Here is a 922,746-nt window from a genome sequence, read left to right on the forward strand (position 1 = left end):
TGAATTTCGTATCGTGTATTCATTTAATATAATTAACCCATCTATTACCATTTAATCAGTTTGAAGACACGCCCTAGGGAAAAAGGTTAAAAAGAACGAAGAAACACCAACCAATATAAAAACAATAAATATGATTATACTCAGCTTCAACAACATCCTCTTCCTTCATTTAAATGTGTCCCATGAATCCCCATAAAATCACTGCAAAGCTACATATATATCAATCTCATTGCTGGTACTTTCCGGTTGATAACGCTCATCCCAAATTTCAAAATCATAATCTTTGGGTTTAAGTCCGTTCTCACAGATCCACTGTCCATAGACATAATCGTATGTATCACCAATCTCTGACTCAATCCCTCGATGTGTGCACGTCACATATTTGCTGTCAGGGACCTCATGACTTATCATCTCGGATGGGACATTCTCCAAGCTAGTTACTTCATATCCTATTAGATGTGTAAATTTATCAACCTTTGCGTTGAAATCCTCTTTCATCGGATACATCTGCATCAACATGACGTTGTCATTTTTTCGATGTTGAATTTCATCTTTTCTCTCAACAAGCTTATGATAGTGGCTCTTGCCCAGACCCGATTCGAACTCTTCTATAGTCGCTTCGATTGAGTATCCTACAATGTGAAAAGCAGGCAAAGTGATGACTTTCATTTCCATAAGAATCTCCTCCAATTGATAAACTCAGATCTTAGATTAATTCTCCCTTTCAACAGAAAACCCTTCTGCCGCGAAAATCTCTTCGTTCAGCAAAAGGGTTATATTATGGGATCACAGTTATAGCAGCTTCACCCCTTCACGGCACTTCCGGCCACACCCTGGATAATATAGTGCTGTCCCACCAGGAAGACGATAATCATTGGAATAATGCCTGCCGTGGCAGCGGCCATCATGCCGTTGTAGTCTACATTGTTCTCCAGAATAAAGTTCTGCAATCCGAGCGGCACGGTGTACAGGTCTTTGTCGATCAGGAACACGAGCGCGTTCTCATAATCATTCCAGTGCCAAGAGAAGTCGATAATCGCCAGCGTAGCCAGCGCAGGTTTCGCCAAGGGCAGAATCAACCTGAAGAATATACGCAAGTGTCCAGCACCGTCGATGAACGCCGCTTCCGAAATTTCCGAAGGCACCGACAGGAAGAATTGCCGCAGCATAAACACCCCAAAGATTGTGAACATTCCGGGCAGGATCAAGGCCCAATGCGTGTTATATATGCCAACCCACTCAAACATCAGAAACTTTGGTACAAAGAGCACCTGCGGAGGCACCATCATCATCGAGAGATAGATCAGGAACAATGTCTCCCGACCTTTGAATTGAATCCGTGCGAAGCCATAGGCTGCAAAAGCCGAGAGAAATACAGCTCCGACCGTGCTAATTAGCGATATTTTTAACGAGTTCAGATAATACGTCGCAAAGGTATCCGCCCCACTCCAGACCTTGATATGATGCTCCCAGTTCAGGCTGGAGGGTATCCACTGGATGGGATAGGTGAATACGTCCGCAGGAGATTTGAACGACGTGCTGATCATCCAGATGAACGGCATAATCATCAGTAAGGCAAAACCGGCCATCAGAAGCGTCAGTATGATTCTCCGAATCTGCGTCAAGGACTCCATGCGGACTTTAGGTGATTGCGGAGCTGTGGGCTTCGCGTTCGAGGTAATTGGTTTCTCCATAACGATTCCCTCCCCTCCTTAATAGTGAACCCAACGTTTCTGACCGAGCCACTGCAAAACAGTGAAGATCATAATGATGGCAAAGAGTGCCCAGCTTATGGCGGCAGCGTATCCCATCTCGTAATATCGGAAGGCATTCTGGTAGATAAAAAGCGACAGCACGGTTGTACTGTTCCCCGGTCCACCTTGAGTAATTGCCTGGATAATACCAAAGTTCTTGATGGTCATAATCAGCCCGGTAATTAGCAGTAAAAAGGTCGTGGGACTCACAAGCGGCCAGATCACTTGGCGTATCGTCTGCCAGGGACGGGCTCCATCAATCCGTGCAGCCTCAACCAATTCCTCCGGAATTTCCTGCAAAGCGGCCAGATAAATAATCATGTTGTAACCCAGCATGAACCAGATCCAGATGATATCAATTGCATACATGGACCACTCCGTTGTTGATAACCAGCCCGGTGGATTCGTAATACCGATTCCCCGCAAGAAACCGTTAATCGGCCCCGACGTTGGCTGGAACAGCAGCATCCAGACAAAGGCGATGGCAACACCGCTGGTGATATAGGGCATGAAATAGAGGGCACGCAACGTTTTTTGCCAGTACACGGACTTGTTCAGCGCCACGGCCACGATAAAAGCCAACCCCATCGATACCGGAACCGCTAACAGAAATACAAATGTATTTCGCAGCGCCACCCCAAACAGATCATCATTCAACATTCTGCGGATATTGTCCAGTCCGACGAAATTCGTCTCTGGGCTCATGAATTTGTAATCAGTGAACATGAGATAGAACGAATAGACAGCCGGTATAATAAAAAACAACAGCACACCAATCATATTGGGCCCAATAAACAGATACCCGAGCCTGCTCTGCCGTTTCATCCAGGATTTATGCATATGCTCCCCCACTCCTTAACATCTGTTCTGGAATTAAGCATAACAAGATGTCCTCTAACATTTAAGGAACATAACCCTGTACCTGATATCACAGATATATGTATTTCGGCAGTGTCTTTGGGGAGGGAAGCAACATGGAATTGTTCTATTTCCTTTAAGCCCGGAAAGCCCTAGCTAATGCCATACATCTAATTCTCTATTGAACTATTACTTATATAGAAAAAACCGCCCCATTGGGACGGCCTTTGGACTCAGTGCATTCGCATTCTATTGATTCTGCTTCAGCCAGTCATTATGGCGTTTGACCATGTTCTGAACCGTAACTTCAGCAGTCTGGTTACCAAGGAAGAACTTTTCGTACTCCTGTGCACGCAAATCAACCACCTCTTGCGCAATGCTGCGAACAAACGTAGGTGTCTCATCACCGTACAACACGAATTCCAGTGACTCTTTGTCATAGGAATCGGCATAATCACCTAGCAGATGATCAATGGCAGTCTGTTGGTCAACCGCATTCGAGGAAGGTAGACGTCCACCAGCAGCCATCGGCATCATTCCTCCATCGGCGTACCATTTCAGGAACTCCCATGCAGCTTCTTTATTTTTCGACTTGGAATTGATCGCAATAAAGTCACCAAGTCCTCCACTCTTCACCATATCTGCTTCTTGTGCAGCCAGTCTCGGTACAGGGGCAAAGGCGATTTTCCAATCCCGCGGGAACTCGGTCATATTGTTTGATGTGCGGATCAGCCATTCACCGATATTAATCATGGCAGACTCACCGCCGAGGAACATGTTCTCCACCGGCATTTTGGAAGTCAACTGCTCGCCAAGTGGTGGCGTAGTTGCATCCTCCTTCATCATTCCGTTCAATGTCTCCATCCATTTTGTGACGAGCGGATCATCGAGGTTGGAAGTACCATCTGCCTTAACATAGCCATTCTTCACCAGAACGGAATCGAGCGGGTCTACATAGGAAGCGGTATGCTGCACCAATCCGTATTTGAAGCCAGCCGTCTTCAGCTTGAGTGCATATTCACGGGCTTCATCCCAAGTCCAGGCTGTCGGTACGCTCAGCCCCGCTTGATCAAGCGCTTTCATATTTAAGGCGAAGAAAGCAGCATTTTTCTTGGTCGGCATTCCGTAGTATTTTCCGTCCACTTTCCAGGAAGCCGCATCTTCACCCATTTTCTCATCAATGTTGTAGTCCGTGAATTCGCCCAGATCCAGTGCTGTTCCACCCTTGATACGTTTATCCAGATTCGTGAGGGTGTAGTTGACATATAAATCAACGTTCTGCCCAGTGGACAGCGCCGTATCCAGCTTCAGGTTGCCATCATCGTCATTCACAAACCGTACATATTCCACCTGAATATCAGGATTCTCCGCATTCCAGGTATCCACCACTTCCTGTGGACCATTCTCGGGCGGCACGGCGCCCCACATGGTGAGCTTCACTTTCCCACCTGCCGCTCCACCTCCGTTATCTCCACCGTTCGTCTCATTTTTACCTACACAGCCGGCAAGCAAGCTCAGCATCAGCGCACCTACGATTAACCCGGTTAATCCTTTTTTGATTCTCATCTGGTCACATGACCTCCCTGAATTGAAGTGTACCTTCCGTTACATCGTAGCAGGGACCTTGCTGGGTTCATAAGATACATATCCATGATTCGGATTGAACAAAAATACGGATTTACTTGTGCTTGCCTGAGTACTTGGTACACATATTCCTTCTACTCATCCTGTGAGTCACGAGCGATGGCGATACTGACTGGGCGTGCAACCGGTCCAACGCTTGAATATTTTGATGAAATAATTATCACTTCCGAACCCTACCCGATAACCAATCTCCTGTACAGGAAGATCCGTCTCGCGCAAGTATTCAGCCGCTTTCTCCATCCGTACCCCGTGCAAGTAATGAATGAGGGTATGGCCCGTTTTCTTTTTAAACAAAGCACTCACATAATTCTCGCCCATCATCACATATCGTGACATGGATTTGACGGTAATGTCCTGGTCGTAATGCTGTCCAATGTACTCAATTATTTTGCTAATCTCCGGATGCTTCACAACCAGCTCACGAACAGGTGTGAACGGAAGATCCGTCTCAGACGCGGGCGCAGAAGAGACCATCAGTGAAGTAGGCGAATCAGGCGTTGATGTGATTAGCGGAGGTGGAGATGGCACTCCATGATGGTCTGCATCCGTTCGAACTTCCGTCGAAGTACCAAGTTCCGCACTTACTTTACGCAAGGTATCGCGCAGTGAATTCACACTCATGGACAGCTTCAGAATATAATTGGAAGCCCCGTATTCCATTGCACGGCGTACATATTCGAACTCCCCCATACAGGTGAGCATCACAAATTTGGTCTTCAGCCCGGCCTGACGAGTCTGTTTGAGTAATTCCAGACCGTCCATACCCGGCATAACAATATCAGTCAGCACCAGATCCGGTGTATCCTGAATGATCATCGCCAGCGCTTCGGTCCCATTACCGGATTCTCCGATGACCGTGAAGCCCAGCTCCTCCCAGGAAATAATCTCTCGCACCGATTCTCGTACGAATACCTCATCCTCTACAAGTAGTACCTTCCACATTCCAGATTCCCCTCTCCAGTCGTCCGCGACGTGTCTGAAAACTCCGAAGCGCGAGTTTTCAGACACGTCTCTAGTCAGACCGCTTCTGTACGTAAGGCGTCGACAACAAAAAAGGAATGCTGAACCTCACTAATGTCCCTGGTTGATTATCCATTATTTCAAGTTTACTTTGACCTTTGAACAATAACCTCAATCGTTCCCTGAGGTTAGACAGGCCGATCCCCGGACGCGTCCGGGTGACCTGCAGACGCCGGGATTCCTCCATTCCGATTCCGTTGTCTGCCACCTCCAGCATCAGTGTTCCTGTGTCTTGCCTATAAATGCTGATACGGATCTGACCAAGCTGCTCCTGTGGTCCGACACCGTGGTGAATGGCATTCTCCACCAGTGGCTGCAAGCTCAGCTTGGGCACCAGCGCATACTCCAGCTTATCGTCAAATTCACAAGTCACCTCGAAGCTGTCCCGATAACGAATCCGTTGGATATGAAGGTAGGCTTGAACCAACTCGATCTCATCCTTCAGGTACACCAATTCGACCTGTGAATTCAGGCTGACTTCCAGCAATTTTCCCAGGGAAACACACATCTCTGAGATTTCTTCATTTCCACTGCGGATCGCACTCCATTTCATTGTATTCAACGTGTTCAGGAGAAAGTGCGGATTCATCTGAGCCAAGAGCATATGAAAATGTACCGCTTCCTTCTGCCGTTCCTCCGTCTTGAGTCTGTTGATCATCTGATTGGCATCATCCAGCATCGTATTAAACGTACGTGTCAGTTCCAGCACTTCGCCACGGCTGTGGCCTTCAGGAATACGAATCTTGAGGTTTTTGCGGACGACATCCTTCATCTGTTTCTGTAAATGCGATAAAGGGCGCGTAAACGTCGCCGAGATCATAAAAGCCATCAGCACAAATGCGCCTGTGAAACCAAAAAAGGTCAAAAAGTAACGCTGCTTAAGCTCGGATATCTCTGTAAACAGGATGGACAGCGGAATGCGATTCACCATATACCAGTCCAGTGATTCAATGTACACGTAGTTAATAAGCGTATCAGAGGCTGCATCAGTCAGATAAGCCTGTGCCGGATGAAGAGCTATTTCACGCGTAACCTCTGGGGAAAGCGCCGCTGTTTTGGATGAACGGGCAATGGTCTCTCCGCTACCTGTAATCAAAAAGTACTCCCGGTTACTCTGTGAATCCTTCAGCATCGTTTGGAACCAGTAGGAGTAATCAATGCTGATCCGAGCCAGTCCGTACCGCTTGCCGCCGCTATCTTTCATGTAGGCATACAGCGACAACAGATACGGGCTGGAGGACAACTCTCTGAGCACGTGGTTGGTATCCCGGGCATCCCAGCGATAAAAGAGTTCTTCTGGTTGAAGCGGGTGCGAATCTGCACCCGTTTTTGAGATAGTTATTTCTCCAAGACGCTCGCGGAATTGCTCCAAATAGGGGCCATAAGCCAGTGCTTTTTTGGGCAAATACGAAGTGTAAACGCTATCATAAAAATCCAGCAAGGTAAAGTACACCGAAGGATTGTATAGAAAGAAACTGTTGTTGATCATCTTGAACTTTTCTTCCACCAGCGACTTGTTCTCAAGCGGAGTACGACTGTCCGGGGAGGTGAGCACACTTCTTACCGCAGAATCCTGTTCCAGAAAAATGAGCGTTTTGAAGGCAATACTCATCTGATCCTCCAGAGAGCGGTACATCTGCACCAGCTGCTCATGACTCTGTTCACTGATTTTCTGCTCGACCAGGGATTCAATCTGCTGATAATTGTAGACATTCAATGCACTGAACGGCAAGAGAATCAACACCACAAATGCACCGAACAGACGGTACCTGAGCCGCTGTGGCAACCAACTCTTCCAGTTTGGCTTCTTCATTCCTTTGCTCTCGCTCCCCTACAATTAATCACCCCATTATAGCACCTGCCTGCCATTTACAGCCGGAGTCGAATGATTTGCATGGATTTGTGATATTCATTGTCTGCACTCAAGAGAAATGCACAGATATGTTCTATTGGTGTAAGACATAAATGGATGGAGAGGATGGATGGTCGGGACCCTTATCTCACACTTGATGTCGTCTCCGATACTCCGAGGGGCTGATTCCCAAGGTGGACGAGAATACGCGGCTCAGATAAAATCCGTTCTCATACCCACATCTCTCGGCGATCTGCGTAAGGGTGAGACGGCTATCTGCCAGCAAGGCTTTTGCCTTTTTGAGACGGATCGCTTTCAGATAATCGGATGGTGTTTCTTGAAAAGCCTCCCGGAACCTTCGGGTGAGCTGGACTGGACTCAACGCCAGACGCTCGGCCAATGCTCGGAGACTGACCGCCTCTCCTGCCCACTCCTCTAACAAAACGGCCGCTTCAGACATGAGAGCATCTTCGGTAAACTTTCGTTCCATCAGCCTACTCTGTCTGCGCTCCCATTGATACAATTGCCACAAATCCATCATCAGATGGGTTTTCCACCCTGTTGTATCCCCATCGTTGTCCTCACTCGCCTGACGCAGATAAGCATATGTTGAAGTTAGCCGCTTCGTATCATTAATCTGTGATTTGCCGATTGGCGGTAGAAGACACTCATGCTCTGCAGCGTCACAACTGAACTGCATATAGTGAAACGTTAGCGGGGTTATCGTCTCTCTGCGAAAAGGCACTTGGGGTGGACACAACACCAAATCAGCGAAACCCGCCTCTCCGGTCTGCCCCCCAATCTCGTAACGGAATACGCCCTCTTCAACAGCAAAGACCACCCAAGCGTTGTAGATATCTTCTGCCAGAGCAAATTCAGCTTTCTTCTTCCAGTAGATGTGATTAAGGAGGTCCATGACACACCTGCCTTCGTTGTGAAATAAAGTATATGCTCGATGATAATATAGTGTATTTGAAAAGTAAATATATAGAACTATTATGAAATTATAGATATGAAATGTGAGCTTAAGCTCCTTAACATTCAATGAGAGAGGTGTTCATATGAAACACGAACTCGTTAAACCAGATATCACCGTCATCGGGGGCGGGCTTGCTGGCGTATGCGCGGCTATATCTGCGGCACGACTGGGCCAACAGGTTGCTCTGGTGCAGAATCGACCCGTGCTCGGCGGCAATTCCAGCAGCGAAGTACGGGTATGGGTCTGTGGCGCTACCGCCCACGGCATTAATCGCTATGCCCGCGAGACAGGCATCATGGGAGAACTGTTTGTAGAGAATCAATATCGTAATCCGGAGGGCAATCCCTATCTATGGGACTTGGTGATTCTGGAAGCCGTTCGAGCTGAATCCAACATCACCCTGTACCTGAACACGGATGTCCATGAAGTCGAGGCCACTGGAGATGGAGAGGAACGCATGATTACCTCCGTTACCGGGTGGATGATGGGTTCTGAACGCAAAATCCGATTCGAGAGTCAGATCTATCTGGACTGTACGGGCGATGGACTGGTGGGCTTCCTGGCTGGAGCTAAGTTTGCACTCGGCCGGGAAGCCCGCAGCGAATATGGTGAAGAGTGGGCACCGGAGGTGGCAGATCAGATCACGCTGGGAAGTACGCTCCTCTTTTATACCAAGGATACGGGCGCGCCTGTCCGTTATATCCCGCCCTCTTTTGCCAAGGATATCACGCAGACGAGCATTCCGATTCGCCGGGTCATTCGCAGCGGGGATTCCGGTTGTCATTATTGGTGGATTGAATGGGGCGGTGAACATGACACCGTACATGACAATGAGCTGATCCGTGATGAGCTGTGGTCCGTAATCTACGGGATCTGGGACTATATCAAGAATTCCGGCAAGTTCGAAGCCGACCATATGACGCTGGAGTGGATCGGTTCGCTGCCTGGCAAAAGGGAATACCGCCGCTTCACGGGTGACTATGTGCTCACCCAGAACGATATTATTAGCCAGCGGGAGTTCCCGGACGCTGTTGCCTTTGGCGGCTGGTCCATTGACCTACATCCTCCGCAGGGCATGTATGCTGAAGCGAGCGGCTCGAAGCATATGCATGCCGATGGCGTGTATCACGTGCCGTTCCGCTCGTTGTATTCCGCGAATGTGCGGAATATGCTCATGGCCGGACGCGACATCAGCGCATCGCATGTCGCCTTCGGCACGACGCGCGTCATGGCCACATGCGCGGTCATCGGCGAAGCCGCGGGTACGGGCGCTGCGCTCTGCGCGGCCATGGGGGTGTCGCCGCGCGAGCTGCACGCGAGGCATCTTGCGGTGCTGCAGCAGACGTTGCTGCGGCAGGACGCATCCATCATCGGGGTGCGCAGCCACGATGAGCTGGATCTGGCCCGGCGTGCCAAGGCTACAGCCTCCAGCACACTGACGGGCATCGCTCTGGAGCAGCCTGGCAAGACGTACCCGCTAGGTACGGATGTTGCCCTGTTGCTGCCTGTGCATCCAGTGCTCAGCGGTCTGGAGCTGCTGCTGGATGCATCCAGCGATACCACGCTGACGGTAGAGCTGTGGGATACGGGGCGTAAGGAGAACTACGTCCCGCATTCGTTACAAGTCACGGCGACCGTTAACGTGACGGCGGGAACCGCGCAGTGGGTGAAGCTTCCGCTCGAATGGCGACCGGAAGAACCGCAGAATGCTTTTATCATCATCAAGGCGAATGCAGCCGTCACCCTCTACCATTCCACGGAAGCACACAGCGGGGTGCTGATCTTCTTCAGAACAGAAGATAACCACGTGTCCAAAAATCTGGAGGACCACGCCACAGATCAGCCTGTCGTATTATGGTCCATGCAAGGGTTGGCACGTCAGCCATTCTGCTGTCGTACCCTCTCTGAGACCATGGCCTATTCAGCAGACAACACAATCAACGGTTACCATCGCCCGTTCGGCGGGCCGCAGCAGTGGATGTCGCAGCCGACACAGTCTGGCAAGCCGGAATGGGTGCAACTGACATGGGAAGGGCCACAGACCTTGGCTGAACTGCACTTGACGTTCAACGATGATGTGAACGAGGACCTGGTTAATTTGCATCATCATCGCACAATATTCCGCGTCATGCCTGAACTTGTGCGCGATTATCGGGTGGAAGTATTGAGTGGGTCTGGGGAATGGATCGAGATTGTAAGTGTAACGGAAAACCGCAGAAGAAAAATCATTCATTCCCTGGATATACCTGTGGATGCACAGGCGCTTAGGGTAAGCATTGATGCCACCAATGGCAGCAGGTACGCGGAGTTAATCGAGATTCGAGCGTACGGGGAATCTACACGGTAGGAGGAATCTTAGCGTATCCTTTTTTGATAGCTGATCCTGGCACTGGTCAACATATACGATGAATGAGATCAGAATTCAAAGAAAACAGGTTGTCTTAACCTGCAAGACAGCCTGTTTAAACATTAGTCACATATGTGATGGCGAAGAGAGACGCGGTCTCTTATCTCAAGTTATTCAGTGTGTGTAGATAGCTTGTCGAGTTATTCTATTGATCCGGATAGGTTTCTTTGAGAAACCGGACAGACTGTACAACTAGCGCTTTCAACACATCCACATCGATGTCTGCTATCTTGTTGATGTACACACACGCTTTGCCTGTCATATGTTTTCCAAAGTCCTTTAATAGATCTTCTCGCTCGCTATCCCCTGTGGCAAAATATAAACTAATCTTCGCCTTTCGTGGCGAGAAGCCCACTAGAGGTGCATCCCCTTCGTGACCCGATTCATATTTGTAATGATATGCACCGAATCCAATAATACTCGGTCCCCACATTTTTGCATCATAACCTGTCGTCTCCGTGAAAATATCCAATAATTGATAGGCGTCCTCACGTTTCTTTGGATTCTCAATCAGTTCAATAAATTCAATGACACTTTGGTCTGTTATGGTTGTTTTTGGTTTGTACACTGAAGCCATCACTCCTTAATTAGGTCCAGTCATCAAAATGCTTTTCCAGAAAGGTAAGCTCTTTCTCATAATGTGCGAGATGACCTTCTTCTATCATTTTTATAAAAGCGAGTTCCCCGGCAGACGCACGATCAGTCAGTGTTTTACACATAAAACGGATACGGGATATGACCCATTCCTTCAAATCTGCTGGCACACTCAGCCCGTACGTAGTCATGAATAATGCAATACGTTCTTTTCGAACAGTTCCGTACTCCTGGCTAGTGTAAGGTACAACACCTTTTCCATCCATCTTTGGTGAAAAATCTGCGAGTGGAACGGATGTATACAAGGCATAAGCGATATCCCACATTCGCGGACCCGGACCTGCCATATCAAAATCAATAATTCCTTGAGGACGTCCACCCTTGTACACCGTATTATACGGCGCAAAATCGTTATGACATACAACTTCAGGTACAGTTATCCCCGGATATCTGTTCATTGACTCTGCTGTTGGTGTGAATCCAACAGTCGCATCATGGTAACTTCTCAACAGTTTAGCGATTTCGATCAAAGATTCGTCTGACCACATATACTCTTCGATCTCAGGGTATTCATTGCCTGGAACGATGCCCTCAAGGTAAGAAAGTACTTCTCTCCCCTGTTCGTCTATTCCCAGAAATCGAGGAGAATGGGTATAACCAAATTTTTCGAGATGTAAAAGCAGTTCATGCACATATGGATTTGGTTTCGCATGCCGGCGAACCGTCTCGCCTATTCTGATAACCTGATTCACATTACCTCCCGTAAATTCTTCCTCATGTTCGGACAATCTCATCCCTCCTAAATAAAGCTAAACTTCTTTGGTATGGGCATGATTACGATTTTTCTTATAACTCCCCGGAAATCCCGCTACCAATAGTACAAATCCAACCAAGAACATGAAGTATACGAGTAACCCTGTTGAATTATCATTCGTCTGAGCAAACTGAGGTACGTTATTCCCCCCTGAAGCATAACCTGCTTCTACAATGGCGGCTGATACTCTTATTGTAATTCTCTCCATCGTCGCAATAAACACACTGCCAAGCATGAGAATTACACCCAAAATCTTGTTGATATTATTCATGTCAAGCCTCCTTTTATTATCCGTCCACTATTTATGAAGTTATCTACTTAAAGTCTTTCGGTTCTCTATTCCATATTCCTGCATTTATATCAACGGAACCTCATCCAATTTCATCATAGCAAATAGCGTCGTCATTACTGACGGCGCTGTTGTACGCTCTCTGAACAGGTTACGTAGCTACTACGTGGTTCAGATCCATACTATTTTTGAAAAAGGCTGACCGTTCTACATGATACAGATCATAGATCTGCTCCTTGGCATTGATGAATTGATATACATCGGAGTAGACATCATTAGCTAATTTCACGTAAGGCAGTTTTTCTACCGCTTTTCTGGACCTTATATTTTGCTTACGAATCTTCATAAATACCGTTTCAATGTCATGTTCCAGAAATAGCTCAACGAAAAAGGTTGATTTCGCTCTTTGGCTGTACCCATTCCCAAAATAAGGCGATCCTATCCATGTGGCTAAGAAACCCATTTGATGCTCGATATGATACAGATCAATGGTACCAATAGGCTGGCCAGTTTCATTCAAAATCGTGCGGGAAATCACCGTCTTTTGTTCTTCTTCGGCCATCAATTGTTTGGTCAGGAATAGATATTCTTCATACGATTGGCATGCATAACGAACGTAAGGAGAAACTGCGGGGTCCATCATTAAGCTGTACAGTGAATGGCATTCCTGCAAATCACGTTTTTTTAACATTCTGTCTACCACCTAGTCCTTTTAGTCCGCTATATCAAGCAAATTAAGTATATAAAAGGTAGTGTGGGATTTAATGAATTCTGTATATGGCTTATGTAAAATGCATTGGTAAATATTGCTCATCTTCATCTTCGGGTAGCACAAAAAAACGGCATGTTCCTTTTGCAGGAACATGCCGTTTACACGGAAACAGATAGATAGGAAATTATTGAATGCCTTGCATGATCGCATTAATGATGTTTTGCTGCGTCACGGTATTGTTTGAACGGTTAAACAAAGCGAATCCATGTTGACCATTATGCCCGTTGTCCCAATAAACAGGAACCATTTTGTATTTCTTGGCTTTTGCTGTAACTGCTTTGGCGTAGGCAGCGCGATATACATTGTTGGTTGAATCGTAAGACGTTTTATCAATCGAACCGAATTCACCAATCACCACAGGATAGCCTTGAGTCACAAATTTATCGTACATGGACTTGAACTGTGATTCCAGATAATCCTCTTGTCCCCAAGTAGACTTTTTGGCAGGATTTGTAGCTGTTGCACCCCATTGTGTGATATTTCCGTTTTCCTCACCTGCGAAATCCCACGGAGAGTAATAGTGCGCCGAGATCATGATTCTCTTCTGCGAACTAGGAATTGCCGAGGATCTGAAATTATCTGTTGGGAGAGCAAAACCATAATTACCAACGGTGAAGTCAATATTGGTATTCCAGCCCGGAATCAGCAACCATCTGGCATTGTTGTTTCCTCCAGTCTGACGAACCGTATCCACAAAGATTTGATTGTAGGCATTCAGGTTGGCGTAATACGCCGAGTTCGGATTGCCATAGTTGCCATCGAATACTTCGTTCATGGATTCAAAAATCAGACGGTCATTGTAGTTGCTGAACTTGGTAGCAATCTGCTGCCACACCTTTTTATACTTTTCCTTGATGGCAGTCTGATTGCCACCATTCACGAGCAGCCATCCACCTTGTACGGAATTGTATCCATCGCCATGAATATTGATGATGACATACAGACCTTCATTGTACGCATAATCTACGACTTGCTGAATTCGATTCAGCCATGCCGCATTGATTGTATAGTTGGGAGCGCTTCCAATGTTGTTCAAATAGGAGACTGGAATACGAATGGACTTGAAGCCAGCAGCTTTCACTTTTTTGATTAACTCTGGAGTCACCGTAGGATTGCCCCAAGCTGTCTCATTCGGTGTACCGTTCACCGCTGCTTCCAGCTGGTTGCCCAGATTCCATCCTGCACCCATCTCAGACACGATTTGCGAAGCGTCCGCTGCTGATGCTTTAGCGCTCCATCCGGTAAAGGCCACCGTAGCCAGTAATACTAGCGCCAAGCTACTGATGCCAAACTTCTTCCATTTTTTGAACATACCCATACCTCCGCTTATTCTATTATTTTTTTCCTCAAGCAGTCCAGTTAATCTATTTATACAGATTGAATGATACGAGTATTCGCGCCCTCCTCTCTATCGATCAAACAAAAGAAATATTCTCTCACCACAACATAATAACACATTTTTGGAAAATAAAGCACTATCTTTCTCCTGATTTTTGACTATTTGTTACAAAAACCTCCATTTAACCATTTAATTTGATTGCTTGGATTCGCTCTTTATCAAAATCAACAATCATAATGTGATCTTGCAGGATGTTGTCTCCGCACGATATTGTTGCGCCGTAATCCGCTATGCTGTTAAATGTTATATCTACACGGTACACTTCAATTTCATTAAACCAGTCCTTATGTACCTTTTCATGAAGTTCGTTCTCATAGTATTCTCGAAAGACAGTCTCACAAGTTGAAAACCATTTAACATAGTCTTCTATTTTATTAGCAATCGAATCTAATTGTGTATTCGTGGACACATATATTCGGACGTCGTTTAAATCCTCCTCCTGTATGGAATGTTTAAATATTTGCACTGCATTTTGCAGAACATAGCACCGGTAACTCTCATCACTCTCTTCTTCAAGCTCAATGAATGGGATTAACAATATGATCTTGCTCCTCTCTAGGCCTCTTTTTAGAATACCTCTCGTAACCACTGTACAAATTTTTCTTTCTCCTCAAACTGTGGGTAATGCGCAGACTCATTGAATACAATGAAATCTTTGATCGGTGCATCCAATACATCAAAATAATCACGTGCTGCATTCGCAGTGGTCATATAATCATATTTACCCATCACAAAATAAGTAGGAATCTCCAGATGATCAACTATGTCGGGTAAATTTTGATTCAATGCTTCTCTCAGTAAGATTTCTTGTGAACCCAGAACCCCTGTATAATAGCGAATGATATCCAGCCCATTATATTCGGGATTGAAAAGGAATCCTGAAATATAATCTCTATTCTCATTGATAAGTCTAGCGGCACCACCATACTTTTGCACAAGAATTCTAGGTGTAAGTTCCTCTCCTTGCTCGATCGAACCTCGAACTAGCTCCAGTTTTTTAACGTCCTCTGCATTACCGGCTTGTTTCGCTTGTTCTAGCGTGTACTCCAAGCTTTCTAGCTCACTCTGAAGTGTATTTGCCATCTGCCCAATGCCTATATAAGCGTGAAACTGATCAGGTGCTTTAGCCGCAGCTTTCATCCCGATGTATGTACCAAATGAATGACCGATTAATATAACCTTCTCTTGACCTAACTCCTCAGTTACATAATTCCTTAACGCTAACAAATCATCTACTAATACATCTGTTGTCAGATTCGAGTAATCTTCAGAAAAATGATATGACTTTCCGCTCCCACGTTGATCGTAATGGACCACAGTGAAGTGTTGCTCAAGCTCCTGTTGATACTTCCTAACGTAAGGAATCTCAGAGCATCCAGGCCCACCATGCACAAAAATCAGGATAGGGTTACTCCGATCAACACCCCTGATCATGACTTCATGTGCTGCACCGTTAATTTCGACCTGCTCTAACATGCTGATGCTGTTTTCATCTTTAATTTTGGGTGTCCATGTAGGAAATATCAGAGCTACTATAACCAATAAAATCATACTCAATATGCTGTACTTGAGTATCTTACTTATTTTTTTGCGCATGTGATGCTCCTTAAATAATCAGTTTCAGTTGTAATTCTACCAACGGTTCCTTCACCGTAACGGATACAGCAATTCAACAGGTTCTTTCATCAGCTCTTCTTGGAAGATGTAATTGTGATCAGCTCCAATAATACAGAGTATTCTTTTTCCTGGATGAGCTTCAATTGTATTTTTGACTCTTTGAATCATAATCTGATTACGCACAACCCAGCGAAAGTTCTGTGCCTTCGGGTTTACCTGATACAATCATTCATATTTTTGTTTGGTTACGCGATCGAATTCATTTGAATTAAAAGGAATCTCGCCGAACCTATACGTCTCCATTTGCTCCGCAAAGCAGTCATCATCCCGTTGTTCAAGTTCTTTTCGTTCCTCGCTCGAATAGCCGTTGAATGGTTCAAAAGCATTCCACACATCCAATTCAAACCAATCAATTGGGACAAATGTGATATTCTGCTCCTCGCACAAAGGCAATATCAAATCCCAATACTCACTGGCCGGTTCTCCCCAGTATCCTCTATCATTTTTGTCCTTCAGATACCTCAACCAGCTCTGTGGATGAACTTCACCGCAAATAATATCTGGCTTAAACTCTTGAATCACATCCTTGTAAAGGGAAAGGGAACAATGATATCGCTCCCTGAGTTCTGGATTATGAATGGTTCCGAGTATGCCAACCGTTGTCATGTGCCCAGCTCCTTTATCATGTGTATGTCTTTCGGCTCTTTGTCGTAGAGTTCTGGATCAATATCGCTTGCAATCTGACTTCCCTGGCTTCTGTAAAAGGATACCGCCGATCTCGTCTCTGTGGAGGAAATATACAGATACCGCGCTCCACGTTTTTTGGCCTCTTCACTTAACTGGTTCAGAATACGTTTTCCAATACCTTGTCTTCTGTACGCCTGAGAGACATACATTAGGTCAATTTGTAATTGATTACGTTCTCTGCCTCTGTATTGATGTGCCAGCACCCCGAACCCAATTAATCGATCTTCAGCAAAAGCGCCATACGCCATGCCGCCTTGTTCTAGTTCATACACATATCGTTTTTGAATCTCCTCCAACAGCTTTGCATCCCAGTTTGAGCACTCATGATCTTGTTCTAGCTCTACCAATTCGTTCTCTCTCATTTCATATATGAGATCAATATGTTCCGAACGATCTATTTCCTGCAACTGGTTCACATCATCAAGGGTCAACGTTCTATACGTTATCATGGTCGTCGCTCTTCCTCCTTCCCGATTAATATTTCTAGACTCTTATGGTTTTATAGATCGAAGTCTGTATTTATCAAAAACTCTTTTATCGTACAAAATAGTGTATTCCTTGTTCTCTTCAATTAATTTTGACATATCCATTGGAACGGTTATTGTTCTTTCAATGTTATCAAAATTAATTACAATCATCTCATTCTCACTAATTTTTTGAACAGTAACTGCTTCAAAAATTGAAGTTCGAAAGGAATTCCACAACAAAACTAAAAGCAATAAAAGTAACAGTGACATGATGAGTCCCTTATTCTTATTCGCCAGTTCTTTTCATCTCCTATAAACAATTGTGGTACTCGTCCTATAATCTTTTCTTCAAAAAATATTGAATGATTCCATCAGGATATTCATCAATGATTCCAAACACGTTATAGCCCATATTCTGATAGAATTCCGGAGATTGATAAGAAAATGTACTTGTGTGTGAAAGCTTGTACCCTAATTGAGAAGCCATGCTTTCTGCTTGCATAATTAAAGATTTCCCGTATCCTTTCTTTCTGTGTTCTTCATCTATCCAAAAGTTATCAATATATAATGTCTCGCAATATGTAGCACAGAAAATCCCACCGACTGCCTTACCTGTCTTATCTCTCAAAAATAAATTAATACTTCTTCCGGGTTTAGTTAATAACCCTTTGCTTTCTTTAAGATTATAGTTATATAAGTTATTACAAACGGTTTTATAATCTTCTTCATTATCTTCAAATACAATTTGTAATTCGTCCTCATCATTCATACTATTCAATGTTTAAGCCCCCCTCACTTAGAAAACCAACTCATGTAATCGTATACACTTTCAGGATTTCTCATTTTATTTCTAACCTGTATATCACTTCATCATCTGAATTGGTTCTATTCTCACTAATGAACAACATGCTTATCTACCACGGTATCTCCTCTTTCAGCAACCCTTGATTACCTGTATCATTTTTTTTACTCTCACTCGCAACCACTTCCAAATGGTGTTCAATCATCTGTATAACTTGTTTTTTATTTCTAGTGATCATTGCTGTCTTGCTGTTTTCGTTAATCACATCTATAGCTGCAACTATATTATATTGATGGTTCCACTTCACAATCATCTGGCATAAGTTCTTGAATGACTGCTTATAATTCCACGCTTGCATACCCAATCTGGACAATACAAATCTCTTGATAATTCGATAATCTCTGATGAAAACATTAGGATTTAATACAAAAATCAAATCCGCTTTTTGTATGGATTTTAAAGTCCAATCTTTGTACTGCACTCCTTCGATGATCCAGGCATCTGAACGAACAATAGATAGGACGGAGTCATCCCTAACACTTTCAGGATATCTCAGATTTTCGGCGCTTCTGTCCCAGATGAGATTGTCTAATTCATAGTAAGGAATACCGTATTGATCCGACAATTCTTTGGCTAATGTTGATTTCCCACTCCCGCAAGATCCAATAATTCGAATTCTCATACACTCTCCTGGCAAACTGTTATCTTCATTCATCAGTCTGTTAGCTTAATCCGTTGGGCTTATAATCTTTCTTCAAAAATGCATAGAGGACATTATCAACAAATCGATCTTTCCAATAATAATTTTCTTTTAATATGCCTTCTTCACATATTCGTGAAACTTTCTACATCGTAGAATCTTGTTACTTCATCTGAAGAAAAAATATGAAATATGTCTTGGGAATCACTCTGTCTAATCTCTCTTAGCTGCAATCTTTTGGTTTCTAGTTCAGGAAATGGAGTCATATTCACTTCACCTCAATCGAGTAAACTGCTACATTTTTCCCAATGATGTCTACATCCTTCTCGTGTTTCATGCCATTCTTTTGCGCAACTTTCATAGAGCCCACATTGCCATGTTGAATTAACGATATTAATCGTCTCTGTTTCAAGTGATCCATACCATGTTCTTTCCATGCTTTTGCTTGTTCGTATCCGTAACCCATTCCCCAGTGTTGCTCTACAACCCAGTAACCGACTTCAAGCTCATCCGTGCCTTCAATGATTTGAGGAATGAGTCCAGAGGTACCAATTAGCTTGTTATTCTCTTTATTGAATGCGAGTAACAGCCCCTTATCGTCTTTATTCCAGTTAATGAACTTTTCCAGACTTTGCATGGTTTCTTCCTTCGTCCAGGGTCCTCCATGTCTTATAAACTTCATCATATTCGGCTCACTTGTCATCTCAAAAAGTAAATCAAAATCATTTTTGGTATATTTCCGAAACATAAGTCGTTCTGTCTCCATCATTCTCTCAGCTCCTTTTGTATTCACTTCAAAATCGTTTGTTTGCGATCTACTGTCGATGTGAAAAACGCTTGCCTTATCTCGTCACGAATTACTTCTTTATACCGATGTCTTCCAATCTGATCAAAACGGGCTTGAACTCGCTTTACGTGTTCTGTATCTGATTTTATCTTTTTCTCAATCTCTTCGTATTGTTCAAGGGTATCGTATTCCCACATCGCAAAAATTTCGCTGGTTTCATCGTCGATTGGTGTGTGCCATCTCCCAATAAGTCTTGATCCGTATTTCAATTGAGATGGCAGCAAAATATCATTAAATAGAGCGTTGAACTCTTCTACAAAAGAAGTCGCAATAATATAGGTTTTTCTCCGATATATCATTATCTTCCCCCTCATGCAATGTAATCGTATTCATAAATATTCAAATATGATAGAAGATTTTCATTCACTCACACCCTGGTTGATGAGCTAGTGAGCAGAACCCTCATAAAATGCCCATCATATCTTTTAAAATTGCCGTGCACTGATCGTTATATCAACTTTATGTCCTGTACTGCTGAAAACATAAACTTTGAAGTCTGTTGTTCTCCCTACAGCCAAATTCACTTTTTTTTGAGTTCCTTTATCAATCGGAACTTCAAGTGGAGTGTTATTGCCCACGGTAATTTTCATATAAAGATTGCTCTTACTGGTATTTTCAATCCACAGATGCGCATCCTCACCGTTATCAGGGTCCATTGTAAAGGTCTTTTCATAAGAAGCATAACTACTATGATTTGTAGAATGGATGAGTTGAACGGACGAGGGTGCATTAACTGAATTTGTGGGGAACAATAATGATAAAACCAGGCCAATTCCTACGAACATATGTAATGACAATGTATTCCGCTCCTCTATATCGTTACTATAAGACCAACCATTCCAATTACTTACATAATTGTACTACGAAAGCATGGGAGGGTCTATCCAACCTTAGCAGTTAATCCCATGCCCCTTTATCATCAGATCTATAATTAATACTTGTAGTTATCAATAAACTAGAGAAAATGATAAACTGATCTTAGTATTCATAACATATTGTAGGGGAAAGATTCTTCACACCAACGCAGTACTTTTACTTTATCTGCGTATAATTGCTTTATATTTTATGACTGGGAGGTCAACATAATGGATTTGGTGAACAAATTTTTAAATGGATTGAGAGCATCATTATCAACAGAAGAACTTGAAGAACTAAATACAGCGAGCGGTGCTACACAAGAAGATATAACTACATTAAGATCAAAATATCCAAATTGTCCAGAATCACTCATCGGTTTACTTGAAAATATTGATGGTACATATTGGAGGAAGTACGGAGATAAAGAAATTACGGTTTGTATTCTAGGCTCAGATGTTGGAGAAGGTAGATACCCATATTACTTACTCTCTACCCAACAAATGCTCGAAAGTTCAAAAAATGAAGAAGACGTCTCTTATCTTTTAGAATACGAAGATGAAGAGGATGCCGTTGACTCTAAGATCAATCGTGAGGGGCTTCTTCCAGGGAAATACATTCACTTTTCAGACTGTATGAATAATGGTGGAACATCCAGACTTTATATTGATTTTAACCCTACTGATGAAGGTGTACGTGGTCAAATTGTTCGCTTTTTGCACGACCCTGACGAATATGTAGTGATTGCAAACAGCTTTGACGAGTATTTACAGGGGCTTGTTGACAGTGGTTTTGTTTTTCTAAACGAAGAAGAGTAACTTCGGTAGGTTTGTATAAAGTTAAACATAAATTGGTTTAGATGAATAAAGAGACAGCTTTTTCGCTGTCTCTTTTACAATTAATCATACAAAGTGACGAAGTACGGATTATTTCAATCGATATTTCTCGTTATTTATAATTTCACTTACTATTTCAGGTAGTTGTTCTTCTGTGAAATGATTAGTATACAGCTTGTTATCTACTTTCACATCCAGATTATTTTCAAACTCATCAAGCAGAATTACACTTCTTTCTTTCATTTGATACTCTTCTGCTCTTAAGCGATCTCTACGAATAATGGTTTGACGATCAACCATGAGTACAACATAAATTATGCGCACATTATAGTATGCTAATTCTGTTATTAATCTATTAACGTCTTCCGGAAAAGCTACATAGTCCAAAACTACATCGTATCCATAATCCAATAGGTTTTTCACTAGACTAGATATATTTTTCCAAGTTAAGTCGTGTGTATCCTTATCAAGCCAAGGTTTACCTCGCCCTTTAACTGGAAAGTGACTAACCGCATCTCCAGAAATGTATGCACTTTTTTCTAAAGTCTGAACCAGCAGCTTTGAAGTTGTAGATTTCCCTACTCCAGCGGGACCAGATATAATATAAAGGTTTGTACTCATTTCCTATTCTCCTTACAAGATCTTTTGGAAACTTCCAATATCCAGTTTTCTATCAAATTTATATCCGATCTCTTTAAATAGAGCACATTGTTCATAACCATTTCTCTCGAATAATGATTTACTTCTGGTATTCTCCATGCAAATCGTCGCAATTAAGGTATGGAATCCTTGTTCTTTTGCAACCTTCTCAATAAAACGTAATGCTTGTTTCCCCAAGCCTTTTCCCAAAATGTCGTGCTTTAGATATATGGTGACTTCTCCGCAAATATCATATGCCTGTTTACTCTTATATTGGGTGATCAGTACATAGCCCATCATTTGATTGTTTTCAAGGATTACGTAAGTTTTATAACGCGTATCTTTGTTCATCACAGAGGTTTTAATCTGATCAAGATCTAATTCCTCCGTATGAAACGAAATGGTTGTATTCAATACATAGTAGTTATAAATAGCTCTAATTTCAGGGAGATGCAGCTCGGTTACCTCTTCAAAATTCACTATCGTCAATTACCATCCATCCTCTTCTGTTCATCTTCTTCAACGATACCAGCGTCTATCTAAGAAATCCGAACTCACTGCATTTCCTCTAAATCAGCAGGTAGCGAAAATCTCCCTTCTTCATTAGGCTCAAAATCATATGTATGAACCACCGCGTCTAGATTTAACTCACCGTAAATATGAGGATATTCCCTGCCTTCATTATACAGATCTTCCCATACAACTTTGGATTTTATTTTAGATGCATCCAAGCCAAGTAATACTAACCCCTTTGTCCCAAGGTAATTATAATTAGCCACAGCTACAATCTTATCTACAGGTGAGCAATGAATGAAACCTTCTTTTTCTAAGGATGCTGCTCTGTATACCCCATTGATCAACGCGGCTTCCCATTCTTTTCTTAAGAGTACATGTACAATCATCATCATAAACCCCTCCTATTAAAAACGAATGGTAATTATTTGGATAGGACTTTCTTCAATATGATATCTATGATTTCACTGGTCTCCAGATGATCTGTAGCAATGTGAGTTTGAAATTGTTCATCCTTGAAAGCCTCAACACACTTTGGTGCTTGTTGATGCTGCCAGCCTCCAAATTCATCTCCTCGTTTAGCCAAACGATGATAAATTGTCTCTTCTGTAGCCGTTAGGCAAAAATGATGAATGTCCTGATCGATCTCTTTTAACCCGTTATAGATGTAATGAAAGTTTTCCTCTTTATAGATGGTCATGGGGATGATTAAGTGTTTTTTGTATTTCTGCTTTACTTCTTTAGCCGTCTTTACGGTTAGAATTCTCCATAGTTCGATATCTTGAAAATCATCCGTCCGTTCCCTCTCCTCTCTGCAATTCTCCGGGAGAAGTTTTCTGAGCATGTAACCAATTTCTTCAGGATCATAGATCATACTGTTTGCTATCAAAGGCTGAAGCGCTTCTGCTGCCGAAGTTTTTCCGGAACCAAACGCTCCGTTAATCATGATGATCATTTCATCACTCCCAATCTGAATGTTACAAAAGAGCACAACTATGGAGTCGAGATTTTACTCGCAAGGGTATGCTCCTTCTGCATTAAGTGGCGTTTATTCTTTTCCATTCATCTTCTAAAATGCTCATCTCGATTAGATTCCAGAATGTATCTTCATATCTTCTGGCATCACGAATAAGTCCTTCTTGCACGAAGCCCGCTTTCTCATAACATCGGATGGCTGAGATATTAAAATCAAAAACACCCAAGCTGATCCGATGCAAATCTTCCTCTTCAAATCCAATTCGAAGTGCCTCATCAATCATTTGCTTCCCATATCCTTTACCCTGATATGGCTTGCCAAGGAGTACCTTACCAATGCGTCCTGAACGATTATATCGATCGATACCACCAAGAGCAATATGGCCCACAATCTCCTGAGTGAATTCATCCACCACTTTATATATGAACTTATTCGAAGTGTTCTTATCATTCGCACCATCCAAATAATCAGATAGTTGTTCCCTGGACAGTGGATACTGAAATTGAGGGCCGGCCCACTGGAGCAGAAACGCTTCATCCCCACTCCATTCGATCAGTTGATCAAAATCTTTTGGTTCAAAGTATTGGAATGTAATCATATATATCTGCCCCTTCCTTTTTTTTGTTATATCATATACTACTTCTGTTCTCTTGTATCATCATAATTATGAGCTTCATCAAACGCTCTGTTTCTTAAATTCATTTCACGAATGTAGTTTCGGACAACATTCATTGTACTAATTAAGCAGATGATGCCACCTAGAATACATATCGTCCCAATCCAATAATTAAGTTCAAAATCCACTTGATAATCACTCGGAGTATAACTGCCAGCTGCCGCTGACTGAAATGCCGCATAGCCTAACTTGGGAATCACCTCTTCAATCATCTTCGAGATCGTAATAATGACAATTCCTAACATGATAAATAGTAATGAGAAAATGAACTGTAAATGCTTCAGGACAAACTACCTCCTTTTATTTTCGAATGAAAATTGCTTTTCAAACCTACTCACATAAAATTCGATGCCAAACTAAACTTTTCCTTATCCTCCTTTTTCAAAATCTCGCAAGTCAGCTACGTTTATATATTTTCCAGTTTCTTATCCATTACTAAATGGTCTTCCCTGTGATACCCTGCCTTTTCATATGTGTTGATCGCTTGCATATTCTTTTGTCCTGTAAGAATCTTGACACTTTTTACACCAACGTTTTTGAATATGTTCTCCAACAATGTGATCATACGTAAAGCCAATCCGTTCCTGCGTTCAGATTCTAAAATGTACATTTCGGTTATTTCAGCTATAGACTCCTTGTAACAAAACGACTTAACAACTTGCCCACAAGCAAATCCAACCACTTGTTCTTCCAGTACAGCAACTACGATTGTTTCTCTTGTATGTATTAGTTCTTGTTGTACCTCATCTACATTTCGCCGAACTCCATTGAATAGGTAATTCAAGTCTACTAAAGCTTGCGCATCTGTTTGAACGGCCTCACGAACATAAAATTTTGTCATAAACATATCGTCTCCTTACTTTCACAAAGATTACTTTAGCATGCTGATCTTTTTTTTATCCCTCTCAGATAGTCAAAAAGCTGGAATACCATTTTATTGGATGCCCCAGCTTCGTTGTGTATTATTTGTTAGTTTCCAATGTTCCATGACGTGGTTTGAATAGGGAAGTAATAATCATTTCTGCACACTCTTCCGGTGTATTCACACTCGTATCAACCGAATAACTATAGTGAATGTTGGGTGCCATGATTTTATTTTGCTCATCGGATTGATCTTCTCTTCGATCCCCACGTTCGATATTCCGCTGACGACAAATGTCCAAAGGACAATATAACTCAACGATATCCAATGGGTACCCGTCAAAAATGTTTTTGACTTGTTCATAATGTGGCGTGAGCTCAGGTCTTTCGACAAGTATGCCATCGATCAGAACATGCTTCCCGCTATCTGAAAATAACTTTGCCGTGTGATACATCATAATGATGGCTTCACTAAGATACTTCCAGTAATCCCGTCTGGAGATGTTTATCTCCGATTGTATTTTCAAAAAGATCATTAGCCACAACGTAGAAAAATGGTTCAGAGTAGTCTTGCATTGCTTCCACGATTGAAGTTTTACCAGAACTGGTTACACCATTCAAAAATATAATTTTGCCTTTTTCCATCGTAATCATCTTCCTTTTACATAGATTATGTTTAATAAAAGTATCACTGTGGAAGACATAGATTTGATACTGCTCCATACCAATGAGCATCGAAATAGGAAGGAATGTCATTATAGAACGCTTTCAGAATACACCGAGTGAATTCGCTTAAGCCTTGCTTAGTTCTCAATAGCCTGATCTTCATCGGGCAGGAAGAATATATCTTTTCCATTATTGCTTTCATATATAAAATATTTAAGGCTCTTACTCGAATAACTCGAAAAATCATCAATGATTGCGATCTTGATTTGGTAGTTAATGAACTTTTGAAGAACTATCCCTTCCACAGTCTTATTACATCTTTTAATTCAAAATTTTCAAAACGTAATTTATAAATATCTGGCTTCTTTAATTGATCTAAAAAATCCAAACCATAACTTGAATCAAAATAATTCATCAGCAAAGTCATTACAACTCCATGTATTCCAATAGCTATTTTCTTCCCAGCGTGTTCTTTTAATATGTTTTTAATCACTGATATCGATCTATTCTGACAATCAGCATTAGACTCTCCACCTGGTAAAGAATAATCAAAATCATTAAACTTACCTCTAATAACTGACATTAACTCAGTATTATCAATAGTTTCTTCAGCAAAAAACCTTTCCCTTAGATCTTCATATGTTTTGATATCTAATTCAAAGTATTGTGCCAACCCCTCAACACTAAGGATTGCTCGGTTATATGGGCTAGATATAATAACATCTATTCCTTCTACTTTAAGTATTTCAGTAACTTTTTCAATATCCCTCTTGCCCTTCGTGGTGAGTCCTCTAGTAATTTCGCTTCCTTCATCGTATGGTGATTCAGCATGCCTAACCATATAGATGGTCGTCTTCATATGATCCTCCTTGGTATGCTGCTGTATTACGTTACCCTGTCTAATTTCGCTCTTTCCCTATCCATGAACAAAATAAAGAGTATCAACGACGCTGCATAGATAGGTTGTGAGGCGATTCTTTGGCATGCTCGAATATACTTGATATCAGCTCTTTATCCTATCACATATGATGTTAACTATTTCCTCAGTAGGTAATAGACCATCAATAATCAGATCTGAATTTGGTTTTATTGTCTTCAACATACTTTCATATCCACTTCTCCCGCCAGGTAAATAAAGACTTAAATCATCTAAAATAGCTTCTGCATTCTTGTTACTATAATCTCTTAATATTCTTCTTGCCATTGCTATATCAAGAGGTGTATCTATGAAAATAGTCAGATCAATATTTTTCAATTTGTCGTGTAACCTTGCAAATGGATAATCCAACAATATGAATTCCGTATCTTCTGAAGAAATAAGATTTCTCAGATCAGAAATTAGTGGCTCTAGGTTCCACTCATTACAATCAGCGCCTCGCTCAACCCAGTTAACAACATCGTCGGGTCCTTCTAAATCATACTCATCGAAATATAAGGTCTTTGCATTATTTAGCACTTGGGTTAGACATGACGTAATAGTGGTTTTCCCTCCCCCCAATACTGCTGCAATAGCAATGATCTTAGGCATTTTATTCCTCATTGTTCCTCAGCCTCCTGGAGTAAATCACTGGATATTTTTTCGGATTTCAAGAGTTTCGTCTAACGTTCAACTATATTTCTTTTTTAATATTTCTAAATATTCAAGTGGGACTTCCGTAATTTTAGAAATGTCTGATGTTTCAAATCCTAGTTTCAGAGCCCTTCTTGCAACCTTCAAGTTATGCTTCACCTTAGTAATCCTATCTTTAAGTAACATGTCCCCAAAATCCAGATAATCATCAGCAATCTCACCATTCAAAAAGAACTCTATGTCATAGGTTCCTATATGTTCTTCTACGTAAAATATATTAACCGAGCAAAATACCACTACTTCTGTTGTATTAAAACTATATTTCAGGTATATGGCACGCTCATCAAGACTTATAAATTCATCATATAACTTTCCCATAAAAGTATCATGATAATCGCTTTTATTTTCATCACGCCAATTTCTATAGGTCTTCCAGTAATTCTCTTTCGTTCGTTTCATCGCACTATGCTTTCTGTCCCATTCAAGTAAAATGTCTTTATTCACTCAATCACTTCCTGACAAAATTATATGCACCCAAATAAATTCTTTTTATATGGTTGCTGATCTACGATAACGTTCCTGTATTCATAAACCCGAAGGGTTGTCTGCTGAATTTCCTCTTCGTAATCCATCCCACAGCTTAAATACATTGTTATGTGCCGTTACTGCTTCGAAGCATCACCTAAAAACCTTTAATCCAGATTCCAACTCTATTTTTCACTTTGGTATAAAAACTCAACTTCACCATCTAGCAAATATCGATATTCAAATAATTGCATTGTTCTTTCCCTAATTCTCTCCCGTATAACTGTGCCTAGGCTTACCGATCCTTGTGATCCTAGGTAACCATTATTAATAAATGTCTTCTCTACAAATTTTGTTTCCCTTAAGTGATACTGTTGCCATTCTTTCTGCGATTCAATTAGTGCTTCTCTCGGTTCTTTATCCAACTTAGTAAGCAGCTTTTTATATATTTGATTCAACTCTTTATCCCAAATCTCTGTATATTTGCTTTCCAACGTCCCCCATTCCAATGTTGTAATAATCTCTTTGGAATTTTGAAATTCATTAAATTCCACTTCATAATCATGATCTATAGGATTTCGAAGCATTTCATCATAAAAATCTCCAGTCAAATCATAGTTCCCAATACTCATGAATAACACTTGATTGTTAGAAGGATCTGATTGACCTTCAGTTATTTCTTTCAATTCTGTTGGATTACCTGTACTCAATACATCAGGAGGCAGTTCAGAATTCATTATTGATTTAGTTTCGCTGTTCAAGGTAGTCAATTGACTACTATTTTGGCAGGATGAAAACACTATCGTAATAAATAATAAGAAGAGTATCTTACCTTTCATAAATTATCTCCTTTAATGACGCATAACGTTACTGTATCCACGACCCTCCCACCAACACGACCAATTGGAGCAGCCGCGATGCGGTTTACTCGGTACGGATGTATCCGCCCCTGCAATTCCCCTTTAGCGGACCGATGAGCCTTTAGGTTGCGAAGCACGGATATGATGTTAGATGATGTCTCACAAACGACCTCTACATATGCCCTCAAAGTCCTTAATGAGTCCCTTTGCTTTCCCAATATTATTTAATCCCCATTGGGCATATTCTTTTGCAACCCTATCATTACCTAGAAATTTATGCGTTCGTGCAATTAACAAAGCCAACCTTAAATCAAGAGGAGCTCCAAAATTTTCAATCTTCTTAGATCTAGCTATTATCTCGGCCAATGAAATTGATGTAATCACCCTAAGATCATTGAATTGAGAAAAATAAGTCATTCCTTGATGCAAAAATAACTGTTTCATTTCATGTATAGTAACTATTGCATCATCCTCTGTTTCTCCGTATTGAAACCATCTTTCACGTTCCACTGTAAAAAATCTCTTAAACCAATTTGGATTTTTATTAAGACGTTTTCTGAATTCACAATCATAGGTCGTGATTTCATTTGAAGACTTAAATTCACCAATAGAATTAGGGAGGAAATCTAGATGCACCCCCATCTCCATAACACAAGATCCACCGGATTTATCTGCCTGAATCACCAGAGTATAAATAAAGTGATTATCAGTCGTTTTAACAAAGTGATGATCGGTTCCCATAAACCCAACCTCATGTAGTTTCGGAGCAAAATACACCCTGATTAGCTTTCTAAAATCTTTAGTATTCACGTTCTCATATCCTTTGTGAGATTTCCGATAACGTTGTTGTATTCAATTAGTTATCGGATGAGTTAATCCCATTGAACTACCTACACATTCTTTCCAAATTCATTAAGTACTTTATTTACAAATTCGGTCTTCCCATCCGTATAGGACTGGCGATTTTCTCTATATTTAATAACCAGTTCTTTCTTTAGATTGGCATATTCAACTACAAATTCGGGATTGCTAATTAATGCATCTCTGAAGGATATATGTCTTAATAACTCTTTGCTATCTTTATTACAAACATATAAATGATGTTCAGATTTCTGTATTTTTACGATACTATAGGGAACATTTGCATCTTTTCTTGCAAAAGCTTCTCTGTTCTCAACACTCAAATTACCTTCATGATAGTAACCTAAACTTTCTAATCCTTGAATTACATCTGGAAGCAAGTCCATAGAATCAATTACTACATCCATATCTAAAATAGGTTTTGCCGCTAGTCCAGGTACTGCGGTACTACCAACGTGCTCAATTCTTAGTACTAGATCCCCGAGTCTATGTTCTATGATGGATTTCAGATCAAAAAACATTTCAGGCCATTGATTGTTGTATTCTTCAATAATTATTGTTTTTTTACTCATCCTTGAAATGCCCCCCCAAAAAATAAAGTACGAATGCCCGATGCGTTAATATGTTGTTATGAGATGGTGATGTTTTCTATGGATTACTTTCAAATATTACGCTAGAATATGGTTTTATTACTTGATCCGAAAAATATTCTTTAAAGAATTCATTAGTTGTTCTAGGAAATTTATAATGTTCTAAAGATTCATCTAGCCTATGCACTGTCCTCTTAATTTCATTAATGGGTAACCATTCAATCCCAACCTGTCCAACATCAGCTTGTAGGCTTCTTAATTCATTATTTAGGAAATGAGTGTTGCACTCATAAATAAAATCAATCGAATGAGCTTCCTTCATTATGAAAGAGTATTCATGATTGCGCGATATGTATTCTCTTACACAAACTAACCCACTACTCGATATTTCAATACCCAACTCTTCCATACACTCGCGACTTAAAGCCTGTTCCAATGTTTCGTTCTCTTCTTGAGCTCCTCCAGGCAGTACATAATAAATACCTATATTTGCTCTTCTTTTCTTTATTAATAGAAGATTGTCATTCTGGATAATCAATGCTCGTACTGTATTTGAAATCATCTAGAATAATCTCCCTCCATATAATGTCTACATCACTCTCTCATAAAGCTCCCGTATTCACGACCTAGGAACGATGAGTGTCCAGCTTATGTCGGGCAAATGACTAATATCCGTAGCGTGAATATATTGTTATCCGATGAGCAAGACATCTTGATTATTTCACTTTAGTTTGATGTAATCTATTACTTTATTTAAATATGTTTCAATTGGTTCAGAACTGTCGACAATAAAGTATTCATATTTTTCAGATTTCTTACTCTGTTGTATGCCATGTTTAAATGCTTCATATGTTGTGCTCTCTATCTGACTAATTTTTCTTTCTCTTGTTAATAATCGTTGCTGAATCAACTCGTAATTATCCACGCAACATTCTACATATTTGTATTTAATCTTATACTTTAAACACAGTTGCTCACCGATCTCTATCATTTTTTCATATAAACAAGGGACATCAAAAATCACACTATTCCCTTGACTTAAATAAAACTCAATTAATGCCCAATCAATATGATATGACGTTTTACCTAAGACATTCATACTTAGATTTTGATTGTCTAATGCCTCTAATAGAGCCGTTTTAGTGATATCATGATCAACTATAACTGCATTCGTTAATTTAGATATTTGTTTTGCCAAACTTGATTTTCCTGATCCTGGGAATCCGGACATTTGTAAAAAAAACATACTATTCCTCCTCACAGAAGATTAAGAGTATTATCGCTTGCCTTTCGAAAAACGTTCCTGTATTTACGAACCCGAGAATGCTTAGTTGTCTGCTGGATACTACTTCCTCGAACCCCCACTGGCAGACCACGGGGCGTAGCCCCGCAGCGCGAATACGGTGTTAGCAAGATTTCAGGGACTTCTTCGATTCAAAGTGCTTGATTTATTAAGATTGAGATATATTCATCATCTTTAAGCCTTGTCACCTTACAGTTCTCATTGGATTCAAATTCTACTATTCTCTCTTCAATTGTTTTATTAGTACTATCTTTAAATATATCCTCTCGATCATAGTGAGGAAAAATAAGCTTGTCGGTTACACCTACTGCCTTAAAATCCGTTAAATTCATGGTGTTCATCTGTGGAGTAAAGAAATCGACAATGTTAATATTCGGTCCCAGTAATAACGTTCCAGCACTTACTCCAACTATAATTACATGCTGTGCGGCCAGTGTTTTAATAATTTCATCCGCACCGCTTTTCTTCGCGAAATACAATAATGTAAATGGATTTCCGCCATTGATATATATAATATCTCTATGTAAAAGAATTTGCGGATCATCAAATTCTATATCTACAAAATTGATATGCTGAAACCCCATATCCTTGAACTCTTGCAATGCCCTTTGTGCATATCTATTATTTTCTTTCATGGGGGATCCTGTTGTAATAATAGAGACCTTTAATTGAGAAATATCTCCATCAATAAAATCCAGAAATTGATTTTTAATATCTTCAGTATAAAAACCACAAGAGGTTAGTAACAAGCTACTCAATGAAATCCCCGCCCTTAACTAATAGTTTATCTAATCTTTATAATTTAATTAAGCATTCCCCTGATTTTTGCAAACATTTTTGTGTTCACGAACTTACGCAGCAAGTTGTCACATGAATCAACTACCCTGCCAAAAACATCATTGTGACCAAGGGGTAGCCGAAGCTTGAATACGGTGTTATAGGATTTCAACGTCTTCTTCGATATAATTACAAAAGCATTCTATTTTCACTGATGTCTAAATATATTTTTTAATTCAAGTAAGTCGTCAATAATAAAATCCGCTTGGGCAAGCTCCTCTTCTTGGGCAAAATCAAATCGACAACCAATAGCCTTCAACCCATTTTTTTTTGCGGCATTGAAATCAGAAATCCTGTCCCCAACTACAGTTGCATTGCTGATGTGATGTTTTTTAAGAATATGACCGACTAAGTCACCTTTATTTTGAGTTCCTATTTGTTGGATGCTAAAGGTTTCTGTTACCCAATTATTTAACTTGTAACAGTTAACGATAGCATTTAGGTATTCGATTAGTCCATTGCTTGCTATAAAAATTAAGCAGCCTTCCTGTTTTAAAAAATCAAAAACTTCTTTGACATGCGGATAAAGTGCACCTTTGCCATAATTAATATTTGCAATTAACTTCTCCAAGAAGATTTCGTCTACCATTCGTCTGATTTCGTTTGAATGGTTCGGTAGTAACGTTTCCCAAACTACTGGTAGAGGAACTCCCATAATTTCACGATATTTTTGAGTTGGAGTTTCACTCGACCATTCATTACGAGACCTCAAGATAGAAAATGTTTCTTCTAACGATAACTCTAAGATTTTGTTTGTTTGAAATAGTGTGCCATCCATATCGAAAATAACCGCTTCCAGCATGATTTCACTCCTATTCAGAGTTTGAATAATTTATTTTGTATTTTTATATGCTGATTTCCTATAACGTTACTGTATCCACGACGCCCCACCGACTTAAGCCACGTTAAGGGCGACCGCGATGCGGTTAGTCCGTGCGGATGTGTCCGCCTGATTCCACTTCCCTGCCAATTCCCTTCGGGCTGATCGAGGGAGCCTCAGGACCCAAAGCTTGGATATAATGTTATCTGACGTAAACCTTTACTGTGAATTAGCTATAATCTTCTTTGTTAAGTTAAACTCATGACGGCATTCATAGTAGTAACTTTTGAGTTTATATCCCCCAGCTTTAAATACAGGCTTATGTTGATACCACACTATAATTAGCGTTCCTTCAAAAAGGATTCTACGAAGGATATGAACTATTCTGTTAAAGAGAACGCTTCTATTTTGAGCGAATTTATGAAGTGTTTCGGATTGAAACTGAACATGCTTCTCCTCATCACTTAAAATCTGATTACATAAATCTATTAATACTTCTGACTTTGTAGATTTTTGCAAGGCTTTATAGTACAACTTAGCAATGATCTCAGCAGTTAGTAGAACAATGACTGATTGTTCTAGACTCGAATATCGACGTAATCTTCTAAATACATTGTCCATCCAATGTCCACGAAGGAGTGGGATTCCCTGTACCTTCATAAATCTGCCTAGATCTCTAGCGTGCCTCTGTTCTTCTTTAATGAATTCTATAAGCGCTTCATAGTAATCCTGATCTTGTGTCTGATGTACATATTCTTGCGCACGTTTAATTAGATGTTTACCTTCAGAGTTTTCTCCTAATTGAAACTGTTGAATTGACTTGATGATTATTTCTTTTTCATTAGTTGTTAATTTATAGTTGTCATCCCAATGAATATATTTGAGGTTTTGATTATTTCTTCGATAATATTGCACCCATTTCGAGAAAGTGATATTCATTATTTGCTCCTAAAATGTAGTAGGTATATTTCAGATAACGTTCCTGTATTCATGAACCCCAACGGGGTTGTCTGCTGAAATCCCTCTTTGAGATCATTCCCGCAGACCAAGGCTCCATCGGAGCCGCAGCGTGAATATTATGTTATAAGATGTGGGTGTCTTCTTCGATTAACTTTCAAAAAATCATTTTTAGTTTTAAAGTTTGATTGTAACATTATGTTCGATAAGCACTTCTAAAATATTCTCAATTATTTCGCATTCAGCAAATCCATTGATTTCAATCGTAAAAGGTGGTTTCACACCAAAGCCTCCGCACAAGCAATCTGACAAGCTGTCCAGACATCCGCCGAAATACCCCCCGGGGCCATTGATGGATTCACCCAGTGCAAAATAAAAAGAAATCTTATCTGTGATATTTCGACCATCAACATAATACGTTTGATTAATGTCCTGAATATTACTGGAGATTTTACAACAATTATTGCGATTTCTGATTATCTCCATCCAGATCTCGCGCTGGTGGTTAGTAAATTGAGACCAAATATTGTTTTGTTTTAACTCTCTACCAAGATCCCAGAGTCTTAGAATTTCCATAGAAAGAGCAATTGGAAGATAACCAGCAATATTAACATCTCGCCCATCTTTTAAATCTGAAGAAGTAAATACTTTCTGAGTATTCAATACAAAATAATAATTACCTATCTTATTACCACAATGATCTAAAATAAGTATGTATAAATTACTTATGGGATACTTTCGGTTTGAGCAAATCTGTTTAAAGTCAGCGCTGAAATGGAAATTAATAAAACTGAGATCGTAGTAATCCCCATCCGCAGTTTCACTAATGTTCGTTTCTAATAATCCAGCAATATTATCGCAATGTCCGATAATTAAACTGCCATCCTCGTCGAATAGACTATATTTGTAATTCATAGATTTACTCCTATGTATTTTCATTAATTATGGTTTACTCTTTACGCCGATTTCTTATAACGTCCCTGTATTCATGAACCCCAAAGGGGTTGTCTGCTGAAATTCCTCTTCGAAATCCCTCCGCAGACCAAGGCTCCAAAGGAGCCGCTGCTTGAATATTATGTTATACGCTGTTATTGCCTTCCTGACTAATCTGAAAAAACTTTTTCATTTCCTAAATTCTTTCGAATTCTCTTTTCTCATCATTCCATTTTTTAATCACTTTGTTGTCATTTCGTATTAAATATTTGTTTTCCCACTCTTTAATTATTAGTTTGTAGTACTCATGTTTAATTATTTCAATATTTGACGGATCTAAAGGGTTTTCATCTCTAGTTATATCTCGTGCTAATCTATTAATATCTTCATATAAATTAAACTCTGCCATACATTCTGAGCACTTAAAAAACAATTGCCCGTTTCGACTATTTTTCTTTATCTCTATCCACCCTTGATTACATGAACACCAATCAACTTTATTTGAATATTTCAACATTTCTACTCCTTCATGCATTTAAATAAAATAATCATGTTTGATTTATTCAAAATGCAATAATTGCGTATAACATCATATCTACGAACTTCGTAAATACCTCTCTTTTTAACGAATATCCGAACTACATATAATATAACCCAAATTAATCCATATGCGAAGTCACGAACATACTCAAAAAAGCAGCCCCAGTGCGAACTGCTCCATTCGTTAGAAGAGACTAACCTGTTGGATGCAGTTTAACATTTGGGCTGCTCTTTCCTCACTCAAATTGCCGATAACCTTTAGGGATCAACCTTTGCTCTCCTTCACCTAAAACATTTACTTCGCTCCGCTACTCCACACCACGCGCTCGCTCATCGCTTTATGTTGTGCAATCAGACAGAGTTCTGCTGCTTTGAATGCATGTTCTTGTGTCATCGCTGTCTCGGTCCGGTCCAGACAATCGCGAATCAGCTGACCGAAGAACGGATAACCGACCTTGCCCTTCACGCTGTAGCGAAACTCGCCTTCATGGTTTACCAGATAGACCTGATCACCTTCTGGTTCTCTCGCTACATCGATATACTTCCGCAGCTCGATATAACCGTCCGTTCCCAGAATAACGGTACGCCCATCGCCCCATGTGCCCAGACCATCCGGTGTGAACCAGTCCACTCGGAAGTAACCGGAAGCACCGTTATCACCAATCAGAGAAGCTTCGCCGAAGTCTTCCAGCTCCGGGAACTGTGGGTGATTGAAGTTATGTACACGGCTGAACCCAACTTCAGCGTCCGTACATGATGCAAACGTCAGAAATTGTTCGATCTGGTGACTCCCGATATCACAGAGAATGCCGCCATACTGCTCATGCTTGAAGAACCATTCCGGTCGTCCGCCCGCATTCAATCGATGCGGCCCCGTCCCCATAACTTGCACTACTTTGCCGATTGCTCCCTGTTCAATGAGCTGCCCCGCATAGATCGCACTTTCTACATGCAGTCGTTCACTGTAATACACCATGTACTTTTTGCCTGTTCGCTTCACTTCTTCTCGTGCAAGTTTTAATTGCTCCAGCGTGGTGAACGGAGCTTTGTCTGTAAAATAATCCTTGCCTGCGTCCAATACTCTCATGCCAAGCGGCGCACGATCTGAAGTGATCGCTGCACTTGCCACCAGCAACACCTCATCATCTGCGAGCACCTCAGCTTCCGATGCTGCGACTTGAGCCTGTGGGAACTGCTTTCGAAATGCCTCTACCTTCGCCGGGTCCGGATCATACACCCATTTGAGGGTAGCCCCGGCCTCCAACAATCCCCCAACCATGCCGTAGACATGCCCATGATCCAAGGCTACAGCCGCAATGGTGAACTCACCCGGACCACATACCACCTCTTTTGTGACGCTCTTTGGCGCATAAAACATGCCATCTTTAGCCATGTCATCCCATCCCCATTATAAAATTTTTAATAAAATGAATTCGTCTAACAAATCGTCTTTATTTAAACGTCTGACTCAGATCAGCAGGTTGAGCGCCACTGAATGCCTTGTCTTTCTTCGTCGTTGATCCAGCAATGCGTTCCTGCAGATGCTCATAGAATAGATCCTCATCGATCGGCAGATCCACCCAATTATCCGTCCAGGTAGACAGCAGCATCGCGTTCGACAATGTTAATCCGTGTATACCATCCTCACCGGGAGCAATGAGTGGTGCGCCTGTACGAATCGCGTCAACCCAGTTGCGAATTAGGCCAGGGTGACCTGTTTCCACACCCGTAATCGGAATCTCACACTTCCAGCATTCAGGCTGTCCAAAACCTCCGGTAAACCGCTGATTGAATTCAGGCTCTGATTCGCGAAGTCTCCAGAACGTAAGCTTTCCGTCTTCAATAACGATTTTACCTCGGTCACCGTTGACCTCGAATCGATTGGTACCCGGTGCTTCACCTGTTGTGGTTACAAACACACCTGTTGCCCCATTTTCATATTCCACATAAGCTGTTACATCATCTTCCACTTCAATGTTCCGATACTTGCCAAACGAACAGAAAGCACGCATTCGTACCGGCATCATGCCGATGGTCCACTGCCACAGATCCAGTTGATGCGGGTCCTGGTTAATCAGTACACCGCCACCCTCCCCTGCCCAAGTTGCCCGCCAGCCGCCAGAATCATAGTAACTTTGGGATCGGTACCAGTTCGTAATAATCCAATTGGTACGCCGTACCTCACCCAGTTCTCCTGAAGCGATCAAGTCTCTCAGTTTAATATAGAGTGGATTGGTCCGCTGGTTGTACATCATGGAAAAGACTTTACCGCTGGCTGCGGCCGCTTCATTCATCTTGCGTACCTGTTTCGTATATACACCGGCCGGCTTCTCGATCATGACATGCAAGCCATGCTGGAAAGCCTGAATGGCTTGTTCCGGATGATCATAATGCGGCGTTGCAATAATGACTGCATCAATCGTACCTGAAGCCATCATCTGCTCAACATCCTGCCAATAGGTGACCGTTGCCGGAAGATGACTGGATACCCAGCTCTCCATCTCTCTTCTTACATCACATACGGCGACCAGTTCTGCACCGGGTACTTCTCCGGCAACCAACGTTCTGGCATGTGATGCTCCCATATTTCCAATACCAATCACCGCTACTCTTACGATACTCATGACTGCTCCTCCTCGTCCACACGACGCTCAATTTGGGCGAAAACGTCTGCAAAATGCTGTAACATCGCCTTGGATTCCAAGGCACCACTAAAGTCCTCAATTCCGTAGTATCCGTCATACCCAACGGCACGAAGATCCAGCACCATCTGTACCCAATCGATCATGCCTTCAGTCAGCGGCGTCCAGTGACATTTCCAGGCTGTATTCAGATTCACTCCGCTGCTCTTCTCAGTCACATTAGCCTTTTGTGATTCTTTCCCTTCTGCTTCAAACCACCCGGCATTTTTTACATGTACATGAGCCAGATAAGGCCCCAGCAACTCAAGTCCCATCCGATGATTCTCATATCCTTCATGCACCATATTGCCGGGATCGTACAATACACCCACATGCTGTGGGTCCAGTGATTGCACAAGCCGATAGGCCAGCGATGCCGTCGGTGCAATCGTCTGATGATGTGTCTCTACAAGCGCCTTGATGTTGTACTGTTTGGCCAGATCCTGCACTTCACTCAGGTATTGAACGGCTTTACGATACAACTCAGGATAGCTGGTCTTGCGATCATACCCGGGAACACCCACACGCATCATTGATGCTCCCAACCCAACTGCAGCCTGAAACGCCTTCTCTGTGGCAGACAGATCTCCACAGTTCAGATACGGCACCAGTGCGATGGATTTTCTGCCTTGCCCTTCCGCTGCTTCACGGAAAACTGGAATCTGTTCCTGCCAGCGGCTCGGATCTACCGAACATCGATTATTTCTCCAGTAAGAAGGTTCCTCGGATATCGCATCTTCAGGAATTCCGCGGAATCTCCATTCGATTCCATCGATCCCTGCCGCTGCCGCTGCCGATGCCAATTCTTCTGCATTCATATCAGGGGTAGCCACGGTGAATACAGACAGTTTCATCATGATCCATCTCCTTATGTAAACGTATTCATTTTATGTCGTAAAGGCATTGTATCACTCCACTGAACGTCACCATAGGGGGAAACGCCAACAGATGAATGACAGATAACGAACAGGGCATATTCCCCATTCAGAGATAACTTCCCAAGTGACAAAATGACCAAAAAACAAAAAAGACATCCCTGAAACAGAATCTGCCTCTGTTCAAAGATGCCTTTTAGTTTATAGTTAGCAATCCATGCATATCTCTCTAATCCCGGTCAAAGAACACATGTTCAGCCTGTATTTTCCCCTGATCTATGGTCATGATGCCAAATGAATATTGCTTCTGAAAACGCCGATCTGTAGGCGACCCCGGATTAAATACCAGTGTGTTATCGACGGTATGCATCACTGGGATGTGTGAGTGTCCGTAGATCACAGCATCCACATGCTGGCCTGCAAAGGTATGAATTGCATTCTGCTCTGTACCCTTTGACCCTAGATGACCGTGCACAAGACCCAGACGAAGTCCCTCTACCTCTACAATGCGGGAATACCCCAGCTTTTCAGCGATTTCGGACGGGTCTGTATTACCAGCTACCCCTTCAACTGGTGCATACTCACTAAGCAATGGATGTACACTCCAATCCGACCAGTCACCGGCATGAAGAATGAGATCTGCGCTCGGCAATACATCAAGGAGTTGAGTTGGTAACTTGCGTGATTTTCGTGAACAATGCGTGTCGGAGATGACTACAATTTTCATATAACAACCCACCTTTCCTTTACCTCTGATTACAATCTACTCTGACTGCGATGGGACAGCTAACATCTGGGAACTGGAACGTTCCATATCTTCAAGGGTAATGGATGCGAAGAACTGCTCCACCTTGGACTCTGCAACCTGATACAGATTGGTCAAGAGGCTGTCTATATGCAAGCCCACTTCACAATCCGGGTTACAATTGCCGTGAATCGGGAACAATGGACCTTCATCCTTGGCAGCCTGATAGATCATGTCTAATGTAATTTCATTGGATGGCTTCGCCAAATAGAAACCTCTTGTTCCAGGAGAGGAATTCACCAATCCTGCCTTTTTCAGCCCGCCCAGAATCCGTCTGACGACGACAGGGTTGGTATTCACGCTTCCTGCAATATGTGCAGACGTGATTCGTTCAGGCGCGCTGAGTGACAATAACAACAAACAATGCACACTGACCGAAAAATGAGTACTCATGATTAACCACCTTTTTTGAACATTTTAAATATCATTCTAGACATTCTGACATTATTCAGAGAACAGATCCTGTTCGGGACGTGCTCTGATCTTGAGTTGTCGCACACTGTATTCCAGTTGTTTCACAATATCATCCAGCTGTTTGCGATCAATCTTGGTCGGATCTTCCACCGGTTTCGCGGACGACTTGAGATCCCGAATCGTTAACTGCTGTTCTTGCCATTTGTCCATCAGATCTGCAATATTGGCATAGAAACGTTCGTAATCTTTGATGACCAGGTCAAGATAGGCGTCCACCTCATCCGGATCATAACCACGAAGTTTATAATTGAATTGTTTTTCATGAATCGATAACGCATCTAGCTGTACACCCAATTGTTTGAACAATTGTCTTTGTTTATCCAATCTTCGTTTCATATGTTCATCCATATTGACAACCTCCATTATAAGCCAAGCCGTGGTTCCTTTTTCCAGTGAAAAACATACGGCATTTTCTCTCTCTATTTTTTATAACACATAATCCGTCAGATATAAAACGATACGACCCTATTCGTCATGAAAATGATTGCTTTTCATCCGATTCGGGTAAGGACACATACACCCCACAACGGGAAAGGAGCATGTCCTTATGAGTACTTTAACCAAAGATCAACGTCAAGAACTGAAAAACGCCCTTTTGGAGCAACGCGAAAACTTGCAGCGTCATTTTGAATCCAGCATGGAAGACGGTGCTCCGGCCCAGTCGCTGAAAGATTCAACAGGTGAGCTGTCCTCATACGATAACCACCCGGCAGATGCCGGTACGGAAACATTTGAACGCAGCCGTGATCTGGCGATCGACGATACATTAACAGACGAATTCGATCAAGTGAACGACGCATTGGAACGGTTGGAACAAGGTACATACGGAACCTGTGTAACTTGCGGAAAAGATATTCCCTTCGAACGACTTGAGGCTATCCCCTATACCGCTTACTGTATTGATGACACGCCTAATCGGGAGATCAGCAACGATCGGCCCGTTGAAGAAGAAGTAATGACCATGCCTCCGAGTGGCGCTGGAGAAGTAAGACAACGTAACGCCGGCAAGTTTGACAACGCTGATGCCTGGGAAGCGGTCGAAGAATACGGTACATCCAACTCCCCTGCAACTGCAGCCAAACGTGATGTGAAAGACTATGATGAGAACATGTAACGTGGTTATGAACTGGAACGGTTATGCGTCAAAATTGAATTTGATTCAATAGGATACACCACCGTTATCCTGTCTTATCACGCATTAAAAAGCCGCCAATGGCGGCTTTTTCTAGTTTTCTCCAACAACATGGTCTCCCACGTTTGCCGTTACTTGTTTCCAGCGATAACGCTGAACACTTATTCCGCCCGTTATTCTTTCGACTCACTACCTGATATTGCAGAATCCTGCCGTTTAGAATCAGCTCGGGACGTTTTCGAAGTTGATTTGCCCTTACCGGAGGTAGCTTTCTTTTTCTCTTTTGCATCTGTCTTAGACACAGGTATTTTCACTATAGGTTTAGAGAGGGCAGAGAATAACTGAAAGACCTCATGTTCCCCTTGTTGATTCTCTTTTGTTGTATAGGGTTCACAGAGTTTTATGATGTTCTTATACAATTGCTCTACTTCCTCACGGGTTGCATACAGCGTGATGTCCGAGAGAAACATCCGATCTTCGTTTTCCGCCTGATGCATGAATCGCTGACGACTTTGTTCGAACATCTCATTTAATAGTTTGAGCGTTTCAGACCGAAATACCTGTTTCAATGGTGAGTTTTCCTTGTCTTCATCTTCATGACGAAGATGGATCTCTCCGGTAAACGGTTCGTAGTATTTCGCAATAATCCCATTAATCTCCCGCGTGGAAACGATGGTGAGCAGACCGATTTTCTCCAGCTTTTTCACATGATAATGCACTTTGGCTGGTACCTCACCCATCTGATCAGCGATCTCTTTGACTGTAGATGCTCTGCCCTGCTTGTTAAACATATTCATAATCTGAATCCGATACGGATCGGAGTAGATTTTAATTTCTTCAATTGTGGATAGAACTTTGTGCTGCATCCCTGTATCCTCATTTCCGGGGTACCTGTTGCTCATCGATGACTCTATTATACCGCTGTTTCAGGGCTTCGGTCAAAACATCCCAGAGATGACATGCTACATAAAAACGGATAATGATCGCTTCTGAATGTACTTCACAACGCAGTTCGAAAACTTTTGCTAAATAGCAGCATACCTGCTGACATGGCAAGCATAATACCGAAGACGATAAACAGAACAGGCATGGTCATCCAATCTGCAAGTGCTCCCGAAATCAGGCTTCCAAGTGGTGCAACACTCAAGACAAGCATACTCTGAAGGGCATACACTCTGCCTAGCATCTCGGAAGGGGTCACTTCCATAAGATAGGTAGCCAGCGGTGTTGTAGCCAGTGGAATCCCCATTCCCATCAGTAGACAAAAGGCCGCTGCAACCGGCAGTTGGAAGGACGTCATATAAGCTGGGAGTGCCGTCATGGCATAACTCAGACCCAACATGACAATACCGCTGATGACCAGCACACTTTTACGATAATTCGCTCCCCTTTGCGTCAACCACACACCACTAAGCAACATACCTCCCACCATCAGCCCACTGAGTAGACTTAATCCCCAAGCGCCAGCATGCAGCGTTTCAATGACATACGGTGTACGGAGAACATTGAACGGCATCAGGCAGAAATTAACGAAGGCAAACAGGATGGAGACGATTAGCAATAAGGCCTGTTTACGGAGAAAATGAAAGGCTTCCGCCATTTCGGAGAATATACTCTTTTTTTCGGATCGAAGAGAATGTATTTCAGTTGATGTCTCATTTTCACTGTTAGCAGATGTTGATACTCCAGGGTAGCCTACTCGGCTCATAATTAAAGCACTTAGCGCAAACAACCCCGCATCTACCAAGATCGTCCATGCAATGCCTATTGAAGCAATGAGTGCACCCGCCACTGCAAGTCCTGCGAGTTCTGCCACTCTGGTTGCGGAAGACGACATGGCATTACCGGAGAGCAGCATCGATTGGGGAAGCAATCTGGGCACACTGGACACTTCCGCAGGAGTAGTGAAGCATTCCAGCAAAGAGTTCAGAATCGTGATGACAAACAGATGCCACACTTCGAGTTGACCCAGTCCGAACAATAGGGCTGTAATCCCAACGAATAAACCGCGACCCGTATTGGTAATCACAATCACTTTTTTGGGAGACATGCGATCAACCAAAGCACCGGCGAAAAGACCCAGGAGGATATTAGGTAAGAAATTCACCGCCAGCAACGTACCCATCAACACTTTCGAACCGGTCAGAATATACACCATCCAGCTGTATGCAATCGAATCAATGGAATCACCAAATCTGGATACAACTCTACTGAGCATAAATTGCATATAGGGCCTGATTCGTATTAACTCACCTATACCTTGTTTGCCAACTGCTGTACTATCGTTCATGACTTTCCACTCCCTAACGTTAAAATATTTTTCATGTTAATTTTATTTTAACGTACATTATGCAGAAATCAATACCTCCGTGAAAATAATTTTAACGACAATTAAGTAAAGTAAAAAACTCGCTCTTCTTTCAGATGATTCGTAATCAACACAAAGAATTTTTTAACAACCTTTTTGGACAACCTCTATAACACAAAAAAAACAGACCACATGTGGTCTGCTCGGCTGGACGGATTATATTTGAACTGCCTTCATTTTCTGCCTACTTCTCAACAGTTAATTGAAACTCAGACTGCTCAGCCTGTACCTCCAACATCAAATCACGTACCCGGTCTGCTTCATTCCCCAGTCGTTCTTCGCTAATTCGGTAGTTGGTCCATTTTAACTCAAGTGGAAGTTCAATCGTACCCGTCAGGCAATCCCACAATGCATCGAGATTACCGCCATAAAAATCCGGCAGAGCCAGCTTTTCCTTTAATTGATGATGAAGCTCAGCACTACTCGCAAAGTCTTCTCCATCCAGAATCACAATATTCATGACTGCCCCTTCCTCTATTTTAAACGTGTAAATGATGCATAATGATCTGTCGTTTTGTAGATGAGTCCATCATTGGAATACACAATGCGATCCGAATTACGGAAGCCGGAAGTATAGTTGATATCCGCTTCGCGCCATGTCCGTCCGTTCGCTGCTGGCAGAAGCCCTTCCCGATTGCCGAATGTGTCTCCGCCGATGCTTTTCCCAGGAGCGACGACAGCCAAGTTTCCTTGTGAAGCTACCCAGCCGAGTCCTGTTGCCTGTGATTTGGTAATAAAGTTACATGGTAACGTTCCGTTTGCACTCAAATAGTTTGCTACACCCGTAAACGTATTGATGATGGTACATGTTGCAGCAGATGCCTTCTGCTGTGGGGCTGAAGTGAACTGTGAACCTGTCAAGAAAACGAACGTTAACAACAATGCCAGTAAAGCGGTTGATAGTAGTTTTTTCATCAATCCTGCCTCCCGATCCTCATAGTAGATGAACGTTGCCACATATGCATTGTGCAAGCTGTAACTGTCTAGTTATACGTTCTGCTAGATTATAGTAAACAAGTCATCCCATGACTATTTATATCACATGATTTTGGTATAAATATCAAATGAATACGATTTAATTGTAAAATATTATAATTCTAACATTTTAAGATAGAAAAAAGACTCTCATCCTGAAGATGGAGTCTGCATTTTCTAGTATGTTTGGTCTGGTACGAATTGGTCTAATCGATCAGCTGCACACGTTGACGAGTTCGCGCCGATTCCAGGCACGCATCAATGACACGCATGTTCTGAATGGTATTTTCCGGACTGAAAGGCAAAGCCTCTCCTTCAAGTGCAGCTGCTGCGAACGTCTCTACCTGAAGCACATAGGAATTCGATACCGATACACGTTCCTCACGACTGACCGAATCCGTGTGCACAATAATCTGAGGTGGAATATCGCTGTTCTCCCAGCCAAACACTTTTGGCAGTTCAATTCGCCCTTCCGTCCCGAGAATCTCCATCTCCGCTCGTCCTGAAGCCCACATGCCGCAGTCAAAAGTTAAGGCTACCGAATTCGGAAACTCTATTAGTCCCGATGCCATCATATCAACGCCATCATGCTCGTCCGAGAATAGCGCGTGTACCGTCACCGCTTCCGGTTCCTGTCCCAGATACATCCGGGCGGCCGAGATCGGATACACGCCAAGATCGAATAATGATCCGCCGCCCATCTCTCTTTTGAACCTTACATTCTCCTTATCATCAGCGGTATTACAAGTAAAGTTGCCATGGATGGCTCTGACGATGCCAATCTCTCCACTAGCTATAATCTCTTGCACACGTCTGTGCTTGGGATGATATCGATACATAATCGCTTCTGCAAAAAGAACGCCATGCTGGTGACATACCTCTATCATTTCTGCCGATTCATCTGCATTCAGGGCTGCTGGTTTCTCGCATAACACGTGTTTGCCGGCCTGTGCAGCTTTGATGGTCCATTCTTTGTGCATATGGTTAGGTAGAGGAATATAGACGGCTTCAATGTCCGGATCAGAGATGAGTTCTTCGTAACTGCCATACGATCTGGCAATGTCGAGTTCTTCGGCAAGGGTTTCCGCCTTTTCTTTGCTACGGCTGGCAATCGCCAGCACCTCACCACGTTCGGACTGCTGGATCGCCGGAATGACTGCATTTTTGGCAATGGTTGACGTACCGAGTACACCCCACTGTAACTGTCTATTCATGCTCATCTTCCTTTCGTACCGTAATTGTCCTCTTCTGCCTTGTGTAACATGCCTAGACAACGATCCAGATCTGTTTTGACCTGTTTCTTGTATAATTCGGCTTTCTCCGCACCATCATCCGTAAAATGATATAAAACGATTTCCTGAAAATCGACCTTCGGATCGTTACCCTTCAGCTTCTTCGTGCGATAAAATACACCCTGCTGTACCAATTCATGTAATGCCCGATATACCTCGCTCTGGGGTGGTACATAACCGTAGTCTTTGAATTCCTGCTTCATCTCCTCCAGCATCTCGTAACCATATCCCCTGTGCTGTTCAACCATCGTAATCAGATACAGCTTGATAAATGCCCGCTGTGCAATCATAAAAGCCACGTTCATTCCCCTCCTGTCAGAACCTATATATCTAGTATTATAAAACTTATGTTCGGGTTCTGCCATCTTTCTCCGCTTTGCCTCCCTTTTATCCATCTTCAAGGAGGGCGAGCAAGAAATCGTATGAATACGTACCAACATAGAGGAAGCACGGAAAAAAGTTTTCTGTTGTGAATTTTTCAGGTAATGAAATTTTAATTTTTATTCAAAAGAATCAATTTCATAATACCTTTAGCTGCTTCAATCAAGGCTGGATATAGATCGAAACGGTTCAATTTGTCTATATCCAGTTACAGAATTTCATTTTTAGTGAGTTATGAAATTGATTCAAAAGTTTGTTTATTTCAGGATTCAGGGAGTCGTGTAATCCAATTTTAATTACAAGAAAAACTGTGCAAAAGCTGTAATATCTGTGCTCCTGGGTTTTGTGCTCCTTGTTCCTATACTTCCGTACACATGTACACTTTTGTACAGCTATTGTAAACTATTATGAATTTTTCATATGTTGATGGATTCATTTGTTACGTGAAGATTTAGGTACGGTTCCCACAATCCATTTGCCCCAGCTTACCCGAGAGATAAGCCATGTCAGTACACAGGATAATGTGAGAGCCAACAACCAGGTAATGATCATTCGGACGACAGGGTTCCAGCCCATGGCAACATAAAACAGTTCATCCGGAATATAGCTATACCGCAGCATCAACATATGCATCAGATATCCGCCATACGATACACCACCAATCCATCCCAGCAATCGTGTAACCCTAAGGTTACGCAGTTTGCCGGCCAGCTGGTACATGACCATAATCGAAGCAATCAGAAAGAGCGCCATATCAGGCCGGATCAGGCTGACCGTGTAGAATGTAATTTTGATTCCCTCCGGCTTCTGAAACTCCAGCATTAATAAATATGTAAACCGAAGACCCAGCACGATAAACACCGTCCAATATACCCAGCGTAACCGATGAATCCATTCATTCCAGTGCTGGACAGATAACCCCGCAGCTGCACCAAGCACAAAATAAATAAAGAAATAGAGGAAATTACGGTCTGCATACGTTGTAAAAGCATCTGTCAGTACCGGAATATTCAGCCAGCCCATGAATTTGGCAATGTTGCCTAATTGATCTGCGAGCACCAGATACACAACGCCCGAAATCAGCAGAGCGATCATACGCCCCTTGGCCTCGTAGCGGTTATATACATAACGAATGGCTCGCAAGAAGAGCGGAAATAACAGATAAAACTGGATCAGCATAATAATGTACCAAAAGTGTGAAGTTGTTTTGCCAGTAATCAGCTTCAGGCCTAAGTCTGGGATGTCATTCCATCCAAATCCCGTCCAGCCCCGTGGTGCTAGTGTAAAGTAAATAAGTGACCAGATGAGATAAGGCACGATGACGTCGGTTACTCTTTTTCTCATAAACTTGCCGTAATGCAGCTTGTCTCCCGTGTTATAAAAAAGTACCATTCCTGTTATGAATATGAACAAAGGAACTGCAAATTTGGAGAGCATCAGCAGTATGGCCAATAACACGCCATCCTCCAGTTTCGTTTCCGGTACCAGAGAGTAATGTGCGATGGAATGCTGGAGAACCACTGCTGCAAAAGCCAGTCCCCTTAAGCTCTCGATTTCTGTAATTCGTTCTCTGCGAGGCATACATTCAGCCGTCCTTTCTTGGTTTTACGATAAGAGATATAATGAAATGAAGCCGTATATCTGATGAACGGGGTGATTCACATTTCTATAGCTGACAAGGACATCGCCACGATCGACTCCAAATATGTTCAGCAGCATCTGGCTAACGAACGAACCTTTCTGGCCTGGGTTCGCACCGGCATTGCCATGGCGGGTATTGGTTTTCTTGCTGCCGGATTTGGCTTTAACTCCTCGGCGTATGATCGTCTTGCACACATTGCCGCAATCATTACAGGTATCACTTCTCTGGTTGGCGGCATATCCATCATTGTGTATTCGGCAGCAGCCTATCATCGGAAGCGTACACAAATCAATGAGCAAACGTATCAGGCGTCGACCGGATTAATTCGTTTTCTGACCATGATGCTACTGGTGATTGGGCTCGCTTTGGCTGTACTGCTCTATGTATTGTTATTCCCTGCCTGACTGGGTAAAAACACCATTCGCCATTATTGATGCCCAAATGTCACACAGGGACAAAAGCCGGCTTCCCTTAAGGAAACCGGCTAATGACCATCTGGTGGATCATATATGTCATTCCATTTACAGGTATTATGTCATTGAGTTCTATTACATATCAACCGAATCTGTGAAACGATTACAGGAATGTATTGTTACCGAATCGCGTTGCCTTGTTTTGGGCTTCCAATCTGCGTTCTTCCATATCCAGGTCCGGGCGTTCGGCAGCCACATCTCCGCCATGGACTTGGGCTCTCTCCCGATTATACTGGCTGTTGCTGCTGAACACATCATACACATCCGTGTCCCGATCCGTAGAGTCTACGAGCAACAGGATTTTGCCATTCTGTACATACTCCTCATACTGTTTGGCATCCTCTTCCGGAATACCGAGACCAACCAGTCCACCCACCAATCCGCCAGCTCCTGCACCCACAGCTGCACCGGTAAATGCTGCTGCGATAGGGCCTGCGGCAAGAATTGGTCCTATGCCGGGTATGGCCAGTGCACCGATACCTGCGAGCAGGCCGGCTACCCCACCAAGTACACCACCTGTTGCTGCACCCGCAGCCACGCCTTCAGGGGCTTTCGTACCCGTCTCTTCCCGAATCGCCTTCAGTTCATCCCGATCCTGCGTAACAACAGAGATTTCGTCTGAAGTGAATCCTTGTGCTTTCAGACCCTCGATAGCCTGAGATGCTTCACGTTCTGTATTAAACACACCTACGATTTTCTTCTGCATAGTGAATCCCTCCTCATCTTATTGAGTGGTTCGCTATGTTATTACCCGCCTTGTTTTCTTTCAAACGCTTGCAAGTCAATATAATATGTGTGGATATCAATTAATTGCTGAGTTTCATTCCTTTTCATGCCTCATCAGGATGTGCCTTCAAACTCAGGCATGTGATACATTTTCAGGCATGCTCTACGTTGAAGGACGTGGGCGTCCAAACATCTTGAAGTATAGGCTGGCTGATCCTGGTGAATTATCCAGACGATTTTCTAAGGAACCGAGGACGTCTGATTTAGCCTTCGGGTCCTCATTTTATTTTGTAAGGAACCTGAGACACGTTATTTACCAAAATCACCTGACGAACACGCTGTTAACGGCTGGGTTTTCCAAAATAGCGTGTTTCAGATTCCTTAGATTTCTGCGGACGCTTCAAATCGCTGAATAAGACGTCACAGGTTCGTTAGCGCTCCCGCTGTTCAGCAGAGTCTGTGCCTGATGAAGCTCCCTTGGGAAACCACATAGTTGATATCTGAAAAAACGAAGTCATCGAGCTAATAACCCCGTGGTTTGGCCCGATTTGTGGCGACCGCTTCAAGGGGATTATCCGGCCAATAGTGCTTCGGATATCGACCTTTCAGATCTTTTTTGACGTCAAAATATGTCTCTCGCCAGAAATTGGACAAGTCTCTTGTAACCTGTACAGGTCGCTGCGCCGGTGATAATAAGTGGATGGTCAATGGAACTCGCCCACCAGCTATACGCGGTGTCTCCTGTTGTCCAAACATCTCCTGAAGTCTAACCGCCAGCGCAGGGTCCTCCGGTCGGCTGTAGTCTACGGGAATTCGGGAACCACTTGGCACCTGTATATGCGTCGGCGCTTCATCGTCCAGTTGTTGTCGCTGATTCCAGCTCAGTCCACCGAGCAATACATCATGCATCGACAATCTCTTCAGGTCCGCTACCGATCGCATGCCTGTCAGATAAGGGGCAAGATGTTCTGCCAGTTCTTCGGTCAGATCATCTTCGATCAGGTCAGGCCACTCAGGTAGATGAAGATGCAGGAACCGCAGCCTGTCCGCAAGTTGTCTGGATGTTTTTGTCCAAGGCAGACAATCCAGCCCTTCCATTCCTATTCCCGTTATCAGTGCTTCCAGCACCAGATCTTCAGGTGGCTGTGCAATACTGCTCTCTTTAATCACAAGGGCTCCAATACGAAGTCTCTTGTGTGCTCGCACACTGCGGGTATTGGAATCCCAGGCCACTTCCACTTCATTGTTCATCAGGTGCTGACCTGCCTGCAACAATGTCTGCTCCTGCAACGGCGCAGCCAGCAGGATGCGCGCATCTGCGCCCTGGTCGTCTGCCTCGGCTGCGACCAGATACGATGAACGGCTCAGCGATTCTGTCGCTGCGAGCCGTACGCCGCGGCCGCTGCTCAGCAGATAGCGGCCGTCCTCCCGGCGTTGCCCGATCCGGTCCGGATAGGCGAAGGACAGCAACAATCCGCAGCTGTCCTCATCCGGCCGCACCGGATCGGCCGCCGGGCCGAGCGCCGAGCGCAGCTGGCGGCTCTCCTGGAGCATGCGCCGCACGGCCGCGCCGTCTGCGACAGCCGCCGCCGCTTGCGGCATGCCGCTGCTGTCCGCGGTCAGCAGCGCTTCCACGCGCGGGCGGAGGTCCGTGCCCGCGCCTGCACTGCCACTGCTGCGGAGGCCGGCAGGCTCCTGCAGCAGTGCCGCCAGCATGCTGGCGTAGCTGGCCAGCCCAAGCTCCGCCGCGCGGAGCAGCATGCTGGCCAGTCGCGGATGCACGCCAAGCGTGTTCATCCGCCGCCCGAAGGGCGTGATGCGGCCTGCGTCGTCCAGGCCGCCCAGCTGGCGCAGCAGCGCCTGTGCCTGGCCGTAGGCGGCGTCAGGCGGGGTGTCCAGCCATTGCAGCTCTGCTGGGGACTGAACACCCCAGACGGCAAGCTCCAGCGCCAGCGGCGCAAGATCCGCGGAGGTGATCTCCGGGCGAGCTGCCTCAGGCAGTCCCCCATGAACCTCTTCGCTCCATAGCCGGTAACACACCCCCGGGGCAATTCGCCCTGCACGACCCCGCCGTTGATCGGCTGACGCCTTGGACACCGGCAGGGTGACAAGTCGGCTCATGCCCGTGCGCGGCGAGAATGCCGATGCTCGGCTCAGCCCTGCGTCCACCACAATCTTAACTCCAGCGAGTGTGAGACTGGATTCCGCAATGGAGGTGGACAGTACAACTTTGCGCGCCCCCTCAGGGGCCGGGCGTATGGCCTCATCCTGTTGTTCCACTGGCATACTGCCATACAGGGAATGAACTTTCACATGCGCAGGAAGAGAAGCGTTTAATAACTCTCGCTCTGTACGGTGTATCTCTCTTGTGCCAGGAAGGAAAACAAGCACGTCTCCCTCCTGCTCAGCTAATGCCCTGGTCACCGTCTGAGCCGTGAATTGTTCCAACTGCATAGCTGCCGGTCTAGGCACATATCGTGTTTCCACCGGAAACGTGCGACCCGGACAATGAATTGATTTTGTGCCTTCACCTAGCAATGCACAGACCGGAACAGGATCAAGGGTCGCCGACATCACCAGCAATTTCAGATCTGGACGTAACATCGCTCGCGATTCCAAGGCCAGAGCCAGACCCAAATCCCCGTGTAGATGACGCTCATGGAATTCATCAAATATAATCATTGCCGTGTCCTCAAGTCCCTGATCCTGCTGCAACATCCGGGTCAACACGCCTTCCGTCACAACTTCAATACGTGTTGCCTGACTCACCCGTGTATCCATGCGTACACGATACCCTATGGTTTGCCCGGCTTTTTCCCCTAGTGTAGCCGCCAATCTCGATGCAGCTGAACGCGCGGCCAGCCTTCGGGGTTCCAGCATAATGATTTTCCTTCCCGCAACCCACGGTTCCTCCAGCAAAGCCAGCGGTACAACAGTCGTTTTTCCCGCACCCGGTTCTGCAATTAACACACCTGTATCTTGATCCCGAAATAACTGCTTTAACTCCGGAATAATCTCTTGTATCGGTAACTCTATATGCATATGATCGCTCCTAATAAATGTACCCTACTACTCTTCAGCCTCAGTATTCGAATGTTAGCATTATAACAAAAAAAGCCGTCCCAGAGGAACGACTATCGCAGACATACTTATTTCAGCAAAAATAAAATTGATCCAGAATGCTCACTTAGCTGAGCAATGACTCGGCACCATCAATGACGATCTCTGCTCCGGTAATATGTCTGGATTCAGACGATGCGAGGAAGCTTACCAGATCCGCAACATGTTCCGGCTGACCCGGCCCGTCCGCAAGTGGCTGCTGTCCTTCCGGGAACTCCATTGGAATAATGATCTGCTGCAAATCATCCGTTTTGACCGTACTTTGATCGATATTCGTCGCAATCGCCCCTGGGCAGATCACGTTTACACGTATCTTGAACTTTGCCAGCTCAAGCGCTGCCATCTTCGCAAATGCAACCTGCCCTGCCTTGGACGTGCTATACCCCGACATGCCAAAGCTTGAGAAGCGTTGATTTCCGTTGATGGAACTCGTGATGATAATGCTGCCACCGCCTCGTTTTTTCAAGTGAGGCAATGCATATTTAACAGTGAAAAACGTACCATTCAGGTTCGTTGTCATAATCTGTTGCCACTCTTCAACCTGAATATCCTCTATGGGTGCCGATACTCCGTTAATACCGGCATTGGCAAAAACAATATCCAAACCACCGAATAATTCCACGGTTTCGAGCACTGCCTTTTCCACACGTGCCGGGTCGGAAATGTCTACATCGAATGCTCTTGCCACACCAGGCTGCAGCGCATTAATCTCAGCTTCCGTTTCCGAGATTCGATCATTCACTAGATCAAACAGTGCAACTTTTGCACCCTCTTTTGCCAGTTTGACCGCAGTAGCCTTCCCAATTCCGGAGCCTGCTCCGGTAATAATCGCAACCTTGCCTTGGAAACGTGACTTGCCGTTATGTTGTGTCATTATCCATTCCACTCCTTCATTTTAGCAATTATGTAAGAATGTACGTTCAAGCTCATCATTGGTACTGAAAAGCGACCTTTTTGAACACGTACTTAAAGTCAATTCTTCACAAGATTACCCAAAAAGAGTGTCTTTTAAATCAACACCAGCAAGTTTTTTCACAGTTGATCTACACCAATGTCACAGCAACATCAGGATCGGTCCACAACTTTATAACCGGCACTTACCATTCCAACTCAATGAAAGCGGCATCATCTTCAAGACCGCCGGTATGTGTAGCATCCAGCAGTACCTGAATGTGTTCATCGGGCACATAAGCTTGGATGGCATCCAGATCATTTAATCCATCCGTGTATAACTGAAGACGCAGTGAATCGCCTACGGACCCTTTCATCTCGCAGATGTGCGGCTTACCACCGACAGGTCCTTCAAGTGTAGACCAACGCTCATTCGTCTTGCACTGTGCCTGGAACATGTCAGACTGTTCCTGGTTATTACGCCAGAGGCGAATACGTGAATCTCCTTGCCACGCAAGCCACACACGGCTTTTGCGGCCTCCTCCCGTAAGCTCAATCCGTCCACACACATACATGGCCTGACTGCCCCGGCTTCGCTTCTCCATCAACACTTCACGCAGCAACAGAGGGGAGCTATCCAGTGGTTGTAATTTCTCCAGTTGCTCGGATGCGGGAAGGGTCAGATCATGAAGAAGACGCTCAACGCCCTCTTCCGTCGGGTGTTGCGTCGTTTCCAGCCACTCCAACAAAGCATTCCCCAGAAAACGTGCTGCAAAGTCTCCCAGATAACTCATGCCTACCCCATCACATAATACAAAATTGCAGACATTCCCATTCATACGTACCGCAGCAAAGTCCTGTCCGGTATCTCCCTGATTAACCGTCTCTGCCGCTCTGCCATAACCATACCTGCATTTGAATGTACCCTGGTAGCGGGTTAGTGGCTGTTCACCGGTCTGTACACTCACATAGCGAAAGTTGCCATGCCGTTGCTCGGCATGGCCCCCCTTATCTCCAGCAGACAATGTTGCCAAACGCATTGCTCTCATGATTCCCCTCCTATCTCACAGGCGTAGCAGCGGACATCTGGAACCCGATCGATACCAATTCTGCGCAGGTACCTGGCAGCATCATGAGTGCACCGGGTGCAAGCAAATAATCAGCTTCAACAAGCATTTCCCGATAACTTTCGGGCAGGACGGATGACATGTTACGCAACTTCTCTCCATGCTCATCCTGAAGATTCGTTTCCGAAGAGATTCCCTTCCATCTTCTAGGTTCAGTGATCGGCCCTTCCAGCAGATGATCGGATATAAAGATATTCTCCACCAGTACATTGCCGTCAGGTACACTCATGCCCATGATTCTTTTCGCAATAGGCTCAGGATCTTCACCTGTAGCTACCCCATCCGTCATGTGGCATACGAGTGGCGCAGGACAATCCTGCATATTCGGAATTTCGGCCTGTAGTATCTTCTCAGCCTGTAGGAAAGCCTTCGCAGAATCCGAAAAGCGTCTCGGTGTCAGATCAGGCAAAGAACCAACTGCAGCAATCTCGTCAATCCCTTTGATTCCGTTCAACAAGTCATATACATCATCGCTATAAGCTAATATGGCTATCCGATAGCGAGGTGTCAGTCGATTTCCCTTGGTGGACCGAAATACCATTTGGCGAATCGCGAGAGATAAAGCATCATAGACGACGTCAATCCGACGACGATTTTCCAGAACCATATTCATGGAGGCGCTAATATCAATTAAATATATAATAAGTGCAGGTGTACGCTGCGATGCTTGAATCGTGTAGTTCATCTAGGGTGAGTCACCTCCATCGTTCACTTGTTTTTTTATAAGTTAGGCAACGTATAACTGTTGTTGCTCAGGAATTTGTTAATGGCGCTCATTCGAGCGGCCACTTTGCCGACACCTTTGAAATAGGCAGCATCGGTATTATATAGATTTTTGAAATCACGGGCATACGATTCCGCATTTTCAATTTTTCTGCCTTTTTGAGCGTTATACGTTTTATTGTAATGAGCAATCAGCGTGACCACATTCTGGGCACGTTTTTTCTTGAGCGCGGCTTTCTGAGCGATCTCCTGCTGACGTTTAACTTCGGCTGCCGCCTTACGCTCTGCTTCCTGTTTGGCAAGCTTGGCATCATTCTCTTTTTTCCAGACCAGATAAGCTTCATATTTTGCCTGTTTATCGTATTTTTCCTGCTCCGCTTTCTTGGCAGCTTCTTTCTTCTGCTGCTCCTGCTTCACCAGATAAGCCTCATATTTAGCCTGCTTGTCGTACTTGGCCTGTAATGCCTTGCGTTCTTCTTCTTTTTTCTTCGCTTCAGCTTCCTTCTGCTTGGCTTCAGCGAGCTTTTTCTTTTCCTCTGCGTCCAGTTTTGCGGCCTCCGCAGCCTTTTGCTTCTCTTGCTCTTCCTGCTGCTTGAGTGCAGCAGCCTTCGCAGCTTCAGCCTCTTCCGCAGCCTTGACCTCCGCCAGTCGTGTGGCTTCCTGCTGTTCTTGTTGCTTCACCTCTGCCTGATCGGCGAGTATTTTGACCGTTGGCACACCACCTGCCAGCAATACAATAAGTACAGCAGAGGAGATCATGAACTTTTTGGATCTGTAGAATGGCACAGGTACGGGCTTGTCTGTGTCTTCTTTCGGATTGAGCTTCGCATCCAGTTCCTTGATTGCGGCTTCAACTTCCATCTGCATCGCACTGTTATGAGGAATGAAGTGATACAACGAGCGGTACACTTCCAGTGCAGCCGCTGGTTTATCTTCGTCCTCCAGGGCTCTTGCTTGCAGGAACAGACGGTTCACAACCGCTTCCTGATCAGGAGAGTGCTGCACTTGGGGATTTTTCCTATTTTTAGCATTCAACGTTTCACTTGCAGGTTCTGAGTTCTTACTCAGATTTGCATTAACAGCTTCCGGCTGGTTAGCGCCTTCTTCCAGTGTCGCAGCAGCAACCGCATTAGCCTGATGCACATCTACCGCAGCCAGTGCAACATACCACTCCCCAAACGTCGGACAACTGCTCAGATCGTGACTTTCCCAGGCGCGAATAAACAGCTCAGACAATTTGGAACCCCAACGCTTCTCAAGGGACTCCCGCATCGCATAATACCGTTCACTCACCGTTTGCATTTCATGTTGATCAAAATAGCTTTCGCCCCAGGCTTTCTCTACAATCACAGGGTCCGACCAGCTTAACATCTCAGCAATAATAACGGCTCCGGCAAATCGGTCAGCATATGAACTCCACAAACCACTGTGCACTGTTCGATGGGCCGCATAACCGGGTGACCCGGCAAGCAGGGCATCCGGACGATCCATCTTGGAACCATACATTTGCTCGACATCCACCAGTTCTACCGCAGACGTCTTCCCCAGGTTCTCCACTTCGGAAAAAAACGGAATCATTACATTGGGAGCGGACATATCGCAATGAGCCAGTCCACGTTGCTCCATAGCCGAACCTATTCCGGCAAGCGCTCTAGCCAGCTTCAGGCTCTCCTCTGCCGTCAGCTGTCTCTGATCGCTAATCACATCGAACCAGGTCTGACCTTGCACCCATGGCATCAACACCGCATATAACAGATCGGGATGTTTTCCAATGAGCGCTCCGTTTCTTTCCGGAGTGAGCACATCACGCTTGCATACCTGCAAACCTGGCAGTTCACTATAAGACTCCATATGCTCAGACTGATATACCATAGCCGGAATACGGAATTTAGGAAAAAATACTTTTAGTGCTTTGGCCCCATGAATGGGACCATTTCGGGGTATCAACTGATAAACAATCCCCTGCCTTCCGGCTTGGGCATAAGCCAGACCCGGCGCAGCCGGATGTTGCCCAATCGTATAGGCAATGTCGTTAATCACCACTTCATCCCCGGGATTTGGTTGAAAAGACATGCTTATCCCTCTCTCTGTCTTAGTGTCATAGTTGCAGCAAAAACCGGGTGTTGTGAAAACGCCCGGTTTTTGCTGTAGTTGTACATCTTCAGCTTGCTACCCACCTATAACTCAGGACGAACTCAGACTTCACATCGGCCTGATCTATGTAAAGCAGATTAACGAGCTTGGTCAGCTGTACGGAATTTGTTAGCAATAGCTGTAAGTTCAGCGCTGATGCTGTTCAGCGTTTGAACAAACGATTGCATTTGTTTGCTAGCTTCTTGGAACTCTTGGAAGAAGCGTTGCTTTGTCATACCTTCCCATTGTCCTTCCATGCTTGTGATGGATTGAGTCAATGTAGATACGATTTGCTGACTTTGCTCACCGCTTTGTTTAAATTGGTTGGAAACCTGATCAAGCTGCTCTGGGGTAACTAAAATACGTCCTGCCATTGGTAAATTCCTCCTTGGTTTGTGCAATTAAATTTTTACTTGTTCAAATTGTACTATACCAGGATCGATCGGACAAAAGCCGAAGGACCTACTCCTATTTACCCCATTTTCAGCACTTGAAACTTCTCCTAACAGCCTATTTACAAAAAAATATTCACTTCCTGCTGTCCTTTTTATTCACCCTGTTCAGGAAACCACAGGCTCGGTTCCTCTTCTTCCCCGAAAGGAAGGGTCTGTGAATCTCCATGCTACAGGCTCAGGCTGCATGGCCTGTACCAGTGTAGCCGGGGAGCCATCAGGCGGAGCGGCATCCTGTACACGATATACGGCCGCCATTGCGGAAAGGGGATCGGATACTACAGCTACAGTTGCAGAATGTGCAGGCATGATTTCTCCTGTACGGTTGTTCTGAAGAACATTCAGCATATTGACCGCATTACCATAGGCTGTGTTCACATGACTCAGCACGGAACGATACTCCATGTCTGCCTGCTGGAATAACAACGCTTTGCGTCCCAGCTGTACGCTTAAGTCCATCAATCGACGAAGCGCATCCTCGCCCAGTCGTTTACTGTGATTCCATTCATTCATCACCGCTGCGCGGGATTCAACCTCCCACTCCAGCGAATGAATCGCCTGATCCAACACTGCCATCTTTTGCTGTATTTGCTCCGCTGCATACTGAATCTGCCTGCTCAGTGCCCGAAGCACATCCGGTTCCACACGAATGCGCATTTACCATCACCTTTCCTCTTCCCCTGCAGGCTGTTTAAGCCAGTCCAGCAGCATCTCGTGAAACTGTTCTCTAGTCGTCAGTGCTGCAACAAGCCAATCATCTGAAGCGGCAGTGCTCATCCGGAACAGCCAGTTGGATACCGCACTTGCAGCAAATGCTGCTGACTGCGACTTCCATCCCTCTTCATTCCACACAAGCAACCGAAGCTCCCCATCTGACTCCTTACCCACCAGACAGCGTGCCAGCGCAAGTGAACCCTCAGGATCACTTGTCTCCTGAGCGAGTTCATCAGCTACCGTCTGTACCTCGCTGTTTTCCAGCTCATTCATAACATCATAGAATTTTTTCTTGGAGCACATTAATGCCGGTTTCTCTGCAGGAGAATGGCCGCTCCATTTCATCCGCTCTATCAGAACATCAATGGCTTCACGAACACTTCCCAGATCGCTGAGCCGGAACGAGTCCGGTACGTCGGCAACACGGGAAACTTCAACGACCCGCTCATCCGTGCAGTGTATATAACTCTCATACGACTTGCCGTTGATCGTGTAGCGAATCCAACAAGCTCTGTCGGACAGTCCGGCAATGGCTACCCTGGAGAAAACGGTCGGTGTCATGATCAGCTCATCCGTCTCCTGATCCTGAATCAGATATCCTTTGTCAAGCAGGGAGGCCTTGACGCGCTCCCACTCCATCGCGATATCCTCCGCCATATAGCCGCGAAACGGATCTTCCACACCAAGTAGTCGGTCTGAACCGAGAATACCGGCCAGGAAAAAAAGTTCTTTTGTTTGTAACGTGACTACCTTTTGCTTAGAATCATGAACCGTCAACATTATGAGCCACCTCCCCTCAAACTACAACATGCCATCGGTCACGAATTTCAGAAATCCAATCGGTCATTTTCCAGCTGTCATCACATGGAACTGCACCTTTAACCCTGGAATATTTACGTTTTACATAATAACCTTGACCCGGAGGCAGTACCTTCAGCCCACCTGTACTACCCCCGGATTCCGAATAAGGTATACGGAAGAACGAGAGATCGTTAGGGTCTAAAGTCCCGAACAGCATTCCGCTCTGGGAAGCCTTCACATCCGTTACCCAGTCAGAACCGAAGGTCGGGAAGTCTGCCGGAACCCCGGACAGAATCACGTGTACACCGCGATCCCTTCCTTGACGAACAATCGCTCCCAATTGATCTTTTACATTAAAATCGTTTAGCTGCTTGGACAAGGTGTCCGCATCATCGATGACGAGCACAAGTTCCGGTCCACCGGAAATCTCGCCTCTTTTCAGAACTTCATCGTACAACTGTTGAATCACAGGTGCAAGCTGTTCTTCTCGCGATACGTGTCCACGGACATGGGGCAGACTACTGATTTCCCCCAGTCCACCTGAGCCATAACGCATATCTACCGTGTATATTTGCACATCTTCCGGAGAAGCATGATAAGCCAGTGATAACATCCAGGTCAGCAAAAATGTCGTTTTGCCGCCTTCCATCGGACTCGTTACCATGAAATGTGGACCTTCACGCAGATTAAGCTGGAATGGTTCCAGATCATCCGTAAGCAATCCCACAGGCACCGTTACAGACGATGTATCCCAAGCCTGACCATATGATCCTGTCCGAATCAGCAGATCCTTGAGTTTGATCTCTTCCGGTAGTGGAGCAATCTGCGGCGCTTCTTCCCCTGTCCAGCCTTGGCGAATCTCAGCAATCGTACGGCGCAGTGCCGATGAACGCTTGCCCTCATCTGCCCCTGAAGAAGGTAATGCCGCCTGGAACATTAATGGAGGCACTTGCCCTTTGACCAGGCCTCTTCCTGGCGGAAGTTGGCTTGGCGCCTTGGAAGGTCTTCCCACGGCATAATAATAATCGCTTGGATCGGATAACTCAAATGAAACCGCATTGGGAATATTACTTCTGAATTTTTCAAATACATCTGTTACCCGATTGGCGGTGAGCACAAAGGTGATACCCAAACTTCCGCCTTCACGCAGGATCGTCTCCAGAAGTTCATTTTCTTCCGGATAGGCATTGCGGAATGAAAGATAACCATCGATAACGACCACAACCTGCGGGACAGCCGCGTGAGCTGTCCGGCGGTACGCCGAAATCGTTTTAACCCCCGCCTCCGAGATGATATCTTTGCGTTGTGCTGACAGCTTAAGAATATAGCGGAATAACCGCTTGATCCGGTCTTCCTCTTCAGCCATCATCACGCCACCGATCTGAGGTAGTGCTGCAAAGTCCTTCATCATACGGCCCATGTCGATAATGTAACCATGCCAAGGCTCAGTTCTATGGGAACGAGCCAGAGACATAAGCAAGGTCTGAACAAATGTTGTTTTGCCCAGTCCTGGCATGCCGTACACGACCAGATGGCCTTGATCCATAGGCAATGCAAGTGGCTGCTGACGCTGATTAGGGAGATCATCCAACAAACCAACCAGTGGTTTCAGACCACTCGCCCCGCCATCAAGCAACAGATCACGATTCTCTTCTTCCTGCCAGTCAGGAAGACTTTCCCATTCCAGTGTCTCTGGTAAAGGTGGTAACCATGGTCCTGGCAAACGACGGATACCTGCATCCGCTGCAGACTGCGCAACATAGTCAATAAACACCTGAAGCTGTTTCGGAACATCTTCACCTTTGAGAACAGCTCGGCGCTCTCCAGTTAACAGAGGTTCCCGCTTACCGTTCAAGCGTACTTCCATAACAGGTAATACAGTCGTTGCATCCTCCTGCTGGTTATAAGGCGCACCACTCCAGGCGAATTGCATTTCTTCAAATACTTCATCACTGCCGACCTGAAAATATCCACGCCCAGGCTTCGTAATCCAGGCAGCATTCGGAATCTTGATCATGTCCCTGCTGTCTCCCTCACTCTGTACGCGAAGGCAGATTCGGAAACGTGAATTACTCCATATTTTATCGTCCACAACGCCGGCTGGCTTCTGGGTTGCCAGAATTAGATGAACGCCAAGTGTCCGGCCAATGGCCGCGATACTGATCAATTCATCCATGAACTCCGGCTGGTCCCGCTTCAATTGAGCAAACTCGTCAATGATAATGACCAGATGTGGCAGTGGCTGTTCATGTCTGGAACGCAAAATTTTGTAATATTCATCAATGTGCTGGAGGTTTCCCGCATCATTTAATATCTTTTGCCTTCTGACCAATTCGGCACGAAGTGAGATATTCGCCCGCTCAATCAGATTTCCATCCAGATTGGTGATTGTACCGACCACATGAGGCAGATCGACAAATGTGTTGGACATCCCGCCACCCTTATAGTCAATCAGCATGAAGGCCAGATCATGTGGATGGAATTCAGCAGCCAGTGAGGCTACGATGGACTGGATAACTTCACTTTTACCTGAACCGGTTGTACCTGCAATCAGACCATGAGGACCATGACCCTGACGTTCAATTTTGTCATGCAGATTAATCGCAATTTTCTTGCCGCCAGCTCTTACACCCATCGGGACGGGCAGCGTGTCAGGATATCTCGTCTGTCCCCACCTGGACACCACGTCCAGATCCTCCACCCGTGATGTGCTCAGCATATCGAATAACGGGAGCACTTGCGGGATATCCGAAGCAGATGAACGCTTCAAGCGGATCGGTGACATATAACGGGAAAGCGCCTCTGCCATCTCTTTCGAGATCACATCGGGCTTGTACGTTTGTTGAATAACATCTGCATCTTCCGTTTTTTTGATATACACACCTTTGCCTTTGGAGGCATCCATAATCAATTGACAATGCATCGGTAGAGACTCTTTGCGATTAGCCAGTATGATGGTGCATACATCAATCTCCTGAGCCGACTCCAGCAGCAGCGGAAGCAACGGTTCTTCTTCAATTAATTGCGTATCGGAGAGAATCACAACGTAACACGGCGTTTGCACGCTTTTCTTGTAACGGTCTTCCTTATTGTTACGGCGCCGGTTCAACACGGAAAACAAGCTGTCCGCTAATTGATGCGCACCGCTGTGCCTGTCGGCCATATAGCGTTGTCCCTGGTCTTCATCCCAGATATGGGGCATCCAGCGAAGCCAATCCCATTCCTTGCTGTCCTTCTCTTCATAGAATACAGCAAGCTTGAGTTCATCTGGTGAATGCCGTACTGTCAGCTGTGAGATGATGACTCGCAGGGAAGCAAGAACTTCCTCCCGATCACCGACCAGTCCCATCACCTTTGATTGGAACAAAGGCAATGTAATGGAAGCATCCGGTACCGTCTGGAATTCAGCCGCAAGTTCATGAGCCGCTTCAATGAGCTCATCCTTCTCATAGCCATCAATCCGCGGAACCTGAAGTTTGATTCGGAATGGAATCTCTCCCGTACCAATACGCACCTGAAGGAAATCATCGTCCTCTGGTGAACGTTCCCACAAGGAACTGTTCCGGTTCTTCACCACTTGAAGACACACACCCGGATCACCATGAATTTCGTACAGGCTCTTTACTTGCTCCGCCTGCGCTTCCTTCAATTCTTCCCGGTGTTTGTCGAGTTGAGCAAGGTACATGGTTTTGCGTTCTTCCAATTTTTTGCGATATGATTTCTTGTTGCTCAAATACACGAAGAATGGAATGGTGTAAGAAGTAAGCATCATCATGACCGTCATCATCTGAAACATCATATAATTGCTGTTGTTCATTTTGCCGGTCATGTTGATATATACGTAGAAACCAATGCTGACCATAGTCATCATGATCGGCACAATAATGGATATCATGGAAAACGTGGGTTTGCTCGGTTCTGTTGGAGGCCTGAGTATTTCGAGTCCCTCTTCCTTGAGAACCGGTGTCATTCTTGGAGAACGCTGATATAACACATTCACGAAGAGAAGACCTCCTTTAGTTCGTTCAATAGAATGTATACGTTCAAAAGCCCTATTCGTTGCTGTCCTGCTGAAACAATGAACGTCTTCCATATACAGGCGCTTCTTCCGAAGTCGTTGAAAAAGCCCGCTGGACACGGACGCAACTACCTTGTCGCAACCCTGTTTCCATTAACTGCTGCGTGTTCTGCGGAGAGAACCACAGACCTTCCGGAAACTTGGCCTCAAGGATGTACTGAATGCCGTCTCCCGGTGCCTGTCCAAAAATCCGAACGCCGAGTAATGTCTTCAAATGTTCAATGGTACATTCGTCCGGAACCTCGATGTCGAACCATTCGCCTTCCTCGCGGCCGGAATACACGGTTAGAATCATCTGAATCCCTCCCATGGTCTCATATGTAAATTGTCCTAATGTCAGATTAAATCAAAAAAAAGAGAATGAATCGTTATATCAACCCTATTTTCTTACATAAACACCCTATTTGCAATGTGCCACCTGTAATTTTGTTACATATGACCCACGTATATATTAAAATATCGTACATTCGACTCAGAACTTTCGTGGCAGTTATGCATTTAAAACTTGCGAGGATGCGAAACTTTTTGTTTTCATTCCATTTAAATGGTAATTAAGTTCCGTTTTTCAGGACTTTTATTCCTTCGCCCACAATCTAATTGTGAACACTTTTCAAACATTACCCACCTTTATGTTTTCATAAGCTGATTTTAAGGTAATTTTAAGCATTGGTATTTAATATTACCTGTATGAAATAACAACCGTGAGGTGATTTCAAGTGAGAACCCTAATAACCTTTCAAAACAAATCAATCCCTGTATATTTTAATCAAGAAAACAAACAACCTATGCAGAAGACATTAAGATTGCTTAGCAGTGCTCTGGAGCATAAAATTAGCAACGGTAAACGCGCACTCCAAAAATGTCTGCATTCTTTAATTAGTATTGAGATTGTCAATGGAGAAGCCATTCTCCACAGTCGCAGTGAAAATGACTCCCTTGCTCTATCGTTATATTAAAAGAAGTCCATTAAGCCGTGTTCATTACAAGACATGAAAAAGGAAGCTGTCGTTATTAAACTGTACCCCATAGAGAGACTTTTTTTAAAGTGTCTACTCTATAGGGTACAGTTTATATAGACAAGCTTCCTTTTTTGAGGTGTATACACGTCAACAGTGGATCGCGGATCAATACCGGTCATCACTCAATTCAGTTTGCTTAGGACATAGGCGGCATCATGCTCTTCCGCAATCTCGGCTTTACGAATACGAATAACAAACAGTCTAACCAAATTGGCACGTGTATGTTCTTCCTGACAGGTATTCAGCTTCCTCAGAATAAAGCGGTCAATGGACATGAATTTTAAGGCCCCTTTGCCATTGGATTTACGGATCGGTTCTTCCGTGTATCCATAAATAACCAGATAGAGACAGCCCCAAACAGATTTTTCACTCTCATGTGAAACAGTATTTTTGTGAGGTGTACAATTGTACAAAAAGCCCGTACCACCAAGCTGGAGACGGACTTTCGCATGATTTGTCGATCTATCAGTAACCCGTTGCAATCATCCAAAAGTGACCCTGTTAATTCACTATTTTTCGACTTATAATACTCCAGGATAATCCCGATACTGGTGCTGAATACTGATCCAACGCGTACGTGTAAACTTCTCAATCGCCCAATCACCGCCGAAGCGTCCAATTCCCGATGCTTTCTCACCGCCAAACATCACATGTGCTTCATCGTTCACAGACTGATCATTCACATGTACCATGCCAGACTCAATTCGCTGGGCAACCTTATATCCTCGATTCAGATCTGTGGTGAATACGGAACCACTAAGTCCATACGGAGTATTATTCGCCAAACGTACAGCTTCCTGTTCATCCTGCGCCTTCATGATTACTGCCACTGGACCAAACAGTTCCTGCTGCACGATATCCTGTTCAGGTTTGACATCGGCAAGTACAGTAGGAGAAAGCACACTGCCTTTACTGGTCCCTCCGAGCAATAACCGCGCTCCTTCAGCTTTGGATTTGTTCACAAGCTCCAGCAATCGTTCTACCTCTTTTTCCCGAATGAGAGGACCCACCAGTGTTTTGGCATCCGCTGGATCACCTGCCTGCACATTCTTCGTTTTGGCAACAAATGAATCGACGAATTTGTCGTAAATATCGGCATGCACAATGATACGATTCAGAGCCATGCAGATCTGTCCCTGATGCAGAAACTTGCCAAAGATCGCAGCTTCGGCAGCACGTTCAATATCCGCATCTTCCAGCACAACCATGGCGTTATTACCGCCTAGCTCCAGTGCTGTTTCTTTCAAATGTTCACCCGCCAATTTACCGATCCCCTGTCCAACTTCTGTGGAACCCGTAAATGAAATCACTTTCGGAACCGGATGAGCGACAAAGTAATCCCCGATCTCGCTGCCACTTCCAGCAACGACATTCAGTACGCCCTCAGGCAGACCAGCTTGTTCAAACAAATCGGCAATAAGCCAGCCTGCCGTAATCGGAGTGTCCGATGCTGGTTTAATAACCACACCATTGCCAAGAGCAATCGCCGGAGCTACGGATCGCAGGCATAGATGCAAAGGGAAATTCCATGGTCCGATGACACCAATCACTCCCTTGGGTTCACGAACCACACGGTTCTCTTTGCCAGGAGTATTGGACGGGATAATCTCACCCTTCATCCGATAGGGAAAAGAGGCTGCTTCGTCCACAATGCGTTTGGCAGCTGCGAACTCCGCCTCCGTTTTGATGCGGGTACTCCCGGATTCCGTGATCAACAGCTGAATGATTTCCTCTTTCCGCTCTGCCATCAGGGAAGAAACTTTACGCAATACTTCTTCCTTCTCAGCGGGTAAAGACTTCGCCCATTCTATCGAATTTTTCTGAGCCGACTCATAAGCTTTATCTATGTCTTTCTTATTGGAAGAACGCCACGTGGCAATAACTTCTCCCGTATAAGGGTTGATATTCTCCATTGTTTTCTCGCCGGAGCCCTCTACCCATTGGCCATTAATATATTGTTTCGTCCATGTTGTATGTTCGGTGTCCATTAAAGTCATTGGAATACGCCTCCTGATCAAGTTTGAATGTCACACCTGCAATACGGTGTAATACATCATTAACCTTGTACAGAATTACGCAAACGCGTAGACCTGAATTAACCTTCCATTCCCTAAGCTTAAGGAAACAACACCATCCATACTATTCTGCAACCTCCTGCACGTCATTCATCTGTCAGGCAGGCTTTTTGTCTCCAAAGAAGCTCATATCTTCCCATCCGTAGCCAACTTCAATCAAATCTTGACCAGCGATGCGGATGGACTGTGTATGGACTGGAGTACCTCCCATCTTCTCATAGAAGCGACAAGCTGAATTACGCTCCAAGGCCCATATGATCAAACTTTTCATATTAAGGGTTCGCAGATGATTAACCACATGTGTAGCCATTCGCTGACCTAGACCCGTTTGTTGCACTTCCTTCAGCAAATATATGGCGTACAGCTCTCCATCATAAGCTAATTTGCCTTCACGCTCCTTACCCCCACAAGCAAATCCGACAATGTTCCCATCAGGCTGTTCAGCGACTACCAAGATCTGATCCTTTTCGCCAGAGCGAATATTCTTTTCCCACTGGGACAATCTTGATTCTGTAGTCAAATGATCCAAAAAATCGTCGGGCACAATTCCGCGATACGTTGTTTTCCAACTCTCTGTATGTACATGGGCTATTCCCTGCGCATCCCCTTCACGTGCCTGTCTGATCTGCATGGCTATCACTCGCTTTCTCTCGTAACTGCCGTAGCTTTACCATATTATATGTTCTTCTTTCTATAATTCCAAATTCATCCACTATGAACTACCTCTTATAAAGTAAAATCCGGCCCTACGGCCGGATCGTTACCCTCGTGCCTACAGATACCTTGGAAGACAGATCCAGTACATCCGAGTTGTACATGCGTATACAACCATGGGAGACGGATTTGCCAATAGACCAGGGCTCATTGGTTCCGTGTATGCCATAATGGGGAGCAGACAGTCCCATCCAGAGCACGCCAAATGGCCCACCTGGATTCGATTGTTTGTTAATAATAGTGAACTCCCCGTTTGGAGTCTGCGTGAGCATCTTGCCGGTGGCCACAGGATAGCCCTTGATCACCTGATTGCCATCCAGAAGATATAACATATGGTCAGACAGATCGACAATGATCCTATAATCTGGCATAATGACATCCCTCCTGACCTATCTTATGCAAGATAGCGGATGATGCCCGCCTGATTTCAGGCTTCCTCCCACTCTTTCACACCACGAGAGTGTTTGGGTTTGCGACTACTGGCCGGTTTACTGGAAGCGGTACGCCTTCTGGATGCCACTTCTTCCTTGCGCTGCTGATATTGCAATTCCTTCTGCATTTTCAGATAATTATTCAGTCTTTTTTCATCCAATGAACCATCCTGTATGGCCTCTTTCACTGCACATCCAGCTTCCCGTGTATGACTGCAATCCAGAAATCTGCACGTGCCCGCAAGTTCTTCAATTTCTCCAAATGCATGCGACAGCCCATCATTGCCCTCATCCCAGAGATTAAGCTCGCGCATTCCTGGAGTATCAATCAATACGGCTCCCTGTGGAAGTACAAACATCTCCCGGTGTGTTGTCGTATGTCTCCCACGGCTGTCTCCCTCGCGGACGGATTGCGTAAGCTGCACATCCTCACCCATCATCCAGTTCACCAGCGTAGACTTGCCACTGCCAGAAGATCCTGTCAGCGCAACAGTCAGCCCTGGCTGCAAATATCGTTCCAGCAAGGATTTCCCTTGACCCTCCACTGCAGATATCGCAAGCACTTCAACGCCTGGAGCAATCCCTTCTACACTTCGAATCTGTTCTTCCACATTGTTGCACAGATCACTTTTGCTCAGAACAATGACTGGCCTTACGCCACCATTCCAGGCCATCAGCACGTATCTTTCGAGCCTTCTAAGGTTGAAATCATGATTAAGTGCTGCAACGATCAGCAGTGTATCTACGTTTGCGGCGATTAATTGTTCCTTGGTCACCGGACCTGCCGCCTGTCTCGATACCCTGCTCCGACGGGGCACCAGATTGTGAATAATTGCTTCTTCACCTGCCTGACCTGTAATGGCCACCCAATCTCCAACCGCTGGTGCCAAGCTGGTCTCCAGACTATCATGACGCATTCGGCCCGAAATTCTTCCCCAGCATTCGCCCTCTTCTGTAATCAAACGTTGCAGATGTCCATGGTCTGCGATAATTCTGGCTGGCTTTTTCTCCTGCTCTTCCATCCCTGTCTCTTGCCACAGTTCCTGCCACTTTGCTGACCAGCCGTACTTCTCAATATGGTTATCTAAAATAAATATCCCTCCCAAAATAAGTTGTTTACTTCGTTCAAGCCGAGTGAACAATCATCTCCGGTTCAGATCAAAACAAAAAAACCACGAGTAGAAATACACCCGCGGCAATAAGTAGTTAGCCGAATTAAAGATCATCCCTCCTCGTAGATATACCGGACAGAATACTTAACCATCCGCTATAAGCAATTCAGGAACACCCTTTTACCGGCAAACAAAAAAGCCACGGGTGCGTCACCCGTGGCTTCATCTGAGCATGTGATACTTCACGTTACTAATGGATAATACTATCCAGCTAACGCAAAATTACATGCTTTGATCCGTTCCGGAGACGCTGTTCATATTCAAATTAACGTATACTGCATTTAAGTTTGTCATAAACAATCGCCTCCCTTGTAGAATTATCCATTATGTTACACACTAAAGTTTGCTGTTGTCAAGCCCAAATATATTTTACCATCCTTAACTTATTTGACCTGATCCCAACGCGTCCACATTTCCTTCGGATTCAATTCATAGATCTCCTCTTCCCGATACATGAACTGATGCATGATAAATTCCCGCCGAATGGTGGCGAAATCTTCATGATACTTCTGTATAAATGTATTGATTTCTTTCTCTGTGTACTTCCGACCAAATTCAAGTTGCTCTACCAGATGACCAAGTACAATCAACTTTTTCTTGTATTGAGCCGGAATCTGACGCAGTCGTCCATCTTTGGAGAAAAAATTTCTCATGACAGACGCTTTCAATGTTTCGTTCACATCACTCATATCCGTAACCTCCTCTCGATTAAAGATAAAATCAACCGAAGCCTGTGCATTTTCGCGGATAAACGAAGGATTGAGTGTGAAATACACTGTATTTTTCTCCCGTCTTTCCTTAATCAGCGCCGCCTCTCTCAGCTTGGATGCATGATGTGTCACGGTTGGCTGTGACAGATTCAGCCGCTCGGCAAGTGCCTGTCCGTGCAGTTCACCCTGTGCCAACAACAGCAGCATGCGAAGCCGGGTCGGGTCAGCCAACGCTTTATGATAAGCCACAATTTTCTCCAGCTGCATCATCGTTCATCTCGCTTTCAATTAGGTATATATCTAATTTGATATTAGTCTTTTCTTCTCTGCACGTCAATCCTTTTGATTCAAGGAAGCCTGTATGAGTTAAACTCACGCTTGAACTGGCATTAACCCGTTATTTACGGTAGGATTATATTGCTTGAAATAAGGAGGATTAAGAACATGGAAGATGTCATTATTATCGGCGGAGGCCCATGCGGTCTGTCTGCTGCCATTGAATGTGAGCGGCTGGGACTGTCCGCTGTGATTGTTGAGAAATACAATATCGTTCAATCTATTTATCTGTATCCAACCCATATGCAGTTTTTCAGCACAGCCCCGCTGCTTGAAATCGGAAACGTTCCGTTCAGCACACCTAATGATAAACCGTTTCGTTATGAAGCACTTGCCTATTATCGCAGGGTAGCCGAACATTTTGGCCTGCGTGTTCATAACTATGAGGAAGCCCGTGAGATCAAACGTAAAGATGATGGCACGTTTGAGGTACATACGCTCAATCGACGCGGGGAGGCCATCGTACATGTTGGACGTAATGTAGTTGTAGCTACTGGTTATTTTGACCATCCTAACTATCTGGGCATCCCTGGAGAAGACAAAGATAAAGTAACCCACTACTTCCGGGAAGCCCACCCTTATACCCGTACGCGTGTTGCCATTATTGGTGGAAGCAACTCCGCGGTGGACGCGGCTATGGAACTGGTTCGTGTCGGAGCACATATTGATATGGTTTATCGCGGTAGTGGTCTGTCAGAACACATCAAACCATGGGTACGTCCGCTATTCGAGAGCATGGTGACGAAAGGCCGTATCACACTGCATCTAGAATCACGCGTGAATGAAATATTGGATGATTCGATTCGTCTGATACACACGGATGGTTCCACAAGTGAACTGGATAACGACTTTGTTCTGGCCATGACCGGTTTCCGCCCGGATCGCCATCTGCTCGCTTCCGTAGGTGTAGAGATGTCCGATGATATGGATAAACCCGTGTATGATGCGCAAACGATGGAAAGCAGCGTACCTGGTATATACGTGGGCGGAGTCATCGCTTCGGGGCGTAATGCCAATGAGGTCTTTATTGAATCCGGACGCTGGCATGGAAGGTACATTGCGGAACATATCGTTAGCAGACAACGTGGACAGACTGAAGGGAAATGAAGACCATGGACATGACTTCCCTGCTGTTGCTCGGATTTGCGGCCCTCGGCATTATCAGCAACAACACACCGGTGACCGTAGCGATGGTATTTCTGTTGTTGCTACGCGTCCTGAACCTGAATCAGGCATTTCCATGGCTTGAAAAATACGGACTTACACTGGGCATTATCATTCTGACCATTGGTGTGATGGCACCTCTTGCCAGTGGCAAGATGAGTCTGCAGACGATCGGTGAGTCTTTCCTGCACTGGAAATCACTGCTCGCCATTGGCGTAGGATTACTGGTGGCATATCTTGGAGGACGTGGCGCTACGCTGATGGGTACACAGCCAACTGTCGTTGCAGGGCTGTTAATCGGAACGGTACTTGGGGTTGCCCTGTTCAAGGGTGTACCTGTGGGTCCATTGATTGCGGCGGGAATTTTATCATTGCTACTGGGTAAATCCTGATCCAGGTTGTACGGGTGTAACCTGACATGCTCTGCAGATTGGCTGTATTTCCCACCGTTGTGTGATATACTTCTATTCATGCAAATTATGTACACGAGTCTACAGCAGAATAATCCATTTTGTGGTTATGCTGTTGCAGGAAATTATAGATTCACTTTGCAACTATTAATGGCGCAGGAGGATTAAGGAACCATGTCACGTCAGTTTATTACAGAAGCCGTGATGGTGGCCATTTACGGTCAATTGCTAGCGCCGCCCGCGCCTGTTGAATATATTGTTCCTTATACCACCATCCTTGAGCTATATGAATTCCAGACCAGTCCTGATCCCATGATGGATAACCCGGCAGATGATCAGCATGTGAAATCCAAAATCAATGAAATGATTTCTTATTTCGAGGAACCGCTGAATAAGAAAAAAATAGAGCGTGCATTACTTGTTCCATGGGCCAAAAGCCCCTCCATTTTATTTGGTGACCAAGTATCCATTGCCATTATCAATGCAATAGATACGGCACAGTACGGGGAATATTTCGATCCCATTGAGACCGAACTGCTGCTGACATCTCAGCGCCTGAGTATCCCGATTCTCACCGATCAGGTTGAACTGATCGCACGTATTATTGAATCGGAATCACCTGTACAGGTATTTGATATTGATGATTTTGATTTTGCGATGGATGATGAACCACTGGATCAGGTGTAATTCATACATGGAGTGCACGGAAATCGGACAAAAAAATGACCTCAGTACCCACTTTGTCGTGGATACCGAGGTCATTTTTGCGTCAACACTTATTTTATTCCGCAATATCCTGCGTTAACAGGATTCGGCTAATCTCATTCAGAGGTGGTAACGACTCCAGCGCAAAAAACTTCAGACCCGCATCACTATTTACACGTGATTCCACAAGGTCATCCTGAATGATCTGTGTCCGGAACAAGGCAATGACATAATACTCTTCATCTCCGCTCGAATGCACATACCGAAGATCAGGCCCTGAATACAGACCTTCCAGTGTCATGATATCAGTAGTCCAACCTGTCTCTTCCCATAGCTCCCGATGTGCGGCATCTTCAATGGCTTCACCCGGACGCATCTCACCGGCTGGCATACGCCAATGACCATGCTCAGCGTGCTGAATCAGCAGCAATTCACCTTGTTCGTTCTCAGCCCGCACCGCCGCTTTTACAACAATATGAGAGCGTTTTGCGATATATTGGGCCAAATCTCGGGCTGGCAGATTCACTGCTTATCCCCTCCTCCTACTCGGAAGCCGGTGGCGACCTGTGATTCATCTATTGCTTTACAGACACACCCTATACTTCGGTATAACGATACTCGATATCCTGACCTTCATCAACGATATCCACATGCAGTTGGTGCCCTTTCAGATACCAATAATCGTGATCTTCCATAAAGAATTGAATCCCCGACACTTCGGTTTGATCGGCAGGATGTCTTGGTTTCTCCACAGCAATGCCGAGCGAAAATCCAGGATGAAGACCTCCGCCAGAGCTATAACGGGCAAAAAATCGGATGCTGTCTCCCTCGTTCAAATTCAGTTCTTCCTTGTACCAGCGAGCAGCTTGATCGGATACATGTATGGTACTCATTTGGTGTCAGCTCCTTCTGTATATATATGTTCCATCATATCTCTACAAGGACCTGAACACAAACCCCAGTGACCACATAAAGACAAAATAAGTTGTGAAAAATGTTTGACAGATTGTAAAAGCCGATGTTAAGATGCAAACATACGAGGTCTACATTGCATTTATTTCCAAAAAAAGAAAGGGTGATTACGGTGTTTAACAAACATATGATAGGTCAATTCAGCACACAATTAAATACCGGAGTACACCCGAAATCATTATTCTGTTCATAAGTCGGCATGACAAAGCGTTCTTTCATTAGAACCTCTGTGATGTTTACTCACAATCGAACTTATGTATGGTGGCGGCTCTGTTCTCGGAGCCATGCTGCCGTATGATTATATGAAGACATACCGCCTGCGTGCGGTATGTCTTTTTTTGTGGGTACATTTCGGCATACATGAACGGAATCTGCATTTCACGGACATTGAAAGGAAGGGATAACACTTGTTCTCTGTACTTAAAAACCTGGCCTGGTTCTTCCGGCTGGAACGCAAACGATACCTGACCGGTGTCATCTTGCTTATTCTGGTGGGCGTTGCCGAACTGCTGCCTCCCCGTCTTCTTGGCAATGCCATCGACGAGATTGTGCGCGGTTCCATTACAGGCGCCTCACTTACCCGTTATATCTTGCTTATTCTGGGAACGGTCATCATTATCTATCTGGTTACATACGTTTGGATGCACAAACTGTTCGGTGGAGCCAATCTGGTGGAACGGCTGCTTCGTTCACGCTTCATGGACCACTTGTTACGGATGACTCCGCCCTTTTTTGAGAAAAACAGAACAGGAGATCTGATGGCTCGGGCCACCAATGATCTTCGTTCCATTGCTACTACAGCAGGCTTCGGCATGCTGACATTAACAGACTCTACGGCCTTTCTGGCCACCGTATTGTTCGCGATGGGCTTCCTGGTCAGCTGGAAACTGACCCTGGCGGCAATCCTGCCTTTGCCTTTTATCGCCATTGCCATGATGATCTATGGTAAAGCTGTACATCAACGTTACACACTGGCACAGGATGCATTCGGAGATATGAATGACCAGGTGCTGGAATCCATCGCCGGTATTCGTGTCGTGCGTGCCTATGTGCAGGAACGTCTGGATGAGAAACGGTTCGCCGATGTGACCGAAGATGTATATCGTAAAAACCTGGCTGTTGCCAGAATGGATGCCCTATTCGAACCCACCATCCGACTCTTCGTTGGACTCAGTTATGTGATTGCACTTGCCTACGGCATATATCTTGTATTTCATAATGAAATTACCCTGGGGGATCTCGTATCGTTCAATATGTACCTGGGGATGATGATCTGGCCTATGTTCGCCATCGGCGAATTAATTAACCTGATGCAGCGCGGTAGCGCTTCACTTGATCGGGTCAACGAGACTTTATCCGTAGAACCTGCCGTACAAGATGTGGAGCAACCTGCTCACGTTACGAATCCGGAAGAAATTGCGATGCAGGATGTTACCTTCCGTTACCCTAGCTCCACTGTCGACAATCTTAGTCATATCAGCTTTTCGCTGCGACGGGGTCAGACATTGGGTGTTGTGGGCCGTACAGGTAGTGGTAAGTCTACTTTGCTCAAACAACTGCTTCATGAATACCCTGCCGGTTCGGGCACATTAAGCATCTCTGGTCATCCGATTCAGGATATCGCCAAAGATGACTTGCACAGCTGGATCGGGTACGTACCACAGGAACAAGTCCTGTTCTCCAAATCAGTTCGTCAGAACATTCAATTCGGTAAGCATGGTGCCAGTGATGAAGTGATCATGGAAGCCATTCGTACCGCCGCTTTTGACGGGGATCTGGGAACCTTATCGGATGGACTGGATACACTTGTTGGTGAAAAAGGAATCTCTCTGTCCGGTGGACAGAAACAGCGGGTATCGCTGGCGCGTGCCTTTATTGCTAACCCTGATATTCTGATCCTTGATGATGCCTTATCTGCGGTCGATGCACGTACTGAAGCTAAAATCATTGAAAATATTCGCAACAAACGCTCGGGTAAAACTACGCTGATCTCGACGCATCGCCTGTCCGCTATCGAACATGCTGACCGAATCATCGTACTGGAGCACGGGAAAATTACGGAAGAAGGTACTCACCAGGAACTGTTAGCCATGAACGGCTGGTACCGTGAACAGTATGAACGGCAACAGGTCGAGTCCAATTTGTCCACGTAGGAGGTCAATTCATTGAAGTCTAATACAGGCAAAAGGCTGCTTGATTACGCCTTAAAAGCCAAAGGAACATTTATCGCTGCATTAATTATGCTTACCATTGGTGTTGCGGCCGAGCTCGCCGGGCCGTTCATCGCCAAATCCATGATCGACAATCATTTGCTCGCGATTGAGCAGCCTTTCTATGAGACAACAGCTTCGGATGAAGCCGCAGTCTACAACGGTAAGAACTACAAACGCGAAGGCTTGTTCGAACCAGATGAAAGCAAAGGTTCTGAAGTGCGAGTATTACAAGCAGGTAGAAGTTTTTATTTTGTAAACGAACCAGTCAGTGCACCTGACGGAGACCGCGTCTATGCGGATGGAACCCTCACGGTTACACGCGCAGGCGAAGTGACAGGACAATATGCGGCAGCACCCCTGTCCGCTGGTGAACTCTTTGCTTTTTACAAACCGGAGATGCCCAGCATCTATCAATTAATTATGTACTACATGATCTTCCTCGTGATCTCGGTCATTATGGAGTTCGGTAAAACATTCTGGCTACAGTCTTCAGCCAATAAAGTCATTCAAAGACTGCGTAACGATGTGTATGCCCATATCCAACGACTACCGGTGCACTTTTTTGATAATCTGCCCGCAGGTAAAGTTGTATCTCGGGTCACAAACGATACAGAAGCCGTCAAGGATCTGTTCGTTGCTGTTCTTTCGAACTTTTTCTCAGGGATCATCACGATTATGGGTGTCTATGTCGCACTCTTCCTGCTTGATGTTCGCTTGGGTCTGATCTCATTATTCGTGGTGCCGATGCTCATTGCGTGGATTGTACTCTATCGCAAATTCGCCACTCGCTACAACACGATCATTCGGTCAAGGCTGAGTGAGATCAATGCGATCATTAACGAGTCCATTCAGGGGATGTCCATTATCCGCGTATTCCGCCATCAGAAACAAACCAAGCAGGAATTCGAAGATCTGAATGATGACTATATGAAACACCAGAACAAAATGCTTAACCTGAATGCCTTCACCTCACACAACCTGGTTAACGTATTACGGAATATCGCCTTTGCAGTTGTGCTGTGGTACTTCGGTTCTAGCGTGTTGGATGGCACAAGTATTATCTCACTGGGTGTTCTGTATGCCTTCGTCGATGTCCTGGGCCGCTTGTTCCAGCCGATTACCGGCATGGTGAATCAGCTAGCCAACCTGGACTCCTCCCTCGTATCCGCTGGTCGCGTCTTTGAGCTGATGGATGAAAAGGGAGAAGCCGTAACCGATGGCTCTATGCCAAGATACAAAGGGAATGTTGTCTTCGATGATGTATCCTTTGCTTATAAAAAGGACTTCGTGCTCAACAATATCTCGTTTAAAGCATCGCAAGGTCAGACAGTCGCTCTGGTCGGTCATACCGGTTCCGGTAAAAGCTCGATCATCAACCTGCTGTTCCGGTTCTATGATCCGCAAAAAGGCAAGATCACGATCGACGGTCAGAACGTCAAGGATCTGCCCAAACAGTGGATTCGGGAGCACATGGGTATCGTACTGCAAGACCCGTATCTGTTCACAGGTACGATTGCTTCCAATGTTAGTCTCGGTGATGAGAAGATCTCCCGTGAACGTATTGAACAGGCGCTGCGGGATGTAGGAGCTGAACGTATACTGGCTCATCTCCCTCAAGGCTTTGACGAACCTGTCATCGAAAAAGGAAGTACATTGTCTGCTGGGCAACGCCAATTGATCTCCTTTGCTCGGGCACTGGCGTTCGATCCCGCTATCCTCATTTTGGATGAAGCGACAGCCAATATTGATACGGAAACAGAAGCTTTGATTCAGAACGCACTCGAAGTCCTCAAAAAAGGACGTACCACCTTCATCATTGCTCACCGTCTTTCCACTATTCGTTCGGCAGATCAGATTCTGGTTCTGCATCGCGGGCGTATCGTTGAGCAAGGTGCACATGATGAACTGATGGAGCTTAAAGGCCGCTATTATAAGATGTATCAGCTCCAGCAAGGTGCGCAAGCAGCAGCGGGTGCAACCAGCGAGAATCCGTCGGGCGAGATCATTCCAACCTCAACCTCCTTTGCCGGAGGCAATGCATAATATAGTTAATACAGAAATTCTTGTACTAAACTAATCAGAAATGATATGCGCTCAACAAGCAACACAAAAACCGATCTACACGGCTACCTTAGGGGTTTGCGGTGCAGATCGGTTTTTTATTTTTATCTGGAGCTATGCTCCGATACTGAGTATTTCGCCCAGACAAAAAAACAATCCGCGCGCAACCTCACTGCTGCTGCGGATTGTCTATCCATCCTTTGATCGTATACCCCATGTACATCACGGTCTCTCTTGCGAGAAAAGGAAACTTGCTGCGCCAAGTTCGGTAAGCAGTTGTACGTGTCGGAGAGGGTACAGCATCCATACCCAGTCCAGCAGCCAGCTTCATGGCCCGTTTCATATGTAAAGGATCACTCACAATCGTATACGTTTCATAACCGGCCTGCTCACCTATTGGAATTGAATTGCTCAGATTCTCCTCGGTGATTCGAGATTCGGTCTCTACGCGAATGTCCGCTGGATCTACTCCTTGTGCAATGGCATACTTCCGACCAACTTCAGCTTCCGTATGCTCTCCATCATCACTTGACCCGCCTGTAAAAAGTAGGTTACGAACGGTACCCTGACGGTATAATTCAATCCCATGTTCAATACGTTCACGAAATACAGGTGAAGGGTTATCTCCCTCCACGGCTGCACCCAGAATGATCGCTGCATCCGATATCCTGGACGAATCCTCATCCGTATATGCTGATATACGCACTGCCGTAACCACAGTCCATAGAATTCCAAGCAATACTATAGCTATAGCCGTGATTACAATCCAGCGTTTCGTTTTGCATTTACTTTTCATTCATCCTCTTCCAAAGCTCTTGCGTGCATGCTCTCGGCATGCATACGTTCCAGCGTTTGCAAAGCTGCTGCGGATTCGGCATCCAGACCAAGCTCTGCAATCCAGGCACCCGTATATTGCTGAAGACTGATCTCCAGCTCCTGAGCGCGGTCTTTGAAATCCTCCAATTCCTTAATCATGCGTGATCGTCCTTCCGGACTGAACGTCTCATGGATTCGTTCCTTGAAGTAGTGATGTACGATACGATTACGTTGCTGCCACAATTCATTCAATTGGTGGGTCTCTTCCTCCGAAAAGGTGAAATGATGGCGTACCTCATGGATGAGTTGCCCCAATGAACTGCTCATCTTTCGTTCGTACAGATCTTCTAGATCCTCTTCAGACACGGCCTTGCCCTGAGACATTTTCATTAATAAAATCAGATTGACCAGCTGCTGTTCAAGCGCCTGACCGTAGTACACGGCCAATCCGTAATAGGCAAACAATTCCCTGGAGTGTTCGCTGTCCAGCATGTCACCATTCTGGATGTCTGTATTTTGCATATGCGAGCGCCCCCTTCAACCGTACCATGTTATCCATTCCATGTCCCTCTATCCTAACCAAACCAAGAGCAACATTCAAGTTATCGGGAAGCGCGGCTTCTAACTCCGTAAATCTCTTCTTCCGGACAGCCACACATGGATGATTAGTAACCCCGATGCATAGAGCACAGTCCATAGCGTAACCGAAACAAAGGAGCTCATTTTTGATTCATCGAATAACATCATCTCACGAACCTGATAAAAGGCTGGTGGCAGAATACGGCCAAGCCATTGTAACGAATCAGGTAAACGTTCACTTAAGGAACCCTGGATAAATGATAGTAATAGTACAATAATGAGGGCCGGCATACTACGACTGAGCATGGGAATGTATGATTTTTGAAAAAATACACCGATACCTAATCCCAGCAGTGATAGCCCCAGATGTCCTAACCAAGCCATCATCCACTCCTCACCTGTGGGTTGTCTATCGAACATTCCCGCGAACACGGGATACAGCACAGTGATTGCGGTGAGCATGAATTGCATTATCCAGGCACAGATGAGTTGACTTGTTACAACCTTACGTCTGCTTCCTGCATGAAGGACAAGCAGTTGATACTGCCTCGCAGGTTCCGTATTCATCACCATTACTCCGAGCCAAGCAGATGCCAGAAATAACAGCATAGCCGTGACACTGTAACTGTCCGCAATAGGATTAGGTTTGTAGGAATAGATCAGCAACATGGTAATGATATAAAAGATGACCGGTGCAAAATATTTCTGTGAGCGGATGTGATGCCTTAACAAATATCGCGTTAGACAGATCATTGGGCTTCTCCCCCCGCATCTGCCATGAAAGAGCCTAAGCCCACAGATTCAATGACACCTCTACGACTCGAATATACAGCTGGATGTTGTCCTTCCAGCAGACTTTCCATATGTAATTGACTTTCTTCCTGTTGTACAGACACAACCGAACCTCCGGATGCCAGAATCATTCTAAGAACATCATCTGTTGATTTCTGAACCACTTTCCAATCCCACAACCAAGAATTTGATTTTTCCGAGCTTGTATTACGAACTAAAGACAGCACTCCCGATTGTTTTAAAATGGATGGATCGTTAGCCAAATCCTCTTCAGTTTCCGTCAGACTTTGAATATGTACAACTGGCTCGCCAGCTTGTAATAAATCCTCACGACTCCAGTAGCGGAGTACGCGACCTTTCTGCAATACCATCACTTGGTCTGCCAAACGTTCAATAAGCAATGGTTCATGGCAAGCTGTAACGATGGATGTTCCTTCAACCTTCCATTGTCCCAATAAGGATACAATTGCCTCTTGAGCTGGGATATCCAAGCCTGACAACGGTTCATCCAGCAGCAAAAGACCACCCGGTCCAGGTAACAGGGCCTGAATCAAATTTACTTTTTGCAATGTGCCCTTGGATAATAAGGGTAACTTCTGATCGATCGCGGTATCCAGATATAAAAGTTCACTAAGTTCTCTAATCCGCTCACGCAGTATTTCGGGGCGGATTCCCCGAATCCGTCCCATGTCCCACAAGTACTCTCCAGAGGTGAAAGGTAGCCGTGGCAGGCCATCTACTGCATACCCATCAGAACCCTTCATTGTGCGCTGGATCGATCCTGTATCAGGTAACAAACTGCCCGCCAACATTCGTAGCAACGTGCTTTTGCCAGAACCGTTTCTGCCAACAAGCACAGCACATTCGCCCTGCTTCACTTCCAGATTAATTTGCTTCAGCACCTGAGCAGTACCTAATCGCTTGCTCACTTGTTGAAGTACTATACCTCGACCTGATGAGTCTAGTGTAGCTTGATCGGACTTCTTGAAAAAATTACGTGTACTCCATGTCATTGGGATCACATCCGTTCCGGAGCCTGCACACCAAGCAAATACAGACTGTGCGCGAGGCGTTCGGCAGTCCGTTCGGCCAAGGCCATCCGGAAAGATCTTACATCAGATGGCGCATCCGCAATCCGTTCGGCGTGATAGAAGCGGTTGAACGCTTGAGCGACATCTATTGTATATTTGGCAATGACCGAAGGCTCATTCCGATGAATTGCTTTTTCCAGATACTCGGGATAATCACCCAGCAGTTTCAGCAATGCCCAGGAGGTATCTCCGATACGGGATAGAGTGGTTACTTTGTCATTCTCATCATCCGCAAGGCTGGGGTTACTCAAAGGATTTTCATTTTCCACGCGGATCGCCTCTTCAGCTTTGGCAAGTACACTTTGAATCCGAGCATGCGTATATTGCACATAAGGTCCGGTCTCCCCTTCAAAACTCACGGCATCTTCCAATGAGAAGTCCACATCGTTTAACCGACTATTACGCAGATCACCGAAGACAATGGCACCTACACCAACCGCCTCAGCTACCTTCTGAGGGTTCTCCAGATTGGGGTTTTTCTCTTGAATAATCTGGAGTGCACGAGCAACTGCCTCATCCAACACTTCCTGCAAAAAGACGACTTTACCGCGACGGGTAGACATTTTCCGTCCCTCAAAACGCATTAATCCAAACGGGATATGTTCACACTTCGCAAACCATTCATAACCCATCCGGGATAGGACCGCAAATACCTGCCGGAAATGTAACTTCTGCTCGCCTCCGACCACGTATAACAACCGATCTGCCTTCATCACCTCATGACGATAGACCGCTGTAGCCAAATCCCGTGTAGGGTAGATTGTTGTGCCGTCTTTTTTGATAATGAGACACGGAGGCATGTTCTCGTCCTCCAGACGTACCACAAGTGCTCCATCACTCTCTTCAAGTAAACCTTTCACCTTAAGTTCTTCAACTACTGCACCCATCTTGTCATTGTAAAAGCTCTCCCCCAGCGTATGGTCGAATTGTACATTCAGACGTTCATACATCCGGTTGAATTCCTTCATGCTCACTTCCACAAAGAACGACCATAACCGCTGTGCTTCTTCATCCCCTTGCTCCAGCTTGCGGAACCAGTCCCGTGCCTCAATCTCCAGTGAAGGATCGTTCTCCGCCTCATCATGGAAGCGGACATAAAGCTCCAGGGACGTACGGATCGGGTCTGCCTGCAAGGCTTCCTCATTCCCCCACCGTTTGTACGCTGTGATCTGCTTGCCAAACTGGGTGCCCCAGTCTCCCAGATGATTCACACTTACAGAGTTATAACCTGCTTCGTTATACAACCGATACAGTGCTGCACCAATTACAGTAGAACGTAGATGCCCAATCCCGAAAGGTTTCGCGATGTTAGGGGAAGACATATCAATCACGACACGTGAACCTTGACCAAGTTGAAGCTTACCGAATGCGGTATTCCCCAGTTCTTTTAGCAGATTCGGCGCGAGCTGCTCCCGATTGAAACGGATATTTACATACGGCCCGGCGGGAGTCGCTTCAAGTCCTGCTTCCTGCAATCCGCTTGCGAGTTCGGTCGCAATTACTGCCGGTGCTTTCTTCAATGACTTCGCTAATGCAAAACAAGGGAATGCCGCATCCCCCATCTCCGCCTGCGGTGGGACCTCCAGTAATCTCATAACCTCTTTTTTATTCAATCCCGTTAAAGGGGCAATATCGGCCGCAGCCTGTTTCATCAACATATCGAACACTCCTTATCCATTCATTATTGGCTGAAAATAAACACAAAAAAGCTCTCGTCTCTACATAAGAGACGAGAGCTGAATTAACAGTTCCCGCGGTACCACTCTAAGTGAACAGTTACTCCTGATGTGCATCAACATACATGCCAGTAGAACCTGCTCCGCTCGATGCGTATAACGGTCGCAAGCCGAGTTACCCTCAGACAGATATCGTACATCCACGATCAGGATGTATATATCTTTTCGGATAACCATCTCACGGGTGCGTTTCACTCAGGTCATGTCATACCGGCTTCCACCTCTCCCGGCTCGCTGTCATGTATAGATCTGGCTACTCTCCCGATCATTGATATTCTTCGTTTCAATTCATTGCCATCATTATACATACCATGATCAGACTTGGCAACCTGCATTAAAAATCCCCTACTGAAGGCAACATGTAGGCACATCGTCTCAGATGCCTGTGTTCGTTGCTTTCCTTAGGGGACCAACATATTATCCGTTTTAATTATATATTCCAGAGAAATGATATTTACGCTACGACTGCCATCAACCGGCAAGCTTCTGCACATCTGCGGCACGCCTCTGCACACGCTTGGCAATGACTATGCTGGTGTTTACCACACTCTGCGGCACAAGCTTCACAAGCTTTCACACACAATTCGCATATTTCGGCAATGAAATCACTTCCACGTGTCATCGCTTGTGCAGCAAAACTGCAAATCTCCGCACATTCCCGATTCAAACGAATGCAATCACGCAGCATCGCCAGATCATATTCTTTCAAGCTCGATATGTAACATACGTTGCAAGCATTCATACACTCCAGGCAAGCATCGATACATTGTTGATATTGTTGTTGTGTCATTTAAAGTTACCTCCCAGGCAAAGTTTGCTATGCTTCTTAATACCCAGTACCGAGGAACATTGAATCATCTAGCCTACTTTATCGCTTCCAATTCCAGTAATTGGTCACGAATGACAGTTTGGTCAAAATGTTCACCTATAAACACAGCCACATTAGGGACATCTCCCTGAGGTGTGATCTTCATATAATCCGATTCACGGTAAGCATACTGGAACCAGAAACGGCTCGCCGTGTCACTAAACGATAAAATGCCTTTTGCTCGATATACATCCCGTGGCAATGCGGATACAAATTTTTCAAACGCTTCGCTGTTCACCGGATGACTGAAATAATGTGTATACACCATGACATGTTCATGTGATGCATGAGGAGCGGAATGCTCATGAGAATGGTCATGAATATGGCTATGGGATGCGTCAGCATTCGGAGCATCATCTTGGACTGTATGATGTGCATGTTCATGTCCATGACTGCATCCATGTGTTCCACAGGCTTCCGTATGCACATGATGCTCTTGTTGAGCATGCCTACCTGCTTCAGAAGCTGAATCATGGACGTGCACGTCTGCCCCGCTGCGAAGCAACAGATCCATCTCCACCTCACATTTAACCGTAGGAATTACAGGTGCGAAGCCATTCCATTTTTCCAAAAGCTGTTCCAGATCCTTCAGTTCCTGTACATTTACCCGATCTGTTTTGTTCAAGAGAAGCACAGACGCACAACGAATCTGCTCCTGCATCAGTTTGAAGGTCTGCCCCTTCTGCTCCTGGTATAGACCAGATAGATGCGCTGCATCCACAACGGTAATGAGACTTTTCAGTTCCAATCGCATGTAGAGTGAAGTCTCTGTGACCGCATCCAGAATCTCCATGGGGTTCGCCGCACCGGTTGCTTCTATGATGATCACATCCGGTGATTCCTCTTGAACGAGCTCAGCAAGTTGTAATCCCAAGTCGCCACGTACGGTACAACAGATGCATCCACCTAACATCTCTGTCATTGGGACGGTGGAATCCACAATCTGACCATCCAGATTTACTTCGCCCAACTCATTCATGACCACTGCGGGACGCAAACCCTGCTGTTGCCAATGTTTGATTAATTGAACAAGCAGTGTTGTTTTGCCACTTCCCAAAAAGCCTGACAGTATATATACAGGTATGGATTGTTCTTTTAAAATCGTTTCGTTCATCCTTAAACACCTCTCTAATTGTCCTTCTTGTAACCTAGTCTATCTATATCTAGCGAGTGTACACCATCCTGCATTCGTTGCGCAATAACGTTCAACTCTTCCCCAGTACATTGCCTGATTCTAACAGATGGTCTATGCTATGAGGACATGTTGATTGAAGGAGGAAGTTCATGACCAATTCTGTGGAACAACATCGCCAGGAGGCTCCAGACACGGTATCGTGCATGATTGTTACGGTGTCGGACACGCGCACCAAAGACACCGATACCAGTGGCCAGCTCATGCATCAGCTTCTGAATGAAGCGGGTTATCAGATTGTTGAATACATCATTACACCCGATGAAGCGGAGAACATTCGAAGCATCCTGCAAGATGCAGCCGTTCGTGATGATATCGAAGCCGTGCTACTCAGTGGCGGAACAGGGATTGCACCCCGAGATACGACCTACGAAGCGGTGTCCTCACTGCTCGACAAGGAACTGCCGGGCTTCGGTGAGATCTTCCGTTTTCTAAGTTACACCGAGGATATCGGTTCCGCTGCCATCCTGAGCAGAGCCGTCGCCGGAACGATTGGACGCACAGCCGTCTTCTCCATGCCGGGCTCCAAAGGAGCTGTCAAATTGGCCATGGAAAAACTCATTTTGCCTGAGCTACGGCATGTCATGCGTGAAATATATAAACCCGTCTGAAGAATCAGACGGGTTTTTCGGGTTTATTTTCAGCTGTACGGTACGAATTGAAAGGTTTGGTGCCCTCCCATCTTCTCCTACCTTAATTGCTCCAACACATGTTGGAACACCTGCATAACGTCCTGCTCATACTCATCCTTTTCCCCACCAGAAGCCGTATACACCAGTGAAACGTAATCTTTGCTGCGAATCGTTGTCCGGCCAAGCACATTCTCCAAGACAGACGCATCACCATTCTCACTATACATTTGTTTCATACCGGCATCCCGTGCTGCCTTATCACTGAAAATATGGACTTTCACGATGTGTCTGCCACTTCCATTCAACAAGTACATATAAGAGATCCCACCATGATTGTCATCGGCAGACATGTTATTCATCAGCTGGATGCCCTTTGCTTCAAAACTCTTACTGATCTCATTCACCAATGCACCGTTTAATCCATGTCCTTGACTCTGTGCCCGCACATTTCCTTCATTCGTCGCTTCACGCGTATAGACCTTTCGCTCCTGTTCAATGGATGATGCTGAACAAGCCACCAGGGACCAGATACTCGTGATCAACATTGCACTTACTAGTACCGACTTGATTGTTCTTCCAACCAGACTTCGCACCTGTCTACCAAACCACATGCCAATCCTTCCTTTCCAGCCACAGGTACTGTGACCCTATCAGGTAGAATTAGCATGTCTAGGGACCAAGAATCTTATTCGGCTGGCAGATCTGATATCGTATGGACCACGGTACGACCTACTGCACCACCTTGGAGTATCGTCTCCAGCGTATGAGGCAACTGGTCTAAGCAAATTTCACGGATTCCCAGTTCCAACGCGCGCTCCGGTTTCCATTCTCCGCCGAGCAGTTTCCATACCCGTTCCCGACGTTCCATCGGACAATATACAGAATCTATACCAATAAGCTGGATACCACGTAAAATAAACGGAAGTACCGTAGATTCAAAAGCTGTGCCTCCGGTCAACCCGGATACCGCAACCGCACCTCCGTATTGAACCTGTTTCAATCGCTCCGCTAGTGCCGGGCCTCCTGTTGGATCAACCACTCCCGCCCATAACTGTTTCCCCATGGCTCCTTTAGCTGGAGCATCAGCTTCTTCACGAGTTATAACCTCTGATGCCCCTAAGTTTCGAAGCAATGGCTCTTCCTGCTCCTTCTTGCCTGTGCTGGCTGTTACTTCGAAACCAAGCTTCGCCAAAATCGCAACTGCCATACTGCCAACGCCACCTGTTGCACCCGTAACCAGAACCTTGCCCATCTCCGGTGTGACTCCAGCCTGTAACAGCGCATCTACCGAAAGTGCAGCCGTAAATCCTGCGGTTCCAATCGCCATAGCTTCTTTCTCACTGAGACCCGGTGGCAGAGGCACCAGCCACTCACTGCGCAGTCGAGCATACTCGCTGTACCCTCCGTAATGGGATACACCTGGTTCAAACCCTGTACTGATCACCCGATCTCCTGGTGCAAAACGTCCGCTTACCGATTCCTCTACCGTTCCTGCCAGATCGATGCCCGGTACCATCGGATATTCACGAACGACACCGCCCTTTTCAAGGGTAGCAAGTCCGTCTTTATAATTGACACTGGAGTACTGCACCTGTATCGTTACATCTCCATTTGGTAGATCTTCCTTCTTCAGTTGCTCAATAGCAGCTTTGACACCGCCCTGTTCTTCTTTACGGACAACATATGCGTTAAAATGGTTTTTCATCGATAGCCACTCCTTCTTCGACTTTCATATATTTTTTCATTAAGCACATGAATTGTTCGCATTCAGGCTTAATGGCTCCTTTTACCTGTGGAATTCTTCCTCATGTTAATGATCAAGCTCTGTCTCTCCTTAGCGTCAACAGATAGATCAGTGGACCCACAATGGGGATGATGCCTACCGCTGCCCAAGCTGGTGAACGTCGACTCGCTTTAGCATCCCTGTATATCGCAATCATGGAAAGTAAGGTCAGTAGAACAAAATCAATCGTCATGATATGTACAAAGGAAGATTGATTGAACGCGTCCATATATACATCCGGATGACCTTGTGTCACTGCATAGAAGGCTGTCCCCAGCGTCAACAGCAGAAGGACTACATGCGTCAGCTTGTAGGCTGTTACCCGTCCAATTCCCGACTCCCGCTGACGACCAAAATGTAAGCTTGCGTAACCTGAAGCTCTATGCGCAGATGATGACCACGCATAATAAGGAAGCAAGGCAAATGCACCCAGTCCAAAAGAAAACAAGACAAAAGGCCAAGCGGGTACACGGCCACTTCGTTCTTTCACAGATGTTCTTAACAGCATACAGGCATAAACTGCCGGGAAAATACCTAACCACGAAAATACAGTAAGCAACCAAGGCTCCTTGCTTTGCAATGTGATCAGTTCTTTGAATATCGGATCACTTCCAGGTGACTGCCCCGGTGCCAACAACACTGCATAGGCAATAAAAGCGATCCAGACCAGTCCTAATATCCATCTCATGTCTGCACCTCCTCTTACTTTCATCCCCGGCAACTATGGGATTGAAACAATACTGGACACTCCGACCATTGCACAAGGGTAATTCTGAGAAGCAAACCAGTCTCAGTACCACGCAGTATTTGGCGCTTCCTGCGCTTTCCCGAGAAATAATTACTGCTTTTCCCCCTCTAAATACGTTCAAAAGTCTATTTTTGAACAACCTCTTGAACTGAACAAGACAAATTCCAGTATAGCCTGCTACCTGGGCAGTCTGTCCATGAGATTTCTTACACTCCTGATTCACATCATCAGGATCATATAAAAAAAAGTCTATCGACATACTTTCATAGAAGACAGACCGCATTTAGCTGAAGTTTTTCTTGCGATCATCGAATCGTTCAGCTCCGCTGAAAACGTATAATCTATGATCTTCAAAAAGGCATAACCAGTACTCCTCACTGGTTATGCCTCTCTGCATATTGTATGTGTGAATTATTCCTCTGTGGATTTCACATGTTCCGCAATGAGCTTCTGCTTCATATTCCATGCCGCAGGGCTGATGTTCACACGATAGATCTCCGGGTTGAGCTTCCGTTGGTATTCAGGCCAGAATAGATTCATCTGTTCCTTATGGTACGCCCGAATCTCATCTAAATTAGGCAGCTCATACACTTTGCGTCCGTTCACAAAGATCGGCTCCAGCATATTGACCGCTTCGTAGCGGGTAACGGTCTTTTTCAGATAAGGGTGTAGCGGGTTGAACAGCTTGAGCGGTCCACCCTGTAGCGGCTGTTCTTCCTCTGGATAGCAGATATAATCTGCAATCGCCTTGCCATGCTTCGGATCAATGATCCGGAACACTTCCTTTTTACCTGGAGTGGACACTTTTTCAGGATTGGCAGATATTTTGATCGTAGGCAGCATGGCACCGTCCACTTCACGCTCTACCAATTTGTATACTCCACCCAAAGATGGCTGGTCAGAGGCGGTAATCAACTGTGTGCCGACACCCCATGTATCAATTCGAGCTCCCTGAGCCTTCAGGTTGAAAATCGTATTCTCATCCAAATCATTGGATGCTACAATTTTCACATAATCCAAGCCAGCCTCATCCAGCATCTGACGTGCCTGAATCGACAAGTACGCAAGGTCACCACTGTCCAGACGAATCGCATTCATCTTTTTGCCTTGGCTCTCCAGCTTCTTGGCTGTCTTGATGGCGTGAGGTACGCCACTGTTCAACGTGTCAAAGGTATCGACCAGCAGCGTAACCTGATCAGGCAACACTTTAGCATACACGTCAAACGCTTCCTGCTCGCTCATAAAGCTCTGTACCCAGGAATGGGCATGTGTACCTGCTGTTGGAATCCCGAAGCGCTCTCCGGCCAGCATATTGGACGTTGCATGGAATCCTGCCACATATGACGCTCGTGCGCCCCAGATGGCAGCATCCGCTTCCTGTGCACGCCGCGTACCGAATTCGAGTAAGGTATCTTGTTGTGCTACCTGTTTGATCCGCGAAGCCTTGGTTGCAATCAACGTCTGATAATTCATGAAGTTAAGTATCGCCGTCTCCACCAATTGTGTCTCCATAATGGAGCCTTCTACCCGAATGAGCGGTTCGTCAGGGAAAACAATTGCACCTTCCTTCATCGAATGAATTGTCCCCAGAAATGAAAACTGGAGCAACTCTTCCAGAAAGACCGGATCGTAATTTTCCTCTTGTTTGGATAAAAATTTGATGTCGTCCATCGTAAACCGAAGCTGGCTGATATAGTTCACAATTCGTTCCAATCCGGCAAATACCGCATATCCATTGCCAAATGGAAGCTTACGGAAATAGGCTTCAAATACGGCCTTCCGCTTGTGTGTACCATTCACCCAATGGGCGTACATCATATTGATTTGATATTTATCCGTATGTAAAGCCAGGCTAGTCGTCTGCATTTGTCTCATCCTCTCTGACTTCCGCTCGTGCCCTCAGATTTCACCTGTGGACACGGGTTAACATATGGAGACTTATTCTTCATGATTCTGTTCATCCGTAATTAACAAAAACAAGTCTCCCGTACAACCCTATACACCATTCACCACATTCATCCGGTTCCTAACATTAGGTCACCAGACATGAATATTGATTAAATCACGCCAAGACCGTCTCGCTTGCCTTAACCACCGAGGCACCAAGGCTGGAACGAAAATGTCCGAGCGCCCACTCATGTCCTGCCGGATTGAAGCTGGCCACAGCATCTTCATATACCGTAATATGAAAACCTTTATTGTAAGCATCCACTGCCGTATGCAATACACAAATATCCGTACATACGCCAATGAGTGCAATATCTGTAATGCCACGTGCACGCAGTCTGAGTTCCAGATCTGTCCCACAGAATGCGCTGTACCTTGTCTTATCCATCCACCGAATATCCGTTTTCCGTTCCTCCATCACTTGGGCAAGACGACCATACAACTGTCTTCCCTCTGTATTTCGGATGTTATGAGGTGGGAAAAGCGCAGTCTCCGGGTGATACGGGTCATTCTCTTCGTGCAGATCCACAGCCATGATTACCTCATGTTTGTTCTTACAATAGGCCTCGGTTACAGCTGCAATCGTCTCTTCGATCTCTACTGCAGGCTGACCTACAGGCAAAGAACCTGTCACAAAATCCTGCGTAAAATCAATGACAATCAGTGCTTTCATCGTCAACACTCCCTTAGCCAAGAAATAGTTGATCCTGATTCAATTCAGATTGACACACCTACACATTATTACGTATAGATGGATAGGCGTGGTACGAGTTCTGTAAAACGATATAGCTGCGCCGGACGCTGCGAGTACTGGTTGGAACTCACCAGGTTCCCCTCTTCATCCCGTACTTCTTCCACAATGCCTTTGCGACTGCGGGTAGATGTAATCTTGCGAATGAAGTTTGGTTCTTCAAAATCCGGTACAACACTTTGAATAACCTGATATAATTCACTTAATGTAAAATCACGTGGCAGGAACTGACGGGCAATCGTCGTTTCCAGCATCTGCTGTTGAATACGTCGATAAGCATCTTCGATGATTGTTCTGTGATCAAAGGCCAGTTCCAGTTCTTGCAGTGCCTCCTGAATCGTGAACAACCCAACATCCTCAGCATCATCTGCCGCTTGGCGTTGATCTAGCATCCATTCTTCTACAAGCGCGAAAAATGCATGAGAGATAATCCAGCCCCTCGGGTCACGACCCGGCTGACTGTATACATTCAAGTACTCCAGATGCCCACCGTCCACACCTGTCTCTTCCATCAGTTCTCGCTTAGCTGCACCGTAGATGGACTCGTTCTCCTGACAGAATCCACCCGGTAACGCCCATCTACCGGCAAAAGGCCAGCCTTTGCGCTTGATCAGCATCACTTTCAGTTCCCGAATGGGAAGTGTCTTCGTCACCGTCTTGCGCTCCCGCTTGGTCAAGGTGAACATAACGATATCCGCAGGAACACCATCGGGTGTACGATATTTCTTGGAACTATAGGCACGTGCTGCCTGTTCGTCGCTCTCTGCATTGAAGTGTTCGTAGTTTTCGCTCATGGGCACCACCGACTATTTTCATTTTGATAATTTCATTATGACATAATAATATCTTTTGTCAACTACGGGATTCCTGCGTTATGTTCTTGGACGTGCTATACGGAATGTCGCCGTAGCCATGCATCCCAACGTGCCCGACGCATCACGTACTTCCGATTGAGTCGTAACACTGCGTCCAGCCTGATGCAGTACCGTAGCTGTCACCGTTAATTCCCCTAGTTTCATGGGTGCGAGAAAATGAACGTTCAGATTTGTTGTCACACAGCCATCTACTTCCATTGCTGCTGTTGCGACCATACCCATCGCCTGGTCCATCAGTGAAGTCAATACACCCCCATGAATAATCCCCATGGAGTTCGTATGATGTTCACCTGCTGTCAGCGCGATCTGCACTTCTTTGCCGTCTCCTTTAATATAACGACAGCCGAGAAAGCCCCAGAACCGTCCGTCTCCGTCTTCCACCATTTTGTCCAAAATACTCATTATTCATTTCTCCTTTATTGCACTGTACGTATCAAGCTCTTGATGTCATGTGCCTTTATCATTAAAAATCAGCGCGCCACACAAAATAACCCCACAGCGTGGAGCTTTGCTTGGAAGTATATTCCGAGTACTTGGCGATAGCCACCCCATGTTAACGATAATAATGTAATGTCAAAAAAGGCGCGGACTGCGTCCGCACCCTTCCGTCATTTAACCGCAACTGGTCGGAGGTGAATCCGTTCCAGCCTCCACGTTCACTTTTTCGGAAACCGTATCCCGGATTACAGAGATCACAAGCTGAAGCAAGTAGTTGATATCGCTTTGGCTCTGCTGGAATTCCGTAACCAATGGAATACTGTCCAGTTCGCTTTGCAGATCGTCAATTTCCTGTTCAATTTTGCTGACCATCTCCACATTTTTGAAGCTTTCAAAAGCAACGATCTCTTTTTGTTTCTTCTTGATGGTTGTAATCAATTGCTGGATGCGCTCATGATCACGAATTTTGGTTTCAGCCTGTTGAAACTGTCTAACTTCCTCACTCGTTCCGAGCATATCAGCCAATTCTTTGGCTTTTCCCATAATGTCGTCGCGTATGACCAGATTGCGCGTATCGTAGGTAGGCATTCCATAATGGTTGTACTGCACTTCTTCCTGCGCCACTGAAATCGCTCCATTCTATGAGATGATATAAGATGAAACTCACTGTTGCACTAAGTTCAGTCGACTGCTGAGTGACCGCTGCGGTGTCGGATCGTTCTTTTGATCGCTGTTGTCTCCGAATTTTTTCGATTGAGATTGTTCAAGGTTAAAATTCGGAGACAAAGGCGAACGCTTCGCTTCTACAGAATCGATTCCGTCACCTTCGCTACGCTCGGCGTAACCCCGCTAAGTGCAAAAAATCATTCATCTTATTTGTGTGTGTGTATTACTGATTGGCAGCTACCGGCTCAGAGAGCAGGTTGCCCCGAATATAAAAAGTCATCGGATCGGTGATTTCCACTTGTACGAAAGTACCGATCAAATCTTTGGGTCCTTCAAAATGCACCAGCTTGTTGCTGCGCGTTCGTCCTGCCAGAACTTCGGAATTCCGTTTGCTCTCGCCTTCAACGAGTACTTCAACGATTTTGCCGCGTTGCTCTTCATTGCTTCGATGGCTGTATTCGTTGATGGTTTCATTCAAGCGCTTCAAACGTTCCTTCTTCACTTCCATCGGTACGTTATCCTCCATCACCGCAGCAGGCGTACCTTCACGCGGGGAATAGATAAAGGTATAAGCAAAATCATACCCTACTTCACGAACAAGGGAAAGTGTATCTTCAAATTGTTCTTCCGTTTCCCCAGGGAAACCAACAATAATATCCGTTGTCAAAACGACTTCCGGAATGGCCGTTTTAATTTTTCCAGCCAGGTTCAAATAGTGTTCCCGGCTATACTTGCGGCTCATACGCTTGAGTACTTCCGAACTGCCAGACTGCACCGGAAGATGGATATGCTCCACCAGGTTTCCGCCCTTGGCCAACACTTCAATCAAGCGATCATCAAAGTCACGTGGGTGACTGGTTGTAAAACGTACTCGCGGAATATCGATTTGGCGGATGGCATCCATTAAATCACCAAAGCTGTAGTTCAGGTCGATGAAATCTTTGCCGTACGCATTCACATTTTGACCAAGCAGGGTGATTTCCTTGAAACCCTGGCGTGCCAAATCCCGTACTTCGGCAATGACATCTTCTGGACGACGGCTGCGTTCTTTGCCCCGTGTGAACGGAACGATGCAATATGTACAAAACTTGTCGCAGCCATACATAATGTTTACCCAACCGCGCATACCCTCACGTTTCTTCGGCAGGTTCTCAATAATATCGCCTTCCTTGGACCATACTTCAACAACCATTTCTTTGTTGAATAGTGCTTCCTGGATCAGATGTGGCAACCGGTGCACATTATGTGTACCGAAGATCATATCCACAAATCCATGCTTCTGCATGATCCGGTTGACGACGCCTTCCTCCTGGGACATACACCCGCATACGCCAAGTAACAACCCCGGACGTTCGAGTTTTAGCGTTTTCAGGTGACCAAGCTCACCAAACACCTTATCTTCCGCATTTTCCCGTATGGCACACGTATTGAGCAGAATAATATCAGCCTCTTTGCGATCCTCTGTAGCCTGATATCCCATAGACTCAAGCAGACCTTTGATGGTCTCCGAGTCATGCTCGTTCATCTGACATCCATACGTATATACAATATAATGTTTGCCTTTCCCTATGTTTTTCAGTTCATCGGGAACGGCATTTTCGTAAAGCACCTGGACGTCTTCCTTGCCCCGCTGTTTCTCCTGACGATGATTGGGTTCCGATTTGATGTTAATCTCACGGCCCCGGATTCTTATCTTTTTGCTGAATTCATCTTGCGAAATTACTTTGGCATCGGAGAAATCAAAATATTGGGAGTAATCCTTTTTTGAGTCTTTAGCCATTTCCTTCGGTCACTCCTTACAGCCTCTATTAATAAAAAATCGTTCATTCATCCCTGTTCCACATGAATTTGTCGCTTGGAACAGCAAAAGAGCATTACAGCAAATTATAGCATGAATTGGGCCGTAGTTCCACATCCAAACCACATGCGCCTTCGTCTAATCCGAAACCTGCAAGGCTCAGAAGAACTCTCCAAAAACAAATAAAAAACCTGAGCCTTGCCATCAGGGTTGGAATTAACCGACCTCGTTGGCTGTGCTCAGGTTTATACGTTATTCAGACCGCGTAATTCGCGGCTGAAGGCTGTTCATGTTATTAGTCGATGATTTCAGCAGTGTCGCCATTACGAGCGCCAGCAGCGTTAGCTTCATCTGTATCAATATGCATGTCCAGTGCGAAAGAATCGGATACACGAGCCAGTACATTTTCCAGTACCAGACCACGATCTCCGCTCAAGCGAACTTTCAGCAATTGTTTGTCCTCGATACCCCATTTAGCAGCATCAGAAGTATGGAAGTGGATGTGACGAGCAGCAACGATAACACCTTTATCAATTGTTACTTCGCCAGCAGGTCCTTTAATCGTGATTCCCGGTGTGCCTTCAATGCTTCCGGATTCACGTACAGGTGCTTTAACACCAATGGCAAATGAATCTGTCATGGAGATCTCCAGTTGCGTTTCAGGGCGAACAGGTCCAAGGATACGCACTTTATCAAACTGTCCTTTCGAACCAATTACCGCTACAGTTTCGTTAGCAGCGTATTGGCCAGGCTGGGACAGAGCTTTAAATTCAGTCAGTTCATAACCTTTACCAAACAAAATTTCAACGTGCTCTTGGGATACATGAATGTGACGGGCAGATACGCCCACAGGTACTGTTTTACTCATCGTAAATTTCACTCCTTGTTTATCTATGGCCTGTACTCAGGCTCTTAACAATCCAATGGTATTATACCCCTTTTTGGAGTGAAATGAAAACGAACTGGTGAAAATTCATGAAATACACATATTTCACCATCATTTCCCGCCTTTATTTGGAAAAATTCATTATAACCTTTCAGTCACACACAGCACTTCACTATTACAAGGAAGCCCCATTCATCTGCGGATTGCTCTCTGGCAAGTGTTCCCCCAGATAACTCATGGCATGCCCCCACAACCAGCCACGTACCAATTGTTCATCATAATGTTTGAGCAGGATTTCCGTCAGTCTCGGGTAATGCCCTGCATGTTCGAGTCCCTCAATGTACGATGAAATTCCATCAAAATCAGACCCCATCATCAGATGATGCTGCCCGCCGAGAGAACAGATCTGCTCGATATGAGGTAGCAGGTCTTCTATATGCACTTCCCCTTCCTGTTTAACAAACCAAGGGACAAACGTTAGTCCGATCCGCCCTTCTCGGGCAATGATGGCCTGAATCTGATCATCTTTCAGATTACGCACATGCGGACATACGGTATAGCTGTTGGAATGGGAAGCAATAAAAGGACGTTCACTCAAGTCAGTCAGTTCCCAGAAACCTTTTTCCGTCAGATGTGACACATCTAACAGCATCCCGATTTCGTTACACCGACGCACCAGTTCCTTTCCCTTCTCGGTCAGACCCGCTCCACGCTTCTCCATAATTCCATCAGCCGCCCAATTGGAATAGTTCCACGTAAGTCCAACAATTCGAACGCCCATCTGATAACATAACTCCAGATAGAACAGGTTGCCTTCCAGACCGTCTACACCCTCCAGTGTGATTAATCCCCACGGACCCTCTATTTGCCCCACCTGAGCCACCTGTTCGCGCCATAACAACGTCTGTGTGCCGTCAGGCAGCTTCTGGCTTCTCTCTACACGCTTACGATAGATCTCCAATTGCCCCATCACATGTTCAAACTTGCCACTGCCAAGTACTTCAGGCAAGTAGATGGCGAAAGCCTGCAAGCCTACTTTACCGTCTTTCAAGCGTTGCAAATTCACATCCAGTTGTGGAGCATCTTCGAATGAAAGAGCAGGCTGCATCAATATTTTGCTCAGTGCATCACAGTGTAAATCAGCTACACGCCAATCCGACAAGGACATCGTTAACCCTCCTTTTATATTTTGTTACAAAAAAAACGCAAAAAAACCTGTCTACATCATCGTAAACAGGTTCAATGCATACTGCATGTATTATCTGGGCTCCACAATCAGCTTAATGGCCGTTCGGTCCTCGCCGTCGATCACAATGTCTGTAAAAGCTGGAATACAAATCAGGTCAACTCCGCTTGGTGCTACAAATCCCCGGGCTATTGCTACCGCTTTGATGGCTTGGTTCAGTGCTCCCGCTCCAATTGCCTGCAGTTCAGCATTTCCACGTTCACGAAGAACCCCTGCAAGAGCGCCGGCTACAGAATTAGGATTGGACTTTGCTGAAACTTTTAATACATCCATGGTAAGTACCTCCCTGGGAATGTTGAAAGTTTGTTTCCACTTACTAGATGTTATTCGCGGGAGGCAAAAAAATTCCTTCTTTTTAGACGGGTTTCCCTGCAAAATGGGACAATACCCCTATTCCATGCGCCACTCGTCCTCCATCAGACGAATTTTTTCGATGCGTGTTGCCGCACCTGTGGCTTCATCAATTTCTACTAAGACACCATGGAAATGCCATTTACCGTCATCCACAACGAAACGTACAGGGAGCTGGGTGTAGAACTTACGTAGTACGGCCTCACGCTCCATGCCCAATATGCCGTCACGCGGCCCTACCATGCCCGCATCCGTCAAGTAAGCCGTTCCTCCAGGCAAAATCCGATCATCGTTACTTTGTACATGCGTATGTGTACCTACAACGAGCGACGCACGTCCATCCAGATGCCATCCCATGGCAATCTTTTCTGACGTCGCTTCGGCATGCATATCGACCAAAATACATTTATAGTCCTGGCGTAGCTCGTCTACAATCTCATCAGCCACACGGAATGGACAATCCAGGGCAGGCAAGAACGTTCTTCCTTGCAGATTGACAATCGCTAGCTCTTTTCCTTCACCTTTGACAACCGTGTATCCTCGTCCGGGTGTTCCTGGTGGAAAGTTCGCTGGACGAATCATGCGCGGCTCATCATCTATAAAATCAAAAATATCCTTATTGTCCCAGGTATGATTACCAAGTGTAATACCATGTACACCCCAGTTGAAAAACTCATTCGCGATTGCACCGGTAATTCCGCGACCCGCTGCCGCATTTTCACCATTTACAATGACCACATGTGGCTTATACTTCGATTTCAGGTACGGTAAATTTTCCTTTAATGCTTTACGTCCCACGTTGCCTACAATGTCACCAATAAACAAAACTTTCATTGATTACTGCCTCCTCAATTCCTGCAAAGTCCTCTTACTTCGAATGTTGAACCTTTGCAGGACTCTATCTCATGCTCCATAATTTGTTAGTTTGTACAAAAAGCCTTTTAACAGGCTATCAACAGGAAAAGTGGCCCACTACTGCGGCCACTTTTCCGTTTTGCTCTATTTTGCGTATTCAACCGCACGGGTTTCCCGGATGACGGTGACTTTGATGTGACCCGGATAGTCGAGTTCATTCTCAATCATCTTCGTGATGTCACGGGCTAAGCGGAAGGCTTCAGCATCATCGATCTTCTCAGGCTGTACCATAACGCGAACTTCGCGTCCGGCCTGAATGGCGTACGATTTCTCGACACCTTCGAAGGATTCTGAGATCTCTTCCAGCTTCTCCAGTCGTTTGATATACGTTTCCAGCGTTTCGCGGCGTGCGCCTGGTCTTGCTGCGGAGAGCGCATCTGCTGCGCCAACCAACATGGCAATGACCGAAGTCGCTTCGCAATCTCCGTGATGGGACGCGATACTGTTGATTACAACCGGATGTTCTTTGTATTTCTTCGCCAGTTCCACGCCAATTTCGACGTGTGATCCTTCCACTTCGTGATCCAGCGCTTTACCGATGTCATGCAATAGACCTGCACGTCTTGCCAGAGTTACGTCTTCTCCGAGTTCGCCAGCCATCAGTCCAGCCAGATAAGCGACTTCCATGGAATGTTTCAAGACGTTCTGACCGTAACTTGTACGGAACTTCAACCGGCCCAAAATTTTGATCAGATCCGGATGCAGACCATGCACGCCCACTTCAAAGGTAGCTTGCTCACCGTATTCACGGATGCGCTCATCCACTTCTTTGCGGGATTTCTCAACCATCTCTTCAATCCGTGCCGGGTGAATACGTCCATCAGCCACCAGTTTCTCCAGGGCAGTACGGGCGATTTCACGGCGAATCGGGTCAAAGCCCGACAGAATAACAGCTTCTGGCGTATCATCGATAATGAGGTCAATCCCTGTAAGGGTTTCAAGCGCACGGATGTTACGTCCTTCACGACCGATAATCCGGCCTTTCATTTCTTCATTTGGCAGGGTAACAACAGATACCGTTGTTTCCGCTACGTGGTCAGCCGCACAACGTTGGATGGCGAGTGTAATAATCTCGCGGGACTTTTTGTCCGCTTCTTCCTTCGCTTGTTGTTCAATGTCCTTGATCATTTGAGCCGTCTCATGACGAACTTCCTGTTCTACGTTGGACAGTATGATACTGCGTGCGTCTTCCATAGTGAGGTTGGATATACGTTCCAGCTCCGTCACCTGGTTTTTGTAGATCATTTCGATCTGCTGCTGTGTCTCATCAATTCGTTTCTCTTTGTTAGCCACTTGATCTTCTTTACGTTCGAGTGATTCCAATTTTTTATCCAGCGACTCTTCTTTTTGCAACAATCGTCTTTCTTGTCGTTGAATTTCGTTCCGACGTTCACGAGTGTCTTTTTCAGCTTCAGCACGAATGCGATGGATTTCATCCTTCGCTTCCAGCACCGTTTCTTTCTTCAGTGCTTCTGCCTCTTTCTTCGCGTTCTCCACGATTTGTACGGCAGCTTGTTCCGCACTAGAGATTTTAGCCTCTGCAAGAGATTTGCGAATAAAATATCCTACTCCGAACCCAATGATTAGCGCGGCCACAACGAGAGCGATCATGATTGCAGGTTCCATACTGTTCACCTCCTCGTTGGTTCCTCCAAGGCATTCCTTGGGTCAATTTGCAGTTTTCAAACCTTACATATGTTTGGGAATAACGAATACTCACGGCGATCCCCCGCCGATTTTCATTTCACATGTACATGTTTCCACGTACTATTCACTGTTTCCAGCGAACCCATAATTAAGAATGGTATAAATCTCAAGAAACCGAAACCGCTTTTTTGGAAGGAAAAAGGGTTGTCCATTTCTTACAGACTCATGTCCATTTTAGTATTTGACGAAAGAAATTGTCAAGAGAATGCAGTATAGAGACTCTACTCTGCTAATCCCATAACAACGCTTCGTCATCTTCAGGGTCTCCAGCCTCATCTTCTTCAATTAAACAATTCACGACCCGGCGCACCATATCCATTGAAAAACCACGTCTCATTAGGAAGGGAAGCGTTTTATTTTTCTTCTCTTTGACGTCCCCTTTGACCTGATTCCACTTTTTGCGTCCGGCGCTCAGAGCAGTCTCAAATTCCGCATCTGTACTAATACCTTCTAGTGCCTCAACAATGAGATCATTGGCAATGCCCTTTTGACGCAGCTCTTGCCTTATCCACAGTTTTCCCTTCCGCTTGCCCTCCATACGCTGTCTTGTCCATTCCTTCGCAAATAGATCGTCATCCACCAGGTTCTCCTGCTCAAGCCGATCTAGCGTCTCTTCAATCAAAGGTGCAGCAAACTCCTTCTGACGAAGTTTCTGACTTAGCTCATGACGCGTACGCGGTTTATGCTCCAAAAAGCGCAGAGACTGTGCATACGTCCGCTGTCGCTCGTCAGCTAAAATGATTTCTTCAAGATCCTTTTTCATGAACGTATTGCCTTGCGTCATCCTGTATTTAATCATCACATCTTCAAGAACCGTAATGGAGTGGATGCCAAAAGTGATTCGATAACGAGCTTGCCTGCTCTTCGTTCGTTCTACACGTGTAATAATAAGTTCTTCGTTGTCCGGAAATTGGGATAGGCCATCCTGTTCTGCTTCTTCATATAAATCCTCGTCATGTTGATCCATTCAGGTCTCCCCTTTCATAACATTTTCATTTTGACTACACTAAGCGCATCTTCACAGAAGACAGCAAATGCTAATACAAAAGGCCGGGAACTCAGCCCGACCTTTATCTCTACACTTACCGCTGACAGTCAGCGTGCTAACAGCCCCTGTCCATTGGGACAGGGGCTGTTAGACAACGAGAGCACTCCCACCATAATCTCTTATCCAGATCGAGCCAAGCTCAATCAGACAAGTTTACGGAGTCCAGAGGGCAACACCCTCGGGTACCTCCCTGTAAGGGAGGAATCAGGAGGATTACTCGTTGATTTCAAACAATTCTTGTTCTTCTGCTGCTTCTTTTTGTTGCTCTTCACTAGTTGGCGCAGGGACTGCAGTAACCAAGTTACTGGCTACACGAATTTTTTGTTCAATGATGTCAGCAATATCTTTATGCTCTTTCATGAACTGCTTCGCGTTCTCACGGCCTTGTCCTAAACGCTCGCCTTCGTAGGAGTACCATGCACCACTTTTATTAACGATGTCCAGCTCTGTCCCAATGTCAATGATACTGCCTTCTCTCGAGATACCCTCGCCATACATGATATCCACTTCCGCTTGTTTAAACGGAGGTGCCACTTTGTTTTTAACAACTTTAATACGAGTACGGTTACCAATCATGTCATTGCCTGATTTGATACTCTCAATACGACGCACATCCAGACGTACTGTGGAATAAAACTTCAGAGCACGACCACCAGGTGTTGTTTCCGGGTTACCAAACATAACGCCGACTTTCTCACGAAGCTGGTTAATGAAGATTGCGATTGTTTTGGATTTGCTGATTGCACCAGACAGTTTACGCAGCGCCTGAGACATCAAACGCGCTTGCAAACCAACGTGTGAATCACCCATTTCGCCTTCAATCTCTGCTTTTGGAACCAATGCGGCTACAGAGTCAATAACGACGATATCTACTGCACCACTGCGTACAAGAGCTTCTGCAATTTCCAGCCCTTGCTCACCCGTATCTGGCTGAGACAGAAGCAATTCATCAATATTAACACCCAATTTGCTTGCGTATTGTGGGTCAAGAGCATGCTCGGCATCGATAAATGCAGCTTGTCCACCCGCTCTTTGTACTTCAGCGATAGCATGCAATGCTACGGTTGTTTTACCAGAGGATTCAGGTCCATATATTTCAACAATACGGCCTTTAGGCAAGCCGCCTGTTCCTAATGCAATATCCAAAGCCAAGGAACCACTGGGAATAATTTCCACGTTCATATGAGTGGACTCACCCAGTTTCATGATGGATCCTTTACCAAATTGCTTCTCTATTTGACGGAGCGCCATATCAAGCGCGGCACGACGGTCTGACAATAAGCTCACACCCTTTACTGTTTATAAGATAATGATACCTTGTTTTAACACGTTTGCCAAGCTTTTTTTCGAACATACATTCGTTTTTTTTTATAAAGGGCGAGGCGCCTCTTCCTCTAAGAAACTTTCCATTAAACAGAAAAAAGAACCGTAAACAAGGCTGTACAGCCTAATTCTACGGTTCTTCCGTCTTCCTTAATTATACTTGCTTGGAACTATAAATGCAATCCAAGTGGTTAACTAATCAATCCATTGCCACAAGTTTTTGCCATAAGCGATAGAGAATCGCTTTAGCTGAACGAATGCGAACCGTCTCGCGATTACCATTGATGCGCAGCTCATGAATTTCCGTTTCTTTTCCACGTTCAGCAAGAGCAATAAAGACAAGTCCAGGTGGCTTGCGTTCTGAATATCCCGGTCCAGCTACACCGGTAACGGCCAGGCCAAAGTCAGCATCGCCAATCATGCGGATCTGTTCGGCAAGCACTTTTGCAACCTCCGGACTTACTGCCCCAGGTGCATCTTCACCTTCCAGATAATCATGAGGCACATTCAGCAGCTTTTCTTTAATTTCATTGGAGTAACACACAATGCCACCTTTAAGCATCGACGCACTTCCGGGTACAGAAGTCAGACTTTGCATGACAAGCCCTCCTGTACAGCTCTCAGCAGCGCTAAGCGTCAGACCCATGTCAGACATCATAGTTACAATTGTGTACTCTATAGGCACATCCTCGTTCGCGTAGAGATGTTCTGTCAAACGCTCCCGAATCTGGACCTCCATCGCATCCAGCTTCAGCTTCGCCTCTCCCTCACTGGCGGCCTTGGTGGAGACACGTACTGTAACTTCACCTTCGCTCGCGTAAGGAGCAATCGTAGGGTCTGTCTGCGCGTCAATCAGATCCAGAAGTCGATCTTCCAGAGCAGATTCACCAATACCTGCGAATTTGAGCATTCGGGAATAGATCGGCATTTCTTCTGTGAGTACATGCTGGAACAGCCAAGGCTTGACTTCCTGTTCAAACATTGGAATCAGCTCTTTAGGTGGTCCAGGCATCACAACATAATATTTATCATTGTCAGAGATCGCATTTCCTGCCGCAAGACCTGTTTCATTGGCCAGAGGTGTCCCGCCATCAATAACGATCGCCTGACGTCGGTTATTCTCTGTCATATCGACATTACGATCTCTGAAAAAGCTCTCGATTTTGTCCATAGCCATTCGATCGATATGCAATTTCCGGTTAAGAACAGCTGCAAGCGCATCCTTGGTCAGATCATCTTGGGTAGGCCCAATGCCGCCGGAGAATAAAATAACGTCTGCGCGGCCCTGCGCAATGCGAATGGCTTCACTGAGCCGATTCAGGTTATCCCCAACCACCGTTTGGAAATATACATCGATCCCCATCGCAGCCAATTCACGGGATAGGTATCTGGCATTGGTATTGACGATTTGTCCAAGCAGTAGCTCTGTGCCAACTGCAATGATTTCTGCCTTCATTGAGCATCCTCCTTGTACACATGGTGAGTGATCAAAGGGCAATAGGATAAATTCCTATTGCCCCTGACCCAATGCTTCCTTCATGATTACCCATTTTATCAACAAATAATTATGCTTTTGTTAAATGAAGCAGGTTTTTGTTTTTGATAAAGTAATCGATACCCGACCAGATGGTAATAAGCGCTGCTGCCCATACCGCGATAATATCGACGTGAATACCCGTGTATGAAAACGGGAAATTGTTCAACAGCAACAGCACAATCGCCACAATCTGCACTACCGTTTTCAGCTTACCCCACGCACTGGCGGCAACAACCGAACCATCCAGCAATGCAATTTGACGCAAGCCGGTGACTGCAAACTCACGACTAATAATAACAACTGCAATCCAGGAATCCAGCTTGCCCATCTCCACAAGCGAGATCAATACTGCAGTAACTAACAGCTTGTCTGCGAGTGGATCGAGCAGTTTCCCCAGATTGGTAACCATGTTATTTTTCCGCGCAAGATATCCATCAATTCCATCTGTGCTTGCGGCGATGATAAAAATAACAGCAGCAATCAGTTGATTATACGGAAGCGAAAAGCTTCCAAGCTGAAGCGGCTCTGGATAAAATGGAAAATCCACGAGCAGGAACACCATCAAAAAAGGGATTAAGCAAATTCGTGCAAGCGTAATCCGGTTGGGTAAATTCACAAGACGCCCTCCCTCATATCCTCCATTACTCCAAACATTCATCATAATCCCGTTATCATCATCCGGAACATGAAATGTACAGTTTCAATGTCAATCCAAATGAACATGATCCCACTATGTAGAAACGCAAAAAATAAAGTCAACCGCTCAAAAGCAAAACCGCTTTAAACGTTCCGGTGACTTCCAAAAGATGTACTGCTTTTCACAAAGTCAGCAAACGATGAGGACTGGACTTGATGCATGACTGCCAGCAATGCACACTTAGTATAATATACGCCCAATAACGTGTCAAAAAAACACTTTCATTACGAAAAGGCCATATTACTTGAAATTTGTATATTGCAAATCCAGAGGCAGGTTAGCACCGTTTAGCAGCTGCATGACTGCTTGCAAATCATTTTTACTCTTACCAGTTACCCGCAGCTGGTCTCCCTGAATCTGACTCTTCACTTTCATCTTGGAGTCCCGAATCAGGATATTGATTTTCTTGGCGATGTCCTGATCAATGCCCTGTTTGAAATTCAAACGCTGACGGACTGTACCAGAAGACGCTGGCTCTACTTTGGCATAATCAATGTTTTTCAATGGTAGACCACGCTTCGCCATTTTGGATTGCAGCACATCAATGACAGCCTTGAGTTTGGTCTCATCATCAGATACGATCGTTAACGCATCCTTATCCAGTTTCAGACTGCTCTTGCTGCCCTTGAAGTCATAACGAGTGCCAATTTCCTTCTCGGTTTGTGTAACGGCATTTGTCAGTTCTTGCAAGTCCATTTTGGACACGATATCAAATGAATTTTCTGAACTCAAACCAGTCACCCTTTCAGTTAATCGTATGTTCTGTAACATTATAGAGGATACCTTAAGCAAAAGTCTAATTTCAAGACATGTTGTACAAAGAAAAAAGCATTTTTGACCTCCACATGAAGTGGCTGCCAAAAATGCTTGCTGGTCCAGCTTCCAACTAGTAGCGGCTGCGGTTGGGTTGTCTGAACATATCGAGCACACCCAGAATCACATGTGCAAGTCCAAAACCCAATATTCCGTAACCCCAAGCACTTGGAGTCAGGTAATAACCCAGGAGGCTGACAATGATCCCTAAACCGGTTACGATCCAGCTGACTGTCATAGCCATCCACCTCACTTCACCAAAAGTTAACTGCAAGTTAAGACAACGTTATTGTCTCCTGCGGTTGACCCGGTTATTCGCTACCAGTGTTACCTTCTGTACTGTCCGTTGATCCATTTTCAACGCCTGTGGATGAAGCAGTACTGCCACTGTCTTCACCAAGCTGCAGACGGATCCGATTGGTCGCTTTGCCATCCGTTACAACTTGCCCACCCACCTCAATCGTGGTCGCAGCAGCGTAACCGGACTTAATGTACATGCCTGCACTATCCAGCTCAAAGGTAAAGCTGTCGCCTTCGGCAGTATTACCATACTCCAGTTTCTCTCCGCTAGAGTTTTCACCTTTGTAAACTTCCAGCCAGCTATGGCCTGTTGCTTTAATCGTAACCGTTACGGGCTGGCCTGCACTTCCGTTAACTTTAAAGTTCGTAATATTTCCTGATTTCCCATCTTCTGCAACCGTTACAGTAGAAGATGAATTATCGACAGGTGGTTCTGGTTCTTCCTCAGTTCCATCTGTCTGTCCATCCGTTTGACCGTCTGTCTGTCCTTCTGTGTCCGTACCGCCACCGTTACCACCAGCGTCCCCTTCACCAGTACCTTCAGTGCCTGAATCCGTCGCAGGAGGGTTAGACGCCTGTCCGTTGTCGGCAGGTTGATCCGGTTTATCCTCAGGCTGTTCCTGACTGTCAGTAATTTTGACCGAATCCAGCCCCGGATTATCTGCAGGATCATCCTTGTTCAACACAACGTATGCATACAATAAAACGACAATCAGAATCGGGAAGGTCCACATCAGTGCGACAGACATCCATCGATTACTACGTTCAACCGGACGGCTGGAACGCTTCTGAATAACCGGTTCCATCGTTGCTTCCGCCTCTTCTGCCGGTACGTCTTTTTTATGTCCCTCCAGCAGCTCATCAGGGTTCAGTCCCACAGTCTCCGCATAGGTTTTAATGAATGCACGCACATAGAAGCTGCCCGGCAGCACTTTGTAGTCTCCTGCTTCTATGGCCTCCAGATACCTCTTGCGAATTTTTGTCATTTCCTGTACATCGTCAAGACTCATCCCTTTTTGCAGCCGGGCCTCTCTTAACTGCTGACCCAGTTCAGACATGCCATCTCCTCCTTATGTTTATCTCTTGAGTTGTTACTAATCTATTCCATGATTCCGTACGGTTCCTTACAATTCGTCGGTGTAGCTAGCCGTAAACGTATCATAAATAATTTCTTCATTCGGAATGTTACGCAATTCAATAATAATATCAAAATCATTAAAATCATATTCGGATTCCTGTACAAAAATATCCGGATGTTCAATAACTTTGGTGCTAGGCATGGACATAATATCCTGCAACAGGTTGTAATGCCGCTCACTGGAACGAATCGTACTTACAATTCCGTCAATGATGAAGACATTGTTCGGGTTCAATTCGTCTTCGGACATTTGACTCCTTATCGTCTGACGAAGAAGTGTGGAGGAAACAAACGTCCATCTCTTCATTGCACATACGCTGCCCGCAATAATAGACTCCGTTTTGCCAACACGAGGCATTCCGCGCAAACCGATGACCTGATTACCTTCCCTCTTAAATACTTCACCCAAAAAGTCCACAAGTAACCCAAGTTCATCTCGTGTAAAACGAAATGTCTTGCGATCATCTGAGTCACGGTCAATGTATCTGCCATGACGCACGGCCAAAATATCCACCAATTTAGGTTGACGCAAAGCCGATACGGTGATGCTGTTTACTTTGCCAAGCATTTCACCAAGCAAACGGATTTTTTCATCATCATCCGATTCAAGCAGCATGCCTCGAGTTTTGCCTTCAACACCGTTAATGGTCAATATATTCACTTCAAGCATCCCCAGCATAGAGGCAATATCGCCTAACAAACCGGGTCTGTTCTTATGTATTTTATATTCCATGTACCATTGTTTAGATTCCATTTCAACACCCCGTAATGCATTATTCCACATTATTCGACAGCAACAGAACGTGTCCACTGGACAACAATCTGAGACATCTTCTAAAAATGGGTCACGTTAATGATATATAAAATGAAAATGAATTACAAGAACAGCTCTGTAATCCGTTTGTAATCATTAGAGAAAAGCCCCCTTGCGGGAGCTCTTCATCTGAAATCTTATGCGTTTTGTTTGGCCAATTTGACCATCAGGCACGCAATCGTACGACGCTCATCTGCATCGCCGACATCCCATAATTCTTTCAATGCCCGGTTGGAATGGTTCGCCGGATCGACTTTCTCATCGAGGAAGTCACCGATTTCATACGCAAGTTTGTTGATGGTATCTTCACTCATCCCCATCTTCTCCGCTTGCAGTACGCGGTCACCCAGGAACTTCTTCCATGTGTCAAAACTGGAGAGCACTGTTTTTTCTGTTGACATGATAAATCCTCCTTAGCTGTCGCATGAGATTTAAAATCAACAGTTGTAATATGTGCTTTCGAGACATTTTATATACGAGCATTTTGAAAATAATTGAGAGACGGTTTCTTCTAAGCAATCTTCACCTGTTTCGTCCACAACCAGTCAAGTTTTCTTGCTGTTTTACGTTAACCATCCACCATTTGGACTGATGATCTGGCCATTGATATAACCCGATTCAGGGAGGGCCAGAAAATAAACCAGTGATGAGATTTCATCAGGTTGTGCAAGTCTTCCCGCCGGGATTTCCTCTTCCAGCATCTTCAGTTCACTTTGATCCAGATGGTTCAACATGGATGTCTGAACTGCGCCAGGAGCCACAGCATTCACCGTTACTCCAGAAGGTGCCAGTTCTTTAGCAAGGGCCTTGGTGAATGCATTTACCCCGCCCTTTGTTGTGGAATACAACACCTCACAAGAGGCACCAGACAGGCCCCAGATCGACGACACATTAATGATTCGGCCATACCTTTGGGAGATCATGTGAGGCATCATTTCCTGTGTACACATAAACGTACCTTTCAGGTTAATCGCCATCACTTCGTCCCAGATCTCCTCTGTAACATCAGACAACATTCCATAGTGCGAGATTCCTGCGTTGTTTACAAGGATATCTGGCATGAGATTGTGTGACTCCAGCTTCTCACGCATACGTTCAATCTGTTCCCGGCTGCGAAGATCCGCAGACACGGTCATGATCTTGCCACTGCCCTGTTCCATGCATCGTCGGGCCGCTTCATTTGCTGCTTCATGCGATTTCATATAGTGTATTACAACATTCATCCCGACTCTGGCGAAACGTTCTGCGATAGCCGCTCCGATGCCACCGCTTGCTCCAGTAACCAGTACAGTCATTTCCCCGATTGCCTTCAATTGTCCTGTTCCCCTCTCCATATCAAGGACTCACGACTAGCGATACAGCCAGTTGATCCCAACGAATATGCTCTCTCAGTCTGAGATTCACATCTTCCAGTGTAATCGATTCATAGAGCGGAAGCATATTGAAGAAATCACCGCCACGGAATTGCTGACGTGTAAATTCATGTGCAATGTTCTCCGGAGAATTGAGCATACGCAAATATCCGCCTATTTTCTTTTTACGTGAACGTTCGAAATCCGTAGAATCAAACCCTTTTTGCACAATAGCATCCACTTCTTCACGTACGCGCGCGAGCAGTTGATCCGGGTCTTTCGTATCACCACCAATGGCTGAAAACGCGTATTGCGGCGAACTGTTATACTCATGTCCAAAGCTGTCCGAGATCAGGTCTTCATCGTAGAGCTTTTGAAATAGCCGCGTGCTTGAGCCGAACAGAAGATCCATCATCAACTGCGTTGTCGTATCTCGCCGTAACAGTTTTTCTCCAGTGAGTCCAACGTCCGTCTCTTTAAATCCAAATAAACATTTGGGCAGGGAAACCGCCAGTTTCGCTTCCCTTCTAGCTTCTCCTACGTGCTCAGGCTCCTGTTCAAAGAAGCGTTGAATACTCCCCTGTGGCTTATAATCCTTCTGTTCCTGGTTCGAACGAACCATATCAATGACTTGCTGTGGGTCTACACCACCCACCACGAACAAGAGCATATTGCTCGGGTGATAAAAGGAGTTATAGCAGGAATACAGCGTTTCCTTCGTGATCGTACTGATGGATTCCACCGTTCCTGCGATATCAATATGCACAGGATGTTTCTGATACATGGCTTCGATCAGTCCAAAATAAACACGCCAATCCGGATTATCAGCATACATGTTAATTTCCTGTCCAATAATGCCTTTTTCCTTTTCCACATTTTGATCCGTGAAGTAAGGATTTTGCACAAAGTCGACTAATGTTTGTATATTTTCATTCACATATTCGGTCGCCGAAAACAAATAAACCGTCTGATCAAAGCTCGTAAAGGCGTTAGCTGAGGCACCATGAGACGCAAACGTCGCAAAAATATCGCCCGTTGGTTCTTCGAACATTTTATGCTCCAGAAAATGCGCAATCCCATCCGGGACCTTCACTTCTTCCTGCCCTTCAACCTGAAAATGATTATCCACCGATCCATACTTGGTTGCAAACGTTGCATACGTTTTCTGGAATCCCGGTTTAGGCAAAATATAGACATGCAGTCCGTTATCCATCACTTCGTAATATAGTGTCTCCTGCAAATGTTCATACCGAATGCTCTCCACCGATTATTCCTCCTTCTCGTCCCGCAAGAAATAAATCGTATCCAGACGGAATTGTTCTGCCGCCTCACGAACATCTTCCTTGCTAATGTGTTCTACCTGAGCCAACAGTTCTTCAGCCGTTCTCTCTTTGCCAGATAACTGCCGATTGAAGTCATAAGCGATCATTTCAAAGGCAGAATCCTGCATTTCCTTAAGCAGGTTACGAATCATCGCTTTGGTTTGGGACATTTCCAGATCACTGATGGTTCCACTTTTCATTTCTTCCAGCTGTTGTTTGATGATGGTGACAGCCTTCTCATAGTTGGGGATTTCAATCCCGGATTGAATCGTCGCAATGCCCTTATGTCCGTCATAGCGCGAAGACGCGTAATACGCCAGGCTTTCTTTTTCACGCACATTCACAAACAGCTTGGAATGCGGATACCCGCCGAGAATCCCGTTGTACATTAGTGCTGCTGCATACTGAGGATCTCCATAGGTGATCGATGTGCGAAGTCCCATATTAAGTTTTCCCTGACCCACATTCAGTCGCTCAACTACAGTCTCTACTTCCTTGTCTCCTCGAACCGCTGCCTGTGTCTGGTAATCAGAAGAAGATGTTCGATCCACATTGAAATGACGCTGAACGAGGTTCTCAACCTCCTCCAGTGTCGTATCACCCACCACATACAGATCCATACTCGCCTGCTGTAACCACTCTTGATAAGATGCAGTCAGTGTGTCAGGCTCAATCCCAGGCAGATCCTTGCGCTCTCCCAGTGGGTGAAGACGATACGGCTCGTTCTTGCACATTTCCTCAATACTGCGTTCAGCGGCATAGCGCATTTTATCATTCACGATCGACTCCAGCTTTTTCCGAACCGTCTCTCGCTCTGCTTGTACATAAGACGTCCTGAAATGTCCATTTTCCTGTGCAGGTCGGGTAAGAACCTCTCCAAGGAAGGCAAATGAACGATCCAGCAGCTGCTCATCCCCTCCAACGAAGGAATCATTAATGGTATCCATACGGAACTGTACAATCTGGTAATCCCCGCGTTTATACACGTCAAAACCAAAACCGGCTCCATACAGATGTTCCAGTTGTTCACGAAATTGCGTTGTTTCCGGATAGGACTCCGTGCCGCGCCGCAGAACAAATGGTGTCAGCGCTACTTTGGTTACCGTATCTTCCCGCAAAGGAACTCCTGCATATAGCGATATAGCGAACGTTTTGAAACGTTTGGTCGGAAGCACATGTATACGAAACTCTCTCTTGCTGCCTCGTTCGAATCCTGATGTATTCAAATGTCAAAACCCCTTTACGGCGTCATTTATCGTGTACTTATGTTCAAGCTTAAACGTAACAACCATTTTAACCCAATCAAAAGGCAAGAAGCAACCGAAGTCACGCCTTCTGGTTGCTTCCAACATCATCACATACAAAAAATATGCTGACCGATTGTTTTCACCTGTGGACGGGTCCAAATCCATTTGGATGTTGCTGTCTTCGGATTAAAATAATAGAGGCATCCGCCCGACGGGTCCCAGCCATTCAATGCTTGTTCAACTGCTTTTTTGGCTTGTGCGTTCGGTTCCAGGTATATCTGTCCGTCCGCTACAGCCGTAAATGCACCTGGCTGAAAGATTACGCCAGAGGGCGTACTTGGAAAACTTGGTGAATTTACGCGATTCAGAATTACTGCTGCTACTGCAACTTGACCTTCAAACGGTTCCCCCCGGGCCTCACCATAGACTGCGTTAGCCATAATTTTGAGTTCATTCTCCGAGAGACCAAGTGCATTAGCAGACCCCATATTATCCTGCTCTTTGTCTGCTGTGTTGTTGCTGCTGCCCCCACCCCCACCTGAGGATTCCTTATGAAGTGGCGGTTCTGTTGGAGACCATTTGGTTGAAGCATTGTACAGCTTGAGCTTGGTTTCCGATCCAACCACACCGTCTGCCTTCATGCCAAACTCGGATTGAAACCATTTAACGGATTTCAGCGTGCTGCTGCCAAAATTACTGTCGATTTTACCATTGTAAAACCCCAGGTACTTCAGACGCCCCTGAAGCTCATATACATCCTGACCGTAACTTCCATATTTCACTGTACTGCTGCTAAACGTAGGCAAGGCCTTTTCTTCTACCTGTGGTGTATGTTCGGTTGAACTTTCAGTTGCTGTATTCCCAGGAAGCAAATAACGAATTCCCAATGCGGATATCAGCAAAATAGCAGTGAAAAGCCATAGATTCATTTTTCGCATCGACTGTGCTCTACCTTTCTCTTGTGGGATTAACAGAATCGCTAAGGTTATTATGACAAGCCTGCTTGCTTCCTATGCACCAAAACATCCGATCTTTGGAGTAGATGGCAAAACTTCAGTCCGATGGGTAAGCAAAAAGCCCTCAACCAATAAGGTTGAGGGCTTAAACGAATCGTTGTAACCATGTTACATGTTACACTACGAGCTTATTTTATTCTGCTGATACTGTTCAAGTGAAACCAGTACTTCCCTTGGTTTGCTACCCTCGTAAGGACCAATAACGCCCCGGGTTTCCATGGAGTCAATCAAACGTGCGGCACGGGTGTATCCTACTCGCATTCGACGTTGTAGCAGAGAAACAGACGCTTGCTTGGCCTCCAGAATAATCTGTACTGCCTTTTCGTATAACTCATCCTGTACTTCATCTTCAGCCTGGATAGAGTCGTCCACCTCAGGTACAAGGGACTCATCATACTGCGCTTCACCTTGACCACGTACGTAGTTTACAATATTCTCGACTTCTTCATCGCTCATAAATGCACCTTGTACACGAACCGGTTTTGATGCGCCCATTGGCATGAACAACATGTCTCCACGGCCCAACAGTTTCTCAGCCCCACCCATATCCAGAATCGTTCGGGAATCGACTTGGGAGGATACGCCGAAGGCAATCCGGGAAGGAATGTTAGCCTTGATTACCCCGGTAATAACGTCAACGGAAGGACGTTGTGTGGCAATAATCAAGTGGATGCCGGCTGCACGAGCCATCTGGGCAAGCCGCGCAATCGCATCTTCCACATCTCCGGCTGCAACCATCATGAGATCTGCAAGCTCGTCCACAATAACAACGATATACGGTAGAACAGCCGCAGGATTATCTTTCATCAGATTGTTGTAGCCTTCAACGTTCCGCGTACCGGATTTGGAGAATAGTTCATATCTTTTCTCCATCTCAACCACGATCTTTTTGAGCGCAAGTGATGCTCGTTTGGGATCTGTTACTACCGGTGCCATCAGATGAGGAATTCCGTTATATACGTTCAACTCAACCATCTTGGGATCGACCATCAAGAACTTCACTTCATCCGGCTTCGCTTTGTACAATATGCTGGTAATAATTCCGTTGATACATACCGACTTACCGGAACCTGTAGCACCTGCGACCAGCAAATGGGGCATACGAGCCAAGTTACCAATGATCGTCTGTCCGGAGATATCTCGGCCAAATGCAATGGTCACTTTGGATTCTGCATCCTGGAACGTTGCTGTCTCCATTACTTCACGCATCGTTACAACCGACACCTCGCCATTAGGTACCTCGATACCTATAGCGGACTTCCCGGGAATCGGCGCTTCCATCCGGATATCTTTTGCCGCCAGAGCCAACGCGATATCATCCGTTAGACTGACAATCCTGCTGACTTTGACACCAATATCAGGCTGAATTTCATACCTTGTAACGGCAGGGCCCCGGACCACTTCAAGCACTTTGGCACGAACACCGAAACTCTCCAGTGTAGCTTCCAGCTTGCGTGCTGTCTGCATATAATCCTTCTGGTCACCCGCCTTGCCCCCATTGTTTGGCTTGGCAAGGAGACGGAATGATGGCAGCTTGTACGGCTTAGGAGGTGGTGGTGGTGGTTTCACCGGTTGTGTGTCCTGCCCTTCAGGAGTTAAAGTATCTGTTCCCTGCATTACATCATTAGGTACTTCTTCTCCACTCTGAATCTCATCCACAGCATTCATCCCGTTTGTACACGCATCGGATGCAGACCACTCCGTCTCTACCAGTTCATCCGTTATTTTAATGGCATGCTCGCCCTGTTGTACTACGTTTGGATCGGCCAGATTATCCGGGAAAGGATACGCATCGTCCAGATCATCTTCAATGCTTGCCTCTTCTGTTCTGACGTGCTCGAAAAAGTCTCGAATGATCGGCGCTGAGTTAGGTTTAGCCTGAACGGGAACATGTGATGAAGCGGATTTATTCGCTACGTCTTCGGTTGCATCCTGCCAAGCATCTGGACGGTGATCTTGTTCGGCGCGGTATACAATCTGTTCTGTTTCTGCCGAATCCGCCTGATCGATTTCACGTCCTGATTTCGCCTGTTCCCGGTCAGCTCCCCATTTTCCAAACAATTGGAAGAATATTGGTGCTTTTCGTTTAGGCAGATGCTGTTCCTCTAATTCATCCTCATACTCGTCTTCATCATCTTCAACAGGGACAGGTACCACTTTACGGGTATTCCCTTTCTTCCTGGCATCAGGAGCTGAAGCAGAACGTGCAGAGGACCTCGACTCCAATTTTTTGTACATTGAACTCCCGGCATCCCAGACCTTCGTTCGAAATATTCGAATCAGATCCACATAAGAAAGATTCGTAATCAGCATAAAGCTGATGACAAACATTACGATCATAATTAGTCTTGCCCCAAGGCTACCGAACAGCCACAGGAACAGGGCAAATTGCCCAGCCCCGAGATAACCACCGCTGATATCCTTGTTAAGCATGGAGTCCCTCTCACCTGGCGCAGCAGGGGTTAGCAACTCGGTTTGCATATCATTATGTACCTGTGTAATCACAGCACCAGGCTCAAGCGCACCCACCGGAATGAGCTTCTGGTGCATTGCAGAGACGGTACTCATCAGGGTTAAAGCAAAGACCAGCAAAACAAGTCCTGTCTTGCGCGTGGTCCAGCCACTCGGCCATTTCCGGTGAATCATCACCATGAGACCATAATAAATACCAACAAGTGGAATCGCAAAATAAAACTTACCAAGCATCAGTCCGAACATCTTGGAAAGCGAACGTCCAACGGTGGCTTCACCCGATAATGCAATAACAGCAAGGGTAATCAGCACAATTCCGTAAATTTCATATTTTAAAACGCCACTAAAACCAGCGCCCTTTTTTTTCCTCTTTTTTCTTCTGGCCAAAATCAGGTCACCCCCAGAAGAATATTATACCATACAAATATAGTCCGTACATATGTTCTTTTTCTGCTCAATTTGTCTGAATTCGTCGCGTTATGCTGATCCCAAGTTACCTGAAAGCGGAATGGTCGAACCCGGCATATTGGCAGGATTGAGATAGGCTTCAAGCGGACAATCCAGTAAACGCACAATAACGGCTTCATTGTCATTCACAGGCCTCACTTGCATTAACAAACCATTCATCTTGATCTCCCTCGTATCTTCGCCCTCTTTCCACATTCCCGACCAGAGTTGTTCAGGAGGCATCACGGTGTATAGTGTCATTGTGTATAACCTCCCGCCTGCAGGGTTTGTCTCTTGTCTCCTATGAGCTGATTTAACTGAGCAATAGCCTGTCCAATTCCACCCACTGCATCCATCAATCCATGTTTCACTGCATCTGCACTTCCTACAGCTGTACCAATATCCCGATTCAACTCGCCTGTCTTAAACATCAATTCTTTGAACATCTCTTCAGAGATATTCGAATGAGAAGTCACGAATCGAACAACCCGTTCCTGCATTTTCTCCATATACTCAAACGTCTGAGGTACACCAATGACAAGGCCGTTCATACGGATGGGATGGATCGTCATCGTTGCACTTCCGGCAATCAAGGAATACGTTGAAGCTACCGCAATCGGTACTCCAATGCTATGCCCTCCACCAATGACCACAGTCACCGTAGGTTTGCTCAGGGAAGCAATCATCTCTGCAATGGCCAGACCCGCTTCTACATCTCCACCTACCGTGTTCAAAATGATCAGAATACCTTCAATACGCTGATTCTGTTCTGCAGCCACTAGCTGTGGAATGATATGCTCATACTTTGTTGTTTTATTTTGTGGTGGCAAAATTAAATGCCCTTCCACCTGTCCGATGATCGTCATACAGAAGATGTTCGATTCGCCTGCTGGCGACTGTGTCTGCCCAAATTGCTGAATAGTCTCCGTCACGGGAGAGATATCCTTGTCCTCTTGTATCGGGATCTCCGGTGCTTCAACCTCCGGCTGATTAGATCTTGATGCCTGCTTGCCATTCATACGTTCATTCATTTCATTAATCCCCTTCTCCAGAAACATTTAATGTATTTCCTTAGTATGGGGATTTTTCCAAGCGCCTTATACCCATTACATCAAATTGCTTCACATTGTGGCGATCTCCCTGAAAAACGCAAAAAAAGCCCCTTCTCTACGAGGAACCGTCCAATATTACTCGTAGAGAAGGGGCGACTGTGTGCCTGAATATATGTTTTTGTTTAGCCTATTTTAAACTTCCATAATGATTGGCAAAATCATCGGTCTACGACGAGTTTGCTCATACAGGAAGCGTCCCAGTGCATCTTTAACATTCGTTTTGAGTGAAGCCCACTCGTTAACGTTCTCACTCATCAACTTCTGCAATGTGCTGCTAACGATCCGGTTGGCCTCATCCAGTAGTCCTTCCGATTCGCGTACATACACAAATCCGCGAGAGATGATGTCAGGACCGGAAACAATTTTTCCATCCTGTTTGCTCAGTGTTACCACGACAACGAGGATACCATCTTGTGACAGCAATTTACGGTCACGAAGTACAATGTTACCCACATCGCCTACACCCAAGCCGTCGATCAACACATTACCTGCAGTAACTTTTCCTGCTCTACGCGCTGCTCCACCTTGAATTTCAATCACTTCACCGATATCCGTGATGAAAATGTTCTCAGGTTCTACACCTACAGATTCAGCAAGAACCGCGTGGCGACGCTGCATACGGAATTCACCGTGAATCGGCAAGAAGAATTTCGGCTTCATCAGGTTGAGCATCAGTTTGAGCTCTTCCTGGCTACCGTGACCAGATACGTGAACGCCACTGTTAGCACCGCTGTAATGCACGTTAGCGCCCAGACGGAACAGTTCATCAATCGTACGGCCTACATATTTCTCATTACCCGGAACCGGTGTTGCTGCGATAATGACAGTGTCTCCTGGCAGGATGTCCACTTTACGGTGCGTGGAACGAGCCATACGTGTCAGTGCTGACATTGGTTCGCCTTGGCTTCCTGTGCAGAGAATCACGACACGATCAGCAGCCATCTTGCCTACTTCTTCGGGTTCAATGATCATGCCGTCTGGAATCTCAAGGTAACCCAGTTCCGAAGCAATACCGACAACATTGACCATGCTGCGTCCGATAACTGCAACTTTACGTCCAGTTACTTCCGCTGCGTTGATTACCTGTTGGATACGGTGTACGTTGGAAGCAAATGTAGCTACAACAACGCGTTGACTTGCTTTACGGAAGATATCTTCCAGAACGATACCCACATTTTTCTCCGATGGTGTGAATCCAGGTTTCTCAGCATTCGTACTGTCGGACAACAGCGCAAGTACGCCATTCGTTCCGATCTGTGCCATACGCTGAAGATCTGCATATTGACCATTGACTGGAGTGTGGTCAAATTTGAAGTCACCTGTGTGAACAACTGCACCTTCCGGTGTTTCGACACATACACCAACGGAATCCGGAATACTATGGTTAGTAGCGAAGAACGATGCTTTCAATGCAGTTCCAAGTTGAATCTCGGAATCCGCATCAATCAGAATACGTTTTGTTTCACCCAGCAAGTTCGCTTCTTTCAGCTTGTTTTCTACAAGTCCAAGCGTAAGTCTTGTTCCGTATACAGGAACATTCAGATGTTTGAGAACATATGGCAGACCACCAATGTGATCCTCATGTCCGTGAGTAAGGATAATTCCTCTTACTTTGTCACGGTTCTCAGTCAGGTAAGAAATGTCAGGGATGACAATATCAATACCAAGCATATCTTCTTCAGGGAATTTAAGACCAGCATCTACGACTACAATGTCGTTAGCGTATTGGATGACGTACATATTTTTACCAATCTCGCCTACGCCGCCCAATGCAAAAATCATCAGTTTATCGTTATTATTTTTCTTAGACAAATGAATCTAAACCTCCTATGGTAGTTGGACGTCGTACCTTATTATTTATTGTAAGTTAAGAAAAGTAGTCCATACATTACATACCCACCTATCGGGATGAATGTAAAAGAACACCTTTATTCACGATATCTGGAAGAAGTTCTTCGAAGTTATTCCCTTTTACCAACAAGTTGGATTTGAAATTCCCTCTTAGCCGTTCCTTCCTTTTTCACCGCAAAGCTACACCACGAAACGATGTCGCTTTCAATTTCAAAAAAATACCGCACCCAGTCACTTGACATCATTATACATGATTAAAAACAAAAAAAACAAGTCACTCTCTCGTTAACCTGTAGGTTTCCCCTTAGCAATGAAAAAGAAACCTCACATTACTCGTCAAAAAAAGAACCGCAACCTCAAATAAGAGGAGCGGTTCTTTTGCTGATCTGATGGAAATTCTCATGATTAATAAAATAGTTCCATATGCAACCTAAATGATTACAAATTAAGCAGACCTTTGATATAGACCTGCTCCTCTTCCGTTGGCGGAATAAGGGGCAAGCGTACAGATCCAACGTTCAAACCACGCAATGTCAGCGCATATTTCACCGCTACCGGGTTTGGTAGAGGTTGTGGACACTCAAACAGACCTTTAAACACCGGGAACAGCTGCTGATGAATCTGAGCAGCTTGAACAGGCGCACCGCCATAGAAGGCATCGATCATTTTCTTCATTTCTGCCCCTACGACATGACTCGCTACGCTGACGATCCCATGGGCACCAACTGCAATCGCTGGCAAGCCTGAAGCATCATCACCGGAATACACTCTAAAGTGCTCCGGAGCACTTGCTGCAATCAGCGTAACCTGCTCCATAGACGCACATTCCTTCGTGGCTACGATGTTAGGAATCTGGGCCAGACGAAGTGTTGTAGCGGCCGACAGACTGGTTACTGTACGCCCAGGCACGTTGTAGAGCATAACAGGCAGCTTGGTTGAGCCCGCAATGGCTTCAAAATGTTTGAAGAGACCTTCTTGACTCGGTTTGTTGTAATACGGAACAACCAGCAATATGCCATCCACTCCGGCACGTTCAGCTTCCTGTGTCAAATGGATGGAATGTGCCGTGTTGTTGCTTCCCGTACCGGCTATAATTTTGCACCGACCGGCCGCATGTTTCACTGCAAATTCGAATAATTGAACTTTCTCAGTATCACTAAGTGTTGGAGACTCCCCTGTTGTTCCGGAAACCACGAGCGTCTCCGACTTTTGATCTACAATCAAATAGTCGATTAGACGTGCCGTTTCCTCCCAATGAATCTCTCCTTGTTCATTGAACGGAGTGACCATTGCTGTAATCAATCTTCCAAAGTCCAATTCGATTCCTCCTTCAAAACAGGTTTGGCTCCTCGAACTTCAGTTGCTTACAAATGAAGTTCGAATGAGGCGTGAAGTGCCCTCAGGGCCTGAACCATATCTTCTTTTTTTACGAGTACCCAGATCGTTGTATTCGAATCTGCCGATTGCAGGATCTGAATGTCTGCCAGTGTCAAGGACTCGACGATGCGAGCCATAATTCCAGGTACACCATTAATGCCTCCGCCAATGACGGAAACTTTGGCACAACCGGACAGGCTTTGTGGCTTGAGACCTATCTCCTGTAATACATGTATGGCTTTCTCGGAATCACTGTCAAAAACTGTATAGACAACTCCCGAGGGGGTAACATTAATAAAATCAACGCTGATTGAATTCTCGGCCATGGTTTTGAATACTTTTAGTTGCAATCGATCTGCACCACCAGGTACATCCACCGTAATTTGCGTTACATTGCTCACATAGGCGATACCTGTTACATAACGGTCAACAATGCCTGTCTGCACATCCTGAAATCCTTCCGGATGCGTAACCAGCGTTCCTTCCGTGTCTGCAAAAGTAGATCTTACCCGTACAGGTATCTGGGATTGCATCGCAATCTCGACCGCACGTGGATGGATTACCTTGGCCCCGTGGTGGGCCATGTTACAGATCTCTGCATAACTCACAACAGTCAGTGGACGCGCATCCTCAACAATCCGTGGATCGGCCGTGAGAATCCCGTTCACATCTGTGTAGATATCCACCATTTCGGCACGTAATGCTGCACCGAGAGCTGTTGCAGACGTATCACTTCCCCCACGACCCAGTGTCGTGAAGTCTCCGTTCTCCGTCTGACCTTGGAATCCGGTTACAATAACGACCCGGCCAAGCTGAAGCTGCTCCAACACACGAACAGGACGGACATCCAATATCCGGGCATTCCCGAAATTGTCGTCCGTCACAAAACCTGCTTGTGCACCGGTCAGCACTGTAGTTGGAATGCCTTCATGTTCGAGCAAACTGCTCAAAGTCGTCGCAGATATGATTTCACCACAGCACAGCAGTAAATCCTTTTCGCGTGCGGATAGTGCGTTTCCGTTCTGTGCAGCCCAGTCCAGCAACGTATCAGTCGCATATGGCTCGCCGCGGCGCCCCATCGCAGACACCACGATGACCAGACTCAATCCTGCCTCAAGTTCACGTTTAACGTGACGGAGCACATGCTCTCTCGCCTGAACAGTGGAGAGAGACGTGCCTCCGAATTTCTGTACCATGATACGCATCTTTATTCCTCCATTTGTGTACGCAAGAAGACTGGACACGGGTCAAATCAACAAATGGATCACTCTAGGGAGCGTTCTGATGCGATAATTTCAGCAATTTATACGGCATTCCATGCCGCTCCTTGTTTTTTTTGAAATTGTCTTGGACAATCGCAAATCAAAGGTCGCGGTTGTTATCGAGATCATGACGCATACATTCACAATAGACCTCTCCCGCTTGCTTAACCTTTACTGTCGGCAAGCAGGAATGCCCTTATAGACAGGAACGTGGACACAAGCAGCTGTTCAAGCCAGCATATCGTCCCCCATGATTTTCTTTGTCTCTCAAACCCCTTATTCATTTCTCCAAGCGCATAAACGTTGTCACCCTGTCATTGTTCCATCAAGCCTGTGAAGAACGCTCCACAATCATCGGCTGAAGCTGTTTGCCCTCAAGCGCACTCCAGCAAGCCTCTGGAATCAATTCCATTTTGGCGACTAACGAGTTTGGTTTTTTCACTGGATCGTCCTGCCCAAATGGCACAAAATACAAATATTTGGCCACGAGCAATTTGGCGATATTCGCAGCATTTAAGCCCAGACCGTCATTCGTGGAAATGGCGAGCACGAGCGGACGCTGATTGCGCATCTGCGCTTTGGCTGCCATCAGCACTGGACTGTCGGTCATCGCATTAGCCAGCTTGCTTGTGGTATTCCCTGTGCATGGAGCAATAACCAGCACATCAAGCAGCTTGGAAGGCCCTAATGGCTCCGCTTCAACAATTGTAGAAATGATATCATTACCTGTTATATCTTTCAACTGTTTTTGCCAATTTTGCGCCGTACCGAAGCGTGTATCCGTCGTCAGCACCGAATTGGAAATAATCGGAATGACGTTGGCGCCTTCAGCCACGAAGCGGCTAATTACCGGCATAACCTCTTCAAACGTACAATGAGAACCCGTAATTGCATAACCTACCGTTTTTCCCTGCCAGTTCATGATTTAACCTCCCGTGCGTTCTGTTCTTCCAAAAGCAAACGGATCAACGCGTCGGCAATAATGCCGCCAGCCGTTTTTGGAGCAACAATGCCGGGGAGGCCAGGCGCAAGTAGCGCTTTGATACCGCGTTTGTCGGCATACCTGAAATCACAGCCGCCAGGAGCGGATGCGAGGTCGATAATGACAGCCTTTTGCGGCATTCTGGACAGGATTTGTGCTGTGATTATCATAGTCGGTATCGTATTAAAAAGCAAGTCAACTTCCCCGGTTTGAGCGGCCAAATCCGTTGTCATGAAAGGCTTCCAGCCCATTATAGTCGCGCGAGCAACATCCTCTTCCCGCCTGATCCCTACCCGTACATTTGCCCCAAGTCCCTGCAGTGTTTTGGCCATTGTGAACCCTGTTCGACCGATGCCAAGCACGATGCATTCCGAACCATGGATTGTGAAGTCCGTCTCCCGAATAGCTATGGCGATGGCTCCCTCAGCTGTTGGAATAGAGTTGTAAAGTGCAATATCATCACGATCAAGTACTTCAACAAGTCTCAGCCCGTTATCTAGACAAAGTTCACGCAGAAACGGCTTCGCCATACCTGTGAACACAATGCAATGCTCCGGCAATGCTGCAACATGTTCCTTTTTCAAATAGATCGGCGTGTCACTGAACGAAGTGCTTACTTTTCCCTGATCATCGCAACCGACGACAGGCAGTACCAGTACATCTGCCGAAGCAAACACTTCGTCCTCCAGTTCCTGGTGTTCGATACCCGGAATGGAACGCTCCATTTTATCGAAACCCACTACACTTACCGTTGCATCCAGCTCAGCGCACTTTTGAATGACTTCAAGCTGCCGCGCATCTCCGCCCAGGACTACAATCCGGACTCCGGTCAGCATCGGGACGTCACTCCTTTCACCACATGTATGCCTTATCGTATGCAGGGGCCCACAGCGGGGTGAAAACAATAATTTCACTACACTGTCCGTTTCTCGAATGCAAAAAAGAGCCGCCCCCGTTAGGGACGACTCTAAAGAATGGATATATTTACGCTGATTATTTCCCGGTATGACCGAATCCGCCTTCGCCACGTACCGTTTCCGAAAGTTCATTCACTTCCGTCAATTCAACCGCAGGCACGGTTTGAAAGACGATCTGTGCGATGCGCTCTCCCCGTACAATCGTGAACGGTTCTTGACCGAGATTAATCAACAGCACTTTAACTTCTCCGCGATAATCCGCATCGATAGTACCCGGCGTGTTGAGACAGGTAATTCCATGTTTGAAAGCCAGTCCGCTCCGAGGACGGATCTGAGCTTCCAATCCAGCTGGCATTGCCATCGCAAGTCCAGTTGGAATCAGCGTACGCTGACCCGGTTGCAGGACAACGTCTTCCTGAAGTGCAGCTACTACATCAAAGCCGGATGCCAGCTCCGACATTTTTTGTGGCAACTTAATATCTTCATTGCCCGGCAGTTTCTGTATTTGAACGTAATGCAACAAAATCATCCCTTCTCAATCCAGCAATCGTCTTATCTGAAGCGCCAACCATAGCAAGTGCAAACGGCTCGGCAAACATCAGATCAAGTACCGCGTTAATATCGTCCATCGTCACTTGCTCAATCTTGGTGATCATCTCATCCAGCGTATGATGTCTTCCAAGCATCAGCTCGTTTTTACCCAGACGATTCATACGACTGCCTGTGCTTTCCAAGCTAAGAATCAGGCTACCCTTCAGCTGTTCTTTTCCTTTACGAAGTTCATCTTCGGACAAGCCATTTACAGCCAGGTCGCGCAGAACCTCTTTGGTCAGGTCAAGCACTTCTTTTGTCTGTTTCGGTGCTGTACCCGCGTATATCGTGAAAAGTCCACTGTCCGCATGAGAGCTATGATAGGAATACACGGAGTACGCAAGACCCCGTTTCTCACGAATTTCCTGGAACAGTCTGGAGCTCATGCCTCCACCAATGGCGTTATTCAGAACAACCATAGCGAATTGAAGCGGATCTCCGATTTTACAGCCTGGGAACGAGATACAGATATGATTCTGTTCCGTTTTCTTTTTATGGAAGAGCTGTCCGCTTTGGAATGCCGGCATCGTAACTGCTTCCGTTACTCCATTTACATCAAAAGCACCAAAATGCTTCTCCATCAGATCGATTACACTGTCATCAATATTACCTGCGATACTAATGACCGTGTTCTCAATTGTGTAATGCTCCTTCATATATGCACGCAGATGGCTTGAATCCATCGCTTTGAGGCGTTCTTCCGTACCCAGAATAGGGTATGCGAGTGGATGCTCACCATATGCGGCCAAGGCCATCAGATCATGAACCATATCATCTGGCGTATCTTCATACATCGAGATTTCTTCCAGAATGACGTTTTTCTCCTTGATCAATTCACCATCATCCATTTTGGAGCGGAAAAACATATCGGACAATACATCCACCGCAATCGGCAAATGTTCATCCAACACTTTAGCATAATAACATGTGTATTCTTTGGAAGTGAACGCATTCACGTTACCACCGATCGCATCAAACTGCTCCGCAATTGCCTTCGCATCATAACGATCCGTTCCTTTGAACAACATGTGCTCAATAAAATGTGATACTCCGTTACTCGCAGGTTGCTCATTGCGCGAACCTGTCTTGACCCATATTCCGAAAGACACAGAACGGCAGGTCGGTATCTGTTCCATGACAACTCTGAGGCCATTGCCCAGCTGAATTTTTTTCATGGTTGGCCCTCCTACATCTCTATAATTGCCTTGATCTCAACCTTGAAATTGAAATCGACATTTGGTTCCAACTTTTTGATATTAACAAAAAAACAACGTTCACTCAACCGCAGATGCAATTACACGTTCCGAAGACAACGTCTCACTTACGGTTCCGAGCACCAAACCTTTGGCCCGTATAGAATGAATCATACCCTTTAAAGCACCGGAAGAAGCAGCGGTAGGGTGCATTAAAACTAATGTACCGGCCTCAGTATTTTTCGCAATTTTAGCGACAACGGCATCTGAGCTTGGTTTACGCCAATCCACCGTATCCACTGTCCATAACACGGTTTGCAGCCCCATGGATGAAGCAATGTCTACGGTCTTTTGATTAAAATCACCGGAAGGCGGGGCAAACCAACGATTATCCACACCGAGTGTTTTATGGAGCAGATCCTGGGTTTTGCTAATTTCCAGCTTGGCCCTCTCTGCGCTCAATCGACTCATGTTAGGGTGAGAATACGCATGATTGGACAACTCATGCCCACGCTTCTGAATTTCTTTGGCCAGTTCAAGGTTTTTGCTTAACCAGCTTCCATCCAGAAAAAAAGTGGCCTTCACTTTCTCGGCATCGAGCGTATCCAGCATCGGTATAATAAATTCATTCCCCCAGGCAACATTAATCATAAAAGAAACCATCGGTTTGCTCGCATTCCCACGATAGATCGGATGTGCCCCCAGATCCTTAAGCTGAATCTCCGGCTGAATCTGACGATAGACGTATGCTATCTTGGTATTCAATGTTCCACTCAGTGCCTTACGGTATGTCGCTTCCACATCAATCTCCATGCCATTATATCCAGGAATGGCTTTCCATACCCGATCCACCCTGGCATTCACTGGAGCAATTTTCGTTTCAGCCGCTTTATCCCGAATCGCTGATAACAGCGCATCTTCTCCAGTTGCTTCCTTGAACATGTCAAAAGCATTCTGCGTACCTGGCCCATCACGGATCTCCGTAATGTATGTACGTACACTGCCAACTTGTCCGATCAATATGACCGCAGTCACACCCGCCAGAACAGCCGCCAGTTTTTTGGATTGGTTTCCCACAGCTCCATCCTCCCGCCGTCTTTGTCCCCATCATATGAGGACAAGGGCGAAAATATGAATAGAAAGCCATGATTTCATCCTTGCTTTACGTATTTAAACGTTAAAAAAAGAGCCAGAAATTCACATTCTGTCTCTTCATTCAATCTATCCATTTATAACCTGTCGCTTCGGTATCCTAGGATTGAGCCGGAGCTTCAGCAGTCAAAACTGCTTTACGGGACAAGTTGATTCGACCTTGTGGGTCAATTTCCGTTACTTTTACCGTAATGGAATCACCGATAGCTACAACATCTTCCACTTTGGCAACACGTTCAGTTGACAGTTGTGAGATGTGTACCAGACCTTCTTTGTTCGGAAGCACTTCAACGAAAGCACCGAATTTCTCAACACGTTTTACTTTACCGACATAAATCTCGCCGACTAGTACTTCACGCACAATACCTTCGATGATCGATTTAGCTTTATCATTCATTTCCTGGTTGGAAGAAGCGATAAAGACACGTCCATCCTGTTCAATATCAATTTTAACACCGGTTTCTTCGATGATTTTATTGATAATTTTACCACCTGCACCGATCACATCACGGATTTTGTCCGGATTGATATGCATCGTTGTAATTTTAGGCGCATATTGTGATAACTGCTCACGTGGAGTTTTCAAAATCTCGTTCATTTTGCCCAAAATGTGCATACGACCTTCTTTGGCTTGCGCCAATGCATCAGACAAAATTTGACGATTAATACCAGCAATTTTGATGTCCATTTGAATTGCGGTTACACCTTCTGGTGTTCCTGCTACCTTGAAGTCCATGTCACCCAGGTGATCTTCCATACCCTGAATATCACTCAGAATGGATACATGATCACCATCTTTGATCAGACCCATAGCCACACCTGCAACCGGAGCTTTGATTGGAACACCTGCATCCATCATAGCTAAAGTGCTGGCACAGATACTAGCCTGAGATGATGAGCCGTTGGATTCCAGAACTTCAGATACCAAACGAATCGTGTATGGGAAATCCGTTTCGGAAGGGATTACTTTGGAAAGAGCACGTTCACCCAAAGCACCATGTCCGATTTCACGACGGCCTGGAGCACGCAATGGACGAGCTTCACCTACGCTGAATGGTGGGAAGTTATAGTGATGCATGAATCGTTTCGTTTCTTCAAGACTGATTCCGTCCAAAATCTGAACATCACCCAGTGCACCGAGTGTACAAACGCTAAGTGCTTGCGTTTGACCGCGCGTAAACAGTCCTGTACCATGTGCACGTGGCAGCAGAGATGTATCACATTCAATTGGGCGAATTTCAGCAAGTCCACGTCCATCCGGACGAACTTTATCATGCGTGATCAAACGGCGCACTTCTTCTTTGACGATATCGTGCAGAACTTCCTTCACGTCTTTGAACAATTCCGGACTTTCAATATATTTCTCTTCAAAGTGAGCAACGGTTTCGTCATTCACTACATCGATTGCATCTTGACGAGCATGCTTCTCGGCGATTTTAACCGCTTCGACCAGACGAGCGCTGGCGAATTCACGCACACTGCTGTTAACTTCAGCATTAACGGTACGCAACTTAACAGCCATTTTTTCTTTTCCAGCAACTTGTACAAGTTGTTCGATTACAGCAATAATATTTTGGATCTCATCATGTCCAAACATGATTGCTTCAAGCATTACTTCTTCCGGTAATTCGTTTGCTTCAGCCTCTACCATCATGATGGCATCCTTGGTTCCTGCAACTACCAGCTCAATATCACTAACTTCAAGCTGTGCAATCGTTGGATTAATGATGAACTCACCATTAATACGTCCAACTTTCACGCCACCAATCGGTCCGCTGAATGGAACATCCGAAATGCTCAGTGCAGCTGATGTACCGATCATTGCAGCAATTTGTGGTTCACAGTCTTGGTCCACACTCATAACGATATTCAGAACTTGTACATCATTCCGGAAGCCTTCCGGGAACAATGGACGAATTGGACGGTCTGTCAGACGGCTTGAAAGAATGGCTTTCTCACTTGGTCTGCCTTCACGTTTAATAAATCCACCCGGGATTTTACCTACGGCGTACAATCTTTCTTCATAGTTCACCGTTAATGGGAAAAAGTCCAAATCTTTCGGCTCACTTGATGCTGTCACGGTACACAATACAACGGTATCCCCGTATGTTACCTTAACGGCAGCATTAGCCTGTTTGGCCAAACGCCCGGTTTCAAGCGTAAGCTTTCTTCCACCAAGCTGCATTTCAACACGCTGTTCCATGAAACCCCTCCTTTTATTCGTTCCTAATTCAATGGATTCTGCATATTCACAGTATTTCCTGCTTGTCCTGCATTCATTAGCTATGTATCATCTTGCAACATGCTAATCTGCACAACAAAAGCTCCTCACGGAGCCCCATCTACAAATATATGGCAACATGTTCATCTACAAAACAACCCGGCTGTAGTTCCGCTTGTCCTTTTAGACAAAAGAATGACGGATAACAGCCAGGTTGGTTTTGAAAACATGTACGATAATTAACGACGCAATCCGAGTTTTTCGATCAGTGCGCTGTAACGTTTAACATCTTTGTTTTTCACGTAAGCCAAAAGCTTACGACGTTGACCTACCATTTTCAAAAGTCCACGACGTGAGTGGTGGTCTTTCTTATGCGTACGCAAGTGGTCTGTCAAACTTCTGATGTTTTCCGTAAGGATAGCAACTTGCACCTCTGGAGATCCTGTATCGGACTCGTGAGTTTTGTGCTCGTCGATCAGTTGTTGTTTACGTTCTTGAGTCAATGCCATCCTGTTCACCTCCTTCAATATAATCGCCATTAGCCTCGTCACCGCCGGTGAGAGCAAGCAACCAAGCCAAGGTTATTGTTGTCTCAATCGACAACGTAGTACAGTATATCATAATTGCCCAGTCAAAGTAAATGTAAACATGCATTTAATCCTGAAGCTTAAGATAACAGGCGGCCGGCAGTCAATGCATCTTCACGAATCTGGCTAATTAATGCATCAATGGAGTCAAACTTTCGCTCTGCACGAATATAGTGAACGAGCTCAACCTTTAGTTCCTGGTCATACAAGTGTCCATCAAAATCAAGCAGGTGCACTTCAAACGTAGGTTTCATCCCGCTTTCGTGAAACGTAGGTTTCACACCGAGATTCATTACGCCATGCAGTTCCTGTTCTCCATGCTGCACACGAACAGCGTAAACACCCTTCGACGGTGTAACGTAATGGTCCGTGAGTTCAAGGTTGGCTGTCGGAAATCCAATGGTTCGTCCACGCTTCTCCCCGTGAATTACGGTTCCTCTGATGCTGTAAGGTCGGCCAAGCCACTGACTGGCCTCATCCATCTCCCCACGCTTCAACAGGCCACGAATGAGAGAACTGCTCACTTTTTCACCATTTAACAGGAATGGAGGAACGGTTTCCACCGTCATTTCTCCTTCTCCCAATGTACGAAGAAGTTGCTCATCTCCTGCACCCTTGTGACCGAAACGGAAGTCAAAACCAACCACCGCTGTTCGTGTCTGAAGAGGAATCAACAGGTCGTGTACGAATTGTTGCGGCGTCAGCCGTGAGAAGTTTTCATTGAACTCCACCACATAGAGCACATCAACACCCATTCCTGCCAAGATGTCTTCTTTATCTCTCAAGGGAGTTAAATAACCCTCGTAATCCCCTTTGCGCATAACTTCCTTCGGATGTGGATGAAAGGTCATGACCGCTGCCTGCATGCCCGTTTCCCGCGCAATGCGGACAGCTGATAAAATGACACTTGCATGTCCGAGATGCAGTCCGTCGAATTGACCAATCGCGAGCACTTGGGGAAGTGTGCTCAGCTCAGTCGAATGTAACGTCTGCGGATAGGTTAGCATTACGGTTTTCACAATCATTCACCTGCATTTCACTTGATAGGCCAAGCTTGAGCATCACCACAACTCCAAGCCCGAGACCTCTTTATTCCGGCAAAAAGACTTTAACTGCCCTCACCGTTGGTTTTAGTTCATCCCGTTCAAATATCCCCAGAAACGTACCATCCTGAGCATACAACCGCAGCAAACCAGGTTGCTCTACAGGCGGTTCCAGAAGACGTGCAGACAGTTTCTGACCTTGAAGTGCTCCTTTGGTCTGTTCTTCTCCGACCTTGTGGGATGGAATCGACGCAATAGCCTCGTCAACAGGAATCAGCGCCTCAGCCAAAGTCCCATCGGCCATAAGTTGTTCCACTTCTTCAATACGAAGACAACGATCTGCAGAAATACCTGCCGAGATCGTACGCTCGAGTCGAACCATGGTCGATGGATATCCGAGTTGTCGGCCGATGTCTACACACAACGTCCGAATATAGGTACCTTTTGAACACAAGGCCCGGAAGGATATATCGGTGGTTTCACCCTGAGTCTCAATCCCTGTAAGCTCAAGCTCATAGATTGTGACCTCACGGCTCTTACGCTCTACCGTTTTTCCTTCACGAGCAAGCTCATAGAGACGTTTACCGTCTACCTTTACCGCAGAATACATGGGTGGCACCTGAGAGATCGTGCCTAGGAACTGCTCTAGCACCTGTTGAACCTGTTCCTGTGTTACTTCCACAGTCGTTTCAGCCCGCTCAATGACTTCCCCTGTCATATCCTCTGTATCAGTAGACAGTCCCAATCTGAGCGTAGCCAGATATTCCTTTGGAAGCTCCTGCATATACTCTACCACGCGTGTCGCCCGTCCAAGACAGAGCGGCAGAACGCCTGTAACTTGTGGGTCCAGTGTGCCAGTATGCCCAATGCGCTTCATCTTGAGAATGCGACGCATTTTGGCTACAACATCATGAGAAGTAAATCCCGCCGGTTTATATACCGGAAGTACACCTTCAAAGGGCTTTACCATTGTGAATTCACCTGCTTCAGTACTTTTGCTACAATATCTTCAAGTCTGCCTTCCAGACGACATCCGGCTGCGAGTACATGCCCGCCTCCACCAAAGGTCTGTGCTAATGCAGCAACATCAATCTTGCCAGCCGAACGCAGAGAAACCTTGACGGCATTCTCGTTGATGACTTTGAAAAAGATCCCAACCTCCACGCCCTGAATGTTGCGCGGATAGTTCACTACCCCTTCAAGATCTTCATTAGCTGCTCCACAAGCGACCATATCATCTGGTGTAATAACAACCCAGGCTATCTTGCCATCATCTGTCATCTTCAGGCTTGATAGTGCTTGATTCAAAATCCGAACTTGTGGAAGAGTCACCTGCTCCAACAAAGTTTGGGCGAGATAGGGTCCATCCACGCCATGTTCAAGCAATCTGGAGGCCGTTGTCATTACATTTGGACTCGTATTGGCATAGCGGAACCCACCTGTGTCCGTAAGCAATCCTGTATAGACTGCCGTTGCAACATCTTTATCCCATGCTACTTGGAACAGGTTAAGAAAATCGAACAAAATTTCAGCCGTTGCAGCAGCATCTGACTTAATGATGTTGACTGTACCGTAAGCATCATTCGTAGGATGATGATCAATATTCAAAATCAAAGCATCTTCTTCGAAATAATGACGCGTCAAGCCTACTCTGGCAAAGTCTGCACAATCCACACAGATAACAGCTTTATATTTCCGCTGCGGTGGTTGTTCGGTCATGTTCACAATGTTGCCGGCTTCCCACAAAAATTGCATGCGTTGTGGAATTTCGCCTTCATTAATCATCGTGAATGTCTTACCCAGACATGACAGCAGCCAGCCCACCGTTACCGTCGAGCTGACTGCGTCACCGTCCGGCTGTACATGCGACACGACCAGGTAATCATCATGCTCCAGCAGAAATTGCTTTCCGGCCTGGAGCGCCTGTTCATAAGTGTGCATTGCCGTCTCCTCTATTCTGTTACTGGGATTCGTTCTTGTCGGAACCAATATCGCCAAGCAGCTTCTCAATTCGGCTACCATAAGCGATGGATTCGTCAATCTTGAATATCAACTCGGGAACATGCCGGAAACGGATACGTTTGCCCAGCTCGGAACGCAAAAATCCATTTGCTTTTGCCAGAGCTTTGAGCGTGTTATCTTTTTGTTCCTGTTCACCGAAGACACTCAGATAAACTTTGGCTTGCGACAAGTCTCCTGTCACTTCGACTCCCGTTACCGTAATAAAGCCGATACGTGGATCTTTCAGTTCAGACTGGATGAGCAGACTTATTTCTTTCTTGATCTGCTCGCCCACTCTACCTGTACGAATCTTAGCCATCGTTGTTCACCTCATGCTTCCTTGCTTATCGTTGTACTGTCTCCATAATGAAGGCTTCGATAACGTCGCCCTCTTTGAGATCATTGTATTTATCCAGTGTGATACCGCACTCGTAGCCTTGGGCTACTTCTTTGGCATCATCTTTATAACGTTTCAGGGAATCCAGCTTACCTTCGTAAAGGACAATGCCATCACGAATCAGGCGTGCTTCCGCAGAACGCGTAATTTTACCCGAGGTAACCATACAACCAGCGATGGTACCCACTTTACTGATGGAGAACGTGCTACGAACTTCAGCATGACCGATAACTTTTTCTTTGAAGATCGGATCAAGCATTCCTTTCATCGCTTGTTCAATTTCTTCGATAACACTGTAGATTACGCGATGCAGACGAATGTCTACTTGCTCTTGATCTGCAGTTGCTTTCGCCTGGTTATCAGGACGAACGTTGAAACCAATTACGATGGCATTAGATGCTGCAGCCAAAATGATGTCGGACTCAGTGATTGCACCAGCGCCGCTATGAATGATTTTCACGCGTACACCTTCAACTTCGATCTTCGCAAGGGAACCTTTCAATGCTTCAACCGAACCTTGTACGTCACCTTTGATGATTACGTTCAGATCTTTGATCTCGCCATCTTTGATGTGCTGGAACAGATCATCCAACGTTACGCGAGTATGTGTACCCAGATCGGATTCACGTTGTGTAATCGCACGTTTGTCAGCGATGGAACGCGCTTTGCGCTCATCTTCAAACACCATGAATGGATCTCCCGCACCTGGAACTTCAGTCAAACCTGTGATTTCTACAGGTGTTGAAGGTCCAGCTTCTTTCAAACGGCGACCTTTGTCATTGACCATTGCACGAACACGACCGAAGCAGTTACCTGCTACGAAAGCATCTCCGACTTTCAATGTACCGTGCTGTACGAGGATACGGGCAACTGGGCCACGTCCTTTATCCAGCTCGGCTTCAATCACCGTACCACGGGCACGTTTGTCCGGGTTCGCTTTGTATTCGTTCACTTCTGCAACGAGCAGAATCATTTCAAGCAGACCTTCCAGACCCATTCTTTGTTTCGCTGACACGTTAACAAAAATGGTATCTCCGCCCCACTCTTCAGGAACGAGTTCATAGTTAGTTAATTCTTGTTTTACTTTATCCGGATCAGCGCCCGGTTTGTCGATTTTATTGACAGCAACGATAATTGGAAGCCCAGCTGCTTTAGCATGGTTAATGGCCTCAATGGTTTGTGGCATAACGCCGTCATCTGCTGCTACAACAATAATCGTCATATCCGTAACCTGTGCACCACGTGCACGCATCGCTGTAAACGCTTCGTGACCCGGAGTATCCAAGAACGTGATCTTTTTGCTGTTGATTTCGACTTGGTATGCACCGATATGTTGCGTGATTCCGCCTGCTTCGCCGCCTGTTACATTCGTGGAACGAATGGCATCAAGCAAAGTTGTTTTACCATGGTCAACGTGACCCATGATTGTAACTACTGGTGGACGAGCCTGCAAGTCAGCAGCATCATCATTTTCTTCCAGTGTTTCGAAACGGTCATCTTCAAGCACAATCTTCACTTCAACCTCAACACCGAATTCACCTGAAAGCAAAAGGATCGTTTCGATATCAAGTTCTTGGTTGATTGTTGCCATAACGCCCATAGCGATGAGTTTTTTGATAACTTCGGAAGCATCCTTATGGAGCAACTTCGCTGTTTCACCAACGGTCATATCACCACGAACGATGATTTTCTTAGGTGTGTTATCAATTTTCTCACGTTGTTGGTACTGTTGTTGATTTCTGTTGCGGTTATTCTTGCCACCACGGTTACCGCGGAAGTTGCCGCCACGGTTGTCATCATAACGACGTCCACCGCCACCGCTGTTCGAACGGTTACCACTGTTGTTGTTGCTGCCAGTAGTACCACCTGGGCCGCTTCTACGTTGGCCTTGTCCTTGGCTCTGACCTTGGCCACCGCTACGGTTGCCAGCAGTACCTGTATTACCACCACTGTTCGGTCCTGAAGTTCTTACTTGACCGCCACCGCTGTTATTCGGACGTTGACCCGATCCTTGCGGACGGGATGCAGTACTGCTTTGTCCACCTTGAGCTGGTCTTGGACGGTTAGTTGATTGTCCTCCTTGGCTTGAGCCTTGGGAAGAGTTCGTTCTGTTGCGGCTGTCTTGGCCGCTGGGTCTTTGGGTGCCATTGTTATTGTTGGAATTTGGTCTATTGTTCATACCTACCTGCTTTTCCTGTTGTATTTTTGTTTGTACGGGACTACCGGATGGGTTACTGCTCTTCGGCGTGTTCACTCCGCCGGCCGGCTTGTTGCTGTCCACTGGTTTGTCACTGCGTACTGCCGAAGTAGCAACTGGTTTTGCATCGTTGCCTTGTTTCGAAGCAGCAGTGGATTTTATATCTTTAAAAAATTGTTCCACCTTACCGACTGAACCATTCTCCATGACACTCATATGATTGTTTACGGGAATTTCCAGCTTTTTAAGAATGGTTATAATTTCTTTACTACTCATATTAAGGGACTTCGCATATTCATAAACTCGCAATTTATCCTTGTTTTCTTGTTTACTCAATATACTCCACCTCCGACATTATACCGACTTGCTTGGAGATCATTTTTGCAAACCCTCGATCCGTTACTGCAAGAACAACACGCGTGTCTTTACCGATACTTGAACCTAGACTATCCCGGTCAAATCCGATCAACAGAGGAACCTTATAAGTTCCACATTTATCGCGAAATTTCTTTTGTGTATTGGCTGAGGCGTCACCCGCAACAATAACCATTTTAGCCTCGGAAGAACGGATCGCTTTAAGTACAATTTCTTCACCTGTTACAAGTTTACCTGCACGCATAGAGAGTCCCAGATAAGACAGCGTTTTAATATTAGTCATGTTCACGCTCCTGTGCTGCTTTGAATTCATCTTCAACCGCGATGAAGTCAGCTGCTAATTGCTCGTAAATTTCAGGTGAAACTTTGCCTTTTAACGCCCGATCCAAAGCCCGGTTTTTGAGTGCGAGTTTAAAACAGGACTCTTTGCCGCATAAATAGGCACCACGTCCGGATTTTTTGCCAGTCAAATCGATCAGCACTTCATCCTCTGGCGTTTTAACGATGCGGATCAGCTGCTTTTTGGGCATCATTTCTTGGCATGCCACACATTTACGCAGCGGCACTTTTTTTGGTTTCATACGTCAGCGCCCCCCGTACTTTACTTTAGTCGACGGAGACGGAATCCTGATGCATTTCAGAAGAAGAATCTTTTTCTCTGCCGAATTCCTGTTCCGCCTGGCTCTCGCTCTTAATGTCGATTTTCCAGCCGGTTAATTTGGCTGCCAATCTTGCATTTTGGCCTTTAATACCAATAGCGAGCGAAAGTTGATAGTCCGGAACGATAACCCGAGCCATCTTTTCTTCCTCAAATACATGAACTTCCAATACTTTGGAAGGACTCAGTGCATTAGCAACATATTCGTCTACCTGATCGGAGAAACGAACGATGTCGATTTTTTCACCGCGCAGCTCACCCACAATGGTCTGCACGCGCATTCCCCTAGGGCCTACACAAGATCCAACTGGATCAACTTCCTCGTTGCGGGAATGAACGGCAATCTTGGAGCGGAACCCCGCTTCGCGAGCGACGGAGCGAATTTCAACTACACCGTCAAAGATCTCAGGCACTTCCAGTTCAAAGAGACGTTTCAAGAGGCCCGGATGGGTACGGGACAAAATGATTTGCGGCCCTTTGGTCGTATTCTCGACCTTGGTGATATACGCCTTAATACGGTCACCATGAACAAACTTCTCGTTCGGCATCAATTCGGTTAGCGGTAAAGCCGCTTCGATTTTGCCCAGATCGATGTAGATATTGCGCAAATCCTGACGCTGCACCACTCCCGTAACGATATCTTCTTCCTTATCTACGAAAGCGTTGTAGATCAGGCCGCGTTCGGCTTCACGAATCCGCTGGGTCACTACCTGTTTGGCAGTCTGTGCGGCGATACGTCCGAAATCACGCGGCGTAACTTCAATCTCCGCAATATCTTCCAGCTGGAAGTGTGGGTTGATTTCTCGTGCAGCAGGCAATGAAATTTCGGTACGTGAATCCAGGACTTCTTCCACGATCAATTTACGGGCATACACCCGAATAACTCCCGTATTACGGTTCATGTCAACACGCACATTCTGGGCCGTGTTGAAATTCCGCTTGTAGCTGGAAATTAGTGCAGCCTCGATCGCTTCAAACAGCACATCCTTGCTGATCCCTTTTTCCCGTTCCAATTCATTCATTGCTTCAATAAAATCCATACTCATGAATGTTGATCCCCCTTTCAAACATGGCATCTCATACGTAAAACGGCGAAAGGCTCTGAACTCATGAGCACCTTGCCGTTATCGTGAGATGTGTCTTTTTCATTAATAAAGTGAACAAGGCACTTAAAACAAAATAGCTAGGCGCGCACTGGCAACCTTATCATAAGAAATAGCATGCTGTTTCTTCCCTGCTTCGATCACGAGTTCTCCGTCATCAAAGGATAACAGCTTGCCTTCAAATTCCTTCAATCCGTTCACCGGTTCGTAGGTTGTTACAAAAACATTTTTGCCTACAGCTTTGGTAACGTCCTCAGGTTTTTTCAGTGGACGCTCCGCACCGGGAGAAGACACTTCAAGGAAATAGATGGTTGGAATCGGATCGTTCTCATCCAGCTTGGCGCTCAGCTTTTCGCTGATCAAGACGCAATCGTCGATGTCGATGCCACCCTCTTTGTCGACATACACCCGTAAAAACCAGTTGCTGCCTTCTTTGACGTATTCGATGTCAACCAGCTCGAAGCCTTGTTCGTTCAAGTAGGGTTGGATCATTTCTTCCACGGTAGATTTAATGTTCGTTGTGCTCAAAACCAATAACCTCCAACTTAGGTTACACCAGCAAAATAGCACTGGCAGATTATTAAATACCCAAGATTCTTGTATACCAAAGACTAAAGAGTGGGTTTCCCCACTCTTTAGAAATTCGTACTATCTCGTTCACTTCAAAAATTATAACATAGTCTGGTAATAGTGACAAGTAAGCGATCTTTCAGGCAGATTACTTACTAATGAAGAAAAAATTACGTATCACCGATTAATCTCTATTCCCTGATTCAAATCTAATCCTAGAACAGGGAAAGCTGATTGCTCTCTGGCAAGCCACGGAAACATCCCATATTCGACAGGAGTTCAACAATCGTCTTACTCGCTTTCGATTTCTGTTGGAAATCTTCCACCGACAGGAATTCACCATGATCTCTTGCCGCAGCGATATTGCGAGCTGCATTATCCCCGATTCCTGCCAAAGCTGAAAATGGAGGGATTAGTGTTTTTCCGTCAACGATGAACTTCGTCGCTTCCGAACGGTACAAATCAATAGGTTTCAACGAGAATCCGCGTGCTGCCATTTCTAGACCCATTTCAAGGACAGGTAGCATGTTTTTCTCTTTCGGCGGTGCCTGGAAACCTAATTGCTCGATCTCTGTAATTTTTCGATAGATTGCATCATATCCCTGACACATCAGTTCAATATCGATCTCATCCGCCCGCACGGTAAAGTAGGTTGCGTAATATTCAATCGGATGATATAGCTTGAAGAATGCCGTACGTACTGCCGAAATAACATAAGCGGCCGCGTGAGCCTTCGGAAACATGTACTGGATTTTGAGACAAGAATCAATGTACCATTGAGGCACTTTGCAATTCTTCATCTCGTCAATCCATTCCTGTGGCAGACCACGTCCCTTACGAACACTCTCGGTAATCTTAAAGGCCAGACTTGCGTCCATCCCCGTTTTATAGATCAGGAACAACATGATGTCATCCCGACAACCGATTACCGTCTTAATGTTGCACGTTCCGTTCTTAATCAGATCCTGAGCGTTTCCAAGCCATACCCCTGTACCATGGGACAAACCGGAAATTTGCAGTAAATCGGCAAAAGATGTCGGCTGAGATTCGACAAGCATCTGACGTACGAACTTCGTCCCCATCTCCGGCACGCCAAACGTTGCTACTGGTGACCGGATCTGTTCCGGTGTAACGCCCAAAGCTTCGGTTGAGTTAAACATGCTCATAACTTTCGGATCATTCATCGGAATGCTTGTTGGGTCAATTCCTGTCAAATCCTGTAGCATCCGCATCATAGTCGGATCATCGTGCCCCAGAATATCAAGTTTCAGCAAGTTTTCTTCAAAAGCATGATAATCAAAGTGTGTTGTTTTCCACTCCGCATTAACGTCGTCAGCCGGGAACTGAACAGGTGTAACGTCTTCGACCTCGATATAATCAGGTACTACGACAATACCGCCGGGATGCTGTCCAGTACTCCGTTTCACCCCAGTACAACCAGAGGCCAAACGATTCAATTCAGCTCCACGCCATTTCTTCTGATGCTGTTCCTCATACTTCTTGGCAAAACCAAATGCTGTTTTCTCAGCCACCGTACCAATGGTCCCCGCACGGAAAACACTTTTCTCACTAAATAGCACTTTCGTGTAGTTATGTGCGTGAGGCTGATAATCACCAGAGAAGTTCAAGTCAATATCGGGAACTTTATCTCCTTTAAATCCAAGGAAGGTCTCAAACGGAATGTCCTGGCCTTCTCCTTTAAGTTTCTTACCACAATCCGGACATTCTTTCTCGGGAAGGTCAAATCCACTCCGAACACTACCATCCAGGAACCATTCGCTGTGTTTGCATTCCGAATTCACACATATATAATGAGCAGGCAATGGATTAACTTCGGATATACCCAGGAATGTAGCAACGACAGAGGAACCAACCGATCCCCGCGAACCTACCAGATAACCATCCTGATTCGATTTTTTAACCAATCGTTCCGAGATTAGATAGTTGGCAGAGAACCCGTATTTAATAATTGGAATCAGTTCTTTCTCCAGCCGTGCCACGATGACTTCCGGTAATTCCTCGCCATAGATGGACTTGGCAGTGTCATAGCAGGTATTACGGATTTCATCGTCCGCACCTTCCAGAATCGGAGTAAACAGTTTGTCCGGGAAGAGCTTAATTTCCTCAAATCGGTCAGACAATTCAATTGTATTGGTAACGACAACCTCATAAGCTTTGTCTTGGCCGAGGAACTTGAACTCTTCAAGCATTTCCTCTGTTGTTCTAAGATGCGCATCCGGTTTACGTTGATCTTTCAGTGGACTAAATCCTGTAATTCCGTGAATGGTGATATCCCGATATAGTTTGTCACGAGGTTCCAAGTAATGAACATTACCTGTGGCAATAACAGGTTTAGACAGCTTCGTCCCGATATCAATGACTTTACGGATTGCTGTTTTGATTTCTTCAGGAGTAGCCACCAAGCCTTTATCTACCAAGTGCATATACATTGTAAGTGGCTGGATCTCCAGTATGTCATAGAACTCGGCGATCTCTTCCGCTTCTTCGAGCGATTTGTTAAGCACCGCTTCAAAGAATTCACCTTTTTCACAGCCCGATATAATAACGAGGCCTTCACGCAAATTGATCAGTTTCGATTTGGGAATGCACGGTACCCGCTTGAAATGTTCCGTATGAGAGAGAGATACCAATTTATATAGGTTTTTCTTACCGACTTCATTCAGTGCATAGATTCCGCAATGGAAAGGCCTTGTATTCGACAAGTCAACACCTACATAATCGTTCAGGCGATCGAGCCTCGTCAATCCTTTCATCTGGGCAGCATCATTTAATAATCCGATCAGTATACCCGCGAGCGCAACTGTATCGTCAATAGCCCGGTGATGGCTTTCCAGTCCAACCTTATATTTATCCGCCATCGTATTCAGACGGTGGTTCTTATTTTTTGGGAATAACAATCGCGCCAGTTCCAACGTGTCAAGGACAGGGTTAGGCAGCTCTGGCATTCCAATCTGCTTCAGGGAAGCCTGAATAAAGCCCATATCAAAACGTGCATTATGCGCAACAAGTACACCATCTCCAGCAAACTGCACGAAATCACGTATAACAGGCTCCAGCTCAGGTGCGTCTTTTACCATGTCATCATTAATATTAGTCAATTGCTGAATGTTGTAGGGAATGCGTTCATGCGGATTTACAAACGTCGCATACCGGTCGATTTCTTTACCATCTTGCATCTTCACAGCGGCAATCTCAATAATTTTGTTCTGCGTAACCGAAAGACCCGTGGTCTCGATATCAAATACAATGTATGTCGCTGTTTGGAGATCCAATGGCTGTGGAGCCATGACGACCGCAACAGAGTCATTCACTACATTAGCCTCTAGGCCGTAGATCATTTTAATCCCGTTTTTCTTAGCAGCCTTGGAAGCCTCGGGATATACTTGTACACCACCATGATCACTGACCGCAATCGCCTTATGTCCCCACTCTGCCGCCATTTTCACGTATTTGTCGATCGAAGTTACAGCATCCATTGTACTCATCGTAGAGTGCAAATGGAACTCCACCCGTTTCTCTGGTGCATTATCTTTGCGAGATGGCGGTGCTTTGACTTCAATCAAATCTGAAGGAATCATGGCCAGTTCAGGAATTTGCATAAACCGGTCATACTCTACACGACCACGCACTTTTACCCATTTACCGTTAGCCAGCAAACTGAGAATTTTAACATCCTCTTTTGTTTTGGCAAACATCTTCATTTGCATGGAGTCTGTGAAGTCGGTCAGATAGAATGTAAACAGTGTATTTCCGTTTCGCAGTTCTTTACGGTCCAGACCAAACACCGAACCTTGAAGCGTGACCTTTTTCTCTTCATCCTGGATTTCCTGCATAGGCACTGCTGGCTCTTTAATATCATAGCCCATTTGCAAACGCACATCGCCTTGTTCCTCATCCACCGGGATTTCTGTGTCTACTTCACTCATCATCTTCTCGATGACCTCAAGTTCCTCAACACGTTTTTTGGCCTGGAACTGCTCCATCGCCTCTTTATTGTTGGCCACTTCGCCCACTTGCATCTTGATGCGAAGAGGTAGATGAAAATACTTGTCATAGAACGTCGTGATCGCCTGATCAATCTGTTTCTTGCGAGCCAATTCCATCGACGTTGCGTCACTCATCGTCAGTTGCAAAAGATCCGCTTCACATTCAAACGTAGTCCGGTTCATCCAACCATTCACAGATGGAATCTCACGTGTAACCCACTCCAGAAACAGATTCCAATATTCACTGACGATATCACCACTCTGTACCTTGTCCGTATATTTGAAACCAAATGAAATTTTGGCGATATGATTCATCTTCTCCTGAATATGCAGGCAAAAAGTGCGATAGATCGGAGCGGGTACCAACGTATCCTTCGCAATTAGAATATTCCATTCCCGATTACTTCGGTTGGTCTCTACTTGTTCAATCCATCCATCCAAAAAATAGGGCTCTAACAGACCAGCCGGCAGCTCCGCCTGTTTCATCAACAACTCAAATCGTTTTCTCTTCTCCTCGAATCCGCTCATCGTGTTCCTCCTTGTACCCCCTTAAAGCATGAAAAGCCCCTGCATTCAAAAATGTCACCGATCCGAACTCGCACCGACTCATTTTATCCGACAGAAGCTCTCCATTCATTACTTAACCGGTGAATAAGTGCTTTTCGTCAGGTTATCCTGACTTAGTATGCTCTTGCAAACACAACCGTGTGTTCTGCCTGTTCACCACAAGCCAGGCACGTATGCTTTTCTTCCGCAGGCTGGAACGGAATGTTCCGGCTTGTTGCGCCTGTAACTTCTCTTACTTTATCTTCGCAAGCTTCTGAACCGCACCAGCCAGCCAGTGTAAACCCGCGTTTGTTTTCCATCAGTTCTTTCATCTCATCCAGTGTATCCACGGAGTAGAAGTTATCCGACATAAATGTGCGAGCACGTTCCAGCATATCTACCTGAATTTGTGTCAGCATAGACTGGATTTCTTCTACCAGGTTCGCCTGTTCTACCACTTTTTTCTCACCTGTGATGCGTGATACGAGTACACAAACGCCATTTTCCATATCACGTGGACCAATTTCCAGACGAATCGGAACACCGCGCATCTCGTATTCATTGAATTTCCAACCTGGGCGAACATCGCTGCGATCATCCATTTTCACACGGACTCCAGCTTGTTTCAACTCAGTGAACAACTCATCTGCACGTCCCACAACAGCATCACGCGTTTTCGGAGGTCCAATTGGAATCATGACCACTTGCGTTGGCGCTACTTTAGGAGGAAGTACCAGACCACGGTCATCTCCATGAACCATAATCAACGCACCGATCAAACGTGTGCTTACTCCCCATGAAGTGGTGTAAGCCAGTTCCAGCACATTGTTCCGACTAAGATACTGGATTTCAAATGCTTTTGCAAAGTTCGTTCCCATGTAGTGTGATGTACCTGCTTGTACAGCACGTCCATCCTTCATCATGGCTTCGATCGAGTAGGTATCCACCGCACCCGCAAACTTCTCGGATTTGGTTTTCTGACCTACAATTACAGGAATAGCCAAATACTCCTCAACCACTTCACGATATATCTCAAGCATTTTCATCGTTTCTTCACGTGCTTCTTCTTCGGTCTCATGCGCAGTGTGACCTTCCTGCCACAGGAACTCACTTGTGCGAAGGAACGGCAACGTTCTTTTTTCCCAACGAACTACGTTAGCCCACTGATTGATCAATACCGGAAGATCCCGATAAGACTGAATCCACTTGGAATACATGTGACCAATAATCGTTTCGGATGTAGGACGGATTGCCAGACGTTCTTCCAGCTTCTCTCCTCCAGCTTCCGTAACCCATGGTAATTCAGGGTTAAAGCCTTCCACGTGCTCTTTTTCCTTTTGGAAGAAGCTCTCAGGAATGAACATCGGGAAATACGCATTGCGATGACCCGTTTCACGGAAACGACGATCCAACTCGTCCTTGATGTGTTCCCAGATTTCAAAACCGTCTGGCTTGAACACAATGCATCCGCGTACCGGTGCATAATCCATGAGATCAGCTTTTTTGATAACATCAATATACCAGCGTGAGAAATCCTCACCCTGTGGTGTGATTTCAGTCACGAATTGTTTATCATTTTCCTTTGACATAAGACTCCAGCGTCCTCCCATAACGACTATCTCTGAATGTCCAGAGCGTAGTCCAACCGTAATTATCCGTTAATTAAACGTAATATATCATTGTAAGTTACTGCCAGCATCAACACAAACAACATTGCAAATCCAATGAAATGCACCATGCCTTCGCGGTTTGGATCAACAGGTCTGCCGCGCAGCGCTTCAATTCCCAAAAATACCAGACGGCTACCGTCCAATGCAGGTATTGGTAACAGGTTGAAAATCCCAAGGTACAGACTCAAAATGGCTGCCCATCTCGTTAACTGCTCAATTCCTTGTTTAGCAATTTGCCCTGTCACTTCAAACGTACGAACCGGCCCGCCAATATCGTCCATGTTGAATTGATTGATCAGATGTTTGAACCCTTCAAATATCACTTTGGTTGTGTCAACCATGGCTACGCCTGATACCGTAAAGGTCTCTACAAATCCAACGGACCGAGTCGGTAACGTAGGAACGATTCCCACTTTTCCGCCCTCTTGCCCTTCTATTGCACGTGGAGTAATCGTTATATTAAACGTTTCATTCCCCCGAGTTAGCGTCCATTCCATCGGCTTGTCTTTGGAATCGGCAATCATCGTCACCATTTTTTGTGAATCCGTACCAATAGCAGTACCATTGATGGTTTCGATAATATCGCCCTTTTGCAGGTTCGCCTGATCGGCTGCCCCACCTTCAAGCACTTCACCAATTTCAAGATTCTTCGGATTTTCCACTGGAACTCCTGCCATCTGCGCATATACAGCAAACAGCACAAATGCCAAGATAAAGTTCATCAGAGGTCCCGCAAAAATAGCCAATGCACGCTGTCCAACGGTTTTGCTGCCGAATTGACGATCTTTCGGTGCAATCTGCGTTTGTTTACCACGACTTACCAACATCGCTTGGGGATGTATACGATACTCCTGAATCTCTCCATCTACATCGAGTTGAAGCTTCAGCGCTTTCTCCATATCAATGGAGATGACTTCACCACGTATTACATTTTTACGGTTATCCAGCTGGTCCAGATAGATCATCTTCACCTGGTCATCTGCTGATCTTACCGCAATGGTCTGTCCTTCCTGGATCTCTACCAGTTCCGGATCTTCACCTGCCATCCGTGCATATCCACCAAAAGGCAACAAACGCAATGTAAACTGGGTCTCGTTTCTTTTATATGAGAACAATTTGGGACCAAAACCGATCGCAAATTCCCGTACAAGAATACCGGCGCGTTTGGCAAAGTAATAATGCCCCCATTCATGAACCGTCACGATGACAAAGAACATGAGCACCGTTAGAAATACCACTTGTATGGTTTCCAATCCCTATCCATCCTCCTTCACGGCACATACCGCAGTCTGTCCCTCTAGATTATCATTATTCTCTGATACCGCACAAGAGAATCACTTCTTCCATTTTGTTATGAAAAAAGAGATTACAGACTGGACGCAAGCTTGCGACTCTCCTGATCACATCGGGCGATCTCCTGCAGATCAGGCTCGTCCACATTGTGGTGTGCTTCCAGCACAGAAGCAATAATATCTTCTATTTTAAGGAATGAAATCTCTTTACGCAAGAAACGGGCTACAGCAACCTCGTTGGCTGCATTAAACGCCGTTGTTGCGGTTCCTCCCATTTTACCACACTCATAGGCCATTCTTAAACATGGGAACCGTTCCATATCCATCTCACGGAAATGTAATTTCCCAGCTTGAGCAAGAGACAGCCGCTGTGCTGGTGATGGCAAGCGGTCAGGATAAGTCAATGCATATTGAATGGGAACTCGCATATCCGGATTACCCAGTTGAGCGATGATGCTGGTGTCATCAAATTCCACATAGGAATGAATAACGCTCTCCGGGTGAAGCAATACGTTAATCTGATCATATCGAAGACCAAATAACCAATGCGCTTCAATAACCTCAAGTCCCTTGTTTACCATCGTTGCCGAGTCTATCGTGATTTTGGAACCCATTGACCAATTCGGATGTTTAAGCGCATCCTCTATAGTCACGTTCTTCAACTGTTCACGGGTAAGATCACGGAACGATCCGCCTGAAGCGGTGAGTGTGATTCCTGTCAGGCGTTCTCTGTTTTCACCATTCAAACATTGGAATATAGCAGAGTGCTCACTATCAACGGGCAATAAAGAGACTCCTTTGGCAGCCGCTCTTGTCGTGACAATATGCCCCGCTGTAACCAATGTCTCCTTGTTAGCCAGTCCGATCTGTTTACCCGCGTCTATGGCAGCAAGCGTTGACTCCAATCCAACACTCCCTACCACCGCTGTAACAACCGTATGTGCATCGGTTCCTGCCGCAACTTCTACGAGTCCTTCGTTGCCGTAAAACAGTTGCGTTCCTGCTGGCAAATGTGGAGCTACCTTCTCGGCCAATTCTTTGGACCCCACCGAGACTTTCTTTGGTCGGTAACGCTTGGTTTGTTCGATCAGCAGGTCTGTATTGCCTCCGGCAGCCAGTCCTTCCACTTGAAAGAGTTCTGGATGCATGTCTACTACATCTAGTGTCTGGGTTCCAATGGAACCGGTCGACCCGAGAATCGCAATTTTTTTCATGCTGCACCTCATCTTTATTTATCCAATGCCTACGACGAACAAGGCTGTTATCTCAGACTCATGTTCTTCTTTAGTAGGGCAGTAGCATTAGTATATGTACGAATGGGAAAACAACAATCCAGCTGTCGCACCGATCAAGAATGCCTCCATGCCCTGGGAGAAGATTGCCTGAATCCTTAATATTATATACACGTTTGTATGCAGACTGGATCAAGTCACCCATCTGACCTACGACTGCACAGGCAATTCCGATCACGATCGCTCTCTGCCAGGAAAGCAAACCATCTGACACTAATGCAAAAACAACAGATGTGACAATTGCAATCAGGATGCCACCCAGTGCACCCTCTATAGTCTTGTTTGGACTAATGGAAGGCCACAGTTTGTTTTTACCAATTAGTTTCCCTACAAAATAAGCCCCTGCATCACTGGCCCATATGGAGCCCAGTAACAGGAACGTCCAGAACAATCCATGATGCAGATGTCTGGATTCAGCAATGTAATAGAAACCGATTCCTATATACAAAACGCCGAGGAAAAGCATGGCTACTGTATTCACGGGAACCTTATTCTTGGTGACAACCGAAGCTGTCATCAATACAAGCATTACAATCCAGATGACCTGAAACAAGGATAGCGGCCTTGCCTCCCAAAGCATTTCCCAAGGAAACACAATGGCAAACACACCTGCATATCCAATCAGGGCCACACCTGAAAAAGGCATCACCCCGGTCATTTTAACAAATTCATAATAACCGATGAGAGCCATAAGCAATACCAAACCATGGTACCAGGGTCCGCCCAGCATGCAAAAACCTAAAAACAACACACCTGCTATGATTCCTGTCGTTAATCGCTGTTTCAACGGCTTCATCCTCCATCTATTTCAAACCGCCGTAACGCCTTGTTCTGCGCTGATATTCGGCTACTGCTTCAAGCAAATGCTTTTTGCCAAATTCGGGCCAGTATATATCCGTAAACCATAATTCACTATATGCAAGTTGCCAAAGCATAAAGTTGCTTAATCTCAACTCTCCGCTCGTCCGGATCAACAAATCCGGATCGGGCATGTCAACCGTCAGCATATGTCTATCAATGAGTTCAGGTGTTATATCCTCTGCCGATAGTTCCCCCGATTTCACCTGCAGAGCGATCTGTTTAACACAGTCCGTCATTTCACGACGACTTCCATAGTTCATTGCAAAGTTCAAAACAAGACCTGTATTATGTTCCGTAAGACGAATGGCTTCCCGCAAGGCATTGATGGTATGAGAAGGTAAATGTTCCTCTTGGCCCATCATGCGAATGCGCACATTTTTTTCTATAAGTTCATCCAGCTCTATAGCCAGAAATTCTTGCGGAAGTCGCATCAGAAAATCCACTTCTTCTTTTGGACGCGTCCAGTTTTCTGTCGAAAAAGCGTACATCGTCAGATATTTGATGCCCAGTTCATCCGCCGCGATGGTCGCACGTTTGACCGCCTTCATGCCATTTTGGTGCCCGGCTATACGCGGGAGTCCCAAACGTTTGGCCCATCGTCCATTGCCGTCCATGATGATGGCGACGTGCTGCGGGATATTGTCCTCGGATATAGTCAGCGTTTCCTGCTTGTCAGCCCCATTCCACCACGACCGAACCCGTTTGATCATTCCTGTTCCTCCAAAATCCCTGAAGTTTCTTCATCTGAAGCTTGGAAAAAGAGACAAAACCCCACCGTATTGGAGGGGCTGCGCTTGTCTTACACTTCCATGATTTCTTTTTCTTTGGCAGCAAGTACCTTATCGACTTCAGCAATAAACTTATCGGTCGATTTTTGGATATCGTCCTGATGTCTCCGGGATTCATCCTCGGAAATGTCTGACTTCTCCATTTTCTTGATGTCATCATTCGCGTCACGGCGAATGTTACGAATCGCTACTTTACCTTCTTCACCGAACTTCTTCGTCAGCTTCACAAGTTCCGCTCTGCGCTCTTCCGTCAATGCCGGAATAGACAAACGGATCATGCTACCATCATTCGCTGGAGTAAGCCCCAGATCCGATTTCATGATGGCACGCTCGATGTCACCCATGGAAGATTTGTCCCAAGGCTGAATCATCAGTGTACGGGAATCCGGAGTACTGATATTAGCAAGTTGATTCAATGGCGTCATTGCCCCATAATACTCTACCTGAATTCGGTCCAGAAGAGCTGGAGTTGCACGGCCTGCACGCAAAGAAGCCAAGTCACGACGCAATGCTTGAATTGCTTTTTCCATACGCTCTTCGGCATGTTGTTTAACCGCTTGTGGCATTAATCTACACTCCCTTTAACGATTGTTCCGATACGTTCGCCCAGAACAACACGCTTGATGTTACCTTGTTCCGTAATGGCAAATACGATCAACGGGATGTTGTTGTCCTTACAAAGCGAGGATGCCGTCGAATCCATTACACCAAGGTCTTTGTTAAGAATATCCATGTAAGTCAACTGATCAAATTTGACAGCTGTACTGTCCTTAAACGGATCTGCTGAGTATACACCATCGACTTTGTTTTTGGCCATCAAGATAACTTCTGCTTCAATCTCCGCTGCGCGCAGTGCTGCTGTTGTATCCGTGGAAAAGAACGGGTTACCTGTACCTGCTGCAAAAATAACGACCCGGCCTTTCTCCAGATGACGAATAGCTCTACGACGAATATAAGGCTCTGCAATCTGTTGCATTGCAATAGATGTCTGTACACGCGTTGGTACTTCAATCTGTTCCAAAGCATCCTGGAGTGCTAACGAATTCATTACCGTCGCCAGCATACCCATATAATCTGCAGTTGCACGATCGATGCCGTTTTCGCTACCGGCAATTCCACGCCAGATGTTTCCGCCGCCACATACAATAGCAACTTGTACACCAAGTGCAACAACCTCTTTTACCTGTTGGGCAATCGACGAGATCGTATCTGCATCAATACCGTAGCCGTTTTGACCGGAAAGAGACTCTCCGCTGACCTTTAAGACAACACGTTTAAATACTGGCTGTTCCAATTATTCACCCTCCACTTTGAATTGAACACGCTCGGTGTTCAACCAACAAAACTTCTCGCGCATGGCCTCCTGCTTAAAAAGAAAGGAACACAGTTGTGTTCCGCTCTTTTAGGAAAAACGTTTAACCGGTAAGGCACTGTTTTCCTGGGATATAAGGGAGTTTACGCTTCGAAGTTTCATCATTCTTATATCTTCGAAAATCAATCCTGTTTGCCGGTTTTAAAAACCGTCTTATTTGTTTACTTGGGACATTACTTCTTCTACGAAGTTGTCTACTTTTTTCTCAAGACCTTCACCCAGTTCGTAACGAACGAAACGACGGATGGAGATGTTTTCACCAATTTGGCTGATTTTTTCGTTCAGCAATTGGGAAATCGTTTTGTCTGGATCTTTAACGAAAGTTTGTTCCAGCAGGCAATACTCTTCGTAGTATTTACCGATACGGCCTTCAACCATTTTTTCAATGATTTTCTCTGGTTTGCCTTCGTTAAGAGCTTGAGCTTTCAGAATTTCTTTTTCTTTTTCCAACTCTTCTGTAGGAACTTCTTCGCGTGTAACAAATTTAGGATTAGCTGCAGCGATTTGCATAGCTACATCTTTAACGAAATCCTTAAATTGATCCGTTTTACCTACGAAGTCTGTTTCACAGTTAACTTCAACCAAGACACCAATACGTCCACCAGCGTGGATGTAAGATTCTACAACGCCTTCAGTTGCTGCACGGCCCGCTTTGCTTGCTGCTGCAGAAAGACCTTTCTCACGCAACAATTCAGCTGCTTTCGTTACATCACCGTTTGCTTCTTCCAGTGCTTTCTTACAATCGAGCATACCAGCGCCCGTTCTTTCGCGAAGTTCTTTTACTGCACTCGCATTAACTGCCATTATAAATTCCCTCCAAAATTAAGTATTGTACGTACACTCTAAAAAAAGGGCAGTGAGAGGTTATCCACCTGCCAACCACCCTTTTCATTTAGTTTATTGCATATGTTCGAATCTATTAAGCGGAAGTTTCTTCGCCTTGGTTAGCTTCGATTACAGCGTCAGCCATTTTACCTGTCAGCAATTTAACAGCGCGAATCGCGTCGTCATTACCTGGGATAACATAATCGATCTCGTCCGGATCGCAGTTAGTATCAACGATACCAACAATTGGGATACCCAATTTGCGAGCTTCCGCAACAGCGATACGCTCTTTGCGTGGATCGATGATGAACAGGGCGCTTGGCAGGCCTTTCATATTTTTAATACCGCCCAAGAATTTCTCCAGACGATCTTTTTCTTTGCGAAGCAAGATTACTTCTTTTTTAGGCAATACAGCGAATGTACCGTCTTCTTCCCAAGCTTCCAACTGTTTCAAACGATCAATACGTTTTTGAATAGTTTGGAAGTTAGTCAGGGTACCGCCGAGCCAGCGTTGGTTAATGTAGAATTGACCAGCACGTTCAGCTTCTTCTTTAACGGAATCTTGAGCTTGTTTCTTAGTACCCACGAAAAGAATTTTACCATTCTCTCCTGCGATTCCTTTAACGAAATTGTAAGCCTCTTCGACTTTTTTCACCGTCTTTTGCAGATCGATGATGTAAATTCCGTTTCTTTCAGTGAAGATATAACGATCCATTTTTGGGTTCCAACGACGAGTCTGGTGACCGAAGTGTACCCCAGCTTCGAGAAGCTGCTTCATGGAGATTACTGCCATCTTCACACACCTCCTAATATGGTTTTATTGTGTCCTCCGCCGGCATCATTTTTCGCCAAGACTCTCCATCAGGAAAGCACCCTCAACAAAATTAGCACATGCGTGTGTTTTAACACCGTTATCTAATATAGCACAACTGACAACCTGATGCAACACTCTTTGAAACTAAATCTTCTTCCATACTTATTGCTTTTAACCTAGCAATCTATACTTCAACTGAAACTCAACAATACTTATTATTGGTTTTTCAAATTATACGATTAAATACGCAAAAAACCGTCCTGTCCGAGCATGCTCAGCTTGACGGTTCTTTCGTAATTTTTGCGATAATGGATTTGAAACTCTCGCCTTTTTCAAGCGCATAAGTACCCACTTGGATTTTGGTGTTGATTCGTTCAGCTTTGCCAGCCTTTATGAAAGCTTGTGCATCATCAACGATTCCAGCGGTTTTTAGGTTCGCTGCAACGATCGCCAGACTATTGCCAGAACGCACTTTGAATGATACCGTTGCGCCTTTCGGATTGCTCGGCGTTGCAGGTTCTGTTGTTTTCGGCTCAGTTATCTCTTTCTGCCCTTCAACTTCACTTGTAGCAGGCTCTTGTGGCTTCTCAGGCTCGGTAGGTGTCTCCGCAGAGGTTACTGTTTCAGGCGGTGTTGCTGTATTCCCCTGTAACTCACTGCTCTCCTGCTTTTTCTTCGCCACCCACTCTGCTTCTGTGTATAATTCCTCTTCAGAACCTACCAACTTCATATCCAGGCTTTTCGCGACTGTTTCCAGCTGTTCTTTCGTCATATTGGCGGTCTGCTCAGGGTCAAGATTACTATCAGATAATGCATTTTGTCCTACTGTGGCCAGTTGAAGCAAAACTGCACCAATAATCATACCGCTCCCCAGACCAATCCATAAGGATCGCTTGTCCATGACTTAGCTTTCCTCCCGTTCTGCCAGTTGCAGTATTAACTGTACCTCACCACGCTGAATACCTGTCTGCTTGGATATGGCATCCATCGACTTACCCTCTGCATGTAAATTAAAGAGTTCTGCATATCGATCTTTAATCGATTCACGCCCAGGCATAGATTCGACTTTGCTGGTCGGTAGATCTGCTTCTAACGCCTGCTGGGCCGCCTCTGCTTGCACACTTTTCACGAGCGCTTGTGCTTGCAAACCTTCGGAAGCTTGCACAGGTATATTACCTGAGTGTGGGAGAGGTGATGCGACAGGTTCGTTCTTTTTGCTCTGTTCCAGCTGATCCAACCGCTGCTGTAATTCCTGGAGTTGCGATTGCATACGTTGATCGGCTGCTGTCGCTTCTCCTTTCATTTCAGCTACACGCTGAATGAGAGCATCATTATCATTTTCGATCTCGGTCATGTAATGTTCAAGCGTAGATTCCATCTCCTGCACCAGTTGATGCCCAGGCTCCTGCGCCTTGTTTTTCCGGGGCATGATATATGCGTAGGCAATAGCGCAGGCTCCTAATATGACAATGATGATCCATGGTGACAAATTGGGTTCTCTCCTTCTAGTTCAACCATCGGTACGTAAGACTGCATGTCCATCACAATCACCTGTTATAAAGATAGATCAATGTGTTTTCCTTTGTAAGGGTGCTCCGCAGGTTTGACGGTTTCCTGAACCTGCGCAGTTTCCTGTCCATCAGAACCACTCTGCTGATTCTCATCATGGGTATGACCATCACGCACCGAAGTCTGTGAAGTTTCGTCCATTGCTTCACTTCGTTGCCTTGCTTCGTTTGCTTCTTTCGCCGTTTGCTCTGCCAAGAGATTCTGATCTGTAACCGGTCTCTGCTGGGCCTCACTCTGATAACGCCCTGCCTCGCTTGTTCGTGGTACCGCAATCTGCAACTCCACTGCTTTGAAACTCATACGCTCACCTCACGGTTTCGAATGGATTTCTTCATGTGCCTGAATGCTGTACTTAAACGTATGGAACCATCGTAATATCGCCATCGTGATAATAAAATGAAATTCGACTGACTGGATCTTTAATAAATTTCGTGTATCTGCCGATAACTATTTTAGAGCCTCCATAAATCGTCTTCAAAATATCAACACGAGCCATACTTGTATCTTCAAGTTCCTTTTCAATTTCGAAGATACGCATTTTCGTTTCTTCACTTATACGAAGAGCAGATTTCTGCGTAGCATTCAGCTTGATTCGCATCGACATCTTATCTGGGCTTAATTGTCCAGCGGCAGCTAACTGATCCAACAATGTCAAAGCCTTCTTCGTTTTGTCCAAGGAATCCATCTGCTCTCTAACTTCCTTGCGCAAATCATTCAGTTCGTTACGCAGCCTCGGCAACACACCAACTTCAATGGCAGTGACCGTGGACATACTGTTGCCTACAACACGCGCTGAGACGTTCTTACCAGCCTGGATTGAGCCGCCAACGATAAGACCTTTGGTTCCTGCACAGATGACACCATGGGCAGCACGAATATTGGAGTGCATAATACTTTGGGAAACCAGTACATCTTCACCTGCATCCACGTTGCCTTCTTGAATAAAGGTACATTTAACATTATGGCCTGCGTGTACAAGTCCTTTGTTATAACCAATAATGCCACCGGTAATTTCGATTGAACCACCTGCTTCCAGGTCCGCTCCTTCGACACCTCCGACGACACGAATATCACCTGCTGCTTTTACTTTAAATCCGGTAAGTACGTTGCCTCGTATGACAACTGTGCCTACAAAGTCGATATTACCGTTATTGTAGTCAACGTCTCCATTGACTTCATAAACCGGAAATACATTCAGTTTGTTACCGTCCGTTTTGGTAACGAGCCCATCCAGTGCAGCATACATCGCAGATCCGTCCGGGTTAATCACAACGTTTTTCCCAACTTTAAACCGAGCTTCTTTTCCGGGACGATAAGGAATTTCCTCACCTGTTACTGCCCTGCCTGGTATACCATCGCCAGGAGCAATTCGCTCTGCAATGATCTGACCACTACGAACATTGTTTAACCGGGTCACTTCTTTGTAATCAACGGTTCCATCTTCCGATTCGAGCGGTCGTCGCTCGTTCGTATCGTCCATCCCTATCAGGATCTTGATGAATCCATCTGTTCCCTGAATAGGAGCAACACCTTGGGCAATTTTATATTTATCTTTTACATAGGTTTCAGGGTTACTCACAAAAAGCAATAATGCCTCTCGTAATACACCTTGCTTGATGCCCTTGTTCGCCACAAATTGTTCAAGTTCATCGATCGTGCAGGCAAAGCCTTCTTCCTCTTTGGAAAATTCAAGGTAGGCTGTGCATTTGTCGTCCGATAAAACAATGTTTAAACATTGTTCCAAAGCAGTCCGCTGTGTCACTCCAGTTCTTCCCCCTTTTAGACTTTCCACTCCCCAAACTCCAATATATTACTTCTCTCTATTAATCTTTACGCATCAACAAATCTTTCTGTTTGTCCAATGTGCCGCGTAATCGTAATATTGCCTTGGAATGTAACTGGGATATACGAGACGGAGAAAGAGACATAACCTCCGCAATTTCACTAAGAGAAAGGTCTTCGTAATACAAGAGTGAAACAACTGTCCGCTCTTTTACCGTCAACTTGTCCAACCCTTGCACCAAAGCTTCCTTCAAATAAAACTCATTCACTTTATAATCCGGATTTTTAGCTTTCTCATCCACCATTAAAGACAGACGTGTCTCAGACTCTTCTTCACGAATTGGGTCCTCCAGCGAGCAAAGTGACATGACTGCCACTTCCTGAAGCATATGTTGAAAATCTTTGGTCGACACGTCCAGATACTCACTCATTTCCTCATCACTAACGGACCTGAGATAGCTTTGTTCCAGCTGCTGGTAGGCGTCTTCAATCCGTTTGGCCTTCTCCCGCACAGAACGCGGAACCCAATCACCTTGACGCAGACCGTCAAGTATGGCTCCGCGGACCCTCCATGATGCATAGGTTTCAAATTGCAGACCACGTTCATAGTCGAATTTCTCCAATGCATCAATCAATCCCATAACGCCATTACTCTCCAAGTCATCTTTAGGAACATTTTTAGGCAAACCGACTGCCAGGCGGCCGGAAACATAATTTACAATATGGAGATACTTTTCAATCAAAGTTTTCTTGGCTTCAAGATCTCCATGCTCTTTCCACTTTTCCCACAGATCAGAATGGTTCAAATGTGAAGCTTTACGCTCGTTCAATTGCTTTCACCCTCCTTATTTGTCTGTCAGGTGACGAACGGCCTGCGCCAATTCCTCCGGATCCTTTGTCCGGACAAGTTTAGGCGGATCCAAAGGGGCGAATCCCGTTGGAGCTTTCGTCTCAGATGGCGGAAGATCGTCTCCAGAGGAGGCGTTCTGTCCACTCTTGAGCAAGTCGTTCAGCTCTTGTCCATCGTCTTCGAGTTTGATGTCCACCTGTGAACCTCTTTGATCTTGAGCATTTGGTGAATCATAACCATATCCATTTCCCTGGGGCTGAGGGTTCAGCAGCAATCCCAATCCCCAACGTAAACCATATGCAAGGACAAACCAGGCTACGAATCCGATCAATCCGCGAATTAAACTGGTCGTCAGCACATTGCTGCTGTAAGCTACAAAAAAAGTAAGAATAAATCCAACGATGCCTGCTCCTAGATTAATGCGGTAGTTTCCTATCATAGTCTTATAGTTCCTTTACACCCATTTGTACACTTCGAATAGTCAAAAGGCCAGTTTCACAATCCATTTCAATCGTTCGTCCATAATTACCACCCGTATCTTCTGCAAGAAGGGGGATATTGAGTTTTTGCAGCCACTCTCGACAAGAATCTGCATTCCGTGGTCCAATGCGCATCGTATCCCCAGCACCGGCAAAGGCAAACATCTGAGAGCCTCCAGCCATTTTAGAAACGATACGAGAGCGAGCAGCGCCTAATTTTATCATTTTTTCCAAAAGCTCAGGCAACGCCGTATCCGCATATTTGGCTGTGTTCAGTTTCCCTTCACGGGCAATCTCGGAAGTAGGAAGCATGACATGCGCCATTCCAGCCAGTTTCAAATGTGGGTCATACATTGTTAATCCCACACACGAGCCCAGGCCAGTCGTACGGATTACGCCAGGAAGATGAGCGATGTTTAAATCCGCCATACCGACTTTAACGACGCTTTTGTCCTCAATCATGGCTCAGTGGCACCCCTAGCGATTCAAATATCTTTGCAAATGATGGCGGATCTGGAATCAGGAAAAACTGACCCTCAACCTGATCTTCACCTTCAAAGAAAGATGTGTCAATCAACAATGCATCGTCACCCATCTCGCCGAATTGCAGCAAGCCATAGCTCAGAATGGCACCCGCCATATCAATAGCAAGTCCAGGAACGGTTGGATACATGGACAACTTCGTGAAATCTGCCAAAGAAGAAAGATATGATCCAGCCAAAATATTTCCAATTTCGGAAAGGGCTGATTGCTCCATATCTGTGAAAGCGAGTCCTTCTTTCAAATCAAATCCAGCAAGTCTATTCAACAACATTTTAGCAGCCTCTGGTGTCATCATAAAGAAAAGATTTCCCGGTGCTTCCCCTTCTACACGAAGAAATACGGTAACAACGATGCGTTCATCTCCGCCCACTTTTTCAGCAACTTCTTCAAACGGGAGCATTTGTACTGTAGGTACACCCATGTCAATCGGTCTGTTGAGGAGTTGAGACAACGCCGTTGCGGCGTTGCCTGCTCCAATGTTACCGACCTCTTTGAGCACATCCATCTGGAATACCTCAAATCGGTTGAACATTTCCACGGTACTAGCCCTCAACACTTTCCAGCTGTACAATCTCGCTTTTATTTAATACTTCGTTCAGGTTAAGCATAATCAGCAAGCGTGAATCCTCCAATTTGGCCACACCACGCAGATATCTCGCTTTGACGCCGCCAACCACTTCTGGTGGACTATCGATCGCACTGCTCTTGATATCAATAACATCATTGGCAGAATCTACGATAAAGCCAACTTGCATGTCGTCTACACCTACGATAACAATACGAGTCTGGTCCGTATACTCCGATTCCGGAAGGGAGAAACGACCGCGTAGATCAATGACCGGGATTACAACACCACGTAGATTAATTACTCCTTTTACAAAGGAAAGTGTCTTGGGAACACGGGTAATTGGCATCATGCGCTCAATCGTCTGAACCTTGTCTACCTCAATACCATACTCTTCGGTACCCAATTTAAAGACGATGACTTTCAACTCTTCTTCCATGTAAAAAACCTCCCTATTAAATGTAAGACTTAGCTATATGCTTATTTAATAAATGCATTAGGATCAAGAATCAGGGCTACTTGTCCATCTCCGAGTATGGTTGCTCCAGAGATTCCTTCAATAGCAGGCAAATACGTTCCCATTGATTTGAGAACAATCTCACTTTGTCCAATAAATTCCTCAACAGCTACGGCTGCAAGACGGTCACCTTTGCGAATTACGACAATTTCTGTTTCCTGCTCATCAGCATCATTGAAATCCGGTACGGAGAACACTTCGCTCAAGGACAAGTATGGAATCAGTGACTCACGGAACGTGATCATTTTATTGCCGTGAATATTGCGAACCTGCTCACGCTGTACAATCGCTGTCTCAACAATGGAGGACAATGGAACAGCGTATTTCTCTGAACCAAGTCGTACAAGCATTGCAGCGATAATGGAAAGAGTCAACGGAAGTTGAACAGAGAAGTTCGTCCCTTTGCCTGGAGTCGAATGAATCGTTACATTACCGCCAAGCGAAGTGATTTTTGATTTTACTACATCTAAACCAACGCCTCTGCCGGAGATATCTGAAATAACATCCGCAGTACTAAAACCAGGTGCGAACAGCAGTTGATTCACTTCATCGTCGCTCATCTTGGCACCTTGTTCTTCAGTTACAACTCCACGTTTGATTGCGGTTTTCAGAAGCTTGTCGCGATATATTCCTTTACCATCATCTTCAATCTCGATAAATACGTGATTTCCACTGTGGAAGGCGCGCAGGTTTACTGTACCCATCTCTGGTTTACCTGCAGCTACACGCTCTGCAATGGATTCAACACCATGGTCAACCGCATTACGCAGCAAATGCACAAGGGGATCACCAATCTCATCAATTACCGTACGATCCAGTTCCGTCTCAGCACCTGTAATGACCAGATCAATTTTTTTATCAAGTGTCTTAGCCAAATCACGGATCATACGCGGGAATCGATTAAATACGGTATCTACCGGAACCATCCGCAATTTCAATACAATGTTTTGCAAATCCGTGCTTACTCTGCTTAAATGTGCTACCGTATCGGATAAATCATTGTTACCTGTCTCACTGGCCAGTTGCTCCAGACGGGAACGGTCAATCAACAATTCACTGAACAAGTTCATCAATACATCGAGGCGTTCAATATCGACACGAATGGTACGTGAAGGTGCCGCAGCTTGTTTCGGCGCAGCTGTTTTGGCTGGTGCCGTCTTGGCTTCTTCATTGGATGCAGAATTCTTATCTGGTGAAGCAACCTCAGCTACAATAGTCGGTGCGGTTGGTGCTTCAACTGTGGCTGCGACCTGATTAGCCATCTGCTGAAGAGTCTCCTGATCCAATTGGATCAGCTTCGCACTTTCAATTTCAGAGATACTCATGATGCCTTCTTCCAGTTCGTGCGCCTCTTTAGTTGTTATGTAATACAACGAGAAACTGCGCTCAAACTTCTCCTGCTCAATATCCTGAACGGATGGGTAAGCCTTTACGACTTCACCTGAACGCTCGAGCATATCAAAGACCATATAAGCCCGAACACCTTTTAACTGGCTATGCTCACTTACAAGCACATCTACATAAAATACACGGTGACCTTCAGCAATCGACTGATCCAGCACTGAATATTGGAATTCATCCAGCTCCACAGCCGACGCAATTGAAGCGTTAGCCGATTTGTTTTTTTCAGTTGCAGGCGCATCTCCGCTTGTCATTTCACCATTTTCAATTGCCTGAAGTGAAGCTACGATAGCGGACACATCCGCTTTACCTTGTCCACCTTCGGTAATATCCTGAACCATAGTTTCCAAAGCATCCAGACTCTTGAACATGGTATCAAAAATGAAATCTTGCATTTTCAACTTCTCATTACGCACCAGGTCCAGCACATTTTCCATTTTATGTGTCAATGATGCCAAATCTTCGAAGCCCATTGTTGCCGCCATACCCTTCAGGGTATGAGCAGAACGGAAAATGACCTGAACTATTCCCAGATCTTCCGGATTGCCTTCAAGTTGAAGCATGTTTTCGTTAAGGGATTGCAGATGATCATTAGACTCATCAATAAACATAGATAAATATTGGTTCATGTCCATTGTGAGGCACCTCCTCCGTGAGTTACACTCCGTTATTTCACTGCTTGAACAAGTTTAGACGCAATCTCCTGCAGTGGCAGAAGATGTCGAACGCATTGCAGCTCTACAGCAGAACGCGGCATACCATATACAACACATGTTTCTTCATTCTCGGCAAAGGTTGATGTAACTCCTGCTTCGTATAATCTCTTCATCATACGTGCTCCATCACTGCCCATTCCTGTCAGCAAAACAAGATGCCTTTGTAAAGATGTAAACGGCAGAAGCGACTCAAACATCGTATCCACTGAAGGTCTATGTCCATTCACTGGTTGATCTTCAGTCAACTTCACGATAAACTTCCCGTCCGCTGTTTTGTTAACTTTCACATGGAATCCGCCGGGTGCTATATAGGCGGTCCCTTTTTTCAGAACCATGCCCTCTTCAGCTTCAACAACATGCAGTGGACTGAACGTATTCAATCGTTGAGCCAGAGAACGGGTGAAATTGGGCGGCATATGCTGCACAATAATGACCGGTGCTGGCAAATCAGCAGGCAACTGCTCGAGCAATGTCTTGAGAGCTCTAGGCCCACCCGTAGAACAACCTATCGCCACAAGCTTGTTGAATAGCCCTTCTGGGCCCCCTGCACCTTTTGGAACAAGATTAGACTTGGTTAAATCCTTGGTTTTTGCAGAGGCAGAAGTTGCTGCTATTTGATCAGCTGCCACTCGAGCTGCATTAGGTAGTCGAATTTCCTTAGGAGTCTGTACTGGATTAGCTGACCTCACTGCTTTTTCTGCATTTGTCCCCGAGTTACGCTCTGACTTCGGTAAAGGCTCCGTTCTATTCTCTACGCGGCCTGGTTTCGAAGGTGATACTGGCGCAATTGGTTTCTTTGATTTGGCCTGAAAGACTTCAGTTCGCTCTTGTATAGAGCGTTGACTTGTCTGAGCAGGTTCGATCGTTTTTTTCACAGGCTCCGCTCGATCCCTGGCTGGCATTTCTTTCTGCACTGGCTGAGTCGGGGGAGCTACTGTTCCTCGCAACATGTCTCTATTTTTCATGGATAAATCACGATCAGCTTTTCGTTTGATCTCATTCATCGCAGCACGCATGCGTTCAACCAAGGCTTTGCCGACTTGAGCGATATCCTGGTCATGTACAATGGATGGTTTGCGAATGAAGTCAAATGCCCCTGCTTCAAGCGCCATAATGGTTTCTTTCATGCCTTGTTCATTGATACCAGATAGCATAATCACAGGAACGAAGGATTCCTTCATAATTGATTTTAATGCGTCCAACCCATTCATTTCGGGCATCTCAACGTCCATTGTGATAATATCAGGTTTCAATTCTAGCGATTTTTGAATCGCTTCCCTACCGTTTGATGCCGTTGCCGTTACCTTGAATTCCGAATCCGCTTCAATTAAATCCGTAACAATCTTACGCATAAAAGCGGAATCATCGACAACCAATACTTGATACACCGCCATGTTGTGTCACCCCTGTTTCCTTTATTCAGAAATCATGTTGTACGTTTAAGCCACTTATTCATAAATCCCCTGATTCCTGTCAAGGTTCCGGATTCCGGAGTTGCAGGTACAGCCAAATAACGAAGAGCAAGTTTCTCTATATCTTTGGAGGCTTTGGCATTGGGATACGCCAGACTATAGGGCATTTGTCTTTTAACCGCCTTGACTACCTGGGCGTCTTCTGATATATACCCAAGTAGCGGAATATCCGTCTGCAAAAACCGCCTTGCTACTCCAGCTATTTTATCTGCCACCCGTTCCGCTTCCCGTTCGTCTTCCACCCGGTTAACGATCATCCGAAAGGGTGTAGCATTTTCCTGGCCGTGCATAACTTTGACTAAAGCGTAAGCATCGGTTATTGAAGTCGGTTCAGGTGTGGTTATAATCAGGCATTCATCGGCAGCACCGATAAACGTCATATTCTCTCTGGAAAGACCTGCCCCTGTATCGAAAATGACATAGTCCATTTCCTGGGCAATATCCTCCACTTGACTGGCGAAGAACTCCAGATCACGGTCAGACAATGAAAACAACTCTTTCATGCCTGACCCTCCAGCAATGTAAGGCAAGCCGCTGGCACCAAGTTGTATGATCTCCCTTATGGATTTTTGTCGGTACAACAGGTGGTAAAGATTATAGGATGAAGACGTACCCATAAGAACATCGATATTAGCCATTCCAATATCAGCATCAAACACAAGTACCTTTTTCCCTAAAGCCTGTAATGCCAGTGCAAAGTTTAGTGTAAAATTGGATTTCCCAACACCTCCCTTACCACTGGCCACAGTAATGATTTTAGAGGAACGGTTAGCTCGTTCAATGCCTTCCATTTCCAATGGCTCCGACACCATACTTCGAAGTGAAGCTGCCTGATCCTTCATTGTGTCCATTCTCCCAGCAACTGTTTAGACAACGAATCTGCATCCGGCTTCAACAAATCGTCTGGAACATTTTGTCCATTTGCCACATATGCAAGCTTGAGTGGAAAACGATGTAGCAGGTTAAATAGCGGACCGCAACTCCCAGTCTCATCCATTTTGGTGAAAATCACCTTATCCAGGCCATATTTGCTGAAATGTTCTGTAATCTGAACCATATCAGCACTTTTGGAAGTCATGCTCATGACCAAAAAGGTTTCACTATTCTCGACAGGAGCAAGCAAACTTTGCAGTTCCGAGACAAGTAATTCATTTCTGTAGTTTCTACCTGCTGTGTCCATAAAGATCAAGTCACAATGCTCTAAACGAGAGATTGCACGTTGTGTATCACCGGGCGATTGTACCACCTCAAGTGGAACATTTAGTATAGAAGCATACGTTCTAAGCTGTTCTACCGCTGAGATCCGATACGTGTCAGATGTAATGAATCCAACTTTACGCTGTTTTTTGAACATTTGTTCAGCGGCTAATTTCGCAATTGTCGTCGTTTTCCCTACACCGGTTGGGCCAGCTACATAGACGATTCGAGTGGTAGGAAGAATGCCTTCATCAATACGTTCTTCCAAAAAGTGCATGACCTCAAGTTTTACCGCTTGTTCTACATCCTGTTCATTCAATCCATTCTCAGACCATTTTGCTTGTATCGAATCGAACCAGGATTCCCATACTTCAGGCCAAACCTCTTGTTCTGTCAAACGCTCTCGGATCGTATACAGTTCCTCTGGCACAGGGTCCGCAGAAGTACCTTGCTTTGAAAGCTTGGTCACCATCTGTTTAAGATCCTGCAATTCAGTCATCAACTTATCCTGCTGCAGGTCTGAGCCCGCATGCTTCGTGGCAGTTGTTGAACCCGAAAAATCCGCCCCTTGCGGTCGCGGTTTATGATCCGTGCTCGAAGAACCTAAGCTACTATCTATGTCTGAACCGATATTACTCGATTCAAACATAGACGACGCAGCCGCAGATTTTTCCTGAGCACTTTGATCAGCTGTATTCGTTGTAGCCGACTCATCAGAAGCAGCAACAAACGAACGAGCTGTTTGGCGATAGGCCTCAGGTACAAACGCACGAGGTACAGGTGTGAATTGATTTTGTGCTGGCTTCGTCGTTTGCTTGTTTTCTTCCTTATCCACTGCAGCTACAACTTCGATCCGTTTCTTGCGAAACATTCCCATCACACCGCCCACCTTAATCTCTTTAGTGGACAGAATGACGGCATCACTTCCCAGGTCTTTGCGAATTTGAAGCATAGCTTCGGGCATGGTCTCAACAACGTATTGTTTTACTCTCATAAGTTCACCACCCCGATACTTTGAATTTCAACATTCGGCTCCAACTCGCTGTAGGAAAGCACAGGAATGTCCTGCATAGTACGTTCAATAACCTGACGCAGATACATCCGAATGGTTGGAGAAGTTAATACAACAGGTTGTTGACCTGATTGAATCAAACGGTTCACTTGTTCACTCAGCTTCTGATATACACTTTGTGTAGAAACAGGGTCTAACGCAAGATAGCTGCCTTGATCGGATTGTTGCACACTTTCAGCAATTTTCTTCTCAAGACCAGGTCCCACCGTGATCACTCGAAGCGTCTCGCCTTTCTGTGAAAACTGCTGAGTAATCTGACGTGAGAGGGATTGTCTGACGTATTCAGTCAGGACATCCGGGTCCTTCGTATACGTACCATAGTCAGCCAGTGTCTCGAAGATGGTAACCATATCACGAATAGATATTTTCTCACGCAATAACTTGGCAAGCACTTTCTGCACATCACCAATGGAAAGTAGGGAAGGAATCAGTTCATCCACCAATGCAGAATAGTTCTCTCTGAGATTATCCACAAGCGCTTTCGTCTCTTGTCTTCCAAGTAACTCATGCGCATGTTTCTTAATCAATTCCGTCAGATGTGTCGCCACAACAGATGGCGGATCTACAACCGTATACCCTGCAAGTTCCGCTCTGTCTTTGGTTACTTCATCAATCCACAGTGCCGGAAGTCCAAAAGCAGGCTCTGTCGTTTCAATACCTGTCACGGACTCCTCATCATAGCCTGGACTCATGGCAAGGTAGTGATTCAACAACAGTTCTCCGCCGCCTACCACGTTCCCCTTGATTTTGATAACATACTCATTAGGTCTGAGCTGGATATTATCTCGTATCCGTATGACCGGAACAACCAACCCCAGTTCAAGAGCACACTGCCTCCGAATCATAATGATCCGATCCAATAAGTCCCCGCCCTGCTGATTATCAGCCAGTGGGATTAAACCATAACCAAATTCAAACTCAATAGGGTCAACCTGAAGCAGATTAATTACACTTTCAGGACTTCTGACCTCTTCAATCTGCTGTTCTTCTTCCAGCTGTTCTTCCGCTTCCTGTTTCAAATTCAAATTATTCTGCATGCGCCATGCGGCAAATGCCAGCACGCCTGCCAACGGAAGTGTGGTAATAATATGAATAGGTGTGAAGAAACCGAGCATGGCAATAACGAAAGCTACAATATAAATGAGTATTGGATATGTAAACAGTTGCCCCGTAATATCCTCTGCCAAGTTTCCTTCAGATGATGCTCTTGTAACGATGAGACCTGCTGCCGTTGAAATAAGAAGGGCAGGAATCTGGCTGACCAATCCATCTCCTATAGTTAGAACGGAGTACGTCGCAAGTGACTCAGCAAAATCAAGACCATGCACAGTCATCCCGATGATGAATCCACCAATCAGATTAATCAGGAGGATGATAATACTTGCAATTGCGTCTCCTTTTACAAACTTACTTGCTCCATCCATCGCTCCATAGAAATCAGCTTCGCGTTCAATTTTGGAACGACGCTCACGAGCTTGTTGCTCGTTGATCAGACCCGCATTCAGATCCGCATCAATACTCATTTGTTTACCTGGCATCGCATCGAGGGTGAATCGGGCAGCAACTTCAGCTACACGCTCCGAACCCTTGGTAATAACGATAAACTGAACGACAACCAGGATCAGGAACACAACAAAACCAATCGCAATTTGCCCTCCGGCAATCCAGCTACCAAAGGTAGCAACAACGGCTCCAGCATCCCCTTCACCAAGGATCAGCTTGGTTGTCGAAATGTTTAATGCAAGTCGGAATAGAGTAGTGATTAGCAGTAAAGCTGGAAAAATAGAAAACTGCAACGCTTCTTTGCTGTTCATCGCAACAAGGAGTATCATCAGTGCAATTGAAATATTGACGACGAGCAGCATATCCAATAGCCAGATTGGGATCGGGAGAATCATCATCAACACAATGCCGATAATACCCGCAAGGACAGCTAAATCTTTTGTTTTCAATGAATGTACGGCCTCCGATCCCCTTTTATTTCGTTCTGCCCTTTAGTTTATATACATAAGCCAGCACTTCGGCTACCGCTTGAAACAAATCGGCCGGTATGGCGTCACCAATCTCGGCTCTCTGGAACAATGCCCGTGCCAGCGGCTTGTTTTCCATTGTAATAACACCGTGCTCTTTGGCTATTTCCTTAATACGTAAGGCGACATAGTCCTGACCTTTGGCAATAATCTGCGGTGCCTCCATCTCAGATCCTTCATACTTTAACGCAACGGCAAAGTGGGTCGGGTTCGTGATGATTACATCCGCATTCGGCACTTCCTGCATCATACGCTGCATAGCCATACGACGCTGGCGTTCCCGGATTTTACCTTTGATCAGCGGGTCCCCTTCCATTTTCTTATACTCGTCCTTGATATCTTGCTTGGACATACGGAGTTTTTTCTCATTATCATACTTTTGGTACATGTAATCGAATATTGCAAGTACCATAAGTGCAACAGCAATCTTAACACCCAGACTTAACGTGATAGATGCAGCAAATTGTAAAATAGCATCCAATGAAAAGTGAGAAAGTGAGGCAATATCGGATTGGTAGCTTATAATTGTGCTGTAAACAAGATAACCGATGATGGACATTTTCAAAATGGACTTCGCAAATTCGACCACAGAGCGCATAGAGAAAATATTTTTGAATCCTTTAATCGGATCCAACTTCTCCAGTTTCGGCTTCAATCCTTCGCCCACGAGCAGAAAACCAACCTGCATGTAGTTAACGATTAAAGCAACTAGAACCGCACCCAACAATACCGGAGCAAGCAGTAACATCACTTCAATGCCATAACGCATCATAAGTATCATTACATTTTCACTGTTGATATTCATGTTCAGCCGGTTGATAAAAATATCTGTAAACAGTCGAACTGTACGTTCCTTGTAAAAATCACCGAAGACTGTCAAGATCAAAAACGAGAACAGGAGAATCGAAGCACCGGATATCTCCGGACTTTTGACAACCTGTCCTTTTTTACGTGCATCCTGTCTCTTTTTCGGGGTAGCTTTCTCCGTCTTCTCCCCTGAAAACAACTGGAGGTCGAGTTGAAGTTTCATCCGAGTCTTATCCTCCGTTTCACTCAGCCCGGCCTTTGTCCAATGGTTCCAAGCAATTTTTCCATGGATCTGAATATTGCCTCGAACAATTGACTAAATATAAAGGAGAAACTGGGAACCAGCAAAAGCAAAATAGCAAGACCAACAAGTAACTTAAGTGGCAATCCGACTGCGAACACATTAAATTGAGGAGCGGTTTTGGCCAAAAACCCCAATCCTACATCCGTCAAAAACAACGCCACTACAATTGGAGCCGACATCTGAAAAGCCAACATGAATGATTGACCTAATGTCCGAATCAAAAATTCTGCAATACTTCCATCTGCCAACCGTAGGAAAAATACATTTGATAACGGAACCCATCGGTAACTGTAAACTATCGCATCCAGTAAATAATGGTGGCCATTCATCGTCAGAAACAGAAGCATAGCAAATGCATACTTCAAGTTACCCGTAAGCGGTGCTGAAGCGCCTGTCATTGGATCAAATACATTAGCCATACCAAATCCGATCTGAAGATCGATAAAAGTTCCTGCAGTCTGTACAGCCGTCATTAACAGATAAGCCACAAAACCTAAAAGCAGGCCAATGAGAATCTCTCTGATGATCAACAGAACGTAGCTCATGTCTGTGGGTACGGTCTGATCTATTCCATAAATCAGATAGACAGACAATGTGACAAATGCAGAGATACCAATTTTAACTGAAGTCGGCACATTTCGAGCTGAAAAGACCGGCGCAGTTACAAAAAATGATGTGATTCGACAAAACATAAGCAGAGCGACAGGGAAACTTTGCAATAATGTCTCCATCTGCTAAAGCCTACCCTATATATCTGTAGAGATTGTCAAGAATGTTATACGTGAAATCAAGCAATATATTCAAGATCCAAGGTCCGAACACAAGTATTGCCAGAAGCACAGCAATAATTTTGGGTACAAAAGCCAATGTTTGTTCCTGAATCTGAGTTGTCGCTTGGAAAATACTGATTGCAAGTCCTACAACCAGAGCAAGTATAAGCATGGGTGCGCTGGCCAGCAATGACGTATATACCGCTTTCCCGGCCAGACCGATAATAAATTCCGAAGTCATGACCGTCCTCCTTTAACCTTCCGGCTCAAGTATTAAAACTCAGCAACAGTGACTTGACTACCAGATACCACCCGTCCACAAGGACAAAGAGCAGTATTTTGAAAGGTAATGAGATCATGACTGGCGGAAGCATCATCATCCCCATTGCCATGAGTGTACTCGCGACAACAATATCTATAACCAGAAACGGAATGAAAATCATAAACCCCATCTGGAACGCTGTCTTCAACTCACTGATTACATATGCCGGCACCATAACAGTAATTGGAATATCCTGGTAGGTATTTGGCTGTTCAGTCTGATTGTATTTCATAAACAGCAACAGATCTTTTTCTCTGGTGTGAGTAAACATAAATTTTTTTATGGGATCCGCTGCTTTTTCAAGTGCCTCGGTTTGCGTAAGATCTCCCTGGAGATAGGGCTGAAGCGCTACCTGATTTATGGAAGACAACGTCGGCGACATAATGAAAAGTGTCAGAAATAGCGCCAAACCAACCAGCACCTGATTGGGTGGCATTTGTTGTGTGCCCAACGATGTACGTACAAAACCGAGCACAATCACAATCCGAGTAAAACTGGTCATCAGTACAAGCATTGCTGGTGCAATGCTAAGCACCGTAATTAATAAAATAATGGACAGTGAACTCGTGCTTGGTGTCCCTCCGTCACCGTTTCCGATTTGAATATCAATATTCGGAATCGGTTCGGCAAAGGCAACCGTGACAGATGCCAGACTGATAAGTCCCATCAAACAACACGCTAACCAAATCTTTTTCTTCATGAATCCCTCGACCGATCTGTAGTATTGTCTTTATCCAGGAGCTTCTCCATCTTCTCTTTACGGTTAGGCATCTGCCGAAGTTTGGATTCAAACATTTCGTGAAAAGAAGTTGTGTCCTCCAGTTCCATTTCCCGCGGCGGTTCATCTTTACGGAAGCGTTTTGTGAGCTTGGCAATGAGAGGCGAGAGATTCCCTTGTTGTGCAGCGGCATCTCGTTCGAATGAATCAATGATCCTTTTCGCCTCTTCCAAATCCGAAATCTTATCTATCAACTGGATGTCTTCACCTACACCAAGCAGATATACACTTCCACCAATTTCCATAATTTGTAACGACTTGTTTTGCCCCAGTCCGACCCCGCCAAGGGTACGAATTGTGCCGTGCCGGAACATTTGCTGATTCCGTTTGTTTAAAAAACGGATCAGATAAACAATAAGGGCCAGGATGACGGCCAGGACAACAATCACCCATACAAGCTGTAAATAATAATTGCTTCCCACGCCAGCTCCTCCTGGAATATCACCCTGAGCCATCATCATGTCTCTTAAACGCCCAGTGTCTTGCTAATAGCTTCGATAACCCGGTCAGATTGGAAAGGTTTAACGATAAAGTCTTTGGCACCTGCTTGAATAGCGTCGATTACCATCGCTTGTTGACCCATCGCAGAGCACATAATCACTTTTGCGTTAGCATCAATCTTCTTGATTTCTTTCAAAGCTGCAATGCCGTCCATCTCAGGCATCGTGATATCCATTGTGATCAGATCCGGACGAAGCTCTTTAAATTTCTCAATTGCTTGTGAGCCATCTTGTGCCTCACCAACAACCTCATATCCATTTTTGGACAAAATGTCCCGGATCATCATTCTCATAAATGCAGCGTCGTCTACGACTAAAATTCGGTTTGCCATCTTGATTCAAGTCCTCCCTAAATTGTGCTTATTGTAATTTCTGAATTCGGTCCCATTGGCTAACGATATCTATAACACGAACACCAAAGTTTTCGTCAATAACGACAACTTCTCCCTTGGCGATCAGTTTGTTATTCACCAAAATATCGACAGGTTCACCGGCTAACTTATCCAGTTCGACAATCGAACCCTGTGACAGTTCCAAAATATCTTTAATTTGCTTCTGGGTCCTTCCTAATTCTACGGTGACTTTAAGGGGAATGTCCATCAATAAATTCAAATTGTTTTCGTCAACCTGACCATACGCCCCATTTTGCAAATTAGCGAATTGAACTGGCTGTACGTTAACATTCCTGTTTGGCATTCCACCATAATGTTGAGGTGCACCATAAGGTTGCTGCGGTGGCATACCATAAGGCTGCTGTGGCGGCATTCCTTGCGGCATACCCATTGGAGCCTGTCCGTATCCGTTATAGTCCTGAGCAGGCTGTTGTGGAGCCTGTGGAGGCTGCTGGTGCTGAACGGGTGGTTGCTCCGCAACCGGTGGTGGCGTTGCTGCTACAGCTGCTGGTGCTGGTTCAGGTGTCGGTGTTGCTGGTGCGCTTGCAGTTGACTCCTGAGCGCCTCCAATCAGCATGTCTACCATGTTTTTGGCAAAATGTACTGGAAGCAACTGCATCAGATTGGAATCGATCAGATCCCCTATTAATAGACGAAATGAAACTTGAATCAGGGTCTCATCTTCAGGAAGATTACTAACACCCTCACCACTCTCCAAATTGAGAATATCGATCCCAGGAGGAGAAATATTCACAAAACGGTTGAAGATCGTTGACATTGAGGTTGCAGAGGAACCCATCATCTGATTCATAGCTTCCTGTACGGCACTAATATGGATTTCATTCAGTTCTTCATCAGCCGGATTTCCTTCGCCACCCAACATCAAATCAGCGATGACTTGAGCATCTCTCTTCTTAATGACAAGTGAGTTAATGCCTTCGAATCCATCCACGTAATTCACATGAACGGCAACATGTGGTTTAGGAAAAGCTTCTTCAAACTGCGTTCGACTAATGATGGAAACCTTAGGTGTTGTAATATCTACTTTTAGGCCCAATAGCGTGGACAAAGCTGTTGCCGCGCTACCAAATGTAATGTTACCAATCTCCCCCAAGGCGTCCTGCTCCAGCTCGGTCAAATAATCATCAACCGTCTTCTCAGCAGGTTCCGAGCTGTTTATTGATTCGGATTGCCTGAGCAAAGCATCGATTTCTTCTTGGGATAAATAATCCTTACTCGTCAAATTCTTCAACTCCTTCGGTGACAATCTCGTCTATTTGCACAGCCACACGGTCCTTTATTGTTCCCGGACTGCCCATGTATTTCAGTTTGTCACCCACTTTAATGGAAAGTCCCTCATCAACTGGTTTGTTCAACGTAATGACATCACCAACAGACAGACCCAAAAATTCTGCAATTGAAATTCTGGATTCTCCCAATTCTGCAACGATGGGTAACTTGGCTTTGTTCACGCGCTCTCTTAGAGCATCATACTCCTCCGGAGCTCTCGTTTTCTTCTCCGAAACAAACCACTGATGAGTTGACAACCGTGACATAATAGGTTCAAGAACGACATGCGGAATACATAGATTGATCATGCCTGTCGTGTCACCAATTTTGGTACTGAGCGAGATCAGAGCAATCGTCTCATTGGGAGATACAATCTGCATAAATTGCGGGTTGGTCTCCAGCGCTTCCATCCTTGGGGAAATATCCAACACGGTCTTCCATGCTTCCTGCAAACTTTCAAATGCACGGCTGAATATCCGCTCCATGATGGTCGTCTCAATCTCCGTCATCGATGCGATCTTGGTCGGAGCACTTCCGGTTCCACCAAGCAGGCGATCCAACATCGCATATCCCACGTTCGGATGAACTTCCATTACCATTCGTCCCTGTAGTGGCTCCGCTTCAAAAATGTTCAATATCGTCATCTTAGGAATAGAACGGATAAACTCATCATAAGGCAACTGTTCGACCTGAACGACATTGATTTGAACGAACGTCCGCAGTTGGGCTGAAAAATAAGTGGTGAGAAAGCGTGCAAAGTTTTCGTGAATACGAGTCAAGCTTCGAATATGGTCTTTGGAAAAACGCACTGCCCGCTTAAAATCGTACGATCTAATTTTCTTCTGAGTATCTTCCTTCTTCAATTCTTCTGCGTCCATTTCGCCAGAAGAAAGGGCTGCTAATAGGGCATCAATCTCATTTTGTGATAATACATCCACCATGTTCTCACCCCCTTACAGGTCTACAGCATGTTCTGTTCATTTACATCGTTGCTATCACAATGGATGAAAAGCTTGTACTACTCAACTTACCCTCTGGTAAAGCTTCATTAATAAGACCAGTTAATTTCTCGTTAAATAGTATCCGACCCTTTGCTGTAGCCAGTTCATCAGACTTCGTATCTGCAAGCGTCTGAATGATGATCGGTTTCACCACAATTTCTTTAATCTTCTCAAAATCTTCCTTAGCTTTTACGTCAGCCAACTTGAATGAGAAGCTAACGACAATAACATGATCTGTATCAGCCAAGTTGGTTTTAATTTCTCCAAGCTCTGAGGAAACTTCTACAATCTCATCCGCAGTCATCTTCTTAGCTTCAGAAGCCGCAGCAGTATGTGTGTCATTCTTAGTCCCATTCTGTCCTTGCATAAATACAAACACAACCACCACAATGAGTGTTATTGCCAGCAACATTGTTGCAAGCCAGGGCATCATCTTTTTCATCAGGATTCCTCCGTTTGCTGCACTTTGATAGTGGCTGCCTGAACCCCGATTTCACGGTTGTAATCTTTAATTTTGGAAATAACTTCATCGGCCTTCTCAAGCACAATCAGTCTCTTTCCAGTTACCAGAGTAACATACGTGTCCGGCGTTTCTTCCACAATCTCAACCATCAGCGCATTTAACCACATGGGAGAACCATTTAACCGCGTAACCGAAATCATGCTAAGCCCCCTCGATCAGAGTGGGAGGAGCAAGCTCCTCCACATTTTAAAAATCACCAATCAGCTATTAACGTTTCAGGTTAACAACTTCCTGAAGTATTTCATCCGACGTTGTAATGATCCGTGAGTTTGCCTGGAATCCACGCTGAGCTACGATCATCTCAGTAAATTCACCAGTCAGATCCACGTTTGACATTTCGAGCTGTCCAGCAATGATTGCTCCTGTTCCGTCCTCAGCACTGTTCGCTGTCAATGGTTCAAGCGCCCCATCTGGATTCGCGTTCGCTGTCATACGGTACAAATTGCCTCCAATTTTCTCAAGGCCCTCCGGATTGACAACTTTACCTATCCCAATCTGTGGACCCGCTTCGATGGTTCCGTCTGCCATGGTCTGGTTAATCGTTCCATCCTGGCCAATAGTGAAGGAAACGACGTCATCTGGAATAGTAATATTTCCACCACCGTTATCCAGAACAAACAATCCATCCGATGTCAAAAGGTTACGAGCAGCATCCACATGAAAATCCCCTGCACGAGTCAGGTAGGGTATTTCCTGATCTTCACTCAAACGTACAAGGAAGAATCCATCTCCATTAATACGAAGATCTGTTGGATTATTCGTTGTCATTGGACTTCCCGCCAGATGCAGCGTATCAATTGAACCTACGGTTACACCAAGACCAATTTGTTTCGCATTGACACCACCAGTTGCATCGCCAGGGGCAGTTACCCCTGCCGTAGTTTGGCTCATAATATCCTTGAACATAACTCGACTGCCTTTGAAGCCAACCGTGTTCACGTTCGCAATATTGTTACCAATTACGTCGAGTTTTGTTTGAAAACCCCGCATCCCGGAAACGCCTGAGTACATTGATTTTATCATTTTAAAAAATCCTCCCAGTCTTCATTTGGTTACCGCATCAGTCGGTCAGCGGCATTCCGGCTCCCGAGAAGGGCCAACCGGTTAAGAAATGATTACGGCACTATCAATCTGAGTGAAGACATTATCCTTCATGCTCTCACTATCCATAGCTGTAACCACTGTACGATTTTTGACATTGACGATAAAAGCCATATCCTGCATCAAAATCAATGACTCTTTGGCTCCCTTGGCAGCAGCTTTGTCCAAAGCAGAACCAATCTGTTCCATTTGCTCCGTTTTGAGTTCAATACCACGCTGTTCCAATCGCTTGGCAGCATGATTGCTCAATTTCAGAAGATTATCTTCCAGGACCTTCGCAAAAGGCTTTTCGGGTATAGCTGAGCCTTCTCCCGTTTTGGGTCTTTGAAGCATATTCGGAGTAATCGGGCCTGCATATAATTGTCCAACCGTTATGCGATCACTCATATCGTTTTACCGCTATCTTCTGGATCACCCGTTTCAGCAGCTGATTCAGCTTCCTGGCTCTCGTTCGATTCAGTGGTTACATTCTGAACGTTATCTACCGGAGTTTGATTCTCTTCTGCCTGTTTTGGATAATTCACCTGAATAATCTCATCCAGCTTAATCTCGTCATTGCCCACTTTCGCGTATTGAACGCTATCTCTTACAATGATGGAATCCACAATACCCTGTCGAAGAGTTCCGTTGTCCGCTTTATTAGAAGAAAGCCAACTTACCTCCATGCCAATCATGCCGGATACCGCACCAAGTGACTGATTCAACGTTTTGAGTTGAGTCGAAATATTGACCAGTTGTTCCACTGAGCTGAACTGTGCCATTTGAGCGATAAATTCCTTATCCTCCATCGGCTGCATCGGATCTTGGTTCTGCAGCTGGGTAATCAGGATTTTTAGAAACTGATCTTTCCCCAATTCTTTTGTTGCAGCGCTTGTGGTTGCTTTATTAGCTGCCGAATAGTTCGGCCAGGTATTATTGGTTGAAACAATTTCATTAGCCATTTGCTCACCTCATTTCTATTTAAGCCTTTGCACTAAACGTATCTCTTTGCAATTCATTTCCTTCGACTTGCTCGCTACGCCAATTACGCAATTCTTCTTGAATGCCTGCTGTAGCTATAGCATCATCCGATTGTTCCTCACGCTCACGCGAACGACGCTGTTGCTGAGAGTTACTTCCCGGCTGACGTCCTCCATCCTGATACATCTGTGATCCGATTGAACTGTTCTGCGTAACCTCAAGTCGTTCTACTTGAATTCCCTGAGCTTGAAGTGAAGAACGGAGCTGCATCATTTGTTGTTCAAGCATGTCTTTGGCCATCGTATGCTCTGTCATGAACCTTGCAACCAATTGCCCGTTCTGCAAAGTAATTTGTACATCCAGTTTCCCTAGATGCTCAGGACGAAGTGAGATGGTTGCCTCAGAAAATCCTTTTTGCTGTACAATATCCAGCTTGCTGACAACAAACTGTGTCATTTCTTTGGCAAACTGTGATGTTTGCATGACAGGTTCAGCCGGTTTTCCTGCTGTTGTACCTGATGTACGCAAGGATAATTCTCCTGCAGTAATGATAGTTGAGTGATCCACTTCTGAAGCTGCATTTGCAGCAGATGTCGCCTCCGTGTCACCTTTCACCTGAATTCCAGCATTTGCGGCTGCCGCAACAAGAACTTGTGGTACGACTGAATCCTGTTTGGTCGTTTGAAGTGACGTAGTTGGAGCGACTTGTACAGCCTGATCCTTAACTGCAGTCAATGTATCCAGTATGGATTTCAGTTCAGTCCACCCTTTGTTGCTAGTGGTATCCACTCCAGCCTCTTGAAGCTGACTCTGCAGAGATTGTAGCAAATGCTTAAATTCGGGAGCGTTCTTCGCAACAGTACTCTCTGGTTCATTCATTGCAGCTACTAATTGTGTAAGCATATCCTGTAAAACAAAACGTACCGCTGCCGGATGCTGCGAGAGTTCAATTACAGGTACTGTATTGGCACTTCCAGCTCCATCAGAAGACTCATCAGAACCTTCTGTGTTAGTACCAGAAGCATCATTTAGTTGTGTATACATCTGTTGAATCAGAGTCTGTAAGCCTGCAAGTAGAGATGGGTCATTTTCCAAAGCTTCGTCAAGAGAATCCAAGTCCGTGAACAACGAATTCAGTATATCCGCGATTGAGGTCTCTTCCCCGTCTTCACTTGGGGCAAAGGAAAACACCAGTGGATTTGCTGTTAAGCTTCCTGTAGCGCTTGAACTATCACCTTCTGTAGATCCTCCGGATAATGACTGTGCAAGAGTTTGCAGAAATTCACCACCAGCACCTGAAGTTGAACCTTTTGATTGTGCTCCAGTCGTCTGACCAGTTCCTGCAGCTTTTGCAGATGCTGTAGATGTCATTTGGTATACGATCGACATTTATTTTCACCTCCTCTCGGTTCCATCAGTCTAATCAGATCTACCTGTTGCCCATTAATCTGTTCAAAATCTTTGCAGTTTCCACCGAATCCTCAGAAGACATGTTTTCAAGCAATTGAGAGCGTGTCGCATCGTCTACTGAATTCAGGATCGTCAATGTTTTATCAGGACTTAACTTGTATGTTTCCAATAGAAGCTTCGCACCACTTGAAGCAGACATCGAAGCAAATGTTTGACTCAGCTGGTTTTTATCCAGGTTTTTGCTCGTCGTTGTTGCTGCAGTGGATGTTGCTTCGGTTTCTTTCTTCAATCTGGACTGCAGTGCATCCAGTGCAAGATCTCCGGACGGTTTGGCATCCTTCATCATCATGGTGACATCGGCGGCTGTTTTCGGGTCCATCTTTTCAAGCACCTTAGTCCGAGCAGATGATTGCATGGCATTCAACAACAGTACCATTTCCTCATTCGTCATGTTTTGCAAAATCGGTGCAGCTTTGCTCGGGCTCATATCCGCATACATTTTAGCTAAATCTTTTATTTGCTTCTGATAATCAGATTCCGTTTCCGGCGTTGCCGCCGTAGCGGTTTCAGCAGCTTTTTCTGCATCATCCAACTTCTTCTGAAGGTCCGTCGCTTTCTTCGCTTCAGTTGTTGTCGCTTCTTGTGCTGCCTTGAGCTCTGTTTCTTTGGCAGTTACTTGGGACTTCAGCTTTTCAATTGTCGCTTCAGCACTTTCAACCTGCTGCTCGCTCTTCTCCAGCTTCTTTTTCTCAGGGTCCAGCACAGGATCAGGTACCCATTCCTTAACTACTGGAATCTTGTTGGCAAATTCAAATAAATTGTTACGAATATCTACATTAAAAAGCGTAAGCAATACGCCGAGCAATACTACCGTGAATACAATCGGGATTGAGATCATGAGAAATTTTTCCCAACCGCCTCCCGACTCTTTTTCCATGTCGTTATCGTCTTTAACAGCCATCGTTCATTCCTCCTTCACGAGACAACTTCGCGTCCGGCTCACATCAATTCGCGCGTCCGGCTTTGGCAGCGAAGCGTACAGTAGCCATCTCGTCCAGATCGTTCTGTTCCCGAAGGAGCATCTCCTGCTGAAATTTGATTTTCGCCTTGTCCCTTGCTCCAACCCATACTTTTTCGTCAATCATCTTACCGTTTAGAAAGGTCTGATTCCGTTGCACATTGACCTGAGCATGTTTAACATCACTGTTTTTGCGTGAAATGCACTCGTCAAGGTGATGTACATAACGCTGCATCTCCTGCAGACTGTTTACAGACGCTGTATTTTCCGTAGCAGATTGGATAATCCCCACCAGGTTACTTCTATCGTTCAGAAGTTGTATCAGATGCTCTTCCTCCGTCTGAAGTTTACCGATCGCTGTGGATAACATCCACTCTGCCTGTGTTTTCTCATTACTCTTCAGGTCAACAACTTTCTGGAAATGATATCGAAATTTCATCGTTTACCCATTCATCTCCTTGCAAATTCAAGAATCAAACGTTCCTGCACTTCACTTAAGGTGACTTTCTCATCGACTTTCTGCTTTGTAAAGTTCCATATGCTATCAATCTGGTCTATCGATTCATCTATGGCTGCATTTGATCCCCGCTGGTAAGCTCCAATATTGATCAAATCTTCTGATTCTTTGTAGACAGCCATCAAACGTTTCATATTATTGACGGCTTCCAACTGCTCTTCCGGGGCAATATCCTTCATGACACGACTTATGCTGGCCAACACATCGATCGCAGGAAAATGACCTTTATTCGCAATGGATCGGTTTAACACAATGTGGCCATCCAGTATCCCCCTTACCGCATCGGCGATCGGTTCGTTCATGTCATCCCCGTCAACCAGAACGGTGTAAAAAGCAGTAATCGAGCCTGTAGGCCCTGTACCCGCACGTTCAAGCAATTTGGGCAAACTCGCAAATACCGATGGAGTATATCCTCTCATTGCCGGAGGTTCACCTACAGCTAAACCAACTTCCCTTTGAGCCATCGCATATCGGGTAACCGAGTCCATCATCAGCATCACATTCATTCCACGGTCCCGGAAATACTCTGCAATAGTGGTTGCAATAACCGCTCCCTTGATCCGAATCAGGGCAGGCTGATCTGATGTTGCAACAATGACTACGGAGCGTTCCAGTCCTTCCGGACCCAGATCCCGTTCAATAAAGTCGCGAACCTCACGTCCACGCTCACCTACAAGCGCGATGACATTGACATCTGCCGCTGTATTACGGGCGATCATGCCCATCAATGTACTCTTACCAACACCTGAGCCGGCAAAAATACCTACACGCTGTCCCTTACCTACGGTCAACAATCCGTCGATCGCTCTTACACCAACACCCATAGTTTCAAGTACACGCGGACGATCCATTGGATTGACTGGTGTATTGGATGTAGAGTACATCGGCATTCTGGATGGAAGGAGTGAACCGTCTAGCGGTTGTCCAAGTCCGTCCAAGACTTTACCGAGTAATTCAGAGCCTACCTGAACGCCGAGCGGCTTCCCCGTACCGACTACATCACAACCAGGACCGATGGATTGCAGTTCACCCAGTGGCATAAGCAGCACTTTGTTATCTCGAAACCCAACGACTTCAGCCTGGAGAGGCTTGGCGGACTTACCAGGGTAGATGTAACATACGTCACCGATACTTGCATCCGGCCCTTCGGACTCAACCATAAGACCAATGACCTGAGTAACCTTGCCGTTAATGCGCACGGGATCAAATTGCCGCAAATGTTCCATATATCGCTGTGAACTAAGAACCTTCATGTTGATTTTTTCGCTCCTCATCCTCAAGTGCTATGCGGACCAGTTCTTTTTTAATCTCAGCAAGCTGTGTGTCAATTCTCGCATCCACACTTCCGAACGAAGAACGGATAACACATCCTTTATCTTTGACCGTCGAATCAGGCAAAATCTGTAATTCTGCCTGAGAGTCGATGGATAGAGACAATTCTTCACGGGCTGCCTGTACAAATGTAAATTGATCAGGAGCCACACACAGTGTGATCAAGCCCTGTTCCCGTTTACGTGACAAACTCTGACGAATCAGTTCCAACGTGTGATCGGGTTCAATGGTAAGTTGTTTATCAATGACTTTCTCAGCAATCCCGCAAGCGAGATCAACAAGAAATGGTTCGGCTTCCTGAATAATCTGATCTTTTGCTACATAAGCTTCCTGAAGCACTTCCTGAGCTTCCTTCATCATCTTTTCGATCATCACCTGGAGATCCAGTTCAGCCTGTACTTTGCCTTCTTCAAAACCCTGTTGGAAACCTTGTGAACGAAGTGCTTCGGTCAAATGTTCATCCTGTTGTCTTTGTTCCTGCCACCAGGTATCGATCTGTTCACGGGCTTCTTGAAGCATGCGCTCTGCTTCTTCTGAAGCTTCACGTACTTGCTTTTCTGCAAACTCCTTGGCATCTTCCAGCATCTCTGCGGTAAGGCGTTGTGTTTCTTCGTCCACGCGTGCTTGAAGCGTTTCTGCTTCAGAACCTTCAGCACTTTCACCATTTAATTCCGTTTCAGACTCCTCAGTACCACCATAATGATGATGATTTTCAAGTCTTTTGCGGTCATCAACAGGTACATACTGGAAAGATTTAATCAAATTAGACAATGATATCATCTCCTCCACCGCGTGCGATAATGATCTCACCGGCTTCTTCCAATCTGCGTATCGTTCCTACGATGCGTGTTTGAGCTTCCTCAACATCACGCAACCGCACAGGTCCCATGAACTCCATCTCTTCTTTGAATGTCTCGGACATCCGTTTCGACATGTTCCGGAACACGGCATCCCGAACTTCTTCGCTTGCCACTTTGAGTGCGAGTTGCAGATCTGCGTTGTCAATATCGCGAATAATACGCTGAATCGAACGATCATCCACATTGACGATATCTTCGAATACGAACATGCGTTTTTTGATTTCCTCAGCAAGCTCTGGATCCTGAATTTCGAGAGAGTCCAAAATGGTACGCTCTGTACCACGATCGACTCCGTTCAGAATCTGAACGATCGATTCGATACCACCCGCATTTGTGTAATCCTGCGTTACGGTAGAAGATAGCTTCTGTTCCAGAACCCGCTCCACTTGAGAGATAACTTCTGGCGAAGTACTGTCCATAACCGCCACGCGGCGAGCGACATCTGCCTGCTTCTCTTGTGGCAAAGATGACAGAATCGCTGCAGCCTGTTCGAACTGGAGATAAGACAGAACCAGCGCGATCGTTTGCGGACTTTCATTCTGAATAAAGTTCAAAATTTGATTTGGATCCGCTTTGCGTGCAAAGTCAAACGGTCTGACCTGCAACGTAGCCGTCAAACGATTAATAACTTCAAGTGCTTTGGAAGAACCCAAAGCTTTCTCCAGGATCTCTCTGGCATAATTGATACCGCCCTGAGAGATATATTCCTGTGCCAGACAGATCTGGTGAAACTCGGCCATGATCATGTCCTTCTCGGAAGAATCAACTTTGCGAACGTTAGCAATCTCCAACGTGAGTTGCTCGATCTCCTCATCACGCAGATGTTTGAATATCTGTGCCGATACTTCCGGACCTAATGTAATCAACAATATTGCTGCTTTTTGTCTGCCACTCAAACCTTGACTGCTTGCCTTTGCCAATGCGTTCACCTCTATTCGTCAGCAAGCCATGTACGCAACAGATTGACGAATTCGTCTGGCTTTTTCTTGGCCAAACTTTCCAATTGTTTGCGCACCTGACTTTCGTTCGTTACACTGTCCAGCGTAATGGACGGGAACTCTGTTGCTATTGGAAGAGGAATCTCTTCTTCTTCTACTTCGTTTTGTTTGCGGCGACGACGTACTAGCAAAATCACAACCGCTGCGATCAATGCCGCTATGAGTGCGCCTCCACCCCACATCATGGTCGAAGACAACTGGAAGCCTGTATTTGCTGCCGATGCAGTCTGGAAACCTTGTGACATGACTGAAACTTTCTTTGTCAGATCCGCGTCACTTATTTCAGTACCTGAGTCTGCCAATGAAGCGCGAACAATGTTAACCAAAATGTTCTCAATTGCATCTTGAACCGGTCCCTGAATTTCTGTTTCCCCATCTGGTGGTTCAACTGCAACGTTAATGGTTAAGTCTTTTACAGTATAAGGACTGGAAATAATATCCTTGGCTATGCGATTAACATCGTAGTTTATCGTGCTTGATGACTCTTCAGATGTGGAATTCCCTGCTCCATCAGCTGATGGATAACCTGGAACCTCCTCTTGCCCTGTACCAGCAACACCACCTGTCGGGTTGCTTGCCCCAGTGTAGCTCTTCTGAATCTCCTGCACACTGATCTCGATGCCTTTCATGTTCTCTACATCAACGGGTGTGACGATATTTTCTTTACGTGTTTCTTTGTCAAAATTAAGTTTGGAGGCTACCAAAACATTAACCTTGTCTTCGCCTACAATTTGAGAAAGAAATTGCTTCACATTATTACGAACATCGTTTTCAAACTTCTTCTGCAATGCCATATTTTCTTGAACTTCAGAAGACAACCCGCCACTACCACCTCGGGCAGTTGGAATCAGTTCTGCTTCATCCGTATTGGTAATCGTGATGTTCTCAATAGGTAGATTAGGAATTGCGGTCTTAACCAAGTTAAAGTATCCATCTACCGCTGCCTGATTTGGGTGATAACCCGGTTTAAATTGGAGAGCTACCGATGCTGACGCTTTATCCCGTTCTTCTAAACCAGCAAAGATATTATCTTTCGGCATATTGACCAGCACTTTAGCATCTTGTATCCCTTGCATCCGCTGAAGCAACTGTTCAACTTCTCCGTTTAACGCATTGTTGTACTTTACATCAAACTCTTTATCCGTCATCCCAATCGGGGATGATGATTCCTCGAATGACTTATATCCCAGTGAACCATTCTGAATAATCCCTTGAGATCCGACATTCACTTTTGCAATCGCAACACTCGTGCTTGGCACGGATATCGTCTTGCCATCTGAACTTAATTTGTATGGAATACTAGATGAATCGAGATAACTGATAACACCTGCTGAATCACTTGCATTCAAATCTGTGAACGCAACTTCATATTCGGTCTTGGACAATTGCATCGTGAGAACAACTGCAGCCAAAATCAGAAACAGGAAGGTGGATATAAATAATACTTTTTGCTTTTTGCTGAAACTATTCCAATACTGGGACCCCTTGTCCCTGTACTGGGCGATTCTCTCATTCACTCTGTCACCCCATCCGAAACTTTGCTTAGTCTGTCCTTACGCAACCCTAGCCGTTCGATAGGTCGACGATCAGGAGCAGCATCGCAGCTGCTTGTTGTAATGATCAGCGCTATTGCCTGAGCGCAAGTAGATTATTTTATAACTGCGTTCGCATAATTTCCTGGTATGCTTCGACCACTTTGTTTCGGACTTGAGTAGTGAGTTGTAGGCTTAACAAGGCTTGTTCAGAAGCAATCATCACTTGATCCACGTTCGCGTTTCCGACCAAAAATTGATTCGCCATTTCATGCGATTGAGTCTCCTGTCCAGCGACGGACCCTAATGCGTTCTGTAAGTATGTACCGAAGCTCTGAATGGTTTCGGCTGGTGTAGAAGGCTTGCTTTCGGTTGCGCTCTTCATCTGTAGCGGCTGTATCCCCTGAGTGCTAAACATGTTGTTCTGAATCATTAATGTCCCTCCCCTTCATGACTGGTTTATATATTTATTGTTTTTATTTCAAAGCAGATTATCTTCCAATCTCCAAAGCTTTAGAAATCATCGCTTTAGTTGAATTCAATGCTGTTACGTTTGCCTCATAGGAACGTGAAGCTGAGATCATGTCGACCATTTCTTTCGCAATATCCACGTTAGGCATAAATACATACCCTTCGGCGTTGGCATCTGGATGAGAAGGATCGTAGACAGGTTTCAATGGTGACTGATCTTCGCGAATCTCAGTGACCCTGACGCCATCTCCTGAACCGTTGCCTCGCATCTGATTTTGTAGCATGGTACCAAAAGACGTTTTATTCGGTTCAAGCACCACCATTTTGCGTTTGTAAGGAACCGCCTCACCATTGGATACGCTCGCGCGCGTCGTCTCTGCGTTCGCAATGTTGGAAGATATAACGTCCATCCGCAAGCGTTGAGCCGTCAGCGCTGATGCACTGATACTAAAACTATTACTAATGTTCAATTTAGGTTATCTCCCTTCCACGCCAACACGCATGATTTTAATTTGTTCGTTCACTTGCTGGATATAAGCGTTGTAACGCAACTGATTCTCCGCCAGAAGACTCATTTCTCTGTCTATATCGACATTGTTTTCGTTGTTATTCATGGACGTTGACTGGTCCATATTAACTACTGGCGCTGGTACGGAAGAGGAAGGACCTATGACAAAATGCCTTGCATCAGTTACTTTACCTTTAAGAACAGGCATATCTCCATTCATTTGCCCCTGCAACATTTCTTCAAAAGAAACGTTCGAGCGCTTGAAATACGGGGTATCGGCATTCGCGATGTTGTCAGCAATCGTTCGTTGTCTGATGTTGGATGCATCGAGTGCACCTTGCAATCTTTTAAAGCTAATATCGTTTAAAAGATTCACAATCTCCCTCCTCTCTTTAGAAGTTATGGAAAAAGATTGAATCTTTTCCCTTGAAAATTCTTATGTTTTTTCGACAAAAACATTCGCTTTTACACGGTTTTCTAGGACTTAAGTAGAATTAACACTGATGTTGTCGTATAACATAAGTTTCTTCGAGTTTGGGATATATTACAATAAGAAAAAAGCCCTATCTTTTCTGAAAGACGGGCCTTTTTGTGTATTTTCTGCAAATTATGAATTTTTTCGTAAATGATCAGTCCCAAATCAAAAGTATGTTAATACTCTCCCTGATTCTTCTTAAACATTTTTTAAATAAAAAAAACCTTTAGCGTCTCGACATGACTGTATAACGCCCGTAATTATGTAGAATTCCTAATATTTCATACTCGATTATGTTAGAATTTTTTACCGTTACAATAAGGGTTTAGAGACTATATGGTAGGTATACATACGAAGCTGTATATTAATCAATTGACAAGTTATCTTCCATGAATTAAGATTTCGCGCTTTCCCTGCCCAACACTTTCTTAACAATTAAGCAGGGTCATTATAATTTAATGTCCAGAAAACAATTGCTTGCTTCAAACTTTTCTACAATTTCCGTTTTTGCGCATTTACGCAACATTTACCATTCTATCAACTAAACCGATGACCAGACTTGGAATAAGAAAACTTCTTGTAATGGGAATCACTGGATATAAAAACGGGGAATAACCACCACTCCGATAGGGTTTAACTTGGTATGCATGCGGCACAAGTCCTAGGTTTTGTCGATCCGTATAACAACCCCACATCTTTTATCGGTTATAACATCATAATTCTGTAGATATAAGCAAAAATAAACGACATGCCTCTGAAAAGATGACATTTGCGATTCGATTAAGGAATGATGACCTTCGTCGATCTCGTAAGTGCTCTCTACTTTCCAGTGCATGCCGTTCATGGATACAATTAATTAAACAAATACATTACTAAACCTATGTTACAGGATATACTGACTTAAATCACGATCAAGTGCAATATCATTCAATTTCTCACGTACATACTCCGGAGTAATCACCATGCGTTCCAGCGTAAGCTCAGGTGCTTCAAAGGATAAATCCTCCAGAAGCTTTTCCAAGATTGTATGCAAGCGGCGGGCACCTATATTTTCTGTATTTTGATTGACGGATTCAGCCAATTTGGCAATCTCACGAATAGCATCATCCGAGAACTCAATCTCAATATTTTCGGTGCGCAGTAGATCAACATACTGCTTGGTCAATGCATTTTGCGGCTCAGTCAGAATGGATACAAACTCCTCCAGTGTAAGACTGCTCAGTTCCACACGAATCGGGAAGCGCCCCTGAAGCTCGGGAATCAGATCAGAGGGTTTAGCAACGTGGAATGCGCCTGCTGCCATAAAAAGAATATAATCCGTTTTGACAGGGCCATACTTCGTCATTACCGTTGAACCTTCAACGATAGGCAGAATGTCCCGTTGAACACCCTCCCGGGATACATCCGGACCGCTACCGCGTCCTTGACTGGCAACCTTGTCGATTTCATCAATGAAAATGATACCTGTCTGCTCTGCCCGGCGAATGGACTCTTGAGTAACATCATCCATATCAATCAATTTACCGGCTTCTTCTTGAATTAACACTTTGCGCGCTTCTTTAATGGCGAGCTTACGTTTTTTCGTACGACGAGGTAACAAGCTGCCAAACATCTCCTGCATATTCATGCCCATCTGATCATTACCCTGACCAGCAAACATGTCCATCATGTTAGGTGCGGTATCTTCCACATCGATCTCAATGATGTCATCCTCCAACTTGCCGGACAACAGATCAAATTTGATCTTGCGTCGACGCTCCGCAACTCCTGTATCCGGTTCTGGTTCATCCTGTTCCTGAACGTTGTTACCATTATTGCCAAAGATCATCTCAAAAGGATTGCGTTGATTCTTGGACTTGGACTGTGAGGGAGCCAGAATATGTACAATTCGTTCATTGGCAGCTTCTTCAGCTTTGTCCTTCACTTTTTCAGTCCGCTCCAGCTTCACCATCCGCAGTGATGTTTCAATCAGATCACGCACCATTGATTCAACGTCACGGCCAACGTAACCCACTTCGGTGAACTTGGTAGCTTCCACTTTTACAAATGGCGCACCCACCAGTTTAGCAAGTCGACGGGCGATTTCCGTTTTACCCACACCGGTAGGTCCAATCATCAGGATATTTTTAGGTACAATGTCATCCTGAGTATGCTCAGGTAAAAGGCTACGCCGATAACGATTACGAAGGGCTACCGCTACCGATTTTTTGGCTTTCTTTTGACCTACAATATACTTGTCAAGCTCTGCAACAATCTGTCTCGGTGTTAGCGCTTGAGTATTCATATTGCTTCCCTCCTACCAGTATGCTGAATTTATCTTACGTAATAAGGACAAAGAATCCCCTAGACGTCCTGGAGCAGATTACAGAATCATGCTCCACTACGGGAGATTTCTTTGACTTATAACTCTTCTACAATAATATTGCTGTTCGTATACACACAAAGCTCCGAGGCAATCTGAAGCGATTCGCGCGCAATGTCCTTCGCTTCCAGGTTCACAGCATGACGTTTCAATGCACGCGCTGCAGATAAGGCAAAGTTCCCACCTGATCCGATAGCAATAACGTCATCATCGGGCTCAATAATTTCGCCGCCGCCTGAGATGAGCAGCATGCCTGTTTTGTCCATTACAATCAACAATGCCTCAAGCTTACGCAAGATTCGATCCTGACGCCAATCCTTGGCAAGCTCTACGGCAGCACGCTGCAGGTTACCATGGTGCTCCTCCAGCTTGCCTTCGAACTTCTCAAAGAGGGTGATGGCATCCGCCACAGAACCGGCAAACCCGGCAACAACCTGTCCGCGGTACAATCGTCTTACCTTCTTGGCTGTGTTCTTCATCACAACGCTTTGGCCCATGGTCACCTGACCATCACCAGCGATTGCTGCTTTACCATTATGACGAACAGCACAGATCGTTGTAGCATGAAATGACATATCCATGATATCAGCCTCCTCCCACGAATAATTTATACGCGTTCCGGAACGGTTAGACCTTCTGCCTCAGCAAAACTGGTGATACCATCCAGGGCACGCTGTGCAAGAGCTTCATTTTTTTCCTTTTTGTTACGGATTTTCGTTTCCAGCTTCGGCAACAAACCAAAGTTTGCATTCATTGGCTGGAAGTGTTTGAAGTCAGCTGTTGTAATATACTGAGCCATACTGCCAAGTGTTGTTTCTACCGGTAATACTACCAGTTCCTGTCCAAGAGCTGCTTTGGCTGCGTTCATGCCGGCAATAAGCCCTGATGCAGCAGATTCCACATATCCTTCTACACCTGTCATCTGGCCTGCAAAGAACAGGTTTGGACGCTCTTTAAACTGATACGTCGGAAGAAGCAGTTTAGGAGAATTAATGAATGTATTGCGGTGCATTACGCCATAACGGACAAACTCTGCATTTTCAAGTCCAGGAATAAGGGAAAAGACACGTTTTTGTTCTCCCCATTTCAGATGTGTCTGGAAGCCTACCAGGTTATACAACGTTCCCGCTGCATTGTCCTGTCTAAGCTGAACAACCGCATGTGGCAGCTCCCCTGTGTGCGGGTTAACCAGACCTACTGGTTTCATAGGACCAAACAGAGCCGTCTGTTTTCCACGTTTCATCATCACTTCGATTGGCATGCAGCCTTCAAAGTAGATTTCTTTCTCAAACTCTTTCAATTGAGCAACCTCAGCTGTAATGAGAGCTTCATAGAAGACATCAAACTCTTCTTCTGTCATCGGACAGTTCAGATATGCTGCTTCACCCTTATCATAACGGGAGGCTAGGTACACCTTGTTCATATCAATTGAATCTTTTTCAATGATCGGTGCTGCTGCATCATAGAAGTAGAAATATTCCTCACCCATAAGTGCCTTAATTTGCTCAGACAATGCCGGTGAAGTCAATGGACCCGTTGCAACAACAACGATGCCATCTTCCGGCAGGGAAGTTAGTTCTTCATTCACCACTTCGATGAGCGGATGCTGGTGCAGCGTAGAAGTAATCTCACCTGAGAAGCCGTCCCGGTCCACAGCAAGTGCTCCACCTGCTGGAACGGCGTGCTTGTCTGCCGCAGACAATACGAGAGAATTGAGCATTCTCATTTCTTCTTTTAACACACCAACTGCATTCGTCAATCCATTGGCACGCAACGAGTTACTGCACACCAGTTCTGCAAATTTATCTGTATGATGAGCTGGCGTTTTCACCACAGGTCTCATCTCGTATAATTTCACGCGTACGCCGCGGCTTGCGATCTGCCAGGCAGCTTCTGTTCCTGCCAGCCCAGCACCAATAACGGTTACTTGTTGTTCATTCGTCAAAATCATTTACCCCCATATATACTAATCCGCTGATTCGTCATCCGGTTCATCCACCGGCTCCTGATGATCACATGATGTACACTGCAATCGAGCTCCCTTTTTGTTCCGCTTTTCAATCATTAACGATCCACAACTTGGACATGGTTTGGCTGAAGGTCTGTCCCATGAGACAAAATCACATTCAGGATACTTGTCACAACCGTAGAAAATACGTCCCTTTTTACTACGACGCTCAACAACATGGCCTTCCTTACACTTCGGACAAGTTACGCCAATATCCTTGATAATCGGTTTGGTATTCCGGCAATCAGGGAAGCCAGAGCAAGCAAGAAACTTGCCAAAACGTCCGAGTTTATAAACAAGCGGTTTGCCGCACTTCTCACAGATCTCATCCGATACTTCGTCTTCGATCTCGATTTCTTTCATCTCTTCTTCCGCAAACTCAAGCCGTTTCTCGAAAGATTCGTAGAATTCTGCGAGTACTTTAACCCAATCTTCGGAACCTTCCTCCACATGGTCAAGATCACCTTCCATGTTTGCTGTAAACTCTACATTCAGGATTTCTGGGAAAAACTCTTCCATCTGTTCGATGACCAGTTCACCCAGCTCGGTCGGCATGAATTTCTTTTCCTCTATCGCAACATATCCGCGCTTCTGAATGGTCTCCAGTGTTGGCGCATATGTACTCGGACGCCCTATACCCAATTCCTCAAGCGTCTTAACCAACCTTGCCTCCGTATATCGTGGCGGTGGTTGTGTAAAATGCTGTTTTGGCTCAATCTCCTGCTTCTCAAGCACATCTCCACTTTTCAGCGGAGGCAGCAGACGATCTTCTTCGGTGGTACCATCGTCGTTTCCTTCAACATACACCTTCATGAACCCCTGGAATCGAACCTTCGAACCTGCAGCACGGAAAATCGTGTCCCCCGCAGCAATATCTACAGAGAGTGTATCCAGGATAGCCGAAGACATCTGGCTCGCTACAAAACGTTCCCAAACCAGTTTATACAACCGGAACTGATCACGACTCATGAATGACTTGATTGAATCCGGATCACGTAGAATTGAAGTTGGACGAATCGCTTCATGCGCATCCTGAGCATTAGCTGCTTTTTTGGAATAATTTCGTGGAGTTTCAGGTGCAAATGGCTCCCCGTACTTCCCAACGATGTATTCTTTGGCTTCTTCTTGTGCAGATGCCGCAATACGTGTGGAGTCCGTACGCATATACGTGATGAGACCTACTGTGCCTTCTTTTCCAAGGTCTACACCTTCATATAGTTGTTGGGCGACCGACATCGTCTTGGAAGCTCTGAAATTCAATTTACGCGCTGCTTCCTGTTGCAAAGAACTCGTGGTAAACGGCGCGGAAGGGTTCCGACTCCGTTCCTTCTCTTTGACTTCCTTGATCGTAAAGTCTGCACCTTCGATCTGTTTCAGAATGGCTTGCACTTCCGCTTCACTACCCAGCTCTGTTTTGGCCCCGTTCAGTTTATTAAACTTGGCTTCAAACGGATTGCCGTCTGCTGTCAGTTTGGCGGTAATGCTCCAGTATTCTTCCGGCTCAAAATCATCGATTTCATTTTCACGATCTAAAATGATTTTAACAGCCACGGACTGAACCCGGCCTGCGGACAAACCTTTTTTAACTTTTTTCCATAATAATGGACTAATTTTATATCCAACGAGTCGATCCAGAATACGTCTTGCCTGCTGCGCATTAACCAAATCCATATTGATTTTCCGCGGCGTTTTGAACGCATCTTTGACCGCCTGTTTTGTAATTTCATTAAATACAACCCGGCAATCTGCCGTATCGTCCAGTTCAAGGGCATGGGCCAAATGCCATGCGATAGCCTCGCCTTCGCGATCCGGGTCAGCTGCGAGATACACTTTTTTCACTTTCTTCCGTGCATCCTTCAGTTCTTTCAAAATTGAACCTTTGCCGCGGATCGTAATATATTTCGGATTAAAATCATTCTCCACCTCAACGCCGATCTGACTCTTTGGCAAATCGCGAACATGTCCCATCGAAGCTTTCACGATGAACTTGCTGCCTAAATATTTGCCTATCGTCTTCGCCTTTGAGGGCGACTCCACGATTACGAGTGCATCCGCCATAGGTTCATCCTCCTCTCAGTCATGAAACTGTCATGTAACTGTTTCTGTAAGCTTATGCATAGGTTGATAACTTCAGCTAATTATATATTTCCACACGCTACATAGGTTGTAGCATCGTCATACCCTCGCATATTTGGTGCCTGGTAATTGGCTAATCTGCTTTTTTATGATTAAAGATAACAGAACTGAATGCAAATGTCCAAAATCCCAACCTAGCAGTTCAACCAGTTGATCTAACGATTGCTCCTCCTGTTCCAACAGATAAATCACACGTTGTTCATCTGGAGAGAGCTTAACCTCAGCGAATATCCCTTGCCCGGAAGGCTCAGGTGTTTCTGCCGAACGTCCTCTATTGTAAGGAAGTTGTTCTGCATTTGGCAAGTCCAAACGATACTCTTCCAAAACATCTGCTGCACATGTGACCAATTTGGCCCCTTGACGGATTAGATTGTGAGCGCCCCGACTCTTCGGCGATGTGATGGGCCCAGGAACCGCAAATACATCCCTGCCTGCTTCAAGAGCAGCATCTGCTGTGATGAGCGAACCACTGCGAATGTCAGCCTCAACGACCAATGTCCCCAGCGTCAGACCGGCAATGATTCGATTCCGTTCCGGAAATAGTCCTTGGCGCGCTCTCGTACCTGGTGGATATTCCGACAAAAGCAGACCCGTCTTTGCGATTCGCTCAGCAAGGCTTGTATTTTCGGGTGGGTATATATTATCAATCCCTGTTCCGAATACGGCAATCGTTTTTCCCTTAGCACGTAATACTGCCTCATGACATACGCTATCAATACCGCGGGCAAGCCCGCTCACGATCGTAAGGCCTGCACTGCATAATTGTTCGGCCAGCTTCTCACCAACTTTGCGCCCATACACGGTTGGCATTCGAGTTCCCACCATCGCAATGGACGAGTTGTGTAGCAAACTTATATCCCCTCGACAATACATTACCCAGGGAGGCTGAACGGTTTCCTTCATTAATATGGGATAATTCTGATCCAGATAAGTAATAACCTCTATCCCTTGATTGTAAACGTGTTCTCTTTTACGTTCGATCCAGTTGAGCGTAAATTGACTCGCTAAACGGGCAGCCTGATCTTTGCGCAAACCTGCCGCAGTCCAGTCACCTTCTTCATAATTCAAAAGATCGGACCATTGATGTTGTCCCAGAACCAGTTTTGAGATTGTTTTCTTGCCAATACCCTCCATCTCATGCAACCCAAACAAGATCCATCGTTCTTCCATACCATAAACCTCCCAGAGCGGGAAGAGTATCTTCCCTCATATTGTGTGTTAAGTGATCACGGAATGCAAGCGTTTACGCAGATGAGAAACAATTCCTCTCCCTTTTCACGTTAAAAAAAAACGCAAAAAAGCAACCCTTCGCCCTGTTTAAGGGCAAAAGGTTGCTTACCTTTTCCGTAACCATAATAGTCGGTCTAGCAGAAACAAATCATTTCCGAACCGTTTCTTCTATTATAACGAAAAAGAATTAATGTGTCGTGCACAAATTCAAAATACCGCGCTCTTCAAGTACACTCACCAAAGTCGAGCCCATCTCAGCAGGCGTTGGTGCTACTTTGATACCGCAAGATTCCAGCTTCGCAATCTTCTCTTTGGCTGTACCTTTACCGCCAGAGATAATAGCGCCAGCATGACCCATCCGTTTGCCTGGAGGCGCTGTTACGCCACCGATAAAGCCAACAACCGGTTTGGTCATGTTCTCACGTACCCAATCTGCAGCATCCTCTTCAGCCGTACCACCAATCTCACCAATCATGATGACCGCATGAGTCTGTGGATCTTCATTGAACCGTTTCAGGATATCAATGAACTCGGAGCCTTTTACAGGGTCTCCCCCGATTCCTACAGCAGAAGATTGTCCAATGCCACGAGTCGTCAGTTGATGAACGGCTTCATACGTAAGTGTTCCACTACGGGAAACAACGCCAACGTGCCCCGCCATGTGGATATAACCAGGCATGATCCCGATTTTACATTCGCCCGGTGTAATGACACCTGGACAGTTCGGTCCGATCAGGACGGTATCTTTACCTTCCATGAAACGGTCAACCTTGATCATGTCAAGAACCGGAATACCTTCCGTAATACAGATCACAAGATCCAGCTCTGCATCAACAGCTTCCATAATGGAATCTGCCGCAAATGCCGGGGGAACGTAAATGACGCTCGCTGTTGCGCCTGTAGCTTCCTTCGCTTCCTGCACAGTGTTGAACACCGGCAGACTGGCTACTGTACCGTCTTCCAGCGTGATATCCACATTCGTTCCGCCTTTACCCGGTGTAACTCCGCCTACCATCTGGGTTCCGTAGTCCAATGCGCCCTTCGTGTGGAACATTCCCGTTGAACCCGTAATGCCTTGCGTAATGACTTTTGTATTTTTATCAATCAAAATACTCACGTTGCTTCACATCCTTACGGTTATTTTTCAATTCCCGGACAGCTCCGGTACTAAGGAATGAACTTATTTTACGAGGGCAACAATTTTCTGTGCACCATCGGCCATGGAATCGGCAGGAACAATATTCAGGCCAGATTCGCCCAGAATACGTTTGCCAAGCTCCACGTTAGTTCCTTCAAGACGAACAACCAGCGGTTTGGTCAGGCCAAGTTGCTTCGCAGCTTCAACAACACCGTTGGCGATAACATCACAGCGCATGATGCCACCGAAGATGTTAACAAAGATTCCAGCTACTTTGGCATCGGACAAAATGATCTTAAATGCTTCAGTCACTTTCTCCGTTGTTGCACCGCCCCCAACGTCAAGGAAGTTGGCGGGGTCTCCACCGTAGTATTTGATAATGTCCATCGTCGCCATCGCAAGTCCCGCACCATTGACCATACAGCCGATGTTGCCATCAAGTGCTATGTAGCTGAGGTCGTATTTGGAAGCTTCGATTTCTTTTTCATCCTCTTCATCCAGGTCACGCAGTTCCAAAATATCTTTGTGACGGAACAGAGCGTTGGAGTCAAAGTTTAATTTCGCATCCAGCGCGATAACGTTTCCATCTCCGGTAACAACGAGAGGATTGATCTCGGCAATAGAGCAATCTTTTTCGACAAAAGCTGTGTACAACGCGAGCATGAACTTAACGGCTTTGTTCACCAGTTCATTCGGAATCTTGATGCTGTAAGCCAGTTTACGCGCCTGGAACACTTGCAACCCAATAGCCGGGTCAATAATTTCTTTGAAAATTTTCTCAGGTGTAGCTTCAGCTACTTCTTCAATCTCAGTACCGCCTTCTTCGGAAGCCATCATAACTACACGGCCTGTGGCACGGTCCACAACAACACCCACATAATACTCTTTGCGGATATCGCACCCTTCTTCAATCAGAAGACGTTTCACTTCTTTGCCTTCTGGTCCAGTCTGGTGTGTCACCAATACTTTACCCAGAATTTCGGAAGCATAGGCACGAACTTCATCCGTGCTCTTCGCTACTTTTACGCCGCCAGCTTTACCCCGGCCACCTGCGTGAATTTGCGCTTTAACAACAGTCACCGGACTGCCCAATGCCTCTGCGGCCGCAACCGCTTCATCGACTGTATAAGCAACCTTTCCGTTTGGAACGGTAACTCCATACTGTTTCAGTACTTCTTTTCCTTGATATTCATGGATATTCATTCTCGAATCCTCCTATCAACGTGACTGCAACAAGGCGGGTTGGTAGACTAACAAAAGACAAATGTTGACTATTTTCACTTAAACCCAATTCATTGTAACACGTTTTTAAAACGCTTTCCTTAAAAAAGTAATGATTAATAGACAGTATTTTGATATGAGTATGATCCCATATTGTGAATGTTTGGGTATATATGGAAAAACCTCAGCAAAAAGCTAAGGTTTCCTCGGTTCAATGCTACATTCTATTTTTTGGCTGCGTTTGTGTTGGTTTCGTGCACTTTTTCCAGTAATCCTTTGAACTGACCCAGTAAAGCTTCAAACTCCGTGCTGTTCAAACACGCGTCTCCCTGAATGGATGCAGGTACCGACAATGCCTTATTCCGAAGCTCACGGCCGGAATCGGTTAGTGTAATTAATACTTTCCGTTCATCCTGAGCCGAGCGTTCGCGATTAATAAGTCCTGCCGACTGCAAACGTTTGAGAAGTGGTGTCAATGTTCCCGAATCAAGGTATAGCGCCTCCCCGATCTCCTTAACCGTGCATTCTTCACGTTCCCACAACACCATTAGAACCAGATACTGTGAATACGTTACGCCGAGCACCTCCAGATAAGGCTGGTACATCTTTGTAATCTCACGTGAACAAGCATATATGGCAAAGCATAATTGGTTATCCAGCTTCAAACTGTCCGTCTGCATATGTCTTTCTCACCTGCCTATTGTGCATTCTATTCCTCATAAGAAAGGAACTACAAATCTATCTTATCACAAATTAGAAAAAAAACAGAATAATTGAGCACAAATGATTTTACCTTTCAATTTAATTATGTTAAATTAGATTGTGTAAAATATAATTATGAATAGATGACAAACAGTATATACACATGATTTAACAACAATAATAGATAAGTCCAGCGAATAGATTCACTCTCTCTAGAGCCGAATTTGATAACTATAATGCAAGTTTATACGGAAATCATTTTATATAAGCTATCTAATAATTTCTTTCCAGAAATAAAATCCAGGGATCAGGAATGATGACTACAACGATGATATTGACAGGTTGACTCCATGATTCCTTTTATATAAAATGCTTAGTAGAAGCTGAGGAAGCACCTTAATTCGTAGACTGGCCCGTGTTATGCGGAGTCAAGAATCGAGTGAGGTGTTTCTTTGTTATGTACGGGAAATTGCATAGTGCGTGTTTGTACGGAATTGATGGCGTTCTGATTGAGGTGGAAACCGATCTATCCAATGGTCTGCCACAAACGTCCATCATCGGATTACCAGATTCAGCTATTCGTGAGGCCGTTGAACGTGTTCGTGCAGCGATTAAAAACTGTGGATATCAGTATCCGTTACAGCGGATTACAATCAATCTGGCCCCCGCTGATCTGCGCAAGGAAGGATCTTCCTTTGATCTTGCCATAGCTATTGGTTTACTTATGACAAGCGGCCAGCTTGTACTCCCTCCTCAGGAACGAACATTAGTCGTTGGCGAACTGGCATTGAACGGTTCGATCAGGTCAGTGCCTGGCATTTTATCCATGGTGGATCTGGCCAAACGGCAAGGCTTTACGTCCGTGCTCCTTCCTTTGGATAATGTGGAGGAAGCATCATTGATTCGAGGTATTCAAGTGTTTGGCATTCGCCATTTGCAAGATATCGCACCGGAAAACTTAGATCAATCTGCGAGTTCGGTTGGAGTGCCAAATAAAGCTAATGCAGGACCGGTCGTATTAAAAAATTATGCTCACCTCGCTACTCCTATAACAGATAAGACTCAAAGGGTGGTGGATAGAAGGCCGGAACAAACGTCATTTTGCGCAGATGACTATAGCGATGTTCTGGGGCAGCATCATGTAAAACGCGCGCTTATGATTGCTGCAGCAGGCATGCATAACATATTGCTCGTTGGACCGCCAGGCACGGGCAAAACGATGTTAATCAAACGTCTACCTTCCATCCTTCCTCCTTTGTCAGAAGATGAAGCGTTGGAAGTCACCAAAGTATTAAGTGCCGCAGGCAAGTTGAAAGAAGCGCCTCAAGGCCTGATTGCAGACAGACCTTTTCGCTCCCCACATCACACGATATCCACCTCTGGTCTAATTGGAGGCGGTGGTATTCCGAAACCGGGTGAAGTGAGCCTAGCCCACCGGGGGATATTGTTTCTGGATGAATTACCTGAGTTCCAGCGCCAAGTATTGGAGGTATTAAGGCAACCGTTAGAGGATCGCACAGTGACGATTAGTCGGGCGCGGGCAGCATTCACCTTTCCCGCCCAGTTTATGCTCGCATGTTCCATGAATCCCTGCCCCTGCGGATATTTGTCCGCTCATTCGGAGGAGCAGCGCTGTATATGCAGTCCAGCCCGTGTTGCCGCGTACCGAGCCAAAATTTCAGGACCATTGCTGGATCGTATCGATCTTCAGGTCGAGGTTCCTCCACCAGGCGAGTGGCGTAAATCAGCTGCCTCACCTTCCTCTGCAGAAATGCAGGCAAAAGTCATCCATGCTCATCAAATTCAGGCGGCACGTTATGCCCAAAGTTCAGTCCGTTGGAATAGCCAGCTTTCGGGCACGCTTTTGCGACGAACGATCCATCTCCCTCAAGAGGCAGAGCAACTGCTAGAGCAAACACTACAAACGTTAAACTTGAGCATGCGTGCACATGATCGGATTATCAAGATGGCACAGACGATTGCCGATCTGGACCATGATGGTGAAATTATGACAGCTCATGTGGCTGAAGCCATCCAGTATCGTCAATTGGATCTTAATTTATTTTGAAGCTATTTTAGAAGCATATGGAGGAAAGAACAGGCCGATTTACCCAAAGGCAGTGAAATGGGCATGAGACTGTAAACAGCAGAGGAAGATCGGGAAGGATTCCTTATGCAGATTCTACAATGCGGATACGCCAATATGACAAAAAACGTACAAGCCCTTCTCTTCTGTGAAGAAAGGTACTTGTACGTGGATTTCCCTGAAACATAAGGGATCATAGATAGCTAAGGTTTTTAATAATTTATTATTCGAAAAGAGTGAGTTTCTCCTTAGCTGGTGTGCGTTCTTTGGCAGAAGGAATAACATCAGGGTATCCCATATAAATCATGCCTACAATCTTCTCTCCCGCCTCTATTCCAAGCGGTTTGCGGAATTTGGGAGCGTACAAGAATGGCTTGGTCACCCAGAACGTTCCAATGTCTTCACTCCAAGCTGCAAGCATAAAGTTCTGAACCAATGCACTGACCGCAGCGAAGTCTTCGTCCCAGATATTCTGTCTTGGATCTTCTTCCAGCACGACAAGCATAACAGATGGAACTTGCATAATATTGGCTGAGAATTTATTGTCTTCTCCCATTTCTGCATCAATAGCCTCAGCCAGTTTTTTGCGTCCATTTCCGGTAAACAACAAAAATCTCCAAGGTTCACGCAGTTTATGGTTAGGAGCCCAGACTGCGGTGTCCAGCAATTCTATAATCTGCTGTGTAGGAACAGCTTCTTTTTTAAATTTCTTCACCGTACGACGGTTTTCAATCGCATTTCTGACTTCATTCGTTGTTTTCGTAGCTTTACTCATCGGCCATACCTCCCTGTTTATAATTATGATCTGTACCCGTAAAGATGGCTTACGGTCTGGAACAATTCGTTTTCGTTTATGACAAATCAAAAGATTAGAACGCCCGATTACATTCTTGATTATACACCTATCTGATCACGAGATTCAAAGGAGGGGCAGAGGTCATTACCGTTAAGGTCATAACGAACAGAAAAGACGACTCTGAATCTTGATACACCACGAGGGATCTTCAAGTCAGAGCCGTTTTTAATCACATGTTATACATTCACATGTCATACATTCACATGTCATATCAACGAGTAATCAATCGTAACTCTCCCCTTCAAACGTGCCATTCCCTTCAAATGTGCCATTAACAAAGTCCATTTTATTGTACTTCTCCTGATTACCTGCAACATCTGTACTATAGTACTCTACCACCTTGACATCAGGGGCATAAAACTTGACGGGTCCTTCATAGTTCTTCCATGCCCCTCCATTAATTCGATATTGTGTCGTTTTTACGCCCGAACCTTTGACTTCGTCTGTTGCCTGTAGTCTAAATGTAAATCCTTTGATGTATAGCTTTCCATTAACTGTATCTGTAATAGGAACTAATCTGTACTTGGTTACTGGAGGTGTAATGTCTGCATCTTTCTTAAGTACGATATTAAACGTATTCCGATCTCCTTTTACAAGATTAACGCTTAGGCTCGATTTTAAGTATCCGGTTGCCTCCCCCGTTATTGTTCTGGTCCCTGTTGGCACGCGCTTAATAAAATAATTGCCTTGAGCATCTGTTGTTGCCGAACCTCCAGCATTAACTTTAGCCCCACTTATCGGATTTCCCGCTTCATCAACAACCTTTCCCCGTACGTGTGCTGCTTCAGTCAAAACAACATCTAATCTTAAGGTTCCTCCCTCACGGACACCCAAGCGATCCTGTTCATATAGCATATAATCATCGGCATCTACCCATATTGCAGTGTTCGGATTATAGGCGTAATCAATTCCTGTAACCGCATATCGACCTTGCTGATCAGTTTTCACTATACGATCAAAGACACTTGTTACTTTTATACGAGCATCTGGAACAGGTCTGCCTGCCTGATCTTTGACAGTTCCCACAATCGTGGAGGGTTCATAAATATAAAAATCTAGCTGTTTTTGTTCTCCACCGGACAATCCGTAGGAGCTATAGTGTCTGTACGTCACATAACCCTCTGCTTCAACTACAAAAGTAATGTCCGTATTGTCTTCAACGGACTCTATAATACGATACCGTCCATTCCCATCCGTCTTCACGCTTTTCTCTGACGTATCCCCACGATAATTAAGCCAATACTTGACAGTAGCGTCCTTGACAGGTAATCCCTGACGATCAATAACTTTACCTGACACACTTGCCTGGCTAGACGGTTCGGCTGCATAAGAAACTCCGGAATACATGATCCCAAACAAAATGAAACATAAAGATAGTGTACTTAGTCGAATTATCCGTTTGATACTTGTCTGCATCTTCTCACTACACCTCACCATTTATTTTTATAGATCAAACATTCCTCTTTAGCCTCTTTAATTAACTGACCATAAGTTCAAGCTTCCAGAATTCTCCGTCCCAAACATATTGCCAAATCCCCTGTCCACCGTTCATGGTCTCGCTGATATCCAGCACTTCCATCCGAGGGCACTCCCATACTTGTTTTACTGTGTTGTTCGAAGTACTCTGAAGCTCTTTCATACATCCCACCAACCTCTCTTTAAATTTCAACTTTCTTAGTTTATTACAAATGATACATTTTGTATCTATAAATTTCTGAATTAAAATGATTTTATTATTGATGCTCTCTCCTCTGTTTCGTGAGTCCATAGTTAAATCAAAAAAAGCCGCAGCTCCTGTATGATGAGGATCTGCGGCTTTATCATTTTAACTAATTTCAAAACTAAAACGAATGAAAAGATAAGATATAATTAAACTTGTACTTTGAAATAACCTATGGATTCACACCAAAAAAGATACATATCGTATCTTCTTTTTGATACAGCAATAACTTTGAGTATCTTGCTTAAAATGCATTAACAATATGATTCACCGAGACCGTCTCTCCCGCTTGATCAAGCATCACAGCAATTACATCAAAACGGATCTGATGATCCGTCTCTCCTGTCATTTGCAAATAAACGGATGCGGTTGAACGCACCTGCTGCATTTTACGCATATCGACCGACTCCTGAGGTGTACCATACTGAGCGGCTCCACTTCTGCTTCTTACCTCCACAAAAACAATCAGGCCCTCGCAGGAAGCAATGATGTCAATCTCACCGCTACGACAACGCCAGTTCTGTCTGATGATCCGATAGTCGTTCTCTCGCAACCAGTGACAGGCGGCTTCTTCGCCTAATCGGCCCTTCTGCTGTCGTGTAAGCTTCAGTCCCGGAGCCTTGCCTGATCTATGTTCTACCATGATTCATCTTCCTCACGTCCCGAAGCCAGTCGATCTGCACGATAGACATACGTTAGCACCTCTGCGACCAGCTGATACAGTTCTGCTGGAATCTGTTCATCCAGATCCAACTTGGAGAGTACTTCCACAAGTGCTGCATCCTCCTGAACAGCCACCCCGTTTTCCTTGGCTTTATCCAGAATGGCTTCTGCCACTTTGCCGCGGCCCTTGGCTACCACAACAGGTGCTTCGCTCTCTCCAGGAACATATTTTAGGGCAACCGCTTTTTTGGAGAGCAGGTCCGGTTGTGACGACTCGTCTTTCATACCTTCAAGTCCACCCCTTTGTAACGTTCAGGACTATAATCCGAGGCCGTCATTTTCCGCTCCGCGCCCGGCTCCTGGCCCACAGGCCATGGTTCAGCCTTGAAGGTCAGCAATTGATAGCCCAGCTTGTCCAATGCCTGATGGATTACCTCTCTTCCGCTCTCCAGGAGCGGTCCCATTCCTTCGCGATCATTCAATACACGCAGACTGACAATGTTGTTAACCACATGGACATCTACCAGTGTAGGCCCAAGACTTTTCATGTCCAGATCGAACCATAGACGGCAGTTGGACGCATCCAGCTCTCCGCGAGGTCCACGACGTGATTGAATCTGAACGGAAGCTGTTTCTTCCCCGTCCGGTCCGGTGATCGGAATAAACCAGTGCATCTGTGCAAATGTAGCACTGCGATCTGTCGTCAGCAATAACTGCTGACCTGTCAGATATTGCACCGCTTGTCCGGCGGCATCCTTGAGTGCCGCCGGCGCACCGTCGCTGCTGGCAAGCTGCAGCAGCAAGCCCTTCAGCGTGTCCGCATTCGCCGGACTCGCCGCATCCCCCACGCGCGGCTGCGCTGCCGCGCCGTGAACAGCCTGCTGCTCGTGCTCCGCACCGAGCAGCTTCAGCACGCGCCCCACCCACGGGTCCCCCTCGTGGGTGACAGGCGCGGGCACTGCCGCAGCTCCCGCAGGTGCTGCGGCACTACCGCCAGCCGGCGGCGCATCAGCGCCGGCTGGCAACGGCTGCGGCACGCCTCCGGCAGCCGCAGCCGTTTGGCCGCCCTGCGATGCAGGGGCGGCCTGTGCTGCCGCACCAGGCTGTGCCGGTGCGGCAGTGGACGCGCTGCGCAAGGCGTCCAGCAGCGCCAGCAGCTTGGGGGCCAGCTGCGCTGCCGTAGGCGCTGCTGGCGCCGCCTGGCCTGCTGCGGACGGAGTCCCCGCAGCAGCAGGCGTTTCAGCGCGGCCGTCAGTCCGACCGGCCGCGCCTGCTTCAGGCTGGCCTGCACTTACACGGCCAGCCACAGAATCTGCTGCCGCCCCTGGTGTACCCGGGCGGCTCCCGACTTGGCCCGCGTCAGCTCCGCGCGGGCTCTCTCCAGGTATTCCAGTTCCAGACGGAATACCCGCAGCCCCTTTGCCAGCCGTCTCAACGTTGCTGGCAACTGCCTTCGTGGCGGCTTCAGCATTCCCTGTGCCTCCGCCGGTCTGCACGTTTCCTTTCACCGCAGTACCTGCATCGTCTGCCCCGCCATCCGTCATGGATATAGCTCCTGCCAACGTCGCTTGTCCTTGTTGCGTTGACAAAGCAGGTGTTCCGGTTCCAGTCACCTGACGACCATTACCTGATGCAGCCAACCCTTCTTCCATCTGCGCTGCATTCGGCAATACAGGCACACCAGCCATAACAGTTGTTTTCAAGGCAGCTGATTGTTCTCCAGGCAATACCGGTTTACCTGTTGTTTGAGTCAGCATCGTTTCCAACTGGTCAGCCAACCCGCTTAACAACTGATGCAGAGGGGGGCCAAACACCGTCTGGTGTAATCCTTTTACCGTTTCCCCCGTAACCGGAAGACCACGCTGAAAAGCAATTCCCGTCGCCTGCACCCATTCTTCCACAGGTACCTGTGCTGGTTTAGCTGTCATCATATTTTGGACCATAGCCACATTATCCTTCGTGAGCGGTAATCCGCTACGCTGCATGGAAAGTAACAGTTCCCGATTCCCTTTTGTGTCCGGCAGTCCTACATCCTTAAGCAGGTTGTTCAGCGAAGCTTGTGGCAGCTCAGCAAGTGTTCCCGCCATAGGTTTCATTACCGTTATGCCATTTTCACCTGGAGGCTGTACTTGAAGCAACGTGGTCTCACCCGGACGGAGTGGAGTCTCCAACTTGGCGCGTACCTGCACACCTTGAATCTGCAGAACTGCTTCTCCCCCATCATCGGATACACTAACGACGGAGCCACGAACCACCTGACCTTCCTTTAATTCAAGCGGTTTGGCATTGCCGGGCTTACTATCTCCCATTAACCCCTTTATCATGGAACCGATATTCAAATCTCTCCCCCTCCTTCCTTCAAGCCTCAGTTAAAACAAAGATTGCTGCTCTCCAAGCAGATTGCCCAGAAAACTGCGCCGATGCATCGGGGTTGCCCCCAACGCCATAATTTGCTCCCGATGAACTTTTGTTGCATACCCTTTATGTATCGACAGACCATATTCCGGATATAACGTATCCCATTCTTCCTTACACAGCCGATCTCGCGTTACCTTGGCAATAATAGATGCCGCTGCGATCGATTGACTATTGGCGTCACCTTTAATAATGGACAGTTGAGGTACATTCACATCCACCTTCTCCGCATCCACCAGCATATAATGAGGAGCTTCTCCCAATGCTTCAACCGCACGTTTCATTGCGAGTCTCGCAGCCTGCTTGATATTAAGCCGATCAATTGTCTCTGCATCCGCGTACCCGATACCTACCGCCAGCGCTTTTTCCATAATGATGTCATATAATGCATCCCGTTTTTTCTCCGTTATTTTCTTGGAGTCATTCACGCCTTCCAGGATGAGATCCTTCGGTAAAATAACCGCCGCTGCCACAACATCCCCAAACAAACAGCCCCGTCCCACCTCATCAATACCAGCAATACGTTCAAATCCACTGTCCCAATACTCCCGCTCGTAGAGCAAAAGGTCTCGAGGTTCACTGGCTTCTTTTTTCTTCTTCGATCCAACCGGGGTATCCAGTAGATTCAACCCGATCTCTTCATTATTTTCAACCATAACGCTCATCTCCTCTACCCACGCTTCTTCAGCATGCGTATCACTTACAACTTTTTATAATATAGACGTAGATCCTCTGTCTTTGTTCTGTACAACCTGTATCTCTCAGCAAATATATTCCTTGAGGTTTACAATAATAAAGATAGTGATGTCTTCATTTATCGGTATTTGATGGTTAAAATTGAATATATCAGACCTCGTCTAATCTAAATTGCACCACCATTTATCATAGCACGATTTTGACACACCTGATATATAGGTCAAGCAATTCCATAAAGCGTACTGTTCTTCAAACCTCTTCCATTTTTACGTTTTCAACGTACATTCTGATTCTACTTCCACGTTTTTGTACACAAAAAACGACCGCTCCCGATAATCCGGTAACGGCCGCTTCTTTCGGCACTTGTATATATGAAATGAACAGATGAGGATGGTGATCTTCATCGTGTAGAGTCCATTTTTTTAATAAGGAGCTTCCATGGAGAAACGTCCCATTTTACCCGCTCGCAGTTCTCGCAGAAATGCTCGCGATGCCTTTTCCAGATCAATGCGTCCACCGCTTACAACACAACCACGGACACGGCCGACTTGTTCCATAATCGCAATAACACTGTCTGAATCATCTGCATCCTTGGAGAACTCCTGAAGTCCGTATCTCTTTTCCAGGGCGTCCCAGTAATAACGCATCAGGTAGCTGATTCCAAAAAAGGCGATATCCTCTGCATTCAGAATTTCCTCTTTGATCGCACCTGTTACGGCAAGACGATAACCTACATTTTGATCTTCGAACTTGGGCCAAAGAATACCTGGAGTATCCAATAGCTCCATTTCTTTGCCTACCTTAATCCACTGCTGCCCCTTCGTCACACCAGGACGATCTCCTGTTAACGCAATACTCCGTCCAGCCAGTCGGTTAATCAGTGTTGATTTACCAACATTCGGAATACCCACAATCAATCCGCGAACCGCACGAGGGTTAATTCCTTTAGCAATTTGACGATCAATTTTTTCTTTCAGAAGAAGCTTCGCCTGTACCGGAATGTCTTTAACATTAGTGCCTGTCGAGGCATCCACAGGAAAGGCGGTAATTCCCTCTTTTTTGAAATATTCAATCCACTCTTGCGTCACTTTGGCATCTGCCAAATCCGACTTGTTCAACAAAATCATCCGGGGTTTATCCAGCAATATTTCGTCAATCATCGGATTACGGCTGGAGACAGGCAGACGGGCATCCAACAGTTCGATGACCACGTCGATGAGCTTTAACTTATCCTGAATCTGGCGTCTGGCTCGAGTCATATGACCTGGAAACCATTGTATCGTCACCTTGTCTTCACCTCATTATTTACTTCAATTTCAGTGGTTGATCCACTTGATCTCACCGATCGGCCAGAAAATAACATCTGCACGACCAATAATATCTTCTAACGAAACATAACCGATCATACGGCTGTCTGTACTATTTGGACGGTTGTCTCCCATAACAAACACATGACCTGCCGGCACTTTGCCATCAGGGAACTGTTCATTCGGGAAATCCTTCACGTTATATGTTCCACCATTTGCTTCAGCTGCATCAATGGCTCCTTGAATATACGTTTCATCAACCTTTTTACCGTTAACCATTACGGTATCGTCCTGAACCTCCACCGTATCACCTTCTACAGCAATAACACGTTTAATGAAATCTCGACCTTCGGTTGGTACGTGGAAGACGATAACCTCACCGCGCTTCGGTTCTCTGATATCATATAAGATTTCGTTGACGATCACACGTTCACCTGTTTCAAAGTTCGGCTGCATGGACGGACCATCCACAACAAACGGTTTGAAGAGCAACCACCGAATCAGAATAACGAGAACTAATGCGATAACGATGGCTTTAAGCCATTCAACAATTTCATTTTTAGCTTTTTTGGATCGACTGTCTTTCTCTTCGGCAGGATTGCCCCGGTCATGTTGAACTTCTTGTTCCATTCAAGATCTTCCTCTCTTCACAGTACATGTTTATAGCAGTACACACATCCAGCATTCTGCATCGATCCAACCAATCTCTCATGGGGTGGATACAAAATATTCACATCAGTTATGTAATCTTTCTCCAAGCATTACAGTACATTTAATCCACAATTCAAATGCCTTCAAGAGGTTGTTCAAAAAGTCGGTACTGAAACCGGTCTTTTGAACACACACTTCAATAACTGATTTTACAAGCCTCCCGGACTATTCCCCGCATGTGTTGCCATACCATTTTACTCGGAAGTGTACCTCCGGTTCAACTTTTCCCGGACAAAAACGAAAAGGGCTTGTCTCCAAGCCCTTCCCGGTATCCGTTATATTAACGAATTTCTTTAATTCTCGCTGCTTTACCGCGTAGTTCACGAAGATAATAAAGCTTCGCACGACGAACTTTACCACGGCGAGCCACTTCGATTCTATCGATTTTTGGGGAATGAAGCGGGAAAGCTCTTTCCACACCTACACCGTAAGAAATTTTACGAACTGTAAAAGTCTCACTGATTCCACCACCACGGCGTTTAATCACAACACCTTCGAACAATTGGATACGCTCGCGAGTTCCCTCGATTACCTTAACGTGCACTTTCAAAGTGTCACCAGGACGAAAACTCGGAAGATCCTTGCGAAGTTGTTCTTGTGTAATCGCTTGAACGATATTCATCTATGACTCCCTCCTTCCATACAGGCGTTCATACTTCTTCCAGAGATCACCTTGTCTCCTTCATCATCCATAGAGGACCGCCGTATTCCACATAACAGACTTATTGTATCACGCAGCATATCAAAACACAAGAGAAATTAAACAAATGCCTATTGTTTAATCTGCCACTCTGAAACTCATCCATCACATGTTAACTTCATTCTAAAATACATTCTCCCATATGGACAGTGAATCAACGCTCTCATCTGCAAGTCAACCTGATACAGGAAAAAATACTGTAACTTCCAGTGTAGTAATATCGTCTATGATATAACTTATTGACCACTTTAAAAGGAGAATCCCAAGACTTATGAAATATTGGAAAAAGATCACACTTGCCCTACTCGCCATGCTCACATGCTCCATTACACTATATGCCTATGCCGTAACTCATCCGACGAATGCCATGTCACACAAAGCCTGTACCTCCTGGGATATGGTCAAAGGCAAAGCATTCCAGCTGTCACACACTGACTTTTCTAACCAATCTGCGCTGGATCGTTCTACCTTCAAGATAGAACAAGGTACGGCTACAGAAGTTCCTGTACTGATGTATCATTACATAGAGCCCAAATTGAATAATCATGAGACAGATAATAAATCCATCATTAATCTGGAGAATTTCGAGCAAAATATGAAATACCTGCACGATGAAGGCTACCGTACGATTACACTGGACCAGCTTGAACAATATGTTAATGGGAATATCTCACTACCACAAAAGTCCATTGTAATAACCTTTGATGATGGATACCAGAACAACTATACGTTAGCTTACCCTGTGCTTCAAAAATATAATTTTCATGCCTCGCTGTTTGTCATAGGCAGTAAAATTCAGGAGCAACCTTCGGTATTTGACCCTGCCAAAAACAGTTTCATCTCCAAACCAGAGATGCAGGCGGCAACTGATGTATTTGAATTCAATAGCCATACCTATAACCTGCATCACAAGGGATTCATGCGCTGTGGCAACAGTGTGCCTGTCGGTCTCGACACCAGTCTTCTGGATGATGATATTCAGCAAATGAAGCAAACCGGAATAGACACACCTTATCTGGCCTATCCTTTTGGTTATACCAGTACACAGATGATCTACAAGTTACAGCAACATGGTTATCGCATGGCATTTACAGTAAAGTCCGGATTTGTGCATCCAGGAGATCAACCTATGAAACTATCTCGCTTGACGGTCACGACAGGTACTGACCTGGCGTCCTTGCTTCAGCCTGAATCCAGTCCGCAGAATGGATTACCTGCATTGGAGAATGACCATTGAAATCTAGAGTTTAACTTCACCGCCTGGATACAGAGTCGAGCTATACAGCCTTTTAAGCTGTGGCTTGGCTCTTTTTGCACCCAGTAATGATAGTGTCATCGGAGAATTGGCGTAAACTACTGCTTCCTGTGCGTCATAGATGATGATCTGTTCTTTCCCCGTCTGAACCAGGTCTGCATGCACTGCATATCCCTCTTTCGGGAATTCAGTAAACGTTTTCATATTTCCATCCACCAAAGCAGGCAATACATCTCCACCTCGGCGATACGCCAAAATATAATCGAGTCCACCTTCATCCCAGTTACATACAGGCTCTATAATGGTTAACCAGCCACGAGTCGTGCGATTTTCCTTCCAAATTTCTTCCCCTGCGCTATCCAGCATGAACATTCCATCCTTACCATGCTCATCCCCGCGGACAATCCGGTCCAAGCCTGCAATCTGTAATCCTTCCATTCCAGTACAAAAATGGCCCAACGCAATATGCTGTGATTCAATTGAATCTTTATAGCGCCATTTCTCATTACCATAGCGGTCCATCATGACCGTGACACTGCCACCAATGACAACCTCGACTTGCCCATCGCCGTCAACATCTCCAAACCACATACAGTCGGCATGATCATCAAGATTCTGACAAGACCATAATAACGTTCCATCATGATCCAGCATGTCATATCCGGCCATCACTTCATCCTTCCCGTCTCCATCAATATCATATACCCATGGAAAATGCCCCGGATTTCCTTCATGCTTCCATAACAAATTAAAATCATGGTCGAGTGCCCATAATGTCTTATAGCGGTCTTTCAATATAATGTCCATTTTCTGCTGGTTACCCGTCAGGTTGGCAAGAATAATGCAGTCATGTGCTTCATCACCTGGCAGATCACGTGTTTCTTTAATCTCTCCAGTCTCACCATTCAACACGAGAAATTGTTTGTCCATGACACACAATACTTCATTATTTCCGTCACCATCCCAATCTACGATCTGAGCGGGATAGTCTGAGCCCGGACCTCCTGCATTCGGATCAGGCGTTCCCACCTGCCATATCAATGTTCCTTCCAGATCAAATGCAGTCAAACAACATACCTGATGCGGAACATACCGATCGTCTATGCCCCCATCTGCCTGTACAAGCAACATCTCAAGTCTGCCGTCTCCATTCAGATCTCCCAAAAGCATTTTGCAGCGTTCTCCGGCTTGGCTAACATCTACTCTGGCAATTTCATAAGGCTGGTTGCTCATCATCTTCCTCCTCAGCGTATCGTTAACATTCCATTACAGCTGAGTTCACCATAAAGAAAATCCCAGTTTTTCACAACCCTATTATGTGGTAATGCAAAAATGTTCAAAGCTGCAAAAAAGTGTATACGTTCACAATAACCGATTTAAACGAATGATTTACAGCCACTCTAAGAACTCAAGACGATTGCCAAAAGGATCATTTATGTAGAAACGTCTTACACCTTCATCTATCCTTGCTTCATCATCGACAATATGAATATGGTTATGATTCAGATGATCACGCAACTGATCCAAATGTTGTACATGAAATGCCGGATGAGCTTTTGTAGCGGGAATGAAATCTTTTTGTACGCCAATATGAACTTGGTGTCTGCCACACTCAAACCATACACCACCCCGTTTTCTTAGAGCTTCAGGTTTAGGAATCTCCGTCCAGCCCAACAGGTTATTGAAAAAATAACGCGCCTCCACCTCACAACCTTCTGGTACTGCGAGCTGAATATGATCAAGACCAATAATATTGTAAGTCATTCATACACCGCCTTTTGTTTCATTTGATGAAACTCTGTTTTAAAAAGGATAGTCCAATCGAAATCCAGCTTTCTTCTTACAATAAAAACAAAAAAAGCCAACCTGTGGTATCTAGGTTAGCTTTTCGAACTCTATAAAAAGATATATTTACGTGTTTATACGTTGCATCTATTTACTCTGTACTATTTTTACGGTTTGAGCGTATCTTTTTCAACCAAATGCGTTCTTTGTCCGTCAAATCCGCCGTTTCCAACATCTCCGGTCTACGCTCTAACGTACGAAGCAAAGACTGCTCTCTGCGCCACGCCTCAATGTTCAGGTGATGCCCTGACAACAGCATATCCGGTACTTTCATACCTCTAAACTCAGGTGGACGTGTGTAGTGTGGATATTCGAGGAGTCCAGTGCTGAATGAATCGGTTACTGCGCTTGTCTCATTGCCAAGCACACCGGGAATAAGACGTACGATACTATCAATGGCAACCATTGCTGGCAACTCCCCACCAGTGAGTACATAATCACCAATGGATAGTTCATCCGTTACGAGAAATTCGCGGATTCGCTCATCGTAACCTTCATAATGTCCACATATAAAAATCAGATGATCTTCCTGGACAAGTTCTTCTGCCTTTTTCTGTGTAAACGTCTCACCTTGCGGACACATTAAAATGATACGTGGAGCTTTCATGGTTGCCGCGGCTTCTCCGCGTTGTTCCAGCACATCTTCAACAGCAGCAAAGATCGGATCTGGTTTCAGCACCATGCCTCCACCACCACCGTAAGGAGCATCATCGACCGTATTGTGTTTATTGGTCGCATAATTACGGAAGTTGGTTGCACCGAGGGACACCAGCCCCTTCGTTTGGGCTTTGCCCAGAATGCTTGCTCCGAATACGCCTTCAAACATCTCAGGGAATAATGTTAATACATCCACTTTCATGTTACAGCAGCCCTTCCATCAGGTGAATCTTCACTTGCTGCTGTTCGATGTCCACATCAAGTACTACATCATCAATAACAGGAATCAGCACTTCTTTGCCTGCTGGCGTTTTGACAACCCATACATCATTGGCACCTGGAGTCAAAATTTCAGAGATGGTTCCAAGCGTTTCACCCTCTTCGGTGATGACAGAACACCCAACGATTTGATGGAAGTAGTATTCACCTTCCTCCAATTCAGCCAGATTCTCTTTCAACACTTTGGCCACGCCGCCTTTAAACTTCTCTACTTCATTAATATTGCCATACTCTTTCAGACGAAGAATATACATATTCTTATGCAAACGTGAAGATTCCACGTTAACCATGACTGGATGATTATCTGGTGTAAAGAAAAACAACTCCGCATTTTTCGCGAAACGCACTTCCGGGAAATCAGTTAAAGGCATGATTCTTACCTCGCCACGAATTCCATGCGTATTGACGATTTTACCTACATTCATAAACTCTGCCATATTTCCTCCTACGAAATTAAATCAAACTAAACAGCTACTTCGACTCTCGTACGGTCGTTCCGGCGACGGTTCGTTCTTTCGATCGCTGTTATCCTGACGCTTCTCCAGAATCGATCCCGTCCCCTCCACTGCTCCGAAGTCACTCATACCCAAAAATATTTTAATTCAATATCTAATCCAACATATTAAGTTCAGCATGCACGAAAAGGGGCTAGGACATGCATCCTAACCCCCTTTCGTATATCTTTAAGATATGATATCAACGGTAACCCGTTTATCCATCTTAACTGCTGCTGATGTGACGACCGTGCGAAGAGATTTTGCGATTCGTCCCTGTTTACCAATTACCTTCCCGACATCGTCAGGATGAACAGTTAACTCATAAACGACAAGCCGGTCTTTCTCAACCGTCCGAACCGTCACATCTTCCGGATGATCGACCAAAGCCTTAGCAATTATGCTTACTAATTCTTCCATAGATGACCCTCCGAATCAGCACTTTATTTAGATAATTTAGACTCGTGGAACTTCTTCATCACGCCCGCTTTGCTAAGCAAGTTGCGGACAGTGTCAGATGCTTGTGCACCGTTTTGAAGCCATGCCAATGCTTTATCTTCATCGATCTTAACAACAGCCGGTTGTTCAACCGGGTTGTAGTAACCGATCTCCTCGATAAAACGACCGTCACGTGGGGAACGGGAATCCGATACCACTACGCGGTAGAAAGGAGCTTTGTGAGCACCCATACGTTTCAGACGAATACGAACTGCCATTTGAAAATTCACCTCCTTCAATGAAATCTGTATATGATTTAGCTTCGCTTAATCAACGGAAAGGAAACTTCATTCCTTTACCCATACCTTTAAGCTGCTTCATAGCTTTGTTTTTACCGCCGCCTTTAGGTCCCATCATATCCGAGAACTGTTTCATCATGCGGCGCATCTCATCAAATTGCTTGATCAGACGGTTTACTTCGGCCAGTGATGTTCCACTACCTGTAGCAATACGTTTCCGGCGGCTATGGTTGATCATGTCCGGGTTGCGTTTCTCTTCAGTCGTCATTGAGTAGACGATCGCTTCGATCCGGCCCATTTGTTTATCATCAACCTTCAGGTCCTTAGCTTGTTTCATCTTACCCATGCCAGGGATCATATCCATGATCTGATCGATTGGTCCCAGCTTTTTCACCTGATCCATCTGCTCCAGGAAATCTTCAAACGTGAATTCTGCATTACGCATCTTCCGTTCCATTTCCTTAGCTTTATCGGTATCAATGTTTAATTGTGCTTTCTCAATCAGAGATAACATATCACCCATACCGAGAATCCGTGAAGCCATACGTTCTGGATGGAATGGCTCCAAAGCGTCAAGTTTCTCTCCAAGAGAAGCAAACTTGATTGGGCAACCCGTAACTGCTTTGACGGAAAGTGCAGCACCACCACGAGTATCGCCATCCAGCTTAGTCAGGACAACCCCGGTCAGATTCAGTTGCTGGTTAAAGTGTTCTGCTACGTTAACCGCATCCTGACCTGTCATGCTGTCTACGACAAGGAGGACTTCATCCGGATTCACTACGCTGTGAATCTGGCGAAGCTCTTCCATCAGCTCTTCATCGACATGCAGACGTCCAGCCGTATCGATAATGACATAGTCATTACCGTTATCTTTGGCATGTTGAAGACCTTGACGTGCGATCTCCACAGGGCTTGTCTGATCTCCCAGTGTGAATACCGGCGCTTTGATCTGCTCGCCAAGTACTTGCAACTGTTTGATCGCTGCCGGACGATAAATATCGCCTGCAACAAGCAATGGTCTGCTGTTTTGCTTTTGCAGCATTTTAGCCAGTTTACCAGATGTAGTTGTTTTACCAGCACCCTGCAAACCAACCATCATCAGCACCGTAGGCGGTTTGTTCGCTTTAGCCAGTTTCGCCTGGCTTCCACCCATCAAATCCGTTAGTTCCTTGTTAACGATGTCGATGATGACCATTCCTGGCGTGAAGCTCTCCATCACTTCTTTGCCGACAGCCTTCTCTTTCACCTTGGCGATGAATTCCTTGACCACTTTGAAGTTTACATCCGCTTCGAGCAATGCCAGACGTACCTCGCGCATAGCCTCGGCTACATCTTCATCAGACACCTTGCCTTTGCCGCGCAGCTTGCTGAACACATTCTGTAATCGGGTCGTTAATCCTTCAAATGCCATGATCCCACCTCCTTAAGCTTTAATACTGTTTTCAAGACCGATACGTTCCGCTCAGCCAAATTTTCATTCACTAAGCTGGGCAACGATATCGTGTATTTGTTTGTTGTTATCAATGGATACGCCTGCGCGTTCCAATGCATTTTGCAAATCTTCAAGATTGCGATTACGCCGTTCATGCTTTTCCAGCAAGGCTAGCTTGCTTTCGTAATTTTCCAGCACTTGTTCGGCACGCTTGATATGCTCGTATACCGCCTGGCGGCTGATTTCAAACTCGGCTGCAATTTCACCAAGTGAAAAATCGTCATGAAAGTAATACTTTAGAAAAGTCTGCTGTTTCTCAGTAAGTAACAATTCGTAAAAAGCAAACAGCAAGTTAATCCGGTTCGTCTTCTCAAGCCGGTTTTCTTGACTCACATCGGGGCACTCCCTTCGTCAAGGAAAAACACTTTACACTCTTGCAACGTTCCTAATAATACCTAAAACAAATCAGGTTGTCAAGCAAAAATACTTGTCACAATAAAAACAGCTAAGATCACGTCCCATTTCGGTACTAAACAGGTGATTTCTGCCCTTTTACATGACAAGCAAACCCCGATCTATAACCTTTACACTCTACCTCTATGTAAAAGAAAAACGAATGCGTCTCAGCCAGTGGAGATGCATCCGTTTATGTGATCTAGCGAAGTGGTGTCAAGTACAGCAGTACCATGAAGAAATGAAGAATACTGCCTGCTAACACAAAGAGATGCCAAATCGCATGGTGGTATGGAAATCCACGCCAAACATAAAAAAGCGTCCCCAGTGTATACATCAGACCTCCAGCTACCAGCAACACGATTCCGCCTGTAGGAATGGCAGCCATAAGCGGTTGCCAGGCAATAACGATGAGCCAGCCCATCGCAATATAGAAAATCGTGGACATGAATAAAAACTTTTTAGTGAAAAACGCCTTAAAGATTACGCCGAATAATGCGATTCCCCAGATTATACCGAACAGGCTCCATCCAAGTGTGCCGCGAACAGCAATAAACAAAAGCGGAGTATATGATCCGGCAATAAACAAATAAATGGATGAATGATCAAAAATCTCAAATAAATCTTTCACTTTTCCATCTTTCCATGCATGCACGAGTGTGGAGCTCGTATAGAGCAGTAACATGGTGATCCCATAGATCGTGAAACTGACCACATGCCAAGCCGTGCCTTTGATACTTGAAAATACAATCAATAGCACCAGTGCAGCTACACTGAGTGCAGCGCCGATTCCATGTGTCACCGCATTGGCGACTTCTTCACGGCGAGAATAGGTATAAGTATTGGCCATTTCAACCGTCCTTTCTAACCCTTTAGCATTGCCTTCTTTATTCCCATTATACACGTATTGCCAGTGACATTACACGTGACACTTATCACGTATATCACTGGCAATACGGTTAACGCTACTCATTTATTCTATTTATTAAGATCTAGGAATTAGCTTCCTCTTCTTCAGCACTTTCAGCTGGCTGTTCCTGGATCAATCCGGCGAACAAGGCATGCACGAATTGCTCCGAATCGAATGGCTGCAGATCGTCAATCTTCTCACCCAGTCCCACGAGTTTTACTGGCAAGTCCAACTCCTGACGGATCGCAACAACGATTCCGCCTTTAGCTGTACCATCCAGTTTCGTCAGTACCAGACCAGTTACGCCGCTTTTCTCACCGAAAAGTTTAGCCTGATTCAAGGCATTTTGGCCTGTTGTTGCATCCAGTACCATCAGTACCTCATGCGGAGCTTCCGGAATTTCACGCTGAATGACACGATAGATCTTGTTAAGCTCGTCCATCAGGTTCGATTTATTTTGCAGACGACCTGCTGTATCACAGAGGAGAACATCTGCTCCCCGTTGCTTCGCTGCCTGCACCGCATCATACATAACAGCTGCTGGATCTGAACCGGACTGCTGTTTGATAACATCTACACCGGCACGTTGTCCCCATACTTCCAACTGTTCGATAGCTCCGGCACGGAACGTATCTCCAGCTGCCATGATGACTTTTTTACCTTGTTGTTTAAAGCGATGAGCCAGCTTGCCAATCGTTGTTGTTTTACCAACACCGTTAACGCCAACGAACAAAATGACGGTAATGCCATCCGGGTTCATTTTCAATTCATTGTTCTGTTCACTGCGAAGAAGATCCGTCAGTTTCTCGGACAATACAGGCTGCAGTTCAGCCGCGTCCTCAATTTTACGTTTTTTCACCTCAACGCGCAGATCTTCGATCAGATTCATAACCGTATTCACACCAACGTCTGCTCCAATCAGAATCTCTTCCAATTCTTCATAGAACTCTTCATCGATTTTTTTGCGGCGGATAACGAGATCCGACACCTTTTCCACAAGCCCTTTACGTGTCTTTTCCAATCCATCCTTGAACTGTTTGGTCACTGACTCCGTTTTACTTGCAATGCTGTCTCTAAGCTTCTTAAAAAAACTCATAAAGCCCCTCCATCGTGTACATAATCTGAGCGTTTGGTAATGATGCTCAATCTAAATCAAATTTGAATGAATACAATGAGTTCATGTGTCTCGCAGGTTTGGATCAGATCAGGCAATTACAGCTTCTTCATCTTCCAGTTTAACCGAAACGAGCTTGGATACGCCGCCCTCTTCCATGGTAACACCGTACAGCACATCCGCTTCTTCCATTGTACCTTTACGATGGGTAACGACGATGAACTGGGTTTGTTCGGAGAACTCACGCAAGTACTGGGCAAAACGTACCACGTTGGCTTCATCCAATGCTGCCTCAACTTCATCCAGCACACAGAACGGTACAGGTTTGACATGCAGAATGGCAAATAACAAAGCCATCGCGGTCAAAGCCCGCTCCCCACCGGATAACAGCTGCAGGTTTTGCAGTTTCTTACCTGGTGGCTGAGCAACAATATCTATTCCCGTATCGAGCAAACGTTCAGGGTCCATCAGAACAAGGTCAGCACGTCCCCCACCAAACAGCTTGGTAAACACGGTACCGAACTCACGGCGGATCGCATCAAACGTGATTTTGAATCGCTTCGCCATCTCGTCTTCCATTTCCCGTATAACCTGATACAACGTAGTTTTAGCTTCCACTAGGTCATTCTTCTGTTCACTCAGGAACTCATATCGCTCATTAACTCGCTGGAACTCCTCAATCGCTCCCAGGTTAACCTCACCCAAAGCAGATATACTGCGCTTGAGCTTCTGTACCTCAGCCTGTGTATGTTCCACATCTTCCGGTACAGGATAACGCTCTTTAGCCAGTTCATAGCCCAGTTCGTATTCATCCGTCAGCTTCCGCAATATATTTTCCAGCTCAACATCCAGCCGGTTCACGGAAATTTCCGTCTGTCGCATCTGCTCTTCCACCGCTTTCAACTGCGTGCGCTGTTCTTTCGTTTCGCTCTCGGCAAGCTCAAGCTTTTTCGACAACTCACTTCGGGCAGCACGTTTGAAGTCCAGCTCCTGTGATGCTTCTGCTTTTTTCAGCTTGTACTGATTCAGATCTTCAATCTGCTTGACACTCTCGGTCTGTGTTTTCTTGAGATCTGCCTCCATCGAAGCCAGCAACGTGCGATTCTGACGAAGATCTTTCACCAGCGACTCCACTTCCCGCTCCAGACGCCGCAATTGTTCCCCATTGGAGAATCGCTCCTGATCGAGCTTGCCTTCCCGTACTTTCAATTCAGTGAGTTGGCTCTGCAATTCTTCCTTCGCGGATTCATTGGCTTTCCGAGCAAACTCAGCTGCATGAATGGCACGATGAGTCGCTTTTTCTTCCTCTTCAAGCTGCTCCAGCTTCTTCACAGCAACGATGCGAGCGGTATCCAGCTCTTTGATCTCTTCGGTAAACCCGCTCTTCTCCTGCCCGACAACAGCAACCTGTTCAAGCACGTGGCGAAGCTCATGTTCTACCTGTTTCATTTCCATCGAAGCCTGCTGTTCTGCATTTCGGGTATCGTCACCGGACTGACGAAGTTCATCCAGTTTGTCCTGACACTGCTCCAGTTGAACTTTTACATCATCCACACTACGATGCAGTTTCACAATCTGATTTTCCGTATCCAAAATATCCTGGTCTAGCTGATCCAGTTGCCGTTTCCGACTGAGCAGACTCACATTTTTCTTATGCTGGCTACCACCCGTCATGGAACCACCTGCATTAACGACGTCGCCTTCAAGCGTCACGACCCGGAAACGATACTGGCAACGAGCCGCAATTTTGTTCGCGACCTCCAGCGTTTCGGCAATAATAACATTACCTAACAGACTGCCAATGATCGAAGCATACTTAGATTCGAATTGTACGAGATCAGCACCGATCCCCACAAAGCCCTCCATGCCTTCAATCATGGAACGTTCAGCCGCGCCAATGGCACGTGGACGAATGACATCCAGAGGCAGGAACGTTGCACGGCCCAATTGACGTTGCTTAAGGAAAGCGATCGCCTGTCTGGAAACTGATTCATTTTCCATGACCACATGCTGCAAGGATGCTCCCATCGCTGTCTCTACCGCAAGTTCAATCTTCTCGGGAACTTTGACAAGTTCAGCAACAGCTCCATGAACACCGTTTAGTGTGCCTTTGCGTGAAGCCTTGAGAACCTCTTTGACACCCAGCATGAATCCGTCAAAATCATCCTGCATCTCTTTCATCGTATCGCGGCGAGAGACCTGAGCTTCACGTTTCTGTTCCCATTTACGGACTGTGCCCCGACTTTCTTCGAGCAGCTTCTGCAGCGACTGGAGTCGTTCGCTTTCCGTAATATAACCACCACGTAGATCACTGATTTCTTTGCCCAAACGAACAACCTTTTTCTCAATGTCCGCTTTGCGACTTTCCAGGGTCTCTTTCTGATCTTCCCATTTTCCAGATTCCTCAGCCGCGCGATTCATTCTGCGCTCCAGCGTTTCTTTCTGCTGGTCCACGTAACGAATTTCATTTCGTGTCTGGGCCATCTGATTCATCAGTTCCAGCAAGTTGCCTTTGAGGCTTTCCTCTTGCTGTTGGCTAATGCCACCTGTAACACCAATGAGTTTGGCCTCTTCCTGGGACAACTGATTTCTCACATCATTCAGTTCATGCTCAAGCTTGCCAAACTTCTCACGCAGTGCAAGCAGCTCGGTTTCCCGTTCGCGATGTCTCTCTTCACTAGCCGTAAGCGTTACTTTGAGCTGCTCCTGATTCGTTTGCAGATGGTGCGAGCGTTCCTTGAGCAGTTCCCCAAGCCCTTCACTTTTCTCCGTCGCTTCACTGAATTGCAATAAGGCGGATTGCAGTTGCTCTGTCTCTGTTTCCAGGATACGCAGCGCATTCCGATCATTTTCCAGCTTGGCATCATGCGTAGAGACAATCGCTGCGAGTCCAACCTCTTCCTGTTTTAGCGATTGCAGTCGCTCATTTGCCTTACTCCAGGACGCATGAATCTGTTCAATCTGGTACACATACATGGAAATTTCCTGCGATTTGAGCTGTGAACGAAGTTCCTTATAGTGGATCGCTTTCTCCGATTGTTCCTTAAGCGGACCAATCTGATCTTCCAGCTCGGTCACGAGATCATGAATCCGCAGCAAATTCTGCTCTGTCTCATCCAGTTTGCGCGTAGCATCCCGCTTGCGGGATTTATATTTAACAATACCTGAAGCCTCTTCAAAAATGCCCCTGCGATCCTCTGAACGGGTACTCAGAATCTCTTCGATTCGTCCCTGTCCAATAATCGAGTAGGCTTCTTTACCAATGCCGGTATCCATAAACAACTCCGTGATATCCTTCAAACGACAAGATTGCTTGTTGATAAAATATTCACTGTCTCCGCTGCGATGTACACGACGAGTCACCGTCACTTCACCGAAATCCAATGCAAGTGCGTGATCCTCGTTATCGAGCGTTAGCGAAACTTCACCGAAATTAACGGCCTTCCGTGCGTCACTACCTGCAAAGATAATATCTTCCATCTTGCCACCACGCAGCGACTTGGCACTTTGTTCCCCTAGAACCCAGCGGATGCCGTCCGATATATTACTCTTTCCACTTCCGTTCGGACCTACAACAGCCGTAATGCCACGAACGAATTCCATCTCCGTTTTGTCGGCGAATGACTTGAATCCACCCAATTCAATCCGTTTTAAAAACATAGGGTTTCTCGTCACCTCCTCTTGCAAATTTCAAGTATTGCATTCCAACGCCTAAATAAATTGAACCATTGCTATTACACATGACTACTTCGATTGCAGCACCATCCTCCGATCGCTCTTATCCCCAGATTTTCTTGATTCCCTTATCCAAGGGAAAAATCCGTTGATAAATGCGCACGCTTCGCTTCTTCAGATTGGTTCTGCACTCTTCGTTTTGTGTAAAATAAAGTTCACTTATTTAGTTAACGATCAGGTAACCTTCTCCTGAACCTCTTTACAAAAAAAAGAGCAAAAAGCAGTCCGGCCGATTACTTCCGCCGGGGCGGACCCGCGGGCTGCTCTTTGCTCTTCGTTTGTCTATGCGCTATCGGTTAAGCTCAGGCTTCCGGAAGCTTCAGTCGATCAAGTGCTGCAGATGCAGCCTGTTGTTCCGCTTCCTTTTTGGAACGCCCTGTACCTCTGCCAAGCCGTTCTTGACCCATATGGACCTCCGAGACAAACTCACGTTCATGGGCAGGTCCCCGTTCCTCAACGATACGGTATTCCAAAGCTCCCATATTGTGATGCTGAGTAAGTTCCTGCAGTTCCGTTTTGTAATCACTCATTTGCAGCTTGCTGCCCAGAACGATTAATGGGAATACATGCTGATCGAGAAATGTCCGAACAGGCGCAAGCCCCTGATCCAGATACAATGCACCAATGAAAGACTCAAACACATCTGCCAGCAAAGCCGGCCGTGTCCGTCCTCCAGTCAGTTCCTCACCTTTACCTAGAAGTACATACTGCCCAAAACCCAACGCTTCAGCAAATTTGACGAGGGAAGGCTCACAGACAATGGATGCCCGCAGCTTAGTTAATTCACCTTCCGGACGGTTAGGATACAAATGATACAAGTATTCCGATACAGTCAGTTCCAGCACGGCATCGCCCAGAAACTCCAGACGCTCGTTGTCCTGATGCTGACTGAACCGGTGTTCGTTTACATAAGAAGCATGGGTAAACGCTTGTTTTAAAAGCTGCCTGTTGTCAAATTTGATTTGAAGTTTGTGTTGTAACTGCTTCAGATCTTCACTCAAACGAACTAGCCCCTTATGCTTCAAATTTTTTGAGAATAATGGTGGCATTGTGACCGCCGAATCCAAATGAATTGGACATGGCAATATTGACTTTAGTTTGACGTGGAACATTTGGTACATAATCCAGATCACATTCCGGATCCTGATTTTCCAGGTTAATCGTTGGAGCCAGTGTCTGATGTGTCAGTGACAATCCGCAGATGACCGCTTCTACACCACCAGCAGCGCCAAGCATGTGGCCCGTCATGGATTTAGTAGAACTCACTGCGAGCTTGTACGCATGGTCACCAAACGCCTTTTTGATCGCAAGCGTTTCGGATCTGTCGCCTACAGGCGTCGAAGTTCCGTGTGCATTGATGTAATCCACTTCTTCAGGCTCAATACCCGCATTGCGAAGTGCCATCTTCATGCAACGTGCTGCTCCGTCTGGATCTGGTTCTGTCATGTGATGTGCATCGCCAGTCAGACCGTAACCGATCACTTCACCATAGATACGTGCACCACGTTTTTGAGCATGCTCCAGAGATTCCAGGATCAGAACGCCAGCGCCTTCGCCCATAACAAAACCATCACGATCTGTATCAAAAGGACGGCTTGATTTCGCAGGATCATCATTACGTGTTGACATTGCGCGCATCGCACAGAACCCTGCAAGACCCGTTGGTCTGATTGTTGCTTCCGCACCACCACAGATCATGGCATCTGCATCACCATTGGCAATCAGCTTGAAGGAATCTCCGATGGAGTGTGTACCTGTTGCACAAGCGGTAACAACGTTAATGTTAGGCCCTTTGGCACCAAGAGAAATGGACATTTGGCCTGAAGCCATGTTCGAGATCATCATGGGAATGAAGAATGGACTTACCCGTTTTGGACCTTTTTGCAGCAATGCATTATGTTGGTCCTCCCAAGTTCCCAATCCACCAATACCTGATCCGATAGATACACCAAAACGCTCTGCATCAATGTTCTCATTAATTTTCAGACCACTGTCTTCAACGGCTTTAAAACCAGCTGCAACAGCAAACTGTACAAAACGGTCCATTTTGCGAGCATCCTTGCGATCCATGTATTCTTCCGGGTTGAAATCCTTGATCTCGGCTGCAATCTGTGTCGTGTATTCACTTACATCAAACGCCTCAATCTGAGAGATTCCGGACTTACCTGCCATTAAACTGCCCCAGAACGTTTCCAAATCTTTTCCGAGCGATGTCATTACGCCCATTCCGGTAATTACTACTCTTTGTTTCAAACCGACTCACCTCTATATCGACTGCATTACGCAAGTATTTTGTGGGAATATCCGCAAACAGTCATCTATTCAACCAAGATCGGAAGACCTGCTTGAGTAGAGCTGCTTGCGGAATGAGAAAAACCAATGAATGATGAGAAGTCCCGCCTGTTCGAAAACATGTGCGGGACTAAAATGACTTTAGGTATGAGATTGTATGTACTTAACAACTTCACCTACGGTCGTGATTTTTTCTGCATCTTCATCAGAGATTTCCAAATCAAATTCATCTTCCAATTCCATGACCAATTCCACTACATCCAAAGAATCAGCACCCAAATCTTCTTTGAAAGATGCTTCAAGTGTAACTTCAGCTTCGTCTGCGCCCAAGCGGTCGACGACGATGCGTTTTACACGCTCCAATACATCGGACATCCGGTTCACCTCCTTCTTTGGTATTATACGAGAATCGCAGGCAAAATGCCATAGAAGACATATGCGGCTCCCGGCCGGGGAACCCGGCCTTTTTCCGGCATTTCGGATCGTCCAGCGCCTGTTCCCCGACTATTGTTCAAGTCCGGGAAGAATTACATGTACATGCCACCATCAACATGCAGCGTCTGCCCTGTCATATAAGATGAAGCCTGTGAAGCCAGGAAAGTGACTACACCGGCGATTTCATCCGGCTGACCCAAACGGGACAACGGAATACCACTTAGCATACCGTCCACCAGCTCCTGGGACAACTCTTTTGTCATATCTGTCTCAATGAAACCTGGTGCAACACAGTTAACTGTGATTCCACGAGAAGCCAGTTCACGAGCAGATGCCTTTGTCAGGCCAATGACTCCTGCCTTGGCAGCAACATAGTTCGCTTGTCCAGCATTACCGAGCACACCTACAACCGAGGAGATATTGATAATTCTTCCCGACCGTTGTTTCATCATTGGACGTGTAACCGCCTTAAGGCAGTTAAACACACCTTTGAGATTGGTTTCAATAACCTGATCGAATTCTTCCTCTTTCATACGCATGATCAAATTATCACGGGTAATCCCGGCATTGTTCACCAGAATATCAACGTTGCCCCATGCTTCGAGTGTAGCTTTGACCATTTGTTCAGCTTCATCCATCAGGCCAACATTGGCTTGAAGTGTAATTGCCTTGACTCCTTTGGCACGAATCGCTTCCGCCACTTCCTCAGCTGCCGCTTGACTGCCCGCATAATTCACGGCTACGTTCGCTCCAGCCTCAGCTAGTGCCAGTGCAATACTGCGCCCAATGCCACGGGATGCCCCGGTAACGAGTGCATTTTTACCTTCTAATGGTTTAGACATAATCATTCCTCCTTTCCCCAAATCTATATCAGTTCAACCAAAGAATGTTTACACTTGCCACTCCGATGACAGAATAAACTTCCGATCGCTGTTATCCCCAGATTTTTTTGATTCCCTTTTCTAAAGGGAAAATCCGGTGATAAAGGCGAACGCTCCGCTTCTTCAGTTTTTTTCTGTCCTCTCCGTTCTCGTGTAAAAAGTTTAGTTTAACTCATATAACTCCTTCTAATTCACTTGCCGTTGCTTCGAGCGTTTCAAGACTGTTCACATTATACAGTTTTACGGTTTTATCTGTTTTTTTAATCAAACCGGTCAATACACTGCCAGATCCAATCTCGATGAACGTATCCACGCCTTGCTCAATAAGCCATGTCACACTGTCTTCCCATAATACAGGAGAATAGACCTGAGCTGTTAACAAATCCTGAACTTGTCCATTCTCTGCAGGTCTTGCAGTCACATTAGCGACTACAGGGACCGCTGCCGGTGAGAACGTGACGGTTTTCAGTTTCTCTTCCAGCTTCTCAGCTGCACCCTTCATCAATGAAGAGTGAAACGGGCCGCTTACTTCAAGTAGAATGGCACGTTTGCCGCCAGCTTCTTTCACTCGTTCCGCGACCGCAGCTACGCCTTCCTTCACACCAGAAACGACGATTTGTCCAGGACAATTGATATTGGCAAGTTCAACCGCATGACCACTTTCAGATACGTCACGGCAAAGCACCCCCAGCGCTTCCCGATCCGCACCCAACACAGCAGCCATAGCTCCTTGTCCACCCGGTACTGCCTGTTCCATATACTGACCACGCGCCCGTACAATGCTCACTGCATCAGCAAACGAAAGAACGCCTGCTGCCACCAGTGCACTGTATTCTCCCAGACTGTGTCCAGCCGTATAGTCAGGCTGAATTCCTTTTTCTTTGAAAGCTTCAAGCAAGGCAATACTTGCTGTCAACAGAGCCGGTTGTGTATTTGATGTCTGTTTCAACTCGGTCTCTGGTCCTTCAAATACAAGATTGGTCAGCGAGAAACCCAATGTTTCATCCGCTGTACGAAAAATCTCGGTTGCCGCAGGCACGGACTCATATGCGTCTTTCGCCATACCTACAGCCTGTGATCCCTGACCGGGAAATACAAATGCTATTTTACCCATCCCATTCATCTCCCAGCTGTCTATTTTACCAAACGAGTACGGATGCGCCCCATGTCAGACCGCCACCGAATCCAACCATCAGAACGGTATCTCCGGCTTTCATGCGACCTTCCTCGGCTGCTTCTACCAAAGCAAGTGGAATGGAAGCAGCAGATGTGTTTGCATACTTATCCACGTTGACTACAACCTTCTCTTCAGGAAGTTCAAGTCGTTGCATCGCAGATTGGATAATCCGAATATTCGCTTGGTGAGGAACAAACAGATCCACATCCGTACGCTCCATACCAGCCTTGCGCAATACCTCGATGGTAGCCGTACCCATGACACGTACCGCAAACTTGAATACTTCACGACCGTTCATGTAGATATAATGCTTTTTATTTTCAACGGTCTCTGCGGTAGCAGGCAAACGGGAACCGCCGCCTTCCATCTGAAGAAGACTACCGCCAGCACCTTCGGCGCCAAGATCGAATGCTTTGAAGCCACGGCCTTCCGGAACTTCACCAACGACCACTGCTCCTGCGCCATCACCAAAGAGGACACATGTGTTACGGTCTGTATAATCCGTAATACGAGACAAGCAATCCGCACCAATAACAAGTGCGTTGTTGTACATGCCACTTTGGATGAAGCTCGTAGCACTCGCCAAGCCATATACAAATCCGGAACATGCAGCTGACAAATCGAATGCCGCCGCACCTTTTGCACCCAGTTTGTCCTGCAGAATGCAGGCTGTCGATGGGAACGAAGAATCCGGAGTAATGGTTGCAACAATAATCAGATCAAGATCACTGCCTGTCATGCCTGCAGATTCAAGGGCTTTAATAGCCGCTTCATATGCCAAATCGGAAGTTGCCTGATCGGGTGCAGCAATATGACGCTCTTTGATTCCTGTACGACTGACGATCCACTCGTCATTGGTATCGACCATTTTCTCCAGGTCGCTATTCGTCAAAATTTTCTCAGGCACATACTTCCCTGTACCAATAATCCCTACTGGGCGCAAATTATTCATGTCGTCACTCACTTCCCGCTAATTTCCTTAGATATGCTCTCTACCAGCTGATTCTGCACTGCAATCCGAGCTTGGCGCACAGCATTTTTGATGGCATTGCCATCAGCAGATCCATGACTTTTCACAACCAGTCTGCTCAAACCGAGGAGCGGCGCTCCGCCATGCTCCGTATAATCCAGCTTCCGTTTCAACCCACGTAGCTCAGGCATCAGAACAGCCGCAGCCAGTTTACTCTTGAGAGAAGATGAGAATTGTTCCTTAAGCAAGGCGAAAATGGCACCAGCTGTGCCTTCCAGCGATTTCAGCAGTATATTTCCTGCAAAACCGTCACATACAAGGACATCACAAGCACCGGTCAGCACATCACGTGCCTCTACATTACCGACAAACCGAATTGGGAGTTGCTCCAGTAAAGGATATGCATGTTTGGTCAACTCATTTCCCTTGCCTGGTTCTGTTCCTACATTGAGCAAGCCCACTCTTGGAGATTCTATGCCCTGTACTTTTTGCCGATACAAACTGCCCATCAAGCCATATTGTGCAAGATGCTCCGGCTTGGCATCCATATTCGCTCCGAGATCAAGCGCAAGCACTCCCACATCATCAATCGTTGGAATCATGGGTGCAAGCGCCGGACGTTCAATGCCTTCCATGCGACCTACAACAAGCAACCCCGCTGTCATCAACGCTCCGGTATTGCCCGCTGAGATCATCGCGTCCGCTTCGCCCTCTTTCAGCATGCGGCCTGCCACCACCATGGAGGCATCCTTCTTGCGACGTACTGCTTTAACGGGTTCATCATCGGATCCAATAACTTCGGAAGCATGCCGGACCGTCAGATTGGCAGGTCTCACACCTGACTGACTCAAAAGAGGCTCCAGCTTGGCTTCATCGCCGATCAGGACGATCTGTGTATCCGCCCATTCCGTGGCTGCGGCAATCGCACCTTCTACCGTTGATGCAGGTGCATTGTCGCCTCCCATGGCATCAATGACGATTTTCATTCCAAATGACCTCCTTCTCCGCTGTCTTCTCCACCTGAATGGTAGATTACAAAGTTGCCTTGAAACACCATCTCTTCACCTACATAGGTGAATACTTCCACTTTGGCTTTGCCCTTTTGACCCGGAATCGATCTCACATAAGCCTTCGCAATACACTTCTCTCCCAAATGAACCGAGCGGACAAAACGAATGTCTGCTGATGCAGTCAACGCAATCTCGTCATTAATAATCGCTACAGCCAAGGAGTTGGCCTGTGCAAAGACATAGTGTCCACGTGCAATGCCTGTTCTGGAAAATACGTGTTCTTCCTTAATCTCAAACAAGGAAATCCCGCTTTTGTCCAGCTGCAAATCCACAATATCACCGATAATCTCATGCAGGGGCAACGAGCGTACCTGATCATACGAGCGTTCTGCCATCAGTTTCATCCGCTCTCGAAGTTCGGGTATTCCAAGTTCCAGCCTGTCAAGACGAATCGTCTGAATACTCACCTTCAATTGGCGCGTAAGTTCCTGATCCGTCACAAACGGGTTTTCTTCTATCATTTTGGTTAACTGCTGTTGCCTCTGTCTCTTCGGTACACGTTCGATGCCTGACACCCCCCGCTGTATCGTTTACGGAACCGTCCCATCCGGCCAGTTCAACCATTCTTTCCTGTTGCTTCTATAGTTGCATCCCTGGTCACCAGGGTCGTTCTCAAACGGATCATGGTTCATCTATATGTAACGTCAAATCTTAGAACCTGGTACTAAACTATAGTATATCTCATCCCGTGTCAAAAAGAAAGGCTGGCCTAACAAAAACAATTCACCCTTGTGGCACACGAATTTCATGCCTGCTAACTCATTCTACCGACACCCTCTAATCCAAAAAAAGTAGCACCTCATCGAAATGAAGTGCTACTTAATGTCCAACTATTATTGAGAGATGATCTCTCTTGCTTTGTACGTTCCGCACACTTTGCACACGTGGTGACTAAGTTTAAGTTCGCCACATTGTTCACATTTCACCATGCCCGGTACAGCCAATTTAAAGTGAGTGCGACGTTTGTCGCGACGCGTCTTGGACGTTCTCCGTTGAGGTACTGCCATTATTCCCACCTCCTTATCAAAATCAACCTTTGCAGGTAGTCTTAAAATGTTCGATTTTCAATCATGCTCATTTAAAAAAATCCTTGAGCCCTGCAAGCCGCGGATCGATAACCTCGTTATCACAACCACAGTCACCTTCGTTCAGCTCATGGCCACACTTAGGGCATAACCCTTTGCATGTATCGCTACATAGCGGTATAAACGGAAGATCCAGCAGAAAAGCTTCCTCGGCATAACCCTTCAGATCAACGCTATCTCCATCCACATAGAGCGTATCATCGTCTTCGTGTAAATCCTTTGGCTGTTTTCCCTGCTTGAATTGCTCATGAAAATCAATATGAAAATGTTCATTGATTGGCTTAAGACAACGGGAGCACAACATGTCCACTCCTACAGTCAGCTTGCCATGAACATCCACAACGTCACCTTCTCTGAATTCTGCAGATAAGTCCGCAGTCAGCGGGGTAACGGCTGTGATATCTTGTCGGTTAGAAACCAGTTCCTTGATCTCCCACTGTTCGTTAAACTTCAGGGGACCATCACTGGTAGCCACTTTGCGAAATGGCATTAACATTTCCATCACTCCAAACGAAACCAATTTCATAATTCGTATCAAACGTATCACGACAGTTATACAGGTCAAGCCTGCTTTTGTAAAGCAATAAATCCTGACTGTATGTATTCTGACGATTCATCGTTAAAAGTATTATGAAATTGACTTAACAAACAAAAATCATTATACCGATTTTTCAAGACGTTTGTCAACACTTTTAACTTTACACCCTATTTTAAAATCAATGGCTCAGAACCGTTTACTCCATCTGGTCTATTATAGACTCACTTCAAGATAAACTACAAGTCGTCATTTTAGTTGTAGTTCCTTGCAAACACCGGTCACATTTCGTTAACGTTTAGTGTGATCTATATCACACAGACCCGCTTGCCCCCTATCTATACTTGCTATAAACCGAAGCACGATCAGCTCCATGACCGATTTATTATCCAACTATTTCATATTATATCGGGAGGGAAAATGTATGTTAAGCGAGCACACAATTAGAGTCATTAAATCTACAGTACCCGTACTTGAAGTCCACGGCGAAGCGATCACACGCCATTTCTATGAAACGATGTTCACAGCTCATCCGGAACTACTGAATATTTTCAATCACGCAAATCAGAAACAGGGACGACAGCAAGCCGCCCTCGCCAATATGGTATACACCGCTGCCCTGCATATCGATAATCTGTCCTCCATCCTGCCTGCCGTCCGGCAAGTTGCACATAAACATCGCAGCCTGGGTATCGTTCCCGAGCAATATGCGATTGTCGGCACCTATCTGCTGCAAGCCATCAAAGATGTGCTTGGAGATGCGGCAACGGATGAAATTATCACAGCGTGGGGCGAAGCCTACAATGTCATTGCAGATGCTTTTATCGGGATTGAACAGGATATGTATACGGAAGCGGAAAACCAGACGGGTGGCTGGGAAGGATTTCGTACCTTCAAGGTTGCCAAGAAAGTGCAGGAAAGTGAAATCATCACTTCCTTTTACCTCGTTCCAGACGATGGTCAGCCCATTGCCAGCTATGAACCCGGACAATATATTAGTATCAAAATCCAGCCAGAGGCACAGTCATTTACCCAGATTCGTCAGTATAGCCTTTCAGATACTCCGGGTAAACCCTACTATCGTATTTCCGTTAAACGTGAGCGAGGTGTATTAGAGCGACCTGACGGAGTTATCTCTACGCATCTCCACGATCACATTGAAGAAGGCAGTCAGGTAGAACTATCCGCTCCTGCTGGCGACTTCACGTTGAATACTGAGGATAAACGTCCTGTTGTGTTGCTTAGTGGTGGTGTAGGCTTAACACCAATGATCAGTATGTTAAACACGCTGGTTCAAGTAAACGATAACCGTGCAATTACTTTTTTACATGCAAGTCCAAATGGTCAATCTCACGCTTTCCGTGATCATGTGAACAGTCTGGTCGAACGTAATCAGGGTGTTCAAGCTTATTATTGTTATACACAACCTGAGGATGCTGATCGCGAAAATGAGTGTTTTCATAAGGAAGGTTACATGGATGCCACCTGGCTTCGTCAAGTGATTGATGAACTGGATTCCACTTATTATCTGTGTGGGCCAGTTTCGTTTATGCGGGCAATCTATACGGAGCTTCTGGCGCTTGGTGTTGCAGCAGACAACATTCATTTTGAATTTTTCGGACCCAAAGCTAGTCTTTCACCCGCACCGGAGAGCGTCTAAGCATTATGAATATGACAAGTTATATGCAAAAACAGGTAGTCTAACAAGGTAGTGAAATAAGGTTGATTAAATAGTAAAATGCGGTCACCAGCTTCTTCGCACCATTTTAATATCATAGGATTTATGCTTGAAGGCACGGTCTGACATCTGCTGATGTTGGATTTGTGCCTTTTTTCATTGGTCTGACAGATTCGGTGATTTGATCTAATAGAGGTCATCGCCTATGATGGAATGAAAAGCGTATACCCATTCATCTCATTTGAGAGGAGTACGTCTAATCATGAAAGCCGTAGGCGTCATTGTTGAATATAACCCCTTGCACAATGGGCATGTCTATCATTTGCAGGAAGCTCGGCGGCTAAGCGGCGCAGACGCCGTTGTTGCGGTCATGAGCGGCCCTTTTCTCCAACGTGGCGAACCCGCCATCGTCGGTAAAAGGGCACGCACCGAGATGGCGCTGCACGCAGGCGCCGATCTGGTGCTTGAACTGCCGGTGGCCTACGCAGTACAACCGGCAGAGTGGTTTGCCTTCGGTGCGGTATCGCTGCTGCACCGCACCGGCGTGGTGGACTCGCTCTGCTTCGGCAGCGAGTCCGGCGACCTGGACAGCCTGCAGCGCATTGCGCGCGTGCTGGCTGTGGAGCCCGCAGGGATGCGCGAGGACATCGCGCGCCGCCTGCGGGAAGGCGCCAGCTACCCCGCCGCGTACGCAGGCGCGGCGGCAGCGCTGGCGCCCGGCGGCGTCGATGCTCACGACGCCGCTGCACTGCTGGAGCAGCCCAACAATTCGCTTGGGCTGCACTACCTGATCGCGCTGCAACGACTCGGCAGCGCGATCCAGCCCTTTACGGCGGCGCGTACCGGTGCCGCGTATCATGAGGCGACGCCCGGGCCGGGGGCGATCGCCAGTGCCACAGCCGTCCGCCGCCTGCTGATGGCGGACGGGCCCGATGCCGCCGCGCCATACGTGCCGGCGGCAACCCTTGCCATTCTGCATCGCGAATGGCAGGAAGGGCGCGCTCCCATACACTGGGAGCGCTTTGCACAGCCGCTGTTGCACCTTGCGGCCACCCGACGTGCCTCCGAGCTGGAACGCATCGCCGAAGTCACGGAAGGCCTGGAACACCGGCTGACCCGTACACTCGCTCAGCTCCCGGAGCCTTCAGTCGAAGCACTCCTGAATGCACTGAAGACCAAACGTTACACACGCACAAAGCTCCAGCGTATGCTCGCCCACCTGCTCCTGAATCACACCAAAGCCGAGTGTTCACCAGAGCAATTGGCTGCCGGACCCGGATATCTCCGTGTACTTGGATTCAATGCTCAAGGACAGAGCCTGCTTAAACAGATGAAGAAGACCGCGTCGCTTCCTGTTGTGCTGAAACCGTCGACGTTCACACACAATCAGCTTGAACTGGATATACAAGCTCAGGTAGCCTATGGACTCGCTTGCGAGCATAAGGACACACGCAGGATGTTCAGTGATTACTATGAGTCACCTGTGAGACTATAACCCGCTTTTGATCATAAGGCTTAATCTCCTAAAGAGCTTCTCATTCCATCATCAAACAGATCATTGATATCCGCTATTCGACACTCAACTATACAAGTAAAAAATCCCCTTGTTGCGCGCCAATCAGGCACATTGCAACAAGGGGATTTCTTTATTAACTTCTCTTATTCTCTTCATTCATTTGGTTATCTTAACCCACCCAATCATTATCCTATGATTTCACAGACAGAGTTTTCAGGTAAGCCAGCGCATCATCCACCGTGCTTACAGGCACAAGTTTCATCTTAGTTCCGATCTGCTCAGCCTTGGCTGCTGCTTCCTTATAGTTATCCTTCGGCACGAAGAAGATCTCCGCTTCTTTCCGGTCAGCGGCTACAATCTTGTGCACTACACCACCGATTGCACCCACCACACCGTCCTTGGTAATGGTACCAGTACCCGCAATTCGATGACCCTTGGTCAGATCTCCAGGTGTTAACTGGTTATAGATCTCCAACGTAAACATCAATCCGGCAGACGGACCACCAACCTGGGTATCGGTGAAAGAGATCTGTTTGTCTGGATCTTCCGCTTTCACCTTCTGAACCGCACCAATCATTACACCGAGTCCCGGGCGGGTTTCACCCGTTTTACTGTCTTTGACCTGAATCAGTTTCACGTCCCGGCTAATGGTCTCTCCACCACGTTCCAGTTGCATTTCCACCGAATCTCCGACCTTTTTATCTTTTAACTGGGCAGAAAGCACCGTATTATCCGGCGTAGCTGTTCCGTTCACTCCCAGAATAATATCTCCCGGAGCAATGTCTCCTTCCGGTTTCGGATCTTCGGACAGTCCAAATACAAAGATATGTTCAGGTACAATAGAGTAAGCCACTCCAGCCTGCTCATATGCAGCCTCCATTGCGGAGGATTGTGAGTCACTCATGAACCACACCTGTTCGGCAGAGTATTCCGCTTCGCTTTTGCCGCGCAGTCGATCTTCCTTTTTATCCACTTGAGCATTTTGATTGAACAGAGAGGTTCCTAGCAAAAACACATTGGCATACGTTGCAGACACAGTCGTCATCATAAATACACCGCGTTCATCCTGGTCCCCGCCCTTAACAGTTACCATTGGTTTTACTTCATCTGCACTGCCAGGCATGTAGATAATATATGGCGTTGGCATGTACACGGCAACATAGACAACCAGAGCCACCACGATCACAAAGATCGAAGCTCTGAATCCGCCAGATTTCCGAATCCGATTCATCGCATGAGCCTCCGTTCTTTGTATCTCTATATAAGCTGAACTCTACACTTATTAGCGCTCGCAATACCAGCTTTTGAATATTTTTATTCTCCGGTTTGGTTTCGCACTCTTTGTCATGCAGATACTCAGCTCAGTTTTTTAATATTTATTTCAAGTCTATCACTCTGGTACCTGTGCATACAATGGTACAGGCCGGATAGGCCGCTGTATACCATAGCCTGTCCGGTCAAGGCCGAACCGCCCTTCGGGCGTCATTCGGCCGTCCATAACGATTCAGATGCCAAATCGGCGTTATTTGATATGAGGTGAAACGATGACAATACAGAGCAAGGTTAGAGACTCTGGCCCGTTACGAACGATACTTCTAAGTACTGGCGCTTTAGCACTGGTCATTGCAGTAGTTGCTTCCCCCAAAGAAGCGTTTGATGCCTCTATTCAAGGTCTGGATATATGGTGGAAAATCATCTTCCCTGCCATGCTGCCCTTCCTGATGTTATCCCAAATGCTCAATGCGTTTGGCTTCACCCACGCGATCGGTGCCTTGCTCGGACCATTAATGCAACGCTGGTTCAGACTTCCAGGCAGTGCTGGACTCGCTATCGCTGTTGGCATGTGCGGCGGATTCCCCGCAGGAGCAGATGCGGTATCCCGCTTATTTCAGGATAGACAAATTACCGCCAAGCAGGCGGTTGTCCTTGCAGCAGCAGCTCATTTTGCCAATCCGATGATGGTCATCCTGGTCGTTGGTGCTGCTTTTCTACACCAGCCTGCCGCCGGATATTTCCTCTTAGTGATTCACTGGATCAGCGGCTGGATTGCTGCCATCCTTGCAGTGCGTCTCCTGCCTACACCGGGTAAGCATAAAGGTCAAGATGGCTCAGCAGCAGCACAGACAGAGAGCAGCTCTATTGGTTCTCAGCCTGTAATTCCTGCAAGTTCCACAAGTCACTCATCCATCCCCCCTCACCATACTACGTTGAAACGGCGCAATATATGGTCTGAGATGACGCTTGCAGCCAGGGAAGCTCATAGTCGTGATGGGAGAGGATTTGGCAAACTTCTGGGTGACACCGTATCCCAGGCTGTGCAAACTTTGATGATGACCGGAGGATACATGATCGGTTTTGCCGTATTTATCCGACTACTCTCCCTTTATCTGACTCCTGGTTCTTCTGCCGCGCTGTGGCCAGCCTTTTTGGAGCTTCATTTGGGCACCTACCATTTGAGCCAAACTTCACTTACACCTGCCCTGCTGATGTCCCTGCTTGCAGCTGTTTTGGGATGGGGTGGACTATGCTCCCATCTGCAAGTCTCTGCTGTCCTGAAAGCAACTGGACCCGACAGCAAATCCATGTTGTACTTTGCCGGAGTTCGTCTGACTCATGGGATCATCGCCTTTTTTATCAGTCTGTTCCTCTGGATGCCGTTCAGCCGATATAGCACACAAGCCTGGACCACATTACAGACGAATGCAGACCAGGACCTGTCGACACCATTCAGTTGGCTATTCATACATAATCCAGGCAACACATACACAAATAACGCCATATGGAGCGCCTTCCCTGCTGCATGCATGGGTCTAGCGTTACTTCTTGCAATCATGATTAGTCTATCGGGTCTTACCTTCTGGTTTAACCGCCGGTTTTCTCGCTGATTTTCTGACGGAGCGCAACTTCCACTTCAGGTGATACAAGATCTGTTACATCTCCATGATAATGAGCGATTTCTTTAACGATACTGGAACTTAAATAGGAATACTTTGGATTCGTCATCATAAATATCGTTTCCGCATCCGGATTCAACTTGCTGTTGGTCGATGCCAATTGCAACTCGTATTCAAAATCAGTTACCGAGCGGATACCGCGAACGATGACCTGAGCTTCCTTTTGCCGGACGTAATTGGCCGTCAGATCGCGGAAACTGTCTACCTCCACATTCGGTAGATGGCGGGTTACTTCTGTGATCAGTTCCTTGCGTTCCTCCACCGTAAACAGCGGATTTTTGCTCATATTGTTCAACACAGCCACAATGACGCGATCAAATTGCTTCGACGCTCTGGCGATAATGTCCAGATGCCCCATCGTTACGGGATCAAAACTCCCAGGATATACGGCGATCCGTTCCTGTCGATGTATCATTTCAGTCATGAGGAGCCTCCTCTTCCGGTGTAATGGATTCTCCATCTTCAACTGCTTCAGGCGCATAATAATAGATGGATACTGCCGTCTCCCCATACAAAGCCTTGCGCGTTTGTTCAAACGGGCCGAATTGCTCAGGGTAATCATGTTTGGATTCATATTCAAGCACGATGGTTGCTTCGGGTTCCAGAAGTTCCAGTTCGTGCATGGTCAACATCAACTCGTGCCCGTTCTTCATGCGATATGGCGGGTCGAGAAACACCAGATCGAACGTTGTGCCTCGCTTGGCGAGTGCCTTTAATGCACGACCTGCATCATTACGGTATACAGCCGCCTGGTCTTCCAGCTTGGTCGCCTTCAGATTCATGCGGATGACTTCAATACTTTTCGATTCCAAATCAACAAAAACAGCCTTGTCCATGCCGCGGCTCAGCGCCTCAATACCGAGACCTCCACTGCCTGCAAACAGATCCAATGCTGTGCCGCCCTCAAAATAAGGACCAACCATGCTAAATAACGCTTCCTTCACCTTGTCGGTGGTCGGTCGCGTGCCTGTGCCAGGAACAGCCTTTAGCGGCCTGCCTTTTGCACTCCCAGATACCACTCTCACTGACGAGTCACCTTTTCTCTATGTAAGTTTATTGATACGGCTATCGTACCACATTCGGGTTCGGTTTGAAAAATGTGCGGTCTTCATTTCTCTTGGAAAATTGTTGACGAATTGTTGACGCATATGTATAAAAAGGAAACAATCGGGCGATTCTATAATTATCGACATCACAAGTGTCGTAGACAACCGCGGAGAAGACTTACGTTTCCCCATAAGCTCTTCGTCCGGTTTCTCCTCTCCCATGAAAAAGAAGCTCTCGAAAGAGGGCTTCTTTTTGTTGTTTATGTTTAATTTATTATGTTAGTTATATTTTTCTTCAAATTCACTTATTTCGGCTTCCTCTTCAGTCTGCAACCATCCGATCTCCCTCAGCCATATGCCCATATCTGCGATAAATTCATTCGCGTTTAGATGTTCAATCTTGTATCTCTCGATCTTTTCACTCAAAAAAGCATAGAACTCATGGCTAAATACATACCGTTGTTTGCTTTTGCTTAATGTCTTATACCGGTCCTCGCTGACCACCAGATCGAAATAGATGACATTCTCCTTCTTCACATGCCTGACCGTGGACCTTCTCTCGTATTCCTCAGGAAGGCATCTGAAAACAAAGAAGAGTTCAATATCAACTACTTGATATTTGCTTTCTGCTTGATCAAAAACAGACTGCAACTCATCCGAAAGATTGGCAACCTGCGTTAAACCTGAAGTGTCAGTTGATCGGCCCAGAATCATCACTAAACTCCTCCTTGTTCATTACTCAAACTCAAGAAGCTATACTAATTCATCTCTCGATGTTTCCGATTAGACCTTCGCAAATTGATCAATGGAATGATAAGTAAAACAACCGGTAAGAGAAGATTTATCGAACCATTCTTAATCATCATGAAGGTAATAAACAGCACGCCGAGCCAAGTCATAATCTCCGTCATTTCATATTTGGTTAACGTAAGCTTGAATGCTTTTCTCGAAATGAAACGAATCAATAAATAAGCGATCAAGCTATAGAACAGAAACATTCCCAAAATTGCAACAGTGATTATGAGGTACATATCCATCATAAAAATCTCACCCGACCCTTATATCATTTCCTTAATTTTACCATATAAGCAATAGGGTGTCATTGCAAATTCGGAACTAGCGCTTCTTCAAGACTGACAATTTACGCTTTACTTCTCTTCTACAACAATCGTTGCATTATAGATCACGACACGTTTCCCATTGAGATCGAATAATACTTTATTGCCGTATTCCGTATCTTCCACGTCAATTTTGCCATCATAAGTCTGAATCAATTCACCATTATTGCTATACACTTTAACGACCCGCTCCAGGCCGCCTGAGTTATTGGATCTCATCGTTTTGAGTGCACGTTCACCCGAAGCCGTATTGAAATACCATATGAAACATCCAACAATGATGCCCAGAAAGACCAACACCGTCACCCATATACCTGTCTTTGCTTTTCTACTCATCTTGAACCCCCTCTTATGTTTCCTGTCTTGTACATTACGTGGCCGGAGAGAGAACGGTTTCATAGATCACATCTCAATCCATTCATGGACATAACAAAACAGAGGCCTCCAACAAGCGAAGGCCTCTGTCCTTTATTGCAAATAATCTTTTATTTACAGTGCACGAATAACAAATTCAAATGTCAGTTCGCCGTCTGAAGGGATCAGATATTCAGGATGAACTGGAGCACCCCAGCTATCATCACCGCCGACACCCATTTGTTTACCTGCTACAGTCACGACCGTATAGTGCACAGGAGGCAATTCGTACGCATGTTGTGCGTTCTCCAGCTCAAATGCCGTATATGGTGAAACATTCAGCTCAACCGGAGCTCCAGAAGCTTCAATTTTGAAGCCACGTCCCGCGTTGTCTGTCAATTTGGCCCAACGTACGCCTGTACGGTTGCCCGATTCCTGTGGTACCAGATATGGAGCTACAGTATCAGCTACCTTGCTGCCGTGGATACCGAGACGTGCGCCAAATGCGCGGTCTGCATAGTTTTCTTCGGGTCCCATCGCGAGCCATTCCACGTTTTCGAAGTCAGGTGATGTTCTGAAGGACAATGCATGGATTGGCAGGTTCGGCAATCCGGCTGTACCTTTGTACGTATTATGCACACGCACGCTTCCATCTGCATGCACAATATAGACCACTTTCACTTGTACATCCGCCGAAATGTTGAGCTTGTATGTGAACTCGATCCGGTATTGATCCGGTTTCTGTTCTGCTTTCCACTCTACAGAACGTGGCATCAGGCTCGCTGCATACCAGGCACCCAGTTCGAAGCCCATCGCCATGCCTTTGTCATTATCCGTCATTGCACGCCAGAAGAGCGGTGCAGGTGGTACGGCAATGGTCTCACGACCGGACAATTTCAGGGAAACCAGTGTACCGAACTGTTTGGAGAATAGCGCATGCGTCTTGCCAGCACGAACTCCGATATTCACGTCACCTTCAATAACTTGTACATTACTTACAAGGTTCAGATCCACTTGATTTGCATCATTTACCTGATCCTGTGTGAAAATAAACTGTCCAAATGCCACTTCTTCGCCTTTGTCAGCCCACAGTGTAGCAGCTTTTAACACAAGTGCAGTGTTCACAGCATACTCGCCACCAACCAAAGATGCCGGATCCAAAGGAAGTTTCACAACCGTCTCGCTTTGCGCCTCCACGTTGACTTCCAGTGTTCCACGCAGCACTTCATGTCCCTCGCGCTCCAGGCTGTATACCAGTTCCAGTGCAGATGTATCTGCGAACAGATTACCGTTCACGATTTTAACGCCTTCACGGTCCGGGAACAGCTTGATGTTTTGATACAGGAATTTGACCTCCTGCATTTTCGCAGTTACTTTACGGTCAGCATGAACGATACCGTTACCACAGAACGAATAGTCTGATGGACGATCACCGAAATCTCCGCCATAAGCGAGGAACTCTTTGCCGTAACGGTCTTTTTTGTAAATGGATTGGTCGATGTAATCCCAGATGAATCCACCTTGATACATTGGGTATTTGTCTTCCAACTCCGTATATTTGTGCATACCACCAATAGAGTTACCCATGGCGTGCATGTACTCACAGCTAATATAAGGCTTGGTCGGATTCGCATTCAGGAATTCCTCAATGTCAGCCGGTTTGGCATACATGCGAGTCTCCATATCACTTGTCTCATCGAAACGGCGATCATGGAATACACCTTCATAATGCACCAGACGTGTTGGATCAGCCGATTTGAAGTATTGGGATACTTTGTAGATGACTTCACCACCATGTGATTCGTTACCACATGACCAGATCAGAATGGACGGATGATTTTTGTCCCGTTCTACCATGGATACAGCGCGGTCCATAACGATATCATGCCATTCCGGTTTGTCACCTGGAATAACCCAAGAAGGCTCAACGGCACCAAGCTTCTGCCAAGATCCGTGTGTCTCCAAATTCATCTCGTCAATAACATAGAGTCCATATTCATCACACAGCTCATACCAGAGGCTTTGATTTGGATAGTGTGACGTACGTACAGCATTCATATTATTCTGTTTGATGGTACGAACATCCCACAGCATGTCTTCCTTCGTAACTGCACGTCCACGACGCGGGTTGAACTCATGGCGATTCACACCTTTGAATACGATACGTTTACCGTTGATGTGCATCACTTTGTCAATCATTTCAAATGTACGGAAACCAACGGCTTGAGGAACAACCTCAACCAGTGTACCCGCAGCATCATATACTCGAATATAGAGACGATACAAGTATGGAATCTCTGCGCTCCACAGATTCACTGTACCAATGTCTTCACAAAGACTTACTTGTCCATCGTTAACCTTGGATTCAAACGTTTTAACGGTATTGCCTTCACGATCACGAAGTTCAGCCTCTACACGAGCTCCAGCAACGGCTTTTCCTTCCAGTTTCAAGTCTAGCTGCAATGTACCGTTCGTATAGGACTTGTCCAGATCTGTGCGAACATGAACATCACGTACGTGTGCAGTTGGGACGGTGTACAGATACACATCTCTGAAAATGCCGGAGAAACGCCAGAAATCCTGATCTTCCAGCCAGCTACCCGTGCTACGTTGATACACCTCAACCGCGAGTTTGTTCTCTCCATCCTGAAGGAATGGCGTCAGGTCAAAGTCAGACGGCGTGAAGCTGTCCTCTCCATATCCTACGAATTGTCCGTTAAGCCATACATAGAATGCAGACTCTACACCTTGGAAAGAAATATATACCGGATTCGACTCCCAACCTGTCGGCAAGTGGAATGTACGAATGTAACTACCTACGGGATTTTTGTCCTGTGGCAATGCCGGCGGACGAATTTCATTCAAGCCATCCCAAGGATATTGTGTATTTACATATTGAATCTGTCCGTATCCTTGCAACTGGATATGCCCCGGAACTTCAATATCATCCCAGCCTTCACTGGAGAAATCGGATGTATAGAAAAACTCAGAACGGCTGTCTGGACGAATCGCATAGTTGAATTTCCACGTACCATTCAGATCATAACGCATAGACATCGCGCCTGAACCTACAGCCTCATCCATTGTTTGGTAATAACGGTGATCGGAATAGGCATGAAGACGGTTCACCTCAAATACACTTACGTCTCCCAACCAGTTGATATCTGCCTTTGTTGCTTTCATCGGCTCTCTCTCCCTTTAAAACGTTATAGTTTGACTTATTCAAGGTTTCATCTGGATTTCCTTTTTGCTTTACATAAACAAACAAAAAAGACAGAGGTACGCCATAACTGGCGTCCTCTCTTCTTTCCTGCACCCGTCATTTGCACGGATTATGCTGTTTTCATTACTTCACGGAACCTACCATACCTGCAACAAAATGTTTCTGCATGATGAAGAATACGATTGCTGTAGGCAGTGTTGCAATAACGATCGCTGTCATGATTACCCCATAATCCGGAGCATACCCAGCACCAAGATTAGAGATCAATAGTGGAATCGTTTGTTGGTCAGGCGTTTGCAATACAATGAGTGGCCACAGATAGTTGTTCCAGCTACTCATGAATGTAATGATCGCAGCTGCTGCATAAGTTGTTTTCATTGTTGGCATGTAGATCTTCAGGAAGATCCCGAGTTCACTCAGACCATCAATACGTCCAGCTTCCAGCAAATCTTTCGGGAACATTTTGGTGTTCTGACGGAAGAAGAAGATCAGGAATGCTGTTGCGATGGTTGGCAGGATAACCGCTGCCATCGTGTTGATTCCGATTACTGGTGCAACTCCCGAAATTGTTGCGAACATGCGATATAGTGGCACCATGATCGCTGCAAACGGGATCATCATGGACAACAATAGAATATTAAATACGATATCACGGGACTTCGTGCGATATACCTCGAAGCCATAACCTGCCATGGAACCAATAAACAGCGCCAAGACAGTGGAGATTACAGAGATAATCGCCGAGTTTCCGAGAGCCTGTACCAGATTCGTCGATTCAATCAGTTTGTTGAAGTTATCAAGGAAGGCTGAACCCGGCAGCAATCTGCCCTTCGTTACATCAACTGATGCATTTGTTGCACTGACCAGCATCCAGAAAAATGGGAAAATGGATACAAAGGCGACGATGGATAAGAACACATATGTGAAAATCCGTTTTGCTTTAGCTTTAGCCATTTTTATTATCACCTGCCACTTTAAACTGGATAATGGACAATACAATGATCAAGATTACGATGGAATACGAAACGGTTGCTGCATAACCGAAGTCCGGTGAATATTTGAACGAAAGGTTGTAGATATACTGTGAAATCGACATGGTCGCGTTACCCGGACCACCCTTCGTAATATTCATGATCTCATCGAAGATTTGCAATGTACCAATCGTTGATGTGATCGATGTGAAGAGGATAATTGGTTTGAGCAAAGGTACTGTGATTTTGAAGAATTGTGTAAAGGCATTCGCTCCGTCAATTCTTGCAGCTTCATAGATCGATTGATCGATGTTTTGCAGGGATGACAGATAGAAAATCATGTTATATCCGGTCCAACGCCAAGTAACGGCGATTATGATCGTAATTTTAGCCCAGAACGGGTCTGTGATCCATTGGATTGGATCGCCAATAATATGCAGGCCCATCAAGAATTGATTGACCATTCCATCCGGTGCGAACAAATATTTGAATACAACTGAGTATGCTACCAATGAAGTTACACAAGGCAAGAAAATCGCTGTACGGAAAAAGCTCCGGAAGCGCAATGTGCTGTCATTCAGCAATACGGAAATAAACAAACCGAGAATAATCATTACAGGCACTTGAATGATCAAGTAGATGAATGTATTCGATAATGCTGTGCGGAACGTTGTGTCAACTAACAATCTTTTGTAGTTAGAAAGGCCCGTAAATTCAAGATTGGCTCCTACACCAGACTTGAACGATAAGAGCAGCGCTTGGATCATCGGGTAGAAGTAAAATGAAACAATCCCGACAACAGCCAGCAAAACAAAAGCCCATCCAGTCAAATTATTTTTCTTTTGGAGACTGTCTCCTGTATTCATGGCTTTCACAGTATGGCTCCTCTCTCTCCATGGAACATGGGTAGAACCCACAGAGCCTCTCGGCCATGTCCGTTCGACTTGCGCCGGACAAGGGAGACGGCTCCGATGTTTCCTGGGGTTCTATAAGTTACCTTGGGTATCTTAGTTTAATTGTGCTTCAGCTTGTTTTTGTGCATCAGCCAGAACATCATCAATTGCTTTGCCGTTCAGGAATGCTTGCATTTCTACAACCAGAATGTCTTCAATGGCGTATGTGTTGATACCATAGTTTACACTAGGAATTTCTGTAGTCCAGTTAGCGAAATCAGTGAAGATTTTTTGTCCACCAAAGAATTCATCCGCTTTAGCATATGCTTCGCCATCAACTGCTGGTTTGTACGTACCAATTGCACCGATGTTGTTCAACAGATCTTGATACAATTGTTTGTCAGAACCAAATGTTTTTGCTACAAAGTCAGCTGCTTGATCTGCACCAGGAACGTCCATTACATACCATGAGCTACCACCCAAGTTCGTTGCGTGCACAGAGTTCGGTTGACCAGCCATTTTCGGCATTGGAGCTACAGCCCATTGGCCAGATTGGGAAGCTTCTTGACGTATAGATGGTGAAATCCAGTTGCCAGTAGGAACTGAAGCTACGCTACCATTATTCATGTTTGCAATGAATTGGCTCCAGTCAGAGTGCAATTTAACAATGTTGGCATCCATCATCGCTTTGTAAGTAGTGAAAGCTTCTTTCAGTGCAGCATTGCCAGCAATGTCAGGTGTTTTACCATCTTCTGCCGAATACCATTTGCCTGCTGTTTGAATCATCATACGAATGATTCCGAGGTCATTTGGATCAAGAGAAAGAAGTTCTTTACCTGTTTTTTCTTTTACATCTTTACCGATTTGGATGTAATCATCCCAAGTGATGTCTTGCAGGTCAGCAGCTTTGTAGCCTGCTTGTTCCAGCAAGTCTGTTCTGTAGTACAAACCAGCAACGCCGGAGTCAAATGGTACTCCGTATTGTTTGCCATCAAATGCTGTTGGTCCGAGTTTGTAATCTGCAAAGTCGGAAGCCGTGACGTTGGAAGAAAGATCTTTGAACGCATCAGGATATGCATTCAGGAAGCTTTGTGAGCGATAGTCTTCAATCAGAACTACGTTTGGAAGACCGCTGGAAGTTCCGGAGTTAAGACCCGTGTTCAGTTTCTGAATGATATCAGCTTGAGCATATTCAATGATGTTAATTTTCACATCAGGATTTGCTTTTTGATATGCCTCTTTTGCTGTTTCCATTGCAGCAACGTTAAAGGCTTTGTCCCAAGCCCAGACCGTAATTTCGTTTGTTTTTTCGTCCCCACCACTGGCAGAATTACCTCCACCACCGGATGAACATGCGGACAACAGCAGTACTGTAACGAGCATCAATACCCACATTTTTTTCAAAACATTCAACTCCCCTTCGACCTCTTTGTGTGTAATTTGTTTGCGTTTTCTGAAAGCGGTTGCTTTCGATGTATTCATCTTATCATTCCCATATCTCCATTCGTTAGTAATAATTTTGTACGGATTTGTCATCTTATTGCTACAATGAAAACCTTTACAGAAACCGTTTGCATTAAATTTGGTTTTTTGTAATTTCTTTTGATTTTGTAATATCTTGATCTTGAAATAGTACAAATATGTATTTTGATTTCAACTTTGACATATGAAAATCCCCCGCCTCTGTAGAAAACAGAAGCGAGGGATCTCATTTTCAGGTGTATTCAATCTTAATTAGTTACGATTCAACTCGTGATTAAAGGCAGTGTAACCGTTACTCTCGTCCCTTCCCCAACGGTACTCATAATGGTGACCCCGTAGGGTGAACCATATAATAGCTCAATGCGGTCATGCACGTTGCGAATTCCGATGCCGCTGAAGAGTTGACGATTGTTTTTTGGATTAGGCAAGGTTTCTCCCATAACGAGCCCTTCAATTCCATCACCATTGTCCATGATCTCACAGATAAGTGATTCACCTGCTCTGGAAACCATGACATGAATCGTGCCCGTTTCTTTTTTGATAAATCCATGGAAAAATGCGTTCTCGATAAACGGCTGTATGACCAGCTTCGGTACATGATAGTGTGTACAATCCGGAGCGACGTAGAAGGCTGCTTTAATCCGTCCACCGTACCTGACGTGATTAATGAAGACATAATTTTTTAGATTCTCGACTTCCTGTTCGACTGTGACGGTCTGACTCACATCACTAATCGTATTTTGCAGCAGTCCAATCAATGCATTAATGGTCTCTGCTGCCCTGTCCTTGTTACCTTGTTGTACCAGAACTTTGACAGAGGCAAGGGTATTGTACAAGAAGTGAGGATTAATCTGACTCTGTAATGCCGCAAGCTCTGCGTTACGTTGTTCACGTTGGGTCTGTACTAGCTGATCCACATAATCATGCAGTTCATCAAGCATGTAATTGTAAGCATGGCCCAGCTGCCTGCTCTCGTAACTTCCGCTGACCGGAATATAGTTGTCCAGGTCACTTTTCGTAATGTTGGACATCTGCTTCACAAGCCTGCGCAGTGACTTGGTAATCTGGCTGGTGATGAGAAACACGAGGATGAGTGCTCCCACGACAATAGCTGCACAGATCAGGGCAACCGTCTTCATGTCGATGAGTTGACCCATCGCCAGATCCTTATCCACTACATTGACAATGTAAAACCGATAGAACGGTAAATACTCGGATAGAACAACGCTATCCTGATCCATCACACGGGCATTGATACTTCTCGGAGAGTTTTTGTTCATTTCTCGGGCATACGATAACAAATCCAGCTGGGTTGTCCCGATCCAGTCTTCACGATTCGAAGATACAATCTCACCTTTTTCGTTCATAATGACTACGTCATTGCCTCGACTTGTAAAGCTGGCATAGAACTGCCGGAATGCATCCTCTCTCATGGTGACATAGAGCGTACCATATATTCGGCTGCGAGTTCGATCTGTCAACGCCTTCGTGGCAGAAACCATCTGCTGACTTCCGACAGTTTCATCGTTTTGGTAATCATCAAAGATAAGACGACTTGGCGTCTCAGCGGCTTCCATCGTGATCGGCTCCTGTTTCAATTCATCCACTGACATCTGAAGGTGGGCGCGATTGGTGGAATAGCTGCGTCCATTAATCCCGATAATCGTTATCCCTACTTCGTAGGATTCTGTTATGGATTGAATCCGGTCCATCGTTTCCCTCATATTATAGAAGGATTTCGCCATGGTGAGGGAGTCGGCATCCCCTTCGGACAGGAATCCTCGAATCGCTCCACTCTGCGTCACATTGTTGGATACGGCAGCAATAGCTTCATTAAATGATTCAAAATTCGTCTTGATCTGGTTAAGCACCTTAGAGTTCGTGATACTAAACGTCTCGGTAAACAGATTGGTGGACATGTGAATGGTCGTCCATAAGATGAGTACAGAGACGAGAACGATACTGACGACCATAACCAGAAACAACTTGGGAAATAATCCGAGACGAGATAATTGGTTCATCCATTTCTTCATGATCTTATCCTTCTGACTTTATGCCCAGAATTTGCGCCGGTATCGGCTTGGTGATAGTCCGGTGAATTTTTTGAACACTTTGCAAAAGTAACTATGATCGGAATACCCTACCATGCTGCTAATCTCCGAGATCGTTACATCATCGGATCGGAGCAGTTCCTCGGCTTTTTCAATCCGAATTTTATTCAAATATTCATTGAATCCTTCTTTTTTGTGAGATGAGAAATAGCTGGATAAGTACGATGGATTAAAATGAAAGTGCTTGGCTACTTCAGTCAGCCCAAGCGGCTGATCAAAATGCTCATGCATGTAATCCAGCAGCATCTTCATATTCGGATCACTTCGTTTTCCACCTGTACCCACAGCACACTCCTGAACTTCCATCATGAATTGATCAAGCACGGTCATGACTTCAGACAGACTCGAAGCCCCATCCACATTTTTAAAATACGTATATTTGCTCTCTTCAAGGCCTGCAGACTGAACATCCATATCCGCGAGGGTAATCGTTACGTTGAAGATCAGGTTACCGAGGAAGGACTTGATCTCAAACACATCCGCAATATAATCCCGTCCAAGGGTTGTCGCGTGATCCTGCAAGTACTCTCTTGCCGCTTCAACCCGGTTACGCTTCACATGCTGCAAAAACATATTCACATTGAACTGATAACCTGCCGGATGCATCGGCGGAAGTTCACCATACACCAAGATTGGTCGATCCTTATAATAGAAGCGATACTCCATTAGCTTGATCAGGCGTTCACGGTATACGATACCCATCTGTTCAAATGAAGTAAAGCTGTCACTCAGCACCCATCCAGGATTACCTTGTCCCGCTGCATTTTCACTAGCTAGCTGTCTGATCCGTTCAACCATCCATTCATCTCGCGCAGGATCGACATTGAGAAGCATGACGGGCAGTGTGCCCTCTGCCGGAACCATTGCACATTCCACTTCAGGCAGATCACTGCGGAGCCTGGATTCGATCTGTTCCTGATCCAGCTTCAGTGGATTCCCGTCAGCGTCCATCGGTCTATACACTAACAAGCGAAAAGATTCGTGCGGAAAGGTGTCTCGAAGCATCGGCATCTCGCTGTCTTCGTCCAGTGTAAATCCGGACAGCATCTTCTCCATCAGTTGACCGAGTCTCCAGCCATCATGCGACGGCTCAAACTGTAGCTCCGGAATTTTACCTGCTGTGCGTTGAAGGACCTGCAATAATTCATTCGTATCCAGCTTCGGTTTCAGAATATAATCTGCTGCCCCGTGCTGAAGCGTTGAACGTACATATTCGAATTCACTAAAGCTGCTAAGTACAATCACTTCAATCTGCGGATTACTGGCTTTTAGTGTACGGACAAAAGTCTCGCCATCCATGACAGGCATGACAATGTCGGTAATCACAATATCCGGTTTTAACAGACTCACCTGCTGTAATCCTTCTTCACCGTTGGAAGCTTCACCCACAATGATAAATCCTTCGGCTTCCCAGTTCATATGGTGCTTTATGCCCTGTCTTACCAGAAACTCATCGTCAACAATCAGCACCTTGCATAACCGGTTCATGATCGCGACCCCCTTGTCTAATCTTTTCTCTATATCTGTACAGGCTATACCATCATCTATTATATATCGGTTATAAACACTTTCCAGTGTTAGCGGTTACATTAATTTTAAATTAATTGTACATCTTTTTATATCCTAAAACGATTGTTTAAGCAATGGTAACTCTCTATAGTTTACACTATATTTCGACAAAATAAGAAGCCCTGAATCGCCTTTCGATCATTTGGCGAATCAGGACTCCTATTTTCAACCCTTTATTTCGTTAAATTGCACACTTAAGGTTCGATTCCCCATTGAAGACTTCCCGCGATATAACCAGTGACTTTGGACCAGTCCGTATAAGAAGTCTGACTACCTGCAAAGGAGTAATCATCGGTTTGCGTGTAGTTGGTCCAATTGTTCTTGGAGATGCGAGTATGGATTTCCGTGCTTTGTCCCGCAGTCAGTGTTCCGGCCGAAGCCGTAAAGCCGATCTCAAGTACGTGGTCAGCACCTGTCCGTACTGGGTTGAGTGCACTGAACGCGCCTGTTACATTCGCACTGCCAGCTGTCGCCCAGTCAGCGAAGAAGTTCTGAGGCTGATCACCGTTAATCGTGTAGTAGTATCTGATTTTCACATCGGACAGATTCAATGCTGTAGTGCCCGTATTCGTCAGTTTGAATTTGGGACTGATGGAGCTGCCCGTCGCCGAAGTGTTGCTATTAAACATCTCAATGCGTATGGTTCCAGCTGGTGCAGCTGTCGTATCTTTGATGAGCAGATTCAAGGTCGCCTGAGTGCCTGCGCTGAATTGAAAGGTTAGTCCCGCTGCGCCATTTGGCAGTGAAGCCAGGTAGTTTTTACTCAATATGACCTCATTGCCTGTCAACGTGTAATCTGTACCTGAAACCAGCGTTGCACTCCCGTTACGAATGGATACAAGTGTATTACCGTTCAGCGTTAACGTGACTGGAATGTTAACCTGACTGTCTGCTTTGCGATCAAATTCGGCAGTGACCGGTGTAATCACAGAGTTGGTCACTGGTGTACCGCCGTCTCCTCCGCCATTGTTACCTCCAACACGGTCAGCATACAAAATTCCGCGGCCATTCGTTCCGAGATATACTCTTCCATACAGACGCGGATCACCCGTAATCGTGGTTACACGAGCATACTGATGCTGGTCATCGTTGATCCGAACCCAATTGGCCCCACCGTCATCGGAGCGGAAGAATCCACGTGTTCCATCGATCTGTGCAACCGTGTATAACGCGACAACGCTCTGACCAGGGGCAGCTTTACCAAAACCGATACTATCTGCTTCCTCTACATTGGCAAGCTTCGTGAATGTCGCTCCTGAATCCGTGGAATGCCATAATCCGTATGGACCTTCTTCCTCACTACCGCCAGCAAACCACAGTTCGCCTTCCACACCCGGAACGGCATCCAAATCTGCATTTCCTTCGATCGGAAGTCCAGTCGCAAGCGATGCCGTGAAGGAAGCACCACCATTCACACTCACATAGATTTTACCCGCTGCAAATCCATAGAATTTGTTTGGGTTTACACGATCCGAAATCACTTTCGCCTGTGCAGGTATGCCCGTACTTGCCGTCCAGGAATTGCCACCAGTCGAATAATGTACGCCTTTGTCTGACGTGCTCCATACCAGTCGGTTACCATTCGCAGAGATGGCTACAGTACCGCCTCCAGTTGTGCCAGCAGGTTCTGCATTGGCTTTATACCACGTTGTACCTCCATCACTGGATAAACCAATGGATTTCGCATTTGGATCAGCAGCATAATCTGCTTTACCTACGCGAACCATCGTATTCGGACTTAACTCTGCAAAATCCAGACTTTCTGTGGAAGAATAGTTCGGATTCGTAAATATGGTAGCTGGAGCCTGATCCAGATTGTTATGACGGAATCCTGAAACATCCCCCACTCCACTTAACAAATGCGCACCACTTGGCGGGCTGATTAGATCCAGTACCGCAATCTCCTCGACACCCTTCGCCATCACTGAAATATTGATTTTTTTATCGTCATCCCAGTCCGTCAGGTTCTTCGTTCCATAGATCGTAGCACCTGTTCCATACATCATGCGATCCGAATCAAATGGATCAATCTCCAGATCACCGATCATCCAGCCCAGTTTTGGGGATGGTTCGGGCGGGGCAGGCGTGATCCCAAAGGTGAGCCATGGCGCTGCCGAAATATCCTGTGTATACCGTAGTTTCCGGTTCGGATATCCGTCGAATTCCCATATGCGCGTCCACGTCGCTCCACTATCTGTACTGCGGAACAAGGTGGCATCCGGCCACCATGAATTCAATGTCGCAACCATCAATGTACCGGGATTCTGTGCATCCACAGCCAACCCGCCATATCCAAAATAATTATCCGTGCTGCTGCTTGGCACAGGGCTGATGTTGGTCCAGACACCTGTCGATGTGTTCAGTTTCCATACGTCACCTTCCTCCCCATCATAGGGTCCCACACCATCGCTATACGTGATATAAAGGCTTCCATCGGAATCAAGCACACCATGATGCGGAATATAACCTGTAGGTTGACCAGCAACAGCTGACCAAGTCAGACCACCATTCGTGCTGCGATATACGCTTTGATCTTTATCAGCAACACCCACATAGATTGTCTGAGTTGCCTGCCCTGCCGAACCTGTTGTTTTGTCTAACGTAACCCATGCCAGACCTACAATGTCACTGGTATATTCATTCGAAGGATCTTGCACATAATTTCCCGGATTCGGGAAGCTTGTGACTTCGTTCCAGGTCACACCGTAATCGGTACTTTTCCAAAGTCCATGACCACTTCGTGCACCGAAATACAGGATACTGTTATCATTCGGGTCCACGGTCAGACGTTCTCCCATCGAACGTCCCGGCATGTTGCCGCCAACTTTGAACGGAAGTGTTGTGGTCTGCCATGTATCTCCACGGTCTGTAGAGCGCAAGATAGAGCCATTATTTTTGTCCCATGAATTCGTATACGTCCCCACTGCCATGTACACCCGATCGGGATCAACCGGGTCCGTAGCCAGCGCGTCTACACCGTTTTTGTTCCAATCATCCCAGCCAACAAAATCCGTTAACGGGATCCAGCTCTCGTTAGCCGCATTCCAGCGATAAGCTCCCCCGATATCGGTACGGGCATAGATCAGATCCTTTTCCGACTCGTTGAAAATGATACCCGGTACAAATCCGCCTCCTGCGCCAGTCACTACATTTTTCCACTCATAAGCCTCACTCGGTGCCGCTGCTGTGGTTCCAGCGAGTCCTCCTAGCGAAGCCGTTACCACGGCAACCGTCAGACTCATGATCCGTAATTTCCCCATAAACGTTCTCATTTTTACACAGCCTCCTCTTCAACTTGGTAAATGTATTCCGGTCTTCCCGCTGTCTCATCGTGCTGATGATGGCGTGTCAGACGAATTCATGCATGCATGATTACAAGAAATCTCACCCCCTTTCATCCTTTTTGTTAAGCGCTTACAAAACCACTCTTATTTCGTCGTTATATGGATAATACTCTCAATAAATAACATTCGATGGCAAACGCCAAACCCCTTCGTCTAAATTCCTATTTATGTAAAATATTTTCAGTGTTTTATCTTGTTTACACAACAAAAAAGATGCTGTTTTAGCAGCATCTTTCGACATTTCATATGAAAGCTCAAAAAGTAGAATCGTTTCTTCCCTGGAAAACTAGTCAGAAGTTCACTGCATGACCGGCAACCGTTTATTTCTGGCTACCATACGCGTGAGTCTCCTGGCCTTTAACCCCTGGTCTGATGACAAAAAGTGAGCCAGCATCCGGTGTCTCATTCAGACGTTCTTCCTTAATCCCGGTACGTGCTGTTGTAATGTACAAATCTTCAAGCTCCGGTCCACCAAAACAGCAGGATGTTACTTGATCTGCGGGTACTTCGATCTGCTGTAACAGTTCTGATGTATCCGGGTTCCAGCGTGTGACTCTCCCTCCACCCCAGTGCGCAACCCACAACATGCCTTCACCATCGACCGTCATGCCATCCGGAAAACCGAATTCTTCGGGTATGTGAATGACGCTTGTCCGATTCTGTATCGTACCGGCTGCCAGATCAAAATCAAACCGGTCAATAGCACGTGTCGGGGTATCAATATAATACATGGTCTGCCGATCCGGACTCCAGCCCAGGCCGTTGGATGTAGACACGCCTTGTACCATCGTGCGCACAGGTTGTCCTTGTTCCAAACAATACAGTGATCCGGCTTCACTCTCATTATTCAAGCTCATCGTGCCTGCCCAGAAGCGCCCCTGTGCATCACATTTGCCATCATTAAACCGATTGGTACCCTTATCTTGTTCAGGGTCCTCAATGGCATGCAGCTCACCCGTAAGCAGATTATACGTGTGGAATCCACTACGTAAAGCAACCACAACCTCGTCACCACGATACGGAACAACCGCGCCGACATGTTCACCGACATCATAAGCCTGATCCTGCCCTGTGACCGGATCATACACATGCACCTTGAAGCTTTCAATATCTACCCACAGTAATCGATTGTTCTCCGCATCCCAGCTTGGGCCTTCACCCAGCAATGCCGGAGTTTGAACTGCTACAGTTACGTCGCTCATGCCATCACGTCCTTTTTAAGATTTGACGCCGCCTGACCATTCAAATCCGATGGCATCCAAGAATGCTTTGGACAGTACCATATGCCCTGTTGCATCCGGATGTACCCGGTCATAAGTCAGCACAGCCGTATAGAAATGATCCCAAAATGGAGCAAATGCAGCCTGTGTATCCACATACACCGCATCATACTCGCTGGCTACCCTGCGTACCGCTTCTCCGTAAATATCCATCGTTGCCCGCATCGGGTCTTCCGGATTGGCCTCAAGATAGTAAGGCGACATCAGTACCAGACCCTTCAGATTGGGACGAACCGAAGCCACCAGTTCACGCAATGTGGATTCGTATTCTTCCAGAAATACATGGGAGTCTGTTGACAATGGGTTGTCGAACTGACGCCATACATCGTTAATGCCGATCATGATCGTCAACCAATCCGGTTTTAGGTCCAGCACATCACGATCCCAGCGCTGTTTCAGATCACGAATCGTATTTCCACCATTACCCACATTCTGGATACGCAACATCAATTCCGGATAGATGGACCGCAACAGTGCATGGACTTGCGCAACATAACCATGGCCCAGACCTGAACTGCCCTCGCCTACAGGATGTTCCCGACCACAATCCGTAATCGAATCTCCGATAAACAGAAGCTTGTCATTTTTCTGCAATTTCATCGTCATTTTCTCCTTCGCTCAAGAGCGCTAATATGATTACCAGCCTTGATTTTTAAGCCACGTCAAGCATAGATCAGACCATGCCCGAACCGCATGGTTGTCTTCGGCCAATCCGAGACCATGTGAACCTTTCTCAAAAACGTGCAAGTCATAGGGAATGCCATGCGCACCTAGTGCAAGTGCGTAACGCAAGCTATTCTCCACAGGTACTGCCTGGTCATCGCTAGTATGCCAGATGAACGCTTCTGGAGCATCCGCTCTCACCTGTTGTTCCGCACTGAATGCCTTGATCTGCTCAGCAGACGCATTCGGCCCAAGCAAATTTTCACGGGAACCAGCATGTCCATAAGACTCCATCGTAATGACCGGATAACAGAGGATAACCCGATCCGGGCGTGAACTTTGGCGTTCAATCCGGTCCTCATGATCCGGTTGGCCCTCGTCATACAACGTTCCTAGTGTTGCTGTAAGATGCCCGCCTGCGGAAAAACCAAGTACGGCAATCTTGGCAGGATTGATGCCATACTGCTCGGCATGCGCACGAACATAACGTATGGCACGCTGACCATCTGTTATCGGTGCAGGATGCTGGTGAGGTGCTACACGATATTTCAGAACAAATGCGCTTATGCCCGCACGATTCAACAGCTCGGCTATTGGAGCACCTTCGTGATCAGCCAAAAAACCATAGCCACCACCTGGACATACAATGACAGCGCTCTCGGAACCCGGCTGAATAAATGGAATCAAATGTGGCATTTCGTCTTCATGGCCCTGGGCTGCATAAGGTGCAGCATGATCCCATAAGGGTATCGTTGTTGTCATCTTCAATCATCCTCTCTAAGTACAACGGATACATAGATCCGTTTAAACGTTTTCGAATCTCAGGAATCGATACCATCATAACGGCAATGACCCTCATGCATCAATACCTTCCTGGCATCACTTTTTAATCATTTAAGTACAGATTAGTACAAATTGCGGAACTGTTCGGGAGTTACTCCCTCAATCCTGCGAAAAGTAGCAACAAAATGGCTTGAATCCCGAAAGCCCACCCGAACTGCGGTTTCCCGGATGGTCAGGGAGGTATCCCCAGTCATGATTTCCTTGGCTTTGCGAATGCGTAGCAAAATGAAATAACTATAGGCGGTCATGCCAAAGGATTGTTTGAACAAGGTGTTCAGGTGTCGGGATGAGATTCCTGTGACGTCAGCCATATGTTCGAGACCAATCTCGGGATTCGCATAATGCTGTTCCATGAATGCAATGAGCGGAGCGAGTCTCTCCACGGCATGAGAGATGGAAGACCGATTGCCTGTCATGCCATGTTTTTTGAGCAAAATCAGAAATCGGTATATATCCGCTGACGCTTCGAGTCCCGACAAGTCCTGATCACTGCTGATCGAATCCAGCACTTCCTGGCCGTAATCGTTGAACGGGCTGCGCTGCTCCCACTGATAAAATGCTGCTTCACCCAGACCCAGCGACTCCATAATTCCCGGACACTGCGAACCGCCAAATGTAATGTAAAGTGTCTCCCACTCTCCCTGAGCGCGCACATATTCATGTGGCTCATTCGGCGGCAACAAAATACCCGATGCTTCCCCCAGTATGACCGTGGACCCGGCAAATCTGAATTCCCCCGCTCCCTTCACGGTCTGAAGCCAGTGGTAACATGGATACCCCACAGGTCTGGACACCTTCTCCTGATTGCCATTATAGCCAAGGCTCTCAATATATAGGGGCAGCGGCTGATCACGTGATGTCATGAAGTAACGTTGATGTCGGGGTGAGATGAACATGCGATGCCTCCTTGGATATACGCCGAAATATACTTCCGTATTCTTATATAAGTCATTACTTTTATTATATTTTAAAAGTCATATGTATCATATAATATAGGATTATTCTTATACAAGAGGTGAAGACATTGATTAGCAGCAAACTACCCAAAATGTTCTATGGGGGCGATTATAACCCGGAACAGTGGGATCACGAAACCCACCTTGAAGACCTGCGCATGTTCCAATTGGCAGGCATTGATATTGCCACAATCAACGTATTTTCATGGGCACTGATTCAGCCTGATGAAGTTACTTATCAATTTGAAGAACTCGACCAACTCATTAATCGTCTATATGAAAACGGTGTCTATATATGCCTAGCAACGAGCACTGCTGCCCATCCGGCTTGGATGGCGAAGAAATATCCTGACGTACTTCGTGTAGATGCTGATGGACGCAAACGCAAATTCGGTGGGCGCCATAATTCCTGTCCAAACAGCCCGACCTATCGTAAATATTCCGAGAAGATTGCAGATAAACTGGCCGAACGATACAAGGATCACCCCGCTGTTCTCGTATGGCACATCTCCAACGAATATGGCGGTGACTGTTACTGTGATAACTGTGAGAAAGCATTCCGTGTATATCTGAAAGAACGCTATCAGACCTTGGAACAGGTCAACAAAGCATGGAACACGAATTTCTGGGGACATACCTTCTACGATTGGGACGAGATTGTTCTACCAAGCAACCTGAGCGAACACTGGGGTAATAATAACTCCACGTTCCAGGGAATCTCGCTGGACTACTCCCGATTCAACTCCGACAGCATGCTGGATTGTTATCGTCTGGAGTACGATGCAATCAAGAAACACATTCCCGACTCTGTCGTGACTACCAATCTGATGGGATTCTTCAAGCAGTTGGACTATTTCAAATGGGCAAAATATATGGATATCGTCTCTTGGGATAGCTATCCTGGTCTCGCTACACCCGTCAGTTTCACAGCAATGGCCCATGATCTAATGCGCGGACTAAAAGATGGTCAACCGTTCATGCTGATGGAACAAACACCAAGTCAGCAGAACTGGCAGCCATATAACTCACTGAAACGCCCTGGCGTCATGCGTCTATGGAGTTACCAGTCTGTTGCGCACGGGGCCGATACCATTATGTTCTTCCAGCTTCGCCGCTCCATCGGTGCCTGTGAGAAGTATCATGGTGCAGTTATTGAACATGCTGGTCACGAGAACACACGTGTATTCCGCGAAGTCGCTGAGCTGGGCAAGGAATTGCAGATCCTTGGTGACACCACGCTGGATGCATCTGTTGAATCCAAAGTAGCCATTGTGTTCGACTGGGATAACTGGTGGGCCATTGAAAAATCAAGTGGACCTACGGTTGCCCTGAATTATGTAGATCAGATTCATAAATATTACGCCGCTTTCTTCCGCCGCAACATACAGGTAGATATCGTCAGTGTGGATACGGATATTAGCAAATACGACATCGTTCTCGCGCCTGTCCTTTACATGGTTAAACCAGGTTTTGCCGCCAAACTGGAGAAGTATGTTGAAGCAGGTGGAACATTCCTGACGACCTTCTTCAGCGGCATTGTCAATGAGAACGACCTCGTGACCACAGGTGGGTATCCGGGAGAGTTACGTAAGCTGCTCGGAATCTGGGTGGAAGAGATTGATGCCCTGCTGCCTGAACAAAAGAACAGCATAGTCCTCAAAGAAGCCTACGGTGATCTTCAAGGAGAGTATGGCTGCGGCATACTGTGTGACCTGCTGCACAGTGAAGGAGCTGAAGTCATCGCGGAGTATGGAGACGATTTTTATAAAGGCATGCCTGTTGTAACACGTAACACCTATGGTGAAGGTGAAGCCTGGTACGTTGCATCCGACCCGGATGAACGTTTCCTCGATGGTTTGCTGGGACAGCTTGCAACAGCCAAGAACGTAGAGTCCCTGCTGGAGACACCGGAAGGTGTTGAAGTAAGCGCACGTACCAAAGACGGCAAACCCTACCTGTTCGTCATGAACCATAACGCTTCCACACAATCCTATGATCTGGGCACAGCCAAGGCACATGATCTGCTCACCGATCGCGAAATTTCGGGTAGCGTTGAGATTGAAGCCCGTGGGGTACAATTGCTTGAAATGAAATAAGGTATTTCGCTACATTGGTAATATATAGAATTATATATACAAAGGAAAAACACGTGATACAAAGTGTCACATGTTCATCCCTTTTAAGCTTATTTTTGTCTTCAATGAGCATATTGGTATAGATTCCAGACCTTTATCATCTTCTGTAAGCCAAAAGCTGCTACTTCCCGTATCCGTCTACACCGGATGCGGGTTTTTGGCATGATCTTTGGTCTTTTTGATAGAAGGAAATATCAGTATGCAAAGCGAATTGGACGAGAAACACATTTTAACAACGCCTGCCGGAACATGCTTGTGAATCCTGATGCTGATCCATTATAAATTAATGAACAGTTGAAATATTGGTGACACTCATGATGTCACTTATAAGCTGTTACAATAGAATTATAACTACGACATCACTTTCCGGCGGCGCAAAGATCGAAACGGAGTGGCTGACATGAACAGAACAAATCGGCTTGCTGCCATCGTTATGGCATTACAGCATGGTCACGAAACGGCACACTCATTGGGCGAGAAATTTGAAGTTTCCCGTCGCACCATTCTACGGGATATTCAGTCCCTCTCCGAGATGAATGTGCCCATTATTGCCATTTCCGGTCCGGGAGGCGGTTTCAGACTTATGGAGGGTTACGTATTGCCCCCATTACAGCTGGACCCGGTTGAAGCAGCGACGCTCATATTCGCTCTTGAAGGTCTAAGTCGCTACGCCGACACACCCTTTCATGAGAAACGCTGGACCCTGATGAACAAAGTTAAGGCCATCATTCCGGATGATATCATGTCGCGAATAGATCCCATGCTCCAACAGCTGCATCATCATATTCCGGACCGCAATTACATCCTTCCTCATCTGGATGCACTCCTGGCATGCATACCCGAACATGGGTGGCTGAATGTGCTGTATCGCTCCGTATCACGTCAGCGATGGTTGCGTGTCTGTCCCACACGAGTATATGCTTCCTCCGGCTTCTGGTACTGTGAAGCATATTCCATCGAACATGGTGAACAGCGTCTGTTCCGTATCGACCGAATTATCGATGTCAAGGCGATCGAATCACAGGATGCACAGGTGCTGAACGAACACGCGCAGCAACAGCAGAGCAGGCCGCTCCCTCCAGAGCAGCCGCTAACCCGGGTTACAGTGCGACTAAGTTATCGGGGAATGATTGAAGCTGAACAGGACGAGCATATCGGCGAAAAGATGATTGAAATTGCCCCGGATCTCTGGGAATTGTCATTCCTTTGTCCACCAGGAGAGTGGGACTGGGCCGTACGATTCTTTTACCGATTGGGACGTGAAGCCGAAGTGATCGAACCTCTCCAACTTCGCAGCGAGATTCGTCAGCATGCCGAGGAAGTAAGCCGGATATACCTTGCTTCAACCAAGTAATTGCTTCACCATACTGCCTAAAGGAGCCTGCTGATATCATGACATATGAACCCGTTGTAACGTACGAAGAAGCAGTACAGCGTATCCAGTCTATAGGACTGCTGCCTCTTGCTCCCCTATTTACCGAATACCCTTCACTGTCATCGCTAACCCCCAAAGAACATTGGCACAAGGATGATGAATTGGATCCCTGGTTATGGCGTTCACGCCTGGCTGAAGAGGGCGTTGCTGCATATGGAAAGTTCGTCAAAAAGAAAGCGCTTCTTATCTCGAATGAATACTTCCCTTGGATACACCGACTGCTTGCCGACTCTAGAAGCATCGAGGAACAGTATGAAGCAGGTCTATTGTCCCGTGAAGCATTCAAACTCCATGCGTTAGTTGCAGAACAGGAAGGTATCGATGGACGTGCCCTTCGTTCTCAGGCAGGATTCGGAGCAAAAGAAGACAAAAAAGCATTTGACCGTGGACTTCTCGACCTTCAGGGCTGTGCAGCCATTGTGATTAGTGGCACCAAAGAAAAAGAAGGGCTCGCAGAAGGCAAAGTTGCCTGGAACAGCTCCGCATACGAGACTGCTGGTCACTGGATGGAACGTCACGGTATTAAGCCGTTTGAAGGTAGCGTTGCAGAGGCGCGTGAACTGCTGGTTGCTCAACTGCAACAACATGCTTCACCAGCCGCATTATCAAGCATCGCCAAAGCCCTTGGCATCCATGGAATCTAAATAAAGCCAATCCCGGTTGTAGTGCACATTTCAACCGGAATTGGCTGCAGTTCATCATATAATATATCGCAGATGATATTGCAGACGATAAACAACATCCAGCCAGAATGGGTTCAGAGAATTACGCCATCCTTGAATATGGCAATCTCTCGGAATCCATGCTGCTCACTGAGTGTGTGTGACCGTCCTGAAGCAATGTCAATCAGTTGACTGAACAGCTGTACTTTGACCTCATCCATCGTGCGCCCTTCCAACAGCTGGCCCGCGTTGAAGTCAATCCAGTGTTTTTTGCGATTCGCCAGATCGGATTGGGTCGCAATCTTGACGGTAGGTACCGGACCTCCGAAGGGAGTCCCCCGCCCTGTTGTGAAGAGCACAATATGTGCACCGGCCGCAGACAGCGCCGTTACAGACACCAGGTCATTACCCGGTGCTTCTACAATGTTCAGACCGGTTTGAGATACACGTTTGCCATAGCGCAGCACGTCAACTACGGAAGAACGTCCTCCCTTTTGCGTACATCCAAGTGACTTTTCCTCTAGCGTCGTGATGCCACCAGCCTTATTACCAGGTGAAGGATTCTCATAGATGTTCTGGCCATGGTTCACAAAATATTGCTTGAAGCCATTCACGAGGTCCACCAAATCGTGAAATACCTGCTCATTGGCAGCCCGGTTCATTAAGATTGTCTCCGCACCAAACATCTCCGGAACTTCCGTCAGAATAGCCGTACCCCCGGCAGCAACCAGCATATCCGCAACTGCACCGACCAGCGGATTGGCTGTAATGCCAGATAAACCATCGGAACCGCCACATTTCAAACCAATTTTGAGTTTACTGAGCGGAAGCGGCTGTCGTTGTTCATGTTCGGCGATCTCCACAAGTTCTTCCATTAGTCGAAGCCCTTCCTCAAGCTCGTCATCCGCTTCCTGCGCTTTGAGAAACCGTACTTTGCCTCGGTATTCCGGAGCAATACATTCACGGAACTCGTCTACTTGGTTGTTCTCACAGCCCAGACCGATGACGAGCACGCCCCCTGCATTCGGATGCTCCACCAAGGAGGCCAGCAGCTGTTGTGTATACTTCAGATCATCGCCAAGCTGTGAACACCCGAATGGATGTGGAAAGTGATATACCCCATCTACCCGGCTTCCAAATTGAGAATGACCCATACGCGCCAATGCTTCACACACTTTATTGATACACCCGACCGTATTCACAATCCAGATTTCATTACGGATACCTGCTTCACCATTGGGACGCAAATATCCATCGAATGAGAGTAGATGTTCCGGAGGCATGTCCGTCTGAACCTGGGCCCCCGGTTGGTATTCATATTCAAGCAATCCGTGCAGACCCGTCTTCAAGTTGTGACTATGAATCCAGCTTCCCTGCTCAATCTGCTCTTTGGCAATGCCGATGGAGAAACCATACTTCATCACATCATCACCCGGTGCCAGGGTATGCACAGCAATCTTATGCCCTTTGGGCACGTCATCCAGTAAGGTAAAAGAAACTCCGTCTGGCAGGGTAATGCGTTCTCCTTTGGCATAATCCCGAAGCGCTATAATGACATCATCCTGTGGTTGAATGGCAATCCAATCATTTACTATACTTGTGGTGTTCATTTCCCTTCACCTTCCAACAAACCGATTTCATGAACAAGTGCTGCACGCAGCCCGTCTCTTGCATCCAGATTCTCGCCCCAGATCAGGGTGTCCGACAACACAGCCGCTACCCGGTCACCCAGTTGGTTCTGATTCCTGTTAAGCGTGTCATAACCTTCCCAGTGTGCAGCCAAAGCAGCCAGGACATCCGGGTCATCCCGCAGCAGAATGTGCTCCCCATTCAGTCGTTGTGCCTTGTAACCTTCCTGCGTATTTACAGGACGATAGAGACACAGTAATCCAGCAAACCCCTGAATTAAACGTTCTGGCCAGCTGCCCTGATTTTCTTTATAGGATAGCAATGTAGGCAGCACACGAACCTTGAATTTTCCGATCGTATTTAATGCAATATCTTGCAATTTGTGATCAATATACGGGTTAAGGAAACGTTCGAATACTTCTTCCGCGTACTGATCCAGCTGATGATCTGGCATATTCAGAGCAGGTACGATCTCCTGATGTACAGCTTCCCGGATCCATGGGCCAAAATGTGAATCTTCCATCGTCTCTCTCACATGTTGCTTGCCTTGCAGAATTCCGAGTGATGACATTAGGGTATGTGCTCCATTCAAAATCCGAACCTTGCGTATCTGAAACGGCTTCAGATCCTTCACCCAATGTACATTGAGGCCCGCTTGCTTGAGGGGTAGCTTTTTGTCCAATGATTCATCACCCTGAATGGCCCAGAAATGATATGGCTCTGCCGTATTAATCAACTGGTCCTCATAACCCCAGCGATTCGTCAGGGAATCGGCTTCCTCCTGGGTCGGTGCACCTGTGACGATTCGATCTACCAGATTGTTCAGGAAGTGATTATGGTTCTCGATCCATGAGCGGAAGCCATCCGAATACCCATAATCTTCGCTGTGACGAAGGACACAACTGCGCAACACATCACCATTGCCTTCGAGCAGCTCGCATGGCAGATGAATCAAACCTCTGGATGGATCCCCATCAAATTTCAAATATCGCTGATGCAGGAAAACCGTTAATTTTCCCGGAAATGATTGAACGGGTTCACCCTCGATATAGTCTGCCTGCATATATTTCAATCCTGATTCGGTTGTATTGGAAATAACGAACTCAAGCGAAGGCAGTTCCGCCAAATTCAGAAAGGCATCCCATTCCTCGTACGGATTAATACACTGTGAGAAAATGGAGATCAACTCTGTCCGCTCAACCGGCTTCCCTTGAGACAGCCCACGCGTGATCATGGTATATAACCCATCCTGATCGCGAATTTGCTCCAGCTTGGCTTTGCCTCCCGGTCGTGGCTGGGTAACAGCTACACTTCCATGAAATTTGCCTTGTCTGGCACTCTCATAAAGCATCCAGTCTGCAAATCCCCGCAAGAAATTACCTTCTCCAATCTGCAAAACCTTCACGGGACGCTCCATAATCTCCTTGCACTTGCGCTGACCATCGCTCCCAAGCAAATTCAGCTTCAACCTTGGTCGTTTCGTGCTTGCCGACATGGACACTCACCTCATCGATTATTTGTACACTCTGATTGCCGCCCGAAGGCTTGCACCCTTATATTGTAAACGCTTTAAATTCATTGTATCATCAATAAAAGGAAATTAAATTGCTTATATTGCGGTAAATATACTCTCTCATGACTAGCTATGACATCTTGTTGAAGACGCTGGTTTGGAAAGGAGTCTCTATGGAGCGTTCACCTGTTCGTACGACTATTCAGGCAGAATCCGGTATTCCGTTCCGCCTGGTGTACAGCGACACAAAATCCCCTCAGAACGAATTGCCGGATCACCTTCACGATTGGCATGAGATCATCTATGTATATCGTGGTCAGGGCAGCATCTTTATTGATACGGGACTTGAGGATATGCATGAAGGAGATCTGTTTATTATTCCAGGCAGTACGGTTCACCGCGCCTTGCCGGATGCAGGCAATCCTGTCACATCTTCCGCATTGTTCTTCAGCCCGGGATTGCTAGCATCGACGGCTGGGGGAGCTACTTCTTCCTTGCTAAGTCTGTTTGAACGTTGCCGCAGACAACGGGTGTATAAGAGACATCTGGACACAAAGGAGCGATCACAGGTCGCCGCCCTTATTGATGATATTCAGACCGAATTTCAGCTCGGACATCATCTGAGTGCACATGCGGCCCTGTTAAGGCTGCAACTATTGCTTATTTTTCTGGAACGTCTGGAAGCCTCGGGGCCTGCGAATCCGAGTAAATCCACTCCAGGTCCCTCGTGGCTCTCTTCTACGATCTCTCATATTGATGATAACCTTCGAAATGGCCTTTCCCTGCATGAACTGGCTCAGTATGCCGCGGTATCCCCTGCCCATTTCAGTCGTGCCTTCAAACGATACACGGGTATGACTCTAACGGATTACGCATTAGCGCGAAGGGTTATTATGGCGAAAGAGCACCTGGTGCAAGGCGATGAGACGATGGCAGCCGTTGCTGATGCTTGCGGGTTTGACAGCCTGCCCCACTTTTACCGTCAATTCAAAAAATTAACCGGCACAACACCCGCAGCTTACCGCAGAACCATGAACAGTTCACGTTAAAATAGAAACAGCCCGGAGCATAGGTCCCGGGCTCTAGGGCGTGTATCTGAAAACTCCACGAGTTTGGAGACACACCCTAATCATATATATCCACATATTCTTCCATATGGAAGATGTGGTATGATAATCTGGATTATTACTTGTCGGAAACATTGCATTCCGTTGTCAGAGGAGCTTAACATTCCATGTTAAACGAATTAAATCGCAGGAATATCGGCATCTTCGCCCATGTGGATGCGGGGAAAACAACCACCACCGAGCATATGTTATATGAGAGTGGTGTTGTCCGCAGTCCGGGACGTGTGGATGACGGAACAACAGCCACAGACTCGCTGGACATTGAGAAAGAACGTGGCATATCCGTCCAAGCAGCTATGACCTCCCTGATATGGAAGAACACCATCATTGACCTCATTGATACGCCTGGGCATATTGATTTCAGCTCCGAAGTAGAGCGAGCACTGCGCGTAATGGATGGCGCTATTCTGATTCTATCCGCAGTGGAGGGGATTCAGTCCCAGAGTGAAGCCATCTGGCATGCCCTTCGTTCACTTCGCATCCCTACCATCATCTATATTAATAAAATGGATCGGATTGGCGCGTCTGCCCCAGCGGTAATGGAGCAGATCCGTTCCACCCTGTCCCCCTTCGCATGCGAAATCCAAACGTATCAACGCCATGAAGATTCATTTCATGGCATCGACTCCCTATGGAATGAGAATCAAGATACGCTGTCCGGTGGCATACCTTCCATTCCAGGTCTGTTCGAGATGCTTGCCGAGTTGGACGAAGAAGTCATGGAAGCCTACATCCAGGAGACTCCGTTATCTCAAAGAGATCTGAATGAGGCATTCCTGCGGTATGTGCATCAGGGTGAGATGTTCCCTGTGTGTTATGGTGCTTCCGGCAAAGGAATTGGCGTCACGGCATTGCTGGACGCAGTCCTTGCATTCCTGCCCCCACCTGCACAACCAGTGGATTCTCCTGTATCGGGTGTTGTATTCAAGATTGAACGTGACCGTACGATGGGACGCACGGCTTACGTCCGTATGTATGGTGGCAGCTTACACAATCGGGATACCATCCATAATTCGACGCGGAAGCTTGAAGAGAAAGTGACGCAGATTCGCCGCATGGATGGACGGAAATGGGCGGATACCGGTACCGTTCACGCGGGGCAGATTGCTGCGCTGTACGGACTGAGTGACACCCATGTGGGTGACATTATCGGCAATCCTGAGGGTGTACCTCCTCTGCCACAGATGGCTGTGCCTTTGCTGACCGTACAAGTACATGGCAAGGACCCGGCACGTTACCCCGATCTTGTGGCTGCATTGCAGGAGTTGACGGACGAAGACCCCTTGCTGGATCTGCAATGGTTGCCGGAGGAACGTGAACTGCATCTCAAGGTCATGGGGACCATTCAGCTTGAAATTTTATCCAGTCTGTTAATGAGTCGTTTCGGACTGGATGTCGTTTTCGATCCGCCATCCGTCATCTACAAGGAGACGCCCCGTATAGCCGGAGAAGGTTACATTGCCTATACGATGCCCAAGCCTTGCTGGGCCATCCTGCGCTTCAGGATTGAACCTTTGCCTCGCGGAAGTGGTCTAATCTATGCCTCAACGGTAAGGACCGATCATTTGTTGTTACGTTATCAGAATGAAGTCGAACGGCGGATTCCCGAAGCACTGTCTCAAGGCATGCTTGGTTGGGAAGTAACCGATCTACGAATCACGCTGGTGGAAGGGGAACATCATGTCTGGCATACCCATCCGCTGGATTTTGTCGTAGCCACGCCTATGGGAATCATGGATGGATTGGCTAGAACAGGTACCACGTTGTTGGAACCCCTCCTTCAGTTCAGACTTACGGTCCCAGAGGAATATGGCGGAAAAGCCCTCAGCGATCTGGTCCATATGCGGGCAACCTTCGAAGCCCCCGCCATCGGTAACGGGCGTTGTATTATTGAAGGGCTCATGCCTCTTGCCACCTCAATGGATTATCCAGTGAAGCTGCGTTCCGAGACAAGCGGTCGCGGGGTGTTTACGACTTCGTTTGCCGGATATCAGGATTGTCCTGCGGATGTGACTCATGTTCGCAAACGGAGAGGGATTAACCCGCTGGATCAATCGAAGTATATTTTAAGTGTACGAAACGCGATTACATCATAAATGGAGTTGACCTTGTGCTTATTAAATTTCTTATCTTTGGCCTTCTGTGGCGGATTATAGGTAATCCGTTCATTGCCATTCTGATTTTACTCGTTATACTGTACTTTCTGGATCGTCGCTATGTTGGCGTATTCCCAAGCTTCACGAAACCGCTCAAACGTATGCGTAACATCTCACGGCTTCGGCAACAGCTTGCGATGAGTCCCAATGAAGTTTCTTCCAAGTTGGAGCTGGCTCGCCTGCTGATTGAGCGCAAACGTTACAGTGAGGCACATGCGTTATTGCTTGAACTGGAACGCCCATATGAGCAATCAGCTGAGTACTGGGAGGCATTAGGGACGACTGAGCTTCATTTGGGAAACATCGAAAAAGGCGAACGTCACATTTTACAAGCCCTCGAGATCAACCCCAGAGTCAAGTACGGTCGTCCGTATCTCACTCTTGCTGGAGCCTTCAAAGATACGCATGAGGACAAAGCGCTGGATTATGTGCATCAGTTTCAGGAGATTCATTCTTCTTCCAGTGAAGCTTATTATCTGCTCGGCTCGGTTCACCGTTCCCTCGGACGTAATGCAGACGCGAAGCAGGCATACGAGCAATCGTTGAACGTTTATCGTTCGTTACCCAAATACAAAAAACGTCAGGAGCGCCGCTGGGCTGTCCGCAGTTGGTTCCGCAAACGTGGCTTGTAGAATCGTTCGATTTACGCTATAACACGCAAATATATACCTTCTTTAACCAATAAATAAAGTGCACTGATCTCTGCCCTCGTTTGAGAAGCAGAAACTGTGCACTTTATTTATAGCAACGATATTAATACACCAATATCTCACGCAGTCGGTCTTCATGCAGACGCATCCAGTCGATCCGGTGTTTGAGCTTCACAATCTGATCCACAGCCACTTCCGGCTCATCTGTACCTTCGAACATGCGACTGATAAAATGCATGACCACATCCAGACTACGCAGTAAAATCAATCGAGGTATAGCCAGCAACTCTTCCGGTTTCAGGCTGACCTGTTCCCGAAATCCCCTGATCAGTCCCTCCTGTGCCTGCCACATCCAATCTTCACTCTTGTCCATGGTAAGGAGGTCAGACATCGGAACAGCCAGCTCCATTACCCGCAAATCCCATGTCGCAAATTCAAAATCCAAAATGGCACAGATTTCACCCTGCTGATCTGCCAACACATTCGAGGCATTCACATCCCCATGAACCAATTGATGCGGCAACTGTTCCATACCCCGCAAGGCTTCAAACAGTTCTGGCAGCACATGCCTCAACTGCTTCAGTTCATTCGCACATGCGACCAATTGCTCCGGCGGCGATGTACATAACTGTAATAATCGTTCTGGTGAACAGAGCGGATACGCATCCTGAATTCGATAATATGGTGGATATACAGGTTCAAGTGCTATATCCAGCGTAGCCATAACAGAAGACAGCGCCCCCGCAGCTTTACCGAGCCCTAGCAATTGATCTGGTGTATGCCAGATGGGATTGACGCCTTCCCGATAATGAAACAGAGTCGCGATTTTGGTGTGACCTGTGAGGTTATCTTTTACAGCAAGAAATGTACCTCCCGCACCAGTTGATCGTCTTACAGGTGAAGGTGTATCAAGCTTAAAGTTCGAACATTGGAGGGCTTCCAGCACCTCGTGTTCAAAGGCGATTTTCATCGGATCATTATGTGTTTCATATTGTCTCAGTACGTAACTTGCCCCGTCTACATCGAGCATATAGGTAGAATTATTCATTCCACCCTTTCCACGCTCACCTTTCCAGTCCGATGTGAAACCATATAAGGCCAACACTTCGGATATACGCTGCTGCTCTGAATGATGGAGGGAACCGGAATCGATGTTTTGCACCAAATATTAACCCCTTTATCTCACAAAATGGAACTGTCTTCTATTTATCTTAAAGGAAGTCCATCGCTCGGTCTAGTTCTGTTCCATAGTGATCAAGAGAATGGATAGTATCCCGTCCGATTAAGCTGCTCTGCAATGACACGATACCCTCTTGCATTAGGATGCACTCTATCCCAGAACAACAGTTCACGTTCACGACCTTCGAACCTGTCATAGACCTGAGCACACGCATAGTTTCCTGATCCGGCTCCATTCAAAAACGAATTATATTGGCGCACCCAGTACGCAGCTTCCGTCGCTTGTGGATACGGGTTGTACAATCCGATGGATCGGACCATATACTCACTGTTTCCCTTTAACTGCCGAATGTGCCGCATGATCTGGGATACATTACTGCGGGTTTCTCCGAGCACCTGTGTCATTTTGCTGGCATTTGGAATGCCGTTACTTGCTTTAAACGTACGAATCAGATCATTCCCGCCAATGGATATGGTAATGATATCTGCTTCACGAAGTGATTGCCGCACACGGGGATGCGAAGAGATCATCTGCAACATTTCCCCCGACGTCAGTCCATTCACGCCCATATTTTCCATGGATACAAACGTACGAACATTCATTTCGGCCATTCGCCGATATAAAGGAACAAAGCCGGTGCCCAGCAACGCTCCTGTACCTACCGTTAATGAATCACCTATAGCCACATATCGATATACCATCCCGTCGCCCCTCTCTGCTGTGATTTGTCTGAACAATAATGAACTGCTCTATATCTTATGATGAGCGGCAAGACAAGGCGCGGGATGGTGTCCTTAGGCATGCACCTTTCTTTTTGCATAAGATTGTAGTTTTCCTGTAGAGGTAAAAAAAGAAAAAGCCCTGCCGCATAACGCGGCAGAGCCTAATCCATTGCAATGCATTACATGCCTATGGTCCGATCCGACTCAGCGGAATCCGCCTGTTCCTTGTTCGGGAACGGCCACCAGTTGGCCCGGCCAAACATCTTCACCATCACTGGGACGAAGAATGGCAGGAACAGCAGAGAGTACAAGATCAATCCGCTAAGGACTACTGTAGCAATCTGCATCATCGAGAGAACACCGGATGGATACATTGCAGCAAATGTACCGCTCAGAATGACCGCTGCAGATAGAATAACGGTCCCCATGTTCTTCATCGCGTACAACATCGCATCCTGTACCTTCATGCCTTTGTTCTCATTGAAACGGTCCATCAGGAAGATGCTATAATCCACACCAAGTGCAATCAGCATGACAAATCCGAAGAACGGAGTAACCCAGCTGATGCCTGCGAATCCGAGGATATTAACAAAGATCACTTCGGTTAACGCCATTGATGTGAAATAAGCCAGTAATAAGGAAACGATCAGATACAATGGCATAATGACCGAGCGAAGCAGCACGACCAGAATAATGAATGTACCCGCCAGCATCAGCATTACAGTACGTGTATAGTCGTTATTCGAGATCTCCTGCAGATCTGCAAATGTACTCGTAACTCCGCCTATGGCGATGTCTGCTTTTTCAAGCGTACTGCCTTGTACCGCACGATGTACAGCCGCCTCAATGTCAGGCACACGATCAATGGCTTCGGTTCCGTATGGATTTTCGGCGAAAATAACATCAATCGTCATCGTCTTCCGATCTTGGGACAGATACGTATCAAATACCTGTGTGAAGTCTTTGCTGTTCAGTGCTTCATCAGGAACGTACCAGCCTGCCAGATCGGAATCCGGTGAATTTTGTAATTGCGTCAGGTAGTCCTGCGCTGAATCCAGTCCTCCGGATACCTGTTTAATACCATCGACACTTTGATTCAACCCATCTGTCAATTGTGTCAGCTGTCCACTCAGATCCGAGAAGCCTTGCTGGATTTTCTCCTGTCCACCTTGAAGCTGACCAAGCCCGTTCTGGATGGAAGGTATCTCCTTAATGACTTTTCCTTGACCATCAGCGGCCTGTTTCAGACCTGTCTCAAGCTGACTGATTCCCGTTACAATCTGGCTTAGACCATCGGCAAGCGCCTTCTGTCCGGCTGCTGCGGAAGCAAAGCCTTCATTGGCCTGATTAATTCCAGCAGCGGCTTCTCCCAGCTTAGTCTTAATCTGACCCAAACCTTGAGCAAGCTGCGCTGTGCCAGAACCTGTTTCACCAATCGTACCTTTGATACGCTGGTAGTCCGCATCTTGCTGCAATTCAGGATAACGTTCTTCGAGTGCTGTGAAGGATTCAGACAGACTGGTTAAAGCCGTTGAAACCCCATTAAGCTGTTGTTCCAATTCACGGGTTCCATCGCCCAATGCAGCGACTCCTGCTCCCGCCTGACGATAGGCTTCAAGCAACTGATTGTTCGCTTGAGCAAGTTGATCTGCGCTCGTTTTGGCTTGCTGCAGTCCTGCTTTCAGATCACCCGCACCTGCGGAACCATCTCGAATACCTTTTTCAATCTGCCCAAGTCCCTCACTGAGTTGCGTGATACCCGATTGCAACTGGGTGGTTCCTTTGGTAAGTTCACCTGCCCCATCGGCAGCTTCTTTTAACTGTGGTTCATTTTTACTTAACTGACTGCTGGCTTCACTCAGACCATCACGGATTTTGTCCAGACCCGTCTTGCCTTCACCCAGTCCATCCGATAATGTTCCCACTTGCTGTGTAACTTCAAAATCTTTGATCTCATCACCCGTAGGTCGTGTCATACTGCGGACACCAGAGATCCCGGGTACTTTCTCTACTTCTCTGCTAATTTTCTCAGCAACGGCCATATATTTCGCATTATCCATCGCTTCATCGTTCTGAATAACGATCTGACCTGGCAATGATTCACCCGGACCGAAGCTGTTGGAGATAATGTTGAATGCTTTTACTGAATCATACTTCTCACCAATCTCATCGAGACTGTTGAACGACAGTTTACCATCGTAGGTTGCCAGAAGTGGCACACAGACAGCTGCCACGATGAGCAGCGCAGCCCATGGACGTTTCAGCGAGAAGCGACCCGCTGCACCATAGATCTTGCTCTCGGCATGATCAAGTGAACCCTTCGACGGCCAGAATAGCTTCTTACCCAGCACCGCCATGAAGAATGGTACGATGGACACCAAGGCAAGCATCATCACAGCAATACCTACAGCAACGGCAACCGCAGAGCGGTACAACATAAACTGGGCAAAACCAATCGCAATGAATCCAACCAGCACGGCAAGTGCGGAGAAGAGTACCGTTTTACCGGCAGTACGATAGGTTGCAATGATGGCATCCCACGTATTCTCATGATGAGCCAGTTCTTCCTTGAACCGACTGATCAACAGGATGCAGTAATCCGTACCAATCCCGAACATGACGGCGACCATAAAGATCTGTGTAAACGTGGATATCGGGAAGTCGAGCCCATCCACCAGAAATGCGACAATCTGTTGCGATACAATGTAGCTGATCCCCACCGTCAGTAGCGGTACAAACGGAGCTACAAACGAACGGAACACGAGGAACAGAATGAGTAAAATAAAGACAACAGTAATATATTCCGATTTCTTAAGCCCCTCTTGGGAACTTTCAATGGTATCTTCGTCAATTAGACCTTTACCGGTTATGTAGTGCTCCACATTGACAGATTTCAATGCTTCATTCAGGTCTTCCCGCATTTCCTTGACCGTACGATCTCCCTGATCAATGGATAGCGACGTTAAAATGGTTTTGCCGTCAGCTGAGATCATCTTCTCGGACAACTCAGGCTGAGAGAAAGGTTCCAGAATGGACAGAATGCCCAGCTTCTGCTTGTCGGCTTCCAAGTTCTTAATAGCCTTCTCTGCCTCTTGTTTTCCCGTGGTACCCAGACCATCCGGATTATAAAATACAAGAGCAATCTGGCTGCCTTGCTGTTCTCCTTTTTGCGCTGCAGCTTCATTCAGAATCGCTGCTGCCTGGGTGGAAGAGTATCCTTCCGGAACCGAAAACTGTCCCTTTTCCCGAATCAGTTCACTCATGTTAGGGGCGGTAAACATTAATACGGCAGCTACAACAACCCATAGCCCCATTAACCACCATCGTGCTTTCAATATCGCTCTCATTCGTTCTCCTGTCCTCCTTCATGCGTTAGCAAAGCTGCAAGCTTCTCAAAAGATTCAATGAAATTACGAACCTCTTCCGGTTGAAAATGAACCAGATATGGCTCCAGAATCTGCTGAATTTCTTTTTCCGTTTCCCTGTACACTTCCCGTCCGTTGTCCGTTAGTGTCAAATACACAACCCTGCGGTCGCGTTCATCGCCAGCCCGATGGACCAGATCGCGATCCACCAACTTGTTGACCAAAGCAGTAATGCTGCTCTTGCCTATGCACAGAAGCTCTGCCAGATCAGAGGGTGTGCAGGAAGGTTTCTCCTCAATCAGACGAAGTGCGCAGAACTGATCGGTCGTTATCGTCAGCCCCACTTGTTCGCGTATCCGCGTATCAAACCGCTTGTTTACCAGAAAAGAAGCATCCAAATAGCGGTTCACCAAACTTTTCGCATCTGGTCTGTTCATTCTTCATTCTCCTTTCCGAATCAATATAGTTCACTTAACGAACTATTCTTCTGTGAAACTATTCTATAATGAAACAATCTTATAAAGCAATACTTTTTTCCTGCTTTTTTGATGAAAACGACAAAAAAACAGGACGTCCGACTCAGCTCATTGCCAAATCCAACATCCTGTAATGATTATGATCCATATATTTCTTAAAGTAATAAAATGCCTCTGTGCTACTCTTCGTCTGTATCTTCCTCTTTTTCAAGCACACAACGGAATCGCTCCACACCTGGGTATAATTCACCCAGACTATATACCACAAACCCCGTATTCCGATAAAACTCGACGGCTTCCAGCTCGGTCTCAGCAATCAGTCTATCAGGGTTGTATGTTGCCAACAGTTGTGAGATCATACCACGTCCATAATTTTTAAAGCGGTTTTCAGGCAAAACCGAGATATGATGAATGGTAACCTCACTTGTTCCTGTCTTCTCATATCCAATCAGACCGATCAATTGTCCCTCATCTTCGTAACCTCCCATTTGCAATTCGTCTTTCTCTACATATTGTTGCAACGCACGGTTCAGATGATCCGGATCAGGAAAGACCGAGTAAGACAATAGCTCCTGCACTTCCGGCTCCTGTATGCGTGATTTCAAATTAATTAACACCTTGATTCCTCCTATACCTTGCTTGTTTCCGTTATCGTATTGTAGTCGTTAGCCTCTCAAAGTTCAAGTCGTATAACGATTCAGCTCGCATTGAAGCATAGCCGGGATGTTATCCGACACCTTGATTTGCGCCAAATGATAGGCATCCAGCAATGCACCGCCAACTGCTGACAAGTTGCTGGTTATGTATTGAACTCTTTTCCCTTTGGGCCTATAGGCAGCATCCAGTCCTTTCCGAACAGCATCCACCATATATGATGAACTTAGACAGCTTCCGGTAAGCGTCATGGACACTGTTGGCTGATCGAAACAGGATCCTAGCATGAGGATTCCCACAACAGCCGTATCGGCAGCTGAATCACATACCTTAACCGCGAGCGGAATATTCCGGGCAGCAGCTTCGGTTACCAAAGGTGCCATTTGACCAAACCTCCGATTGGTGGCCTGTTTATTTTCAGCAAAACCAGACACCCCCAGCGCAGCAAGCTCTCGAATAGAGCTTACATGCCAATACGTTAACACCTGCTCAATCCATTCCTGATCCTGCAGCTCATAACGTCCTGCCAGTATCGCGTGAACCGTGTCGTAAGCCAAAAAACGTGCTGCTGTCGGCGCATAATGACCAAACTGATCGTTGCGGAGCCAAGCTCCCTGTTCCGTTCTGCCAAGGATCAGAGAGCCTGTACCTCCAATGGCGACAATACCTGGCTCATCGTTGAATGCCGCTGTATGTGCGATAAGCGTATCGTTTACTGCACTGATTCTGCCTGTAATCCCCGTTCGAGCAAGTAACGCTTCAGCCCAAACCGTATCTTCAGGCTCATTCAAGCCTGCCATCCCTGCCTGAATGGAGGCGATCTGATCTAATTGGACTCCAGCCTGAGTTATGGCTTCAGCGATACCCTCCAGCACATTTTGCTCGGCATGGGTATCGTGATAGCGGTTGCAACCATTCTTTTGCACATAGGATAAAATCTTCCCGTTCTGATCTGCGACAGCCACACGCGTGTGGCTTCCTCCTCCATCCATCCCAATCACGTATGTATTCATCCTTAACTATCCCCTTCCCAACGAACAATAAGAGTGCCGGGCTATTACTAGGTCCCGGCAGAGAGTTTATTGCTTTTGTACAGCGAAACGAAGCAGTTCACAACGAAACTGTGTTGGTTCATCATACTTTTCTTCTTCAATCGTCTGTGTAACATGTTCTTGAAGTAGAATATTCCAACCTTTGTAGGCATCCTCGAGCAAAGCGATCGCTTCAACTGTCGGCAGATTCAGTTCAATTAACGGCTCAATTTCGCGGCCTGTATTGATTTCTGTTTCTTCCACATTCGTACTCATCGTAATACAATGAATGCCACCGATTCGAGTTCCCGCTTGTAATCGTTCAAGCGTTTCCATGAAAGCTTGCTTATTCGACACATGCTCCAGACAAGAACAAGCAGCAATATAATCAAAATAGTTTGCCTCAACAGCATAATGCTCAACGTCTGCTTTTACTGCCTTCACGAGATGATCAACCTGATATTCTTTCGCATACTTGCAAAGCCCATCTACAGCCTCGTCCAGCAAATCCACACCGATGACTTCACTGTTCGTTTGTGCAAGACGCTGTGCAATGGGTATGGCATGTCTCCCGACTCCGCATCCCAGATCAAGGACACGCAGTTCCTGCTTGTGAGCAAGTAGACGTTCCAGCATATCCATAACCATTGGCATGGGCCTAGACATCCAGGTTCCTGAGGCAAATAATTCATTATTCTGATAGAAGTTGGAATGATAAACTGCCTCTGCTTTTCGCGCAGCCTCAAATTTTTCATTGCCCATCAAGACACCCCCATCGTTTAGAAAATCAACTGCACTTCTACTTAATACCCGAAATGCCACACAGAAATCAATTCATTTCCGAATACCTTTTCATGAGGGATGTACATGACTCAAGGTCACAGTTTCACTTAGCTTCTGAACTTTCGGATACAAAGCTCGAAGGTGACAGGTTCTTTTCTAAGAAGGATTCCAATACCGCTTCATATCCGGTACGATCCACCTGAAACGCTGTGCCATGACCTGCACGGGGAACGGTCAGCAATTCCTTTTCGGTTGGGCAAGCTTCATACAACCTGTACACCATTTCGGTTGGTACGAACGTATCGGCCTCACCATGGATGAACAGCACAGGCACGTTGACTTTGGCAAGTTGCTTGAGAGCGGAGGCCTCCCTGAAGGAATATCCTGCTTTCCACCTGGAGATTAGACTGGTGACAGGTATAAACGGAAATGCAGGAAGCTTGTATAATTGTTTCAACTGGAACGTCAGTTCTTCTTCCACAGATGTATACGCACAATCAGAGACAATCGCTTTCACCTGAATCGGCAGCGATTCACCACCTGTCATCAGTACGGTTGCTCCTCCCATGGATATGCCGTGCAATATGATTTCCCCTTGTGTACCCACTTTTGCAAGCACCCAGTTGGTCCACTGAACATAATCCTTCCGATCTAACCAGCCGAAACCAATGATGTCACCTTCACTCTGTCCATGACCCCGATCATCCGGCATTAACACGTTATATCCATGCTTCTCCGCATAGAATCGGGCAAATCCGGCCATTTCTCGGCCTTTCCCCGAGTAGCCATGTGCCAGAATAACCGTCTGATCTGACCCGCTATTGGAACTAAGCCATGTACCGTGCAGTTTTAATCCATCATGCGATTGAATAGATATCTCTTCTGTAGGCTGAGCATCCAGCCACTTCAGGTCAGCAGCACTGCTGATAATTTCATTGTCTGGCTCAGGCATCAGATTCGGGTTGTCTACCAAAAATGTTTTGGGCGTACGCCGAATGGCAGTTTTGAAAAAGTAGAGCCCCCCTGCCCATAGAAGAGCAAGAACGATCAGGACTAGAGCCCCAAATACGTAGAATAACATGAACGTGTCCTACCTTTCTTTCCTAATTAAGATGTGATCAATCTTTACTTACTCGTTGCAGCGCAGCACATGCCACTTGATAGGCGGGGAGCAAAGCATCAAGCAACGGTTCTGCTTTACGTGACTGGTCTTCCTTCGCGAACTGCTCTATCTGAGCGAACAAAGTCGATAGATAACGAATCCCCAGACTCAAACTCCCTGATTTCAAATCATGGGCTACCTCGGTTGCTGCTAAATGGTCCCCCGTGACAATATGTCTGCGCAGCACTTCGATCTTGCCAGGTGTGTCAGTTCGATACATGTCCAATAACATACTGAGGAGTGTACGATCACCATCTGTGTTCAATTCCGCGATCTCATGCACGATGCTCATATTGAGTACCTCTGTCGGTTCAGACGATTGCTGCCACTTCTGGATCATCGTACTTAGAATCTCCAGTGTGAACGGTTTGCCAATGAAATCATTCATCCCGGCTTCCATACACTTGTCTTTCTCTCCTTGCATGACATTTCCAGTCATCGCAATGATTGGCGTGGTATGACGCATTTCATCCATTTCTATCGAACGGATTTTGCGTGTTGCTTCCAAGCCGTCCATTAATGGCATCATATAGTCCATCAGAATCAAACTGTATTTTTTGCTAAGAAAAGCGGCTACTGCCTCTTCCCCATTCGAGACGGCGTCCACTTGGGTTATTCCCAATTTTTTGAGCTGCAACATCACAAGCTGCCGGTTAATGACATTATCATCGGCCAGCAAGACAGATACGGAAGGAGTTTCATCACGCACAACCTGGTCTTGAATCTGCTGAGACGAAGATGTGCTAGACTCGTGAACGGACTGGTTAACGTGTTTCTTGCCCAGTGCAAGTTCGAACCAGAATGTTGATCCTTCACCCTCTATACTGTCTACTCCAATCTGACCTTCCATTAGGATAACGAGCGATCTACAGATCGATAGTCCAAGACCTGTTCCTTCATACTCTCTCGAGCGTCCTCGTTCGGTCTGCATGTAGGGTTGGAATAATCGGGGCTGATCTTCTTCCGAAATACCAATGCCCGTGTCTTCAACTTCAAATCGAATCGTTTGTGTTCTCTCATCATCTCTAACAAGAGCGACTCGTATCCCTACAGAGCCTTCTGATGTGAATTTGTTCGCATTCTGAATTAGATTGATTAGAATCTGCGTAATTCGCGTTGAATCCCCTTCAAGTAAAGCAGAAATTCTGGGATCACAATCAACCGATAACTGATTTCCGTTCTTTCTGACTTGGGGGTCGAGCAAACGAACAACATAATTTATGGTCTCATGCAGATGCACTTCTCCCAGTTCAAGTTGCATCTGACCTGCCTCAATTTTGGACACATCCAGTAGATCCTGAATCAGCTTAAGCAGCAGTCTGGCAGCATCCTGTATAACAGAAACGGAATTCTCCTGTTCTTCAGACAATGGAGAAAGCTTAAGCATCTCAGCCATCCCCAATATGCCATTTAATGGCGTACGAAAATCATGACTGATACCTGCAATAAATGTGCTTTTGGATTCACTTGCATCTACTGCTTTCTGACGTGCGGCTTCAAGACTAATATTGTTCTTCGCAAGCAGACGCTGGAGTGTAACCAGTTCATTATTCATATCCGAGAATTCCGCAAGAGTCCGTTCCTCCTGCTCTCTGCTACGGATCATCTGATCCGATAACTGCTCAATCGTTCTGCGTAGCCTCTGTATCTCTCCGTTCTCATTAGACAACACATCATCCCTCTCCTAATCCCTAACCATATCAAGATGATTACATGTATCTGGCTGAGCCAGCAATTGTTCTGCAACCGCTACCGCTTCATCGGCTCCTGGCGCATAACCATCTGCTCCTATCGTTTTCCACAACTCCTGATCAATATTAAAGGGATATCCCCCAACCATAATCTTCACATGCGCCGTTGCCGGATGATGACGAATCAGATGAATCAGCTCTTTCGCCAGATGAAGATGATACGTCATCGTGACTGAGATCGCAACCACATCGCCCTGATGGCGTTCTATGGCCTCTACTACACTTCCATTGGGAACATTGGCTCCCAGATAGTGTGTATCCCAACCTTCCATCTCGAACACATCTGTGAGCATACGTAGTCCGATCTCATGTTGTTCACTGCCTACACAGGTAGCCACTAGTTTTTTATCCTGACCCGTATGAATCAGCCAGCGAGAATAAAGACGTGATATGAATGACTGGGTCGCTGCTGTACAAAAGTGTTCCTGCCCCACACTGATCTGATTGCATTGCCACAATCGACCAATTTCGTATTGGGTGGGCTGAAAGATATATCGGTAAATATCACGAATCGTCACTCCGGCTTCTAACTGAGTTTCAATGATCTCGAAGGCTTCTTTCCGTTTATTCTCAAGCAAACACTGCAAGTACGATTGTGCGGCCTCTCCATATGGCATGGATTCGTTAATGTAACCCGCTTGTGTCTCCATTTGTGTTGTTCTATATATTCCCATCTCCAAATAATCGAGCAGAAACGCCTTTGACGGATGGTCAAATTCTTCTTCCAATGTCTCTTTAATCAGATGGAGATTAATCGCCAAGTCTTCTGACGATACCTTGTAACCCTTAAGTAGAACTTTCAGCCAAGCAATATAATGCGTAAACAGTTCAGGACTCTGTACAAGCGCACTTTCAGCCAAGTAGTTCAAGCTGTACTGAGAATCCTGTTTGGTTCGCATTTTTCCGTTCTCCCCAAATCGCTCAAGTAAATCGGGCTGTCTGAGATACTGCTTTTCCGTTATTTTATCAGCCAAATTACCTGCTTCTTGAAGTAAACGTTCTCCTGCTTCTTGATGACTCATAGACGCCCCCTCCTCTACCCGCTTCACACCTCATTCATCATTGGTGACTAATCTAAAATGAGATCGATGTTAGCTAACTTCCAATCGGGATAGGTTCCTCTACTTATCCAATCCATCCATTCCGCCCTTAATAGTTATTCCATTATACATGAACTTTCGATGAGCATGTATTTACGCTATGAATGTATAGAATAATCTTCCTATATTATGGAGAAGCGTGCAAGTCACTCAGCCAGTATTTGTCTGCACCTTTCGATTTTCATAAAAAAAACTGACCTGCGTTAAGAACGCAAGTCAGTTTTCCCTTCTGCAGCCAGTCCCAGTTTCTTCAACATCTTAATCGCATCCACTTTCTCGGAAGGATCAAGTCCCTCCAAAGCATCAATGATGACCTGATGATGTTGAGGAAATATCTCTGTGAACAGTTGCCTTCCTTCCTCGGTTAATTCAGCGTAAATAACACGCCGATCTTCCTTGGATGGCCGACGAAACAGCAGTTTTTTATTTTGCAACTTATCTACAACATACGTAATATTACCACTGGACATTAACACCTTTTCACCGATCTTTTGCAAAGCCTGCGGTCCCTTATGATATAACAAATCAAGTACACCAAATTCTGTCGTATTCAGTCCGTGACTCTGGATGTCCCGATTGGAACGTGAGGTCACAGAATTGTAGGCTCGAACAAGAACCACGAATAATTGTAAAGACAGTTCCCGGTTGTCCTCCGTGTTCAGCATTTCAATAATCCTCCATCAGTTGTTTACATTTCGGCTCGCATTAGAGGACAGCTTCTGCTCCCACTCCTCGCGAAGCATTCCCATACGAATTGAATCATAGTACTCCCCGCGAACGATACGACACTTCCGCATTCGCCCCTCCACCTGTAATCCGGCTTTTGCAGCCGAGCGCATCATTCGTTCATTGCCAGACCATGTGGTCAGTCCAACCCGAACCCACTTCCATATTAAGAACGATGAAGCTCTTCGATACTTCCGTCTGCATTGGCAAGAATGACTGTGCTAGCCATATCCACAAATAGTCCGTTATCAACAACACCTGGTAACATGTTCAATTGAACATTCAGTTCTGCAGCATGATCAATCACTTCCATGTGGCAATCCGCAATCAGGTTTCCGTTGTCTGTCAGATAACGCTGCTCTCCATCCATGCGCCACTGTGGTCGACACCCCAGTTTTTCGAGCGCCTGGTAGGTCCACTCTGAAGCAAATGGAACAACCTCAACTGGCAACGGGAATTCACCCAACTTTTGCACTGCTTTGCTGCCATCCGCTACAATAATCAGTTTGTCACTATTGGCCGCCACGATTTTTTCACGCAAAAGAGCCCCGCCGCCACCTTTAATCAGGTTAAATTCGGGATCTACTTCATCTGCGCCATCAATGGTCAGATCCAGACGTCCAATCTGGTCAAATGGAACGATGGGAATACCCCATTCCCGAGCAAGCTTGTCCGAAGCTTCCGAAGTGGCAACCGCTTGAATATTCAATCCATCGCGTACCCGCTCACCGATCCGGCAGATGGCATAATAAGCTGTTGAACCTGTACCTAATCCAACCTTCATCCCATCTTCAACATATTCTGCCGCACGCTCCGCTGCTATCTGTTTAAGATTCATCTATAAACCCCCGCCTGCTCATAATTTGAGAAATGCATATGTAGTTATTATAGATAAAACCGCTTCCGATGTATATCCGTGCCTTATGTTGCATCTTTGATCTTATTTTTTCCAATGTTTAAGGATGTATTTTTGCCCACCATGTTATAGAATACAGAATGAAGCTAAAAAATGGGAAATTTTTAAATAAACAGTTCTAAATACCTATAATTCATCAGATATGTCCATAAATACGTAAAATATTAAAAAAAATTTAACGATACTATTCAATTTAACGACATTTTATACGACATATTAATTATAGATGTGTTTTAATAATTAGACACCTATGGTTCATACGGTACATAAGTCTCTACGAAAGCGACTAATAAACCAAGACCATGGTCGCATAAATTTCCTTTGGAGGGGATAACGGAATGATCTAGTTCACTGTACCAAAGCAACCCTAAAGTTTCTTAATTCAAAGAAGATCAGGAGTGGAATTTAGTGAAATCATTAAGTTGGAAAAGCATGTCGTTTTTCTCCAAAAACTTGTTACTCTCATTTACCAATATCATTATCATCGGGGTAGCACTGATTGCAAGCAGTTACTATTTTCAAAAAACAGTTCTTGTTGATCAGCTGCATGGACAGGTGGAACAAATTACCAAAAAATGGGCTGAAGATATCAATCCCACCGAAGTACAAGCTGCTATTGCGGAAGGCAGCTATGATGGAGCAACACAAACAAAATTACGAGCGTATTTCGATGAAATGCAAGAATATTATCCTAACATTGCACAAGCCTACATCTTCGGTGTTGAACTTGGTGGCGATAACAAGAGGCTAACTTCCCTTGTAGCGATGCCGACCAATCTAAGAGAGGCTTTTCAAAGTGAGAACGTAAATATCGGTGACATGTATGAGCAGCCAGTCGTTGTAGCCAATGCGCTGAAAGAAATGCTCAATACGGATCGTCCAACCTTCACAACGTTCTATTCTGATGATTTCGGAACATGGACAACCATTGCATATCCAATTAAAGACAGCAACGGAAAGATCTTCTCCTATTTTGCCATCGATGCAGATGCAACAGCCGTACCGGCAGGACTGAACTCCTTGCTTAAGAACGGAATTATCATCTTGGTGGCCTTCTTGCTATTATTCCTGATTATCCAATACCTTGTGGTTAAAAACACACTTTCCCCTATCCGTCACTTGATCAAAGGAATTGATGACGTAAGTCGGGGTAATTTGAATGTCAACATTCCGACAGGCAAGGACGATCTGGGACTCGTTAACGAGAAGTTCAACACGATGGTTCGCAAAATCAACGATACTATCGTAAAAGTGCAAATCACATCGCAAGAAGTGAATCAATCTGCCAAAGAACTATATGAAGTTTCTGAACGTAACAGTGAAAATGCAGATTCTATCAATAACAATGTTACCCAAATCACGTCCAACATTCGTTCACAGGAACAGGCAACCCGGGATAGTGCACGTGCCATGTCCGAGATGGCTACTGTAATCCAGACGATTGCCAGCAGCTCCGCAAGTGTAGCGGATGAAGCTTATGAGATGGAACGTCGTTCACAACAAGGTAACAGCGTTGTCCGTCAGGTATCTGAGCAGATGAATCTGATTACGGAATCGGTTAAGAATACAGCTTCTGCCATTGATGTTCTGGAGAGTCGTTCACAGGAAATCGGCGATATTCTTAATATTATCTCGGGAATCTCAAGCCAGACGAACTTGCTTGCCCTTAATGCATCCATTGAAGCAGCACGTGTCGGTGAAGAAGGAAGAGGATTTGCAGTTGTCGCAGGTGAAGTACGCAAACTTGCCGAACAGTCTGAACAAGCGACCAGCCAGGTGGGCGTATTGATCCAAGAGATTCAAGCTGGAATTAAACAAGCTGTACGTGCTATGGAACAAGGTACGTCAGAAGTAGATACAGGGCTCAGTGTAGCCGATCAAACAGGACAATTGTTCGAAGATATTTTAGAAGCAGCGAAAAAAGTGTCTAATCAGATTCAGGAAGTTTCAAGCGCGACAGAGGAAATCTCTGCAGGTACGGAGGAAATGACCGCTACAGCAGATGACTTGTCTTCAAGCGTAAGTAAGACAGCAAATAGCAGTGAACAAATCTCCTCATCTGTTGATGAGCAAAAAGCATCTTTGATTACACTGGTAGACTCCTCCACACGCCTTAATAACATGTCTGAGGAACTCCAAGAACTGATCTCTCATTTTAATGTAAGCAAACAATAATTCAAATCCACAAACATTCGGTTTGAACCAAGGAGGAATAACTGAAGTGATTGAAAACCAATCATCATCTTCCCATTCCATGGAATCTAGCTTGCCGGTTCTGCAGATTCCACTGGATTTTGGGCGACGTCAACAATCATTCTCTTATCAATCTGCTCAAATTACATTAAATGCTTCTCTGAGTCGTGATCTTAAACAGAAGTTTGGAGAACAGATGGTGTACCCGGTACTCCTCTCAGCTTATGCAGCCTTGTTATTCCGATTGTCAGCTGAACAGGAACTTGCCATAGGTGTACTAGCTCCCGATCAGGCAGCTTCCTATCTCTCATTACAGATTCAAGGCAAATTGACCTTTGGCGAACTATGTCATCAGGTTTCAGAGCAGCTCAAGATTGACTACACGCTGCAAACCGGTGGATATCCTGAAACGTTGTTTATGCTGAATAGCGTACAGTTGCCTCAAGCGCCTCAAATATTGAATTGGAACGTTCGAGATGATCAGAACATGCTCATTCTCGATCTGTTCTATGACAGTTCACTGTTGAAAGAGTCTACCGTGTTGAGATATGCAGAATACTATCAGACTCTTCTACTTGCCCTCTTGCGTGACGGTGAAAAAGCAATCGGTGCGGTGGATATTCTTTCCGCCTCTGATCGGTTGCTGTACCGTGAAATGAATGATACTTCCGTTCTCGAACCAGCGAATCAGACGGTTCACGGCTGGTTTGAAGCAACGGCGGCAGCATATCCGGATTCACCGGCGATTACCTCGCCATCCGCACGTTATACGTACAGAGAATTGAATGAACGAGCTAATCAGGTTGCACGTGTTCTAATATCCAATGGATTGCAAAAAGGTGAATTCGTCAGTATCTTTATGGATCGAAGTCTGGAAACCATCATCTCCCTGCTCGGTATTCTAAAGGCAGGTGGTGCATATGTTCCGATCGACCCAGAGCATCCACAAGAACGTAACAGCTATATTGTGGAAGATACGGCGTCATCATTCGTTCTGACAACGGAGGCTTCTTATGACCAAGCTTCCAGCTTGTTCTCCAGTATAGCTACTGTCCGCCAGATTCTCGCTGTGGATGGTCGTCTAGCCGGATTTGCGGCAAGCAACCCCAATCTCGATATTCAACCAGATGATCTTGCCTATATCATCTATACGTCAGGGTCAACAGGTAAGCCCAAAGGTGCGCTGATTGCCCATCGGGGTGTAACCAATCTTGGCAGTGTCGTTCAGCGTGATTGTGACATTCAACCAGGTGATGTATTAACCCAGTTTGCTACATACAGCTTCGATGCATCCGTGTGGGATACCATTGGCGCCTTGTTCTATGGAGCAGAATTATATCTGTTGTCTGCGGAAGAACGCGTATCTGTTGAAGAATTCGCAAGTGCAATTGAACGGACAGGAACAACCATCATTACAATACTGCCTACGATTTTCTTTAATCAGCTCGCTTCCTACTTATCTGAAGAAGGTTTCCACAAGTTGGCCAAAGTCAGAATCATTACTGTAGCCGGAGAAGCTCTCTATGGTGAACAGGTTCGTGCCTTCCAGCGCAAATTCGGAAACCAGATTGATATTGTTAATGTGTACGGACCTACCGAATGTACAGTAGCCACAGCCACTCACCGCATCAGTGAGCAAGTTCCCGAACATGTAGTAAATATCCCTATCGGTAAACCGATTCATAACTACAAAGTATACATTGTGAATGAAGAACATCAGCTCTGTCCGGTAGGTGTACCTGGTGAGGTATATATTTCTACCCCTGCACTGGCCAAAGGTTATCTGAATCAGCCAGAACGAACAGAACAAGCATTCATTGAGAATCCGTTTGCGATAGGTGAGAAAATCTACAAGTCTGGCGATATTGCCAAATTGCTGGACACGGGGTTACTGGAATATGTCGGTCGCAGTGACTCACAGCTAAAAATTCGTGGTCACCGGATTGAGATCGGAGAAATTGAAGATCACTTTGCTCGCCTGGATCAGATCCAGAACGTTGCCGTCATTCCGAAGAAAGAATCCGACGGACAAAATATGCTGGTGGGTTACTTTACATCGAAAGATGGCAGTACCCTATCTGTTGCGGATATCAAGGCAGAATTGACAGAAAAACTGCCTTCTTATTTTGTACCAAAGTGGATCTGTCAGCTGGATGAAATGCCGATTGCTCCGACTGGGAAAATCAATCGCAAAGCGATGGTATCCCTGCCTCATGTGGAACGACATGAAGATCGCCCTGACCGGGTCATGCCTGAGACGGAAACGGAATCCATTATCCTGGACGCATGGAAAGAAATTCTTCAACACGATGACTTCGGTGTCGAAGACAGCTTCTTCAATGTAGGTGGTGATTCTCTCCGGGTCATTCATGTACTGGTCATTCTGAAGCCGCATTATCCACAGCTGAAAATTGCCGACTTCTTTGCCGAGAAAACAGTCCGTGCTCTCGCTCGTCGCGTGGAAATACTATCTCAAAGTGCAGCAGAAGTTACGCATTCGGCAGTGACGGATGGCATGATTACTCAATTATCAGAACATCCTGTGGAACTGGCGTCCCAGTTGGGGTATCCGCTCATTCGTGAACCTGAGCATGTGTTACTGACCGGAGCAACTGGTTATCTGGGCTCTCATGTGCTGCAACAGTTAATTCTGAATTCCAGTACACGAATCTACACGCTGGTTCGTCGACCATCCAATGGAATAACTGCAATGGAACGTTTGACTAAAGTGCTGGAAGGATATTTCGGCAAACAACTGACTGATCAACTCGCGGCTCGCGTGGAGATTATTGAAGGGGATCTCGAACAACCTAATCTCGGTCTGTCGGCTGAACAAACGGCTTATGTCCAGGAACGAATTGACCGTGTCATCCACTGTGCTGCAGACGTACGTCATTTTGGGGATGCCGAGCAGTTCACCAAAACGAACGTGGCAGGAACAGTCGCATTGTTGGATCTGATTCGCAGCAAACCAGGGGCTTCCTTCCACCATGTATCCACGATGGGTATTCCGGAAGATCTCGCACTCAGCGGACAATGGGAATCCTCACTGCAATATGATCGATTCCCGGCTGACTTGCATGTGGACAACCTGTATTCAGACAGCAAGCTTGAAGCCGAGAAAGTGCTCATGATTGCCGCCGAAGAAGGGGTACCTGTCAGCATCTATCGTGCAGGTAATCTCACGTGTCACTCTGAGACTGGACGCTTCCAGTCCAATATTGATAGCAACGCCTTCTATCGTATGTTCAAAGCGATGTTGTTGCTCGGCAAGGCGCCTGCTGCTGATTGGATGGTTGATTTTACACCTATCGATTATGCAAGTGAAGCTATCGTTCATCTGGCCTTGCGTCAGGATACAGCCGGTCGTGTATTCCACATCTGTAATCCGGAGCCAATCCGCTATGATGAGCTGATCCGTTCGGTGAATCGGGCTGGTTATGAAGTCGAAACGCTACCTATCGCGGATTACACACGTTGGTTATTCGATGCCAGCATCATCAAGGAGCCTGAAGCTCTTCAGTTGGCTATTGCGCAGCTTGAAGGAGACGGAGCCAAGGATTCAGCTTATGTCTATGCCTGCCCTGTCACAACGGCTTATGTGGAACCTGCCGGAATCTCATGTGCGAAAACAGATGATCGCTTCATCTCCGCCATGTTAGACTACGCCGTTCAGATTGGATATTTCCCGTCTGCAATCCGGCGCCATAACGGCACTTCTACAGCAATGGAGTAAGTTCCGTGAAGTTCAACTTTAACGAATAGGAACACGCAGAAGCCACCTCATCGTCATTCACTGACGAGAAGGTGGCTTCTTTACTTCGCATTTTCAGACATTTTTAACGTTTCTAGATCAATCTTTTACACCCAGCGGATTATTGCAATGATGGCGAGATGCGCTGGATAGAAATAACGCCACACCCAACGCGGCCCCTTCATGCGGAATCCTGCTTGGTAGTACTGAGCAATGGCAATGCCAGCGGTTGCCAGCACGCTATACATTTGCACAGAGCTGTTATGCAGCAGAAGATATAGTGCATTTAACACGACATGTGCCACGACAAGCACAGGACCCTGGAAATAACGGAATAACAGGACCAATAATAACCCATATATCCCGTAATCCATCTGGCTAATTTCCATGAACCAACCTGCTCCAATGACGATTGGAATAGACAATAGACGGGATGGCAGCTTATCGATAACAAAAAGTACCAAAAGAGCCGACCACAGGGTCCATACTACATTCAAAGAGTAATGATTAAACGCCGCCATGAACGGCACTTGCGATATAACTGCAATCCAGAACAACCGCCATATGTATTTTTGTACGTCTCGTGTATGTTTATACCCGATATACACTGCAAAAGCATAGATTGGAAAAGCGATACGACCTATGATTCTCAGTTCTATAATATGCGGAAAAAAGACAGCCCCTATATGATCAATCAACATCGTGATCATGGCAATCCACTGCATCATGTTGCGACTCCCCTCCCTCTTTTCCGACGACACGATTCTGCCATTCATTTATATAATGCGTCTTTTTGAGCAACCTCTTATACATTAAGTTCATAATACATGAATTTGGTATCCTGTGCATATCCTTCGGATTCATATAAAGCTTGCGCTTGCTTGTTAGTTAATTCAGTAGAGAGCGATATACGAAGGACTCCACGCTCAAATGCCAATCGTTTGGCTGATTGCAACAGTTTCCTTGCAATGCCTTGCTGACGATAATCCGGATGCACATACAGATCATTAAGCACCCAGATAGGCCCCATCGATACCGAGCTGAAGCTGGGATACAGTTGAACGAATCCGGTACAATTCAAGCCATTCGAGAGTGCCTTATCGTTGCTTTCAGGTGTGTCATGATCACTTACCACATCTGTTTCTGCTACCAAAATTACTGATTCATCGCGTTCCATTCGTTCTTTAATATACTGACATGCTGCCTCAATGTCAGCATGTTGGTTGTAGAACATCCGGTATTCATTGAACAATCGTACCACTTCGTTAAGATCCGCAAGACCTGCATGTCTGATTCGGTGCTGCACTATCATTCAACTCCTTTGGGATAGAGACCAATCGTCTCATCGTTTGTGTGCCTTTCTATTGTAAAACAATCCCTTCCCTTTCCCCATTCATCATCTGCATCAAAGTTTGTAGTATCTTGGACATTGATTGGCTATTCGTTCATATGCTCTTCCAATTTGCATCTTGCTTATCGAGTCCATGGAAATTATGTACAATTGTTATATTGACTTCGTATTGGCAAAAATAAAAAGGCGACCAAAGCATCTGCTGCTCCGTCGCCGTAATTCTTCAGTTCGAGTTCGATCCAGCATTCTGCTGTTCCTGACCAGGATCAGCATCGGGGAAAATGACACCTTTCTTCAAAATCAGATTGGCATATTGCGCGCGCTCACCAGTTGCAACAATCACATAGGCACGCGAAGCACGTTCATAAAAATCAAATCGCTCTTCATGTTCGAACGCATCCGTAATGCCTTCGTATTCTTCAATCAACCGGCGGTAGTCTTCCCATATGATCGGTATCACCTGATCCCCTTCCACAACCTGCATGACAGCAGCGGGACGCTCGGCATAGGTATCCAGTGGATATAATTGCAGGATGGCTTCTAGCAGTTCGACGACTCCCAGTGCATCACAGCGTACCAGTCGCTCGGCATGACTGGCTGCCGGGAAATTGCCATCCGCCAGAACCAGCTCGTCACCATGCCCCATTTCAGACATGATTTTGAGTAACTCCGGAGGAATTATTGCGGGAATATTTTTTAGCATGCACAGCTCTCCTTGGTCATCTCCAACATCGGTTAGAGCGAATTGGTTTTCTCCATTCTTTAAGCACTCTGGACATTGCTTCCATAGAAGCGGTTTCATTACTATTCTAACAGTATTTTTGGATCATTGCACAGCGTACACGTTGGTTCGATATGAGAATATTTCATTTTGACAAAAATACTTGTTTACCATATAGTTGTTATAACAACTAATTGATTGGAACATTTTATAATAGAAAGCGAGGTCTCACAATCACATGGACTATACACTGGAACAATCTGTTGGATTCATGCTGGGTTTCACGCATCGTAAAGCAGTAGCTTTACTTGCTACGCGGTTCAAACCTTATGATATTACGACAGAGCAATTTTCTGTCCTTTTTAATGTTGACCGAGGTGAAGGTGTGAATCAAAAGGAGCTCGCTGCACGTGTCTTCAAAGACCAACCCACCACGGCCCGGATTATTGATCTGCTTGAGAAAAAGGGTTGGGTAGAACGTCGGACCAGCGAACAGGATCGCAGAGCCTATCTGTTATATCTCACCAAGGAAGGCAAAGCGTTAATTGATATCCTCGTTCCGATTGAAAGAGAAATGAATAAAGAACTTGCTGAAGGTGTATCGGAAGACCAGATGGAAGCATTTAAACATACTCTTTCCCTCATTAACCGCAATCTGTAATGAATCACAACTCAGGGGGAATACATCATCATGAAAGAACAATCTACACAAGTTAGGCTATGGACCACCGATTTTATTCTGCTAATGCTGTGCAACTTTTTGCTATTCTTGCAGCTGCACATGATCGTCTCTCCACTTCCGTCCTACGTTCAGGAACGATTTCACGCGAATGCGTTTGAGGTCAGTCTCTTCACCTGTCTGTTTGCACTAAGTGCCATTGCAGCCCGTCTCTATTCCGCCAAAGCACTGGAGAAAGGCCTTCGTAACGCCATGATTTATATAGGCCTGTCCGTAGCCCTGCTGGCAACGCTCGGCTATTATTTTGCTGCAGGTATAGCTGTACTCTTATTGCTGAGAATGTTGTTTGGTATCGGGTTTGGTATGAGTAGTACCGCTTTTCCAACAATGGCCTCGGACATTGTGCCCGTTAAACGAATGGGTGAAGGTATGGGTTACTTCGGGCTCTCGACTAGCTTGGCTATGTCCATGGGTCCAATTATAGGGGTCACTCTGCTCCAGGGTGCAGGATTCGTAACCCTGATGTTATGTACTGCGGGTGTCCTCGTTGTCATCTATCCACTGAGTTATACGCTGACACGCAAAAAAGCTGCCAGAACCGATAACATTGCGACCATTATGCCACAGGCTACAGCAAGTGCTTCAGGTTCGCAACCAAAGCAAAAGACGCCTTTCAACCGCAAGCTGATTCTGCCCAGTGTGTTGAATTGCCTTTTATCCATCACATATGGCGGGCTTGTTGGATTCATCGTCTTGTATGGTAAGGAGGCCAATCTGGCCAATCCTGCGCTGTTCTTTTTGTTCAATGCACTCGCTGTGCTACTGGTTAGACCATTTGCAGGACGAATCTATGACAATAAAGGTCCAAAAGCCCTGCTCATTCCAGGGGCCATATTCATAGCTGTCGGGCTCATTCTGCTCTCATATGCAACCTCTATGTCCACCCTGTTCATTGCTGCTTTTATCTACGGGATTGGCTATGGTTCCATGCAGTCATCTCTGCAGACCTGGATGATTCAAGTTGTATCTCCTGCTCAGCGGGGTATGGCTAACGGTATGTTTCTAAACTCGCTCGATCTGGGTATTGCAACTGGCGCACTTCTGCTCGGTGCCATTGCGTCCATAACCAGTTATACCGATATGTATCGTTACTCCGTGATGTTCATGATTCTGTTCTTGCTTATATATCTGATTCAGGGAAAACGAAGCGGCAGCTTCTCCATTGAACCTCATGCGCTGCTCGCTCATACTCATATCCCTGCAACGGAATCAGAATCAGATCAAGATCCATCCAAAAAGTCACAATCTGGAACCAGCAACACTGAAGCGGGCCAGTCGAATAAAAACAGACACGAATGATTCGTTAATCATGCTGCTCATAGAAACGCGTTTACACCGAGAAAGCAAAAATATCTGCTTTCTTTGGCGTAAACGCGTTTTTTTTCGGAACAGATTCGGTTGTTTAACCTTAAGGCAACATTGGAATGAACATGGCTTATCAGAAACCTTCTATCTAGAATGGACTTTTTTTGCGACCTATTGGAGCATACCCTCTACTCGTCTCGATCACATCCATAGGTGTTTCATCCTGTTTTGGCTCGCTTCCTGAAGTAGGTTGGTCGCCGTGATCTGGCTTGACTGCGAACAAAGTGAGTAATCCGCCCACTGCACCAGAAGCGGCGAGCACACCAAAAAGCAGAAAATGATGAGATCCAATTAGCAAAGACACCACAGGTGGACCGAGAGATACGCCAATGAAGCGCATACTGCTGAATAGAGCTGTGATCGTGCCCCGCTGTTTTTTGTCCACTCCCTCTGTAATCAAGGCGTCCAGACACGGCAACGTTGCACCTATTCCGGCACTTCCCAATGTGAAGAGACCTACTACAACATAGATATTATCGAATAAACCTATAACGCCAAGGGAAACCGTCAGAAGAGCAAGCCCTGTGAAGCCAAGCCATTTCATTCGCGTTTTGTTCTTGCCAATCCACTTCCCTGCCAGAAATGAAGACAGACATAGCGCTGCCAGCGGAATAGCAAGAACAAGCCCTTTAAGAACACCTTTCAAGGCAAATTCGCTCTCGAGCGTCTCGGATAGGTAATAAAGCACGCCAAAAATGACAAACATGCAAATACCGCCGATTGCAAACAGCGCATACAACCAGCGTCCCTTTTCTTTCAGTACGTCACGAATGGAAGCCACGAATTCCGTAAAGGTAGGCGGTTTTTCTTTTTTCTTGGGTGTTTTGACCAAGAAAATAACCAGGAGCAACGAAAGCACACAAAGTACAGGGATAGCCATAAATGGCGCATACCACAACCAGACCGCCAGCGCTGCACCCAGAATCGGACTTATGACTTTACCAAACGTATTCGAGGTCTCAATGATTCCCAGGCTTTTACTTACCTCGTTCTCATCTTTGAACATATCTCCAACCAATGGAATGACAATAGGAAATGCGCCGGCTGCGCCTATTCCCTGCAAGAACCTGCCACCCAGAATGGTCCAGTAGGCTATGTTTCCGTTCAGCATCCATGCTGCCACACCAGCCACAGCACCTCCGACGGCTGCAATGACAAGACTGGGAATGATCACTGCTTTTCTGCCGAAACGATCCGACAAATAACCTGCGAGAGGAATAAGAAGGATGGCAACGACGGCGTAGACTGTAATGAGCATGCTGACCTTAAATGCAGATACCTTCAATTCACGTTCAATCTGTGGCAGGATCGGTATTAGCATGGAGTTACCCAAGGTCATAATTAAAGGGATGGAAGCAAGTGCGACAAGGTCCCACTTTTTATCGTTCATACCACAACCACCTTTACAGATTCTACACACAACAGCATTATTGTGCTTGTTTCGGAGGTTGATTATGCAGGACATGTTGGATGTTACCGCTTGTTCACACAAAGAAGCCGCCTGCACGCATTCGTGCAAGACAGCTCCTTTGGTTCAATGATGTCTACAACTACAACAATCTAAAGTGCCGTAACGCTGCTCCACCTTTGAAAATAATATATAGCTCATTCACCTTATGTGACGCCTCAAGCGAACACTGGACCGTTGTCCACTTCATATCTTTCCCATTCACACTGCCTCCAGGTCCGGAAACTTTACACACACCGAGCAGTTCGCCCTCCAGTCCTCCGGAACGAATCTCCAGTCTGCCTTCTTCCCCGAAAGCTGCCACTCTAGCTTCAAATCCATGCAGTTCCTGAACAGCATTATGGTTAAATGATATCCAGGACGACTGACCCTTTCGATATAAGGGTTCTTCCCGAGTGATTGCCCGGACTGCCGAACGTCCTTCCAGACATTCATCTAATAGAACACCTGCACATGCATCGTAATTCTCGGCCAAGGTAAGTGAGTCCAGCGGACGATCCGGAATCGTCTCACCTTCAATCTCAATATCGGCCGACTGGCGGATATCTGCGGAAGAACGCCCTGCCAGTATGGCCCAGCTCGCTGTCTCCAGGCAGTATCGATCTCGGGTAACATCCCATAGCGCCAGCTTCTGAACAGGAATTTCGAAACTTATCGTAACACGCGTCCCCGCCTTCACATGAACACGACGGAAAGCAAGCAGTTGCTTCTGAGCGCGTTTCACACGCGAGGTATGTGAAGATCCATAGATCTGAACGACTTCATCACTGTCACGTTCACCCTTATTGTATACCTCCACTTCAATCTTCAATTGATCTGTGGTGGTGGTTTCCGCCGTAGTATCAAGACTTACACGAATCGCCTCGTATTCGAATTCCGAATAGGTCAGACCATGTCCAAATGCATATTGAACCGGTCCTTCATGATACATATAGGTCACACCATTCTGAATGATGTCATAGTCCATCATGTCAGGGAGCTGGGATTCATCTTCATACCATGTCATGTTCAATCTGCCTGCCGGGGCATAGTGACCTAACAACACATCTGCAAGCGCGTTCCCCAATTCTTGACCTGCATGTGTCATATAAACGATTGCCCGGGCAATGTCTTTCAACTCCTGCAAGGCAAATGGATAACTGCCCATAATAACAACCACCGTATTAGGATTAGCCTCGCACACGGCTTTGACAAGCTCAACCTGATTCGGCGGAAGCAACAGACTTGGGCGGTCAATTTCCTCTTTGCCGTTGATGTATGGGCTATTGCCGACAACAACGACAGATACCTGACTATTTCGTGCCGCTTCTACGGCTTGTTCTATTCCGCGTGTCACGATGTCGATCTCGAAGGTCGCAGATTTTGGTGTGTTGCTTGGTGATTGACTTGTGCGTCCAGAATCACCGTTATCATCCGGAGTTGTACCGGTCGCTTGTTCTGTCTGCGGCGGTACTGGTGATAAAGCAGAACGTCCCTGATATTCGCTCAGTCCAACGGGAATACTATTCCACGTGCGCAAGGTGTTGCTCCCGTCCGCTTGGGGATCGAATTGTACAACTTCTTTCACGAACCAACCACCGATCTCTGGTGCATTCGCCTTATATATTCCTTGCTCGGTTAAGCTTACATATCGATTATTGTTCACACTTCTCAGCGTATGACTTTCCCAGCCCCAATCCTGATGTACGAACTCCGCTGCAGGTGCACTACCTTCCGGTACAGCGACGAGTGTGCCTTCCGCACCAAGTGTTATAACCTGTCCATCTGCCTTCTTCAGAGCAATACGGTCATTCCCATCGGCATAGGTCACATCTACTTCAGGTAGCCTATTACGCAAGCCATCGAGGACGGATACACGATAGGGAAGTGTGCCACTGTACCAATCGGTATAGACGACATCTGCAAGTGGTCCAATCACACTGATTTTCTGCAATGCTTCTGGTTTCAAAGGAAGCAAGCCATCATTTTTTAGCAAAACAATCGATTCAGCAGCGGCACGATAACTGAGTTTGGCATGCTCTGGTGCACATAATACCGACTCGGGTATAAACGCATAAGGGTTAAGTCCCGACTGATCCAGTTGTCCAAGTCGCATCCGTACACCGAAGATGTTGCGAATCGCTCGGTCCAGATCAGCTATCTCCAACAGATCCCGGCCAAGAGCTTCCTCCAGAGCAGATACGACAAGATCAACTTCATCTGTGAGACAGTCCACTCCTGCCTTCAACGCACCTGCTGCTGACTCGGCATGGCTGGTATGGTAACCGTGATAATCGACCGTCTGGGACAGGTCCCCACCATCACATACAATAAACCCAGGCATCGACCACTCACCCTTAACCACATCATTCACGTATGGACTTTCAATGGCAGGTGTACCATTAATAGAATTGTAAGCTGTCATCATGGACAAGGCTCCGCCTTCCACAAATGGCGTCTCAAATGCTTTTAAATAATATTCACGCAGATTGCGCGGATCGATGCTGGATGAACAATTCAGCCGATCTTTCTCATTATTATTAGCAAAAAAGTGTTTCAATGTAGCTACCATTTTCAGATAAAAAGGATCATTTCCCTGCATGCCTTTGACGAGTGCAGCCGACATCTCTCCCGTCAGGACCGGATCTTCCCCGTATCCCTCCTCCGTTCTGCCCCAGCGTGGATCACGCTCTAGGTCAACTGTAGGTGCCCATAATGTTAACCCGTGAACCTCAGGATCACGGTGATGGTATGCCCTCGCTTCATCGCCAATAACGGAACCAATCTCCCGCATGAGCCGCGTATTCCAGGTACTTGATAGACCGAGAGGTTGCGGAAACACCGTTGCTTCCCCTTTCCACGCCACCCCATGTGCAGCTTCGCCCCCAACGTTGTAGGCTGGAATGCCCAGTCTTGGCACAGCTGCTTCGCGAGTAGGAATTAGTCGAATTTTCTCCTCCGTTGTCAATCGTGCAATCAGGTCATCCAACCGTGCCTCAAGTGAAAGTGACGCATCCCACATCGGGTATTGATGATACTCCTTCATCCGTCATTCCTCCTACAAATTAGTTGTGTTCAAGTTGCTTCCATTGCTCCAGTAAATCCAATGTGCGCTGTCGATACTTCTGACCATCTTCGAGTTGATTGACCTGATGTTCATGAACGTAAGCATTAAAATAAGATGACAGTATTCGGTACGCAAGCCTGCGTGCCTGTCCTTCAGCAGATGAATCGAGTGCACGATTATATCCCTCATGAAAAGCCACCGATTCTGTTGACAATATGGCTTCAAACTCCCTGTCGGCAAACATGGAACGATCTCCGTCGATGATGGCCGCAATGTTTAGCTCACCGTTTTCCTCATGAACAAGCACGTTGGCTTCCCACAGGTCATTATGAACGAGTACCGGACGGGTCACCTGATCGAATAAGTCTTTATTTTTCATGAAGATAGCTGTGATTTCCTCCCCCACACCTGGCATATACTCGGCTTGTGCTGCTTTAAGTGCCGTTTCTTCTGCAAAAGAGTGCAGCACCTCGGACCATTGATCCGAGCCTTTAATTGAACCGTCCACCTGCGGCCACCCAAACGATGCACCCTCGACCTGATGCATGATGGCGGTATAGGCGCCAAGCTGATGGTACAATCGCTCTTTGTCTATGTCTGAAATCGATGCGTGATCCAACTGCTTGCTAGGGATAAATTCCATAAACATGTACGTTCTCGGAATGATTGATCCACTGTCATCGCAGGCTATAATGTTTGGAGCAGGAATCCCTGCGTTACGGTAATATTCATACACGGCCGGTTCAGCCGCCATCATGGTACGTTCGAACGAAAAAAGGGGATCACTCACAGAACCGGCCACCATCTCTGCCCGCTCTGGTGCCAAACGCAAAATCACATCCGAGTATGATGCATTTTCAAGTTGAATCCGATAGGTTGTATTAAAAAGTCCACCTTGCAGAAGTGCAAAGCTTTTCACAATGGTAGCGTTTCCAAAATTATTCTCCACCAAGTGGTGCAGCATCTCTGACGATATAGTGCAGTGCAAACCCGAATTTGTTGTGCTCATTTCATTCAATCTCCTATCATGGTAGACAAACAGACGGCACCTTGCGGCACCGTCCTTTCTTCTACTATATCATTTTACAGTTGAATTGTGAGCGAAGTTGCACCTGTTGCTGCCGTAACGACAACCCCATTTGCACCAGACACTTGGGAACCACCTTCAACACTGGATACACTCTCAATGCCGCGAAGCACCAAGTTCCATGGTTTGCCTGCGCCTTCAGCACGAACTTCAAGCACTGAACCATTACGTGTAACGTTAACTGTGAGTTCCTGTTCAGCAGCTTGGTTCACAACGACAGCTTGAGCCGTTTGACCATCAGCCAGTTCGAACAAGTGCAAGGAGACATCATCCGCAAAGTCATAATCCGGTTTGCTATCTACAGCACCTACAGCGATCAGACTGTTTGGCTTAATCATCATTGGCAGTGTTTTGAAGTCATGGTTTTCACTGATCCAGCGTCCACCTTGTACTTTCGCTCCTGTCAGATAGTTCGTCCAAGTTCCTTCAGGCAGGTAATAACGAACATCACCCTCCTTGTTGAAGATTGGAGCCACCAGAATCGAATCACCGAACATGTATTGCGTATCTAGGCTGTATGTTGTTGGGTCCTCTGGGAAGTCCAGCAGCATAGCGCGCATCATCGGAATACCTTTTACCGTTGACTCTACCGCAGAATTATACAGGTACGGCATCAGGCTGATTTTGAGTTTGGTAAAGTCACGGACAACGTCCACGGATTCCTCGTCAAACAGCCAAGGCACACGATACGAAGTACTTCCGTGCAGGCGGCTGTGAGAAGATAACAGTCCGAATTGTACCCAACGTTTGTAGACATCAGGGCTCGCTGTGCTTTCAAAACCACTGATATCATGGCTCCAGAATCCGAAACCGGAAAGGCCAAGCGACAAGCCGCCCCGAAGGGATTCAGCCATGGATTCATACGTTGAAGAGCAGTCTCCGCCCCAGTGAACCGGGAACTGTTGACCACCTGCTGTTGCAGAACGTGCAAACAGGGCAGCTTCGTTTTTGCCAATTTTCTCTTCGAGCAATTCAAATACAGCTTTGTTATAGAGCTGTGTATAATAGTTGTGCATTTTAACCGGATCAGAGCCATCGAAGTACACGACATCGGTCGGAATTCTTTCGCCGAAGTCTGTCTTGAATGAATCTACACCTTGATCAAGCAGGACTTCCAACTTGCTCTTATACCAGTTCACAGCATCTGGATTCGTGAAGTCAACCAGAGCCATACCTGCTTGCCACATATCCCATTGCCATACGCTGCCATCCGCTGTTTTTACCAGATAACCGTTCTCCATACCTTCATCGAACAAGTAGGATTTTTCTGCAATATATGGATTGATCCAAGCGCAGATTTTAAGACCCTTTTCTTTCAGACGTGCAAGCATGCCTTCCGGATCCGGGAACATCGCTTCATCCCATACGAAATCAGACCATTGATATTCCTTCATCCAGAAGCAGTCAAAATGGAATACAGACAGCGGAAGATCACGTTCTGCCATGCCATCTACGAAATGGTTAACCGTTGCTTCATCATAATCCGTTGTGAATGATGTTGTCAGCCACAGACCAAATGTCCATGCTGGTGGAAGCGCTGGTTTACCTGTCAATTTCGTATAATTATCAAGTACATCTTTCGGATTGTCACCGCCGATAATGAAGTACTCCAGAGTCTCTCCTTCTACGCTGAACTGCACTTTGGATACATTCTCAGATGCAATCTCATAAGATACGCGTTCAGGATGGTTTACAAATACACCATATCCTTTATTGGACAAGTAGAACGGAATGTTCTTATAGGACTGCTCACTGCTTGTACCGCCGTCCTCATTCCAGGTATCGACGATTTGGCCATTCTTAACAAACGGCGTGAAGCGCTCACCGAGTCCGTAAACATATTCACCAATACCGAGATCAAGCTGCTCGCGGAAGTACGCTTCCTTGCTCGGACCTGTAATATAACCAGCTGCTCTTTGACCACTACCTGTAATGCGTTTTCCTTCATACAGGAAGCTGACGTCCCAACCGTTTGTTTTGTCGATTTGAACTTCCAGGTTGCCGCTTTTCAAAACTGCGCCTTGTTCATTTTTCGAGATGTCAACGTTCGCATCTTGAGTGTTAAGCTCAAATACAGGCCCTTTTTTCACTCCGCCTTTATGATGATTCAAGGTTACACGAATAACATTAGGCATAGGTGAGCTGTACGTTGCTTTAAGCAATGTACCGTTCAACGTGTCGCCTTTGCTGCGAATATATTTAGTTGCCGCATATACGGTCAAAGAATTATCTTTTTGCACAATATCACGAATGTCAGTCGGGTTTTGAATTTGGTACCCTTCACGAGTCATCCAGAATCCATCAGTAAATTTCATGTTTTCTTTCCCCCTTTGGTTATACTATAATAATATTGATATTAATAATGAATTTCTTCTCTTATTTTGACCAAATATATCACGATTTTGATATTAACCATGCGATTCTTGAACATCAGCACCAAACTTTGGAAACGATTACATTAATAATGCAGTAAAAGGAGGCGTTGATATGGAACGTGAACGATTACGGGAAGACCGAATTCACGGCAATGCCATGTATCCAGTCAGTGTGTACCCGGATATCCAGCAACTTAATGGAGATAGCATTCTCGATTGCCATTGGCATGATGAGATGGAGTTCACTATGGTTACCGAAGGATGTGCCGTCTTTCAGATTGATATGAACACCGTTGAGGTTCAAGCTGGAGAAGCCATTTTCATCAATCGAGGTGAGATTCATGCGGGTTATCTGAAGGGCGATGTTCCCTGTGTATTCTCTTCTATTGTGTTTAATCCCGAGCTGCTCGGCAGCCGCACTTTCGATACGGTACAGGAGAAATTCATCGGTCCACTGATTCGCAAAACCGTGATTCCCCCTTTTCATATCAAAGCAGATGAGGATTGGGGACAAGAAATTCTGGATCACCTGCAACGCATATTCGCGGACCATGCTGCCAGAACAGAAACGTGTGAAATGTCAACGAAAGCGTATCTATATCTAGTATTTGCCCGAATGTTCGAACATATGAGACCTGCCCCGCTCAAAGGCACTGTGGCTACAGGGAGTCATGACAAGGTAGAGCGGCTGAAATCCGTGCTCGGCTATATCCACAAGCGTTATCCCGAACCATTAAAGCTGAAAGAACTGGCCGATGAGGCCAATATGAGCGAAGGACACTTCTGCCGTTTCTTCAAACAGATGGTGCAGAAAACCCCTGTAGATTACATTAACTATTACCGCGTTCAACAGGCCTGTGTTCAGCTCGAGAATACGGATCATAAAATTGTCGATATCGCCATGGATGTGGGTTTCGAGCATCTAAGTTACTTCATCACTACGTTTAAAAAACATAAAGCCACTACGCCTTCACAGTATCGCAAAATGTTCTATGAGAACGTAGCCATGGAGTCTGCCCTGGTTCAGGTATAGAAGAAGAAGGTGCTCACAGCTCATCAGCTGCAAGCACCTTCTTTATTAACTTTGCTGCGAACGAGTCAGATAACGCTTTGATCTGAGCCACTTTGGCTGAGTTAGAACTCATCTCATTCGCTGCTATCAGAGCTATAATTTTGAAGCTTAACATTGCCTCACTTTTTCATTGTCTTCCATGAAGTGTACTCATGAACAGAGAACCCGTTAAAGGACGCATGTGCTGAAGCCATTTTTTCGACCAACTTCAATTGTGCTTCCATATAAGTAGATCCCTCTTCATAAAAGGTAATGAAGTCGCCTTCCTTACTTTGCTTCGTTTCCACGGCTATAGAGATCGTCTTGCCAAGCAGAGCCGCTTCTGCAAGCTCATCCTTCGCTACACTATAGATCGCAGCCGCTGTATCGCGGTACGCCATGATGGTGATGGAGTCAAACTTTCGGATCATCCAGCTGCTAACCGCCATCGTTGAACCCGGAATTTTGTAGTTATCCAGCCAGAAAGGCAGATCAGCGGCTACCGGCATCTTCATCCGTGATGCTCTGCCAACAATATACTCCACATTGCCTTGCCACTGCGTGATCACACTAGCCTGATTGATTTTCCATTGCGGATGCACATGTGGCTCAATATCCAGATGAATACCAGCAAATTTCTCATTAGGCAGAGCCTCTGCCTGATATGCTTCGATCCAGTCTAAGAAGGAAGCAATCTGTTCCCGACTTTCCGTCAGCCCCCAGGCTGATCTTCCATCCATAACGTCAACCGCAATATTCTTGGCTCTCGCCTGACGGATAAAGCTTTTATAATCCGGAATTTTCACATCCCGGTTCATCTGCAGATAGATGGTATTAATTTTGTTCGTTGTCGCAAAATTCAACACTTCTTGAGGATTGCTTCGAATCTGGGTCGTGTCCCACACCCACGTCGCTCTTACCGGCACATCAAGATTCCCATGAATCGTTTCATAACTATCCACAGAACCAATAGCAACGGCTTTCGAAGTATAGGCTGTACTCGCACACAGGATCAAACAACTGAGTAATAAGATAAAACGGTAACCTCTTTTGCTTTTCATATTTGTACACTCCCTCTGAAATTATCAGCTCTGACGTGCAAATCCGGATGAAATTGTGTCGTTTCATATTCATTTTATGGAGACTTATTTAAGTACGACGAATTTGGATTGCTTCTATATGCAATATCATCTCTAAGACTTACGACGAAAGAATCATATAACATTATTTCGGGAATTCACAGTTCTGTATGTATAGTTCAAAAGTCACAAATATCAGCTATTATATAAATTAACCCTACTTTCTTCACGACTTCAGTCATTATTGCCATATGTAAACCAAGCCCCAGAAGACCTAGAAAGCGTTTTCTCCATAAAAGCACAAAAAAACCGCCCTAAGGCGGCTTTGCATGTCTCTCGATTTGATGATGCTCTAGTCAACATTTCCGTTCATTCATTACCCACTGAAGCTACCGGTGTACCGTCGACCACTTCATCGAAAAGGGACACCAGTTCAATGCCATCTGCTGAGATCCGCACAAGCCCCTTGTCGGACAAACGTAATTCTGGAATCACAACCAGCGCCAACAAGGAGAGTGTCATAAATGCATTATTCAACGTACAGCCTGCGGATTGTAAAGCTTCACTGACTGCTGCCGATTGGGCTGCAACCACTTCGAAAGACTCCGTTGACATCAAACCTGCGATTCGCAGCGGGAATTCAGTTATACCTGTAGCTGTTACCACGGCTACCCCACCTTGCATGCGAATGACACGATTACCGGCTTCGGCCATCAAAGCATCATCATTACCGATAATCAACAGATTATGACTGTCATGAGCAACCGTCATCGCAATCGCCGCTGGCGATGTGAAGCCAATACCTCCAACCAGCGCAACCGCGCGATTCCCAGTTTGTTTGTGACGCTCTAATACCGCGATTTTGCATACTTCCCCTGAAGTTGAAACCACAACCTTGCCGTTCTTCACCGTGACAGGCAGGTGTTTCTCCTTCGTATCCACATGGTTCTCTGTCACATGAATGATTTTTGCACCAATCGTACCCTCTGTAATCGGTGCAGCCAGTTCCAGATCCTCTGGCTGAATATTGGCTTCCAACTTCACCGTGTTCAGTGCTTCCTCAGGATACGTGAAGCTGTCCCAGACCGCCGTCATTTTCCCATTCTCGGCCACAACTTGCCCGGCAGCAATCGTCAACCCCACACGTACATCCGCCAGACGGCCGTCCAACAGAATAATGTCAGCTATATTGCCCGGAATAACCGCACCAATGTCGCGCGCAACCCCGAAGCGCTCAGCTGTGTTAATAGTAGCCATCTGGAAAGCCGTTACCGGCTTCACGCCTTGGGAGATCGCTAGACGAACAACAAAATCCATATGTCCTTCTTTGAGCAGCGATTCAGAGCTGCGGTCATCGGTCACCAGCATCATCCGGCGTGTATCCAGTCCAAGCTCGGTACAGGCTTTGATCGTCTCGGCCACATCATGCCATGCCGAACCTTGGCGCATCTTCGCATACATCCCGAGGCGCAGACGTTCGACCACATCTTCCTTGGTCACACATTCATGATCCCCTGTTACGCCACTCGCTGCGTAAGCTGGCAGACGCCAGTCATCTGCTGCCCAGGTAAAGTGACCGTCTGCCACTTTACCTGCCCGGAGGGTCGCCTGTATCTCACCGATCATCGTCTCGTCCCCGTAGACGACCCCAGGGAAGTTCATTACTTCACCAAGACCAATCATGTCTGGCCCCCAGGAAAGAGCCTCAGCCACCTCTTCAGGCCCTATATAAGCACCTGTTGTCTCCAGTCCCGGATGGGTGGAAGGTACACAGGAAGCCACCTGCATATATGCAGCCATCGGTGTGGTGCGTGCTTCATCCAACATCAGTCTCAGACCTTTGAGACCAAGCACGTTAGAGATCTCATGTGGGTCGAAGAAACCTCCGGTCGTGCCTGAAGGCAATACCGCTCTCGCAAACTCGGTTACTTTCATCTGTGTACTTTCGATATGGCAGTGTCCATCCAGCAAACCAGGAGCGATATACTTGCCGTTCGCTTCAATAATCCGCGTATGTTCTCCGATGGTGTGGCTTACATCTTTGCCGACATAAGCGATACGAGCTCCTTGTACAGCTATGGACATCTCAGGCAAAATCTCACCCGATATCACGTTCACTAGCGTACCTCCCCGAATGACCAAAGTCGCTGGTAGATCTCCCCGGGCTGTAGCGACCAGATCCGGTACACAATCGGCCATAAGCGGCCGTTCAAAAGATGATTTGTTCATATGGTTGCCTCCTTTAATAAACGATCCCAAAAAAAAATATATTGTTACGATTATATGAGTCCAGACCTCATGTGTAAAGAAAAATCACATCCATTGTGCTTAAATACAAATTATGAAGTTATATTTATCCATGGAACCCAATCCTTACGAATTCACGTCAAGTTTTTTGTTCAATACGATCACCTCTACCTGGCTGGAACCTCATCTCGTATACTTTCTTCGCTAAGCTAGCTTCTTCCTGATCTATATATCATATACAAAAAGACTCCCGTTCCATTGAACGGAAGCCTTCTTCATGCATATGAACGTATTATGTCAGTCCACTTGCGCAGTAGACACCTTGCCAAGATCGTACCATTCTTCCGACTGGGAGGTAATGAACGGACTCGGTGTGCCCACACAATAGACATGCAGCAAATGCATCGCTCGCGTACAAGCCGTGTAGAACAACTTGCGTTCATGTTCTTGGGCATACTGCTCTGCAGAACCGTCATAGATTAGGACAGCATCGAATTCCACACCTTTGGCCAGATATGCCGGAATGACATGAACCCCCTGTTCAAATGCCAGCGTCGTTTTCTTGATTAACTTCGGTGCTGTAGGCAGTGCCTTGCTCAATGCAGCATGTACTGCTCTGCTCTCTTCGGCGGTCTTGCAGATGACTGCAACGGATTCATACCCTTCCTCAATCAAGTGCTTGAGGTCTGTTGTGATGACGTTCATATGACGCTCCGGATCTGAAGAAACGATAACTTTAGGCTTCTCGCCACTGCGGTTAAATGGAATAATCTCTTCCCCGCCAGGCACCATGCCACGGGTAAACTCCACGATCTCCCGGGTAGATCGATAACTTCTGGTCAACTCAATCACTTCCGTATTGTCAGGTCCATACAGGTTAGTCAAAGGTCCTGTTCCACTAAGCACGGAAGAGTGGGCATAGATTGCCTGATTAAAGTCACCGAGTGCTGTTATTTTCGCCCGTGGGAACAATCTCTTCATAAAGGCCAGCTGAAATGCAGAATAATCCTGTGCCTCATCAATAATGACATGACGAATATTGGAGTTAATATGGAATCCAAGCATAAGCTCACGTAGGTACAAGTATGGCGTAATATCTTCATAGGCCAACTCCTGAAGCTTCAATCTTCGTAAAGTCATTTTACAGATGTCTTCCCATTGGGCAGGCAAGGCTTCATCCCCCAGCAAGCGGACCATCTGAGCCTCATCATTGAACAAATGTGCATATAACTGTCGTACATCAACGAATCGTAAGGACTTAATCCATTTTCGCAACGGTTTGAGTCGGTCACTGACCACCATACGTGCCAGAATTTCTCTTTCCTGCTCAAAGTCATTAAACGTATGGGTCTTTCCTTTTTGCTTGCGCTTCAACCGTTGATACGCACGTTGCAGATCCTCCGGCTCCATCAGATCCAGCTGCTGATCGACCCAAGGCGCATCCAGTTCACTTTTACCAAAGGCAGACAGTTCTTTCAACATCCAGTCCCGCAACATCTCCAGTCGGCTCACCAGCTTAACTGACGACTCGAAACTGTAGAATTTCTCAGCCATAGCCTCTGACGTGACAATTGCTCGGCCTTGAAAGCGAACCGGCTTGAACTTCATGCCCCCTGACAGCATGCTTTCCTTATAACGTGTAATGACCTTCAGGAAAGATTCGGATGACTTGAACCGAATGCTGGACATACGAACATCATAATCGGAATCTTCCGTCCCCGTAAGTACATATTCGAGCTGAATGAACGGATCTTCCAGTTGATACTCACGACCCAAACGGCGTTCCAGATACTCCTGGAAGGTCGTTTGCAACATATTTTCCTCCCCAAGCTCAGGCAGTACCGTAGAGACATAACTATTGAACATCGGATTCGGCGAAAAAAGAACCATCTGATCCGCTTGCAGATGCTCGCGGTATTTATAGAGAAGATAGGCCACACGCTGGAGCGCTGCGGATGTTTTGCCACTGCCGGCTGCGCCTTGCACAATGAGCATGCGTGTCCGGTCATTGCGAATAATCCGATTCTGCTCCTTTTGAATGGTCGCTACAATACTCTTCATCTGCGCATCCGAAGTTCGACTGAGCACGGCCTGCAACAACTCATCGCCAATCGTAACCCCCGTGTCGAACATAAAGCGGATACGTCCGTCCCGAATGACAAACTGCCGCTTCATCTCTATATCACCGCTAATCTCCCCACTTGGTGTATGGTATGTGATCGGACCCGGCGCCCCGTCATAATACAGGTTGGAGATTGGCGCACGCCAGTCGTAGACCAGAAAAGATTCCTCTTTTTCATCCAGCAACGATGCAATGCCCAGATAAATACGTTCTGCATTTGGATATCCATCTTCTTTGAAATCAATGCGACCAAAATACGGTGAATGATGCAGTCGTTTCATTTTGTCCAACGCACCCGCTGTATTCAGATGGCTACGCTCCCGATCGGACAGTACCTGTGACTGCTGCCGCATACTGGTTGAAGTCTCCCCGACATCGTCCGCTTCGCTAAAGTTCATTGTGACTTCGTCCCAGAAGTCTTTTCTCATGCCAACCACTTCGTCCCGGAAGGAACCTACTTCATCTTCTAACGTTGTGATCTTGCGCTCAATCTGATCGGTCACCGTGTTGACCCGTTGTTGTTCCTCACTCCACTGCTGCTCTGTACTCATATGTTAATAGCCCCTCTTTCCCCGGATTGTGTCCTCAAAATCCCATTTGACAAGCCCGAAAAGGCAATGGTATAGTTATTAGAAAGTAAACATTTTAATTTTATGTTAATTAGTTCTAATTTTCTGAAAACCATTTTTTATTGTACCAGTGACAACGTCCCGATGCAAGCGGAGGCGTTTTTTGTTGTTTTCTTCTTCATTATTACCCAATCACCGGGTCCTCAACTGACTTAGCAACTCATGTCTACTTTCGTAATTCTTCAATTGTCTCTTTCCAGCGGGTAATTGCCACAAGTTCATCTTTTAATTGAAATGTAATTCCTGAAGTGATCTCCGCATATGGCGCGTGATCTACACGTACATGAAGCACCTTGGCTTCAAAACGATCTCTCGGATGAACAGCCCCCTTCATCTCAGGCAGCAGCTCTACTTCTATACGGATATGTAGCAATCGCTGTCCTTGAACCGCAATCAAGGTAGCCTTGCCTGTTTTGCTCATGTTCATACTGGTCTGTGTACCTTGCCACAGAGCCAGTCTAAGCTGATGCGGACTTAGCGCAATGACTTCACCCATACTGATCATCGCCTGATACGGCCACTGATCCTCAGATACGGTCAGGAGTTGCATGGCTTCATGCTGTTTATGCTCCAGATTTGTCCCACTCAACCATTCCATTAATTCAGCGTCCAACTGCTCTATAATCATGTCTCTATCCCTCAGTTCGTTAATATTCATTCATGCCATTCAGCCCTATGTATGACAAAACAACCCGGACACGTTTGTCCGGGCTATGTTGTAACTCCATTGTATATGATCGCCAAGCAGGTGTGCAATTCGCACTTAGAGGTTGTTCAAAAAGTCTAATTTTGATTACGAATCATGCCTAACGGCATCATCAGCATCGAATATGAAATTCAGCCGAAATGTCCGTTGCTCACGTAGTTTTCCTACGCTCCGCTACTCCATTTCTATCTTCATTCCATCTTCTTGGTACTGAAAACCAGACTTTTTGAACTTGAATTTAAGGCCACTTAAGCCAGTTCAAAATTTTGTCCTGTGATTCTTTGTCCTCACTGGAGCTATGCACATGTTCGGCAAGTCGATTCAGACGTTCCAGCTGATACCCGTAATCATAGATCGCAGCAGCCACGATGGATAATCGTAACATCCCGTCCTTGTCGATATCAAACTCAGTGATCGCCTGTTCCATGAAACGATCATTGTCCAATACAAACTGTGCGGCCTCTTCGCCGTTCGGTTTCAGCTTATCCTCGAACTTGAGCAGTGCATGCTCATGGAATTTGATAACCAGTTCCAGATGGGAGTCAAAAAACAGATCCATGGCTGGTGTCCGCGGTGCCTGGAAATAGTGGCGTTCCACCGAATCCAGCACCTCGTATCCTTTTTGCAGACTCAGCAACATCTGTTTGTAGACCACCATCTGCCTGGTTTCGCTGAATTTTGAACGCTTCATCTTCTTCTGTTCCTCTTCGAACAAGTTATACTTGTCGGACAGAGACTTAATGGAGCTGCCCAGGTTGTTTTTCTCCTCCCGGAACACGACTTCCTTAATCTCATCCGAAATCGAGGTTCGCAGAAGCAACGACATGCCGCTGAAGACACTCTGGATCTGCTTGACGAACTGAACCTTCGGTTTCGGAGGAAATACCGTAATGTTGATGAGAAACGCCGATACAATACCCACCAGTGTCAGCAGAAAACGATTGAGTGCAAAATGCCAGTCACCTGAGGCTTCCATAATGGATACAACCGTGACCAGTGTCAGTCCAACCGTCTCGCCCATATTCAATTTAAGACATATCATGATAACAAGTACAATAATTAATCCAACAGCAATTGGCTCATTGGACAACACCATACCTCCCACCAGAGCCACAATAGCTCCGAGTGTGGTCGTTTGCAGCTGATCCAGGAAGTATTTCCAAGAACGATAGATGGAAGGCTGCATGGCGAATATAGCCGCGATTGCGGCAGGCACGGGAGATTGCGGGTTCAAGAACAGGCTGCTAAGGTACAAGGCAAGCGTGACCGCGATCCCCGTCTTAAGTACACGTGCACCAAACGACATGGTGGTGACCCCTCCTCTTTACCGAACCTGAAATTTTACATTTGATAATCATGTTCATTATTACCCCATATTTCTTTTTTTGCCTGAATTCATTCAGGAGAACGATTTATTGTACCATGGAAGACCTTCCGTTGCCATGTCATAAGTCGTAAACCTTATTTTAATCATTTCATAACTCACTAAAAATAGATTATTGATTCATTTATGTATGTTAATACACATTATTAACCCAAAATGATGAACCTAAAAAGAAGCAAATCTTCAAAATGGATTTTCGCCACTTCAAAGATTCGCCTCTGTTACGTATGAAACCTCTGTGTAATCGTCATGCTTATCAAGCCTGCCTACCGATCCGTGCCCTCCCATTCCCTTTTGAACTGCTCTACGAACTGCACCATATAATGATGACGCTGCTCCGCCAGTTCCTTGCCATAGGAGGTATTCATCAGATCTTTGAGCTTGAACAACTTCTCATAAAAGTGATTTATCGTGGTGCTGCGCCCATTACGATATTCCTCACGGGTCATATGCTCCCGTGGGGGAAGAGATGGATCGTACATCTCGCGCGCCCTCGCTCCTGAGAAGGCAAAGGTGCGCGCGATTCCAATCGCCCCCAGCGCATCCAGACGATCCGCATCCTGTACAACTTGTGCTTCAAGCGAGCTGACCGCAGGAAGCTGGCCTCCCGCATAGGAGATGGTGCTAATAATACCCACAACCGCTGCACGTGTATCCGAATCAAGCGGCTGGGTATCCAGCCAGTCATTCAGTTTCGCCATCCCGGCTTCCAAACTCTCATTCAGCTTCTCATCCGGTACGTCATGTAATAATGCAGCCAGTTCACAGACAAATGGATCTGCACCCATGCGGTGTGCGAGTTCGACCGCAAGCGCAGTTACCCGTTCGATGTGCGGCCAGTCATGACCGTCCGTATGCTTGGATGAGTCCCCTTGTACAAAAGATCGGGCAGCGCGCAGTATAGCTTCTCCTGCGATTGTTCCATCTACATTGTCCAGCTGTTCTGGTCCTTTTACGCTCTGGCTGGATGGTTGAAGAGGGTTCTCTGGCATCTTACGATTCCCCACCTTCACGAGCCTGCTCACGTGGAATACGCCGCGCTACACCCGTCTTAACAGCTGCTTCAATGACGCGATTACGCATCGATTTGACCACTTTATCATTGAACACACTAGGAATAATGTAATAGCGTGTACGCTCTTCGTCCGTAATGGCCGAGGCAATCGCTTGAGCGGCTGCCAGCTTCATTTCTTCATTAATTTCGGTAGCCCGGCAATCCAGAACTGCCCTAAATATGCCTGGGAAACACAACACGTTGTTGATTTGGTTCGGATAATCGGATCGTCCTGTCGCCATAACAGCCACAATGTCCTCCACCAAAGCAGGCATAATCTCAGGCACCGGATTGGCCATCGCAAACACGATTGGATCTTCGGCCATGGTCTGCACATCTTCACGAGTTAACAGATTGCCGCGTGACAAGCCAATGAACACATCGGCTCCACGAATGACTTCACGTAGCGACCCCGTTTCCAGTTCCGGGTTGGTACGAGCCGCATAGTCACTCCAGACTTCATTCTCATAGGTTTGTGTCCGTACAATCGCACCTTCACGATCGACACCAATAAGTCGACTGGCTCCCGCAGACAATAATATGTTGCTGCATGCTACACCGGCTGCTCCAATACCGCAGACCACGATCTTCACATCATTAATCGACTTGCCTACCAGTTTGAGCGCATTGATCAGACCGGCATATAACACAACCGCTGTGCCATGCTGATCATCATGAAATACCGGGATGTCCAATTCCTCATTCAGACGACGTTCAATCTCGAAACAACGTGGTGACGAAATATCCTCCAGATTAATGCCGCCAAAACCAGGTGATATCGCTTTCACAGTACGAATGATCTCCTCGGTATCCTGCGTGTCCAGGCAGATTGGGAAGGCATCCACACCTGCAAACTGTTTGAACAACATTGCCTTACCTTCCATGACGGGCATCGCTGCACGGGGACCAATGTTGCCCAGTCCAAGTACCGCACTGCCATCGGATACCACGGCTACCGTGTTCCGCTTGATTGTCAGCGAGAAAGCTTTCCCCGGTTCTTCCACAATGGCCGAACATACCCGAGCCACATCCGGGGTATACACACGCGACAGGTCTTCCCGATTCTGAATCGGGGTTTTCGGTGTCACTTCGATCTTGCCGCCCAAATGAAGCAGGAACGTTCGATCTGATACGTTAATGATGGATATACCTTTGAGCTGGCGTACGCCTTCTATAATTTTGCTGTTATCCTGTGCATCTGTTACCGCGACGGTCAAGTCGCGCACACTGACATCCTGATTGGTCGAAATGACGTCAATGGCAATGATGTCTCCACCAGCTTCCGAGATGGCCGAAGCCACTTCGCCAAACTTGATATCTTTAGTTGTCATTTCCAGCCGAATAATAATGCTGTTGCCGTCCAGATTTCTCTGATTCATTTCAATTCCTCCCAGACTGAAAGTCTTGAGTTACAAGTTACCTGATTGTCTTCGCTGCGCGGACACGTTTATCCTTTATCTTGTCCAGAAAAAGTGGTTCAACAGCCAAAAACATAAAATAAAAAAGACACCCCAAACACCGATAACAGGTGTTCAGGGCAATCTCTTCTTATACTATTTCGTTTATTCAATTATAAATGGAATGTATATTATTTCCGGGAAGCCGGTCTGCGAAGGACACGAATGTCGTATGGTTGCAAGCTGAGACTGGCTTCCACAGCATCACCACTGAGCAGATCCGTATAGGACTGTCCATCTAATTCAACCAGCTTCTCATCTGGTGTGTAGTTCTGTACAAACACATAATCAGCCGTACCATCTGTACGCGTATGTGCTGTTGTACCAGAAGGCAGTTCGGTTTCAAGTCCACGCTCAATGTTCAGGTCAGTGATTAACTGTGCATAAAAATCATCATAGAATGGCGCTTTCAGACGTGTCGCCACGTAATACGCTTTTCCTGAACCCAACTGGTTAACCGTCAATGCTGGACGTCCGGCATAGAAGTCAGAACGGTACGTAGCCAGTGACTTCGCACCTTCCAGATGAATCAGATCACACAATTCAATTGCATCATATGCTGTAGTGAGCTGAAGCTCATTGCCCTGCTCAGGAATGATCCCGTTCAGATCACGATCATGCAGTCCGTCAATTTCCTCGGACCAGATTCCAAGTGTCTTACGGAGTGGGCCTGGGAATCCACCCAGGAAGCACAGATCATTTTCGTTGACAATTCCAGACCAGTAGGTCGCTACAAACGTACCACCTTGTTCCACAAACTTCTCAATGCGTTCGCCGACACCTTCACGTACCAAATAGAGCATTGGAGCGATCAGCAACTTGTACTTGGACAGATCTGCATCCATATCGATAACGTCTACAGCAACTCCCTTTTTCCAAAACGCTTCGTAATGCTCTTCCACCGTCTGCTCATACTTCACACCGATATTGCGCGGACCCTGTGAATCATTAACGGCCCAGCGATTTTCCCAATCGAATATGATCGCGACTTCTGCCGGAACCGCTGTTCCTACAATAGCTTCCATGCCTTCAAGAGCCGTACCTACGTCCGTCACATCCTGGAACACGCGAGTGTGCTCTGTTCCAACATGGTCTACCACTGCGCCATGGAGCTTCTCACTGGACCCCCGGCTCTTTCTCCACTGGAAGTACTGTACACTATCGGAACCGTGTGCCACTGCCTGGAGAGAAGAGAGCAGATGCATACCAGGTTTTTTCAGCTTGCTAACCTCTTGCCAGTTGGTTGAACTTGGCGTACTTTCCATCAGCAAGAAAGGCTGTCCACCTTTGATGGAACGAACGATGTCATGCATCATTGCGATCCGGGAGGCCTGTTTTGCATCGTCATCTGCATCATGCCACGTTGGATAGCTGTCCCAAGACAGGAAATCCAGAATATCGGCGAACTTCCAATAGTTCAGACCGCCGTAAAATTCCATCAGGTTCGTTGTGACGGGCAGATCTGGATTCTGAGCTTTCAATGGTTTCGTTTCATGCACGATAAAATCAGCTGTCTGATCGGTAACGAAACGGCGCCAATCCAGGTTCATTGCATGTACTTGTGTCTCACCGTGTGGAGCCGGCGACTCGACTTGACTCCAGTCTGTAACCGTGTGACTCCAGAATGTGGTCCACCACGAATGATTCAGTTCATCGAGTGTCTTATACTTTTTCTGAACCCAACCACGGAAAGCTTCCTGACAGTAATCGCAATGACAGTCTCCACCGAACTCGTTAGAGATGTGCCAGCCGATAATAGCCGGATGATCCGAATAACGTTCTGCCAGTTTTGTATTGATCGAAGTGACTTTCTCACGGTATACCGGGGAAGTATAGCAATGGTTATGACGGAAACCGTGGAGATTGCGTACACGTTTCTCGGAGACACGAAGCACCTCTGGATACTTGGCAGACATCCAGGCAGGTCTCGCACCACTTGGTGTAGCCAGGAAGGCATAGATGCCATTAGCTGCAAAACGATCCAACACCTGATCCAGCCATTCAAACGTATATACGCCTTCTTCCGGCTCAAGGGATACCCAAGAGAAGATACCAATGGACATCACGTTACACTTGGCAAGCTTCATCAAGCGAATATCTTCTTCCAGAATTTCAGGATAGCGGAGCCACTGCTCCGGGTTATAGTCTGCGCCATGCAACATGTGCGGGGCTTTGGAACTTACCGGTGGAAATTTGTATGTCATAAGGACAACTCCCTTGCTTTTGAATACCATTTTTATTGGATACAACGATATTGACGTCTTGTTTTACGTCAGATACAACTTGCGAACTTGTGAGTTATTACACGTATGTCTCTGTATCTGATTCTTCTACAGAAGCGAGTGCTGTAAACGATTCCAACTTACGACCTTTAAAATCAAACATTGTGAGGTTACCCCAGTTATTCGGATGTCCGACGGACCATTCTTCTTTACTTGGTATCCAGGCAGGTTCCCAATAATAGAATCCATGACCCAAACCACCAGGAACTTCACGAATAATCTGCAACAGATCCTTCAGATACTTGGTCTGCCCTTCTACAGTTGCAGGGTATCCTGGCAACAACAATTCTTCCTGATTCAAAATCCATTCAATGCCTTCTGGCTGTTCCAGCGTCCACGGATAAGCGGTTTCAACGACATTGACGGGTTTGCCATAACGCTCAGCCAGATCATGCAGATTGTCACGTAACGCGTCGAGTGTGCCATGCCACCAAGGATAATACGAGAGTCCAATGATATCGAACTCCACACCCAGCGCTTCAAATCGATCGTAGAACTTGCGGCTCTCGGCGTTATCTCCACCACGATCAATATGTATCATAATCTGGATATCCGCGTCAACGGATTTGACCGCAGCAATTCCGTACTTTACAAGACCTGCAAAACGTTCCCACTGTTCATCCGTGTCATGCTCTTCTCCACCAACACGTCCCTCATTCCATAACATGCCTGGTGTAATCTCGTTGCCGACCTGCACCATGTCTGGAAGAGCATCATGTTCCTTCAATGTTCTCAGGACATCAGCGGTATACGTGCATACCGCACGTTGAAGCTCCTCATAGGAGAGATTCTCCCACGCCTTTGGTTTCCACTGATTAGCCGGATCAGCCCACCGATCGGAATAATGGAAATCAAGCAAAAACTGCAAGCCCTGTTCCTTAATCCGTTTGGCTACCGCCACCGTCCGCTCCAGATTGCAGAACCCCCCTACAGGATCATTCCATATCCGCAGCCGAATCGCATTAGCATCATTAAGCTTCAGGATGGACAGCAAGTCTTGTTCCTTGCCGTCCACATCACTGTAGGTCCCACCATGTTGTTCAATCTCATCCATAAAAGATACGTCCATTCCCAGAACGAATGTCTTCTCCTCCAAGTTGCTCACTGTATCAGCCTCCATTTAATTTGTGATACAGGCTCAGCCTTTAACTGAGCCCAACGTCATACCTTTAACAAAGAAACGTTGCAGGAACGGATACACAATCAAGATTGGTGCACTGCCGATGAAGATCTGAGCTGCTCTTACCGTCGTTTGAGAGAGAGATTCCATCTCTTTTGGATTCATGCTCATGCTGCTCATGTCACGTCCGATAATGACCGTTTGCATAAATGTAGCAAGTGGGTAATCCTTGGCATTATTCATATAGAGCAATCCATCAAACCATGAATTCCAGTGAAACACCATGCTGAACAATGCAATAGTTGCAATCGACGGCAAGGAGATCGGCAGGAAGATACTGAACAATGTTCTGAAATGGTTGGCTCCATCCATCAGTGCCGCTTCCTCCAGCTCTTTCGGAATACCGCGGAAGAAGTTCAGCATCAGGATGACAAGGAATGTGTTAACTGCCCCTGGGAGTACTAGTACCCAGAAGGAATCCATCAGCCCGATTTTCTGGATAACCATATAGAACGGAACCAGTCCTCCGTTGAAAATCATACTGAATACGAAAATCCAGGAGTAGATCGTTCTGCCTTTGAACTCACTATTTTCTTTGGACAATGGATATGCCGCCAAGAATGTAATCAGCAAGGTAATCGCTGTACCAATCACTGTACGTAACAGTGAAATCCAGAGCGAGTTCAAGAAAATCGGATTGTTCATCGTCTTTTTGTAAGCTTCAAGTGAAAAACCTACGGGCCAGAGATTAACCAGATTGGCATCGGCAGCAGCCTTCGTACTAAAAGATACAGCCAGTACGTGAACCATCGGTATGATACACATGATGGCAATCAGAATCAGAAAGCAGGTATTGACTATATTAAACACGCGATAAGGCAATGATTTATGATACATCGTGGTCCCTTCTTTCTCTGTTCATTCGATTAGAATATGCGGTATCCAGCGTATTTTTTGGCTAAGCTGTAAGATACGAGAATCAAGATCATACTAATGACTGATTTGAACAATCCGATCGCTGTTGCGAAGCCCATCTCACCATTTTGCATCGCAGAACGATATACGAATGTGTCAATGATGTCACCCGTTTGATATACGAGCGGGTTATACAGGTTGAAAATCTGGTCAAATCCGGCATTCAGTACGTTACCCAGAGCCAGCGTTCCTACAACCATCAGCATCGGCACGAGCGAAGGAATTGTAATGTGCAGTGTCTGTTTCCAACGTCCTGCTCCGTCAATCTCCGCTGCTTCGTACAATGCTGGATTAATTCCGGCAAGGGCAGCCAAAAAGACAATCATGTTATAGCCAAATTCCTTCCACACATCTGTCAGAATGACCGTAGATCGGAACCAACTGTTGTCTCCGAGGAAGAAATATGGTCCGAGTCCAAAAGTTCCGAGAACCCGGTTCACCAACCCTCCGGTTGACAGCAGATCTATCAAAATCCCGCCCAGAATGACCCAGGACAAGAAGTGAGGTAAATAGACAAGTGTCTGAATGGTTCGCTGTACAGCCATCTTGCGAACCTCATTCAAAAGAATGGCGAAAACAAACGGAATGAATAAGTTAAAAATCAATTTAAGTACAGCAATAATCAATGTGTTCCAGATGACCTGTAAGCTATCTTCACGTTCAAACAAATATCTAAAGTTGTCCAGCCCGACCCATTCGGAGCCGCTAATTCCAAGCCATGGCTTGTAATTCTGGAATGCCATAACAATCCCGCCCATAGGCACATAACTGAAGATGATCAGAAAGATAATGGCTGGCAACAGCATAACGTGGAATGGCCAAGTGCGTTTCAAAGTTCTCATGATTGCTCCCCCTGTATTTCTTCCTACTCAAGTACTCCCTGAGTGGCTTATAATGCGATTATATCAACCTTTTACAGGGTCCAAACAGCACATAAAAGCAATATAAATGGCACAAATTCAACCACTTTGCTTCAGCTTGAATAAACCAAAAAAAGCGCCCAGACGACGATCGTCTGGGCGCTGCTTCAAACTATTTTTTCACACCGTCATACCATTCGTTGACCTCTTGCGTGATCTGGTCACCGCCTCCGGATTTCCACGTTTGTACAAAGGTATCAAACGCATCAGCCGGATTTTTGCCATAGATAATTTCGTTAAATGCCTGATTCTCGATTTTGTTCAGGTAGTCCAGCTTGGATTTCATCGTCTGCGTTGTCGGACCTGTGAACATGTTTTTGAATGAAATTTCTTCTTGGCTCAGCAACACTTTTGCTGCCGCTGGCGTTTCTTTACCATAGTTTACAGCAACATCTTTCTCCAGCTTCGTTTCCGGCTCTTTGCCATCCGCCAAATTCAGAAGCGCTTTCATCTGTGCATCTGGAATACGAGCACCGTCACGAACAAGCAAATAACGTACAACGTTCACGTATCCGCCTTCGATCTCGTCAATCGGCATTTGTTTTCCATTAGCGTCCAGTTGATAATCATATTTCTCAAACAAACCGTTATCATACTGGCTTCCTGGTGCTGGATCTGCATAATTGTCGAACAGGTAGTTCTGATACGTAAAGAAGGCTTCGGGGTGTTCCATGTCTGCCTTAATCAACGTAACACCATTAACGAACTGTGTTCCGTGACGCATCGCTTTACCTTCAGGACCCGTTGGAATCTCAATTGGTTTCCAAACAGCACTTGGTACATTTTTCACGGTATCCAGAAGCGGCCATCCGCTCATCCAGTAAGGACCTGGAATAATGCCGGCTGTACCTGCAACTGCTGGTTCTGCTGTTTTGTTTTCATCCCATAGAGCTGCTTCCTGCGGGATATAACCTTTTGTGAGCCATTCGCTCAATTTGGTCAAACCTTGCTTCATACCCGGATTGATGGAGCCATACTCCAGCTTGCCATCCGCAGCCAGATTCCATTGGAACGGCAATGTTCCGTATGCTCCGAAGATCCAGGATGGGTCTCCCATCCATGTGTTCATGGATGTTTTGAAGCCAATGCTGAGCGGGATGACCTTATCCGGAGACAATCCATCCGGGTTTTGGTTTTTGAATGCATCCATTACGGTTTCAAGCTCATCGATTGTTTTTGGAGCTTCCAGCTTCAGCTTATCCAGCCAGTCCTGACGAATCCAGAGCAAGTAATCATTGTTGTATGCATAGTCCAGAACAGGGATACCCATTCTTTTGCCATCACGACTATACTGGTTCCACACGTTAGGATCTTGCTCCATCGCTTTTTTCCATGTGTCCGAAGCATATTTGTCGAACAGTGGACCGACTTCCTGATACATACCGGAATCAATCAGATCCTGCGCAAGCAGATTATCACCCACGTTTACGATGTCAGGCATATCTTGACCAGAAGACATCGCCAAACGAAGTTTGGTTGCAAATGCCCCATTCGTATCCGTTACAGACCATAGTGAACTGATATTAATACCGAATTGATCCTTGGCCCACTTGGTTGCCACGTTATTTTCCATAGATTCACCATTTTTAAACTTCAGCTCAGGGTCAATTCCCCATGCAGTCGTAATGGTTACTTCCGGATCATATTTTTCTTTGTATTCGTTTTGGGCTCCAGATGTACTTGGTGTGGCACTATCTCCGCCCCCACTGCCTCCTGAACATCCTGCAAGAACGACAGTTAGACACAGCGTTGTAGCGAGAAGCGTCAAGAATCTCTTTTTCGTTGATTGCGCTCTCATGTTGTTCCCCCTTAAATCGTTTTGGTTACCCTTTCATTATAGGCTGACCAGGCCTTTGAGCCTATGATACGAAATCAAGATTTCTGCACCTTTGCCAACCTATATTCTGGAATGTTGTTGAAATTATGCCTGATCCCGAAATTCATTGGGTGTCATACCATAATGCTTTTTGAACATTTTGCTGAAATATTGCGGATTTTGATAACCTAGCTCACTTGTAATCTCGTATATTTTTTTATTGCTATTCTTGAGCAGATACAGCGCACGCTCCATACGCATACGAATCATGTAATCTCCAAGACCTTCCCCTGTCTCTGCCTTGTAAATCTTCGATAGATATACGGGGTGCAAATATACCTTGTCCGCGATCATCTTCACCGACAGATCCTGTCCTGTATCTCTTGTCACCAGTTCCTGAACCTGCTTGATCACATGTCTGCGGCTCTGCACACCTTCCTGATCAGACAACTCTGCCTGAAGCTTCGCTAACATCTCGGTGGCCCAGCGCCGCAGTTTCTCGGGCGATTGAATCAGTTGATGAGCAAGGAGCAGATCGAATCCCGCATGATCAATCTCATGCACCAGATGTCCCTGTTTATGAGCGATATACATAAATGCATTGGTTACTGACAGATACATCTCATACACATGTTCTCTCGACAAACGCACCTGCTCTGCCGCGTCAAAGACCGTGTTCAGCTTGCGTGCTGCCGCTTCCCATTGCTTGGTCTCAAGCAATTGTGGAAGTACAGGCGGTTTGTACAGCTCTTCGAGGGCCTGCGTCGCATCATTCTCCGGTCGTTTGCTGAGTGCCTGTTCCATGTCCATGTATATAATCTGGTGTTCCTCCGGTCCGAAAAGGACAAGGGAACCCAGACTTTTTCGATAAGCTGCTGTCAACTCATTAAATGGAAATGAAGGTGTAACCACCATGGATAGATCTCCCTGCAAATATCGAATGACATGCTCACGGAAGGTTTCAGCAGAGATTCTCAACGTTTCCAAGTTCATCTGCGGAGCTTCAATCTGTCCCTGACTCTGTAAAAACATAACCAGACACTCATGGGGGCCGCGACCAAACCACACGTTAAAGTGCTCTCCGAGCACTTCCTCCGCTATATTACCTACCGCAAAATCCATTAGATCCAGAGACTGCTGATCCATTGACGAGAAGCGTCCTGTAAGGCGAATCAGCATCATCACTGCCGATTGTTCCGGATCAATATGGATCTCATATTGTTGCAGTTGTTCCCGAAGTGCCCGCGCCGTGATCTCACGCCCAAGCAGCAGATCATGCATGAGATTTTCCCGTAAAATCTTATAGTCAGACTTCCGACTGTATAAGAGCCGGTGATATTTATCGAACTCATCCCACTCATCGCGAAGAGATGTAATGGCTGCTGAGACCGATCCCATAAACTCATCATCGTTTACGGGTTTGAGAATATAATCAGCCGCTTGCAATTGAATGGCCTTCTTCGCATAAGCAAAATCACTGTGACCCGTCAGCAAAATACAACGAATATGAGACCAGCGCTTGGTTACCTCTGCAATCAGATCCAGTCCCGACATGCCAGGCATTCGAATATCCGTGACCACGATATCTACTGCATTTTCCTCCATAATCTCTAATGCTTCCTTACCGGAAGCTGCACGCAGCACGGTCGTTACCCCAAGTTCTCCCCAGGGGATCGTGAGTTCCAGACTTTCTGTTACATACGTTTCATCATCTACCAGCAGTATATCTATCAAGCAAGTCACTCCCTATCTCGTTCATTCTGCAATGGATTCTATGGTTCAACATGCGCTACATGTTCCAGATGTTCATCCTTCGTTCTCCAGAAGATACTCCTGCTCAGCAGGCCACGATAATGTAACGCGTAATCCACCAAGTTCCGATTCCGTTATATCAATCCCTGCCTGCTCCCCATATCGAAGCTGGAGTCTCTGATTCACATTCCACAGGCCACAGCCCATCTCCTGATCCATTGTTCCCCTGAGCTTATTCAGAAGCGCCTCACGGGCCTCCTGCGTCATACCTTGCCCATCATCTTCTACCACAAGAACCATGACACCACCCTGTTTTTCCCCGGATACTCTTATTTCTCCAGCTTCCGCATCCGCTTCAATACCGTGAATTACCGCATTCTCCACCAGTGGCTGCACGATCAGCGGTGGTACTTCCTGTCTCAGCATCTCGTCGGACAGATCAAGCTTGTAATGAATGCGGTCCATACGCATCCGTTGAATCTCCAGATAACAGCTGACAAATTCAATCTCCTCTGTCAAAGGTACCAGATCTCGCTCCTGTCTTGTTGTATACCGATAATATCGCGAGAGATTATGCGACATTGCTACAACGGCGTCCATGCGCTTCAGCTTCGCCATACTCGTAATGAAGGAGAAGCAATTATAGAAGAAATGCGGGTTAATCTGCGATTGCAGCTGCTTCAACCGGGCTTCACGCACATGAATCTGTTCCAGATAAACGTGTTCAAACAACTGCTGGATCTGCTCCACCATCAAGTTGAAACGTTCGGACAGAAAACTGAATTCATTGCGGCCCTTCGGCTTAATCCTTACGGAATAATCCTCCTGCTTCAACCGTTGGAACCCCCGAATGAGTTGTTTTACAGGCACCTGCACCTGAACATATAACAAGTACGCCACACCAAAACTCATCAACAACAAACAAATCATGGAAGAATAGAACAGCATGTTGGATTGATGAATGGGCTTCAGAATATCTGATAGCGGCATATAGTCGACCAAATACCAGCCTGTTGTACTGGATTTTACAGCGTTGACCATGTAAGGCTCATTCCCGATCACCACTGTACGGTTATCAACGTCCTGAAGTTTATGGATGGACAGTTCTTCCATCAACTGATTCGTTAGTGAACGATCTGAAGTCCGGTTATAGATAACTCCCGATTCTTCACGGAAATAGAAGGGATCATGCCTGCCATCATCCTTGAATTTGTCGAGCATATCCCGAATGTTGTCACTATCAAACTCCAGTTTAATGATCGTTTCCGCATTATTAACCGGGTCTTTAATACCGTATGGAGATACCGTAATCCAGCTAAACATGAACCGATCATCTTCCCCATCCTGAATTTTGCGTACATCCCAGCCGGAAATGATATTCTCCCTTAACGCTTGCTTATCGTAAGAACGTGCATCCCTTTCGGAAACCACCCTGCCCAGCGAAGGGGAATACAGATATAACTTTGTTGCCCAATTGGATGAGCTCTCCTGAATACTCAGCTTATTTTGAATACGCTTAACCAAATTAATAGCATCAAGATCAAAATATTTACTGTCCGCATAAATTCTTCGGAAGCTGGCAATATCAGGATCGTGTATGAGCAGGTTCGGCCATGAGGATAACAGCTCAATGTGTGTATTCACCTGATTTTGGAAAAATTCAAGCTGGTTGCTATTAGATCGATTCAACTCATCTCTGAGAACAGCCGTCGTTTTGTGATTGGAGTACCAGTACAGAAGCACAACTGGAATTAGCATAATCAGAATTAGAATGACCATTTTGGAGAACAGGTTTGTCCGATATGACATCTTTTCATCTCACCTTGTCTTTATTTGTCGTGACATTAATTGTAATGATGTAAGCGGTAAAGACAAACTATTTTTTTGAGACAAACTGATTCCCATTATCTAGCGTAAGCGTTACCAATTGTAGGGGGAAGGAGACAAAACCAATATTTCTGCACTAATTGCAACTTTCACGCACAAAAAGAGCGGACGATTAGCCCACTCTCGATCAGATTTCAACATACGTCTTTCAACTTTCTATTCAAATCAACCTTATTCTACTTCTGTTTATGTAATCATTCTGTTTTACTATACATATTAACTATGGAATATTGTAATTAAACACCGTATTCACTCCATCTACGCCTACATCCAGCACAATATCCATAAGTTTTCCACTGACGAGCAGAGGCGATTCCGCTTCCCCGTAAAAATTCAACTCGCCCCTAAATGTTCCATGGCGTTCAATCTCAATATGTACTGGCCTTAATTGGACAGACTGCAAGGCTTCCAATAGTGGGTCGTCCTTAAACTTGTAACTGCGCGCGAGATCAGGCAATAGCACGGCGGAGACGTTATCCCTACCGTAATTTTTGAGTGTCAGATCACAGGTTGCTCGGGTCTCACCCGTTTTCAGCACGTTAAAGGTACAGGAGCTGGCATTCTGTACATAAGATACACCTTCAATGCCGCTAGCTCCCCACTTGGCTACATACATCCATTTATCCGTCATGTACGAATAACTGAGAACGATAGCGAGAACTACGATCCATAAGCCTTTCGCAAGACCCGGGAACGACTTCCCAATCTCTTTGCGAGTAAGGTAGAAGCCACAAGCAAAGATCCCCAATCCGAGGAAAAGTGTGATATGAACCCCACTTAAATAAGATGTAGTATACGGTGATATACCTATTGCTGACAGCATGGTATCTCCAACAGAAAAACCAAGATGGTGGTTAAATGTAAAGATGATAGCAAAAAGCAATAAAGCCCCAGAGAACACAAGTCTGGTTCTCGACACACGAACACCCCCAATCAACCACCTGATTATATCATATTTTTCCTAATTATGATTAACAATCCAAATCAAAAAGGAACAATAAAAAAAGAACGTCATCGGTTGTTCACCGAAAACGTCCTCCATATTCACCGCTGACAAGAGCTTGTAGTAACACAAGTCTCACTGTCATGGCTGACGATCATTTATTGCTTAGACAAGAATGCATCGAGTTGTTCTTGTTTGGCAGCAATAATTTTATCAATGCCCGCTGCTTTGAGTTTCTCCAGATATTTCGGGATCATCTCGTTCGGATCAACAGCGCCCGATGTCATACCCGGCTTGAACTGTTTGTTCACGTTGTTGACCGCCGCAATTTCATTTTTGACAGATTGGCTGTTGAACGTAAAGCCCAGTGCTGGCGACTTCACACCTTTGGCGTTAAACTCTTTGAACTTTTCCCATTTCTGTGGATCTTCATTATCCCAGAGGAAGTTCAGGAACTGGTTACCCAGCTGCCACTGTGCACCTGGATTGTAGGTACGACTATTGGCATCAACGCCATCAGGGAGAGCAATGATATTATCCTGTCCGTCTTTTTTCACAAAATGTGTACCTTCAATTCCGAAGTTCAGCAAGTTGTTAATTTCCTTGTCGGAATGCAGCAGGTTAATGACCTGCATCGCTTTCTCCGGTTGCTCCGAAGAACGGGAGATTGCGAGCATCGCTCCAGATGCATCACCCGTCGTAATGGTCGGCTGTGTCATCTCAATCTGAGTCAGTGGGAAACCCACATACCCTTCTTCTTCTTTATCCTTGCCTGGCTTCATACCATCCGTCCAGAGAAATGCTTTTCCAGCCTTCGCCTGGTCTTTCGGGAACACATTGGAAGTCGCAGCATCACTGTTGATATATCCCGCTTGATACCACTTGCGAGCGAGTTCAGCCGCTTCTTTGAATTCAGGGGTCTCCACTTCATTCAGCACCGTTGTTCCGCCTGCTGTTTTGGAGATGACTCCAGGTACGGAAGCATCACCGAGATAATCCCAATCCAGATTCTCCAACAGCCCGTTACCATTGGTATTGGACATATAGAATGGTGTGATGGCTGGCTCATTTTCCTTGATTGTTTTGAGCAGAGGCTCCAGATCAGCCCAAGTCTTTACAGCTGTCAGGTCCAAGTTATACTTGTCAGCCAAATCTTTGCGTACCAGCACACCACGTGTGGCAGCGAGTTCCTTATTCGTAGGAACGCCGTAGTTCACGCCATCCACCTGGGAACCTTCCAGAAAGGCAGGGTCGAGGTTTTTCTTGATATCCTGACCATGCGCATCAAGCAGATCATTCAGTGGCAAGAATGCACCTTTAGCTACATTCACCGTATAGTTCTGCCAAGCAGCTGTGAAGATAATGTCCGATTTTTCGCCCGACGAGATCATGAGATTCAACTTGTTATCCCACTGTCCCCAGTCAATCGCATTGATTTTGAGCGTGGCCCCGATCTTCGGTTCCATCTTCTTGTTGATCTCGGCTTCCACCAGAGCGACATCCTTCTGTGGTGTCCCCGGGTAGAACAGCGTCACTTCATAGGGCTTGCCCCCACCCTCACTTGCTCCTCCGCCTTCGGCTGCAGGTGTTGTTGTTCCACCTTTGTCTGATGAGCAAGCTGCCAGCACCAGGCTCAGCGCCATAACCGTTGCCATCATGCGTGACCATACCTTTAATGATCTAACCAATTGAACCCCTCCTGTCATGTGTTGAACCGTACAGCCAATTGCCCCAATTCACAATGAAACCTATAACAACTTCTATATATGCCCTTTCAGTCCATCTTCATTTACCATGCCCACTCCGCTAACCGGCCAGAGTTATCCCTTCACAGCGCCAACCGTAAGACCTTTGATGAAATAACGTTGGAAGAATGGATATGCCAGTACAATTGGACCAATACCGACCACAGCCATCGCCATTTGCAGTGTTTTGTTCGGCAGATTCAGCAATCCACCCTGCGACGAAATCTGTGAAGAGACGTTGGAGTTGGTTGTTAGATATTGAATATCGAGCAGCGTCCGGTACATAAGGTACTGAAGGCTGATCGTCCGGTTATCCGATATAAAAATCATACTAAGGTACCAGTCATTCCAGTAGTTCAGTGTACTAAACAACGCGACGGTTGCCATGACCGGAAGGGATAGTGGGAGCACGATACGTGTAAACGTTCTCAATTCTCCTGCACCATCAATCCGAGCCGATTCCAGAATGGATACCGGTATGGAGTTCGCGAAGAATGTACGCATGACCAGTACGAAGAATGGGGATAGCAGTAGTGGCATAATCAGTGCCAGTATGGAGTTTTTCAGATCCAATACGTTGACATAGACCAGGTACCAAGGTACCAGACCCCCATTGAACAACATCGTGAAGAAGATGAAAAAGGCGAACCATCCACGATAAGGAAGATCTCTCCGCGAGAGCGGATACGCGTACAGTGCAGTCAGAGCCACACTTGTAATGGTACCTACAACGGTAACGATAAAGGATATACCATATGAATGGAGGATCTGATCCATATCTCTGAACAGAAACTCATAGGCCGTCAGGCTGAACTTCTCTGGAATAAGCTTATACCCATTTGCAATAACTGTTGTCTCGTCCGAGAATGAGATGGCGAAGACAAGCAGGATCGGCACGACACAGGCAATGGCGTAGAATAGAAACATCGCATGAATAACGGATGCGGAACGCTTCGATACGGCTAGTGGATCACGTGATTTCACAGCTGACTTGCCTCCTCTCAAAATAATGCATTATCTTTATCCATCCGCCTAACGATGGTATTAGATACAAGAACCAGCACGAATCCAACGATTGCTTGATATAGACCGGCTGCGGATGACATCCCGATATCTCCACCGATAAGGAACGTTCGATATACATAGGTATCAAGTACATTCGTTACAGGGAACAGTGCTCCCGACTCGAGTGGAACCTGATAGAACAAACTGAAGTCAGCATAGAAAATACGGCCTATTTGCAATAACGTCATAATCACAATCAATGGTACGAGAAACGGAACGGTGATGAAGCGTATCTGATGCCATTTGGTTGCTCCATCGAGCACAGCAGCCTCATAATATTCTTCATCGATCCCCACGACAGCTGCCAGATAGATGACGGCATAATATCCGATATTCTTCCACGTGTTTACCAGTGGCAAAATATAAGGCCAATACTTTGGCTCGGAATACCAGTCGATCGGTTGCCCCCCGAACATCGGAAGAATAGTAGAGTTCATGAATCCCGAATCCTTACCGAGGAAAGCCAATACCAGATAACTGACCACAATCATGGACAGGAAATACGGCAATAGCATAAGCGATTGATACAACTTGGACATCGCCTTGTTCTTCACTTCATTGAGTAGAATAGCAAGCCCGACACCTACAAAGAGATTGAGTGCAATAAACACAGTGTTGTACGCGATTGTATTCCGGGTAATTTCCCACGCATCACTGGTGGAGAACAAATACTTGAAATTGTCCCATCCACTCCACGGGCTACCCCAAATACCATCAGCATAGTTTACATTTTTGAATGCGATCAGAACGCCGAACATCGGCATATAGTTGTTCACCAGCAGAAACAGGACGCCTGGCAAGAACATGAGATACAGCACCTTGAATTTGCCAAGATTGTGCCATACAGACTTGCGCTTTCGGACTGTTTCTCCCTGTATTTCCGATATCCGTACTCCCTTACCCGCCTGGGGTTGTGTCTTCATAACTTGTTCTCCCTCACTCCTCTTGAATTCTTCCTCAGGATGAAGCTCCGTTGCGGCTCCTGTGGTTCAAGTATACGGCGGGGCGAGGAAGACCTCTATCTGCTGTGGTGACCTGTTAACTTATCAAATTATGACTTTAGTGCCAAAATAAACAAAACAAAAGGCGCAGCATACTGCGCCATGAGTTATACGGTACGTGACTGTTTGCGGAACTCCTGTGGTGTGATACCTGTGCACTTTTTGAACATTTTGGTGAAATGCGAGTAATTGTAGTACCCCACCTTGCCAGCGATATCCGTCACCTTGACGGTGGACTGGGACAGCAAGGTCTTCGCTTTGGCTACTCTTCCTTGAAGGATAAACTCGGACAAGGACATCCCCTTCTCTTTTCGAAACAAACGGGATAGATAAGCAGGATTGAAACCGGCAAAAGCTGCAAGTTCCTCTCGCATGAGTTCTTCGCCAATATGTGTTTCGATATAAATACATAACTGATCCACAATAGTCATTGGACTGTGATCGTCCGGGTATAACACCGGGATGACACGATCTATCAGATCAGACGTCCACAGCTTCAACTGTGGCAACGACCTTGTGACTACACTCTCTTCCGGCTCCCGTTCCCCCGGATACAGACTGCGTATGGATACATTTTTCTGATGAAGTAACGGATAGACCACATGCAACATCGCATGGTAGTAGAGACGAAGTATTTCAGGAGACAATCCCTCCTGGGCAGCAAGCAACTCGAAGATCTCATCCACACGTTCGCGCAAATCCCCAACTTTACCCGTCTCAAAAAGAATGGATAACTCCGAAAACCACGGAATAGGCAAAAAGCGATCTTCCTGATCTCTGCCCCGCTCATCATAAACAAAGACTTCTTCAAGCTCCTTAATATTGCGTCGTTCCATATCCATCAGTTCATTCAACATGCCTTGCAGCTCCGTTACAGCCACCGGGACACCAACATAACAGGACAACCTACAGTAGAAATACGTACCACATTCCTGAATGTACACCTGACAACGTTCTGCCACTTCGCTCGCACTCGGTATGATGCCATCTTGCTCGTAAGCAAGCACAATATTCAATCCACTATGATCCTGAAACACCTCACCCGGCTTGTCGCCAAGCAACATCTCTCTTCCTGCATTACGAAGGGCATATTCTAATACCTCTTCATCGCGCAAATCGAATTCACGCACCCACTCCTCTACCGAGATCACAATGGGTAATACACGAGCCTGTGGATCAATCTCGGCACCATACAATTCTGCGAGCTCTTGCAGCCGTTGCTCAGTTAACGTGATCCGCTGAGAGATGGCATCTTTCCAGAAACGTTCTGTCAGGAGCGGTTTATGGGTCTTCCAGCGTTTGTATACGGTCTCATAAACTTCGTTGGTACGGGTACGCTGCTCCCCATCCTTGATCTTCTCCACCGCCTGGCTTACCACCTTGATCAATTGATCCGCTGGAGCCGGCTTCAATACATAATCAAAGCTGTTCAGCTTAATTGCCGTCTGAGCATAATCGAACAATGCATGCCCTGTCAGGAAAATGGTCAGCATGCCTGGATCATGTTTCAACACCCAGCTCTGCAGATCAAGCCCTGTTTCGCCAGGCATCTCAATATCACAGATCATGATATCAATGGCACTTGCCTTCAGGACCTTTCTCGCCTCTTCTGCATCACAAGCACTGAACACCTGGTCAATGCCGGCCGCATGCCAGTCAACACCTTCCACCATCGCTTGTAGTGCATACACTTCATCATCCACGATCAACAGGTTACGCATGGGCTCCCCCTTCTTCCTCTTCGGTCTGAGCGGGTAAATCAATGATGACTGCAGCGCCGTTATCCGCCTCATTTCTAAACTGCAAACTGGCTTGATCACCATACTTCACTAACAGCCGATGAGCCACGTTCCATATACCGATGTGCTGTCCACCCGGGTCTTCAGCGTATTGTCCCTGCTGTAGACGTTCCAGCAGTTCCTCATCAAATCCGACACCATTATCCACAATCATCAGTTGAAGTACCGTCTCATCGATTTGACCGGATAACATCTTCCCATGGCAAGCCACAATCCGAATGACAAATGGCTGCGTTCGCCGCTGAAATCCGTGAATAATGGCATTCTCCACAAAGGGCTGAATCGTTAATGGCGGAATCACATACTTTCCGAGATCCGGTTCAATATCCAGTTCAAAATCCAATCGGCTTGGAAACCTCAGCTTCTGAATTTCTAAATAATGACGAATGTGCTCCAGCTCTTCATCCAGACGAATAACACGTTTGCCTGCACGCAGACTGAATCGGAAATAATCAGCCAAATGCCCAGCCATCTGCTGCACTAGCTCATGCTTTTTCAAAGAAGCCAGACTATGAATTATATTGAGTGAATTCAAATAAAAGTGAGGATTAATTTGCATCTGTAATTGTTTGAACTCCGCCTCCCGTGTCCGCAATTGTTCCTCATACACATCAATCTTGAGATGACGGATCTCGCTGGTCATCTGATTGAAGCTTCGTGTCATAAATTCAAGCTCCGAGGAGGATGGCGGCTCCAGCTTCACATCGAGATCTCCGCGACTCACCCTTCTCATGCCTCGGATCAGTGAATTCATCGGACGGAATAACAGTTGACGCAAAAAGATCAGTGCAGTAACCAGAATTACCGCCGCACCAATGGGAAGAAGACGAATGATCTGCTGGAAGAACGGGAGGTTACGCATCATATCTTCCTCAGGCAGCAGCACGATGTAATTCATCTCGGACATGGCTGAGGCAATACCCAGCATCAAATATTGACGTGCTTCTCCCTTGTTCATGACTTCAGAGATGACCTGATACGGGTTCTTCAGGCCGGGAAGATGTGCCGATGCAAGCTGAATCTGTGCAGTATTCAATGTGGAATCCGATAATGCCCCACCGTCGGTTCCAACAATGACTGCGCCTCCTCTGTCACCGGATTCTGTGAACTGTTGTGTGTGATTCAGTGCATTCATATCAACAAGCGCGCCTGCATAGAACTGCTGGTTGATTCGCACCGTTTTCACCAGCGCATTCCATGTTCCCCCACGCACGATGCTCCATTCGGGCTTCTGGATATCCCCTTCCAATTGCTGCATCTGGACCGGCATACTCTCCTGCACAACCGACTTTTTGACATCATAATTGCCCGAAGTGGCGAGCAGCAGATCATCATTAACGGCATCATATAGAAAAAAAGAATCGATTAGATTATAGAAACCGATATCTGTCATGAATTTATTCATAATGCGTTGCTTCGCAATGATATAATCCCCACTGCCGTATTCCAGAAAAAACAGGGATATAATATCCGGGTCCCGCTCGCCCAGACTATATAAATACCGATTCGTCTCCTGTAATACACGTTCATTCTGTTCCACACTCTTGGCAAGATGATTCATATTGGTGAGAGATACCTTGTCACGTACGACTTTCATGGCGTAGACGTTGTTGTAATAGAGCAGCATGAATAATGGCAGCATGATCAGTGTAAGACCCACAATAAATTTAAAACGCAGTGAACGGATCACATTCATGGATTAAGGATTCCCGCCCTTTTCATTTAACATAGCGTGCTTTTTTTCTAATTTCTTCCTTATGATGGCATGTTTATTGTAGTCACCCCTGCTTGCCATTGTCTATGCGGTCCCGTGACCTGCACATGTCAATTCTGGTGACTTCTATCCGCTCCAAGTTTGGATAACGCGCTTCATATTGTAATAAATTCTCCAGTTGTAAAAAAAATCCTTCATTTATAGCTCAGAAGCTTCTCCCTGAAAATAAATGCTGCGGCAAGCCCCAGACTCCACGAACGCCCGATCTTGACATGCATACGATATATCACTCCTCGGGTTTATCACCAGGATGTAGGGAGGCCTGTTCGATGAATATTCAACTCACTTCGTTACACTATGTCTATCTGGCATTTATCGTCTTGATCATTGCCGTAATGATCCGGCGCAGGGACACCACCATCATCTGTGTCGCAGGTATTATGACCATTGGACTTCTGGCAACGGAAACCTTAAGCGGGTCAGTCTCTGGAATCTTCAGCAGTTTTATCTATGCGACGAAAGAATTACTAAGTACGATCTTCATCATCTCGATCATTGTGGCGATGAGCCGTGTTCTGATCAGAACTGGCATTAATGAGGTCATGGTGACACCTGTCACCCGGTTTATCCGCTCTCCTCAATTGGCATATTGGGGAATTGGACTGATCATGATGGTTGTATCGCTCTTTTTCTGGCCTTCTCCGGCCGTAGCTCTGGTTGGTGCTGTACTGCTTCCTGTAGCGGTGCGAGTGGGACTTCCTCCGATTGGAGCTGCCATTGCCATGAACTTGTTCGGACATGGGATTGCACTGTCGGGGGATTACATTATTCAAGGGGCTCCCAAACTTACGGCTGATGCGGCGGGTCTACCGGTTACTTCCGTCATGACGGCCAGCATACCTCTGGTCATTGTCATGGGAACGGTATCTACACTTACAGCCTTCTGGATGCTGCGCAAAGAGATGAAATCAGGTACAGTGACAACGGAACCTTCATCCTCATCAGAGGCTGTGTCTACTTCTCTACCTGGCAATCTGCCTGTTGAACATCAAGCCATGTCACCTCGTTTGCAAAAAGCATTCGCTCTGCTTATCCCTCTGTTATTCGCAGTGGATGTGATTCTGATGTTTGTATTGAAGCTGCAAGGCGGTGACGCAACAGCACTGATTGGCGGGACGGCTGTGGTCATATTGATCGCCATCACCCTTGCCGCACATCGACATGCGGGACCAGAGGAAACGACTAACTATTTAATAGAAGGATTTCAGTTCGGATTCAAAGTATTCGGCCCGGTTATTCCAATAGCCGCGTTCTTTTATCTGGGAGATGCTGCGATTACGGAGTTGTTCCACAATCCTCTTCCTGAAGGTTCACACGGGATTGTGAATGATCTCGGGGTTGCACTTGCTGGACTGGTGCCACTGAATGGTACAGTGGGCGCCATTACGATGACGGTGACCGGAGCGGTCACGGGCATGGATGGTTCGGGATTCTCGGGGATTTCCCTGGTTGGCTCGATTGCGTCCATGTTTGCAGGTTCGGCAGATTCCGCACCTGTGCTGACCGCACTGGGGCAGGTCTCAGCCATATGGGTAGGTGGGGGAACTTTGATTCCATGGGCATTGATTCCTGCTGCTGCGATCTGCGGAGTCAGTCCTTTTGAACTTGCAAGACGCAACCTGAAGCCTGTACTACTGGGACTCACGGTAACTACGATTGTAGCCATTTTTTTGATCTGATCAAAGGTTATGCTGAAGCGTTTATAAAGACGTGCGTGAACGTGCCCAGTTCCAGAGATCTTCACGCTTCATCTCTGCCAGATGCAGCATATTCACATAGGGATCTCCCTGTAGTCCAAGTACAGAAGCAAATGCAGGCTCCGTCTTCCACCCTGCCTGTTTCAGTCTGCGGATCTCAAGGTGTCCCGCGTCTCCCCACAGTTGTAACAATCTCCACTCCACGAGCATATGTAGGTATGCATTCTGCCTGTTGACTGGCACGGATTGGGCAAAAATCTCCACAGGCCAATGTCCCACTTGCAAATTACAAGTCACATAAGGACGTTGGTCTGGAAGATTCCCATCCCCACGAATACATCGAAACTCACCGACTGCTTCGATCTGATCATGCATCTCAGCTTCAAAGGCATCCAGATCCTCTGCATAACACAGCAGATCCAGATCACTGCCTGGAACATCAATATCAATCGGTACCGTCCCGGCCGGATATGGGTGGTAGTCAGCTAATATATCTAGCAGTCCACTACTCTTTAACACGCGGTATGCGTCCTGCTGACGTTCGTTACCTGTAGCCAGATGTGCCATTACATCTGCGGTAGTGATCATCTCCCCGCTTTGGGCCACAGTTAGTTCGCGCCTCCTGCAATGACCTGTTTCACACGTCCCACGTGGCCGCTCGTCAGTCGTACTTTGATTCCGTGTGGATGCGTAGGTGACTTGGTTAACAGATCCTTAACAATGCCCCGTGTCAGCTTACCTGTAGCTTGATCCTGCTTCAGCACAATGTCCACTTCCAGACCTGGTTTAATATTTACACGTTGTTGTCCATTCATTATGTTCGCTCTCCTCTATGTCGTTAATTCATATCTTGTATACTATATAACCCTTAAACACAAAGCTTCATCTATTGTAGACGTTTTGGTTTCAAAACGAAAGCTATGCAGGCAACAACCTCCTACTTCTGGTTCAACGTTTTATATGGGGCTACATGGAAACCAATATAAAGAAACCGCAGGTCTCTACATCTCGAGGCCTGCGGCTTTTGATTGAATTACCATGTTTAGGGCTGTACCTGCTTCAACAAAGACGGTGAAGCTCCATCCTTCGCGGCTTCGCGTGCCTTCACAGCAAGTAGCTCAGACACCGTCACGAATTGGTACCCCTGCTGCTGCAGTTTAGGCAGAATCGTTTTGAGTGCTGCTACCGTATGCGACTTGCCTTCCACCTTATCGTGAAAAAGTACAATATCCCCATTACGTGCGTTTTTTAACACTTTGTTAACGATAGCCGATACACCTGGAGAAGCCCAGTCCCGTGTATCCTGATGCCAGGACCAGAGTACAATGGTATACCCTTTTTGTTTGGCAGCCTGAATGACCATGTCATTGTAGTAGCCGCCCGGTGGCCTGAACAACAGGGGACGCTCCGCCCCTGCTTCAATGATGGAATTTTCCGCTGCGTTCATATCCTTCATGTACTTGTCCGCACCTGTTGACCGGACTGCATACGTGTGCGCATACGTATGATTGGCGATTTCATGCCCTTCGAGCTGCTCCTGCCTAATCAGTTCAGGAAATTTCTCTGCCCATTTTCCAAGTACAAAAAAGGTTCCTTTGGCTTGATATTGCTGGAGCAATGCCAGAATCTGCGGGGTCTGAATCGGATCCGGTCCATCATCAAACGTCAGGGCGATGAGTTTATCCTGTGTGGGAACCTCCCACACGATCTCTCCTCGCTCCTCATAATACTGACGGTTCTTCTGTACAGGCTTCGCATAGGCAGAACTGCTGCCCAGCACAATAATCAGCGTGAACAATCCGATGAATCGGGCTGCCTTCAGGTTCATGTTGTGTCCTCACTTTGTCTTCATACGTAAACTCCCTGTTAGCATTTCCCGATTCACCTGAACTAATTAACGAAAGATCTGATCCACAACGGCGATTTCCTCAGCAGTTAGCTCTACATTCAATGTTTTCAGATTATTAATCACTTGCTCCGGTTTCTTAGCACCCGGAATCAATGCATCAATAGAAGGCTGAGTAAGGTACCAGGCCAGAACCAGATGAGCGACCTCAACATCCTTGGATTGTGCTATGCTGCGCAGTTGCTCAACTTTATCGAGATTTTCAATGAAAGCTTCACCTGTGAACAGCGGGTTCTTTGAACGTCCATCCTGAAAGGTTGTATCACGATTATATTTCCCGCCCAGCAGTCCCGCTGCCAGAGGGAAGTAAGGAACAAAAGAAATGTTATGCTCAGCCGTATACGGCAACAGCTCTTTCTCCGCATCTCTTTTGAACAAATTATATTCAGATTGCAGTACGTCTACATGCCCGTCCTTATTGGCTTCACGCAACTGATCGATGGAGAAGTTGGATACACCAATGGCCCGAATTTTGCCAGTGTCTTTCAACCGTTTTAACGTATCTACTGCTTCATCCTTCGGCGTGTGCTCATCCGGAAAGTGGATGTAAAAGAGATCAATATAATCGGTTTGCAGACGTTTCAACGCCTCATCTACAGCCGTTTTCAGGAAAGCAGGTGAGTTATCCACGACAATCTTGCCATCTACAAATTTATGGGCCGCCTTGGTTGCAATGATGGTATTCTGACGCTGACCGGTTTCCTTCAGTACTTCACCAATGAGTCGTTCGGAATGCTCCGGTCCATAGATGTACGCCGTATCCACAAAGTTAATGCCTTGTTTCAAGGCTGTACGAACCACTTCCTTACCCGTCTCATCATTCAGCATGTCCGGATAGATATTATGTCCTCCTACTGCATTCGCACCCAGTCCAATGGGATTCACGATCAGATCCGTCTTGCCCAACCGAATTTGTTGTTCTGCCATGTCTCATCTCTCCTTCACTGATCGATATAAGTACATTTCTGTAATGATGCGTGTTTCTTGTTACATATTATATCAAACCATTTAGCATATTTAAAATATCGGGTTTATCGGATTAAGTGTTTTTCAACGCAGTGGCTTCTACATCGTTGATAAACCGGCGTAGTTTCGCTGCCACATCACGATTAATTTCGCCGTTCTCATACAGTTGTTGCACCGTATTACGCTGTTCCTGAATCGCCACCATCTGCAATTCGAGCTTCTCCTGATTGAACGGATCTTCCGTTATGCCCTGGTTCCAGGTGCGCAATTTGGCAATCACCCGCTCATACTTCGCGATGACCGACAACGCTACCACTCGATTACCATCATTTATATGGGCACGGATGGCTTTAATTGCCGCTTCAGAGGTGCGCAGCTTCACCTGACGGAACAGTTCTGCATTTTCAAGCATGAAAGGTTGGCTTGGTTTCTGGGACCGATTGGTGAACAGATGTCCTAACACACGCCCAATCTCGCTGACCGAGGTCATAAATTGAGTATTGGTGCGATTAGCCAGCATCATTTCCTTGCGATCCAGCCAGCTGTCACATTTGAAGGCCGCATCAGAAGCAATCGCATTTTCGTCCAGCATCACTTCGATTTCTTTACGCTCCGCGCGGGTGGCAATCAGGTTGATAGCCGTTTCTTGTTTCTGAATATCTTTGCGTTTACCAGCGGTAAGCTGACCTGCGGCCTGCCTGATGTACTTGGACAAGTCGGAGACAACCGCCAGTGCTGCAGCTTTGTTCTCATCGTTCATTTCGGATTTTACAGCTCGTATTGCCGCATTCAGCATAATGTCATGTGCTTTCCGTTCTGACTTCTGCGGTGTTTCTTCTGTGGATTTACCATCATCCTTAGCCAGAACCGGAAGAAACACACTCGCGGCAATCAGGGAGAAGAGAATAACCCCTGCCGCCAGGAAAATAATAAGATCCCTTTCAGGGAAGGGCGATCCATCCTGAAGCACGTAGGGAATGGAAAAGGCACCCGCCAATGTCACAGCCCCACGCACGCCGGAGAGGGAAATAATCGTAATTTCCTTGAATCGCGGTCTGCCAATAGAGGATTTGGTCCGCAGCAATTCATTACCCTGCCAGAACAGATAGATCCAGAGAAAACGCAGAACCAGCAGAAGCACCGAGATTAGCCCCACATATCCCAATACTTGCAAGTTATTAAACGAAACATTTTCAAAAATGGTACTCAGCACATCCGGAACCTGTACGCCGAGAATGACGAACACCAGACCGTTCAGGATAAATAAAATGACAGACCATGTGCTCGCAGATACCACCTGCATCTTCAACTGAACCGATTCTGCGCGGTCACGCTCAATGGCGTGAATAATACCACCTGCTACGACCGCCAAAATGCCCGATACTCCAATCTCTTCACTCACCAGATAGATGACAAATGGAGTCAGGATTTGCAGCAGCATGTGAATGGTTACATCTTCCATGCCCAGCCTGCGAATCCACACCCCGAGCCTGATTAACAGAAAAGATAACAATGCCCCGACGAGAAGTCCGCCAATCGCAATCAGAATAAAACTGAAGGTTGCATTCGCCAGGGAAAATACACCTGTAACCGTGGCTGCAATCGCGAATTTGAAGGCCACGAGGCCAGATGCATCATTCATTAATGCTTCACCCTCAAGAAGCCTATGTATGCCTTTGGGCAGATGTACCCGACCCGCCATGGCACCTACGGCTACCGCATCTGTCGGGGACAGTATGGCCGCAAGTGCAAATGCAGCAGGTAACGGAATCGTTGGAATCAGCCAGTGAATGGCATATCCCGCCACGACTACTGTCACGAATACAAGCCCTAGCGCAAGCAGAAGTATCGGTGCACGCAGATTCCATAACTCATTCCTTGGTGTTCGCTTACCATCGTTATATAACAATGGTGCGATGAAAAGCACAAAAAACAATTCCGGATTCAAAGGCAGATGAACACCTGCGGGAAGCAAAGCTATGGCTACACCGAGCACGATTTGAATGAGCGGAATGGGAATAAAGGGTACAAACCGGTTTAAAATATTGGATAAACCGATCAGGACCAATAACACAAGTACGGCAATAAATATTTCCATGATGACAATCCCTTTCCGCTATAGAAGTGGTGAAACCTTTGTTGTATAGGTTTATTTTAACATAATCCAGACTTTGTTATAAAAATGTTGTCATATTCATATACCCATTCAACTGGCTTCAGACCAGTTTTGATTAAAGATTTCTGATGGATTCTGTATATAAGATGTTACAATATGCTCAGGACAATACCCGTTTGGAAAGGAACTTGCATCTATGGCATTTGGAATTAAACGACAGGAGCTTGCTGCGTGGAAAGAACAAGTGGCTCGTGGTGAGATTGCCTACCTTACTCATTTCTGGATTGACAATCGATTCCCCGGCATTACCAGTGTCACCAAAGTCGGCTGCGCAGATCTGGAACGTCTGGAGCGATGGTGTAACGATCATGGACTGAACCCGCGATACATTCATCGGCGGCAGCCATTTCCCCACTTTGACCTGATGGGCAGCAAGCAAAAGGAGATTTTGATCCAGGAAGGCTTGACGGATCATGTGTTTCGCTTTCATTTGTAAACCAACTCAAAAACGCCAGTCTTCAAGGTTCATCCCCCCGCAATTAGGGACGAACTCATGAGGACTGACGTCTTCGAACCATCAAGTCATATATGGACTACCGATGAATCTGTTCAAAAGACTTCATGTTCTCCAGCAATTTCAGCTCAATTTTCTTCAGCATGCCGAACATCTGCTGTTGCTCTTCCTCGGAAAGTGCTTGCAACAATTCCCATGTCATTCGGCCGCGATTCGCATTAAGTGTCTTGGCGAGCTGCGTACCCTCATCCGTTAGGGACAGCCACACAATTCTACGATCTTCTTCACTGCGCACACGCTGGATCAACCCTTCTGTTTCCAGTTGATTCAGTACAATGGTGGTTGCGCCGGAAGACAAACTGAGTTGTCTGGCCACATCCACTGCCATGCAGCGTTTTTCACGTAAAATCATGCCCAATATATGACTCTTTGTCGGATTCAGTTTGCAGTTGGTTTCGGTCTTCTGCTGCTGATCCAATACTTTATTTTTATATCTGAAGAAGGCCTCCAACAATTGATCTACATTTGCCAATTGAGAGTTTCGCTCCGTATCCGGGCTCATAAACGTTCCTCCTGCCTTTCATCATAACCTACCTTTTATTGTAACATATTTACACTATTATGTTTGTGAAAAATGCGCTTGTTTGGTATACCCTATACTTGACCGGAAGACTTGTGTTTTATTTTGACATACACCTATTGCTTTCTTGCGATGGGTTTGTTTATAATAATTTATACCTTTAAGTTACTTTTAGTTATTAAATAATTTTATTAAACCTGTTGTTATAAAGTAAATAAAGCGTCACCATTATATTGCAAGGGACTTATGCACATGAATCAGAATACACAATCTCAACTTAAAACAGATGTTTGCATCGTCGGTGCTGGTCCTGGCGGTGCTTTGCTTTCGTATTTACTGAATCAAAAAGGGATCTCCACAATTCTCATTGAGCGGCAACCGCACCTGCACAAGTCGTTTCGCGGGGAGTTACTCAATGGGGACGGCGAAGCGATCCTAAGTAAACATGGCCTCTATTCACTCGTCCAGGAACGCGGAGCGCTACTCTTGGAGCAGATTCAGTATTGGGAAAATGGTCAAATTATTCATACGGTATCACCGGGTAATGGAGAATCCCATGTTGGTATTCATGTACCCCAAGACCATCTTCTGGAAGCCATCGTATCGCATGCTCAGCAGCACAACTCCAATGAACAAGTATTGTTTAATACCATCATGACTGGCTTGCTACGAGACAAAAATGGCCAGACCGTTGGTATTAACATTCGGCAGAATGGCGTTCCTGCCTCCATCGAAGCATCCGTTATTGTGGGTGCAGATGGCAGATATTCTGCTGTACGCAAACATTCCGGCTTGAACCCCGAGATCCGCAAGCACGGGTATGACCTGTTATGGGCGCGCATTCCGGCACCCTCAGGATGGGAACCAGCTGTTCGGATGGCCAGTATGGATGGGCAACAGCTTGCGCTGTTCTCCCAATTCGGCGGTTATGTTCAGATCGGATGGAACATTCCCGAGGGAGCATACTCCAAGCTGCGACAGCAACCGATTGCTCCATTTGTAGATAAACTTGTGTCCGCATTTCCTTGCCTGTCTGATTCTGTAGCTGCCAACATTCAGAGCTGGAGTGATTTTGTTCTGTTATCTGTCGAAAGCAGCTATTGCCAATCGTGGGCACAGGATAATGTAGTACTCATCGGCGATGCCGCTCATACGATGACGCCAACCGGTGCGTTTGGATTGAATGCAGCGCTCGAAGATGCAGATGTGCTCTCGGAGCTGATCGTTCGGATGGCTGCGGATCAATTCGAGTCCAATTCACAACTTCAGGAACTTCAGACGATTCGCGGGGCAAAAGTTCAACAGCAACTTGCGAGACAAGTAGAGATGGAATTTTCTTTCCAGCAGCGTTATGAATCCTTTCTTTAAAGCCCATTAAACCGGATAAAATAACCGATTAAGCTTCAGACAGGATACAAATACCTCCCAAATGCCCGAACAGCCGATCACTTCCTCAAGAGAAGAATCGGCTGTTCGACTTATTGGAATTCTTTTTTATGTAATTCATAACCTTCTTCATTTTCGTTTGCGCGGAGCAAATGAGTCTTCTCTGGGAGCCTCTTCTTGCCCAGTATCAACGCCCTTCTGATTGGACAGCAAGCCTTCTTTTTCATATATCGCTTTCTCCAGATTGCTTAAGCGGCGCAGTACTTGTTTGCTCTTACGAACAATATATACAATACCAATGATCAACAGAATCAGCACCAGAATGAATATAATCATCTCCGGAAAAAAGATAAATGACATGAATCCACCTCCTTTGAGAACGATTTCTCTATAATATTCTAACCTTAATGTACCAAGATGTGAACCCGACTGGAAGTTTCGCTTGTGGTGTAGGAAAAAAACAGCCTGACACGACGACGGTATCTTCTCACTTGGTCCAAAAGTAAAAAGGTGGCATCCCTGATCAGGAATACCACCTTAAACCTTGAATAAGGATCGACGTCTGTTATCTCACCCTTCTCTACCGTTTATGGCACTAACACGAAGTTCCGTCAGCGGCAGAGACGACTGCTCTGGATGACGAAGTCTCACTGTTCGACTCTCACCAGGGAGCAGATCAAAATAATTGTCACTGAATCTCATACGCCCAAGGGGAAGTTCCAGCTTCACCAATCGTGCTATCGCACCACTGGCCGTAACCGTTACAGACTGTTCCTCTTCGTTCACATGCACACTCAATTGAGACTCTGGCAATGTCACATCCTTAGGATCACGCAAGAAGTACCGATTGATTGGCGCCGCAAACCCTTCGGATACCAACTCAATCATCACTTCCTCCGCACGTCTGCCCTGTAGCACCTCTGCTTCAGTTAATTCAGCAATACACAGTGAGGATTGTGATATGACTTCAACAGCATGTGTGCTGGAATAGATCTTCTCTCCATGCAATTCATAGACATTGAGCCGCAGCTGCCCTTTCAAGACGTCACGTGTATCGTTCACGACCCACAACGCAAGCGGCTCACCCGGCTCATGTTCCAATGACAACAGGACAGGATGAAAGAATATTTTCCCATAGTAAAAGGATGCCTTCGGCAACAGTTCATAGTCGATCATGGACCAGCTTGTCCCCGGCCAACTATCGTTCAATTGCCACACGAGCGCACCGCTATTACGATGATTGATTCGCCGGAAATGTTCAATCCCATAGCGTAATCCTTCTGCCTGTGTCAGCATGGAATAGTTCATGTACTCTTCTATATTTTGCGGGATGCCTGTGTAACCCTCCATCAGCAGAATACCTTTCTGGTGATTGGTATCCTTGTTACGGTAGGCCATCTCCGGACTGCCCCAGTAAAACTGCCCTGCGGGCATATTTTTCTCCAGCGTGTAACGATTGGCCGAGGCATGCATACCGAATTCACTACTGAACAATGCATGATCGTTTTTGTAATTTTTGAACGTCACACCTTCAATGCTATAGTCAAGCAGCGGTGACTCTCCATGCTTCCTCGGATAGACCGACCCGTGCCATACCTGCCAATTGTGGCGATCCCCTACATCCGGATCATTGGCATCCTGACCATTGCTGTCCCCGAACGGAGAAGAAGGCCAATACGGACGGGACAGATCCAGTCGTTCCAGTACCTCAGGGATCAGCTCATGATAGATCAGTTCACCGTAGAACGGGCTGGTTATATCTCCACTTGCAGACTTCATATCATAGAGCCAGTCTATCTCATTATTACCACACCAGAGGGCGAGCGAGGCACGGTTGCGAAGGCGCAAGACATTATTTTCTACCTCTTGCCGTACATTGTCCATGAAATCACGATTAAAGTCCGGGAACAATGCATTCGCGAATGCAAAATCCTGCCAGACCAACACCCCTTGCCGATCACACTCATCGTAGAAGACATCCTTCTCATATATACCACCCGCCCAGACACGAAGCATGTTCATATGCCCTTCCACCGACAACTCGACAAGCTCACGATAGCGAGAGTTCGGGATGGCGCCAATCAGATGATCAGCCGGAATCCAGTTGGCTCCCTTGGCGTAGATCTTGACTCCGTTCAGGATAAAAGCAAATGCATCTTCACCCCGTTCATTGTGAAGAGCCAGCTCAATCGTTCGTAAACCATAAGGCTCGCTATAACGATCCACCTCAACGCCATCTGCATGCAATGTAACCTCCAGTGTATACAGGTATGGCTCACCCAGATCATGAGTCCACCATAACTGTGGTGACATAACATTCAATGTGGTATCCGCTTTGCCTCCCTCTACGGGTAGTTCAGTGGCACATGCCACCTCCATACCGCTACGATCCAGTAGACGAACAATACAGGACGCAACCACAGCCTGCTCTCGCTTCTGTCTGCTACGGAAAGACAAGACAGATTTCACATCTGCCGTGACACGCAAAACAGCCATCTCAGTACTGACTGATTCCGTTCGAGCATACACACTTTCCAGCTTGGTGATTGTTCGTTTTTCCAGCCTTACCGCACCCCAGATCCCCACCGTAACCATACGTGGCCCCCAGTCCCAGCCAAAGTTCATCGCCGCTTTACGCAACCATGGCCGTTCCTTCGTATACGAGGACCAGTCGAAGGTCTCTTTGTCCCGGTGATGCAGGTGAAGCGGATCAAACTTGACAGCAATCGCATTCCAGCCGCTACGTACCAGAGACGTTACATCAAATGTATGTGACATGAGCATATTGGCCGTTCTTCCAACTTCATGGCCGTTCACGTAGACCGTTGCAAACGTATCCAATCCTTCGAACACCAGTTCCAAATGTTCCTCCGTCTCTGCATCTCTGACCAGATTGAAGGTTGTGCGGTACCACCATTCCTTCTGCTCGATCCAGCGACTTTTGGCATCATTATGTCCGTAGTAGGGCGGGTCGATGATACTGCGCTCCACCAGTGCGGAGTGTACATCACCTGGCACCTCAGCCCCAATCCAGAAGCGATCATCCAGTGCAGCAGCTGCCACATCCATTGCCCGCTTCTCTCCAACTTCGAAATGCTGTATCTTCCATTGTCCTGATAAATCCTGACTTGAACTATGGATCTTCATCATTACACCCTCACTCCCCAAGAGCCCTGAGTTAATACCACATCGAAAACGTTTGCAGAAATACAAAATATGTTTCGTAATCCGCTCACTTCTAACTTCCGGAAGGCTTGAACGACAATGCCTCCTCGCGATATTCACTCGGGGTCTTGCCCGTATGTTTTTTGAACAGCCTGCTAAAATACTTTACGTCTTCATAGCCGCTGATGGCAGCGACTTCACTGACCTTCGCTGGAGACACCGCGAGCATATCCATCGCTCTTCGTATACGCATATCGGTGACAAAATCACCGAAGGTCACACCCATTTCTTTTTTAAAGAGTTCACTGAGATGACCTGGATGCAAATGAACATGTCCGGCTACCTGCTGTAAATTAATATCCTGCGCCAATGAAGATTCAATATAACCAATGGCCTTTTGCACATGTGCAGCCTGTCCCTGACCCATTCGGCTATGATAGGCATGCATCAGACCATACAGATGATGGAACAGCATATCCCCGAGTTCCACAGCGTCTGCATCCGGTTCTGGCAGCCAAGGTTCAAGCCTTGCAGATTCTTCACGTCCTATGGCTCTCATCGTGCGGGTCAGCCAGCGATGGCCTGCAATAACCGCAGAGTGTAGACAAGCACTGAACGATTCTGGCGTGACTTCCGGTTCTTCCATAAGATTAGCCACAAGTTCTCGCGTCCATGTCGTTAACGTGACCGAATCATTATCCAGCAGCAACGTGCCAAGTGTGGTCTCCTCTTCGTGCGTAAGAACGGTTTTACCACCTTGACGATCTTGAACATGCTCATAATGCCATATTTTATAATCCATCAAACCTCGATATCGGAATGCAGTTGAAGCAGTTCTATAGCTCTCGTGCAGATCTGCAGATCCACGAACAGGCAGACCTATCGCTGCGCGCAGGGTGCACTTCAATAATTGCTCCACCCGACTTAATGCACTCTCCAGCCTGAACGGATACTCCTGTTCAACAGGTGGCCATGAGACTACACAGATAATTTGCTGTTTCTCTACATGAGCAATGGCACCAGGTAGCACATCCTCCAGGGTATTCTGCACCGCAAATCGTAATAGTGCATCTGAGGATCGATCCCAGCCCTCTGCTCGAAGAACCATGACTTGTCTGAGCATCTGTGCATCATTCAAACCATTAATCGCTTCCTTCTGTACACCAGACTGCAAGAATGATGGACAAGGGCCAGAAGCAATATCACCATCAATGATCCATCCGGCAAACAGCCTCTCTCGGTTCTCCCGCATAAGCTTTCCCTCTCTGGATTTCTCTGCCCACCGTTCTGTGATTCGCTGTTTGGCCTGTAACACAGTCTTGATAATCTCTTCCGGCTTGCTTGTTTTGAGCAGATAATCCGTAACACCTTGGCGAATCGCCTGCTGGGCATAAGAAAAGTCATCGTATCCGGATAAAATAATGACTTCCAGCTCAGGTAGCAGACGCAGACCTTCTTCTGCCAGTTCCAGTCCTGATCTGCCTGTCATCCGGATATCCGTCATCAGGATATGTGGGCGTTCCTCAGCCATGCGTGTTAACGCCTCCTCTGCCGAGGCAGCAGGTTGAAGAAGCTCAATTCCGAGTTCATGCCAAGCGATGACGCTGGCAAGCCCTGTACGAATGATCACTTCATCATCAACAATTAATAGTCTCATGGCGATCCCTCCAAGATTGGAATGGAAAACGAAATCCGGGTACCTCCACCAATCCGGCTGTCCACTTCGAGCTGTGCATCCGGTCCATAATGTAGCAACAGTCTCTCATTGACATTGCAGAGTCCATAACCTCCTTGGTTTAGGTGTCTTTCCGGCTGTTTTCCTTTCCATTCCCTAATGCTTATCCTTAATTGCTCCAGCCTGTTCGGCTCCATGCCGACACCATCATCCAGCACCAGCACATTCATATGTTCATTATTCGAATCCTTTCGAATCATAACGGTGATCGTGCCCATGCCCGCTTTGGGCTGAATGCCATGAATCATCGCATTCTCAACGAGCGGTTGCAGCAACAGCTTCAACATCATTCGCTGCTCAAGCGCTGGATCTACGATATAATGCAAGACGAATTGATCTGGGAAACGAATCGACTGCACACGCACATAATGTCGGATATGAGCAATCTCCTGTTCCACAGGACAGTAATCCCGACCATTATTCAAACTGATGCGCAGAAAATCACTCAGGCCCTCCACCATATCCGCGATTCTCTTCTCTTCAGACATCAGGGCAATCCAGTGAATCGAAGAAAGAGTGTTATACAGAAAGTGCGGGTTAATCTGCGCCTGAAGTACTCGGAGATCTGCTTCTTTTTTGCGAGCTTCACCGCGAATAATCTCTTCCTTCAACAACTGAATATGTGCACCGAGCAGATTGTAACTCTCCCCCAGCCTGCCGATCTCGTCATCACTTTCAGACCGAAACAGAGGAAGAGGGCGTTCCGGATCAATTCGGGACAGATGCCGGGTAAGTACACGAAGCGGCCTCGTCACACGGCGGACGGTAAACCAGACCAGTCCAGCACTGATTGCAGCAGACATGGCAACGGCGCATCCGGTCAGAATAAGGATATACCGATTTTCGGACTTGTACTGGTCGTATGGAACAGCTCCAACCAACGTCCAGCCCGTCAGTTCTTCGGGATAATAGAGCAATGTCCGTTTATCCTCACCACTGCCATACGTGGTTGTCCCGCTACCAACATTTTGAATTAACGGTGTGACCCCTGGTTCGACATCCTCCAGTTTAAGTCCAAGCCGGGATTTGTCCATGGAAGACAAGATCTCTCCCGAACTGCCGATGAGTTCCAGTCTGCCTTGCCCTCTACCCAATCCCAGAGCAGCCCATCCTTTGGATATGGCCTTCTCATCCAGACTGATCGCCAGCCATCCGATAGGTCGATAATCATGGATACTACGGATCGGTCGAACCAATGTGATCACATTTTGTATACCTGCATAATTCTGAACTGGATATACTCCAGTCCATTTTTTCACCGCTTCTCCGCTCGGTACAGGTGGATAAGATAAGCTTGAATTATTGGATTCATACCAGGTAGCCGTAGACAATGTGGCATCGAATCGGCTTGGATATATGGCGATGTTCGCAATATACTTCTTGGAAGCCGCCAGATTGGTCATCCTGCCCAGGATATCCACCCGGTCTAGCTCATGATCTTCATTGTGGCTAAGATACTGCTGGATGTCCCGTTCTCCAATCAGGAAAATAGACAGGTTCTCGGCATCCTGCAACATATAACGGAGATTTGCTTCTACCTGTTTCAGCGTATCCATGCCGGAAAGCTTTGTTTTTTGCTCTGTGATGCGGGAAGAGATCAGAAAGGCGAACAGGCCCAAGGCCAGCAATGGCACAATCATTGAAGCCGTCACGACGACCGATAGCTTCCTTTGTAACGAAGATGTGAGCCAACGTGCCAAACGTTTCTCCTCCTCTGGATGCGCTTTCGCTTACCCTTTGACTGCTCCGGCAGTCATACCTTTCATAACCTGTTCCTGGAATATAAGATACAGAATAATGGTTGGAATGACCGACAGGGTCATGGCAGCAAGCGTTAATCCGTAATCCGTCTGGTATCCATCTGCAAAGTTCGCAATCGCCAGCGGTAGCGTTTTCAATCCAGTTTTGTTGATGAACACAAGCGCAAATGAAAAGTCATTCCACGCATGCAGGAAACTCAGGATCGTAACCGTCGACAACGCAGGCACAGACATGGGCAGCATGATTCGGGTAAATAGCCCCCATAGTCCTGTTCCATCAATAAAAGCCGCCTCTTCAATGTCACGTGGAACACTCGTTAGATAGGCAGTAAGCACGAAAATAGCCGTAGGCAAGGCAAAGGCCGTATACGGTAAAATTAATGCCCAGTACGTATTCAGCAGGGACATCTGTTTCATCAGAATAAATAAAGGGACAAGCGTACTATGAATCGGAATGAGCATGCCTACGACAAAGAAAGTCATGATTAACCCTTTCCAGCGAAACTGGAAGCGGGCCAGGATGAATGAAGCAAGCGCTGCAATAAACAGCGTCAGAATTAATGATCCGACCGATACAATGAGTGAATTTCCAAAAGCGGTCCCTAGCTTGGAGCTTTCCCATGCATTGCCAAAATTGGCTACGTTCCAGTTTTCCGGCAATCCAAAAGGCCTGCTATAGAAATCTTCATTCGTTTTGAACGCACTAATCACGAGCCAGTAGAACGGATACAATGTTAAAATACCATAGACCGTCAGCAGCGTCCAAACAATTCCGCTGCGAAGACGTCGAATGGGATGATCCGAGCCACTTCGTGGTGATGGTATGGTTACAGGTGTTGCGCGCATGTCAGTTCCCCCTCTCTAATGGTTCTCTTTTCGTTTGCGACTGGTTACCCACTGGCTTGTTCCGATCAGCAGAAGCGAGATCAGTACGATGGTTGTCGAGATGGCACTTCCGAAGCCATAACGGTATGTGGTAAAGGTGGAATTGTACATATACGTAGCGAGTAGTTCTGTGGCATGCGCCGGACCACCCTTGGTCATGATGTAGACCAGATCGAATGATTTGAGGCTACCCGAAATACATAGAATGATCGCAACCTGAACCGTTCCCCAGATCATGGGCAAAGAGACCGAGACCAGCTTCCGAATTCCTGAAGCACCGTCTATTTTGGCAGCATCATGAATCTCGCCAGGAATATTTTGCAGAGCTGAGATAAAGATAATCAGATACAACCCGACAAAGCTCCAGAGCAACGGCGGTACCAACGAGAATATCGCGATTTTGTCATCGGATAGCCATTGCAGCTTCCAACTCTCCAGCCCCAGTGCATCCAGCAAAAAGTTCAATATCCCGATCTGTGGATGATAGATATACTGCCAAATCATACCGATGACCACCGTGGATAACACCATTGGCAGAAATACGGCTGAGCGCAAAAACCGCTGTAATGGATTGCTTTTGTGTAAGATGACCGCCAACATCAGCGCTAACGGAATTTGCCCAAATACAGATGCCAGCACAAAAATAACGTTATTTTTCAGTGCCCGCCAAAATACAGGATCATGCCAGATCTCAATGTAATTATCCACACCAATATATTTGGATGCCCCGATGCCGGACCAATTGAAGAACCCGTAGTACGCTGACCACACGACCGGTACAAATACAAACAATGCATAAATGATGACTGCCGGGGCCAGCCCCAGCATAATAAAACGTCGACTTCGCAGTGCGTTCATCTGTTCACTTCCCCTCCCTGAATGCCTTTCCCAACTTGCAACTGACTATCTCAGCCATACCTAAAACCCCTCCCCTGCCGGGAAGGGGTTCTGACGAATCGTTACTGACTAACAGCATTGGCTTGAGCCGCCTGAATCTTAGCCGCAATGTCTTCGGCCTTGCCGCCCATAAGCAACTCTTGTAATGCATTATTAATAACCTCAACCGTTGCCGATCCCAGCTTGGAATCGTATACCGGTGTAATCTTCACTTCCTGCATCAGATCATATAATTCAACGAACAATGGATGTGCCTTGGTTTTGTCCAGATCAATCTTGTAACTCACCAATGTGCTACTATCCAATGTGGCCTTCTGACCGTCAGGTCCTGCCAGCGCGTAGAACAACTCCATCGCTGCCTCTTTTTGTGCACCGCTCAGCTTCTTACTTACACCCAACCCGGTTCCCACAACACCAGATGTTGTTCTTGGTTCACCCTGACCTCCGTCCACTGGAGGAAGAATCGTAATATGGGTGTTATTCAACACTTCTTCAGGTGCATTGTTCACCAGGTTCGCCAAGGCCCATCCGCCGTTCATGACCATGGCTGCCTTACCTTGGAAATAAAGCTGCATCATCTGTGTCTCGTCAATACTGTTGAATCCATCCTGGAATGCTTTGGTGTTGCCAAGCTCCTGCATCTTATTCAAGGCTTCAACAAATTGTGGATCGGTAAAGCTTGCACCCTCTTGTGCTGCCGCTTTCAGGAACCAGTCTGTGCCGGTGATCCGGTCAGCCAGTGTACTGAATATTGTCGATTGCGCTACCCAGTTGGCCTTGTTACCAAGCGCCATGGGAATGACTTTATTTTGATTAAATGTGGCGATCGCCTGTTCCAATTCCGCCCACGTCTCAGGTACTTTCACGTTGTACTGTTTGAAAAGTGCTTCGTTATAATAAATGAAGGAACTTGGTGCCAGATTCATAGGCACGGAGTAGATGTTCCCGTCCAGGGTATATCCATCCAGTGCATTCGGGATAAAGTTATCTTTCCACTCCGGCTTCGCGTCCAGCTCTGCATTAATGGGCTGTAACAGGTCACCTTTTACGAATTCCTTCGTCATGGCATCCGGCCACATCACGAACAGATCTGGCATCTCGTTGGCAGCTGCCACCGTGCGAAGCCGGGTTTTGAGACCATCTGTTGGCAAGCCTTCATCCACAACTTCAATGTCTGGATGCGCCGCGCGAAAATCTTCAATAATTTGGCGCATTGCAACCGCCTTTGCATCCTGTCCGGTCCAGTTGTGCCAGAGTGTGACGGTTACTTTGTCATTGCCGCTGCCTCCTTCTGAAGTGTCCCCACCAGCACAGCCAGCAAGAATAATGGAGAACAACGCTATTGCCAGGAAACCCGAAAGCCATTTTTTCAACATCTCTATAATCCCCCTCGGCGATTTGAATACACTTATTGTAAATGGTAACGCTATCATACCGTAAGGTGACGATCCACGGATGCAGGGGTGAAAAATATCGGTTCCCCTATTTGGAACTTACTTTGTTGACTTACTGTTCGTAACATATAAAAAGAGCTCTCACCATTGAGAGCTCTTTCTTGTTGCAGCCATCGGCAGCTTACACCCAGGCCATATATAATGTATAAGTGCTAATTCTTATTGAAAATGGATTAGTGATTATTGAATACTGTTCTTCACCAGTTCTGCAAAAGCTTCCGATCCTTGCGTAGTGAGATGCACGCCGTCTTTTTCGAAATATTCGTCATGTCCTTCACTTGCACTGTTCCAGTCAATCAGCGAGACATTACTGTATTTGGATGCAGCCTCATTCAAAGCCCTGTTCACCGTTCGTTCCCACGGACGAGGTACGCGCACAGTAACCAGATATACATGATCCTCATCCTTCAGATAATCAAGCACAGCATTCAAGTTTTTGGAGTTAAAAGAACCATTTGTTCCAAGCTCCAGCACCACTTTGCTGCCCATTTGGTTGTTTCGCTTCAAGCCTTCCAATACATCGGCAGCCTGCCACATCTGACGGCCGACATGTCCGTCCACATGCACTCCCGATATACTCTGCTCCAGATACGGTTTAGCATCCAAAATCACGGAATCTCCAATGACCGTATAATGAACCTTGCCGTCCTCGGCAGGAGGAGCCGTGTCTTCATCTTCCTGAGATGAATCAGGTGCATCATCTGTACCATCGGATTGGTTCACTCCAGCGTCGTCCGGAGCCTCATTCTCGTTAGTCACGGAGTCATCAGACGTCTTGTCATCAGACTGACCATCCTTGCCCGAATTTGCTAAAGCGTTCTGGTCGTCAGGTTTCGATTCTGGAGTAGACTCTCCTGTCGGCTTCTCATTTTCCCCCGAATCATCTTTTGTTCCTGCTTCCGGTTTATGGCTATGAGCATCGTTCTTTTGGCCAGAGCCTGACGTCGCTGTAATCGCTGGTACAACATCCTGTCCCTGTTCCTCTGCTACGGAATTCTCTCCATTCAATGTGTTGGACATTGATACCGAATGGGAGTCAGAATTCGCTGCATGGGAGACCATCATCTGAGTTACCGTATAAGACAACAGCAGAATCGTCATCAACAGACCTGCCCGCTTCCACCACACATTACGTATACCGATCGATGACCGCCCTCTTCCCCATAAACGGGACCAAGAATCACGGAACCCGTTGTATCGGATCGGGTTTTCAATATATTTAAGAGACAATGAGGCCAGTACAACCGTTGCAGCAACCTGTAAAATGATTCGCACAGGATGTGCTCCTCCCGTATCCACCGCGGGATTCGTTAAAATAATGACAGGATAATGCCACAGATATAATCCGTAGGATCGCTCTCCGATCCAGCGTAGTGGCTTCGCTCCAATAATACGTGCCAGAAAAGACGATGGGTGAGCCAACACGGCTACCAGCAACGTCGTTGCGATAGCCTGAAGCACCATGCCCCCTTGATATAGAAACGGATCATATTCACTGCTATTCAGCATCATATAGATCAATAGTGCGAGCGCAGCCAGTCCCGACACATCGAGCACAAGCCGGTTCATGCCAGGCAGAGAGTTCGACAGCTTGCGACTAGGCCACACCACCGCAAGAGCAGCACCTGCCAGCAGTGCGAATGCTCGCGTGTCTGTTCCATAATATACACGGCTCGGGTCCAGATCCGGATTATACATGATGGCCATTGCGCCAGCAGACAATTCAGCTGCGACAACAATGAAGACGACCAGCCATCCCTTTCTTTTGAACACTACGATTGCTGCGATCAGTAGAAGAGGCCATAAGAGGTAAAATTGCTCTTCCACAGCCAGTGACCAGAAATGTCCAAAGGGTGATGGCGGGCCGAAACTTTCGAAATAGGAAACGTTGTGAAAGATATACCACCAATTACTTATGTATAATACACCCGATACGATATCACCACGAAGCGCAGCGAGCCGGGATGGATCTGAACAGGCTAGCCAGATCATCACCACAGCTGTCATGGTCAGCATGCCTGGAAGCAGACGCCTTACTCGCCTTACCCAGAAATCGCCGAGAGAAATGCGTCCATGTTCCTGCCACTGTGACACGAGAATATCTGTGATCAAATATCCTGAGAGAACAAAGAATATCCCTACACCGAGCAGTCCACCCGGAATAAAATCCAAATTCAGATGATACGCGATTACCGCAAGTACAGCGATGGCTCGCAAGCCATCCAGTCCGTTCATATGTCGCTTGTTATTAGGCGATTGTGACATGCATGCCCCTCCTTGTTACTGTGAGTCAACAACATCGGTGTTGGGGGCATAAAGGAACTCCTGATCGTTCTGGTTGTCATTAACATACGTATTGCACCTTCCATCTTTCATTTACAACATAAGAACAGCTTCTGATCGAAGCCCTATCCGATGATGCTACATTCTGGGTGAATTCTATAATCTTAAAGAAGACGTTTCGCCTATCCATTAAGTTTTAATCATTACGACATTCTTTATATTAATCGTGGGTTCACGTTTAGCATTATACGCTCGAAATAAGCCTCATACTTTACAGTAATAGTTACAAACGATTAAACCGATGTAACCTTTCCTGCCAGCTCATACAGCTGTAAAATCATACTCTAATTTTGTCGTTAAATATAGTACTTTTCATCGAGTGGCTAAAATTACCTGACCCGCTTGCGCAAACCAGCATACCCACGCACACATCGATTGAAACAATTGAATTCATAGCAAAAGGCCGCCGACTTGCTCAGCAGCCAATATCCATTATAAACCTATGTCAGACCGGATTGAAAGTTTTGCTCATAATTGCTTCTTCTTGCCTAGGACCCAAGTTAGTTAGCTAAATCACAAAAAGGCATTCCTGACTTCATGATGGATCCATGGAACGCCTTTTCTCTTTTACTTTTTTCAAAAGATATTTAATTGCATTTACTGTACCCACAGTTGCTGCATGTTTTGCAACCTTCCACATTCATCAGGGATGCCGAGCCGCATGAAGGACATAAATCTCTCGATTCGGTAAAGGTTTTCTGATCCTCCACTTTTGGATACGTGCTCTCCACTTGATTCTGTTCTTGTAATGCTCCAGTTTCATTCTCCTGCACATCGCTCTGTACATGACTTTCCAATGCTTTGGCGACTGCATCTGCAATCGACTCCACCCGTTTGGCACCGAAGCCGATCGCTCCCGAACCGCCAATACCCTTGAGATGTTTGATCAACAGTTCAACCTTGTGCCCGTGATCTCCGTATCGCAGAAACAGGGAGCATACCCGACCGAGTGCCTCAGCCATCGCGAACACATCCGATCCTGCTTTGCCCACGTTCAGGAAAATTTCACCCGGGGTTCCCTCCAGATCATTGATCGTAATGTAAGCCATACCGAATGGCGTATTGATTTTGTATGTCGCACCGCGCAGTACCTGAGGACGGCTTCTATATTGTTTATCCAACACTTTAGCAGACGGAGAGGTTTGATCGGAAGAAAGAGCCCCACCATCAACCTCGCTAGTGAAAGATCCAACACCTGCCTGCCCTCCGATATTATTCGGGTTATCTATTGCAGATACGACATTCTTCTCTCCTGCTTCCACCGTGTTCTCATCTTCGATCTTGGTCTCTTCCTTCTTCGACGTGGACAACACCTGCACATCCCTGCTACCATCGCGGTATATCGTTACTCCCTTGCAGCCAAGATCGAAGGCTAATTCGTACAGCTCAGCTGTATCCTCCACTGTAAAATCAGCCGGACAGTTGGCCGTCTTTGAGATTGAGCTATCCACCCATTGCTGGATCGCAGCCTGCACCCGGATGTGATTCTCAGCCGACAGATCCATCGCCGTCACATAATAGTCTGGTAATGCTTCACCCGGATGTTCATCCAGCCAATCTTGCGCAATCGGTACGAACTGTTCATCATAACCTAGACGGCTTTGACGAAAATACTTGAAGGCGAAATACGGCTCAATACCTGTGGAGGTGCCCACCATCGTACCTGTACTTCCCGTTGGCGCCTGTGTAATCAGTGTGACATTTCGAATGCCCTGTTTACGAATGGCCTCTCCCACTTCAGGGTACGTCGCAACCATGTTTTTCATGAATCCACTCTGTAAATACGGTTCAGCTTCGAAAGCTGGGAAAGCTCCCTTCTCTGCTGCAATCTCTGCCGATGCCAGATAGGCCTCCTTCGCCATGAATCCATACAGTTTATCCAGAAATGCAAGAGATTCAGGACTGCCGTATCGAATACGCAGCTTAATCATCAGCTCTGCCAGTCCCATCGTGCCAAGCCCCACCCGGCGTTCACGCTGCTGATTCAGTCTGTTTTCCTCAAAATGATACGGTGTTGCATCGATGACATTGTCCAAAAATCTAGCCGAGATCCGAGTGGTTTCCGCCAGTTCATCCCATGCCACATCATGATTCGTCTCATCGTAGAATTTGGACAGATTGATCGCTGACAGATTACATACACCCCAGCCAGGCAAGCCTTGTTCCCCGCAGTTATGAGCAACAATTCCACCAGCAATCAGGGAGTGAGTCACAGGCTCAGTTATGTCATATACAGTAACTTGCTCTCCCTTTTCTATTGTTTTGACTTTCGACATAAACTTTTCTGATTTTCTAGATGGTCTGGCGATTCGTTCTAAAGCATGCTGTTTTCTTGTTACAAATTTAAAACCAATCTTCTCTTTAAACGTAAGTAAGTTGTTCCCTGACACGACCAATTCATAGAAACCATTACTGGAATATGTCCTGTGATCTCCATCTTTTGTTGTGTATTTAAACATGGCTTGTGATGACTTTGGGCGTGCGTAAATAGAGCTGTTGATTCCATAATTCAGCAAAAGTAGCTGAACGCCCTGCAATAATTTCTTGGAAGATGAAGTTAATCTTGCTGTACGATGCATCTCATCTCTTTCGTATACAGTGCCATCCGCACTAAATAAAGCCTGTAAAAAAGCGGTAATGGTTTTCTTCGAAGAAGTAAATATTATTTCTGGAACTTCCTTCTCAGGTCCTTTAACTGCCTTCACACCTAATCTTAGAATTTCTTCAATCAGCTTTTTACGCCACCAATACACTTGTTTTGTTCCATTCGTTCTTTGATACACTTTTGCTCTTACGCCTGATATTTTTTCTCCAGCATCAATCAACTGTGGAATAACTTCCTCATCCTCTGCACCAAAAACCATACCAACTTCACCACGCTTAGAGACCCAACCATCTCCGGTTAACCATCCCAGGAAAAGTCCCCATTCCTCTCCTAGCTGATCTTCATTGGCAAAAGCTCCCTCGGCTGATTGGATATAGATATAGTCTTCCAAAGTCAAGTCTTTAGCTTGTTTCCAACCTGAATCAGTATATAACTGATGATCAGATGTCACGTTAATTTCCAATCCATTTTGAAGGTGAACTGTTAACGTCTCTTTTATTCCGGTTGGATAAACGCTTGCTGTTCTCATATGCAATCCCGGAATTTCATATGATCTGCCACCTACAATCTTTGCCTGCTCAACAAGACGATGATCTGTTCCAACTAGAAATGATTTGCCTGCTGTCCGGTTATATAGTTCTTCTATTGTTATAAGGCCGTATTCAGTTGTAATTCTGGTCTTTGGATGAAAACAAGGATTAGTACAGATGATCGGATTAAAGTACCAACTGTTGGACATCTGGTTGTAGTACTCCATGAATACCACACCAGGCTCTGCCGATTTCCATGCTGATTCAATAATGGTATGCCAGATTTCGCGAGCCTTCAGCGTCCGATAGTGCACGACCGAATGACCTGCCGCTTTCCACTGCTGCATATCCCCATTCCACTCGGTGTCATAGTCCGGATCGTTCGTATCAGGGAACACCAAATCCCAATCTCCGTCCTGCTTGACAGCCTCCATAAATGCGTTGCTCACACATACAGACAGATTGGCATTGGTCACCTGCCCCATCGTTTGTTTCACGGTAATAAAATCAAGCACATCCGGATGCCAGTCATTCATCATGAGCATGAGCGCACCCCGGCGGCTTCCACCCTGTTCAATCAGTCCAGTCGTATAACTGAACAATCCGCCCCACGATACGGAACCGCTGGATGATCCGTTGACACCTTTCACCACCGCTCGGCGAGGACGCAAAGAGGACAAATTAATGCCAACACCTCCCCCACGTGCCATAATCTCCGTCATCTCGGTCAAGGTTCTCATAATGCCACTCCGACTGTCTTGCGGAGACGGGATGACATAACAATTGAAGAGTGTCAGCTCATCGCTTGCTCCCGCACCCGCAGCAATGCGGCCTCCGGGTACTAACTTCCAATCTTCCAACACAGAGCGGAACTTGGACTCCCACGTTGCCCGCTGATCGGCTGTGGATTCGACAGAAGCCATCGCTTTGGCAAGACGGTTCCACATCTCTTCCGGAGTTTTTTCTATGTTGAGTGTCAATTTCTCCACGTTTGTCTCGATGATCTCTCCGCTTCGAGTCCTTACCTTTACAAGCTGACCCTTACGTTCTATGATTTCGCCCACTTCCTTGGTTGGGAACTTGGGATCATCCTTCGTTAATACCAATACAACATCCCCGACCTTGGCATGATTCGAATCAGCGTCCTTCCAGGCGTATCTGTCCAGAAATATTTTTTCGCTGAGTCCTTCTAATTGGTACGATCGTTGGTTCGATTTCATCGCTACGTTCAACCTCCCCAGAATAAAGCTCCTTTTTCACTATACAACTAAAATATGATAAAACACCACATATAGTGATATGAATTAAGTATATTACACCATATATTGATTTTCCATGCGACTTTTATCATAGTCCATCTTCATAGACTCCCCATGCTCAGACAAGTTTCTTCACACACCCTCAAACTCACGCATACAAAATCTGTGAATTTTTTGGGACAGAAAAAACCTGGGGATAACAGCGATCGGAAGGTTGAGTTATGAACTGACTCTCATTCGTCCATACTATTACCTACGAATAAAACGTCATCACGTATGGCAGGGGAGGAAGCAACATGAACCGGAAAAACCCGCACCACACAAATCAACCTGTAGCCGAGCTGCCCGTTCCGCTGGAATTTGATCGGAGCTGGATCAATCAGTTGGAATCACGACTGGATAAAGGAGGTCCTTGGGGGGATTACCGACTCTTTCAACTCGGTATTCAAGCCGAAGAGACCAACCTGATTCCCAATTTTGACGAGATCCAATGTTTGAAGCATCTACAAGGCCTTACCCCACTCCCTCACCAGATGGACACTGCACGCAGAGTATTATTTGAAATGTCAGGCCGGGCCATTCTTGCCGATGAGGTAGGTCTGGGCAAAACCATTGAAGCCGGCCTCATTCTGAAAGAATATATGGTTCGGGGTCTCGTATCCAAGGTACTCATTCTCGTACCAGCCTCTCTTGTATTGCAATGGGTACGGGAGTTGAATTCGAAATTCGGAATCCCTGCCATTGCCCAGAAAAAGGCCTATTCCTGGCAGAATGAAGTGGTTGTTGCTTCCATGGATACAGCCAAACGTGATCCGCATAAAGATATGCTGCTGAATACCGATTACGACATGATTATTATTGATGAGGCTCATAAGCTCAAAAACAAGAAAACAACCAACTATCAATTCATGCTGAAATTGCGCAAAAAGTATTGTCTGCTGCTCACAGCTACACCTGTGCAGAACGATATGAGTGAGTTGTTCAATCTGATCAACCTGCTGAAGCCGGGTCAACTAGGTCGTCAGGGTGATTTTGCAGCCAACTTTGTCGTTGACAAACGGGTTCCGAAAAATCAGGAGCAGCTTAAGAACGAGTTATCCAAAGTCATGATTCGTAACCGCCGCGGCGAAGGCCCCGTCCAATTTACCAAACGGAACGTCTCCAATGTGAATCTGCAACTGTCGCCCGAAGAACAGGCGCTATATGATGGCGTGACTTCCTTTGTTAAAGACCAGTACCAGGAAGCCGGCGGCAACTTGAGCAGCATGCTTTCCCTTGTTACATTACAGCGGGAAGTGTGCAGCAGTCGGGATGCTGTATTCGTAACACTGGTTAATCTGTCGAAGAAACTTCCGCTGGACTCTCCCCTTCGGGACAAGATTTGGGAACTCGTTGCCCATATTAAAGCGATCAAGGAGAATACCAAAGCGGAGAAAACGATGGAACTGGTTCGGAACATGAATGAAAAAGTAATTATCTTCACTGAATACCGGGCCACGCAGGAGTATCTGCTGAACTATTTCCGCAACAACGGGCTTACGGCTGTCCCCTATCGGGGTGGCATGAATCGGGGCAAAAAAGACTGGATGATGGACCTCTTCCGCGGGCGTGTGCAGGCCATGATTGCAACCGAAGCGGGTGGTGAAGGCATTAATCTGCAATTTTGCCATCATATGATCAACTTCGATCTGCCTTGGAACCCCATGCGGGTAGAGCAGCGAATCGGTCGGGTGCATCGGCTGGGACAGCAGAATGACGTGAACATTTTCAACCTGTCCACAACCGGAACCATCGAGGAACATATTTTGAATCTGCTGCATGAGAAGATCAATATGTTCGAGATGGTGATCGGCGGGCTGGATGTCATTCTGGAACGGCTGGAGAAGAAGGAGTCTATTGAGAAAAGTTTGTACAAAATCATGCTTGAATCACAAAACGAAGAAGATATTCGCCGCAAAGTGGATTCACTTGGGCAATCGCTGAGCTCCATTCAGCGTGAAGTCGCGGATGAGGGCCCTACTGTGTCCGGGTTGGATCTTCGCAAAGGAGGTAGCTAATCCATGACCATGTCCCCCCATGAAGTGCAGGCTTATGTTCTCACCTATCTGGAATCACTGGATTGTCAGATTATGGAGCGTTCCCCTGCCCATGTGACGGTCAAACTCTCGCCTGAGGCGGACAAAGCGTTGACGAACCGCCCCTATTATTGGGGGTTTGTGGAGCGAACCGGAGCACCAGCTGAGACCATGTCTTTCACATTTATATTCGATCCCGACAGCTATCAGCAGGCCATTGAAGCAGCAGAAGCCAAAGCAGCGCAATCATCACCTCCGGTTGTACCTGACCCTGCGGGAACGAATGGCGTAACCAACGGGAACACTCCAGGTGAGCCACCGAAGGATACCATTCTGGGGCGTTACTTCGGCATCACGCCATCTCTGCCCCAGCTGGGGCCAGGACGTATATTGCGTGAAGATGTGGTGTACGGCAGTCGCAGACTACAACAGATTTTCGGCGCAGCCCGTGAAGGCGGTGCCTTCGTGAATCTGTTCGAACAGGCAGCCAAACGGCAATTGCGCGCTACAGCGCCAGCCGTATATGAGCCTTGGCTCGGTGTCTGTTTCAAGGTGGAATTCGCCTGTGACTTGAAACGGGAGGAACTGCATTTTCTCGGCATCTCCCTTCGCTCAGGTGAAATTATAGAGAAATTCGGCACCAAGCTGAATCGACGTGACCTCAGTCCGAGGCTTGCAGAGAACATGCATGTGCAGACAGCTAAAGTTTCGTTATCCGATGCCGGAGCTGCTTTGGAAACTCATTTGACGAACCGCTTGCAAAAACTCGATTACAGCTGGGCAGAGAAAGCCCAAGAGCGACTTGATCTGGAGCTGGATGTGTTGGACACATACTATGAAGCGGTACTCCGGGAAGATATGCCTGAAGTAGAGTTAACGGATAACTTAACCTCCGGCACGGAGACTGGTCATTCTGATCGCACGACACCTGTACCAATGAGACCCGTTATTGGAATAACTCACGCTGAACCCATTGGAGCAGATGTAGAACTTGCGGCAGAGGCCGCAGTACAGATCGACACCGAGACAGATACCGAAGAAGAGAAAGCGAAACAGGCGGTTATCGATCGTGAAGCCATGAAACTGCAATATGAGACCCGCCGATCCGAGATGATCTGGCAATATGAACCCAAAGTGAAAGTGACTGCAATTAGTAGCGGCATGTTTCACTTAAGATAGACGAAAGATAGACGAAGACACTACTTTTCCTGCAAATGCTGGCAAAAGTAGTGTTTATTTATGATCAGACGCCCGACAGGTTGCAGCAACCTTTGCATAGCCTGTCCCCTAGAATGAAATTAGGACCACTCAGGCAATGGATAATGGAAAAGAAGGTGTTAACTTGAAACGATTCTTTCATATGAGATGGAACAGCGTTCGGAGAACAACTTGTATGACCTTGGGCGTACTCGGTTGTGTTGCCCTTTTCTCCTTTTGGTCGATTGCAAATGCTGAACAACAAAAAAACACCTCACTCGTGCTCGCATCATCAACAGGGGACAGTCCCGAACATCTTGCCTTTGAGAATGACAAATTAGCTCCCGCTGCTGTACAACGGTTTGCAGAGCAACAAGCTGTTGCACTGGGTACGGCTAACGCCGAAGCACATTGGAAGAACGCCGAACTGGACTTCTACCCTCTGGGTCCGGGTACACATAGCTGGCTCGTGCATGCTGAGTTTGAAGGCAAACCGATCGGATATATGATTATTACCACCACAGAACAGGGACAGCTGCTGCTTAGTGAATATGGTCAAGGAGAATCCTCACCGTACAACAATGAACTTCTTGGACAAGTCTTGGATCGACAACATGTCAACCTTGAGATGTTACTTGCTAGCGGAGGAGAGCTTCATCTTCGTTATGCTCTTCCCCTGCTGGCTTATTGGAAAGTCGAACAACTGAATCATCCCGCACTTTATATTGATGCTACGAACGGAGATGTATTACCGTCAGAGTTCCTGAATCGGCTGGAGACTGACTTCAAACAGGTCTCTGCCAGCATAACTAATTTATCCACAACTTCATCTTTAGCAGTCGATCCACTTCATCTGAGACCTGTATTCGATCCGGATGACAACTTGTTGTGGATTACATCCAAGCCTGTTGCTACGGACCGTGTACAAGATATGATACAGCATGAAAAGAATCAAGAGATTGTTTTCTCAGCGGATAAACATAATGTCATGTACGGCGGTCCTTTGCCTATTAGCGGTTATCAGGTATGGCATAGAGATCAGGATTTAGAGTCCATTCCGTATGTAGCAATTGGCGGCAATACGTCCATTCAACGCTTTGTGCCTTTGAGCACATTGCAACAAGATGGTCATTTTTACATCGTGGAGCCTTGATTATAAACTCTTAAGACACAACAAATAAGACGCCTTCCCATATTTCAAAGGGACTGCGTCTTTCTTTTGGTTTACATCAGCGAAATCAGGTTAGCGGTAGTCACCCTTTGCCCGAAGAACTTCGTTTATGAGACTGTGACTCCAACGCTTTTTCCTTTTTCCCCACCCACAGGGATACAGCAAACGGAATCATACCGAACCATTTCATTGCCCACGGCTCTTTCTTTTTGGCGCGACCTTTCCGCTCATCCTTGGGTGTATCGATATAATGAACAACACGCTGCGTAATGTATTTTACCAACTCATCACTTTTGGCCATAACCTCTGCCTCCTCCGCTCCTGCTCAATCACGGAGCTTACGATAGTTCTATTGTGTGCAGGATGTGCAATGGTTAAACATTTTTTTGTTGAAAGGAGTATGAAAACCCTCAGAATGCACAGTCTAATGCCAAAGGTATCCATACAGTCATTAATCTGCATCTGATACCTATTTCATGAAGGAGTGTGTATTCCCATGTATAAGCTGCTGACCGCTTCGGTGGCGTTGCTAATCAGCTTCCATTGCCTTCCCATCCTGCTCGATGTCGCTTATGGACAAGCAGCCTATCTTGATTCTCCCGTATCTCAAAGTTCAGCTCAGTCCACTCCGTCCCAGAATAGTCCATCCATGCTACCGGTGACCGATGGAGATGCTTATCGTTCCAGCCATCATGCCTTTGCAGCACCGGTTATCCTGCTCGACGTAGGCCATGGAGGAATTGACGGTGGTACGTCAGCCCAAGGTGTGCTGGAAAAAGATATTAACCTCGCCATTAGCCAAAAGGTGTATCTCCTGCTTCGCAGCAAAGGTTATGCCGTTATCATCAACCGACTTGGGGATTATGCACTTAGTGATGAGAACCGCTGGCTGAACAGCCGCTCCCGTCATACTAGGGATCTTGCCCAACGTAAGAGCCTCAGCGAAGAAGTGAGTACAGATATCGTGGTCAGCATTCATGCAAACTGGAGTCCCAGAGCATCTGCACACGGACCGGTGGTGCTGCACCAGAAAGAAGGCAGAAGTTACTTGCTAGCCCAATCCATTCAGAACGCCATGAACGAATTGTATCGGACTGGGCATGGGGTAGTATGGGGCAAGCCCTTTTATTTATTGAATTACGTGAAGCAACCTGCCGTCATCGTCGAAACTGGATTTTTGAGTAATGCGGCAGATCGAGCCAGAATGAGTGATCCCGCTGAGCAAAAACGAATTGCCCAATCCATTGCCAATGGCATTATTTATTACCTGTCGGTAGTGTAGGGGCAGCATGCCAGTTCCACACTTCGCGCACCAGATCACCAATACCTACAAACTCAACCTGACCCTTAAGACGGGAGACTGATTCTCGAACCACAGCAGATGTGTTTAACCCCGTATGGCCAACATGACCAATGACAACACAACGATCCTTGTCGATTGCATGCTGAGCTGCCAGATCCATTTGCTTGCGAATGTGCTGCTTGGAGTTTTGATCATCCAGAAAAACGTCATTCCCTACAGGTGGCATATTTTTGGATATCGCAAGTTCCCCCACCACGGAGCGAAAATTTGTACGGCTGTCTACAAAAAAGAGGCCCCTCTCCTTGCAAACGTCGAGCACAATTGACATGATGCGTTTGTCGGAAGTGATTTTAGAACCCATATGATTGTTCATGCCAATGGCGTGGGGTACATCATCAATCGCTTTCTCCACGCGTTCCCGTACTTCTTCATCCGTTAGATTGGATGTGATTGCACCCGGGCCCAGCCACTCAGGTCTTCCTTTCTTGGGTTCCATGGGCATGTGCACGATCACATCCATTCCCTTTTCATGTGCAGCTATCGCATCTTTCTTCGTTGTTGGCAAAAAAGGCATCACCGCTACCGTCAGTTTAACTGGTATCGCCAGGATCTCTGCTGTTCCCTTCATGTCATTACCGACGTCATCAATAATAATCGCCATCCGTTTATGATTCGATGGGGACTCAGAAGCTGCGGCTGCAGACCCTCCTGCCGAAACACCAACGTAGATCACAACCAAAAATGTCATGCAAATGGCCAAAAATCGATAATGCTTTCTCTTTTCCTTCATCATGATTCCCTCCCCGTAGATCTGTGTTCTCATTGTTTGATAATGAAGGGAGTTATATGTAAGCCAAAGCCTTCCTTAAATATCAACATGCCTCCGTTGGATAACTCCACTTCTTATGTGCATCAAAATAGATATTATTTAGAAAAAACACTGTAATTTGTCAGGTTTTCAGTTTAGGAATAATTTAGTAGAATCAACAAATGAAAGAAGCTACAGTGCTGTATATCTTTCCTATGATTTATGGAAGGAGGTTTTGAAAGGGTTTACATAAATTAAATACCAGACCATCAGCTATTCTACTATTGGTTATTAGAGGAGGATGAAAGTAGTGAAATTCAAATTAAAAAAGACGATTAACGTTTTTTTGGCCTGCTTAACAGCTCTGCCCCTCATGCTTAGTCCTACACAAGTTTCGGCAGCAAGTGATGCCACCATTAATTTATCTTCTGAAAAACAGCTCATTCGCGGTTTTGGTGGTATCAACCATCCGGCATGGATCGGTGACTTGACTGCCGCGCAACGAGAAACTGCTTTTGGCAATGATCAGAACCAGTTAGGCTTTTCTGTACTCAGAATCTACGTCGATCCAGACCGAAATAACTGGTCTCGTGAGGTTGCCACAGCCAAACGTGCTATTGAAAAGGGTGCTATCGTATTTGCATCCCCATGGAATCCTCCGAGCGACATGGTTGAAACCTTTAACCGCAATGGAGATACCAATGCCAAACGCCTAAAATACGACAAGTATACTGCATATGCACAGCATCTTAATGACTTTGTAACCTACATGAAAAATAACGGCGTGGACCTGTATGCCATTTCGGTACAAAATGAGCCGGACTACGCACATGACTGGACCTGGTGGACACCTCAGGAAATCCTTCGTTTTATGAAAGAGAATGCAGGCTCCATTCAAGGTACAAAAGTGATGGCACCCGAGTCCTTCCAGTATCTCAAAAACATATCTGACCCAATTCTGAATGACCCGCAGGCGCTCGCTAATATGGACATTCTGGGGGCACACACATACGGGACACAGATCAAAGATTTCGCATATCCACTCTTCAAGCAAAAAGGAGCCGGTAAAGAACTCTGGATGACTGAAGTCTATTATCCGAATAGCGATAGTAACTCCTCAGACCGCTGGCCCGAAGCGCTTGACGTTTCCTATCACATGCACAGCGCTATGGTCGAAGGGGATTTCCAGGCTTATGTATGGTGGTACATCCGCAGACAGTATGGTCCGATGAAAGAGGACGGAACGATTAGCAAACGCGGTTATAATATGGCTCACTTCTCCAAATTTGTACGTCCAGGCTATCTTAGAGTAGATGCCACCAAGAACCCGGATACGAACACATTTGTTTCTGCCTACAAGGGGGATAACAAAGTTGTCATTGTGGCGATTAACCGAAGCACTTCTGCAACGAGTCAGAAATTTGTTTTGCAAAACGGTAATGCTTCCACAGTATCCTCATGGGTAACCGATAGTAGTCGTAATCTGGCAAGCGGAGCACCAATTACGTTGTCCAATGCAGCCTTTACTGCACAGCTCCCTGCTCAAAGTGTGACCACGTTTGTTGCTAATATTACGGGCAGTGGTGGTGGCAATACAGGTAGTGGCACGACGTATGAAGCAGAGACAGGAACAACTCTCTCCGATGCTGCAATTGAGACGATCTATCCTGGCTACACAGGATCAGGGTATGTTAATTTTAATGCTCTGACGAACTCGGGCATTCAATGGAATAACATCAACAATGCGACAAGCGGCACCAAGAACGTAAAGTTTCGTTATGCGTTGGAAAGTGGCACCCGTAACCTTGATGTTTTCGTGAATGGGACCAAAGTGATCAGCAATACCCCATTTTCTGCAACGGGAAGCTGGTCCACCTGGGGTGAAAAAACAATTCAAGTACCCATGAACTCGGGAACCAATACCATTAAAGTAGTCACGACCGGTACTGAAGGTCCGAATATCGATAGTATCCAGGTGTCCGCTCAGTAACTCATTTGACGATACAAGTTGTTTATGTACAAACAAAAAGGTTCCTCGAAGGCGTTAGCCTAACGAGGAACCTTTTTTTCGATGCGGTCGAGAGGACTCGAACCTCCACGGGGGTTAGCCCACACGGACCTGAACCGTGCGCGTCTGCCAATTCCGCCACGACCGCATAATATGTATCTCCGTGATATGCATCTCGGCGACAAGAAATAATATATCATGTGCAATCTATCGTGTCAACACTGAAAATAATAACAGTAAAGCCCGAACCAGACGTCCATGTCTGGTTCGGGCTTTACTTATCGTTACTAGGGATTAACTCTATGAAACCTGAGGCTTATTACGAATTACAGCTTGGAAGGCCAGTTGCCATACCATGCATAACCGCCTCTTCTTTCTTTATCAATATCACTTAATTTGTATCTAACTACCCCGTCACGACCAATAAAGATCGGTTTATCCGTTCCCACTTCATAGAAGCGAGCCCAGATCGGTGCAGCTTTGGAATCAGCGATAATTTTACTGTCTCCGTTTGCTCTTTCATACTTGTAGCCCGTAATTTTCACTTTGTTAAACCAAGCCTCAGCTGCTTTAATGGATGCTGTAATTTTAGCGTTAGCAGGTCTGGTTTTGAGGAATTTAACAATCGTTACACTCTCTCCAGCCGTCAACGAGGGTACTTCATAGATTCTTGCGCTTGCCGGTTTAAGGGAACTGGAATCATGTTGTTGTCCCCATACTGTCAGTTTACCGCCTGCAACGACCTGTGTATTCAGAATCGCATCCACACCTTTGGCAACTGAATTTTTACTACGGTTAGCAAGTGTGCTGTCGATAAACGAGAAGTCACCTTTGCGGGTTGCTACTTCATCCAGCATAATCATTACATTAATCATCGCATCATCATTGTAAGTGATGTGTTTGTGATATCCCGAGCTTTGGTAGACTTGTGGCCATCCGCCGTTTGAATACTGCATGTTGATCAAAAAGTTAATTCCTTTGATTGCAGCTGTGGAATAACGCGGATCATTGGTCTTTTTGAATTCCTTCGCCAATCTTCTAATTTCTGAGTATGTAGCCTTGTTGTCAATGGTGGACTTCGCCCATTCTCCACTTGTTTGTTTATAGTCTTTTCTCCAACCTCCATCTGGCCGCTGGTTCTTCAGAATATCAGAAATACTTGCTGTCGTACCTGTTGCATCAGCAGCTGACACCGTTGTTACAGGAAGAACCGCCATTCCAACTGCTGAGAAGACCATCGTGCATGCCAGAATAAAAGTAACTATTTTTTTTGCTTTCAAAGATAACACTCTCCTATGTTTGTTTTTATAAATCTCCCACTTCTACCTTACTTATGATACTAGTCCCTTAACCTCCTTTATTTGAATTTATAACACAATAAAATCAATTTTCATCCAATATGTGGATCGGATAAGAAGATAATATGCAAAAAATCGATTTTTGTCAATATATGCAACTTAATGAATATAATCTCTTAAATTGAACATTACGGAATAGTTCTTTTAACTCATGACAAACCTATTTATTTGTCCAAAATCGTCTTAAGCGAATCAATAATGACGTTTTTGTCATGAATGATACCCAAACTTGATCCCTGCTTTCATATAAAAACCGTAATTCCGCTAACATTGAGGTATTACGAAGGGGTTTAAATGGGTTTGACAATTACGCATTTATGCAATATAGTTTCAAATAGTTACAAAAACTTAATTATTCATTGCCGAGTTTCATGTTTGAAAACGGGGGAACCATTTTGGGTGAATTATTCTTATACATAGGAAATATAGGGAACCTTCTACCGAACCCTTAGCTAACTCCGTAGGCATCGAAGGGAGAACATTGATTTTGAAAAAACTGATTATCTCCATTTTTGGAGCAGCTGTACTATTTACATCCGGGGCTACAAGCACAGAGGCAAGCAGTATCAACTCCGTAGTGAACAACATGACAGGTATACCTTACAAGTGGGGTGGCACGACTGTAGCCGGCTTCGACTGTTCCGGGTTTATGAGATATCTTTTCAACAAATACAGCATTGAATTGCCACGTACTTCGCAGCAGCAAGCCAAAGCAGGTACTCCGGTATCCAAAAGTAACATTCGCACAGGTGATCTGGTGTTCTTCAATACGATGGGCAAAGGCATTTCACATACAGGTGTATATATTGGCGGCGGACAATTCGCACATGCCTCCAGTAGTAAAGGCGTAAGCATTACTAAGTTATCGAATCCATACTTCAATGATCGTTACGTGACCGCACGTCGGGTAACTGGACAGTTTATGTACGATAAAATGTTGGGTAAAATGTAGGTATGATATAGAAAGAGGAGGCTCCGGATCACCCGGAACCTCCTCTTTTGTTTGTCTAGACATTTATGGACTAATACTACTACCCTTTACCTAGACTTAATGCAATGCCTTTTGCACTCGCATCGCGCCCTGAGACAGGGCATGTCCGCCTCCAACAGCTCCGGCGACGGCAACGGTCTCCATGATCTCCTGATCTGTAGCGCCCTTGGCACGGGCTTCTTCTACATGGTAGAAGGTACATACCTCATTGTTGGCGAACAATCCAATGCCGAGCGCAATCAGCTGTTTTGTCTTCGCATCAATCACGCCAGGCTGAAAACATTCTCCAGTAAACTCATGATACGACTTCACCACTCCTGGCAGCACATCGCTTAATGCTCCAATCTGATCCTTGTAGGCATGAACTTTATCATTCATCAATGTCATGGCTTGTAGCACACCCTCTCGGCTATAGTTACAGATTATCCTCACTGTACCTATCTTCTCTCCCGAGTGAGCCAATTATGCCAAGAAATCATGGTAATTCCAAACAATTAAACGTTCATGGCTCTGCCGTGACTATAAGTGGTTACTCACTAAGTGCACTCTGGCGCGGCTCGCTGAACAGCTGATATCGGTAACCTCGATCCAGCTTAACGACACGTCGATTCTGACGACGGATAAGGACCTGCTCGCCATCCCAGGCAACCACAATCCCCGTTACATCGTTTGATTCCAGTTCGTCCCGTACTACTCTTACTTTCTCACCTGACAGACGCAGGGCGTCCAATTCTGTATCACTAATCATGTTCATGGCTCCTATATTCCAAATTTATTTACAAAAAGAGACCTAAATGAAATGTCATTTAGGTCTCACGTGACTGTATTGGACTGTCATGTCATTCGAAATTATGTCCCGACTGAGAGTTACCGCTGCGCGTGCTCTTTGCTGTCGTTCTTCTCGAACCAAAAATCAAGCACTTTGGCGGACATCACACGTTCTTCAAGGTACTCCACTTGATGCGGTGTAAATTGTTCTTTCCAAGAGAAGGACAACTCTTCGCACAAGCCTACAATCGTCAGTAATTCTGACCAGGCAACATAGCGTTTGTACCAGAAAAATTGAGGATGTTCAATCATATAGGGATAAAGGTCATCGAATTCCGTATGTTTACAATCCAGGGCACGTTCAAAATGAACTTTCGATTCCGCCAGCTTATCAATAAAAAATTGTTCTGTTGCCGGTTGGTTCCCCATGGTGTTGCCTCCTCTCCCTAACATAACCCCATTATAAATGAAATCCGCGGTCATGCAAAGGCATAGTTCAAAAAATAGGCCCTATTCCTTTAAAATGTCACATTTCGTTATCGTCAAATTGTACTGTTCCATCGTTCAGGGAACGAATACGTACCAAGGCTTCCACCGGAATACCCTGTTCACGAATCGTGCGTGCCCCTGCCTGAAAACTTTTCTCGACCACAACGCCGAATCCGACGAGTTCCGCCCCGGAACGCTCAATAATCTTAATGACTCCACGAGCGGCATCTCCATTGGCGATGATATCATCAATGAACAGAATACGGTCATTCTCATGAATGAACTCGCGGGATACCATAATGTCTGTTACGATTCCTTTGGTAAAGGACGGTACACGTTCACAGTAGGCATCAGGATCAGCCAGAAGCGTTTTTTTGCGACGGGCGAATACAAGCGGCACCCCAAGTTCATGAGCTGCGGCAAAAGCAACGGGAATCCCTGAGGATTCTACCGTAATTACCCGAGTTACTCCACTTTCACGAAACCGTGCAGCAAACTCCCGTCCCATCTCCATCGTCAATGCAGGATCAATCTGGTGGTTCAACAGACCATCCAGCTTCAATACCTGATCCGAGATGACAACACCTTCTTGTAAAATTCGTTGTTTTAATACTTCCATGATTTGACCTCCCAAGCCTATCCTATGAGGTAAAAGTATCATATATCTATCTATAAGTTCAAGCGAAATTGCCCGAGGGCTGTCCTTAAGATGTAATTCCGGCCAGAGCTTGCTATCGATTGTCATGTCTTTCGTGGGTCAAGCATACCTTGTACCATGGTACCCGCATGTCCAAACTATACAGGGGCCTGAGAGGGGAAACACATGAAACAGGCATTTCGGGTGCTGCAGATCGCATTTACATACATCGGAACGGTTGTCGGAGCCGGCTTCGCCACAGGGCAGGAAATATTGCAGTTTTTTACCCAGTATGGCAAATGGGCCACCATCACCATAGGCTTATCCACCATGCTCTTTGTCTGGTTAGGTACCAAAATGATGCTGATTGCTCACGATACCGGTTCCCGCTCTTATGAGGATCTGAACAAACATTTATTCGGCCACAAGGCAGGCAAATGGATCACCTGGGTGACCCTTCTCATTCTTATTGGCGTGAACAGTGTTATGCTCGCCGGAGCAGGTTCCGTTTTTGTCGAACATCTGGGTTTACATTATCAGACGGGTCTGATTGTCACACTTGTAGGGACTTATCTGCTTCTTGGTCGGGGCATTCAGGCCATCCTTCAAATGAATAGCATCGTAGTGCCCATGATGCTCCTGTTATCCCTGCTCATGATTACCAGCACACTCCATCATCCAGGTGCTTCCCGATTCATCACACTGACGACAGACTCAAACCCCATTCAGGTGTGGTTGTCTCCACTGCTGTACACTTCATTCAATCTCGTGTTGGCTCAAGCCGTTCTTGTGCCTGTAGGTAACCAGATCCGCAGTCGCAGTGTGCTGAAGTGGGGCGGCGTGCTGGGAGGCATTGGCGTAGGCTTCATGCTGATGGCAGCTCACTTTGCCATGTCAGCACAGATGCCCGGTATCATCCAATTCGAGATCCCGATGGGCAGCATTGCTTTTCAACTTGGATGGGCAGTGCAATCTGTATATGTATCCCTTATTTTCATGGAAATATTCAGTACTTTTGTAGCCGATATCTATGGAATGACCTTACAACTCAGACAACATATACGCGTGCATCCCCGTTTCATTACATTAACCATTATGCTGTTGTGTTACTCACTCAGTCAGTTTGGATTCAGTTCTCTGCTATCCATTCTGTACCCTATCTTCGGAAGTATGGCACTAATCTGGGCTGCCAAATTGGTGCTCAACCGCTGGGGCGCCTTTCGTGGACGCAACAATACATAAACTTTACGGTTATGTATTTCATGAATATGAGCATCATTTGGTTCATGACCATAAGTCATCGCGCTTATTATTTTCCTTAAACATGACAAACAGCCGCTGTTTAGCACAGCGGCTTGCACTTTTTGCTCTCCGTTTTAAGCTTGGCTAGGGAACTGTAGGTACATCTTTTTCAGCTCATTCACCGATCTGCCGAGCGAGTAATGTGTTTTGGCTTTTTCACACGCCGAACGTGCAAGTTCATAACGGTAAGCCGGGTCCAGCATCACTTTTTCAAGAGCTTCAGCCAGCGCAGAAGGATCTTCTGCCGGTACAAGCAACCCGTTGCTACCGTTCTCAATCTGTTCCGGTATACCCCCTACATCCGTACCCACAAGGGCAAGACAACTCAGTGCCGCTTCAGCAAAGACGGAACCAAATGCTTCTGCCCGTGAAGGAAGTACAAAAATATCAAAGAATGGCATGAATTCCTCAGGGTGCAGTGTATAACCATAGAAGATGGTCTCATTATAGATTCCTAACCGCTGCGCCAATTCTTCCAGATCAGGACGAATCGGTCCGTCTCCAATAATGTGTAACACATAATCATGACCTCGGCCCTTCAGTTCCGCGCAGGCTTTGAAAAGAATATCCAGTCCTTTTGCCGGAACAAGCCGACATACCGTGACCAGCTGTGGTATGGCATTATCATGTGGAATTGGCTTAAACCGCTTCTCATCGAATCCATTGGGGATCACACCGATGACATCCGATTCCTTCACATAGGGAGCCAGATAACGACGGAACGAATCCGACACCGTCAAGAGGCGCTCTGCCTGGTGCTCCAGCTCACCATATATCGCAAGCAGGAATCGATGTTCTGGTCCATCCGTTTCAATACGTCCATTAAGAATTAATTCTCGTTCATAACTGGAGTGAATCGTCTGAATGAGGGGTGTATCCGGGAAAACCGTTTTCATCGCGAGTCCTGCAATCGGGTGGTGGGCATGGATCAGATCATAGGGCTTCTGAATGCGCAGTTTGGTCCACCATAGATAATCACGATAGGTTTGAATATATTTCTGGACAACAGGACTATCCTGATATTCGGTCCAATCAAATGTTTGGAACTGAACTTCCTCTCTGCCCTTGTTGCGAATTCGTTTCGGCAACGAGAACAGATCCATTTCCCACCTCGGGGTTGTAAACCTCTCCTGCATATACGGAATCATAGAGGATACACCTCCGGGCTGCTCCGGAGGAAAGAAAAGCGCCTGCAGCAATTTCACCGTTAGTTTCCCCCTTTCTAGCTTACGTTCTTTCAATGCATCTACATCCATAATATATCAGAACATATGTTCAGTAAAGATCTAAAATGAGAATCCCTCTCAATTGGACTATCCTCTATCCAATGCTCATCCCTTTATTTTGTCTGGGTACTACTCTATTCTCCATTATGACATAGGGAAGCCGGAACATCCAAGTCGTATATACAACATATTCACGAACAGTGCCCCTCAGAAGTAAAAGCCGCGATCTCTCCGTCAATCTCACGGTTGTCTGCAACGTAATCATCGGATAACCATAGCCAGCATTTTACCTTAACATCTCTACTGGCTTCTCATATGTGCTGAAACCATCGGTCTCCCCCAAAAAAGTATAACCGTTCCGCGCATAAAAGGCGTTCAACGTCGTGTTGCTCGCTCCGCAGTCCAAGCGGACCGTATGTTTGCCTTCAAACTGTATGCCGCTACTGGACCATTGCAATATCGATCGCCCCAGACCGCTCTGAGCATATTTTCTTCGAATTGCCAGCCGATGCAGATAGATTGCGCCATCCTCCGTGTGAGCTTTTGAACCCCAGAGTTGAACATCCCACGGGCTTGGCTGAACCATAAGGATGACCATGCCCGCTACGTCCGCACCTTTTTTGAAAACAAACACATCCCCACGCCGAATTGCCCCTGCCGTATCATGTGAATCTTCTCCTTTAAGCAAGCCGTTCCACTGAGTAGACCCTTGGCTCTGTAGCCATTCAGCCGTCTCCACCAGCAGCGAGATCACATCCTCCGTATCTTCTGGCTTCGCCTGAACAGCATGAAAACCATCGTTAATATATTCGCTACTAATCCTGAATGAGTGCATGATTGTTCTCCTCCGCTTCCTGATCTCTATTAAACTAATGGTACTATAACGGGAAATGAATTTTTCGTCAAAATGAAAACAAAAAAAGGTAAAAGGCGACTGCCTTTTACCCATCTATTCTGGCTTCATCAATAATCTGATTTCGATATAACATCGTAAGATGTAGCGTATCAAACTCCATTTCCTTGTCCAACTCCTGCATCAGTACTTCGACCAGGCTCTTTCGCTGCACACTGGTTCCGGGAACCTCGTAATCGATGTATCCCGTCAGATCAGAATGAGAAGTGTCTATGGTTGCTGTTCCCACAGGCAATCCACCACGCTCCTGAAGAAACAGCTCATATACCCGGAACTCCCGATCCTTACGTTTCAGCATGACATAACATGCTTCTTCGGCAGCTTCCAACTCATTCAGGTCCGATTCATTCGTATCCTCAAACTCCTCGGAGAAATCGCGATGTATCCACTCTAACGCCTCGAGTTCGTTGCCCTGATGCCACATGCGGATCGTAATCGTATCGATGATATCCTCATCCAGTTCTCTGACCAGCAACTCTGCCGCGGCTTCCAATTGATTCTCTTCAGGCTCGTCATACCAGTGTATTTCACCTTGCGCATCAGCACCATATTGTTTTAAGGAAGCTTCCGCAAGTTCCTGCCCATCCACATCATTGAATATATACGTTGATATGCTACGTCCGGCACTTACCATTTCCATTTCCAGAACATGATCCCGATCTTCATATGTAAACGATTCGGCTTGTGAACCAGGGATTACCTTAACTTCACTGCTGTCTATATCGTCATAACGTTCCTCGTCATGAACCATGTCTTCGGATGACCATGCGGTCTCTGACTCAGGCTTGTGCAGAACCGAATGTAGTGAACCACAACTGACCAGCACTTCATAATATGCAGCTTCCAACGCATCTGCAAGAGAACGGACATAGGCATGCACTTTTTCCACGATACGTTCTTCTGTATCATCTGGCAGAGACTCCTGCTCGATCTGAAGACTACCAGATAAGCGATCTCCTTCTCTATATACAAGGAACAGTGAGCCTGCATATTGACCATTGACCATCACATCCTGCACTTCTCCACCTGATGTACGCAGGTCAGTAACCAATTCCACATCATGTTTCATTACCTGTCCTCCTCCATTCCTAACGTTATTCTCTTAGGATACCCCTGAGGACGGTAGATTATGAGGGAAGCGTGCATTTCAAATATAAGATGTAAGGTTAGACGGACAACACATATTTTTGGATTGCGTGTGCCACACCCTGTTCGTTATTGGAGAGTGTCACCTCGTCCGCAGCAGCTTTCACCTCATCCGGTGAGTTATCCATAGCGATGCCTTTACCAGCAAAAGTCAGCATCGTAATATCATTGAAGTAGTTGCCAATCGCCATGATCTCCGAAGGCAAGATTCCCTTGGATTCGGCAAGCCGTTTGAGCGCAGCGCCTTTGGACGCTTCAGGATGCATCAGATCAATAAAAAAGTCACCACTCCGCGTCATATAATAAGGCAGATTCCAGGTAGACCACTCTTGCAGTACCGCATCCATCTGTTCAATCGGACCAAATGCAGTGAATTTGGCCAGTGGCTCTGTCATGTCAACCCACTTGGGTAGCTTCAGTGGCTCCGCCAAAAAGTTGTAGTACATCTCACGCACCTGCAACCCCAAACCTTCCGGTTGATCCACATACAGACCAAAAGCCGTATTGATATCAAAATGCACGCCATTAGTCCGGCAGTAATCGATGATCGGTTCCAGTCCTTGTCCATCTAATGCAAAATGATGAACCACCTCACGGGTATCCACTTGTGCCGTTACAGCACCATTATGTGTAATCACATATCCATCCAGTCCCATCTGCTCCATAAAAGGAATCGTGTTCGCAGGACCTCTGCCTGAACACAGAACGATCTCTGCTCCCTGACGGGAAGCACGGATCAAGGTCTCCTGAGTCCATTCGGTAAATTCATGATGATCATTCAGTAGTGTTCCATCTACATCAAGCGCAATTAATTTATAGGTCATTTCAGCTTCATCCTCATTTCTGTAGTAATCGCACCCAATCAAACCCTTACTTCCGCAGAAGGCTCAACTCATCTACGGTTAGTTCACGATAGCTTCCGATCGCAAGATCCGAAGCCAGTTCCAGATCACCCATGGCTACCCGTTTCAGATAGATCACTCGCTTGCCTACTGCCTGAAACATACGCTTCACCTGATGAAACTTTCCTTCGTGAATAATGAGTGAGATCGACGAGATCGTGCCTTCTTCTGTTTCTTCCTGACCGAGTATAGTCAGTTCAGCAGGTAGTGTCTCGTATCCGTCATCCAGCTGTATCCCAGCTTTGAAACGTAGTACATCATCCTCATCTACGTTACCCAGTACACGAGCTTCATAGGTTTTAGGCACATGCTTGCGTGGAGATAACAGATCATGGGCAAGGGGACCATCATTCGTGAGAATGAGTAGTCCTTCCGTATCCTTATCCAGTCGTCCCACAGGAAACGGATTGAAGACCCGTTCCTCTTTGCGCAGTAGATCCAGCACGGTCTTATCTCTGTTATCCTCGGTAGCAGACACGACACCTGGAGGTTTATGCAGCATCAGATAGATCATCTCCCGATACACAATCCGCTCCCCATCCGCTTCAATGACGTTAACCTCCGGATTCACCTGTACACCGCTGTCTTTTACTGCTTTGCCGTCCACATGGATTCTGCCTTGCTTCACCATCTTTTTAAGTTCACTCCGTGTTCCCACACCCATATGACTCAATATCTTATCTAAACGAAGCGTTTGTTTCCCTTTTCCACTCATATCGATGTCCACCTCCAGCCTGCCGGATATTCATTCTTCAGCACACCATCCAGCCATTTTCCCCAGCCAGCAGCATAACCATCTACACATACAAGAACATACCCTTTGGCAACTATATCTGCCTTGAGCACCACTCGTTCTTCTTCAATATTCAACGTTTCACCCTTAAGGTACCTCACGGCTTCGCCAGCAGCGGATGACAGATTCACACTTCGCCGTGCCTCGGATGCATTCAGAGCACACGCAAGCGGGTGGGACGGAACAAATCGGCCATTCTTGATCGTGCCCATAAACCAACCTGGACGAATGACTTTCAGTCCCTCCAACCGAGTCGCACCAACCGAGGATTGATACACACGGTCTCCGTAACATACCGTTTCTCCGACGAGCTCAACCTCCAGTTGTTCTTTCATAAACTGAGTGTAGATTGCAACCGGGTCAATACTCGCCTGATCGACTCCGCGTCCCTGCCCCCGTTCCGCTTTACGTCCACCGTAATCTTTACCTTTTTTGCCCTGTCTGCCCGAATTCTTGCCACCACCAGCCTGTCTGTCATGGGACTCTCGGGATTCGATTCGCAACAAACGTTCCTTTTTACGATCAGCCTTGGTCATAGCAATTGAAGAAGCAGCAATAGAGTGATCCTTGTTCCCCTCTACTTCAATCCTGGACACATCCACGACCTGTCCATACTCCATTGCTCCTTCTTTAACTACTCCAGATTGATCTGTTTCCAATCCTTGCCCTGCACGATGCTGCAATACAGCGACGTAATGCCCCTCTCCTTCCAAAAGGTGAGGCCACAATCTTGCGGTGCCACGCGTTTGATCCAGTACAGCTTCCGTCTCTTCTGCCTTCTCTGGCATCATCTGACGTACCCATTCCGGACGTCCTGGAGCAAATCCTGTCTCTTCAGGAATGTCCATGACAATGAAATCACGGTTTACATTCAGGAACTCGGCAATCATCGCTTCATTTTCCTCCGGCGCAAAAGTACATGTTGAATATACAATCGTGCCTCCAGGGGCCAGCAGCCGTGCCGCAGTCTCCAGAATATCCCGCTGCATGAGTACACATTTTTCCACCGAATGATGTTCCCACGATTTCACCATGTGCTCATCTTTACGGAACATACCTTCACCTGAACAAGGCGCATCAATTAATACTTTGTCAAAATAATGAGGAAATGCATTTGCGATCCGCTCGGGCGACTCATTCAACACAACGGCATTCCGCACCCCGTACAATTCCACGTTCTTGGCCAGCGCTTTCGTGCGTTCAGCATGAATATCGTTCGTGACAAGTACACCCTTGCCTTGCAGCTTTGCAGCAATCTGTGTCGTTTTTCCACCCGGAGCAGCACACAGATCAAGCACGCGATCTCCAGGTTCCACCTGCAATAATTCAACTGGAGCCATAGCACTTGGTTCCTGTATATAGTACAGACCTGCATGATAATAAGGGTGCAGACCCGGTTTAACACCATGAGGTACATAAAACCCTGTCTCACACCACGGAATAGATCTTAGATCAAACGGAGCAATCTCATCGAATTGTTCCATTGATATTTTCAACGTATTCACTCTCAGCCCCGCATGTGGAGACTGATCATAAGATTTCATGAATTGTTCAAACTCATCGCCCAGCAAACTTTTCATTCGCTCGGCGAATATTAAAGGTAGCTTTACACCCATATTCCCACTCATCCTGTCTTGGTAAGATTGCATTATCATTTTATTTTATCATATCCAAGCTTTGCTTTCCTATCATATCGTATCTATTCCACTACAGCGTGTAATGTAGTATAATGGCAAGTAGATTGATTCCTGAGCAAAAATTCGGGTGTTTATGCATATTATCCCAACCTCAATTTTTGCCAAAACTATATTTCGATATGATCGATGGGGGATGTCCAATGAAATCCAAGAAGAAAAAGAAAAGTGCTGCGATCCTGATTTTCCTGGGTATTTTAATTATTATGATTGCAGCACTGGTTGTCGTAGACCAGCAATCCAAGAAACAGATGGATTCGGTGGAAAATGCTTATGGCATCGCTGCTTCCAAGCTCAATCCAGCTACACGGGAGCTGCTTAATGATTCAAACTATCAACAAATTATTGTACCAACTGATCTCAAAGCCAAAATTGATAACAAAGATAGCTTCTTTGTGTATTTCTTCGCTTCCGACTGCTCTCACTGCCGTGCCACAACTCCTCAGTTGATGCCACTGGTTGACAGTGAAGGTATCGAACTTCCGCAATTCAACCTGCGTGAATTCGAAGCGGGATGGACCGATTACAACATCGAGTTCACGCCTACGCTCGTCTATTATGAGGCTGGTGTCGAGAAGGACCGTATGGTTGGCGGACTGCAAGAGAATGGCAGTGACCAAGGCTATACGCTAGATGATTACAAACAATTCTTCCAAAAATATAAAGGCAATGCCACTCCTTCGGCAAGCTAACGGATAGAAATATGATGCAACATTCAAAAACACCCCGACCTTTCCCTTTACAGGAATCGTCGGGGTGTTTCATATACATGGAACTTCATATCCATGGGATGCTCATTTGAATACTATCACTGATAACGTTTCAACTCTTACCCTGATCCATCGCCTTCATCTTCTCTTCGTATATTCGTCCTCTAGTCGGACTCCGGCGTTGCGGAATATTAGGCTTCAGTTCAAGCGATCTCCTAAGTATCTCCTGTTCCAGTGCCTCATCAACAATACGTATGGACAAATCCCTGTAAGTCACAGACTGAGCGTCGGGTTCAGACAGTTGCTTCACGATTCCCTCTACTTCCTGTACTAACATCCCAAGGTCAATGCCCAGAGTCGTATCTGGATAAGGTTCCAGAAGATCAACTGAACTCTGTAACATCATGAAGCCTCCGCGTAGATTGCCATTCCTGAAGTGGTACAGACCAACAGCAATCTGCAACAATCCCTTATAGAGAGAATCCCGGTCCCGCTCAAGCCACAATTCTTCCAGCACCTCATGGCACTCGAAATAATCCTGATCCCGATTGAAGTAGATTAAGTAGTCAATGTACAGTGGCTCATAGCTGCTCATCCGGATTTTCGCCCTTTCTGGCGTTGTTCAGAAGTTCTTTCACATCATCCAGCAAGTCTTTGAGTCCTTCCATATCATGTCGTTCCCAGTAATCGTTAAAGCGCTTCTGTGCTTCAATCGCTTCACTGACAAGATGGTAGAAGTACAGTTGATGAATGATATTCAATGTTCTTGACACGATATTCGAATCATCTTCAAAGGCCTTCTGTGCCTCCAGAATTTGCAGACGAATCGCAGACATCTCATTATCCAGTATAAACGCGGCCTCAGCCGTTTTTTTCAGCCTGGTTCTCATCTCATCAGGTAACCCTTCCCGAAACTTGTAACTCAACGAATGTTCAATAGTAGCCCAGAAGTTCATGGCAAGCGTCCGGATCTGTATCTCGGCCAATACTTTCTTTTGTCCCAGAGCCGTCTGAACGGGATACTCAATAATCATATGGAAGCTGCGATAGCCGCTCTCTTTGAAATTCGTAATGTAATCTTTCTCAATGAGTACCGTGAGGTCCTTACGACCTCGAATATACTCGGCAACCCGCCGGATATCATCCACGAACTGGCACATAATGCGGATACCTGCAATATCCTCAATGCCTGTTTCCACGTCATCAAGCGACACATTCAGTCGTCTGGATTTCTCCAGAATACTGGATATTTTTTTGACACGACCGGTAACGAATTCAATCGGGGCATACTCTTCCCGTTTCTTCAGTTCCGCCCGCATTGTCTTAAACTTGACTTTCAATTCCTCTACCGCTTGTTCATAAGGAAGTAAAAATGTACCCCAGTCTCTACCGTCCATGCTTATGCCTCCTGTCTCTATAGCGTCCCCTGTTCTATTCCATTATACATGATGTTTGGTGGGGGGAAGAGTCCCGAACCATTTTACGCTCTTCCATGCTTCTATATTTTCACTCCGGGGATTCACATTCTTTCTTAACGATGTTCCGCACCAACCGCTTCGGAGATATGACGATAACCGTCTTTGCGCAGCAACTCACGCAGTCCTGCATGAATGCGCCGATTCACCTCAGGTCCTTCATAGATCAATGCTGTATATATTTCGACCAGGCTTGCTCCGGCTTTAATTTTCTCATATGCATCCTCACTTGTGAAAATGCCACCTGAACCGATGATTGGAAGTTTGCCTTCGGTCTGGCGATAGATCTGGCGAATAATCTCCGTTGAACGGTCACGCAATGGTTTACCGCTCAGACCACCTGTTTCCTTCGCATGTTGGTGGGAAAGTCCTGCGCGGCTGATGGTAGTGTTTGTAGCAATAATGCCTGCAACGCCACTGTCTGCAATCGTGCGAACCATATATTCAAGTTCCTGATCATTCACATCTGGTGCGATCTTCACCAACACGGATTTGCTCGCTCCACCCGCTCGTGCATGTTGCACGTTCATCTCGTTCATGACCGCAGCGAGCAGTTCCTTCAATTCATTCCCATGTTGCAGATTACGCAAATCAGGTGTATTTGGTGAACTGATATTAACTACAAACAGGTCAGCAACATCGTATAGCGCCTGAATGCACTTCGAATAGTCCAGATGAGCTTCTTCATTAGACGTTGCCTTATTTTTGCCGATGTTAACAGCTACTGGAATGCGACGATCCTGAAGACGCGCCAACTCACCAGCCATGGCTTCCGCACCGAGATTGTTGAAGCCCATCCGGTTTACCAAAGCCTCATCTGGAGGTAAACGGAACAACCGTGGCTGATCGTTACCTGGCTGTGCAAGTGGCGTCACCGTTCCCACTTCCATGAATCCAAATCCGATGGAAGAAAAACCCGTTACGGCCTGTCCGTTTTTGTCCAGGCCCGCAGCCAGACCGACAGGTGTAGGGAAATGACAACCAAACATGTCAACAGCCAGATCAGACGTTTCACGAACGCCGTACATCACACGCAATCCGGAAGGAACCGGACGGATACTGCCCACGCCACTAAGGCCGCCAATAATCAGATGATGGGCCTGTTCAGGGTCCATTTTGAACAACAAAGGTTTAGCAAGACTTCTGTATAACAAATCACTCACTCCGTTCTGGTCCGGTACGCCAAAAGGCCGTTTGCCGTCTTTTCATATGTAAAAATCACTCTACACACAAGTCTATCTGTTTCTTATTAAAAAGGAAAGTAGTTTGCGCATAGACAGCACAAATCGAATAATGCAAAATGCTCACAAGAAATCCACTCGCCTACTGGAAATGACGAGTTGAATTCTTTACAATGAGAGCATGGTTACTCTACACCAGTTCTATTCCAATAAGGAGGAATAACTCATGGCTCCCAAACGTAAACCACCTGCATTACAGCAAAAGAAAGAAGAAGTGAATCGCAAAGCCATTGCATGGACAGCAGCCAGTGTAGGCGGCTTGATTATCATCATTGGTGCTCTTATCATTATTGCCAACTTGTAGATGATTCAGGCTGATTCCATCTGATTCTACATATTCAGCAGATCAATTCAGCCAGTGATACGTTTTGTTCGGATTATTCTGCTTTGGCACAAGCGTATGCTGATAACGCTGCTTCGCTTCTGGAACAAGCGTAAGATCTGGCAGCACATCTTCTCCAATGCGTACCGGAGTGCCTTGCGGAGCGAGAGCGAATAACTCTTCTACATCTCCTGTACGCATTCTCACACATCCAAGGGACTCATCTAGCCCGATGCTGTCTGGCTCGTTGGTTCCATGGATGGCATAATTCGTATTCGAGAGTTGCATACCTCTGCTGCCGAACTCCCCGTTCGAGCGTCCATTCGGATTGACCACTTTATCTGTAATGACAAATGAACCTTCCGGTGTTCGATCACCGCCAAGTCCCACATCATACATCCGAATAATGGTATCCCCACTGATTAATGCAAGTTTGTGTTTATCCTTATCAATGACAATCTCAAGTGGTTCCTGCAAAAAAGGCTGACCTCCCAGCGTATCTGCAAACGCGACATTTTTGCCTTGAGACGAATTCGAAGTCGTTGAACCATTCTCTTGACCACTCGAATCGTTCTTTCCTTCCTGTGCCTTTCCTTGATGCAAAGCTAGCAGCTTCGGAAACATTTCGGTCATACCTGGCGCAGTCTCTCCCAGAATATTATTCGGAAATGGCTGGGCCATTTGCGTTACACTCTTGGGCCAAGCGTCATTTTTTTTGCGATAGGCAACGATTGCACTTGATAATGATGCAGCGGCTTCCTGCTTGGCGGTCCACGCCAAGGCCATCTTTTTGATTTTCGGCGTGACTTCAGGAGGTTCACAGTTACATTGCTTGGCATCATAACTCTGTGCAGTTAATTTTCCGCTTGTATTGGTTTGTACTATGTATTTCACAGGCATATTTCTCTTCCATAAAGACCAGTCATCCGAGGTTTGCATACCCAGTACAGCCGAAGTCTCTACTTTTTGGCCTGACCCGGACCAGGCAGCTGCGAGCGCAGCCACGCCATGGTTGCCTCCACCAAATGCCGCAGCCGTGAACACATTACTTGGCGCAATGGATGCAGTCCCAACCTGTTTATCCGCTTCTACAGGCGCTGCGATATCATCTGTGGATTCCAGTGCGGCTGACAGCGCGTCGGCTGCTTCACGACTGAAGCCCGGAGCGTCCGCAGGTGGCAGACCTGCCAGCACAAGCAGCATTAATAACGTAAGCCACATTTTGCGTCTACGTTGTTTTTTCTCCTTCTGCTCAGACATCTCCACCAGTTTATCCTGATAGTCCACCCAGATGTCAGCAGGAGCCTTACTACGTTCAAATGCTTCGTAAACCTCGCCCGCTTGCTGGAAACAATAGTTGGCTTTAGCCTCCTGCCCTTCGCCCAAGTACTCCTTTCCGAGTAAGTACCAAGCCATTTTGTTGTCGGGATGTTTCTTGACATATGTTCTTAGATGAGTATTCTGCATCCGATCCTCCACTATTTCGCCTTTTTACGTATATCATTATATATCGGCATAATCAGGCGTTAATTCCATAGGACTTCAGTACCCGGTGGAAAAAATGAGTTTTCGACAATGTTCGTCCTTGATCCACAGATCATAAAATCACATTTGGATGGAACCAAAAAAGCACCTTCCCTTGTCATTAAGACAAAAGAAAGTGCTCTGTGTTCATAGGAGAAATACTTAGCCTTCTTTATTGAAAGGCTCGTCCGCTACTTTGATGGAATCTGTAGGGCAGCCGTCGCATGCATCCTGCATATCGTCAAACAAGTCGTCTGGAATAGCTTTGACACCATGGTTAGAATCTCCGTCAAAGATAACTTCTGCCAAACCTTCATCATCGTAATCGTAGATGTCAGGAGCCGTTGCTCCACAAGCACCACATGCGATGCATGTGTCTTTTTCAACCCAAGTATATTTACTCATTTACATTCTCTCCTCCTAAAATTCGAAACGTACAGTGTTTTTATCTAGAAACATATTAATACAAAGTAAGAATAATTACAAATCATTTTCCAACCACAAGTCTCTATTATCCCTTATTTAATCAAGACTTTGCAAGTTATCTTTTTGCAGGGAAGTGCCCCGTACTTTATGATTGCGAAGCAGCACGGAAGGATCGTCCCCAAGCATGCCTGCGGTCACAACAGCATTCTCACCAAATTTATCACGTAACTGATCCATAATTCGAATCAAATTGTCCTTCTTGGGCTTCTGCTCATATTCGAACAAGTCCATCTGCACAGCGGACTCTTCTCTTGGAATCAGGTTTTGAAGTGTCACGCCCAGCATGCGTACAGGCTTACCACTGCCCCAATGCTTCGCGAATAATTGACAAGCTTCACGGTAGATGATCGATGCATCCTCCGTTGGGACTTCCATTAAACGTGATCGGGTGATCGTCTTCATATCCGGTGTCCGAATCGTAATCTGAATACCCTGGCTAAACATTTCGTGCTTGCGCAATCTCCTGGCTACCTGGTCACTTATATTGAGGAAAACCCGATGAATATCGTTCATATCCGATACATCCGCCGGTAAAGTGGTCGTATGTCCAATCGATTTATTGGCTTCCCGTTCAGCGTGAACTGCGGAATGGTTAATTCCGTTCGCAGAATTTTTGAGCCATGCCCCATTGACCCCAAATAGTTCGGTCAACATGTTCTCATCTGATTTGGCCAATTGACCAATCGTTTCAATGCCCAGTTTCTTCAGCTTTTCAGCCGTCTTTTTGCCAATGCCAAACATCTCGTTACATGGCCTATGCCAAAGAATCCGAGGTACGTCCCTCATACGCAAAATGGAGATACCATTGGGTTTTTTCAGATCTGAAGCCATTTTCGCCAATAATTTGTTGGGTGCAATGCCAATGGAACAAGGCAGCCCTAATTCATCCTTGATTCTCCGCTGAATGCTCTCCGCAATCTCCATTGGATTCCCAAATTGCCTTGAGCCTGTAATATCAAGATAACACTCATCAATGGACGTCGCCTCAAGTTGAGGGGTATAACTATACGCAATCTGCATGAAAGCTCTGGAATATTGACGATATAAATGAAAATCAGGACGAATCACAATGAGATCAGGGCACTTTTTCATGGCTTGGTGCACAACCATCCCTGTTGAGATGCCTCGATTACGAGCGACATATGAGCAGGTTACGATTACTCCCTTTCGCAGTTCACTGCTGCCCGCAACGGCCGTTGCTTTTCCTCTATATAAATCTGGTTCCTCGGCTTCATGTACAGAGCAGTAGAAAGCATTCATATCCACATGCAGAATCACCCGTCCGGCTGTAGGGTAGTATTGATCCACATTCGCTGGAGGATTGCCTTCTGAAGACATCATGAACCCCCGCCCTTTCATGCACACTAATTAATGAAAACTAAATTACTTTCTTCTATAGTATATCAAACCCGTTATGTTAATTCAGTCACGAGCATTTATTTTCTGCGAGATCTGATCAGAGACCGAATAATCAACCAGCCTACACTCAAAAAAAGAACCAGAGTGATCAGGAATATAATCGTATTTCCCCATAAAAAAGTCAAAATCAACCCTCCTTTTCTTCCATATATTCCATTTAAAACTCAATAATAGATTATAACATACATCCGGATTATGCTTAACATCCTTCTTTTTGCTCTAAAATTCGATAATTGTTACATGAAACTGCGATTTCTATGTAGCATTTGGCTATAATGGTGCTATAATAATTAATTATACAAATTGACGACTTTAGGACAAATCAGCGCATTAAGTTTAACACAGTGTAGCGTTGCCGAATCGAAGGATTCGTCCACTAACGTACTTAACAGATTTTTTCAACTTACCATCCAAACTTCTAAAAAAGCGCTTTATCTCAAAGGAGGATCTTCATGTCAAAGGCCATTTCCATCTTCGATACGACTTTACGTGACGGCACACAAGGGGAGGGTGTCAGCTTATCGGCAGACGACAAACTCAAAATTGCCAAGAAGCTTGATGACCTGGGTGTCCATTATATTGAAGGCGGAATTCCCGGCAGCAACACCAAGGACATTGAGTTTTTCAAAAGAGTCAAGGAATTGAACCTGAACGCAAAGGTTGTTGCTTTTGGCAGTACCCGCCGAAAAGGCAGCGTTGCTAGTGAAGACGCCAACCTGAAGCGCATGATCGAATCTGGTGCTCAGGCTGCAACTTTGGTCGGTAAATCATGGGACTTCCATGTACATACCGCTTTGCAGACTACATTGGAAGAAAACCTGTCCATGATCTATGATTCCATCGCCTATCTGAAACAGAGTGGTATGGAAGTGATCTTTGATGCAGAACACTTCTTTGACGGATTCAAACATAATCCAGAGTATGCTCAAGCTGTCTTGACCAAGGCTCACGAGGCTGGAGCGGACTGGCTCGTCATGTGTGATACGAACGGTGGGACTATGCCGAACGAGGTACATGAGATCGTATCTACACTGCACAGAAGCCTGCCTCATGCACATCTCGGCATTCATACACATAATGATTGTGAACTGGCTGTGGCCAACACACTCAGCGCTGTACAAGCCGGAGCCCGTCAGGTGCAAGGAACGATGAACGGTTATGGAGAGCGTTGTGGTAACGCCAATCTGGCGTCCATCATTCCGAATTTGCAACTGAAGCTTGGCTATGAATGTGTTACGGAAGATTCAATGAGACAACTTACGAACGTGGCTCGTTATGTCAGCGAAATCGCTAATGTGAATATGCCGATTAATCAACCTTATGTTGGTAATGCTGCTTTTGCTCACAAAGGTGGCATTCACGTCTCTGCCATCCTGCGAGATTCCCGTACTTATGAACACATCGTGCCTGAACTGGTCGGCAACAAACAGCGTGTGCTGGTTTCAGAGCTTGCTGGACAGAGCAACATTGTGTCCAAAGCACAGGAATTGGGTCTTGAGTTCGATCCAAGCGGTGCCAATTCACGTCAGATTATTGAGAAAATCAAAGATCTGGAGCATCAGGGTTACCAGTTCGAAGGTGCAGATGCCTCGCTCGAATTGTTAATTCGTGAAGCGAATGGTGACATGAAAGAATTGTTCACTTTCGAATCATTCAAAATGCTTGTAGAGAAAACGGCAGGAAAATCCGTTGTTTCTGAAGCTTTTGTCAAACTTAATGTGGCTGGAACAAGTGTCTATACAGCTGCTGAAGGAAACGGTCCGGTTAATGCACTCGATAACGCTCTTCGGAAAGCGTTGGTACAATACTTCCCTTCACTTGCCAACATGCACCTGTCAGACTACAAAGTGCGTGTACTGGATGAGAAGGATGCCACAGCTGCCAAAGTGCGTGTACTGATCGAATCCAAAAACACCGAAAACACATGGAACACTGTTGGTGTATCCGAGAACGTGATTGAAGCAAGTTGGGAAGCTCTCGTGCACAGTTTCCGCTACGCGTTACTTCAAGAAAAATTGCAGGATGAACCGGGTACACTCCCTATTCCTGCTCACGGGTTAAGTAACCATTAATAAGGCTTATTTCCCGGAAAATAAAAAGGAAGCCTCTGCATCCATGAATCATGGGTAACGGAGGCTTCCTTTTTTAACTGAAAATTAGTTTGCGACAAGCTCTTTAATCTTACGTTCCAACTCTTTTTCGGGTAAAATGCCCAGGATAATCTCCTGTATAACACCTCTGGAGTCAATCAGAACATTCGTCGGAAAAGCCACTCCATTGTATTGAGCATATACCGTCCCCTTCTCGTCCAAGGGAATAGGGAACGTCAGTTGGTACTCATCCACAAAAGCTTTCGCATCCTTGAGTTTATCGTAGGATGTTACATTAACACCATACAGATCAAGCTTATCCTTGTATTTCGCAGCCATTCTATTCAATTCCGGAGCTTCCTGCTTACATGGCTCACACCAGGATGCCCAGAAACTGACGAACGTGGCCTTATCTTTGGCGCCACCGACACTGTACGTCTTCCCATCCATTGCTGTTAGAGAAAAAGCAGGAGCCAGAAGACCCGCACGAGGTCCCATCTCTGTAGGGATGGGTTCATCCTGCTTAAATACTGCGGAAATCCCATCCTCTGTATTACGGGCCATTGTAATACTAACAAGCAATATAACACCGAGGAGTATGTATTTGTTTCGTTTCATAACCCGCCACCCTTTTATATAATTAGCATATTGGAAGTAAACCGTAATTTCTGTAAATGCTAAATGTTCTCTTTAATATTGTACCCTTTTCCTTTAAAATTTTACAATCCGGATCACACAAAATAAAATGAAAAAGGACTCCTGCCTGAGCAGGAGCCAAAGAGAGAGGGGTGAATACAAATGGCAGCACTTCACGGGCAGCAAAACGTCTTTTACATCCCTTCTTCCGTAGAACAAGAGATGTCAAAGCACATGTTCCTTTCGCTGCCGCAAGAAGCCTGCGGGGTTATGCTGGGTGAAACCGCAGCGGGCGGCATACGAATCAGTCGGTTTCAGCCCATTCGTAACGTAGCACCTGACCCGCTGCACCATTTTGCACTGGACGATGCCGAATGGATCCGATGTGTATTCTCGGAACCTAGACTGATCGGCATCTTCCATTCTCATCCGCATACAAAGCCTGTTCCTTCCTTAGAGGACATGCAAGCTCTTCCGGCCTTCGCCGGTTTGCTCCAGATGTACCTCATAGGCTCACCTGACCTTACACCCGGATTACAATCTCACATGCAACTGAACGGTTATCAGATTGAATCCTCGAAGATACAACACGACCAGTCATACCACGTTGTCCCTTCGTACAATCTGCTTCCCGTTCCATTATGCGTGACTTAAGTGGGTATACAGATCACCCAAAGTCTCCACATTTTTACGAGTCATGTCCTCCAGATAGCAGGACCATAACTGTGCAGTCATTTTCGAATCTTCCAGCGCATGATGACGTCCATAGATCGGAATACCTCTGGATTCCAGCAATTCATCCAGTCCATACCCCGGCCGGCTTGGTTCAAGCCAGCGGGCCAACATCATCGTATCGATTAAACGATGCGTCAGCCTTACCTTTGAAGTCCGCCACAGAGCTGCATTCAGAAAGGCTCGGTCATGCGCACTTGCGTGTGCAATTAGAACATTTCCGCCTACAAAAGACATGAAATCATGCAGTCCCTCCAGCAAAGTTGGTGCGTCCAGCGTCATCTGCTGTGTGATGCCTGTCAGTTCAGTAATATGTTCCGGAACCGCAGTCTTGGATTGAACCACCGTATAGAACTGCTCTCCTTCCAGCACTACACCACCATGTATACGGACTGCACCAAATGAGATGATCTCATCCCCATGCTGGGGAGAAAAACCCGTCGTTTCCAGATCAAATACAACCGCGTCCAGCTCATTTAGAGGCGTATGCAGTACTTCAGGTCTGCGCTGTTCTCTCATCATAGAGCGGATAAACGCCATGTGTTGCGCCGTAGGGGCTCCCATGATGGAAGCGATGGCGGAAGGAACCCCTCCCTGACGCAGCGAATTCCAGAATCCTGTATTGCCCCTTGCCGGCTCTCTCATGGACGTCTCCTTTCTGCAAAACGTAACTGTCTTTGCAAAGCACGATGCACTCGTCGTACCAACCCGAGCGTATCCCTGAGCTCATAATGAATCTGTTTTTGTTTCATCTGCTTCTCATCCAGGAACCCACTGCTATGTTGCAAGTCCCGTTGGATGACCACTGGTGTACTTCTCCGAAACTTCAGAGCAGCTATGAACGCCCGCTGGCATGCATCCAGTAATGTAAACGGAACCGCTTCAAGTGTTGTCAGTCTCTCCATTCTTTTTAACGTAGACGACTCCTTGATCCCATGTTGCAAAGCCAAATAACGGGCACTGTTCACCAGCGGAATATACAAACCATACTTAACATCAAATCCGCCTGCATGTTCACCAAATCGCTCTGTGACCACACGACCAAGTACATTTAATGTCGCTTTATGTTTAACTGTATTGCGAAGAACTGCATCCGAAAGTTCAGGAATCAGTCTAAACTGTTCATAAAAACTGGTTATCCATTCCTCTGCCAGACTTTGCTCCCCTGCTACAAAACGCATGTCTGAAGCAATGATCAGATTACGAACGGGCTCCCAATTCAAATCCGAGCTCCAATCTGCTAATTGTTGTTTCCATGACGCCAGCGTTTTTCTCCATAGTGGCTCTGAACACATCACTTTGCCTTCGCATTTAGCGTAACCCAGCTCTTCCAACATATTTGACATTCGCTGTCCGAGCTGTGCAAAATATTCATCTTTACCTTCATGCGGAGTATCACTAATGATCATGCCATTATCCTGATCACTCCATAACGTTGCTTCTTCCCTGCCCGAACTGCCAAATACGATAAAGGCATAGGGGACGGGAGGTTGGCCGAAGCCTTCCTCAACCATCCCCTGAATGCATAACTCTACTGCTTTCCGTGCAATCCGGTCATGCAGTTCATTTACCGTTTGGTACCACTCGATCGGCGACAAGGAAGCGGACAACAATTCCTGGAGCTCGTTCTGTAATATCACACGTGCCTGGCGCAGTTCTTGAGAAGACACCGCGCCATCGATTCCCTGATAAGACCAGAAATAGTTTGTATACGAGATGGGTTCCATCATGTCCAGCCTCCTTGAAGCATGTTTCAGCATTATTCACCTCAGGAGCTGAACGTACCACCATTGGATTTAGAATCTACATTTTTCATTTGTTCAGGGTATCCGTAAGTACCGTGCTCACTGATATCCAGACCCATTGTTTCTTCTTCTTCAGTAACACGGATGCCCATGATCGCTTTCATTCCGCCCAGGATAATGAAGGACATTACCAGTACGAAGGCAAAAGCACCTGCCAGACCGAGAAGCTGTACGCCCAATTGGTGGAATCCACCGCCATAGAACAGACCCGCTTGACCTACACCCGCATGCTCAGCAAGTTCTGGTGTAGCGAACAAACCTGTGGAGATTGCTCCCCACATACCAGCAACACCGTGTACGGAGAAAGCGTAGATTGGATCGTCAATTCCTTTACGATCGAAGTACTGTGCTGTGAAGAATGTGATAACCCCAGCCAAAGCACCGATAACCAAAGCTGCCCAAGGCTCAACGAAGGCACAAGCACCTGTAATTGCAACGAGTGCCGCAAGCACACCGTTCAACATGCTAGGAATATCGGACTTGCCAAGAACTGCCCAAGAGATCAACAGTGCAGCAACACCACCAGCTGCAGCAGCTACGTTAGTAGTCAATGCAACATAACCAAAGAATCCATCGTCCAAAGCAGTTAACGTACTACCTGGGTTAAATCCGAACCAACCGATCCAGAGGATAATTACCCCGAGTACGGAATACACTTGGTTGTGACCTGGAATGATGTTAGGTTTGCCGTCTTTGTTGTATTTACCGATACGTGGTTTCAACAAGATGGTCGCTACCAATGCTGCAGTCGCACCAGTCAAGTGAACAACCGTCGATCCTGCAAAGTCTTGCATACCCAGCTCAGCCAACCAGCCACCGCCCCATACCCAGTGAGCAACAACCGGATACATGATAATGGTATACAGTGTACCGAATACAATATATACGCTCATTTTTGCACGTTCAGCCATACCACCGCAGGCAATGGCCAGAGATACCGCCGCAAAAGCGAGGTGGAATACGAATTTAACAGTCAATGGAACATCGGAGAAAGCCAGTGATTCGAAGGAAGCAGCCATTTTGTCACCGCTCAGGAAGAACCCTGTTGTTCCAAAGAAGCTGTTACCATTACCGAAACCAAGACCGAAGCCCAAAGCCCAGAAAGCAATAACTGAAATTCCCAATGTCAGGATAGTCTTACCCGCAATGTGTCCTGCATTCTTCATTCGTGTTGAACCCGCTTCAAGTAAAGCAAATCCCCCTTGCATCAAGAACACGAGTACAACAGCCAGAAACGTAAAGGCTGAGTTCAAACCACTTTGAAGTTCAATGTTAGTTGGCCCCTCCGCAGCTGCGAATGCACTGACCGGAAAAGCGAATAAAGTAAGCATTACTAACACGGAAACTAACCATTTCTTTCTCATATACCCCACTCCCTCTTATGTTAAGTTTCTTCACATATCGTGAAACTCTTAATGTCATTATAAGCAGAAGAGAGGAAAGTTGACAAGAGTATTTTCATCAAAATTGAAAATTATTTCTGGGAATAAAGTCATACGTCTTTTTCTTGCACTTAAGTACATAATCACATTCTATGAGTACATAGATATAGAAATGAAGAATGCTGATTACCAAAGCATAACGTTTGACTGTACGGTTAAAGATCATGTATCATACTTATTAGTAAGAAAAATTGGGCGTAGTATATAAAATTCGCAAGCGGAAACTACAATTCCCTACATTTGAACTTGCAAGCGAGGTGAATATCATTGGGGATATGAAACTTTTTCGGATTGGCGAACTGGCCAAGACCGCTGGTGTTAGTGAACGGACGATTGATTATTACACGAAACTTGGACTGATCGCTCCCGAAGAACGTACACAAAAAAATTATCGTCTCTATAGTAATGAAACTTTAACCAGGCTTGAACGTATTGTACAGATGAAACAAGAGAAGTATAGTCTCGACGAGATTAAGCAATCTCTTGAAAAGTGGCGTCTGGTTAGCACGGAAGAACAAGTTGCCAGCAAATTGACAACATTGGAGCTTCACGTGCAACAACTTGAGCGAGAGGTTAATGAACTCAAACCGCTACTTGGGGAGATGAAACCTGTACAAGCACGCAAGATGATGGCAGGACTACTTACCAAAAGTGCCGGTACAATGGAGGCACTGAAAATCTTGCTTGAGAACACCATGATGTAGCTTATTATTAGAAAGCGGAGGAATGAATATGAGTTTTAATAACGGTATGTTCGTATTGATCATTATCGCCTTTTTGCTCTCTTTATGGGCGCAATTTCGCGTAAAAGGTACTTTTAGACGTTGGTCAGAGGTACCAAACCAGAATGGAATCACCGGTTACGATGCCGCTCGCCAAATGCTCGACGCTAACGGCCTGCATGATGTTCCAATTGAGCCTGTACGCGGAACACTCTCTGATCACTATGATCCGATCAATCGAGTTGTACGCTTATCGGAACCAGTATATTATGAAAACTCAATCTCAGCTGTTTCGGTAGCGTGTCACGAAGTTGGCCACGCCATTCAGCATAAAGAAAGTTATCCGATGCTGGCACTGCGTCACCGGATCTTCCCAATTGTAAACTTTGCATCCGGATTAGCTCCGTTCCTGTTGATTGCAGGATTCATCTTCAATGCTATGAACCTTGTAGGTATCGGTATCATCTTCTTCTCCGTAACCGTTGCGTTCCAACTTATCACATTGCCGGTTGAGTTCAACGCCAGCAATCGCGCAAGAGAGATTATGGTATCTGAAGGTTATATTCGCAATGAAGAAGAAAAAGGTGTTGCTAAAGTTCTGAATGCCGCGGCTTTGACTTACGTTGCTGCAGCGCTGATCTCACTGCTTGAATTGATTCGTTACATCGGAATCTTCAACAGCCGCGATTAATTGGATACTTAATACAACAAAAACAAAAAACAATACCCCACCGTTAATCGGATGGGGTATTGTTTTGTTGTAAACCGAAATAATCAAGCAAGAATGAACGAAAGGACTGAGCAACCAGCGGCAGTTTATCATGCGCACGATGAATTAACCCTATAGTTCGCGTTACTTTTGGATGAGAGATGGCCACATGTGCCGGCTGCAACGGGTTCGTCTGGAACAACGCCATCTCAGGCAACAGACTGACCCCCATACCCGCAGCGACTAATCCACGGATGGTATCCGTCTCTTCACCTTCAAATGCGATCTTGGGTGTAAAACCAGCTTCCAGACAGGCATGCCACACAATAGGACGAAGAGAGTAACCTTTACTGAATAATACGAACTTATCATCCTTGAGCTGTTCGAGCGCAATCGTCTCCTCACCAGCTAACGGATGATTCGGAGGCAGGATGGCATGTAACTCTTCCGTGAGTACAATATCGCCATCCACTTGATCATGCTTCTCCGGAAATGGAGAAATGAATGCCAAGTCTACTTCTCCCGATAACACATCACGAATGAGTGTAGGAAACATCCCCTGCTTGAATCTGAATTTCACGTTAGGGTAGCGCTGGCGGAAAGCAGCAACAACGGAAGGAATGAGATGAATCCCCAAACTATGCGGAAACCCGATTCGAATCTCCCCATGTTCCGGGTCCAGAAACTCATGAACTTCCCCGACTGCCTTATCCAGATCTTTCAATATGCCTTCAATTCGTTTGCAAAAGAGCTGTCCTACTGCAGTCAACTGCAGGTTTCGCCCCTTTTGCATAAAAAGGTCCACGCCCAGCTCTTCTTCCAGCTGATGAATCTGACGACTCACCGCCGACTGCGCCACATGCAACTCTTCAGCAGCTTGTGTTACATGTTCCTTCTGTGCCACTTTCAAAAAGTAATGCAACTGTCTTAATTCCACTCGCCTGATCGCTCCAATCTGTTATACCCTACTTATCCTTGATTGCATTCCATCTTGAGAACGTTCTGACTACCGCTTTAAGCTGCGGGGTTTCCACAATCTGATCAACAGTCCATAAATAAAGAATCCACCCAGCAATCCGCCGAGATGAGCCATCCAGTTGATGCCCGACATGGCGAAGGAGAATATAATTCCGAACACAAGCAAGGTGTACATCGTTTTGCGCGAAGCCTCATCCATCATGGTGCGCTGGAACAGCGCTACATACAGGAATGCACCATAGACGGCATAGATCGCTCCTGAAGCACCCACCGAGATAGTAATACTGCCAACTGAGTTGTACCATGCAACAGCAAGAATATTACCCAACACACCACCACCCAGGTACAACACACCATACCTTACCGATCCGAGTAACCGTTCCATCGGTGGTGCAAATACAATTAACGCAAAGCTGTTGAACAATAAATGACTGAAGCCTGCGTGCAGGAAGATGGATGTAATGTAGCGCCACCACTCCGAAGCGAACAGTTCATAATTCGTAAGCGCCCCGAATTTCAGCAACACCATATTGTTCGTTGAACCACCATTTACCGTTAACACGATAAACATCACTACATTGGCAATTAAAAAAATCGACGTCAAAGGGAAATACTTCAAATAACCTTTCCAGTTCTCATAGCGAATAAATATCATAAATTTCTTCTTTCACTCCACCCTGTTCAGATCGGACTTACATCTCTGATCCATCGTAATGGTACATGCCCGAATTGGACAATGCCTTTCATAAAAGATTATAATGGATTTTGGCACGGATCACCAATTTATAAGGAGGAACATTATTATGACACAAGAACGTACAGGCGCAGCCACATTTAAAGGCAACCCTATTACATTGATCGGACCCGAATTGAAAGCGGGCGATCAAGCACCCGATTTCACACTGAGCAAGAACCTGGTTGAAGATGCATCCCTGAAAGACTTCGCAGGCAAAATCAAATTGATCAGCGTTGTTCCTTCCCTGGATACTGGCGTATGCGATGCGCAAACTCGTCGTTTCAATGTTGAAGCTGGAGAACTCGGAGACAATGTTGTTGTCTTGACAGTAAGCGTTGACCTTCCGTTCGCTCAAGCCCGTTGGTGCGGAGCAGCTGGCGTTGACCGCGTAGTAACATTGTCAGACTACAAAACACGTTCTTTCGGTGAAGACTACGGCGTTCTGATCAAAGAATTCCAGTTGGACATGCGCTCCATTTTTGTGGTGGATGCTGAAGACCGGATTACATATGTGGAGTATTTGCCTGAAATGACAGACTCCCCTAACTTCGAGCAAGCGATTGCTGCTGTAAAAGCTTTGCTGTAGAAGTTATCATACGTTCAGAACAAAAGCGAGGAAGGTTAACCTTCTCTCGCTTTTTGTTATTCATCATCTATTTCAATCATTTGCTTTATACTTACTCAGCTTTTTATCCAGTACAGAGAATAAGTTCATAATCGTCCGATAGTTAGAGCCCAAGTCTCCAAGTGAACCACGGGAAGCTGAATACATATCCACTGCACTACGTACAGGACTTACCGAGATAATGGAAACTGTAATATCCATCGTCCGTCCAAAGGTAGTCCGCTTCTCCAGTATAACTTCTCCAACAGAAGGCACTTCGTGCAGTACTTTATAACCTGGAATCTTTTTGAGTGTCGAAGAAACCTCTTCCCAGGCTCTGTCTTTGGATAAGTTATAATACCGTGTTTTTAATTTGGGATCCTTGGCTCGATCGCTGGTCCCCTCCATGCTGCGGATGATACCGACGAGCGTTCTCTTTAAGGTCAAGACCCTTCCTCCTTTGAATGTAACCGTTCCATTTATGTATCTTAGTGTAACATTGTTCAAGTAGTAACAAAAGGGTAAGCATCATATTTATCACAAAACCAATCAAAACCATTCATTACAACATAAAAACACCCTGAAATTCCTTCAAAGAGGAAAAGTCAGGGTGCTGTACATGAAAATTTAGAAACCCGCCTATGCCGTCCGGCTACATTGTCTTATGAACCTGCTTGGCAGGTGGGTGACCGCAAAAATGCTTTTTGAAGTCCCCATGTCGTATAGACAGGGCTTTTCAGCAACATTCTGTGTTGATCTCCCGAAGACGTCATCATTGGTTCAAAACAACGAATAACCGAAACGTACATCGCAGGATGTACAATTATTATATCCCTAACTGTGTAAAAAGTAAATGGCGATCCATCATGTTTTATTTTTGCAGTGTAATGTTTTTGTCGTCTGATGGCTCAGATGCTTCACCGTTCTCTGCTGATTCCTCAGCCAGCGCAGCGGCTTCCTCTTCTTCCTTCTTCAACTGCATCTTCTCCATCTGCTCCTGCATTTTATTGAAGGTTGCGTAGAAGTTGAAGAAAGCAAACCAGGCGATGATACTGATAATGAAGAAAATGAACAATACCGGATAACGGAAACCGATGTAGAACAACAGTCCGCTTCCCAGCAATGTGGAGAATACACGGAAAGGTCTGATCAGCGTAAGCAATACCGCATTTTTGATAATGAGCCCGATGGACATATGGTAGTGTACAACCATCGAGAAAAAGTTAAAGAGTGATACAAATAACAAGAGAAGCAGCACAAGCATAATGATTCCCACGAGCTGCATGTTGCGGAACTGCGTCATGTATACCGTATAATCCAGATACATAATTGCGAACAGCAGTGTGTAAAAAATGCCCCCAATTAAACTTTGCTTATAGTTTTCCTTGTAACCTACAAAGAAAGTACGGAAGATCGGCACATCCGTATCGCCCATATTCCATTTACGAACAACCGTAAACAGCGCCGACGTCGCCGGGAATAGTGTAAGCGGTGCCACAATGGCTATAGCCCAGTTCATTTGCAATGATTCGTTGGCGAGGTTCTGCTGCATAACGAGCAGTTTCATAATCAAGAAAAACAAGAACGGCGACGAACAAATAGCCCACAACAGATTGGTTGCGGCCAGTCGCGTAATCCACTCTGTAAGCCGGTATATCCCGCCCATAGCTCCTTTAAATTCCAAACATTTCTCCTCCTCCGCAGCCTTGCGTATACCTAAAGTCTAATATTAATATACCTTATTATCGATAGGAAAAGCCAGCACTTCCCGAAAAGAGATCGGCCAAGCCCCTGACCAGTGCTTTTGCCAGTGAGCAAAAGACGATACAGCCATTTGAAAACAAAAAAAATGGAGCAGTTGCCTGCTCCATTTTCCAGTTCATACGTTTATATTACTCGAAAGAAGAATCTTTCGCTGGACGACGTCCTTCGTTGCTGCTTGGACGCGGTTTGCGGTCACGATTGTAACCACCTTCTCTGCTTCCACTACCAGTGCTGCTGCTTCCGCTGTTACGATCACGGTTGTAGCCGCCACGTCCGCCGCCACTGCTGTTGCGATCACGGTTGTAACCACCACCACTGCCGCCGCTACCACTTGTGCGGTTACCGCTGTAACCCGATGGTTTACGTCCGCCTGAGCGAACATCTGGTTTACGACGCTTCGCACGGATCGGATCTTCAGGAGTCAGATCAACTTGAGCATCTTTTTTGTCACCTGTCAGGAGCTTCAGTGCAGCCGACAACAGTTGAACAGAATCATATTGCTCAAGCATTTGAATCGCGATACCTTTGTATTCGTTCAGTTCGCCCGATTGTACGATTTCCAGCAAACGCTCTGCTGTCAAACGTTGTTTGCCTTCAACCGCTTCTGCCATTGTTGGCAGTGGTTTACGTGGAATACGGTGACGTGTTACACGCTCGATGAAGTGCAAGTGATCAATCTCACGCGGTGTAACGAAGGACCAAGCAGCACCCTCTTTACCCGCACGACCTGTACGACCGATACGGTGAACATAGCTCTCCGGATCTTGCGGAAGGTCAAAGTTAACAACATGAGTTACGCCAGATACGTCGAGACCACGTGCAGCCACGTCTGTTGCAACGAGTACGTCAATGCTGCCGTCACGGAACTTACGCATTACCGCATCACGTTGATTCTGGGACAAGTCACCATGAAGACCGTCTGCAGAATATCCACGTTTTTGCAAAGCTTCAGCCAATTCGTCAACACGACGTTTTGTACGTCCGAATACGATCGCCAGTTCAGGAGATTCCATATCCAACAAACGGCTCAACGCTTCGAATTTTTGACGCTCAGGTACTTCGATATAGGATTGGTCAATCAATGGTGCACTAACATGTTTCGGAATCACAGAGATGTGCTCAGGATTGTTCAAGAATTGTTGTGCCAATTTTTGAATATTAGGAGGCATTGTTGCTGAGAACAGCATAGTTTGACGCTCGTCTGGAACTTGTTTCAGGATGGATTGGATATCCTCCATGAAACCCATGTCGAGCATTTCATCTGCTTCATCCAATACAACAGTTTGTACATCATCAAGTTTGATTGTTTTGCGGTTGATGTGGTCAAGGAGACGTCCAGGTGTACCAATGATGATCTGTGGTTTTCTTTTCAGTGCACGGATTTGACGAACGATATCTTGTCCGCCGTAGATTGGCAGGGAGCGCAGACCTTTGAAGCGAGTAAGTTTTTCGATCTCTTCAGCAACTTGAATTGCAAGTTCGCGTGTAGGTGCCATAATGAGGGCGCGGATTTTCTCGTCACTTTTCGTGATTTTGCTGATCAACGGAATACCGAATGCAGCTGTTTTACCCGTACCTGTTTGAGCTTGACCAATCAAATCTCTGCCTTCGAGTGCCAAAGGAATCGCTTTGGATTGGATCGGTGTTGCTTCTTCAAACCCGAGCTCAGTGATGGCTTGCAGCACCAGTGGTTCAAGATTGAAATCTGTGAAATTTAAATTTGTCAAAATTATTCATGCTCCTTTTATATGGTGGACATGGTGGACAATCCACTTTGTTGTCTGTATTCTTAAGTAGCGTTAATATTTATAGGGTATCCCAACGGGACGAATTATTTTCACGACGAATATAATTCCATTGAATGGGTCCCCAACATAAGACTAAAACTACATACATGTGTTTGAAACATTTCAAAATTTTATTGCTCCATTTAGGAAAAGTTTCCTACTCAAGAATATCCACAAATTATTATATCACAAAACAATTCAAGATTACCAGCAATCTGGTTTTAAATATAAATGAGGTGATTAAATTGCCCAAAATAATTTGGCACTCTTTAGTGATCATTTTGGGTGCTGCAGCTATTGCCTGCGGCTTCAACTGGTTTTTGGTTCCCCATCAGCTTTTAAGCGGCGGGGTATCCGGTATTTCCATGCTTCTGGGTTATTTCACGACTTTGAATCTTAGTATAATGTATTTTGTTCTCAACATTCCCCTGCTTATTGCAGGTTGGTTTATTCTTGGACGACGCTTCATTACATTAAGTATTCTCTCGGTAGCAGCCACTTCCTGGTTCATTGCGCTTCTGCCTGTTTTTGCTGTGGCTACAGACCCTTTGCTAAGCTCTGTATTTGGCGGTGTACTTATTGGACTGGGCACTGGCGTATCCTTCAGAGTCGGCGGCTCCACAGGCGGTCTGGACATTGTCGGTTCCATTTTCACGCGTAAACGAGACTTTCCGATCGGTACGGTAATGGCTGGCATGAACGGTACCATCATTATGCTCGCGGGATATCTGAGTGACAACTGGAATACTGCCTTGGCCTCTATGGTGTCCATCTACATTACAGGCAAAGTGCTTGATCTGATTCATATCAGTCACGTCAAAGTAACGCTATACATCATTACAAACGAAACCGAATCCATGTTGAAGAAATTACTTGTTCGACCACGTGGGGTTACCAAGATTAAGACTCAAGGCGCGTACACGGATATTGAAAAGGACATGCTTATGACCGTTACCACCCGTTACGAGTTGGTTGAAATCAAACGTATTATCAAGGAAACAGATCCAAACGCCTTTGTTAACATTGTGGAAACGGTTGGTGTTATGGGCTCATTCCGCAGAAGTTGAGACACCTGTACGGTTAACAATTCACAACATTGTGGTATAATAACGGTGTACGGCTCCTAAATATGTTGTATAGCAGGTTCAACCCTTCAATTTTCACAGGCCATATGCTTTCCCGAATCGCGCCGAATGACTTACCATTTTGGAATTCGAGTAGGAAAGGGTGATTAATGTGGATATGGAAACGGTAAAACTGTTTGAGATTGTCAACAGATGGTGCCCGGAAATGCTCCCTTTCTTGAAACCGAATGAACTCGACTCGCTGATTGTCCTCCGGGATGGGCTGGGCATCCTGGAACAGGGAGATGCAATGGAAATCATTCAGTACAGTATTTGTGAGCATCAAAATGAGATTTACATTCAATAATTTTTTTCAGACTGATTACGCCGCTTCTTGCAGGGGATTTCCTCAGCAGGAAGCGGTTTTCATTTTTTCCATGTGTTTCATTACTTGATTAATATGGTTAAAAGCCCGGAGGCTTTAATGTATAATTCATACATGGAATGCACATAAGGGAGTGGAAATGAATGAACATGTTTTGGGCTTTACTGGCTATGGCCTTTGGAGGCTTTGGTGGTGCCCCGGCAGTGGCAGATCAGGGAAATCCTCAATTCCAATCGTTAACCAACAGTTTTAACACCGCAATTATCCAATCTCAAAAAGATCAGGTTGTTATTGATGCCGATAATCCACCTGCTAAAATTGACCCACAACCTGATGCCCCCGTGGTCAAAGGTATCTATGTAACGGCCTACAGTGCCGGCGGCGCACGTATGAAAGAATTGCTGGAGCTGACAGACAGTACGGAACTGAATGCCATGGTCATTGATATCAAAGACGATCTCGGATACATAACTTATCCCACAGAAAACAAAGCACTACAGAAAATGGGCAAGTCCCAACCTTTTATTCGGGATATCGATGCCTTGATGAAACGATTACAAAAACATGAGGTTTACCCAATCGCACGTGTCGTTGTATTCAAAGACACCATTCTTGCGAAGAAGAATCCGGAGCTTTCTTTCCGAAACAAGGATGGTTCGGTTTGGGCGAATGGCAAAGGCGACAGCTTCGTAAATCCATACAGCAAGGAAGTATGGGACTATAATATCGAGATTGCCAAGGAAGCGGCCAAACTGGGATTCAAAGAGATTCAGTTTGACTACGTCCGTTTCCCGGAAGGTTTCGAAACTCGTGCGGATGTACTGAAATATACCAAATCCGACAAGTCCCGCGTCGATATTGTGGCTGAATTCGTGCAATATGCACGCAAAGAACTGGCACCTCTAGGTGTTCGTGTCTCGGTAGATATCTTCGGTTATGCGGCTTCTGTACCTGCGGCTGAAGGTATTGGACAGGATTTTGTTAAAATATCCGAAAATGTGGATGTGATCTCACCAATGGTATACCCGAGTCACTATTCAACTGGCTGGTATGGGGTGAAGGACCCTGACAAAGATCCTTACACGACCATCAAAGGCTCGATGGAAGACACACACAAGAAACTGGACCCTACCAAGGAGCTCAAACCTGTCATTCGTCCCTGGATTCAGGATTTTACAGCAAGCTGGCTGGGCAGTGGACATTACATCAAGTATGGCAAGAAGCAAGTGGAAGACCAGATCAGAGCGATGAAGGACATGGATGTGCATGAATATCTGCTCTGGAATGCCTCCAACCGATACACTTCAGGTGTAGATTATAAGTAATCCGGCCTCTTTCATATTTCTATATTTCACTCAACCTCGTTCTGCTTGAAGCGGAGCGAGGTTTTTTGGCGTTCATTTTTCTTAGTACGCCCCTACGCTTCTGTCCCTATTCAAAACGGACAAAATCCACTACAATAAATAGCTGTCCATATATGACACTTGGATGACATCTCTTTAGAATAGCGAGGCACTGCCAGTGAACATGAACACAACAAGCTTTTCCCAAAAAGTGAAGCAATTCCTGATTATATTTTTGCCCATCTTCACCACTCAAATCGCCCTCTCAGCCATGTCGTTCTTCGACACGAATATGTCAGGCAAGTTCTCCCCTGCAGATCTTGCAGGAGTGGCCATCGGCACAAGTCTATGGTTGCCCGTGCAAACTGGGCTTAGCGGCATTCTGATCGGAATTACGCCTGTCGTTTCCCATCTGCTAGGTTCCAAACGGAATGATCAGATCGGGTATAACGTCATACAAGCGTTGTATCTTGGTATTGCTGTTAGTCTACTCGTTCTTGGAGGAGGGGCGCTGTTACTTGGCCCTATACTGAACGGAATGCCTCTGGAACCCCGGGTTGCCCAAGTTGCTTTCTATTTCTTGTGTGCACTTGCTTTTGGTATCATTCCGCTCTTCGGATATACGGTACTGCGCAGCTTCATGGATGCTCTTGGTCAGACGCGAACTACGATGTTCATTACGTTGGTCTCCCTGCCCGTTAACATCTTTCTGAATTATCTGCTGATTTTTGGCCGTTGGGGTTTCCCGCAATTGGGCGGAGTTGGTGCTGGTGTCGCTACAGCATGTACCTACTGGCTCATCTTTCTTATTAGTCTCTTTTTTGTCCATCGGGTCGAACCTTTCGCCCAATACGGCATTTTCCGTCAGTGGACCCGTGTATCCTTGACCAAATGGAAAGAGTTACTCAAAATCGGGGTTCCGATTGGATTCGCGACTTTTTTCGAAACATCCATCTTCGCTGCGGTGACCTTAATGATGAGCCGTTTCGACACCACAACAATAGCTGCCCATCAGGCGGCACTGAACTTCGCTTCTACGCTCTACATGTTGCCTGTGAGCATATGTATGGCACTTACGATCCTTGTGGGCTTTGAGGCAGGTGCAGGACGTCTGAAAGACGCCAAGCAATACAGTCTGCTCGGAATTGGTGGAGCCATCGGGCTTTCATTGCTAACAGCCATCGTGTTGATAGTGTTCGGCGAACAGATTGCAGGCGTGTATTCAAACGATCGAGAGGTCATTGCACTCACACAGCATTTCCTCGTCTACGCGATCTTCTTTCAAATCTCGGATGCGATTGCTACACCGACCCAAGGAGCATTACGTGGCTACAAAGATGTTAATCCGGCACTGATCATTACGTTCGTAGCGTATTGGATTATTGGTCTGCCTGTAGGTTATCTTACAGCTACGTATACTTCACTCGGCGCCTTTGGATATTGGATCGGACTCATTGCCGGCCTTGCTGTAGGAGCAACTGCGCTTCTCTGGAGACTCTTCCTGGTACAAAAACAAGCCGCACTCCGCAAGGCGTAGGCATCTCCTATTCCACCGAACAACAAAAAGAGCACAATCCTCGTCAATACGGGATTGTGCTCTTTGCTTCTGAATTGAATTATTGGGACAAACGTTGTGCAAGCTCGTAAGTCTCCATATCGAAATCTTTTTTCGTGTTAACCACTTTATCGATATCCGTCAGGGTAAGCTCACCCTTGATAATGCCACAACCTTTGTCTGTCTCGCCTGCAATCAGACTGCGAACAGCGAAATCGCCCAGACGACTTGCCAGGTTACGGTCGAAAGGTGTTGGTGTACCCCCACGCTGAATGTGACCCAGAACGGTTACACGCGGCTCATACGTCGGGCAACGTTCCATCAGTTCTTTCGCTACATCCTCACCCTTGCCCACGCCTTCAGCAACGATGATAATACTGTGACGTTTGCCGTGTGCGAAGTTAGCTTTCATACGATCTGCCACTTCGTCCATGTCAAACGGAACTTCCGGCACAAGAATCGTTTCAGCACCCGAAGCAAGTCCTGCATGCAGGGCGATATCCCCACAATGACGACCCATAACTTCAACGATGGAAGAACGTTCATGTGAAGACATCGTATCACGCAATTTGTTCACTGCATCAACCACTACGCTTACAGCTGTGTCAAATCCAATAGTATGGTCGGTGAATGAAACATCGTTATCGATCGTTCCTGGCAGACCCATGGTGTTAATGCCCAGTTTGCTCAGTTTGTTCGCTCCGTTGTATGAACCATCTCCACCGATAACAACCAGACCGTCAATGCCACGCGCACGCAGAATATCCGCCCCTTTTTGCTGACCTTCAGCGGTGTAGAACTCTTTGCAACGTGCCGATTGAAGAACCGTCCCCCCACGTTGAATGATATCCCCTACACTCCGCAGATCCATTGGGAAAATGTCATTATTCAAAAGACCCTGGTATCCACGTTGAACTCCGTATACTTCGAGACCGTGAAACAGTCCACTGCGAACAACCGCACGAACAGCCGCGTTCATCCCCTGTGAATCACCACCGCTCGTTAATACTGCGATTTTCTTTACTGCTGTCATGATGTTTCTTCCTCCTCTAGTTTCACTTCAGGCTCCGCAATAACGCACCTGACTTACATATTTTTCCGTATCCAGCGACTAAAAATGAAGAAAAATATTCTCGTCATTGGACTATTCTTCATCAGACGTTTGGACACGACGCGAACTTCCTGCTGTTCGCTGACTTTGGGATCAGACAGGTAAATGGCAATTAGTCCTTCGATGATCATCCGGTGAAAGGAGCTTCCCGGAATCTTCTGCACATCGCTGCGTGCCATCTCCACAATAAAAGCAATTCGGTCCAGCATTGTCTCTACATTCTCATAATAGTTGCAGAAGTTGAGATCTCCCCCGATGCGGTCCTCATCCTGATCAATTAAGTAATCGAGCATAATGTGCAATGCGCATACATGTGGGAAATAGGCCGTGTGGATCGAGGCCGCTTGCTCTTCAGTCAACTGATCGTCACTCGCAGCCAGAAACAGCATGAATACGCCCAGTGTAGAGCCAGTTGCAGCAGCAAATTCGTTCCAACGAAACTGAGGTGTGCGATGACGGTGCTCCGACCACCATTCGAGCAGTGCCGTTTCTCTCAGTTCCGGCTTGATATGCTTATATACCTGCAGGTCCGTGTATAGGCCTGCCAGATCCTGAATTTGGGGCTTGGCGGACGCATAGCCTGGTAACTGACGGGTCAGTTCCTGACATGTGGTCACCAGATTCCGCAGATATCCACCGTCATCCTGCTCCTCACGGAGGGCATAATAATTGACGGGAATCGCTTCGGGATCTACCGCATCAAGCATGGATTGATGGAGAAGACGAAAGTCATCCGGGTCCATCGAGGTGCTGCGGTCGCACAGATTGTCCAAATAATCACTAATAGTTTGATATGAAACGATCAGCGGAATCAGAATGTGCCTGTTGGGCAAATCAGCTAAAGCGTAGACGGTTCCGCCTTCACAGTGAAACTGTTTATCCTTCAGACTGGCAAGTGCCTGCGTACGTAATTCCTCATTCGGAATCGCCTCAGCTTGGGCACGCCATCCATTCAGTGCCTTCCGTGTTTCCGGAATGGTGTATTTGTACACCCCTCTCATCAATGCCAACGGTCCACGCGGATATTGATGACGTTTTCGATTTGATTGGCTCAAAATAAATGTGCCTCCACTTGGTTGAATACGTATTAGAGCGATTTTTAACCATTCCTATTATAATATGATCCCCTTAATTGTACAAATGATCTGCCGCATATTCCGCACAAAAAATCGCATCGGCGTTCAAAGCTTTGTGATATACTATCCATATTTCATCCATCAAAGGAGTCGTTGACATGTCGTCAAGTGAATCACTTTCGTGGAGACGGTTATTTTCTTTTTTTGTGCCACTTGGCATTTCCGCCTCTCTCGTCACCATTTCTCACGTCATTATAAACAGCACATTAGCACGTTCCGCTCATCCCGAGACGGTTATTGCCAGCTATGCCATCGCCGGTAGCTTGTTAACCCTCACGGAACGCCCCTCCACTCTGCTGCGGCAAACCTGTTCCGCACTGGTTCGCGATCGCCTTTCCTTTCAGGCCCTCACGTTTGTGACCAAAATATTTCTTGCCTGTGTGCTTCTAATTGGTTTTCTCATCGTTTATTCCCCCTTGGGTACCGGGGTATTCAAATACCTGTTTGGTGTAAGTCCGGACTTGCTGACCAAAGTCATCGACGTATATGAAATTCTCATGTATGTGAGTATCTTTTCAGTAATCCGCAACATCTATCAGGGGATCATCATTACGAATAACCGCACCAAGTGGTTAACGATCGGCATGGTATTCCGTTTAGCCGGCATGTATGGACTATCCCTGTATTTCATATATACAGACAGCATTGACAGTGGACGTGTAGGCGCTATCATTTTTGCTGCTGGCATGATGATTGAAGCGCTGGTCAGCTTTCTGGAGGGAAACAGCATCAAGCGCAAGATGCCAGCCAAGCTTGAGGATCATCCCGTCGAGAGCAAGGGAGACGTATTTCGCTTTTATAAGCCGCTACTGCTATCCAGCTTTGTAGCCCTGTTTATAGGACCGGTCATTAACATCGTTCTTGGCAAAACGACCGGAATCGCACTAGCCATTTCGTCCTTTGCCATAGCAAGCAGTCTGATGCAGTTGATGCTAAGCTTCTTTACATACATCCATCAGATCGTGCTTAATTTCTACCTTGTGGACGCCAAACTGGTACGAAAATTCGCGCTTGTCACCGGATTTATTCCGTTTGCGATGATGGTGTCGATTGCCTATACCCCCTTGGGACCATGGGTACTCGAAAATGTTATGAGCGTTCAGGGCGAACTGTTGAAACAAAGTCTCTGGACCCTGCGTGCGTTCGTCTTATTTCCGCTGATCTTCCCTTTTCTGGATTTCAGCAATGGCCTCATTCTGCTTCGCGGTCAGACGAAAACAATGTTTCGTTCGCAAACCGCGAATGCAATCTGCACGGTAATCGTGCTGCTTATACTGGTTAGTATCTTCCCTGCGTGGAACGGCATGATTGGAGCTGTTGCCCAATCCCTTGGCCTGCTCGCCGAACTTATCATTGTCTGGCTTGTCATCCGGCGCACGCAGCAAGAACCTACCATGTCCGTGCCGAAAGCTGGTAAATCATCATCCCTGAAAGGGTAATAAAATCATTGAACTGTTATCAGGATTGGAGTCTCTCATCATGAAATTAAGTCACAACGCCCGCCCAGATCAGAACTGGCTGCGGGCTCTCATGTTCACCATCTTCGGTTCCACCGTTCTGGTGGTATCCTACTTCCAGCTGTACTTCAGTCATCTGGGCTTCAGTCGGGCTGAGATCGGTTATCTCTACGGGATCGGCCCCCTCATCTCTGTTTTCTCCAATATGTTCTGGAGCATGGCCAGCGACCGTTACCAGACGGTGCGCAAAGTGATGATCATTCTGCTTGGTGGTCAATTGATCACAGGTATCATGCTCGCCAATGCGACGACTTTTGGTCAGGTATTTGTACTCGTGACCCTGTTTTACTTTTTCTATTATCCGGTCTATCCACTCTCCGATACGATGGCTATTACAACGGCCAGCAAGTATGGTCGAAACTTCACTTCCATTCGAGTCTTCGGATCGATTGGGTATGCCTTCTTCGCATTAAGTATCGGGTATTTTCTCGGATCTTTTGGTCCAGGATGGACGATCTGGCTTTGTGTCGGTCTCGCTGCCACAACTCTTCTAATCAGTTTTCAATTGAAGGATCAGCCTTCGGGAAGCAGTAGCAAAATGGATCTTTCGGGGCTGTGGGCTATTTTGAAACGCAGAGATGTGCTCACCTTTTTTGGCTGTGTATTTTTGCTTGCCATGGGACATCGCATGAACGAAGCATTCCTTACCATCACGCTAAAAGATCTGGGTGCCAGCGAGGGCCTGATCGGCTGGTCTTTGCTGATCTCTTCCGTAAGTGAAATTCCCATTTTCCTGCTACTCAGCAAGTATGGAAACCGTTATAAAGAACTGCCGCTAATTGCTTTTGCTGCACTGATGTATACGGTTCGTTTGCTTCTCATGTCTGTCTCCGATACACCTGCAGCTGTTGTTGCGATTCAGACGATGCACAGTGTTACCTTTGGTATTTTCTACGTTACGGCGGTCCGCTACATCATTCGCCTAGTTCCGGACGGCTACAGAGCTACAGGTATGGCTTTGTTCACCATTGTCTGGTCCAGTGCTTCGGGACTTCTTAGTGGAACGTTGGGCGGACTGCTGCTGGAACATGCAGGCAGACAAGCCTTCTATCTCACCGCTATGGCTTTCTCCCTGGCTGCACTAATCGGTTTCGGATTGAAGTTATGGTCCAGCATGACCAATCGTGTCTCGTGAACACACAGGGAAACCCAGAGCGTATGTACCCGATATCCACACCGAAAATGTAGAATCAAAAAAAGCACAGCCTCCCTTGAGGGGACTGTGCTTGGGTTCTTAATATTCAGCTCTAAATTTATCATGTATAGAAGTCCGTTAGCCGGATAAATTCTTACAGTTTGTTTACGTTAGCTGCTTGAGGACCACGGTTTCCATCAGTGATTTCGAATTCTACCGCTTGACCTTCTTCCAATGTTTTGAAGCCGTCTCCTTGGATTGCGGAGAAATGTACGAATACGTCCTCGCCGCCTTCAACTGAAATAAAGCCATAGCCTTTTTCTGCATTAAACCATTTAACTGTACCTTTCAAATGAAAAACCTCCTAAAAATATCGCCATCTATGGCGAATACCCTTATTATACTGTATGGGCTTCCATTTTGCAATTTATCTTTCCATAAATGTCGAAAAAATTTGCTTTGAATCGTAGGGTACGGTATCATTTTACCAAAACCGTTAGTTTGGAGACTACTTATGATAAAAAAACATGAAATATACAAAACAGACAAGTGGAATATGATGACCGTAGAAGTTCAAGGCAAATATCTCGTACTGCGAGAAATTTCGGAAGAGTGGGGCGAAGAATGCCATACATTCCTTAGCCGTCCTGCGTTAATGCACTGGGCTGAACGCCGTTTCCCAAAAGCAGATTTTGAGAACCGTGAGGATGAATGGCGTCAATTGATGGCTGCCTTCAAAGGGGTCTAACCCATGCCGCTTGACTCAAGCAATGTCGTCATCTTTATTATTCTTGCCTTTTCCCTCGGTATTGTGCTTATTCTGGGACGCAACTCTATCCCGGATCGACTAAGACGGGGAATGGCGCTTATTGCTACCCTGCTCATTTGTTTCGCCTTTTTCCTGATCGTTTATTTCTTGTATAACATGGGAACCTAATCACAAGGAACCCTGATGTTCAAATATTTCAACGTGCCTAAGGTCATACTATACGAGATTATTCGTATCGTAAGGAGGAAGGCCGTTGAAATACCAGAAATCACTATCTGTTATACTGGTACTTAGTCTGATTCCTTCGTCTCTCTCCGCACAGGCGAGCACGACGAAGGCAGCTTCGTCCATACATTCATCAGATCATCAAAGGAGGATTTCCATGAGTCAATTATTGAAACGTTCCGAGGTGCCAGCCGAGCATAGCTGGAAACTGGAAGATTTATTTGCCGATCAGAACGCCTGGGATCAGGAATATGAAGAAGTATCGTCTTTGACCAAGAAGGCCTCCGAATTTCAAGGCAAACTGGGTCAACCTGATGTACTCAAATCTTGCTTCGAATTTGAAGATGAGATCAGCCTCAAAATAGAACGCCTCTTTGTGTATGCACGTATGCATCAAGATGAAGACACAGCGAATCCTACATATCAAAACCTGTCCCAAAAAGCCCAGAAATTAGGCGTACGGGTTGGTGAAGCACTTTCTTTTGTCACACCGGAGATTCTCTCCCTTCCTGACGATGAGTTGGACGCGTTCATTGCGAACGAAAAACTCTCTGCTTATACATTTACGCTGGAAGAGATGAAACGGGAAAAAGCCCACGTTCTTAGCCAAACCGAAGAGGCTTTGCTTGCTCAGGTGGGCAACCTTTCACAAGCACCACAGACGATCTTTAGCATGCTGAATAACGCCGATCTCAAGTTTCCAAGAATCAAGGATGAACATGGTAATGAAGTTGAGCTGACACACGGCAGCTACATTCAGTTCCTGGAAAATCCTAATCGTGAAGTTCGCGAACGCGCCTTCAAAGCGGTATACGAAACCTATGCCAAACAGAAGAATACGATTGCGGCTGCCTTGAATGCAAATGTAACCAAAAATATGTTCTATGCCAATGTTCGGAAGTACCCTTCCGTAATGGAAATGTCCCTCTACGGAGATAACATTCCAACGGATGTGTATACGAATCTGGTAGATACCATTCACGAGAGCCTTCCGTTATTGCACCGTTATATGGACCTGCGCAAAAAGTTGCTTGGTGTGGATCAATTGCACATGTATGACCTGTTCGCCCCGCTCGTAGATGAGTACAAAATGGATATTACCTATGAGGAAGCGAAACAAACCGTCAAAGATGGCCTGACACCACTCGGCAAGGACTATGCAGACGCATTGCAGACTGGATATGATAACCGTTGGATCGATATATATGAGAATGAAAATAAACGTTCTGGCGCATATGCCTGGGGCGCTTACGGCACTCACCCATATGTCTTGTTGAATCACAAAGATAACCTGAACAGCATGTTTACACTGGCACATGAAATGGGTCACGCTCTGCACTCACATTACTCGGACACAACACTTCCGTATCGTGATGCACAGTACACCATCTTCCTGGCCGAAGTTGCATCTACAACCAACGAAGCGTTGCTCATGGATTATCTGCTTAACAAATCAACAGATCCGAAGGAAAAATTGTATCTGTTGACCTATTATGCCGATCAATTCCGTACAACAGTATTCCGCCAAACCATGTTTGCTGAATTCGAGAAAATCATTCATGAACGTGCGGAACAAGGTGACGCATTAACACCACAATTATTATCCGAGATCTATTATGATCTGAACGTTAAGTATCACGGTAAAGACATGGTTGTCGACAAAGATATTGAAATGGAATGGGCTCGTATTCCCCACTTCTATAACAGCTTCTACGTTTACAAATATGCTACAGGCTTCTCCGCAGCGACCAGCTTCTCCAAGCAAATCCTGGAAGAGGGCCAACCGGCTGTTGACCGTTATCTTGGCTTCCTGAAGAGCGGTGGCAGTGATTACTCCATCAACATTCTGAAAAAAGCAGGTGTGGATATGTCTACACCACAGCCAATTCGTGAAGCTATGAGTGTCTTCAAGGAATTGATTGAACAGATGGAGCAGCTAACGAAATAAGGTTGTCTCTCCATGTGACCTGCATCCCTTGCCCATTTGGGCAGGGGATTTTATCATCAATGCAAGATGCAACATACCCGAATATGGGTAATGCATATCTAGTTCTCAATTGTTCAACAAGGAGGCAACACCATGAAAATGCAATGGGCACTCATAGCAGGTCTTGTTTTTGCACTGCTCACGGGGATCTTTGCGGTCATTAATGTGGATTCCGTACAAGTTAACCTGTTATTCAACACGGTACAAATTCCGCTGATCTTGCTCATTCTCGGTTGTACACTGATCGGTGGAATTATTGTAGGTTCATATGGTATTTATCGCCAATACCGACTGCAACGCGAGAACAAGCAATTGAAATTGCGTGTATCTGAATTGGAAAGTTCCGCGACAAGCAAATCTACGTTGGATTCTTTCAAATCGATGGATTCGCTTGACTCAAATGAATCCGACAGCCTATTGGAGAATGATTCGATCCAGAGTCAGCGCAAAGGAAACCCTACGGGAACACTGTAACCAATCAGAGACAGCCTGCTGGCGAGTCAGGAATGGTAGTATCACATTCGCTCCCCCAGACAGGCTGTATTTTGTTTCACACCATACCCACGTTCCAAGGAGGAAATTAAACAATGAGTTTTACGATTGATGAATCTTACGTTCTATCTTTTCTGAAAAAATTGCTGGACACACCAAGTCCAAGTGGTTACACAAATCATATTATCGAGATGATCCGCAAGGAAGCAGAATCACTGGGCATCGCCTGTGAGCTGAATAACAAGGGCGGTGCAGTGCTTACATTGCCCGGACAGGACTCTTCCAAGACGATTGCTTTGAGCGCCCACGTGGATACGCTAGGGGCCATGGTGCGCTCCATTACATCTTACGGCACATTGAAACTGACCTCTGTTGGTGGATTTTCCATGCAAAGTATCGAAAACGAATATTGCACCATCCATACTCGGGATGGAAAGACATATACAGGCACCATTCTCTCCCTTCACCCGTCTGTACACGTCTATCCGGACGCACGCACCTTTGAACGGACCGAGAGCCATATGGAAGTTCGAATCGATGAAGTCGTCTCTTCCAAGGAAGATGTGTTGAAACTTGGGATCGCTGTTGGTGATTTCATCTCCTTCGATGCTCGTGCAGTCATCACGCCGAGTGGTTATATCAAATCACGTCATCTGGACGACAAAGCCAGCGTAGCTGCCCTGTTCGGTATCCTTGAGTCTGCACATCGCGAGGGCTGGAAACCATTACATAACGTCTCTCTGCTCATCTCGAACTATGAAGAAGTCGGACATGGCGCATCATATATCCCTGCGGAAATCAGTGAAATGATCGCTGTTGACATGGGAGCCATGGGTGATGACCTCAGTTGTAAAGAAACCGACGTTTCTATATGTGCCAAAGATTCTTCTGGCCCGTATGACTATGATATGACTAGCCGTCTCATTGAGCTGGCCAAACAAGATGGAATGGATTACGTCGTCGACATTTATCCCCACTATGGCTCAGATGGCAGTGCAGCATTACGCGGAGGAAACAATATCCGAGCAGCACTGATCGGTCCAGGGGTTCACGCGTCTCATTCCATGGAGCGTACGCATAAGGATGCTGTCCTGAATACGGCACGATTGCTCGCTGCCTACATTACAACCAATTAAACAAAATCAATTACCTACGAAATCATAATGGATGACATCTATATGTCTCGTCTAACCAAAAAGGACACTTCCAAGCACAGCAAATCGGTGTGCAATCGGAAGTGTCCTTTTTTTGTCTGTCTCTTAATCTGCCTGTTCCACATATGCATGATATTTACCATTCAATATCTCTAACTCTGCCTTATGATCACGTATTTCATTTCTTAGCACATGCATGGTCTTCCGAACGGCACTCAGTCCATCCTTCACCTGACGTTCGGCTTTGCGAATTTTGTCCTGAACCATCCAGTCCACGAAGAGGTTATCGAAGAAATAGTCTGCGAATGAAAGCAGACCTCCCAGATGCAGATCCGCGTGTACAGCCATCTCTACATCCTCCAACTCCTTCTGGAAACGTCGTAGACGCTTACCTGCATCCATGATGGCGACCTGAGCGTCATCCATTCTTCCTCGCTTGATATGCGTGGAGATGACTCCACCGCCCATCATGTCATATATCCCCCAATTACCTGCCGAAGACAAAGCCTTCTCGGCACGTTCAAGGGCATAGAGCAGATATTCTCCCTCCCGGAAAGCTTCATCCAGTTCCTGTAGCTCGCTCGCCAGATGTTCCCGATTCTCAGCCATCTGTTGCAATTCCGCATCCTGGTCCAGCAGACGACCTTCCTTCTTCCCCCACAGCGCGTTGTAATCGCTCTGCCAGTACTGATACTGCCGCCCGCCCTCCAACTCCTGCTCCACATGAATTCGTTGCTCCTGTACGTCTTGTAACATGCGACAAGCGGTGTCGTATGCAGCCTTGCTCTCCATGAGTTCCAGTTCTTCCTTCTCCAGCCGTTCTGTCTTCTTGCCAATCAGTTGATAGAAAAATGCTGACAATGTCATACTGTTCAGTCGATCAACGTCCTTCTGTTCCTTCTGGAGATGCTCCAGCCGACGATTTACCTTTGCTTCCCATTCGCTTTCCTCCGTTTGAAGCTTCTCTAGACGCTTGGTCCATTTCTCGTAAATTCTCCCCTTTTCCTTGAGCACTGCCAACTGTTCATTCATTTGCTTATACATAAGTGTGGTGTTCTCTCCCTTCTATGGAATTCTTTACTTATACAACGTAATGAATATACTAAACGTTTCACATTAAATCGCAAATTCGCAGACAAAAAACGCCCTCTCCTCCTATGCGACATAATGTCACGAAGGAAAAAAGGGCGACGGTTAATCATAAATCAAGACTTACTCTGTTCAATCTGCTCTGCAAGTTCATTCAGAACGGTCCAGCGTTCCATCAATTCGTCCAGATGACGCTCAGCCTCAACCTGCTCCGCCATCAACTCCTGCAGACGGGCAGAATCACTAAATGACTCTTCCATCTCTTTGTTAATCCGGACAAGATTGGCTTCGGCCTTCTCAATATTTTCATCAATCTGATCGTATTCACGTTGCTCCTTGAAGCTGAATTTCAACTTCGGTTTAGCCGCTGACACAGCAGGAGTCGTTTTCTCCGATGACTGCTTCACCTTCGCTGCTCCTGTGTCACTCTCTTGATTAGTTCCAGGTGCATTTTTCAGCATCCATTCCGCATACTCACTGTAGTCGCCGACGTGTACACGTACAGCACCGTTGCCCTCAAAAGACAGCACTTTATCCACAGTACGATCAAGGAAATAGCGATCATGGGATACCACAAAGACAACACCCGGGAAATCATCCAGATAGTCTTCAAGTACAGCGAGTGTCTGGATGTCCAGATCATTCGTCGGCTCATCCAGCAGCAATACATTCGGAGCGGCCATCAACACACGCAGCAGATACAGACGACGCTTCTCTCCACCAGACAGACGAGAGATTGGCGTCCACTGGGATGCCGGTGTAAACAGGAACCGCTCCAGCATCTGGGATGCTGTAATCAGAGAGCCATCAGCTGTTTTCACATTCTCGGCCACTTCCTTGATGTACTCAATCACACGAAGAGATTCATCCATCTCCTGATGCTCCTGTGTGAAGTAGCCCAGATTGACCGTAGGACCGACGTCAACCACGCCTGCATCGGGTTCCAACTTGCCAGATATCATCTGTAGCAACGTGGACTTACCACTACCATTCGGCCCAACAATACCTACCCGATCTCCAGGTACAGCAATATAACTCAGATCTTCGATCAATTTGCGACCACCGACGGATTTGGAAAGATGCTCAATCTCCAGAATCTTTTTACCCAAACGAGTGGAGCCAACCGATACTTCCAATGAACCCGAGCGCTGAATTCCTTGTTGATCTTTAAGTTGTTCGAAGCGATCAATTCTCGCTTTTTGTTTCGTTGTCCGTGCCTTGGCACCGCGACGAATCCACGCAAGCTCTGTCCGAAGCAAGTTCTTACGCTTCTGTTCGGAAGAAGCTTCCCGTTCTTCCCGCTCCGCCTTCAGTTCCAGAAAACGTGTATAGTTGGCTTCGTATCGGAACAAACGTCCATGATCCAATTCCAGCATGACATTCGCCACACGATCCAGGAAATACCGATCATGCGTAATCATAAGCAGTGCGCCGCGGCGCTTCTGCAAGTATTGCTCCAACCAAACGACCGAATCGTTATCAATATGGTTCGTCGGCTCATCCAGAATGAGCAGTTCACAAGGATGAATCAGCGCAGCAGCGAGTGCTACCCTTTTGCGTTGTCCACCAGACAATGTGCCCATCAGTGCATCGAATTGACGAATACCCAGTTTGGACAAAATGCTCTTCGCTTCACTCTCCATCTGCCAGAGCTGAAGCTGCTCCATTTGCTGATTCAAACGTAATAACCGCTCTTGCAACGCTGGATCGGACGAATTCAGTTCCAATAATTCCATGGTTTCCGTATATTCACGCACGGTTTTCATTTCCATGCTGTCACCTTCGAATACTTGTTGCAGTACCGTATTATCCGGATTGAAGTCCGGATTCTGTGCCAGGAACTGAATACGTACGTCATTACCAATGGAGATCTGTCCCGCATCTGGGGGTTCCATACCAGAGATCACACGCAAAAACGTGGATTTTCCGGTTCCATTTACCCCAACAACACCAATCTTGTCCTGATCAGCCATGCCAAATGAAGCATCCTTGAACAATATTTTTTCGCCATAACTTTTTGCAATTTGCTCTACCGTCATTATGTTCATTGTTCGTACCCACTTCTCTGTAAATTAAAATTCAATATCACGTACATCCGTGCACTCACTTTACACTTGTAAAAAAGAACGGCATCCATCCAGAAACAATGCTGCTGCAAAAGCAATTCGTTTGTTCAAATGTTCCTCATTAAACTCCGGATTCAACATAATATCCATCTTAAGCCGGTCTAGAATTCCAATGTAGGCTTCAGCGAGCAATACAGGCTCAGGTACACTTGCACTTTCCAATACCTCACACACCATGCTCATGTATTGGTTCATAAATGCCTTCATGAATTTCATCAGATCCGGATCATTATTGGGTGCCATAAAGAAGAGCTTGGTATGATTGCGGCGCTCATAATAATACGTAAGGTGGGTCTTGGCTATTGCTCCAAGTTTATCACCTGTGTTCTCATGCGAGTTCAAAGCATATTCAAGACGGCTGATAAAGCTGTTACAGTCCCGCTTGGATACTGCGATAAAAAGTTGTTCCTTGCTTTTGAAATATAAGTAAATGGTGCCTTTTGCGATGCCGGCTTCGTCTGCAATATCAGACATTTTCGTCTCATAAAAACCTTTCGAGCCAAAAATACCATAGGCCGCATCCAAAATAGCCTCCGATTTGTCTCCCTGTACAGTGCTCAAATGTACTCCCCCTTACAACGCCAAAATGTTACCTAAACCAATCGCCACACATCCACCGATCACCGAGCTAAGCACGTTCACCAGGTCGTTACTCATCCATGCCCAGCCACGAGCCCGAACCGTCGGATGCCCGCAATGTTCATGTACCTCAACTTCACGGCCACACACGGTACAACGATACATCATCTGCACGGTTGCGCCCAGATAGGAATCGGCAAAAGCACCTGCCAATCCACCTACAAGGCCGACAAAAGTCCAACTAAACAGACTAAGCCCTTCTATCCCGGCGATCCAGGAAAACAAGAATGCTCCCGCACCAATCAGTGCCCCGCCTACGGCTGCAGCCACGGTGCCAAGAAGTGAGACACCTCCTGAAGCACCTGGCGTAAGTACCTTCCACGTGAGAACAGAGCGCGGCGGCTTGCGACTGAGACTCCCAATTTCGGTTGCCCATGTATCCGATGTAACTGTAGCCATTACACCAATGAAAGCATATACCCATGCCGGATGTGGAAATATCCAATATCCCAGACATAGGAACATGCCCATCCCACCATTAGCCATCACTTGTCCGGCATCCCGATTTCCTGACTTGGCATAGGATTTCTCCAGCTCCTGCTTCCGATCTTTACGAAACCTGGAGAGCAACGTTGAAGTAATGAAAAACAACAATAACGTGCCAAACCAGAACAGGTTACCCGCTCCGTAATATATCGTTCCCATCATGATGGCTGCCAGGCAGCCAGACAGGGTTAGCGACTTTTTCACATAGGCAGCACCTGCCACCATAGAAGCGCATACGGCGCCAATAATCCAATCCATAATGTCTCCTGCATGCAGCGTATGTACAGCCCGCATGACGTTTATTGTATTTTTGAAATTCAATTATACCACGGTTTGATCCCAATGCCGAAACTCCTTACGCCAGCACACAAAAAACCTGTTTTGGTCTCGTATAGAAGTACCAAAACAGGTTATTGATCAAACGTCAAAACAGATAAATTCCCTTTTACGTAACCTTTGTAATTCAGTGGTCCTATGTTCTAATTCAAACCCGCTTCGCTCCGCCAATGACTCCATATCGGTAAAGTACTCTGCGACCAAACCAGTTGAACAATCGATCCGTCAGGAATCCCATAAAGCCCAGGGAAATCAGCCCGACAAAGATCCAATCCGTCCGGAAAAAGAGTCTGGAATTCCAGATCAAGTAACCGACTCCTTCATTCGAGGCAATCATCTCCGCACCGATTATGGCCATATACGAGGTTCCCATGGCCAGTCGCACACCTGTGAAAATATACGGGGTTGTCGCCGGAACAATCACATGTAGCAGAATCTGCCGTTCATTGGCTCCCATACTGCGAGCCGACCGGATTTTATCTTCTTCAACGGAGAGCACACCTGTCAGTGTATTCAGCACAACAATGAAGAAAGTTGCGTACATAATAAGCGCGATCTTGGATTGCTCTCCAATTCCGAACCACACCAGGAATAAGGTAATAAAGGCAATTGGCGGGATAAAACGTATAAAGTTAAGGAACGGTTCGGCGAACAGCCGGATGATATGCACCTTGCCAATAATCAATCCTACCGGAATAGCAATGATGCTTCCCAGTACCCAGCCCGCCAGTACACGAGTGAAGCTGATTCCGATATACTGCATCAGTGTACCATCAGCAATTAGTTCGCGTGCTCCCAGGATCGTGTGCCACGGACCAGGGATTACGTCAGGCCCATAGATGAGGGCACCAAGCTGCCAGATTAAGATGACCGTTACCCATAGAAGCGGGATAGACACCCATTTTTTCTCCAACCATTTCATCTCACATATCACCTCAGTTATTCTTCAAAGTGGCCTTGAATTCGGTCATACAGGGTGTTGAACTCAGACGAGGCGATGTTCCTTGGGTAAGGCAATGCATTGTGGTAAATATCTGTTATATTCGAAGACGGACCTACGGACATAATGCCTATGCGCTCACCAAGCAATAACGCCTCCTGAATATCGTGGGTGACAAAGATAACGGTCTTATGAGTTTCTTTCCAGATATTCACCAGTTCCTTCTGCATAGTCCTCCGCGTCATCGCGTCCAGCGCGCCGAATGGCTCATCCATCAGCAAGATCGCCGAGTCATTCGCAAGTACGCGGGCCAATTGAACCCGCTGCTTCATGCCACCTGATAGCTCTTTTGGAAATTTGCCCTCATGAGCACTCAGTCCAACAAGCTGAATGTAACGATCAGAGATCTCACGCCGCTGTGTCTTAGGCACCTTGGACATTCGAAGCCCGAATTCAACATTCTCCCTCACGGTTAACCATGGAAAGAGAGACGAATCCGCCTGCTGAAATACCATCGCCCGATCCCTGCCCGGTCTGTCAATCTCCTTGTTATCTACCTTGAGTTGTCCCCCCGACTTGGAGATAAAACCCGCGATCATGTTCAGCAGCGTTGACTTTCCGCACCCGCTGGGACCAAGCAGGACAAAGAATTCTCCTCCCTTGATGACCAGATCGACATCCTTAATGATATAATGCACATCCCCATTGCTTGGGGCATGATACGTTTTCCGAAGCTGTTCAATATGAATGGTATGCTGAGTTGCAGGTAAGGACATAACGGACACCTCCCATTTGAATATAAATTATTTACGGTATGTCACTTTATCCGGCAGCGTCTGTTGGAGAGAAGTCAGATTGAGTTTGGTGTCGAGATCAAAATCCTGTTCGATGATTCCGGTGTCCACCATATATTTCTTCTGACCTGCCAAACTATCATAAGCAGCCTGCGTAAATCCAACTTCCCATGGATTGAATGGAAGGTCTTTCAACGTGGCATCTTTAGGCTGTTTGGTCTCTTGATACATCAGATCTGCAACCTCTTCAGGATGCGCTTGGGCATACGTGGATGCCTCATCAAGCGCCGCAAGAAAATCACTTACCGTCTCGGAGTTTGCCTGAATGAATTCATTACTCGATATCAGCCCCATACCAAGGCGTATAGGCGTATGGGACATATCCGTCAGCTGATGTACTCCTTCGAGTGCATCGAATTTATCAGTTAACGCGGAACCGATTACCCAAGTGGCATCAAGGGCTCCCTGTTTCAGTGCGATGTAGGACTCATCAAAAGCCCCCTGACCAATTTGCGTCACATCACTGAGCGCCAATCCCTGATCCTTCAAATATTCATCCCATAGATATGGAATAAATGTGCCTCGAATGAAGCTTACTTTCTTGCCCTTCAAATCCGCTCCGCTCTGAATATTCTCCCTTGCATACAACTTCCAGGCGGCTGCCGCTTCATCCGTAGCCTGACCTGCAGAAGCGATGACTGAATACTCCCCTTTAGCCAGAGCATTCAAAACGGGGAAATCTGCCCCATACGCAATATCTACCTGTTTGATAAATAGTGCATTTACACCTTCAGCCGGCGAACCAAACGTAATACTCTCTGCATCAATGCCCCTGCTTTCAAAGAAACCTTTGGCAATGGCTACCCTGAACGTTGGGTTTGTACTCGTATCTGCGATTCGAATTTTTACATTATCGGCATTTTTGCCGGTAGCGGCTTGGGTTCCCGATCCTGCTGCGTTTGAACTACATCCGGATAATAGGAGTGCCGTAGCCAGAAATAATATCAATATACCGTTTACTATGGATGGTTTTCTCACAATATACACCCCATTCGATCTAGTCATGATTCTTGACGCCTAACCGCCTGACTTGCCTTCATCCGACGTTGCCACGCAGGCCGCCCCCGCCACAAATGGAAGAGTTGTCTCTACGCTCACGATGGATGCAGAACCTTTGGGTGCTGCTCCCGGTACCCTGTAGGTGGAGACATCAATAGCTTCGATGGCAATCTCCTGCGGTTTTTCCAACTGCGGAACCCACTGATAAGGAACTCGATACGAGCGATAGACCATATTGGTATTCCGCCCATCGGTGTAAGGAGAGACATACTCCCATACCAGCTCATGCTCCGCTGTCACTTCGAACAATCTGCCATTGGAACCCTCGGTTATTAGGGTGTTGCCGTTAGGTAAACGCTGGGCGGAACTGATGTATGGGCTATAAAATTTATAAGAATCCGTCGGAACCGAGAAACCTGCTTCTGCCGAGGTATATTGCCAGACAATCTCCAGGGTGACCGGGTTAATCTCCAGTACACGGGAGTGATCCCGAATCGCATGTTTCAATCCAAACGGAGAAGCCGGATTGGGAAGGCCGTAACCTGCCCAGCCGCCATTGTCGAATACGAGCAAATTCCCTTCACCCGGTAGACCTTGTGGAATGATATGTGCATGATGCTGCCCGATAATCGTGCCGATGTGCTTCGCTTCAGTTGAAGTATAGTCGGGACCTAGTCTCCACACGATCTTTCCGCTCTGTCTATCTGTAATAGCGATAATGTTAGCTTCTCTGGCGTCCCAGATAATATTGTCGGGGTGGAACCGTTCGTCTCCGTCTTCATAGAAACGGTTAGGTCCAACGTATGAAGCAGAATTAATATGTAACCAGTCACCGACACCACCGCCCAGATGACCGAAAGAGCGTGTATTCGGGTCACGGAACAGAACATTTCGAGCAGCTTCATCAAAACCTAATTCTTCAAAGTGCTCGTTAGGCAGCCACTCCCAGAGCACCTTCCCCTCCCAATCCACTTCGATGATGGCGTCATCAAGCAATGGCTTATCTGAAATTTGCGGGTTACTCACATTTTTGTGAGCAAGGATGAGCGTTTTACCACTCTTCGTCTTCGGCGCAAGGCCAGGTGCATAGTAACCTACCGGATTACCCTCACGCTGATAATCATGATGCTGGCGGGCATACCATAGTGGCTCATACCCCGGATCTTCGATATGTTCGTAGCTATTGTATTTCCATACAATGTTGCCGTCCCAATCCACTTGGACCAGATCGACATTGTCCTGAATACCAAACTTCGGATCTCTCCGACCCGTGCTGCCCAGCACGTAGCCGCCAGGCAATATTTTGGCAGGAAACCCTAACAATCCTTTCCACAGGTGAACCTCCTTGCCATTCATATCGATCAACACTACACCTTCCTCACCTGCCTGATAGACGGTATAACCGCCCCAAGCCTTATCCGGATTGTATAGCGTTGCTCCAGTTGGATATATTGTTGAGTGTCCCATGGATCATCTCTCCCCTAGCATGTTTGTGGAATTTCGAATATCGCTACTTGATTCAACTTCAATAACTGAGATAGTTACTCTTCTCGGTATTGTCCCGCTGCTTCTGCTCAAGGTCACGTGTGGAAGACTGCTCGTGTTCTTGTATCCCATTGTTCTCCGCCAATTCCAGCACCGTGTCCGAGAACCCCTCCAGGTTCGCTACCACCCGCTCATAGAATTGACTTTGCTGCTCCAGCTCCTCCGTTGTAAAACCCTCAAACAGAAGCGTGATACATCGAGCACCGATATTGCTGTTTCTCGCATACATCTCCCGCCCGCTGGATGTGATGTCCAGTAAAACCGTCCGCCGATCGTCTTCCTTTCGTCTGCGGATGGTGAGTCCCTTTTTCTCCAACTTATCGGTTAGAGCAGTAATGGCACCGGATGTAAAATCCAATTGTTCTGCCAAATCTCCAAGCCGTTGTTCTCCCTCACGTATGATCTTGTGCAGGATAAGCATGCCCGGCAGGCTGATGCCCTCTACAGAGATGCGATCCCGCTCTTTGACAAATCGTCTGACCATTTTGCGGAATAACCAGTCCGTCCGCTCCAATGCTTCCCAATCTCTATCGCTCATTCCATATCCTCCTTATTCAATTGAAGCTTCAACAGCGCACAAAAAAAGGCCCCCGAGGACATTCCTTAGAGGAGTAGTCCCGGGAGCCTTTGGTGGTCCAATCAGCTCACTTCTGTTTTCAGTTCAAATTATCTCACTGTTCATTTAATGAGTATTAAAATAATTGAGATCATCATATAACCAACTAACCCAACCTGTCAAGTAAGAATTATGTTAGTGATCTTTTCTTTTTGCACTCATTCTCGCTAAGTTGAAATTACTTATCCTGTTTTAAGTTTCAATTCAGGTTTCCCGTTTACACTATTCTCAGATCGAAACATCTACAATTACGTCTACGACAAGCTACGATTCAGTTCGTACTCAACTACAGAAATGAGGATTATCCATATGAACATGAAAAGAGTCATTATTATAGGCACAATGATTGTCACTATGTCCTTCGCCGGAACAGCATGGGGCCAATCGGCCATCTCTCCCATACCTACTGCTAAATGGTCCATCGTTGATTTGGATACTCGTGAGGGAAACAGTGACGAGCTGCTCAGCGCTCTGAATCAGCCTTCAGAAGCGGATTTGTATCAGGAACTGTACAGCGGCAAATCGCTGAGGACGATAACGGAAGAAAACAATGGGAACTTGAATGAGGTCATAGCTATACAAGTAAGGCAGCTCAAGGAGCAGTTGGATGAGCGACTTGCAAATCGAAGTATCAGTTCAGAGCAACATGCTGCACAACAAGCCGAACTGGAAGAGTTGGTCACAGAGAGTGCGAATACAGCATACAGCTTGGCGTAAATTAGTAGCGTATCTGTACGATAGAGGTTTGAACCTTCCTAATAGTACAGCAAAAAGGAGCGTATGCACGCCCCTTCTTGTCCCCTATTCACCTCAAGCAGGTATGATGTGTAATCCTTATTGCGCTGCCCCAATCGTACAGACACCCAAGGATTTGCCGTCCCATGCCAGTTCGAGCACATCGCCTGCTTGTGTTGGTCCAACACCTTCGGGTGTTCCTGTAAAAATGACATCTCCCGGCCCCAGGCCGTAATGGTGACCTACATAATCCACAATATCCTGTAAACTGAAGATCATATTACGAATGTTACCACGCTGAACTTCCTCACCATTTTTGGTCAATGTAAAGTCTTTCTCCAGCAATGTTGCCGCACCTGGGAAAGCCTGAAATGCAGTAACCGGCGCAGAATTTTTGAATCCTTTGGCCGCTGTCCAAGGGTGACCCTTTTTCTTAATCACAGTCTGTACATCACGTAACGTAAAATCAATACCAAACGCATACGCATCCACCAGCTCATCTACCGCCACACCCGGCTCATAACTACGGCCGATTCGCACGACCAGTTCAGCTTCATAGTGAACTTCACCTTGGGTAGCAGGTAATTCAAGGGTTTCACCATTCAGGGATACGACTGCGTGAGAAGGTTTCATAAAGATCATCGGCTCATCCGGAACCGCGTTACCCAATTCTTCCGCGTGAAGTTTATAATTGCGTCCTACACAGTATACATTGCGAATGTCAGTCAACATGGGTATATAACCACCTTTATCGGATTCATTAGTGTATATAGAGTAAATTAAGGTCTGAAGAATCGGCTGCTCGTCTCCTGAAATGCATGTTCCCATACATCAGGTCGGTTTGTACACAACATAAGCTCTGGATCTACTGCCGCCAGTCTCTTCATAATCGTCTTGTCATCCACCGTCCAAGCCATCACACGAATGCCTGCACTCCGCATCTCGTTCATTAAGGATTTGTCTACATTGGTATATCCAATCGAGAGGAATGTGCAATTCATTTGCCGCAGTGCGGTTAACAGATCACCTGGTCGCGCATCAATAATTAACCCCGTCTGGATCTCCGGTGCAAGTTTCTTCACTTCGATCAGAGCAGCGGGTTCAAATGAAGTGATCACCACATCATTCTGCATATGTCTTTTTCTCACTTCATATATAACCGCGGCAGGCAGACCAGGGTACATATCTCCCTGCGTTTTCAGTTCGATGTTCAAACGCACTCTGCCGCACGAACGATCAAGCAATTCACTTAGAGCCGGAATCCGCTCACCTTTGTATGTCTTGTTTTTCCATGCTCCGGCATCCAGCCGTTGCAGATCAGCCCAATCGGTTTCCCGAACCAAGCCCTTGCCATTCGTCGTGCGATCCACTGTAAAATCATGAATGATCACGGGCACACCATCACGCGACAACTGCACATCCAGCTCCATCCACTGAACTTCTGGCCGTTCCATGGCCATCAGGAATGCAGCCATCGTATTCTCTGGTGCAATGGAAGAAAATCCACGGTGCGCTACACAAAGGTTGTTCATTCGATTCCCTCCTCAAAAAGGTTCTCAATTGGGCGAAGCGACTCCACTCGCATCATATCGAATGCCTGGAGAAAGCTTTGCCATCTGCTCCAGCAGCAGTCTGTTCGCCTCATCAATCATCGGAATGGCCTGGCCAAGCCCTGCCTCATAAGGGATGACTTTCATACTGCAATTAGCATCGCTACTACAGCGTGCCTGAAATACAGCCGTTTTCCACGTTTCTTCGGTTGTGGATCTGGAGAAAATAAAATTCCCCGTACTATATGCAATCCACTTCCCTTTATAGTACTCCAACCCTTGCAATACATGCGGATGACCACCTATGACCAGATCCGCACCCGCATCTACAAACTCATGAGCCAATCGAGTCTGGTCACTATTCGGAGTACTTACCCGTTCCTCTCCCCAGTGTGCAACCACAATGACCAGGTCCGCCTTCTTACGGGCCTCCTGAATCGCTTTGACTGCCCCTGTGGAATCATAGGCTTCAGCCACGCCAGCCCGATTGCCCTCAGCCTTCCAACTCGTTTCAGGTACCACTCGGGAGAACCCCAGCAATGCGATCTTCATGCCTTTGCGTTCCAGGTACGCTGGTGCATAGGCCTCATCTCTGTTCATGCCAGCCCCGGTGTGGGCTACGCCATACTCCTTGAGATAGGTTAGCGTATCCACCAAGCCCTCTACACCTTGATCCAGAATATGATTGTTAGCCAAATTCACAGCATCAAAACCCGCAGAGGCCATTGCCGCCAATGCTTTGGGCGAAGATTTATATACATATGTTTTGTCAACTGCACCGGTACCACCCAGGGTTATTGGTGTCTCCAGGTTACCGATGGTAAGATCATCATCCTTGAATAACCTGCCGAGTTTAGCAAAGGGATAGTCATAACCGTTCTTATCCAGCAGTTCGGCAACTTTACCAGAGAACTGGATATCGCCAACAAAGTTAATCGTGACATCCTTCGCTGAATTGGAAGGTTTCGACGTCCCTGATTCGTTATCCACACCTGCATTTCCCTTGGTGCTGGATGGTGTCGAAGTTGCGGCAGGTTTTTTCGTTCCGGAATCGGATTTTCCAGTATTGGTGTTGCCTGCAGCGTCAGATGTCGCTACGCCGGATGTTTTTTCTGCATCCTCTGTTGTCTCTTCATCCGTTGCTTTAGGACCTTCTTCCGAAGTCTCATCAGATTCCGCGTCTGGAGAACTTACTTGATCACCGCCTTTGGCATCAACTCCAATGGAAGGCTGATCCTGATCCACTATCTCTTGCTTCACCGGCTGGTCTGCCTGTTGCTGACGTGTATTAATGACATAAAAAATGCCCACCAGACCAATTGCCATGATCAATACAATATTAACTATCCTTATAATTCTGCTACGGGCACGTTTAACTTTTTTCTTCTCTACACTTCGCTCTGATCTTGGGGGATACATAAGCAACTCCTCTTCTTCTTCACAGCCATACATACCATTATATCAGGCATATTCTGGATTTCCATCATTCCTTGGAACTGTATCGATTCGAAGGGTATTAACTCGGTGAACTTCCAGATATTCATGCAAAAAAGCCGTCTCTTCTGTAGATAAATCTACATTCGAGACAGCTCTCTTGCTGTACTTATTCTGCCGCTAGCTCTTGTGTAGCCTGAACAGACATTTCCTTCGCTTGTCTGATGCAATCAGGCAAACCTACACCCTCATAACCGGCACCTGCGATGTACACGCCAGGTAATTTGCTGCCAAGATCCTCACGAAGAGCGGCAATATGTTGGAGGTGTCCCACCGGATACTGTGGCATCGATTTGCGAAGCCGTGTAATCTCGGAGAAAATCGGCACCGCTTCGATGCCCATGGTCTCTCTCAGATCTTTGAGAACCAGATCCGTGAGCGCCTCATCCGGAAGCTCTACGTTCTGTTCGTCTCCAGAGCGACCAACATAACAGCGGAGCAATACTTTATCATCCGGACTGGTATGCAGCCATTTCGTCGATGTCCACGTGCAGGCCGTAATATTCCGGCCCTCTTTCCGCGGAACGAGGAAACCCGATCCGTCGAATACATGCTCGACCTCTTTTTTCTCAAAAGCGAGTACCACATTGGCTACAGACACATAGTTAATCGCATCCAGAGCTGCTGTATCGACGTGAGGCTTCAACAGCTCTGACGCAATATACGTCGGCACAGTAACCACTACATCATCCGCTTCTAGCTGTTCACCATTCTCCAGTTCAACACGGTATCTGGTCTCCGCTCCGTCAAGTCGCTGCAGCGACTTCACCGCAGTGTTCAGACGTTGATCCACATCCTGCAACTCATGTACGAGGGCGTGAACAAGGCTCTGCAATCCCTGGCGAAAGTTCAGAAAGGCACTTCGTTTCGTTCCGGTATGCGTCTCAGCCGGTTTACGACCAGTCATCATGCCCCGGATCAAGCTTCCGTAATCGCGCTCTACTTCTCCGAACTGCGGGAAGGTAGCCTGAAGACTCAATCGCCGCATATCACCCGCATAGATTCCCGCGAGCAGTGGTTCCGTCAGGTTCTCCAGCACTTCTGCTCCAAGACGACGTTCAATCATATAACCGAGCGATTCATCTTCTGTTGTACGACGCGGCGGGATGACAAAATCCATCAACGCGCGCAGTTTGCCTGCCGGAGAAACCAAGCCACTTCTCAGGAATGGTCTTAGTTCTGTCGGAATACCAAGAACGAGTCCTGCTGGCATAGGATGAAGTTTGCCACGCTGCATGATATACGTTTTCTTCGACTCCGGATTCTGACTTACCAGCTCATGATCGATCTCCAATTCTTTGGCAAGATCAATCATTGCTGTTTTGCGAGCCAGAAAAGAATCCGGCCCTTTTTCAATCACAAATCCATCCCGGTGCAGTGTCTCGATCATGCCTCCCATGGACGAGGTTTTCTCGACCAAAGTAATCACGGGTTCAACGCCCGCTTCCCGGTAATGCTTGCCGATATAAAATGCCGCGCTGAGGCCAGTGAGGCCACCGCCGACAACAACAACACGGCGTTTCTTGTTACCCATTACTCATCCGACCCTTGCTGCCATTGGCTTATAATAACGTCGCTTAATGTCTCCATGTATAGAGGATCGCTATTGAGAGAATCAATACGCATGAGGCGCATGTCGATCTCTTTGGCAATCGCTTTGGCCTCAATATCGAGATCATAGAGGACTTCGAGATGATCCGAGACGAACCCGATTGGTGCCACAAGTACATCCTCTACCTGTTCACGAGAAAGTTCCTGTAACGTATCCAAAATATCCGGTCCGAGCCACGGCTCAGCTGTTCGTCCAGCACTTTGCCAAGTAAATTGCCAATTGGTAATGCCTACACGTGAGGCAATCACTTCCGAAGTCTCCAGCAATTGTTGCGGGTATGGATCACCCATCTCCACAATACGCGCCGGCAAGCTGTGTGCACTGAACAACACCTTCACATCTCCGCGTTTCGCTCCAGCTTCCTCGAACATATCCAACTTCGCACTGACTCGCGTAGACAACGCCTGAATTAACTTCGGATGCAGATGATAGCTCTCAATAAAGGACATATGAACACCCAGCTCTTCTGCTTTTTCACGCGCACGCTTAATATAGCTGCCTACACTCATCGTTGAGAAATGAGGCGCCAGTACAATGCCAATTGCTGTCTGAATTCCATCCTTCGCCAGCTGTTCCACACCATCCTCAATAAACGGATAGGCATGCTTCAGTCCTTGATAACAACGGAATTCCACACCATTGCCACGCTCATCGCGGTTTAACGTCTCCTGAAGAGCCTTGACCTGATTGTCCGTGTTTTCCCGAAGCGGGAATACACCACCAACAATGGCTTCATAACGATCCGTCAGTTCCTTTAATTGCTCAGGTTCAGGCGGACGTCCTCTGCGGATATGTGTGTAATACGCTTCGACACTCTCCAAATTTTCTGGTGTGCCATATGACATCACCAGTACACCTATCGTATTAGTCATTCGTTACCGTCACCCCAGTCTTCAATGCTTCGGCAGAATATTCATGAATATAAGCCGTTAGTTCTCTGAGTTTATCAAGAGATGCTTCAGGAAATAGTCCGTGTCCCAGGTTAAAAATGTACCCCGGCTCCTTGATTCCTTCGTCAATGATCACTTTGGCTTGCTCCTTGATCAGTTCCATCGGTGCAGTCAGCAGATAGGGGTCCAAGTTACCCTGCACGGCGAATTTGCCGCCAAGTCGCTCACGACCTTCCGAAATCGATACTCTCCAGTCCAGTCCAATCACATCAGCTTGCAGATTATGCAACGCTGGCAACAATTCGCCCGATGCGACACCAGGGAAATAGATCTTCGGTACATTCAAATCCGATAATTCGGTAAAGATACGAGTAATCGTAGGCAACACATATGTTCTGAAGTCTTTCGGAGAAAGTGCTCCAACCCAGCTGTCAAACAGCTGGAATGCTTTACCGCCATTCGCAATATGCGCACGGACATATGTAATAACCATATCACCAAGCTTCTGCATCAGCTTATGCCACACCTCAGGCTCGCTGTACATCATCGTTTTGGTGCGGATATACCCTTTCGAAGGTCGGCCTTCGATCAGATAGCTCGCAATGGTGAAAGGTGCACCCGCAAATGTAATGAGAGGCACGTCAAGCTCCTTATCCAGAATTCGAACGGTCTCCAGGATATGTGACAGATCTCCTTCTACGTCAATGGGACGCAAACGATCCACATCTGCAGCGGATCGAATCGGATTATCGATGACCGGTCCAATGTTTTTTACAATGTCAAAATCAATGCCCAGTGAGGCAACCGGATTCATAATATCGGAATACAAAATAGCCGCATCTACACCAAGTTTACGTACCGGCATAAGTGTAACTTCAGCCGCCAGCTCGGGTTGTCGGCAAATCTCTAACAAGGAGTACTTTTCTTTAATTTTGCGATATTCAGGATCGTAACGTCCAGCCTGACGCATGTACCATACCGGAACACGGTCTACCTGTTGTTTGAAACTTGCCCGAATCAGTCGATCATTATAGCTCATATAAGAAGCCTCCAATAGTTTTTGGACTCATAATTACCATTATGCCCTTTTTAAACTGCCGTAACAACCACATGCAGATGCGTTCTACGTGACAATACTATGACATTCCTTACACCCATCCCCCATATGCCAATTATGTTATAATGAAAGAATGGTGTTTTTTAGAGAATTACAGAAATATCTTTGAAAGGAAGTGAAAGCACTTTGAAAACGTGGAAAGTAAACCTCATTGTGCTTTGGTTCGGACAATTTTTGGTCAATTCGGGCATGACCATGATTACCCCATTTTTGTCCCTTTATCTCGCAAGAGATCTGGGCGTTGTTGGGGAACATGAAATTGGCATATGGGCCGGATTTATATTTGCAGCCAATTTCCTCACCTCATTTTTGTTCCAACCGCTCTGGGGCAAGTTATCGGACAAGTATGGTCGAAAGGTGATGCTGCTGCGTTCAGGATTCGGGATGGCCATCGTGATTGCCCTCATGGGTCTGGCACAGAATCCCTGGCAGCTTCTCTTATTGCGTTTGCTTAACGGTACAATCTCCGGTTTCAATCCTGCAGCTGTTGCGCTGATATCGGGTACCACTCCGAAAGACCGGATGGGTTTTGCCATGGGAATCAGTCAGTCCGGGCAGGTTGCCGGCACAATCCTGGGTCCGCTCATTGGTGGCTTGCTAGCGGATGCGGTAGGCTTCCGCCCTATTTTCTACATTACAGGTGGACTGATCTTCGTCGCTTCCATGCTCGCCATGTTCTTGGTGAGAGAGAAATTCGACCGTCAAGAAGCAGCCAAACTGCCGGCACAATCCGTATTGTCCGGTCTGAAAGAATTGAATAAGTCACCTCAACTGCCCGCACTGTTTGCTGTGACGTTTCTGTTACAGTTTGCGATGATTAGCCCCATGTCACTCTTGCCGCTGTATGTGCAGAAATTGCATGCTTCGGATGTAAACGTGGCCTTCTGGGCAGGAATGGTCGGTGCAGTTACAGGACTATCCAATATGGCCATGTCTCCGATTCTCGGGAAGCTGAGTGACCGGATCGGCCCTCACAAGGTGCTTACGTTCTCACTCATAGGAACAGGACTCATGCTTATCCCGCAGGCATTTGTTCAGACCGTGTGGCAGCTCATTCTTGTTCGTTTCATGATGGGTGTGTTCATGGGTGGCCTGCTTCCAAGCGTCAATGCCCTGATCCGTTCCTATACATCAGATAGCATGATTAGCCGGGCATTCAGTTTTAATACGAGCACTCTGGCGCTAGGCAACATGCTTGGAGCGATCATTGGAGGTTTTATGGCAGGATTCATCGGGATTGAAGGTCTGTTTATCGTCTCTGGTGGACTGCTGCTGCTCAATATGGTTTGGGTCAGATTCAAATTGTACAACAAACCTGCTTCGATTCGGGAATCCTGATTCCCTACCTATTTTTAAACCCATTCATATTAACGTTCCATTTGAAAAAGCCGCTTCCAGCGCCTAATTGGCCTGAAAGCGGCTTTTGTCATTCATGTGCCATTCATTATTTATTTATTAGATTGAATTGTATCGGATAATGTTTCACACCAAACACAAAGGCACTTTGTATCGGTTGCAGAGCCGTTCCCGGTACAAGCTGAATGTGCTCCATGTGCTGAAGCAACGTATGCAAAACTACCCTTGCCTCCAAACGAGCAAGCGGTGCACCCAGACAAAAATGAATGCCAAATCCAAATCCCATATGCTTGTTCGGCTTGCGATCAGAGATGAAATCTTCTGGGCGTTCGAATTGCGCACCGTCCCGATTGGCTGATCCAACCCAGGAAATCACCTGATCTCCAACTTGTATTGTCTGTCCATTCAGCACTACATTTTCCTTGGCGACCCGCCCAATCGCGACAATTGGCGGATAATATCTCAGCGTCTCTTCAATCGCAGAAGTAATCCGTTCTGGATGTTCGCGCAACTCCTGTTGTAACTCAGGTTGTTCAGACAGAATACGAACCGCATTGGTAATCAGGTTGGTTGTTGTTTCATTACCGGCAGCAAGTAAGAGAATACAGAAGCCTACCACTTCATCTGAAGTCAATTGCTGATCATCAATCTCCGCAGCAAGCAGTAATGAGATCAGATCATCCTGCGGATGCAACCGACGTTCTTCCATAATGCCAGTGAAATAGATATTCAACTCCTGCATATTTCTTTTTTTCTCCTCCAATAACTCCTGGAAAGCCTGCTCACTGTCATCTCGCGCACCCTTTACCAACACATCAGACCAGTCCTTGAACTTTTGACGATCCGTCGCAGGGACTCCGATCAATTCAGCAATCACTATGACGGGCAATGGCGTCGCAAGGTCATCAATAAGTTCCATATGCCCTTCTGACAGGTGTGGAGCAATTAACTCATCTGTGATTTCCTGAATACGCGGAGCCAATGCTTCAATGGCCTTGGGTGTAAACGCCTGATTCACCAGATCACGCAGTTGTTTGTGCTTGGGAGGGTCTGTCGTCAGCATGCTCGTATTGGCACGATCACGTGCAGAAGAGAACAGTTTCGGATTTTTAAGAACGTACTTCACATCTTCATAATTAAAAATATCCCAACATTCTCGATGCTCATCATATCGGACTGGAGTGTTATCACGAAGCTCTGCGTACACCTGGAAGGGAGATAGCCGCTCTTCCACACTCTCTAATTCACGAATCGGAATGTAATTTGCATACTTTCTGGGTGCCTGTTTCATCGTTTTTCCTCCAATCAATATTATATATTTATTTACATATGATAATCACCCCTATTATAAACATAACTCCATAACGAAACCAATCTTTGGAACGTAATTGAGACCCATTACCTATCTACGCGCTACTAATTACCTCTCGTTATACTAGCCTGTGTGCTAAATATTAATTGTGGAAGGTCCATTTCTGCTATAAACCCGCATTCAACATTCCCTCTCTTGAAATACTTCGTTTTATCAGGACAAAAGCCTCAATATGTAATATTAACTAACACATAAATGTCTAATTATTCTTCAAAACTACCAAAACCATCTCTGTTCTAGCTTTATTAGAGTGAATATTCTTTCATTTCCCCTTATAAATAATCAATATACTCGCAATATCTATGAATGTAACCGATTACTCTATCCATATCTACAATTGTCATATTACTTAACATGAAATACAATCATTTTGAAATGGTATACATATTCTTCTCAACAAACTTAACATCACACTTACTTGAAGGAGAGTGCTATTCATGAGAAAAACATCCAATCTTCGTCCCTGGGCCGTATGGAGTACTGCAGCTTTAACAGCGTTAACGATCTCGTTGTCCCCCATCGGAACCTACGCTGCGCACGCAGCTACCGAGGTAAAAGGTACAACAAGCGCTGTTCAGACATCAACTACTACTCCGGCTCGCAACACCTCCATCCCTGCTGTACCGGACTCCTCCAAGCAATCTGCACTCCCCAATGTATTGGTGATCGGAACTGGCGGAACGATTGCCGGTCAATCCGAGGATGCAACCAGCTTCCAGAACTACAAGGCAGGTACGCTTCCCATTGGAGAGATGGTAGACGCCTTACCGGATAAGCAGAAGATTGCTGATGTTAGCACGCTCCAATTCGGAAATTCAGGTTCAGGCTCCTATAGCATGGCTGATCTCTATGACTTGTCGCAGACGGTGGACAAAGCTCTTGCCCTGTATGACAGCGTTGTGGTTACCACGGGTACAGATACAATGGAGGAAATCGCCTATTTCCTCGATATGACGGTTCAAAGTGACAAACCCGTCGTGATTACAGGCTCCATGCGTCCATGGACTGTCATCGGCTCTGACGCTCAAGCCAATCTGTACAACGCCATCAAACTTGCAGGCAGTGGTCGTACCACTTCATTCGGAACGGTACTGATGTTGAATGACACCATTCAACTCGCACGTGGTGTAAGCAAAACGAATGATTATCGGACAGACACGTTCGAAACACCGATGCTCGGTGCTGTAGGATATATTGATGAAGAAAACATTCGAATCTACCGCGCTCCTGCACGCGCCTTGAAACCCGAAGGCACAGCGAAGCCTGTATTCGATCTGAGTAAAATCACAAAGGCTGATCTGGCCAAAGTAGAAATTGCGATCTCTTATCAAGAAGCTGGAGGCGGAGCCATCGAAGGGTTCGTGAGCAACGGTGCACAAGGCATCGTAACCTCCGGCACAGGAGCTGGCGGCATCTCCAGAGCTATGGGACAAGCCCGTACCAAAGCCATTGAAGAAGGTGTAATCTTCGTGACCACCACTCGGACGGGTTCAGGAAGTGTGTATGGCGGTGGCAAAGGTATTATCGCAGGCGACAACCTGAGTCCACAACAAGCTCGTGTATTATTGATGCTGGGCTTGTCCTTCAGTGATGATTTTGACACCATCAAAAAATGGTTTGAAACGTACGGAACACCGGAAGTATAAGAAAGCACTCATCCTTTATAAATCTGGACAAAAAGAAGAGACGACACTCCCCTGACATTCAAGGTGTGCCGTCTCTTCTTTTTGTTACCTCAACCTCTTCTCACTTCACCCAAGCAAGTACGAGCCCATCGTAGTCCGGCAACATCGTCGTCACCAGACGCGGGTCACTTGCCATCTGTTCATTGAAGCGACGAACCGCAAGCACGGCCGGACCCTGCTTGTCCGGATTCAGCGTACGACCACGCAGGAAACAGTTATCACCCACAATGACCGCACCTGGCCGAGCAAGCTTGATGGCATAGTCGAGATATACCGGATAGTTTTCTTTGTCTGCGTCAATAAAGAAGAAATCGAATGTGCGACCTTCCTGTTCCAATTGTTCCAGGCTGTCTGCCGCCGGGCCAATCCGGTACTCGACCTTTTCCCCAAAACCGCCTTCTTCCAGATGACCACGCGCCATTGCCGCATATTCCTCTTTCAGTTCCAGAGACGTCAGGGTTCCTTCCTCACGCAATCCGCGTGCAATGCATATCCCACTGTAACCGCCTAATACGCCGATTTCGAGCGCAGCTTCCGCTTTGGATGTCTTGGCTAGAAACGTGAGCAAACGTCCATACGCTGCAGCAACCGAAACTTCCGGCATGCCGTTCGAACGGATGGCCTCTTTCACTTTCAGCAAAAGGTCATCCTCTTGAAATAATTGATTTACATATTCATCAGGGGTCAGATTCACCACTAAAATCCTCCTTGGACACTTGGACTGCTTTCCATATGGATGCCAATGTTCTATAATAAATGTTTGTTATCAACACAGGCGGTTGACTGGTGCACTCCCTCGAAAGAGGAATGCATACGTTCACCGCATTTCTCATTGTAAGTTTTTTCACGGAAAGCGGCAAGGCCGCACCGTTACTATACAGCAGAGAGAAGGATTTCCCTTCTCCAGCTTGAAATGGAGTTGAAATGAATCACATGGCTCAATTGCAATTGATTGCGACCTCGGCGATGGGACTCGAGGCTGTTGTTGCCCGGGAACTGAAGCAACTGGGGTATGAGGATGTTACGATCGACAATGGACGGGTTTTCTTCACTGGGGATTATATTGATATTTGCCGGTGTAATCTGTGGCTGAGAAGTTCGGATCGGGTATTGGTCAAAATGGGTGAATTCCCTGCTACAACATTCGACGAATTGTTTGAAGGCACCAAAGCACTTCCATGGGAAGAGTGGATTCCTGCTGACGGCGAATTTCCTGTAGAGGGTCGCTCCCAAAAATCTCAGTTGAGCAGCGTGCCTGCATCACAAGGGATCGTGAAGAAAGCAATCGTAGAGAAACTGAAACTGACTTATGACACGGAGTGGTTCCCAGAGGATGGGTCTCGTTATGTGATTGAGGTCATTCTGCTGAACGATCGCGCCTTGCTTACTTTAGATACGACGGGACCAGGTCTGCATAAACGGGGGTATCGTAAACTCGTAACCGAAGCACCACTGAAAGAAACGCTTGCTGCAGCTCTTATTCAGCTCAGTCGCTGGAATGTATCCCGTCCCTTCTATGATCCATGCTGTGGATCAGGCACAATGCTGATTGAAGCCGCTATGATCGGATGGAACATTGCACCAGGACTTCGTCGGACTTTCAACTCCGAGGACTGGGCTGTCATTCCTGAAGAATTGTGGGAACAGGCGCGCGAAGAAGCATTCGATGCTGTACGTGACGATATCCCGTTACAGATTTCAGGTAGCGATATCGATCCCGAAGCGATTGAAGTTGCTATGGCAGCGATCAAAAGTGCCGGCTTCGCCAAAGATATTGAAGTTAGCGTCCTGCCCGCTCATCGCGCCAGACCACAGGGTGATTATGGTGTCATCATTACCAACCCTCCATATGGTGAACGTTTGAGTGAAGAGAAAGAAGTTCAGAAGTTGCTCCGCTCATTAGGGCGCAGTTACCTCGACATGCCAACATGGTCCTTTTTTGCAATCACGTCAACCAAAGCTTTCGAGGAGTATTTCGGTCATAAGGCAGACAAGCGTCGCAAGTTGTTCAACGGACGAATCGAAACCCAGTACTATCAGTATTTGGGCCCACTGCCCCCACGCAATAAAGCACCACAATCTTCTTAAAGTATTGCAAATACAGAGTGCTCCTTGCCATCCATGGCTTGGGCACTTTTTTGTGCGCTTTTCCGATCATATGAATCAGCCGTCATTGGCCTTCGTTTGGACAGAAATCAATTCTCCCTGGGGCATAGTTGAAAACCCATGAGGCCACGCTATAATGGATGGAGCCCTATTTTACATTCCGATTACAAAACAACGAAAGCAAGGGGGACATACATATGGTTGTCACTCGGCCTACGCGCAGCTCCATGCCACGCGGGCTTCTAAATCATCCACTAACGTTATATCTTATTTTTCTTGTGCTCATGATGCTCAAACTCATCTGGCTCCATCACAATCTTCATGCCTACAACATTACGATGGGACTGCTGGATAAAGTCATTGCCATTGGATCATTACTGCTCCTGTCCTTCTGGACCTGGTGGCTGCCTCGTAGAGGCATGATCGTCTCTCTGGCCGTGCTTAACCTGCTGCTTACCGCACTAATCTATGCCGATATGGTGTATTATCGCTATTTCCAGGATTTCTTGACCATCCCGGTATTGTTACAGGCCAGACAAGTTGACGCATTAGGGGACAGCATCGCTACACTAATCTACACAAGCGATCTCTGGTTCTTTGCTGATTGGCTTGTCGTCATTCCGTTCGCAGCTATCGTACTATTCGGCAGACGTTACCGTTCGAAGCATTCCAGTGCATCTGATCATGGCTATGGAGGTTATTCGTACAATGATGGCAAGGCACGGTTACGCCGTCGTCTTACCGCTGGCAGCATTGCCCTTGTGCTGGGACTCGGCCTCGCTGTCGGCCCGATTTATTTTTACAGTAAAACATGGGCCAAGGGCCTGTTCGATAACAACTGGTGGAATGTATCCATGTACAATGTGACCGGACTTCTCGCTTTTCACGGTTATGATCTGTACAACTATGCCAAAGACCACATTGGCTCCGGGCCGCAGGCTGAACCCGCGGATGTTGAACAAGCAAAGGCATTCTTTGCTGAAAGGCAAGGAGCTGAACCACAGAACGATACTTTGTTTGGCAAATATAAGGACAGCAATGTCATCATTGTCCAGGGTGAGGCTTTTATGAACTTCATGATTGGCCAGAGCATTGGCGGTCAGGAGATCACACCGCATTTTAATGAACTGATGAAAGAAAGTCAGTATTATAGCCACTTTTACCACCAGACAGGTCAGGGCAGAACGTCAGATGCCGATTTTGGAGCAAACATTTCCCTACATCCGCTTCCGGTTGGATCCGCGTTTGTACGCTATGCAGACCATACGTATGATTCCCTTCCTTCTATTCTGAAGGATAACGGGTACAGCACCAACGTATTTCACGCTTATGAGAGTGGCTTCTGGAATCGATATACGATGTATCAGAACATGAAGTACGACAAGTTTTATAGCAAAAATGATTTTGCACAGGATGACCCGCTTGGCTGGTCCTTGTCTGACGAATCCTTTTTCCGCCAATCCGTTGAGAAAATGAGCAGTGAGGTTACCGAACCGTTCTATTCCTTCCTCATTACACTCAGCAGTCACCATCCATACGCCTTACCTAAAGAAAAGCAGCAGCTGGATGTAGGCGAGTTCCAGGGTACGATGTTCGGTGATTATCTGCAATCCGTTCATTACGTGGATTCGGCGCTCGGCAAGATGGTGGAGGATCTAAAAAATCGGGGATTATGGGAAAATACCATCTTTATGTTCTACGGGGACCACGACAACTCGATTAAAGAACAATCCCAATACGAACAGTTCCTGGGACGTTCACTGAACGAACTGGATATGGCACAGATCATGAACGAGGTGCCTCTGCTCGTGCATTTACCGGACGGAGCAGCTGCCGAAACCATCGACGAACCTTCGGGGCAACTGGACATCACGCCATCCGTGCTACATCTGCTCGGCTTGTCCGACAAGTCCTATTATCATATGGGTAACGACGTATATGATGGGTCTGCACGTATGGTTGTGCTGCGTAATGGTGCATTCTCGGATGGTTCTGTGTTCTATATTCCATCGGATGATTATGTCTACGAGAATGGCGCTTGTTATGACCTGTCCTCACGTGACAAAACAGATATCAATGCTTGCCGTCCCGCCCATGACGAAGCAACCAAACGATTGCATGTCTCGGACACCGTGATTACCTATGATTTGATTCAGCGCTTCCGAGAGGAAGACAGTTCAACAGCAACATCTCAATGAGCAATATCGTAATGACAAGCTAAAAAGGGGAACTCTCATTACATGACATCACACACAGGACCATTTAATATTGAAAAACAATTGTTCGATGCAGCCGCAAACTTTTACAGCAACGTTATCCTCAGGGATGGGGCGGTGCGGGTGCAGTCTATACCGAAGCTGGTTCCCTGCTGATTAGCGTAGCTCCATAGGTCATCAACGATGCCACGCATCTGTGTATGGAAACAGGGGCTTATCTGGAGGCCCACAAATTGAATGAACGCGTCACCCACTCCCTCTGTATCGCTCGTGATGACGAGCATTCGGAATTCAAGGTCCTTACGCCCTGCGGCGTATGCCAGGAACGATTGTTATATTGGGGTGAAGAAGTTAAGGCTGCCGTATATGATCCTGCTGGTCAGTTGGTCTTCAAAAGACTGGACGAGATTCAACCTTACCATTGGTCCAAGGCATACAGGGATAAATAGCAAACTCCTTGCGAATTATAGAAAGTGGCTTTATAATTGTAACTATATTAGTTTCAACTATATGGATGATGGAGGTTTTAACAATATGAATATCGAGATATGGTCTGATTTTCTGTGTCCATTCTGTTATATCGGCAAACGCCGCCTAGAGAATGTATTGCAACAATTTCCACATCGTGATGAAGTGAAGCTGCAATTCAAAAGCTTCGAGCTTGATCCAAATGCTGCATTGAACCCAGGCAAAACCAATACGGAATATTTGGCTTCCAAATATAATATTAGCGCGGAACAGGCACAAGGCATGAATGCTCAGATGAATGCCAATGCTCGCACAGCAGGACTGGAATACAATATCGATGCCATGATTCCTACCAATTCTTTCTCAGCTCACCGGTTAACGCATTGGGCGGATACACAAGGCAAAGCGCTTGAACTAAGCGAGCGGTTATTCCAAGCTGTGTTTATTGAAGGTAAACACTCCGGCGACCCTGAAGTCTTGGCTCAGCTGGCAGAAGAAGTAGGTCTGGATCGCGATGCAGCTGCGGCAGTACTGTCCAGCGATCAATTCACCGACAATGTCCGCGCTGACCAAGCAGAAGGCGAGCAACTAGGCATCCGCGGTGTACCGTTCTTCGTGTTCGACCGCAAGTTCGCCGTATCGGGCGCTCAGCCGGACGAGGTATTCCTGGATGCCATTCAGAAAGCATGGGACGAACGTTCCCCATTCACCATGGTTGAATCCAGCACAACAGAAACAGACGGCAGTGGCATCTGCACAGATGACGGATGCGAAGTCCCGAAAAAAAATTAAGCCAATTCAAAAAAAAGCAGCAGGATTAGGGAATATTCCCCGATCCTGCTGCTTTTTTATATGCTAAACACCACTCTAGCTCATTGTATATATTTGTGTTTGATGAACAGTTACTGTGGAGGGGAAGGAATCGATTCTGAAGAAGCGGAGCGTTCGCCTGAAAGCTTTCTGCAAGAAAGCTGCATCGGAAGCATAAGCTGTCTTCAAATTTTATCCTCTGAGAAGAGGAATCAAAAAAAAATTGGAGACAACAGCGATCGAAAGAACAATCCGTAACCGGAACAAACACAAGTAGTTCATCAAATACTTATATTCAATTAGCGTCTACCCACTCAATCCCAAAACATCTGATCCGGATGTGGACCCGTCCGCTTATCCGAATCCAGCGCATCAATTAACTTCAACTCATCAGGTGACAATTCAAAGTCAAAGATGTCCGCATTCTCACGAATCCGCTCGGGGGTAACCGACTTCGGAATCGTCACAATCTGGTTTTGAATGTCCCAGCGCAAAATAATCTGTGCCGGTGTTTTCCCATATTTCTGGGCCAATGCCTTAAGTGTCGACTCTTGGTTCAGCTTACCCTTCATAATAGGACTCCATGCCTCCAGTTGAATTCCCTGCGCCCCGCAGAAATCCTGAAGTTCCTGCTGGATCAGACCCGGATGCAGCTCTACCTGATTCACCGCAGGCACCGTTCCACCTTCATCTATGATATCTTGCAAATGATGTACTTGAAAGTTACTCACACCAATCGCACGAATGCTTCCTTCGCTATATAGACGTTCGAACGCTCTCCACGTCTCCTTGTACTGGTCTCTGCCAGGCCAGTGAATTAAGTAAAGATCAATCACATTCAGTCCCAGTGCCTTCTGACTGGCTTCAAATGCTCTCAACGTTGAATCAAATCCCTGATCCTCGTTCCAGAGCTTGGTCGTCACAAACAGTTCGTTACGGGCAACACCACTGCTTGCGATAGCTTGTCCCACTTCTTCCTCATTGCCATAGATGGACGCGGTATCAATACTCCGATACCCGACCTCCAAAGCCGTCTCGACCGCCTGTTGCACTTCCTTGCCTTTTGCTTTATATGTTCCAAATCCTAGCCATGGCATCGTTACTCCGTTGTTCAGAATCGTACAATCTGTAATATGTTTTGTCATTCTGTACCTCCCGTATGGAATTTTGCCTGCTCTTGTTCTATTAACCTTCTCACAGAATTTTAAGCGACCATTCGACATACTGTCGGAGAAGGACCATGGATCGGACTCGGGCCTTTCTTATTTCTCTTTTTCATTTTTGTCGTAACCTTAACCTGTCTTGCTGCGTTTATAAGGTACCCATCCCGGTTTAGGAGGAAATCATTTGAAGAAAATAGTATTGACTCTGTGCATGTTGCCCATGCTCATTTGGATACAAGGTTGCGCTCCTGCAACATACGAGATAACAGGCTATACGGGATCATACATTAACCCAGACATTCCAGTTCCAAGCAATGCCACGCTTATTGAAGGCATAGCTTATTCCGATGATCCTAACCTTAAAAAAGGCGCTAACTACGAATTGAAACATATTGGGGGTGAGCAAGGACTATACCCACCAATGGATTATTTTCAGAAGTTAGCGGATACAGGTTGGGTCGAATTGGAGGAAAAACGAATGGGACATGTACATTTTCTGAAAAAGGATACTACCGTCATAGCCATTGAAATTCGAGAAGATACCTTCGAAATTACTGAAATGATCAAAGACGCTATAGAGTAACACATCTTTTCACTCCTACCCAAACGCAAAAAAGGAGAGGCACATCGCCCCTCCTTTCCGATGTGTGGACAGTTTTCTCCACTCACCTTGTTACATCCTATTACTTCACGAACTTTGCGACTTTGGCGAGCACTTCTTCTTCTGTCGGAGCACTAATGTACCGACCGTTGATAAAGACAAACGCACGTTTCGCGCAAGGTCCGCAATAGGATTTGCACCCAATCTTGATCTCCGTGTCCGGAGCCATTTTCTGCAACTTGGGCACAATCGATTTCAGTCGGACATGATTACATTTTTCGCATACGCGGATATCGTTAGCCATGAGTTCCCCTTCTTCGCGCCCTTAGTGGTCGCCGTGATTACCTTGGGACGGATTCGTAATAACGAAGCCCTCTTCCGGGAAGTAGAGGTAGTCAATTTTAACACCGTTCAACAAAGGCTGATCATTCGCGAGAATGACATCAATCTCTTTATCGGTAGATACAACCGTATCATTTTCTTTTGGTGTGTCGATATCCAGGCCGTAGTGAGCATGGTCACCATGTGCATGGGTGATGACAACGCGCAGTTTTTTTCCTTCGTTCTCCGGCTTGTCCAATTCAAGCTTCAATACTTTAGCAGCATTACGCGTAATTTTGCAGTTCATTCTCTTCATCTCCTATATTGTAATTGCTGGTTTCAACAATTTCAGCATTCTTAAACTACAGCATCTATTGTAAAGAAAGTTACCGCTCTTCGCAATAACATTGATGCGAATTCATTGTTAAACCTATCCATTTAGGTACAAATTAAGAAGGAGCCCCTTCCTGAAGCACAGGATATTTGCGTTCTGCACGGCTTACAAACCAGTTCATCAGAATCAACGTCACCCCGATATCATCGATGGGCATAAACGGCATGACGTCCGGAAGTACCCAGTACAACAAGGCTGGAATAATAAACAACAGCTTTTCTCCCAAAGGAATCTGCGGAGCCCGGAGCAACCGGGGGAGCCTTTTGAAAACTTGTGTCCATCGTTTGAACGACAGCAGTCTTCTCCACTTCATATGAATCCCTCCGTAACATTATATATGTCGGTAAAACGACACGCACATCATTATCCGTTCTTGAAAAACCATTCAGAACCAATGAAGTAGTATGTGATTTCAAAAAAAATAAAAACGGAACGTCGCTTATAGCGTCCGTTCCTGTTATACGAATAATCTACCGTTAAGTTTCACACCTTCTTAACCAAGCCCTAACTTCATTACCCATTGGATAACAGTTCAGCCAGCAACATTCCGACTTCTATACAGATATCATCAAACTGTTCTACGGGAAGCGGATTAACACCCAATCCGACTTCCACCGTGAAGCCCGGTTTACCAAACGCTTGGATAAACCAGTCTTTGTATCCGGCATCACTACCGCCAAGCTTCACTGCCTTGTAGCCCGAAGCTTTGGCGAGTCTGCGTGACAGCGGCGCACTCTCTCTGGGTTCCAGATCACGGTAGTTCCAATAGATCTCCTGTCCCTGACTATGCAGAGAGACAACCGCAGCGAATGTGTGCTGCTGCGTCCACTGCGCAAGTGCCTGCGCCTCCGGTTCTGTCAATGGAGCTGTTCCTGCATAATCCCGGGGGCCAGGTGAGGTCACACCTCTTCTCGCTGCCTCTTCATCCCAATGGGCGGGAAATTGATCATTCAGATCCACCCCTCTGATGTTAGCCTTCCAATGTGTAAAATGAGATCTGCCAGCATTCCAGGCTAACAACTGCTGTGCATGTGGATGCTGATTGACCACACCTTCCTGAACTAGTTCGACCCCGTCCGGATTAACCATCGGCACTGCCCAGAGTGTTGTCTCTTGCATCCAGCGTTCTGTCTGAAATTGATGCCATGCCTTATGCGTGCTATATGCCTGGGCATATTCTTCAATAAATTTCATCAGAACTGCTGTTGTCAGCCACTCATTAGCATGAACGGAAGCGTTAACATGAATATGTCTCTGCCCTTGCCCGATACGCAAATAAGGCAGTGACTTACCCATGACACTTGTTCCGATTGAACCCGTCTCGATAAATGGGTATTCATTCTCAAGCTTGTCTATATCCCTGATTAATTCTCGATAACCATACTCTCCCTGAATCTTCACAATAGTTTTTCCATTCGAAGCCGGAATATGAATACAACGCCCAACCCAGTCGGCAATATTGGCGATTTCGGGATTGGCCTGGCGTAACACCTCTTCGTCCAGACCAAAGCGCGCTGCAATCCCCCCTACACTTTCTCCAGGCGACACAGCGTACCTGCGACCAGTCCCGGGGACAATACGTAACATCTGACCTGCCAGAAGGTAAGGCTGGGAGGCCGCTTCTGGGTTTAGTGCAGCAAGTAACTCTTTGGTCATATGGTGTGCTGACGCAATTCGCGACAGCGTATCTCCCCGCTGAACGATAATCCACTGCTGTTCCATGTTGTGCTCCTTTCCACAGGAAAAGACGGTTCTCCTGTCCGGTTCTCACCAATCACCAATTTCGTGTCTGTATTATATATATGCAAGTCGGGTTGTCCGTCATGTGACATGAATCATGTTCATCGCCTCTTCATGCGGAATTATGACAAAAAATCCCGGAACTCCACAGTTCCGGGATGTCGCACAGCCAATGGCATTATTTTATAAGTCCTAACCTCGCATACTTAAGCGTATAACTATGGTAATTGCGTCACCTGCCAGACCACAGGGGTCTTCGAGATCTGCTCTCCCAACCATCGGCGGGTGATATTCTGGAACATGCGTGGGTCGCCAGTGCAGAAAAATTGATGCACCGGGGTCTCATCCCCACTGGCCAGCTTTCGTTTATCATATAAAATCGTACTGATTTCCCGTGCCGTTTCATCTGCCGAACTGATCAGCTTCACTTCCTGTCCCATAACATCCTGAATGGTGTCCATGAGAAAAGGATAGTGCGTACAACCCAGAATAAGACAATCTATTGGCTGCTGTTTGATCTCATCCAATGATTGCTCCACCGTATGTGTCGTGTGCTCGGAACGAAATTCACCTTGCTCCACCAACGGCACCAGCGCCGGACAAGCCTGACTGACCACATCGATGTAGGGGGACAATTGCTTGAGTGCCGATGTATAAGCCCCACTGCCAATGGTACCCGTGGTACCAATCACACCAATACGTCCTGTACGTGTCGCTGTGATTGCGGCCCGCGCACCTGGATGGATAACACCGATGACAGGCACATTCACCTTGGCACGGATATAATCCAGCGCGGCTGCTGTCGCTGTGTTACAGGCGATAACGATAACCTTCGGATCGAATTGGATCAAGAAATCAACGATTTGTTCCGTAAATTGTTTCACTTGTTCGGACGAACGGGGTCCGTACGGTGTCCGGGCAGTATCCCCAAAATAAATGATCTTTTCCCGCGGGAGCTGACGCATCACTTCCTTGGCGACGGTCAATCCCCCCACACCGGAGTCTAATATAGCGATTGCTTGCTGCACGAACACACCGCTTCCTTCTTCATTGAATTGGTTCTCAAACGATTGTTTCCAAAGCTTTCTTCCTACCGTATGAACATTCTGGCAAAAAGGTACCTACATCTTACCCGATTTCATCGCAGGGTTCAAATAAAATCCCGCGCACTGTGTCATCTATGTATGGACACACAACAAAGCAGGCTCTCCTCTATATCGAGGAAAGCCTGCAATTCCAAGCTTTGCTTAGTTGTCGTCCTTGGACTCATCCACAGGAAGCTTCGCTACAATGTCGATCCCGGACTCATCTGCTACTTTGTCCGTATCGGGTTCTGTAATGACTGCGGAAATGCGGATTTCTTTGCCTTCAGCGCAGTTCCGCCAGGATTGAATATCCTGAATTACGACATCCGCGGTCTCTTTGACCTTGGATACGATCTGTGAGCTTTGTTCCCCCACTTTGCCAGCCAGTTCCTGACCTTTCTCTGATACTTGACGAGCACCTTCCGTAATGTCCTGACGAAGTTCACGTCCTGATTTCGGTGCCAGCAACAATGCCGTTACTGAACCTACCACGGAGCCGATCAGAGCTCCCCACAACAAACTTTTGTTAGAATCCTTCACGTCACATCTCTCCCTTTACTTTCGTTTAAGTACCGGATCAGAAGCAACGGCCTGTCGCTCACCCATCCGGGCGAATGCCTACTCTGTTGATGCATTATAAGCAGCACAGGCTTGACTTGACACTCCAGATGTTAAAAATAATCTGAACGTGCTCTTTGCACCTGTATTTTCTCAGCATTTCACATAAACTCAGGTCTGACGAGCCGGCTCCAGATCAGCCGCCGCATGCTCATCCCCAGGGTGCAAATCAACGACATAGCGTCCTGGTGCAATCAGTGCCGCCTGATGCTCACAACGCCAGCGGCGTCCGCCGGAAGAACCCAGTGTCTGTCCATCTTGCAGAACATCCCCCTGATCAAATATGTAATACGCTGCGCCCAGTAAGGTCTGGGCCACCGTATCCGGATCAAGACCGACGAAGTGACACTGTACATCAGGCACACCCAGTGCAGATAATCCTACTGTGTCCATGACCAACTCACGCTGTTCCTCCGTACCTCCGGCCTGATACATTCGAACGTTCATGGCCGCATACAGATGTTCCTCACGTTCCTGTGCTTGTGCATATGCTTCCGGTTCAACCAACTTATCACTGCCGTACCAATACAGCGCATCACAAGATAAGCTCTCCATGGTTGCCAGTACAGTCTTCTGGAACAGCTCGAGGCGCTCTTTGCGAGGCATGGCTGCTGTGAACATGTCATGTATCCGAATGGAGTAACGCGCAGCTTCTACAGCTTGTCCTGCTTCCGGCCAATGCCATGCTTGCTGCAAAGCTCCGCCAAAGCGTGCACGATCTGCAATTTCATTGACAGGAAGCATACAGGTCTGTGCAGGGATATCTCCTTCCTGGAAAGATACCTTGTGGTTCAGATGATAGAAGACCAGCATTTCATGGTCCTGCTCTGCGCCGCCTTGCTTCACATCCAGTCGGACTTGTCCTGTGTGACGAATCATCGCCTCCTGCAATCGCAGGCGATCCACCTCCGGACGTTCCCGGAACAAGAGTTCAACCATATATACCGGATGGAATCCGGAAGGTGTTTCATTTGTATCTTTGCTTTCAGTATTCACTTCATTGAATTCTTTTGATTCATTTGTCATGCGATTTCCCTCATTCCTTACGCTGTCCCTCGGGCTGTGCCGCATTGAAAGGACCAAGTTCTTTTTCCACGTAGTCGCTAACCTGTGTAATAAAATGTTCAAGTACACTCGGTAACTCTACGCTAAGCGGATGAAGCTCAGCCCGCTCCCAACTGTAATAATCCTGCACCAGCGGCTTACGTAACGTGACAAGCTGACGCAATACCTCATAGGTCGCATTATCAAAAACCTTTTCTTCATAATTAATCTGAATAATATCATCATAGCTGCTCGCATCTCTCATGATGAAGCCGTCAATCAGATAACTCCCCACATCGGTAACAATTTCAATCGCCAGGTGAAGACAACGTTCCTGTACCATCCCCAGCATGAGACTGCCATCCCAGGCCTGAGCTGCCCGGCGAAGCCCTTCGGCCACTTCCGGTACAGCAGCAAGCCGGCGGGCAATCTGTTCTCTGTTCACATAATACATTCGTCCACTTCCCGTTCAGTGAGTTATCGGTTACGTTTCCCTCTTCGCTTAAGCCAGAATATCATCACAGGACAAGCGATCAGAAACACAATAAAAATATATAGAAATTCCATAACGTCTCTTAAATCGCTCATGCAGAGTCCCCTTTATCTCAACGTAGTGTGAATGACAGATTAGATTTCGTAGTCCACTGCAATCGACTGTTCTCTGACTTCATTCATATACTTGATTACTTCCTGATGGAGCGGGTGCACCTGATACGCCTGAAGATCCTCCAGTGATGCAAATTCCGCTGTAAGTGAAATGTCGAATGATCTTTCCGAGCGAAGCACATCAATCCCGATTTCAAGTGAAACCAGAACATCAATTTTACCATCCAGATTGCGAAGCACCTGGGCAGCGGCTTCAATACTTTCTGGTGAGCGATCTTTCATTTTGAACAGGACAATATGTTTTATCATCTGAGCAAGCACCTCGTTTAGTATAATAGTAGATATGAATGAATTTTCGTGTATCCAAAATATATCATAACGTCCTCTATTACGAAAGGTTACTTGCAAACGTTCTCTTGAGATGAAAAACTAATCCGAACCGTTTCCTTTCGGTTCGGATTTCTCTTGAGATCCATCCTCCGTCTGTTTCGTGGATTCATTCTGCGAAGTTTGTCCTGTTTCAGACTGTGGCTTGATGCTGTCCGTGGTTTGCTGCGGTTTGGACCATTCCCGATTCGTCAGATACTCCTGATCTTCCTGCTTCTTCAACACGGCAATGGCCTGTCTGAGCTTCCCTGGCAATGGAAGTCCGATTTTGGCATAATTCTCGGTAATCGAAATCAGTTCATTCACCAGATAGAAATAAATGGCTCCGCCTTTGATAATATCGGTTCCCATCAGCAGGTCAATTCGGTGGGCAAGCAAGACAACGGTCAGCATGAGCCCTTTGCGAGCAATCCCCCAGAACCCAATGTTGCTATTCAACCCTGTACCCGTTCTTACCGCCGCTGCCAAACCTGTGATATAATCCACAGCCATTGCGACCGCGAGCAGGCTCAGCAGTTGATCCCACCCGCCAAAAGCAAACGTAACAAATGCTCCCGAGATAGCAGCAAAGGCATTCACAGATAGATTCACGTTCCTCACCTCTCCCTTACACTTGAGTACCCTACAATATATGTAAGAGTAAGAGATTTGACAGGTCACATGTCATGCTGAACTTGCGGATTTATCATTTCAGATTTGTGCACATCCTCTATGCAACCGGGTAACGAAAATCACAGGTTTTTGGGGAATTCAGGGAAATAAACCGCATCATATCAACAAAAATAGATAAAAGTTCTTTAGACCTACAAATGAGTAATTAGAACTATATTATTTTTATTCCTGTTCAATTTGTTCCCTCATTTTTAGTGAAACATTGTAATCTAGGAATATACTAGGATGTGAATTGCGCATGGTCTAGTTCGTAGTTCCCTCTTTATTGTGAATTGACGCATTGACGCATTTGTAACCGGTAAACCCGGCACTTGAAAGTACCCCGTTGTTTATTGTAGTATTTGGTTAAAAAAAATCGGAGGAAATATGCCTAATCAACCAGAACAACATTCCATCCAGGCGTGGTCTCTGATCAACCGTAAATACTTGGGAAAAGGTGTCCGTGTTAAACGATTCCGCAAACCGACACGCTGTCAAATCCGCAATCGTGTTCTTCTTGCCGTGCTGATGGCCAATGATATCAAGTTATCTCAGCTCGCTGAAGACCTCTCCATCTCTTCACGCAGTGTCAGTGCGTGGGTGTATGAAGGACGGATACCCGGCAGTACCAATTTGGACAAGACTTGCCAATTACTCGGCTACCCGCGTCATATTCTCTTCAATGAAGAAGTGGTCCGCAATAGCCCTGTCATATGTCAACCCGAGTCATCTCGCTTCATGAAGCGTACAGTGACCCGTTCTCCGGTTAGTAACCGTATTCTGACAGGCTTGTGTATGGTCCATGATTTGTCGGTGACAGATGTCAGCCACTGGATCGGGGTTCATCCCGGCACTTTCCGCAAATGGCTGCATCAGGGAACGCTGCCTTCTGCTGCGTTTCAGGAACAAGCGGAGCAATTTTTCCGCATCCCGAAAACTATTTTGTTCGCAGATGTCATCTTGAAAGATCGTCGCAACAACTAAATAAGCGAACAGCCAAAAGGCTCTGCTCTCCCTTAAGGAGGCCAGAGCCTTTTTAAATAAACTGCATCCCTTCTCTCCCGAACCTGAAGTGCTCTCCTGGCTCTTCTGGCGGTAATGTCAGATAATCTACCCTTCTTCGCCTTTTGCTTCCAACCAGAGCCATTACAGTGCTCTACAAGCTAAGCTTATACAACTCAAGAAGACCGTTCTTCATGAAAGTCATCCTTACCTTGTGTTCAACACTTCATTAATATATTTCAATCCGGTATATCGAGGACGAAGCGTATGCGCTGTCGTGAACGCATGCTCCACCATCTCCGAAGTTACACCCAATTGTTCAATAGTCACAGGTCCGCCTACTTGTTCCAACCATTCGATAAGCTGAGAAGGCTCCGGCAAATGGTCATATATCCCAAACACGGGTTCGCCCGATGTCTGTGCAAGTTCTTTATATTTTACAGTAAGTAATGTACAAGCTACGCCAACTTTCGCACCATGCAGAACCGGTCTGTCACCCGCTTGCATCAGATCCATCTCCAAGATATGAGATAGGTGGTGCTCACCTCCAGATGCTGGACGGGAATGGTCAATGATCAGCATGGAGATGCCCGAAACGATCAGCGCATCCATTAATACAGCTACTCCCTCAGCTCGTCCCTCTGCAATCGCTTGCACATGTTCTATACAGCTGTTCAGCGCTTCTTCTGTCATCCGATAAGCGACTGGACAGAACGGTTCCCCGCCCAGATCACGAGAAACAATCCAGTCTGCAAGGGAAGTATATTTGCCAAGCATATCTCCGAATCCGGCAGCCGTCATCACTTGTGGAGCTTGCTCCAGGATATTCATATCGGCAAAGATGGCCTCAGGCGGAACAGCCTGAAATGTCTGTTTGATTCCGCTTACAATTAAGGGTGCACCTGCAGAGGTAAACCCATCCACTGAAGCCGCTGTCGGTATGGACAGAAAAGGCTTGTTCATTTTGGAACATACAAATCGCACCAGATCATGGATGGTACCTGAACCCACGGCGATGACAGCCTGACTTTCCAGGTTCACACCCAACATGACCTGTACAATAGCTGCTTCATCCGCAACGATATCACCCGTACGATTCTCCGTCAGAGCGATCTCATCCACATGAATTCCCGCTTCCCGTATACTGCTCAAGACATCAGATCCAGCGGCCTGTAATGTATGTCGATCATAAACAACCGTCACCCGACCGTATTCTCGCTCAGACAAATAACCTGGTAACCTCTGAATGGCCCCAGCTTCCAGATGAATCAGCATATCCACCACTCGGTGTTGATGGCCGCAAGTGCACTCCTGTGCTTCCTCATTCCACGCTGCAATTCGTTCGTTCATAATCATTCGCTCTTACCCTCCCATATGAAATATCATGCATAATTACCTGGTTAAAACCACAAAATGAAAAAAGGAAATAAAATGTGATGATTTTCCTGATCACACTTTACTGCCTGTACCCAATATTTGCAAATCCATATCTCACATTTCCAAGTAGGTGAATCGATGAAATTAACCAAAAAATTAGGAATTTCGCTCGGATTTCTCGCTGGAACCACTTTTGGCAGTGGTGTAGCATTTTTGTTTCGTCTCCAGTCGCTCGAAGTGGTTGCCAGTGTTACGCTATTCGGTATTGCAGGAGCCATTGCCGGGATCATCACGGCAGTCATTCTGCGCCAGCGGCAACATGAGAATGCTAGCAGCAAAATGCCGGATTCACACTAATGATCCACAAAACAAAAAAAGGTTCGTGAATTGCCCTAGAGCAACTCACGAACCTTTTTTTGTTAGATGCGGTCGAGAGGACTCGAACCTCCACGGGGGTTAGCCCACACGGACCTGAACCGTGCGCGTCTGCCAATTCCGCCACGACCGCATAATATGTATCTCCTCATCCATCGATGAAAAGCGTTCCGGTGAAGCAATTCCTTGTTTTACCGTAATTCAGAGTATACATGCTCCAAAATAAAAATGCAACTTCTTTTTTCTTTATTCATGAATAGGACATATGTCCTTTTTTATCAATTTCAAACACCCTATCGTAGAATTAAACAAATACTCCACTCATACGAATGAAAAATAAAGGAGAGATCCACTTTGAAGACAGCTAGTCTTTGCTTTATCGGTGCAGGGTTTCATGCATCCACGAATATACATCCTTCTGTTGTTGAAGCCGGAGCGCAGATTCAGGCCATTGCCACTCGCAGTACCGAACGTTCTGAAGCAGCTCTGCTGCGTTTTGGCAGCAACGGAAAAGCGTATGACAATGCTCAACTTATGTTACAGCAGGAAACTTGTGACGGAGTCGTTGTGGTTGCACAGCCTATAGATCAGACCGCTCTTGTCCTTGAATGTATTCAGGCTGGCAAGAATGTATACGTGGATAAGCCGCTCGGATGGAACGCAGCGGAAGCCGCCACTGTAGCAGAAGCTGCCGAAAAGGCTGGTGTTGTCGTCATGGTCGGTTTTATGAAACGTTATGCTCCGGTATATATGAAGCTCAAGGAACTCATTGATGGTGGTTCGTTAGGTAAGGTACGTTCATTCCAGATGAAGTTCGCTGTTGACAGTACACCATTTTGCAAGGATGAGGAACAATTCATGAAGCTCGCTGCCATTCATATGGTCGATCTGATGCGTTTCCTGTTCGGAGAAGCCGTGCGGGTTACAGGCACAACCGTGAAGGACGGGGAACATATTAACCAGAGTATTTCAATTTTATTCGAAAATAACGTCGTGGGCAGTGCGTACTTTACCGGCATGAGTGCATGGTCAAGAGAGAGCGAAAGTGTGCTCGTCACCTTTGATAACGGATTTGCGTCAGCTGAAGAGATCAACACACTCACCGTTCATCAATCCCGCAGCTCGGACAGCCTTCCCTGGAAATCTCTTGAAGAGCAAGATACTGTTTATACCCCTTCTGGCTCTCCCATGTCTGGAGCTTATCGAGACCTTTATCTGCGTGGGTTCGTTGGTGAAATGGCTCATTTCATCGAATGTTGCCAGAATCAGTCTATCCCACATTCCAGCGCCAAGGATAATATTGGAACGATGGCGCTATGCGACTCTATTCTGTCGTCACTGAAGTGACGCATTTACGTTCACCATTTTATTCATCCAGAGAAGAGGAAATAATCATATGTTGGACACAGGCCTACTCATCATTCGTCTCGTAATTGGTATCATTATGGTCGGACATGCATGCAAGAAACTGTTTGGCTGGTTTGGTGGCGAGGGTGTATCAGGGACGGCTGAATTCTTCGGGGCGATTGGTCTGCAGCCTGCCAGGACCATGGCCGTGTGTGCCGGACTTGCCGAATTAATCGGTGGATTCCTGTTTGGAGCCGGTCTATGGATAATCATTGGTGCCGTTCTGCTCATGATTACCATGATCGTAGCGATCCTCAAAGTGCACGCAGACAAAGGACTATGGAATCTGAATGGAGGATTTGAATATAACCTTGTGATGCTTGGATCGTTACTTGGTGTTGCCCTTGCTGGTGCCGGGGCTTATTCCCTCGACGCCCTGCTATTGCTATAATATACCGTTTTATCACTACGAACCTCGGATGTTTCGCCAGACGTATACAAGACAAAAGAAGCTGTCCCTTGTTCCTAGGGATCAGCTTCTTTGCTTATTTGATAACCGTCTGGATCGTAACCGTACGATTACGCCCCTCTTCCTTCGCTTGATACAGTGCATTATCTGCCAAGTGAAACAATTCTGTCGCTGTTGTGGAGTGCTTCGGATATTCAGCAATCCCAGCCGAGATAGTGACGGAACGATCTATAGGCAAATTACTTTCCTCAACCGTTATACGGATACGTTCAGCAATCTCAAAAGCCACGTTGGACTCGGAATTCCTTAACAAGACTACAAATTCCTCTCCACCAAACCGAGCGCAGACATCTTCTGGTCGAACAGACAATTGAATGATATTGGCAATGTGTTTCAGCACTTCATCCCCTGCATGATGCCCGAATGTATCATTAATGGATTTGAAGCGGTCAATATCCAAAACAATAATGGAGAATGGAACTTCGTTCTGAATCCAATCCTGGATAACCTCTTCGAAGGTTCTACGATTGTTCATGCCTGTCAAGACATCTGTTCGGGCGTCATAGGCTAGCTGGTTCGTCTGTTTCCTAAAGTTCGCCATCGCGCCAACCACTGTTCGGGTGAGAAGATCCGCCTCTCTGTTCCAGTGAGGCTTCATCACAGGCAGCTCCACTTGTCCTTTATCAACTTGATTCACCAGATCCGCCAACATAGCAAAAGGACTGGCCAGTTTGCGTGCAACCCGCACTACAATAAGGGTCAAAATCAGGAAAGGCACTGAAGTATACAGCAACAACATACGAATATGATGATTCAACTGATCATACACCGTTTGGGTTGGAGACACGATCACGACGCCCCAGTCTGTTGATGGGACTTTGTAATAACCCGCAAGGGAGTCTACACCTGCCAGATTTTTGTACTGTTCTTTCCCCGTCTCGTCTTGTAGCAGCTTCTGCACTACTTCATTTTTACTGACATTTTCACCAATTCGATTCGTGTTCGGATGAAATAACAAGGTGCCCTTCTGATCTACAATAAAAAAGTAGGAACCATTGCTTGTCTTGAGTTGACTCCCAAAGGAGAGACTCAAGATATTATCTTCCTGCAAAAAAATATTTCCACCGATCGTCCCTTGGTACGCTCCTGTCGAATCAAAGATCGGTTCACTGACAAATACAATTCGGCGCTTCGTTCTTGGCGTCTGATACGCTTCGGAGATATATGAAGCCCTCGATTTAATCGCTGCTTTTGCTGCATCAGAACTCACATGCTGACCTACGCTGGCCTGTGAATAGGGGGATATGGACCTGACTACTCCCGTTTCATCCACCAGAGCGACAGAATTAAAAAAATTGCTGCTATTCCGGATCAAATCTAGGGTGGAATTCAACTGCTCCGTATCAGAGTAGTCCATCTCCGGGAAATACTTGGCTGCATATTTCAAGCTATCCTGCATGGAATAAAAAAGCGAATCCAGCGTTTGGCTCATTTGCACTGCGCTCGCATAATTTAGCGACAGGGTGTTATCAATGAGTGACTGTTTCTGAGATGTATAAGATGAGATAACCATGATGGTCAACGTCATTAAAACTGAAATGGTGACCAACCCGCCGAGCAAAGCCGTAAGACTGATCTTCTTGATATTTTTGATTTTTCTTCGTAATCTGGATGTTCTGTTCTCTGCGATCATTTTATAACTTCCCCCGGATTTTCATGAAAAGGCATATTCCCTCTATCTTATACGAAAGTTGTTAAGATCAAATAAAGAGTTTATGAAGTCTTAACAATTACATCGTAAGATTGACGATTTAATGACATTTTACTTTCCCTGGAAGAATCACTGTTCAGAATCGCCCTAATCAACAATGATATATCCTTCATCTGGCTCTTGTTCAACAAACCCTGCCATCTGACGAACCTGAAATTCGATCGGGTGATGACTACCCATTAAAATGCGATTTTGAACTTCATCCGCTGTTTCTGTAGGCAATGCGAATGCACGTGTATAGGCAAACTGTCCCTGAAGTGTCGTATAGATCGCATTGACAAGCCGATCGTTGCCCGCACGCCCGAACACATTAAGAATCACAGATCCATCCGAGTCCAGCTTGTCCTTGACCATCGCAAAAAAATCACTGGATATAAACTGCTCGGGTGTACCCGTTGCCGTAAAGGCATCAATAATAATATAATCATATGTCCCAGCAGGTTCCTGTCCTAATAATTCACGACCATCCCCAATGAGCACAGGGCTTCCCTCATATCCAAAAAAGGTCTGGCTCAACTCTGCGACTTCTGCGTCCAGCTCAGCCACCTTGACCTGACGATCAGACAAGTAGGTTGGCAATGTGCCAATACCATGTCCCACCACAAATACGGTATCAAATTCAGGATCATTCCGCTCCATTAGATGCACTATCGCTCTGGGATACTCCAGCACCATCCGGGCAGGCTCATCCAGATCCATTGCACCCTGCACAGCTGCGTTGGAGAATTCTAATACACGAAACCGTCCCTTCTCTCCATAAAGCCTTTTTATATCATATACCGTCAGCTCATGCTGTTCACTTTTATTTCGATACAGAACTCTCACTAACCGTTCTCCCTTCGTACGCTTACACCTATTCGACAGATACCTTCATTCTATTACACGGGATGACAACATACCAGCCCATACTTGAACGATCATAGTCGAACAAAAAAACCGTTTCCGATCATACGGAGACGGCTTTTCTTATGAACCTTTCAACATCATTAAGACCCTATGGCCTCATGCAGTGCCTGTACATATTCTACGCCCAGATTCGAGAGAGAAGTACTCTTGTGACTTATCCATCCTACATTAATGGTTTCCTCGCATTCCAGCGGAACAGGAATAATCTCATTACCGTTCAAGTCGGAGCTGAGTACTCCAGTAGATATCGTATAACCATTTAAACCAATCAACAGATTAAACAACGTTGCCCGGTCATTGACCTGTATGCTTTTGGGATGAGATAACGTACTGAGAATTTCTTCGGAAAAATGAAAGGAATTGTACTCTCCCTGGTCAAAGGACAGGTACGGATAATCCTGCAGTTGCTCAATCGCAACCGATTCTTGCTTCGCCAGCGGGTTCTTCACACTGATAAAGATATGGGGCTTGGCTGTAAACAGGCTCGTGAAGACCAATCCCGCGTCTTTTAACAATTTGTTAATTACCTTGGCATTGAATTCATTCAAATACAGAATGCCAATTTCACTACGCAGGCTTTTCACATCCTGGATGATCTCGTAGGTCTTCGTCTCCCGAAGCGCCAACTCGTATTCATCCTGACCATATTGCTGTACCAGACGAACAAAGGCATTCACTGCAAACGCATAGTGCTGTGTCGATACGGAGAAATGCTGCGGCGATGGCTTGGCGTTCAGATACCGGTTTTCCAGCAGTTCGGCTTGCTCCACCACCTGACGTGCATAACTCAGAAACTCGACGCCTTCTTTGGACAGCGATATGCCCTTATTGGTACGTTCAAAAATGGTAATGCGCAACTCCTGCTCCAAATCTCGAATGGCATTCGACAGGCTGGGTTGCGAGATAAATAGCCGTTTGGCCGCTTCATTCATCGAGCCACGCGTAGCAACCTCAATTACATATTTTAATTGTTGTAGGGTCAAAGTTGAACTCCTCTTTTCACTGTCAATTGTACCATCAGGAGAAAATGTTCTTTTTCTCCAACATAGACATCTGGTTCTCCCCGGTAATAGGGCATTCATCAGGATACATACTTCGTTTATCCAACTTCTCGTCGATAAAATCAACCACCTGCTGTAGCGAAGCAATCTGTGCTTCAACTTTCTTTCGATGGTTCACCAGCATCTCTCGTTCCTCCGGGAAATCTGCGAGATCCGATTCCATGGACATCTGTAGATAAGGCTTCATTTCCTCCAGAGACATGCCAGTTTTTTTCAGGCAAGTGATCAACTTCATCGTATGAATATCCTCCGGGCGGTATACCCGATGGCGATTGGCTTTGCGTTCAGCTCGGGGAAGCAGTCCGATTTTCTCATAATAACGAATCGTATCTTCTGATAATCCGGCCTGGTCCGACGTTTCTTTAATGGAGAACACAACATTCTGGCTCATCCTATGGCCCTCCTCCGCATTCATCTCTCTCCATATTACAACTTGGAGTCAGCTCCAAGTCAAGCATGATTCGTTCCAATCTACCCTCTTGACTTGGAGTCGACTCCAAGTTATAGAATGAGCGCAGCATACAGATTCGTTCTGTAATCCCATTCTATCTGGAGGTATTTATGAATATACAAAATCAGCCTCGCACCGCTCTCATCACAGGTTCAACATCAGGAATTGGCCTCGAACTGACACGCAGGTTACTGGCTGAAGGATGGCAAGTGATCGGTCTCAACCGTTCCACTTTCCCGTCCGACGATACTGAAATTCAGAACGCCTTACGTTCGGGCCAGCTCCGTTTGGTTCAGGCTAACCTGACCAACTACGACAGTTTGAGAATGGCACTGAATCAGATTAAATCCGATACCGATTCGATTGATGTTTTGTTTAACAATGCCGGAGGCAGTGCTGCCGAACTTCGGTTTTCTGACCAGGAGCATGAAATGCACTTTGAACTTCAGACTGTTGTCCCATACATCATCTACATGGAAGTAGTTGAGCTATTACTCAAAGGGAAGATGAAAACAGTCGTCAATACTTCCACCACCGCGTTTAATATGGTCAAACAATTTGATCTGAACATCCTAGAACGTCCAGCTGAATTCAAAAAACTGTTTGGTCCCTATGCCACTTCGAAGCTCGGCCTATCTCTATGGACACGCGAGGTTGCCAAGTCTGCCAAAGCGGATGGCATACACCTGCTAAGCGTAGACCCCGGAGGAAATAATACGCTAAGGGGCAACAAAACATCCGGCCTGCCCTTCTACATCAAACCCGTCATGAAATGGTTCTTTCCTCATCCAAGTCATGGCGCTTCATTGCTCTACAATGCGGCCTTATATCCAACCAGACACGAATCCGGTGCGTTCCTGGTTAAAAATAAAGCGAAAGCACTTCGTTTCACAGAGCAAGGTCCTGCCGTTCTACATCGAGTAAATGAGATCTATGAGCAGCGTTTTCGTACAACGCAGTCTGGAAAGGCCACAATCACTCCATCTTAACCATGATGGCCCGCAAGCAGTAAACATAACAAAAAACACGCCATAGCGGCGTGTTTTTAGGTTTATGGGCTTTATGGTTTTTTTCCTTGTTAGATAAAGACACTTAACAATAACACCATGCCGAAGGCGGCGAATCCCAGAATGGTCTCCATGACCGTCCATGTCTTCAGTGTCTGCGGCACAGACAGATTCAAATACTCTTTGACAATCCAGAACCCTGAATCATTCACATGGGACAGGATAATCGAACCCGCTCCCGTTGCGAGCACCAGCAACTCCGGACTTACCCCCGGCATCGTCATGGCGATTGGAGCCACAATACCCGCCGCTGTTGTCATCGCCACCGTAGCTGAACCTACCGCCGCACGAATCAAGCCAGCAATGACAAAGGCAAGTACGAGTGGCGACAGATGCGCACTTTGAGCAAACCCTGCGATCGCATCACCTACACCACTGGCAGTCAGAATACGGTTGAATCCTCCGCCTGCACCGATCAGCAAGATGATCGAAGCTACTGGACCCAGACAATCATTCGTATATTTCAATATCTGCTGTTTGCTGAAACCACGTGCATATCCAAAAGAATAGAAGGCAAAGAGCAGAGCCAGCAACAGCGCAATAATCGGACTACCAATGAAATCAACGACCTGACGGAATCCGTTTGTCTCTGGTAGAATCAGATCCACAATCGTAGCGAGCAACATCAGAATCACCGGAAGCAAGATCGTAAAGAGGGTGATGCCGAAACCAGGCAGTTCCCGATCTTTGGTCTCGGTGAACTGTTCCATCAACTCACTTGAAGTCTCGACTTTGATTCGCTTGGAAATCCATGTTCCATAGAGCGGACCTGCAATCACTGCGGCTGGAAGGGATACAATCAGAGCCAGGAATATCGTTTTACCAACATCAGCATTGAAGATTCCTACAGCGAGCATCGCCGCCGGATGAGGCGGGATCAGACTATGCACCACAGCAAGACCTGCGACAAGTGATAGTCCGATTTTGATCAGCGACGTCCCTGTATGCTTCGCAATAACAAATACCAGCGGGAAGAGTAGCACGATCCCAACCTGGATAAATACCGGAATACCACAGATCAGCGCAACAACCATCATCGCCCAGTGTACGTTCTTCTCACCGAAGACACGAACGAGTGTCTGGGCTATTCGTTCAGCCCCACCAGACTCGGCCATGAGTTTCCCGAGCATCGTTCCAAGTCCCAGAACAATCGCGATAAATCCGAGAACGCTTGCAACACCTTCCTGATAGGATTTCACGATATCTGTGAACGGCATACCCGAAATCAATCCCATAAAGATAGCGCCCACGATCAGGGCAACAAACGGGTTCATTTTAAATTTGGCAATCAACAGAATCAATCCAAGAATGGATATCAGTGCGTAGAGCAGCAGACTTGCATCATGACTAAGACCGAATACGGAATACATCCGAATAGCCTCCCCCAAGTTGTTATGTTGTGTCAGTACGCGGTATTACTCTGGTCCAAACGACCAGAACCCGCGCGCCTTCGTAATAAGCTTAAGCTTCGATCTTTTCAACTGTTTCCAGAAGGGCTTTTTCCCCGCCAACATTCCCCGGAAACACGATATAAGGGATACCACTGAATTTGGCTTCTTCCCCTGTCAACCATACCGGAATGCCCGCAGCCACTTGACCGAGCACCCTTGCTTTACGTATGGCCAGACCTTTTGTTGCCACATCACTGGATGTAATGCCACCTTTGGCAATAATGAACTTCGGTACGACTTCAAGGGATTGTACAATCTCGACCAAAGCTGACGATACCGTCTGACTGATCTTGAAATTGCCCTCATGTCCTTCTACGGTGATGAGCTTACGGCTGCTGTATACAACAACATTGTTCCCCTCCGCAAGCTGTCTGTTCGCTTCACCAATCACACGTCGAATTTCCTCCGTATATCCATCCGGCGTTAATACACGCTCCACATCGATCTCGAGACTTATGATGCCCGGAAACGTAAGCAGTTGTTCCAGTTGACGAGTCGTCTTCTGCACATAGGAACCAACAACAACGATTCCGCCATGTTGTTCCTGTCCGCTTGCGATCAGCTGTTCTTTCGGCAGAAATGCCTGATCCGAGATGCCTGCATACGATTTGACAAAGGAGGCCGCCGTCCGGAAAATAAAAGCTTTCCCCTCATCCTCTGCTTGCAGCAAAGCCAGAGAAAGTACATCCATGTCTGCATAAGAGAGCGCATTCACGATAATCGGTACATTGCCTTCGGCTTTTAGTAAAATCGCTTTGACCTCATCGACTCCTTGACGGATCTCCTCCAGTGAAATGGTAAGGCAGCGACTAGCCTGAATACGGCCTGAAGTCTTCTCCTCGACCCAGGATGGCAGATCTCCATGCTCATACCCGAATACTTTATCCTTGGCGAATTCCGTCTCATGAACTGGAATCAACTGTTCACCCTCGACCATATAATGCGTGTTGCCTATCGTAACTCGTCCCGCCTCGAAAAAGGCTGGAATAATCAGTTGTCCGTCATATGCACGTCCGCTGACACACGCCACTTCTTCGGCTAGTACATCCGTCTCGAGCGGATAATAACCACGTAGCATGGAGTCACTACGACTCACAAAGGTGAAACTCGTTCCGTCCTCTGCTGCAACCTCTTGCACATTGCGGGCAATCTCCCGATTAATACGTTCCGCTGTATTCGCATCCAACCCTCGTGTATTGGTCAAAATATAGAACAACGATTCAGAGGACCGAAACGCCTCCTGTAACAGTGGCTTGTCCCACTGCGTCAACACATCAATATCATGAACTGTCTGCACGCCAGTTGGGTCATCATCCAGCACGATAATTTTACGAGCCCTCGCATCCTGCAACCGTTTAATTTGTCCTCGCAATCCTTCAGAAGAGTTGTCCGTCCGAAGAGCTGCGGGAATATCCGATAACGTCTGATAGGTCATGTCTCTCCACCTCATATCTATATCTATTCAAATTCTTTTTTCTTTTTTTAATTTTTTATTGGACCCGATTCACTTCTACACCTGCGAGTTTCTCAAAATACTGAACGATTCCGCCATGGTCATCTGCGGCTTTCCCATCAATCTTCAGTGCATGGAAGATCTCCAGCAACTGACTGCTGAGCGGTAAAGGAACTCCGATATCATGTGCCGTTTCCAACACATTAGTCATGTCTTTGAGGTTAATATCAATCCGTCCCCCTGCGACAAAGTTACGATCCAGAATGAGTGGCACTTTTGCATCCAGCACCGCACTTCCAGCGAGCCCGCTGCGGATCGCCTGATACATCTTCTCTACATCAATGCCAGCCTTGGCTGCAAATACAAGCGCTTCGGACATGGCGGCAATATTCAGGTTCACGATAATCTGATTCGCCAGCTTGGCTGTTGCACCTGAGCCATTATCCCCCACTCGCGTTACATCCTGTCCGACCACTTGCAGAACCTCTTTCACAGATTCAAAAATCATTTCATTGCCACCCACCATGATAGCGAGTGTACCATCTATAGCTTTGGGTTCACCGCCACTTACGGGCGCATCCAGCATATACAAGCCTGATTTGGATACAAGTTGAGCCAGCTCTTTGGAAACGACCGGCGAGATCGAGCTCATATCGATAATGATACTTCCCGTATTCGCTCCTGCCAGCACACCTTGTTCGCCCGTTATAACGGTTCGGACATGTTCTGAATTGGGCAGCATCGTAAAGATGACATCACTATGCTCAGCCACCTCTTTCGGTGATGCTGCTCCTCGCGCTCCCAGATCAGCCAATGACATCACAGCCGTTTGATTAATATCGTATACGCTTACATCATATCCCGCCCGGATCAGGTTCAATGACATAGGACGTCCCATAATACCGAGTCCAATAAATCCAATTCGTTTCTTCATCTTGCAATCCCTCCAGCCTAAATTCTTCGCTTTTCACTCATGTAATCGTTATCATTGCTGTTCACATTGCTTAATGTACACAACATTTTAATTTTTGTATACAATTTTATTGTTTATGTATCCAAATATTTAAATTCGGTTTTTTATCCGGTTGTTTATTGGCTTCATTTTCGCTAAAGTAAAGATAGAGGTGAAATACAATGCAACCAAGTACGGACAAGTCCCGTCCAGCCTATCAGCAAGCCTATGAAGTGCTGCGGGACATGATTTTGCAAGGCACCCTTTCTCCGGGAACCAAACTTGTGGAAGAGAAGCTGGCGACCGATCTGAATGTCAGCCGGACCCCGATCCGAGAATCCATCCGCCGCCTGGAACAGGAAGGATTAGTCGTGAACAAACGGGTCGTCAAGCTAACCGAGACCGATCTAAGAAATACGTTTGAATTACGGAAGTTACTGGAGGGACATGCGGCTCAATCTGCTGCTGCCTTCTTATCCGCTCAGGAAGTAGCGGCTCTTGAGCATTGCGTTCAAGTGGGACATACCGGAAGCAAAGAAGAGATTATGGAAGCCAATAAAGAGTTTCACGAAATCATCATGCGCGCGAGTAATAATGCATTGATGATTGATCTGTTCGATAAAATGCAATCCGTCATTTATCTATTCCGTCAGACGGTTGTGTATTATCAGCGCCCCTTCCTCATTGAAGAGCATCATCAGATTTGCGAAGCGATCAAGGCACATGACGGTACTACTGCTGAACGATTGATGAAGGAACACCTTCAATCGGACTTGGAATTCTGCCTTCATCTGATTCGATAGCCGGAATCATGAATTGTTCGACTTTCTCACATACGTAAAAAGACGTGACCGCATGCGGTCACGTCTTTTTTGTCGTTTGTCCTTCATATTATCCAGGCCCTGATTCATAGGTGTAAACATAACGATACAATGTCGCGTGTGACATGCTACTGAATCTGGAGGGATCACTCAATGAGCAAAGGACAGCAAACCAACGAAAAACCTTTCATCATCCCGCAACCTATTCGCAGTGATGGCGCTGGAGGACCTGATCTGGGCCCCAGAGACGTCATGAGAGATATACAAAACCCTGATATGCTGGTGCCTCCAGCTACGGATAACGGGTTATTGCCCAATCTGAGAATGTCTTTTTCTGATACCCATATGCAATTGAACCATGGCGGATGGTCACGTGAAATCACCGTACGGGATCTCCCTGTTGCCACTACACTGGCTGGTGTGAACATGAGTCTGACGCCTGGTGGTGTACGGGAACTGCACTGGCATCAGCAATCCGAATGGGCCTATATGATCTGGGGAACGGCAAGAATCACCTCGGTAGATCAGAACGGACGTAATTTTATTGCCGATGTCGGGCCTGGGGATCTCTGGTTTTTCCCTAAAGGTCTGCCCCATTCCATTCAAGGACTGGAGGATGGTTGTGAATTTCTGCTCGTGTTTGATGACGGGTCCTTCTCCGATCTGAATACGTTATCCATATCCGATTGGTTTGCCCATACACCACCAGAGGTATTGTCTGTTAATTTTGGCGTGCCCGAATCCGCTTTTCAGTCGATGCCGAAGGAACAGGTCTATATTTTCCAAGATACCGTTCCGGGTTCCATTGAGAGCCAGGAAGTTCAGTCTCCATACGGCACCGTTCCTCTCACATTCAAACATCGATTGTTAGCCCAGGAACCGCTGATCACACCCGGCGGAAGCGTGCGGATTGTAGACTCCACTAACTTCCCCATTTCGACTACTGTTGCGGCAGCACTCGTTGAGATCCGACCTGGCGCCATGCGCGAACTGCACTGGCATCCCAATGCGGATGAATGGCAATACTATCTGACAGGACAGGGAAGAATGACCGTCTTCGGAGGCAATGGTATTGCTCGTACCTTTGATTATCGGGCTGGAGATGTCGGATATGTTCCCGTCGCAATGGGACACTATATACAGAATACTGGTACAGATACCTTATGGTTTTTGGAGATATTCCGAAGTGATCGCTTTGAGGATGTGTCACTGAATCAGTGGATGGCGTTAACCCCACGGGATCTGGTCCGCGACAATCTGAATGCACCGCCTGAGTTGCTCGATGCCTTGCGTAAAGTAAAATGGCCTGTCGTTTAATTCAGTATATAAGAAAATAAAACAAGCAGATCTACCTATTCAAGGTATTCTGCTTGTTTTATTTTTATTGGTATACAACCTTTTACTCATGCATAACTGCTTTGCTAAACAGTTTGTCTTGCCTTATCAGATATGCGTAGGTTTAATCGCCTGAATATACACACTTTCTCCTTGGAAGCTGACGAGCTTCCCGTGTTCTGTCACTTCAAAGTTAAAAAATTTTCGGATGATGGAAGGTGCACTCAACATGCTTGCTTCAAGTTCCTCCCTCTCCTGCTCGGGCAGTGCTGCACGGTTACACCACTCTTCAAACTTAAAGCGTTTCTGGAAGGAAAGCATCGTTTCCGTTCGGAATCCGGCATACTCCAGCATGTGAATCCACTCCGTCTTGCGCCATGCCCGAACATGGCTTGCATCTCGGCACTTCTCCACTTCATTGTAAAACTGGTCATTTTCGTCGCGTTCAGGTGCCACGTTGTCAATCAACAACAACCTGCCACCAGGCTTCATGACTCGTAGTGCCTCATTGATAAACGAAGAAACGTCCGGAAAATGGTGAGCAGCGATTCGGCAGGTCACAAGGTCAAAGACATCATCATCGAATGGTAGCTTCTCTGCATCTCCGGCAACAAAATCTACATTATCGCGTCCATTCCCCTGGATAAATTGTTCAGCCACCTGTAGCATTTCCTCCGTTAGATCGAGGGCTGTCACCCGCTGAACAAGTGGAGCCAATGCATTAGCGACATGCCCTCCTCCAGTGGCGATATCCAGCACGTTCATATCCGGAGTGGCTTGAGATGAAGCCACGAGCAACGCGAGATCCTCACCTTTGGCATGCCCCGAACTCGTCACGTATTTACCTGCATTTTTCGCAAACTGCTTCTGCACCTGACTTTTAATTACATCAGACATTCCAATTCCTCCTGCATAAGTTTCATTAGACGAAACATAGTTTCAAAATATAATTATATTTATTTTACCATAGATGAATGTAAAAGCTAAATAAGCATTTTACACAAATCCGGAGGCAACTTTCCACTACCTAACCAAAAAGCTGAAATAAAAAACATCCCCCAAGTGAATTTCACCTAGGAGATGTTTCTTATATTTGTTACTTCACAAGCGTTGGTGACTTCTTCCACAGTCCCAGAATCAGACCGGAGATCACAGAACCAATCGCAACAGCGAGCAGGAACAATAATGCGTGGTTCGCCAGTGCTGCAACAAAAATCCCGCCATGCGGAGCTGGTACATTAATGTGCCACAGTTGTGTCAATCCGCCAGCAACAGCGGAACCCAGAATACAAGAAGTCAATACACGCAATGGATCAGCCGCAGCAAATGGAATTGCACCTTCTGTAATGAAGGAGAATCCAAGTACATAGTTAGTCAAACCTGATTTGCGTTCTTGCTCTGTAAATTTGGATTTGAAGAATGTTGTTGCAAGTGCAATCGCCAGAGGAGGCACCATACCGCCTGCCATAACCGCTGCCATCCATGCACCGTCTGTGTTACCACTGGATGTGAATACCCCAATAGCGAATGTGTAAGCCGCTTTGTTGAACGGTCCACCCATATCGATAGACATCATGCCGCCAAGCAGCAAGCCCAGCAATACCGCATTACCTGTACCCAGATTACCAAGTGCATCTACAAGCCATGTGTTCAGGGAACCAAAGATTGGATCAAAGACATAGAAACTGATTGCACCCACGATCAGCAAGCCGAATACCGGATACAGCAAGATTGGTTTCAAGCCGTCAATCGCTTTTGGCAAACCTTTGAACAGCTTACGGAGTCCAATAACTACATAACCCGCCAGGAAACCGGCTGCCAAACCACCAAGGAAACCAGCGTTCGAGTTAACCGCCATCAATCCACCAACCATACCAGGCATCAGGGCCGGACGATCACCAATACTCATCGCGATAAATCCGGCAAGGACCGGAATCAGGAAGTGGAATGCACCTGTTCCGCCACCGATCGTTTGAAGCAACTGGAAGAGGGGATTATCCTCGCCCGCAAGCTGTTCGATCAGGAACGAAATAGCCAGGAGGATTCCTCCACCTACGACAAACGGAAGCATATGTGAAATCCCGTTCATTAGATCTTTATAGATTTTGCTACCTACACTGATCTTGCCAGCGCTTGCGCCCTCTTCCTTGGCATTTCCGCCCTGACTACGATAGATCGGTGCATCGCCGTTAACAGCCTTGCGAATCAGCTCTTCGGATTTACGGATTCCATCGCTCACCGGTCTTTGCAATACCGGTTTGCCATCGAAACGTGCCATCTCCACATTTTTGTCTGCAGCAACGATAACCCCTTTGGCACGGGCAATTTCATCAGCCGTCAAAACATTTTGTGCTCCTTCGGAGCCGTTCGTCTCTACGCGAATATTGATGCCCATTTCCTGAGCTTTCTTTTTAAGTGCGTCTTCAGCCATAAATGTATGAGCTATCCCTGTTGGACAGGCTGTAACCGCAACAACAAAATCTTCCGAATTGGCATTACCTACAATCACACCAGAAGTATTCTGTTGCTGACCAGTAGTAGTAGCGGATGCCGCATTCGCTGCTTTTTCAGCTTTTGCTTTCTCTTTGGCTGCTTCCTTCTCAGCTGCTTCCGCCTGTTTGGCATCAAACAATGCACTAACTTCCGCAGGTGTATCTGTACTCATCAATTGTGAGATGAAATCGCTATCAATCAACAACCTGGAAAGAGCTGCAAGCGTACGCAGATGGGTATTACCTGCGCCTTCTGGTGCCGCAATCATGAAGAACACATGAGCTGGCTGATCATCCAACGCTTCAAAATCAAGCCCTTTTCTACTCTTGGCAAATACAACTGTTGGTTCGTTCACCGCTGTTGTTTTGGCATGTGGCATCGCAATTCCGCCACCGATCCCCGTGCTGGATTCAGCTTCTCTTTTATAGATCATTTCCTTGAACAGAACAGGATCATTAATACGTCCGCTTCGGTTCAGGCTTGCAATTAGTTCATCAATAGCCTCAGCTTTGGTTGTGGCTTGCAGGTCCATGATCATCGTTTCCTGGATCATCAAGTCTGTTATTCTCATCTTGGTACACTCCCTTAAGTTCTATCGGCCTGCAATGTGCAGGCCTCACTACATTACAATTACAATGAAAACCTTTTATATGACCGTTAGACTAGATCGTCGTAATGGTTACTTGATTGCGCAGTTCATCAATCCATTCACGTGTTGCCAGATCATCCGAGAACGCAGTTGCGCTTCCAGATGCAACCCCTGTGCGGAAAGCTTCCAATAGATCTCCACTCTGTACGAAGGTACCTACGAATCCGCCAATCATGGAGTCTCCGGCACCAACGGAGTTTTTCACAGTGCCTTTTGGCACGTTCGCATGATGAACTTCCGCTTTGGTAATGAATAGTGCACCTTCGCCTGCCATGGAGATCAACACATGTTTGGCACCGGCTTCAAGCAACTTACGCCCATATAACACCAGTTCCTCGCGAGTCTCAATGGTTACTCCGAACAGTTCAGCCAGTTCATGATGATTCGGCTTCACCAGCAATGGTTCATGTACAAGAGCTTCCATTAGTGCAGGTCCAGTTGTGTCAATTACGAATTCGGCACCCGTTTGCTTGCAGACTTTAATGAGACGATCATAGAAATCCGTTCCAAGTGACGGTGGCACGCTTCCGGAGAGAATGACAATATCTCCTTTTTGCAATGAAGACAATTTGTGTAGCAACTGCTCCGCCTCTTCTGCACTGATTGCAGGTCCAAGACCATTAATCTCTGTCTCTTCTCCATGCTTCAGCTTAATGTTAATGCGAGTATCGTCCGCAATCGTGACAAAGTCTGTCCGGATGTTATCTTCTTGCAACTTGTCATTAATGAAACGTCCGGTGAATCCACCAAGGAAACCAATGGCGGTGTTATCTGCTCCAAGTTGATTCAGTATGCGAGAAACATTAATGCCTTTGCCGCCCGGGAGCTTCAAATCCCGATTCATTCGATTCAATCCGCCAAGCTTCAGCTCATCCACTTCCACAATGTAATCAATGGACGGGTTTAGTGTTATCGTATATATCATCGTTATCCCTCAATTATTTTAGTTTTCTGGGCGATTCCAGGCCGCCAGTGTTCTGGCATCTGCTCGGTAATCAAATCGGCCTCCTCCAAATCAAACAATTTGGCAAAAGTAATTTCCCCTATTTTGCTGGAATCAGCCAGCACATAAGATTTTCCCGACAATTGATGTGCACGCCTTTTAATCAAGGCTTCCTCTGGATCAGGTGTTGTATACCCCATTTCGGGGTCCACTCCATTGCTCCCAAGAAAACATTTATCAAAACGGAAGTTATCCATGTTCTGTAATGCAATACTGCCGATGACTGCTTTCGTATGAATTTTCATCATACCTCCGAGCAAGTAACTGCGAATACGCTTGCTTACCAATGCCTCAACATGTGAAAGTCCGTTGGTAACCACCGTTACGTCTTTAGCTTCAATAAAAGGAATCATGGCTAACGTTGTCGTTCCTGCATCCAGATAGATGCATTCGCTATTTTCGATCTCTTGTGCAGCCAAACGGGCAATCGTTGTTTTCTGTTGAATGTTTTTGAACGTTTTTTCTTCCATGCCCGGTTCTAGCGTTTTTTCATTCACCAGTGCGGCACCGCCGTGGATGCGTTTGAGCATCTGACGACTCTCCAGATCAATCAAATCACGTCTAATCGTTGATTCAGAAGCACCTAGTACATCAACAAGCTCTTGTAACTTCACAATTCCCTGTAAATGTAAGCGCTCTATAATTGCAGCATATCGTTCTTCAGTCAGCATCTTCATTCCTCCAACTGCTTCTATAGTATCATAAATCCCTCAAAAAACAACCACTTTCATTCAAAATAATTTAAAAACCTTCAAAAACCCGCATCTTTCGACTTATTTTTTTGTCCAATTGTCCCTTCCGCACTCCTGAACACGCATCTGATAATCTAGTCCCTATTTTATCCAAGGTGGTGACCTGATGACAGATCGTCCACACAAACGGCGAAAACCCTGTGCCCTGCATCAGAAAAAGAAAGATTCCTCTCCTCGCTTTGGATGGATCTCCTCCAACTGGAGTGGCTACGCTCGAACGAAGTTACTTACTTCATGTTCTTAAAGTTGGGATTCCGTGCCCTTCATATCTCCATTAAAAATCCTGCAGCCTCCAGCGCTTGATGCGCGGCGTTGCAGGATTTTGCTTTTCATCGGAAATGTACGGCGTTTATGACTCTACAACCATTGTATCCGGTTTGGGTTTAAGCCATTTGCCATCTTCATTAATAAAAGCACCCTTGAAGCGGCCCATCTCCAATTGTTCAATTAGCCTCTCCTGGTCCATGACCAAAATCTCAGCGAGCTGCCCCGAGGTGTAATAATGAGCCGGATTGTAATCGAGCAGCACAGGAACCGACGTATCATATAGTTCTTTGATCAGATTCTCAAAGGAATGCCTACCCAGGTTCTCCATGTCTCTATAAAAATGCAAATGTTGGGACACCATATTACGGAAAGATTTATTCTCCAGATGCATCCACAACGTATTGCAAGCCTGAACACTCATATGATTTTGTTCCACATCGTAAAACTGAACTTCTTCAATCTTCATGTATTTCTCTTGAAATGCAACGATCTTAATCAAAGGTACATTTCGTTTACGCGACACTTTCTTCAAATGGGCTCTAAATTGCTCATAGTTCATTTCATTCATCTATTATCCCTGCCTTTAACATGTTCCAACCGACATTTTACAACAAATTAAAGACAAGTGTAACCTTCATCATATAAAAAACAAAAAAACGTGCAGCATCAGATGCCACACGTTCACAATATTATAGAGTGCATGTACTCAGCCAAGGGCACCACTTTTCACCCACGTAGCCGTAAATTCCTGTTCTTCATAAGCATAGAATTGTTGCAAAATAACCTCCCGATCATCGAGGAACAACTGATCCGCTATTGCAGAGACCAGCTTCGGAACTGCACTCTTGGTCCCCGATATTGCCGATGCGGACAGACCACAGCTGGCTAGTGCAGAGTAATTGAATACAAACAATCCATGCAACTGCTCCTCACCCTGCTCACTTCTGCTGGTCAGCGCAAACCCCGAACTTAGGTATGGATGTGCATCCAGCAAGGCATTGCGATGCTCTGCTGGAGCCTGATAACAGTCCTCCCAACGCGCGATATGCGACTCTATAAGTCTGAGTTCAGGCCGAAGTGCCGGATCACTAAGCAGACCTGTGCTAATAATCAGAAAATCAAACGTAAACGCTCCCTGGGCCGTATGCACAATCGCGCCTTGGTTCGTTGCTTCTACACTCAGCCAGGGCGAGTTCAAATGCAGTTCGAATCCAGGCCAGGCTGCCGCACGATTAAACGTATCGTTGGTAGGCGGTTGATTGAATTTGAAGAAATGAGAGATCACTTCATATTTATCAGCAACCGGAAGAGCGTGGTATCGCTCGATCATTCCAGATTGTTCCATCTGACGAATAGGATTAACACTAGGCAGCTGTTCGCGCCGGACAAATACATGAGCTTCCGCCACACCGGTGGCAAGCGCATAACTGGCATTATCAAAAGCAGAAGCGCCGCCGCCAAGCACAGCAACCCGTTTACCTTTTAGTCGTTCAAAATCAATCGCTTCAGACGTGTGGGCATACAGCTCCCGAGGTAATCTATCGGCAATCATGGAAGGTACATGCCACTCTCCGCCCCCTTGTATTCCCGTAGCAAACACTACTTTACGAGCAAGTATGACATCCATCTGAGTTCCTGCCTTGCTCACATGAAGTCGATGTATACCGTCCTCTGTTGGCTCAACCAGTGTCAATTTCACCTCATTAAGCACAGGCAGATTCAATATTTCCCGATACCAGCGCAAATAATTCATCCAGTCTCCACGCGGGATCTTGTCTACTTCTTCCCAACCTTCGGGCCCTACCTGTGCTTCACACCATGAGCGAAAGGTTAACGAGGGGATACCCAGATCGATGGAAGTCAGATGCTTGGGTGTACGCAAAGTAACCATTCGCGCATAAGTCTCCCAAGGTCCTTCAAGCCCCGATGTATTCTCGTCAATGACCACAATATTGGAGATCCGTTCACGAAGAAGCCCAAATGCCGCCCCTAATCCACTCTGGCCTCCACCCACAATGACGACATCATAGACATGACCATCCGCATGTTCTCTTGGACGTACCCAGTTCGCGCCACCAAATGACAAATAATCCAGATCAGTCTTCACACGTTCATTCAAAGCTTCCAGGCTCATGATTGATCAACCCTTTCGAGATACATATATGAACTATTCTTTCTTGATTATTTGTGATGTGAGTTTATTGTCAGTTATATCGGAAAAATTATGATTCCACCTTGTATTTCTGAAATATATTAGCGTTATTATATGAGTTATCGGGGATGAATTGAAGTTCGCGGCAGCTTTATTGTCATCAAAACTAAAAATATCTAACATGCTTGTTAATCTGCACGAAATACCTAACGGGACGGTGCCTTCGCCCTCTTGTGCGCTTCCTTCTAGACGGGTGCTTTTGCAGAAAATGAAAAAAAGACAGACCAAGATGTAACCTTGGTCTGTCTTATTAGAGGAATGCTATTGGCCGGCTTGTTCACGGCGCTGCAATTTTTCATTGGTTAATTTCTCAGGGGTCACATCATGACCCAGCGGGTCCACAACGGATACTGCCAGCATGGTTGTCAGCACCTGACCTCGAATAGCCTGTAAATATTGTTTTCTAAGCTCCTGCTGCTCGCTTTGTTCTGCTTTTGTCAAGCCGACGCTGCTGCGTTGTTTTCGACTTAATTCATTAATGCGTCCCAAAATAGGAATCATGCAATCCACCTCACTTGTTAGTCCAATTTCCGAAAGATATTTCGAATATCTTCAAACTAACTTATTACAACTTCACGAATTTGTCCATAGGTGCAATCCGTTAAGAAGTTTTTAGGTGATCTCATGCACAGACCACACAATGCCATTCGTAGCACCACTGCCCAGGTTCAAGGTGAGCGTCAACCCGTTTGCAGCATAGAACAGTCCAATCACATCTCCCGCATTCAATGCCACTTCTACCGCCAAAGTAACTGCACCGCTTCCCAGTACTGCCCTCAGTGTTAGTAGTGTAATCGCCACATTTAGTACAGGCAATAAACCACTAACTAGCGTTGTAACTGTCGGTGATGTCCTCTGTACAAGAAAGGCAGGGTTAACCCCAGCACCCAGTGATAGGGCAAGCGCTGCGGTCGTTGCATAATTGATCGTGGCCACAATGGAATATCTTCCTGTTACCGGGACGGTATAATTTCCTGTGGTTGCATTGAAGTTGGCATTACCGTAATAAGGAGCCGTAGTCGTCCAGTTGGTTAATTGTGCGCTCGTTGCTGTCGAAAGGGTAGCCAGGAAGGCCGAGAACCCTTGTGTTGCAAAGTTGGGCCCGGTTGGGCCCGTGGCTCCTGTCAGCCCCGTTGCCCCAGTCGCACCTGTAGTTCCTGTTATGCCTGTTGCTCCAGTGGCTCCCGTAGCTCCAGTTGCACTAGTTACACCAGTTATACCGGTAGCTCCTGTAAGTCCATTAGCACCAGTTGGTCCAGTCGGGCCGGTTGGACCTGTGATGCCTGTGATGCCTGTAACCCCAGTAGTTCCGGCAACCCCAGTGACCCCAGTTGCACCTGTAGAACCAGTAGCTCCCGTAATGCCTGCTGTTCCGGTTGTTCCTGTAACTCCTGTTGTGCCGGTGCTTCCGGTGGTGCCTGTTACGCCTGTAGTTCCTGTTGTCCCAGTTACACCCGTTAGTCCTGTTGCTCCGGTCGCGCCAGTTATACCTGTAACTCCTGTTGAACCATTACTTCCGGTGGCTCCTGTTACACCTGTGAGCCCTGTAGTTCCTGTAGTTCCTGTTGGACCTGTTGGACCTGTTGGACCTGTTGAGCCTGTGGCTCCTGTAAGTCCGTTAATGCCTGTAACTCCCGTTATACCGGTACTTCCTGTAGCCCCAGTTGCTCCGGTCGCGCCAGCAATACCCGTGGTTCCGGTAATACCAGTTGAGCCCGTAACCCCGGTTGGGCCAGTCGGACCTGTAATTCCTGAAGTACCAGTACTTCCAGTAGCTCCGGTCACACCCGTAGTACCGGTGACTCCCGTTACTCCAGTCGTACCCGTTGTACCTGTCGTGCCGGTTATGCCAGTAACTCCCGTTGTACCTGTAGTTCCTGTTGTGCCTGTGGCTCCTGTAGTTCCACTTATACCAGTAATTCCTGTGGTTCCAGTCGCACCGGTCGGGCCGGTAACGCCTGTTGCACCCGTCTCTCCTGTAATGCCCGTGGTTCCTGTTGCTCCAGCTAATCCCGTAACACCAGTTGGACCAGTGATTCCTGTTAGACCTGTTTCCCCTGTGATGCCAGTTGTGCCCGTTACGCCAGTAGCTCCGGCTGTTCCAGTGCTTCCTGCTGCTCCAGTCACACCTGTAATACCCGTAGTTCCGGTTATGCCGGTAACTCCCGTAGTACCCGTGACCCCAGTGGCTCCAGTAGCTCCTGTTGTACCGGTAACACCAGTTAAGCCAGTCGTACCGGTAGCGCCTGTTACACCCGTCTCTCCAGTAGCTCCAGTCACGCCAGCAACTCCCGTGGTTCCCGTGGCTCCGGTCGCACCTGTAGTACCCGTAACACCAGTTAAGCCAGTCGTGCCGGTTATGCCAGTGGCTCCGGTTGGTCCCGTTACACCTGTTGTACCGGTAGCGCCGGTGGGTCCCGTCACACCAGTCGTACCTGTGACCCCTGTTAGACCCGTTTCCCCTGTGACACCAGTGGCTCCGGTCGCACCCGTTGGTCCTGCCGTGCCGGTTATGCCAGTGGCACCAGTTGGTCCCGTTACACCTGTCGTACCGGTAGCGCCTGTTACACCTGTCTCACCAGTTTGGCCAGTTGTGCCGGTGGCGCCTGTAATTCCAGTAGCTCCAGTCACACCCGTAATGCCAGTTAGTCCGGTCGTGCCGGTTATTCCTGTTTCACCAGAAATACCCGTTGGACCGGTTGCCCCTGTAACACCTGTAAATCCAGTTACCCCAGTAATTCCAGTAGCACCAGTCGTTCCTGTACTAGCTGTCGCACCCGTGATGCCGGTAACTCCGGTGGGACCCGTACTTCCTGTTACTCCGGTCTCTCCAGTGATACCTGTAAATCCGGTTAGGCCAGTAATCCCAGTAGCACCAGTCAGTCCAGTCGCACCTGTGATCCCAGTTAGACCCGTCTCCCCAGTGAATCCAGTAAGTCCAGTTACTCCCGTAACTCCAGTAACTCCGGTTGATCCTGTCACACCAGTTTGACCAGTAATTCCAGTAGCACCAGTCGGCCCGGTTACGCCAGTTATTCCTGTGGAACCCGTACTCCCCGTTGCTCCTGTAACCCCAGTGAATCCAGTTACTCCCGTCTCACCAGTTTGGCCAGTAGTGCCGGTGACACCTGTAATTCCAGTAGCTCCAGTCACACCCGTTATGCCAGTTACGCCGGTCGTGCCGGTTGGTCCTGTTTCACCAGTAATACCCGTCGGACCAGTTGCTCCTGTAGCACCTGTAAATCCAGTTACGCCAGTAATGCCAGTCGCACCGGTTGGTCCCGTTACACCTGTCGTACCGGTAGCGCCTGTTACACCCGTCTCTCCTGTACTGCCAGTGGTTCCTGTTGCTCCAGTAGTCCCGGTGGGTCCCGTCTCACCAGTCGTACCTGTAACCCCTGTTAGACCCGCTTCTCCAGTGGCACCAGTTGCTCCCGTCGTGCCGGTAAATCCGGTATTACCTGTAAGCCCAGTAAGTCCAGTTACTCCCGTCTCACCAGTTTGGCCAGTTGTGCCGGTGGCGCCTGTAATTCCAGTAGCTCCAGTCACACCCGTAATGCCAGTTACGCCGGTCGTGCCGGTTGGTCCTGTTTCACCAGTAATACCCATTGGACCGGTTGCCCCTGTAACACCTGTAAATCCAGTTACCCCAGTAATTCCAGTAGCACCAGTCGGTCCAGTCGCACCTGTGATCCCGGTTAGACCCGTCTCCCCAGTGAATCCAGTAAGTCCAGGTACTCCCGTAACTCCAGTAACTCCGGTTGATCCTGTCACACCAGTTTGACCAGTGACTCCTGTTAGACCCGTCTCACCAGTTTGGCCAGTAATTCCAGTAGCACCAGTCGGCCCGGTTACGCCAGTTATTCCTGTGGAACCCGTACTCCCCGTTGCTCCTGTAAATCCAGTCATACCTGTGACTCCGGTTATGCCAGTTGTGCCAGTGGAACCGGTTGGTCCTGTTACACCTGTCGTACCTGTAACGCCTGTTACACCCGTCTCGCCTGTGATTCCCGTGGTTCCTGTACTTCCTGTTGCTCCAGTTAATCCCGTAATACCAGTTGGACCAGTAATTCCTGTTAGACCTGTTTCCCCCGTAATGCCAGTTGTACCCGTTACGCCAGTAACTCCGGTGGGTCCCGTGCTTCCTGTTGCTCCAGTCGTACCCGTGAGCCCAGTTATACCCATTTCCCCTGTGACACCAGTGGCTCCGGTCGCACCTGTTGCACCCGTAACACCAGTTGGTCCTGCCGTGCCGGTTATGCCAGTGGCACCGGTTGATCCCGTCGTGCCGGTAAATCCTGTAGTACCTGTAACCCCAGTGAATCCAGTTACTCCCGTCTCACCAGTTTGACCAGTAGTACCGGTGGCGCCTGTTTCACCAGAAATACCCGTTGGACCGGTTGCCCCTGTAGCACCTGTAAATCCAGTTACGCCAGTAATACCAGTAGCACCAGTCGGTCCGGTAATGCCCGTAGTTCCCGTAACACCAGTCAGTCCAGTTGCACCTGTGATCCCGGTGAGACCCGTCTCCCCAGTGAATCCAGTAAGTCCAGTGACTCCCGTAACACCAGTTGGGCCAGTAGTACCGGTGGGGCCTGTTTCCCCTGTGACACCAGTTACGCCAGTAACGCCGGTTGTACCCGTGCTTCCTGTTGCTCCAGTCGTACCGGTGACTCCTGTTGTGCCGGTGGGTCCTGTTAACCCTGTATCACCAGTAATTCCAGTAAATCCAGTCACACCTGTGTTGCCCGTAACTCCAGTAACTCCAGTAACTCCCGTAGATCCGGTCGCACCAGTCGTTCCGGTAATCCCTGTTAGACCTGTTTCCCCTGTGGCTCCAGTCGCGCCAGTTATACCGGTCGTCCCAGTTACGCCAGTAATTCCTGTGATACCTGTCGTACCGGTTGGTCCTGTTTCGCCAGTGACTCCGGTTGTGCCTGTGACCCCGATGGGTCCCGTTAGACCAGTCGTTCCGGTAACTCCTGTTTCACCAGTACTTCCTGTAGCACCGGTCACGCCTGTGATGCCCGTGGGTCCTGTTACTCCAGTTAATCCTGTAACACCAGTTGGGCCAATAGTTCCTGTTAGACCCGTTTCCCCTGTGACACCAGTTACGCCAGTTGTGCCGGTCGGTCCTGTTGCGCCGGTGACCCCGGTTGCCCCTGTTTCTCCAGTTGAACCAGTAGCTCCGGTGGGCCCCGTAATGCCCGTTGTACCCGTATTTCCCGTCGCTCCTGTAGTTCCAGTTCCTGTAGCACCTGTACTTCCAGTAGCTCCGGTCACACCAGTGATTCCCGTAACGCCAGTCAATCCTGTTGCTCCTGTTTCGCCAGTGACTCCGGTTGTGCCGGTTACACCGATGGGTCCCGTTAGACCAGTATTTCCTGTCGCTCCGGTGAATCCTGTCACACCAGTCGTGCCTGTGGCACCTGTTAGACCCGTTTCTCCAGTGGCTCCGGTCGCACCTGTACTGCCCGTAAATCCAGTAATTCCTGAAACACCAGTATTTCCAGTCGCTCCCGTCTCACCAGTTAATCCAGTTGCCCCCGTAGTGCCTGTTATTCCAGAAGTACCCGTGCTTCCTGTAACCCCAGTCTCACCCGTAATACCTGTTAGACCCGTCTCTCCAGTGACACCAGTAGCTCCTGTCGCACCTGTGATTCCAGTTACTCCGGCTGTTCCCGTGGTGCCTGTAGTTCCAGTTGTGCCGGTGATGCCAGTAATCCCTGTGGTACCTGTTTCTCCAGTAGATCCATTCAAACCTGTCTCTCCGGTTGGGCCGGTCGTTCCTGTAATACCAGTTTCGCCTAAAGCCCCGGTCAGTCCCGTCACTCCTGTCGTGCCGGTGATTCCAGTTGGACCCGTCTCTCCAGTGGCACCAGTTGCCCCGGTAGCTCCAGTTATTCCTGTAGTACCCGTATTTCCCGTTATTCCTGAAACCCCTGTAGGCCCTGACACACCAGTTGTGCCAGTGGCACCAGCTGCTCCAGTAACACCTGTAAATCCAGCGATACCTGTACTTCCCGTGGTTCCAGTGGTTCCAGTCGTACCTGTTACTCCCGTTTCCCCAATGACACCAGTGGCTCCGGTCGCACCAGTAAATCCAGTCGTTCCTGTGACCCCTGTTAGACCCGCATCTCCAGTGGCACCAGTTGCTCCGATTGCACCTGTACTGCCGGTAAACCCAGTAATACCTGTCGTACCGGTTGCTCCACTCATTCCTGTTGTACCCGCAATTCCAGTAGCTCCAGTGATACCTGTGGTTCCTGTTTCCCCGGTGGCTCCTGTCACACCAGTCGTACCTGTGATTCCTGTTAGACCCGTCTCCCCTGTAATACCGGTCGCACCTGTAGTACCTGTAACACCAGTAACTCCCGTGGTTCCAGTTAGACCGGTTACCCCTGTAACACCTGTGAATCCAGTTATCCCAGTAGTACCAGTCAGTCCGGTGACACCAGATGTTCCGGTCACACCCGTAGTTCCTGTAAATCCAGTAATACCTGCTGTGCCAGTGCTTCCTGTTTCGCCAGTAATACCAGTCGCGCCTGTATTCCCTGAAGTACCAGTACTTCCAGTAGCTCCCGTCACACCAGTGATACCTGTAACGCCAGTTGCGCCTATCGATCCTGTTTCGCCGGTGGCTCCTGTCACGCCAGTTATGCCGTTGGCTCCGGTTACACCTGTTAGACCCGTTTCCCCTGTGACACCAGTTGTGCCGGTTACGCCAATAACTCCGGTTGTACCTGTGCTTCCTGTTGCTCCAGTCGTACCTGTGACTCCGGTTGTTCCCGTAACGCCGGTGACTCCGGTTGTGCCAGTGGGTCCTGTTAACCCTGTATCACCAGTAATTCCGGTCGCCCCAGTCGTTCCTGTAATTCCTGTTAGACCTGTTTCCCCAGTGGCTCCAGTCGCTCCTGTTATACCTGTCGTCCCAGTTACGCCAGTAATTCCTGTGGTACCCGTACTTCCTGTTACTCCTGTTACCCCAATCGGTCCTGACACACCAGTCGCCCCGGTTGGTCCCATTACACCTGTCGTACCTGTTACGCCTGTTACGCCTGTTACACCCGTCTCACCAGTGGCGCCAGTCAGTCCAGTGATGCCTGTTGTTCCAGTAGAACCAGTGACTCCCGTACTTCCCGTTTCCCCAGTACTTCCCGTTATACCTGTTAATCCAGTAATACCGGTTATACCAGTCGGTCCAGTTAGTCCCATCACACCAATCCCAGTTGGACCAGTTGCTCCAGTGAATCCGGTAGTTCCAGTCACACCTGTGGTGCCCATCAGTCCGGTAACTCCAATGGAACCTGTGACCCCAGTTATTCCGGTGCTTCCCGTAATTCCAGTTGAACCCGTAGCTCCAGTTACTCCAGTCCGTCCTGTTAAACCGATTGCTCCCCTTTTGCCTGGATACCCAGGGTCTCCGGTTAACCCGGTAGCTCCAGTTGCCCCGGTGTATCCTCTCTTTCCCAGATAACCCCGTGGGCCGCGAAGGAAAGGAATCCTGTGGCTTTTCTTTTTTTTGCACGAACGTATGTTTTTCTTACAAGACTTACTCTGCTTTGGGATAGAGTGCTTTTTTGATTTTTTTGCTTTCCGTTTAACTGTGCTGATTGAGGAAATTTTGCGTTTCTTTTTGGACATACTGCTCACAAGAAAATCCCCCCTCCTTGTACACCACGTCAAATCTCCGCATTTTACAATAGTACACTCTATGCCCGGGACTAGCTTTGTGCGCCCCCTAATCAATATGCCTATGAAACCACCATAGTTAGTGATCAATCAATTACTATTCTCTAAAAAATATATTCTCCGCTACTCACCCTGTAACTCATTAATCGTCAACGCAATTCCCTCTTTAAAAGATGTTGCCACAACTGGGCCAATCTGTTCCTCATATTTCTGTCTGCTCAAGATCAGGGGTTCCTCGGTCAGATATAACATCTCTACAATTTCTTTCATAACCGGTACACCCAGTCCAATCAACGACAATCCCACTTTTCCTAACGCCATCACAGGTTTTCTTATCCCCGCAGCCTTCTGTGCCATACGTACAATCTCATGACCCGAGATGATCCCCGTTCCAGGAATGTTCCAGTTCTGTCCATACGTCGTCTGCCTGCTTGCAAGTTCTACCACCATAACCGCAGCATCCGGTAAATAGATGTACTCTCTGGGAACCTTCATATTTCCGATAAAAAAAGCCATCTTGCCTTTCGCTATCGCTTCAAGCGTTGAACCCAGATAGGAAGCCTGATTAGCCGTTGGGCCATAATAGTCCGGCAAACGAACGATCATCACCTGAGCTTTGCTCCATCTCTTGCTGAATAACATTTGTTCATAGGCAAGTCGTGTCTTGCCTTTTCGGGTATGTGGCTGCTTCGGATGTTCTTCCGTTACCTCGCTCATTTGTCTTCTACCATAAGGGTAGATTCCGTCTATTACAACCACGTTCAGACCCAGGTGTTCTGCCGCCACCATCACAGATTCGCCCAGCGGAATCAGCCTGCTCTCCATCTCGTTATACGGGACGTTTGCACAATGAAATATAACATCCGTTTTCTGGGAAGCAGCGATAATATCATCCGACCGAAATGCATCTCCCACTGCGATTTGCAGGTGATTTGGAGATCCCAACTTTACCGCAAGTTGCTCCAGTTTTTGACTGGAGCGCCCAAATGCAATCGTAGAAATCCCCCGTTTAATCAATTCCTCCGTAATTGCCGCACCTGTTCCACCTGTGGCTCCAATCACAATAGCTCTTTTCATCTTATACCGACCTCTTCATCCATTTAGTGATTGATCAATAACTAAAATACAAAAAGGGACTTTAACTCCCTCTCTAACGATCCTTCAGCTCCGGCATATCCAATGCAGTAGATAAATTACACAACATCCCAATCGCTAAGAAAATCATGGTTCTTTTCAGCGGTTCAGCAATTCCTGCAACGGTGAAAGCTTCAAGTACCATGCTTCGTACATCACTAATGCCTTTTTGCATGGCCTGACGAATGACTTCTTCCCGAATCGTTTGCGCCTGCATCTGAAGCAAAATTTCACTCTTGTGAGATTCGAGAATCTTATCGTAGGCTTCAATTAGATCATTCTCCAACTGATCTGGCGTCGCCGTCTCCACCACAATTCGAAAAGAATCAATCACCCGAGTCCACGAGACCTCAATTGCAGTTAATAATAAAGCTTCTTTGGTTTTGAAAAAACGAAAGATATACGGCTGTGAAATCTGTGCCCGTTCAGCCACTTGGGCTGTAGTCGCACGATAATAGCCAATTTCTGCGAAGACATCGATTGCCGCAGAGATAATATCATTTCGCCGGTTAACCGACGCTACTGTATCTTTAGCCATCATTTTCCCCTTCCAACGCACAGTTATGAATTGATCAATAACCAGAAGTATATCTGATTCATGTAATCAACGCAAAACGCAACAAAGTGAAAGGATATCTATCCTTTGAGCTTACTCGGATTATAGCCATACGTTTGCCTGAAACGACTGATGAAATAACTGTTGTTCACATACCCTACCAGATGGGCGGCCTCTGATACACCAACTTGCCCACTCTCCAGTAGCTCACGTGCCTTTTCCATCCGTTTCTGAATGACGTACGCATGAATGGATCTGCCGTATTGCTGCTTGAATGCCCGTTTTAGCTTATTTTCATTCATCATGGCCGATCGAACCAGCTCCTTTCCCTTATGGAACATGTTACACGTTATACAACTTCAAAGTCATGATCTAGCCGCACCTCTCATGAGCGAACTGAACCAGATCCAGCCGTTTCCTGATGCCATCATCGTTCGTCAGGAATTGCTCGTCAGTACACCAGGCAGTAACTTTCCCGTCCAAAACCAACAAACCCGCAGACGCTGGCTCAAGCCGCTGCAGGTTGTGGAACATGTCGATGTTCAGCAGGATTCTTTGGAAGAATTCCGCAATATCATGATCCATGGGAATAGACCGGCTATGAATTTCATTTTGAGTAAACGGAAATGGTGCCAGTTTCGAAGAGAACATGGATCGTCTAAAAAAGATTCGGACGATGCGATACAAGAGTGTAAGTTCACTGCTGTAGAAGATTACGCAATAGGGATTCCGAATCCAGCTTCGGACAACTGTTGCAATAACCATGTGAATGACTTCCGTCTCCAACCTGATAAGCCAAACAACAATATCGGCGTATCAAGAACGGCGGTCCTTGCCACTCAGGGTGATCAAAGCGATGCAACTTCATGGCAAACGTAAATGCATTTTCATTTTGTTCGTCAAGCCATATGCTTTGATCTTCCTTGATCTGTGCAAGCCGTTGATCCGTCTTCCATATTTTCCGATCATTGATCATACGTACATACAATTGTTGCACATTATGTGCAACCAAAGACCACATGACTTTATCACTCGCCCCCGTACCACTGGCTACCGCTCGCAGAACAGTTTCCAGATGTAGCAGCACTCTCTTCTTGAGCGAACCACTCTCTGACTTGCGCTGGACAGGATCTTCACCTTCCAGAAAGATTCTCTGCAGCCGAGTTTCGTATCGCATGCCGCCTGATCCATTCAATTCAAACCGTACATCATCATCGGCCATGCTAAGTGTAGTGTCGTATAGACTGAATGCGGAGATCACAGACATAACGAATACCGAATAACGCTTGGCAAAAAGTGTACCGACGGCCACACTCCCTTTGCCGCCAAGCCGGAGCCCTTGCTGTATCGCCTGTTCACGTAATATCGAGTTTCGTTTCTCTTCATCCAGCAGATCCTTCACATGGAAAGGATACTTGAAATCATGACCGTTCGCTCGGATCGTCGTCACGAAAAAATGCTGTAATGTTCCCGACATCTCTGAATGGTTACGCCCTGGATAACGTCCCATCTATTGAATCATATCTTCAATTTCATTAATAATTTCGCTGCGACCGATTGCTCCCCAGCCTTTAAACAACCAGAATGAGTCTGTCGTATAGACCTGTTCTGCACCAACAGCCGGTACTCCCTTCCAGAGTGAGCTTGCATTGATACTATTTAGATACTCCTCGGCATTTGGATCAATCTCAAGAACTACGAAATTGGCATCAATATCCGCGATTTTTTCCATGGACAGGTCCTCGCGTTGTTCGGCTGGCGTCACAGCAGTGGGTACAAACCCAAGATCATGATACAATAATGTGTTGGTTGGATGTCCTTTTGCTGCATATATTTGCAAGGTCTTCTCTCTTACACGCAGATAAGCCAGCTTTTTCTGATCCAGTTGTGCGATCTTCGCCTTTAATTGCTCCGCCTGTTGCTCTACCTCTGCAATCTTTTCTTTCGCTAGATCAACCTTATTGTACATTCCAGCAATGGTCAACAAATCCTGAGTCCAATACGTTGTGTCATCTTCATAATCCAACCATTCGTTACCAAGTACAATCGTCGGAGCGATTTTCTCCAACTGCTCATACGTGCTCTCAGCAGTTCGACTCTCAATAACGATGACATCTGGATCGATCTGCAGGATAGCCTCCAGGTTAGGACTATCTGCGGAGCCCACCGTTGGAACACCGGCAAGCTGATCTGCAAGATAAGGTAGGTAATCTCCTCCATAACGAACTTCTACATTAACGCCTGCTGGTTTTTCACCAATCGTTAACATGTGATCGATGTAATCGGCGGATAATACAACCATGCGTTCTATCTTTTGTGGTACAACCGCTGTTCCGTTAAGATGCTCGATCGTTTGTGTACCGCTCTCTTCTACAGGCGTATCCTGTTGCTGAGGCGTTTCTTCCGCTACTTCCGAAGCCTTGCCACATGCCGCAAGAATAAGCACAAGCAGGGTCAATAATAATATAGATGCTACTCTCTGTCTTACCATTTGTATTAAATCCCCTCTACTATTTAATAATAATAATCATTATCATTATAGTAGGGAAAAGAGTACACCCTTACCATGGATTATTCCACTCTCTTCACTTGCACAATATCATCGCACAGTAACACCGAGTTGCTCTGCGACATATCGCATGGCCCACATGCGTCCAGTTGGACCTAACGTTTTGAAGAAAATATCTCCTGCATTATAGATACGGCCTTCTTGAACAGCTTTTAATGCCAACCATGCACTGGATTGCTGCAATTGGCGTAGTTGAGCGTGCGCCTCTTCCGTGGGATCGACCATTACAAATATATGATCCGCGTCGTATAACTGCATGTCACCAACATTTGTCTCCACAGCCCACTGTTTTTCCGGAAAATAACGTGGCAAATGAAACCCCAGATCGTCATATAACAGAGCCCCTGTCTGGTTATTCAATCCATACATTCGGTAGAATTGAGAGGACACCCTGATGAACATGGCACTCTGCTTACCCCACCTCGATTGAATGCGTCCTCGAAGAACAAGGCTTAAGTCAGCATGCTGATCAATCCACTGTTCAGCCCGTTCGGTACGGCCCATAATGTCCGCCATGTACAGAAGTCTCTCGCCAAAATGGTTGGTGTGCTCCAGCATAGTCGTGGGTGCAATCTGATGCAGGAATTCATTCGGCTCCAGACGATCACTTGTAATGATCAGGTCTGGTTGGACTCGCCTCAACCCGTCATAGTTCTGATTGAAGCTATCCAAGATAAGTCCCTGATGACTGTGCGCCTGAAGCGCAGGAACAGCAACGTGTCGAGCCACTCTCTGACCATAGGATAATGCGGACACTGGCGTCATACCAAGTGTTATCACATAATCGTCCAATCCATAATACAAGGTGGCAATGCGACTCACTTTATTTTTCATATACAACGTCGGGGCGACACCTTCGTTCTTCTTAAAGACTCTGCTAAAATAGTGCTCGTCCCGATAGCCTACTTGCTCTGCAATTTCCTTGATTTTATCTGAAGAAAATAACAGCTGCTTGGCCTTCGCCATACGTTGTTTCAGAATATATTCGATCGGGGTCATGTTTAATTGCCGTTTAAACGTTCTTATAAAATGATTCACACTAAGCCCTGCCATGCGGGCCATCTGTTCGACTCGAATGTCTTTCATATACTGATGCGTCATGTATTCAAGTGCCCGATCCATACCTGCTACAGGTGGGGTTTCTTCTTTCAGGTGCATCATTAATTGAATCAACAACTGATGCAAAAGATGTTTCCTGCGCGTCTTTTCAAGACTCGTGAAAGCGTGTTTCCCACTCACCAGCGTATCCATCATCTCCTGAATATCACGTGCATTGGAAGAAACATGAAGCTTGCCGGTAACAGGGAAATCACATGCCTCAGTATGCAAAGCCTTCCGACTCCGGGTAAGTGCCACGCAAGAAAATAAAATGATCTGATATCGGACAGGTGCTTCCATATCCGTCTGAAACTCTACATGCATTCCTGGCTTCAACAAAAACCACTCGTCCTGAGACACCGTATGTACAACGTTATCCATAGACAAAGATCCCTTGCCAGCGATAACCCTGCAAAGGGCGAACCTTTTCCAGATTCTGCGCTGGACAGCCCCTGGATTGCTGGAGTAATGGCAGACGTGGACAGCAGTGAAATAGAGTTGCTCCAGTCGTTTTATCCAATCATTTTCTTCCATGCTGACATCCCTTCCCTGTTCGGATCAAACCCTGTAATCACCTGATTAAACTCTATTTTTTAGCTTTCAGTAATATATTTGTAACTGTATCTAGCTGCAATTCCAGTGAATATGGATCTTCCATCACGAACTCATCGCCTTTGTCTCCAAAGGAACCATACGCATAAACCTGACCTTTCTGCACAGCGGGAAGATGTTTCCACACTTCACTGTTCAGTACCTCTTCAGCGTCTTCGTCCCCCGAACCATATACGAAGATATGATCTCCCATATACTCCGGTAGCACTTCAAGAGAGATACTTTCGAAACCTTCCTTCATCTCCAGTGCCTGCTGGGTAGGAGGCAGTTTCAGCATCTCATAGATGGTAGAACTACCGTAGTTACCGCCATCTGCAGCCATGACATACATTGCTTTGTTACCTATCTGTACAATGGATACGGTCTCGCCATCTTTAATAATACCATCGATCCGTTTCTGGGCTTCTTCAACATTATCTTCATAGGTTGTAATCCATGCCTCAGCTTCCTTCTCTTTCCCAAAAACACCAGCAATCCGGCGCAGTTTCTCCAGTGGACCTGAGGTTGTTTCACCCTCCCAATAGGGTAAAAAGACAGTCGTTGCAATTTTCTCGTAATCCTCGATATTTTTATCAATGGAACCGATGATAAGATCTGGTTCAAGCGACACCAGCTTCTCCAGATTCATCGGGAATTCTCCTCCCAAATCTTCAATACCCGCTATGACATCTACAGGAATATCAGACTTCTCAATCCAAGATTCATTCAGCATGAACGTTCTCACACCAACCGGTATAATGCCCAGTTTCAGCAGGTACCCCATATATTGATCCGAAGCAACACGCTGCGGATTAGCCGGGATCACTACATCTCCTCTCAATGTAGAGACGGTCCGCGTCTCTGGCAGTGCAGTCGATTTCCCTACCTCCGTTGCCTGGTTACCCGATTGTGTAGTAGCCGCATTGGTCTCTGTTTGTGTACCACTTGCTGACGGTGACGGACTGGAACAGGCCGCGAGTAATAGCGTGAGACACAGCATCATGCTTAGTGCTGTCATTTTGAATTTTCCTTGCATCAGTAATTCCCCTCCAACATTCTTTTGATATTGATAATCAATATCATTATATAAAGAGGAATGTAGTGGATGAAGGGCATTTTCTTGCATCACACTGGGCAAATCTTGCTCATAGTTCAATTCCAATGCCTTTTGCGGCTTAATTAACCGTTGGCTTAGTCCTTTTTTGTAGCGAATTGGAGATAGTCCTTTGATTTTTTTGAAGCTGCGACTCAGCGAATGCGCATCCGGATAACCGACCTGTTCAGCAATCTGTTGCAACGTAGCACCCGTATGCACCAGAAGATGTGCTGCCCTCTCCATTCGGATCTGTCCAAGATATTGGATGGGACTAATGTTCAACTTTTGTTTAAACAATCTGGACAGGTGCCCCACACTAATTTCCAATGCTTCTGCCATTACATCAAGAGCTATAGGTTCATGCAGATGAGCATTCATATATTCAATAGCCTGTGTGACCGTATCCGGTTTATATGGCTGAATGGATTGTCTATGTAAGTCTTCCAACAAAAAATATACCCATTGATGAAATAAAGTTTTGGCATGTAACTTTGCGAGTTTCGTGGAAAGTTCCCACTCCCGTTTCAATTCCTCCATACATTGATACATGTCCAGCGGACGGGTTGGTACAAGTGCATATTGGTCCTGAAACGGACGTTCATGGTCCATCAGATGCTGAATTTCCGTACCACAGGGCAACGCCAGAATGGCTTTGTACAAGATCATATAATACGCCACGCCCGAATCCGTCTCCATGTTTAAGTACGCCTGCTTGCCCCCATGAACAATGTGGAACCCATCCACGATATATCTGTGTTGATCCATTCGTATCCTTGCACTTCCGTCGATGATATATAGATAGGTACTGGCAGGCAGTTGATAATTCTTCAGCTTCTCTCCAGGATGCAAAGCGTTTTGGCGCACATCCAGTATTTTCACAAAAACATGATTCCACAGCCTGATGTGATCATTCAAATTCATATCCTCTGTACTTACCCTCCGATCCAGATGCACCTTCATGCCTTCTCAGCTTTTGTATGAACTACCTGTTACGTTCGCTCGTTATGTACATTTCCTTTTATTATAAATCAATTGATAATAATTCTCAATAACTTGTGCAATCGATATAAGCTCATGCAGATGGACATCCTATACAGACGATAATGCTTATGTACCGGGATAATACAGGTATAATCATCCTCTTCTTCTGAACCTGTTGCAAAATGTTAAAAGGCATGATATATTAATTGAGCCATCAATGATTGAGGCATCAATGATTGAAGCATCAACTATTGATACATCAATGATCGAGAGCATCCAAATAATCATTAGGCAATGGCATTGTATACTGCAACTTTAATTATTGGTTAACATACGCCGTTGTTCATGATTCAGATTCACCCGGGAGGTCTAGTCATGACACGTATTGTTTCCAAAGAAGAACAGATCATCAACCTGCTGAACGTGTTGGGCAACAAAATCAGTCCCAAGTTCGAACGCTGTACGGGTATCAGTTCCTCTCGCTTTGAAATTCTGCATGAGCTGGATCAAGTCGATGAGATTAACCAATCCATGCTGCAGAAAATCATTAACATTGATAGTGCTGCGATTACACGCCACTTGAAACAGCTTGAGGCGGACCTGATGGTTACCAGACGCAAGAACCCCGAAGATAATCGGGTAACTTTTGTTCGTCTGACGGACCATGGTCGGAAGCAGATTGAAGGCTACAAAGCAGAGAAAACCAATTTCATCAACCAGATTTTGCAGGATTTCAGTGAAGACGAAGTTCAGGCTCTCGCCGATTACCTGGAACGTATGCAGAATAATTTCTAAACCTATATATAGAGGAGAGATTTATCCATGAGTACAATTGAAAGTAAATTCCAAAAGACAAATGATTTTAACGAAATTACTTACGGCCGCCGTTCTGTTAAGCTTTACGATTCTGAGGTAAAAATCAGCCGTGAAGAAATGACAGAAATTTTGGCAGAAGCTTCACGTGCACCTTCTTCCGTTAATATGCAACCTTGGCGTTTTCTCGTTGTAGATACAGCTGAAGGCAAAGAAACACTCGCTCCTCTTGCTAAATTCAATCAAAATCAAGTGTTGACTTCGGCAGCTGTGGTTGGCGTATTTATCGACATGAATAATGCTGAATACCTGGAAGAGATCTTCAGCAAAGCGGTAGAGCATGGTTACATGCCACAAGAAGTTAAAGACGCACAAGTTCAATTTGTTAAACCTTACTATGACAACATGCCTGCTGCCGATCTTCGCGACGTTAACCTGATTGATGCAGGTCTTGCTTCCATGCAATTGATGCTTGCTGCACGTGCTCATGGTTATGACACCAACCCAATCGGTGGTTACGAAAAAGATCAAATTGCAGAAGCATTTGGCATGGACAAAGAGCGTTATCAACCGGTTATGTTGATCTCGATCGGTAAATCGGCCAAAGATGGTCACCCTTCTTACCGTCTGCCAGTAGATACAATCACAACTTGGGCATAATATCAGGGACTGTTTCCCTGTAAGTTACGATTGAATTGGTCAATAAGCATACATTCTTAACACAATTTAAACACTATATGGAGGTTTTATATTATGATTATCATTCACGCTCATCTGCAAGTTAAACCGGACCAAGAACAAGCATTCCTCGCAGCTACGAAAGAACTGATTGCTGCAACACGTCAAGAAGAAGGCAACATCAGCTATGACTTGGCAAAAAGTACAGAACGCGAACAACAATACACGATGATCGAGCTTTGGAAAGATGAAGCTGCTACAGCTTCCCACAATACAAGTGCACATTTCCAAGCTTTTGTACAACAAGCAGCAGCATTCATGGCCGCTCCAATGAACGTTGAAGTATTTGCTGGAGAACAAGTGAAAGCTTAATAGCTCATTGACTGGCATGCGTAGTTGGCATGTAAAGAAGCCGCTCTTGGTCTTATGACCGAGGGCGGCTTTTTGGTTCCCTTTTGAAAAACCGTTCACTTCAGTTCCACAATTACTTGATGTACAAATCTTTCATTAATTCGCGGTTTTTCTGAGTAAACAAGTCATTGTGCGAGGAGACCATCCCGTGTGCATTCGCATCAGGTGCCACATGCAACTTCGCCCGGTTCACAGCATTGGCTGCGTCTTGGAACGCTCCGGCAATCAGATGAAGCTTTCCTTCATGATGCAAAATATCACCCGCAGCATAGATACCCGGTACGGATGTCTCGCTGACCGGCGTTCCTGCAATCCAATGATCCTTCATATCAATCTGAATATGACTGTTGACCAGCAATTCCTTATCGCGCTCATAGCCATAGTTAATGATGACCTCATCCACTGCCAGCTCAAGCGTTGCGCCATCTTCATTGCGTTTCAGCACAACCGTCTCAATCTGTTGATGATCTTCTGTGGCGACCAACTTCTCGATCGTTGTATTAAGCAGGCACTTGACCGAACTGTTGTTAAGACGAGATATTTCAGCTTCATGCCCCTTCAGTGTATCTTTCCGATACGTCAGATAGACTTGTTTGGCAATAAGTGCGAGTTCATTTGCCCAATCAATCGCCGCGTTCCCTCCACCCGAGATAAGAACTGTTTTGTCTTTGAAGCGGGAGAGTGATTTGACCGTGTAATGTAGATTGGTCACTTCAAAACGTTCTGCTCCCTCAATCTCCAGTTTGATTGGCTTCAGGATTCCTCCCCCAATGGCCAAGATCACAGTTTTGGAGTAATGCACCTCTGTGGAGGCTGTGTGCAGTGCAAAATAACCCTCTTCATCTCTGGATATGGACGTGATCTTTTCTCCAAGAACCACCTCTGGTTGAAATGTCAGTCCCTGATTGATGATCTGTTCGATCAGCTGTGCACCGGGAACAGGTTGTAACCCGCCAACGTCCCAGATCATCTTTTCAGGATAGACATGTACTTTCCCGCCCAGATAGGGCTGGAATTCAATAATTTTCGTTTTCATCTCACGCAGTCCACTATAAAAAGCCGAAAATAAACCAGCGGGTCCTCCGCCGATAATGGTTACATCATACACTTCATGCTCTTTCATCCTAATATACCCTCATTTCTAAATATGTTCTGCCCAATGATGGGCGGGTTCGCGTATTGGAAACATATATTAATAATGATTCTCATTATCATTAAATATGATAGCAAGGATGAGCGCTCATGCGAATACACAAATCACGAAACCCATATGTATTATTGTCTAATTTAATTTAAGTACATGTTGAAATTAGTATTAATGGTTTTCTAACTGATCCGCATATGCTGAGGGAGATATACCGAATTTATTTTTAAACACTCTGCTGAAATATAACGGATTAGGATACCCTACACTGATGGCTACATCACGGATAAGAAAATGCCCCGACTTCAGCAAGTCCCTTGCCCTCTCCATACGATGATGGATGACATAATCAATGGGTCGAAATCCCGTGTACTTATGAAAAAAATAGGAAAACTGCTTGGAATTCATTCCATGTGTCTCTGCTAACTCGTCCAGTGTCAGCGGATTCATGTAATTGACATTAATGTAGGACAAAGCTTCCTCAATCACCTGTTCACTTGGAGAAGTTACACTTTCCCGCTGCCTGTACCCCATTAGAACCTCGACCATGATACTCAGAAATAGTTGCTTCACTCGAAGTTTTTCCATTCCCCCCGGATGATAAGCATGTTCTTGCAGCATCGCCAATAATTCTACGATCCTCGGATTAACTGCCTGATCCATTTTGAAATGGACACCCAATACATTGTGGACGTCTTGTTCTTTTTCATCATCCATCTTGTCCGGCCCATAGAATACAGCGTAGTATTCATACTCGGTTTCACTGATCACTCGGGAATCCATCTTCATGCCTGGGGCCGCATGACACACAGACCCCGGCCGTAATTCATATATCGTTCCATTGACCGTCATTCGTGCTTCTCCACGCATCACAAAAAGAAACCCGTACTTCTCGGTTTTAAATTCACGCAGTATACTTCTGGGCTGGATCACCAATCGGTTGACCTCATGTATCTCATAATGACTGCTTGCAAATGTGTTGGCTAACTGATCTACATCAATCATGGCGTGTACCTGCTCTCTATATCAATGAGTTGATTTCATTTTCGGTTTTGGCATTTATACTAACATACATAGCAAAAAACACGCCAATTAAGGCGTGTTTCTTCACTCATTGAATAGGAATTGAACAGGTTACAATGGATTATACTCTCCGAGCCGGCGTGATGCTTTGCGGATTGTTGAACACATTTTTCGGATCATACTTGGCTTTGACTCTCCGCAGTCTGGCATAGTTGGCTCCATAGTACACTGGACCGGAATTCTTGATCCCTTGGTCTGGAACGTTGATATAGGAACCCACAATGTATGGTTGCAATTTCTTGCGAGTATTACGAGCGAGTGCGATATTTTTGGCGGCATGGGATGGTTTGAGCCACGTACTGGTCCATTCCACATAGAACTTCTCTTTACGCCAGAAGAAGGCGGTTGATCTAGGTGATTTGCGACTTACTGCTCCGCCCCAGTTGAGGAAATAGAACCCGCCTGGTCCCTCTTCCAAGTTCTCCAAAAATGCACGCATCGATTTAATGGCTTTGTCAGGGAATGGTTTCTGTCCAAAACCGGACGAGAACTGGTTACTGTACCTTTGAGTCTCAATTGGATCAGGAAGCAATAAGAACTTTACCACTTCCGTGTAAGGTAACAAACGAACAACGGAGCTCGTCGGTTTGCCAACACTCGTAATTGGCTGTAATAAACGGAGAGCCTCTGTTTTAGAGCCTAAGAACAGCCCTTCCATAAGGACGTTGCCACCCTTTTTCGGTCCGATGGACAACTCGCTGCCCAGTCTCGTATCAACTGAGGGAGCCCACCTCTGCCATACTTTAAGTACCTCTTCGAATTGAGACCATGGCCAGGTGATTTTAAATACAGTAGCCTTCGCTGGAGCACGGCGCACTTTGAATTTGTAACGAGTGTATACTCCGAAGTTACCACCGCCTCCTCCCCGCGAGGCCCAAAAGAGATCCGCATTGCGATTTTTATTGGCCCGAATCACTTTTCCGTTCGCATCCACCATCTCCACCTCAAGCAGGTTATCACTGATGAGACCGATGGTACGCTGGAGAGGCCCAATTCCCCCACCTAACGTAATTCCACCGATCCCTACAGAGGGGCTGTCACCAAAAGGAGCTATAAATCCTTGCTTGGCGAGGGTATTCGCAATTCTTCCAACTCGGTTACCCGTACCCACAACAACGGTTCCATTTTTTTTATCAAGCTTGATGGAATTCAGATCACTGACATCAATCACAATTCCGCCGTTAACCTGTGAAAGATTGACCTCAAGCGCATGTCTACCACTACGCGGCCTGATCGGTACATTGTTTTCACGAGCCCATTTGATGGCATTAGAGACATCTTTCGTTTTTTGGGCAAATACAAAGACTTTAGGATATTTGTCGGTATGCGGGTCCCAGTTTTTGCGCGCCGCTTCATATCCCGGATCTCCTTTATAAATAACCCGTCCGGTAAGCTTTGTTGATGATTTCACACGTCCCACTCCCTATTGAACAAATGTTCTACAGTATTGCAACACAAGGCACTTTATACTGTATGAAGGGCATTCGCGGAGGGAATGGGCGAATGTATAAAAATAATCTAACCTTCTAAAAATTAAATCGAGGATGGCCCGAAATCGTGTATCTATCGTATCCTTCCAGTTGAAGCAATTTTTCTTTCATCTTTAATCCACCACTATAACCAGTCAATGTTCCGTTCTTGCCGATGACACGGTGGCATGGAATGACAATTGGAATCGGATTCGCTCCATTGGCACTGCCCACTGCACGTATGGCTTTGGGATGATCGATCATCTTCGCGACCTCCAAATAACTGCGAATCTGACCATATGGAATCGTCATTAACGCTTGCCACACTGAAATCTGAAATTTCGTCCCCTGTAGATCAAGAGGAATCTCGAATGCCTTACTTTTCCCCTCACAATACCATTGCAACTGTTCCACATATGGAGAAAGCCTGTTCTGATCTTCAACTAGATTTGCATGAACAAACTTCTTGGTGACCCATTCCTTCATATTCACATGGGTATCATCCGGCATAGATATCAGGCATAATCCTCGCTCCGTTGCAGCTACATTCACCGGTAAGTCGTTGAACAGGCTGTGTGTAAAAGTTGTCCAGTAAATTTCAGTATGAATTGACTTCATTCTCTTACCACCACGTAGCTATTGGAGCTGTACCTGTATGTGTCGGAAATAGTGGCAACACTTCCTCCGCCAACTCCTGGATCACCTCGGCGGGTGGCCGACTCGAAAATTGAATACCAAGTGCAGCATGATTAACGCCGACTGCTCGCCATTCCTCCAGAAGCTGAATCAGACCTGCCCGTCCTGTGCGTAATATGTACCCGCCACGAAGCGGTGTTCGAGGATAATTGACATCTTCCACAAGATCAATCCATTCGTTCGTCATATGTGGCTTGAACATGCCGTTAGGTATTTTTTCACGCCATGCATTGATCTTACGTCCGAGCATGCGGGGGCCGGAATCATTAGCCGTCGCTTCAGGATAGGTAAGCCAACCATCACTGTGCTCTGCGATCCAATCCAAGGATTGCCTACTTGAACCTGTCACAACAAGTGGTATACCACCTGTTGCAGGCTTAGGTAACAAATCAAGCCCACTCATTTGACCCAGCGAAGATTGAATGGTGGGACTGTTATGCTGAATCAGTTCACGAAAGAATTTTACGGTATCTCGAAAACGCTCATCCCGATGATCCACATGTAATCCATATGCCGGAAACTCAGCAGGACGATCACCTGATGCAATGCCTAGTACAAGTCGTCCGCCCGACAGTACATCAATAGAAGCGGCTGCCTTGGCTAAATCAATCGGATGACGAAGCGTGAAAATGGCACTTCCTGTTACCAAGGATACGTTTTTGGTCCTTGCAGCAAGGTAAGCCAGATAAACAAATGGATCGAATACCTGCCCGGCATCTCGGAATCCAGGATCAAATAGCGGAACGTCACGCACCCACACGGATGCAAAATGTTGTTGATCGATTATATCCACCAGGTCAGCCTGACCTTTCAGAACATCCATGTTACCCGTATAAAATCTAAGCGGTAGAAATAGGCCTATTGTCAATTGATCCGGGGCAAACATACGCCGGAAACCGGGATGATTATGAAATGCATCCACATTCAGTGCGGATTGTTGACCTCTCTCCATTTGTCCAATGGAGTCTATTTTTTTATCCAATTCAAGTCTCCTCCTAAAGCAATGGTGATCCCCGTCTTGAGTGATGTTCCCACCCAGACAGGACGTGATATAATTGTAATCGTCCATTGACCCCATAAGTAGTGACAAAACTAAACTATATTATAGGGTCAGTGAACAAAACCAATAGGAGGTTATAGATGATCGATTTAACCTTATTGCTGAAGAGAGATTCTGAAGAACCGTTATACACCCAGCTATATCAATATATTAAGAAAGAAATTATGAACGGAATGTTGCCAGCCCAGACACGGCTTCCATCCATTCGTTCCCTGTCTGCACACTTACATATTAGCCGTAATACCGTTGATCTGGCCTATCAACAGTTATTAGCAGAAGGTTACGTTCTAAGCAAACCAAGAAGTGGCTTATACGTTATGGATCTGCAATTGGATTCCTTACCTTCATCTCATCATGTTCGTAAACAAGCATCGGAAGATCAATCACCGGCTCATCCAACGATCCAGTACGATTTTCGATATGGTGACGTGGACGCTGAGCATTTTCCACTTGCGACTTGGCGTAAGTTGTCCAATCTAAGCTTACAGCAGAACCATCAGACCTTATTTTCTTATGGTGATCCTCTCGGAGAACCTGGACTCCGAATGGAAATTGCCAAGTACCTGCACGGATCAAGAGGCGTGAATTGTTCACCAGATCAAATCATGATTGGTGCTGGCATTCAATATCTACTTGCCGTGTTATCTGGATTATTAAAACCCGATAACCGCAGTATAGCGATGGAAGAGCCTGGCTATGACGGTGCTCGAACGATTTTTCAACATCATGGTCTACAACTTAGTCCGATTCCTCTGGAAAAGGTTGGGCTTCATATTCAGCAGCTCTATGAGAGTCAGTCCCGCATCGTGTATATTACGCCGTCTCACCAGTTCCCCTATGGGATGGTCATGCCTCTCCACAAGAGAATGCAATTACTGAAATGGGCAGCAGATCAAGATGGCATTATTATTGAGGACGATTACGATAGCGAGTTTAGATATGTTGGGAAGCCGATACCTTCCCTTCAGGGCTTGGATACCCATCAACGTACAGTATACCTGGGGACTTTCTCAAAATGTCTGCTTCCTTCATTACGTATTGCCTACATGGTTCTGCCTAAAAACTTGCTGGAGCTTCACAATAAGCAAAACTACCGCCTGTATGATCAGACCGTTTCACGTTTTCATCAGAATACCTTGGAGCTTTTTATGAGAAATGGACATTGGGAAGCCCACATTCGCAAAATGCGCAAAGTATACCGCCAAAAGCAATCCACACTAATCTCAACAATTCAGCAACTGATGGGCTCTAACGTGACAATCATCGGTCAGGATGCAGGACTTCATATTTTACTGCGTGTACATAATGGAATGCATGAGCAGCAATTGATTGCCACTGCTGAAAAGGAAGGTACCCAAGTCTATCCTGTATCGCCCTTCTGGGCACAACAAGCTCAAGCTGAGCAATCCATGGTTCAGATCGGTTTCGGTGGTTTGAGTATGGAGGATATTCAAGAGGGAGTACAATCGCTTCATCGCGCTTGGTTTGGAGATCGTGAACGTTGAGATTGCATTGAGTCTTTCGCGGCAATCGGATGAATTGAGGGCTAGTCTGGCAACGCATCATGGGATAATTTAAGTACAAAACAAAAAACACGCCATCAAAGGCGTGTTTTCTTCCCTATTATATGGAGCCTAGGGGGATCGAACCCCTGACCTCATCGCTGCCAGTAGATTATTGCGGTTGTGGATTCGCATGCCGGAACGTGGCTTTTAGAACAAATTTCAGCTATTATTCAGTTCAACCAAAATCCAATCCTATATAAAATTTAATAGTTTCAGCATACGAGAGAGAAGTGTAACCATTTCTGCCCGAGTTGCTTCTGATTGAGGCTTGAAATTACCTTGCTGATCGCCTTTAATGATCCCTAAACTAAGCGCTTGATTAATAGAATCCTCCGCCCATGATGAAATGGATTCCACATCTGTTAAAGCTAACACCCCATTATCTTTCTGCAAAGAAGGATTAGCATTAGTAATAGCTCGAGTAAGCATAACCGCCAACTCCTCACGTGTCACACGGTTGTTGGGACGGAAAGTCCCATCACTATATCCCTTGATTAATCCCGCCTGCTCAGCTGCGATAACATCTGCTTCATACCATTTCCCATCCACATCAGAAAAGTTAAATTCAGTGTTATTCAACGGAATTCCTAATGCACGTACAAGTAATGCAGCTGTTTCTGCTCGGGTAAGCATACCATTCGGATCAAAATTCATTTCGCTACGCCCCTTAACGATGAACTTAGCTGCAAGTAACTCTATATCCGACTTTGCCCAATGATTCTGCATATCTACAAAGCTAACTCGACGATCCATTACGAAAAAGTACCCGTTTCGCATACTCTTCACAATTGCTGTGACTTTACCATTCTCATTTATGAATTGAGCAGGAACAAAGGTGAACAATTGCTTCTCTTCATCCCAAAATACAACTGTAGCAAAATCAGACTCTTGGCCATCAAGCTCAATTTTTCTTTCAACATAAGCTGTGAACGCTGAAATCTCAGAGTTTCTACCTTGATCATCAAGTCTATTAACATTGAACACAACTGGCCCTGACCAAACATTTGCGCCAAGACTCTTCTTAACTTCAACAAATTCTGTTGTCGTATCTGTTCTGCCTATTTTAATGGTTAGATCATGAGTATCCCCTGCAATCGCCATCTCTTGAATGGGTATGGTAATTTCATCTTTTAATGTAATGAACTGCAGTTTCATGGAAGGCGAAATAGCCGTTAAATGCGTTAATGTCTCTTTACTAATAATAAACTCTGCGAATTCACTATCTGATTTGATTGTAGCAAATCCTTTTTTCAAATCATCAAGTTTTAGTTCCACTCGTTGCTTTCCATTAGCTAACACAGTCTCAATGTAATAGGATACTCCAGAACTTGTTCCAGAGCTTGTTTCAGAACTTGTTCCGGGGCTTGATTCAGAACTTATTACAGGAATTGTTCCAGGGCTTGTGTTGCTGCTTGCAATAATGATTAAAGGATAAATTGCTTCATAAGTAGCACCATCAGCTGTTGTCGTCGCTTTAAGCGTTACGCTCTTATTCCCCTCTGTATAGGACGGGCGTTGTACATAACCTGTCGCACCATCTACCAATTGATTATTTGAGGAAACCCATTGAATGCTTTTACCTTCCTCATCGGTTGCTGGAAGACCGAGAGGTCCAATAACTGATGAAGCGGTATCGTTAGTAGCATAAGTTAATTTCGGAATATCATACACGATGAGCTTCGCAGTATTGCTCGTAACTTCATAGTTACCTACACGTTGATTAGGATCAATTATTTCAGTCTCTATCGTATAATTTCCAATTGGGCTGCTTTGCTCTGCAAGCGTCACATATTTCACAGATATATCGTCATTGTTCAGCACACCTGTTACAACACCGGTCAGGGTGGGATTCCCATTGTTCACCCAACGAGATATTGGGTGAGCCGTCACTGTCAGCGGCGCTTTTGTAACAGATAGACTACCTGCAGTTTTGGTTACTTCGTAATTTCCCAGCTTATTATTCGGGTCAACCAGTGACCCTTCAATCGCATAGTTCCCTACATCACTTGCCTGATCGGCACTCGTAGCATAAGTTGCTGTAATCCCATCTGACGAGAAACCGCCTGAGACCGTTCCTGTGAAAACTGGATTGTTCGTACCATATTCACGCGTCGCACCATCTGCGGTTACCGAAAGTGACGCTTTCGTAACAGATAAACTACCTGCGGTTTTCGTTACTTCATAATTCCCTAACTTGTTATTAGGGTCAACCAGTGTTGCTTCAATTGCATAGTTCCCTGCATCACTTGCCTGATCGGCACTCGTAGCATAAGTTGCTGTCATGCCGTCTAACGACAAGGCGCCAGTTATTGCCCCTGTGAAAACAGGATTGCTCGTTCCATATTCACGCGTTGCATTATTTGCTGTAACTACAAGCGGCCTCTTATCGACCGTCATCATAGCAGAACCAATCGAAGCAAGATGAGTAGGGTCTCCATCGAATAGCGCTGTTAGTATATGATCCCCTATTCCCGTATTAACCGAATAGCTGAATACGGCTTCACCATTGCCATTCGTATCAGATGAACCAAGAACGGTTCCATCCAGAGAAAATGTGATTCTTTTATTCGATACTGCCTGATTTTGAAAATCCAGCAATGTAGCTCTGATCTCCTCTGTATCACCATAAGTTGTTGTAAGCTGATCCAACTGCAAAATAGTCGAATAGTCCCTCTGCTGAGAAGCTACATACGTCCTGAATGCAAAATCAAAATTGAAATTATTCCAATGTCCAAAATAATACGGTGTACCGCCAGTATATGCACTAGGAGTGTATATTCTCCAAGTGACTTGGTTTACTTGATTTGGGTCATTATTGGTTGTCTCCATCATCATGCTATACTCCTTATTAGACTCCACGTAAATCCCTTCGTCAAAATTAAACCGAACCCATCCTCCCGGAAAAACAGGCACAATACTACTGCTTACCTTCGCTACGCCTAGTACTGTCCCATTAATATCGGCGCCTTCATGAATCGTCAAGCTTATCTCCCGCTCAGCAGCTGAGGATTGAGCAAGAAATACATCGACATCGTACATCCATCCCGTTTTGCCTGCAGTAAAGCTTTGTCCTACTCCCTTTGATCCGCCATGCGAATCCGGGATCGTATTGTCTGTATCCGTTGTTTGATCAATTGGATCAACGGATGACGCTAGGCTAGATTCCGACATTGCGAAAGCAATCAATAAAATACCAATTACGATAAGAACTCTTTTTTTTAAAAGGTTCATCTTTCTTGCATGTAACATGGTTGCAACGCTTCCTTCCATTTTAATTTAGTATGTAATGGGAATGCTCTTATCTTGAAAATAAAAACGCACATAACTGTTAACATTATAATACACCATAATCTTTTCACTACTAGAATTAATCTATAAAAAAATTCAAAATGAACTTGATTTTTACTTCTACAAATTTCTATAACCTATTATGCATAGATGCGAGATATGCAAGGTTCTTCGCCCCTAGTAATTTCCCCCTATAAAACACAATCAAATGTTTTAACGACAAAAAAGCTATAAATCACCAAATGAGGTTCACAGCTTATTAGCTTCATATATAAAAAAAGTTGTAGCTTAAACATTTGAATAATAATGTGGTATTACTGATCGTGGTGGGAGAGAGTAAATGCGATCCAAAACATGGAGTAGATGAACTTAGCCACTTCACGCGTACTCAAACTACCTTTATACATGTGAGTGATCGCCTCAGCTTGATGAGTATATATTCCGATTAATAAAGCAATAAAAAACCCTTGCTCCGCAAGGGTTTTCATCATTTTAAGTTTGTATGGAGCCTAGGGGGATCGAACCCCTGACCTCATCGCTGCCAGCGATGCGCTCTCCCAGCTGAGCTAAGGCCCCAGGATATGAAATGAATAACTTGTTCAGCACTGCTACGTTCCGCAGGCGACTCCTATATCATATAAAATCAAGCTTTCGCTGTCAATCAATTTTTCATGATCCAAAGTGATTGGAGAAGAACAACCGATTTCACTGGCACACACGGACTGGAACCCCAGACTGCTCTTCTCCCCTTACCCACTTCACTAATCCTCCAGATCGTCTTTGGACAACAGGGATTTTAGTTCTTTCATGAACATATTGATGTCTTTGAACTGGCGATACACGGAAGCGAAGCGTACATATGCCACTTCATCGACTGGAAACAGCTGTTCCATCAATAGCTCACCAATCTGGCGACTCTCGACTTCAGCATCAGCTGTATTACGCAAAGACTTCTCTACCTCAGATACCATCATCTCCAGCGTCTCTACAGAGACTGGGCGTTTCTCACAGGCACGAATAAGCCCACGGAGAATCTTGTCCCGACTGAACTCTTCCCGGCTGCCATCTTTCTTAATAACGATCAGCGGTGTTTCCTCAATCATCTCAAACGTTGTAAATCTTCTGGCGCACTGCTCACATTCACGACGGCGACGAATCGACTTCGATTCATTAGCTGGCCTTGAATCAAGGACTTTGGTGCCCAGAAAAGCGCAATAAGGACATTTCAAATCAGATCACTTCCCACGTTTTACTTTTTACCACATATTCCCTGTACTCATTTTGTAATGAAAAACGCATTGCCGACACATAATACTTTTACCAACCCGCGAGGAGGTGAACAGCAATGGCACAAAGCAACGGTAACTCCAACAACTTGGTGGTAACTAAAGCTTCCGCAGCCCTCGAACAACTGAAATACGAAGTTGCTCAAGAACTCGGAATCAGCATCCCACAAGACGGATACCAAGGTAACATGACTTCTTACGAGAACGGTTCGATCGGTGGATACATCACGAAGCGTCTGGTAACAATTGCAGAACAGCAATTGGCAGGTCAATACCAATAATATCTGCATCGTAATACGCTACACAGAGGAGCATGGAGCGGCCGGTGAACAACCGGCCTGCTCTGTGCTTCTACTTATATACTTAGAACGTATTATAGATCTTTACATACTGATTATAATAGTAAATGACCCTTTGTACATAGTGACGCGTCTCACCAAACGGAATATCTTTCACCGTATCGAATGAGCCATCCCATACACCATCTCTAAGCCAACTGTTCACTTTACCTGGACCCGCATTATAGGCAGCGATCATAACGGCTTCATTGCCATCGAATTGATCGGACAAATTCCGCAGATACCATGTACCTAATTGAATATTTCGTTCTGGCTCGTGCTTCAATTCCTCCAGTGAAGTGTGAGGAATTTTGGCTTGTTCCAATATCCAGTTCGCCGTGTCCGGCATCAGTTGCATGAGCCCAATGGCACCTCGTTTGGATTCCTTGCTTGTCTTGAAATTGGTCTCCACCTTGATAATGGAAGCAATCAGAAACGGATCAACCTCGTAGCTCTGAGATTGGGCACGAATCTCTTCCTTATAATGAATCGGATAGAACCATGCCATCCAGTTTGTATTCAGAAATAGCACGAGTACAAAGGACACAAACATCAACAGCAGTACACGTTTCTTGCGTAATATTTTCATAACAAACCCTTACGCTGTAGAAATGAGTCAATTTGCTGCTCCGTCTCTGACCATATGTTGCTGTTATCGATGACAATGTCTGCAAGCTGCTTTTTGCGCTCAATATCCATCTGTACATCCATCCGGGCCTCAGCCTGTGCCGCAGTCATTCCATCCCGACTCATCAAGCGATCTCGTTGGACCGACCTGGGAACATATACAACCATGACTTCCTCGAAACCATCTTCCAGACCCGATTCGTACAACAAAGGAATATCAGATACCACAAGTTTATCCGGATGTTGCAACGCGTATGCGGCAGCCCGTTCACGCATCTCTCTACGGATCGCCGGGTGTGTGATAGCCTCCAATGCCTTTCGTTCCTCTGGTTGTTGAAAAACAATACTTCCAAGCTTTTTCCGATCCAGTGTTCCATCTTCGTTCAGTATGGCTTGTCCGAACCGCTCAACAGCGGCGGCCAACACGGGATGCCCGGGCATCATAACTTCCCGGGCAATAACGTCTGCATCGATGAGCAACGCTCCCTTACTGGCGAGATAGGCGGAAACACTGCTTTTGCCTGTCGCGATCCCGCCGGTTAAGCCTATATTCATCGTTTCACCTCATAACAGCTTCATTATTCCCATAATCATTAACAATAGTGCTGGCAATACAGACAGTCTTCGCATCCAGCGCAGAGCTGAGAAACGCAGTCCAACCTTCATGCCGAGTGACAGAAACGCCCCACTAAACAGTGCAATAATGAGTGCCGTCCATAGTGTAGGAAATCCCAAAAGTGCCGCTCCCAATCCTGCCCCAAACGCATCCAGAGACAGTGCAATACCAAGCCACATCGCTTCCTGGGCAGATATGCTCCCTGAGTTATCCATATCCGCCTTGGAGGGACTGCGAAGGATCTGAATGACGACCCCCAGCTTACGCAGCTCCAGTGTAAATACCATTCGTTCCAACGAGCCACCAGACGCCGATTGCTCCAGATCCAGCGCAAGCACCTGATTTCTACCCTTTGAATCCGACAGCGTCTCTTGTGTTTCTCCAACTCCAGTTACCTTGGTTTCCGTTCCCTCATTCGTTCTAGTGTCTGTTTCCAGCTGTTCTTTGCCTTGCTTTCGAATAAGTTGCAACAGTGACCATGCACCTATACCTATCAATATAACGGCTCCCACAATCGAAGCGATATCCGGTGACACCACATGGGACAACAGCACACCTACTTGCATCGACAAGGCAATAACCAATCCCGAACAGATCGAAATAACAGCGATAGATAACAGGGGAATCTTAGTCCTCCGTAACCCATATGTAATCCCGACTCCAAAACCATCTAAACTAAGCGCCAAAGCAAGCGCCAGCAATGAAATAAAATGATGCAGCACCCCGGATTCCTCCTCTGTGCGGTACTCGTGCCAACTGAAGATGCCAGTATGGGTATACGCCCGCTTATTTCTGCCATATCAGTATATGGAGGGAGGAATCCAAGGGTGCTATGATTTCATCATTTCGTTCATTCAGTTCATGTTCAGCGGCTGACAGTTCGGACAAAAATGCGTACCACGGCCACCAACCACCGTTTTTTCGATTAACGTACCACATGTTGCACAAGGTTCCGATTTGCGTCCATAGATTTTCAGTTGATGCTGGAACATGCCCATCTCACCCTGTCCATTCACATAGGATTTGATGGAAGATCCGCCTGCATTCACTGCATCTTGCAACGTAGCCACAATCGCTTCATGAAGCACCGTTAACTGAGCTTCGGTCAGTGTCTTGGCGATGGTCTCGGGATGGATACCTGCGCGAAATAGAGCCTCGTCCACATAAATATTCCCGATGCCGACCACATATGCCTGATTTAACAGTACAGCTTTGATTTTAGTTGTCCGCTTGCCAACTGCCTCACGGAATGCAGTTACCGTAAAGGCCGGATCAAGCGGCTCCAGTCCCAGCTTCAGCAAAGGTTTCGATACCAGTTCCTCACCTGCATTGAACAGGTGCATCGTACCGAACTGGCGCACATCCTTATAACGTAATTCCGTACCATCATTAAAATGGAAGATCACATGGGTATGCTTCTCCACATCTTCATGCTGCTCGTACACACCGTATCTTCCTTCCATCCGCAGATGGGAGACAAGCACAAGCCCGTCCAGCAAAATACGCAAAAACTTGCCTCGGCGCTCCACCCCAATTACGGTATGTCCCGCGAGTTCCAGTGCAAATGCATCTATGTCGTCCGGCCGCTGAATAATCCGCGGCAAGCTAACGGTAACATGATCAATGGTCTTGCCTACAATAAGCTGATTCAATGTTCTTCTGACTGTTTCGACTTCCGGTAATTCCGGCATGATGTTCTCACCTCCCCTATATTATAACGGAAGATGGCGCTCAGCGGGACCCTTTTCTTATATCGAAAACATGGAAAGGTCTATTGTAAAATACCGGAAAAACCGCGCAGTACATGATTTATTTTGCTTCGTACCAGTTATCCCCAAAGCTGACTTCTGCTTTCAGCGGAACAGACAGTTCCAATGCTTTTTCCATAACAGAAGGTACTAGTTCTTTCATTAGTTCCAATTCATCCGCAGGCACTTCGAATACAAGCTCATCGTGCACCTGAAGCAACATACGGCTCTTCAAATTGCGTTCCCGCAGCGCTTCATCCATCTGTACCATAGCCAGCTTGATGATATCTGCCGCTGTTCCCTGAATAGGGGTATTCATCGCCGTACGCTCTGCGAAGGAACGCAGGTTGAAGTTACTGGCGTTAATCTCTGGCAGGTAGCGACGTCGCTCCAACAACGTTTTGACGTAACCATCCTGGCGAGCTTCCTTCACAATGTCATCCATATATCGGCGTACACCCTGGAAGACTTCAAAATACTGATCAATAAACTGTGCAGCCTCTTTACGCGTAATGTGCAGGTTCTGGGACAAACCATAATCACTTATTCCATACACGATACCAAAGTTAACTGCCTTGGCGGAACGACGCATATCTCCATCCACATCCTCAGGCTTCACGCCAAATACATCCGAAGCGGTCTTCGTATGAATATCCATATCGTTGACAAATGCTTCCTTCAAGCGCTCATCGTCCGAAATGTGGGCCAGTACACGCAGTTCAATCTGGGAATAGTCTGCTGCCAAAATAGACCATCCAGGCTCGGAAGGAACAAATACCTTCCGGATTTTGCGACCTTCCTCCATCCGAATCGGAATGTTCTGCAAGTTCGGGAACTGACTACTAAGTCTTCCTGTTGCAGCAATGGTCTGACGGTAATACGTATGCACCTTGCCATCCCGATTGGAAATCTCTTTGAGTAATCCTTCCACATAAGTGGATTGCAGCTTGGCAAGCTGACGATATTGCAGAATATGCTTGACCACATCATTATAAGGAGCCAATTTCTCCAATACTTCCGCATCTGTGGAATAACCCGTTTTTGTTTTCTTCACCACCGGCAAGCCCAGTCTATCAAATAAAATCTCACCCAGTTGCTTCGGTGAATTCAGATTGAATTCCGTTCCAGACAGCTTATAGATCTCCGCCATCAACCTGCCGATCTGCTCTTCAAATTCACTGCCCAAAGCCTGCAGATCGGCTGTATTGGCCTTGATACCCAGTTTCTCCATGTCTGCCAATATGCGTGACAACGGCATTTCCAGTTCATGGAACAGCGAATTCATCTCATCCGTTTCCAGCACCTGCTCCTGAAGTGGAATAATGGCTGCTACTGCAGCAGCTTTGCGGCATAGGAAATCGCCCAAGATCTCCACTTCCGGTACCTTGTACTTTGCCCCTTTGCCCATAACCGTGTCATCCTCTACGAGCGACGGCAGACCATACTTGGTCGTGAGTCCACTAATCGTCTGATTGGATTCCGTTGGATCAAGCAAATACGCTGCCAGTTGTACATCAAATGACGCACCTGCGAATTCAATGCCATGCGCATGAAGGGCCAGGTCTACACGGTGAAGATCATACCCGCGCTTCGGCTGCTCTGAATTGCCAAGCCATGCCCGCACTGGGGCCGCTGCCTCGGAATGAAGCAACTCAGGAGATATGAACGTATATGTTCCAGCGGAACCTACAGCTAGTCCAATCAATTTCGCTTGGTGCGGGTTATCCCCATGTGTCTCCACGTGGAGCACATCAATGGAATCCAGAGAACTGAACAGCTCACTGATGTTATCCTCTGTTGCAATGGAAGATTCCACCTCAGCAGCAGGAACCGCTTCCTGTTCCGAACCGATGCTACCACTGAACGACAGGCGTTCGAGCAAAGATTTGAATTCCAGCTTGGCCAATGCAGGGCCAGCATGTTCTTCTTTTAATCCGGCGAATTGCATATCCTCCCACGTCTGCTCTAGTGGAACTTCCCGGTGAATCGTCGCGAGTTGTTTGCTCATCCGGGCATCTTCGGCGTGGGCCTCAATCTTCTCCTTCATTTTGCCTTTCAGTTCACTTGTGCCATTCAACACATCTTCTACCGATCCGAACTGGTGCAAAAGCTTCAACGCTGTTTTCTCTCCTACCCCGGGAATACCCGGAATATTATCAGACGCATCGCCCATCAGGCCCTTGAGATCAATGATTTGCAACGGCGTCAGACCATAGCGCTCCTTAATCTGAGCAGGATCATACAGCTCGATATCAGTTACCCCTTTACGCGTCAGCCCGATATGTACATGTTCGGAGGCAAGTTGCAGCATATCTTTGTCACCCGATACAACGAGCACCTGTCTGCCCGCTTCATCTGCGCGTTTGGTTAACGTTCCGATGATGTCATCCGCTTCGAATCCAGCCAGCTCAAACTGAGCGATGCCAAGTCCTTTCAGCAGTTCTTTGAGCAACGGGAATTGCTCTGACAATTCTGGTGGTGTTTTCTCCCGACCGCCCTTGTATTCCTGGTACCCTTCGTGGCGGAACGTGATTTTGCCTGCATCAAAAGCGACCATAACATGTGTAGGCTTATGCTCTTCAAGCAGTCTCAGCAGCATCGTGGTGAAGCCGTATACCGCATTGGTATGCAGACCTTTCGAGTTGGTCAGTGGCGGCATTGCAAAAAACGCCCTGTAAATAATGCTATTTCCATCTATGAGAATAAACTTGTCCATTCCAGCACCTCGCGTATCATATGGTCAACCTTTTCAATTTACATCTACTCTCATGATACCATACCCACCTGTCACATCAAAAAGAATAGCCATCTTTTCACTTCAGTTTTACCCGCAAAAAAGAACCTTCTCCACAGACAGCTGTACACAGCCTACCTGAGAGAAAGTCCTTTTCCATTCATATGATTGCATTACTTAATCAGCACTGATTCCCCAATTCCATAACAATGCTCTTCCTATTGATTCAGATCCGGACGTTTACCTGTTACCAGGTATACCGTGCTCTCACCAATGTTGGTCGCATGATCGCCAATACGTTCAATGTAACGTCCAACCATCATCAGCAACATAGCCTGAGAAGCCTGGTTTGGGTGCTCCGTCATTAATGTGTAGAGATCACTGATCATGTGACTGTACAGTTGATCGACCTGATCGTCCGTTTGAGCCATTTTATAGGCCAGGTCTGTGTTTTCTTTCAGGAAAGATTCGATGGATTCATCAATCATGGATTTCACGATTTCTGCCATTTGCGGAATATCCACCAGAGGTTTAATCAATTTCTGTCCGTCCATCCGAAGGGTTACCTTCGCCACGTCGAGCGCGAGATCTCCCATACGCTCCAGATCACTGGAAATTTTGAAGGCAACGATAATACGTCTGAGATCCTTCGCCACCGGTTGTTGTGTGATGATCAGTTTGGAGCCAAGTTCCATAATCTTGTCTTCAAGGGCATTCAGATTCGCATCATTCTTGATGATGACCTGAGCTTTCTCCGCGTTCATCGTCTGCAGACTCTCAATGGCACCATCCAGTGCCGCTCCTACATGTTCACCCATTTGCTTGAGCAAGGTACGTAGCTCTTCAAGCTCCTGATCAAATTCTTTTCTGCGAATCATAGATTTCATGTCCTCCTTATCCATCATCTCCGGGTATGCCGGGATCGTTGCAATTCAGCTCGCTTAACCGAACCTTCCGGATATATAATCCTCGGTCCGGGAATCTTGCGGTGTGGAGAATAACGTCTCCGTATCAGCTGCCTCCACCACTTCACCATTCAGGAAAAATACCGTACGCCCAGATACCCGTGCCGCTTGGTGCATATTGTGGGTAACCATAACGATCGTGTACTTATGATGCAATTCCTTCACCAGTTCCTCAATCTTCAATGTGGAGATCGGGTCAAGTGCCGATGTCGCTTCATCCATTAGCAGAACGTCAGGCTGGACAGCCAGCGCACGTGCAATACAGAGACGCTGCTGCTGTCCGCCGGACAGACTAAGTGCCGACTTTTTCAATACATCCTTCACTTCATCCCACAGTGCCGCATGGACAAGACTCTGTTCCACCAACTTATCCAGTTCAGCCTTTTGGGTTACCCCGTGCAAACGCGGTCCATAAGCCACGTTATCATAGATGGATTTCGGGAAAGGATTCGGTTGTTGAAACACCATGCCGACCCGTTTGCGCAGTGTCTCGACTTCAATCTCATTACTGTAAATATCAGATCCATTCAGCATAACCTGTCCTTCCACACGAACTCCCGGAATCATGTCATTCATCCGGTTCAATGTGCGAAGCAATGTCGATTTACCGCAACCTGACGGCCCGATGAACGCAGTAACGGTTTTTTCCGGCAGATCCATCGATATATTTTTAAGCGCGTGATGCGTATCATAGTATAAATTAAGATTTTCAATGTGAATGAGGTCCTTCATGGATGTTCACTTCTCCTTCGCTGCAGGGACACTGAAACTCCCTTTACGTTGAGACCGATGCTGATAATCATTCATCGCTGCTCGGCCATCTTTAATATCCTACCCTTTCATTGTAAAAACAGTATCACTTTCATGTTAACGGAATGTAAAAAGACATCCTTAACCTTCATGATCTGCTTAATGGATCAATCTGATTCCTGATGCCTGCCTTATTGATTTGCTTATATATCACTCGCTATCCGAAACCATCTCATCCAGCCTCATGCGTATATGCTCTGCGACTTCTCCAGCTTTCCCGCCTTCCATGGCTATCTCCTCTGCTATCCGGGACAGATCTCTCACTGCACTGTTCAGTTGTCGGAACGTTGCTCCTCCAGAGGTCACATGCACCGAACTATCGTCAATCTCGGTTCCGCTTGCCTTAACCAGCTCTACCGTCTGAAGGGTCAAGCCACCAATATTCTCAAGCAATGAAGACATATTGCCTGCAACTTCACGGGTCTGTTTCGCGAGCGCGCGGATCTCACCTGCAACAATCTGAAAGCCTCGTCCATATTCACCCGCATGAGCTGCTTCGATGGAAGCATTCAGGGCAAGGAGGCCACTCTGATCTGCCAGGGAACGAATGGAATGTGCCATGCCTGAGCCTGTTTTGATCGAATCCAGCATGTAATCCGCATGTTGACCTTGGCTATCCATATGCTGATGTACGCGGTTATACGAAGCATCGACGTGCTTCAAACTCTCTTCTCCATGCTTCGATAATGCCATGATCTCACGGGCTTCATGTACAGTCTGATTAGCCGCTTGTACCAGCTTGGTGACCGCATCATTGATTCTGGATATCTCTTGTCTGCTCTCGGTAACCGTACGTACGCGCTCTGCCGAAGAAGCCTGTTGCAGTGTGCGGGAGAGAGACATTACGTCACGCATTGTCAGCACACCGAGCAGTCTGTCTTGTTCCGTAACGAGCAGACAGTCGTAGAAATGCTGTTCATTGCGTCCAAGTGCAATATCAATAATCGTTGTGGCTTCCATATGAATATCCGCAATAACCGGAGATGCATTCGCTACTTGTATGACCGGTTTACGGTAGAATAGATCTGCGGCAAAACGACCATTCAACATCCGATATAACGTCTCTCGCATTAATAATCCGGTCGGTTTCATCTGCTCATCACATAATACGATGCACGGGTGCTCCTGATCCTGATTCATCATGGTCGCCGCTTCTCCACAGGTCGTATGGACCCCGGCGACAGGAACCTGACGATAATATTGATGCAAATGGATTACAGGTTCTTCGACGATAACAACCGTTTCTTCATTATGTAAAACAACAACAGGCTGATCGGGTTTCACTTCGAGCAACATGGGCATAAATGCGCAATCTCCTTTACGTAATACCTCCGCCTTGAGGCGGGTTATGTAGGTACAAAGTATCACTCAGATAAGTCCATGCTACTCCCTCTACGTAAAGAAAAATCTTCCTTTATGTTAAAAGAACGTAAAATAAAACTCCCCGATCATTGCTAACTTGAATGATGGGGAGTTTTTCTTTTGACAACCAATTTATATCCTACACCGCGAATGGAATCAATGTGAACCGATTCCGGGTCTAATTCCAGCTTTTTACGTAACGAGCTGACGTGAACGTCTACGGTTCGTTGACCCCCGATATAATCGAAGCCCCACACCGCGTTCATCAGATCATCCCTTGTCAGCACCACACCCGGCTTTTTGGCCAAATATAGCAGTACTTCGAACTCTTTTGGACGTAGACTGATGGATTGTCCACCGAGTGTCACTTCATACTTCAGAGGATAGATCTCCAGCTCTCCCAAAATAATTCGTGAACCATCCTTGTCCTCAGGCTGTGGTAAATCTTCACCATTGGAATAACGTCTTAATACTGCATCCACTCTGGCTAATAACTCCGATACACCAAATGGTTTGGTAATATAATCATCGGCACCCGATTTCAGTCCCTGTACAACCTCGGCTTCACCGGTCTTCGCCGTCAGAATGATAACTGGTGTACTGACACCCTGAATTCTTAACTTGTTCAGTATATCCAGACCATTCATACCCGGAAGCATCAGATCCAGTAAAATGAGATCAAATTCCTGAGACAAGGCCCGGTCATATCCTGCAGATCCGTGATCCTCAGCTGTAACGTCATAACCTTCTTGTGTCAGGTTATACGTGAGTAATCTTGATAATGTAGGTTCATCTTCAATAACTAGCAAACGCTGTGCCATGATACCCCTTCTCTCTTCATAGGTTGTCTGTTGCCACAACACTTTTTCTATCATAGCACTAATTTGTTAACGCTGTGTAAAACAATACATACTTTTTACATTGATACCTGGCACCTACATCTCTTCGTCTTGAATGAATGGGAGAATCACACGGAATGTTGTGCCCATGCCCAGTTCACTCTCTACAGACAATTTTCCATGATGTAATTCCACCAGATGTTTCACGATGGAAAGCCCAAGACCCGTGCCTCCGGAATTACGGGATCTGCCTTTATCGACGCGATAGAATCGTTCGAAGATTCGCGGCAAATCTTTTTTCGGTATGCCAATGCCTGTATCCGACACCGCAAACACAACTTCATCATCGTTATCCATCGTCACCTGCAACTTCACCCGTCCACCCTCTGGGGTATAGTTGATTCCGTTGGATAAGAGATTGATGAATATCTGCTTCATCTTGTCCTCATCTGCTTCAATGTACAGTTCTTCCGGAACATGCATTTCCAGACGAATCTGCTTTTTCTCCGCCACTTTGGATAAGGTGCCCAGCACCATTTCAAAGAAAGAATGCACATGAACAGGGGAGCATTGCAGCGGCGCACGTTTGGATTCAATTTTGGATAACTCCAGAATATCCCCGATTAATCGGTTCAGTCGATCTCCCTCATCATAGATGATTTTCAGGAATGAGCGCTCCGTCTCCTTATCCTGCACCCCTCCACTAAGCAACGTTTCGGCAAACCCCTTGACCGCAGCAACAGGTGTCTTGAGTTCGTGAGAGACATTCGCAACAAACTCACTACGCATCGACTCCAGTCGACGGATCGCTGTCACGTCCTGCAAAAGGAACAACATGCCCCGATAACCACCATCATCTTCGGACATCGGTACCCCGTCAATGCGAATCAGTTTTTCCTCCGGGTTGAACACACTCACTTCTTCATGCATCCGTTCTTTGAGGGCAACACTCTCTTCAATGGTGCGGGTTAGCTCGTAGTGTCTCTTCAGTTCAATATAAGGCTTACCTGTAACCTTACCTGCCTGAATACCCAGCATACGCTCCGCTTCCCGATTAACCAGTGCAATGGATTGGCCTGCATCAATCATGACAATGCCTCCGGTCATATTCGCCAAGACACTCTGTAACAGCGCCTCATTGTCACGGATCGTCTTCAGCTGAGACTGCAAGCTGTCTGCCATTCCGTTTATCGCAAGCCCCAGCTGTCCGATCTCATCTCTACGCGTGACATCCACTCTCGCATCGTATTCCAGCTTGGTAATTCGATGGGCCACTTTCGTAATATGCTCAATCGGAGAGGTTAATCCGCGTGCAACCCGATAACTGACAAACGCGACAATCAGGAACAGCAGTCCAAGTGCAGCAAACATGATCATCCATCCACGCTGAAGACCCTGATCCACAGCCTGCAAACTCATGGATAGACGGATGTAGCCATCAAATTTGCCGCTCGGAATTTCAATCATGTCACTTTGATCCGAATTCACAGGTAGTGCCACGTACAGCATGTCCTGTCCTAACGTTTCACTATAACGTATAGACTGCCCGTATCCATCCCCAACAGCACCATTAATCTCCTCCCGGTTCAAGTGGTTATCCATCGATGCCGGATCACTCTCGGAATCTCCGATGACCGTGCCGTCTTTATTGATGAAGGTTACCCGCGAATCAGTCAGACGATCCAATTCCAGCGCTCGATCTGAATAATATTTTCGTGTTGCTTGCGAGGTTGGATCACTTGCATCATGGAATGGGAAGGTTGCTTTGAGCAAATTAATTTCACGCACCATCGTTTGCTCCAGTGCGGTAGTATGTGTAGTCTTAAACACTCTGCCCATCGTATATCCAGCCACAATGACGGATACACCGATCAGCACCATCATTATGATGGCAAGGCGAATTCGGAACGGTCTCATCTATCTCTTCCTTTTATGATCAGATTAATTAATATCTAATGACTCACGCTACAATGAATCCAGTTCAATTCGGTCCCCACGGGTACCAGGATTGGAAATAACGAGAAATTCCACTTCTTCGTCGCTCCGGTTCATCATCTGATGAGGCTCTCCCGGAGGGATCTCTATTCCTTCATGGGTTTCGAGCACGAACGTTTCTCCATTAAGCTCCATACAGGCTTCACCGCTGAGGATGAAAAAAAACTGACGGCTTATCGAATGATAATGTCGGATTTCAGACGTTCCTGCAGGCATTCGTTCATGAATAATGCTGAGTGTTTCATTTTGAACGAGGTGCCAACCATCGCACTTCCCGCCCCATATATAATGTGCTGCATTTTGTTTGCTCATTTTCATATGACTGTCCCCCCGAAGTAAACTTGCTCGGTCTATCATATCACAGATGACATGGTGACCATTCCCATCCATCAGGAAACATATCGATATGGACTACGTTCAACTCTATACAGGGCTAATCCTAAAATATCATGGTTGTATGAAGACTGATCCCGACTTTTGTAAAAAGAAGACATAGATATTTGATCTTCATCGATTTACCGAAAATTCGAAATTTATTCGAAATTAGACTGCTTCATGATACAAAGTGTATTCCTATGCTGCTTGGGCTGATGTACAATGTACAGTATACAGATATGCTTTAATTATCATTACAGGCTTGATCATTCTAACCTGACATGGAGACCTGACAATGGAATCGCACATTAATTCATATATAACACTTGTAGCCACTTCAGCCGTGCTGAATGTCTTTTTGTGTTTATATACCTATTTCAGAAGATCCGAAATCCCAAGTGCCAAAGTATTCATTCTCTACACTGCAGCACTCTCCATATATACCTTCGGGTATGCCATTGAGCTGGCCAGCAACACGCTGGAGCAAATGAAGTTTTGGACCACCGTGGAGTATATAGGCATGCCCTTCTCCGCATCTCTTGGTCTCATCCTGATGATAAAATATACCGGAAGAACGTTATCCAAAAAGGTAACTGCCGCGCTGTTTGTAATCCCTTCCATTACGCTATGTATGGTAGCAACCAATGATTTTCATCATCTTTTTTATAAAAAAGTATGGCTAAGAGAAGATAGTCCCGTACCCCTGATGGATATCGCAGTAGGCCAATGGTATGTTGTACACGGTGCCTTCACGTTCTCCTGTTTGTTGTGTGCCTGCCTCATTCTGATTGGGCAATGGAAACATACCAAGAAGATGTATCGTCGTCAGTTACTTACTCTGATTACTTCACAGATTATTCCCATGGTCGCAGCTTTCCTGTATTTGCTTGGTTTGACGCCAGGCGGGATGGACCCTGTACCGGTGCTCATGTGTATCACATCTGCCATGTACATCTGGGCGATTCTATCCTCTCGTCTCCTGACCATCGTGCCGATCGCCAAGGACAGTATTTTCGAGAGCATGCGTGAAGGTGTTATCGTACTGGATAGCTCCAATCGTCTGGTCGATTACAACCGATCTATGCGTGACATGTTGCCAGAGATTAATCCGACCATGATTGGGCGACCCTTGGATGACATATGGCTTAACCTCGCTGGAGAGACTTTTCCGGTTGAATACGGCAGGGAAGGATTGCAAATGGATCTGTACTGGCAGTTAAATGGAGAGACCGTATGTTATCAGGTCAGGACATCTTACGTTTTTAACAAGGATGCACAGACCGTGGGTAGTCTGATTATGCTTATCGATATCACGGAGCAACGTTTCTTGCAAGAACAACTGAAGCAACTGGCTTATTTCGATGGTCTGACCAAAATTTATAATCGCACTCAATTTTTGCATAAAGGTCGGGAAATTTTAAGTGAAGCTCACCTTAACCTGCAACCTGCCTCATTTATATTATTTGATATTGATTACTTTAAACGCATCAACGATACGTACGGGCATGATGTTGGCGATCAGGCCATCATTCATGTTGTCTCCGTCTGTAATCGTTACCTGAACCCTGAGATGTTGTTCGCACGTTATGGAGGAGAAGAATTCGTGATCGCTCTTCCGAATACCTCACTTCAGGAAGCCGAGAAACTTGCAGAGCAACTAAGAGTTGCCTTGTTGAATGAACCGCTCGATGTTCAGGGAGCCCCTATTACGCTGACCTCAAGCTTTGGTATTGCTCAGTATAATGGAGGTGCGGATTCGCTGGAGTCCTTGTTACGCGACGCTGACACTGCCTTATACGAGTCCAAGCGCAATGGTCGGAATGCAGTTCGTGTACATGCTGTAAGTACAGTCTAACCAATACAGACCGTGTCTGATGGGATATGTTTAGGGATATGTTTGATAGCCATCTCTGTAACTCCATTTCACATACCCTGACTGTCGACCTCATCATGGCAACAACTAAAACAGACAGCCCAAAAGGCTGTCTGTTTTTCATTTGTTAACGTAAAGACCATCTACATCTCATCGAGCTTGTCCTTATTACGTGTGCAAACGCTTAAGATACCGCTATCAATACATATCTTAATGATGAATTAACCGTGCACAACGTGCTTAGATCACCTGGCTATTCACCATCAGGTACACCATGATTAGCAAGAATACAGCCAAAAGTGTACTGAACATACGGATCTTGCTTTGTTCTGCCCCTACATCACGCTTGTTTTTCACACCTTCTGCAGCAAGCCGCAGCGGTTTACCCATAATTCCTCCAATAGCCGCAATAGCCAAGAGCAGAACGACAACAACAGCCATCCAGATATGAGAATACTCACCTTTTGTCATCAGGTAACCGCCTGTAAGAAGTTGGATCACAAGTCCATATTGCGCGACTTTGTTCAAAGAACGAAGCGACGCAAATGCTCCCTCTTGTGCTGCAGCATTCAAAGTACGGATTTTACCGACCACGAATGGCAGAATCAAATAGAATCCCATCGCCAGCGCTCCAACAATATGGAGCAGATACATAATCATTCCCAAAATTTTCATCCTCCTCAACATTTTCGGTGTGCTATACATCACATCCCATTATACTGGGGAACTTATCCAAAGAAAAGAAAACCTCCGGGTTTACCGGAGGTTTTCTCTCTGTTTCTGTTCAAAAAGTTTTCAAACTTACAGGTTTACTACCGAAATGACGTTGCGAACCGAATCAGCTGATTTGTCCAATCCTGCTTTTTCTTCTGCGGTCAGTTCAAGTTCGAATATTTTCTCAATGCCGTTACCACCTAGAATGGTTGGTACACCGAGGAACAGATCATTGTAGCCATACTCACCTTCAAGATAAGCGATCACTGGAATGATGCGTTTCTTGTCCTTCAAAATCGCTTCGGTCATCTGAACGAGTGAAGCCGCCGGTGCATAATATGCACTGCCGTTACCGAGCAGATTCACAATTTCACCACCGCCAACGCGTGTGCGCTGAACGATGGATTCGATTCGGTCTGCCGGAATCAGCGTATCGATCGGAATGCCACCTACGCTTGAATATCGAACGAGAGGTACCATATCGTCTCCGTGGCCACCAAGAACGAATCCACGAACGTCTTCAACAGATACATTCAGCTCTTGCGCAATGAAGGTACAATAACGTGCTGTATCCAGAACACCTGACTGACCGATAACACGGTTTTTAGGAAAACCCAGGGTCTGATAAGCTGCATAAGTCATCGCATCAACCGGGTTGCTTAGAATAATGACGATGGAATCAGGGCAATATTTTTTCACATTTTCACAAACGGACTTCACGATACCCGCATTCGTATTGACCAGATCATCGCGGCTCATACCCGGTTTACGGGCGATACCCGCCGTGATGATTACAATCTCAGAACCTGCAGTATCTTCATAGTTGGAAGTACCGACGATATGACTGTCAAATCCTTGAACCGGACTTGCTTCCGTCATATCGAGTGCTTTCCCCTTCGTCGGGTTCTCCAGTTGAGGAATATCAACCAGTACAACATCCCCGAGTTCCTTTTGGGCAAGCATCAATGCGGTCGTAGCTCCGGTAAACCCGGCGCCGACTACTGTGATTTTTTTGCGCTGAATAGTCAAGATTCACATCTCCCCTTACAGGTTTTTAATGATTTGATCAGCGAATTCAGAACATTTCACTTCAGTAGCGCCGTCCATCAGACGTGCGAAGTCATACGTTACTGTTTTATTGTTAATGGATGTTTCCATACCTTTGTAGATCAGGTTAGCGGCTTCCTGCCATCCCAAGTGCTCAAGCAACATTACACCGGACAGAATAACGGAACCTGGGTTCACGACATCTTTGTCCGCGTATTTAGGTGCAGTACCGTGAGTCGCTTCGAAGATAGCATGTCCTGTTACGTAGTTGATGTTCGCTCCAGGAGCGATACCAATTCCTCCAACTTGTGCAGCAAGTGCATCGGACAGATAGTCACCGTTCAGGTTCAGGGTTGCGATTACATCGAACTCGCCTGGACGAGTCAATACTTGTTGCAGAGCGATATCGGCAATCGCATCTTTCACGATGATTTTACCAGCATCTTCAGCGGCTTTTTGTGCTGCATTCGCTGCATCTGTACCTTCGTTTTCTTTGATGATGTCGTATTGTGCCCATGTGAATACTTTGTCAGCGAATTCTTCTTCAGCCACTTCGTATCCCCAGTTTTTGAAGGCACCTTCGGTAAATTTCATGATATTACCTTTGTGTACCAATGTAACCGTCTTACGGTTATGGTCAATTGCGTACTGAACTGCTGCACGTACCAAACGTTTCGAACCTTCGGAAGAAACTGGTTTAATACCAATACCGGAAGTTTCAGGGAAGCGAATTTTGTTAGCACCCATCTCTTGTTGCAAGAACTGGATTACTTTTTTCACTTCTTCAGAACCTTCAGCATACTCGATTCCTGCATAGATATCTTCCGTATTCTCACGGAAAATGACCATGTCTACCAGCTCAGGACGTTTTACCGGAGAAGGTACACCGTCAAAATAACGAACAGGACGCAGGCATGTGTACAAGTCAAGCTCTTGACGCAAAGCTACGTTCAGAGAACGGATACCGCCACCAATTGGCGTAGTCAATGGTCCTTTGATTGCTACGATATACTCGCGAATGGCTTCAAGCGTATCATTCGGCAACCACTCACCGTATGTATCGAATGCTTTTTGTCCAGCAAACACTTCATACCATGCAATTTTTTTGTTGCCATCGTATGCTTTTTCAACAGCTGCATCCAATACACGTTTGGAAGCTTTCCAGATGTCACGGCCTGTACCGTCACCTTCGATAAATGGAATGATTGGGTTACTAGGTACTTGAAGTGTACCGTTATCAATTTGAATTTTTTCGCCTTCAGTTGGGTGAGCAAATTTTTCTAATTTCATAGTTAAAATTCCTCCTAGGTTTTGTATATGCAGTATTCATCATACCACTAGTCTTGTTGAAGGAAGGGTCCTGAGAGCCCAAGTAAGTAAAGCCCCTGCTTTCCAACCCTTCACCTCGTCCTTATTATTATACTGGTTTTGCGTCTATTAGCGAAGTTCAATAGAAACGTATTTCTGTTCAGTAGGGCCTGTGTACTCCGCACGTGGACGAATGATGCGATTGTCCGCAAGCTGTTCCAAAATGTGCGCAGTCCAACCAGACACCCGGCTGATGGCAAAGATCGGCGTAAACAATTCCTGTTGAATCTCCAGTTGGGTATATACAGAAGCAGAATAGAAGTCTACGTTTGGCTTCAGTCCTTTTTGTCCTGTTACCAGTTCCTCGATCTTCACAGACATATCATACAGGCGTGTGTCATTGTTCAGCTCGCCCAGTTCTTTGGACATCTTCTGCAGATGTTTAGCACGTGGATCACCGTTTTTGTATACGCGATGTCCAAAGCCCATGATCTTTTCACGGTTGTTCAGTTTTTCCTGAATTGCCGCTTCCAGACGATCAGGCGTACCGATCTCATTCAACATTTTCATAACGGCTTCATTAGCACCGCCATGCAGTGGTCCCTTCAGTGCGCCAATGGCGGAAGTTACACCGGAATAGATATCCGACAGTGTCGCAACCGTTACACGGGCTGCAAATGTCGAAGCGTTCAACTCGTGATCCGCATGTAGGACAAGCGCTTGGTCCAATGCTTTTACTGCGGTCTCGGATGGTTCTTCACCAGTCATCATATATAAAAAGTTCTCTGCGATGGAAGCGCCTTCTTTTGGAGCCACAGGTTCTTTGCCCTTACGAATACGGGCGATGGCTGCCACAATCGTTGGCAACTGTGCTTGCAACTTAACGGCTTTGTTCTCATTCGCTTCCGTTGTCATCTCATCCGCTTGCTCGTCATACAGTGCAAGTGCTGAGATTGCGGAACGAAGTGCTGCCATGGTGCTGACGTTTTTCGGATACAATTGGATTTGTGCAATCAACTCGCTCGGAATCGGCGCGTAATCGCTCAGGCTTTTGCGAAGGGATTTCAGTTCATCTGTTGACGGCAATTTACCAAACCACAACAAATAGGCAACTTCTTCAAAGCTGGCATGTTCAGCCAAATCGTCGATATCGTAACCACGGTATGTAAGCACACCGTCTACAATAGAGCTGATCGAAGAGGTTGTTGCAACGATGCCTTCCAGACCTTTGGTAGCTGTCATATTACATCTCTCCTTTAATAAGCGAAATCAGGAACCATTCCAGAGTGTCATATAAGTGCCAAAATGCACCTATCCTCTTTTTGTAAACATTTTCATTTTGAAATTACCAAATAATCCAAAATACGGTTTTCCTATCTGTCAATCGGTATTTACTTATAACATCATACTGGATTTTGTCGTTTATGTGAACATGATGAGAGATCATTCGCACATCAAACTTCTTTATCGGTCCGATAAAGCATTTTTGAAAGCCTTTACAAAAACAGGGTTGACATTTAATGTTTTTTAACCAATTCTGTCGTATGAAGAACTTTCTGTTGCTATATTCTGTAATACTGAGGCATACTCTAGGCAAAAGAATGATTTGGGTAGAAGCTGTTCAAAAGCCCCTTTGAACAGCTTCTGGTAACATCCCGGCGTTTCAAAATCTTGTAAATGCTCTATATTAATTAAGATAGCCATCTATTTCTAATACTGTTTCATGGATCATACATAGGTCGGCTTAATTGAAATAAGGAGAGTTGATGCTTGGATAGAATTATAATGAAACGTCTGCTCCGCGGCTTATGGGTGATTATTGCGACCGTTCTGATCGCCGTTTCCATATACTTACTGTTTCCGCTCTTATACCCTTTTGCGATCGCCTGGATTATCGCTTACGCCATGAATCCATTGGTGAAGCTGCTTCAGCATCGAGCACGATTCCCCCGCTGGCTGGCTGTGACTCTTTCATTGATCCTTTATTTTGGAGCCATTGCGGTGGTCCTGTCTGCGGCTATTACCCGTATGGTGAAAGAAGTCATTTCACTGACGACAAGCTTCGATCTCCACGTTGATGAGATCAAAGACACGTTTGTGCGCTGGACTCAGAATGACACGATTCAGAGTTTGATTGCGCAGATCAATGAGTTTTACAAGGAAAATCCGAACTACCAGGAAACCATCAACAGCAATATTAGTAAAACGACGGAAACGGTGGGTACAGCCGTGACAGATCTGGTCACCGGATTTTTCAACATGATTCTAAGTCTGCTGACCTCCCTACCTAACATGGGCGCAGTATTAATCGTTGTTCTATTATCTACGTTCTTCATTAGCAAAAGTTGGACCCGGCACAGCATCACCGTCTCAGGTTGGGTACCCTCTTCCATTCGCAAGCCGATATCCGACATATGGACTGACCTTAAGAAGGCACTATTCGGATACGCAAGAGCACAATTGATCATGATCTCAATTACAGCACTATTCGTCATGATTGGACTGCTTATACTGCAAGTCAATTCAGCCTTCACCATCGCTCTGATGATTGGCTTGGTCGATCTGCTTCCTTATCTGGGTGTTGGTCTGGTCATGGTGCCTTGGGCAGCATACCTGTTTATGAATGGGGATCTGTATCTGGGGATTGGCATTAGTGTTATCTATCTTATTTTGCTGATCGCCCGTCAGATTATTGAACCCAAGGTACTTGCCAGCAGTGTAGGACTCGACCCGCTCGCCACGCTGGTTGGCATGTTCGTAGGTTTGAAGCTGTTCGGCGTTCTGGGTTTGATTATTGGTCCTGTCAGTCTGGTCATCCTCGATGCATTCAATCGAGCTAACGTATTACGCGACCTCAGAACATACATCATCAACGGACGTGTCCGATGAGGCATGACCATATGAGCACGCAGGAAAAATAGAAAAAAGCTTCGCTCAACAGAAATTATCTGCTGAGCGGAGCCTTTTTTGCATAACAACTAGGTCCTCATTTCGGACGACGATAGAACGTGATGTTGCCACTTTTCATTTTTTTCTCCAGCCAACCCAGGAAGAACAGACGGTATACCGGACGTGTTAACGGAAACACTAGTGTAAACCCGATCAGATCCGTTACAAAGCCTGGAATCAAAAGCAAGAAACCACCGACAAAAATAAAAAGACCATCAACCATTTTTCTTCCAGGTACCTTGCCGCGCTCCATCTCGGATTTGGCGTCCACAAGTACTTTTCGCCCTTCAAACTGCAACATTGCTATACCAATCAAGGACGTGAGAATCATGAGAAGCAATGTCTTTCCGGCTCCAATCCAGTCACTCATCAGAATGAAACCAAATAATTCTATCACCGGAATGATTAATAGTAAAGCCCACATCCATTTTCGCATTGACGTATTACCCCTTTCCCGAAAGCCACACCTTTTCAAGCGCGCTGTATAGCTCAGAGGCTGCCTTATCCAGCCGAACCGGCTTCCAGTCTCCATTCACCCATACATGCTGGGTAGAACCTGTAACCAGCCGTTCACCGGGGAGTGATTCATCAGCTGACCATACCCGTTCTCCAATCGCCATATGCTCATCAGGTTCTTCAGACATGCGCCTTATGTCGTACTCATAGTTCAGTCGCAGACCACTAAATGCAGCAATACGGGTGAAAATGATAATCTCATCATCATATCGGGCAGGTTTGTGATACTTCACATCCAGTCCGGTTACGGGAAGCAGTAACCCCTGTTCCTCCATTTTACGATATGTATACCCCATTTGGCGAATCATCTCAGTGCGACCGATTTCAAACCAGTTCAAATAGTTCGCGTGATAGACCACGCCCATCTGGTCACTTTCTTGATAGCGTACACGAAGACGTGCCGCATACCAGCTACCGTTGATCTGTTCTTGCACGTTATCGGCCTCCTTCGCTCTACCATTCATACGTGTTACATCCCTGTAAAGTGTCATTAAGATGGAAAAAAAGCAACGGGACAATAACGCCCCATTGCTTCTTTCCTGATGCTTTTCCATCCAAAACGCAATTAAGCGTTGTTTGGAATTTGGCTTACTTTAATCAGGTTCGTAGAACCGGAACGTCCCAAAGGTACACCTGCTGTGATCACAACGAGGTCTCCTTCTTTAACAAGTCCGGATTTTACGCCGCCTTCAATTGCATTTTCGAACAAAGCATCCGTGGAATCAACCAGTCTTCCTTTGACAGGAGTTACACCCCAAGCCAGAGCCAAACGACGGGAAGTTCTGTCTTCCGTTGTCACAGCGATGATTGGAGATTCTGGACGATACTTGGAAATCATGCGTGCAGTGTGTCCTGATTCAGTCGAAGTAATGATCGCTTTCGCGTTCAAATCTTGAGCTTGGAGGGCAACAGATTGGCTGATTGCTTCTGTAACGGTTGTTTGTTGAGCAACACGTTGTTTCAGGTACAGCTCTTGGTAAGGCAGAGCAGATTCTGCTTTTTCAGCAATACGGGACATGGTCAGAACGGATTCAACTGGGTATTTACCCGCAGCTGTCTCACCGGACAACATGATTGCGTCCGTACCGTCGAAGATCGCATTCGCCACGTCACTTGCTTCCGCACGTGTTGGACGCGGGTTACGCTGCATGGAATCCAGCATTTGTGTAGCTGTGATAACCGGTTTACCTGCAACATTACATTTTTGGATCATGCGTTTTTGTACCAATGGTACTTCTTCCGCAGGAATCTCAACACCCAGGTCTCCACGAGCAACCATCAGGCCGTCAGACACTTCAAGGATTTCATCGAGGTTGTCGACACCTTGTTGGTTTTCGATTTTGGAGATGATTTGGATATGTCCAGCATTGTGTTTTTCGAGCAATTCACGAATCTCAAGTACGTCACTCGCTTTACGAACAAAAGAAGCCGCGATGAAATCGACACCTTGCTCAATACCGAATACGATATCGTTAGCGTCTTTTTCAGTGATACCCGGCAGAGAAATGGCAACGCCCGGAACGTTAACACCTTTTTTACTTTTGATCGATCCGCCGTTAACGATACGGCATTTGATCTCGGTGCCTTGCACTTCCACCACAGTCAGTCCGATCAGACCGTCGTCGATCAGAATTGTAGATCCCGGTTCAACATCATTCGGAAGATCTGTATACGTAATGGAAAGACGTTCTTTGGTGCCCAGAATTTCTTCTGTTGTCAAAGTGATGTACTCGTCTTGAACCAATTCAATCGGCTCAACTTCGAGTTTACCTGTCCGAATTTCCGGTCCTTTGGTGTCCAGCAGGATCGCTACTGTTTTGTTCAACTCTTCGCATGCTTGGCGAATCGCAATGATCCGTCCGCCGTGCTCATCGAAATCACCGTGGGAGAAGTTCAGACGGGCCACATTCATACCGGCCATAATCAATTTTTTGGTGTTCTCCAGAGATTCACTGGATGGACCAATGGTACATACAATTTTCGTTTTGCGCATTTTGGGTTTCCTCCGATTTTAAAGGTATATCTCTTTATCTATTTTTCTTTTTCCAACTATTAAATTTACTATACTTTTACTCATTTGTATAGGAAATTCGTCACATTATTCAGCATTTCCCGACAAATTACTCGCCACATCGACTTCTACAGGCTCTTGAGGGGCTTCAATGGGCGCTTGAGGTTCAAACGTGACCGATCCAATTTTACGGAATTTCTCATAACGATCCTGTTTCAGCTGATCCCCGCTCCAACCCTTCATCTCGTCGAGATGACGGACCAAAGCTTCGCTGATGAAAGCAGCAGACGCTTCATAATCCCGATGAGCACCGCCGCGTGGCTCAGGGATAATATCTTCAATGACTTCCATCTCTAGGAGGTCTTTGGCTGTTATTTTCATCGCTTCAGCCGCCTGATCTGCCTTGGATGCATCTTTCCAGAGAATCGAAGCAGCCCCGTTCGGAGAGATCGCAGAATAGATCGCATGTTCCAGCATCAACACACGATTACCCACAGCCATAGCGAGGGCACCGCCGCTTCCACCTTCGCCGATGACCACAACAATAACAGGGACCGAAAGTTTCGCCATTTCCATCAGGTTGCGAGCAATAGCTTCCGATTGACCTCTCTCTTCTGCAGTATTACCCGGATACGCCCCTTTAGTATCAATAAACGTAATAATAGGACGGCCAAATTTGTTCGCTTGTTTCATCAGACGCAGCCCTTTTCGGAAACCTTCCGGATGAGCGCTCCCGAAAAAGCGGGCGATGTTATCCTTCGTATCTTTCCCCCGCTGTTGTCCAATTACCGTTACTGTCTTTCCATTCAACTTGGCAAGCCCACCAACAACCGCAAGATCGTCTCCGAACATGCGGTCACCGTGCAGCTCAATGAAGTCCGTAAATATCAGCTGGATCAGGTCCAGCGCCGTTGGGCGCTGCTGATGACGAGCCAGATGCATCTTCTGAGCTGCCGTTATGCCAGTGTAGATCTCTTCTTCAAGTCTATGGTAACGTTCTTCCAGGCGGGCAATCTCGTCCGTGAAGTCGATGCCTTTTTCCTGTCCAAACTGTACGAGTTCATCAATCTTTTTGCGCATCTCAACCAGAGGCGCTTCATATGGCAACTCACCCGCCATTTAGACCCCTCCTTTTTCACTATGCATATCCAGAAGCTTGCCAAGAGTGGCCCGTAGTTCTTTCCGGTGTACAACCATGTCCAATTGACCGTGTTGCATATTAAATTCAGCCGTCTGGAAATCATCAGGCAACTTCTGACGGATCGTCTGTTCGATAACGATTCTGCCGGCAAAACCAAATACAGCGCCAGGTTCGGCAATATTAATATCGCCCAGACTCGCAAAACTTGCCGAGACTCCACCAGTCGTTGGGTCCGTAATGACCGAAATGTACAGCCCGCCCTGTTCATCCAAACGGGATAAAGCTGCGCTTGTTTTGGCCATTTGCATAAGACTGAGAATACTCTCCTGCATCCGTGCACCACCTGATGTGGAGAAAATAATCAATGGCAAGCGTTTCTCTGTTGCATGTTCAATGGCACGGGTGATTTTCTCCCCTACAACCGAACCCATGCTACCTGTGAAGAAATCAAAACTCATAACAGCCACAACTACAGGCAGGCCATCAATAGTTCCTTCCCCCGTAATTACCGCTTCCTTAAGACCCGATTTCAGGCGCTGTTGTTCCAGTTTGTTGCTATATCCGGGAAAGCCAAGTGGATCAACCGATATCATATCAGCGTCAAACTCAACAAACCCTTGATCATCAAGTACCATAGCAATGCGCTCCATAGCGTTAAGGCGCATATGGTAACCGCAAGCAGGACATACTTTCAGATTTTTCTCCAATTCCTTGCTATATTGAATGGTGCCGCATTTGCTGCACTTGTTCATAAGCCCTTCAGGTATTTCACGTTTTGGGCGTTCTAGGACTTCCTGGCCTTCGCCGGGAAGTGCACGCTCGGAAGGTATGGTAGCGTACTTCCGTTTCTTCTGGAATATATCTTTGAACACAACTACACCTCTCCAGCCGTTGATTTGATGGCCGCAACCTGCAGTGCGCTGCTTGGGGCAGCTTCATCCGCGTGCTACGGTAAACCGCTTACGACCCACACGCTGCCATGGGCCTTGTCCAGCATTCACAACAAAAAAATCCGCCGGTACAGGGCAAGGATCAGCGGCTTCTGTCAGCACGATTGATGTTACCTGCAATAACCGAAAGATTGTTGCGCCGATGTTTGAATCTATCTTGGTAGGGTCTCCGGGAGCAACCAGGTCGGTCCTTGTCCTAACAAAAAAAGAAGGAAGGACAGCAGCATACAATACATGCAAGTCGATTCCTCTCTCCGCTTACGCGATTAGTCCCTTATGTACCGATGGTACTTCTTCATCTGCCAAGGCACGTCGATGTCGAACGAATCAGGAATGCAGAATAGAATTCAACACTTCCTGGACCTCTTCCAATTCCCCAGAAGGGACGCGAATCTCAAATTGCTGCTTGGATAAACTGATGGGACGGGTCTGTACCAGAAAACCTTCTTCCGAAAGCTTGGTCTTGATCTTGTCCGCAACCTTTGCTGTCGGCGCAATGTAAATCACCGTCCACATGCCTTGTCCGCCCCCTAAGCTAATGTTCAGAGCCCGTATATTGGACTAATGATAACATACCTCACTTTTTTTCTGCAAGAAAGGGTTCGGGACCTTTGGGGAGAATTCGGGATCATGAGGGACGTTTGTCCCCCACGAATAACTCATATGGTTGACGAAATCTTATTGTTCATCCCCTTCGATAAGCAGCATCAAGCCTATCAGGGCAGCCTCAGCCGCCCTTGATGACTTCATATGAGCCATTGGAGTGACAACAGCATATAAGCATGGAAATGCAGGAGGTTACAGGTCTGAGGGGTATTTTTTGGCTTTAATATTTTTGTGTGCAATCCGGGCAGAAGCGGCAGCCGCCACCCCTGCGACCAGATCATCCAAAAAGACATGAATGGCTGTTGCGTGTTCGTTCAGATCATGAATAACACCTATTTTTTCTTTATCCAGATAACCAAAACTGGTTAAACCGATCATACCATACACATGAGTAATGCCGAGGGCCAGAGTCTCGTCCACTCCATACAGGGATTCATCCGCTTCCATAATAGCCTGTAACGGTTGGGGCAAGAGTTTTTTCTCTGCAAGTTCGTCGAGAGCAATACCGGTATAGAGCGTATATTGCACCTCTCGTTTCTGCAGAACGGATTTCACGCTGGTTACACAGTCGTCCAAGGTCAGTTCGGGGTGGTACCCTTTTTGCAGACGGTATACAATTGCTGCGATGGCATCAATCCGTACACCCCGCCGGGCCAGCATGGCTTCTACGATTTCATATGACATATCTCGACCTCCCGCATCAATCCCCCGAGGACCGCAAGGTCCTTCGGTGTTCTCAAGTGTATGCAGCTACCTGTTAAAATGTTCATAAAATGTGCGGATAGTTGAGGCCAGTAACATCCTGGACATGATATAGGATTGTACATTCAGCTCTGGCCTGTAGCTGGTCTGCAATTCGAATGATTAAACCATTACGTCAGGGAACCACGCTAAAACAATCACCAAAAAACCTGTTCAGCATTTAGCCAAACAGGTTTCATATTATGGGAATAAGAGCTATCACTCATTTGAGGGACCGCTTTTTATTTAATTTTGACCGTGCCCTCACCCAGCATCTTCTCCATACCGGAGAACAGGGCTGGTGATGGCTTGATCCGATAGGCATCACTCAGCGCAAGCAGCTTCTGTTGCTGCTCATAGAAGAGCACCGTCGCCACAGGTCCGGGATGCTCCTGAAGCAGCTGCTTCAGACGTGCCAGAAGCTCGGGCTTCTCCGCATGCGGGGCGATCTTCACGAACACTCGCTGCTCCACCGCCCGCGGTCCGCGGCTCTGCTCCGGGCTGCCAGCCGCCTCTGCGGCACCGCCGGCACGGGAAGCCGCCGCCGTGGCTGCGCCCGTACCCGCCGCATCGCTGCGCGTCGCTGCCGAGCCTTGGCTCCCGCTGCTACGCATAGCGGGAGCCTCCCCGCCTGCGCTGCTGCGCTGCGCTTCGGCTCCTGCGCCCGCTGGCCGACGTGGCGAAGCCGCCTGCGCCGGGCGCGAAGAGCTGCCGCTGCCGGGCTTGCCACGCCGGTCACGGCTGCGCAGCTGCTGTTCCAGTGCCGCCGGAGACAACGGCGCCACTTCCTCAGCCAGCAGCTTAAACCCTTCGTCCTGCTGCTGCACTTTGGCACGCACGACGAGCAGTTCGCCTTTCCCGACATGCTGCTGGCTACGCCGCCATACCTCGGGAAAGAGAACCACTTCGCAGCGTTCAATCTGGTCTTCCAGCTCCATGAACGCCATGGCTTTGCCCTGTTTCGTCGTAATCGACTTCACGGACACAACCATTCCCGCAGCGACGGTCATCGTGTCGTCAGCCGCCTCGGTCAGCTCCATGATCCGGTCAGCCCCACTCGATTCCAGCACATCTTCATAGTCATCCAGCGGATGCCCGGAAAGATACAAACCTAACAACTCACGCTCTAGCTCCAGTTGCTGCCCTGAGGAATAAGGGGGAATTTCCGGATATTCGATCTCCCAGTTCGGCGTCTCAACGAAATCGAACAATTGAATCTGCAGATCCTCACGTTCCTTACGCCATTTCAGTGCGGCTTCAACCGTCTCATCCAGCATCGCCAGCAATTGGGCCCGGTGTCCAGGCAATGAGTCAAAAGCTCCTGCCTGAATCAGCGATTCAATCACACGTTTGTTGCAAACACGTAAGTCCACACGACGACAAAAATCGAGCAAACTGTCGAATGGTCTCTCCTGCCTTACGATCATGATGCTTTCCATCGCCTGGGTACCGACATTTTTCACAGCGGCCAGACCAAATCGTATTGCACCCGTTAATTTTTCCTTATCATCATCCTTATCCTCATTTGCATTAGACACTGCATCGTTTTTCTCCACAGAGGACAGTTCACCTTGCTCTGTGTGCGAAGAAGATGCTTCTTGCCCCTGGTCATTACCATTTTCCGTTGAAGCAGCCGTCACCAATCCCGGTTCCTTCCGGTTGTCGGATGCCTCAGGCATGGATGTCGCTGCTTGCCACTCATATCCGCCACTGCCCTCTTCCGGTCCAGGACCGGGATCATCCGGCAGAGGTGCTTCACCATATTCGGCTTGTCCCGAATACCCATCATGCTCATGAAGGGAATGTTCGTCAAACGAACTTCCGTTACCGTTACCGGCATGTTCTTCGTCAGAGCTTAGGTTATCACTCTCTGCATCTGCTCCCGCAGTCTGCTTGGATGAACCCTGATCCCCGTTTCCTGCGCTGCCGGACGGCACAAATACAGGCGTAAACAGAATACCGCTCTCATTCACATCCGGCGGAAGCACCTCCATGTCCATACGTCGACACTCCACCACGTACTCTGCCACTTTCCGATGGCTGCCCATCACAGCTGTCAGCATGGATGCCATAAAATGCACCGGATAATGCGCCTTCAGATAAGCCGTCTGGAACGCGAGCACACCATATGCCGCGGCATGAGCACGCGGGAAGCCATAGTTGGCAAACTTGACGATCATATCATAGACCAGGTCTGCCTCTTCTTCGCTATACCCTTGTTTCAGACTGCCCTGTACAAAGTGTCCACGCTCCAGATCCAGCACTTCCCGTTTCTTCTTGGAGACCGCTCTGCGAAGCAAATCCGCTTCACCCAGCGAGAAACCCGCCATCCGTGAAGCAATCTGCATGATCTGTTCCTGATACACAATGATCCCGTACGTATCTTTCAGGATAGGCTCCAGATCCACGTGCGGGTAATCCACCTCGATCTGTCCATGCTTGCCCTGAATGTATTTCGATATGAACTCCATCGGACCCGGACGGTACAAGGCAAGTACAGAGATTACATCTTCAAAACTACTTGGCTTCATCTCTTTCAGCACACGGCGTACCCCGGCAGATTCCAGTTGGAATATGCCCATCGTGTCCCCTCGCCCAAGCATCTCGTACGTTAACGGATCATCATCGGGGATAAGGCGGAAATCCGGAATTTCTCCATGTTCCCCAATCCAGCGCACACATCGCTCAATGATCGAGAGGGTACGCAGACCCAAAAAGTCCATCTTAAGTAACCCAATAGACTCCAGGTTTTCCATGGAATACTGGGTTAACGCTGTCCCTTCACTGCCCTCCTGAAGCGGCACCGCATCGGTCAGCGGATCGCGGGAAATAACCACTCCCGCTGCATGCGTCGAAGCATGACGTGGCATACCTTCGACCTTCATCGCCATATCCAGCAGTTCACGCGTTTTCGGCTTGGTTTCATACAGCGCCTTCAATTCAGGCGTAGCTTCCATGGCGCGCTCTATGTTAATGCCGAGCTGCGCTGGAATCAGCTTCGCAGCCTTGTCCACTTCGCCATAAGGCACATTCAGTGCTCGCCCAACATCACGCACAGCTGCCCGTGCAGCCATCGTTCCAAACGTGATAATCTGGGCGACATGGGCTTTGCCATATTTATGCGACACATAATCAATGACCTCATCCCGCCGCTCATCGCTGAAGTCAATATCAATATCCGGCATGGAGATCCGCTCAGGATTCAGGAATCGTTCAAAGAGCAGGTTGTATTTCATCGGATCAACATCGGTGATGTGCAACGTGTACGCTACCAGACTACCTGCCGAGGAGCCACGGCCTGGTCCAGTAACAATGCCTTGCTTATGCGCATAGGCGATAAAATCCCAGACAATCAAAAAATAATCCGAGAACCCCATGCTGTCGATCACACCCAGTTCATACGCCAGGCGTTGTTCGAGTTCGGATCGAAGCTGCGCGTCTGTCCAACGTGTGGACTGCGCATAACGCTCCTCCATTCCTTCTTCGCACAGCTGACGAAGATACGCCGAAGGGCTGAGTCCATCGGGAAGTGGTCTGTATTCCGGCAAAATCGATTTGCCGAATTCCAGCTCCAATTCACAAGACTCCGCAATGCGGACGGTGTTGGCCAGAGCCTCGGGCACATGAGGAAACAAACGAGCCATCTCTTCTTCACTTTTCAGATAGAGCTGGTTGGTTCCAATCCGAAGCCGAGTCTCGTCATCTACGGTCTTGCCTGTTCCGATACAGATCAGCACATCCTGAAGCTCTGCATCCTCTTCCGACAGATAATGCGCATCATTGGTCGCTACAAGTGGAATCTCAAGCTCAGCAGCTAGTTTGATCAACTGCGGATTTACCCTTTTTTGCTCGGAAAGCCCATGATCCTGAAGTTCCAGATAGAAGTCGGCACCAAAGATATTTTTGTAGCGTAACGCCGCACGTCTTGCCTCTTCTTCTCGTCCATGCAGCAGATGCTGTGGTACTTCACCGCCCAGACATGCACTGAGGCAGATAATGCCCTCGTGATGGGCAGCCAAGCTTTCCATATCTACACGTGGTTTGTAATGAAAACCTTCGAGATGTCCAATCGAGCATAATTTCATCAGATTACGGTAACCCGTCATGTTTTTCGCCAGCAAAATCAAATGATGAATCGGTTGATCCTTGCGACTTCCCCGCTCTTTACGGGACCCTGCTGTCATGTATGCCTCGCAACCTATAATCGGCTTAATGCCTCGTTCCATACATGCTTTATAAAAAGGAATTGCACCATACATCACGCCATGGTCGGTCAGTGCGAGTGTTGTCATTCCAAGATCTGCAGCCTTATTCACGAGATCCGGAATACGCGCAGCGCCGTCCAGCAAACTGTATTCGCTGTGAACGTGCAAATGCACAAAAGAACTCATGTTTTTTCTTCCTTTCGCCGCAGATAGTCGCAGCATCGATCTTCTGATCCGTCTACTGCCCTATCTCTCTCATATATATGAATTAAATAAATAAAAAAATGGAATCACCTATTAAAATTCGTGACAACCTCTTAAAAGGAGACTTTATTATTCTATTTTATCATAACGTTCGGGGGCACGCCCATACAATAGAAGTACAAGCCGCTCCCCCTGTGACAGACCGAAGACAGGAGGTGTGCTGCTGGGTCTGAAAGGGGTGTTGCCAATGAGCACATTTTTGTCCAAAGCCATTCTTGATTTCTTTATTGCGTTTGGGATCGTGCTGGGCGGCGCGATGATCGGAGGGATCGGAGCGGTGATCTCGCTTCAGCCTCCAACACAGACGATGCTCGATATTTCCGGAAAAATAAAGATATGGGCACTCGCAGCTGCCGTTGGCGGCACAATAGATCCCATGCGTGTCATCGAGAGCAATTTCCTGGATGGTAACCTGTCTCCGGCGGTCAAACAAATCCTGTATCTGATCTCTGCTTTTATGGGCGCGCATATGGGAACGGAACTCGTGAAATGGGTGTGCGGCGGAGGCCGGAGCTAATATGAAACAGGAACAGCGTTCATGAGAATTCCGCCATTCTCCCGTTACCGCCCGCTGATGCGAATGACCGCTGTATTTGTTCTGGGAATGATCGCTGGATGTGTCGTCTACAACGGTGTATTTCACCTGAGTTACAATGCGTTGTGGCTGAACAATCAGGAGCTGCAGCTTCAGCTGCATCAGAATGAGGAGGATATCAAAACGCTGAAAAAATACAGTAAACGCCAAACCGTTATCAAGGAAATCAAGGTCCGTGCTGAAGAATCGGATAAGGGGCCGGACGAGGCTTCTCTGAAAGTGATGTTACAGAAACTAGGGGACGAACTTGAGGTACTGCGGGGCAGAGATGTATTCAACATCGACGAGTATAGCAAAATGACGCGAATTATGCTGAATCAGAAAGTGTATTCTGTCAGGGAAAAAGAGTACACCGTTCAGGTCAAAACAATGCTGGTTATGGAAGGCGTACTGCAAGTCTGGGTACAGATTCGCATGCACGTTCCTGCGTAATAGCAAAAAAACTGCGCTTGTCTTCATCGCTGCATGATACAATAAGGGCAGTAAATGCTTTCCAGAAAAGGAGCTGCGTCTTGGTGTTCATCGATGTACTCAAATATGCTCTGATCGCTATCTTTGCTGTTGCCATGGTCTTTGCCGCGCTGAACAGCATTCATTCACGCAGAACCTCGGATGCTGCCAGCGCTGGTCTTTACCGCTCCTGGACGAATATCTGGATGGGTGGCATGCTCATCGTGCTTGCGCTAATCCTGATGTTTGTCTTCACGGGTTCCACGTTATCTGTGGTTGTGGAAGCGCTTTTTCTAATTATGGGTGCATACAATGTATTCGCCGGAATACGTAACCGCAGTTACTATGCCAGACTTCAACAACGGTCCAGTAATGGATCGGGTAAAACCTCCGGACAATCTGCATGATATTGTGAAGTACAATCATTGTATCTGCAAAAAGAGAGTACTGCCCTACATCGAGCGAAGCCTGAACCGCGATTTCAGCGGAACTCAGAAGTGCTTCTCGATCAGGGAGTACTCTCTTGGTCTATTATTAGAATCATTCGTTCGACTAGGCATGGTCAATGGATTGCAATGTCATCACCGCTTTGCATACCACACTGCCTTCACGAGTAACTACAATGTCCATCTTGCATGTACGACGGCTCGTTTCCAGAATAACCGGTCGAACCAGAATCTGGTCCTCAATCTGTACCGGCCGAACAAAATAAGTCGTCACATTATCCACCACATGGTCGTTTCCCGTCACATCCCAGGCTGCCCGCCTGCCCGCCTGTGTCATCACATTCAGCAGAACACCTTCCGAGATTGTACCCAGGTCCGTCGCCATCTGGGGAATGATGAATCCGTGAAATAACAGTTCGTTCTGTTCTCCGCGTTCCTCAGCAAACCCATTCCAGATCAGATGATCAAACGTCTCGCCCAGTTGGGGCTGCTTCTGTGCATCCCGCATGGCCTGCAGCACTTCCTTACGCGTGACGGACGCAATCAGTTTGCGGTTCCGATCCACGATTGGCAGAAAATCGATGCCTTCCCAGGTCATAATCTGGGCTGCTGAAGCGAGTGAAGTCTGCAATGAGGCCGTAATCGGGCGGCGTATCACACATTTCTCAATACTCTGATCTGCCGTAAGCTCACTGACATCCTTCAGACTCACAATGCCAATGACCCGGTTCCATTCATCCACGACCGGGAAGCGGTGTTCACCCGTCTCCGACACCAGCATATGAAAATCTGCGGCTGAACTGGTGACCTTCAGCACCTGTAAGCGAGGTTTCTGACCGATAATATCCTCAACAAGCATAATTTTTTTCTTAATCAGCCGGTCGAAGATCGCACGGTTAATCATTGAAGCCACCGTGAACGTATCATGTCTGGATGAAATAATCGGTAGCCCAAGCTCATCAGCCATAATTCTTACTTCACGACTTGTCCCGAAACCACCTGTAATCAACACGCCCGCTCCCTGTTCGAGGGCAAGGGAATGAGCGTCCTCCCGGTTACCTACAATCAGCAAACTCCCAGCGTCAATATAACGGGCCATCGCCTGTTCTTTCATCGCACCGATCACATACTTGTGCAGCGGTTTGGCGAGGCCGTCGTTTCCGCCCAACACATGGCCCTCCACAATGGTCACGACATCCGCAAAGGTCAACTGTTCCGACATGCCCCGGGGTCTCTTCTCGATCCGCACGGTCCCAATTCGTTCCTTGGTCACGACCAGCCCGAAGTTCTCCGCCTCTTTCACCGCACGATAAGCTGTACCTTCACTTACGCCTAGCTCCCGTGCAAGTCCACGTACCGATATTTTACTGCCAACCTTCAGTTGTTCAATATGTTGAAGTAACTGTTCATGCTTCGTTACGTTCTCTTCTTGTCCGTCCATCTGTACCACCCCCGAAGATGCATCTGTACTATACTGTATCTATTATAACACGCCCTTAGGAAAATAACCCCATCTCCTACCCTATTCTCCTAGGGAAATCCACCGCTTGAATTCAATCATCCGATTGATCCATAATCTTATATGTACCAAAAAGACCGGACCCCCTGATGTGAAAGGGATTCCGGTCTTATTCCAGAGGCAGAAACAAAAAATGTCGACCCTGCCCTGGCATACTGAATGCAATTCTATTCCTTATACAGACTTGCTCCGCTCCTGCTTGTCCAGCAGTTTCATTTCCCACTGCCGCAGCTTCGCCCGCCGAACGGCTTCCAGCGCACGTTTCTTTTCTTCATCCACACCGAGAATAAAATGCAGATGTGCACCAACGATTAATAAAGAGAACAGCACCCATACGATGCCAAAAATATTAACCCAGTCCATTCCTCCGGCAAAGGAAATCCGCGGCAGTGCAATGACCAGCATCGACAACGCGATAAGCAGATAGATCACATGTTTTGCTTTTTTCAACCTCTTCACCATTCACAGCTCCTTCGTTCTTGATCGACTCTATATGTCTAGTCTATGAACGATAAGCAGCTAATATGAAAGGTTCAGGTAAAAAAACAAGACAAGCATTTACGCTTCAGCGCCACCGTACAGATGACCCAGACTGTCTGCGATAATTTTGTTCACGTCTTCAATGATCACACTGAGGCGACGCTCTGCATCAAACAAACGACGGATGTTCAGGTTCAAGCTCAATACTTCAAACAGCTTTTCCATTTTCTCCATCTCATCCGGAGCTGGCATATCCCCGCTCATCATGCGTTGTTGCAATTCCATTTGTTGATCACGGAAGTTATCCAGCATTGCTTTTGCATCCGGATCAGTTTCAATCAGCTTCATCGCGGAAGTAATCTCTTCCACCTCGCTACTTTCTCTTAGTGCTTTGGCCAAATCATTGGCTTTGTCATAAATGTTCACTATTATTCCTCCTCAGATTGGTTTGTTCATCCGTGTTAATACACGCTTTTCTCTCCTGTCAAACAAGGACGATCTGAAACAAGCCTTCGATACCTCGCCCCGAATCAAATGCATTTAATCCATATGGGTCAATCACCAAGGGTTATATGTCCTCATATGATGAAGCACATGCCATGTTCAGATGCCGTTCAACTTCGAGATCAGACATCAAGTTGCCGCCCGGAAGGAGATCCGTGATGTCCACTAAAAAAGTAACGATTCAGGTTACCGGCTCGGGCATCCTGCAGGACGACGTCATCATGCTGGGCGAAGGGGTGCTCAAGGCACTTAAAATCCCTTCAGGAAGGCCGCTTCAGCTGCAATTTGGCTCTTTCCGCCGAGAAGTCACTGTCATTCCGGTACCAAGGTATGACGGACTGCGCATCAATCAAACGGTTGCCAGCAAGACCGGTCTTGTTCCGCGTTCGGTCCTGAGGGTATCCTATCGTTCAGCCAGCCGTACGCTTCGCCTTGGACCTTACATCAGTGTACTGGTTAGCCAGGATTATCCCGATCAGCCCGATCGGCCCTTTGGCTCCATCACGATGTTCTGTCAAGAACTGGTGAACGCCTGCCGTAAGCAAGGCGCCTATGTATCCTTTTTCACACCGGAGGATATTGGAGCGGTAACGGGTTATATGAAGGGCTGGGTGTATGATGACGGCTGGAAAAAGACTGTTCTGCCTGTAGCAGACGTCGTCAATAACCGGCTAACGTCCCGCAAGCTTGAGAACAAACCTAGCGTACAGCATTTTATGAAAGAAGTAAAATCGCTCTACGGCACGCAAACCTTCAATGAAAAGTTTCTGGACAAAAACGAAGTATTTGACGCACTCAAGTCCATTTCAACGCTTAAACGAGTTCTTCCCGAGTCCCATTTACTCAAGACATCCTCCATGCTCAAGACAATGTGCAACCGACATCCGGTTGTATTTCTGAAGCCCGTACGCGGTTCATTGGGCAAAGGCATCATCCGGGTCTCACGTCAGACGGACGGAAGTTTCCTGACTCTGGCGACTGGCGTCGGGGGTACCCGGAAACAAACGTATGCATCTTTGGATAAACTGTATGCCAGTATGTCTGGGAAAATGAAAACAACACGTTACCAGATCCAGCAAGGGCTGACTCTCATTGATCACAGTGGCAGACCTGTGGATTTCCGTGCGCTCGTGCAAAAAAACCGTACCGGTAAATGGAGTGTAACCTCCATCGTTGCCCGGATTGCAGGCGGGAGTCACTACGTATCCAATCTGGCACGGGGTGGAAGTCTCAGCACCGTGAAGGAAGCCGTTGCCAAAACACAGTTGTCCGGATCGGCCAAAGCTTCCGCATATGCAGGATTGCACACCGCAGCACTGGATATCGCAAAAGGGATCGAAAGTGCCATTCCTGCTCACTTTGGAGAACTTGGTATTGATCTGGCTCTGGACTCCACTGGACGCGTATGGCTGCTCGAAGTCAACTCAAAACCATCCAAGAACGACAATACACCATTGAGTGAGAGCAAGATCCGTCCTTCCGTCAAAGCCATGTTGGAATACTCCACGTACCTGGCCGGGTTTTGAGAAGTCATCTCCTATTGGAAACAAATCTGATAGAGGAGAGGTGCAGCGTAATGTTTCCATCAGCTCAGACAAAAACACTGGCCATTCTGGTACGTGCAACCGAAGGCTCACCTCCCTTCACGGATGAACTTTTCTGCCGTCGTCTCAGTCTGGGGAGTATGCGATATGCCCTTCAGGTTATTGTGATCCCGATATCGGTTGATGCAGCCCATTCTCCCCTGCAATGGGGATATGCCTATCATCAAGGAAAGTGGAAGAAGATCCCTGTTCCTGGAGTCAACCTCATCATGGACCGTTGTCTTCGCCCTCTACCCAGGAACGTCAGAGAACAGCTTAAAGAACGGATATCGACCAATGGCACAGATCAGCACCGTTATTGGTCTGCTTCCCTGCCAGGAAAATGGGAAGTGCACCGTGTGTTGTCCCGAAATCCTGAATTGCGGGCAAAACTTGCACCGACAACCCGGATCGGATTGCATATCCCCTGGGAAACATGGTTGGAACGTTGGCCCATGGGACTGTTCTTCAAACCTGTATCAGGGACTCATGGCAAGAATACCTTTCGCCTGTCTCGGGGAGCGACGCCAACAACATGGATCGTAGAGGGCCGTAACGCGGATAATGAAAAATTTTGTCTCACCTTCAATCACACGCAGGCCGTATCTTCCTGGCTGGCAGTACATCAGGCTGAGCACAAGATGATCGTGCAGCCCTATCTGGAGCTTAGCCATCTAGGAAGAGCGTTCGACATACGGGCTTTAATGCAAAAGAACGGGCAAGGTCGCTGGACGTTGACAGGATGTATGGTGCGAGAAGGACCCGAGGGTTCCCTCACGTCCAATCTTCACGGAGGGGGTAGAGCCTACCCTGCCCACGCCTATCTGCTCCAGCGTTATGGAACGGTACGCACAGAAGCTCTGCTCAAGAGCATCCGGCAGACTGCCGCTCTTATCCCCACCCTGCTGGAGAGTCGTTTCGGCAGGCTAGCCGAATTGGGGCTTGATTTTGGAGCAGATGCAGAGGGCCAACTCTGGCTAATCGAAGTCAATTCCAAACCAGGCCGCACCTCATTCGCAGAAGCGGGCGACCGACGCATGCATGCCATGACGTATACTCAGCCGCTTGCCTATGCCCGTTATCTGTTGCAACAACATGTTCTCACGGACGTCATTCGTCCAATGAAAATGCCGAATACATCCAGCAAAGCTGGCCTGAAACCCATCCCAATTCACGGCGGCTGAGGCCCGCAGCGCCCGCTTGCCATGGAGCACAAGGATCTTTTCAGGATAGGAGGATAAATCATGAGTTTGACCTTTTGCAATCTGCATTTCACCAAGCAACCGGATAAAGTGGTTTATGTATCCAACGCTTTAATGAAGAGCCTCAACCTGTCTGGCAAAAAAACGGTTAACCTTCGCTTTGGGCGTGACCGGGTGCCTGCGACGATCAAACCAATCAAAAAGGCAGGTAAACATCTCTATCTCGCCTCAGGTATCCGTAATCTGATGAACGTTCCCAAACGGGGCAGTATTTATCTCCGTAACTTGCAAAATGATGAAGTCCAGTTAGGTCCACTGATCGGCGTACTCTCCGATGGGCCTTCGACAAGCACGAATCCATTCGGTTCCCGTACAGGTTTCATCAAACAGTTACTCCGTGAAGGCAGCCGGAAATCCTATATCTATGCCTTTACTCCCCGGGATATCAATTGGCAGAACGAGACCGTATCCGGTTTTTTTCTGAATGATAACGGAAGCTTCACCCGCAGAACGGTACCTCTGCCCGATGTCGTCTACAACCGGTTGCCGAGCCGCCGTTCAGACTTCTCACCAGCGATTAACCAACTGCGGGAGCGATTTATTCGCCGGAAAATTCCGTTCTTCAACTGGAGCTTCTTCAACAAGTCGGATATCTATACATTGCTGGAGAATGAACCGACAGCAGGACGGTATATCCCTGAATCGATTACCAATCCGTCGGTGGAACAGATGAAAGAAATGCTGGAACGCCATCAGTTTGTCTACTATAAACCTACTGCCGGAAGTCTGGGGAACGGGATCTATCGCCTGACCTATTCACCCAAACGTGGATATTTCGCACGTTATCGCAAAAAAGGCGGTAATGCACTCCTGCGCTTCGGGTCCTTCAACAGTCTGATGCGTATGCTTCAGGGAAGACACGGCAAACAACTTCGCGGATATGTCGTTCAACAGGGAATACGACTGATCGAAATTGATGAATGTCCGATTGATTTTCGTTTTCACATGCACAAAAATGGTAACAACCAATGGGTTGTTGTCGGAATTGGCGCCAAAAAGGCAGGACGTGGCAGCGTCACAACACACATCAAAAATGGCGGCTCCCTAATGACCCCTGAGCAGGCTCTCAGTCGCAACTTCGGCGACCGTTCGGGAGAAGTTCTTCAAAAGGCCAAATCCGTCGCTATTACACTGGCCCAGGCGATTGAAACCCAGCACCAGCATTTGATTGGTGAGATTGGCTTTGATCTGGGCATTGATCAGGAGGAACATGTATGGATGTTCGAAGCGAACGCCAAACCCGGCCGCTCCATTTTCCGTCACCCTTCGCTCCGGGTGGAGGGAAAATCGTCGGTGGAGCACATTTTGGAACACTGCCTGTATTTGAGCAAGTTCCGGAAGAAGGAAGACATTTGATGAGCCTTCATGATGATTTCAAACCTGTCATTGCTGTTTTGACCATGCATGATAATCAGCGCATGTTCAGGGGAAATCATCAAAATTTTCAGGATATTCTGCAGACAGGCGAGAGCATGGGATATGTGGTGTACATCGTGACTGTACGGGATCTGAACGTGAGTGGTCCCACCGTGAAAGGATATACGTACAACAAGGGGAGTGGAAAGTGGGTTTCACAGCCTTTCCCCCTTCCCCATGTGCTGTACAATCGTATTCCCAACCGGGAAGACGAAGGAAAACCTTCCGTTCAGCGTAAAATTGACGAATGCATGCAATCGGGAATCGAACTGTATAACCCATTTTTCTTCAATAAATGGAATCTGTTCGAATGGCTCAAAAAATCCAAATCGACTCAGCAACTGATTCCCCATACCCGGCGGATGCGCAGTGCTTCTTCTCTGGGTGCCGTTCTGCGGACACACCCCTATCTGTACCTCAAGCCCGAGAGCGGCAAAGCTGGCAAAGGAATCATGATGCTGAAATTCCAGGAAAAAGAGCGCCTTCCCTATCGACTTAAAATACAGACCACACGGAAAAACACGACCTACAAGACGGCTACACTTGCCAAGTTATGGGCACGAATTCGCAAAGAAACCGGGCATACGCCTTATATCATGCAACAAGGCATTGAACTTGCTTCGTCTCGTAAACGTCCCTTCGATTTGCGTGTTCTTGTACAAAAGAACAGCAAAGGACAATGGAGCGTGACCGGTGTAGGTGCGAGACTTGCTGGCTCCCGCAGCATAACCACTCATGTGCCGCGTGGAGGAAGTGTAGAAGACCCCGAGAAGCTGTTGACCGAACTTTTCGGAGAAGAAACGACAACCACCCTGATGAAACGTGTGAAATCCACTTCATTGATGATTGCAAGACAGGTAGAACGGGGATCGGGTTACACGCTCGGAGAAATGTCCATGGATTTGGGCATTGATGACCTGGGGGAAATCTGGTTCTTTGAAGCCAATGCGAAGCCCATGAAGTTCGATGAACCACAGATCAGGCGGCGGTCACTGGAACGTATATTTCACTACAGCGCTTATCTTGCCCGTCAGTCCAAACGATGATAGACAGGAATACTGCAAAAAGAAGGTGATTGTTTGTGTCCTCACCTGTTCTGGGCATTATGACGTTGTACTTAAATGAACATCGCGCTCTTGAAGAACGAAGCATCTATCGCAGAATGATTCTTGAGGGGCGCAAGCGGGGACTCGATATCTATGTATTCACGCCTGCCGACGTACACCCAGGAGGCAAACAGATTGAGGCGATGGTTTTTCATGAGGAAAAAGGCTGGTCTCGGGAATGGCGATCATTCCCGGATCTGATCTTTGATCGCTGCCGGATTCAGCGTAACCGCAGATTCCAGCAACTGCTTGCTTTTCGGGAGAAATATGGTCACCTGCTCTTTCTGAACAGACCACTGCGTAATAAATGGACCATCCATCAGACCCTTTCGGAAAAAGCCAACTTTCGCGAACACCTGCCGGAAACGGTGTTATTTCAGGATATGTCTGATGTGAACCGCATGCTCAAAGCGTCTTCTCTGGTTTACCTGAAACCTATTAACGGCACCGGCGGACGTGGTATTCTGCGCGTTGAACGCAGCAGTAGCGAGGCGAATACCGTGCTTGTTCAGGGACGGGATCAGAAGCGTCGTATTATCACGCCACGTAAAGTCCATCTATCACGGCTTGGCGCGCTGCTTCAGCACTGGAACATGAAAGACAAATATCTTGTACAGAAGGGCATTCAACTTCAGCTCCCGAATGGCCGGGTGCATGATTATCGCATGCTGGTTCAGAAGAACGGCGAAGGACAATGGGAACTTACCGGATGTGCAGGACGCATGGGTGCAGAGAAAAGCGTAACCTCCAATCTGCATGGCGGCGGTCAGGCTGTAGCCATGCATCGTCTCATGAAGCAATGGATCGCTGACGAGGAACTCCGAGCAGAAATTAACACGACTGCAGAGAAGTTTGGCATTGATGTTGCTTCGTTTCTGGAAGATACGTATGGGGACTTATGCGAGCTGGCACTGGATTTGGCGATTGACAAGAGCGGAAGTATCTACCTGCTCGAAGTTAATCCCAAGCCTGCACGTGAAGTATTCGCTCGTATCGGTGAGCGTGATATCTATTATAAAGCCATCACCCAGCCGCTGGACTATGCCCTATGGGTATACCGCAACCGGGCCAGTCGCCCGGTTAAACAAATCAGAACCACCCGGCTTGCAAGCAACAGAACATCTGCATTGAAGAAAGCACGCAAAAAGAGATGATCTGTTGATCACGAATAAAAGAGCGCCCAACCCGCTGATACATATCGGGTTGGGCGCTCTCGTATGATTATCGACACACTTAATCGATGACTGGCTTATTCTGCTTCCGCTTCATCATATAGACGCAGCAGTTCCGTAAAATCAGAGATCAGCGCATCCGAGCCTGCAAGCTCCTCATCACGACCGAATCCGGCATAGGCACAGCCGATGACCGTCTGATGGTTCATTTTACCCGCTTCCACATCAGAGGAGCGATCCCCGACCATCCAGGCGTCCTGAATCCGATGTTTCTCCAGCAGGATCTGCACTAAATTGATCTTGGAGGGAGTCTTGTACTGGCCTGCACTATATACCCCTTCAAAGAAAGGCATAATCTCGTGTGCAAAAGCCACACCCTTCACATAGTCCTCCAGCCCGTTACTCGCGACAAAAAGACGCACTCCTTGTTCTTTCAATGCTTGCAGCGTTTCTTTCACGCCAGGATACAATTGAGAACTTCCTTGATCGAGCCCCTCAATCTCCAGTTGAAGCAGCAGTTCGTCTGCACGGCGATGTGCCGCTTCAGACGCCTCGGGCATAACGACTTTCCATATATCTTCGAGCAACATGCCCAAGCTTCCCAGCATCCGTTCCTCTGGTGGGGTTTCTCCTTCAAAATGCCCTTCGGCACGTAATGTATCAAATAACTGCTGGTAAGCTGGCAACAACAGGGTCTCTGTCTGGAACAGCGTACCATCCATATCAAAAATCATCGCTTCCGGTTTGCGCAATATCGTCTCTTTGGTCATGTCCAATGTTCCTTTCGGATTGGGATATGTATATGTAATCTGAATTGTTCCCTTTCCATGATAAACATAACATTTGAACGTGTAAACCAACGATTGTAAAACATCGGAAGCCCTAACCTTATACAAAAATAACTAACGTTATATGATAATTAAACAAACTATGTACAAACAAACTTTCTTTACGTATAATACTAAAAAATAGTACTTTAGACATCCAATCTAAAGACCCAAAAAAAATTATTTTTCCAGTTTTTTCGACATTTACATATACCCCATAGAGAGGAATATTAAACATGAATAAGCGCAGGACCTTCAAAATTTTTTATAAGATTGGATTGGGATATCTACTTGTACTGGCTGTGCTGGCTGGTTGTATCCTTCTGATTCAGAGCAGTACAAACAAACTTCAAGAGGAACTGGATTTTCTGGTCGATCATGATATGAGAGTACACGCCCTGACTTATGAACTCGAAAAAACCATGGTAGATATGGAGACGGGACAACGCGGTTACGTCATTACTGGTGAGGACAATTACCTCGATCCCTACACCAAAGGAAAAGAAACACTGGGTACTTTCAAAGATGAACTTGCCGTATTAATTTCGGACAACCCGGCCCAAACCGCACTCTTGAAAGACATACATAGTAATATGGAGAGCTGGATCCAGGTCGCTGGTGAACCTGTGATCGCCCTTCGCCAAGCCAATAATACGCAGGCCATTCTAGATTTCTTTGCCGATGACCCGGGTAAACGAGACATGGACCAGATTCGCGCCGCCCTTGCTACGTTTCGTACCAACGAGCTTACGTTGACCGATACCCGTACAGAAGCACTCAAGCAGAAAAATACAATACTGAACTTGGAACTGTACGGGGCACTTATCGTTGTCGCCATCATCTCGTTCATCACTGCGTTAATTTTGTCCCGCGCCATTGTTAGAAACATCCGTACCGTAAAGCAGGCCGTGAATGACATTGGTTCTTCCAATGGTGACCTGACGCTGCGAATCGCTACGCCGATGAAAGACGAAACTCGTGAACTCGCGGAGTCAGCCAATGTGATGCTCGCTGGTTTGCAGCAAATGATGCTGGACGTTCAGAGCAATGCCATGATTCTGAGCTCAGCGTCGGATCGATTGGATAAAGGGGTCTCCGATAGTCATATTGCCGGAAAAGAGGTTGCCACTGCCATGGAACGCGTCGCTGAAGGCGCTGACGAACAGGTTGCTTTGACTCAAACAATGGTAGCTGCGATGCAGCAATCCCTCACTGGGCTTAATCGTGTCGCCTCTTCGGCAGCTGACGTGGCTGAGCGTGCAGTACGTACAGAATCCATTGCTGTGGATGGGCAACAGCGTATTGATAATGCGGTAGGCAAAATGAGTTCCATTGAGCAATCCTTCCTCTCTGTGCAGGAAGCCATTAACGATATTTCGAAGATGTCTGATCAAGTGATTAATATTGCAGATGCCATGTCAGGAATTGCGAGACAAACCAATCTGCTTGCACTTAACGCCGGAATTGAAGCTGCTCGCGCCGGGGAAAATGGACGTGGATTCGCCGTTGTTGCCTCGGAAATCCGTAATCTGGCGGACCAAAGCGCAACCTCAGCCAAAGAGATCACAAGTATATTGGAAACCGTAGTAGCGGGTGTTCAAAGTACGGTACAGGTCGTTGATGAGAGCACACTTCATGTGAATGAAGGGTTGCAAACCATCGAGGATGCAGGTCATGCTTTTTCAACCATTACTCAGCATATTCATAACCTCAGTGGTGAAGTTCTGGAGGTATCCGCTGTTGTCGAAGAGCTAACTTCTGGCAGTGAGGCCGTAATGAAATCCATTAGCGAAGTATCCGCTGTTGTGGAAGATACGGCATCAGCCACGGAAGAAGTATCCGCAATGACAGAGGAACAACTTGCTTCTCTCCAGGAAATGTCTGACACATCCAAACAGTTAAATGAAATGTCCGACGCGCTTGATCAACTGGTTAAACGATTCAAGCTTGCGTAATCCGACTCAACCTACTGATCGAGTATCTATACAGCTATATCCGTTGCATTTAACCAAAGGAAAGAAGCATCGCAGACAGGCTCACACGAGCCTCTGCGATGCTTCTTTGTGTTAAGGAGAGCTGAATCAGGAAAAGGTGCATCAGGCACCTCTATCTGAAAAATCCTGTACTCCTTTTCTTATCTCGATTGTTCCGTGTTACGTAGCGCTTCAAGTATCAATTGTGCCTGATACCCATCGTTAAAATCATATATTTTACCTGGTTTGCCTTGTATACGGGCAATGACATGTTTAAGTACAGGCAGTTCACTGGCGGATTCAAGCACTTCCACCGGAGAAAGGGGCTGCCCCACCAGGCCACTCTTCAATTCATCCCAATTTTCCAGAGCAATTGTACCTTCCGTGCCGTACACCACCATGGATACACGTTCTTCCCCCGCAAATTGAGAAATACCGTTTAGCTGAATTCGGGTGCCGTCTTCCAGTTCCAGGGCTGCCTGCACTTCAAGCTCACAATCCCCATTCTCAGGATATTGAACCTGAGTACTTACGACCCGGACTGCACCAAACACTTTTTGAATCATATGAATCCAGTGAATTCCCACTTCAAGAATAAATCCGCCTTGTTCACGACTCGTAATCCATGCATTCTGTTGCCATGTTCGAGGCCACTGCGGGAATTGTAGAATGAGATCTATTTTGCGAATCGTACCCACGGTGCCCTGCTCAATCATCTCTTGCAGCTTCAGCACGGAAGGTTCATGTGGCATAGAAAAATGAATGGCGTGAACGACACCCGCTTGTTGCGCTGCATCCAGCATCTTTTTCGCTTCTTCCACACTATTGGCAAGCGGTTTCTCACAGAACACATGAATTTTGCGCTCCAGCGCTTCCATGACAACCGGATAATGAAATTTTGGCGGAACTGCAATATACAGCAGATCAATCTGATGTTCATTCATCAATTGCTTGTAATCCGTATACGTTCCAACCCCCGGATGAGAAGCTGCAAAAGCCGCCAGACCTTCCTCATTCGCATCACACACCGCTACAAGTTCAATCTTTGTGTCCATCTTCGTATTCTCGACTTGATGAACCATATGTAAACCCATTTTACCCAGCCCTATCAGAGCCATCTTTATCACTGTCATTCCATTCACCCCAATCCATTCCAGTATAGCAGAAAGCAACGTATTGCCAACGCTATAGACTATTGCGAAAAAAAGATGTCGCTCTTAATGCGATGTCATCTCGCAGGCTAAAAAACACCATTTTCAGTCATTATTTTACATTATTTGTTTACAATTCTTAACTGGGTAATTTGTTGCAGGAATATATAATCATTTATTTTTGCTTTACCCAGCAACACTTTAAGCGTTACCAACTTAAGAATCAGGAAATTAGACTCATAAAATAGATTGACAAAAAACCACAAAAAAAGATACTCTTCCTAATAACAAACATATATTTCCTCTGACAACCTTAGAAAACGACTTGCATTCAAATAATGGAATACGCGTATGGTTCTAATAACCTATTTCATGAAGCGAGGTGTCCCGCATGAGAACAGTTGCGGACTATTTGGCAGAAACTCTGCGTAATCTAGGCGTTACTCATGTCTTTGGTATTATTGGTAAATCCATCTGTCCTGCTGTCCTGAAGATGGTCGATTACGGATTAGAATTCATTCCAGGCCGTCATGAATCCAGCTCAGGTTTTGCCGCATCCGGTTATGCCCTTCAGACGGGCAAGCTTGGCGTTGCTTTTGCCACATCCGGTCCTGGCGGAACCAATCTGCTTACCGCTGCAGCCCATGCGAAGGCCAACAATCTGCCTGTACTGTTTATTACGGGTCATCAATCCATTCAGGAACTGGGGCTACCCCAGTGTCAGGATTCCTCTTCCTATCTGGCTGATCTGGCAGAAATGTTTAGGCCTGCCACACTGTTCAGTAACCTGGTTGAGCGTGGAGATCACTTCGGCACCCTACTGAATCATGCCCTATCCATTGCACTCGGCCCCAATAAAGGCCCTGTTCACCTTTGTCTACCTTTTGACGTACAGACTGAGTTGTTATCTCAATGCCGAATTGTCATTCCCGAACCGGAACCTCTTCTTAGCGTATCTAACCTGAATCGCATTCTCCCTCTCATTCAACAGTCCAATCGTCCCTTAATTATTGCTGGTAAAGGTGTTAGTCGCGCCCGCGCCCATGATGAACTGCTTCATTTGGCTGAATCGTTCAACATTCCCGTCATTACTACGCCTGGTGGAAAAGGAGCGATTGCGTGGGACCACCCTCTGTACCATGGACCTTGTGGTGTTGGAGGTTTCCCACATGCAGACGACATGCTGAACCAAAGTGATCTCTATATCGTGCTCGGTTCACGTCTAAGTGATATGACCATCTGCAATCTGAAGCCTGAGAACCACCCGGCACACCTCATTCAATTTGACGCTGATCCTACGTTTGTCGGTAAGATTCTGAGCGCTCAAACCTTACATATCACCGGTGATTTGAAGGACAACATGCACTATTTGCTGGGCACACTCGTAGACCATTCTTCTCCAAAGAAAACCACGGCCCCCATAGATTATACTGTCCCTTTACCGGATCTGCCCCGCCTGTCTTTGGCTTCTGTGCTGGATGGGATGAGTGAACTGCTTCCGTACGATCATAAGCTGTTTGTCGATGATGGCAGCCATGGATTTCATGCGGTTCAGCGATATAAAGTCAAGAAACCCGGCAGCTTTGTGTTTGACGCGTACTTTGCATGCATGGGTAATGCCATTGGTATGGCGATAGGTGCGAAGGCCGCTTCACCTGAAGAGACGGTCGTGTGTATCACCGGAGATGGGTGTTTCATGATGCTTGGAACAGAGATCAATACCGCAGTATGCAACAATCTGAATGTCATATTCATTGTCGTCAACAACAAACAACTGGACATGGCACTCAAAGGAATGGAAAAAACAACAGGCAGAATCGATGGCACCCTGTTTGAAGTTCCTATGGACGCATCTAAGTTTGCCGAATCCCTGGGTGCTGTTGCGTTCCTGGCAGAGACCCTTGCTGAATTCTCATCTGCGCTGAACACAGCACAGACGTTGAATCAGGTGACTGTCATTGAGCTACTGACCGATCGCGACGAGATTCCACCTACAGCTCACCGCACCGTAACTTTGAATTAGGAGGAGCATATCATGAGTGAACATGTGGCTCAGGGCCTGGACCGTTTTTCTAAACTTTCTGGTGAGTACGGCGCTAAAGCCCTCGCACCCATTAAAGAGCATTTTCCCGAATTATCCGAATTTATTATGGGGACGGCATATGGGGATATTTTTCAGCGCACTACGATTACGGATCAATGGAAGGAAGTTGCCATTATCTCCTCGTTGATCACCCAAGGACAGTATGAACAATTGGGGGTGCATTACACGATGGCTCTGAGCGTGGGAGTGACCGTGGATCAGCTCAAGGGAATATTGCTACATCTCGCACCTTGTGTGGGTGCTCCGCGCATTATAAGTGCATTTAATATATTGCTCGCCACCTTGGAAGAAATACAGTAATTCACTTTTCTACATTTTTATACATGATTCGACTTTTTTATTGATCTTTTTACATTCCTACCTTTATAATATGGTTAAATTATCCTTCGAACCAGCTCGCATCTTAGAGGCTTTCAGCAGAGGTCCTATAGGGCTGTGTATCCATTAGCAGGATAGCCTTAACTCATTTAAAGGAGAGAGATCAAGCATGGGAAATTTCATTCTTAAGACTGACGTTCCGAACAAGGTGTTAAACATTGAACTGGAGGGTTCTTTCTCTCAAGAAGACGGTTTGCGTTCCATCTCGGCCTATCAGGACACGATCGCTCCAATTAACACTAAGGAATATCACCTGAATATTGATTGCAAAAAGTTGAATGTCACTGCTCCTGAGATTGTGCCTCTTCTGGAAGGATGCCTTCAAATGTTCAAAAAAGACGAATATAAAAAAGTCGTGTTGACCCTCGAGAACAACGCGATTCTAAAAATGCAATTGTCCAGGCTGGGTCGGTCTGTAGGCCTGAACAATCTCGAAATCATATCTACCGTTACCACTTAATAAACCAGGCGGACAAGCTGTGAATTCACCCTTCCGCTCAAGAGGAGAATGAAGATGGCCGGAATTCGTATTGTAGATATCGATATCTATCATCCAGCAACCAAGGTGCACAATGATTTTTATATTGAACATTTTGATGCAAGAGGTGTAGATATTCGTGGATTGTTAAAGGCACTTGGTCGTGATACACGTTATAAAATTGACAACGATGACGAAAACTCACTAAGCATGGCCTTTGAGGCAGCCAGTAACCTACTGGAAAAAACCGGACTCACCGGTGCAGATATTGATCTGATTGCTTATGCAAGCCAAACGCCAGAATACATCTTTCCTACGAATTCCTTGATGATTCATCGCCTGATTAATGGCGCTTCTCACACGATCTGCATTGACAGCAACGCTAACTGTGCAGGCATGACCGCAGCTTTCGAACAGGTTAGCCGGCAGATGCTGGGTAATCCTCGAATTCGCCGTGCATTAATCATCGGCTCGGATTACGTGGCTCCTCACGCCAGTCCGGATGATCCCGTATACTTTGCCAACTTCGGTGATGCAGCAGCGGCGGTTATTGTAGAGCGGGATGAACATGCTATCGGTTTCATTGATTCAATCTATCAGACCGATACTTGTGTGTATGGTAATTCACTCTTTCCTGCTGAAGGCCTTGCGAAACTGGGCCAAACGGGTGTAGATGCAGGGGCCTTTCATGTGAAATTCATCCCATTTGATGATTCGATCTGTGTGGATGCCGCTTCGGAGTCCATTCGTACCCTCCTGACACGCAACGAGATTGGACCAGATGAGATCAAAGCCGCCTGCTTCTCCCAACTATCCATTGGTAACATTCGGGCTGTATCCGAGAACGTTGGCATCGGTGATGATATTGCCGTCTACATCGGAGACGAATTCGGATATACCTCCACCAGCAGTCCGTTCATCGCATTGCATCGGGCGATTACATCCGGTCAGATTCAGCGAGGTGACAAAGTGTTGTTCTGGACCGTTGGAGCCGGGTGGCAAAATGTTGCCATAGTGGTTGAATACTAGGCCTTTATTCGCCAAAATAAAAACAGGACGATCCCTTTTATTTTAATTAAAATGGATCGTCTTTTTTATTTGAATGCAATCCACATTTCAGCATGCACACTCCTTCGGGCTCTCTATTCCTTCAAAGCAAAAAGCAGCCCTCATCGGACTGCCAGGTTCCTATTTCCACCTGTTCAGAAAATCTTCTTCGTCTCCCGATCATCTTTCAGAATCTCCACAGCCTCCCGGAAACGTAAGGAATGCACAATCTCCCGTTCCCGCAGAAACTTCAGACTATCCTGTAGATCCACGTCATCGGTCAGGTCGATCAACCATTGATATGTAGCCCTGGCCTTCTCTTCTGCTGCAATGTCCTCGTATAAATCCGCGATCGGGTCACCCTTTGAAGCGATATAAGCTGCCGTAAATGGTACTCCCGATGAATTCGTATAAAACAAGGCAGAGTCACGCTGCGCATAGTTCGGCCCAAGCCCGGCTTCTTGCAACTGTTCTACCGAAGCGTCTTTTGTTAACTTGTAGATCATGGTGGCAATCATTTCCAAGTGGGCGAATTCTTCCGTGCCTATGTCGGTCAATAACCCGATAATTTTGTCCGGAATCGTATAGCGCTGGTTCAAATACCGCAGTGCCGCCGCGAGTTCCCCATCCGCTCCTCCATATTGCTCCGCTAGCAATTTCGCCATATGAGGATCACATTTACTAACCCTTACGGGGTATTGCAATTTTTTCTCATATACCCACATGCCAGACGCCTCCCTCTACGTTATCAAAATACACCCCTTCTTCGGCCCCCGAGCTTCCCGAACTTGTAGTCTTTCAAGGAAGCCGGGGGCTGATAACATCATACTTGCCATGGCCAAGGTGTCTGTGACCATTCCCACGGATACTTGGAGAACGCATGCCCAAAGTTCATCAACGGTCCGTACAACTGCTGAAATTCATGGGCTACCCGAATTCGCTCTTGGCTGAACTTGTTGTACTGCTCAATGCTTTGGAAGTCTCCTGGATGGGTGTCCAGGTACAGATTCAGTTCCACTAACACAAAATCCAGCGCCTGAAGTTCTTCAAGCAACTCGTAGTATTTAGCGTCACAGGGTTTCGGCACTTCAGGTTCCATCCACTTCCACCTTCCTTCCCTTCGATCTCGCTGGTGTATAAGGGCTGTATAATGCAGGCCATAATGTTCCCAATCTTAACGCTTCTGCCGGACTGTACTGTGGCCAGCCCATCGGCTGAAATGGAATAAATAATTGCGGAGGTACCAAATACGTCCGAATCGCTACCGGCGGACAAGGATCAAACGGCCCCACAAAAGGGGCGTAAGCACGAAGCTGCGGATCTTTCACAGAACAACGCCTCCTTATTACATCGTTGGTGCAACTGCATATCATACCACTAAGGTCCTTCCCGTTTCCCGTCTCTATAACCATATGACGCTGTATCCAAAGTTAATCCGAAATTCGCTTGAACGAAGCGCAGAAATTCTCCACTTTCTCTCTTCAATAAAAAAAGACCCCCGGTTCGTTACCCTTTCAGGTAACGAACCGGGGGTCTCTATCATGGCAGATTTCTGTAATCTGCATCATGGCTTACTCTTGCTCCATCTCATCTTGCTCCTGCAACGAGAGAACTATTCTGCCGGTTTTTCTTCCGAATTCATATCTTCAGAGACAGACTGCTTGTACACTCGGACCCGGGTTATTCGCAAACGAGTGGATTCTTCCACTTCAAAGACGTATCCGTTCATTTCCTGCGTTTTGCCCTTGGCCGGACTGCCTCCAAGCTCTTTAAACAACCATCCGCCAATGGTATCCACTTCGTCATCCTCAATGACGGCTCCGGTCCACTTATGAACCTCTTCAATAAGAGATCGACCATCAACGGAAAATGAATCACCACTGCGTTCCATATGCGGACGCTCATCCTCAAACTCGTCATACAGGTCTCCAACGATCTCTTCCAGAATCTCTTCGGCTGTCAGTAGTCCCGCTGTACCCCCATATTCATCAACCACCAGCGTCATCTGGGAATGTTTCTTCTGCATCAGACGCAGCACATGGCTGATTTCCATGGATTCAGGGACGTTTAAGATTGGACGGACAAGTGAAGCCAGATCCTGTTGTTGCTCCGGGTCAGCCAGCAGCAGATCAGTGATGTGGATAAATCCGATAATCTCATCCTTGTCTTCTACTGCCACAGGATACCGGGAATGTTTGGTTGCATTAATAATCTTCAGGTTCTCTTCCAAAGACATATGGGTATATAGACAATCCATGTCTGTACGTGGCAGCATCACTTCACGTGCCAGCATATCGGAGAAATCAAAGATGTTGTCCATCAGTTTGATCTCATCCTTATCGATGACACCACTTTTGGCACTCTGCTTCATCAGAATACGAAGTTCATCTTCCGAGTGTGCTTCTCCTTCACTGGCAGGCTCGATACCCGCCAGACGTAACAATGCATTAGCCGATACATTCAGAACCCAGATGAACGGGAAGAAGATTTTATAGAACAACAGCAAGGGTGCAGATAGGAACAATGCCACTCCGTCTGTTTTTTGAATTGCCAACGATTTAGGCGCAAGCTCACCCAGCACAATATGCAGAAACGTAATGATACAGAAACCGATAATGACGGACACCGTCGATATAAGCCCTGTATCTCCTACGCCGAGCTTATACATGAGTGGCTCAACGAGCAATTCGGAGATGGCCGGTTCTCCCAGCCACCCAAGTCCAAGCGATGTCAGTGTAATCCCGAACTGAGTTGCCGATAGATAGGAATCCAGTTTACTATTCACCTTCAAAGCGTAACCGGCCATACGGTTTCCTTCACTCTGCAATTGAGTTAAGCGTGTCTGCCTTACTTTCACAAGGGAAAATTCCGCTGCAACAAATACGCCATTCAAAAACACGAGCAAAAAGACACAGACCAGATTAAATACCAGCTGCCCAAGATGAAATTCGGTATGAATATCCAAGTTGAAACTCCCCTTTTCTATCTATTTCAGGAATACACCTGGAATATCAACGTGTGATTGCCTTTCTCGATTTGAAATCCACACCTTTGTAATACATATCTGCCACCAGCAGGTTTGGCCCGCAACAGGATGCGATGTCACAATGGCAGTTGACCGTTTGATTCAACGGATGTTCAGCTGACCATTCATGGAACACATCATCCAGTTTACGATCACGAATGTTGCCAAATGCCGGGATGTCTGCAAAATCCGTCACATACACATTGCCCGTAAACATGTTGACGTTAACGCGGTTGCGTCCGTCCGGATCATTACGTACCGTCACATTAGGCTCGCTGTATAATCGGTTGATCAGTTCCCGATCTTGCTCTGCTGCACTGCATGCGAAGAATGGCAGGGTACCGAAGAGCATCCACATATCCTTGTCGCGTGCATCAAGCAAACGATGAATCGCTGCTCTCATATGGTCCAGTGATAACACGGGCAGTGAAGAAGCAAAGTTCGAATTATACATTGGATGCACTTCATGACGGACACAGCCCATCTCACGAATCAATTGATGAATACCATCCAGCTTGTCGTGTGTACGGAAGTTAATCATGGACTCCGCAGAAATGAACATACCTGCTTCACTTAATTTGCGGGAATTTTCAATCATTTTCTCATACATCTTCACCGCTACTTCACGTTTTACAGGTCTGCCACTATTCGCAAATCCGACTTGATGGAAATCATCAGCATTCAGGTAGTTGAATGAGATATGCATAACGTCCAGATACGGCAAAAGTTGCTCATACCGGCTGATATCCAACGTTAAGTTAGAATTGATCTGGGAACGGATTCCACGTTCCTTGGCATATTTAAGCAGTGGGATAATCATCTCATCCACTGTTTTCTGGCTAAAGCTTGGCTCGCCGCCCGTCAGACTAATCGTCTGCAAATGCTCGACTTCATCCAATCGTTTCAGCATCAGCGGTAACGGAAGAGCCGGCGCTTCACGCATCGTAAGCATATCTCCTACGGCACAGTGCTCACACCGCATGTTGCACAGATGTGTCACGGTCATTTCTACACTGGTCAACACATGGCGTCCATATGTACGCAGAGAGCCGATCGGATCCCACGGATCATTCGTCGGCGATAAAGGCATCGGTTGTACCGATCCTGAGTTTAGCATGGTCATTGTTCTTCACCTTATTCCTTTTATTAACCTAAAAAGTTTTATTTACATCATACCTTGTGTTTCTCTTTTTGGAGTTATCTTTTATCATAGCACAATTTTGAATGCTCCGGCATACGTAGACCCTGTCCATTACATGACAAAAAACACTCAGGTAACTCCGGGCCGAATTACGAAACGGCCCCGATATTACGACATGAGCGCTAATCATCTTCCAAACTTGTTCAGCTTTCTAACCGTTCACTTTGGGCAGATGAAGGTGTATCCTCCACACCCTCTACACCTGTGATCATCACAGACAGTGCTGTCGACAGGTTAATTTCGTAAGGCGAAGATAAGGTCTGGCCATCCGCATCCTTGAGCACCCGGATCAGCGGACGTTGAGGAACGCGTGGATGAATCGCTGCGACCACCCCAACCTCTCCCGTACTGAGCGTGACCGATAGACCCACGGGGTAGATCGCTACACAATCCCTGAATCTCTCCAGCATTCGTTGTTCATAAAGCGTTCCTGAGCCAGTATACAGCACCTCTACGGCCTGATGTGGCAGCAAGGCTTGCTTGTACACCCGATTCGTTGTCATGGCATCATACGAATCAGCAAGTGCAATCCACTTGGCATATTCATGAATCTCTTTGTCCTTCAGGCCAAAGGGGTACCCACTGCCATCAATTCGCTCATGGTGCTGCAATGCACAATGTGCAGATAGAAGCGGTATACCTGGTTCGTCTTTGAGAATACGATGTCCATATGTAGTGTGCTGCTGAATGATTTTAAACTCCTCGTCACTCAACTTGGAGGGCTTATGCAGGATTTCTGGTGCAATCTGTGTCTTGCCAATATCATGCAACAAGGAACCCAGACCAATCTCCATTAATTGCTGGCGTGTGTAACCCGAAGCGACACCAAGAACCAGCGTGTACACACATACATTAAGAGAATGATTATACAGGTCAAAATCACTGGAGTTCATGTCCATCAGCATAATCATGGCTTCCTTCTGACTGCCGATGTCTTCCAGAATGGTATTCATCACCCCACTAAGCGCTTTGCCGAAATGAGGAATTCGATTCTTTGTTTTCATTCCGGACATGCTCTGAAATTGCTGCTTGATCTCTACCAGTGCCTTCCTTCGGGTCTCTTCCTGCAACATATCTGGAACAATGATATCCTCGGTCGCAGCATCTTTAATATACACATAACCGACCCCAAGATCCTTGAGACGCCCAATCAGTCGGGTCGTCAGCTCTACATCCTCACTAAGTAATACCAGGCCTTCTTCACTATATATACGTTTCCCCAGCTTCATGCCAGGCTGCAATAAGTTTATATGTACTAAACGCACAGCCTATCCTCTCCCGCTCCGTAGATGTAATTACCACTAGCCGCCGCTACAGCAGAAGGCAAGTACTTTATTTAGTTTCATGCCAGCGGGCTCGCAGGCTGTCATCCAGCGCCCCTGGTCGTTTTAATTCCAGTTCCAGCAAATCACGTATGAATTCCGGAAGATGATAGAGCGTACCGGTTCCATGAGCCAGAGAAGGATACCCCACATTGAACGTAAACATGTCCAGTGTTCCAACGACATACTCACATTGATCGTCCATAGGCTCCCCATTGATGTAAATGGTCTCAATTTTCTCATAGGCTGGCGCATGCGGATTGTACTGAACTTCCATTCCATCCATACACAGCGTGCCGAGAAGTTGACCGCGAAAACCAAATCCGACAATAGGTTTACCGGAAAACTCATCCAACAATGACTGCTCAAGTGCTTCACGAATATGACTTCCACTCAAGCATATTGTACAAGCATTTATAGGAGATGGACATAGGGAATGCAACATTCCTTTTGTAACATTTCCCTGTGGCAGATCTCCGAGAAGCTGACCCGCATTCACCAGAGACAACTGAGCTCCCGTAAAATGACGTACGGCTTGCGCAAGTAATGTGGCAAATGCAGACTCCCGATCATACTGGATGGGCAGCATCCGGTCCGTGATCACGGCCGTCTGATCCAGCGCTCTCTCGGCTTCCGTGCGATTCGTGGCGATTGCCAGCGCGACCTGATCATCCAGTAATATACTCTCGGCAGCAACACATCCGCTGCTTACCAGTTGAAGAGGTTTTGCCACACTTGTTCGTTCCAGAACCACTTTCCCAAGCCATTGACCGAATTTGCCGGCTGCGCCCAGCACGGTCTGACCAATGACTAATGGTTCTTCAAGAACATGATGGGTATGCCCGCCGAGAATAACATCAATTCCAGCAATCTGCTCCGCCAGTCTCCGATCTGTGGAGAGTCCCAGATGTGAGAGAATAATCACCACATCCACTTCATGACGTAATACTTCAACCTGAGCTTTTAACGTCTCCACCGGGTCCAGAACATCCCACCCCAGAAGTTCATAGAACGTAGTGAAGGGTGCAGTGGCCCCCAGCAAACCAATGCGAAATGGACCTTTCTCCACGATAAGAGAAGGTTTCATCCATACTGGCGGAAGGCCGGTGGCTTGTTCCACGACATTGCCGCATACTACAGGACACAGAAGTCCAGCGTATGACTGCGCGAGCTGATCAGGCGTAAAGGTCAGTCCTTCGTTATTTCCGATGGTTATGGCATCGTAGCCAGTCAGATTGATCACATCGACGTTAGCCGTGCCCAGCGTCCCTTCTGTCTCAACAGCCATCCGGTCCATATGGTCGCCAATATCCAGTACAAGCACGTTCCCACCTTGTTCACGTTCCTGATTGATCATAGCGGCGATGGTGCTCATGGAGCCGAAGTGACTATGGATGTCATTGGTGTGCAGAATCGTCAATGTTTGCTTCTCTCTGGTGCTCATCACACCGCCTCCCCCGCTCTTCGATAAACGTTCATTCTTCTAATGGATAAGCATAACATTTTCCGCGTCGTTATGATATATTTAAAGGGTTTAGAGATCAAAAAGAGGTGAGTCATATCTATGAAATTGACAATTCAACTATTTGCAGGCATCGCAGAACGTTTAAATACATCCCTTCTGGAGTTTGAGTACATTGGAGACGCTCCGACTGCTGCTGATGTAAAAGAAAAACTGAGTCTCGCCTATCCGGAGGCAGCTTCTCAGATACGGACATCCTTTTTGGCAGTTAACCAGCAGTACGCTCCTGCCAATACGATACTCAAGTCAGAAGACGAACTTGCGTTAATTCCTCCTGTCTCCGGAGGCGATGGTACAGATAAGTCCAATGAACAGCATCGTTCTACTTCTCTTGAGCATCGGACTGAAGATGGGTTATTTCTCATTACCGAGTCGGCCTTGTCTGTGGAAGCTACAACGGCGCTAGTCATTACTGCAAATCACGGAGCTGCTCTTACTTTTGTAGGTACGACTCGCGAAATGACCGGTGAACAGCGCACCGTTCATCTGGAGTACGAGGCCTATGTGCCAATGGCTCTTTCTCAGATGGCAGCCATTGGTACGGAAATCTCGGAGCGCTGGCCTGGTGTATTGTGCGCGATCAGTCACCGCATCGGCAAAGTGGATGTGGCAGAGATTAGTGTCGTCATTGCCGTTTCATCGCCTCATCGCAACGACTGTTATGATGCAAGCCGCTACGCCATTGAAAGACTTAAACAGACGGTCCCCATTTGGAAAAAGGAAATATGGGAAGATGGATCTGAATGGAAGGGACATCAACTAGGACCCTGGAACCCCATGGCTAACTAAACAATGAGGCCTTACACCTTCTTCGACAGAGTTACTTAATAGTAAATAAGTCGTTGTCAACCCATTTTTTTCTTGTTATTATAATGATATGTGTCGATATTAGTCGAGGAAAAGGTGGTTTATACGTGAGAGTGCATGTTACTGATCTTAAACCTGGTGACCTGTTAAAAAATGATGTATACAACAGTTCGGGTCTCCACATGCTGATGAAAGGTTCCACCCTCAGTGAAGATGACCTATCCAAACTGTTGCAACATGGAATCGATTACGCAGATGTAGAACATACAACTTCCGACCTACACTCTGATGAACAAACCTTACCTTCCGATCAAACCCGTCTGTTAACTAATCTGTTTAACGATACGATCAAAGGTACTGAATCTCTATTTCAACAAGCGATGGAGAAGGGTTTTATTGATGAGACACAGGTCGATGAGATTTTGATTACCCTAACGGGACAGTTGGAAAAACAAAAAGATGTTGTCTCCTTGTTGCTTATGCTGGACGGGGATAGCGATTATACCTACAACCATTCATTGCAAGTCGGAATGCTCGCTTTTTATATCGCCGGCTGGATGGGCTACAACCCCGAGGAATGTCTAACGGTAGCCAAAGCAGGATATCTTCATGATATAGGCAAGTCCAAGATTCCTTCTGAAATGTTACATAAACCGGGTAAATTGACCACGGAAGAATTCGATGAAATGAAGAAACACACGTTCTATGGATACGATATTATTAAAGAATCCACCCAGGATGAAATTCTGGCAACGGTTGCCCTTCAGCATCATGAGCGCGAGGATGGAAGTGGTTATCCGCATGGACTGCGAGGGGATGAGATCCATCCATATTCCCGTATAACGGCTGTAGCGGACGTATACAGCGCCATGACGACCAATCGGGTGTATCAGACCAAACAGGAGCTTATCTCTGTTCTGTGCGAATTGTACAGCCTCAGCTTCGGTCAGTTAAATGGTGAAGCAACGCAGGAACTGATCAAGCACATGCTACCTAATTTTATCGGTAAAAGGGTTCTGCTCACCACGGGCCAGACGGGACTCATTGTCATGAATAATCCTGCAGATTATTTCCGACCACTCGTCCAGACCTCTACGGCCTTTATTGATTTAGCGAAGGAAAGAGATATTGCTATCGTTGAGATTTATGTCCAGTAAGTATACGAAGAATTAAACATTAGCTTCATTAACCAACTTATAGGTTGGCATATGTAAAAAGGGAAGCCATAACGGCTTCCCTTTTGTCTATCTCGATTCGTTCATGCTGGATTACACGCAGAATGCTTTCGTGATGATAACCAACAGAATGAACAGTACCAAGATCGCACCAGTGTTTGTGAACATATTGTATCCACCAACGCCGCCTACTCCGCCTACGTTGCCCCCACAGCCATATCCTACTTCGCTCATGTGATTGCCTCCTCTTCATCAGGTATACCCTAACATATGACGTTTCCGGTGGAATGAACCGGGCGAACAGGCAACATTCGATAAATGGTTGTCTGCCTGCAATCTTCCTGAGGATCAGTCTTGTGCTACTCCCTGTTCTTTGCAGGGGTCTATATGTCAGAATCCGAATGAACCTGGATACCCTTTTCCTTGCGGTACATAATGACGAGTAATCGCCAAAATTCATAACTGCCTGTGTCGTTCATAATATACGGTCGATAATAGTCAAGCGCTTCCTGTGCCCATGCGGGGCAGGCCATATTGGAAAGTTGCTTCTGTTGCTGAATCCATCCTCCCTGAATCTCCAGCGTCTTCTGCATGGCTTCAAACATTCTCTTCTGCTCAGTGGTCATCGGCGGAGCCTCCTGTTCCTGAGATGCAGTTCCGTATTCAGCTTGTAGATATGCTCCCGGTTCCGTCACACCATCTTCACTGGCTGTATAACCGTACGATGGCGCACTGGTTTTACGAATCTCATAATGTACATGCGGACCAGTGCTTTGACCCGTGCTTCCCTGATTACCGATAAGCTGACCTCGCTTCACGCGTTGTCCAACAGTTACAGCAATACGCGAAAGGTGCGCATAACAATGTAAATAGCCTCGATGATCCTGAAGTGCTACTGTAAGCCCGTAACCGCCGAATCCAGAGCCTGTAACTCCCTCGGAAGCAAAACGTACCCTACCCTCCATAAAGGCATAGACGGGGCCATTCCATGGCTCTGTTACGAGATCAATTCCGCGGTGAAACGTCTGTCCACCATGAATGGGATGAATTCGATAGCCGAATGAACTTGTAATCCGATATCCCTCGAAAGGGTTCACGCTCATACACTCACATCCTTTTCTATCATTAGATGCTTAAATCTATGAAATGGCTTGTGCTATTGGTCTTATTTTATTACAAAAAAACACCGCTCAGAATAGCATGGGGAAAACCTTGCGGTCTCTCCAACGTATATTCCAAGCGGCGTGCTATGCCGTCGTGAACAATCTATGAGATGTATATATTATTATTTCATTTTAACCACTAATCACTCCTAATTCAGGTCTGTATTTGACACCGAGCTGATCCAACCCCTGTCCTGCTCTTCCAATAAATCCGGCTATATACCACCCAGCTGGTGCCCCAAGATTGATTTCATCCGAAGTTTTTTTGTCCGCCTTCGATTTTATTTCCAAGATTGGTGGACAACTCGATGTAAAAAGATCCGTTTATCTCCATTTCGTGTCCCCTGACCAATTGTCGCCTGGGTTAAATACTCTCCGTCTGCCAGGTTCAGTGTGGCAATGTTCGATTGGCCGCCATGGTAGATCATTGCTCGTACGAAAATAAAAATACCCCGTAGAGAGACTTTTTAAAGAGTCTGCTCTACAGGGTATTCAATCACATGTACTGTATCTGCCGCTTAACATCAGCAGCAAGGTTCAGTTCACGGCTTCGAAAGGCGTTGCATTGAATTACCCAATGGAGCCTTCCATTTCGAACTTGATCAATCTATTCATCTCAACGGCGTATTCCATTGGCAATTCCTTCGTGAATGGCTCAATGAAGCCCATGATGATCATCTGTGTAGCTTCTGCATCCGTCAGACCACGGCTCATCAGGTAGAAGAGCTGATCCTCGGACACTTTGGATACTGTAGCTTCATGCTCCAGCATGATGTTATCATTCATGATTTCATTGTAAGGAATCGTATCAGATGTGGACTCATTATCGAGAATGAGTGTATCACACTTGATGTTGGATTTCGCGCCCTCAGCTTGACGTCCAAAGGAAGCCAAACCACGGTACGTTACTTTACCACCATGTTTACTGATGGACTTGGATACGATTGTAGATGTTGTATCCGGAGCCAAGTGGATCATTTTCGCACCTGCATCCTGATGCTGGTTTTTACCAGCTACAGCGATGGAGAGTACGGAACCTTTAGCTCCACGGCCTTTCAGTACAACCGCTGGATATTTCATCGTCAGTTTGGAACCGATGTTACCATCGACCCATTCCATCGTTGCATTTTCTTCAGCAACCGCACGTTTTGTAACGAGGTTGTAGATGTTTGGTGCCCAGTTTTGGATCGTAGTGTAACGAACACGGGCATTTTTCTTACAAATGATCTCAACGACCGCACTGTGCAGTGAGTTCGTGCTGTAGATTGGAGCTGTACAGCCCTCTACATAGTGAACGAAGCTGTCTTCGTCCGCAATGATGAGTGTACGCTCGAATTGGCCCATATTCTCGGAGTTGATCCGGAAGTAAGCTTGCAGAGGCACTTCACATTTAACGCCTTTAGGCACGTAGATGAAGCTTCCTCCGGACCATACCGCACTATTCAATGCAGCAAATTTGTTATCTGCTGGTGGAATAACCGTTGCAAAATATTCACGCAGGATTTCCGGATGCTCTCTCAGAGCCGTGTCCGTATCCATGAAGATTACACCTTGGTCTTCCAATTCCTTTTGCATGTTGTGGTATACAACCTCGGACTCATACTGAGCCGATACACCTGCCAGGAACTTTTGCTCTGCTTCAGGGATACCCAATTTATCAAAGGTTTCCTTGATTTCGGAAGGAACTTCCTCCCATGTTTTACCTTGTTTCTCCGAAGCACGCACATAATACTGAATTTCATTGAAATCCAATCCGTCTAGATCTCCGCCCCATTTCGGCATTGGCATCTTTTCGAATTGTTTCAAAGATTTCAAACGGAATTCCAACATCCATTCCGGTTCATTCTTAATCTTGGAAATCTCGGTAACCACTTCTGCAGTCAGACCTTTACCGGTTTGAAAGATGGATTTGTGCTCGTCGCGAAAACCATATTTGTACTCTTCCATTTCTGGTGCTTTTTTAGCCATCTTGCTCTACCTCCCTATCGTTATTGTACTTTGTTCTCTTCGTCAATCCCTTTGCGTAATGCATTCCAGGCCAGAGTGGCACATTTGATGCGTGCAGGGAACTTGTTCACACCGGATAGGGCTTCGAGATCTTCATAATCGTCGAAATCGACTTCTTCACCTTTCATCAGTGAGGAAAAACGGTTAGCGATATCGAGTGCCTGTTCCATCGTTTTGCCTTTGACAGCCTCTGTCATCATCGATGCCGAGGACATGCTGATGGAGCAGCCTTCACCCGTATATTTGGCTTCCTGAACGATTCCGTCTTTCAACAAAATTTGCAGTGAAATCCGGTCGCCGCACGTTGGATTATTCAAATTCACCGTGACAGCTTCATTATCAAATGTTCCGCGGTTACGCGGGTTTTTGTAGTGGTCCATTATAACACGTCTGTACAGATCATCAAGTTGCATCGCCAAAATACTCCTTTGTCTGGATTAAGGCGCTGACAAGCCGATCTACATCTTGTTCGTTGTTGTATAGATAGAAGCTGGCACGAGCTGTTGAGCTAACTTCAAGCCAGCGCATTAGCGGTTGACAGCAATGGTGTCCGGCACGAATGGCTACGCCACTCGCATCCAGCACGGTTGCCACATCATGCGGATGAACATCCCCCAGATTAAAGGTAACGACACCCACATGCCGCTTGGCTGGGCCATAGATGGTTAACCCATCGATCTCAGCCAGTCGTTCTGTTGCATAAGCTGCCAGCACACTCTCATGATGTGCGATCTCATCCATACCAATCTGCTCCAGAAAATCAATGGCAGCTCCCAAACCTACCGCACCTGCGATAATTGGGGTTCCACCTTCGAACTTCCAGGGAAGCTCTTTCCAGTTGGATTCGTACAGACCCACATCATCAATCATTTCACCACCGAACTCAATGGGTTCCATGGACTCCAGCAGCGCCTTTTTGCCGTAGAGTGCACCGATTCCGGTTGGTCCGCACATTTTATGACCGGATAATGCATAGAAATCACAGTCCAGATCCTGAACGTCCACCTTCATATGAGGTGTGCTTTGTGCGCCATCAACAACGATGACAGCACCATTACGGTGTGCAATTTCAGCAATTTGTTTCACAGGATGGATCAGACCCATAACATTGGATACATAAGCGATTGCTACAATTTTAGTATTGTTCGTAATCGTCTTCTCAACATCAGCCAATTCAATATGACCGTCAGGCTGAAGCGGAATGTATTTCAATGTTGCACCTGTCTCCTTGGCAACCTGCTGCCAAGGAATCAGATTACTATGGTGCTCCATTTGCGTGATAACAATTTCATCGCCTTCTTTGCAATTGGCGCGGGCGTACGATGAAGCCACCAGATTGAGGGCTGTCGTTGTCCCGCGAGTAAAGATAATCTCCTGTGTACTGCGGGCATTGATAAACTTGGCTACCTTCTCACGTGCGCCTTCGTAAGCGTCCGTTGCACGGCTTCCAAGGGTATGAACACCACGGTGTACGTTGGAGTTCTCATACTCATAATAATGTTTGACTGCTTCGATCACAGCATGAGGCTTCTGTGAAGTTGCAGCACTATCTAAATATACGAGCGGGTGTCCGTTAATTTCCTGGTGGAGGATCGGGAACTGCTCGCGAATGGATGGGTTCATTGTCCCAGCTTCTTCTCAATCAGGGACTGCAATTGGGTGCGCAGTGCTTCCAGAGGAATATCCGCCACCACCGGAGCTAGGAAGCCATAGATGATCAGGCGTTCGGCATCCGTACGGTTAATTCCGCGCGACATCAAGTAATGAATCTGCTCGGCATTGACTTGACCAACAGAAGCCGCGTGACCTGCTGTTACATCATCTTCATCAATAAGGAGGATTGGGTTCGCATCTCCACGTGCTTTAGGGCTCAGCATCAACACTTTCTCTGTCTGCTGTCCATCGGCTTTGGTAGCGCCTTTCTCAATCTTCGTGATTCCGTTAATGATTGCAGATGCTTCTTCACGCATAACTGCACGTGTAATCATCTGACTTGGTGTATTCTTGCCGAAGTGACGAGCTTCTGTGGTGTAGTTGATTTTCTGCGAACCGGAACCTACAGCGATGACTTTGGAATCAGAACTTGATCCATTGCCTTTCAGCACGGTCATCGTGTTGCTCGCTGTGTCGCCATTGTTCATTTCGCCTACAATCCACTCGATGGAAGCATCATTCTCTAACACTGCACGACGGAATGAAACATCAGTTACATTCACACTCAGTTGATGAACCGATGCGAAACGTACTTTAGCACCGGATTTTGCGAATACTTCCACAACACCATTATGGAAAACAGGTGCGGACAATTCGCCAGATACATAGTTATCAACATAAGTTACTGAACTGTTTGCTTCTACAACAACAAGCACGTGAGGTGCAAACGTTGCAGATGCGTCATCCGTAAGCAACACTGCTTGCAGTGGTACTTCGATTTCGACATTTTTCGGAACATACAGGAAGACCCCGCCATTCCAAAGTGCCGCATGTAATGCAGCGAGGGAATGCTCATCCGCTTTAACTGCTGTGTTCAGATATGGTTTTACCAGATCGCCATGTTCGCGAACCGCTGTAGCCAGATCCGTGAAGATAACTCCTTTTGCTGCCAGATCAGCAGACACCTTGGAGTATACCGTACCGGAATTGCGCTGGATAACCAGACTGCCTTCAGCTTGATCCTGAACCAGATCTTTAATAGAAGCAGGTACTTCTGTCAAAGAAGAAATGGCTTCACTTGTTTTATATGTTCCGTACTCGCTGACATTCCAGCGTTCGATTTTTTGTTTTTCCAGTTTAGGAAGCGCAAGCCCGCTCGCAAGCTTCAAAGCTTCGAGCCGCTGTTCGGTCAACCAGCCGGGTTCATTGTTGCTTTCCGACAAGGCGCGAAGCGCTTCAGATTCAACCGGAAGAATTGTTTGTGTAGTCATTGATTAATCCTCCTCCGTTTTGTCTTTACGCTTCTTGACCTACAGTTTCGTCTGTAATTCCCAGCTCTGCCTTTACCCAGTCATACCCTTCCGCTTCCAGACGGTGAGCCAATTCAGGTCCGCCGGATTTCACGATACGACCTTGCATCATTACGTGAACATAGTCAGGCGTAATGTAGTTCAACAGACGTTGGTAGTGAGTGATGATCAGGAAGCCACGATCTTCGCTCTTCATAGCGTTCACACCGTCAGCCACGATTTTCAAAGCATCGATGTCCAGACCGGAGTCGATTTCATCAAGTACTACGATTTTCGGATCAAGCAACATCATTTGCAGAATTTCGTTACGTTTTTTCTCACCACCGGAGAAACCTTCATTCAGGTAACGGTGAGCAAACTCAGGGTTCATGTCGAGTTCTTTCATTTTACCTTCCATTTGACGAATGAACTTGATCAGAGAGATCTCGTTACCTTCGCCACGACGTGCGTTAATTGCACTACGCAAGAAGTCGGAGTTCGTAACACCAGCAATTTCACTTGGGTATTGCATAGCCAGGAAGAGACCTGCACGTGCACGCTCATCTACAGCCATATCCAATACATCTTCACCATCAAGTGTAATTGTACCGTCTGTTACTTCATATTTAGGGTGACCCATCAATGCAGAAGCCAGAGTGGATTTACCTGTTCCGTTCGGTCCCATGATTGCGTGGATTTCTCCACCTTTCATTTCCAAGTTGATGCCTTTCAGGATTTCCTTACCTTCGATCGTCGCTTTCAGACCTTCAATGACGAAATTCGTAGCCATGTGTATTGTTTCCCTCCATTGATTAAATTGATGTTAGTTGTCGAAAACGAAAAAGCGCCTATTATATCTGAACAGGGCTTCCCCTGAATTTCTCCTGTACTCGAATCTTCAAAGCAAGAACACTTTAGAATAATTCTAAACTGATTCTCAATGATAATCAAGTCATTTCCTAAGAACCTTTGTCCCTTGCAGGAAACATTATTCTTTCTGATTCTATATTAAAAGACAAATTGAATCAAATTAGAAAACATCTTACGCACAAATGTACAGTGAGAAAAATCACAGCAATTTAAGATTTTATGCCATCTGCTGTACACTAATCCAAAAAAGGACTTATCCATATTATGGACAAGTCCCTCCGTTAATAACGTTACCATTTACAATTTGAGCATCTCGTTAATCTTCTGTACCTGTTCGTCAAAATCCGCAACGTCCACCACCGGCGTCATTTCGCGCGGCACCGGACCATTCGGAATAGAAATCCATGAACGGCAACCATTATATTCAGGCAGTACGGGGATCTCCATCGGTTCCTTCAAAAGGTACACACGTAAAATCAATACATGGAGCGGATCTTTCCGTTTCCATTTCAAACGGTCTTCGGCAAAATCCGCTGTCCACATATGAAAGTCAAGAAGTCGATCCAACATCTCCTGATCTCGTATCTCCAGATCCTGCGTTACTTCAGCATATGCCGTAATGCGGATTGTCGAAGCTTCGGGCACCCATTCGGCCAATGATTCTTCAACATAGGATTGATCCGAGGACTTAATCAGTTCTTTACGCTGATGTTCATAAGTCGGATACAGGTAAAACGCTGGACTTTTCAGCTCAAAATGTCGGGTTTCCTCTACGATCCCACCTTTGCGCATCACCATAATCTGGCGACCCGTTTCCAGTGCTTTGATTGCAGAAGCCCATTCTTTTAAAGCCGGTATCGTTGGTTCTAACATAAGCGGTTCCCTCCCCTATCGTTCTTGTCAGCAGTATAGACGCTCAGGGTGTTTCTGACAACATGATCCGGGCTTAGAAAGCTTACGTAAAAGACACACTTGTATTAGGCTTAAATCGTAGATGTATTAACCCAGGAAAGAGCGAAGCATCCACATATGTTTCTCCAGATCAGCCTTGAAGCCTGTCAGCATATCGGATGTTGGTTGATCTTCAGCTGTATCTGCAACTTCGATACCCTCCTGATATTCGTTCGAAAGTGTAGCGAAGTCCTCAATCAGGTTTTGTACCATTGTTTTCGCGTCTTCGCCACCTGCTGCTTCCTGGATAGAGGAAAGCTCCAGATACTCTTTCATTGTAGCCGCAGGGCTACCTTTCAGCGTAAGAATACGCTCAGCGATTTCATCCATTTGCACCGTAACTTCGTTGTAGAACTCTTCGAATTTCACATGCAGCGTGAAGAAGTTAGGTCCTTTAACGTACCAGTGATAGTTATGGATTTTGACATACAATACGTTCAGGTTAGCCACCTGACGATTAAGTACTTGTTCCACCGATTTTGCTTGATCTGTTTTGTTTGTTGTAGCCATATTAATCCCATCCCTTATTTAAAATTAGTCTGTCATGCAGCGGTAAGCAGGTTGTCCTGCACTGTATAACAGAGAGTTAATAATATGTCACCGCTTGGTAGCGGAGAGGCTTGTGAACAGCGTTTTTCTCAACTGTCCGGCCTATTTGTTTTTACCCTTGAACAGGAAGTTCGAATCAGGATCGACTTGGCTTGTCTCAAAAAAAAGTTCAAAAACCGCGCTATTTCCGATATACTGACATATACCAAGCAAAGAAGTGGGTTTTCCTGTTTCTTCATATATATGGAGGTGGCACCTTTGTCCCAATATCACCCTTTTACCCCCCAGGATGCAATTGAACTGGCCAAAACATTACCGGGTCCATTTGCGGCAGATGCAAATCTGGATTGTCACGAGATCGGCGACGGCAATCTGAATTTGGTATTCCACATTACGGATCAGAACTCCGATAAAAGTATCATTATCAAACAGGCGCTTCCTTATGCGAAAGTGGTTGGAGAATCATGGCCACTCTCTCTGGTACGCGCCCGAATCGAACGTGAAATTCTGCAAGAAGAGCATCGTTTGTGTCCAGGTATGGTACCCGAAGTGTATCATTACGATGATGACCTTGCTTTAACGGTTATGGAAGATCTGAGTGATCATGTGATCATGCGCAAAGGCCTGATCGAAGGTGTTACCTATCCTCTTTTTGCACAGCATATTGGGGAGTTCATGGCAAGAACGCTGTTCTTCACATCCGACTTGGGCATGGATCAGCAGTTGAAGAAGGAACAACAGGGCAGATTCATTAATCCGGACCAATGCAAAATAACGGAAGATCTGATCTTTGATGAACCCTACCGGATCGCCGAGAAAAATAATTATGATGTTTCCATTGAAGACGAAGCTGAAGCCCTTCGAACAGATGGAGAGCTTCACCTTGAAGTGGCTTTGCTGCGGGAAAAATTCCTTACACATGGGCAGGCACTGCTCCACGGAGATCTGCATACAGGCAGTATTTTTGTTACACCTGAATCTACCAAGGTCATTGATCCCGAATTTGCGTATTATGGCCCCATGGGATTCGATGTCGGTGCAGTCCTTGCGAACCTGCTCTTGAATTACGCATCCCTGCCAGGATGGATTCAGGATGAGACTGCTTTGCGTGAGCGTGAGACGCTTTTGCTGAATATGGTTCGTGATGTATGGATTGAATTCGAATCTCGTTTCCGTGCCCTCTGGGCTACTGACCTGGTTGATCCAATGGCGAAAACGCCGGGGTACCAAGATCTCTATGTACAACAATTGTTCAGAGATTCGATCGGCTTCGCAGGTGCCAAAATGGTTCGTCGTATCGTCGGCCTCGCTCATGTGGCAGACATAGATACCATTTCGGATGCGACTGAACGTGAACGTTCTCAACGTAAATCATTGGCCATTGGTAAAGCGTTAATCAAGAACAATCGTCGCTTGAATACCATCGGTGAAGTGCTGGATATTGTATCTACAGCTGTCTCAACTACTAAGGCTTAACATAAGGAACGGAGGAACCATCCATGACAACCCCTGAATATCAGCCTCTGTCCTCTCTCATCTGGAAAAAGGACAAGCTTGAAATGCTTGACCAGCGTCTGCTGCCCGAAACCATCCTCATGCTGAAATTGTACACACCCGAGGAAGTATGGGAATCCATCCACTCCATGAAAGTACGCGGTGCTCCAGCAATCGGTATCGCTGCTGCATTTGGTGTTGTACTGGGTGCGAAGTCATATGACGGATCGACCATTCAAGGTTGGCTGGATCACGTAAAATCCATATGTGCTCATCTGGCTACTTCCCGTCCAACAGCGGTGAACCTTTTCTGGGCACTGGATCGTATGATGCAAAAAGCAAATGAGGTCATTGAATCCGGCCTGAGTCTGGAAGAGGGCAATGCTGCTCTTGAAGTAGAAGCTCTGTTGATTCAGAAGGAGGACGAAGAAGTGTGCCGCATGATCGGCGAGAATGCACTACCTTTGTTCGAAGATGGTATGGGTGTACTCACCCACTGTAATGCAGGCGGACTGGCAACAGCGAAATACGGTACGGCAACTGCTCCAATGTATCTCGCGCAGGAACGCGGCATTCACCTCAAAGTATTTGCAGACGAGACTCGTCCTGTACTTCAAGGTGCACGCTTGACTGCATTTGAGTTACAGCAAGCTGGCATTGACGTTACGCTGCTCTGTGATAATATGGCAGGCATGGTCATGTCCAAAGGCTGGATTCAAGCCGTTATCGTCGGAACTGATCGTGTTGCAGCGAATGGTGACGTAGCGAACAAAATCGGAACCTACAGCGTAGCCGTGCTAGCCAAGGCTCACAATATTCCGTTCTATGTAGCCAGCCCATTGTCGACCATCGACTTGTCCACTCCATCCGGCGACCTGATTCCAATTGAGGAACGTGCTGCGGAGGAAGTGACCGAAGGATTTGGCAAACGAACAGCACCGCAAGGTGTTAAAGTATACAATCCAGCATTTGACGTAACGCCTAACGAATATGTAACAGCTATTATCACGGAAAAAGGCGTTGTTCGCGCTCCTTTCCAAGAAAACCTGGCTGCCTTATTCGCGAAGGATGAAGCTTAATTTAATAAGAGTATTCAAGAAGAGTTCGTGTATAGCTTTGGTGGCTACAACGTGCCAAGCTCTGCATTACAACGCTAACAGAAGGGCTTCCCATATGGGGAGCCCTTCTGTTAGTGATTAGATCATTTTCAACAAAGCCTCTACGCCCGTCATGCCAACCGTAATGCCCATGGCCTCGGCTTCTGTTGTCACCGACTCCATAGGTGCATGCAGCAATTGCTCCAGTGTACGCACACCAACCGCCCGAGCTGCAATAATTTTGCGATCCCCGAGCTTCTCATTAAGTAATCCCACGTCGAGTGCTCCGCACATGATATATCCTTTGGATGTGTTAATGGTCAACAACGTTGTTTTGGGCAGTTTGACTTCTACCCCAACCAATACATGCTCTCCAACTACAATAGGCTCCATCGTCACCATAATTTCCCGATCCACCTCCTCTTCCACAGGTCACGATAATTGTATGCCTCATTCTGGATTGTCGTGTGGACACCTGCCGTGTTTGAGAAAATGTAGGTACTTACAGTTCGGATACAATGTTGGTAATTCTCTTCGCAGACTTAGATAGGAGGGATATGCTTAATTCGAAAATAAAAAGCTACCTCAAAAATGAGGCAGCTCCTTCACTGATTTAACCTACACTTTACATAGAATCCATTAGTTCATCGATATCGAAGTCCAGAGAGTTATCGCTGTAGATTACTCGATTAATTAAGAAGCTTCCAAAGATAGAGAGGGAAAGACTAATATGTGTTTTTTTCTTATCTACTATCCAATAGCATTGGTAGCTTATCTTTCCAGCAGCCAAATCTTTCTCTTCGCCTTCATATGGAGTAACACGCTTGCCGCTCCGATTAAGTATGTCTCTGTTGTTAATAGATCCCTCATATGTATCAAAGAGATCTCTTTTTAAACTGAAATATTCACTAATCAAGTCCCTTGTAGTTCCATTTGTATTGTTTGGGTCAAATACATACATTGCACGAACTAATTTGTTTTTGTAAAACAAGTAATACAAATTCGCATTCTTTCTAAATCCTTTTGTTTTATAAACTAAGTAGGTGAAATCTTTACTCTCTACTGTTTCCAATATCTTCGATTTTTCTTTCTTTTTAACCTGATTAACAGTCATGCCCCAATTTACGTTTTTGAAATCATACTTAGTAGCTGCTGTCGCTGGTGCGGGTGCATATGTAGTTGAAATGATAAATAATAATAAGGCTAAAAACGATAAAACCAACTTCTTCATACGTAGACCTCGTTTCCTAAATTATGGAATCATCATACCATGCCAAAAGGAGTAGGTCTATAGGATTAGATATCAGAGATTACAACGCAGAGAATAAACTCCATACTAAAAAGCCACCTCACCCAAGGTGAGTCAAATTAGGCCTACCTTAAAACGTATGTTGATCATTCTTTAATCGCCTTATCTCCGTCAAATCTCTTCTAATTCCCAGTACACGTCTATGAAGTGCACTTCGATCTATTGATTCAGCTACTGTCTGTTTGAACTGGATATCCAATTCACTTAATTGCTCCTGAGCTAGTTTCTTTTTATGTATTACTTGAAGTTTTTTTGTTTCAGGCTTGATACGCTTCAATCTCTTCTGCTTCATAATCTGTTCAAATACGCTGTCCTCTTGACGCATGGTCTTCATTCCTTAATATGTGATGAACATATTGTAACATAACGAGAAGACGACTGTTACACAATAAAGTACAGATGCTTAGAGTTGGGCAAGAGCCTAAACGCAAAAAAAAGAGGGCCAATGCCCTCTTTGATGATATATCATTTTATAGAATGTAAAAATAGGCTTGATTCCCTGGACTCTTCACAATCACTGTGGTCACTAAATCACTAGCATCCCGTTTACGGATACTTGCGATTGAATCTAACTCCTCATTTGCAATAACTCTTGGTAGGATATACGCGGCCAGATCAGGCATGGAAATTGTCAGTTCAGTAGCCATATCAACAATCTGTCTCACATCTACTGTAGACTGCATATCCTTCCACTCTCGCACCTGAAGATAGCCATCCAAATATTCTCTTTCCTTGATACTAATGTGGCTATCCAAAACATCCATATACTTGACTTCAATGCTGGAAAGTACATCAGGTTTGGAGATATATAATTGCCCAGGCTGTTCTTCCAGATAAGGAATCTCAAGACTGCCTGCCCTCTCATCATGTTCTAATGATCTGACTTGAAGGACGCTATTCAGATCAGGTTTATTAACCATAATCTCCGAAATCACAGTCGAATCACATTCGTACATGACCATTAACAAAGACCCCAACATCGAAGTTGCTTTTATATAATTGGAGACTTCCAATGAAGCATGAAGATCAGGTATGGATACAATTAAACTCGTATCCCGTCCATCATAGAACAACTGTGATATCGTTAACGTACTGACCAGAGACATCTGTCTATCTACCGTAATAACTGAAGGTAAGTCAGGATGAGACACTGCGATTTCTACAGTTTTTTCTTCGTCCAGACCTGTTCTAACGGTAAGATTGCATTCTGTATCTCTAGTTGTTCGTATGGCGGTAATGAACTGAGAATGAAGCTCGGGCTTAGAAATAGAAACCCATGTTTCCTTCTCTTCTGTCCTACTTTCAGCAATAGAGATGTTCGAATCTAGTTCCGCATCTACACGTTTAGCTATTATCAGATCTACATCCAGGTCCGGACGGCTGACCGCGATTACTTGAGGTATATCATGATGCATGTGATCCTCATAGCGGTGAACGTACAACTGGGATTTGAGCCAGTCCAGCCCAATATCACTGTGTACAACTAACGTTGAAGCTATGTCTTTGCGACCTGCACCATAAATAAAAACTTCACTTTCGATTTCGGTTCGACCGATGGAATAGATCTGAGAAGTGATATATTTGATCTGCAAAACAGGTGGTTTGGAAGACTCACGAGTGTTGAAATATATCGGCGTGTTACCGCTAGACTGAATAATCATTCCAACATTCGAAAGAATACCTTCTCTCCACATTTGAAGTAATGCCATCATATCAAACTCAACATAACGTTCAGTCGTATTCATGATATAACTGGACGATAAGAGCTGAATGGACTGAGGTCTGTTCGCATACGTAATCCCGTACTCACGCCACAACGTATCAGGCTGATGCAGCTCAATGTGTGCTCCAGGTGCCAGGGTTCCTGTGTAATATAACCTCAATTTCGCGTCTTCCAGATATAACAGATCAGGTATTCTAGTATCCAAATCACCGAAATGTATAAGCGATTCGAATTGCTCCATCTCGTCTCTGCCGATCATCATACGCTGTGTATCACCAAAATTGATCGTCTGCAAGTGAGTTTGACTTCGCGTGGTTGCATCAGCAACAGGCTTAAGATTAACAGTTACACGCGGTGCTTCCAGTAATTCATATTTGCCGTGTGCACGGTTATGTGGGCGAACGTACAGCATGCCTTCAAGATCAACTTTGGATGCCGCTTGAATGGTTGCGCTCAGATCTCCTTGCGACCTGTACATCACCGATAGCGAATTGCTCAATTCCTGTGACCGTCTGACACGTACGGATACACTGGAGACGATCTCGGACACTTTTCTTGTAGCAGCTATTAAGGTCGAAGGCAGTTCTTCATCTACTTGATTGTACAGGATATACTTTGCTGCAAAACGATTTGCCGGACTTTTAATATGTATATAACTTTCTAATAGAGTCTCCCCGTTATTAATTCCACTCACTTCCTGTCTCATTGTATTGAGAGCTACACCCGGTCTGCTGTGACCTTCATTTCAAAATTACCATTAGGATTCGGCTTGGCATGAATATCTGTTGCGATACGAATATAAAAATCGATGCTACCCTCCGGTTGAATCAGACCATAGGTCAGATAATCGATCGGAAGAAACGGATCGGCCTGTCTGGACAATTGGACGTCAACACCATCCGTTTCGAATTTCTTATCCATCTCCAGGTAAACATGATCCACAGCATATCCAAGCAAGTTTTTAATTCTGACTTTCTTCGTTAATGTCGTCTGTCCGGCAATGATCACCCCATAATCAAGTTGTTTCAAAATACCCCCAAAGGTATCTGAAAGAAAATCTCCAGACTCATCCATAAACATTAATCCTGAATACGATCCGATAAACTTGGTTTCCCGAGAGTCTACTGCACCCCAATAGTCCTGAAATTCAACCTTCAATATATTCTCTACGCCAAAATTAACATTTCTCTCGTCAATATTGAGTTCAATATTGAATGGTGAAGCTGCTAGTCGCGTAAAATTGCCATCCGCCGGATAATACGTTTTACCGTTCAACAACACGCGGTACTTAACCTTGCCTTGATCTGCATCATCAAGCACACCTGTAAGTTTGTTGCCAGAGAAGGTCAGGTCGATTGTGGCAGTGGTGTTTAACAATTGCAGTGACATATCTCTAAACTCCACCGCATTACGCGGTGCATCAACGATCATCTTCACTTCGTCCAGCGAATAGCTGTTTTCATAGTGCTTACTGCTATCGAAGTAATAGGCGATTCGTGTTAAAGCTATTAAATCCTTTTCAGGGATGGCGTTGAGTGTGTCCAGATTCATTCCTTTTCTCTTGAATAGGGTTGTATTCTGAATATCCAGATCAAGCCACTTGTTGAAACGGTATGTCTTCCATGTGAGCCCTGAGTCGAACGAAGCAGCCATCCTTAATATACCTTGCGGACTGTTCTCCGTTACTTTCGTAGCAATAACCTTTTTGACATCTCCATATAACGCTATGTCTGTTGGTTGCACAATTAACTGTTCAAACGGTAGCGCGTTATACGTCAGCACCATGTCCCGATTTCCGGCGATTACCTCTTCATCATTCGTCCACGTTACCACGTCAAAATCTCCCTCAAGTTCATCCAATGGGGAGTAGTTAGCCGTAATATTCAGTTCCGCTGATGTTTTGGATGGATCATCTGTGTAGTATAGAACGTCTGCACTATCACCCAACTCATCGTAGAGGGTAAATGGTTCGGTTTCGATTGTAATCGTTGATTCGGTTTGATTTGGGTCATCGGTGTATTCGATGATTTTGATCTCTTTGTCTTCCCATTCTTCGGCTAGGGTGAAGGGATCGGTTTCAATTGTGACTACTGATTCTGTTGCCGTTGGATCATCAGTATAATAAAGTACTTCAATATCCTTGTCTGCCCACTCTTCTTCGAGAGTAAAAGGTTCGGTTTCGATGTTAAAGGATGCATTCGAAACTCTTGAATCTGTTGTGTAATAACACAATTCTATTTCGCCTACCAATTTCACCCACATGTCTTCTGGAATAGTAGTGATATCATCTATCCCAAATTCTTTATAATCATTTTCCGTTGGAATTGCATTAATCAGAGTTGTCCAGCTCGTACCATTGATATATTTATATTGATCGGCATGGAAGACTAATGTTTTATATGAACCAGTAGCACCAAACTCACCAGAACTATCAATATCAATAGCATCTATCCAAATATTTGCGTTTTGATTATTTTTAATTTCAACAGTGTGGACTTTATTAATCAAACCTAGTTTTTCATAAGTAAGAACTTGATAAACTAATCCAGCATTCTGAGTGGTTTTTTCAACTACTCCATCTATGATGACACTAATATCACTACTACCAGTTGTATATTGAGCTCCGATTAACCTAATTTTAGTACCCTTAAAGGTAAACTTAACAGTACTATCATTAGTCGATGCTAACATCGCTGTGTTGTTATATAAATCGCTAGATGCTGGTTTTGACCAACTACTTCCAGCGTAGGTGATTAGCTCATGTCGATCATCAATTCTCTGCCAACCCGATTCTGGAGATGGTAAAAATTGTCCTATTGTTGCCATTGTCTCACTCCTCTCTAAATTCTAAATCAAACAATCATTTCACATGCTTATGTGATTGATGCTTTCTTGATTGGTGTTTTTGATGTATCTATTTTTTGCTTGAAGACTTTTCCCGAACCAAGCACTATTGAGTTAGGAGCAATTCCCTTCCACACTCTGATCTGACTGTTCATGTCTATTTCGTAATTTTTATTTAGCCCATGATTAATATAGTCATTTTCATTTAATGAATTTTTATTTATTACATCATAAGACATTGGAATACTAGCTATGATATTAAAGTCACCTAAAGACTTTCTTCCATTTGGATTAGCTGTGACTTCAATTTTATAGTAATCATGAGATTCATTTGTAGATAGAGGGTACTCTTTGTAAACTCCAGACACCCAATCCGTAACTCCTCTTTGCGAATCTAACACCTTCCAATCAACACCATCATGACTCCCGTAGAAATTCCAATCCTTTGGAGCATAATTGATATCTGACATACCAGCTAGGAAACCTTGAATGACATAAGAAAAGGGTACTTTTTTATTGCTTGGCATGTGCATGACTATCCATCCAGCTTCTAATGCACTTGTCTCTGAAACCCATGCAAGACCCGAACCGCTCGCTGTTTTTCTGTCAAACGCACCCCAAGCATGCCAAGTAGTGCTAGTCCTAGGATCTCCAGTAAGGGTTATGCCGCTGGCGCTGTCAACATTGGAAGTCATTATTGGAATAATGTATTCACCAGTGCGTACTTTTGGAGAAAATGATACATACTCATCTCTAGATGAAATCAAGAATTTATTCAAACCTGAAACAATTTCACCGTCAGAGTCGATGTCTATGGCATCAAGAGAGAAGTTATTGCTTGTACTTGTTGTTGTTAACTTTACTTTGTGAAAACCATATTGTAAGTTTAGTCTTTCGAATACAATTACCCTGTATTTGTTTGTAGAGTTATTTGGATTGTATGAAGATATAACCCCATCCAATTCTACTGTTACGTTATTCACTCTGTTTGACCAATACATATCAATTATTCTTAACTTTGTTCCATAGAAATAGAATTCGATTGAATTTGTTGTTGCTCCACTCAGAGTAAAGTAATGAGCTGTTCCTGCATACGTATTTGGATCTCCCGTAACAGAAAGCCAGTTGCCATTGTATTTGATGTTCTTATTTGCATCATCAACTCTTTGCCACCCAGATTCGGGATTGAGCAGTTGATCTCCTACTGTTGCCATTCAACCATCTCCTTTCAAAATAAATAGAACACACCATATAGATATGTTCATAAATTTAGCCTAATATAATCTTGTTCGCTTTGTGCTTTGACCTGTCGATTGGTTGCCTGAAAAGTTTGCCTGATCCCAGCGGAATTGAATCCTCCTTAATTTGTTGCATAATATTCAACTCTTCAACTGTATCCATTTGAAATCCTTTGTCCATACCATTCCGAATATAACTTCCCTCGCTAGAAGGACATTCTAATAGAATAGAAGGCATCAACCCATAAAACTGAACAGAAAAAATACTCACCCAAGCATTTCCACTAGTCGCTAATGTCGCTTCTAGTTTGTAATAGCTATAAAATTTATCATTCTGTATATCAAACGTCTGTATTGTTGAAGTATTCGATACTAGTGACGTTTTGGTATCAAGGGTATCCCAAGTAGTACCATTATTAGATGCCATGAATTTAAATGTCCTCAGACCAGCCAAAAAAGAATATCTTTTTACACACACAGGTTCATTGAATCTGAAACCTACATAAATTGGTTTTGACGAGTCTGGTATGAAATTAGTGCCATAAGCGGTAGTATCATCATTATCAAAAGCCTTCCAAGTGTAACCTGTCGAATAACTTGCTGATCCAATAACACTACCAAATGCATTATCATATCCATCCATCAATGGAACCAAGGGTTTGCCAACTTTTTTGTATAATGAATATGTCGTCTCTCCTGATGAAATCAAGATTTTTTTTAGAACTGGGTCAATTACTTCATTGTAAATTTCAAGCTCATCTAAAACTCCTTTCCCAAATCCACTCGCTACTGAAGCGAATCTGCCAAGTGTAAGATTGTTTGAATAAACTCCAGATTCAAGACTTAATGCCGTTCCACTATGAACTAGAACATTGTCAATGTAAATCTTCACTGAATTTGATGATAATGTTCCATCATAAGTGTACAAAAAATCGTGAAAAGAATTATCGTTATAGTGCCCACCAGCCCACCTAAAATTAAATGTACCTGAAGTTCCTCTTGATACTTGAAACACTATTCCACTAGGATTAGTTGCGAATAAGAATCCTCGTTGTGCAGATGTTCCTCCACAATCAATAATAGCAATATCTGTACTTGGGATATCAGAGTATTTAAACTTAAAACGAATACTTTTTTTACCTACAGGTACTACTGGAGCATTAAAAATAACATGGCTATTTGTTCCATTGAATGATCTTGCATTTCCACTGAGTCCAGTTACTACATTTGATCCATTATTAGTCCCAATAAAAGAATCTTTACTATCCACCAAATTTCCAGATTCTTCATCCATCTTAAACCATGCAACTCCACATTTATCCATCAAATATTTTGTATATGCAGGATTATGACTTATCATTTAAACAGCTCCTTTCAAAATAATATAGAACACACCATATAGATGTGCTCCTCATAAATTTAGCTAAGTGTAATTTTATCTACTCGGCGTTTTGACATGTCAACTGTGTGTTCAAAGGTCTTGCCTGATCCAAGCGCAGTATTTCCTTTTTTTAAATTTTTCTTTGTTTTTAAAATTTGATTGAAATCATTTAAATCTCCTACACCACGATTCAAAAAATCTGTTTCGGTTGCAGATTCCATTTGAACTAGATAAGATGGTTTCATTTCAAACATTTGAAGTTCATATATAGCTGGTAAAGTTACACCTGAGCTGAGCACAGTAATATAGAGCCTATAATAAATATAAGATTTTCTATTCGGAATAACATAATCCAATACACCACTAGCTCCTCCAACAATTGAGTGAAGAGTGTCATAGTTAACACCATCATTACTTCCTTGAAATTCATAGTTACGAGGATAATAAGTTGTGTTTGTAACATAAAGCCTGTACTTTACTATCACTTTTGGTTTTATGAATTTATATCCTATCCACTTTGGCATAGTAGTAGGAAGAGTGTTGTTTCCCCATCCAGTACTTAAACCTCCATCGAATGATTCCCATCCAAAAGTTTGAGTTCCATTAGGCGTATTACTTACAAGAACCTCACCTTCAGGAGTTGTATTGCTCGTCATTTTAGGTATGGAGGTTGTTTCTTGAATTCCATCGTTTATTAGAGAGTAATACTTATCCCCTGACGAAAGTAAGAATTTACTATGTGGATTTCTAAACTCACCTGTTGAATCAATCTCAATTGAATCGATAGCTAAAACTTTCCCTGTCTCACTAGATGGAATTGATATTTCTACATAATGATATTCTAATGCTAAATCAGTAATTTCAAAAACCATAACTTGGTCTAGAGCACTCGCGCGGTAAGCACTATATATCTTACTTACTCCATCTATAGTCACACTATTTTTTGTTGATCTGTTTGCACTAGCATTATCATAAATACGTAGCTTAGTACCATAAAACCAAAATCCCATTTTACCAAAAGTGTTAGTTGCGGTTGAGACAAGTGTACGCCCCCATCCATTCGTATATGCGTTATTAGCATTCCAAGTTCCTTCGAACATAACGTTTAATAGTTCTGTCGTAATATCATATCTTGACCATCCTGATTCTGGAGTAGTTGATACTCTACCAAGCAAATACCCATCTGCATCAATATCTATAGCGTCAAAAATAAATAGTGCAGTATCCACCGTTTTTATTTGTACTGTGTGTACACCCTCTGTTAGCCCTGAAATATCAAAAACTAAAGCTTGTGTTAATCCACCGCTTGTGGATGTCTCATTAATTGTGCCGCGAAGTGTTCCATCAATAATTACTTGTGTTGTTGTTGTCCTGCCAGCTAACCTTGCACCTATAATTCTTATCTTTGTGCCTTGAAAACTAAAGTTAACGGTAGCTCCATTGGTTTGCGTAAATGTAGCTGACCCATTATAATTGGAAGCCAAGGTCTCTGTTTGCCAAGTCCCTGTGTAGGTAATTGCAGAGTATAAGTTATCATACCTTCTCCAACCATCTTCTGGTTGTGGTAGCCTTTCCCCCAAAGTTGCCATATAAACATCTCCTTTCTAATTGAAATCATTAATTTACATACAAAAAGAAGTAGAGCATCTAAGCCCTACTTCACACTTATATTCGTTATTTCAAAATACTTTTTCAGATCGATACTCTGTTTAAATAACTTACCTGATCCTAATGATCCATTGGCAGTCATGGTCTGAACGAAATCTTCGTTTTTCCTATCAAATACAGATAGATCATCCATTCCGTCATTAATAAAAGTGTCTTCTGAAGGTAAAGTTGCGGATATTGTATTCCATTTGGACGGAATTGCAGGAACAGCATTTATTCTTTCCATCAACTCAATCTGCCATACTGAAACGTAAGAGGTGTCGCCGCTATTTAGTGTAATTCTTATGCGATAGCAAAGATAACTGTTGACATTGGCGAATGTGAATTCTTTCTTCGTATTCATAGCCCACCCCGTAGTTCCTGCTACAGAGTCAAGCGTAATCCAGGTTCCATCAGAACCGTTTGTACTATTATTACTACCTTCTAGAATCCAGTCTTTTGGACTTCTTGTGAGGGTAGAAGTATTGTCTGATGGGGGTAATATAGTGTATTTGGTTATAACAATAGGTACATCAAATCTATAGCAAATCCACCCAGTTCTTGCATTGCATATCCATGCCATGTTACCCGAAGGTTTATCGCTAAAAGCTTGCCAAGCATCATATGTACTCGCATACCCACTTGCACTTGCAAATCCAGAAGGCGTGATGCTTGATGTCATTGGTGGAACGCTATCGGTGGATGCATGTGTTTCAGGTATTTCAGGCGTTCCAGCGTAAAGCCTTTTATACGATCCATCGTAATGGATAAACGATCTGTTCATGGGGAGAGTCACTACTTCCAAGACAGGACTAAATCCAGCAGAGGAACTATTATTAGAAATTGTATAACTTGTTTCTTCGACTTTAGCATTACCTCTTACGATTCTAGCGTTTGACGTAGAAGGAGTGGTAGTGCTTGTCCAAGTCACTCTCTTCCAATTCCATACTTTGTCGTCTCCAGCAGTGATTTTTCCATTTAAAGTAGAGTTTACAATATACTTATCCCATTCATTATCTTTATCTGATGCATTTATTCCACCTGTCAATAAACGAATTGAAGTAGCGATTTCTTTATTTCCACTCAATGAAATTGGAACGCCACCAACCATACCACTTGCATTTATACTATCCCAGCTAATAATTTGGATGAGCCGATCAGCCACCAATATCTTTCTGCCATTCCAATCTTCAACCATAATAAAGTAGAAGTCACCATTTGGAGTCGTGGTACTTGCAATAGGAATAAGATCAGATGATTGCTTCCCCAGTCCACTAAATGACCCAATTGTATTTACTGTTAAAGCTTGATAATTGCATCTAATACGCTTTCCAACCTCAAGTTCGGAAATACTTGTTACTTCGTCTGGATGAAACAATCGTCCATCAGAATCAATGTCTACAGCATCAAGAGCCATAAATTTATTTGTTGAAGAAGTTGATTTATTCACCATTTCTATTCGATGTTTTGCTTTCGGCAATCCCACTATTTCAACTAGAAGTACTTGCGCCAATTCTGATCCTAGTTGCGAATGAGTCCCATGCAATTTCCCATCAACGTAAACTTCGATTAAATCACTTCGATTGGTATATCGCGCTCCAATTAATCTTAACTTAGTTCCCTCAAAGTCAAAGACAATCTTGTCTCCTATTGTCGAAGTGTAATTAGAGTATCCATTGTATGCACCAGCACCAACACCGTTAGTGAATGTTCCAACATATTGAATTGAAGATTCACTATCATCATACCTTTTCCAACCCTCATCTGGCATGGTCAATTGAGAACCAATAAGTCTTATCATACGTCCAGTTGCATTAATGTCTATGGCATCAATATGAAAATTACTTGCGCCACTAACTTTCTTAACTATAACTTCATGAATTCCATCAGTTAAACCTAATTGCTCAAAAGCTATCCTTTGAGGTTGATATTGAATAGAAGATGATGAAGTTGATAAATTGATATATTGTATGACTCCATCAATACTTACTTCAACATTTGTGTCATATGCACTACCATACTCTGCAATGAGTCTAAGCTTGTCTCCTGTGAAAGAAAATTTTAAATAATTCCCAATTACATTACTATACTTAACAGAACCTCCTTCGAATACACGTCCTGTGGAATTAACTACTGTCTTCCAATCTGTACCTAAATACAGTGCGTAGTTATCCGTGTCATACCTAGTCCACTCTCGTTCTGGTGTTGACAGTTGTTGTCCAACCCGCGCTACCAAATAACCATTATCATCTATGTCTAAAGCATCAATATCCAATCTCCAATCTCCGTTAGTTCCGCTCATAAACTTAACTTCATGAATACCTAATGGTAGATTAGTTTTCTCATAGGTTACTTTCTGTCTTTCGTCTGCTGTTGTTGGCATTCTTGGATTAAACTTCTCAGTAACTCCATCAATGATCACTGAATTATCATTTGAAAAAGCCGGACCTATGCTTGATATTAATCTAAGTTTGGTTCCGTAAAATTTAAACCTAATTTCAGTGTCACCTTTTCCTTGAGATGTATAGTGGTGGCTATTGTTGTAAATACCTTGATTTGCTCCTGTATAAGCAATCCAATTCGCTCCAAGATAAGCAAAAGAATCGTGTGTATCATCAAATCTTCTCCATCCTGTTTCAGGGGAGGTTAGAGCGTGTCCATACAGATACCCCGTTTCATCAATATCTATAGCATCTAAAGTGAAATTTATACGATTATGACCTGTTGCAATAGTAACCGTGTGAAATGCAAGAGGTAATCCAGTCTTTTCATACACTATGGATTGCTGAAGGCTAGGGGAACCTACTGCACGAAACGCACTATACATCTCTGTTACACCATCTATCGTGATATAGTTATCAGAATGCCTATCTGAGTAAAAGTCAGAGATAATCCTAAGCTTTGTTCCGAAAAAAGAAAATGTAACATAGTTATTGTCGACAGCTCGGCTAGTTACTCTTATACTGCCACCATAATAAACTGTATTGGATGGGGATGGGGTGGTCCAAGTTCCTGTATACTTTAAGCCAACATGTGTATCATCATATCGTCTCCATCCCGATTCTGGTAGTGCCAGTTGATCTCCTACTGTAGCCACATACTACACCTCCTTATATTCAAATACTGGACGAAATCCAATATAGTTTTGAGATGCCGAAGAACCTGTAAAAGCTACACCACGATTGTCTGACCTTGATTCATATCCACGTACAATTCTTGAAGTATTAGTTGCACTTAATGTTGTTCCAGCATTTGTAGTCCATCTGCCAATCGCTGGAGATTCTTTAGCCCAAGAAAAAACATTAAAATGATGCCAAACATTATCGTCATTGGGCTTTACTTTCCCACCCAAACGACCATTTTTGATATACTCATCCCACTCATTAATTGTAGGGAATGCTCCCAACCCTAAGTCTTTCATGCTCAGTTTTCCATCCTTGTCTGCATATCCTACTCCACCAGATATACTACGGACAATTCCTGAGACACCACCAAAGGTTTTAGGCAAACCTTCGATAATCTTATTTGCATTCATTGAATCCCAAGTGACAGTATGATGTCTAATGCGATCAGAGATTAAAAGACCTTTATCTACTTTAATAGCGTACCAGTAGTAGTTATTTAAACTTGTAGTACCAACCAACCCATTTACAGGTATTTCGTTTATTCCTAGAGTGCCATCTATAAATTGCTCTCCAGAAGAATCATATCTCCATACAATATAGTCGCCAATCTCCATATCACTTATATTCGATCTCAATACGCCTGTAGTCGCTGGAACTGCCATAAAATCACCCCTTACTCACTCTGATTCTATCTACTTTTTGAAATTTCGCTTTTTCAACCTTCTGACGTAACACCATGCCTGTTGGAGTGTCAGATACTCGTTCCATGTTCAATTGATATATTTTCTTTAAGCCTAGTGAACCATTTTCACTTTCAATAAAAGGATTACTGTATTTATCCTTCTGATTAAAATCGTCTATGTAAAAGTTCGAATATTTCTTTTCTGCAAAAATCTCAATTTTCACCTTCGCATACTTTGCAGGAGATTTGGACACAGCGCTATTAGATGAGACTTCCTCATACTCCAACCACTCAAAGCCGTCTTCAGATGTACTCCAGTAAATCTTGTATGCTGCGCCCCCCGCAACATCTACCTTTGCAGCCACACCTTTAAATGATGCGATCTTATCTTGAATCCGAATGGGAGTGGACTCCCAAGATCCAGTAACAGGATAGATTGAATTCCCGTCCGCATCATGACCCAGTTCTCTTAATTTCAACTTCTGATCCTCAACTATCGTATCTTGAAAAACACCTACAGACAGATCTATATCTAGTAGAATTTCTTGAATCGCCATACTCTCACCACCTATCTCATCTCAAAATCCAGCTCAACGAATGTCCCAGTTTATGATCCCAGCATGATTTGCCTTCAGAGGGGCTATGATTCGATCTACGACAAATCCATTTTTACGAATAACGAGTTGCCCAGGCAAATCCATGTTAGAAGAAATTTTTATCTGAAAGAATACAGATTCCTTTAAAGGCAGGGAACAAACGCATTGGAAATTAATTTGTGCATCATTCAAGTTCATTGTTTTTTTGTAACCAAAGTTAAAACATTCAATCGTATTTCTGAAAGCCCCTGAATTCCCTTGCCCTGAAAATCCAGCCATATTCGCTTCTGAGGATCCATTTTTGAATTGGATGATGTCATTGTACACAAATGTTCTCCCGGTTAAAGGGTACTCCTTCTCCTCACATTCATAAGATATGGAGTAACGATCAGCATTAATGTAAAAGACCCCATTAGCAACATTGTAATAAACTTGGGATCCTTGGCCCATCAATCCGAATAACACCAACTTCTCTTTGTTGATGTCATAAAAGCGGTGCGCATGTTGTGTCTGAAGATCATACTCACTCAGATATGTTCCATCATAATAATCAGCAATCCATATATAAGCTTGAGATACAGGTGAACGAGAGTACTGTTTCTGACCTAAAATCACAGTTTTTCCTCCTCATAGATAAATAAAAAGACAGGCTACAATAGCCTGTCTGCATCATTAACTTTTCTTACACGTAACGATAGGAGATACGTTTCTTGAACTCTTGTTTACCACTACGAGCATTCAAGGGTACTTCACATTGAATAGACAGCGTTACATAGTTACCTGCGGCGTCTTCTTGATCTCCATTATTATTAACTCCCAATATCTCTTTTGCACCCGGTACTAGCGGTGTTGCATAAGGTGTTCCAGTATGATCCACCGTAGTTTTGCCCGTAGTTCCAATTGGCTTCGAAAAGTCCTTGCCTACACGAGAGCTCTCTTCATCCAAATCGTTCTCCCCAAGTGAGTCCACTTGCACATGAAACCAGTTGTTTTTAACAGCTTCAATATCGTATTTAACCGTATCACCAGTCCCCCCATCCATATCCCGTGTTGTAAAGGTGCAATCCTCCATTTTGGACACATCTGTCGCACCACCTTTATTGTTCCACACATTAAAAATACGAATTTCACTTTTGGTATCTGCATCAATAACACCATAATCAAACGGTGCTACAATCTCCTTGCTGTGTGTTGCGTCCATCCATGTAATAATTGGTTGTGTCATAATAATCAATCTCCTTTTTTTATGTTCTTATGGTTAATTGAATTGTAAGATGTTGAATATCAAGTCCTGCTTTGATAATTTGAATCCGAAATAAATCCCCTGCCGAAACTTGTTTGTTACTAAACTTTGCCTTTTTGTTGTCAACATGAGCTAGTGCATTAAACTCCAATGGAGATTCCATAATATCCACCCAGTTGATTAGATCTCTGGATTTCTCAATTCTGATCTCCGTCTCTGTTTCTCCATAGACACCACAAAAACCCTTCACATCCAGGATCTCACCATGGAATGGGAAAGGAGCTACTACCCCTATGACTTCCTGAAAGACATAAGACTCTTTGCAAAATACAATTACGCGGTCTTGGACTTCCAGTGGAATTTCGTTTAACTTCAAATGCTCTGCCACACTCATTAAGCCATCCCTATATGGATTAACCACCTGCAAATTCTGGCCAAATAAATCAATCTCAATCCAGTTGTTTCCATCATAACGATATCTTTTGCCATCCTTGTAAGTTTGGACCGTCCATCCTATCTCAGGAAAAGGGTAGGTGTCCCGCAGTTCACGAAGATCCGATACCGGACTTTTATACACGAGTCGAGTCGTTTGATAGGCATCTTTTGCTCGATTCGCAGCTTCTATCGCTTCATCTGCTGCCTGGTTGGCATGATCCGTAGCACGCCGGGCTTGCCCTGTTTGGTCTATCGACTGCTGAATGACTTCTTCTACTCGTTCCATCGCCAGCTGCGTCTCATCCAGCTTACGCTGTGATTCTTCTATAAAATCTTGCAATGTTTTGATAACATCCGGATTACGTGTAATCATTGCATAGATTCGTGAAGCAGGATACATAATGAGTCCTCTACCTTTATAGCGACATAGATGAACCCTCCCTTCTTGAGAAGGGTGAAATTGAATGGTACCCATGCCATAATGAACGAGAAACTCATTCTCTGCCAACTTCTGTTTTTTCTCATATACATGTTGGTCAATCTCAACAAAACCACTAATAACAACCTTATCGGTAGATGAAGGGATTTCAAGTAAAGTGATCATGCTATTAATGACAGGTAACGAATCTGTTCGATCCACATATGGATCTACTGCATCCCCCTTGCGGGCAATAATTGTGAGGGGATCATTATACTGCATATGTGTATGTAAATTTGACAATAGTTCACCTCCTTTCGTTCAATACTCAGTTTGTATATACATTGCTGCTTCCAGTCGTGATTCGGGCCGAAGTCCCCAATGATGTGGTAACTGTTGAATTGACACTGCCAATGGCTTTAGCTCCTGCAAATACAGTCGTACTCCCTGATGCAACTCTCCCCTGTCCACTGCCCGATGTTGCGGGTCGTATGTTAATATATCTTGTTGAACCATTACTCGTTGGTACAGCAGGACTTGCGGTCCATGTATCTGGAGAAGGGTCGTTCACACATGTAACTGCCCGTCCGTTCACATATACCGTGGAGTTGGATGCTGTCCCCGATGAGGTTATGACTGCATTGGTGCTTCCACTACCAGCTGATGTCCAGTAGCCTCCCCATTCTGTAGGAACCCAATTTTCAATGTCGTATGTAACATGCCCACTTTTACTTGTCTGACTTACACTTGAACCGTTATAAGCTACTCCAGTCATATAACCTCCTACTGTAACAACTTGAATTGATATCTGAACTGGATTCGTGCATCTCCACGAACACGCAAAATATTTTTCCCCACAGACAAACTTAGAAATTGATCGTTAAAATCCTTATATCTATACGTTACGGGAAGAGAGGATTCTATATGTTGTCTCTCGTTATCCACATACACTTCCTCATCATGCACCAGATTCTTGAAACGAAACACTTCAGCATGCTGAGACTGATTGTCAATCTGAAAATCACCGTTCCCTTGCTTGTGAATCCAAATTTCAGGCTTACAGACCTGATCTCCTATATTGAACAGCACAAGAACCGGTTCAAACGAAAAAGTGATTTCTTTCAATTTCGGTGATTTACTCAAGTCACTTGTATCAAACAAGACACGATACATAAAATGGTGCTGATCGACCGCTGTGTCTTCATTCAGTCCAGGTACAATCCCATCATTAATGCACGTTTCCCAAGAACTCCATTCCATTCCATCCATTGAATGTCTCGTCTGTACGGTAATTCTGGAACTCTCCGAACTAGCTTCACTAACCCAACTCACCCGACTTAACACGCCTCCCGATTCAATAGGAATCTGAATTGGACGAGATTCATAATGACCTTTCTGATGTGTTACTGACAGCCAATTAGCCATATAAACACCTACTCAATCTTCCCAAAAGGTCGAAACCAGGCAGCTGAACCGATTTCTTTCCATTTTGCGATTCGATGGGTGGACCAGACTGCATTCTTGTCATACGTTGTTGTTCCATCAATTGTAGTCCATATTGGCTCTTGATCACCGGACTCTCCTGCCTGGATACATATGTAGTATCTGCCGTTATCTATTGAAGGCAGCACCATATCATTTTTCTGATACAGGGTGGTTGAAGCCCATTGACTCGTTGCCCGAATATCCTGAAATTCAGACCCTTCTGATATTGGGAAAACAGGTTCCCGATAACCGGAGTAACCGGACTGGATGCATTGATACACATGACCATTATCCACCGTTGGCACGATGTAATCTCCATTTTTGTAAGAATGTACACTCTCCCACTTGGGAGCAGCTTTACCCGTACGTGTGTTTACCCAGCCATAATAACTGCCATATACGCAGTTGGCATTACGTAATGTCGCATTTTGCAGATAATCTCCGCGAATAGGGATGTCTGTTACAAAGTCATCGGATATCTGGTCCAACTTTTGAAAGTTTTCACCCAAATCTCGAATGGTGTTCTCAATCTCATCTGTAAACGCTGGTATTTTTAATTGAAGCTTGGATGTATTTGTTGACATAATTCTCTCCTTTCCGAATTCAGTTCAGTTCAGTTCAATCCATGTTGTATATTTGGGGTAATCGCTCCATTTAGGTCGGTTCGTATTTAGGGTGAGATGACCTTCTGAATTCACAATCACCGATTTGGAATCTATCCCTGTTTGAAAAGTCGGTTTCCACTCATAGATCCGGTCTTTCCATTCATACGTTCGCGTTGTCATTACCGGAGAGTAGGCATACGGTGAATCACACCTGAACGTCAATGTAATGTAACCTTGCTTTAGTCCATTGTGTATAAGTGTTGCTTCATCTACAACGAGTGCATAAAAAATCCTTTCAGGATTCACCCCTTCCTCGGTAGTAAATGTTAATTCCTGATAATAGTCATGCTGCGTTAACCATCTCGCCACTTCCCTGATCTTGTCTGAGTCCCAACCCTCTTCAAATGCAAAAGATACCGAGAATTGTAGCGGTTCAACCTCAGTTCTCATAAAATAAGGTTGGTCCCTTCCCTTGATTTTCTCTTCCACAATACTCCGGGAAGGAACAAAATTTTCTTCCAACATACCACTGCTAAGGTTGACGTTAATGATGCCATAATCCACAGATTTTTGGCCTGCATACGAAAAATAAAGTGCATCCCGAATGGTTATCGTAATCACCTCCTTTCCAGATCTACTGTTAATTCAGGTCTATACGTTGGCCGTTAATTTTAATATTGCGATTAGCTTTGATTTCAATATCACCATCGTTTTTCATATGAATGGTTGAACCAGCTTCTGTTTTGAAAATAATTTCTTTGCCACTCACTTCAACTGGTCCGGATTCAGACTCCATAATTAATTTGTCATCCATGAATTTCAGACTTCTTCCTCTTCCATTGGATTGTGCCGAATATAACAGTTCGAGGGACCCATTGGGTTTGGTTATTAGACCTTTGCCATTTTGCCTTGCGTCTCCCTCACCCATACTGATAATCGGATAGGCCGTCTGTCCATCTCCTTCAAAATACAGCTTCATTTTGGTCTTGTCTGTCATTCCATAGACCATCACTGGCCAGCTGGTTACATCTGTTGTCATTTCACCAGATTGACTGGCATTACGCCAATATAACTTGCGCCCATCTGATAACGCTTTATGCGTACCCGTTCCCGCCTCAACCACACTCGTCAGAAAGGTTAACTCTTTCCCTTCAATCTTGATGTAGTTGGACCATCCTTGTACTGCTGCGCGCGTCAAAGTCGAAACTTTGCCAGAAACGATTGAACTTATGAAACCATCCTCTGCCGTAACCATCGTTGCTGCGATCAGTTCTGCATCGATCGCTCCCGCACCAACAATGTCCCATTGATTCATGAATATCTTACGTTGCTCCGAATCAATCAACAGCGTGTTTTGATTATCCGTTATCTTCAGCTTTTTGAATTTGGCAGTACCGTCCATGGCAATGGATGCAACAGCATCTTCAAACTCTTCTGCGCCAGCCCAGAATCCTTTCAATGGGAACATTTTCATCACACCTGCCCCATCTCGCAAGGTTAATGATGATCCTTCGATCTGGCCATCTTTGAACAAAGAGTTTTGAATCTCCGCTGAATCCGCATAGAGTTTATTCATCCAAACATTGCCGTAATAATCCGCATGAAAAGGAGCCCTCGCCCATACACTGGACCCGAGAGCCAAACCATTTTTATCTATTGTAAAGACCTGATCATCCACGCCAGCTTTGACAAACAGATCACCATCAAGCGAAGTACCGAATGTTTTATCTGCAATCCCGTTACGAAAACGTTCGATAATGAATCCTTCATCCGCTGTCATAGAAACGCGATTAACTTTGGTGGTATCGTTACAGTTAGAGGAACCATACCTGTTCAGGAAAAATCCAAAACGATCCGGTTGCTCCGAGAGCAATCCGAGCTTAACGACTTCACGTCCACAACGGTCATCGATCATCAATCTGGACCCCTCAATGGTAAACACACCTGTTGTATCCCCTATCACAACCCGCTGACCCAGAATGATCTTGCCTAACACCATTTCAGCAATCAGTCCATCTGCCGTAATGGCCGTTTCATATCTCAGCCCCCCTGATCGTGTAAGTCCCAGTGCACCATTTGTCAAACGTAGAAAACGTAATGGATCATCCGGATCAGTAATGGTAATCCCCTTGTTGTTAATATCCACTGTGTTGTTAATGGACATATTAATTTCATTCGTAACCTTATTCCAGAATCGGTCAAACAGCTTACTCATATCGGATGAATCAACGACAGCTTGACCCCATTTTGTCTTATTGGTATCAACAATGATCGAGGTATTCTTGGTTTCATTTAGAAACTTCTCAATTCGGGTAGATTCATCATTTACATTTTTGATGTTGGATAACGTTAGACTGATGGAAGATGAATCATAGTTATATTGAATCTCACTGATACGGGCGGTCACACCAATACCAACTGATTCATATTTCACGTTTACATAATCCCCCAGATTGAGTTTATCCCAATTAAGCTGCTCCTCCACAATCTCCAGAAAGTTAACAATGTCTATATCCACAGATAGTTGAGGTACCTGCAGTTCCCTGAATTTTTCGAGAGCTGCCTCGTACAGATCCTTTTCATCAATGTACTTGTCTTCATTAAATTCTCGTTCAATAACAAAGTAGTTGAGCTCCTGTAATTGCTCTGAGGAAAAGTTGTTCTCTGCCGTTAATAAGGTCTGTAGCTGTGTAATTTGTTGCTTAACCGCTATAATCTTGCTATTCAGGTTTGAGATTTCGACCTCTTTCAGGGAGATTTGGTTCTTTTTCTGATCCAAACTATATCGATCCACAATGATAGCTTCATTGGAAGAGGTATCGTATTCACCAAGGCTTATGGTGTTTACCTGAATGAAGCAACTTGCTGCACCCCCGTTTAAACTTACCGTAACCGAATCAGTTCCCTTAGATCTGGTTAGCATCGTCCATTTTCCAGATACTGTATTGACCCATGTTCCATTCACTGAAATGGATACTCCAGCAGCAGGCTCAAGTCGTATCATGACAGCATATGCATAATCTGAGTTAAGTTGAAACGTTCGAGATGAGTTGCCCGAATGAGTATATTTATCAAAAAACATTTTATCAGCAAACTGTTGGGAAAGTGTCACTTCCTCCAAAACAGCCTCGTCGTTTTGCAACTTGTTCAGATCAATCTGTAATGGAATCAGATTCTTTTCATACTGTTGGAGTTGATCCAGATACTGATTAAATTTCTCCTTGTTAGACTCAACCAAGTTATTGTAATCAAGTAAAGCATGGCACAGTCCATCAGACATCCAAAGACTTGAGGTAATGACTTTACGAGAAGAATCGCGTTCAAACGGATACAACCAGTAGCCAAAATTCTCAATATAATTCTGTCCTGTAGGATTCACTTTCTGAATTCCTAAACCATCTCTGCCACTGGCATATAATCTCGTAACCATTTCCTCAGCACTTGTCTCGCGATTCATGCTTTTTAACAATTTCCCATAACCCACGGTGAGTCCTCGATTTATTCCAGTCAGTTCTGGCTTGGTCATACTGATTAGTCGTTTTTCTGTATTAAAATGAACAATCGCGTTATATGTCTCTGCTACCGAGAATACAGCCTCAAGCGCACTGTTAGATGAAAAATCGAATGTCCTGTAACTTAATTTAAAATCGGCATCCAGATCATCAATGTTCCAAAGCGTGTTGGCCAGAAGTTCCGTCAACACTTGTTCTGCATGATACGATTCTGCAAGATAACTATGGATACGCTTGTCTGACAATTCCCTGGCTAGTGAGTAACATCGGACGTTTAACATGTCCGCATCACCCAGATCATCCCCTAAGCTATTTACCGTAAACCACTCTATCTTGGTTCCTTGCACCATTTTTATTAAATAGCGTTCTTTGATCAGATCTACATTTTTGTTTCTGTGTAAGACATGGGCAATATCCAGTTGGTACGGTATAGAGAACGATAACTCGCTAACATCATTTAAGCGAATACTCATGGAGTCATGACAAATCTCACTCATTTTGCTAATGATCTCCCGATTCGGTTTTGCTAAAAAATATTGGGGCTGTATAGGTTTTCTTAGATAATCTATAACACCTGGCAATGACTTCACTCCTTTCTGCAAATATAAAAAGGAAGGGCTTCTGCCCTTCCCTAAATGGTTCTCCACTTTAATTTGTTATTCAACGCTTCTTCGAATTTTCCAAGCAAGTTCATTCCGGTATCGTTATCTTTAGCCATAATTTCAACTTTATCAATCTGGATTCGGTTATCCGTATTTCCGGCAACTCTGTTCTCAGAAAATTTAAATGTGCTGAAATCAAGACCGGTCTTGATTCGATCTGTGATCCCCCGAACAACATCTACGATCTTCAGAAGATTGGATGTATCCGATTGATTCAGAATCAACTCTTTCTCATGGGCAAGCAGGAATTTTCCTCCTGCAAACGACGGAGTCATACCACCAGTATTCGCAGAGAAGATATTTAGCTTAGCCAGTTCCGCGAAGCTATTGTCAGGGAATTTATATTTGTCCCGGTATCCCTGGTTCTCCTCTTGCAGTTCTTTGAATTCCTTCTCCAGTTTCTGATATTTATAAGAGTCTGTATTATATAAAGACATTTCTTTTCGGATTTTTTCAGCTTGATCCTTATTACTCAGATAATGTGTCCATGCTTTTCTCGTTTCCATCGTGCCTTGAATTTTAAATTCATTGGTTGATCCACTATTATTGTTACCCTGTGATCCTGAATCGGATGATGAATAGTCTCCTGCTTTAAATTTCCCTATGCCTTCCATCGATTGCTGAAAGTTGTACGTCATATTCTGCATTTCTTGAGAGGTTTCAAATGCATGCTGCTTAATGCTAGCAAATAATTCGTTATACCTGTCTCCTATTTCGGTTAATTTTGCACTGACGACTGCAGCATCGTTACTCATCAATCCTTGCTTCAAATCATAAAAATACTTTTGGTCCTCAAGGATGTCCTTATAGTAACGTTCTGTTTTCTTCTTCTCATCATCCAGATTAGCTAGCGTTGTCTCATGAAGATCGCTATCTTCTTCTTTTAGCTTATCTGTGTAGTTCTTATGATCATCAAGTTGGTCCTGTAGTCCCTGCTTAACAAGCTCTCTTTCACGATCACGTTCGTACTTAGCGATTTCTTCATCTACGGTTGAGAGTTGCTCTGTCAGATCTTTTCGTTTTGCCTTAGCCTCCATGGAGTTATCCAAAGATAAAACGTTAAGTTTGTCCACAATTTTCTGACGTTCGTTCTTTTTCTTGGTCAACTCTTCCTCATAATTGACAGAAGAATTTTCACGATCCAGTGCTTTTAGCCGTGCATTAATATGCGTTTCGAACTTCTTCTGCTCATCATCCAGATGTTTATTTCGCTCTTTATGACGTTCGTCTTCAGCTTTCCGCTGCTCATCAATGGCATCGATAGCAAAGTCGCGTTGCTGCTCAATGACTTTTTTGAAATCTTCAATAATTTTGTCTACGGCATTTTCACGCAAGGCTTTTAATCTCTCATTTACGTCACTCATAGCTGAATTGTTGTCTATTAGCGCAATGTTTAAATCTTTCAGCGTATTGGTATATTTAACAGTCTGATCAGCGTTTAATTTACCACCTGAAAGCAGGTGCTCTACATATTTAATCTCTGCTTCTGTGATACGGTTCTTCTCTTGTAGAACAGGAATCTGGCTTGCAAGTTCCTTATTATATTCTGCTGATCCTTCGGTCATGGTCTTCAATTTTGCATTGGAAAGAGAAACTAGATGATCTTGTTCCGAAAGCTTGTCATTATAACTTCCGATATAAGAATCAATCACTTTCTCTCTTTTAGCATAAATTTGAGATTCATCCTCTACATTCTGGGCTTCAATATCTGCAATTTTTTTATTATAATTTTCTGATGTAATTTCTTTATCATGAAGCAATTGCTTAATCTTGGCTATCTCTTGCTCTCTCAATTTAATTTGTTGACCAACATAACTAATTTGTGTTTGTTCTTCTTTGCGCCATTCATCAGAATTACTGTATAACACGGATTGTTTACTTGTAGATTTTGCAATCTTTGTCTGTACCTTATCGATTGCCAAATCATATGATTCAATCCATGAATCAATATAATCGTAACGTTTATCAATCTGTAAGCTGAGGAGTTCAGCCATTTCTTTGTTTCCTTCTTCTTCTGCCTTTTTCTTTTCTTCTGACGTTGCTGGTACTATTTCAGATGTACTACCAACACTCTTTTTTGTTGAAGGCGCAGCGACCTTAGGTGCCTTCCCCTTAATGGTGTCATAGTTATTTAATACTTTTGGAACATAATCATAGGTCTCTTCAAATGGAATTTTATCCATATTCCCATTTTTGAGCCATTCGTCAACATTCCCAAGCCCCGCATTATACGCAGCTAGAGCCTGCTTGACGTTCCCTTTGTATCTGTCTAAGAGATACTTAAAGTACTTGGTGCCGCCTTTAATATTCTGCTCGGGATCAAAACTATCTTTCACCCCCTGTTCCTTAGCCGTAGGAGGCATTAATTGCATTAACCCTGCTGCTCCTACTGGGGACTTGGCATTAGGCTTGAAATTGCTCTCTGTTTGTATGATAGCTGCTATCAATTTCGGGTCAATATTATATTGCTCTGCATATTTGTTAATATACTCTGCATACTTACCTGAGTAACTCCCTGATGATTTCATTAAAGTAGAGACGTTCTCAGAAACACTATCATCTGATTCCTTAGTTGTTTTTATCTTGGTAGATATCAACTTCTCAGGATTCTGAACACCTTTCTTCAGGAGGTTTATCTTCTTCTCAATCAGCGAGTTTTCCTCCATCAAAGATTTTCGATATGCAGCAGAACTGGTTTCCATGTGCTTTTGTCTGTTGTGCAGATCATCCAAGGATTTATCTACACCTTGAATTCGTTTCTGAAGTTCGGTTAGAACCTCAGTGGTCTCTGTATATGTATTATTGGCTTGTTTGGCGGAGTTTGCAGCCTTATCAGAGGACCCCGCGTTTTTCTCATTACTAATACCCAAAGAATCCAGTGATGATGTCAACGCATTCATAGTGGCATTTGTGTTATGTACAGTTACTAAAAATTCTTCATAAGGGGCTGCAAGATTCTGGAGATCCTTATTAAACTTGTTACGCATCCCCTGATTTTCTGTTCCTAATCCTGTGTAATCCTCAACTTCAACGTCTGCAGCCAGTTTTAACCTGACTTGGGCTTTTGCAGCATTTAGTTCCGCAACCGTCGTAATGGCTTTGATTTCAATTCCCCAAGCTTTCAGTTTACTTGCCAGTACTTGGTTATTATTAATCAGCTCATTTTGACCTAGCAATTCTAATGTTTTGAAATAATCAACCTTGGTTTTCTTCAAGTTTTCCAATGCTGATTTCTCAATTGTATAGCCATCTTTGGTTTGTTTCACATGCTTAGCAAGTTCGGGATACTTCAGAATTAATGCATTCATCTCATCTGCAGACAAAGACTGCCCTTTGGATAGGTCATGAATAACAGAATTCAATTTGCCAATCTCTGAGGTAACACTATTGACCTCACTAGTGAATTTACTTAAATCGGTATTTACCTTGATAGGTTCCTCTAACGGTGCTAAATTAATCTCAGCGATTGCTTGATTAACTTTATTTAACGTATCTATAGTCATATCACCAACGTTAGGCAACTGCTGTAGAAATGTCATTGCTTCTTGGGGTGTTTTAAATTCATGATTCTGGAGAGCGTTAAATATTTCTTTGGCATCTTCACCAATTTCCGTAGCTGTAGCTTCACTTTGAGCAGCCATTTCAACATAGATATCGACAAACTTTCGGGTTGAGGCCTTAACCTCTATCCCTTCTGATTCTTGTAGATCTATATAGCTCTGATAAGCTCCTTTGATTGCATCTGCTTTAATATTAATATCTTGTTGGAACTCTTGATTTAAATCGGCAAGTTCTTGACGCAATTCTTCATATTTTTGAGCAGCAAATTCACTTTCATTAACAGCCTTATTATAATCAGTCTGATTATAATTTTCTGGACCCATCCGATTATACTTCTTTAATTCATTTTGCCAATAATCATAGGTGTCAGACTTGTATTTCTTTACTTCTTCCTCCTTGTTATTAATTTTTTCTTTATTACCAGTTATTCTTCCCTCGATGTCCCTTGACTGTTTGTTATATGCCAATTCAGCCTTGAATCTTTCGTTCTCAATTTCTGTCTCAAGTTGTTCGATTTTCCCTTTAATTGCTTCTGTATTCTCACTTAGAGATTTGGTCTGACCATTAAGTGACTGAGTTGTAATTCCGTATCTGGTAGACAACTCACTTTCAAGTTGAGCAAGCCTTGTTTTTTCTTCATAATTAAGCGAACTCTGGTTTGAGAGTTCCTCATACTCTGCTGACAAAGATTTCAAACCATTGAGATCGTATACCTTCTGATTCAACGCTTCTGTTTGATCAGAAAAATCCTCGGTGGCCTGAGTCGCGTTTGAGAACTTATTCATTAACCACTCTAAACCTGTACCAATCAGCGCAAACACAAGTCCTACACCCGTGCTAGCTAGTAATGCCTTAAAAGAATTTTTTAATACAGTAAGACTCATGCTCAACGCTTTGGTACCCGCACTCGCTGCAATAGTTGCAGCAGGAATTCCCATTAAACCAAGAACAGCCTTCGCAATCTCCACTACCAAAATTCGTAAAGACGCGCTTAACAAACCTACGGCCATGCCTAAGAGACCAAATAATGCAAAGCTGCTATTTAGTTCGGCCATCCAGTTCAGTAAACCAGTAACAAGTGAAGTAATAGTGATAATGCTGTCTGATACCAATGCGTTACCCAGCGCAAGTGTGAGTGACTCCCAAGCGGTCTGCATATTTTGAATTCGTGCGCCGAGTGAACCCATATATTGCTCATTATCTTTCATTGCCGCCCCTTGGGAATGAAGGGCTGATTCCGATGCATTCACTGATGTTTGCCAATTCTGCATCAACGCAGTAAACGTTGTTGTCTGATCTTGTCCTGCCAAGCTGAAAGCCGTATTTTGCTGCTGAGCTTTCGTTAACTGATTCCATTTCCCCGCCAGTTCATCCAGTACCGTGATCACATCTTTGTCAGCTTTGGAGATCCCTACGGATTGTAGAGCCCCGGCAGATTGTTCATCCGAGCCAACTCTAGTATATATCGCCTTCAGTCCTCGTCCGACGACATCCCCACTTTCCCGAGTAATACTGCTAATAGCTGCTGTATTTCCCAGTAGCTCCTCAATCGAAACTCCAAAGGATTTGGCTGCTGCGCCAGCTGAAGTTAAGGATAATGCCAGATCCTTACTTGAAACACCGTAGTTCCCACTAACCTCCTTGAGCTTATCTGCAATTCCCATACTCTTATTAGCTTCGATGTTAAATGAAGCCATTGCGCCAGTAAGCGTATTGACCGAATCACCTGGCGTCAAGTTGGATATATTCTGAAGCACACTTGCAGCTTTCCCAAGACTTAGTGTATCTGACTCGTTAAATCCCTGATTGGCAAAGCCGATTAAATTCCCGTTTACCTCAGACATGCTACGTCCCGTAGATTGAGCAATATTGATACTACCATCCAACATTCGCTCTTCGTTGAATGACTTCCCTATTGTTCGTCCTAACTGATTCATCTGACCATCAATTTGAATGATGGATTGAACTGCTTTTCTTAAGACATCCATGGGCTGAATCAATGAAGTTACATTTCTCATCCATCCCCCAGCCATGGTTGAGGCACCCTGCATAACCTCACCCAAGGTTTTGATTTCTCCGCCTGCTGCAGAAGACGAGCGCGTAGTTGCTTTAAGCTGCTCGTTGACTCTAGCTAAATGCTCCGCAGATGCTTTATAACCAACCGTAGACATGGATGAGTTAAGTGTCAGCATTTCATTGCTTAGAGATCTTAAGCCATTGGATACTGTTCCATTCAAACTGTATTTTTGACTTGCCTGAGCGATTCTTTCTTCTGTTTCCTTAATGGAATTACGCAGGTTTGTATCCATTTTTGCATTCTGTTGCAGTGCTTGCTGATGTGCTCGATCTTTGGACTCGTTGTTTCGGCTTGTTTGCTGTTCCAAAGCTCTGCGCGTGGCCTGTTCTTCACTGAGTATGATTTCGCGTTGCTGGTTCAAGCGGTTTTGTTGATTAAGGAGACGTTGCTGTTGACCTACACGCTCCATAACTTTATCGTAATTTCTTACTTCACCGTCGTTATTGGTATTCACGGTAAGAAGTTGACCTGCATCATTTTTATATGTTTTAGAGTAGCCGGTAATTTCACCCAATTGATTTTTGTTTGCTTTACTCTTGGTCACTGTATAGCCTTCTAGATCTTGTTCCAGACGTTTAATGGATTTGCGTTGTTTCTCATAAGCTGCTGTCTCAGCATCGGTCATATGACGCTGACGTTCTTGAATCGTCTGAATTCGTTTATATTCATCTAGTGAACTCTGCATCATCAATTGATTCTGAACCATGGTACGATTCAATCTGTTCATGCCCTCTGCATAAGAGTTCATTCCTTGTACAAAACTTTGATCAAAATCCACTTTGACCTCAAGTTTGCTCATTTTATTTGAAAGTTCTCGAAGAGCTTTATTCAAATCTGTAATCATTTGATTGGTATCTATATTTAAATCCAGTTCATTCTGCATTCATTAATCACTCCTCTTATGACAAAAAGAAGCAATTCAACGAATTGCCCCTATTCTGCGTATTGTTCGAACTGTTCGCACAGTTGGTCGTAGACATCCGCTGTTTCTCCCTCCAACTGCAATGAACAACTCTGCAGGATTCCGTACATCGCTTGTAACATTGGCATACGTTCAGCAGTGGACTCGATCATCACTTGCTCTTCCAGCAGCTCCTGCAGCTCTGTTTGAAGTGTTAGTGAATCTCGTGGCACCATGTTGCCATTTCTTAAGACAAAACTGCCGTCTTCGTTCTTTAACATGTGTTGCTCCTTCAGCTCTTCCATTTCTTCATGAAACTGCTGATAGTGTTCAACCAATAGTTTTTTAAACCGAGTCCGTATACGGCTTTCCTTGGCTTCCAGCTTGAGCTGGTGAAGGAATACAATGTGTTTTTCCAAATTTGCTTTCAAAAACACTAACATGAGTATTCTCCTTTTATAGATGTATTTCGTTAAATAGTCTCGTCTGTTGACTGTTGTGCACGTGTCATAGCCAACTCGGATACCATTGTTGCCATTTTCTCTTGCAATGCCTTGAACTGTTCTTCAAGCTTTCTAAGTTCCACATCCGGGAACTGTGTCAGTACTTCTTCCATAATTCCGTTATCTAATAACATGTTGGTTACCTTGATGAGTTTTTCCACATCCAGCTTTCTAGGAATCGGAAGATCCGAGAATTCTTTTAGAAGAAGTGTGTTATATAACCCGACTGTATCTTTGATGACTTGATCCGTAACATCTGTTTTCTGTCTAAGTTGATCAATTAGAGATAAATAATTGGTGTTGACATTATCAATTAGCGATTTCCGAAAAAAGGTGTGAATCTGGACTTCATATTGATGGTCTGTTACATAAATCGTTTTGCGCTGATTGTTTTTTGCATCTAGCGTACTTAGAGCTGCTGCCGTTAATTTTTTTGTTTTTGTCGTAGTCAATATGATCACTCCTGATTCTGATTTAAGGGTCCGATTAAAATAAGAACTTCCTGATATTACGGCTCTGTACTTGAGCAAATTATTAATGATATCAGGCGAAACATAGAAAAAGCCGCATGATCATGAATGAAGACACGCAACATTTCAAGCATATGACGAGGTGATATAATTCTGTAAAATGCTCAAGCTACTTGGGATAATCACAGAAAAAGGCTGAACCAATGGTTGGTCCAGCCCCATCCTTGCATCTAAGTTTTAGTCTTCCAGTACGTCGATAACAACCATTGCTTTGGAATGAGTATCCTTCAGCACTTCACAAGTAAATGTAAATGGTTGCGGATCGCCTGTTGATGCCATACCAATCGAGAATCCAGGCATGACTTTCAGTTTAGGAATAGTGTACACAGCCTCTACGTCGAAGCCATCTTCATTCTTCCAATTCGTCGTACCTTCAAGAAGGTATGTTCCTGGGAACACATCCGAAGCAACCGTCATACTTTGCGTGGTATCTGGCGCTGCGTAGTAATAATCGGCAATAACTTTATCTCCCTCATTGAGAGTGGCTTCTGTAAATGTCACAGCAGTACCTGTAATAGGAGAGGCAGTGAGTTTGGCATCCATAGATGATCCGTTTGAAGTTTTGAAGAAATGCGCCAACTTGGATGTAAGTGGAGTATAACTAAGTTTGATTTCTCCTGTCTTACTCACTTCAAGAACCTCTTTTTTATGCACAGGTTTAGTTCCTTTTACAAATTTAGATCCTGTAAGAACAGCGAGGGATTCTTTGGAGATCAACGCATCTTCCATTGTCATGGTTACATCCTTCTCGGAATCCCAACCAATTAGCTTCGGATGCCCTTTTCCACCACGTGCATATACGGTCTGTCCAGCAAACTCCATGGACGATGTCGTCAAACTTTCCAAATAAACGACCGGTTCACCAGTCTTAACATCTTTCAATACTACATCCAAAATTTCACGTGATCCATATCTGCTCATAAAAAAATACCTCCGATAGTTTTATATAGTTTAATTTGATTGGTAAATCTGCTTGTTAATTCAATGGAGAAATCCAATGTTTTAACTTGATACTTTTGGAATCCGCTCCATGTAATAAAGCCTGAATGTTAACTTCATAATCATCTAACAGCTTCATGCGATTAAACTGATCATTGAATTGAAAGAAATTCAGATCAAATACATTGAGAATGTTGATTCCATTGGCGTTAGAACTCAAGATGGATATCAAATCGGTAAAAGTTAAAGCGTCCTCCGACGATGAACTTTCTTTTAATTCACGCACTCTGCGTTTCCGTGCAAGCATCTTTTCTCTTAATGCACTTGCTCTTTCATTGAGTGGATTGAAATCATCATCCTGCTTAGTCACTACACAATGTTGAATCTGAATAATTTTGACGATATCTTCCAGATCCGAATAGGACAAGCTGATGTCACCAGCCATAATACACGAATCCGAATAATTGAATTGAATGGCAACGTTAAGAAAATATTGAAAGGCATTCAGATACGTAGCAACCAAGCTTTCGTTCCTGCTGTACAATAGTAGTTCGACCAACGTACCATCATACTCTTTGAGTGAAAGGGAAGGATAAAGATCCTCTATCCTAAGACTGACCAGATTTAGCTTTTCATTAAAGTCTTCATAGCCTTCCTCAACGATTGCATCCAGTAACTTGGGAAAAATATTTAGACCTTGAAATACGATGGGTTTGTTAGCTAGCGTTCTTAATTTGATATACTGTACATTCATCAAGCAAAATCCAGCATGCGATAGGCAATGCTATCCCCATAATAGTTCGAGTTTATGTCCAGAACATCCATCTTATAAAACTCCAATCGTCCCAAGCCTAAATCCTGATTCCTGGCGAAAAGTTTATCAATTGTACTGATAATATAATCCGTGCGTAACAGTTCACTATTGGACTGACATAGCTGACGATGAGTGTACACATTAAAACACAGAATTCCTGCTTTATACTGATTCTGAACAGGTTGAATATTCTCAAGTGAGATAGAAACTACAGTTTTCAGTACATCTTCATTTTCACCGGGAATCCACCGGTGCGGGAAAATCCGTTTGTATATGTATTGTTTCGGATCAACTACAATGGATTGTTCTAGATAGTCTGCTGTATCATAAGCAACAGCCTTCATCAGATCCTTTGACGTCAGCAACTTGTCAATAATCTTCTCTCTCGTGCTACTTAATTGAATGAATGTGGATCGAACCATACAACACCTTCTTTTTTGAGTAATGGAGCAGCCCTGACTTGTGTCTGCTTGAAATAACTTTTGGCAGAGCAACTAGGATTCATTTCCAATTGATGTCCCCCTTCTACATAAATGGTAAATAAACAGCAAAGGTCCCTTCGTAGAAGTCTCTTCACTTGACTATCACTAAACGCTCTCTTGAATAAACGTGGAAACCCTTGGTGTGACTGGCCTATAGGGTATTTCCTAACGAATCGCAGACCTGAAAATAAAAAAAAACCATGATCAATATGACCATGATTTCCTTCAGGAACTGCTCTTTCAGATTAATGAACGGTAACTACGCCCGCTTGATGATATCCAGCCTTCTTGCAGTCCTTACAATACTTCATTCGATTGGACTTGGCCAACATGCGTTTCCCACAGATGGTACAGACCTTAATATTCTCGCCTTTCCATCGTAGGTACTCTAACACAAAATCATCGAAACGCTCCAAATAAAAAGCAACGTTATCATTCTCGCAAGCAAACTGCACTTGTACATTTGTGGAATCAACTCGCTTGCTTCCTATGAGATAACCCTGTTGAATCAGTTTATACACCAGCAGCCCCTGATCCTTTTTACTAACTGCCATTTGACTATCACTGTAGACTTCTTTCAAATCATTATTAACCCAATAAGTACTATTTTCATTGATAAGGTTGTTGATTTTGCTATATACCAGCATTACAAATGATAATTTCTCTAATCGTATGCTTTTTAATGCTTTGATCTTTTGGAGTTCAGCATCTGTTACAGGTATTTTATTAATCTCAATCATTGTACTTTTCTTATCTTCTTTTCTCTTTTTTATCCAGCTTACGGTCTGATTGATGACACGTGTTAAATACGTATCCCATTGAACAGTATTATAATCTGGATAGTGTTGGATCATAAATTGGTCTAGCGACATATAAACCTCATGCTCGCTCTTTCCTTGTTCATATTCATATTTGATTAGGCATGCCAACGTTTTAGTTGGCTTCTTATCCATTTTCCCATGTGCAATTGCTTGCTCGGCATGATGACGTTCATTCAGAATGATTTTCAAGGGCGTTGCTCCTTCATATGCATTTGGGTCATTTTAAAGGTTCTTCCCGCGTATTCAATATCGCCCTCCGGATCTCTAACCGGATAATGGATGATATGATCATTGCTGAGCAATAGATTGCGAATAATCTGATCCCCCGAAACATCCCATACAAATTGCTTCGATTTCTCCGCATTTCGATAACACATGTCCACAATCATATTGCACAGATCTTCTTCGTTATTACAGATCTCCAGCGCCTGCTCCTTAAAGCGTGAAACAAACAACTGCCATCGGGCTGATCTTTCTTCCTTTTTCACCTTGCTCTTGCGCAAGTTAGTCATATAACTACGTAGCTCTTCGTTATGCATCTGATATAATCGTTGAATCTCTTTGTAACGAGCCTGGGAATATTTCTTGGTACTCATCAATATCGTATGATCAAACGGACGCTCGGTCTGTTTTAACTTTAACTTGTTGAACTCGTCTTCCACTTGATGGCATAACCGGTTCATCACAGAAGGTGCCGTGGATACAGGCATTCTCTGTTCATACTGTGCAAGGAACTGTTCCTGATCCGGAGATAGCTCCTTCTTTGAAACTAATTCATCAACAGTCATGCCAAATAGCTGCAAGCACTTCTGACTCGTTTTTTCTACATAGTTGGTATATTCTTTTTTCTGTTCCGGATCATTGTATATGAAAAAATAAGGCTTCTTGTGCGCTACCATTTTCAAGGCCGACTCGTCCGTTACCGCAGCGCGAATATCATACCAGTGCTTCGGCATTTTTTTACATTCAATGCCTTTAGCCTGGTCGATAGCATTTTGTTGATAATGCTGACCACATTGAATTCGATACATCATTTCCTGATATTCTGCACTATGCTCCTCATAATTGGCTAATACATCGAACATCGATGTGATTTTGTTCGTTGTAAAACCGATTAGATCACCGAAACTGTCTTTGTTGGCCTGGATCAGATCCTTCTCATCCGGAATTTTTTTCGCAGAGGTTTTCTGTACACATACAATCGCATCAAGCTCCTGAATTGAACCAAGAATCGTTGTGTTATCTGTGGTTAAGACCTGATCACTATCCATATCTGCACCATTTAAAGAGTGCGTCGTCGTATCCCATGAATTCAAGATCGTGACCGTGTTCATATAGCGATACCATTGCTGCATCTCATCCGTGTTTTGGAAACGAAGCACCTTGATATTGTTATGACAAGTCATTGGAGCTCTGAAGCAAGCCACGCGGTCTACATGCCGCTCATTCCAATATCTGGAGTAAAACTCACCCGAGCTCAGTAATCCTGTTAAAGGTAAGCCAAATATGCTCTGACACAATGTATAGGGATCACCAGAAATAATGCTGAAATTGCCCTTAACTCTCAAAACCCCGATCTTGGCTTCATTCATTCGCTTGCGTATTAATGTATGGATTTTGCTCCGTACAAAAGGATCATCTATAAGTCTCGGTTCTACCATCAGCCCTTTAATATAATCATCCGGGCTATTTCTATAGTCATTCTCGTGGATATGAATTCCTTTGAGGAATAACAGTGCCTTGCGATAGTCCTCACCCAGTACATCTTTAATCGAGTTAACCGTGGGAGTAATGAGTTCACCAATCTCGTTATCATCTAATTGAAGCGACTGAATAAACTGGTAGTTTAAATGACGCTCGTCCTCCAGTTCTTCAGGAGTGACTTTCGTTACGCTGAACGTGTAGCCATAATAACCGCAACATAACAGATAATCGTCGATACTATTGTATGAACTCCAGAGTTTGAGCATGGACGTTGTGATGATTAGATCTACCTCTCGAATATCCACAGGGTTACCCCAAGCATCATCCACCATATACTTGCCTGCAACTTGATCAGCAAATGCGTGATAATCAAATGTAAATACCATACCTTTACAGAAGCTATTACGAATACAAAATCCACTCGGGATATACGCATGCCCCAACTCGGTTGCCCATCGTTCACTAAGTGCAGGAGAGATTAGACCAAATCCATCACTCATGTTCATCTGAATAGGCTCATTTTTCCTACTCTCAATACGAGGGAACTCTGTCTCTGTATCATCAATCTGAATGATATCTGCCCCAAATTCGGTTATGCAATCCTGAACTACCAATACACGTTCGGGATGTGACACAGGCGTGCTTGTACTGCAAGCTAGGGCCTTATATGCCTCCAGTTTGGCAGGAACCAGCTCCTTATTCGGATCTCTGCCGTTATTCAATCTTTTCTCCAAAAGCGGGTGGATATCCTCACTCACATAGATGACGGTTGAACTTTTGGCGCCACCTGTTGTAGCCAATAGACGCTTATATTTCTTGCCGTTAATGGAGAAGGCTTTCGATGAATTCAGCCGATCGTAGTCTTTATTATTTTCAATGACCACCAGCAGGTAATCATCGACAAATTTAAGATTTTTCAGTTCTTCATGTAACTTCTTCATTGTTCTTTTATGCTCAGCATTAGTTTTTAAAGCTTTTAATCGCTCTATGTCCAGCTTGATTCTAGCCAGATCTACCTCTCTCTCCTTGTAGCCTCGAATATGATCTATAAAACGAAACACCTGATGGCTTCCAATAGATGCTAATTCCCCATTTACTGTCGCTTCTTGATAGGTCAGACGGAGATTATAATCCGCTTTTCTAATTCTCGAAGATGTAACTTTATATACGTACCTCAATCGATCCTGATATGCATTGCCCATTTCCGATTCCCCCTGTTGCTTCCTGTCCTGTTATATAAATTATAGATTAGACACGCACGACTGACGCAGGCAAACAGGATGATCAGGGGATGAAAAAGGAAGAATATAAGTTCTATTATGGGTAGAAATTAAGGGACACTCCGGGTCTTGATTCATATCGTTTCTACATATTTCTGCGTCTCTGGCACTATGATTATTGCCTTTTTAATGATATAGTGTATTGAAGCGTTTTATATGCTGACATACTTTTTAACGGGGCTGGGATGAATGAAAGAAACCTTATCCAATCAAGAGGAAATCGGCTTTTTATTTAATGTCGATATACTTATTAAGAGCCGCTCAAATGCATTGGCACTACAGTCCCTGTTGGAATTCATAAACAAAGAGGAACAAATTGCGGACTTTCGGATTCAATCCGGCATAGAGCTAGGCAAAATTATTGAAGCGACACTCCAGTCCAAGAAGGACTCCTTCGTCACCCTTCACAACGAACGTAAAAAATCACAAGCCAACGCAGCACAGAAGGCGTCCACTGCAACACAGACACCTGCCTCACCTGCTCCAGTCAAAGCACAGAATCAGCAAGAAAAACCAGTTAGCGAGAAAAAGCCTGCCCCCCAAACATCCAATGTTTCCGAAGGAAATTCGTTTGATGCGTGGATTGACACGCTTATTAAAGAAAATCGTCTAACCCGTATTGTTGTCAACAACAAAAACGGTAAACATCAGAGCATTCCTTGCCGCATTTTGAATTTTGATCGGGATACCAGTGTGGTGAGCATTTACCATGTAGATGAAAAACAAGTGTATACGTTCCGAACGAATGAAATCGATGAGTTTCTGTAACTAACTTAATCCGATTAAAACAAAAAGCAACTTGCGTTAGAATGACGTGACATTCTAACGCAAGTTGCTTTTTCAGTTAATTCATTCAGATAACAAAGGAATTTCTTACTTTTCCATATATCGTTATCATTGATTCCTTTGGCTGAATCACGAGCGATCCTTACCTCGCTGCCATACATCTAATGCCAATAACAACCATCCAGCAATGAAAGCTACCCCACCAATCGGTGTGATGGCACCCAGAATCTTGATACCGGAAATGCTGAGCACATACAAGCTGCCCGAGAACACGATAATTCCGATAAACAACAGACGTGCGGCCCATTTCAGTTTCGTAGATGCCCCAAGCTGACCAGCCGTCAAGCCGATAATGAGTAAGGCCACTGCATGAATCATGTGATATTGCACACCAGTCTCATATGTAGCTATGGCCGCCGGCCCAATTGTATCCTTGAGCATATGTGCACCAAACGCACCGATCGCAACCGATAACATGGTCATTACAGCTCCAAGCATCATCCATCTTCGTTGCATGTAAGTTCTCTCCCTTAATTCAACTCTTCCCTCCTTTTATTGTAGCGAATCCACTCACCCTTTACCAGTCGGAGCGGAGCTTCATAGATCATATGTCTGTTTATACTTACTAATACTATCTCTACCCTATATATCGTAGAAAACTGGCGCAAATCCTTGATTTTTATCGATAATTATGGAAAAGTAAACAGGTATGCAATCTTTATATTAAATAGAAGATCATTATACGCCGATTAGGTTAATAACACTCAGTACGTGATTAAGGAGGGATATTAAAATAATGGATAATCACAATATCTATGAACCATACCCGCCAGATCATGAGAGGGAACCCATGGCTCCACTGAAACATTCCGGACCTGGAATCGCCAGCTTTATCATTGGATTGGTTGCAATCGTGGGTTACATTCTGATATTTTTTACTGCAGCTATGGCCCTAAACGATTCAATCGAAGTCCTCACCCCGTTGCAGGCAGAAGAACTGGCCTTGCATCCAGCCGTAATTCTGGCTTCATTAGCGATTCTGGTCTGCCTGATTCTCAATCTGGCCGGAGGCATCCTCGGAATCATTGGTCTTATCCTCAAGAATCGCAAGAAAGTCTTTGCCATTATAGGGACGCTGATGAATGGAATCATCATTCTGGCATTCATTGGTCTTATTTTGGTGGGTATGAACATGATGTAACGGTTTGCATCAGCGTCATGTTTCCATATAATTAAAATGAATGGGTTTACACATGGATATAATCTATATTATTTTGCTAAAAATTCTTGTATTTCAAAGGAGATTGACATGTCACGAATCAAAATTTTTGCGGACAGCACAAGTGATCTGGCTCCCGAATGGATCCAGCAACACGATATCGGCATCATCCCCTTGTATGTGGTGTTCGGTGAAGAATCATTGAAAGACGGTGCTGAGATTAAGCCTGAACAGCTATATGAACGAGTCAGTCAAGATGGGCGTCTTCCCAAAACAGCTGCACCTTCACCCGCTGATTTCATGACGGCATTTCAACCTTACATAGACCAAGGGGATGAGATTCTATATATCAGTTTGTCCTCTGAACTTTCTTCTACCTACCAAAATGCACGACTAGCGAGTTCTGAGTTCCCGGAAGGACGAATTTCCGTCATCGACTCACAGAATCTCTCATCCGGAATTGCCCTTATGGTGATGAAAGCAGTACATGCAGCCGATAAAGGACAAAACCTGACTCAGATTACACACCTGATTGAGGCGATGAAACCGAATGTGCGCACGGAGTTTGTCATCGATACACTGGAATATCTGCACAAAGGCGGACGTTGTTCGGGCATGCAGAATCTGATTGGCAGTCTATTGAAGATCCGCCCTGTCATCCGGGTAACGGATGGCAAGATGGCGCCCGCCTATAAAGTACGCGGTAAACGGGAGAAAGCCCTGGAACAAATGCTGCAAAACACGCTCAGCGCGAAGGAACAGATTGATCCCGACCTGCTGATCGTTGTGCATACCATGGCTGAAGAGGATGCGCTTGACTTGCAGAAGTCTTTGCAGGAACAGACGGGTGCCCGGGTGGAACTGACCACTGCCGGTTGTGTAGTATGCAGTCACTGCGGTCCCAAAACGATTGGAATCATCTATAGCACTGTTCTATAGTATTACACACAACATGGTATCGTATGACTAGATCCTGTATTGTGGGTCTGTATGTGGTCACATCCAATTGCACTTGATAGATCGATACAACATAAAAAGGGCATTCCGAGCTTAATCGCTCAGGATGCCCTTTAATATTTTGCTTAACTCAGGAATAACCTTAAGTGTACGCCGATGGGTCATGATGATAATGCATCAATAACTTTTGGTCCGCAAATCATCCAGACTTTTAAATGCATATCCTTGCTTACGCGCCTCATCGATAATGGAACCCAAAGCTTCCGTGTTGTCTTTGGATACGGAATGAAGCAAAATGACAGCACCCGAATGAAGTTGTTTCAACACCTGCTGATGAGCATATTGTGCACCACGCTGCACATTCGTATCCCAGTCTTTATAAGCAACAGACCAGAACACATTCACATACCCTTGGGCATGACTCTCTGCGAGCGTACGATTGTTAAAAATCCCACGTGGTGGCCGCAAAAAGGTCGCCTGTTGACCCGTTAGCCGATTCACTTCCGACTTGACCTTATCCAGTTCCACCCTAAGCTTCTCATTGGAGATGCGGGTCATGTCTGGATGGCTCCATGAATGGTTACCCACAATATGACCTTCAGCCGCCATGCGTTTGACCAAATCAGGTTGATCCTTGAGATAATGACCTGTCACAAAGAAAGCCGCAGGTACCTTCTTGGCACGCAAAACATCCAGTATGGCAGGCGTGAACCCATTCTCATACCCGTTATCAAACGTGAGATACAATTCCTTCTGCTTCGTATCCCCCAGGAAAATAGCATCGTTATGTTGTAAGATCGATTTGAAGCCTTCCTGATCAATGGAGGGCAGCTGACCATTTTGACTTTTCTTGAAGCCAAAGTGATAAGCTCCGGTAACCGGCGATGCTTCAGCCTGTGCCGGTACCATACTAATGGATAATAGCCCCAACAGTATGTATAGAACCATTCGCTTCATTCTATCCGCTCCTGTTCCTGAAAAATTCGGTTAGTCGTTTGTACACGAACACCTTCAGGTAATATGCCACAGGAACGGCTAATGTATGTAAATGCGTATTAGAGCGTGTCTTGAAACTCGCTGAAGTGCATCTTTTACCGCCTTTTCGCCCCCTGCTTCTTCACTTTCCCTTGACGTGCCCCGGCACGCCTGCGGAAAACTTCCTTGCTTGGAACGAAAATTCAGCAAAATCTGCTTCTTTCGGAGTTTCAGACACGCCCTAATCGAAACGTTTATTTTCATGTTGTGGCGGAGTTTGATGAAACAATTCGAGCAAAGTCTGGGGTTTGCCACTGGAAGCGAGCCACTCCCTCACAGTCTGTATGGCACGGGTCTGCCCATCTCCCCGATCACGCCAAGTAAGTAGCTCGATGACTTTGATAATCAAGGCCGACATATTGTGATTATCCAGTTCAGACCGCTCTGCCCTCAGCTTGTGATACAAAGCCTCCTGCTCCCAATCAAGTAGAATCTCATCACCGATGGTTGGTTTCAATAGCGTATACGCTCTGTCACAACCTTTACAACGAACCGTGCTAACCTGTTCATATATAAATTCCGCTCGGACATCCTGCTGGCAATCCGGGCACTTGAATCCAACCTGTATGTTTTGTATGTTATCACTCATGACATTGTTCCTCCTGCTATGTATGTACTACATCTATACCCGATATTCTGTCGATTCACGCTTATTTTGAAGAAATTGATAAGGTGCTATAATATTGAAAATATGTTAAAATGTTATGCATATCATGGTAGGGAAAAGGCGGGATACTCATGTCAAAGGAAGAGCGCAACATAACCTGGCAATCATCTAGCATCAACAGACAAGACCGGGAGAAACATAATGGACACCGTAGTCGTGCCATCTGGTTTACCGGGTTATCGGGTGCAGGAAAGTCATCCCTTGCATTTGCCCTGGAGCAGTATCTCTACGACCAAGGCGTGCGTTGTTATGTTCTCGACGGGGATAATGTACGTCATGGTCTGAACCGGGATCTCGGTTTTACAGCTGAGGATCGTCAAGAAAATCTGCGGCGAATTGGTGAAGTATCGAAGTTAATGGTAGATGCCGGGTTGTTTGTCCTTTCAGCCTTTATCTCTCCTCATGAACAGGATCGTGAGATGGTTAGACAGTTATTTGAACCGGATGATTTCATTGAAATCTATGTGCGCTGTTCGATTGAAGAATGTGAGCGGCGAGATCCCAAAGGCCTGTACAAAAAAGCCCGCAACGGTGACATCCCTCATTTCACAGGCATTTCCGCCCCCTATGATGTACCGAAATCTCCTTCATTCATCATCGATACGGAGCAATGGTCTATTGAGGACGCCGTGCAGGAGATCGTACAGCATTTGGAGCAGATTGGTGCTCTTCAACTGCCACTCCCTACGAATACAGCGCTCGTTCATTAATTCTTGCACATCACACTAATGACTTACATGAAAGGCGCGCCATCGTGGCGCGCCTCTTTACGTTATGACTTGCCTACCTACTGTCCCACAACACCCGCTTGCATGTTCAGAAGTTTGCTGAACGTGCCTACCGGGTCTGTAGATAACTGCTGATATCCGCCCTCTTGGATGACACGACCTTCGTCCAGCACAATCACACGATCTGCCGTCCGAATGGTGGACAATCGGTGTGCAATCACGATAATGGTGACATGTCCTTTTAACCGTTCCAGCGCCTCATGAATGTACTGTTCATTCTCACTGTCCAGCGCACTCGTTGCTTCATCCAGCACTAGCACCGAAGGATTCCGCAGCATGGCCCGGGCAAGCACCAACCGTTGGCGTTCCCCCCCAGATAGTCGAATACCTCGATCACCTATAATCGTATCCAGACCCTGAGGTAACTTCCGTACAAAAGCCGCAGAAGACGAAAACTGCAATGCTTGCCACATCTGTTCTTCACTTGCATTCGGATCAACCAGACGCAGATTCTCCCGAATACTCGTATGAAACAGGAATGGGTCCTGAGAGACATATCCGATGGAACTCCGCCAGCTCAGTAATCGTTCTTCTGACAACGGTACACCGTCAATCAAAATGCGACCACTCTCGGGTCTGACGAGGCCCATAATCAGATCTATCAGCGTGCTCTTGCCTGCTCCGGATTTGCCTACAATCGCGGTCATGCCCCTTGCCGGAATAGAGGCTTGCACATTCATTAATGAGTACGTATCACTGCCCTCATAACGATAGCAGACATCCTGACACGTGATAGATTCCTTCAGTTTCATAGGTTGAATCTCACCAATTCCAACATCTTTTGCTGAGGCAATCTCTTCACTAATCTCACGACTCTTTGCCGTCTGCGCTTGCAATTCTCTTACCACCCGAAACGCAGGCAGCATGGAGCTGATGTACTCCAGATTGGACTGAATCGCCGTAAACCTTGGCCATAAGCGGGAAAAGATAAGGATAATGAGTATGAGACTTGCCGGAGGTACTGTCATTACACGGAGAGAAAGATAGATGAATGCCGCAATAATGATAGCCGCGGACATCCGGTGAATCAGCTGTGTGCCACTGTTCAATTGGCTAAATTGAATGACATTGCGTTCAATCTGTCTACACATGCGCTCAAACCAGTTCATGTGTGAACGCTCGAGCATATTGCTCTTAATATCCTTAATTCCGTTGAAATGCTCGGTAATGCCGTTATAATAACTTTGCGAAAATTCAGAAGTCTGGTCTCCAATCTGCTTGGCCCGCTTGACGAATTTTCTCAAGACGATAAATAATACCAATCCACAGACGAGCACAAGTGCCGTCAACTTGGCAGATAACCAGAAAGCTAGACCAATCTGAATCCCCGTAAAGATCAGGGAAGCAGCCATTTGCAGCATAATGCTCGTTCCTTGGCTCACACGTGCAAGCTCAGTCGTTAATATATGGTTAAAATCGGATTTTCGTTTTTGGAGAAAAAATGACCATTGCGCCATAATAATGGCACCATAGGTTTCCATGCGCAGCGTTCGTACAAATTGCTGCTGAATTCGCGTATTACGGATCGTCTGGAGACGCTGCATCCAGGCCTGTCCGGAGACAATCAACACAAAGGTGAACAATACGAGTAACAATTGGCTATTTTCAGAAAAACGATTCAACACGTCGCCAAGCCAGGGAATGTTTAAGCCTGTGGAGCCCATCTCAAATATGCCAATCAGACTCAACATCGGAACAAGCATGTAGATGCCGATCCCTTCCATGAGACTGATACAGATCATTCCTAGCAGATTCCAATATAGAATGGGCCCCGTAACATGATGCAGCTTTCGCATGAAATACTTTAATTCCGAGATCATACTTTACCCCTTTCCGTCACCGTATACCTTTTAATTCGCCGCCAGAACCAGAGAAACGGACGTAACGGAAAGTACAGAAAAAACAAAGAACGTGGAAGCGGCAATTGATCCACATCCCATGTACTTGGATATAAACGTTCAATAAAGAAAAACCATTTCTGCTTCGTACTTCGAAGTTTAAACAGATACGATTGATAAGACTTCATATCAGCTGGACTTTCCAGCATGTCATTCATGAACAGTGCGCCTTCACTGGCTAATCGCTTGCCTGTATGATCACTCAAGGACATTAAGGACCTGTACTCTGCATCCAGCGGTGTGTTAAATAAATTCGAGGTCAAGCAGAGCGCCTGCGAACCGATCGATAAACGTCCCTCCGCTTTCAGACGTCTCTCTACTTTCTTCACATCGAGTGACATACTGCGAATCATCTGGTCGATATCCAGCAACCAGCGTAGTCTGAACCATCCGTGCCGCGCTCCATGAGTTACCAGATAAGCCCACAGATCTTCTTGTTCGAGCATGCGGACAGGTGTCTGTGTGTATGAACTGAACCGGCTGCGTTGCCACAGCAATTCGAAATCGATTTCTTTGCCCGAATCCGGGTTAAGCCGCCAATGGATCTCCACTTGAGTCTTCTTGACCGGATGTGTGTAACAGATATGATGTTCCCGCCATTTCCAGCTGCGCACCGTAGGTGCCCGCTCCCCTTCCTTGGATACATATCCGAGGGTAGCCAGAATGCCTTCAGCCGCTTCCACATCATCAAACGGAATCAGGATATCCAGGTCTTTGGAGGTTCGCATCGATACATCGCCATAGAGATCATGGGCGAGCGCTGGTCCCTTTAGTGTAATATTGCGGATACCGCGTTCACGAAAAGCTCCACACACCTGCTCCATTTCAGCTGTCAGATGTAACATGCGGAACGTATTGACCGTATATTGTTGTCGCAGACTCTCCATAACATCCGCCGGAATGATCGTGGAGTTCAGTTCTTTCATTTTCAGGTAAAGGACAGAGTACAAGCGGTGATGATAGACAAGCCGCAGAAAGAGCTGCCAATCTGTTCCCTGCAAACGCGCCTTGAGTTCTTCAGGGGATAGAGCCGTCAGATCACCTCTAATCATACTCAAAATCAGTTTAAGCTCCTTCGGAAATCCTGATGAATAGAGTTCACTTTCATGTATCATAGACAATCTCCCCAGATCCCTTCTCCGGACACCGTTTGCCAAACACGCCGACAACCGTATATTGGTCCATAGTATCAGCTCCGGTCACGATCAATTTACCACTTCGCAGCCAGGCATGAGCCATCATATGTCCTTGCTTATTCCGTGCAGTCCCCATGTATAACGTGCTCTCTATCTTGCGTCGCTCAAGCATCTTCATCCCGGCAATCGCCATCACCAGGCAGCGGCTTTCCCATAACGTATATTTGCTGGCGAGCACAATCGCTCTGGAAATATTCCGTATCGCAATTACCTCACTGCGGTCGAGTCCGGTCATCGGTGTTTCGACCATGGGCGTCCCCAGCCCGGGTGCGATTTTGGCAAATGGCATAGCCTTCAGGATTCGCGCCCAACCCAGGAGGACATAAGCTTCCCAGACCAGTCGGCGCATCGCGCGCGGAAGGGAGAAATAGGCCTTCATTTTTCGCAACATCATTCTACACTCCGCGAACAACGTCGATTAATCCCTCACGGGACAGATGTTCCAGGAATTGCACTACCTGCTCACGACATACATCCGGCTCAATCTCATACTCCGCAGCAAGTACCTCCACCAGTTCCCCCAGCGTACGTTCCTCTGCGATCAGATCCCAGATTCTCCCGCCCGTACTCCCGAGATTATAGTACTTTCCAGAGCTAATGCTCATCATGACTTTCTCACCGCCCATATCACTGACCAGATTACCTTCCTTCCGGGTTACCCGGTCTTCCACATTCATCGGTGTAGTCGCTGTCATTGTCCTGTATGCACTCCTTTGCGTATATGATCTGTGATCCGATCCACCATCTCAAATGCTGTAAACTCAGCGCCCGTTCTGGTCAATCTGCCTATTTCCACACTTGCCGAGAGTCTTGAGACGGTCTCGAATAGCCATTGTGCCAACCCTTGCCTTGCAGCGAGTCCACCACGGAACGTATTGGAGCATAACAGATGCAGTCGTTCCAGCCCTGTCACTTCAACCAGTTGAACGGACGTATGGTCTTCTTCCGGTTGTGGAGCAAGTTCAAATACCCCTGCCAGTGGCACAGCCATATCATGAAAATAGTGCTGAACAGGTATCGCATACTTCCTAATCTCTGCGTGAACCGTTGCATAATCCTGTTCCTTCATGCCGAAGCCATCCAGACTGGGCTGCCATAACTTCTGTTGCGGATAACCAGGTGATACGATGGCTCTTCCCCCAGCATCCCAGGTCAGTGCGACAACATCATCGGTGAGAAGCGGATATCCGCGTGATGCGAGTGCAGCCGACAGCGTTGATTTCCCTGCCCCCGAATGTCCGACAAATGCGTAAGCCCAGCCATCCATAACAACTGCACTACCATGTAGTGGAAGAATGCCACGTTGCATCATAACAACCGCCATACAGGTGCCCAGGATGAATAATCTAACCTTCTTCTCATCTGCTCCCGGCTGTGAGCATACAACGATGCGCTTTCCTTGCTCCATTAGAAACAGACCTGTATCTTCGATTTTGAAAAAAAGGCTGCCTTCCCGTGCCACAAAGTTGTCGTTGCCGAGATCCCACTTCTCCCACAATGTAGTCAGATCTGATGACTCAATGTGTACATCCGCGACATCAGAACGAATCTCTGCATCCATGGGTACGCTCTGCAGTTCAGGCATTGGAATTTGGCTCGACCAGCGCAAACCATACGCTACATAATGCACAGGCAACAATGAACGACGCCTCCTTCGTAATAAAATGTAAAAAAAAGCCCTTATATTCGTGTTGCTCAATATAAGGGCGGAGGCGAAAAGCTGGATTTGTTGCATTCCGCCCTTTAAGTATGATGACACTTCATAAAACTTAATAACTTAGGAAGTTGGATCGTACAGATCTGCATCGTGAACCGTTACCCAGTCAATTTGTCTGTAGCCAGTACCGGCCATCGTTTGATTGACTTCCAACACTTCAAGAGCTGGTGCTTGCCATTCCTTTTTTTCCATTTGCATCGTATTCACCTCCTTTCATGTGCCCTCATTCAAAATTTCCGAATGAACCGATAGACGATCAGACTATGCATCATCAATCGCAGATCTGGATGAGACGCAAGTTCAGGTCTCGGACTCGGAAAATTGGCCAGAGCAGACTTGATACGCTCCGTGTTTAATATGCCAGCGACCTTGCTGTCAGAACACAAGGCATGCAACTCGGCCGTAAAGGCATCCCAATTCGGAATGATGCGATGTAACCAATCCGCCGGCTGAACACCCCGTACCCGCTGATTCAGTCTGACCTTATCAGGCAACTCCGGTGAAGTAGCCCGGCGAATCAACGAACGATCCGTCCCTTGTTTCACATATTGTTCAATCGGTACGGACAGGCAGAACCGAATGACTCTGGCATCGCTTGTCGGGTCACGCTCCCAAGCCCGGTAACGGAGAGAACATTTCGTGGCGACAGCACCGTTTTTGTTCGCAATGGCCAGATTATTGAATTTCTCGGCACGCACTTTGAGCGCATCCGCCTGGGCACCGCCCTGCAGAACGATAATGGATTTGAGTCGTTCCAGTACACCCGTTCTCTGCGCAAAATCAGGATGAATCAACTGTACGGATGCGGCCTGGCTGGCTCCTTTGGACTGAGCCTTGAACCAATCCGGATATGCCTTTTTCCCTGTGATCTTGGCTATACGGGAGAAAGGCATGCCAGTGCGTTCACTATACTGCTGCATCTCACGGAACCAGCGGTACCAACGGCCACTTTTCAGCAGACTGGCGTAATAATCCAGAGCCGGACCCCAGGAGATGGTGAAATTACCACGTGCCCCTGTGAGTAGAATGCCTGCATCCTGCTGGCTCGCTTTTTCATAGAATCCGCGTATCCAGAACGAATTTTCAAAGTATTTATAGGGCATCTCCATAATGTCGAGCCAAGTATCCACTTCACTGAGAGGACTTCTGCCTTCAAAATCAAGATAGTTCTCTGTGATATTGCCGACGTGATTAATCGTGGAACGAATGAAGGGTCTCTCGTCTGCCAGCAACGTTTTCGATGTATAATCAGTGAAATCCGGCACGGGAACATAACTATAGGCATGCAGTCGTTTGCCCTGACTTCTCAGTGTTCCGGAGGCAAAACCAACAACGGCTCCCGAGTCGAGCCCTCCACTTAATGCAGCAGCCACTTGCCTGTGAGTTCGCAATCGTGATCCGACCGCCTGCCCAAAGACCTCTCGAAACGCTTCTACATATTCACCGTCGGATTTAAGCCTTAGAGGCTCCACTTCATCCCAGCGATGATATTGCTTTAGTTCCAGCCTCCCGTCCCGGAAGACAAGTGTATGTGCAGAAGGCAGCTGACTTATTCCCCGGTATACGGTCGAGTTGATATCTGCTGAATCATGCATGTCAGGAATGGCAAGGAACTCAGATAACCAGGTCTCATCAAGTTCTTTATGTACCCCTTCAAGTCCGAGCAACGGATTCATGAGTGTGCAGAAAGCAAAACGTGAACCATCATGTCGGTAATAAAAAGCTCTCATGCCTGTAATGTCTCTTGCTGCATATAGTTTGCGATTCCGATCATCCCAGATGGCAAATACAAAATCCCCTAGTAATCGAACAGCCACATCGTCTCCCCAACGCTGATAGGCACGCAGGATCAGTTCACTATCCGCCAACATAGCCAGTTCTGCTCTGGATATCTGTAATTGATCTGCCAGTTGTTCCCGATTATCCAGGATCGCATCTGCTGTGATGGTCAGACCACTATCCTCATCATATAAAGGCAGCTTCTCGCTTACCGATTCCGGTGTAATCCACTGGGCATGACAGCTAAGGAACGCCTCATTGCCTTTCCAGACCCCTGTCGTATCTGCAGGCACATGCCCCAGGCTTGCGTACAAACGCCAGCTGTCTTCCCATAGCGCCTGCTGACCATCGTTGTGAACAATTCCCGCTATGGCGCTCATGATTTTCCTCCCCGTAGAATCTTGCGCTGTGAAGCCCAAGCGCTGATCTGATGACCAAATGGTACCCATGATTTGATACGCTGTATTTTGCTTTGAGCAGAGGCCAGTTGGAGTTTCAAGCGCTCCCGCTCGCCGTATCCCCGTTCCAGTCGATGATCTGCTGCTCGTAGCGCGGCCTGTAACTGCCTGATCGTTGCCAGCGCAGCCAACGTCGGATCTGTCTTTTCCTTTCCTTCGACAACTGGATCATTCCGATTCGCGAGCGAATCACGAACAACAGAATCAGCTGGCTGCATCCGGTATTGTTGCTGCCACTGGCAACCGGTCGCTACCGTCAACTGATGCGTGATTCGGTCAATGACTTCCTGATCCGGACTTGCTTCATAACGAACACCCGTCCATTGTTCAGCTTCCGCCAGCTGTTCACTGTACCCCATCCGGTGGAACAGATCTGCACCCATAACACGGCAATACAGTTCAACTTCTTGTGGATCTAATATACTTTTCCAGTTGTTAACAGAACCCTGATGAGCCTCTTGATGCGAAGAGAGGAATGGATCACCAACCCCCATACTGTAGAACATGTCAGATTTTGCACTATCCAGAAACTGTCCATACTGTTCCATACCCTGTTCATATCGAATCCCCAGAAATGCACATAGTTTCTCGAGTTCTTCCTGAGGTCTGGCGACCAATTGTTCATATTGCAGTTCATGCGCATTGGTGTGTGGTTCGGCAAAATAATCATTCAGGCGGAGCATACCCAGTGTGAGATCTACGGCTTTCATATTTAATTTGCTACTCTGCAGACTATGAGTCAGGTCGAATGCTTCACCTGTATGACGGTTTACCTTTTTGAATGATGCTGCTATAGCCAGAGGATTACGCTGGAGATGAATGCGCTTGGACTGCGGGAACAAACGATCCAGCCATTCAAGCATGTAATAATAACGCGGAGATTTATCAACGATGAAGTCTGCTCCACTGCCTTCCAGGAATCCATTGTAGATCTCAAGAGCAAAACTTCTGCACGCCTTTTCGAAAACATCCTCAGATACCATGGCATTGTAGAACTGACGCATGATGGAGCTGCCACCGTAAGCACGTGAATCGGTCTTTGGCAGATCGACAAGGCTCATCAGAAACCACATTTCCTGGGTGGCAAATATACGACTGTGATTTTGTAGCATGACGGTGGACAACGAGCTACCACTGCGGGGAACACATAGTAAGAAAACAAGTCCGTTACCTTGAGCGTCGATCAATGGCAGCCTCTCCTTTGTTCATTAAAATAAGCATGCAGCCGGGATAGACCAGACTCTACTTTTGTGTTTGGCAAAACGATTACTACGCACGCTATAGTTCAGCATTTTGCAACATTCCGTCGGAATTTAATCCAAGAGTGATGCAAAATACATGTATTCTTTCGACAACTCTCAGATACATTATGTATTCATAGTTTTACTCTATGATACAAAATGTATCATGTCAATCTTTTATTTTCACCTTTTCATAAATTGTTACTCTTTCACTGTATTCTGCTGTCTGTCGTTTAAGCACTTATTCATAATCAATTCTGAGCAGGATGCACAAACGCGAATAAGCTCCAGACATGTTCTGCGAGGAACAATGCCTGAAGCCATGAGAGTAATTCATTAGAGAAGTTTGATATGAAAACCGATGAACAACTAACCTGTAAACCTTACATTTGAACTTTTCCCAGCAGCTCTGATACTCCCATTTCGCTCTTCTTCCTGATCTGCCCGTGTAGCATCCTGCATCCCGTTCTGTACCTTCACGGTTAACAATACAGCAATTCCCGCGACGAAAAAGAAGATGAGCGACAGAATACCCCAACGCGTGGAACCAGTGATCTGCCCAACATAACCAAACACAAATGGACCGAAGATCGAAGAGAATTTGCCTGTAATATTCACAAAGCCAAAATACTCTCCTGTTCTGCCAGCTGGCATCAGATTGCTAAACAGGGAACGAGCTGTGGATTGACTCACACCCTGCACGACACCAACCAGCCCAGCTAGTATATAAAAGTGGCTCGCTTGTGTCATGAAATAACCGAGGATCACGATACATATGTACACGGATAAACTCACGATTAATACCTGCTTTGCGCCCCAGCGCTGCGCCCATGCTCCCAGTAACAAGGTGCACGGGAAACCGATGAACTGGGTTAGCAGCAGTGCGAGCATCAAGTCGGCTGTACCTATGCCTATACTTGTCCCATAGATCGTAGCCATCAGAATGATGGTATTAATGCCGTCATTAAAAAACCAGAACGCCACCAGCATACGAATTAACTGGGGAAAACGTCGCATCTGACGGAAGGTTTGCCGCAGTCTGCGAACGCCCACCACGGCGTAACCTTTCCATGATCCAGGCATGTCCGGTGATGCAGGACGTCTCGGAGCATGGCGAAAGATCGGTATCGAGAACAGTAACCACCACAACGATACAGAGATGAACGCAAGCCTTGTACCTGCCAGTGTACTGCTCATCCCAAACCAGCCCGGTTGCTGGATCATCAGCATATTCACGGCAAGCAGCAAGCCTCCTCCAATATATCCATAGGCATAACCTTTGGAGGATATCATGTCCCTTCGTTCCACGGGAACCAAATCCGGCAGCATCGCATCGTAAAAGGTGTTACCACCCGCAAAACCAATGGTGGATATGACCAGTAACGCGGAAGCAAGGAGCCAGTCCCCTTCTCCGATTGCGCTGAATCCCAACGTGGCAAGGACTCCTATGATTGCAAATACACGCAGGAAGTCGCCCTTCCGTCCTGACAAATCAGCCAACGTGCCAAGCAACGGTGTTAGCAGAGCTACGCACAACATGCCAATGGAGTGTGTGTAGGCCAGGTAGGAGGCTGCGGTATCCGTATCCAGCGTTGCTGCAGCTACAGAAGCATAGAATACGGGCAATACTGCCGCCAGTACTGTTGTTGCATACGCCGAGTTGGCCCAATCATACATTATCCAAGCCTTGATCGCCTTTTTATTCACATAAATCCTTCCTTTACATGCATCTCTATTATTTGATCGATGTCTTTCTCCTATTGTAAAGGAAGGATATCACACTTGTTCACTGTTTCTGTAAAAAATGGAGCAGATTCTGTTCTTACAACTCATCTTACCTCCGAGGTGAATTTGCGTAATTGTATCATTTTATATCCACTCTCATCACATATCGTCCTCGCCCGTGAATATACTTAATTACCGACAGGCCAAACTGTGCCGCGTAATCAATGGGGGGTGCCTACATGTCAAATTCACACCAGCCTTACTCGTTCGTCGTGTCGAAGGAAGATTGGTCGCTTCACCGCAAAGGGTACCAGGACCAGCAGCGCCATCAGCAAAAGGTGAAAGATGTCATCAAGCAGAATCTGCCTGATCTGATTACGGAAGAAAACATCATCATGTCTGATGGAAAACAAATCATCAAGGTACCAATCCGCAGTCTGGATGAGTACCGTTTTGTGTATAACTACCAGAAGCAAAAACATGTCGGTCAAGGAGACGGTGATAGTCAGGTCGGAGACGTCATCGGTCGTGATCCCTCTGCTTCGCAGAAACCCGGCAAAGGCGAAAAAGCTGGTGATCAGCCTGGTCATGATATTGTGGAAGCCGAAGTTAGTATTGAGGAATTGGAAGATATGCTCTTCGCTGAGCTGGAATTACCCGATCTGAAGCAGAAAGACAAAGACCTGATTGAGACACATACGGTAGTTTTCAACGATATTCGCAAAAAAGGAATGCAGTCCAATATTGACAAGAAACGTACCATTCTGGAAAATCTGCGTCGCAATGCAACGACCGGTACGCCAGGCATCCATCACATCAGTCCGGATGACCTGCGCTACAAGACATGGGAAGACAAAATTATTCCACAATCCAATGCCGTTATTATTGCCATGATGGATACATCCGGGTCCATGGGTTCATTTGAGAAATACTGCGCGCGCAGCTTCTTCTTCTGGATGACCCGTTTTCTACGCCGTCAGTATGAGAAAGTTGAGATTGTTTTCCTCGCCCATCATACGGAAGCCAAGGAAGTAACCGAAGAAGAGTTCTTTACCCGTGGCGAGAGCGGAGGCACCATCTGCTCCTCTGTATATATGAAGGCACTGGATATTATTGACAGCCGGTATCCACCTTCAAGCTACAACATCTACCCTTTCCACTTCTCTGACGGGGATAACCTGACCTCGGATAACGAGCGGTGTGTGAAGCTGATCGGTGAGTTAATGAAGCGTAGTAACATGTTTGGGTACGGCGAGGTGAATCAGTACAACCGCAGCAGCACACTGATGTCGGCTTACCGTCATATCAAGATGGATCAGTTCATGTATTATGTGATCAAAGAAAAAGGCGAAGTGTACAAAGCTTTGCGCAGCTTTTTCCAGAAAAGGGAAGGAGGCAGCGTTAGATGACAGATGAAATCCGCGACCTAGAATACGCCATTGCCGAGATTATGGAGATTGCCGATGGATTCGGCCTGGATTATTACCCCATGCGGTACGAAATCTGCCCATCGGATATTATTTATACATTTGGAGCTTACGGCATGCCGACCAGATTCAGTCACTGGAGCTTCGGCAAAACATTTCATAAGATGAAAATGCAATACGACTTTGGACTCAGCAAAATTTATGAGCTTGTCATCAACTCCAACCCTTGCTATGCCTTCCTGCTGGATGGCAATTCCCTGATTCAGAACAAATTGATCGTGGCCCACGTACTGGCGCACTGCGATTTTTTCAAAAATAATGCCCGCTTCTCCAAATCCAATCGGAATATGGTCGAAAGTATGGCCGCTACAGCGGATCGGATTAGTAATTATGAGATGGAGTACGGAACGGAAGCGGTTGAAGCATTTATCGATGCCGTGATCGCGATTCAGGAACATGTGGACCCACAGCTGATTAAACCCCGCCATTTGGACAAACAACGCTACATGGAGATGAAAATGCGGGAGCAGCGTGGTGAGAAAGCACCACGGCCTGAAGGCCGCTATGATGATCTATGGTCACTTGACGATGTGCAGACCGAAGAAGCACCTGCCGAAGGCATTCAGGTCCATCACTTTCCGCCTGAACCGGAGAAGGATGTTATGTGGTTTATTCAGGAATTCTCGGAAGTGCTGACCGACTGGCAGCGGGATATCATGAGTATGATGCGTGAAGAGATGCTTTATTTCTGGCCACAGATGGAAACTAAAATCATGAACGAAGGCTGGGCCTCCTACTGGCATCAACGCATTATACGTGAGCTCGATCTGAACAGTGAGGATACGATCGAATTTGCCAAACTCAACTCCTCCGTGGTGCAGCCATCCAAGCAAAGTCTGAACCCGTATTATTTGGGACTGAAGATTTTCGAGGATATTGAACGCCGCTGGGATAACCCAACCCGTGAAGAACAGGAACGTTGGGGCCGCAAACCGGGCCAAGGTCGTGCCAAAATGTTCGAGGTGCGTGAATTTGATTCCGATACCTCCTTTATCCGCAATTACATGACCAAGCAATTAACCGAAGATCTCGACCTTTACGTATTTGAGAAAAAAGGGCCTGATTGGAAAATCACCGACAAGGCCTGGGAGAACATACGGGATCAGCTCGTATTTTCACGTGTCAACGGAGGTTCCCCTTATCTGGTCGTGCAGGATGCCGATTATTTGCGGACCGGAGAACTCGTGCTGAAACATCAATATGAGGGCATCGAGCTGGATCTGAAATATATGGAACGCACCCTGCCCTATCTGTATCGCCTCTGGGGGCGTACGGTACATGTGGAGACACGTGTAGAGGATAAACCAATCTGGTTTACGTATGATGGTAAGAAGCACCACCGCAAGTTTTTGTGAGGTTCCAATAGCCCTTTCCCTTTTGACAAAGAGAACCTTAGTATCACGCATGAAGAATGGCGACATATCATAAAAAATACAAAAAGCGGCAAGTTCCCGAGACACGCGGGGACTTGCCGCTTGGCATTTCAAAATCAATATTTAAAATTGCGTTTCATCGCATTATGAGATAGAGCCACATTCATCTAATTAAAAAAATTAAAAATCCGATAAATTACATTAATGATCATTCACTATATTGATCAAAAGCAAGGGGGGGCAATCGTGAGTTATTTGATGAAAATGAAAATCGCTTTGTGCACCATCATGGCTGCTGCACTGATAACAGGTTGTACTAATCAGGATGCACAGAAAACAGAAGAAACGTCAGAAACAGGCCAAAAAGTATTAAAGGTTGCCTGGTGGGGAAATGATGGACGCAAAGAAAGAACACTGAAGGTTATCGAGTTATTTGAGAAGAAATACCCTGATATTAAAGTGGAACCATCGGATGGCCCGAATGGTGAGTATTGGACAACGCTTGCAATGAATGCCGCAGATCAAGAATTCCCTGATGTCATTCAAATGGACTACAAGTATATTGACGAATTCGTGCAACGCAAGCTGTTGTTGCCGCTGGATGAGTTGGTTTCTTCTGGTGATTTGAATATAGCTGATCTGGATGCCTCTTCACTTGCTTCAGGGAAGATCGATGATAAACTGTACGGCGTGGTAACAGGTATTAATGCACAAGGGATCATTTACAACCCTGACTTTTTCACGGAAAACGGTATTGAGCCGCCATCTCTAGGCTATACATACGAGGATCTTGCTGAGATCTCAAGGCAGTTGAAAGCAGCTGTGGATCAGCCCGGGTTTTATCCGATTGGTTCGGGAGAATTGGATTTCCCTTATTATTTGAGACAACGGGGAACTTCTCTATACTCGATTGATGGTAGTACGCTTGGTTATGACAAGGATGAATACTTGGCGGATTTCTTCAAGATGGAAAAGCAGTTCATTGATGAAAAGTTGATGGCTAGTCCGGAAGAGACCAGAAACCGTACCGCTGACAAAGATAAGCTTATCGTAAACAAGTTAGCAGCGTTTCATATGCTGACAAGTAATAACGTTGTAAGCTACAGTAAATCGACAGAGAAAGCATTAAAGCTCATTCCACTCCCTGGTTACAAAGGCGGTTCAGAAGGCAACTATGTTAAGCCATCCATGTATTTTTCCGTCTCTGCTTATACGAAGCAGACGAAGGAAGCCGCATTGTTCGTTGATTTCTTCTTTAATGATTTGGACGCAAACGACATATTGCAAGCTGAGCGTGGTGTTCCAGCTACGGCGAAAGTACGCGAGCATCTGCTCAGTTCGATGAAGGAAGAGGATAAAGAGCAGTATAAATATATGGAGCACGTCGAGCAGCATTCCAGTCCAATTGATCCACCCGTGCCACTTGTAGCAAACAGCATTAATATTTTATTCACCAAGGCAAGAAATCAAATGCTTCAGGGAGACATCACACCGGAAGAGGCTGCGAAACAATTCAGAGATGGCGCAACAGAAGTGTTCGCGGAAGTCGTCTCCAATGGGGAAGGATCTAGCTAAATGAAATTGACGATTAGCAAAAAACTATATAGCGGATTTATATCGATTTTATTATTATTGTGTCTCATTGCCACAGTCAGTTATCTTCAAATTAATTCTATTGATACAACCTACCAGAAGCTCCTTAGTGATCGTGCTGATATCGTAAGTAAGGTTAAAACACTTAGTCTTGCTATCAAGGATGAGAATTTAAGTATAAACACGTTTTTACTTATGGGTGAGGAAGATGACATCACATCTTATCGTGAAGCGGTGCGAAGTTACGCTATGGTCAGTCAGGAGATTCAATCGCGGACAACGGATCCGAATGATTGGCTACTGCTACAAGGACTAGATTTGCTGCAACAGAATTTCACAAGTAATGCGGAAGAGATCATTGAATTCAAGAAGCAAAATGAAGTAGAAAATTATATGAAGCTCACCCTTAAAAATGAGCCGATCATCGATAAGTTTATGCAAACGGCTGATCGTTACATAAAAATACAGGAGGACGCTTTGGCGCAAAGTCTTAATGATACGCAAAGTAGTATTGCCGATTCCAAAAGATTTGTTATTATATTGCTCATTGTAACCATATTGGCTGGCATTGGTATTGCTTTCTTCATCAGTCGAATGATCACGTTACCAATCCGAAGAATTACCTCAGTAGCTGAGTTAATTGCAGCCGGTGATTTGACAAGCGAACCGGTTAAAGTGAAAAACCGGGATGAGATCGGTTCACTTGCTGTATCTTTCCAACGGATGACTGAAAACTTACGAAGTCTTATTGAGCAAGTATCGCAAAATGCGATGCAAGTTGCCGCCTCGTCAGAGCAATTGATGGCAGGTGCAGAGCAAACGACCAAAGCAACGGAGCAAGTCGTCGAAATTATCGAGCAGGTAGCCAGTGGTTCAGAACGGCAAATAGCTGTCGTTCAGGAAAGTGTAGCTTTTGTCGGTAATATGTCAGTAGAGTCAAGGAATATCGCTCATAGCGCCCGCGAAGTCGCTGAGAAATCGAATGTTGCAACACAGACAGCTGCAGATGGCACGATAGCCGTACAGTCTGCTATACGTCAGATGGAGGATATTCAATCAACAGTTAAGAAAATAGAGGATGGCGTTCATGTACTTGGCTCTCGGTCCAATGAGATCGGCCAAATTGTTGAAGTGATTTCAACGATTGCCAAGCAGACCAATCTACTTGCGCTTAATGCCGCAATTGAGGCAGCGCGTGCTGGTGAAGCGGGTCGTGGCTTCGCTGTCGTATCGTCAGAGGTACGTAAGCTTGCGGAACAGTCCTCACTCTCAAGTAAGCAAATCGCTGAGCTCGTGCGTTCCATTCAAGCAGATACTCAGGTGACGGTCCATAATGTCAGAGAAGGTAATGAAGTTGTCCAAGCTGGAATTATAGCGGTCTCGGCCGCAGGCGAATCATTCCTGCATATTCGGGAGGCTGTCGACTCGGTCACTTCCCAAATTAATTCCGTATCCGAAGCGTCTCATCAATTGTCGGAAGAAACCGTTAAGCTTGCTGAAACTTTGCAGGGAGTAGCATTAGTAGCAGAAGAAACTTCTTCCGGTACAATCAGTGTATCAGCTGCGACAGAACAACAGCTGGCAACGATGGAGGAAATAACCTCTTCGTCTCAAGCGCTAGCTCTAATGGCCGAGGAATTGCTTCATTCTGTTAAGGATATTAAGCTCTAGGACAGAAGAACATGGTTATATTCAACTGTTTGTACGATATGTTGTATTGAACTATACTTTTACCCAGTATTATATATAGATAAAAGTAAACAAAAAGCGGCAAGTTCCCGACACACACGGGGACTTGCCGCTTGGCATTTATAGGATTAGGATTGTACCGGTGGTGTACCATTGCCCTGCAACCGCAGCGGTACAAAAAAGTCATGCTCCACTTCACTTGCCGGCAGTGGACGACTGAAATAATACCCCTGAATCTCGCGGCAGTCATTCTGCATCAGAATATCCAACTGCCCTTTCGTCTCAATGCCTTCGGCAATCACTTCCATCTGGAGATTTTGAGCCATCGAAATAATGGTTGCCACAATCGCCTGATCGCTCCGATTTTCCGTAATGTCTGTCACGAATGAACGATCAATCTTGAGCTTATGAATCGGGAAATGCTTCAGATAACTCAGTGAGCTGTATCCCGTACCGAAATCATCCAGACTGATCTTGACACCCAGTGCTGTCAGTTCGTTCAGGATCGCCGTGGATACTGTTGCATCCATCATCATGCTCTCTGTAATCTCCAGCTCCAGATATCGTGCATCCAGCCCTGTCTCATGGAGTGCATTCTTGACCTGTTCTACCAAATTGGATTGATGGAACTGCTGGCTGGACAAGTTAACCGATACCGGAATGAGCGGCCCACCACTGGCATGCCAGAGCTTCATCTGCCTGCATGCTTCCCGTAGCGTCCAGTTACCAATCTCATAGATCATACCTGTCTCTTCAGCAAGCGGGATGAATACATTAGGTGCGAGCAGACCTTTGAGTGGATGATTCCAACGAATAAGAGCCTCCACACCAATCATGCGGCTATCCTCGGTACGAATCTGCGGTTGATAATACAGGACCATCTCATCGCGCTCCAACGCTTTACGCAAGTAACCTTCCAGCTCAATACGTTCATAGAGTTCCGAATCCAGTTGGGCGGTATAGAACTGAAAACCGTTCTTGCCATTCTTCTTCACTTCATACATGGCGGAGTCCGCATGTTTCAGCAAAGAATCTGCTCCCACTCCATGGTGCGGATACATCGCAATCCCGATGCTGGCTGTCACGTAAAAGTCATTTTCCTTCAATCGGTAAGGTAACTGAATGGCTTCTACAATCTGTTTCGCGAGTTCGGCCACCCGAACCTCAGTCGCTTGATCATGGGTCACCACCAGTGTGAATTCATCACCGCCCATACGGGCCAACATGACATTTTTCATAGCTTTTGGATCGGAGGCTTCTATCGCTGCTATAATTCGGTTGCTGACTTCTCTTAGAAATACGTCCCCGACGGAGTGTCCGAGGGAGTCATTAATCATTTTGAAACGGTCTATATCCATTACCATAACAGCAAAAGAATTTCCTTTTTCTTCAGAAGCTTGAATCGTACCCGCCAGCATATCATCCAACTTACGCCGATTGGGCAGCCCTGTCAGTGGATCATGCAAAGCCTGGTGACGGATGCTCTCCTGAGCCTGCTTCTCCTCCGTAATGTCCTTGATTAGAATGTGGCTTCCCACATGTTTACCATCAATGACAACAGGAACTACAACAATACTAAGGTCCAAAAGTTCACCCTGTACGTCCCTCATTTTGGCCATATAGTGCACCTGCTCCAGACGATTATCATCCCAGTCGATGGAATCAAATTCACTGATCCACTCTATATCGATCCGCTGAGCAATCTCGTCAATGGAACGATCCATAACCTCTTTTTCAGGATATCCGGTGATCGTCGTTACAGCAGCATTTATCCCTTTGACAATGCCTTCCTTGTCCACTGAGATAATGGCATCCGAATGGTTATGATACAAGGCCTGATACCACTGCTCATTCTCATGAATCCGCCGATCTTTCTGAGACATTCGCTGATTGATAAATATGCCAAACAACGTCAAGCCCAGTGCAATAAACGTGCCCGATGCAATCAAATAGGCGAGAATACCTGGCTCAATCTGCATTCCTGAACTAACCACTGCGCCATGTGAATGATGGAACTGTGCGGCTGACATCCCGGTATAGTGCATTCCGGAGATCCCCACACCCATAATAAGACCGCTACCCATCTTGTAAACCCAGGTATGGCTGGATTGACGATAACGGAAGAAAAACATAAGCCATAATGCCGCGAATGAAGCAATGGCTGCAATTAGAATGGATAACACCACTCTGCCTGGTTCATACGTAACAGGGGTCGACATGGCTGACATGCCCACATAATGCATCGAACTGATCCCTGCAGTCATAAGTACGCCAGCAATCATAAGCTTTCTTATCTTGCCCGATTGTCTACCCGCAATGTTCAAGGCCACCCCTGATGCGACAATAGCGAGTAGAACAGATAAAACAACCTTACCGGTGGAATAGGAAACTTGCGTAGGCAGAACAAATGCCAGCATACCCACGAAATGCATGGACCAGATTCCCAGACCCATGGAGACTGCACCGCAGGTGAGCCATACATTCCGCGCCACCCCGCTAGCCTGACTGACACGGCCTGCAAGGTCAAGCGCTGCGTACGAAGCTAGCGATGCAATAATATAGGATAAAATAACAAGTTCTAAGTTGTACGTACCATGTAGGTGATCCACTCGCTCTGTCCTTTCAACCGGGAAATGCCTCATATGTATGCAAAAATGTAAAAAAGAAGCGAGTGCGCTGTCTGGATGACAGGCACTCCCTCCGCATCATTTGACTTGTGAACACAGACTTAGTTCAAGCCGGTGTCATACATCGGAACCCGTTTAATATGAATGTATATAGTCTAAACGTCCTAGCCTTGAAAATCAACACTTTTTTCCAGAAATACGGATGTTTAATAGCTGACATTTTCGTATTCAAATCCAGATCTGATTATCCTATTTGCGTGTCAGTAGCAAACTGCCAAAACCGGAAGTATCTTGATAAGAATTACCTGATGCATCACTCCAGATGGAGACACTGCTTCGCTTGCCATCCCCGGCGCCATCATCATTCACCTGAAGATCGAATCCAATCCATCTTTTCCCTTCAGCCAGAACGCTATCCAGTGGGATCGCCACCTCAACTATATATCCCCCACTTGTTAATCGGGTGGCTGATTGGAAGCTTTCTTTCCGTGCATTTCCTCCAAAAGAACTCTCATTATCAAAGTTAACCCGGTACTGGGCGTCATCCTCCTGGTAGTATGATGTCTGATCTTTGCTCGGGTCGATAAAAATCTCGATCGAATCCTGCTCATGTGCATTGGTGCTTAATTTGCTCCGCAAAGGATCTTTCACGTCTGCCAGTACATATACATACTGTTCATCCCATAGCAGCTGTGCTGTTGCCGTTGCCCCTGAATCCCCAAGTGCCCATACATCTGTGGTGATCGATGTTGCTTTTTTCCAGATCCGATCCTTCTGACCATCTATAACCGGCGTGCCATAAGTAACCTTCGCGTGTTTCAGTGCAGAGCCCAGCTTCAATTTGCCCCAATTGGCAGGTATATTCGGCTGCTGATTAGAAATATCGTTCCATACGATCGTAGCTGTCTTTCCAGCAGCATATTCATCCATAATTCGAAAATCAAGGGATAGTACCTGCCCTTCTGTTAATAAAGCGCCTGACAAAGGCACTGCTGCGTATACAACATAACCCGTTTTTGTCTCCTCTACGCTGTACACATTTTTATCCTTGCCTTTACCGCCCTCTCGTTTGAACGTACACTGACCATTTGCAGGCGGCGGATTTTTCTTCTGGGCAGATAAAATATCTCCAGAAGATGCAGCGACCGTACCCTGCGTTTCTTCCGCAAGGAAAACCTGAACCTGATCACCTTTGCGACGTGTGGTATCCTTTACTTCCACTCTTAAATTCACCTTTTTGGCATCCCATAGTACTCTCGCCTCACCGGTAACCCCGGATGTACCATCTGCCAGATGATGAATATTTAGCCCTCTTACAGCTCCCCAAAGCATATCTTCCTGCCCTTTGCGATCCGGGAGAGAAGGACTAGCTTTAGGCGCTGTCCATTCATTGCGATATACCGGAAGCGCGGACGCGTCCACCAATGCCCAATAAGCCGGTTTCGCTTTCAATTTTCGATCAAACAGCAATGGTGCATCTTTACGCCCCTTCACCGGGTGATTATCAAGCCATGTACCATCATCAGCAAGTCCCCACACGGTCACACTATCCAGTACACCTCGTTCATCGAATTCGTGGAACAAGTCGAACAACTCCCGGTAACGGTAAGCCTGCTCTAGCATTAACTCCTTCGTTACAGCTTTCTCCTGTTCCGAAGACCCTGAATAGATGGAAACGTCCAGTTCCGTCACCTGAATGTTGACACCAAGCGCAGCTACCCTGTTAAAAGCTTCTCGAATCTGTTGCACGTCCGGCCCATACATGGATACATGCATCTGAAAACCAACGGCATCAATAGGTGTTCCTTTGGCTAGCAGCTTCTCAACAAGTTCCACCATGTCATTCAGCTTGCTTGCACTACCCTCCAGCCCGTAATCATTGATGACCAGCACAGCATCGGGATCGGCCTCACGCGCATAACGGAAAGCCAGCTCAATATAATCACTGTCATCCCCGTCACCGTCCACATCCCCAATGATGTCTCTCCACTTGGAGCCGCTCGCCTCATTGCGCAGTCCGCCTCCGTCCGAGATGACTTCATTGACGACATCCCATGTGTGTACTTGCCCTTGGTACCGATTCATAATCGTCTGAATATGCGTCTTCATCCGAAGAAGCAACTGTTCTCGCGTGGCAGGCTGAGATGCATCATCGGGATGGGTAAAGAACCATTCTGGCACCTGGCTGTGCCACAACAACGTATGTCCTCTCACCTGCATGTTGTTTGCTTCAGCAAAGTTCACCAGACGATCCGCCTCGGACCAGACAAACTGCCCCTCACGCGGTTGCATGGCATCCATCTTCATAAAGTTACCTGCGGTAATACTGTTAAAGTGTTTCGTTAACAACTGGGAGTGTGGATCTTGTTCATCCAGTGCAGATAAGTCAATCGCCGCTCCCAGTGCATAGGATGTTGCAAGCGTACTTGCCAGATTCGGAATATCTTCCTCAATTTCAATCTGCTCCGCAGCTGTAATTGATACATCATCAATGTAGAAAGGAATGGTGTCAGCCGGGGTAACCTGCTCTGACTGCTTCCATGGAGTCTCGGCATACACCCTTAATCCGGTTATTCCGCTGTTTTCTCCCGGAACGACGATGTCTGCCTCAATTTTCTTCCACTCGCCTTTGTTCAGCGTCGTAGAAGCAAACGAAGCATATTCACGGCTTGCGGAGTCATCGTTATATTCCTTTTCCAATGAACCGTTAATAACCTGACTCGCAGGTCCTTCATCATACATCGCCCAGAACGACACATGAACGGTACTTCCCTTTTGCAGATGATCCAGCACCTCAATCAGCGGTCCGTGGAACGTCTCAGTCCGAGATGAGGTTTTTAGGCTGTGTGTGCTGTTATGACCGATTCCGGTTACCACCTCCAGATGCTCACTGCCCCGTGAACGCCAATTGCCAAGGTTACCGTCTTCAAAATCAGCCGTAAACAGCTGTGCACCAGGTTCACCAGGCTCGCCCGGATTTTCCGGTGCAGGTGTCACCAGACGTACGTTGAACGCATCCAGCAGATATGCACTGGTCGGATCGGCACTCTCCAGATACAACAACAGGTCCGTTCCTTGCTGGAAACTGTACTGCCCTTGCAGTTTAACCCACTCCTGATCCGTTACTTGCTGAGCTGCATTCACTTGATCGTACTGCGCAGGCTGGTTGCCATCCCGACGTTCCACCGTAAATTTCAGATTGGCAGGTACGGAACCTGCGACCAGCTTCACATATCCGGAGATCTCAATTACTGCACCTTTCTCTACTACACCTGTCAGAGATAATGCAGGTCCATTCCATGCCGCTGTTCGTCCCGTGGTCTGAAGTGAATATGCCCCTTCATATGCCTGATCCCCGGTAGCCGCGACAGTTACTCCGCCTCTCGCCATCCACCCTTGGGTCGTACCATCCTCATACGAGTGAGCCAGTAACGCATCCCCAGCTGCTGCAGCCTTCACACGTGACCCTTCTGTACCGATACCAGGTAACAAACTGAGAAGCATCACAGCTGCCATGCATAACCTTAACCATTTTCCGCGCATTCCATCTCCTCCTCGTAGGTTCATGTCAACATCCTATGATTCTGCCAAGCGTCGGACCTTTCACAACAATGTACTGCATACATGGATACACTCTATTGATCATTACGCTGGCAACAATCTTCATTGTTGCACGGATGGCATCAGGGACACCTAATGCATGGTCATCAACCTTTACGAGTGAGTATGACTTATGCCACTCATACTTACTTTTTCAATATTAAGTAAGCGGTTACAAATAAATTTATGTTATTATACCTTTTATTGTCAATACACATAATAAGTGAAAATATAAATCCCGTTAGAATGTTGTTAACCTTCTATCCAGCGGTGAAAATTAATGAACGATCTATCATCATAACAAGACGACACGATAAAAAAGCACAGCCTATGGCTGTGCTCTTGTTTGTTCCGAACTATGATTCATTGACTGGCGCTGTTGTCTGACGGATAACCAGATTGGAGGGTTCCGTAACAACAGGAGGAGAATAAGCCGGATTCTCGATCATGGCAATCAGATATTCGATGGACTTAATGCCAATGGAATAGATATTCTGATTCACCGTGGTCAGCCCTGGTTTGAACACCTCAGCATAATACGTGTTGTCGAATCCAACAACCGAGATATCTTCCGGTACACGCAGTCCATGCTTTTCAATTTCATGAATTGCACCAAAGGCAGACATATCCGAAGCACAGACAATCCCCGTTGGCTGATCCTGAAGTGCCAGCAATCGCCGGGCGGCCTTGCTCCCGCCGTCGAATGAATAATCGCAAATCTCCAGGTATACCGTAGAATACGGAATGCCGCATTCTCGCAGCCCTTCCCGATATCCTTCCAACCGCAGATTGGCTACGGCAGGTCCAAGTGTCCCTGAGATATAGGCAATCTTGCGATGCCCAAGCTCATGCAGATGTTTGACACTCATCGAGATCCCGTTCGCGTTATCCGTTGTAATGTAACCGGCACGCTTGCCTAACATGTCTGTATCAACAAACATCGTCGGAATCTCTGCATCCACCAGTTCCTGAATACTCGCGTTTTCTCTGCCTTCCCCGAATACTACAACGCCATCCACATTGCGACTGCGGCAATGTTTGATGAACGAGTATGTCGGGTCATCGAATCGAGTAGACAACCGGACAAGATCATATCCACTATTCTCCAGCGCAGTCTTGATCCCTTCCAGCAACTCCGACACAAAAGGGTTCGTAAACGGAACCGTTAACAGTACACCTACCGTCCATGAACGGCGCTTGACAAGTCCACGTGCGACCACATTGGGTTGATATTTCAATAATTCGATGGCTATATTGACTTTTTTGCGCGTTTTTTCACTTACATCCGGATAATCGTTTATCACTTTGGAAACGGTTGCAACAGATACTCCCGCTTCCTTGGCCACATCATGGATAGAAGCCATCTGATCACCTCAACCTCTTTCAAATCCCCTGTCTCCGGCTGCATTTTCTATAACATCGGCAGGTTTGTCTACCCATTATAGCTTAAAACAGCCTGAAACGGTATGGAAGCTTCCTAATGGTTTTAACGTCTATTCCTGCTGTTCCAGTTTCTTCAAATCCAGAGACAGTTTCTCCATAGTTGTAGCAAATACAGCGAGTTCAGCCGAGCGTGAAGCTTGGCTACGTGCACCACGGGACGTATGATCCGACTCTTGCTGCACACTGTTCAGTTTCTTCATGATCTGCTCCAGATTAGACTGAATTTTACCCTGGGCATCCCGGGAACTGGCTGCAAGCTTGCGCACCTCACTGGCGACCACTTCGAAGCCTCGTCCAAACTCTCCTGCATGAGCAGCTTCTATCGCTGCATTCAGACCGACAAGATGACTCTGATCCGATATCTCGCGAATGAGTTCACCCATTTTTCCAATCTGATTGATCTCCCCTGTTAATTCGGTGAGCAGAACTTGAGCCTGATCCTGAGAAGCCGCTGTTTCTTTCGCTACACTCGAGATCGCCAAGGCATTTTCATTTAATTCACTAATCATGCCTGTAAGCTCTTGAGTGATCTGCGTGATTGCCTGCAATGTATGTTGTTGATCATCGGCAAGCTGGTGTAACTTTTCTTTTTCTTTCTTCTCATAGGCCTCAAGGACAAGCTGTGAATCCAGATTGAACATTTTGCTAAGCGCCTGGATGACAAGATGCCAGGAATCAGGGATAACCTGTTGGAATATGCTCGTTGCAATATCTAGATAGACCATGTAGGTGCCCAGATAATAATCTTCGGACAGACCAATCCGGGAATGCACAAGTCCAATCGCAATCCGTTGCTCAATATATGCGTCATCAACGATCCCGTCCGTCATCGATAACCAGTACATCTTCTGTGTTTCTTTTAGACGATCAATCGTAGAGAATCGGGCGATCAGATCTACCAATTCAGGATAGTTCCCCACATGATTGTAGAAATGATCGACCACTTCATTAACGACTTTTTTAAAAACAGGCCGATGATCGGCAAGCAGAGTTAGATCCCCTGCGGTTAATCCCATATAATCAAGTTGCTTCTGTCTTGTTGCGGAAATACTGCTCATATCTGGTTCAGTCAGCTCCTTAATAAACACGATATTACTTTAAATTGTAAATATATGTATCGATTATAGACTAAAATACCTAAATATACATATACCATTAGAACTAATTCTCTTTAAAATTAACCTTATTTGTCAGCTTTTTAGATTGATAAGACCCTCATCGAACTAAAAAGGCCCTGACCCTGCTGTGAAGGAGCCTCACAGCAGGCATCAGGAGCCTGATCCGGAATGGTTCTTTGCCGATTAGCGATTAAGCAGACTGCCCACATAACGTAGCAGTTCATTCGCACTGGCTGCGGTATATCCATGTTCCTCAATTAACCGTTTAATCACTTCATTCATACGTTTCAATTGGGTTGCATCCGGTGTTTTGGTTGAAGTTGTGATCTTGACGATGTCTTTCAGGTCAGTAAACAACTTCTTCTCAATGGCTTCACGCAGACGATCATGGCTGCTATATTCGAACTTGCGCTCCTTGCGGGAGTATGCCGAGATTCGGATCAGAATCTCTTCCCTGAACGCTTTCTTCGCATTTTCGGAGATCCCGATCTGCTCTTCAATGGAACGCATCAGACGCTCATCCGGGTCCATCTCTTCATCCGTGAGCGGATCACGAATCTTGGACCAGTTGCAGAATGCTTCAATGTTATCGAGATAATTCTCGAACAACGTTCTAGCCGACTCCTCGAACGAGTACACAAATGCTTTTTGTACTTCCTTCTTAGCCAGTTCATCGTACTCCTTGCGTGCAAGAGCGATAAAGTTCAGATAACGCTCTCGCTCTTCCTTCGTAATCGAAGCATGCTGGTCCAGACCGTCCTTGATGGCTCGCAGAATGTCCAGCGCGTTAATGCACTGAAGATTTTGCTTGATCAAAGCACTGGATATCCGGTTGATGACATACCGTGGGTCAATGCCAGACATGCCTTCATCCAGATACTCATTTTGCATCTCGCGCAGATCGGCTTCTTTGTACCCTTCCACTTCTTCACCATCATACATCCGCATTTTTTTCACGAGATCCATGCCCTGTTTCTTTGTTTCCTTCAAGCGGGTAAGTATGGAAAAAATGGCTGCAGTCCGCAGTGCATGCGGTGCAACATGAACATGCTTCATGTCACTTTGCTGAATCAGCTTGGCATAGATTTTCTCTTCCTCGGACACCTTCAGATTGTACGGAATCGGCATGACAATCATCCGGGATTGCAGCGCCTCATTCTTCTTGTTGGAGATAAATGACTTATACTCCGATTCATTCGTATGCGCCACAATCATCTCATCCGCACTGATTAGGGCGAAGCGTCCTGCTTTGAAATTACCTTCTTGCGTGAGTGACAAGAGATTCCACAGGAATTTCTCATCACATTTCAACATCTCCTGGAACTCCATCAGCCCACGGTTTGCCTTGTTCAACTCTCCATCAAAACGATAGGCACGTGGATCGGACTCGGAACCAAACTCCGTAATGGTGGAAAAGTCGATACTACCGGTCAGGTCGGCAATATCCTGTGATTTCGGATCAGATGGACTGAACGTTCCTATCCCCACCCGATTATCTTCGGAAACAAGGACCCGTTCCACCGGTACCTTGCTGATATCACCACCATATTCGGTACGGAGTCTCATCTGGCAGGATGGGCAAAGGTTACCCTCAATGCGGACTCCAATTTCCTTCTCCACTTCAGGACGAAGCTCCAGTGGAATCAGATGCAGCGGTTCCTCATGCATTGGGCATCCATCAATGGCGTATATGGCACCTTTCTCTGTGCGCGAGAATTGCTCAAGCCCCCGCTTCAGCAGCGTCACCAGCGTTGATTTACCTCCGCTTACGGGACCCATCAGGAGCAAGATCCGTTTACGTACATCCAGACGGCGTGCTGCCGAGTGAAAGTATTCTTCGACCAGCTTTTCAATCGATCGATCCAGTCCGAAGATCTCCTGCTCAAAAAACTTGTACCGCTTATGCCCACCTACTTCTTCCACGCCAAACGATTCAATCATCTCATACACTCTGGCGTGAGCCGTCATTGCCGGAGTCGGGTCCTCTCTCAACAGCGCAATATAATCTTCAAATGTTCCGTTCCATGTCAAACGGTCACTCTCTGCCCGATGTTCCGCAACGCGTTCAAAAATATTCATGCTTGGTACCTCCCATGGCTCCTTTAGTGTGATTGTCAACCATTCCGAATGGTATGAAGAAATCAATAGAATTGCGGCTCCTGCTTGAATACCAATCTTGCGGTCCTGTTTAGTCCCGCCACCCTCTGTCCAAACGTCTTGTTTTGTTGTGAAAAGTGTATTACATACCTATGCGGCAATTCGGATAAGTTGACCTCTTTTTTTCAATCAACCGTTTCGAATTTTGGCTTTTCCCTGTTCTATCAGACATCTTGTGCCCTCAGAAAAAAAAGAACGAATATGATATAATGAGGGTTCTAAATTCAGGAAACCGGACAACACATGGCCAGAGGTAGGCCACTTCAGGAAAGGAGCACGGACGATGGCAGTACAATACGAAACCGAATTATATTCGCCTGTGAAGGCTTTCTTCGAGCAGCGTGGCTTCGACGTCAAGGCCGAAGTCAGACATTGTGACCTCGTAGGGGTTAGATCGGACCAGGACGAACCACTAATTGTGGAAATGAAAAAAACATTCAACCTCTCCCTGTTGTTGCAGGGCATGCAGCGCTTGAAGCTTAGCCCGTTCGTGTATCTGGCCGTCGAGCGCAACCGTAGCAAACGCGGAGCCGTGAACCAACGCTGGAGCGAACTGACCGCACTATGCAGACAACTCGGCCTGGGGTTGCTGACTGTCACATTTTACAAAACCAAAGCTCCCCTGATTGATGTACTGTGCGAACCATCTGCCCAGACGGTTCTCACTAGTCACAATCAAGTTGCCCGCAAAAGCGGTGTCCGGCGGAAACGCTTGCTCAAGGAATTCGACGAACGCAGCGGAGACTACAATACGGGAGGCAGCACACGCAGACAGTTGGTCACCGCATATCGTGAGAAGGCCTTACGCGTCGCATCCGCTCTACGGACGAACGGAGAAGCCTCTCCCGCCAACCTTGCCAGACAGACCGGTGTAGGTTCTGCCGCGGCGATTCTGCAAAAAAATTATTATGGCTGGTTTGAACGCCTCTCCCGCGGAAAGTATATTCTGACGATCAAGGGAGTACAGGCGTTAACCGAGCATGCACACATGCTTGAGGATAATAATATGATTGAACGAACCATTAATGAACTTGATGTAACGTATACGGGATCTGCTGACAACCAGGACGACCTTTCACACATTGCTGAAGCAGCGGAGCAGTACTTGAAAAATACAGGCCATATCTAATTCGGAATCATCTGACGTAAAGGATGCGAAAAAATGAGAACGCAAAAACACCTGTAATCTCCAGTGGAGACTACAGGTGTTTTTGTATGTTCTATATAGAAGAATGCTATTAGAAGCTTGCTGCTACTTCGGAAGCCAATTTCAGACCTGCAGTAACGATTTCTTCAGCACGATCTGCAGAAGCGTTATGTCCTTCAACGATAACTACTTCTGGGCTTTGAATGCCCCACAAGCCGAGAACTGTTTTCAGGAAGTTCAGGGACATTTCAGCAGCTGCCATTGGGCCTTCGGAATATACGCCACCACGTGCGTTAAGCAAAGCTACTTTTTTGTCGCCAGCAAGTCCTACAGGACCCTCAGCAGTGTATTTGAATGTTTTACCAGCTTGGCTCAGGTAAGCAATGTAGTTTACCAATGGAGCTGGAACAGTGAAGTTCCACAGTGGGAATGCAAATACAACTTTGTCAGCTGCAAGGAATTGATCTTGCAATTGTGCTGCAAGTGAAGCTGCTTTTTGCTCGTCAGCTGTCAGTTCAAAACCGTTAGCTGCTTTGTAAGTACCAGTGATTGCAGTGTTACCGTAGAATGGGAATTCTGTATTGTAGAGATCCAACTCAGTAACTGTGTCACCTGGGTGGGACTCTTTGTATGCGCTCAAGAATGCATCGTACAATTTAACGCTGACTGCTTGATCTGCAGGACGGTCATTTGCTTTTACGAATAAAATATTAGACATGTTGAATTTTCCCCCGTTAGATAAAATATATGAGCGCTTTTCCTGAACTCGCCACAATTGCAGCTTATATAAAGAAACCAACAACTCATTAATTCATATTATATATAAAAATGTTAGTGGATGCAATAACGTAATCACGATGTTCATGAACCAATTTGCAATTTGCTACAATCTATTTTCGATTCGACTCAGCTGCGAGCCGTAAATTCGGATATGGCTTCACTGATCAGGTTCATGCCGAGCAGCAATTCATCACGTCCCGGATGGCTAAAGTTCAATCGAATGTAACGTTGATCCTGTACACCTGTGGAGCATAGCGATCCTGGAAGAAAAGATACACCTTTGGGCAGAGCCGCCTTGAGCAGGGCACCACTATCCAATCCTTCCGGCAACTGTACCCACAGATACATACCGCCCTCAGGGATGTTGTACTGACATCCTTTCCAGCCCGGTCTCTTCAACAGTTCAAGCATCAGTTTGAGCCTTGTCTTATACTCCCGGTTCAGCATGGACAGGTGATCACTCCATCGAAAAGGGGAATGAGCCAGCAGTTGATACAACAGCCGCTGATTCATCGGACTGGACTGACCATCTGCGATCCGTTTAACTGAGGCCATGGCCTGAATCAGCGCAGGATGTCCAGCAGCCCATCCGGTCCGAAGAGCGGGCGCTACCGTTTTGCTAAACGAACCGATGTAGAGAACATGTCCACCCTGGTCGGCAGTATCCAGTGCAAAGAGTGAAGGATATTTACGATAAAAGTCCGCTGGCTCAAGGCCGTCGAAATGAAGCTCTCCATAAGAATCATCTTCCACAAGCAGCACACCATAGCGCGAACACAGCTCAAGGACAGCCTCCCGCCGCTCCATACTCCACAGCGCACCGGTCGGATTCGAGAAGCTGGGTGCAGCAAAAAGCAGCTTCGGTCTCACCTGCTGCATGTGCTGCTCCAAAAGATCTGGCAGTATCCCGTCCCGATCACCCATCACGGGCACTATCTTGGCGCCTTGCATCTCCAGAACCTCAAGACAGCCTGGAGATGTAGGATGTTCAACCAATACGGAATCCCCTGGCTCAAGCAATAGACGCATCACCAGATCGATGGCCTGCTGGGTACCAGTGGTCAACAGAATCTGCTCGGGTACCGTTCGTATGCCTTTGCGTGCATTCCAGTCTTTGTTCAACCACTCTCTCAAGGGTGTGTAGCCTGCTGGCTCTCCATATTGCAATGCGGAGGGGCCTGAACTAAAGACAGACACCGCTGCTTCTTCCAGCAATTTGAAAGGAAACAACTCCTCCGCAGGCAATTCTTCTGCCAGAGAAATGAAATAATCCCTGCCAGACATCTCACGTATATCCCTCAGCGGTGATGACAAAAGCCTGTTGGTACGAGAAGCAAAGAAATATTTCATCGATCCGATCCCCTTTCATCCCTATCGAAACTGAACTCGCAGTCCGCAGCCCTACAACCTATTCCTGCTCGCCATCGAATATGACCGGATGCACACCTGACCTGTTATGAGGATGGGAAGAACTAAACGGGTTCGTCAGGATACCGTCTTCGCCTGCCTTGCATGCAAGGCATAACGTTCAATGGCCTGTGCTCTGCTGCTTACTTCCAGCTTCACGTATATTTTACGCAGATAATTATCAATCGAGCGCCTGCTAACGTTGATCTCACTCGCTATTTTATCATAGGTTACACCCTGAACAATTCTTTCCATGATAAAAGTTTCAGTTTCCGTTAATTCAATGACACGTTCTTCGGTTGGAGACTCCACAGGTTGCGCCCACTCCGCACTGTTTAACCACGATAATGGAATGGATACATGTCCCTCACGTAACCCCGAGATCAGATGAATCAGCTGGCTAGGGGAAGCCTGTTTCGATAGCATGCCGCTTGCACCAAGACTCATCAGATGACGAAACAGCTTCACATTGTCTTCATCCGTCAAAATGATGATGTGACTATGTGCCGACAGATTCTTCATCTGGGCAATATATTGATCTGCCTGACCCTCCGGAAGACGATAATCCATGAGAATCAGATCAGGCTGGTGAATGTTCACCAGCTCGAGCCCTTCTGTTCCGGTCGAAGTCATGCCACGTACCGTCAGATCCTGCTGCTCTTCCAAAATCAATTTTGTACCGAGCATGCTGGTGGGGTGGATATCTACGATGACCACCTGCCATACTTTTTTCATTGTTGTTCCCCCTGTTATGTATTGGACAAATAACTTCTACCTTCTGCCATGATGATTCCATTGTCTATGCGACAGTCCGAGTATAGAAGAAGCATAGGTCGGATTATGTCGAAAAACGGAAAAATACAGGGTAAAGTTGCTAAAAAAGCTCTATTTCCACTGTATTTTGTCATAAAAACACCATGACGTTCATCTTTCCATGCCCGGAAAGGTCAAAATATAGTATAAATTTCCTGCATTTCTATCTAAAAAAGTCGAAAAACCTGCCCAAAGTTCCTACTTATTGCATCTATAAGAAATTGTATCCTAGGACTTCCTTCCGATGCAATCTCTTTTTACTCTATTAAGTAAAGAATTTCATTTTTGCGTAATCAATAGGGGCATGATAGAATGAGGACTGGAAAAATTTTTGTACCTATAAATGACCAGGAGTGATGATATGAAACCATCTGCCCCGCCCTCTGACATCCATCACACCCGGAGCGCCAAAGGCAAGGCCGGATCTTCAATCAAGCTGTTTCTGGTAATGTGGATTGTTCTCATTGCACTAGGAGTCGTTGGAACCTACTATTATAGTAACCATCTCCAGCAACAGATGATTAACCAGCTTCAGGCCCATAATCAGCAGCAGATTGCAGCGCTAAAAACCGACTACGAAAAGCAGCTAACAACGATATCGAAGGAAGTCGCAGACCTGCAAGGGCAAGTGCAATCCTTCAATGAATTGCTGACTTTTACCAAGGATAATGCAAGTGACAAAACGGATAACAGCAACAAACTGTATACCCAGCTGAGCGAAGTCAAAAAACAACTGGAGACACTCCAGAAAAAGATGGACCTGCTCAAATGATTACACCCGTCAAACAGGTTAATCGTTTTTTTATGCTTGCACTCGCTCCTTTTGTTGGATTAATAGTATGCTTGCTGCTGCTTCGTCCTCCACTTGAACCCGGAGGTTTGCTTCCTACCGAACTGTCAGAGGACACCATCACACCCCGGACCCAAGCAATTAGCCAAGAACTTGCGGGGGCAAAAGACGCTGCTGTCCAGACTTCTTCTTCTATTAAAAGAACGACGCAGCTCTATAATAAAACAACAAGTACGATGTCTACACTTGTACAGAAGGCTACTGCCCAGGCAGATCGCCCAGAAACCATTTATAACAAGCGTATTTCATCCAAGCTGGGCGTTCCATTTGAACGGGTAGACAGTGACCGATTGACGATTGAAATGTACAGAGTGAATCCTGGCAGCTATAAGGGCTATGCCATGAAGATCAAGCTAAAAGATCCCACAGCCATGCAGATGGCTCTGGACAGCGAACCTGGACGATCTGAGACAACCATGCAGGCTGTGAAACGTAACGGTGCAATTGCCGGGATCAACGCAGGCGGATTTGCTGACAGTGGTGGCAAACGTTATCCGCTCAGCACAACCGTCATGGACGGAAAATACGTGAATGGTTTTCAGGCCAGCTTCAAAGATCTGTTCTTTGTAGGACTTAACGATACCGGCAAGCTGGTCGGAGGCAAGTTCTTCGATAAAAACTCCCTGGATCGCCTACAACCGCAATTTGGAGCTACGTTTGTCCCGGTGCTACTACAGAACGGGCGCAAAACCGCGATTCCCGCCAAATGGAAGGTATCACCCAAACGAGCTCCACGGACAGTCATTGGCAATTATAAAGACGATCAGTTATTAATCATTGTGGTTGACGGATATAATGAGGGTGGAAGTTCCGGTGCTACCCTTGAAGAGTTGCAAGGTCGGTTGTACAAGCTTGGGGTCATCGACGCCTATAATCTGGATGGCGGTGGATCTTCCTCGCTTATACTGAATAATCGGGTTGTGAATAACCCTTCAGATGGCAGCCTCAGACCGGTGCCCACACACTTTTTATTTTACAAATAATAGGGTGAAGCATTTCTTTTCTACCTATAATGGGTATAATAGAAGAAAATGAGCTTGTGCAGGAGGTGCGAAGGGTATGTCGTTTTCACTGACATTCTGGATTATTGCAGTCGTATTGACTCTCTTCATTGCAGGCATTCTCACTTCATCCTACAACAATGACAAAACAAAAGGTCTGTAAAGGCTAAGCCTCTCTCCGGAGAGGCTTTTTTAATGCTTTAATACTTCATCCTCGAAATAGCAAGAGACAAGGCTTAAAAGAATGATGCAATTCTTCTAAGCCTTGTCTCTTGCTGTATTCGGGATCAATAGCTAACCGCCCTGTCATTCCGCATGGATATCACAGATTCAGACTGATTGGGTCCACTCACCGACCCACCTTCAACCAATGTCACGTAAATTCGTTCGTGGTCGACGGGTTCTCCAGCAATAATCTTAATTAATTGTTCAGCAGCGAGCGATCCCCACTTGCGTTTGGAATAATCAATGCTTGCCAATCTCGGCTGCACGTATTTGCTCAGTTCAATATTGTCGAATCCAATGACATCAATCTCCTGACCAATGCCAAGCACACTGTCTGCCAGACGATCACATAGACCAATAGCCATCTCATCATTGAGGCAGAATACCGCTGCAGGTCCGTCATATACCTGTACAATCTGATCTGCGGCTCGTTCTCCACCACTCTTCTCAAAATCCCCCGTGATCTCAATCCATTCCACATCGGCTTCACGTTCCGCAACCTGTCTTACAGCCTTTAAACGTTGCACAGAGTCAAACGAACCTTCCGGTCCAGTCACCACATAGATTTTCTTATGTCCCTGTTCAATCAGATGCTCCATGGCAAGTGTCGCCCCGGCTTTGTTATCCAGCAGAACCTGATTAATGTTGGGATGATCCATCTCCCGGTCCAGTACAACGATTTTGTGCCCTCGATCGGCATACTGCATCAGTTCCTCACTCGCAAACGTATGATCCAAAATGATCGCACCATCAATCATCCGTTCTGGAAGCATACGATGGGATTGTTTGCCGCTGCAGACGATCAGGTCATAACCTTGAGCATTACATACGGCTTTCATGCCACTCAGCAAATCTCCATATACATCTCCGCTAAAATCGGTCAAGAATACACCCAGAATTTTGGATTCCCTTTTCTTCAGTGTTCTTGCAGCGGCATTGGGAACATAGTTCAGCTCTTTGGCAATGGCCAAAATTTTGGAACTCGTCTCATCGGTCACTTTGTTGCTGCCATTCAGCGCATATGACACGGTGGAGATGGAAACTCCCGCCTGTTTGGCGATATCCTTGATACTGACCACATTCTTCGCTCCCCTGTTATGTTTATCAGGCCTTCCATAGCGAAAGGCCTGACACATTACTCTTTCCATTTCCCGGATTAAACGAGTCTGAATGATTTCTTCTGGGTATCCCGACTGTTTGCACCTACAAGAATATGGAACTCGCCTCGATCACTGCGATGACTTAAGTCCGAATGGTGATAACGAAGCTGTTCTTCATTTAATGTAAACGTGGCTGTACCACTCTCGCCTGGCGCAAGTGCAAGTTTCACATATCCTTTTAACTCACGCATCGGACGAACCACTTCACCCGTTACATCACGAACATACAACTGAACCGTCTCCACGCCTGCACGCTCACCCGTGTTTGATACACGTACCTGGATGCTTAGGGACTCATCAGCAGTCAACTCATTACTTGAGACTTCAAGATCACCATAAGTGAAGGAAGTGTAAGAGAGACCATAACCGAACGGTAGCAACGGTTCATTCGGGCTATCAATGTATTTGGAAACATAACGTTCTTCCGTCTTCTCCGGGTTCAGAGGACGGCCTGTATTGAAATGGTTGTAATAGACCGGAATCTGACCTACAGACTGCGGGAAGGACATCGTCAGACGGCCCGATGGATTCACTACACCTGTAAGAACATCTGCAATCGCTGCTCCGCCTTCACTACCCGGGAACCAGGCTTCAAGAAGGGCATCCGATTCATCGATGACACCATGCAAATCTAATGGACGGCCGTTGAACATAACGGTGGCAATCGGTTTGCCGGCTGCTTTGAGCTGTTTGACCAATTCCAATTGGGCCGCTGGCAGACGGATATCCGTGCGTGAGCCACCTTCTCCGCTCATCTCGGAGTCTTCACCCAGAGCGAGAACAATCAGATCTGCTTTGCTTGCCACTTCCAGGGCTTCGGCAATCTGCTCAGCTGTAATCGTATGAACATCACTACCTTGGGCAAATTGAACTTTCCCACCCGTCAGGCGCTCTTGCAGAGCTGTTCCCAGCTTAAGTGCATCTTCCTTGACCCCTTCACAGGACCACCAACCCAGAATGTCAGGACTCTGTGCAAAAGGCCCCATGAGGGCTACATTAGCTTCCGGTTGAAGTGGAAGTACATTGCCATCATTCTTCAAGAGGACAGCTGATTTGGTTGCCAGTTCATACGACACCTGACGGTGCTCTTTGGAGAACACAATCTCGCGCTCACGTTCCGGATCGGCTGCACGTAGCGGATTGTCGAACAATCCCAGCTTTTCTTTCAGTTGCAAAATTCGCAGAACGGCTTCATCAATGAGCTCCTCTTCTACTTCACCGCTCTCAATCAACTCAGGCAAATGATGAACGTAACAAGGTGTCATCATCTCCATATCTACCCCTGCACGAATGGCACGATACGCCGCTTCACGGTCATCTTCCGCAGCGCCGTGTGCAATCATCTCGCGAATGGAAGCCCAATCCGAGATCAATACGCCATCAAAGCCCCACTCTTCACGCAAAATGCCACGCATTAACTTCTCATTGCCACTTGCCGGAATACCGTCAACCGTATTGAACGAAGTCATGACCATTTCCACACCTGCATCCAACGCTGCTTTGTACGCTGGCAAATAGTACTCACGCAGGTTACGCTCGGACATGTCCACCGTATTGTAATCCCGACCACCTTCAGCCGCTCCATACGCCGCAAAGTGTTTGACACAAGCTGCAAGGCGATCAGGCTCCTCTTTCAAGCTATCTCCTTGATATCCTCTTACAAATGCAGCCGCGAACAAGCTGTTCAGATAAGGATCTTCTCCTGTCGTCTCCATCACACGACCCCAGCGCGGGTCACGAACCAGATCCACCATCGGTGCAAAGGTTACATGCAAACCGGATACAGCCGATTCCCGTGCTGCAATTTCAGCACTTTTCTCAGCAAGTTCGGTATCCCATGAGCAACCGATCGCCAGCGGAATCGGGAAGATGGTTTTGAATCCATGTACTACATCAGCCATGAACAAGAGCGGAATGCCCAGACGACTCTTCTTCATATAAGCTTGTTGCACATCAATGATGGCCTGCGCACCGGACAACCCCAGGATGGAGCCACTGGCATCCACGGACTGCTCCGTGATTCCCATCTCTTCCATAGGTCCTGTGATCTGACCTTCAACATTCGTTCCTTCATAAAAGTTGGCAGTCAACTGAAGAAGCTGAGCTGTTTTTTCCTCCAACGTCATCTGTTTTACCAGGTCTAGTAACTGCTCGTTATTCATCGATAATATCCTCCACTACAAGTTGTTGAAATAAAGAACCCGGCTGCGTTCGGGGAGAGACCGCGCACCGGGTTCAAAATTAATTACTGAACGATTACTAGAATTTCTCGTTTAGCTCATCCAGGTAAGGTTGAACCAGGGACATTTTACTGTTTACCCATTCTTTCCAGTTCGCTTCCAGATCTCCGTTTTTGAGGATCAGGTTGGCATATTCGTTCTGGTAATCGAATGAAGCCTGACTCTTAGCTTTGGAATCGTACAGATTGACATCCCAATCGTATGTTGCAAGTGAGTTGCCTTCTGTACCGAGTTTTGCTTTTTCTTCGAACAATTTCACGGCTCTATCACGGTAATCCTTTTGGATTGCAGGGTTTACAACACTGAAGTCGTCACCGAGCAGGTAGAGACCTTCGAAACGTGCTGGATATTTATCTTCCAATACTGTTCCTTCTGGCAACAAGCTAACCAGTTCTTGGTTCTCATCATATTTCCAATCCGTTCCTTCAAAGCCCATGTTAATGAGCAACTGTCCTTCTTTTGTCGTCGAGTAGTCAATCAGATCCATGATCCGTTCGAATTTCTCGTCACTGATGTCCGGATTGAAGATCAATGCAGACCAGAAGTTAGCTTGCTCCATGTTACGGTATTTCCCGTCATCGCCCACTACGATTGCTGTGTGTACCAGTTCATCACTATCTACACCGAGATTCTTTCTCATATCGGAATCCAGACCTTGTCTGTACGAAGCCAGTCCGCCCAGACTTGTTACTGCAGCTGTACCTGTTACTTTGAAATTATTTTGACCTTCATTGTTTTTCCATGTGTAGAACTCAGGATTAAGCAATCCATCTTTGTATGCTTTTTGCATCAATTTCAGCCCTGTAAGTGTCTCAGGCTCCGAAGGTCCCCAGTGGAACTGGCCATCTTCACCTTTGTAGAACGGAGAATCGGTCATGGCATGCACACTGTTCGGCATAATGATATTTGTCATCGCATCTCCGGCATTGTAGGACAGAGGTACAAGTTTGTTACCCACTTTGCCTGGATCTTTTTCTTTCACAAGCGCAGCATATTCGTTCAATTCGGTTGTTGTATAAGCATCTTTCAGTTCAAAACCAACCGCTTCAGCCCAGTCTTTACGAAGCGCAATGACACCAATTTGGTTCGTCAATGGGTCAGCCGGTTTGTTCTCGAAATAGATTGGTCTAGGCAGGACGTATGTTCCACCCGTCAATTCTTCCAACTTATCTCCAAGACCCGTCAAATTGTAAGCTGCTGCCACGTTAGGCCAGCGTTCTTTCCAGTCATCCGGGAATTTGTAGAACAAGCCTTGTTCAATACTGTTCATGGCATCGCCATGCACGTAGTTCCATACCGCTACATCCGGCAAGTCGCCAGAGTTAATCCACAAACGAAGCTTCTCGCCCCATGAATCCCAATCGATATAGTTGTAATCCCATGTTACATTGAACTTGTCTGTCCAGAATTTATGGAACTCATTATCCAAGTTCCCGTTTTTAATTTCCGTCAGGTTTGCTACGGAGATGGTAAGGTTATCTGTATAATTTCCTTCAGCATCCTTCTCGTTACTACCTTCAGAACCACCACTGGAACAAGCTGTCACCACCAACATCAACAGACAGAGTGTGATGGCAAAAAGAGATTTAACTGACAACTTTCTGTTCGTTTCCATGCTTTTACCCCCATGTTTTTAGTCGAATTTGTAGTCCAAATCCTATGTGTATATCAGGTCTTGATTGCCCCTGTTAATACCCCTTTTGCAAAGTGCTTTTGCAGCATTGGGAAGAAACACATAATCGGCACCATCGTTACAAATACAGCCGCCATTTTCATACCCATTGAGAAATTGCTCGCTTGGGCAGCATCCACACTGGATGCATTGGATGCGTTCGTCTGAGATGTGACGATAATATTTCTGAGTACATTCTGCAGCGGCAGCTGATCCGCTTTTCGCAGGAATATCATCGCATCGTACCAACTGTTCCAGTAGGCCACACCGTAGAACAATGTGATTGTAGCCATAATTGGTGTAGCCAGCGGAAGAACAACCGAGAACAGAATTCTCCACTCTCCTGCACCATCCAGTCTCGCCGATTCCATCAGCGATTCAGGCAAGGTATAGAAGTAGTTCATCATCAGAATCATGTTAAAAGCACTGAAGCTTCCCGCCAGAATAACGGACCACAGCGTACCTGTAAGATGAAGTGATTTCATGATCAGGTACAGCGGTACGATACCACCATTAAAAATCATGGTGAACAATACCAGGAAAAAGAGAAACTTCTTGAACGGGAATTTGCTGCGACTAAGGCCATACGCCATGCTCGTTGTCAGGAACAAACTGAGCGGCAAGCCGATGGCGAGCAAAATAATTGTATTTTTGTACCCCGACAGAATCGTTCCATCAGCGAACAGTGCTCTATAGGAATCCAATGTGAATTCTTTAGGGAACATCAAAAATGGATTGTCGGCATACTCTTTTTGTGTTGCAAACGAGATCATGATGACATTCCAGAATGGAATCAGAATCATTAAGGCAAGCACAAGTAATATCGCAAATATGAAGTAATCGAGAAGTGTCATTCTTTCCGTGCCAATTCTCGGCTTTTTGTTAGCTTTCTTGCTCATCTCATTTCTCCTCCTCTCTTATCGGAACAAACCGTCTCCGCCAAGCCACTTGGCAAATCTGTCAGCAAGAAGCAGCAAGGCCATATTCACCAGGGAACGGAACAAGCTGACCGCTGTCGAGAATGAGAAATCGGTTGATGACTGGAACGTAATCCGATAGATGTATACATCGAGTACTTCCGATACATTTTTGGTAGCGGCATTCGCCAAGTTGAAGATCTGGTCGAAACCGGAAGACATCAATCCACCAACGGACAGAATAAACATGATCGTGATGGTTGGAAGGATGTTCGGTAAAGTAATTCTGAACATCTGTTGCATACGGGAAGCCCCGTCAATCTGCGCTGATTCATACTGATCCTGGTCAATACCGGAAATGGCAGCCAAGAATATAATCGCGCCCCATCCACTTGATTTCCAAATATCAGTTAACAGCAACATGGGTACAAAGTTAGATTCGGATCCCAGGAAGTTAATCGTTGGCAATCCGAGTAATCCGAGCGCGCTGTTTACCAATCCGTCATATGCCAGCACATTGATGACTACGCCGGATACGATGATCCAGGATAGGAAGTGCGGGAACGTAAGAACGGTTTGGAACAATTTTTTCCCTCTACGCATCCGCAATTCATTCAGCAACAACGCCAGAATGATCGGGAACGGGAACTGAATAATCAGTTTCAGAATATTGATGTACAGCGTACGCCATACGGCATCGATAAAGGTTGGATCACGGAAAACATATTTGAAGTTCTCGAATCCGCTCCATGGACTTCCCCAGATGCCCAGGTTGGCCTTGTAATCTTTGAATGCCAGAGACAGGCCACCCATCGGCATGTAGGCAAACAGGATTAGCCAGACAAGCCCCGGAATAAGCAGGGTGTATGTCATTCGGTGCTTCCAGATTTCAGTCCAGAGCGAATTGCCCTTCACGTTTCCCTTCAGCTTTTTGCTAGGTCCTTCGGCTGCAGGTTTCACATTGCATCTCCTCACTCTACTGTGGTCTTGTCGTTGTACAGAAAATCAAACATCGTTCTCAGGTGGTGCTCCCAAAATCTCCATTCATGAGCCCCCGGCGTCTCCACATACCGAAAATCAAAGGCCGTCCCCTGCATGTATTTCGCATAATCGTGATTCATCTCCACGAAGGGGTCACTGTCGCCGCAACAACTGAGGATATCCGGTAAAGGTACACCCTGCTCCAGCAGCTTGGCCGACAGTTTGTAAATATCCTGATCGGCTTTTACCTGTAACCGTTCTCCAAAAACCGCTTTCATTTCCTTGATCATGGTCGCTGGCATATGGGGATCATGAAGCCTTGTCTGGATATCCGTAACGCCGGATAAAGACACTACTTTACGATATCGCTCTGGATAAGTTAGCCCACATTTCAGTGCACCATATCCACCCATCGATAAACCGGCAACGTACGTTTTCTCCGGATCAGGATTCAGATTGAGCAGACGCTTGCATACTTCAGGTAACTCCTGAGTGATGTAGTGGAAGTAATTCAGGCCGTATTCCATATCGGTGTAATAGCTTCGATTCGCTTCTGGCATAATGACGGTACAGCCGTATTGCGCTGCATACATCTCAATTGTGGTTAAACGCTGCCAGGTACTCGCATTATCGCCTGCCCCGTGCAACAGATATAGTGTACCGCCTGAAGTCTCTCCGGAGTCACTGGACACAACATGTATGCTCGTATTCATGCATAAGGTTGGCGATCCAGTTTCGATCGTTATATGTGCCATAATGTAACCCCTCTCATCAGCGCCTGCTGTCTTTACTCATTCGTTTCTCTGGCGTTGGTTTGCAGGCTGTTGTAGATTCCCTTGTATTACGATGGGTTATCGAAACGATTTTCTCGAATCGTTTCAAAACATAGCCAACGTTGATTCACATGGACTTCATTACAACACTTTTGATGTGGAAGCGATTTCTTCGAATCGTTTCGAATAAATCATAAGCCCGATGAGTAAATCCTGTCAATAACCTTTTTACAAATTTCGCGTTATTTTCTCGAAAACATGCTTTTAAAAGTCTGAATTTGCGTCCAAAGACACTATTATTGCGAAAAAATGAAATTTAAGTCAGTGCTATTACAACTTTAATTGACACCAAACCAGGTTTATACTAACATGGGTTCTGATTTTGCATTCGAATTACGGAAACGTTTCACCAACCGATTTTACTCAGGTTTCACCTGATATTAGGGAGGTTAATATGTCTAAGCAACTTAAAGGCTTCATCCAAACGATTACCGAGCAACAATTGAACGTTTTCTCCATTCGCATATTACAAAAAGGGCAGTTGCTAGCCCATTGGGACCGGGATAAGGATCAGCGCCGGGTACAACATTCCATTAGCAAATCCTTCACCTGTATGGCCGTTGGGCTTGCGCTCGAAGCAGGTCTGATACATCTGGATGCCACACTTGGTGATTATTTCTCTTATGATCATGTACCCATTTCAGAACATAATCTCTCCTCGCCGCGGGACCTGAAGTTACGTGATCTTCTTCGAATGTCTTCAGGCCATGACTCGCCGCCTCTTTGGGCTGATGAACGAGCTTCATTGATCGAGAAGGATTGGGCGAAACATTACATGTCTCTACCTCTGGACCGGATGCCTGGAGAACAATTTACATACAGCAGCGGTGATACGTTTATGATCTCGGCCATGCTACAGGCTGCTACCGGCCAAACCGTAAAAGATTACCTGACTCCACGGTTGTTTGAGCCGCTTGGCATTCATGATGTAGAGTGGGAAACCTCTCCACTCGGCGTAACGCTTGGCTGTGCTGGTCTTTGGATAAGCAATGAGGAACTAAGTCGATTTGGTCAGTTATTGCTGCAGGAGGGCTACTGGGAAGGCAGACAGCTTGTACCTGCGGATTGGATTCGACAGGCTACGTCCCAGCAGATCGAAACGACTGGAGATGGTGATTGGGGAAAAGGTTACGGGTATCAGTTCTGGATGTGTTCTCATGATGCTTACCGTGCCGATGGTGCCTATGGTCAGTTGTGCATCATCCTTCCTTCAAGGGAAGCGGTCATATGTATTAACAGTGAGGAAGAAAATATGCAGGGCATCCTGAATGCCGTATGGGATGAGATTTTACCTACATGCTTTTAACGCAAGTTTACGTATTTTCCTTTTGTTCAATGAAACCGTACCATCGGCTGGATATTAAAACAAAAAAAACGCCACGGGGTCAATGGACCCCATGACGTGATTTCTTACCCGTGCTGTGGAAGCTGAGTCATTTCATCTAAACATTGTGCGCATATGTAACGCTCTTTGAACTCGTTGACTTCCTCGATGGATCCGCAGAAAATACATTTCGGACGATATCTCTCCAAGATAATATGGTCCCCTTGTACTAAGATCTCTACAGGATCTCCCTCATTCATTTGATACCTTTTACGCAAAGATTTAGGCAATACGATCCTACCTAATTGGTCAACTTTGCGAACTACTCCAGCTGGCTTCATAGCTACGGCACACCTCTCCTATCTTACTCTAAATTTCTAGGTACATTTGTACTATGTTTATAGATTCGCCAAGATTTTGTCGAATCCTGCTGGAAATAAACATTTTTTGTCCTTTTTTTTGAAAAATGTTTTTTTACCGAATTCTAGCCGTCATTAATAACCCGAATTTAACCCTCTAACCCCGGAAAATTAAGCTGACGCAATGCTTCATACACAATAATTGCTGCCGAATTGGACAGATTTAATGATCTAACGTCACCAGTCATTGGCATTTTCATACATGTGTCGGGATTCGCAGCAATTAATTCAGGCGGCAGGCCTTTAGTCTCTTTACCAAAGACAAGGAAATCCCCATCTTGAAATTCAAAATCACTATATCGGTTCTTGGCCTTCGTAGTTGCGTAGAAGAAACGACCTTCCGAGTACTTCTCCTGAACCTCTTCGAATGAGTCGTGGTATTCAATATGAACGGCATGCCAGTAATCCAGCCCTGCCCGTTTCAATGTAGCATCATCTGTTCGAAATCCAAGTGGACGCACGAGATGCAGATGGGTGCCGGTCGCCGCACAAGTACGCGAAATATTCCCTGTGTTTGCCGGAATTTCTGGTTCAACCAGAACGATGTGTAAAGCCATATGTGTTCAATCTCCTTTTCATTTCATGTTGACGACAACCCTCTAATCTTAAAGAAAAGCCCTCCACACGTCAATGTGGAAGGCTCTGGTAAGGCACAGGATTAGACACGAAGGTCCATAACACAGTACCTATACTAATTTATCCATTTGTCTTCTGGAAGTGGCTCATGAAGTCTGTCAGCGCCTTAACACTTTCATAAGGAGCAGCATTGTAAATGGAGGCACGGAGACCACCGACACTGCGATGTCCTTTCAGACCTACGAATCCTTCTTCCTCGGATGCTTTAATGAACTTTTTCTCCAGTTCCTCCGAAGCAAGACGGAAGGTTACATTCATGAGGGAACGATCTTCTGTCTCCACACAACCACGGTAGAAATCACCGGAAGAATCAATCGTGTTATAGAGTAATTCCGCTTTTTTCGTATTTTTTTGCTCGATACCAGCCAGTCCGCCCTGTTCTTCGATCCATTTCAATACTTCATTCACCATATATACGGAGAAGGAAGGTGGCGTATTGTATAAGGAGTTGTTATCTACATGCGTGCTGTAACGAAGCATGGTTGGAATCGTTTTAGGCGATTCACTCACCAGTTCCTCACGAGCAATCACAACCGTAATTCCGGATGGACCCAGGTTCTTCTGTGCACCGGCGTAGATCATGCCGAATTGATTAAGATCGAATGGTTTACAGAAAATATCACTCGACATGTCCGCAATCAGAGGTACTGAACCGGTATCCGGGAACGACTTGAATTGCGTACCTTCGATCGTTTCGTTGGAAGTCAGATGCACATAAGCCGTACGTTCAGGCAAACTCAGATTCGAAACATCCGGCAATTTCATGAATTTCTCTGCTTCCGAAGATGCAGCAACATGTGTCTCGCCGATCAGCTTCGCCTCAGACAGAGCCTTCTTGGCCCAGCTGCCAGTCATTACGTAACTTGCTGTCTGTCCTGCTCCGAGCAGGTTCATGGGCAGCATCGCGAACTGAGTGCTTGCACCGCCCTGCAGAAAGAGAACCTTGTATCCTTTTGGATTGCCTAGAAGCGACAACAAGCGCTCCTGAGCTTCATTATGTACAGACTCGTACACCGCTCCACGGTGAGACATCTCCATAATCGACATGCCTGTATTACGAAAATCTACAAATTCCGCCTGTGCACGCTCCAGTACCTCAAGTGGTAACGCCGCAGGCCCTGCATTAAAGTTATACGCTCTTTTTGTCACAAAATCCCCCGCCCTTTCCATCCGTAACTGACATACAAACGCATTTTGCACAATTCGATTAGAATCGCTCACGGGTATAAGAGTTGGACAGGAAAAAGCATCCTGATCCAACCAACGTATAGACGAATTGAATCATTTCGATCTATATCTTACCTATTGGAAGTCGCTCTATGGATTTGTGCCAAATGCTCTCAAACTAAATATTATCGCTATGATATCAGTATTCTCTATCTGCTTCAAGGGCAATATGCACTGAAGTGTTGAATTCAGGTCATCAAATTCCTTTATCACCCTGCAAAGTTAAAGCGCTACATTGTTTAATTCAAGGAAAAGCCTCCGAGAACGTGTCCCGGAGGCTTTAAGTTGGAACAAGAGCTGTTCCGACCCCGACTGATTAGCAGTCGAAGTAGAGGCTGTACTCGTGCGGATGAATGCGGATCGCTACTGCTTTCGCTTCATCACGTTTGAGGTTGATGTAATTTTCAATGAATTCTTTCGTGAATACGCCGCCTTCAGTCAAGAACTCGTTATCAGCTGCCAATGCATCCAGTGCTTCTTCGAGGGAAGCTGGCACACTGCGGATGTTTTCTTTATCCGCATCAGACAGGTCATAGATGTTTTTGTCGAGCGGACCATATCCAAGCTCAGTTGGGTTGATTTTGCGTTTGATTCCATCCAGACCAGCCATCAGCATTGCGGAGAATGCCAAGTACGGGTTAGCTGTGGAGTCAGGTGTACGGAACTCGATACGACAACCTTTAGGAGTCACAGCTGCAACCGGAATACGAACTGCTGCAGAACGGTTACCTTTGGAGTAAACCAAGTTTACTGGTGCTTCGTAACCAGGTACGAGACGTTTGAACGAGTTCGTACTAGGGTTAGTCAAAGCGATCAGTGCCGGAGCATGGTACAAGATACCTCCGATGTAGTGCAAAGCCATTTCACTCAGGTTAGCATATCCCGTTTTGTCATAGAACAATGGGGAATCGCCATCGAAGATGGATTGGTGAACGTGCATTCCGCTACCATTATCACCGAACAATGGTTTTGGCATGAATGTTGCTACTTTACCATATTGACGTGCAGTGTTGTGCACGATGTATTTGTATGCAAGCAGGTTATCTGCTGTTTTCTTCAGTGTATCAAAACGGAAGTTGATTTCGGCTTGACCCGCTGTCGCCACTTCATGGTGATGACGTTCGATCGACAGGCCTGCTTCTTCCAAAAGGCGACACATTTCGCTACGAATGTCTTGTTGTGTATCCACTGGCGCTACTGGAACATATCCGCCTTTCGTGCGAACTTTGAAGCCCAGGTTTCCGCCTTCTTCTTTGCGGTTCGTGTTCCAAGAAGCTTCTTCGGAATCTACGAAGTAGGAAGAGCTGTTCGTGCCGCTCTCATAACGTACATCGTCGAAGATGAAGAACTCGGATTCAGGTGCGAAGAATGCCGCTGTACCTACACCGCTCTCTTGCAAATAAGCTTCTGCTTTAACAGCGATGCTACGTGGGTCACGCTCATAACGCTCGCCATCCGGAGTGAAGATATCACACATAACATTCAATGTAGGGTGTGCAGTGAACGGATCGACATAAGTCGCTTCAGGATCTGGCATCATAACCATATCGGACTCTTCAATTCCGCGGAAACCTTGGATAGAAGAACCGTCAAAAGCTACTCCATTTACGAACGTGTCTGCATCAACAGCCGAAGCTGGTAACGAAATGTGATGTGCACGACCAGCTAAATCTACAAAACGAAAATCTACCCACTCGATGTTGTTCTCTTGAATTGATTTCAATACGTTTTCAACCGACATGTATTCGTCCTCCCAAATATTCCGAACATTAAACAACCCCACTAAGAAAATGTCTAAATTCGAATTTTTTTCTGTCGTCATTATAAATTTTAAAACATGACATCGTCAATACTTATGTAAGGTATTTTTTGCGAGTATGTTAGATATACTCACATTTTATAAATAACCTAAATTCATATAACAACGAATTGAATATACATTTAACTGGTTTAATGCGGTAAAGCGACCCCTATTTTAACCTAAATCATGGAAAAAACTTCACATCATAAATGTTTCTTATCACTATTGATTAATAAATACGTTCAAAACTGCAAAATATGCAAAAAACCGAGCATCTATCTGATTCCGTCGCAATGAACGAGACCAGAGGAGATGCCCGGATGATGATCCAGACCCTTGACCATGAAATTCTTATTACACCCCTACACGTGCCGGGAAAAATTCTGCCGGTTGTTTGGCTGTACTGAATGATTTACCCACGATTGGTGCCAGTTTCTCCAGATCCTGCAACAGGTTGGCGAATTGGTCAGGGAACAAGGACTGCACACCATCTCCTGTCATCGAGTTATCCGGATCGGTATGCATTTCAATGATCAGACCATTGGCACCCGCAGCAACGGAAGCTTTCGTCATCGGTTCCACCAGTTCACGGCGTCCAGTACCATGGCTCGGGTCTGAAATAACCGGCAAATGGCTCAGAGACTGCAGAACAGGAATTGCAGACAGATCAAGAGTATTCCGTGTGTAGGATTCAAACGTACGAATACCACGCTCACAGAGCATGACATTCGGGTTACCACCCGCAAGAATGTATTCAGCCGCATTCAACAATTCATCGTATGTCGCACTGAAGCCACGTTTCAACAATACTGGTTTGCCACACTCGCCCAATTTGCGGAGCAGGTCAAAGTTCTGCATGTTACGTGTACCTACTTGCAGAATATCTGCGTACTCGGCACAAATATCCACATACTCGGGTGTCATAACTTCTGTAATGGTCAGCAGGTCATGTTTCTTGCCTGCTTCTGCCATCATGATCAATCCCTCTACACCCGTTCCCTGGAAGCTATAAGGACCTGTACGTGGCTTAAATGCCCCCCCACGCAACACTTGCCCACCAGCAGCTTTCACAAGCCCGGCAATCTCATCAATCTGCGCAGCGGATTCAACCGCACATGGTCCGCCCATGACAACAAGTTCTTTTCCACCGATATCTACACCTTTGATGGAGATCACCGTATCTTCCGGATGGAAGTCACGGCTTGCCAATTTGTAGGACTTCGAGATTTTCACGACATTCTCGACACCTTTCATTTGGCGAAGATGCTCCTGCATTTTAGGTTCAACTTTGCCAATCAAACCAATGATGGTACGATCCTCTCCGCGAGAGATGTGCACCTGAAGCCCTTCTTTTTCAATAACTGCAACGATATCCTGAATCTGTTCCTCCGGAGTAGCCTTGCCTGCAATAACGATCATATTAATTCCCATCCTTCCTTGTATGAGAGCACAATAATCTCTTAACGTGCGTCTGATTAAATTTGAAAACTCTGTCACGCTTAAACGCTTGTTCGCTTTTAAGCTTTTATTCGTTAAAGCAAATATACCATAGTTCTCCTATTGCGTCAAGGTACACATTCCTTATCCATATACAAAAAAGAACCCTGCTCCGCAGGCTCCGAATTCGGTTCCGCGTAACAGGATTCTTCTTATTTCGTTTACAAATTTTGCGCTTCACTTACATGTGCTTGCCCTATGGTGTACGTGTTTTTTCTCTAACTGGTGGCAGCAGTTTGCTCATGTTCACGGTACGCTTAATTTCCCACGTCTCCGGTTTGTCATGTTCATACTGCTCCAGATAAAGGATGACTTCCTTCGTAATCGGTGTTGGTGTTGAAGCACCCGAAGTAACCGCCACCTTATTTACACCTTTCAGCCATTCTTGCTGAATCTCTGCCACATCGGATACACGGTAGGCCGTAACCCCCGCGATTTCCTCCGACACTTGTGCCAGACGGTTAGAGTTATTGCTGCGAGGATCACCTACAACAATGACCAGATCAGACTGCCCCGCCTGTTCAGCGACAGCTTCCTGACGCACTTGAGTCGCCAGGCAGATTTCGTTATGAATCTCTGCACCCGGAAACTTCTCCAGCAGACGGCTCATAATGTGTTTGATATCCCACTGGCTCATCGTGGTCTGATTCGTAATAAGAATTTTGCCTGGAGGAACGTTCAGTTCATCGATCTCTTCTTCCTTCTCGATCAGGTGAACGAGGTCTGGCGCAACGCCAACAGCCCCCTCTGGTTCAGGATGATTCTTTTTGCCAATATAGATGATCTGATAACCTTCTGCCGTCTTTTCCCGAATGAGGTCATGGGTCTTGGTTACGTCAGGGCATGTTGCATCCACTGTTGTCAGACCTTTGTCCCGTGCCAGCTTCCGCACTTCTGGAGAAACGCCGTGAGCTGTGAAAATAATCGTGCCACTCTCCACTTGGCTCAAAATATCCATCCGGTTCGGACCATCCAATGTAATAATACCTTCATCTTCAAAGGAATCCGTCACATGTTGGTTATGCACAATCATACCCAATATATAAATAGGTCGTGGTAAATCCAGATTGCGTGCCGCTTGACGCGCGAGCACCATCGCATCCACAACGCCGTAACAATATCCCCGCGGTGAAATTCGCAGTACTTCCACTTGGTTGCCACCCGCTTTCTTTCTCGGCAACGTTGCCGATGTAATTGCAGTCCTGTCTATTATACCTTTATTCGATAGGCGGAGCAAAGACAACCGGCAACCAGATAATAAAGGTGGTTCCTTCTCCACGTCTGGTCACAACCTCAACCGATCCATGGTGTTCCTCAATGATCCACTTGGCAATCGAAAGTCCCAGACCTATGCCTGGTGTAGCCCCGCGCGATTCATCTGCCCGATAGAAGCGATCAAAGATGAACGGTACTTCGTCCCGATCCATGCCAATACCGGTATCGCTGATGCGCAGTCCTACCTGACCTTTGTACAGTACGGCATCAAGTGTCACGGAGCCTTCTGGCGTGTATTTAAACGCATTTTCGATGAAAATAAACAGCATCTGTTGCAGATAATCCTTGCTGCCGTTCACATAGATACCGTTAAGAATCGACAGATCACCTGGACGCCAGTCCGCATGATGATCCAAGAATTGCGATCTTCGCGCGACTTCCTGCACCAATATCTGTAGTGGTACCGGATTCAGTTCAATTTTCTGCCCTGTATCCGCTCTCGCCAATGACAGCATGTCACTGATCAATCTGCTCATACGTTTACCTTCATCGGCCATGTCTTCCAACGCCTCGACGGACATCTGTCTTACCGTTTCTTCATCCAGATTCGGTCGGTCTGTGCCCTCCTGATCCCACAGCTTCTTCAGGAAGTCCACGTTCCCGCGAATAGTCGTCAGCGGCGTACGTAGTTCATGCGAAGCATCAGATACAAAACGGCGCTGGGCAGCATTCGTCTCTTCCAATCCACGGAAAGACAATTCTGTACGCTCAAGCATGTTATTCACCGTTTCGATCAAACGCCCGATCTCATCCTTCGGCCCCGCATATTGAATTCGCACACTAAGATCATCGCCGGATTGGATCTGATTCGCAGCATCAATAACATTCACAAGCGGACGCATCGACTTCCGGGCCAGAACAAGACCTGAAGTTATAGCCAATGCCATCGCCACCAGCCAGCCAAAAACCAAAATATTAAGCAATGCCTCCAGCAAGCGCTCCTGTGAACTTACATTGGCGCCTACCTGAAGAATTCCTCTGACCTCATTGGTTCCCTGAAGAGACAGTGGCAATTGATTCACCAGAAAAGGCGTCCCGTCCACATAGATCTTGGATATCCCCCGCTCTTTGAGAATTTCATTGGATTTCAAAACCGGAAACTGAATCCCTAATTTCTCCATATTACCGGAAATCCTGCCCGAACGGCTCTGATAATCCCAGAGTTGAATATAAATTTGTGCCTCCTGAAGCTGGCTCTCTGTAAATGGGTCCAGATCCAATGACTGCGAAAGAGGATTCACACCAATTTGCTCCGTAATCCGGGCACTCTTCACCTTCAATTGCTGTTCAACTTCCTGATAGGAGTTAAAATAAACAAAGGCATAGATCACAACGCCCCAAAAGATAAGCACGGCCGCCAAAATGCCAGAATACCATGCGGTTAGTCTTAACCGAATGGACATGTCAGGAGTCACCTCTCAGAATATAACCGGCTCCCCGGATGGTCTGGATGAGACGTTTGCCACCGTATTCTTCAGTCTTCTGTCTGAGCATGGCAATGTACACTTCAAGCACATTAGACTCACCGCTGTAATCATAACCCCAGATTTTATCCATAATCAGATCGCGTGACAGTACTCGTCTTGGATTTTGCATAAACAGATTCAACAGTTCGAATTCCTTGGCAGTCAGTTCCAGACGTTGACCATCTCGTACTACTTCACGTGAGTCATTGTCCAGAATGATATCTTCATACATCAGACGATTGTCTGGTGTACCCGCAATATCTGACTTGCGGCGCAGCAATGCACGGACACGTGCCAATAACTCTTCCAACGCAAACGGCTTCACGAGATAGTCATCGGCCCCTGTATCCAGTCCAGTCACCCGGCTCTGTACTTCATCCTTGGCCGTAAGCATCAGCACAGGCACTTTGCTACCTGCTTCCCTTAATCTGCGACATACCTCAAATCCGTCAATCTGCGGCATCATCACATCCAGAACAACGATGTCCGGCTCCTTGTCCATCAGTTTGCTGAGACCTTCAGCTCCATTGGAAGCGGTCTGTACCTCATATCCTTCAAAAGCCAGCCCGCGGCGGAGCATGGACACAATTTTTTCGTCGTCATCCACAATCAAAATAGTTGAGCGCATGGTCTTTCTCCTTTATCCTAACGTTTTATCCCATTGTAACAGGCAGAAGCACAATCTGCATCTTCAAGTAAGAGTCTCCATTCAAGCATGCTCCATTGTTATCCCGTTAGTTCTGGGCAAAAAAAACGGAAGGGCCTTCAAACCCTTCCGTTCTTCCAATCCTTAATCTAATATTATGGTTGTTGCTGCTGTTGTGTATCCGTTGTTTGTGAAGTATCAAAATCATTTTTGTTGCCGATTTTGATTATCAGATCCATCTTCTTACCGTCACGAACCACGTTCAGTGTCACTTCACTGCCGATTTCCTGTTTCTTGATAAAATCAATCAGATCCTGACTTGTGGCGTACGGTGTACCGTTGGCACCTGTAATGATGTCATATGCACGAAGATCTGCTTGGTAAGCCGGTGATTGGAAGATCGTGCTGGCTACGACAGAACCTTCGGTCACATCTGTTCCCATTTGTTTAGCGACTTCAGGTGTGAGAGCCATCAAAGATGCACCGATAAATGGTACGGGCTCTTTGGGAACTTCTTTGTTCTCTTTAAGATATTTAACCGCTTCAGAGATGACGCTTGATGGGATCGCAAAACCAATCCCTTGTGCATCTGCACTGACTGCAACGTTCATCCCGATAACTTCCCCGTTCAGGTTAAGCAACGGACCACCAGAGTTACCCGGGTTAATGGAAGCATCCGTTTGCAGCAAGTGGCTATATTCACGTGTTTTACCTGTTTCTTCATCCGGAATGCTGATTGTACGTTCTTTGGCACTGAGTACACCTGCTGTAACGGTGTGTTCGAAGCCCTCAGGGTTACCAATAGCTACAAGCCATTCACCGACTTGCGTACTGTTGGAATCGCCCAGTGGAGCTACAGGGAACGCATCGTCACCACTGTTTTTCTCAATTTTCAATACTGCCAGATCCAGATCGAAGCTGCTTCCGAGCAGTTTGGCTTCATAAGGCTTGCTGTTGTTCTCCAGCGTAACCTGAATCACATCCGCACCCTGAACCACGTGCTGGTTCGTCAGGATATATCCTTCTTTGTCAAAAATAAATCCAGAACCAATGCCTAGTGGAACCAACTGATTACTGCTTTGCTGTTGTTGCTGCTGGCTCTGGCCTTGATTGCCTTCCGTTCCGCCACCATTACCGAAGAAGTATTGGTACAACGGATCGCTTGTATTCGATCCACCCTGACCAGTACCTGTGCGTGAGGACTGCTTCGCAAGTGTTTCGATTTTGACGACTGCTGGACTTGTACTCGTTACTACGGAAGACACATCTTCTTTACCTGTTGGCAGTAACGACGCTGTCACATTGTTGCCTCCGCCTGTATTCGTGGACGCTTCCTGCCCCGAGCTTTCATTGCCTGTGTTCGTAAGTGCAGTCTCCGGTGTGAACATGTTCGTTCTGTCGGCTGTGTACATGAGAACGGTAATGACCAGCATGCCGGCAATAAAGGAGAACAGAAGTGATCTTACGGAAGAACGCGGCTTTCGGTTATTATAATTCCAGTTGCCTTTGCCGCCATTCCCTTGATCCCCACCGTTACCTGAGCCGTTTCCGCCGCCTCCGGACGATCTTTTCGCTTGCTCGGATGGTTCACTATTATAGTAAGTAGGTACGGGTCTCACCGGATCAGGTTTTGTAATCTCTACATTACCTTCTTCACGCTGATTGTTGCTTCCCATGTGATTTGCTGTATCTTCCTGATTCACGGACTGAAAAGGTCCATAAGAATAATAATAGGAGGATTCGTCCGTTCCGGAAGAATTGCGGTTCTCCGTTTGTTTGGTTTCGTTTTCCTCGTCTTGACGGTTCGATCTATAATTACGTTCGTCCATGCCTCTCTACCTCCCAATCTCTTATTCCCAAGAGATATTCTTTAACTGTCCTTATTTTGTACTTTAAACCTTAACCGTACCTTAAAAACAATTAAAAAGGAGATAAAAGCACGTAAGAATAGATTATTTACCCCGTCATGACAGCATTTTACCCTTTCGTTTTCACCCAGCCCTGACGATGCGCGTAGATAGCCAATTGTGTACGATCATCCATCTCGCATTTCATCAGCAGGTTGCTCACATGTGTTTTGACGGTTTTGATACTGATATGTAATTCTTCTCCAATGTCTTTGTTGGTCTTTCCCTCTGCAATAAGCAACAGCACTTCCTTCTCCCGTTCAGTCAGACCTGATTCACTCTCTCTCGCTGTACGCTGTCTGATTCCCCGAGTCAATGCCTGCGATACATCACCTGTCATCACAGGCATGCCTCTATAAGCTCCTTGAAGAGCATAGATCAGTTCTTCCGCAGAAACGGTCTTCAGCACATAACTGACCGCTCCGGCTTCAATCGCTTGAACAACAAGATCATCCTCCAAGAAACTCGTGAGCATTACAATCTTCATCTTCGGAAATTCAGTCATAATGGCTTTTGTTGCTTCAGCGCCATTCATTATAGGCATCATCAGATCCATCAGGATCAAGTCAGGCATTTCACTATCATTTAACTTACGCAACTGATCAAGCGCATCCTGTCCATGGCCCGCTTCTCCCATCACATGAAAAGTAGGCTCCAGCATCAGATACGTTTTTAACCCCATTCGCACCATGTCATGGTCATCCACAATCATCACGTTTACTTTACCGCTCATTCCGTCTCCCCCTCTAGTTCACTCAGGAACGTTCGGGAATTTCGGGATGAATACCCGTACCGTTGTTCCCGCTCCCGGCTTCGATATAATCTGAACTTGCCCACCAAGCTTCTCCGCTCGTTCACGCATGGTGGATAATCCGTAGGACCCTGGACGCTCAGCTTGCTGCAAAAATCCCTGACCATCATCGCTGATGCTCATGCTGATCTGATGTTCACTCTCCCGTATGGACAGACTGACCATCCCCGCCTCTGCATGCTTCACTACATTAGCAATGGCCTCCTGAATAACAAGAAACAGCTGGTGCTCAATGGCATCCGAGATTCCGCCATCCAGTTCCAGCTCTTTCACACCTTTAAGACCATTCTGCCTGCAATAATCAGGAAACCAGCTATCCAGTGCCGCGGACAGATCACGCCCTTCCAGCTCCACTGGTCGAAGTTGGGCAATCAGTCCACGCATCTGACGTTGTGCAATATGTGACATCTGAATCAATTGGTCCAGTACTTTACCGCCATGTTCCGGATTCTTCTCTAGCAGACGCGGCAAGGACGAAGCCGACATATGCATCGCAAACAGCTGCTGGCTAACCGTGTCATGGAGGTCTCTTGCCATTCGTTTGCGTTCTTCAAGCACAGCCCGCTCCGAGGCTTGCTCCTTCTCAATAACTTCCTGCTCACCGAGACGCTGAAGCAGTCTCATCTTTTTCTCAATCGAATCCATCATGACATTGAACTCCTGATAGACACGACCGAACGAAGCGTCATCCGCATCAGGCATGCGCACCGCCAGATTGCCCTTGGACACTTTCAACATGTTGAGATCGAGCAGGTCAATCTTGCGCTGAAGACGCAGAGCAGCAATGTATCCGGTGATAACGGTGGCCAGCACAACAACGGCAACATAGGTCCATGCCCGCTGACGACCAGCCCCCATCAATACCTCTCCATATAATAGATAGAATCCACCCAGCGTAATCAGACCGGTTAGCGCAAAATACATCATCAGTTCCCACTTATTGGCCTTGAGAATGGTTCGAATCATGCATTAACCCACCTTATTGACTTTGACGTCTCCGATAAACACACTTACAATAATCCGTACCTTTTTGCTTGCTTCATGGTAATGGGCCGTTTCAGCCTGGGCACTACTCAGGAATCCGCCGCGTTTCTGGTTCAACAGTGACATATCTCCAATGAAGGAATTTGTCGTCACCGTCACACCCAGGTCCATATCTTCTGGAACAAATACTTTCACATCCCCAATAAATGAAGAAATGACAATCTTCGTCTCCCCATAAGGAATCTGTGCTTTGGTCAAATCAATCACCGTATCTCCGATAAAAGCCGAGATGTTCATCGGTTTCAACGAGAACACTTCCTGTCCCATGTACAGATCGCCAATGAATGCTGATTTATTAATGGTATTGCCACCGCCACCATAGTAGCTAGAATCATCATACTGGTCATTGTCATCATATTTTTCATATTTCTTTTGAGTTGAACCGTGAGCGTTGTGCTTCTGATACTGCTGATGTTCATAGGAAGCCGGGTTTTCCTTAGCTGTATTGAACGAGCCATATGAATCGTTCTTCTGTTCCTGTTTCGGTTTGCCAAATGTTTTCTCGAATTGTTCGTCAAACGAAGATGGCATCTCCAGATCCTCCGGAGACAACGGTTTATAAGGTTGCTCCGGTGCTGGAGGTGGCTGCATCTTGTCATGATGTTTCCGATCACGACGTCGTGGCCCAATCAGTACGAACAATCCTCCGCCAATCAGCATAACCGGAATCAGATAACGGATGAACTCCCCCATGGAATAATCAATCCATCCCAGGTTACGTGCAAGAAAATATCCACCGATCGCCAGGACAATTACCGGTCCAATGAAGGCGTAACCCCCATTGCGACGAATCTCGGAAATTCCTTTGACCCCCCACCAGATTAAAAATAACGGCCAATATGTTCTGAAAATATATCCTACATCAATGTCATATCCCAATTGTCTGAACAAGATCATCGCACCAATAGCAATAAGAGGTATACCTACCCACCAGCGGTCACGCGTAGATCGTTTCATCGCTCATGTCTCCTTCGTCTGTATTATGTATCCAGTGTAACTCAGACAAGACAATGAGAACAGCGGCGGCAGATGGAAGTCTTCTCGGTCTCGAGACTGAGATGGGAGGATATTTTTGTAAAACTTCACATATGTAAAACACCCCGGAGCAGCTGCTCCAGGGTGCTGAATCTTCATTTAATTTAATGAATCTTCAATTATTTTTTGTATTTTGATGCTTTGCCTTGGCTTGTTTGGCCTGTGTTTTCTACACCAAACTCGGCATTATATTTTTCATCAGGTGTTTGGAAATTATCTTGTACTTTGTGTTGAGCGGATTGCTTCACTTTAGATGCTGCATTCTCTTCTCCAAACTCTGCATTGTACTTCTCGTTTGGCGTTTGGTACCCTTGTGATTTTTTAGCCACAACGAATCACCTCTCTCTTCATATTTACGCTGCATTGCTGCACCGCGGGGTTCGTCCCCAGTCAATATTATGTGAAGAGAGCACTTTAGTTATTCATGTGAACATGTGAAATTAAATGGCCTTGTCCAACCAGGAGTCCGGTACGGATTTGTACACGTCAATCGCATCTGCCAATTCGCTGAGCATCTTTTCTGTACACTTGCCAGCGCCTTGCCTGATCACCTGTACCTCCACATCCTTTTTGCCCCATTCCTTGTACACTTGCTTGGTTGTGGGGAAATACAGATCGATCTTATTGCCTTTGATCGCTGAACCCGTATCTGCAACAATCCCGTATCCATAGCCCGGAATATACAGAATGGAGCCCATCGGGAACAACTTCGGATCAGCTGCAATCGTGGAAACTGTTTCTTTATCACGGCGTACTTTGACACCGGAATACGTAATTCCATATTGGGGATGTTTAGGTCCTTTTCCTGTAGACTCCACCCCTGCTGTATATCCTGTTGCTGTCACCTTCTGTGTACCCAGCACCTGTTCTGAACGTGGCGCAAGCACGGGCATAGCCGGGTCAACCACCTGTTTCTCGGGAAGCTCATGCCTTGGGATGACCATCGGTTGTGGTGACCATAGTAAAGCCATATACACCATCGTTGTCAGCTGGGCCTCATCGCTGTATTGAACGCTGAGCTGTTCCGGAAATTCCTGAATAGGCTTGCTCGAAGTCTCAATAATCGGAGCTTCACTGCTGCTGCGACTCTCGACATGCAGTACTGCACTTTCCTCTTCAAATGTATAGGCATCCGCCTGATTCAGGCTAATCGTCATCCCGGCGAACATTACACAGCCAACCAGTAAACCCCGTATATGTTTCTTTTGAATTGAGAATTGCTTTTTCATTGTATAACCTCCCCCTCACTGCAAAGGTTTTCCAAAAAGCAATTAGTCTATACTTTTCACAACAAACACTACGAAAAAACGCCTGAATAACATAGGTCAATCCCATGTCATTCAGGCGTTTTTCTGATTAGTCAGGCAACTTATGCACTGGTTATCTGATAGATCATTTGTTCATTTAGACCAGACGTGTTGCAATTTCCTCTTTCAGTTGAGCAATGATCTCATCGAGCGGTTTCATACCCAGATCGCCTTCTCCACGCTTACGCACGGATACCGCTTCTGCATTACGCTCATTCTCACCGACAACAAACATATAAGGCATTTTCTCCAGCTGCGCCTCACGGATTTTATAGCCAAGCTTCTCATTCCGCAGATCGGCTTCAGCAGAGATCCCCGCACGTTTCAGCTTCGCTTCCACTTCACGCGCATAATCGTCGAAGTTTCCGGATACCGGAATCACTTTCGCTTGAACCGGAGACAACCACAGCGGGAAAGCTCCTGCAAAGTTCTCCAGCAAGAATGCTGTGAAACGTTCCATTGTACTAATTACACCGCGGTGAATAACGACCGGACGATGTTTCTGTCCGTCATCTCCCACATATTCAAGTTCAAAGCGCTCAGGCAACAGGAAGTCCAGTTGAACAGTAGACAATGTTTCTTCTTTACCCAGTGCTGTTTTGATCTGCACATCCAGCTTCGGACCGTAGAACGCCGCTTCACCTTCTGCTTCATAGAATGGAAGGTCAAGTTCTTCCACAACTTCACGCAGCATGCGTTGGGACATTTCCCACATCTCGTCGTTCTGGAAGTATTTCTCGGTATCCTTCGGATCGCGATAGGACAGACGGAAACGGTATTCGTTGATCCCGAAGTCTTTGTACACCGTTTGAATCAACTCGATAACACGAGCAAATTCTTCTTTGATCTGATCCGGACGTGCAAAAATGTGTGAATCGTTCAGTGTCATTGCGCGTACACGGTGCAGACCTGTTAACGCCCCCGACATTTCATAACGGTGCATCATGCCAAGCTCGGCAATCCGGATTGGCAGATCACGGTAGCTGTGCATGCTGGACTTGTACACCATCATATGGTGAGGACAGTTCATTGGACGGAGAACGAGTTCCTCGTTATCCATAACCATTTTCGGGAACATATCATCCTGGTAGTGCTCCCAGTGTCCAGATGTTTTGTACAATTCCACGTTACCCAGAACCGGTGTGTAAACGTGCTGGTATCCAAGGCTTTCTTCCAGATCCACAATATAACGCTCAAGAGTCCGGCGCAGCTTCGCACCATTAGGCAACCAGATTGGCAGCCCTTGTCCGACCAGTTGGGAGAATGTGAACATTTCGAGCTCTTTACCCAGCTTGCGGTGATCCCGTTTGCGAGCTTCTTCAAGGAAGTGCAGATGCTCGTCCAGCTGTGCTTTTTTCACAAAAGCCGTACCATAGATACGTTGAAGCATTTTGTTTTTGCTATCTCCGCGCCAGTATGCACCCGCGACATTCATCAGTTTGAACACTTTGATTTTGCTAGTCGACGGTACGTGAGGACCACGACACAAGTCGAAGAATTCGCCTTGCTCATAAATCGTGATCACGCTGTCTTCTGGCAAGTCACGAATCAACTCAAGTTTGTATGGGTCGCCAACTTCTTCGAACGTTTTAATCGCGTCCTCGCGGCTAACTTCCTTACGTACAATTGGCAAGTTCTCGTTTACAATACGTTCCATTTCCTTTTCGATCTTTTGCAGATCTTCGGGATTGAGCGCTTGTTCAAGATCCATATCATAGTAGAAACCATCTTCGATGACTGGGCCAATGCCGAGGCGTACCTCTTGGTTACCATATAAACGTTTCACTGCTTGAGCCATCAAGTGAGCTGTACTATGACGCATCACTTCAAGTCCTTCTGGTGAATCCAACGTGACAATCTCCACCAATGCTCCTTCATGAAGCGTTGTGGACAAGTCCACCACGATACCATCCAGCTTGCCGGCTACGGCATTTTTGCGCAATCCGCTGCTAATCGAAGCGGCTACGTCCTCAATACTGCTGCCATCTGCGTACTCACGTACCGAACCATCCGGTAGTTTAATGTTAACTGCCATTTGTCTCATTCCTCCTGTAAATGTAACCTTCGTGTCCAGATGTTCATGGACTGATTATCTATTGCTATTCCAGTCATTTTGCAAAGGAACGCAAAAAACACCCGTCCCGGCAAAGGGACGAGTGATATATACTCGTGGTTCCACCCTAATTCAGCTGATTCATCCCTATTCGGAAATACAGCCCTCATTGGCATGACGATAACGGGCATGACCCGGCAGATCCTTACTCGCGGATAATCCCCCATAAAGGCGATATCTAACTCCACTTTCAAAATTGCAGCTACAAAGGGGTAAACCATACGGGATATCCGGAGGAAATTTCAGCCAGGGTTCCTCTCTCTGCACCGATCTATCGTGTGGTTGTTGTCTTTGTCAACGCTTTTGGTTCAATGGTTCACATGAAAAATTCATGGATCAACAGTTATTATAATTGCCGAGATCACTTGCGTCAAGACCTGTCAACAATCCTGAACGCAGCACTTCACATTCCGGGCATTGATGACATATTTGCACCTTGTCTTCAAAGATCTGGCATATGGTCGAGATGATCGGCAGTTCTGGGGTGCGCGTATGCAGCATGACTTTCTCAGGAGAGATTGAAATGAGTGTACTTACAATCATATCTTCAATATCCATCTCCAGTTCCAGACCCGGCATTTCCACAACGACCTGTTCATCCTTTTTCACGGGTAACAGATTAAGTCCGGCATCAAGCACCTGAAATTCATGCATTCCCTTGTGAACAAGATGGACCAGAGGTACTTTGGCTTCCTGAAAGAATACAAAATATTTTAACAGCCCCATAAACTCTTCATACTGCCGATCCATCCAGAACTCATCCAGCGCATACTCCACTAATTCCTGAAGCTCCTGCTTATATGGCCGTATGCGGAAATTGATAATGCCTTCAAGGTGAAAAAAATGAACATCCTCCAAATCCTGCCTTAGTCCACTGGCCAACGTAGTACGGCGGCGTTCCCGAAGTCCGGGTTGATCCAGATCACCATTTAGTAGTAGAGGCATGCAGATTCGATTAACCTTCTCCACCTCATGCTCATCCATGACAGAACACGCCTTGGCGATCATATCCTCCACCATGCTGCGTTCTTGTGTCTCCATAATGAAGTCAGCGAGTCCAAGGGAGAGCAGATCACTGATCCGAGGAATCCATTGCTGGAAGTCTTCGTGATTCTCATTCCCTCTGCACACCCAGGTTGCTCTTCCATCATTATGTTTGAAGGTGAGCCGAAATCCTCTTTTACTTATATGTAAACCTTTGATTTTTTCCTTGACACAACGATAAAATTGATCCGCTTCCTCTTGCCCCGATACATCGGTCCATACAGCGAACAGTTCCACAAGAATCACTCCTTTCCTTCCTGTTCAAAGTATATGGCAAGGCCGATGGGGATATACGAAGCGGATTGATGGAAAGCGTGTCATGATTTCTCAGTATATTATGAAGAGGTTTGGAGTTAAGACAAAAATGTGTTATTATTTTAATAACAGTATGTTTCACGGAAAAGGAGGGAAGCCAAAATGAGACAACAACCTAGAATACTCCACTACACCATTATTATCATTTTGTGCGTTTTCCAAGCCTTGTGCTTCCCTATTCCGATGCAGTCCGAATCTGCCGTTGGGGTGTCTGTTGACGCAAATTCCAATAAGGAAGTGTTGTTACAAATACCCGAATCCCAGCAGAAACCTGTCATTCGCAAATATCCACAAGTTATGTCCAAGCTGATTGCGGTTACGCATAATAAGCCTGTCTTTCTTGTCCTCGCATTGTTATTGATGCTGCGAATCCCTACAACGGGTCTGTCCTTTAAACCGTGGTATTGTCTGTTCAAACGCAGATTATTTTTGCTGCCTATTAAGTTTACCAGCATGTATGTATCCCTCACCCCGATGGCACCCAAATACGTGAACGCTCTTCACTAGCCGTTACGACGTATTTACAGGTTGCTTTTGCATGGAGACACCTCTGTATTTAAGACGGTGTGCTTGTGCATAACTTATAACCCTTTTAGCACACGTTAGATAAGCCAATGTTTATAACAGTACCTATTTTTGTTATACCCACACCGACAAATTCAAATCATATGGCTGTGTCAGGAATTTCTGGCTCTGTTTACCCGCATCATTTGATGTGCCTTGGAGCAACAGATGATTCATTTTCGGGAAATAAGCCTGTCTTCTGTGGCCAGCCCCTAATTATAAGGAGGCAACAATCCATGGATGTACGCGAAACAGACTTGCCGGGAATCGGCAAAAAATTTCAGATTGAAACAAGCAGCGGTGATAAAATTGTCATTATTATTCACGATGACGGTCGCCGGGAAATGTACCACTTCGAGTATGATGATCCCGATCAAAGTATCTCGATGATTACGCTTGACGATTACGAAGCACGACAGATTGCTGCTATTGTTGGCGGATTGACTTACAAACCGAAGCAGCTTGAAAATATTGAAGTCACGTTTGATGACCTGATTATCGAGTGGTACAAAATCGAACCATCCTTCGGAAGTATCGGTAAATCCATCGGTGAATTGGACGTACGTCAAAACTCTGGGGCAACGGTGATCGCCGTTGTAGAGAAAAATCACAAAAAACATATCAGCCCAGGTCCGGAGGTAGTTATCAGTGCAGAATCCACGGTGGTAGCCGTTGGCGAACGCAATCAGCAGAAACTGTTTAAATCCCTCCTCCTGACTGGAAGGGGGTAAATAGATGGATCATCTGATATTCGAAGTAGGTCTGGCCCTTGTGCTCATTGCAGCAGCCGGCCTTTTATCGGCAAAACTAAGATTTTCGGTCGTTCCATTTTATATTCTGATCGGGATGGCCGTTGGGCCACATGCCATGAAAATCTGGCATCTGGACTTCCGTTTTATTGAGAGTCAGCCTTTTATTGAATTTATGGGTCGGATCGGTATCCTGTTCCTTCTCTTCTACCTTGGACTTGAATTCTCGGTAGGTCGTTTAATTAAATCGGGTCGCTCCATTGCAGTAGGCGGCTCGATCTACATCGGCATTAACTTTACGCTGGGATTATTATTCGGTTTTATGTCCGGCTTCCCGGCCGCAGAAGCACTTATTATCGCAGGTATAACTACCATCTCTTCCAGTGCCATTGTAGCCAAGGTACTCGTCGATTTGAAACGAACGGCCAATCCGGAGACAGAGATGATATTGGGTATCATTATGTTCGAAGATGTATTCCTCGCTGTATATATCTCGATCTTGTCCGGACTTGTACTTAGTGATTCATCCTCCATCGGAGGCGTCTTCATGTCCGCACTCATTGCCCTCGGATTCATGCTTATTGTGATTATCCTTGGACGCAAAGCAACACCGTTACTAAACAAATTGCTTAAAATTCGATCGAATGAACTATTCTCTCTCGTTGTATTCGGAGCCTTGTTCCTGGTAGCCGGTTTCTCTGAAACCATTCATGTTGCCGAAGCGATCGGTGCATTGCTTGTTGGACTGGTGCTTGCTGAAACAGAACATGCGAAACGGATTGAGCACTTGATTCTGCCGTTCCGTGACTTCTTTGGAGCAATCTTCTTCTTCAGCTTCGGATTGTCCATTGATCCGTTGTCCCTGGGTGGCGAAGCCGTGTGGCTGGCTCTGATTGCAGTTGTTATTACATTGTTCGGTAACTTCCTGGCAGGTATGCTGGCTGGACGCAGTGCTGGACTATCGCCCAAAGCATCGGCCAATATCGGATTAACCATTGTGTCACGGGGTGAATTCTCCATCATCTTGGCGAACATGGGTAAGGCCGGTGGACTGTTACCAATGATTCAACCGTTTGCTGCATTGTATGTCCTGATTCTGGCCATTCTGGGTCCTTTATTGACCAAAGAGTCCAAACACGTATTCCGTTTATTGGATAAAATATTTAAGTTCAAAGATACTCGGAAAAAGAAAGAAGAACCGAAGGTTCTGCAGAAAGAAGGATAATTCCTATGTCTGTACAGAACAGACATACTATCGTACTTCGCGGCTCTACGCCGATCTTTCTGTGATTAACCCAGGGAGAATGGCTCGAAAGCCGCACAAAGGAGGATGACCTATGAAAGCACCTCTGATATCGGCTAATCCGGTGCCAAACACCGCCAAGACCAGAATATCATCTACCCGCCGCTGGTTAAACTTGTTGCTTGTGATTGCGGGCGGAATTCTGGCCTCCGTGGGACTTGAATTGTTCTTACACCCCAATAAGATCATTATTGGAGGCATTACAGGCATTTCCTCACTGTTCGCCCACTGGACCGAAATGAGGATTGGATTATTCCTATTTTTATTCAATGTTCCGTTTATATTTCTGTCCTACAAGATTGTGCAGAAGAAATTTGTACTGGTAACTGTTCTAGGTCTGGTTGTCTTTTCGATCGGTGCCATTGTGCTTCATCCCATGCCGCCACTTGTAGAGCACCCGCTGGCTGCCGCCATGTTTGGCGGATTATGCCTCGGACTCGGAATTGGGCTCGTCGTGCGGTATGGTGGGACACTGGATACGCTGGAAATCGGTGATCCGTCTTCCCGTCCACCTGAACGTGTATTTAGCGGGAAACGGATGCTTATCGAAAAAATAATCATGCTGCTTAACTTGTTGATACTGACAGCCGCTGGGGTTGTCTTTGGCTGGGACCAAGCGATGTATTCCGTAATCGCCTATCTTATTGCTTATGAAATGGTGTACATTGCGTTCAGGGGCTTCTCTTCCAAACGCAAAATATGCATTCTGACCACGCAAAGCTCTCAAGTTGAAAAAGCTGTACGCAAACGGCTGCGCCGTGAACCTGGAACGCTGGAAGCAGCTTCTGACTCAACACAACTCGCTATGGCGGAAGGATGGATCAAACAGATCCCGGGTGCACTTTATTATGAGGTACACGTGCTGGAGATGATCTGGTTGAAGTCCATTGTGCGTCACATTGATCCGCATGCGGGCATTGTGACGAATCCGGAAAAATAATAGCTCATGTAAGTTGAACTAAAGATACTTACACTGACACTACGATGACAGAACAACCTTCCAATCGCTGTTATCCCCAGATTTTTTCTATTCCCTTTTCTCAAGGGAAAAATCCGGGGATAAAGGCGAACGCTTCGCTTTTTCAGGTTTTTTCTGCCCTCTTCGTTGTCGTGTAATTTTAATTCAACTTACAAAAAACGCTCTCTTCCCCTATGGATGGACAGTATTGTCCACCAAGGTCAGAGAGCGTTTTTTTCTGTTATTATAATTAATTGTTATTATAGCTCAACGATGGCTTTGACTACATGTGAATCTGGCAATAACCATTGGTCTATTGCTGTAGGTAACTCATCAAATTCCACGCGGTGTGTGATATAACAATTCATGCTTAACTTCTTTTGACGCAAGGTCGACAGGACATGTTCAAAATCTTCACGGGTTGCGTTTCGACTGCCCAGGATACTCATCTCTCGCTTGTGAAACTCAGGATCATGAAAGGTAATATCCGCTTTCACTAGCCCTACAAAAATGAGCTGACCACTATGCGCCACATATTGAATGGCCTCATTCATGGAATTCACATTACCTGTTGCGTCAAAAACAGCCGTAGCATAGTCACCTCCGGTGATTTCAGCCACTTGTTCTACAGTACGTTCATTGGCCTGAACCAGATCATCCGCCCCAGCCCAAGTACGACTGAGCTCCAGCCTGTCCAGATTACGATCAACGGCAATAACACATGCCCCCGCCTGTTTGGCGAATGCCATGACGCCAAGTCCAATGGGGCCAGCTCCAATCACAACCACATGCTCACCAGGCTTGATTCCTGCTCTCCTGACGGCATGGGCACCAATGCTTAATGGTTCTACCATCGCCGTCTCATCCAGCGTCAAACCTTCTGCTGAAAGCAGATGTGAGACAGGCACGCTGATTCTTTCTCTCATGCCTCCGTCAACGTGCACACCCATGACTTGCATGGACACACAGCAATTGGTTTTTCCATTGCGACATGCAATACAATGACCGCAGTGCAGATACGGAATAATGCTTACCTGATCCCCGGGCTGCAGCCCTGCATCGTTCGGACCGATCTCTTCAATAACAGCCGCCAGTTCATGACCGAGTACGCGAGGATAGGTAAAGAACGGCTGATTGCCTTTGTACGCATGCAGATCCGTTCCACAGATACCAATCCGTCGAATGGCAATCAATGCCTCCCCTTCTGCTCGTTCCGGTTGAGGAAGGTCCTGCAGCTCCAAACGGTCTATTTCTTGACATACAATGGCTCTCATCGTTGTTCCCCCTTGGATGCTTCTGATGTCATGTTGTTATGCTCTGTATTATATTCAGGACGTCCGCTTGACCACGTCTCATTATGCAATGGGGCCAAAATGCGCAACACTTCATCCAGTAGGCCCTGATCTATCGGTTCTTCTACCCACGTTGCGTTATTGATGATATTGCGCTGGTTGGCACTGCTCACCAGTGTTGTGGGAATGCGTTCATTCGCCGTCGAGAATTGCACAGCCAGCTTGGCAATGTCACTGCCTTGTTCTGCACAGAAGCGGGCAGCCTTCAAGCAGAGTTGTTTCACCCGTTCATCTGCCGGATGCCAGGCAGGAGCACCTCGGGTACTTAACAAGCCCATAGAAAGAGGCGAAGCATTCACGAGGCCCACTTCCTTCTTTTCCAACAGGGGCAACAACGATAACAATGAGGTATCATTCAATGAATAATGACAATACGAGATGATCGCCTCGGCATCGATCTGTGGCAGAACCTTCTCGAACAACGGCAAGGGCAATCCGCATATCCCCGCATGACGGATAACTCCCTGCTCTTTCAGCCGCAGCAACGTTGGAAAGGCTTCTTCGATAATAATCTCTGCTGGTACAAATTCAATATCATGCAGGAATAAAATATCAATATAGTCCGTATGCAGTCGATTCAGACTCTCTTGCACACTATTCAGAATCCGCTGACGAGAAAAATCAAACTCATTTTCCCCATACCGTCCGGCTTTGGTTGATAAAAAGTACGAACTGCGCGGCAAGCTACGAATGGCTTCACCCAACACCGTCTCCGCCTTCGTCAGTCCGTAATAAGGTGAAACGTCTATGTAATTTATCCCCGCATCTACGGCAGCATGTACGGTACGAACCCCTTCGTCCCGGTCAATGTCACGAAATACTGAACCGAGTGAGGATGCTCCAAAGCTCAATACAGGTACGTCCAGTTCTGTCTTTCCAAGTATTCTTCTCTTCATCGGTTGGCTAGCCCCTTCCCAGCATGTCTGACTACACAAGTTCCTTCTCATTGTAACAGTTCAATTTCAATATAAAATATCGGCAATTGCGTAAGATGTACTGTTTAATGACCTTGATCTGCGGAAAAATCAAAAAGCCCACCGTCTCTCCAAACGGAGTAGTCGGCGGGCTTGGCTTTATAAACACTCATCTACGATTAGCATTTATAACATGTATAAGCGTAATTTCAAATAATTAATATTAGTTCTGCATTACGAAATCTTCATGCACGGAATTCTCTTCGTCGAACATGCGCACGATGTCATATCGGGTGTTACGTTGTGCCGGAATATAACCGGACTCCCGAATCAAACGGAGAATGGATTCAATGTTAACTTTATATGTTGCACCAGCAGCAGATACGACGTTCTCTTCGATCATCGTGCTACCGAAGTCATTACAGCCAAATTCAAGCGACTTCTTACCGATCTCAGGACCCATGGTTACCCAAGAGGATTGAATATTCTTGATATTATCCAGCACCAGTCGGCTGATGGCTACAGTCTTCAAGTACTCTTCTGGCGTCTGACGCTCCAGCTTGAGGTTTGTATTATCCGGTTGGAAAGTCCAAGGAATGAACGCCAGGAAACCTTCGGAGTCATACTTGTTCGCAATACATTCGTCCTGAGCTTCACGTACACGGAGCAAGTGCAATGCACGCTCTTCCATCGATTCACCAAGGCCGATAACCATTGTTGCTGTGGTGTTCATGCCGATGCGATGTGCCGTTTGCATCACGTCCATCCAATCCCGCCATGAACCTTTCAAGCGGCTGATTTTCCGGCGTGTGCGGTCATCCAGTATTTCAGCACCACCACCAGGCAGGGAATCCAGTCCAGCTTCGTGAATGGCACGAACAACCTCTTCCAATGTAAGACCATCGGATACTTCAACCATTTTCATAATCTCAGCAGGTGAGAAAGAGTGCATGGTGATGTTCGGGAAACGCTCCTTGATGGCTTTCAATAGGTCTGTGTAATAGCTGAAAGGCAGGTTCGGATTCGTTCCGCCTTGCATCAGAATCTCGGTACCATTCACATCTTCCGTTTCCTGAATCTTCTGGAAAATAACTTCGTCCGGAAGCACGTAACCTTCATCCGAACCAGGTCTGCGATAGAAAGCACAAAAACGGCAGTACACATCACACACGTTCGTGTAGTTGACGTTACGCCCAATTACAAATGTTCTGTATGGTTCAGGGTGCATGCGTTTCATAACGACATTAGCAGCTGCCCCGATTTTGTCCACTTCATTGGATTCAAATAGCTGAATCGTGTCTTCCAAGTCCAAACGTTCGCCCCGAAGGGCTTTATCTAAGATACGGTCTACCGTACTCATCGTAAAAAAGCCTCCCTCATGAAGAGAAATTATATAACGATCCGTCCCAACTTGTTTAAGAGAAGCAAGTTCTGGTGGCAACATCGTATTTCTGTACTCCACATATCGTAACACAGGTTACATGTGAAAAAAAGCACCTTATGTACAGGTGCTTTAAAAATAAGTAAAAATTTTTACATATGGAATCAAATTCATTCGATATTAAACGATACACCTAGGCGTATTCGGGTACCCACTTTTCCTATGATTCCTGAAGTGCTTGTTCCAAATCTACAATCAGATCTTCGATGTCTTCCAGACCCACCGAGAAACGCAGCAACCCATCTGTAATGCCTCGGTCATGGCGAACCTCAGCCGGCATTGCCGCATGAGACATCATCGCTGGGTAAGACAGAATGCTCTCCACAGCTCCCAAGCTTACAGCGACAATGGGTAGCTTCACCCGGTTAAGAACTGCTTTTGCGCGATCGCCTGAACCAACGTCAAACGAAACGACAGCTCCATACCCCGTTGACTGGCGCTCATGTGCCTCACGGCCCGGATGATCCTCCAGTCCAGGATAAAAGACAGCCGTAATATCACTGCGCTCATTAAGCCAAGCTGCCAGTTTGGCTGTGCTCTGTTCGCTGTGAGCCATGCGAGCTCCCAAGGTTTTCATGCCGCGCATCAGAAGCCATGATTCTTGAGCCCCAAGTACAGTTCCGAGTCCATTTTGCAACTGTTTCAGTTGTACGCCAAGTGATTCCGTGCGGGCAACGGCTAACCCTGCCAGTACATCACTGTGACCTCCGAGAAACTTCGTAGCACTATGTACGACGATATCCACACCAAGCTCAATTGGACGCTGATAGTAAGGTGTCATAAAAGTGTTATCCAGAATCGTGATCAGGTCATTTTCCTTCGACCAGTCAGTCACAGCAGCGATATCCGTGATTCGCAGTGTCGGGTTGGACGGTGTTTCCATATAAACTGCCTTGGTGTTCGGCTTGAGCGCCGCTTTTACTTCATCTATATTGGTCATGTCTACAAAGGTCGTCTCGATCTGCATACGGCTCAATATGGAAGTAAGCAAACGATACGTACCCCCATATACATCTTCCGTTACAATCATGTGATCCCCTGCGGAGAACATCATGAACACACTGGAAATCGCGGCCATTCCCGATGAATAGGCGAATCCTCGCGCTCCACCCTCCAGCAGTGTGATGTAATCTTCCAGTGCCTGACGTGTCGGATTACCTGAACGACTGTAATCATGTTGAGGCGGATTGAAGATATCAAAATGATGGAATGTTGAAGCTTGATAGATCGGTACACTGGAAGCTCCAGTCGTTTTGTCGATCTCATCACCGAAATGAAGCAATTTGGTATTGAATTTCAACTCGGAATTTGGTTTGTTGTTGGACTCACTCATGAGTGCACGCCTCCTTCAATTTCCTGTTGTGCAGCGGTCAGAGCATTGCCGAGATCTGCAATCAGATCATCTGCATGTTCAATGCCCACGGAGAACCGAAGCAGACGGTCATCCACACCTACAGCGTCACGAATTTCAAGAGGTATATCCGCATGCGTTTGTACCGCCGGGTAAGTCATAAGAGATTCGACTCCACCGAGACTTTCGGCAAAAGCAATGAGTTTGATATGACGCAGCAATGGTTCAACATAACGTGCATCCTTCACTTTGAAAGAGAAAATACCTGTGTTACCTGTGGATTGTTTATTCTGCACCGCATACCCAGGATGATCCGACAGGCCTGGATGATACACTTCACCCACTGCTGGATGCTCAAGCAAGTATTTGGCAATGGTAAGCGCATTGTACTCGTGACGCTCCATGCGAAGAGCCAGCGTTTTCATGCCTTTCATTAACTGGTAAGAGTCACTTGGAGACAACACGGCCCCAATGGAATTATGCAGGAACGCCATTTCCGCAGATAATGCCTCACCCTTGGTTATGATTAATCCGGCTAACACATCATTGTGTCCGCCCAGATATTTGGTAGCACTATGAATGATGATATCGGCACCCAGCTCAATCGGACGTTGGAAAAATGGAGTCAGCAACGTGTTGTCAACAATTGTCAACAGGTTGTAACTTTTCGCCCAGGAAGCGACGGCTTCCACATCTGTAATCATCATCAGCGGATTCGTTGGTGTCTCGATGAATACAGCTTTGGTATTCGGTTGACGAACATTCTCCAGTGCTGCAAGGTCATTCGTGTCCACATAACTTGCAGTTACGCCGAAACGAGACAGGATGCGTTCAAGCAGACGATAGGTGCCGCCATACAGATCCAGCGATACAATCAGATGATCCCCTTGACCAAACATGGCAAAGATGGTTTGCAGCGCGGCCATACCTGAGCTACAGGCAAACCCTGCATCACCGGACTCCAGCGCTGCAGCTGCTTCTTCCAACACTTTGCGTGTTGGGTTGGTCGTACGAATATAATCAAACCCCGTGCTTTGACCAAGCTTCGGGTGGCGAAACGCAGTGGATTGATAGATCGGAAAGTTAATGGCGCCTGTTACCGGTTCATTGATGGACCCAATTTGTGCTAAGCGGCTTTCGATTTTCAACTTGTTGTTGTCTTCCATTGCTGCATCCTCCTGTAATCTCGATTAGATTTGCGGGCCAATATCGTAAGGTGTTTCTTGATACACATAGTAATTGAGCCAATTAGAGAATAATAAGTTGGCATGAGCACGCCAAGTAGCCGGTGGCACACGGGAAGGATCATCATTCGGATAATAATGTCTAGGTAATGCAATATCCATCCCTTTCGCTGCATCCCGGTCATACTCCCACTTTAATGAGAAAGGGTCATACTCGGCATGTCCTGTAGCAAAAATCTGTTTGCCGTCTTTGGTAGCAACCAGGAAAATACCAGCTTCCTCGGATTCAGCCAAAATCTCTAATTTCTCATTCTTTTCAATATCTTCGCGTCTCACTTCCGTATGACGGGAATGTGGAACGTTGAATACTTCATCAAATCCACGCAACAACGGAACATGAGGCTTGTTGATGGTATGTGGGAAAACCCCAAAACACTTTTCATCAAGCGCAACCTTGGGTACATCGAAATGATGGTATAAACCTGCCTGGGAAGCCCAGCATATATGCAGGGTTGAAGTCACATTGGTTTTGGTCCATTCGAAGATCTCCTGGATTTCATTCCAATAGTTCACGTCTTCGAAATCCATCTGTTCCACAGGGGCACCCGTAATGATCATTCCATCGAAACGACGATGCTCAATCTCATCGAAGGTTTTATAGAACAGATCCAAATACTCCTGAGACGTATTCTTCGACGTATGGGATTTGGGATGTACCAGAACGACATCCACCTGAATGGGCGTGTTTCCCACCAGACGAAGCAATTGTGTTTCGGTCGTTTCCTTTGTGGGCATCAGGTTTAATATAGCGATACGGAGTGGACGAATATCCTGCTGGTATGCAGAAGTTTCATCCATGACGAAGATATTCTCTCCTTCAAGGACTTCTTTTGCTGGTAGCGTATCGGGTATTTTGATTGGCATGGGTAGTCTAACTCCTCCTTGTGCATAAATAGATGCAGCCACTGCTGGCTTGATGTCTTCACATCAATACAGTTGTAGGCTGCCATGAGCTTGTCTACAACCATTGGATTGAAGTTCCATCCAAAGTTACGACAACCTCAAGTTCCTTAGCGAAAATCACTGCTGAGAAGTCGGGGCATATGACAAAGACCTTCCTCGGATTTCGAGAAAGGTCATATGTAAATAGATATGCGCCTCTCTCATCTCTCAGTTACAACAGTGCCACTTGACACTTGGTCGCTGCAAGAATTAGCACCGTGCGGTATACCGCCGGTTGCCGGGTTTCATCGGGCCAGTCCCTCCACCTACTCTTGATAAGATTTCGCTGTATTAGATTGTAATTTAATATGGTTCACCGTCTACTTTATTACATTAATGCCCTCACGTCAAGTTGCAGTTCTACGTCTGCTTTCCAGATCGGAACCGTTCATCATCCGTTGTCATACACTGCCTCAGGGCGCGAAATAGACACATTTTTGCGCTTGAAAGCACCTTGTACCAGCGGTATACTAAACAAGGTGTTATAAACCCTTATGTGAGAGGTGACATATTAAATGGATGGCGACCCGAGGCCTGACTGGCAGCCGAATTCCGACAAACTGCATAGAGAATTGACATCAGCATGCCGGCAGCGGGACGTGACTTCCGTTTGAATATATAGTGAACGCAGCCCTGATCTCCAGGCTCCGCTGCCGACCGGCTGATTTGTTCTTTTTGCGCCCATAATGATAATATCCGCCAAGTTGGCGGGTGCAGAAGGAGTAGATTAACAATGAAAATCCGGTTGGTTAACAACGGTGTATTTATTCCGGTGGACGACATTCAGCAGGCGCTGACTCCACCAGCGGAAGGATTTTACTGGATTGATGCGGACGTAGACGATTTGGCGGTACTTCAGCCGCTGTTCTTGATGCATGATCTGGCAGTGGAAGATTGCCTCAGTGATGAAGAACAACGTCCGAAGATTGAAATTTATGAGAACCATTACTTTATTGTGATTAATAGCATCCGTTTTGATGATGAAGAGATTTTTCTACGTGCGGTGAACTTGTTCCTCGGCAGACATTTCATTATTAGTGTTACGAAGCAGAAGGTCAGCGAATTGCGCACCCTGAAGCCCATCCTGTGGGAACAGGAAATTAGTACACCGGATCGTCTGCTCTACCTGCTGGTTGACTTGATTGTTGATAATTATTTCACCGTAGGTGACCGAATTGAAGCTCGGATCGAGAAGCTTGAGGAAGACATTCTGATGCACACCAAAAAGTCACATCTGAATGAAATCATCGGACTGCGCAGTGAGATTCTGTGGCTGAAAAAAGTCCTTGGACCTCAGAAAGAGGTCATTAATACACTAAACAAAAAAGATCTGCGTCTCATCGATGATCAACTGCAAAAGTATTTCAGTGACATCTATGAGAATGCTGTAAAAATATCTGAAACCTTTGAAACATATCGCGACCTGATGGGCAACTTACGAGAAGCCTACCAGTCCAGTATTGCGAACCGGGCGAATGAGATCATGCGTGTGTTTACTGCCATTACCACGGTCTTCATGCCGCTGACGGTCATTACGGGTATATACGGAATGAACTTTACGAATATGCCAGAGCTTAACTGGAAATACAGCTATTTTGTTGTGATTGGCCTGATGGTTACACTGGGCCTGAGCATGTTCTTCATTTTCCGCAAAAAAGACTGGGTATGAACTCGTATGAAATAACAAAGACGAAGCGCTCCTGTAGGAGAAACGCCTCGTCTTTTTTTCATTTCCTTCACCTAACCAACATTCTGCTCTGTCTCTGCATGCCGACGAAAACGGATTCGAATCATGCGCAGTCTTTCATAGACCTGCTCCAGACTTCCTCCGTCAGGCTTCTCTCCTCCATACACCTTATGTAATACTGGCTTCAGGAACGTATCTCCCAGCTCCTCATACGCGCTCCATACGGCCTCTTGTTCGTTCTCTGGCATAACCGCCAACTCCACATCAAGAAGACAATCGGTGTCATAACCTTCAAGATCCAGTGTCTCTAACAGCTCAATCAACTCACGTCGGGATAATCCGGATCGATTAACAATCTCCTCTAACGTAAATCCTTCCTTCATACCTTCAAGCACTTGCTTACGCGTGGTGAACTTGTCGAGTTCCTGCTTGTACTTCTGCTCTCTCTGCTTGTATAACCAGCTCTCATACTCTTCTTCCTTCAGCGCCGTGTATACCCAGTCCAGCGGGAATGTCGTTGAACGCTCCAACCCGTTCGTAATCTCCATCCATTCCGTACCATACTCGGTTGCTTTGCTCTCTCCTACGCCGGGCAGTTGCATCAGCTCATCCATCGACTGTGGAACAAAGGCACTGATCAAACGCAGCAGACGATTTGTTGCAATAAAATACGGTGCCTTCCGGTCAGACACAGCTCTCTTCCTGCGCCATGTGCACAGATCCGTATATAACTGCTCGTTGCCGTATAGTTCACTATAACAATGGAGCCGCTGCCCACCATAACTGCGTGACTTCAGATCATCATTCTCGTGGAATAACCCCTGCAACTGCGGTCGGTACCCCTCACTCATCTGTATGGCAAGCTGATGACGGTAGATATGAAGTAGCTCCTCCCAAGAGGTCCCTTCGTACCAAATGCTGTCCTCACGTTCTCCTTCCTCGTAGCGACTCCATCCCAGCTGCCAGCTATCGTCCTCTTCCCCAATCCATAGCTGCGCATACTCTGCATTCTGATCTGACATTCTGGACAATCTGTTCATGAAAATGACTTCCATTTTCCGTTCCCTCCCTTTGACATTTCAGCCTATACAGGTTAGATATGCTACCTACAGGCAGCAAAAAAAACACCTCTCCTGCAAAATTCATGCAAGAGAGGTGCTTCCTCATTAACCGTACTATGCTGTTGCCCATATCATACCACAATGGTAAAATTCGTCAATCCCTTATTGTACTACTTGTTCAGCGCTAATTTGGCAAGCGCCAGCGAACCACACAGTCCTGCATTGTCGCCAAGTCCTGGTGATACAATATACTGGTCAATATCGGATTGAAGTGCCGGATGCTGAACATATCCTGCAAGCAACTCCTGTAGTTTGCTACGAACCATTGGGAACAGATGCTCCTGCTTCATTACCCCGCCACCCATTACGATTTTCTGCGGTGAGAGAATCAGAACATAGTTCATCAGTGCGTGTGCCAGGTAATGTGCTTCGATCTCCCATGCTTTATGATCTGCGGGCAGTTCATAAGCCGGTTGCTCCCAACGTTTGTTAATGGCCGGTCCTGCTGCAAGGCCTTCGAGACAGTCACCATGGTACGGACAGAAACCTTCGTATGTATCCTCCGGATGTCTGCGTACAATGATATGTCCCATCTCTGGATGTGACAATCCATGGACCATTTTACCGCCAACTACAGCACCTGCACCAATGCCTGTACCCACAGTGATATACAGACAGCTCTCAAGACCTTGTGCAGCCCCCCAGGTTGCTTCTCCAAGTGCCGCGCCATTCACATCCGTATCAAATGTCATCGGTACATCAAAATGCTCCTTGAGCTTGCCAATCACGTTATACTGTCCCCAATGTGGTTTAGGTGTTGTTGTGATATAACCATACGTTGGGCTTCCTTCAATCGGATCAATCGGACCAAATGAACCTACGCCCAGCGCTTCAATGCCTTTGCCTTCAAAAAACGAAATTACTTGAGCCATGGTCTCTTCCGGTGTCGTCGTGGGAAAACTTACGCGTTCCAGAACTTCTCCATTTTCCGTGCCAATACCACATACAAATTTTGTTCCGCCTGCTTCAATTGCGCCTAAGATCGTCATGTTAGTCACACTCCCAAGTTAGTTTAATAGGAATTGATATTATTTTAATTGATGACACTATAATTACCCTGCTACTTAATCTCCAGCTTGGACAATCGTTTCATTAACGTCTGCCTCCAGCTGTCTGACAGCGCAGGAATGGCCAGCAGCGCCTGAATACCTTCGGCATTTTCTTTCCCCTGATGCATAATTCGATTGGCTTCAAGAACCGTCATTGAGGCTGGATCTGTGTTAATCCGTCGAAATACCGACGAAGGCCTTACCTCCCCTTCTTGCAGTACACGAAAGTAAAAACCGGTATGTCCACTCTCTTGAAAATAAACAGGCAGCTCCTTATAGTCATACCTCACACCCAGCTTGAAGCAAGGTTGTCTGGGCTGACTGACCTGCACCGTGGCTTCGCCCAACTCGTACACATCACCAATCCGGACGTCTTCTTCGGCACAGCCTTCAACCGTCAGATTTTCTCCACAAGCTCCCCAGTCCAGCTTGCGATTCATCAGCTGTTCCAACGCCGGATAACGACTGTAATCGTATACACAAACGGCCTTGTCAGGTCCGCCATGATGCACCAGATCCGCCTGCGCATCCCCTGTCATTCCAGTGAATGACAGGAAAACCGCGTCGGATACAGGATGTTTGACAATGCCGCTCATCACTTCACGCTTCTGCCCAGGGAGCGCCTGCGGCAGTCCTACATTAATGGCCAGAACTGCTGTGTTGCCTCCCCCTGGCTTTCGATCCGATGTGAGTGTCATTTGCATCATACCTCCCATAATTACTTTCTTTTAACGCACAGAGCCACCAAATACCAGTGCATTACTCAAGAGCCGGCCTGGAGAAGTCAGCATTTTGCCCCCGGCATACATGCCCGAGGATGCACCGCCATCCAGATTCATAGCCTGTTTGGCACCAAGCTTCTGCATCACCGCTGCCCACTCCTTGACTGTCGCTCCAGAAACGGTAGCCAGCATGACAGAACCATCCGCCATGATGGCGATACCACTTCTGGCACCGGATGCGGTAAGAATCTTGGCATCCTTGAAACCTTCGCTCGTCGGATTTACAGCTACCTTACCGTCTTTTACCAGACGTGGTCCTGCTCCAACAGCAGTCACTACATCTTGCCAAGGGATCTCTTTGCCTGCTGCGTTCGTATACTTATAATTCATTTCTACGGTTGAACCAACGGTGAAACGGTCCGAAGAAGACTTCTGATTACCTGTGAAGACCAATACTGAGCCATTCTTAGGAATCGCTACATTCGTATTGGGTACTTTTTTGGTCACGACACCTTTTTCCATGACAACCGCAGTGCCACCTTTGAACCCGACTGTAGCACCTCGTTCAGGCGTATACAGCATCGTAATGCTGGCATTCGCTGAAGGTGTTCGATTAATAAAGGTGGCATACCAACTGCGTGATTTGCCTTTCGTATCCGTCACTTTACCTGTCAGGCTCACCTGAAGTGAATCCATGATCGCCGAGCCGTCTTCCTTAAATCCGATGGATGTTCCATATCTACCAATATGTATGACCTTACCATTTGCTATTAACATGCCATATGGATCTGGTGCTCCGTTATATGCTTCAAAAAATGCTCCGTTAATGGCTGCTTGTGCTCCATAGGCTTTCACGATCGATGGCAGTGTTGCCGTCTGGCCCACTTGCTTCTTCGCGAGTCCCACCGTAACCGGTGTTCCCTTAGGAATCGTAACCGTCTGTACGGTAAAATTGCGTCCTGCTGCTTTTACTTTCTGTACTTTGGTGCTAATTGCTGCTTTGGCATCCACTGTCTGTGGCGCACTTACTGCTCCCGAAAGAATTACGGGTAAGGCCAGGACGAGGGCCATAGCCCCTGTCCACCACTTTTTACCTGTTCGTACGTTCTTCATGTTGCTCACCCTATTGCCACTCCCATCCAAGAGCCAAGGCTCTTCATCTCAAGTTGTTCAAACTTGTCCATCACCATATGCGGATCAAGACGCAATTCACAGATATCCAGCGCACAGGCAACCGGAACAGCACAATGAATCTCTGCCAGTTTGCGGGACAGATGAAGCATGTCCAAATCATTCTCAATCTTGTTACGCACCGAAGGGGTCAGTTTATCCATGTTGCTCAGAATCCCTTCAATGGAGCCGTATTCCTGTACAAGCTTCAACGCTGTTTTCTCACCAATTCCCCGTACTCCGGGATAATTGTCGCTGGCATCTCCCATCAGACCCTTCATGTCAATCACTTGACGAGGTGTCAGTTGTTTCTCTGCCATGAGCGTCTCAGGGTTGTACACCATGTAGTTGCCATGGCCTTTTTTCATAATAATAATACTTGTGCGATCATTAATCAGTTGCAGCATGTCGTGGTCACCCGTCAGTACCATAACATTCATATCTGTCTCTTCGGTGTAATACTTCGCAAGCGTCCCGATGCAATCGTCGGCTTCGAATCCTTGTGCACCTATATTCGGAATACCCAAGCTATCCATGACTTCACGAATCAGGGCAAACTGGGGAATCAGGTCATCCGGAGCTTCTGCCCGGTTGCCTTTGTAAGCTGCGTATTCTTCACCGCGGAACGTCTTACCGCCCATATCCCAACAACATACGACATGACTTGGCCCAAAAGTCTGAACCGCATCCCAGAAATAACGGATAAATCCGTAGACTGCGTTGGTAGGCAATCCTGCCTTTGTACGTCTGATATATCCGCTTGCAGATGTCGCATAAAAAGCACGGAACAACACCGCCATACCGTCTACCAGCAACAAAGTAGGTTCATTACGTTGATTCACTTGAATTTGTTCTCTCCTGTCCTGATTCTATAGAAATTAAACTAAAGTATATTTACACTTACCATTCCGATGACAGAACAACCTTCTGATCGCTGTTATCCCCAGATTTTTTTGATTCCCTTTTCCAAAGGGGAAAATCCGGGGATAAAGGCGAACGCTCCGCTTCTTCAGGTTATTTCTGTCCTCTCCATTTTCGTGTAAATGTTTAGTTCAATTTCTATAGCAAATAAAATATCGAACTAATTCTATCATTATAGCATAGTTCCGCCAACCATCGTTCAGCCAAAAAAGCCCTGAATTTTGAACAATTCAAGGCTGATATTCAGCACGTTTATGCGTTATTCCATTCCTGCTCATACGTTTCTTCCTTGAATCCAACCGTTACCTTTTCTCCATCCGTAACGATCGGACGTTTGATCAGACGACCATTGGAAGCCAACAAACGAATCTGTTCATCAGCGGACATGCCCGGAAGCTTGTCCTTCAGTTGTTGTTCCTTATACACTTCCCCGCTCGTATTAAAGAACTTCTTCACTTCCAATCCGCTTTTTTGGATCAGTTCTGTTAATTCAGATTCTGATGGCGGTGAGTCGAAAATGGGGATTAGCTCCAGCTCATGTCCTTGAGCTTCAAGCCATTTCACAGCTTTGCGGCATGTGCCGCATTTGGCATATTGATATACTTTTAAATTACTCATTTTGTGTACCTCCTAGTGTGTGGCTCCGGTGTGGCTCCGGTTTCGACTTCTCGCTTCCCTTGGTTTGCTTCGCAAATCCAAAAGTCGCTCCAAATCGATACCATCGCCATGTAATTTTACTGACTTTTGCGAATGAGATCAAAACACATTCGCTATATTTTTTGGATCAAGACCTTACAGCTTTAATATCTTTAAACGCTTTTACAGATTAGAAATTTTAAAATATTTAACATGAAACTGCTAATCATCAATACATTAGACCATGAAACCGTAAGAATAGCCTACGGCATGTTGTTCGGGTGCATGAAGCATCCCTCACACAAGTTAGCCAACCAGCGTTGTCCCAATCAGGACGGGCCGTGCAAAGAGCTGCGACATAGGGTGCACATCTAAGGCCCCGTCGCAGCTTCCTAAAGTTCTTCCCTTGGAGCTGCCTCCTCATTCAAACGCTTCTCCAGCGCAGCCATATCTGCTGGAAAAGGGGCTTGGAACGTTATGCGTTCCTTTAGAATTGGATGTTCGAACGTCAATTCACAAGCGTGTAATGCCTGGCGTTCGATCCAGCTGTCCCGTTCCTCCCGAACAGCTATGGTCTGCTCATCGATCTCGTGCACAGATAATGTCTTGTACATCCGGTCACCGATCAACGGGCATCCGATGGACGTCATATGTACCCTGATCTGATGGGTTCTGCCACTTTCCAGCTTGAGGCTTATCGCACTGGCGCTTCCCCCTGACCAACGTGTTGTGGTCGTGTACAACGTTCTTGCAGCGTAGCCATCAGGTGTTACGATTCGGCGGTGTGGCTCTTCAGGATCGCGATCGATCGGGCCATCCACTGACCCTTGTTCCGGGAGAGGACTGCCGTGCACAAGTGCAATATATTTCTTGTCCACTGTTCCAGCGATCATCTGCTCAGACACATGCTGATGCACATAGGGATTCTTGGCTATGGCTAGCACTCCTGACGTTTCCTGATCAAGTCGATGAATCGGTCTGAACCGGAATCGCTCGCCCTTGGATTTCCAGTAATGAACCACCCCATTCGCCAAAGTACCTGTGTAATGACCATGTGTCGGATGAACAATGATGCCCGCATCTTTGTTGACAATAAGCAAGTGCTCGTCTTCATACAGAATAGTAAAGGGGATAGGTTCAGGCAAAATATCATCCGATTCCTCTTGCTCCATCCGAACTTCAACGACATCACCCGCAGCTACCTTGACGCTAATGTACACGCGCTCTCCATTTAGCATGACGCCTTGTTCTGTCAGCTTGATTTTGGACAAAAGCTTGCGCGACACCAGTAGCCGGCGCTGAAGCACGGTCTTCAGCAGCCAGCCATCTTCTTGCTCGGTCACCGTGTAGACAATAGGCGAATAGTAGTGGCTCATTCTTTGCGGCGGAATACTTTTTTGCTCCGCACATATTCAATATCGGCCACCTGTTGTCTCGCATTGGCTGTCCGCGCAACCACGAAGAAGTAATCAGACAGTCGGTTTAAATACCGTCGTACAGACGGGTTAATGTCCGTATGTTGTCCCAGTGTTACCGTGCGACGCTCTGCGCGGCGACATACGGTCCGGCACACATGTAGAGCAGAAGATAGCTGACTGCCACCGGGAATAATGAACCGTTCCACTTTCGGATTCTCTGCATCATATTGGTCGATCCATTGTTCCAGGCGCGTGACCATTTCATCTCTTACCTTATATTTGGACTCGCTAATCTTCACGAAGGCCAGATCGGATCCGCAATCAAACAGTTCCTGCTGAACTTCCAGCAGATGTTCACGCAGATCTTCGAATTGCCCTTGAGCAGAGTCAATCAGGCTGATCGCCTGGCCGACAAAACAGTTCAATTCGTCAATCGTGCCATAGGCCTCAACTCGATCATCATCCTTGATGACACGTCCACCGATAACCGAAGTCTGCCCTTCGTCACCTGTTCGTGTATATATACCCATCGTTATCCCTCCAATTGTTAATATAATAATGAATACGAGAATGCCATTTTTTCAGAAACCAGTCTATCGCTTTACACGTATATAAGAATTGGTGTGCTCTGCCGAGTATACGACAAATCTTTGGAAACCAAAAGTAAAGGAGACGATTATGCAAAACTGGATAACCGATTTCATGGAACAATACGGCTACATAGGCATTGCACTCATTATTGCTCTTGAGAACGTATTTCCCCCGATTCCATCCGAAATCATCTTGCCGTTTGGCGGATTCATGACCACCTATACCAGTCTCACCCTTCCAGGTGTGATTATTGCCGCTACCATCGGCTCCGTCCTTGGTGCTGTGATACTGTATGGTATTGGACTCCTCATTGACGTCGAACGCCTTGAGAAAATTGTGGAACGATGGGGACATGTTCTGCGCATCAAAAAAGAGGATATTCACCGTGTCGATGCATGGTTTGACAAATATGGCATGTGGACCGTATTGTTCTGTCGAATGGTTCCCCTCGTCCGTAGTCTCATCTCAATTCCTGCAGGCATGTCCAACATGAAATTTGGTTTATTCCTTCTCTTTACAACCATTGGCACACTGATCTGGAATGTCATTCTTGTCTCCGTTGGCGCTGCACTTGGCGCATCATGGGAGAGCATTTTGCACTTTATGGATGTCTATTCCATTGTAGTGTATGTTATCCTGGCCATCATTGTCATCGGATGTATCATCTGGTGGATCAGACGTAGCAAAAAGCAGAAATAAAAAAAGGATAGACTTCATAAATAAAGCCTCCTTGCCACCATGATCGTGGTCGAGGAGGCTTCTTCATATCACCCGTTTATATCATCTCGTTACCGTTCGTCTTCATACCGCATTGCCTGACCCTTCAGATCAATAGCCAGACCGGATACCAGCATGTACATCTTTTCAGCATGGATCTGCAGCATCCGGTTAACCGAGGCCATTCTCGCTGTAAAAATCCGTTCTTCCTCGGTAGGATGTAATGTGCCATGCATTTCATTCGTAATCACAAGCAACTTCCCCTGATAAGACAACAATGCATCGAGCAAAAGCTGAGTCTCTGAACGCTGATGATTCAGATCATCCGTTGCCCTGAAACCGGCAGCCATCCATGAGGTCAAACTGTCCACAATTACAATTCGCTGATCCGCCAAAAACAGATTGGATTCCCGATTAATCTGGGTGATCACCTCTGTCAGTTGCTGACCGTTCCCGGCATGAATGGCACGATAATGAGCGGATGGTAATTCGGGAATAACGGGATCATGATCACCAGTGGATAAATATACGCCCTCTCGGCTAATCCCGGCTGCGTAATTGAGGGCAAACCGGGTTTTACCACTACCTATGCCGCCTGTGACCGTAATCAGCAATCCGCTTCCCTCCTTCCATAGCCATTCTGTATTTTCTCTACTCTGTCAGCGCCTTCAGCACTTTCTTGGATTCTTCGACATTAGACGTGGATACCGGAATGGTGGCGAACAAATTGCTCGCAGCATATTCTACATCTTTAAACATTTTCATATCTTCGAGCGGAATGCCATACAGATGTGATTCTTGCTTGAGATCTGTACCTTCATCTCCTTCACCTTTCTCTACCAATACACCACCCTCAAATACACCCCGTTCAAACTTCTTTGGATCAAAGGTATCATCCAGCGGAATGTTGGAGCCATTACTTCCGTATTGTTTCATGTCGGATTCAGGCAAGATGAAGATATCATGTCCGCCAGCCGCATACTCTACCATAATTTTCTGAACATCATACATCGCACTGGTGATCACTTCCACCTTAGGTTCCTCGCCCAGTTTCTGTTGCAGATTAGCCTGCAACTGCTCTGAGATTACAGATGGATTTCCTTGGTTATCGATAATGAAAATGGAAAAACCATCTTTACCACCACAACCCGCAAGCAGAAAAACAATAGAAATGATCGCAGTAAGCCCCCAAAATCTTTTCATTCCAGTTCCCCCTTTAGTCTCCTATGTCCAATATATCACAATTGTTCCACGCAAAAAAATAAGCTGTCTTATCGGGGGATCACCCTTGCTTTACACACAAAAAAAGAAGACCCTCTCAGGTCTCCTTTCTAACTCAATAAAATGAAACGTTTCAATTCAACGAAAACGTTATTTTCCTTTAATCGGGTTAGCCTTCATGTATTCATTAATCTTTAGATCCAGCAAACTGCTGATTTCAATTACTATATCGGATGTGAATGATTTCTCTTCGAGGAAGATCTGTTCCATCTTGCGACGAAGCATATGAATCTCATCTTCCAAGGAAATGTCATGCAAAGATGCGTTATCAGGTTTCACCGACCATCGGTCGCCATGATCGCCTTCTGCCAGATAGTGCCCACGATTAGTCGATAAATCATATTCAACACAAAACAAAGCCAACCCCTCCTTGGAAAAATGGTTTCCAAATATATGAAAACTTATTTCAAATTGAAATTATATCACAATATTTTGTAAAAGAAAGTTATTTTTTTCCAATGTTAACAATGTCACATCTGTTAAAAGATTCTACTTTAGTATTAACCCTCTTTTTGAAGTTTGTAAACAAAGTTTCCGATTCGTTCCAAAGCTTCATTCAATTGGGTTACGGAAGTAGCATACGAGCAGCGCAAGAAGCCTTCACCCTGAGGACCAAAAACATTCCCAGGAACAGCAGCAACTTTATTCTCCGTTAACAATCGCTCCGCAAACAGGTCGGAACTCATGCCTGTCTTTTGAATACTCGGAAATGCATAGAATGCGCCCTGAGGTTCATGACAATCGAGTCCAATATCCCGGAATCCCTGCACAATCAAACGTCTGCGTTGATTATACGATTCTACCATCCGGTCTTTCTCACCCAAACCGTTCGTCAATGCCTCAAGTGCAGCAACTTGGCCCATGGCCGGCGCACACATTACCGTATACTGATGGATTTTGAGCATGGCTGCAATAAGTTCAGGATGACCACACATGTACCCGATCCGCCATCCTGTCATTGCAAAAGCCTTGGAAAATCCGCTTACCAGAATGGTCCGCTCCTTCATGTCCGGAATAGCTGCAAAGCTGACATGCTTTTGCGTATACGTTAATTCAGCGTAAATTTCATCAGCGATCACAATCAGATCATGCTTTTTGATTACTTCAGCAATAGGCAGCCACTCTTCATACGTCATAATGGCTCCTGTGGGATTACTCGGATAACACAGAATAACCACCTTCGACTTCGGTGTGATGCCAGCTTCAAGTGCTTCGGCCGTTAACTTGAACTGATCTTTCGCATAGGTTTCAACACCGACCGGTATACCTCCACCGATGGAAGCGATTGGTGAATAAGCCACGTAAGAAGGTTCAGGAATGAGAATCTCGTCGCCGGGTACGATTAATGCACGCAAAGCCAAGTCAATCGCTTCACTGCCACCCACGGTAACAATAATCTCATCCTTGGGATCGTATTTGGTATCAAACTGAGTATCCAGATAATCGCTGATGGCTTCTCTCAGCTTCGGCATGCCTGCGTTGGATGTGTAGCTGGTCATACCTCTTTCCAGCGAGTATACACAGGCTTCACGCATATGCCAAGGTGTAACAAAGTCAGGTTCACCCACACCCAAAGTGATTATATCCTTGTTGTCTCCAACCAGATCGAAAAATTTGCGGATTCCGGATGGAGGTATCTGTTGCACGAGAGGTGCCAGATAAGACGTCATATTCTTGTTGTTTCCGGTTGTCTGTTCATTCACTATCATGACACATCTTCCTTTACGGCGAGATCATGAGACGGTTGTCTTCCTGATGGTCTTCAAAGATAATCCCGTCCTGCTTATATTTTTTAAGAATAAAATTCGTTTTGGTTGAAAGCACAGAGTCAATCGGAGACAATTTCTCCGACACAAAATTAGCGACTTCACGCAGGTTGCCACCTTCTACTTCAACGAGCAGATCGTATGCACCTGACATGAGATATACGGATTTCACTTGCGGATAGAGATAAATTCGTTCGGCAATCCCTTCAAAGCCACGACCACGCTCCGGCGTGATCTGCACCTCAATCAGGGCTGTTACTTTCTCATCATCTATTTTGCTCCAGTTCACGACGGTTGCGTATTTCACGATGACGTGGTCTTGTTCAAGCTGTGCCACGGCGTTCTTGATCTTGTCTTCCGACTCCCCCAGCAGCGTCGACAGCAGTGCGGGAGTCCTTCTCGCGTCTTCCTTCAGCAGATCCAGAACTTTTAATTGCAGATCGTTCAAATCTTTCATGGTTTTCCCTCCAGCGTCATCCAGGTTCCTGAAAATGAATTAATACTTATATTACATGAATTTAACGTTGATGCAAAGACAAAAGACCGCCTGCCCTGAATTCAGGCAAGCGGTGGTATGGTCTTGGTTAGCCAAGTGCTTCAAACCTCTTTTACACAGGTTACATGTAATAAGGGTTACCGTAATTCGGCTGATGCTGAGGCACATTAGGAGCTTGGCTATATGAACTGTTCTGCGTGTTCTTTTCCTGGATGAATTGCTGACACTTCTGTTGCGTCTGGTGTGCAGACTGGATTTGCTTGTCCACGTCTTGACGAAGTGCCTTGGACGAGACAGAATACATGTTGTTTTGCTGCATCAGATTGAACAGTTCCCCTTGTAATCTTAGGGTGTCATTTGTTAAATCTGTGAACATTCGGCGTGTCATGGGGCAGGCAGCTTCCGTTGTCGCAGTCGTATATTCGCGCGAGGTTCGTCTTAAATCTGCAAGAATCGACTTCAGCAGATCCTGCTCCTGCATAAAAGCGCCATTAGATGATAAAGATTGAGAATACATGCGTTTTCCTCCTATACAGTTAGAGTTGACTTCAGTTACTGAACTTGTGCCGGTGCAAGAGATTGATGTTGCTGCAGCGCATTGACAAGGGTATTCAGATGCTGTTCATGTGAGCGAACATAGTGATTCAGTGCCTGTTGAATTTGTGGGTTATGTGTGATGGAAGCTGTGGCTGCACACTGCTTGATCAGCAGTTCTTCATTGGTGATCGAGTCCGCAATGTAGTTCAATTCCTTGGGACTCAGCGCTTGCATAGCTTGATTCTGCATTTCGGTGGCCTCCTCGGCATAAAGTTTATGCGCAATTATTGTTAGCCCGGTCACACAAAAGTATACAAATATAAATCATTAAGGAGATGTTTCTGATGGATCTGGTCTATGGCACACCGTTCTGGCCTTCCACTTTTAATTCAACTTTCAATTATCCTGCTCTTCGAGAAGACATCTCGTGTGACTGCCTTATCATTGGCGGTGGTATGGGAGGCGCGCTAACTTCCAAACTACTCACAGAGCAGGGTGTGAACACAGTTGTTATTGATAAGCGAGATATTGCCCAAGGCAGTAGCTCTGCCAATACAGGTCTCTTGCAATACACGAATGACAAGACCCTAACTTCATGTATCAACACCTTTGGCGAAGCAAAAGGCGTACGATTTTATGAACTTTGCCGGGAAGCCATGAAACAACTTACTCAAATAGCAGACACGTTGGATACGGATCCTTGGTTTATTCCACGAACAAGTCTTTGTTTTGCAAGCAGTGAAGATGATGTTGCCCTATTGGAGGAAGAATATCAGACGCTGAAGCGCTACGGCTTTGAAGCCGAACTGTGGAATACCGACAAAATAAAAACACACTTCCCCTTCAGCAAACCAGCTGCACTGTATACGATGGGAGATGCGGAAGTGAATCCCTATCGATTCGTTCATGCCTTATTTGAATCTGCCAATAAGCGTGGGGCCCGAATCTATGGTCAGACCGAAATGGTACACTGTGATTACGTTGAAGATGGTGTAGTATGCCACACTTCCAACGTTAAAATCCGTGCCAACAAGGTCATATTTGCTGCCGGTTACGAGACACAGGATATCAAAAAGGATCGCGGAGCCTATCTGAAGACGACTTATGCCATTGCTACCAAACCGTTGCCTGATCTTAAGGAATGGTTTGAGCACAGCATGATTTGGGAGACAGCACGCCCATATTTGTATATGCGAACAACACCGGATGGAAGAATTATCGCAGGCGGTTTGGATGAAGAAATACCTCCGGAGGATCAACGGGAAATTCGGGCAAAACACCGGGGAGATACACTTCTGGAAGAGGTCCGTTCCTACTTCCCTCTAGATGGTCTTGAAGTCGATTATGCCTGGGGTGCCGTGTTTGGTAATACGAATGATGGTCTACCACTGATCGGTACACATCCCGATTATCCGCATTCTTACTTTGTGGAAGGGTATGGAGGTAACGGAACGGTGTACAGCATGATTGCTGCTTCCCTGATTGCAGATGCCATTACTGGCAAGCAGAATCCTGATATGGATCTATTCTCACTCACACGTACAAGTAAACCCTCTCCTGTATAACATCCGATTTGAGCTGTAAATGAACTAGGTATGAGTTATAAATCATTAAGGGTACAGTCCCAGGAAAGAGATAACTTTCCCGGAACTGTACCCTTTTGGTTAAAAACCTATATATTGATGGCCCTCTATGTGGACGGCTCTTGCCCTTCCGTTCGATTCAATAATTTGTGCATAAAGATCCAGCCGATTAGCGGAAAAGCACCGAGGACAATAATAAGCCAGGTTAACATGCGTAGAGACGGAGCATTCATGACCGTTACAATAAATACGGCCAATCCAAAAAGCCTGCCAAGCATCAGGCATAACTCTCTCAAAACGACAAGTTCAACCCTTTTCTCCACATTTTCGCCACTCGTGCCCATCATGTCGAATCCCGCTGATATCATTGGCAATACATATAGTGGCATTGCGACAGCACTCCCAATCCCCATGATTAACAACGTACCATAGGTGACTTTCCAGAGAAGAGGAAGGAGCACCACCAGCAGAATCAGGGCACCGATGAACATGCCTCTCGATCTATACTGCGGTTTAAACCATTTCCCTGCTGCCCAATAACTTACTAATGCCACGGCTGAGGTGATGAGTGAGAACTGCCCCAATTTGTACTCCTGTGCTGTAGCCACGTAGACAAGCAGTGCAATCAAGAAGGCAAAGACACCCTCACGCGCACCCTGAGCGAACAAACCCAAAGCCAAGGTTCTCCAGGGACTATCCGGTTGGGATAGCTGTGTCCAGGGCTCCGACCACCGGTATGTACCGCTCACCTTTCTTTTCTTGAGAAAAAAACTGAAGACTACCGCTATGACATAAATGACGAGCGATATCGTAAATATAAACCGATACCCCGTGTTGTCTGTCATACGGGTAATAATAAGACCGGAGAACCAAGGACCTATAATTCCTGTCATCGAGCCAAGTAACCCAACCCAGCCATTGAATAGATCCCTGTTTGCCCGATCCGTTATTTCAAAATACACGACATTAAATGCGATCCAGAATAACCCGAGCGAACAACCCAGCAGTATGCCCAAAGGCCAAATCCAGTCTACAGCTTTGGATCCAGCCCAGAGGACAATCATATAGAAAAGGCCGGACAGCGCAGTACCCAGTCGTAACGCACTCATTTTATTGTGTTCCTTAACCCATTTGCCAGCAAGCCAGAACGTGAGTCCAATAGCCAGTTGCTGACTGATGGTAAACCAACCTAACATGGCATAATCCGGACGGCTTTTCCACAGAAACACATTCAAAAAGGTTCCTGACAATGCTCCGGCTAACGCAAACAATCCATTCACGCCCAAAAGCAGAATGGATTGTCGGCCTAAAGTAATCTTCATCTGCTCCTCCTTAATCCACCTGAAGTGAACTGTACACAGGTAGGTCTCAGGGTTAACGTGCCCCAAGCAAGAGGAAAACATGATGAATCTTCAGGATTGCTATGAAATTAGTTTAAATCTCCAGAATGCTTATTTCTGCGTACTTAGATTCTGGATCAGACGCAGACGATCATTCTCAGACAGACTGTATTGAACTTGGAAACATCCAGAGCACACATAGGTTAGCACCTTAAAAGGTGTGGACAATAGTGACCCTTCACCTGAAGCAGCGTTAGCAACTGGTGTGAAGTTATCCTGCGTTGCAGCTTGTGTACCTGCGAGAATCATGAATTCCCGGCAATTCGGGCACTCTGGTACTTCTTCCTGATGATCAAGTTGCTTCTGTACACCTTGTTCATACTGAATGAGATCATTACCTTCATCCGCGTATTTGGTTAACGTTCGCAACTCCGGCAATTTGAGTTCGACTTCATCACCCCACAGATCAGAAAGATCCGTAGTCTGTTTCTCGTTCGTTACATCGTCTACATCATAGATGTCATCCTCAGTTTCATTCTCTTCATCATCGATGTTAATATTTAGCGTACGATATCCTTTTAACTCATTGTGGCAATAAGGACACTCTTCTTCAGGACCGAGCTCCTCATCCCATACAATCTCCGTCTGACACCAAGGGCATACTGTTGTTTCCATATTGATCAACCTTTCTCTTTCATATAATCATGTATTCATTACATAGATGACTCCAATGGCAAAGAACACAATCGATGCCGCAAACAGAATCCGTATCAATATTTTCATGACCGGTCCCCCTAGATAATGCTCGCGCCAATAACAAACGACAACGAGACGGAAATAATCATGGATATCAATCCGACAGCTCGGTTATCCGCTTCGATCTCCTTATCAATGGAGAACACGGGTGTGAGGAATTCGAACAAAAAATAGGCAACAAGCAGAAGGATAAATCCGACAAACGACCACGTCATGGCTTCATACACCGAAGATTTAGCCTGTATGCAGAAACGCAGTACGTTACAGATCCCGAAAATCTTGCCTCCAGTGGCCATCGCAACGGCCACATTGCCCTTCTTGATCTCAGTCCAGCATTTATATTTGGTCACCAGTTCGAAGCAAGCCAGAAACACAAGCAGCTCCATAATCGCTACCGAGAAAAAACCGAGTACCATCCCCAAGGGATGAGACAGCAATTGGTCGACGCTTTCTTTCACGCACCGTTCCCCTCTCCACATCTGCGACCTTCATGCATAAGGCCGCAGAATATCATTGATTCATGGTCCGGCTATTCCAATTCTGCGACGGTCACACCGTTCCCGCCTTCTCCGTAATTGCCCAGCCGGTAACTTTTAATATGTTTATGCTTACGCAGGTAATCCTGAATACCGGAACGCAAAATTCCTGTACCTTTACCGTGAATAATATACACTTGGCCCAAGTTGGCAAGGAAAGCTTCATCAATGAAACGGTCTGTCTCCATCAGAGCTTCTTCTAGGTTGGTGCCACGCAGATCCAGTTCACTCTTCACGTTGTCATCACGCGTGCGCTTCATGCCAGTTACCGGTTTTTGCTTCGGTTTGGCTGCGGGAGCAGATTGCTGCAGTTCCAGGTCATCCAGAGATACTTTCATTTTCATGATCCCCAGCTGCACCATGGCGTCTTTGCTACCCGACATCTCCACAACATGGCCTTTTTGATTCAAACTATAGACCAGCACTTCATCACCAGGACCGATGGCACGCGTTTTCGGTGCTGCTGCCGTCTTCTTGACGGTCTTCCGGCGCTTCTCCGGTTCAGCTTCATCCAGCTGTTTACGGGCGGCAATAAGTTTGTGCTCCTTCACGGAAGCACCTTCTTCCATAGCCAACAGACGAAGATCTGCGATAATCTTCTCCGCTTCGGCACGAGCCTTGTCCACAATATTACGTGCATCATCTTCTGCTTTTTCAATCCGACGATCACGCTGCTGTTCCAGCTTTTCCAGTTCCGTCTGATGACGACTGCGTAATTTCTCCATGTCCTGGCGCAAGCTCTCTGCCTTCTCACGCTCTTGTTCAGCCGTAAGACGGTTCTCTTCAAGAGAAGCAATCATGTGCTCGATCCGTTGATCCTCTTCCTTCACTTCGCCACGGGCGTAATCGAGAATGTAACCCGGCAGTCCCAGTCGCTCTGCAATGGCAAATGCATTACTTCGTCCAGGTACACCCACCAGAAGGCGATACGTCGGACTCAATGTATTAATGTCAAATTCCATGCTGGCATTAATGACGCCTTTACGCTCATATGCATATGCTTTTAGTTCACTGTAGTGGGTGGTTGCAACCATGCGACACCCCGTCCGGTGCATATGCTCGAGCATGGAGATCGCCAGTGCGGACCCTTCAGCCGGGTCTGTTCCCGCTCCAAGTTCATCAAGCAATACTAGGCTTTTTGGCGTCATGTTCTTCAGAATGCGAATGATGTTCGTCATATGGCTGGAAAAAGTACTCAGATTCTGCTCAATACTCTGCTCGTCCCCAATGTCTGCATAGATCGCATCAAATACACATAGCTGGCTGCCATCCTCTGCCGGAACAAATAAACCGGACATTGCCATCAGGCTCAGCAAGCCAATCGTTTTGAGCGTTACCGTCTTACCACCCGTATTCGGACCTGTCACGATAATGGATGTGTAATCATTGCCCAGCTCAATGTCGATTGGAACCACGTTTTCGATCGGTATCAACGGATGACGGCCTTTTTTCAGTTTGAGGAATCCGCGGTCATTCATGCGTGGTAGCGTTGCTTTCAGTTCACGAGCCAGACGTGCTTTGGCAAAAATAAAATCAAGCGATCCCAGCAAGTCGACATCATACAGCAGCCATTCTCCCTGTTCACTGACAAGTGCCGTCAATTTCTGCAAAATAATTTCTATTTCGCGTTCTTCCCGAATCCGGGTTTCGCGCAATTTGTTGTTCATTGCAACGATGGATTCCGGCTCAATGAACAATGTGGCCCCCGAACCGGATTGATCATGCACAATCCCACCGAAGTACGAACGATATTCGGCTTTCACGGGGATAACAAAACGATCCCCTCTGATCGTGATCAGCTGATCCTGCAACATCTTGGATACGGTGGAGGATCGAATCATGGAATCCAGCTTCTCACGAATCCGCGCTTCTCCGCCTCGCAGCTCACGACGAATCTGCGCAAGCGTTACGCTTGCACTGTCGGCAACTTCTGCATTATCGTCGATACAGATTTTAATGGCATCCTCAAGCGTCTTTTGCTCTGACAGTTGATCACTGATATAGAACAAGGATTCAATGGGTTCATCTTCATGCAGAGTAGCAATCAGACGTTTCAATCGTCGTGCCGCAAAGGTCGTATTGGATATTCCCAAAAGCTCGTGAGGGTTAAGTGTGCCTCCAATTTCAGCACGTTTGATGGAGGCCGTAATGTCTACAATCCCTCCAAAAGACGGCGAGCCTTTCAAGCGATCAAATGTAAAGGCTTCATCGGTTTGCTGAAGCAACCGATTCACTTCTTCAAGTTCACTGATCGGTTCAAGTTGCTCCGCTTTCTTTTTACCCATCGTGGTCTGGGCATAGCTAAGCAATGTATTTAAAATTTTGCGATATTCCAGTGTGTGTAAAATTTTCGTGTCCAAGTGTACAACTCCTTCCAAACTATATCTGTATTATAACGAAAGAAACTTTCTTGCGCTATTTAACGAATCCTTCCACACATAACTTCAACCATAGCATCACAAACTACAAGTGTCAGGATTGTGCAACCTCTCCGAGCCCCTTGGAGTTGCCATGCTCAGTTCAATCCGAATAAAAGGAGGTACACACCATGAATTTCCTGGGACATGTCGTGCGATTTGTCATCGCTGCAATTGTATTAATGGTGGTCAGCTGGATCGTTCCCGGTTTCGCCGTTGGTGGCTTCTGGAGCGCTCTGTTGCTTGCTCTCGTCATTGCCCTGCTCGGCTGGATCGTTGAAGGTATCTTCGGCAAAAGGGTCAACCCGTTTGGGCGCGGTATTGTCGGATTTATCGTTAGCGCACTGGTGATTTGGCTAGGTCAATATGTTGTAGATCATGTTGAGGTCAGCCTGCTCGGCGCCATTCTCGCTGCGCTGGTTATCGGGATTATCGACCTCTTCATCCCGGTATCCACCCCTTTTGATGCCGGACGAAGCTCCAAAAGCTAATCCCAGCTTCTCCTTTTCATCCCCATGAATGCTTCTAAACCTCTGAAGGCCTGTGCCGGATGAGGTTTATTTCATTTGAAGACGTAATGAACCATTCACTCAAGCATGTACAATTTTCAACAAAACGACATACGCAGCGTGTACAGGCATCCACATATTGCGGTATGATGACTGGAGCAATCATTCACATTTTATCCATATCACGCTTAAGGAGGCACATGATGAAGAAAGGCATAGCATGGCTTGCTGCCTGTATGTTAATTCTCGTCCTCGCTGCATGCGGAGGGGCGAATCAGTCTGCAGACTCTGGCAGTAATGGGTCCGATTCTGGTGTTACAGCCAGCGAAGAACTGGTCATCAAGGCAAGCAACTACGAATTCGATCAACCCGAGTACCATCTTAAAAAAGGTGTCCCGGTTAACATTGTTTATGAAAATGTAAACGGAAATCACGGAATACTCGTGCCTGAGCTGAATCTTATGCTGGACACCAGAAACAGTTCCAAAGTGATTACCCCGGACAAAGTCGGTGAGTTTGAAATGTCCTGTTCGGTCTTCTGTGGTTCGGGACACAGCAGCATGATCTCCAAAATTATCGTTGAAGAATAGTATTCAAGACAAGGAGCCCCCGCAGCGACGGGAGCTCCTTCTTTAGTATAACAAATTGTACCAGAGTGCGTTGCCCACGAGCCAGTTCTGCTACAATCATTCCGCTAGGTCTGGTCCTGTTCAATCAATTCAATCCATTCGTTATATTCCGTCTGCAATTTCGTATATTCATCATGCAACTGACGATATTCCGTATTCAGCTGCTCTGCCTTTTCCTGCTCCATCCCACGTTCAACCTGCAACAAACGTAATTGATTGGCCGCTAGTTCGTAACGTTCACTCATCTCAAGCAGTTCATTTTCCATGATCTGTTTCTCTTGAGTCGCTTCTGCCCGTGATTGGTCCAGCTGCTGTCGTTCTTGCTCCAGTCCCTCTAGCAACTCGCTACTTGCCGCACTTTCTCTCTTCCATACTGTCAGTTCATTCTCAAGCGCAGCCCACCGTTCCTGCCAGGATTGTTCCTGAGCTGCCCATTCATCTGCACGGCGTTGCCACACTTGGTCGTTCTGCTCTGCTTGTGCAACGCTGGAGCGGAGTTCTTCTTCACGTCTCGTCAACTGCTCCAGACGGGATGACAACTCGGCCTGTTTGGCTGACAACTCTTCGTGTTTGATCTGCCACTCCAACGCTTCTTCCTCAGTCTGGGCTAGCCGGCTCTCTTGCTCCGAGTAGCGCTCGGACAGTTTCGCTGAAGATTGTCTTGCTTCTTCAAGCGCTCTTACAATCTCTTGCTTCTCCGTACTCAATTCATCCAGCTTGGAACTGTAATTCTCTTCTCGTTGTAATGCATCACTGTAGTCGTTACGGATTTGTTTATAATTATCCTGAAGTCGGTTCAACTCTTCCCGCACAACATTTAGCTCCACTTCAAGCTGTTTGCGTTGTTCTTCTAAAAGCTCTGCTTCCTTCTGATAATGCACAGCCTCTTCATGGTTGAAACGAGACTCTTCCTTCACCACGGATAATTCATCATGAAGGGATTGCACACCAGACTCCAGCGTTTCATTTTGTTCAGCAACTTCGAGAATCTGATTCTCCAGGTCGCCGATCTCAGCCAGTCGCTGCTCAGCAAGGTCTTTCAAGGACTGCTCACGTTCCGTAAGTGTGCCGATCTCATTCTGCAATGTACGCACCGCAGCATGAGCCTGTTCTAGCACCTTATGCAACCTGCGCTGTTCCTCTTCCGACTTCACTTCAGCCTCACGAAGGTTTTGGGCTTCCTGTTCAAGCTGTGTATGTTGTTCCTGAAGTTTGCGCAACTGTGCTGTGAGAGAGGTTTCTCTATCCACAGTTTCGTTATACTTCTGCTTCCATTGTTCCTGTGCATCACGGGATTGCTGGGCAGCTTGCTCCGTCTCACGCAGAAGCTCCTGCAACTGGGAACGATCCTCTTTTAACTGTTCCAATTGCTGCTCCAGTTCCGTGATTCGGCGAGTCTGAACTTCCTGCTCCTGTTTACGGACCCCATGCTCATGACGCAATGTTTCCAATTGACCACGCTCGTGCTGAAGCTGCTGTTCTTGCTCTGCAACCACGTCCTGTGCACTGATGAGCTGAGTCATCACTTCTTCCAATTGCTCTTCGACATCTAATAGTCGAGTCTCCGCCTGTTTACGTTGTTCCTCAAGCTGCTGCTTGAGCTTGCCACGTTCTTCTTGCAATAAGGCCTCTGCCGCCGATGCGGCTTCTGTTGCGCGGGATGCTGCTGCTTCCTTGGCTTGCTGCAATTGTTCCTCGAGGGCTGCTTCTTTCTCCATCCATTCGAGTTCCGACTGCTCGGATAACGCTTTGAACTCCGCATTCAATTGATTCACTTGAGTCAGGCGCTTCTGCTCCGCTTGCTCCTGCAAAGTAGCGCGCTCTTGATTCGATTGATCCGTCAGAGCCTGAGTCTGTTCCAGCGCTTTTTCTTCAGCCTGCTGGAGGCGAAGTTCCATCTGTTGTTGAAGTTCATTATATTGCAGTGCCGCTTCTTCCTGGGCTTTCTTCAAATTGGCCTCAGCCTGCTCCAACTCGGACAGTATGGCGGATTCGGCTTCTTCCTTGGCTGTCTGAACTTGCTGTGCAGCCTTGGCTTCAATTTGTTGACGTTCTGCAACGGCACGACTTTCGGCTTCTTTCAATTGAGCTGCAGTCTTGTCCTGCAATTCTTTATATTGCGCGGCAGCTTTGGCCTGTGCTTGTTGCAGTTCGGCTACAGAACGATTCTGAGCTTCTTTAAGCTGTGAAGCGGCCTGTGCCTGTGCAGTTTTAAACTGATTTGCCGCTTTTTCTTCCATTTCCTTCAGCTGTCTCGCTGCCTTGGCTTCTGCTTCCTTGAGTTGTGCCGTAGTTTGAGACTGCAATTTCTGCACTCGCTCTGTTGCCTGGGCACGCTCCTGCTCAAGCAATGTGTTTAACTTAGCCATTTCTGCTTGCTTGTCCGTTTCGGCCTTCTGCAGCGCCTGCTCTGCTTGAAGCTTCAGCTTCTGCAATTCAGCAAGAGACTGGTCACGTCGTTCCAATTCTTGTTGATGTTCATTTTGTATGGCGTTCAACCGATTCAATTCGTTTCTCAGTTCTGTACGTTCTCCAGTAAGCATCTTCAGTTCATTCCGGATTTCCTGAGTCTGAAGAGACTGTTCAGCCATATGTACAGCCGCCAGTACCGCAATACGCGGAGTATCCAGACGGGAATTTTGCTTGGAGATCGCGCTCATACGCTCATCTACCAGGTTAGCTACTTGTTTCATATAGTCGGCACTGCTGCCAACCAGTTTATAGGAAGTCCCGTATATATCTACGGTGACGCGTGTACGATCAGGTGTAGTCACAGTTGTGCCCTCCTTCAAGTCTGTATGTTGATTCTAAGCTGTAATCACAAAAAAGTCACATCGATCCTCTAATGCTAAGGATTCGATGTGACTTCAAACAATTCCTGCTAATCTTTGTTCAAAAAATCTTCTTCTGGCCTATTTACGCAATTCCGCTCCGAATTGCTCTTCCAGACGAGCCACTACACGGGCATGAACTTCAGTAACTTCCTCATCAGTCAGTGTACGTTCACGATTCCGGTACACCAGCGCCATCGCCACGCTCTTCTTGTTTTCGCCCAGTTTGCTGCCCGTGAATATATCGAATACCTGTACGGTTTGCAGCAACTCACCCGCTGATTCACGAATGGCGCGCAGCATATCTCCAGCTTCAATATCCTCATTCACAACAACCGCGATATCACGTTCCATGGCTGGGAAACGCGGAAGTTCACGATAACGTATGTCAGCGTCTGCTTCATTGTAGATCGATTCAAGTACAATCTCTGCGATGTACACATCATTCAGATCATACTGCTGTTGCAGTTCCGGATGCAATTGACCCAATGTACCGATCAATGTGCCTTCTCCGCCATCCTTCCCTTCCAGATAAACCGATGCAGAACGTCCCGGATGGAAACCTTCAGGACTGTTTGCTACCAAGCGAATGCGTTGTTCCAAACCCACATAGGCGAACAGATGCTCAAGCGCACCTTTCAGATCGAAGAAGTCTACTTTCTCCGCTCCAACATTCCATTGCTGGCTTGCACGATTCCCGGTAAGCAGCAAGCCCAATACCGGAATCTCATGTGGTTGCTTGGTCAATTGATCTTCTTCAGTGAAGAATACATTGCCCACTTCAAATACAGCCAGTGAATCCTGTTTACGGTTCATATTATACACCGCTGCATCCAGCATTTGCGGCAAAATACTCGTACGAAGCACACTGCGGTCCTCACTCATAGGCATCGCGAGCTTCACGGCTTTACTTCCTTGTGTCAGCGCCGGGAACAGAGTCGCTTTATCCGGGTGTACAAAGGAGTAACTAATCATTTCCTGCCAGCCACTGCCTGAGAGCAATCCACGAATCGTACGACGCATCGCTTGAGAGCGTGTATACGCACCCGGAGTCGTCGGTCCTTCAATCCAAGTGGTTGGAATGTTGTCATATCCGTACAGTCGTGCAATCTCTTCAAACAAGTCTACGTCGAGCGTAATATCCCCTCTGCGTGTGGGTACTTCCACATCCAGCAATCCTTGATCAGCATCACCACATGCAAAGTGCAAGCGAGCGAAGATGGTTTTCACCTCAAGCAATGACAGATCTGTTCCCAGATAACGATTCAGTCGGTCCAGCGACAATTGAATTACACGTTTCTCCGCAGCTTCTGCTCCAGCTTCCACAATTCCCTGGTGCACTTCACCTTCAGCATAACGCTGAATCAGTTCAGCCGCACGATCCAAAGCCGTAATGACCGCACCCGGATCTACTTCCTTCTCAAAACGCATGCTTGCTTCGGAACGCAGCCCCAGTTGGCGCGACGTTTTCCGAACGGTTCCGCCGTCGAACTTGGCGGACTCCAGCAACAGATTTACCGTGCTTTCCGACACCTCGGAATTCTCGCCACCCATAACCCCAGCGATGGCTACCGGTTTCACGCCATCTGTGATAAGCAACATATGTGGCTCCAGCTTACGCTCTTGGCCATCCAACGTAACAATCGTTTCGCCTTCGTTGGCCATCCGCACTTCAATATGACCTTTTTCCAGCTTATCCGCATCGAATGCATGTAGCGGTTGGCCGTATTCCAGCATGACATAGTTCGTGATATCAACGATGTTATTGATCGGACGAACACCTGCAGCCATCAGACGGTTTTGCATCCACAGCGGGGAAGCACCCAGCTTAATGCCGGTTACATAACGAGCTGCATAGTGACTGCATTGCTCTTGTGCCTTAATCTCTACCGAGATATGATTCGCAGCCGCATCACCAACCTCAACCAGTTGGTCTTTGGGACTCGGCAGCTTCACTTCACGACCCAGGATGGCACCCACTTCATAAGCTGCACCACGCATGCTGAGACAGTCGGAACGGTTCGGTGTCAGGTCCAGTTCAAGCACATGATCGTCGAGACCAAGAACCTGGCTGATTGGCGTGCCAACCTCCGTTTGTTCTGGCAGAACGAGAATACCTTCCTGCTGATCTTTCGGCAGCAATTTGTCGTTCATGCCCAGTTCTTTGGCGGAACAGATCATGCCCAGGGAGACAACACCGCGCAGTTTTGCTTTTTTGATATCCAATCCACCAGGGAGCTTCGCTCCAACCAGGGCTACGACTACTTTTTGGCCTGCATCCACATTTTTCGCGCCACACACGATTTGCAGATCTTCTTCCTGACCAGCATCGATGACACATACATTAAGTTTGTCGGCATCCGGGTGTTTCTCCTTGCTCTTCACATAACCCACAACAACTTTATTCACGCCCTTGTTGCGGTTCTCCACTACATCAATTTCTACTCCCGCACGGGTGATTTTCTCTGCCAATTCCTGTGGCGTCACACCTTCAAGGGAAATATAATCAGACAGCCAATCTGTCGATACTCTCATGGACGTTCACTTCCTTCATCTATAAATTGGTGTTCACGGTTCATTCGCTTGCTCTATATGGTTAATCTATTTTGTCTTAAAATTACAGCCGTCCGAATTGCTTCAGGAAGGTCAGATCACTATTGTAGAAGTGACGGATATCATCCACCCCATACTTCAGCATGGCGATACGTTCTACGCCCATACCAAATGCGAAACCACTGTATTTCTCCGGATCATAGCCGCCCATTTCAAGCACTTTCGGGTGAACCATACCGCCGCCCAAAATTTCGAGCCAGCCTGTTTGCTTACACACCCGACAGCCGCTGCCGCCACATTGTACACAAGTTACATCCACTTCCGCACTTGGCTCTGTGAACGGGAAGAAGCTTGGACGCAGACGAATTTCCGTGTGGGAACCGAACATTTCGCGCACGAATTGCAGCAGGGTTCCTTTCAGATCGCTCATACGAATGTTTTCGCTGATGACCAATCCTTCAACCTGGTTGAATTGGAAAGAGTGCGTCGCATCGTCGTCATCACGGCGGTATACTTTACCTGGGCAGATGACTTTGACAGGCACTTCGCCCTTCATGCTCTGCATGGTACGTACTTGAACCGGAGACGTATGGGTACGCATCAACAAGTCTTCTGTAACATAGAAGGAATCCTGCATATCGCGCGCCGGGTGATTCTTCGGGAGATTCAATGCTTCAAAGTTGTAATAATCCATTTCGACTTCAGGACCTTCCGCTACGCGGTATCCCATACCGATGAAAATATCTTCGATCTCCTGTACCACTTTGGTCAGTGGATGCAGTCCGCCTTGACGTCCACGACGTCCTGGCAGGGTCACATCAATTTTCTCGGATTGCAGACGCTTCGCTGTCTCTTCCTTCTGGAACTGATCCTGCTTGCTGTCGATGACTTCCTCAATGGCAGCCCGAACATCATTGGCTACTTGACCAATAACTGGACGTTCCTCTGCACTAAGCGCACCCATTCCGCGCAAAATTTCAGTCAATGCACCCTTTTTCCCCAAATACTTCACACGCAGATCACTGAGCGTCTGCGGATCATTCACACCAGACAACTGCTCCAGCGCTTCGATCTTTAATGCCTCTAAACGTTCTTTCATGTGTAATTGCCCCCTTTTTGTGGTGTTTTTGCAACAAAAAAAGGCCTTCTCTCCCCTGAAGGGACGAAAAGACCGTGGTACCACCCTTGTTAGATATCCCTTGCTGCACGGCCCCTTTGGCCTGCAACTCGTTCTATCTCACTTTGTACGGAATAACGACCGTTAACCGTTTGCCCCTACTGTTGCCTCTGTGTCTGCACACAAACAGGTTCAGGGAACCGCTTCGGAGTGAATTTCGGCAGCCTTGTTCTACAGAAACGCTCTCAATCTACGGCGCTTCCTCCCTGTCCAGAGGCACTGCTTACTTATCTCCATCATCACGTTTGCTTTTAAGTTAAACCTCTAGAGGTTGTCAAAAAGTCCGCTTTTGATTACGAATGATGCCTTGTGGCATCATCAGCATCGAATATGGCATTCAGCCGAAATGTCCGTTGCTCACGTAGTTTCCCTACGCTCCGCTACTCCATTTCTATCTTCATCCCATCTTCTCGGTACTGAAAACCGCTCTTTTTGAACACATACTCATATCGATGTAATCATCGATGATCGTTCATAATTATATGCAAAATAGATCGAAATAGCAAGCCGTCCATGTTCTAATTTATGCTTGCACCCTTATCTTTCAATTGTTTCAGGCGCTGCTGGATTTCGCGAATCTCCGTTGCCTCGACTGCTCGTTCACTCTCGTGTTCAGGCAGTGTCAGACTGTCTTTTCCAGCAGTGCTCACAGGAGACAGTAACTCGGATAAGCGCATCTCCAATCGCAATCGTTCGTCATCGGATTCCCGGGTCTCGAGCGCCAGCTCCCGAAGTTTAATGGACTCCTCCCAATCCGGCACACTTCCTTCAAACAGGGTTGCTGTGCCACCAGCCTCCAGATCGCATAACCGATTCGCGAGTGACTTCGTCAGCATCCGGTCATGAGATACAAGTACCAAAGCACCTGAAGCTTGTTTCAGTACATTCTCCATGACTTCCTGGGTATCGATGTCCAGATAGTTGGTCGGCTCATCCAGCACCAGCAGATTCGCTCCGCCAAAGTACAGCCTCAGAAATGCCACTCTGCACTTTTCTCCCATACTCAAATCCCCGATCTGCTTGAACACATCATCCCTGGAAAACAGGAAACATCCCAGAATGGTACGTGCCGCACTTTGTGTCATGGATGGAAGGGTAAGCAAGCTGTCCAGCAGCGTCAGATTCTCGGGAAGTCCTTCCAACTCCTGTGAAAAGTAACCGATTCTCAGCTGATGATGCCGCGTCACCTTGCCTTGCGAGGGTTCCAGCTCACCAATCATCAGCTTCAACAGTGTCGTCTTGCCCGTTCCATTAGGACCTCGTACGGCAAGACGGTCTCCACGTTCAACAGTGATTCGAAGGTCGCGAAGCAAGGGCTGGTTACCCGTATATGAAAAACTCACCTCTTCCAGCGCAAGCAGCTGGCGTGCAGCCAGTGTATTCATCTGCAGTTCCATGTTTAACTTGGTGGCTTCACGCGGTTTATCCACCCGTTCCTTTTCCAACCGCTCCAACTGTTTTTGTTTCGCATGGTAACGTGAAATATTCTTGTTGGCTTTGGCCTTGTAGAAGCTCTGGGTGATCTTCACCTCCACATCGGTCGCTGAGTTATGCGCTTTATGGAACCATTCCTGATAATTACGAATCGTCTCTTCCAGCGCCTTTCGTTCCAACTCCTGCCTGCGGTAGATCGTTTCCTGTTCCCGTAATTCACGCTCTTTGTGGATCTTGTACTCGGAGTACCCGCCCTTGTATTTGGTCAAAGCCTCTGAACTGAACTCAATCACTCCTGTTGCTACCTGATCAATAAACGTACGATCGTGAGATACAAATAACAGCGTACCTTCATATGAGGATAACCATTCTTCAAGCCAACGCATGCTTCCCTCATCCAGATGATTCGTGGGTTCATCCAGGATCAGGAATTTGGGCTTGCTGACGAGCAGTCCTGCCAAACGAGCCTTTGTTTTTTGTCCACCGCTCAAGGAATGATAGGGTCTGTTCCAATGCTCTGCGGATAAACCAAGGCGTGTCAGTACCTTCTCTACCTCGGTCTCCCACATATATCCGTTAAGCTGTTCATATTGATCCATCACTTTTGTGTAGGCTGCAAGTAGCTCATCATCAGCCTCACTGCTGATGCTCAAGCGTTGTTCCAGTTCTTCCAATTTCCATTTCACTTCATAGATCTGACCGCTCTCACACCGGACCGCATCCAGTACATTCATGCCATCCTCAATCTCCGAGCGCTGGCGCATGAATCCCCATTCCTGCTGCGGGATATGACGTTCAATTCTTCCACCACCATGCTCTTCACCCAAAATGATGCGTAACAACGTTGTCTTGCCGCATCCGTTGCGACCTAGAATGGCGAGTCTCTCGCCCTCATTAATCTCCAAATTTAATCCTGTAAACAATTCAATACCGTTCCACTCTTTTGATACTTCATGTAAGCGTACCAATGTCATCATGAGGCCTCATCCTTCCTGCATCCTTTTTGCTGAACAAAAAAAACCGCTGGCATCAGCCGGCGGTTTGGCAATTCAGGGTTGGATCAAGCATTCAAAGACAGATCTAAGGTAAGCTACGGCATGAACAAAGAAACCCCAAATACAGGGTACACGTAAACCTCAAAGGCTTACTTGCTCCATACCTTTTCCCATAGCTGAATTTGGACACACGAATCCCCTCATTGCTCAGCCGCTCTGGCTGACTGCGTCATAAAACCGTCTGCAGTTAACTGGGGTTCAATTCATGTGTTTTACTTCATGGGACGTATGGTTACCTCTCATTCATGTGTAGTATCAATTTCTCCGTTATTGTACCAGATCATTGTTAAAAAGCAAAGGTTACCCTCATATTTCTTTTCGGGCAAAAGAAAAAGCCCCTGCATCGCAAGGGCTCTGGGTACTGCTTCGTTAAGCGGGTGATGGGAATCGAACCCACGCTATTAGCTTGGAAGGCTAAAGTTCTACCATTGAACTACACCCGCATGATTGACGATCAATTGTTAAGTTCCGTTCAGAAGTTAACAGTGATTTTACAAAGAATAATATACCATGATCCTCCATAGCATGCAAGTCATATTTACCATTTTTTTCATTACGCATCCATCTATAAAAAACAGGAGCACTCACGTGCCCCCGCTTTTCTCTATCCTGTAGGTTTATCCACATCTCTCAAAAACCGCTTTTCAAAATCAGCGGCTTCAATCGGTTTACTGAAGAAATATCCTTGAGCCTCGTGACAATGCTGATTGCGAAGAAAGACCATCTGATCTTCGTTCTCCACGCCCTCAGCTGTTACTTTCAGATGTAAATGATGTGCCATTGAAGTGATGGTGGATACGATCGCAGCGTTATTGCTGTCCTCCATGACCTCATTAACGAATGAACGGTCAATCTTAAGCCGATCAATCGGCAGATCCTTCAGATAATGCAACGAGCTGTATCCCGTTCCAAAATCATCAATACTGATATGCACACCAATTTCTTTGATTTTACGTAACTGCTCGAATGCCCGGTCTTTATCAAATGTCATACTTTCTGTAATCTCCAGTTCAAGCCATACCGGCTCAAGCCCAGTCTCCTTGAGAATGCCATTGATATTGTCCAATAGATGCGAATGCCTGAACTGTCTCATGGACAGATTCACCGATACACACAGTTTACGATAACCGGCTTCCTGCCACTGCTTATTCTGTGCACATGCTTCACGAAGCACCCATTCGCCAAGCGGTACAATCAGCCCACTCTCTTCTGCAAGAGGAATAAATTCAGCCGGAGATACCGAACCTCGCTGCGGATGCTGCCAGCGCACCAATGCTTCCATACCGACGATTAACCCACTTTGCAGATTAACCTGCGGCTGGTAGACCAGGTAGAACTGTCCTCGATCCAACGCCTTGCGCAGATCATTCTCAAGCTGCAAACGCTCCTGTGCTTTCATCTGCATCGCATGAGCATAACGGTTCAATTCCATGCCCTGTTCTTTGGCATTGTGCAGAGCCGTATCTGCATTCTGAATAATCTCCTGTGGTGACTCACCATCATGCGGGAAAATCGCCATGCCGATTCCAAGTGTAAGATGATACTCATTACCGTCAACCAGGACCGGCTTCTCGAAGAGTTGTAAAATAGATCTTGTTCTCCGCAACGCTGTATCGGTTGTGCTGAAATCTGTCATCGTCAATGCAAACTCATCTCTTCCCAGGCCAAATACTTCTTCTCCTGGAAGTGACGAATGTTTCAGACGTTGACCTACCTGGCGAAGAACCCGGTTAGCTGCTTGCTGTCCGAGCGAATCATTAATGGTCTTGAACCGATTAATATTCAGGACCAGCACACCGACAAGCTGTTCCTCCACCACAGCATCATCCATCATCATTTTCAACCGCTGCGAAAGGCGACGACGGTTTGGAAGCCCCGTCACATCCTCATGATGAGCAATGTAATTCATCTTGGCTTCAGCAACCTGCTGTTGCAGAAACGGCGTGTCCACAACGGACGTGTACAACCCTTTTTGGATGAAAAAATATGCCATACAGTTACTCAACAATCCAAACAGTAGATTGAGGTCGTTCACCCCTGTTGCGGAAATAAAGTAACATTCCCCAAAGAAGAAACACAGAATACCGCATAGAATGGATGGCAAGTCACCATCCTTGGTTTTTTTCCATTGTACAAACAAAATAACGGCAATAATGCCATACAGCAATCCGACCATAAAATGAACCCGGGTGAAAATCCCGCCAAGTACTTCACCCTCAAGCATATTCGGCAATATACTCCATTCCTGAATAGCCAATGTGTATAGAATAACAAAGGTACCCAACGTCCCACTGAACAGTAAGAATTTGCGTGGTAATGCAATTTCCTTCTCAGTTATGGTGTACACGAGCAGTAAACCTACTGAACATACCAAAGACCCCATAGTAGACATCATCAAGGAGAATTCCGATTCCATCATCGCTCCGTTCGGAATCTCTTCTGCAAAAGAAACGATATGAACCAGTTCAAACAGTCCAATCAATAAAAAGAGTGTTGTCAATAACACCCTCCGAAGGGTCAGCTTCTGCGTACGAAACAACCAGCTTTGATTATAAATGCCGATACAAGCCGCCGCCGCAGCGAATCCACCCAAGAGTGTCAAAACAGGGTAACCCGATATGATCAGATCAGAGCTTGAAGAAGAACGAAACCATTGACTTGCGAGGAAACACAATAAGCCGCATATAGCGACCCAACCTATTTTTCTCTGATCTTGCAGATTAACCTTCATGCCGTGTTTTCCTTCCCGGGATCACCTATCCAGAATTACATTAACCAAACTTGCCCTGCCCGCTACACAATTCGACAAAAAAACATATTTACCAACGTTCAATTCACATGCATGCACATGCTATCTGGTACATAATAACATTTAATTCTGTATACGTGAACTAAAAAATAGTTACTCCTAGGAATATTTATTCATAAAAATGGAGAAAAACAAGGCATTAAGAACTAAAAAAACATGGATCTCCAGGGAGATTCCATGTTTTTCTCGTTTGCAACTGTATTTCAGACTATATTACTTGTCGAAATTCACTTCTGGTGTTGTTAATTTATCATAGAAATCAACAACCTTGTCCTTGTCTTCCGATGAACGAAGCGCCATCGCCGAACGTGGATGCTCGTCCAATGCACCTGTGATCATGTAAGGCAGGATGTAGCCCCACTCTTCTTTTTCTCTAAGGGGTACCATCAACTGTTCCAGTACACCGAGGACTGGGCGCAGATTGTATTTCGTACCTTTCAGATGAGCTACGAGCAATTCGGTTGGGCAGTTACCTGCCGCACGTCCCATACCATATACAGAAGCATCAAGCAGTTCAACTCCCAGTTCCGCAGCAACCAATGTGTTGGAGAACGCGAGCTGCATGTTGTTATGGGTGTGAACGCCAAGACGCTTGTTAGGCAAATGAGTTTTGAACTTCTCTACCAGGTATTTCACATCATTATGATCCAGGCTACCGTAGGAATCTACAATGTAGACCACATCTACGGAGCTTTCTTTGATCAATTCAAATGCTTCCAGCAACTCATTCTCCATAACATTGGAGAGTGCCATAATATTCAGTGTTGTTTCATATCCACGATCATGGAATGTTTGAACCAGTGCAAGTGCCTTGTCTACATCTTTGCTGTAGCAGGCAACCCGGATCAGATCCAGCATGCTCTCGCTGCGAGGCAAGATGTCGTTCTCATCCACACGTCCAACGTCAACCAGTGCAGACAGTTTGGTATTACCTTTTTGAGGAATAACTTTACGCAAGAAATCATCATTAAGGAAACGCCAAGGTCCTGCTTCCTCCGCACCTTTCAGCAACTTCGGAGAGTTCTTATATCCAATTTCCATATAATCAACGCCAGCTTCATTCAATCCAGCATACAGCTGTTGAACAAAGTCCACGCTAAAGTCCCAATTATTCACCAATCCGCCATCACGGATCGTACAATCTACAATTTTGCAATGATTTGTCTTCATTAATGTCTGCTCCTTTTCTGACCAACTTGTGTATTCCTCTCATGATACTTGAACGTGACAAGAAAAGTAAAGGGATTCCGGACTTATTTACTTCGATAAGATTTCCAGATTCGGTCAATCTCAACCATATCGGAATGATCCGGAACTTTTCCTCCATAACGCACGCTGTTATACGTATCTGGCAGTCTCGCAGACAGCTCATCTTCCTCTTGCTTCACACCATTCTGAATAATGGTCTGTGCAGCCTCCAGCGGAGTGTGCGTCCCCTGTATTCCCACTCCTCGATGAGCAGCCTTATCAATCCAAGTCCGATAGTAATACCGGACACGCTCAGCATCCTGCACAGGTGGCACTTCTTTCTTCCGAAACCAAGTCTTTCGAACTTTCTCCGGCGCCTCAAGCGTCTCACTGACATCCATATACTCCGTCCGTGGTTCTGCTTTCTTTACGCCTGGTTGTAACATCCCCTTGAATCGATCCAAAAATCTGTTTATCGTTTTTTGTCCGAACCTCAGAAGCAGCCACAGGATTGCTCCTGCTAAAGCACACATCACTACCCATCCAAGAATGTTCCATAAGATTGAGGGCTCGGAGGGCGATTCTCTCCACTCCCTCGGTATATTTAGCGGCTGATTAGGGGCGTCCATTGGTAGTGGTGGCTCCTCGCCGGAAATCGGGCCAAACCATCCCCTGATCCATGCGAGTAAACGGTCGCGTAGCGGTCTCAACCATGCAGCCAAACTTGGGAAAGCACCAATAGCGACGATGACAATAAACATCCACATGAACCGCTGATGATTCGCACGAGCAAAATCGCGCAATACTAATTTTCGCTTGCCATCATTAAGTATTGCCCGGTCCAGTTGTAATATATATCGTCCAACCAGCCAGAAGGCAAAGCTGATTACTCCTGCAATATAGATCCACATGGTGTAGGCTTGTATCGGCTGCATAAACTCCAAGCGGTTCGAAGCAACCGTAAGCACGATCGCACTGATTACCCCCACAATCTGCAAACGCCATAACAAAACAGAATGAAAGGCTGGCTCGAAGGTCAGACCTGCATAAGCGGAGATGACTCCACACAATACCAATGTAATGATATTCGGCAACGGGAGAATGAGGCTCATTCCAACAACGAGTCCGAAGAGAAGCCCTATGACGAGTGCCGTTACTCCACGAATGAATGTACTTTTCTCGCTAAATCCCGGGATTTTATGCTGAATGAATTGTCCCAACCAACCCGCGAGAACAACCAGGATGAATAATGTGTACGGCAAATGTTCCATGGCGTAGAATGAAGCAAGCGTAAATATCGGAAAAAGGTATATGGCCGCCATCAAGACGGCAAGCATCGCTATAAGTCCCTTAGTCGTCGCTACCTGTCTGTCCCTCATGCACTCACCGCCTTCGTATCACCCTTCACGTCCTCTACCGGGAGAATCGTCACGCGATGCCCTTGTTCGTGCAGACGCGCAATCTCGTGCTCCATAGCGGCAGATACATAGGATGTGATCAGCAGATAGCTGCGGATTTGCTGTGCTTCTTCATTCAGACGTACTTCATCATTCAGGAATTGCTCCATGGGCACCATGCATTTCAACTCGGTCTCAGCCATAGCTTCCAGTACCCTTTCCAGATGAGGTGTTCCATAATCCGGCTCAATCCGAACTGCATCGCGACCTCCACCCACATGATAACCATTATGGGCGAAGCCTGCCGGCAACCCTCTACTTATGGCATCCACTGCAGCCGTGGCAGCGTAACGAAGTGCCCGTTCAATCTTCTCTGGTCGAGTAACTACACTCCACATATCTGCAGACTCCTGAATGTTAACTACAATCCATGATTGCGGATCTGCTGTCCATCCCTGCTTGTAGACTTGTAATTCACCCGTACGTGCGCTCGCTTTCCAATGAATACGATTCATCGGGTCGCCTGCACCATAAGGGCGAACACCAAGAATCAGGAACGGATCTTCGACGATCCATCGCGATACTTCTACTTCCCCCTGCCACACTTGATAAATGGCGGGAAGATCCTCTGCATTCACTAGTGATGGATATACGACCATGGACATATGCAACGGAATCGGTTTGGTGGAACGCCACACGCCAAAGAGGTCCCCACCTGTCATGCTTGCTGTATTGAGTGGATAGATGCCACGCTGGGTACATGCAAACGGATGCTTGCGTGTAATACGCGTAAACGGTTTCAATGTGAAAATACTCTTATGGTTCTGATAGATTTCGCCTTGGCTAATATCCATACCTGAACCAGAACGAAATACAAACGACACAGGCATCATTGCTTCAAGTCTAAGCCACGGAACGGAGACTCGTTTTTCATTCGATATCGTCTCCACCATCTCAAGTTCATCTCCAGCATAACAACGCAGCTTGCTGAATTGTCTGCTGTACTTGAGCTTTCGCAGTGCAGGTCGTCCGAACCATACACCGTGTATGCCAACGACAATGCCTCCTACAAGGACAAGCCATAATAATGCCATAAGACTAACGCCCGCTTGTAGCGAGGTTCTCCGTTGGCACTTCTGTCTGATTCAGAAGTTCCTGGATGATACGCTCCGCCAAGCCTTCTTGTTGTCTGATCCGGTTACGGAATACAAGTCGGTGGGCCAGCACAGGCTCCGCCAGAACTTTAATATCATCCGGCAAAACAAAGTCTCTGCCATGCAGTGCAGCCCAAGCCTGACTTGCCTTGAGTAATGCCTGAGCCCCTCGTGGACTTACGCCAAGCGAGAGCTCGGGATGTTGCCTTGTCGCTTCGGTTAACTGAATGATATATCGTAGCAAATCTTCGTTGATTTGCACTGTTTTATACATATCCTGTGCCTTCAAAAGTTCTTCACGACTGATCACTGCCGACAAATCATCAACAGAGCGGCTTGCCACCGTACGTCTCAAAATTTCTACACTCTCTTCACTACTTGGATAACCCATACGAATTTTCATCATAAAGCGATCCATCTGCGCTTCAGGTAGCGGAAAAGTTCCCTGGTTATCTACAGGGTTCTGGGTGGCAATAACGATAAATGGCCGTTCCAACTGTCTCGTTGAACCGTCGATACTGATCTGGCGCTCTTCCATGCACTCCAGCAAGCTTGATTGCGTACGCGGTGTAGCACGGTTAATCTCATCGGCTAATACAAGATTAGCGAACAAGGGGCCGGGTCTGAACTCAAAATCCCCTTCTTTTTGATTAAAGAAATGAATCCCTGTCAAGTCAGATGGCAGCAAGTCCGGTGTGAACTGTATACGCTGGAATGTGCAGTCCAATGAGGAGGCTACCGATTTGGCGAGCATCGTTTTCCCGGTACCCGGTACATCCTCCAGCAACACATGTCCTGAAGCTATGATCGCTGTCATCACCAGCTCTATGGTATGCTCTTTGCCCACGATCACTTTTCCCACGTGATCCATCAATTGTTGATTCATTCGTTCCATTCCTTGGATATCCATCGTATCTCATCCTTCCGTTAATGGAGCTTATGTATTCGCATTCATTACTAACTATAACCCTTTTTGGCAACAAAAAACAAAGGAGTCGGCCAATTGCCGACTCCTCTACGTCCCGCTCTTCTCAATATACCAAAGGTAACATAATCATAAACCGCGTACCTTCGCCTTTTTTGCTATCTACCGAGATGGTACCTCCGTGGTTCTTGATGATCCGGTAACTCACCGAGAGTCCCAGTCCCGTTCCACTTTCCTTGGTCGTGAAGAATGGATCAAACAGACGAACAAGTGTGTTATGGTCCATCCCCTGACCGTTATCGGCGATGGAGATCTGCACGAATTTATTTTCCGTAGCAGTAGATATCCGAATCAGACCGGTATGTTCTTCGCCGACTTCCTCAATAGCATCCATTGCATTTTTCACCATATTCAAAATAACCTGCTTAATCTGTTTGACATCGATGGACACATTCAGCGGAGCATTCCCTTCATCCAACGTGATCTCGCATCCCTTCATCAATCCTTCGCTCTCTGTCAGCAAGACCACCTCTTTAAGCAAAGAGTCGACAGACATCACAGTCTTCTGTGGCGCTGACGGTTTGGAAGAATTCAAGAATTCGTAGATGATGTCGTTCGCCCGATCAATCTCTGTAAGTATGATGCGAGCGTACTCGTCTTTGCCAAGCTGCAGCAGATGGGGCCGAAGCAACTGGATGAACCCACGGATTGCGGTTAACGGATTACGAATTTCATGAGCAATAGATGCTGAAATGCGCCCCAGCATCGCAAGTTTGTCATTTTGATAAGCGGTCTGTTCAATCTGTTTATAATCAGATACATCCTTGACACTGAACAAGAAGTCTCCGTCCATCTGATCCCCGTACGTCACAGTAACCAGCCAATGCCTTCCGTACTCATCAATCAACTCATGATAGCGCTTACGGTGGAAGATGGTTTCCCGATAAATACGTAAAATTTTCTTTTTCTTGAATCGGCTCATCTGGGGATGATGCAGCATTTGCATCAGGGTGCAGCCGCTCAACAGACTTCTGGGAAGTTCCAACAACTTTGCCATCTGAACGTTAATAAACGTCAATACACCGTGACTGTCAAACAACATAATACCGCTATCCAGATGTTCCAGTACATTCTCATACTTGTTGTTATCCAGATGTACGGGCGGGAATCCATCCGTTGGTTGAGGCACTGTATCCTGAAATTCACTAATCATGTCAGGTTCCTCCTTTTCACGTAAATGATAAACTTGCCATTCGGACATCATATCATCACAGAAACAGGAAGGGCCGATTTTATTTTTCATTACCGGTGCCCTTTCGTTGGGGGGCTGAGCCGAAAATATGGATGGCATGTCCGGAACTCAAGCTGGTCTATTCCCGGTAACCAACAATCGATCCGGAAAATCATATACGTTTGTTCCATTCTGACATTCTCCTATTCCCAAACACGAACATTTTTTGCTCCGCCTCTTTTGCAAGTCTGTTTTTATCATAGACAAGTTTATAGAAGAGAGTCAATCGGAGAAAGTGTCGAATGGAAATTATTTTAAAAAAAACCTCGAATTAGTTCCAGATCAATGCACAAAAACGAAGCCATTTCACCCAACGGGCAAATCAGCTTCGTTTCTATTATCTTTACGTTATGAAATATCCGAGATCATCTATAGTCCGGTCTTATTATGCTGAATTTTCAGTCTGCGCTGACTCATCACAGCTAATCGACGTTTAAGTTCGCTTTCCCACTTCTCGTCTTTTGTTTCTTTCGCGAGCCTGAGCAGATCCAGAGCCATATCAATCTGGCGCTGCACAATGACCATAGCATCCTCACTCTCACGGTTTACACAGTTTTCGAAAATCGCATCCTCATCTTCTGTTACATAATCTTGAAAATCGATCTCGGACGCACCGTCTCCATGCGCATATTCAGCGAGAATTTCATATTCATTTTCTACTTTATAATGCACCTCAACCCGATGACACACCGGGCAAAACAGCAGGGGAACATTATGAACCTGGGTGCGGTAATGCTTCAGCGTGCCCTTCGTTCCAACCATACTTGCCCCACAACAGTAACTCATTTTTGTTCACCCTCCTTATTACGTGCCGGGACTTTTTATTTAAAATGCAATCCCGTACACTTCCAGCACTTCCGAAAAGGAATAGTTCCATCAGTGTATCACATTCATGTACAGATTATAAATGCAGAGCACCGGAATATTTACCGGGTTTCCATACCCTATTCGCCTTGAAGGCCATCAATTCCTCTTTCAACAGATAAAAAGAAGACTTTCTTCTAATACATCATTAACACGTTTAGCTGCTTGTTCAAACACTTTTAATTAACTTCGTGATAACTTCCGGCAAAAGGGTGCAAAAAGCCCTCAATCCCTAACGGGATGAGGGCTTGAACAAAAAACGTTCAAGTTAACCTGGTTTACAGGTTAGTGTCGCCTGGTTTCCAGTTCATTGCACACAATCCACCGGATTGCAGTGCTTGCAGTACGCGAAGTGTTTCTTCAACACTACGGCCTACATCGTTGTGGTTAACTACTTGATATTTCAGTTCGCCTTCTGGATCGATGATGAACAGACCGCGCAATGCTACGCCTTCTTCTTCGATCAGAACGCCGTAATCTTTAGCCACTTGCTTCGTGATGTCGGAAGCCAATGGGAAGTTCAATTGACCCAGACCATTGCTGTCTACAGGTGTATTGATCCAAGCTTTGTGGCTGTGTACGGAGTCTACACTCACGCCAAGGATTTCAGTATCCAAAGCTTTGAATTGCTCGGAAGCAACGCTCAAAGCTGTAATTTCAGTTGGGCACACAAATGTGAAGTCCAAAGGATAAAAGAAGAATACGAGCCATTTGCCACGATAATCGGACAGTTTAACGGAACCAAAGTCTTGTCCGTCTCCCGATACTGTTTCCATTGCGAAATCCGGTGCTGGTCTACCTACCAAACGTTCTGCCATAACTAAAAATTCCTCCTTTGGGATTATGTAAGCATCCTTGCGGATTGCTCATCATCAAGAAAAACGCGTACGCATTTCCTGTAATTAAAATGTTTGAACCTTGATAACAAGTACAAGTAAAATGTTATCATCCGGACTTCCCAAAGTCAAGATTATAAACATTATTTTTTTATAATCATTATAAATAAGGATTTTTCGTGCCAAAATTATAAAGGAACAGCCCTCTGTACATTCCATAATTGGAAACAAAGGGCTGCCATGTTGTTGGGAATATAATTACGCCTGTTTCTGAATAGCCGCGACGATCAAATCGCCCATTTCAGTTGTACTGATCGCTGTGCTCTTGTCTACAGCAATATCACTCGTGCGATGTCCTGCGTTCAGTACATCAGACACAGCTGCTTCAATAGCATCCGCGCCTTCTGCATAACCAAAGGTTGTGCGGAACATCAACGCCAAAGAGAGAATAGTTGCAATCGGGTTAGCAAGGCCTTGACCTGCGATATCCGGTGCAGAACCGTGTACCGGCTCATAGAGTCCAAAGCTACCCTCTCCCAGTGATGCAGATGCCAGCATGCCGATGGAACCCGTCAGCATCGCTGCTTCATCACTCAGGATATCTCCGAACATATTTTCCGTAACGATAACATCGAAGCTGGCTGGACGGCGCAATAATTGCATCGCGCAGTTGTCCACAAGTACATGCTCCAGTTCAACATCCGGATAATCCGGTGCTACCCGGTTCACGACTTCACGCCAGAGACGGGAAGTTTCCAATACATTGGCTTTGTCTACCGAAGCCAGCTTTTTGCGACGTCCTTGCGCAATTTCGAATGCCTGACGAACGATTCGCTCCACTTCCGTTACATTATATGCACAAGTATCTACTGCCTCTTCGCCCTGTGCACTTTCACGTCTGAACTTCTCACCGAAGTAGATCCCACCAGTCAACTCACGTACCACCATCAGATCCGTACCTTCCAGTACTTCAGGCTTCAGAGTTGAAGCATCCTTCAGGCAATCAAATACGACAGCCGGACGCAGGTTAGAGAACAATCCGAGCGCTTTACGAATACCCAGCAAGCCTGTTTCCGGACGAAGTTCCTTGCTGTTGTTATCCCATTTTGGACCGCCAACCGCTCCAAGCAGGACCGCATCTGCACTTTTACATACCGTCAGTGTTTCTTCTGGAAGAGGTGTACCCTTCTCATCAATCGCGATTCCACCAAACAACGCATGCTCTGTCTCAAAACGGTAACCGAATACTTCCTCTGTACGTTTAAGAACTTTCTCAGCCTCAGCTACGACTTCAGGACCGATTCCGTCACCTGCAATAACTGCAATTTTTTTCACGTCTGCCATGGGTTGTCCACTCCTTATATTTCATTCATTAATTATTCATAAAGTAACGTCTCATATTAACTCTCTCTTTTGTATCATATTCCAAGGTCATTTGACCAAGATATACAATCTATGACTTTAATAGATTTTACCTATAAGCTAATAGAGATTAGCTTTCTCAAGTTGTTCCCGACCCTCCCGGTAGGGTAAAATATAGCTGAATTCAAATCAGTACGCAGGAGGGATAGTTAACATGCAATATTCGTATTTGGGTAAATCAGGCCTTAAGGTCAGCCGAATCTGTCTTGGTACCATGAATTTCGGGCCTGCTACAGATGAGAAAGAAGCTTTCCGCATTATGGACGCAGCACTCGATGCAGGCGTGAACTTTTTTGATACCGCTAACATCTACGGCTGGGGTGAGAATTCCGGACTTACCGAAGAAATTATCGGACGCTGGTTCAATCAGGGCGGTGGCAGACGTGAAAAAGTAGTGCTGGCCACCAAAGTCTATGGCTCCATGCATGATGATACAGACGGCCCCAACAACGAAGCCGGACTATCCGCCTATAAAATCAGACGTCATCTGGAGGGTTCCCTCCGCCGCTTGCAGACGGATCATATCGAACTGTACCAGATGCACCATGTGGACCCTGCCATATCGTGGGACGAGCTGTGGGGTTCGTTCGAGAATGCCGTTCATCAGGGGAAAATCGGTTATGTAGGGTCTAGTAACTTTGCTGCATGGCAGATTGCAATCGCTCAAAGTGAAGCCAAGAATCGCCATTTCCTCGGCCTGGTTTCCGAACAACATAAATATAGCCTCAACTGTCGTTTGCCTGAACTGGAAGTATTGCCTGCCGCCAAAGAACTGGGTCTCGGCGTCATCCCATGGAGTCCACTGGATGGTGGATTATTGGGACGTAATGCGCTTCAAAAACTGGAAGGAACACGCAGCGCAGGCATCGCTGGACGGATCGAGCAGCAGCAAACTCAGCTTGAAGACTTCGCAGCACTCTGTCGTGATCTCGGTGAACCACAGGATACAGTAGCTTTGGCATGGGTTGCAGCCAATCCCGCAGTGACTGCCCCGATTATCGGACCGCGTACACTGGAGCAATTTGAAACCGCACTCAAAAGTCTGGATGTGACTTTGGATGAAGCCGTACTCCAACGTCTGGATGAGATTTTCCCGGGTCCAGGTGGACATGCACCTAATGCTTACGCGTGGTAACAGCTTGATAGCGTAAGCTGAAGCAATAGATAGCCGTATAACATGCACTGTTGTTCTACTGCCATAATCATATAAATAAAAGCAAAAGAGTCTGACCCTCCATAAGAGAGTCAGACTCTTTATGTACCTCACTGAACGGAGCAAAGCAGGCCGAACGATCTTCTATATCCATTAAGATTAAAACAGATCATCCTGGCAGTTTACATGCGTTCCAGCTTGAAATTCAGTTCAATGAAGGATTCGTGCTTACTGCACCGGAACTTACAGGTTCACGTTTACACGGTTCGTATATGTTTTGCGTTTCTCAATCAATTGGTTCAGACCGTCCACATAGGCACGTGCACTTGCACCCAGTATATCCGTGCTCACGCCACGTCCTTGTACCGAAACCTGATTTTGAGTCAGCACAACATGTACTTCACCCAATGCATCCTTACCGTGCGTTACCGATTTGATAGAATAGTCAGACAATGTTACCTCTTCCCCACTCACCTGATCAATCGCATTGTAGATTGCATCTACCGATCCATTACCCTCTGCTTGCTTCTCAACCGTATCCCCGTCAAGCGTCGCAATGCGAACTTTGGCCGTTGGTACCGATTCATCTCCGTACGTAACGAAAATCGATTCCAGTTTATACACCTCAGGTGCATCCTGCAATTTCTCTTCAATTACCGCCAGCAGATCTTCGTCAGTCACTTCTTTCTTCTTATCAGCCAGATCTTTGAACTGGGCAAAAGCGCGATTCAACGCTTCTTCTTCCAGCTCATATCCCAGATCAATCAACCGCTCACGGAACGCATGACGACCGGAATGTTTACCCAGTACGAGCTTGCTTTCTTTCAAACCGATGGACTCTGGAGTCATGATCTCGTACGTGGTTTTTTCCTTCAACATACCATCCTGGTGAATACCGGATTCATGTGCGAAGGCGTTTGCTCCAACAATGGCTTTGTTTCCAGGTACAACCATACCTGTCAAACGGCTAACCAGACGACTGGTCCGTGCAATCTCAGACAACTGCAACGATGTTTTTGCCTGGAAAAATTCCTGACGTGTCTCCAGCGCCATAGCAATCTCTTCGATCGCCGTGTTCCCAGCACGTTCACCAATGCCATTGATCGTACCTTCGATCTGATCGGCTCCGTTGAGAATGGCTGCAAGTGTGTTGGCTGTCGCCATACCCAAGTCATTATGACAGTGGGCACTCAGCTGTACCTTTTCAATACCGTGCACATTCTCCTTGAGATGTTTGAAAATGTTTCCGTATTCATATGGGCTCAGGTAGCCGACTGTATCCGGAATATTCACCACAGCCGCACCCTCTTCAACAGCCATATTCACCATTTCTACGAGGAAATCATACTCGGTACGACCTGCATCCTCAAGTGAGAATTCGATCTTCGAGAATGTTTTCTTCGCATAACGAATTGCGGAACGAGCTGTATCCAGTACTTGCGCTTTGTCCATACGCAATTTATGTTGGCGGTGAATAGGTGAAGTTGCCAGGAAAACGTGAATGCACGGATCCTGTGCACCTTTAAGTGCTTCCTTAACCGCATCAATATCTTGCTCTCTGGAACGGGACAAGCCAATTACGGTCACATTTTTGACCGCATTTGCGACTGCATTGACAGCTGCCAGGTCACCTGGAGATGCCGCCGGGAAACCAGCTTCCATCCGGTCAATGCCAAGCCGCTCGAGCTGATGGGCAATTTCCACCTTTTCACGAGTGTTCAGATTGACTCCCGGGGATTGCTCTCCATCACGCAGCGTTGTGTCAAATACATAGATTTTACGCACGCTTCGCACCTCCTGTACTTGTATTATATTGTTTCTCTGAACCAGCAATAGCGGCTCACGCATAAGCACGGCCGCTATTCCCAGTTAAAGCTCTAATTTTACTTAAATACCTTAAAGTGCATGTTTTAAAAGTTAATGCTTACTTCTTGATCCAGTGCATCATCTCACGCAATTGTCCGCCAACCACTTCGATTGGGTGTTCAGCTTCGTTACGACGAGTAGCTGTCAAGAATGCACGTCCGGATTGGTTCTCCAGGATAAAGTCGCGTGCGAATTTACCTTGTTGGATATCCGTCAGCACTTCTTTCATTGCTTTCTTCGTATCTTCAGTTACCACGCGAGGTCCAGTTACATAGTCACCGTACTCAGCTGTGTTACTGATGGAATCACGCATGCTTGAAAGTCCGCCTTCATACATCATGTCAACGATCAGCTTCAGTTCGTGCAGACATTCGAAGTATGCCATTTCAGGAGCATAACCCGCTTCTGTCAATGTTTCGAATCCAGCTTTTACCAACGCACTCACGCCACCACACAGAACCGCTTGCTCACCGAACAAATCTGTTTCTGTTTCTTCACGGAAGGAAGTTTCGATAACCCCTGCGCGTGTACAACCGATACCTTTAGCATAAGCCAAACCGATTTCTTTAGCTTTACCCGTTGCATCTTGCTCGATCGCGATCAGGCCCGGTACACCAAAACCTTCCACATAAGTACGACGTACCATGTGACCAGGGGATTTAGGAGCTACCAGCAATACATCACTGTTTTTTGGAGCAACGATTTGACCGAAATGAACGTTGAAACCGTGTGAGAAGAGCAATGCAGCGCCTTCTTTGAGGTTTGGTTCGATTTCGTTTTTGTATACAGAAGCTTGCGTTTCGTCAGGCAGCAAGATTTGAACTACATCTGCGCGGCTTGTTGCTTCAGCCGGGGACAGAACTTCAAATCCGTCATTTTTTGCAGTGTCGAAGGATTTACCTTCACGAAGTCCGATGACTACGTTCAATCCGCTATCACGAAGGTTTTGGGCTTGGGCATGGCCCTGGCTACCATAACCGATTACCGCGATCGTTTTTCCTTTCAATACGTTAAGCTCTGCATCCTGTTCATAATAAGTAGTTACTGGCATGTTTATAAGTCCTCCTTTGTATTGTAAAGAACCCTTCATTAATGAGCGGGTGTCTCAATGGACCGGCTCGCTTGGTGTGTCGAAAGCGTCTCAGGTCTGATCCGATCCGTTCAGACACCCGCCCATTAATGCGGGAATGTAGCTATATTTTCAAGCGTTACATCACTAAAATGTTACATTACAACTGTTAAGGGACTGACACTCTCACATAAGATCAACTATATATGTTAGCTAACCGTCGCCCCTTTTTATTCATTATAACCTTATACGTTGCCGCGTACCAATGCAGTTATACCTGTACGAGATAATTCGCGAATGCCGTATGGCTTGAGCAATTCAATCATCGCATCAATTTTATCCGTATCTCCGACTACCTGAACAATCAGGCTGCCTGGACCAACATCTACAACAGATGCGCGGAATGTTTCAACCACACCCAGAATTTCTGGACGTTCGGAAGGCTCAGCTTTTACCTTAATCAATGCAAGTTCACGAGCTACCATCGGTTTCAGGCTGAAATCAACCACTTTAATGACATCGATGATTTTGTACAGTTGTTTCTCAATCTGCTCCAGCGTTTTATCGTCACCAATGGTGACAATTACCATCCGGGAGAGTCCGGGTTCTTCCGATTGACCTACTGTAATACTCTCAATGTTAAATCCGCGTCGACCGAACAACCCTGATACACGCTGAAGGACGCCTGGCTGATCGTTTACCAATATTGAAATCGTATGTCTAATCATTCCTCAGCATCCCCCATCAACATTTGATCAATTGTTGCTCCCTGCGGAACCATTGGATACACATTTTCATCCTTGCGTACTACGAATTCGACAACGACTGGTCCTGGTGTATCCAGAGCTTCCTGCCAAGCACGCGCCGCTTCTTCTTTATTCGTTGCACGCAATCCTTTCACGCCATATGCTTCAGCCAGTTTTACAAAATCCGGACTTCCTGCCAGATCAATGTGGCTGTAACGGTTCTCATAGATGAGTTCCTGCCATTGGCGAACCATTCCGAGTACCTGATTGTTAATGATCACAATTTTTACCGGTATATTGTTAATGGCACAGATTGCGAGTTCTTGGGAACACATCTGCATTCCGCCATCACCGTTAATGGAGATAACGAGTCTGTCCGGATTGGCCATCTGAGCACCAATGGCAGAAGGGAATCCAAAGCCCATCGTTCCGAGACCACCCGAAGTTACCCATGAACGTGGTTGATTAAACTTGTAATATTGTGCCGCCCACATCTGATGTTGTCCCACATCCGTAGTCACAATCGCTTCACCTTTGGTTGTATCATTCAACATTTCAACAACCCACTGCGGTTTCAGCACTTCGTCTGAATCCTTATAGCTGTAAGGCTTCTCTTGTTTCCACTGCTTGATCTGGTCTCTCCATGCATCTGCACGCTCTGCACGTCCAACTTCTTTGTTGGCTATTTCAAGCACCGTCTTCACATCACCAACGATTGGAATATCGGTTGCAATGTTTTTACCAATCTCAGCCGGATCAATATCGATATGAACGATTTTGGCATGTGGAGCGAATCCGTCCAGCTTACCTGTTACCCGATCATCGAATCGTGCCCCGATGTTAATCAGCAGATCCGACTGTTGGATGGCCAGGTTAGATGTGTATGTTCCGTGCATTCCCGGCATCCCTGTCCATAGTTCATGCCCACTTGGGAATGCACCAAGACCCAGAAGGGTTGTCGTAATTGGAATGCCTGTCTTCTCAACAAACTCGAACAGTTCTTCATGTCCTCCCGAGTATACCACACCGCCACCGGCCAGAATCATTGGACGTTCTGCTTCCTGAATGGCCTGAGCCAAACGGTCAACCTGCAGTTTGTTTGGTACTGTCCGTGGATTGTACCCTCTTAATGTAACAGGTTCAGTACTCGGTTCAAACAAGGTTTTGTTGGCTGAGACATCTTTCGGAATGTCGATCAGTACAGGACCTTTACGGCCGGTGTTGGCAATATGGAATGCCTCATGAATGATACTCGACAAATCTTTAACATCTTTTACCAGATAGCTGTGTTTGGTGATCGGCATTGTAATCCCGGTAATATCCGCTTCCTGGAAAGCATCCGAGCCAATCAGGCTGGAATTGACATTTCCCGTAATGACAACCAGCGGCACGGAATCCATATATGCCGTGGCTATTCCAGTAACCAGATTGGTTGCTCCCGGCCCGGAGGTAGCGATACAAACACCGACTTTGCCGCTTGCACGTGCATATCCGTCAGCTGCATGAATTGCACCTTGTTCGTGACGGGTTAAGACGTGTTTGAAGTCCTCGAAACCATACATTGCATCGTAAATGTACAACACTGCGCCACCCGGGTAACCAAATACGCAATCCACACCTTCAAGCAACAAGCTTCTCAGCAAAATCTCGGAACCGCTAATGACCTCCGGCTTCATCCATTTTTCACGTAATTCATCTGTCGATCGTACTTCTGGAATTTGAGCTCCCATTAGTCATCCTCCTCTCGGAATTTACACCATTCTGACATTTAAAGTTACAAAAAAAACCTTCCATCCCCTGCAAACAAGTTCATGCTTGCGAGGGACGAAAGGTTATCGCTTCCGTGGTACCACCCAACTTTGTCCGAAATTTCGCAATAACGGACCTTACCAGGTATAACAAAACGAATAGCTCAAACGAACATAGTCGTTTCCCATACCTGTTGTCTGTAACGCAGACATACGATTTTCCCTAATACGCGAAAGGAGTGACATCCAGTGCTTTTCAGGAAAACAGCTCCGAGGTGAGCTCGTATATAAGGGATAATGGTGGTGGTTTCAGCAATTCCAGCCACTCTCTGAGCAAAAGAGCCCTTAAAACTTCGTCCTCTTCATAGCCGATGAAATATTCTCGTTAAATGTTAGGAACATTATATGATTCCTCTAACCGATAAGTCAATACCTGTTTTGCATAAAAATTCAGAGCACCTTCCATCCTCCCTCTTCAGCCTTTAAGGTTGCCCTAATCCCAGCGCTTCATTCAGTCACCTTTTATCTTGCTTCGGGCATAGGATATACGAGCAGCACGACTGGTCCTGAAAGGAGGCTCCGCATGGTGATTCGGCAACGCACATCCAAGCTGGATGATGGCGCCATCATGAAGCTGATTGACACTCAACTTGTTCCTTTATCCCATATGAGCGAAAAGGAAATTAATAAAATCCGCAAAGAAATACCCCTGCGAATGAACAGGGGCATGACCTTTGTTGTCTCGCCGGAGCCAGACAAAGCTGCTGTGGCATTCATCCATTTTCTCATGCATGGGGAATTGCTCTATGTCGATATGATGGCTGTTAGTCCGAAAGAACAACGCAAACGTTATGGGCAAACTTTGTTGCTCAAAGCAGAGAGCTTTGCGGCGTCTCGGGGGTGTAAAAGATCGAAAGTTATGGTGGATGAAGGCAATACCAAAGGACTTCATTTTTATCAAAAAAATGGATATATTGCGATTCGATACATTATGATAAGCCGTTGCTACGAATTGGAAAAAACATTATAGAATGTCCTAGAAAAATCCTGGTGGGCGTGGACCTGGACCATAAGGGCCGAATCCAGGACCCGGTCCAAATCCGCCACCAGGTCCTCCAGGTCCATATCCCGGTCCGTAGCCTGGACCATATCCAGGGCCTGGTTTTGGTCCAGGTCCATATCCGGGACCGAAGCCGGGACCACCTCCATAAGCATAAGGCAGAGTGGCAATAGCAAGCAGATCAAACAATACCAGTGGCAGAATCGCTTTTGTACGTACTTTTTTGCCATTCAAACGCTTCAGTACCAGTTTGTTGCCCGATACTTTCAACAGCTTTCCCGTAACCCGAGTGCCGTCTTTTTTGATTGCAACAATATTTTTACCTATTAATTTCATCGCTTCATCACGCGTAACTTGTTGTTTCATACTTTCCCCTCCTCCTCGGATCGTTCAAAACAGTGTATTCGTCCATCACTGAATTCGCCTGTTTCTTTGTCCCTACCTGAAAATATGGGTATCTGCACGAGAACCAAGTTAAGCATGTAAAAGTCGATGGGCGTTCAAGAAAACAAAAAAGGCCCGCACAAGGCGGACCCTTTATCAAAACTCTGAATAGCTAAACTGATATGGAAAAGGTTGTTACCTTTTACCCGGATCATATGCTTCACCGAGTGCAGACGGAGCCGAAGAACGTCCAACCGCTGCAACGAGAACGATGATGGTAAGCAGGTAAGGCAACATAAAAATAATTTCCTGGGGAATACTTTGTGACCATTCAAACAACTGTACATAGTTTCGGATCGCTTGTGAGAATCCAAAGAAGACAGCCGCACCAAAGGCACCAATCGGATTCCACTTACCAAAGATCATAGCTGCAATGGCAATATAACCTTGGCCGGAAACCGTATTGTGTGAGAATGTACCCGTAGTCGTCAACGTAATTGCAGCTCCACCAATGGCCGCAAGCGCACCACTGATCATAACGCCAATATAGCGATAACGAAGCACTTTAACACCAACCGTATCAGCCGCACTTGGATGTTCACCTACAGAACGAAGGCGCAGACCAAATGGCGTTTTGAACATGATGTAATACGTTAGGAATACGAACAGAATAGCCAGATATGTCGTTGGATATACGTTCTTGAAGAAGGCTTCTCCAAGCAAAGGAATCTCTTTCAACAATGGCACATCAAACTTGCTGAAGCCTTGAACCAACGGTGAATCACCAGAACCTTCAAACAACAGTTTAACCAAGTACAACGTACTTCCTGCTGCCAAAAAGTTAATGACGATACCACTGATAATCTGGTCTGCCTTAAATGTGATAGACGCAACGGCATGAATCAGCGATACCAGTACGCCCAATACAATCGCGAGCAAAACCCCCATCCAGGCCGATGTCGTTCCACCCATGCCCGCTTCTTGGGCATAATGCGCCCCGATTCCAGCTGCAAAGGCACCAAAGACCATAAAACCTTCAAGTCCAAGGTTAGTTACACCTGATTTTTCCGAAAAAATTCCGCCGAGTGATGCAAAAATCAATGCCGTAGCAAAGACAAGCGTCGTATTGATAATTTGCCCAATTGTCAACAAGTCCATCTACAACACCTTCTCTTTCTTACGCTTCGAATAGAACGGTTTAAGTATCCAGCGCACGATGCCTTGTGCCGCAATAAAGAAGATAATCGAACCGATCACAATCCGAATAATCTCAGGCGGAACATCCGCAGCAAAACTCATACCTGCAGATCCGTACGTGAGGGTACCGAACAGCACTGCTCCCAATAACACCCCAAACGGATGATTCAAACCAATCAGGGCAACCGCAATTCCGTCAAAACCTGTTCCCGGTGAACCTGACATTACAGTCTGGTACTGGAACACCCCGAGCACCTGGAATGCACCACCAAGACCTGCAAGCATACCACTGATGAACATCGCTTTTACGATATTCCGGTTAACATGCATACCTGCATATTCAGCTGCATTAGGGTTGTAACCTACCGCCCGGATTTCATAACCCTGTTTTGTTTTCCACATATAGATATAAAAGAGCACAGCCATCACAATGGCAATCAGCGTTCCCATGTGCACACGGGAGTTGCCCATCAGTTCAGAGAGCCATGTCAAACTAATCGAAGCCGATTCGCTGATATTCACGGAACGATTCTCACCTTTTAACAGCAAGAATTGGCGAACGATAAGATTGGCCAAATACAGACCAATCCAGTTCAACATGATACTACTGATAACTTCATTGACCCCACGTGCTGCTTTCAGATAACCAGCAATCGCGGCCCAAAGACCACCAAACAATGCACCGGCAATCAAAGCCAGTGGCGCATGGAGGTAGATCGGCAAACCTGCAAACTTAACACCAACAAATGTTGCAGCGGTCATACCGACGAGAAATTGACCTTCTCCCCCGATGTTGAACAGCCCTGCACGCGATGCAAATGCAAATGCAAGTCCAGTCATGATCAGTGGTGTCATTTCACGTACCGCTTCACCAAAGTTGTACATGTCTCCAAATACCTTGGTGAACAATGCGCCATAGGCTTCAATCGGATTGTAACCACCGATCAGCATGACAACCCCACCGAGAATCAGACCCATAACAATGGCGACTACAGGCAAAATAAATGAATCTCGGGTAAACCATTTCAATACGTTATTCATGCGCAGTACCTCTCTTTTGGGTGCTGCCCGCCATCATCAAGCCGAGCTCCCTGTCATTGGTTTCTTCTGGCAGCACCTCGCCAACGATCTGGCCTTCATAGATAACAGCAATTCGGTCAGATACATTGATAATCTCATCAAGCTCAAATGAAATCAGCAGAACAGCCTTGCCTTGATCGCGTTGTGCAATCAGTTGCTTTTGCACGAACTCAATAGCCCCTACGTCCAAACCACGCGTTGGTTGGGCAGCAATAAGCAGTTCAGGGTTTTTATCCACCTCACGGGCGATAATGGCCTTCTGCTGGTTTCCTCCGGACAAGGAACGAGCTTTGGTCTCGATGCTTGGTGTACGCACGTCAAATGCCTCCACAAGCCGCTTCGCCTGCTTTTTGATCGCATCGAAGTTAAGGAACCCTTTACGGGTGTATGGTGCCTTATAGTACGATTCCAGAACGATATTTTCACTCACTGAAAAATCAAGTACAAGTCCGTGTTTATGTCGATCTTCTGGAATGTGGGCTACACCCGACTCCGAAATATGGCGCGGAGAATGATTGGACAGCTCCTTGCCCTCCAACAGAATCGAACCGCTCTCTACTTTACGCAGTCCGGTAAGAGCTTCAATCAGTTCACTTTGACCGTTACCATCCACGCCTGCGATTCCGACAATCTCTCCTGCACGTACGTTCAGGTTAAGTTGGTTCAGAACCGAAATGCCTTCTTTATTCTTGGCGGTTAGTTTGCTGACTTCGAGCACATTGGCTCCAGGTGTAGCCGGTTTTTTGTCCACTTTGAATGTGACATTCCGACCTACCATCTTCTCTGCCAATTCATTCGGATTGGTTTCCGATGTTTTGACCGAATCAATTACTTTACCCCGACGGATAATCGTTACCGTATCGGAGATTTCCATGATCTCTTTCAGTTTGTGCGTGATCAGAATAATCGATTTGCCTTCGGCAACGAGCTTCTTCATGATGGTCATCAGTTCTTTGATCTCTTGAGGAGTCAATACGGCTGTAGGCTCGTCAAAAATCAAAATATCTGCACCGCGATACAACGTTTTAACAATCTCTACACGTTGCTGCATTCCGACAGAGATATCATGAATTTTGGCATGAGGATTTACCTTAAGTCCATACTGTTCGGACAGACGCTGAACTTCAGCAGCTGCTTTTTTATAGTTAATATTGAGACCCTTCGTTGGTTCAGATCCCAAAATAATGTTCTCTGTTACCGTGAACGGCTGTACAAGCTTAAAGTGCTGATGCACCATGCCGATGCCAAGATCGATCGCTCGGTTAGGGCTGTCGATGATGACAGGCTTGCCATTCACTTCAATGGAACCTTCATCTGGCTGATAGAGACCAAATACAATATTCATCAACGTTGACTTACCAGCGCCATTTTCGCCCAGTAGCGCATGGATCTCGCCTTTACGAAGCTGAAGGCTGATGGCGTCGTTGGCAACAATGCCTGGGAAACGCTTCGTAATTTGTTTTAACTCAACGACGGGGGTTGCTGCACCCATGTAATCACCCTTATAACTGATATAGTGTGGTTCCGCAAACGAAAGAAAAGCTCCTACCGGAGCGTTGATATACAGTGACCTTGTACAATTGTTATGATGACTTGATCAAATGTTCCTGTTCTTGCAATCATAAGGCCGGTCAAGACCGGCCCCAATGATTATTCTTTATGACACGAAGATCAAATTACTCAGTAGGTACTTTGATTTCGCCGCTGATGATTTTTTCTTTGTACTCTTCTACTTTTGCAAGTGTATCAGCAGATACGTTCGCAGTAGAAGTATCAGCAATACCTACGCCGTTTTCTTTCAACGTCAGGTTTTCGGAACCGCCAGCAAATGTACCGTCGATTACTTCTTGGTTAACGCGCTTAACAGCTTCGTCAACTTTTTTGATCATGGAAGTCAAAGTGATCTCATCACCAAACTCAAGAGATTGGTCTTTGTCAACACCGATAACCCATACATCTTGACCTTGTTTCTTACGAGCACTTGCTTCGTTAAACACACCGTTACCTGTTGCGCCAGAAGCGTGGAAGATAATATCTACGCCTTCATTGTAAAGTGTTGCTGCTGCTGCTTTACCCAAGTCAGGTTTATCAAAAGCACCTGTGTAGTTAGAAATGAATTGAGCATCAGGGTTAACTGCTTTAACGCCTTCTCTGAATCCTACTTCAAACTTTTTGATCAGTGGGCTTTCCATACCGCCTACAAAACCAATTTTGTTCGTTTTTGTTGTCAGACCGGCAACAACACCAACCAAGAAAGATCCTTCTTCTTCAGCAAATGTTACGGATTTAACGTTAGGAACATCAACTACGCTGTCAATGATCGCGAGTTTAGCATCAGGATTTTGCTCCGCAACAGTCTTGATTGCATCAGCCAATTGGAAACCAATACCCCAAGTCAGGTCATATCCACCTTTAACGAATTCGTTCAGGTTAGGAATGTACTCTTCATCGGATTTACTTTGCAGATATTTAACTGCAGTACCTGTTTCTGTTTCAGTCGCTTGTAGAGCTTCCCAAGCGGATTGGTTAAAGGATTTGTCATTAACTCCACCTACGTCAGTAACCATACCGATGTTGAGATCGGATTTCGCTTCAGTGGATGTGCCACCTGTATCTCCTCCGGCATTTGTTTCTTCTTTCGGTTTGCTACCGCAACCTGCGAGCATAACCGATACCGCCAGCAACATTACCAAAGACAAGCTGAGCATCTTTTTCATTTCTCTTTTTCCCCCTTAATGATATATCCTCATTCCAATCCAGCCTACAATTGAACGGTTAACAGATAGCAGGAATGACTTTTATGCAGAATGTATGGTTTCTTCGACATTAAAAGCGCATTCTCACCCTTGAAGCATCCAATCATCTGTCGAAAAACCGAACATTATGACATGGAGAGAAAAATTAGGACTAGCCTACTAGAGGTGATTATACAATCAACCAGTGTTAAAATCCAGATGTTTCATCACCAAATATCACATATTTTTGTTCTTTTTTTATTGAAAACGCTTAATAATTTAGCGATTTAACACACTAACGTTACAGCGATGTGATGTTATATAACAAAAACATACCGCAAACTTTAGTGATGTATGGAATTCACCTGTTTTCGTTTGTATTATTTCACCGTTCGTATTTTATGTATTCCCATGGTTTGTTATTCACCAGTTATCTGGTTTCATTGTTCCCTTGCAGACTATAGCCTATTCGCTCTACTCATTCAGAGATTCATCTTCGATTTCTTCCAAGCCGTAAAAAAAGCCGCCATATAGGTACGGCGGCTTGTATCATACAATTTAAGCGTTGATTTTGCCTTTAGCTACAGTAGCCAAAGAGTTGAACGCATTGATGTCGTTAACGGCCAGATCAGCCAACATTTTGCGGTTCATGTCTACTCCAGCAAGTTTCAAACCATGGATCAGTTTGTTGTAAGACAAACCATTCATACGTGCTGCAGCATTGATACGAACGATCCACAGTCTGCGGAAGTTACGTTTCGTGTTGCGACGGTCACGGTATGCGTATACCAGGGATTTCATTACTTGCTCGTTAGCTGTTTTAAAAATACGGTGTTTGGAACCGAAATAACCTCTTGCCAGTTTCAAAACCTTTTTATGACGACGACGTACTACAAAACCGCCTTTTACTCTTGCCATATCAAAGAACCTCCCAAATAAATATAAATGTATCCGTGGTATGTGTACGGCCGTAGCCGATCCCCCATACGGAATGTACTAATTAGAATTAGCCTTTCAAGTTAGCCAAACCTTGTTTCAAACGTCTAACATCCCCGGCAGCCATAACTGGGTTACCGTTCAGAACGCGCTTAGCACGTTTGGATTTGTGGGAAAGCAAGTGGTTTTTGTGAGCTTTGTAACGAAGGACTTTACCGGAACCGGTAATTTTGAAGCGTCCTTTCAAACTGCTGTGTGTTTTCATTTTAGGCATTTTGTGTTTCCTCCTCCAATGTTATCAGGCTTTAGGAGCCAAAATCATGATCATACTGCGGCCTTCCAATTTCGGTTGACGTTCAATAGTACAAAGTTCTGCAACTTCTACCTTCACGCGCTCCAAAATCCGTTGACCAATCGCGGCATGTGCAATTTCACGTCCGCGGTAACGAACAGAACATTTCACTTTGTCGCCTTCGTTCAAAAACTTAACTACATTACGAAGCTTCGTTTGATAATCGTGCTCCTCAATATTGGAACGGAACCATACTTCTTTAATGTCAACAATTTTCTGGTTCTTACGGGCTTCTTTTTCTTTCTTTTGTTGCTCATAGCGGAATTTGCCATAGTCCATAATGCGACACACCGGCGGTTTAGCCTGTGGTGCCACATTGACCAGATCCAAATTCAGGTCAATCGCCATTTGCAGTGCTTCGCGAATGGGCGTAATCCCAATTTGTTCTCCTTCAGCTCCGACAAGGCGTACTTCCTTCGCCCGAATCTCATCATTAATCATGTGATCTTTACTAATAACCGTCCACCTCCAGGTCATTTTGAATATCCTGTTACACAAAAATAAAAGGGATGCCGGTCAAGCTACCGACATCCCTGTAATCAACACAATTCTTCATGAGTATACACTTCATAAATTATTGGGATCGTTGACCAGCCAACATAGTGTTGATCAGGTGAGAAGTCGGACTTCTACTTGTGATTCCATTGCTATTCGTTTCAAAGCCGTTTTAAAGCACTTGAATACTATAACACCCACGAAATGCATTGTCAACATCTTTATAACTTCATTTTCGAAAATTATACATTTGTTTATATCAGATGCCGACAAAGCATGCTTGCATGTTCCTTACCCTTGTTTGCTCTGTACCTCATCCAGCCGAACAACACGAGTGTGTTGCGTGTGGCTCCACTGTTTGTTGTTCTGCGTAAAGAAAGCGTAGAACGTGATCGGGTACCATGACAGCAGGTAAATCGGGAACAAAATCAGGTATAGATACACTTTGGCAAAGGTAACTTTCTCCAGCGCCATGGACAACAGGAACGTCAGAATATTCAGACCAATGGCCACGAATCCGACCCATAACGGGAAGTATCCATAAATATTCGCAATATGCGGACCTTTGAATATCGCCATGTCTACCCACATCGCAGCAGTCATCAGGAATGTAAGCAATACAACATAGACATTGGCTCCATAGATAGCAAGGTCGAATTTCACCAAGCTTCTTTCCTTAATGGACTGCCAGAGCAGTGGGAAGAAGTATCTACGCGCAACTGTAAAGTGGCCTTGCATCCAGCGCAGACGTTGTCGCGCTGAAGCTTTGAACGTTAATGGTTTCTCATCAAATACTTTGGCGTCATAGTTGAAAACAGGATACACATTACGTTGCACACTGCGCATCGTAAACTCCAGATCCTCAACCAGACTTGTTGCGCCCCAGCCAATTTCCTTCAACAGGTTGGTTTCAAAGCACATTCCGGTGCCTCCGAGGAAGTTCGCCATATTCAAGTTATGACGAGACAACTGCCACAGACGGTTGATGTACCAGTAAGATACACCGTATGCTGCAGTAATCCAGGAATCCTCCGGATTTTTCGTATCAATGTATCCTTGGATAACACGCGAACCATTGTTCAAGTCATCATTCATCTCAAGCAAGAAGTTACGGTCAACCAGGTTATCCGCGTCAAACATGACAACTGCGTCATACTGACGTGGCAATTTCCACAGGTATTTAAGCATCCATTCGATGGCATACCCTTTACCTCTCAGATCGGCATTGGTACGTACGCAGGCATTCAACCCATGTTCTCTGACAATTTGAGCCGTACCATCCGTACAGTTGTCACAGATGACGAACACATCATACAGATCTTCCGGATAATCAAGTTGTTTCAAGTTCTCCATCAAAGCACCAATGACCTGTTCCTCATTGTGTGCTGCGACGAGTACAGCGAATGATTTTGTCGCCGGATAATGTTTCTTTTTCTTTTTCTTAATCAGACCGAACAGCGAAAACGTGAATTGGTACACGGCTAGCAGTGCCAGAATGACCTGCATCGTGACGAATATAGCGTCCAACATCGTTCTCTGTTACCCCCTTTTTTTCAAAACCCAGTTTACTTAAGCATTTCTCTTCCTGATTCTGCAATTTTTTTTTTTGTAATCTGCAGAATATGACCCTGTTCTTTTGTGTACTACGTGAATATATCAGGCAATGTTTCAAAGCTTGGTTGCTATCAGTTGGCTGCTTTATCGATTCTGTATTCTTTTCAGTCATTTGTCAAAACCCCAATTCCACTTTCTGAAGCAGAAATGTGATCTTTAAACGCTGAATAGACACTTCGTGATACCACAACCTCGCATTCATGCCTGTTATATCTTATTTTCAGCCTTTTACTTGATTTTTATTTCTAAAGTCCCTGCTTTTTTCATCAGCATGTTATTCTTCGTCAGAGGCTCTATAACAAATAACGCAACCAGACCTCAAAAAGTTTAAACCAAAACTCACATTTTTTTTACCTCATTTCAGCCATGTTGAATCATTGTATCTTTTTTGGCTGACCCAAGTCAAAAAGTTAAGATGGGTATATATCCACTCTTTAACATGAATTTTACGTTCTTTACATGTGTTCTTCTTGAAAAGGACAACATTTAAAAATATGATAAACATATACCTGAAATAACCTCAAGTTCTCGAAAAACGGTTATATACTAATCAGGACGAAACCGGATGCAGAAAAATCACCGGAAATACTGCCGCCATTACGGGCGGCCTGACTGGCAGGAGGCCAATATGAGCCGTTTATTCTTAAAGTTTCAAGATTATGATCGAAATGTTTTTATGTGGATCAACGGCCGACTTCATAATCGTTTTATGAATTTTTGGCTGTATTATTTCACCCATCTGGGTGGAGCAACTTCTTCTATTGCAGTATCCTTGTTAATCTGGCTGCTCGCTCCAGCTCCATGGAGCACAACAGGACTTCAGGCTTGCATCGCTCTTGCGGTCAGCCACATTCCTGTAGCCATCGCGAAAAAATTGTATCCCCGCATTCGGCCTTATCTGGCCTTGCCGGATACCATCACGTTCCGTAACCCCCTGACGGACCACTCGTTTCCCTCAGGACACACGACTGCCATTTTTTCGGTCACGGTTCCATTTATGACCACTGATCCAATCTTATTGCTAATATTGTTGCCTGTGGCTCTTATTGTCGGATTCTCTCGAATTTATCTGGGATTACACTATCCTTCCGATGTTCTGGCAGGTGCCACAATAGGTACTTTAGTCGCACTTGCAACAGTTGCATTCTGGTCTTAAAGCCGATATGTTAGACTCAGAAAAACCTAGCAGGAACAGGTGAAGCAAGCGTGGAGAAAAAAAGAGTATTACTATTATCTGAAGGCTTTGGTACGGGTCATACTCAAGCCGCCTATGCACTGTCCAGCACTTTGCGAAAGCTGTCGCCAGACGTGCAGACGAAAGTGCTTGAACTTGGGAGTTTTTTAAATCCCAAGGTTGCACCTCTTATTATAACGGCGTACAAAAAAACGGTTACCAACCAACCCAAACTCGTCGGATATGTGTACAGACATCAATATAAAAAATCATTGAACCGGCTGACAACACTGGCGCTGCATAAACTGTTCTATACCCATACACGCAGCGTCGTGCGTCAGTTACGTCCCAATGTGATCGTCTGTACCCATCCGATCCCAAGTGCTGTCATATCCAGACTGAAACGTCTGGGTGTGCAGGTTCCCCTATGCACAGTCATCACCGACTATGATGCACATGGGACATGGATTAACCGTGAAGTAGATCTTTATCTGGTTTCTTCAGATGAGGTTAAGTCCAAACTAATGCTGCGTGGCGTACCAATAGACAAAATTCGAGTCACAGGCATTCCTGTGCATCCAAACTTCTGGGAGCATCCAGGACGAGATGAGATCCGAAGCAGATTCAACCTCAAGAACATGCCCACTGTACTGGTCATGGGAGGCGGTTGGGGAATGTTAAGTGACAAATTGGTCCATCCGTTGCTCACTCGCTGGCACGAAGACATTCAAATCATTTTTTGTCTCGGTCGCAATGATAAAGCGCGGATCAGCATGGAGCAGAACTCCATGTATCGCAAAGAAAACATTCATATTATCGGGTACACAAACGAAATCGACAAATTGATGGAAGTATCAGACCTGTTGATCACCAAACCTGGGGGAATGACTTGCAGCGAAGGCTTGGCCAAAGGAATTCCAATGTTGTTTCACAATCCCATCCCCGGTCAGGAAGAAGAAAACGTCCATTATTTTACCGCAAGAGGTTTGGGAGAACCCATAACTTCGCTCGACGTAGTGGTCAAATGGATGAACAAACTGCTGCATCACTACCCGGATGTCGTACGTAAACGCAAACGCCATCTGGCGGAAATCGCGAAGGTTCATCCGATGGAGAGCGCTCAAAGTATTATCGATCTTCTGGAAGACGTTCGTCCTTCATCCGCAGAAGAGGCTCGTTTATGATTTTATCTCAAACGGGAAGATGCTTCCCGCAGGTTTCGTCCAATCAAGCCTCTAACCAACGGCTTCAAACAAGCCTGCAACCACATTGAAAAGGTGCCTTCGGATCTGAAGGCACCTTTTCTGTATGAAGGAAAGTACAAACTATTGGATGCCCGCTGACTTCAAGTACTCCTGCCACTGCTTGGTATACTCTGCCTGAATTTTTTCCAATCCTGCTTGCTTAGCCTTCTCCATGAATGTGTTCAATCCAGCCTCCACGTCTGCTACCAATCCCACATTAAGTGGATACAAATATTGTTTTTCCACTTGCTCTAATGCAGCCTTCTCGGCTTGGTACGGAGTCCAGTCTTCAGCAAATCCGGTGAAAATATCCGGCTTTTTGATTTTGTCGAGATCTTCAAACATGGTCAGTACATCATCAAAGGTTTTATCATAGAGCATGAATTCCGGATTACGCCATGCCCAGCCATTCATGCCTTCACGCGGGAAGCCGTTCGTTTGTGCATCACCGACCATTTTGTAGTAACCATTATCCACCTCAAAGTTTTTACCCTCAACGCCGTATTCAGTCAACCAGTTGTAGCGTTTGTCTGTCACGAGCTTCTCATAAAACGCCAATGCTTTTTCCGGGTTTTTACTGCTACGCGGAATCGCAAATCCGTTATGGATCGGGTGAACCGGTTGTGCAAACCCTTTCGCATTCGGATATGGGAAATAAGCCAGTTTCCAATCTGGATGCGTAGACTGCACCTTGATTACATCTGCATTAAATTTGTTCGGGTTCTCCCCGGAGAGAACAACTGCCGCTTTTCCATTTTGCAGCAACGAGTTGGAAGTATCCTTTACATTCAGTACGTTTTTCGGGAAGAAGCCTTTGTCCATCCAACGCTTGTATGTTTTCAGGTCTTCCAGATGCTGCGCCGATCCCCAGTAGGACGTCACGGTCGATGGTGAGTCATACATAATATCCAGTCCATATGGGAGTTGACCTGCTGTATTAACCAGCTTTGATGTCAATTGACGGATACCATGAGTATGGTTGGCATTGCTATCCGCAATCGGAATCATATTGGGTTCGTTAGCTTTGATACCCTCCAGATACGCTTCGAGCGTCTCCAACGATTCCGGCTTCGGAAGATTGTACTTCTCGCGCAAGTCCTCACGATACGCAATTCCCTCTGTTACATACTCAATCCATGTCGATGGAACCGTATAGATTTTGTCATTGATTTTGACTGCATTCCACATATCTTCAGGTACATGAGCCTTCAGTGCTGGCGCTGCTGTTGGCAGCATTTCATCCAGCGGCAGGAACGCACCCTTCTTCGCATAGGACTGGTAGAATGTCCAATCCGCTGTAAAGATCAGATCGATCGGCTGTCCGGAAGACAGCAGCAGTTTATATTTTTGATCCCAGTCGGTCCAGGAGGTGTAGTTGAATTTCACATTGACGTTCAGATCAGCCTCAGCCAGCTTGTTGATCTCGGATTCAATGACAGGCAGATCTTTGGGAGCATCCCCAAGCATGTAAAATTGAAGCGTTACTTTCTCGCCTTTGCTCTCGGACGCTCCTCCCTGCTCACTTCCTTGCGTCGATCCCCCCGAACCGTTATTACATGCGGCAAGCACCCCGGCGAATAACATCAGGGCAAGTACCAGAGACAGGTGCCGAATTGTTTTGTTACGCATACGCATCCTCCCTTTTTGTGGTGAACCTTTATATGTTAGCGCAGACTCGCCATGCTTCAGACCGAAGATGATGCCAATGGCCTGACACCCACAGCGTGTTCACGTTCTAACCTTTCACTGCACCAATCGTAAGTCCTTTAACAAAATAACGTTGTACAAACGGATAAAGGAACAAAATCGGCCCCGTCACAACGATAGCCATCGCCATCTTGGTTGATTCCGTAGGCACATCCTGACTGAGCGTGATCCCTGTGCCAATCGCCATCTGGTCAATAAAAGTAATCGTGTTCATCGTGTTATAGAGATAAAATTGCAGCTGGTACATATCCGGGTTGTTAATGAAAAGGGATGAAGTAAACCAGTCATTCCAGTAACCCAGTGCCAGAAATAGACCTACGGTTGCGATACCAGGCATCGCCAGTTTCAACACAATGCTGAAATAGATGCGGAAGTCATTCGCTCCATCAATTTTAGCGGACTCAATCAACTCATCCGGCACAGCCGAACGAATAAAGTTTTTCATCAGGATAATGAGAAATGGCGTCATCAACCCCGGGAAAATCAGTACCGTGTACGTATCCATAAGGTTGAAATAGTTCGCCAGCATAATGTACCAAGGCACGAGCCCTCCACCAAACAACGTTGTGAAGTAGATGAAAAACGAGAAGGTATTCCGATACTTGAAGTCCTTACGCTGGAGTACAAATCCGGCCATCGTGATGAGGAAAAGTCCAAGCGTAGTCCCCACAACCGTTGTAAAGACCGTTACCCCATAAGCCTTGAGTACCTTTGTTGGGAATGTAAAAACCATTTTGTAGCCTTCCAGGGAAAAGTCCGTCGGAAAGAGGTGATACCCATCCCTCACAATGGACTCGTTGCTGCTGAATGAACCCGATAATATTAGTAGAAACGGTAGCAGACACATGATCGATAAAATGATGATGACGCTGTAGGCAATCAGTTGAAACATGAAGGTGAATTCCGAATCTCTGAGACGAGTATTCGTTCGCGTGTGAGTATTCATTGGCGTGTTCATGATCGTTCTCCCTCCTGCCCTGCGGGCGTTCTAGAACAAGGCGTAGTCCTCATTTACTTTGCGAATAATATAGTTGACGGTCATGATTAAAATAAATCCGAATAACGACTGATACAAACCGGCAGCTGTTGCCATCCCGATATCAAATGTTACTTTCAGTGAACGATACACATACGTATCAATGATATCCGTCGCGTTGTACAGCACCCCGTTATTACCGATCAGTTGATAGAAAAGGTCGAACTGACCCTTCATAATGCTGCCGAGCGAGAACAACAGCAGGATGACAAAGGTTGGCTTCAGCATCGGTACCGTGATGTACCAGATTCGCTGAAAAATATTGGCCCCATCGATCCGGGCAGCCTCATAGTACTCGTCACTGATCCCCGTTATCGCAGCCAGATAGATGACCATACTGTATCCAAGATTTTTCCACAGATAAAAAATGATGATCAGGAACACCCAGATCCAGGGTGTGTTATAAATGTCGACCGGTCCGGCCTCGAAACGTTTGAGCACCGTGTTCACGAAACCTGATTCATAGTTAAACATGTTGTAAGCGATTACACTTAATAGTACAAACGAGATGAAATACGGCAAGAACATGACGGATTGCGTAATTTTTTTGAATAACCTACCCCGGATTTCGCTAAGCATGATCGCACAGAAGATCGCCAGTCCGTTTCCTAATATAATGAAGGCGAGATTGTAACCCACGGTGTTGGTTGTGAGCTTCAGCAGCATTCCGGATTGCCATAGGAACTTAAAGTTCTCCAGACCGACAAATGGACTGCCGAATAATCCTCCTTCAAAATCATACCGGGTAAACGCATAATAGATGCCGACCATCGGAAAATACGAGTTAATCAGAAAAAAGATCAGCGTGGGCAACAGCATCAGAAACATGATTTTGTTCTTGTTCAATTCTTTGAGCATGGCTCGATCCCTCCCGAATTTCTTGCGGTGCTGCGTGGTGGAGCTCTCTTTTTATTGTAGATGCTCGCTCCGCTCACGGATACTGAAGCTTCCCGTCAGAAAATGAACGATTCTGCGAAATGAACTATGAACAAAACGAACGAACCATGAAATGAACAGACATCCTCACACATCCGTTCACAAATGTTGATATCGTGCATAGGCTAAACCTAGTGAAAAATCCAGCGAAAGTTGAACTTTATATAGAGAAAGCAGGCAAAACAGCCTGTCCAGCATTGATGTAAACGCATACATAATATATAATTCAAGATACTCTTGCTCTTCTGCTCATCCATATATGAAATCTAGCGTATGTATATGAAGTTCTACGTTGTTCACCCAAAACAGAAGGTCCGAGGGGGAAAGGGAATGCGTAAACGTTCAGAAGACAGTCAGAAGGTCTTCACACGGATTCTGATCGGCATTATTATCAGTACCGTTGCGACCTTGCTTGTGGCTTCTGCCATTTTGTACGTCAATTATAATCGTATTGCTCTTCGTCAGGTATATCGGACAGATATGAACAGTCTTACTCAAACCAGCCGTGAAGTGGCCAAAATGACCGAGACTGCAAAATCATTGTCATATCAGATTTATCAAGACTACACCATCTCTTCATTGCTGCTCTATTCCAAACCGAATATCTATGAGATCACATCGGCGATGGAGCAGCTCGACAACTACCGTATGTCCCTTCCTTTTATCGAATCCATCTATGTCTATAACTCCAAAAGCAATGAATTCTTTATCAGTTCCAACGTGCGCAATGGGCAGCAGTCCCTCTCGGAGATCGACGATCAGGGGATTACAAGTATCCTACAACGCTTCCATGACTATAAACCTTTTGTGCCCATCCCGCGTACATATCAGGTTGGCTCTACTGAAGCAACAGAGGTTAACAGCTACACCTATCTCTGTTATGACACGATCAATGACAACGCCAAATTAAACTATGCTGTCATCGTTAATATCAAGGATGATTGGCTCAGTCCGAATATGAATGCTGTCGATCAACCAGGCAAGACCTTTATCGTGAATGAGAATGGAGACCTTTTATCTGACTTTGGCGACCGTGCATTGATGAAAAACCTCTCCAGCGAAGCATTTATGCAGCCGATCATGCAGGACATGCAGCAGTCCGCTTACTTTACGGAGGAGGTTGACGGAGAAAAATCACTCATTACGTACACCGCTCCTGATGACCTGGGCTGGCGTTATGTGAGAATAACACCGTATGATCTAATTACCTCAGATATACGGAGTATGCGCACACATACCATTCTGTTTTGTGTCGGACTTCTCATCGCAGGCTTGCTGCTCTCCTACCTTGTGTCCCGAAAACTGTATCATCCCATTGATAAGGTGCTTGTTCGTTTGCGTGTGATGGAAGCGGAGCGACGTGGCAGTCTTCATTTGTTACGGCAGGATTTTCTGCGAGGGGCTCTGCAGGGCCGTGAAACAGTAACCGGAGGTATGCTGGAAGAACGAATGAAGTTCTATGGTTCCTCCATTGACGTTCAACATGCATCCAGGCTGGTGCTGCTGCGCATTGACCATTTTACCGAATTCAATGAAACGTATCGTGACGAGACCCAGCTTGTAAAATACGCCATGATGAACATATGCACCGAGACGGCGGATCTCCACTACAATGCGGAAGCGGTAGACATGGGTGGCGATCTGATCACACTCATCTTCAATGAAAAAGAGGAACTCCCTGAACTCGGCCAACCTGCTCCTAACCAGATCGAAGAATTGCTACGTATGATGCAGGCTGCTGTAATGACCCATTTAAAATGCTCCATCTCCTGCACCATCGGCACGAAAGAAGATTCATTGGAAGACAGTATTGCATCCTACACCAGATCAGCCGAAGCCTCACTGCATCGTTTGTTCATGGGACCAGGCTGTCTAATCTATACCGCTGACATCATGGCTTATCACACCAAAGAATACGCATTCCCGGCAGGTAAGGAAAGACAACTTGTCGATTATCTAATGACAGGCAAGACGAGAGAAGCCAAACAAGTCTATGCAGACATCGTCGGCGAGACAGCCGCATACCCGTTTACCGTCTTCCAGCTAGCATTATCCCATCTGACAATGACACTGAATCATGTACGGAACACCCTCAAGAAGAACAATCAGCTTACGCTTGATTCAGTCTCGGATGGTCTAATGCTTCCTGTCAAAGACGCTGAAGACATCAGTGAAGTACATGAACACTTCTATCGGATGTTCGATGAGCTTGGTTCCAAAGTCGAGGAGAAACGCACACTGAAGCATGAAGAGTTGATTCGTAAAATCAATGGCATTATCGAGCGGGACTATGCCGATCCCAATCTCTGTCTAACTTCGATTGCAGATGAACTGGGCATGTCGCCCATCTATGTGAGCAGGCTCTACAAACAACTCACCCTGAAAGGGCTCACGGATGTGATTAACGAAACCCGGATAGCTAAAGCTCAACATTTGCTGGTAGAGACAGAGAACTCCGTTGCCGATATTGCCGAGAGAACCGGATTCACCAACAGTTCCTACTTCTACCGCATGTTCAAAAAGTTCAACGGTGTTACACCGAACGATTATCGCCGCAAAGAGTTTCATTCAGAGAACTTTTGAATTCATACCAGACATGAGTTCTATAGAGCATTGTCCATTGAGCGTTGACGCAAAAAAGAGCGACCTATGAGAATGAACCATTCACCTCATCTGACGCTCTTCTTGTATAAATTTAATTTTGATTTCGATTTTATTCCTGATCCTGATCTTCGCCAGACTCATCCGAAGCTTCACGAACTTTATACTTGTCCAGACGTATCTGCTGATACTCACGCAAGGCCTCTTCACCAACGATCACTTCAACGCGGTGAATGTTCATGCCTTTGCCCATGAATTTCTGTTCGTACTCCGTCATCACATGTTCTTCATTCAAGCCATCACGATGCAGATTCAAAGAAATATTGGTCATTTGCAGGCCAAAGTCGGAAATCGCGTTGAGCGAGAAATCAAACAGCGTCTCCGAATCGGTTTTGAAATGAATCTGACCTTTGGGATTAAGCAATTCCGTGTATTTCTTCAGGAAGCGCGGGTGCGTCAACCGACGACGTGCATGCTTTGCTTTTGGCCAAGGATCACTGAAGTTCAAATAAATGCGCTCCAGTTCTTCCGGTTCAAAAACTTCTTCGATCTGTTCGATATTTGCCAGCGCAAGCTTCAGGTTAGGGGGTGTCCCCACATCAGCCTGACTCCACGCATTACGAGCTTTCTCACTGGCACGACGCACCAGTTCATCATACATATCAATACCGATGAAATTAAATTCCGGATATTTATAACTCATTTGGCTGATAAATTGACCTTTACCCATACCAAATTCCACGAAGATCGGGTGATCATTGCCAAACAGTTCAGACCATTTTCCTTTATGTTGCTTGGGGTCCAGTACAACAAGATCAACTTGCTGCTCCAGATTTTCTCTTATCCCTTTTCTGCCACGTAAACGCATTTTATTCCTCCGTTTGTCCCATACTTGTCTCAGACTTATTTTGCCGAAGAACTGGCAAATTGTAAAGAGCAATGAAAAGGGAATCTTCGGATCTGCCACTTTGGGCAAATCTCAAAGATTCCCTCTTCGATTTATTTGGAATTGGGGTCCAACTACTTTAGTAGTTCATAGTCTACCTTATCTTGGTGTGAAAAATCAAATGTCTTTTCGAAAGCATCGCGAACTTTTTGTCTTGCAGCCGCTTTCACTTTCGGATTTCCATTAAAACGAACACCTGTTAAAGCCAGTGCTTCTTCTGCCGTCAATTCAACAGACACATAATTCAATTCATTGTTTTTAACTTGGGAATTCATTCATATCACCTCACGGTATAGTATGGTCCATGACGTCAACGTTGATTCAAATGCTATGATGAATAATACCCATTAGATGGTGTCTGACGTTGATTTAAATATAACACAAGGTGTAAACTATAGCAAGCAGAAAACCTTGATTTTACGGCCTATTTTTGCGTTTCGATTCCCTTTTTTTTTAGTTTTTTGATACAATGATAAATGTTCATGAAGACACCTATTATCGCTATCGAATGTTATTGATGGAAATCGCATAGCGCTTCTTCTTTTGTTCACGTATGATTACGGTAATTTGACAGCCAAAGGAGTACCCTGAAGATGAATGCACCTGCATTACAGTCCCCTCTCCTGTGGGGAGATAAACGATTCCATACCTGGAATTATGAGATGCGAGATCAATTTAACAATAAGGTTTTCAAAGTGATGCTGGATGCCGGATTCACCTGTCCCAACCGTGACGGTTCCATTGCCAAAGGTGGTTGCACCTTCTGCAGTGCGCGTGGATCAGGCGATTTTGCTGGCAGCAGACGTGAAGATCTGGTCACCCAGTTCAATACGATAAGAGATAAACAACATCTCAAGTGGCCTACCGCCCATTATATTGGCTACTTTCAAGCCTATACGAACACGTATGCTCCGGTTGAGGAGCTGCGCGAATATTTTGAAGAAATTCTTGAGCAACCCGGTGTTGTTGGTTTGTCCATCGCCACTCGCCCGGATTGTTTGCCAGATGATGTTGTTGATTATTTGGCTGAACTCAATGAGCGCACCTACCTGTGGGTTGAGATGGGGCTTCAAACCATCCATGATTCCACATCGACATTGATCAATCGGGCGCACGACACGAAGTGTTACGAAGAAGCGGTTGAGAAACTGCGCAAACGGAATATACGTGTGTGCACACATATCATATATGGTCTGCCTCAAGAGACGCATGAAATGATGCTGGATACTGGACGTGCCGTCGCCAACATGGATGTGCAGGGCATCAAGATTCACCTGCTGCATCTGATGCGCAAAACGCCGATGGTGAAGCAATATGAAGCCGGACTTCTACGTTTTCTGGAACAAGACGAGTATATCAAGCTGATCGTGGATACGTTGGAGATGCTACCACCGGAAATGATCGTACACCGTCTTACAGGCGACGCACCGCGTGATTTGCTGATTGGACCGATGTGGTCCCTCAACAAATGGGAAGTGTTGAACTCCATTGATCGTGAGCTGCGAGAGCGGGATACATGGCAAGGGAAGTATTGGAGGCGAGCATAGATGGGCTTTCTTTCGGTTCTCAGCTGTGCGCATCAATGGATCGCTTCCCGTCTGCAGCCTGGTGATCTGACGATAGATGCAACCGTCGGTACAGGAGCAGACACATTATTTTTGGCACAACAAGTAGGCAGACGTGGACAAGTGATCGGATTCGATATTCAAAGTGAAGCCCTCACGCTGGCACAGGCCCGCATACGAAAACAAGACGACGAAGCCAAGCTTGGCTCCATCTCCATGCTTCAATTAAGCCATGATCGCATGGCAGAAGCGGTGCCTGAGTCATGGGTTGGTGAAGTTGGTGCGGTCATGTTCAATCTGGGGTACCTGCCTTCAGAAAGTGCAGATTCCTCCATCATCACCGAGACAGACAGTACAATTGCTGCGTTAGAGGCCGCACTCGCTTTATTACGTCCTCGAGGCATCATTACAGTTGTGCTCTACCCCGGCCATGACGGTGGGGCGCAGGAAGCAGCAGCCGTATTGGAATGGTCCTCTGCCCTGCCGGTAGAACAGGCACAGGTTGTGCTGTATCGCCAATTACAGCGAGAAACTTCTCCTTTTCTGATCGGAATCGAGAAAAAATAATTTCCTTTGTTCACCAAATACAATAAACTAGACACAATCGCAAGGTGAGCCATTACTGGCCTTCTCTTACTGCGGTCTGTGTTCTACATACACATATGCAAACGTATTCACTTGTTTGTTCATGGCGACTAGATGCCCATGACTGATTAAAGCGATCCACCATTTCATATACTAGAGGAGAGATTACTGATGTCTACGCCATATCCATTACAATTCCAACCTGAATTCAAAGAACGTGTGTGGGGCGGTCGTGCGCTGGAGCAATTCGGTCTTACGCCCCCTGAAGGACATATCGGAGAAGGCTGGATGATTGCAGATCATCCCAACGGTACAACCAAGGTATTAAATGGAGCACTTGCTGGCAAGGGTCTAGATGAAGTTCGTGAGCAGCTAGGCACCGAATGGCTAGGAACCAAAGGCGTTTCCGAAAAAGGTGGACGTTTCCCCCTTTTGATTAAATTGCTCGACTGTAACGATGACCTGTCCGTTCAGGTTCATCCGACAGATGATTATGAGGCACTTCCTCCTGGCGAGCTTGGCAAAACAGAAATGTGGTATGTACTCGACGCGAAACCGGGCGCACACATCATCTATGGCTTGAATGAAGGCGTGGACCGTGCAACATTGAAAGAAGCATTGGAGAACGGTACGGTGATGGATACCCTTCGTCAAGTTCCTGTTGAAGCTGGCGATACGTTCTTTATCCCAGCTGGAACAGTACATGCGCTCTGTGCGGGTGTGGTTGTCGCTGAGATTCAGCAAAACTCGGATACGACGTATCGGATCTACGATTACAATCGTCCAGGGCTGGACGGCAAGCCACGTGAGTTGCATGTTGAAGACTCGCTGAATGTAACCGCCTATGAGGGCGCAGGTGCCTCAACGATGAAAACAAATAACGCCACGCCTGGTGAATGGCTCAAGCTTGCGAAATGCCCTTATTTTGTGGTTGAAAAAGGCATTGTGACTGAACGTTGGGAACTTTCCACCAATCCTGACAGCTTCACGATTCTCGTTGTCTGTGAAGGCGAAGGAACACTCTCGTGGGCACATGCTGAATCAGACAACATTGAATTGAAGGCCGGACAATGTTATCTCTTGCCAGCCAATCTGGGTTCTTATACATTAGATGGCAATACCACTGTTCTTCGCTCTTATCTGCCATAAATCAAGCTTATATGTAACCTGTGAAGGAGGAATTACACGAGATGCAGGATTCTACCTTTGCCTTGGTCGGTAGTGAAGGTACCCGTATTCATGTGTACCGCTGGCTTCCCGATCCGGAATGCAACGTTAAGGGCGTCGTGCAAATCGCACATGGTATGGGTGAGACTGCGGCCCGATACGCCGAATTTGCTGACACTCTCACCAGACACGGTTACGCGGTCTATGCCAATGACCATCGGGGTCATGGCAAAACCGTGGAGAGTGCCAGCTTGCTCGGTAATGCTGGTATCGATGCCTTCCGCTGGATGGCGAGTGATATGATCAATCTGGGCGAAGTAGCCGCCAAGGAAAACCCTGGGGTGCCTCTGTTTCTAATGGGGCACAGTATGGGCTCGTTCTTGGTACAGCATCTCATGTACGCTGGTCATGAACGGTACCATGCCTTTATTTTATCCGGGACCAATGGCAGACGTGGTCTTCTCCGGGTTGGAGAGAAACTGGCCTTCTTGCAGTGTGGCATTCAGGGGGCTACTCATCCCAGCATGCTGCTTAATGCGATTGTATTCGGTGGATTTAACCGCTCTTTCCGCCCTGCGACAACTCCGTTTGACTGGTTGTCCCGGGACACGCAAGAGGTTCAACGGTTTATTGATGATCCCATGTGCGGAGCGGTCTGTACAGCAGGATTCTTCCGCGATTTCTTCAAATTGCTGCTTGAAGTTCATCTTCCACACAATATGGAGCGTATACCGAAACATAAACCCGTATATCTGTTCTCCGGTGAGAAGGACCCTGTTGGACTTCATGGCAAAGGCGTTCTTAATCTGGTCTCTCAGTATAAGAAGTTTCATCTTGAGAATATTGAGTACCACCTGTATCCAGGTGGACGCCATGAAATGCTGCATGAGACGAACCGAACAGAAGTGGCCCAGCACGTTGTGAGCTGGCTAGAGCGGAATACACCTGACTCTAGTGAACATGACGTTGCAATGAGCCCTGCTGAGATGGCTGACTCTGTATAAATGGTCGAAAAACATATAACCAAGCACAAGAACAAGAAGCCCCTGAATCGGATGTACAGCTCACGCTGCGCTCCATTCAGGGGCTTCTTTGTTAAACAATATGAATAATAGCTATGATCAAACCTTGTGGATTAACCTTCAATTAACAGCGATTCCGGGTCTTCAAGCAGTTCTTTTACGGTCACCAGGAAACGTACAGCTTCACTGCCGTCGATAATCCGGTGATCATAGGACAACGCGATGTACATCATCGGACGATTCTCCATCCGCTCTGCATCAATTGCCACTGGACGAAGCTGAATCTTATGCATCCCTAGAATACCTACTTGAGGTGTATTCAGGATTGGTGTAGATAACAGGGAACCGAATGTTCCACCATTGGTGATGGTGAACGTTCCACCTTGCAGATCAGACAACGCCAGCGTGTTGGAACGAGCTTTGGATGCCAGATCCGCAATGCCCTTCTCGATCTCGGCAAAGCCCAGACGATCAGCATCACGTACAACTGGTACAACCAGTCCTTCCTTCGCAGATACGGCGATGCCGATATCATAATACTTTTTGAGCACAACGTCTTCGCCATCAATCTCTGCATTAATTGTTGGGAATTTTTTCAAAGCTCCCACAACTGCTTTGGTGAAGAAGGACATGAAACCCAGATTGATCTCATGCTTCTCTTTGAACTTGTCCTTACGGCGTTTACGTACATCCATGATGGCAGTCATATCTACTTCATTAAACGTAGTCAACATGGCTGCTGTCTGCTGAGCCTCTACCAGACGTTTGGCAATGGTAGCACGGCGACGAGACATGCGTTGACGCTCCACTGGTTTGGTATAGGTTGAACTTCCCGCTGCCGGAGCACTTGGTGCCGATGGAGCTTTAGTTGCAGGTGGAGCAGCAGGAGCAGGCGCCTGATTACTGTGGCTCTTCACATCATCCTGGTATACCCGTCCAATCGGATCTTTGCTCTGAACCTGATCCAACTCGATACCACGCTCACGTGCAAGTTTACGGGCAGATGGTGAAGCTGTCTTGCCACTCTCGGATGACTCTGGTGCTGCAGCAACAGGTGCCGGTGGTGTTGGAGCTTCAGGTGCAGGAGTAGCGGCCTTTTTCTCTTCAGCTGCTGCCGGTTCGGAAGCGGGTGCACCGCTTCCTCCTCCAGATCCAGCCGAGAGTGTACCGATCGTTTCACCGATCTCTACAGTCTCCCCTTCCTGACGAATGATCTTCTCCAGCACGCCACTTTCTTCTGCGCTGATTTCGATATTTACTTTATCCGTTTCCAGTTCAAGAAGTACGTCACCCTGATTAACGGTATCCCCTTCTTTGACCATCCATCTGGATACAGTTCCCTCAGTTATTGACTCACCCATTGCAGGTACTTTAATTTCACTCACAGCTGTTACCTCCCCAGTGGAATATTATTCTTCGTCGTTTGCTTCAACGCAGATGTAATAATCTGTTGCTGTTCCATACTATGCACAAGTTGATAACCGCTGGAAGGACTTGCATGTTCCGGGCGACCTTCGTATCTAACGGTTGTACCTTCCGGGGCGACTTCACGAAGACGAGGCTCCATGTATGTCCAGGCACCCATGTTTTTGTTTTCTTCCTGCACCCATACCAGCTCTTTTACATTGCTGAAACGTGCGAGTACACGTTTGATCTCTTCTGCCGGGAACGGATAGAGCTGTTCCACGCGAATAATGTGAAGCCATGACCAATCCGCTTTATCTTTTTCAAAAGCATCTTCCAGGTCAATGGCAATCTTGCCACTGCACAAAATAATGCGCTCCACGCGATCCGGCTGTGTACCCAGTCCAGCTTGCTCCAGCACAAGCTCAAACTTGCCTTCGCTGAATTCAACTGCCGGTGAAGCAACACGCGGATTCCGAATGAGACTTTTCGGTGACATCATCACAAGTGGACGAGCATCTTCTGTTTCAGTCAACGAAGCTTGACGACGCAACAAGTGGAAGTACTGGGAAGCACTCGACAAGTTGGCAACCGTCATGTTGTCTTCTGCACAAAGCTGCAGGAAGCGTTCCAGACGAGCACTTGTATGCTCAGGTCCTTGACCCTCATTCGCATGTGGAAGCAACATGACCAGACTGGATTTCTGGGACCACTTGGCGCGACCCGCTGATACAAACTGGTCAAAAATAACCTGTGCACAGTTGGCAAAGTCACCGAATTGGGCTTCCCAGATAACCAGTGTATCTGGTGAATATACGTTATATCCGTATTCGAATCCAACAACGGATTCTTCTGATAACGGACTGTTATAGATTGCAAAGGATGCTTTTGCCTGTGGCAAGTGATGCAATGGGCAGAACTTTGCTCCATTCTCCGAATCATGCAGTACCAGATTCCGATGAGCGAATGTAGCACGCTCGGCATCCTGTCCACTAATCCGAATTGGCTTGCCATCTGCCAGAATGGTTGCGAATGCGAGTGTCTCCGCAAGGCTCCAATCCACTTTTTCCCCTTCATTCAGGGAAGTACTCCGACGCTGCAAAATCCGCTGCAACTTCGGATATACATTGAAATTCTCAGGCCATTTCAGCAGATCGGCATTAATGCTGCGCAAATTCTCCAGTGGTACCGCAGTCGGCGTAATCGTAACGGCTTCCGGCTCGCTGATTTTTCGTTGGTAATATTCATGTACTTCATTTTTCTTCATCTGGTCATAAGCTTCTTTTAATTTGTTCATTACTCCATCACGAATGCTCGCAATAGACGCATCATCGATAACCGATTCTTGCTTCAAGTGATCCTGATACAAGTGGCTTACCGTTGGATGGTTTTTCACCTTGTCATAGACGGTAGGCTGCGTCGTTTCGGGATCATCGGTTTCATTATGGCCGTAACGACGGTAACCGATCAAGTCGATCAGGAAATCCTTTTTGAAACGATTGCGATACTCTGCCGCCATACGAATGGCTGCAATACAAGCTTCCGGATTGTCCGCATTCACGTGTACAATCGGAATTTCGTACCCCTTGGCAAGGTCACTTGCGTAGTACGTTGAACGGGAATCACTGCTATCTGTAGTGAAGCCCAGACGATTGTTGACGATAATATGAATGGTTCCGCCATTCTGATAACCTGGCAGAGCTTTGAAGTTCAGCGTCTCTGCAACGATCCCCTCTCCAGGGAATGCTGCGTCACCATGCATTAAAATAGTTGCTGCCTTCGTTACGTCCTGCTTCGGATATCCAGGGTCACGACGGTCATCCTGAGCCGCACGCGCAAACCCTTGTACAACCGGATTAACGTATTCCAGATGGCTCGGGTTATTCGCCAGAGTAAGGCGAGCCTGCACGGTTTCCCCGTCTTTTACAAAACGGTTGGCACCCATGTGATATTTGACATCCCCCGTCCAACCATAGTTGATTCCGGTCGAACCTTCCGATGGAACCAGGTCTTTGTTCGGAGCATGATGAAATTCAGAGAAAATTTTGCTGTACGGTTTGCCCAAGACATGAGCCAGTACATTCAACCGTCCACGGTGGGCCATCCCCATCAGAATGTGGCTTGATCCGGCTTCTGCCATGATGCGAACAGCTTCATCCAGCATCGGTACAAGCACGTCGTTACCTTCAATGGAGAAACGTTTCTGCCCAACAAATGTTTTGTGAAGGTAATCTTCAAATTGCTCGACTTCAACCAAACGTTCCAGCAATGTCTTACGTTCCTTCGCCGTAAGTGGAGCCGGTGATGTCCGTGATTCCGCACGGCGATTCAGCCATTCGCGCTCTTGAACTTCGTGCACATGACTGAATTCATAGGCCATGGGTCCAGTGTAAATCTGGCGTAAGCGTTGGATTGCATCCCATCCGGTTGCTGTCTGCCCATCTGCACCTTCCCAGATCAGAGAAGCAGGTAAGGCTTTCAGATCTTCTTCGTTTAATTCAAAATGCTGGGGCTCCAGCAAAGATGTATCTGTATCTTCACTGATTCCAAGCGGATCTATATCTGCAGCAAGATGACCATAGGTACGGATATTCCACACCAGCTTCCCCGCTGTAACCGCTTTCTGTAATAATTGAATGTCTACGTTTCCGGAAGCCAATTGGGCGTTGCCGGAATTCGAGGTTGTACGTGCATCCCTGCCAGACATCGGCGGTGCACCCCATTGTTCAAATAGTTCCCGATAGGCCGGTGTAACCGAACCAGGGTCTTGAGTGAATAATTCATATTGTTCCTGTACGTATCCCATATTGGGGCCATAATAACTTTCCCAGGGCTTCTTGTTGCCTTCCACGATCGTCATCGACGTTCCCTCCGTCTTGATTTAGTCATAAGTTTTTGACGGAAATCATTGACTAAGCCGTAATTTGCGTTCGTTCAACATTTTAAGCGAAATTTTTCATGAAGTCCAATAATCGTGCTGTTGGTGGTAGTAACGTTAGTCCGACGCTCCCGTCAAGGTTTGTCTGCGTTTTCAAAATCATAGTAAAACAATGATTGTATATACCGTCGCACAGATGTCGAATACTGTCCTTATCCGTTCGAAGGTTACACCTTCTCCTCTTTTTCAAGTGAAGTCCGTGTTCTAATATCTATTCTATAAACTTTTACGCTCAGGAGCATTTCCTATTTTTAGTTCAATTGATGCATAAATTAGATGAATCGAATAAATCGAGCAATTTGAGCAGAACAACGAACGCTTAATTACATCAAAATAGGCATAGGTTCTCCCATTTTACCTCCTTAATTGAATTGTGGTCCATTATGTTCAAAAACAAACCGTCAAGTTAAACATTAACCAATTGACATCACATTCAACAAATAATTGGGTTTTTCTTCAGGAGACCAACAGAAAAAAGCTGGCCCAGACATAACTATCCGAGCAGCTTCTTTGGATACAGCAAGTTGGAGTCAACAATATAGTTGATGATGCGCATCAAGCTCTACTTTGACTAATCATATACTCTGCAAACGGCGTTAGGGAAAGATTTCTTACCTGCTCCAGTGTAAACCACTCTGCGCCCAATGAATCTTCACCATCGGGTTGCTTTTTGATACGATTCGGCTGACTGGTTGCGGTCAAAACGACATCATACAACATCCCGATGTGGTGCAGCTCTTCCGGCTCACCTTGATGCACCCATTCAAGTAGACTAGACTCCGCAGAACGACTTACCAATTGTAAATGGGTTAGGCCCGTTTCTTCTTCAATCTCACGATGAAGAGCGGTTTCTGGCCGCTCACCAAATTCCAGCCTTCCGCCTGGTAAATCCCATTTCCCTTGATATGCTCCGCGAGCCTTATGAATCAACAGGAATTGGTGCTCCCAAGCGACCAAGCCATATACCCCAATATGCGTATACCGTTGCACTTACATCTCTTCCCCTCGTCTGTAAGATGGTCCTTACTCCCAGCGAATATCTCCTATTTCTTCTCATCCTCTGTAACAGCATCCAGATCTATGGCCATACGAATCATATCTACACAGCGGATGCCATCCTCTATAATCTCTTCCTCATAATGCCTCACAAAGAAGTCGCGATCAACTCCGATAATGCGGAATCCGCAACGTTGGTATAACTTCAATTGATGAAAGCTTGAGTTACCTGTCCCAATCTCGAGAATTCGGCAGCCCAGTCTCCGTGCAGCTTCCATCGCTTCCTTAATCATATGTTTACCTACCCCTTGTCCCTGCAGTTCTTCCTGTACGGCAATATTAACAATCTCCGCAGTCTCCGGACGAGTCTTCAACAATACGAACTCCCCAACCATCTCTCCTTCATACTCGGCAATAAAACAAACACCCCGGCTCAGGTATTCGTCAACAATCGCTTTTGAAGGATCAGCCATCAATAAGAGCTCATACGGTTTCTCTTCTTCCCAGTCCAAAATCCGGAACGACAATTTCATGCCAATCTCCACCTTTTCATCGTACAATATTCATTTACGTCCTGTTTGCAGAAGCCTATGTATGGCGAATCTACAAATATACTATTCTTCGTTCCAACAAACTAGTTCACTCAATCTATTAACCACTTTCTGCTCCGGATTGATTTTGATAATGTCACTCGTCATCTCCCATAAAAAAAGTAAACTTCATTATATCATAATATCTGGATATAAATATATAGATAGGGATGATACAATATGATCCATCATGTACTGGAAATTTTACATGCTGTATCCAACCTTTCTATCAGCTTATCTAACTTCACTATGTTCAAGAACCGAATCGCTATACACCATAAATGTCTCTTGCAGGGTACGTCCTGATGACTTCTCCCAGATCACACTCCGCTCAAAGGTACCCGCCTGGAAAAAACGCGGGATACGTTCAGCAAACCAATCCTGCATAGGTAACTCGAACACCTGCTTCACAGGCACCCATAACAGTTCGCCTTCGGGAGGATCTTGCAATAACTCGCCTTCAAATGAAGTTGCCAAATAGTTGAATACCATGTATCGCAATCCTTGTTCGGGATCACAGAACTCATCAAGTCCTTTATACGTAATCTCATTCACCGTTAGCCCCGTCTCCTCCAAAACCTCTCGCACGGCACCGTCCACGATACTCTCTGGAAAATCCACCTTCCCCCCAGGAGCGATATATCCCGGAAATCCTTTGCGATCCGGCCGATTCATTAGCAGCACATGATCATTCATTTTGTCCCATACCATACACATCGTTAATATCTCTATTCTGGTATTCATATTCGTCCTCCCGCTAACATGCGCTTCTCTGCTGTACACTAACATTTCTGGGAATAACCTGTGTTTTCCTTCTTTATTCCCACGCTGATTCATTGGTATTTTCATCGATCTCGAAGTGTAGTCCATGATGATATATATGCATACGAAAGGCGGACGCCCTGTACATCAGAAGCCCGCCTGTTTTGTGATATTCTATGCTGTGCATTCCTCAAGCTCGGATGTTCGAGTTCTCACTTCAATTCCGTAATCAACACCCGGCGTTCCTTCCACTCCGCCCGGCGATAAGCCTGCTGCATACCAAATTTGCGGATACTTGCCTTCGGTACCGATTTGTAAGGCAAAACAACCGTAAAGTCCTCATCAAACGGGAAAAAAGACAGCCCTACTTTCTCATTGGATAACCACTCTGCCTGAATCGGTTGTCTGGAACACGCATCAAACGTACAACTGAGGCCTTCTGCAAAAAAATCATAACGCGCAGCAGGTGTTCCCGGTTCCTCCATACAGAGAAACAGACTGAGCTGATCACAGAATAACATGATTTCCACATCGCTTTGCAGCCTTCGTTTCAATGCTTCAGCATCACCACCAAGCTGGTTCTCCCAACTCAACTGATGTTCCAATTCTTCATTCAGATAATCTCGGATGTCCTCATCATCCTGAGCATTGGCCCCCAGATTTTTCTGAAATAGCTCCGTATACATCAAGCTACACAGTAACCCGGCGTAAAGGTTTTTCTGCCGAACTTCTTCAATGCCTTTATGGTAGAATACAAAACGCGGACGTAGCGGAAAATCACGAAACGAATACGGCGATTGACTGTAATCATTCCAGAACGGAGATGAATCCAGTTCGATCCAGCCACGGTCATGTTCTCTCGACGCCAGGATTAAATCATCCCGATGCGCAGCATCGGCAAGCAATTCATTTTTCCAGTGGGAAGCCATCTCTCCGGCTACTACTCCATGCTCATGCTGTGCGGTCAAAACAAAATCATGCTCTCTCTCATATACGATCATTTGCTGTCACCCTTCCGCATGGTATACGTTGACTTTAACATAAATTGGGTTAAACTTTCCTATAAGTTGCTTTTCACTCCATTTTGACGAAAGGCATTATGGAATGCACAATGTAAAGGTGTTGTCAGTTTCCTGAAATTTGGTACACTAAGGGTTGTGTCCACGATCATATTACATACAGAAAGCGGGATCTCATGAATTCATACTCTCCTTACATCGAGTTTAACCGCAAGGAATGGGCTGAACTTAAAGAACATCAGACCACTCTTCCACTGACGGAAGCCGAATTAGAACAGTTAAAGGGATTGAATGAAGAGGTATCGATTCAAGAAGTCGAAGATATATATCTGCCTCTTACCCACTTTATTGACTTATATGCAAGAGTTTCACGAGAACTGAATCGACTGACGGCCTCCTTTATGAAAAAAGAAGCTCTCCCCACCCCCTACATCATTGGAATCGGGGGAAGTGTTGCCGTGGGCAAAAGTACAGCGGCCCGCTTGCTCCAGGCACTGCTCGCCAGAGGCAAGAATAGCCCAAAGGTTGACCTGGTCACAACCGACGGTTTCTTATATCCCAATGCCGTGCTGCAAGAGAAGGGCATCATGAACCGCAAGGGATTCCCGGAAAGCTATGATATCAAATCCCTGATTAAATTCATGGGCGATGTGAAATCAGGCAAACCCGAAGTGAAAGCACCGGTCTATTCTCACCTCGCCTACGATGTCATTCAAGGGGAAGAGAAGCAGATCTGTCAACCGGATATTCTCATTATTGAAGGTATCAATGTGCTCCAGATCAAAAAGGAAACGCCTTTGCTGGTCAGTGATTTCTTTGATTTCTCCATCTACATCGATGCGGAAGAAGAACATATAAGACATTGGTACGTTGAGCGTTTCAAGCTGCTACGCAATACAGCGTTTCAGAACACGGATTCCTTTTTCCATCAACGATTCGCCAATATTGATGAAGAAGAAACCGTGCGTACAGCCAACCAGATCTGGCAGGATATCAATGCCAAAAACCTGCATGAAAACATTTTGCCAACCAAAGGACGTGCCAGGCTGATTCTGAAAAAGGAAGCCGATCACTCCATTGGGCAGATTCAATTGCGCAAACTCTAAACAACACTCATGCAGTACGAGTACACCTTGATGTTGTATCTAATTACCCTTAAAAGGAGTGAAAAACACATTGCAAACCCTGATTATCCTCGGCAGTATTATGATGTTTCTGGCTGTCGCTTTGGGTGCTTTTGGAGCACACGCGCTCAAGCGTAAATTATCCGCTGACATGATCAAAATCTACGAAACCGGTGTTCAGTATCATATCGCCCACGGACTTGGAATCATCCTGATCGGACTGCTCGCAGACCGCCTCGAATCCTCTTCACTCGTCATGCTTGCCGGATGGCTGTTGTTCGCCGGGATCATCCTGTTCTCGGGTAGCCTGTACGCTTTAAGTGTAACGGGTGTTCGCAAATTGGGAGCCATTACCCCACTTGGCGGAGTCACATTTTTGGCTGGATGGGTTATGATCATTATTGCTGCACTATAAATACGCCCAATGGATAAACGAAAAGAGTGTTCTGGCTGATATACTATCGCTGGAGCACTCTTTTGCTGTTCAATCTGTCCAAATTCTGCGAATGGTGGGTAGCCCTGTATCTGGCCGTTGTCGCTCCAACACATACACATCCGGGTTAGACAGTTTGGTCCACTCTCCATAACCAAAGGATGGTTCATACTCACGAATAAGTAGTGATAACAGGTTTCCATGAGTAACCACGGTCCCGTGCTGTTCCGGTCTGCTCCACAACTCTTCTAGGAGTGCCATCCCTCTTGCAGCGGCGGTTCTGGATGATTCCCCACCTTCTTCCACCCAGTCCACATCATCGTATGTACGTTTCAGCACATCCATCCAGTTAGGCAGATTAACGGAGCTAAGTATCCTCTCCTGGAGACGTTCATCCGTATGTATATGTTGCAGCGTTGCTATGCCCAGTGGCATAGCCGTCTGAATGGCCCTTTTCCATGGACTGGAGACAATATACGTTATGGAATGATGAGCCAAGATATTGGCAAGTTTTTCGGCCTGCCTGAGCCCTTCATCTGTAAGCTCTGCATGGGGTTCCTGCCCCGTGGCCTTGGCGTGACGGATAAGATAAATGGACTGCAACGGCTATCACCTCCTATGGTGTAACCTACATGGAACTCTTCTCAAGATATTGAAGTGCACTGTACATCTTCTCCTGCTCTTCCGGTCGGCCTGATGAACTGAGGAAGGTAACTTGTTCCCCTCTTCTGCCTTCAGGCTGAGCCACCAGTCCAAGACGCTGCTTCAGGTGGTTCACCGTGCCTGTACTGCCATCAATAATCTGTATATGATCTGGCAGAACCGTGCGCAGAATGGACGTATAGAATGGATAATGCGTGCAGCCAAGCACCACTGTGCCATACCCTTGAAGATCGAGATCTGCCAGCTTGAACCTGAAATAATCAGTGATTTTGCTCGGATCAAAGTCTAGCTGTTCGCACCACTCCACAAGTTCCGGCAGCGCAATGGAATCCACACTGTGGTGATCATCAACACGCGATACCAGTTCGTTATACTTGGTTTGGCTCAAGGTGAGGGCCGTAGCAAATACAAGCACTCTCTTCCCACTGTCACGATTCATCTCTACGGCTGGTTTCACCGCAGGCTCCATGCCAATGATCGGAATATCGTACTTGGCGCGCAGATCCTTAACAGCCAGACTGGTTGCTGTATTACAAGCAATCACGATTGCTTGAACATCCTCCTGAACGATGGCTTCCACACAATCAAAAATATGTCCTCTAACCTCATCCGCAGACTTGGTTCCATACGGGACATGCAAGGTATCCGCATAATACAGAAACTGTTCTTCCGGAAACTGTTGTAATGCCTTATGCAAAACGGTTAAACCACCGATGCCTGAATCAAAAAAAGCAATTTTCTTAGTCAAGGATTTCACCTCTATAATGTATTCTTTCGGGTTCCAGGAACCTCTCAATGCTGCTCATGCTGACTGGAGGTGAGGTTTGTTATTCTACGTTCATTTTATACTGCCTGAGCCAGTCCTTGCCACTATGCCACGCCTCAACAGGGTTATGCTCTCCAAGCAGTTCAGTACTTGCCTGAGCCATAATCCATTCCTTGAGACCATTATCCGGACTGGATTCGAGCTGCTGTAGCAGCAGATGCAATCCTTCCTCACCCGTATTCAAAATGTCATCGTAAACCTCCCGGTTACCAGCAATATAATCATTGGGATTGCTGCTGGTCAGGAGGACAGGGTCGCTAACCATCTGCTGCAGGTTGCTTTCAATGGTTGCTGATAATGCTTGGTCTTCTGTCCGAGTCGAACATGCTACTACCGTCAATGCTGTGCATACGGATAACAAACCCAGAATCAGTCTTCTGCGATTCACTGTACCCCTCCTTTCAACAATGAGTTAAGACAACCGATTCGTCTTTCATGCTCAAGCCCACGGCCAACTACAGAACAAGTTCCCATTGTTCTTCGGTAAGCTCCTGGCCTGACAACATCTGCTTGCGGACTTCCTTCACTTCAAAGCCCAAAGATTGATATAATCTGCGTGCTCCATCCAAAGACTCGTTGGTCCACAGGATAATAGATGTGTAGCCCTTTTCTTTTGCAAAAAGAACTGCCTGTTCGATAAGCTGTCCGCCCCATCCTGCACCACGTGCTTCCGGTTCGATCAGGAACCAGCGTAGTTGAGCCGTATTATCATTCACTTGAGTAAGACCTATGGAGCCTGAAGCTGAATGATTCAGCTCAACGATCCACAACATCTCCCTCGAGTGATTGCCCGTAAGTCCAAACAAATTCACCGCATTCGTAATAAATTCAGCAAAGCTATCATCATAATTATACTCTTTTCGATAAATACGGATATGCGCTTCAATGACATATTGCAGGTCCTTTTGTACGAAAGTGCGGATCATTAGAGGTCACAGCCCTTGCTCGAATTCAGAGTTGTGATGCTGAAATCCACACCGAACTGAATTAGTCCCAGTTTACGGGCAACATGCTGTGAAGCGAGATTATCCCAGGATGTACTGTAGATCGGCATGCGTCCACGCTCCTTAACATCATACTGCCAGCACTTTACGGTCTCCGCTGCATATCCATGTCCTCTATAATCGGGTGCCGTATACAGGCTCGCCTCTACACCATGAATGGAGACCCTTGCGGAGCAGCACACTGCCACAGCTGAACCCTCAATAGCATAAGCGGCAACAGGGCTTTTTTCATGCAAGTGTTCCGTTAATTCCGGAAAATGCTCCGCCAGCAAATAACGTTGCTCATGACCAATTAACTGAACCTTCAGATCCCACTCATCTGATGTTTCAGGAAAAGCATAGGCGGGTCCCATCCATACATGGTTAACTGGCTCAAAGGTTTCCACCTTTCGAATCAGTTTCGGAATATCCAATGGAAGCTCGCTATCCTTACCCAACTCACCCATTAGATTCGGCGGTAACTGCTCATGGTAATAGGTCAGTGAACCGGCAGAAGTCATGCCGATAAAAATGGCTGGAGCCTGCCCACCACCCGGTTCGTTAATGCTTAGGAGGCGCTGTTGCTCGTTGATCGTATATAAAGTATTCGCTTGTATTTTCAACATTTCGATAGGTGACAGGTTCGATTCTGGAAGCATAACTAAGAAGTTAACCTTTGCAATAATCGTTCGCCTACACTGCCTTTACCAGCTTCCTGCTGCTCAAGAAATTCGGATAATTGACGTAAATCAGCCGGGCGATATCCAGCCCCGCACCCGCAATTATGATAGGTAAAACCATGACGATACAGCATCATGACTTTGGTCCATTGCTTGGTATCATTTTGCTTAGGTGCCTGGAAATCCTGACCCATGCTAACCATAGATGCGGCACATTGCGGGCACTTATATTCAAGCTTTGCAGCCACTACAGGACTCAGATCATATCTGGAAACTTGTTTAAATGATTTGCCACAGTTGAAACATGCATAGATGTCTTTATATGGTCCTGACAAGGCATATCTGCACATCATCTGCACCCCCTTAATAATTTCCATTATACGGGATTTCACACGCACATACGAATGGATTTTGCATATTTGCGAAAATTCCACCCACTCACTCATTGACCTTGCATCGCAGCTTCTTTCCAGGCCTCACCAAGTTCCGCAATCGTTGCGTACCGCTCGGACCGCTCGTCGCTCACTGCACGTTTCACAACCTGATACAATGCTTCTCCGGCATCCCATCTGAAATAGGAACGATCTTTCTCCCCGCCAAGCAACCCGAACGCCATTGCCCCCATATTGAATACATTGGTAACCACATCTATGGGCGCGCCTAGCTCAAACTCTTCGGGAGACATAAAGCGGGAAGATCCCCACATGCGCCCCATGGTATTGGTAAAAGAGCCCTTCCGATACAGATCGATATCACAAATTTTCATCGCGTGTTTGTCAAAATCATAGATCAGACTGCCATCATACAAATCAACAGCCACATAACCTCTTCGTTCCACCTCGATATGAAAATCCAGAATCTGTTCCATCGCCCGAATGCGTATCTCCACTGGAAGCTGTCTGAACCGATAATAGGGCGAACGCAGATCTTCATATTTGGCCGGAGGCGGAAAATACCAATGGGAGTGCAGACACTCGCCATCCACCCAGTCGAAGACACAGGCATAGCCATCATCTGTTGCAAAATGATCCGTTAGTCGAATCAACGTGTCATGCGCCAAATCTTCATAAACGGAAACAGATGATTTCAGATTAAGAATGGCTTCCTGGGGACTTCCCGTATGATTCGCATGAATTGTATGTGCTCCCGCATACTTTACGAACAATTTCTTTCCATCCTGTTGCACAATACCGAAGGAGAGATTCCCTGAATCCTGCTGATCGAATACGCGAAAGACCGTACCCAAGGGCCGTAACCAATCGAAAGAATGAGACTCTTTTAAGACAAAGGAAACACCATCGATCTCATGTTCAACATGATCTGTCATAGGGCTCCTCCTGTTGTGATATCATCATCCAATGTTGAACGCTCCGTATAAAAGTAATTCATATGCGCCTCATCATATCCCTGACCATGGACTTCCAATGCGTTTCGCTCAATGCCGTATACTTCAAATCCATGTTGTTCGTATAAACGTCTGGCTGATTCATTCGTTGTAACTACACTCAGATTAATCTGCTTGATGCCCTCCAGATGTCTTCCCCGATCCAGCACCTCGCGGAGCAAGCGCGAAGCCAGCCCACTTCCCCGATATTGCGGAGCTACATAGACGCCCCAGATCATGCCTTTGTGCCTGAGCTTCAGGCCATGTTCCCTTTTGAAACCCATCATTCCCGCCAGTGTTCCTTCTGCTGTGTATGCCCCGAGAATATAATCATCGGGCTCATTATGTATGCGTTCCTGCACTTCATTCATGGGGATCTGAATGGACAATTCAAACGAAGCCCCGAAGGCTTCAGGATGTGTTTTCAATGCTTCCAGTCGCAAAGGCCAGTAGATGTCTGCTTCATCCCGCTGAATATTACGAATGATATATGTCTCTTGCTTTCCATACTCGTTCATTCTTCGACCACTCCCTGCATCTCATAAGGATAATCGATCTGAAGTTTTACATTCGCTGCCGCTTCCTGTCCTGCAAGCAACCCAACAACATAAATCCCCAGATCAATGGACGTGGCTACTCCACCGGCTGTAATTACATTTCCATCTTTTACAATCCGCTTCTGAATTACCTCAGTGACATACGGCTCAAGCAAATCATATGCACCGGGATGTGTTGTTGCTTTTCTACCGGATAAAAAACCAGCCGCACCCAGCAGCAGAGAGCCTGTGCACACCGAAACCTTCAAAGGCACAGACTCAGCCTGTTTCAGCCAACCTACGAAGGCCTCGTCATATCGAAGCTTGCGCGTTCCCATGCCCCCGGGGATAAACACGAGATCATACTCCGACAGGTCAGGCTTCACTCGATCCACCTTCAGCGTTAAACCAGACTCATCCGTGACCTGATCTGTCATGGCACAGGTTTCCCACGTCGTTCCTTTGGTGGGTTCAAAGAAATTCAACCGATTGATCACATCATAAAATCCTGCAAAATCAAGGAAAGTCAGCCCATCAAACAAAACGAATGCCATTTTCATTGGTAACCTCCGCGTTTTAATTTGGTGCATCCTGATTATGTTTCTGATTCCGATCCCGGTCCATTGCTTCCTTCACCCGGTCACGCACTGGCAACTTGCTATTGATATGAAAGAGCAGACCCACAATCGCAAGAAGTAAAATAATGACGATGAATTCGAATATGGCTTATCCCTCCCAATCGGAATTATGCAATCGTATCTCCTGCCTAATCGCTATTTTAAGCTACGGGCGATGATCCGCTCCAGCCACTTCCAGGGTAGCAACGCTTTGCCAATGATGAGCACACGCGAACCTTTTCCCAGCGCATATCGAAGCCTCGGTGCACGCATCCGCGCAATTCGGCCGATCAGATCTGCCACTTCCTGTGGGTCAGGTGCAGTCTCACTCGCATGTTTGGAATAACGAAGAACCGCATCCAACTTATGCTTATACGGAGAGTCCTCGCTCCGGTGAATCTCACCCAAACCTTTATTCCAGATCGGTGTGCGATAAGAGCCAGGCTCAACTAATACCACCCGAACACCGAACGAAGACATCTCATGACGCAAACTTTCCGTAAATCCTTCCACAGCGAATTTGGAGGCAGCATAGGGCGCATACCCTGGGAAACCGGACAACCCGCTGACGCTGGACAAGTTAATAATCAGCCCCTGCTCTTGTTCACGCATCACAGGCAAGACCGCACGTGTCACAGCGATTAATCCAAACAAATTCGTTTCCATCTGGCGCCGCCAATCCTCCATCGATACTTCCTCAATGAACCCGCCCACCGCAAATCCCGCATTGTTCACCAGCATGTCGATTCGACCATTATTGTGAAGTACGGTCCCCACAGCTTTCTGCACCGATTCAGTATCGGTCACGTCCAGTTGCACATATTGCAAACGTTCGGTTATCCCCGCCTGTTCAGCCAGTTTCACCAATTCTTCTCTTCGACTCAGATCACGCATTGTAGCAACAACGCGATACCCCTGCTTGGCAAGGGTGATTGCCGTAAGCATACCAAAACCACTGGAGGTACCCGTAATTAAGGCAACCGGAGCGTTATCTCTCTCCTTTGTCTTACTCACTGAATCAAGACCCGTGTTAATTCGTCCTTGCTCGTCCTCTGTTAAGTGTTCATCAGCTGTCACGGTGTGTCCTTCTTTCCTTGGTAAATTACTTACTTCCGTTCCTACCATACCGCACGGCCCCTATTGCTTAATCCGCCACTCCGTTATGCCGTCTCTCAACTCTGCGTAGCTTTGTAATTCCCGGTTCAAACGTATATGGAACGAATCTGACCTCAGGCAAAGTACACTCCAGACGCTCTCCCAGCTTCATTAGTTCCAACAGTACATTGGTCTCAACCTGAGCCATTACTGCGTTCCCGCCAAGCCGAAGGGATACTTCCATTGATCCGTCCCCCTGCTGCACCACACGATAATGTTCAATATCCGGCGAAGCCGCAATGACCGAACGAGTGACGAAATCAGGAAAGACCGGTACCGCCTCACCCGTATGCAGTTGTGAAAAATAAAGCGTGTCATCACAGCGGCCTTCAATCCGCTCAATGGCGGTAAACGGGGAACCACAGGCACACGGCAGCGCCGCCTCGGTCAGAATATCATTCAGCCGATACCGGATGATCGGCTGTGATGTTCTGGAGAAGTCCGTAATAATGGGCACGAACCGCCGGGTGGCGGGATCAATGAACTCTTTTTCAATATGAACGATGTCTTCATTCAAATGCAGTGTGCCATAGCGACAGGTCGCACCCAAGAACCCTTCTGTACACTGATAGACTTGATGAACGGTCTGTCCGAAGACCTTCTCCAACACCTTGCGATCCAGGGGGTCCAGCACCTCGGCAACAGAGATGATTTTATCTGGTACAGCGGTCAAGTGGCCCGCCACATAAGCGTCCGCCAACAAACGCAGCATGGATGGAGGAGCCACCCACACGGTAGGTTGGTAGGTTTCCAGCCGTTTCACCAAGGTCTCCACACGCTCCAGCAGATCAAAGTACTGAAACTGCAATTTGCCACGCTGCACCGATTCATACAGATTACTGTTAGCCCGCAGGAAAAACGCAATCTTTGCAGGTTTCCACAGTCCACCAGGCAGCAACTTAGCTAGTACCGTACCCGTCCACGCATCCTGCTCGCGATCACTCACCAGAAATATCCCCCGGTTCCCTGACGTGCCCGAAGACAGTCCAACCGTCACGCCTTGAATGGAAGGTTTGAAGTCACGTGTTTCTTCACTTTCGCCTGCAAGAGCCAGCGCTTCGTCCTTGGTAATGCCCACCGTGTTCAGTGTATCGAAGTGCTCCATCATGATCGATTTGTCAATCAACGGAAATCTTCTCCAGTCGGATGCGTTCAAGCTACCCCACCACTTCCGGTAAAATGGAGATCGGGCACGGATCTGATGAACATGCCGAATAATCCGGCGCTCTTGCCAGCGCTCCAGTTGTTCTCGCGTTTTCCATGTTCGCAGCCCACGTGCGAGCGCATAATGAACCACAATGCGAAGGGTATTGCTCATCGTTTCAGCCCTCCTGTACCCCAAGCGTCCAGTACATCTCGACAATGACTCGGCACAATCCGAATGTGGGGAAACTGCTGATGCAGCTGGACCAACTTGTCAAAGTTACGGTGGTATTCCTGTCGATTCGACATAATGATTCCAGCAAGAATATTCGGTCTGCGCTGTTCACGAAAAGCCCGACTCGACCATACCGCGTCCGCGCAGAGAAAATAGTCATGTTCTTCTGTACGCAACAGCAGTCCCATCATGCCTTCCGCATGACCGGATACATCCACCCCAAGCAGACTGCCATCACCAAAGATGTCGTAGACCTCATCAAAAGGGAAAGCTTCCCCCGCTCTTGTCCATCGCTCAGGCTCACACGTAACTGGCAATGATCTGGCCATAAAATCCTCGGGCAACAACCCAGCAAGAAAACCTGCTTTTACAGCCGCAATCGGACCAAGTGAGCGCACAGCATCATAGGCCCTTGGCAGATAGATAAATTGTGCCTCCGGGAAATCTCGTACACCCGCGATATGATCGCCGTGAAAATGAGAGAGGATGATATACCGAATATCGGAAGCTTTCAGTCCAAGCCCAGCCAGAAAATGAACGGCACTATCCTCTTCACGATAGACCACAGGTGTAATATGACGATACAGTGCGTTGGGCAGACGAGCCGTTTCTTCAAATAAGCGGGAGCTATATCCCGTATCCAACAGGATCGGTCCATGTACGGGATGAATGATGCAAGCAAATCCTGCCGGGAAAGGTACTGTACTCAATCGACCACCACGCAGCGTCAGAAACTCTGGATGTGTACAGTAACCCGCCGCACCCAAATATATTTTCACCGGAGTTGTTGTCAGCATGATTCAGCCCTCCACCAGTCTGCAAATTGTTGTAATCCCTCTTCAATGGACACCCGAGGGATGTACCCCAATTGCTCCCGTGCATCCGTAATATCCAACGTCTGTGGGATGGATAAGGAGCCGACTGTATACCGTGTTAACGCAGGCTCACCCAACGCAGGAATATAGCCATGAACTCGCTCCAGCAACGCTGCCACACCATATGCCATCCGATAAGGAATGTTTCGACGACGCAAGGGCATATCTAGCATGCCAAACAGGCTGCTCACCAACTCACTGAACTCCCTTGGATCGCCATTGGAGATATTGTAAGCTCTTCCGAGCGCTTCGTCAGAGGCATCGCGACACAATAATAGGGCATCCACCACATTATCCACACATGTCAGATCGATTAATGCCTGTCCACCACCGATCATGGGCACGCCTGATTTTGCGTTTGCTGCGACAATTCTGGGAAATAACGTCTGATCATACGGACCAAAGATCGCTCGCGGTCGAATCATGATCGACGGAAGTCCCTTCGCATGCCCCTCCATTACAACCTGCTCAGCGAGAAGCTTCGTAGCTGCATAATGATTGGCTGGTTTGGATGGCAACGGATCATTCTCATGTACGTTATATCGCGGATTGTAATTAAAATATATACTCGGAGTTGAGACATGTATGAATCGCTGTACTTCATTATGCAGGCATACATCTACAAGATTCTGCGTCCCTTCCACATTGCTGCTATAAAAGTCACGATATCGGCCCCATGGCGAAGATAGAGCTGCACAGTGAAACACCACATCCTGTCCCGTACACGCTTCGTTCACTGCAGCCTCATCCCGTATATCTCCATTCAGGAATCGGATTCCTGCCAACTCAAGTTCTGCACCAACCTTTGGCTGTCGGCCCATGCCAGTGACTTCCCATCCGTCTTTGGCAAGCCGCATCGCGAGGTGCCTTCCCAGACATCCCGTAGCTCCTGTAACCAATGCTCTATTCATTGTTGTTCACCGTTCCATTCTATGTCATGAGTCAAAGCTTCAGTCAGCGAGCACTTCTGCGATCTTGCGAGTCGCCATGCGGCCAGCACCACTCCGAATTGTTCCATTAAAGGTTGAAGATCCTGTCGTGCATAGACCACATCTCTAGCTCCACGCCACGTAGCTATCCATTTACGGAGCTTCCCTTTACCGAAGATCTGCTGCACTCCGTTTCCCAGCATGGGAAGCATGAGCATGGCTTTGCTGCCCTGTGCCGGCATGATCATTTTTCTTTCTTTGATTAATGTCTCAGGTTCAGTCAGTGCACGTACCAAGTCACCTCCGGGGTGAAACAGATGAATCCCACTCGTTGCCCTCGGATTACACTCAATTGCGTACACTCGCCCATTCTGACCTTCTATAAAATCAAACCCAATCTGTCCGCTAAACCCCGTTGCCTCAACAAATTGTCTCACCCACGCAAGGGAACCCTCATGTTCCACCTGTTCAAAAAAAACACTCGCTCCCACGCTACCTGTACGATAGCGGCTGTCGTAAGTGGAATGCGCAACCAGATGCCCTTCATGCGCTATGCTGTATGTACATAACATCTGACCAGGAATGAATGCCTGTGCAACCCAAGGTGAAATAGAGGATAATTCCCCTTCGTCCGGAGGGTCGTTACGGATATGTCGACGGCTCTTTTGGCTTACGTTTCCTTCCTGATCCGTCCCTGCCCCAGCGTCATCGGTCATGAGTGTTGGCATGCGAACTTTTGCTGCGAAGCGGGAATACACCGGTTTCCATACCCAATCCCCCATCGTTTCCAGAACAGACTGAGCTTCCATCCATTCCTGCCGACTGTTGATTAGACGCGTATCCGGAACCGCAAGACCGAGTGACCCTGCAAGCTGGATAAAGTTATATTTATGGTGCAGCTCATGCAGCTGCTCCAGTGAAGAAACCAGAACACGACAGTATGAACGCAGACTGTCTGCCCCTTGAGCCACGTAGAAAACTTCTTCACACATCGGAATTAACAGGTCAATCTGCCAATCCTGAACCAACCGTTCCAGCTCCGCCAGATACGCACGTGTGTCATGACGTGGTGATGGGACCACAGCACACTGTTCCACTGCACTGGATGATTTGGTCAGATGCCGTACGGCACTCTCCGCAACATAGACCCGATGGCCTGCCCGATGAAGCATGCGTGCCAGATCGAGCGTTACGGGGGCCCTTCCGCCTGTAAGCAGTACACGGAGAGAAGCAGATGTGCGATGTCCGGTTTCCCCAGATCTAGTAGTCAAAAATGAGTCCTCCCAATGATAATCCGGCAGCCGTGCCAATCATCAACACCCGATCTCCACGCTGAATACGCTGTTGTCTAATCGCTTCATGCAGACCCATCGGGATCGATGCTGCAATCGTATTGCCGTGATTTCGTGTGATGTCCATAAATCGATCTTCAGCAATGCCAAGCTTCTTGCGGATCAGTCTCATCGCCATGGCACTCCCCTGATGAGGAATAACCAATTGGAAATCCTCCATCCGATTCCCGGTCGCCTGCAACATATCGCTGATGAATCCGGGCAGAAGTCTGGAAGCCATGCGGAAGATGGCCTGTCCATCCATATGAAAAAGATAGGGCTCCGGCTGATCTGCCTTATAATTCGAAGCATGCAACCGTGTACCTCCACCTGCAATCTCCGAGAAGCGGGCACCTCGGCTGTAGGTTTGAAGGGAAGCATGTACAATCTGAGAGGATGACCCTTCAGGCGAACGCTCAATAATAACAGCGGCCGCTCCATCTCCGAACAGGGCCGCACTCTCTTTATCTGACCAATTCAGTCCGGCCGAGGCAATCTCGGTGGCTACGAGCAGTACTCGCCGGTAACGTCCGGCATCTACCATATAGGAGATCACATCGAGTCCGTTCAGGAAACTCAGGCAGGTTGCATCCATATCAAAAGCAGGTACGCCAGAATCTTGCTGACCCATGGCCTGCTGGATAAATACCGCCGTACTTGGCAACGGTTGTTCCTTCGTGCCACTGGTACACACCAGACAGTCGATATCCCCGAATTCCAGTCCTGCATCCGCCAGTGCAGCTTCGGCAGCCCGCGCGCCCATGAAGGAGGAGGTTTCTTCACCCGAAGCATAATGTCGCACACCTACGCCTGTTGCTTTGCTGACCCAGCCGGCAGGCACGCCCAAGCGGCGATCCAGTTCCTCATCGGTGACTTCCTTTTCAGGCAGGTACTTCCCTGTTCCCGCGATCCTTACTCTTCTAAGTTGCATTTCCCCAACCTCTTTCTGTTCATCTGACTGATTAATATGAAATTTACACTCCACCTTGAATGGCGAAACCCCATCAAATAGAAGCTTTGAAATATATAATAAAAGGGCAGATGCCTCTGCCCTTCCTGTTGTGTTTTCTTTTGTTATGAAGTGTCATTTCCCTTATTCAAAATCTCCGCAAGAGTAGTATCTAGCGTACCGTATGTGAAAGTGAATCCTTCCCTCTCCAATCGCTCGGGAATCACCCAACGACTTTTGAGGACAAGCTCTGTTTCGGTCTGAATAAAACGTGCGCCCACTTCAAGCATCCAGCGAGGGGAAGGCAGTCCGATCCGAACACCCATCTGTTCTCTCAGGCTCGCCATCAGCTCGCGATTCGTAACGGGATGCGGCGAGGAGGCATTGAACACACCATTCAGGTGTGGATGCTCCTGCAGATAGATCACCATGCGGAACAGATCCTCGATATGAATCCAGCTGAACTGTTGTGTTCCTGCACCTTGCGATCCACCTAGGCCAAAACGGACCAAGTTCGTCATGGGCACCATTACGCCGCCCTCACCCAGCACAATCGCAATCCGCAATGCAATCTGACGCGTAGACGGCAGACTGAATTCAAAGAAAGCCTGTTCCCATGCCTTGGCAACGTCGACCGAGAATCCGGAGCCAATCTCGCCCTCTTTTTCCGTCATGGGACGATCTTCGGCATGTCTGTATATGGTTGCTGTACTCGAATTAATCCATAGTTCGGGAGGTTGATTACAAGCCAGGACGGCTTCGCCGAGAATGCGCGTTGTACGGGTTCTGGATTCCAGAATGGCTTTGCGATTCTCCTCCGTATAACGGCAGTTCACCGATTTACCTGCCAGGTTAATCAACATTTCTGCTTCTTCCAACGCCCCTATGATTCCTGCACGATTCTCCCAGGCAATATGACCGGTCTGACGCGAGATGATCAGCACCTCATAACCCAGCTTCTTGAACCTTTGGGCAAAATCCTGTCCGACAAATCCCGTTCCACCAGCCAATACAACCTTCTTCACGGTATCCCCTCATTTCCCATACTGGGTAAAGAATTCGCAAGATATAGATTGGAATGCTTCTATGCATGCACAATGCTTATATTAGATTAAACACCGCTGGTGACCATTTGGTTTGATTAATTCGCACCCAGAGCTGCGTACAAGCGAACCCGCTCTTCTATAGCCCATGCGTTTGCAGGGTTTTGTTCCAGTTGATATCGGAGTTCATCATAAAAATCATGGATCATGAATCCGTCTGGCAAGTTGCCCAGCATGGCTGTAAAGTTGTATTCTGGTAGTGTTTTCTTTCCTTCACTAATCTTCCTCAACCAGTCCATCCACTTCGCAAGAGTCAGCACTTCCTCCTGCCATAACTCAGCTTGTAACCCAAGCGCATCCTGAAGTTGCTCGTACGCCAATGGATCAGCGAAGGCACGGCAGGTCTGAACAGCCAGTTCATACAACTCGGTTACTGCACGACGTACCTCATGCTCAAGTTCGACCTCCAATCCCCCCATGTAATCCTGAACCTGAATGCTCTGTCCATCATCATATAGTAGCGGTGCTTGGGCCAACAGGCGTACAATCTCTTCCATCTCGTGCATTGAAACTTTCTTCTGCTCATATAGAGCAGGTAATTGATATGCTGTAATGATCATTCACTCCTACATCGTTCTTCTATTAATGACGTATATTATAGCATGGTTTGAGATTCAAATATTTGATTCAATTCAACTTGTGCAGAGACAATGACAAAAAGACAACATAAACTCTATTAGGAGAGTCTAACGTTGTCTTTTCGAATATATGCCAATCGGTTAGATAAATGTTTTGATAGTAGCAAAATATTCACGAATCATGTTGACCGGTTTCAGATATCCCGGTGACGGGGCCGATATGCCGTATTCTGCCGCATAACCGTTCTTGGCAGCGATATACTTGGAGCGGAACATATGATAGTCACTCGTGACAATCATGATTTCGGGGTGCTCCAACCCGGATTCAAGAATAATTTTTTTGGAAAAAGCCAAATTCTCCTGTGTACTTGTGGAGCGATCTTCCATAATGACTTGGGAGGGGCTAATCCCCTGTTCAATCAGATAGTTTTTCATAGCGAGCGCTTCGGGAATGGATTCCCCAGGTCCCTGCCCACCTGATACAATGACGGGTGTCTGAGGGTGACTGCGAATGTAGTCCAGACTGGCATCCAACCTTTGCTTCAGGGTCAAGGACAGCTCTGTTCCTCTGATGCCCGAACCCAAAATAATGACATAGTCCGCTTCTTCCGGATCATTGGCACCAAGTTGCGTGAATACAAGTGCTTCAATAATAACAAAAGAGACGGCAACAACGCTAAATCCGGTAAGGATAATCCGTTTCAGAATAACATGCTTCTGATAGTCAATCCGTCTTAGAACGATAAAAGCCACAGTGATCATTCCGAAAAACATGACTGGAAATCTTTGGCCCCAGAAGATCAGAAATGCCACAAAACATGCCAACAGGACAAGATCAATGATCAGTCCATTTTTTTGTAAGAACTTTTTTATCAAATCCGTAGACACTCCTTCTTGTACTCGCAATTCCGCATATCCCTTATTATTCAGGCTGTTATTATCGTTAGTTGCGGCCATTGTTCCTGCCAGCACTTCTTCTGTACGCGTTGATTATAATAGTCAGCATCCGTGAAGAACGGACTTTTGCGGACTATGAGGTGATACAGATCATGCAGACCATGCGGAGCGCAAATCCTCACCTGGTCTTCTTCATCCAGCTGTACTCCTACGGCAGTCACAACTTCTGGCCAATAGCGAAGAGCATCCTCAGTAGATTGATAAGGAACTGTGCGATTGCGCAGATGCATTCTCGCCTGATTTTTGACCGACCACTTGGCACTACCTGTCAACTCACGAAGCTGACGCTCCAACTCTATGTCTAGTTCCTCACGCAGGTCTGATGCATCATAATAGACAACATCAATATCGCTATGCAGCTCGCGAAGGGCATATCCATGAAGAAGATCCCAGATATAATTACGAACATATCCTGCACCTATGTAACATTGAGGCAATTGCAGACTTCGAACTCGCCGCAGGTCGTGCATTAATTGCTCGTGATCCATAATCGCTTGAACGAATTTCCCCTCATGCAACATGCCTGCCTCCTGCGGTTCACCTTATTGTTCTCTCATTGCGATAAACCCTTATTCCAATATATCATGTTTACCTATCTGTAATACAATGAACAACGCTTGAACATCCTCTTCGCTACTTCGCATTTCTGACCAATCACAACCAAATAGCCCGTAAACAGCTTCGGTTATCCGACTGTCTATGGGCTTCATTTGTATAGCGTTTGAGACGGTTAATATTTATTTAATCGGTATCCAGATTTGCGGCGGTTGGTTCGGCCCTGGGTATACTTCCAGTTCTGGCATATACGCGTGCTCATAAGGATTGGATGGAAACCATTCCGAAATAATCTGTTTCCACAGAAGCTGCATGCTCTCCGGCATCGGGCCTTCTACTTCAAATACACTCCATTTGGAAGCAGGCATGGTGAAGCTTGATAATCCATCAGGTACCTCCCCATCGTAAGCCGTAGCAATCCAGTATTCCAGTTGCTTTTCCTTGATTTCGCTCTGATCCACAACAACGCCAAGCAACCCTGGAATATCTCCATTGTTCAGTTCAAACAAACGATCCTCTGTACCACTCGTCCAAGCTTCCTGCCACATCTTCCCGATCCCTTGCAGATGTTCTCCATCTACATATGAGAAAGCCTGCTTCACTCCTACTAAAGTAAATTCGGGATGTTCAACGATTTTATATTTCATCGGTTCTGCTCCTTTTAGACTCACTTGAATCACCAGACGATTATACGATGTGACAGCGTTACTATTTTTGCTTGCCTCACTGGGTGCGATACCGTGTTGTCTACGAAAGGCTTTGGAGAAAGATTCCGGTGTGTCGTAACCGTATTTAAACGCCAAATCGATAATTTTAACATCACTCTGTAGCAACTCATGTGCCGCCAATGTCAATCGTCTGCGTCTTATGTACTCGGATACAGTAACATCAGTTAATAAGGCAAAGGTACGTTGAAAATGAAAAGGAGAGATATGAGCTTGCGCTGCAATCTGCTCCATCGTCATATTTTCGAGCAAGTGGTCTTCCATATATTGAATAGCGACCTGTAATGAGTTGATCCAGTTCATGTGTTAATCACTCCTTGATGTCTAATATAACTGAAAAACAACCCAATAACCTGTCATGCTGTGCTCTCATTTGTCCGGTTATTCTACCCGGCGAACACTTCCGGTCACCCCATGTTGAAGCTGTACATTTGTAAAAGTAACCGTCGTCCCCTGCCCAATGGGGGATTGGGCCACAATGCCAACTTTGATCTCTTCCGGGGAGTCGAGTCCGAAATAGCGAACCAGCTTCCACTTCTCTCCATCCTGAGAATAATGGAAAGCAAAGCTGTTGCCTGCCCGGGCTACACGTAAATAAGGCTTGCTAACCTCTACAGGTGCTGATACACAATCATCCGAGTTACCACGAGTCACGACACTGAGAATGGACGGCTGTTCTTCGAAATACTCAAAGCAAACTTTAGCCCAATTCGTATCGTCCACTCTCACCATTAGGCAGCCCGAATCATACTGTTCTTTCATGTCCACCTGTACTTGAGTGACGATGCTGAAATCTCCCTTGATGATCGTATGTAAAAATGGAGCTGAGGCTTTGACCGGGTCACCTCCCGGATCAATAAAAAAGTCACTGATCGGCGAAACGGTTATCGTTACTTTGCCGTCTTCAATGGACCAATCTGCTGGCTCGTTCAGCCATCCCAGATTAGCAGATAATGTTTGACCTGAACATTGTTCGAATAGATTCGTCATGTGGCACACCCTTTGTGTTTGAGTTTAAGTTTTCTAATTCCTCTATAGTTCTCTTAATTTGAGTTTATGCACGCGTGTACGGTTGAATGATACGCTCGTCCCACACTTGTACTTCAATATATCGTTCCGGACCTTGATCGCCTAGACGGTTCCATTCCTGAGGCCAACCAAAGGCCTGAATAATTTCCAGGATTTCATCCTTGGTGTATATCTGCTTACGGTAAGGTTTATCATCCATATATCGCATTGTTGAAAAGAGGTCTCCATACGTGAAGCTCACAACTTCGGCAGGCAGATCTTCCCACAGAATCATCACTATATCCGGTTCGGTATACCAGGATGACAGCCATTCACATGCACCAAGGGTCAGATAGTGGGGATATCGATTGGTGGGGGTTCCTCCCTTGGCCTTAAACTGCTCGTACGCTTTATATTCAAGTGCTCTACGGATGGTCATATAGTCCGCTGATCGCTTACTGGCAAAATTCCGGCCTTGATCACGGATTTGTTGAGTAACTATTTCGGCTTCTTCATTAGACAGGCTAGAGAGATTGCGGAAAGGTCCAAGACTTTGTTCAAAATAATGATACGCCTTCAAGTCCGTCATAGGAATCTCACCACCTCCAACAAATCGTTCCGTATCCATATTCGTTAGTCATAGTGTACATCATGCCATCATTTATGGAAATATCTGTAGCAAATTATTCATTGTGGAGATAAGTTACGTAGCGAACTATCAGCCGTTCGAATAGGAGCAGCATATGGTGCCTCCGAAACTATCCTGATCCGTACTACCAATCAATCCTACATTCTGTTCACTTCCAATGAAGCGTTGTTTCCGAAAATTAGCGATTTGGTATCCAGCACAGCAATTTAGTTCATTCATCGAGACATGCATCCATTCGCATGGGATCGTTTCATATAAAAAGCGTCAGCATTGGCATAATTCTATCATGCCTTGCTGACGCTTTTTGTAAGTTGAGTATCCTTTCAGATGACAGCCCTACAACCAACTCCACTTCGGTAACTGATCGAGCGTAATGACCTCTTCGTTGTTATACACTCTCTTCAAAAACCCCACATCATTATGCGTCCCATCTCTGAGGAATCCACCTGTCCAAGTACAGAACCAGCTCCAGTGTACATCCTGTTCCTTCATTTGCTTGGGGTCAGGGATGGAACCGTTCTCGGCCAGTGCAATGATTTTGCTATCCTTCACAAGCTCACGCAGGTTGGCGTAACGTGCTGCCAGCGGGCTGTGATCTCCTGCTTCCGGGTACACATCCACACTGACAATATCCACGATATCATCCCCTGGATACCATTCGGGTTTTTCCGAGTTCCACACCCAGAGGAGATTGTGCAGTTTGTGCTCGTGAACCAATCGATCATACAACAAACTATACAACTGTTTGGCAGGTTCGGGACCTTTCGCTCCCCACCAGAACCAGCCACCCTCCGCTTCATGAAGTGGTCGGAATAATACAGGCACACCAGCATCCTTCAGCTCCTGTAAATGTGTAGTAATTACATCGATATCCCGGATCAAAAGTCTGTATTCTTCCGACTCAGGATTTGCCAGCGCTGATGCTAGATCATAGGTGGTCGCGTTCGTATAGAATCCCCGCCACCACTCTTTACCTGGTTCATCGATCAGATCCGTCGGTGCATTCCAGTGCCAGCACAGCGTCACGATTCCACCTTGTCGGTGCCATGCAATGGCATCCCGAATCTCCTGGGAGACCGCCCCCCGCTCTGTTCTTGAAGGCGAATATTCCATGAGATCAAAGCCAATCACAGCTGGTTTCCGGCCTGTGTTTTCATTAATCCAGTTCAGATTGCTGTAGTCCTGCTGACCTGACAACATCCCTTTCCCATAACGCTCGACCAGAAACGCCATTAGCTCTCTCGCTTCAGATGTTGCTGCTTCATTCACCGGAGCACCGTTGATCGTACGCACCGTCATCGCTAACACCTCCAATTGGGTTTACCCTGTTAACCCACTACACCGGAACGTTCAATACTCTCCACGAAATAGCGCTGTACAAACAGATACAAAATAATCAGCGGTGCAATCGCCAGCAAAATGCCTGTATCCACGATCATCGCCACATAGTTCGGATCGGCCTTAATGCCCGAGTTTGAACCAAATCCCATCAGTTGCGGAATCAACTGGTTCGCCTGAGCAGGTAAGGAAGCCACCTTCAGCGAGATCAGTGGACTTTCACTCATGAATAATGCCGAATAGAATGTATCGTTATACTGCCATACAAAGGAGAACAAAATGACCGTAATCAGTGGCGAGATCGCATTGGGCAACATGATTCGAGCAAACGTTTTGAATCCACCAGCGCCGTCAATCAGTGCGGCCTCCTCAATCTCCTTCGGCATGCCCTTGAAGAACTGACGGAAAATATAGATGAACAACCCCGCCTTCAGTCCTCCCGCTGTAGCAGCCGTAATCATGGAAGGCCAATACGTATTCAGCAGATTGATGCCATTCGTTCCAGTGAACAACTGGATGATGCCCAGAAAGTCGAAGCTGCGGAAATGCAGATACATCGGCACCATAAGCGTGCTTGTAGGCACCAGAATCGTAAGAATGACCAGTACAAAGAGCACATTGCTGCCCGGAAAAGAAAACCGGGCGAAGCCGTATCCTGCAAGCGCACAGGACATGGCTGTCAGAAGCGTTGTGATGGTAACGAACAATAACGTGTTCGCCAGCAAAGGTAGGTAATCCATCACTTGCGCCGCAAGCCGAATATTATCCAGCGTAAAATGCTGGGGAATCATATAAATCGTCGGATTGTAGATATCCTGCTTATCCTTGAACGCGACTGACACTTTTAGAAATAATGGATACAAAATAATAAATGAAATGCCGATGACCAGTGCATATCTGAATATAGAATAGAGAAGGTCCGATGTCTTGTTTCGCACCCGATGCATGTGATAATTCTGCTTCGGAACTACCACCATGCGATCTGTCCCTGATGCAGCCATAATCTGAAGCCTCCCTTAATATTAACCGTCAGTTGTAGTGAACCCGCCTTGACAAGACCCAGCCCACTACGATCAGTACAAGGCCAATCACCAGTGTATACAGCCAAGACATCGCCGAGCTTAAGCCAAAGTTCTGGGTTTTGAATGCGGTTTGGTAGATGGCCTGTGTGACTGGACTCCCGGCAAATGAATCAATGATCGTATAAATAACATTCGTCAGAATCAACGGACTGACCATGGGAAATGTAATTTTCCAGAATGATTCATAGGCTGTCGCCCCTTCGATCTTCGCAACCTCATACATCGATCCTGGTACTGATTGCAGTGCGGCGAGGAAGATCAGAATCTGAACGCCTGAGCTGCTAATAATCTCATAGATCCGCATGATGGCTTCTACGATGTAATCCACATAGGCCATCGGCAATCCCACATCCGCCAGCATCCGCACAATGGATACCACGTTGAACGAAGCACCGCCATCGGCTGCTGCATCCACCGCACTCGCATCCCCCATCAGATTGATTAATCCCGCAGATTCGGCTGCAGCTACTGCACTGGAAGCCAGAATAACCGGTAGAAAAAAGATCGCACGCGCCAGCGTTCTGCCTCTGAACTTCTGGTTAAGCAGTGTCGCCGTAAACAGACTGAAAAATAGTATCATCGGCACATTCAATACCATTGCTCCAACTGAATCCACCAGAATCCGGTTAAATGTAGCGTCAACCAGAAGCGCATCCTTGAAGTTTTTAAATCCAACGTATTCCAGAACATATCCGCCCGGAGCAACGGACAGATTACTCAGACTGAACCGAATCGATTGCAGGAGCGGCGTAGCAAAGAGGAAGATGAAACCGAGCAGCCACGGGGAAATAAATGCAAGTCCAAGCAGTGCTCTCCGTGACTTCAGCGATAATCGAATGGTTCTCATCGGTTCACTCCTCCCACCACATAGTCCGTCCCGCCAACCGTTGTTCCATCCACAGTTACTGCATCCGCATTGTAATTCACAAGGATGGATGTACCGCCAGTATAGGTGATCTGGACCACGCCATCTTGAATACGTTCATGCTTGAGAATCTGCTCATTCTCCAGCTCTCCCAGCACTTCATTGGCCTGCTTATACAAGGTAACAGCGTCATCCACCCAATAGCCATACTCGGTCGCATAGGCCGAATCATAATTCGTCAGCTTCAGCCTGGATGATGGTTCATAGGTCCATTGAAAATACGGAGCTGCCCCAAGCTCCAGGCTGCGCAGCAACTGTTTGCGGAGATCCTGATCCCCCGACGTGTTCATCGGAGATGCCGCGTAGTTCATGTATCCATGAATGACCATCGCATAAAAGGGAACTTCTTCATCGGTAATATTGAACCGACTCGACCCTGCAGGCACATTCACAACATGTTGTGCACTCCCCCAAGCGTAGCTATTTGCGGCAGATATCATCATGTTTGGATAGTACTGTTCCAACTTGCCAAGTTGCTCCTTCACAATGTTCTTCGCCGTCTCCCGATGAATCACCCGACTATCCCGGTAATCAGAAGTCAGAACCTGCCCGAGATCACGAAGGGACAATCCGCCGAGGTCCAGTTTATTGAATTTGTCAGCAAACTCACTCACCACATAAGGAAGCTTGGCCGCTGAAAGCAAATAATAGCTGTCCTTACTCTGATCCATGCGATTAAGCGCAGGATTGTATGGATACAGTTCTGCTATCTCCTTCGTTACAAACCGCGCCGCATCCGAAGAGGGAGCAAAACGCATATCATCGTGATACATATGCTGGAAAGCCACATCCGGGAACAATGCTCCGCCAGACTGCTCAAGCTTAGCGGACAACGCTTGCAGTTCGGAACGACTACCTACTTCCCTGTCCAATTTCACCCGGGTTGGCGTATGATGGCTGATGCCACCACCGAACCATCCCTGATAACGCATTTGTACGCGGTTCACACCTTCCTGCTGTAACTTCGTCGCCATTTCGGTGGCCTGTTCGTACGTCGTCATAGCTAAGGTGGTCCGATAGGGAACGCTTAGGAACGAAGCCTTTTTGTCCACTGCACCAAGCACATCCACATAGAACGGCAACTCCGTCTGTTCTGCGAGCGGCTTCAGTACATCCTGCTCGATCAACTGCTGCTGATACAGGCGGGCCATACCCGAGTAACTGGCCTCTTCTCCTTGAAGAAAATGATAGCGCACCTGAATATCTCCACGGAAAGGCTCATCGCTAAGCAGCTGAATCTCCTGCATTTTCTGCGAGGTGTACATCTCCAGCTCATCCTCTCCGCGCAGGGAGAAGGTCGCGTGTACATGGTTGTAGCTATTCTGTCTGCCTCCAATATCTGCGGAGATACTGGCAATGCCGTCCCCTTTTTCAATGACTGCAAACCAGGCATTCTCCCCGTTCTTCAGACCAAACACAGGCATATACGCGGATTCACTAACCTGAGGACGACTGAGCGAATTATCATTCGGGTCTGTGCCATAGACGCGCTGTACATACTGCTCTTCTTGAATTTTCCCGTTGTTCAGATGGATCAGGCTGCCTGAACCGTCGGGCACGAGCATATAACCCTCGCCCTTTGTATCCGCAGCACCAAAATAAGCGAGCAAATCAATATTCCGAATGCGGTATTGCCCACTTTCTTCTAGTTGGCTCAGAGGTACAGTCACAACAAGTGCCCCTTGATCCAGTCGGTATTCTACAGGAATGACGAAGCTGGGCTTATCGGATACATCTCCGCCTTCGATTCCATTCTCCTGATTGTCATAAGCCAGATCGTCCGTCGTATAACCCGCCGTCTCAAATGCACCCAGCATCTTGTTCAGCACAAGTTGCTTCGAGATCTGTCCATCCAGCCGTTCCAGAATATCCGGATTGTTCTTGGTTGGATAATATCGGGCAGATGTGTACCTTGCGACAGTAGCATCCAGCTTGGAAAGCACTTTCTCCTCCAGACGCTGTTTGCTAATCAGTTTAGGCAGCGCATCAATGCCAAGTGACGTATCACCAAGCGTATAGTTCACCCGAATCCCCTGATCGATGTGGCCCACTGTGAATTGTTTGTTGCTAATGCTGGAACTGAAATTCGGAAAGTTCTCCAGTGTGCCCATCGCATCCCGGAAAGACACATTCAACTGGGAGGACAGCACTTCTTTTTCATACGCGGAAGCAAGACCGTCCTCAGCCCGTTCTTTCGGGTTACTGTACCAGATCTCTCCACTTTTCCCGTCACGTACTGCAATTTCCGTTGTCTCCTCGTTATAGTACAGGGCTAGTCCCTGATCTTCGGCGACCAGTTGCATACCAGGCACACCCTGCGAGGAGTCGCTAAGAAACTGCAACGGGTCCTCCGTGACGGGCATGGCTTTGGTTGTCGTATCCAGGTAAGCCGCGGCTTCTACGGCAGGAACCCCCCTGTTGTTTATATACAGCAGCCCGGCTGCAATCATGATTACAGCTGTACCACCAGCCAGCACCGTATATAATCGTTGCCTTTTGTTCACGGATGCCGCCTCCTTTAGGTCCGAAAAATCAACTCGCGGTAAATGTTATAACCGAATTCGTACAACTGTTGCAACATGCTGAAGACCAGCGCGCCAAGGAATACGATAATGCCCATCACAATGAGCGTCAGCACCATCGTAATGATTGTTCTAATCACCGTGTACTGGTGTACCGTCATCATGCCAATGAACAGAAGCAGTACAAACCAGAAGAACGCGATACTATTGAACAGATAATAAAAAGCAGTCTCCTCCTGCACCATAAAACGGCTGATCACGATCATTGGGGCATAGATCAGAATAACCGGAATGAGCGAGTAACCTGTCGCCAGAACGATTTCCTTGAACTTGCCTTCCCCTTCCATCAAAGTTGTTACCGCCCAGTTGGCCATGCACCATAGAAAGAAAGGTACTGCAACCGTGGCGATTTCGATGATGCTATTAATCGTACGAGGATCGATGTAATTAACGAGAAACCCTGCGTACTGCTTTTGCAAAACCATCATAACAATGGTAAGCGCCAATGCTGCAAAAGCAACAAACAGCCGTCCCCGGTTATCCGACTTGAGGTCCCAGAATGCATCAATGGGGTGAAAAATGAGATGCAGCGGAAACTTAATGAAATCCTGCTTCACGATCAACCTGCCTCCTCCGTCTCCATTTAACTGCTACCCGGGTCAGGATCAGAATGACAATCAGCGCGATTGCAGCGGTCAGGAATGTACCAAAATGTTCCTTCATCATCTCCCGCCGATGCCTCTTGAACGCGACAGAATAACTCTTGCGGTCCATTCCAAGTTCGAAGTAACCTAGCGCTTCCTCGTTTTTCTTCTCCATTAATAAGGACTTGCCGATACCGATATAAGCGATGTCATAGTTGGCATTCAGCTTCAGCACTTCTCTCCATATATTCACGGCCTCCGTGTCCTCGCCCCGATAGTGGAGTACCACCGCTTCATTCACACGGGCACCAAAACGGGTTGGCGCATAAACGACAAGGTTGTTCTTGCCCCGATCCAGAACCAAGTGATGCTCACCCGATTGTTCAATCGCGACAGGTGTTTTGAGCGTGCCCACCTGATTTCCTTTGCCACCGTATATGTAGAGCAGATGACCTTCATCGTCGTACGTGAACACCCGGTTCTGTGTCGCATCCAATACACTGTACATGCCATTGCCAAGCACTTTCACATCTATCAGCTTGGATGGACCCGGATTGTTACGGAACCGGATATCGCCTTTGACGTCATAATAACCAAACCGCTTCAGCACATCTTCACCAGACGGATTCAGCCGTTTGATCGGTTCATTCGAGCCGGGATCAATATTCGTTGCATATACGAATCCTTTGTGGTCGATATCCGCATTGGAGAACTCCGTTGGAACAAACAGGACCATCTGTGCACGCTGGGCTTTGGTGGATAACATGCGCCAGATATATTCGCCGTAGTCCCGCTCCACTTTATTGGTACCGACGTATCCGATAAATTTCCCGCTCTCGTCAAACTGCATGATGCCTTCGTAGACTCCCTGTGCCACAACGTACACTCGGCCTACATGATCAACCGTCAGCTTCAAGGGCTGAAACTGGAATTGAGTCGATAGGATATCTGACTCGGGCTTCGTGATGGTTTGTATCAGCGTCCCCTCTCCATCAAGGACAACCACACGACTGTTTCCCGTATCGGCGACATATATGCGTTCTTCTTCATCTACAAACAATCCACCTGGAAGGTTAAAGGTCTCCTTGCTACCCTCCATCATGAATCCATCGATGACGCGCAGCAGCTTAAAGCCTGGGTCCAAGACGACAACTCGGCTGTTACCACTATCCAAAATATAGATCAATCCAGAGGGAGAAACGTTCACATCACCAGGGTCTTTGAACTCACTAATGCCGAGGTCACGGCCTGATATGGTACGCTCGGGCAGATAGGCATCTGGTGAAGGAACAGCCTCTTTCCAGTAGTTGTAGTTATAACTCTCATACGGCGCCGGGGAGGCCGCCGCAGGCACGGCATTCACCAGCAGCAGAGATACTGCCGCCAGGAGAACAAGCCATCTTTTCACTGTGCGTGCCATATCGTTCCCCCTTAATCCTTCATGCCCGAGCTCGCCATCGTCTCAATGATTCGGCTCTGAGAGAAGATAAATAGCGTGATCGGCACACTCATCAAAATCAGTGCTACCGCAGCACCCGCTCCTGCCCGGGATATTCCGCCTTGAATAATCTGACCTGCTGCATAATGCAGGGTCTTGAGTTGCTCGCTGTAGATATATCCATTGCCATCACTGCCCCATAACATCTGGAACAGCAGAATGATCAATGTCAGCCAGGCTGGCTTCACATTGGGCATAACGATGGACCAGAAGATCCGGTATTCACTGGCACCATCAATCTTGGCTGCTTCCAGCAGCGCATCCGGGATCTGCTCCATGAACTGCTTCATCAGATATAACCCGAGTGAATAGGCAAATGCCGGAATAATGACGGCCCAATAGGTATCGATCCATCCGAGCCATGACATGATCATATAGTTCGGAATGGCCGTTACCGCAGGTGTGAACATCAGTGACAGTACGACCACTTGGAACATGAATACTTTGCCTGGAAACTTGTGTTTGGCAAGCGGGTAGGCCGCTGCGGAAGCTAACAGCACATGGCCTACGATTCCGATGCCTGTGATAAATACCGTGTTGAATATATAACGTGAGAACGGCACCCACGAGTCACTCAGCAGATTCAGCAGATCTGTAAAGTTGCTGAACGTGGGATTTTTGACAAACAGCGTTGGTGGAAAGGTGAAAATCTCATCCAATGGTTTGAATGCATTGTTGATCGCATAGATCAACGGCAGCACCATGAAGGCACCAAATACGAGCAGAAGGGCAAACAGGGAGAGACTTCCCGATAGCGAGCGATTCACCCGCTTTTTGCCTGTCGCAATTGCAGCCATAGTTATTCTCCCACCCTTCGAAGCAGTTTCTGTACCAGCAAGTTGGTGCCCACCATAATCATGAACAGCACGGTGGCAATCGCCGATGCGTATCCCATCTCAAACCGTGTTGTACCAAAGTCGATCAAGTGGGTGACCACCGTCTCTGCCGCATAGTTCACGCTCGGGAACCCGGCCAGTGCGATCGACACATCGGCCACGGCAAACGAGGTTGTGAGCTGAATGACTGCGCCAAACATGAGCTGTGGACGCATCGAAGGCAGAGTAATATACCATAGCTCCTGCCAGCGATTCTTGATCCCATCCACCGCTCCCGCTTCGTATAATGTCCGGTCCACGGTCTGCAAGCCCGCGATAAACGCCAGAAATCCGGTTCCGAGACTCAGCCATAACTGCACAAGAATGAGGATCGGCATAATGTAGGCTTCTGTCTTCAGCCACTGGATCGGCTCCAGCAGAAAGCCCCATTTGATCAACAACCCATTAGCAATGCCATAACGATCCCCGGAGAAGATCATCAGCCAGATAAAATACACATTGCCCGAAATGGAGGGTGCGTAGAAGATCAGCGTCATGAACGCTCTCCATTTCGGTGTTAACTCATTAATGATCCATGCAAAGACGAAACAGGCAATATAACTGATCGGTCCGGTAATAATGGCGAACAGCAACGTATTCTTGATCGCAATCAGGAATACATCATCCTCCAGAAACAGGCGAGTATAGTTCTGCCAGCCAATAAAACGTGGAAATTCCAGCATATTAAAGTAGGTGAAGCTGAGTATGATCGAGATGACAACCGGAATCACGGTAAACATGAGGAACAGGAGCATATAAGGTGCAAGCAGGACATAGGAATGTTTGCTGGCCTTCATTTCCTGGAGCTTCCAGCTCCACCACGATTTCATGCCCATCCTTGACGCTTTCTCAGGAGGACTGTTTTGTCCGTCTCGGAGTGATATTTGTGGCACGATTAACCCTCCCTCTGCTTACGGAAGACCAAATTCATTACGCTTGACGCGAATCTCGTCCTGAATATATTGGGTATAATCCATGATGGATTCCCTGGCTTCCACTTGGCCAACAACAGTTTTGTAAAATGCATTGAACAGATGGCGGCCTGTAAAATAACCACCGGGTACTTCGGGAATGCCCTTCACCGTTTCAAATTGCGCTTTGAGATTGGCGTAATCCTCCGCAGGCCACGGCAGGGAATCCAGTGCCTCGATGTTGGCCGTTGGATAACGGGCAGCCGCACCCATCAGTCCTTCCATCTCCCGTCCGAATTCAGCTTGAACCGGCGTACTGGTCCACCACTTCATGAACTCCCACGCCGCATCCTGATCCTTGGCACTCTCCAGCATCATGACCGCGCTGCCTCCACCCGGTACGTCCCGATTCAAGGTTCCATCCGCCTGAACGGTTCCCGGGACAGGAACGAATCCCCATAGTCCCCGAATCTCCGGTGCAAATACGGACAACTGGTTGTACATGGTGTAATCCGTTAGCCCAATGGGCATCTGTCCTGTCCGGAAACGGTTGGCAAAATCATATTCCCGCTCTAGCTTGTAATCGGTATAAAACTCCGTCCACTGCTTGAACGTCTCGATCCCGATCCGGGAATCCAAGTCCGACTCCTTGTCATCATTCCGATAGAAGGCGCCTCCGTTCTGAAGCAGCATCGTTGCATACTGCGAGTTCGGGGGGATATTAACACCCTGCATATTAGCTTGGGTCACAATCGGCATACCGAATTCCATGTGATTTTTGCTCAGAATCGCGAGTAGAGCTTCGACATCTTCCCAGTTCTGAGGCACTTCAAGACCGAGTTCTTCGAGCACGTCTTTACGATAAAACAGCATGTTAAAGGTCTGTGTTTCCGGCAAGGCATATACGCCTGAATCATAGGCATACGGCACGATCGCGCTTTCCCTGAACTCCTGTTCTACGGTGCTATAATCACTGAATTGCGTCAGATCTACAGCCGAGTTCCGCATCGCAAAGTTCACCGGCAGATCGTTGCCGATCTGCATCGCTACATCCGGTCCTTCACCAGACAAAGTCGCTGGCAGCAAGGTTCCCATATTCACCAGCTTCAGATTGACATTGATACCACTGTCTGGTGTAAAGGTCTTGTCAATCATCGCTTTCATCGTATTCGCCTGGTCACGTCCACTACCAATCCAGACTGTTACCGTCCGCTGATCTTCCGATGTGGCTACATTACCGATCTGGTTATAATCAATGAAGAACGAATGATAGAATATCTTCGATTCATGACCGAGCTTCGCGAGTGGCCCCATGCCTGTGCCGGGAATATCTTGGTCAATCGAAGTGACGTACAGTGCGTCAATCTCAAGGGGCTGCTCTCGTGCCTGCTGCACCCATGTGCCGAGACCACCTGTGTTAGTTTTGTATGCCGCAAGCCGTCTTGGAATGGTATCTGGCTTGTCAATCATCTCGTCCAGTTGCAGCGCCATCGTCTTGATCAGCGCTTCCTGATCGCTGGACTGTCCTGACAGGAGACGAAGCTGTCCAGCCACGTCCTTGAGACGTTTACTTTCTCCGCTGAATACTTCCAGCAGGTTCGGGATCTGCTTTTCCACCCGGTAATCTCGGAATTCATCAGGCTTGGTGCCTGTAATCATCAGAATGCGTCGGTACATGGAGTTCAAGTTGTACAGACTGTCCTCCACATTGCGGATAAGGGGTGCAAAGTCACCGAGGCTGTTCTCCAGCCGTAGCACATGTTTTCCTTTGTCCAATTGAAACTTGTATGCTTCCTTGCCGCCCATGACGTCAATACGATAGTCACTTTGATAACGGAAAGGTGCTTTGGCCATCTCTGCAAACGGAACTTCACCACCGATGGTCAGTTTGCGTGTAGAATAGATGCCTTTGACAAAATTCTGCTGTGCGGTAAAACCGATATGATAAAGTCCGCTCTCCGGTACATCCACTTCCCATTCAATCCATTGTCCTGGCAGCCGCCAGTTAAAGCCACCAATCGTATTGATGCGTACTTGGGAAGCGCTATAAGGAGATACAGCAGAACTTGACCTTTCGCTCGTTGGGTATAACGTAGGTGAAGATTTGGCAATCGCGGCTTCACCTTCGATGCGAATAAGTACATCCTTCGGCTGCCCGGAGGAATCCGATTGTTGTGCCCCCGCAGTCTCCGCGTAAGGGACCGCTGTCTTCTCATTGAAAAGACGTATGGACCGGATCACCATGGGTTCACGCGATGATTTTAGCGTTAGCGTGTGTTCCCCTTTTTCCAAATAAAACTTGAATGGAGCCTGTTCGTACCCGTCTGAGTCCTGAAACGTTTCTTCCATCCAGCGAGGTTGCTCGACTTGTCTCGGGCGAAGGTCATTGCCTTGGTTATCCTGTTCAACGACATCTTTCTCATTCGCCCATACCCGGTCAAACTGCAAATAGGCGGCTTCCGCAAAAGGAAGTTCACCATCAATGTACAATGCACGCTCAATGGCCGAACTCTTGCCTTCTACGGGAAAATAGATTGCGGACAGGTTATACAGCCCGGTCTCCGGCACATTAATCGTCCAATCGACTTGTCCGGTCTCTCCGGTATGGAGAGATACACCATCCATTCCCTCATAATTAGTCAGTTTGCGGACGTCTTCACCTTCGGCTTTTATGTAATCCACTGCTTCAATGGTGATGTCCACATTCGGCTGTGTAGCCTGATCCGTTCCGGATCGATATTGTTCGTATCCCTTTTTCTGCCGGGTCTGCTGCAAGACTGCATCCACTTCAATGGCAGGCAGACTGCCAGGTGGAATGTTTGCACTCTTCACATCAGCGCCGGAAGTTACATATAGAATGATGCAGGCTGCCGCCACGATGATTACTGTGGACAATATCCATGTCTTACGTTGTAGAATTCCAGCCATCCTACGAGTCCTCCTCATCAAGGCTGATGCCAGCAATGCCGATTTGGTGGTTCAGGAAAAAGGGGCTCCGTGCAACATTGCCGACACGAGCCCCTGCCTGAATCGTTTGCTGGTGTTAAGTGTTCTTACTGTTTGCCGAGTTTATCAATGGCAGCTTGTGCCTGCGCTTTGTATTTCTCAGCTGTTGCTGTCACGGAAGCATTGTTTTTGATGATATCGTTCACATAATCCCCGAAAGGGTATCCTGTGTAGGCATCATCAAGCAAGATACGGCCTGTTCCAGCGATGTGCTCGCGAATGATGGCAATATCCTTCTCATCGGTATAGCGACTCTCCAGATAATCCTGACCTGGATACTCTTCAATCTGCGGGATGTCAAAGGTCTCTTCATAGATTTGGTAGACGATCTTCGGATCCTCCACACCTTTTGGTATGAACTTCGCCGCTGCTGCGTTATTGGCGTAGGTTACCTCTTTGCTACCCTGTGGCCCGTTTGGAATCGGTACAACACCGACTGCAAAGGTGAGATCGCCCAATTGCCATTCGGCGGCGGTGAACAAAGCTACGTCTCCATCCTTGAACGTATTGCTTTCCTCCCAGTTGGTTTTGTCGCCGGTTTTGACCTTCACGACATTTTCCACGTTATACAGGCGTTTGACGAATTCGGCAGCTTCAATCGTTTTCGGATCGGATAATCCTTCTTTGCTATTTGCATCATCTACGATCGTGCCACCATTGGCTGCGGTAAAATGGCGAACGACATCAAGGGCCCAGCCAGAAAATCCGTATACGTCGATTTTGCCATCGTTATTGGTATCTTTGGTTGCCTGTTTGGCGAGTTCCATGAATTTGTCCCAATCCCATTCGCCTTGGTTATACAGTTCTTGCGGGTCAGGCAATGATAGTTTTTTGAACAAGTCACGGTTATAGTGAAGTCCCAGACCGATGCTGGTAGGAGATTCAAAAGCGTATTCGTTGCCTGCAATGGCAGGGAATTTAGCAATCAGGTTTGCCTCTTGGTTGATGTTGTTCTCAGGTGTAGTGAATTCGGAGATGGGCAACAGTTGCCCTTTGAGGATAGCGGGTAGTGCGGATTTGTATTCCATCTGAACGATGTCGGCGAACGGTTCGCCAGCCAGTGCAGACGTTGTGAATTTGTTCATGTACTCTTCGAAAGGTACGTTGATGAACTCCAGTTTTACGTTGTATTTCTTCTCGACCTCTGCAATTTTATCGAGTCTGGCCTTATCGGAGGCCGTCTCTCCTGCTGGTTTCAGATCCCACCATGCCGCAAGCTTGATGACACGTCCACCCAGATCAGGAACATCAACCACAGCTTCTTCTACTGCGCCTTCTTTCTCTGTCTCAGCGACTTCGGTGCTGTTGCCTGAGTTCGTTGTTCCCTCTGCATCAGTCCCCGTCTGCGCTGTCCCCCCACCACTGCAAGCGGATACAAAAAGCATCACAGCCAATAACATCAGAGGTAGAACATTCCATCTTCTCATCATGATTTTAACAACCTCCCCGAATGTGTATACCAATCATGGTTCACCCTACATCCTTAACCCCGCTCATCAACCAATCGAAAATAAACGACCACCACCATTTGTTATTTTCTTGTTTGTTTTTGACAAACAAAATTTAACACAGCAAAATGTAAGCGTCAACATTTTTGTTGTTAACATTTTCTATTTATTCTGATAAAATGCTGATTAAGCTCAAATTTTCCTGTATTACAGCTTATTCATGAGTACGTCCACTAAGTACACGCTTATTGAAAGCAGTGGTCATTTTCGTTATTTTGTTATTTTGTAAAAATAACAAAATAATAATTCACAAGACAAAATTCGTCATACTATCTGAAAATGTGCTTACCTTCATGTTCAATGTCTATCGTAAAATGCTGTGCATCACTAACATTTTGAATTCTCTGTCCGTTATTAGATTAAGAGAAATACATCATGCTATACTAGGGCGTGTCTTAAATCTCACTTAAGGGCATCTTTCACCGCCTTTTCGCCCCCTGCTGCGTCACTTTCTCTTGACGTACCCCGGTACGCCTGCGAAAAAGCTCCTGGCCTGGAACGAAAATTCGGCAAAATCTGCTCCTTTCGGAGTTATAAGATACGCCCTAGAATCAGTTGGATATCGCTCCAAATAAGGAATACGGCAGAACTACGAGTGTAAGGATGGTATGATGAAGACGAAGGTAACAATTCAGGAAATTGCACATTTTACGGGTTTGTCGAAATTCGCGGTATCACGGGCTTTGTCTGGAAAATCGGGAGTTAGCGATCAGACGAGGGATGTCATTCTAAAGGCCGCCGGCAAACTTGGATATTTTAAAGATAACAGCATGTTGTCTGGTGAACTGTATAACAGCAATGAATCTCAGGACCCGAAGAACACCCGTTCAAGCGGTACGATCTTAATTTTATTTCCCAATGTTCGGTATCAAAATCAAGAGTCCGTATACTGGGGACCTGTATTTAACGGGATCTCGTCCAAGCTGAATCAGAAAGGCATTAATATTCTGACGCTAACGGAACCATCAGCAGACCAGTTGTTCACCTTGTTAAATCCGGATGCCATTCGGGGAATCATCACCGTCGGCTCCATCTCCACGCCAATTCTGCTTGAAATCAAGCGGCTTGGTATTCCGGTCGTGATGGTGGATCATCTGGACCCTGTTTTCCACAGTGACAGCATATTCACCGATAACTTTGCATCCATGCGGGAGATCATGCTCTATTTGCTCCGCAAGGGCTTCAAGACCTTCCAGTTCGTCGGCAATATCAGTGATGCTCATAGCTTCTATGAACGCTGGATTGCTTATACTTCTGTGCTCATCGGTCACGGGATGGAAATAAACCAGATTCCCGAGCTGAGTAATCAGGCCTTGGATGAGTTCCGCCAGACGTTCACTTCGGTGATCCATAAGGATAACCTGCCTGAAGTTTTTGTATGTGCGAATGATTTCTATGGGCTATACACTATAGAAGCCCTTGAGAGTATGGGGATTCGTGTACCCGATCAGTGTGTTGTCACCGGGTTTGATAATCTATACGACAACATTCCATTACTGGCCACAGTCAATGTGAACAAAGAGTTGCTGGGCTCACGTGCAGTGGATCAGATGTTATGGCGCATTGCGAACCCAGAGAGCAGCGTAGAGAAAAAGCTGATTCTTGCTGATGTCATTATTCGTGAACAGTTCGGCAGACATAGTGGATAAAAGCACGCCAAATACCCCTTTAACCGTATTCGTGCGGCTATAGGGGTATTGACATTGTTGTATGTTGTGTAATATCCCGATCTACGTATCTGTGCGCACATCATCCCAGTCCTGATCCAGGTAACAGATCAGCCAGTTCAATGCACGGTGACGCTCATAAGCCACTCCGCCATTCAGACCAGCAGGAGGTGTTTTGTCATTTACACGACTATCTACGCACACCCAGTTGTATCGGTAGATCAGATCTGCTTCATCCAGAATCTCGCTCTTGCTACGCAGAGATGCATCCGAGAGAAAGTCCCTAAAGCTATCCTTCTGCTGCAAATAACCGACATCCTTCCCTACGTTACACAACTCCGTTGGTGCACCCAGTTCCTTCACATAACCAAGCGCCCACAACATCACGTGGTACGCTTCATATCCCCAGGAAAAGGAGATGATCTCCTGCTGCTCTGCTCCGTGCTGGTTGATAAACCTCTTCTCTACGGGTGAGAAAAAGGAGTCAGCCTCATACTTGTTGATCACTTCCTGAACCAGTGCTGCGGTATCATCCGCACTTTCACCAGCTCCCAGACACTCTCCCTTAAGCGCGGCAAGACATAGGGCAACCGCACGGCGCGCGACTTCCTCTTTACTCCGAGCCGTGGTGTGCTCGTCGCCGGATCTGGCAGGCAAGTTCGCATTAAACGGAATTCCTTGTTCGGTTAAGCGTTGCTCTGACCTCGCTTTACGTTGAACCGCAGACTCCGACTGCGGTCTGCTACCATCAAGGAAACTGGTGTGCGCTGTCACCGTGTAATCCTCTACCTCAGATTCTCCATTCATATCCAGCAATAGCTGGCCTTGTGCGTTCAGCAGAGATCCACCTCCCCAGAAGATAACAGCATCTAGCGCATCAGCCAACCGTAATAACTCGCCGAAGAATTCTTCCGAGATATCCTCTTCCGTCTCAATACCAACCACCATGTTCAATGTGGAACATTTGATCAATACCTTTTCCTGGAGCGCAGCATTGCGCCCCTCAATCTGACTCAAAAATCCAAGCATCCCCTGAATCATTGTCGTAAATTCCTCAGGATGTGTCTGGCTGGTCATGATATTAAAGCCCTTTGTTTTCTTACTAAACCATTTCTTCTGAGTCACTTGAATATGTGTCTTGTCTTCCCGGCGCTCAATCGCATCCTCTGGATAAATGGATTGAACTCGTTCAAACAGCTGATCCAGGTCAAACTGAGAGCTATATATCGCACAATTTCTCATGAAGTTCACCCTCTTTTCTGACTAATCCTTATACGGATCGAATTCATTGCCTCCGGCCATGGCAACCCCTACCGGGCGCAGTACATGGTTTATTTTCAGCGTATTCGCATGTGCGTTCAGTACGTCTTGCAGTGTCTTGTACACAAACGGACTTTCGTCCGTGCCTGCTCCCCGCAGTTCCACGCCATAGGCGCGAATCGCCTCATGCATCTGTGCTTCGCTAATCTCACCGCCCATGCGTGTGCGCAGCTTGTAATTCATTTTGCCAGCCGCCTGGGTCCTGCTCATCGTACGCCCTGCTCCGTGCACAGTGCTGCGGAATGATTCGGTATTCTCCTCGCTATGGATACCCTCCACAATGACCGAGATATCGCCCATACTTCCTCCAACAAAACCAAGTTGCCCAGGTGCCAGCGGCGTTGCGCCTTTGCGGACCACGACTACCTCTTCACCCATGTGTTGTTCTTTCCAGGCAAAATTATGATGGTTATGTATGGCATATTCGGCACTTGCCCCGAGAATTCCGAGCACCTGTTCAATGACATAATCACGTCCTGCATAGGCGTATCGGCCCGTCAAGGTCATTGCGTCCCAATACATATCACCCATTTCACTATTCAGGTCAAACAATGTAGGTGGCTGATCCATCGATTCGCCCGGAGCTTTGCCACTGAACTGACGTCCAGCAGCAAGGTTAAGGAATCCACTTGCCACTTTGTGACCGAACCCGCGGCTGCCAAAATGATTCGCAATCCATACCTTTCCCGTTGCCTCTTCTACAAAAATATCCACGAAATGATTACCACTGCCTACGGTTCCGAGTTGGTTGCGTGCGAGGGTATTCAGCTTATGCTGTAATCCCGGCTCTATGGTATCAAACAGCTTCCAGCTCGCATCGTCGAACAGCTCATGATCCACGGGTGTTGGATTGTTGCGGCCCACGCCGAAAGATATGGTCGAATTGATGTCATCCATAATCGTTACAATCTGATCCCGAATATCGTCCCACATCAGATTTGTGCGCACTGCTTTGTTGCCACAGCCAATATCATATCCGACACCTGACGGACTGATCATATTCCGATAAGCGACAACACCACCGATGGGTTGCGAGTAACCTTTGTGATGGTCAGCCATTAGAACCACACCCAGTACATCTCCATATTGCGAGCAAGTCACTGCCTGACTTACGGCGTTCTCCAGCGGCTCCCCCCAGACTTTAATGTTATCTACGATACGCATAATCGTGTTAACCTCCTATGTATTTTTTTGAAAATTCATCTTATATTTCTATCTGTTGCTCTCATTAGTTTAACAAAGATCAGCTCAGTTAATTAGAAATGCTTCCGATAACCCTGAACCTTCTCATCCTTGAAACCCAACTTTTCATAGAATATATGCGCTTCCTTGCGCTGATCGCCAGACACCAGAATCATGTAACCACAACCAAGATCTTTCGCAATCCGCTCAATCTGGAGCATTAATTTCTGCCCAATCCCCTGTCTGCGTACCTGATCCGATACAATCACATTCTCCACAACCATGAACGGTTTGCATGGGCCCACCAGATCCATACACTCAATCCCCATAACGGACCCGACCAGTTTGCCATTGTAAAATGCCCCAAGCACATGATAATGACCATTCTGCTGTATGTAATGAAACATCTTTTTCATCTGCTGCTCATTGGTAGGCATTCCCATCAACTCATCATACAGTTTGCTTAAACCCGGCAGATCCTGTAGTTCAATGGCTTTGATCGTAACCATACTCAATATATCCCCCTGACGTTCTCTCTTATTTGGTATTATTTGGTATTCTATATTCTATCTTAAGCGAGATCTTTCTTGAAATAATAATGGCAATGCCCTGTTGGAGCATTCTCGATGGTTGTGATCAATTGGTATCCGTGCTTCTTGTAAAATTCCGGAGCCTGGTATGAGAATGTATTCAGCATAATAAAATCACAGGATTTCTCACGCGCAATGCCCTCCACCTCAAGTAGCAATTGGGAGCCGTATCCCCGATGCCGCTGATCGGAGTCCACCCAAAGGATATCAAGCTCTAGCCAGTTCCAGCAAAGGGTACTGAGCACTCCTGCGACAATTTCACCAGCCTCATTTTTGATATTAAAATTCAATTCTTCATACCGATTCTTCAGTTCATCGCTCACATGAGCTGCATTATATGCGACTAATTGCTGACGAACATACGCCGATTCTTCTGAAGTACTTTGATTAATGTTTAACTGAGACATCTTCTTTTCTACTCCCCTCATTTCACCGTTATACATGAATCAGAATCATGGACTCCTGTAGATACGATTACTGTTGAGGTGATGCCTCATGGAGAGAGTTCCGAGATGACATTTACACAACATATTATCGTTCCCCATGAAGAAGGCTGGACTAGGGACGATATTGAAAAAGCAATCCGTGAATACAACAGCGGTTCTGAGCAGGGATGGCATATGATGTTCGAAGGTTTAAAACAACTGCTCGAAACGGGTGAAATCAACTACCCATCCCAATAGAAAGCAAGAAAAAAGGGCAGTCTGTGCACAATACAGCTGCCCTTTACTCAATCTATTTTGATATATCAGCATACTCCTGGACCCAATTCTATAGTGCTTCCTTAATTACCCGCTTATAGTACCACACAGACAGCAGGCCAAAAATCGAATATAACAATGTATAGACTATCATGACAATGACCGTGGGTGTCGCCAGTTCCGTACCAAAGAAAAACCAACCTGATTTCACGGCAAAGTAACTATGACTCAACCCCACCACAAGCGGAATACCAAAGTTAAACAACTGCTTGATCTGAATTCCTCTCAACAGATTGCTTTGCGTGAATCCAAGTTTACGAAGAATGGTATAATTCCCCTTCTCCTCTTCACTCTCGTTCATTTGTTTAAAGTACAGGATACATCCCGATGTAATCAAGAATGTTAGACCAAGGAAACCAACAATGAACATAATCAGTCCCATATTGTTACGTTGGTTATTTCTGAACTCAATCTGGGAGAAGCTCGGTGCTTCCAATTGCTGCTCCTTATATACGGCATATGCCTCTTCAGCCTGCCCTTCGTTCAGAATACGCACACCATAGTAATCAGCCCGCTCGGGTTTCTGAAGCTCGGGATCGAGATCCTGTCGCAGCTGCTGATATACCGTTTCATGCACTACCGCAACCGGCGTACCCCCAGTATAGTACGAAGGAAGTACTCCCTGTTTGGTGGTTCCGATCAGGTGCTGGTCCAGCGTTCGCTTCAATCCATGCAAGACGATTGGACCTTTCTCCTGAATGGTAATCAACTGCTGAATGGCATTTCCATATCCCATGAAAACCACTTCACCTGGCTTCAGATCAATATTATCTACTATCTTGTCACTCAACACACTACTGAACAGGTACTGGTCCGCCATGGACTCATCCATCACTTCATGAGCATCAATTTCAATGTAAATGGGCTGTCTATAATTCTCCTCATATGGAATCTGTTTGTGTTCCAACTCCGCTACAAAGCGATTTTTCACATCTATCTGAGCAAATGAAAAATCCTCCGGCAAGCTTTCCTTGGCCTGAGCCTCTGCCGAATAATACGAAATGTAACTGAGTGACAGCATGCCAATAGCAAGCGCCGACACGGTTGTAATAATTGTAAGCAGCAATGCGTTGGACTTCATGCGGAACATGATTGAAGACAAAGACAACACCTCATGAATGGTAAGGTATCCGTTTTTACTTTTGCGAATCAGATTAAAAATAAAACTTACCGAACCCTTATAGAACAGGTATGTCCCCAGTATGACCGAGAAGAGAATCAGGATCATCGTATACATCAACTGCTGCATATCCATTGCCTCACCGCTAAACAGCCGTGCAGACATGAAGTATCCATACACAATCAGAGCAATGCCCAAGACGCCAACAATCATCTGTCCGACAGACATCTTCTGCACCTGCAGCTCCGAAGTGGCCGACACCCGAAAGAGCGAGAGAATGCTCTGTCTCTTGATAAAAGTGTAGTTCATCAGCATGATGAGCAGGTATATGACCGTAAAGACAATGACCGTTTGCAGCAAGGCCATTGGTGAGAAGTACAGTTTCGTAATCGCATCGACACCGAGAATTTTGAACAAGATCATCAATACCAGCTTGGACGCAAGAAACCCAATTAACACACCAATAGCCATGGAGCCAAAATAAAGGATACTGTTCTCCGCACTCAAAATGCCAAAAATTCTGCCCTTCGTCAGTCCAATCAATTGAAATAATCCAATTTCTTTGCTACGCCGCTTGATAAAGATCGTATTGGCATAGAGCAAAAAGATGCCGACAATGACGATTAACAGTACCGAAGATGCGCCTATAGCCGCCGCACCTTTCGTTGAAGCAGCCACCTCATCCATGGAAGGATCATACTGTAACGTCACAAAGGAAAAATATAAGGCCACACTGAACACAAGCGCAAATACATAGAGATAATAATTCTTCAGATTTTTCCTGAGATTGCGGAAGATAATATAATTCAAGCTCATTGCTGCACACCACCCAATACGCCTTGGGTTTTGATAATATCGTTGAAGAACGATTGCCGTGACTCGTCTCCTTTATTCAACTGGGTGTAGATCTGACCGTCTCGAATAAAAATTACTCTGCTGCAATAACTTGCGGCAACCGGATCATGGGTAACCATAATAATAGTCGCCTTTCGTGCGCTGTTCATGTCACTTAACTTGCCGAGCAGATCCGAAGCGGACTTGGAATCCAATGCTCCTGTCGGCTCATCCGCAAAAATGATACTCGGCTCGTGGACAAATGCCCGTGCTGCCGAAGTCCGCTGCTTCTGACCCCCTGAAATCTCAGATGGATACTTGTCTTTCAATTCGTAGATTCCCAGTTCACGGGCAATCTGTTCAAACTTCCGGTGTGCCTCCTGCTTCGGAATGTTCGTGATCGAGAGCGGCAATAATACATTTTCCTTCACCGTAAGGGTATCCAGCAGATTATATTCCTGAAAAATAAAGCCCAGATGATGTTTGCGGAACTCAGCCAGCTGTTTCTCCTTCATTCCGGTGAATTCCTTACCCTCAATATCAATCGTACCCTGGCTCACCCGATCGATGGAGGAAAGTACATTAAGCAGCGTTGTTTTACCCGAACCCGAAGGCCCCATAATACCAACAAACTCTCCCTTGCTTACCCCAAGATCAATCCCCTTCAGCACTTCCTGTTTATTCAGTTTATTACCGTAAACTTTATGAATTTTTTTGGCTTCCAGTATCCACATATCCCACTCACTCCTCTTAGATCTTCTGCAAAATGCTCATGTCTATATCATAGGGGGAATGTGCAGTGTTATCGTGTGATTCACCGAACAAAACCAAAAAGCATGTGACATTGTTGTCACACGCCTGCAAGATGCAACATGTCGTTTTTTCGCGGAAAAGTAAGTGTGACGGTTGTGCCCTCGCCAAGAGAAGATTCTACATGAATGTTCATATGAAGCGTCTGGACCACCTGACGAACCAGATACAGCCCCATTCCGGTAGCCGCTCCATCCATTCTGCCTCGGGTAGACGTAAAACCTTTATCAAATATACGCGGCAGATCTTGAGTCTCAATCCCTCGCCCGTGATCCTGAATCATGAGTATGATGTGTCCATCCTGTTCCCGACTTTCAATGAGGATGTCCGATGAATCGCTATATTTCACCGCATTGCTCAACAACTGCCGGAGGATGAAGCCTAACCATTTGCTGTCTGTCAGCACGCGAGTAACCGTGAGGGAGACATCGAAGCCAATGCCTTTGGAAATGCACCACGATCTCAGGGCTCGAATCTCTCCGTTCAGCACCGGTTCAAGTTCCGTCTCTTCGATGAATAAGTCATTATGCATAAATGGAATCCGCTTCTGGTGAAGCTGCTGATCCAGCAACTGATGAATTCTTAACCATTCATATGTCATTTGGCTCTGTAACTTGTCATCTGGCAAGCGCTCGATCATCAGTTGCAACGCAGTCAGTGGGGTCTTCACCTCATGAATCCAGGACAACATCTCGTCCTTCTCCTGTTCCAGAGCGATAAAATGATGTGACGACTCCTTACGATACCGCTGTGTCTGGGAACTGACGGCCTCATGTACAATCTGCTCATATGGACTTTCGGCGATATCAAGTTCTCTTAGATCATAGGTATGATCCCAGATGCTCAATTTTTTATAGAAACGGGTCTCTTTCAGGTATCTCGCCCAGATAAAAACAAGACATACCACTACATTCAGTCCTACGATATACATCACAGATTGGAATGGAATGGACGAGTCCAGGTAGGCCACTAATAAAATAATAAGTTGCATGCTTACCAGTAGCCAAAACCAACTAGCCCTTTCTCGTATGTACTTTCCGATCATGCTTCTGCCTCTTCCGTTGCCATGTACCCCTGGCCTACTTTGGTTTCAATGTACCGCTCCAAGCCGATGGGTTCAAGTTTCTTCCGTAACCGATTAACGTTAACCGTCAGCGTGTTGTCACTCACGAAATGCTCATGATCCCACAAACTCCGGATGAGATCCTCACGGGTAACAATCTGATTTTTGTGCTCGACCAGCACTTTAAGGATGAACATCTCATTTTTGGTTAACAGGACAGATTCATCCCCGCAGGTCAACGTATTCTTCACATATTCAATAGCAGCACCGCGCCAAGTTCGGAGTTCAATATGCTCTGTATTATAGTTGTACACCCTCCGCAAAGTCGCTTGGATCTTGGCAATCAATACATCGAAGTGAAAAGGCTTCTGGATAAAATCGTCTGCACCCAAATGCATGGACATAACCATATCCGCAGGATGATCCCGTGAGGACAAAAAGATAATCGGCACATTAGAGTACGAACGAATAATCCGGCACCAATGGAACCCGTCATATTGGGGCAACTGAATATCAATAATGACCAGTTGCGGCTGAATTACGCTGTACTCCTGCAATACCTTGCCAAAGTCCTGCACACCATACACGTCATACGACCACTGGGTTAAGCGTTCCTTGATTTCACTGAATAACGATTCATCGTCTTCAATGAGCATAATTTTAAACAAGAGACTTCACCACGTTTCTGATCTTCTAAGGTTGAATAAGTAATTAGACCCCGTTGTTACAGGGTCACCGTTACGACCACGAATCATTGCTCCGATCGCTGTTATCAGTGTACAGGGAAGTTGGGCTTATATCAAAAAGGTTTCCACACTTCGCAAGAAAACGAGCTGAAAGACGTATACCATATTAGCTCTCCGTGGTGTGTATAACATGGCTTGCATCACTGTGTTCGTCGATCCGCTCAATCAACTGCTTCGCCACATCTCGTGGCGATTTTAATTGGCCAGCTTCATATACTTGATTGAACATACCTGCAAGAGCGAACTCCTCTGTACTTTTGCCTCGTGCAGCAGCCTGTAACTCCGTATCAACCATCCCCGGATCAAAAGCAATAATCTCAACAGGGTTCTGTTTACCCGTTTGTTCCAAAGATACGCATTGGGTGAACATGTTCATGCCTGCCTTGGATGTACAGTACACTGCCATTGAAGGCGCGGGATAACTTCCCGAACCGGAAGAGAGATTGACAATTTTACGCCTAGCGGACAGATGATTCGTTTGTTGAATAAAAGAGGAACTTAATATCATTGGCGCTGCAAGACTGATGTTGAGACTCTGACTTATCTCTGCCGCACTGCATTGATCGATAGGTCTTAGAGGCTCCAGCATTGCTGCATTATTAATGAGTCCAATACAATCGGCTTCCTGAGACGGAATTTGGCTTAATACACGTGTAATCAAATCATCAATCCCAGTCAGGTCGGCCAGATCATACTGAACATGGCGGTAATGCCCGCTCCATTCCTCGCCTGATTCCAACAGATCCGAACTCGCACGTGAAATACCATAAACGTAGTCTCCCTTAGCCAATAATAACTGCGCAAGTTGTAAACCGATTCCTTTCGATGTGCCTGTAATGATAAAGTGTCTTCTTCCTGTTCCTGTTCCTGTTCCCATTCCGATACCACGCCTCCTCTATTTTCATTGCATGTAATTCTCTATTCTTACGAGTTTTTCTTTCTCCACAACGTGGCCCATAGAAAAGGTACACCAAAACACGGTTCATGCTGCTCCATCGCCTTCATCGCACGGAACTCGACACATTCGAAGCCATCTTCCAGCATGTAGCGAAGCTTCTCCTCCGTGAATGCAAGACCACCTCGCATCGACTTCTCTTGATACACCTGCCAATCATTCATAACGGTTTCCGGCCCACCAATATCGCCAAAACCCGGAGCAAAACAAGTCATTCCAAAATATCCTCCTGGACGGAGTGCATTATGGATCATATCTATGTAGGGAATACGCTGATGTGGTAACAGATGGTGCAGACAACCCGAGTCGTAAACAAGATCATATTCTTGCTCTGGTGCCAATTCGAACACAGATTGACATTCAAAATGCACGTCCAGTTGCTCTTCTACCGCCCTTTCATTAGCCCAGGCAATCGCTGTTTCCGAAAGATCATAAGCATCGACCTGATATCCTTGGCGGGTTAAATACAACGCATTTCTGCCTGGACCACACCCTAGTTCCAGTGCCTTGCCACCGCTTAACACACCTGCGTTCACATGCGCTACCAGATTTTCATCCGGTTTGTTTGGGAAAAAGGGGATTGGTCTGTTCCGATCCTCATAGAAAGGTTCCCAAAACTGCTTGGCAGATCTGAAATCCGCATCGAGCATATCATATAGATCCTGCACACGTTTGATCGTCTTTTCCATAACCACATTCCTCCTTCGATTCTCCGTTCCAATCCTGATTCTTCGCTATCAATTTCTCGTTATTTTCATTTAATCAGCCACACTATATTATAACATTTTTACCCAGTAATTCTCTATTTTCCTTGTATTTTATATTCGAAAACAAAAGCTTTCCCCAACAAAAAAACGACCGACATGGGATGTCGATCGCTTGAATTAGGAGCTGTTTTCAGTTGCACTTTACTTCGCCCGTTCCAAGACTGCAAAGTAATTCCCTTCGTTATCGGCAAAGTTGAAGACACGCCCCGTTGGCATCTCGACAATCTCTCCGACCGTTACATGTTTACTAGCCAAGTCGGCATATAATTGATCCAGATTTTCGGTGAAGAACATTAACGAAGGTGTGCCCAGATTTACACCCGCCGACATCCGCTCCACAAACTCCTTGTCATGAAGAATAATGCTCGTCTGCGAATTTGGGGTAGGCGCAATCTCAATCCATCTCATACCCTCGTCAAGGTTTACTTCATCCACAATATGGAACCCCGCAATTTCCGTCCAAAATGCCAATGATTCATCCTGATTGTTGACATACAACATAATCTGGCCGACTTTGCTAAACATGCATCATTCACTCCTCTAATCATCTAATCTCTCAACATCCTGCTTATCATTCCTCAAATTCCAATAGAGTATAACATGCAGGACAGCTTTTTTATCATCTTTCTTTGCAAGTACTAAGTACATATTACACTTCTTGCGCAGCTTTTAACTTCTTCGTAAGATACAGTACAACATCGTCGTCCATAATTGTTTCTTCACCCGGCTGAATGTAATGATCGTGCTTGTGTACACCCTGACCGTCTGGTATGTATCCGCGATGGGCATATAGAATTTGCGCTTTGCCATAATCAGAAAACACGCCTACACCAATGCCTGCTACATCCGTTCGTTCCAGAATAACTTCCTCTGCTCGGTCCATAAGCCGCGAACCAATACCTTGGCGCTGGTACTTCATCAGCACATTAAAATCGTTAATTTCGGGAATGCCTTGTTCCCTGAAAGATGGGTAGCTGGAATACCACAATACATTCACGTATCCGGCAAATTCTCCATTCAACTCGGCTACCAAGGTTACGCGTTCCCCATTCTGTTGTTCAGCCAGGTAATAAAAATACTGCTCGGCAGATTTATGCCATCCCTGCGCTTGAAAAGCCTGCGAGATTACAAGTGGATCATTCTCATTTAAGAGCCGTATATGTATATCCGTCATGATGCACTCCTTTCATAACAGGTCTATTGCTTCTTTAAATTCCCAGTCTATCCCGAAGCGATGTGATATGAGCAACATGGTGTTTGCCATGCCAAGCATACATGCCCAGATTATAATCCAGTCTCGTCGTTTCTTGCGATGAGGGATGATAGAATTGTTTGGCATAATCTGCATCTGTCAACGCGTTTAACAGAAACACCCAGCGACGATGGAGCGCATCCAGAATTTGCAGCGAGAATTCGATATCCAGGTCCCTTGAATCACTCAATTCAGCCCAGCGCTCTTCATAATAAGGCCGAATCGTAGGGGTGTCCTCTGTCAGTGCCAGCTTGAAACGAATCATGCTGTTCATGTGGCTATCTGCCATGTGGTGAATCACCTGTTTGAGCATCCATCCACCTTCTCGATACGGCAGACTTAATTGCTCTTCACTCAGTCCCTTTACCGCTTCACGCGCGTGTTCAGGCAGCTCAGCAATATCCTGAATCCACTGCTCTCTCTGTGCAGGCGTAACCTCACCCGTGTGTACAAATGGTCCTATTGGAAATCTCTCATCCATCCATTATTCCTCCTTATTTGTATGATTCAAAATAACTTTAAACAGCATCTACAGGGAATATTCCATGAGCCAACAGTCTCTCATCTGTCCTTCATGCTGCTCATGTTTCTCTAACAGCTTCATCCTTTGAAAACCACATTTCTCATAACAAGATATGGCTCGCAAATTCCAGGCTTGAGGGTCCATGACTACTTTTCGAGCATGCTTTTCGTTAATCAGAAAATTAAGCATGGACTGCACCAACTGTGTACCTATCCCTTTATTCCAGTAATCTACCTCTCCAATAAACTGATCCGTTCCATAGATGATCTCATCCGTATCCGTGTTTCCATAACCATACGCCGTTCGCTCTTCTTCCTCAAGCTTATAGAACTGAATGTATCCAATAGGGTCTCCTCTATACTCCACGATACAACGAGTAGCATCATCCTCCAGATTGTAAAAATGTTCTCTTACCCGTTCCCGATCATGCGGCCGATCACGCCCTTCATAGTATTGAAGGACTTCTGGATCAGACAGCCACTTCACCAGGTGGTGTTCATCTTCTGTTTCCAAGAAACGTACGGTGATTTCATTCGATTCATATACATTCATCATTCTGATTACTCCTTAATGATCTCCAGATTCTCACCCGTAACCCAACTCAGATTCTTCCCTAACAACTGCTCGTTGTGAACATAATACACCATGGGATTCTCAAGCGGTTGAGTCGTTCCATCCGAAGATCTAAGCGTTAACCGCAATTTGTAGCTCCCTATCTCATCAGGTATCGCAAATCCCATCAGATTCTCAGCTGATTTCCTCGTTTTCCCCTGTGTCTTCAGATACTTTTCCAGAATGACTTGATCAACATAGGAGCTGCCAACAGACGAAGGCAGGTACCACGCATCATCTTGTTCTTCAGTGAATGTGACCCCCTCCCATCCAGGGACAACGGGATACACCATATGTTGATCCTTGTCTTCTCTTTTTCGCGTTATCTCTAACTCTACCTCAACTGTATCCGTATCAATCTGCCTGATTGTGCCTGCCATCACAACATCCTGTGCATTCACACTTGGAATAACATAGTTGTAGATGAGCAGAGTCACCAAGATGATTATCGTTATTCCCGTAATCCAAAATATTGTACTTTTACGCATCTGTCTGAACCTCCTGCCTGGCTAATCATACTTTTGGAGCAGCTCCTTCTCTGTTAAAGATTGCGTTAACCTATCCAGCTCAGGGGATGCCGTCCAATCACTGGAGGTATTGAGTCCATGTTTGATGGTATGGATCGCGCTATGTGCAGACATATATATATTATGGTGGACTCCCGGCTGGACAACGATGTGCGCTCCTTCACGCATCACTTGAATGGAAATCATCCGGTCATCTCCATAACTGGCATACGCAATCCATCCGGTTTGTACCACATAAAACTCCGTTATATTGACGTGTACATGGCTGTTTTGCCAAGCTCCCTGGGATAAAGCAACGGTTCTACAATAATAACTATCGTCTTCTGCTATCATTTTATATTTCTGTTCCCCGTTCGCCATCTGCTCGAAGCTGGTTTTCACACCCGTCTCACCATAGTTCTGTTCTGAAAATTCTGTGTTCACTCAGTTTCAACTCCTGACGGCCTGCCAGATATACTTGTGTCTGAGGAAATCCTGACAAAAACTTCCTTCTTCCAAAACATTCGACATCGGTAAGTCGATTCTCCTGTTTTGATAGGGATATATCTTTACTAAAATTTGAAACGCTTCTCTTCCAGTTTCCGTATTAAGGTCGAAGTCGTATTTATCCCCAAATAGTAAACCATCTGATCTGGAGGTTGAGCGCATGTCATTTTTCAAGAAAATGTTAGCCAGTGTAGGTGTTGGAGCAGCCAAAGTGAATACAGAATTGCATACACCAGAGGTCACGCCTGGAGGAATCATCTCGGGGGTTGTGTACATTGAAGGTGGAGATGTGGAACAGAACGTAGATCGAATCTATCTTTCAATTAAAACCCATTACATACGGGAGCGCGATGATCGCAAAGTAAAAGAAACAGCTGTTATAGCCAAATATTTGCTCACCGAAGGTTTCACATTGCAGCCTGGAGCCAAATTGGAGAAAGAATTCTCATTTGACCTGCCAGAAAATCTGCCTATTACACTGCATCGTGCAGAAGTGTGGGTAGAAACGGGCCTCGATATCTCAAGCGCCGTGGACCCATCCGACCGGGACAGACTACATGTTGTTCCTAGCAAAGACATGAATACCGTGCTCGATGCAATCGATATCCTTGGCTTCAAGCTGCGTGAAGTGACCAACGACTATGCGCCGAAGCTGGGCGGCAATCTGCCATTTGTGCAAGAGTTTGAATTCGTACCAACAAACAAATTCCGTGGGCATTTGGATGAGCTGGAAGTGCTGTTCTATCCCATGGGCGATTCGCTGGAACTGTTGTTACAGATCGACCGCCGCGCTCGTGGACTCAGTGGAATATTCTCCGAAGCGATGGGGACGGATGAAAGCTTCGTCCGCCTGCATCTGTATGAACGACATCTGCAGCGGGGTGCGCATTCTGTCGCTCAGGGTCTGGAAGAAGTCATATCCAAACATATTTAATCTATAGTTTGTGTAAACGAATAAAAACCGTCCTCTATCAGACAAATCTGATGAAGGACGGTTTTCCCCTTTCGAAAAGGGGATCAGAAAAATCTGGGGATAACAGCGATCGGAAGGTTATTCTGTCATCGGAGTGTCAGTGAAATTATCCTTAGTGAACTTATACATTAATACACTTCGGTACTTTTTAGACTCAACGTTTCGCATACAAGTTGGGCAAAGGCATCGAAGCTGCCGCAGGATCGCAGGCTTTCCAGCTGCTCCTCCTGTCGGATCAATTCTACAAACAGATCATAGATCCCCATCGCCTGTTCGTAATCCTCTTTGCAGATGGATAACATAAATACAGCATGTACTTCATTCTCCTCATCCCACGGAATCGGCTTCTCGAGCAGACATACCGATACGGTCGTCCGGGTTGAACTCAGCTCCATCGGATGCGGAATCGCCATACCTCTTCCAAGCGCGGTTGAAGCCATTTTTTCCCGCTCCTGCACAGCTGGCCAAAATTGCTCCGTTACAATTCCCTTCTCCAGCAGTGCCCCGCTCATCTCAGCCATAAGTGTCATTTTGTCAGGCTGATCGGACCGAAATACGAACAACGCTGGATCAAAGTAACGCAGCAGCGTCATTTCCTCCTGCTCATCACTGGTTCGCACCAGATGAGTGATCGTTGCCATGTCGCGTTCCGATGGAATTGCAGCAATGACAGCCGACGGTTTGCCTTTTGACTCCCGTAACCGGATCGTGGAAATGACCAAGTCTTCGGGGACACTCCCCATCTCCTCGTATTCCCTTAACGAAACTACACGTGAGACCTCCAGCTCGGCAAATAAAGAGCGTAATCTGGATTCAAGAATACGGGCTGTGCCGTATCCTGACCCACAGACGAGCAATACGGATTTCCGTTTGCGATGAGGAATCTGGTATTTACGTTCCAATGCTGCACCAATATGAAGAGCCAGGTAACCAATCTCGCTGTCATTGATTTCATGAGGTACGTATGTCTGTAGCTGTTTCACTGCACTGATCGTAATCTCATAGGCCAGTGGATAATATTTACGTATATGTCCCAGCAGTGGATTCCGCATATTCATACCATGTTCTAATCTAGTAATCATGGGCTTCAGATGGGCATAGAGATCATTCGGCAAGCGTTCATCATCCCGCAGATCATAGGTGTACCGATCATAGATATGACCCAGCATCTGCTGTACAGCAACATATAATGGGTCACTGCGTAGTCCATTCCAATCGGTAGCGGTCATTTTTTTACTAACAATATGAAGCAACAGATAATCTCGCTCTCCGACTGGACAATGAATGGAATATAACGACTCCAGATCCTGAATAATCTGTTGTGCAAGTTGTTGATCCTGCGGATTCGCCTCCACTTTCTCGAATCGCTCCAGTTCATGCCCTTGTTTAATACGCAATACCATAACAGCCAGATGCGTAATCAGATCTTTCAGTGCCACATCTGCAATACGAACATTCTGTTTGCCTACATGGCGAATGACGATCTCGCGGATGTGCGCGGGTTCAATTGGATACAGCAAACGTTCCTGTGCAGCAGTCATGCCTTCCGGTCCCAGTTCTTCATCTCGCGCATCGGCGTATTCGGCAAGGCAATAGCGGAACCTTTGCTCGTCTCCGACGACCTTCACACCATGTCCTGGCTTGATCTGAAGCTGAAGCTGATAGTTCTCCAAAATCTGACGAATGATTTTCAGATCATTGTTCATTGTTGCACGGCTTATATACAGCTGATCAGCGAGGTCTTCCATCTTAATATGACCCGGTTCACCAAGCAGCTTGAACAATTCATAACGGATACGCTCATCAGGCGAACCAGGTACTGGCGCACCTTTTTGCAAATCATCCTTCCGTTCCTCCAACAGCTCATTATACCGCTTCGCATCATGCACACGAATGGAATAACCCCGCCCACGCTTGGATTCCAGGCTCCCACCATGCCCAGCAAGGATATGATCCAACTTTTTCAGATCATCCCGAATAGTACGCACCGTAACTTCCAGCCTGTCTGCAAGTGCTTGGCTCGTCCAAGCCTGTTCCTGCCCTTCACCATGAATGAGGTGGAACAGCTTTTTCAACCGTTTAGTTGGAAAAATCATACCGATATCCGACCTCCCTTCTGATCAGGATTGTGTCATACTAAAGCTCACCTTATATGGATACAAGTACCGTCATTAATTTACAATGTGCAAGTTCTGGCAAACGAACGACCTCTTCTCCCTCGGTTAACCTCTGCTGAGGCTCCAGTGGTTGTTCACCAAGAGATACACGCTCTGCATGTACAGGTTGATTAAAGTGTATGTTCACGTTTGCAGACTGCGCCAAATATGGATTGAAGACACGTACAATGTAACCCTCACTCTGCTCTGCTTTCTTGAAACTGCTTAACACCACGTTGGAATCGTCGCTGAACGACATCAGACTGTAATCACGTTCCAGCACACGTTCCTCATCACGGAAAGCAAAGATCAGTCGTCCGTTCAAAAAGTCACATAGCTGATAACTGCTGATCGGTGTCAAATATTCACGCGCAGCACGAGCTACATTCGCTTCGTCGAAACCCGAAGTCTGGATATGCAGGCCAAAGGTAAAGGAAAGCTCGCCAAGTAATTGCGCGTCTGGTGTTGCTACAATTTTCTCACCGGAAGCCCGGCCAGGACGATACAACAGGTTTTCCTTACCCATGAAACCGAACGTACGGAACAAGGTCAGGGCAATGGTATCCATTTGCTCACCAACAATCTCGTATTCACGTACACCTTCCGTCATCACAGCCATACCATGGGAACCGTTGTTCAACCCAGCATAACTCTGCATCGCTTCAATCGTGATCGGTTTCTCCTGCCATTGTTCGCGCTCCCATACGTCCACTTCTGGCAATGAGGTTGGACGAGCAATCACACCAAACGGTTGGTCTGCAATGGATAGGGCGGAAGCAATTCCTGTATCAAAAAGGACACGCAGACGGTGGCTGAACACTTCATTCTGCACCTGAACGTGGAAGCGGATCAGCTTTTCTCCTTTGCGAAGGGATATCTCCACCTGCATTGGCAGTGCACCCGATGTGATGCCTGCGGCCCGCTCTTCCAGATCGTAGGGGACATCCAGCGTGAAACGCAGGGACAGTGTCTGGGATACAGACGTTTGGGTGGTCGTTGTGCTCATCTGGGTGCCTGCGGAAGAAACAATCAGGTCACGCTCAGGTGGAGAATAGTTGTAGGAATCTCCGTCATCCCCATTATCTTCAAAGACCATTTGATCTGCATACACTTGGCCTGATCGCTTGTCCGTAATTTGCAAGGTGCCGTTTGCTTGCAGCGCAACGGTGAAATGTTCATTTTCAATCGTGTCTCCGTTACGTCGCTCCATGACAGGTGCAGCGCCCTGACTGAAATCAAACACAATCTGGGTGTAGCCCATTGCCGGGATCTCTTGCAGATCCACCAGCAATTTGGCGCGATATACCCGTTCCGGCAGATGCACTTTGCGGCTTGGATTGAGATCGATGTGCTGTCCAAGCACATAATCGGTCTGGTCTACTTTTTCCACAATGGTATAGGCCAGCTCGCGTCCCTTCGTGTCCCGAATCACAAAGGATTCTTCCGGAATATAAGCTTCAATCTCCGTAACCCCGCCTCGCACATACGGTAGCGTGTTGAACAGGGTGAACGCAAATGTCTCCTCCTGCTGAATCGTTGAAGCAATCATCCGCATATGCAGGTCGAGCAAATTCAGTGCGATATCATAGGCCTGTTTGTAACGGAACGCAACGTCCTGATTCGTTGTATCGCTGTTACAGCCACCGATGCTGTCATGTGCCGCATTCTCAAACAACAGCTTCCAGATGTCCTCCACAATGCGATGCGGGTAGTCATGCCCGAGAGAATGGCTAATCGCAAGTACCGGTTCTAGCGTGTTAGCAATCAGATTCTCAATCCGGTTATTCTGTTGTTTGAGATCCGCACGGGTGGAAAAAATGGACTTGTGAATCCGCATGTGCTTGGCTTCCATTAATTCACCCCGAAGTACAGGCAGATCCTGACTATCCGCTTCGATCTCCGCCAGAAAACGCTCCGGTTCATTCATGACATATTCGCGTTCTGTATCCAGTGCATTGAACCGTTCAATCAACTCCGGCAGATTCAATCGCACAGGTGCCTGATCAAACCCATTAGGGAAATAGATATGTTTGGTCGAGGCTTTGCGTTCCAGCGCACCAATCTGTTTCTCCAGATAAGGAATTAGATCTTCCTCATTTTCCGGAATGTTACCGCCGTAGTAATACCCGAATGGCATCTGTACAGCAAATACACGGCTGCCGTCCGATCCTTCCCACGTAAACTCGGTATGTGGATTTGTATTATCTGAAACGCCTCTCCAGAACAGGAAACGTTCAATGCCAAACTCGCGATAGATCTGCGGCATCTGTGCCGATTGTCCAAATGCATCCGGAACATAACCGACTTTCATCGCATGTCCGTACTTTTGTGCTGTTTTCATACCATAATACAGGTTTCGGACCATGGATTCACTGGAAATCACCAATTGATCCGTCTGTGTATACCAGGGTCCAGTCATCAGTCGTTTGGCTGAAACCAGTTGGCGGATACGTTCCTCATCTTCGGGACACCAGCGGATGTAATCATCCAGCAGCGAGCCCTGTGCATCCAGCAGGTAATAATGAAATCCTTCAATATTCTCCAGTGCATTCAATACTTCCTTGACGTGTTTGACGAGATACACTTTGGAACGGGAGGTCGTAAAATACCATTCCCGGTCCCAGTGTGTATGTGGAATCACATGTACTTTGGTGCGATTGCTCTCACTCATATCTCTATATCCCTCCAGATGCTTTTTAAAGGTTGTTCAAAAAAGTCCGCTTTTGATTACGAGGGATGCCTGTTGGCATCCTCAGCGTCGAAGATGGAATTCAGCCGAAATAAGTGGATGCTTACGAAGGTTGTTTCCTTCGGAAACATTGTAGTTGCTCACGTAGTTTCCCCTATGCTCCGCTACTCCATTTCTACCTTCATCCCATCTTCTCGATACTGAAAACCGATCTTTTTGAACATGTACTTTTAGTCAAAAACGAGTTCGATTTCTTCCCCGTTTTTCTTCACCGAAGCTTCCTGAGTCTTGGCAGGTTGTTTCTCTTCTTCATCACGGAAGTTCACCAGCATGGTGCCCCCCGCTACGATCAGTGCACCGACAATGCCTCCGGTAAGATACGCGATTGGGGTACCTACCGATACAGCTCCATATAAGCCGCCGATCGGTGGCATGATGATATGCGCTCCCAGCAATGCAGTCAGGGCAGCACCCGTTGCACAGGCAAACATGTTGACCAGAATCATTTTGGCAGGGTTACGCAGTGTGAACGGAATTGCACCTTCCGTGATGCCGATCACGCCCATAATCACTGCACCTTTGCCCGCTTCCTGATACGTTTTGGAAAAACGTTTCTTCATCAGCAATGTTGCCAGACCATAACCAAGTGGCGGAATGCAGATGGCAATGTTAATGAAAATATTCGGCAGATAGACACCGGACAGGAACAGGGCGTTGCCTGCCATCCAGGCGGCTTTGTTGACGGGTCCACCGAGATCGAATCCGATCATCGCTCCCAGAATAATCGCAAGCACAACGGTATTCGTTCCGCTCTGGCTCATGTTTTGAACCCAAGCAATCAGATACTCATTCAGTGCGCCCAGCGGGCCACCCAGAATGACTGCCATCAGAAATCCGGTTAAACCGACAGTAATCAGCGGCAAAATGATTAACGGTACCGAGCCAGCGGCCGGACCTGTAATCTTGACTTTGTTTTTAACCCACAAGGTGATGTACCCGGCAAAGAAGCCTGAGATCAACGCGCCGAGGAAACCGGCGTTGGTCTGCTGTGCCAGCACTCCGCCGATCAGACCTGCGGCCAGCGCAGGTTTGTCGGCAATGGAGTACGCAATATAACCGGACAGGACAATTGTCAACAATCCGATGCCGCTCCATCCTACATTTTGCACGAGATATAAAACATGCAAGAATCCGCTTCCATCTTTGTACGGATCAAGATCGGTAATGCCCATCGATAGTGCAATAATTTTACAGATGGCAACGACCAGGGAACCCGCGATAATGACCGGCAGCAGATAGGAGATACCTGTCATTAGATGTGTTTTTGCTTCACCGAACCATTTTCTCATCGTACTCTCTCCTCATGTGGAAGGTGGGGTTAAGCTTGTGCGTTCACAGCCTCAACGGCTTTGGTTAATACCGCTTCTGCCTGACTTACGGCATGACCAATTTTGACACGCACGACTTTTTTGTCTCCAAACCGATCCATGTCTTTCACCGTTTGATCCGCTGCAATCAGCACAAAATTTGCTGCAGCAATATCTTCTTCCGTCAGCTTATTGACTTGTCCCATAGCTCCCTGCTGTTCCACTTTGATCTCATATCCCAGTTGCTGAGCTGCTTTCTCCAATGCTTTGGCGGCCATCGGGGTATGGGCGAGACCTGCGATACATGACGTTACACCTACGATTTTCATTATGACACCAGTCCTTCCGTATATTGATGAAGCAACGTATATACATCTTCCGGCTGCACCGCTTCTGCGATGGCCTCTTTGAATGAATCTTCCAGCAATAAGGTGGCAAGTGAAGAGATAATTTGCAGATGGGATACGTCTACATGACCTTTAGGCACAAGGATGGCAAAAATATATTTTACCGGCTTGCCGTCATGTGATTCCCAATCAATGGGCTCCTGCAATCGAATGACCATCACCGCCGGACGTGTTACAACTTCACTCTGGGTATGGGGAATCGCAAAGTGATCCTGAAGTCCGGTGGAGTAGACACGTTCGCGTTCCCACAAATCAGCCGCAAGTTGAACACGGTTTGTAGTGATGCTGTAACGCTCTGCCTCCGCAGATATGAAATCAAATACGTCCTCTTTGCTATGCAATGTCTGATCGAGATAAATTTGATTGGTTGTAATCATGATCTCTGTCTCTCCTCCTCTCTCTATCCAAAACGATAAGCGCTTACAAGATCATTGTAACGGATTCTTCCTTGACCTTGGATCTAGAAAATTTCCCCTTCGAAGCGGAAAAACATTAGCCATAGTAAAAGCCCTGAGTCTAATAGACCCAGGGCAGTTGCAATTGGTGTGTTACAGAGATAGCGTAAGTTCACTGAACGTGGGGCTTAAGCCGACAATACTTCATGAACGCTGTGTCCAGCGCTGCATTCCTGATCGAAGACCGTAATATGCAGCGGCGAGCAAAACGAATCCGGCAACAGCCATAATCATGGATGTTGTATCCCATTGAACACGGCTTCCAAAAGCAATCTTAGATTGCAATGGGGTACCCGAAGAAGCGATGTTCGTCAGATCAGGTACGTAATTCATGGTCATGATCATGCCTTGAACGACATTCCAAGCTACAAAACCGATGATGAATAAAAGGGTAACCAGAACGGATTCCATCGCTAATCTTTTGTTCATGTTTGTCATTTGTCTCCTCTTCCCATTCAATTAGACAAGAATTGCTGCATCTCCTGTTTCAGACGATCTTTATTCGCATCCACATACTGATACAACAGGTCGAAACTTTCTTCGTTATCCGATTGCATGCTTATATTGCCGGCTTCCAGCTCAATTTGCTTCAATACCTCATGAATCTGTTCTCCATGTGTTTGCAGACTTGTCGTGATGTCATCTTCGGACAGGCCATTCACATTATCTCGTAATTGCCCGGGCGTTACACCGCTTTCGGACAAGATCTGCTCGATCTTCTTCAGGATCACGGTATCAGCCTCATTACCGATCCGCTCCATCGCTGCTATTGTCTCACCGAGATACTGCCCGCTGGCATTCTCAAGGAAACCGGTCATCCCGTTCATGGACAACTCGGTATCCAGATCGATGATTAGAATGGTATCTCGCAATACTTGCGGAAGATCTGGTCCACTCTCTCGAATCGTCGCAAATTCAGCCCGATAAAGGTCCATGGCAATCCCCCCCACCACTTCTTCACCTGACATCTCCTCAAGCTGATCAAGTGGTAACAATTCCTGCAGTTCTTCTTGTAACTTGTTCATCTTTCTCTGCCTCCTGTATCTCTCTGTCTAAATATACGCCGACACGTTATTACATCATAGCAGAATACGCTATATAAGTTGAACTTGTGGAAGTTGGCATTGCTTATTTTGTTATCAAATTTACAGGGAATATCGTCAAGTTAACGTGCACTTGACCTCTGGAAAATGTTCCGCTGTTATGATCTTGGCATCACGAGTCTTGGGAGGGGTAATGATGCGCCTGGCCTTGTTCACAGACACCTATCTTCCGGAAACCAATGGTGTTGCTGGCACGCTCCACCGCTTGAGTAACCATCTGAACCGCAAAAGAATCGAACATCTGCTGTTTACTCCGAACTCCGTCATTGAAGGAAGCTATGAGACTCAAGTCAGATCGGTTGCTAACATTCCTTTTTTCTGTATCCCGAATGCCGTATCGCTCTACCTAACAGAGCAAACACGCACAAGCAGCTACAAGCCTTTCAGCCCGATCTGCTGCATATCGCCACGCCTTTTAATATGGGGCTGCTTGGCCTGAGGTATGCACTCAAACATCATCTTCCGCATGTTGTCTCCTACCATACCCACTTCGATCGTTATCTCGAATACTACCGGTTGAAAAGCATGATTCCGCTCTACTGGAAATATATCCAATGGTTCCACCGTGCCTGTGATGCAACACTCACCCCATCGCAGGAAACGTTGAACACCCTGCAAGCTCAAGGCATTCAGCGTCTGAAGCTTTGGTCCCGCGGGATTGATTGCAACCTGTACTCCCCTGATAAACGCAGCTCGGATATCCGTGAACGATATCAGATCACCGCTCCCCTTATTTTACTCTACGTTGGACGCATTGCCCCGGAAAAAGATATCGCTACGCTCACGACTACCATGCAGCAGTTGCCACAGGAAATGCAGTCCCGAGTACACTGGATTATTGTTGGCGATGGCCCATCTCTCCCCAAAATGCGTACACAAACCCCATCGAATGTCACCTTTACAGGATATATGCATGGCGAAGAACTTGCTGTTATGTATGCTTCGGCAGATCTGTTTGTGTTTCCTTCCTCTACGGAGACATTTGGCAATGTGGTGCTGGAAGCAATGGCTTCAGGACTTCCAGTGGTGGCAGCCAATGCCGGAGGTGTAAAGGATCTGGTATCCCCTAACCGCAATGGTGTGTTATTCGAGCCAGGTCAGGCTGATGCACTGATTCGGGAGATATGTCTCTGGGGAAATCACGGGAACCAATTGAGGATGATGGGACTGGAAGGCAGAAAACTGGCTGAGCAGCGGTCGTGGGAGCATATTTTTGATACACTGATCGGGGACTATGGTGAAGCTATTGAACAACGGAACAGACGAACGAAAGATCGAATTATCACAGCCTAGTCTGACGAAATCAGTTTCTTTCAACAACCCATAACAACCGCCTCTGTCTCTGCAAAGTTAAAATGGTTCGCCCGTTCAGGCTGCCGCAGTATGTACACGTTGCTACGGTCAGCCTGAATAGCGGATACGCTGAACGTTAAGGTGTGACCCCGGAAATCAGGTTGCCATTCTGATGCAGAGTTACCCTGTTCCACACATCATAGGAAGTCTGCGTCGGACGGAAGGAATAGTCGTTATTTTCGTTGAAATTGCCCCAACTATCCTTGTGAATACGGAGCTGAATGTCTCCCGTCTGACCTCCCGCTGGCAGAGAACCTGCACCCGAAGTGAAACCAATCTCGACATAGGTATCTGCATTCGTGCCCGTGATACTTCCGATGTTGGCCGTGATGTTGGCTGCTCCGATCTGTGCCCAATCGATAACCGTATTTAACCCCTCGGAGCCGTCTTTCGTGAAGTAATAACGGATCTTCAGACCACTCAGGTTAACAGCGGAGGTACCATTGTTTTTGATATTAAAATAGGGTTTGATATGATTATTCGTTGCATCGGTATCTGCGGCACGATATTGCAGAACCAGATTGGAAGTTGGCGTGGTTGTACCCGCCTGCGGTGTCGCACTCACCTGTACCGAGCTTGGGCTGGTACCCGCGCTGTTCACGGCTTTGATTTTGTAATAGTACGTGGTTCCATTCGTCAAAGACGTATTGGTGTAGGTTGTGCCGCTCACATTCGTAGCTACATCAGTATAGGTTCCTCCGCTCGTTGTCGCACGCTGTACAATATAACTCGCTGCTCCGGGAGATGCGCTCCAGTTCAGAGCTACTTGTCCATTCCCCGGCATGGCTGTTACGCCTGTCGGCGCAGCCGGGATCGTGACAACTCCCCCACTATCGTTATCTGGCACCGGCTGATAGCCAGGGGTTGTATAGATCGTATTCAATGCAGAGGTTGCTAGCGTACCGTTCGGTCCATTGACCACCGTCTGTCCCCAATCGGTCAGGGAACCTGCTGGACCATTGTTCAGATCAAGGTATTCTACACCGCCACCGTTACCATACCAAGACCAGGCTAACCAGCCGACTCCCTTTTGCTCTGCGTAGCTCAAGATCGTCGCTTCATCCACATCACCACTGGTGTGCTTGAATCCGAATTCGCCTACAATGACAGGTACGCCAATCGCCAGCGCATGATCAATGTTGCTTTTGACTGTTGCTGCATCGCCGCCTGCGTATTCATACATATGAATGGAGAAGATGGTATTTGCCAGTGGGTCCGCATTAAACACATCCAGTCCACGATTGAAAATCGCTGTAGGGTATTGCCCCCAACCTGCGGTATCTACGACAAGCGTATTCTTGATGCCTGCCTGACGGAGTTCAGGAATCACTTGTTGATATCCATCCGCCCACACCGCGGTTTCCCATGATCCGTACCATTCATTCGCAATGTTCACGATTACGCGATCTTCCTTGCCAATCAGGGCATCTTTGATGCTGATAAAATAATCCGAGGCTTTCCGCAGTTCCGCAATACTGTCCGACCCGGTGGCATCATGTACTTCCAGCATAACGGTTAATTGGTACTGGTCACACAGCGCCAGAATCTGCTCCACATCCGCCAGTGAATCTGCCGTCCAGCGACTACCGTTGGACAATACGATACGCACGGTGTTGGAACCTGTGGCAGCAATGGCCGGAATAGCCGCTTGCAGATCATTCTTAAACCAGGTATGGGCATGATTCACCCCACGCATGACAAAAGGTGTACCTGTAGCATCCAATAATTTGGTACCGCTTACATTAAATCCTTTGACAGGCCCGCTTGCAGCTGAAGCCGGATGAGGTGAATACACGATAGACACCAGCATTAATGACAGAGAGAACAGCATTGCTTTTCGAAACATGTTTCCAATACGCTTCATAACAAAACCTCCTTCTTGGGATGGGTTAAGCTATTCACAAGGTATGTAGACACATAGAAGCCGAACAGATCACCAACATGGATTATCTCATCACTCACCTCCCGAACACTCTTAATATACTATAAAATGTCAGAAAATGTTGGAATTTTTTAGATTATTTTAAAATATTTTATAGATCCAAAACCCACCACATGACTTTATGAAAACCCGACAATTTATCAGGAATCTGCCCCACTTCAGTAATCACTGGATCAAACTTTGGATTACCATCTCTCTCATAGATGTGAAATGACCCATCCATAGGAATCTCGTGTCGAAACTTATATAAGGCTGCAACATATCTCTCACTCGAGTCTCCGATAACATAGCCGCTCTTGTCTTTCTTCAGTTTGAGATCATCTAAGCTGATGTCTTCCAAATGCTGTATAGCATTAAATCCATCTGTGGCCTGAACCACAATATGTGTCCCCGATGATTGAGGAAAGAGTGCGATTACCAGACACATCGTCAGCAATTGGGTTAGTACATATCTACGCTTGGTTAACCGAGCGTGATTCTTACCTGTTTTTTTCATCATAGCGTAGATCAGGGCTGCATTCATCAAAACAATGATAGGAAACACGACTATGACCAAGATTCCTGTATAAGGGAACAGTTGGCATAGTACAAATAAGAGCAGGATTGTTGGTATCAGCAGCAATATTCCTCTGAACAGTTGGCTTTTCGGTCGCTGAGGTTGGGAATTCATCGCAGAGTTCTCCTCCAATGAAGACGCTTACTATTTTCAAACGTTTATTCGTATCAAATTAGAAAATTTGCGGGGCATTCCTTGGCTCAAATGATATCGTTTCCTGCATTTTGTTCCATATTACCTGTGGAGTACCCTTTAGGTCTGTTCCGTTCTGTACGTTGCCAATCCAGATGTCCTCCACTTCAGGGTGTTGTAAATAGTGCCTAAGTGTCGCTTTGACCAAAATAGACGCATGTAAATCCAGCACCTCATCCAGCGGTATCCAGAACAACTCCCCTTCATCCGAGGGTACAAACCGTCGATGCCTCGTCTCTCCGAAATATACAAATTGCTGCCAAATCTCACCACCACTGACCTCTAACAAAATATATCGAAGCCGAAAGCGTTCGACATCCTCTGGCTTGAATCCAGTCTCTTCTTCAATCTCCCGACAGCTGGCGGTCATAGGCGTGTTCAGTTCTCCTTGTTCCAGATGCCCGCCAATGCCACCCCAGAATTCAAAATCAAATAGTCTGCTGCCTGCCTTCTTCATCATCAACATGTCTGAGCCATTGCTCAAAAACGCTGTAGCCATCTGTCTAATCTCCATATGTACCTCGCTTTCCAAACTGTGATATTGAATTTACTTGTCTATATAACCCGTCTTCTAAAGCAGTCTCTTTAGCTCACTTAGATGCTCAATCGTATGTAACGGACCTGTCGTAATGCTGTCCTGCCATGGCTGGTTAACCTTTATCCAGATCGTACTCATGCCAACGCTTGCCGCTCCTTGAATATCGTTCACCGGATGATCGCCAATGTAAATGCATTGCTCGGGAGTGAGACCGAAATGATTGAGTGCAAGCTGAAATATCCGAGGATCAGGCTTTTTGACTCCAGCCTCTTCTGAAACAATAATATGGTCGTAATCCTCCCGGATACCGAGTTGATCGATTTTCCCATACTGAATATCGGTCTGCCCATTGGTAATTAACCCGGTTCGATATTTCCCCCGAAGATGCTGAACGACTTCTCGCGCCTGTTCCATCAAAACTGAACTTCTCACATACTCTCTGCCATAGAACTCCATCAATTCTGCATGTGGCGGATGCTCTGCCCAAGGCAGTTCATGCAACAACTCGTTGAACAGAAGGGATTTGTCCTTATAACCATCCTGGTCGAGTTCAATAATTCGCTTACTTATACCTTCGGTTGACTCAAGATGACCAAAATATGTCTTGATTAAACGCTGCGTAAAGCCGTCAAAGGTCGTCGTTCTGTTCAGAATCGTATTGTCCAAATCAAAAATAACCGCTTTAATATGATCCATCGCTTCTTTCCCCCAGTTCAAGAATGTGAAGCCGTGCTTATTTTTTCTTTTTGTGATAGTGATAACCCGTGCACAGGCCCTTTTGTTTGGATTTGGCTGAACAGTTATGTCCACCGTTCTTATCCAGTCTGCCTGGATGAGCATAAGCGGAAGAGGATACACCAACAAGTACGACAAGAGACAGGATTACGATAACAACCTTTTTCATAAGTCACCCTTCGATAAACACCCTATGCTTTAGGGCTTAATACGTGCTATATCATTCTACATGAAAATCCACAATTGGGATATCCTTCATCTATTTATTGCATACATCTCATAAAATTTTAAATTGCTTCAACGCATGGGTGACTCCGTCTTCACTTGCCCGCAGGGTAACATAATCGGCGCTTTGTCTAATTCGTTCTCCACCATTTCCCATCGCAATTCCGATTCCCGCATACTCTAGCAGATCCACATCATTCTCCCCATCGCCAAAGGCCATTGTATCCTCTCTGGATATCTTCAGGTAGTCGAGAACTTTCCCTGCGGCTACAGATTTGCTGACTTCACTTGCTTCCAGCACATTCACTACGTACGGATGGAATCTCACGAATCGTAAGGAAGGAAATCTGGCTTGGAATTTCTCCGTCTCCTCTTCATCCGCATATAAGCAAATGCAATATACGTCCTGTTCCAACGTGCTGATTTTCTGCGGGGAATTCAACAGTCCAAGCGTATCTCTTAAGGCGTTAGTAACACGACCATCTGCTGTACACAACCCGTTCATCTCAAATGACTCGGTAAAATATGAAATACTGTGCCCGTGTAACTCGGCAAACTCACTAAATTCTCTAACCATCTGTTTAGAAAGAACTGACTTATGTATCACTTCATCACCCGCTTTAATCAATGCTCCGTTGGCCGAAATGATCGTATCGATTCCGAGATTTCTGAATTCTTCGCATAAACTATAGGGCCTGCCTGTGACAAGTACGACTTGAACGCCTTTACGAATCAATTCCCGGATCGACTCGGCTGTACGCGGTGATAAACTCCGATCTATTTCGCTCAGCAACGTACCGTCCACATCAAAGAACACAGCTTTAATCAAAATGTTCTTCCTCCTCTGTTATAAAAGTATTCAAGTAAAAAGAGCAAGCACAGAATAACCTGATGCGGTCTTCCTGCACTTGCTCTTGTGTTTAACGGGTCTGAACATCTTGGGTACGTCCCATGTACCATGATTGAAATGACTCCGCCGTATCCAGGGGGATGTCATGTGCCCGATGATGTAGAACAGGTTTGGCACGGTTTACCGTATGAATGGAAGCAACACCAAACCAACGCTGTAACACATTACGGGTGATCTGCACTTCGATGACTTTCTCACGTTTGGAGATGAAGAGGGTTGATGTGAGCGCGCCGGTCCGAAGTTGAATGAAATTCTGATTCAGAATGTATCTGGTATGGAAAAAGTCCACCAATCTGCATGTTGCAATCCATACTAACAGAATCGCCGAAATCATCCACCAGGCATGCTTCTGTCCTAACACGAATGGTTTGAAATACCACAGTAAACCCGTGATAATGATCCATCCCCAACTTGGTTTAAGCAGGCGCAACCATAATGATATTCTCGGAAGTCTTTCCATTTCCTGCGTAACCCGATAGGATGGCAGGATCTCCTCTATCATCGTATAGGCTTGCTTCACAGGCAAGAAGGGATAGAGTGAGTTTACCTCCTGAGCGGATTCTCCCAGACTACCTGCGGTGGTCAGTTCTACTTCCGCTAATCCAAGCAGCCTTTTCATCGGAGACTGTGTGATCTTCACGGCTTGGACTCGCTCTTTCAGGATTGAAAATGACGTTTGCTCCATCATGCCCTTTGTAATATAGATCCGCTTGGTATCCGAGGTGATCTGGAAATTTCCATACTTCACGAAGGTTCTGACAATACCCAGAGCAATAGATATGATCAATAAAACTAAAATCATCAAACCGGCAATCCACCAGGAATCGAGCCAGGTTAATAATAGACTTTCGGTTACTTCTTCATCGGGGAAGAAATCTTTCACCCAAGAATAAAGCGTGCCCAGAACCGGAATAAGTACGAGAAAACTAAGCGAAGTAAAAGAGGCTTTGAATATATCCTTCCGGGTGGAATGATAATGAACAATCCGTTCCTGTTTTTCTTTTACAGGTGAAGACATCACTTCATCCGTTATAACAGGTTCAGATTGCACCTCTCCCTCTTCCATGGACTCAACAGCATCCAACGTAACAGGTTCCTCTGTTGCTTCTACTGTTTCTGCGTCTTCTGCCATGTAACCTGCTACAATCTTCTCTAACTGTTCGGCTTCGGAAAGTGAAACAACATGTAACTGAAAAGTAGCATCTTCTCCCTTGATTCCAGTCTCGAATCGAATTGACGTTACCCGGAACAAGCGATGAAACACTGTCGTATGACGATTCACATTCTGGACCTTGGTATACGGTATCGTTCTACGAGTACGGTTGAACACACCACTATAGATATGAAAAGCCGTATCATCTGCTGTATAACGAGAGGTAAACCACTTCCAGATGATCGACACGATACCGATGGAAATACCTGCATAAAAGGCAATCCTTCCATAGAAGAGCCATTGGGACTCTGAGCCCTGACGGAAAACAAACAAAAACAGGATGATCGCGAACGAATTCTTCACCAGTTTCCATAAGCTCCACAGCATGGTTAATGGGTGATGTCGTTTCATATCGATCATTCATCCACCTCATTAATCCGCGCATAAGATGCGATCTGATGACGGAGTGCGAGCGCTACTTCCTCCGGCAATGCCGGGATATCATGGGATGAACCCATCGTGCCCACCGATACGGAATAAAGTCCATATTTTCGCATCAAAGGTCCTTGATTCGTTGTAACCGATTGCACTTTCGCCATAGGGATGATCTGATGTACCTTGGTTAGTGCCCCGTGCTTCAGTTGCAGGAACTCCTCATTCACACCATAGTACCAACGCTTGTATAACCATGAAGGCTGGATGAAAATATCCCACACCGCATAAGGCACAGATATGGCCGTAACGCCCCACAAAATCCAACCAATCCACGTCTTCCATCCATAGATGGAGTCAAGTATTAACAGTACGGCAAGTATCAGAAGACCTATCATATTCCATATGATAGCGCTAATTCTCCACAGGTTTACTGCATGAGGAGATAACCGTTGCTCGGGTGGCTTCCACTGCATTGACATATGTTCACTCCTTTTTTCCTCGGGTACATAAACACACACATGATACACTGTACGAACAATCGTCCACGATCGATGCAGAAAGATTCCGTTAGGGCGTGTCTCAAAACTCGCTGAGGTGCATCTTTTACCGCCTTTTCGCCCCCTGTACAGTTCAGGTCGTCATCTCTTTTGTTCATTTCAGTTTACTACATAATCCTGTACTTCACACAAAAGGAGCCTATTCCTTCCTGATCGAATGCTGTAGGGTACGAAGTTGTCGTTCTGGTAATTCGAACTGTCCGTTGATATACTGGAGTGGCATCTGAAGGAGGGGATATGTCTGAATATGAATATCTTTATTATTGAGGATGACTCTCTCCTCTTGGAAGCGCTTAGAGGAGGATTAAATCAGTGGTCATATGAGGTAAGTAGTCCTACTGATTTTTCACATGTGATGGATTCCTTTGTAGATCATCGACCTCACTTAGTGATTATTGATATACAGCTTCCCAAGTTTGACGGCTTTCATTGGTGTAGAGAAATACGTGCCGTGTCCAAAGTTCCTATTATCTTTCTTTCATCAAGAGATCATCCGATGGATATGGTGATGGCGATGAACTTAGGGGCGGACGATTACGTTCCTAAACCTTTTCATATGGATGTACTGATCGCCAAGGTACAGGCTATTCTTCGTCGAACCTATACATATGAAGAGGCTTCCTCCAATGTCTTGGAGTGGAATCAAGCGATTCTTGATTTAAAAAGCGGTGAAATTCATAAGGATGGGCAAACCATTGGCCTGACAAAAAATGAATTTTTTATACTATCCGTTTTAGTTAAATCCAATAATAAAATTATCTCACGTCATGAACTGATGAAAATGCTCTGGGATGATGATCAATTCATCAATGACAATACGCTCACAGCCAACATCACAAGATTACGTCAAAAGCTTTCCTGTCTCAACTTAGCTGATGGGATTGTGACTAAAAAAGGTCTGGGGTATATGGCCGTTACTCTTTAGGAGGTTCCCCATTGTTTATCGCTTATCTCATGTATAAAAAAAGTTGGATTGTCTTGATTGGGTTACTACTTCTGCTCACCAATGCTTTAATACAATTGGATAGTGGCATTCGTGTGGAGCCTCATTCTCTCATCTATCTAAATTCGTTGTTCCTAATTATCACTTTGAGCTTTTTTATTTGGAGGTATAACAAGGAAACCGCCTATTATAAATCCCTTCGCACCCTTTCTGATGATGTCGGAGAGGGCTGGTTTGAAGATGTGCCCAAACCTCACAGCTCTTTTCCTGACCCAATGGTTTATACTCTTTTACAAAACATTCATCAACATTATCAAAACAAGCGGCGAGAGGAACAGTCTAGCCAACTCATGGAACATACGGATCTTGCTTCATGGGTTCATGAGATGAAAACACCCCTCACAGCGATGAAGATAACCATTGATGCTCATCGTTCTAATGAGCTAGCTCAAAGGTTAAATGCGTCTTGGCTTAGAATGCACTTATTAATTGATCAACAGCTATACATTTCGCGATTAGCCAACTTGGACTCCGACTTACTCCCCGAAAAGCTGGAAGTGAAAGATTTGCTAAGAGAAGAGATTCGTGAGCTATCCACATGGTGCATGGAAAAGAATATATCCATTGATTTGACGGCGAATACGGTGTCTGCCGTGTACACGGACAAAAAGTGGTGCAGGTTTGTGATAAGACAGTTTTTAACGAATGCGATTAAGTACAGTCCAACCAATGGAAAACTATTCATTCACATGGGTCTCCATGAAAATGAGTCCGTGATCGTAACCATTAAAGATGAAGGACCTGGCATTCAGGCACATGACCTGCCTCGCATATTTGATAAGGGCTTTACGGGCGAAAATGGGAGGATACAGAACTCAGCGACTGGAATGGGACTCTATCTTGCAAAAGAAATATGCAAGAAGTTACATGTTCGACTTGAAGTTGATTCGGCTGTTGGAGAAGGAACATCTATTTCGATGGTATTCACGAGTGATAATCCGTTTGAAATGCTTAGACGAACTTTACTATAAACCGGGTAATCATAAAAGCAGTCAGGATATGTATAAAGCCTGACTGCTTTTTCGTTGCAATGTGACGAAAATATCACATTCGAGCCTGTTTTATCATCTAGAGCTTACGACCTGAAGGTTTAAAAGAACTACACTGTATATAGAACAACTCGATTGGAGTGTATGGAATGACACATCAAATGACACCGAAAACCGTTTTAAATGCTGAGGGCGTGCGTAAATCTTATGGTTCAAAGGGAAATGCTCAACAGGTGTTACAAGGAATTGATCTTCGAGTGACTGAGGGTGAGTTTGTCGGAATTATGGGACCTTCAGGCTCAGGTAAAACCACTCTTCTCAATACGTTAGCGACCATTGACCGAGCCACAGATGGCAAGATTTTTATACATGAGCACGAGATTTCTAAAATGAAGGATAGGCAGCTTTCCGATATTCGTCGTCAACATTTGGGCTTTATCTTTCAAGATTACAATTTGCTCGATACATTAACGGTAAAAGAAAATATTTTGCTGCCTGTGTCTTTAACAAAAATAAGCAAAATTGAAGCTGAACATGAGTTTAATGAGATTGCAGAGATTTTAGGCATTCATGAATTGGCTGATAAGTATCCTACTGAAATTTCAGGCGGCCAAAAGCAACGTACCTCTGCGGCACGAGCGTTAATTCATTCGCCCTCGCTTGTATTTGCGGATGAACCTACCGGTGCCCTGGATTCCAAAGCAGCCTCCAATCTGTTAGAGAATTTACATGAGATCAACCAGTCACGACAAGTCACCATTGTCATGGTTACTCATGACCCGCTAGCGTCTAGCTATTGTAACCGGGTGGTCTTTCTAAAGGATGGCAAAGTATTTGCTGAATTGTACCGGGGAGAGAAAACGAGAGAATCATTTTTCAAAGACATTCTGGATATGCAGGCCGTTCTTGGAGGGGGCAGCCCGAAATGAACATACGGAAACTAGTGATGCGCAGCATGCGGAAAAACATCAAAATGTATTATCTTTATTTTTTCGCGATGATTTTCAGCATAAGTTTATATTTTATCTTTTCTACCCTGCAAAATGATCAAACCGTTGTTGAAACGGTTCAATCTAGCGTGAACTTCTCAACGGCTTTTCAAATCGCAGGCATATTACTCATTCTTATTACGATTGTGTTTACGATGTATGCGACAAACATCTTTATTAGAAGGCGCAGTCAAGAAATCGGATTGTATCAGTTAATTGGCTTGTCCAAGGCTTGGGTCGCTCGGGTACTGATCCTGGAGCACACGATTCTTGGTCTAGGTGCTTTATTGATCGGAACGATAGTTGGAACTTTACTCTCGCGACTGTTTCTCTTACTGTTAATAAACCTGTTAGGGCTTGATGCCAAGTTTGGCTTAACCTTCTCTACCCAAGCACTCATTCAAACGATTGCTGTGTTTACTTGCCTGATTGCGGTTACATCCTTACAAATGATATGGACGGTGTATCGCAGTACATTACTGCAATTGTTTCAGGCTACTCATCAAAATGAGGCCTTTGTCAAACGTCCAAGCATCGTTTCAGGCATTTTAGGCTTAGCAGGCGTAAGTCTGATCGGATTTGGTTATTATGTGTCTACCTTTATTGGATACAATGCAGATGCTCTCATTTTTCTGATGTTAATCGTTCTCGTCAGTACCATACTTGGAACCTATTTAGTCTTCCATACAACCATAAGCTGGATATTATATATTTATCGAAAAAAGCAAAATGGGAATCTCGGCTTGGTTAATAGCCTTTCGGTAGCACCATTAATGCACAGAATGAAAGGTCACGCCAATTCGTTAACCTTAATCACGATATTGTCTGCGATGACGATTACGATGATTTCTCTTTCCTATTCCTTATATTATTCCATCGAAAAGGATGTAAGATTGGCGATGCCTTTTGATTTTGCAGTGGAAAATATGCCGGAGGAAGCCGCTGTGATATCAAATAAGTTAAGAGATGCACAGATTGAATTCGATCATTATCAAGTGAATGCCATCCGATTTAATGGCGCATGGGTGGATCAGAATCAGAATTCAAAACCAAGCCATCGTAACAGACCGTTTTTGCTTTTCTCAGCAGAGCAGATGACTCAGGTTGGAGTAGATCTTGAGCGTCCCCAAGATGGTGAAGCCATCTATCATAGTTCGCGAGCCATTATAGAAGGAATGGAGATTTCATCTCCAAAAGAAGTGCAATACGCATCAAATGATGAAACAAATCTACTAACCGTCTCCAAGTATAAGCTTAACAATATGATGAATTACATTAACTATGGCTATCAATTACTTGTTTCTCAAGCAACTTTCGAAAGAATGAGAAGCAGCATTCAGGAGGATGAATCCAAACAACTTTTGAATTTTGAGGTTTTTAACGTATTAGATCGTGAGAAAACAGATACCGCTTCGGACATCTTTCGAACGAGTGTAGACAGTGACCTGTTACTCAGGGACTTTTATTCCACTTACGAGGGATCGCGTCAAAACTTCGGGCTGCTCATTTTTATTGCCGGATTTTTAGGCTTGGTATTTATCCTTTCAACGGGAAGTATTTTGTATTTCAAACAAATGACAGAGGCTGAACAAGAAAAAAACCATTATCGGACACTGCGACAACTCGGATTTCAAGTAAGCGATATGATGAAAGGCATTATCCGTAAACAGCTCTTTGTTTATTTAATTCCGCTGGGTATCGGATTAACCCATGCTGCTTTTGCCTTGAAGGTAAGCTCTATACTCCTTGCAGCAAGCATGCTAACCCCAATCCTCATAAGTATGGCAGTATATGTTCTTATCTATCTAGTGTTCACCGTCGTTACCATCCGGTATTACAAAAACATCGTCACCAATGCTCTATAGAAAGGAAGAAAATGATGAAAAAAAGGATATTCATTTCTTGTCTCGTTGTAATTGTTATGATTGCTTGCCTCTATCTCTTCATGCGTGAGCCATTTGATCGTTTTAATCCAATGATTAAAGAGGAATATGTATATGTTAAGCTTCAAGATGAACCTGTAGATGATAACGGTAGATATAAATATAGGCTGCAAGGAATCACCGAAAGCGGAGAAATTAAACGAGTGGTATTTACCACCAGCAGTACACTTAATCAAGGCACCTTCTTAAAAGTGCTCGCCAAAGGTACCTATACTGAAAAATATGAATTGATCGCTGAAAATGAAATGCCATCGAAATAAGGAAATAAGAATGATCACATGTAACAAGGTTGATTCTCCAAGATGAACGCAATAAAAAAGATGACTCCTGTTGCCAAGCAGGTGGTCATCTTTTACATCTGTTTATTTTATCAGCAAAATCCTGCACTCTACACAACCAAACCATATGATCTGTTCCTTCGTCCCAGTAGTTCTTCGCCACGACATAGGGTTCACCGAATTTGCGTTGCCACTTCTGCTGTGCAATTTGATAGCCGCTATCTAGGCAGAATTGTTTGATTCCAAGCCGCTGAAGTTCAGTAACCAGTGCTAGAATGAGCGCCGAACCAATCCCTAGACCTTGAACCTCTGGCAAAACGTACAGGCTACCCAGTTCTCCGATATCATTCAGCCGGTGATCTGTACATTCTCGAATCTCCTCACCACAAGGTCCATACGAGATTGTGCCTACGATAACATCGTCCATTTTGGCCACGAGGAAAAATACATTTGCTTCTTTGTTGGCCTTTGGTTGCAATGCAGTATGAATTAATGCTCTCTTATGTGCTATTTCATGCTGGATATCATCTAGAAGCGAGCCTATTCCCTCCTGTTCGAATGCTGCGGGGATCGTTGTTTCAAATACCTGACACGCTGCATCCGCATCAACTCGAGTCAAAGGTTCAATGGTAATTTTTTCATCCACAGGTTCTTCTCCGTTCCATATACCTTCTTAATCTGTACGTCGCTGAATCAATCTTCTTAATTGGTTAGCATCCTCAAGGGATATACTATACCCAGTAGACGTGTCTTCCTGGTTTACTAACAGGCCTTGCATCTTGGGATCCATTCCTAATGAAAAATCATACCGTGTTACCACGCCATCCGCATTCGTTATGCTCATGTTGTACTGTGTGTCATAATCGAGATTACCCGGCAAACGCTCAGCTTTATGTATGGCCTCCATCATGATCCGAATCTCGTCAGCTCGATCAAACTCAACATCTTGGCATGGTTCCAAAGTGAGGTTTGGATTACAGGTTAAGGTGATCAGCACAGGAAGCCCTTCTTCCGAGTCCGGTTCATTCGGTTGACTACATCCTGTAATGAACGTAGCAATGACGAGTATCATCAAGAAACCTACATATTTCACCATACCACCTGCCTCCCTGACATAGTAATGAATAGATACGTAATAAATACAGTATCTAATGACACAACTGCACTAACTTTCTGTAGTCATATCCAGTTACGTAACTCCGGGTCCCATGAAGACAACATAGAGATCAGTCGCTCAACAGTCTCTTCCACAAATGCTTGAACCCTCTCACCCGTAATGAACTCATGAGTAATTCCCGGTTCTTCCCCATTTAGAAAAGAAAATGTGTGGTCCCGCCAGCGAATAATCTCATCGGCAGTTAAACGATTCGTCATGTCATAGCCTGGTGAACTGTTGAGCACCTGCCACACTTCTTCACTCCAACTTGAACCTTGATAGAAATGAAAATCGATCTGGTCCGTCTCCTGGTAATATAAACGCGCCAGTTCATCCTTCGATCTGCTAATGCCTCTATGTTGGTCTGCCTTGTTGACCCGTTCGACGAATTCAGGATGCACACTTCGGAACCAGTAATAGTCTGTCAGCACATGCATAAAGTATCCTCGCACAAACCACTTCCATCCTTCATCGGCGAGTTGTTGCATATAAGATGAGTAGAGTTCCTGCAGTCGTCCAACGTGATCTCCTTCATCCTTTGGGTTGAAATGGGTGTATTCCTTATCCTCTCTGGTTGTGCCTTCACGCATATGTATGGAATCCGGGGCGATATTCCCCAGATAGAATGAACCTCGATCAGACTGCATTCGCAGCGAGTCTGCAATTCGATTAGCAATATTGAGATGAAGCATAGGTAGCGGCATAGGGATGATCTCCTTTTATCGGGAAGTATTCATACTATACTTAGGAAAAGAAACGATATAACCTACTGGAGAAACGTGTAAATGGCTGGAATAGTGAGCCTCCGCTATGTTCCACCTTTTTTCACCGTAGATGCGTGATTATCCCTGTATTCTCTCCAATTGCATCCGGTCAAACAGCTGCTCCAGATCCGTATGGTACTCTGGGTGCTCCTTCACAAGCAGACTAATGTATTCCGACCCACATTCATAGAACATCAAGCGGTTAAACGGGGCTACGTCTCCCATATGATTGCTTTCCTGCCCAAATTTTGCCCGAATCAGATTCTCAACATACCTTGCATAACCTTCGTTCCACTCCAGCCAGCTCCAGTATTCGGCTTGTTCTTCATTTAATGCACGGAACAACACCTTTCTAGCTGTTTGTACTTTCGATAGGTCTTTACTCTTCAAAGCTGACAACAATGAGTTAATCCGCTCCACAACGATTTCATCTGCATACGGAAATTCATAATCCAGTTCCCATGTTACGCGCTTCAGTTGGTCCATTTTGTGCTTAATCTGAAGACGGTTTACGATCCGTTCATCATATTTCTCATATACATAGCAATGAACATATTCATGGAATAGATAGACTTTCTGCTCCAGATCTTTGAACGCTGCATCCGTTAAAATTGCACACATTCTTCCGTCCATATGATGCACCGGCATTGCGGCAAGGCATTCATCTGGAATATATAAATCGTCCGGTACTGTCTTCACCCACTCATACTGCTGCGTTTTGGACGAATAATCATAGATATATAATAAAGCTTCATAGGCTACAACCACTGGATAATGTTCTGCAAACAAAGGATGTAGGCTAACCAAGTCTTTCTGAAGCTCGTTTAACTCATTAATTTGCTCTAAAAAAGCCTCCATGTTATTAACCCTCTCTTTACTCTAATGATGCGTTAATCATACAAGAATAGAAAAGATAAAACACTGAGAGAAAAATGATAATTCTGTTCGAGTATGAGTTGCTGAACGTTAGAAACGTTCTCCGCGTTTCTCATACAGGTAGATATCCAGTGCCTGAATCCCGCGTCGGGCAAGTTTAATAAACAGGATCAGCGCATATATACCCAGTCCGTACAACAACACATTAATCAACATTAGAAATATCGTAATCATCATTGTTATTCCTCCTATTTGACTCTTTTAAATGTTCACTCCCTATTCTAGCATATTTTTCCTCAGTTAACTTTTTGGGTAGATGTGAGAGTCGCTTAGCGTGCTTATTGGTTGAAAAACGAAAAAATCTCCCAGACCATATGTTAAAGGTGGAAGATTTATAAAGAGGAGCTAAACTTTTATGATTTGGTCAAGATTCCCTGGTCCACAGATTTCTGAATAAGCTGCTGCGCATACTCCCACAATGTTACGGAACCGTTCGCAATTTCACGGTTTCTGTTTAATACCTGATCACTGGTAATGTTATATTTCTGCCAAGTATCTCCCTCATTCTGATGATTATGGATCAAAGAGGCTGCAACCGATCGAGAGATGAGGCAAATTGTGCTTCAGGCGTCTGCTTTACTTCAAACTCTAACCATAATTGGAGTAGTTCTTCAGCCTGTTCCTTAGGCAACATACCAAACAGCCGATGAGCCGCTTTGAGTTCACGATCATATTTATCCGTATTCCCCACCGAATCGTAGGCAAAAGTATCGCCGGCATCGATCTCAACCAGATCATGAACGAGAAGCATCTTAATGACTTTAAGCATATCCACATCCTTGTTGGCGTGACTCTGTAAAACCAAGGCCATCATCGCCAGATGCCAGGAATGCTCTGCATCATTTTCAAGTCTCTCACCATGCATAATTCTCGTCTTTCGTTCAATCGTTTTGAGTTTATCAATCTCAATGAGAAATTGAATCTGATCCTGTAATGATTCGCTCACAGCACATCCTCCTTCATATCCGATACCCCTCTACGTGGATAGATTATACCAGTAAACTCTATAGTTAAAATCCAGTGACATGCCCACACCCTGTGCCAGACGAATTGAGCCCGCATTGTTCGGTGAACAATCCCAATACGGATGTATACCTACACGTCCGCATTCTTCTACAAAAGCTTTTGCCACAATCGCACCATAATTTCTTCTTCTGTATACTTCAACCGTTTCAATATCAACCGCATGTGTCTGATCTGCAGTAAATGCCGAAAAGCAAACACTCGCGATATCATCGTTATGCACTGCAATGTAGCCAAAGCCATGTTGTAAAAAATCATCTATTGTCGTCCAGAAGTGAGAGATTTTATCCTTCAGAAAAGAGGAATTATTATACCTTTTCTCTCCTAATAGTACTTCATCTATCCTGAGAATTCTGACTTCCTCGTCCTGAGAAGCACATACGTCGAGAGTTACTTGATAACTTATCGGATTTGGATTCAATTTGTATACATGCTGAATATCACTGGAGATCTCTCTTTTCCCAGAGATGTGCTGAAGAACATCTTCCCAGGTTTCATCCACCACACCAATTTCAACAGCATGAATATGTAAGTTCAATAACTCAGGTTCAATACGTTCCCGCATGTACTCTTTCAATTCATTTAGAAAGGGTTCTCTTCGAGAGTCTCCGATCAACTGAAAACCAGATTGTCCATGTATCCAAATTAGTGCTGCTGTTATATTCTCTGCATCATCTACATAGATCCGTCCCGGGTTCAAGCCATACGCCACCGCTTTGACTTCAATATTCTGACACCAGTCTGTGAGATGTTTTACTTTGTGGAATTCATGTTTATTAATCTCGGTAATCATAGGTTCATTCCTCCTATAACAGCAGCTCAGAAATTATTACATCATTCGTGTAATCAGATCAAGTATCTATTAAGCAACTCTTGAATCTTAAGATTATGCTTTTCCAGCCAATTCATGTTTCTCTCAAACTGTTCAATCATAAACGTGAAGTTGTGCTCAATCGTTGCTCCTGCATAATGCTGACCAATATAAAAATGAAGTACTGCTATATAATAGATTTGTGTAAGTAAAGGTAAGTAACTAAACTCAAGCGCTGAATGCTTGCGTTCACTGCCATATCCCTGAAGAAAGGACTCGATCATTTCCATGGACCCTTGGGATTCCTGAACCACATGATTGAAGCTAATTACAAATTCTATAAACGCAGCATCCATACCAATAAAATCAAAATCCAGTACGCCTGTGATCTCCTCATTCTGAGCCAGCAAATTATAAATCAACAAATCATGATGAACCAACTGTTGTGGTAACACCTCTAACTGCAGATTGGAACTCTCAATTTCTGTGATCATTTTCTGGTAAAAGGTAACCTTTGAGACTGATAATTCAAAAAGTAGATTTTCATAAAAAACCGTAATCGATTGACGATTAGCTAACGGATGAATTTCGTACACTTTAGTAAATGAAATTCCCCTGTAAATTTGCTTGCCTATTGGGAACCCTTGCATTCGTGTCGAAAACTCACCCACCAGCTGCCCAAACTTCTTAGATTTGTCTACGCTAGACAATTGGGGTACAGTACCTTCTAGAAAGGTAGTAATCGCCGCAAGCGTCCCGTCTTCTAATAATAAATAAGGTTGGACATCTATAGCACTATGAAAGAGTGGGATCTGAAACGAAGAATGAGTGCTTTCAAGGAAAGCTGTCACTTTACATTCCAGTTCAATACCATCGATCGTTTTGAGATATCTGTTATAGATACGAACGATAAACCTCTGTCCTTGTATTTCAAGGATTTTGGTCGTATTGGTCAAGCCAAATGGAACGGCTCCCAAGGTATACTCGGTATCTTCGAAATAATGAGAAATGATTTCATCAAATCTTATACTCATAGATTCTCGTCTCTTCATCATCAAGCAGATATCCTTTACCGATATAGGCCCAGTTATTTTTCTCATAATAATCGGTCAGATCAGTACACAAATACAGCTTGTCATACCCTTTAGCTTTCACCTCATTCATTGCATGGGTCTGAAGTTGTCCACCCAGGTTCTGGCCCCGATATTCCGGATCAACATGAAGACACGCAAACCATGGAAAGAGATCCTGCCTGCTATTCAGATCGCTTCGTAACAATGCGTACCCACCAATAATTTGGTCTCCGTCCAGCATCACATAAAATCTTGGCACATCACTCTCTGTATCCACAGAACGCTCTATACAATCTCGATAGAAATGGAAGCTCGTTTCTGAGCCCCATTGTTTCCAGAAATACTGTACTGCTTCTTGCAGCACGTCCGGCTTCTGCCGAATATCAATAATTTGCAAAATGTTAATCTCCCTTCATACTTTTATATTTTCAACGTTAAGTTCACGGACAAAAACAGCCGTCCCCTTAATTCTGACATCCATATCCTCACCATCCCGAATCACACTCACTTGAACCTTTCCATCTCTACCAATCTCATGCCCTTGTTCTACCACAAACTGTACCTCATCGATCTCCGGTTTCACATAGGTTAAATAATAAGCACCCATCACCCCGGAGGCCGTTCCAGTCACTGGATCTTCTGTAGTACCTGAGTACGGTGAAGAGAAATGTCTCGCATGCATCATCGCATCGGAATCACGGGTCTCGAAACAAAAGGGATGTAGCGAAGCTTTGGGGTTTTCAAGTAAAATACCAGGGAACAGGGAAGAATCCGGTTTCATTTTCATAAAAGAGCTTAGTTCACGAATTGAGATTAATAACGTCCAGGTTCCTGTACTTCCATAAACGATTGGCGTAGAATGGTCGACATCATCCAGAGTGAGGTTTATTGCGCTTACCAGCTTCTCGATGTCACCCTGGAACGGTACAAACTGCGGCTGATCCTGTTTCATTTCCATGTAAATGGTGTCGGCATTCCGCTCAAATCGTATGGGTAATATGCCTACATTGGTTTCAATCGTGATTAACTCTTTGTCACCCAACATACCACGTGTCTTCATACCATACAGTGATGCCATTGTGGCATGACCGCACAGATTAATCTCATGACCCGGCGTAAAATAACGTAATCTGACGTCAGCTACTTTAGAGTTCAACACAAATACCGTCTCATTAAAACCAACCTTATAAGCGATCTGCTGCATTTCCGTCTCACTTAAATGATCCGCATCAAAAACCACTCCTGCAGGGTTACCTTGGCCGGGAACTGTGGAGAAAGCATCATAATGATAGACCGTAACATCACTCATGATCAGACCCACTCTCTCTGTAATGTACGAGACGTATATTTCCATATAACTCTACATTTTCACCATCAATTATAACCCCGCCACCATCCTGGCACGCATAGACCGTTGTACGGTTAACACGCGTGTATTCTCTTAATGAATTCAGAGTCACTTCCGAACCGTCCCAATGCGGTGCAAACTCAAATTTAACGAGCCCCAGTGCTTTCATATCATCCAAACCCACATCGTTTTCATCTGCATCTTCACCATACCCGGCTATCTCGATCGTAGGTGTCGTCAGAATACTGCCTGCACTGACCCCGATCAAAATGCCGCCACTATTCACATAGGAACGCAGCAAACCAAGCGCATTTCTCTTCTGTAATAAACTTAGAAAATAAAACATATTTCCGCCGGACAGATGAATCGCATCACTTTCGAAAATAGCGCCAAATGTGCTCTCCTCATACTCCAGATCAAGATCATAATATTGAACGTTATCTATTCCTATTTGATTATAGTAACGTCTTGTGTGTTCAAAATACTTTCGCTCCGGGTCGGAACTTGAAGGGATATATCCGATGGAAGGCTGTTCACTGTCGAATAAGCTTCGTATTCTCTGATCCAATTTATCCTTAGATTCGAAAACCAAATCACTTAGCAGAACCAACGTAGTCATCTTATTTCCTCCCGTACCTATTAGACTTGCTTAAACTCTCTATCCAAAATCGAGAAAAAAAACTGGTCTGTCCACTGATTATTCCACAATAGTTCTTCCTGGAAGACGGCCTCCCGTGTCATACCCATATGCTTCATCAGTGCGGCTGAGCGAACGTTTTGTGAATTGCACATGCCGACGACCTTATGAGCTTGTAACTCTTGAAACGCAAATTGTAACAAAAGACGTGTAGCCTCACTCCCATATCCGTTGCCAGCGTATTCTGAAAGCACACCGAATCCAAGTTCCCAGCTTTTTCGGTAATCCACATAACTCCACATTTGAACAATACCAAGAGGTGTATCTTCCAGATCATTCAAGCGGCGTATAACGAAATCATAAGCATACGGTTTCTCATCTGCGACAGCAAAATGGCTGCGATATTTCTCACGGACCTTCTCCTCGTCCGTCTCAACGGTCTCTTCAAAACTCCATATGCTTGTATCACATTCCAGTTGACCTATGAAGTCGAGGTCCTGCTCTGTGACTGTTGTTATTCTGACCTTCTCTCCCACAAATTCCATGTGGATTCATCTCCTTTGGATTAAGATCATTGCTTCGGAATCTCCCACTCTGTATCAAACAAACCTCTACCGATGTTCCATTTGGCAAGCAAAGCCCTCTGTCTGTTTTCCAGATCAAGATAGGGTGCTGCAACGCAGGATAGCGTGTCAAACATATGGATAAAATGAGGCCCTTCCTTGAAACGTCGAAGCCCTCCATACTCTTCATCATCTGCTGCCCATACAATCTTTTTAATCCCCGACATTAATATGGTGCATGAACACATGGGACAAGGCTCACAGGTAGTATAAAGCGTCAAGTCTTTCTTCTTCGTGAATCTCTTCTTGTCTACATCCAGCAAATGTTTTCCTGCCCGACGAATAGCATCAACCTCTGCATGTGCGGTGGGGTCGCAATCCGAGAAGACTCGGTTTCTGCCTTTACTCACGACATTCCCATCCACATCCACAATTATCGCACCAATCGGATACGTTCCTTCAGTAAGTGATTGTTCTGCTTCTTCCAGAGCCAAAGTTAAATATTCATAATCCGATAACTTCATTGAAAGTCCCCCTAAGTACAGTTATAGATCACCTACAAAACATATCCCTCTATTTCTGAATGAAGTGTTTGATACCTTTTGCATCGGGGAGATTAGTCAGTTCCTTTCTCAAAAACACAGGATAGACTTCCATCTGCTCTAGTTCGTCCAAGGAGAACCATCGGAAGATTAGCTTACCGTTGTCTTCTAGGCCATTGAACTCAACTTGGCTATATAGCTTATGGGCTTCCGGCAATGTGATGACATAATAAAAACCAACTTCATGATACTTCAGGCCATCATATTCAAAGAAATCTTCACTAACATATGCGAGCCTTTGCGCTTCTACATGAACACCCAGTTCCTCCATCATCTCTCGCACAATAGCCGCTTCTGTTGTCTCGTTCATTTCTACCCGCCCTCCGGGCAGATTCCAGAAATCATCCTTTTCCGTCGTATGTAAAAGAACTCTTCCGGCATCCATCACAATACCTGCCACACGAAAGTTGAATTTGTTATTATACTGCTCATACGATATATTTTTGTTTTTTGAATTACTCATCTCGCTGACCATCCCTCAGACAATCCATCCATGAATCCCATGATGAATGACGGGATGATAAGTACGAGCAATAAAATTAAACTGGCTATGCCCCATTTAAGCAATGGTTTACGTTTCGTTTTTGCACCGAATACCAACAATAGAGCCGTTACAACGATTAATGCTACTTCAAAAAAAGCCATGAAAATAAACCTCCGTTATGTATTATGATTAGCAGTTTTCATATGTGCTCTAACCTGTTCAGCAAACTGAACTTCTTCCGTCTCAGTTTCAAAAAATCGTTTTGGAATCACATGCGCACTTGCCTTATTAATGAAAATAAAGAAATAGTGTTTTGTCTCACTGAAGCTCTCCAAACCTTTCCATTGTGTTGCACCTGAAGTCATATCATTGCTCCAGCGAATCTCCTGCTCTGAGATTTCTAGCTGATGATCACCCAGTATCCCTTTGCTCTCACGTGCCAATTTCTTGATTTTCTTTTTGGTTCGTATGTAGGTCATACCATTGGCGAATATACTACAGAGTAGCGCAGCAATAATGGCTTGTACCCATGAAAAATCTAATTGTCTAAATATTATGGCTATAGCTACAGGCAGCACACATACAGCGATCAGCATCCCCTTCCCATACACTTTAAACATCGCAAATTTGTTCATTTGCCAGTAATCTTCTTCTGTCAGCTGAATATGCATCATGTTACTAACTTCCTCCACTCGTTTTAATCTACCAATCTACTCATAAATCTTGCCCATATACATGATCTGAGCACATCTCTTCCATGGGTTATCCGGCTTCTCGTAATGCAGTAATCCATCCACTGACTCTTGCCCCCACTCGGCTGCCGCTTCCAGAAATGACGCTATCGAATCATTCTGCCATTCATCTGCATGATCTTTCCGATCCTTGCTTAATTGTTGCAGGAAAGCCATAAAGGTCACTTCATCTTCGACTTCATTTGCAAGCTCAAATAACGTTTTTTTCATGTTGTTTTGTTCACCTGCTTTCGATAATCCTAGCACCGTATGGTTACTCCAGAATCTTTTCTAATTTGCGCCTAGAAGCCTCGCGGTCATAATCCGAATTGTCCAGCCATACCTTATCCATCTGAAGTAACCCATAGATTTCGGACTCCAGCTTCTTTCTTTCCTGCAAAACCCGTACCGTACCCTGAACACCCTGATAACCCTGTGCTTGCCCAAAACCCTGATTCGTATAATAATTAATGAAGCCCTCTGACCATTCTTTTGGTCTTTCACTGACCGTCTTATCAAATGTATATGATATGTCCTTCTGGTCGATATAGATGAGAAGCGGATTCAGAGCAGGAATGATACGCCCCAGTTCCAATACATACTGCACGTTCTGTGCTTTGGATTGATTACATTTGACAAGACCCATGGTCATTGGATTTTGGATAAAACAACACTCAAATATCGTGATGCAGTCATCATTCGTGTTTAACAGGTTTTCAGTGAAATTCTGCCACTTCTCGGTGATCAATTTAACATTTTGTTCAAAAGGAATTTCGTAAATATCCCGTCTGAATATATCCTGTAAGACATGGTCGGGAATATTTATTCCCCACTGTTCTTTCATCTTACGGTATGGAATCAGGAAATCTTGATCATAGGCAATCGCATTACTTTCCAGAACCTCTCTGTAATCTTCATGCGTGCTCAATAAAGCCTCGAAGTCTCCAGCATGATAAAAAGATACGCCCTCATAATCAGCAGGGTGATCCAGGTTTCCTTCCTGAAATAGTTGTACCTGCTTGCCTTGTCCTATCAGAATTTCGGATACCATCTTGGCAATCGTTGACTTACCTGAACCCGGTAATCCTTCAATGAGTATTAATCTCCTAGCCATCATTACATCATCCTTTATTTTGTGTGATGATATGGATCTTCCATCTATCAGCCGCTATGCTATTAATCGATATCTGCAAAAATCCATTGCGCGTTATCGCCATCTTCTTTCTTTTTCCAAAATACCATCGTACTTATATATTCCTTGTCGTTCTCTCTTAATTCAGTAATCGTTACAGCTCCCTGGTAAAGCTGCTTTTGCTCTTGAATGATGATATCGCTTATGGAGGTAATCTTGCGAACTTTGTATCTTCCTATGCCCGATATAGGAGACTGTGGATCAAAAAGATTCATATATGCTTTTTCATCCTTTTCGTATAAATAACGCACCCGGGCATTCATAAGTTTGACGATTTCCAACTCATCCCCGGTATAATTTGTTTCATCAAGGTACACAGGTGGAATGTCTTCCTTCTCTTGGAAAGTCGGTATTTCTTCATCCTGCTGTGCATCTTCAGTGTTTCCTTTGTTCTGACAGGCCACCAGAAGAAGAATTAATAATGAAATTACGGTTAACTTTTTCATAATCAGCCCTCCATTTAATCATGGATAACGCTCCCCTGGTAAAGACCTTAATGCATTTTATTTAGAACGAAGACTTCCTATCTATGTAAAATTTTCTCTCAAGGTACATCATAACCCATAATGTGGAATTTGCGAATAAACGAAGTAAACCATCTCTGTTTCTATCGCATTTCACACAAAAAACACGCTGCTCTGCACAAGTTACATCATGCAAAGCGCGTGGATATCAGCAGAACTTTCATCAAACTTTTGTAACTGTCCACAATCTATCTAACTATCTATTCCATAACATATTGATTATGCCGACCGCTTCAATCTGAATCTCCTTTTCTTCATTATCCGCAAAACGGTAACTATATGTTGAAAAAATCCCCATATGACGTATATGTCCGCCTTTATAGTGAAGCTTCTTTTCCTCACCATCGATCGTCTGCGTAAACGTCCTGCCATCATTCACATCATACGAAGCATGGATGTCATGTTCACTTGCGAGCCATGCAACAAAATCTTCTTCGTTTGGATTGATCATTACTAGAATTACGAGCAGAACAACCAGCACAACAATGCCCGCTCTTAGTCCCGCACCCCTCTTGCTAACGTGCTGCTTGTGCCCACGCTTCATCCCGTTCACCCCGTTTCTTGAACAGAAATCTCTACGTTCTTCGCCAAAACCCAACCATTCAATCCATACGAGGATGAGATCACCATGTACTTGTATTTCTCTTCTATCAGCCGAGTTTGCAATTCTTCATAGGAATCATAACTGACAGGCCAAGCTTGACCCTTCCCTGACTCTAACAACTCTCGATTATAAGGGATAAAATGCTCTATGTCCCACTCATCCAGATCGAAAATAATACTGCCATGCAGCGGTGTATCAAACGCATGAGCCATTACACCAGAGAATAAGACATCCATATTTTTCGGCATCTCATGACTCGAACGAGTACACATCCTGATCCTTTCGTTCTCTAAATCAACTTCGTAGCTTAATATGATGTTGTCATGCAAACTTGGCATAGTACCTCTCCTTCTGGTGTGCTCATATATTAATCACCGTAATATTGTTTATAGTCTGAGACCCATTCCGCTTTGGAAAAATCAACAAAGTCATGCGGCTCGCACTGTCTAAGGTAAAGCAACTCTTCATGCGCCTGTTCCCCGTCTATTTTTTCCAGATAAAATAAAGTCTGATCATATCCCGCACCACATAGTAACTGCACATCAATATAACTACCCGCATCCTGATTCTTTCGTTTAGCTTGCCAGATCAGCGTGGTGTCCTCCACATTTCCGATACAGAACAACATAATGCACAACAATTTCAGAATTTAGTTATCCTGTGATTCTCGGTTCTCAATCTCTTGCTTCAACAGTTCTCGGATCGGCTCTCGATGGATGTCATCAGGCTCCAATTCGTATAACTCCAGCAGTTCTTCCTCGTTCATACTTGTTCTCCTTACCTTTACTTGAGAATGTTATTTAACTCTTCCGCTTTTTTCCTGCTATCCATTCTAGCATAAAAATAAAAAGCGATGACGTGCAGCACGATAGATAACAACCACATGCCGGGGAACCAGGGAGCAATGAACTGGAACATGTCTACCGAGAATAACCATACCATTGCCATACCTCCTGTAATGCTTAAGGTAGAAGATATAACAATATTCCACAATGGTTTCAACGTAAAATGGTTCCAGAGCACATTGTACATCACAGCGTACAGCACAGCAGCAATAGTCGAAATTCCGGCAATATTCCACAGGTAGCTCATATGGATAGGTTGATCACTATAGAATAGGGTCAATAGCAAGGTCACCCAGAGTGAAGTAATGGTGAATACTTGAAAAAAGGACAACCTAAGCTGCATCATCATGATAATTTCCCCCTAAAGTTTTTAATATAAAATCGACTGACAAAGTAACTGGAGCTATCGCTCAGATCTACCTTAATCCGAGCTTGGTCTGTTGCAGAGAATGCGGTGATGTACCGCGTATTGATGATCGTTTGATTATTGATTTTCACAAAATGAACGTCATCCAGATCCTCTTCTACAAATTTCAAACGTTTGTTAAGCAGGTATCTCTCGCCTGTAATCACACGTACACAATACATCCGATCCTCCGACTCAATGGCGACCACCGAGCTCAATTGGATCTGTACATTGCGATTGTTCTTGGCATGGATGACCGTTAGTTGGGTTTCCGATTCGGAGATCGCCTTCTGAATACGGTCCCACTTCGACTTCTCTGCCGGATGTGTAATGACCTTGGCTAAGCTTTTTTCAACTGCCGTGTCCTCTTCAAAAATGACTTTCATGCGTTGCCCCTCCTCTCACAACTCATATTACAAGCATAGTTACGTCAATCCCACTGTATTGCGTTTTGTTGCATGATTTCGCAAGTTTGTTGCATTGGCATTGCTTAGATACTAAAAAGAACCACTCCATAGGAGCAGTTCTTCCATGTACTCATCCAGAGCATTCAAGGCATGAGCTATTCTTTTTTATCAAGGTGCTGCCTTAACCTACTCAACCTCCAGATACATCTCCTGATTTTGCAGGATTATCTTATTCATGTGTGCAATAGCTACTTGCGCCATAGTCTGATAGGTTCCATATAATGCCTCTGTTCTCTGAAGCAAGATCGGGTCCTTCTCCAGATCCGTTGCTAACACCTCACGCCACTCTTCACCCACTCTGTTTTTATCCGTGATCAGACTTTCTATCTGGTCCAGTACAGTTACCATTTCATCTAAATGAAAAAAGTGCATCCCATTTTTAATTCCATTCCAACTCTTGATCTCGATGATGTTATATGCCGAAAACCAATAAAACTCTGCCAGACTCTTCGTGTGATTGTGATAGGAATAGAACAGAAATAAGGCTTGTTGCCCTTCATGTAACTGTCGGTATATCTCTGTTTTGGCGGTCATATCTCTGCCCCGTACAGAAACAAGCATCGGTTCAATACATAACCAGCTAAGTTGCTTTGAATGTATATCTTCTACTCGCACTCTAGCCTTCAATAACATCCCCCTCTCTGTTCAATGCTTTAAGACTTCTCTGGTGCTTCCACTGCCGGGTCATTCTCTCCGCCCATTCTGCGTCTGGATGTCTCCATTTTCCCTGTCGAAGGCACATGGTCAGACGCTTTAGCTAATCCGAATTTTGGCATGTTGGCGTATATGGTCTCAAAGGAACCTGACTGAGCCTTGTATGTCTCATGATAGATCCCTACGGTTCCATCAGAACCAATGGAACGGTTGAATCTTTTCCAAGCTTCCAAGTGCAGTCCACCTCGTGCGTATTTCTCCAATTCATCGTAAGAGCGCCAGTATTGTAGTAGCGTCACCCCACGCCAGCTTATAAAATACTCTGTACTCAGAAATCCGGTCTCCGGATTCATATACAGTTCTTTAATCATCGGGCCCATGGACTTAAAAACAGGCAGCCATTTATGTATAGCCCACAGACGATTGATCCTCATTCCGATGATAAAAACAACAAATTCTCCCTCGATCTGAGCTGAATATCTTCCCTTATGTACGTTCGCCACGTCACTCCTCCTTTTCGTCAAACACATTCGATTTCATCGGATCTGAACGATCCTTCCTATCCGCTCATAGGCAAGGTTCGGTCTGCATGGTCATGGTTACCTCCGTGGCTCCTTTGTGCAATGCAACGAATTGACGTGCTATCTCATCCACCGCATCCGACAAAAAAGAAACCGGAATCTCAATCTGTTCTCCCTGATCAGGTTGAACCAGGATATCCAACCATCCGTGCGGTTCAAGCGTCATAACGATGTCCATAGCCATCCTCCTTTATGTGATTCTATGATGCAGGATTAACTGAAGATAATGCCTTTCATTACAAATATTCTAATGAGTCAGGTGGTAAAGCCACACCCCGATATCCTTACCAAAGGCATACACCAAATTCAACACAATGATAGATAATAAAAATGCTGCACTCTTGGGATATTTTTTCATCAAATCAGATAGTTCTATTATTGTTTTTTGCATGATAGGGTCTCCTTTTCAAATAAAAATTACAGTCGTATTCTTCTACATTGTCACTTCAACCGAATTATAAAAGTTAATGAGATTAGGTGAAGTAGTGAACAAATTCTTGTCGGTAGGTGCGTCACTAAGATGTACATACAATCCGAATTCCTTGATATATTCTGCAAAATCCGGCTCTTCTTCATTGGAAATGGTTATCGTGTATACCTGCTCATCCAATGTAGGGAAACTCCATTTGGCCCACGCGAGCTCGCTTAGTCTCACTTCAGCTGAAAGCTTAGCTACTGCATATTGTCCTTCGACTTCGATTAATTCAGCGATAGAATACTTTCTTTTGCTGGACTCCGTGAAAACCAACTGACGATCTTCGTTTCCTATACTAATCTGTGCTACTGGACCAGTCATGTGATATGACTTAACATATTGCATAATGGCTTCTTGGGCAGTATCGTACTTTTTCAAACGTTGGATCGGATCAATCTCTTTACTTGGTGAACTGCATCCAGCGACTATAATCAACAGCAACATATATATGTAGAACGTCCTTTTGATTTGTGTTCACGCTCCTTGTTATTATGTTTGTTTCTCTGCCATTAAAATTCTTACGATACTTGTCGTGTTTTTGAATTTCATTCTGTTATTCTTCTGTTGGTAGTCCCACCCATGTTTTATTGCATATTGAATAAGGTTGGATATCAGTTTAGGTTCATAGACAAATATATCCCATGTATCTTCCCAAGCCACATCGAACTCTACAAATGTAGAATTAAATGTATTTGAATAGATCCGAATAACAATATCGTATGCTTGCTCATCCACAACATACAAAAACAGTGTATCATTCACTACAATTTTGCGGACTTGTTTCCTGTATACCTTCAGGTAATTCCCTCCCTTACTTACATATTGCTGCGTAAATCTTTATACACATTCCATTCTGTATACAATTGTTTTAGCGCCAATCATGTTGTATGTATGAACTCTTCCATAGCTTCCATGGATAAAATATTTAAATCACCCAAGGGTTCATTGTCAGAGTTAGCTAATAACTCAAGTTTCTCTCCCCTATACTGATACACCTCAGATTCTAGCAATCCACCTAAATCAAATGCTCTTCCCACGTTCAGCTCATTTAACCATTCATGGGCCCCGTTCCAATTCCGTAGAATCATAAACTCCAGCTTCGTGACATCCTGCGTATACACGCTTCTTCCATTGGGATGAACTTCATATGTAGGATAAATATCGAATGTCCACACGCGGTCCGTATAGATATGGGCGATGTAACCGCACAGATATTGCATGAATTTGGGATCACTATAAGCCAACTTCTTGTTGCACTCAAAAAAGGCTTCAAGCTCTTCGTCTGTTGCGAACCTTCCTGCCTCTGGCATGAGGTGAGTTTTTGCCTTTTCGGTACGGGTGTTGGTTCTTACATGGATAGAATCAGGAGCAAGGCTTCCCAATAACAATTCAGGGGATGGCTCGGATATCAATTCGGATGCAATTGCAAAATGAACCATTGGCCAAGGCAATATAAATACTCCTTTCTTTATTAAAAGGCTCCACTATGATGTTCTATGAACTACAAAGCTAAGTGCTCACTATCTTGTACATGTACCAATTCAATATCCTCACAATAGAATCCTAATATTCCGTTCTCGTAGTCCTCCACGTAACTATACAGATTCAACCCAGCAACCCTTTCAAATTTTGAACAGAAAATGCTGGGATAAAAGTTTGAATTAATTCCATGTTTTTCATCATGATCTAACCTCAATTCATTTTGAGTTATTCTATTAACGCTGTCACTTCCGTAGTAATTTAGACTCTCCTTGCTTCAAGTCTACAAATATTGGCTTCTGCACATTGTTAATTGTGGAAATATCAATCTCATCTAGACTTTTAAAAACAAGCTGTAATGACTCCTTTTGTTCATCTTCAAATAAAAGAGTTAGCTGATCATCACAGAGTTTTCCTTCCAACTCCGCAATAACGTCAAATAAAAACATTACAAATACTACTTTATTTCCATCCGGATACGTATAGTGCATCCTCTCGCCCGAATAGATTGAGGCCAATTTATAAGAACTCACCTCAAGCCCTGTTTCCTCTTTCACTTCTCTAATCATGGTTTCTTCGATTCGTTCGCCTGGCTCCATACCACCCCCAGGTAATCCCCAATCTCCATAATCTGATCTCTTTTGTAGCAGAACCCTCCCCATATGATCTCGAATAATAGCTCCACCCGTAACTACAATACGACTAGTCATTACTCTTACTCCTTTCTGTTAGGTTGCTTCTCAACAGATCACAAAAATTTCAATCAGGAAACTTTCCTATTGATTCATATTCCAAAATGCACAATACATCTGCCATTTATCTCAGCATACTTTGCCATGTTCGCAAGCTTGTGTAATTCGTTGATTAATTCTAATTTGTTGTACACGAGTTTCTCGTAATAGCCCTTCTGTTCTTCTCCATCAAAACAGTAATTCCCTGTAAGAACAATCGGATCAGTCGCATGGCTGAATAGATCCATCCAGGCTCGAATCAGTTGATAAAATTTCAACAAAACATCCTGCTCTTCAATCACGGTTATTCCATAGTTGTTCAGTCCACTACATCTCATTCCGGTAGATGGATTCCATGTATCCAACCAACGAAGGGAATCATAGATGTACACAATGAACTCGTCTTCCAAGGTTGCATAATTCTCTGTTGTTAACCCACTTTTATGTATCATGCCATGAGAATCCCAGGAGTAGAAAGTATGATTATTCCCATTTACTCGCTTTTTGTTTTCAATAACAAAATGATGCTTTGGCATATTTAAGTACTTCCACCTTCCACGGTCACTCCCAATGACTCCTCTTAATTCATCATAACCCATGTATTGGAAAATGCGAAGTTGTTTTGAATCGAAAACATCAAAAAGCCTCCACAGTCTTATTCGACAGTGGAGACTCTATTTGCTTCTACACTTTCATCAGAAAAGTCACTAATGAAAATGGTCTTCATACTTAAATATTAAGGTGTAACAGTAATCTCCCCCATACCCACCGTTTGAGTTGCTGGGGCAATATAATTTCCTGCATCAGGTCCTGTAAGAGTATACTTAATTGTTATTACTTTACTGGTACCAACGGCTGCATTATTGTATGTCGCTACAGCATTTACTTGTACATCATCCCCAGAGATCACGTTAGTTAATACACCTGGCGTTACATTTGCAGTAACAGTTCCGTCATACACTTTGGAGAGTGTTAATGTCGGATCCGTGATCATCAATTGCTTTGCAGTGATCCCACCAACTACTTTAATATCCTTTGGTGGTGAATAATTCCCTACTTCTACCGGTGGTCCCAATAGAGTATACGATATAGATATCTGCTTATTCGTTCCTACATTTTCATTATCATAGACTCCTGAAGCACTTACCGTTACGTCATCCCCAGGACAAATACCTTGTTTATTTTCTCCACAAGATCCTACTCTAGAACCTGCTATTGCAGTTGTTGCGAAGGTTCCATCATACACTTTGAAAGTGGTGATTAGGTCTATGATCGTCCCCGTATCTGCACTAGATTGTACATAAACAGTGTATTTCGTATTAATAACCGGAGCAATATATTTGCCACTATCCGTACCGGCTATTGTGTAAACCAAAGATACAAGCGCCGCTTTAGGCGGGGAAGTTGTATCATATACCGCCTCTGCACTCACCGTCACATCCTCACCTGGAACAACCCCAACTAATGAACCTGCAGTTACGACTACCGATGAATCTCCATCTTCCTTCTCAATAACATCCAACATTGGCTCCCCGATCGTCAACTGTGCGGCTGTAATGGCCCCTGTCTGGATTGTATAGTTTGCAGGCGCAATATACTTGGCCGCATCTGCTCCGCCCAACGTATAAACTACAGTTATTGTTTTACCTGTGCCTATTATTGCATCATTGTAGGTGGCTGCTGCACTCACGGTTACATGGTCTCCAGCAGCAACTCCGGTTAGTGAATCTGCTATTACTGTAGCCGAAGACGTTCCATCGTACATTTTCTCGGTTGAGAGTACTGGAGTCGAAACGGTTAACTGATTTGTACCAATAACGATCTCTGCCGAAGCCATCGATATATTGTTCGCGAGATCAACGGCATATACGACGTACGTACCTGACGCTAAACCTGCTGTATTAATTGTGGCATCTACGTTTGCTGTTACCGATTGCTTCTTGCCTAACAATCCTGCAACAGATTGATTTAAACTTGTGATTGTTTTTGGTGTTGCGGAAGGAACCAGATACACATATCCATTTTCATTGCTTCTACCCACCACAGGATCTCCACCTGCAATAGGACCACTCGTTACATTGGACAGATTAGGAGCAATTGTATCCGTTCCACCAGTGGAAGGTCCAGTCACGGGTACATTTGTAGAAGTAGTTGGAGGAATTGTAGTTATAACTTTATCCAACAGTCGAATTGTAGTTTCAAAAGTCGTACCATCTTTAGCTACGGAACTTAGTGTCACTTTTTCAATAGTTCCTGTGCCTAGAATCTTAGCTACCGCATCTAAGAAAAGGTTTACAATCGTTGCGTCCGTCCCTAAGTTAAGTGTCGTGCCCGTTGCTGTTACTGCTGCGTTAACGTCCTTAACACGGCCTTCAGGAATATCCACCTGAACCCCACTGCCTTTAACCGTTAGGGAATCAAATGTTCCTTTCAAACCTACTTTTGAACCCGCAGGTAATCGCTCGGATAACGTAATTTTGCCGAAGCCATTCCCGGTAGTATCCGTTTCTTGTAGCGTAGCAGGGGATTGAATGGTTACTTCTCCAACTGTCGTTGAACCTTCTACAATAATGAGAACGGGTCCTTTTTTCTTATCAACAATAAGGGTAGATGTTACGGTATTTTTTAAATAGATGGTACTAACTCCCCCACCCTCTACCCGTGTCACACCTTTAATCGTAACATTCGTAAGGTGTACATCTCCTTCTCGGATACCTTCACTAAATAATAGGTTCCCGTTAATGATCATGTTCTTCATTGTAACCCCAGCCGCGCTAATGAGCACATCACCATCAATAGTCTGCGTTCCCGCCTCAGGGCCATATGTTCCAGCTAAGCTGTAATCCGTTGCTTTCGCATTGACTGAACGATCCAGCGCAACGACTGCTTCAGCACGAGTAATCGGTTTATTCGGGTTGAAGTTATTATCGTAGCCCTGCAAGATCCCTTTAGCTACAGTAGCATCCACCGAATTTTTAGCCCATGAGGCTATTGCATTCGAATCCGTAAAGTGCTCCCCAGTACTAGCTTCATTCGATAGATCTAGAAGATCATCGATAATAACTGCAACTTCTTGTCTACTAATGGGTTTATTGGCACCGATAGTACCGTCCCTATAACCCTTTATATATCCAGCTTTCACAGCTTTGGAAACCTCAGCATATGCCCAGTTAGATGAAGTAACATCCTTGAAGGTTACAGATGCTGTTTCAGTAAATCCATATGAACGATTAACCAAGGAGAAAAATTCTGCTCTTGTTATGGTATTGTTCGGTTTAAAGCTGCCGTCTTCATAACCATGAATAAAACCTTTGTCGATCCATTTCGTAATTTGGCTTTCTGCCCAGTTTCCCTCAATGTCTGATGCCGAAGATTCGGCGGCACCAAATACTACATTAAACGATGAAAACAACATAACTGTAATCAATAGAGTGGTCACAAGCTTTTTAGCACAATTCATGATATTAGTCCTCTCACTCATAGTATGATTACTGGATCTTATTCGCTCAACTTATCACAAAGATCAGCAATAGTATACATAAAATACTGACCATGAAATATGGCTACAAAACCCAGTCTGTTAAGTGTTTATAGCTCTACTTTTAGTGCATACAGTATACATTTTATTCGGCTCTTCCCTAACATAATCTGCAACTGACATATAACAAAAAAGGACACGTCATTGTCGTATCCCTAGGTATCCTCATGTATTAAATTAGGTCGTATACTACTTCATTGAATTTCTGGGTTTCCCGAGTTCTCTCATTTAGAAAATCCTTCGTTTATCCAGAAACGCTGTTCCCTCTTTACAATACATTTTTATAAATTCATTGGTCACATGATCATGTCTCAGCATGCCCATATAGTCTGAACCTGGCTTCTTTGGTCTATAATCTGAATCCACCGTGTAGATATTGAATTGCACCTCATCTTCATCCTCAGATACTTCCGTATGATCAAAAAGTGAAATCACTTCATCTTTACAGAGAAACCTAAATGGAGATGCCTGACGCTCTATAATATAAAAAGGATATGTGATGTTCTCTATCTGAATGAATTCATGGTACGCCTTATGCTCATCAGGTATGAGATCCATATACTGTCTAGCTACGTCTTCTGCCTGAAATACTCCTGAAATCCACTTCAATCTCCCTTGGTTGCTACGATAATAAACAAGCTTATCACCTTCTAATTTAAATATTATTTCTCTTTACCACTCACAAAAGTCTGAGACAAAATCCGGTGGCTGCCAGCGATGTTGTCAATCTCAATGTTATATTCAGACTCAGTATGTTCAATCTGGTGTTGCTCATAATATCTTTTCCAAAACGAAACAGCTGCTGCATTGTTAGCGAGCTGTTCTACTTTGAATGTACCCTCAAATTGAGTAAAAACCAAGTCAACCGCTTGTGCTGCCAGGCCCTGTCCGCGATACTTTTTGACCAGGAATAGCTCTTGCACCGTATAATCCACATCTTCTGGCACATATGGAGGTGAGCAGACCAGTACGAATCCAATGACCTTTCCTTCATACTGAATCAAAAACGGATGTAATTCATCGCGTTCCAGATAAAGATAGGTGTTCGTTGGATCGTATGTACCTTTTTCAAGCAAATCTTCGCCCGAGAATTCGGACAGATCATATAAATACAAGTTGTACAGATTGAGAAACAGTTCCTTCTGTTCTGGCAAAATGCTCGTGATTTGTACGTTCATCTTCATTGCACATCTCCCTTAGTTAATTAGTTAGTCAGTGATCCATACACGGACCTTAACGCTGTCCACAGCGCGGTTCCTATGCCCTGCTTTCAATATATCCTTTCAACCCCCAGCAGATATAGGCAAAGTTTGATTTAAACCATGAAGTAACCTTAACTGTCGTAGTGGAAATGTTTATTTGTACAAAAAAAGACTCCTTACAGAGTCTGATTATGATTCTTATGTTTATTTTTAACCAAGTATCCATTAGCACTTAGCTAATAATTATTGAATTTTATAGGTTCAACTAAACTTTTTACACAAAAACGGAGAGGACAGAAATAACCTGAAGAAGCGGAGCTAAAAGCTTTCTGAAAGAAAGCTGCTTCGGAAGCATACACCTCGCCTTTATCACCGGATTTCCCCTTTTAAAAAGGAATCAAAAAAATCTGGGGATAACAGCGATCGGAAGGTTGTTCTGTCATTGGAGTGCTCAGTGTAAACCTCTTTAGTTGAACTTATATAGATAATCAACTACAGGATATGAGATCACATTGCGATCTCTGTACATTGAAGCCACCGCTTCGGGATGGGTACTAAGAATTCCATTTTGTAACATCACCGGACGGAAACCTCGCTCCATTGCTCCGTTGTAGGTGAATAGAACACATTCTTCCGCAGCAAACCCGGCGATGATTACCAATTCAATTCCATGACTCTTCAACACCTGCTCCAGATCAGTTTGCCAGAAGGCATTTGAAGCTTCCTTGGTAACGGTGAGATCCTTCTCCGTCACATCCACCTCGGGAATAATACGATACTCTTCCGGTTCTGCCTCCTCCATGCCCTCCACATCCTGCACGTGAACAACTACATGATCATTCGAGCGCAGCACGTTAGCCACATGGTTAATGTACTCGCAGGCATGGTCTATCGATCTCTGGTCCATCTTTTTCCGTACAATACTTTCTTGCATATCAACAATTAGCAAACCTACTTTCATCCCATCTCTCCTCATAAATGAATTTCACGCCTCATGGTATAGTAAACTTCCCTTACTTAAACTGAGAACTTAATCCTTAAACAATTCATTCAGCATCCGGTCACGGTTCTCCAGAAAGCTACGGGTAATCTGGTAGTGATCAGTATCCTCATAGGCTACCTCTTGAATATGGCTATCGTCAAAACTTAAAATTTCCGCCCCCGGATATCCCAGCAAGATCGGTGAGTGCGTCGCAATAATGAATTGCGAAGTTCCTGACAGATCATGGAGAATCCGCAATAAGGAGAGCTGTCTTGCTGGAGATAAAGCGGCTTCAGGCTCGTCGAGCAAATAGATGCCTTTGGAACTGAAGCGGTTGACGAACAGGTTGAGAAAAGACTCCCCATGGGATTGTTCATGCAATGAACGCCCGCCATAATATCGAAGCGACTCCGGCATCTCATCCACATGTGATGCAAACTGATAGAAAGATTCCGAGCGCATGAAGAAGCCATTCGTTATTTTGGGAAGCCATGCCAGTCTCAAGTAATTCCCGAGCGAGGATTCCGAAGCATGTGTCTCATAAGCATTATTCCTGCCGCCCCCTGCGGTATTGAATCCACATTGATGAGCGATGCCTTCCAGCAGCGTAGATTTCCCAGAACCATTTTCACCTACAAAAAAAGTAATGTTATTCGTAAACTCCAAGCGCTCCAAGGCTTGTATCGTGGGGATGTCAAAAGGATATTGGTCCCGATTCTCGATCTTGGCCGACATGAGTTCCACACTTCGAAGGTACATAATCATCCTCCCATTATTCCTCTATTTCAATCTACGATTAATTTTCACAGTAATAACGCAAGTCCTTGCGCACTCGATTCAATATCGTTTCACGTCCATTTCGCCTTGATCTGTGATCACTGCTTTTCGTTGACCCTCCTCCATCGTAACCTATTTCGGGGTACATATGAAACCGTTTTAACCAAAAAAAGAGCAAGCCATAGGCCTACTCTGTCTTCAGGGTTAATAGACAAATCTGCGCTGCGCCCAATAACTGAATACGAAGATGGATACTTCAGTCAATAACTTGGCTGCGAGCAGCGGGATAATTAGTTTTTCATTATAAAAATACAGTAAACCATAGTTTAATAGCAGCACCAGTAGGACAAGTGAGAAGTATTTGGGCAAAGACTGCCGAACCTTCGAGGTTCGTCCTGCGGAGAACACGTACTTTCGATTAATCATATAGTTGAAGATGGAGCTGCACAGTCTTGCTGCGACAACCGACAGAAACAGATTGTGCGTGAAATACTGGATGACGAACAGTAATCCAAAATCAATCAGTGCCGATAGCACCGAAGATGTGCTGAACATCAGGATTGGCATATAGATCCTGAACGAATCGACCAACGGGCGGAAATGAGAGGACTCATTGTGATCCAGATACACCGTATCTATGAACTCCTCCGTAATTTCATACCCTTCCTTGTGTGCCGTTAACAGCATGTTCATCTCGTATTCAAACCGATCTCCCGGAATCTGGTTCAACCAGTCCAGCATGGAGTAAGGAAAACCGCGTAGACCGGTCTGCGTGTCATATACTTTGGTACCTGTCGTGAGTGAAAAGACCGCCCGTGTGACTGTGTTGCCAAAACGGCTGCGTACTGGGATTTTTCCGCTGAAACGACGGCTGCCGAGTACAATTCCCGGTGTCGTTTGTGCGAGCAATACTTCGAAGATACGCTTAATATCATGTGGCAGATGCTGTCCGTCACTATCTGCGCACACTACACCGCCCTGAGGTCCGTACTCCTTAATATACTGAAATCCCGTCTTCAACGCCCTGCCCTTACCCAGATTGACGGGATGTGTCAGGACCGTACAGCCATAGGCTTCTGCCGTTTCAAAAATCCCACGGTAACCTGGGCCACTGCCATCATCCACAATCACAATGGGTCCAAGTTTAAATGTTTGCAGTTGAAGAACAAGATTCAGTAAACGTACATCGGGTTCATATGATGGAATTAATATCGTCATGATCCTTGTCCCTCCGTCAGATATAGAATGTCACTTACGCCACGTTCCTGGTTACGCCCCAGCGGGTTATTGACGACTCTGCCCATAAAATACATCGTGGATGAACCGCCACCGTCCAGATTGTAGGCTTCCGTTGCTCCAAGGCCTTTCATGACATCCGCCAGTTCTGCTAGAGTCATGCCACGGCTATCGTCCTGCCGTCCGTCCACCACCACGAAGACGTAATGATTCGGAGCAATCATGCCAATCGCTGTTCTTGGATTCGTATCCTGAATGGAGCGGTTGCCAAAGTTGTTATCGATTTTCACACTGCTAAAATCACTGACGATCTCGCCATCCTGAATCAGAATGGGCCCAAAGGATAGTGTATTAGTTGCACCTTCGGCCAGCAGTTCCGAGGAAGAAATCTCATTCTCGTTATATGTTTTCATCGTACCGTCGTTGAACAGGGCAAGCGCATCCCGCGTTGGGCTGTCCCGATACAATGTTCCATTTCGGATAATGACACCATCGTCGCGGAATCCGTAGTAATCACCGTTAATCGCAAAAATCGCATTATTGGCAGCGGCAATGTCCGATGTATTTTCGGTAATGTTCGTTCCAAAACTATTGTCTGCCAGCGCAGTTCGCAGGCTGCTAGCATCCGTTAACTGAACATCAGCGACATAATACGTAATCTGATCCGAGCCTGAACCAGTCTGTACCTTTTCAATACTGACTTTCATATCATCACTCGAATAATTCCAATCATCTGACGTTGCATTCACCTCAGTCGCTGTGGTGGAAATGTTGGTGGAATCATTCGCGTTGTTCGTTGTTGCCGTTGCCGTGTTCTCATCTGCCACAACCACCTGTACATGCCGGATCAGGTAACGGTCAGCCAGACTATACAGGATTCCACCTACCGCGAGCACGATGACAAGTGTGATGATGAGCCATCTGCGCTTTCTTGGGGAGATGGGCCTTTTATGTGGGTCTTTCCGGGGTGGTTTCTCATCAATCTTCATCATGTGAAGCTCACCTCTTCATCTAAGTTCTTAAGGCCATATTAGGCCGGATAGCTTAAATGAATCTGAAACCAAATGAAAGATATCAAAAAAGGTCATCCGTTTTCCCATTGAGGAAATCAGATCACCTTGATTTTAATCTATACAACCCTAAAGGCCACTAATATCATGTAGTTATTCGTTCAACATACATATCACATATCTTCAACAGGTCTTCCTGTTCTGTTATGCATCTGCAAAAAGAGCATCGTATGCGGGACAAGGCCGCTTTTCCAAAAATTCCGTTAACGCCGGTGGCTGCTGGGCATAGATATCCTTCAACGATGTTCCGTTGTAGATGTTGCCAATCACAACAGGATGGCATAACTCACAGATGAGAATATCCCCGTTGCCGTGCAGGTGCAGCTGTTTCGTGCCATCCACACAATTAGAGAAATACACACCGGGTTGTTCACGCAAATTCAACTGTTCAGCGAACCGATCCATACAGGTAAAATAGAGCGTTGTATCTGGTTTCTTATGTTCTATCAGTTCCGTTACAGATCGAACGAGAGACTCTTTGGATACAATCTGACTCCAATCGGTATGCGGCATCTTAATGCTGTTCTGGATCTCATGGATGCGCACACCCAGGTCATACACCTTATCGCTAATGGCCTGCATGTTCGCTTGATTACCTTCAAACAGTAACGTTTCCAATACCGTTTCCAGACCGGCTTCTGTACACAAACGGATATTCTGCTCGAGTCTCTCATACATGCGAGGATGCACGCGGTAGTACGCAGCATAGGACTCCGCATCCGTATAATTGAACGAGATATGAATGTTGGACAAGCCTGCATCACGCAACGCGAGAATCCGTTCTTCTGTCAGCAGACTGGCATTACTGTTCAATTGCGTATCAATACCATGTGCCGTACAATACTTCACGATCTCCAGGCAATCCTGGTATTTTAGAGTGACTTCCCCACCGGACAATCGAACTCGCTTGAGATGAGGCAACTCACTAATAATACGGATCACTTCCTGACTATCAATGCATGCTCCATCATCCCGATTGTAGGCGCAGCAATAGTCGCATTTATAATTGCAGTTCGATGTCACTCCCACCTCAAGCCCTTCCAATTCATATACGCCGGGGGTTTCCAGTTCGAGTGATTTATATTTGTTTTTGGCTATCAATTCGTTGTACCTCCTGGTTCCTTCATTCAATCCATGTTTTAATAACTTGAAGATTATAGCGGAAGGCACCCGGTTGACGATATGACATTATGTACGTTGGTTGCTGAAAACAAAAATAAAACCCATTTTCTTAATGATCGGGAGTGATATAAGGTAACCCCATAATCCTCTATTGTATGTCATCCATATTGAGCTCAGGATTATAGGCAAACTCATGGCTCGCCAGCATGATGAATGACACACGCCCATTTTGATCAAAATTCATGGACAACCCTTTCATGTTCTCAAATCCTCCTTCCAATATTGCATGATCAAATGACGGTATGACATAGTAATTGCCTTGTTTATTTTTCTCCATGACATATGTAATACTTTTTAAACTTTGCCGGGTCATCAATCATGATGCCATCCACAATGCCATATTTGTAATGAATTCTCATATCTTTGTACTGGTAGACATTCGTATAGTTGAAATAATCAACGTGGGGTCCAAGTTGCTGCTCAACCACTTCACGAGTACTTCCTAATTTAATCGTAATATCTTTGGACTTAATCTCAAATTGGAATTCATCCTCAGTAAATATCTTAGTTGCATGAGATGCAGGAGGTTCTTTTGAAACGGCATTACGATTGTAAGCCACTTCTGAGCTACTTAAAAAAGTCATCAATAGAATAAAATACAGAATTCCTTTGTTCAACCTCGATCGCCCTTTCAAAAATACGTTCTTTATTTAATACGAGTATAGAAGTCTTCTTTTAAAATAGCATACATCTTCAGATCCTGAAGTTCATTTTTCACTCTCATGTATTTCCTCAGCACACCTTCGAATTGCATGCCTGCTTTCTCCATGACCTTGGCGGAACCTGTGTTTTTCACTAAACATCTGGCCTGGATTCGCTCGAGCCCCACTTCGTCAAACCCAAATTGGATGATTCGTTTCACTATTTCGGTCATTAAGCCTTGATTCCAATATTGATCAGATAACACATATCCCAGCTCAACTCTCCTGTTATCGCTGTCACACCCTAGATAGTTACAACTACCAATCAGTCTCTTAGTGTGTTTATCTTCAATCCCCCACGGGCCTATTAGATCCGTCTCATAGCGACTCATGACAAAATCTAAAAAAGCTTTGGTGTCTTCTTTGCTCTGATGCACGTCCCAGGTGGTGAACTCCGATACAGCAGGTACAGCGCAATAACTGTACATATCATCCAGATCATCATAGGTAAGAGCCCGGAGTAATGTTCGTTCGGTTTCTAGGTGTACAATCAAGGCCTCTATAACTTTAATCTAATATACGAAACGATTGCCGTAACTCCAATTGCTGCAGTTGATCTAATTTTTAATTTTGCTATTTCTAAACCATCTGTTGGCGGATGAACAAGCATAATATACAAATAATAGAAATACACAAAAATCGAGACGACTAACACTACATTTGTAATTCTTTTTATCAACAATAAAATAATCCCTTTCCTACGTATTATCAAAGATGCCCTGCAGAGTCTGCACTCCCTGATTAAGTCGACTTATAAGCTCGTGATCCAGAGTTTGTTTTATGTCCATCCAAGTTCCCTCCAAGGTAAAACAACTAATCTAGATGACTTAACACATTTACGCTGCTAAATTTCCAACCCTGGGCTCCCTTTTCAACGGTATGAACACTGGTGTTGTCCATGGGATAAAAGCTGGACTTATTGCTCCACTCCCTATTTTCAAGCAGATAGTACAGGATGTTAATCACGCCACCGTGAGTAATTAACAGAACATTGGACTTGACTGTTTGTTCCTCTACATCTCTAAGAAGATTCTCGAAAGATATGCTTATCCGGTCATAAAAATCTCTCGGACTTTCTCCTCCCGGAAAAGGTGAATCCATCTCAAGGGTATTGAAATAAACCCCTGGGTAATGCTCTTCCGCATCCTTATGGAGCATGCCTGCCAATTCTCCGTTATTCATCTCCCGCCAATCTTTCATTAAGCTAGCCTTCATGTTTAATTGTTTCTCAATTTCCCGTGTAGTCTGTACTGCACGAGGAAGATCACTGCTAATAATCGTATGTATATTGTACTCCTCAGCATGATGATGCAAATGCTCTCCCAGTTTCCTAGATTGATTGATCCCCTGTTCCGTAAGTCCACGATCGCTCCATCCGCCTCGATATCCTTCCTCGTCCATCCCATGCCTTACCAGATAAATCTTCAAGATCTCTCCTCCTTCTCACATTGAACAGGTTAACTATATATGTAACTGGTTTCGTTTGTATCAAATAAACCCGACCTCAGATAGCTTCTATCCAAGATCGGGAATTTCCTGCCTACTATTTATCTTACAAATGTATTATAAACTCGCTCAGATTTGATAAAGTAAGGAATCCAGATGGCGCAAGTGATTACAGATTTAGCAATTTCTCTGATCGAGCTTCCATCTTCCAATTCTCTTGCTAACGGAATCTGGAGTAATAATAGGTAATCAATAATTCCAACAATCAGACTGAGACCATAGAGGATGATCATCAGACGGGGTAATATTGCTTTCTTGCTATAAAACGCAAAAATTGTGTAGACACTGAATAATAAAAACAGCGTATTGTACACCATCTCAAAAATAAGTACTGGACCCCATAACGGGTGATAGTAGTCCGATTGTTTGGAAGTTAGCATTTCCCAAGTCTCCGTAGTGAATGTGGGTATTATCTGTTGAAATAATTGCACTACAAGCAGAATTACCGTAAGAAATAATCCAATCTGGATGAGAATCAGCCAACCGCCCAATCCCGAGACGCCTAGTGGACGGTAATCTGTCTTTTGCTCTTCAATATGTGGTTCCATTTCGTAACACTTCCTTAACCAGTTTTGTTTTTCTGAGATGAGTCTTCCTTGTAATGTTGCAAATTGAATCTACGGGTAATTCTTTCTCCCTACTTCACGTGCGTTGTATGTATCCTCACACTCTCCTTACAGGTACCTCTCCATCCTTCTTTTATATATAATTTTACACAACTTCCTTATTGTACTACGAGTGTCAAGTACGAAGCAGCCATTTCAAAACATCGTACTCATAGCTGTCAAAGCCAAAGAAGACCTTCGCTATACTTCCGCCATGTTCAGCAAAGTACGCGTACGTCATAATGCTCTTATACAGATGCAGATGGTGACTCTGCATTGGGACTACGAAGGAGGATATGGATATGCCCAATCCTAAAGTAAAACTTTTACCTTTTGCCGACATTTCGAATTATGTCGAGGGCTTCGATATCGTTTCCACCCAGTGGGGCGGTGATGGCCTTGCTTATGTGCTGCTGCTGAATCAGATCCCTGAAAGAAAACGAGGTATGTTCGTCCAAAGTACATTGAATCAAAGCTATACGTACAAAGTGCTTATTGTGACAGATCAAACTATCGAGGAAGTTGTCATCTGGGGACAGACGTTCAATTATCATTACGTACAACCATTACATGATCATCTGCTGCTCGTCGGAGCACGGTGTGCGAATTACGGAAATGAAAAGTATGATCTAAACGCCAAAGTGTGTGATCTGGACGGAAATACGATCCGCGAGTTTCTGTTGGGAGATGGTATCCAAAGTCTACAGGTCGCAGAGAAGGGAACGATCTGGACCAGTTACTTCGATGAAGGGGTGTTTGGTAACTACGGATGGAGCGATCCAATTGGATCAAACGGTCTGTTGGCCTGGGATGAGCACGGTAATAAAGTGTACGAAAACCGCGCAGCTGACATTGCAGATTGTTACGCACTCAATGTGGTGAATGAAAAGCAGGTCTGGTTCTACTTCTATACCGATTTTGAACTCGGTTGTATCTCAGGGGGAACCAGTGAACCCGACGTTACATTCATGAATCCAAACATCTCCGGTTCCTCCGGCTTCAGTACGGATGGTTATCATTTCTTGTTCGATGCCGGGTACGGTAAACATGGTACGTTTGTACTTAAAAAAATGGAGAAGCCCGGAAAATTGAGCAAGGGGCAGAAGATTGATTTGCTAAATGAAGATGATCAGCCCTTCAAGCAGGCACGGCAAGATTTTCGCCAACATCGTCTGCTACTTAGTGAAGGTAACTTGTTATATCGGGTAACGATGGAGGAGATTACTTCCGCTTCTCGTTAGGATTAAATGACAGGAGTGAAGAGGGTTATTTCTTAAAAGACAATCCCTCTTCTTCCAATGCGTTCCGCAGTTTGGGCATGGCAGACGGTCCGATTCCGTGCAGCTTCAGGATTTCTTTCTCCCTGTACTCCGCAAGTTGCAGTAGTGTCGTAATGCCTTCATTCTCCAAGGCACGTCTGGCGGGAGCAGACAGCAAGGCTAGAAATCCTTCTGTCCGTTTACGTTTAGCTTCGCACGTCGGACAGGTTGGGCAATCACTTTTTTTATAATACGAATGTCCTTGTTCGCATGTTCTGAGTGTTCCTTTATCGTTTGCCATGTGAGTGTCTCCTCCTGAATTAAAGCTTACAATCTATACTCGGCAAAAACGGTTGCATATTTCTTTTCAAATATGGCCCAGCGCTTTTCGGTTCCGTATTTGGCATGCAGTTGCTGTAAATAATGCTTGGCTTCTTCCGTATCACCGGCTTGTAGCAGAAAGCGGAAAGTTTCTTCACTTAAATGTAGCGCTGTCTTCGCCATATAATAATGGACTATATCTCTGGCACCTGTTAGCGAGTGTAGGAATGACATGCCCTCTTCCAAATGTGACACCAGTTCTTTCGATAAAGCGTCTGGATCGATATCAGGCGTTAAGGTATAGTGGGCCGGAGCGGAAGGGGCTATTTCTCTGATTCGGCAGGTGAAGTGAGATACGAACTCCAATATGTCTCCATTCAATCCAACGGAATGCAACTCCGCAAGTTCGGTGGAATGAACACCACAATTAACATAAAACTGGACTTGACTACTGGTGTTATACTTTGCTCTTTGAATGTTGAACTTATATGCGAGGTTTCCATCCGCTTTGTAGAAATTCAGATTTTTCTTGGAATAGCCGTGTTTGGCAAATAAGGGTTTGACTTCTGAATTGATGATCTTCTTAAAAAGTTCCTGCATTAGATATCACTCCCAAGGCAAAGTTCATTTAATTCGTTGTTACCCTTTTTTGTTCAGAATCATGCTTGTTCTATTTTATAAAAATACTATTTAGCTTCTTCTCGCAGCATATAAGCCAGTTTGTACATCTCCGCAATGTCATGCCTGTTCTGTTCCTGGAATCTTCGGATTGCCTTATCAATCTCTACCACTTCCACCGCAACCACCTGCTCGCCATCTTCCGGATTCAGCGGATCACCGACAAGTTCAACATCTCCATATCCGATGATTCGTACGAAATGGGGATGCGGGATATGCGGTCGATACGGTTCCAACGCACTGGATGTACAGTGGAATTGACCGAAAATCTGATAGGACCGCATTTCTGCTCCTAGTTCTTCCATCAGTTCACGTTTTAACCCATCCATATACTGCTCACCTGCTTCAAGCGTCCCTCCAGGCAGCTCCCAATCTCCATTATCCAGTTGAAAGACAACACATTGATCCCCGACAAACGGAATGATGCTAATATTACTCACCAGCGTTTCATCCACGATCTCGTTCAATCTGAACTCCGCCTCAATAATTCCCCAATGAATTGACGTACTCAGCGCCGGAAATAATTCCGCACTCAAGCTACTCATCCGCACCCGATCCTCTCTATCTAATTCCACTATTCTTCCAATTATAGTCGAAAACACAGAAAGAAGGCCACCTTCCCACCGGGAATACGTGACCCTCTTCTTACGCGCTCTGCCCTTAAGCCTTGGAACAGTGTTCTTTCCAGAATCTCAGGCCATTCTCCTTCTAATGCTGCACCAGCTTTCCATTTTCCAAAAAAAGAACCCGGCTACAGAGCGGCAAGATCCGCTCATCATGCGTAACCATCACTGCACTCTTGCCCTGCTCTTTCACGAGCCGTGCAATCATACCGACAATATCCAGTCCACGTTCCGCATCCAGACTGGCTGTCGGTTCATCCGCGAGCAGGACAGCTGGATCGTTCATCAAGGCCCGTGCAATAGCGACCCGCTGGCGTTCACCGCCAGACAGCTTCTCCGCATACGCTTTCCGTCGATGAGTCAAGCCTACCGTATTCAGCAGCTCATCTACTCGCTTCTCCGCCTTGTTTTTTTCCGTTCCGGCGAGTTTCGCGACCACCATGAGTTGTTCTTCTACTTTCAGATACGGAATGAGGTTAGCACTTTGAAAAATAAAACCGAGCTGCTGAAGCCGCATATCGGATATCTCCTGTTTGCCTTTGCCCATAATAGAGGCCCCATCCAGTAGAACCTGCCCCTCCGTCGGTTCAAGAAGTGCGCCAGCAATGGACAGGAATGTACTTTTACCCGAGCCGGAAGGCCCCATCACAGCTACAAGTTCCCCTTCAGCAACCTCAAGATCCAGCTTGTCCAGAATCGTGCGTTTGCTACCGCCATCTTCAAAGGTCTGTGTAATTCCCTGCAATACCAATCGGTTTCTCATGCTGCAGTCCTCCCAATCGCATCAAGCGCATCAATTTTGGTAACCTTCCACACCGAGAATAATGAACCCGCCACAGACATGAGTATGAATAACACACAGGTCAGAGCGAGGGTGGACAAGCCTAATTGAAACGGCATCGATGCTGGTAGAATGGACTCGAACAGTCGAACCAATAGTACGCTAATCACCAGACTGCCAACCGACAGAACTAATACTTGTAACGAAACACTACCCGCCAGATAAGCATTCCGCGTTCCAATGGCTTTCAATATGCCGAACTGACTCGTTTTCTGAATCGTGATGACATAGAAGAATACCGCAAGCACAAACGCCGAGATGACATATAGAAAAGCGATCATCATGAGCAACGATCCCTGCTCTTCCTTATATCCAGGGATGGCCGATACGGCATCGGACTTCGTGATGACTTCCGTATTAGGCATGGCAGCACTCAAGCCGTCTACCTGCTCGCCTGCACCCTTAATCGCAATGGCATTGTACACCGGAGCATTAGCATTGGTGTCTGCTGAACCTTGCGAAGTTCGCGAACCTCCTTGAAGCGTAAGCCATTCCTGTTCATTCAGGAACACCACTGGGGAGTGACTGAAGGACTCATTTTGGACAAATCCACCAACGGTCCACTCCGTTCCCGAAGCTTGGTCGACCAGGACGGTACCAATGGTGACGCCAGATTCAGACAACTTATGGTCCACCACAACCTGCCCGTTCGTCTGACTCGTAATCGGAGACCCTTCGGTAACGGTTGGAGCAAGCCAACCTTCCGGATTAACCATGAACAGCGTGACATCGATCTTTTTTGTGTCGCCGGTTGGACTGACGGTTGTCATTTTCACACCCAGCGGCTCAGCGTTCTCTTGCCCCACTACGGAGCGAACTTGATTAAGCTGATCCTGATCCACTTGTGACCGGGTAAACCGATGATTCGAATCCTGCTCCAGCACAAAGTGGGTTGCTGCCATATTTTTGATCGAAGCCGCGTTATCATACGCCAGCCCCTGTGCAAGACCTGTAACAAACAGTACCAGAAATGAAACCAGTACCATGATTGTAGCAATTAAGGCATAGCGCCCTTTGGCATACCTCATTTCCCGAATAGCCAAGTACATGTTCTGTGACCTCCCTCTTGATAACCCAAGTATAGGAGGCGAAAATGAACGGCAAATGAATAACAGATTACATCTGCGGAAGTGTCACGGTGAAGAACGTACCCTCAGGTGAACTGGAAACCTCGATCGTACCGTCATGAATTCGGATAATTTTCTGCACAATGGCAAGTCCAAGCCCCGTTCGTCCAGAAGAACGTTCACGTGCACGGTCCACCCGATAGAATCGATCGAACAGGAAAGGCAGATGCTCTGCAGCAATCCCGTCTCCTGTATCCCGAATCTGAATCACACACTGGTTATCCGTCTGCTCGGCATGAATCTCGATGCTTCTTCCCTGCGGCAGATGATTCACCGCATTACCCAGCAGATTCATCCAAACTTGCATGAGCAGCACTTCATTACCGACTAGCTGGATGGATTCGGGCACCGAAATCCGAAGCAGCAGCTCCTTTTCTTCCAATTGCCATTGCAGCACCTGAACCGCTTGCCGGAATTGATCTCGCAGAGAGAACTTTACTTTGGACAGATCTTCGTTGCCTTGTTCAAGGGAGGACAGGAGAAGCAGTTGTTTGCTGAGCAAAGAGAGATGACGGCTCTCCTCCTCAATGATCGACGCATAGTGCTCTCGTTCCTGTTCAGGCAGATCTCGATCCGCCACCAATTGGGCAAAACCCTGAATCGAGGTCAGCGGTGATTGAATCTCATGCGATACATTCGATACAAACTGCTGCCGCGCCTGATCTACCCTTTCCAATTCACGGCTCATGGTCATGAAATGCTGGGCCAGTTGTCCAATCTCATCCCGCCTTGCGGTAGGCAATTTCAGATTATATTTTCCTTGCGCAATGCGCTTGGTCGCCTCGGACAGACGTTCAATGGGATTGACCAGATAGCGGGTACTAATCAGAAAGATCACAATACTAATACCCACCGTCAATGCTCCAATCAGCGCAAAAAAGATTCGTAGCTCCCCGAATTGCAGGATTACATCCGGACGCATAAAGAGAGCGTAATTCGCATTGCCCAGCTGTAGATGAACACCCACGGTATTGCTTAATTGATTATCGAAGAAGCCGGTAATGAACGGTTTGCTTGGAAACTGGGCGACGCCATGGTATACCTCACCATTCAACACCAGTTCTACAACTTGCTTGTCCAGATCTTTCTCACGGAATTCGCGGCCGTAGAATTGGTCGTTGCCTTTTCCATCCGTCACATAGATTTCGTACCCCAGTGCGGCAGCATTGTTCAGATAATCCTCCATTGTACCGGGTTGCTGTTCCACAAATTGCTTCATTTGCATCGCGATGCCCACCAGCTTCTCATCATTAAAATCCTTGAGCTTTGTATGATAGTAGATGTTGGACAAAAGAAAACCAAGCATGCCGCTGACCATAATCACGGCAATTGTAATGAGGAATACCCGGACGTACAAGGTCCTCAAGGTGCTTTCACCTCCATCTTGTAACCAATACCCCGCACAGTCTGAATGACAAAATCTTCCGTATAATCGGCAAAACGATCACGTAGCCGCTTGATGTGCACATCAACGGTACGGTCATCTCCTTCGTAGTCTGCTCCCCAGACGAGCCGAATAAGCTCATCCCGTGAGAACAACCGGCCCGGAAACTGGGCAAGCTGTGAGAGTAATTCAAATTCTTTCATTGGCAAAAAGAGAATGGATTGCCCATCGGTAACCTCCACATTGTTACGGTCAATGACGATTCGGTTCATACGGATGATATCGCTGGATGTGCGATGGTATCGACGAAATAACGCTTTTACCCGATAGACTAACTCTTCCGGTTCAAATGGCTTGGTCACATATTCATCTGTTCCTTTCAAATAACCATCTCTCTTGTCAGATAGCTGATCTCGAGCCGTCAGCAACATAATTGGAATGTCATAATGCTGCCGAATGAAATCACATAACTCCAGTCCGTCCATGCCTGGCATCATGACATCGAGAATCGCCAGATCGATCGGCGTTCCTTGCATCAGTTTGACCGCTGCCAATCCATCCTGCGCTTCATGGACCCGGTATCCTTCCTTGGTCATGACATGCCGCAGGAGTGCTCGAATATTGGCATCATCGTCTGCCAGCAGCAGATGTTTCATATGGTTGTCCGCCCTTCTATGTAACAAGTACATCTCACTTTGATTCTGCACAGATGGTAGCATAAAAACAAACGCATTAGCTAGTACATACGCGCTGAGACACACCGGTCATGTTTATATTTCCTTAAATCTGGTTGACACTACTATGAGGCAGAATTATAATAAAACCATAACATATGAACAAACGCTCATATATTCATTTGTAGGCAATTAATTATTGTTAAGAATCATTTATAGCCACATCAGAAATCATATTACATAACGGAGCAAGGCTCCAAAGGAGAGGATTTTATATGTCCGGACATCATCACAGTCATAACCATGGGCACGATCATGGACACAACCACGCTCACACCACCAATAATAAGAAAGTGCTGTTGTTTTCCTTCATTATTATTACCATCTATATGATCGTTGAAGCCGTTGGTGGATTCATCACCAACAGTCTCGCGCTTATCTCGGATGCAGGCCATATGCTGTCCGACTCCATTGCACTTGGGATCGCTTTACTGGCGTTTACCTTTGGTGAAAAAGCGGTGAATACTGGCAAAACGTACGGATACAGGCGCTTTGAGATTTTGGCTGCTACGTTAAACGGAATTACGTTAATCGCCATTGCACTCTACATTTTCTACGAAGCGATTGGTCGTTTTATCAACCCGCCAGAAGTCGCAACCGTAGGTATGTTAATCATCAGCGTCATTGGATTGCTCATCAATATTCTGGTGGCCTGGATCATGATGCGTGGTAGCGATACGGAGAATAACCTGAATATGCGTGGTGCTTATCTCCATGTCATAAGTGACATGTTGGGATCGGTTGGGGCCATTGCGGCAGCACTACTCATGATGTTCTTTGGCTGGGGTTGGGCCGATCCACTTGCGAGTGTAATTGTCGCGGCGTTGGTATTGCGTAGTGGGTTCTATGTCACCAAATCATCCTTGCATATCTTGATGGAAGGTACTCCGGCCAATGTCGATGTAAACGAACTGGTGCAGACCATCAAACAAGTCGACGGCGTCAAAGGCGTTCATGATGTGCATGTCTGGTCCATTACCAGTAACCTGAATGCGCTGACCGCACATATCGTGGTGGATGGAACGATGGATGTCTATGCATCCGAGATCCTTGTTCAGAAGATTGAACATATGCTGGAACATAAAGAAATCAAACATGTAACGCTCCAAGTGGAGTCCGAGAAACATCTGCATGACACCTCGGTACTATGTACCGTCAAAGGCGATGCACCAGATGCTCATGCGCATCATCATCATCATTAATTAATTCCACGTTACTGATAGTGCAAACGAAAACAGGGCAAAGCTCCGTAAGATGGAACTCTGCCCTGTTATTTATTTAGTAAGTACTTCCCTGCAAACCGGCTGTCTGCCACCAAAATTATATTTTACATTCAATATAACTTGTGTAAATAACGTGCCAGCATCTGTTCCTCCACAGACAACCCAAGCGAAACAAATCGGTTGTGGATCGCTCGAAACACATCACTATTATCGAATCCTTGTGCCTGAACATCTCGTAATAAACTAAACAGTCCTACCTGCTCTGCACTGGAAATATAGGATATAAGCTGTTCATCTTGATCATACGAAATTTCCTTCTCATGCCACGGATGAGGAACTATTCTCTTGGAGTAATCCACCAATGCATCTCCCACTCCAACACCAAGACCATCTAAGGTATCTAAAATAACTTCATTTCGCCTTGTTTGCCGAACTTCCTTACTATAGGAGTATCCGTCATGGATAAGCTGAAATCCAAAACGTTGCACAGCCAAATCTCTCACCTTCTCTTGTTCTCGGTCCCACTTTTTCTTGTCAAAATACTCACTTTCGCTCGTGTTGTCCTCTTGCTCTTTCACGTAGTCAAAATATTGTTGTTTCGATTCAAATTCATTCAGCAGAAGTCCCTCATGTCCCGAGAACCCAAAGGCAAAAAAATCTCTAATATTTCTAGCTACAATCCTCGCATAACTTCCAAAAGCCATGGGATCAACCCGAACAATAGGCACTACACTCAAATCAGTAACATTTCCAAAATCAGTCAAGAAAGAGAAGTGAATACCACCCATTCCTGTACGCGCAAACATGATTGCGTCAACTGGAGAACTCATATACCCGCCATTATCATGTGGATCAAATTGCAGAAAATAACCTGTTGGTGTCTCCAAATAAGGAACTTCCTCTTTAATCTCTTCCTCCCATGTGATGATTTCTTTGAGCAAATGGGGTATCTCGTAAAAATTTGTCATATAATGATTGCTCTCCTTAAACTGTCATATGTAATCTTTATAGTACACGTCATCAATCTCCAGTGAGCGCCTCAATAATGATATGCTTATCTGCCCTTAAAGGAGGACTATTTAATCTCATTTTGATTGGACATATAATAGATGAACTTACCACTTTCAATTCAAGAGTTATACCTTTCCACTGTTATCACATAGCAACTATTATACTACTTATCAACATCAACAACGTTACGGGCGCCCAAATCCTTCGTTCCCATACACTTCTCGTGATTAGATTTAATAGGGTCCCCAGCACCAAATACGCGACGATAAACCAAATTGCTATATCTGAGAACGAAGACCATCGTGGTAAAAGTAAGCCTGATTTACTCAGAACAATGATACCCATGAATGCCAAAATCGCGATCTGAAATATGCAGGCAAAACGCATAGAAATGGGGTATTTCCCGGGAAACTTCCCACCCATGGCGTACTCTCCCCAGGGCATACCCGCAGCCAATGCAATCTGAAAGAGAATCACGATCAGAATCAGGACGATGAACACGATTGCTGACGTCAATACGATCATGACCACACTCCTACATCCATAGTCATAGTGTTGGCTCTTCTGCTACTCTCTTGGGACATCCAGTGTAAAATAAAACTTAACCCCGCTCGGCGTGTTCATCACACCATAAGCTTGCTCATGCAGCTGCATGATTTCCTTCACGATGGACAGCCCCAGTCCAGTTCCCCCGGCTTGACGAGTGCGAGCATCTTCCTCTCGATAGAAACGATCCCATATCAAGGATAACTCACTCTCTGCAATCGTGGGCCCTTCATTTTCTACAGCAATGCAGACTTGGTCTTTCTCTATATCATACTGGATATGCATCTGAATGATGCTTACTTCGGCACCATTTCGAATGGCGTTACTCAAGTAATTAAGGAGCACCTGCTCTATTTTTTCTGCGTCAGCCCAAGCATGTACGTTCCGATCTCCTTGAATCTGAATCTGCATTTGTTTGGCCTTGGCGAGTTGCTCCATCTTCTCCACGGACTCTAATGCGAGCTGGTCCACTGGGAACAACGCTTGATGCAACTTCACCGCTCCAGCTTCAAGCCGAGTAAGCTCCAGCATGTCCAGCACCAGCTTCTCCATCCGATCCGCTTCTCTTAAAATCGTACGGATATAACGCTCTCTTTTATTTTCAGCAATCTGATCCAGAAGTCCCTCGGCATACCCTTTAACAACACTAATCGGTGTCTTCAGCTCATGAGAAGCATCGGAAACAAAGCGCTTTTGCAGCTCTTCCATCCTGCTCTTGTATTCCATCTCTAGCACCAACTTCTCATTGGTCAATTGAAGCTCCTTCAAGGTACGATCCAGATTGGAAGAAAGACTGACTAAGCTTTCTGAGAGACTCCCCAGCTCATCCTTGCTATGAATAGATGATATCGCCGAGAAATCGAGCTTCGCCATTCGTGCTGCGTTGCGATTCAACTCCAAGAGCGGACGTGAGACCAATTTGGAGAATAAAAACGAAAGAACCACAATGAGCAACAGTCCTCCCGTAATACTGAAGAAAGCATAATATACCTCCAGTGCGCCAAATGCCTCCCCAAGCTGTGTTAACGGGGTTAAGGCAAATAGGTACTCGACCACCTCACCATTGCGCAGAATCGGCTGCACAAACACGAGATTGTGCACTCCGCTGACCGGTTCTTTCCACTCGATATGGATGGCTTCCCCCCGGTTCACCTGATCGTTATATTCTTGTGGCAAAGGAAACCACACCTTCAGCGCAGCTGCCATAATGCCTTCCCGGTTATTCCACTGCCCCGCTGCCGGGAGTAATAACGAGTCAATCGTTCCGTTTAGCTCGATCACACGATCTTTATTCGCATTATTCGGAAGTGATCCCACTGCTGCGGAGCCCTTCTTGTGAATAACATAGGGGGAGAATAACGAGTGCCCTTGCTCCGCATAGTATTCTCCTTGCACGGTTATACGGTCACCAGGATGTAAGCCATACTCCGTTAAGGCCGAGATATCTGGAAAGAAGGAGACCGCAATAGACAACGGTTGTCCTGTATCTGTATGTATTTGAATACGGAAAGGATTATCATAACGCACCTCTCCATCCTTGCTTAGAATCGCCATCTGCACATGATTCTGTGTAATAAAACTCCCCATAACCGTTGGTGTTTTCTCAGGAACCCATTTCTGCTGGGTGTAATCTGAAGCGAATGAAGCTAACTTTTTCCCTAGATCTGACGTTCGCTCATGCTCGTAAAAACGTTCAAAGAACCAGAAATGCCCTGCCACAACAGCCGCGAAAAAGACGATATAAAAGATCAGGTTCGCAACAAAAAGCTTAAATACAATACCTCTGGGTTTCATGATTCGACCTCAAATTTATAACCGATGCGAAACACGGTCCGGATGTAACGAGCATCTGCCTCCAGTTTTTTCCGCAGGTTTTTGATATGCGTATCTACCACGCGGGAATCACCAAAATAGTCCACTCCCCATACCTGATTTAACAGATGTTCACGCGTTAACGGGAAGTTTTTATGTTTCAGCAGATGCAGCAGCACATCATATTCTTTATAAGACAGGTCGACTGGCTGGCCGTTTAACTCAACCATACGTTTTCTTTCGTAGACCACCGTATTGCCAAATGTGATCATCGGATCTTCCTGTCCCACTGTGTTGTCCACACGTTTCATGAGTGTCTCTGCACGGGCAACCAGTACTCTCGGGCTAAAAGGCTTGGTCACATAATCATCAGCTCCGAGTTCAAAGCCAAGCAATTTATTCTCTTCCTCTGATTTGGCAGTAAGGATGATGATGGGCACAGTGGATCGTGAGCGAATCTGACGACACACATTCCAGCCACTTACCTTCGGTATCATTAGATCAACAATAACGAGATCCGCTGGACCGGTTTCAAATAACTCCAGTGCCTCTTCCCCGTTAGCCGCTTCGATCACATCCCAAGAGGATTGCGTAAAATAATCGCTTACTAGTTCACGAATGGATTCCTCATCTTCTATTAATAAAACGGAACGTTTCACAATTTTCCTCCTAAAAACACATGAATCACACAACTGTTATGTATTATAGCAACAATGATAATCATTTTCATTAAAAACGCAAAAAGGGGATGAAGGTAATCCAGCATGTTCCTTTCACTTCATAACTCATCTCGTTCCTCTTCTGCTCGGAAGCGCTTTGCTATGTCAAAAAAAGGTTGGATCAGTCTGACGTTAGTTGTCCTTCTTCTGTGCGGGTGTTATCTGGCCATGATATTTCATCTGCAACCCAGTCGTAAAGACCCCATCCTGTTCAACTGGTTTGGCTGGTATGATAACGAATCACTGATTCGCTCCGTAACGACGATTCGTCTACCACGAATTATAACGGCAGCTCTCGTTGGCGCTGCGCTTGGCATAGCTGGCTGTCTGTTACAGTCGTTAACATCGAATGATCTAGCCGATCCCGAAGTCATGGGGATTAATCAGGGCGCCAATATGGCTATAGCTGTGCTGATGGTGCTGCTCCAGTTCCAGACGTTCCGTTTCTTCACCGTTACAGCTTCCATGCTGGGAACAGCGCTTAGCGGCATATTGATCTATGTACTCAGCTTACGCAGTCGGTTCAGTTCCAGCAGCGTGGTGCTAACCGGACTCGTCAACAGTCTGTTCTTCAGTTCGATGACCACTACTCTGATCATCTTCCATGACACGGACCTGTATCAGCTTCTTCGTTGGATGGCTGGAGATCTGTCTGGCATGTCCTGGGACGATGTGATCTTCTCCCTATTCACTCTTGTGCCTGTATGCATCGTTTGCTGCTTGTTCGCAGGCCAATTGAATGTGTTATCCATGGGTGAAGATACAGCCATCTCCGTGGGACAGCGGTTAACGGTCATTCGAACCGGAATCATGGTTGGCATTATCATACTGGTAGGTGCAGCAACCGCTGTATGCGGACCGATTGGGTTCATCGGTTTGATGGCGGTACATATTATTCGGAATCTAGTCGGTATTAATTACCGAATTATTGTACCTCTTGCAGCGCTTACGGGCAGTGTTCTACTGGTATACGCTGACTTGATTGGACGCATGCTTTTCTACCCGCTGGAATCACCTGTAGGGCTAATCACAGCGTTCATTGGAGCACCATTCTTCATTGTCCTTATGCGCATGCGTGGGAGGAAGAATTCATGAAAAGTGTGAGAAGTCTAACCTTACGTAGCAACAGTTATCCGGTTCTAATGACAACAGTCCTGGTCATGATCGTATTGGTATTTATTCTATCGTTACGTTTCGGGGCTACCCCCGTCACATTCAGCCAGATTATAGCCCAGTTCCAGGCTCATTCAGGTACCATCTACGAACTTCGTTTACCACGCGTCCTCTGTGCCATTCTCGTGGGCATTTCTGCCTCTGTGGCGGGAGCCATTTTGCAAACGGTACTTCGTAATCCACTTGCATCCCCTGACGTCATAGGTGCAACAGCGGGTGGCGGACTTGTCACGGTCGTCGTCATTCTGCTCGCACCATTAACGCCGGCGATCTGGCTGCCGTTTTATTCCATGGCAGGTTCCGTGGCGGCAAGCCTGATTATTTTCCTTTTGGCTTATCAGCGTCAGGGCAGTTCCATGATTCGGCTCGCGCTCGTGGGAATTGCCGTTAGTTCGGCATTACAGGCCGTTATCAAAATGTTGATCGTCAAATACGCCATGAGCTCCAGTCAGGCACTGGTCTGGCTTAAGGGCAGTCTTTACGCACGTAATTTGCAGCATGCCGAGCTATTATGGCCATGGACGGTTGCGGGACTCGTAGCCGCCATGCTGCTCGTGCGATACCTGAATGTGTTGAAGCTCGATGAATCCGTGCTTGTCTCATTAGGCACCCGAGTTCGTACTGTCCGCACATTACTGCTAATCGTGGCATTGGCCTTGTCCGCAAGCGCTGCCAGCATATCGGGTAATCTCAGCTTCGTTGGACTGATCATTCCACATCTGTCTCACAAGTTGGTCGGTGAGAACTTCATCCGTTCACTGCCATTTACCGCAGCTCTGGGTGCGTTACTCGTCATGCTGGGAGATCTCATCGGCCGTGTTCTCGTACCACCGATGGAGATTCCGGTCGGCATCATTACATCGTTAATCGGCGCACCTTATTTTGTATACCTGATCATCAAGCAAGGAAAGAAGAAATAATTACACATGGAGGAATCATACACAATGAACCGTAAATCATTACTTTGGAGCTTTATCCTGATCATGACATTAGTACTCGCAGGTTGCGGAGGACAGACAGCGGGAAACACCGCTGGAGTTACCGAAGATACCGGGCAAACAACTGCTGCTGATAATTCGTCGGCTCAAGACGCAAATGATACAAATGCAGCAGGCGGTCCATCTATTACATCCAATACGGATGGCTCTTTTGTCGTGAAGAGTGCCTGGGGAGAAACCACCTTGCCTAGCTCGCCTAACAAAATCGTAGCGCTACACTTTTCCTTTACGGATGAATTAGTATCGCTGGGAGTTACTCCTGTAGGGATTGCAGGCTCTTATAATGCGGAAGTGCTTGGTTATCTGAAAGATAAAGTCGAGAACTACACATTTGTAGGTAATCACCAGCAGCCCAATCTTGAAGTAATCTCTTCACTCCAACCTGATCTGATTATCGCCAATGCCGATGTACACGGAGCCATTCGTGATGACCTGGAGAAAATCGCGCCAACCATCGCGCTCTACACCAACGGTTATGGAGACATGGAACAAAACTTTGCTGTGCTGGGAACGTTACTTGGCAAAGAAAAAGAGCATGATCAGGTCATGAATGATCTGAACCAGAACATTGAGCAAACTCATTCTCAAATGAATGGCACACCTAAAGTCATGGTTGTTAAAGTGCTGGAGAAAAACTTCTACATTTGGATGAAAACGTCCTATATTGCTACTTTGCTGGAGAATATCGGTGCGGAGTACAGCTTCGATGAAACCAAATCCAATCAGCAACAAACGCCGGGCAAGATTGACGTTGCAGATGTAGATCTGGAGACGCTCGTACAGGAAAATCCGGACTACCTTGTCATCTACGGCGCCCAAGCCGACCTCGACAAGTGGATGGGCAATAGCAGCTTCCAATCCATCAACGCGGTTAAAAACAACCACGTCCTGGTTGTCAATGATGAAGTATGGGCTTTGGGTAAAGGCCCGTTGTCTGGAGCGGAGATTCTGAAGGAAGCTTTGCCGTTCTTTACGAAATAAGCGTTGTAGTATAAGCGTTGCGTAATAGAGACTTTCTATCTCCTCTGCGTTCGGTTATGGCAGAGAATGTGTGGCTCGTGGTGGATGATGACTTGTGATATGTGGTGTAAAGCTACGTTTTACAAGGGGTCGCGCCATGGGCTGTTGATTTTTTTAGCAAGTGCCGTATTTTATATTTGTGGTTTATCATTTGCATAGTCACGTTTTGCTTATTTTAATAACTGGATACCGTAAAGTACCCTGGCTTGATCACAATTCAATGGTTCAGTAAAAGGTACTTCCAAGAAGTATTCAAGTTGCCACTGCTGCGTTTTGAGAGCCTGCTTACTTGTTGGATTGTCCCAGGGCGGATATACACGTATAGCCCGCTTGCCACCTTCGCCTTGATCCGATAGGATATCTCGCTGTAACAATACATGCTTCGGAAATACAAACTGACCAAAGTGGCTGCCTGCGCGCGTACTAATGACATACACATCTGCTGGATCTGCTATGTCATATGGCTGTGTCGATCCATCTTCACTCCGCTGCCATAGGGTAACAAACTGTCCAATCTTGGTTGGCGTGGTTTTGGCAACGCGGAATCGAATGGAGAGAGAATTTAAGGTGAACACATATGCCCCATATTCTGCATTTTGTGCTTCTTCATGTGGTTGGGAGCAAACAAAGCCACATTTGTCATAGAGAAGTTCTTTACTGGCAAGCAAGTCGCCATGAAGAATATCGGAGGTCGTCCAAGCATTCGGACGATTCAAACTATTTTTATTATCCAACTTGTGATATCTCTCCTGTCTTGTTTAGTTTAGTCTGAACTGGAGCATTCACGATAAGGTGAAAACTTTACTATTTTAACATCCCTGACATAGTCGTTTCCATTCCTGCCATGCCTTCAAATATTTAGGCAGATCATCAGGATGATGCTTGTTACTCAGCCCAATTCGGCAATACAGATGGACCAGAGCTTCCTCTATCAATCTGGATTTATCCATTTTCACCTGTTCCAGAAGTTCGAATGTAGCAAATAATGTTTCGGTGTTGATATCATCCGGCGAGGAGCTAAAAGCATACAAAAAATCATAGAGGATAGGTCCAACCATTGGAGATGGGTCAATGACACCGATGAGTTCATTTTGAGCAAACACAAAATTATGAACACCTGTATCGCCATGCAAAAGAAACTTCTCTTCTTGCTCATGAAACAGGCGGTCCACTATAGATTGAACCAGATTATAATCATCTGTCGTTAAAATACTTCCAAGATTCATCTTTGCTTCCTGAACGCTAATCTGATTGAATTCTTTCCAGGTCCTCTGTGGGAACTCTATTCTGCCCCATGATTCCGTATCTGAAGAACGCACATATGTATTGAATAGCTCTTTCACCAGACGAGATAACCAGTCTCTTTTTTGTCCCCGATTGAAATGGGTCGTGCCTTCCATATACGTATAGATAAAATAAGTGTTATCCGAATCAGTCAACAAAACTTCAGGCAGTAACGAAGAATTCTTATACGTGTCCAAAAACTGCTGGGCGATGTGGATCTGCTCAGGTTCATCCGATTTCAGAATATATTGCTTATTCAGATTCGTACTCAACCGATAAACACGTCCAGCGGTGGTACCTGACAAACTTTGAATTCCAGATATTTCTTCGTTGATATGATGCATCTTGAATAGGTCATTGATCTCATTTATCGTTGGATTGATTAACATGTGGTTCTCCTCATAATAACTAGGATCTGAATTCATTTGGTAAACATAAGGTGAGTTTAGATTCCAATTGCACAGTCGGTTGGGTTATCTTTCAAAATGGGCTCGTTCTTCTTGGTTGGAGCTAAAAATGTAATCTGGATACTGGTTTGCCACGGGTGGGCGCTGATCCTCAGGGAAAAACTGCAAATCCTTCATCTCTTCATTATCGGGCGTGAGTTGACCAGATTTGATCCTGCATTCAAATACGATAGTCAAATATTCAACCTGATGATCATTGCTGTATGTAAACCGTCTTGCTTCACCCCCGTATACTCCGATAATCTTCTCCGCTTCAACAACTAGACCTGTCTCTTCCAGTGCCTCTCTTACCATCGCTTGCGCCGGTGTCTCACCAAGCTCGATTGCTCCAGCAATCAGCCCCCAGGTTGATTCATTATGTTTACGGCCGAACAGGATCTCCCCTTGTTCATTTCGGATAATCCCAGCCACACCCGGCATAAAAATAAGCTCGTTGCCGATCTTTTCCCTCAGGTTTTTGTAATAGTCTGACATGCCCATACAAGTCTACCTCCGTTTTCTTCTTATATTTTTTCGTCAATAATATGCTTGCTGTCAAAATAATAAATAGTAAAACTCTTCCGAAAACCAAAACCATATGATCCCTAGTGTAACCATAATGCTTCCTAGCACTTTTAAGATCACTTCTATATGTTTAGGGATATCACTGTTAGGAGGGTTATCTTCAAACTCGTGATTCGGTTTTATTTCTCGATATCTTATCAGAACAAATATTTTGTATAGAAAATCAGGAAAGAAGTAACATGCAATGCCCGCGACAAATACGGGAGTAGATAAATAACCAAAGGTACTGGTGGTCCATTCCATCTCTATTTCCTTCATCCTCCTTTTTCCTTACTGAATTCCTGCTGTACCAAACGTATTTTCGATGGCCTGTTTATAATTTTCCCAACCAAAATAAAACGGGCCTACCTGTAGGTTCTTGTCGTTCACTATGAAATCTCTCCAGATCACAATATCATCTTCCCTATCAATCTTTACAGAAATAAATCCACACTCCTCATCTCCACACCAGGGACACACTTCAGGATCGAACTCATTGTATCTTGAAGCTAATTTGGTTTCTAGGGTGCTAATCTTCACTACATTGCCTCCTATTTTGCCTCTTAAGCTCTCTCATTCTTCCTCCATGAGAATGTCAACACAGCGATCATTGGTTAATAGTACCATTTTATTAAAATTAAAATAAAGGAAATATCCTTTTTAATTCATTAACGGATCCGTTCTTGTTAAATGTACATTTAGGACATATTTCGAAAAAGGATCATTTTCACTCAAAAGTCCATTGAATTAATCCGTCCTGCTACTTAAGATAAGCAAAGCACCTAAATGAGAATAGATATCAGTAGAAGGAGTGGCAGATGAATGACATTTACTAAAAAAGGCTTTTCTATAATTAGCATGATCTTTGTGCTTATCTTCGTACTTACTGCATGCGGCGGGGGAACTGTGAAGGAGGAGGCTGGAGCGGTACAAACAGAACAAGCACCGGCATCATCTGAAAATACATCTACAGGACCGCGTACTGTGGAGCATATTCTTGGAAAAATTGAAGTGCCTGCCGAGCCTCAGCGCGTTCTTGGATTATTCGTTGAAGACGAGATGAGTGCACTTGGTGTTAAACCAATTATGCAGTACTCAAGCGGGACCTATTACCAGACCTATCTTGAGGATTATTTAAAAGATGTACCGAAGTTCGACACAGCTGCATTTAACTTTGAAGCAATCATGGCGGCACAGCCAGATCTCATTATTCTGGGCTTCCAAGGTTGGGCAGATGGCGGCACGTATGAGAAATTGTCTAAAATCGCTCCCACCTATGTTTTTACAGGCAGCGAAATTCAGTACCCGCAAAACTGGAAAAAGAACCTGCTTACTGTAGCTGATCTACTCGGAAAGACAGAACAAGCACAAGACGTAATCAAGAAGCGCGAAGCAGAAACCAAGCTTGCCAAAGAGCAATTGCAGGTCGCCGCTAAAGGCAAAACAGCCGCTATGATTCGCATTCATGTCAGTAAAGAAATGCGATTATATGGAGGTCCCGGAGGTCAGGTAGGCACAGCATTATATGGCGACTTTGGTTTGGAGCCTGCCCCGATTGTACGCAAGTTGGCATGGGGAGAGGATATGGATATCCAAGCCATCTCGATGGAAACTATTCCACAGATCGATGCAGACTATATTTTCCTCGCTGTAGATGAAGGACGCGAAGAACAGGCTACAGAGCTTAAAGAAAGCAAGTTATGGAAGACGATCCCTGCGGTTAAACAAGGGCATGTCTATGAAGTCCGTGGTGATGTATGGATCACGAATGGTCCACTCGCTTATGAGAAAAAAATGCAAGATGTCATGAAGGCGATCATTCCTGACTAATATCAATCACAAAGAAGAAGCTAGTTCACCTCATGGTTGACTAGCTTCTTCTTTGTCATTTAATATAATGATAATAATTCTCATTGTATGCAGGAGGAATCTGTGACTTCATGAACAAAAGCACCGCGAATAGGAACTCCCCCCACCCTCCTACTGCCTTTCATTCATATTTCTTTAGGTTTGTTGATATTGAATCCGTAACAATTAACACTACGCATCAGCTACTTCCCGACGTTAGTCTGAGTTACAGGCTGATTGTTGTATCTGAAGGCTCAGGCAGCATACATATAGACGACAGTTGTTACCCTGCTATCACTGGCAATTGTTATGCGGTCTCTCCTGGCGCTAAGCTCGTCATCACTTCAGCTGTTGAAGAAAAGGAGAACTTGCATTATTTTAGCGTGACCTTTGACATCATTTCTGCTCAGTCTGACGACGGCATGCGGCATCCTTTCGCGAATAACAAAATTACCATCGATCCTTTTGTTCGTACACTTGCAGTGCTACGCAAGCTAATTGCCCTGAAGCATCCTGAGAGCGAAGAAGAACATCTAAGCTATCATTTCCGTTTCCAGAAATGGATGCATACATTACTTAAGCAAAATATAATTAAATCCGAAACCGTGACATCTTTGCAAGCGTTGGAACAAAGTGTTTTATTTTTGAAAGACCATTTCAATGAAGAAATTAGTACAAAACAATTGGCTGAACAGGCCGGGATTGGTGTCAAGCAATTTATTCATTTGTTCAAACAAATCACTGGCGTAACGCCTCATGAATATATATCAACGCTCCGTATACGCAAGGCAAAGGAACTGCTGATCGTTTCCAGACAACCGCTTGCTGAAATTGCAGAGCAGGTCGGCTATCTGGACAGTTATTATTTTAACCGTCGCTTTAAGCAGATCACAGGCGTCCCGCCGCGAGTATATGTGAACACGAAACAGTACAAAATCATGTCGATGAGTTATGTATGTGCGTTGCTGGCACTTGGCATCAAACCGATTGGCGCACCTGCCTATCATTTGGGTTATTATGCTGGGCGTTTAGGACAGAACATTACGAACATTGGAGACAAATCGTTCTTTTATTATGACAGAATGAAAGCTCTGAAACCGGACCTTATTATCAGTTGTGACACGATAGACCAAGAAACACAACAACAACTGGAGCATATCGCTCCCATAGTGACGATCCCTTGGATGGATCTCCACGCCACGGAACATTTACAAGCCATTGGTGATGTATTTGGGATGGAGAAACAAGCAAAGAGCTGGATTGACGATTACGAATTGAAGCGCGCGGTGGCGCATCAGCGAATCAAGAGTTATGTAAGTAAGGATGAGACCGTTGGCCTGCTCGTGATTGAAGGGTCAGAAATATATGTGCTGGGAGACCGGAATGCGGGCGAGATCATGTACCGTTCCTTCGGATTGCAGCCACCGCCACTTATTCAACATTTGCTTGTAGAACACCCTAACCAGTATGGTAGAAAAGTAGAAGTGGAACAGCTCTGGCAATATGAAGCAGACCGGTTATTTGTCATTGTATATGGGGCCGAAGCTGCCCTAACCTATAAGCAACTGCAGCACAACCCTGTGTGGAGGCAGTTGTCCGCTGTCCGTCAAGGTAAAGTACAAACCATGGATTCGGAAAAATGGATCTATTATGATGTTCTATCATTATCGGGACAATTGGATGACGGGATTAATATACTCGCGAAACGATGATACATGTTCTTCACGTTTCAAACCGTTGCAAGATACACCGGATTGTATACTTACCTTTCTCATCAGAGTCGTCACTTTTTTTGGTAGAGTTCGTGGTGCGCACTTATTTCACCCAATTGACGACTCTTGCTTAGCATCACTGCACCTTACTCCTCTTCTACAAGAATGTCAGCACAGCGCACAATCAATTCAGGCATATTTTCTCCACCAAATAGAACATGAAGCTCATATCCGTTATCGATCCGATACAGCTCTTGATACAGCCAGTAACTGCCTACAATCTCACCGTCTTGCTTGATGATTTCGGGTGCAACCAGCGTAAGTTTATTTATATCGGTGAAACCCCCACGGGTGTCAAAACGAATAACCACTTCATCCCCTGTCAGTAGTTCTGTCACTGTACAATCATGATATTGAACCCGGCCATGTATTTCATCGGGGACCTCCTGTGCCATCATTGTTTCCCTGTATTGGGTTGATACGCGTTCCATCTCTCTCCTATTTTCTGCACTCTGTTTCTTTAACTGTAGCATTACTTCTCTCGTGCAATAACCCAACGTAAATACACGGATATCCGCAATTTGTTCAACGATTTCCTGTGGCAAATTCTCCGCCTTGTATTGAAAATTCCACTCCATCGATTCTTTGTACTCTTCCTTACATTTTTTCTCATCAAAAGGAGGGCGCACATCATATTCTGCAATGTGTTTCTCGATATGCGCTCGTTCTTCCGGCGGCATGTGAAAAACCATTTGATCCTCTTCTGTCACTTCTTCTCCGCTAAAGATTTTCTCTACACGAGTCATGACCTGACCATCATGCTCCAGCATGAAACGAGGGTCCAGATCATACATTCCGCGTTCCTCTTTCACATGCGCTTTTTCCTTTTTTTTATACAGCCTTAAAAATAGATTTTCATCGAACTCGTAAGCTCCGTTATGTACTCTTAAACCAAAATGAAGATGTGTCTGCTGACACAGCTCATACCATTCTTTCGTTAGATATTTCATATGCATCTCTCCTGCTGATTTTAGAATCTACTTCAATAAGCGTGTCAGCGATAACAGATCTCGTAAAGCCTAACACCTCGACCACTTCAGATCGATCTCGTTAGAAATTGCTCTATTGTTTGCATCGCTACGCCTCCAAAATCCTCAGCCTCAACGATTCCTTATATTCACAAACGCACTGTTCTACGCCAAGGTTTGAAAAAATTTGTGTTTGATTTCTTTGTCGTTTCGCCCCACCCATTCATGCACAGCTTCTACGCCTGCGGACTTCTGACCTCGTCGAAAATAAAAACATAGCTCCATCGGCACTAACCGTTTACCATAGAGTTTGATGCCAATCCGTCTGTAATTCATATAAATACACTCAATCTGAGATGCATCATATCTCTGATGTTTCATAGAAATCACATGATCACTTTCTAGCGTAATACTGGGTTTAGTGAAAAACAAACGCCAGATCAGAAAAATGATATAACCCAGAATAAAGGTCAATATAACGATCAGGGAGTACTTCGAAATACCATTTTTATCGTAAATACCATCCCTGAAAAGTATAGCTTCAATGACCAACATACATAGTAGGCTCAACCATGCTCTTGGATAGATCGTCTTGTATGTGATGAGTTCCACCTCCTAATCATTCTCTCCATTAATCCGAAGCCACTCGGAAGGGGCTTTTCTGGCAAAATGCTTTTCAACAAAATCCAAAATGTTATCAATTCCGGGCAATGCCGCGTTTTCTTTGGCTTCGTCAAACGTCATCCATTGGTACTCCGTATGTTCATGATTTAACCGGACAGGCTGGCTTTCATCCACGTATCCTACGAATACGGGAGCGGTATAGATATACTCCCCCATGGGTGAATAATATTGTTCGAATTGATTGGCAGAATACAACCGGACTTCCGTAATGCCGGTTTCCTCGTGAACTTCTCTGAGTGCAGCTTCCCATGCCTTCTCACCCTGCTCTATACCGCCGCCAACATAACACCACTCATTATGCAACATACGACCAGCCCGCTTCAGCATCAGTACACGGTATTGATCGAGGCTCTTCTTCAACAGAACTACAGCAACACCTTCACAACGAATGGGAACTGCCTGTTTCACGTGCTCTGTACCATCCACCTTCTCGTGCCCCTCTCTTCAACTTTCCTGAGAATCGAAATCCTCCAATACTTTAAACTTATCCCCGTGGATTTTGTCCAGATGCTCTTCTCCCCAATAACATAAATGGTCCAGCGCAGGCTTGAGTCCCCAACCGTAGTCCGTTAACTCATATTCCACTTTGGGAGGAACCTCCGAATATACCTTTCGCTGCACAATCTCGTCCTTTTCCAGACCTCTGAGCTGTGTTGTCAGCATTTTCTGCGTAATGTCCGGTATCAATCTTCGAATCTCCGACGTACGTTTCCGACCTGTCATCAAGTGGTAAATAATCAAAGGCTTCCATTTTCCACCCATCACTTCCAAGGCCGCTTCCACCCCAACTTTATATTTCTTTGGAGTGCTTGTTTCTCCGTGTTCCGTCATTTTTGAACCCCTCCATAATCAGGCTGTATCCTAAGTGAAAATATACACTTTTTGCTGTTCTTCTTTATATTATTTAAGCTCAGTTCGAGGCAGTAATTCAGGGTACTTTGATGTTCCTATGGCACTTCATTCTTCCTATAGAACATCAAAGTGCGTACTTCCAGATGTTTTCATACCTGTTTATAATAGCATCAGCCATTGATTTATGGCTACAAGACCGCAATCCAGAAAGGTAGTGAAAGATAAGATGAACGTACTCGTAGTAGTATCCCACCCGAGAAAAGATTCCTTGACCTTCCAGGTTGCTGATCGTTTTGTACAAGGTCTTACCCAGGCTGGTCACGGTTATGAGATATTGGATTTGCATGGAATTGGATTCGACCCGATTCTTCGAGAGATGGATGAACCGGACTATACCCAAGAAAATCAGGTGTTCTCGCCTGAGGTTGAAACGGAGATGGCGCGATTGAAGAAGCACGACGCTGTGGCTTTTGTGTTTCCTCTCTGGTGGTGGCATCTGCCAGCCATGCTGAAAGGTTATGTGGATCGTGTCATGAACAACGGATTTGCCTACGGCGCGAACAAGCTCTCTCATAAGCAGATATTGTGGATTGCTCTTTCCGGAGTGACGGAAGAACAGATGCATAAGCGCAACTATGGGCAATCGATCGCCAATCTGCTCAATGTGGGTATTGCCGATTACTGCGGTGTATCCCAATCAAGGGTTGAGTTTTTATATGAAACGTTGGAATCCAAGCCTGAGCATTATGAGGCACTGCTGAACCATGCACATCACTTGGGACTGAACTATGCCAACGATACTTCGACTCCATGATCGTATGAGAAAAAAGGTATGACCCGAATATGAATTCTGAAGTTTTGTGGTACGTTCAATGGCGAATCACTACGCTTGAACACGGCAAAAGGGTCGCTCCGAAGAGCGACCCTGCCTGTGTGTCTTGCATTATTTTACTGTCGAGAGAAGAAACTTCTCCAGCATAGTGATATCGGTAATACTATGGTTGCAAGCTGTGTTATCCATGCATACGTACTGGGCAATGGAAGAAAAGTTGTCCGGCGAATGAGCCTTGGTCTTCACGTTGAAGAATCCGAGCTCCTGATGACGATGACAGAACATACAGTACCCTTTTTTGTTCGTGGGTGTAATCCGTCCCTCAATACCGAGGAATCTGCCTTCGTACGGGTACACGATGAACAAACGACTCGTCGCAATGTCAGTCCATCTCAGATAGGTTGTATGTGCATAATCGATGGATTCGAGATCGGGTACTTTGAGCTTTTTGGCCTTTGGGAACAGCTTTTGGATCTGCTTTGCCGATATTTGCGGATAAGGAATCAGGTATGATTCAATCCGGTTCAGATGCGTCTGCAGTTCATGCGCCGTCTCATACGTCGATAACTGCTCCAGCAGTTGTTTTTGTTCCGGAGTCAATTCATTGAAGATGCCAACTGCATTCGTGCCGACCGTATAACGGACGGTTTCCAATACTTTTCGATCCACGACCGAGCGTAGCGTTTTGAGCAGGAAATCAGCTTGTTTTTGAATATAATTAAATTGATGATTCTGAATAAATGGTGTTTGCATGGCGTTCAGCCCCTTATTTTTATTGGAAGAATAAATAAGGTGCAAAACCTGCGGGATGAACCATTATGTTGATGTTGATTCCAGGGCAAACGATCTCATTTTTGTCGCGCCCTACACAAAGTCCGCCCCTATTCAGGCTTTGCGTAAGGCTTTCTAGCGAACGAGCAATCCGGCATCATCGATATTGCCACGTCATAACCCCCAATACGATAGATATATCGAAATTATAGCAGGACTGAGTGCATGACTACAATAAGAGTGTTCATCACTCGCTCTTAGATGTCTCGATAATTAAAATTTAGAAACGATTATGCTCAGGGTTAATTCCAACAAAAAAGAAGGATTTATACAAAAAGCGACGAAAAATGTAAGAGTAATAGAGGAAAGACAATCAAGTTAATCGAAGGAAAGAAGGAAAACTGTATGCAAGCTGCCCTTTTAGCTTTAAACGTGATCATCTTGTTAGGGATTGTCGCCCTTTACTTGAGAAAACAGAATGGGAATTACCTAAACGAACTTAGAACGGAGTTAGAGAAAACAAAAGAAGACATACGAAGGTTGCTTGTAGAACAAGCCACTCAGAACCGACAGGAAGCGAATGTAGCAGCTAAACTGAATCGAGAAGAGCTTGCTAAATCAATTGGAAACATGAATCAATCACTAATTAACAACATTGGAGAAGTTGCCTCCCAGCAAAAGAATCTGCTAGATAGTTTTTCGAAAAGATTGTCGGATATGACCGCAATGAATGAAACCAAATTGGAGCGAATTCGTGGAACTGTTGAAGAGAAGTTAGTTCAGTTGCAGCAGGATAACAACCAAAAGCTTGAGCAAATGAGAGCCACAGTCGATGAAAAGCTACATGCAACTCTAGAACAAAGATTAGGGGACTCCTTCAAACTGGTTAGTGAACGATTAGAGCTTGTACATAAAGGTCTTGGAGAGATGCAGACTCTCGCTAATGGAGTTGGAGACTTGAGGAAAGTTTTGACTAATGTCAAGACAAGAGGCACACTAGGCGAGCTACAATTAGAGAATTTATTAGATCAAACACTAACGGTAGAACAATACGATAAAAATGTAATAACCAAAAAAGGCAGCAATGACCGGGTAGAGTTTGCAGTTAAAATTCCTGATAAGAATAATAAAAATCAAATTATACACTTGCCTATTGATTCCAAATTCCCACTCGAAGATTATCATCGACTTCTGGATGCTTATGAGGAAGGTAACAGCCAAGCTATCAGCGAAAATACTAAACTTCTGGATACTAAAATTAAAAATGAAGCCAAGTCCATTCGAGATAAATACATTGATCCACCGAACACGACTGATTTTGCCATTATGTTTTTGCCTATTGAAGGACTCTTTGCCGAAGTTTTACGTAAACCTGGACTTTGGGAAAGCATTCAAAGAGAATACCGAGTCGTTATTGCAGGTCCTACTACGTTGACTGCTGTTCTGAATAGTCTACAGCTAGGCTTCCAAACTCTTGCTATCCAAACACGTTCTAGTGAAGTCTGGCAGGTACTTAGCGGGGTTAAAACAGAGTTCGGGAAATTTGGCGATATTCTTGATAAAACGCAAAAAAAATTACAAGAGGCTAGTAACCATATTGATCAAGCTTCAGTTCGAACCAGAGCTATTGAACGTAAGTTAAGGAACGTTCAAGAGCTTCCTAGCGCAGAGTCTTCTCAAAATCTTTTGGAAGCTGTCATTGAATAAGGTACTTAAACATTAAAATAGGGCGATGTTTCCCATCATAAGGGATAGCATCGCCTTTTTACTACTCACTTCCAGTCCTTAATCAGCACAGCCAAAATGCCAATTACAAAGTACTGTTGTAGGAACGGATACATCAATAACTGTCAATTAGTATACCAGTACATGGGATAAATTCACAAAAAAAAAGAAGCCACCTCCCTGGCCTTCCCCAGTTCAGTGACTCCATTTTACAACCCTATTCTAACCCCTACATTCAACTACTCCTTCACAGCTCCAACCACGATTCCCGTTACAAAATAACGTTGCAGGAACGGATACACAAGCAGGATCGGCAGTGCGCTGATAAAGATCTGCGAAGCCCGAATCGTCCGTTGGGACAGGTTCGCAACTGCTTCCGGATCAAGCTTCGACATGTCAGCCTGCACGATGATCGTCTGCATGAATGTCGCGAGTGGCAGTTTTTCTGCATCACGGATGTAGATGATCCCGTCAAAATACGCGTTCCAATGCCCGACCATCATGAAGAGCGAAACCGTTGCAATAACGGGTACAGAGACGGGCAGATAGATTTTGATAAACGTCTGAAAGTGCCCTGCGCCATCGATAAATGCCGCTTCTTCCAGATCCTTCGGAACGGTACGGAAGAAATTCAGCAACAGAATGATGTTGAACACCGCAACCAATCCTGGCAGGATCAAGGCCAGCAATGTGTTCATCAATCCCAGCTTCAGAATCAGGATGTACCCCGGAATGAGGCCACCGCTGAACAGCATCGTGATGACAAAATACCACAGATAGATGTTACGTGCGCGGAACACCCGCGTCTCCTTGGAGAGTGCATAGGCTGCAATCGTATTAACGATTAACGCAAGTCCAGTACCGAGTACCGTCCGCTCCACAGATACCCATAAGGAGGAGAGGAAGTTCGTATTGGCAAACGTCTTCGCATACGCCTCCAGTGTAAATCCAATCGGCCAGAACGTTACGAGACCCGCATTTGCAGGTGCAGATGCGCTAAGTGATACCATGAGCAAGTGATACAAAGGCAGCAAGCAGAGCAGTGAAAGGATGGTCAGTAACACATTGTTGAATATGCTGAATATGCGGTAAGGCATCGTTTTATGGTACATTCGTTTGTCATCCTTTCTAGAAAATTCGATATCCGGCGAATCGGTAAGCCAGTCGGTACGAGATCACAATCAGGATCAGGCTGATGACCGATTTGAACAGATTCACAGCGGTAGCGAAACTGAACTGCCCACTAAGCAGACCTTCTCTGTACACAAACGTATCGATAATATCTCCTTGTTGATAAATCAACGGACTATATAAGTTAAAGATCTGGTCAAAGTTTGCGTTAAGCACATTACCCAGTGCCAGGGTTGCGATTACGATCCCAATGGGAATCAGTGCCGGGATGGTAATATACATCGTTTGCTTCCAGCGTCCTGCCCCATCCACTTCAGCCGCTTCATAAAGTGCAGGGTTAATGCCGGACAGTGCCGCGAGGAAGATGATTGTGTTGAAACCAAACTCTTTCCAGACATCGCTCGCAATAATCGTGAATCGGAACCAGCTGCCATCCCCCAGGAAGAAGATCGGCTTGATGCCAAATACGGATACCAGGAACTGATTGACAATACCCGTCTGGGCCAGAATGTCGATCAGAATGCCTGATAGTGTAACCCAGGACAGAAAGTGAGGAAGATACACGAGCGTTTGAATCGTTCTCTTCAGTGCCATCTTCCGTACCTCATTGAGCAATAAGGCGAATACAAACGGAATAATTAAGTTCATGACAATCTTAGAACAAGCAAAGAACAACGTGTTCCACGTAATTTGCAGGAAATAATCATTTTCCCACATGTACCTGAAGTGCTTCAGTCCTACCCATTCGGAATTGAAAAATCCCAGTGCAGGTTTATAATCTTGAAATGCCATCAAAATCCCGGACATCGGAATGTATGAAAATATAAAGACCATAATGGCCGCCGGCAACACCATAAAGTGCAGAATCCATGGCTGTTTGTAGCGTTTTTTTCTCTTTTGTTCCAGCTTGTTCCCAATGTTTGCCTGCGGGATCCGCTTACCCTCCAATTTAGCCTCCATAGCGCTTCTCCTGTTCCCAAAAAAAGTTTTTGTGTGTGATCGGGTTCTCTGATATAAATAGTATCAAGCCATTCTGAGGTCTGCTATATAACATTGTTAGGCTTGATAGTGTTTTGTTAGGGTATCATCAGAAGAGGTTGTTTACACACGAATTAGAAGGAGACTTTTCATGCATATATGGAAGCGCTTAATGCCTTTTCAAGGTAAAACCAGATCCCCATTCAGTCTGTTTGCCAAAATAAACTTGTTAATTGTAGTCTTATTCATCCCCATTCTAATCGTGTACACCTACTCGAATAACGTCACCTATGATGTCGTCAGCAAAGAACTGCAGATCTCCAACACGAAACAGCTCACGTTTCTGTCCAGTCAGATCGACTCCCGCATCAATCAGATGATGGATTTCAGCCTGATTCTCTCCAGAGACCCCAATGTCAGAGCATTCAACGGCCTCAACATGTGGGATGATCGGTATGACCGGATGCAGACCCGTTATGTGATACAAGAGAAGATGATGCTGCAAACCGGCGTTACGGATATATGGCCCACTCGATATGCGGTGCATTCACAGCAGAATGAGGATGTCATCGCCAACTACAACCGAACTACAGGGTATGATGAAGCGTATTTGAAAAAGAATATGAGCGGACAATGGACCTATGGGGACCAGGGTGCGGAATCAAAAGACAAGCTACAATCCTTCTATTGGTTCTATACCGATTCCTTGGCGCAGCCGGGGATGCTCACGGGAAGTAATCTGGTGATTGAAGCCAGCTTCAGTTATGAAAACATTCAAAATATGCTGGATACGTATAAGGCGGGCGGACAAGGCGATCCTTTCTTGTATCACAAAGGAAATTCACCCATTCTTAATCGAAGCGCGGACAAGCAGTTATCCGCAGAACTCATTCAGTATCTGGATACGCATTCCCCAGAAGATACCACCCAAGATGTCGTGAAGCTGAACGGGAAGAAATATCTGGTTAGCTCTGTAAAGTCCACCTATCTGGATTGGCATCTGGTGGACGTGATCCCGCTGTATCAGATTTTGAAACCTATTTCGCTCAGTCAGAATCTGTTCTACACCTGTATGATTTTGCTGCTGGTGGTAGGAATCTCTGCTTCAATCCTGCTGTACCGGAATGTGCAATATCCGATCAAAAAACTGATCAAAGGTTTACGCCGCGTCGAGCAAGGGGATTATTCTGTCCGACTGCATAGCAAAAACCAGAATGAGTTCTCATTCCTGTTCCGCCGATTTAACGATATGTCTCATCAGATTCAAGATCTGATCGAGAATGTGTTCCATGAGAAAATTAGAGCCAAGGAAGCAACGCTAAAGCAGTTGCAGGCCCAGATCAACCCGCATTTCCTATATAATTGTCTTGGCTATATCATCAACATGGCCCAGATGAAGGACGAGCAAGCCGTCGTCTCCATGGCGCATAACCTAAGTGCGTATTATCGCTACACCACCCGTATGGAACGGGAGACGTCGTCGCTAGAAGAAGAGATCAAACTGCTGATCAACTATCTGGATATCCAGAAGCTGCGCAATGGTCGCATTGAGTATCACATCGATATCCCTGAGGATATGCTTGCCCAATCGGTGCCACGATTAATGCTTCAACCGATGGTCGAGAATTCCGTCATACACGGCGTGGCGAAGTCCTATTCTTCCGGGGAGATTCGAATTACCGGGGAGCGCTTGAATGGTTTTGGCAGAATATATATCGACGACGACGGCCCCGGCTTAAGCCCAGAACAGTACGAAGCGCTGAACTTGAAGATGCAGGAACCTTTACAAGAAGAAATGGGCTGCGGCCTTTGGAATACGCACCAACGAATCACGCACCTATTCGGCAGTCATTCCTACCTCCTATTCGGCCCATCCCCACTTGGCGGATTCCGAACCGAAATCATCTGGGAGATACCGAAAGAGGATACAGATTCCGATAAAGGTAATACCGATAATATACGTTGACTATTTGATTTTGAACGAACCATTTACACGTGAACGTAGAGGACAGAAAAAACCTGAAGAAGCAAAGCGTTCGCCTTTCAAGCACCATTTTAACCTTACAATCTTCTAATTCAGAAAATGGGGCTTGAACAGCGATCGGAAGGTTGTTCTGTCATCGGAGTGGCAAGTGTAAATATGCCTTAGTTCAACCACCAAGGGAGACATTATAATGCACATGATGATCGTAGACGATGAAGCACACTGGGTCGATAACCTGTCCATGACCAAGCCCTGGCATACGCTGGGGATTGAACATGTGCATAAAGCATACTCGGCACACGAAGCACTTCAAATGATTGACACGCACCCCATCGATATCGTGATCTCAGACATTCAGATGCCTGAAATGACAGGTATAGAACTGATCGAACGCATCCGCATACGGGACAAAAAAATAAAATGTATTCTGTTATCCGGATATTCCGAATTTGATTACGCCAAAAAAGCCATCCAGTTCGAAGCCGTGGACTATCTGCTCAAGCCCCCGACTGACGATGAATTAATGGGTGCTGTTCAGAAAGCCATTGATCAATTGAACAACGAATGGGAACTGGTCAGTTCACTGACACGAACGCAGTTTACGTTGCGAGAGAATCTCCCCCATTTGCGGGGACGACTGCTCCTAGGGGCGTTGCAGGGACAGCGAATCGCCGCTGCGGAATGGGATCGGAAGCTCGCTAATTACAATCTGCCCTTTCATACCGGGGATGCCGCGTTAATGTTGGTTCGTTTGGAAGAAGAATTCGGACACTATGACAGCAATGATCAGACCCTGATCGAATATGCCATCATCAATATGGCGGAAGAGATTATGGGTGAGTTTATGGAAGTGTGGGGCGTGAAGGAGGAGCACGGATATCTGGTGTTTTTACTTCAGTTGAAAGAACGGAAAGGCGATATTGGTAAAGAAACCATTCTGGAGAAGCTGTCCATTCAGCTTCAATCCAAAGTAAAACAATTTCTGAAAGGCTCCCTCTCCATCGTTATCACCGAGTGGTTCACCTTTCCGGATCAGCTTTACGATCGTTTCCGTCAAGCTTCGGCCTATTTCCGACAGATTGTTGGAGACGAGCGCGAATTTGTCATGCGTGTCAGCGATGTCGAGACACCTGCGGCACAAGGTCCCTTGGATGTCCTTTACACCCCGCCCACCTTTATTAGTTTGCTAGAGAGCGGACAGTGGGATGCTGCCGAAGAGAAAATCCTCGCGGTCTGCGCAGAGCTGGATGAGAAATGGTCGGAATCATGGGAGCATTGCATGGAGGCTGGTTTTCTCATTACGGCTTCGTTCACCAATATTGCCCACCGGAACAAGCTGACTCTAACCACTTTAATGGGCAATGATGTCGAGGGTTTGCAAAGTGGGGAAGTTTTCGCTACCATCAGCAAATTACGGAAATGGTCGCTCAGTGTGCTTGGCAAACTCAAGGAAGGCACATCCAACGAGATCAAGGATATCCGTTCCGAGTATGTGAAGAAGATTCAGGATTTTACGGATAAGAACCTGCATCTGGATGTGTCTTTACGTGTACTGGCTGACCATGTCAATCTGCACCCGACCCATTTATCCAAGATCTATAAGATCGAAACCGGCGAAGGTATCAGTGATTATATCTCGCGCCTGCGTATGGATCGAGCCTGTCACAAGCTGGTCACGACCACCAAAAAAGTGTATGAAATCAGCATGGAGATTGGTTATATGGACCCGGCTTATTTTATCAAAGTGTTCAAGCGTCAGTTCGGCGTTACACCGCAAGAGTACAGAGACCAGCACAAATAACATGACTGAAAAATGTTCTTTTCGAACATTCACTAATAGAGTCCTATCGAAACTAACAAACTCATATAGATGCCCTCCCGCCCAAATTGGTACAGTTACATTGTAGAGGTTGTTCAAAAAGTCCGCTTTTGATTACGAAGGATGCCTAGCGGCATCATCAGCATCGAATATGGAATTCAGCCGAAATAAGCGGGGGCTTACGAAGTATGTTTCCTTTGGAAACATTGTAGTTGCTCACGTAGCTCTATCTACGCTCCGCTACTCCATTTCTAGCTTCATCCCATCTTCTCGGTACTGAAAACCGGCCTTTTTGAACACGCATTTGTAAAGATCATACACCGTAGGGGGATTGAACAATGATCAAATTCAAAACATGGTGGTCACTGCTCATGGTTATCGCGCTCATCACGATCACTGCGTGCGGAAGTGGCGAGACAGCTAGTGACAATGGTAGCGATAATACGCCGGGAACAGTCGGCTCAGCGGAAGCAGAAGCTGCTTTTGCTAAAGGAAAATATGATCCACCGATCGAGTTCAGTTCGGTATTAATGCCGAAGAAATACGTGCAAGGAGATACCAAAGAAAATAACGTGCACGATCGCTGGATGCTCGAAACGCTGGGTATGAAGCATAAAGATACTTGGTATCCGGCCAATGACGATCAATACAGACAAAAGCTGCAACTGGCTATCGCCTCTGGCGAGAAGCTGCCTGATTTTGTATCCGTACCCACCAATGCGGTACTGACGAATCAGCTGATCGACTCCGGTCAATTCATCGCCATCGATGAGTTGTTCGATAAGTACGCGAGTCAGACCCTGAAAGATCACGCAGCAGCACATCCTGAACTGTGGTATCCGTTCACCAAGGACGGCAAGAAATACAACATGCCGATCATGGAGTACACCGATAACGACGATACACTGCTCTGGCTGCGCGAGGACTGGATGGAGAAGCTGAACCTGGAAGCTCCAAAAACCATCGCAGACCTTGAGAACATCATGGACAAATTCAAAAACGAGAACCCGGACGGTCTGGCTCCAGACAAAGTATTCCCTCTGGCGATCTCACTGAAAAATAACACCAACACCTGGATGGGTCAGCTCGACTGGTTGTTCGGTGCATACGGCACAATCGAGGAGCAATGGAACAAAGACGCAAACGGCAACCTCGAGTACGGCTCCGTTAACCCGGGTGCCAAACAAGCCCTTGCCAAGCTGTCTGAATGGATGGATAAAGGTTATATCCACGCTGACTCCGCTCTGTGGGACGAAGGCAAATCCGCTGAAAGCTGGACAGCGGGCAAAGCGGGCATCCTGCCTGGCGCAAACTGGGTACCGGACTGGCCTGCACCTGACCTGCTGAAGAACGTACCTGGCTCAAAATATAAAGCTTACCCTGTTCCAGCTGGCCCAGACGGCAAGATCGGTACGAAGTGGCAGAACTCTGGTGTCAACGCAAGTATCATGATTAACAAGGATGCGAAGCATCCAGAAGCTATCTTCCTGTACTACAACTACTTGCTCGATAACCTGGCTAACCCGGCTGCGGGCAGTGAGTATGAATACGGCTTCGCCAAAGGTTACGACTGGGATATCATTGACGGACAACCGACCAGTGACAAAGAGAAGATCAAAGACTTCTCCAACGAATTCCCGTTCCTGACCGGCCCGGCACGTATCCCGGATCTGTACATGAAAACACTCGTGAAGCTGGCCAACGGCGAGAAGCCTGAAACACCTTACGAGAAACAAATGGCCGAATTCCGCAAACCGGAAAACTGGTATGCAGGTAAAGTCGTGATGTCCCAGATCGACGTCCGTAAACAAAACTATTTCACTGGCGCTGCAACACCAACCATGGTATCCAAATGGAACCTGCTCCGCCAGTCCGAGATGGAAACCTTCAACAAAATCATCTACGGCAATCTGCCAATTGATGCCTTTGACCAATTCGTCGCCAACTGGAAATCCAATGGCGGAGATCAGATCACGCAAGAAGTGAATGATTGGTTTAAGTCGGTAAGTGCGAAGTAAGGTTCTGATGTTGTGAAAAGTAAAGCATTAAAACCCGAGCCGAAGCGGTTATTCACGCTTCGGCTCGGGTTTTTAAGTGAAGATCAGGGTCGCTCCCCCATGACATATGGATTCGCGTTAGTGGATCAAGCCTTCGTATCATTCTCCTCCGGCATTGACTGCCCCAGCAAGGAAACTGTGAGCTGAATTCCGTCTTTTAGCCCTTGCATGTATAACCGCTCATTCTCTATTCCTTTACTGACAATGTATCGGCTTTCCCACTCAGCATATTCAGGTGTTTGCTCGATATCCTTGCCAGCAAACAATCCATCGAACGCTTCGTCCTTTTCCTCACGTACACGGCTCAATACAGGGTCATGCTCGATTCGGGCAGACACCTCATCCAGCCTTACCTGAATTGCTTGTTCCAACCACGGTGGAAAATTCATTGTTTCTCCTCCCCTACGCATTATGTACCTCACTCATCATCGTACAACTCGGTGATGTCTCGCCTTCATTTCACTAACTCGTGCCACCAGTTCATCTACCCTTCGGCTCTGTTCCTGAACCTCTGGATTGTTCCACAACGGAATCACTTGCTTCAAGGATGCCTCACCAAGCTGATTAAGCTTGCGCCGTTCCTCTTCCAATAAGTCAAGCAACCAGCTCATACATCCACCTCTCTGATGAGTCTAAACTGCACCATGTCTTGTTAATGCTAGACGTGAGCAGTCATTTTAATGTGATTATCGGTTTATTTCATTTTAATTCGATATCCGCATTAAAAGAACCTTTAATTCTCATACAATTTGGTTGAAATGAGGGGTGTACATAATGAAGCATAGACAAGAACCACCTGGCGACAAAAATATTATCGGCTCAAGAGTCGTAGCTATTCGTAAAGGTAAAGGAATCAAACAAAGAGAATTCCTCGCCAGATTGCAAACATTGGGTTTGGATATCAGTCAGACCAGTCTTTCACGTTTAGAGGGTCAGTATCGTCTTGTTCAAGATTATGAAGTAGTGATGATTGCTAAAGCTTTAGAAGTATCTGTGGGGTATTTGCTTGGGGAAGAATTAGAGTAAAGTAAGGTTGCACGCACGCCACTCCCATCAATGCTGGTACTTCTAAGCATTTTTCTTATTATTTAAAACATGAATCAGTATTCTATCCACTTAATTCCAAAAGTACAAGAAAAAACTAAATTAAATTTTAGATTTGACCTTCGTACATTGATGTGATCTCTATGATATCTCAGAATTAATTGTTAAATAGGATTTCAATATTTTTCCTATCTGTGTTTTCCTTGTCATCTCTCCATAAGTATTTAATAAATGTCTCTTTATCAAACCACAAACATAGATTTATATAATCCATATCTTTCTTAGTATAATCATTGACATTCCTGATTTTTAAATACTTTCCGCTTTCTAATAACGCATGTCCAGTCAAGCTAATAAATAAATCGTGACAACCCTTCATAGTATCAAGATTAACAATAGCTAGGACATTGGGTACTTGATTATGTGGATTAATACTCTCAAATTGCTTTGCAGCTGTATGAAAATGTCTTGTAATTGCATTGTATGTCGAATCATTTTTGCAACCTTCAAAATCGTCCTTATCCAAGGTTTTTTCTTCACAATAGAATACTAACTTACCGTTCTTATATACTTCAAAATCAGGTGTTTTGTTTTGAGATTCAGGTATCTTACTCACTTGAAACCCTATGTTTTCTAGAAAATTCCTCACTATTTCTTCTCCTAATTCAGCCATTTTCATTCTCCTTCCACTGGGGTTTCACATAACGTTCCTGTATTCACTAGCCAGCATATGCTGAGTGACTGACGATTGCTATATCAAGGGCAAATGTCCGTAGCGTGAAAATTTTGTTATGTAAAATTCTATCCAAAGTTATTTTTCACTCACTGCTTTTAGGAATTCTTTTCATTATTTCCTTCCTTATTTTTAACAACATTCTTTTTGACGGATATATCTTTTTATCAGGAAAATCGATTAAATTAGTATTCCATTGGTAGGCATAAAACTCAGGAGATCGTTCAATAAACTCTGCGAGAATAGGGTTCACTTGAGGATCGCTAGAAGCTTGAACATGCATAACGAACTTATCAAATATTTGTATCAAAGCAATCCCATGCTGCTTTGCATATTCCGCTGCTCCGCTTTGAAAACCAGAAGTAGAAATTAATATTCCTTTATGTGCTCCTATACTTCGTACCTTATCCGCTAAAACCACGATTTTTTCACGTTCTACAGGTCTTGTATAACGCTTGCATTCAATAATAACTTTAAAACTTACAGATAAGGCCATGAATTCAGCCATAATATCTATTTGATATTCTCCATCGTTGGTCTGAACTTTTTGGTTATGAAGTATTGAGAAATTCTTAAGATCTTCAGCCTCAGCATAAGCCTTTAACACTTCAAGACAATATTTTTCAAAATCCTTGGCTGAAATGCTTGCGACAAATTCACGGTATGGGTTCATTTCCATCACCTACTTTCATTTCTCTGAAGCCATCAACTTAAATTCAACTTTATTTTTCAGACTTTAAAAAGCACTTGATAGAATTTCACTTAACGTTCACTGTATTCACCAGACATAGGGCGTCTGCCCGCTGCTTGAATATTAAGTCAATTCAACTCTGAGCAGCAATCAATAATCTTCTAAAACAAAGAGTCCTCACTGCTTATCCCAACACCAAAGTTAATATCTCTTGTATTCCTAATCTTCTTAAATTCATCAAGACCAGGATAAGGTTTATTTATTCTTTCTTCATTTCTATACTTCGTACGATACTTATGGAATCTCATATCCGTATAAGGACCAGATTCAATTATTAATAGTCCTTCATTCATACGATACGTAGACATTAAAAATTCTCTTATTTTGTCGCATATATAATTACCCGCTCTAGTCAGTTCAAGGATTAAGTCTTGAACTAATGTTATATGGAATTCATATTCTTTGGCTAAACGGTCGTATCTTTCTACATCCCATTCCTGAATTTTATAAAATTTTTCAATACAATAATCGTCCCCCTTCTTTTGACTATATTCATGAAATACACTTAAAAAATCCCCCAATATTTCCCTAAAATTTTCAAAGGAATCATTTAACTCGAGGTATCTATTAGGCCATACACGAGAAAATAAATATGATTTAACTTCTTGCAATTTAGCTTCCATTTCAATTGACATAGATGTACTTCCTGCACTAAGTAACCAAGAAGTCCAGTCTTTCCAGTTATCTAAGTCACACAAATTAGACCATTTTTCAACAAATGCCATATAAAGTTCTTCTTCTTTTTGTTTATTAATATCAATGTTTAAGGAACTTCTTACCCACTGTTCATGTTCCTCTTTTATTTTGTTAAGTTTTTCAACAGTATAATGTCCCGGTTGATCATCAATAACTTTATGATGGATTTTACATAATAAAAGTAGGTTGGCATATTTATCTCTTTGATCAGAGTTCTTTATCGATTCCCCACGTGGGCCATCATCTTCTCTTGCTACAATATGACACTCATCTCCGATTACTGATTCATCGTCAGTTTCAGTCTCGTCCATAACCAATTCCGCTCGGCATATTGCACATCTATTCGCTGCACGTCCCCAAAGCATTTTTCTTGTTTTTGAAGAAATACTCATGATTCATTCTCCTTTATCAATTGATTTCACCTAACTTTCCTGTACTTATGATCCCCGCCTATGCTGGGTGTCCAGCGTGTGCCCACAGCTTAAATATCATGTTAGAAGAAGTTGGCTCTTCACTAAGTAATTTCACAGTTGTATTCGATACTTTAACTACTTAATCTTCTTTCACCTTAAAACTTATAATTTGACTTTTTAACTAATGAATTTCATCTAACGTTCCCATATTCACGACCCAGCGTATGCCGGACCGCAGGCGTACGCTCACAACGTAAATATTATGTTATGCGAAGTAGCATTTAATTCATTGATTCTTTTTCTATAGTTTTTATTCTTCTCAAAATGTCTTGCATCCCTTCTTGATTCATATTGTTTTTTAAGTACATTTCCTTCATTTCATTAGTTAATTGATCCAGTTCATCAATTTGCTTTCTGGTAAAATTACTTTTTCCACTTTCACCAATTATTTTAAGCACTTCTTCACTCACTTCCTCTTGATCAAAAAATACATTTCGAAATGCATTATTATATTGAAGGGCGTTATGATAATTAACCATGTAGTTCTCTTCGATATCTAAGACACCAAGTTCCTTTGCTTTAAATACCTCACTAGCAAAGCTATCTTCTATTGTAATTAGAATTTTGCGTGAAATCGGATAGAACAATCTATCAAACACGTATATGTTTTTAGTTTCAATGCAAGTCTTTCCTGTATTTTGATCTTGCAAAATGACTGGATTATCAGATGTATAATAATCCAGTTCAGTTTTATTATAATTTATGATCCAGTTCATATTTAAAAGTTTATTACTCCAGCTACTTATCGCATTTACATCTAGTAGCAATACTTTATGTAGAGTAGAATTGCTTAAAAAATTCTTAGTTTTATTATCATCAAAAAATAAATATTGAGAAAAATTTTCTCTAAACGTTTTGGTTCTAAACAATTGATATGTTATTTGAATTGCGATACTCTTTTTAAAATTTGGACTTAAAACCACTTGTTCTTCCTTTCTTTGATAGATTGCCATTTCAATTTTGTCTAATTGAACTTTAAGATTATTTTCTAATATATTTGAAAACATATTCTCTATAAACTGTGTAGTCAAATTTGGGAAATCCTTTTTTAAAGCTTCTCTTTCTTCTTCGCTAAAATCATAAAACGCGTCTTGACAAGCTACCCTATCGATAGGTTGGTTCTTTCTATACTCCTTTTTTTCTTTATCAAAAAGATTGATTTTTTTGCTGCCAAATCTATATAAATAGCTTTTAGGAACATAATGTTGCTGTTTATTAGTTCTTTTCATCTTAAACTCCTTCGCTGTATGTTATTTCGCATAACGTTCCTGTATTCACGAGCCGACGAATGTCGGACCAAGGGCGGATACTCGCAGCGTGGATGTCAGCTGCTTCTTTGAAATACTAAAATCCTCTGTTTATCCTTTTCATATTATAAAAATCTAATAATTTAGTTATCAAAATAAAGCTCTAAATTTTGTTCGCTCAAAATGTATGCCTTATAGCAGTTATCTTTTAATTTATTATTGTAATAGAATAGCTCTTCTTTAGAGAGCTCTCTTAAAATATAATCATTTTGATTGTCGCCTTTTGAAATTCTACAAGCGATTTTCGGGGTCAATGGAAAAATGTACTCCGTAGCTCCGTCATCATTTGTAAATCTACACACAGGATTATCACTCGTTAAAAACTCGAATCCATCAGGTGCCAAAAATAATTCAGTACAAAGCTCATTAATTATCTTTTTTGCTTCAAGCATTATAGGTCCTTTTCCATCGAGGAAATCACGGAATAATTTCAGAATATAACTATGAGCCATTTCGTCGTACCATGTTTCTAAAAATGGATACAAACGTTCATCCTCAGGAATATGAATGGATTTAAAGTCAAACACACTATTACAAAAGGCATCCAAAATTCCACTTAGTACTGGATGATAAGGTTTCGTTCTCCACTCTAACGAAACCATAAATTTGATAAGATCATCACGTCTAATTGCAATGAACTTTTCAACGCCAGGATTTTCGTATACTTTTTTTGAAATATCCGTAACAATTGAATTCCAATAATTCTCGTATTTTGTGTTCCAATCGCCTTCAATATCTCTAATGTGAATAGACAGAATTTTATTTTTTAAATCTTTTTTTTCTGCTTTAGTTATAAGATCGCCGTTAGGCCGATAGATACTCCAAACATCAAACTCATAAAATCTATTATTCATTTCTAACGTATCATTAATTAAGTCGTTATCTAGCTTTACTTTGTAGTCTTTCAGTGGTTCAAAAAATCTTTCGCAATCTTCTTTAGTCCGAGAAAGCGAACCTGCTCTTAATGAATGATAATGCTCAATACCTCCAAACCTTTCTGTACTTTTCTCACTTCCAATACTTTTAGTTCCTTTCTCTACTAAATATATAGAAGATTTATTATGCTTCCATCCTCTCATGTATGTTTGAGGTATAAGGTGATGATATACTGCTTTCGATTCCAAATGAATTCTCCTTACTTTTAGTTTTGTTATATGCTGATTTCCTATAACATCTAATGTATTTACTTCGAAAATACCACATATCCTGTCTGATAATTAAACTATATATATGATAACCTATGCGGTTTTATTTGCGAAGAAAAATTTGGTGAAAAAGGGAGATATATAAGGATATTCAATATCCCATGTCCATACGGTCCAGTGGGCTTTGAATACGCTGAGTATTTTTAAAACTAACATCCGTTTATCGCTGTGTTTTTTTGCACTCGTATGATCGAGTAGCTCCTGAATATATCCATTTTCCAGCAAATGAGTGGCTAAGGGCTTGAATACTTACCTTTTTCACAATTCCATCACGCCGTCATGCTTCTTCAAAAACCTTCTGCACAATACCTTGGCGAGATTTGAAAGAAGCATCCCCTGATCCTTTTGACCCTTTCCCTGTCTCACGATTAATGTTTGCCTTTCAATATCTAACCGCTGCAACACAGACGCACAACTTCATCTACAGCGAAGCCCGTAAGAATATGCTGTACCCTCGTAACTTTTACGCATTCTGAACGGTTCTTTGATCAATTGGTTGTTTACTTACTAGCATTTCATTCGGAATGAAACAATCTACTTACAGATAACGGAAAATGCTGTTAGAATAAAACGAATGATAAAGTTGTTTTAATGCAACGGTATTGTTACTAGTACAAACATAAGGATTGGGTTTATTTGAATAACAAGAAGTTAATATTTAACATTTTTACACTTTGTATTCTACTCATCTTTAGTTTTCTCAGGTGGGATAATCTTGAATCCAGCGCAGACTTTCATTATAAGTATGATCGATGGGCAGGTCAGAAGTGGGTAGAGTTCTATCCGCCGCTAGCTGCTTCTTCCAACAGCATGGAGTTTCCACTTATTTATATAGATGAAATCCATCAGAATGATATAAATAAATATTTAGAAAAACAAGCTCTCACCGGAGAGTTAGTGAACAAATGGATTGAACGAACAAAGTTAACGGATGGATATATAGGTCTATTATTATTGAATATTCTAGTGGTCATTTACAGTTCCATTAAATTATTTATTTTGAGAGACAAAAAATAGGATGTTCTTGATCCCCCTTCAATATGCCGAGGCACACGTTGCCAAAGGGCATACTAACACAAAAGCAGCAGTCCCACATAAGGAACTGCTGCCTTTACTCTTTATAATTTTCCCCACTTATAATATCAATGATGTATAGAAGTCATCTGCGGGCCTTTGTAATATTTGAAATATCTATATTCAGCGTTTACCCTTCTAAACATACAAATTCCATCCCACAACAAAAGCAGCCAAGATGAACGCCGAGATGCCAGACATGATGTACATCACCTTTTGCTTTTTGCTGTAATTGCTCTTCCGCAGTTTGTAAATAAGCAAGCCAAGATACGCCACTGCTAGAACCACATAAAGTAGATTAAACATTAAATTGATCCGTAACGAAGAATACGCAGGATAATTAGGAAACCTCAACTTCGTCTGTAGGATGAAAAGATTAAGAAGGAGTGCCACACCAGCAAAGTTAATTGCAAGATGATATTTATTAAAATTGGTATTAGGATTTCCTCGTTTATATAGCTTGTTAAGAAGCATCCGGATTAAATAGCCGATCAAAGCAATTAAACTGAAAATGATGGCTAGTGCAACCGGAATAAGAGATATCTTAATCAAGTTTACCTTTACATTCGATACAGGCAAGTAATCAATGTAAGGAGTGACTGAAATTTTCTCAACAATACCATTATGCTCGACAACATTATAAGACTTTGCTAAATCAGCTTTTGTATATTTCGTTATATCAAGAAACGTAAATAAATTAGTAAATCTAGCGGCTGCCAGTCGTGCGGGTTGAAAATATCCTCCCCCCTCCGAAGTAACTCTATTAGAATTGACGTTATCACCGAAAATCTCTTTAGTAAGTCCATAATAATAAATTTCCTCAAAAGACTGGTTTGTCATGACTACCATCCCAAATTTAGATTCGGGATCAAAAACAAGTTTACTGGAGAATGCTTTCAAATTCCCCTCGTGCATCAGTGAAGGTGTCCAGTATTCCATCTCAGCGAACCCATGCGCAAATCGCGGAGTAGAAGTCCCGTCATAATATAGACTTGTTGACAACATTTCGTCTAACGTATCCCTCTTCGCAAATAATACATGGCTATCATCTACTGGCATCAACGCTGCAAGGAATTTCCCTAAATCTTCTGCTGTCCCGATCGCTGCCCCTGTAGGATAGAACGTTACGTATACTCTGTTCTCAGGGATCAGTTTCAAATCTTTTGTATACCCTTCAACCTCATTCCTTCTTTGCACAAGATCTGGACGATCTTGCCCTGTTGGATGAACCGTAGTATCGTTCATATGAAGAGGTTCAAAAATATGTTGATTAACATATTCATAATAAGGTTGGCCACTTACCAATTCCACGATGTAACCTGCTAAACCAACGCCGTAGTTCGAATAACCCACTATGCTATTCGGTTTATAGATCTGTTTCGGCTCATTTTTACGCAATGTTTTTCCTAAATCATAATTTTTATTTTCTTCGTAATAAAACACCTCGGCCATTGTTTGATCTTCCCAACCCGCATTGTGATGCATCAGGTTCATTAGGGTAATCGGCTCATCATATTTCAGCTTTTTGAAAAACCCCTCTGGCAGATATTCTTGGATATCCGTATCCAAATCAAGCTTTCCTTGTTCGACAAGCTGCATCACACTTGTATAGACCAGCAGTTTAGAGATGGAAGCCCATTCAAAAACAGTGGAGGTATCCGCCTTCCGCTGATTCTCAATATCTGCGTAACCATATGCCTTATTCACAATGGTTTCACCGTCTTTGATAGCCACAACCGAAACGGCAGCGGTATACTTCTCATACGAGGCAACATAAGCATCAATCGTTTCCTCTAACTTGGATAAAGGAATCCTGGATGGTGTAGTCTCCACCTGTTTCTCTTCAGCGTGGGCGGGTACCGCTATTGCCATAATGATAAATATGAATGACAGAACACAAGCGATTACTTTGTTTACCGTGTGATGTCTACAATTCATCTGCATTTGCTTCTCTCCTTTTATTTTAAATGTTAATTACATTCTCTTGTTTTCACGTATGCGTTTTCAAAAGAGTCCACACGAATCTAAGTTATTTCTCCAATGCAATTACACTCCATTTAGGAGAGATGTCGGAGAATTTCGCCTTTCCAATTAACGATGTTTATTTCTTTATCTTTCAAGAGACACCAATCAATAATTTCACCTATCAATTTTGGCTTGATAATCTCATCGCTCCATTGCGGTGTTAGTACTCTTCTGTATCCTATATATTCTGTTGTCCAGCCTTCGAACTCTTCTCCGATGATGACTATCAATGGGATCTTGTTCTTAATACTGTGTTGTCCCACTTCATAAGTGACGATTACCTTCTTATCCTCAGAAATGATATGTAATTTAATTTTTCCTTCATCGTCAATATCCGGTTCAACATACCAATAAAATAATCGATTGGAGCGAACGATTTTACGTTTATATTTTTTTCTTACGCCCATAACGCACCTCGCATATTTCTTTTCCTCTGTATGCAGTATTTTGACAGTTATCCAAGACACAGCTAGAGTAGCTTGGTATCTCATATCAAAAGTCACACTGAGTTTAAGGAGTAGTACTCTTGTAAAAATCAATGACTCTATCAAAAATCTCGACTTCTCGTTTTTTTATGTCCGGTAATGTTTCGCAATGGTTTACAATATGATGTATATTATCTGCTACAGTCTCTGCTTTATAAATCCCTACATATCCTGGTACCAGTTCATTAAGATAATGGAAGTACCTCATTTGAGGTTCAATCAGGCGTAGATGTTTATCAAAATTCCTTCTGGATCGAGTCTGATCCATCTCCTTTCGCTTGCGCAGCTCATCTTCTTCTGCCCAGAAGAGTACATAAGCATCCGGTAATGATATTTCATTCTCCAATAACTTTGCTCTAAAAAAGTTCGCTGTTTCACCTAAAGATAGGTGCTCATAACCATATATCCAGCTGTACCAAATCTTAAATATATCGCCATCCAAAATCACATACTCATGTTGTTGATTTTTCTCATATGCTATATGCCATCTTTCGATTTGTCTCTCCAGTAACCACATCATAAGTTCCCTATCTTCAAGCTGAGGATATTCAAACAGAAGCCCTGTTTCTGGAACAATAAATGCATCATATTGTGTAGCGAACTGTTGACAAGTGGTACTTTTACCTACAGAACTGGCACCTTCGAGACATATTATCGTCACTGCATTACCTCCTGATATTACAAACAAAATTCTTCGTTTCAAATAAACCGTGCCATCCACTTCAATGAGTCTATCGCCAAATTTAAATACCATATCCTTGCAGTCTTTGTGATACTAGTTTTCTCTTGTTTCTGACCACTCCGTCTTGTCCCACATCATAAACACTTTGTTATCCCATATTAATGAGCCTTAAGATTCGTTTATTCCTACAACTTGTTCAGTTGCTATATTAAATTCGTTAACATTAATGTTTAACTTCATTATTCCTTCTTTATCAAGCCCTTTTGTATCTAATCTAAAAGTACCTGTCAGTGCTTCCGAGCTATTACCATCAATTTTCATATTTATATCCAATTTGATATCCCTATCAATTAATCGCTCCTGAATATCCTTACTTAAGATCGGTTCAACTGTTTTTAGCATTATTGATGTATTGGTTCTATTCCGAAGATTGAAATTGTATGTTACGACTGTAATACCTGCATCTTCTTCGCTTTCTCCCAGTCCAATTGTAATCGAGTTTATTATTAACCCGTCCTCAACAATTTCATCCGCCTTCACACTGTTTGAACTACAACCATTTAGGGCTACTATTATTAAAAGAAATAGCAAAATCATTAAACGCGTTTGATTCTTCAATTCGGAAACTCCTTTAATTTTTCTCTTCATTTTTAAAATCCGTGTTTGCTTTCAATTATAGGTTCATCATTGGAGTAGTAACGATCAATTTTCACACTTGTAAATGTATCGTTATTATTCAGCAACGAAAAAATGTCTTCCTTTGTTCAGGTGTCCAGAATAGTATATAAGCGGTTTGCAATCTATGAATAACATTCATTCAATAGTCTTTTAAAATTTATATCTTATTTCAACCTTTTGTTCTCTAAGTACTTGAAGTATCGTTTCTACAGATTCTGATTTGTTAGTGTATCCCCTAAATTCAATTGCAAATGGTGGAACTACACCGAAGCCCCCACTTAAACAATCTGACAAGCTGTCTAGACAAGCGCCAAAATAACCCCCTGGACCATTAATCGCTTCACCGAGAGAGAAGTAAAAAGAATTTTTGTCTGTAATATTTCGACCATTAAGATAAAAAGTTTGGTTAGTTTCATCTTGAAGGTGCAAACAGTTTGCATAAGTATTATGATGATTTCTAATGATTTCTAACTATAAATTGCGCTGTAGCATAGAGAAATTTAACCAAATATTGTATCTATTCGGTATAGTATCTCTCCATAGATCCCAGAGTGATATTGTTTCTTCAAATAAAGCGGTTTGCGAATAGCCTTCCAACTGAACATTCTGACCATCAATTAATTCTGAGTTCATTAACGAATTCTTTGAACTCAATACGTAATAATAACTTCCAATAATACAACCATTCTTATCCAATATTAAAATATATACATTTGTAATAGATCGCCTTCGATCTGTACAGTACTGCCTAAACTCATTAGTAAAATAAAAATTGATAAATTCAAGATGATCATTATCACCATCCTGAGCTTCATCAATCTCCATCTTTGGTAATCCACTAATGTAATTGAAATGACCAATTACTACATCGCTCTCTTCGTCCTTTAGAGCATATCTATAAGGCATCATGTACTCCTTATCTATACATACAGAATTATAATGATCTTTGCGCAAGATATATCTCTTGGTCTTTATATACTATTTTCGTTATCATTTTTGTATATTTTAATCTCGTGATTTCAATCAGATCATTTGGCTGCATCATATTCAGAATAGGACTATCTTTGATTAAAACTTTGCTATTACCTCGTCCCAATCCTTTAACTATAATGATATTTTTATTCTTCTTCACATCTACAATTTGTCCGATCGTTATGAACTGCTCTTGTTTCTTGAGATCAAGGCAAGTTACAAGGCCAAGTATACAAAATATAAGAAAACTAAAAATTGATAACGCAGTTGTCCATGCAGGAGGATGATATGCCAAGTATCTGGTAGTTAATTGAATTCCTATTATAAAAATAAATAAAACGATTAGTAGCAATTGCGTTTTTAGTTTCCCTCTAACTTTTTCGTTCATAGTCTCTCCTTACAGGTTATGTGGTATTGCTCCCCCTACAAGTCACTTAATTTCTCGCTACGTTTCTTATCATTAATTCTGGTGACGACTTGGTAGAATAATAGTCAAAATGAGAATGTCCAGAATCCGAAGTCGCAAGAAATAAGCAACTATGCACTAACATTTCAAATCCAAGCTTTGTTGAATTAATTATGGCTATATCTTGATCTGCCTTTACTCTAAGTTGTTCATCGTACTTCCAATGCTCCCATGTGTCCCATATGGTTTCATCATATGTGTCTAGTAGAGGTAAATGATATATTTCTGATTTAGAAAATTTCATAGATAATCTAATTGTTTTCAATTCTTTTCTTGCTAAAGGATTGATGGCTCCGTTAAATATAAATAAGTTTGTAGCCTTTGGGTCTTCTCGTGCTAAATAAATCACATCACCACTTTTCATTGAATGATGGAATAAACTCGCCAATAAAAACATTTCATGAGAATCGGCTGTATCGATTATTAGTAAGTGACCTAGTTCTTCTTTAACGATGATATTAATTTCTTTTTGCTTTAATATCATTGTGGTGATGTCCCTGGAACCTAATTTAGTTATTACTTGCTTTATTGGAAGTGATTTATTCATTCTGTTTCTCCGGATTTTGAATTGATTACGCTGGTTTCCTATAACGTTGATATTTTGATAATTTGTAATGGTTTCATCGGTTCTTTAAATATCATTGCCTTCCACAAAATGCTTATAAATTGTATTTCATTTTCATTCTTTCATATAACTTATAGTCCGTATTTCGATTTACAATCTCTCCAATTAACTCTTTCCATTTGTTCTCAATCCACTTAGGACTTTGTTCTTTCAGAATATCCTCGTTAAATTGACTATCAATATACGCCAAATCTTGTTTAAGCACTCCTATATCCTTAATCAGTTGATTTCTCAATTCTTTTTCTAGCGATATCTTATTCGATAAAATTTCGCCTATGATTTCTACATTTATATACGTATACATATCTCTAAACACATTATAGATTAAGTGAGTTGATGATAATTGATCTTCCCTGAAGTCGGATTTCAGGAACACGAATGATTCTTCGCCAACTTTCAAAGATACCGCCACATTTCCTAAGGCATGTATGACTGTTTCCTTGGAAGAGCCTTCCTCTAAGCTTTTTATCACATTATCTAAGTTGTAGATGGATTCTTTTATACCCATTTGAGTTCCATGATTTAGTTTAACCGCGTAATCAACTTCTTGATTGTCTTTGTACGCTTTGAATTGATAGTTGAAAAACATGCTTATTATCAAGCCAACCATTAGTATGATTATTGCTATATTTTTTTTCATTGAATTACCTCCTTCTAGTGCCTGAACTACGTATATAATAACCCATATTGTTACAATTGCGAAGGTGAATTGGCGAATAAGGGAAATTTATTAGTTTTCTCAAACCCTTATCCAATCGATCCAATGGGTTTGAATACGCTGAATATATGCAGGGTTGTAAAGGATGCGAGTATGCAGTTGGAACCTTTTGTTATAGTAATAAACCAAAAAAAGGCCCTCTTCATCCCATAGAGAATCCGACGACCTTCCGATGCTTTTGGAACTATCCACTGTTTAAAAGGTAGAACGTACCGTCTTTCGTTGCAAATGGGCTAGCGCCAGCAACTACCTGGACAAAAAAAAGGAACAGGCAGACCCAGATCACGCTACAGCACAGCGCCTGTACGATCCGAAGCGAATATATACGGACGAATCGGCACCATGAGCTGGAATTGCAGCCTCCAGTTTTGTTACATCGCATTGGCCGAGTCAAAATCCTGGCCTTTGTAGTACGTGCTGCCAACATGTCTGTCATATTCAAAAAGTCCTCCTGCACCTACTGAATCGTTTGGCTGAACGATGTTCACCACTTTTTTATTATAGTAACCTTCGTTCACTTTCGCCAAGCTTGCATCGTCCAGCAGATTGGTTACACTCGGAGCACTGTATGTCATGGCCGACAAATCCTGTCGCGTTGCCACATATTGCGCTAAACCACCTCCAAGCGAATGTCCCGTAAGAGAGATACTTGCGTCAGGATATTTTGCTTTCACTTGTTCATAAAGCACTTCCGCCTGATGAAATTGATTGTTCTCCCAATCGATATCGTTCTTAAAGGATTAAATAAAGCTTTTCTTGAAAATGTTATGATGATTAGGGTCAGTTACGGCATCCTCCAGTTCTCTGGTGCGCCCACCTAAAACATCAAACACGTCTGTTTCGTAATCGGCTGCTCTCCCAAGCCAGCTCCCACCTGGCTCTGTTCCACGGTAACCGATGACAATCTGTTTCGTCTGATTGTTGTGGAGCTTCGCACCTTCAGGTTCAATGACCTTCCATTGTGCATAATCTCCCTCTTCTGTAAGCGGTGCTCCGGCAGTAACGTTGTCCTGGTAGGCAAGATATTTCCTTATACAACTCATCGCTAATGTAATCGTTCGGCATAAATACCTCCTGAATTGAACATTTCCATATGATTATGTAAACTAGTGATAATTCAATCTTTATAGTATATTAATACCAGTTTATAATATTAGAGGTGTCCATTTTGAGAAAACCTTTCTTCCTATTCGTACTCTTAATCATCTCATCTCTCTTACTCGGAGCATGTGCCTCCGAAGAGGAAAAGATGATTGTATCCTCCGCCGAGAAGTTCGCTGCAAATTATGTTCTTGAAAAATACGGTGTAACCGTTCGTTTTACGGAGTATAAATTCTCTCCTCCCGATCTAGCCAATTCGTTAGGCCTCCATGGCTACATTGAAGGCGATAAGAAAAAGAAGGTATTTGTTTTCGTGAACTACGATCCTTTAAGTATTCAGACACTATCGCTTCCAGAAGGTATATCCAAAAAATCAAATGCCAAATAGAGAGTTGAAGCTATTTTTAAAACGATGATACATCTCTGTTTGAAGAAGTTCTCCACTAATTCGATGAAATCTGAATATACGGAAATAGGGGAGTAATTGTATAACTCCCCCTCACCCCAACAAAGCCTGCTCGATCTGACCCACAATCCCCTTAACACCTATCGGCCCATAACAGCCGATCCATGTTGCAGCATCAACAGAATGTACACACTGTTGCTCGCCCCCATCCAGCATTCCCAAAACCCTCGTCTCTGTCGCAGATATCCCATCCTGCATAAGCTTATTACTCAGTAAAAAGTAGTGGCTAGCTTGTACTGCAGGTAATCTTTCAACCGAGATATGATAGGCCGTGTCGGTGGTATCTGCAACAAACAACGGAACGGGTAGACCCAGATCCCGGTACAGCACAGCGCCTGTGCGATGAGCAGCAGAATGGACGCGCACGAGGGAATCCAGTGGACGGATCAATGCCACACTTTTTCCTGCCAATACCGGAGCCAGTTCCTCAGACAACAAAGCCGTTCGACGGTGATAATCCACGATAATCTGCTTGGCTTCTGCTCGCTTGCCTGTCAGTTCACCGAACAGACTTAGAATCGTCTGCCAGTTTTCGTTACGCTTGAACATGAGTACTGGAGCGATTCCACTTAACAGTTCATGGTGCTGATCATGCACCTCGGTGCAAATAATCAGATCCGGCGCAAGTCGCTCTACCGCCGGGAGATCGGGGTATTCATACGTACCAAGTAATGCTGTATGCTGGAGTCCTGCCCGGAGTGATTGAGGGAACGTTAACACGGTACTTCCTAGTCCGACACTTCCTACCGGAGACAAGCCCAGTGCAAGCAAATGATCAGCATATTGCACATCGAGGACAGCGATACGCTGTGGTATTTCGGTGACGGTGTACTCCCCGCGCATATGGCAGATGACCGGGCCTTCTGCTGATTCATAGGAAGAAGCTGTGCGATTTTGCAGCAAAGCATTCGCATAGTCTGCATCTCTTCTCGAAGCGGCGGCATGCCGGTAATGTAGCGGTGGGACGCCATTATATTTTTTAAATGCTCTGCTGAAGTAATACATATCGCGATAGCCCATTTTGTCCGCAATTTCACCGATGGAAGCATCCGTATGACACAACATGCGTGAGGCACTTTCCATACGCAGCTGAATGACGTATTCCATCGGTCCAAGCTGCTTCTCTTGTTTGAATCGTCGCTGCAGCTGTCTTACACTACAGCCCGCCAGAGCTGCCAGCTCTTTTAGCTCCAAGTTTTGACGATAGTGCGATGTGATATAAGAAGCGACTACATCCACCATGTCGGACTCCGCTCCCCCTTGACCACGTTCATACTCCATGATCAGCTCGTAGATCATTCCTTGGAGCAAAGCGTTGGCATAGAAACGTTCCAGTCCTTCACCGCGTCGCCATTTGGCAACGATTTTTTCGGCGTTTTCGATCCATTCCGCATGGGTTGCCGAGTTTTGAACAAATGACCTGCGCAGCGGATGCTTGCGATATGAAGGTACAACAAGGGAAGCTCCCTCTATGGAAGAAGCCTTGTACATAATGACAATATAATGAATGTCCTCTGATCTGGCCGTCAGCGTAAAGGATGATCCCTTCACCACATGACAGGCAAAAGAAGCTCCAATGTGGCAACACTCGCCATCCATTGCAAGCTCCCCTTCCCCTCCATATGCCAGCAGCAATACATTTGAAGTTAAATCCGTTTCGTGTAAAACGCTGCCTGTCTGCAAAGTACCGCTATACCCGTCAAGCATCTTGATCGTCGTATCACTCCATAGACTTGTCTGTTCTTGCAGCGGCATTTCTCTCATCTCCTGACAATAGCAAAGGTAAAGTTGTTGCTGTTGTCATTTTAGTTGAGATTCTTTCTCATTGTCAATTTTCGGACATTTTCTGCAATATTCCCCTGACATCTGATAATAAAAACAACAGGTGATCCGCTCGCTTTTCGCAACGGGAACATTGTCCTTACAATCGGTGAAGCGGGTCAACGGATTCTTTCTTACACCAAACACCTGCCCGGACGCCACTTGCGTCAGATATGAAAAGTCCGCCTGGATGTGCCCACTATCCTGCTCTACCACATCTTCATCAGGTGTATACAGTGGGCCAATGCGTACCATGATATTCTCCCAGAGAATACTCATCGAAAGTGGCGCAATCGCAGCAAGCGTCTTTAACAGCGGTGTAAGCTGTACCGCAAACATCTCCTCGATCACCTTTTCCCGCCACACTGCCCTGTCTCCCGTTAGTCCTTCAGCCTGAAGTCCATTCACCGCTAGAAAAGGAAATCCTGTTCCGCCCTCATGATCTGAGAGCGCCGGATGATAGAGAAAGCTGTTCTCCAGCTGAAACGAAACATGCTGATGATGAAAAGTCATCGCGGTCACCAGCGGAGCCGTCCACAGATAGCCAATTCGCTTGGCTAACATGGAAGCGGCAACCTTCATGTCAGGCGCATCGATGTACTCCTGAAACCAACTGATATACTCTCGGCATGCCGCTTCGTCATGCAACTCACTTAGAGCAATGGTACGGACACTATGTTCAGGCGGCTCACCGAGCAAGATCGAATGATCCTCCACTGTCTCTTTCCATAAGTCTGTCGAGAGATAATGGGTCATATTAATTCGATCCGAGCAGGGCTTCCGATGCCTGATCTACAATAAGATTAATAGCAAGAGGTCCGTAGTATGCAATCCAAAGTGTTGAGTTTACGTCATACGTGCGGTTATTCTTCACAGCATCAAGGGACTTCCACACTGGATTACTCACCATAGCCTCTGCCTCTGCCGCAAACAGCTCATCCGACAGCACAAAATAACGATCTGCCCCAATGTCAGGAACCTTCTCCATCGAGATTTCAACAGAGGTATCATCCTTGATTCCCTCAACGAGTGCAGGCATTTTCAAGCCCAAATCCTGATACAGAATGCCGCCTGTGCGATGCTCGATACCATGAACACGAATGCCTTCTTTTCTCGGACGAATAAGGGCTACCGTTTCATCTCCCATTTTCTCTGACAGCTGTGCCTTCAGACCAGCGACTTTCTCTTCATAAGCCTTACGCACCGTCTCTGCATCGTCCTGCTTGTCTGTAATCTTAGCCACTGTGGCTAACGTATCACGCCAGTCTTCGTAAAAATCAAGTACCAGGGTAGGTGCAATTTTGCTTACACTCTCATACTGCTTTTCCTGGAAGTCCGTCATGATAATCAGATCCGGTTCCAAGGCTACAATCGCTTCCAGATTAGGCTCGTCCCGTGTACCCAGAACCTGTACGTCACTCGGCTGATCGCCTAAGTATTCTGGAAAATCAGTGTTACCTCCAGCGATAACACTACCTGCTGGCTTCTCGCCAACGGCTAACATTTGATCCAGAAACTTAACATCCAGCACTGCAATTTTCTGTGGTTTTTCGTTTAGAGTGATGTCACCCTTCATACCCTTGATCGTTACGGGAAAAGCTCCTTCCGTCTGCGTTTCCGCATTCGCAGGTGTCTCCGCTGGCGTTGCAGCAGATTGCTTACCACTATCTGTACCTGTTGCGGCACCGCAAGCCGTCAGGACTAGAATAAGGGCCATCATCAAGCCCATGAGTAATCGTGATTTGTGAGCAGTGTAGGCTTTGTTACCAGCCGTTTGCTCCTTTGTTCCTTGTTTCATTTGTAAATCCCCCTTATGTATACTGGTGATAATGATTTTCATTATCGAAACATAAAGAGAGTATATACGATCTTCGTATCGTGTTACCATGTACTTTTGCGACATTTCAGCCGGACTAATGCGACATCGCGAGCTGCTTATCCGCCCTTTAACATTTCTGCAATGTACGCTTGCAATCGGTAGATGTCTGAAAGAAGCTCTTCTTCCTCCGGCGTATTTCCATACTCCCCTAGCCAGCGCGGTGTGCGGATATGCCACTCGTTAGACATGTATTGCTGTTCATCCCGGTAGGCTATCATGTGCTCCATGAAATACGCCAAAGAGCCGAAGGATTGTTTACCAGTATCGTTGATGATGGATTGTGTTTTTTTAATGATCGCCTGTAACATTTGTTGAATATGATCTTCGGGATTCATAACGTTCTCCCCCTTGTACACCAAAGGTTTAAAAACAAATAGGAAGGTCCTTCTCTACTCCATAGAGATCAGACAACCTTCCAATCTTCTTTTCAAGACATAAAACATAAACATGTATTAACACATCTGATATAGAACTCATCATTTCGAAGCTACTCTGGATATTCCCTTGATGCCTCGATCAATTTATCTTCTTCATCAAAAACGTTCAGCACTCTCTCAATGTCATCCACTTCATAGCTTCTAACAACAATCAGTTGCTGCATATGAAGACCTGGTGGGTCTATGTCCGGTCGAGACAAGTTATTTAGCAAACGTTCTGGTGTATATAAGATGCTCCATCGTCTGGAACCATCTGTAAAAACTATCGTGATCTCTATCCACTTCCATTCTTCCAAGTTATCCGATCTTACCTCATCATCAAAACGCCAGCTTACCAGCCTTGGTCTTAAATTCATTTCTTTTACGATGTTTTTACCTCTCTTCTGCTTAACTTCTTAAATGCCGAGTATTCCTGATCGGACTTCATATAACTTAGTATCTTTTCCGCACATTCAGCTGAACTAAGCTCTTCCGTGTTCACTTCCAGATCATATTCATCATAGGAGTAGATGTAGTCGAACTGGGAATGGGCCAGTCCAATCGCGCGATCTCCCCTGCTCTGCTCTCTTCTGGTGAGTTCTTCTTTGGAGCAATGCACGCCTACAAACAATATCGGATAATCCGATAGTAAATTATAAAAATCATTAAACCACTTGTCATTGCTGATGACCGTATCCACGATGACATTCAAACCCATTTCCGAAAACAGCTTAATGGTTGCACAGTACAACGAATTGATGGGGTCGAACAGGATATCTGTCATCACATGGTGTTCCACTTCTCTTGTTGGTTTCATATCTGGATATGTATTGTCGATAAACTGATCATAATTATGAAGAAATTGATCTACAGATAGATGATGGAACGGAATGTCTCCCTGATTTTTCATTTCCATCGCAATGCTTGTCTTCCCCGAACTTGACGTTCCGTTCAAAAATATAATGAGTCCTCGTTCCATATCTATCACCCTTATCATTAAAATTATTGCTGCAATTCAGATCACATAACAATGAAAATTTCAACTCATTTGATCCAATGTTTCCAAGTTGCTTCACTAATTTTGTGTTCTTTTAAGAACATTTTCAAAAACTTTTCTATTTCGTCTAGTGATTTCTCATAATGTATCGCATTCAATCGCTGAAGCAAACTCATTTCCATCATGCTTTGACTTGTAATCTCAATCCCCAATGCTCTTTATCGCCTGCCGATGAATAGCTTATTTTGAGTCCAATGAAGATTATAACCATAACGATATAGCTCAAAGTAAGGTTGCAGGCAGTCTTCAGCCTCCTGTAGACCTTGATAGCGGGGCCATTGTAAGTAGTAAGCTATCCAATAATCGCAAGCGATGGAATAGTATGCTTCGCTTAATAGCTCGATTGTTTCATCGTAATCACTGCGCGAACTGAGGAGCTCTCCGAGTGCTTCGTAAACGACCTCGCCATCTTCTTCATCCGTGCCTTGAATCAATCTTTGCTCCAGCTTGTTAATTTCGCCTGTCGGTATTACAACGACCTCCGTCAGACTTGCCAAATCTTGTAATGCTTCATTTGCTACGTCTGCCACTTCGTCATCTTCCGGTACTTTGGAGAACAGACTCTTCAATCTTTGAATGAGCTTCTCCCCCAGACCACGCAACGTTTCCTCAGAAGCAGCCTCATGTCCGCCGTTGAAATATCCTGGCACATATTCGCCGGCGAAGTCCTCAGGATTCAACATCTCATAAATTGGACGTATTCTATCCAAAAGACGCTGCCCGTCTGGAATCGGCTCAAACACACGTTCAACGCCTGCTCCCGATGGCATAAACCACTGAAAAAATCCGTATAGATGGTCTGCTTCAACCTCATCATCATCTGCTGGCTTAAATTCTTCTCCACCCATCGCTAATAAATAGCGGCCATATTCCTGTTGATTCAATCGTACCATCTCCTCTTCTGTTAGCCCGTTTACCACTCTCTCCATTCTTCCGTAATATCTTCATCCTCCTCAATGTCTAATCCAGCCAGCCTAGCTGCCTTGTCGATAAAATCGGCCAATTCTTCACGTTCCATCGTTTCAATGAAATAGCCATTTTCCTCATTCATCTCATTAAATGTAACCACAACTTCTTCTACAGCTTTCATAATATGCTTAGGATGTTTCGTTTCTTGTACTACTATTAACTGGTTTAAAAAGATATCCAAGGCTTTGTCAGACATGAGTAATCTCTCTTCTGTAAAAATCTCATCTCCGCCTTCGATCATTCTTTCGCTCCATAGTTTGGTTGGTTTTTCATGAAATAAGTTTAGCAAGGTCATTGGGATCATTCTCCTTCAAGTTTTAATTATGTATATATTTTATCTGTAACCATCCCTACGTACAAGCGTTCCCACCTTTTCAATGGTTCCACTATATTTTCGATGTTGAATTTAATAGTGATATTCTACTAGGTTTATATTATTAATTCACAATAATTATCAGATATGTGTATAGTAGAAATGAAGCAAAATACTAAATCTAACGGAGAGGATGATATCATGTCTTTTTTCAAAAGGAAGGTTGTACTAGTCTCTGTATTAATCTTATCGGCTATCTTCTCTGGTGCAATCGCTTACGTAAATGGTCAATCGAAACCGGACGTAGCCATTCATAAAGTCGTCAACCTTTCGTCCAACTCCTTAACATTTCATAAAATTGATAAGCTGGATGCGTTCGCTGAACTGATCGTCATTGGTTATGCCACAGCAGATGTCAGAGATCGAGAGCATGTTATTACTGCATTTGATGATGGGACTATGCAATCCTTTCACACCAATACAAACATCAAGATTGAAAAGATATTAAAGCAACCGAACGATTTTCCTACTGATCAGAACGAATTAACAATCATTGAACCCGTCAGCCTGGAAGGAGACGTCAAGTACACAGTTAATGACTATGTAGAACTGCAGAAAGGTGATAAAAGTGTGCTCTTCTTGATGAAAAACTCCTTTGGTGATTATGGATTAATTAATGATAACTTAGGCAAATTCAGCCTTGAAGGGATAAGTCAATATAGTGTACCTCAATCCTCCACTGCACAAGCGTTATCAGAATACGAAACTTTCCGTAACTCTGTCATGAAGAAGTACCATTTGAATTGAGGCTTACGTCAAAGGATGAAGTTATCGATTTTTGTCTAAAATCATTGGGTATCACTTTAATCTCCACGTTTAGATGTATAGATTCAGGCAGATTCATTTGAGTTATATTCTCACTACCAATGAAGTAATAATGCTTTTCGTCCAGTTCTATCAAACCGCCACCTGTTGAGCCAGAAGTTGAAATCAAATTCCCGTCACGATAAAGCTCACAAGCAATGTTATACTCCATCAAACTAAACCCTTTCACTTCATATCCAACCTTGATTTGATTTTCCGTGTAATCAGCATTTCGTAAACTAATCGCACCACCATCGACCATTTGGGTCTGAATTGCAATATTTGCCTCGGGCATCTCTGGTTTCCTTAATAAATATCCCACTTTTAGGTACCATATAGTCCCCAGTACAACTACAGCAAGTACAATTATAGCAATAATAAAATTCTTTTCTTTTTTATCCATAATCCTTACTCCTTACATCTGAACACGGTCTTGGTTCATCGACCATGCATTCCATTAGGAATTATGTTCGATTAAATTTCAGGTTTTCCGCATTATCCTAAAAATACATTGTTAATTATCTCTCGATCATAATCTAGAATCCAATCGTTATATTCTTTATAGATACCCATTAGTTCTTCCCTTGCTGCTGAAATAACATCGCAACCTCTATCATCATAGATATGAAATATCGTTTTCTTACTTATATTAATGAAATACACCCTATGATAAATCTTTGGCTTAATTCCAACATCATGATTACATATAGCTTTGATTAACTGATTGTATTTCAAGTCCTTAACTCTGCATCTAGTCCAGTACCTATACATGGTGTTTCTTGGGTCTTGGATGTCATCTGATTCACAATCCAAACCTGGAAATATCTCAAGGCTCAGGGCTCTAATCGGCCCTTTCTTCTTAATATATTTTCTGTACAGGTTCAATTTTTTCACTTTGTGTTTAGGCTTATCTCCCAAATAAGCTTGAGTTATGAATAGGACTTCATCTTCTTGATCATGAAGAGCCTTAAATAATTCAAGTGATCGATGATAAACTTGTTCCATGTAATACTCCGTACTCATTCCAAACATCAGAGAATTGCCAAGTTCGAATCGTATTCCAACATCCCCATTATAAAAAAGCGGCGGTTCTAAGGTCAGGTTTGGAAAATGCTCTGCGAGATATGTCTTCAGGTCCATTCTGTGTCCTCCATTATTTTTTTTGGATTACATCTAATTAATTCTTTAGCTCTCCATTTCCTATCTTGTTTAAAGCTCTTTTACAAATAATACTTCGCCAGGTGATCAGGGATTTCCTCAACAGCCGAATAGGCCTCCAAATTCTCTTTAAAGATGGTTGCCAGTTTACTGGCCTGATTCGTTCTAATTCCATTGACCGTTAAACTTAATCTGGAGAAATCATTCATTAACAGATTATGAATGAATAGACGCTCTCTGTAAAACGTACTCAAATGACAAAACAAAAAAGAAACCGTTCTTTGGTGAAATGGAGGTACCACCCAACCATTGGATAGAGACGGTTTCTTTTTATAATCAATATACTATGAATCAACTTTTCTTGCCTAATGATTCACCCACCCTGCTTCACGTATCGATTAACAGGCACTGAAAGTCCCATATTTCCCCGCAGCGTATCATGCTCGTATTCCGTACGGAACAGTCCACGCTGTTGCAACACAGGCACGACCAACTCTACAAAAGCTTCGAGTCCATCCGGTACAGTCGGCAGGATAATGAATCCGTCCACTGCCCCCTCTTCGAACCATAGCTGCATCTTGTCGGCAATTGTTTCAGGTGTACCAAAAAACGGGGATCGGGGCTGTGCAACATGTAACGCAACCTCGCGTAGTGTCGATCCTTGCTCCCGTGCTTCCCGCTTAATCTGATCCGTAAAACTTCGGAATCCATTGGAACCAAAATCGCCTAAATCCGGAAAAGGCTCATCCAGATCATATTGGGTAAAATCATGATAATCAAAGTAACGACTTAAATATTGAACCGCATCATCAACGGAGCCCAGATGGAGAACCTCATCATATTTACGCTGGGCTTCCTCTTCGGTATGTCCCACAATGGGTGCAATGCCCGGCAGAATCAGTATGTCTTCAGGCTTACGTCCGAAGGAGACCGCGCGCTGCTTCAGATCATCGTATACCGCCTTGGCTTCCTCCAGCGATTGACCGTGGACAAATACAGCATCAGCCGTTTTTGCAGCAAAATCCCGGCCCGATTCCGACGCGCCTGCCTGGAAAACGACGGGATGCCCCTGCTTCGAACGCGCAATGTTCAGCGGTCCGGCCACCTCGTAAAATTCGCCTTTATGATTCAGCTTGTGCAGCTTCTCCGGATCAAAGAACACACCGCTTTCCTTGTCCCGAATCAACGCATCGTCTTCCCAGGAGTCCCATAATCCCCGTGTTACCTCCACGTACTCTTCCGCCATACGATAACGGGTTTCGTGGTCGGGATGGCCTCCCTTGTTGAAGTTGTCTGCTACACCTTCCGATGGCGAAGTCACCACATTCCACGCTGCACGTCCGCCGCTGAGATGATCCAGGGATGCAAACTGACGAGCCACCGTAAACGGTTCGCTATAGGATGTGGAGAGTGTTCCTGCCAATCCAATGTTTCTGGTCGATGCGGCAAGAGCAGACAGGACGGTAAGTGGCTCAAAACGATTCAAAAAATGAGGGATCGACTGCTCTGTAATATGCAAGCCATCGGCAATAAATACAAAATCAAGCTTGCCGGCCTCCGCCTGTCTAGCCTGCTGGATGTAAAAATCGATATTTATGCTTGCATCTGATGGCAGCTCGGGATGTCTCCAGCCCGAAACGCTGGAGCCGACGCCGTGTAGTGATGTTCCCAGCCTTAATTGACCCTCTCTCGACATTACGGTTCCCCTCTCAGTTAATGTAATCTCATTTTTATATCCGTTCTATCTGCAAACGTTTTGTTCAAAGTGCTTCTGCTGCTGTCGGCTGCTTTGCATAACGATTTTCCGGCACAGGCAAACCCAGATGCCCCCGTAGCGTATCGAATTCATATTCCGTGCGAAACACACCGCGCTCCTGCAAAATCGGCACGACGTCATCCACAAAAATATTAAGATCCTCCGGTGTAATCG

General features: G+C 45.7%; 862 protein-coding genes, 4 tRNA genes, 1 other RNA gene, 5 pseudogenes, 2 riboswitches and 1 other annotated feature (1 of these 875 only partly in view). Of the genes and pseudogenes, 152 read left to right on the plus strand and 720 right to left on the minus strand.

Going from position 1 to position 922,746, the window contains the following annotated elements:
- Nucleotides 1-198: 198 nt before the first annotated feature.
- The 7 genes from HF638_RS00005 to HF638_RS00035 form a co-directional block, all read right to left on the minus strand.
- A complete protein-coding gene (locus HF638_RS00005) occupies nucleotides 199-675 on the minus strand; it encodes a GyrI-like domain-containing protein (protein WP_169478364.1) in 477 nt (158 codons plus the stop codon).
- A 128-nt stretch (nucleotides 676-803) separates the two neighbouring features.
- Nucleotides 804-1,634: a carbohydrate ABC transporter permease gene (locus HF638_RS00010; RefSeq protein ID WP_062835992.1), complete on the minus strand. Its 831-nt coding sequence runs from the start codon at nucleotides 1,632-1,634 to the stop codon at nucleotides 804-806.
- A 78-nt stretch (nucleotides 1,635-1,712) separates the two neighbouring features.
- A complete protein-coding gene (locus HF638_RS00015) occupies nucleotides 1,713-2,594 on the minus strand; it encodes a carbohydrate ABC transporter permease (protein WP_036670532.1) in 882 nt (293 codons plus the stop codon).
- A 267-nt stretch (nucleotides 2,595-2,861) separates the two neighbouring features.
- On the minus strand, nucleotides 2,862-4,178 hold the full coding sequence (locus HF638_RS00020) for an ABC transporter substrate-binding protein (RefSeq protein ID WP_169478365.1): 1,317 nt from the start codon (nucleotides 4,176-4,178) through the stop codon (nucleotides 2,862-2,864).
- A gap of 168 nt (nucleotides 4,179-4,346) precedes the next feature.
- Nucleotides 4,347-5,198 carry a response regulator transcription factor gene (locus tag HF638_RS00025; protein WP_169478366.1) on the minus strand — a complete coding sequence of 284 codons (852 nt, stop codon included), beginning with the start codon at nucleotides 5,196-5,198 and terminating at the stop codon, nucleotides 4,347-4,349.
- 70 nt (nucleotides 5,199-5,268) lie between these two features.
- The gene (locus HF638_RS00030; RefSeq protein ID WP_169478367.1) at nucleotides 5,269-7,089 is read right to left on the minus strand and encodes a sensor histidine kinase; all 1,821 of its coding nucleotides are present in this window, start codon (nucleotides 7,087-7,089) and stop codon (nucleotides 5,269-5,271) included.
- Between the two features lie 187 nt (nucleotides 7,090-7,276).
- Nucleotides 7,277-8,044, minus strand: coding sequence for a helix-turn-helix domain-containing protein (locus HF638_RS00035; protein ID WP_169478368.1), 768 nt, complete (start codon nucleotides 8,042-8,044; stop codon nucleotides 7,277-7,279).
- 145 nt (nucleotides 8,045-8,189) lie between these two features.
- Between HF638_RS00035 and HF638_RS00040 the strand changes: the two genes are divergently transcribed.
- Nucleotides 8,190-10,454, plus strand: a complete 2,265-nt coding sequence (locus HF638_RS00040) for an FAD-dependent oxidoreductase (protein WP_169478369.1) — start codon at nucleotides 8,190-8,192, stop codon at nucleotides 10,452-10,454.
- Between the two features lie 205 nt (nucleotides 10,455-10,659).
- Here the strand turns inward: HF638_RS00040 and HF638_RS00045 are convergent, their stop codons facing one another.
- From HF638_RS00045 to HF638_RS00110, 14 genes are all read right to left on the minus strand, one after another.
- Nucleotides 10,660-11,082 carry a DUF1801 domain-containing protein gene (locus HF638_RS00045; protein WP_169478370.1) on the minus strand — a complete coding sequence of 141 codons (423 nt, stop codon included), beginning with the start codon at nucleotides 11,080-11,082 and terminating at the stop codon, nucleotides 10,660-10,662.
- 19 nt (nucleotides 11,083-11,101) lie between these two features.
- Nucleotides 11,102-11,896 carry an aminoglycoside phosphotransferase family protein gene (locus tag HF638_RS00050; RefSeq protein WP_169478371.1) on the minus strand — a complete coding sequence of 265 codons (795 nt, stop codon included), beginning with the start codon at nucleotides 11,894-11,896 and terminating at the stop codon, nucleotides 11,102-11,104.
- Between the two features lie 21 nt (nucleotides 11,897-11,917).
- Entirely contained in the window at nucleotides 11,918-12,193 is a 276-nt protein-coding gene (locus HF638_RS00055) for a hypothetical protein (RefSeq protein WP_169478372.1), read from the minus strand.
- Nucleotides 12,194-12,362: 169 nt separating this feature from the next.
- Nucleotides 12,363-12,902: a GNAT family N-acetyltransferase gene (locus HF638_RS00060; protein WP_169478373.1), complete on the minus strand. Its 540-nt coding sequence runs from the start codon at nucleotides 12,900-12,902 to the stop codon at nucleotides 12,363-12,365.
- 205 nt (nucleotides 12,903-13,107) lie between these two features.
- Nucleotides 13,108-14,295 carry a glycoside hydrolase family 5 protein gene (locus HF638_RS00065; RefSeq protein WP_169478374.1) on the minus strand — a complete coding sequence of 396 codons (1,188 nt, stop codon included), beginning with the start codon at nucleotides 14,293-14,295 and terminating at the stop codon, nucleotides 13,108-13,110.
- Between the two features lie 208 nt (nucleotides 14,296-14,503).
- Nucleotides 14,504-14,920, minus strand: coding sequence for a hypothetical protein (locus HF638_RS00070; RefSeq protein WP_169478375.1), 417 nt, complete (start codon nucleotides 14,918-14,920; stop codon nucleotides 14,504-14,506).
- 29 nt (nucleotides 14,921-14,949) lie between these two features.
- Nucleotides 14,950-15,978, minus strand: a complete 1,029-nt coding sequence (locus HF638_RS00075) for an alpha/beta fold hydrolase (protein WP_169478376.1) — start codon at nucleotides 15,976-15,978, stop codon at nucleotides 14,950-14,952.
- Between the two features lie 246 nt (nucleotides 15,979-16,224).
- Nucleotides 16,225-16,665, minus strand: a complete 441-nt coding sequence (locus tag HF638_RS00080) for a hypothetical protein (RefSeq protein WP_248277987.1) — start codon at nucleotides 16,663-16,665, stop codon at nucleotides 16,225-16,227.
- The gene (locus HF638_RS00085) at nucleotides 16,662-17,195 is read right to left on the minus strand and encodes a GNAT family N-acetyltransferase (protein ID WP_169478377.1); all 534 of its coding nucleotides are present in this window, start codon (nucleotides 17,193-17,195) and stop codon (nucleotides 16,662-16,664) included. Before HF638_RS00085 ends, HF638_RS00080 begins: the two co-directional genes overlap by 4 nt.
- A gap of 352 nt (nucleotides 17,196-17,547) precedes the next feature.
- On the minus strand, nucleotides 17,548-17,982 hold the full coding sequence (locus tag HF638_RS00090) for a GNAT family N-acetyltransferase (protein ID WP_169479103.1): 435 nt from the start codon (nucleotides 17,980-17,982) through the stop codon (nucleotides 17,548-17,550).
- A gap of 145 nt (nucleotides 17,983-18,127) precedes the next feature.
- Nucleotides 18,128-18,697, minus strand: a complete 570-nt coding sequence (locus HF638_RS00095) for a P-loop NTPase family protein (protein ID WP_169478378.1) — start codon at nucleotides 18,695-18,697, stop codon at nucleotides 18,128-18,130.
- A gap of 286 nt (nucleotides 18,698-18,983) precedes the next feature.
- Nucleotides 18,984-19,484 carry a GNAT family N-acetyltransferase gene (locus HF638_RS00100; protein ID WP_248277988.1) on the minus strand — a complete coding sequence of 167 codons (501 nt, stop codon included), beginning with the start codon at nucleotides 19,482-19,484 and terminating at the stop codon, nucleotides 18,984-18,986.
- A gap of 20 nt (nucleotides 19,485-19,504) precedes the next feature.
- Complete coding sequence (locus tag HF638_RS00105) at nucleotides 19,505-19,861, minus strand: NIPSNAP family protein (protein ID WP_169478379.1); 357 nt, start codon at nucleotides 19,859-19,861, stop codon at nucleotides 19,505-19,507.
- Between the two features lie 126 nt (nucleotides 19,862-19,987).
- Entirely contained in the window at nucleotides 19,988-20,359 is a 372-nt protein-coding gene (locus HF638_RS00110) for a hypothetical protein (RefSeq protein ID WP_169478380.1), read from the minus strand.
- A 288-nt stretch (nucleotides 20,360-20,647) separates the two neighbouring features.
- Between HF638_RS00110 and HF638_RS00115 the strand changes: the two genes are divergently transcribed.
- Nucleotides 20,648-21,235: an SMI1/KNR4 family protein gene (locus HF638_RS00115; RefSeq protein WP_169478381.1), complete on the plus strand. Its 588-nt coding sequence runs from the start codon at nucleotides 20,648-20,650 to the stop codon at nucleotides 21,233-21,235.
- A gap of 108 nt (nucleotides 21,236-21,343) precedes the next feature.
- Here the strand turns inward: HF638_RS00115 and HF638_RS00120 are convergent, their stop codons facing one another.
- The 28 genes and pseudogenes from HF638_RS00120 to HF638_RS00255 form a co-directional block, all read right to left on the minus strand.
- Nucleotides 21,344-21,874, minus strand: a complete 531-nt coding sequence (locus HF638_RS00120) for a P-loop nucleotide/nucleoside kinase family protein (RefSeq protein WP_169478382.1) — start codon at nucleotides 21,872-21,874, stop codon at nucleotides 21,344-21,346.
- A gap of 12 nt (nucleotides 21,875-21,886) precedes the next feature.
- Entirely contained in the window at nucleotides 21,887-22,372 is a 486-nt protein-coding gene (locus HF638_RS00125) for a GNAT family N-acetyltransferase (RefSeq protein WP_348982066.1), read from the minus strand.
- 74 nt (nucleotides 22,373-22,446) lie between these two features.
- Nucleotides 22,447-22,800, minus strand: a complete 354-nt coding sequence (locus tag HF638_RS00130; protein ID WP_211175443.1) for a DUF952 domain-containing protein — start codon at nucleotides 22,798-22,800, stop codon at nucleotides 22,447-22,449.
- Nucleotides 22,801-22,829: 29 nt separating this feature from the next.
- Nucleotides 22,830-23,360, minus strand: coding sequence for an AAA family ATPase (locus HF638_RS00135; protein ID WP_169478384.1), 531 nt, complete (start codon nucleotides 23,358-23,360; stop codon nucleotides 22,830-22,832).
- 82 nt (nucleotides 23,361-23,442) lie between these two features.
- The gene (locus HF638_RS00140; RefSeq protein ID WP_169478385.1) at nucleotides 23,443-23,979 is read right to left on the minus strand and encodes a GNAT family N-acetyltransferase; all 537 of its coding nucleotides are present in this window, start codon (nucleotides 23,977-23,979) and stop codon (nucleotides 23,443-23,445) included.
- A gap of 38 nt (nucleotides 23,980-24,017) precedes the next feature.
- Complete coding sequence (locus tag HF638_RS00145; RefSeq protein ID WP_169478386.1) at nucleotides 24,018-24,269, minus strand: hypothetical protein; 252 nt, start codon at nucleotides 24,267-24,269, stop codon at nucleotides 24,018-24,020.
- A gap of 194 nt (nucleotides 24,270-24,463) precedes the next feature.
- A complete protein-coding gene (locus HF638_RS00150) occupies nucleotides 24,464-24,898 on the minus strand; it encodes a GNAT family N-acetyltransferase (RefSeq protein WP_169478387.1) in 435 nt (144 codons plus the stop codon).
- A 121-nt stretch (nucleotides 24,899-25,019) separates the two neighbouring features.
- A pseudogene (locus tag HF638_RS00155) lies at nucleotides 25,020-25,563 on the minus strand (phosphotransferase-like protein).
- A gap of 158 nt (nucleotides 25,564-25,721) precedes the next feature.
- Nucleotides 25,722-25,883: pseudogene (locus HF638_RS00160) on the minus strand (DUF4180 domain-containing protein); the annotation flags it as partial.
- On the minus strand, nucleotides 25,877-26,443 hold the full coding sequence (locus HF638_RS00165) for a histidine phosphatase family protein (RefSeq protein ID WP_169478388.1): 567 nt from the start codon (nucleotides 26,441-26,443) through the stop codon (nucleotides 25,877-25,879). The gene HF638_RS00165 and the pseudogene HF638_RS00160, both read right to left, overlap by 7 nt.
- Nucleotides 26,444-26,587: 144 nt before the next feature.
- Entirely contained in the window at nucleotides 26,588-27,124 is a 537-nt protein-coding gene (locus HF638_RS00170; protein ID WP_169478389.1) for a nucleoside/nucleotide kinase family protein, read from the minus strand.
- 66 nt (nucleotides 27,125-27,190) lie between these two features.
- The gene (locus HF638_RS00175; RefSeq protein ID WP_169478390.1) at nucleotides 27,191-27,658 is read right to left on the minus strand and encodes a hypothetical protein; all 468 of its coding nucleotides are present in this window, start codon (nucleotides 27,656-27,658) and stop codon (nucleotides 27,191-27,193) included.
- 206 nt (nucleotides 27,659-27,864) lie between these two features.
- Nucleotides 27,865-28,518: a lysozyme inhibitor LprI family protein gene (locus HF638_RS00180; protein WP_169478391.1), complete on the minus strand. Its 654-nt coding sequence runs from the start codon at nucleotides 28,516-28,518 to the stop codon at nucleotides 27,865-27,867.
- 180 nt (nucleotides 28,519-28,698) lie between these two features.
- A complete protein-coding gene (locus HF638_RS00185; protein ID WP_169478392.1) occupies nucleotides 28,699-29,349 on the minus strand; it encodes a DUF4304 domain-containing protein in 651 nt (216 codons plus the stop codon).
- An 80-nt stretch (nucleotides 29,350-29,429) separates the two neighbouring features.
- The gene (locus tag HF638_RS00190) at nucleotides 29,430-29,972 is read right to left on the minus strand and encodes a GrpB family protein (protein ID WP_169478393.1); all 543 of its coding nucleotides are present in this window, start codon (nucleotides 29,970-29,972) and stop codon (nucleotides 29,430-29,432) included.
- Nucleotides 29,973-30,048: 76 nt separating this feature from the next.
- A complete protein-coding gene (locus tag HF638_RS00195) occupies nucleotides 30,049-30,552 on the minus strand; it encodes an NUDIX domain-containing protein (RefSeq protein ID WP_169478394.1) in 504 nt (167 codons plus the stop codon).
- A gap of 159 nt (nucleotides 30,553-30,711) precedes the next feature.
- Nucleotides 30,712-31,236, minus strand: a complete 525-nt coding sequence (locus HF638_RS00200; RefSeq protein ID WP_169478395.1) for a P-loop nucleotide/nucleoside kinase family protein — start codon at nucleotides 31,234-31,236, stop codon at nucleotides 30,712-30,714.
- Nucleotides 31,237-31,424: 188 nt separating this feature from the next.
- Nucleotides 31,425-32,051, minus strand: a complete 627-nt coding sequence (locus HF638_RS00205) for a Type 1 glutamine amidotransferase-like domain-containing protein (protein WP_169478396.1) — start codon at nucleotides 32,049-32,051, stop codon at nucleotides 31,425-31,427.
- A gap of 227 nt (nucleotides 32,052-32,278) precedes the next feature.
- The gene (locus HF638_RS00210) at nucleotides 32,279-32,932 is read right to left on the minus strand and encodes an HAD hydrolase-like protein (protein ID WP_169478397.1); all 654 of its coding nucleotides are present in this window, start codon (nucleotides 32,930-32,932) and stop codon (nucleotides 32,279-32,281) included.
- 237 nt (nucleotides 32,933-33,169) lie between these two features.
- Nucleotides 33,170-33,889, minus strand: coding sequence for a ferritin-like domain-containing protein (locus HF638_RS00215; protein WP_169478398.1), 720 nt, complete (start codon nucleotides 33,887-33,889; stop codon nucleotides 33,170-33,172).
- Nucleotides 33,890-34,084: 195 nt separating this feature from the next.
- Nucleotides 34,085-34,822: a barstar family protein gene (locus tag HF638_RS28380; RefSeq protein WP_211175444.1), complete on the minus strand. Its 738-nt coding sequence runs from the start codon at nucleotides 34,820-34,822 to the stop codon at nucleotides 34,085-34,087.
- A 214-nt stretch (nucleotides 34,823-35,036) separates the two neighbouring features.
- A complete protein-coding gene (locus HF638_RS00225) occupies nucleotides 35,037-35,354 on the minus strand; it encodes a hypothetical protein (protein ID WP_169478399.1) in 318 nt (105 codons plus the stop codon).
- A gap of 321 nt (nucleotides 35,355-35,675) precedes the next feature.
- Nucleotides 35,676-36,773 (minus strand): Gfo/Idh/MocA family protein, encoded by a 1,098-nt coding sequence (locus HF638_RS00230; protein ID WP_169478400.1) that lies wholly within the window; start codon nucleotides 36,771-36,773, stop codon nucleotides 35,676-35,678.
- Nucleotides 36,774-36,831: 58 nt separating this feature from the next.
- A complete protein-coding gene (locus tag HF638_RS00235) occupies nucleotides 36,832-38,004 on the minus strand; it encodes a Gfo/Idh/MocA family protein (protein WP_169478401.1) in 1,173 nt (390 codons plus the stop codon).
- Entirely contained in the window at nucleotides 38,001-38,915 is a 915-nt protein-coding gene (locus tag HF638_RS00240; protein ID WP_169479108.1) for a sugar phosphate isomerase/epimerase family protein, read from the minus strand. Before HF638_RS00240 ends, HF638_RS00235 begins: the two co-directional genes overlap by 4 nt.
- A 250-nt stretch (nucleotides 38,916-39,165) precedes the next feature.
- Entirely contained in the window at nucleotides 39,166-39,663 is a 498-nt protein-coding gene (locus HF638_RS00245; RefSeq protein ID WP_169478402.1) for a metallophosphoesterase family protein, read from the minus strand.
- 36 nt (nucleotides 39,664-39,699) lie between these two features.
- Nucleotides 39,700-40,134, minus strand: coding sequence for an Rrf2 family transcriptional regulator (locus HF638_RS00250; protein ID WP_169478403.1), 435 nt, complete (start codon nucleotides 40,132-40,134; stop codon nucleotides 39,700-39,702).
- Nucleotides 40,135-40,185: 51 nt separating this feature from the next.
- Entirely contained in the window at nucleotides 40,186-40,563 is a 378-nt protein-coding gene (locus tag HF638_RS00255) for a DivIVA domain-containing protein (protein WP_024630343.1), read from the minus strand.
- A 199-nt stretch (nucleotides 40,564-40,762) separates the two neighbouring features.
- Between HF638_RS00255 and HF638_RS00260 the strand changes: the two genes are divergently transcribed.
- The gene (locus HF638_RS00260) at nucleotides 40,763-41,329 is read left to right on the plus strand and encodes a TraR/DksA C4-type zinc finger protein (RefSeq protein ID WP_169478404.1); all 567 of its coding nucleotides are present in this window, start codon (nucleotides 40,763-40,765) and stop codon (nucleotides 41,327-41,329) included.
- A gap of 191 nt (nucleotides 41,330-41,520) precedes the next feature.
- On the opposite strand, the gene HF638_RS00265 is transcribed toward HF638_RS00260, so the two are convergent.
- The 7 genes from HF638_RS00265 to HF638_RS00295 all read right to left on the minus strand — a co-directional run bounded on the left by HF638_RS00265 (nucleotide 41,521) and on the right by HF638_RS00295 (nucleotide 47,944).
- Nucleotides 41,521-42,213, minus strand: coding sequence for an ArsR/SmtB family transcription factor (locus HF638_RS00265; RefSeq protein WP_169478405.1), 693 nt, complete (start codon nucleotides 42,211-42,213; stop codon nucleotides 41,521-41,523).
- Nucleotides 42,214-42,347: 134 nt separating this feature from the next.
- On the minus strand, nucleotides 42,348-43,637 hold the full coding sequence (locus tag HF638_RS00270) for an MFS transporter (RefSeq protein ID WP_169478406.1): 1,290 nt from the start codon (nucleotides 43,635-43,637) through the stop codon (nucleotides 42,348-42,350).
- 262 nt (nucleotides 43,638-43,899) lie between these two features.
- Entirely contained in the window at nucleotides 43,900-44,175 is a 276-nt protein-coding gene (locus tag HF638_RS00275) for a barstar family protein (RefSeq protein WP_169478407.1), read from the minus strand.
- 14 nt (nucleotides 44,176-44,189) lie between these two features.
- Nucleotides 44,190-44,630: a ribonuclease gene (locus HF638_RS00280; RefSeq protein WP_169478408.1), complete on the minus strand. Its 441-nt coding sequence runs from the start codon at nucleotides 44,628-44,630 to the stop codon at nucleotides 44,190-44,192.
- A gap of 266 nt (nucleotides 44,631-44,896) precedes the next feature.
- Nucleotides 44,897-45,904, minus strand: coding sequence for a Gfo/Idh/MocA family protein (locus HF638_RS00285; RefSeq protein ID WP_169478409.1), 1,008 nt, complete (start codon nucleotides 45,902-45,904; stop codon nucleotides 44,897-44,899).
- A 2-nt stretch (nucleotides 45,905-45,906) separates the two neighbouring features.
- Complete coding sequence (locus HF638_RS00290; protein ID WP_169478410.1) at nucleotides 45,907-46,281, minus strand: helix-turn-helix transcriptional regulator; 375 nt, start codon at nucleotides 46,279-46,281, stop codon at nucleotides 45,907-45,909.
- Nucleotides 46,282-46,795: 514 nt separating this feature from the next.
- A complete protein-coding gene (locus HF638_RS00295) occupies nucleotides 46,796-47,944 on the minus strand; it encodes an acyltransferase (RefSeq protein WP_169478411.1) in 1,149 nt (382 codons plus the stop codon).
- A gap of 63 nt (nucleotides 47,945-48,007) precedes the next feature.
- Between HF638_RS00295 and HF638_RS00300 the strand changes: the two genes are divergently transcribed.
- The gene (locus HF638_RS00300) at nucleotides 48,008-48,409 is read left to right on the plus strand and encodes a YidH family protein (RefSeq protein WP_169478412.1); all 402 of its coding nucleotides are present in this window, start codon (nucleotides 48,008-48,010) and stop codon (nucleotides 48,407-48,409) included.
- 172 nt (nucleotides 48,410-48,581) lie between these two features.
- Here the strand turns inward: HF638_RS00300 and HF638_RS00305 are convergent, their stop codons facing one another.
- From HF638_RS00305 to HF638_RS00355, 11 genes are all read right to left on the minus strand, one after another.
- Nucleotides 48,582-49,184 carry a general stress protein gene (locus HF638_RS00305; protein ID WP_169478413.1) on the minus strand — a complete coding sequence of 201 codons (603 nt, stop codon included), beginning with the start codon at nucleotides 49,182-49,184 and terminating at the stop codon, nucleotides 48,582-48,584.
- A gap of 542 nt (nucleotides 49,185-49,726) precedes the next feature.
- The gene (gene hrpB / locus HF638_RS00310) at nucleotides 49,727-52,246 is read right to left on the minus strand and encodes an ATP-dependent helicase HrpB (protein ID WP_169478414.1); all 2,520 of its coding nucleotides are present in this window, start codon (nucleotides 52,244-52,246) and stop codon (nucleotides 49,727-49,729) included.
- A gap of 145 nt (nucleotides 52,247-52,391) precedes the next feature.
- A complete protein-coding gene (locus HF638_RS00315) occupies nucleotides 52,392-53,198 on the minus strand; it encodes an SDR family oxidoreductase (protein ID WP_169478415.1) in 807 nt (268 codons plus the stop codon).
- A 223-nt stretch (nucleotides 53,199-53,421) separates the two neighbouring features.
- Complete coding sequence (locus tag HF638_RS00320) at nucleotides 53,422-54,264, minus strand: hypothetical protein (RefSeq protein WP_169478416.1); 843 nt, start codon at nucleotides 54,262-54,264, stop codon at nucleotides 53,422-53,424.
- Between the two features lie 10 nt (nucleotides 54,265-54,274).
- Nucleotides 54,275-55,027 (minus strand): vWA domain-containing protein, encoded by a 753-nt coding sequence (locus tag HF638_RS00325; protein WP_169478417.1) that lies wholly within the window; start codon nucleotides 55,025-55,027, stop codon nucleotides 54,275-54,277.
- 35 nt (nucleotides 55,028-55,062) lie between these two features.
- Entirely contained in the window at nucleotides 55,063-57,138 is a 2,076-nt protein-coding gene (locus HF638_RS00330) for a protein kinase family protein (protein WP_169478418.1), read from the minus strand.
- Nucleotides 57,139-57,296: 158 nt separating this feature from the next.
- Nucleotides 57,297-57,572, minus strand: coding sequence for a WXG100 family type VII secretion target (locus tag HF638_RS00335; protein WP_017689071.1), 276 nt, complete (start codon nucleotides 57,570-57,572; stop codon nucleotides 57,297-57,299).
- 186 nt (nucleotides 57,573-57,758) lie between these two features.
- Nucleotides 57,759-58,307 (minus strand): WXG100 family type VII secretion target, encoded by a 549-nt coding sequence (locus HF638_RS00340; RefSeq protein ID WP_169478419.1) that lies wholly within the window; start codon nucleotides 58,305-58,307, stop codon nucleotides 57,759-57,761.
- Nucleotides 58,308-58,313: 6 nt separating this feature from the next.
- Nucleotides 58,314-59,144: a hypothetical protein gene (locus HF638_RS00345; RefSeq protein WP_169478420.1), complete on the minus strand. Its 831-nt coding sequence runs from the start codon at nucleotides 59,142-59,144 to the stop codon at nucleotides 58,314-58,316.
- Nucleotides 59,145-59,160: 16 nt separating this feature from the next.
- On the minus strand, nucleotides 59,161-63,165 hold the full coding sequence (essC, locus tag HF638_RS00350) for a type VII secretion protein EssC (RefSeq protein WP_169478421.1): 4,005 nt from the start codon (nucleotides 63,163-63,165) through the stop codon (nucleotides 59,161-59,163).
- A 52-nt stretch (nucleotides 63,166-63,217) separates the two neighbouring features.
- Entirely contained in the window at nucleotides 63,218-63,538 is a 321-nt protein-coding gene (locus HF638_RS00355) for a hypothetical protein (RefSeq protein WP_169478422.1), read from the minus strand.
- A 421-nt stretch (nucleotides 63,539-63,959) separates the two neighbouring features.
- Here HF638_RS00355 and HF638_RS28475 point away from each other — a divergent pair, with 421 nt between their 5' ends.
- Entirely contained in the window at nucleotides 63,960-64,199 is a 240-nt protein-coding gene (locus HF638_RS28475) for a hypothetical protein (RefSeq protein ID WP_076330720.1), read from the plus strand.
- A gap of 185 nt (nucleotides 64,200-64,384) precedes the next feature.
- Here HF638_RS28475 and HF638_RS00365 read toward each other — a convergent pair whose 3' ends face one another.
- From HF638_RS00365 to HF638_RS00390, 6 genes are all read right to left on the minus strand, one after another.
- Nucleotides 64,385-64,537 carry a hypothetical protein gene (locus HF638_RS00365; RefSeq protein ID WP_167350850.1) on the minus strand — a complete coding sequence of 51 codons (153 nt, stop codon included), beginning with the start codon at nucleotides 64,535-64,537 and terminating at the stop codon, nucleotides 64,385-64,387.
- A 246-nt stretch (nucleotides 64,538-64,783) separates the two neighbouring features.
- Complete coding sequence (locus HF638_RS00370) at nucleotides 64,784-66,259, minus strand: aldehyde dehydrogenase family protein (protein WP_169478423.1); 1,476 nt, start codon at nucleotides 66,257-66,259, stop codon at nucleotides 64,784-64,786.
- Between the two features lie 175 nt (nucleotides 66,260-66,434).
- Nucleotides 66,435-66,968 (minus strand): GNAT family N-acetyltransferase, encoded by a 534-nt coding sequence (locus HF638_RS00375; RefSeq protein ID WP_169478424.1) that lies wholly within the window; start codon nucleotides 66,966-66,968, stop codon nucleotides 66,435-66,437.
- 115 nt (nucleotides 66,969-67,083) lie between these two features.
- Nucleotides 67,084-67,422, minus strand: a complete 339-nt coding sequence (locus HF638_RS00380) for a L,D-transpeptidase (protein WP_076318547.1) — start codon at nucleotides 67,420-67,422, stop codon at nucleotides 67,084-67,086.
- Nucleotides 67,423-67,478: 56 nt separating this feature from the next.
- Nucleotides 67,479-68,504: a ribosome small subunit-dependent GTPase A gene (gene rsgA, locus HF638_RS00385; protein ID WP_481856129.1), complete on the minus strand. Its 1,026-nt coding sequence runs from the start codon at nucleotides 68,502-68,504 to the stop codon at nucleotides 67,479-67,481.
- A 533-nt stretch (nucleotides 68,505-69,037) separates the two neighbouring features.
- Nucleotides 69,038-69,631 (minus strand): DUF2087 domain-containing protein, encoded by a 594-nt coding sequence (locus HF638_RS00390; RefSeq protein ID WP_169479110.1) that lies wholly within the window; start codon nucleotides 69,629-69,631, stop codon nucleotides 69,038-69,040.
- Nucleotides 69,632-69,808: 177 nt separating this feature from the next.
- Between HF638_RS00390 and HF638_RS00395 the strand changes: the two genes are divergently transcribed.
- The 3 genes from HF638_RS00395 (at nucleotide 69,809) to HF638_RS00405 (ending at nucleotide 71,961) form a co-directional block, all read left to right on the plus strand.
- Complete coding sequence (locus HF638_RS00395) at nucleotides 69,809-70,807, plus strand: YpdA family putative bacillithiol disulfide reductase (protein WP_169478425.1); 999 nt, start codon at nucleotides 69,809-69,811, stop codon at nucleotides 70,805-70,807.
- A gap of 5 nt (nucleotides 70,808-70,812) precedes the next feature.
- Nucleotides 70,813-71,256, plus strand: coding sequence for a DUF441 domain-containing protein (locus HF638_RS00400; protein ID WP_169478426.1), 444 nt, complete (start codon nucleotides 70,813-70,815; stop codon nucleotides 71,254-71,256).
- A 192-nt stretch (nucleotides 71,257-71,448) separates the two neighbouring features.
- Nucleotides 71,449-71,961 (plus strand): hypothetical protein, encoded by a 513-nt coding sequence (locus tag HF638_RS00405; protein ID WP_036609214.1) that lies wholly within the window; start codon nucleotides 71,449-71,451, stop codon nucleotides 71,959-71,961.
- A gap of 94 nt (nucleotides 71,962-72,055) precedes the next feature.
- Here HF638_RS00405 and HF638_RS00410 read toward each other — a convergent pair whose 3' ends face one another.
- Complete coding sequence (locus HF638_RS00410) at nucleotides 72,056-72,505, minus strand: NUDIX domain-containing protein (protein ID WP_169478427.1); 450 nt, start codon at nucleotides 72,503-72,505, stop codon at nucleotides 72,056-72,058.
- Nucleotides 72,506-72,575: 70 nt separating this feature from the next.
- Nucleotides 72,576-72,872 carry a HesB/YadR/YfhF family protein gene (locus tag HF638_RS00415; protein WP_036609218.1) on the minus strand — a complete coding sequence of 99 codons (297 nt, stop codon included), beginning with the start codon at nucleotides 72,870-72,872 and terminating at the stop codon, nucleotides 72,576-72,578.
- A gap of 486 nt (nucleotides 72,873-73,358) precedes the next feature.
- Between HF638_RS00415 and HF638_RS00420 the strand changes: the two genes are divergently transcribed.
- Both HF638_RS00420 and HF638_RS00425 read left to right on the plus strand, forming a co-directional pair.
- Nucleotides 73,359-75,104, plus strand: coding sequence for an ABC transporter ATP-binding protein (locus HF638_RS00420; protein WP_169478428.1), 1,746 nt, complete (start codon nucleotides 73,359-73,361; stop codon nucleotides 75,102-75,104).
- A 12-nt stretch (nucleotides 75,105-75,116) separates the two neighbouring features.
- Nucleotides 75,117-77,207 carry an ABC transporter ATP-binding protein gene (locus HF638_RS00425; RefSeq protein WP_169478429.1) on the plus strand — a complete coding sequence of 697 codons (2,091 nt, stop codon included), beginning with the start codon at nucleotides 75,117-75,119 and terminating at the stop codon, nucleotides 77,205-77,207.
- A gap of 187 nt (nucleotides 77,208-77,394) precedes the next feature.
- Here HF638_RS00425 and HF638_RS00430 read toward each other — a convergent pair whose 3' ends face one another.
- The 7 genes from HF638_RS00430 to HF638_RS00460 all read right to left on the minus strand — a co-directional run bounded on the left by HF638_RS00430 (nucleotide 77,395) and on the right by HF638_RS00460 (nucleotide 84,221).
- A complete protein-coding gene (locus tag HF638_RS00430; RefSeq protein ID WP_169478430.1) occupies nucleotides 77,395-78,021 on the minus strand; it encodes a YdcF family protein in 627 nt (208 codons plus the stop codon).
- Complete coding sequence (locus HF638_RS00435) at nucleotides 78,018-78,563, minus strand: hypothetical protein (RefSeq protein ID WP_169478431.1); 546 nt, start codon at nucleotides 78,561-78,563, stop codon at nucleotides 78,018-78,020. The genes HF638_RS00430 and HF638_RS00435 overlap by 4 nt, the downstream gene beginning before the upstream one ends.
- A 99-nt stretch (nucleotides 78,564-78,662) precedes the next feature.
- Nucleotides 78,663-79,373: a hypothetical protein gene (locus HF638_RS00440; protein ID WP_169478432.1), complete on the minus strand. Its 711-nt coding sequence runs from the start codon at nucleotides 79,371-79,373 to the stop codon at nucleotides 78,663-78,665.
- Complete coding sequence (locus HF638_RS00445; protein WP_169478433.1) at nucleotides 79,370-80,425, minus strand: ATP-binding cassette domain-containing protein; 1,056 nt, start codon at nucleotides 80,423-80,425, stop codon at nucleotides 79,370-79,372. The genes HF638_RS00440 and HF638_RS00445 overlap by 4 nt, the downstream gene beginning before the upstream one ends.
- A gap of 5 nt (nucleotides 80,426-80,430) precedes the next feature.
- A complete protein-coding gene (gene argS / locus HF638_RS00450) occupies nucleotides 80,431-82,161 on the minus strand; it encodes an arginine--tRNA ligase (RefSeq protein ID WP_169478434.1) in 1,731 nt (576 codons plus the stop codon).
- 64 nt (nucleotides 82,162-82,225) lie between these two features.
- Nucleotides 82,226-82,517 (minus strand) — a binding site (T-box leader).
- Nucleotides 82,518-82,693: 176 nt separating this feature from the next.
- Nucleotides 82,694-83,029, minus strand: coding sequence for a four-helix bundle copper-binding protein (locus HF638_RS00455; RefSeq protein ID WP_169478435.1), 336 nt, complete (start codon nucleotides 83,027-83,029; stop codon nucleotides 82,694-82,696).
- Between the two features lie 73 nt (nucleotides 83,030-83,102).
- The gene (locus HF638_RS00460) at nucleotides 83,103-84,221 is read right to left on the minus strand and encodes a CobW family GTP-binding protein (RefSeq protein WP_169478436.1); all 1,119 of its coding nucleotides are present in this window, start codon (nucleotides 84,219-84,221) and stop codon (nucleotides 83,103-83,105) included.
- Nucleotides 84,222-84,391: 170 nt separating this feature from the next.
- Here HF638_RS00460 and HF638_RS00465 point away from each other — a divergent pair, with 170 nt between their 5' ends.
- Nucleotides 84,392-84,910: a MogA/MoaB family molybdenum cofactor biosynthesis protein gene (locus HF638_RS00465; protein WP_169478437.1), complete on the plus strand. Its 519-nt coding sequence runs from the start codon at nucleotides 84,392-84,394 to the stop codon at nucleotides 84,908-84,910.
- 77 nt (nucleotides 84,911-84,987) lie between these two features.
- Here HF638_RS00465 and HF638_RS00470 read toward each other — a convergent pair whose 3' ends face one another.
- The 104 genes from HF638_RS00470 to HF638_RS00985 all read right to left on the minus strand — a co-directional run bounded on the left by HF638_RS00470 (nucleotide 84,988) and on the right by HF638_RS00985 (nucleotide 192,461).
- Nucleotides 84,988-85,542: a hypothetical protein gene (locus tag HF638_RS00470; RefSeq protein ID WP_169478438.1), complete on the minus strand. Its 555-nt coding sequence runs from the start codon at nucleotides 85,540-85,542 to the stop codon at nucleotides 84,988-84,990.
- Between the two features lie 74 nt (nucleotides 85,543-85,616).
- Complete coding sequence (locus HF638_RS00475; RefSeq protein ID WP_169478439.1) at nucleotides 85,617-86,636, minus strand: acrylyl-CoA reductase family protein; 1,020 nt, start codon at nucleotides 86,634-86,636, stop codon at nucleotides 85,617-85,619.
- A 112-nt stretch (nucleotides 86,637-86,748) separates the two neighbouring features.
- On the minus strand, nucleotides 86,749-87,402 hold the full coding sequence (locus tag HF638_RS00480) for a hypothetical protein (protein WP_169478440.1): 654 nt from the start codon (nucleotides 87,400-87,402) through the stop codon (nucleotides 86,749-86,751).
- Between the two features lie 471 nt (nucleotides 87,403-87,873).
- Nucleotides 87,874-89,328 carry a nicotinate phosphoribosyltransferase gene (locus tag HF638_RS00485; protein ID WP_169478441.1) on the minus strand — a complete coding sequence of 485 codons (1,455 nt, stop codon included), beginning with the start codon at nucleotides 89,326-89,328 and terminating at the stop codon, nucleotides 87,874-87,876.
- A gap of 196 nt (nucleotides 89,329-89,524) precedes the next feature.
- The gene (locus tag HF638_RS00490; protein WP_169478442.1) at nucleotides 89,525-90,082 is read right to left on the minus strand and encodes a cysteine hydrolase family protein; all 558 of its coding nucleotides are present in this window, start codon (nucleotides 90,080-90,082) and stop codon (nucleotides 89,525-89,527) included.
- Between the two features lie 68 nt (nucleotides 90,083-90,150).
- Nucleotides 90,151-90,954, minus strand: coding sequence for an NUDIX hydrolase (locus tag HF638_RS00495; RefSeq protein WP_062833857.1), 804 nt, complete (start codon nucleotides 90,952-90,954; stop codon nucleotides 90,151-90,153).
- Nucleotides 90,955-91,032: 78 nt separating this feature from the next.
- Nucleotides 91,033-91,437, minus strand: coding sequence for a PaaI family thioesterase (locus tag HF638_RS00500; RefSeq protein ID WP_169478443.1), 405 nt, complete (start codon nucleotides 91,435-91,437; stop codon nucleotides 91,033-91,035).
- A 210-nt stretch (nucleotides 91,438-91,647) separates the two neighbouring features.
- Nucleotides 91,648-92,061 (minus strand): YlbF/YmcA family competence regulator, encoded by a 414-nt coding sequence (locus HF638_RS00505; RefSeq protein ID WP_211175470.1) that lies wholly within the window; start codon nucleotides 92,059-92,061, stop codon nucleotides 91,648-91,650.
- Nucleotides 92,062-92,362: 301 nt separating this feature from the next.
- A complete protein-coding gene (gene miaB, locus HF638_RS00510) occupies nucleotides 92,363-93,919 on the minus strand; it encodes a tRNA (N6-isopentenyl adenosine(37)-C2)-methylthiotransferase MiaB (protein ID WP_169478445.1) in 1,557 nt (518 codons plus the stop codon).
- A gap of 313 nt (nucleotides 93,920-94,232) precedes the next feature.
- The gene (pduL, locus tag HF638_RS00515; RefSeq protein WP_062833854.1) at nucleotides 94,233-94,805 is read right to left on the minus strand and encodes a phosphate propanoyltransferase; all 573 of its coding nucleotides are present in this window, start codon (nucleotides 94,803-94,805) and stop codon (nucleotides 94,233-94,235) included.
- A 193-nt stretch (nucleotides 94,806-94,998) separates the two neighbouring features.
- Nucleotides 94,999-95,991: a dipeptidase gene (locus HF638_RS00520; RefSeq protein WP_169478446.1), complete on the minus strand. Its 993-nt coding sequence runs from the start codon at nucleotides 95,989-95,991 to the stop codon at nucleotides 94,999-95,001.
- Nucleotides 95,992-96,081: 90 nt separating this feature from the next.
- Nucleotides 96,082-96,342: a stage V sporulation protein S gene (locus HF638_RS00525; RefSeq protein ID WP_007430104.1), complete on the minus strand. Its 261-nt coding sequence runs from the start codon at nucleotides 96,340-96,342 to the stop codon at nucleotides 96,082-96,084.
- A 117-nt stretch (nucleotides 96,343-96,459) separates the two neighbouring features.
- Nucleotides 96,460-97,254 (minus strand): TIGR00282 family metallophosphoesterase, encoded by a 795-nt coding sequence (locus HF638_RS00530; protein ID WP_062833853.1) that lies wholly within the window; start codon nucleotides 97,252-97,254, stop codon nucleotides 96,460-96,462.
- 165 nt (nucleotides 97,255-97,419) lie between these two features.
- The gene (gene rny / locus HF638_RS00535; protein WP_169478447.1) at nucleotides 97,420-98,961 is read right to left on the minus strand and encodes a ribonuclease Y; all 1,542 of its coding nucleotides are present in this window, start codon (nucleotides 98,959-98,961) and stop codon (nucleotides 97,420-97,422) included.
- Nucleotides 98,962-99,271: 310 nt separating this feature from the next.
- Entirely contained in the window at nucleotides 99,272-100,009 is a 738-nt protein-coding gene (locus tag HF638_RS00540; protein ID WP_169478448.1) for a regulatory protein RecX, read from the minus strand.
- A gap of 294 nt (nucleotides 100,010-100,303) precedes the next feature.
- On the minus strand, nucleotides 100,304-101,368 hold the full coding sequence (recA, locus tag HF638_RS00545; protein WP_036609261.1) for a recombinase RecA: 1,065 nt from the start codon (nucleotides 101,366-101,368) through the stop codon (nucleotides 100,304-100,306).
- 244 nt (nucleotides 101,369-101,612) lie between these two features.
- Nucleotides 101,613-102,869 (minus strand): competence/damage-inducible protein A, encoded by a 1,257-nt coding sequence (locus tag HF638_RS00550; protein ID WP_062833850.1) that lies wholly within the window; start codon nucleotides 102,867-102,869, stop codon nucleotides 101,613-101,615.
- Between the two features lie 109 nt (nucleotides 102,870-102,978).
- Complete coding sequence (gene pgsA, locus HF638_RS00555) at nucleotides 102,979-103,566, minus strand: CDP-diacylglycerol--glycerol-3-phosphate 3-phosphatidyltransferase (RefSeq protein WP_062833849.1); 588 nt, start codon at nucleotides 103,564-103,566, stop codon at nucleotides 102,979-102,981.
- Between the two features lie 321 nt (nucleotides 103,567-103,887).
- Complete coding sequence (locus HF638_RS00560; protein ID WP_017689115.1) at nucleotides 103,888-104,379, minus strand: YajQ family cyclic di-GMP-binding protein; 492 nt, start codon at nucleotides 104,377-104,379, stop codon at nucleotides 103,888-103,890.
- A 154-nt stretch (nucleotides 104,380-104,533) separates the two neighbouring features.
- On the minus strand, nucleotides 104,534-104,698 hold the full coding sequence (locus HF638_RS00565; protein WP_164848671.1) for a hypothetical protein: 165 nt from the start codon (nucleotides 104,696-104,698) through the stop codon (nucleotides 104,534-104,536).
- A gap of 73 nt (nucleotides 104,699-104,771) precedes the next feature.
- Nucleotides 104,772-105,818 (minus strand): helix-turn-helix domain-containing protein, encoded by a 1,047-nt coding sequence (locus HF638_RS00570; protein WP_169478449.1) that lies wholly within the window; start codon nucleotides 105,816-105,818, stop codon nucleotides 104,772-104,774.
- A gap of 66 nt (nucleotides 105,819-105,884) precedes the next feature.
- Nucleotides 105,885-106,652: a DUF3388 domain-containing protein gene (locus HF638_RS00575; protein ID WP_036609270.1), complete on the minus strand. Its 768-nt coding sequence runs from the start codon at nucleotides 106,650-106,652 to the stop codon at nucleotides 105,885-105,887.
- A 197-nt stretch (nucleotides 106,653-106,849) separates the two neighbouring features.
- The gene (locus HF638_RS00580) at nucleotides 106,850-107,113 is read right to left on the minus strand and encodes a DUF3243 domain-containing protein (protein ID WP_062833846.1); all 264 of its coding nucleotides are present in this window, start codon (nucleotides 107,111-107,113) and stop codon (nucleotides 106,850-106,852) included.
- A gap of 162 nt (nucleotides 107,114-107,275) precedes the next feature.
- Nucleotides 107,276-108,046, minus strand: coding sequence for an elongation factor P 5-aminopentanone reductase (ymfI, locus tag HF638_RS00585; RefSeq protein ID WP_026081137.1), 771 nt, complete (start codon nucleotides 108,044-108,046; stop codon nucleotides 107,276-107,278).
- 1 nt (nucleotide 108,047) lies between these two features.
- Nucleotides 108,048-109,328 (minus strand): EF-P 5-aminopentanol modification-associated protein YfmH, encoded by a 1,281-nt coding sequence (yfmH, locus tag HF638_RS00590; protein WP_169478450.1) that lies wholly within the window; start codon nucleotides 109,326-109,328, stop codon nucleotides 108,048-108,050.
- Nucleotides 109,329-109,331: 3 nt separating this feature from the next.
- A complete protein-coding gene (gene yfmF, locus HF638_RS00595) occupies nucleotides 109,332-110,612 on the minus strand; it encodes an EF-P 5-aminopentanol modification-associated protein YfmF (protein WP_169478451.1) in 1,281 nt (426 codons plus the stop codon).
- A 128-nt stretch (nucleotides 110,613-110,740) separates the two neighbouring features.
- Nucleotides 110,741-111,571, minus strand: coding sequence for a spore cortex-lytic enzyme (sleB, locus tag HF638_RS00600; RefSeq protein ID WP_169478452.1), 831 nt, complete (start codon nucleotides 111,569-111,571; stop codon nucleotides 110,741-110,743).
- 198 nt (nucleotides 111,572-111,769) lie between these two features.
- Nucleotides 111,770-114,508, minus strand: a complete 2,739-nt coding sequence (locus HF638_RS00605) for an FtsK/SpoIIIE family DNA translocase (RefSeq protein ID WP_169478453.1) — start codon at nucleotides 114,506-114,508, stop codon at nucleotides 111,770-111,772.
- 90 nt (nucleotides 114,509-114,598) lie between these two features.
- Nucleotides 114,599-114,829 carry a YlzJ-like family protein gene (locus tag HF638_RS00610; protein WP_036609282.1) on the minus strand — a complete coding sequence of 77 codons (231 nt, stop codon included), beginning with the start codon at nucleotides 114,827-114,829 and terminating at the stop codon, nucleotides 114,599-114,601.
- Entirely contained in the window at nucleotides 114,826-115,599 is a 774-nt protein-coding gene (locus HF638_RS00615) for a ClpP family protease (RefSeq protein ID WP_248277990.1), read from the minus strand. The genes HF638_RS00610 and HF638_RS00615 overlap by 4 nt, the downstream gene beginning before the upstream one ends.
- Nucleotides 115,600-115,812: 213 nt before the next feature.
- A complete protein-coding gene (locus tag HF638_RS00620) occupies nucleotides 115,813-117,492 on the minus strand; it encodes a ribonuclease J (protein WP_062833839.1) in 1,680 nt (559 codons plus the stop codon).
- Between the two features lie 477 nt (nucleotides 117,493-117,969).
- Complete coding sequence (dapA, locus tag HF638_RS00625; protein ID WP_169478454.1) at nucleotides 117,970-118,848, minus strand: 4-hydroxy-tetrahydrodipicolinate synthase; 879 nt, start codon at nucleotides 118,846-118,848, stop codon at nucleotides 117,970-117,972.
- Between the two features lie 47 nt (nucleotides 118,849-118,895).
- Nucleotides 118,896-120,113, minus strand: a complete 1,218-nt coding sequence (dapG, locus tag HF638_RS00630; RefSeq protein WP_062833837.1) for an aspartate kinase — start codon at nucleotides 120,111-120,113, stop codon at nucleotides 118,896-118,898.
- Nucleotides 120,114-120,495: 382 nt separating this feature from the next.
- Nucleotides 120,496-121,092: a dipicolinate synthase subunit B gene (locus tag HF638_RS00635; protein WP_062833836.1), complete on the minus strand. Its 597-nt coding sequence runs from the start codon at nucleotides 121,090-121,092 to the stop codon at nucleotides 120,496-120,498.
- The gene (gene dpsA, locus HF638_RS00640) at nucleotides 121,089-121,988 is read right to left on the minus strand and encodes a dipicolinate synthase subunit DpsA (RefSeq protein WP_062833835.1); all 900 of its coding nucleotides are present in this window, start codon (nucleotides 121,986-121,988) and stop codon (nucleotides 121,089-121,091) included. The genes HF638_RS00635 and dpsA overlap by 4 nt, the downstream gene beginning before the upstream one ends.
- Before the next feature lie 157 nt (nucleotides 121,989-122,145).
- Nucleotides 122,146-122,592 carry a dUTP diphosphatase gene (gene dut, locus HF638_RS00645; RefSeq protein ID WP_017689132.1) on the minus strand — a complete coding sequence of 149 codons (447 nt, stop codon included), beginning with the start codon at nucleotides 122,590-122,592 and terminating at the stop codon, nucleotides 122,146-122,148.
- Nucleotides 122,552-123,835 carry a M16 family metallopeptidase gene (locus tag HF638_RS00650; protein WP_062833834.1) on the minus strand — a complete coding sequence of 428 codons (1,284 nt, stop codon included), beginning with the start codon at nucleotides 123,833-123,835 and terminating at the stop codon, nucleotides 122,552-122,554. Before HF638_RS00650 ends, dut begins: the two co-directional genes overlap by 41 nt.
- 99 nt (nucleotides 123,836-123,934) lie before the next feature.
- A complete protein-coding gene (locus tag HF638_RS00655; protein WP_169478455.1) occupies nucleotides 123,935-124,930 on the minus strand; it encodes a polysaccharide deacetylase family protein in 996 nt (331 codons plus the stop codon).
- Nucleotides 124,931-125,105: 175 nt separating this feature from the next.
- The gene (gene pnp, locus HF638_RS00660) at nucleotides 125,106-127,208 is read right to left on the minus strand and encodes a polyribonucleotide nucleotidyltransferase (protein ID WP_169478456.1); all 2,103 of its coding nucleotides are present in this window, start codon (nucleotides 127,206-127,208) and stop codon (nucleotides 125,106-125,108) included.
- A 257-nt stretch (nucleotides 127,209-127,465) separates the two neighbouring features.
- Complete coding sequence (rpsO, locus tag HF638_RS00665) at nucleotides 127,466-127,735, minus strand: 30S ribosomal protein S15 (RefSeq protein WP_056700672.1); 270 nt, start codon at nucleotides 127,733-127,735, stop codon at nucleotides 127,466-127,468.
- Nucleotides 127,736-127,893: 158 nt separating this feature from the next.
- Nucleotides 127,894-128,832 (minus strand): bifunctional riboflavin kinase/FAD synthetase, encoded by a 939-nt coding sequence (locus HF638_RS00670; RefSeq protein WP_445255384.1) that lies wholly within the window; start codon nucleotides 128,830-128,832, stop codon nucleotides 127,894-127,896.
- A gap of 70 nt (nucleotides 128,833-128,902) precedes the next feature.
- Nucleotides 128,903-129,826, minus strand: coding sequence for a tRNA pseudouridine(55) synthase TruB (gene truB / locus HF638_RS00675; RefSeq protein ID WP_169478457.1), 924 nt, complete (start codon nucleotides 129,824-129,826; stop codon nucleotides 128,903-128,905).
- The gene (locus HF638_RS00680) at nucleotides 129,820-130,797 is read right to left on the minus strand and encodes a DHH family phosphoesterase (RefSeq protein WP_169478458.1); all 978 of its coding nucleotides are present in this window, start codon (nucleotides 130,795-130,797) and stop codon (nucleotides 129,820-129,822) included. Before HF638_RS00680 ends, truB begins: the two co-directional genes overlap by 7 nt.
- Nucleotides 130,798-130,816: 19 nt before the next feature.
- The gene (gene rbfA, locus HF638_RS00685; protein ID WP_017689140.1) at nucleotides 130,817-131,176 is read right to left on the minus strand and encodes a 30S ribosome-binding factor RbfA; all 360 of its coding nucleotides are present in this window, start codon (nucleotides 131,174-131,176) and stop codon (nucleotides 130,817-130,819) included.
- 25 nt (nucleotides 131,177-131,201) lie between these two features.
- Nucleotides 131,202-133,787 (minus strand): translation initiation factor IF-2, encoded by a 2,586-nt coding sequence (infB, locus tag HF638_RS00690; RefSeq protein ID WP_169478459.1) that lies wholly within the window; start codon nucleotides 133,785-133,787, stop codon nucleotides 131,202-131,204.
- The gene (locus HF638_RS00695) at nucleotides 133,780-134,109 is read right to left on the minus strand and encodes a L7Ae/L30e/S12e/Gadd45 family ribosomal protein (protein WP_017689142.1); all 330 of its coding nucleotides are present in this window, start codon (nucleotides 134,107-134,109) and stop codon (nucleotides 133,780-133,782) included. The genes infB and HF638_RS00695 overlap by 8 nt, the downstream gene beginning before the upstream one ends.
- A complete protein-coding gene (gene rnpM / locus HF638_RS00700; protein ID WP_017689143.1) occupies nucleotides 134,102-134,407 on the minus strand; it encodes an RNase P modulator RnpM in 306 nt (101 codons plus the stop codon). The genes HF638_RS00695 and rnpM overlap by 8 nt, the downstream gene beginning before the upstream one ends.
- Before the next feature lie 25 nt (nucleotides 134,408-134,432).
- Complete coding sequence (gene nusA, locus HF638_RS00705) at nucleotides 134,433-135,530, minus strand: transcription termination factor NusA (RefSeq protein WP_047842500.1); 1,098 nt, start codon at nucleotides 135,528-135,530, stop codon at nucleotides 134,433-134,435.
- Nucleotides 135,531-135,653: 123 nt separating this feature from the next.
- On the minus strand, nucleotides 135,654-136,115 hold the full coding sequence (gene rimP, locus HF638_RS00710) for a ribosome maturation factor RimP (RefSeq protein ID WP_062833826.1): 462 nt from the start codon (nucleotides 136,113-136,115) through the stop codon (nucleotides 135,654-135,656).
- Nucleotides 136,116-136,372: 257 nt separating this feature from the next.
- The gene (locus tag HF638_RS00715; RefSeq protein WP_169478460.1) at nucleotides 136,373-140,692 is read right to left on the minus strand and encodes a PolC-type DNA polymerase III; all 4,320 of its coding nucleotides are present in this window, start codon (nucleotides 140,690-140,692) and stop codon (nucleotides 136,373-136,375) included.
- 152 nt (nucleotides 140,693-140,844) lie between these two features.
- Nucleotides 140,845-142,299, minus strand: a complete 1,455-nt coding sequence (gene proS, locus HF638_RS00720) for a proline--tRNA ligase (protein ID WP_169478461.1) — start codon at nucleotides 142,297-142,299, stop codon at nucleotides 140,845-140,847.
- A gap of 62 nt (nucleotides 142,300-142,361) precedes the next feature.
- Nucleotides 142,362-143,633, minus strand: coding sequence for an RIP metalloprotease RseP (gene rseP, locus HF638_RS00725; protein WP_169478462.1), 1,272 nt, complete (start codon nucleotides 143,631-143,633; stop codon nucleotides 142,362-142,364).
- A gap of 113 nt (nucleotides 143,634-143,746) precedes the next feature.
- On the minus strand, nucleotides 143,747-144,886 hold the full coding sequence (locus tag HF638_RS00730) for a 1-deoxy-D-xylulose-5-phosphate reductoisomerase (protein ID WP_145146935.1): 1,140 nt from the start codon (nucleotides 144,884-144,886) through the stop codon (nucleotides 143,747-143,749).
- 70 nt (nucleotides 144,887-144,956) lie between these two features.
- Nucleotides 144,957-145,751 carry a phosphatidate cytidylyltransferase gene (locus HF638_RS00735; RefSeq protein ID WP_169478463.1) on the minus strand — a complete coding sequence of 265 codons (795 nt, stop codon included), beginning with the start codon at nucleotides 145,749-145,751 and terminating at the stop codon, nucleotides 144,957-144,959.
- Nucleotides 145,752-145,767: 16 nt separating this feature from the next.
- On the minus strand, nucleotides 145,768-146,535 hold the full coding sequence (locus tag HF638_RS00740; RefSeq protein ID WP_017689151.1) for an isoprenyl transferase: 768 nt from the start codon (nucleotides 146,533-146,535) through the stop codon (nucleotides 145,768-145,770).
- An 89-nt stretch (nucleotides 146,536-146,624) separates the two neighbouring features.
- Nucleotides 146,625-147,179, minus strand: coding sequence for a ribosome recycling factor (gene frr, locus HF638_RS00745; protein WP_100529402.1), 555 nt, complete (start codon nucleotides 147,177-147,179; stop codon nucleotides 146,625-146,627).
- The gene (gene pyrH / locus HF638_RS00750) at nucleotides 147,179-147,907 is read right to left on the minus strand and encodes a UMP kinase (RefSeq protein ID WP_017689153.1); all 729 of its coding nucleotides are present in this window, start codon (nucleotides 147,905-147,907) and stop codon (nucleotides 147,179-147,181) included. Before pyrH ends, frr begins: the two co-directional genes overlap by 1 nt.
- A 231-nt stretch (nucleotides 147,908-148,138) precedes the next feature.
- Nucleotides 148,139-148,789, minus strand: a complete 651-nt coding sequence (gene tsf / locus HF638_RS00755; protein ID WP_169478464.1) for a translation elongation factor Ts — start codon at nucleotides 148,787-148,789, stop codon at nucleotides 148,139-148,141.
- Between the two features lie 115 nt (nucleotides 148,790-148,904).
- Nucleotides 148,905-149,603 (minus strand): 30S ribosomal protein S2, encoded by a 699-nt coding sequence (rpsB, locus tag HF638_RS00760; RefSeq protein ID WP_017689155.1) that lies wholly within the window; start codon nucleotides 149,601-149,603, stop codon nucleotides 148,905-148,907.
- A 295-nt stretch (nucleotides 149,604-149,898) separates the two neighbouring features.
- Nucleotides 149,899-150,525: an endolytic transglycosylase MltG gene (locus HF638_RS00765; RefSeq protein WP_169478465.1), complete on the minus strand. Its 627-nt coding sequence runs from the start codon at nucleotides 150,523-150,525 to the stop codon at nucleotides 149,899-149,901.
- 3 nt (nucleotides 150,526-150,528) lie between these two features.
- Complete coding sequence (locus HF638_RS00770; RefSeq protein ID WP_169478466.1) at nucleotides 150,529-151,113, minus strand: hypothetical protein; 585 nt, start codon at nucleotides 151,111-151,113, stop codon at nucleotides 150,529-150,531.
- Between the two features lie 65 nt (nucleotides 151,114-151,178).
- Nucleotides 151,179-151,493: a hypothetical protein gene (locus tag HF638_RS00775; RefSeq protein WP_169478467.1), complete on the minus strand. Its 315-nt coding sequence runs from the start codon at nucleotides 151,491-151,493 to the stop codon at nucleotides 151,179-151,181.
- 52 nt (nucleotides 151,494-151,545) lie between these two features.
- A complete protein-coding gene (locus HF638_RS00780) occupies nucleotides 151,546-152,955 on the minus strand; it encodes a FapA family protein (protein ID WP_169478468.1) in 1,410 nt (469 codons plus the stop codon).
- A gap of 61 nt (nucleotides 152,956-153,016) precedes the next feature.
- Nucleotides 153,017-153,805: a FliA/WhiG family RNA polymerase sigma factor gene (locus tag HF638_RS00785; RefSeq protein WP_017689160.1), complete on the minus strand. Its 789-nt coding sequence runs from the start codon at nucleotides 153,803-153,805 to the stop codon at nucleotides 153,017-153,019.
- A 15-nt stretch (nucleotides 153,806-153,820) separates the two neighbouring features.
- A complete protein-coding gene (locus tag HF638_RS00790) occupies nucleotides 153,821-154,264 on the minus strand; it encodes a hypothetical protein (protein ID WP_169478469.1) in 444 nt (147 codons plus the stop codon).
- 4 nt (nucleotides 154,265-154,268) lie between these two features.
- Nucleotides 154,269-154,766: a chemotaxis protein CheD gene (locus HF638_RS00795; RefSeq protein WP_169478470.1), complete on the minus strand. Its 498-nt coding sequence runs from the start codon at nucleotides 154,764-154,766 to the stop codon at nucleotides 154,269-154,271.
- On the minus strand, nucleotides 154,759-155,379 hold the full coding sequence (locus HF638_RS00800) for a chemotaxis protein CheC (RefSeq protein WP_139331862.1): 621 nt from the start codon (nucleotides 155,377-155,379) through the stop codon (nucleotides 154,759-154,761). The genes HF638_RS00795 and HF638_RS00800 overlap by 8 nt, the downstream gene beginning before the upstream one ends.
- A gap of 10 nt (nucleotides 155,380-155,389) precedes the next feature.
- Nucleotides 155,390-155,851 (minus strand): chemotaxis protein CheW, encoded by a 462-nt coding sequence (locus tag HF638_RS00805; RefSeq protein ID WP_062833811.1) that lies wholly within the window; start codon nucleotides 155,849-155,851, stop codon nucleotides 155,390-155,392.
- A gap of 41 nt (nucleotides 155,852-155,892) precedes the next feature.
- On the minus strand, nucleotides 155,893-157,965 hold the full coding sequence (locus HF638_RS00810; RefSeq protein WP_169478471.1) for a chemotaxis protein CheA: 2,073 nt from the start codon (nucleotides 157,963-157,965) through the stop codon (nucleotides 155,893-155,895).
- 32 nt (nucleotides 157,966-157,997) lie between these two features.
- Nucleotides 157,998-159,440: a chemotaxis-specific protein-glutamate methyltransferase CheB gene (gene cheB, locus HF638_RS00815; protein WP_169478472.1), complete on the minus strand. Its 1,443-nt coding sequence runs from the start codon at nucleotides 159,438-159,440 to the stop codon at nucleotides 157,998-158,000.
- 32 nt (nucleotides 159,441-159,472) lie between these two features.
- The gene (locus HF638_RS00820; RefSeq protein WP_169478473.1) at nucleotides 159,473-160,360 is read right to left on the minus strand and encodes a MinD/ParA family protein; all 888 of its coding nucleotides are present in this window, start codon (nucleotides 160,358-160,360) and stop codon (nucleotides 159,473-159,475) included.
- Entirely contained in the window at nucleotides 160,357-161,709 is a 1,353-nt protein-coding gene (gene flhF, locus HF638_RS00825) for a flagellar biosynthesis GTPase FlhF (protein WP_169478474.1), read from the minus strand. Before flhF ends, HF638_RS00820 begins: the two co-directional genes overlap by 4 nt.
- Entirely contained in the window at nucleotides 161,706-163,739 is a 2,034-nt protein-coding gene (gene flhA / locus HF638_RS00830) for a flagellar biosynthesis protein FlhA (protein ID WP_169478475.1), read from the minus strand. The genes flhF and flhA overlap by 4 nt, the downstream gene beginning before the upstream one ends.
- Nucleotides 163,740-163,764: 25 nt before the next feature.
- Nucleotides 163,765-164,847 (minus strand): flagellar biosynthesis protein FlhB, encoded by a 1,083-nt coding sequence (gene flhB, locus HF638_RS00835; protein WP_211175446.1) that lies wholly within the window; start codon nucleotides 164,845-164,847, stop codon nucleotides 163,765-163,767.
- Nucleotides 164,848-164,870: 23 nt separating this feature from the next.
- Nucleotides 164,871-165,659 (minus strand): flagellar biosynthetic protein FliR, encoded by a 789-nt coding sequence (fliR, locus tag HF638_RS00840; RefSeq protein ID WP_169478476.1) that lies wholly within the window; start codon nucleotides 165,657-165,659, stop codon nucleotides 164,871-164,873.
- Between the two features lie 10 nt (nucleotides 165,660-165,669).
- Nucleotides 165,670-165,939 (minus strand): flagellar biosynthesis protein FliQ, encoded by a 270-nt coding sequence (gene fliQ, locus HF638_RS00845; RefSeq protein WP_169478477.1) that lies wholly within the window; start codon nucleotides 165,937-165,939, stop codon nucleotides 165,670-165,672.
- Nucleotides 165,940-165,964: 25 nt separating this feature from the next.
- The gene (gene fliP, locus HF638_RS00850) at nucleotides 165,965-166,720 is read right to left on the minus strand and encodes a flagellar type III secretion system pore protein FliP (RefSeq protein WP_076330674.1); all 756 of its coding nucleotides are present in this window, start codon (nucleotides 166,718-166,720) and stop codon (nucleotides 165,965-165,967) included.
- On the minus strand, nucleotides 166,717-167,253 hold the full coding sequence (locus HF638_RS00855; protein WP_169479114.1) for a flagellar biosynthetic protein FliO: 537 nt from the start codon (nucleotides 167,251-167,253) through the stop codon (nucleotides 166,717-166,719). The genes fliP and HF638_RS00855 overlap by 4 nt, the downstream gene beginning before the upstream one ends.
- Nucleotides 167,254-167,264: 11 nt before the next feature.
- A complete protein-coding gene (locus HF638_RS00860) occupies nucleotides 167,265-167,630 on the minus strand; it encodes a response regulator (protein ID WP_017689175.1) in 366 nt (121 codons plus the stop codon).
- A gap of 28 nt (nucleotides 167,631-167,658) precedes the next feature.
- Nucleotides 167,659-168,933 (minus strand): flagellar motor switch phosphatase FliY, encoded by a 1,275-nt coding sequence (fliY, locus tag HF638_RS00865; RefSeq protein ID WP_169478478.1) that lies wholly within the window; start codon nucleotides 168,931-168,933, stop codon nucleotides 167,659-167,661.
- Nucleotides 168,923-169,921: a flagellar motor switch protein FliM gene (gene fliM, locus HF638_RS00870; protein ID WP_169478479.1), complete on the minus strand. Its 999-nt coding sequence runs from the start codon at nucleotides 169,919-169,921 to the stop codon at nucleotides 168,923-168,925. The genes fliY and fliM overlap by 11 nt, the downstream gene beginning before the upstream one ends.
- A gap of 40 nt (nucleotides 169,922-169,961) precedes the next feature.
- The gene (locus HF638_RS00875; RefSeq protein ID WP_169478480.1) at nucleotides 169,962-170,423 is read right to left on the minus strand and encodes a flagellar basal body-associated FliL family protein; all 462 of its coding nucleotides are present in this window, start codon (nucleotides 170,421-170,423) and stop codon (nucleotides 169,962-169,964) included.
- Nucleotides 170,423-170,644: a flagellar FlbD family protein gene (locus HF638_RS00880; protein ID WP_169478481.1), complete on the minus strand. Its 222-nt coding sequence runs from the start codon at nucleotides 170,642-170,644 to the stop codon at nucleotides 170,423-170,425. Before HF638_RS00880 ends, HF638_RS00875 begins: the two co-directional genes overlap by 1 nt.
- Before the next feature lie 67 nt (nucleotides 170,645-170,711).
- Nucleotides 170,712-171,527 carry a flagellar basal body rod protein FlgG gene (gene flgG / locus HF638_RS00885; RefSeq protein ID WP_169478482.1) on the minus strand — a complete coding sequence of 272 codons (816 nt, stop codon included), beginning with the start codon at nucleotides 171,525-171,527 and terminating at the stop codon, nucleotides 170,712-170,714.
- 81 nt (nucleotides 171,528-171,608) lie between these two features.
- Nucleotides 171,609-171,992 carry a TIGR02530 family flagellar biosynthesis protein gene (locus tag HF638_RS00890; protein ID WP_169478483.1) on the minus strand — a complete coding sequence of 128 codons (384 nt, stop codon included), beginning with the start codon at nucleotides 171,990-171,992 and terminating at the stop codon, nucleotides 171,609-171,611.
- Nucleotides 171,989-172,546, minus strand: a complete 558-nt coding sequence (locus HF638_RS00895; protein WP_169478484.1) for a flagellar hook capping FlgD N-terminal domain-containing protein — start codon at nucleotides 172,544-172,546, stop codon at nucleotides 171,989-171,991. The genes HF638_RS00890 and HF638_RS00895 overlap by 4 nt, the downstream gene beginning before the upstream one ends.
- A gap of 19 nt (nucleotides 172,547-172,565) precedes the next feature.
- Nucleotides 172,566-173,954: a flagellar hook-length control protein FliK gene (locus HF638_RS00900; RefSeq protein ID WP_169478485.1), complete on the minus strand. Its 1,389-nt coding sequence runs from the start codon at nucleotides 173,952-173,954 to the stop codon at nucleotides 172,566-172,568.
- Nucleotides 173,955-173,994: 40 nt separating this feature from the next.
- Nucleotides 173,995-174,936, minus strand: a complete 942-nt coding sequence (locus tag HF638_RS00905) for a MotE family protein (protein ID WP_169478486.1) — start codon at nucleotides 174,934-174,936, stop codon at nucleotides 173,995-173,997.
- 43 nt (nucleotides 174,937-174,979) lie between these two features.
- Nucleotides 174,980-175,432: a flagellar export protein FliJ gene (fliJ, locus tag HF638_RS00910; protein WP_169478487.1), complete on the minus strand. Its 453-nt coding sequence runs from the start codon at nucleotides 175,430-175,432 to the stop codon at nucleotides 174,980-174,982.
- Between the two features lie 11 nt (nucleotides 175,433-175,443).
- The gene (gene fliI / locus HF638_RS00915) at nucleotides 175,444-176,763 is read right to left on the minus strand and encodes a flagellar protein export ATPase FliI (RefSeq protein ID WP_036609365.1); all 1,320 of its coding nucleotides are present in this window, start codon (nucleotides 176,761-176,763) and stop codon (nucleotides 175,444-175,446) included.
- Nucleotides 176,750-177,613, minus strand: coding sequence for a FliH/SctL family protein (locus HF638_RS00920; RefSeq protein WP_169478488.1), 864 nt, complete (start codon nucleotides 177,611-177,613; stop codon nucleotides 176,750-176,752). Before HF638_RS00920 ends, fliI begins: the two co-directional genes overlap by 14 nt.
- Nucleotides 177,606-178,622 (minus strand): flagellar motor switch protein FliG, encoded by a 1,017-nt coding sequence (fliG, locus tag HF638_RS00925; protein WP_169478489.1) that lies wholly within the window; start codon nucleotides 178,620-178,622, stop codon nucleotides 177,606-177,608. The genes HF638_RS00920 and fliG overlap by 8 nt, the downstream gene beginning before the upstream one ends.
- 11 nt (nucleotides 178,623-178,633) lie before the next feature.
- On the minus strand, nucleotides 178,634-180,217 hold the full coding sequence (gene fliF, locus HF638_RS00930) for a flagellar basal-body MS-ring/collar protein FliF (RefSeq protein ID WP_169478490.1): 1,584 nt from the start codon (nucleotides 180,215-180,217) through the stop codon (nucleotides 178,634-178,636).
- Nucleotides 180,218-180,353: 136 nt separating this feature from the next.
- Entirely contained in the window at nucleotides 180,354-180,665 is a 312-nt protein-coding gene (fliE, locus tag HF638_RS00935) for a flagellar hook-basal body complex protein FliE (RefSeq protein ID WP_169478491.1), read from the minus strand.
- A 58-nt stretch (nucleotides 180,666-180,723) separates the two neighbouring features.
- Entirely contained in the window at nucleotides 180,724-181,173 is a 450-nt protein-coding gene (flgC, locus tag HF638_RS00940) for a flagellar basal body rod protein FlgC (protein ID WP_076330664.1), read from the minus strand.
- A gap of 6 nt (nucleotides 181,174-181,179) precedes the next feature.
- Nucleotides 181,180-181,587 (minus strand): flagellar basal body rod protein FlgB, encoded by a 408-nt coding sequence (gene flgB, locus HF638_RS00945; protein WP_169478492.1) that lies wholly within the window; start codon nucleotides 181,585-181,587, stop codon nucleotides 181,180-181,182.
- Nucleotides 181,588-182,569: 982 nt separating this feature from the next.
- Nucleotides 182,570-183,970 carry an ATP-dependent protease ATPase subunit HslU gene (gene hslU, locus HF638_RS00950; RefSeq protein ID WP_062833787.1) on the minus strand — a complete coding sequence of 467 codons (1,401 nt, stop codon included), beginning with the start codon at nucleotides 183,968-183,970 and terminating at the stop codon, nucleotides 182,570-182,572.
- Between the two features lie 116 nt (nucleotides 183,971-184,086).
- Nucleotides 184,087-184,629, minus strand: coding sequence for an ATP-dependent protease subunit HslV (gene hslV, locus HF638_RS00955; RefSeq protein ID WP_062833786.1), 543 nt, complete (start codon nucleotides 184,627-184,629; stop codon nucleotides 184,087-184,089).
- Nucleotides 184,630-184,655: 26 nt separating this feature from the next.
- Complete coding sequence (gene trmFO / locus HF638_RS00960) at nucleotides 184,656-185,999, minus strand: FADH(2)-oxidizing methylenetetrahydrofolate--tRNA-(uracil(54)-C(5))-methyltransferase TrmFO (RefSeq protein ID WP_372238347.1); 1,344 nt, start codon at nucleotides 185,997-185,999, stop codon at nucleotides 184,656-184,658.
- A 15-nt stretch (nucleotides 186,000-186,014) separates the two neighbouring features.
- Nucleotides 186,015-188,114 carry a type I DNA topoisomerase gene (gene topA, locus HF638_RS00965; RefSeq protein WP_169478493.1) on the minus strand — a complete coding sequence of 700 codons (2,100 nt, stop codon included), beginning with the start codon at nucleotides 188,112-188,114 and terminating at the stop codon, nucleotides 186,015-186,017.
- Nucleotides 188,115-188,231: 117 nt separating this feature from the next.
- Nucleotides 188,232-189,362, minus strand: a complete 1,131-nt coding sequence (dprA, locus tag HF638_RS00970; protein ID WP_169478494.1) for a DNA-processing protein DprA — start codon at nucleotides 189,360-189,362, stop codon at nucleotides 188,232-188,234.
- A gap of 247 nt (nucleotides 189,363-189,609) precedes the next feature.
- Nucleotides 189,610-190,539 (minus strand): succinate--CoA ligase subunit alpha, encoded by a 930-nt coding sequence (gene sucD, locus HF638_RS00975; protein ID WP_074094556.1) that lies wholly within the window; start codon nucleotides 190,537-190,539, stop codon nucleotides 189,610-189,612.
- Nucleotides 190,540-190,602: 63 nt separating this feature from the next.
- The gene (gene sucC / locus HF638_RS00980) at nucleotides 190,603-191,763 is read right to left on the minus strand and encodes an ADP-forming succinate--CoA ligase subunit beta (RefSeq protein WP_036609384.1); all 1,161 of its coding nucleotides are present in this window, start codon (nucleotides 191,761-191,763) and stop codon (nucleotides 190,603-190,605) included.
- Nucleotides 191,764-192,005: 242 nt separating this feature from the next.
- Complete coding sequence (locus HF638_RS00985) at nucleotides 192,006-192,461, minus strand: MarR family winged helix-turn-helix transcriptional regulator (RefSeq protein WP_169478495.1); 456 nt, start codon at nucleotides 192,459-192,461, stop codon at nucleotides 192,006-192,008.
- A gap of 479 nt (nucleotides 192,462-192,940) precedes the next feature.
- On the opposite strand from HF638_RS00985, the gene HF638_RS00990 reads away from it, so the two are divergent.
- Nucleotides 192,941-194,551, plus strand: a complete 1,611-nt coding sequence (locus tag HF638_RS00990) for a YifB family Mg chelatase-like AAA ATPase (protein WP_169478496.1) — start codon at nucleotides 192,941-192,943, stop codon at nucleotides 194,549-194,551.
- 241 nt (nucleotides 194,552-194,792) lie between these two features.
- Here HF638_RS00990 and HF638_RS00995 read toward each other — a convergent pair whose 3' ends face one another.
- The 10 genes from HF638_RS00995 to rplS form a co-directional block, all read right to left on the minus strand.
- Nucleotides 194,793-195,344: a nitroreductase family protein gene (locus HF638_RS00995; protein ID WP_169478497.1), complete on the minus strand. Its 552-nt coding sequence runs from the start codon at nucleotides 195,342-195,344 to the stop codon at nucleotides 194,793-194,795.
- Between the two features lie 303 nt (nucleotides 195,345-195,647).
- Nucleotides 195,648-196,841, minus strand: a complete 1,194-nt coding sequence (locus tag HF638_RS01000; protein ID WP_169478498.1) for a carboxypeptidase-like regulatory domain-containing protein — start codon at nucleotides 196,839-196,841, stop codon at nucleotides 195,648-195,650.
- A gap of 61 nt (nucleotides 196,842-196,902) precedes the next feature.
- Complete coding sequence (locus HF638_RS01005) at nucleotides 196,903-197,064, minus strand: paeninodin family lasso peptide (RefSeq protein WP_169478499.1); 162 nt, start codon at nucleotides 197,062-197,064, stop codon at nucleotides 196,903-196,905.
- A 325-nt stretch (nucleotides 197,065-197,389) separates the two neighbouring features.
- Entirely contained in the window at nucleotides 197,390-197,788 is a 399-nt protein-coding gene (locus HF638_RS01010) for a YraN family protein (protein WP_169478500.1), read from the minus strand.
- Entirely contained in the window at nucleotides 197,782-198,093 is a 312-nt protein-coding gene (locus HF638_RS01015) for an EscU/YscU/HrcU family type III secretion system export apparatus switch protein (RefSeq protein WP_169478501.1), read from the minus strand. Before HF638_RS01015 ends, HF638_RS01010 begins: the two co-directional genes overlap by 7 nt.
- Nucleotides 198,090-200,147 (minus strand): TrbL/VirB6 family protein, encoded by a 2,058-nt coding sequence (locus tag HF638_RS01020; protein WP_169478502.1) that lies wholly within the window; start codon nucleotides 200,145-200,147, stop codon nucleotides 198,090-198,092. Before HF638_RS01020 ends, HF638_RS01015 begins: the two co-directional genes overlap by 4 nt.
- Nucleotides 200,148-200,177: 30 nt before the next feature.
- A complete protein-coding gene (locus HF638_RS01025) occupies nucleotides 200,178-200,879 on the minus strand; it encodes a ribonuclease HII (RefSeq protein WP_248277991.1) in 702 nt (233 codons plus the stop codon).
- A gap of 462 nt (nucleotides 200,880-201,341) precedes the next feature.
- On the minus strand, nucleotides 201,342-202,205 hold the full coding sequence (gene ylqF, locus HF638_RS01030; RefSeq protein WP_169478504.1) for a ribosome biogenesis GTPase YlqF: 864 nt from the start codon (nucleotides 202,203-202,205) through the stop codon (nucleotides 201,342-201,344).
- A 30-nt stretch (nucleotides 202,206-202,235) separates the two neighbouring features.
- Nucleotides 202,236-202,856, minus strand: a complete 621-nt coding sequence (lepB, locus tag HF638_RS01035) for a signal peptidase I (RefSeq protein ID WP_062833773.1) — start codon at nucleotides 202,854-202,856, stop codon at nucleotides 202,236-202,238.
- A gap of 361 nt (nucleotides 202,857-203,217) precedes the next feature.
- Entirely contained in the window at nucleotides 203,218-203,559 is a 342-nt protein-coding gene (gene rplS, locus HF638_RS01040; RefSeq protein ID WP_017689212.1) for a 50S ribosomal protein L19, read from the minus strand.
- Nucleotides 203,560-203,908: 349 nt separating this feature from the next.
- Between rplS and HF638_RS01045 the strand changes: the two genes are divergently transcribed.
- Nucleotides 203,909-204,874, plus strand: a complete 966-nt coding sequence (locus tag HF638_RS01045; protein WP_169478505.1) for a polysaccharide deacetylase family protein — start codon at nucleotides 203,909-203,911, stop codon at nucleotides 204,872-204,874.
- 3 nt (nucleotides 204,875-204,877) lie between these two features.
- On the opposite strand, the gene HF638_RS01050 is transcribed toward HF638_RS01045, so the two are convergent.
- The 21 genes from HF638_RS01050 to HF638_RS01150 form a co-directional block, all read right to left on the minus strand.
- Nucleotides 204,878-206,125, minus strand: a complete 1,248-nt coding sequence (locus HF638_RS01050; protein ID WP_169478506.1) for a rhamnogalacturonan lyase family protein — start codon at nucleotides 206,123-206,125, stop codon at nucleotides 204,878-204,880.
- Between the two features lie 156 nt (nucleotides 206,126-206,281).
- Nucleotides 206,282-206,656 carry a VOC family protein gene (locus HF638_RS01055; protein ID WP_169478507.1) on the minus strand — a complete coding sequence of 125 codons (375 nt, stop codon included), beginning with the start codon at nucleotides 206,654-206,656 and terminating at the stop codon, nucleotides 206,282-206,284.
- A 172-nt stretch (nucleotides 206,657-206,828) separates the two neighbouring features.
- On the minus strand, nucleotides 206,829-207,596 hold the full coding sequence (gene trmD / locus HF638_RS01060) for a tRNA (guanosine(37)-N1)-methyltransferase TrmD (RefSeq protein ID WP_169478508.1): 768 nt from the start codon (nucleotides 207,594-207,596) through the stop codon (nucleotides 206,829-206,831).
- 1 nt (nucleotide 207,597) lies between these two features.
- Complete coding sequence (rimM, locus tag HF638_RS01065) at nucleotides 207,598-208,110, minus strand: ribosome maturation factor RimM (protein ID WP_169478509.1); 513 nt, start codon at nucleotides 208,108-208,110, stop codon at nucleotides 207,598-207,600.
- Nucleotides 208,111-208,356: 246 nt separating this feature from the next.
- On the minus strand, nucleotides 208,357-208,587 hold the full coding sequence (locus tag HF638_RS01070; protein WP_017689218.1) for a KH domain-containing protein: 231 nt from the start codon (nucleotides 208,585-208,587) through the stop codon (nucleotides 208,357-208,359).
- Nucleotides 208,588-208,610: 23 nt separating this feature from the next.
- Nucleotides 208,611-208,883 (minus strand): 30S ribosomal protein S16, encoded by a 273-nt coding sequence (gene rpsP, locus HF638_RS01075; RefSeq protein WP_017689219.1) that lies wholly within the window; start codon nucleotides 208,881-208,883, stop codon nucleotides 208,611-208,613.
- A gap of 52 nt (nucleotides 208,884-208,935) precedes the next feature.
- The gene (gene ffh / locus HF638_RS01080; protein WP_017689220.1) at nucleotides 208,936-210,315 is read right to left on the minus strand and encodes a signal recognition particle protein; all 1,380 of its coding nucleotides are present in this window, start codon (nucleotides 210,313-210,315) and stop codon (nucleotides 208,936-208,938) included.
- Between the two features lie 63 nt (nucleotides 210,316-210,378).
- Nucleotides 210,379-210,729 (minus strand): YlxM family DNA-binding protein, encoded by a 351-nt coding sequence (ylxM, locus tag HF638_RS01085; RefSeq protein ID WP_169478510.1) that lies wholly within the window; start codon nucleotides 210,727-210,729, stop codon nucleotides 210,379-210,381.
- A 262-nt stretch (nucleotides 210,730-210,991) separates the two neighbouring features.
- Nucleotides 210,992-211,639 (minus strand): PAQR family membrane homeostasis protein TrhA, encoded by a 648-nt coding sequence (gene trhA, locus HF638_RS01090; RefSeq protein WP_169478511.1) that lies wholly within the window; start codon nucleotides 211,637-211,639, stop codon nucleotides 210,992-210,994.
- A gap of 142 nt (nucleotides 211,640-211,781) precedes the next feature.
- Nucleotides 211,782-212,795, minus strand: coding sequence for a signal recognition particle-docking protein FtsY (gene ftsY, locus HF638_RS01095; protein ID WP_169478512.1), 1,014 nt, complete (start codon nucleotides 212,793-212,795; stop codon nucleotides 211,782-211,784).
- Nucleotides 212,796-212,903: 108 nt separating this feature from the next.
- A complete protein-coding gene (smc, locus tag HF638_RS01100; RefSeq protein ID WP_169478513.1) occupies nucleotides 212,904-216,473 on the minus strand; it encodes a chromosome segregation protein SMC in 3,570 nt (1,189 codons plus the stop codon).
- A 377-nt stretch (nucleotides 216,474-216,850) separates the two neighbouring features.
- Nucleotides 216,851-217,549: a ribonuclease III gene (gene rnc / locus HF638_RS01105; RefSeq protein WP_145318996.1), complete on the minus strand. Its 699-nt coding sequence runs from the start codon at nucleotides 217,547-217,549 to the stop codon at nucleotides 216,851-216,853.
- 13 nt (nucleotides 217,550-217,562) lie between these two features.
- On the minus strand, nucleotides 217,563-218,801 hold the full coding sequence (gene fabF, locus HF638_RS01110; RefSeq protein WP_169478514.1) for a beta-ketoacyl-ACP synthase II: 1,239 nt from the start codon (nucleotides 218,799-218,801) through the stop codon (nucleotides 217,563-217,565).
- A gap of 180 nt (nucleotides 218,802-218,981) precedes the next feature.
- On the minus strand, nucleotides 218,982-219,215 hold the full coding sequence (gene acpP, locus HF638_RS01115) for an acyl carrier protein (RefSeq protein ID WP_017689227.1): 234 nt from the start codon (nucleotides 219,213-219,215) through the stop codon (nucleotides 218,982-218,984).
- A 152-nt stretch (nucleotides 219,216-219,367) separates the two neighbouring features.
- On the minus strand, nucleotides 219,368-220,117 hold the full coding sequence (gene fabG / locus HF638_RS01120) for a 3-oxoacyl-[acyl-carrier-protein] reductase (RefSeq protein ID WP_017689228.1): 750 nt from the start codon (nucleotides 220,115-220,117) through the stop codon (nucleotides 219,368-219,370).
- Between the two features lie 211 nt (nucleotides 220,118-220,328).
- Entirely contained in the window at nucleotides 220,329-221,270 is a 942-nt protein-coding gene (gene fabD / locus HF638_RS01125) for an ACP S-malonyltransferase (protein ID WP_169478515.1), read from the minus strand.
- Nucleotides 221,271-221,295: 25 nt separating this feature from the next.
- Nucleotides 221,296-222,285 carry a beta-ketoacyl-ACP synthase III gene (locus HF638_RS01130; protein WP_145319004.1) on the minus strand — a complete coding sequence of 330 codons (990 nt, stop codon included), beginning with the start codon at nucleotides 222,283-222,285 and terminating at the stop codon, nucleotides 221,296-221,298.
- An 8-nt stretch (nucleotides 222,286-222,293) separates the two neighbouring features.
- Entirely contained in the window at nucleotides 222,294-223,289 is a 996-nt protein-coding gene (plsX, locus tag HF638_RS01135; protein WP_017689231.1) for a phosphate acyltransferase PlsX, read from the minus strand.
- Nucleotides 223,286-223,834: a transcription factor FapR gene (gene fapR, locus HF638_RS01140; RefSeq protein ID WP_062833760.1), complete on the minus strand. Its 549-nt coding sequence runs from the start codon at nucleotides 223,832-223,834 to the stop codon at nucleotides 223,286-223,288. The genes plsX and fapR overlap by 4 nt, the downstream gene beginning before the upstream one ends.
- A 372-nt stretch (nucleotides 223,835-224,206) precedes the next feature.
- Nucleotides 224,207-224,380: a 50S ribosomal protein L32 gene (gene rpmF, locus HF638_RS01145; RefSeq protein ID WP_017689233.1), complete on the minus strand. Its 174-nt coding sequence runs from the start codon at nucleotides 224,378-224,380 to the stop codon at nucleotides 224,207-224,209.
- 67 nt (nucleotides 224,381-224,447) lie between these two features.
- Complete coding sequence (locus HF638_RS01150) at nucleotides 224,448-224,954, minus strand: YceD family protein (protein WP_169478516.1); 507 nt, start codon at nucleotides 224,952-224,954, stop codon at nucleotides 224,448-224,450.
- A 463-nt stretch (nucleotides 224,955-225,417) separates the two neighbouring features.
- Between HF638_RS01150 and hmpA the strand changes: the two genes are divergently transcribed.
- Nucleotides 225,418-226,653: an NO-inducible flavohemoprotein gene (gene hmpA, locus HF638_RS01155; protein WP_169478517.1), complete on the plus strand. Its 1,236-nt coding sequence runs from the start codon at nucleotides 225,418-225,420 to the stop codon at nucleotides 226,651-226,653.
- 280 nt (nucleotides 226,654-226,933) lie between these two features.
- Nucleotides 226,934-228,166, plus strand: coding sequence for a nucleotidyltransferase (locus HF638_RS01160; RefSeq protein ID WP_169478518.1), 1,233 nt, complete (start codon nucleotides 226,934-226,936; stop codon nucleotides 228,164-228,166).
- 211 nt (nucleotides 228,167-228,377) lie between these two features.
- Here HF638_RS01160 and HF638_RS01165 read toward each other — a convergent pair whose 3' ends face one another.
- Nucleotides 228,378-229,418 (minus strand): SepM family pheromone-processing serine protease, encoded by a 1,041-nt coding sequence (locus HF638_RS01165; protein ID WP_169478519.1) that lies wholly within the window; start codon nucleotides 229,416-229,418, stop codon nucleotides 228,378-228,380.
- Nucleotides 229,419-229,731: 313 nt separating this feature from the next.
- Here HF638_RS01165 and HF638_RS01170 point away from each other — a divergent pair, with 313 nt between their 5' ends.
- A complete protein-coding gene (locus HF638_RS01170) occupies nucleotides 229,732-231,072 on the plus strand; it encodes a nucleoside recognition domain-containing protein (RefSeq protein ID WP_169478520.1) in 1,341 nt (446 codons plus the stop codon).
- Here HF638_RS01170 and coaD read toward each other — a convergent pair.
- The 15 genes from coaD to HF638_RS01245 all read right to left on the minus strand — a co-directional run bounded on the left by coaD (nucleotide 231,050) and on the right by HF638_RS01245 (nucleotide 250,934).
- On the minus strand, nucleotides 231,050-231,556 hold the full coding sequence (gene coaD, locus HF638_RS01175) for a pantetheine-phosphate adenylyltransferase (RefSeq protein WP_169479115.1): 507 nt from the start codon (nucleotides 231,554-231,556) through the stop codon (nucleotides 231,050-231,052). The two genes, HF638_RS01170 and coaD, sit on opposite strands and share 23 nt — an antisense overlap.
- 1 nt (nucleotide 231,557) lies before the next feature.
- The gene (gene rsmD, locus HF638_RS01180) at nucleotides 231,558-232,166 is read right to left on the minus strand and encodes a 16S rRNA (guanine(966)-N(2))-methyltransferase RsmD (RefSeq protein ID WP_036609474.1); all 609 of its coding nucleotides are present in this window, start codon (nucleotides 232,164-232,166) and stop codon (nucleotides 231,558-231,560) included.
- Nucleotides 232,167-232,466: 300 nt separating this feature from the next.
- Complete coding sequence (locus tag HF638_RS01185) at nucleotides 232,467-232,901, minus strand: hypothetical protein (RefSeq protein WP_169478521.1); 435 nt, start codon at nucleotides 232,899-232,901, stop codon at nucleotides 232,467-232,469.
- Nucleotides 232,902-233,335: 434 nt separating this feature from the next.
- On the minus strand, nucleotides 233,336-233,641 hold the full coding sequence (locus tag HF638_RS01190; RefSeq protein WP_062833752.1) for a hypothetical protein: 306 nt from the start codon (nucleotides 233,639-233,641) through the stop codon (nucleotides 233,336-233,338).
- 153 nt (nucleotides 233,642-233,794) lie between these two features.
- Complete coding sequence (gene lacZ / locus HF638_RS01195) at nucleotides 233,795-236,842, minus strand: beta-galactosidase, LacZ type (protein ID WP_169478522.1); 3,048 nt, start codon at nucleotides 236,840-236,842, stop codon at nucleotides 233,795-233,797.
- 163 nt (nucleotides 236,843-237,005) lie between these two features.
- The gene (locus HF638_RS01200) at nucleotides 237,006-237,836 is read right to left on the minus strand and encodes a carbohydrate ABC transporter permease (RefSeq protein ID WP_169478523.1); all 831 of its coding nucleotides are present in this window, start codon (nucleotides 237,834-237,836) and stop codon (nucleotides 237,006-237,008) included.
- Entirely contained in the window at nucleotides 237,829-238,719 is an 891-nt protein-coding gene (locus HF638_RS01205) for a carbohydrate ABC transporter permease (protein ID WP_169479116.1), read from the minus strand. The genes HF638_RS01200 and HF638_RS01205 overlap by 8 nt, the downstream gene beginning before the upstream one ends.
- Nucleotides 238,720-238,860: 141 nt before the next feature.
- Nucleotides 238,861-240,141 carry an extracellular solute-binding protein gene (locus HF638_RS01210; protein WP_169479117.1) on the minus strand — a complete coding sequence of 427 codons (1,281 nt, stop codon included), beginning with the start codon at nucleotides 240,139-240,141 and terminating at the stop codon, nucleotides 238,861-238,863.
- 350 nt (nucleotides 240,142-240,491) lie between these two features.
- Nucleotides 240,492-242,261 carry a cache domain-containing sensor histidine kinase gene (locus HF638_RS01215; protein ID WP_169478524.1) on the minus strand — a complete coding sequence of 590 codons (1,770 nt, stop codon included), beginning with the start codon at nucleotides 242,259-242,261 and terminating at the stop codon, nucleotides 240,492-240,494.
- Nucleotides 242,262-242,279: 18 nt separating this feature from the next.
- Nucleotides 242,280-243,827 carry a response regulator transcription factor gene (locus HF638_RS01220; RefSeq protein ID WP_169478525.1) on the minus strand — a complete coding sequence of 516 codons (1,548 nt, stop codon included), beginning with the start codon at nucleotides 243,825-243,827 and terminating at the stop codon, nucleotides 242,280-242,282.
- A 275-nt stretch (nucleotides 243,828-244,102) separates the two neighbouring features.
- Nucleotides 244,103-247,180: a X2-like carbohydrate binding domain-containing protein gene (locus tag HF638_RS01225; RefSeq protein ID WP_481856116.1), complete on the minus strand. Its 3,078-nt coding sequence runs from the start codon at nucleotides 247,178-247,180 to the stop codon at nucleotides 244,103-244,105.
- A gap of 392 nt (nucleotides 247,181-247,572) precedes the next feature.
- Nucleotides 247,573-248,454 carry an SMP-30/gluconolactonase/LRE family protein gene (locus tag HF638_RS01230; RefSeq protein WP_169478526.1) on the minus strand — a complete coding sequence of 294 codons (882 nt, stop codon included), beginning with the start codon at nucleotides 248,452-248,454 and terminating at the stop codon, nucleotides 247,573-247,575.
- 15 nt (nucleotides 248,455-248,469) lie between these two features.
- Complete coding sequence (locus tag HF638_RS01235; protein WP_169478527.1) at nucleotides 248,470-249,132, minus strand: SGNH/GDSL hydrolase family protein; 663 nt, start codon at nucleotides 249,130-249,132, stop codon at nucleotides 248,470-248,472.
- Nucleotides 249,133-249,168: 36 nt separating this feature from the next.
- Nucleotides 249,169-249,957: an alpha/beta hydrolase gene (locus HF638_RS01240; protein WP_169478528.1), complete on the minus strand. Its 789-nt coding sequence runs from the start codon at nucleotides 249,955-249,957 to the stop codon at nucleotides 249,169-249,171.
- Nucleotides 249,958-250,100: 143 nt separating this feature from the next.
- Entirely contained in the window at nucleotides 250,101-250,934 is an 834-nt protein-coding gene (locus HF638_RS01245; protein ID WP_169478529.1) for an AraC family transcriptional regulator, read from the minus strand.
- Nucleotides 250,935-251,062: 128 nt separating this feature from the next.
- On the opposite strand from HF638_RS01245, the gene HF638_RS01250 reads away from it, so the two are divergent.
- The 3 genes from HF638_RS01250 (at nucleotide 251,063) to HF638_RS01260 (ending at nucleotide 255,208) form a co-directional block, all read left to right on the plus strand.
- Nucleotides 251,063-253,090: a beta-galactosidase gene (locus tag HF638_RS01250; RefSeq protein WP_169478530.1), complete on the plus strand. Its 2,028-nt coding sequence runs from the start codon at nucleotides 251,063-251,065 to the stop codon at nucleotides 253,088-253,090.
- A 439-nt stretch (nucleotides 253,091-253,529) separates the two neighbouring features.
- Nucleotides 253,530-254,483: a helix-turn-helix transcriptional regulator gene (locus HF638_RS01255; RefSeq protein WP_169478531.1), complete on the plus strand. Its 954-nt coding sequence runs from the start codon at nucleotides 253,530-253,532 to the stop codon at nucleotides 254,481-254,483.
- A gap of 38 nt (nucleotides 254,484-254,521) precedes the next feature.
- Entirely contained in the window at nucleotides 254,522-255,208 is a 687-nt protein-coding gene (locus tag HF638_RS01260) for an AlkZ-related protein (RefSeq protein ID WP_169478532.1), read from the plus strand.
- 113 nt (nucleotides 255,209-255,321) lie between these two features.
- Here HF638_RS01260 and HF638_RS01265 read toward each other — a convergent pair whose 3' ends face one another.
- Together HF638_RS01265 and HF638_RS01270 are read right to left on the minus strand one after the other, a co-directional pair.
- Entirely contained in the window at nucleotides 255,322-256,836 is a 1,515-nt protein-coding gene (locus HF638_RS01265; protein WP_169478533.1) for a UxaA family hydrolase, read from the minus strand.
- On the minus strand, nucleotides 256,833-258,350 hold the full coding sequence (locus tag HF638_RS01270; RefSeq protein ID WP_169478534.1) for a tagaturonate reductase: 1,518 nt from the start codon (nucleotides 258,348-258,350) through the stop codon (nucleotides 256,833-256,835). The genes HF638_RS01265 and HF638_RS01270 overlap by 4 nt, the downstream gene beginning before the upstream one ends.
- A 191-nt stretch (nucleotides 258,351-258,541) precedes the next feature.
- Here HF638_RS01270 and HF638_RS01275 point away from each other — a divergent pair, with 191 nt between their 5' ends.
- The 3 genes from HF638_RS01275 to HF638_RS01285 all read left to right on the plus strand — a co-directional run bounded on the left by HF638_RS01275 (nucleotide 258,542) and on the right by HF638_RS01285 (nucleotide 262,283).
- A complete protein-coding gene (locus HF638_RS01275) occupies nucleotides 258,542-259,417 on the plus strand; it encodes an AraC family transcriptional regulator (protein WP_169478535.1) in 876 nt (291 codons plus the stop codon).
- 185 nt (nucleotides 259,418-259,602) lie between these two features.
- Nucleotides 259,603-261,591, plus strand: coding sequence for a GTP-binding protein (locus tag HF638_RS01280; RefSeq protein ID WP_169478536.1), 1,989 nt, complete (start codon nucleotides 259,603-259,605; stop codon nucleotides 261,589-261,591).
- 14 nt (nucleotides 261,592-261,605) lie between these two features.
- Nucleotides 261,606-262,283, plus strand: coding sequence for a tetratricopeptide repeat protein (locus tag HF638_RS01285; protein WP_036670276.1), 678 nt, complete (start codon nucleotides 261,606-261,608; stop codon nucleotides 262,281-262,283).
- Nucleotides 262,284-262,404: 121 nt separating this feature from the next.
- Here HF638_RS01285 and HF638_RS01290 read toward each other — a convergent pair whose 3' ends face one another.
- The 13 genes and pseudogenes from HF638_RS01290 to rpiA all read right to left on the minus strand — a co-directional run bounded on the left by HF638_RS01290 (nucleotide 262,405) and on the right by rpiA (nucleotide 276,089).
- On the minus strand, nucleotides 262,405-263,463 hold the full coding sequence (locus HF638_RS01290; RefSeq protein ID WP_169478537.1) for a phosphotransferase: 1,059 nt from the start codon (nucleotides 263,461-263,463) through the stop codon (nucleotides 262,405-262,407).
- A 92-nt stretch (nucleotides 263,464-263,555) separates the two neighbouring features.
- The gene (locus HF638_RS01295; RefSeq protein ID WP_062833735.1) at nucleotides 263,556-264,182 is read right to left on the minus strand and encodes a GDSL-type esterase/lipase family protein; all 627 of its coding nucleotides are present in this window, start codon (nucleotides 264,180-264,182) and stop codon (nucleotides 263,556-263,558) included.
- Nucleotides 264,183-264,382: 200 nt separating this feature from the next.
- Nucleotides 264,383-267,550: an MMPL family transporter gene (locus HF638_RS01300; protein WP_169478538.1), complete on the minus strand. Its 3,168-nt coding sequence runs from the start codon at nucleotides 267,548-267,550 to the stop codon at nucleotides 264,383-264,385.
- Entirely contained in the window at nucleotides 267,547-268,005 is a 459-nt protein-coding gene (locus tag HF638_RS01305) for a MarR family winged helix-turn-helix transcriptional regulator (RefSeq protein ID WP_169478539.1), read from the minus strand. The genes HF638_RS01300 and HF638_RS01305 overlap by 4 nt, the downstream gene beginning before the upstream one ends.
- A gap of 218 nt (nucleotides 268,006-268,223) precedes the next feature.
- On the minus strand, nucleotides 268,224-268,661 hold the full coding sequence (locus tag HF638_RS01310; protein ID WP_036609514.1) for a GNAT family N-acetyltransferase: 438 nt from the start codon (nucleotides 268,659-268,661) through the stop codon (nucleotides 268,224-268,226).
- Nucleotides 268,662-268,724: 63 nt separating this feature from the next.
- Nucleotides 268,725-269,711 (minus strand): N-acetylglucosamine kinase, encoded by a 987-nt coding sequence (locus HF638_RS01315; RefSeq protein WP_169478540.1) that lies wholly within the window; start codon nucleotides 269,709-269,711, stop codon nucleotides 268,725-268,727.
- Between the two features lie 66 nt (nucleotides 269,712-269,777).
- Nucleotides 269,778-270,491 carry a class I SAM-dependent methyltransferase gene (locus HF638_RS01320; RefSeq protein WP_169478541.1) on the minus strand — a complete coding sequence of 238 codons (714 nt, stop codon included), beginning with the start codon at nucleotides 270,489-270,491 and terminating at the stop codon, nucleotides 269,778-269,780.
- 124 nt (nucleotides 270,492-270,615) lie between these two features.
- Nucleotides 270,616-271,593: an alpha/beta hydrolase gene (locus HF638_RS01325; RefSeq protein ID WP_169478542.1), complete on the minus strand. Its 978-nt coding sequence runs from the start codon at nucleotides 271,591-271,593 to the stop codon at nucleotides 270,616-270,618.
- A gap of 37 nt (nucleotides 271,594-271,630) precedes the next feature.
- Nucleotides 271,631-273,346 carry an ATP-binding protein gene (locus HF638_RS01330; RefSeq protein ID WP_169478543.1) on the minus strand — a complete coding sequence of 572 codons (1,716 nt, stop codon included), beginning with the start codon at nucleotides 273,344-273,346 and terminating at the stop codon, nucleotides 271,631-271,633.
- Between the two features lie 12 nt (nucleotides 273,347-273,358).
- A complete protein-coding gene (locus HF638_RS01335) occupies nucleotides 273,359-274,447 on the minus strand; it encodes a cobalamin B12-binding domain-containing protein (protein WP_169478544.1) in 1,089 nt (362 codons plus the stop codon).
- A gap of 281 nt (nucleotides 274,448-274,728) precedes the next feature.
- Nucleotides 274,729-275,190, minus strand: coding sequence for a MarR family winged helix-turn-helix transcriptional regulator (locus tag HF638_RS01340; RefSeq protein ID WP_169478545.1), 462 nt, complete (start codon nucleotides 275,188-275,190; stop codon nucleotides 274,729-274,731).
- A gap of 15 nt (nucleotides 275,191-275,205) precedes the next feature.
- Nucleotides 275,206-275,403: pseudogene (locus tag HF638_RS01345) on the minus strand (GNAT family N-acetyltransferase); the annotation flags it as partial.
- A gap of 14 nt (nucleotides 275,404-275,417) precedes the next feature.
- A complete protein-coding gene (gene rpiA, locus HF638_RS01350) occupies nucleotides 275,418-276,089 on the minus strand; it encodes a ribose-5-phosphate isomerase RpiA (RefSeq protein ID WP_169478546.1) in 672 nt (223 codons plus the stop codon).
- 510 nt (nucleotides 276,090-276,599) lie between these two features.
- Here rpiA and HF638_RS01355 point away from each other — a divergent pair.
- Entirely contained in the window at nucleotides 276,600-278,342 is a 1,743-nt protein-coding gene (locus HF638_RS01355; RefSeq protein WP_169479119.1) for a methyl-accepting chemotaxis protein, read from the plus strand.
- Nucleotides 278,343-278,421: 79 nt separating this feature from the next.
- Nucleotides 278,422-282,096, plus strand: coding sequence for a non-ribosomal peptide synthetase family protein (locus tag HF638_RS01360; protein WP_169479120.1), 3,675 nt, complete (start codon nucleotides 278,422-278,424; stop codon nucleotides 282,094-282,096).
- A 125-nt stretch (nucleotides 282,097-282,221) separates the two neighbouring features.
- Here HF638_RS01360 and HF638_RS01365 read toward each other — a convergent pair whose 3' ends face one another.
- The 3 genes from HF638_RS01365 to HF638_RS01375 form a co-directional block, all read right to left on the minus strand.
- Nucleotides 282,222-282,842 (minus strand): TraX family protein, encoded by a 621-nt coding sequence (locus HF638_RS01365; protein ID WP_248277992.1) that lies wholly within the window; start codon nucleotides 282,840-282,842, stop codon nucleotides 282,222-282,224.
- Between the two features lie 77 nt (nucleotides 282,843-282,919).
- Entirely contained in the window at nucleotides 282,920-283,420 is a 501-nt protein-coding gene (locus HF638_RS01370) for a GNAT family N-acetyltransferase (protein WP_348982053.1), read from the minus strand.
- A gap of 268 nt (nucleotides 283,421-283,688) precedes the next feature.
- Entirely contained in the window at nucleotides 283,689-284,168 is a 480-nt protein-coding gene (locus HF638_RS01375) for an RbsD/FucU family protein (protein ID WP_169478548.1), read from the minus strand.
- A 256-nt stretch (nucleotides 284,169-284,424) separates the two neighbouring features.
- On the opposite strand from HF638_RS01375, the gene HF638_RS01380 reads away from it, so the two are divergent.
- Both HF638_RS01380 and HF638_RS01385 read left to right on the plus strand, forming a co-directional pair.
- On the plus strand, nucleotides 284,425-284,847 hold the full coding sequence (locus tag HF638_RS01380) for a MarR family winged helix-turn-helix transcriptional regulator (RefSeq protein ID WP_169478549.1): 423 nt from the start codon (nucleotides 284,425-284,427) through the stop codon (nucleotides 284,845-284,847).
- 30 nt (nucleotides 284,848-284,877) lie between these two features.
- Nucleotides 284,878-286,224: an MFS transporter gene (locus tag HF638_RS01385; RefSeq protein ID WP_169478550.1), complete on the plus strand. Its 1,347-nt coding sequence runs from the start codon at nucleotides 284,878-284,880 to the stop codon at nucleotides 286,222-286,224.
- 154 nt (nucleotides 286,225-286,378) lie between these two features.
- Here the strand turns inward: HF638_RS01385 and bcbE are convergent, their stop codons facing one another.
- From bcbE to yicI, 4 genes are all read right to left on the minus strand, one after another.
- The gene (bcbE, locus tag HF638_RS01390; RefSeq protein ID WP_169478551.1) at nucleotides 286,379-287,680 is read right to left on the minus strand and encodes a bacillibactin exporter BcbE; all 1,302 of its coding nucleotides are present in this window, start codon (nucleotides 287,678-287,680) and stop codon (nucleotides 286,379-286,381) included.
- A 160-nt stretch (nucleotides 287,681-287,840) separates the two neighbouring features.
- Nucleotides 287,841-290,783 (minus strand): glycoside hydrolase family 3 C-terminal domain-containing protein, encoded by a 2,943-nt coding sequence (locus HF638_RS01395; RefSeq protein WP_169478552.1) that lies wholly within the window; start codon nucleotides 290,781-290,783, stop codon nucleotides 287,841-287,843.
- A 19-nt stretch (nucleotides 290,784-290,802) separates the two neighbouring features.
- Complete coding sequence (locus tag HF638_RS01400) at nucleotides 290,803-291,813, minus strand: phosphotransferase family protein (protein ID WP_169478553.1); 1,011 nt, start codon at nucleotides 291,811-291,813, stop codon at nucleotides 290,803-290,805.
- A 74-nt stretch (nucleotides 291,814-291,887) separates the two neighbouring features.
- Nucleotides 291,888-294,206 carry an alpha-xylosidase gene (yicI, locus tag HF638_RS01405; RefSeq protein ID WP_169478554.1) on the minus strand — a complete coding sequence of 773 codons (2,319 nt, stop codon included), beginning with the start codon at nucleotides 294,204-294,206 and terminating at the stop codon, nucleotides 291,888-291,890.
- Between the two features lie 172 nt (nucleotides 294,207-294,378).
- On the opposite strand from yicI, the gene HF638_RS01410 reads away from it, so the two are divergent.
- Nucleotides 294,379-295,299, plus strand: a complete 921-nt coding sequence (locus HF638_RS01410; protein ID WP_169478555.1) for a helix-turn-helix domain-containing protein — start codon at nucleotides 294,379-294,381, stop codon at nucleotides 295,297-295,299.
- Nucleotides 295,300-295,457: 158 nt separating this feature from the next.
- Here HF638_RS01410 and HF638_RS01415 read toward each other — a convergent pair whose 3' ends face one another.
- The 20 genes from HF638_RS01415 to HF638_RS01510 form a co-directional block, all read right to left on the minus strand.
- Nucleotides 295,458-296,378, minus strand: a complete 921-nt coding sequence (locus tag HF638_RS01415; protein ID WP_169478556.1) for a hypothetical protein — start codon at nucleotides 296,376-296,378, stop codon at nucleotides 295,458-295,460.
- A gap of 387 nt (nucleotides 296,379-296,765) precedes the next feature.
- Entirely contained in the window at nucleotides 296,766-298,625 is a 1,860-nt protein-coding gene (locus tag HF638_RS01420) for an adenine deaminase (protein ID WP_169478557.1), read from the minus strand.
- Nucleotides 298,626-298,940: 315 nt separating this feature from the next.
- Entirely contained in the window at nucleotides 298,941-301,316 is a 2,376-nt protein-coding gene (gene helD, locus HF638_RS01425; RefSeq protein ID WP_169478558.1) for an RNA polymerase recycling motor HelD, read from the minus strand.
- A gap of 244 nt (nucleotides 301,317-301,560) precedes the next feature.
- Nucleotides 301,561-302,052, minus strand: a complete 492-nt coding sequence (locus HF638_RS01430) for a pyridoxamine 5'-phosphate oxidase family protein (protein ID WP_248277993.1) — start codon at nucleotides 302,050-302,052, stop codon at nucleotides 301,561-301,563.
- Nucleotides 302,053-302,338: 286 nt separating this feature from the next.
- Nucleotides 302,339-303,406, minus strand: coding sequence for an FUSC family protein (locus HF638_RS01435; protein WP_169478559.1), 1,068 nt, complete (start codon nucleotides 303,404-303,406; stop codon nucleotides 302,339-302,341).
- Nucleotides 303,407-303,750: 344 nt separating this feature from the next.
- Nucleotides 303,751-304,476, minus strand: a complete 726-nt coding sequence (locus HF638_RS01440) for an HD domain-containing protein (protein ID WP_169478560.1) — start codon at nucleotides 304,474-304,476, stop codon at nucleotides 303,751-303,753.
- Nucleotide 304,477: 1 nt separating this feature from the next.
- Complete coding sequence (locus HF638_RS01445; RefSeq protein ID WP_169478561.1) at nucleotides 304,478-305,917, minus strand: NAD-dependent malic enzyme; 1,440 nt, start codon at nucleotides 305,915-305,917, stop codon at nucleotides 304,478-304,480.
- A gap of 209 nt (nucleotides 305,918-306,126) precedes the next feature.
- Complete coding sequence (locus HF638_RS01450) at nucleotides 306,127-308,199, minus strand: beta-galactosidase (protein WP_169478562.1); 2,073 nt, start codon at nucleotides 308,197-308,199, stop codon at nucleotides 306,127-306,129.
- A gap of 97 nt (nucleotides 308,200-308,296) precedes the next feature.
- Entirely contained in the window at nucleotides 308,297-309,382 is a 1,086-nt protein-coding gene (locus HF638_RS01455; RefSeq protein WP_348982054.1) for a glycoside hydrolase family 53 protein, read from the minus strand.
- 33 nt (nucleotides 309,383-309,415) lie between these two features.
- A complete protein-coding gene (locus HF638_RS01460) occupies nucleotides 309,416-310,294 on the minus strand; it encodes a carbohydrate ABC transporter permease (protein ID WP_145319165.1) in 879 nt (292 codons plus the stop codon).
- Nucleotides 310,295-310,323: 29 nt separating this feature from the next.
- Nucleotides 310,324-311,214, minus strand: a complete 891-nt coding sequence (locus tag HF638_RS01465) for an ABC transporter permease (protein WP_169478564.1) — start codon at nucleotides 311,212-311,214, stop codon at nucleotides 310,324-310,326.
- 190 nt (nucleotides 311,215-311,404) lie between these two features.
- Entirely contained in the window at nucleotides 311,405-313,090 is a 1,686-nt protein-coding gene (locus HF638_RS01470) for a type 2 periplasmic-binding domain-containing protein (RefSeq protein WP_169478565.1), read from the minus strand.
- Between the two features lie 123 nt (nucleotides 313,091-313,213).
- A complete protein-coding gene (locus HF638_RS01475; protein WP_169478566.1) occupies nucleotides 313,214-314,842 on the minus strand; it encodes a response regulator in 1,629 nt (542 codons plus the stop codon).
- 72 nt (nucleotides 314,843-314,914) lie between these two features.
- Entirely contained in the window at nucleotides 314,915-316,669 is a 1,755-nt protein-coding gene (locus HF638_RS01480) for a sensor histidine kinase (protein ID WP_169478567.1), read from the minus strand.
- 298 nt (nucleotides 316,670-316,967) lie between these two features.
- Nucleotides 316,968-317,666: a hypothetical protein gene (locus HF638_RS01485; protein ID WP_169478568.1), complete on the minus strand. Its 699-nt coding sequence runs from the start codon at nucleotides 317,664-317,666 to the stop codon at nucleotides 316,968-316,970.
- Between the two features lie 182 nt (nucleotides 317,667-317,848).
- Nucleotides 317,849-319,378, minus strand: a complete 1,530-nt coding sequence (locus tag HF638_RS01490; protein ID WP_169478569.1) for an ABC transporter substrate-binding protein — start codon at nucleotides 319,376-319,378, stop codon at nucleotides 317,849-317,851.
- Nucleotides 319,379-319,510: 132 nt separating this feature from the next.
- A complete protein-coding gene (locus tag HF638_RS01495) occupies nucleotides 319,511-320,419 on the minus strand; it encodes a carbohydrate ABC transporter permease (RefSeq protein ID WP_169478570.1) in 909 nt (302 codons plus the stop codon).
- A 17-nt stretch (nucleotides 320,420-320,436) separates the two neighbouring features.
- On the minus strand, nucleotides 320,437-321,423 hold the full coding sequence (locus HF638_RS01500; protein ID WP_169478571.1) for an ABC transporter permease: 987 nt from the start codon (nucleotides 321,421-321,423) through the stop codon (nucleotides 320,437-320,439).
- Nucleotides 321,424-321,608: 185 nt separating this feature from the next.
- On the minus strand, nucleotides 321,609-323,222 hold the full coding sequence (locus HF638_RS01505; protein ID WP_169478572.1) for a response regulator transcription factor: 1,614 nt from the start codon (nucleotides 323,220-323,222) through the stop codon (nucleotides 321,609-321,611).
- Nucleotides 323,215-324,996, minus strand: a complete 1,782-nt coding sequence (locus tag HF638_RS01510) for a sensor histidine kinase (protein WP_169478573.1) — start codon at nucleotides 324,994-324,996, stop codon at nucleotides 323,215-323,217. The genes HF638_RS01505 and HF638_RS01510 overlap by 8 nt, the downstream gene beginning before the upstream one ends.
- A gap of 347 nt (nucleotides 324,997-325,343) precedes the next feature.
- Between HF638_RS01510 and HF638_RS01515 the strand changes: the two genes are divergently transcribed.
- The gene (locus HF638_RS01515) at nucleotides 325,344-326,753 is read left to right on the plus strand and encodes a hypothetical protein (protein WP_169478574.1); all 1,410 of its coding nucleotides are present in this window, start codon (nucleotides 325,344-325,346) and stop codon (nucleotides 326,751-326,753) included.
- A 21-nt stretch (nucleotides 326,754-326,774) separates the two neighbouring features.
- Here HF638_RS01515 and HF638_RS01520 read toward each other — a convergent pair whose 3' ends face one another.
- The 5 genes from HF638_RS01520 to HF638_RS01540 all read right to left on the minus strand — a co-directional run bounded on the left by HF638_RS01520 (nucleotide 326,775) and on the right by HF638_RS01540 (nucleotide 331,741).
- Complete coding sequence (locus HF638_RS01520; RefSeq protein WP_169478575.1) at nucleotides 326,775-327,377, minus strand: DUF4269 domain-containing protein; 603 nt, start codon at nucleotides 327,375-327,377, stop codon at nucleotides 326,775-326,777.
- A gap of 2 nt (nucleotides 327,378-327,379) precedes the next feature.
- Nucleotides 327,380-327,586, minus strand: a complete 207-nt coding sequence (locus HF638_RS01525; protein ID WP_169478576.1) for a YwbE family protein — start codon at nucleotides 327,584-327,586, stop codon at nucleotides 327,380-327,382.
- A gap of 227 nt (nucleotides 327,587-327,813) precedes the next feature.
- Nucleotides 327,814-328,599 (minus strand): polysaccharide deacetylase family protein, encoded by a 786-nt coding sequence (locus HF638_RS01530; protein ID WP_169478577.1) that lies wholly within the window; start codon nucleotides 328,597-328,599, stop codon nucleotides 327,814-327,816.
- Between the two features lie 66 nt (nucleotides 328,600-328,665).
- Nucleotides 328,666-329,604 carry an aldo/keto reductase gene (locus HF638_RS01535; protein WP_169478578.1) on the minus strand — a complete coding sequence of 313 codons (939 nt, stop codon included), beginning with the start codon at nucleotides 329,602-329,604 and terminating at the stop codon, nucleotides 328,666-328,668.
- Nucleotides 329,605-329,716: 112 nt separating this feature from the next.
- Entirely contained in the window at nucleotides 329,717-331,741 is a 2,025-nt protein-coding gene (locus HF638_RS01540; RefSeq protein WP_169478579.1) for a Na+/H+ antiporter, read from the minus strand.
- Between the two features lie 214 nt (nucleotides 331,742-331,955).
- Here HF638_RS01540 and HF638_RS01545 point away from each other — a divergent pair, with 214 nt between their 5' ends.
- The gene (locus HF638_RS01545; protein ID WP_169478580.1) at nucleotides 331,956-332,255 is read left to right on the plus strand and encodes a hypothetical protein; all 300 of its coding nucleotides are present in this window, start codon (nucleotides 331,956-331,958) and stop codon (nucleotides 332,253-332,255) included.
- 97 nt (nucleotides 332,256-332,352) lie between these two features.
- On the opposite strand, the gene HF638_RS01550 is transcribed toward HF638_RS01545, so the two are convergent.
- A complete protein-coding gene (locus tag HF638_RS01550; protein WP_145319214.1) occupies nucleotides 332,353-332,835 on the minus strand; it encodes a MarR family winged helix-turn-helix transcriptional regulator in 483 nt (160 codons plus the stop codon).
- A gap of 270 nt (nucleotides 332,836-333,105) precedes the next feature.
- Between HF638_RS01550 and HF638_RS01555 the strand changes: the two genes are divergently transcribed.
- Nucleotides 333,106-334,221 (plus strand): FAD-dependent monooxygenase, encoded by a 1,116-nt coding sequence (locus HF638_RS01555; protein ID WP_169478581.1) that lies wholly within the window; start codon nucleotides 333,106-333,108, stop codon nucleotides 334,219-334,221.
- A 147-nt stretch (nucleotides 334,222-334,368) separates the two neighbouring features.
- Here HF638_RS01555 and HF638_RS01560 read toward each other — a convergent pair whose 3' ends face one another.
- From HF638_RS01560 to HF638_RS01600, 9 genes are all read right to left on the minus strand, one after another.
- Nucleotides 334,369-334,599, minus strand: coding sequence for a hypothetical protein (locus HF638_RS01560; RefSeq protein ID WP_169478582.1), 231 nt, complete (start codon nucleotides 334,597-334,599; stop codon nucleotides 334,369-334,371).
- A gap of 210 nt (nucleotides 334,600-334,809) precedes the next feature.
- Entirely contained in the window at nucleotides 334,810-337,386 is a 2,577-nt protein-coding gene (locus HF638_RS01565; protein WP_169479123.1) for a beta-mannosidase, read from the minus strand.
- 91 nt (nucleotides 337,387-337,477) lie between these two features.
- Entirely contained in the window at nucleotides 337,478-339,061 is a 1,584-nt protein-coding gene (locus tag HF638_RS01570; RefSeq protein WP_169478583.1) for a helix-turn-helix domain-containing protein, read from the minus strand.
- Nucleotides 339,058-340,839 carry a cache domain-containing sensor histidine kinase gene (locus tag HF638_RS01575; protein WP_169478584.1) on the minus strand — a complete coding sequence of 594 codons (1,782 nt, stop codon included), beginning with the start codon at nucleotides 340,837-340,839 and terminating at the stop codon, nucleotides 339,058-339,060. Before HF638_RS01575 ends, HF638_RS01570 begins: the two co-directional genes overlap by 4 nt.
- Nucleotides 340,840-340,869: 30 nt before the next feature.
- Nucleotides 340,870-341,745: a carbohydrate ABC transporter permease gene (locus HF638_RS01580; RefSeq protein WP_169478585.1), complete on the minus strand. Its 876-nt coding sequence runs from the start codon at nucleotides 341,743-341,745 to the stop codon at nucleotides 340,870-340,872.
- 15 nt (nucleotides 341,746-341,760) lie between these two features.
- Nucleotides 341,761-342,642: a carbohydrate ABC transporter permease gene (locus HF638_RS01585; protein WP_062833683.1), complete on the minus strand. Its 882-nt coding sequence runs from the start codon at nucleotides 342,640-342,642 to the stop codon at nucleotides 341,761-341,763.
- Nucleotides 342,643-342,743: 101 nt separating this feature from the next.
- A complete protein-coding gene (locus tag HF638_RS01590; RefSeq protein ID WP_169478586.1) occupies nucleotides 342,744-344,057 on the minus strand; it encodes an extracellular solute-binding protein in 1,314 nt (437 codons plus the stop codon).
- A 258-nt stretch (nucleotides 344,058-344,315) separates the two neighbouring features.
- A complete protein-coding gene (locus HF638_RS01595) occupies nucleotides 344,316-346,400 on the minus strand; it encodes an acyltransferase family protein (protein WP_169478587.1) in 2,085 nt (694 codons plus the stop codon).
- A 665-nt stretch (nucleotides 346,401-347,065) separates the two neighbouring features.
- Nucleotides 347,066-350,833: an LAGLIDADG family homing endonuclease gene (locus tag HF638_RS01600; protein ID WP_169478588.1), complete on the minus strand. Its 3,768-nt coding sequence runs from the start codon at nucleotides 350,831-350,833 to the stop codon at nucleotides 347,066-347,068.
- Between the two features lie 335 nt (nucleotides 350,834-351,168).
- On the opposite strand from HF638_RS01600, the gene HF638_RS01605 reads away from it, so the two are divergent.
- The 3 genes from HF638_RS01605 (at nucleotide 351,169) to HF638_RS01615 (ending at nucleotide 355,297) form a co-directional block, all read left to right on the plus strand.
- Nucleotides 351,169-352,929 carry a DEAD/DEAH box helicase gene (locus HF638_RS01605; RefSeq protein ID WP_169478589.1) on the plus strand — a complete coding sequence of 587 codons (1,761 nt, stop codon included), beginning with the start codon at nucleotides 351,169-351,171 and terminating at the stop codon, nucleotides 352,927-352,929.
- Between the two features lie 3 nt (nucleotides 352,930-352,932).
- Nucleotides 352,933-354,126, plus strand: coding sequence for a YqhG family protein (locus HF638_RS01610; RefSeq protein ID WP_248277994.1), 1,194 nt, complete (start codon nucleotides 352,933-352,935; stop codon nucleotides 354,124-354,126).
- Nucleotides 354,127-354,340: 214 nt separating this feature from the next.
- Nucleotides 354,341-355,297 carry a hypothetical protein gene (locus HF638_RS01615; RefSeq protein WP_169478590.1) on the plus strand — a complete coding sequence of 319 codons (957 nt, stop codon included), beginning with the start codon at nucleotides 354,341-354,343 and terminating at the stop codon, nucleotides 355,295-355,297.
- 100 nt (nucleotides 355,298-355,397) lie between these two features.
- Here HF638_RS01615 and HF638_RS01620 read toward each other — a convergent pair whose 3' ends face one another.
- Nucleotides 355,398-355,616, minus strand: a complete 219-nt coding sequence (locus tag HF638_RS01620; RefSeq protein ID WP_169478591.1) for a YqzE family protein — start codon at nucleotides 355,614-355,616, stop codon at nucleotides 355,398-355,400.
- A gap of 195 nt (nucleotides 355,617-355,811) precedes the next feature.
- Here HF638_RS01620 and HF638_RS01625 point away from each other — a divergent pair, with 195 nt between their 5' ends.
- A complete protein-coding gene (locus HF638_RS01625) occupies nucleotides 355,812-356,597 on the plus strand; it encodes an N-acetylmuramoyl-L-alanine amidase family protein (protein WP_169478592.1) in 786 nt (261 codons plus the stop codon).
- Here the strand turns inward: HF638_RS01625 and HF638_RS01630 are convergent.
- Nucleotides 356,572-357,411 carry a divergent polysaccharide deacetylase family protein gene (locus HF638_RS01630; RefSeq protein ID WP_169478593.1) on the minus strand — a complete coding sequence of 280 codons (840 nt, stop codon included), beginning with the start codon at nucleotides 357,409-357,411 and terminating at the stop codon, nucleotides 356,572-356,574. The two genes, HF638_RS01625 and HF638_RS01630, sit on opposite strands and share 26 nt — an antisense overlap.
- A gap of 316 nt (nucleotides 357,412-357,727) precedes the next feature.
- Here HF638_RS01630 and xynC point away from each other — a divergent pair, with 316 nt between their 5' ends.
- A complete protein-coding gene (gene xynC, locus HF638_RS01635) occupies nucleotides 357,728-359,416 on the plus strand; it encodes a glucuronoarabinoxylan endo-1,4-beta-xylanase XynC (protein ID WP_211175447.1) in 1,689 nt (562 codons plus the stop codon).
- 82 nt (nucleotides 359,417-359,498) lie between these two features.
- Here xynC and HF638_RS01640 read toward each other — a convergent pair.
- Together HF638_RS01640 and pelA are read right to left on the minus strand one after the other, a co-directional pair.
- Nucleotides 359,499-359,582, minus strand: a tRNA-Leu gene (locus tag HF638_RS01640).
- Between the two features lie 178 nt (nucleotides 359,583-359,760).
- Nucleotides 359,761-360,714, minus strand: coding sequence for a pectate lyase (pelA, locus tag HF638_RS01645; protein WP_211175448.1), 954 nt, complete (start codon nucleotides 360,712-360,714; stop codon nucleotides 359,761-359,763).
- A 428-nt stretch (nucleotides 360,715-361,142) separates the two neighbouring features.
- Nucleotides 361,143-361,274: riboswitch (cyclic di-AMP (ydaO/yuaA leader) on the plus strand.
- A 5-nt stretch (nucleotides 361,275-361,279) separates the two neighbouring features.
- Here pelA and HF638_RS01650 point away from each other — a divergent pair.
- Complete coding sequence (locus HF638_RS01650; protein ID WP_124113963.1) at nucleotides 361,280-361,744, plus strand: C40 family peptidase; 465 nt, start codon at nucleotides 361,280-361,282, stop codon at nucleotides 361,742-361,744.
- A gap of 96 nt (nucleotides 361,745-361,840) precedes the next feature.
- On the opposite strand, the gene HF638_RS01655 is transcribed toward HF638_RS01650, so the two are convergent.
- The 4 genes from HF638_RS01655 to HF638_RS01670 all read right to left on the minus strand — a co-directional run bounded on the left by HF638_RS01655 (nucleotide 361,841) and on the right by HF638_RS01670 (nucleotide 363,659).
- Nucleotides 361,841-362,170, minus strand: coding sequence for a carboxymuconolactone decarboxylase family protein (locus HF638_RS01655; protein WP_017689352.1), 330 nt, complete (start codon nucleotides 362,168-362,170; stop codon nucleotides 361,841-361,843).
- Between the two features lie 142 nt (nucleotides 362,171-362,312).
- Nucleotides 362,313-362,531 (minus strand): hypothetical protein, encoded by a 219-nt coding sequence (locus tag HF638_RS01660; protein WP_169478596.1) that lies wholly within the window; start codon nucleotides 362,529-362,531, stop codon nucleotides 362,313-362,315.
- A 119-nt stretch (nucleotides 362,532-362,650) separates the two neighbouring features.
- The gene (locus HF638_RS01665; RefSeq protein ID WP_024629266.1) at nucleotides 362,651-362,980 is read right to left on the minus strand and encodes a hypothetical protein; all 330 of its coding nucleotides are present in this window, start codon (nucleotides 362,978-362,980) and stop codon (nucleotides 362,651-362,653) included.
- A gap of 97 nt (nucleotides 362,981-363,077) precedes the next feature.
- The gene (locus HF638_RS01670; RefSeq protein WP_062833667.1) at nucleotides 363,078-363,659 is read right to left on the minus strand and encodes a xanthine phosphoribosyltransferase; all 582 of its coding nucleotides are present in this window, start codon (nucleotides 363,657-363,659) and stop codon (nucleotides 363,078-363,080) included.
- Between the two features lie 204 nt (nucleotides 363,660-363,863).
- Here HF638_RS01670 and HF638_RS01675 point away from each other — a divergent pair, with 204 nt between their 5' ends.
- Complete coding sequence (locus tag HF638_RS01675) at nucleotides 363,864-364,919, plus strand: YkvI family membrane protein (protein WP_169478597.1); 1,056 nt, start codon at nucleotides 363,864-363,866, stop codon at nucleotides 364,917-364,919.
- Nucleotides 364,920-365,053: 134 nt separating this feature from the next.
- Here the strand turns inward: HF638_RS01675 and HF638_RS01680 are convergent, their stop codons facing one another.
- From HF638_RS01680 to HF638_RS01705, 6 genes are all read right to left on the minus strand, one after another.
- Nucleotides 365,054-366,184, minus strand: coding sequence for a glycosyltransferase (locus HF638_RS01680; RefSeq protein WP_169478598.1), 1,131 nt, complete (start codon nucleotides 366,182-366,184; stop codon nucleotides 365,054-365,056).
- A gap of 307 nt (nucleotides 366,185-366,491) precedes the next feature.
- Nucleotides 366,492-367,040 (minus strand): GNAT family N-acetyltransferase, encoded by a 549-nt coding sequence (locus HF638_RS01685; protein WP_169478599.1) that lies wholly within the window; start codon nucleotides 367,038-367,040, stop codon nucleotides 366,492-366,494.
- Nucleotides 367,041-367,146: 106 nt separating this feature from the next.
- A complete protein-coding gene (locus HF638_RS01690; RefSeq protein WP_169478600.1) occupies nucleotides 367,147-368,187 on the minus strand; it encodes a hypothetical protein in 1,041 nt (346 codons plus the stop codon).
- 97 nt (nucleotides 368,188-368,284) lie between these two features.
- Nucleotides 368,285-369,088, minus strand: a complete 804-nt coding sequence (locus tag HF638_RS01695; RefSeq protein ID WP_169478601.1) for a Cof-type HAD-IIB family hydrolase — start codon at nucleotides 369,086-369,088, stop codon at nucleotides 368,285-368,287.
- 46 nt (nucleotides 369,089-369,134) lie between these two features.
- Entirely contained in the window at nucleotides 369,135-369,881 is a 747-nt protein-coding gene (locus HF638_RS01700) for a pseudouridine synthase (protein WP_169478602.1), read from the minus strand.
- Entirely contained in the window at nucleotides 369,878-371,575 is a 1,698-nt protein-coding gene (locus HF638_RS01705) for an RsmB/NOP family class I SAM-dependent RNA methyltransferase (RefSeq protein WP_169478603.1), read from the minus strand. Before HF638_RS01705 ends, HF638_RS01700 begins: the two co-directional genes overlap by 4 nt.
- Before the next feature lie 221 nt (nucleotides 371,576-371,796).
- On the opposite strand from HF638_RS01705, the gene HF638_RS01710 reads away from it, so the two are divergent.
- Entirely contained in the window at nucleotides 371,797-372,345 is a 549-nt protein-coding gene (locus HF638_RS01710) for a thioredoxin family protein (RefSeq protein ID WP_169478604.1), read from the plus strand.
- 130 nt (nucleotides 372,346-372,475) lie between these two features.
- On the opposite strand, the gene HF638_RS01715 is transcribed toward HF638_RS01710, so the two are convergent.
- From HF638_RS01715 to HF638_RS01725, 3 genes are all read right to left on the minus strand, one after another.
- Complete coding sequence (locus HF638_RS01715) at nucleotides 372,476-372,958, minus strand: DUF309 domain-containing protein (protein WP_169478605.1); 483 nt, start codon at nucleotides 372,956-372,958, stop codon at nucleotides 372,476-372,478.
- The gene (yjbM, locus tag HF638_RS01720) at nucleotides 372,945-373,760 is read right to left on the minus strand and encodes a GTP diphosphokinase (protein WP_169478606.1); all 816 of its coding nucleotides are present in this window, start codon (nucleotides 373,758-373,760) and stop codon (nucleotides 372,945-372,947) included. The genes HF638_RS01715 and yjbM overlap by 14 nt, the downstream gene beginning before the upstream one ends.
- A gap of 134 nt (nucleotides 373,761-373,894) precedes the next feature.
- Nucleotides 373,895-374,992 (minus strand): quinone-dependent dihydroorotate dehydrogenase, encoded by a 1,098-nt coding sequence (locus HF638_RS01725; protein ID WP_169478607.1) that lies wholly within the window; start codon nucleotides 374,990-374,992, stop codon nucleotides 373,895-373,897.
- Nucleotides 374,993-375,245: 253 nt separating this feature from the next.
- Between HF638_RS01725 and HF638_RS01730 the strand changes: the two genes are divergently transcribed.
- On the plus strand, nucleotides 375,246-375,383 hold the full coding sequence (locus HF638_RS01730; protein WP_165790049.1) for a hypothetical protein: 138 nt from the start codon (nucleotides 375,246-375,248) through the stop codon (nucleotides 375,381-375,383).
- A gap of 42 nt (nucleotides 375,384-375,425) precedes the next feature.
- Here HF638_RS01730 and HF638_RS01735 read toward each other — a convergent pair whose 3' ends face one another.
- The 3 genes from HF638_RS01735 to HF638_RS01745 form a co-directional block, all read right to left on the minus strand.
- Nucleotides 375,426-376,868, minus strand: a complete 1,443-nt coding sequence (locus tag HF638_RS01735) for a L,D-transpeptidase family protein (protein ID WP_169478608.1) — start codon at nucleotides 376,866-376,868, stop codon at nucleotides 375,426-375,428.
- Nucleotides 376,869-377,087: 219 nt separating this feature from the next.
- On the minus strand, nucleotides 377,088-377,330 hold the full coding sequence (locus HF638_RS01740; RefSeq protein ID WP_169478609.1) for a ferredoxin: 243 nt from the start codon (nucleotides 377,328-377,330) through the stop codon (nucleotides 377,088-377,090).
- Between the two features lie 117 nt (nucleotides 377,331-377,447).
- Entirely contained in the window at nucleotides 377,448-378,749 is a 1,302-nt protein-coding gene (locus HF638_RS01745; protein WP_248278015.1) for a DNA polymerase IV, read from the minus strand.
- A 533-nt stretch (nucleotides 378,750-379,282) separates the two neighbouring features.
- Between HF638_RS01745 and cimA the strand changes: the two genes are divergently transcribed.
- Complete coding sequence (gene cimA, locus HF638_RS01750; RefSeq protein ID WP_169478611.1) at nucleotides 379,283-380,902, plus strand: citramalate synthase; 1,620 nt, start codon at nucleotides 379,283-379,285, stop codon at nucleotides 380,900-380,902.
- Nucleotides 380,903-380,986: 84 nt separating this feature from the next.
- On the opposite strand, the gene HF638_RS01755 is transcribed toward cimA, so the two are convergent.
- Nucleotides 380,987-381,538 carry a TlpA disulfide reductase family protein gene (locus HF638_RS01755; RefSeq protein ID WP_169478612.1) on the minus strand — a complete coding sequence of 184 codons (552 nt, stop codon included), beginning with the start codon at nucleotides 381,536-381,538 and terminating at the stop codon, nucleotides 380,987-380,989.
- Between the two features lie 180 nt (nucleotides 381,539-381,718).
- Here HF638_RS01755 and HF638_RS01760 point away from each other — a divergent pair, with 180 nt between their 5' ends.
- Nucleotides 381,719-382,210 carry a M67 family metallopeptidase gene (locus HF638_RS01760; protein ID WP_169478613.1) on the plus strand — a complete coding sequence of 164 codons (492 nt, stop codon included), beginning with the start codon at nucleotides 381,719-381,721 and terminating at the stop codon, nucleotides 382,208-382,210.
- Here HF638_RS01760 and HF638_RS01765 read toward each other — a convergent pair.
- Genes HF638_RS01765 through HF638_RS01775 form a run of 3 tightly spaced genes read right to left on the minus strand, consistent with a single transcriptional unit; the run spans nucleotide 382,196 to nucleotide 385,457 of the window.
- Nucleotides 382,196-382,933, minus strand: a complete 738-nt coding sequence (locus tag HF638_RS01765; protein WP_169478614.1) for an exonuclease domain-containing protein — start codon at nucleotides 382,931-382,933, stop codon at nucleotides 382,196-382,198. The genes HF638_RS01760 and HF638_RS01765 overlap by 15 nt on opposite strands.
- Nucleotides 382,930-384,015, minus strand: coding sequence for a DUF294 nucleotidyltransferase-like domain-containing protein (locus HF638_RS01770; protein ID WP_169479124.1), 1,086 nt, complete (start codon nucleotides 384,013-384,015; stop codon nucleotides 382,930-382,932). The genes HF638_RS01765 and HF638_RS01770 overlap by 4 nt, the downstream gene beginning before the upstream one ends.
- A gap of 41 nt (nucleotides 384,016-384,056) precedes the next feature.
- Complete coding sequence (locus tag HF638_RS01775) at nucleotides 384,057-385,457, minus strand: ammonium transporter (protein ID WP_062833649.1); 1,401 nt, start codon at nucleotides 385,455-385,457, stop codon at nucleotides 384,057-384,059.
- A 353-nt stretch (nucleotides 385,458-385,810) separates the two neighbouring features.
- On the opposite strand from HF638_RS01775, the gene HF638_RS01780 reads away from it, so the two are divergent.
- The gene (locus HF638_RS01780; RefSeq protein ID WP_017689377.1) at nucleotides 385,811-386,239 is read left to right on the plus strand and encodes a MerR family transcriptional regulator; all 429 of its coding nucleotides are present in this window, start codon (nucleotides 385,811-385,813) and stop codon (nucleotides 386,237-386,239) included.
- 28 nt (nucleotides 386,240-386,267) lie between these two features.
- Nucleotides 386,268-386,948, plus strand: coding sequence for a zinc metallopeptidase (locus HF638_RS01785; RefSeq protein ID WP_169478615.1), 681 nt, complete (start codon nucleotides 386,268-386,270; stop codon nucleotides 386,946-386,948).
- A 43-nt stretch (nucleotides 386,949-386,991) separates the two neighbouring features.
- Here the strand turns inward: HF638_RS01785 and gltC are convergent, their stop codons facing one another.
- Both gltC and HF638_RS01795 read right to left on the minus strand, forming a co-directional pair.
- Nucleotides 386,992-387,903, minus strand: coding sequence for a glutamate biosynthesis transcriptional regulator GltC (gene gltC, locus HF638_RS01790; RefSeq protein ID WP_036609648.1), 912 nt, complete (start codon nucleotides 387,901-387,903; stop codon nucleotides 386,992-386,994).
- A 69-nt stretch (nucleotides 387,904-387,972) separates the two neighbouring features.
- Nucleotides 387,973-388,599, minus strand: a complete 627-nt coding sequence (locus tag HF638_RS01795) for a rhomboid family intramembrane serine protease (RefSeq protein WP_145319307.1) — start codon at nucleotides 388,597-388,599, stop codon at nucleotides 387,973-387,975.
- A gap of 148 nt (nucleotides 388,600-388,747) precedes the next feature.
- Here HF638_RS01795 and tpx point away from each other — a divergent pair, with 148 nt between their 5' ends.
- Nucleotides 388,748-389,266, plus strand: a complete 519-nt coding sequence (gene tpx / locus HF638_RS01800; RefSeq protein ID WP_169478616.1) for a thiol peroxidase — start codon at nucleotides 388,748-388,750, stop codon at nucleotides 389,264-389,266.
- A gap of 72 nt (nucleotides 389,267-389,338) precedes the next feature.
- Here tpx and HF638_RS01805 read toward each other — a convergent pair whose 3' ends face one another.
- From HF638_RS01805 to cshA, 4 genes are all read right to left on the minus strand, one after another.
- Nucleotides 389,339-389,731, minus strand: a complete 393-nt coding sequence (locus HF638_RS01805) for a DUF1499 domain-containing protein (RefSeq protein WP_017689382.1) — start codon at nucleotides 389,729-389,731, stop codon at nucleotides 389,339-389,341.
- Between the two features lie 181 nt (nucleotides 389,732-389,912).
- Nucleotides 389,913-390,104, minus strand: a non-coding RNA gene (ssrS, locus tag HF638_RS01810) — 6S RNA.
- Between the two features lie 51 nt (nucleotides 390,105-390,155).
- A complete protein-coding gene (locus tag HF638_RS01815; protein ID WP_169478617.1) occupies nucleotides 390,156-390,968 on the minus strand; it encodes a YesL family protein in 813 nt (270 codons plus the stop codon).
- Nucleotides 390,969-391,176: 208 nt separating this feature from the next.
- Complete coding sequence (gene cshA / locus HF638_RS01820) at nucleotides 391,177-392,775, minus strand: degradosome RNA helicase CshA (protein ID WP_169478618.1); 1,599 nt, start codon at nucleotides 392,773-392,775, stop codon at nucleotides 391,177-391,179.
- A gap of 305 nt (nucleotides 392,776-393,080) precedes the next feature.
- Between cshA and HF638_RS01825 the strand changes: the two genes are divergently transcribed.
- The 4 genes from HF638_RS01825 to HF638_RS01840 all read left to right on the plus strand — a co-directional run bounded on the left by HF638_RS01825 (nucleotide 393,081) and on the right by HF638_RS01840 (nucleotide 397,164).
- Nucleotides 393,081-393,902, plus strand: a complete 822-nt coding sequence (locus tag HF638_RS01825; protein WP_145319319.1) for a YitT family protein — start codon at nucleotides 393,081-393,083, stop codon at nucleotides 393,900-393,902.
- Nucleotides 393,903-394,077: 175 nt separating this feature from the next.
- Nucleotides 394,078-394,266, plus strand: a complete 189-nt coding sequence (locus tag HF638_RS28485) for a hypothetical protein (RefSeq protein WP_029880762.1) — start codon at nucleotides 394,078-394,080, stop codon at nucleotides 394,264-394,266.
- A 161-nt stretch (nucleotides 394,267-394,427) separates the two neighbouring features.
- Nucleotides 394,428-395,609, plus strand: a complete 1,182-nt coding sequence (locus HF638_RS01835) for a putative glycoside hydrolase (RefSeq protein WP_169478619.1) — start codon at nucleotides 394,428-394,430, stop codon at nucleotides 395,607-395,609.
- Between the two features lie 202 nt (nucleotides 395,610-395,811).
- On the plus strand, nucleotides 395,812-397,164 hold the full coding sequence (locus tag HF638_RS01840) for an MATE family efflux transporter (protein WP_169479125.1): 1,353 nt from the start codon (nucleotides 395,812-395,814) through the stop codon (nucleotides 397,162-397,164).
- 79 nt (nucleotides 397,165-397,243) lie between these two features.
- Here HF638_RS01840 and pfkA read toward each other — a convergent pair whose 3' ends face one another.
- Nucleotides 397,244-398,215, minus strand: a complete 972-nt coding sequence (pfkA, locus tag HF638_RS01845) for a 6-phosphofructokinase (RefSeq protein ID WP_169478620.1) — start codon at nucleotides 398,213-398,215, stop codon at nucleotides 397,244-397,246.
- A gap of 53 nt (nucleotides 398,216-398,268) precedes the next feature.
- The gene (locus HF638_RS01850; protein ID WP_175623655.1) at nucleotides 398,269-399,348 is read right to left on the minus strand and encodes a tetraprenyl-beta-curcumene synthase family protein; all 1,080 of its coding nucleotides are present in this window, start codon (nucleotides 399,346-399,348) and stop codon (nucleotides 398,269-398,271) included.
- Nucleotides 399,349-399,527: 179 nt separating this feature from the next.
- On the opposite strand from HF638_RS01850, the gene HF638_RS01855 reads away from it, so the two are divergent.
- Nucleotides 399,528-400,868: a polysaccharide biosynthesis protein gene (locus HF638_RS01855; protein WP_169478621.1), complete on the plus strand. Its 1,341-nt coding sequence runs from the start codon at nucleotides 399,528-399,530 to the stop codon at nucleotides 400,866-400,868.
- Between the two features lie 40 nt (nucleotides 400,869-400,908).
- Nucleotides 400,909-402,081, plus strand: a complete 1,173-nt coding sequence (locus HF638_RS01860) for an MFS transporter (RefSeq protein ID WP_169478622.1) — start codon at nucleotides 400,909-400,911, stop codon at nucleotides 402,079-402,081.
- A gap of 154 nt (nucleotides 402,082-402,235) precedes the next feature.
- Here HF638_RS01860 and HF638_RS01865 read toward each other — a convergent pair whose 3' ends face one another.
- Nucleotides 402,236-402,433: a cold shock domain-containing protein gene (locus HF638_RS01865; protein WP_017689394.1), complete on the minus strand. Its 198-nt coding sequence runs from the start codon at nucleotides 402,431-402,433 to the stop codon at nucleotides 402,236-402,238.
- Between the two features lie 162 nt (nucleotides 402,434-402,595).
- Here HF638_RS01865 and HF638_RS01870 point away from each other — a divergent pair, with 162 nt between their 5' ends.
- From HF638_RS01870 to HF638_RS01890, 5 genes are all read left to right on the plus strand, one after another.
- Nucleotides 402,596-402,829 (plus strand): hypothetical protein, encoded by a 234-nt coding sequence (locus HF638_RS01870; RefSeq protein WP_017689395.1) that lies wholly within the window; start codon nucleotides 402,596-402,598, stop codon nucleotides 402,827-402,829.
- A 3-nt stretch (nucleotides 402,830-402,832) separates the two neighbouring features.
- A complete protein-coding gene (locus HF638_RS01875; protein ID WP_062833637.1) occupies nucleotides 402,833-403,018 on the plus strand; it encodes a hypothetical protein in 186 nt (61 codons plus the stop codon).
- A gap of 214 nt (nucleotides 403,019-403,232) precedes the next feature.
- Complete coding sequence (pepF, locus tag HF638_RS01880) at nucleotides 403,233-405,023, plus strand: oligoendopeptidase F (protein ID WP_211175450.1); 1,791 nt, start codon at nucleotides 403,233-403,235, stop codon at nucleotides 405,021-405,023.
- A 132-nt stretch (nucleotides 405,024-405,155) separates the two neighbouring features.
- On the plus strand, nucleotides 405,156-405,536 hold the full coding sequence (locus tag HF638_RS01885) for a LapA family protein (RefSeq protein WP_047842377.1): 381 nt from the start codon (nucleotides 405,156-405,158) through the stop codon (nucleotides 405,534-405,536).
- A gap of 113 nt (nucleotides 405,537-405,649) precedes the next feature.
- Complete coding sequence (locus tag HF638_RS01890; protein ID WP_169478624.1) at nucleotides 405,650-406,690, plus strand: M42 family metallopeptidase; 1,041 nt, start codon at nucleotides 405,650-405,652, stop codon at nucleotides 406,688-406,690.
- Between the two features lie 123 nt (nucleotides 406,691-406,813).
- Here HF638_RS01890 and HF638_RS01895 read toward each other — a convergent pair whose 3' ends face one another.
- The 9 genes from HF638_RS01895 to HF638_RS01935 all read right to left on the minus strand — a co-directional run bounded on the left by HF638_RS01895 (nucleotide 406,814) and on the right by HF638_RS01935 (nucleotide 416,260).
- The gene (locus HF638_RS01895) at nucleotides 406,814-407,752 is read right to left on the minus strand and encodes a hypothetical protein (RefSeq protein ID WP_169478625.1); all 939 of its coding nucleotides are present in this window, start codon (nucleotides 407,750-407,752) and stop codon (nucleotides 406,814-406,816) included.
- 161 nt (nucleotides 407,753-407,913) lie between these two features.
- Nucleotides 407,914-409,845 carry an ABC-F family ATP-binding cassette domain-containing protein gene (locus HF638_RS01900; RefSeq protein ID WP_169478626.1) on the minus strand — a complete coding sequence of 644 codons (1,932 nt, stop codon included), beginning with the start codon at nucleotides 409,843-409,845 and terminating at the stop codon, nucleotides 407,914-407,916.
- A gap of 60 nt (nucleotides 409,846-409,905) precedes the next feature.
- Entirely contained in the window at nucleotides 409,906-410,484 is a 579-nt protein-coding gene (locus HF638_RS01905; protein ID WP_017689402.1) for a TetR/AcrR family transcriptional regulator, read from the minus strand.
- A gap of 12 nt (nucleotides 410,485-410,496) precedes the next feature.
- Nucleotides 410,497-411,306 carry a DUF92 domain-containing protein gene (locus tag HF638_RS01910; protein ID WP_169478627.1) on the minus strand — a complete coding sequence of 270 codons (810 nt, stop codon included), beginning with the start codon at nucleotides 411,304-411,306 and terminating at the stop codon, nucleotides 410,497-410,499.
- 226 nt (nucleotides 411,307-411,532) lie between these two features.
- On the minus strand, nucleotides 411,533-412,306 hold the full coding sequence (locus HF638_RS01915) for an ABC transporter permease (RefSeq protein WP_145319349.1): 774 nt from the start codon (nucleotides 412,304-412,306) through the stop codon (nucleotides 411,533-411,535).
- A 17-nt stretch (nucleotides 412,307-412,323) separates the two neighbouring features.
- Nucleotides 412,324-413,100 (minus strand): ABC transporter ATP-binding protein, encoded by a 777-nt coding sequence (locus tag HF638_RS01920; RefSeq protein ID WP_169478628.1) that lies wholly within the window; start codon nucleotides 413,098-413,100, stop codon nucleotides 412,324-412,326.
- A 27-nt stretch (nucleotides 413,101-413,127) separates the two neighbouring features.
- On the minus strand, nucleotides 413,128-414,183 hold the full coding sequence (locus HF638_RS01925; protein ID WP_169478629.1) for an ABC transporter substrate-binding protein: 1,056 nt from the start codon (nucleotides 414,181-414,183) through the stop codon (nucleotides 413,128-413,130).
- A gap of 12 nt (nucleotides 414,184-414,195) precedes the next feature.
- Nucleotides 414,196-415,644: an aryl-sulfate sulfotransferase gene (locus HF638_RS01930; RefSeq protein ID WP_169478630.1), complete on the minus strand. Its 1,449-nt coding sequence runs from the start codon at nucleotides 415,642-415,644 to the stop codon at nucleotides 414,196-414,198.
- Nucleotides 415,645-415,702: 58 nt separating this feature from the next.
- The gene (locus tag HF638_RS01935) at nucleotides 415,703-416,260 is read right to left on the minus strand and encodes a MarR family winged helix-turn-helix transcriptional regulator (RefSeq protein WP_169478631.1); all 558 of its coding nucleotides are present in this window, start codon (nucleotides 416,258-416,260) and stop codon (nucleotides 415,703-415,705) included.
- A gap of 387 nt (nucleotides 416,261-416,647) precedes the next feature.
- On the opposite strand from HF638_RS01935, the gene HF638_RS01940 reads away from it, so the two are divergent.
- The gene (locus tag HF638_RS01940; RefSeq protein ID WP_169478632.1) at nucleotides 416,648-417,055 is read left to right on the plus strand and encodes a hypothetical protein; all 408 of its coding nucleotides are present in this window, start codon (nucleotides 416,648-416,650) and stop codon (nucleotides 417,053-417,055) included.
- A gap of 117 nt (nucleotides 417,056-417,172) precedes the next feature.
- On the opposite strand, the gene HF638_RS01945 is transcribed toward HF638_RS01940, so the two are convergent.
- From HF638_RS01945 to hemE, 6 genes are all read right to left on the minus strand, one after another.
- Nucleotides 417,173-417,805, minus strand: a complete 633-nt coding sequence (locus tag HF638_RS01945; RefSeq protein WP_169478633.1) for a fumarylacetoacetate hydrolase family protein — start codon at nucleotides 417,803-417,805, stop codon at nucleotides 417,173-417,175.
- Between the two features lie 47 nt (nucleotides 417,806-417,852).
- On the minus strand, nucleotides 417,853-418,605 hold the full coding sequence (locus tag HF638_RS01950; RefSeq protein WP_169478634.1) for a glycerophosphodiester phosphodiesterase: 753 nt from the start codon (nucleotides 418,603-418,605) through the stop codon (nucleotides 417,853-417,855).
- Nucleotides 418,606-418,629: 24 nt separating this feature from the next.
- A complete protein-coding gene (locus HF638_RS01955; RefSeq protein ID WP_169478635.1) occupies nucleotides 418,630-420,042 on the minus strand; it encodes a CapA family protein in 1,413 nt (470 codons plus the stop codon).
- A 184-nt stretch (nucleotides 420,043-420,226) separates the two neighbouring features.
- Nucleotides 420,227-421,651, minus strand: coding sequence for a protoporphyrinogen oxidase (gene hemY, locus HF638_RS01960; protein WP_169478636.1), 1,425 nt, complete (start codon nucleotides 421,649-421,651; stop codon nucleotides 420,227-420,229).
- Entirely contained in the window at nucleotides 421,651-422,601 is a 951-nt protein-coding gene (hemH, locus tag HF638_RS01965; protein WP_169478637.1) for a ferrochelatase, read from the minus strand. The genes hemY and hemH overlap by 1 nt, the downstream gene beginning before the upstream one ends.
- The gene (gene hemE, locus HF638_RS01970) at nucleotides 422,594-423,658 is read right to left on the minus strand and encodes a uroporphyrinogen decarboxylase (protein ID WP_169478638.1); all 1,065 of its coding nucleotides are present in this window, start codon (nucleotides 423,656-423,658) and stop codon (nucleotides 422,594-422,596) included. The genes hemH and hemE overlap by 8 nt, the downstream gene beginning before the upstream one ends.
- A 204-nt stretch (nucleotides 423,659-423,862) precedes the next feature.
- Here hemE and HF638_RS01975 point away from each other — a divergent pair, with 204 nt between their 5' ends.
- On the plus strand, nucleotides 423,863-425,074 hold the full coding sequence (locus HF638_RS01975; protein ID WP_169478639.1) for an MFS transporter: 1,212 nt from the start codon (nucleotides 423,863-423,865) through the stop codon (nucleotides 425,072-425,074).
- Between the two features lie 106 nt (nucleotides 425,075-425,180).
- On the opposite strand, the gene HF638_RS01980 is transcribed toward HF638_RS01975, so the two are convergent.
- Nucleotides 425,181-426,383, minus strand: a complete 1,203-nt coding sequence (locus HF638_RS01980; protein ID WP_169478640.1) for a cytochrome P450 — start codon at nucleotides 426,381-426,383, stop codon at nucleotides 425,181-425,183.
- A gap of 518 nt (nucleotides 426,384-426,901) precedes the next feature.
- Between HF638_RS01980 and HF638_RS01985 the strand changes: the two genes are divergently transcribed.
- Nucleotides 426,902-428,110 carry an asparaginase gene (locus tag HF638_RS01985; protein WP_169478641.1) on the plus strand — a complete coding sequence of 403 codons (1,209 nt, stop codon included), beginning with the start codon at nucleotides 426,902-426,904 and terminating at the stop codon, nucleotides 428,108-428,110.
- Between the two features lie 100 nt (nucleotides 428,111-428,210).
- Here the strand turns inward: HF638_RS01985 and HF638_RS01990 are convergent, their stop codons facing one another.
- Nucleotides 428,211-428,843 carry a class I SAM-dependent methyltransferase gene (locus HF638_RS01990; RefSeq protein ID WP_169478642.1) on the minus strand — a complete coding sequence of 211 codons (633 nt, stop codon included), beginning with the start codon at nucleotides 428,841-428,843 and terminating at the stop codon, nucleotides 428,211-428,213.
- Nucleotides 428,844-429,082: 239 nt separating this feature from the next.
- On the opposite strand from HF638_RS01990, the gene HF638_RS01995 reads away from it, so the two are divergent.
- The 4 genes and pseudogenes from HF638_RS01995 to HF638_RS02010 all read left to right on the plus strand — a co-directional run bounded on the left by HF638_RS01995 (nucleotide 429,083) and on the right by HF638_RS02010 (nucleotide 433,731).
- Nucleotides 429,083-430,237, plus strand: a complete 1,155-nt coding sequence (locus tag HF638_RS01995; RefSeq protein WP_062833614.1) for a THUMP domain-containing class I SAM-dependent RNA methyltransferase — start codon at nucleotides 429,083-429,085, stop codon at nucleotides 430,235-430,237.
- Between the two features lie 215 nt (nucleotides 430,238-430,452).
- The gene (locus tag HF638_RS02000) at nucleotides 430,453-432,453 is read left to right on the plus strand and encodes an LTA synthase family protein (protein ID WP_169478643.1); all 2,001 of its coding nucleotides are present in this window, start codon (nucleotides 430,453-430,455) and stop codon (nucleotides 432,451-432,453) included.
- Nucleotides 432,454-432,495: 42 nt separating this feature from the next.
- Nucleotides 432,496-432,920, plus strand: a pseudogene (locus HF638_RS02005) (cytidine deaminase).
- Nucleotides 432,921-433,005: 85 nt separating this feature from the next.
- Nucleotides 433,006-433,731 carry a DsbA family oxidoreductase gene (locus HF638_RS02010; RefSeq protein ID WP_169478644.1) on the plus strand — a complete coding sequence of 242 codons (726 nt, stop codon included), beginning with the start codon at nucleotides 433,006-433,008 and terminating at the stop codon, nucleotides 433,729-433,731.
- 332 nt (nucleotides 433,732-434,063) lie between these two features.
- Here the strand turns inward: HF638_RS02010 and HF638_RS02015 are convergent, their stop codons facing one another.
- Nucleotides 434,064-434,894, minus strand: a complete 831-nt coding sequence (locus HF638_RS02015) for an aldo/keto reductase (RefSeq protein ID WP_169478645.1) — start codon at nucleotides 434,892-434,894, stop codon at nucleotides 434,064-434,066.
- 202 nt (nucleotides 434,895-435,096) lie between these two features.
- Here HF638_RS02015 and HF638_RS02020 point away from each other — a divergent pair, with 202 nt between their 5' ends.
- Nucleotides 435,097-435,495: a hypothetical protein gene (locus HF638_RS02020; RefSeq protein ID WP_169478646.1), complete on the plus strand. Its 399-nt coding sequence runs from the start codon at nucleotides 435,097-435,099 to the stop codon at nucleotides 435,493-435,495.
- 100 nt (nucleotides 435,496-435,595) lie between these two features.
- Here the strand turns inward: HF638_RS02020 and HF638_RS02025 are convergent, their stop codons facing one another.
- The 10 genes and pseudogenes from HF638_RS02025 to HF638_RS02070 all read right to left on the minus strand — a co-directional run.
- Entirely contained in the window at nucleotides 435,596-435,817 is a 222-nt protein-coding gene (locus tag HF638_RS02025; RefSeq protein WP_017689421.1) for a YuzB family protein, read from the minus strand.
- A gap of 21 nt (nucleotides 435,818-435,838) precedes the next feature.
- A complete protein-coding gene (locus tag HF638_RS02030; RefSeq protein WP_036609727.1) occupies nucleotides 435,839-436,141 on the minus strand; it encodes a heme biosynthesis protein HemY in 303 nt (100 codons plus the stop codon).
- Nucleotides 436,142-436,283: 142 nt separating this feature from the next.
- Entirely contained in the window at nucleotides 436,284-436,541 is a 258-nt protein-coding gene (locus HF638_RS02035; RefSeq protein ID WP_017689423.1) for a hypothetical protein, read from the minus strand.
- A 200-nt stretch (nucleotides 436,542-436,741) separates the two neighbouring features.
- The gene (locus tag HF638_RS02040; protein WP_169478647.1) at nucleotides 436,742-437,950 is read right to left on the minus strand and encodes a M14 family metallopeptidase; all 1,209 of its coding nucleotides are present in this window, start codon (nucleotides 437,948-437,950) and stop codon (nucleotides 436,742-436,744) included.
- Nucleotides 437,951-438,186: 236 nt separating this feature from the next.
- Nucleotides 438,187-438,996, minus strand: a complete 810-nt coding sequence (racE, locus tag HF638_RS02045) for a glutamate racemase (RefSeq protein ID WP_169478648.1) — start codon at nucleotides 438,994-438,996, stop codon at nucleotides 438,187-438,189.
- Between the two features lie 219 nt (nucleotides 438,997-439,215).
- Entirely contained in the window at nucleotides 439,216-439,593 is a 378-nt protein-coding gene (locus HF638_RS02050; RefSeq protein ID WP_169478649.1) for a YtxH domain-containing protein, read from the minus strand.
- A gap of 189 nt (nucleotides 439,594-439,782) precedes the next feature.
- Nucleotides 439,783-440,697: a DUF4261 domain-containing protein gene (locus tag HF638_RS02055; protein WP_169478650.1), complete on the minus strand. Its 915-nt coding sequence runs from the start codon at nucleotides 440,695-440,697 to the stop codon at nucleotides 439,783-439,785.
- Between the two features lie 10 nt (nucleotides 440,698-440,707).
- Nucleotides 440,708-441,169 carry a DUF86 domain-containing protein gene (locus HF638_RS02060; protein WP_169478651.1) on the minus strand — a complete coding sequence of 154 codons (462 nt, stop codon included), beginning with the start codon at nucleotides 441,167-441,169 and terminating at the stop codon, nucleotides 440,708-440,710.
- A 173-nt stretch (nucleotides 441,170-441,342) separates the two neighbouring features.
- Nucleotides 441,343-441,630 carry a Dabb family protein gene (locus HF638_RS02065; RefSeq protein ID WP_169478652.1) on the minus strand — a complete coding sequence of 96 codons (288 nt, stop codon included), beginning with the start codon at nucleotides 441,628-441,630 and terminating at the stop codon, nucleotides 441,343-441,345.
- Nucleotides 441,631-441,915: 285 nt separating this feature from the next.
- Nucleotides 441,916-442,308, minus strand: a pseudogene (locus HF638_RS02070) (phage holin family protein); the annotation flags it as partial.
- Nucleotides 442,309-442,746: 438 nt separating this feature from the next.
- On the opposite strand from HF638_RS02070, the gene HF638_RS02075 reads away from it, so the two are divergent.
- Complete coding sequence (locus HF638_RS02075) at nucleotides 442,747-443,343, plus strand: helix-turn-helix domain-containing protein (RefSeq protein WP_017689431.1); 597 nt, start codon at nucleotides 442,747-442,749, stop codon at nucleotides 443,341-443,343.
- Between the two features lie 225 nt (nucleotides 443,344-443,568).
- Here HF638_RS02075 and HF638_RS02080 read toward each other — a convergent pair whose 3' ends face one another.
- A complete protein-coding gene (locus HF638_RS02080; protein WP_169478654.1) occupies nucleotides 443,569-444,717 on the minus strand; it encodes a sn-glycerol-1-phosphate dehydrogenase in 1,149 nt (382 codons plus the stop codon).
- Nucleotides 444,718-444,876: 159 nt separating this feature from the next.
- Here HF638_RS02080 and HF638_RS02085 point away from each other — a divergent pair, with 159 nt between their 5' ends.
- Nucleotides 444,877-445,095 carry a hypothetical protein gene (locus HF638_RS02085; RefSeq protein WP_169478655.1) on the plus strand — a complete coding sequence of 73 codons (219 nt, stop codon included), beginning with the start codon at nucleotides 444,877-444,879 and terminating at the stop codon, nucleotides 445,093-445,095.
- Nucleotides 445,096-445,162: 67 nt separating this feature from the next.
- Here HF638_RS02085 and HF638_RS02090 read toward each other — a convergent pair.
- Nucleotides 445,163-445,246 (minus strand) — tRNA-Leu (locus HF638_RS02090).
- A 221-nt stretch (nucleotides 445,247-445,467) separates the two neighbouring features.
- On the opposite strand from HF638_RS02090, the gene HF638_RS02095 reads away from it, so the two are divergent.
- Entirely contained in the window at nucleotides 445,468-446,460 is a 993-nt protein-coding gene (locus HF638_RS02095) for a Gfo/Idh/MocA family protein (protein ID WP_169478656.1), read from the plus strand.
- Between the two features lie 49 nt (nucleotides 446,461-446,509).
- Nucleotides 446,510-446,911, plus strand: coding sequence for a DoxX family protein (locus tag HF638_RS02100; RefSeq protein WP_169478657.1), 402 nt, complete (start codon nucleotides 446,510-446,512; stop codon nucleotides 446,909-446,911).
- Between the two features lie 94 nt (nucleotides 446,912-447,005).
- On the opposite strand, the gene HF638_RS02105 is transcribed toward HF638_RS02100, so the two are convergent.
- The 4 genes from HF638_RS02105 to HF638_RS02120 form a co-directional block, all read right to left on the minus strand.
- A complete protein-coding gene (locus tag HF638_RS02105) occupies nucleotides 447,006-448,622 on the minus strand; it encodes a sensor domain-containing diguanylate cyclase (RefSeq protein ID WP_169478658.1) in 1,617 nt (538 codons plus the stop codon).
- A gap of 165 nt (nucleotides 448,623-448,787) precedes the next feature.
- A complete protein-coding gene (locus HF638_RS02110) occupies nucleotides 448,788-449,525 on the minus strand; it encodes a fused MFS/spermidine synthase (protein ID WP_169478659.1) in 738 nt (245 codons plus the stop codon).
- 161 nt (nucleotides 449,526-449,686) lie between these two features.
- Nucleotides 449,687-450,589, minus strand: a complete 903-nt coding sequence (locus HF638_RS02115) for a LysR family transcriptional regulator (RefSeq protein ID WP_062833595.1) — start codon at nucleotides 450,587-450,589, stop codon at nucleotides 449,687-449,689.
- Nucleotides 450,590-450,623: 34 nt separating this feature from the next.
- The gene (locus HF638_RS02120; RefSeq protein WP_169478660.1) at nucleotides 450,624-451,058 is read right to left on the minus strand and encodes a MerR family transcriptional regulator; all 435 of its coding nucleotides are present in this window, start codon (nucleotides 451,056-451,058) and stop codon (nucleotides 450,624-450,626) included.
- A gap of 170 nt (nucleotides 451,059-451,228) precedes the next feature.
- On the opposite strand from HF638_RS02120, the gene HF638_RS02125 reads away from it, so the two are divergent.
- Complete coding sequence (locus HF638_RS02125; RefSeq protein ID WP_169478661.1) at nucleotides 451,229-452,107, plus strand: SDR family NAD(P)-dependent oxidoreductase; 879 nt, start codon at nucleotides 451,229-451,231, stop codon at nucleotides 452,105-452,107.
- A gap of 89 nt (nucleotides 452,108-452,196) precedes the next feature.
- Here HF638_RS02125 and HF638_RS02130 read toward each other — a convergent pair whose 3' ends face one another.
- The 3 genes from HF638_RS02130 to garR form a co-directional block, all read right to left on the minus strand.
- Nucleotides 452,197-453,555, minus strand: a complete 1,359-nt coding sequence (locus tag HF638_RS02130) for a GntP family permease (RefSeq protein WP_169478662.1) — start codon at nucleotides 453,553-453,555, stop codon at nucleotides 452,197-452,199.
- Between the two features lie 91 nt (nucleotides 453,556-453,646).
- Complete coding sequence (locus tag HF638_RS02135) at nucleotides 453,647-455,071, minus strand: four-carbon acid sugar kinase family protein (RefSeq protein ID WP_169478663.1); 1,425 nt, start codon at nucleotides 455,069-455,071, stop codon at nucleotides 453,647-453,649.
- Between the two features lie 55 nt (nucleotides 455,072-455,126).
- The gene (garR, locus tag HF638_RS02140; RefSeq protein WP_169478664.1) at nucleotides 455,127-456,023 is read right to left on the minus strand and encodes a 2-hydroxy-3-oxopropionate reductase; all 897 of its coding nucleotides are present in this window, start codon (nucleotides 456,021-456,023) and stop codon (nucleotides 455,127-455,129) included.
- A 200-nt stretch (nucleotides 456,024-456,223) separates the two neighbouring features.
- On the opposite strand from garR, the gene HF638_RS02145 reads away from it, so the two are divergent.
- Nucleotides 456,224-456,844, plus strand: coding sequence for a GntR family transcriptional regulator (locus tag HF638_RS02145; RefSeq protein ID WP_076330364.1), 621 nt, complete (start codon nucleotides 456,224-456,226; stop codon nucleotides 456,842-456,844).
- 171 nt (nucleotides 456,845-457,015) lie between these two features.
- Complete coding sequence (locus HF638_RS02150; protein ID WP_169478665.1) at nucleotides 457,016-458,179, plus strand: oxalate decarboxylase family bicupin; 1,164 nt, start codon at nucleotides 457,016-457,018, stop codon at nucleotides 458,177-458,179.
- Between the two features lie 126 nt (nucleotides 458,180-458,305).
- Here the strand turns inward: HF638_RS02150 and HF638_RS02155 are convergent, their stop codons facing one another.
- The 16 genes from HF638_RS02155 to HF638_RS02230 all read right to left on the minus strand — a co-directional run bounded on the left by HF638_RS02155 (nucleotide 458,306) and on the right by HF638_RS02230 (nucleotide 481,269).
- Entirely contained in the window at nucleotides 458,306-459,094 is a 789-nt protein-coding gene (locus tag HF638_RS02155; protein ID WP_169478666.1) for a class I SAM-dependent methyltransferase, read from the minus strand.
- A gap of 199 nt (nucleotides 459,095-459,293) precedes the next feature.
- Nucleotides 459,294-461,261, minus strand: a complete 1,968-nt coding sequence (locus tag HF638_RS02160; RefSeq protein ID WP_169478667.1) for a PTS fructose transporter subunit IIABC — start codon at nucleotides 461,259-461,261, stop codon at nucleotides 459,294-459,296.
- Nucleotides 461,262-461,352: 91 nt separating this feature from the next.
- On the minus strand, nucleotides 461,353-462,264 hold the full coding sequence (pfkB, locus tag HF638_RS02165) for a 1-phosphofructokinase (protein ID WP_169478668.1): 912 nt from the start codon (nucleotides 462,262-462,264) through the stop codon (nucleotides 461,353-461,355).
- A gap of 2 nt (nucleotides 462,265-462,266) precedes the next feature.
- Entirely contained in the window at nucleotides 462,267-463,013 is a 747-nt protein-coding gene (locus tag HF638_RS02170; protein WP_169478669.1) for a DeoR/GlpR family DNA-binding transcription regulator, read from the minus strand.
- Between the two features lie 430 nt (nucleotides 463,014-463,443).
- Nucleotides 463,444-463,929, minus strand: coding sequence for a hypothetical protein (locus tag HF638_RS02175; protein WP_169478670.1), 486 nt, complete (start codon nucleotides 463,927-463,929; stop codon nucleotides 463,444-463,446).
- Nucleotides 463,930-464,067: 138 nt separating this feature from the next.
- Entirely contained in the window at nucleotides 464,068-465,495 is a 1,428-nt protein-coding gene (locus HF638_RS02180) for an NAD(P)-binding domain-containing protein (protein ID WP_169478671.1), read from the minus strand.
- A 339-nt stretch (nucleotides 465,496-465,834) separates the two neighbouring features.
- A complete protein-coding gene (locus HF638_RS02185) occupies nucleotides 465,835-466,074 on the minus strand; it encodes a DUF896 domain-containing protein (RefSeq protein WP_017689452.1) in 240 nt (79 codons plus the stop codon).
- Nucleotides 466,075-466,185: 111 nt separating this feature from the next.
- The gene (locus tag HF638_RS02190) at nucleotides 466,186-473,217 is read right to left on the minus strand and encodes a beta strand repeat-containing protein (RefSeq protein WP_169479126.1); all 7,032 of its coding nucleotides are present in this window, start codon (nucleotides 473,215-473,217) and stop codon (nucleotides 466,186-466,188) included.
- A gap of 171 nt (nucleotides 473,218-473,388) precedes the next feature.
- Entirely contained in the window at nucleotides 473,389-474,342 is a 954-nt protein-coding gene (locus tag HF638_RS02195) for an SDR family NAD(P)-dependent oxidoreductase (protein ID WP_169478672.1), read from the minus strand.
- Nucleotides 474,343-474,415: 73 nt separating this feature from the next.
- On the minus strand, nucleotides 474,416-474,937 hold the full coding sequence (locus HF638_RS02200; RefSeq protein WP_169478673.1) for a TetR/AcrR family transcriptional regulator: 522 nt from the start codon (nucleotides 474,935-474,937) through the stop codon (nucleotides 474,416-474,418).
- A gap of 98 nt (nucleotides 474,938-475,035) precedes the next feature.
- Entirely contained in the window at nucleotides 475,036-475,260 is a 225-nt protein-coding gene (locus tag HF638_RS02205) for a helix-turn-helix domain-containing protein (protein ID WP_169478674.1), read from the minus strand.
- A gap of 67 nt (nucleotides 475,261-475,327) precedes the next feature.
- Entirely contained in the window at nucleotides 475,328-475,720 is a 393-nt protein-coding gene (locus HF638_RS02210) for a hypothetical protein (protein WP_169478675.1), read from the minus strand.
- A complete protein-coding gene (locus HF638_RS02215; RefSeq protein WP_169478676.1) occupies nucleotides 475,653-476,432 on the minus strand; it encodes a hypothetical protein in 780 nt (259 codons plus the stop codon). The genes HF638_RS02210 and HF638_RS02215 overlap by 68 nt, the downstream gene beginning before the upstream one ends.
- Before the next feature lie 33 nt (nucleotides 476,433-476,465).
- Nucleotides 476,466-477,446: an ABC transporter substrate-binding protein gene (locus HF638_RS02220; RefSeq protein WP_169478677.1), complete on the minus strand. Its 981-nt coding sequence runs from the start codon at nucleotides 477,444-477,446 to the stop codon at nucleotides 476,466-476,468.
- A 108-nt stretch (nucleotides 477,447-477,554) separates the two neighbouring features.
- Nucleotides 477,555-479,156, minus strand: coding sequence for an AraC family transcriptional regulator (locus tag HF638_RS02225; RefSeq protein ID WP_169478678.1), 1,602 nt, complete (start codon nucleotides 479,154-479,156; stop codon nucleotides 477,555-477,557).
- 52 nt (nucleotides 479,157-479,208) lie between these two features.
- A complete protein-coding gene (locus HF638_RS02230) occupies nucleotides 479,209-481,269 on the minus strand; it encodes an ABC transporter substrate-binding protein (RefSeq protein ID WP_481856118.1) in 2,061 nt (686 codons plus the stop codon).
- A gap of 396 nt (nucleotides 481,270-481,665) precedes the next feature.
- Between HF638_RS02230 and HF638_RS02235 the strand changes: the two genes are divergently transcribed.
- The 3 genes from HF638_RS02235 (at nucleotide 481,666) to HF638_RS02245 (ending at nucleotide 483,153) form a co-directional block, all read left to right on the plus strand.
- On the plus strand, nucleotides 481,666-482,085 hold the full coding sequence (locus tag HF638_RS02235; protein WP_062833573.1) for a MarR family winged helix-turn-helix transcriptional regulator: 420 nt from the start codon (nucleotides 481,666-481,668) through the stop codon (nucleotides 482,083-482,085).
- Between the two features lie 27 nt (nucleotides 482,086-482,112).
- Complete coding sequence (locus HF638_RS02240) at nucleotides 482,113-482,763, plus strand: nitroreductase family protein (RefSeq protein ID WP_169478679.1); 651 nt, start codon at nucleotides 482,113-482,115, stop codon at nucleotides 482,761-482,763.
- Nucleotides 482,764-482,856: 93 nt separating this feature from the next.
- Nucleotides 482,857-483,153 carry a putative quinol monooxygenase gene (locus tag HF638_RS02245; protein WP_169478680.1) on the plus strand — a complete coding sequence of 99 codons (297 nt, stop codon included), beginning with the start codon at nucleotides 482,857-482,859 and terminating at the stop codon, nucleotides 483,151-483,153.
- Nucleotides 483,154-483,265: 112 nt separating this feature from the next.
- On the opposite strand, the gene HF638_RS02250 is transcribed toward HF638_RS02245, so the two are convergent.
- From HF638_RS02250 to HF638_RS02270, 5 genes are all read right to left on the minus strand, one after another.
- The gene (locus tag HF638_RS02250) at nucleotides 483,266-484,315 is read right to left on the minus strand and encodes an NAD(P)/FAD-dependent oxidoreductase (RefSeq protein ID WP_169478681.1); all 1,050 of its coding nucleotides are present in this window, start codon (nucleotides 484,313-484,315) and stop codon (nucleotides 483,266-483,268) included.
- Nucleotides 484,316-484,507: 192 nt separating this feature from the next.
- The gene (locus HF638_RS02255) at nucleotides 484,508-485,341 is read right to left on the minus strand and encodes a helix-turn-helix transcriptional regulator (protein WP_169478682.1); all 834 of its coding nucleotides are present in this window, start codon (nucleotides 485,339-485,341) and stop codon (nucleotides 484,508-484,510) included.
- 139 nt (nucleotides 485,342-485,480) lie between these two features.
- Complete coding sequence (locus tag HF638_RS02260; RefSeq protein WP_169478683.1) at nucleotides 485,481-486,830, minus strand: FAD-binding protein; 1,350 nt, start codon at nucleotides 486,828-486,830, stop codon at nucleotides 485,481-485,483.
- Nucleotides 486,831-486,945: 115 nt separating this feature from the next.
- Nucleotides 486,946-487,506, minus strand: a complete 561-nt coding sequence (locus tag HF638_RS02265; protein ID WP_169478684.1) for a methylated-DNA--[protein]-cysteine S-methyltransferase — start codon at nucleotides 487,504-487,506, stop codon at nucleotides 486,946-486,948.
- 4 nt (nucleotides 487,507-487,510) lie between these two features.
- Nucleotides 487,511-488,566, minus strand: a complete 1,056-nt coding sequence (locus HF638_RS02270; protein WP_211175451.1) for an LLM class oxidoreductase — start codon at nucleotides 488,564-488,566, stop codon at nucleotides 487,511-487,513.
- Nucleotides 488,567-488,724: 158 nt separating this feature from the next.
- Here HF638_RS02270 and pdxR point away from each other — a divergent pair, with 158 nt between their 5' ends.
- Nucleotides 488,725-490,149: a MocR-like pyridoxine biosynthesis transcription factor PdxR gene (gene pdxR, locus HF638_RS02275; protein WP_169478685.1), complete on the plus strand. Its 1,425-nt coding sequence runs from the start codon at nucleotides 488,725-488,727 to the stop codon at nucleotides 490,147-490,149.
- 252 nt (nucleotides 490,150-490,401) lie between these two features.
- Here pdxR and HF638_RS02280 read toward each other — a convergent pair whose 3' ends face one another.
- The 3 genes from HF638_RS02280 to nrdR form a co-directional block, all read right to left on the minus strand.
- On the minus strand, nucleotides 490,402-493,458 hold the full coding sequence (locus HF638_RS02280) for an S-layer homology domain-containing protein (protein ID WP_169478686.1): 3,057 nt from the start codon (nucleotides 493,456-493,458) through the stop codon (nucleotides 490,402-490,404).
- Nucleotides 493,459-494,000: 542 nt separating this feature from the next.
- Nucleotides 494,001-494,073, minus strand: a tRNA-Ala gene (locus HF638_RS02285).
- A gap of 185 nt (nucleotides 494,074-494,258) precedes the next feature.
- Nucleotides 494,259-494,726 carry a transcriptional regulator NrdR gene (gene nrdR, locus HF638_RS02290; RefSeq protein ID WP_169478687.1) on the minus strand — a complete coding sequence of 156 codons (468 nt, stop codon included), beginning with the start codon at nucleotides 494,724-494,726 and terminating at the stop codon, nucleotides 494,259-494,261.
- 116 nt (nucleotides 494,727-494,842) lie between these two features.
- On the opposite strand from nrdR, the gene HF638_RS02295 reads away from it, so the two are divergent.
- Nucleotides 494,843-495,064: an alpha/beta-type small acid-soluble spore protein gene (locus HF638_RS02295; RefSeq protein ID WP_053783555.1), complete on the plus strand. Its 222-nt coding sequence runs from the start codon at nucleotides 494,843-494,845 to the stop codon at nucleotides 495,062-495,064.
- An 82-nt stretch (nucleotides 495,065-495,146) separates the two neighbouring features.
- Here HF638_RS02295 and HF638_RS02300 read toward each other — a convergent pair whose 3' ends face one another.
- From HF638_RS02300 to HF638_RS02350, 11 genes are all read right to left on the minus strand, one after another.
- A complete protein-coding gene (locus HF638_RS02300; RefSeq protein WP_169478688.1) occupies nucleotides 495,147-495,710 on the minus strand; it encodes a lytic transglycosylase domain-containing protein in 564 nt (187 codons plus the stop codon).
- The gene (gene coaE / locus HF638_RS02305; RefSeq protein ID WP_169478689.1) at nucleotides 495,707-496,303 is read right to left on the minus strand and encodes a dephospho-CoA kinase; all 597 of its coding nucleotides are present in this window, start codon (nucleotides 496,301-496,303) and stop codon (nucleotides 495,707-495,709) included. The genes HF638_RS02300 and coaE overlap by 4 nt, the downstream gene beginning before the upstream one ends.
- A gap of 9 nt (nucleotides 496,304-496,312) precedes the next feature.
- Nucleotides 496,313-497,086, minus strand: a complete 774-nt coding sequence (locus tag HF638_RS02310; RefSeq protein WP_481856119.1) for a manganese efflux pump — start codon at nucleotides 497,084-497,086, stop codon at nucleotides 496,313-496,315.
- A gap of 132 nt (nucleotides 497,087-497,218) precedes the next feature.
- On the minus strand, nucleotides 497,219-498,055 hold the full coding sequence (gene mutM, locus HF638_RS02315; protein ID WP_169478690.1) for a DNA-formamidopyrimidine glycosylase: 837 nt from the start codon (nucleotides 498,053-498,055) through the stop codon (nucleotides 497,219-497,221).
- A 118-nt stretch (nucleotides 498,056-498,173) separates the two neighbouring features.
- Complete coding sequence (gene polA / locus HF638_RS02320) at nucleotides 498,174-500,828, minus strand: DNA polymerase I (RefSeq protein ID WP_169478691.1); 2,655 nt, start codon at nucleotides 500,826-500,828, stop codon at nucleotides 498,174-498,176.
- 236 nt (nucleotides 500,829-501,064) lie between these two features.
- Entirely contained in the window at nucleotides 501,065-501,724 is a 660-nt protein-coding gene (phoU, locus tag HF638_RS02325; RefSeq protein ID WP_017689478.1) for a phosphate signaling complex protein PhoU, read from the minus strand.
- A 63-nt stretch (nucleotides 501,725-501,787) separates the two neighbouring features.
- Nucleotides 501,788-502,543 (minus strand): phosphate ABC transporter ATP-binding protein PstB, encoded by a 756-nt coding sequence (pstB, locus tag HF638_RS02330; protein WP_169478692.1) that lies wholly within the window; start codon nucleotides 502,541-502,543, stop codon nucleotides 501,788-501,790.
- 228 nt (nucleotides 502,544-502,771) lie between these two features.
- The gene (locus HF638_RS02335; RefSeq protein ID WP_169478693.1) at nucleotides 502,772-503,923 is read right to left on the minus strand and encodes a methyl-accepting chemotaxis protein; all 1,152 of its coding nucleotides are present in this window, start codon (nucleotides 503,921-503,923) and stop codon (nucleotides 502,772-502,774) included.
- A gap of 152 nt (nucleotides 503,924-504,075) precedes the next feature.
- Entirely contained in the window at nucleotides 504,076-504,804 is a 729-nt protein-coding gene (locus tag HF638_RS02340) for a response regulator transcription factor (protein ID WP_062833557.1), read from the minus strand.
- A gap of 114 nt (nucleotides 504,805-504,918) precedes the next feature.
- A complete protein-coding gene (gene pnpS, locus HF638_RS02345; protein ID WP_169478694.1) occupies nucleotides 504,919-506,739 on the minus strand; it encodes a two-component system histidine kinase PnpS in 1,821 nt (606 codons plus the stop codon).
- Between the two features lie 48 nt (nucleotides 506,740-506,787).
- Entirely contained in the window at nucleotides 506,788-507,135 is a 348-nt protein-coding gene (locus HF638_RS02350) for a cupin domain-containing protein (RefSeq protein ID WP_169478695.1), read from the minus strand.
- Nucleotides 507,136-507,487: 352 nt separating this feature from the next.
- Between HF638_RS02350 and HF638_RS02355 the strand changes: the two genes are divergently transcribed.
- Nucleotides 507,488-509,047: a histidine kinase N-terminal 7TM domain-containing diguanylate cyclase gene (locus HF638_RS02355; RefSeq protein ID WP_169478696.1), complete on the plus strand. Its 1,560-nt coding sequence runs from the start codon at nucleotides 507,488-507,490 to the stop codon at nucleotides 509,045-509,047.
- A gap of 258 nt (nucleotides 509,048-509,305) precedes the next feature.
- Here the strand turns inward: HF638_RS02355 and HF638_RS02360 are convergent, their stop codons facing one another.
- The 4 genes from HF638_RS02360 to citZ all read right to left on the minus strand — a co-directional run bounded on the left by HF638_RS02360 (nucleotide 509,306) and on the right by citZ (nucleotide 513,376).
- The gene (locus tag HF638_RS02360; protein ID WP_169478697.1) at nucleotides 509,306-509,731 is read right to left on the minus strand and encodes a hypothetical protein; all 426 of its coding nucleotides are present in this window, start codon (nucleotides 509,729-509,731) and stop codon (nucleotides 509,306-509,308) included.
- A 135-nt stretch (nucleotides 509,732-509,866) separates the two neighbouring features.
- Nucleotides 509,867-510,808 (minus strand): malate dehydrogenase, encoded by a 942-nt coding sequence (gene mdh / locus HF638_RS02365; RefSeq protein WP_169478698.1) that lies wholly within the window; start codon nucleotides 510,806-510,808, stop codon nucleotides 509,867-509,869.
- A gap of 15 nt (nucleotides 510,809-510,823) precedes the next feature.
- Complete coding sequence (gene icd, locus HF638_RS02370; protein ID WP_036609828.1) at nucleotides 510,824-512,116, minus strand: NADP-dependent isocitrate dehydrogenase; 1,293 nt, start codon at nucleotides 512,114-512,116, stop codon at nucleotides 510,824-510,826.
- Between the two features lie 147 nt (nucleotides 512,117-512,263).
- The gene (gene citZ, locus HF638_RS02375; RefSeq protein ID WP_169478699.1) at nucleotides 512,264-513,376 is read right to left on the minus strand and encodes a citrate synthase; all 1,113 of its coding nucleotides are present in this window, start codon (nucleotides 513,374-513,376) and stop codon (nucleotides 512,264-512,266) included.
- Nucleotides 513,377-513,904: 528 nt separating this feature from the next.
- Between citZ and ytvI the strand changes: the two genes are divergently transcribed.
- Nucleotides 513,905-515,023 carry a sporulation integral membrane protein YtvI gene (gene ytvI / locus HF638_RS02380; RefSeq protein WP_169478700.1) on the plus strand — a complete coding sequence of 373 codons (1,119 nt, stop codon included), beginning with the start codon at nucleotides 513,905-513,907 and terminating at the stop codon, nucleotides 515,021-515,023.
- A gap of 97 nt (nucleotides 515,024-515,120) precedes the next feature.
- Here the strand turns inward: ytvI and HF638_RS02385 are convergent, their stop codons facing one another.
- From HF638_RS02385 to HF638_RS28490, 9 genes are all read right to left on the minus strand, one after another.
- Nucleotides 515,121-515,519 (minus strand): FxsA family protein, encoded by a 399-nt coding sequence (locus HF638_RS02385; protein ID WP_062833549.1) that lies wholly within the window; start codon nucleotides 515,517-515,519, stop codon nucleotides 515,121-515,123.
- Nucleotides 515,520-515,526: 7 nt separating this feature from the next.
- Entirely contained in the window at nucleotides 515,527-516,063 is a 537-nt protein-coding gene (locus HF638_RS02390) for an acyl-CoA thioesterase (RefSeq protein ID WP_169478701.1), read from the minus strand.
- 101 nt (nucleotides 516,064-516,164) lie between these two features.
- Nucleotides 516,165-517,592 (minus strand): pyruvate kinase, encoded by a 1,428-nt coding sequence (gene pyk, locus HF638_RS02395; RefSeq protein WP_017689492.1) that lies wholly within the window; start codon nucleotides 517,590-517,592, stop codon nucleotides 516,165-516,167.
- Between the two features lie 105 nt (nucleotides 517,593-517,697).
- Nucleotides 517,698-518,729 carry an acetyl-CoA carboxylase carboxyltransferase subunit alpha gene (locus HF638_RS02400; RefSeq protein WP_169478702.1) on the minus strand — a complete coding sequence of 344 codons (1,032 nt, stop codon included), beginning with the start codon at nucleotides 518,727-518,729 and terminating at the stop codon, nucleotides 517,698-517,700.
- Nucleotides 518,730-519,623: an acetyl-CoA carboxylase, carboxyltransferase subunit beta gene (gene accD, locus HF638_RS02405; protein WP_036609844.1), complete on the minus strand. Its 894-nt coding sequence runs from the start codon at nucleotides 519,621-519,623 to the stop codon at nucleotides 518,730-518,732.
- A gap of 63 nt (nucleotides 519,624-519,686) precedes the next feature.
- On the minus strand, nucleotides 519,687-519,941 hold the full coding sequence (locus HF638_RS02410) for a hypothetical protein (protein ID WP_017689495.1): 255 nt from the start codon (nucleotides 519,939-519,941) through the stop codon (nucleotides 519,687-519,689).
- Between the two features lie 87 nt (nucleotides 519,942-520,028).
- Nucleotides 520,029-520,217, minus strand: a complete 189-nt coding sequence (locus HF638_RS02415) for a hypothetical protein (protein ID WP_017689496.1) — start codon at nucleotides 520,215-520,217, stop codon at nucleotides 520,029-520,031.
- Between the two features lie 282 nt (nucleotides 520,218-520,499).
- A complete protein-coding gene (locus HF638_RS02420) occupies nucleotides 520,500-520,991 on the minus strand; it encodes a phosphatidylglycerophosphatase A family protein (RefSeq protein WP_062833545.1) in 492 nt (163 codons plus the stop codon).
- 299 nt (nucleotides 520,992-521,290) lie between these two features.
- Complete coding sequence (locus HF638_RS28490) at nucleotides 521,291-525,439, minus strand: DNA polymerase III subunit alpha (protein ID WP_248277995.1); 4,149 nt, start codon at nucleotides 525,437-525,439, stop codon at nucleotides 521,291-521,293.
- Between the two features lie 265 nt (nucleotides 525,440-525,704).
- Here HF638_RS28490 and HF638_RS02435 point away from each other — a divergent pair, with 265 nt between their 5' ends.
- The 3 genes from HF638_RS02435 (at nucleotide 525,705) to HF638_RS02445 (ending at nucleotide 526,969) form a co-directional block, all read left to right on the plus strand.
- On the plus strand, nucleotides 525,705-526,034 hold the full coding sequence (locus tag HF638_RS02435) for a YtrH family sporulation protein (RefSeq protein ID WP_026081169.1): 330 nt from the start codon (nucleotides 525,705-525,707) through the stop codon (nucleotides 526,032-526,034).
- Nucleotides 526,035-526,055: 21 nt separating this feature from the next.
- Entirely contained in the window at nucleotides 526,056-526,544 is a 489-nt protein-coding gene (locus HF638_RS02440) for a sporulation membrane protein YtrI (RefSeq protein WP_017689500.1), read from the plus strand.
- Nucleotides 526,545-526,627: 83 nt separating this feature from the next.
- Nucleotides 526,628-526,969: a YtpI family protein gene (locus tag HF638_RS02445; RefSeq protein WP_348982057.1), complete on the plus strand. Its 342-nt coding sequence runs from the start codon at nucleotides 526,628-526,630 to the stop codon at nucleotides 526,967-526,969.
- 145 nt (nucleotides 526,970-527,114) lie between these two features.
- On the opposite strand, the gene HF638_RS02450 is transcribed toward HF638_RS02445, so the two are convergent.
- The 3 genes from HF638_RS02450 to HF638_RS02460 form a co-directional block, all read right to left on the minus strand.
- Nucleotides 527,115-528,449, minus strand: a complete 1,335-nt coding sequence (locus tag HF638_RS02450; protein ID WP_169478703.1) for a DRTGG domain-containing protein — start codon at nucleotides 528,447-528,449, stop codon at nucleotides 527,115-527,117.
- 252 nt (nucleotides 528,450-528,701) lie between these two features.
- On the minus strand, nucleotides 528,702-528,989 hold the full coding sequence (locus HF638_RS02455; protein ID WP_211175452.1) for a hypothetical protein: 288 nt from the start codon (nucleotides 528,987-528,989) through the stop codon (nucleotides 528,702-528,704).
- Between the two features lie 96 nt (nucleotides 528,990-529,085).
- A complete protein-coding gene (locus HF638_RS02460) occupies nucleotides 529,086-529,433 on the minus strand; it encodes a YlbF family regulator (protein WP_169478704.1) in 348 nt (115 codons plus the stop codon).
- Between the two features lie 236 nt (nucleotides 529,434-529,669).
- On the opposite strand from HF638_RS02460, the gene HF638_RS02465 reads away from it, so the two are divergent.
- Genes HF638_RS02465 through HF638_RS02485 form a run of 5 tightly spaced genes read left to right on the plus strand, consistent with a single transcriptional unit; the run spans nucleotide 529,670 to nucleotide 536,032 of the window.
- Nucleotides 529,670-531,037, plus strand: coding sequence for a YheC/YheD family endospore coat-associated protein (locus HF638_RS02465; RefSeq protein WP_076330330.1), 1,368 nt, complete (start codon nucleotides 529,670-529,672; stop codon nucleotides 531,035-531,037).
- Between the two features lie 50 nt (nucleotides 531,038-531,087).
- Nucleotides 531,088-532,278, plus strand: a complete 1,191-nt coding sequence (locus tag HF638_RS02470) for a YheC/YheD family endospore coat-associated protein (protein WP_169478705.1) — start codon at nucleotides 531,088-531,090, stop codon at nucleotides 532,276-532,278.
- Between the two features lie 60 nt (nucleotides 532,279-532,338).
- Nucleotides 532,339-533,712, plus strand: a complete 1,374-nt coding sequence (locus HF638_RS02475) for a YheC/YheD family endospore coat-associated protein (RefSeq protein WP_169478706.1) — start codon at nucleotides 532,339-532,341, stop codon at nucleotides 533,710-533,712.
- Nucleotides 533,712-534,818: a YheC/YheD family endospore coat-associated protein gene (locus HF638_RS02480; RefSeq protein ID WP_169478707.1), complete on the plus strand. Its 1,107-nt coding sequence runs from the start codon at nucleotides 533,712-533,714 to the stop codon at nucleotides 534,816-534,818. The genes HF638_RS02475 and HF638_RS02480 overlap by 1 nt, the downstream gene beginning before the upstream one ends.
- A 35-nt stretch (nucleotides 534,819-534,853) precedes the next feature.
- Complete coding sequence (locus HF638_RS02485; RefSeq protein ID WP_348982058.1) at nucleotides 534,854-536,032, plus strand: YheC/YheD family endospore coat-associated protein; 1,179 nt, start codon at nucleotides 534,854-534,856, stop codon at nucleotides 536,030-536,032.
- Nucleotides 536,033-536,127: 95 nt separating this feature from the next.
- On the opposite strand, the gene HF638_RS02490 is transcribed toward HF638_RS02485, so the two are convergent.
- Nucleotides 536,128-536,820 (minus strand): HAD family hydrolase, encoded by a 693-nt coding sequence (locus tag HF638_RS02490; RefSeq protein ID WP_169478708.1) that lies wholly within the window; start codon nucleotides 536,818-536,820, stop codon nucleotides 536,128-536,130.
- Nucleotides 536,821-537,113: 293 nt separating this feature from the next.
- On the opposite strand from HF638_RS02490, the gene HF638_RS02495 reads away from it, so the two are divergent.
- On the plus strand, nucleotides 537,114-538,832 hold the full coding sequence (locus tag HF638_RS02495; RefSeq protein WP_169478709.1) for a methyl-accepting chemotaxis protein: 1,719 nt from the start codon (nucleotides 537,114-537,116) through the stop codon (nucleotides 538,830-538,832).
- Nucleotides 538,833-539,011: 179 nt separating this feature from the next.
- Here HF638_RS02495 and HF638_RS02500 read toward each other — a convergent pair whose 3' ends face one another.
- On the minus strand, nucleotides 539,012-539,983 hold the full coding sequence (locus HF638_RS02500; protein ID WP_169478710.1) for a Gfo/Idh/MocA family protein: 972 nt from the start codon (nucleotides 539,981-539,983) through the stop codon (nucleotides 539,012-539,014).
- 409 nt (nucleotides 539,984-540,392) lie between these two features.
- Here HF638_RS02500 and HF638_RS02505 point away from each other — a divergent pair, with 409 nt between their 5' ends.
- From HF638_RS02505 to HF638_RS02520, 4 genes are all read left to right on the plus strand, one after another.
- Nucleotides 540,393-542,024, plus strand: coding sequence for a thiamine pyrophosphate-binding protein (locus HF638_RS02505; protein ID WP_169478711.1), 1,632 nt, complete (start codon nucleotides 540,393-540,395; stop codon nucleotides 542,022-542,024).
- 12 nt (nucleotides 542,025-542,036) lie between these two features.
- The gene (locus HF638_RS02510) at nucleotides 542,037-542,405 is read left to right on the plus strand and encodes a carboxymuconolactone decarboxylase family protein (protein WP_169478712.1); all 369 of its coding nucleotides are present in this window, start codon (nucleotides 542,037-542,039) and stop codon (nucleotides 542,403-542,405) included.
- Nucleotides 542,406-542,592: 187 nt separating this feature from the next.
- On the plus strand, nucleotides 542,593-542,943 hold the full coding sequence (locus HF638_RS02515) for a hypothetical protein (protein WP_169478713.1): 351 nt from the start codon (nucleotides 542,593-542,595) through the stop codon (nucleotides 542,941-542,943).
- A gap of 54 nt (nucleotides 542,944-542,997) precedes the next feature.
- Nucleotides 542,998-543,990, plus strand: a complete 993-nt coding sequence (locus HF638_RS02520; protein ID WP_169478714.1) for a 3-oxoacyl-[acyl-carrier-protein] synthase III C-terminal domain-containing protein — start codon at nucleotides 542,998-543,000, stop codon at nucleotides 543,988-543,990.
- 173 nt (nucleotides 543,991-544,163) lie between these two features.
- Here HF638_RS02520 and HF638_RS02525 read toward each other — a convergent pair whose 3' ends face one another.
- From HF638_RS02525 to HF638_RS02555, 7 genes are all read right to left on the minus strand, one after another.
- A complete protein-coding gene (locus HF638_RS02525) occupies nucleotides 544,164-544,733 on the minus strand; it encodes a manganese catalase family protein (protein WP_017689524.1) in 570 nt (189 codons plus the stop codon).
- Between the two features lie 98 nt (nucleotides 544,734-544,831).
- Nucleotides 544,832-545,107, minus strand: coding sequence for a spore coat protein CotJB (locus HF638_RS02530; protein ID WP_169478715.1), 276 nt, complete (start codon nucleotides 545,105-545,107; stop codon nucleotides 544,832-544,834).
- On the minus strand, nucleotides 545,097-545,336 hold the full coding sequence (locus HF638_RS02535; protein WP_036609912.1) for a spore coat associated protein CotJA: 240 nt from the start codon (nucleotides 545,334-545,336) through the stop codon (nucleotides 545,097-545,099). The genes HF638_RS02530 and HF638_RS02535 overlap by 11 nt, the downstream gene beginning before the upstream one ends.
- 284 nt (nucleotides 545,337-545,620) lie before the next feature.
- The gene (locus tag HF638_RS02540; RefSeq protein WP_169478716.1) at nucleotides 545,621-546,973 is read right to left on the minus strand and encodes a hemolysin family protein; all 1,353 of its coding nucleotides are present in this window, start codon (nucleotides 546,971-546,973) and stop codon (nucleotides 545,621-545,623) included.
- A 46-nt stretch (nucleotides 546,974-547,019) separates the two neighbouring features.
- Entirely contained in the window at nucleotides 547,020-548,156 is a 1,137-nt protein-coding gene (gene yfkAB / locus HF638_RS02545) for a radical SAM/CxCxxxxC motif protein YfkAB (RefSeq protein WP_155985059.1), read from the minus strand.
- A 221-nt stretch (nucleotides 548,157-548,377) separates the two neighbouring features.
- Nucleotides 548,378-549,499: an HD domain-containing phosphohydrolase gene (locus HF638_RS02550; RefSeq protein WP_169478717.1), complete on the minus strand. Its 1,122-nt coding sequence runs from the start codon at nucleotides 549,497-549,499 to the stop codon at nucleotides 548,378-548,380.
- A gap of 67 nt (nucleotides 549,500-549,566) precedes the next feature.
- Nucleotides 549,567-551,000 carry a bifunctional metallophosphatase/5'-nucleotidase gene (locus HF638_RS02555; protein ID WP_169478718.1) on the minus strand — a complete coding sequence of 478 codons (1,434 nt, stop codon included), beginning with the start codon at nucleotides 550,998-551,000 and terminating at the stop codon, nucleotides 549,567-549,569.
- A 120-nt stretch (nucleotides 551,001-551,120) separates the two neighbouring features.
- Between HF638_RS02555 and HF638_RS02560 the strand changes: the two genes are divergently transcribed.
- Nucleotides 551,121-551,867 (plus strand): molybdenum cofactor biosynthesis protein, encoded by a 747-nt coding sequence (locus HF638_RS02560; protein WP_169478719.1) that lies wholly within the window; start codon nucleotides 551,121-551,123, stop codon nucleotides 551,865-551,867.
- A gap of 125 nt (nucleotides 551,868-551,992) precedes the next feature.
- Nucleotides 551,993-553,042, plus strand: coding sequence for an HD domain-containing phosphohydrolase (locus HF638_RS02565; RefSeq protein ID WP_169478720.1), 1,050 nt, complete (start codon nucleotides 551,993-551,995; stop codon nucleotides 553,040-553,042).
- 111 nt (nucleotides 553,043-553,153) lie between these two features.
- On the opposite strand, the gene HF638_RS02570 is transcribed toward HF638_RS02565, so the two are convergent.
- The 9 genes from HF638_RS02570 to HF638_RS02610 form a co-directional block, all read right to left on the minus strand.
- Entirely contained in the window at nucleotides 553,154-553,294 is a 141-nt protein-coding gene (locus tag HF638_RS02570) for a hypothetical protein (protein ID WP_017689533.1), read from the minus strand.
- Nucleotides 553,295-553,443: 149 nt separating this feature from the next.
- The gene (locus HF638_RS02575) at nucleotides 553,444-554,163 is read right to left on the minus strand and encodes a M23 family metallopeptidase (protein ID WP_169478721.1); all 720 of its coding nucleotides are present in this window, start codon (nucleotides 554,161-554,163) and stop codon (nucleotides 553,444-553,446) included.
- A gap of 630 nt (nucleotides 554,164-554,793) precedes the next feature.
- Entirely contained in the window at nucleotides 554,794-556,191 is a 1,398-nt protein-coding gene (sufB, locus tag HF638_RS02580; protein WP_036669904.1) for a Fe-S cluster assembly protein SufB, read from the minus strand.
- A gap of 20 nt (nucleotides 556,192-556,211) precedes the next feature.
- The gene (gene sufU / locus HF638_RS02585) at nucleotides 556,212-556,643 is read right to left on the minus strand and encodes a Fe-S cluster assembly sulfur transfer protein SufU (RefSeq protein WP_169478722.1); all 432 of its coding nucleotides are present in this window, start codon (nucleotides 556,641-556,643) and stop codon (nucleotides 556,212-556,214) included.
- Nucleotides 556,633-557,853, minus strand: a complete 1,221-nt coding sequence (locus HF638_RS02590; protein ID WP_047842300.1) for a cysteine desulfurase — start codon at nucleotides 557,851-557,853, stop codon at nucleotides 556,633-556,635. The genes sufU and HF638_RS02590 overlap by 11 nt, the downstream gene beginning before the upstream one ends.
- Entirely contained in the window at nucleotides 557,850-559,154 is a 1,305-nt protein-coding gene (gene sufD / locus HF638_RS02595) for a Fe-S cluster assembly protein SufD (RefSeq protein ID WP_169478723.1), read from the minus strand. The genes HF638_RS02590 and sufD overlap by 4 nt, the downstream gene beginning before the upstream one ends.
- 25 nt (nucleotides 559,155-559,179) lie before the next feature.
- Nucleotides 559,180-559,962, minus strand: a complete 783-nt coding sequence (gene sufC, locus HF638_RS02600) for a Fe-S cluster assembly ATPase SufC (protein WP_017689540.1) — start codon at nucleotides 559,960-559,962, stop codon at nucleotides 559,180-559,182.
- 377 nt (nucleotides 559,963-560,339) lie between these two features.
- Nucleotides 560,340-560,915 carry a DUF1802 family protein gene (locus HF638_RS02605; RefSeq protein WP_017689541.1) on the minus strand — a complete coding sequence of 192 codons (576 nt, stop codon included), beginning with the start codon at nucleotides 560,913-560,915 and terminating at the stop codon, nucleotides 560,340-560,342.
- A gap of 126 nt (nucleotides 560,916-561,041) precedes the next feature.
- The gene (locus HF638_RS02610; protein ID WP_169478724.1) at nucleotides 561,042-561,503 is read right to left on the minus strand and encodes a Dps family protein; all 462 of its coding nucleotides are present in this window, start codon (nucleotides 561,501-561,503) and stop codon (nucleotides 561,042-561,044) included.
- A 297-nt stretch (nucleotides 561,504-561,800) separates the two neighbouring features.
- Here HF638_RS02610 and mtnK point away from each other — a divergent pair, with 297 nt between their 5' ends.
- Both mtnK and mtnA read left to right on the plus strand, forming a co-directional pair.
- Entirely contained in the window at nucleotides 561,801-563,018 is a 1,218-nt protein-coding gene (mtnK, locus tag HF638_RS02615; protein WP_169478725.1) for an S-methyl-5-thioribose kinase, read from the plus strand.
- Nucleotides 563,019-563,041: 23 nt separating this feature from the next.
- A complete protein-coding gene (mtnA, locus tag HF638_RS02620; RefSeq protein ID WP_169478726.1) occupies nucleotides 563,042-564,115 on the plus strand; it encodes an S-methyl-5-thioribose-1-phosphate isomerase in 1,074 nt (357 codons plus the stop codon).
- Nucleotides 564,116-564,232: 117 nt separating this feature from the next.
- Here mtnA and HF638_RS02625 read toward each other — a convergent pair whose 3' ends face one another.
- The 27 genes from HF638_RS02625 to HF638_RS02755 all read right to left on the minus strand — a co-directional run bounded on the left by HF638_RS02625 (nucleotide 564,233) and on the right by HF638_RS02755 (nucleotide 600,572).
- Nucleotides 564,233-564,535 carry a YunC family protein gene (locus HF638_RS02625; protein WP_017689545.1) on the minus strand — a complete coding sequence of 101 codons (303 nt, stop codon included), beginning with the start codon at nucleotides 564,533-564,535 and terminating at the stop codon, nucleotides 564,233-564,235.
- A 223-nt stretch (nucleotides 564,536-564,758) separates the two neighbouring features.
- Nucleotides 564,759-565,364 (minus strand): hypothetical protein, encoded by a 606-nt coding sequence (locus HF638_RS02630; RefSeq protein WP_169478727.1) that lies wholly within the window; start codon nucleotides 565,362-565,364, stop codon nucleotides 564,759-564,761.
- A 148-nt stretch (nucleotides 565,365-565,512) separates the two neighbouring features.
- A complete protein-coding gene (locus HF638_RS02635; RefSeq protein ID WP_169478728.1) occupies nucleotides 565,513-565,767 on the minus strand; it encodes a hypothetical protein in 255 nt (84 codons plus the stop codon).
- Nucleotides 565,768-565,912: 145 nt separating this feature from the next.
- Complete coding sequence (locus HF638_RS02640) at nucleotides 565,913-567,859, minus strand: CBM96 family carbohydrate-binding protein (protein ID WP_169478729.1); 1,947 nt, start codon at nucleotides 567,857-567,859, stop codon at nucleotides 565,913-565,915.
- A 23-nt stretch (nucleotides 567,860-567,882) separates the two neighbouring features.
- Nucleotides 567,883-569,991 carry a hypothetical protein gene (locus tag HF638_RS02645; protein ID WP_169478730.1) on the minus strand — a complete coding sequence of 703 codons (2,109 nt, stop codon included), beginning with the start codon at nucleotides 569,989-569,991 and terminating at the stop codon, nucleotides 567,883-567,885.
- Between the two features lie 47 nt (nucleotides 569,992-570,038).
- Nucleotides 570,039-571,223 (minus strand): hypothetical protein, encoded by a 1,185-nt coding sequence (locus tag HF638_RS02650; protein ID WP_169478731.1) that lies wholly within the window; start codon nucleotides 571,221-571,223, stop codon nucleotides 570,039-570,041.
- 55 nt (nucleotides 571,224-571,278) lie between these two features.
- Nucleotides 571,279-572,607, minus strand: a complete 1,329-nt coding sequence (locus HF638_RS02655) for a LamG-like jellyroll fold domain-containing protein (protein ID WP_169478732.1) — start codon at nucleotides 572,605-572,607, stop codon at nucleotides 571,279-571,281.
- 59 nt (nucleotides 572,608-572,666) lie between these two features.
- The gene (locus HF638_RS02660) at nucleotides 572,667-574,217 is read right to left on the minus strand and encodes a discoidin domain-containing protein (RefSeq protein WP_169478733.1); all 1,551 of its coding nucleotides are present in this window, start codon (nucleotides 574,215-574,217) and stop codon (nucleotides 572,667-572,669) included.
- Between the two features lie 65 nt (nucleotides 574,218-574,282).
- Nucleotides 574,283-577,372 carry a hypothetical protein gene (locus HF638_RS02665; protein ID WP_169478734.1) on the minus strand — a complete coding sequence of 1,030 codons (3,090 nt, stop codon included), beginning with the start codon at nucleotides 577,370-577,372 and terminating at the stop codon, nucleotides 574,283-574,285.
- Nucleotides 577,373-577,375: 3 nt separating this feature from the next.
- Complete coding sequence (locus tag HF638_RS02670; protein ID WP_169478735.1) at nucleotides 577,376-578,062, minus strand: hypothetical protein; 687 nt, start codon at nucleotides 578,060-578,062, stop codon at nucleotides 577,376-577,378.
- A gap of 4 nt (nucleotides 578,063-578,066) precedes the next feature.
- Nucleotides 578,067-578,639 carry a hypothetical protein gene (locus tag HF638_RS02675; protein ID WP_169478736.1) on the minus strand — a complete coding sequence of 191 codons (573 nt, stop codon included), beginning with the start codon at nucleotides 578,637-578,639 and terminating at the stop codon, nucleotides 578,067-578,069.
- Nucleotides 578,640-578,672: 33 nt separating this feature from the next.
- Nucleotides 578,673-579,293, minus strand: coding sequence for a hypothetical protein (locus HF638_RS02680; RefSeq protein ID WP_211175454.1), 621 nt, complete (start codon nucleotides 579,291-579,293; stop codon nucleotides 578,673-578,675).
- A gap of 67 nt (nucleotides 579,294-579,360) precedes the next feature.
- Entirely contained in the window at nucleotides 579,361-579,903 is a 543-nt protein-coding gene (locus tag HF638_RS02685) for a hypothetical protein (protein WP_127544355.1), read from the minus strand.
- Nucleotides 579,904-579,922: 19 nt separating this feature from the next.
- A complete protein-coding gene (locus HF638_RS02690) occupies nucleotides 579,923-581,077 on the minus strand; it encodes a methyl-accepting chemotaxis protein (protein ID WP_169478737.1) in 1,155 nt (384 codons plus the stop codon).
- 25 nt (nucleotides 581,078-581,102) lie between these two features.
- On the minus strand, nucleotides 581,103-581,549 hold the full coding sequence (locus HF638_RS02695; protein WP_169478738.1) for a hypothetical protein: 447 nt from the start codon (nucleotides 581,547-581,549) through the stop codon (nucleotides 581,103-581,105).
- Nucleotides 581,550-581,557: 8 nt separating this feature from the next.
- Nucleotides 581,558-582,199, minus strand: a complete 642-nt coding sequence (locus HF638_RS02700; RefSeq protein ID WP_169478739.1) for a phage tail family protein — start codon at nucleotides 582,197-582,199, stop codon at nucleotides 581,558-581,560.
- An 8-nt stretch (nucleotides 582,200-582,207) separates the two neighbouring features.
- Complete coding sequence (locus HF638_RS02705; RefSeq protein WP_169478740.1) at nucleotides 582,208-582,843, minus strand: hypothetical protein; 636 nt, start codon at nucleotides 582,841-582,843, stop codon at nucleotides 582,208-582,210.
- Between the two features lie 24 nt (nucleotides 582,844-582,867).
- Nucleotides 582,868-583,485, minus strand: coding sequence for a distal tail protein Dit (locus HF638_RS02710; protein ID WP_348982059.1), 618 nt, complete (start codon nucleotides 583,483-583,485; stop codon nucleotides 582,868-582,870).
- A gap of 19 nt (nucleotides 583,486-583,504) precedes the next feature.
- Entirely contained in the window at nucleotides 583,505-586,966 is a 3,462-nt protein-coding gene (locus HF638_RS02715; RefSeq protein ID WP_481856121.1) for a phage tail spike protein, read from the minus strand.
- 41 nt (nucleotides 586,967-587,007) lie between these two features.
- Nucleotides 587,008-593,559 (minus strand): phage tail tape measure protein, encoded by a 6,552-nt coding sequence (locus tag HF638_RS02720; protein ID WP_169478742.1) that lies wholly within the window; start codon nucleotides 593,557-593,559, stop codon nucleotides 587,008-587,010.
- Between the two features lie 50 nt (nucleotides 593,560-593,609).
- Nucleotides 593,610-594,020: a hypothetical protein gene (locus tag HF638_RS02725; RefSeq protein WP_169478743.1), complete on the minus strand. Its 411-nt coding sequence runs from the start codon at nucleotides 594,018-594,020 to the stop codon at nucleotides 593,610-593,612.
- 29 nt (nucleotides 594,021-594,049) lie between these two features.
- The gene (locus HF638_RS02730; RefSeq protein WP_169478744.1) at nucleotides 594,050-594,532 is read right to left on the minus strand and encodes a hypothetical protein; all 483 of its coding nucleotides are present in this window, start codon (nucleotides 594,530-594,532) and stop codon (nucleotides 594,050-594,052) included.
- A 255-nt stretch (nucleotides 594,533-594,787) separates the two neighbouring features.
- Nucleotides 594,788-595,531: a hypothetical protein gene (locus HF638_RS02735; RefSeq protein ID WP_169478745.1), complete on the minus strand. Its 744-nt coding sequence runs from the start codon at nucleotides 595,529-595,531 to the stop codon at nucleotides 594,788-594,790.
- Between the two features lie 55 nt (nucleotides 595,532-595,586).
- Nucleotides 595,587-596,303 carry a hypothetical protein gene (locus tag HF638_RS02740; protein ID WP_169478746.1) on the minus strand — a complete coding sequence of 239 codons (717 nt, stop codon included), beginning with the start codon at nucleotides 596,301-596,303 and terminating at the stop codon, nucleotides 595,587-595,589.
- Nucleotides 596,303-596,785, minus strand: coding sequence for a hypothetical protein (locus tag HF638_RS02745; RefSeq protein WP_169478747.1), 483 nt, complete (start codon nucleotides 596,783-596,785; stop codon nucleotides 596,303-596,305). Before HF638_RS02745 ends, HF638_RS02740 begins: the two co-directional genes overlap by 1 nt.
- A gap of 305 nt (nucleotides 596,786-597,090) precedes the next feature.
- A complete protein-coding gene (locus tag HF638_RS02750; RefSeq protein ID WP_169478748.1) occupies nucleotides 597,091-597,855 on the minus strand; it encodes a hypothetical protein in 765 nt (254 codons plus the stop codon).
- Complete coding sequence (locus HF638_RS02755; protein WP_169478749.1) at nucleotides 597,852-600,572, minus strand: hypothetical protein; 2,721 nt, start codon at nucleotides 600,570-600,572, stop codon at nucleotides 597,852-597,854. Before HF638_RS02755 ends, HF638_RS02750 begins: the two co-directional genes overlap by 4 nt.
- A gap of 267 nt (nucleotides 600,573-600,839) precedes the next feature.
- Between HF638_RS02755 and HF638_RS02760 the strand changes: the two genes are divergently transcribed.
- Nucleotides 600,840-601,418: a hypothetical protein gene (locus HF638_RS02760; protein WP_169478750.1), complete on the plus strand. Its 579-nt coding sequence runs from the start codon at nucleotides 600,840-600,842 to the stop codon at nucleotides 601,416-601,418.
- Between the two features lie 147 nt (nucleotides 601,419-601,565).
- On the opposite strand, the gene HF638_RS02765 is transcribed toward HF638_RS02760, so the two are convergent.
- Nucleotides 601,566-601,952, minus strand: a complete 387-nt coding sequence (locus tag HF638_RS02765; protein ID WP_062833514.1) for a DUF423 domain-containing protein — start codon at nucleotides 601,950-601,952, stop codon at nucleotides 601,566-601,568.
- A gap of 280 nt (nucleotides 601,953-602,232) precedes the next feature.
- Here HF638_RS02765 and HF638_RS02770 point away from each other — a divergent pair, with 280 nt between their 5' ends.
- Nucleotides 602,233-602,637 (plus strand): hypothetical protein, encoded by a 405-nt coding sequence (locus HF638_RS02770; protein WP_169478751.1) that lies wholly within the window; start codon nucleotides 602,233-602,235, stop codon nucleotides 602,635-602,637.
- A 108-nt stretch (nucleotides 602,638-602,745) separates the two neighbouring features.
- Nucleotides 602,746-603,594 (plus strand): DegV family protein, encoded by an 849-nt coding sequence (locus HF638_RS02775; protein WP_169478752.1) that lies wholly within the window; start codon nucleotides 602,746-602,748, stop codon nucleotides 603,592-603,594.
- 195 nt (nucleotides 603,595-603,789) lie between these two features.
- Here HF638_RS02775 and pdaA read toward each other — a convergent pair whose 3' ends face one another.
- Nucleotides 603,790-604,569 (minus strand): delta-lactam-biosynthetic de-N-acetylase, encoded by a 780-nt coding sequence (pdaA, locus tag HF638_RS02780; protein WP_169478753.1) that lies wholly within the window; start codon nucleotides 604,567-604,569, stop codon nucleotides 603,790-603,792.
- A gap of 259 nt (nucleotides 604,570-604,828) precedes the next feature.
- Nucleotides 604,829-605,236: a hypothetical protein gene (locus HF638_RS02785; protein WP_169478754.1), complete on the minus strand. Its 408-nt coding sequence runs from the start codon at nucleotides 605,234-605,236 to the stop codon at nucleotides 604,829-604,831.
- 149 nt (nucleotides 605,237-605,385) lie between these two features.
- On the opposite strand from HF638_RS02785, the gene cysC reads away from it, so the two are divergent.
- A complete protein-coding gene (cysC, locus tag HF638_RS02790; protein ID WP_169478755.1) occupies nucleotides 605,386-606,024 on the plus strand; it encodes an adenylyl-sulfate kinase in 639 nt (212 codons plus the stop codon).
- A gap of 77 nt (nucleotides 606,025-606,101) precedes the next feature.
- On the opposite strand, the gene HF638_RS02795 is transcribed toward cysC, so the two are convergent.
- From HF638_RS02795 to HF638_RS02835, 9 genes are all read right to left on the minus strand, one after another.
- On the minus strand, nucleotides 606,102-607,919 hold the full coding sequence (locus tag HF638_RS02795) for an ATP-binding cassette domain-containing protein (protein WP_169479134.1): 1,818 nt from the start codon (nucleotides 607,917-607,919) through the stop codon (nucleotides 606,102-606,104).
- The gene (locus HF638_RS02800; protein WP_248278019.1) at nucleotides 607,919-609,052 is read right to left on the minus strand and encodes a nucleotidyltransferase domain-containing protein; all 1,134 of its coding nucleotides are present in this window, start codon (nucleotides 609,050-609,052) and stop codon (nucleotides 607,919-607,921) included. Before HF638_RS02800 ends, HF638_RS02795 begins: the two co-directional genes overlap by 1 nt.
- Before the next feature lie 52 nt (nucleotides 609,053-609,104).
- The gene (locus HF638_RS02805) at nucleotides 609,105-609,587 is read right to left on the minus strand and encodes a lasso peptide biosynthesis B2 protein (protein ID WP_169479135.1); all 483 of its coding nucleotides are present in this window, start codon (nucleotides 609,585-609,587) and stop codon (nucleotides 609,105-609,107) included.
- A gap of 4 nt (nucleotides 609,588-609,591) precedes the next feature.
- The gene (locus HF638_RS02810; RefSeq protein WP_169478757.1) at nucleotides 609,592-609,891 is read right to left on the minus strand and encodes a lasso peptide biosynthesis PqqD family chaperone; all 300 of its coding nucleotides are present in this window, start codon (nucleotides 609,889-609,891) and stop codon (nucleotides 609,592-609,594) included.
- The gene (locus HF638_RS02815) at nucleotides 609,888-610,835 is read right to left on the minus strand and encodes a phosphoenolpyruvate carboxykinase (ATP) (protein WP_169478758.1); all 948 of its coding nucleotides are present in this window, start codon (nucleotides 610,833-610,835) and stop codon (nucleotides 609,888-609,890) included. Before HF638_RS02815 ends, HF638_RS02810 begins: the two co-directional genes overlap by 4 nt.
- A gap of 138 nt (nucleotides 610,836-610,973) precedes the next feature.
- Nucleotides 610,974-611,111: a paeninodin family lasso peptide gene (locus HF638_RS02820; RefSeq protein WP_017689562.1), complete on the minus strand. Its 138-nt coding sequence runs from the start codon at nucleotides 611,109-611,111 to the stop codon at nucleotides 610,974-610,976.
- Nucleotides 611,112-611,140: 29 nt separating this feature from the next.
- Nucleotides 611,141-613,072, minus strand: a complete 1,932-nt coding sequence (locus HF638_RS02825; protein WP_169478759.1) for an asparagine synthase-related protein — start codon at nucleotides 613,070-613,072, stop codon at nucleotides 611,141-611,143.
- Nucleotides 613,069-614,337 (minus strand): sulfotransferase family protein, encoded by a 1,269-nt coding sequence (locus HF638_RS02830; RefSeq protein ID WP_169478760.1) that lies wholly within the window; start codon nucleotides 614,335-614,337, stop codon nucleotides 613,069-613,071. The genes HF638_RS02825 and HF638_RS02830 overlap by 4 nt, the downstream gene beginning before the upstream one ends.
- A 423-nt stretch (nucleotides 614,338-614,760) precedes the next feature.
- The gene (locus HF638_RS02835; RefSeq protein WP_169478761.1) at nucleotides 614,761-616,098 is read right to left on the minus strand and encodes an MFS transporter; all 1,338 of its coding nucleotides are present in this window, start codon (nucleotides 616,096-616,098) and stop codon (nucleotides 614,761-614,763) included.
- Nucleotides 616,099-616,355: 257 nt separating this feature from the next.
- On the opposite strand from HF638_RS02835, the gene yhbH reads away from it, so the two are divergent.
- From yhbH to HF638_RS02855, 4 genes are all read left to right on the plus strand, one after another.
- Entirely contained in the window at nucleotides 616,356-617,525 is a 1,170-nt protein-coding gene (gene yhbH, locus HF638_RS02840) for a sporulation protein YhbH (protein WP_036609998.1), read from the plus strand.
- Nucleotides 617,522-618,958, plus strand: coding sequence for a SpoVR family protein (locus HF638_RS02845; protein WP_169478762.1), 1,437 nt, complete (start codon nucleotides 617,522-617,524; stop codon nucleotides 618,956-618,958). Before yhbH ends, HF638_RS02845 begins: the two co-directional genes overlap by 4 nt.
- A gap of 264 nt (nucleotides 618,959-619,222) precedes the next feature.
- Nucleotides 619,223-620,551 carry an extracellular solute-binding protein gene (locus HF638_RS02850; RefSeq protein ID WP_169478763.1) on the plus strand — a complete coding sequence of 443 codons (1,329 nt, stop codon included), beginning with the start codon at nucleotides 619,223-619,225 and terminating at the stop codon, nucleotides 620,549-620,551.
- Entirely contained in the window at nucleotides 620,552-622,240 is a 1,689-nt protein-coding gene (locus tag HF638_RS02855; protein WP_169478764.1) for a methyl-accepting chemotaxis protein, read from the plus strand.
- Nucleotides 622,241-622,386: 146 nt separating this feature from the next.
- Here HF638_RS02855 and HF638_RS02860 read toward each other — a convergent pair whose 3' ends face one another.
- The 5 genes from HF638_RS02860 to HF638_RS02880 all read right to left on the minus strand — a co-directional run bounded on the left by HF638_RS02860 (nucleotide 622,387) and on the right by HF638_RS02880 (nucleotide 633,125).
- A complete protein-coding gene (locus HF638_RS02860) occupies nucleotides 622,387-624,867 on the minus strand; it encodes an EAL domain-containing protein (protein ID WP_169478765.1) in 2,481 nt (826 codons plus the stop codon).
- Between the two features lie 267 nt (nucleotides 624,868-625,134).
- Nucleotides 625,135-628,428, minus strand: coding sequence for an endo-1,4-beta-xylanase (locus HF638_RS02865; RefSeq protein ID WP_169478766.1), 3,294 nt, complete (start codon nucleotides 628,426-628,428; stop codon nucleotides 625,135-625,137).
- A gap of 413 nt (nucleotides 628,429-628,841) precedes the next feature.
- Nucleotides 628,842-629,849, minus strand: a complete 1,008-nt coding sequence (locus HF638_RS02870) for a LacI family DNA-binding transcriptional regulator (protein WP_169478767.1) — start codon at nucleotides 629,847-629,849, stop codon at nucleotides 628,842-628,844.
- A 129-nt stretch (nucleotides 629,850-629,978) separates the two neighbouring features.
- Nucleotides 629,979-630,986, minus strand: coding sequence for a globin-coupled sensor protein (locus HF638_RS02875; protein WP_169478768.1), 1,008 nt, complete (start codon nucleotides 630,984-630,986; stop codon nucleotides 629,979-629,981).
- 243 nt (nucleotides 630,987-631,229) lie between these two features.
- Nucleotides 631,230-633,125 carry a PrkA family serine protein kinase gene (locus HF638_RS02880; RefSeq protein ID WP_169478769.1) on the minus strand — a complete coding sequence of 632 codons (1,896 nt, stop codon included), beginning with the start codon at nucleotides 633,123-633,125 and terminating at the stop codon, nucleotides 631,230-631,232.
- A 361-nt stretch (nucleotides 633,126-633,486) separates the two neighbouring features.
- On the opposite strand from HF638_RS02880, the gene HF638_RS02885 reads away from it, so the two are divergent.
- Nucleotides 633,487-634,332 (plus strand): DUF2161 domain-containing phosphodiesterase, encoded by an 846-nt coding sequence (locus HF638_RS02885; RefSeq protein WP_169478770.1) that lies wholly within the window; start codon nucleotides 633,487-633,489, stop codon nucleotides 634,330-634,332.
- A gap of 109 nt (nucleotides 634,333-634,441) precedes the next feature.
- On the opposite strand, the gene HF638_RS02890 is transcribed toward HF638_RS02885, so the two are convergent.
- From HF638_RS02890 to HF638_RS02900, 3 genes are all read right to left on the minus strand, one after another.
- Entirely contained in the window at nucleotides 634,442-635,068 is a 627-nt protein-coding gene (locus HF638_RS02890) for an FMN-dependent NADH-azoreductase (RefSeq protein WP_169478771.1), read from the minus strand.
- Nucleotides 635,069-635,256: 188 nt separating this feature from the next.
- Entirely contained in the window at nucleotides 635,257-636,480 is a 1,224-nt protein-coding gene (locus tag HF638_RS02895; RefSeq protein ID WP_169478772.1) for an aminotransferase-like domain-containing protein, read from the minus strand.
- A 135-nt stretch (nucleotides 636,481-636,615) separates the two neighbouring features.
- Entirely contained in the window at nucleotides 636,616-637,272 is a 657-nt protein-coding gene (locus tag HF638_RS02900; protein ID WP_169478773.1) for a response regulator transcription factor, read from the minus strand.
- 439 nt (nucleotides 637,273-637,711) lie between these two features.
- Here HF638_RS02900 and HF638_RS02905 point away from each other — a divergent pair, with 439 nt between their 5' ends.
- Together HF638_RS02905 and HF638_RS02910 are read left to right on the plus strand one after the other, a co-directional pair.
- Nucleotides 637,712-638,122 carry a uroporphyrinogen-III C-methyltransferase gene (locus HF638_RS02905; protein ID WP_062833490.1) on the plus strand — a complete coding sequence of 137 codons (411 nt, stop codon included), beginning with the start codon at nucleotides 637,712-637,714 and terminating at the stop codon, nucleotides 638,120-638,122.
- The gene (locus tag HF638_RS02910) at nucleotides 638,119-639,183 is read left to right on the plus strand and encodes a phosphodiester glycosidase family protein (RefSeq protein WP_169478774.1); all 1,065 of its coding nucleotides are present in this window, start codon (nucleotides 638,119-638,121) and stop codon (nucleotides 639,181-639,183) included. Before HF638_RS02905 ends, HF638_RS02910 begins: the two co-directional genes overlap by 4 nt.
- Before the next feature lie 305 nt (nucleotides 639,184-639,488).
- Here the strand turns inward: HF638_RS02910 and HF638_RS02915 are convergent, their stop codons facing one another.
- The 6 genes from HF638_RS02915 to HF638_RS02940 form a co-directional block, all read right to left on the minus strand.
- A complete protein-coding gene (locus tag HF638_RS02915; RefSeq protein WP_169478775.1) occupies nucleotides 639,489-640,505 on the minus strand; it encodes a substrate-binding domain-containing protein in 1,017 nt (338 codons plus the stop codon).
- Nucleotides 640,506-640,582: 77 nt separating this feature from the next.
- Nucleotides 640,583-642,748, minus strand: a complete 2,166-nt coding sequence (gene bglX, locus HF638_RS02920; RefSeq protein WP_169478776.1) for a beta-glucosidase BglX — start codon at nucleotides 642,746-642,748, stop codon at nucleotides 640,583-640,585.
- A gap of 97 nt (nucleotides 642,749-642,845) precedes the next feature.
- Nucleotides 642,846-644,441, minus strand: coding sequence for a type 2 periplasmic-binding domain-containing protein (locus HF638_RS02925; protein ID WP_169478777.1), 1,596 nt, complete (start codon nucleotides 644,439-644,441; stop codon nucleotides 642,846-642,848).
- 53 nt (nucleotides 644,442-644,494) lie between these two features.
- The gene (locus HF638_RS02930; RefSeq protein ID WP_169478778.1) at nucleotides 644,495-645,397 is read right to left on the minus strand and encodes a carbohydrate ABC transporter permease; all 903 of its coding nucleotides are present in this window, start codon (nucleotides 645,395-645,397) and stop codon (nucleotides 644,495-644,497) included.
- 18 nt (nucleotides 645,398-645,415) lie between these two features.
- Complete coding sequence (locus HF638_RS02935; protein WP_062833485.1) at nucleotides 645,416-646,375, minus strand: ABC transporter permease; 960 nt, start codon at nucleotides 646,373-646,375, stop codon at nucleotides 645,416-645,418.
- A gap of 11 nt (nucleotides 646,376-646,386) precedes the next feature.
- Nucleotides 646,387-647,151 carry an alpha/beta hydrolase gene (locus HF638_RS02940; protein WP_169478779.1) on the minus strand — a complete coding sequence of 255 codons (765 nt, stop codon included), beginning with the start codon at nucleotides 647,149-647,151 and terminating at the stop codon, nucleotides 646,387-646,389.
- Nucleotides 647,152-647,623: 472 nt separating this feature from the next.
- Between HF638_RS02940 and HF638_RS02945 the strand changes: the two genes are divergently transcribed.
- The gene (locus HF638_RS02945; protein ID WP_169478780.1) at nucleotides 647,624-648,535 is read left to right on the plus strand and encodes a serine hydrolase domain-containing protein; all 912 of its coding nucleotides are present in this window, start codon (nucleotides 647,624-647,626) and stop codon (nucleotides 648,533-648,535) included.
- Between the two features lie 104 nt (nucleotides 648,536-648,639).
- Here HF638_RS02945 and HF638_RS02950 read toward each other — a convergent pair whose 3' ends face one another.
- The 16 genes from HF638_RS02950 to HF638_RS03025 all read right to left on the minus strand — a co-directional run bounded on the left by HF638_RS02950 (nucleotide 648,640) and on the right by HF638_RS03025 (nucleotide 667,027).
- A complete protein-coding gene (locus HF638_RS02950; RefSeq protein WP_036610032.1) occupies nucleotides 648,640-648,894 on the minus strand; it encodes an AbrB/MazE/SpoVT family DNA-binding domain-containing protein in 255 nt (84 codons plus the stop codon).
- A gap of 167 nt (nucleotides 648,895-649,061) precedes the next feature.
- Nucleotides 649,062-649,529, minus strand: coding sequence for a tRNA (uridine(34)/cytosine(34)/5-carboxymethylaminomethyluridine(34)-2'-O)-methyltransferase TrmL (trmL, locus tag HF638_RS02955; RefSeq protein WP_076330283.1), 468 nt, complete (start codon nucleotides 649,527-649,529; stop codon nucleotides 649,062-649,064).
- A 139-nt stretch (nucleotides 649,530-649,668) separates the two neighbouring features.
- Nucleotides 649,669-650,757: a 3-phosphoserine/phosphohydroxythreonine transaminase gene (gene serC, locus HF638_RS02960; protein WP_169478781.1), complete on the minus strand. Its 1,089-nt coding sequence runs from the start codon at nucleotides 650,755-650,757 to the stop codon at nucleotides 649,669-649,671.
- Nucleotides 650,758-651,151: 394 nt separating this feature from the next.
- Complete coding sequence (gene glnA, locus HF638_RS02965; protein ID WP_169478782.1) at nucleotides 651,152-652,576, minus strand: type I glutamate--ammonia ligase; 1,425 nt, start codon at nucleotides 652,574-652,576, stop codon at nucleotides 651,152-651,154.
- Between the two features lie 414 nt (nucleotides 652,577-652,990).
- Nucleotides 652,991-654,055, minus strand: a complete 1,065-nt coding sequence (gene aroF / locus HF638_RS02970; protein ID WP_036610039.1) for a 3-deoxy-7-phosphoheptulonate synthase — start codon at nucleotides 654,053-654,055, stop codon at nucleotides 652,991-652,993.
- Nucleotides 654,056-654,329: 274 nt separating this feature from the next.
- Nucleotides 654,330-655,283, minus strand: coding sequence for a 4-hydroxy-3-methylbut-2-enyl diphosphate reductase (locus HF638_RS02975; RefSeq protein WP_169478783.1), 954 nt, complete (start codon nucleotides 655,281-655,283; stop codon nucleotides 654,330-654,332).
- A 67-nt stretch (nucleotides 655,284-655,350) separates the two neighbouring features.
- Entirely contained in the window at nucleotides 655,351-656,811 is a 1,461-nt protein-coding gene (locus HF638_RS02980; RefSeq protein ID WP_169478784.1) for a sensor histidine kinase, read from the minus strand.
- 1 nt (nucleotide 656,812) lies between these two features.
- Nucleotides 656,813-657,502, minus strand: a complete 690-nt coding sequence (locus HF638_RS02985; RefSeq protein ID WP_062833477.1) for a response regulator transcription factor — start codon at nucleotides 657,500-657,502, stop codon at nucleotides 656,813-656,815.
- A gap of 173 nt (nucleotides 657,503-657,675) precedes the next feature.
- Nucleotides 657,676-659,349 (minus strand): S1C family serine protease, encoded by a 1,674-nt coding sequence (locus tag HF638_RS02990; RefSeq protein WP_169478785.1) that lies wholly within the window; start codon nucleotides 659,347-659,349, stop codon nucleotides 657,676-657,678.
- 148 nt (nucleotides 659,350-659,497) lie between these two features.
- Nucleotides 659,498-660,160: a response regulator gene (locus tag HF638_RS02995; protein WP_169478786.1), complete on the minus strand. Its 663-nt coding sequence runs from the start codon at nucleotides 660,158-660,160 to the stop codon at nucleotides 659,498-659,500.
- An 18-nt stretch (nucleotides 660,161-660,178) separates the two neighbouring features.
- Nucleotides 660,179-661,204 carry a HAMP domain-containing sensor histidine kinase gene (locus tag HF638_RS03000; protein WP_169478787.1) on the minus strand — a complete coding sequence of 342 codons (1,026 nt, stop codon included), beginning with the start codon at nucleotides 661,202-661,204 and terminating at the stop codon, nucleotides 660,179-660,181.
- A 3-nt stretch (nucleotides 661,205-661,207) separates the two neighbouring features.
- Entirely contained in the window at nucleotides 661,208-662,239 is a 1,032-nt protein-coding gene (liaF, locus tag HF638_RS03005) for a cell wall-active antibiotics response protein LiaF (RefSeq protein WP_169478788.1), read from the minus strand.
- A 197-nt stretch (nucleotides 662,240-662,436) separates the two neighbouring features.
- The gene (locus HF638_RS03010) at nucleotides 662,437-662,646 is read right to left on the minus strand and encodes a hypothetical protein (protein WP_169478789.1); all 210 of its coding nucleotides are present in this window, start codon (nucleotides 662,644-662,646) and stop codon (nucleotides 662,437-662,439) included.
- A gap of 111 nt (nucleotides 662,647-662,757) precedes the next feature.
- Entirely contained in the window at nucleotides 662,758-663,546 is a 789-nt protein-coding gene (locus HF638_RS28740) for a 3D domain-containing protein (RefSeq protein ID WP_282435624.1), read from the minus strand.
- A gap of 175 nt (nucleotides 663,547-663,721) precedes the next feature.
- Nucleotides 663,722-665,659: a threonine--tRNA ligase gene (gene thrS, locus HF638_RS03020; RefSeq protein WP_169478790.1), complete on the minus strand. Its 1,938-nt coding sequence runs from the start codon at nucleotides 665,657-665,659 to the stop codon at nucleotides 663,722-663,724.
- A 414-nt stretch (nucleotides 665,660-666,073) separates the two neighbouring features.
- Complete coding sequence (locus HF638_RS03025) at nucleotides 666,074-667,027, minus strand: sporulation protein YtxC (RefSeq protein ID WP_169478791.1); 954 nt, start codon at nucleotides 667,025-667,027, stop codon at nucleotides 666,074-666,076.
- A gap of 171 nt (nucleotides 667,028-667,198) precedes the next feature.
- Between HF638_RS03025 and HF638_RS03030 the strand changes: the two genes are divergently transcribed.
- The 4 genes from HF638_RS03030 (at nucleotide 667,199) to HF638_RS03045 (ending at nucleotide 670,652) form a co-directional block, all read left to right on the plus strand.
- The gene (locus HF638_RS03030; protein ID WP_169478792.1) at nucleotides 667,199-667,603 is read left to right on the plus strand and encodes a hypothetical protein; all 405 of its coding nucleotides are present in this window, start codon (nucleotides 667,199-667,201) and stop codon (nucleotides 667,601-667,603) included.
- A 293-nt stretch (nucleotides 667,604-667,896) separates the two neighbouring features.
- The gene (locus HF638_RS03035) at nucleotides 667,897-668,391 is read left to right on the plus strand and encodes a cation:proton antiporter regulatory subunit (protein ID WP_036610059.1); all 495 of its coding nucleotides are present in this window, start codon (nucleotides 667,897-667,899) and stop codon (nucleotides 668,389-668,391) included.
- 4 nt (nucleotides 668,392-668,395) lie between these two features.
- Nucleotides 668,396-669,634: a cation:proton antiporter gene (locus HF638_RS03040; protein ID WP_169478793.1), complete on the plus strand. Its 1,239-nt coding sequence runs from the start codon at nucleotides 668,396-668,398 to the stop codon at nucleotides 669,632-669,634.
- A gap of 112 nt (nucleotides 669,635-669,746) precedes the next feature.
- Nucleotides 669,747-670,652 (plus strand): YitT family protein, encoded by a 906-nt coding sequence (locus tag HF638_RS03045; RefSeq protein WP_062833466.1) that lies wholly within the window; start codon nucleotides 669,747-669,749, stop codon nucleotides 670,650-670,652.
- 278 nt (nucleotides 670,653-670,930) lie between these two features.
- Here the strand turns inward: HF638_RS03045 and HF638_RS03050 are convergent, their stop codons facing one another.
- The 6 genes from HF638_RS03050 to metA all read right to left on the minus strand — a co-directional run bounded on the left by HF638_RS03050 (nucleotide 670,931) and on the right by metA (nucleotide 677,836).
- Nucleotides 670,931-671,944 (minus strand): zinc-binding alcohol dehydrogenase family protein, encoded by a 1,014-nt coding sequence (locus tag HF638_RS03050; protein WP_169478794.1) that lies wholly within the window; start codon nucleotides 671,942-671,944, stop codon nucleotides 670,931-670,933.
- Nucleotides 671,941-672,918 carry an aldo/keto reductase gene (locus HF638_RS03055; protein ID WP_169478795.1) on the minus strand — a complete coding sequence of 326 codons (978 nt, stop codon included), beginning with the start codon at nucleotides 672,916-672,918 and terminating at the stop codon, nucleotides 671,941-671,943. The genes HF638_RS03050 and HF638_RS03055 overlap by 4 nt, the downstream gene beginning before the upstream one ends.
- A 241-nt stretch (nucleotides 672,919-673,159) precedes the next feature.
- Nucleotides 673,160-674,296: a cyclic dehypoxanthinyl futalosine synthase gene (gene mqnC / locus HF638_RS03060; protein ID WP_169478796.1), complete on the minus strand. Its 1,137-nt coding sequence runs from the start codon at nucleotides 674,294-674,296 to the stop codon at nucleotides 673,160-673,162.
- A 241-nt stretch (nucleotides 674,297-674,537) separates the two neighbouring features.
- Nucleotides 674,538-675,710, minus strand: a complete 1,173-nt coding sequence (locus tag HF638_RS03065) for a trans-sulfuration enzyme family protein (protein ID WP_169478797.1) — start codon at nucleotides 675,708-675,710, stop codon at nucleotides 674,538-674,540.
- Nucleotides 675,707-676,894: a PLP-dependent transferase gene (locus HF638_RS03070; RefSeq protein ID WP_169478798.1), complete on the minus strand. Its 1,188-nt coding sequence runs from the start codon at nucleotides 676,892-676,894 to the stop codon at nucleotides 675,707-675,709. The genes HF638_RS03065 and HF638_RS03070 overlap by 4 nt, the downstream gene beginning before the upstream one ends.
- Before the next feature lie 24 nt (nucleotides 676,895-676,918).
- On the minus strand, nucleotides 676,919-677,836 hold the full coding sequence (gene metA / locus HF638_RS03075; RefSeq protein ID WP_169478799.1) for a homoserine O-acetyltransferase MetA: 918 nt from the start codon (nucleotides 677,834-677,836) through the stop codon (nucleotides 676,919-676,921).
- A 236-nt stretch (nucleotides 677,837-678,072) separates the two neighbouring features.
- Nucleotides 678,073-678,196, minus strand: a riboswitch (SAM riboswitch).
- Between the two features lie 451 nt (nucleotides 678,197-678,647).
- Here metA and corA point away from each other — a divergent pair.
- The gene (corA, locus tag HF638_RS03080) at nucleotides 678,648-679,583 is read left to right on the plus strand and encodes a magnesium/cobalt transporter CorA (protein ID WP_062833460.1); all 936 of its coding nucleotides are present in this window, start codon (nucleotides 678,648-678,650) and stop codon (nucleotides 679,581-679,583) included.
- 71 nt (nucleotides 679,584-679,654) lie between these two features.
- Here the strand turns inward: corA and HF638_RS03085 are convergent, their stop codons facing one another.
- From HF638_RS03085 to HF638_RS03120, 8 genes are all read right to left on the minus strand, one after another.
- Nucleotides 679,655-680,656, minus strand: a complete 1,002-nt coding sequence (locus HF638_RS03085) for an HRDC domain-containing protein (protein WP_169478800.1) — start codon at nucleotides 680,654-680,656, stop codon at nucleotides 679,655-679,657.
- A 176-nt stretch (nucleotides 680,657-680,832) separates the two neighbouring features.
- On the minus strand, nucleotides 680,833-681,711 hold the full coding sequence (locus HF638_RS03090; protein ID WP_169478801.1) for an ROK family protein: 879 nt from the start codon (nucleotides 681,709-681,711) through the stop codon (nucleotides 680,833-680,835).
- 71 nt (nucleotides 681,712-681,782) lie between these two features.
- On the minus strand, nucleotides 681,783-682,469 hold the full coding sequence (locus HF638_RS03095) for an MOSC domain-containing protein (protein ID WP_169478802.1): 687 nt from the start codon (nucleotides 682,467-682,469) through the stop codon (nucleotides 681,783-681,785).
- Nucleotides 682,470-682,499: 30 nt separating this feature from the next.
- A complete protein-coding gene (locus HF638_RS03100) occupies nucleotides 682,500-683,606 on the minus strand; it encodes a phosphodiester glycosidase family protein (RefSeq protein ID WP_211175458.1) in 1,107 nt (368 codons plus the stop codon).
- Between the two features lie 5 nt (nucleotides 683,607-683,611).
- A complete protein-coding gene (locus HF638_RS03105) occupies nucleotides 683,612-684,505 on the minus strand; it encodes a 5'-3' exonuclease H3TH domain-containing protein (protein WP_169478804.1) in 894 nt (297 codons plus the stop codon).
- 331 nt (nucleotides 684,506-684,836) lie between these two features.
- Nucleotides 684,837-685,202, minus strand: coding sequence for an arsenate reductase family protein (locus HF638_RS03110; protein ID WP_017689621.1), 366 nt, complete (start codon nucleotides 685,200-685,202; stop codon nucleotides 684,837-684,839).
- Nucleotides 685,203-685,612: 410 nt separating this feature from the next.
- A complete protein-coding gene (locus tag HF638_RS03115; protein ID WP_169478805.1) occupies nucleotides 685,613-686,596 on the minus strand; it encodes an RluA family pseudouridine synthase in 984 nt (327 codons plus the stop codon).
- Nucleotides 686,593-687,168: a cob(I)yrinic acid a,c-diamide adenosyltransferase gene (locus HF638_RS03120; protein WP_169478806.1), complete on the minus strand. Its 576-nt coding sequence runs from the start codon at nucleotides 687,166-687,168 to the stop codon at nucleotides 686,593-686,595. Before HF638_RS03120 ends, HF638_RS03115 begins: the two co-directional genes overlap by 4 nt.
- Nucleotides 687,169-687,316: 148 nt before the next feature.
- Here HF638_RS03120 and HF638_RS03125 point away from each other — a divergent pair, with 148 nt between their 5' ends.
- Nucleotides 687,317-687,928 carry a DedA family protein gene (locus HF638_RS03125; protein ID WP_145146724.1) on the plus strand — a complete coding sequence of 204 codons (612 nt, stop codon included), beginning with the start codon at nucleotides 687,317-687,319 and terminating at the stop codon, nucleotides 687,926-687,928.
- A gap of 89 nt (nucleotides 687,929-688,017) precedes the next feature.
- Here the strand turns inward: HF638_RS03125 and HF638_RS03130 are convergent, their stop codons facing one another.
- The 7 genes from HF638_RS03130 to HF638_RS03160 form a co-directional block, all read right to left on the minus strand.
- The gene (locus tag HF638_RS03130; RefSeq protein WP_169478807.1) at nucleotides 688,018-688,560 is read right to left on the minus strand and encodes a bifunctional adenosylcobinamide kinase/adenosylcobinamide-phosphate guanylyltransferase; all 543 of its coding nucleotides are present in this window, start codon (nucleotides 688,558-688,560) and stop codon (nucleotides 688,018-688,020) included.
- Nucleotides 688,561-688,597: 37 nt separating this feature from the next.
- The gene (locus tag HF638_RS03135; protein WP_169478811.1) at nucleotides 688,598-689,149 is read right to left on the minus strand and encodes a type 2 periplasmic-binding domain-containing protein; all 552 of its coding nucleotides are present in this window, start codon (nucleotides 689,147-689,149) and stop codon (nucleotides 688,598-688,600) included.
- A 168-nt stretch (nucleotides 689,150-689,317) separates the two neighbouring features.
- Nucleotides 689,318-689,539: an aspartyl-phosphate phosphatase Spo0E family protein gene (locus tag HF638_RS03140; RefSeq protein WP_176872852.1), complete on the minus strand. Its 222-nt coding sequence runs from the start codon at nucleotides 689,537-689,539 to the stop codon at nucleotides 689,318-689,320.
- A gap of 188 nt (nucleotides 689,540-689,727) precedes the next feature.
- Entirely contained in the window at nucleotides 689,728-690,936 is a 1,209-nt protein-coding gene (locus tag HF638_RS03145; RefSeq protein WP_169478824.1) for an aminotransferase class I/II-fold pyridoxal phosphate-dependent enzyme, read from the minus strand.
- 13 nt (nucleotides 690,937-690,949) lie between these two features.
- Nucleotides 690,950-691,450 (minus strand): Lrp/AsnC family transcriptional regulator, encoded by a 501-nt coding sequence (locus HF638_RS03150; protein ID WP_024628343.1) that lies wholly within the window; start codon nucleotides 691,448-691,450, stop codon nucleotides 690,950-690,952.
- Between the two features lie 160 nt (nucleotides 691,451-691,610).
- Entirely contained in the window at nucleotides 691,611-692,006 is a 396-nt protein-coding gene (locus HF638_RS03155; RefSeq protein ID WP_169478827.1) for a spore coat protein, read from the minus strand.
- 35 nt (nucleotides 692,007-692,041) lie between these two features.
- Nucleotides 692,042-692,275, minus strand: coding sequence for a hypothetical protein (locus tag HF638_RS03160; protein ID WP_062833449.1), 234 nt, complete (start codon nucleotides 692,273-692,275; stop codon nucleotides 692,042-692,044).
- A 95-nt stretch (nucleotides 692,276-692,370) separates the two neighbouring features.
- Between HF638_RS03160 and HF638_RS03165 the strand changes: the two genes are divergently transcribed.
- A complete protein-coding gene (locus HF638_RS03165) occupies nucleotides 692,371-693,591 on the plus strand; it encodes an NAD(P)/FAD-dependent oxidoreductase (RefSeq protein WP_169478829.1) in 1,221 nt (406 codons plus the stop codon).
- A 125-nt stretch (nucleotides 693,592-693,716) separates the two neighbouring features.
- Here the strand turns inward: HF638_RS03165 and HF638_RS03170 are convergent, their stop codons facing one another.
- The 4 genes from HF638_RS03170 to HF638_RS03185 form a co-directional block, all read right to left on the minus strand.
- Nucleotides 693,717-694,931, minus strand: a complete 1,215-nt coding sequence (locus HF638_RS03170; RefSeq protein WP_169478831.1) for an MFS transporter — start codon at nucleotides 694,929-694,931, stop codon at nucleotides 693,717-693,719.
- 129 nt (nucleotides 694,932-695,060) lie between these two features.
- Nucleotides 695,061-695,624, minus strand: a complete 564-nt coding sequence (locus HF638_RS03175) for a hypothetical protein (protein WP_169478833.1) — start codon at nucleotides 695,622-695,624, stop codon at nucleotides 695,061-695,063.
- A 119-nt stretch (nucleotides 695,625-695,743) separates the two neighbouring features.
- Entirely contained in the window at nucleotides 695,744-696,163 is a 420-nt protein-coding gene (locus HF638_RS03180; protein ID WP_348982060.1) for a DUF350 domain-containing protein, read from the minus strand.
- 71 nt (nucleotides 696,164-696,234) lie between these two features.
- Complete coding sequence (locus tag HF638_RS03185; protein ID WP_169478837.1) at nucleotides 696,235-698,601, minus strand: endonuclease MutS2; 2,367 nt, start codon at nucleotides 698,599-698,601, stop codon at nucleotides 696,235-696,237.
- A 188-nt stretch (nucleotides 698,602-698,789) separates the two neighbouring features.
- On the opposite strand from HF638_RS03185, the gene HF638_RS03190 reads away from it, so the two are divergent.
- Together HF638_RS03190 and HF638_RS03195 are read left to right on the plus strand one after the other, a co-directional pair.
- Nucleotides 698,790-699,149, plus strand: coding sequence for a phage holin family protein (locus HF638_RS03190; RefSeq protein WP_036610114.1), 360 nt, complete (start codon nucleotides 698,790-698,792; stop codon nucleotides 699,147-699,149).
- 221 nt (nucleotides 699,150-699,370) lie between these two features.
- Nucleotides 699,371-699,757, plus strand: a complete 387-nt coding sequence (locus HF638_RS03195; RefSeq protein ID WP_169478839.1) for a cupredoxin domain-containing protein — start codon at nucleotides 699,371-699,373, stop codon at nucleotides 699,755-699,757.
- A 104-nt stretch (nucleotides 699,758-699,861) separates the two neighbouring features.
- On the opposite strand, the gene zapA is transcribed toward HF638_RS03195, so the two are convergent.
- The 14 genes from zapA to leuB all read right to left on the minus strand — a co-directional run bounded on the left by zapA (nucleotide 699,862) and on the right by leuB (nucleotide 720,654).
- Nucleotides 699,862-702,570 carry a cell division protein ZapA gene (zapA, locus tag HF638_RS03200; protein WP_169478841.1) on the minus strand — a complete coding sequence of 903 codons (2,709 nt, stop codon included), beginning with the start codon at nucleotides 702,568-702,570 and terminating at the stop codon, nucleotides 699,862-699,864.
- A 138-nt stretch (nucleotides 702,571-702,708) separates the two neighbouring features.
- On the minus strand, nucleotides 702,709-705,162 hold the full coding sequence (pheT, locus tag HF638_RS03205; protein ID WP_169478843.1) for a phenylalanine--tRNA ligase subunit beta: 2,454 nt from the start codon (nucleotides 705,160-705,162) through the stop codon (nucleotides 702,709-702,711).
- A gap of 82 nt (nucleotides 705,163-705,244) precedes the next feature.
- A complete protein-coding gene (pheS, locus tag HF638_RS03210) occupies nucleotides 705,245-706,279 on the minus strand; it encodes a phenylalanine--tRNA ligase subunit alpha (protein WP_047842255.1) in 1,035 nt (344 codons plus the stop codon).
- A 596-nt stretch (nucleotides 706,280-706,875) separates the two neighbouring features.
- Nucleotides 706,876-708,768, minus strand: coding sequence for a ribosomal protection-like ABC-F family protein (gene abc-f, locus HF638_RS03215; protein WP_169478845.1), 1,893 nt, complete (start codon nucleotides 708,766-708,768; stop codon nucleotides 706,876-706,878).
- 450 nt (nucleotides 708,769-709,218) lie between these two features.
- Nucleotides 709,219-709,289: transfer RNA gene (locus tag HF638_RS03220), tRNA-Gly, on the minus strand.
- Nucleotides 709,290-709,450: 161 nt separating this feature from the next.
- The gene (locus tag HF638_RS03225) at nucleotides 709,451-711,577 is read right to left on the minus strand and encodes a bifunctional diguanylate cyclase/phosphodiesterase (RefSeq protein ID WP_169478847.1); all 2,127 of its coding nucleotides are present in this window, start codon (nucleotides 711,575-711,577) and stop codon (nucleotides 709,451-709,453) included.
- A 291-nt stretch (nucleotides 711,578-711,868) separates the two neighbouring features.
- The gene (locus HF638_RS03230; protein ID WP_076330255.1) at nucleotides 711,869-712,825 is read right to left on the minus strand and encodes an aldolase catalytic domain-containing protein; all 957 of its coding nucleotides are present in this window, start codon (nucleotides 712,823-712,825) and stop codon (nucleotides 711,869-711,871) included.
- Nucleotides 712,826-712,908: 83 nt separating this feature from the next.
- Entirely contained in the window at nucleotides 712,909-714,222 is a 1,314-nt protein-coding gene (locus tag HF638_RS03235; RefSeq protein ID WP_169478849.1) for a hypothetical protein, read from the minus strand.
- Nucleotides 714,219-715,334, minus strand: coding sequence for a DUF58 domain-containing protein (locus HF638_RS03240; protein ID WP_169478851.1), 1,116 nt, complete (start codon nucleotides 715,332-715,334; stop codon nucleotides 714,219-714,221). Before HF638_RS03240 ends, HF638_RS03235 begins: the two co-directional genes overlap by 4 nt.
- Before the next feature lie 4 nt (nucleotides 715,335-715,338).
- Complete coding sequence (locus HF638_RS03245; protein WP_169478853.1) at nucleotides 715,339-716,304, minus strand: AAA family ATPase; 966 nt, start codon at nucleotides 716,302-716,304, stop codon at nucleotides 715,339-715,341.
- A 121-nt stretch (nucleotides 716,305-716,425) separates the two neighbouring features.
- Nucleotides 716,426-717,532, minus strand: a complete 1,107-nt coding sequence (locus tag HF638_RS03250) for a PAS domain-containing sensor histidine kinase (RefSeq protein ID WP_169478854.1) — start codon at nucleotides 717,530-717,532, stop codon at nucleotides 716,426-716,428.
- A gap of 447 nt (nucleotides 717,533-717,979) precedes the next feature.
- Nucleotides 717,980-718,396 carry a hypothetical protein gene (locus HF638_RS03255; RefSeq protein WP_017689649.1) on the minus strand — a complete coding sequence of 139 codons (417 nt, stop codon included), beginning with the start codon at nucleotides 718,394-718,396 and terminating at the stop codon, nucleotides 717,980-717,982.
- A 356-nt stretch (nucleotides 718,397-718,752) separates the two neighbouring features.
- On the minus strand, nucleotides 718,753-719,292 hold the full coding sequence (locus HF638_RS03260) for a peroxiredoxin (protein ID WP_036610146.1): 540 nt from the start codon (nucleotides 719,290-719,292) through the stop codon (nucleotides 718,753-718,755).
- A gap of 276 nt (nucleotides 719,293-719,568) precedes the next feature.
- A complete protein-coding gene (gene leuB / locus HF638_RS03265; RefSeq protein WP_076330251.1) occupies nucleotides 719,569-720,654 on the minus strand; it encodes a 3-isopropylmalate dehydrogenase in 1,086 nt (361 codons plus the stop codon).
- A 232-nt stretch (nucleotides 720,655-720,886) separates the two neighbouring features.
- Here leuB and HF638_RS03270 point away from each other — a divergent pair, with 232 nt between their 5' ends.
- Nucleotides 720,887-721,867: an aldo/keto reductase gene (locus HF638_RS03270; protein ID WP_169478856.1), complete on the plus strand. Its 981-nt coding sequence runs from the start codon at nucleotides 720,887-720,889 to the stop codon at nucleotides 721,865-721,867.
- A 261-nt stretch (nucleotides 721,868-722,128) separates the two neighbouring features.
- Here the strand turns inward: HF638_RS03270 and HF638_RS03275 are convergent, their stop codons facing one another.
- The 4 genes from HF638_RS03275 to ilvB all read right to left on the minus strand — a co-directional run bounded on the left by HF638_RS03275 (nucleotide 722,129) and on the right by ilvB (nucleotide 727,296).
- Complete coding sequence (locus tag HF638_RS03275; RefSeq protein ID WP_169478858.1) at nucleotides 722,129-723,670, minus strand: 2-isopropylmalate synthase; 1,542 nt, start codon at nucleotides 723,668-723,670, stop codon at nucleotides 722,129-722,131.
- A gap of 139 nt (nucleotides 723,671-723,809) precedes the next feature.
- Nucleotides 723,810-724,802 (minus strand): ketol-acid reductoisomerase, encoded by a 993-nt coding sequence (ilvC, locus tag HF638_RS03280; RefSeq protein WP_036669754.1) that lies wholly within the window; start codon nucleotides 724,800-724,802, stop codon nucleotides 723,810-723,812.
- Nucleotides 724,803-725,065: 263 nt separating this feature from the next.
- On the minus strand, nucleotides 725,066-725,548 hold the full coding sequence (gene ilvN, locus HF638_RS03285) for an acetolactate synthase small subunit (RefSeq protein ID WP_024628317.1): 483 nt from the start codon (nucleotides 725,546-725,548) through the stop codon (nucleotides 725,066-725,068).
- On the minus strand, nucleotides 725,545-727,296 hold the full coding sequence (ilvB, locus tag HF638_RS03290) for a biosynthetic-type acetolactate synthase large subunit (RefSeq protein WP_169478860.1): 1,752 nt from the start codon (nucleotides 727,294-727,296) through the stop codon (nucleotides 725,545-725,547). Before ilvB ends, ilvN begins: the two co-directional genes overlap by 4 nt.
- Nucleotides 727,297-727,900: 604 nt before the next feature.
- Between ilvB and HF638_RS03295 the strand changes: the two genes are divergently transcribed.
- The gene (locus HF638_RS03295; protein WP_481856130.1) at nucleotides 727,901-728,344 is read left to right on the plus strand and encodes a GNAT family N-acetyltransferase; all 444 of its coding nucleotides are present in this window, start codon (nucleotides 727,901-727,903) and stop codon (nucleotides 728,342-728,344) included.
- Between the two features lie 6 nt (nucleotides 728,345-728,350).
- On the opposite strand, the gene HF638_RS03300 is transcribed toward HF638_RS03295, so the two are convergent.
- From HF638_RS03300 to HF638_RS03340, 9 genes are all read right to left on the minus strand, one after another.
- Nucleotides 728,351-728,740: a hypothetical protein gene (locus HF638_RS03300; RefSeq protein WP_076330250.1), complete on the minus strand. Its 390-nt coding sequence runs from the start codon at nucleotides 728,738-728,740 to the stop codon at nucleotides 728,351-728,353.
- Nucleotides 728,741-728,953: 213 nt separating this feature from the next.
- The gene (locus HF638_RS03305; RefSeq protein WP_169478864.1) at nucleotides 728,954-729,916 is read right to left on the minus strand and encodes an ABC transporter permease; all 963 of its coding nucleotides are present in this window, start codon (nucleotides 729,914-729,916) and stop codon (nucleotides 728,954-728,956) included.
- The gene (locus HF638_RS03310; protein ID WP_169478866.1) at nucleotides 729,917-730,996 is read right to left on the minus strand and encodes an ABC transporter permease; all 1,080 of its coding nucleotides are present in this window, start codon (nucleotides 730,994-730,996) and stop codon (nucleotides 729,917-729,919) included.
- Complete coding sequence (locus HF638_RS03315) at nucleotides 730,989-732,527, minus strand: ABC transporter ATP-binding protein (RefSeq protein WP_169478868.1); 1,539 nt, start codon at nucleotides 732,525-732,527, stop codon at nucleotides 730,989-730,991. The genes HF638_RS03310 and HF638_RS03315 overlap by 8 nt, the downstream gene beginning before the upstream one ends.
- Before the next feature lie 184 nt (nucleotides 732,528-732,711).
- On the minus strand, nucleotides 732,712-733,752 hold the full coding sequence (locus tag HF638_RS03320) for a BMP family lipoprotein (protein WP_169478870.1): 1,041 nt from the start codon (nucleotides 733,750-733,752) through the stop codon (nucleotides 732,712-732,714).
- A gap of 576 nt (nucleotides 733,753-734,328) precedes the next feature.
- Nucleotides 734,329-734,688, minus strand: coding sequence for a 50S ribosomal protein L20 (gene rplT / locus HF638_RS03325; RefSeq protein ID WP_017689664.1), 360 nt, complete (start codon nucleotides 734,686-734,688; stop codon nucleotides 734,329-734,331).
- A gap of 88 nt (nucleotides 734,689-734,776) precedes the next feature.
- Entirely contained in the window at nucleotides 734,777-734,980 is a 204-nt protein-coding gene (rpmI, locus tag HF638_RS03330) for a 50S ribosomal protein L35 (protein WP_017689665.1), read from the minus strand.
- 24 nt (nucleotides 734,981-735,004) lie between these two features.
- On the minus strand, nucleotides 735,005-735,499 hold the full coding sequence (gene infC / locus HF638_RS03335) for a translation initiation factor IF-3 (protein ID WP_062833422.1): 495 nt from the start codon (nucleotides 735,497-735,499) through the stop codon (nucleotides 735,005-735,007).
- A 345-nt stretch (nucleotides 735,500-735,844) separates the two neighbouring features.
- Nucleotides 735,845-737,083 (minus strand): glycosyltransferase family 2 protein, encoded by a 1,239-nt coding sequence (locus tag HF638_RS03340; RefSeq protein WP_169478871.1) that lies wholly within the window; start codon nucleotides 737,081-737,083, stop codon nucleotides 735,845-735,847.
- A gap of 712 nt (nucleotides 737,084-737,795) precedes the next feature.
- Here HF638_RS03340 and HF638_RS03345 point away from each other — a divergent pair.
- On the plus strand, nucleotides 737,796-738,323 hold the full coding sequence (locus tag HF638_RS03345) for a phosphatase PAP2 family protein (RefSeq protein WP_169478872.1): 528 nt from the start codon (nucleotides 737,796-737,798) through the stop codon (nucleotides 738,321-738,323).
- Between the two features lie 50 nt (nucleotides 738,324-738,373).
- Nucleotides 738,374-739,525: an MGDG synthase family glycosyltransferase gene (locus HF638_RS03350; protein WP_169478873.1), complete on the plus strand. Its 1,152-nt coding sequence runs from the start codon at nucleotides 738,374-738,376 to the stop codon at nucleotides 739,523-739,525.
- Nucleotides 739,526-739,666: 141 nt separating this feature from the next.
- On the opposite strand, the gene HF638_RS03355 is transcribed toward HF638_RS03350, so the two are convergent.
- The 3 genes from HF638_RS03355 to HF638_RS03365 form a co-directional block, all read right to left on the minus strand.
- Nucleotides 739,667-741,220, minus strand: coding sequence for an ABC transporter substrate-binding protein (locus HF638_RS03355; RefSeq protein WP_481856123.1), 1,554 nt, complete (start codon nucleotides 741,218-741,220; stop codon nucleotides 739,667-739,669).
- 100 nt (nucleotides 741,221-741,320) lie between these two features.
- Nucleotides 741,321-742,184, minus strand: coding sequence for a carbohydrate ABC transporter permease (locus HF638_RS03360; protein WP_427432444.1), 864 nt, complete (start codon nucleotides 742,182-742,184; stop codon nucleotides 741,321-741,323).
- A gap of 96 nt (nucleotides 742,185-742,280) precedes the next feature.
- Entirely contained in the window at nucleotides 742,281-743,186 is a 906-nt protein-coding gene (locus HF638_RS03365) for an ABC transporter permease (protein WP_017689672.1), read from the minus strand.
- A 408-nt stretch (nucleotides 743,187-743,594) separates the two neighbouring features.
- Between HF638_RS03365 and HF638_RS03370 the strand changes: the two genes are divergently transcribed.
- The gene (locus HF638_RS03370; protein WP_169478876.1) at nucleotides 743,595-745,847 is read left to right on the plus strand and encodes an AraC family transcriptional regulator; all 2,253 of its coding nucleotides are present in this window, start codon (nucleotides 743,595-743,597) and stop codon (nucleotides 745,845-745,847) included.
- Nucleotides 745,848-745,977: 130 nt separating this feature from the next.
- On the opposite strand, the gene trmB is transcribed toward HF638_RS03370, so the two are convergent.
- Together trmB and HF638_RS03380 are read right to left on the minus strand one after the other, a co-directional pair.
- A complete protein-coding gene (gene trmB / locus HF638_RS03375; protein ID WP_169478877.1) occupies nucleotides 745,978-746,733 on the minus strand; it encodes a tRNA (guanosine(46)-N7)-methyltransferase TrmB in 756 nt (251 codons plus the stop codon).
- Nucleotides 746,734-746,885: 152 nt separating this feature from the next.
- Entirely contained in the window at nucleotides 746,886-747,086 is a 201-nt protein-coding gene (locus HF638_RS03380; RefSeq protein ID WP_169478878.1) for a hypothetical protein, read from the minus strand.
- 318 nt (nucleotides 747,087-747,404) lie between these two features.
- Here HF638_RS03380 and mnmL point away from each other — a divergent pair, with 318 nt between their 5' ends.
- The 4 genes from mnmL (at nucleotide 747,405) to HF638_RS03400 (ending at nucleotide 751,132) form a co-directional block, all read left to right on the plus strand.
- A complete protein-coding gene (gene mnmL, locus HF638_RS03385) occupies nucleotides 747,405-748,358 on the plus strand; it encodes a tRNA modification radical SAM protein MnmL/YtqA (protein ID WP_169478879.1) in 954 nt (317 codons plus the stop codon).
- Nucleotides 748,359-748,943 carry a tRNA 5-(aminomethyl)-2-thiouridylate-methyltransferase MnmM gene (gene mnmM, locus HF638_RS03390; RefSeq protein WP_169478880.1) on the plus strand — a complete coding sequence of 195 codons (585 nt, stop codon included), beginning with the start codon at nucleotides 748,359-748,361 and terminating at the stop codon, nucleotides 748,941-748,943.
- Between the two features lie 189 nt (nucleotides 748,944-749,132).
- Nucleotides 749,133-750,110, plus strand: a complete 978-nt coding sequence (locus HF638_RS03395; protein WP_169478881.1) for a type I phosphomannose isomerase catalytic subunit — start codon at nucleotides 749,133-749,135, stop codon at nucleotides 750,108-750,110.
- A gap of 41 nt (nucleotides 750,111-750,151) precedes the next feature.
- Nucleotides 750,152-751,132 carry an alpha/beta fold hydrolase gene (locus tag HF638_RS03400; protein WP_169478882.1) on the plus strand — a complete coding sequence of 327 codons (981 nt, stop codon included), beginning with the start codon at nucleotides 750,152-750,154 and terminating at the stop codon, nucleotides 751,130-751,132.
- A gap of 131 nt (nucleotides 751,133-751,263) precedes the next feature.
- On the opposite strand, the gene odhB is transcribed toward HF638_RS03400, so the two are convergent.
- From odhB to HF638_RS03430, 6 genes are all read right to left on the minus strand, one after another.
- Nucleotides 751,264-752,535, minus strand: coding sequence for a 2-oxoglutarate dehydrogenase complex dihydrolipoyllysine-residue succinyltransferase (gene odhB, locus HF638_RS03405; RefSeq protein WP_169478883.1), 1,272 nt, complete (start codon nucleotides 752,533-752,535; stop codon nucleotides 751,264-751,266).
- 5 nt (nucleotides 752,536-752,540) lie between these two features.
- Nucleotides 752,541-755,414 (minus strand): 2-oxoglutarate dehydrogenase E1 component, encoded by a 2,874-nt coding sequence (locus HF638_RS03410; protein WP_169478884.1) that lies wholly within the window; start codon nucleotides 755,412-755,414, stop codon nucleotides 752,541-752,543.
- A gap of 633 nt (nucleotides 755,415-756,047) precedes the next feature.
- Complete coding sequence (locus HF638_RS03415) at nucleotides 756,048-756,482, minus strand: NUDIX domain-containing protein (protein WP_169478885.1); 435 nt, start codon at nucleotides 756,480-756,482, stop codon at nucleotides 756,048-756,050.
- A 53-nt stretch (nucleotides 756,483-756,535) separates the two neighbouring features.
- Nucleotides 756,536-757,021: a GNAT family N-acetyltransferase gene (locus HF638_RS03420; RefSeq protein ID WP_062833408.1), complete on the minus strand. Its 486-nt coding sequence runs from the start codon at nucleotides 757,019-757,021 to the stop codon at nucleotides 756,536-756,538.
- A gap of 291 nt (nucleotides 757,022-757,312) precedes the next feature.
- The gene (locus HF638_RS03425) at nucleotides 757,313-757,822 is read right to left on the minus strand and encodes an 8-oxo-dGTP diphosphatase (protein WP_169478886.1); all 510 of its coding nucleotides are present in this window, start codon (nucleotides 757,820-757,822) and stop codon (nucleotides 757,313-757,315) included.
- Between the two features lie 230 nt (nucleotides 757,823-758,052).
- On the minus strand, nucleotides 758,053-758,841 hold the full coding sequence (locus tag HF638_RS03430) for a DUF3891 family protein (RefSeq protein WP_169478887.1): 789 nt from the start codon (nucleotides 758,839-758,841) through the stop codon (nucleotides 758,053-758,055).
- A 194-nt stretch (nucleotides 758,842-759,035) separates the two neighbouring features.
- On the opposite strand from HF638_RS03430, the gene coaA reads away from it, so the two are divergent.
- Both coaA and HF638_RS03440 read left to right on the plus strand, forming a co-directional pair.
- Nucleotides 759,036-759,965: a type I pantothenate kinase gene (gene coaA / locus HF638_RS03435; protein WP_169478888.1), complete on the plus strand. Its 930-nt coding sequence runs from the start codon at nucleotides 759,036-759,038 to the stop codon at nucleotides 759,963-759,965.
- Between the two features lie 70 nt (nucleotides 759,966-760,035).
- Entirely contained in the window at nucleotides 760,036-760,398 is a 363-nt protein-coding gene (locus tag HF638_RS03440) for a DUF423 domain-containing protein (RefSeq protein ID WP_169478889.1), read from the plus strand.
- A gap of 69 nt (nucleotides 760,399-760,467) precedes the next feature.
- Here HF638_RS03440 and HF638_RS03445 read toward each other — a convergent pair whose 3' ends face one another.
- From HF638_RS03445 to HF638_RS03550, 22 genes are all read right to left on the minus strand, one after another.
- Nucleotides 760,468-761,019, minus strand: a complete 552-nt coding sequence (locus HF638_RS03445) for a histidine phosphatase family protein (protein ID WP_169478890.1) — start codon at nucleotides 761,017-761,019, stop codon at nucleotides 760,468-760,470.
- A 25-nt stretch (nucleotides 761,020-761,044) separates the two neighbouring features.
- Complete coding sequence (gene murI, locus HF638_RS03450; RefSeq protein ID WP_169478891.1) at nucleotides 761,045-761,827, minus strand: glutamate racemase; 783 nt, start codon at nucleotides 761,825-761,827, stop codon at nucleotides 761,045-761,047.
- A gap of 79 nt (nucleotides 761,828-761,906) precedes the next feature.
- Nucleotides 761,907-762,293 carry a hypothetical protein gene (locus HF638_RS03455; RefSeq protein ID WP_169478892.1) on the minus strand — a complete coding sequence of 129 codons (387 nt, stop codon included), beginning with the start codon at nucleotides 762,291-762,293 and terminating at the stop codon, nucleotides 761,907-761,909.
- Nucleotides 762,294-762,360: 67 nt separating this feature from the next.
- Complete coding sequence (locus HF638_RS03460; protein WP_169478893.1) at nucleotides 762,361-762,831, minus strand: GNAT family N-acetyltransferase; 471 nt, start codon at nucleotides 762,829-762,831, stop codon at nucleotides 762,361-762,363.
- Entirely contained in the window at nucleotides 762,831-763,547 is a 717-nt protein-coding gene (locus HF638_RS03465; protein ID WP_169478894.1) for a GNAT family N-acetyltransferase, read from the minus strand. The genes HF638_RS03460 and HF638_RS03465 overlap by 1 nt, the downstream gene beginning before the upstream one ends.
- Before the next feature lie 2 nt (nucleotides 763,548-763,549).
- The gene (locus HF638_RS03470) at nucleotides 763,550-763,921 is read right to left on the minus strand and encodes a hypothetical protein (RefSeq protein WP_348982061.1); all 372 of its coding nucleotides are present in this window, start codon (nucleotides 763,919-763,921) and stop codon (nucleotides 763,550-763,552) included.
- An 89-nt stretch (nucleotides 763,922-764,010) separates the two neighbouring features.
- Complete coding sequence (locus HF638_RS03475) at nucleotides 764,011-764,895, minus strand: serine/threonine-protein kinase (RefSeq protein WP_169478895.1); 885 nt, start codon at nucleotides 764,893-764,895, stop codon at nucleotides 764,011-764,013.
- Nucleotides 764,892-765,470 carry a GNAT family N-acetyltransferase gene (locus HF638_RS03480; protein ID WP_169478896.1) on the minus strand — a complete coding sequence of 193 codons (579 nt, stop codon included), beginning with the start codon at nucleotides 765,468-765,470 and terminating at the stop codon, nucleotides 764,892-764,894. The genes HF638_RS03475 and HF638_RS03480 overlap by 4 nt, the downstream gene beginning before the upstream one ends.
- Nucleotides 765,467-766,048, minus strand: coding sequence for a DJ-1/PfpI family protein (locus HF638_RS03485; RefSeq protein WP_169478897.1), 582 nt, complete (start codon nucleotides 766,046-766,048; stop codon nucleotides 765,467-765,469). The genes HF638_RS03480 and HF638_RS03485 overlap by 4 nt, the downstream gene beginning before the upstream one ends.
- 213 nt (nucleotides 766,049-766,261) lie before the next feature.
- A complete protein-coding gene (locus HF638_RS03490; protein ID WP_348982062.1) occupies nucleotides 766,262-767,182 on the minus strand; it encodes an SDR family oxidoreductase in 921 nt (306 codons plus the stop codon).
- 67 nt (nucleotides 767,183-767,249) lie between these two features.
- The gene (locus HF638_RS03495; RefSeq protein ID WP_169478898.1) at nucleotides 767,250-768,578 is read right to left on the minus strand and encodes a F390 synthetase-related protein; all 1,329 of its coding nucleotides are present in this window, start codon (nucleotides 768,576-768,578) and stop codon (nucleotides 767,250-767,252) included.
- The gene (locus HF638_RS03500; protein WP_169478899.1) at nucleotides 768,575-769,435 is read right to left on the minus strand and encodes an MBL fold metallo-hydrolase; all 861 of its coding nucleotides are present in this window, start codon (nucleotides 769,433-769,435) and stop codon (nucleotides 768,575-768,577) included. Before HF638_RS03500 ends, HF638_RS03495 begins: the two co-directional genes overlap by 4 nt.
- The gene (locus HF638_RS03505) at nucleotides 769,429-770,424 is read right to left on the minus strand and encodes an NAD-dependent epimerase/dehydratase family protein (RefSeq protein WP_169478900.1); all 996 of its coding nucleotides are present in this window, start codon (nucleotides 770,422-770,424) and stop codon (nucleotides 769,429-769,431) included. The genes HF638_RS03500 and HF638_RS03505 overlap by 7 nt, the downstream gene beginning before the upstream one ends.
- Complete coding sequence (locus tag HF638_RS03510) at nucleotides 770,421-771,713, minus strand: ATP-grasp domain-containing protein (protein ID WP_169478901.1); 1,293 nt, start codon at nucleotides 771,711-771,713, stop codon at nucleotides 770,421-770,423. The genes HF638_RS03505 and HF638_RS03510 overlap by 4 nt, the downstream gene beginning before the upstream one ends.
- Nucleotides 771,703-772,704: a beta-ketoacyl-ACP synthase III gene (locus tag HF638_RS03515; RefSeq protein WP_169478902.1), complete on the minus strand. Its 1,002-nt coding sequence runs from the start codon at nucleotides 772,702-772,704 to the stop codon at nucleotides 771,703-771,705. Before HF638_RS03515 ends, HF638_RS03510 begins: the two co-directional genes overlap by 11 nt.
- Nucleotides 772,705-772,847: 143 nt before the next feature.
- A complete protein-coding gene (locus HF638_RS03520) occupies nucleotides 772,848-773,747 on the minus strand; it encodes a TIGR01777 family oxidoreductase (RefSeq protein ID WP_169478903.1) in 900 nt (299 codons plus the stop codon).
- A gap of 116 nt (nucleotides 773,748-773,863) precedes the next feature.
- Nucleotides 773,864-774,385, minus strand: a complete 522-nt coding sequence (locus HF638_RS03525; protein WP_169478904.1) for a hypothetical protein — start codon at nucleotides 774,383-774,385, stop codon at nucleotides 773,864-773,866.
- Between the two features lie 159 nt (nucleotides 774,386-774,544).
- Complete coding sequence (locus HF638_RS03530; protein WP_169478905.1) at nucleotides 774,545-775,279, minus strand: YdcF family protein; 735 nt, start codon at nucleotides 775,277-775,279, stop codon at nucleotides 774,545-774,547.
- Between the two features lie 50 nt (nucleotides 775,280-775,329).
- Entirely contained in the window at nucleotides 775,330-775,881 is a 552-nt protein-coding gene (locus tag HF638_RS03535; protein WP_169478906.1) for a nucleotidyltransferase family protein, read from the minus strand.
- A 216-nt stretch (nucleotides 775,882-776,097) separates the two neighbouring features.
- Entirely contained in the window at nucleotides 776,098-776,943 is an 846-nt protein-coding gene (locus HF638_RS03540) for an AraC family transcriptional regulator (protein WP_169478907.1), read from the minus strand.
- Between the two features lie 78 nt (nucleotides 776,944-777,021).
- A complete protein-coding gene (locus HF638_RS03545; RefSeq protein ID WP_169478908.1) occupies nucleotides 777,022-777,630 on the minus strand; it encodes a DUF1349 domain-containing protein in 609 nt (202 codons plus the stop codon).
- A 64-nt stretch (nucleotides 777,631-777,694) separates the two neighbouring features.
- Nucleotides 777,695-778,237 (minus strand): hypothetical protein, encoded by a 543-nt coding sequence (locus tag HF638_RS03550; protein WP_169478909.1) that lies wholly within the window; start codon nucleotides 778,235-778,237, stop codon nucleotides 777,695-777,697.
- Between the two features lie 96 nt (nucleotides 778,238-778,333).
- Here HF638_RS03550 and HF638_RS28960 point away from each other — a divergent pair, with 96 nt between their 5' ends.
- Nucleotides 778,334-778,507 (plus strand): SunI/YnzG family protein, encoded by a 174-nt coding sequence (locus HF638_RS28960; protein WP_481856131.1) that lies wholly within the window; start codon nucleotides 778,334-778,336, stop codon nucleotides 778,505-778,507.
- Between the two features lie 126 nt (nucleotides 778,508-778,633).
- On the opposite strand, the gene HF638_RS03555 is transcribed toward HF638_RS28960, so the two are convergent.
- The 10 genes from HF638_RS03555 to HF638_RS03600 all read right to left on the minus strand — a co-directional run bounded on the left by HF638_RS03555 (nucleotide 778,634) and on the right by HF638_RS03600 (nucleotide 792,528).
- Nucleotides 778,634-779,596 (minus strand): glycosyl hydrolase, encoded by a 963-nt coding sequence (locus HF638_RS03555; RefSeq protein ID WP_169478910.1) that lies wholly within the window; start codon nucleotides 779,594-779,596, stop codon nucleotides 778,634-778,636.
- Between the two features lie 29 nt (nucleotides 779,597-779,625).
- A complete protein-coding gene (locus HF638_RS03560) occupies nucleotides 779,626-780,636 on the minus strand; it encodes a carbohydrate ABC transporter permease (RefSeq protein WP_211175460.1) in 1,011 nt (336 codons plus the stop codon).
- Nucleotides 780,637-780,664: 28 nt separating this feature from the next.
- Complete coding sequence (locus tag HF638_RS03565) at nucleotides 780,665-781,564, minus strand: carbohydrate ABC transporter permease (RefSeq protein ID WP_169478911.1); 900 nt, start codon at nucleotides 781,562-781,564, stop codon at nucleotides 780,665-780,667.
- Nucleotides 781,561-784,146 (minus strand): DUF5696 domain-containing protein, encoded by a 2,586-nt coding sequence (locus tag HF638_RS03570; protein ID WP_169478912.1) that lies wholly within the window; start codon nucleotides 784,144-784,146, stop codon nucleotides 781,561-781,563. The genes HF638_RS03565 and HF638_RS03570 overlap by 4 nt, the downstream gene beginning before the upstream one ends.
- Nucleotides 784,147-784,160: 14 nt before the next feature.
- Nucleotides 784,161-784,781, minus strand: a complete 621-nt coding sequence (locus tag HF638_RS03575; RefSeq protein ID WP_074094245.1) for a YIP1 family protein — start codon at nucleotides 784,779-784,781, stop codon at nucleotides 784,161-784,163.
- Nucleotides 784,762-786,228, minus strand: coding sequence for an NHL repeat-containing protein (locus HF638_RS03580; protein WP_169478913.1), 1,467 nt, complete (start codon nucleotides 786,226-786,228; stop codon nucleotides 784,762-784,764). Before HF638_RS03580 ends, HF638_RS03575 begins: the two co-directional genes overlap by 20 nt.
- 11 nt (nucleotides 786,229-786,239) lie before the next feature.
- Nucleotides 786,240-787,103, minus strand: a complete 864-nt coding sequence (locus HF638_RS03585) for a carbohydrate ABC transporter permease (RefSeq protein ID WP_017689719.1) — start codon at nucleotides 787,101-787,103, stop codon at nucleotides 786,240-786,242.
- Nucleotides 787,104-787,105: 2 nt separating this feature from the next.
- A complete protein-coding gene (locus HF638_RS03590; RefSeq protein ID WP_047842211.1) occupies nucleotides 787,106-788,017 on the minus strand; it encodes a carbohydrate ABC transporter permease in 912 nt (303 codons plus the stop codon).
- Between the two features lie 75 nt (nucleotides 788,018-788,092).
- Nucleotides 788,093-791,020: an extracellular solute-binding protein gene (locus tag HF638_RS03595; RefSeq protein WP_169478914.1), complete on the minus strand. Its 2,928-nt coding sequence runs from the start codon at nucleotides 791,018-791,020 to the stop codon at nucleotides 788,093-788,095.
- A gap of 125 nt (nucleotides 791,021-791,145) precedes the next feature.
- Nucleotides 791,146-792,528 carry an ABC transporter substrate-binding protein gene (locus HF638_RS03600; protein ID WP_481856124.1) on the minus strand — a complete coding sequence of 461 codons (1,383 nt, stop codon included), beginning with the start codon at nucleotides 792,526-792,528 and terminating at the stop codon, nucleotides 791,146-791,148.
- A 686-nt stretch (nucleotides 792,529-793,214) separates the two neighbouring features.
- On the opposite strand from HF638_RS03600, the gene HF638_RS03605 reads away from it, so the two are divergent.
- A complete protein-coding gene (locus HF638_RS03605) occupies nucleotides 793,215-794,255 on the plus strand; it encodes a LacI family DNA-binding transcriptional regulator (protein WP_348982063.1) in 1,041 nt (346 codons plus the stop codon).
- An 81-nt stretch (nucleotides 794,256-794,336) separates the two neighbouring features.
- Here HF638_RS03605 and HF638_RS03610 read toward each other — a convergent pair whose 3' ends face one another.
- The 4 genes from HF638_RS03610 to HF638_RS03625 form a co-directional block, all read right to left on the minus strand.
- Nucleotides 794,337-795,515: a DUF4272 domain-containing protein gene (locus HF638_RS03610; RefSeq protein WP_169478915.1), complete on the minus strand. Its 1,179-nt coding sequence runs from the start codon at nucleotides 795,513-795,515 to the stop codon at nucleotides 794,337-794,339.
- A 21-nt stretch (nucleotides 795,516-795,536) separates the two neighbouring features.
- Complete coding sequence (locus tag HF638_RS03615; protein WP_169478916.1) at nucleotides 795,537-796,757, minus strand: RtcB family protein; 1,221 nt, start codon at nucleotides 796,755-796,757, stop codon at nucleotides 795,537-795,539.
- Nucleotides 796,758-796,849: 92 nt separating this feature from the next.
- Complete coding sequence (locus HF638_RS03620) at nucleotides 796,850-797,284, minus strand: GNAT family N-acetyltransferase (protein ID WP_169478917.1); 435 nt, start codon at nucleotides 797,282-797,284, stop codon at nucleotides 796,850-796,852.
- Nucleotides 797,285-797,346: 62 nt separating this feature from the next.
- Nucleotides 797,347-797,772, minus strand: coding sequence for a GNAT family N-acetyltransferase (locus tag HF638_RS03625; RefSeq protein ID WP_169478918.1), 426 nt, complete (start codon nucleotides 797,770-797,772; stop codon nucleotides 797,347-797,349).
- Nucleotides 797,773-797,802: 30 nt separating this feature from the next.
- Between HF638_RS03625 and HF638_RS28745 the strand changes: the two genes are divergently transcribed.
- The gene (locus HF638_RS28745) at nucleotides 797,803-798,048 is read left to right on the plus strand and encodes an SRPBCC domain-containing protein (protein ID WP_348982067.1); all 246 of its coding nucleotides are present in this window, start codon (nucleotides 797,803-797,805) and stop codon (nucleotides 798,046-798,048) included.
- An 88-nt stretch (nucleotides 798,049-798,136) separates the two neighbouring features.
- Here the strand turns inward: HF638_RS28745 and HF638_RS03635 are convergent, their stop codons facing one another.
- The 12 genes from HF638_RS03635 to HF638_RS03690 all read right to left on the minus strand — a co-directional run bounded on the left by HF638_RS03635 (nucleotide 798,137) and on the right by HF638_RS03690 (nucleotide 807,758).
- Nucleotides 798,137-800,062 carry an ABC transporter permease gene (locus tag HF638_RS03635; protein ID WP_169478919.1) on the minus strand — a complete coding sequence of 642 codons (1,926 nt, stop codon included), beginning with the start codon at nucleotides 800,060-800,062 and terminating at the stop codon, nucleotides 798,137-798,139.
- Nucleotides 800,059-800,814 carry an ABC transporter ATP-binding protein gene (locus HF638_RS03640; RefSeq protein WP_169478920.1) on the minus strand — a complete coding sequence of 252 codons (756 nt, stop codon included), beginning with the start codon at nucleotides 800,812-800,814 and terminating at the stop codon, nucleotides 800,059-800,061. The genes HF638_RS03635 and HF638_RS03640 overlap by 4 nt, the downstream gene beginning before the upstream one ends.
- Before the next feature lie 116 nt (nucleotides 800,815-800,930).
- Nucleotides 800,931-801,935 carry a sensor histidine kinase gene (locus tag HF638_RS03645; protein WP_169478921.1) on the minus strand — a complete coding sequence of 335 codons (1,005 nt, stop codon included), beginning with the start codon at nucleotides 801,933-801,935 and terminating at the stop codon, nucleotides 800,931-800,933.
- Nucleotides 801,932-802,621, minus strand: coding sequence for a response regulator transcription factor (locus tag HF638_RS03650; RefSeq protein WP_169478922.1), 690 nt, complete (start codon nucleotides 802,619-802,621; stop codon nucleotides 801,932-801,934). The genes HF638_RS03645 and HF638_RS03650 overlap by 4 nt, the downstream gene beginning before the upstream one ends.
- A gap of 184 nt (nucleotides 802,622-802,805) precedes the next feature.
- Nucleotides 802,806-803,576, minus strand: coding sequence for an SDR family NAD(P)-dependent oxidoreductase (locus tag HF638_RS03655; protein WP_169478923.1), 771 nt, complete (start codon nucleotides 803,574-803,576; stop codon nucleotides 802,806-802,808).
- Between the two features lie 47 nt (nucleotides 803,577-803,623).
- Nucleotides 803,624-804,343, minus strand: coding sequence for a class I SAM-dependent methyltransferase (locus tag HF638_RS03660; protein WP_169478924.1), 720 nt, complete (start codon nucleotides 804,341-804,343; stop codon nucleotides 803,624-803,626).
- Nucleotides 804,344-804,562: 219 nt separating this feature from the next.
- Nucleotides 804,563-804,946 (minus strand): VOC family protein, encoded by a 384-nt coding sequence (locus tag HF638_RS03665; RefSeq protein WP_169478925.1) that lies wholly within the window; start codon nucleotides 804,944-804,946, stop codon nucleotides 804,563-804,565.
- Between the two features lie 124 nt (nucleotides 804,947-805,070).
- Nucleotides 805,071-805,595: a GNAT family N-acetyltransferase gene (locus tag HF638_RS03670; RefSeq protein WP_169478926.1), complete on the minus strand. Its 525-nt coding sequence runs from the start codon at nucleotides 805,593-805,595 to the stop codon at nucleotides 805,071-805,073.
- Nucleotides 805,596-805,629: 34 nt separating this feature from the next.
- On the minus strand, nucleotides 805,630-806,154 hold the full coding sequence (locus tag HF638_RS03675; protein ID WP_169478927.1) for a YfiT family bacillithiol transferase: 525 nt from the start codon (nucleotides 806,152-806,154) through the stop codon (nucleotides 805,630-805,632).
- 48 nt (nucleotides 806,155-806,202) lie between these two features.
- Entirely contained in the window at nucleotides 806,203-806,748 is a 546-nt protein-coding gene (locus HF638_RS03680) for a GNAT family N-acetyltransferase (protein WP_169479143.1), read from the minus strand.
- 8 nt (nucleotides 806,749-806,756) lie between these two features.
- Entirely contained in the window at nucleotides 806,757-807,296 is a 540-nt protein-coding gene (locus HF638_RS03685; RefSeq protein ID WP_169478928.1) for a hypothetical protein, read from the minus strand.
- Between the two features lie 21 nt (nucleotides 807,297-807,317).
- Nucleotides 807,318-807,758 (minus strand): hypothetical protein, encoded by a 441-nt coding sequence (locus tag HF638_RS03690; protein ID WP_169478929.1) that lies wholly within the window; start codon nucleotides 807,756-807,758, stop codon nucleotides 807,318-807,320.
- A gap of 223 nt (nucleotides 807,759-807,981) precedes the next feature.
- On the opposite strand from HF638_RS03690, the gene HF638_RS03695 reads away from it, so the two are divergent.
- Nucleotides 807,982-808,755, plus strand: a complete 774-nt coding sequence (locus tag HF638_RS03695; protein ID WP_169478930.1) for a sporulation protein — start codon at nucleotides 807,982-807,984, stop codon at nucleotides 808,753-808,755.
- Nucleotides 808,756-808,922: 167 nt separating this feature from the next.
- Here the strand turns inward: HF638_RS03695 and HF638_RS03700 are convergent, their stop codons facing one another.
- The 7 genes from HF638_RS03700 to HF638_RS03730 form a co-directional block, all read right to left on the minus strand.
- The gene (locus HF638_RS03700; RefSeq protein WP_169478931.1) at nucleotides 808,923-810,890 is read right to left on the minus strand and encodes a BglG family transcription antiterminator; all 1,968 of its coding nucleotides are present in this window, start codon (nucleotides 810,888-810,890) and stop codon (nucleotides 808,923-808,925) included.
- Between the two features lie 52 nt (nucleotides 810,891-810,942).
- Nucleotides 810,943-813,621 carry a mannosylglycerate hydrolase gene (mngB, locus tag HF638_RS03705; RefSeq protein WP_248277996.1) on the minus strand — a complete coding sequence of 893 codons (2,679 nt, stop codon included), beginning with the start codon at nucleotides 813,619-813,621 and terminating at the stop codon, nucleotides 810,943-810,945.
- A 248-nt stretch (nucleotides 813,622-813,869) separates the two neighbouring features.
- Nucleotides 813,870-814,988, minus strand: coding sequence for a PTS fructose transporter subunit IIC (locus HF638_RS03710; RefSeq protein WP_169478932.1), 1,119 nt, complete (start codon nucleotides 814,986-814,988; stop codon nucleotides 813,870-813,872).
- Nucleotides 814,989-815,017: 29 nt separating this feature from the next.
- Nucleotides 815,018-815,335, minus strand: coding sequence for a PTS fructose transporter subunit IIB (locus tag HF638_RS03715; protein WP_017689749.1), 318 nt, complete (start codon nucleotides 815,333-815,335; stop codon nucleotides 815,018-815,020).
- Nucleotides 815,335-815,790 (minus strand): PTS sugar transporter subunit IIA, encoded by a 456-nt coding sequence (locus tag HF638_RS03720; protein WP_169478933.1) that lies wholly within the window; start codon nucleotides 815,788-815,790, stop codon nucleotides 815,335-815,337. The genes HF638_RS03715 and HF638_RS03720 overlap by 1 nt, the downstream gene beginning before the upstream one ends.
- A 222-nt stretch (nucleotides 815,791-816,012) precedes the next feature.
- Entirely contained in the window at nucleotides 816,013-816,297 is a 285-nt protein-coding gene (locus HF638_RS03725) for a hypothetical protein (protein ID WP_169478934.1), read from the minus strand.
- Between the two features lie 26 nt (nucleotides 816,298-816,323).
- Entirely contained in the window at nucleotides 816,324-816,893 is a 570-nt protein-coding gene (locus HF638_RS03730) for a DMP19 family protein (protein WP_169478935.1), read from the minus strand.
- A 211-nt stretch (nucleotides 816,894-817,104) separates the two neighbouring features.
- Between HF638_RS03730 and HF638_RS28850 the strand changes: the two genes are divergently transcribed.
- Nucleotides 817,105-817,410 (plus strand): hypothetical protein, encoded by a 306-nt coding sequence (locus tag HF638_RS28850; RefSeq protein WP_348982064.1) that lies wholly within the window; start codon nucleotides 817,105-817,107, stop codon nucleotides 817,408-817,410.
- Nucleotides 817,308-818,264, plus strand: a complete 957-nt coding sequence (locus HF638_RS03735) for a glycosyltransferase family 4 protein (protein WP_348982068.1) — start codon at nucleotides 817,308-817,310, stop codon at nucleotides 818,262-818,264. The genes HF638_RS28850 and HF638_RS03735 overlap by 103 nt, the downstream gene beginning before the upstream one ends.
- A 136-nt stretch (nucleotides 818,265-818,400) precedes the next feature.
- On the opposite strand, the gene HF638_RS03740 is transcribed toward HF638_RS03735, so the two are convergent.
- The 8 genes from HF638_RS03740 to HF638_RS03775 all read right to left on the minus strand — a co-directional run bounded on the left by HF638_RS03740 (nucleotide 818,401) and on the right by HF638_RS03775 (nucleotide 825,489).
- Nucleotides 818,401-820,188: a cellulase family glycosylhydrolase gene (locus HF638_RS03740; RefSeq protein WP_169478936.1), complete on the minus strand. Its 1,788-nt coding sequence runs from the start codon at nucleotides 820,186-820,188 to the stop codon at nucleotides 818,401-818,403.
- 169 nt (nucleotides 820,189-820,357) lie between these two features.
- Entirely contained in the window at nucleotides 820,358-820,936 is a 579-nt protein-coding gene (locus tag HF638_RS03745) for a hypothetical protein (protein WP_169478937.1), read from the minus strand.
- 58 nt (nucleotides 820,937-820,994) lie between these two features.
- Nucleotides 820,995-821,513, minus strand: a complete 519-nt coding sequence (locus HF638_RS03750; protein WP_169478938.1) for an NUDIX domain-containing protein — start codon at nucleotides 821,511-821,513, stop codon at nucleotides 820,995-820,997.
- 72 nt (nucleotides 821,514-821,585) lie between these two features.
- The gene (locus HF638_RS03755) at nucleotides 821,586-822,248 is read right to left on the minus strand and encodes an HAD family hydrolase (protein ID WP_169478939.1); all 663 of its coding nucleotides are present in this window, start codon (nucleotides 822,246-822,248) and stop codon (nucleotides 821,586-821,588) included.
- Between the two features lie 37 nt (nucleotides 822,249-822,285).
- Nucleotides 822,286-822,456 (minus strand): YHYH domain-containing protein, encoded by a 171-nt coding sequence (locus HF638_RS03760; RefSeq protein WP_094030640.1) that lies wholly within the window; start codon nucleotides 822,454-822,456, stop codon nucleotides 822,286-822,288.
- 108 nt (nucleotides 822,457-822,564) lie between these two features.
- On the minus strand, nucleotides 822,565-823,341 hold the full coding sequence (locus HF638_RS03765) for a Cof-type HAD-IIB family hydrolase (protein ID WP_169478940.1): 777 nt from the start codon (nucleotides 823,339-823,341) through the stop codon (nucleotides 822,565-822,567).
- A gap of 91 nt (nucleotides 823,342-823,432) precedes the next feature.
- Nucleotides 823,433-824,995 carry a PH domain-containing protein gene (locus tag HF638_RS03770; protein ID WP_169478941.1) on the minus strand — a complete coding sequence of 521 codons (1,563 nt, stop codon included), beginning with the start codon at nucleotides 824,993-824,995 and terminating at the stop codon, nucleotides 823,433-823,435.
- The gene (locus HF638_RS03775; protein WP_169478942.1) at nucleotides 824,992-825,489 is read right to left on the minus strand and encodes a PH domain-containing protein; all 498 of its coding nucleotides are present in this window, start codon (nucleotides 825,487-825,489) and stop codon (nucleotides 824,992-824,994) included. Before HF638_RS03775 ends, HF638_RS03770 begins: the two co-directional genes overlap by 4 nt.
- 325 nt (nucleotides 825,490-825,814) lie before the next feature.
- Here HF638_RS03775 and HF638_RS03780 point away from each other — a divergent pair, with 325 nt between their 5' ends.
- From HF638_RS03780 to HF638_RS03800, 5 genes are all read left to right on the plus strand, one after another.
- A complete protein-coding gene (locus HF638_RS03780) occupies nucleotides 825,815-826,492 on the plus strand; it encodes a response regulator transcription factor (protein ID WP_169478943.1) in 678 nt (225 codons plus the stop codon).
- 11 nt (nucleotides 826,493-826,503) lie between these two features.
- Nucleotides 826,504-827,541 (plus strand): sensor histidine kinase, encoded by a 1,038-nt coding sequence (locus tag HF638_RS03785; RefSeq protein ID WP_169478944.1) that lies wholly within the window; start codon nucleotides 826,504-826,506, stop codon nucleotides 827,539-827,541.
- Between the two features lie 167 nt (nucleotides 827,542-827,708).
- Nucleotides 827,709-828,488: an ABC transporter ATP-binding protein gene (locus HF638_RS03790; protein ID WP_169478945.1), complete on the plus strand. Its 780-nt coding sequence runs from the start codon at nucleotides 827,709-827,711 to the stop codon at nucleotides 828,486-828,488.
- Nucleotides 828,485-830,413, plus strand: a complete 1,929-nt coding sequence (locus HF638_RS03795; RefSeq protein WP_169478946.1) for an ABC transporter permease — start codon at nucleotides 828,485-828,487, stop codon at nucleotides 830,411-830,413. The genes HF638_RS03790 and HF638_RS03795 overlap by 4 nt, the downstream gene beginning before the upstream one ends.
- A 14-nt stretch (nucleotides 830,414-830,427) precedes the next feature.
- Nucleotides 830,428-830,751, plus strand: a complete 324-nt coding sequence (locus HF638_RS03800) for a YxeA family protein (protein WP_169478947.1) — start codon at nucleotides 830,428-830,430, stop codon at nucleotides 830,749-830,751.
- Nucleotides 830,752-830,836: 85 nt separating this feature from the next.
- On the opposite strand, the gene HF638_RS03805 is transcribed toward HF638_RS03800, so the two are convergent.
- The 43 genes from HF638_RS03805 to HF638_RS04015 form a co-directional block, all read right to left on the minus strand.
- Nucleotides 830,837-831,415 (minus strand): GNAT family N-acetyltransferase, encoded by a 579-nt coding sequence (locus tag HF638_RS03805; protein WP_169478948.1) that lies wholly within the window; start codon nucleotides 831,413-831,415, stop codon nucleotides 830,837-830,839.
- 27 nt (nucleotides 831,416-831,442) lie between these two features.
- Nucleotides 831,443-831,865, minus strand: coding sequence for a YhfM domain-containing protein (locus tag HF638_RS03810; protein WP_169478949.1), 423 nt, complete (start codon nucleotides 831,863-831,865; stop codon nucleotides 831,443-831,445).
- 83 nt (nucleotides 831,866-831,948) lie between these two features.
- Nucleotides 831,949-832,629 carry a zinc dependent phospholipase C family protein gene (locus HF638_RS03815; RefSeq protein ID WP_169478950.1) on the minus strand — a complete coding sequence of 227 codons (681 nt, stop codon included), beginning with the start codon at nucleotides 832,627-832,629 and terminating at the stop codon, nucleotides 831,949-831,951.
- A 138-nt stretch (nucleotides 832,630-832,767) separates the two neighbouring features.
- Nucleotides 832,768-833,547 carry a hypothetical protein gene (locus HF638_RS03820; RefSeq protein ID WP_169478951.1) on the minus strand — a complete coding sequence of 260 codons (780 nt, stop codon included), beginning with the start codon at nucleotides 833,545-833,547 and terminating at the stop codon, nucleotides 832,768-832,770.
- Nucleotides 833,548-833,655: 108 nt separating this feature from the next.
- On the minus strand, nucleotides 833,656-833,802 hold the full coding sequence (locus HF638_RS03825) for a hypothetical protein (RefSeq protein WP_169478952.1): 147 nt from the start codon (nucleotides 833,800-833,802) through the stop codon (nucleotides 833,656-833,658).
- 343 nt (nucleotides 833,803-834,145) lie between these two features.
- Entirely contained in the window at nucleotides 834,146-834,571 is a 426-nt protein-coding gene (locus HF638_RS03830; RefSeq protein ID WP_348982065.1) for an HD domain-containing protein, read from the minus strand.
- 30 nt (nucleotides 834,572-834,601) lie between these two features.
- Nucleotides 834,602-835,441: a GNAT family N-acetyltransferase gene (locus tag HF638_RS03835; protein WP_169478953.1), complete on the minus strand. Its 840-nt coding sequence runs from the start codon at nucleotides 835,439-835,441 to the stop codon at nucleotides 834,602-834,604.
- A gap of 53 nt (nucleotides 835,442-835,494) precedes the next feature.
- Nucleotides 835,495-836,493, minus strand: coding sequence for a phosphotransferase enzyme family protein (locus HF638_RS03840; protein ID WP_169478954.1), 999 nt, complete (start codon nucleotides 836,491-836,493; stop codon nucleotides 835,495-835,497).
- The gene (locus tag HF638_RS03845; protein ID WP_211175462.1) at nucleotides 836,477-836,929 is read right to left on the minus strand and encodes a GNAT family N-acetyltransferase; all 453 of its coding nucleotides are present in this window, start codon (nucleotides 836,927-836,929) and stop codon (nucleotides 836,477-836,479) included. The genes HF638_RS03840 and HF638_RS03845 overlap by 17 nt, the downstream gene beginning before the upstream one ends.
- 15 nt (nucleotides 836,930-836,944) lie before the next feature.
- The gene (locus tag HF638_RS03850; RefSeq protein WP_169478955.1) at nucleotides 836,945-837,841 is read right to left on the minus strand and encodes a PhzF family phenazine biosynthesis isomerase; all 897 of its coding nucleotides are present in this window, start codon (nucleotides 837,839-837,841) and stop codon (nucleotides 836,945-836,947) included.
- On the minus strand, nucleotides 837,834-838,499 hold the full coding sequence (locus tag HF638_RS03855; protein ID WP_169478956.1) for a Type 1 glutamine amidotransferase-like domain-containing protein: 666 nt from the start codon (nucleotides 838,497-838,499) through the stop codon (nucleotides 837,834-837,836). Before HF638_RS03855 ends, HF638_RS03850 begins: the two co-directional genes overlap by 8 nt.
- Before the next feature lie 20 nt (nucleotides 838,500-838,519).
- A complete protein-coding gene (locus HF638_RS03860) occupies nucleotides 838,520-839,062 on the minus strand; it encodes a GNAT family N-acetyltransferase (protein ID WP_169478957.1) in 543 nt (180 codons plus the stop codon).
- A 26-nt stretch (nucleotides 839,063-839,088) separates the two neighbouring features.
- Nucleotides 839,089-839,604: a nucleoside deaminase gene (locus HF638_RS03865; protein WP_169478958.1), complete on the minus strand. Its 516-nt coding sequence runs from the start codon at nucleotides 839,602-839,604 to the stop codon at nucleotides 839,089-839,091.
- Between the two features lie 49 nt (nucleotides 839,605-839,653).
- Entirely contained in the window at nucleotides 839,654-840,145 is a 492-nt protein-coding gene (locus HF638_RS03870; RefSeq protein ID WP_169478959.1) for an NUDIX hydrolase, read from the minus strand.
- Nucleotides 840,142-840,327 (minus strand): hypothetical protein, encoded by a 186-nt coding sequence (locus HF638_RS03875; RefSeq protein WP_076330170.1) that lies wholly within the window; start codon nucleotides 840,325-840,327, stop codon nucleotides 840,142-840,144. Before HF638_RS03875 ends, HF638_RS03870 begins: the two co-directional genes overlap by 4 nt.
- A gap of 15 nt (nucleotides 840,328-840,342) precedes the next feature.
- Nucleotides 840,343-840,840 (minus strand): YcxB family protein, encoded by a 498-nt coding sequence (locus tag HF638_RS03880; RefSeq protein ID WP_169478960.1) that lies wholly within the window; start codon nucleotides 840,838-840,840, stop codon nucleotides 840,343-840,345.
- A gap of 36 nt (nucleotides 840,841-840,876) precedes the next feature.
- On the minus strand, nucleotides 840,877-841,128 hold the full coding sequence (locus HF638_RS03885; protein ID WP_169478961.1) for a DUF7660 family protein: 252 nt from the start codon (nucleotides 841,126-841,128) through the stop codon (nucleotides 840,877-840,879).
- Nucleotides 841,129-841,171: 43 nt separating this feature from the next.
- A complete protein-coding gene (locus tag HF638_RS03890; protein WP_169478962.1) occupies nucleotides 841,172-842,011 on the minus strand; it encodes an adenylyl-sulfate kinase in 840 nt (279 codons plus the stop codon).
- Between the two features lie 62 nt (nucleotides 842,012-842,073).
- A complete protein-coding gene (locus HF638_RS03895) occupies nucleotides 842,074-842,535 on the minus strand; it encodes a hypothetical protein (RefSeq protein WP_169478963.1) in 462 nt (153 codons plus the stop codon).
- 274 nt (nucleotides 842,536-842,809) lie between these two features.
- Nucleotides 842,810-843,157, minus strand: a complete 348-nt coding sequence (locus HF638_RS03900) for a hypothetical protein (RefSeq protein WP_169478964.1) — start codon at nucleotides 843,155-843,157, stop codon at nucleotides 842,810-842,812.
- A 5-nt stretch (nucleotides 843,158-843,162) separates the two neighbouring features.
- A complete protein-coding gene (locus tag HF638_RS03905) occupies nucleotides 843,163-843,555 on the minus strand; it encodes a hypothetical protein (RefSeq protein WP_169478965.1) in 393 nt (130 codons plus the stop codon).
- A 29-nt stretch (nucleotides 843,556-843,584) separates the two neighbouring features.
- Complete coding sequence (locus HF638_RS03910) at nucleotides 843,585-843,857, minus strand: hypothetical protein (RefSeq protein ID WP_169478966.1); 273 nt, start codon at nucleotides 843,855-843,857, stop codon at nucleotides 843,585-843,587.
- 143 nt (nucleotides 843,858-844,000) lie between these two features.
- Entirely contained in the window at nucleotides 844,001-844,411 is a 411-nt protein-coding gene (locus HF638_RS03915) for a hypothetical protein (protein ID WP_169478967.1), read from the minus strand.
- On the minus strand, nucleotides 844,408-844,854 hold the full coding sequence (locus tag HF638_RS03920; protein WP_169478968.1) for a LytTR family DNA-binding domain-containing protein: 447 nt from the start codon (nucleotides 844,852-844,854) through the stop codon (nucleotides 844,408-844,410). Before HF638_RS03920 ends, HF638_RS03915 begins: the two co-directional genes overlap by 4 nt.
- A 207-nt stretch (nucleotides 844,855-845,061) precedes the next feature.
- Entirely contained in the window at nucleotides 845,062-845,562 is a 501-nt protein-coding gene (locus HF638_RS03925; protein WP_169478969.1) for a hypothetical protein, read from the minus strand.
- 26 nt (nucleotides 845,563-845,588) lie between these two features.
- A complete protein-coding gene (locus HF638_RS03930; RefSeq protein ID WP_169478970.1) occupies nucleotides 845,589-846,092 on the minus strand; it encodes a monooxygenase family protein in 504 nt (167 codons plus the stop codon).
- A 64-nt stretch (nucleotides 846,093-846,156) separates the two neighbouring features.
- Complete coding sequence (locus HF638_RS03935) at nucleotides 846,157-846,348, minus strand: hypothetical protein (protein WP_248277997.1); 192 nt, start codon at nucleotides 846,346-846,348, stop codon at nucleotides 846,157-846,159.
- A 69-nt stretch (nucleotides 846,349-846,417) separates the two neighbouring features.
- The gene (locus tag HF638_RS03940; RefSeq protein ID WP_169478971.1) at nucleotides 846,418-846,561 is read right to left on the minus strand and encodes a hypothetical protein; all 144 of its coding nucleotides are present in this window, start codon (nucleotides 846,559-846,561) and stop codon (nucleotides 846,418-846,420) included.
- Nucleotides 846,562-846,603: 42 nt separating this feature from the next.
- Nucleotides 846,604-847,089 (minus strand): hypothetical protein, encoded by a 486-nt coding sequence (locus HF638_RS03945; RefSeq protein WP_169478972.1) that lies wholly within the window; start codon nucleotides 847,087-847,089, stop codon nucleotides 846,604-846,606.
- 434 nt (nucleotides 847,090-847,523) lie between these two features.
- On the minus strand, nucleotides 847,524-848,096 hold the full coding sequence (locus tag HF638_RS03950; protein ID WP_169478973.1) for a hypothetical protein: 573 nt from the start codon (nucleotides 848,094-848,096) through the stop codon (nucleotides 847,524-847,526).
- Nucleotides 848,097-848,369: 273 nt separating this feature from the next.
- Nucleotides 848,370-848,834 (minus strand): NUDIX domain-containing protein, encoded by a 465-nt coding sequence (locus HF638_RS03955; protein ID WP_169478974.1) that lies wholly within the window; start codon nucleotides 848,832-848,834, stop codon nucleotides 848,370-848,372.
- A gap of 74 nt (nucleotides 848,835-848,908) precedes the next feature.
- Entirely contained in the window at nucleotides 848,909-849,307 is a 399-nt protein-coding gene (locus tag HF638_RS03960) for a hypothetical protein (RefSeq protein WP_169478975.1), read from the minus strand.
- Nucleotides 849,308-849,591: 284 nt separating this feature from the next.
- On the minus strand, nucleotides 849,592-852,315 hold the full coding sequence (locus HF638_RS03965) for a YDG domain-containing protein (RefSeq protein ID WP_169478976.1): 2,724 nt from the start codon (nucleotides 852,313-852,315) through the stop codon (nucleotides 849,592-849,594).
- Between the two features lie 740 nt (nucleotides 852,316-853,055).
- Complete coding sequence (locus HF638_RS03970; RefSeq protein ID WP_248277998.1) at nucleotides 853,056-853,577, minus strand: GNAT family N-acetyltransferase; 522 nt, start codon at nucleotides 853,575-853,577, stop codon at nucleotides 853,056-853,058.
- A 484-nt stretch (nucleotides 853,578-854,061) separates the two neighbouring features.
- Complete coding sequence (locus HF638_RS03975; protein WP_169478977.1) at nucleotides 854,062-854,556, minus strand: cysteine hydrolase family protein; 495 nt, start codon at nucleotides 854,554-854,556, stop codon at nucleotides 854,062-854,064.
- 69 nt (nucleotides 854,557-854,625) lie between these two features.
- A complete protein-coding gene (locus HF638_RS03980; RefSeq protein WP_169478978.1) occupies nucleotides 854,626-855,336 on the minus strand; it encodes an AAA family ATPase in 711 nt (236 codons plus the stop codon).
- A gap of 222 nt (nucleotides 855,337-855,558) precedes the next feature.
- Nucleotides 855,559-856,572: a bifunctional glycosyltransferase family 2/GtrA family protein gene (locus HF638_RS03985; RefSeq protein WP_169478979.1), complete on the minus strand. Its 1,014-nt coding sequence runs from the start codon at nucleotides 856,570-856,572 to the stop codon at nucleotides 855,559-855,561.
- The gene (locus tag HF638_RS03990; RefSeq protein WP_169478980.1) at nucleotides 856,569-857,582 is read right to left on the minus strand and encodes a phosphodiester glycosidase family protein; all 1,014 of its coding nucleotides are present in this window, start codon (nucleotides 857,580-857,582) and stop codon (nucleotides 856,569-856,571) included. Before HF638_RS03990 ends, HF638_RS03985 begins: the two co-directional genes overlap by 4 nt.
- 222 nt (nucleotides 857,583-857,804) lie before the next feature.
- Nucleotides 857,805-858,761 carry a radical SAM protein gene (locus HF638_RS03995; protein ID WP_169478981.1) on the minus strand — a complete coding sequence of 319 codons (957 nt, stop codon included), beginning with the start codon at nucleotides 858,759-858,761 and terminating at the stop codon, nucleotides 857,805-857,807.
- A gap of 344 nt (nucleotides 858,762-859,105) precedes the next feature.
- Nucleotides 859,106-859,459 carry a hypothetical protein gene (locus tag HF638_RS04000; RefSeq protein ID WP_169478982.1) on the minus strand — a complete coding sequence of 118 codons (354 nt, stop codon included), beginning with the start codon at nucleotides 859,457-859,459 and terminating at the stop codon, nucleotides 859,106-859,108.
- Nucleotides 859,460-859,488: 29 nt separating this feature from the next.
- Complete coding sequence (locus HF638_RS04005) at nucleotides 859,489-860,037, minus strand: GNAT family N-acetyltransferase (protein ID WP_211175464.1); 549 nt, start codon at nucleotides 860,035-860,037, stop codon at nucleotides 859,489-859,491.
- Nucleotides 860,038-860,356: 319 nt separating this feature from the next.
- Entirely contained in the window at nucleotides 860,357-860,971 is a 615-nt protein-coding gene (locus tag HF638_RS04010) for a histidine phosphatase family protein (protein ID WP_169478983.1), read from the minus strand.
- A gap of 119 nt (nucleotides 860,972-861,090) precedes the next feature.
- A complete protein-coding gene (locus HF638_RS04015) occupies nucleotides 861,091-861,597 on the minus strand; it encodes a DUF2569 domain-containing protein (protein WP_169478984.1) in 507 nt (168 codons plus the stop codon).
- 359 nt (nucleotides 861,598-861,956) lie between these two features.
- On the opposite strand from HF638_RS04015, the gene HF638_RS04020 reads away from it, so the two are divergent.
- Nucleotides 861,957-862,895: a hypothetical protein gene (locus HF638_RS04020; RefSeq protein ID WP_169478985.1), complete on the plus strand. Its 939-nt coding sequence runs from the start codon at nucleotides 861,957-861,959 to the stop codon at nucleotides 862,893-862,895.
- Nucleotides 862,896-862,920: 25 nt separating this feature from the next.
- Here HF638_RS04020 and HF638_RS04025 read toward each other — a convergent pair whose 3' ends face one another.
- The 7 genes from HF638_RS04025 to HF638_RS04055 all read right to left on the minus strand — a co-directional run bounded on the left by HF638_RS04025 (nucleotide 862,921) and on the right by HF638_RS04055 (nucleotide 868,543).
- A complete protein-coding gene (locus HF638_RS04025) occupies nucleotides 862,921-863,214 on the minus strand; it encodes an RNA polymerase alpha subunit C-terminal domain-containing protein (RefSeq protein WP_169478986.1) in 294 nt (97 codons plus the stop codon).
- A 26-nt stretch (nucleotides 863,215-863,240) separates the two neighbouring features.
- Complete coding sequence (locus tag HF638_RS04030; protein WP_169478987.1) at nucleotides 863,241-863,834, minus strand: DUF4304 domain-containing protein; 594 nt, start codon at nucleotides 863,832-863,834, stop codon at nucleotides 863,241-863,243.
- Between the two features lie 86 nt (nucleotides 863,835-863,920).
- On the minus strand, nucleotides 863,921-864,457 hold the full coding sequence (locus HF638_RS04035) for an NUDIX hydrolase (protein WP_169478988.1): 537 nt from the start codon (nucleotides 864,455-864,457) through the stop codon (nucleotides 863,921-863,923).
- 163 nt (nucleotides 864,458-864,620) lie between these two features.
- Entirely contained in the window at nucleotides 864,621-865,298 is a 678-nt protein-coding gene (locus HF638_RS04040; protein WP_169478989.1) for an ABC transporter ATP-binding protein, read from the minus strand.
- On the minus strand, nucleotides 865,295-866,425 hold the full coding sequence (locus HF638_RS04045; RefSeq protein ID WP_169478990.1) for an ABC transporter permease: 1,131 nt from the start codon (nucleotides 866,423-866,425) through the stop codon (nucleotides 865,295-865,297). The genes HF638_RS04040 and HF638_RS04045 overlap by 4 nt, the downstream gene beginning before the upstream one ends.
- Nucleotides 866,426-866,492: 67 nt before the next feature.
- On the minus strand, nucleotides 866,493-867,869 hold the full coding sequence (locus HF638_RS04050; protein WP_169478991.1) for a sensor histidine kinase: 1,377 nt from the start codon (nucleotides 867,867-867,869) through the stop codon (nucleotides 866,493-866,495).
- Nucleotides 867,866-868,543, minus strand: a complete 678-nt coding sequence (locus tag HF638_RS04055) for a response regulator transcription factor (protein ID WP_169478992.1) — start codon at nucleotides 868,541-868,543, stop codon at nucleotides 867,866-867,868. Before HF638_RS04055 ends, HF638_RS04050 begins: the two co-directional genes overlap by 4 nt.
- 293 nt (nucleotides 868,544-868,836) lie before the next feature.
- Between HF638_RS04055 and HF638_RS04060 the strand changes: the two genes are divergently transcribed.
- The gene (locus tag HF638_RS04060) at nucleotides 868,837-869,823 is read left to right on the plus strand and encodes a cation diffusion facilitator family transporter (protein WP_169478993.1); all 987 of its coding nucleotides are present in this window, start codon (nucleotides 868,837-868,839) and stop codon (nucleotides 869,821-869,823) included.
- A 131-nt stretch (nucleotides 869,824-869,954) separates the two neighbouring features.
- On the opposite strand, the gene HF638_RS04065 is transcribed toward HF638_RS04060, so the two are convergent.
- From HF638_RS04065 to HF638_RS04080, 4 genes are all read right to left on the minus strand, one after another.
- Nucleotides 869,955-870,812 carry a hypothetical protein gene (locus tag HF638_RS04065; protein WP_169478994.1) on the minus strand — a complete coding sequence of 286 codons (858 nt, stop codon included), beginning with the start codon at nucleotides 870,810-870,812 and terminating at the stop codon, nucleotides 869,955-869,957.
- Between the two features lie 187 nt (nucleotides 870,813-870,999).
- Complete coding sequence (locus HF638_RS04070; protein ID WP_169478995.1) at nucleotides 871,000-871,380, minus strand: hypothetical protein; 381 nt, start codon at nucleotides 871,378-871,380, stop codon at nucleotides 871,000-871,002.
- Nucleotides 871,381-871,422: 42 nt separating this feature from the next.
- A complete protein-coding gene (locus HF638_RS04075) occupies nucleotides 871,423-873,195 on the minus strand; it encodes a sensor histidine kinase (protein WP_169478996.1) in 1,773 nt (590 codons plus the stop codon).
- A complete protein-coding gene (locus HF638_RS04080) occupies nucleotides 873,192-873,872 on the minus strand; it encodes a response regulator (RefSeq protein ID WP_169478997.1) in 681 nt (226 codons plus the stop codon). Before HF638_RS04080 ends, HF638_RS04075 begins: the two co-directional genes overlap by 4 nt.
- Nucleotides 873,873-874,034: 162 nt before the next feature.
- Between HF638_RS04080 and HF638_RS04085 the strand changes: the two genes are divergently transcribed.
- Genes HF638_RS04085 through HF638_RS04095 form a run of 3 tightly spaced genes read left to right on the plus strand, consistent with a single transcriptional unit; the run spans nucleotide 874,035 to nucleotide 877,084 of the window.
- The gene (locus tag HF638_RS04085; protein WP_169478998.1) at nucleotides 874,035-875,027 is read left to right on the plus strand and encodes a FecCD family ABC transporter permease; all 993 of its coding nucleotides are present in this window, start codon (nucleotides 874,035-874,037) and stop codon (nucleotides 875,025-875,027) included.
- The gene (locus HF638_RS04090) at nucleotides 875,024-876,025 is read left to right on the plus strand and encodes a FecCD family ABC transporter permease (RefSeq protein WP_169478999.1); all 1,002 of its coding nucleotides are present in this window, start codon (nucleotides 875,024-875,026) and stop codon (nucleotides 876,023-876,025) included. The genes HF638_RS04085 and HF638_RS04090 overlap by 4 nt, the downstream gene beginning before the upstream one ends.
- A 24-nt stretch (nucleotides 876,026-876,049) precedes the next feature.
- Entirely contained in the window at nucleotides 876,050-877,084 is a 1,035-nt protein-coding gene (locus HF638_RS04095; RefSeq protein WP_169479000.1) for an ABC transporter substrate-binding protein, read from the plus strand.
- A gap of 209 nt (nucleotides 877,085-877,293) precedes the next feature.
- On the opposite strand, the gene HF638_RS04100 is transcribed toward HF638_RS04095, so the two are convergent.
- The 4 genes from HF638_RS04100 to HF638_RS04115 form a co-directional block, all read right to left on the minus strand.
- Nucleotides 877,294-877,857 carry a MepB family protein gene (locus tag HF638_RS04100; RefSeq protein ID WP_169479001.1) on the minus strand — a complete coding sequence of 188 codons (564 nt, stop codon included), beginning with the start codon at nucleotides 877,855-877,857 and terminating at the stop codon, nucleotides 877,294-877,296.
- A 75-nt stretch (nucleotides 877,858-877,932) separates the two neighbouring features.
- Entirely contained in the window at nucleotides 877,933-878,796 is an 864-nt protein-coding gene (locus HF638_RS04105) for an aminoglycoside phosphotransferase family protein (RefSeq protein WP_169479002.1), read from the minus strand.
- 84 nt (nucleotides 878,797-878,880) lie between these two features.
- The gene (locus HF638_RS04110) at nucleotides 878,881-879,354 is read right to left on the minus strand and encodes an NUDIX domain-containing protein (protein ID WP_169479003.1); all 474 of its coding nucleotides are present in this window, start codon (nucleotides 879,352-879,354) and stop codon (nucleotides 878,881-878,883) included.
- A gap of 354 nt (nucleotides 879,355-879,708) precedes the next feature.
- Entirely contained in the window at nucleotides 879,709-879,957 is a 249-nt protein-coding gene (locus tag HF638_RS04115) for a hypothetical protein (protein ID WP_248277999.1), read from the minus strand.
- A 282-nt stretch (nucleotides 879,958-880,239) separates the two neighbouring features.
- On the opposite strand from HF638_RS04115, the gene HF638_RS04120 reads away from it, so the two are divergent.
- Nucleotides 880,240-881,247, plus strand: coding sequence for an ABC transporter substrate-binding protein (locus tag HF638_RS04120; protein WP_169479004.1), 1,008 nt, complete (start codon nucleotides 880,240-880,242; stop codon nucleotides 881,245-881,247).
- A 110-nt stretch (nucleotides 881,248-881,357) separates the two neighbouring features.
- Nucleotides 881,358-882,977 (plus strand): helix-turn-helix domain-containing protein, encoded by a 1,620-nt coding sequence (locus tag HF638_RS04125; RefSeq protein WP_169479005.1) that lies wholly within the window; start codon nucleotides 881,358-881,360, stop codon nucleotides 882,975-882,977.
- 146 nt (nucleotides 882,978-883,123) lie between these two features.
- Here HF638_RS04125 and HF638_RS04130 read toward each other — a convergent pair whose 3' ends face one another.
- From HF638_RS04130 to HF638_RS04145, 4 genes are all read right to left on the minus strand, one after another.
- The gene (locus HF638_RS04130) at nucleotides 883,124-883,987 is read right to left on the minus strand and encodes a DUF4085 family protein (RefSeq protein ID WP_169479006.1); all 864 of its coding nucleotides are present in this window, start codon (nucleotides 883,985-883,987) and stop codon (nucleotides 883,124-883,126) included.
- Between the two features lie 183 nt (nucleotides 883,988-884,170).
- Nucleotides 884,171-884,560 (minus strand): hypothetical protein, encoded by a 390-nt coding sequence (locus HF638_RS04135; RefSeq protein WP_169479007.1) that lies wholly within the window; start codon nucleotides 884,558-884,560, stop codon nucleotides 884,171-884,173.
- 60 nt (nucleotides 884,561-884,620) lie between these two features.
- The gene (locus tag HF638_RS04140; protein ID WP_169479008.1) at nucleotides 884,621-885,115 is read right to left on the minus strand and encodes an NUDIX domain-containing protein; all 495 of its coding nucleotides are present in this window, start codon (nucleotides 885,113-885,115) and stop codon (nucleotides 884,621-884,623) included.
- Nucleotides 885,116-885,133: 18 nt separating this feature from the next.
- The gene (locus HF638_RS04145) at nucleotides 885,134-885,520 is read right to left on the minus strand and encodes a winged helix-turn-helix transcriptional regulator (RefSeq protein ID WP_169479009.1); all 387 of its coding nucleotides are present in this window, start codon (nucleotides 885,518-885,520) and stop codon (nucleotides 885,134-885,136) included.
- Nucleotides 885,521-885,767: 247 nt separating this feature from the next.
- Between HF638_RS04145 and HF638_RS04150 the strand changes: the two genes are divergently transcribed.
- Nucleotides 885,768-886,355 carry an NAD(P)H oxidoreductase gene (locus HF638_RS04150; protein ID WP_169479010.1) on the plus strand — a complete coding sequence of 196 codons (588 nt, stop codon included), beginning with the start codon at nucleotides 885,768-885,770 and terminating at the stop codon, nucleotides 886,353-886,355.
- A 129-nt stretch (nucleotides 886,356-886,484) separates the two neighbouring features.
- Here HF638_RS04150 and HF638_RS04155 read toward each other — a convergent pair whose 3' ends face one another.
- Nucleotides 886,485-887,126, minus strand: a complete 642-nt coding sequence (locus HF638_RS04155) for a FusB/FusC family EF-G-binding protein (protein ID WP_169479011.1) — start codon at nucleotides 887,124-887,126, stop codon at nucleotides 886,485-886,487.
- Between the two features lie 423 nt (nucleotides 887,127-887,549).
- On the opposite strand from HF638_RS04155, the gene HF638_RS04160 reads away from it, so the two are divergent.
- Nucleotides 887,550-888,851, plus strand: a complete 1,302-nt coding sequence (locus tag HF638_RS04160; protein WP_169479012.1) for a DNA recombination protein RmuC — start codon at nucleotides 887,550-887,552, stop codon at nucleotides 888,849-888,851.
- A gap of 257 nt (nucleotides 888,852-889,108) precedes the next feature.
- On the opposite strand, the gene HF638_RS04165 is transcribed toward HF638_RS04160, so the two are convergent.
- Nucleotides 889,109-889,981 (minus strand): carbohydrate ABC transporter permease, encoded by an 873-nt coding sequence (locus tag HF638_RS04165; RefSeq protein WP_169479013.1) that lies wholly within the window; start codon nucleotides 889,979-889,981, stop codon nucleotides 889,109-889,111.
- 16 nt (nucleotides 889,982-889,997) lie between these two features.
- The gene (locus tag HF638_RS04170; RefSeq protein WP_481856126.1) at nucleotides 889,998-890,960 is read right to left on the minus strand and encodes an ABC transporter permease; all 963 of its coding nucleotides are present in this window, start codon (nucleotides 890,958-890,960) and stop codon (nucleotides 889,998-890,000) included.
- A gap of 169 nt (nucleotides 890,961-891,129) precedes the next feature.
- Here HF638_RS04170 and HF638_RS04175 point away from each other — a divergent pair, with 169 nt between their 5' ends.
- The 3 genes from HF638_RS04175 (at nucleotide 891,130) to HF638_RS04185 (ending at nucleotide 896,799) form a co-directional block, all read left to right on the plus strand.
- Entirely contained in the window at nucleotides 891,130-892,944 is a 1,815-nt protein-coding gene (locus HF638_RS04175; protein ID WP_169479014.1) for a sensor histidine kinase, read from the plus strand.
- A 208-nt stretch (nucleotides 892,945-893,152) separates the two neighbouring features.
- Nucleotides 893,153-894,763, plus strand: a complete 1,611-nt coding sequence (locus HF638_RS04180) for a response regulator transcription factor (RefSeq protein WP_169479015.1) — start codon at nucleotides 893,153-893,155, stop codon at nucleotides 894,761-894,763.
- Between the two features lie 356 nt (nucleotides 894,764-895,119).
- A complete protein-coding gene (locus HF638_RS04185) occupies nucleotides 895,120-896,799 on the plus strand; it encodes a type 2 periplasmic-binding domain-containing protein (RefSeq protein ID WP_169479016.1) in 1,680 nt (559 codons plus the stop codon).
- A 125-nt stretch (nucleotides 896,800-896,924) separates the two neighbouring features.
- On the opposite strand, the gene HF638_RS04190 is transcribed toward HF638_RS04185, so the two are convergent.
- Entirely contained in the window at nucleotides 896,925-897,227 is a 303-nt protein-coding gene (locus HF638_RS04190; protein ID WP_169479017.1) for a hypothetical protein, read from the minus strand.
- Between the two features lie 36 nt (nucleotides 897,228-897,263).
- Entirely contained in the window at nucleotides 897,264-897,449 is a 186-nt protein-coding gene (locus HF638_RS04195; protein WP_169479018.1) for an aspartyl-phosphate phosphatase Spo0E family protein, read from the minus strand.
- A gap of 163 nt (nucleotides 897,450-897,612) precedes the next feature.
- Between HF638_RS04195 and HF638_RS04200 the strand changes: the two genes are divergently transcribed.
- A complete protein-coding gene (locus HF638_RS04200; RefSeq protein ID WP_169479019.1) occupies nucleotides 897,613-897,864 on the plus strand; it encodes a helix-turn-helix domain-containing protein in 252 nt (83 codons plus the stop codon).
- 175 nt (nucleotides 897,865-898,039) lie between these two features.
- Here HF638_RS04200 and HF638_RS04205 read toward each other — a convergent pair whose 3' ends face one another.
- The 16 genes from HF638_RS04205 to HF638_RS04280 form a co-directional block, all read right to left on the minus strand.
- Nucleotides 898,040-898,555, minus strand: a complete 516-nt coding sequence (locus HF638_RS04205; protein ID WP_169479020.1) for a hypothetical protein — start codon at nucleotides 898,553-898,555, stop codon at nucleotides 898,040-898,042.
- Between the two features lie 145 nt (nucleotides 898,556-898,700).
- Complete coding sequence (locus HF638_RS04210) at nucleotides 898,701-899,288, minus strand: restriction endonuclease (RefSeq protein WP_169479021.1); 588 nt, start codon at nucleotides 899,286-899,288, stop codon at nucleotides 898,701-898,703.
- A 179-nt stretch (nucleotides 899,289-899,467) separates the two neighbouring features.
- A complete protein-coding gene (locus HF638_RS04215) occupies nucleotides 899,468-900,454 on the minus strand; it encodes an HNH endonuclease (protein WP_169479022.1) in 987 nt (328 codons plus the stop codon).
- A gap of 302 nt (nucleotides 900,455-900,756) precedes the next feature.
- The gene (locus tag HF638_RS04220; RefSeq protein ID WP_169479023.1) at nucleotides 900,757-901,764 is read right to left on the minus strand and encodes a DUF4238 domain-containing protein; all 1,008 of its coding nucleotides are present in this window, start codon (nucleotides 901,762-901,764) and stop codon (nucleotides 900,757-900,759) included.
- Between the two features lie 161 nt (nucleotides 901,765-901,925).
- Complete coding sequence (locus tag HF638_RS04225) at nucleotides 901,926-902,966, minus strand: DUF4238 domain-containing protein (RefSeq protein ID WP_169479024.1); 1,041 nt, start codon at nucleotides 902,964-902,966, stop codon at nucleotides 901,926-901,928.
- A gap of 1,293 nt (nucleotides 902,967-904,259) precedes the next feature.
- Nucleotides 904,260-906,065: a serine hydrolase domain-containing protein gene (locus tag HF638_RS04230; protein ID WP_169479025.1), complete on the minus strand. Its 1,806-nt coding sequence runs from the start codon at nucleotides 906,063-906,065 to the stop codon at nucleotides 904,260-904,262.
- 113 nt (nucleotides 906,066-906,178) lie between these two features.
- Entirely contained in the window at nucleotides 906,179-906,553 is a 375-nt protein-coding gene (locus HF638_RS04235; RefSeq protein WP_169479026.1) for a hypothetical protein, read from the minus strand.
- Between the two features lie 103 nt (nucleotides 906,554-906,656).
- Nucleotides 906,657-907,385 carry an AAA family ATPase gene (locus HF638_RS04240; RefSeq protein ID WP_169479027.1) on the minus strand — a complete coding sequence of 243 codons (729 nt, stop codon included), beginning with the start codon at nucleotides 907,383-907,385 and terminating at the stop codon, nucleotides 906,657-906,659.
- A 96-nt stretch (nucleotides 907,386-907,481) separates the two neighbouring features.
- A complete protein-coding gene (locus tag HF638_RS04245; protein WP_169479028.1) occupies nucleotides 907,482-907,931 on the minus strand; it encodes a hypothetical protein in 450 nt (149 codons plus the stop codon).
- 210 nt (nucleotides 907,932-908,141) lie between these two features.
- Nucleotides 908,142-908,420 (minus strand): barstar family protein, encoded by a 279-nt coding sequence (locus HF638_RS28965; protein WP_211175467.1) that lies wholly within the window; start codon nucleotides 908,418-908,420, stop codon nucleotides 908,142-908,144.
- A 42-nt stretch (nucleotides 908,421-908,462) separates the two neighbouring features.
- A complete protein-coding gene (locus HF638_RS04255; RefSeq protein ID WP_169479029.1) occupies nucleotides 908,463-908,945 on the minus strand; it encodes a hypothetical protein in 483 nt (160 codons plus the stop codon).
- Nucleotides 908,926-909,351, minus strand: coding sequence for a hypothetical protein (locus HF638_RS04260; RefSeq protein ID WP_169479030.1), 426 nt, complete (start codon nucleotides 909,349-909,351; stop codon nucleotides 908,926-908,928). Before HF638_RS04260 ends, HF638_RS04255 begins: the two co-directional genes overlap by 20 nt.
- Nucleotides 909,352-909,397: 46 nt before the next feature.
- Nucleotides 909,398-909,976 (minus strand): hypothetical protein, encoded by a 579-nt coding sequence (locus HF638_RS04265; RefSeq protein WP_169479031.1) that lies wholly within the window; start codon nucleotides 909,974-909,976, stop codon nucleotides 909,398-909,400.
- A gap of 112 nt (nucleotides 909,977-910,088) precedes the next feature.
- Nucleotides 910,089-910,694, minus strand: a complete 606-nt coding sequence (locus tag HF638_RS04270; protein ID WP_169479032.1) for an oxidoreductase — start codon at nucleotides 910,692-910,694, stop codon at nucleotides 910,089-910,091.
- 449 nt (nucleotides 910,695-911,143) lie between these two features.
- Entirely contained in the window at nucleotides 911,144-911,497 is a 354-nt protein-coding gene (locus tag HF638_RS04275; protein WP_481856132.1) for a lipase family protein, read from the minus strand.
- A gap of 15 nt (nucleotides 911,498-911,512) precedes the next feature.
- The gene (locus tag HF638_RS04280) at nucleotides 911,513-911,815 is read right to left on the minus strand and encodes a hypothetical protein (protein ID WP_169479034.1); all 303 of its coding nucleotides are present in this window, start codon (nucleotides 911,813-911,815) and stop codon (nucleotides 911,513-911,515) included.
- Nucleotides 911,816-912,021: 206 nt separating this feature from the next.
- On the opposite strand from HF638_RS04280, the gene HF638_RS04285 reads away from it, so the two are divergent.
- Nucleotides 912,022-912,261, plus strand: a complete 240-nt coding sequence (locus tag HF638_RS04285) for a hypothetical protein (protein WP_169479035.1) — start codon at nucleotides 912,022-912,024, stop codon at nucleotides 912,259-912,261.
- A gap of 111 nt (nucleotides 912,262-912,372) precedes the next feature.
- On the opposite strand, the gene HF638_RS04290 is transcribed toward HF638_RS04285, so the two are convergent.
- The 8 genes from HF638_RS04290 to HF638_RS04325 form a co-directional block, all read right to left on the minus strand.
- Nucleotides 912,373-914,094: a helix-turn-helix domain-containing protein gene (locus HF638_RS04290; RefSeq protein ID WP_169479036.1), complete on the minus strand. Its 1,722-nt coding sequence runs from the start codon at nucleotides 914,092-914,094 to the stop codon at nucleotides 912,373-912,375.
- A 45-nt stretch (nucleotides 914,095-914,139) separates the two neighbouring features.
- A complete protein-coding gene (locus tag HF638_RS04295) occupies nucleotides 914,140-914,916 on the minus strand; it encodes a (2Fe-2S)-binding protein (RefSeq protein ID WP_169479037.1) in 777 nt (258 codons plus the stop codon).
- 1 nt (nucleotide 914,917) lies between these two features.
- Complete coding sequence (locus HF638_RS04300; protein WP_169479038.1) at nucleotides 914,918-915,958, minus strand: ABC transporter substrate-binding protein; 1,041 nt, start codon at nucleotides 915,956-915,958, stop codon at nucleotides 914,918-914,920.
- 137 nt (nucleotides 915,959-916,095) lie between these two features.
- Nucleotides 916,096-916,374 carry a hypothetical protein gene (locus tag HF638_RS04305; RefSeq protein WP_169479039.1) on the minus strand — a complete coding sequence of 93 codons (279 nt, stop codon included), beginning with the start codon at nucleotides 916,372-916,374 and terminating at the stop codon, nucleotides 916,096-916,098.
- 152 nt (nucleotides 916,375-916,526) lie between these two features.
- Nucleotides 916,527-916,772, minus strand: coding sequence for a hypothetical protein (locus tag HF638_RS04310; RefSeq protein ID WP_169479040.1), 246 nt, complete (start codon nucleotides 916,770-916,772; stop codon nucleotides 916,527-916,529).
- 65 nt (nucleotides 916,773-916,837) lie between these two features.
- Nucleotides 916,838-917,434, minus strand: a complete 597-nt coding sequence (locus tag HF638_RS04315; protein ID WP_169479041.1) for a chloramphenicol phosphotransferase CPT family protein — start codon at nucleotides 917,432-917,434, stop codon at nucleotides 916,838-916,840.
- A 236-nt stretch (nucleotides 917,435-917,670) separates the two neighbouring features.
- Complete coding sequence (locus HF638_RS04320) at nucleotides 917,671-918,396, minus strand: hypothetical protein (RefSeq protein ID WP_169479042.1); 726 nt, start codon at nucleotides 918,394-918,396, stop codon at nucleotides 917,671-917,673.
- Between the two features lie 29 nt (nucleotides 918,397-918,425).
- The gene (locus HF638_RS04325) at nucleotides 918,426-918,776 is read right to left on the minus strand and encodes a hypothetical protein (protein ID WP_169479043.1); all 351 of its coding nucleotides are present in this window, start codon (nucleotides 918,774-918,776) and stop codon (nucleotides 918,426-918,428) included.
- A 219-nt stretch (nucleotides 918,777-918,995) separates the two neighbouring features.
- Between HF638_RS04325 and HF638_RS04330 the strand changes: the two genes are divergently transcribed.
- Nucleotides 918,996-919,601, plus strand: coding sequence for a hypothetical protein (locus HF638_RS04330; protein ID WP_169479044.1), 606 nt, complete (start codon nucleotides 918,996-918,998; stop codon nucleotides 919,599-919,601).
- Here the strand turns inward: HF638_RS04330 and HF638_RS04335 are convergent.
- The 5 genes from HF638_RS04335 to HF638_RS04350 form a co-directional block, all read right to left on the minus strand.
- Nucleotides 919,576-920,061 carry a hypothetical protein gene (locus tag HF638_RS04335; protein ID WP_169479045.1) on the minus strand — a complete coding sequence of 162 codons (486 nt, stop codon included), beginning with the start codon at nucleotides 920,059-920,061 and terminating at the stop codon, nucleotides 919,576-919,578. The genes HF638_RS04330 and HF638_RS04335 overlap by 26 nt on opposite strands.
- Nucleotides 920,062-920,153: 92 nt before the next feature.
- Complete coding sequence (locus HF638_RS04340) at nucleotides 920,154-920,798, minus strand: DUF3885 domain-containing protein (protein ID WP_169479046.1); 645 nt, start codon at nucleotides 920,796-920,798, stop codon at nucleotides 920,154-920,156.
- A gap of 80 nt (nucleotides 920,799-920,878) precedes the next feature.
- Entirely contained in the window at nucleotides 920,879-921,025 is a 147-nt protein-coding gene (locus tag HF638_RS28970; protein ID WP_397351889.1) for a DUF6933 domain-containing protein, read from the minus strand.
- Nucleotides 921,026-921,189: 164 nt separating this feature from the next.
- On the minus strand, nucleotides 921,190-922,512 hold the full coding sequence (locus tag HF638_RS04345; RefSeq protein ID WP_169479047.1) for an LLM class flavin-dependent oxidoreductase: 1,323 nt from the start codon (nucleotides 922,510-922,512) through the stop codon (nucleotides 921,190-921,192).
- Between the two features lie 64 nt (nucleotides 922,513-922,576).
- Nucleotides 922,577-922,746, minus strand: partial view of an LLM class flavin-dependent oxidoreductase gene (locus HF638_RS04350; protein ID WP_169479048.1) — the 3' portion only. Its footprint extends 1,168 nt past the window's final position; only the last 170 of its 1,338 coding nucleotides appear in the window; its start codon lies beyond the right edge, outside the window; its stop codon occupies nucleotides 922,577-922,579.

Source organism: Paenibacillus sp. SZ31 (assembly GCF_012912005.1).
Classification (GTDB): Bacteria; Bacillota; Bacilli; order Paenibacillales; family Paenibacillaceae; genus Paenibacillus.

Coding starts and splice junctions, on each gene's coding strand:
- topA (WP_169478493.1), bottom strand. CDS start 188,114: ATGGCGGATGCACTCGTAATCGTGGAGTCGCCCTCAAAGGCGAAGACG.
- HF638_RS03945 (WP_169478972.1), bottom strand. CDS start 847,089: ATGTTGCTGTTGATTATAGTCGCTGGATGCAGTTCACCAAGTAAAGAG.
- HF638_RS03835 (WP_169478953.1), bottom strand. CDS start 835,441: ATGATTACCGAGATTAATAAACATGAATTCCACAAAGTAAAACATCTC.
- HF638_RS01940 (WP_169478632.1), top strand. CDS start 416,648: ATGAACATGAAAAGAGTCATTATTATAGGCACAATGATTGTCACTATG.
- dprA (WP_169478494.1), bottom strand. CDS start 189,362: ATGGAAGAACGATGGATCTTGTTTGGGTTGCATGAGATGGAGGGTATT.
- HF638_RS00265 (WP_169478405.1), bottom strand. CDS start 42,213: ATGCAGCACAAAGTTCTATCCACAATTGAAGAAATTAAAATCTACTCC.
- HF638_RS01165 (WP_169478519.1), bottom strand. CDS start 229,418: ATGAATCGGATTCGGAAATCTGGCGGATTCAGAGCTTCGATCTTTGTG.
- dpsA (WP_062833835.1), bottom strand. CDS start 121,988: ATGCTGACCGGAGTCCGGATTGTAGTCCTGGGCGGAGATGCGCGGCAG.
- HF638_RS01540 (WP_169478579.1), bottom strand. CDS start 331,741: ATGGAAATATTTATTGCCGTACTTGTGTTATTGGTCCTGATCGGTTTA.
- metA (WP_169478799.1), bottom strand. CDS start 677,836: ATGCCAATCAAAATACCCGATACGCTACCAGCAAAAGAAGTCCTTGAA.
- citZ (WP_169478699.1), bottom strand. CDS start 513,376: ATGACAGCTACCAAAGGTCTGGAAGGCATCGTTGCAACAACCTCTTCG.
- hrpB (WP_169478414.1), bottom strand. CDS start 52,246: ATGCATATAGAGTTACCGATACAAGAGATTATTCCGGAGTTAAAGCAG.
- HF638_RS03070 (WP_169478798.1), bottom strand. CDS start 676,894: ATGGAAGACAACAACAAGTTGAAAATCGAAAGCCGCTTAGCACAAATT.
- HF638_RS01920 (WP_169478628.1), bottom strand. CDS start 413,100: ATGTCCTTACCTGCAACTCAGCATACCATTCATATTGAACAGCTTCGG.
- HF638_RS01515 (WP_169478574.1), top strand. CDS start 325,344: ATGAATATTCAACTCACTTCGTTACACTATGTCTATCTGGCATTTATC.
- HF638_RS03840 (WP_169478954.1), bottom strand. CDS start 836,493: ATGAGTATAAGATTTGATGAAATCATTTCTCATTATTTCGAAGATACC.
- bcbE (WP_169478551.1), bottom strand. CDS start 287,680: ATGAACGATAAAAAGTGGGACCTTGTCGCACTTGCTTCCATCCCTTTA.
- HF638_RS04135 (WP_169479007.1), bottom strand. CDS start 884,560: ATGTTGGTCATTGAAGCTATACTTTTCAGGGATGGTATTTACGATAAA.
- HF638_RS04230 (WP_169479025.1), bottom strand. CDS start 906,065: ATGCAGATGAATTGTAGACATCACACGGTAAACAAAGTAATCGCTTGT.
- sufU (WP_169478722.1), bottom strand. CDS start 556,643: ATGCAACTTGATGATCTGTACAGACGTGTTATAATGGACCACTACAAA.
- fliI (WP_036609365.1), bottom strand. CDS start 176,763: ATGAAGGTTCTTAGTTCACAGCGATATATGGAACATTTGCGGCAATTT.
- HF638_RS02300 (WP_169478688.1), bottom strand. CDS start 495,710: ATGAAAATATTACGCAAGAAACGTGTACTGCTGTTGATGTTTGTGTCC.
- HF638_RS01665 (WP_024629266.1), bottom strand. CDS start 362,980: ATGGGGAACCAACCGGCAACAGAACAATTTTTTATTGATAAGCTGGCG.
- HF638_RS01260 (WP_169478532.1), top strand. CDS start 254,522: ATGACATATGAACCCGTTGTAACGTACGAAGAAGCAGTACAGCGTATC.
- HF638_RS04130 (WP_169479006.1), bottom strand. CDS start 883,987: ATGAAATATCTAACGAAAGAATGGTATGAGCTGTGTCAGCAGACACAT.
- HF638_RS01460 (WP_145319165.1), bottom strand. CDS start 310,294: ATGTATCATAAATCATTGCCTTATCGCGTGTTTAATATAGTCAATACC.
- HF638_RS03245 (WP_169478853.1), bottom strand. CDS start 716,304: ATGGATATCCAAGGAATGGAACGAATGAATCAACAATTGATGGATCAC.
- HF638_RS02605 (WP_017689541.1), bottom strand. CDS start 560,915: ATGTTAGAACCAACGATACCGGCTTTAAAAGAATGGGCTTCTGCAATC.
- HF638_RS04195 (WP_169479018.1), bottom strand. CDS start 897,449: ATGAGCTGGTTGCTTGACTTATTGGAAGAGGAACGGCGCAAGCTTAAT.
- HF638_RS00330 (WP_169478418.1), bottom strand. CDS start 57,138: ATGTCTTTTCAACCAAATCCCGGGGATGAAGTGGTGATTAACGACATT.
- HF638_RS02220 (WP_169478677.1), bottom strand. CDS start 477,446: ATGGTAAGACAGAGAGTAGCATCTATATTATTATTGACCCTGCTTGTG.
- HF638_RS02745 (WP_169478747.1), bottom strand. CDS start 596,785: ATGGTTCGATCCACATTCATTCAATTAAGTAGCACGAGAGAGAAGATT.
- HF638_RS03460 (WP_169478893.1), bottom strand. CDS start 762,831: ATGATCCGCACTTTCGTACAAAAGGACCTGCAATATGTCATTGAAGCG.
- HF638_RS01070 (WP_017689218.1), bottom strand. CDS start 208,587: ATGGAAGAATTAGTAAGCATAATTGCTAAGGCTTTGGTCGATCATCCG.
- HF638_RS02490 (WP_169478708.1), bottom strand. CDS start 536,820: ATGACCAAAGAGACGATATTGCGCAAACCGGAAGCGATGATTTTTGAT.
- HF638_RS04215 (WP_169479022.1), bottom strand. CDS start 900,454: ATGAGTATTTCTTCAAAAACAAGAAAAATGCTTTGGGGACGTGCAGCG.
- HF638_RS03695 (WP_169478930.1), top strand. CDS start 807,982: ATGTCATTTTTCAAGAAAATGTTAGCCAGTGTAGGTGTTGGAGCAGCC.
- HF638_RS02910 (WP_169478774.1), top strand. CDS start 638,119: ATGATTACACCCGTCAAACAGGTTAATCGTTTTTTTATGCTTGCACTC.
- HF638_RS03160 (WP_062833449.1), bottom strand. CDS start 692,275: ATGCAGAATCAAGCTATGCAAGCGCTGAGTCCCAAGGAATTGAACTAC.
- HF638_RS00860 (WP_017689175.1), bottom strand. CDS start 167,630: ATGGCAAACCGAATTTTAGTCGTAGACGACGCTGCATTTATGAGAATG.
- HF638_RS01335 (WP_169478544.1), bottom strand. CDS start 274,447: ATGAGTCATCAAGAAGCAGGAGAACGTTTACTTCAAGAAGCAGGTAAT.
- HF638_RS03915 (WP_169478967.1), bottom strand. CDS start 844,411: ATGATGATGCAGCTTAGGTTGTCCTTTTTTCAAGTATTCACCATTACT.
- HF638_RS01605 (WP_169478589.1), top strand. CDS start 351,169: ATGAACCGGAAAAACCCGCACCACACAAATCAACCTGTAGCCGAGCTG.
- HF638_RS03790 (WP_169478945.1), top strand. CDS start 827,709: ATGACACATCAAATGACACCGAAAACCGTTTTAAATGCTGAGGGCGTG.
- pstB (WP_169478692.1), bottom strand. CDS start 502,543: ATGAAGGACCTCATTCACATTGAAAATCTTAATTTATACTATGATACG.
- HF638_RS03635 (WP_169478919.1), bottom strand. CDS start 800,062: ATGAGCTTGAATTATATTATCTTCCGCAATCTCAGGAAAAATCTGAAG.
- HF638_RS00200 (WP_169478395.1), bottom strand. CDS start 31,236: ATGTTTTTTTTACAAATGTCCGGATTCCCAGGATCAGGAAAATCAAGT.
- HF638_RS02765 (WP_062833514.1), bottom strand. CDS start 601,952: ATGCAACGAAGATGGATGATGCTTGGAGCTGTAATGACCATGTTATCG.
- HF638_RS01625 (WP_169478592.1), top strand. CDS start 355,812: ATGTATAAGCTGCTGACCGCTTCGGTGGCGTTGCTAATCAGCTTCCAT.
- yicI (WP_169478554.1), bottom strand. CDS start 294,206: ATGAAATTTACTGATGGATTCTGGATGACTCGTGAAGGGTACCAAATT.
- HF638_RS02760 (WP_169478750.1), top strand. CDS start 600,840: ATGAAAGAAACCTTATCCAATCAAGAGGAAATCGGCTTTTTATTTAAT.
- HF638_RS01430 (WP_248277993.1), bottom strand. CDS start 302,052: ATGAATATTAACGAACTGAGGGATAGAGACATGATTATAGAGCAGTTG.
- HF638_RS03135 (WP_169478811.1), bottom strand. CDS start 689,149: ATGAAAAGATTTTGGGGGCTTACTGCGATCATTTCTATTGTTTTTCTG.
- HF638_RS00505 (WP_211175470.1), bottom strand. CDS start 92,061: ATGCCTACCTACGATACGCGCAATCTGGTCATACGCGACGACATTATG.
- HF638_RS02645 (WP_169478730.1), bottom strand. CDS start 569,991: ATGGCAACAATAGGACAATTTTTACCATCTCCAGAATCGGGTTGGCAG.
- HF638_RS03675 (WP_169478927.1), bottom strand. CDS start 806,154: ATGGATGAGAGATTTCCAATAGGACCATTTGTACACACGGGTGAGGTT.
- HF638_RS03780 (WP_169478943.1), top strand. CDS start 825,815: ATGAATATCTTTATTATTGAGGATGACTCTCTCCTCTTGGAAGCGCTT.
- HF638_RS01980 (WP_169478640.1), bottom strand. CDS start 426,383: ATGAAACAGGCACCCAGAAAGTATGCAAATTACATTCCGATTCGTGAA.
- HF638_RS03095 (WP_169478802.1), bottom strand. CDS start 682,469: ATGACACTCACATCGGATCGAAAGCCAGGGGGAGGCAACACAGCAGTT.
- HF638_RS00190 (WP_169478393.1), bottom strand. CDS start 29,972: ATGAGTAAAAAAACAATAATTATTGAAGAATACAACAATCAATGGCCT.
- HF638_RS02155 (WP_169478666.1), bottom strand. CDS start 459,094: ATGTCTGATGTAATTAAAAGTCAGGTGCAGAAGCAGTTTGCGAAAAAT.
- infC (WP_062833422.1), bottom strand. CDS start 735,499: ATGATTAATGATGAGATTCGGGCGAAGGAAGTACGCCTTGTCGGAGCT.
- HF638_RS03720 (WP_169478933.1), bottom strand. CDS start 815,790: ATGATTACAACCAATCAAATTTATCTCGATCAGACATTGCATAGCAAA.
- HF638_RS03820 (WP_169478951.1), bottom strand. CDS start 833,547: ATGGAGGCTTTTTTAGAGCAAATTAATGAGTTAAACGAGCTTCAGAAA.
- sufD (WP_169478723.1), bottom strand. CDS start 559,154: ATGACTACACAAACAATTCTTCCGGTTGAATCTGAAGCGCTTCGCGCC.
- HF638_RS00615 (WP_248277990.1), bottom strand. CDS start 115,599: ATGAATGAACGTATGAATGGCAAGCAGGCATCAAGATCTAATCAGCCG.
- rny (WP_169478447.1), bottom strand. CDS start 98,961: ATGGAACCTGCAATCATGATCGCTCTCGTTGTGGCCGCGCTAATCATT.
- HF638_RS03090 (WP_169478801.1), bottom strand. CDS start 681,711: ATGACGATCTTAGGCGCAATTGAAGCAGGCGGAACAAAATTTGTATGT.
- HF638_RS01225 (WP_481856116.1), bottom strand. CDS start 247,180: ATGAGAACGTTTATGGGGAAATTACGGATCATGAGTCTGACGGTTGCC.
- HF638_RS02120 (WP_169478660.1), bottom strand. CDS start 451,058: ATGAGCCAGAATGTTGTGTTCTCCATTAAAGAAACGTCGGACCAGGCC.
- HF638_RS04030 (WP_169478987.1), bottom strand. CDS start 863,834: ATGCAGGAACTTTTTAAGAAGATCATCAATTCAGAAGTCAAACCCTTA.
- HF638_RS03940 (WP_169478971.1), bottom strand. CDS start 846,561: ATGCAAAAAACAATAATAGAACTATCTGATTTGATGAAAAAATATCCC.
- HF638_RS00215 (WP_169478398.1), bottom strand. CDS start 33,889: ATGAATATCACTTTCTCGAAATGGGTGCAATATTATCGAAGAAATAAT.
- HF638_RS00275 (WP_169478407.1), bottom strand. CDS start 44,175: ATGAATATTGTGATTCTGGATGGAGAAGACTTTGCGAGTAGTGCTGAG.
- HF638_RS01915 (WP_145319349.1), bottom strand. CDS start 412,306: ATGAAATGGTTGGAGAAAAAATGGGTGTCTATCCCGCTTCTATGGGTA.
- HF638_RS02800 (WP_248278019.1), bottom strand. CDS start 609,052: ATGATTAGAGGTGATCTGACGGCTCTATCCCCTGAAGAACTCAAGGCG.
- HF638_RS02030 (WP_036609727.1), bottom strand. CDS start 436,141: ATGAACTGCAAAATTACGCGTAATGCTGCTAAAGTATTGAAGCTTGAA.
- miaB (WP_169478445.1), bottom strand. CDS start 93,919: ATGGCTAAAGACTCAAAAAAGGATTACTCCCAATATTTTGATTTCTCC.
- HF638_RS00375 (WP_169478424.1), bottom strand. CDS start 66,968: ATGCAGATCAGACAGGCACGTGAAGGGGATGCGCAGGGAATAGCCCAT.
- HF638_RS01000 (WP_169478498.1), bottom strand. CDS start 196,841: ATGCAGACAAGTATCAAACGGATAATTCGACTAAGTACACTATCTTTA.
- HF638_RS03810 (WP_169478949.1), bottom strand. CDS start 831,865: ATGGTGAAATATGTAGGTTTCTTGATGATACTCGTCATTGCTACGTTC.
- HF638_RS01580 (WP_169478585.1), bottom strand. CDS start 341,745: ATGCGCGCAACACCTGTAACCATACCATCACCACGAAGTGGCTCGGAT.
- HF638_RS04125 (WP_169479005.1), top strand. CDS start 881,358: ATGAACAAAAGCACCGCGAATAGGAACTCCCCCCACCCTCCTACTGCC.
- sufB (WP_036669904.1), bottom strand. CDS start 556,191: ATGGCTAAAAAAGCACCAGAAATGGAAGAGTACAAATATGGTTTTCGC.
- HF638_RS00715 (WP_169478460.1), bottom strand. CDS start 140,692: ATGAGCGGATTCGAGGAGAAGAGAAAACGATTTGAGTTGTTGATGAAA.
- cysC (WP_169478755.1), top strand. CDS start 605,386: ATGTCAAAGGAAGAGCGCAACATAACCTGGCAATCATCTAGCATCAAC.
- HF638_RS02685 (WP_127544355.1), bottom strand. CDS start 579,903: ATGACACAACCAATTATTACATGGATGGACGCAACACACAGCAAGGAG.
- HF638_RS03305 (WP_169478864.1), bottom strand. CDS start 729,916: ATGGACTTGTTGACAATTGGGCAAATTATCAATACGACGCTTGTCTTT.
- HF638_RS02675 (WP_169478736.1), bottom strand. CDS start 578,639: ATGGCGATTCAAGAAATTCTACTAGATATAGATCTGTCTGTAGGTGTT.
- HF638_RS00365 (WP_167350850.1), bottom strand. CDS start 64,537: ATGTCCATTGACCGCTTTATTCTGAGGAAGCTGAATACCTGTCAGGAA.
- HF638_RS03255 (WP_017689649.1), bottom strand. CDS start 718,396: ATGAGTTACTGTTGTGGGGCAAGTATGGTTGGAACGAAGGGCACGCTG.
- HF638_RS01375 (WP_169478548.1), bottom strand. CDS start 284,168: ATGCTAAAAAATATTCCCGCAATAATTCCTCCGGAGTTACTCAAAATC.
- HF638_RS02205 (WP_169478674.1), bottom strand. CDS start 475,260: ATGATGAATGAAAATAAGCTAAAACGGGCATTCAAGCAGCAATACGGC.
- HF638_RS03525 (WP_169478904.1), bottom strand. CDS start 774,385: ATGATCATTACAGCATATCAATTACCTGCTCTATATGAGCAGAAGAAA.
- HF638_RS01385 (WP_169478550.1), top strand. CDS start 284,878: ATGAAAGAACAATCTACACAAGTTAGGCTATGGACCACCGATTTTATT.
- HF638_RS04095 (WP_169479000.1), top strand. CDS start 876,050: ATGAACCGTAAATCATTACTTTGGAGCTTTATCCTGATCATGACATTA.
- HF638_RS02825 (WP_169478759.1), bottom strand. CDS start 613,072: ATGAGCGCCATAGCGGGAATTGTTCACAACGATGGTCAGCAGGCGCTA.
- HF638_RS02855 (WP_169478764.1), top strand. CDS start 620,552: ATGAAATTGACGATTAGCAAAAAACTATATAGCGGATTTATATCGATT.
- HF638_RS01765 (WP_169478614.1), bottom strand. CDS start 382,933: ATGAGAGAGCCGGCAAGGGGCAATACAGGATTCTGGAATTCGCTGCGT.
- HF638_RS03320 (WP_169478870.1), bottom strand. CDS start 733,752: ATGAAAAAGATGCTCAGCTTGTCTTTGGTAATGTTGCTGGCGGTATCG.
- HF638_RS00040 (WP_169478369.1), top strand. CDS start 8,190: ATGAAACACGAACTCGTTAAACCAGATATCACCGTCATCGGGGGCGGG.
- tpx (WP_169478616.1), top strand. CDS start 388,748: ATGACACAAGAACGTACAGGCGCAGCCACATTTAAAGGCAACCCTATT.
- HF638_RS02820 (WP_017689562.1), bottom strand. CDS start 611,111: ATGCAAATGGAAAAAAAGGAATGGCAAGCACCAGCTCTTGAAGTGTTG.
- HF638_RS04190 (WP_169479017.1), bottom strand. CDS start 897,227: ATGAATTTTCCACCGTGGTTGGAACAAGCAATTCAGGTAAGGCTGGAT.
- HF638_RS02520 (WP_169478714.1), top strand. CDS start 542,998: ATGGCCGGAATTCGTATTGTAGATATCGATATCTATCATCCAGCAACC.
- hemH (WP_169478637.1), bottom strand. CDS start 422,601: ATGACTAATACGATAGGTGTACTGGTGATGTCATATGGCACACCAGAA.
- rbfA (WP_017689140.1), bottom strand. CDS start 131,176: ATGGCTAAGATTCGTACAGGTAGAGTGGGCGAGCAGATCAAGAAAGAA.
- proS (WP_169478461.1), bottom strand. CDS start 142,299: ATGTCAAAGGAAAATGATAAACAATTCGTGACTGAAATCACACCACAG.
- HF638_RS01545 (WP_169478580.1), top strand. CDS start 331,956: ATGGCATTTGGAATTAAACGACAGGAGCTTGCTGCGTGGAAAGAACAA.
- pepF (WP_211175450.1), top strand. CDS start 403,233: ATGAGTCAATTATTGAAACGTTCCGAGGTGCCAGCCGAGCATAGCTGG.
- HF638_RS00565 (WP_164848671.1), bottom strand. CDS start 104,698: ATGACAGTCAGCTGGATCGTAACCGGTTTAGGGATCATTGTCAGCCTC.
- HF638_RS03580 (WP_169478913.1), bottom strand. CDS start 786,228: ATGGCACGCACAGTGAAAAGATGGCTTGTTCTCCTGGCGGCAGTATCT.
- HF638_RS03660 (WP_169478924.1), bottom strand. CDS start 804,343: ATGGAAAAGACGATCAAACGTGTGCAGGATCTATATGATATGCTCGAT.
- HF638_RS00520 (WP_169478446.1), bottom strand. CDS start 95,991: ATGTCCTTGTCGGATTGGCGTGTAGCTGATTTACACTGTGATGCACTG.
- HF638_RS01320 (WP_169478541.1), bottom strand. CDS start 270,491: ATGGGCAATGAAAAATTTGAGGCTGCGCGAAAAGCAGAGGCAGTTTAT.
- rpsP (WP_017689219.1), bottom strand. CDS start 208,883: ATGGCAGTTCGTATTCGTCTGAAACGTATGGGTGCTCACAAAGCTCCT.
- HF638_RS03340 (WP_169478871.1), bottom strand. CDS start 737,083: ATGTTGGACGCTATATTCGTCACGATGCAGGTCATTCTGGCACTGCTA.
- HF638_RS01160 (WP_169478518.1), top strand. CDS start 226,934: ATGAAAGCCGTAGGCGTCATTGTTGAATATAACCCCTTGCACAATGGG.
- HF638_RS01265 (WP_169478533.1), bottom strand. CDS start 256,836: ATGAACACCACAAGTATAGTAAATGATTGGATTGCCATTCAACCACAG.
- HF638_RS03855 (WP_169478956.1), bottom strand. CDS start 838,499: ATGACTACGTTGGTTCTGCTAAGTGATTTGGTTTTCGAATCTAAGGAT.
- HF638_RS00435 (WP_169478431.1), bottom strand. CDS start 78,563: ATGCAAAATACAGACATCCAGAATGGTGACATGCTGGACAGCGAACAC.
- HF638_RS03970 (WP_248277998.1), bottom strand. CDS start 853,577: ATGAAGATGAACGTACAAATCACGAGCATTTTGCCAGAACAGAAGGAA.
- HF638_RS00135 (WP_169478384.1), bottom strand. CDS start 23,360: ATGATCATCATGATTAACGGAGCGTTTGGTTCCGGAAAAACTTCGGCA.
- yjbM (WP_169478606.1), bottom strand. CDS start 373,760: ATGGACGGTAGAGACTGGGGTACATTTTTACTTCCTTATGAACAAGCG.
- HF638_RS00530 (WP_062833853.1), bottom strand. CDS start 97,254: ATGAAAGTTTTGTTTATTGGTGACATTGTAGGCAACGTGGGACGTAAA.
- HF638_RS01205 (WP_169479116.1), bottom strand. CDS start 238,719: ATGAATACAGGAGACAGTCTCCAAAAGAAAAATAATTTGACTGGATGG.
- garR (WP_169478664.1), bottom strand. CDS start 456,023: ATGAAGAAACGAATTGGATTTATTGGACTCGGTATTATGGGACGTCCT.
- HF638_RS00680 (WP_169478458.1), bottom strand. CDS start 130,797: ATGCACACTTATGAACAGGCGCTCCAGGCCGGAAAGCAATTTCTGCTG.
- HF638_RS01730 (WP_165790049.1), top strand. CDS start 375,246: ATGGCTCCCAAACGTAAACCACCTGCATTACAGCAAAAGAAAGAAGAA.
- HF638_RS03615 (WP_169478916.1), bottom strand. CDS start 796,757: ATGCGTATCGTAGATAACATTAAAGTCTGGGGGGAGCCGCTGGAGAAC.
- HF638_RS00380 (WP_076318547.1), bottom strand. CDS start 67,422: ATGCCAGATTATAGGATCATTGTCGATCTGTCTGACCATATGTTATAT.
- HF638_RS04065 (WP_169478994.1), bottom strand. CDS start 870,812: ATGACAAATTTTTACGAGATACCCCATTTGCTCAAAGAAATCATCACA.
- HF638_RS03165 (WP_169478829.1), top strand. CDS start 692,371: ATGGATCTGGTCTATGGCACACCGTTCTGGCCTTCCACTTTTAATTCA.
- trmB (WP_169478877.1), bottom strand. CDS start 746,733: ATGCGTTTACGTGGCAGAAAAGGGATAAGAGAAAATCTGGAGCAGCAA.
- mqnC (WP_169478796.1), bottom strand. CDS start 674,296: ATGAGTACGGTAGACCGTATCTTAGATAAAGCCCTTCGGGGCGAACGT.
- abc-f (WP_169478845.1), bottom strand. CDS start 708,768: ATGATGACATTGGTACGCTTACATGAAGTATCAAAAGAGTGGAACGGT.
- HF638_RS01300 (WP_169478538.1), bottom strand. CDS start 267,550: ATGAGAGCGATATTGAAAGCACGATGGTGGTTAATGGGGCTATGGGTT.
- HF638_RS01435 (WP_169478559.1), bottom strand. CDS start 303,406: ATGTCGTTTGGTGCACGTGTACTTAAGACGGGGATCGCGGTCACGCTT.
- HF638_RS02925 (WP_169478777.1), bottom strand. CDS start 644,441: ATGGAAACGAACAGAAAGTTGTCAGTTAAATCTCTTTTTGCCATCACA.
- HF638_RS03535 (WP_169478906.1), bottom strand. CDS start 775,881: ATGTTGCATGAGGGGAAATTCGTTCAAGCGATTATGGATCACGAGCAA.
- HF638_RS03870 (WP_169478959.1), bottom strand. CDS start 840,145: ATGAGTAATTCAAAAAACAAAAATATATCGTATGAGCAGTATAATAAC.
- HF638_RS00805 (WP_062833811.1), bottom strand. CDS start 155,851: ATGGAAGAAGAGTTGAAAGTCATCGTCTTTAAATTGGGTACCGAAGAG.
- HF638_RS01615 (WP_169478590.1), top strand. CDS start 354,341: ATGACCTTGGGCGTACTCGGTTGTGTTGCCCTTTTCTCCTTTTGGTCG.
- HF638_RS03700 (WP_169478931.1), bottom strand. CDS start 810,890: ATGATTTTTCCAACTAAACGGTTGAAAAAGCTGTTCCACCTCATTCAT.
- HF638_RS02180 (WP_169478671.1), bottom strand. CDS start 465,495: ATGAGCCTGGAAGCTTTGAATGAACGTGTGAAGACTGATCTGGATTAT.
- HF638_RS04105 (WP_169479002.1), bottom strand. CDS start 878,796: ATGTTAATCAATCCAACGATAAATGAGATCAATGACCTATTCAAGATG.
- HF638_RS03715 (WP_017689749.1), bottom strand. CDS start 815,335: ATGAAAATCGTAGGTGTAACGTCATGTATCGCAGGTCTCGCCCATACC.
- HF638_RS00035 (WP_169478368.1), bottom strand. CDS start 8,044: ATGGACCTCCTTAATCACATCTACTGGAAGAAGAAAGCTGAATTTGCT.
- HF638_RS04160 (WP_169479012.1), top strand. CDS start 887,550: ATGCAAGCTGCCCTTTTAGCTTTAAACGTGATCATCTTGTTAGGGATT.
- flhB (WP_211175446.1), bottom strand. CDS start 164,847: ATGAAACTTCAACTCGACCTCCAGTTGTTTTCAGGGGAGAAGACGGAG.
- HF638_RS00180 (WP_169478391.1), bottom strand. CDS start 28,518: ATGAAAGGTAAGATACTCTTCTTATTATTTATTACGATAGTGTTTTCA.
- HF638_RS00635 (WP_062833836.1), bottom strand. CDS start 121,092: ATGAACTGGCAGGGAAAAACGGTAGGTTATGCAATTACGGGTTCTCAT.
- HF638_RS04325 (WP_169479043.1), bottom strand. CDS start 918,776: ATGACCTTGCTAAACTTATTTCATGAAAAACCAACCAAACTATGGAGC.
- HF638_RS01360 (WP_169479120.1), top strand. CDS start 278,422: ATGGAATCTAGCTTGCCGGTTCTGCAGATTCCACTGGATTTTGGGCGA.
- HF638_RS02075 (WP_017689431.1), top strand. CDS start 442,747: ATGCCTAATCAACCAGAACAACATTCCATCCAGGCGTGGTCTCTGATC.
- HF638_RS01685 (WP_169478599.1), bottom strand. CDS start 367,040: ATGCACTCATTCAGGATTAGTAGCGAATATATTAACGATGGTTTTCAT.
- HF638_RS02225 (WP_169478678.1), bottom strand. CDS start 479,156: ATGGAAGAAAATGATTGGATAAAACGACTGGAGCAACTCTATTTCACT.
- HF638_RS01565 (WP_169479123.1), bottom strand. CDS start 337,386: ATGAAGATCCATAGTTCAAGTCAGGATTTATCAGGACAATGGAAGATA.
- HF638_RS01510 (WP_169478573.1), bottom strand. CDS start 324,996: ATGAATGTGATCCGTTCACTGCGTTTTAAATTTATTGTGGGTCTTACA.
- HF638_RS02415 (WP_017689496.1), bottom strand. CDS start 520,217: ATGTGGACGGTGATTTACATTGCGCCGACAGCAAAGGTTGCGGACAAG.
- HF638_RS01255 (WP_169478531.1), top strand. CDS start 253,530: ATGAACAGAACAAATCGGCTTGCTGCCATCGTTATGGCATTACAGCAT.
- HF638_RS01415 (WP_169478556.1), bottom strand. CDS start 296,378: ATGAAAAGCAAAAGAGGTTACCGTTTTATCTTATTACTCAGTTGTTTG.
- HF638_RS01305 (WP_169478539.1), bottom strand. CDS start 268,005: ATGAACAGACCAGATGCGAAAAGTTTGGTGAACCGCTATTTGGATGCT.
- fliP (WP_076330674.1), bottom strand. CDS start 166,720: ATGAAGAAAAAGATTTGGTTAGCGTGTTGTTTGATGGGACTTATCAGT.
- HF638_RS03590 (WP_047842211.1), bottom strand. CDS start 788,017: ATGGGCATGAAATCGTGGTGGAGCTGGAAGCTCCAGGAAATGAAGGCC.
- HF638_RS01755 (WP_169478612.1), bottom strand. CDS start 381,538: ATGAAACGAAACAAATACATACTCCTCGGTGTTATATTGCTTGTTAGT.
- HF638_RS03905 (WP_169478965.1), bottom strand. CDS start 843,555: ATGCCAAGTTTGCATGACAACATCATATTAAGCTACGAAGTTGATTTA.
- HF638_RS03485 (WP_169478897.1), bottom strand. CDS start 766,048: ATGAAAATGGCATTCGTTTTGTTTGATGGGCTGACTTTCCTTGATTTT.
- HF638_RS02135 (WP_169478663.1), bottom strand. CDS start 455,071: ATGACCTATCAGACGTTATCGGATATTCCCGCAGCTCTTCGGACGGAC.
- HF638_RS03605 (WP_348982063.1), top strand. CDS start 793,215: ATGATGAAGACGAAGGTAACAATTCAGGAAATTGCACATTTTACGGGT.
- HF638_RS02705 (WP_169478740.1), bottom strand. CDS start 582,843: ATGTCAACAAATACATCCAAGCTTCAATTAAAAATACCAGCGTTTACA.
- HF638_RS02890 (WP_169478771.1), bottom strand. CDS start 635,068: ATGTCTAATATTTTATTCGTAAAAGCAAATGACCGTCCTGCAGATCAA.
- HF638_RS02010 (WP_169478644.1), top strand. CDS start 433,006: ATGAATATCGAGATATGGTCTGATTTTCTGTGTCCATTCTGTTATATC.
- HF638_RS03425 (WP_169478886.1), bottom strand. CDS start 757,822: ATGAATACCAGAATAGAGATATTAACGATGTGTATGGTATGGGACAAA.
- HF638_RS03355 (WP_481856123.1), bottom strand. CDS start 741,220: ATGCGTATGCGTAACAAAACAATTCGGCACCTGTCTCTGGTACTTGCC.
- HF638_RS03145 (WP_169478824.1), bottom strand. CDS start 690,936: ATGATAGTGAATGAACAGACAACCGGAAACAACAAGAATATGACGTCT.
- HF638_RS01895 (WP_169478625.1), bottom strand. CDS start 407,752: ATGTATAAGCAAATGAATGAACAGTTGGCAGTGCTCAAGGAAAAGGGG.
- HF638_RS00285 (WP_169478409.1), bottom strand. CDS start 45,904: ATGAATAGACAGTTACAGTGGGGTGTACTCGGTACGTCAACCATTGCC.
- HF638_RS03935 (WP_248277997.1), bottom strand. CDS start 846,348: ATGGACATCGTTATGACGCTTGAACCGCACGGATGGTTGGATATCCTG.
- HF638_RS04175 (WP_169479014.1), top strand. CDS start 891,130: ATGCATATATGGAAGCGCTTAATGCCTTTTCAAGGTAAAACCAGATCC.
- trmL (WP_076330283.1), bottom strand. CDS start 649,529: ATGGCTTTACACATCGTTCTGGTTGAACCAGAAATTCCGGCAAACACA.
- HF638_RS00415 (WP_036609218.1), bottom strand. CDS start 72,872: ATGAGTACCATACATGTATCCGATCAAGCTGCTCGCTGGTACAAGGAA.
- trhA (WP_169478511.1), bottom strand. CDS start 211,639: ATGGCCAATACTTATACCTATTCTCGCCGTGAAGAAGTCGCCAATGCG.
- HF638_RS01220 (WP_169478525.1), bottom strand. CDS start 243,827: ATGAACCGGTTATGCAAGGTGCTGATTGTTGACGATGAGTTTCTGGTA.
- HF638_RS02450 (WP_169478703.1), bottom strand. CDS start 528,449: ATGGACGGACAAGAAGAGAACGTAACGAAGCATGAACAGTTACTTCAA.
- coaD (WP_169479115.1), bottom strand. CDS start 231,556: ATGATACATCGACAGGAACGGATCGCCGTATATCCTGGGAGTTTTGAT.
- pnp (WP_169478456.1), bottom strand. CDS start 127,208: ATGGAACAGCGTGTTGAAATGCAGCTTGGTGGAAGAAAGCTTACGCTT.
- HF638_RS01325 (WP_169478542.1), bottom strand. CDS start 271,593: ATGTTATTCTACGTATTTGGGGCTCTAGTCCTGATCGTTCTTGCTCTT.
- hemE (WP_169478638.1), bottom strand. CDS start 423,658: ATGAGCTATAATGATCGACTGATTCGGGCAAGTTTCAAACAACAGGTA.
- HF638_RS03100 (WP_211175458.1), bottom strand. CDS start 683,606: ATGAAGAACGTACGAACAGGTAAAAAGTGGTGGACAGGGGCTATGGCC.
- ffh (WP_017689220.1), bottom strand. CDS start 210,315: ATGGCATTTGAAGGATTAACGACCCGATTACAGAATGTGTTCAGCAAG.
- HF638_RS03750 (WP_169478938.1), bottom strand. CDS start 821,513: ATGGCTACAGCGTTTTTGAGCAATGGCTCAGACATGTTGATGATGAAG.
- HF638_RS01200 (WP_169478523.1), bottom strand. CDS start 237,836: ATGGCTAAAGCTAAAGCAAAACGGATTTTCACATATGTGTTCTTATCC.
- HF638_RS03850 (WP_169478955.1), bottom strand. CDS start 837,841: ATGAGTGATGTTACGGTCTATCATTATGATGCTTTCTCCACAGTTCCC.
- HF638_RS00995 (WP_169478497.1), bottom strand. CDS start 195,344: ATGAGTAAAGCTACGAAAACAACGAATGAAGTCAGAAATGCGATTGAA.
- rnpM (WP_017689143.1), bottom strand. CDS start 134,407: ATGAAACCAAAAAAAGTGCCGCTGCGTAAATGTGTGGCATGCCAAGAA.
- HF638_RS02160 (WP_169478667.1), bottom strand. CDS start 461,261: ATGAGAATAACAGACTTGATGATCCAGGAAACGATGATCATGGACCTG.
- HF638_RS03495 (WP_169478898.1), bottom strand. CDS start 768,578: ATGAGCAATACCCTTCGCATTGTGGTTCATTATGCGCTCGCACGTGGG.
- HF638_RS01935 (WP_169478631.1), bottom strand. CDS start 416,260: ATGAGCGATAGAGATTGGGAAGCATTGGAGCGGACGGACTGGTTATTC.
- HF638_RS00895 (WP_169478484.1), bottom strand. CDS start 172,546: ATGGCTAATGAAATTGTTTCAACCAATAATACCTGGCCGAACTATTCG.
- yfkAB (WP_155985059.1), bottom strand. CDS start 548,156: ATGACCATGCTAAACTCAGGATCGGTACAACCGATGCCTTTATCGCCG.
- HF638_RS02610 (WP_169478724.1), bottom strand. CDS start 561,503: ATGGCTACAACAAACAAAACAGATCAAGCAAAATCGGTGGAACAAGTA.
- rplS (WP_017689212.1), bottom strand. CDS start 203,559: ATGAATATCGTTCAAGCGATTACACAAGAACAACTTCGCAAGGATCTT.
- HF638_RS03420 (WP_062833408.1), bottom strand. CDS start 757,021: ATGAAATTGTCGTTCCGGATTTTGGACTGGGAAGAAGAGAAACCGTAT.
- HF638_RS01600 (WP_169478588.1), bottom strand. CDS start 350,833: ATGAAATCGAACCAACGATCGTACCAATTAGAAGGACTCAGCGAAAAA.
- HF638_RS01620 (WP_169478591.1), bottom strand. CDS start 355,616: ATGGCCAAAAGTGATGAGTTGGTAAAATACATTACGCAGCGTGTTGTT.
- HF638_RS00490 (WP_169478442.1), bottom strand. CDS start 90,082: ATGAAAGCACTGATTGTCATTGATTTTACGCAGGATTTTGTGACAGGT.
- HF638_RS03235 (WP_169478849.1), bottom strand. CDS start 714,222: ATGAGGGACAGACAGGTAGCGACGACTAAGGGACTTATAGCGATGCTT.
- HF638_RS01690 (WP_169478600.1), bottom strand. CDS start 368,187: ATGAAACATGATGTGGAATTGGTTACTGACCTGCGTACATCAGGTGGA.
- HF638_RS00570 (WP_169478449.1), bottom strand. CDS start 105,818: ATGTCTGAACTGGGTCAGCAGTTAAGAGAGGCCCGGCTGCAAAAAGGG.
- ilvC (WP_036669754.1), bottom strand. CDS start 724,802: ATGCCAGTAACTACTTATTATGAACAGGATGCAGAGCTTAACGTATTG.
- rpmF (WP_017689233.1), bottom strand. CDS start 224,380: ATGGCAGTACCTCAACGGAGAACGTCCAAGACGCGTCGCGACAAACGT.
- HF638_RS00405 (WP_036609214.1), top strand. CDS start 71,449: ATGTCACGTCAGTTTATTACAGAAGCCGTGATGGTGGCCATTTACGGT.
- HF638_RS03125 (WP_145146724.1), top strand. CDS start 687,317: ATGCAAAACTGGATAACCGATTTCATGGAACAATACGGCTACATAGGC.
- HF638_RS03150 (WP_024628343.1), bottom strand. CDS start 691,450: ATGAAAGATTTGAACGATCTGCAATTAAAAGTTCTGGATCTGCTGAAG.
- HF638_RS04085 (WP_169478998.1), top strand. CDS start 874,035: ATGTCAAAAAAAGGTTGGATCAGTCTGACGTTAGTTGTCCTTCTTCTG.
- HF638_RS03050 (WP_169478794.1), bottom strand. CDS start 671,944: ATGAGAGCCATTGTATGTCAAGAAATAGACCGTTTGGAGCTGCAGGAC.
- HF638_RS00875 (WP_169478480.1), bottom strand. CDS start 170,423: ATGAAAAAGATGATGCCCTGGCTTGCAACAATGTTGCTGGCAATAACA.
- HF638_RS01295 (WP_062833735.1), bottom strand. CDS start 264,182: ATGGTATATCGATATGTGGCTATAGGTGATTCATTAACGGTAGGTACA.
- HF638_RS02195 (WP_169478672.1), bottom strand. CDS start 474,342: ATGAAAAGAGCTATTGTGATTGGAGCCACAGGTGGAACAGGTGCGGCA.
- HF638_RS02040 (WP_169478647.1), bottom strand. CDS start 437,950: ATGGAACAGCAGTGGATTATCGTTCAGCGGGGAGATACGCTGTCGCGA.
- HF638_RS00280 (WP_169478408.1), bottom strand. CDS start 44,630: ATGAAAAAACTACTATCAACCGCTTTACTGGCATTGTTGTTAACGTTC.
- HF638_RS02455 (WP_211175452.1), bottom strand. CDS start 528,989: ATGGTGAAGAGGTTGAAAAAAGCAAAACATGTGATCTATCTGCTTATC.
- HF638_RS04210 (WP_169479021.1), bottom strand. CDS start 899,288: ATGAACCCATACCGTGAATTTGTCGCAAGCATTTCAGCCAAGGATTTT.
- HF638_RS01775 (WP_062833649.1), bottom strand. CDS start 385,457: ATGAGAAAGAAATGGTTAGTTTCCGTGTTAGTAATGCTTACTTTATTC.
- HF638_RS02590 (WP_047842300.1), bottom strand. CDS start 557,853: ATGAACCCATCCATTCGCGAGCAGTTCCCGATCCTCCACCAGGAAATT.
- mnmM (WP_169478880.1), top strand. CDS start 748,359: ATGGGCTTTCTTTCGGTTCTCAGCTGTGCGCATCAATGGATCGCTTCC.
- HF638_RS01700 (WP_169478602.1), bottom strand. CDS start 369,881: ATGAGTGGAAAAGGGAAACAAACGCTTCGTTTAGATAAGATATTGAGT.
- HF638_RS03880 (WP_169478960.1), bottom strand. CDS start 840,840: ATGATGCATATTCAGCTGACAGAAGAAGATTACTGGCAAATGAACAAA.
- HF638_RS00880 (WP_169478481.1), bottom strand. CDS start 170,644: ATGATTTCGGTTACGCGGTTAAATGGTTCTCCCATGTGGTTAAATGCG.
- HF638_RS01280 (WP_169478536.1), top strand. CDS start 259,603: ATGTTAAACGAATTAAATCGCAGGAATATCGGCATCTTCGCCCATGTG.
- HF638_RS01535 (WP_169478578.1), bottom strand. CDS start 329,604: ATGGCAGAACAACAAATTCGGTTGGGCAAGACGGATCTGATCGTGAAT.
- HF638_RS00340 (WP_169478419.1), bottom strand. CDS start 58,307: ATGCGCATTCGTGTGGAACCGGATGTGCTTCGGGCACTGAGCAGGCAG.
- HF638_RS02100 (WP_169478657.1), top strand. CDS start 446,510: ATGTTGGACACAGGCCTACTCATCATTCGTCTCGTAATTGGTATCATT.
- HF638_RS04110 (WP_169479003.1), bottom strand. CDS start 879,354: ATGGGCATGTCAGACTATTACAAAAACCTGAGGGAAAAGATCGGCAAC.
- HF638_RS00075 (WP_169478376.1), bottom strand. CDS start 15,978: ATGCGCAAAAAAATAAGTAAGATACTCAAGTACAGCATATTGAGTATG.
- HF638_RS00255 (WP_024630343.1), bottom strand. CDS start 40,563: ATGGATGAACATATGAAACGAAGATTGGATAAACAAAGACAATTGTTC.
- fliE (WP_169478491.1), bottom strand. CDS start 180,665: ATGATTCAGAACAACATGTTTAGCACTCAGGGGATACAGCCGCTACAG.
- HF638_RS02895 (WP_169478772.1), bottom strand. CDS start 636,480: ATGAAATATTTCTTTGCTTCTCGTACCAACAGGCTTTTGTCATCACCG.
- HF638_RS03755 (WP_169478939.1), bottom strand. CDS start 822,248: ATGGATCATATTAAAGCGGTTATTTTTGATTTGGACAATACGATTCTG.
- HF638_RS00270 (WP_169478406.1), bottom strand. CDS start 43,637: ATGAACGATAGTACAGCAGTTGGCAAACAAGGTATAGGTGAGTTAATA.
- pfkB (WP_169478668.1), bottom strand. CDS start 462,264: ATGATATATACGATAACACTAAACCCGTCCATTGATTACATTGTGGAA.
- HF638_RS02985 (WP_062833477.1), bottom strand. CDS start 657,502: ATGCGCTCAACTATTTTGATTGTGGATGACGACGAAAAAATTGTGTCC.
- HF638_RS00775 (WP_169478467.1), bottom strand. CDS start 151,493: ATGAGTTTCAAAGCAGTGGAGTTGCAGATTGCGGTACCACGAACAAGC.
- HF638_RS02940 (WP_169478779.1), bottom strand. CDS start 647,151: ATGGCACATATAACGATCGAAACTGGATCGCCAACCTTATGCATGAAT.
- HF638_RS02515 (WP_169478713.1), top strand. CDS start 542,593: ATGGGAAATTTCATTCTTAAGACTGACGTTCCGAACAAGGTGTTAAAC.
- HF638_RS01215 (WP_169478524.1), bottom strand. CDS start 242,261: ATGAAGAAATGGATGAACCAATTATCTCGTCTCGGATTATTTCCCAAG.
- HF638_RS01015 (WP_169478501.1), bottom strand. CDS start 198,093: ATGAAAGACGAGTCGTCACAACCGGACCTGCTCTCCAAAAAAGCGGTT.
- HF638_RS02435 (WP_026081169.1), top strand. CDS start 525,705: ATGAGCACATTTTTGTCCAAAGCCATTCTTGATTTCTTTATTGCGTTT.
- HF638_RS03585 (WP_017689719.1), bottom strand. CDS start 787,103: ATGGCTGCAATTGCGACAGGCAAAAAGCGGGTGAATCGCTCGCTATCG.
- HF638_RS03315 (WP_169478868.1), bottom strand. CDS start 732,527: ATGGGTGCAGCAACCCCCGTCGTTGAGTTAAAACAAATTACGAAGCGT.
- dapG (WP_062833837.1), bottom strand. CDS start 120,113: ATGCGTATCATGGTACAGAAATTCGGAGGCACGTCTCTCTCCACTGTT.
- HF638_RS00900 (WP_169478485.1), bottom strand. CDS start 173,954: ATGTCGATCGTATACCAAATGACATCTACAGCATCTGCAAAAGCTGCA.
- HF638_RS04150 (WP_169479010.1), top strand. CDS start 885,768: ATGAACGTACTCGTAGTAGTATCCCACCCGAGAAAAGATTCCTTGACC.
- HF638_RS00395 (WP_169478425.1), top strand. CDS start 69,809: ATGGAAGATGTCATTATTATCGGCGGAGGCCCATGCGGTCTGTCTGCT.
- HF638_RS03400 (WP_169478882.1), top strand. CDS start 750,152: ATGCAGGATTCTACCTTTGCCTTGGTCGGTAGTGAAGGTACCCGTATT.
- HF638_RS02060 (WP_169478651.1), bottom strand. CDS start 441,169: ATGTATTATGTGAACAGAGAACAGATTGCCCGCCGGCTTGCTGCTGTA.
- HF638_RS02770 (WP_169478751.1), top strand. CDS start 602,233: ATGGATAATCACAATATCTATGAACCATACCCGCCAGATCATGAGAGG.
- HF638_RS03550 (WP_169478909.1), bottom strand. CDS start 778,237: ATGACGGACTTGAAGGCGTATCATTATTTTGAACAAAGTCTTGGACCT.
- nusA (WP_047842500.1), bottom strand. CDS start 135,530: ATGAGTATGGATTTTATTGAAGCAATGAATGAATTGGAACGGGAAAAA.
- hslV (WP_062833786.1), bottom strand. CDS start 184,629: ATGGATATGTCATTTCATGCTACAACGATCTGTGCTGTTCGTCATAAT.
- pheS (WP_047842255.1), bottom strand. CDS start 706,279: ATGAAAGAACGTTTAGAGGCATTAAAGATCGAAGCGCTGGAGCAGTTG.
- HF638_RS04200 (WP_169479019.1), top strand. CDS start 897,613: ATGAAGCATAGACAAGAACCACCTGGCGACAAAAATATTATCGGCTCA.
- helD (WP_169478558.1), bottom strand. CDS start 301,316: ATGAGTACAGAGCAGCAGTGGAGTGAGGAACAACAACGGGTCAACACG.
- HF638_RS03770 (WP_169478941.1), bottom strand. CDS start 824,995: ATGATCGATATGAAACGACATCACCCATTAACCATGCTGTGGAGCTTA.
- HF638_RS28485 (WP_029880762.1), top strand. CDS start 394,078: ATGGAAACGGTAAAACTGTTTGAGATTGTCAACAGATGGTGCCCGGAA.
- HF638_RS03345 (WP_169478872.1), top strand. CDS start 737,796: ATGAGCCGTTTATTCTTAAAGTTTCAAGATTATGATCGAAATGTTTTT.
- sufC (WP_017689540.1), bottom strand. CDS start 559,962: ATGGCTACGAATTTCGTCATTGAAGGTCTGAAAGCGACGATCGAAGGT.
- HF638_RS03595 (WP_169478914.1), bottom strand. CDS start 791,020: ATGGCTGGAATTCTACAACGTAAGACATGGATATTGTCCACAGTAATC.
- aroF (WP_036610039.1), bottom strand. CDS start 654,055: ATGATCGTTATTGCAGGCAAGGCTACTCCGGAGGAACAGATTCAGGAT.
- HF638_RS03685 (WP_169478928.1), bottom strand. CDS start 807,296: ATGCGTAAAAGTACAATATTTTGGATTACGGGAATAACGATAATCATC.
- HF638_RS03260 (WP_036610146.1), bottom strand. CDS start 719,292: ATGGCAGAACGTTTGGTAGGTAGACCAGCACCGGATTTCGCAATGGAA.
- HF638_RS00740 (WP_017689151.1), bottom strand. CDS start 146,535: ATGATCAAACGGGTTCGGTCGTGGTGGAATGGGGCTGACAAGCAGGAA.
- HF638_RS02420 (WP_062833545.1), bottom strand. CDS start 520,991: ATGTCATATGAAATCGTAGAAGCCATGCTGGCCCGGCGGGGTGTACGG.
- HF638_RS00460 (WP_169478436.1), bottom strand. CDS start 84,221: ATGAACGAAACGATTTTAAAAGAACAATCCATACCTGTATATATACTG.
- HF638_RS02555 (WP_169478718.1), bottom strand. CDS start 551,000: ATGAGCACCAGAGAGAAGCAAACATTGACGATTCTGCACACCAATGAC.
- HF638_RS01500 (WP_169478571.1), bottom strand. CDS start 321,423: ATGAAGACACAACCCCAGGCGGGTAAGGGAGTACGGATATCGGAAATA.
- HF638_RS04180 (WP_169479015.1), top strand. CDS start 893,153: ATGCACATGATGATCGTAGACGATGAAGCACACTGGGTCGATAACCTG.
- HF638_RS02880 (WP_169478769.1), bottom strand. CDS start 633,125: ATGAATATTTTTGAACGCGTTGCGGAACATCGGGCAGAGAGTGACCGT.
- xynC (WP_211175447.1), top strand. CDS start 357,728: ATGAAAGTAGTGAAATTCAAATTAAAAAAGACGATTAACGTTTTTTTG.
- HF638_RS04290 (WP_169479036.1), bottom strand. CDS start 914,094: ATGCCGCTGCAAGAACAGACAAGTCTATGGAGTGATACGACGATCAAG.
- HF638_RS02845 (WP_169478762.1), top strand. CDS start 617,522: ATGACAGATGAAATCCGCGACCTAGAATACGCCATTGCCGAGATTATG.
- HF638_RS03610 (WP_169478915.1), bottom strand. CDS start 795,515: ATGAGAAATTGTGCGATATATAGCTCTCAGTTTGACCTGGATCAGCTG.
- HF638_RS01780 (WP_017689377.1), top strand. CDS start 385,811: ATGAAACTTTTTCGGATTGGCGAACTGGCCAAGACCGCTGGTGTTAGT.
- pduL (WP_062833854.1), bottom strand. CDS start 94,805: ATGAGTAAAACAGTACCTGTGGGCGTATCTGCCCGTCACATTCATGTA.
- HF638_RS02145 (WP_076330364.1), top strand. CDS start 456,224: ATGCAACCAAGTACGGACAAGTCCCGTCCAGCCTATCAGCAAGCCTAT.
- HF638_RS03920 (WP_169478968.1), bottom strand. CDS start 844,854: ATGAAAGTCATTTTTGAAGAGGACACGGCAGTTGAAAAAAGCTTAGCC.
- HF638_RS02885 (WP_169478770.1), top strand. CDS start 633,487: ATGGCAGTACAATACGAAACCGAATTATATTCGCCTGTGAAGGCTTTC.
- HF638_RS00580 (WP_062833846.1), bottom strand. CDS start 107,113: ATGTCAACAGAAAAAACAGTGCTCTCCAGTTTTGACACATGGAAGAAG.
- HF638_RS01525 (WP_169478576.1), bottom strand. CDS start 327,586: ATGAATGGACAACAACGTGTAAATATTAAACCAGGTCTGGAAGTGGAC.
- HF638_RS00765 (WP_169478465.1), bottom strand. CDS start 150,525: ATGGACAAGCGATCCTTATGGATTGGTCTGGGGAGCGGTATGATTATT.
- HF638_RS03310 (WP_169478866.1), bottom strand. CDS start 730,996: ATGAATAACGTATTGAAATGGTTTACCCGAGATTCATTTATTTTGCCT.
- HF638_RS01740 (WP_169478609.1), bottom strand. CDS start 377,330: ATGAGTAAATATACTTGGGTTGAAAAAGACACATGCATCGCATGTGGT.
- HF638_RS28380 (WP_211175444.1), bottom strand. CDS start 34,822: ATGAATTACAAATATAGTCTATTCGACGAGGATGGCAGTTTAATTATC.
- HF638_RS02695 (WP_169478738.1), bottom strand. CDS start 581,549: ATGACTGGAGTAGCTTATAACGGTTCAAGTGTAAGTCAGACAAGTAAA.
- HF638_RS01560 (WP_169478582.1), bottom strand. CDS start 334,599: ATGTCATTTATCTTTTTTCCGGAGATGATTATATTCATTCTGGTGCTG.
- HF638_RS01230 (WP_169478526.1), bottom strand. CDS start 248,454: ATGAGCGACGTAACTGTAGCAGTTCAAACTCCGGCATTGCTGGGTGAA.
- HF638_RS02735 (WP_169478745.1), bottom strand. CDS start 595,531: ATGAGCAGATATGGATCACGTGAAATTTTGGATGTAGTATTGAAAGAT.
- HF638_RS01410 (WP_169478555.1), top strand. CDS start 294,379: ATGGAACGTGAACGATTACGGGAAGACCGAATTCACGGCAATGCCATG.
- HF638_RS04260 (WP_169479030.1), bottom strand. CDS start 909,351: ATGAACGAAAAAGTTAGAGGGAAACTAAAAACGCAATTGCTACTAATC.
- HF638_RS03470 (WP_348982061.1), bottom strand. CDS start 763,921: ATGATGTGCAGATATGCCTTGTCAGGACCATATAAAGACATCTATGCA.
- HF638_RS02190 (WP_169479126.1), bottom strand. CDS start 473,217: ATGTCCAAAAAGAAACGCAAAATTTCCTCAATCAGCACAGTTAAACGG.
- HF638_RS02530 (WP_169478715.1), bottom strand. CDS start 545,107: ATGGAACCTGAAGTGCCGAAACCCTGTGACGCTAAATACTACGAGTTG.
- sleB (WP_169478452.1), bottom strand. CDS start 111,571: ATGCGAAAAATGAATCTATGGCTTTTCACTGCTATTTTGCTGATATCC.
- HF638_RS04335 (WP_169479045.1), bottom strand. CDS start 920,061: ATGGATAAAAAAGAAAAGAATTTTATTATTGCTATAATTGTACTTGCT.
- fabD (WP_169478515.1), bottom strand. CDS start 221,270: ATGGGTAAAATAGCATTTGTATTTCCCGGTCAGGGATCACAGGCTGTA.
- HF638_RS00095 (WP_169478378.1), bottom strand. CDS start 18,697: ATGAGAATTCGAATTATTGGATCTTGCGGGAGTGGGAAATCAACATTA.
- HF638_RS02055 (WP_169478650.1), bottom strand. CDS start 440,697: ATGACAAATGAATCAAAAGAATTCAATGAAGTGAATACTGAAAGCAAA.
- HF638_RS00025 (WP_169478366.1), bottom strand. CDS start 5,198: ATGTGGAAGGTACTACTTGTAGAGGATGAGGTATTCGTACGAGAATCG.
- HF638_RS02335 (WP_169478693.1), bottom strand. CDS start 503,923: ATGCCCATGTTGCTCGAAGTGAAACCCGATCAGCCTGTTGTTGTTTTA.
- HF638_RS00455 (WP_169478435.1), bottom strand. CDS start 83,029: ATGACACAACAACAATATCAACAATGTATCGATGCTTGCCTGGAGTGT.
- HF638_RS02805 (WP_169479135.1), bottom strand. CDS start 609,587: ATGTTGCGAAAAATGAAGGCCTATTTCTCCCTTCCGCGCGCGATGCGC.
- HF638_RS03230 (WP_076330255.1), bottom strand. CDS start 712,825: ATGAAGACAAATCATTGCAAAATTGTAGATTGTACGATCCGTGATGGC.
- HF638_RS02035 (WP_017689423.1), bottom strand. CDS start 436,541: ATGAAGTGGAGAAGACTGCTGTCGTTCAAACGATGGACACAAGTTTTC.
- HF638_RS00055 (WP_169478372.1), bottom strand. CDS start 12,193: ATGAATAATATCAACAAGATTTTGGGTGTAATTCTCATGCTTGGCAGT.
- HF638_RS04205 (WP_169479020.1), bottom strand. CDS start 898,555: ATGGCTGAATTAGGAGAAGAAATAGTGAGGAATTTTCTAGAAAACATA.
- cheB (WP_169478472.1), bottom strand. CDS start 159,440: ATGGCGGTGTATCAAGTATTGGTTGTCGATGATTCCGCTTTTATGCGT.
- HF638_RS00060 (WP_169478373.1), bottom strand. CDS start 12,902: ATGTTAAAAAAACGTGATTTGCAGGAATGCCATTCACTGTACAGCTTA.
- HF638_RS03065 (WP_169478797.1), bottom strand. CDS start 675,710: ATGAGTGAGTCCAACAACAAACCAAATTCCGAGTTGAAATTCAATACC.
- pyk (WP_017689492.1), bottom strand. CDS start 517,592: ATGCGCAAAACGAAAATTGTATGTACCATTGGTCCATCCAGTGAATCT.
- HF638_RS02575 (WP_169478721.1), bottom strand. CDS start 554,163: ATGAGCGTGAACCCTTTCGAGGGATATCGGATTACAAGTTCATTCGGC.
- HF638_RS01785 (WP_169478615.1), top strand. CDS start 386,268: ATGAGTTTTAATAACGGTATGTTCGTATTGATCATTATCGCCTTTTTG.
- corA (WP_062833460.1), top strand. CDS start 678,648: ATGAAAATCCGGTTGGTTAACAACGGTGTATTTATTCCGGTGGACGAC.
- HF638_RS00390 (WP_169479110.1), bottom strand. CDS start 69,631: ATGCAGCTGGAGAAAATTGTGGCTTATCATAAAGCGTTGGCTGACCCG.
- HF638_RS01590 (WP_169478586.1), bottom strand. CDS start 344,057: ATGTTGAAAAAATGGCTTTCGGGTTTCCTGGCAATAGCGTTGTTCTCC.
- HF638_RS02495 (WP_169478709.1), top strand. CDS start 537,114: ATGAATAAGCGCAGGACCTTCAAAATTTTTTATAAGATTGGATTGGGA.
- HF638_RS03710 (WP_169478932.1), bottom strand. CDS start 814,988: ATGAGAAAATGGTTCGGTGAAGCAAAAACACATCTAATGACAGGTATC.
- HF638_RS03875 (WP_076330170.1), bottom strand. CDS start 840,327: ATGGCTTTTTTTGAAGTAGCATTAATCGTTGTAACGGCTCTATTGTTG.
- HF638_RS01185 (WP_169478521.1), bottom strand. CDS start 232,901: ATGATTCTGGGCCGATCAACTGACACTTCAGGTTTAACGCAGGTTGCC.
- HF638_RS02000 (WP_169478643.1), top strand. CDS start 430,453: ATGGTTGTCACTCGGCCTACGCGCAGCTCCATGCCACGCGGGCTTCTA.
- HF638_RS04015 (WP_169478984.1), bottom strand. CDS start 861,597: ATGGAACCACATATTGAAGAGCAAAAGACAGATTACCGTCCACTAGGC.
- ilvB (WP_169478860.1), bottom strand. CDS start 727,296: ATGGGAGCTCAAATTCCAGAAGTACGATCGACAGATGAATTACGTGAA.
- HF638_RS03055 (WP_169478795.1), bottom strand. CDS start 672,918: ATGAAGAGAAGAATACTTGGAAAGACAGAACTGGACGTACCTGTATTG.
- HF638_RS28490 (WP_248277995.1), bottom strand. CDS start 525,439: ATGAGTTCTTTTGTGCATTTGCACGTTCACAGCGAATACAGTTTGCTG.
- HF638_RS03775 (WP_169478942.1), bottom strand. CDS start 825,489: ATGTCAATGCAGTGGAAGCCACCCGAGCAACGGTTATCTCCTCATGCA.
- HF638_RS02200 (WP_169478673.1), bottom strand. CDS start 474,937: ATGGCTAAAGATACAGTAGCGTCGGTTAACCGGCGAAATGATATTATC.
- HF638_RS03860 (WP_169478957.1), bottom strand. CDS start 839,062: ATGGAATTTGTGGGAGAGAAGGTCAGAATAACAACAGTCACAGAGCAG.
- HF638_RS01365 (WP_248277992.1), bottom strand. CDS start 282,842: ATGATGCAGTGGATTGCCATGATCACGATGTTGATTGATCATATAGGG.
- HF638_RS03680 (WP_169479143.1), bottom strand. CDS start 806,748: ATGAATGTATATGAATCGAATGAAATCACCGTACGTTTCTTGGAAACA.
- HF638_RS02630 (WP_169478727.1), bottom strand. CDS start 565,364: ATGAAGAAGTTGGTTTTATCGTTTTTAGCCTTATTATTATTTATCATT.
- HF638_RS01050 (WP_169478506.1), bottom strand. CDS start 206,125: ATGAGCAACCAGCCTTATGAAATTGCCAGAGTAGATGTTAGCCAAGCC.
- glnA (WP_169478782.1), bottom strand. CDS start 652,576: ATGTCGGTTGAAAACGTATTGAAATCAATTCAAGAGAACAACATCGAG.
- HF638_RS01885 (WP_047842377.1), top strand. CDS start 405,156: ATGAAAATGCAATGGGCACTCATAGCAGGTCTTGTTTTTGCACTGCTC.
- HF638_RS00210 (WP_169478397.1), bottom strand. CDS start 32,932: ATGCTGGAAGCGGTTATTTTCGATATGGATGGCACACTATTTCAAACA.
- tsf (WP_169478464.1), bottom strand. CDS start 148,789: ATGGCAGTTAATGCGAGTGCAGTAAAAGAACTTCGCGAAAGAACGGGC.
- HF638_RS02775 (WP_169478752.1), top strand. CDS start 602,746: ATGTCACGAATCAAAATTTTTGCGGACAGCACAAGTGATCTGGCTCCC.
- HF638_RS03965 (WP_169478976.1), bottom strand. CDS start 852,315: ATGAATTGTGCTAAAAAGCTTGTGACCACTCTATTGATTACAGTTATG.
- HF638_RS03195 (WP_169478839.1), top strand. CDS start 699,371: ATGAAGAAAGGCATAGCATGGCTTGCTGCCTGTATGTTAATTCTCGTC.
- HF638_RS02755 (WP_169478749.1), bottom strand. CDS start 600,572: ATGGGCAATGCATATCAGGATCGATTGAGGTACGTATATAAAGTTACA.
- HF638_RS01900 (WP_169478626.1), bottom strand. CDS start 409,845: ATGAACATAATGACGGTAGAGCAAATTGCAAAAAGTTATGGCGAAAAA.
- HF638_RS01910 (WP_169478627.1), bottom strand. CDS start 411,306: ATGGATTGGATTATTGGCGCCGTATGCGCTTCTATGGTGGCAGGTGCT.
- HF638_RS03190 (WP_036610114.1), top strand. CDS start 698,790: ATGAATTTCCTGGGACATGTCGTGCGATTTGTCATCGCTGCAATTGTA.
- mngB (WP_248277996.1), bottom strand. CDS start 813,621: ATGAGTGAGAGCAATCGCACCAAAGTACATGTGATTCCACATACACAC.
- ftsY (WP_169478512.1), bottom strand. CDS start 212,795: ATGAGTTTTTTTAAGAAGCTTAGAGACAGCATTGCAAGTAAAACGGAG.
- HF638_RS03985 (WP_169478979.1), bottom strand. CDS start 856,572: ATGACGATATTAATTCCATCATATGAACCCGATGTACGTTTACTGAAT.
- pheT (WP_169478843.1), bottom strand. CDS start 705,162: ATGAGAGTATCGACAGATTGGCTGTCTGATTATATTTCCCTTGAAGGT.
- HF638_RS00090 (WP_169479103.1), bottom strand. CDS start 17,982: ATGAATGATGAGGACGAATTACAAATTGTATTTGAAGATAATGAAGAA.
- HF638_RS01315 (WP_169478540.1), bottom strand. CDS start 269,711: ATGAATACATACGTGATTGGGATGGATGGAGGAGGAAGCCACACGCGT.
- HF638_RS01950 (WP_169478634.1), bottom strand. CDS start 418,605: ATGAACAACCTTTGTGTAGCGCACCGTGGATTTTCTTCCATTGCACCA.
- HF638_RS01440 (WP_169478560.1), bottom strand. CDS start 304,476: ATGCCAGAGAACCCTCTTCAACCATCCAGCCAGAGCGTAAAAGGACCA.
- HF638_RS00170 (WP_169478389.1), bottom strand. CDS start 27,124: ATGAGGAATAAAATGCCTAAGATCATTGCTATTGCAGCAGTATTGGGG.
- HF638_RS00985 (WP_169478495.1), bottom strand. CDS start 192,461: ATGCAGACGGACAGTTTGAAGCTGGATAACCAATTATGCTTTGCCATA.
- HF638_RS01170 (WP_169478520.1), top strand. CDS start 229,732: ATGACAATACAGAGCAAGGTTAGAGACTCTGGCCCGTTACGAACGATA.
- frr (WP_100529402.1), bottom strand. CDS start 147,179: ATGCCACAAGCGGTTAAACAACATGCCGAAGAGCGTATGGAAAAAGCA.
- HF638_RS00080 (WP_248277987.1), bottom strand. CDS start 16,665: ATGACAACGGTTGGCATACTCGGAACCATTCATAATCCAGAACTCAGG.
- HF638_RS02025 (WP_017689421.1), bottom strand. CDS start 435,817: ATGGCTAACGATATCCGCGTATGCGAAAAATGTAATCATGTCCGACTG.
- HF638_RS28970 (WP_397351889.1), bottom strand. CDS start 921,025: ATGAATGATTTCTCCAGATTAAGTTTAACGGTCAATGGAATTAGAACG.
- HF638_RS01235 (WP_169478527.1), bottom strand. CDS start 249,132: ATGAAATTGCAGAAAAATGACAAGCTTCTGTTTATCGGAGATTCGATT.
- yhbH (WP_036609998.1), top strand. CDS start 616,356: ATGTCAAATTCACACCAGCCTTACTCGTTCGTCGTGTCGAAGGAAGAT.
- HF638_RS00085 (WP_169478377.1), bottom strand. CDS start 17,195: ATGATAACGTATAGAACGTTGACCCTTGATGATGTGAACCAGTTGCAG.
- HF638_RS02720 (WP_169478742.1), bottom strand. CDS start 593,559: ATGCAGAATGAACTGGATTTAAATATAGATACCAATCAAATGATTACA.
- HF638_RS03110 (WP_017689621.1), bottom strand. CDS start 685,202: ATGAGTAATTTAAAAGTATATCAATATGCCAAATGCGGCACATGCCGC.
- HF638_RS01400 (WP_169478553.1), bottom strand. CDS start 291,813: ATGAGCACAACAAATTCGGGTTTGCACTGCACTATATCGTCAGAGATG.
- liaF (WP_169478788.1), bottom strand. CDS start 662,239: ATGAAACGATCTACGCGTGACCGCTGGTGGGTAGGTATACCTCTTATT.
- HF638_RS03040 (WP_169478793.1), top strand. CDS start 668,396: ATGGATCATCTGATATTCGAAGTAGGTCTGGCCCTTGTGCTCATTGCA.
- HF638_RS03365 (WP_017689672.1), bottom strand. CDS start 743,186: ATGCTCAAAGAATTGAACAAGAACAAAATCATGTTTCTGATGCTGTTG.
- HF638_RS04075 (WP_169478996.1), bottom strand. CDS start 873,195: ATGAAACCCAGAGGTATTGTATTTAAGCTTTTTGTTGCGAACCTGATC.
- acpP (WP_017689227.1), bottom strand. CDS start 219,215: ATGTCCGATGTATTGGAGCGTGTAAAACGCATCGTCGTCGACCGCTTG.
- HF638_RS04285 (WP_169479035.1), top strand. CDS start 912,022: ATGATTGTATCCTCCGCCGAGAAGTTCGCTGCAAATTATGTTCTTGAA.
- HF638_RS00855 (WP_169479114.1), bottom strand. CDS start 167,253: ATGGCTCAGGGTGATATTCCAGGAGGAGCTGGCGTGGGAAGCAATTAT.
- HF638_RS00695 (WP_017689142.1), bottom strand. CDS start 134,109: ATGACTAATATTAAAACGCTGTCTTATCTGGGACTCTCTATGCGTGCA.
- HF638_RS04145 (WP_169479009.1), bottom strand. CDS start 885,520: ATGACGGAACACGGAGAAACAAGCACTCCAAAGAAATATAAAGTTGGG.
- HF638_RS02235 (WP_062833573.1), top strand. CDS start 481,666: ATGACACGTATTGTTTCCAAAGAAGAACAGATCATCAACCTGCTGAAC.
- HF638_RS03085 (WP_169478800.1), bottom strand. CDS start 680,656: ATGGAAGTCATTTTCATGAACAGATTGTCCAGAATGTCAGATCAGAAT.
- HF638_RS01340 (WP_169478545.1), bottom strand. CDS start 275,190: ATGCTGAACACGGAGGACAACCGGGAACTGTCTTTACAATTATTCGTG.
- HF638_RS01245 (WP_169478529.1), bottom strand. CDS start 250,934: ATGTTCATCTCACCCCGACATCAACGTTACTTCATGACATCACGTGAT.
- HF638_RS02660 (WP_169478733.1), bottom strand. CDS start 574,217: ATGGCAACTTTGGGGGAAAGGCTACCACAACCAGAAGATGGTTGGAGA.
- mtnA (WP_169478726.1), top strand. CDS start 563,042: ATGACAACCCCTGAATATCAGCCTCTGTCCTCTCTCATCTGGAAAAAG.
- HF638_RS04025 (WP_169478986.1), bottom strand. CDS start 863,214: ATGGCAAACGATAAAGGAACACTCAGAACATGCGAACAAGGACATTCG.
- HF638_RS03475 (WP_169478895.1), bottom strand. CDS start 764,895: ATGACAGATCATGTTGAACATGAGATCGATGGTGTTTCCTTTGTCTTA.
- HF638_RS02475 (WP_169478706.1), top strand. CDS start 532,339: ATGAGTTTGACCTTTTGCAATCTGCATTTCACCAAGCAACCGGATAAA.
- HF638_RS00250 (WP_169478403.1), bottom strand. CDS start 40,134: ATGAGTACTCATTTTTCGGTCAGTGTGCATTGTTTGTTGTTATTGTCA.
- HF638_RS00320 (WP_169478416.1), bottom strand. CDS start 54,264: ATGAGAGCAATGCGTTTGGCAACATTGTCTGCTGGAGATAAGGGGGGC.
- hemY (WP_169478636.1), bottom strand. CDS start 421,651: ATGGGTAACAAGAAACGCCGTGTTGTTGTTGTCGGCGGTGGCCTCACT.
- pdaA (WP_169478753.1), bottom strand. CDS start 604,569: ATGAAGCGAATGGTTCTATACATACTGTTGGGGCTATTATCCATTAGT.
- smc (WP_169478513.1), bottom strand. CDS start 216,473: ATGTTTTTAAAACGGATTGAATTGGGTGGATTCAAGTCATTCGCCGAC.
- HF638_RS00370 (WP_169478423.1), bottom strand. CDS start 66,259: ATGACTTTAATGGACACCGAACATACAACATGGACGAAACAATATATT.
- sucC (WP_036609384.1), bottom strand. CDS start 191,763: ATGAATATCCATGAATATCAAGGAAAAGAAGTACTGAAACAGTATGGA.
- ymfI (WP_026081137.1), bottom strand. CDS start 108,046: ATGGAGAGGGGAACAGGACAATTGAAGGCAATCGGGGAAATGACTGTA.
- HF638_RS03155 (WP_169478827.1), bottom strand. CDS start 692,006: ATGTATTCTCAATCTTTATCATCTAATGGCGCTTTTATGCAGGAGCAG.
- HF638_RS00790 (WP_169478469.1), bottom strand. CDS start 154,264: ATGATAGGAAACTACCGCATTAATCTAGGAGCAGGCATCGTTGGATTT.
- HF638_RS01210 (WP_169479117.1), bottom strand. CDS start 240,141: ATGTGGGTATTGATGCTCGTTACAGTACTGCTGTTGTCCGCATGTTCA.
- HF638_RS03725 (WP_169478934.1), bottom strand. CDS start 816,297: ATGAACAAAAGATTAGCGATGGAATCCGTTCTGGTTACCCTTTTATTC.
- HF638_RS00905 (WP_169478486.1), bottom strand. CDS start 174,936: ATGGCTGTTAAAGACGATAACGACATGGAAAAAGAGTCGGGAGGCGGT.
- HF638_RS03250 (WP_169478854.1), bottom strand. CDS start 717,532: ATGATTAGTGAATTTCAGGATACAGTGCCTCAACCAACGGATGGATTC.
- HF638_RS04040 (WP_169478989.1), bottom strand. CDS start 865,298: ATGAGAAACCGATTGGTATTGCAGGGAATTACACAGACCTTTGAAGAT.
- HF638_RS02500 (WP_169478710.1), bottom strand. CDS start 539,983: ATGACAGTGATAAAGATGGCTCTGATAGGGCTGGGTAAAATGGGTTTA.
- HF638_RS03795 (WP_169478946.1), top strand. CDS start 828,485: ATGAACATACGGAAACTAGTGATGCGCAGCATGCGGAAAAACATCAAA.
- HF638_RS00245 (WP_169478402.1), bottom strand. CDS start 39,663: ATGAAAATTGTAGTCATCTCCGACACGCATTGTTCACGAAAATCACGC.
- HF638_RS03370 (WP_169478876.1), top strand. CDS start 743,595: ATGCGTAAACGTTCAGAAGACAGTCAGAAGGTCTTCACACGGATTCTG.
- HF638_RS01715 (WP_169478605.1), bottom strand. CDS start 372,958: ATGAGCAGCTATGAGCCACTGTACATTGACTACTTAATCTACTTCAAT.
- HF638_RS01770 (WP_169479124.1), bottom strand. CDS start 384,015: ATGGAACCCATCTCGTATACAAACTATTTCTGGTCTTATCAGGGAATC.
- HF638_RS01420 (WP_169478557.1), bottom strand. CDS start 298,625: ATGAACAAATCATCTTTTGAACGGCCGCTTATGGCCGATTGTGTACCG.
- rimM (WP_169478509.1), bottom strand. CDS start 208,110: ATGGCAGAGTTTATGAATGTAGGTAAAATCGTCAATACGCATGGAATT.
- HF638_RS02255 (WP_169478682.1), bottom strand. CDS start 485,341: ATGATTGATGTAGATCAGTTAGCCAACACATTTGCAAGCAGTCATTAT.
- HF638_RS04295 (WP_169479037.1), bottom strand. CDS start 914,916: ATGACCCATTATCTCTCGACAGACTTATGGAAAGAGACAGTGGAGGAT.
- HF638_RS03175 (WP_169478833.1), bottom strand. CDS start 695,624: ATGGAAACAACAGTATGCCCTTGGTGTCAGACGGAGATTGTATGGGAT.
- HF638_RS03990 (WP_169478980.1), bottom strand. CDS start 857,582: ATGATGAAGATTGATGAGAAACCACCCCGGAAAGACCCACATAAAAGG.
- HF638_RS03565 (WP_169478911.1), bottom strand. CDS start 781,564: ATGAGAACCATTCGATTATCGCTGAAGTCACGGAGAGCACTGCTTGGA.
- HF638_RS04235 (WP_169479026.1), bottom strand. CDS start 906,553: ATGGGCGTAAGAAAAAAATATAAACGTAAAATCGTTCGCTCCAATCGA.
- HF638_RS00730 (WP_145146935.1), bottom strand. CDS start 144,886: ATGAAAAAAATTGCGATTCTCGGGTCGACCGGTTCCATTGGAACCCAG.
- HF638_RS03865 (WP_169478958.1), bottom strand. CDS start 839,604: ATGAAGTTATCGGATTATGAATATTTAACTTTGGCTCTGGAAGAAGCA.
- plsX (WP_017689231.1), bottom strand. CDS start 223,289: ATGAAAATCGTCATTGATGCCATGGGAGGCGACAATGCACCTGCATCA.
- fliJ (WP_169478487.1), bottom strand. CDS start 175,432: ATGAAATTTCGATATCATTTCCAGAAAGTTGTTGACCTGAAGAGTAAT.
- HF638_RS02700 (WP_169478739.1), bottom strand. CDS start 582,199: ATGGCTAATTGGCTGTCAGTAACACATCAGAAAGGTCATTATGAATCT.
- HF638_RS03670 (WP_169478926.1), bottom strand. CDS start 805,595: ATGACGGATATACATATACGGCTCTTAAATGAGAATGATCCACTTGTA.
- HF638_RS01130 (WP_145319004.1), bottom strand. CDS start 222,285: ATGAATAATTTGCGCCCAGTAGGGATTATTGGTACAGGGAAGTATGTG.
- HF638_RS00400 (WP_169478426.1), top strand. CDS start 70,813: ATGGACATGACTTCCCTGCTGTTGCTCGGATTTGCGGCCCTCGGCATT.
- HF638_RS01955 (WP_169478635.1), bottom strand. CDS start 420,042: ATGTATCCCCCAAGATCAGAGCGAAGTGTAGAGAAGAAAAAAGTTAAA.
- HF638_RS01150 (WP_169478516.1), bottom strand. CDS start 224,954: ATGTTAATGCCATTTCGCAAAGTGGCTACCAGTGATGGTCCCCTGAAG.
- HF638_RS02905 (WP_062833490.1), top strand. CDS start 637,712: ATGAAACCATCTGCCCCGCCCTCTGACATCCATCACACCCGGAGCGCC.
- HF638_RS02900 (WP_169478773.1), bottom strand. CDS start 637,272: ATGAAAAAAGTATGGCAGGTGGTCATCGTAGATATCCACCCCACCAGC.
- HF638_RS00500 (WP_169478443.1), bottom strand. CDS start 91,437: ATGAGTATTTTGGACAAAATGGTGGAAGACGGAGACGGACGGTTCTGG.
- rplT (WP_017689664.1), bottom strand. CDS start 734,688: ATGGCAAGAGTAAAAGGCGGTTTTGTAGTACGTCGTCGTCATAAAAAG.
- HF638_RS02250 (WP_169478681.1), bottom strand. CDS start 484,315: ATGAAAGAGCATGAAGTGTATGATGTAACCATTATCGGCGGAGGACCC.
- HF638_RS01275 (WP_169478535.1), top strand. CDS start 258,542: ATGGAGCGTTCACCTGTTCGTACGACTATTCAGGCAGAATCCGGTATT.
- coaE (WP_169478689.1), bottom strand. CDS start 496,303: ATGAATATAGGCTTAACCGGCGGGATCGCGACAGGCAAAAGCAGTGTT.
- HF638_RS03410 (WP_169478884.1), bottom strand. CDS start 755,414: ATGACGATCGTGGAAGGCAACAAGAAGCCCTGGGAAAGTTATTATGGC.
- HF638_RS00105 (WP_169478379.1), bottom strand. CDS start 19,861: ATGATATATCGGAGAAAAACCTATATTATTGCGACTTCTTTTGTAGAA.
- HF638_RS01655 (WP_017689352.1), bottom strand. CDS start 362,170: ATGACATTGATGAATGATAAAGTTCATGCCTACAAGGATCAGATTGGA.
- HF638_RS02670 (WP_169478735.1), bottom strand. CDS start 578,062: ATGGCAGTTCCAGCGACTACAGGCGTATTGAGATCGAATATAAGTGAT.
- HF638_RS03625 (WP_169478918.1), bottom strand. CDS start 797,772: ATGTCTCAGTTAAACATTAATCAAAGTACTTCAGAAGAATCGGCGTAT.
- HF638_RS03270 (WP_169478856.1), top strand. CDS start 720,887: ATGCAATATTCGTATTTGGGTAAATCAGGCCTTAAGGTCAGCCGAATC.
- HF638_RS00100 (WP_248277988.1), bottom strand. CDS start 19,484: ATGATGGAGACAGAACGACTTATGTTTCGGAAATATACCAAAAATGAT.
- HF638_RS00315 (WP_169478415.1), bottom strand. CDS start 53,198: ATGACACAACATAACGGCAAGTCACGTTTCCAAGGCAAGGTTGCGATT.
- HF638_RS02995 (WP_169478786.1), bottom strand. CDS start 660,160: ATGAGCGGTAAAGTAAACGTGATGATTGTGGATGACCATGACATGGTG.
- HF638_RS03240 (WP_169478851.1), bottom strand. CDS start 715,334: ATGGCATTATTATGGCTTGTCCTTGTAGGAGGCATTGTCGTTGGCATA.
- HF638_RS03500 (WP_169478899.1), bottom strand. CDS start 769,435: ATGCTGACAACAACTCCGGTGAAAATATATTTGGGTGCGGCGGGTTAC.
- HF638_RS02015 (WP_169478645.1), bottom strand. CDS start 434,894: ATGACAAAACATATTACAGATTGTACGATTCTGAACAACGGAGTAACG.
- HF638_RS01450 (WP_169478562.1), bottom strand. CDS start 308,199: ATGACATACAAATTTCCACCGGTAAGTTCCAAAGCCCCGCACATGTTG.
- HF638_RS03885 (WP_169478961.1), bottom strand. CDS start 841,128: ATGAAAAAAACGTTATTTGAGCTTGCAAATGAAGTCGAAGATGAAGTG.
- HF638_RS00610 (WP_036609282.1), bottom strand. CDS start 114,829: ATGACACTATACACCGTGATGCCTCCTGAACAACTCTGGTCGGGAATG.
- HF638_RS00010 (WP_062835992.1), bottom strand. CDS start 1,634: ATGGAGTCCTTGACGCAGATTCGGAGAATCATACTGACGCTTCTGATG.
- HF638_RS02265 (WP_169478684.1), bottom strand. CDS start 487,506: ATGAAGTCAATTCATACTGAAATTTACTGGACAACTTTTACACACAGC.
- HF638_RS00795 (WP_169478470.1), bottom strand. CDS start 154,766: ATGATTGAGGACAAAAGCGTCGTTAAAGTCGGTATGGCGGATTTAAAC.
- lacZ (WP_169478522.1), bottom strand. CDS start 236,842: ATGAAAGCAACAAAGGCAGATATCAACTGGTTGGGAGACGTAAGTGTA.
- HF638_RS01985 (WP_169478641.1), top strand. CDS start 426,902: ATGAGAAAAACATCCAATCTTCGTCCCTGGGCCGTATGGAGTACTGCA.
- trmFO (WP_372238347.1), bottom strand. CDS start 185,999: ATGATTTTGACGAATGAACAACAAGTAACCGTTATTGGTGCTGGGCTG.
- HF638_RS00810 (WP_169478471.1), bottom strand. CDS start 157,965: ATGGACATGAACCAATATTTATCTATGTTTATTGATGAGTCTAATGAT.
- HF638_RS03545 (WP_169478908.1), bottom strand. CDS start 777,630: ATGACGAATCTATTCGAACAATGTTCAGGTCAAACATTATCTGCTAAT.
- HF638_RS00820 (WP_169478473.1), bottom strand. CDS start 160,360: ATGAAGGATCAGGCAGCTTCACTTCGAAGTATGGTGTCGGAGCCATTG.
- fabG (WP_017689228.1), bottom strand. CDS start 220,117: ATGTCTAAACCATTAGAAGGTAAAAATGCACTCGTTACCGGGGCATCC.
- HF638_RS01465 (WP_169478564.1), bottom strand. CDS start 311,214: ATGAGAACTTTGAAACGCACTTGGCCATTCCACGTTATGCTGTTGCCA.
- HF638_RS02560 (WP_169478719.1), top strand. CDS start 551,121: ATGAAATTGACAATTCAACTATTTGCAGGCATCGCAGAACGTTTAAAT.
- rpsO (WP_056700672.1), bottom strand. CDS start 127,735: ATGGCATTGACTCAAGAACGTAAACAACAACTGATCGACGAGCACAAA.
- argS (WP_169478434.1), bottom strand. CDS start 82,161: ATGTTGATGAAACAGGCTGCGGCCGATATTGCCCCTTTAACGGGATTG.
- polA (WP_169478691.1), bottom strand. CDS start 500,828: ATGGACAAGTTTATTCTCATAGATGGAAATAGCATTATTTACAGGGCG.
- HF638_RS02465 (WP_076330330.1), top strand. CDS start 529,670: ATGTCCACTAAAAAAGTAACGATTCAGGTTACCGGCTCGGGCATCCTG.
- cimA (WP_169478611.1), top strand. CDS start 379,283: ATGTCAAAGGCCATTTCCATCTTCGATACGACTTTACGTGACGGCACA.
- HF638_RS02945 (WP_169478780.1), top strand. CDS start 647,624: ATGTCTAAGCAACTTAAAGGCTTCATCCAAACGATTACCGAGCAACAA.
- HF638_RS02655 (WP_169478732.1), bottom strand. CDS start 572,607: ATGATAAGTCATAATCCTGCATATACAAAATATTTGATGGATAAATGT.
- HF638_RS03740 (WP_169478936.1), bottom strand. CDS start 820,188: ATGAAGCGTATTGGAAACATGTTTCGAAAAGCAATGCTGTTCTCTCTG.
- HF638_RS01660 (WP_169478596.1), bottom strand. CDS start 362,531: ATGATTAGTGATACAGAATTGGACGCCCTGCGTCTGTCAGGTGAGAAA.
- mnmL (WP_169478879.1), top strand. CDS start 747,405: ATGAATGCACCTGCATTACAGTCCCCTCTCCTGTGGGGAGATAAACGA.
- HF638_RS01870 (WP_017689395.1), top strand. CDS start 402,596: ATGATAAAAAAACATGAAATATACAAAACAGACAAGTGGAATATGATG.
- rpsB (WP_017689155.1), bottom strand. CDS start 149,603: ATGGCAGTAATCTCCATGAAGCAGCTTCTCGAAGCTGGGGTACACTTC.
- hmpA (WP_169478517.1), top strand. CDS start 225,418: ATGTTAAGCGAGCACACAATTAGAGTCATTAAATCTACAGTACCCGTA.
- HF638_RS28740 (WP_282435624.1), bottom strand. CDS start 663,546: ATGAAAAAGCAATTCTCAATTCAAAAGAAACATATACGGGGTTTACTG.
- HF638_RS01925 (WP_169478629.1), bottom strand. CDS start 414,183: ATGACTAGATCGAATGGGGTGTATATTGTGAGAAAACCATCCATAGTA.
- HF638_RS00345 (WP_169478420.1), bottom strand. CDS start 59,144: ATGTTGACGGTTCATGATTCTAAGCAAAAGGTAGTCACGTTACAAACA.
- HF638_RS02185 (WP_017689452.1), bottom strand. CDS start 466,074: ATGATTCCTATTTTGGGACGCATTAATGAATTAAGTCGAAAACAACGC.
- HF638_RS01470 (WP_169478565.1), bottom strand. CDS start 313,090: ATGAGAGCGCAATCAACGAAAAAGAGATTCTTGACGCTTCTCGCTACA.
- HF638_RS00525 (WP_007430104.1), bottom strand. CDS start 96,342: ATGGATGTATTAAAAGTTTCAGCAAAGTCCAATCCTAATTCTGTAGCC.
- HF638_RS04020 (WP_169478985.1), top strand. CDS start 861,957: ATGCCCAATCCTAAAGTAAAACTTTTACCTTTTGCCGACATTTCGAAT.
- HF638_RS03395 (WP_169478881.1), top strand. CDS start 749,133: ATGTCTACGCCATATCCATTACAATTCCAACCTGAATTCAAAGAACGT.
- HF638_RS04240 (WP_169479027.1), bottom strand. CDS start 907,385: ATGGTATTTAAATTTGGCGATAGACTCATTGAAGTGGATGGCACGGTT.
- HF638_RS02385 (WP_062833549.1), bottom strand. CDS start 515,519: ATGCGAAAATGGATGTGGGCTTTACTATTAATCATTCCGGTGATAGAA.
- HF638_RS00470 (WP_169478438.1), bottom strand. CDS start 85,542: ATGTGGTTTGGTAGACAGGTGCGAAGTCTGGTTGGAAGAACAATCAAG.
- HF638_RS02240 (WP_169478679.1), top strand. CDS start 482,113: ATGAGTACAATTGAAAGTAAATTCCAAAAGACAAATGATTTTAACGAA.
- HF638_RS01675 (WP_169478597.1), top strand. CDS start 363,864: ATGAAACAGGCATTTCGGGTGCTGCAGATCGCATTTACATACATCGGA.
- HF638_RS04305 (WP_169479039.1), bottom strand. CDS start 916,374: ATGAATCCCGAAGATCATATTCAACAAATGTTACAGGCGATCATTAAA.
- fliR (WP_169478476.1), bottom strand. CDS start 165,659: ATGGAGACATTATTGCAAAGTTTCCCTGTCGCTCTGCTTATGTTTTGT.
- phoU (WP_017689478.1), bottom strand. CDS start 501,724: ATGATTCGCAGAAAAGAATTTGATCAGGAGCTTGAAGAGCTACGTACC.
- HF638_RS00030 (WP_169478367.1), bottom strand. CDS start 7,089: ATGAAGAAGCCAAACTGGAAGAGTTGGTTGCCACAGCGGCTCAGGTAC.
- HF638_RS02350 (WP_169478695.1), bottom strand. CDS start 507,135: ATGAAAATGAGCAAACAAAATGCAGCACATTATATATGGGGCGGGAAG.
- HF638_RS01995 (WP_062833614.1), top strand. CDS start 429,083: ATGGCTCAATTGCAATTGATTGCGACCTCGGCGATGGGACTCGAGGCT.
- HF638_RS02505 (WP_169478711.1), top strand. CDS start 540,393: ATGAGAACAGTTGCGGACTATTTGGCAGAAACTCTGCGTAATCTAGGC.
- HF638_RS01555 (WP_169478581.1), top strand. CDS start 333,106: ATGAATCAGAATACACAATCTCAACTTAAAACAGATGTTTGCATCGTC.
- HF638_RS00195 (WP_169478394.1), bottom strand. CDS start 30,552: ATGATTTCAAATACAGTACGAGCATTGATTATCCAGAATGACAATCTT.
- HF638_RS03540 (WP_169478907.1), bottom strand. CDS start 776,943: ATGAACTGGATCAACTCATTACAGGTCGCTATTCAATATATGGAAGAC.
- HF638_RS00115 (WP_169478381.1), top strand. CDS start 20,648: ATGGATTTGGTGAACAAATTTTTAAATGGATTGAGAGCATCATTATCA.
- HF638_RS02810 (WP_169478757.1), bottom strand. CDS start 609,891: ATGACAGCGACTACACCGATGAATGTGGAAGACCGGGTAACCCGGAAG.
- icd (WP_036609828.1), bottom strand. CDS start 512,116: ATGAAATTAGAAAAATTTGCTCACCCAACTGAAGGCGAAAAAATTCAA.
- HF638_RS04070 (WP_169478995.1), bottom strand. CDS start 871,380: ATGATCGTATTGACGTCAGCAATCGTGTTCATCGTCCTGATTCTGATC.
- HF638_RS02870 (WP_169478767.1), bottom strand. CDS start 629,849: ATGGCTTCTATCCATGATGTGGCCAAGGAAGCGGGAGTATCTGTTGCA.
- HF638_RS03120 (WP_169478806.1), bottom strand. CDS start 687,168: ATGGGTATATATACACGAACAGGTGACGAAGGGCAGACTTCGGTTATC.
- HF638_RS00120 (WP_169478382.1), bottom strand. CDS start 21,874: ATGAGTACAAACCTTTATATTATATCTGGTCCCGCTGGAGTAGGGAAA.
- HF638_RS03480 (WP_169478896.1), bottom strand. CDS start 765,470: ATGAACGAGTATGGAAAGCAAGAGACATATATCATTCGTAATATTCAG.
- HF638_RS00230 (WP_169478400.1), bottom strand. CDS start 36,773: ATGGCTAAAGATGGCATGTTTTATGCGCCAAAGAGCGTCACAAAAGAG.
- HF638_RS01585 (WP_062833683.1), bottom strand. CDS start 342,642: ATGAACGCACTGCGAAGTCGACGTTTTATTATGCTGGGGCTGGCCCCG.
- thrS (WP_169478790.1), bottom strand. CDS start 665,659: ATGGCAGTTAACATTAAACTACCGGATGGTTCGGTACGTGAGTACGCA.
- HF638_RS02080 (WP_169478654.1), bottom strand. CDS start 444,717: ATGATTATGAACGAACGAATTGCAGCGTGGAATGAGGAAGCACAGGAG.
- HF638_RS02170 (WP_169478669.1), bottom strand. CDS start 463,013: ATGCTGACTGAAGAACGATATGCTGCAATTATAGAGCGCTTACATTTA.
- HF638_RS01760 (WP_169478613.1), top strand. CDS start 381,719: ATGGCAGCACTTCACGGGCAGCAAAACGTCTTTTACATCCCTTCTTCC.
- HF638_RS04170 (WP_481856126.1), bottom strand. CDS start 890,960: ATGGAGGCTAAATTGGAGGGTAAGCGGATCCCGCAGGCAAACATTGGG.
- HF638_RS02625 (WP_017689545.1), bottom strand. CDS start 564,535: ATGGTGACGATGGAGCCTATTGTAGTTGGAGAGCATGTATTGGTTGGG.
- HF638_RS03360 (WP_427432444.1), bottom strand. CDS start 742,184: ATGTTTCAACTGATTGCCTACAGCGTCATCATCATTTTATCGATCATG.
- HF638_RS03000 (WP_169478787.1), bottom strand. CDS start 661,204: ATGATTCGAACCATTCTCAAGGCCAATAAGTGGGAACTGATGATGTAT.
- HF638_RS04315 (WP_169479041.1), bottom strand. CDS start 917,434: ATGGAACGAGGACTCATTATATTTTTGAACGGAACGTCAAGTTCGGGG.
- HF638_RS02480 (WP_169478707.1), top strand. CDS start 533,712: ATGAGCCTTCATGATGATTTCAAACCTGTCATTGCTGTTTTGACCATG.
- HF638_RS03645 (WP_169478921.1), bottom strand. CDS start 801,935: ATGATCGGAAAGTACATACGAGAAAGGGCTAGTTGGTTTTGGCTACTG.
- HF638_RS03745 (WP_169478937.1), bottom strand. CDS start 820,936: ATGAATTCCCAACCTCAGCGACCGAAAAGCCAACTGTTCAGAGGAATA.
- HF638_RS00335 (WP_017689071.1), bottom strand. CDS start 57,572: ATGGCAGGACGTATTTTAGTTACCCCAGAGCAGCTTGATCAGGTTTCC.
- HF638_RS03730 (WP_169478935.1), bottom strand. CDS start 816,893: ATGAACAAGTTACAAGAAGAACTGCAGGAATTGTTACCACTTGATCAG.
- HF638_RS03505 (WP_169478900.1), bottom strand. CDS start 770,424: ATGAATAGAGCATTGGTTACAGGAGCTACGGGATGTCTGGGAAGGCAC.
- pfkA (WP_169478620.1), bottom strand. CDS start 398,215: ATGACAGCAGTAAAGAAAATCGCAGTATTAACGAGCGGTGGTGATTCA.
- HF638_RS03895 (WP_169478963.1), bottom strand. CDS start 842,535: ATGAAAAAGTTAACCGTAATTTCATTATTAATTCTTCTTCTGGTGGCC.
- HF638_RS01840 (WP_169479125.1), top strand. CDS start 395,812: ATGAACACAACAAGCTTTTCCCAAAAAGTGAAGCAATTCCTGATTATA.
- HF638_RS00650 (WP_062833834.1), bottom strand. CDS start 123,835: ATGAAAAAAATTCAGCTGGGCAATGGCCTCAGAGTTGTCATGGAACAG.
- HF638_RS03225 (WP_169478847.1), bottom strand. CDS start 711,577: ATGAAGGTTAATCTGCAAGATCAGAGAAAAATAGGTTGGGTCGCTATA.
- HF638_RS03430 (WP_169478887.1), bottom strand. CDS start 758,841: ATGATCGTATATGAGAGAGAGCATGATTTTGTTTTGACCGCACAGCAT.
- HF638_RS02065 (WP_169478652.1), bottom strand. CDS start 441,630: ATGATAAAACATATTGTCCTGTTCAAAATGAAAGATCGCTCACCAGAA.
- HF638_RS00295 (WP_169478411.1), bottom strand. CDS start 47,944: ATGCCTCGCAGAGAACGAATTACAGAAATCGAGAGCTTAAGGGGACTG.
- HF638_RS00165 (WP_169478388.1), bottom strand. CDS start 26,443: ATGAAGACGACCATCTATATGGTTAGGCATGCTGAATCACCATACGAT.
- ilvN (WP_024628317.1), bottom strand. CDS start 725,548: ATGATTAGACATACGATTTCAATATTGGTAAACGATCAGCCAGGCGTC.
- HF638_RS00150 (WP_169478387.1), bottom strand. CDS start 24,898: ATGACAAAATTTTATGTTCGTGAGGCCGTTCAAACAGATGCGCAAGCT.
- HF638_RS04155 (WP_169479011.1), bottom strand. CDS start 887,126: ATGCAAACACCATTTATTCAGAATCATCAATTTAATTATATTCAAAAA.
- HF638_RS00005 (WP_169478364.1), bottom strand. CDS start 675: ATGGAAATGAAAGTCATCACTTTGCCTGCTTTTCACATTGTAGGATAC.
- HF638_RS01855 (WP_169478621.1), top strand. CDS start 399,528: ATGTCGTCAAGTGAATCACTTTCGTGGAGACGGTTATTTTCTTTTTTT.
- hslU (WP_062833787.1), bottom strand. CDS start 183,970: ATGAATACTCAAGCGCTAACACCGAGACAGATTGTTGCAGAGCTTGAC.
- HF638_RS04280 (WP_169479034.1), bottom strand. CDS start 911,815: ATGAGTTGTATAAGGAAATATCTTGCCTACCAGGACAACGTTACTGCC.
- HF638_RS00260 (WP_169478404.1), top strand. CDS start 40,763: ATGAGTACTTTAACCAAAGATCAACGTCAAGAACTGAAAAACGCCCTT.
- HF638_RS00890 (WP_169478483.1), bottom strand. CDS start 171,992: ATGAGTGATCGCATAACGGTTGGACAATTATATGCAGGCCCGATTACT.
- HF638_RS02785 (WP_169478754.1), bottom strand. CDS start 605,236: ATGAGTGATAACATACAAAACATACAGGTTGGATTCAAGTGCCCGGAT.
- HF638_RS02570 (WP_017689533.1), bottom strand. CDS start 553,294: ATGAGCGAAGTAGGATATGGCTGTGGGGGCAACGTAGGCGGAGTAGGC.
- HF638_RS01890 (WP_169478624.1), top strand. CDS start 405,650: ATGAGTTTTACGATTGATGAATCTTACGTTCTATCTTTTCTGAAAAAA.
- HF638_RS04300 (WP_169479038.1), bottom strand. CDS start 915,958: ATGAAACAAGGAACAAAGGAGCAAACGGCTGGTAACAAAGCCTACACT.
- bglX (WP_169478776.1), bottom strand. CDS start 642,748: ATGAATAACGAGCAGTTACTAGACCTGGTAAAACAGATGACGTTGGAG.
- HF638_RS00800 (WP_139331862.1), bottom strand. CDS start 155,379: ATGTTCAACCGATTTGAGGTATTCCAGATGGATGTGCTCAAAGAGGTC.
- HF638_RS00325 (WP_169478417.1), bottom strand. CDS start 55,027: ATGAACTACACGATTCAAGCATCGCAGCGTACACCTGCACTTATTATA.
- HF638_RS00145 (WP_169478386.1), bottom strand. CDS start 24,269: ATGATTGAAGAGGTGATTCCCAAGTTAGGCTATGCGGCATTTCAGTCA.
- HF638_RS02950 (WP_036610032.1), bottom strand. CDS start 648,894: ATGAAGCCAGCTGGAGTAGTTCGCAAAGTTGACCAATTAGGTAGGATC.
- HF638_RS00430 (WP_169478430.1), bottom strand. CDS start 78,021: ATGAAAAGTAAATGCAAAACGAAACGCTGGATTGTAATCACGGCTATA.
- HF638_RS04220 (WP_169479023.1), bottom strand. CDS start 901,764: ATGAAAAGAACTAATAAACAGCAACATTATGTTCCTAAAAGCTATTTA.
- HF638_RS01240 (WP_169478528.1), bottom strand. CDS start 249,957: ATGACAACAACGATACCCTTATGGGATCATGCTGCACCTTATGCAGCC.
- HF638_RS02510 (WP_169478712.1), top strand. CDS start 542,037: ATGAGTGAACATGTGGCTCAGGGCCTGGACCGTTTTTCTAAACTTTCT.
- HF638_RS02440 (WP_017689500.1), top strand. CDS start 526,056: ATGAGAATTCCGCCATTCTCCCGTTACCGCCCGCTGATGCGAATGACC.
- HF638_RS03465 (WP_169478894.1), bottom strand. CDS start 763,547: ATGCTTCCAGAATCGAACCTGTCACCTATCGAAATGTTGAAAATACAA.
- HF638_RS04055 (WP_169478992.1), bottom strand. CDS start 868,543: ATGAAACATCTGCTGCTGGCAGACGATGATGCCAATATTCGAGCACTC.
- HF638_RS00480 (WP_169478440.1), bottom strand. CDS start 87,402: ATGAGATGGATATTAGGACTGGTCTGGATCGCTTTTATTGCCTATGCA.
- HF638_RS00575 (WP_036609270.1), bottom strand. CDS start 106,652: ATGGAATCTAAACAATGGTACATGGAATATAAAATACATAAGAACAGA.
- HF638_RS00465 (WP_169478437.1), top strand. CDS start 84,392: ATGACCAATTCTGTGGAACAACATCGCCAGGAGGCTCCAGACACGGTA.
- HF638_RS04340 (WP_169479046.1), bottom strand. CDS start 920,798: ATGGACCTGAAGACATATCTCGCAGAGCATTTTCCAAACCTGACCTTA.
- HF638_RS01025 (WP_248277991.1), bottom strand. CDS start 200,879: ATGGTTGAAAATAATGAAGAGATCGGGTTGAATCTACTGGATACCCCG.
- HF638_RS02245 (WP_169478680.1), top strand. CDS start 482,857: ATGATTATCATTCACGCTCATCTGCAAGTTAAACCGGACCAAGAACAA.
- HF638_RS00540 (WP_169478448.1), bottom strand. CDS start 100,009: ATGGATCAACATGACGAGGATTTATATGAAGAAGCAGAACAGGATGGC.
- HF638_RS04045 (WP_169478990.1), bottom strand. CDS start 866,425: ATGTACTTGGCTATTCGGGAAATGAGGTATGCCAAAGGGCGCTATGCC.
- HF638_RS03555 (WP_169478910.1), bottom strand. CDS start 779,596: ATGACGGTGCGTACGATCAACGGTGCTCCGGTGAATGAAGCAGCAACA.
- HF638_RS02280 (WP_169478686.1), bottom strand. CDS start 493,458: ATGTTACATGCAAGAAAGATGAACCTTTTAAAAAAAAGAGTTCTTATC.
- HF638_RS01630 (WP_169478593.1), bottom strand. CDS start 357,411: ATGATGAAGGAAAAGAGAAAGCATTATCGATTTTTGGCCATTTGCATG.
- HF638_RS04185 (WP_169479016.1), top strand. CDS start 895,120: ATGATCAAATTCAAAACATGGTGGTCACTGCTCATGGTTATCGCGCTC.
- HF638_RS02740 (WP_169478746.1), bottom strand. CDS start 596,303: ATGAATGTACAGTATATCAAATTAAGAACGCTAGCTAACAAACCCATC.
- fliM (WP_169478479.1), bottom strand. CDS start 169,921: ATGGTGGATGTATTATCACAAAATGAGATTGATGCCCTATTAGCAGCC.
- HF638_RS03975 (WP_169478977.1), bottom strand. CDS start 854,556: ATGAAAGTAGGTTTGCTAATTGTTGATATGCAAGAAAGTATTGTACGG.
- HF638_RS01445 (WP_169478561.1), bottom strand. CDS start 305,917: ATGAATCAGAGAAATCTGGACGGCAACAGCATTATTATTCGGCTGGAA.
- trmD (WP_169478508.1), bottom strand. CDS start 207,596: ATGAAAGTGGATGTATTAACATTATTCCCTGAGATGTTTGAAGGCGTA.
- HF638_RS01835 (WP_169478619.1), top strand. CDS start 394,428: ATGAACATGTTTTGGGCTTTACTGGCTATGGCCTTTGGAGGCTTTGGT.
- HF638_RS02130 (WP_169478662.1), bottom strand. CDS start 453,555: ATGTATTCCGTATTCGGTCTTAGTCATGATGCAAGTCTGCTGCTCTAC.
- HF638_RS03655 (WP_169478923.1), bottom strand. CDS start 803,576: ATGGGAACAGGAACAGGAACAGGAAGAAGACACTTTATCATTACAGGC.
- HF638_RS01045 (WP_169478505.1), top strand. CDS start 203,909: ATGAAATATTGGAAAAAGATCACACTTGCCCTACTCGCCATGCTCACA.
- HF638_RS00990 (WP_169478496.1), top strand. CDS start 192,941: ATGTACGGGAAATTGCATAGTGCGTGTTTGTACGGAATTGATGGCGTT.
- HF638_RS02725 (WP_169478743.1), bottom strand. CDS start 594,020: ATGTTAGTGTTTTTGAAAGCAAATTTGGAAAAACACATTGTATTCCTT.
- HF638_RS03560 (WP_211175460.1), bottom strand. CDS start 780,636: ATGGCTGCATCAGGGACAGATCGCATGGTGGTAGTTCCGAAGCAGAAT.
- HF638_RS01610 (WP_248277994.1), top strand. CDS start 352,933: ATGACCATGTCCCCCCATGAAGTGCAGGCTTATGTTCTCACCTATCTG.
- HF638_RS02105 (WP_169478658.1), bottom strand. CDS start 448,622: ATGATCGCAGAGAACAGAACATCCAGATTACGAAGAAAAATCAAAAAT.
- HF638_RS04120 (WP_169479004.1), top strand. CDS start 880,240: ATGACATTTACTAAAAAAGGCTTTTCTATAATTAGCATGATCTTTGTG.
- HF638_RS03600 (WP_481856124.1), bottom strand. CDS start 792,528: ATGATGAGAAGATGGAATGTTCTACCTCTGATGTTATTGGCTGTGATG.
- HF638_RS00355 (WP_169478422.1), bottom strand. CDS start 63,538: ATGATTCTAACCGTGTATTCCGGCCGCGAGGAAGGCGAATGGTTCGAC.
- HF638_RS04035 (WP_169478988.1), bottom strand. CDS start 864,457: ATGAGTAGCTTGAGTGCGGAATTATTTCCGGCGCTGAGTACGTCAATT.
- HF638_RS03030 (WP_169478792.1), top strand. CDS start 667,199: ATGAGACAACAACCTAGAATACTCCACTACACCATTATTATCATTTTG.
- HF638_RS02470 (WP_169478705.1), top strand. CDS start 531,088: ATGTTTCCATCAGCTCAGACAAAAACACTGGCCATTCTGGTACGTGCA.
- HF638_RS01860 (WP_169478622.1), top strand. CDS start 400,909: ATGAAATTAAGTCACAACGCCCGCCCAGATCAGAACTGGCTGCGGGCT.
- HF638_RS01530 (WP_169478577.1), bottom strand. CDS start 328,599: ATGAACCTGAAGGCAGCCCGATTCATCGGATTGTTCACGCTGATTATT.
- HF638_RS01005 (WP_169478499.1), bottom strand. CDS start 197,064: ATGAAAGAGCTTCAGAGTACTTCGAACAACACAGTAAAACAAGTATGG.
- HF638_RS02875 (WP_169478768.1), bottom strand. CDS start 630,986: ATGAGCAGTATTTCCGCAACAAGACAGAAGCAACTTGATTATATGGGA.
- HF638_RS01930 (WP_169478630.1), bottom strand. CDS start 415,644: ATGGGACACTCAACAATATATCCAACTGGAGCAACGCTATACAATCCG.
- HF638_RS02150 (WP_169478665.1), top strand. CDS start 457,016: ATGAGCAAAGGACAGCAAACCAACGAAAAACCTTTCATCATCCCGCAA.
- HF638_RS00140 (WP_169478385.1), bottom strand. CDS start 23,979: ATGATTACATTCCAATACTTTGAACCAAAAGATTTTGATCAACTGATC.
- HF638_RS00065 (WP_169478374.1), bottom strand. CDS start 14,295: ATGTTCAAAAAATGGAAGAAGTTTGGCATCAGTAGCTTGGCGCTAGTA.
- HF638_RS03115 (WP_169478805.1), bottom strand. CDS start 686,596: ATGAGCCACTACTATTCGCCTATTGTCTACACGGTGACCGAGCAAGAA.
- HF638_RS00020 (WP_169478365.1), bottom strand. CDS start 4,178: ATGAGAATCAAAAAAGGATTAACCGGGTTAATCGTAGGTGCGCTGATG.
- HF638_RS03815 (WP_169478950.1), bottom strand. CDS start 832,629: ATGCCGCTACCTATGCTTCATCTCAATATTGCTAATCGAATTGCAGAC.
- HF638_RS03980 (WP_169478978.1), bottom strand. CDS start 855,336: ATGTACCTTCGAAGTGTGGAACTCATGTCGGCCAAGATCGAGAATCGG.
- HF638_RS04270 (WP_169479032.1), bottom strand. CDS start 910,694: ATGAAAAAAAATATAGCAATAATCATACTAATGGTTGGCTTGATAATA.
- HF638_RS02215 (WP_169478676.1), bottom strand. CDS start 476,432: ATGTCGGGAACATTACAGCATTTTTTCGTGACGACGATCCGAGCGAAC.
- HF638_RS01710 (WP_169478604.1), top strand. CDS start 371,797: ATGAAATCCAAGAAGAAAAAGAAAAGTGCTGCGATCCTGATTTTCCTG.
- HF638_RS00300 (WP_169478412.1), top strand. CDS start 48,008: ATGAACGGGGTGATTCACATTTCTATAGCTGACAAGGACATCGCCACG.
- HF638_RS01670 (WP_062833667.1), bottom strand. CDS start 363,659: ATGGAAGTATTAAAACAACGAATTTTACAAGAAGGTGTTGTCATCTCG.
- HF638_RS00475 (WP_169478439.1), bottom strand. CDS start 86,636: ATGAAAAACCATTTTAACGCATATGTTGTCCGTAAAGAAGAACAGGGC.
- HF638_RS04345 (WP_169479047.1), bottom strand. CDS start 922,512: ATGTCGAGAGAGGGTCAATTAAGGCTGGGAACATCACTACACGGCGTC.
- HF638_RS01795 (WP_145319307.1), bottom strand. CDS start 388,599: ATGATATTTATTCGCTATGAGAACTGGAAAGGTTATTTGAAGTATTTC.
- HF638_RS02085 (WP_169478655.1), top strand. CDS start 444,877: ATGAAATTAACCAAAAAATTAGGAATTTCGCTCGGATTTCTCGCTGGA.
- rpmI (WP_017689665.1), bottom strand. CDS start 734,980: ATGCCTAAAATGAAAACACACAGCAGTTTGAAAGGACGCTTCAAAATT.
- HF638_RS00235 (WP_169478401.1), bottom strand. CDS start 38,004: ATGAGTATCGTAAGAGTAGCGGTGATTGGTATTGGAAATATGGGAGCA.
- HF638_RS01945 (WP_169478633.1), bottom strand. CDS start 417,805: ATGTTGACTGACATTCGCAATGTATACTGTGTAGGACGCAATTATAAA.
- HF638_RS01550 (WP_145319214.1), bottom strand. CDS start 332,835: ATGAGCCCGGATACGGAGCGAAACTCTCAATTGGCAAATGTAGATCAA.
- HF638_RS00495 (WP_062833857.1), bottom strand. CDS start 90,954: ATGAGCGAAAACTACGAACACTTCAATGCAGAGAGCGACGAACAGGCA.
- HF638_RS02930 (WP_169478778.1), bottom strand. CDS start 645,397: ATGAGCAAGAAAGCTAACAAAAAGCCGAGAATTGGCACGGAAAGAATG.
- HF638_RS03045 (WP_062833466.1), top strand. CDS start 669,747: ATGAAAGCACCTCTGATATCGGCTAATCCGGTGCCAAACACCGCCAAG.
- HF638_RS01705 (WP_169478603.1), bottom strand. CDS start 371,575: ATGGGTGTAAAGCTACCTTTAATATTCGCCGAGCGAATGAAAAGTTTG.
- HF638_RS03825 (WP_169478952.1), bottom strand. CDS start 833,802: ATGATGATTACGATATTTCTAATGTTGATTAATGTGTTGTTGTACGGA.
- flgG (WP_169478482.1), bottom strand. CDS start 171,527: ATGATAAAATCAATGTACTCAGGCGTTTCCGGGATGCGGGGTTTTCAA.
- HF638_RS00550 (WP_062833850.1), bottom strand. CDS start 102,869: ATGAAGGCAGAAATCATTGCAGTTGGCACAGAGCTACTGCTTGGACAA.
- HF638_RS00130 (WP_211175443.1), bottom strand. CDS start 22,800: ATGATGATGATTGTACATGTACTCTTAAGAAAAGAATGGGAAGCCGCG.
- HF638_RS00305 (WP_169478413.1), bottom strand. CDS start 49,184: ATGCAGAAGAAAATCGTAGGTGTGTTTAATACAGAACGTGAAGCATCT.
- HF638_RS01745 (WP_248278015.1), bottom strand. CDS start 378,749: ATGTCTTCAGAAGGCAATCCTCCAGCGAATGTGGATCAATACTACCCT.
- HF638_RS00485 (WP_169478441.1), bottom strand. CDS start 89,328: ATGCAGACGACTAGCCTGGCTTTACATACGGATAAATATCAAATCAAT.
- HF638_RS04330 (WP_169479044.1), top strand. CDS start 918,996: ATGTCTTTTTTCAAAAGGAAGGTTGTACTAGTCTCTGTATTAATCTTA.
- HF638_RS01595 (WP_169478587.1), bottom strand. CDS start 346,400: ATGTCACAATCGCCTAATAACAAGCGACATATGAACGGACTGGATGGC.
- truB (WP_169478457.1), bottom strand. CDS start 129,826: ATGGTAAAGCCCTTTGAAGGTGTACTTCCGGTATATAAACCGGCGGGA.
- HF638_RS28850 (WP_348982064.1), top strand. CDS start 817,105: ATGATGCGCCTGGCCTTGTTCACAGACACCTATCTTCCGGAAACCAAT.
- HF638_RS03665 (WP_169478925.1), bottom strand. CDS start 804,946: ATGTTTAGCAAAGTCGGCCAGATTATGTTGTATGTCAACAATCAGGAT.
- flhF (WP_169478474.1), bottom strand. CDS start 161,709: ATGAGAGTAAAACAATACGTTGTTGAGACCATGCCCGAAGCTATGCTT.
- HF638_RS02340 (WP_062833557.1), bottom strand. CDS start 504,804: ATGGCACAGCGTTTGCTAGTTATTGAAGATGAACCTACATTATCAAGA.
- HF638_RS02230 (WP_481856118.1), bottom strand. CDS start 481,269: ATGAAGGTGCATCTGGATCGGAGGGTAAGTACAGAGGATATGAATTTG.
- rsgA (WP_481856129.1), bottom strand. CDS start 68,504: ATGGAAGAGCAGGAGAAAAAGCCAGCCAGAATTATCGCAGACCATGGA.
- HF638_RS01380 (WP_169478549.1), top strand. CDS start 284,425: ATGGACTATACACTGGAACAATCTGTTGGATTCATGCTGGGTTTCACG.
- HF638_RS04090 (WP_169478999.1), top strand. CDS start 875,024: ATGAAAAGTGTGAGAAGTCTAACCTTACGTAGCAACAGTTATCCGGTT.
- HF638_RS04265 (WP_169479031.1), bottom strand. CDS start 909,976: ATGAATAAATCACTTCCAATAAAGCAAGTAATAACTAAATTAGGTTCC.
- HF638_RS02635 (WP_169478728.1), bottom strand. CDS start 565,767: ATGCGTCAAGAGGACAGCGTATTTGAACAGATTATGAAGCAGAAGAGA.
- fliQ (WP_169478477.1), bottom strand. CDS start 165,939: ATGACTTCGGAATTTATTATCGGTCTGGCCGGGAAAGCGGTATATACG.
- HF638_RS03890 (WP_169478962.1), bottom strand. CDS start 842,011: ATGGCTAGGAGATTAATACTCATTGAAGGATTACCGGGTTCAGGTAAG.
- HF638_RS01355 (WP_169479119.1), top strand. CDS start 276,600: ATGTCGTTTTTCTCCAAAAACTTGTTACTCTCATTTACCAATATCATT.
- HF638_RS02210 (WP_169478675.1), bottom strand. CDS start 475,720: ATGGTTATTGCAACAGTTGTCCGAAGCTGGATTCGGAATCCCTATTGC.
- HF638_RS03800 (WP_169478947.1), top strand. CDS start 830,428: ATGAAAAAAAGGATATTCATTTCTTGTCTCGTTGTAATTGTTATGATT.
- HF638_RS01505 (WP_169478572.1), bottom strand. CDS start 323,222: ATGCGTAACCTGTTGATCGTGGATGATGAAGTGTATGCACTACAAGCG.
- HF638_RS02650 (WP_169478731.1), bottom strand. CDS start 571,223: ATGGCAACAGTAGGAGATCAACTGCTCAATCCCGAATCTGGGTGGCAA.
- HF638_RS01695 (WP_169478601.1), bottom strand. CDS start 369,088: ATGACCTATAAATTAATTGCGCTTGATGTAGATGGAACACTACTGAAT.
- HF638_RS03640 (WP_169478920.1), bottom strand. CDS start 800,814: ATGTGGATACTGGAAGCCAAAAAAATTCATAAAGTTTACGGTAATAAA.
- HF638_RS01010 (WP_169478500.1), bottom strand. CDS start 197,788: ATGGTAGAACATAGATCAGGCAAGGCTCCGGGACTGAAGCTTACACGA.
- rpiA (WP_169478546.1), bottom strand. CDS start 276,089: ATGAATCTTAAACAGATAGCAGCGGAGCGTGCGGCAGAATATGTTGAA.
- HF638_RS02390 (WP_169478701.1), bottom strand. CDS start 516,063: ATGAATGGTAGAGCGAAGGAGGCCGATAACGTGCAAGAACAGATCAAC.
- HF638_RS00440 (WP_169478432.1), bottom strand. CDS start 79,373: ATGATCTGTCTAACGCGATATTTGTTAAGGCATCACATCCGCTCACAG.
- HF638_RS00445 (WP_169478433.1), bottom strand. CDS start 80,425: ATGACATGGAGTACACGTAATTTTTTCAAGAAGTCCGATCAAGCTACA.
- lepB (WP_062833773.1), bottom strand. CDS start 202,856: ATGGAACAAGAAGTTCAACATGACCGGGGCAATCCTGCCGAAGAGAAA.
- HF638_RS00240 (WP_169479108.1), bottom strand. CDS start 38,915: ATGAAACTGTCTGTATTCACCGTGGCTACCCCTGATATGAATGCAGAA.
- HF638_RS00015 (WP_036670532.1), bottom strand. CDS start 2,594: ATGCATAAATCCTGGATGAAACGGCAGAGCAGGCTCGGGTATCTGTTT.
- HF638_RS02175 (WP_169478670.1), bottom strand. CDS start 463,929: ATGAATGAAATGAACTATGAGCAATTTAGAGCCCATTTGAAGAAAGTG.
- HF638_RS04060 (WP_169478993.1), top strand. CDS start 868,837: ATGTCCGGACATCATCACAGTCATAACCATGGGCACGATCATGGACAC.
- HF638_RS01190 (WP_062833752.1), bottom strand. CDS start 233,641: ATGAGTAGAAAAGCAAAGACAGGTATATGGGTGACGGTGTTGGTCTTT.
- leuB (WP_076330251.1), bottom strand. CDS start 720,654: ATGGCAGACGTGAAAAAAATTGCAGTTATTGCAGGTGACGGAATCGGT.
- coaA (WP_169478888.1), top strand. CDS start 759,036: ATGAATTCATACTCTCCTTACATCGAGTTTAACCGCAAGGAATGGGCT.
- HF638_RS02865 (WP_169478766.1), bottom strand. CDS start 628,428: ATGCGCGGAAAATGGTTAAGGTTATGCATGGCAGCTGTGATGCTTCTC.
- HF638_RS02400 (WP_169478702.1), bottom strand. CDS start 518,729: ATGGCGGGTGAGTTGCCATATGAAGCGCCTCTGGTTGAGATGCGCAAA.
- HF638_RS03300 (WP_076330250.1), bottom strand. CDS start 728,740: ATGAAACAACAAGTTACGCGTGATGAAGCGATGAAATTAATAGGTAAA.
- HF638_RS02355 (WP_169478696.1), top strand. CDS start 507,488: ATGGAATCGCACATTAATTCATATATAACACTTGTAGCCACTTCAGCC.
- HF638_RS01875 (WP_062833637.1), top strand. CDS start 402,833: ATGCCGCTTGACTCAAGCAATGTCGTCATCTTTATTATTCTTGCCTTT.
- HF638_RS03170 (WP_169478831.1), bottom strand. CDS start 694,931: ATGAAGATTACTTTAGGCCGACAATCCATTCTGCTTTTGGGCGTGAAT.
- HF638_RS04165 (WP_169479013.1), bottom strand. CDS start 889,981: ATGTACCATAAAACGATGCCTTACCGCATATTCAGCATATTCAACAAT.
- HF638_RS01735 (WP_169478608.1), bottom strand. CDS start 376,868: ATGCAGAATACTCATCTAAGAACATATGTCAAGAAACATCCCGACAAC.
- mutM (WP_169478690.1), bottom strand. CDS start 498,055: ATGCCGGAATTACCGGAAGTCGAAACAGTCAGAAGAACATTGAATCAG.
- HF638_RS03960 (WP_169478975.1), bottom strand. CDS start 849,307: ATGATACATAAAAGTGGGTTAACAACAGAGAATTATGCAACCTTGGAA.
- HF638_RS02990 (WP_169478785.1), bottom strand. CDS start 659,349: ATGGACGAACGTAATTATAGATCGAACCGTCAAGACGAGGAAAACGAA.
- HF638_RS02980 (WP_169478784.1), bottom strand. CDS start 656,811: ATGTCCATTCGGTTAAGACTAACCGCATGGTATTCTGGCATTTTGGCG.
- HF638_RS01395 (WP_169478552.1), bottom strand. CDS start 290,783: ATGAAGGAGTATCATCAATACCCGATGTGGGATGCGTCACTTTCACTT.
- HF638_RS03760 (WP_094030640.1), bottom strand. CDS start 822,456: ATGAAAAAGGTTGTTATCGTAATCCTGTCTCTTGTCGTACTTGTTGGT.
- fapR (WP_062833760.1), bottom strand. CDS start 223,834: ATGATAGAAGAAAACCCGTTTGTGACGGATCAGGAACTTACGCGCCAA.
- HF638_RS02525 (WP_017689524.1), bottom strand. CDS start 544,733: ATGTGGGTATATGAGAAAAAATTGCAATACCCCGTAAGGGTTAGTAAA.
- pdxR (WP_169478685.1), top strand. CDS start 488,725: ATGATCGATTTAACCTTATTGCTGAAGAGAGATTCTGAAGAACCGTTA.
- HF638_RS03035 (WP_036610059.1), top strand. CDS start 667,897: ATGGATGTACGCGAAACAGACTTGCCGGGAATCGGCAAAAAATTTCAG.
- HF638_RS02295 (WP_053783555.1), top strand. CDS start 494,843: ATGGCACAAAGCAACGGTAACTCCAACAACTTGGTGGTAACTAAAGCT.
- HF638_RS03380 (WP_169478878.1), bottom strand. CDS start 747,086: ATGAATTCCCAAGTTAAAAACAATGAATTGAATTATGTGTCTGTTGAA.
- HF638_RS01570 (WP_169478583.1), bottom strand. CDS start 339,061: ATGAGACTATTAATTGTTGATGATGAAGTGATCATTCGTACAGGGCTT.
- HF638_RS03900 (WP_169478964.1), bottom strand. CDS start 843,157: ATGAAGCGTGGGCACAAGCAGCACGTTAGCAAGAGGGGTGCGGGACTA.
- HF638_RS03955 (WP_169478974.1), bottom strand. CDS start 848,834: ATGACTAGTCGTATTGTAGTTACGGGTGGAGCTATTATTCGAGATCAT.
- HF638_RS03515 (WP_169478902.1), bottom strand. CDS start 772,704: ATGCAACTTAGAAGAGTAAGGATCGCGGGAACAGGGAAGTACCTGCCT.
- HF638_RS02125 (WP_169478661.1), top strand. CDS start 451,229: ATGAATATACAAAATCAGCCTCGCACCGCTCTCATCACAGGTTCAACA.
- HF638_RS01270 (WP_169478534.1), bottom strand. CDS start 258,350: ATGTCGGCAAGCACGAAACGACCAAGGTTGAAGCTGAATTTGCTTGGG.
- HF638_RS03620 (WP_169478917.1), bottom strand. CDS start 797,284: ATGGTTACGATCAAAGCCATTGAACTACAGGATCTGCCGGGTTTAAGC.
- HF638_RS01480 (WP_169478567.1), bottom strand. CDS start 316,669: ATGTCATATCGGACAAACCTGTTCTCCAAAATGGTCATTCTAATTCTG.
- HF638_RS01055 (WP_169478507.1), bottom strand. CDS start 206,656: ATGACTTACAATATTATTGGTCTTGATCATATTCAGCTCGCAGTACCA.
- pnpS (WP_169478694.1), bottom strand. CDS start 506,739: ATGAGACCGTTCCGAATTCGCCTTGCCATCATAATGATGGTGCTGATC.